Source organism: Tolumonas auensis DSM 9187, assembly GCF_000023065.1.
GTDB lineage: Bacteria > Pseudomonadota > Gammaproteobacteria > Enterobacterales > Aeromonadaceae > Tolumonas > Tolumonas auensis.
Genome location: NC_012691.1, coordinates 912,501 through 1,835,246, shown reverse-complemented (window position 1 = coordinate 1,835,246; position 922,746 = coordinate 912,501). Strand labels below are relative to the sequence as shown.

General features: G+C 46.8%; 819 protein-coding genes, 23 tRNA genes, 2 rRNA genes, 1 other RNA gene, 5 pseudogenes, 1 CRISPR repeat array and 3 riboswitches (2 of these 854 running past the window's edge). Of the genes and pseudogenes, 427 read left to right on the top strand and 423 right to left on the bottom strand.

Features of this window, described 5'->3' with window-relative positions; all coding sequences use genetic code 11:
• The 10 genes from TOLA_RS08470 to TOLA_RS08425 all read left to right on the top strand — a co-directional run.
• Window positions 1–759 carry the 3' end of a cobyric acid synthase gene (locus tag TOLA_RS08470; RefSeq protein WP_015878746.1) on the top strand. 798 nt of this gene lie to the left of the window's left edge, so the window shows 759 of its 1,557 coding nt (coding positions 799–1,557); the start codon falls outside the window, past its left edge; it ends in the stop codon at window positions 757–759.
• Window positions 756–1,304, top strand: a complete 549-nt coding sequence (gene cobU, locus TOLA_RS08465) for a bifunctional adenosylcobinamide kinase/adenosylcobinamide-phosphate guanylyltransferase (RefSeq protein ID WP_015878745.1) — start codon at window positions 756–758, stop codon at window positions 1,302–1,304. Before TOLA_RS08470 ends, cobU begins: the two co-directional genes overlap by 4 nt.
• A 9-nt stretch (window positions 1,305–1,313) precedes the next feature.
• Window positions 1,314–2,054, top strand: a complete 741-nt coding sequence (cobS, locus tag TOLA_RS08460) for an adenosylcobinamide-GDP ribazoletransferase (RefSeq protein ID WP_015878744.1) — start codon at window positions 1,314–1,316, stop codon at window positions 2,052–2,054.
• A 44-nt stretch (window positions 2,055–2,098) separates the two neighbouring features.
• The gene (gene cobT, locus TOLA_RS08455; protein ID WP_015878743.1) at window positions 2,099–3,154 is read left to right on the top strand and encodes a nicotinate-nucleotide--dimethylbenzimidazole phosphoribosyltransferase; all 1,056 of its coding nucleotides are present in this window, start codon (window positions 2,099–2,101) and stop codon (window positions 3,152–3,154) included.
• A 180-nt stretch (window positions 3,155–3,334) separates the two neighbouring features.
• Window positions 3,335–3,616 (top strand): DUF134 domain-containing protein, encoded by a 282-nt coding sequence (locus tag TOLA_RS08450; protein ID WP_015878742.1) that lies wholly within the window; start codon window positions 3,335–3,337, stop codon window positions 3,614–3,616.
• 236 nt (window positions 3,617–3,852) lie between these two features.
• Window positions 3,853–4,392 carry a NifB/NifX family molybdenum-iron cluster-binding protein gene (locus tag TOLA_RS08445; RefSeq protein WP_015878741.1) on the top strand — a complete coding sequence of 180 codons (540 nt, stop codon included), beginning with the start codon at window positions 3,853–3,855 and terminating at the stop codon, window positions 4,390–4,392.
• A 102-nt stretch (window positions 4,393–4,494) separates the two neighbouring features.
• The gene (locus TOLA_RS08440) at window positions 4,495–4,938 is read left to right on the top strand and encodes a PaaI family thioesterase (RefSeq protein WP_015878740.1); all 444 of its coding nucleotides are present in this window, start codon (window positions 4,495–4,497) and stop codon (window positions 4,936–4,938) included.
• Window positions 4,922–5,782, top strand: a complete 861-nt coding sequence (locus TOLA_RS08435; protein WP_015878739.1) for an MBL fold metallo-hydrolase — start codon at window positions 4,922–4,924, stop codon at window positions 5,780–5,782. The genes TOLA_RS08440 and TOLA_RS08435 overlap by 17 nt, the downstream gene beginning before the upstream one ends.
• A 61-nt stretch (window positions 5,783–5,843) precedes the next feature.
• A complete protein-coding gene (gene modD / locus TOLA_RS08430; protein ID WP_015878738.1) occupies window positions 5,844–6,668 on the top strand; it encodes a ModD protein in 825 nt (274 codons plus the stop codon).
• 71 nt (window positions 6,669–6,739) lie between these two features.
• Window positions 6,740–7,429 (top strand): hypothetical protein, encoded by a 690-nt coding sequence (locus tag TOLA_RS08425; protein WP_015878737.1) that lies wholly within the window; start codon window positions 6,740–6,742, stop codon window positions 7,427–7,429.
• 14 nt (window positions 7,430–7,443) lie between these two features.
• Here TOLA_RS08425 and TOLA_RS08420 read toward each other — a convergent pair whose 3' ends face one another.
• The gene (locus TOLA_RS08420; protein ID WP_015878736.1) at window positions 7,444–8,058 is read right to left on the bottom strand and encodes a LysE family translocator; all 615 of its coding nucleotides are present in this window, start codon (window positions 8,056–8,058) and stop codon (window positions 7,444–7,446) included.
• A gap of 141 nt (window positions 8,059–8,199) precedes the next feature.
• On the opposite strand from TOLA_RS08420, the gene TOLA_RS08415 reads away from it, so the two are divergent.
• Complete coding sequence (locus TOLA_RS08415; protein ID WP_015878735.1) at window positions 8,200–8,652, top strand: Lrp/AsnC family transcriptional regulator; 453 nt, start codon at window positions 8,200–8,202, stop codon at window positions 8,650–8,652.
• A 109-nt stretch (window positions 8,653–8,761) separates the two neighbouring features.
• On the opposite strand, the gene TOLA_RS08410 is transcribed toward TOLA_RS08415, so the two are convergent.
• Window positions 8,762–9,739, bottom strand: coding sequence for a Gfo/Idh/MocA family protein (locus TOLA_RS08410; protein ID WP_015878734.1), 978 nt, complete (start codon window positions 9,737–9,739; stop codon window positions 8,762–8,764).
• 295 nt (window positions 9,740–10,034) lie between these two features.
• Between TOLA_RS08410 and TOLA_RS08405 the strand changes: the two genes are divergently transcribed.
• Window positions 10,035–10,808 (top strand): DeoR/GlpR family DNA-binding transcription regulator, encoded by a 774-nt coding sequence (locus TOLA_RS08405; protein ID WP_015878733.1) that lies wholly within the window; start codon window positions 10,035–10,037, stop codon window positions 10,806–10,808.
• A gap of 14 nt (window positions 10,809–10,822) precedes the next feature.
• On the opposite strand, the gene TOLA_RS08400 is transcribed toward TOLA_RS08405, so the two are convergent.
• Together TOLA_RS08400 and TOLA_RS08395 are read right to left on the bottom strand one after the other, a co-directional pair.
• Window positions 10,823–11,836 carry a lactonase family protein gene (locus TOLA_RS08400; RefSeq protein WP_015878732.1) on the bottom strand — a complete coding sequence of 338 codons (1,014 nt, stop codon included), beginning with the start codon at window positions 11,834–11,836 and terminating at the stop codon, window positions 10,823–10,825.
• Window positions 11,833–12,822, bottom strand: coding sequence for an NAD-dependent epimerase/dehydratase family protein (locus TOLA_RS08395; RefSeq protein WP_015878731.1), 990 nt, complete (start codon window positions 12,820–12,822; stop codon window positions 11,833–11,835). The genes TOLA_RS08400 and TOLA_RS08395 overlap by 4 nt, the downstream gene beginning before the upstream one ends.
• 351 nt (window positions 12,823–13,173) lie before the next feature.
• Here TOLA_RS08395 and TOLA_RS08390 point away from each other — a divergent pair, with 351 nt between their 5' ends.
• The gene (locus tag TOLA_RS08390) at window positions 13,174–14,745 is read left to right on the top strand and encodes a carboxylesterase/lipase family protein (RefSeq protein WP_041609797.1); all 1,572 of its coding nucleotides are present in this window, start codon (window positions 13,174–13,176) and stop codon (window positions 14,743–14,745) included.
• A gap of 82 nt (window positions 14,746–14,827) precedes the next feature.
• Here TOLA_RS08390 and TOLA_RS08385 read toward each other — a convergent pair whose 3' ends face one another.
• From TOLA_RS08385 to TOLA_RS08375, 3 genes are all read right to left on the bottom strand, one after another.
• Window positions 14,828–15,121: a putative quinol monooxygenase gene (locus TOLA_RS08385; protein ID WP_015878729.1), complete on the bottom strand. Its 294-nt coding sequence runs from the start codon at window positions 15,119–15,121 to the stop codon at window positions 14,828–14,830.
• Between the two features lie 25 nt (window positions 15,122–15,146).
• Window positions 15,147–15,347, bottom strand: coding sequence for a 2-hydroxymuconate tautomerase (locus tag TOLA_RS08380; RefSeq protein WP_015878728.1), 201 nt, complete (start codon window positions 15,345–15,347; stop codon window positions 15,147–15,149).
• A 128-nt stretch (window positions 15,348–15,475) separates the two neighbouring features.
• A complete protein-coding gene (locus TOLA_RS08375; protein WP_015878727.1) occupies window positions 15,476–16,396 on the bottom strand; it encodes a LysR family transcriptional regulator in 921 nt (306 codons plus the stop codon).
• 244 nt (window positions 16,397–16,640) lie between these two features.
• On the opposite strand from TOLA_RS08375, the gene TOLA_RS16350 reads away from it, so the two are divergent.
• From TOLA_RS16350 to TOLA_RS08355, 4 genes are all read left to right on the top strand, one after another.
• Window positions 16,641–17,273 (top strand): hypothetical protein, encoded by a 633-nt coding sequence (locus TOLA_RS16350; RefSeq protein ID WP_015878726.1) that lies wholly within the window; start codon window positions 16,641–16,643, stop codon window positions 17,271–17,273.
• 100 nt (window positions 17,274–17,373) lie between these two features.
• Complete coding sequence (locus TOLA_RS08365; RefSeq protein ID WP_218916102.1) at window positions 17,374–18,261, top strand: LysR family transcriptional regulator; 888 nt, start codon at window positions 17,374–17,376, stop codon at window positions 18,259–18,261.
• Between the two features lie 108 nt (window positions 18,262–18,369).
• Window positions 18,370–18,777: a DoxX family protein gene (locus tag TOLA_RS08360; RefSeq protein WP_015878724.1), complete on the top strand. Its 408-nt coding sequence runs from the start codon at window positions 18,370–18,372 to the stop codon at window positions 18,775–18,777.
• Between the two features lie 11 nt (window positions 18,778–18,788).
• Window positions 18,789–19,748: a glutathione S-transferase family protein gene (locus TOLA_RS08355; protein ID WP_015878723.1), complete on the top strand. Its 960-nt coding sequence runs from the start codon at window positions 18,789–18,791 to the stop codon at window positions 19,746–19,748.
• A 181-nt stretch (window positions 19,749–19,929) separates the two neighbouring features.
• Here the strand turns inward: TOLA_RS08355 and TOLA_RS08350 are convergent, their stop codons facing one another.
• Complete coding sequence (locus TOLA_RS08350; protein WP_015878722.1) at window positions 19,930–20,556, bottom strand: NADPH-dependent F420 reductase; 627 nt, start codon at window positions 20,554–20,556, stop codon at window positions 19,930–19,932.
• A gap of 249 nt (window positions 20,557–20,805) precedes the next feature.
• Between TOLA_RS08350 and TOLA_RS08345 the strand changes: the two genes are divergently transcribed.
• From TOLA_RS08345 to TOLA_RS08335, 3 genes are all read left to right on the top strand, one after another.
• Window positions 20,806–21,708: a LysR family transcriptional regulator gene (locus tag TOLA_RS08345; RefSeq protein ID WP_015878721.1), complete on the top strand. Its 903-nt coding sequence runs from the start codon at window positions 20,806–20,808 to the stop codon at window positions 21,706–21,708.
• A gap of 6 nt (window positions 21,709–21,714) precedes the next feature.
• Window positions 21,715–22,830 (top strand): PA0069 family radical SAM protein, encoded by a 1,116-nt coding sequence (locus TOLA_RS08340; RefSeq protein WP_015878720.1) that lies wholly within the window; start codon window positions 21,715–21,717, stop codon window positions 22,828–22,830.
• 326 nt (window positions 22,831–23,156) lie between these two features.
• Entirely contained in the window at window positions 23,157–24,095 is a 939-nt protein-coding gene (locus tag TOLA_RS08335; RefSeq protein ID WP_015878719.1) for a universal stress protein, read from the top strand.
• Window positions 24,096–24,554: 459 nt separating this feature from the next.
• Here the strand turns inward: TOLA_RS08335 and TOLA_RS08330 are convergent, their stop codons facing one another.
• Genes TOLA_RS08330 through TOLA_RS08305 form a run of 6 tightly spaced genes read right to left on the bottom strand, consistent with a single transcriptional unit; the run spans window position 24,555 to window position 29,740 of the window.
• Window positions 24,555–25,490: a DMT family transporter gene (locus TOLA_RS08330; RefSeq protein WP_015878718.1), complete on the bottom strand. Its 936-nt coding sequence runs from the start codon at window positions 25,488–25,490 to the stop codon at window positions 24,555–24,557.
• The gene (locus TOLA_RS08325; RefSeq protein WP_015878717.1) at window positions 25,487–26,698 is read right to left on the bottom strand and encodes a trans-sulfuration enzyme family protein; all 1,212 of its coding nucleotides are present in this window, start codon (window positions 26,696–26,698) and stop codon (window positions 25,487–25,489) included. Before TOLA_RS08325 ends, TOLA_RS08330 begins: the two co-directional genes overlap by 4 nt.
• Window positions 26,699–26,715: 17 nt before the next feature.
• Window positions 26,716–27,405, bottom strand: coding sequence for an ABC transporter permease (locus tag TOLA_RS08320; RefSeq protein WP_015878716.1), 690 nt, complete (start codon window positions 27,403–27,405; stop codon window positions 26,716–26,718).
• A gap of 11 nt (window positions 27,406–27,416) precedes the next feature.
• Window positions 27,417–28,136 carry an ABC transporter permease gene (locus TOLA_RS08315; RefSeq protein WP_015878715.1) on the bottom strand — a complete coding sequence of 240 codons (720 nt, stop codon included), beginning with the start codon at window positions 28,134–28,136 and terminating at the stop codon, window positions 27,417–27,419.
• 2 nt (window positions 28,137–28,138) lie between these two features.
• Window positions 28,139–28,909, bottom strand: coding sequence for a transporter substrate-binding domain-containing protein (locus tag TOLA_RS08310; protein WP_015878714.1), 771 nt, complete (start codon window positions 28,907–28,909; stop codon window positions 28,139–28,141).
• 30 nt (window positions 28,910–28,939) lie between these two features.
• On the bottom strand, window positions 28,940–29,740 hold the full coding sequence (locus TOLA_RS08305) for an ABC transporter ATP-binding protein (protein ID WP_015878713.1): 801 nt from the start codon (window positions 29,738–29,740) through the stop codon (window positions 28,940–28,942).
• Between the two features lie 253 nt (window positions 29,741–29,993).
• On the opposite strand from TOLA_RS08305, the gene TOLA_RS08300 reads away from it, so the two are divergent.
• Window positions 29,994–30,470 (top strand): Lrp/AsnC family transcriptional regulator, encoded by a 477-nt coding sequence (locus TOLA_RS08300; protein ID WP_015878712.1) that lies wholly within the window; start codon window positions 29,994–29,996, stop codon window positions 30,468–30,470.
• A 105-nt stretch (window positions 30,471–30,575) separates the two neighbouring features.
• Here the strand turns inward: TOLA_RS08300 and TOLA_RS08295 are convergent, their stop codons facing one another.
• Together TOLA_RS08295 and TOLA_RS08290 are read right to left on the bottom strand one after the other, a co-directional pair.
• The gene (locus tag TOLA_RS08295) at window positions 30,576–31,472 is read right to left on the bottom strand and encodes a response regulator transcription factor (protein ID WP_015878711.1); all 897 of its coding nucleotides are present in this window, start codon (window positions 31,470–31,472) and stop codon (window positions 30,576–30,578) included.
• Window positions 31,459–34,836, bottom strand: a complete 3,378-nt coding sequence (locus TOLA_RS08290) for a hybrid sensor histidine kinase/response regulator (protein ID WP_041609792.1) — start codon at window positions 34,834–34,836, stop codon at window positions 31,459–31,461. Before TOLA_RS08290 ends, TOLA_RS08295 begins: the two co-directional genes overlap by 14 nt.
• Window positions 34,837–35,114: 278 nt before the next feature.
• Here TOLA_RS08290 and urtA point away from each other — a divergent pair, with 278 nt between their 5' ends.
• The 19 genes from urtA (at window position 35,115) to TOLA_RS08195 (ending at window position 58,601) form a co-directional block, all read left to right on the top strand.
• Entirely contained in the window at window positions 35,115–36,383 is a 1,269-nt protein-coding gene (gene urtA, locus TOLA_RS08285) for an urea ABC transporter substrate-binding protein (RefSeq protein ID WP_015878709.1), read from the top strand.
• A 96-nt stretch (window positions 36,384–36,479) separates the two neighbouring features.
• The gene (gene urtB, locus TOLA_RS08280; protein ID WP_148210435.1) at window positions 36,480–38,084 is read left to right on the top strand and encodes an urea ABC transporter permease subunit UrtB; all 1,605 of its coding nucleotides are present in this window, start codon (window positions 36,480–36,482) and stop codon (window positions 38,082–38,084) included.
• Window positions 38,085–38,088: 4 nt separating this feature from the next.
• Window positions 38,089–39,171 carry an urea ABC transporter permease subunit UrtC gene (gene urtC, locus TOLA_RS08275; RefSeq protein ID WP_015878707.1) on the top strand — a complete coding sequence of 361 codons (1,083 nt, stop codon included), beginning with the start codon at window positions 38,089–38,091 and terminating at the stop codon, window positions 39,169–39,171.
• Window positions 39,171–40,010, top strand: a complete 840-nt coding sequence (gene urtD / locus TOLA_RS08270; protein ID WP_015878706.1) for an urea ABC transporter ATP-binding protein UrtD — start codon at window positions 39,171–39,173, stop codon at window positions 40,008–40,010. Before urtC ends, urtD begins: the two co-directional genes overlap by 1 nt.
• Complete coding sequence (gene urtE / locus TOLA_RS08265; RefSeq protein WP_015878705.1) at window positions 40,004–40,699, top strand: urea ABC transporter ATP-binding subunit UrtE; 696 nt, start codon at window positions 40,004–40,006, stop codon at window positions 40,697–40,699. Before urtD ends, urtE begins: the two co-directional genes overlap by 7 nt.
• Window positions 40,696–41,538 carry an urease accessory protein UreD gene (locus TOLA_RS08260; RefSeq protein WP_015878704.1) on the top strand — a complete coding sequence of 281 codons (843 nt, stop codon included), beginning with the start codon at window positions 40,696–40,698 and terminating at the stop codon, window positions 41,536–41,538. Before urtE ends, TOLA_RS08260 begins: the two co-directional genes overlap by 4 nt.
• A 23-nt stretch (window positions 41,539–41,561) precedes the next feature.
• Window positions 41,562–41,864 carry an urease subunit gamma gene (locus TOLA_RS08255; protein ID WP_015878703.1) on the top strand — a complete coding sequence of 101 codons (303 nt, stop codon included), beginning with the start codon at window positions 41,562–41,564 and terminating at the stop codon, window positions 41,862–41,864.
• A gap of 9 nt (window positions 41,865–41,873) precedes the next feature.
• Entirely contained in the window at window positions 41,874–42,233 is a 360-nt protein-coding gene (locus TOLA_RS08250; protein WP_015878702.1) for an urease subunit beta, read from the top strand.
• On the top strand, window positions 42,230–43,933 hold the full coding sequence (gene ureC, locus TOLA_RS08245; RefSeq protein WP_015878701.1) for an urease subunit alpha: 1,704 nt from the start codon (window positions 42,230–42,232) through the stop codon (window positions 43,931–43,933). Before TOLA_RS08250 ends, ureC begins: the two co-directional genes overlap by 4 nt.
• Before the next feature lie 9 nt (window positions 43,934–43,942).
• The gene (ureE, locus tag TOLA_RS08240) at window positions 43,943–44,509 is read left to right on the top strand and encodes an urease accessory protein UreE (protein ID WP_015878700.1); all 567 of its coding nucleotides are present in this window, start codon (window positions 43,943–43,945) and stop codon (window positions 44,507–44,509) included.
• Between the two features lie 31 nt (window positions 44,510–44,540).
• Window positions 44,541–45,095, top strand: coding sequence for a HupE/UreJ family protein (locus TOLA_RS08235; protein ID WP_015878699.1), 555 nt, complete (start codon window positions 44,541–44,543; stop codon window positions 45,093–45,095).
• Between the two features lie 3 nt (window positions 45,096–45,098).
• Window positions 45,099–45,794, top strand: a complete 696-nt coding sequence (locus TOLA_RS08230; RefSeq protein WP_015878698.1) for an urease accessory protein UreF — start codon at window positions 45,099–45,101, stop codon at window positions 45,792–45,794.
• Between the two features lie 22 nt (window positions 45,795–45,816).
• On the top strand, window positions 45,817–46,440 hold the full coding sequence (gene ureG, locus TOLA_RS08225; RefSeq protein WP_015878697.1) for an urease accessory protein UreG: 624 nt from the start codon (window positions 45,817–45,819) through the stop codon (window positions 46,438–46,440).
• Window positions 46,441–46,741: 301 nt separating this feature from the next.
• The gene (locus TOLA_RS08220; protein ID WP_015878696.1) at window positions 46,742–47,338 is read left to right on the top strand and encodes a hypothetical protein; all 597 of its coding nucleotides are present in this window, start codon (window positions 46,742–46,744) and stop codon (window positions 47,336–47,338) included.
• The gene (locus tag TOLA_RS08215; protein WP_015878695.1) at window positions 47,331–49,877 is read left to right on the top strand and encodes a hypothetical protein; all 2,547 of its coding nucleotides are present in this window, start codon (window positions 47,331–47,333) and stop codon (window positions 49,875–49,877) included. Before TOLA_RS08220 ends, TOLA_RS08215 begins: the two co-directional genes overlap by 8 nt.
• Window positions 49,838–52,954: a site-specific integrase gene (locus TOLA_RS08210; RefSeq protein WP_041609499.1), complete on the top strand. Its 3,117-nt coding sequence runs from the start codon at window positions 49,838–49,840 to the stop codon at window positions 52,952–52,954. The genes TOLA_RS08215 and TOLA_RS08210 overlap by 40 nt, the downstream gene beginning before the upstream one ends.
• A gap of 234 nt (window positions 52,955–53,188) precedes the next feature.
• Window positions 53,189–54,394 (top strand): hypothetical protein, encoded by a 1,206-nt coding sequence (locus TOLA_RS08205; protein ID WP_015878693.1) that lies wholly within the window; start codon window positions 53,189–53,191, stop codon window positions 54,392–54,394.
• Between the two features lie 497 nt (window positions 54,395–54,891).
• Window positions 54,892–56,844, top strand: a complete 1,953-nt coding sequence (locus TOLA_RS08200) for an ATP-dependent nuclease (RefSeq protein WP_015878692.1) — start codon at window positions 54,892–54,894, stop codon at window positions 56,842–56,844.
• Entirely contained in the window at window positions 56,844–58,601 is a 1,758-nt protein-coding gene (locus TOLA_RS08195; RefSeq protein ID WP_015878691.1) for a UvrD-helicase domain-containing protein, read from the top strand. The genes TOLA_RS08200 and TOLA_RS08195 overlap by 1 nt, the downstream gene beginning before the upstream one ends.
• 337 nt (window positions 58,602–58,938) lie before the next feature.
• Here TOLA_RS08195 and TOLA_RS08190 read toward each other — a convergent pair whose 3' ends face one another.
• The 3 genes from TOLA_RS08190 to istA all read right to left on the bottom strand — a co-directional run bounded on the left by TOLA_RS08190 (window position 58,939) and on the right by istA (window position 61,887).
• Window positions 58,939–59,211 (bottom strand): hypothetical protein, encoded by a 273-nt coding sequence (locus tag TOLA_RS08190; protein ID WP_015878690.1) that lies wholly within the window; start codon window positions 59,209–59,211, stop codon window positions 58,939–58,941.
• Window positions 59,212–59,578: 367 nt separating this feature from the next.
• Complete coding sequence (gene istB / locus TOLA_RS08185) at window positions 59,579–60,334, bottom strand: IS21-like element helper ATPase IstB (protein WP_015878689.1); 756 nt, start codon at window positions 60,332–60,334, stop codon at window positions 59,579–59,581.
• 11 nt (window positions 60,335–60,345) lie between these two features.
• Entirely contained in the window at window positions 60,346–61,887 is a 1,542-nt protein-coding gene (istA, locus tag TOLA_RS08180; protein ID WP_015878688.1) for an IS21 family transposase, read from the bottom strand.
• Window positions 61,888–62,037: 150 nt separating this feature from the next.
• On the opposite strand from istA, the gene TOLA_RS08175 reads away from it, so the two are divergent.
• Window positions 62,038–63,033 carry a hypothetical protein gene (locus TOLA_RS08175; RefSeq protein WP_041609497.1) on the top strand — a complete coding sequence of 332 codons (996 nt, stop codon included), beginning with the start codon at window positions 62,038–62,040 and terminating at the stop codon, window positions 63,031–63,033.
• Between the two features lie 914 nt (window positions 63,034–63,947).
• On the opposite strand, the gene TOLA_RS08165 is transcribed toward TOLA_RS08175, so the two are convergent.
• Window positions 63,948–64,526 carry a hypothetical protein gene (locus tag TOLA_RS08165; RefSeq protein WP_015878685.1) on the bottom strand — a complete coding sequence of 193 codons (579 nt, stop codon included), beginning with the start codon at window positions 64,524–64,526 and terminating at the stop codon, window positions 63,948–63,950.
• Between the two features lie 222 nt (window positions 64,527–64,748).
• Window positions 64,749–65,675: a hypothetical protein gene (locus tag TOLA_RS08160; protein WP_015878684.1), complete on the bottom strand. Its 927-nt coding sequence runs from the start codon at window positions 65,673–65,675 to the stop codon at window positions 64,749–64,751.
• A 487-nt stretch (window positions 65,676–66,162) separates the two neighbouring features.
• On the opposite strand from TOLA_RS08160, the gene TOLA_RS08155 reads away from it, so the two are divergent.
• Window positions 66,163–67,404, top strand: a complete 1,242-nt coding sequence (locus TOLA_RS08155) for an ATP-binding protein (protein ID WP_015878683.1) — start codon at window positions 66,163–66,165, stop codon at window positions 67,402–67,404.
• A gap of 22 nt (window positions 67,405–67,426) precedes the next feature.
• Here the strand turns inward: TOLA_RS08155 and TOLA_RS08150 are convergent, their stop codons facing one another.
• The 4 genes from TOLA_RS08150 to TOLA_RS08135 are packed head-to-tail and all read right to left on the bottom strand — an operon-like array spanning window position 67,427 to window position 69,932.
• Entirely contained in the window at window positions 67,427–67,615 is a 189-nt protein-coding gene (locus TOLA_RS08150; protein WP_148210434.1) for a hypothetical protein, read from the bottom strand.
• A gap of 38 nt (window positions 67,616–67,653) precedes the next feature.
• Complete coding sequence (locus TOLA_RS08145) at window positions 67,654–68,511, bottom strand: HDIG domain-containing metalloprotein (protein ID WP_015878681.1); 858 nt, start codon at window positions 68,509–68,511, stop codon at window positions 67,654–67,656.
• A gap of 10 nt (window positions 68,512–68,521) precedes the next feature.
• Window positions 68,522–69,703 carry a site-specific integrase gene (locus tag TOLA_RS08140; protein ID WP_015878680.1) on the bottom strand — a complete coding sequence of 394 codons (1,182 nt, stop codon included), beginning with the start codon at window positions 69,701–69,703 and terminating at the stop codon, window positions 68,522–68,524.
• The gene (locus tag TOLA_RS08135; protein ID WP_015878679.1) at window positions 69,696–69,932 is read right to left on the bottom strand and encodes a hypothetical protein; all 237 of its coding nucleotides are present in this window, start codon (window positions 69,930–69,932) and stop codon (window positions 69,696–69,698) included. Before TOLA_RS08135 ends, TOLA_RS08140 begins: the two co-directional genes overlap by 8 nt.
• A gap of 117 nt (window positions 69,933–70,049) precedes the next feature.
• Between TOLA_RS08135 and TOLA_RS17080 the strand changes: the two genes are divergently transcribed.
• The 8 genes from TOLA_RS17080 (at window position 70,050) to TOLA_RS08105 (ending at window position 79,429) form a co-directional block, all read left to right on the top strand.
• Complete coding sequence (locus tag TOLA_RS17080; protein WP_015878678.1) at window positions 70,050–70,310, top strand: helix-turn-helix domain-containing protein; 261 nt, start codon at window positions 70,050–70,052, stop codon at window positions 70,308–70,310.
• A gap of 65 nt (window positions 70,311–70,375) precedes the next feature.
• Window positions 70,376–70,963 (top strand): class I SAM-dependent methyltransferase, encoded by a 588-nt coding sequence (locus TOLA_RS16500; protein WP_245534204.1) that lies wholly within the window; start codon window positions 70,376–70,378, stop codon window positions 70,961–70,963.
• A gap of 243 nt (window positions 70,964–71,206) precedes the next feature.
• A complete protein-coding gene (gene dptF / locus TOLA_RS08125; protein ID WP_015878676.1) occupies window positions 71,207–71,935 on the top strand; it encodes a DNA phosphorothioation-dependent restriction protein DptF in 729 nt (242 codons plus the stop codon).
• Between the two features lie 42 nt (window positions 71,936–71,977).
• Window positions 71,978–72,145: a hypothetical protein gene (locus TOLA_RS16780; protein WP_015878675.1), complete on the top strand. Its 168-nt coding sequence runs from the start codon at window positions 71,978–71,980 to the stop codon at window positions 72,143–72,145.
• On the top strand, window positions 72,142–74,184 hold the full coding sequence (locus TOLA_RS08120; RefSeq protein ID WP_015878674.1) for an AAA family ATPase: 2,043 nt from the start codon (window positions 72,142–72,144) through the stop codon (window positions 74,182–74,184). Before TOLA_RS16780 ends, TOLA_RS08120 begins: the two co-directional genes overlap by 4 nt.
• On the top strand, window positions 74,165–74,611 hold the full coding sequence (locus TOLA_RS08115) for a DNA phosphorothioation-associated protein 4 (protein WP_083757752.1): 447 nt from the start codon (window positions 74,165–74,167) through the stop codon (window positions 74,609–74,611). Before TOLA_RS08120 ends, TOLA_RS08115 begins: the two co-directional genes overlap by 20 nt.
• An 8-nt stretch (window positions 74,612–74,619) precedes the next feature.
• Complete coding sequence (locus tag TOLA_RS08110) at window positions 74,620–77,361, top strand: sigma factor-like helix-turn-helix DNA-binding protein (protein ID WP_015878672.1); 2,742 nt, start codon at window positions 74,620–74,622, stop codon at window positions 77,359–77,361.
• Window positions 77,351–79,429: a DEAD/DEAH box helicase family protein gene (locus tag TOLA_RS08105; RefSeq protein WP_015878671.1), complete on the top strand. Its 2,079-nt coding sequence runs from the start codon at window positions 77,351–77,353 to the stop codon at window positions 79,427–79,429. Before TOLA_RS08110 ends, TOLA_RS08105 begins: the two co-directional genes overlap by 11 nt.
• A 106-nt stretch (window positions 79,430–79,535) precedes the next feature.
• Here TOLA_RS08105 and dndE read toward each other — a convergent pair whose 3' ends face one another.
• From dndE to TOLA_RS08065, 8 genes are all read right to left on the bottom strand, one after another.
• Window positions 79,536–79,883: a DNA sulfur modification protein DndE gene (gene dndE / locus TOLA_RS08100; RefSeq protein WP_015878670.1), complete on the bottom strand. Its 348-nt coding sequence runs from the start codon at window positions 79,881–79,883 to the stop codon at window positions 79,536–79,538.
• Window positions 79,883–81,898 (bottom strand): DNA sulfur modification protein DndD, encoded by a 2,016-nt coding sequence (dndD, locus tag TOLA_RS08095; protein ID WP_015878669.1) that lies wholly within the window; start codon window positions 81,896–81,898, stop codon window positions 79,883–79,885. Before dndD ends, dndE begins: the two co-directional genes overlap by 1 nt.
• Window positions 81,899–81,907: 9 nt before the next feature.
• Window positions 81,908–83,539 carry a DNA phosphorothioation system sulfurtransferase DndC gene (locus tag TOLA_RS08090; protein ID WP_015878668.1) on the bottom strand — a complete coding sequence of 544 codons (1,632 nt, stop codon included), beginning with the start codon at window positions 83,537–83,539 and terminating at the stop codon, window positions 81,908–81,910.
• On the bottom strand, window positions 83,539–84,609 hold the full coding sequence (dndB, locus tag TOLA_RS08085; protein WP_245534242.1) for a DNA sulfur modification protein DndB: 1,071 nt from the start codon (window positions 84,607–84,609) through the stop codon (window positions 83,539–83,541). Before dndB ends, TOLA_RS08090 begins: the two co-directional genes overlap by 1 nt.
• A gap of 146 nt (window positions 84,610–84,755) precedes the next feature.
• Window positions 84,756–85,859 (bottom strand): HNH endonuclease signature motif containing protein, encoded by a 1,104-nt coding sequence (locus TOLA_RS08080; RefSeq protein WP_015878666.1) that lies wholly within the window; start codon window positions 85,857–85,859, stop codon window positions 84,756–84,758.
• Window positions 85,860–86,331: 472 nt separating this feature from the next.
• Window positions 86,332–86,408, bottom strand: a tRNA-Val gene (locus tag TOLA_RS08075).
• 29 nt (window positions 86,409–86,437) lie between these two features.
• A tRNA-Val gene (locus TOLA_RS08070) sits at window positions 86,438–86,514 on the bottom strand.
• 124 nt (window positions 86,515–86,638) lie between these two features.
• Window positions 86,639–86,830, bottom strand: coding sequence for an alternative ribosome-rescue factor A (locus TOLA_RS08065; protein WP_015878665.1), 192 nt, complete (start codon window positions 86,828–86,830; stop codon window positions 86,639–86,641).
• Window positions 86,831–86,905: 75 nt separating this feature from the next.
• Here TOLA_RS08065 and TOLA_RS08060 point away from each other — a divergent pair, with 75 nt between their 5' ends.
• The 5 genes from TOLA_RS08060 (at window position 86,906) to hisP (ending at window position 90,752) form a co-directional block, all read left to right on the top strand.
• A complete protein-coding gene (locus TOLA_RS08060; RefSeq protein ID WP_015878664.1) occupies window positions 86,906–87,457 on the top strand; it encodes an NUDIX domain-containing protein in 552 nt (183 codons plus the stop codon).
• A 227-nt stretch (window positions 87,458–87,684) separates the two neighbouring features.
• Complete coding sequence (locus TOLA_RS08055) at window positions 87,685–88,464, top strand: ABC transporter substrate-binding protein (protein WP_015878663.1); 780 nt, start codon at window positions 87,685–87,687, stop codon at window positions 88,462–88,464.
• Between the two features lie 84 nt (window positions 88,465–88,548).
• Window positions 88,549–89,241: an ABC transporter permease gene (locus TOLA_RS08050; RefSeq protein WP_342606883.1), complete on the top strand. Its 693-nt coding sequence runs from the start codon at window positions 88,549–88,551 to the stop codon at window positions 89,239–89,241.
• Complete coding sequence (locus TOLA_RS08045; RefSeq protein WP_015878661.1) at window positions 89,238–89,954, top strand: ABC transporter permease; 717 nt, start codon at window positions 89,238–89,240, stop codon at window positions 89,952–89,954. The genes TOLA_RS08050 and TOLA_RS08045 overlap by 4 nt, the downstream gene beginning before the upstream one ends.
• A gap of 24 nt (window positions 89,955–89,978) precedes the next feature.
• Window positions 89,979–90,752 (top strand): histidine ABC transporter ATP-binding protein HisP, encoded by a 774-nt coding sequence (gene hisP / locus TOLA_RS08040; RefSeq protein ID WP_015878660.1) that lies wholly within the window; start codon window positions 89,979–89,981, stop codon window positions 90,750–90,752.
• A 50-nt stretch (window positions 90,753–90,802) separates the two neighbouring features.
• Here hisP and fumC read toward each other — a convergent pair whose 3' ends face one another.
• On the bottom strand, window positions 90,803–92,209 hold the full coding sequence (gene fumC / locus TOLA_RS08035; protein ID WP_015878659.1) for a class II fumarate hydratase: 1,407 nt from the start codon (window positions 92,207–92,209) through the stop codon (window positions 90,803–90,805).
• A gap of 95 nt (window positions 92,210–92,304) precedes the next feature.
• On the opposite strand from fumC, the gene TOLA_RS08030 reads away from it, so the two are divergent.
• Window positions 92,305–92,544: a DUF2789 family protein gene (locus TOLA_RS08030; protein WP_015878658.1), complete on the top strand. Its 240-nt coding sequence runs from the start codon at window positions 92,305–92,307 to the stop codon at window positions 92,542–92,544.
• 73 nt (window positions 92,545–92,617) lie between these two features.
• On the opposite strand, the gene corA is transcribed toward TOLA_RS08030, so the two are convergent.
• Together corA and mnmC are read right to left on the bottom strand one after the other, a co-directional pair.
• On the bottom strand, window positions 92,618–93,565 hold the full coding sequence (corA, locus tag TOLA_RS08025) for a magnesium/cobalt transporter CorA (protein WP_015878657.1): 948 nt from the start codon (window positions 93,563–93,565) through the stop codon (window positions 92,618–92,620).
• 154 nt (window positions 93,566–93,719) lie between these two features.
• On the bottom strand, window positions 93,720–95,630 hold the full coding sequence (gene mnmC / locus TOLA_RS08020) for a bifunctional tRNA (5-methylaminomethyl-2-thiouridine)(34)-methyltransferase MnmC2/FAD-dependent 5-carboxymethylaminomethyl-2-thiouridine(34) oxidoreductase MnmC1 (protein ID WP_015878656.1): 1,911 nt from the start codon (window positions 95,628–95,630) through the stop codon (window positions 93,720–93,722).
• Between the two features lie 119 nt (window positions 95,631–95,749).
• On the opposite strand from mnmC, the gene fabB reads away from it, so the two are divergent.
• The 10 genes from fabB (at window position 95,750) to rnd (ending at window position 107,407) form a co-directional block, all read left to right on the top strand.
• The gene (gene fabB, locus TOLA_RS08015) at window positions 95,750–96,964 is read left to right on the top strand and encodes a beta-ketoacyl-ACP synthase I (RefSeq protein ID WP_015878655.1); all 1,215 of its coding nucleotides are present in this window, start codon (window positions 95,750–95,752) and stop codon (window positions 96,962–96,964) included.
• Between the two features lie 69 nt (window positions 96,965–97,033).
• A complete protein-coding gene (locus tag TOLA_RS08010; RefSeq protein WP_015878654.1) occupies window positions 97,034–98,155 on the top strand; it encodes a 4-phosphoerythronate dehydrogenase in 1,122 nt (373 codons plus the stop codon).
• 22 nt (window positions 98,156–98,177) lie between these two features.
• Window positions 98,178–99,140 (top strand): Asd/ArgC dimerization domain-containing protein, encoded by a 963-nt coding sequence (locus TOLA_RS08005; protein ID WP_015878653.1) that lies wholly within the window; start codon window positions 98,178–98,180, stop codon window positions 99,138–99,140.
• Between the two features lie 206 nt (window positions 99,141–99,346).
• The gene (locus TOLA_RS08000) at window positions 99,347–101,404 is read left to right on the top strand and encodes a FimV/HubP family polar landmark protein (RefSeq protein ID WP_041609496.1); all 2,058 of its coding nucleotides are present in this window, start codon (window positions 99,347–99,349) and stop codon (window positions 101,402–101,404) included.
• 88 nt (window positions 101,405–101,492) lie between these two features.
• A complete protein-coding gene (truA, locus tag TOLA_RS07995) occupies window positions 101,493–102,278 on the top strand; it encodes a tRNA pseudouridine(38-40) synthase TruA (RefSeq protein WP_015878651.1) in 786 nt (261 codons plus the stop codon).
• Window positions 102,279–102,399: 121 nt separating this feature from the next.
• A complete protein-coding gene (gene accD / locus TOLA_RS07990; protein ID WP_015878650.1) occupies window positions 102,400–103,266 on the top strand; it encodes an acetyl-CoA carboxylase, carboxyltransferase subunit beta in 867 nt (288 codons plus the stop codon).
• Window positions 103,263–104,519, top strand: coding sequence for a bifunctional tetrahydrofolate synthase/dihydrofolate synthase (folC, locus tag TOLA_RS07985; RefSeq protein WP_015878649.1), 1,257 nt, complete (start codon window positions 103,263–103,265; stop codon window positions 104,517–104,519). Before accD ends, folC begins: the two co-directional genes overlap by 4 nt.
• Window positions 104,520–104,546: 27 nt before the next feature.
• Complete coding sequence (locus TOLA_RS07980) at window positions 104,547–105,524, top strand: SPOR domain-containing protein (RefSeq protein WP_015878648.1); 978 nt, start codon at window positions 104,547–104,549, stop codon at window positions 105,522–105,524.
• 8 nt (window positions 105,525–105,532) lie between these two features.
• On the top strand, window positions 105,533–106,291 hold the full coding sequence (locus TOLA_RS07975) for a Nif3-like dinuclear metal center hexameric protein (RefSeq protein ID WP_015878647.1): 759 nt from the start codon (window positions 105,533–105,535) through the stop codon (window positions 106,289–106,291).
• Window positions 106,292–106,309: 18 nt separating this feature from the next.
• Complete coding sequence (gene rnd / locus TOLA_RS07970) at window positions 106,310–107,407, top strand: ribonuclease D (RefSeq protein WP_015878646.1); 1,098 nt, start codon at window positions 106,310–106,312, stop codon at window positions 107,405–107,407.
• Window positions 107,408–107,436: 29 nt separating this feature from the next.
• Here rnd and minE read toward each other — a convergent pair whose 3' ends face one another.
• From minE to minC, 3 genes are read right to left on the bottom strand one after another with little or no spacing between them, the layout of a single operon-like run.
• A complete protein-coding gene (minE, locus tag TOLA_RS07965) occupies window positions 107,437–107,736 on the bottom strand; it encodes a cell division topological specificity factor MinE (protein ID WP_015878645.1) in 300 nt (99 codons plus the stop codon).
• Between the two features lie 6 nt (window positions 107,737–107,742).
• Entirely contained in the window at window positions 107,743–108,555 is an 813-nt protein-coding gene (gene minD, locus TOLA_RS07960; protein ID WP_015878644.1) for a septum site-determining protein MinD, read from the bottom strand.
• A gap of 21 nt (window positions 108,556–108,576) precedes the next feature.
• Complete coding sequence (gene minC / locus TOLA_RS07955; protein ID WP_015878643.1) at window positions 108,577–109,332, bottom strand: septum site-determining protein MinC; 756 nt, start codon at window positions 109,330–109,332, stop codon at window positions 108,577–108,579.
• Window positions 109,333–109,431: 99 nt separating this feature from the next.
• Here minC and TOLA_RS16495 point away from each other — a divergent pair, with 99 nt between their 5' ends.
• The 8 genes from TOLA_RS16495 (at window position 109,432) to pyrF (ending at window position 115,211) form a co-directional block, all read left to right on the top strand.
• Complete coding sequence (locus TOLA_RS16495) at window positions 109,432–109,719, top strand: YcgL domain-containing protein (RefSeq protein ID WP_015878642.1); 288 nt, start codon at window positions 109,432–109,434, stop codon at window positions 109,717–109,719.
• Window positions 109,712–110,164, top strand: a complete 453-nt coding sequence (locus tag TOLA_RS07950; RefSeq protein WP_015878641.1) for a YcgN family cysteine cluster protein — start codon at window positions 109,712–109,714, stop codon at window positions 110,162–110,164. The genes TOLA_RS16495 and TOLA_RS07950 overlap by 8 nt, the downstream gene beginning before the upstream one ends.
• Before the next feature lie 42 nt (window positions 110,165–110,206).
• Complete coding sequence (cmk, locus tag TOLA_RS07945) at window positions 110,207–110,899, top strand: (d)CMP kinase (RefSeq protein ID WP_015878640.1); 693 nt, start codon at window positions 110,207–110,209, stop codon at window positions 110,897–110,899.
• Window positions 110,900–111,003: 104 nt separating this feature from the next.
• Complete coding sequence (gene rpsA, locus TOLA_RS07940) at window positions 111,004–112,674, top strand: 30S ribosomal protein S1 (RefSeq protein ID WP_015878639.1); 1,671 nt, start codon at window positions 111,004–111,006, stop codon at window positions 112,672–112,674.
• A 65-nt stretch (window positions 112,675–112,739) separates the two neighbouring features.
• The gene (locus TOLA_RS07935; RefSeq protein WP_015878638.1) at window positions 112,740–113,021 is read left to right on the top strand and encodes an integration host factor subunit beta; all 282 of its coding nucleotides are present in this window, start codon (window positions 112,740–112,742) and stop codon (window positions 113,019–113,021) included.
• Window positions 113,022–113,043: 22 nt separating this feature from the next.
• Window positions 113,044–113,328 (top strand): LapA family protein, encoded by a 285-nt coding sequence (locus tag TOLA_RS07930; protein ID WP_015878637.1) that lies wholly within the window; start codon window positions 113,044–113,046, stop codon window positions 113,326–113,328.
• An 8-nt stretch (window positions 113,329–113,336) separates the two neighbouring features.
• Entirely contained in the window at window positions 113,337–114,494 is a 1,158-nt protein-coding gene (gene lapB, locus TOLA_RS07925) for a lipopolysaccharide assembly protein LapB (RefSeq protein ID WP_015878636.1), read from the top strand.
• A gap of 18 nt (window positions 114,495–114,512) precedes the next feature.
• Window positions 114,513–115,211, top strand: coding sequence for an orotidine-5'-phosphate decarboxylase (gene pyrF / locus TOLA_RS07920; RefSeq protein ID WP_015878635.1), 699 nt, complete (start codon window positions 114,513–114,515; stop codon window positions 115,209–115,211).
• Window positions 115,212–115,238: 27 nt separating this feature from the next.
• Here the strand turns inward: pyrF and rrtA are convergent, their stop codons facing one another.
• Window positions 115,239–115,841: a rhombosortase gene (gene rrtA / locus TOLA_RS07915; RefSeq protein WP_015878634.1), complete on the bottom strand. Its 603-nt coding sequence runs from the start codon at window positions 115,839–115,841 to the stop codon at window positions 115,239–115,241.
• A 4-nt stretch (window positions 115,842–115,845) separates the two neighbouring features.
• The gene (locus tag TOLA_RS07910; protein WP_015878633.1) at window positions 115,846–116,253 is read right to left on the bottom strand and encodes an H-NS family histone-like protein; all 408 of its coding nucleotides are present in this window, start codon (window positions 116,251–116,253) and stop codon (window positions 115,846–115,848) included.
• Between the two features lie 420 nt (window positions 116,254–116,673).
• On the opposite strand from TOLA_RS07910, the gene TOLA_RS07905 reads away from it, so the two are divergent.
• Window positions 116,674–117,693, top strand: coding sequence for an IS630 family transposase (locus tag TOLA_RS07905; RefSeq protein WP_012729284.1), 1,020 nt, complete (start codon window positions 116,674–116,676; stop codon window positions 117,691–117,693).
• Window positions 117,694–118,047: 354 nt separating this feature from the next.
• Here TOLA_RS07905 and TOLA_RS07900 read toward each other — a convergent pair.
• The 6 genes from TOLA_RS07900 to uvrY form a co-directional block, all read right to left on the bottom strand.
• Window positions 118,048–118,134, bottom strand: a tRNA-Leu gene (locus tag TOLA_RS07900).
• Window positions 118,135–118,140: 6 nt separating this feature from the next.
• Window positions 118,141–118,214, bottom strand: a tRNA-Cys gene (locus TOLA_RS07895).
• 6 nt (window positions 118,215–118,220) lie between these two features.
• Window positions 118,221–118,296 (bottom strand) — tRNA-Gly (locus TOLA_RS07890).
• Window positions 118,297–118,387: 91 nt separating this feature from the next.
• Window positions 118,388–118,939 carry a CDP-diacylglycerol--glycerol-3-phosphate 3-phosphatidyltransferase gene (pgsA, locus tag TOLA_RS07885; RefSeq protein ID WP_015878632.1) on the bottom strand — a complete coding sequence of 184 codons (552 nt, stop codon included), beginning with the start codon at window positions 118,937–118,939 and terminating at the stop codon, window positions 118,388–118,390.
• A 21-nt stretch (window positions 118,940–118,960) separates the two neighbouring features.
• A complete protein-coding gene (gene uvrC, locus TOLA_RS07880; protein ID WP_015878631.1) occupies window positions 118,961–120,805 on the bottom strand; it encodes an excinuclease ABC subunit UvrC in 1,845 nt (614 codons plus the stop codon).
• 18 nt (window positions 120,806–120,823) lie between these two features.
• The gene (gene uvrY, locus TOLA_RS07875) at window positions 120,824–121,471 is read right to left on the bottom strand and encodes a UvrY/SirA/GacA family response regulator transcription factor (RefSeq protein ID WP_015878630.1); all 648 of its coding nucleotides are present in this window, start codon (window positions 121,469–121,471) and stop codon (window positions 120,824–120,826) included.
• Between the two features lie 203 nt (window positions 121,472–121,674).
• Here uvrY and pepN point away from each other — a divergent pair, with 203 nt between their 5' ends.
• From pepN to TOLA_RS07860, 3 genes are all read left to right on the top strand, one after another.
• Window positions 121,675–124,272 carry an aminopeptidase N gene (pepN, locus tag TOLA_RS07870; RefSeq protein ID WP_015878629.1) on the top strand — a complete coding sequence of 866 codons (2,598 nt, stop codon included), beginning with the start codon at window positions 121,675–121,677 and terminating at the stop codon, window positions 124,270–124,272.
• 200 nt (window positions 124,273–124,472) lie between these two features.
• On the top strand, window positions 124,473–125,486 hold the full coding sequence (pyrD, locus tag TOLA_RS07865) for a quinone-dependent dihydroorotate dehydrogenase (RefSeq protein ID WP_015878628.1): 1,014 nt from the start codon (window positions 124,473–124,475) through the stop codon (window positions 125,484–125,486).
• 26 nt (window positions 125,487–125,512) lie between these two features.
• Window positions 125,513–126,109 carry a cell division protein ZapC gene (locus TOLA_RS07860; RefSeq protein WP_148210433.1) on the top strand — a complete coding sequence of 199 codons (597 nt, stop codon included), beginning with the start codon at window positions 125,513–125,515 and terminating at the stop codon, window positions 126,107–126,109.
• A 52-nt stretch (window positions 126,110–126,161) separates the two neighbouring features.
• Here TOLA_RS07860 and TOLA_RS07855 read toward each other — a convergent pair whose 3' ends face one another.
• Window positions 126,162–127,325: a chorismate mutase gene (locus TOLA_RS07855; RefSeq protein WP_015878626.1), complete on the bottom strand. Its 1,164-nt coding sequence runs from the start codon at window positions 127,323–127,325 to the stop codon at window positions 126,162–126,164.
• A gap of 176 nt (window positions 127,326–127,501) precedes the next feature.
• Here TOLA_RS07855 and nagZ point away from each other — a divergent pair, with 176 nt between their 5' ends.
• The 3 genes from nagZ to TOLA_RS07840 all read left to right on the top strand — a co-directional run bounded on the left by nagZ (window position 127,502) and on the right by TOLA_RS07840 (window position 130,522).
• Window positions 127,502–128,494 (top strand): beta-N-acetylhexosaminidase, encoded by a 993-nt coding sequence (gene nagZ, locus TOLA_RS07850; protein WP_245534232.1) that lies wholly within the window; start codon window positions 127,502–127,504, stop codon window positions 128,492–128,494.
• Between the two features lie 106 nt (window positions 128,495–128,600).
• The gene (ycfP, locus tag TOLA_RS07845; protein WP_015878624.1) at window positions 128,601–129,152 is read left to right on the top strand and encodes an alpha/beta hydrolase YcfP; all 552 of its coding nucleotides are present in this window, start codon (window positions 128,601–128,603) and stop codon (window positions 129,150–129,152) included.
• A gap of 56 nt (window positions 129,153–129,208) precedes the next feature.
• Window positions 129,209–130,522, top strand: a complete 1,314-nt coding sequence (locus TOLA_RS07840) for an NAD(P)/FAD-dependent oxidoreductase (RefSeq protein WP_015878623.1) — start codon at window positions 129,209–129,211, stop codon at window positions 130,520–130,522.
• Between the two features lie 111 nt (window positions 130,523–130,633).
• On the opposite strand, the gene satP is transcribed toward TOLA_RS07840, so the two are convergent.
• The 5 genes from satP to eat form a co-directional block, all read right to left on the bottom strand.
• On the bottom strand, window positions 130,634–131,197 hold the full coding sequence (satP, locus tag TOLA_RS07835) for an acetate uptake transporter (RefSeq protein ID WP_015878622.1): 564 nt from the start codon (window positions 131,195–131,197) through the stop codon (window positions 130,634–130,636).
• Between the two features lie 217 nt (window positions 131,198–131,414).
• Complete coding sequence (locus TOLA_RS07830) at window positions 131,415–132,404, bottom strand: 2-hydroxyacid dehydrogenase (RefSeq protein WP_015878621.1); 990 nt, start codon at window positions 132,402–132,404, stop codon at window positions 131,415–131,417.
• Window positions 132,405–132,609: 205 nt separating this feature from the next.
• The gene (gene eutC / locus TOLA_RS07825) at window positions 132,610–133,404 is read right to left on the bottom strand and encodes an ethanolamine ammonia-lyase subunit EutC (protein WP_015878620.1); all 795 of its coding nucleotides are present in this window, start codon (window positions 133,402–133,404) and stop codon (window positions 132,610–132,612) included.
• Complete coding sequence (locus TOLA_RS07820; protein WP_015878619.1) at window positions 133,401–134,792, bottom strand: ethanolamine ammonia-lyase subunit EutB; 1,392 nt, start codon at window positions 134,790–134,792, stop codon at window positions 133,401–133,403. Before TOLA_RS07820 ends, eutC begins: the two co-directional genes overlap by 4 nt.
• Before the next feature lie 10 nt (window positions 134,793–134,802).
• Window positions 134,803–136,188, bottom strand: coding sequence for an ethanolamine permease (gene eat, locus TOLA_RS07815; protein ID WP_015878618.1), 1,386 nt, complete (start codon window positions 136,186–136,188; stop codon window positions 134,803–134,805).
• A gap of 422 nt (window positions 136,189–136,610) precedes the next feature.
• On the opposite strand from eat, the gene TOLA_RS07810 reads away from it, so the two are divergent.
• Complete coding sequence (locus TOLA_RS07810) at window positions 136,611–136,850, top strand: hypothetical protein (RefSeq protein ID WP_015878617.1); 240 nt, start codon at window positions 136,611–136,613, stop codon at window positions 136,848–136,850.
• Between the two features lie 41 nt (window positions 136,851–136,891).
• Here TOLA_RS07810 and TOLA_RS07805 read toward each other — a convergent pair whose 3' ends face one another.
• The 3 genes from TOLA_RS07805 to metG form a co-directional block, all read right to left on the bottom strand.
• Entirely contained in the window at window positions 136,892–138,037 is a 1,146-nt protein-coding gene (locus tag TOLA_RS07805) for a ribosomal protein uL16 3-hydroxylase (RefSeq protein ID WP_015878616.1), read from the bottom strand.
• A 63-nt stretch (window positions 138,038–138,100) separates the two neighbouring features.
• Window positions 138,101–138,835 carry a DsbA family protein gene (locus TOLA_RS07800; protein ID WP_015878615.1) on the bottom strand — a complete coding sequence of 245 codons (735 nt, stop codon included), beginning with the start codon at window positions 138,833–138,835 and terminating at the stop codon, window positions 138,101–138,103.
• 12 nt (window positions 138,836–138,847) lie between these two features.
• Entirely contained in the window at window positions 138,848–140,875 is a 2,028-nt protein-coding gene (gene metG, locus TOLA_RS07795; RefSeq protein ID WP_015878614.1) for a methionine--tRNA ligase, read from the bottom strand.
• A 126-nt stretch (window positions 140,876–141,001) separates the two neighbouring features.
• On the opposite strand from metG, the gene apbC reads away from it, so the two are divergent.
• The 3 genes from apbC to dcd all read left to right on the top strand — a co-directional run bounded on the left by apbC (window position 141,002) and on the right by dcd (window position 143,394).
• Window positions 141,002–142,075 (top strand): iron-sulfur cluster carrier protein ApbC, encoded by a 1,074-nt coding sequence (apbC, locus tag TOLA_RS07790; RefSeq protein WP_015878613.1) that lies wholly within the window; start codon window positions 141,002–141,004, stop codon window positions 142,073–142,075.
• Window positions 142,076–142,147: 72 nt separating this feature from the next.
• Complete coding sequence (gene udk / locus TOLA_RS07785) at window positions 142,148–142,792, top strand: uridine kinase (RefSeq protein ID WP_015878612.1); 645 nt, start codon at window positions 142,148–142,150, stop codon at window positions 142,790–142,792.
• A 20-nt stretch (window positions 142,793–142,812) separates the two neighbouring features.
• The gene (gene dcd / locus TOLA_RS07780; RefSeq protein WP_015878611.1) at window positions 142,813–143,394 is read left to right on the top strand and encodes a dCTP deaminase; all 582 of its coding nucleotides are present in this window, start codon (window positions 142,813–142,815) and stop codon (window positions 143,392–143,394) included.
• 36 nt (window positions 143,395–143,430) lie between these two features.
• On the opposite strand, the gene TOLA_RS07775 is transcribed toward dcd, so the two are convergent.
• From TOLA_RS07775 to TOLA_RS07760, 4 genes are all read right to left on the bottom strand, one after another.
• Entirely contained in the window at window positions 143,431–144,171 is a 741-nt protein-coding gene (locus TOLA_RS07775) for a DeoR/GlpR family DNA-binding transcription regulator (RefSeq protein WP_015878610.1), read from the bottom strand.
• Between the two features lie 208 nt (window positions 144,172–144,379).
• Window positions 144,380–145,000 carry an HD domain-containing protein gene (locus TOLA_RS07770; protein ID WP_015878609.1) on the bottom strand — a complete coding sequence of 207 codons (621 nt, stop codon included), beginning with the start codon at window positions 144,998–145,000 and terminating at the stop codon, window positions 144,380–144,382.
• A 45-nt stretch (window positions 145,001–145,045) separates the two neighbouring features.
• Entirely contained in the window at window positions 145,046–145,651 is a 606-nt protein-coding gene (locus tag TOLA_RS07765) for an NAD(P)H-dependent oxidoreductase (RefSeq protein ID WP_015878608.1), read from the bottom strand.
• A 281-nt stretch (window positions 145,652–145,932) separates the two neighbouring features.
• Entirely contained in the window at window positions 145,933–147,129 is a 1,197-nt protein-coding gene (locus tag TOLA_RS07760) for an amino acid aminotransferase (protein ID WP_015878607.1), read from the bottom strand.
• Window positions 147,130–147,309: 180 nt separating this feature from the next.
• On the opposite strand from TOLA_RS07760, the gene TOLA_RS07755 reads away from it, so the two are divergent.
• Window positions 147,310–148,608 carry a tyrosine-type recombinase/integrase gene (locus TOLA_RS07755; RefSeq protein WP_015878606.1) on the top strand — a complete coding sequence of 433 codons (1,299 nt, stop codon included), beginning with the start codon at window positions 147,310–147,312 and terminating at the stop codon, window positions 148,606–148,608.
• Here TOLA_RS07755 and TOLA_RS07750 read toward each other — a convergent pair.
• The 3 genes from TOLA_RS07750 to TOLA_RS07740 all read right to left on the bottom strand — a co-directional run bounded on the left by TOLA_RS07750 (window position 148,583) and on the right by TOLA_RS07740 (window position 153,321).
• Window positions 148,583–151,519, bottom strand: coding sequence for an HD domain-containing phosphohydrolase (locus TOLA_RS07750; protein WP_015878605.1), 2,937 nt, complete (start codon window positions 151,517–151,519; stop codon window positions 148,583–148,585). The two genes, TOLA_RS07755 and TOLA_RS07750, sit on opposite strands and share 26 nt — an antisense overlap.
• A gap of 120 nt (window positions 151,520–151,639) precedes the next feature.
• Complete coding sequence (locus tag TOLA_RS07745; protein ID WP_041609494.1) at window positions 151,640–151,837, bottom strand: hypothetical protein; 198 nt, start codon at window positions 151,835–151,837, stop codon at window positions 151,640–151,642.
• 554 nt (window positions 151,838–152,391) lie between these two features.
• Entirely contained in the window at window positions 152,392–153,321 is a 930-nt protein-coding gene (locus TOLA_RS07740) for a hypothetical protein (RefSeq protein ID WP_041609493.1), read from the bottom strand.
• 197 nt (window positions 153,322–153,518) lie between these two features.
• Here TOLA_RS07740 and TOLA_RS07735 point away from each other — a divergent pair, with 197 nt between their 5' ends.
• Window positions 153,519–153,887, top strand: coding sequence for a hypothetical protein (locus TOLA_RS07735; protein ID WP_148210432.1), 369 nt, complete (start codon window positions 153,519–153,521; stop codon window positions 153,885–153,887).
• A 179-nt stretch (window positions 153,888–154,066) separates the two neighbouring features.
• Here TOLA_RS07735 and TOLA_RS07730 read toward each other — a convergent pair whose 3' ends face one another.
• Window positions 154,067–155,050: an aldo/keto reductase gene (locus TOLA_RS07730; RefSeq protein ID WP_015878602.1), complete on the bottom strand. Its 984-nt coding sequence runs from the start codon at window positions 155,048–155,050 to the stop codon at window positions 154,067–154,069.
• Window positions 155,051–155,251: 201 nt separating this feature from the next.
• Window positions 155,252–156,283 carry an AraC family transcriptional regulator gene (locus TOLA_RS07725; protein WP_245534240.1) on the bottom strand — a complete coding sequence of 344 codons (1,032 nt, stop codon included), beginning with the start codon at window positions 156,281–156,283 and terminating at the stop codon, window positions 155,252–155,254.
• A gap of 404 nt (window positions 156,284–156,687) precedes the next feature.
• Between TOLA_RS07725 and TOLA_RS07720 the strand changes: the two genes are divergently transcribed.
• The 3 genes from TOLA_RS07720 (at window position 156,688) to TOLA_RS07710 (ending at window position 160,936) form a co-directional block, all read left to right on the top strand.
• Window positions 156,688–159,132, top strand: coding sequence for a beta-glucosidase family protein (locus tag TOLA_RS07720; RefSeq protein WP_015878600.1), 2,445 nt, complete (start codon window positions 156,688–156,690; stop codon window positions 159,130–159,132).
• 177 nt (window positions 159,133–159,309) lie between these two features.
• On the top strand, window positions 159,310–160,434 hold the full coding sequence (gene mltB / locus TOLA_RS07715; protein ID WP_015878599.1) for a lytic murein transglycosylase B: 1,125 nt from the start codon (window positions 159,310–159,312) through the stop codon (window positions 160,432–160,434).
• A 19-nt stretch (window positions 160,435–160,453) separates the two neighbouring features.
• Window positions 160,454–160,936 carry a hypothetical protein gene (locus TOLA_RS07710; RefSeq protein ID WP_015878598.1) on the top strand — a complete coding sequence of 161 codons (483 nt, stop codon included), beginning with the start codon at window positions 160,454–160,456 and terminating at the stop codon, window positions 160,934–160,936.
• Between the two features lie 88 nt (window positions 160,937–161,024).
• On the opposite strand, the gene TOLA_RS07705 is transcribed toward TOLA_RS07710, so the two are convergent.
• Complete coding sequence (locus TOLA_RS07705; protein ID WP_015878597.1) at window positions 161,025–161,330, bottom strand: DUF2845 domain-containing protein; 306 nt, start codon at window positions 161,328–161,330, stop codon at window positions 161,025–161,027.
• Window positions 161,331–161,479: 149 nt separating this feature from the next.
• Between TOLA_RS07705 and mqo the strand changes: the two genes are divergently transcribed.
• The gene (gene mqo / locus TOLA_RS07700; protein ID WP_015878596.1) at window positions 161,480–162,973 is read left to right on the top strand and encodes a malate dehydrogenase (quinone); all 1,494 of its coding nucleotides are present in this window, start codon (window positions 161,480–161,482) and stop codon (window positions 162,971–162,973) included.
• Here mqo and TOLA_RS07695 read toward each other — a convergent pair.
• Genes TOLA_RS07695 through TOLA_RS07685 form a run of 3 tightly spaced genes read right to left on the bottom strand, consistent with a single transcriptional unit; the run spans window position 162,965 to window position 164,494 of the window.
• Window positions 162,965–163,447, bottom strand: a complete 483-nt coding sequence (locus TOLA_RS07695; protein ID WP_015878595.1) for an SRPBCC family protein — start codon at window positions 163,445–163,447, stop codon at window positions 162,965–162,967. The two genes, mqo and TOLA_RS07695, sit on opposite strands and share 9 nt — an antisense overlap.
• Before the next feature lie 11 nt (window positions 163,448–163,458).
• Window positions 163,459–164,082, bottom strand: coding sequence for a LolA family protein (locus TOLA_RS07690; RefSeq protein ID WP_015878594.1), 624 nt, complete (start codon window positions 164,080–164,082; stop codon window positions 163,459–163,461).
• Between the two features lie 4 nt (window positions 164,083–164,086).
• Window positions 164,087–164,494, bottom strand: coding sequence for a quinol oxidase (locus tag TOLA_RS07685; RefSeq protein ID WP_148210431.1), 408 nt, complete (start codon window positions 164,492–164,494; stop codon window positions 164,087–164,089).
• A 263-nt stretch (window positions 164,495–164,757) separates the two neighbouring features.
• On the opposite strand from TOLA_RS07685, the gene TOLA_RS07680 reads away from it, so the two are divergent.
• The 6 genes and pseudogenes from TOLA_RS07680 (at window position 164,758) to TOLA_RS07660 (ending at window position 171,967) form a co-directional block, all read left to right on the top strand.
• Window positions 164,758–165,909, top strand: a complete 1,152-nt coding sequence (locus TOLA_RS07680; protein ID WP_015878592.1) for an MBL fold metallo-hydrolase — start codon at window positions 164,758–164,760, stop codon at window positions 165,907–165,909.
• A gap of 72 nt (window positions 165,910–165,981) precedes the next feature.
• Window positions 165,982–167,138: pseudogene (locus tag TOLA_RS07675) on the top strand (iron-containing alcohol dehydrogenase).
• A gap of 197 nt (window positions 167,139–167,335) precedes the next feature.
• Window positions 167,336–169,048 carry an NAD(P)H-dependent oxidoreductase subunit E gene (locus tag TOLA_RS07670; protein ID WP_015878591.1) on the top strand — a complete coding sequence of 571 codons (1,713 nt, stop codon included), beginning with the start codon at window positions 167,336–167,338 and terminating at the stop codon, window positions 169,046–169,048.
• On the top strand, window positions 169,049–170,920 hold the full coding sequence (locus TOLA_RS07665) for an NADH-dependent [FeFe] hydrogenase, group A6 (RefSeq protein WP_015878590.1): 1,872 nt from the start codon (window positions 169,049–169,051) through the stop codon (window positions 170,918–170,920).
• Between the two features lie 271 nt (window positions 170,921–171,191).
• Window positions 171,192–171,353: an AraC family transcriptional regulator N-terminal domain-containing protein gene (locus TOLA_RS17075; protein WP_425358056.1), complete on the top strand. Its 162-nt coding sequence runs from the start codon at window positions 171,192–171,194 to the stop codon at window positions 171,351–171,353.
• Window positions 171,299–171,967, top strand: a complete 669-nt coding sequence (locus TOLA_RS07660) for a carboxymuconolactone decarboxylase family protein (RefSeq protein ID WP_281054825.1) — start codon at window positions 171,299–171,301, stop codon at window positions 171,965–171,967. Before TOLA_RS17075 ends, TOLA_RS07660 begins: the two co-directional genes overlap by 55 nt.
• A 15-nt stretch (window positions 171,968–171,982) precedes the next feature.
• Here TOLA_RS07660 and TOLA_RS07655 read toward each other — a convergent pair whose 3' ends face one another.
• The 3 genes from TOLA_RS07655 to TOLA_RS07645 form a co-directional block, all read right to left on the bottom strand.
• Entirely contained in the window at window positions 171,983–172,312 is a 330-nt protein-coding gene (locus TOLA_RS07655; protein ID WP_015878588.1) for a putative quinol monooxygenase, read from the bottom strand.
• A gap of 67 nt (window positions 172,313–172,379) precedes the next feature.
• Window positions 172,380–173,366, bottom strand: coding sequence for an aldo/keto reductase (locus tag TOLA_RS07650; RefSeq protein WP_015878587.1), 987 nt, complete (start codon window positions 173,364–173,366; stop codon window positions 172,380–172,382).
• A 308-nt stretch (window positions 173,367–173,674) separates the two neighbouring features.
• On the bottom strand, window positions 173,675–174,568 hold the full coding sequence (locus TOLA_RS07645) for a LysR family transcriptional regulator (protein WP_015878586.1): 894 nt from the start codon (window positions 174,566–174,568) through the stop codon (window positions 173,675–173,677).
• Window positions 174,569–174,755: 187 nt separating this feature from the next.
• On the opposite strand from TOLA_RS07645, the gene TOLA_RS07640 reads away from it, so the two are divergent.
• Window positions 174,756–176,399: a carboxylesterase/lipase family protein gene (locus TOLA_RS07640; protein ID WP_015878585.1), complete on the top strand. Its 1,644-nt coding sequence runs from the start codon at window positions 174,756–174,758 to the stop codon at window positions 176,397–176,399.
• A 194-nt stretch (window positions 176,400–176,593) separates the two neighbouring features.
• Here TOLA_RS07640 and TOLA_RS07635 read toward each other — a convergent pair whose 3' ends face one another.
• The 3 genes from TOLA_RS07635 to TOLA_RS07625 are packed head-to-tail and all read right to left on the bottom strand — an operon-like array spanning window position 176,594 to window position 179,386.
• Window positions 176,594–177,490 (bottom strand): LysR family transcriptional regulator, encoded by an 897-nt coding sequence (locus TOLA_RS07635; RefSeq protein ID WP_015878584.1) that lies wholly within the window; start codon window positions 177,488–177,490, stop codon window positions 176,594–176,596.
• Window positions 177,484–178,416: a pyridoxal-phosphate dependent enzyme gene (locus tag TOLA_RS07630; RefSeq protein ID WP_015878583.1), complete on the bottom strand. Its 933-nt coding sequence runs from the start codon at window positions 178,414–178,416 to the stop codon at window positions 177,484–177,486. Before TOLA_RS07630 ends, TOLA_RS07635 begins: the two co-directional genes overlap by 7 nt.
• Window positions 178,417–178,465: 49 nt before the next feature.
• Window positions 178,466–179,386, bottom strand: a complete 921-nt coding sequence (locus tag TOLA_RS07625) for a LysR family transcriptional regulator (RefSeq protein ID WP_015878582.1) — start codon at window positions 179,384–179,386, stop codon at window positions 178,466–178,468.
• Window positions 179,387–179,482: 96 nt separating this feature from the next.
• On the opposite strand from TOLA_RS07625, the gene TOLA_RS07620 reads away from it, so the two are divergent.
• The 3 genes from TOLA_RS07620 (at window position 179,483) to TOLA_RS07610 (ending at window position 183,312) form a co-directional block, all read left to right on the top strand.
• The gene (locus tag TOLA_RS07620; protein WP_015878581.1) at window positions 179,483–180,583 is read left to right on the top strand and encodes an NADH:flavin oxidoreductase/NADH oxidase; all 1,101 of its coding nucleotides are present in this window, start codon (window positions 179,483–179,485) and stop codon (window positions 180,581–180,583) included.
• A gap of 374 nt (window positions 180,584–180,957) precedes the next feature.
• Window positions 180,958–182,442: a SulP family inorganic anion transporter gene (locus TOLA_RS07615; RefSeq protein WP_015878580.1), complete on the top strand. Its 1,485-nt coding sequence runs from the start codon at window positions 180,958–180,960 to the stop codon at window positions 182,440–182,442.
• Window positions 182,443–182,460: 18 nt separating this feature from the next.
• Complete coding sequence (locus tag TOLA_RS07610) at window positions 182,461–183,312, top strand: universal stress protein (RefSeq protein WP_015878579.1); 852 nt, start codon at window positions 182,461–182,463, stop codon at window positions 183,310–183,312.
• Between the two features lie 308 nt (window positions 183,313–183,620).
• On the opposite strand, the gene TOLA_RS07605 is transcribed toward TOLA_RS07610, so the two are convergent.
• Complete coding sequence (locus TOLA_RS07605; RefSeq protein WP_015878578.1) at window positions 183,621–184,778, bottom strand: iron-containing alcohol dehydrogenase; 1,158 nt, start codon at window positions 184,776–184,778, stop codon at window positions 183,621–183,623.
• A 183-nt stretch (window positions 184,779–184,961) separates the two neighbouring features.
• On the opposite strand from TOLA_RS07605, the gene TOLA_RS07600 reads away from it, so the two are divergent.
• A complete protein-coding gene (locus TOLA_RS07600) occupies window positions 184,962–185,879 on the top strand; it encodes a LysR family transcriptional regulator (RefSeq protein WP_015878577.1) in 918 nt (305 codons plus the stop codon).
• A gap of 8 nt (window positions 185,880–185,887) precedes the next feature.
• Here the strand turns inward: TOLA_RS07600 and TOLA_RS07595 are convergent, their stop codons facing one another.
• A complete protein-coding gene (locus tag TOLA_RS07595; RefSeq protein WP_015878576.1) occupies window positions 185,888–186,727 on the bottom strand; it encodes a hypothetical protein in 840 nt (279 codons plus the stop codon).
• A gap of 219 nt (window positions 186,728–186,946) precedes the next feature.
• Here TOLA_RS07595 and TOLA_RS07590 point away from each other — a divergent pair, with 219 nt between their 5' ends.
• Entirely contained in the window at window positions 186,947–188,602 is a 1,656-nt protein-coding gene (locus tag TOLA_RS07590) for a multidrug ABC transporter permease/ATP-binding protein (RefSeq protein WP_015878575.1), read from the top strand.
• A 116-nt stretch (window positions 188,603–188,718) separates the two neighbouring features.
• A complete protein-coding gene (locus TOLA_RS07585) occupies window positions 188,719–190,896 on the top strand; it encodes a TonB-dependent receptor (protein WP_015878574.1) in 2,178 nt (725 codons plus the stop codon).
• Between the two features lie 34 nt (window positions 190,897–190,930).
• Here TOLA_RS07585 and fhuB read toward each other — a convergent pair whose 3' ends face one another.
• From fhuB to TOLA_RS07570, 3 genes are read right to left on the bottom strand one after another with little or no spacing between them, the layout of a single operon-like run.
• Window positions 190,931–192,823, bottom strand: coding sequence for a Fe(3+)-hydroxamate ABC transporter permease FhuB (gene fhuB, locus TOLA_RS07580; protein ID WP_015878573.1), 1,893 nt, complete (start codon window positions 192,821–192,823; stop codon window positions 190,931–190,933).
• Between the two features lie 4 nt (window positions 192,824–192,827).
• Complete coding sequence (locus tag TOLA_RS07575; protein WP_015878572.1) at window positions 192,828–193,730, bottom strand: ABC transporter substrate-binding protein; 903 nt, start codon at window positions 193,728–193,730, stop codon at window positions 192,828–192,830.
• Between the two features lie 7 nt (window positions 193,731–193,737).
• Window positions 193,738–194,505, bottom strand: coding sequence for an ATP-binding cassette domain-containing protein (locus TOLA_RS07570; protein ID WP_015878571.1), 768 nt, complete (start codon window positions 194,503–194,505; stop codon window positions 193,738–193,740).
• A gap of 532 nt (window positions 194,506–195,037) precedes the next feature.
• Between TOLA_RS07570 and argG the strand changes: the two genes are divergently transcribed.
• Entirely contained in the window at window positions 195,038–196,366 is a 1,329-nt protein-coding gene (gene argG / locus TOLA_RS07565) for an argininosuccinate synthase (RefSeq protein WP_015878570.1), read from the top strand.
• Between the two features lie 81 nt (window positions 196,367–196,447).
• Here the strand turns inward: argG and TOLA_RS07560 are convergent, their stop codons facing one another.
• The 3 genes from TOLA_RS07560 to TOLA_RS07550 all read right to left on the bottom strand — a co-directional run bounded on the left by TOLA_RS07560 (window position 196,448) and on the right by TOLA_RS07550 (window position 198,565).
• Window positions 196,448–196,708, bottom strand: a complete 261-nt coding sequence (locus TOLA_RS07560) for a SemiSWEET family sugar transporter (protein WP_015878569.1) — start codon at window positions 196,706–196,708, stop codon at window positions 196,448–196,450.
• Window positions 196,709–196,755: 47 nt separating this feature from the next.
• Window positions 196,756–198,189 (bottom strand): 6-phospho-beta-glucosidase, encoded by a 1,434-nt coding sequence (locus tag TOLA_RS07555; protein WP_015878568.1) that lies wholly within the window; start codon window positions 198,187–198,189, stop codon window positions 196,756–196,758.
• Between the two features lie 70 nt (window positions 198,190–198,259).
• A complete protein-coding gene (locus TOLA_RS07550; RefSeq protein WP_015878567.1) occupies window positions 198,260–198,565 on the bottom strand; it encodes a PTS sugar transporter subunit IIB in 306 nt (101 codons plus the stop codon).
• A gap of 159 nt (window positions 198,566–198,724) precedes the next feature.
• Between TOLA_RS07550 and TOLA_RS07545 the strand changes: the two genes are divergently transcribed.
• The 7 genes from TOLA_RS07545 (at window position 198,725) to TOLA_RS07515 (ending at window position 204,015) form a co-directional block, all read left to right on the top strand.
• Window positions 198,725–199,303, top strand: a complete 579-nt coding sequence (locus tag TOLA_RS07545) for a YiiX/YebB-like N1pC/P60 family cysteine hydrolase (protein ID WP_015878566.1) — start codon at window positions 198,725–198,727, stop codon at window positions 199,301–199,303.
• Window positions 199,304–199,451: 148 nt separating this feature from the next.
• Window positions 199,452–200,096: a site-2 protease family protein gene (locus tag TOLA_RS07540; RefSeq protein ID WP_015878565.1), complete on the top strand. Its 645-nt coding sequence runs from the start codon at window positions 199,452–199,454 to the stop codon at window positions 200,094–200,096.
• Window positions 200,097–200,211: 115 nt separating this feature from the next.
• Window positions 200,212–200,523, top strand: coding sequence for a DUF3144 domain-containing protein (locus TOLA_RS07535; protein WP_015878564.1), 312 nt, complete (start codon window positions 200,212–200,214; stop codon window positions 200,521–200,523).
• A gap of 215 nt (window positions 200,524–200,738) precedes the next feature.
• On the top strand, window positions 200,739–201,443 hold the full coding sequence (locus tag TOLA_RS07530) for a hypothetical protein (protein WP_015878563.1): 705 nt from the start codon (window positions 200,739–200,741) through the stop codon (window positions 201,441–201,443).
• 183 nt (window positions 201,444–201,626) lie between these two features.
• Window positions 201,627–202,289 (top strand): thiopurine S-methyltransferase, encoded by a 663-nt coding sequence (locus tag TOLA_RS07525; protein WP_015878562.1) that lies wholly within the window; start codon window positions 201,627–201,629, stop codon window positions 202,287–202,289.
• A 552-nt stretch (window positions 202,290–202,841) separates the two neighbouring features.
• A complete protein-coding gene (locus TOLA_RS07520; protein ID WP_015878561.1) occupies window positions 202,842–203,402 on the top strand; it encodes a sugar O-acetyltransferase in 561 nt (186 codons plus the stop codon).
• Window positions 203,403–203,511: 109 nt separating this feature from the next.
• Window positions 203,512–204,015 carry a TIGR00645 family protein gene (locus tag TOLA_RS07515; protein ID WP_015878560.1) on the top strand — a complete coding sequence of 168 codons (504 nt, stop codon included), beginning with the start codon at window positions 203,512–203,514 and terminating at the stop codon, window positions 204,013–204,015.
• 43 nt (window positions 204,016–204,058) lie between these two features.
• Here the strand turns inward: TOLA_RS07515 and TOLA_RS07510 are convergent, their stop codons facing one another.
• Window positions 204,059–205,255, bottom strand: coding sequence for an MFS transporter (locus TOLA_RS07510; RefSeq protein WP_015878559.1), 1,197 nt, complete (start codon window positions 205,253–205,255; stop codon window positions 204,059–204,061).
• Window positions 205,256–205,357: 102 nt separating this feature from the next.
• Complete coding sequence (gene helD / locus TOLA_RS07505) at window positions 205,358–207,454, bottom strand: DNA helicase IV (RefSeq protein WP_015878558.1); 2,097 nt, start codon at window positions 207,452–207,454, stop codon at window positions 205,358–205,360.
• A gap of 357 nt (window positions 207,455–207,811) precedes the next feature.
• Between helD and TOLA_RS07500 the strand changes: the two genes are divergently transcribed.
• Genes TOLA_RS07500 through TOLA_RS07485 form a run of 4 tightly spaced genes read left to right on the top strand, consistent with a single transcriptional unit; the run spans window position 207,812 to window position 212,436 of the window.
• On the top strand, window positions 207,812–209,332 hold the full coding sequence (locus TOLA_RS07500) for an ABC transporter ATP-binding protein (RefSeq protein WP_015878557.1): 1,521 nt from the start codon (window positions 207,812–207,814) through the stop codon (window positions 209,330–209,332).
• 6 nt (window positions 209,333–209,338) lie between these two features.
• A complete protein-coding gene (locus TOLA_RS07495) occupies window positions 209,339–210,409 on the top strand; it encodes an ABC transporter permease (protein WP_015878556.1) in 1,071 nt (356 codons plus the stop codon).
• Window positions 210,402–211,328, top strand: a complete 927-nt coding sequence (locus TOLA_RS07490) for an ABC transporter permease (protein WP_015878555.1) — start codon at window positions 210,402–210,404, stop codon at window positions 211,326–211,328. The genes TOLA_RS07495 and TOLA_RS07490 overlap by 8 nt, the downstream gene beginning before the upstream one ends.
• A 25-nt stretch (window positions 211,329–211,353) precedes the next feature.
• Complete coding sequence (locus TOLA_RS07485) at window positions 211,354–212,436, top strand: BMP family ABC transporter substrate-binding protein (protein WP_015878554.1); 1,083 nt, start codon at window positions 211,354–211,356, stop codon at window positions 212,434–212,436.
• Window positions 212,437–212,512: 76 nt separating this feature from the next.
• Here TOLA_RS07485 and TOLA_RS07480 read toward each other — a convergent pair whose 3' ends face one another.
• Together TOLA_RS07480 and TOLA_RS07475 are read right to left on the bottom strand one after the other, a co-directional pair.
• Window positions 212,513–213,703 (bottom strand): amino acid aminotransferase, encoded by a 1,191-nt coding sequence (locus tag TOLA_RS07480; protein ID WP_015878553.1) that lies wholly within the window; start codon window positions 213,701–213,703, stop codon window positions 212,513–212,515.
• A gap of 108 nt (window positions 213,704–213,811) precedes the next feature.
• Window positions 213,812–214,735, bottom strand: coding sequence for a hypothetical protein (locus TOLA_RS07475; RefSeq protein ID WP_148210429.1), 924 nt, complete (start codon window positions 214,733–214,735; stop codon window positions 213,812–213,814).
• A gap of 444 nt (window positions 214,736–215,179) precedes the next feature.
• On the opposite strand from TOLA_RS07475, the gene TOLA_RS16890 reads away from it, so the two are divergent.
• The 3 genes and pseudogenes from TOLA_RS16890 to TOLA_RS16965 all read left to right on the top strand — a co-directional run.
• A complete protein-coding gene (locus TOLA_RS16890; RefSeq protein ID WP_083757749.1) occupies window positions 215,180–215,536 on the top strand; it encodes a thioredoxin domain-containing protein in 357 nt (118 codons plus the stop codon).
• Between the two features lie 138 nt (window positions 215,537–215,674).
• Entirely contained in the window at window positions 215,675–216,811 is a 1,137-nt protein-coding gene (locus TOLA_RS07465; RefSeq protein WP_015878551.1) for an ISAs1 family transposase, read from the top strand.
• Window positions 216,812–216,822: 11 nt separating this feature from the next.
• Window positions 216,823–216,951: pseudogene (locus tag TOLA_RS16965) on the top strand (thioredoxin domain-containing protein); the annotation flags it as partial.
• Between the two features lie 161 nt (window positions 216,952–217,112).
• Here the strand turns inward: TOLA_RS16965 and mukB are convergent.
• The 4 genes from mukB to TOLA_RS07445 are packed head-to-tail and all read right to left on the bottom strand — an operon-like array spanning window position 217,113 to window position 224,376.
• Window positions 217,113–221,555, bottom strand: coding sequence for a chromosome partition protein MukB (gene mukB / locus TOLA_RS07460; RefSeq protein ID WP_015878550.1), 4,443 nt, complete (start codon window positions 221,553–221,555; stop codon window positions 217,113–217,115).
• Complete coding sequence (gene mukE, locus TOLA_RS07455; protein ID WP_015878549.1) at window positions 221,552–222,274, bottom strand: chromosome partition protein MukE; 723 nt, start codon at window positions 222,272–222,274, stop codon at window positions 221,552–221,554. Before mukE ends, mukB begins: the two co-directional genes overlap by 4 nt.
• Entirely contained in the window at window positions 222,255–223,592 is a 1,338-nt protein-coding gene (mukF, locus tag TOLA_RS07450; protein ID WP_015878548.1) for a chromosome partition protein MukF, read from the bottom strand. The genes mukE and mukF overlap by 20 nt, the downstream gene beginning before the upstream one ends.
• A 16-nt stretch (window positions 223,593–223,608) precedes the next feature.
• On the bottom strand, window positions 223,609–224,376 hold the full coding sequence (locus TOLA_RS07445) for a methyltransferase domain-containing protein (protein WP_015878547.1): 768 nt from the start codon (window positions 224,374–224,376) through the stop codon (window positions 223,609–223,611).
• Between the two features lie 94 nt (window positions 224,377–224,470).
• On the opposite strand from TOLA_RS07445, the gene elyC reads away from it, so the two are divergent.
• The 3 genes from elyC (at window position 224,471) to pfkA (ending at window position 227,296) form a co-directional block, all read left to right on the top strand.
• Window positions 224,471–225,226: an envelope biogenesis factor ElyC gene (elyC, locus tag TOLA_RS07440; protein WP_015878546.1), complete on the top strand. Its 756-nt coding sequence runs from the start codon at window positions 224,471–224,473 to the stop codon at window positions 225,224–225,226.
• Window positions 225,227–225,412: 186 nt separating this feature from the next.
• A complete protein-coding gene (gene tpiA, locus TOLA_RS07435) occupies window positions 225,413–226,168 on the top strand; it encodes a triose-phosphate isomerase (RefSeq protein ID WP_015878545.1) in 756 nt (251 codons plus the stop codon).
• Window positions 226,169–226,333: 165 nt separating this feature from the next.
• Window positions 226,334–227,296, top strand: coding sequence for a 6-phosphofructokinase (pfkA, locus tag TOLA_RS07430; protein ID WP_015878544.1), 963 nt, complete (start codon window positions 226,334–226,336; stop codon window positions 227,294–227,296).
• 45 nt (window positions 227,297–227,341) lie between these two features.
• Here the strand turns inward: pfkA and TOLA_RS07425 are convergent, their stop codons facing one another.
• Complete coding sequence (locus TOLA_RS07425; RefSeq protein ID WP_015878543.1) at window positions 227,342–228,973, bottom strand: DUF2813 domain-containing protein; 1,632 nt, start codon at window positions 228,971–228,973, stop codon at window positions 227,342–227,344.
• A 259-nt stretch (window positions 228,974–229,232) separates the two neighbouring features.
• Window positions 229,233–229,994 carry a TSUP family transporter gene (locus TOLA_RS07420; RefSeq protein WP_015878541.1) on the bottom strand — a complete coding sequence of 254 codons (762 nt, stop codon included), beginning with the start codon at window positions 229,992–229,994 and terminating at the stop codon, window positions 229,233–229,235.
• A 134-nt stretch (window positions 229,995–230,128) separates the two neighbouring features.
• On the opposite strand from TOLA_RS07420, the gene TOLA_RS07415 reads away from it, so the two are divergent.
• Genes TOLA_RS07415 through TOLA_RS07405 form a run of 3 tightly spaced genes read left to right on the top strand, consistent with a single transcriptional unit; the run spans window position 230,129 to window position 231,309 of the window.
• Entirely contained in the window at window positions 230,129–230,380 is a 252-nt protein-coding gene (locus tag TOLA_RS07415; protein ID WP_015878540.1) for a VF530 family protein, read from the top strand.
• 6 nt (window positions 230,381–230,386) lie between these two features.
• Window positions 230,387–230,902 (top strand): YgjP-like metallopeptidase domain-containing protein, encoded by a 516-nt coding sequence (locus TOLA_RS07410; RefSeq protein WP_015878539.1) that lies wholly within the window; start codon window positions 230,387–230,389, stop codon window positions 230,900–230,902.
• A 53-nt stretch (window positions 230,903–230,955) separates the two neighbouring features.
• Window positions 230,956–231,309 carry a DUF2750 domain-containing protein gene (locus tag TOLA_RS07405; RefSeq protein ID WP_015878538.1) on the top strand — a complete coding sequence of 118 codons (354 nt, stop codon included), beginning with the start codon at window positions 230,956–230,958 and terminating at the stop codon, window positions 231,307–231,309.
• 48 nt (window positions 231,310–231,357) lie between these two features.
• Here TOLA_RS07405 and TOLA_RS07400 read toward each other — a convergent pair whose 3' ends face one another.
• Complete coding sequence (locus TOLA_RS07400) at window positions 231,358–232,260, bottom strand: DMT family transporter (protein WP_015878537.1); 903 nt, start codon at window positions 232,258–232,260, stop codon at window positions 231,358–231,360.
• A gap of 142 nt (window positions 232,261–232,402) precedes the next feature.
• On the opposite strand from TOLA_RS07400, the gene rsxA reads away from it, so the two are divergent.
• The 10 genes from rsxA to rnt all read left to right on the top strand — a co-directional run bounded on the left by rsxA (window position 232,403) and on the right by rnt (window position 241,276).
• The gene (gene rsxA, locus TOLA_RS07395; protein WP_015878536.1) at window positions 232,403–232,984 is read left to right on the top strand and encodes an electron transport complex subunit RsxA; all 582 of its coding nucleotides are present in this window, start codon (window positions 232,403–232,405) and stop codon (window positions 232,982–232,984) included.
• Between the two features lie 3 nt (window positions 232,985–232,987).
• On the top strand, window positions 232,988–233,545 hold the full coding sequence (rsxB, locus tag TOLA_RS07390; RefSeq protein ID WP_015878535.1) for an electron transport complex subunit RsxB: 558 nt from the start codon (window positions 232,988–232,990) through the stop codon (window positions 233,543–233,545).
• Entirely contained in the window at window positions 233,542–235,656 is a 2,115-nt protein-coding gene (gene rsxC / locus TOLA_RS07385; RefSeq protein WP_015878534.1) for an electron transport complex subunit RsxC, read from the top strand. The genes rsxB and rsxC overlap by 4 nt, the downstream gene beginning before the upstream one ends.
• A gap of 5 nt (window positions 235,657–235,661) precedes the next feature.
• Entirely contained in the window at window positions 235,662–236,708 is a 1,047-nt protein-coding gene (gene rsxD, locus TOLA_RS07380; RefSeq protein WP_015878533.1) for an electron transport complex subunit RsxD, read from the top strand.
• A gap of 2 nt (window positions 236,709–236,710) precedes the next feature.
• Entirely contained in the window at window positions 236,711–237,337 is a 627-nt protein-coding gene (gene rsxG / locus TOLA_RS07375; protein WP_015878532.1) for an electron transport complex subunit RsxG, read from the top strand.
• Window positions 237,337–238,080, top strand: coding sequence for an electron transport complex subunit E (locus TOLA_RS07370; RefSeq protein WP_015878531.1), 744 nt, complete (start codon window positions 237,337–237,339; stop codon window positions 238,078–238,080). The genes rsxG and TOLA_RS07370 overlap by 1 nt, the downstream gene beginning before the upstream one ends.
• 3 nt (window positions 238,081–238,083) lie before the next feature.
• Window positions 238,084–238,725, top strand: coding sequence for an endonuclease III (gene nth, locus TOLA_RS07365; protein ID WP_015878530.1), 642 nt, complete (start codon window positions 238,084–238,086; stop codon window positions 238,723–238,725).
• Between the two features lie 3 nt (window positions 238,726–238,728).
• Window positions 238,729–239,136 (top strand): lactoylglutathione lyase, encoded by a 408-nt coding sequence (gloA, locus tag TOLA_RS07360; RefSeq protein ID WP_015878529.1) that lies wholly within the window; start codon window positions 238,729–238,731, stop codon window positions 239,134–239,136.
• Window positions 239,137–239,356: 220 nt separating this feature from the next.
• Complete coding sequence (gene uraA / locus TOLA_RS07355) at window positions 239,357–240,622, top strand: uracil permease (protein ID WP_015878528.1); 1,266 nt, start codon at window positions 239,357–239,359, stop codon at window positions 240,620–240,622.
• A gap of 33 nt (window positions 240,623–240,655) precedes the next feature.
• Complete coding sequence (gene rnt, locus TOLA_RS07350) at window positions 240,656–241,276, top strand: ribonuclease T (RefSeq protein ID WP_015878527.1); 621 nt, start codon at window positions 240,656–240,658, stop codon at window positions 241,274–241,276.
• Between the two features lie 19 nt (window positions 241,277–241,295).
• Here the strand turns inward: rnt and dusC are convergent, their stop codons facing one another.
• Both dusC and nhaR read right to left on the bottom strand, forming a co-directional pair.
• Window positions 241,296–242,279: a tRNA dihydrouridine(16) synthase DusC gene (dusC, locus tag TOLA_RS07345; protein WP_015878526.1), complete on the bottom strand. Its 984-nt coding sequence runs from the start codon at window positions 242,277–242,279 to the stop codon at window positions 241,296–241,298.
• A 90-nt stretch (window positions 242,280–242,369) separates the two neighbouring features.
• Complete coding sequence (nhaR, locus tag TOLA_RS07340) at window positions 242,370–243,281, bottom strand: transcriptional activator NhaR (protein ID WP_015878525.1); 912 nt, start codon at window positions 243,279–243,281, stop codon at window positions 242,370–242,372.
• 176 nt (window positions 243,282–243,457) lie between these two features.
• Here nhaR and TOLA_RS07335 point away from each other — a divergent pair, with 176 nt between their 5' ends.
• Genes TOLA_RS07335 through TOLA_RS07320 form a run of 4 tightly spaced genes read left to right on the top strand, consistent with a single transcriptional unit; the run spans window position 243,458 to window position 246,406 of the window.
• Window positions 243,458–244,399, top strand: a complete 942-nt coding sequence (locus TOLA_RS07335) for a sodium-dependent bicarbonate transport family permease (protein ID WP_015878524.1) — start codon at window positions 243,458–243,460, stop codon at window positions 244,397–244,399.
• Window positions 244,396–244,695: a P-II family nitrogen regulator gene (locus tag TOLA_RS07330; protein ID WP_015878523.1), complete on the top strand. Its 300-nt coding sequence runs from the start codon at window positions 244,396–244,398 to the stop codon at window positions 244,693–244,695. The genes TOLA_RS07335 and TOLA_RS07330 overlap by 4 nt, the downstream gene beginning before the upstream one ends.
• Window positions 244,696–244,739: 44 nt before the next feature.
• Window positions 244,740–245,267, top strand: coding sequence for a 5-(carboxyamino)imidazole ribonucleotide mutase (gene purE, locus TOLA_RS07325; protein WP_015878522.1), 528 nt, complete (start codon window positions 244,740–244,742; stop codon window positions 245,265–245,267).
• A complete protein-coding gene (locus TOLA_RS07320; RefSeq protein WP_015878521.1) occupies window positions 245,264–246,406 on the top strand; it encodes a 5-(carboxyamino)imidazole ribonucleotide synthase in 1,143 nt (380 codons plus the stop codon). Before purE ends, TOLA_RS07320 begins: the two co-directional genes overlap by 4 nt.
• A 61-nt stretch (window positions 246,407–246,467) precedes the next feature.
• Here TOLA_RS07320 and TOLA_RS07315 read toward each other — a convergent pair whose 3' ends face one another.
• A complete protein-coding gene (locus TOLA_RS07315) occupies window positions 246,468–247,145 on the bottom strand; it encodes a lysozyme inhibitor LprI family protein (protein ID WP_015878520.1) in 678 nt (225 codons plus the stop codon).
• A 22-nt stretch (window positions 247,146–247,167) separates the two neighbouring features.
• Window positions 247,168–249,756, bottom strand: a complete 2,589-nt coding sequence (gyrA, locus tag TOLA_RS07310; RefSeq protein WP_015878519.1) for a DNA gyrase subunit A — start codon at window positions 249,754–249,756, stop codon at window positions 247,168–247,170.
• Between the two features lie 162 nt (window positions 249,757–249,918).
• Between gyrA and ubiG the strand changes: the two genes are divergently transcribed.
• From ubiG to TOLA_RS07285, 5 genes are all read left to right on the top strand, one after another.
• Window positions 249,919–250,617, top strand: a complete 699-nt coding sequence (ubiG, locus tag TOLA_RS07305) for a bifunctional 2-polyprenyl-6-hydroxyphenol methylase/3-demethylubiquinol 3-O-methyltransferase UbiG (protein WP_015878518.1) — start codon at window positions 249,919–249,921, stop codon at window positions 250,615–250,617.
• Window positions 250,614–251,282 carry an HAD-IA family hydrolase gene (locus TOLA_RS07300; protein ID WP_015878517.1) on the top strand — a complete coding sequence of 223 codons (669 nt, stop codon included), beginning with the start codon at window positions 250,614–250,616 and terminating at the stop codon, window positions 251,280–251,282. The genes ubiG and TOLA_RS07300 overlap by 4 nt, the downstream gene beginning before the upstream one ends.
• Before the next feature lie 189 nt (window positions 251,283–251,471).
• Window positions 251,472–253,748, top strand: coding sequence for a class 1a ribonucleoside-diphosphate reductase subunit alpha (gene nrdA / locus TOLA_RS07295; RefSeq protein ID WP_015878516.1), 2,277 nt, complete (start codon window positions 251,472–251,474; stop codon window positions 253,746–253,748).
• 180 nt (window positions 253,749–253,928) lie between these two features.
• Window positions 253,929–255,062 carry a class Ia ribonucleoside-diphosphate reductase subunit beta gene (gene nrdB / locus TOLA_RS07290; protein ID WP_015878515.1) on the top strand — a complete coding sequence of 378 codons (1,134 nt, stop codon included), beginning with the start codon at window positions 253,929–253,931 and terminating at the stop codon, window positions 255,060–255,062.
• Entirely contained in the window at window positions 255,059–255,337 is a 279-nt protein-coding gene (locus tag TOLA_RS07285) for a 2Fe-2S iron-sulfur cluster-binding protein (protein WP_015878514.1), read from the top strand. Before nrdB ends, TOLA_RS07285 begins: the two co-directional genes overlap by 4 nt.
• 39 nt (window positions 255,338–255,376) lie before the next feature.
• Here the strand turns inward: TOLA_RS07285 and TOLA_RS07280 are convergent, their stop codons facing one another.
• A complete protein-coding gene (locus TOLA_RS07280; RefSeq protein ID WP_015878513.1) occupies window positions 255,377–255,913 on the bottom strand; it encodes a hypothetical protein in 537 nt (178 codons plus the stop codon).
• A gap of 126 nt (window positions 255,914–256,039) precedes the next feature.
• Window positions 256,040–256,717, bottom strand: coding sequence for a tRNA-uridine aminocarboxypropyltransferase (locus TOLA_RS07275; RefSeq protein ID WP_015878512.1), 678 nt, complete (start codon window positions 256,715–256,717; stop codon window positions 256,040–256,042).
• A gap of 452 nt (window positions 256,718–257,169) precedes the next feature.
• Here TOLA_RS07275 and TOLA_RS07270 point away from each other — a divergent pair, with 452 nt between their 5' ends.
• On the top strand, window positions 257,170–259,161 hold the full coding sequence (locus TOLA_RS07270) for a Lon protease family protein (RefSeq protein ID WP_015878510.1): 1,992 nt from the start codon (window positions 257,170–257,172) through the stop codon (window positions 259,159–259,161).
• A 69-nt stretch (window positions 259,162–259,230) separates the two neighbouring features.
• Complete coding sequence (gene fabA / locus TOLA_RS07265) at window positions 259,231–259,776, top strand: bifunctional 3-hydroxydecanoyl-ACP dehydratase/trans-2-decenoyl-ACP isomerase (protein WP_041609489.1); 546 nt, start codon at window positions 259,231–259,233, stop codon at window positions 259,774–259,776.
• A 64-nt stretch (window positions 259,777–259,840) separates the two neighbouring features.
• On the opposite strand, the gene rmf is transcribed toward fabA, so the two are convergent.
• From rmf to rlmKL, 4 genes are all read right to left on the bottom strand, one after another.
• Window positions 259,841–260,017, bottom strand: a complete 177-nt coding sequence (gene rmf / locus TOLA_RS16475) for a ribosome modulation factor (RefSeq protein WP_015878508.1) — start codon at window positions 260,015–260,017, stop codon at window positions 259,841–259,843.
• Between the two features lie 150 nt (window positions 260,018–260,167).
• Window positions 260,168–261,880: a DUF3466 family protein gene (locus TOLA_RS07260; protein WP_015878507.1), complete on the bottom strand. Its 1,713-nt coding sequence runs from the start codon at window positions 261,878–261,880 to the stop codon at window positions 260,168–260,170.
• A 6-nt stretch (window positions 261,881–261,886) separates the two neighbouring features.
• Window positions 261,887–263,809, bottom strand: coding sequence for an ATP-binding cassette ATPase Uup (gene uup / locus TOLA_RS07255; protein WP_015878506.1), 1,923 nt, complete (start codon window positions 263,807–263,809; stop codon window positions 261,887–261,889).
• 5 nt (window positions 263,810–263,814) lie between these two features.
• Window positions 263,815–265,953, bottom strand: coding sequence for a bifunctional 23S rRNA (guanine(2069)-N(7))-methyltransferase RlmK/23S rRNA (guanine(2445)-N(2))-methyltransferase RlmL (gene rlmKL / locus TOLA_RS07250; protein WP_015878505.1), 2,139 nt, complete (start codon window positions 265,951–265,953; stop codon window positions 263,815–263,817).
• Between the two features lie 189 nt (window positions 265,954–266,142).
• On the opposite strand from rlmKL, the gene TOLA_RS07245 reads away from it, so the two are divergent.
• A tRNA-Met gene (locus tag TOLA_RS07245) sits at window positions 266,143–266,219 on the top strand.
• Window positions 266,220–266,283: 64 nt separating this feature from the next.
• Here TOLA_RS07245 and TOLA_RS07240 read toward each other — a convergent pair.
• The 11 genes from TOLA_RS07240 to TOLA_RS07190 form a co-directional block, all read right to left on the bottom strand.
• Complete coding sequence (locus TOLA_RS07240; protein WP_015878504.1) at window positions 266,284–267,579, bottom strand: right-handed parallel beta-helix repeat-containing protein; 1,296 nt, start codon at window positions 267,577–267,579, stop codon at window positions 266,284–266,286.
• A 62-nt stretch (window positions 267,580–267,641) separates the two neighbouring features.
• Complete coding sequence (gene manA, locus TOLA_RS07235; RefSeq protein ID WP_015878503.1) at window positions 267,642–268,901, bottom strand: mannose-6-phosphate isomerase, class I; 1,260 nt, start codon at window positions 268,899–268,901, stop codon at window positions 267,642–267,644.
• Between the two features lie 4 nt (window positions 268,902–268,905).
• Complete coding sequence (locus TOLA_RS07230; protein ID WP_015878502.1) at window positions 268,906–270,279, bottom strand: phosphohexomutase domain-containing protein; 1,374 nt, start codon at window positions 270,277–270,279, stop codon at window positions 268,906–268,908.
• 94 nt (window positions 270,280–270,373) lie between these two features.
• Complete coding sequence (locus tag TOLA_RS07225) at window positions 270,374–271,843, bottom strand: mannose-1-phosphate guanylyltransferase/mannose-6-phosphate isomerase (RefSeq protein ID WP_015878501.1); 1,470 nt, start codon at window positions 271,841–271,843, stop codon at window positions 270,374–270,376.
• A complete protein-coding gene (locus TOLA_RS07220) occupies window positions 271,840–272,994 on the bottom strand; it encodes a polysaccharide lyase (RefSeq protein WP_015878500.1) in 1,155 nt (384 codons plus the stop codon). Before TOLA_RS07220 ends, TOLA_RS07225 begins: the two co-directional genes overlap by 4 nt.
• 2 nt (window positions 272,995–272,996) lie before the next feature.
• Window positions 272,997–274,358 carry an alginate O-acetyltransferase AlgX-related protein gene (locus tag TOLA_RS07215; RefSeq protein ID WP_015878499.1) on the bottom strand — a complete coding sequence of 454 codons (1,362 nt, stop codon included), beginning with the start codon at window positions 274,356–274,358 and terminating at the stop codon, window positions 272,997–272,999.
• 11 nt (window positions 274,359–274,369) lie between these two features.
• Entirely contained in the window at window positions 274,370–275,923 is a 1,554-nt protein-coding gene (locus TOLA_RS07210; RefSeq protein WP_015878498.1) for a NosD domain-containing protein, read from the bottom strand.
• 51 nt (window positions 275,924–275,974) lie between these two features.
• On the bottom strand, window positions 275,975–277,243 hold the full coding sequence (locus TOLA_RS07205; RefSeq protein WP_015878497.1) for a tetratricopeptide repeat protein: 1,269 nt from the start codon (window positions 277,241–277,243) through the stop codon (window positions 275,975–275,977).
• An 11-nt stretch (window positions 277,244–277,254) separates the two neighbouring features.
• Window positions 277,255–278,442: a PilZ domain-containing protein gene (locus tag TOLA_RS07200; RefSeq protein ID WP_015878496.1), complete on the bottom strand. Its 1,188-nt coding sequence runs from the start codon at window positions 278,440–278,442 to the stop codon at window positions 277,255–277,257.
• Window positions 278,443–278,505: 63 nt separating this feature from the next.
• Window positions 278,506–279,978, bottom strand: a complete 1,473-nt coding sequence (locus TOLA_RS07195; RefSeq protein ID WP_015878495.1) for a glycosyltransferase family 2 protein — start codon at window positions 279,976–279,978, stop codon at window positions 278,506–278,508.
• Window positions 279,979–280,138: 160 nt separating this feature from the next.
• Window positions 280,139–281,449 (bottom strand): nucleotide sugar dehydrogenase, encoded by a 1,311-nt coding sequence (locus TOLA_RS07190; protein WP_015878494.1) that lies wholly within the window; start codon window positions 281,447–281,449, stop codon window positions 280,139–280,141.
• A 980-nt stretch (window positions 281,450–282,429) separates the two neighbouring features.
• Between TOLA_RS07190 and TOLA_RS07185 the strand changes: the two genes are divergently transcribed.
• From TOLA_RS07185 to TOLA_RS07170, 4 genes are all read left to right on the top strand, one after another.
• The gene (locus TOLA_RS07185) at window positions 282,430–283,179 is read left to right on the top strand and encodes a polysaccharide lyase family 7 protein (protein ID WP_015878493.1); all 750 of its coding nucleotides are present in this window, start codon (window positions 282,430–282,432) and stop codon (window positions 283,177–283,179) included.
• 146 nt (window positions 283,180–283,325) lie between these two features.
• Window positions 283,326–283,709 carry a YidH family protein gene (locus tag TOLA_RS07180; RefSeq protein ID WP_015878492.1) on the top strand — a complete coding sequence of 128 codons (384 nt, stop codon included), beginning with the start codon at window positions 283,326–283,328 and terminating at the stop codon, window positions 283,707–283,709.
• Between the two features lie 79 nt (window positions 283,710–283,788).
• Window positions 283,789–284,532, top strand: coding sequence for an SPL family radical SAM protein (locus tag TOLA_RS07175; protein WP_015878491.1), 744 nt, complete (start codon window positions 283,789–283,791; stop codon window positions 284,530–284,532).
• 70 nt (window positions 284,533–284,602) lie between these two features.
• Complete coding sequence (locus tag TOLA_RS07170) at window positions 284,603–284,899, top strand: YkgJ family cysteine cluster protein (RefSeq protein ID WP_015878490.1); 297 nt, start codon at window positions 284,603–284,605, stop codon at window positions 284,897–284,899.
• A 42-nt stretch (window positions 284,900–284,941) separates the two neighbouring features.
• Here TOLA_RS07170 and TOLA_RS07165 read toward each other — a convergent pair whose 3' ends face one another.
• Genes TOLA_RS07165 through TOLA_RS07155 form a run of 3 tightly spaced genes read right to left on the bottom strand, consistent with a single transcriptional unit; the run spans window position 284,942 to window position 287,238 of the window.
• Window positions 284,942–285,847: a DUF1848 domain-containing protein gene (locus TOLA_RS07165; RefSeq protein WP_015878489.1), complete on the bottom strand. Its 906-nt coding sequence runs from the start codon at window positions 285,845–285,847 to the stop codon at window positions 284,942–284,944.
• Between the two features lie 5 nt (window positions 285,848–285,852).
• Window positions 285,853–286,311, bottom strand: a complete 459-nt coding sequence (locus TOLA_RS07160) for a YccF domain-containing protein (protein ID WP_015878488.1) — start codon at window positions 286,309–286,311, stop codon at window positions 285,853–285,855.
• Between the two features lie 36 nt (window positions 286,312–286,347).
• On the bottom strand, window positions 286,348–287,238 hold the full coding sequence (locus tag TOLA_RS07155; RefSeq protein ID WP_015878487.1) for a LysR family transcriptional regulator: 891 nt from the start codon (window positions 287,236–287,238) through the stop codon (window positions 286,348–286,350).
• A gap of 101 nt (window positions 287,239–287,339) precedes the next feature.
• Here TOLA_RS07155 and TOLA_RS07150 point away from each other — a divergent pair, with 101 nt between their 5' ends.
• The 3 genes from TOLA_RS07150 to rsuA all read left to right on the top strand — a co-directional run bounded on the left by TOLA_RS07150 (window position 287,340) and on the right by rsuA (window position 289,437).
• Window positions 287,340–287,981 (top strand): NAD(P)-dependent oxidoreductase, encoded by a 642-nt coding sequence (locus tag TOLA_RS07150; protein WP_015878486.1) that lies wholly within the window; start codon window positions 287,340–287,342, stop codon window positions 287,979–287,981.
• 125 nt (window positions 287,982–288,106) lie between these two features.
• The gene (locus tag TOLA_RS07145) at window positions 288,107–288,718 is read left to right on the top strand and encodes a YigZ family protein (protein ID WP_015878485.1); all 612 of its coding nucleotides are present in this window, start codon (window positions 288,107–288,109) and stop codon (window positions 288,716–288,718) included.
• Between the two features lie 23 nt (window positions 288,719–288,741).
• Window positions 288,742–289,437, top strand: a complete 696-nt coding sequence (gene rsuA / locus TOLA_RS07140) for a 16S rRNA pseudouridine(516) synthase RsuA (RefSeq protein WP_015878484.1) — start codon at window positions 288,742–288,744, stop codon at window positions 289,435–289,437.
• On the opposite strand, the gene TOLA_RS07135 is transcribed toward rsuA, so the two are convergent.
• Window positions 289,434–290,318, bottom strand: coding sequence for a DMT family transporter (locus TOLA_RS07135; protein WP_015878483.1), 885 nt, complete (start codon window positions 290,316–290,318; stop codon window positions 289,434–289,436). The two genes, rsuA and TOLA_RS07135, sit on opposite strands and share 4 nt — an antisense overlap.
• Window positions 290,319–290,385: 67 nt before the next feature.
• Window positions 290,386–291,525 (bottom strand): PilT/PilU family type 4a pilus ATPase, encoded by a 1,140-nt coding sequence (locus TOLA_RS07130; protein ID WP_041609767.1) that lies wholly within the window; start codon window positions 291,523–291,525, stop codon window positions 290,386–290,388.
• A gap of 196 nt (window positions 291,526–291,721) precedes the next feature.
• On the opposite strand from TOLA_RS07130, the gene TOLA_RS07125 reads away from it, so the two are divergent.
• The 4 genes from TOLA_RS07125 (at window position 291,722) to hxpB (ending at window position 295,057) form a co-directional block, all read left to right on the top strand.
• Window positions 291,722–292,591 (top strand): fructosamine kinase family protein, encoded by an 870-nt coding sequence (locus tag TOLA_RS07125; protein ID WP_015878481.1) that lies wholly within the window; start codon window positions 291,722–291,724, stop codon window positions 292,589–292,591.
• A 71-nt stretch (window positions 292,592–292,662) separates the two neighbouring features.
• Window positions 292,663–292,872 (top strand): YaeP family protein, encoded by a 210-nt coding sequence (locus TOLA_RS07120; RefSeq protein ID WP_015878480.1) that lies wholly within the window; start codon window positions 292,663–292,665, stop codon window positions 292,870–292,872.
• A gap of 43 nt (window positions 292,873–292,915) precedes the next feature.
• The gene (locus TOLA_RS07115; RefSeq protein ID WP_015878479.1) at window positions 292,916–294,274 is read left to right on the top strand and encodes an MATE family efflux transporter; all 1,359 of its coding nucleotides are present in this window, start codon (window positions 292,916–292,918) and stop codon (window positions 294,272–294,274) included.
• Window positions 294,275–294,406: 132 nt separating this feature from the next.
• On the top strand, window positions 294,407–295,057 hold the full coding sequence (hxpB, locus tag TOLA_RS07110; protein WP_015878478.1) for a hexitol phosphatase HxpB: 651 nt from the start codon (window positions 294,407–294,409) through the stop codon (window positions 295,055–295,057).
• Window positions 295,058–295,121: 64 nt separating this feature from the next.
• Here hxpB and aroG read toward each other — a convergent pair whose 3' ends face one another.
• On the bottom strand, window positions 295,122–296,171 hold the full coding sequence (gene aroG / locus TOLA_RS07105) for a 3-deoxy-7-phosphoheptulonate synthase AroG (RefSeq protein ID WP_015878477.1): 1,050 nt from the start codon (window positions 296,169–296,171) through the stop codon (window positions 295,122–295,124).
• Window positions 296,172–296,347: 176 nt separating this feature from the next.
• Here aroG and TOLA_RS07100 point away from each other — a divergent pair, with 176 nt between their 5' ends.
• Complete coding sequence (locus TOLA_RS07100; protein ID WP_012729603.1) at window positions 296,348–297,754, top strand: DEAD/DEAH box helicase; 1,407 nt, start codon at window positions 296,348–296,350, stop codon at window positions 297,752–297,754.
• Window positions 297,755–297,773: 19 nt separating this feature from the next.
• On the opposite strand, the gene TOLA_RS07095 is transcribed toward TOLA_RS07100, so the two are convergent.
• The 3 genes from TOLA_RS07095 to TOLA_RS07085 are packed head-to-tail and all read right to left on the bottom strand — an operon-like array spanning window position 297,774 to window position 302,331.
• Entirely contained in the window at window positions 297,774–299,753 is a 1,980-nt protein-coding gene (locus tag TOLA_RS07095) for a response regulator (RefSeq protein WP_049759157.1), read from the bottom strand.
• Window positions 299,754–299,778: 25 nt separating this feature from the next.
• Window positions 299,779–300,909: an FIST signal transduction protein gene (locus TOLA_RS07090; protein WP_012729601.1), complete on the bottom strand. Its 1,131-nt coding sequence runs from the start codon at window positions 300,907–300,909 to the stop codon at window positions 299,779–299,781.
• 33 nt (window positions 300,910–300,942) lie between these two features.
• Window positions 300,943–302,331 carry a sigma-54-dependent transcriptional regulator gene (locus tag TOLA_RS07085; RefSeq protein WP_148210427.1) on the bottom strand — a complete coding sequence of 463 codons (1,389 nt, stop codon included), beginning with the start codon at window positions 302,329–302,331 and terminating at the stop codon, window positions 300,943–300,945.
• Window positions 302,332–302,517: 186 nt separating this feature from the next.
• Between TOLA_RS07085 and pabB the strand changes: the two genes are divergently transcribed.
• Window positions 302,518–303,888, top strand: a complete 1,371-nt coding sequence (gene pabB, locus TOLA_RS07080) for an aminodeoxychorismate synthase component I (protein WP_012729599.1) — start codon at window positions 302,518–302,520, stop codon at window positions 303,886–303,888.
• A gap of 1 nt (window position 303,889) precedes the next feature.
• Window positions 303,890–304,456, top strand: coding sequence for a CoA pyrophosphatase (locus TOLA_RS07075; protein WP_012729598.1), 567 nt, complete (start codon window positions 303,890–303,892; stop codon window positions 304,454–304,456).
• Between the two features lie 43 nt (window positions 304,457–304,499).
• On the opposite strand, the gene TOLA_RS07070 is transcribed toward TOLA_RS07075, so the two are convergent.
• From TOLA_RS07070 to sohB, 4 genes are all read right to left on the bottom strand, one after another.
• Window positions 304,500–304,573, bottom strand: a tRNA-Cys gene (locus tag TOLA_RS07070).
• A 6-nt stretch (window positions 304,574–304,579) separates the two neighbouring features.
• Window positions 304,580–304,655 (bottom strand) — tRNA-Gly (locus TOLA_RS07065).
• A gap of 124 nt (window positions 304,656–304,779) precedes the next feature.
• Window positions 304,780–307,389: a type I DNA topoisomerase gene (topA, locus tag TOLA_RS07060; protein ID WP_012729597.1), complete on the bottom strand. Its 2,610-nt coding sequence runs from the start codon at window positions 307,387–307,389 to the stop codon at window positions 304,780–304,782.
• Window positions 307,390–307,545: 156 nt separating this feature from the next.
• On the bottom strand, window positions 307,546–308,565 hold the full coding sequence (gene sohB / locus TOLA_RS07055; protein ID WP_012729596.1) for a protease SohB: 1,020 nt from the start codon (window positions 308,563–308,565) through the stop codon (window positions 307,546–307,548).
• Window positions 308,566–308,677: 112 nt separating this feature from the next.
• On the opposite strand from sohB, the gene TOLA_RS07050 reads away from it, so the two are divergent.
• Window positions 308,678–309,634: a LysR family transcriptional regulator gene (locus tag TOLA_RS07050; RefSeq protein ID WP_012729595.1), complete on the top strand. Its 957-nt coding sequence runs from the start codon at window positions 308,678–308,680 to the stop codon at window positions 309,632–309,634.
• On the opposite strand, the gene TOLA_RS07045 is transcribed toward TOLA_RS07050, so the two are convergent.
• Window positions 309,621–310,790 (bottom strand): sugar efflux transporter, encoded by a 1,170-nt coding sequence (locus TOLA_RS07045; protein ID WP_012729594.1) that lies wholly within the window; start codon window positions 310,788–310,790, stop codon window positions 309,621–309,623. The two genes, TOLA_RS07050 and TOLA_RS07045, sit on opposite strands and share 14 nt — an antisense overlap.
• A gap of 88 nt (window positions 310,791–310,878) precedes the next feature.
• Between TOLA_RS07045 and TOLA_RS07040 the strand changes: the two genes are divergently transcribed.
• Both TOLA_RS07040 and TOLA_RS07035 read left to right on the top strand, forming a co-directional pair.
• On the top strand, window positions 310,879–312,033 hold the full coding sequence (locus TOLA_RS07040; protein WP_012729593.1) for a MalY/PatB family protein: 1,155 nt from the start codon (window positions 310,879–310,881) through the stop codon (window positions 312,031–312,033).
• A gap of 52 nt (window positions 312,034–312,085) precedes the next feature.
• Window positions 312,086–313,087, top strand: coding sequence for a TAXI family TRAP transporter solute-binding subunit (locus tag TOLA_RS07035; RefSeq protein WP_012729592.1), 1,002 nt, complete (start codon window positions 312,086–312,088; stop codon window positions 313,085–313,087).
• A 75-nt stretch (window positions 313,088–313,162) separates the two neighbouring features.
• Here TOLA_RS07035 and tyrA read toward each other — a convergent pair whose 3' ends face one another.
• The 6 genes from tyrA to TOLA_RS07005 all read right to left on the bottom strand — a co-directional run bounded on the left by tyrA (window position 313,163) and on the right by TOLA_RS07005 (window position 320,335).
• Window positions 313,163–314,290, bottom strand: coding sequence for a bifunctional chorismate mutase/prephenate dehydrogenase (gene tyrA, locus TOLA_RS07030; RefSeq protein WP_012729591.1), 1,128 nt, complete (start codon window positions 314,288–314,290; stop codon window positions 313,163–313,165).
• A gap of 65 nt (window positions 314,291–314,355) precedes the next feature.
• Window positions 314,356–315,423 (bottom strand): 3-deoxy-7-phosphoheptulonate synthase, encoded by a 1,068-nt coding sequence (locus TOLA_RS07025; protein ID WP_012729590.1) that lies wholly within the window; start codon window positions 315,421–315,423, stop codon window positions 314,356–314,358.
• Between the two features lie 197 nt (window positions 315,424–315,620).
• On the bottom strand, window positions 315,621–316,586 hold the full coding sequence (locus tag TOLA_RS07020; RefSeq protein ID WP_012729589.1) for an ABC transporter permease: 966 nt from the start codon (window positions 316,584–316,586) through the stop codon (window positions 315,621–315,623).
• Window positions 316,586–317,692 carry an ABC transporter permease gene (locus TOLA_RS07015; protein WP_012729588.1) on the bottom strand — a complete coding sequence of 369 codons (1,107 nt, stop codon included), beginning with the start codon at window positions 317,690–317,692 and terminating at the stop codon, window positions 316,586–316,588. Before TOLA_RS07015 ends, TOLA_RS07020 begins: the two co-directional genes overlap by 1 nt.
• Complete coding sequence (locus TOLA_RS07010; protein WP_012729587.1) at window positions 317,689–319,251, bottom strand: ABC transporter ATP-binding protein; 1,563 nt, start codon at window positions 319,249–319,251, stop codon at window positions 317,689–317,691. The genes TOLA_RS07015 and TOLA_RS07010 overlap by 4 nt, the downstream gene beginning before the upstream one ends.
• An 82-nt stretch (window positions 319,252–319,333) precedes the next feature.
• The gene (locus TOLA_RS07005) at window positions 319,334–320,335 is read right to left on the bottom strand and encodes a BMP family lipoprotein (RefSeq protein WP_012729586.1); all 1,002 of its coding nucleotides are present in this window, start codon (window positions 320,333–320,335) and stop codon (window positions 319,334–319,336) included.
• Between the two features lie 201 nt (window positions 320,336–320,536).
• On the opposite strand from TOLA_RS07005, the gene TOLA_RS07000 reads away from it, so the two are divergent.
• From TOLA_RS07000 to TOLA_RS06990, 3 genes are all read left to right on the top strand, one after another.
• A complete protein-coding gene (locus tag TOLA_RS07000) occupies window positions 320,537–322,258 on the top strand; it encodes a sensor histidine kinase (protein WP_012729585.1) in 1,722 nt (573 codons plus the stop codon).
• A complete protein-coding gene (gene btsR / locus TOLA_RS06995; protein WP_012729584.1) occupies window positions 322,246–322,962 on the top strand; it encodes a two-component system response regulator BtsR in 717 nt (238 codons plus the stop codon). Before TOLA_RS07000 ends, btsR begins: the two co-directional genes overlap by 13 nt.
• Before the next feature lie 157 nt (window positions 322,963–323,119).
• Window positions 323,120–324,940 (top strand): carbon starvation CstA family protein, encoded by a 1,821-nt coding sequence (locus TOLA_RS06990; protein ID WP_012729583.1) that lies wholly within the window; start codon window positions 323,120–323,122, stop codon window positions 324,938–324,940.
• A gap of 68 nt (window positions 324,941–325,008) precedes the next feature.
• Here the strand turns inward: TOLA_RS06990 and TOLA_RS06985 are convergent, their stop codons facing one another.
• Together TOLA_RS06985 and TOLA_RS06980 are read right to left on the bottom strand one after the other, a co-directional pair.
• Window positions 325,009–326,205, bottom strand: a complete 1,197-nt coding sequence (locus tag TOLA_RS06985; RefSeq protein ID WP_281054822.1) for an acetate kinase — start codon at window positions 326,203–326,205, stop codon at window positions 325,009–325,011.
• A gap of 518 nt (window positions 326,206–326,723) precedes the next feature.
• Window positions 326,724–327,320 (bottom strand): HAD family hydrolase, encoded by a 597-nt coding sequence (locus tag TOLA_RS06980; RefSeq protein WP_012729581.1) that lies wholly within the window; start codon window positions 327,318–327,320, stop codon window positions 326,724–326,726.
• Between the two features lie 234 nt (window positions 327,321–327,554).
• Between TOLA_RS06980 and serA the strand changes: the two genes are divergently transcribed.
• On the top strand, window positions 327,555–328,787 hold the full coding sequence (gene serA / locus TOLA_RS06975) for a phosphoglycerate dehydrogenase (protein WP_012729580.1): 1,233 nt from the start codon (window positions 327,555–327,557) through the stop codon (window positions 328,785–328,787).
• 124 nt (window positions 328,788–328,911) lie between these two features.
• Here the strand turns inward: serA and aroA are convergent, their stop codons facing one another.
• The 10 genes from aroA to TOLA_RS16345 form a co-directional block, all read right to left on the bottom strand.
• Entirely contained in the window at window positions 328,912–330,195 is a 1,284-nt protein-coding gene (gene aroA, locus TOLA_RS06970; RefSeq protein ID WP_012729579.1) for a 3-phosphoshikimate 1-carboxyvinyltransferase, read from the bottom strand.
• Between the two features lie 173 nt (window positions 330,196–330,368).
• The gene (gene serC / locus TOLA_RS06965) at window positions 330,369–331,454 is read right to left on the bottom strand and encodes a 3-phosphoserine/phosphohydroxythreonine transaminase (RefSeq protein WP_012729578.1); all 1,086 of its coding nucleotides are present in this window, start codon (window positions 331,452–331,454) and stop codon (window positions 330,369–330,371) included.
• Between the two features lie 406 nt (window positions 331,455–331,860).
• Window positions 331,861–337,349: a CRISPR direct-repeat array (repeat unit 28 nt; unit sequence TTTCTAAGCTGCCTGTGCGGCAGTGAAG).
• A gap of 129 nt (window positions 337,350–337,478) precedes the next feature.
• On the bottom strand, window positions 337,479–338,033 hold the full coding sequence (gene cas6f, locus TOLA_RS06960; protein WP_012729577.1) for a type I-F CRISPR-associated endoribonuclease Cas6/Csy4: 555 nt from the start codon (window positions 338,031–338,033) through the stop codon (window positions 337,479–337,481).
• A gap of 9 nt (window positions 338,034–338,042) precedes the next feature.
• On the bottom strand, window positions 338,043–339,062 hold the full coding sequence (gene csy3, locus TOLA_RS06955) for a type I-F CRISPR-associated protein Csy3 (protein ID WP_012729576.1): 1,020 nt from the start codon (window positions 339,060–339,062) through the stop codon (window positions 338,043–338,045).
• A gap of 11 nt (window positions 339,063–339,073) precedes the next feature.
• Entirely contained in the window at window positions 339,074–340,051 is a 978-nt protein-coding gene (gene csy2 / locus TOLA_RS06950) for a type I-F CRISPR-associated protein Csy2 (RefSeq protein WP_012729575.1), read from the bottom strand.
• Complete coding sequence (csy1, locus tag TOLA_RS06945; protein WP_012729574.1) at window positions 340,048–341,364, bottom strand: type I-F CRISPR-associated protein Csy1; 1,317 nt, start codon at window positions 341,362–341,364, stop codon at window positions 340,048–340,050. The genes csy2 and csy1 overlap by 4 nt, the downstream gene beginning before the upstream one ends.
• A gap of 229 nt (window positions 341,365–341,593) precedes the next feature.
• Window positions 341,594–344,902 (bottom strand): type I-F CRISPR-associated helicase Cas3f, encoded by a 3,309-nt coding sequence (gene cas3f, locus TOLA_RS06940; protein ID WP_012729573.1) that lies wholly within the window; start codon window positions 344,900–344,902, stop codon window positions 341,594–341,596.
• Entirely contained in the window at window positions 344,899–345,876 is a 978-nt protein-coding gene (cas1f, locus tag TOLA_RS06935) for a type I-F CRISPR-associated endonuclease Cas1f (RefSeq protein ID WP_012729572.1), read from the bottom strand. The genes cas3f and cas1f overlap by 4 nt, the downstream gene beginning before the upstream one ends.
• A 375-nt stretch (window positions 345,877–346,251) precedes the next feature.
• Window positions 346,252–347,529: a hypothetical protein gene (locus TOLA_RS06930; protein ID WP_012729571.1), complete on the bottom strand. Its 1,278-nt coding sequence runs from the start codon at window positions 347,527–347,529 to the stop codon at window positions 346,252–346,254.
• 281 nt (window positions 347,530–347,810) lie between these two features.
• A complete protein-coding gene (locus TOLA_RS16345) occupies window positions 347,811–348,671 on the bottom strand; it encodes a hypothetical protein (RefSeq protein ID WP_012729570.1) in 861 nt (286 codons plus the stop codon).
• A 129-nt stretch (window positions 348,672–348,800) separates the two neighbouring features.
• On the opposite strand from TOLA_RS16345, the gene TOLA_RS06920 reads away from it, so the two are divergent.
• The 8 genes from TOLA_RS06920 to TOLA_RS06885 are packed head-to-tail and all read left to right on the top strand — an operon-like array spanning window position 348,801 to window position 356,343.
• Complete coding sequence (locus TOLA_RS06920; protein ID WP_012729569.1) at window positions 348,801–349,826, top strand: efflux RND transporter periplasmic adaptor subunit; 1,026 nt, start codon at window positions 348,801–348,803, stop codon at window positions 349,824–349,826.
• On the top strand, window positions 349,823–351,067 hold the full coding sequence (locus TOLA_RS06915) for an ABC transporter permease (RefSeq protein WP_012729568.1): 1,245 nt from the start codon (window positions 349,823–349,825) through the stop codon (window positions 351,065–351,067). The genes TOLA_RS06920 and TOLA_RS06915 overlap by 4 nt, the downstream gene beginning before the upstream one ends.
• Entirely contained in the window at window positions 351,064–351,738 is a 675-nt protein-coding gene (locus TOLA_RS06910) for an ABC transporter ATP-binding protein (protein WP_012729567.1), read from the top strand. Before TOLA_RS06915 ends, TOLA_RS06910 begins: the two co-directional genes overlap by 4 nt.
• Before the next feature lie 18 nt (window positions 351,739–351,756).
• A complete protein-coding gene (locus tag TOLA_RS06905; protein ID WP_012729566.1) occupies window positions 351,757–352,902 on the top strand; it encodes an MlaE family ABC transporter permease in 1,146 nt (381 codons plus the stop codon).
• Complete coding sequence (locus tag TOLA_RS06900; protein ID WP_012729565.1) at window positions 352,899–353,693, top strand: ABC transporter ATP-binding protein; 795 nt, start codon at window positions 352,899–352,901, stop codon at window positions 353,691–353,693. The genes TOLA_RS06905 and TOLA_RS06900 overlap by 4 nt, the downstream gene beginning before the upstream one ends.
• Window position 353,694: 1 nt before the next feature.
• Window positions 353,695–354,633, top strand: a complete 939-nt coding sequence (locus TOLA_RS06895; RefSeq protein ID WP_012729564.1) for an MlaD family protein — start codon at window positions 353,695–353,697, stop codon at window positions 354,631–354,633.
• Window positions 354,630–355,253 carry an ABC-type transport auxiliary lipoprotein family protein gene (locus TOLA_RS06890; protein WP_012729563.1) on the top strand — a complete coding sequence of 208 codons (624 nt, stop codon included), beginning with the start codon at window positions 354,630–354,632 and terminating at the stop codon, window positions 355,251–355,253. The genes TOLA_RS06895 and TOLA_RS06890 overlap by 4 nt, the downstream gene beginning before the upstream one ends.
• Complete coding sequence (locus TOLA_RS06885) at window positions 355,246–356,343, top strand: AI-2E family transporter (RefSeq protein ID WP_012729562.1); 1,098 nt, start codon at window positions 355,246–355,248, stop codon at window positions 356,341–356,343. Before TOLA_RS06890 ends, TOLA_RS06885 begins: the two co-directional genes overlap by 8 nt.
• Before the next feature lie 80 nt (window positions 356,344–356,423).
• Here TOLA_RS06885 and TOLA_RS06880 read toward each other — a convergent pair.
• Both TOLA_RS06880 and TOLA_RS06875 read right to left on the bottom strand, forming a co-directional pair.
• Window positions 356,424–356,500, bottom strand: a tRNA-Met gene (locus TOLA_RS06880).
• A 214-nt stretch (window positions 356,501–356,714) separates the two neighbouring features.
• A tRNA-Met gene (locus tag TOLA_RS06875) sits at window positions 356,715–356,791 on the bottom strand.
• Window positions 356,792–356,975: 184 nt separating this feature from the next.
• On the opposite strand from TOLA_RS06875, the gene TOLA_RS16340 reads away from it, so the two are divergent.
• The 3 genes from TOLA_RS16340 to TOLA_RS06860 all read left to right on the top strand — a co-directional run bounded on the left by TOLA_RS16340 (window position 356,976) and on the right by TOLA_RS06860 (window position 359,293).
• On the top strand, window positions 356,976–358,247 hold the full coding sequence (locus TOLA_RS16340; protein WP_012729561.1) for a sensor domain-containing diguanylate cyclase: 1,272 nt from the start codon (window positions 356,976–356,978) through the stop codon (window positions 358,245–358,247).
• A gap of 82 nt (window positions 358,248–358,329) precedes the next feature.
• Window positions 358,330–358,734: a DUF2750 domain-containing protein gene (locus tag TOLA_RS06865; protein WP_012729560.1), complete on the top strand. Its 405-nt coding sequence runs from the start codon at window positions 358,330–358,332 to the stop codon at window positions 358,732–358,734.
• 49 nt (window positions 358,735–358,783) lie between these two features.
• Window positions 358,784–359,293: a heme-degrading domain-containing protein gene (locus tag TOLA_RS06860; RefSeq protein WP_012729559.1), complete on the top strand. Its 510-nt coding sequence runs from the start codon at window positions 358,784–358,786 to the stop codon at window positions 359,291–359,293.
• 189 nt (window positions 359,294–359,482) lie between these two features.
• On the opposite strand, the gene TOLA_RS06855 is transcribed toward TOLA_RS06860, so the two are convergent.
• The 3 genes from TOLA_RS06855 to TOLA_RS06845 all read right to left on the bottom strand — a co-directional run bounded on the left by TOLA_RS06855 (window position 359,483) and on the right by TOLA_RS06845 (window position 363,049).
• Window positions 359,483–360,316, bottom strand: coding sequence for an NYN domain-containing protein (locus TOLA_RS06855; RefSeq protein WP_012729558.1), 834 nt, complete (start codon window positions 360,314–360,316; stop codon window positions 359,483–359,485).
• Window positions 360,317–360,786: 470 nt separating this feature from the next.
• A complete protein-coding gene (locus tag TOLA_RS06850; protein WP_218916126.1) occupies window positions 360,787–362,106 on the bottom strand; it encodes an APC family permease in 1,320 nt (439 codons plus the stop codon).
• A gap of 133 nt (window positions 362,107–362,239) precedes the next feature.
• Complete coding sequence (locus TOLA_RS06845; RefSeq protein WP_012729556.1) at window positions 362,240–363,049, bottom strand: carbon-nitrogen hydrolase family protein; 810 nt, start codon at window positions 363,047–363,049, stop codon at window positions 362,240–362,242.
• Window positions 363,050–363,166: 117 nt separating this feature from the next.
• On the opposite strand from TOLA_RS06845, the gene TOLA_RS06840 reads away from it, so the two are divergent.
• Complete coding sequence (locus TOLA_RS06840) at window positions 363,167–364,072, top strand: helix-turn-helix transcriptional regulator (protein WP_012729555.1); 906 nt, start codon at window positions 363,167–363,169, stop codon at window positions 364,070–364,072.
• Between the two features lie 45 nt (window positions 364,073–364,117).
• On the opposite strand, the gene TOLA_RS06835 is transcribed toward TOLA_RS06840, so the two are convergent.
• The 5 genes from TOLA_RS06835 to TOLA_RS06815 form a co-directional block, all read right to left on the bottom strand.
• Window positions 364,118–366,049: an amylosucrase gene (locus tag TOLA_RS06835; RefSeq protein ID WP_012729554.1), complete on the bottom strand. Its 1,932-nt coding sequence runs from the start codon at window positions 366,047–366,049 to the stop codon at window positions 364,118–364,120.
• A 19-nt stretch (window positions 366,050–366,068) separates the two neighbouring features.
• A complete protein-coding gene (locus TOLA_RS06830) occupies window positions 366,069–367,196 on the bottom strand; it encodes an ABC transporter ATP-binding protein (RefSeq protein ID WP_012729553.1) in 1,128 nt (375 codons plus the stop codon).
• Between the two features lie 82 nt (window positions 367,197–367,278).
• Complete coding sequence (locus TOLA_RS06825) at window positions 367,279–368,178, bottom strand: carbohydrate ABC transporter permease (RefSeq protein ID WP_012729552.1); 900 nt, start codon at window positions 368,176–368,178, stop codon at window positions 367,279–367,281.
• Window positions 368,179–368,180: 2 nt separating this feature from the next.
• On the bottom strand, window positions 368,181–369,302 hold the full coding sequence (locus TOLA_RS06820; RefSeq protein WP_012729551.1) for a carbohydrate ABC transporter permease: 1,122 nt from the start codon (window positions 369,300–369,302) through the stop codon (window positions 368,181–368,183).
• Window positions 369,303–369,369: 67 nt separating this feature from the next.
• Window positions 369,370–370,635, bottom strand: a complete 1,266-nt coding sequence (locus TOLA_RS06815) for an extracellular solute-binding protein (RefSeq protein WP_012729550.1) — start codon at window positions 370,633–370,635, stop codon at window positions 369,370–369,372.
• Window positions 370,636–371,069: 434 nt separating this feature from the next.
• Between TOLA_RS06815 and TOLA_RS06810 the strand changes: the two genes are divergently transcribed.
• Window positions 371,070–371,978: an ROK family protein gene (locus TOLA_RS06810; protein ID WP_012729549.1), complete on the top strand. Its 909-nt coding sequence runs from the start codon at window positions 371,070–371,072 to the stop codon at window positions 371,976–371,978.
• Between the two features lie 55 nt (window positions 371,979–372,033).
• Here TOLA_RS06810 and TOLA_RS06805 read toward each other — a convergent pair whose 3' ends face one another.
• Together TOLA_RS06805 and TOLA_RS06800 are read right to left on the bottom strand one after the other, a co-directional pair.
• A complete protein-coding gene (locus TOLA_RS06805; RefSeq protein WP_012729548.1) occupies window positions 372,034–372,885 on the bottom strand; it encodes an aldo/keto reductase in 852 nt (283 codons plus the stop codon).
• Window positions 372,886–373,025: 140 nt separating this feature from the next.
• On the bottom strand, window positions 373,026–373,211 hold the full coding sequence (locus TOLA_RS06800) for a hypothetical protein (protein WP_148210426.1): 186 nt from the start codon (window positions 373,209–373,211) through the stop codon (window positions 373,026–373,028).
• 281 nt (window positions 373,212–373,492) lie between these two features.
• Between TOLA_RS06800 and TOLA_RS06795 the strand changes: the two genes are divergently transcribed.
• The 3 genes from TOLA_RS06795 (at window position 373,493) to TOLA_RS06785 (ending at window position 376,185) form a co-directional block, all read left to right on the top strand.
• A complete protein-coding gene (locus tag TOLA_RS06795) occupies window positions 373,493–374,344 on the top strand; it encodes a (R)-mandelonitrile lyase (protein WP_012729547.1) in 852 nt (283 codons plus the stop codon).
• A gap of 26 nt (window positions 374,345–374,370) precedes the next feature.
• Window positions 374,371–375,426: an alpha/beta hydrolase gene (locus TOLA_RS06790; RefSeq protein WP_012729546.1), complete on the top strand. Its 1,056-nt coding sequence runs from the start codon at window positions 374,371–374,373 to the stop codon at window positions 375,424–375,426.
• Between the two features lie 111 nt (window positions 375,427–375,537).
• Complete coding sequence (locus TOLA_RS06785; RefSeq protein WP_012729545.1) at window positions 375,538–376,185, top strand: aldo/keto reductase; 648 nt, start codon at window positions 375,538–375,540, stop codon at window positions 376,183–376,185.
• 17 nt (window positions 376,186–376,202) lie between these two features.
• Here TOLA_RS06785 and TOLA_RS06780 read toward each other — a convergent pair whose 3' ends face one another.
• The 3 genes from TOLA_RS06780 to TOLA_RS06770 all read right to left on the bottom strand — a co-directional run bounded on the left by TOLA_RS06780 (window position 376,203) and on the right by TOLA_RS06770 (window position 380,944).
• Entirely contained in the window at window positions 376,203–377,921 is a 1,719-nt protein-coding gene (locus TOLA_RS06780) for a carboxylesterase/lipase family protein (RefSeq protein ID WP_171804907.1), read from the bottom strand.
• Window positions 377,922–378,125: 204 nt separating this feature from the next.
• Entirely contained in the window at window positions 378,126–379,742 is a 1,617-nt protein-coding gene (locus tag TOLA_RS06775; protein WP_012729543.1) for a carboxylesterase/lipase family protein, read from the bottom strand.
• A 176-nt stretch (window positions 379,743–379,918) separates the two neighbouring features.
• Window positions 379,919–380,944: an alpha/beta hydrolase gene (locus TOLA_RS06770; RefSeq protein ID WP_012729542.1), complete on the bottom strand. Its 1,026-nt coding sequence runs from the start codon at window positions 380,942–380,944 to the stop codon at window positions 379,919–379,921.
• 177 nt (window positions 380,945–381,121) lie between these two features.
• On the opposite strand from TOLA_RS06770, the gene TOLA_RS06765 reads away from it, so the two are divergent.
• From TOLA_RS06765 to TOLA_RS06755, 3 genes are all read left to right on the top strand, one after another.
• Window positions 381,122–382,024 carry a LysR family transcriptional regulator gene (locus tag TOLA_RS06765; RefSeq protein ID WP_012729541.1) on the top strand — a complete coding sequence of 301 codons (903 nt, stop codon included), beginning with the start codon at window positions 381,122–381,124 and terminating at the stop codon, window positions 382,022–382,024.
• Between the two features lie 208 nt (window positions 382,025–382,232).
• Window positions 382,233–383,660 (top strand): MFS transporter, encoded by a 1,428-nt coding sequence (locus TOLA_RS06760; RefSeq protein WP_012729540.1) that lies wholly within the window; start codon window positions 382,233–382,235, stop codon window positions 383,658–383,660.
• 47 nt (window positions 383,661–383,707) lie between these two features.
• Window positions 383,708–384,823: an alpha/beta hydrolase gene (locus TOLA_RS06755; RefSeq protein WP_012729539.1), complete on the top strand. Its 1,116-nt coding sequence runs from the start codon at window positions 383,708–383,710 to the stop codon at window positions 384,821–384,823.
• Window positions 384,824–384,879: 56 nt separating this feature from the next.
• Here the strand turns inward: TOLA_RS06755 and TOLA_RS06750 are convergent, their stop codons facing one another.
• From TOLA_RS06750 to TOLA_RS06735, 4 genes are all read right to left on the bottom strand, one after another.
• A complete protein-coding gene (locus TOLA_RS06750) occupies window positions 384,880–386,235 on the bottom strand; it encodes a DNA recombination protein RmuC (RefSeq protein ID WP_012729538.1) in 1,356 nt (451 codons plus the stop codon).
• A gap of 96 nt (window positions 386,236–386,331) precedes the next feature.
• A complete protein-coding gene (locus TOLA_RS06745; RefSeq protein ID WP_171804906.1) occupies window positions 386,332–387,813 on the bottom strand; it encodes a diguanylate cyclase domain-containing protein in 1,482 nt (493 codons plus the stop codon).
• A 112-nt stretch (window positions 387,814–387,925) separates the two neighbouring features.
• The gene (locus TOLA_RS06740; RefSeq protein WP_012729536.1) at window positions 387,926–389,260 is read right to left on the bottom strand and encodes a ferredoxin reductase family protein; all 1,335 of its coding nucleotides are present in this window, start codon (window positions 389,258–389,260) and stop codon (window positions 387,926–387,928) included.
• Window positions 389,261–389,295: 35 nt separating this feature from the next.
• Window positions 389,296–389,718 carry an META domain-containing protein gene (locus tag TOLA_RS06735; protein WP_012729535.1) on the bottom strand — a complete coding sequence of 141 codons (423 nt, stop codon included), beginning with the start codon at window positions 389,716–389,718 and terminating at the stop codon, window positions 389,296–389,298.
• Between the two features lie 269 nt (window positions 389,719–389,987).
• Between TOLA_RS06735 and ppsA the strand changes: the two genes are divergently transcribed.
• Window positions 389,988–392,339 (top strand): phosphoenolpyruvate synthase, encoded by a 2,352-nt coding sequence (ppsA, locus tag TOLA_RS06730; RefSeq protein WP_012729534.1) that lies wholly within the window; start codon window positions 389,988–389,990, stop codon window positions 392,337–392,339.
• An 85-nt stretch (window positions 392,340–392,424) separates the two neighbouring features.
• Here the strand turns inward: ppsA and TOLA_RS06725 are convergent, their stop codons facing one another.
• Window positions 392,425–394,680, bottom strand: a complete 2,256-nt coding sequence (locus tag TOLA_RS06725; RefSeq protein ID WP_012729533.1) for an AsmA family protein — start codon at window positions 394,678–394,680, stop codon at window positions 392,425–392,427.
• A gap of 147 nt (window positions 394,681–394,827) precedes the next feature.
• On the opposite strand from TOLA_RS06725, the gene TOLA_RS06720 reads away from it, so the two are divergent.
• Window positions 394,828–395,817: a Gfo/Idh/MocA family protein gene (locus tag TOLA_RS06720; protein WP_012729532.1), complete on the top strand. Its 990-nt coding sequence runs from the start codon at window positions 394,828–394,830 to the stop codon at window positions 395,815–395,817.
• 19 nt (window positions 395,818–395,836) lie between these two features.
• Here the strand turns inward: TOLA_RS06720 and TOLA_RS06715 are convergent, their stop codons facing one another.
• Together TOLA_RS06715 and TOLA_RS06710 are read right to left on the bottom strand one after the other, a co-directional pair.
• Window positions 395,837–396,385 carry a YaeQ family protein gene (locus TOLA_RS06715; RefSeq protein ID WP_012729531.1) on the bottom strand — a complete coding sequence of 183 codons (549 nt, stop codon included), beginning with the start codon at window positions 396,383–396,385 and terminating at the stop codon, window positions 395,837–395,839.
• Between the two features lie 35 nt (window positions 396,386–396,420).
• On the bottom strand, window positions 396,421–398,052 hold the full coding sequence (locus tag TOLA_RS06710; protein ID WP_012729530.1) for a sensor domain-containing protein: 1,632 nt from the start codon (window positions 398,050–398,052) through the stop codon (window positions 396,421–396,423).
• A gap of 257 nt (window positions 398,053–398,309) precedes the next feature.
• Between TOLA_RS06710 and TOLA_RS06705 the strand changes: the two genes are divergently transcribed.
• From TOLA_RS06705 to arfB, 22 genes are all read left to right on the top strand, one after another.
• A complete protein-coding gene (locus TOLA_RS06705; RefSeq protein ID WP_012729529.1) occupies window positions 398,310–399,137 on the top strand; it encodes a CvfB family protein in 828 nt (275 codons plus the stop codon).
• A gap of 356 nt (window positions 399,138–399,493) precedes the next feature.
• Window positions 399,494–400,294, top strand: coding sequence for an abortive infection system antitoxin AbiGi family protein (locus TOLA_RS06700; RefSeq protein ID WP_012729528.1), 801 nt, complete (start codon window positions 399,494–399,496; stop codon window positions 400,292–400,294).
• Between the two features lie 70 nt (window positions 400,295–400,364).
• The gene (locus TOLA_RS06695) at window positions 400,365–401,084 is read left to right on the top strand and encodes an NYN domain-containing protein (protein ID WP_012729527.1); all 720 of its coding nucleotides are present in this window, start codon (window positions 400,365–400,367) and stop codon (window positions 401,082–401,084) included.
• Between the two features lie 106 nt (window positions 401,085–401,190).
• Window positions 401,191–402,018 carry a DUF4747 family protein gene (locus TOLA_RS06690; protein ID WP_012729526.1) on the top strand — a complete coding sequence of 276 codons (828 nt, stop codon included), beginning with the start codon at window positions 401,191–401,193 and terminating at the stop codon, window positions 402,016–402,018.
• The gene (locus tag TOLA_RS06685) at window positions 402,015–402,812 is read left to right on the top strand and encodes an FRG domain-containing protein (protein ID WP_012729525.1); all 798 of its coding nucleotides are present in this window, start codon (window positions 402,015–402,017) and stop codon (window positions 402,810–402,812) included. The genes TOLA_RS06690 and TOLA_RS06685 overlap by 4 nt, the downstream gene beginning before the upstream one ends.
• A gap of 28 nt (window positions 402,813–402,840) precedes the next feature.
• Window positions 402,841–403,137, top strand: a complete 297-nt coding sequence (locus TOLA_RS06680; RefSeq protein WP_012729524.1) for a Dabb family protein — start codon at window positions 402,841–402,843, stop codon at window positions 403,135–403,137.
• A gap of 109 nt (window positions 403,138–403,246) precedes the next feature.
• Window positions 403,247–404,086, top strand: a complete 840-nt coding sequence (locus TOLA_RS06675) for a sulfurtransferase (RefSeq protein ID WP_012729523.1) — start codon at window positions 403,247–403,249, stop codon at window positions 404,084–404,086.
• Between the two features lie 102 nt (window positions 404,087–404,188).
• Window positions 404,189–404,593 carry an NUDIX hydrolase gene (locus TOLA_RS06670; protein ID WP_012729522.1) on the top strand — a complete coding sequence of 135 codons (405 nt, stop codon included), beginning with the start codon at window positions 404,189–404,191 and terminating at the stop codon, window positions 404,591–404,593.
• Window positions 404,594–404,703: 110 nt separating this feature from the next.
• A complete protein-coding gene (locus TOLA_RS06665) occupies window positions 404,704–405,000 on the top strand; it encodes a type II toxin-antitoxin system TacA family antitoxin (protein ID WP_012729521.1) in 297 nt (98 codons plus the stop codon).
• Window positions 405,000–405,497, top strand: a complete 498-nt coding sequence (locus TOLA_RS06660; RefSeq protein WP_012729520.1) for a GNAT family N-acetyltransferase — start codon at window positions 405,000–405,002, stop codon at window positions 405,495–405,497. The genes TOLA_RS06665 and TOLA_RS06660 overlap by 1 nt, the downstream gene beginning before the upstream one ends.
• Window positions 405,498–405,586: 89 nt before the next feature.
• Window positions 405,587–406,531 (top strand): DMT family transporter, encoded by a 945-nt coding sequence (locus TOLA_RS06655; protein ID WP_012729519.1) that lies wholly within the window; start codon window positions 405,587–405,589, stop codon window positions 406,529–406,531.
• Between the two features lie 50 nt (window positions 406,532–406,581).
• Window positions 406,582–407,004: a VOC family protein gene (locus tag TOLA_RS06650; RefSeq protein WP_012729518.1), complete on the top strand. Its 423-nt coding sequence runs from the start codon at window positions 406,582–406,584 to the stop codon at window positions 407,002–407,004.
• A 30-nt stretch (window positions 407,005–407,034) separates the two neighbouring features.
• Window positions 407,035–407,385 (top strand): DUF3147 family protein, encoded by a 351-nt coding sequence (locus TOLA_RS06645; protein ID WP_012729517.1) that lies wholly within the window; start codon window positions 407,035–407,037, stop codon window positions 407,383–407,385.
• Window positions 407,386–407,667: 282 nt separating this feature from the next.
• Window positions 407,668–408,483, top strand: a complete 816-nt coding sequence (locus tag TOLA_RS06640) for a pseudouridine synthase (protein WP_218916125.1) — start codon at window positions 407,668–407,670, stop codon at window positions 408,481–408,483.
• 51 nt (window positions 408,484–408,534) lie between these two features.
• A complete protein-coding gene (locus tag TOLA_RS06635; protein WP_218916124.1) occupies window positions 408,535–409,002 on the top strand; it encodes a GNAT family N-acetyltransferase in 468 nt (155 codons plus the stop codon).
• Window positions 409,003–409,125: 123 nt separating this feature from the next.
• Entirely contained in the window at window positions 409,126–409,755 is a 630-nt protein-coding gene (locus TOLA_RS06630; RefSeq protein WP_012729514.1) for a LysE family transporter, read from the top strand.
• A gap of 81 nt (window positions 409,756–409,836) precedes the next feature.
• Window positions 409,837–410,157: a hypothetical protein gene (locus TOLA_RS06625; RefSeq protein WP_041609484.1), complete on the top strand. Its 321-nt coding sequence runs from the start codon at window positions 409,837–409,839 to the stop codon at window positions 410,155–410,157.
• Between the two features lie 13 nt (window positions 410,158–410,170).
• Window positions 410,171–410,827 carry a LysE family translocator gene (locus TOLA_RS06620; RefSeq protein ID WP_012729512.1) on the top strand — a complete coding sequence of 219 codons (657 nt, stop codon included), beginning with the start codon at window positions 410,171–410,173 and terminating at the stop codon, window positions 410,825–410,827.
• A 33-nt stretch (window positions 410,828–410,860) separates the two neighbouring features.
• Window positions 410,861–411,208: a cupin domain-containing protein gene (locus TOLA_RS06615; protein WP_012729511.1), complete on the top strand. Its 348-nt coding sequence runs from the start codon at window positions 410,861–410,863 to the stop codon at window positions 411,206–411,208.
• A complete protein-coding gene (locus TOLA_RS06610) occupies window positions 411,205–412,797 on the top strand; it encodes an oleate hydratase (protein WP_012729510.1) in 1,593 nt (530 codons plus the stop codon). The genes TOLA_RS06615 and TOLA_RS06610 overlap by 4 nt, the downstream gene beginning before the upstream one ends.
• Window positions 412,798–412,831: 34 nt before the next feature.
• Window positions 412,832–413,320, top strand: coding sequence for an NYN domain-containing protein (locus TOLA_RS06605; protein WP_012729509.1), 489 nt, complete (start codon window positions 412,832–412,834; stop codon window positions 413,318–413,320).
• 52 nt (window positions 413,321–413,372) lie between these two features.
• Window positions 413,373–413,783, top strand: a complete 411-nt coding sequence (gene arfB / locus TOLA_RS06600) for an alternative ribosome rescue aminoacyl-tRNA hydrolase ArfB (protein WP_012729508.1) — start codon at window positions 413,373–413,375, stop codon at window positions 413,781–413,783.
• A 10-nt stretch (window positions 413,784–413,793) separates the two neighbouring features.
• Here arfB and TOLA_RS06595 read toward each other — a convergent pair whose 3' ends face one another.
• From TOLA_RS06595 to TOLA_RS06575, 5 genes are all read right to left on the bottom strand, one after another.
• Complete coding sequence (locus TOLA_RS06595; RefSeq protein WP_012729507.1) at window positions 413,794–414,435, bottom strand: hypothetical protein; 642 nt, start codon at window positions 414,433–414,435, stop codon at window positions 413,794–413,796.
• A gap of 191 nt (window positions 414,436–414,626) precedes the next feature.
• Window positions 414,627–415,097, bottom strand: coding sequence for a hypothetical protein (locus TOLA_RS06590; protein WP_148210425.1), 471 nt, complete (start codon window positions 415,095–415,097; stop codon window positions 414,627–414,629).
• Between the two features lie 164 nt (window positions 415,098–415,261).
• Entirely contained in the window at window positions 415,262–415,756 is a 495-nt protein-coding gene (locus TOLA_RS06585; protein ID WP_012729505.1) for a hypothetical protein, read from the bottom strand.
• A gap of 145 nt (window positions 415,757–415,901) precedes the next feature.
• The gene (paeA, locus tag TOLA_RS06580) at window positions 415,902–417,221 is read right to left on the bottom strand and encodes a polyamine export protein PaeA (protein WP_012729504.1); all 1,320 of its coding nucleotides are present in this window, start codon (window positions 417,219–417,221) and stop codon (window positions 415,902–415,904) included.
• A gap of 268 nt (window positions 417,222–417,489) precedes the next feature.
• Window positions 417,490–417,765, bottom strand: coding sequence for a glutaredoxin family protein (locus TOLA_RS06575; RefSeq protein WP_012729503.1), 276 nt, complete (start codon window positions 417,763–417,765; stop codon window positions 417,490–417,492).
• Window positions 417,766–417,950: 185 nt separating this feature from the next.
• Between TOLA_RS06575 and TOLA_RS06570 the strand changes: the two genes are divergently transcribed.
• The 3 genes from TOLA_RS06570 (at window position 417,951) to TOLA_RS06560 (ending at window position 420,781) form a co-directional block, all read left to right on the top strand.
• Complete coding sequence (locus TOLA_RS06570) at window positions 417,951–419,834, top strand: pyruvate kinase (protein WP_012729502.1); 1,884 nt, start codon at window positions 417,951–417,953, stop codon at window positions 419,832–419,834.
• Window positions 419,835–419,879: 45 nt separating this feature from the next.
• Window positions 419,880–420,209 (top strand): thioredoxin family protein, encoded by a 330-nt coding sequence (locus TOLA_RS06565; RefSeq protein WP_012729501.1) that lies wholly within the window; start codon window positions 419,880–419,882, stop codon window positions 420,207–420,209.
• A gap of 83 nt (window positions 420,210–420,292) precedes the next feature.
• The gene (locus TOLA_RS06560; RefSeq protein WP_012729500.1) at window positions 420,293–420,781 is read left to right on the top strand and encodes a hypothetical protein; all 489 of its coding nucleotides are present in this window, start codon (window positions 420,293–420,295) and stop codon (window positions 420,779–420,781) included.
• 4 nt (window positions 420,782–420,785) lie between these two features.
• On the opposite strand, the gene mscL is transcribed toward TOLA_RS06560, so the two are convergent.
• On the bottom strand, window positions 420,786–421,229 hold the full coding sequence (gene mscL / locus TOLA_RS06555; RefSeq protein WP_012729499.1) for a large-conductance mechanosensitive channel protein MscL: 444 nt from the start codon (window positions 421,227–421,229) through the stop codon (window positions 420,786–420,788).
• Between the two features lie 98 nt (window positions 421,230–421,327).
• Here mscL and TOLA_RS06550 point away from each other — a divergent pair, with 98 nt between their 5' ends.
• The 4 genes from TOLA_RS06550 to TOLA_RS06535 are packed head-to-tail and all read left to right on the top strand — an operon-like array spanning window position 421,328 to window position 426,594.
• The gene (locus TOLA_RS06550) at window positions 421,328–422,299 is read left to right on the top strand and encodes a Gfo/Idh/MocA family protein (protein ID WP_012729498.1); all 972 of its coding nucleotides are present in this window, start codon (window positions 421,328–421,330) and stop codon (window positions 422,297–422,299) included.
• Between the two features lie 23 nt (window positions 422,300–422,322).
• Window positions 422,323–423,120, top strand: coding sequence for a penicillin-insensitive murein endopeptidase (gene mepA / locus TOLA_RS06545; protein WP_012729497.1), 798 nt, complete (start codon window positions 422,323–422,325; stop codon window positions 423,118–423,120).
• Window positions 423,117–424,877: an ABC transporter transmembrane domain-containing protein gene (locus tag TOLA_RS06540; protein WP_012729496.1), complete on the top strand. Its 1,761-nt coding sequence runs from the start codon at window positions 423,117–423,119 to the stop codon at window positions 424,875–424,877. Before mepA ends, TOLA_RS06540 begins: the two co-directional genes overlap by 4 nt.
• The gene (locus TOLA_RS06535; RefSeq protein WP_012729495.1) at window positions 424,870–426,594 is read left to right on the top strand and encodes an ABC transporter ATP-binding protein; all 1,725 of its coding nucleotides are present in this window, start codon (window positions 424,870–424,872) and stop codon (window positions 426,592–426,594) included. The genes TOLA_RS06540 and TOLA_RS06535 overlap by 8 nt, the downstream gene beginning before the upstream one ends.
• Before the next feature lie 84 nt (window positions 426,595–426,678).
• On the opposite strand, the gene TOLA_RS06530 is transcribed toward TOLA_RS06535, so the two are convergent.
• Window positions 426,679–426,885 (bottom strand): cold-shock protein, encoded by a 207-nt coding sequence (locus tag TOLA_RS06530; RefSeq protein WP_012729494.1) that lies wholly within the window; start codon window positions 426,883–426,885, stop codon window positions 426,679–426,681.
• 247 nt (window positions 426,886–427,132) lie between these two features.
• Between TOLA_RS06530 and TOLA_RS16775 the strand changes: the two genes are divergently transcribed.
• Window positions 427,133–429,058, top strand: a complete 1,926-nt coding sequence (locus TOLA_RS16775) for a hypothetical protein (protein ID WP_012729493.1) — start codon at window positions 427,133–427,135, stop codon at window positions 429,056–429,058.
• A gap of 92 nt (window positions 429,059–429,150) precedes the next feature.
• Here the strand turns inward: TOLA_RS16775 and hrpA are convergent, their stop codons facing one another.
• Window positions 429,151–433,032: an ATP-dependent RNA helicase HrpA gene (gene hrpA / locus TOLA_RS06520; RefSeq protein WP_012729492.1), complete on the bottom strand. Its 3,882-nt coding sequence runs from the start codon at window positions 433,030–433,032 to the stop codon at window positions 429,151–429,153.
• Window positions 433,033–433,187: 155 nt separating this feature from the next.
• Window positions 433,188–435,725: an ATP-binding protein gene (locus TOLA_RS06515; protein ID WP_012729491.1), complete on the bottom strand. Its 2,538-nt coding sequence runs from the start codon at window positions 435,723–435,725 to the stop codon at window positions 433,188–433,190.
• 188 nt (window positions 435,726–435,913) lie between these two features.
• On the opposite strand from TOLA_RS06515, the gene TOLA_RS06510 reads away from it, so the two are divergent.
• Window positions 435,914–437,815, top strand: a complete 1,902-nt coding sequence (locus tag TOLA_RS06510; RefSeq protein WP_012729490.1) for an LTA synthase family protein — start codon at window positions 435,914–435,916, stop codon at window positions 437,813–437,815.
• A 38-nt stretch (window positions 437,816–437,853) separates the two neighbouring features.
• Here TOLA_RS06510 and yfcD read toward each other — a convergent pair whose 3' ends face one another.
• Window positions 437,854–438,345, bottom strand: a complete 492-nt coding sequence (yfcD, locus tag TOLA_RS06505) for an NUDIX hydrolase YfcD (protein ID WP_012729489.1) — start codon at window positions 438,343–438,345, stop codon at window positions 437,854–437,856.
• Window positions 438,346–438,411: 66 nt separating this feature from the next.
• On the opposite strand from yfcD, the gene TOLA_RS06500 reads away from it, so the two are divergent.
• Window positions 438,412–438,891, top strand: a complete 480-nt coding sequence (locus TOLA_RS06500; protein ID WP_012729488.1) for a GNAT family N-acetyltransferase — start codon at window positions 438,412–438,414, stop codon at window positions 438,889–438,891.
• A gap of 52 nt (window positions 438,892–438,943) precedes the next feature.
• Here the strand turns inward: TOLA_RS06500 and TOLA_RS06495 are convergent, their stop codons facing one another.
• Window positions 438,944–440,419 carry an inorganic phosphate transporter gene (locus TOLA_RS06495; RefSeq protein WP_012729487.1) on the bottom strand — a complete coding sequence of 492 codons (1,476 nt, stop codon included), beginning with the start codon at window positions 440,417–440,419 and terminating at the stop codon, window positions 438,944–438,946.
• Between the two features lie 247 nt (window positions 440,420–440,666).
• Between TOLA_RS06495 and TOLA_RS06490 the strand changes: the two genes are divergently transcribed.
• Window positions 440,667–440,888, top strand: coding sequence for a DUF1107 domain-containing protein (locus TOLA_RS06490; RefSeq protein ID WP_012729486.1), 222 nt, complete (start codon window positions 440,667–440,669; stop codon window positions 440,886–440,888).
• Here the strand turns inward: TOLA_RS06490 and TOLA_RS06485 are convergent.
• Complete coding sequence (locus tag TOLA_RS06485) at window positions 440,885–441,199, bottom strand: DUF2845 domain-containing protein (RefSeq protein ID WP_012729485.1); 315 nt, start codon at window positions 441,197–441,199, stop codon at window positions 440,885–440,887. The two genes, TOLA_RS06490 and TOLA_RS06485, sit on opposite strands and share 4 nt — an antisense overlap.
• 194 nt (window positions 441,200–441,393) lie before the next feature.
• Between TOLA_RS06485 and ribA the strand changes: the two genes are divergently transcribed.
• Window positions 441,394–441,987, top strand: coding sequence for a GTP cyclohydrolase II (gene ribA, locus TOLA_RS06480; RefSeq protein ID WP_012729484.1), 594 nt, complete (start codon window positions 441,394–441,396; stop codon window positions 441,985–441,987).
• 138 nt (window positions 441,988–442,125) lie between these two features.
• Here the strand turns inward: ribA and TOLA_RS06475 are convergent, their stop codons facing one another.
• From TOLA_RS06475 to tkt, 12 genes are all read right to left on the bottom strand, one after another.
• Window positions 442,126–446,232, bottom strand: coding sequence for a calcium-binding protein (locus tag TOLA_RS06475; RefSeq protein WP_012729483.1), 4,107 nt, complete (start codon window positions 446,230–446,232; stop codon window positions 442,126–442,128).
• Window positions 446,198–449,722, bottom strand: a complete 3,525-nt coding sequence (locus TOLA_RS06470; RefSeq protein ID WP_012729482.1) for a retention module-containing protein — start codon at window positions 449,720–449,722, stop codon at window positions 446,198–446,200. Before TOLA_RS06470 ends, TOLA_RS06475 begins: the two co-directional genes overlap by 35 nt.
• Before the next feature lie 183 nt (window positions 449,723–449,905).
• A complete protein-coding gene (locus TOLA_RS16335) occupies window positions 449,906–450,520 on the bottom strand; it encodes a hypothetical protein (protein ID WP_012729481.1) in 615 nt (204 codons plus the stop codon).
• 60 nt (window positions 450,521–450,580) lie between these two features.
• A complete protein-coding gene (locus tag TOLA_RS06460) occupies window positions 450,581–454,966 on the bottom strand; it encodes a retention module-containing protein (protein WP_012729480.1) in 4,386 nt (1,461 codons plus the stop codon).
• Window positions 454,967–455,165: 199 nt separating this feature from the next.
• Window positions 455,166–457,088 (bottom strand): bifunctional diguanylate cyclase/phosphodiesterase, encoded by a 1,923-nt coding sequence (locus tag TOLA_RS06455; protein WP_012729479.1) that lies wholly within the window; start codon window positions 457,086–457,088, stop codon window positions 455,166–455,168.
• A 2-nt stretch (window positions 457,089–457,090) separates the two neighbouring features.
• Window positions 457,091–457,816 carry a transglutaminase-like cysteine peptidase gene (locus TOLA_RS06450; protein ID WP_012729478.1) on the bottom strand — a complete coding sequence of 242 codons (726 nt, stop codon included), beginning with the start codon at window positions 457,814–457,816 and terminating at the stop codon, window positions 457,091–457,093.
• A 10-nt stretch (window positions 457,817–457,826) separates the two neighbouring features.
• A complete protein-coding gene (locus TOLA_RS06445) occupies window positions 457,827–459,128 on the bottom strand; it encodes a TolC family outer membrane protein (protein WP_012729477.1) in 1,302 nt (433 codons plus the stop codon).
• Window positions 459,129–459,149: 21 nt separating this feature from the next.
• Entirely contained in the window at window positions 459,150–460,535 is a 1,386-nt protein-coding gene (locus TOLA_RS06440) for an HlyD family type I secretion periplasmic adaptor subunit (RefSeq protein ID WP_012729476.1), read from the bottom strand.
• Complete coding sequence (locus TOLA_RS06435) at window positions 460,528–462,672, bottom strand: type I secretion system permease/ATPase (RefSeq protein ID WP_012729475.1); 2,145 nt, start codon at window positions 462,670–462,672, stop codon at window positions 460,528–460,530. The genes TOLA_RS06440 and TOLA_RS06435 overlap by 8 nt, the downstream gene beginning before the upstream one ends.
• 204 nt (window positions 462,673–462,876) lie before the next feature.
• Window positions 462,877–463,953 (bottom strand): class II fructose-bisphosphate aldolase, encoded by a 1,077-nt coding sequence (fbaA, locus tag TOLA_RS06430; protein ID WP_012729474.1) that lies wholly within the window; start codon window positions 463,951–463,953, stop codon window positions 462,877–462,879.
• A 113-nt stretch (window positions 463,954–464,066) separates the two neighbouring features.
• Window positions 464,067–465,230, bottom strand: coding sequence for a phosphoglycerate kinase (gene pgk, locus TOLA_RS06425; protein WP_012729473.1), 1,164 nt, complete (start codon window positions 465,228–465,230; stop codon window positions 464,067–464,069).
• A 307-nt stretch (window positions 465,231–465,537) separates the two neighbouring features.
• On the bottom strand, window positions 465,538–467,538 hold the full coding sequence (tkt, locus tag TOLA_RS06420) for a transketolase (RefSeq protein WP_012729472.1): 2,001 nt from the start codon (window positions 467,536–467,538) through the stop codon (window positions 465,538–465,540).
• 274 nt (window positions 467,539–467,812) lie between these two features.
• On the opposite strand from tkt, the gene metK reads away from it, so the two are divergent.
• Complete coding sequence (gene metK / locus TOLA_RS06415) at window positions 467,813–468,967, top strand: methionine adenosyltransferase (RefSeq protein WP_012729471.1); 1,155 nt, start codon at window positions 467,813–467,815, stop codon at window positions 468,965–468,967.
• 77 nt (window positions 468,968–469,044) lie between these two features.
• Window positions 469,045–469,569, top strand: a complete 525-nt coding sequence (locus tag TOLA_RS06410; RefSeq protein WP_012729470.1) for a SprT family zinc-dependent metalloprotease — start codon at window positions 469,045–469,047, stop codon at window positions 469,567–469,569.
• On the opposite strand, the gene TOLA_RS06405 is transcribed toward TOLA_RS06410, so the two are convergent.
• The gene (locus tag TOLA_RS06405) at window positions 469,520–470,350 is read right to left on the bottom strand and encodes a DUF5718 family protein (protein ID WP_012729469.1); all 831 of its coding nucleotides are present in this window, start codon (window positions 470,348–470,350) and stop codon (window positions 469,520–469,522) included. The genes TOLA_RS06410 and TOLA_RS06405 overlap by 50 nt on opposite strands.
• Window positions 470,351–470,458: 108 nt before the next feature.
• On the opposite strand from TOLA_RS06405, the gene TOLA_RS06400 reads away from it, so the two are divergent.
• The 12 genes from TOLA_RS06400 to TOLA_RS06345 all read left to right on the top strand — a co-directional run bounded on the left by TOLA_RS06400 (window position 470,459) and on the right by TOLA_RS06345 (window position 479,958).
• Window positions 470,459–471,154 carry an endonuclease gene (locus tag TOLA_RS06400; RefSeq protein ID WP_041609483.1) on the top strand — a complete coding sequence of 232 codons (696 nt, stop codon included), beginning with the start codon at window positions 470,459–470,461 and terminating at the stop codon, window positions 471,152–471,154.
• Window positions 471,155–471,886 carry a 16S rRNA (uracil(1498)-N(3))-methyltransferase gene (gene rsmE, locus TOLA_RS06395; RefSeq protein ID WP_012729467.1) on the top strand — a complete coding sequence of 244 codons (732 nt, stop codon included), beginning with the start codon at window positions 471,155–471,157 and terminating at the stop codon, window positions 471,884–471,886.
• Between the two features lie 8 nt (window positions 471,887–471,894).
• The gene (gene gshB, locus TOLA_RS06390; protein WP_012729466.1) at window positions 471,895–472,851 is read left to right on the top strand and encodes a glutathione synthase; all 957 of its coding nucleotides are present in this window, start codon (window positions 471,895–471,897) and stop codon (window positions 472,849–472,851) included.
• A 19-nt stretch (window positions 472,852–472,870) separates the two neighbouring features.
• Window positions 472,871–473,425: a YqgE/AlgH family protein gene (locus TOLA_RS06385; protein ID WP_041609740.1), complete on the top strand. Its 555-nt coding sequence runs from the start codon at window positions 472,871–472,873 to the stop codon at window positions 473,423–473,425.
• Window positions 473,422–473,862 carry a Holliday junction resolvase RuvX gene (ruvX, locus tag TOLA_RS06380; RefSeq protein WP_012729464.1) on the top strand — a complete coding sequence of 147 codons (441 nt, stop codon included), beginning with the start codon at window positions 473,422–473,424 and terminating at the stop codon, window positions 473,860–473,862. The genes TOLA_RS06385 and ruvX overlap by 4 nt, the downstream gene beginning before the upstream one ends.
• A 98-nt stretch (window positions 473,863–473,960) precedes the next feature.
• Window positions 473,961–475,067, top strand: coding sequence for a phosphoribosylaminoimidazolesuccinocarboxamide synthase (locus TOLA_RS06375; RefSeq protein ID WP_012729463.1), 1,107 nt, complete (start codon window positions 473,961–473,963; stop codon window positions 475,065–475,067).
• A 253-nt stretch (window positions 475,068–475,320) separates the two neighbouring features.
• Window positions 475,321–476,010: an ABC transporter ATP-binding protein gene (locus TOLA_RS06370; protein WP_012729462.1), complete on the top strand. Its 690-nt coding sequence runs from the start codon at window positions 475,321–475,323 to the stop codon at window positions 476,008–476,010.
• A complete protein-coding gene (locus TOLA_RS06365) occupies window positions 476,007–477,251 on the top strand; it encodes an ABC transporter permease (protein WP_012729461.1) in 1,245 nt (414 codons plus the stop codon). The genes TOLA_RS06370 and TOLA_RS06365 overlap by 4 nt, the downstream gene beginning before the upstream one ends.
• Before the next feature lie 13 nt (window positions 477,252–477,264).
• Window positions 477,265–478,002, top strand: coding sequence for an outer membrane lipoprotein-sorting protein (locus tag TOLA_RS06360; RefSeq protein WP_012729460.1), 738 nt, complete (start codon window positions 477,265–477,267; stop codon window positions 478,000–478,002).
• Complete coding sequence (locus TOLA_RS06355) at window positions 477,999–479,288, top strand: hypothetical protein (RefSeq protein WP_012729459.1); 1,290 nt, start codon at window positions 477,999–478,001, stop codon at window positions 479,286–479,288. The genes TOLA_RS06360 and TOLA_RS06355 overlap by 4 nt, the downstream gene beginning before the upstream one ends.
• A 101-nt stretch (window positions 479,289–479,389) precedes the next feature.
• Window positions 479,390–479,465, top strand: a tRNA-Arg gene (locus TOLA_RS06350).
• Window positions 479,466–479,592: 127 nt separating this feature from the next.
• The gene (locus tag TOLA_RS06345; RefSeq protein ID WP_012729458.1) at window positions 479,593–479,958 is read left to right on the top strand and encodes a hypothetical protein; all 366 of its coding nucleotides are present in this window, start codon (window positions 479,593–479,595) and stop codon (window positions 479,956–479,958) included.
• 67 nt (window positions 479,959–480,025) lie between these two features.
• On the opposite strand, the gene TOLA_RS06340 is transcribed toward TOLA_RS06345, so the two are convergent.
• Entirely contained in the window at window positions 480,026–480,787 is a 762-nt protein-coding gene (locus tag TOLA_RS06340; protein ID WP_012729457.1) for an SDR family NAD(P)-dependent oxidoreductase, read from the bottom strand.
• Window positions 480,784–482,472, bottom strand: coding sequence for a 6-pyruvoyl-tetrahydropterin synthase-related protein (locus TOLA_RS06335; RefSeq protein ID WP_171804905.1), 1,689 nt, complete (start codon window positions 482,470–482,472; stop codon window positions 480,784–480,786). Before TOLA_RS06335 ends, TOLA_RS06340 begins: the two co-directional genes overlap by 4 nt.
• 324 nt (window positions 482,473–482,796) lie before the next feature.
• On the opposite strand from TOLA_RS06335, the gene TOLA_RS06330 reads away from it, so the two are divergent.
• Complete coding sequence (locus tag TOLA_RS06330; protein ID WP_012729455.1) at window positions 482,797–483,129, top strand: glucose PTS transporter subunit EIIB; 333 nt, start codon at window positions 482,797–482,799, stop codon at window positions 483,127–483,129.
• Between the two features lie 49 nt (window positions 483,130–483,178).
• Here TOLA_RS06330 and TOLA_RS06325 read toward each other — a convergent pair whose 3' ends face one another.
• Entirely contained in the window at window positions 483,179–484,105 is a 927-nt protein-coding gene (locus TOLA_RS06325; protein ID WP_012729454.1) for a LysR family transcriptional regulator, read from the bottom strand.
• 179 nt (window positions 484,106–484,284) lie between these two features.
• Here TOLA_RS06325 and TOLA_RS06320 point away from each other — a divergent pair, with 179 nt between their 5' ends.
• From TOLA_RS06320 to TOLA_RS06295, 6 genes are all read left to right on the top strand, one after another.
• A complete protein-coding gene (locus TOLA_RS06320) occupies window positions 484,285–485,553 on the top strand; it encodes an ABC transporter substrate-binding protein (RefSeq protein WP_012729453.1) in 1,269 nt (422 codons plus the stop codon).
• A 71-nt stretch (window positions 485,554–485,624) separates the two neighbouring features.
• Window positions 485,625–486,626: a carbohydrate ABC transporter permease gene (locus TOLA_RS06315; RefSeq protein ID WP_012729452.1), complete on the top strand. Its 1,002-nt coding sequence runs from the start codon at window positions 485,625–485,627 to the stop codon at window positions 486,624–486,626.
• Window positions 486,626–487,471 carry a carbohydrate ABC transporter permease gene (locus TOLA_RS06310; protein WP_012729451.1) on the top strand — a complete coding sequence of 282 codons (846 nt, stop codon included), beginning with the start codon at window positions 486,626–486,628 and terminating at the stop codon, window positions 487,469–487,471. The genes TOLA_RS06315 and TOLA_RS06310 overlap by 1 nt, the downstream gene beginning before the upstream one ends.
• A 95-nt stretch (window positions 487,472–487,566) precedes the next feature.
• Window positions 487,567–488,682 carry an ABC transporter ATP-binding protein gene (locus TOLA_RS06305; protein WP_012729450.1) on the top strand — a complete coding sequence of 372 codons (1,116 nt, stop codon included), beginning with the start codon at window positions 487,567–487,569 and terminating at the stop codon, window positions 488,680–488,682.
• 65 nt (window positions 488,683–488,747) lie between these two features.
• Entirely contained in the window at window positions 488,748–490,415 is a 1,668-nt protein-coding gene (locus TOLA_RS06300) for a glycoside hydrolase family 13 protein (protein WP_012729449.1), read from the top strand.
• Window positions 490,416–490,440: 25 nt separating this feature from the next.
• Entirely contained in the window at window positions 490,441–492,117 is a 1,677-nt protein-coding gene (locus TOLA_RS06295; RefSeq protein ID WP_012729448.1) for a glycoside hydrolase family 13 protein, read from the top strand.
• A gap of 57 nt (window positions 492,118–492,174) precedes the next feature.
• Here TOLA_RS06295 and TOLA_RS06290 read toward each other — a convergent pair whose 3' ends face one another.
• The 5 genes from TOLA_RS06290 to TOLA_RS06270 form a co-directional block, all read right to left on the bottom strand.
• The gene (locus tag TOLA_RS06290) at window positions 492,175–492,927 is read right to left on the bottom strand and encodes an amino acid ABC transporter ATP-binding protein (RefSeq protein ID WP_012729447.1); all 753 of its coding nucleotides are present in this window, start codon (window positions 492,925–492,927) and stop codon (window positions 492,175–492,177) included.
• Window positions 492,928–492,937: 10 nt separating this feature from the next.
• The gene (locus TOLA_RS06285) at window positions 492,938–494,035 is read right to left on the bottom strand and encodes an amino acid ABC transporter permease (protein WP_012729446.1); all 1,098 of its coding nucleotides are present in this window, start codon (window positions 494,033–494,035) and stop codon (window positions 492,938–492,940) included.
• A gap of 1 nt (window position 494,036) precedes the next feature.
• Window positions 494,037–495,230 carry an amino acid ABC transporter permease gene (locus TOLA_RS06280; RefSeq protein WP_012729445.1) on the bottom strand — a complete coding sequence of 398 codons (1,194 nt, stop codon included), beginning with the start codon at window positions 495,228–495,230 and terminating at the stop codon, window positions 494,037–494,039.
• Window positions 495,231–495,298: 68 nt separating this feature from the next.
• Window positions 495,299–496,327, bottom strand: a complete 1,029-nt coding sequence (locus tag TOLA_RS06275) for an amino acid ABC transporter substrate-binding protein (protein WP_012729444.1) — start codon at window positions 496,325–496,327, stop codon at window positions 495,299–495,301.
• A gap of 302 nt (window positions 496,328–496,629) precedes the next feature.
• On the bottom strand, window positions 496,630–497,265 hold the full coding sequence (locus tag TOLA_RS06270) for a TIGR01621 family pseudouridine synthase (protein ID WP_012729443.1): 636 nt from the start codon (window positions 497,263–497,265) through the stop codon (window positions 496,630–496,632).
• Window positions 497,266–497,491: 226 nt separating this feature from the next.
• Here TOLA_RS06270 and TOLA_RS06265 point away from each other — a divergent pair, with 226 nt between their 5' ends.
• Window positions 497,492–498,340 carry a tetratricopeptide repeat protein gene (locus tag TOLA_RS06265; RefSeq protein WP_012729441.1) on the top strand — a complete coding sequence of 283 codons (849 nt, stop codon included), beginning with the start codon at window positions 497,492–497,494 and terminating at the stop codon, window positions 498,338–498,340.
• A gap of 144 nt (window positions 498,341–498,484) precedes the next feature.
• On the opposite strand, the gene TOLA_RS06260 is transcribed toward TOLA_RS06265, so the two are convergent.
• The 6 genes from TOLA_RS06260 to TOLA_RS06235 all read right to left on the bottom strand — a co-directional run bounded on the left by TOLA_RS06260 (window position 498,485) and on the right by TOLA_RS06235 (window position 506,979).
• Window positions 498,485–498,757 (bottom strand): hypothetical protein, encoded by a 273-nt coding sequence (locus tag TOLA_RS06260; RefSeq protein WP_012729440.1) that lies wholly within the window; start codon window positions 498,755–498,757, stop codon window positions 498,485–498,487.
• A 661-nt stretch (window positions 498,758–499,418) separates the two neighbouring features.
• Complete coding sequence (locus tag TOLA_RS06255) at window positions 499,419–502,643, bottom strand: type I restriction endonuclease subunit R (protein ID WP_012729439.1); 3,225 nt, start codon at window positions 502,641–502,643, stop codon at window positions 499,419–499,421.
• 16 nt (window positions 502,644–502,659) lie between these two features.
• Window positions 502,660–503,589 (bottom strand): COG2958 family protein, encoded by a 930-nt coding sequence (locus tag TOLA_RS06250; protein ID WP_012729438.1) that lies wholly within the window; start codon window positions 503,587–503,589, stop codon window positions 502,660–502,662.
• On the bottom strand, window positions 503,589–504,902 hold the full coding sequence (locus tag TOLA_RS06245; RefSeq protein WP_012729437.1) for a restriction endonuclease subunit S: 1,314 nt from the start codon (window positions 504,900–504,902) through the stop codon (window positions 503,589–503,591). Before TOLA_RS06245 ends, TOLA_RS06250 begins: the two co-directional genes overlap by 1 nt.
• Window positions 504,892–506,595: a class I SAM-dependent DNA methyltransferase gene (locus TOLA_RS06240; protein ID WP_012729436.1), complete on the bottom strand. Its 1,704-nt coding sequence runs from the start codon at window positions 506,593–506,595 to the stop codon at window positions 504,892–504,894. The genes TOLA_RS06245 and TOLA_RS06240 overlap by 11 nt, the downstream gene beginning before the upstream one ends.
• A 293-nt stretch (window positions 506,596–506,888) precedes the next feature.
• A tRNA-Ser gene (locus TOLA_RS06235) sits at window positions 506,889–506,979 on the bottom strand.
• Between the two features lie 182 nt (window positions 506,980–507,161).
• Here TOLA_RS06235 and yccS point away from each other — a divergent pair.
• A complete protein-coding gene (gene yccS, locus TOLA_RS06230; RefSeq protein WP_012729435.1) occupies window positions 507,162–509,336 on the top strand; it encodes a YccS family putative transporter in 2,175 nt (724 codons plus the stop codon).
• Entirely contained in the window at window positions 509,337–509,666 is a 330-nt protein-coding gene (locus TOLA_RS06225) for a TusE/DsrC/DsvC family sulfur relay protein (protein ID WP_012729434.1), read from the top strand.
• 89 nt (window positions 509,667–509,755) lie between these two features.
• On the opposite strand, the gene TOLA_RS06220 is transcribed toward TOLA_RS06225, so the two are convergent.
• Window positions 509,756–510,811 (bottom strand): hypothetical protein, encoded by a 1,056-nt coding sequence (locus TOLA_RS06220; protein WP_012729433.1) that lies wholly within the window; start codon window positions 510,809–510,811, stop codon window positions 509,756–509,758.
• Window positions 510,812–511,093: 282 nt separating this feature from the next.
• On the opposite strand from TOLA_RS06220, the gene TOLA_RS16330 reads away from it, so the two are divergent.
• Window positions 511,094–511,447 carry a hypothetical protein gene (locus TOLA_RS16330; protein WP_012729432.1) on the top strand — a complete coding sequence of 118 codons (354 nt, stop codon included), beginning with the start codon at window positions 511,094–511,096 and terminating at the stop codon, window positions 511,445–511,447.
• On the opposite strand, the gene TOLA_RS06210 is transcribed toward TOLA_RS16330, so the two are convergent.
• The 3 genes from TOLA_RS06210 to modD (TOLA_RS06200) all read right to left on the bottom strand — a co-directional run bounded on the left by TOLA_RS06210 (window position 511,440) and on the right by modD (TOLA_RS06200) (window position 513,947).
• Window positions 511,440–512,396 carry a TerC family protein gene (locus tag TOLA_RS06210; protein WP_012729431.1) on the bottom strand — a complete coding sequence of 319 codons (957 nt, stop codon included), beginning with the start codon at window positions 512,394–512,396 and terminating at the stop codon, window positions 511,440–511,442. The genes TOLA_RS16330 and TOLA_RS06210 overlap by 8 nt on opposite strands.
• A gap of 221 nt (window positions 512,397–512,617) precedes the next feature.
• Window positions 512,618–512,956 (bottom strand): rhodanese-like domain-containing protein, encoded by a 339-nt coding sequence (locus TOLA_RS06205; protein ID WP_012729430.1) that lies wholly within the window; start codon window positions 512,954–512,956, stop codon window positions 512,618–512,620.
• A 157-nt stretch (window positions 512,957–513,113) separates the two neighbouring features.
• Entirely contained in the window at window positions 513,114–513,947 is an 834-nt protein-coding gene (gene modD, locus TOLA_RS06200; protein ID WP_012729429.1) for a ModD protein, read from the bottom strand.
• Window positions 513,948–514,304: 357 nt separating this feature from the next.
• Between modD (TOLA_RS06200) and modA (TOLA_RS06195) the strand changes: the two genes are divergently transcribed.
• Complete coding sequence (modA, locus tag TOLA_RS06195; RefSeq protein WP_012729428.1) at window positions 514,305–515,021, top strand: molybdate ABC transporter substrate-binding protein; 717 nt, start codon at window positions 514,305–514,307, stop codon at window positions 515,019–515,021.
• Window positions 515,018–515,527 (top strand): TOBE domain-containing protein, encoded by a 510-nt coding sequence (locus TOLA_RS06190; RefSeq protein WP_012729427.1) that lies wholly within the window; start codon window positions 515,018–515,020, stop codon window positions 515,525–515,527. Before modA (TOLA_RS06195) ends, TOLA_RS06190 begins: the two co-directional genes overlap by 4 nt.
• 31 nt (window positions 515,528–515,558) lie before the next feature.
• Here TOLA_RS06190 and TOLA_RS06185 read toward each other — a convergent pair whose 3' ends face one another.
• From TOLA_RS06185 to modA (TOLA_RS06140), 10 genes are all read right to left on the bottom strand, one after another.
• Window positions 515,559–516,983 (bottom strand): dihydrolipoyl dehydrogenase, encoded by a 1,425-nt coding sequence (locus TOLA_RS06185; RefSeq protein ID WP_012729426.1) that lies wholly within the window; start codon window positions 516,981–516,983, stop codon window positions 515,559–515,561.
• A gap of 2 nt (window positions 516,984–516,985) precedes the next feature.
• Window positions 516,986–517,834 (bottom strand): MBL fold metallo-hydrolase, encoded by an 849-nt coding sequence (locus tag TOLA_RS06180; RefSeq protein WP_012729425.1) that lies wholly within the window; start codon window positions 517,832–517,834, stop codon window positions 516,986–516,988.
• The gene (locus tag TOLA_RS06175; protein ID WP_012729424.1) at window positions 517,818–518,261 is read right to left on the bottom strand and encodes a PaaI family thioesterase; all 444 of its coding nucleotides are present in this window, start codon (window positions 518,259–518,261) and stop codon (window positions 517,818–517,820) included. The genes TOLA_RS06180 and TOLA_RS06175 overlap by 17 nt, the downstream gene beginning before the upstream one ends.
• Window positions 518,262–518,363: 102 nt before the next feature.
• A complete protein-coding gene (locus TOLA_RS06170; RefSeq protein ID WP_012729423.1) occupies window positions 518,364–518,903 on the bottom strand; it encodes a NifB/NifX family molybdenum-iron cluster-binding protein in 540 nt (179 codons plus the stop codon).
• A gap of 337 nt (window positions 518,904–519,240) precedes the next feature.
• A complete protein-coding gene (gene fur / locus TOLA_RS06165; RefSeq protein ID WP_012729422.1) occupies window positions 519,241–519,663 on the bottom strand; it encodes a ferric iron uptake transcriptional regulator in 423 nt (140 codons plus the stop codon).
• Between the two features lie 34 nt (window positions 519,664–519,697).
• Window positions 519,698–519,979: a DUF134 domain-containing protein gene (locus tag TOLA_RS06160; RefSeq protein WP_012729421.1), complete on the bottom strand. Its 282-nt coding sequence runs from the start codon at window positions 519,977–519,979 to the stop codon at window positions 519,698–519,700.
• A gap of 107 nt (window positions 519,980–520,086) precedes the next feature.
• On the bottom strand, window positions 520,087–520,611 hold the full coding sequence (dsbB, locus tag TOLA_RS06155) for a disulfide bond formation protein DsbB (protein ID WP_012729420.1): 525 nt from the start codon (window positions 520,609–520,611) through the stop codon (window positions 520,087–520,089).
• A gap of 277 nt (window positions 520,612–520,888) precedes the next feature.
• Window positions 520,889–521,983 carry a sigma-54-dependent Fis family transcriptional regulator gene (locus tag TOLA_RS06150; RefSeq protein WP_012729419.1) on the bottom strand — a complete coding sequence of 365 codons (1,095 nt, stop codon included), beginning with the start codon at window positions 521,981–521,983 and terminating at the stop codon, window positions 520,889–520,891.
• A gap of 234 nt (window positions 521,984–522,217) precedes the next feature.
• A complete protein-coding gene (locus TOLA_RS06145; RefSeq protein ID WP_012729418.1) occupies window positions 522,218–522,646 on the bottom strand; it encodes a TOBE domain-containing protein in 429 nt (142 codons plus the stop codon).
• A gap of 94 nt (window positions 522,647–522,740) precedes the next feature.
• The gene (modA, locus tag TOLA_RS06140; protein ID WP_012729417.1) at window positions 522,741–523,496 is read right to left on the bottom strand and encodes a molybdate ABC transporter substrate-binding protein; all 756 of its coding nucleotides are present in this window, start codon (window positions 523,494–523,496) and stop codon (window positions 522,741–522,743) included.
• A gap of 512 nt (window positions 523,497–524,008) precedes the next feature.
• Between modA (TOLA_RS06140) and TOLA_RS06135 the strand changes: the two genes are divergently transcribed.
• The 3 genes from TOLA_RS06135 to TOLA_RS06120 all read left to right on the top strand — a co-directional run bounded on the left by TOLA_RS06135 (window position 524,009) and on the right by TOLA_RS06120 (window position 525,574).
• Complete coding sequence (locus TOLA_RS06135) at window positions 524,009–524,776, top strand: TOBE domain-containing protein (protein ID WP_245534230.1); 768 nt, start codon at window positions 524,009–524,011, stop codon at window positions 524,774–524,776.
• Between the two features lie 233 nt (window positions 524,777–525,009).
• Window positions 525,010–525,309: a hypothetical protein gene (locus TOLA_RS06125; RefSeq protein WP_041609479.1), complete on the top strand. Its 300-nt coding sequence runs from the start codon at window positions 525,010–525,012 to the stop codon at window positions 525,307–525,309.
• The gene (locus TOLA_RS06120) at window positions 525,266–525,574 is read left to right on the top strand and encodes a hypothetical protein (protein ID WP_171804904.1); all 309 of its coding nucleotides are present in this window, start codon (window positions 525,266–525,268) and stop codon (window positions 525,572–525,574) included. Before TOLA_RS06125 ends, TOLA_RS06120 begins: the two co-directional genes overlap by 44 nt.
• Before the next feature lie 79 nt (window positions 525,575–525,653).
• On the opposite strand, the gene kdpE is transcribed toward TOLA_RS06120, so the two are convergent.
• The 6 genes from kdpE to kdpF are packed head-to-tail and all read right to left on the bottom strand — an operon-like array spanning window position 525,654 to window position 533,466.
• Window positions 525,654–526,349 carry a two-component system response regulator KdpE gene (gene kdpE, locus TOLA_RS06115; protein ID WP_012729415.1) on the bottom strand — a complete coding sequence of 232 codons (696 nt, stop codon included), beginning with the start codon at window positions 526,347–526,349 and terminating at the stop codon, window positions 525,654–525,656.
• On the bottom strand, window positions 526,342–529,035 hold the full coding sequence (gene kdpD, locus TOLA_RS06110) for a two-component system sensor histidine kinase KdpD (protein ID WP_012729414.1): 2,694 nt from the start codon (window positions 529,033–529,035) through the stop codon (window positions 526,342–526,344). Before kdpD ends, kdpE begins: the two co-directional genes overlap by 8 nt.
• On the bottom strand, window positions 529,022–529,594 hold the full coding sequence (gene kdpC / locus TOLA_RS06105) for a potassium-transporting ATPase subunit KdpC (protein WP_012729413.1): 573 nt from the start codon (window positions 529,592–529,594) through the stop codon (window positions 529,022–529,024). The genes kdpD and kdpC overlap by 14 nt, the downstream gene beginning before the upstream one ends.
• Before the next feature lies 1 nt (window position 529,595).
• Window positions 529,596–531,662: a potassium-transporting ATPase subunit KdpB gene (gene kdpB / locus TOLA_RS06100; RefSeq protein WP_012729412.1), complete on the bottom strand. Its 2,067-nt coding sequence runs from the start codon at window positions 531,660–531,662 to the stop codon at window positions 529,596–529,598.
• Between the two features lie 12 nt (window positions 531,663–531,674).
• The gene (gene kdpA / locus TOLA_RS06095; RefSeq protein WP_012729411.1) at window positions 531,675–533,375 is read right to left on the bottom strand and encodes a potassium-transporting ATPase subunit KdpA; all 1,701 of its coding nucleotides are present in this window, start codon (window positions 533,373–533,375) and stop codon (window positions 531,675–531,677) included.
• Window position 533,376: 1 nt separating this feature from the next.
• Entirely contained in the window at window positions 533,377–533,466 is a 90-nt protein-coding gene (kdpF, locus tag TOLA_RS06090) for a K(+)-transporting ATPase subunit F (RefSeq protein WP_041609478.1), read from the bottom strand.
• Window positions 533,467–533,880: 414 nt separating this feature from the next.
• Between kdpF and TOLA_RS06085 the strand changes: the two genes are divergently transcribed.
• Window positions 533,881–535,101, top strand: a complete 1,221-nt coding sequence (locus TOLA_RS06085) for a sensor domain-containing diguanylate cyclase (RefSeq protein ID WP_012729410.1) — start codon at window positions 533,881–533,883, stop codon at window positions 535,099–535,101.
• A 394-nt stretch (window positions 535,102–535,495) separates the two neighbouring features.
• On the opposite strand, the gene TOLA_RS06075 is transcribed toward TOLA_RS06085, so the two are convergent.
• A complete protein-coding gene (locus TOLA_RS06075) occupies window positions 535,496–536,479 on the bottom strand; it encodes a Fic family protein (RefSeq protein WP_012729409.1) in 984 nt (327 codons plus the stop codon).
• Window positions 536,480–536,752: 273 nt separating this feature from the next.
• Between TOLA_RS06075 and TOLA_RS06070 the strand changes: the two genes are divergently transcribed.
• Window positions 536,753–537,871, top strand: a complete 1,119-nt coding sequence (locus TOLA_RS06070) for an HIRAN domain-containing protein (RefSeq protein ID WP_012729408.1) — start codon at window positions 536,753–536,755, stop codon at window positions 537,869–537,871.
• A 431-nt stretch (window positions 537,872–538,302) separates the two neighbouring features.
• Here TOLA_RS06070 and TOLA_RS17070 read toward each other — a convergent pair whose 3' ends face one another.
• The 14 genes from TOLA_RS17070 to TOLA_RS06000 form a co-directional block, all read right to left on the bottom strand.
• Entirely contained in the window at window positions 538,303–541,353 is a 3,051-nt protein-coding gene (locus TOLA_RS17070; RefSeq protein WP_218916123.1) for a UvrD-helicase domain-containing protein, read from the bottom strand.
• Between the two features lie 265 nt (window positions 541,354–541,618).
• Window positions 541,619–542,335 carry a M48 family metallopeptidase gene (locus tag TOLA_RS06060; RefSeq protein WP_012729406.1) on the bottom strand — a complete coding sequence of 239 codons (717 nt, stop codon included), beginning with the start codon at window positions 542,333–542,335 and terminating at the stop codon, window positions 541,619–541,621.
• On the bottom strand, window positions 542,335–545,427 hold the full coding sequence (locus TOLA_RS06055; protein WP_012729405.1) for a type I restriction endonuclease subunit R: 3,093 nt from the start codon (window positions 545,425–545,427) through the stop codon (window positions 542,335–542,337). Before TOLA_RS06055 ends, TOLA_RS06060 begins: the two co-directional genes overlap by 1 nt.
• 4 nt (window positions 545,428–545,431) lie before the next feature.
• Window positions 545,432–547,411 carry a DUF262 domain-containing protein gene (locus tag TOLA_RS06050; RefSeq protein WP_012729404.1) on the bottom strand — a complete coding sequence of 660 codons (1,980 nt, stop codon included), beginning with the start codon at window positions 547,409–547,411 and terminating at the stop codon, window positions 545,432–545,434.
• Window positions 547,404–548,813: a DUF262 domain-containing protein gene (locus TOLA_RS06045; protein ID WP_012729403.1), complete on the bottom strand. Its 1,410-nt coding sequence runs from the start codon at window positions 548,811–548,813 to the stop codon at window positions 547,404–547,406. The genes TOLA_RS06050 and TOLA_RS06045 overlap by 8 nt, the downstream gene beginning before the upstream one ends.
• A complete protein-coding gene (locus TOLA_RS06040; RefSeq protein ID WP_012729402.1) occupies window positions 548,806–550,143 on the bottom strand; it encodes a restriction endonuclease subunit S in 1,338 nt (445 codons plus the stop codon). Before TOLA_RS06040 ends, TOLA_RS06045 begins: the two co-directional genes overlap by 8 nt.
• Complete coding sequence (locus TOLA_RS06035) at window positions 550,143–551,189, bottom strand: PDDEXK nuclease domain-containing protein (RefSeq protein WP_012729401.1); 1,047 nt, start codon at window positions 551,187–551,189, stop codon at window positions 550,143–550,145. Before TOLA_RS06035 ends, TOLA_RS06040 begins: the two co-directional genes overlap by 1 nt.
• Window positions 551,186–553,603, bottom strand: a complete 2,418-nt coding sequence (locus TOLA_RS06030) for a type I restriction-modification system subunit M (RefSeq protein ID WP_012729400.1) — start codon at window positions 553,601–553,603, stop codon at window positions 551,186–551,188. Before TOLA_RS06030 ends, TOLA_RS06035 begins: the two co-directional genes overlap by 4 nt.
• Before the next feature lie 41 nt (window positions 553,604–553,644).
• Window positions 553,645–553,884, bottom strand: coding sequence for an HTH-like domain-containing protein (locus TOLA_RS06025; protein ID WP_012729399.1), 240 nt, complete (start codon window positions 553,882–553,884; stop codon window positions 553,645–553,647).
• 343 nt (window positions 553,885–554,227) lie between these two features.
• Complete coding sequence (locus TOLA_RS06020; protein ID WP_012729398.1) at window positions 554,228–555,379, bottom strand: iron-containing alcohol dehydrogenase; 1,152 nt, start codon at window positions 555,377–555,379, stop codon at window positions 554,228–554,230.
• Between the two features lie 196 nt (window positions 555,380–555,575).
• Complete coding sequence (yfaU, locus tag TOLA_RS06015; protein WP_012729397.1) at window positions 555,576–556,382, bottom strand: 2-keto-3-deoxy-L-rhamnonate aldolase; 807 nt, start codon at window positions 556,380–556,382, stop codon at window positions 555,576–555,578.
• A gap of 20 nt (window positions 556,383–556,402) precedes the next feature.
• The gene (locus TOLA_RS06010) at window positions 556,403–557,692 is read right to left on the bottom strand and encodes an MFS transporter (RefSeq protein WP_012729396.1); all 1,290 of its coding nucleotides are present in this window, start codon (window positions 557,690–557,692) and stop codon (window positions 556,403–556,405) included.
• 72 nt (window positions 557,693–557,764) lie between these two features.
• A complete protein-coding gene (gene rhmD, locus TOLA_RS06005) occupies window positions 557,765–558,970 on the bottom strand; it encodes an L-rhamnonate dehydratase (RefSeq protein ID WP_012729395.1) in 1,206 nt (401 codons plus the stop codon).
• Window positions 558,971–558,989: 19 nt separating this feature from the next.
• The gene (locus TOLA_RS06000; protein WP_012729394.1) at window positions 558,990–559,772 is read right to left on the bottom strand and encodes an IclR family transcriptional regulator; all 783 of its coding nucleotides are present in this window, start codon (window positions 559,770–559,772) and stop codon (window positions 558,990–558,992) included.
• Between the two features lie 759 nt (window positions 559,773–560,531).
• Here TOLA_RS06000 and TOLA_RS05995 point away from each other — a divergent pair.
• From TOLA_RS05995 to TOLA_RS05980, 5 genes are all read left to right on the top strand, one after another.
• Window positions 560,532–561,836: an integrase family protein gene (locus tag TOLA_RS05995; protein WP_012729393.1), complete on the top strand. Its 1,305-nt coding sequence runs from the start codon at window positions 560,532–560,534 to the stop codon at window positions 561,834–561,836.
• 237 nt (window positions 561,837–562,073) lie between these two features.
• The gene (locus TOLA_RS16655) at window positions 562,074–562,496 is read left to right on the top strand and encodes a hypothetical protein (protein WP_012729392.1); all 423 of its coding nucleotides are present in this window, start codon (window positions 562,074–562,076) and stop codon (window positions 562,494–562,496) included.
• Complete coding sequence (locus TOLA_RS05990) at window positions 562,493–562,729, top strand: helix-turn-helix transcriptional regulator (protein ID WP_012729391.1); 237 nt, start codon at window positions 562,493–562,495, stop codon at window positions 562,727–562,729. Before TOLA_RS16655 ends, TOLA_RS05990 begins: the two co-directional genes overlap by 4 nt.
• A 15-nt stretch (window positions 562,730–562,744) precedes the next feature.
• Window positions 562,745–564,181, top strand: a complete 1,437-nt coding sequence (locus TOLA_RS05985; protein ID WP_012729390.1) for a YfjI family protein — start codon at window positions 562,745–562,747, stop codon at window positions 564,179–564,181.
• 185 nt (window positions 564,182–564,366) lie between these two features.
• A complete protein-coding gene (locus TOLA_RS05980) occupies window positions 564,367–565,005 on the top strand; it encodes an inovirus Gp2 family protein (protein WP_041609730.1) in 639 nt (212 codons plus the stop codon).
• Between the two features lie 83 nt (window positions 565,006–565,088).
• On the opposite strand, the gene TOLA_RS16885 is transcribed toward TOLA_RS05980, so the two are convergent.
• The 8 genes from TOLA_RS16885 to TOLA_RS05940 form a co-directional block, all read right to left on the bottom strand.
• On the bottom strand, window positions 565,089–565,277 hold the full coding sequence (locus TOLA_RS16885; RefSeq protein WP_281054815.1) for a winged helix-turn-helix domain-containing protein: 189 nt from the start codon (window positions 565,275–565,277) through the stop codon (window positions 565,089–565,091).
• 415 nt (window positions 565,278–565,692) lie between these two features.
• Complete coding sequence (locus tag TOLA_RS05970) at window positions 565,693–567,360, bottom strand: GTPase (RefSeq protein ID WP_012729388.1); 1,668 nt, start codon at window positions 567,358–567,360, stop codon at window positions 565,693–565,695.
• Between the two features lie 2 nt (window positions 567,361–567,362).
• Window positions 567,363–569,861 (bottom strand): GTPase, encoded by a 2,499-nt coding sequence (locus TOLA_RS05965; protein WP_012729387.1) that lies wholly within the window; start codon window positions 569,859–569,861, stop codon window positions 567,363–567,365.
• Between the two features lie 685 nt (window positions 569,862–570,546).
• Window positions 570,547–571,161, bottom strand: a complete 615-nt coding sequence (locus tag TOLA_RS05960; protein WP_012729386.1) for a hypothetical protein — start codon at window positions 571,159–571,161, stop codon at window positions 570,547–570,549.
• A gap of 114 nt (window positions 571,162–571,275) precedes the next feature.
• A complete protein-coding gene (csm6, locus tag TOLA_RS05955; protein WP_218916122.1) occupies window positions 571,276–572,418 on the bottom strand; it encodes a CRISPR-associated ring nuclease Csm6 in 1,143 nt (380 codons plus the stop codon).
• A gap of 77 nt (window positions 572,419–572,495) precedes the next feature.
• Complete coding sequence (locus TOLA_RS16325; protein WP_012729384.1) at window positions 572,496–572,816, bottom strand: hypothetical protein; 321 nt, start codon at window positions 572,814–572,816, stop codon at window positions 572,496–572,498.
• 41 nt (window positions 572,817–572,857) lie between these two features.
• Window positions 572,858–573,631 (bottom strand): hypothetical protein, encoded by a 774-nt coding sequence (locus TOLA_RS05945; protein ID WP_012729383.1) that lies wholly within the window; start codon window positions 573,629–573,631, stop codon window positions 572,858–572,860.
• A 25-nt stretch (window positions 573,632–573,656) separates the two neighbouring features.
• Complete coding sequence (locus TOLA_RS05940; RefSeq protein ID WP_012729382.1) at window positions 573,657–574,445, bottom strand: hypothetical protein; 789 nt, start codon at window positions 574,443–574,445, stop codon at window positions 573,657–573,659.
• Window positions 574,446–574,585: 140 nt separating this feature from the next.
• On the opposite strand from TOLA_RS05940, the gene TOLA_RS05935 reads away from it, so the two are divergent.
• On the top strand, window positions 574,586–575,311 hold the full coding sequence (locus TOLA_RS05935) for a hypothetical protein (protein WP_012729381.1): 726 nt from the start codon (window positions 574,586–574,588) through the stop codon (window positions 575,309–575,311).
• Between the two features lie 49 nt (window positions 575,312–575,360).
• Here TOLA_RS05935 and TOLA_RS05930 read toward each other — a convergent pair whose 3' ends face one another.
• The 5 genes from TOLA_RS05930 to TOLA_RS05910 all read right to left on the bottom strand — a co-directional run bounded on the left by TOLA_RS05930 (window position 575,361) and on the right by TOLA_RS05910 (window position 583,843).
• The gene (locus TOLA_RS05930) at window positions 575,361–576,245 is read right to left on the bottom strand and encodes a hypothetical protein (RefSeq protein WP_012729380.1); all 885 of its coding nucleotides are present in this window, start codon (window positions 576,243–576,245) and stop codon (window positions 575,361–575,363) included.
• Window positions 576,245–577,708, bottom strand: coding sequence for a DUF3696 domain-containing protein (locus TOLA_RS05925; protein ID WP_012729379.1), 1,464 nt, complete (start codon window positions 577,706–577,708; stop codon window positions 576,245–576,247). Before TOLA_RS05925 ends, TOLA_RS05930 begins: the two co-directional genes overlap by 1 nt.
• Before the next feature lie 23 nt (window positions 577,709–577,731).
• Window positions 577,732–578,847: a restriction endonuclease subunit S gene (locus tag TOLA_RS05920; RefSeq protein WP_012729378.1), complete on the bottom strand. Its 1,116-nt coding sequence runs from the start codon at window positions 578,845–578,847 to the stop codon at window positions 577,732–577,734.
• Window positions 578,844–580,385, bottom strand: coding sequence for a class I SAM-dependent DNA methyltransferase (locus TOLA_RS05915; RefSeq protein WP_012729377.1), 1,542 nt, complete (start codon window positions 580,383–580,385; stop codon window positions 578,844–578,846). The genes TOLA_RS05920 and TOLA_RS05915 overlap by 4 nt, the downstream gene beginning before the upstream one ends.
• An 86-nt stretch (window positions 580,386–580,471) precedes the next feature.
• Entirely contained in the window at window positions 580,472–583,843 is a 3,372-nt protein-coding gene (locus TOLA_RS05910) for a DEAD/DEAH box helicase family protein (protein WP_012729376.1), read from the bottom strand.
• 334 nt (window positions 583,844–584,177) lie between these two features.
• Between TOLA_RS05910 and TOLA_RS17065 the strand changes: the two genes are divergently transcribed.
• Window positions 584,178–584,405 (top strand): DUF7669 domain-containing protein, encoded by a 228-nt coding sequence (locus tag TOLA_RS17065; protein ID WP_425358051.1) that lies wholly within the window; start codon window positions 584,178–584,180, stop codon window positions 584,403–584,405.
• Window positions 584,406–584,487: 82 nt separating this feature from the next.
• On the opposite strand, the gene TOLA_RS05905 is transcribed toward TOLA_RS17065, so the two are convergent.
• Together TOLA_RS05905 and TOLA_RS05900 are read right to left on the bottom strand one after the other, a co-directional pair.
• A complete protein-coding gene (locus TOLA_RS05905; RefSeq protein WP_012729375.1) occupies window positions 584,488–584,862 on the bottom strand; it encodes a hypothetical protein in 375 nt (124 codons plus the stop codon).
• Between the two features lie 207 nt (window positions 584,863–585,069).
• Complete coding sequence (locus tag TOLA_RS05900) at window positions 585,070–585,690, bottom strand: hypothetical protein (protein WP_012729374.1); 621 nt, start codon at window positions 585,688–585,690, stop codon at window positions 585,070–585,072.
• 81 nt (window positions 585,691–585,771) lie between these two features.
• Between TOLA_RS05900 and TOLA_RS16455 the strand changes: the two genes are divergently transcribed.
• A complete protein-coding gene (locus TOLA_RS16455) occupies window positions 585,772–586,092 on the top strand; it encodes a GGDEF domain-containing protein (RefSeq protein ID WP_083757731.1) in 321 nt (106 codons plus the stop codon).
• A gap of 177 nt (window positions 586,093–586,269) precedes the next feature.
• Here the strand turns inward: TOLA_RS16455 and TOLA_RS05895 are convergent, their stop codons facing one another.
• The 5 genes from TOLA_RS05895 to TOLA_RS05875 form a co-directional block, all read right to left on the bottom strand.
• Window positions 586,270–586,980 carry a LamG domain-containing protein gene (locus TOLA_RS05895; RefSeq protein ID WP_245534228.1) on the bottom strand — a complete coding sequence of 237 codons (711 nt, stop codon included), beginning with the start codon at window positions 586,978–586,980 and terminating at the stop codon, window positions 586,270–586,272.
• Between the two features lie 103 nt (window positions 586,981–587,083).
• Window positions 587,084–588,157 carry an HlyD family secretion protein gene (locus TOLA_RS05890; RefSeq protein ID WP_012729372.1) on the bottom strand — a complete coding sequence of 358 codons (1,074 nt, stop codon included), beginning with the start codon at window positions 588,155–588,157 and terminating at the stop codon, window positions 587,084–587,086.
• Window position 588,158: 1 nt separating this feature from the next.
• Window positions 588,159–589,490, bottom strand: a complete 1,332-nt coding sequence (locus TOLA_RS05885) for a glycosyltransferase family 2 protein (protein ID WP_012729371.1) — start codon at window positions 589,488–589,490, stop codon at window positions 588,159–588,161.
• Entirely contained in the window at window positions 589,487–590,833 is a 1,347-nt protein-coding gene (locus TOLA_RS05880) for a TackOD1 domain-containing metal-binding protein (RefSeq protein WP_012729370.1), read from the bottom strand. The genes TOLA_RS05885 and TOLA_RS05880 overlap by 4 nt, the downstream gene beginning before the upstream one ends.
• Before the next feature lie 705 nt (window positions 590,834–591,538).
• Window positions 591,539–591,889, bottom strand: a complete 351-nt coding sequence (locus TOLA_RS05875) for a hypothetical protein (RefSeq protein WP_012729369.1) — start codon at window positions 591,887–591,889, stop codon at window positions 591,539–591,541.
• Between the two features lie 730 nt (window positions 591,890–592,619).
• Between TOLA_RS05875 and TOLA_RS16320 the strand changes: the two genes are divergently transcribed.
• From TOLA_RS16320 to TOLA_RS05865, 3 genes and pseudogenes are all read left to right on the top strand, one after another.
• Window positions 592,620–592,904 (top strand): hypothetical protein, encoded by a 285-nt coding sequence (locus TOLA_RS16320; protein WP_049759145.1) that lies wholly within the window; start codon window positions 592,620–592,622, stop codon window positions 592,902–592,904.
• A gap of 24 nt (window positions 592,905–592,928) precedes the next feature.
• Window positions 592,929–593,165, top strand: a pseudogene (locus TOLA_RS17060) (S24 family peptidase); the annotation flags it as partial.
• A 105-nt stretch (window positions 593,166–593,270) separates the two neighbouring features.
• Window positions 593,271–593,897 carry a hypothetical protein gene (locus TOLA_RS05865; RefSeq protein ID WP_012729368.1) on the top strand — a complete coding sequence of 209 codons (627 nt, stop codon included), beginning with the start codon at window positions 593,271–593,273 and terminating at the stop codon, window positions 593,895–593,897.
• A 230-nt stretch (window positions 593,898–594,127) separates the two neighbouring features.
• On the opposite strand, the gene radC is transcribed toward TOLA_RS05865, so the two are convergent.
• The 6 genes from radC to TOLA_RS05835 form a co-directional block, all read right to left on the bottom strand.
• Entirely contained in the window at window positions 594,128–594,625 is a 498-nt protein-coding gene (gene radC, locus TOLA_RS05860) for a RadC family protein (protein ID WP_012729367.1), read from the bottom strand.
• Window positions 594,622–595,272, bottom strand: a complete 651-nt coding sequence (locus TOLA_RS05855) for a lecithin retinol acyltransferase family protein (RefSeq protein WP_012729366.1) — start codon at window positions 595,270–595,272, stop codon at window positions 594,622–594,624. Before TOLA_RS05855 ends, radC begins: the two co-directional genes overlap by 4 nt.
• A 71-nt stretch (window positions 595,273–595,343) precedes the next feature.
• Window positions 595,344–596,273, bottom strand: coding sequence for a recombination directionality factor (locus TOLA_RS05850; protein ID WP_012729365.1), 930 nt, complete (start codon window positions 596,271–596,273; stop codon window positions 595,344–595,346).
• Window positions 596,270–597,250, bottom strand: a complete 981-nt coding sequence (locus TOLA_RS05845; protein ID WP_012729364.1) for a YqaJ viral recombinase family nuclease — start codon at window positions 597,248–597,250, stop codon at window positions 596,270–596,272. Before TOLA_RS05845 ends, TOLA_RS05850 begins: the two co-directional genes overlap by 4 nt.
• 77 nt (window positions 597,251–597,327) lie before the next feature.
• Entirely contained in the window at window positions 597,328–598,281 is a 954-nt protein-coding gene (locus TOLA_RS05840) for a DUF932 domain-containing protein (protein WP_012729363.1), read from the bottom strand.
• A 518-nt stretch (window positions 598,282–598,799) separates the two neighbouring features.
• Window positions 598,800–598,875 (bottom strand) — tRNA-Thr (locus tag TOLA_RS05835).
• Window positions 598,876–599,128: 253 nt separating this feature from the next.
• Between TOLA_RS05835 and TOLA_RS05830 the strand changes: the two genes are divergently transcribed.
• Window positions 599,129–600,361 carry an iron-containing alcohol dehydrogenase gene (locus tag TOLA_RS05830; RefSeq protein ID WP_012729362.1) on the top strand — a complete coding sequence of 411 codons (1,233 nt, stop codon included), beginning with the start codon at window positions 599,129–599,131 and terminating at the stop codon, window positions 600,359–600,361.
• A 56-nt stretch (window positions 600,362–600,417) separates the two neighbouring features.
• Here TOLA_RS05830 and cysB read toward each other — a convergent pair whose 3' ends face one another.
• Together cysB and TOLA_RS05820 are read right to left on the bottom strand one after the other, a co-directional pair.
• Window positions 600,418–601,392, bottom strand: a complete 975-nt coding sequence (cysB, locus tag TOLA_RS05825; RefSeq protein ID WP_012729361.1) for an HTH-type transcriptional regulator CysB — start codon at window positions 601,390–601,392, stop codon at window positions 600,418–600,420.
• 91 nt (window positions 601,393–601,483) lie between these two features.
• Window positions 601,484–601,753, bottom strand: coding sequence for a helix-turn-helix domain-containing protein (locus TOLA_RS05820; RefSeq protein ID WP_012729360.1), 270 nt, complete (start codon window positions 601,751–601,753; stop codon window positions 601,484–601,486).
• Window positions 601,754–602,078: 325 nt separating this feature from the next.
• Here TOLA_RS05820 and ompA point away from each other — a divergent pair, with 325 nt between their 5' ends.
• From ompA to TOLA_RS16640, 6 genes are all read left to right on the top strand, one after another.
• On the top strand, window positions 602,079–603,104 hold the full coding sequence (gene ompA, locus TOLA_RS05815) for a porin OmpA (RefSeq protein WP_012729358.1): 1,026 nt from the start codon (window positions 602,079–602,081) through the stop codon (window positions 603,102–603,104).
• An 80-nt stretch (window positions 603,105–603,184) separates the two neighbouring features.
• Window positions 603,185–603,430, top strand: coding sequence for a YciN family protein (locus TOLA_RS05810; RefSeq protein ID WP_012729357.1), 246 nt, complete (start codon window positions 603,185–603,187; stop codon window positions 603,428–603,430).
• A gap of 3 nt (window positions 603,431–603,433) precedes the next feature.
• A complete protein-coding gene (locus TOLA_RS05805) occupies window positions 603,434–603,781 on the top strand; it encodes an arsenate reductase (RefSeq protein ID WP_012729356.1) in 348 nt (115 codons plus the stop codon).
• A gap of 25 nt (window positions 603,782–603,806) precedes the next feature.
• Complete coding sequence (gene dapE, locus TOLA_RS05800; protein WP_012729355.1) at window positions 603,807–604,949, top strand: succinyl-diaminopimelate desuccinylase; 1,143 nt, start codon at window positions 603,807–603,809, stop codon at window positions 604,947–604,949.
• On the top strand, window positions 604,942–605,628 hold the full coding sequence (locus tag TOLA_RS05795; protein WP_012729354.1) for a M15 family metallopeptidase: 687 nt from the start codon (window positions 604,942–604,944) through the stop codon (window positions 605,626–605,628). The genes dapE and TOLA_RS05795 overlap by 8 nt, the downstream gene beginning before the upstream one ends.
• Window positions 605,625–605,780 carry a hypothetical protein gene (locus TOLA_RS16640; protein WP_012729353.1) on the top strand — a complete coding sequence of 52 codons (156 nt, stop codon included), beginning with the start codon at window positions 605,625–605,627 and terminating at the stop codon, window positions 605,778–605,780. The genes TOLA_RS05795 and TOLA_RS16640 overlap by 4 nt, the downstream gene beginning before the upstream one ends.
• Before the next feature lie 89 nt (window positions 605,781–605,869).
• Here TOLA_RS16640 and bamC read toward each other — a convergent pair whose 3' ends face one another.
• Window positions 605,870–607,393: an outer membrane protein assembly factor BamC gene (bamC, locus tag TOLA_RS05790; RefSeq protein WP_012729352.1), complete on the bottom strand. Its 1,524-nt coding sequence runs from the start codon at window positions 607,391–607,393 to the stop codon at window positions 605,870–605,872.
• A gap of 1 nt (window position 607,394) precedes the next feature.
• Window positions 607,395–608,273, bottom strand: a complete 879-nt coding sequence (gene dapA / locus TOLA_RS05785; protein ID WP_012729351.1) for a 4-hydroxy-tetrahydrodipicolinate synthase — start codon at window positions 608,271–608,273, stop codon at window positions 607,395–607,397.
• Window positions 608,274–608,437: 164 nt separating this feature from the next.
• On the opposite strand from dapA, the gene bcp reads away from it, so the two are divergent.
• Window positions 608,438–608,905, top strand: a complete 468-nt coding sequence (gene bcp, locus TOLA_RS05780) for a thioredoxin-dependent thiol peroxidase (protein WP_012729350.1) — start codon at window positions 608,438–608,440, stop codon at window positions 608,903–608,905.
• Between the two features lie 52 nt (window positions 608,906–608,957).
• On the opposite strand, the gene TOLA_RS05775 is transcribed toward bcp, so the two are convergent.
• Genes TOLA_RS05775 through TOLA_RS05760 form a run of 4 tightly spaced genes read right to left on the bottom strand, consistent with a single transcriptional unit; the run spans window position 608,958 to window position 611,966 of the window.
• Window positions 608,958–610,139, bottom strand: a complete 1,182-nt coding sequence (locus TOLA_RS05775; protein WP_012729349.1) for a membrane protein — start codon at window positions 610,137–610,139, stop codon at window positions 608,958–608,960.
• Window positions 610,140–610,157: 18 nt separating this feature from the next.
• Window positions 610,158–610,529, bottom strand: coding sequence for a GtrA family protein (locus TOLA_RS05770; protein ID WP_012729348.1), 372 nt, complete (start codon window positions 610,527–610,529; stop codon window positions 610,158–610,160).
• The gene (locus TOLA_RS05765; RefSeq protein ID WP_012729347.1) at window positions 610,526–611,518 is read right to left on the bottom strand and encodes a glycosyltransferase family 2 protein; all 993 of its coding nucleotides are present in this window, start codon (window positions 611,516–611,518) and stop codon (window positions 610,526–610,528) included. The genes TOLA_RS05770 and TOLA_RS05765 overlap by 4 nt, the downstream gene beginning before the upstream one ends.
• Window positions 611,519–611,525: 7 nt before the next feature.
• Window positions 611,526–611,966: a hypothetical protein gene (locus tag TOLA_RS05760; RefSeq protein WP_148210422.1), complete on the bottom strand. Its 441-nt coding sequence runs from the start codon at window positions 611,964–611,966 to the stop codon at window positions 611,526–611,528.
• Window positions 611,967–612,293: 327 nt separating this feature from the next.
• Between TOLA_RS05760 and TOLA_RS05755 the strand changes: the two genes are divergently transcribed.
• Window positions 612,294–612,794 (top strand): YfbU family protein, encoded by a 501-nt coding sequence (locus tag TOLA_RS05755; RefSeq protein ID WP_012729345.1) that lies wholly within the window; start codon window positions 612,294–612,296, stop codon window positions 612,792–612,794.
• A 50-nt stretch (window positions 612,795–612,844) separates the two neighbouring features.
• Here the strand turns inward: TOLA_RS05755 and TOLA_RS05750 are convergent, their stop codons facing one another.
• Together TOLA_RS05750 and TOLA_RS05745 are read right to left on the bottom strand one after the other, a co-directional pair.
• Window positions 612,845–613,294: a YeeE/YedE family protein gene (locus TOLA_RS05750; protein WP_012729344.1), complete on the bottom strand. Its 450-nt coding sequence runs from the start codon at window positions 613,292–613,294 to the stop codon at window positions 612,845–612,847.
• A 10-nt stretch (window positions 613,295–613,304) separates the two neighbouring features.
• Window positions 613,305–613,703, bottom strand: a complete 399-nt coding sequence (locus TOLA_RS05745) for a YeeE/YedE family protein (RefSeq protein WP_012729343.1) — start codon at window positions 613,701–613,703, stop codon at window positions 613,305–613,307.
• 332 nt (window positions 613,704–614,035) lie between these two features.
• Between TOLA_RS05745 and sbcB the strand changes: the two genes are divergently transcribed.
• On the top strand, window positions 614,036–615,451 hold the full coding sequence (gene sbcB / locus TOLA_RS05740) for an exodeoxyribonuclease I (protein WP_041609724.1): 1,416 nt from the start codon (window positions 614,036–614,038) through the stop codon (window positions 615,449–615,451).
• 547 nt (window positions 615,452–615,998) lie between these two features.
• Window positions 615,999–616,649, top strand: coding sequence for a GTP cyclohydrolase I FolE (gene folE / locus TOLA_RS05735; protein ID WP_012729341.1), 651 nt, complete (start codon window positions 615,999–616,001; stop codon window positions 616,647–616,649).
• 36 nt (window positions 616,650–616,685) lie between these two features.
• Here the strand turns inward: folE and uvrB are convergent, their stop codons facing one another.
• The gene (gene uvrB / locus TOLA_RS05730; protein WP_012729340.1) at window positions 616,686–618,695 is read right to left on the bottom strand and encodes an excinuclease ABC subunit UvrB; all 2,010 of its coding nucleotides are present in this window, start codon (window positions 618,693–618,695) and stop codon (window positions 616,686–616,688) included.
• A 200-nt stretch (window positions 618,696–618,895) separates the two neighbouring features.
• On the opposite strand from uvrB, the gene TOLA_RS05725 reads away from it, so the two are divergent.
• The 4 genes from TOLA_RS05725 (at window position 618,896) to TOLA_RS05710 (ending at window position 619,665) form a co-directional block, all read left to right on the top strand.
• Window positions 618,896–618,971 (top strand) — tRNA-Asn (locus tag TOLA_RS05725).
• Between the two features lie 447 nt (window positions 618,972–619,418).
• Window positions 619,419–619,494, top strand: a tRNA-Asn gene (locus TOLA_RS05720).
• A gap of 15 nt (window positions 619,495–619,509) precedes the next feature.
• Window positions 619,510–619,585, top strand: a tRNA-Asn gene (locus TOLA_RS05715).
• A gap of 4 nt (window positions 619,586–619,589) precedes the next feature.
• Window positions 619,590–619,665: transfer RNA gene (locus tag TOLA_RS05710), tRNA-Asn, on the top strand.
• 127 nt (window positions 619,666–619,792) lie between these two features.
• Here the strand turns inward: TOLA_RS05710 and phrB are convergent.
• The gene (gene phrB, locus TOLA_RS05705) at window positions 619,793–621,190 is read right to left on the bottom strand and encodes a deoxyribodipyrimidine photo-lyase (RefSeq protein WP_012729339.1); all 1,398 of its coding nucleotides are present in this window, start codon (window positions 621,188–621,190) and stop codon (window positions 619,793–619,795) included.
• Window positions 621,191–621,200: 10 nt separating this feature from the next.
• Window positions 621,201–622,154: a YbgA family protein gene (locus TOLA_RS05700; protein ID WP_012729338.1), complete on the bottom strand. Its 954-nt coding sequence runs from the start codon at window positions 622,152–622,154 to the stop codon at window positions 621,201–621,203.
• A 544-nt stretch (window positions 622,155–622,698) separates the two neighbouring features.
• Here TOLA_RS05700 and TOLA_RS05690 point away from each other — a divergent pair.
• From TOLA_RS05690 to TOLA_RS05675, 4 genes are all read left to right on the top strand, one after another.
• Window positions 622,699–623,793, top strand: coding sequence for an ABC transporter ATP-binding protein (locus tag TOLA_RS05690; RefSeq protein WP_012729337.1), 1,095 nt, complete (start codon window positions 622,699–622,701; stop codon window positions 623,791–623,793).
• A 33-nt stretch (window positions 623,794–623,826) separates the two neighbouring features.
• Window positions 623,827–624,861, top strand: coding sequence for an ABC transporter substrate-binding protein (locus TOLA_RS05685; protein ID WP_012729336.1), 1,035 nt, complete (start codon window positions 623,827–623,829; stop codon window positions 624,859–624,861).
• Between the two features lie 103 nt (window positions 624,862–624,964).
• On the top strand, window positions 624,965–626,224 hold the full coding sequence (locus TOLA_RS05680) for an ABC transporter permease (protein ID WP_012729335.1): 1,260 nt from the start codon (window positions 624,965–624,967) through the stop codon (window positions 626,222–626,224).
• 18 nt (window positions 626,225–626,242) lie between these two features.
• Window positions 626,243–627,067, top strand: a complete 825-nt coding sequence (locus TOLA_RS05675) for an ABC transporter permease (protein WP_012729334.1) — start codon at window positions 626,243–626,245, stop codon at window positions 627,065–627,067.
• A gap of 72 nt (window positions 627,068–627,139) precedes the next feature.
• Here TOLA_RS05675 and TOLA_RS05670 read toward each other — a convergent pair whose 3' ends face one another.
• Entirely contained in the window at window positions 627,140–628,066 is a 927-nt protein-coding gene (locus TOLA_RS05670) for a LysR family transcriptional regulator (protein ID WP_012729333.1), read from the bottom strand.
• 118 nt (window positions 628,067–628,184) lie between these two features.
• Here TOLA_RS05670 and TOLA_RS05665 point away from each other — a divergent pair, with 118 nt between their 5' ends.
• Both TOLA_RS05665 and gabT read left to right on the top strand, forming a co-directional pair.
• A complete protein-coding gene (locus tag TOLA_RS05665) occupies window positions 628,185–629,648 on the top strand; it encodes an NAD-dependent succinate-semialdehyde dehydrogenase (RefSeq protein ID WP_012729332.1) in 1,464 nt (487 codons plus the stop codon).
• Window positions 629,649–629,688: 40 nt separating this feature from the next.
• Complete coding sequence (gabT, locus tag TOLA_RS05660) at window positions 629,689–630,966, top strand: 4-aminobutyrate--2-oxoglutarate transaminase (RefSeq protein WP_012729331.1); 1,278 nt, start codon at window positions 629,689–629,691, stop codon at window positions 630,964–630,966.
• 67 nt (window positions 630,967–631,033) lie between these two features.
• Here gabT and TOLA_RS05655 read toward each other — a convergent pair whose 3' ends face one another.
• The 3 genes from TOLA_RS05655 to tamA form a co-directional block, all read right to left on the bottom strand.
• Window positions 631,034–632,743 carry an FAD-dependent oxidoreductase gene (locus TOLA_RS05655; protein WP_012729330.1) on the bottom strand — a complete coding sequence of 570 codons (1,710 nt, stop codon included), beginning with the start codon at window positions 632,741–632,743 and terminating at the stop codon, window positions 631,034–631,036.
• 102 nt (window positions 632,744–632,845) lie between these two features.
• Entirely contained in the window at window positions 632,846–636,568 is a 3,723-nt protein-coding gene (gene tamB / locus TOLA_RS05650; protein WP_012729329.1) for an autotransporter assembly complex protein TamB, read from the bottom strand.
• Window positions 636,565–638,289 carry an autotransporter assembly complex protein TamA gene (gene tamA / locus TOLA_RS05645; RefSeq protein ID WP_171804902.1) on the bottom strand — a complete coding sequence of 575 codons (1,725 nt, stop codon included), beginning with the start codon at window positions 638,287–638,289 and terminating at the stop codon, window positions 636,565–636,567. Before tamA ends, tamB begins: the two co-directional genes overlap by 4 nt.
• 158 nt (window positions 638,290–638,447) lie before the next feature.
• Window positions 638,448–638,613, top strand: a riboswitch (FMN riboswitch).
• Window positions 638,614–638,688: 75 nt separating this feature from the next.
• Between tamA and ribB the strand changes: the two genes are divergently transcribed.
• Entirely contained in the window at window positions 638,689–639,342 is a 654-nt protein-coding gene (ribB, locus tag TOLA_RS05640) for a 3,4-dihydroxy-2-butanone-4-phosphate synthase (RefSeq protein WP_012729327.1), read from the top strand.
• 69 nt (window positions 639,343–639,411) lie between these two features.
• On the opposite strand, the gene htpX is transcribed toward ribB, so the two are convergent.
• From htpX to bioB, 5 genes are all read right to left on the bottom strand, one after another.
• On the bottom strand, window positions 639,412–640,287 hold the full coding sequence (gene htpX / locus TOLA_RS05635; protein ID WP_012729326.1) for a protease HtpX: 876 nt from the start codon (window positions 640,285–640,287) through the stop codon (window positions 639,412–639,414).
• A 157-nt stretch (window positions 640,288–640,444) separates the two neighbouring features.
• Window positions 640,445–641,128, bottom strand: coding sequence for a dethiobiotin synthase (gene bioD / locus TOLA_RS05630; protein WP_012729325.1), 684 nt, complete (start codon window positions 641,126–641,128; stop codon window positions 640,445–640,447).
• A complete protein-coding gene (bioC, locus tag TOLA_RS05625) occupies window positions 641,125–641,898 on the bottom strand; it encodes a malonyl-ACP O-methyltransferase BioC (protein WP_012729324.1) in 774 nt (257 codons plus the stop codon). Before bioC ends, bioD begins: the two co-directional genes overlap by 4 nt.
• Entirely contained in the window at window positions 641,891–643,042 is a 1,152-nt protein-coding gene (gene bioF / locus TOLA_RS05620; protein WP_012729323.1) for an 8-amino-7-oxononanoate synthase, read from the bottom strand. Before bioF ends, bioC begins: the two co-directional genes overlap by 8 nt.
• Window positions 643,032–644,099 (bottom strand): biotin synthase BioB, encoded by a 1,068-nt coding sequence (gene bioB / locus TOLA_RS05615; RefSeq protein WP_012729322.1) that lies wholly within the window; start codon window positions 644,097–644,099, stop codon window positions 643,032–643,034. The genes bioF and bioB overlap by 11 nt, the downstream gene beginning before the upstream one ends.
• 101 nt (window positions 644,100–644,200) lie before the next feature.
• Here bioB and bioA point away from each other — a divergent pair, with 101 nt between their 5' ends.
• Window positions 644,201–645,484, top strand: coding sequence for an adenosylmethionine--8-amino-7-oxononanoate transaminase (bioA, locus tag TOLA_RS05610; protein WP_012729321.1), 1,284 nt, complete (start codon window positions 644,201–644,203; stop codon window positions 645,482–645,484).
• Here the strand turns inward: bioA and TOLA_RS05605 are convergent.
• A complete protein-coding gene (locus tag TOLA_RS05605; RefSeq protein ID WP_012729320.1) occupies window positions 645,422–646,441 on the bottom strand; it encodes a LysR substrate-binding domain-containing protein in 1,020 nt (339 codons plus the stop codon). The two genes, bioA and TOLA_RS05605, sit on opposite strands and share 63 nt — an antisense overlap.
• Before the next feature lie 118 nt (window positions 646,442–646,559).
• Here TOLA_RS05605 and TOLA_RS05600 point away from each other — a divergent pair, with 118 nt between their 5' ends.
• From TOLA_RS05600 to asnS, 3 genes are all read left to right on the top strand, one after another.
• Window positions 646,560–647,894, top strand: coding sequence for a 6-phospho-beta-glucosidase (locus TOLA_RS05600; RefSeq protein ID WP_012729319.1), 1,335 nt, complete (start codon window positions 646,560–646,562; stop codon window positions 647,892–647,894).
• 197 nt (window positions 647,895–648,091) lie between these two features.
• The gene (locus TOLA_RS05595; RefSeq protein WP_012729318.1) at window positions 648,092–648,838 is read left to right on the top strand and encodes a HAMP domain-containing protein; all 747 of its coding nucleotides are present in this window, start codon (window positions 648,092–648,094) and stop codon (window positions 648,836–648,838) included.
• A 182-nt stretch (window positions 648,839–649,020) separates the two neighbouring features.
• Window positions 649,021–650,421, top strand: coding sequence for an asparagine--tRNA ligase (gene asnS / locus TOLA_RS05590; protein ID WP_012729317.1), 1,401 nt, complete (start codon window positions 649,021–649,023; stop codon window positions 650,419–650,421).
• An 81-nt stretch (window positions 650,422–650,502) separates the two neighbouring features.
• On the opposite strand, the gene TOLA_RS05585 is transcribed toward asnS, so the two are convergent.
• The 21 genes and pseudogenes from TOLA_RS05585 to yoaA all read right to left on the bottom strand — a co-directional run bounded on the left by TOLA_RS05585 (window position 650,503) and on the right by yoaA (window position 673,926).
• Entirely contained in the window at window positions 650,503–650,982 is a 480-nt protein-coding gene (locus tag TOLA_RS05585; RefSeq protein ID WP_012729316.1) for a methylated-DNA--[protein]-cysteine S-methyltransferase, read from the bottom strand.
• 15 nt (window positions 650,983–650,997) lie between these two features.
• A complete protein-coding gene (purT, locus tag TOLA_RS05580; protein WP_012729315.1) occupies window positions 650,998–652,182 on the bottom strand; it encodes a formate-dependent phosphoribosylglycinamide formyltransferase in 1,185 nt (394 codons plus the stop codon).
• A gap of 134 nt (window positions 652,183–652,316) precedes the next feature.
• On the bottom strand, window positions 652,317–654,329 hold the full coding sequence (prc, locus tag TOLA_RS05575; RefSeq protein ID WP_041609473.1) for a carboxy terminal-processing peptidase: 2,013 nt from the start codon (window positions 654,327–654,329) through the stop codon (window positions 652,317–652,319).
• A gap of 8 nt (window positions 654,330–654,337) precedes the next feature.
• Complete coding sequence (proQ, locus tag TOLA_RS05570; RefSeq protein ID WP_012729313.1) at window positions 654,338–654,880, bottom strand: RNA chaperone ProQ; 543 nt, start codon at window positions 654,878–654,880, stop codon at window positions 654,338–654,340.
• A 215-nt stretch (window positions 654,881–655,095) separates the two neighbouring features.
• Entirely contained in the window at window positions 655,096–657,012 is a 1,917-nt protein-coding gene (locus TOLA_RS05565; protein ID WP_012729312.1) for a SurA N-terminal domain-containing protein, read from the bottom strand.
• Between the two features lie 130 nt (window positions 657,013–657,142).
• Window positions 657,143–657,427 (bottom strand): annotated as a pseudogene (locus tag TOLA_RS05560) (HU family DNA-binding protein); the annotation flags it as partial.
• Between the two features lie 127 nt (window positions 657,428–657,554).
• Window positions 657,555–659,903, bottom strand: a complete 2,349-nt coding sequence (gene lon / locus TOLA_RS05555; RefSeq protein ID WP_012729310.1) for an endopeptidase La — start codon at window positions 659,901–659,903, stop codon at window positions 657,555–657,557.
• Between the two features lie 139 nt (window positions 659,904–660,042).
• Entirely contained in the window at window positions 660,043–661,323 is a 1,281-nt protein-coding gene (gene clpX, locus TOLA_RS05550) for an ATP-dependent protease ATP-binding subunit ClpX (protein ID WP_012729309.1), read from the bottom strand.
• A gap of 75 nt (window positions 661,324–661,398) precedes the next feature.
• Window positions 661,399–662,022 (bottom strand): ATP-dependent Clp endopeptidase proteolytic subunit ClpP, encoded by a 624-nt coding sequence (gene clpP / locus TOLA_RS05545; RefSeq protein WP_012729308.1) that lies wholly within the window; start codon window positions 662,020–662,022, stop codon window positions 661,399–661,401.
• An 85-nt stretch (window positions 662,023–662,107) separates the two neighbouring features.
• Window positions 662,108–663,418 (bottom strand): trigger factor, encoded by a 1,311-nt coding sequence (gene tig / locus TOLA_RS05540; protein ID WP_012729307.1) that lies wholly within the window; start codon window positions 663,416–663,418, stop codon window positions 662,108–662,110.
• Window positions 663,419–663,602: 184 nt separating this feature from the next.
• Window positions 663,603–664,340 carry a monofunctional biosynthetic peptidoglycan transglycosylase gene (gene mtgA / locus TOLA_RS05535; protein ID WP_012729306.1) on the bottom strand — a complete coding sequence of 246 codons (738 nt, stop codon included), beginning with the start codon at window positions 664,338–664,340 and terminating at the stop codon, window positions 663,603–663,605.
• 73 nt (window positions 664,341–664,413) lie between these two features.
• Window positions 664,414–664,794, bottom strand: coding sequence for an STAS domain-containing protein (locus tag TOLA_RS05530; RefSeq protein ID WP_012729305.1), 381 nt, complete (start codon window positions 664,792–664,794; stop codon window positions 664,414–664,416).
• Window positions 664,795–665,030: 236 nt separating this feature from the next.
• The gene (gene thiH / locus TOLA_RS05525; protein ID WP_012729304.1) at window positions 665,031–666,173 is read right to left on the bottom strand and encodes a 2-iminoacetate synthase ThiH; all 1,143 of its coding nucleotides are present in this window, start codon (window positions 666,171–666,173) and stop codon (window positions 665,031–665,033) included.
• Window positions 666,170–666,949: a thiazole synthase gene (locus TOLA_RS05520; RefSeq protein ID WP_012729303.1), complete on the bottom strand. Its 780-nt coding sequence runs from the start codon at window positions 666,947–666,949 to the stop codon at window positions 666,170–666,172. Before TOLA_RS05520 ends, thiH begins: the two co-directional genes overlap by 4 nt.
• 2 nt (window positions 666,950–666,951) lie before the next feature.
• Window positions 666,952–667,152 (bottom strand): sulfur carrier protein ThiS, encoded by a 201-nt coding sequence (gene thiS, locus TOLA_RS05515; protein ID WP_012729302.1) that lies wholly within the window; start codon window positions 667,150–667,152, stop codon window positions 666,952–666,954.
• Complete coding sequence (locus TOLA_RS05510; RefSeq protein WP_012729301.1) at window positions 667,137–667,931, bottom strand: HesA/MoeB/ThiF family protein; 795 nt, start codon at window positions 667,929–667,931, stop codon at window positions 667,137–667,139. Before TOLA_RS05510 ends, thiS begins: the two co-directional genes overlap by 16 nt.
• Window positions 667,924–668,574, bottom strand: a pseudogene (thiE, locus tag TOLA_RS05505) (thiamine phosphate synthase); the annotation flags it as partial. The gene TOLA_RS05510 and the pseudogene thiE, both read right to left, overlap by 8 nt.
• Window positions 668,575–668,579: 5 nt before the next feature.
• Window positions 668,580–670,427: a phosphomethylpyrimidine synthase ThiC gene (gene thiC, locus TOLA_RS05500; protein WP_012729299.1), complete on the bottom strand. Its 1,848-nt coding sequence runs from the start codon at window positions 670,425–670,427 to the stop codon at window positions 668,580–668,582.
• Window positions 670,428–670,529: 102 nt separating this feature from the next.
• Window positions 670,530–670,630: riboswitch (TPP riboswitch) on the bottom strand.
• A gap of 89 nt (window positions 670,631–670,719) precedes the next feature.
• Window positions 670,720–671,232 (bottom strand): Slp family lipoprotein, encoded by a 513-nt coding sequence (locus TOLA_RS05495; protein WP_012729298.1) that lies wholly within the window; start codon window positions 671,230–671,232, stop codon window positions 670,720–670,722.
• 32 nt (window positions 671,233–671,264) lie between these two features.
• Window positions 671,265–671,981 (bottom strand): tRNA (adenosine(37)-N6)-threonylcarbamoyltransferase complex dimerization subunit type 1 TsaB, encoded by a 717-nt coding sequence (gene tsaB / locus TOLA_RS05490; RefSeq protein WP_171804901.1) that lies wholly within the window; start codon window positions 671,979–671,981, stop codon window positions 671,265–671,267.
• Entirely contained in the window at window positions 671,953–673,926 is a 1,974-nt protein-coding gene (yoaA, locus tag TOLA_RS05485) for a DNA repair helicase YoaA (protein WP_483754805.1), read from the bottom strand. Before yoaA ends, tsaB begins: the two co-directional genes overlap by 29 nt.
• A gap of 184 nt (window positions 673,927–674,110) precedes the next feature.
• Here yoaA and TOLA_RS05480 point away from each other — a divergent pair, with 184 nt between their 5' ends.
• From TOLA_RS05480 to TOLA_RS05435, 11 genes are all read left to right on the top strand, one after another.
• Window positions 674,111–674,485 (top strand): VOC family protein, encoded by a 375-nt coding sequence (locus TOLA_RS05480; protein WP_012729295.1) that lies wholly within the window; start codon window positions 674,111–674,113, stop codon window positions 674,483–674,485.
• Window positions 674,486–674,716: 231 nt separating this feature from the next.
• On the top strand, window positions 674,717–675,241 hold the full coding sequence (locus TOLA_RS05475; protein WP_012729294.1) for a hypothetical protein: 525 nt from the start codon (window positions 674,717–674,719) through the stop codon (window positions 675,239–675,241).
• Between the two features lie 83 nt (window positions 675,242–675,324).
• Window positions 675,325–675,834: a lipocalin family protein gene (locus tag TOLA_RS05470; RefSeq protein WP_012729293.1), complete on the top strand. Its 510-nt coding sequence runs from the start codon at window positions 675,325–675,327 to the stop codon at window positions 675,832–675,834.
• A gap of 328 nt (window positions 675,835–676,162) precedes the next feature.
• A complete protein-coding gene (locus TOLA_RS05465; RefSeq protein ID WP_012729292.1) occupies window positions 676,163–676,672 on the top strand; it encodes a hypothetical protein in 510 nt (169 codons plus the stop codon).
• Between the two features lie 213 nt (window positions 676,673–676,885).
• Window positions 676,886–677,569, top strand: a complete 684-nt coding sequence (gene yjjG / locus TOLA_RS05460; protein WP_012729291.1) for a pyrimidine 5'-nucleotidase — start codon at window positions 676,886–676,888, stop codon at window positions 677,567–677,569.
• A 48-nt stretch (window positions 677,570–677,617) separates the two neighbouring features.
• Window positions 677,618–677,746 (top strand): hypothetical protein, encoded by a 129-nt coding sequence (locus tag TOLA_RS16960; protein ID WP_012729290.1) that lies wholly within the window; start codon window positions 677,618–677,620, stop codon window positions 677,744–677,746.
• 349 nt (window positions 677,747–678,095) lie between these two features.
• The gene (locus tag TOLA_RS05455) at window positions 678,096–678,302 is read left to right on the top strand and encodes a hypothetical protein (RefSeq protein WP_012729289.1); all 207 of its coding nucleotides are present in this window, start codon (window positions 678,096–678,098) and stop codon (window positions 678,300–678,302) included.
• A gap of 8 nt (window positions 678,303–678,310) precedes the next feature.
• Window positions 678,311–679,126, top strand: coding sequence for a hypothetical protein (locus TOLA_RS05450; RefSeq protein WP_012729288.1), 816 nt, complete (start codon window positions 678,311–678,313; stop codon window positions 679,124–679,126).
• An 87-nt stretch (window positions 679,127–679,213) separates the two neighbouring features.
• A complete protein-coding gene (locus TOLA_RS05445; protein ID WP_012729287.1) occupies window positions 679,214–679,558 on the top strand; it encodes a transposase in 345 nt (114 codons plus the stop codon).
• Complete coding sequence (locus tag TOLA_RS05440; RefSeq protein WP_083757730.1) at window positions 679,510–680,394, top strand: IS3 family transposase; 885 nt, start codon at window positions 679,510–679,512, stop codon at window positions 680,392–680,394. Before TOLA_RS05445 ends, TOLA_RS05440 begins: the two co-directional genes overlap by 49 nt.
• A gap of 85 nt (window positions 680,395–680,479) precedes the next feature.
• Window positions 680,480–680,989 (top strand): hypothetical protein, encoded by a 510-nt coding sequence (locus tag TOLA_RS05435; RefSeq protein ID WP_012729285.1) that lies wholly within the window; start codon window positions 680,480–680,482, stop codon window positions 680,987–680,989.
• A gap of 17 nt (window positions 680,990–681,006) precedes the next feature.
• Here TOLA_RS05435 and TOLA_RS05430 read toward each other — a convergent pair whose 3' ends face one another.
• Window positions 681,007–682,026 (bottom strand): IS630 family transposase, encoded by a 1,020-nt coding sequence (locus TOLA_RS05430; RefSeq protein ID WP_012729284.1) that lies wholly within the window; start codon window positions 682,024–682,026, stop codon window positions 681,007–681,009.
• A 128-nt stretch (window positions 682,027–682,154) separates the two neighbouring features.
• On the opposite strand from TOLA_RS05430, the gene TOLA_RS05425 reads away from it, so the two are divergent.
• From TOLA_RS05425 to TOLA_RS05415, 3 genes are all read left to right on the top strand, one after another.
• The gene (locus tag TOLA_RS05425) at window positions 682,155–682,424 is read left to right on the top strand and encodes a hypothetical protein (RefSeq protein ID WP_012729283.1); all 270 of its coding nucleotides are present in this window, start codon (window positions 682,155–682,157) and stop codon (window positions 682,422–682,424) included.
• 81 nt (window positions 682,425–682,505) lie between these two features.
• A complete protein-coding gene (locus tag TOLA_RS05420) occupies window positions 682,506–682,715 on the top strand; it encodes a hypothetical protein (protein WP_012729282.1) in 210 nt (69 codons plus the stop codon).
• Between the two features lie 25 nt (window positions 682,716–682,740).
• Complete coding sequence (locus TOLA_RS05415; protein WP_012729281.1) at window positions 682,741–683,154, top strand: hypothetical protein; 414 nt, start codon at window positions 682,741–682,743, stop codon at window positions 683,152–683,154.
• 121 nt (window positions 683,155–683,275) lie between these two features.
• On the opposite strand, the gene TOLA_RS05410 is transcribed toward TOLA_RS05415, so the two are convergent.
• Window positions 683,276–684,526, bottom strand: coding sequence for a DEAD/DEAH box helicase (locus TOLA_RS05410; RefSeq protein WP_012729280.1), 1,251 nt, complete (start codon window positions 684,524–684,526; stop codon window positions 683,276–683,278).
• 205 nt (window positions 684,527–684,731) lie between these two features.
• On the opposite strand from TOLA_RS05410, the gene TOLA_RS05405 reads away from it, so the two are divergent.
• The 7 genes from TOLA_RS05405 to TOLA_RS16625 all read left to right on the top strand — a co-directional run bounded on the left by TOLA_RS05405 (window position 684,732) and on the right by TOLA_RS16625 (window position 696,365).
• Window positions 684,732–685,454 carry a riboflavin synthase gene (locus TOLA_RS05405; protein ID WP_012729279.1) on the top strand — a complete coding sequence of 241 codons (723 nt, stop codon included), beginning with the start codon at window positions 684,732–684,734 and terminating at the stop codon, window positions 685,452–685,454.
• 325 nt (window positions 685,455–685,779) lie between these two features.
• Window positions 685,780–688,236 (top strand): glycogen/starch/alpha-glucan phosphorylase, encoded by a 2,457-nt coding sequence (locus TOLA_RS05400; RefSeq protein ID WP_245534227.1) that lies wholly within the window; start codon window positions 685,780–685,782, stop codon window positions 688,234–688,236.
• A 370-nt stretch (window positions 688,237–688,606) separates the two neighbouring features.
• On the top strand, window positions 688,607–690,532 hold the full coding sequence (locus TOLA_RS05395) for a PrkA family serine protein kinase (protein WP_012729276.1): 1,926 nt from the start codon (window positions 688,607–688,609) through the stop codon (window positions 690,530–690,532).
• Between the two features lie 20 nt (window positions 690,533–690,552).
• Window positions 690,553–691,821: a YeaH/YhbH family protein gene (locus TOLA_RS05390; protein ID WP_012729275.1), complete on the top strand. Its 1,269-nt coding sequence runs from the start codon at window positions 690,553–690,555 to the stop codon at window positions 691,819–691,821.
• An 11-nt stretch (window positions 691,822–691,832) separates the two neighbouring features.
• Window positions 691,833–693,350 (top strand): SpoVR family protein, encoded by a 1,518-nt coding sequence (locus tag TOLA_RS05385; protein ID WP_012729274.1) that lies wholly within the window; start codon window positions 691,833–691,835, stop codon window positions 693,348–693,350.
• A gap of 202 nt (window positions 693,351–693,552) precedes the next feature.
• Window positions 693,553–695,943, top strand: coding sequence for an endopeptidase La (gene lon, locus TOLA_RS05380; protein ID WP_012729273.1), 2,391 nt, complete (start codon window positions 693,553–693,555; stop codon window positions 695,941–695,943).
• A gap of 230 nt (window positions 695,944–696,173) precedes the next feature.
• A complete protein-coding gene (locus TOLA_RS16625) occupies window positions 696,174–696,365 on the top strand; it encodes a hypothetical protein (RefSeq protein ID WP_012729272.1) in 192 nt (63 codons plus the stop codon).
• Between the two features lie 210 nt (window positions 696,366–696,575).
• Here the strand turns inward: TOLA_RS16625 and TOLA_RS05375 are convergent, their stop codons facing one another.
• Window positions 696,576–697,727, bottom strand: coding sequence for an iron-containing alcohol dehydrogenase (locus TOLA_RS05375; protein ID WP_012729271.1), 1,152 nt, complete (start codon window positions 697,725–697,727; stop codon window positions 696,576–696,578).
• A gap of 104 nt (window positions 697,728–697,831) precedes the next feature.
• Window positions 697,832–698,659 (bottom strand): helix-turn-helix domain-containing protein, encoded by an 828-nt coding sequence (locus tag TOLA_RS05370; protein WP_012729270.1) that lies wholly within the window; start codon window positions 698,657–698,659, stop codon window positions 697,832–697,834.
• Window positions 698,660–698,959: 300 nt separating this feature from the next.
• Between TOLA_RS05370 and rhaB the strand changes: the two genes are divergently transcribed.
• From rhaB to glgX, 9 genes are all read left to right on the top strand, one after another.
• Window positions 698,960–700,450 (top strand): rhamnulokinase, encoded by a 1,491-nt coding sequence (gene rhaB / locus TOLA_RS05365; RefSeq protein ID WP_012729269.1) that lies wholly within the window; start codon window positions 698,960–698,962, stop codon window positions 700,448–700,450.
• Window positions 700,447–701,706 (top strand): L-rhamnose isomerase, encoded by a 1,260-nt coding sequence (locus TOLA_RS05360; protein ID WP_012729268.1) that lies wholly within the window; start codon window positions 700,447–700,449, stop codon window positions 701,704–701,706. The genes rhaB and TOLA_RS05360 overlap by 4 nt, the downstream gene beginning before the upstream one ends.
• A gap of 212 nt (window positions 701,707–701,918) precedes the next feature.
• A complete protein-coding gene (gene rhaT / locus TOLA_RS05355) occupies window positions 701,919–702,953 on the top strand; it encodes an L-rhamnose/proton symporter RhaT (protein ID WP_012729267.1) in 1,035 nt (344 codons plus the stop codon).
• A gap of 15 nt (window positions 702,954–702,968) precedes the next feature.
• Window positions 702,969–703,283, top strand: coding sequence for an L-rhamnose mutarotase (gene rhaM, locus TOLA_RS05350; protein ID WP_012729266.1), 315 nt, complete (start codon window positions 702,969–702,971; stop codon window positions 703,281–703,283).
• Window positions 703,284–703,496: 213 nt separating this feature from the next.
• Complete coding sequence (locus tag TOLA_RS05345; RefSeq protein ID WP_012729265.1) at window positions 703,497–704,330, top strand: helix-turn-helix domain-containing protein; 834 nt, start codon at window positions 703,497–703,499, stop codon at window positions 704,328–704,330.
• A 210-nt stretch (window positions 704,331–704,540) separates the two neighbouring features.
• The gene (locus tag TOLA_RS05340) at window positions 704,541–705,941 is read left to right on the top strand and encodes a glycoside-pentoside-hexuronide (GPH):cation symporter (protein WP_012729264.1); all 1,401 of its coding nucleotides are present in this window, start codon (window positions 704,541–704,543) and stop codon (window positions 705,939–705,941) included.
• A gap of 64 nt (window positions 705,942–706,005) precedes the next feature.
• Window positions 706,006–707,586: an alpha-L-rhamnosidase-related protein gene (locus TOLA_RS05335; protein ID WP_012729263.1), complete on the top strand. Its 1,581-nt coding sequence runs from the start codon at window positions 706,006–706,008 to the stop codon at window positions 707,584–707,586.
• A 66-nt stretch (window positions 707,587–707,652) separates the two neighbouring features.
• Window positions 707,653–709,059: a PTS transporter subunit EIIC gene (locus TOLA_RS05330; protein ID WP_012729262.1), complete on the top strand. Its 1,407-nt coding sequence runs from the start codon at window positions 707,653–707,655 to the stop codon at window positions 709,057–709,059.
• 140 nt (window positions 709,060–709,199) lie between these two features.
• A complete protein-coding gene (gene glgX, locus TOLA_RS05325) occupies window positions 709,200–711,272 on the top strand; it encodes a glycogen debranching protein GlgX (RefSeq protein ID WP_012729261.1) in 2,073 nt (690 codons plus the stop codon).
• 82 nt (window positions 711,273–711,354) lie between these two features.
• Here glgX and rhaD read toward each other — a convergent pair whose 3' ends face one another.
• The 4 genes from rhaD to TOLA_RS05305 form a co-directional block, all read right to left on the bottom strand.
• The gene (rhaD, locus tag TOLA_RS05320) at window positions 711,355–712,182 is read right to left on the bottom strand and encodes a rhamnulose-1-phosphate aldolase (protein WP_012729260.1); all 828 of its coding nucleotides are present in this window, start codon (window positions 712,180–712,182) and stop codon (window positions 711,355–711,357) included.
• A gap of 268 nt (window positions 712,183–712,450) precedes the next feature.
• Entirely contained in the window at window positions 712,451–713,989 is a 1,539-nt protein-coding gene (locus TOLA_RS05315; protein WP_012729259.1) for a DHA2 family efflux MFS transporter permease subunit, read from the bottom strand.
• Window positions 713,990–713,999: 10 nt separating this feature from the next.
• The gene (locus tag TOLA_RS05310; RefSeq protein ID WP_012729258.1) at window positions 714,000–715,208 is read right to left on the bottom strand and encodes an HlyD family secretion protein; all 1,209 of its coding nucleotides are present in this window, start codon (window positions 715,206–715,208) and stop codon (window positions 714,000–714,002) included.
• Between the two features lie 21 nt (window positions 715,209–715,229).
• The gene (locus tag TOLA_RS05305; protein WP_012729257.1) at window positions 715,230–716,681 is read right to left on the bottom strand and encodes an efflux transporter outer membrane subunit; all 1,452 of its coding nucleotides are present in this window, start codon (window positions 716,679–716,681) and stop codon (window positions 715,230–715,232) included.
• A 100-nt stretch (window positions 716,682–716,781) separates the two neighbouring features.
• On the opposite strand from TOLA_RS05305, the gene TOLA_RS05300 reads away from it, so the two are divergent.
• Window positions 716,782–717,381, top strand: a complete 600-nt coding sequence (locus TOLA_RS05300; RefSeq protein WP_012729256.1) for a TetR/AcrR family transcriptional regulator — start codon at window positions 716,782–716,784, stop codon at window positions 717,379–717,381.
• 129 nt (window positions 717,382–717,510) lie between these two features.
• A complete protein-coding gene (locus TOLA_RS05295) occupies window positions 717,511–718,095 on the top strand; it encodes a hypothetical protein (protein ID WP_012729255.1) in 585 nt (194 codons plus the stop codon).
• A gap of 41 nt (window positions 718,096–718,136) precedes the next feature.
• Here TOLA_RS05295 and rhtA read toward each other — a convergent pair whose 3' ends face one another.
• The 6 genes from rhtA to TOLA_RS05265 all read right to left on the bottom strand — a co-directional run bounded on the left by rhtA (window position 718,137) and on the right by TOLA_RS05265 (window position 726,229).
• Window positions 718,137–719,000 carry a threonine/homoserine exporter RhtA gene (gene rhtA, locus TOLA_RS05290; protein WP_012729254.1) on the bottom strand — a complete coding sequence of 288 codons (864 nt, stop codon included), beginning with the start codon at window positions 718,998–719,000 and terminating at the stop codon, window positions 718,137–718,139.
• A 64-nt stretch (window positions 719,001–719,064) separates the two neighbouring features.
• Entirely contained in the window at window positions 719,065–722,292 is a 3,228-nt protein-coding gene (gene carB / locus TOLA_RS05285; protein WP_012729253.1) for a carbamoyl-phosphate synthase large subunit, read from the bottom strand.
• Between the two features lie 18 nt (window positions 722,293–722,310).
• Window positions 722,311–723,441 carry a glutamine-hydrolyzing carbamoyl-phosphate synthase small subunit gene (gene carA / locus TOLA_RS05280; protein WP_012729252.1) on the bottom strand — a complete coding sequence of 377 codons (1,131 nt, stop codon included), beginning with the start codon at window positions 723,439–723,441 and terminating at the stop codon, window positions 722,311–722,313.
• A 402-nt stretch (window positions 723,442–723,843) separates the two neighbouring features.
• Window positions 723,844–724,656, bottom strand: a complete 813-nt coding sequence (dapB, locus tag TOLA_RS05275; RefSeq protein WP_012729251.1) for a 4-hydroxy-tetrahydrodipicolinate reductase — start codon at window positions 724,654–724,656, stop codon at window positions 723,844–723,846.
• 94 nt (window positions 724,657–724,750) lie between these two features.
• Window positions 724,751–725,365 (bottom strand): BamJ family beta-barrel-assembly machinery protein, encoded by a 615-nt coding sequence (bamJ, locus tag TOLA_RS05270; protein WP_012729250.1) that lies wholly within the window; start codon window positions 725,363–725,365, stop codon window positions 724,751–724,753.
• 60 nt (window positions 725,366–725,425) lie between these two features.
• Complete coding sequence (locus TOLA_RS05265) at window positions 725,426–726,229, bottom strand: M48 family metallopeptidase (protein WP_012729249.1); 804 nt, start codon at window positions 726,227–726,229, stop codon at window positions 725,426–725,428.
• A gap of 202 nt (window positions 726,230–726,431) precedes the next feature.
• Between TOLA_RS05265 and olsF the strand changes: the two genes are divergently transcribed.
• A complete protein-coding gene (gene olsF / locus TOLA_RS05260; RefSeq protein ID WP_012729248.1) occupies window positions 726,432–728,162 on the top strand; it encodes a bifunctional ornithine lipid synthase OlsF in 1,731 nt (576 codons plus the stop codon).
• Window positions 728,163–728,235: 73 nt separating this feature from the next.
• On the opposite strand, the gene glk is transcribed toward olsF, so the two are convergent.
• Complete coding sequence (gene glk, locus TOLA_RS05255) at window positions 728,236–729,201, bottom strand: glucokinase (protein WP_012729247.1); 966 nt, start codon at window positions 729,199–729,201, stop codon at window positions 728,236–728,238.
• 242 nt (window positions 729,202–729,443) lie between these two features.
• Between glk and TOLA_RS05250 the strand changes: the two genes are divergently transcribed.
• Both TOLA_RS05250 and pyk read left to right on the top strand, forming a co-directional pair.
• Window positions 729,444–730,295, top strand: coding sequence for a MurR/RpiR family transcriptional regulator (locus TOLA_RS05250; protein ID WP_012729246.1), 852 nt, complete (start codon window positions 729,444–729,446; stop codon window positions 730,293–730,295).
• 194 nt (window positions 730,296–730,489) lie between these two features.
• Window positions 730,490–731,929, top strand: a complete 1,440-nt coding sequence (pyk, locus tag TOLA_RS05245; RefSeq protein ID WP_012729245.1) for a pyruvate kinase — start codon at window positions 730,490–730,492, stop codon at window positions 731,927–731,929.
• 71 nt (window positions 731,930–732,000) lie between these two features.
• On the opposite strand, the gene TOLA_RS05240 is transcribed toward pyk, so the two are convergent.
• The 7 genes from TOLA_RS05240 to TOLA_RS05210 form a co-directional block, all read right to left on the bottom strand.
• Complete coding sequence (locus tag TOLA_RS05240; RefSeq protein WP_012729244.1) at window positions 732,001–732,249, bottom strand: hypothetical protein; 249 nt, start codon at window positions 732,247–732,249, stop codon at window positions 732,001–732,003.
• 62 nt (window positions 732,250–732,311) lie between these two features.
• The gene (locus TOLA_RS05235) at window positions 732,312–733,328 is read right to left on the bottom strand and encodes a LacI family DNA-binding transcriptional regulator (RefSeq protein ID WP_012729243.1); all 1,017 of its coding nucleotides are present in this window, start codon (window positions 733,326–733,328) and stop codon (window positions 732,312–732,314) included.
• 96 nt (window positions 733,329–733,424) lie between these two features.
• Window positions 733,425–734,552 carry an ABC transporter ATP-binding protein gene (locus TOLA_RS05230; RefSeq protein WP_012729242.1) on the bottom strand — a complete coding sequence of 376 codons (1,128 nt, stop codon included), beginning with the start codon at window positions 734,550–734,552 and terminating at the stop codon, window positions 733,425–733,427.
• 11 nt (window positions 734,553–734,563) lie between these two features.
• Entirely contained in the window at window positions 734,564–736,018 is a 1,455-nt protein-coding gene (locus TOLA_RS05225) for a glycoside hydrolase family 32 protein (RefSeq protein WP_012729241.1), read from the bottom strand.
• Window positions 736,019–736,037: 19 nt separating this feature from the next.
• Window positions 736,038–736,949 (bottom strand): carbohydrate ABC transporter permease, encoded by a 912-nt coding sequence (locus tag TOLA_RS05220; RefSeq protein ID WP_012729240.1) that lies wholly within the window; start codon window positions 736,947–736,949, stop codon window positions 736,038–736,040.
• A gap of 8 nt (window positions 736,950–736,957) precedes the next feature.
• Window positions 736,958–737,833, bottom strand: a complete 876-nt coding sequence (locus tag TOLA_RS05215) for a carbohydrate ABC transporter permease (protein WP_012729239.1) — start codon at window positions 737,831–737,833, stop codon at window positions 736,958–736,960.
• Between the two features lie 77 nt (window positions 737,834–737,910).
• A complete protein-coding gene (locus tag TOLA_RS05210; protein WP_012729238.1) occupies window positions 737,911–739,176 on the bottom strand; it encodes an extracellular solute-binding protein in 1,266 nt (421 codons plus the stop codon).
• Between the two features lie 560 nt (window positions 739,177–739,736).
• On the opposite strand from TOLA_RS05210, the gene TOLA_RS05205 reads away from it, so the two are divergent.
• A complete protein-coding gene (locus TOLA_RS05205; RefSeq protein ID WP_012729237.1) occupies window positions 739,737–740,663 on the top strand; it encodes an aminoimidazole riboside kinase in 927 nt (308 codons plus the stop codon).
• A gap of 211 nt (window positions 740,664–740,874) precedes the next feature.
• Here TOLA_RS05205 and TOLA_RS05200 read toward each other — a convergent pair whose 3' ends face one another.
• Both TOLA_RS05200 and TOLA_RS05195 read right to left on the bottom strand, forming a co-directional pair.
• Entirely contained in the window at window positions 740,875–741,018 is a 144-nt protein-coding gene (locus tag TOLA_RS05200; RefSeq protein WP_245534226.1) for a hypothetical protein, read from the bottom strand.
• A gap of 473 nt (window positions 741,019–741,491) precedes the next feature.
• Window positions 741,492–741,695 carry a hypothetical protein gene (locus TOLA_RS05195; protein WP_012729235.1) on the bottom strand — a complete coding sequence of 68 codons (204 nt, stop codon included), beginning with the start codon at window positions 741,693–741,695 and terminating at the stop codon, window positions 741,492–741,494.
• A gap of 368 nt (window positions 741,696–742,063) precedes the next feature.
• Here TOLA_RS05195 and TOLA_RS05190 point away from each other — a divergent pair, with 368 nt between their 5' ends.
• From TOLA_RS05190 to msrB, 10 genes are all read left to right on the top strand, one after another.
• A complete protein-coding gene (locus tag TOLA_RS05190) occupies window positions 742,064–742,471 on the top strand; it encodes a YbaN family protein (RefSeq protein WP_218916121.1) in 408 nt (135 codons plus the stop codon).
• A 140-nt stretch (window positions 742,472–742,611) separates the two neighbouring features.
• Window positions 742,612–743,685 (top strand): ACR3 family arsenite efflux transporter, encoded by a 1,074-nt coding sequence (gene arsB, locus TOLA_RS05185; RefSeq protein WP_012729233.1) that lies wholly within the window; start codon window positions 742,612–742,614, stop codon window positions 743,683–743,685.
• 27 nt (window positions 743,686–743,712) lie between these two features.
• Window positions 743,713–744,261 (top strand): sigma-70 family RNA polymerase sigma factor, encoded by a 549-nt coding sequence (locus TOLA_RS05180; RefSeq protein ID WP_012729232.1) that lies wholly within the window; start codon window positions 743,713–743,715, stop codon window positions 744,259–744,261.
• 89 nt (window positions 744,262–744,350) lie between these two features.
• Window positions 744,351–745,394 (top strand): permease, encoded by a 1,044-nt coding sequence (locus TOLA_RS05175; protein ID WP_012729231.1) that lies wholly within the window; start codon window positions 744,351–744,353, stop codon window positions 745,392–745,394.
• A 25-nt stretch (window positions 745,395–745,419) separates the two neighbouring features.
• The gene (locus TOLA_RS05170) at window positions 745,420–745,659 is read left to right on the top strand and encodes a thioredoxin family protein (protein ID WP_012729230.1); all 240 of its coding nucleotides are present in this window, start codon (window positions 745,420–745,422) and stop codon (window positions 745,657–745,659) included.
• 76 nt (window positions 745,660–745,735) lie between these two features.
• A complete protein-coding gene (locus TOLA_RS05165; RefSeq protein ID WP_012729229.1) occupies window positions 745,736–746,119 on the top strand; it encodes a DUF2703 domain-containing protein in 384 nt (127 codons plus the stop codon).
• Between the two features lie 21 nt (window positions 746,120–746,140).
• Window positions 746,141–747,592 carry a permease gene (locus TOLA_RS05160; protein WP_012729228.1) on the top strand — a complete coding sequence of 484 codons (1,452 nt, stop codon included), beginning with the start codon at window positions 746,141–746,143 and terminating at the stop codon, window positions 747,590–747,592.
• Window positions 747,589–749,190, top strand: a complete 1,602-nt coding sequence (locus TOLA_RS05155; RefSeq protein WP_012729227.1) for an LssY C-terminal domain-containing protein — start codon at window positions 747,589–747,591, stop codon at window positions 749,188–749,190. The genes TOLA_RS05160 and TOLA_RS05155 overlap by 4 nt, the downstream gene beginning before the upstream one ends.
• Window positions 749,191–749,232: 42 nt before the next feature.
• Window positions 749,233–749,622 (top strand): diacylglycerol kinase family protein, encoded by a 390-nt coding sequence (locus TOLA_RS05150; RefSeq protein WP_012729226.1) that lies wholly within the window; start codon window positions 749,233–749,235, stop codon window positions 749,620–749,622.
• Between the two features lie 118 nt (window positions 749,623–749,740).
• Entirely contained in the window at window positions 749,741–750,799 is a 1,059-nt protein-coding gene (gene msrB, locus TOLA_RS17055; protein WP_012729225.1) for a peptide-methionine (R)-S-oxide reductase MsrB, read from the top strand.
• A gap of 89 nt (window positions 750,800–750,888) precedes the next feature.
• Here msrB and TOLA_RS05140 read toward each other — a convergent pair whose 3' ends face one another.
• Window positions 750,889–751,089, bottom strand: coding sequence for a hypothetical protein (locus tag TOLA_RS05140; protein WP_012729224.1), 201 nt, complete (start codon window positions 751,087–751,089; stop codon window positions 750,889–750,891).
• A 252-nt stretch (window positions 751,090–751,341) separates the two neighbouring features.
• Here TOLA_RS05140 and acuR point away from each other — a divergent pair, with 252 nt between their 5' ends.
• A complete protein-coding gene (acuR, locus tag TOLA_RS05135; RefSeq protein ID WP_012729223.1) occupies window positions 751,342–751,980 on the top strand; it encodes an acrylate utilization transcriptional regulator AcuR in 639 nt (212 codons plus the stop codon).
• A gap of 18 nt (window positions 751,981–751,998) precedes the next feature.
• Here acuR and acuI read toward each other — a convergent pair whose 3' ends face one another.
• On the bottom strand, window positions 751,999–752,982 hold the full coding sequence (gene acuI / locus TOLA_RS05130; protein WP_012729222.1) for an acrylyl-CoA reductase (NADPH): 984 nt from the start codon (window positions 752,980–752,982) through the stop codon (window positions 751,999–752,001).
• A gap of 341 nt (window positions 752,983–753,323) precedes the next feature.
• Between acuI and katG the strand changes: the two genes are divergently transcribed.
• On the top strand, window positions 753,324–755,498 hold the full coding sequence (katG, locus tag TOLA_RS05125) for a catalase/peroxidase HPI (protein ID WP_012729221.1): 2,175 nt from the start codon (window positions 753,324–753,326) through the stop codon (window positions 755,496–755,498).
• Window positions 755,499–755,560: 62 nt separating this feature from the next.
• Here the strand turns inward: katG and TOLA_RS05120 are convergent, their stop codons facing one another.
• Window positions 755,561–757,714, bottom strand: a complete 2,154-nt coding sequence (locus TOLA_RS05120) for an FAD-dependent oxidoreductase (RefSeq protein ID WP_012729220.1) — start codon at window positions 757,712–757,714, stop codon at window positions 755,561–755,563.
• Between the two features lie 135 nt (window positions 757,715–757,849).
• On the opposite strand from TOLA_RS05120, the gene TOLA_RS05115 reads away from it, so the two are divergent.
• The 4 genes from TOLA_RS05115 (at window position 757,850) to TOLA_RS05100 (ending at window position 761,915) form a co-directional block, all read left to right on the top strand.
• Window positions 757,850–759,025: an ABC transporter substrate-binding protein gene (locus TOLA_RS05115; RefSeq protein ID WP_012729219.1), complete on the top strand. Its 1,176-nt coding sequence runs from the start codon at window positions 757,850–757,852 to the stop codon at window positions 759,023–759,025.
• A 305-nt stretch (window positions 759,026–759,330) separates the two neighbouring features.
• The gene (locus TOLA_RS05110; protein WP_171804900.1) at window positions 759,331–760,662 is read left to right on the top strand and encodes an ABC transporter permease; all 1,332 of its coding nucleotides are present in this window, start codon (window positions 759,331–759,333) and stop codon (window positions 760,660–760,662) included.
• Window position 760,663: 1 nt separating this feature from the next.
• Complete coding sequence (locus tag TOLA_RS05105) at window positions 760,664–761,308, top strand: ATP-binding cassette domain-containing protein (protein ID WP_012729217.1); 645 nt, start codon at window positions 760,664–760,666, stop codon at window positions 761,306–761,308.
• Window positions 761,301–761,915, top strand: coding sequence for a CDP-alcohol phosphatidyltransferase family protein (locus TOLA_RS05100; protein WP_012729216.1), 615 nt, complete (start codon window positions 761,301–761,303; stop codon window positions 761,913–761,915). The genes TOLA_RS05105 and TOLA_RS05100 overlap by 8 nt, the downstream gene beginning before the upstream one ends.
• A 16-nt stretch (window positions 761,916–761,931) precedes the next feature.
• Here TOLA_RS05100 and TOLA_RS05095 read toward each other — a convergent pair whose 3' ends face one another.
• The 3 genes from TOLA_RS05095 to TOLA_RS05085 all read right to left on the bottom strand — a co-directional run bounded on the left by TOLA_RS05095 (window position 761,932) and on the right by TOLA_RS05085 (window position 765,272).
• Window positions 761,932–763,032 carry an FAD-dependent oxidoreductase gene (locus tag TOLA_RS05095; RefSeq protein ID WP_012729215.1) on the bottom strand — a complete coding sequence of 367 codons (1,101 nt, stop codon included), beginning with the start codon at window positions 763,030–763,032 and terminating at the stop codon, window positions 761,932–761,934.
• Between the two features lie 197 nt (window positions 763,033–763,229).
• A complete protein-coding gene (locus tag TOLA_RS05090) occupies window positions 763,230–764,036 on the bottom strand; it encodes a 4-hydroxy-tetrahydrodipicolinate reductase (RefSeq protein WP_012729214.1) in 807 nt (268 codons plus the stop codon).
• A gap of 333 nt (window positions 764,037–764,369) precedes the next feature.
• Window positions 764,370–765,272, bottom strand: a complete 903-nt coding sequence (locus TOLA_RS05085) for a LysR substrate-binding domain-containing protein (RefSeq protein WP_012729213.1) — start codon at window positions 765,270–765,272, stop codon at window positions 764,370–764,372.
• A gap of 163 nt (window positions 765,273–765,435) precedes the next feature.
• Between TOLA_RS05085 and TOLA_RS05080 the strand changes: the two genes are divergently transcribed.
• Window positions 765,436–766,863, top strand: coding sequence for a 6-phospho-beta-glucosidase (locus TOLA_RS05080; protein WP_012729212.1), 1,428 nt, complete (start codon window positions 765,436–765,438; stop codon window positions 766,861–766,863).
• A gap of 33 nt (window positions 766,864–766,896) precedes the next feature.
• Here TOLA_RS05080 and TOLA_RS16620 read toward each other — a convergent pair whose 3' ends face one another.
• Entirely contained in the window at window positions 766,897–767,199 is a 303-nt protein-coding gene (locus TOLA_RS16620) for a hypothetical protein (RefSeq protein ID WP_012729211.1), read from the bottom strand.
• A gap of 44 nt (window positions 767,200–767,243) precedes the next feature.
• Window positions 767,244–767,708, bottom strand: coding sequence for an AzlD family protein (locus tag TOLA_RS05070; protein ID WP_012729210.1), 465 nt, complete (start codon window positions 767,706–767,708; stop codon window positions 767,244–767,246).
• A gap of 75 nt (window positions 767,709–767,783) precedes the next feature.
• Here TOLA_RS05070 and TOLA_RS17050 point away from each other — a divergent pair, with 75 nt between their 5' ends.
• A complete protein-coding gene (locus TOLA_RS17050; RefSeq protein WP_218916120.1) occupies window positions 767,784–768,074 on the top strand; it encodes a LysR substrate-binding domain-containing protein in 291 nt (96 codons plus the stop codon).
• Window positions 768,075–768,144: 70 nt separating this feature from the next.
• Here the strand turns inward: TOLA_RS17050 and TOLA_RS05060 are convergent, their stop codons facing one another.
• Window positions 768,145–768,366: a hypothetical protein gene (locus TOLA_RS05060; RefSeq protein WP_049759139.1), complete on the bottom strand. Its 222-nt coding sequence runs from the start codon at window positions 768,364–768,366 to the stop codon at window positions 768,145–768,147.
• Between the two features lie 37 nt (window positions 768,367–768,403).
• On the opposite strand from TOLA_RS05060, the gene TOLA_RS05055 reads away from it, so the two are divergent.
• Together TOLA_RS05055 and TOLA_RS05050 are read left to right on the top strand one after the other, a co-directional pair.
• Window positions 768,404–768,838: a glutamine amidotransferase-related protein gene (locus TOLA_RS05055; RefSeq protein ID WP_083757728.1), complete on the top strand. Its 435-nt coding sequence runs from the start codon at window positions 768,404–768,406 to the stop codon at window positions 768,836–768,838.
• Between the two features lie 34 nt (window positions 768,839–768,872).
• Window positions 768,873–769,379: a DUF1543 domain-containing protein gene (locus TOLA_RS05050; RefSeq protein ID WP_012729209.1), complete on the top strand. Its 507-nt coding sequence runs from the start codon at window positions 768,873–768,875 to the stop codon at window positions 769,377–769,379.
• Between the two features lie 130 nt (window positions 769,380–769,509).
• On the opposite strand, the gene TOLA_RS05045 is transcribed toward TOLA_RS05050, so the two are convergent.
• Window positions 769,510–769,932 (bottom strand): MarR family winged helix-turn-helix transcriptional regulator, encoded by a 423-nt coding sequence (locus TOLA_RS05045; RefSeq protein ID WP_012729208.1) that lies wholly within the window; start codon window positions 769,930–769,932, stop codon window positions 769,510–769,512.
• Window positions 769,933–770,033: 101 nt separating this feature from the next.
• Between TOLA_RS05045 and TOLA_RS05040 the strand changes: the two genes are divergently transcribed.
• The 3 genes from TOLA_RS05040 to rimO all read left to right on the top strand — a co-directional run bounded on the left by TOLA_RS05040 (window position 770,034) and on the right by rimO (window position 772,782).
• Window positions 770,034–770,621, top strand: coding sequence for a flavin reductase family protein (locus TOLA_RS05040; RefSeq protein WP_012729207.1), 588 nt, complete (start codon window positions 770,034–770,036; stop codon window positions 770,619–770,621).
• 45 nt (window positions 770,622–770,666) lie between these two features.
• Window positions 770,667–771,074 carry a putative zinc-binding protein gene (locus TOLA_RS05035; protein ID WP_012729206.1) on the top strand — a complete coding sequence of 136 codons (408 nt, stop codon included), beginning with the start codon at window positions 770,667–770,669 and terminating at the stop codon, window positions 771,072–771,074.
• 379 nt (window positions 771,075–771,453) lie between these two features.
• A complete protein-coding gene (gene rimO, locus TOLA_RS05030) occupies window positions 771,454–772,782 on the top strand; it encodes a 30S ribosomal protein S12 methylthiotransferase RimO (RefSeq protein WP_012729205.1) in 1,329 nt (442 codons plus the stop codon).
• Between the two features lie 202 nt (window positions 772,783–772,984).
• On the opposite strand, the gene TOLA_RS05025 is transcribed toward rimO, so the two are convergent.
• From TOLA_RS05025 to xerD, 6 genes are all read right to left on the bottom strand, one after another.
• Window positions 772,985–774,577 (bottom strand): ABC-F family ATPase, encoded by a 1,593-nt coding sequence (locus TOLA_RS05025; protein ID WP_012729204.1) that lies wholly within the window; start codon window positions 774,575–774,577, stop codon window positions 772,985–772,987.
• A gap of 59 nt (window positions 774,578–774,636) precedes the next feature.
• Window positions 774,637–776,178 (bottom strand): lysine--tRNA ligase, encoded by a 1,542-nt coding sequence (gene lysS, locus TOLA_RS05020; protein WP_012729203.1) that lies wholly within the window; start codon window positions 776,176–776,178, stop codon window positions 774,637–774,639.
• A gap of 17 nt (window positions 776,179–776,195) precedes the next feature.
• Window positions 776,196–777,294, bottom strand: a protein-coding gene (gene prfB / locus TOLA_RS05015) for a peptide chain release factor 2 (protein ID WP_012729202.1) whose coding sequence is annotated in 2 segments (ribosomal slippage) — window positions 776,196–777,218 and window positions 777,220–777,294 — 1,098 coding nt in all. Because the reading frame shifts where the segments join, the coding sequence is not laid out codon by codon here.
• 338 nt (window positions 777,295–777,632) lie between these two features.
• Window positions 777,633–779,357: a single-stranded-DNA-specific exonuclease RecJ gene (gene recJ / locus TOLA_RS05010; protein ID WP_041609705.1), complete on the bottom strand. Its 1,725-nt coding sequence runs from the start codon at window positions 779,355–779,357 to the stop codon at window positions 777,633–777,635.
• Between the two features lie 74 nt (window positions 779,358–779,431).
• Window positions 779,432–781,054: a DUF4139 domain-containing protein gene (locus TOLA_RS05005; protein ID WP_012729200.1), complete on the bottom strand. Its 1,623-nt coding sequence runs from the start codon at window positions 781,052–781,054 to the stop codon at window positions 779,432–779,434.
• A 34-nt stretch (window positions 781,055–781,088) separates the two neighbouring features.
• Complete coding sequence (gene xerD / locus TOLA_RS05000; protein WP_041609704.1) at window positions 781,089–781,985, bottom strand: site-specific tyrosine recombinase XerD; 897 nt, start codon at window positions 781,983–781,985, stop codon at window positions 781,089–781,091.
• A gap of 75 nt (window positions 781,986–782,060) precedes the next feature.
• Here xerD and fldB point away from each other — a divergent pair, with 75 nt between their 5' ends.
• Complete coding sequence (fldB, locus tag TOLA_RS04995; RefSeq protein ID WP_012729198.1) at window positions 782,061–782,579, top strand: flavodoxin FldB; 519 nt, start codon at window positions 782,061–782,063, stop codon at window positions 782,577–782,579.
• A gap of 7 nt (window positions 782,580–782,586) precedes the next feature.
• On the opposite strand, the gene TOLA_RS04990 is transcribed toward fldB, so the two are convergent.
• Window positions 782,587–783,300: a tRNA1(Val) (adenine(37)-N6)-methyltransferase gene (locus TOLA_RS04990; RefSeq protein WP_041609468.1), complete on the bottom strand. Its 714-nt coding sequence runs from the start codon at window positions 783,298–783,300 to the stop codon at window positions 782,587–782,589.
• 105 nt (window positions 783,301–783,405) lie between these two features.
• Between TOLA_RS04990 and srmB the strand changes: the two genes are divergently transcribed.
• Window positions 783,406–784,722, top strand: a complete 1,317-nt coding sequence (srmB, locus tag TOLA_RS04985) for an ATP-dependent RNA helicase SrmB (protein ID WP_012729196.1) — start codon at window positions 783,406–783,408, stop codon at window positions 784,720–784,722.
• A 62-nt stretch (window positions 784,723–784,784) separates the two neighbouring features.
• Here the strand turns inward: srmB and yaaA are convergent, their stop codons facing one another.
• The 3 genes from yaaA to TOLA_RS04970 all read right to left on the bottom strand — a co-directional run bounded on the left by yaaA (window position 784,785) and on the right by TOLA_RS04970 (window position 787,796).
• Window positions 784,785–785,567, bottom strand: a complete 783-nt coding sequence (gene yaaA / locus TOLA_RS04980; protein WP_012729195.1) for a peroxide stress protein YaaA — start codon at window positions 785,565–785,567, stop codon at window positions 784,785–784,787.
• A gap of 74 nt (window positions 785,568–785,641) precedes the next feature.
• Complete coding sequence (locus TOLA_RS04975; protein WP_012729194.1) at window positions 785,642–786,748, bottom strand: PilT/PilU family type 4a pilus ATPase; 1,107 nt, start codon at window positions 786,746–786,748, stop codon at window positions 785,642–785,644.
• Window positions 786,749–786,758: 10 nt separating this feature from the next.
• Window positions 786,759–787,796, bottom strand: coding sequence for a type IV pilus twitching motility protein PilT (locus tag TOLA_RS04970; RefSeq protein ID WP_012729193.1), 1,038 nt, complete (start codon window positions 787,794–787,796; stop codon window positions 786,759–786,761).
• Window positions 787,797–787,829: 33 nt separating this feature from the next.
• Here TOLA_RS04970 and TOLA_RS04965 point away from each other — a divergent pair, with 33 nt between their 5' ends.
• From TOLA_RS04965 to hemW, 6 genes are all read left to right on the top strand, one after another.
• On the top strand, window positions 787,830–788,531 hold the full coding sequence (locus tag TOLA_RS04965) for a YggS family pyridoxal phosphate-dependent enzyme (protein ID WP_012729192.1): 702 nt from the start codon (window positions 787,830–787,832) through the stop codon (window positions 788,529–788,531).
• A 5-nt stretch (window positions 788,532–788,536) separates the two neighbouring features.
• Window positions 788,537–789,361 (top strand): pyrroline-5-carboxylate reductase, encoded by an 825-nt coding sequence (proC, locus tag TOLA_RS04960; protein ID WP_012729191.1) that lies wholly within the window; start codon window positions 788,537–788,539, stop codon window positions 789,359–789,361.
• Window positions 789,362–789,369: 8 nt separating this feature from the next.
• Window positions 789,370–789,921, top strand: a complete 552-nt coding sequence (locus TOLA_RS04955) for a YggT family protein (protein ID WP_012729190.1) — start codon at window positions 789,370–789,372, stop codon at window positions 789,919–789,921.
• Window positions 789,921–790,211: a DUF167 family protein YggU gene (yggU, locus tag TOLA_RS04950; protein ID WP_012729189.1), complete on the top strand. Its 291-nt coding sequence runs from the start codon at window positions 789,921–789,923 to the stop codon at window positions 790,209–790,211. Before TOLA_RS04955 ends, yggU begins: the two co-directional genes overlap by 1 nt.
• A 93-nt stretch (window positions 790,212–790,304) precedes the next feature.
• Window positions 790,305–790,895 (top strand): RdgB/HAM1 family non-canonical purine NTP pyrophosphatase, encoded by a 591-nt coding sequence (gene rdgB, locus TOLA_RS04945; RefSeq protein ID WP_012729188.1) that lies wholly within the window; start codon window positions 790,305–790,307, stop codon window positions 790,893–790,895.
• A 3-nt stretch (window positions 790,896–790,898) separates the two neighbouring features.
• Window positions 790,899–792,044: a radical SAM family heme chaperone HemW gene (gene hemW, locus TOLA_RS04940; RefSeq protein ID WP_012729187.1), complete on the top strand. Its 1,146-nt coding sequence runs from the start codon at window positions 790,899–790,901 to the stop codon at window positions 792,042–792,044.
• A gap of 67 nt (window positions 792,045–792,111) precedes the next feature.
• Here hemW and trmB read toward each other — a convergent pair whose 3' ends face one another.
• Window positions 792,112–792,837 (bottom strand): tRNA (guanosine(46)-N7)-methyltransferase TrmB, encoded by a 726-nt coding sequence (gene trmB / locus TOLA_RS04935; RefSeq protein WP_012729186.1) that lies wholly within the window; start codon window positions 792,835–792,837, stop codon window positions 792,112–792,114.
• A 135-nt stretch (window positions 792,838–792,972) separates the two neighbouring features.
• Here trmB and mutY point away from each other — a divergent pair, with 135 nt between their 5' ends.
• From mutY to TOLA_RS04910, 5 genes are all read left to right on the top strand, one after another.
• Entirely contained in the window at window positions 792,973–794,064 is a 1,092-nt protein-coding gene (mutY, locus tag TOLA_RS04930) for an A/G-specific adenine glycosylase (protein WP_012729185.1), read from the top strand.
• An 11-nt stretch (window positions 794,065–794,075) separates the two neighbouring features.
• Window positions 794,076–794,351, top strand: a complete 276-nt coding sequence (locus TOLA_RS04925) for an oxidative damage protection protein (protein WP_012729184.1) — start codon at window positions 794,076–794,078, stop codon at window positions 794,349–794,351.
• A gap of 129 nt (window positions 794,352–794,480) precedes the next feature.
• Window positions 794,481–794,556 (top strand) — tRNA-Phe (locus TOLA_RS04920).
• Window positions 794,557–794,602: 46 nt separating this feature from the next.
• Window positions 794,603–794,678 (top strand) — tRNA-Thr (locus TOLA_RS04915).
• A gap of 11 nt (window positions 794,679–794,689) precedes the next feature.
• Window positions 794,690–794,765: transfer RNA gene (locus TOLA_RS04910), tRNA-Phe, on the top strand.
• 66 nt (window positions 794,766–794,831) lie between these two features.
• Here the strand turns inward: TOLA_RS04910 and TOLA_RS04905 are convergent.
• The gene (locus tag TOLA_RS04905) at window positions 794,832–796,193 is read right to left on the bottom strand and encodes a sigma-54 dependent transcriptional regulator (protein ID WP_012729183.1); all 1,362 of its coding nucleotides are present in this window, start codon (window positions 796,191–796,193) and stop codon (window positions 794,832–794,834) included.
• A gap of 589 nt (window positions 796,194–796,782) precedes the next feature.
• Between TOLA_RS04905 and TOLA_RS04900 the strand changes: the two genes are divergently transcribed.
• Window positions 796,783–798,480 carry a hypothetical protein gene (locus TOLA_RS04900; protein WP_012729182.1) on the top strand — a complete coding sequence of 566 codons (1,698 nt, stop codon included), beginning with the start codon at window positions 796,783–796,785 and terminating at the stop codon, window positions 798,478–798,480.
• 104 nt (window positions 798,481–798,584) lie between these two features.
• On the opposite strand, the gene TOLA_RS04895 is transcribed toward TOLA_RS04900, so the two are convergent.
• The 4 genes from TOLA_RS04895 to TOLA_RS04880 all read right to left on the bottom strand — a co-directional run bounded on the left by TOLA_RS04895 (window position 798,585) and on the right by TOLA_RS04880 (window position 803,689).
• Entirely contained in the window at window positions 798,585–800,891 is a 2,307-nt protein-coding gene (locus tag TOLA_RS04895) for an Ig-like domain-containing protein (RefSeq protein ID WP_012729181.1), read from the bottom strand.
• 68 nt (window positions 800,892–800,959) lie between these two features.
• A riboswitch (cyclic di-GMP riboswitch) is annotated at window positions 800,960–801,046 on the bottom strand.
• Window positions 801,047–801,218: 172 nt separating this feature from the next.
• Window positions 801,219–801,830: a metal-dependent hydrolase gene (locus tag TOLA_RS16315; RefSeq protein WP_012729180.1), complete on the bottom strand. Its 612-nt coding sequence runs from the start codon at window positions 801,828–801,830 to the stop codon at window positions 801,219–801,221.
• 93 nt (window positions 801,831–801,923) lie between these two features.
• Window positions 801,924–802,148, bottom strand: coding sequence for a hypothetical protein (locus tag TOLA_RS04885; RefSeq protein ID WP_012729179.1), 225 nt, complete (start codon window positions 802,146–802,148; stop codon window positions 801,924–801,926).
• A 161-nt stretch (window positions 802,149–802,309) separates the two neighbouring features.
• Window positions 802,310–803,689 (bottom strand): esterase-like activity of phytase family protein, encoded by a 1,380-nt coding sequence (locus TOLA_RS04880; RefSeq protein ID WP_012729178.1) that lies wholly within the window; start codon window positions 803,687–803,689, stop codon window positions 802,310–802,312.
• A 215-nt stretch (window positions 803,690–803,904) separates the two neighbouring features.
• Between TOLA_RS04880 and TOLA_RS04875 the strand changes: the two genes are divergently transcribed.
• Complete coding sequence (locus tag TOLA_RS04875) at window positions 803,905–804,945, top strand: DUF4382 domain-containing protein (RefSeq protein WP_012729177.1); 1,041 nt, start codon at window positions 803,905–803,907, stop codon at window positions 804,943–804,945.
• 61 nt (window positions 804,946–805,006) lie between these two features.
• Here TOLA_RS04875 and TOLA_RS04870 read toward each other — a convergent pair whose 3' ends face one another.
• From TOLA_RS04870 to rnm, 5 genes are all read right to left on the bottom strand, one after another.
• Window positions 805,007–805,459: a GAF domain-containing protein gene (locus TOLA_RS04870; protein WP_012729176.1), complete on the bottom strand. Its 453-nt coding sequence runs from the start codon at window positions 805,457–805,459 to the stop codon at window positions 805,007–805,009.
• Between the two features lie 110 nt (window positions 805,460–805,569).
• Window positions 805,570–806,268 (bottom strand): 7-cyano-7-deazaguanine synthase QueC, encoded by a 699-nt coding sequence (gene queC / locus TOLA_RS04865; protein WP_012729175.1) that lies wholly within the window; start codon window positions 806,266–806,268, stop codon window positions 805,570–805,572.
• Window positions 806,269–806,270: 2 nt separating this feature from the next.
• Entirely contained in the window at window positions 806,271–807,317 is a 1,047-nt protein-coding gene (gene rluB / locus TOLA_RS04860; RefSeq protein WP_012729174.1) for a 23S rRNA pseudouridine(2605) synthase RluB, read from the bottom strand.
• Window positions 807,318–807,329: 12 nt separating this feature from the next.
• Complete coding sequence (locus TOLA_RS04855) at window positions 807,330–807,950, bottom strand: L-threonylcarbamoyladenylate synthase (RefSeq protein WP_012729173.1); 621 nt, start codon at window positions 807,948–807,950, stop codon at window positions 807,330–807,332.
• The gene (gene rnm, locus TOLA_RS04850; RefSeq protein ID WP_012729172.1) at window positions 807,947–808,810 is read right to left on the bottom strand and encodes an RNase RNM; all 864 of its coding nucleotides are present in this window, start codon (window positions 808,808–808,810) and stop codon (window positions 807,947–807,949) included. The genes TOLA_RS04855 and rnm overlap by 4 nt, the downstream gene beginning before the upstream one ends.
• A 378-nt stretch (window positions 808,811–809,188) precedes the next feature.
• On the opposite strand from rnm, the gene TOLA_RS04845 reads away from it, so the two are divergent.
• The 8 genes from TOLA_RS04845 (at window position 809,189) to TOLA_RS04810 (ending at window position 816,803) form a co-directional block, all read left to right on the top strand.
• Window positions 809,189–810,817, top strand: coding sequence for an anthranilate synthase component 1 (locus tag TOLA_RS04845; RefSeq protein ID WP_012729171.1), 1,629 nt, complete (start codon window positions 809,189–809,191; stop codon window positions 810,815–810,817).
• A complete protein-coding gene (locus TOLA_RS04840; RefSeq protein WP_012729170.1) occupies window positions 810,810–811,409 on the top strand; it encodes an aminodeoxychorismate/anthranilate synthase component II in 600 nt (199 codons plus the stop codon). Before TOLA_RS04845 ends, TOLA_RS04840 begins: the two co-directional genes overlap by 8 nt.
• A gap of 2 nt (window positions 811,410–811,411) precedes the next feature.
• Complete coding sequence (gene trpD, locus TOLA_RS04835; RefSeq protein ID WP_012729169.1) at window positions 811,412–812,422, top strand: anthranilate phosphoribosyltransferase; 1,011 nt, start codon at window positions 811,412–811,414, stop codon at window positions 812,420–812,422.
• 4 nt (window positions 812,423–812,426) lie between these two features.
• On the top strand, window positions 812,427–813,809 hold the full coding sequence (trpCF, locus tag TOLA_RS04830) for a bifunctional indole-3-glycerol-phosphate synthase TrpC/phosphoribosylanthranilate isomerase TrpF (RefSeq protein ID WP_012729168.1): 1,383 nt from the start codon (window positions 812,427–812,429) through the stop codon (window positions 813,807–813,809).
• A 39-nt stretch (window positions 813,810–813,848) separates the two neighbouring features.
• The gene (gene trpB, locus TOLA_RS04825; RefSeq protein ID WP_012729167.1) at window positions 813,849–815,042 is read left to right on the top strand and encodes a tryptophan synthase subunit beta; all 1,194 of its coding nucleotides are present in this window, start codon (window positions 813,849–813,851) and stop codon (window positions 815,040–815,042) included.
• A complete protein-coding gene (gene trpA / locus TOLA_RS04820) occupies window positions 815,039–815,845 on the top strand; it encodes a tryptophan synthase subunit alpha (protein WP_012729166.1) in 807 nt (268 codons plus the stop codon). Before trpB ends, trpA begins: the two co-directional genes overlap by 4 nt.
• A 110-nt stretch (window positions 815,846–815,955) precedes the next feature.
• Window positions 815,956–816,504 carry a septation protein A gene (locus tag TOLA_RS04815; RefSeq protein ID WP_012729165.1) on the top strand — a complete coding sequence of 183 codons (549 nt, stop codon included), beginning with the start codon at window positions 815,956–815,958 and terminating at the stop codon, window positions 816,502–816,504.
• A 2-nt stretch (window positions 816,505–816,506) separates the two neighbouring features.
• The gene (locus TOLA_RS04810; protein WP_012729164.1) at window positions 816,507–816,803 is read left to right on the top strand and encodes a YciI family protein; all 297 of its coding nucleotides are present in this window, start codon (window positions 816,507–816,509) and stop codon (window positions 816,801–816,803) included.
• A gap of 48 nt (window positions 816,804–816,851) precedes the next feature.
• On the opposite strand, the gene cysQ is transcribed toward TOLA_RS04810, so the two are convergent.
• Window positions 816,852–817,610, bottom strand: a complete 759-nt coding sequence (gene cysQ, locus TOLA_RS04805) for a 3'(2'),5'-bisphosphate nucleotidase CysQ (RefSeq protein WP_012729163.1) — start codon at window positions 817,608–817,610, stop codon at window positions 816,852–816,854.
• 157 nt (window positions 817,611–817,767) lie between these two features.
• Between cysQ and TOLA_RS04800 the strand changes: the two genes are divergently transcribed.
• On the top strand, window positions 817,768–818,160 hold the full coding sequence (locus TOLA_RS04800) for a ComEA family DNA-binding protein (RefSeq protein WP_012729162.1): 393 nt from the start codon (window positions 817,768–817,770) through the stop codon (window positions 818,158–818,160).
• Window positions 818,161–818,250: 90 nt separating this feature from the next.
• On the top strand, window positions 818,251–819,165 hold the full coding sequence (gene galU / locus TOLA_RS04795) for a UTP--glucose-1-phosphate uridylyltransferase GalU (RefSeq protein ID WP_012729161.1): 915 nt from the start codon (window positions 818,251–818,253) through the stop codon (window positions 819,163–819,165).
• A gap of 13 nt (window positions 819,166–819,178) precedes the next feature.
• On the opposite strand, the gene TOLA_RS04790 is transcribed toward galU, so the two are convergent.
• Window positions 819,179–820,183: a response regulator gene (locus TOLA_RS04790; RefSeq protein WP_049759136.1), complete on the bottom strand. Its 1,005-nt coding sequence runs from the start codon at window positions 820,181–820,183 to the stop codon at window positions 819,179–819,181.
• Between the two features lie 167 nt (window positions 820,184–820,350).
• On the opposite strand from TOLA_RS04790, the gene TOLA_RS04785 reads away from it, so the two are divergent.
• Together TOLA_RS04785 and TOLA_RS04780 are read left to right on the top strand one after the other, a co-directional pair.
• Window positions 820,351–821,028: a DnaT-like ssDNA-binding domain-containing protein gene (locus TOLA_RS04785; protein ID WP_012729159.1), complete on the top strand. Its 678-nt coding sequence runs from the start codon at window positions 820,351–820,353 to the stop codon at window positions 821,026–821,028.
• Window positions 821,021–821,848 carry a DnaA ATPase domain-containing protein gene (locus TOLA_RS04780; protein WP_012729158.1) on the top strand — a complete coding sequence of 276 codons (828 nt, stop codon included), beginning with the start codon at window positions 821,021–821,023 and terminating at the stop codon, window positions 821,846–821,848. The genes TOLA_RS04785 and TOLA_RS04780 overlap by 8 nt, the downstream gene beginning before the upstream one ends.
• Before the next feature lie 30 nt (window positions 821,849–821,878).
• Here TOLA_RS04780 and TOLA_RS04775 read toward each other — a convergent pair whose 3' ends face one another.
• Genes TOLA_RS04775 through TOLA_RS04765 form a run of 3 tightly spaced genes read right to left on the bottom strand, consistent with a single transcriptional unit; the run spans window position 821,879 to window position 824,834 of the window.
• On the bottom strand, window positions 821,879–823,069 hold the full coding sequence (locus TOLA_RS04775) for an FAD-dependent 2-octaprenylphenol hydroxylase (protein WP_012729157.1): 1,191 nt from the start codon (window positions 823,067–823,069) through the stop codon (window positions 821,879–821,881).
• A complete protein-coding gene (gene ubiH, locus TOLA_RS04770; RefSeq protein WP_012729156.1) occupies window positions 823,066–824,256 on the bottom strand; it encodes a 2-octaprenyl-6-methoxyphenyl hydroxylase in 1,191 nt (396 codons plus the stop codon). The genes TOLA_RS04775 and ubiH overlap by 4 nt, the downstream gene beginning before the upstream one ends.
• 11 nt (window positions 824,257–824,267) lie before the next feature.
• Window positions 824,268–824,834 carry a UPF0149 family protein gene (locus TOLA_RS04765; protein ID WP_041609696.1) on the bottom strand — a complete coding sequence of 189 codons (567 nt, stop codon included), beginning with the start codon at window positions 824,832–824,834 and terminating at the stop codon, window positions 824,268–824,270.
• 168 nt (window positions 824,835–825,002) lie between these two features.
• Here TOLA_RS04765 and zapA point away from each other — a divergent pair, with 168 nt between their 5' ends.
• The 3 genes from zapA (at window position 825,003) to TOLA_RS04755 (ending at window position 826,115) form a co-directional block, all read left to right on the top strand.
• Window positions 825,003–825,329, top strand: a complete 327-nt coding sequence (zapA, locus tag TOLA_RS04760) for a cell division protein ZapA (RefSeq protein ID WP_012729154.1) — start codon at window positions 825,003–825,005, stop codon at window positions 825,327–825,329.
• 8 nt (window positions 825,330–825,337) lie between these two features.
• Window positions 825,338–825,520, top strand: a non-coding RNA gene (ssrS, locus tag TOLA_RS16450) — 6S RNA.
• Window positions 825,521–825,527: 7 nt separating this feature from the next.
• Window positions 825,528–826,115, top strand: coding sequence for a 5-formyltetrahydrofolate cyclo-ligase (locus tag TOLA_RS04755; RefSeq protein WP_012729153.1), 588 nt, complete (start codon window positions 825,528–825,530; stop codon window positions 826,113–826,115).
• A 3-nt stretch (window positions 826,116–826,118) separates the two neighbouring features.
• On the opposite strand, the gene yejK is transcribed toward TOLA_RS04755, so the two are convergent.
• Complete coding sequence (yejK, locus tag TOLA_RS04750; RefSeq protein ID WP_012729152.1) at window positions 826,119–827,150, bottom strand: nucleoid-associated protein YejK; 1,032 nt, start codon at window positions 827,148–827,150, stop codon at window positions 826,119–826,121.
• 87 nt (window positions 827,151–827,237) lie between these two features.
• On the opposite strand from yejK, the gene TOLA_RS04745 reads away from it, so the two are divergent.
• From TOLA_RS04745 to TOLA_RS04730, 4 genes are read left to right on the top strand one after another with little or no spacing between them, the layout of a single operon-like run.
• Window positions 827,238–827,471, top strand: coding sequence for a DUF1414 domain-containing protein (locus tag TOLA_RS04745; protein WP_012729151.1), 234 nt, complete (start codon window positions 827,238–827,240; stop codon window positions 827,469–827,471).
• Between the two features lies 1 nt (window position 827,472).
• Complete coding sequence (locus TOLA_RS04740; RefSeq protein ID WP_012729150.1) at window positions 827,473–829,353, top strand: DUF3413 domain-containing protein; 1,881 nt, start codon at window positions 827,473–827,475, stop codon at window positions 829,351–829,353.
• A 49-nt stretch (window positions 829,354–829,402) separates the two neighbouring features.
• On the top strand, window positions 829,403–830,101 hold the full coding sequence (locus tag TOLA_RS04735; protein ID WP_012729149.1) for a 4'-phosphopantetheinyl transferase family protein: 699 nt from the start codon (window positions 829,403–829,405) through the stop codon (window positions 830,099–830,101).
• The gene (locus tag TOLA_RS04730; protein WP_012729148.1) at window positions 830,098–830,940 is read left to right on the top strand and encodes a tetratricopeptide repeat protein; all 843 of its coding nucleotides are present in this window, start codon (window positions 830,098–830,100) and stop codon (window positions 830,938–830,940) included. The genes TOLA_RS04735 and TOLA_RS04730 overlap by 4 nt, the downstream gene beginning before the upstream one ends.
• Before the next feature lie 52 nt (window positions 830,941–830,992).
• On the opposite strand, the gene TOLA_RS04725 is transcribed toward TOLA_RS04730, so the two are convergent.
• Window positions 830,993–832,069, bottom strand: coding sequence for an AI-2E family transporter (locus TOLA_RS04725; protein WP_012729147.1), 1,077 nt, complete (start codon window positions 832,067–832,069; stop codon window positions 830,993–830,995).
• 52 nt (window positions 832,070–832,121) lie between these two features.
• Between TOLA_RS04725 and bepA the strand changes: the two genes are divergently transcribed.
• Window positions 832,122–833,636 (top strand): beta-barrel assembly-enhancing protease, encoded by a 1,515-nt coding sequence (gene bepA / locus TOLA_RS04720; RefSeq protein WP_483754804.1) that lies wholly within the window; start codon window positions 832,122–832,124, stop codon window positions 833,634–833,636.
• On the opposite strand, the gene hda is transcribed toward bepA, so the two are convergent.
• Window positions 833,633–834,334 (bottom strand): DnaA inactivator Hda, encoded by a 702-nt coding sequence (hda, locus tag TOLA_RS04715; RefSeq protein ID WP_041609467.1) that lies wholly within the window; start codon window positions 834,332–834,334, stop codon window positions 833,633–833,635. The two genes, bepA and hda, sit on opposite strands and share 4 nt — an antisense overlap.
• Before the next feature lie 138 nt (window positions 834,335–834,472).
• Window positions 834,473–835,099, bottom strand: a complete 627-nt coding sequence (gene upp / locus TOLA_RS04710; RefSeq protein ID WP_012729144.1) for a uracil phosphoribosyltransferase — start codon at window positions 835,097–835,099, stop codon at window positions 834,473–834,475.
• Between the two features lie 168 nt (window positions 835,100–835,267).
• Here upp and purM point away from each other — a divergent pair, with 168 nt between their 5' ends.
• Both purM and purN read left to right on the top strand, forming a co-directional pair.
• On the top strand, window positions 835,268–836,305 hold the full coding sequence (gene purM / locus TOLA_RS04705; RefSeq protein WP_012729143.1) for a phosphoribosylformylglycinamidine cyclo-ligase: 1,038 nt from the start codon (window positions 835,268–835,270) through the stop codon (window positions 836,303–836,305).
• A complete protein-coding gene (purN, locus tag TOLA_RS04700; RefSeq protein WP_012729142.1) occupies window positions 836,305–836,967 on the top strand; it encodes a phosphoribosylglycinamide formyltransferase in 663 nt (220 codons plus the stop codon). Before purM ends, purN begins: the two co-directional genes overlap by 1 nt.
• A gap of 16 nt (window positions 836,968–836,983) precedes the next feature.
• On the opposite strand, the gene TOLA_RS04695 is transcribed toward purN, so the two are convergent.
• The 3 genes from TOLA_RS04695 to dnaQ are packed head-to-tail and all read right to left on the bottom strand — an operon-like array spanning window position 836,984 to window position 839,170.
• Window positions 836,984–837,781 carry a class II glutamine amidotransferase gene (locus TOLA_RS04695; RefSeq protein WP_012729141.1) on the bottom strand — a complete coding sequence of 266 codons (798 nt, stop codon included), beginning with the start codon at window positions 837,779–837,781 and terminating at the stop codon, window positions 836,984–836,986.
• A gap of 18 nt (window positions 837,782–837,799) precedes the next feature.
• Window positions 837,800–838,378 carry a D-sedoheptulose 7-phosphate isomerase gene (gene lpcA, locus TOLA_RS04690; RefSeq protein ID WP_012729140.1) on the bottom strand — a complete coding sequence of 193 codons (579 nt, stop codon included), beginning with the start codon at window positions 838,376–838,378 and terminating at the stop codon, window positions 837,800–837,802.
• Window positions 838,379–838,420: 42 nt separating this feature from the next.
• Complete coding sequence (gene dnaQ / locus TOLA_RS04685) at window positions 838,421–839,170, bottom strand: DNA polymerase III subunit epsilon (protein ID WP_012729139.1); 750 nt, start codon at window positions 839,168–839,170, stop codon at window positions 838,421–838,423.
• Window positions 839,171–839,219: 49 nt separating this feature from the next.
• On the opposite strand from dnaQ, the gene rnhA reads away from it, so the two are divergent.
• Window positions 839,220–839,684, top strand: a complete 465-nt coding sequence (gene rnhA / locus TOLA_RS04680; protein WP_012729138.1) for a ribonuclease HI — start codon at window positions 839,220–839,222, stop codon at window positions 839,682–839,684.
• Here the strand turns inward: rnhA and TOLA_RS04675 are convergent.
• Entirely contained in the window at window positions 839,681–840,436 is a 756-nt protein-coding gene (locus TOLA_RS04675; RefSeq protein WP_012729137.1) for a class I SAM-dependent methyltransferase, read from the bottom strand. The two genes, rnhA and TOLA_RS04675, sit on opposite strands and share 4 nt — an antisense overlap.
• 86 nt (window positions 840,437–840,522) lie before the next feature.
• Between TOLA_RS04675 and gloB the strand changes: the two genes are divergently transcribed.
• The 3 genes from gloB (at window position 840,523) to TOLA_RS04660 (ending at window position 843,721) form a co-directional block, all read left to right on the top strand.
• Window positions 840,523–841,293, top strand: a complete 771-nt coding sequence (gene gloB, locus TOLA_RS04670; protein WP_012729136.1) for a hydroxyacylglutathione hydrolase — start codon at window positions 840,523–840,525, stop codon at window positions 841,291–841,293.
• 83 nt (window positions 841,294–841,376) lie between these two features.
• On the top strand, window positions 841,377–842,786 hold the full coding sequence (locus tag TOLA_RS04665; RefSeq protein WP_012729135.1) for a LysM peptidoglycan-binding domain-containing protein: 1,410 nt from the start codon (window positions 841,377–841,379) through the stop codon (window positions 842,784–842,786).
• Window positions 842,787–842,893: 107 nt separating this feature from the next.
• A complete protein-coding gene (locus TOLA_RS04660) occupies window positions 842,894–843,721 on the top strand; it encodes an SDR family oxidoreductase (RefSeq protein ID WP_012729134.1) in 828 nt (275 codons plus the stop codon).
• Between the two features lie 49 nt (window positions 843,722–843,770).
• Here the strand turns inward: TOLA_RS04660 and TOLA_RS04655 are convergent, their stop codons facing one another.
• A complete protein-coding gene (locus TOLA_RS04655) occupies window positions 843,771–844,103 on the bottom strand; it encodes a DUF1904 family protein (protein ID WP_012729133.1) in 333 nt (110 codons plus the stop codon).
• Window positions 844,104–844,114: 11 nt separating this feature from the next.
• Between TOLA_RS04655 and TOLA_RS04650 the strand changes: the two genes are divergently transcribed.
• The 5 genes from TOLA_RS04650 to xthA all read left to right on the top strand — a co-directional run bounded on the left by TOLA_RS04650 (window position 844,115) and on the right by xthA (window position 848,135).
• Window positions 844,115–845,032, top strand: a complete 918-nt coding sequence (locus TOLA_RS04650; RefSeq protein ID WP_012729132.1) for a TraB/GumN family protein — start codon at window positions 844,115–844,117, stop codon at window positions 845,030–845,032.
• 130 nt (window positions 845,033–845,162) lie between these two features.
• Window positions 845,163–846,647: a carboxypeptidase M32 gene (locus tag TOLA_RS04645; RefSeq protein ID WP_012729131.1), complete on the top strand. Its 1,485-nt coding sequence runs from the start codon at window positions 845,163–845,165 to the stop codon at window positions 846,645–846,647.
• A 310-nt stretch (window positions 846,648–846,957) separates the two neighbouring features.
• Window positions 846,958–847,042: transfer RNA gene (locus tag TOLA_RS04640), tRNA-Tyr, on the top strand.
• A gap of 33 nt (window positions 847,043–847,075) precedes the next feature.
• Window positions 847,076–847,160, top strand: a tRNA-Tyr gene (locus tag TOLA_RS04635).
• A gap of 168 nt (window positions 847,161–847,328) precedes the next feature.
• Window positions 847,329–848,135 (top strand): exodeoxyribonuclease III, encoded by an 807-nt coding sequence (gene xthA, locus TOLA_RS04630; RefSeq protein ID WP_012729130.1) that lies wholly within the window; start codon window positions 847,329–847,331, stop codon window positions 848,133–848,135.
• Here the strand turns inward: xthA and TOLA_RS04625 are convergent.
• The 5 genes from TOLA_RS04625 to TOLA_RS04605 form a co-directional block, all read right to left on the bottom strand.
• Window positions 848,128–850,014 carry a DUF3857 domain-containing transglutaminase family protein gene (locus TOLA_RS04625; protein ID WP_171804899.1) on the bottom strand — a complete coding sequence of 629 codons (1,887 nt, stop codon included), beginning with the start codon at window positions 850,012–850,014 and terminating at the stop codon, window positions 848,128–848,130. The genes xthA and TOLA_RS04625 overlap by 8 nt on opposite strands.
• Window positions 850,015–850,154: 140 nt before the next feature.
• Window positions 850,155–850,850 carry an ABC transporter permease gene (locus tag TOLA_RS04620; protein ID WP_012729128.1) on the bottom strand — a complete coding sequence of 232 codons (696 nt, stop codon included), beginning with the start codon at window positions 850,848–850,850 and terminating at the stop codon, window positions 850,155–850,157.
• Between the two features lie 5 nt (window positions 850,851–850,855).
• On the bottom strand, window positions 850,856–851,596 hold the full coding sequence (locus TOLA_RS04615) for an ABC transporter permease (protein WP_012729127.1): 741 nt from the start codon (window positions 851,594–851,596) through the stop codon (window positions 850,856–850,858).
• Window positions 851,597–851,662: 66 nt separating this feature from the next.
• Window positions 851,663–852,430 carry an ABC transporter substrate-binding protein gene (locus TOLA_RS04610; protein ID WP_012729126.1) on the bottom strand — a complete coding sequence of 256 codons (768 nt, stop codon included), beginning with the start codon at window positions 852,428–852,430 and terminating at the stop codon, window positions 851,663–851,665.
• 30 nt (window positions 852,431–852,460) lie between these two features.
• Window positions 852,461–853,231: an ABC transporter ATP-binding protein gene (locus tag TOLA_RS04605; RefSeq protein WP_012729125.1), complete on the bottom strand. Its 771-nt coding sequence runs from the start codon at window positions 853,229–853,231 to the stop codon at window positions 852,461–852,463.
• Window positions 853,232–853,669: 438 nt separating this feature from the next.
• Here TOLA_RS04605 and TOLA_RS04600 point away from each other — a divergent pair, with 438 nt between their 5' ends.
• A complete protein-coding gene (locus tag TOLA_RS04600) occupies window positions 853,670–853,858 on the top strand; it encodes a DUF3545 family protein (protein ID WP_012729124.1) in 189 nt (62 codons plus the stop codon).
• A 40-nt stretch (window positions 853,859–853,898) separates the two neighbouring features.
• Here the strand turns inward: TOLA_RS04600 and TOLA_RS04595 are convergent, their stop codons facing one another.
• Window positions 853,899–854,441 (bottom strand): hemerythrin domain-containing protein, encoded by a 543-nt coding sequence (locus tag TOLA_RS04595; protein WP_012729123.1) that lies wholly within the window; start codon window positions 854,439–854,441, stop codon window positions 853,899–853,901.
• Between the two features lie 99 nt (window positions 854,442–854,540).
• Window positions 854,541–855,212 carry a uracil-DNA glycosylase gene (ung, locus tag TOLA_RS04590; RefSeq protein WP_012729122.1) on the bottom strand — a complete coding sequence of 224 codons (672 nt, stop codon included), beginning with the start codon at window positions 855,210–855,212 and terminating at the stop codon, window positions 854,541–854,543.
• Window positions 855,213–855,548: 336 nt separating this feature from the next.
• Here ung and grcA point away from each other — a divergent pair, with 336 nt between their 5' ends.
• Window positions 855,549–855,929 (top strand): autonomous glycyl radical cofactor GrcA, encoded by a 381-nt coding sequence (grcA, locus tag TOLA_RS04585; RefSeq protein ID WP_012729121.1) that lies wholly within the window; start codon window positions 855,549–855,551, stop codon window positions 855,927–855,929.
• A 68-nt stretch (window positions 855,930–855,997) separates the two neighbouring features.
• Here the strand turns inward: grcA and TOLA_RS04580 are convergent, their stop codons facing one another.
• From TOLA_RS04580 to asd, 10 genes are all read right to left on the bottom strand, one after another.
• On the bottom strand, window positions 855,998–856,228 hold the full coding sequence (locus tag TOLA_RS04580) for a zinc ribbon domain-containing protein (RefSeq protein ID WP_012729120.1): 231 nt from the start codon (window positions 856,226–856,228) through the stop codon (window positions 855,998–856,000).
• A 23-nt stretch (window positions 856,229–856,251) separates the two neighbouring features.
• On the bottom strand, window positions 856,252–857,748 hold the full coding sequence (der, locus tag TOLA_RS04575; RefSeq protein ID WP_012729119.1) for a ribosome biogenesis GTPase Der: 1,497 nt from the start codon (window positions 857,746–857,748) through the stop codon (window positions 856,252–856,254).
• Window positions 857,749–857,823: 75 nt separating this feature from the next.
• Window positions 857,824–859,002, bottom strand: coding sequence for an outer membrane protein assembly factor BamB (gene bamB / locus TOLA_RS04570; protein WP_012729118.1), 1,179 nt, complete (start codon window positions 859,000–859,002; stop codon window positions 857,824–857,826).
• A 20-nt stretch (window positions 859,003–859,022) separates the two neighbouring features.
• The gene (locus tag TOLA_RS04565; protein ID WP_012729117.1) at window positions 859,023–859,673 is read right to left on the bottom strand and encodes a YfgM family protein; all 651 of its coding nucleotides are present in this window, start codon (window positions 859,671–859,673) and stop codon (window positions 859,023–859,025) included.
• 2 nt (window positions 859,674–859,675) lie between these two features.
• Complete coding sequence (hisS, locus tag TOLA_RS04560) at window positions 859,676–860,953, bottom strand: histidine--tRNA ligase (protein ID WP_012729116.1); 1,278 nt, start codon at window positions 860,951–860,953, stop codon at window positions 859,676–859,678.
• 104 nt (window positions 860,954–861,057) lie between these two features.
• A complete protein-coding gene (gene ispG, locus TOLA_RS04555) occupies window positions 861,058–862,185 on the bottom strand; it encodes a flavodoxin-dependent (E)-4-hydroxy-3-methylbut-2-enyl-diphosphate synthase (RefSeq protein WP_012729115.1) in 1,128 nt (375 codons plus the stop codon).
• 3 nt (window positions 862,186–862,188) lie between these two features.
• Complete coding sequence (gene rodZ / locus TOLA_RS04550) at window positions 862,189–863,220, bottom strand: cytoskeleton protein RodZ (protein ID WP_012729114.1); 1,032 nt, start codon at window positions 863,218–863,220, stop codon at window positions 862,189–862,191.
• On the bottom strand, window positions 863,210–863,986 hold the full coding sequence (gene pilW, locus TOLA_RS04545; RefSeq protein ID WP_012729113.1) for a type IV pilus biogenesis/stability protein PilW: 777 nt from the start codon (window positions 863,984–863,986) through the stop codon (window positions 863,210–863,212). Before pilW ends, rodZ begins: the two co-directional genes overlap by 11 nt.
• Before the next feature lie 26 nt (window positions 863,987–864,012).
• A complete protein-coding gene (gene rlmN, locus TOLA_RS04540; RefSeq protein ID WP_012729112.1) occupies window positions 864,013–865,134 on the bottom strand; it encodes a dual-specificity RNA methyltransferase RlmN in 1,122 nt (373 codons plus the stop codon).
• Between the two features lie 174 nt (window positions 865,135–865,308).
• Window positions 865,309–866,427, bottom strand: a complete 1,119-nt coding sequence (gene asd, locus TOLA_RS04535; protein ID WP_012729111.1) for an aspartate-semialdehyde dehydrogenase — start codon at window positions 866,425–866,427, stop codon at window positions 865,309–865,311.
• A 200-nt stretch (window positions 866,428–866,627) separates the two neighbouring features.
• Between asd and ycaO the strand changes: the two genes are divergently transcribed.
• The 4 genes from ycaO to pflA all read left to right on the top strand — a co-directional run bounded on the left by ycaO (window position 866,628) and on the right by pflA (window position 872,703).
• Window positions 866,628–868,382 carry a 30S ribosomal protein S12 methylthiotransferase accessory factor YcaO gene (gene ycaO, locus TOLA_RS04530; protein WP_012729110.1) on the top strand — a complete coding sequence of 585 codons (1,755 nt, stop codon included), beginning with the start codon at window positions 866,628–866,630 and terminating at the stop codon, window positions 868,380–868,382.
• A gap of 262 nt (window positions 868,383–868,644) precedes the next feature.
• Complete coding sequence (gene focA / locus TOLA_RS04525; protein WP_012729109.1) at window positions 868,645–869,475, top strand: formate transporter FocA; 831 nt, start codon at window positions 868,645–868,647, stop codon at window positions 869,473–869,475.
• A gap of 53 nt (window positions 869,476–869,528) precedes the next feature.
• Complete coding sequence (gene pflB / locus TOLA_RS04520) at window positions 869,529–871,811, top strand: formate C-acetyltransferase (protein WP_012729108.1); 2,283 nt, start codon at window positions 869,529–869,531, stop codon at window positions 871,809–871,811.
• 145 nt (window positions 871,812–871,956) lie between these two features.
• Entirely contained in the window at window positions 871,957–872,703 is a 747-nt protein-coding gene (pflA, locus tag TOLA_RS04515) for a pyruvate formate lyase 1-activating protein (protein WP_012729107.1), read from the top strand.
• Here the strand turns inward: pflA and yfbV are convergent, their stop codons facing one another.
• The gene (gene yfbV, locus TOLA_RS04510; RefSeq protein WP_012729106.1) at window positions 872,704–873,126 is read right to left on the bottom strand and encodes a terminus macrodomain insulation protein YfbV; all 423 of its coding nucleotides are present in this window, start codon (window positions 873,124–873,126) and stop codon (window positions 872,704–872,706) included.
• A gap of 279 nt (window positions 873,127–873,405) precedes the next feature.
• Between yfbV and TOLA_RS04505 the strand changes: the two genes are divergently transcribed.
• The 4 genes from TOLA_RS04505 (at window position 873,406) to TOLA_RS04490 (ending at window position 878,632) form a co-directional block, all read left to right on the top strand.
• On the top strand, window positions 873,406–874,602 hold the full coding sequence (locus TOLA_RS04505) for an acetate kinase (protein ID WP_012729105.1): 1,197 nt from the start codon (window positions 873,406–873,408) through the stop codon (window positions 874,600–874,602).
• Between the two features lie 75 nt (window positions 874,603–874,677).
• On the top strand, window positions 874,678–876,834 hold the full coding sequence (gene pta / locus TOLA_RS04500) for a phosphate acetyltransferase (protein ID WP_012729104.1): 2,157 nt from the start codon (window positions 874,678–874,680) through the stop codon (window positions 876,832–876,834).
• A gap of 266 nt (window positions 876,835–877,100) precedes the next feature.
• A complete protein-coding gene (locus TOLA_RS04495) occupies window positions 877,101–877,442 on the top strand; it encodes a Rap1a/Tai family immunity protein (protein WP_012729103.1) in 342 nt (113 codons plus the stop codon).
• A gap of 290 nt (window positions 877,443–877,732) precedes the next feature.
• Complete coding sequence (locus tag TOLA_RS04490) at window positions 877,733–878,632, top strand: TIGR01777 family oxidoreductase (protein WP_012729102.1); 900 nt, start codon at window positions 877,733–877,735, stop codon at window positions 878,630–878,632.
• 5 nt (window positions 878,633–878,637) lie between these two features.
• Here TOLA_RS04490 and TOLA_RS04485 read toward each other — a convergent pair whose 3' ends face one another.
• Together TOLA_RS04485 and TOLA_RS04480 are read right to left on the bottom strand one after the other, a co-directional pair.
• On the bottom strand, window positions 878,638–881,073 hold the full coding sequence (locus TOLA_RS04485) for an ABC transporter permease (RefSeq protein WP_012729101.1): 2,436 nt from the start codon (window positions 881,071–881,073) through the stop codon (window positions 878,638–878,640).
• Window positions 881,070–881,750, bottom strand: coding sequence for an ABC transporter ATP-binding protein (locus TOLA_RS04480; protein ID WP_012729100.1), 681 nt, complete (start codon window positions 881,748–881,750; stop codon window positions 881,070–881,072). The genes TOLA_RS04485 and TOLA_RS04480 overlap by 4 nt, the downstream gene beginning before the upstream one ends.
• Here TOLA_RS04480 and TOLA_RS04475 point away from each other — a divergent pair.
• The 3 genes from TOLA_RS04475 to TOLA_RS04465 all read left to right on the top strand — a co-directional run bounded on the left by TOLA_RS04475 (window position 881,749) and on the right by TOLA_RS04465 (window position 884,544).
• Window positions 881,749–882,366 carry an arylesterase gene (locus tag TOLA_RS04475; protein ID WP_041609465.1) on the top strand — a complete coding sequence of 206 codons (618 nt, stop codon included), beginning with the start codon at window positions 881,749–881,751 and terminating at the stop codon, window positions 882,364–882,366. The two genes, TOLA_RS04480 and TOLA_RS04475, sit on opposite strands and share 2 nt — an antisense overlap.
• Window positions 882,367–882,486: 120 nt before the next feature.
• Entirely contained in the window at window positions 882,487–883,176 is a 690-nt protein-coding gene (locus tag TOLA_RS04470) for a response regulator transcription factor (RefSeq protein WP_012729098.1), read from the top strand.
• A 3-nt stretch (window positions 883,177–883,179) separates the two neighbouring features.
• Complete coding sequence (locus TOLA_RS04465) at window positions 883,180–884,544, top strand: HAMP domain-containing sensor histidine kinase (RefSeq protein ID WP_012729097.1); 1,365 nt, start codon at window positions 883,180–883,182, stop codon at window positions 884,542–884,544.
• A gap of 32 nt (window positions 884,545–884,576) precedes the next feature.
• On the opposite strand, the gene TOLA_RS04460 is transcribed toward TOLA_RS04465, so the two are convergent.
• Both TOLA_RS04460 and TOLA_RS04455 read right to left on the bottom strand, forming a co-directional pair.
• Window positions 884,577–885,644, bottom strand: a complete 1,068-nt coding sequence (locus TOLA_RS04460; RefSeq protein WP_012729096.1) for a YcjF family protein — start codon at window positions 885,642–885,644, stop codon at window positions 884,577–884,579.
• Window positions 885,641–887,053 carry a YcjX family GTP-binding protein gene (locus tag TOLA_RS04455; protein ID WP_012729095.1) on the bottom strand — a complete coding sequence of 471 codons (1,413 nt, stop codon included), beginning with the start codon at window positions 887,051–887,053 and terminating at the stop codon, window positions 885,641–885,643. The genes TOLA_RS04460 and TOLA_RS04455 overlap by 4 nt, the downstream gene beginning before the upstream one ends.
• A gap of 150 nt (window positions 887,054–887,203) precedes the next feature.
• Between TOLA_RS04455 and TOLA_RS04450 the strand changes: the two genes are divergently transcribed.
• Genes TOLA_RS04450 through TOLA_RS04430 form a run of 5 tightly spaced genes read left to right on the top strand, consistent with a single transcriptional unit; the run spans window position 887,204 to window position 892,440 of the window.
• On the top strand, window positions 887,204–888,817 hold the full coding sequence (locus TOLA_RS04450) for an ABC transporter substrate-binding protein (RefSeq protein ID WP_012729094.1): 1,614 nt from the start codon (window positions 887,204–887,206) through the stop codon (window positions 888,815–888,817).
• A 3-nt stretch (window positions 888,818–888,820) separates the two neighbouring features.
• Window positions 888,821–889,783, top strand: coding sequence for an ABC transporter permease (locus TOLA_RS04445; protein WP_012729093.1), 963 nt, complete (start codon window positions 888,821–888,823; stop codon window positions 889,781–889,783).
• A complete protein-coding gene (locus tag TOLA_RS04440; RefSeq protein ID WP_012729092.1) occupies window positions 889,767–890,660 on the top strand; it encodes an ABC transporter permease subunit in 894 nt (297 codons plus the stop codon). The genes TOLA_RS04445 and TOLA_RS04440 overlap by 17 nt, the downstream gene beginning before the upstream one ends.
• On the top strand, window positions 890,660–891,658 hold the full coding sequence (locus TOLA_RS04435; protein ID WP_012729091.1) for a peptide ABC transporter ATP-binding protein: 999 nt from the start codon (window positions 890,660–890,662) through the stop codon (window positions 891,656–891,658). Before TOLA_RS04440 ends, TOLA_RS04435 begins: the two co-directional genes overlap by 1 nt.
• Window positions 891,655–892,440 (top strand): peptide ABC transporter ATP-binding protein, encoded by a 786-nt coding sequence (locus tag TOLA_RS04430; RefSeq protein WP_012729090.1) that lies wholly within the window; start codon window positions 891,655–891,657, stop codon window positions 892,438–892,440. Before TOLA_RS04435 ends, TOLA_RS04430 begins: the two co-directional genes overlap by 4 nt.
• A gap of 64 nt (window positions 892,441–892,504) precedes the next feature.
• Here the strand turns inward: TOLA_RS04430 and pgm are convergent, their stop codons facing one another.
• A complete protein-coding gene (gene pgm / locus TOLA_RS04425; RefSeq protein ID WP_012729089.1) occupies window positions 892,505–894,154 on the bottom strand; it encodes a phosphoglucomutase (alpha-D-glucose-1,6-bisphosphate-dependent) in 1,650 nt (549 codons plus the stop codon).
• An 18-nt stretch (window positions 894,155–894,172) separates the two neighbouring features.
• Window positions 894,173–894,685, bottom strand: coding sequence for a replication initiation negative regulator SeqA (seqA, locus tag TOLA_RS04420; protein WP_012729088.1), 513 nt, complete (start codon window positions 894,683–894,685; stop codon window positions 894,173–894,175).
• A gap of 311 nt (window positions 894,686–894,996) precedes the next feature.
• On the opposite strand from seqA, the gene TOLA_RS04415 reads away from it, so the two are divergent.
• From TOLA_RS04415 to fur (TOLA_RS04400), 4 genes are all read left to right on the top strand, one after another.
• Window positions 894,997–895,782: an alpha/beta fold hydrolase gene (locus tag TOLA_RS04415; RefSeq protein WP_012729087.1), complete on the top strand. Its 786-nt coding sequence runs from the start codon at window positions 894,997–894,999 to the stop codon at window positions 895,780–895,782.
• 107 nt (window positions 895,783–895,889) lie between these two features.
• A complete protein-coding gene (gene ybfE / locus TOLA_RS04410; protein WP_012729086.1) occupies window positions 895,890–896,183 on the top strand; it encodes a LexA regulated protein in 294 nt (97 codons plus the stop codon).
• A gap of 45 nt (window positions 896,184–896,228) precedes the next feature.
• Window positions 896,229–896,753: a flavodoxin FldA gene (gene fldA / locus TOLA_RS04405; protein ID WP_012729085.1), complete on the top strand. Its 525-nt coding sequence runs from the start codon at window positions 896,229–896,231 to the stop codon at window positions 896,751–896,753.
• A gap of 161 nt (window positions 896,754–896,914) precedes the next feature.
• The gene (gene fur, locus TOLA_RS04400) at window positions 896,915–897,346 is read left to right on the top strand and encodes a ferric iron uptake transcriptional regulator (RefSeq protein WP_012729084.1); all 432 of its coding nucleotides are present in this window, start codon (window positions 896,915–896,917) and stop codon (window positions 897,344–897,346) included.
• A gap of 58 nt (window positions 897,347–897,404) precedes the next feature.
• Here fur (TOLA_RS04400) and slyD read toward each other — a convergent pair whose 3' ends face one another.
• Entirely contained in the window at window positions 897,405–898,064 is a 660-nt protein-coding gene (gene slyD, locus TOLA_RS04395) for a peptidylprolyl isomerase (protein ID WP_012729083.1), read from the bottom strand.
• Between the two features lie 147 nt (window positions 898,065–898,211).
• Between slyD and TOLA_RS04390 the strand changes: the two genes are divergently transcribed.
• The 3 genes from TOLA_RS04390 (at window position 898,212) to TOLA_RS04380 (ending at window position 902,562) form a co-directional block, all read left to right on the top strand.
• Window positions 898,212–900,149: an ABC transporter ATP-binding protein gene (locus TOLA_RS04390; protein WP_012729082.1), complete on the top strand. Its 1,938-nt coding sequence runs from the start codon at window positions 898,212–898,214 to the stop codon at window positions 900,147–900,149.
• Between the two features lie 3 nt (window positions 900,150–900,152).
• Window positions 900,153–901,001, top strand: a complete 849-nt coding sequence (locus tag TOLA_RS04385; protein WP_012729081.1) for a 23S rRNA (adenine(2030)-N(6))-methyltransferase RlmJ — start codon at window positions 900,153–900,155, stop codon at window positions 900,999–901,001.
• 400 nt (window positions 901,002–901,401) lie between these two features.
• Complete coding sequence (locus tag TOLA_RS04380; RefSeq protein WP_012729080.1) at window positions 901,402–902,562, top strand: type III PLP-dependent enzyme; 1,161 nt, start codon at window positions 901,402–901,404, stop codon at window positions 902,560–902,562.
• Between the two features lie 81 nt (window positions 902,563–902,643).
• Here the strand turns inward: TOLA_RS04380 and pdxJ are convergent, their stop codons facing one another.
• The 10 genes from pdxJ to rpoE all read right to left on the bottom strand — a co-directional run bounded on the left by pdxJ (window position 902,644) and on the right by rpoE (window position 911,146).
• On the bottom strand, window positions 902,644–903,375 hold the full coding sequence (pdxJ, locus tag TOLA_RS04375; protein ID WP_012729079.1) for a pyridoxine 5'-phosphate synthase: 732 nt from the start codon (window positions 903,373–903,375) through the stop codon (window positions 902,644–902,646).
• Entirely contained in the window at window positions 903,372–904,091 is a 720-nt protein-coding gene (gene recO / locus TOLA_RS04370; RefSeq protein ID WP_012729078.1) for a DNA repair protein RecO, read from the bottom strand. The genes pdxJ and recO overlap by 4 nt, the downstream gene beginning before the upstream one ends.
• Window positions 904,084–904,986, bottom strand: a complete 903-nt coding sequence (gene era / locus TOLA_RS04365) for a GTPase Era (RefSeq protein ID WP_012729077.1) — start codon at window positions 904,984–904,986, stop codon at window positions 904,084–904,086. The genes recO and era overlap by 8 nt, the downstream gene beginning before the upstream one ends.
• A complete protein-coding gene (gene rnc, locus TOLA_RS04360) occupies window positions 904,983–905,654 on the bottom strand; it encodes a ribonuclease III (RefSeq protein ID WP_012729076.1) in 672 nt (223 codons plus the stop codon). The genes era and rnc overlap by 4 nt, the downstream gene beginning before the upstream one ends.
• Window positions 905,651–906,571, bottom strand: coding sequence for a signal peptidase I (gene lepB, locus TOLA_RS04355; RefSeq protein ID WP_012729075.1), 921 nt, complete (start codon window positions 906,569–906,571; stop codon window positions 905,651–905,653). The genes rnc and lepB overlap by 4 nt, the downstream gene beginning before the upstream one ends.
• 3 nt (window positions 906,572–906,574) lie before the next feature.
• Window positions 906,575–908,371, bottom strand: a complete 1,797-nt coding sequence (lepA, locus tag TOLA_RS04350) for a translation elongation factor 4 (protein ID WP_012729074.1) — start codon at window positions 908,369–908,371, stop codon at window positions 906,575–906,577.
• A gap of 137 nt (window positions 908,372–908,508) precedes the next feature.
• A complete protein-coding gene (locus tag TOLA_RS04345; RefSeq protein ID WP_012729073.1) occupies window positions 908,509–908,970 on the bottom strand; it encodes a SoxR reducing system RseC family protein in 462 nt (153 codons plus the stop codon).
• A gap of 10 nt (window positions 908,971–908,980) precedes the next feature.
• Entirely contained in the window at window positions 908,981–909,943 is a 963-nt protein-coding gene (locus tag TOLA_RS04340) for a MucB/RseB C-terminal domain-containing protein (RefSeq protein ID WP_012729072.1), read from the bottom strand.
• Window positions 909,944–909,953: 10 nt separating this feature from the next.
• Window positions 909,954–910,526: a sigma-E factor negative regulatory protein gene (locus tag TOLA_RS04335; RefSeq protein ID WP_012729071.1), complete on the bottom strand. Its 573-nt coding sequence runs from the start codon at window positions 910,524–910,526 to the stop codon at window positions 909,954–909,956.
• A gap of 35 nt (window positions 910,527–910,561) precedes the next feature.
• Window positions 910,562–911,146 (bottom strand): RNA polymerase sigma factor RpoE, encoded by a 585-nt coding sequence (gene rpoE, locus TOLA_RS04330; RefSeq protein WP_012729070.1) that lies wholly within the window; start codon window positions 911,144–911,146, stop codon window positions 910,562–910,564.
• A 169-nt stretch (window positions 911,147–911,315) separates the two neighbouring features.
• Here rpoE and nadB point away from each other — a divergent pair, with 169 nt between their 5' ends.
• Window positions 911,316–912,929 carry an L-aspartate oxidase gene (gene nadB, locus TOLA_RS04325; protein ID WP_012729069.1) on the top strand — a complete coding sequence of 538 codons (1,614 nt, stop codon included), beginning with the start codon at window positions 911,316–911,318 and terminating at the stop codon, window positions 912,927–912,929.
• On the opposite strand, the gene TOLA_RS04320 is transcribed toward nadB, so the two are convergent.
• Together TOLA_RS04320 and TOLA_RS16445 are read right to left on the bottom strand one after the other, a co-directional pair.
• Window positions 912,923–913,309 carry a protein YgfX gene (locus TOLA_RS04320; protein ID WP_012729068.1) on the bottom strand — a complete coding sequence of 129 codons (387 nt, stop codon included), beginning with the start codon at window positions 913,307–913,309 and terminating at the stop codon, window positions 912,923–912,925. The two genes, nadB and TOLA_RS04320, sit on opposite strands and share 7 nt — an antisense overlap.
• Window positions 913,278–913,535, bottom strand: coding sequence for an FAD assembly factor SdhE (locus TOLA_RS16445; protein WP_012729067.1), 258 nt, complete (start codon window positions 913,533–913,535; stop codon window positions 913,278–913,280). Before TOLA_RS16445 ends, TOLA_RS04320 begins: the two co-directional genes overlap by 32 nt.
• A gap of 90 nt (window positions 913,536–913,625) precedes the next feature.
• Between TOLA_RS16445 and ygfZ the strand changes: the two genes are divergently transcribed.
• The 4 genes from ygfZ to TOLA_RS04300 all read left to right on the top strand — a co-directional run bounded on the left by ygfZ (window position 913,626) and on the right by TOLA_RS04300 (window position 919,382).
• Window positions 913,626–914,525 carry a tRNA-modifying protein YgfZ gene (gene ygfZ / locus TOLA_RS04315; protein ID WP_012729066.1) on the top strand — a complete coding sequence of 300 codons (900 nt, stop codon included), beginning with the start codon at window positions 913,626–913,628 and terminating at the stop codon, window positions 914,523–914,525.
• A gap of 447 nt (window positions 914,526–914,972) precedes the next feature.
• Window positions 914,973–916,415 carry a PTS glucose transporter subunit IIBC gene (gene ptsG / locus TOLA_RS04310; RefSeq protein ID WP_012729065.1) on the top strand — a complete coding sequence of 481 codons (1,443 nt, stop codon included), beginning with the start codon at window positions 914,973–914,975 and terminating at the stop codon, window positions 916,413–916,415.
• Window positions 916,416–916,886: 471 nt separating this feature from the next.
• Window positions 916,887–918,338, top strand: coding sequence for a PTS glucose transporter subunit IIBC (gene ptsG / locus TOLA_RS04305; protein WP_012729063.1), 1,452 nt, complete (start codon window positions 916,887–916,889; stop codon window positions 918,336–918,338).
• A 183-nt stretch (window positions 918,339–918,521) separates the two neighbouring features.
• Entirely contained in the window at window positions 918,522–919,382 is an 861-nt protein-coding gene (locus tag TOLA_RS04300) for a Tim44 domain-containing protein (RefSeq protein WP_012729062.1), read from the top strand.
• Window positions 919,383–919,449: 67 nt separating this feature from the next.
• Here TOLA_RS04300 and TOLA_RS04295 read toward each other — a convergent pair whose 3' ends face one another.
• The 4 genes from TOLA_RS04295 to TOLA_RS04280 form a co-directional block, all read right to left on the bottom strand.
• Entirely contained in the window at window positions 919,450–919,887 is a 438-nt protein-coding gene (locus tag TOLA_RS04295; protein ID WP_012729061.1) for an early set domain-containing protein, read from the bottom strand.
• Window positions 919,888–920,001: 114 nt separating this feature from the next.
• Window positions 920,002–920,077, bottom strand: a tRNA-Thr gene (locus TOLA_RS04290).
• A gap of 34 nt (window positions 920,078–920,111) precedes the next feature.
• Window positions 920,112–920,226, bottom strand: a 5S ribosomal RNA gene (gene rrf / locus TOLA_RS04285).
• 125 nt (window positions 920,227–920,351) lie between these two features.
• Window positions 920,352–922,746 (bottom strand): 23S ribosomal RNA (locus TOLA_RS04280); it runs 494 nt beyond the window's last position.

Genomic DNA, 922,746 nt, shown 5'->3' with positions numbered 1-922,746 from the left:
ATTTCCAATTTTACCGATTTCAATGCGTTGGCAGCACAACCGGATGTCCGGCTGCGTTATGTCGCCCGACCTGAGTTGTTAGGGGCTCCTGATCTCATTATTGTTCCGGGCAGTAAAAACACGCTGGGTGATCTCTGTTATCTCAACGAAAGCGGACTGGCTTCCTGCATCATTGCACAGCATAACCAGGGTAAACCAGTGATCGGGATCTGCGGCGGTTTTCAGATCATGGGGAAACGGCTGATCGATGGCGTTGAATCCGGCATTGATGAAATGGATGGTCTGGGTCTGCTGGATTGTGAAACCGTCTTCGCCCGTAACAAGATCACGACACAGGTAACAGGGCAGATCCATCCTAACGTGACGGGTCTTTTTGCGCCCGGCAAATCACTACCGCTGATCGGCTATGAAATTCATATGGGTGAAACGACCCGTGGTCAGCATACCCGACCTTTCACTGTCATCACCTCCCGCAATAAAAAAGCGCTTCAGTTTGAAGACGGTGCCATTAACGAACAGGGCTCGGCGGCAGGCACTTACATTCACGGACTCTTTGATAACGCTGATTTCACCCGGACATTGCTGAATCAGTTACGGGCAGGGAAAGGGATAGCGCCTTTACCGCTTTCACAATTCAGCTATCAGCTATATAAAGAGCAGCAATTTGATATTCTGGCAGATGCTATGCGTCAACATATTGATATAGAAGAGATTTATAAGATTATGCAACAACAGCAACAAAACAGGAGCGCAGTATGATCCTGATCACCGGTGGTGCCCGCAGTGGTAAAAGCCGACTGGCGGAACAATTTGCAGCAAAGCAGGGCGATAACGTGCTCTATATTGCCACATCCATTGTGACCGATGACGAAATGGCGCAACGCATTGCCATCCATCAGCAAACCCGTCCGGCGGCATGGCAGACCCATGAGGGATTCAGCCGCCTCGGCAATGTGATCCGTGAACGGGGCGCACAGCACGATGCCATCATGCTGGAGTGCATCACCACGATGATCACGAATCTGATGTTTGAAAACACAGGCGATATTCCGGCAGAAGAGATGGATTTTGTCGCGCTGGAAAACAAGATCAATCTGCAGATCGAACAGCTGATTGAGGGCTGTCAGCAGTGTCCTTGTCCGGTCTATATCGTAACCAATGAAGTCGGTTTTGGCATTGTGCCGGAAAACCTGCTGGTGCGCCGGTTCCGGGATATTGCCGGCCGGGTTAATCAGCGTCTTGCCGCCTTCGCGGACGAAGTCTATCTCGTCGTTTCCGGCATTGAATTGAAAATGAAAGGGTAGGCAGACAATATGAAACTCTTTCTGGCGATGCTGCAATTTATGACCCGTATTCCGGTGCCGGAATCCTGGACCAAAGACCTGGATTTTAACCGTTCCGTTGAAGGTATTATCTGGTTTCCGCTGGTTGGTTTTGTTGTTGGTGCCGTGGCAACAGCCGTGTATTCCGCAGCCTTGCTCTGGTCAGATGTCTATCTGGCCTCCGCCTGTTATGTGCTGGCATTAGCATTAATCACCGGTGCGTTTCACCTCGATGGTTTGGCGGACACCTGTGATGGCATTTTCTCGGCCCGCAAACGGGAACGCATGCTCGAAATCATGCGCGACAGCCGGCTGGGTACGAACGGCGGGCTGGCACTTATCTTTATCATTCTGTTCCGTGTGCTGGCTGTTGCGCACTTAGCTTCTGTATCGCAGGCGTTAGCACCATTCCTGTTATGGGCGGCGCCGGTTGCCAGTCGTGCGCTGATGGTCGTGCTGATGTACCGCCAGCCGTATGCCCGTGAAAGCGGGTTAGGGAATGTCTTTATCGGCAAGGTATCCGGCAAGCGAACCATGCTGACTTTATTGCTGGGGCTGGTGTTAGTCACCTTGCTCGGACAGGGACAGGCGAGTATCGCTTTTCTGTTAACACTTTTATTTTCATATTGTTATCAGCGTTTTATTCATCATCGTCTGGGTGGTCAGACCGGCGATACGCTGGGTGGCGGCAATGAACTGTTTGAGTTGTTTTTTATCCTGACGCTGCTGTAGGCAGCGAATTGAGCATGAATCGTCCAATAAAGCGAGGTAGCAATATGCATACTCTGGGTCAATTGATTGATCAGATAAAGCCGCTCGATCAAGATGCAATGAAACAGGCTAAACACCAGACAGACGGATTATTAAAACCGCTCGGCAGCCTGGGGCGTCTGGAAGATATCGTCACTCAATTGGCTGGTATTTACCGGACTCCGGAGCTGAAAACCGGGCGCAAACAGATCATTGTGATGGCAGCTGATCATGGTGTATTTGATGAAGGAATTGCGGTCACACCGAAAAATGTCACGGCGATTCAGGCCTTCAATATGACCCGGGGATTAACCGGGGTTTGCGCTCTGGCTCACGCCGCCGGTGTTGAAGTGAATATCGTTGATGTGGGTATCGACTGCGATCCGCTGCCGGGTGTCCTGAATATGAAAGTCGCGCGGGGATGCGGCAATATTGCCAAAGAACCGGCGATGACGCGTGAACAGGCGGAACAGCTCCTGCTTGCCAGCGCAAATCTGGCCATGGCGCAGGTTGCTAATGGTGTCGCCATACTGGGTGTCGGGGAATTGGGTATCGGGAATACGACGCCCGCTGCTGCGATGGTCAGTGTACTGACCGGCACGAAACCAGAGCAGGTTGTCGGGCTCGGCGCCAATTTTCCCAGCGATCGTTTACATCATAAAATAGCCGTGGTTGAACAAGCTATCGCCTGTAACCGGCCTGATCCCAATGATGGTCTGGATGTTCTGGCTAAAGTGGGCGGCTTTGATCTGGTTGGTATGACCGGTGTGATGCTGGGTGGCGCTGCAGCGGGAGTGCCTATTGTGCTGGATGGTTTTCTCTCCTACGCCTGTGCACTGGTTGCCTGTCGTATTGCACCCCAAGTCTGGCACTATCTGCTGCCTTCTCATTTATCCGCAGAAAAAGGCTCTTGTGTTGCCTTGGCGCATATGGATCTAAAACCGTTCCTGCAGCTGGATATGCGTTTAGGTGAGGGCAGTGGTGCCGCCATCGCTATGCAAATTATTGACGCGGCCCACTCCATGTACAACCGGATGGGAAAACTGGCTGATGATAATTTAGCTTTGCCAGTGCCATCCTGATCTAATTCACTTCAGTCATATCCATAGCATTTTCATATCTACAAATGAGCCCTGTAAAAGGGGCTCTGCTTTTAAAGGCTGGATCAATGGAATGAACCAGCGCTTCATCTGCGCTTGTTTTGCGTCATCGTTTCTTGTTCAATAGGGTAAATTTATTGCATATGCTATAAAGGAGTGCTTATGGGACGACCTAAAATCCCGCGTAATATTTGTGGTAAACCAGCAGATAGCTGTTTTAAACCGAATGGTATTCCAATGACTGAATTGGAACGGGTTGAATTGGCTCCGGATGAATTTGAAGCTTTACGCTTAGTTGATTTGCAAGGAATGCTGCAACAGGACGCTGCTGTTGTGATGGGCGTGTCCCGCCAGACATTGGCTAATCTTGTTAAAGCCGCGCGATGCAAAGTGGTCGATTGTTTAGCGCATGGCAAAGCATTGATGATGCATCATTCAGATTAGAGATCCTGGTATTTCTCAAATTCATATGTTGCATATGCCAATTAATGACACTATATTTGGCATATGCCAGTTATTGCTGCTCCAGATTTTTGGATGTGAATGGTTTGAAAGGCAATGTCGCGTCAGGGAATAGCAGTAATTGGCTACATCAGGTCAGAACTCGCCACGGAAAATTGCAGGAATTTGCCAGGTTCGGGAAAGACCACTCAGTCGTATTAATAAAGGAGTCATGTCCGATGATTACTGCCATTCCAATGAAAGAAGATCGTGTTGCCAGTCATTTCACTAAAGCTGATAGCTTTGTCTTTATCAATGAAAACGGTGATGTGATATCTCGTAAAGCTAACCCGGCATTGAATGCAAATTGTTCTGGTAAAAGCGAATTATTGACGCTGCTACAAGCGGAGAATGTGCAGCGAGTGATTGTTCGCAATATTGGGGAACGTATTCTTGGCAAATTACTGGATAGTCAGTTTGCTGTATATCAGACCAGCTGTGGCCGTCAGGATGCTAAAGAATTAGTGAGTGAACAGGCGAATAAGTTGACGCAACTGACCAATGCCTCACAAGGGCGTCAGTCACTGAACCATGAAGCCAAACAAGCCAATGGCGGTTGTGGCTGTAACCATGACGAACATGAGCATCATGATCAATGTTGTGGTGAAAACAAAACATCTGATCAGGAACATCATCACGGCGAAGGTCGTTGCTGCCAGAACCGTCACGAGGGACAAATGGCCCATCATGGACAAGGTCGGGGCCGCTGCTGCCATTAATCCCCATAAGATCAATTACGTTAGCTGTTGAGAAAGTTTCAGCCGAATAATTTATCTGTGATCAGGAAGGTTCATTCCTTCCTGATCTAAAGCAGGAACAACATGAAAACTTATCAGGCATGTCTGCAAAGCCATGCAAATTGTGTTGTATGTAGCGATGGCGATCAAAATCCACATTCACTGCAACTCAGGTTTATCCATGTGGCAGAAAATGAAGTTGCTGCTGATTATCGGGTAAATAAAAAGCATCAGGGATATACCAACTTATTACACGGCGGCATTGCCAGTACGTTGCTGGACGCCGCGATGACGCATTGCCTGTTATCAAAAGGGATTGAAGCGCTGACTGCGGAACTGAATGTGCGTTTTCATACGCCGGTTTTAGTTGGTGATTCGGTGCAGATCATGGGTCGTTTAATTAGTCAGCGACGCGGTATTTATTTACTGGAAGCCACCCTGTCAGTGGCAAAGCAAGTTTGTGTGAAAGCGACAGGTAAGTTCATTCAACCTAAAGGGGGAGTGATCCATCGTGAGTTGTCTGTTTGAGTTGACTGTTATCTGCGATAACCATGCAGCAGAGGGGTTACTCCCTGAACATGGTCTGGCATTTGTGCTTCGTGCGGATAAAAACAATATTCTGTTTGATACCGGCAGCGGCGAAACATTGATCCACAATGCGACTAGACTGGGTATTGATCTGGCTGATATCACTTATCTGGTACTGAGCCATGGTCACTTTGATCATACTGGTGGGATCGCCCAGGTGCTGCACTTGAATGAACACTGCCCGCTCATTGCACATCCCTTTGTCTTATCTGAACGATACAGCCGTCATCCCGATCTGCCTGTAAGACGTATCAGCATGCCATTCAGTGTTCAGGCCGCGTTACAGCAATTATCTCCGATACGGCTACGCTGTCAGTCAGTATCTTCTATGCTGAGCAACAACGTAGGTGTTACCGGCAAAATCCCGCGAACCAGTTTATTTGAAGACACAGGCGGGCCATTTTATATTGATGAAGCAGGCCAGTTTAATGACGCCATCCCGGATGATCAGGCCTTATGGATTAATACACCGCAGGGTCTGGTGATTATTCTGGGCTGTTGTCATGCCGGTGTCGTGAATACGATCGAATATATCCGTCATCTTGCCGGGGAGTCTCGTGTTGCGGGCATCATTGGCGGACTCCATCTGCTCCATGTATCTCCTGAACGGATTGAACAGACCCTTATTTATTTAAAAAAACTCAAGCCTGATTTCATCTATGCCGGACATTGCACTGGTGATGATGTCATTGTGACGATGCATGAAAATCTGCGGGATAGTGCCGTGTCGCAGCTATACGCCGGTATGCATATAGGAACTGTGAATCGTTTACTCTGTTCATAGATGTTGGCACCTTTCTTGATATTACTTTCAGGGTGGTCTTCATTATCAAAAGGATTTTGTGATGCGCTGTGTGCTTACCGATGAGCAATTGTTGAAGTTATTACACGACGATGTGCCATTTGGAGACTTGACTACCGAACTGCTGCTTACAGCAGATAAACCGGTTCAGATCACTTTTGCCGCCCGGCAGGACATGACGGTCTGTTGTGTCGAAGAAGCGGCCCGGCTGTTTGAATTGTGTGGTGCAACGAGCGAACTGCTGGTTTCATCGGGTCATTCGGTAACGAAAGGTTCTGTGTTGCTGAAAGCGACAGGCCATACCGATGCGTTATTTGCAGTCTGGAAAGTGACACAGATACTGGTGGAATGGGCGAGTGGGGTTGCCAGTGCAACTCGTGCTCTGGTTGACGCCGCTGGTTCTGTTCCGGTTGCCTGTACCCGAAAACAGACTCCGGGTACGAAAGCGCTATCGGTCAAAGCGGTGAAAGCGGGTGGCGGTGTCATTCATCGGCTGGGCTTATCAGAAAGCATTTTGCTGTTTGCGGAACACCGGCAATTTTTGGCAGAGACACCAGCCGCTATTTTGCAGCGATTGAAAACCCAGGCACCGGAACATCGTCGTGTTGTCGAAGTGCATGATCTGGACGATGCCAGACTGTGGGCCAAAGCAGGTGCAGAAGTCTTGCAAATGGATAAATTCTCGCTGGAAGATGTACGCGCCTGCGCTGCATTCTGCCGGGAAAATCAGCTGCCTGTGATTCTTGCAGCAGCAGGGGGCGTTAATGCAAAAAATGCAGCGGACTATGTTGCCGCAGGTGCGGGTTTACTGGTGACGTCCGCGCCGTATCATGCAGAACCGAAAGACGTGCAGGTTATTTTTTCTTAATTGAAGGAAAACGCACATAAATCTCAAATAGGGTAAAATCGCCTGATTAGACGCAGAACGAATGGATAGTCATGGCTGATATTTGGTTACATAGAAAACAAGAGTTAATTCGTGTCATTAATCAGGTGACTGATACCGATTACGATGACTTAGACATGTCTGTGGTATTGAATGTTTTATGGACCGCTGATGATGAAGAACGTGACTATTTGAATTCAGTACTAAGAGGCATGATCTCGGGTAGCTTTGATGAGAGTAACTACTCGAAATCATTTCTGGAACAGTTAGACCTGATCTGTGGTGTTCCGGTTGAGGCACGCGACTATCAGGAGGAAGAGAACGACAGCGAAGAATCTGAACTGGAAGATGAACTCGCCGAGGAAAGGGAGACCAATTCGGGTCGCAGTTGGATAATCTGTTTTCTTTCATTAAGTGCGGTAATATTTTCTTTATATATGAACAAAGCCACTTTTAATATAACGGCCATTCTGGAATCGTTTCCGAAATGGCCATATTTCTGGTTTGAGTTCACACTTGTTGTTGTCGGCTTAATATTTACAGCCTATATAATTAAATCCATAGTAAATACCATTGCTGAACATGTGGCTACAGTTGGGTATTTATTGCTATTTATGCCATTACTCTGGGTATTAAAGGGGTTTACCTTTAGTTCATCGCTATGGTTGTATACCAGTGGGGCTTTATTGCTTATTTTTATCACCTCACTGAGTCGTATTTGTAGTCGGAAAACCATAGGGTAAAACAAAATAGTCTCTTACAGCATCTGCTCTGCAAATAAAAGCAGGGCGATTACCACCATCGCGATACCGGATATCTGACTGACGATCTGGGCGGCTCTTGGGCGGGTGCGTAATATCGTTTGCGAGCTGAAACCCACCAGAAAATAAACCACACCACAGCTGAATAAATGAATCAGGCCGAGTGAAATGATCTGAACAGGGATCGACCATGAACCCGTCGGATCGGTGAACTGAGGCAACAACGCAAGAAACAACAGGAATACTTTGGGGTTCAGACCACTCACGCAAGCCCCCTTTATAGTCCAGCGACGCCATGAGCTGGTTTCCTGAATTTCTCCGGCGTTTGGTACAGATGGATGAATGAACATATTGATACCAAGCCACAACAAATAAGCGGCACCAATGACGGTCAACACCGTAAGGGCGATGGGATTCCCTGCAACAAGAGCACCGATACCGGCAGCTACAATTAATATCGCGATAAAGTGTCCCAGCAACAATCCGGATACCGCAGGTATCACCACACGGCCGTGCATACCGGCCGAGATCGCGTAGGCCCAATCCATGCCTGGCGTGATCACAAACAGGATTGAAACCGCCCAGAATGCAGCGAATAAGCTGACCGCCATATTTTTTACCTCTTGCAATTCTTTGACTATGAAGAAGGAACTTCCAATCTTCGGTTGATATTGGAAATAATATTCCTAAGACATTAGAATGTGCTTTCAAATGCTTGCTTATAAACTGCTAAAGCAGGGAGAATTTTCTAAATGGATAACATTGACCGCAAGATCCTTGCTGAACTGCAGTCTGACGGGCGTTTATCTGTCACTGAGTTAGCGGATCGCATTGGGCTCAGTCTTTCGCCCTGTCATCGCCGGGTACGGGCACTGGAGCAATCCGGAGTGATCAGAGGCTACAAGGCGCAGCTTGATCCGGGTAATCTTGGCTTTAATTTTTCAGCGCTGGTTTTTGTCACGCTCAAAGAAGGTGACCGTCAGGCGGTCGAAGCTTTTGAAACTGCGGTGATGGAAGTGCCTCAGGTCATTCAGGCGCAACGGCTTTTCGGCGATCCGGACTACCTTCTTCAGGTCGTATCCCGTGATTTATCGGCCTTCCAGCAGCTTTACGATGAACAACTTTCCTCTCTGCCGAGTGTTCAGCGCCTGATATCTACTCTGGTCATGAAAAATGTCGTTCAGGATCGACCTCTGCCGTTGTGAATTATGTGAATATTCCCATTTCCAATATAACCAATTGTGAGAAGTTTATTCGCTGTCATTTATGTCCTTCCATTTATTTGATTAGCGATATTTAAGTGTCAGGTCGAGTTCAGCTAAAAACTATTCCGGCCTTGTTTCTGGCATCAGTAAGAATTTTCATAACTGACAAGGAGTGTTCTAAATTCCTGTAACACTCATTATAGGCTTGTCTTGAAAACATATCGTTGAATGCTTTCATTTCATAAACCATATGGTTATCAAATTCGTTCTCATTGAGTGTTTTTGTATCACCATCAACCACTATTTCAACTGAACGGGCAATATTAGGCGAGCTGGCTAATTTAAGGTATCCATTAACCCCCTGAATGATTGTCTGACTTGGGCTCGCAGAATCTTTTGCACCAGTACAGACTGAAATAAAATCAGGATATTGCATGACTACCACACCGGATGTATCAATTCCGTTAAAGCCTTTATTGCAGAAATATTCAATTTTCTCCGGCATGCCGAACAAGAAGCATGAAAGATGGATGTTGTAGATATTAATGTCATATAGTGAGCCACCCGACATTGCCGGATCAAATGCAGGGTGAACCTGACCTGCCAGATACTGGTTATAGCGGCTGGAAAACTGTGAATAGTTACTTTGCACCAGTTTAATTTGCCCGATCCTGGATAAGTGTTCTTTTATAAGAAGAACGTTCGGCGCATAAATGGTTGTGATGGCTTCAAATAGAAACAGTTTTTTATCTTTGGCTAAATTGGTCAGCTGCAAAGCTTCATCATAATTGGATGTAAACGGCTTTTCGCTGATCACATTTTTATTTTCCTGAAGTGCTTTCCATGCGTAAGAAAAATGCAATTTATTCGGAATACCCAGATAGACAAAGTCGATGGCCGGATCGGCGAGGAACAAATTAAAGTCGGTATAAATCTTATTGATGGCGAATTTACTCTGATAACTTTTCGCAAGTTCCAGATCGCTTTCGAGTACGCAAATGGCCTCACAACACACATTTTCTGTCATCGTAAGCGCTTCAAGGCACCATTTGACAATATTACCTGCACCGACAATACCAAGACGCATAATTAATTTCCCTTAAATGATTGCTTATGAACACTTAAGTAAATATCCGGTTTGCGCGTGTTTTTGTCAAGTGATTGTACGTGAAATATGCGTGTTTGTGATGCTTGATAAGTTTTTGTGCGTGCAATGCTCTGTATAGATTCATTTGAGTGTATTTTTTGGCTTTATTTGAATCATTTATGCTTTTATCAGGCAAAAGATGATGTGTTTGGGTGAACCTGATGCGAAAATAAGTTAATGTAAGGCAAAATAATTGATACTTTTCATATCAGATATGACTCAGCGGGATGAATCTATGACTCAGGAAGAACGCTTAATTGAATTAGAAGAACTTGTCCGGAGTCAGGGAAAAGTAACACTTGAATATATTTGCCAGCAGTATCAGATCTCGTATGACTCTGCCCGCAGGGATTTAGTCAAACTGACGAAGATCCCCGGTATTATCCGGATCCGTGGCGGAGCTATTCTTTCAGAAAAACGAGTGAGTCTGTCGTATAACCAGCGAAATGAATTTAATCCGGTCAAAGAGGTACTGGCCCGCCGCGCTTTGACGATTATTAATGAGAATGACATTATATTTCTTGATGCGGGTACCACCACGGCTGCACTGGCACATCATTTACAGACACCAACCAATATCATTACCAATTCTCTCGAAGTTCTGAATGAAATAAGCGGAAAAGAAAATATAAAAAAATGCGTTTTGGGTGGGACATTTGATGAGTTCTCTCATACGATTTTAGGTAACATCACCATTGAACAAATTAAACGATATCAGGCTGATAAAACATTTATCGGTGTGAGTGCATTGTCAGAAGCAGGCATTACAACTGATACAGAATTGGATGCATTACTTAAAATGGCGATGGCTCAGCAATCGAAGCTGGTTATTTGTATCGCTACCTTCTCAAAATTTAATACTCAGCTTATGTATCAATCATGCCAGTGGTCTGATATCGATTATGTTATTACGGATAAAATGCCGCCAGCTAATATCTTAAAGCTAATCGAAGCGAATGAGGTTGAACTTATCGTTGTAACTGACGAGTCGGCACCGGCAGATTTCTGATGCCAACTGTCACTTTAATTAAGAAAGCCAACCGGTGCAGAAACACCAGCCACTTCGTTTAATAATTTTAACCGGTGTTGGCTGGTATCAATTTCGAATAGTTGTAAGCAATCCGATGCCTGAGCGGCAACAATGATTTGATGATCGTTGATATAAAGATCTCTTGGGGTTAAGCCGGTCCGAATCCGGTCACATACCGTTAAGGTACCGGTCGCGGAGTTGATTTTGAACAGCACTAACGTATTTTCTCCCCGGTTGGTAATCAGCAGATATTCGCCATCCGCCGTCATTGCACAGCCGGCGGCACTATTTATAATCACTGTATTACCATCCAGCGTTGATATTCTTTGAATTTCATCGATTCCAAAGTCACGCAGGGCATATACAGCGACGCTGTTTGATATCTCATGTAATAAATAGGCAAATCTGTTATCAGGGCTGATCCGCATGATTCTTGGGCCAGAGCCCAGCGGGCAATCGATGAAAACATCCTTGATAAGATGAAGTTCATTATTCTTTATCGAATAAAAACTGACGAAATCAATCCCCATATCCACCGAGTAAGCATGTAGTCCATCACGCATTGCGCATATATGGTGCGGGTGTGTATCTGTCTGACGTATGTCAGCGCTTCTCGGGCGATAAAGATGTTTATCGACACTTTTTATCTGAATTTCATCTGCAGTTTCAAAAACCACATCGACACCATCATAAAATGACGAACCGAGCAGATGATCCGTATGATTAATACGACCAAATGATGTAATAAAAAACGGAATAGTCTGTTTATTCAAAAAGGTCAGATTGAATGCTTCATCGAGGGAGAAAGTCAGAATACCCGGTTCTTTGTTATTTCCCAGATAAGACATATACAGTCTGTTGTCAGTAGTGATAATTGCGCCGGGTTTCATTTCGCAAGGATATATAAGCTTTGCCTGAATGCTCTTGTTACTTACATCAACAGAATAAAGGCCACGACCATTACCCTGATTATCACCATATCCCACTAAAAAAGTTTTAAAGCTCACAGGATAACTCCTCGTTCGATAACCTCATCGCACCATTGATCAAATTCAGGATCATTGACCTTCAGGTCTGAGTGCTTATCCATATAGTCTAAATACAAACGGATACCATCTTTCATGGCGATATGACATTGAAAGTCAGGGCATATCTTTTTGATTTTTTGATTATTAAATATAACGGAATATTGCTTGTCACCCTTGATGGACATTCTGAAATCGTATTTTTTACTTTTTTCCAGCAAATCAGTCGGGATATGTACAATCTTAATGTTTTTATTCAGTTGTCTGGCCAGTTCGTGATAGATCATATTCCAGGTGAGAATTTCATCACCGGTTAAATGATAAATTTCGCCGATAGTTTGCGGATGATTAATGAGCGGGATAAATCCACGGCAAAAGTCATTACTGTGCATGGATACCCAGGTTGAGGTACCGTCGCCATGAATAATCACGGGTTTATCGTTCAGAATTCTGTCAATAACGGACCAATAGCTTTTCCCTTTGACACTTAAGGGAAGTTTATCTTTGCTGTAGGTTTGCGAAGGGCGGACGATCGTCACCGGGAACTGCTGCTCGTGATACGCATTCAAAAAAAGCTGTTCACATTTCAGCTTGGTCTGCGCATAAGTACTGAAAGGATTGCCACATTCAGATTCTTCTGTGAGTACGACATTTTTTTCACGATCTAAAACAGTGACTGTGCTGATAAATATGAATTGTTTTACTCTATTCGCGAATGCATTGATATTCACTTCCGCTTGCGTAAGTGTTTGAATTGCAAAATTAATAACAATATCTATAGCGTACTGTTCTTGTAATGATTGTAATAAATTGAAATCTTCTGTGTTACCCGAAATATAGATAATGTTCGGTTGTAGTTGCTCTATTTTCTTTCTGCCAAGAACATATACCGAGTGGCCCATTTCTGCCAATTGCCAGGTGATCGGTGAACCAATATTCCCCAGACCACCAATAAGTAAGATATTCATTTTCACCTCATACATTATCAGCACCGACAACAGCAGGAAGCAGACTTAAGTTTTCCTGCGCTATCACTTATGACCGCGTAAGTGAATATCTGGTCTGTTCTGATTTTTGTCAAGGATTACGCGTAAGTTTTGTGCGTATTTGTAAGGTGTGATAAGGCTTTATGCATGGGGTTTCGATAGGGAGCATTTGAAACGTTTTGTTTCAAGTGAAGAATCATTTCTCGTATTTATCGCTGGTTTTGTCTGATTTACAGTGAGCGGATTCATATCCCGTAATGACAGGACTTCGTGATGCGCAACCGGAACATGACACTCTTATTCACCACGGCAATACTATGTTCAGCTACGGCGGTGGCTCAGACAGCTCCGGACAGTTTTCAGACCTGGCTGAATGAGTTTATAGCGCCAATACATGCCAATAAGTGGGATAACGAGAAAGAAATATCGCTTCAGACAAAGTCTGGTTTATTGAAAGGTATGGAAGCTGATGGGATCCAGATTTTTCGTGGTATCCGCTATGCTGAGGCGCCGGTTGGTGAGCGTCGTTTTGCGCCGCCAGTCAGAACTCCATCATGGGAAGGCGTTAAAGATGCAACCCGGTTCGGTTCTATGTGTTTGCAGCCAGGTGAAGGTGATTTTTCTGAGGATTGCCTGTTTCTGAACGTTTGGGCTCCGGCTGAACAGAGTAATGAAAAGCTGCCGGTATATGTATTTATCCATGGTGGCGGGTTCAGTATGGGCTCAGGATCGCAGCCACTTTACGAAGGAACGTCACTAGCCAAATCTGGCGTCGTGCTCGTTACGCTGAACTATCGCCTTGGAACACTGGGTTTCCTTCCATCTAAAGCCGCTTTCGAAAAATACGGTACAACAGGGAACTGGGGTTTGCTGGATATGATTGCTGCGCTTGAGTGGGTTCAGGACAACATTCAGGCATTTGGCGGTGATCCGGCCCGGGTGACAATTGGTGGTGAATCAGCCGGTGCATTTGCAGTCAGCACGTTGATCAACTCACCGAAGGCCAAGGGTTTATTTAATCAGGCCATCATGCAGAGTGGGGCATTGCCGATGGTAACCACGGTCGCGCCTTCTACAGCACTTTCTTTTGCTAAAGCGAAGATGGAGTCAGCTAAATATTTTGCTGAATTTGGTCTGAAGGATGATACAAAAGGCCTGTCATCTCTGCGGAAAGTTCCTGCAGAAAAAATTGCATCAACTCAATTGCGTTACCCGGAATTGAGGATGCCGCAAGTCGGCGGGTTCTGGCCTTTACCCGACGGGTATGTTTATAAAGCTAATCCTGTTGAGCAGATTAAAAAAGGGAATATTAATCAGGTTAAACTGCTGGCGGGCTTTAATACTGACGAAGGAAGTCTGTTTATTCCTCCGACAACAACCGAAGCAGATTATAACGCCCTGGTTGGAAGTGTATTTGGCAAAAATGCTGCGAAGGTAATGGCTCGTTTCCCTGTGACTAAGGACAAGAATGTTCACAGTCAAATGAATGATGTGATTACTTTAAGCTTGTTGCGTAGCGGAATGTACCGGTACGCGGATGCTCTGGCTCAAAAGAATGATGTGTATATGTATCATTTTGACTATGTTGACCCAATGATTCGTCCAACCGGATTAGGTGTTATTCACGGTTCAGAAATAAAATACGTCTTCCATAATTTTATGGATGAAGTAAATAAAGATACAGACGCTAAAAAGGTTGCATCGCTAATGCAGACCTCATGGGTTAATTTTATCAAAACCGGCAATCCAAATAAGGGTATGACATTGCCTGATAATAATCAGTGGGATAAATATAATCCTTCTGTACCGGCGGAGCTTCATATTTCAGTAAAGCCAGCCATGCAGTCCATGTATAAAGAAGAGGATGTGAAGTTTATTAATCAGCTTCTTCAGCAGCAAAAATAAGCGAATAGTAAAAAGCCGTCCGGATGTGGACGGCTTTCTCTATATAATCACGATGTTTTACCTGAAATTAATCACACCGGCATCATGCACAGTTGATATATGTATTAATAGCTAAGTCATCGACCAGTTCAGGCAGAATTTCTTTGAGCTTCAGCAAATAAGACTGTTCACTATGAAAATCAAATGCTGCTTTATCTTTATAATGCTCAATTACTGCGAATAATAAAGGATTTTCAGACCCCTGATGCAGGGTGTAACTGATGCAGCCTGCTTCTTGCCGGGTTGCTTCAACCAAAGCAGTCAGCGCTTCCTTTAATTTGTTTTCACAATCTTTTTTTGCGGTAAACGTTGCAAGACATGTCAACGATGCGGTCATGTTGTTAAATCCTTATTGTAAGAAACTAACTGTTTTTCTTAAGCGTTTCTGAATAAACTTCGCCGGAAATAGCCCAGTTTTTCAGTTCGACATCATTAAAGATTACGTAAACATACTGTGGATCAACACCAGTATGTTTAGCAATTGAATCCGTAACATCTTTTGCAATTTTTTGTTTTGATTCGTCTGAACGGCCTTCAAACATCTGAATATTTACAACTGGCATAAAAAAATCCTCAACGTAGACAGTAAATGGCTATTGAAATAGCATCACCGGATGCTGTTTACATCGTAAGCGGATACTTTTAGTGAATAAATACGATATAAGTGGATTCACTGTAGAGAAAAATGCTACTAATTGAATGCCCCGTCTTCTGCCTGACGAGCCAGTTCATCGACGATATACCGGACATTCGGAAGTAAATGTCTCGTTTTTGGCCAGATAACGTTAAGTTCTATCGGTGCGGGAATACATTCTTTGAGAACGATGCGTAATTTTCCCTCTTTAATATGCTGGGTCAGCAAGGACTCCGGAAACTGTGTCAGACCACTACCGGCCAGGCAAGCCTGGATCATGGCATCGCCATCACTGATCTGGTGTGTAGGGGTAGGGTTGAAACGGACATCGTTGCCATGTTTATCTTTTACCAGCCAGCTAAGCGGGCTTCCTTTACGATAACCCATGATACACCGGTGTTTTTTCAGATCGTCAAGATCGGCGGGTGTGCCGAACCGTTGCAGATAGTCAGGTGATGCGCACATTACGAGTCGTTGATAGCCCAGCTTTTTCGCAACCAGATCGGTGGAGTCTTTTACTTCGCCAAAACGTATACAAAGATCAATGCCTTCTTCAATCGGATCGATAATTTTATCGTTAAACGTCAAAGTGAGTTTCAGTTCGGGGAATTGCTCTTCAATCCCTAACAGGATGGGCATCATCACCGCTCTGCCGAAGGCGGCGGGCATATCTATCTTGATGTTGCCACTCGGAACGTTTTGTCTGTGTAATACAGTCGCTTCTGCTGAATTCAATGTATTCAGAGCAACGAGACATCCTTCGAAATAGGCCTCTCCGGCTGTGGTCAAACTGAGTTTACGGGTTGTCCGGTGGAAAAGTTTTGTCCCAAGCCGTTGTTCCAGCTGAGATATACTTTTACCCACTGCAGATTTTGATATTCCCAGTTGCTCGGCTGCCTGAGTAAAGCTTTGCGACTGTGCAGTGGTTACAAAATGCACCACGCCTTTCAACATATCAGTAGAGATAAAACCAGACATTATAGATTTACCACCGGAGGTGTTTCATTACAGAAATAAACGCTCAGGTGTGTTTAACTGAAATATCTCATCAATTCAAGGTGATTAAGTCCGGATTGTTGACATTTGGCTAATTAGAAACAATCTGTTTTCACTGTCGGCTCATAATCTGCATTTATCCCGACGTCATTTCCCTTAAAAATAAGCAGTAACAAAGTAATCTTTTTCAGAACTGTTTTTATTACTGTGGGAAGGAAGTGTATTCATGACCAGTGAAACTATTTTGGTAGATTTAAAAGCGGCGGCAGAAGGGATTGGCGTGAAACAGAATCCTAATCTGTTATTGCGCTGGGAAGAAAACGTCAAAGGTTACTCTGCATTGAAAGTGCAACCTTTGGCAAAAGAATTCAAGGTAGAAGATAAGTGGGTATTGCTCTTCGATGCCATTCAGTTTGAAGAAGCAATTGTGGAATTTGATGCGCTGGGCCAGAGTGAACCACCACAGAGTAACTTCCTGGGTGTGGCTTTTCATGCCACCGACGACATTACGCACGATGCAGTTTATTTCCGGCCGTTTAATTTCAGAGCAGAAGATCCGATCAGAAGAATTCATGCGGTTCAGTATGTTTCACATCCGGAATATCCATGGTTTGATTTACGCCGTGATATGCCTGAGCAGTATGAAAAACCGGTTTTGCCTGCACCTGATGGTGACTCATGGTTTCATGCAAAAATCGAAATCAAACGTCCGGCCATTCGTGCTTTTGTTGAACATGCTGACGAAGCGAGTCTGGTGGTGAACGAATTAATTCCCCGGAAAGAAACAAGTTTCGGATTATGGTGCGGGCCGGGTGTTGGCGGTTATTTTGCTAATCTCAAAGTGACTATTCTGAAGTAAATCACTGGCAGCATTGGGCCGCTAATGATATGAAAACAAACGGGCTGGTCATCAAAACAATCAGAGGGGTAAACCGGTGGAGCGACTGGACTGTGATCGAATGTTTGTTGCTGTCATGGATGTTGGTAGTTTTGCCAGCGCGGCCCAACGATTGGGAATAAGCAGTGGGCAAGCCTCCAAACTGATTTCGAGGCTGGAGCAGAATTTAGGTGTACAACTTTTCAAACGCAGCACCCGAGCGTTAGCCGCAACGGAGATCGGACTGGCTTATTATGAACGCGTGAAAAGACTGCTCGATGACTACGACGCTTTGAATGATGACATTCGTAACACGTCAGATTCTCCCTCTGGCAAGGTGCGTATTTCAGCGCCGGTAACGTTTGGTTCAATGCAACTGGCAACGCATCTGATCGCTTTTGCTCAGCGTTATCCGCAGATCGAACTGGATGTCAGTTTTTCTGACAGACTGGTCAACGTCGTGGATGATGGTTTTGATTTGGCATTACGGATCGGAAAACTGTCTGACAGTAGCCTGATAGCCAGAAAACTGTGCGATATCCGGGTGATCCATGTGGCGTCGCCCGGCTATCTTAACGAGCGGGGAATGCCTGCGCACTGGCATGAATTGTCCCAACATGAATGTATTCTGGATACCAATTTTCGTGATCCGTTTATCTGGCCATTTCTGGATCAGAATAAGGTCATTGATGAATACCCGGTCAATGGCCGTCTGAAATTTTCCAATGCGGAAGTCTGTCTGAAAGCGGCCTGTGCCGGGCTGGGGATCGCCCGGTTACCGTCGTTTGTCGCTGCTGATGCGCTGAGAGCAAAAGAAGTTGTGCCTGTGCTGACCAATTGTGAACTCCCGATTTTAGGGCTGTATGCGCTGTATCCGCCGGCAAAGCATCTGGCCAGAAAGTCCCGCGCAGTGATCGATTTTCTCGTTACCGCGTTATCCGGTGAGCCAGAGTGGGAGAAAGGGTGGTGATTATTTCCAATATGGAAGTAATCTTCCCCTTTTTGAGGGGATAATCCTTTTTAAGGAAGTCAGCTACATTAACTCTCGTCAACATTCACAGACTGAGAGGAAATCATCATGACTAATAACCATACCGCACCTTATGCCGCACTGATTATGCGTCTTGCATTGGGCACCCTGTTTCTGGCTCACTTCGGCCTGAAATATTTCGTGTTTACACCGGCCGGTACGGCTCAATTTTTCACATCCCTCGGCCTTCCGGGCGGACTGGCTTATTTAACCATGGGCGTGGAACTGATTGGGGGCATAGCGTTAATCCTTGGTATCTATGCACGTATCGTCGCTGTCGCGCTGATCCCGATATTACTGGGTGCGATCGTCACCGTGCACGGATCTGCCGGATTCTTCTTCAGCAATCCAAACGGTGGTTGGGAATTCCTGGCATTCTGGATTGTCGGACTGATTGTACTTGCGCTGACCGGCGACGGTAAGTTTGCCCTGAAACCTACTATGATGAAAAAATAGGCAGGCCAGCCATGTTAGTAAATGGAAAATGGAACGCAAACTGGCATCCGGTGCAGGCATCGGATGCAAAAGGGGGCTTTGTCCGTCAGATCTCCGGTTTCCGTAATTGGGTTACTCCGGACGGAAAACCGGGGATAACCGGCACAGGCGGATTTAACGCTGAACCTGATCGCTATCATCTGTATGTCGCACTGATTTGCCCCTGGGCATCGCGTACGTTGATCGCCCGCAAGTTAAAAGGGCTGGAATCGGTGATCAGTGTGTCAGTGGTTGAGCCATGGATATTAGATCAGGGCTGGCACTTCGGTGATTACCCGGGCGCTGACCGTGATGAACTCAATGGCGCGGAATGGCTGCACCAGCTTTACACCCAAGCGGATGCAAATTATACCGGCCGTGCGACGGTGCCCGTCTTGTGGGATAAAAAGCTCAGAACCATCGTGAACAATGAATCAGCCGATATTGTTCGTATGCTGAACAGTGGTTTCGGTGCGCTGGCATCAAGCGATATCGACCTGTATCCCGCTGTGCTCAGTAATGAAATTGACACGCTGAATGACGAGATTTACCAGAAACTTAATAACGGTGTTTACCGTGCCGGATTTGCGACTTCTCAGGTGAGTTATCAGGAAGCCTGTGAGGATGTATTCAGTATGCTGAACTCACTGGAACAGCGATTCAGTGATGAACGGGAATTTCTGATTGGCGGGCAGCTCACGGAAACTGATATCCGGTTGTTTGTCACGTTGATCCGTTTTGATGCTGCTTATCACGGGTTGTTTAAGTGTAATTTACGACAACTCAGGGCATATCCATTGCTCAATGCCTATGTGAAACGCATGCTGACGATTCCCGTTATTCGTGAAACAGTGAACATTGATCATATCAAACAGGGCTACTACTCGATTAAAGCACTGAACCCGAATGGCATTGTCCCGGCAGGTCCCGACATGAGCGATTACGGATATTAAGGGGTATCAAGATGGCAAAAACGATTTAGTCATTCCATGGACTGAAAGCGAAAAAGCGGCAGCACAACTCACTGCAGCGGTTTGTTTTTGGATCTTCATTTATAGGGGATAAACTCAAATTATCCCCTATAGAGGCTATATATGATTTAACTGCTGAAGGGGATAGAAAGCCTCAGTAGCATTAAGCGCGTGGCCACATAGGCGCAGAAACCGGGCCCCAACCTAGGAAATAGCCGAAGTGAATATTCATTTCACCAATCGGTTCAATGAAACGGCTGTTGCTTAACGGGCCCGCATCGACAGCGTCGAATCCCAGAGATTTTACTAACGCAGAGACCTCTGCTTTCGCACCGGCATCATCAGCTGCAACGAAGACCTGTAGCGTTTTTCCTTCACGTGCTTCAGTCGGCAATAACTGCGCAAAAATGGTGTTAAATGCTTTCACGACTTTGGCCTGTGGTGCCAGTTTCTGAATCTCTTCCGCTGCAGATGTCGTATGACCAATCAACAAGCTCTGAAAATCTGGTGTGATTGGGTTTGATATATCAATGATGATTTTTTTGGACAGATCACCGGCTGCTTTCAGCGTTTCTTCTGCAAAAGGGAATGGGATCGCCAGAATCACAACATCAGCCATTTTTACCGCAGCTTCAATATCACCGCCGACTGCGCCATGACCAACTTGTGAGGCCAGCGTGGCGGCTTTCGCCATATCGCGGCTGCCAATTGTCACTTCATGCTTTGCCTGAGCAAGAATAGATGCCAGACCTGAACCCATATTACCTGTGCCAATCACTGCTACTTGCATTGTTTTTCTCCTCTGTGAATATGCAGCCACTATAAAAAGACCAGATGGGTTGGATAAATATCCATCTTGATTCAACACTTGTAATGAATCATTTCTAATTCGATTAGAAACATTATGTTGTCAATGTGTAAACATTTCGGCTATTTATCCCAATGAGCAGTTCCTTTATTGTGAACTGATTTCTGTCTGAGATTGCCCGTAAACGGTGCCGTTTCATGAGCTTGCACCCGATGTGATGTGGAGAAAGAAATGGATCGTTTATTCAGCATGACCATGTTTGTCAAAGCCGTAGAGCTGGGCTCATTTTCAGCGGCGGCAGATGCTCTGCAAATGTCGCCACAGCTCGTTGGAAAAAATGTCCGCATGCTGGAGCAGCATTTAGGCGTCAGATTGTTGAACAGAACAACCCGCAGTCAGCATTTGACGGAAATCGGCGCCACTTTTTATGAACGGGCCCGGAATATTCTGGCGGAAATGGAGATTGCAGAAGGGCTGGCAGCACAGACGCGTATTGTTCCCAAGGGGAAACTTCGGATCAATGCTTCTGTGACGTTTGGTGTGCATGCGCTGACACCGAAGATTGCGGAATATATGCAGTTATATCCTGAAGTTTCGGTCGAATTATGTTTATCGAACCGCTACATCGATCTGATTGATGAGGGTTTTGATGCGATATTCCGGATCGGTGAGCTTTCAGACAGTGGTTTGATTGCCCGTCAGCTACGGCCCTACCGCCTGATTTTATGTGCATCGCCCCGTTATATGGAAACCCATGAGCCCTTATTAACACCCGATGATCTGACGCGTCATGAGTGCCTGGGATTTTCACATACGGAACTGCGAACGACCTGGACATTCGATGGCCCTGATGGTCATAAAACCGTGCAAGTGAAAGGGCGTCTGATGTCAGATAGTGGCGAAGCCATCGTCTGCGCCGGTCTGTGTGGGGCAGGGATCATGCTGCAACCATCTGAATTGGTCACGCCCTATCTGCAGTCCGGGCAGCTTGTGGAAATTTTACCGGAATACAAAGCGCCAACCCGGCCAATGCATCTGGTACATACCCCCGATCGACGCATGACGCCTAAATTGCGTAGTTTTGTTGATTTCATTGTCGCCAGTTTTGGTATCAATCAAACCGAACAGGCATAGGTGATTATGTTGAGCCGAAGTGTTTGTACATGCGGGAAATTTAAATATTGTGAACCGTCACAATGCAAAGGACGACCGCTGCCGAAAAAGCGAGGAGCGTCTGATCGGCGAACAGGCCGTTTCGGGCAGTTAGAGCCAATCTCGTTTCATGAGAACAACCTCGAGTCATCCGTTCTGCAGACCGAAGTAAAAGCTGTTACCGCCAAATCAATCATCAGCACCAATCAATCGCCGGATATTCCATGGTCTAAAACCGTCAATCCGTATATCGGCTGTGAGCATGGCTGCATCTATTGTTACGCCAGACCAACACATGCTTATTACAACTTGTCGCCGGGCCTCGATTTTGAATCAAAGCTGTTTGTAAAAACCAATGCGGACGAATTACTACGGGCTGAATTTTCGAAACCGTCATACAGACCAGCAGTGATAGGGTTGGGAACTAATACTGACGCCTATCAGCCGATTGAGCGTAAATTTGAAGTCACACGGCGTTTGCTTCAGGTGATGGAAGAGTTTCGGCATCCGGTTTCCGTTCTGACCAAAAACAGTCTGATCGAGCGGGATATAGATATTCTGCAGCGTCTGGCAAAAAATAATCTGGTTGAAGTGCATTTTACGCTCACCAGTTTGCAACACGAACTCAGCCGGATTCTTGAACCTCGCGCGTCTTTGCCCAAAGCCAGATTAGACACCATCAGACGATTATCAGAAGCGGGTATTCCGGTAAAAGCGATGTTTTCGCCAGTGATCCCGGGGGTCAATGATCATGAAATGGAAGCCATCATGACGGCAGCCCGAGCGGCCGGAGCGACCTGTATGGGATATATCCTGATCCGTCTGCCACATGAAGTCAAAGGACTCTTTTCCGACTGGCTGGAACAGCACATGCCGCATTTAAAAACTGATGTCATGAGCCGCATTGATGAATGTCGGACTGATTTCAGCAAACAGTTCAGTTTCGAAACCAGGATGACGGGCGAGGGGCTATTAGCCGCACAACTGCTCGGCCAATTCCGGGGTTACTTCCGGCAATTGGGGTTTCGGGAGATTAGCCTGGACGATCTGGATCACTCACTCTTTACCCGGCGATTTGGGTCACCACAATTGGAGTTATTTTGATCCAGATTATTACCATCTTAATAAAGCAAAGAAGCGGGCATTTTACGACGATATTTATCGCTCAGTGGCCCGATGTCAGCTGACCAACAGCCAAACCGACTATGCATGAGGTCAGGCTCAGCTGAACGGTTGGCATGCTGATATTAAAGTAAGCCACGACACTCTGGTTTTTTATCGTGCGACATACAGACCCACGTATTTTGGTATACATTTATATAGATATCTCCAATTGTTACCTACACATTAAATTCGCAGGATTGTGGCAAGGCTAAGCAAGGTAAGTACTCAAAAGGGCTTGTATTTATGAGTTGATCGAGGGAAAAATCATGCTGAATTTCAAGAAGATTCTATTAGTTAGCAATGGAATGTTAGAAGTAAAAAACTCATTAAAACATGCTGTTCGCTTAGCTCATCAGAACCAGGCAAAGCTGGATGTGTTGATTGTTTGTCCTGAATTTCCCAAAGAATTGTCTGAATATAAGCCTGTTTTTGAATTTTCCATAGCGGACAAATTTAAGCATGAACTCAAGGCTACCCGAAGCGAATTTGCCGCGAACGAGTCTGATGTCGCTCTGAACTTCAAGATTGAATATAGCAGTATCCCATCGATCTACATCATTCGTCATATCATCAAAAACGGTTATGATCTGTTAATTAAAGATGCAGAAAAGATTGATGATGAACGTGGTTTCAAAGCAATCGATATGGACATTTTACGTAAATGTCCCTGCCCGGCGTGGATATCAAAGGCAACACATAAAAAGGATCATGAAAAGAATATCGCAGTTGCAATTGACCCATTAAGTCCGACTGCGGAGGGCCATTCTCTATCATTACATTTACTCGAGATTTCAAGGTCACTCGCCGACACCTATAATGGAAAACTTAAAATAATATCTTGTTGGGATTATATATTTGAAGAATATTTGTCGAGGAATATGAGTGTTAAAGTAGACACGGATGATCTCGTCAAGTTTGTTAATGCAACAAGCCAACATCATCATGATGCATTAAATCAACTAATCCAGGAATTTGCTATCACTGAGAATTATGAGGTTGCTCATGTTCGAGGGAGTCCGGATGAAGTCATTCCTCAATTCATCACTGAGAACGACATTGATATATTAGTGATGGGGACTGTTGGTCGAAGTGGCATTCCTGGTTTTGTAATCGGTAATACAGCAGAGAATGTACTACAAAATTTAAATTGCTCGTTGATTGCTATTAAACCGAACGGGTTTATGACACCTATAAAGGCATATTGAACAAAATGATCGGTGAATCGAACCATCGACCCTCACCATGTCAAGATGTAATCAATGGATCTCTAATCCAAGCATAAGTATGCATATCATACACTATGTATTTATAAAACATGATGTTAGGATTTTTTATGTCGATGCCTCTCAAGATTTTTCAATGATTTTATTGAAACTCTATAAATAATTGGGCACAAAATGGGCACAAAATTGAAATTTCCTTTTTTCTTGTTTATGGCTTTGTCTGGAGTCGAATGGGATAGTGCAAATCTGATGGTTCCGGCGTTGCCGAGTAACAATTTTTTGAATATCTGTTTATGTTTATAATGAGAGAGAATTTTACCAGCGATCAGACCGGTGGCTTGTTCACACCGACCAAAAAAGCCAGATTATTTTCTGGCTTCTTCATATTTAATACTGTTGCCTGATGATTTAATAGATCTCTATCCGATAATATGTTCAAACTTATATCTGTTGATCCCCCATTTTTGCTGGACCAATTAATATTCCAACCAGACTACAGAGGATCAAAACTACCCCCACGGCTATCGCTAGCGTAATTTTCTCACCCAAAAAAAGAATCGAAGAGAACAGTCCAATAACCGGAACTCCTAAAGTTGCAACAGACATAGAAACAGAGTTGATACGTCTACCTACCGCCAAAGAAATTACAAAACAGAAACAGGTTGCAAGCGGGCCGATAAATACTAACAGGCTAACTAACTCAGTGTTCCAATTTATATGAGGGATCCCTTCTGTTATCAATGCGATGATCATAAGCGGCAGCGCGGACAGTAACATTTGCCATGGCGCTAGCATCAGCGGACTACTATGCCATTGATGTTGCCTTACATGAACAATAACGATACTCCAACATAGAGCAGCGCCTAAAAGCATGATATCCCCAATAATTGCAGCTGATTGCCCGTTCAACAGTGATGGCGAGAAAACTACCACAATACCGAGTAAGCCAGCTATTACCGCATACAGCTGACTTTTTCCCAGCGACCGGCGTAAAACAACCACGGTGATCAGTGAAACCCATAGTGGAGTTGTGTAGGCGAGTAGGGCTGCTTGTCCTGCTGCAACTTTTGTCATGGCGATTAAACCTAATACTGTAAAGGCCATCATTTGTAACAAACCGACACTCGCGATGATTGGGATATCCTGCTTTACCGGAAATTTTAATTCACCTCTTATACCTGTAAAAAGGAACAAACACAGTGCCGCACTGCCAAAGCGGATCGCTGCCAACCATAATGGGCTGATCGAAAGTAGGCAAATTTTCATGGCTGGCCAGCTGAAACCCCATAGCAAGACCATGATGCCAAGCTTGAGCAAATCTCCGGATGATGTTCTAGCATCAGCGTAGCTGATTGAGATGGTATTGGATGCTGTCATCGTAAAATATACTCCAGGTCTTCAATCATATCCTCGACAGATTCCAACCCAATAGACAAACGGAAGAGCCCTTTGCCAGCATATTGCAGATATTCTTGCTGTTGCTCAGATGTCAGCCGATAAGTCGATTTCATTAAATCTTCGGTTTTCAGCAATACGGCCAGACTTCGTTGATGGCCAATCGAATAGGCATAGTGGAATAGATGTGATTCATGCGCAAAACGCTGTTCGGTGGTATCAATATCATCCACCTGGAAGACCACAATTCCGCCAAACTTATCCATTTGACGTTTAGCGAGGTCATGCTGAGGATGTGAAGATAGACCAGGATAAATCACCGATTTAACGCGGGGATGTTGTTCCAGCCAACTCGCAATTTTCATGGCGGACTGGCACATCATATTCATTCGCGGGAAGAGGGTATCGATACCGCGCATGATGAGCCACGCATTGTGTGCAGACAGGCTGGCACCCAGATAGACACCTGCTTTGGAGCGGATTTCAGAAATCAGCGATTTTTTGCCCGCAACACAACCACCTAAGGCATCGCCATGACCATTGATAAATTTGGTCAGCGAATGCACCACGAGATCTACCCCAAAGTCACAAGGGCGGGTCACCACCGGTGTCGCAAAAGTGGAATCTACAGAAAGCGGAATATTCTTCGCTCGAGTAATTTCTGAAAGCGCCTGTAGATCAGTCAGACGCAACAGTGGGTTATTCGGAGTTTCAGCATGGATGAGGCGAGTGTTTGGCTTGATGGCAGCAATTACCTCATCAATCCGGGACAAATTCACTGCAGTCACATCAACGCCAAATGAAGGCATGACTTGCAAAGCAAGTTCGTTAATCGCGGCATAGCAGACATCACTGATGATCAGGTGATCACCTGATTTCAGCAGCGAAAAGAAAACTGCAGCCATGGCTGCCATCCCGGTCGCAGCAGCATAAGCATCTTCGGTATTCTCCAGTGCGGCTAAGCGTTCTTCTAACTGACGTACCGTCGGATTTGTCCAACCCGCATAGAGAAAAGGTGTTTCCGTCAGATCTAAACCGTTCGCAGAAAAAGCACCATCACCAGGGATGAAGCTATTGTTCACTGACATGGAGATATTGGGTGCGATAGCGTGAGTCAGTGCATCGGGTTCTAACCCTGCATTTAAAGCGAGCGTCGCTGGTCGAAATGTGCGAAGAGGTTTTTGAGTCATTTTTATATCCTTTCAATTCAGCGGCGAACCGGTAGCTGACGTTCAAAACGTCCAAATACTTTGACGATGAGAGCACTCAGTGCGACATAGAAAACGGCAACCAGAATGAGCGGTTCATACACGAGCAGGGTGTCTTGTCTGATTTTGTAGGCGACGGAGTAGAGATCCATCACGGTGACGGTAAAAGCCAAGGGTGTTGCTTTCAGCTGCAAGACGACTTCACCGGCAATGGTTGGTAATGCAATGCGGATGGCACGAGGTAGCCAAACACGACGGATCAGCGTCCAGCGTGACATACCGAATGCTTTGCCTGCTTCGATCTCACCTTTTGGTACAGACAGCAGGGCAGCGCGTAAAACGACAGCCTCATAAGCCGCATAGTTCAGGGTGAATGTGACGGAAGCGAAGAAGAATCCTTCCCGCAAAACAGGCCACATGAAGCTATGCCGAATCCCAGGGATCATCGGTAACAGTGAGCCGACACCGTAATAAAGCAGCCATAACTGTACGAGCAATGGGGTACCACGGAGTAACGTGCAATAACCGCTTGAAAATTTAGCCAGAGGTTTTGGTCCCATCACTTGTAACAATGCCAGGACAACAGCCAGACAGAATCCGAGGCTGACTGAAATCACTAATAGTGCGATGGTTTGTTCTGCGCCTTTCAATAGCAGTGGCCAGTAATGGGTGATCCATGAAAAATCCATTTAAAAACTCCTTAACCTACCCGAACCTGGCCACGGCGGAAACGACGTTCCAGCGAGTCAAATACCGAGTTAGAACACAAGGTGATCACCAGATAAATCAGTGCAGCCGTACAGAAAAAGAAGAAATAGAATTTGGTATTACTTGCCGCCAGCTTGGTGATCATTGCGAGCTCCTGATAACCTAGAACGGCGATTAATGCGCTGTCTTTGGTGACCGATGCCCACAGGTTAGATAACCCCGGCAGTGCAGTTGGCATCATGGCTGGCAGGATGATGCGACGAAAACGCATGGTTGCTGGCATCCCGAAAGCTTTTCCTGCTTCGATTTGCCCGGTCGGGATGGCCAGAATCGCACCTCGAATGACCTCCGTGGCATAAGCGCCCTGCACAATGCCTAGCACCAGAATAGCGGTAGCAAAACCATTGATTTCCACCGATTCAAAACCAAGGGCATTCAAGATTGCATTCAACGAATCAGTGCCGGCATAGTAGAGTGCAATTATCAGGATCAGCTCTGGAATGGCCCGCACAACAGTGGTGTAAAGGTTTAAAACCGGAGCCAGAGAGCGGCTCCCGTTTAATTTACCCAATGCGCAGCAGAGCCCAATTACAATCCCGGCCAGAAATGCACCGAATGAAATTTCCAGTGTCGTGACCGTGCCTTTCAACAAAGCGGTCCCCCATCCCGGAGCTTCCAGTGCCAGTAAGCTGGTATAGGTTGAGATATCCATGATTAGTTACCGTATGGGTCGAAACTGAAATATTTCGCTGAAATTTCTTTGTACTTGCCATTTGCACGCACAGCAGCGATGGCTTTGTTGAGTTTTTCAACCAGAGCGGTATCGGATTTTCTTAAACCGCCGCCAATGCCTGTGCCTAAGATTTCAGCATCATCAGGAACCTGACCTTTGCTTTCGCAGCACTCTTTACCGGTTGATGATTCAAGGAATGCCGCCAGCGGAATAGAGTCGGCAATGACGTAATCGACACGACCAGAGACTAAATCCTGCAGGGACTCATCCAGTGTTGGATAGTTTTTCTCGGTCGCAATGTCGCTGTAATGCTTTTTGAAATAAGCAGATTGAATGGAAGAAACATAAGTACCGATGATTTTGTCTTTCAAATCATCCTTGGTGACTTTTTGTGGTGCGTCTTTCAGGCCGACGATTTCAGTTGGCGTGTTGTAATATTTATCGGTGAACGCGATCACTTTTTTGCGTTCTTCATTGATCGACATGGATGACCAAATCACATCAATTTTATTCGCCTTCAGGCCCGGAATTAGACCATCCCAAGTCATATCAACAATGGTGCATTTTTCTTTCATCTCATCACAAAGGGCATGCATCAGGTCAATTTCCCAACCTGCCCATTTCCCGCTGGCATCTTTGGTATAAAACGGAGGATATGCTTCATTCGATACCCCAAAGCGGATCTCTGCGTGTGCAGCAGTGCTGGTGAGGCAAGCGAGGGCGATAAGTCCAGCTGTCAAACGTGCTTTCATAGCGTTGTTACTCCATGTATTGATTGAGGTTTATTGACGAAACTGAGAGGTGAACTGGCGACAACGTTCACTGTTCGGATGATTGAAGATCCGATCAGGAGAACCTTCTTCTTCAATCAGACCCTGATGCATAAAAACCACATGGTCTGAAACATCGCGGGCAAAATTCATTTCATGGGTGACCAGCAACATGGTGCGGCCTTCATCGGCTAAATCGCGGATGACTTTCAGAACTTCGCCGACCAGTTCAGGGTCAAGCGCAGAGGTTGGCTCATCAAACAGCATCAATTTCGGATTGATACAGAGCGCACGGGCAATCGCGGCACGTTGTTGCTGCCCACCGGACAGGAAAGACGGGTATTCATGGCGTTTGTGATAAAGACCCACTTTCTGAAGCAGTTCTTCCGCTTGTTCGGTGACTTCGTATTTATCCTGATTCAGTACATGTACAGGCGCTTCAATCACGTTTTCCAAAATCGTGCGATGCGACCAGAGGTTGAAGCCCTGAAACACCATGCCTAAGCGACTGCGGATACGTTCAATTTGTTTCCAGTCTGTTGGGTGTTGCCTGCCATGACGATCGTGCGTCTGGCGAATTTCTTCGCCATTGATGATGAAGGTGCCCTGATCTGCAATTTCAAGAAAATTAATGCAGCGCAGGAAGGTGCTTTTGCCTGAGCCTGAAGAGCCAAGAATAGAAATGACTTCTCCGTGATGCGCCTGTAATGAAATGCCTTTCAGGACTTCATTGTCACCGAAACGCTTGTGGACCTGATTTACTTCCAGTGCGAGAGGCGTTTTCTTCCTGAGTGGCCGGACTATTTCTGACATTGTGCTATCCTGCTGTCGTTGCAATTCCTTTGTAGTATTTACAAAATAGCTGTTGCTCAACGGCGAAAAGCGTTTTTAAACGCCGGGAAAATGCGTTTTCAGCGTTGTTTTTGCAGAAAAAATGCATCTCACCAGAACAGTTCGGGAATGTTTTAAGCTGGTGCGCAAAATGCACCAGAGTGGATATAGAAAAAGTCGTTTCAGCAAAAGGAATTTGCTGTAAATCAGGTTTTATTTAACAGAGTTTCAATTCATGCAGCTTGATACATTTGATGCCAAGATCCTCAATATCATTCAGAAAAACAGCCGCGTGCAGGCAGAGGAGATTGCTGAACAGGTCGGGCTTTCTGCTTCTGCTGTCCAGCGTCGTTTGAAAAAAATGCGTACTGAGGGGGTGATTCAAACTGAGATTGCGGTAGTCGATCCTAAATACGTATCAAACATGATGACCTTTATCGCAGGGCTTGAGATCGAACGCGATAACTATGTTGCATTAGGCTTATTTAAGAACTGGATTGTTAATCGTGAAGACATTCAGCAGGTCTATTATGTGACTGGCCCGTATGATCTGATGGTCGTCGTGACTGCTGCGAATGCTGCTGAGTATGACAAATTCAGTCAGGAGCTGATGGGAAAAGTGCCGCAAATTCGGCGCATTACTACTCAAGTTGTTATCGATGCGCCGAAGCGCAGTTTCTATGTCCCGATCCGTTCCATTTTTGAAGAATAAATGGAACATATAAGTCGGAAATTATATTGCGCTTTTGTCGCAAACTATTGGAGTAGTAATGGATTGTAGAAGCCAAGAAAAACAGGCCTCTACTTTGATCTGGTTTTACTCCAGTAACCGCAGTGAAATACTTGCCGCCGCGGTTCGGTTATCGACATTCAGTTTTTTGTAGATCTGCTCAAGATGTTTATTCACCGTTCTTGGGCTCATCTCAAGAATGGTGGCAATTTCCCAGTTGGTTTTACCAAATGACAACCAATAGAGTACTTGTGACTCGCGTTTGGTGAGGTTGAGTTCCCGTTGCAGATCTTCTTCGGTACCGCGTTTTTTCGGTGTCACCAAGCGGATCAACGCATGTAACTGATCATATTCACCGGCATATTCTGCCTGAATCGGCGGGGTAAACTGATTCAGCAGCAGAGGCTCTTTCCTATGCTCTGATGTGATCCAGCGGGCTATGTCTGGTTGAATGCTTTTCCACGTTTCCAGAATATCGCCACCGATATTCCCGATAAGTTCTTGTACATAGGGCGTAGCCCATTCCAAGCGGCCTTGTTTTGAGACGCAGAAAATATACTGTCCGGCATAATCGAGTGCGAATTGTGCCGATTTTGCGAGCTTGGCGTTATGACTGTGCACCTTAATTCGCGCCAGAACTTCATCGGGCACGACGGGTTTGGTGATGTAATCGACGCCGCCCACTTCAAAACCGTGAATGACATGCTCTGAGTCGTTCAGCCCGGTCATAAATATAATGGGCGTGGAAGGAAGCTTTTCTTTGAGTTTCTGGCAGGTATCAAACCCATCCATTTCCGGCATGATCGCATCGAGCAGCACTACATCGGGCTGCACCTTTTCCACAATCGATAACGCTTGTGCGCCGCTCAGTGCGACCAGCACGGTAAGCCCGGCTTTATTGAGCGTTGCGTTGAGCATGCCGAGCGACTCTGGCGAGTCATCGACCACTAAGACAATGATGTTACTGAATTCAATAATGCTCATTTATCAACTCGTTCAGGTTATGTACGACTTTTTCAAATTTACATTGCGATGCATCGCTGCGTATCGAACCGAAAAAAGCCTCTGTGCTGGCACCGGAATGGATAATTTCATCAAGCTTCTTTAGGAATGCAGACATAAAGCCAATTTCGGCATAATTGATTAACTGTGCTAGCTCTTCACGCGAAGGGATCGCTGAGGGGTCAGCGGTTGCATCCAAACCGGTGGTGATTGGTTTATCCTCGGGTTCTTCCTCAAACAGCCAGTCCACCGGCAATAAATTGCTTAGCTTGGTCAGCAGTTGTTCACGAGAGATGGGCTTGCTCAGGTAATCATTGTGATATTTGGCGAGCACGTTGCTTTTTTCTAACTCATGAATGTTCGCGGAAAGCATCATAATTGGGCTGCGGATGCCTTTTTGTCGCAGCTGGATCGCCAGTTGCCATCCACTGACTTCGGGCATGGTGATATCAAGAATATAAAGATGAATGGTATGGCTCGCTGCCATCTTAAGCGCTTCTGAAGCCCCATTTGCCTGCAGTATGTTGAAACCAAGCGGTGTGAGAATGTTACTCACCAGATTGCGTTGATCGGCAATATCGTCAACCACCAGAATGGTCTGCCGTGCGCCAGTGTAACCGGTAATATTCTGGTTAATCAGAACGGGAACCGAGACCGGGCTTTCTACCGCAGACATCATCATCGTTAGCGTGAAATTACTGCCTACATCCGGCTGGCTTTGGCAGGAGATATCACCGCCCATCAGGTTGGCCAGCGCGTGAGAAATCGTCAGACCAAGTCCTGTGCCTTGGATAGCGCGAGTGTTATGGGTCTGAATGCGCTCAAACGGGTTAAAAATCTGCTGGATGTCGTGCTCGGATAGCCCGATGCCCGTGTCTTGTACGGAGAAACGTGCCACCTGATTGCGGTAAGTGACGCGGAAAATCACTTTCCCTTCACGAGTATATTTGATCGCGTTATTCAGCAAGTTGATGAGTATCTGTCGTAGGCGTTGCTTATCGGTGGCGATGTAGACGGGCAGGTTCACGCAGGGCAGGTATTCAAATTCGAGCCCTTTCTGAGAGGCTTCCATGGCAAACATTTCGGCCAGCTCATTGAGCATGGTTGCCAGATTAAATTCAACGCGTTGCAGCTCAAGGCGACCTGCCTCAATTTTGGAGATCTCCAGCAGCCCTTCCAGCAGATCAGACAGGTGTTTCCCGTTACGCCGTAAAATATGGGCATATTCGCGCGTTTGATGATCCAGTTTTCTGTCATCACTTAATAATTGGGCGTAACCCAGCAAGACATTCAGCGGCGTGCGTAATTCATGGCTAAGCCCGGCGAGGTAGCGGCTTTTAGCGTTATTGGCGGTTTCTGCTGACTTTTTGGCTTGTTCTAATTTTCGGGATGTTTTCTCGTGCGCACTGATCTCTTGCGTCAAAAGTTGCATGTGAGCTTTCAGCTCGGTGATGGCATTGCGGCTGGTGTTCCGCGCCAGCACAAACAGGCCACTGATAATGCCAACCGGAATCAGTAGCATCACGAACGCTTTGAACATGCCACCGGTGATCGTGTGCATATTATCTGGTGCCAGCGCGGGAATTTGGCTATAGGCGATCATGAAAATGGCCGCCATAAAGCTACTGACGATGGCCAACACAATCATAAACTGACTGATGGGGCTGGAAAGTTTATGCAGTAACTCATCTGGAAGAAACGGATTCAGGAATGTGTGTATCTGTTCATGTATTGTGGCCTGGGGGCGACATTTATCTTCACAGCGCACATCGAGCGAGCAACATAACGAGCAGATGTGACCGCCATAAACAGGGCAATGGGCCATATCTTCCGGTTCGTAAGCATTTTCACACACAGAACAGGCGAGTTCATGATCGTGATGTGTATGAATGTGAGTCTTGGCGTTGACCAGATAAAATTTGCCCTTGGTTAGCCACGCAATCAGCGGTGCGGTGATAAACGGCAAGGCAAAGGCGATATAGGAAGCAAACGCTTTGATGGCTTCATTAAACATATCGAGGTGGGCGGCTATCCCAATGGATGACGCAATGATCATCGAGCCAAGACCAACCGGATTAATGTCATACAGTTTCGATCGTTTAAACTCGATACCCGGCGGGCTTAAGCCAAGCGGTTTGTTGATCAGTAAGTCGGCAACTAAACTGCCGATCCACGCCAATACCAATACGGAATAAACTTGCAGGGTTTTTTCCAGCAACTGGTAGATGCCGAGCTCCATCAATAAGAGCGCAATCACGACATTAAACACCATCCAGACCACACGGCCCGGATGGTTGTGCGTTAAGCGAGAGAAGAAATTCGACCAAGCCAGTGAGCCGGCATAGGCATTTGCGACGTTGATTTTAAGCTGCGACATAATGACAAACACACCCGCCGCCAGCAGCACCAGCTTGGTGTTGTCGGTCATGTAGCCAAAGGCATTGATATACATATGCGCAGGGTCACTGGCTTCTTTGGGGTAAAACCCATGACTGATTGCCAGCCACGCCAGATAGCTGCCAAGGGCGAGTTTAGCTGCACCGAATAGCATCCAACCCGGCCCGCCAAATAACATCGCCAACCACCATTTGAAACGACCGGTCTTTTTTTGCTCTGGCAGAAAACGCAAAAAGTCGACTTGCTCACCTAGCTGGGCAATGACGGCCAGTAATACGGCCGATGCACTGCCAAACAGTAACCAATTAAAGCCATTCCCATTTTGATTAATGCCGGTATAAGCCAGCCAACTGTCGAGTTGTGAATCGGAGTGGCTGAATACATAGAACAAGGGAACAATTTGCATAGTCAGCCACAGTGGCTGCGACAACATCTGAAAACGGCTGATATTGGTGATGCCAAACAGCACAAGCGGGATCACGGCCACCGCACTGATGATATAGCCCCAAAACAGCGGTATGCCCAACAGCAGTTCCAACGCCATCGACATTATCGCGGCTTCCAGCGCGAAAAAGATAAAAGTAAACGAGGCGTAAATCAGCGAAACAATAGTGGAACCAATATAACCAAACCCAGCGCCTCGGCTGAGCAAGTCAATGTCTACACCATATTTGGAAGCGTAATAGCAGATTGGAATCCCGCTGAAAATCACGACGACCGAAACAGCCGCGATAGCCCACAGCGCATTGATGGAACCATAAGAGAGGGTGATGGAACCGCCCAACGCTTCCAAAACCAGAAACGAGACAATGCCCAGCGCGCTATTGGCTATCCAGGTTGCTGACCATTTGCGGGCGCGTTTCGAGGTAAAGCGCAGCGCGAAATCTTCCAGCATTTCATTGGCGACTAACTTATTGTATTTACGCCGATTAACAGGAATTTTATGCATAATAGGCTGTGCTTCCATCCATGATAAGTAGTCCTTGATTGCACTCCTTGCGATCAAGTGAGGAAAGATATCCTCCCACATCAGTGTATCGAATTATCAACCATTCAACTATGCGTCATTTGACGTAGTTCTCTGCCCGATCTACGCATGTTCAGCCCGCCTTTTTTTCTCAATACTAAAACAGCTTATTCAATGGGTGATGTCTTGAAACTTCAAGTGAACAGATACCTGAACAGGGTTTGTTTATTACTGAGAAACTAATTTAAGGAAGAATACGCATGAAAAGGAAACTACTCGCAAGTTCTATTCTGGCTGCGTCTTTATTCGGTGGTCACGCGTTTGCTGCAGATGACACCATCAAAGTGGGTGTCTTGCACTCGCTGTCTGGCACCATGGCGATCAGTGAAACCACACTGAAAGACACCATGCTTATGCTGATTGATGAGCAGAACAAGAAAGGCGGCTTGCTGGGCAAAAAACTGGAGCCTGTGGTGGTTGACCCTGCGTCAAACTGGCCGCTGTTCGCTGAAAAAGCGCGTGAGTTGGTTCAAAAAGACAAAGTCTCTGCCATTTTCGGCTGCTGGACTTCCGTTTCCCGTAAATCAGTGCTGCCAGTAGTGGAAGAGCTGAACAGCGTGCTGTTCTACCCTGTGCAGTATGAAGGGGAAGAGTCATCCAAAAACGTATTCTACACCGGTGCTGCACCAAACCAGCAGGCGATCCCAGCCGTTGATTATCTGATGGATCAAGGCGTGCAGCGTTGGGCATTGCTGGGTACTGACTATGTTTATCCACGTACCACCAACAAAATTCTGGAAGCCTACCTGAAAGCCAAAGGCGTGAAAGCGGCTGACATCATGGTGAACTACACCCCGTTCGGTCACTCAGATTGGCAGTCTATCGTGGCTGATGTGAAGAAATTCGGTTCTGCGGGCAAGAAAACTGCTGTGGTTTCTACTATCAACGGCGATGCGAACGTGCCTTTCTATAAAGAGTTAGGCAACCAAGGCGTCTCTGCACAAGACATCCCAGTTGTGGCGTTCTCTGTTGGTGAAGAAGAGCTGTCAGGTATCGACACCAAACCATTGGTCGGCCATCTGGCTGCATGGAACTACTTTGAAAGCGTAGACACTCCAGCCAACAAAGATTTCATCGAAAAATGGCACAAATTTACCGGTAAAAAAGAGCGTGTAACCAACGACCCAATGGAAGCGACTTACATCGGTTTCAACATGTGGGTGAAAGCGGTTGAAAAAGCGGGCACTACTGACCCGGCGAAAGTACAAGATGCACTGATTGGTGTCTCTGTACCGAACCTGACTGGCGGTTATGCGGCGATGATGCCAAACCACCACATCACTAAACCTGTGCTGATCGGCGAAATTCAAGACGACGGCCAGTTCGAAGTAGTTTCTGAAACCAAAGGTACTGTAGTTGGTGACGAATGGTCTGATTTCCTTCCAGGCTCAAAAGACCTGATCTCTGATTGGCGTAAACCGCTCTCTTGCGGCAACTTCAACGTGAAAACAGGTAAATGCGGCGGTTAATTCCGTGACTGACAGGGCGGGAGATATTCCGCCCTGAATTTTTAACACCTTCGGAATTAAAGAGAGAAAGTTCATTTTCTCTGGGACAAGGAAAGCATGATGCGATTAATACAGGCAGGATGCAGTCGAATCATCGTGGTTGGTTTAACCCTGATGATGGGTCTCTGGAGTGTCATGGCGCAGGCGATGACCACCGATGAGGCATTAAAAGCACTGAGTGGTCGTGATTTTACCGCCAAGAAAGAGGCCATCACGACAATTGCTGCCAGCGGTGAACCTTATGCAGCCGATCTTTTTACTGCGTTGGATAACGGTGAGCTGTTTTTCCGTAAAAGTGACGAACTGATGGTCATTCGTCAGGGCGAAACATTTGTTAATTTAACCGACAAACAAGCAGTTGCCGGTGACAGTTCTGATTTCAAACGGGTGGCGATGAACAATGCCTTGCGCCGCCAAATTGCTGAATTATCAGCCCAACTGGCCTTAAATGATCCGAATGCAGATAAACGCCTTAGCGCAGTAAAATCTATGTTGGGGAAAGTGGCTGATTCCGATCGTGCTGCGCTGATTGCTCATCAACAAAAAGAGACCGATGCCAAGGTACTGGCTGCCTATGACATGGTTATCTCATTCAGCAAATTACTAGATAGCGATGCTGCTGTGCGACTGAGCGCAGTAGAAGCACTGAGTGAAGTGCATAACCCTGAGGTAGTGGGGCAGTTAAAATCAGTGGCACAGAATGATGCTGATGCCAAAGTGAAAGTTGCTGCGGCGGCGGCGGTGAAAAAGCTCGAACGCAGTCAGTCATTTTATAGTGGCATCGAAACCCTCTATTTCGGTATCAGCCTCGGCTCTATTTTAGTGTTAGCTGGCATCGGTCTGGCCATCACCTTTGGTGTGATGGGTGTCATCAATATGGCCCACGGCGAGATGATGATGCTGGGTGCCTACACTACCTTTGTGATGCAAAAACTGTTACCGAATGAACCGGGTATTGCATTGTTGCTCTCTATTCCTGCGGCATTTTGCGTGTCTGGTCTGGTCGGGATTGTCATTGAACGCAGTGTTATTCGTTTCTTATATGGTCGTCCGCTGGAAACACTGTTAGCAACCTTTGGCATCAGCCTGCTGTTACAGCAAGCGGTGCGTTCGATTTTCTCTCCGCTGAACCAAAGCGTGGTGATGCCATCGTGGATGAGTGGCACATGGGTGTGGAACGACTTCCTGTCGCTGACGCTGAACCGCATGTTCATCATTCTGTTTAGCCTGTTGGTTTTCGCTGGCCTGATGTGGTTGCTGAAACGCAGTCGTCTCGGCTTGGAAGTACGCGCGGTTTCGCAAAACCGAGCCATGGCCCGCAACATGGGGGTTCGCTCTGACTGGGTGAATGCCAGAACTTTTGGTCTGGGATCGGGGATTGCCGGAATCGCCGGTGTGGCCTTGTCTCAGCTCACTAATGTTGGCCCGAACTTAGGGCAGGGTTACATCATCGACTCCTTCATGGTGGTGGTGTTTGGTGGCGTGGGCAATTTATGGGGCACGCTGGTGGCGGGGTTGTCACTGGGGATCGCCAACAAACTGCTCGAACCGTATGCCGGAGCTGTGCTGGCAAAAATCCTGATTCTGGTTGCGATCATTCTGTTTATTCAGAAACGCCCACGCGGACTGTTTCCGCAACGTGGCCGTGCGGTTGAGGGCTAAGAACATGCTATTTAACTCTGTATTAAAAGATAAAGCTGGCTTGAGTCTGCTCAGTGCCATTCTGATTGGCTCGGTGTTGGTGGTGTTATCGAACCTGTTGTTACCGCATGACAGCGCGCTGTATGTCGGTTCCAACACGGTCACTTTGTTAGGTAAATATCTTTGCTATGCCCTGCTTGCCGTGGCACTTGATTTGGTCTGGGGTTATCTCGGCATTTTAAGTCTCGGTCATGGCGCTTTTTTTGCGCTCGGCGGCTACGCGATGGGTATGTATCTGATGCGTCAGATCGGCACCCGCGGTGTGTATGGCGATCCGGTTTTGCCTGACTTTATGGTGTTCCTGAACTGGCATGAGCTGCCATGGTTCTGGTATGGCATGAACCATTTCTGGTTCGCCATGCTGATGGTGGTGCTGGTGCCGGGCTTGCTTGCGTTTGTGTTCGGCTGGCTGGCGTTCCGCTCGCGTGTGACCGGTGTTTATCTCTCGATCATGACGCAAGCAATGACCTACGCATTGCTGCTGGCGTTCTTCCGCAACGAAATGGGTTTTGGCGGTAATAACGGTTTAACCGACTTCAAAGACATCATCGGTTTTAGCCTGACCGATGATGCAACGCGTGCTGCGTTATTCCTCATTACTGCGGTCGTGCTCTGTCTGGCTTATCTGGTGTGCCGCGTGATTGTTGGCTCAAAGCTGGGGCGAGTTGCAGTGGCGATTCGCGATGCAGAGATGCGTACCCGCTTTATGGGATATCGGGTGGAGTATTTCAAACTCGCGATCTTCGTGTTCTCGGCCATGTTGGCTGGCGTTGCGGGTGCGCTGTATGTGCCACAAGTCGGCATTATCAATCCGGGCGAATTTTCTCCGCTGAACTCAATTGAACTGGTGATCTGGGTGGCTGTCGGTGGCCGGGCGACGCTCTATGGCGCAGTGGTCGGTGCGATTTTGGTGAACTACGCCAAGTCTGTGTTTACCGGCATTCTGCCTGATGAGTGGCTCTATGCACTGGGCGCACTGTTCGTGCTGGTCACGCTGTTCCTGCCAAAAGGCGTAACCGGTCTATTCAATCGCAAGGAGGCGGTGTGATGAACATGTATGCACAAACCAAAACGATCTTAACACCGACCTACTGGCGTGAACGGATGGCGCCACCAGCGCCAGCGAAACTCGATTTACGCCATGGTGTGATCCTCTATCTGGAAGATATCAACGTCAGCTTTGATGGTTTTAAAGCGTTGAACAACCTCAACCTTTACATCAATAAAGGTGAGCTGCGCTGCATTATCGGCCCGAACGGGGCAGGTAAAAGCACGATGATGGATGTGATCACCGGCAAAACACGCCCCGACACAGGATCGGCGTGGTTTGGTCAGAACATCAACTTGTTGGCACTCGATGAACCGGCAATTGCTGAAGCCGGTATCGGTCGTAAATTCCAAAAGCCAACTGTGTTTGAACCGCTGACGGTGGAAGAGAACCTTGAACTGGCCATGGCTGGGAATAAAGGCGTCTGGCAGACCTTTGTCAGCAAGCTGTCTGGCGAAGATCGCGACCATCTTGAAGCAACGCTGCTGCTGATTGGTCTGGTTTCTGAGCGTCATCGCCAAGCGGGTGTGTTGTCGCACGGTCAAAAGCAATGGCTGGAAATTGGCATGTTGCTGATGCAGCGCCCTGAGTTGCTGCTGGTCGATGAGCCGGTTGCGGGAATGACGCATCAGGAGATGGAACGCACCGCTGAACTGCTGAAACAACTGGCGGGAAAACACTCGGTAGTGGTGGTGGAGCACGATATGGATTTTGTTCGCTCCATCGCCAATAAAGTAACCGTATTACATCAAGGCTCTGTGCTGGCAGAAGGCACCATGAGTCAGGTGCAGGCTGATCCGAAAGTGATCGAGGTCTATCTGGGGGAATCAGCATGTTGAAGTTATCCGGCATTAATCAGTTTTACGGCCAATCACACACGCTGTGGGATCTGGATATCGAGATCGCCCAAGGCGAATGCCTCTGTCTGATGGGGCGTAATGGGGTTGGTAAAACCACGCTGTTGAATGTGTTGATGGGGCAGTTGCCGATTAAAAGTGGTCAGATTGAATTTGATGGTCAAGATATCAGCAAGTTTTCGGTCGAGCGTCGTGCGGAAATTGGCATCGGCTATGTGCCGCAAGGGCGGCAGATTTTCCCGCTGCTGACAGTGGAAGAGAATCTCAAGATCGGCTTACCCGCCCGTCGGGATGGCAAGCGCCAGATCCCCGATCAGGTGTATGAACTGTTTCCTGTGCTGAAAGAGATGAAGCAGCGCCGTGGTGGTGACTTATCCGGTGGACAGCAGCAACAGCTCGCGATTGGTCGTGCGCTGGTGCTTGATCCGAAATTACTGATTTTAGATGAGCCGACCGAAGGCATTCAGCCGAATATCGTCAGTGAAATTGGCGACATCATCCGCAAATTAAATCGTGATATCGGCCTAACTGTGTTGCTGGTGGAACAGAAACTGCCGTTTGCGCGCAAAGTTGGCGATCGCTTCTGCCTGCTCGATCGCGGTCGTCGTGTTGCTGATGGCCTGATGGCTGATCTTAACGAAGGTCTGATCAAGGAATATCTGACGGTATGACGATGCAACCGGTAGCGATAGCAACCATGCAAACTGGCTGGCAAGCGCACCTGTCACTGGGGTTTTCGCGTCGCGGCAATCAGACCGTGCTGGCCGATCGGCGTCAGTACGGCCCGCTGACCGTGCAACGGCCATTTTACCCCGAAGGCATGCCTTGCCATCTCTATCTGCTGCACCCACCGGGTGGCGTGGTGGGTGGTGATGAGTTAGATGTGCAAATTCGTGTTGATCAAGATGCACATGCGCTACTAACCACTCCCGGTGCGACCAAGTTTTATCGCAGCGCGGGGCCACAATCGAAGGTAACACAAACCTTCCAACTGGCGGCAGGCGCTGCTCTGGAGTGGTTACCGCAAGATAACATTCTGTTTCCCGGTGCCAATTTACAACTGCAGAGCACCTTCCATCTGGAAAGTGATTCGCGGTTGATTGCATGGGAGTGCATTTCACTTGGGCGCCCCGTCAATGAAGAGCGCTTTTTGGAAGGGCAGTTACGTAGCCGTTGGCGCGTCTATCGTAACCAGCGGTTATGCCTGAACGAATCGTTGCGGGTGCTTGATGCCGCTGATCTCGATCGTCGGGCAGGTTTAGCGGGCTATCCGCTGGTCGCGACCCTCATCGCATCGCCTTGTTCTGAAACAGAACGGGAACTGGTACGCGAATTACTGCAAGGCTACACGGCACCGGCTGGTGTGACCTTACTCAACGATTTATTGATTGTGCGTTTGCTGGGTGCACACAACGAACCCTTACAAAAATTGATGCAGACGATTTGGCAAGCATTGCGCCCTACGGTGATTGGGTGCCCGGCATGTCGTCCGCGGATCTGGAATACCTGATTACGGTTTACAAGGAGAACAAGATGGATCTGACCCCTCGCGAAAAGGACAAGTTACTGTTGTTTACCGCCGCACTCGTGGCCGAGCGACGCAAAGCGCGTGGTTTAAAACTCAATCACCCTGAAGCGATTGCGCTGATCAGTGCCGCGATTTTGGAAGGGGCTCGTGATGGCAGGACGGTCGCCGAGCTGATGAATTACGGTCGCACGATTCTGACTCGTGATGAGGTGATGGATGGCATACCAGAGATGATCCCTGATGTGCAGATCGAGGCGACATTCCCTGACGGCACCAAGCTTGTCACCGTTCATCAGCCAATTATTTAAGGAGCGACTATGATCCCCGGAGAAATTCAGGTTGCCGATGGCGACCTGTTACTAAACGAAGGCCGCGCGACGTTACAAGTGGCTGTTGCCAACACTGGCGATCGCCCGATCCAGATCGGCTCGCATTATCACTTCTTTGAAACCAACCCTGCCTTGCAGTTTGATCGTGCCGCTACACGCGGGTTTCGCCTTGATATTCCAGCTGGCACTGCGGTGCGTTTCGAACCGGGCCAGACCCGCACGGTCACGTTGGTGGCATACGCTGGTCGCCGCCATGTCTATGGCTTTCGCGGCGATGTTATGGGCCCGTTAGATGAAATTGCGCAAAGTGATCAGGGTGCACAGCACGAACAGGGAGCACAGGCATGAGTATTATTTCAAGACAAGCCTATGCCGATATGTTCGGTCCAACCACGGGCGATAGGGTGCGATTGGCTGACACCGAGTTATGGCTGGAGGTGGAAAAAGATTTCACCATTTATGGCGATGAAGTGAAGTTCGGTGGCGGGAAAGTCATCCGCGATGGTCAAGGTCAGGGGCAGGCACTGAGCCGTGATTGCCTTGATTTGGTGATCACTAATGCGCTGATCATCGACCACTGGGGCATCGTCAAAGCCGATATCGGGGTTAAAAATGGCCGTATCGCGGGCATTGGCAAAGCCGGTAACCCTGATGTGCAACCGGGCGTGACGTTAGTGATTGGTCCTGGCACCGAAGTGATTGCAGGCGAAGGCTCGATTGTCACAGCGGGTGGCATCGACAGCCATATTCATTTCATCTGCCCGCAACAAATCGACGAAGCGCTCTGCTCTGGCGTGACCACCATGTTGGGTGGGGGCACTGGCCCTGCAACGGGCACAAATGCGACGACTTGCACGCCAGGCCCTTGGTATATGGCGCGCATGTTGGAAGCGGCGGAAAGCCTGCCGATGAATCTGGGTTTCCTCGGTAAAGGTAATGCCAGCTTGCCCGATGCATTGCATGAGCAGGTCGCCGCCGGTGCGATAGGCCTGAAACTGCATGAAGATTGGGGTTCAACACCCGCGTCGATAAATAACTGCCTGAATGTGGCGGAAGAGACCGACACCCAAGTTGCTATTCACACCGACACCCTGAACGAAAGCGGCTTTGTCGAAGATACACTGGCAGCGATTGGTGATCGCACCATTCACACCTATCACACCGAAGGAGCGGGCGGTGGGCATGCACCGGACATCATCAGAGCCTGTGGGCTGGCGAATGTGCTGCCGTCGTCCACAAACCCAACGCGTCCTTACACCGTGAATACCGTCGATGAACATCTCGATATGCTGATGGTCTGTCACCATCTCGATCCTGCCATTCCTGAAGATGTCGCGTTTGCGGAATCACGTATTCGCCGGGAAACCATCGCGGCGGAAGATATTCTGCATGACCTCGGCGCATTCTCGATGATTTCATCAGACTCGCAAGCGATGGGGCGTGTCGGCGAGGTGATCACGCGCACATGGCAGACAGCGCACAAAATGAAAGTGCAACGCGGCAGCCTCGGTAGCGACCCAGCACGACATGACAATACGCGTATCAAACGTTATATCGCCAAATACACCATTAACCCAGCATTAGCACACGGCATTAGCCATGAAGTCGGTTCGATCGAACCGGGCAAATTGGCTGACTTGGTGTTGTGGCGTCCGGCATTTTTTGGCGTCAAACCGTCCATGATTTTGAAAGGCGGCATGATTGCCGCAGCACCAATGGGCGATGCTAATGCGTCTATTCCAACGCCACAACCGGTGCATTTCCGCCCGATGTTCGGTGCGCTCGGTCGCGCCATGCATTCAACACGTATGACGTTCCTTTCTGGCTTGGCCATTCGCTCCGGTCTTCCGGCGCAATTGGGGTTAAACAGCCTGATTGGGGAGGTGAAAAACTGCCGTTCGGTGAAAAAAGCACACATGATCCATAACGACTGGCAACCGTTGATTGAAGTCGATAGCCAGACCTATCAGGTGCGCGCCAATGGTGAGTTACTCACTTGTGAACCTGCAGCCGTGTTGCCGATGGCGCAACGTTACTTCTTATTTTGAGAACACAACATGATTCGATTAACACAACGTTTGACGACAGAAGAGTCAGCAGGAAAAACGCTATTTACAACCCTGACACTGCCCATCGATCTGCGTATCAAAAGCCGCCTGAAAGTTACCTTAGATAACGGCGATGCAGCCGGTTTATTCCTGACGCGCGGTCAGCTATTACGTGGCGGCGAGTGTCTGACCGACGATGCTGGCGCTGTTGTGGTGATGGTAAAAGCCGCTGAAGAGCAGGTCTCCACCGTTCGCTGTGACGACCTGTTACTGCTGAGCCGCATTTGCTATCACCTCGGTAATCGCCATGTGCCGCTGCAAATTGAGGCCGGTTTTGCCCGTTATCAGCACGACTATGTGCTTGATGAAATGGTGGTTGGTTTAGGCGGCTCGGTCGTGGTTGAGCTTGCCCCATTTGAACCGGAAGCAGGCGCTTACCAGTCACAAGCAGGTGCAGGACATCACCACCATCATGATCACGACCATGGGCACAGCCATGATCATTCACATACCCACTCTCATGCAGACAGTGCGGCGACCGCCGTCCCGATGCATGGATTTTTGAAAACCTCATAAGCAAATAGATCATAAATAAAAGGAATTAACGATGAACAAATCACGCATGACCACCGCAATCGTTCTGATGTTACTCGCTACTCCTGCCTTTGCTCACACAGGGCACATGGAGCACGGATTTTCGTCGGGTGTTCTGCACCCACTGACCGGTCTTGACCACTTGATGATGTTGCTGACAAGTGGTTTTCTGGCGGCATTGACTGGCCGTCGCTTGTCACTGCCATTACTGACACTACTGGCAATGGTTGTAGGCACTGGCGCAGGCGTATTGCTGGGTGGTAATAATCTGGTTGAACCGTTGGTTCTCGCATCAATCTGGTTTGCTGGTGCGTTGATGTTTGCATCAAATCGCTTGTCAGTGTTGAGCTGGATGATGCCTTGCTTTGCGCTGTTCCATGGTTGGGCGCATGGCGTTGAAGCACCTGTTGGGCAAGTGGCGTTGTTTACTGTAGGTGTAGTGGCTTCATCGCTGGTGCTGCTGGCGGTGGGTTATGCGGTTGGCAGCAAAGCGAACCACATTGCATGGTTGAAAAAAGGCTGGACGGCAGCGGTGTTTGCGTCTGCGTCAGCTCTGTTGGTGGGTTAATAAATGACGTTTTCAGCGCTGGATCAGACCTCGCCGGTCAGTTGGTTACAACTGTTTCAACTGATGAGCCCGAATTTGCCCGTGGGCGGATTTACTTACTCGCAAGGGTTGGAGTGGGCAGTAGAAGCTGGCTGGGTCAAAAATGCTGCTGAATTTGAACAATGGCTGACTGATCAGATGGATGAAGGGCTGGTCTATCTCGACTGGCCGCTTCTCAACCGCCTTTACTCTGCCGCCCAGCAAGACGATCTCACTGCTTTTGTGGGAGCAATCGACCTGCTGGTAGCGAGTCGCGAGAGCGAAGAATTCCGGTTGGAAGAGGGACAGCGCGGTGATGCGTTTTACCGCGTGATCAAAGATTGGGGTATTCCCGGTAGCTTTGATATGGCCGTTCATCTGAAACGCTCGCAACTGGCCGGCATGGCGTGGTTTGGTGCTAAAAATAATCTCAGTGTCGAGCAACTTGCTCTTGGCTGGGGGTTTGCACTGCTGGAAGGCGCAGTGATGGCCGCCATTAAATTAGTGCCCATCGGTCAGCAAGCGGGTCAGACATTGCTTCGAAAGTTATCCGCACAACTGCCGGAAAAATACAAACGGGCTTGCGCTGTGGAAGACGATGAGATCGGCGGCAGTTTAACCTGCCTCGCCATCGCCAGCGCGTGCCACGAAATACAATACACGCGGTTATTCCGCTCATAACCAGATTGGAAAGGACACTCTTATGACTCAAACATCATCCCCATTACGAGTTGGCGTTGGCGGCCCTGTTGGATCTGGCAAGACTGCGTTGTTGGAAGTATTATGTAAAAAGATGCGTAATCATTTCGAGATCGCTGTGGTCACCAACGATATCTACACCAAAGAAGATCAGCGAATTTTAACCGAAGCCGGTGCGTTAGCCGCAGAGCGTATTGTCGGTGTGGAAACCGGTGGCTGCCCACACACCGCGATCCGCGAAGATGCATCAATGAATCTGGCTGCTGTCGAAGCGTTAAGTGAAAAATTTGGTAATCTTGATGTGGTTTTCGTTGAGAGTGGTGGCGACAATCTGAGTGCCACATTCAGCCCCGAACTCGCCGATATGACCATCTATGTGATTGATGTGGCGGAAGGGGAGAAAATTCCACGCAAAGGCGGGCCGGGCATTACCAAGTCCGATTTATTAGTGATCAATAAAATCGATTTGGCCCCGTATGTCGGCGCTCGTTTAGATGTCATGGAATCAGACACCAACCGCATGCGCCCGGAAAAACCGTGGACATTCGCCAATCTGAAAGCCGGTCAGGGGGTTGATACCATCATCGACTTCATTGTGACGCATGGCATGTTAACGCCGAAAGCGTAATGTACATAATAGCCCTGTTATCCTTTGACAGGTTCAGGGCTTATTCCAACCATTTACAATCTGGAAAGTCTCGAACTAAAAATTTTATAGAAAATTTCAGTATACTCAGAATGGTTTCCACCGCTGCATCAACATATCCATTCCTCTTAAATTTATATAAAACAATGCCCTATGAATTTAAATTTGAACCTGATCGCATTCTTTGATAGTGCTTATTGCAATCAGTTCAGTTAATTAGCAAAGAATAGGCACAAATTCTAGATTTCCTTTTTTCTCTAGTACGTGCTTATTTGGGAGCTGTATGGGTCTCTCCGCGTTTGCTCAAAATTTGCTTTCAAAAGGACAATTTGTGAATACAGATGTTGAGCTCTTAGAGCTTGACGACGTGTGCCGAAAATTACTGGATCGATCATCTTATGTCGCCAGTCTGAAGGGGTTACCACTTCTTGATTCAAAGCAAGATTATGGATTGATCTTGCTGGATGCAATTCAACAACCCATCATCGGATATAAGAGAAATGGTGATGAACGTATAAAGGTGCTTTCCGGGATTTTTACATATCACCGTATTCTGCAACACATCTCATCAGAGAAAATGTTAACGGCAGTTCCGGTATTCATACTGGATAAGCCGCCGACTCGCGAAATCAGAGAATTGTTACTCCTCAACGAGCTAACACGAAATCTGTTAAAGCAATGTTTTCTCGGATCTTCGTCTCAATTAGCCGATCATTTATATGCTTGGTTTGATTGCCCCGTTCATGAATCATTATTTCAGCATGAACATTGGCAGCAAATATTTCCGTCTATTAAAACCAAGCAGGAATTGTGTGATTGGTTAGGGATCAGTTCTAAGACATTCATTCCCTTTGCGCTGAGAGGGAAAACTAATGAATGATGATACGACCCTGAAAATCCTTACTGAGTATTTTTTCAATTATACAAAACGGTATCAACCTGATACTGAGCGTTACGAAATAGATGAATTTTTGAGTGATTGGCTTGATCGTATCCAGGCTCCGCTGGATGCTCGCGGAATTATGATCGTGCTGAATAATCTGGACAAATACTCTCAGGATGCAACGCTTAAATATCGGCTACAGAAAGAGTTTAAGTTTCCTGACTGGTTTTTCCCGGCTTTGCGCTACGAGTTTACATCTGATAACAAAATAATTTCCGAAACTGTTTATAACAAGCATATGCGTAACGGCTGGTGTAAAGATAATCCCTTCTATGCTTGGCTATTTAGTGCAATTAACTATTCAAAAGACAAAAATTCTCAGCTGCTACAGTTATTGTTTATTGAGCTGTATTACTCCCGGTTAACGCTGTTGCAAGATGATGATCTCAGCACCCCTAGTAAAACACGTGAACAAGAAGTGTGTAGTGCAACCCGGTTACTGTTTGATCGTAAAAATGGCGATATGGCAAAATTTGTTCAACAAATCGAGCCCGGTTGGCTGGCTGACACGGAATTATTGGCCAGGAAGATTGTGGTTTTTTGCAAAAGCACCGATTCAAATATTGAACAAAAAAATGTGAATTATTTACACAGCGTGTACCATTTTTTATTAGAGGATTGGACTCCCGGAGGGCTGCAAAATAGGGTTAGCCGTTTTAACCGGAGAGTCGCAAGGCGATACAACAAAACGCTGCGTTCGCCGGTACAGGGCAATGATAATGAGTTACAAGAGCTGCTGCCAGCGTTAGCGGAACAAATGAAGTCTGATGGTCTCGAACCAGACGACATGTATCCATTACAAAACTTTGTTCAGGAAGAATGTAGTTGCGAACAGATGAGGGATAAGCGGGAAACTACTAATCCGGCACGAGTCTTCGATCCGCGTTTACAGCGACGTAAAACCATTGATGTCACGGCCAAAGTGCGGCGAGGTCAGAATGTGGTACTGCAAAATACCGAGCTATTGAAAGGATCCGAACTAGCTCGATTTGTCCGATATCTACAAAAATTAGTACAGCGTTCCGATCCTGCTTGTCTTGAAGTGGCTTTGATTTGTTGGGCAATGTTATTACTTGGGAAAACGTTTAACGACTTGTTGGATCTGTCCGTTTTCGATGATTTGAATGAGTTAACATCAGGACTTTATCTTGATGAACAAGGACTCGGATGGTGGTGTTTCCCGGTGGTGTATTCTGCTAAACCTCACCTTGATGATGCATCTAAAGGTCTAATCCAGACTCAGGAATTTATTTATACGCCTTGCCCGGATTTTTTACTGCCATTGATCCGGGTCGGTTATACCGGAGGCCTAAAACCGTTATTGAATAAGTCTATTACCGCTGAGATGTTACAGCAGCGCTTAAAGTCATATTCAGATAAGGTAATCGAAGGCGGTCGGGTCAATGCAGAGAAATTAATTAACTTCATGCAGCGGTATTGCTTTGCATCAGGTTGTATTGATCCCGTCGTACTCGATTTCAGCTATCGGCTTGCACTGACACAAACGCGGGTTGCACGCAGTTATGCGTGTCTTGATGACGATGTTCGTCAGGATGCATTGTTACGGATGTGGCAGGCGATTAGTCAGGATATTAAGTTGGCTGATCCGAAAGTAGCATTACCTCTGTTTTTTGAGCCCAGAGCCTGGATCTACAATCAATCGGTTGGTTCGATTTTCACGCCGTCCAATGATACCTGCAGACAGTTACGATCTGCATTGATGAACCGGCTGGATAAACACAAACCTCCCAAGAACTGTCCGTATGAGGCGGTGATCCAGTATCACAATAGTTATGTACTTTATACCGCTTTTTTGTTGATGTTCGCGACCGGATATCGTGCCGTACATAATCCGTTACCAGCTTTATCGTTACATCTTAAAACTTATGGCCTGCTGGCGATCAGTGATAAAGACGATGCAGATTTTACTCATGCCAGACTAGTTTGTGTATCACCACTGCTCTCAGAGCAACTTCATTATTATGAAGACCATTTACGGCACCTTGCAGAATTAATCCGTTATCGCTTACCTGAATTAGCACAGACGATTGATCGTCAGCTACGACAGGATGAGCTGTTATTGATGCAGCATCCAACGGAAGCCGCAGATTGGTATAAAACGGTAAAAAATTCACGGACGGTACTTGGCCCGCTGTTTTTATTTCGACAACGAAACGATCAATGGTATCCCATCAACATAGCACCACGAGATTTGATCAATGAACAGCCGGTTGACCTGCAACTTCCTGCTAATGCAGGTCGTCACTGGCTTAAATCAGAATTGATAAAACGAAAGGTGGATCCGGAGTGGATCGACTGGCAAATGGGTCACTGGATGACGGGACAGGCGCCATTAGCCTATTACTCTGCGTTTAACCATGTCGAAGTTAGTATGCAACTGGGCGTGGTACTTGATGAGATGCTCAAGGAGGTGGGATGGAAAAGCTTACCGTCAGAGCTTACCTTTACTTACTAAGGACTGAGTTCATAGAGACTATGGCCGATCATTGTGAGGATCAGCTTCGTCAGCACCCACTAGTTAAGTTTGTGAGAGAAGAGGTTGTGTATGTTGTTAAATGCATGGCTCATTTACACGAGCTTAATAAAACATTAGATAGGTTTGAATCAGAATATCTGCGACGAGTGATCCATAAATTTCGCACTGATGTCGATATTCAGTCTCTGGAACTAATGATTCTGGAGATCATTTTACTTCATGCATTGAATAAGTATCAGATTGGTTCAGCGAAAATACCGGCCATCATTAAGTTACACCGGGATAAACCTTTGATCAGACCGGACGCCATGGTCCGGATCAATGCAGCTGCAAAATTGCTGGCAATATTGGACAGAGAACAATATCGACCAACAGTACTGCAAAGACCAGAAGAGATCGTTGGACGATTAATATTACATCTGTTTTTTAAGGAACACGTTGAAAGCTTGCCGCTGGCGTTACAGTTGATTCATGCTGCACCGCGACTGGAATATATCAATGGGGTCGTTTGTATTGAACTGAATGAGCCTGATATCCACTGTCGTTATGTGTTGTCCGAACCTGGGGCCATCTGGTGGCTTCACTGGCTATCAGTGAAAGATATATATCCGCTTAATTCACGAAAAACAGTTTCTTATTATATTTCCGCCTATCTGCGGAGTATTGATGATTGGCAATATCCATCTGTCAGTGTGGCAACCCTGAAGTTGCTGCGCAAAACCGATCTATCTTTGCGTATCAGTCCTATTCATTACAGCTACATCACAAATTTTTTTAAAAGTCAGTCACTGTCCCGGACCGCATTCCTGAGAATACTTACAGACAAAAAAGTCCAAAACGACAGCGAACGAAGCGATGTAAGTCGAGTAATGACGGTTCGCGAAAAACGTAGCTGGAAACGTCAAACATTAAGAGAGCGTTATACGCCGGTTGATCTTCAGGAAGCTGAATTGCGACGAATGCTGGATCTGCTGAAACCCGATGATGATCGGCACAAAACGGGACGTTTAGCCGTCAGTAAGAAAGAATTGATAAGGATGTTTACAGAATGGCTAATCGATAATCAGGATACTTATTCCCCGTATCTCTGGTTACTGATGGCCTGGATCAAATCTTTGTTAACGGATGGGGGACAAGTCAAAGCCAGCTTGAAACCCGGCACTATCATCGACTATGTCCTAAGTATAGGACCTGCATTTTTATCTCTTTTTTGCCAGTACCGGATCGATGAACTTGAACCGGATAATTGGATCGACCTTTTAAATGAATTAGGCCAGAACATCAGCTCTGCACATCGTAAGGGTTTTGTGATCTACCTGGCTTCTTACCTACGGGATTCCGAATTGGTACCCGATCTGGCAGTCAATGAACTTGAGGTTGCTGTCGCACATGGGGAAGTGGATGCCAATCTGGTATCTCCCCATCATATAGAACTCATTATGAGCTATCTGATGAAACAGGAGGGTACTGTTTGCCGAGATGCTATTCTGCTGCTTGGTCTATGTTTTTTTAGTGGATTACGACGAAATGAAGCCGCGTTTTTACAACTGGCAGATTTTACGTTCGCGGTTGAAACAAACGGACCCGTCGATCTGTATGTCCGACCCAGCGTTAGGCGAGGGCTGAAATCTACTGCCGCCCGACGAATATTGCCGTTAGATGTGCTCTGGCCTGATAATTTTCTGGCGATTTTACGCGATAAAGTTGCGTACCGGAGAAGTCAATCATTAAGAGCAACAGGCACTTTATTTGAGGACAGTAAAAGTAGTGAAGAGGCATTTCACCTTATTACTGATCTTTTGCATCATGTGACTGGTGATCAGCGCTTGCGGATTCATCATCTTCGGCACAGTTTTGCGAACTGGCAATGGTTCCGACTTAATCCAAGCTTGCTACCCGCAGCACGACAACAATTAACTCTGTTTGAACATCCACTTTTTTCAGCGGAGCAAGTTGAAAGACTACATACCCGGCTAGGGCTTAAACCTGTCAGTCGCAAAAGCATGTTCGTGCTTTGTCATTTGCTTGGACATAATAATCCCATCACGACAATTGCGAGTTACCTACACCTAAAAGATCTGGCGGCATACTTGCTGCTGAAAGCTCGGGAAACGATTAAAGACAAACATCTGACTCAAACTTTGGGTAGAACTAAGGTTCAACTCAGACGGGACTGTGCTGATAATCTGGCTTTACGTCTGTCATTTGAAACGAAACGACAGGAAAATATGCTAGCGCCCATTCCTTATGGAAAAGATCTGTCACCATCTTCACCACTGCTGCATGATTTTGTAATTAAAGCAAAAACCGATCACGATGTGTCGAAGCGAAATTTACTAGGTTGGGCCAGTATTTTAATGGCATGCCACAAACTTACCCCTGAGCAAATTGCAGAAAATGAAGGCATGCATCCTGATGATATTCGTCGGTTACTTAGTGCGGCAGAAACTATTCAGAATGCATGTTCTGGCAGGGGGAGGAAGTTGCCGCTGATACCAAACCTTGCACCATGGCTAGCACAGTTGATGCGAGAAAAGCAGGAATTTGTCGCTCAGGATGAGAAGGAGCAAAGACAATCAAGTTCTTTAAGAATATTGCGATTCTTATTGGAACGGGTACAGAACAAGCTGGATCAGAAAGATCTCACCTGGGATGTTATTCAGAAAGCCTGTTATAACTTGGCTTATGTCGTACCCGGAAAAGGTTTCATTGTCCGTTCTCCGGGCATAAAAAAGACGCAGTATTTTTTAGAGTTTCTCCATCAGCTGGGTCTTAAAGCTAATCATTTACGGCTAACGCTGTATCTTGATCCTGAAAAGACAGCCAACGAAAAAATACAGGAATGGTACAAAGCATTAAAGCAAAGCCCATTAGGGGACTTGGTGTTTGAGCAGGGATATACGGGAGAATTTGACTATATCAAACAGGCATACCGGCATACGGGTGCATTGCAGATAGCTCTGGTGAATCGGAGGCTATCTACAAAAGGGCGCAGACAACGAGTGTATCTCTCTTTTTTTCAATTGATGGCAATACTATCGTTATATTTACAATAAGAAGAACAGATCATTGCGAAAATCATGACCAGCTTTTTTCTAGCAGAAAATATGCCAGATATGTTGCTGTAAAAGTCTCATACTAAAATGGCAGCATAGGCTCAGTACACTTCCATTTCTAACACGAAAATGTTCCTTTCCCTGCTAGGCTGAAATCAAGACCTCGAATCGTGATATAAGCCTGCATTCGTGATACTGTTGATAGAAAAACTGTCTCTTCACCGGAGAAACATCATGGCCGAGTCGCTGATCCCATTTGCGTTTCATGTTGCTACAGGGCGGCTTGTCGAGGTTGATGAAGTCCCACGTGGGCTCAAATGCGGTTGCATTTGCCCTGGCTGTCAGACTCCGTTAGTTGGTCGCGAATGCATTGACCGCATAGATCATTTTGCTCATAAAACGCGAAACTCTTACGAGGAGACAAAAACGGAATGTAACTATTCTTTTGTTGTATCAATTCGGGCCATGTGCAAACAGTTGCTTTCTGAATTGAAGCGAGATTTTGTAATTCCTGAATATCATCTGACCAGCGAACCACAAACGTGGCCATCTCCTGTTTCGCCTGCCAATGGCAAACAAGAATTACTCTCTATCCCTGCTTACACTATCACCATTCCCGCCAAGGTGATTTCATTGTCCCCACAGGACATTCGCGTAGAGTGTAATTTCAATGGTGTGGTAGTCGATGGGCTAACTCAAAATAGAAATTTGGTTATTTATTTTGTCTATGAAGGACGCCCAATACCTGAACTGCTTTTAGTATCAAATACTGCGGATGTCGTTGTGATTGATTTGGTGGCCATGGAACCCGTACTTCGAACTAAAGATAAATTGCACTCTATTCGTTCTCGCTTGTCTGATTTTATTTATGATGATGTTCGGTTTAAACAATTAGTTTCCTTTGAATCATCCAGTGTTCATATAGCAGATCTTGAGAAGCTGGTTAATGAGACTAAACATCTAACAGAAAATGAGTGGCTTAAGAAACAAGATGAAGATGCACGACTTGCAGCTTATCTCGCTCAGGAGGCGTTAAATACTGAAGTTCGAGATCAACAACGATGGGAAGAAGCTCGTCTCAAAGAGGCTCAGCGACGTCAATTTTCAGAATCGAATAGACGATTTCGTGCAGATACACCCGCGTTTGATAATGCGCATGCCCATAAAAAACTTTCGATGGAAGAAATTATTAACTACATCACCATGAACGGCGCCAAACCATCTGATCTGCAATCTCTTGTAATTTTAGATGTTATTGAGGTGGGCATTAATTGGATCATCGTAGAAAAAGATAGGATTTGGTATGTCACCTCGGGCGACTGGCGAACGGCTAATATGCGTTATGCGGCTGGCATGCGCACAGGTATTTGGGTGGAACGTACCGAGGAACTTGATTATTCCCTAGGACTCAGAAAACCGCGAGCTAATGTTGAATGGTGATGCCTATTGCGCCAACATAAGCAGCGAGAACTCAAGAGCCTAACTCCTCAGCATAATTACCATATACAAAAATATCGACCATCCAATAAGGTAAAATTCGCTACTTTAATACACAATTTAGGGCTGCGTTGAACAATAAAGCGTCAGTTGTAGGCTTCGATTAAAGTATCATACCAAATCAGAGTGCCATAACGAGCCATGGCAGTATGACACTTTATTACTTGAGTGCAGTTAGTGGTTATACACTAACCCATTTTTGTCCATCGGCGCGTTAGTTCAGAACTAACGCGTTCCTGCCCCATTCTGCGTTAGCATCAACAATCTTACACATTCCCTTTAGCATCCATTGACTAAATACAGCTAATGCATTTATCCGTCAAAATATGTGTGAAACGCAAAATATTGCCTAGCGAAAACACTTAAACATGTATCCAAATGGGTTATGAAAACCATATCAGACTGTTAGAATGTATCAATCCGTTTAGATAGGGTTTGATATGTACTTAAGTAACCTAAAAATTCAAGGTTTTCGGTGCTTTGACAAAGACTTTAATGTCCAACTAACCAATGGGCTAAATGTGATAGTCGGTGAAAATGGTGCTGGTAAAACTGCGATCATAAGTGCAATTCGACAACTATTTCATGACTCCGAATCAGGTCGATACAGCATCACTAGCGATGATTTTTATAGCCCATTCATCGCAGGTGGATTAGCTGCTACTTCATTCTCTATTGGCGCTGAGTTCGATGGACTGGATGTGATGGATAAAGTAGCTTTGCTCCCGTGGGTTGGAGCTTCCAATACGGCTCTGTTAAACATACAAGCTGAAAATAGAGAAATCCGGGGACAGTTTAAACGAGTCATTTGGGGGGGGAAATCCAAGAGTTCCCAGTTTGACCCTGAATTACTAGATCTAATCCAATGTATCTATTTGCCGCCACTGAGAGATGCTGAATCAAAGTTATCGAATGGTCGTCAGTCCAGACTATCTAAACTCCTGAAAGCTTTGAATCGTAAAAAACTTAAACAATGTAGAATAAAAGGCGAATTACATCCTCTTGAAGAAAGCGTTAAAGAATTTAACGAATCCCTTGCCGCCGATGACAAACTAAGCATCAAAGATGCAAATAAGCTCATCACAGAAAACTTGACTAAAGCAATTGGACATCACTTTGGGCAACAAACCAGTATTCAATTTGCTGAAAGTGATTTTACCAAAATAGCGGAAAGCCTGACTTTGATGTTCTTTCCTGACTTATCTGTTGAGGGAGTAGTTTCGTTCCGAGAGCTTAGTCAAAATAGTTTGGGCTATAACAACCTTCTATACATTGCTTCAATTCTAGCCGAACTCACATTAGATGATGAAGATGAATATGAAGATCAACCTCTCTTTAAGTTACTGCTTATCGAAGAACCTGAAGCGCATTTACATCCACAGTTGCAAATTAGATTGTTGAACCACCTAAAGAAAGTAGCTGAAGAGAATAAAAATGTTCAGGTCGTTGTGACTACTCACTCGACTGTATTAGCTTCCTCGGTTGAAATTGAAGCCATCATCCATTTATCTAAATCACCAGTTCCTGTCGCAACACCTCTACGTACTTGTGGCTTAACTCCGGACAGCAGTAAGTTTATCAATCGTTGGCTAGATGTAACAAAGTCAAATTTACTATTTGCAAGTGGAGTAATTCTTGTTGAGGGAATTGCAGAGCAAATGCTCATTCCGATTTTGGCAAAAATAGTTCTGGAAGATCAGAAAGAAGGGGGAAAGAGCCTTGAAGACCTTGGTATCTCAGTAATTAATCTCAATGGAATCTACTTTAAGCACTTTATGCAATTATATTGCGATATCGAAAGTGCAGATGATTCTGAAGGAAAAACTATAACTGAAAATCTTCCGATAAGGTGCGCGGGGCTTACAGATCTAGACCCGCCCAAAAAAGTAACTAGACAAGTACCTGACTCAGACAAGGAAGGTGAGACAAGAGAAATCATAGAAGACTTAATTCCTTACGACGGCAATATGGGAAAAGGTACGAACCATGCCATTGAACTCGTTGATTCTATTAATAAATCGGCTAATGCGCGACTTTATGTTAGTAAGTACAAGACATTAGAATATGATTTAGCAATGGAAGGTAACAATGCTGCGTTAATGTCCGAAATAATTGCTTCTCTATGGCCTAAACCGACCAAAATGGAAAGTCCAGTAATCGTAGAATTTACAGCAATGTCCAAGGAAGACTGGACGAAAAAAGAACCACTTGAGGTTGCTGAGGCTGCTCACAAAATCCTCAAAAAAATTGATGATGACAAAATTGGGAAAGGGCTGTTTGCCCAAGTTTTGACCGATAAAATCCAGAGTAATGGATTTAATTTTTCTGTTCCTAAATATATTAAACATGCAATTTTGTGGGCATCATTATTAGATATGGTAAAGGAAGAATGATGGCCCCAGAGTTTACCAATGAACAGCTTGATTATGTGAATTCAAGTATCGAAGAACACACTTTCTTAGAAGCTTGCCCTGGAAGCGGAAAAACAGAAGTAGTTGCTGCTAAAGTAGCTAAAGAAATTGGCTCTTGGAAGAATAATCCTGGTGGGCTGGCCGCACTCTCTTTTGCTAACAGTGCAACAGATGAATTAACAATAAGGGTATCCAAATACATCCCATATGGCAGGGGCATATTTCCTCATTTTTTAGGCACATTTGATAGTTTCATCTACAAAAATATAGTATCTCCGTTATCTATAGAGCTAACAGGGTATCTAGGGGAAAATAGTGATGCATCTATACGTATCGTTGAACCCAGCGCAAACTTGGGCTACAGAACTAAATATAGTTTTGCAAGGCGGGGACAGGTTCATGCCCACCATTACTCGTTTAACCTAATAAATGGATCTGTTGTTTTTGATACGGGAGAACCAGAACTAGATAGAGTATTTAATTCCACGGTTCTAAAAGATTGGGAATATCAGCACCTTGTTGAGACTAAAAACAAAATGCTGAAAGGGGGATTTGCTACCTACCGAGATATTGAAACTTTGGCTGTAGATGCCCTATCTCAAGACAAATACCAGCATTTTGTTAATTTACTTGTAAAGCGCTATCCTCTAATCATCATCGATGAATGCCAAGACCTCTCAGAAGAACAATTAACTATTCTGCAAATACTTGCAGATAAAGGAACCAAGCTTCATTTTGTTGGTGATCTACATCAAGCTATCTATGGTTTTCGTGACGTTGAACCAGCTAAAGTGAAAAAATTCGTAAATGACAATTATTTCAACAAATTACAGTTAACTAGAAACTTTAGAAGTTGCCAGAATATTGTCAATCTTTGTGCCAAACTAACAGGACGTGTTGGTATTGTTGGAGATGTATCTTGGCTAAAACCAAGGTGCATAATCGTTCAATACAATAGTTGTCCGACGGAACTAACAGATATTTTTAAGGAACTGTGCAATGGCTTTCACAATAATGTTGTTGTGTCGAGAGGTCACTCTATCCTTCGAAAATTTCAGACCTCTGTTGATCAACCAAACAACATTCAGAAGCTAGCTCTCGCTGTCAAACTATACGACCCCAAAGATATGGAGTTTCTCAATCAGTCTTTGCAATATTTCTCAGAGTTTCTCCGCTACCACCTTAAAGAAAGTTACAAACCAAGTAGCTTCAATTGTCCTCAATCAATCGACTCAAATCTTTTGTGGCGTAAATTTTTGAGCGACTCGTTAAATTATTTGATTAGAAATAATCTACAAAAGATGGATATTACGTGGTCAAATTGGACAACAACTGCAAAATTGTTAATTCGATCTCTCCCAAAGCAGTGTTTTTGCCCTGAAGGTATTGTAAGTGTATTGGCATCACTGGAAGCAGTAAACTTAGCGTCTCCGTCTGGTTCAGCCAAGTTCGAAGTTGCTTCTTCATTGGGAACAGCTAAAACCCCATCACTATCGTACAGAAAATCAACTATTCATGGGGCGAAGGGGGAAACTCATGATATCACCATAGTTGTATCATCTGATCGAGCTGGAAAGGATTCTCACTGGAAAAGTTGGCTTAACGACCCAGATAGTGAAGCAGCAAGATTTGCTTATGTCGCATCATCGCGGCCAAAAGAATTTCTTATTTGGGCAGTGAAAAAACTAAAACCACTCGAAAAAAAGCAATTGGAAGCTGTCGGCTTTAAAATCATTTAATTGTTGCACATTGCATGACGACATAGAGCTAGGATTCGAGATTTATTTAAGCTGCTTTGCTATATATGAACTAATCCATGATGAGCAAACTTAGCACAATACATAACACTTTTATGTCCACCAACGTGCCAGATTCTGAATCTGGCACTATTTTGCCCCTTTCCGAATTTGAAACGTTCTTTGAGGCGAACTATTACAACTCCCAAGTTGGTCAAATTTTAGAAATGCTACAAAATAGCTACATTAGTATTAGTAGTGGCGATTAAGTTGCAACTCACCACTACTCTTTCCAATTGGAGCGAGACTCTATGCTATGGATATGGCAAGAGCACTACAACTAATCATCATTCACAAGGCCATTCGTCAGGGCGTTAACTTCTTCGACCTCTTCTCTTACCCTTAAGGGATTATTGTGCAGGGTTGAGCGAACCTTGCGATAACTTACCCATTCATGTTCAGTTAGATTGCGTTCATGTAGCTTGTGTCGAATTGCTCGTTTTGCACCTTCCTCTCCGACCATTTCGGTTAAACGATCATAGTCTCGATTGTCTCGAAGTTCAGATCCCGTTCCCTTTAAATCTTTGTATAAATTGCAGATATTTTTTTTCATACCATACCTCGTAGTTAAATTGGTTGTGTTTCTGTCGCTAATAATCTTAAGCGACTACAACCGAAATTTCTGTGTAGAATGAGGGTCTGATGACGGTAAATCGGATCGACTGTAGTGAATAGCACTAGTAAATTCACCCCATTAGACCATCCTCACCAATTCTTGGAGCGTATGGCCGTTAGTTGCATGGGAAAGCCTCCATTTGATAGTAACAACTGTCTACCTAGTGAGAAGAAAAGTCTGATCAAGCGGTTTGAAGCTCACTGCATGATGGAAAGAATGCTTATTGCGTATTCCGGCGAAGTTGAACAGTGATTCTGGCCCAACGTGAACACCTCTTTTCTCAACGCATCACGTCCATTATGTTTTAGCCTGACTGTTCATCTTGCGTCAACTTATCCTGTCTTTTTCTCATCGATTCTCCTTTAAGTTGTAACCGGTGGGCGTTGTGCATTAACCGGTCAAGGATGGCATCGGCCAGCGTGTTATCGCCGATACTTCCGTACCATTGTTCTGTCGGTAACTGGCTGATGACCATGGTTGAACTCTGTCCGTGCCGATCATCCATGATTTCCAGCAGGTCATTGCGATGCGCCTGGGTCAGTGGTTCCAGCCCCCAGTCATCCAGCACCAGTAACCGGATCCGGGCTAGCTGTCTTAGCAACTTCGGGTAACTACCGTTTGCTTTCGCTTGCGTCAGCGCCTGCAACAGCCGCGATAGCCGGTAATATTGCACGCTATAGCCATGCAGACAGGCGTTATGGCCGAACGCACAAGCCAGATAGGTTTTACCACTGCCACAGGGGCCGGTGATCAACAGATTCTGACCCCGGTTGATCCATTCGCTTTGTGCCAGTTGGGCGATTTGATTGCGTTCGACATTCCTCGGATGCTGATAGTCGATCTCCTGCAATGTCGCACTGAGTTTTAGGTGCGCTTGTTGCAGTAACCGCGATTGTTTCTTTTGCTCCCGATACAGATGTTCCTGTTCAACCAGCATGGCTAGCCGTTCAGTAAACGACAGTTCTGCATACGGTCCCGGTTGTTCCTGTTGCTGCTGTAATGCGTGCGCCATTCCGCCCAGTTTCAGTTCCCGTAAGCGGTTGAGTGTGGGTATAGTCATGTTCATTCCTCTCAGTGGAAGCTTTGTGGACCACGGATATTTTCATGATCCTGCGGCAGTTCCAGGGTCACAATGGGATGTCCGGGCAGCTCATCCCGACGGCTTTCTAATATCGATTTGATCTGTTTCAGACGATTTAGCCCTTCCTGATTAGCCAGACGGCAACTGTTGTTCAGACGGGTTGCCGGATAAGTACGGCAGAGGTTGAGTAAGCCTAGGCATAGACGATAAGCCTGTTCGGGATGCGCTTTTTCCTCTAACCGGGCAGTGACCCAACGTAAAACCTCCGGTCCAAGATCTTGAGCCCATTGTTTTAACCGGCCCGGTGTCCATTGCTGCTGATGACTGTGTTTCAGCGGCATATGACCGGTCTCTGTGGTGGTGCCGGGTACGCGTTTTCTGGGATGTGAGGCGACTAACTGCTGCCGGAAGTACACCCGGATCAATCCATCTGAGGCATGTAATTCGAGTGTTTCACCGACAAGCTGATGAGGGACAGAGTAATGATGCTGTTCAAATTGAACATGGTAATCGATATTCACTTTGACCCGTTTGATGGCGACATAGTGATAGGGATGCAGCGGCAAGGGCTTGAGTGCCGGGCGGTCGAGGTATTCAAACGCCTGACAGCGGTTCCCCGGTAACTGCTTGAAGGGTTTATTATTCAGCGCCATTAATAAGGTACGGATACACTGATTCACCTCTGCCAGCGAGAAGAAGGTGTAATGCCGAAGACGGGCTAAGATCCAACGTTCAACGATCTGCACACCCACTTCAGCCTTCGCTTTGTCTTTGGGTTTATAAGGCCGAGCTGGCATGACGGCGATCTGATAATGCTCCGCCAGTTGCTGATAGCTCGGGTTCAGTTCCGGATCGTAACGACAAGCGCTACTGACACCACTTTTCAGATTATCTGGGATCACCAGCTCCGGTGTACCGCCAAAGAACTCAAAGGTCCGAACATGACTTTGTAACCAGTCAGGCAGTGACTGCGTGAACGTCGCCTCCGCATAGGTGTAATTGGATGCGCCCAGTACGGCCACAAAGATCTGGACCTGACGGATCTCACCGGTCGTCGGTGAAACTACCGGCACCGTTGGTCCACAGTAATCGACAAAGCATTTTTCCCCGGCACGGTGGTGCTGACGCATGGAGCGTTTTTGTTTTTTACCCCACTGCGCATAACGGTCGCAAAACTGGGAATAACAGAAGCAACGATTGGGAAAGCGTTGAGTATATTCCTCCCACAGCAGCAGTTTGGTAACGCCTTTGCGTTTGAGCTCTTGATGCACTGAAGCCCAGTCAGGCACCTGATAACGGGATGACACGGTGGTATCGGCTTGCGGATAAAACAGCGTAGCAAGCTGACTGTCATCCAGTTCAGCAGGCAGCGGCCAGTTTAACGACAGTTCATCAGCTTTTTTCAGCAGCTTCTGAATAGCGCCAACACTGACTTTGGCGCTGGCATTTATTTGCCGGACAGATAAGCCAGCCTCAAGCCGGAGTCGCAGAATTTCACGGATTTTACGCATTGCAATCCTCTTGGCAGACATAGCCTCTCCCGGAGAAAAAGGGAAAGGTTATCAAGATTAAGAAAATCAATGCGTTGAAAAGGATTCTGGGTAATGTGAACAGTGATTCTGGCATGATGAACACTCATTCCGGCAAAACGGGTAAAAGTGTTCACGATAAAACCGGAATGGATGTTCACGTTGAAACAGAATAGGTGTTCACATTCAGCCGGAATGGCTGTTCACGATGCGCCGGAATACGCACTTATCGAGTACTTAGCGGATTTGAAAGTGGATCGTGCAGGAATACGAGCCTTATTTAAGTTAAATGACAAGATACTACGTTACTTACACACTGCCGATCTTTACCCGACCAATAAAGCTCTCCCTGCTTGTGATCTATCTTCAATCTATTACCAGCACATAGCATTGCCGCTATTACTTATGCGGTTAACTCGCCGTACGACCAAGCACAAAGAAGGAGTTTTATTTCATCTGCATAACATGTTGCAGACATTATCTGGCGACTTTCCTTTCAACATTCAGTTATACATGAGGCAGTATTTAAAACAATGGCAGGAAGATGAGGGGCTAAAGTACAAGTCTATTTCATGGGTAAGAGAAATCAGACCAAGTAGTTATCCCAGTTTTAGTACGTATAAGTTGAGTTTCGATGAGTGGAAGCAAAAACAGATTGGTACTGATATCCAGCAGGAAGTTGCCTTTTGTAAGGTAAAGGCACTGTATATGGGAGGGCTATTGTTCATTGCTTTGAAGAAAATCCTCGGTGATTTCAATGGGTTTAGTTTCTACAGTACGCAAATGTTGACTTTTGAAAATAGCTCACACCCCTTTGAAACTTACTATAATGCTATGGCGCATGCAGTTGTTCACAAAGATGCAGCAGTATTTTTGTCTGAACATAGGGAACAGTTAGGTAAAGCTGCTGCCACTACAGCGCTGATCAAATACAATAATTGCTTGTTTATGCCCTATGTGTTGCAGGAACAATTCAAATCCGATCTAACAATTGGGAAAAAAATCGAACGCCTCAGTTACCTGTTTGAAAAGTCGGGGGTTGAAGATGACCATTTAATAGATAACTACTTCAAGAAATTAGATGGACTTGGATATGTTTTACGCGCATTGCTTTCAAGCGTGATGACATTTGAAAGGTTAGTAAACTGAGTTGTACCTGAGTTTTTTGAATCATCTCTTAGTTTGGTGAGAGATGAAATCCAAGGACATGAGCTACAACCTAGTACTGAACGAGAAATCATTCGGGTCCTCACAAAAGTGCTCAGTGAGGTAGCAATTCAGGGCCATGCTGGAGAGTCCTGCAATACACTTGCCGTGTTCCTTTATTGCTTCAGATACAATGAAGATACTGTACAACCCAATGCGAATGCAGCAGCAGAATGTATATTCTGGGATACGCACAGCGAACCCTATAAAGGACAAGCTTGCGAATATATGCTGATTTCAGCTTACAATGAGTTCATTACTCGATTTGCAAAACCTGATACCGTTAGAGGCCTACTTTGCAACCCACTGTGTCGATTAGAGCAGTCACTGGATGTGTATTTTGCATCTCTGCAACTAGGGCCTACACGAGCTGTCAACAAGGCTTTCAGAAAAGACAGAACGATAGTCCGCCTTGGTAGTAAGTACCCCTTCCAAGCTTTGCAGGATCTAGAACAAGATGTATTGCGCCTCTCTCTGTCCCCTTACTTATCGAACATACTACCGAATATTGAGGCGTTCTGTTCCCTGACCGAGGAAGAGAAGCGAGGGATTTTAGCTGTACTAGATAGGGAACAGTATGAAAAGGATTATTTAGTTCATAATGAGGCTTAGATAATGATGCAATGCGGGGCGGTAATTCCCAAAATCATGACAGTTGGCATCGAAATGTAATATCACTAAGCAAATACTCAAACAAGCTTTTGTCCAGCAGCGTGTAAGATCAATCAACTAACACGCTGCTGCCTATACGTGTGTTTGCTCCACCCAACATTCAGTAAATGTTATAAATAAATTACCCTCAAATTATCTAATGCAACATCATTCAAATTTGGTTGGGTAATTGCGACTAACTGGCATTATAATAGTGAACAACACTCTGTCGCCAAAAAGCTACTTTTTATGGCGTCATCCAACTCCATAAATTTGACGCCTTTAATATATTTCGCAACTTGTGTTGATGCGCGATCACGAATACCACCAATCAAGGATTTCGCACTAACGATCGATCCCTTAGCAGACTGAAATATTACCTTAGTGATTTCAGAGTGTTCGGCAGCAAAATCTTTGTTAGCTATGCTCCGATTCACAATTAAACGCTCTAGCTCAGGAATTCTTTCGCTTAGTTCTGGATCAATTGTTGTGAAGTTTTTAAATGTCGCAGCAGAATTCCCTTTGAGCGTCATTCTTTGTAATGCCAATGTATTTTCAAAGGATGCTGTGAGAGCTGTAATTTCAGCTCTCACATTAAATCGTGCAAAATAAATATTAGTCCAGACAACCAAAATAAAGTTGTTAGTTATGTTCTTCTGATAGCCCACGTAAAATGCGTCGCTTTCAACGACATCATTTACACGCTCAAAACCAATAGACTCTAACCGATTTTTGAATGGTTCCCATTGTTTTAGATTTTCAGGTTTGTTTGATGCACTTCCCATAATGAACTCCTAAGTTTCATAACGTATGAATGTAACCACTGAAACGGGCTTTTCTGCGCGTATGGCGTATATATGAGGATCTTCAACCGAAAACAAAAGATTTGCTATGAACAGGTTGGAACGTGAACGTCTTTCCTAGGAAGATCGAAACCCGCCAATTGAACACCGATTTTCTTGTGTGTTGTGATGAAAAAGGCGGCTTTTTAGGCCGCCAATTCCCGATCAATCGAGCAAACTTTCCAAATATAACGTCAGTTCTTTTAAGATCCCGACGACAAATGGCACCTGTGATGGCTCAATGGGTCTGCCTGCGTATTTTGCAAGCTGCATGCATTTCCCTGACGACAATACGGTACTTACCGCTGTCATTTTTTTGCTTGGGGTTCTAAAGATACAAGGCTTTTCATCCTTGTTTTCCGGTTCCACTATCAGGCTGCGAAATTGCACCGGCAGTTCTCCGCTAGCGGCCAGACTGTTGCCAATAATAATCACATCATCCAGTCGTGGGTCGGTACGTTTAAAGGAAGTAAGCTCTGCCATCAGCCTTTGTTCAACCCGGTTGTAATCAGTCACTATTATAACTTCACAGAAGTCATTCACCGGGATTTTACTGTATAGAAAGATCCAAGTGTCTGAACACTTATGACGTTTTTCCACCGGATAATTATTTTTCTGTAAATGACCCAACGCTTGATTGAAGAGTTGATCATTAACGGCCTTGCCCACTAGATTGAGCTCCGAGATAGGTTGAGTGTCATATGGGAAATCTTTAAAGATGTCATCCATGCTATCGACAATTTGGGATAATACCCAGTTACGCTGTTTGGGCGTAAGTTCGACGGGTTCATCCGTGTTGATAGACACCCCTTTTACATTAGATTCAATAAACTTTTTGGCAGTCTTGATATCCCACTTACACGGCAGAATATGAGGATTGGCTTGCATATAGGGCGGATAGGATTTTAATTCCGCAACCACATGTTCATAAGACTCACAATTCATCAATCTTCCGAAGGTCTGTAGGATGTACGAGCTTCTAATGGTAAATTGAAGTTGCTTTTCTGTTTCTTCCTTAACTTTACTGGCCTTTTCACCAAATTTGACCAATAAAGCCGCTTTAACATCTTTTCCTTGCGAAATTTGAGACATTATATTTTCCTTGGGGCGAATTAAACCCCGCTAAATAAATAACGTAGAAATAATAAAAGCCTGTGACAGTGGCAAGACTGATTGTTAAAGCAATTAAGTGATGTAAGACATGATGCACCTCTGTACTAACTAAGCGATTGGAGTGCGTTAGCTAACTTCCAACCCCGAAGGAGACCGAGAATACCGAGATCAAGTAGACACGAAGGCCGGTTAGATTTTAGGTTTTCGTTTATGCCGAAGCATTTTTAAAATTTACATCGAAAATTTGCTTGGGTAAAGGGTCTTTTTGAAAAGTTTTTGCTCTGACCACTTGTAGGAGAGGAATAAGTCTCATGCTGAGTATTGAAGTATCAAACTAAGATGGTGATGTTCGATTCGGTATGTGGCCATTTCTAACTCGAGAATGTCCACAACCATGTTCAGTCAGAAAACAACATTGAGAGCATATTTCAGTTATACCGAATGCACTAATGGCAGGAAATAACGCATGAAACAATGGCTTCAGCAACTTTGTCATTCGGCAACGCCGTCCATTGATGAATGTGTGCAACAACTTGGTCCGGTCATTCCGTGGTTAAATGATTTAAAAAAAACACCACAAGATCCTGGTTGGCATGCAGAGGGTAACGTACATATTCATACCGGTATGGTGCTGGACGAACTCTATCAATTGCTGGTAACAGGAGCAGCCTATATTGAAGGGGAAAAACGCCAGTCGTTGATTTTAGCGGCGATTTTTCATGATATAGGGAAAACACGTTGTACCCGTAAAATGATAGTCAGAGGTCATGAACGCATCGGCTCTCCGGATCATGAGGCTAAGGGGCGCTCTTATCTGGCATTCCAGTTAATGAAATTGCCGTTACCGTTTTCGGTGATCTGGACGGTACTCGGATTGGTGGGTGAACATCAGACACCGAAAATGCTGGTCGTACAGAACATGAATCAAGGTGCGTATATCGCTTTGTCACGTCGAGCTGATCCGGCGTTACTGTACTGGCTTGAACGCGCGGATATGCAGGGGCGAATTGGCGAAGCAATTCCCCTGCAACTGGATTATATCGAACAATACCGCATGTTCTGTGAAGGGTATGGGTTGTGGCATCAATCTTTCTCCATTGATGAACTTTATCGATTGATTGCCCACGAGTCACCGAGTGCACAACGATATTTGAAATCACTGGTGGTCGATACCATGCAGCGTGGCACTTTAGCTTCGCTAAAAGGCGCTATCGCGAAATTGTCTCGTCATAAAGATGAACATGCTCACTTATTTTTATTGTGTGGGCCAAGTGGCATCGGTAAATCACGCTATGTAGCGCGCCATTGTCATGACATGTCGGTCATATCGCTTGATGCGATCAGAGAAGAGCTTTGGGGCAATCGCGCCTGCCAAGATAACCCCGAATTAGTTGTCGCCATGGCACAGCAAAAATTGAAATACTACTTACGTGAAAAGCACACTGTCGTTTGGGATGCTACCAATCTGCGGCAAGACTATCGCAAACCGCTCTATGCGATGGCACGGGATCAACATGCATTAATCACATTGGTGATCTTTCTGGCATCAGAAACAGCTATCTATAGTGGAAACGCCAACCGGGCACATGCCGTGCCGAAAGAAATTGTTGCAGCACAAATCGCGAAATATCAGTTTCCTCGCGTCAGCGATGTTCATCATGTCATCGCCGTGGATGGGGAAGGTAATATTCTGTTTGAATCGAATTGAAAGATTAGTTGGGAAATACAGCTTAAGATTTAATCTTGGAAAGGATGATTTGCCCAGATTGTATTTCAATTTCGAATTCATCGCCGATCTGTAATCCGGCCAATACACAAAATTCATCGCTAAATTGGATGATGGCATCACCGTTTTCATCTAGGCCAATAACATAAGCGTGACTTGATACTGCTTTCTGGTTCCGCGTGTTTTCTGTCATATATGCTGTCCCTTTAATAGTTAATCTACAGGCAATCATCAAGCAGGTAACCTGCGCACCATTTTGTCGCCGTTTTTTAAGAAACGGAAATGAGCGGGTTTGCCGAAAAATAATACGTGCGTTCTGTTAGATGAGCATGAAGCATGGTCTGCAAAACGGAAGATTGATTCAACGGCATACTGTTCACTACGGTGCTGCTGATAGGGTGCCAACATACTGGAAAACATCCGGTGTGCATCCCAATCATGAGTCGCCAGAAACTTTAATGGTTCTGCTAATAATGAAAAATTCAGGCATTCATGCGCACCAGTTTGATAAGTTTTAAGATTAGCTTCACTTTGGCTGTAGACCTTGCCTATATCGTGAAAAAGACCAGCTAAAAGTGCGATCTGACATTCAATAGGAGAATGCCCGAGACTAATGGCATTGCTATAGGCCAGCTCTGCAACTTCTACACTGTGTTGGAATAAACCATGTCGGTAAGCGTGATGATCCCGGTAGCTTGCGGACATAACTAAATACGCTTCAAATTGTTCCGGGTGTGTATTCCAATATTCAACAAAAGGCATTAATTCTGGTGTGGTCACCCGTTCTAATAACTGAACAAACCGACAAAAGAGGGGGAGACGGCCTTTATATAGTAATGAAATAGCTTTGGCATAGAGAACGTAATTAATCACAGGCGCAACGTAACGAAGATGGGTTGCGATGAAATAGCCTTGCTTATTCATCTCAAGCTTGATTTCAGCAAGCCCTTGTTCTGTTGGAAATGTATTAGCAAGTGTACTGGTCATTAGGGCAGCTATCGGTTTGTCACCAAATAGTAAATGGCTGCTGCAGATAGGTAAATGGCCACTGCGTTCGATCTCTTTAAGCCAACATAATAGCGTCATCATATTCTTCACCTCAGTTACATGAGATCAGAGAGTTAAAGGCACTGCCATCCTGGCGAGTCAGATTGGGTACATAACGGCTATATACCTCGAATAGCATTTTGGTGGTGCTATGTCCTAATTGTTTAGCTATCCATTCCGGGTTTTCACCCGCAGCCAGCCAGAGCGTTGCGGTGGTGTGACGTGTTTGATACGGACGGCGACGTTTTAAACCCAGCATCGCGAGCGTCGGGTTCCATACTCTTTTTGTGACATTGCGATGATCAAGCGGGTTCCCAACCTCATTACAAAATACAAACTCATAATGACCTGTTTCATCATGCTGATGTAACAGAGCCTGATAGACGGGCTCGGAAATTTGGATCACCCGGTAAGATGCTTGTGTCTTTGGGGTTTCAGGCCGACCGTTTACCAGTGTTTGTTCAATGACGATTTGTCGATTAGGCAGATCGACATATTTCCAGCGAAGCCCATCTATTTCCGCAGTACGCATTCCGGAAAAAAAGCGCACGGTGTAGTAATTCCGGAAATCAGCTCGAACACCAGCCAGGAATGTCCTGACCTCGATCAGCGAAAACGGTTCTATGTTGCTGCGTCCAATCTTGAGGGGTTTGATATTGTGAAAAGGGCTCGGAATATCAAATCGCAAAGCTGCTTCTGAAAACACACATCTCAGCGGTGTCATGATGTGGTTAACCCGATCATTTGTGATTGAGCGCTGGCTGGCCGTTTTGCCTTTGGCCAACGAGGTCCGGAGTTTAAGAATATCTTCACGGGTGATCTGATCCAGTGGCAGATGACCAAAAATTGGTAAAAGATAATTCTCAAAAATCGATTTCACATTGGCTAAATGGCTTTGTTTCCAGTGCACTTCATTTTCTGACAGCCATTCATAGCTAAATTCTGCAAAAGTCGGCAGATTTGATGCAAATGTAAGATGTTCAGGCCGTTGTTCCAGTCTTTGCTTCGTTTCTGCATCAATAACCTCAAAAGCAGCACAACGGATACTGTCAGGGAAAAAATCACAGTATACAAACTGGTCAAGATGGATGGCTTTGTCGATATCTGACATGATTTTTTCAAGACGAGCCCGGTTGAGCTTCGTATCTTTTAGCAATGTCTGTTCGCGACACCGAACACCTTGGTAGCGGAAGTCGAAAAACAACCGCTGATCCCGAGCTCTTATACTACCCACGGCAGATCCCTCCTTTAGCCATAGGAATAGCCATCATTGGCCTGACCGTGGTCTTGAACATTTCCTTTTCAATCTCTTCCCAGATGTAGAAGATTTTGCGCCCACCAAATGGGCGGATGTAGTGTTGCCCCTGCAAAAAGATCGTGTCTTTTAATGCATGATTGATGTAGGTTGAGCTAAAATGAATTCTGTTAGCGAGCTCTGATGCTGTGAGTAGCGTTCTGTTCATTAGGTGCTCCAAAGTTCACTTAAAATGAAAAAGTTCATACAAAGAACTTTAATGTCTATTTTAAGTTCTGTCAAAGCACTTTTTCATTTATGAGTAACTTTTTTTCTAGGGGTGAAAATGATTAGATTTCGATTAAAAGAATTGATCGTAGAAAAAGAATTTAGGGAACAACGAAAGATCACCTTGCTGGAAATTGCAGAAAAGACAGGTGTGAATCGGTCATCTTTATCCAAAATGCAGAATCCGGCCAATCGACATTCAACGACCACTCAGGCTATAGATTCCCTGTGTCGGTATTTTCGATGCCAAGTTGGGGATTTGATGGTTTATATCGATGACGATCAGATTGAACTATTCAATGAACGAGACGATGAGTAATTGTTAAAAAGTTTAATGAGGCTGTGTTTGTTCCGTGATGTCTATATGTAGGGCTCTGCCTGCTGATGCCGTTATTGGTTACAAACCACCCCGATTCTGAGTCAGTTTTTGGTAAAATAAGACTCAAACATAAACTCTCTGGTTCAACTATGCCAGTTAGCTACTACAACCAAAATGCTCAATCCTTTTATGACGGTACTCTAAGTGTAGATATGTCTTCACTTTTCCTCTGTTTCGAGCCATACCTGTCCGTAAGAGGAAGAGTTCTCGATGCTGGTTGTGGTTCGGGGAGAGACAGTCGTTATTTTCTCGATCAAGGCTTTGATGTTTTCGCATTTGATGCAAGTGCAGAATTAGCCAGCCTACTCATTTATCGTCCAGTCTCGGTCTGTCAGTTTGACAAATATAGTTTAGAGACAACTTTCGACGGAATTTGGGCGTGCGCATCGCTACTACATGTACCTAAAGACAAATTATCTCAAGTTTTCTGCCACTTATCGTCTCTACTCAAACGAGATGGCCTGTTCTATTGCTCTTTTAAATATGGGGCTGATGAGGTTGAACGCGATGGCAGAGTATTTTCAAGTTTCACTGAAACTGGTTTGGAAAAGATCTCAGCGAGATTGTCGTTGCGTATTCGAGAAATCTGGTAAACCGGTGATCTAAGACCCAGTCGTGGAAATGAACGATGGCTCAACGCGATACTGGTGAAAACCAATGTTTGCGCCGGCGCAGCGACAGATCATCACTAGGTGTTTTGTATTTAGGAACAGCTATTTTGTAAGTCCAGCGAGTTAGTTTCATCTACCAAATGCACAAGATTTGTGGTTATATATGAGGCTATAAGAATATAAGTCACTCTAGACTTTGAAAATAATTAAGCATGTAGGTTAAAAATGGAATTTATAAAGGTATTAAGCCTGCTCCCCAAATCATCGCCCTTTGCAGTAAGCACAGAATATGACACCACTCTTGTATCATATAAAGATTACCAATACATAAAAACAGATATAGAAGCTAATTTTGAAAAAGTACTGCTTCAATCTAGTGGTAATGAAGTGGTTTTTTTATGCGGAAGCAGTGGTGATGGTAAGTCCAAAATACTTACGCGATTTAGCAAGTACTACAAGTCGATTAAGGATTTCCACCTAGATGCAACACATTCTTTTAGTCTGCATCAAACAGCAATTCAAGCTCTTGACGAGAAATTTTCGGAATTTAAAGAGAATAATCGCCCGCTAATTATCGGTGTCAATATAGTTATGTTTGGTCATTATTCGAGAAAAGGCTCGAATGAGAATTATGATATCAAAACATTTATAAAAGTATTCTTAGCTGGTAATCAAACGTCAGAGAACAATACCTTTCTTGATTTTGAATCTTATACAAAATTCTATTTTTCGGACGGAGAAGGTCGCTCAAGTTTTGCTGAACCCTTCCTAGAAAAGCTAATTTTAGCTTATTGGAGCCATCTATTCTACAAAAAGAAATGTGGACAACCATGGTGGCCTAAGTTTGCAACTAACTTAATGCAAAATCAAGATAAATATTTGCTGGGATTATTGTTGTTAAATTATGAGGCTAGATATATTTTAGTGGTTATTACCTGTAGAGACTATTACTGATAAATGTTATCGATGATAATAATATCTTGCATGGAGAATCATATGACACCAGAAGAAATATTGGATTCTGCTTCAGCTGAAGTTAGAGAGGTAATTATGGAAATAATAAAAATAGAAAAGGGATATAGGCATTATCAAAATACTATAGAAGAAAAGGAAAAACAAATTGCGGGACAAATAAAAAAATTAATTGAAGGGAAATCGAAATGAAATTAATAAATATTTCATTAATTAATTACAGGCAGTTTTTCGGGGAAAATACACTTAAGTTCTCTGTAGATCCGAAACAAAATATAACTGTAATTCATGGTGAAAATGGCGCAGGGAAAACCTCAATTTTAAATGCCTTTAAATGGTGCTTTTATGGAGAGGTAGATTTCGACACTGGAACTGAAAACTTACTAAATGAGCAGTCAATTGTAGAAGCTAAGACTAATGATATCATTCATTGTGGTATCTCAGTAAAGTTTAGTCATGAAGACACAACGTATGTTGCTATCAGACGACAGTCGTATAAGAAATTCGAAAATAGTATTGTTGATAAAATGGGTGCATCAGATTTTTCTCTAGAATGGATAGATAAAAATTCTGGTGAAAAAAAAATTTCAAATAATCCAGAGATTCATATTAATCAAATATTACCTAAGTCGTTACACAGCTATTTCTTCTTTAATGGAGAAAGAATAGAAAAACTGGCTAGCGCCTCATCATCAGAAGATATAAGACATGCGATAAAATCAATTATGGGATTGCAAGTAATTGAAAGAGGGAAAAAACACCTAGATGACTATGTTATTAATAGTTTTAGGAAAGAAATGAAATCCCTTGCAGGTGATTCTGAGTATACGAAAGCCATGGAGCATGAGGAAAAAATAGATGAACAACTTAAAAATAAAAAAAATGAACTAGAAAATTTTAACAAGACACAAGAACAACTAAACAAAGCTATTAAAGATATAGGTGTTAGGCTGGAAGATATAAAAGAATCGGCGCAATTACAAAAAAGGCGAGATGAGATTGAAAGCAGAATATCAACAATAAAATTAGAGTTAGATGAAAATAAAACTGCTTTAAGTTTAGAAATATCTAAAAAAGGATTCTTAGGTTTTTTTAACAAAACGGCTGATTCGGTACAAAAAATTCTCGATGAAAAAAGAGAGAAGGGCGAATTACCATATAAAATAAGAGCACAGTTTATCGACGATCTACTAGAAGAAGGCTTCTGCATCTGTGGTACAGATATCTCACCAGAAACAGAGGCTGCTGCAAATTTGAGAAGATATAAATCAAAAGCTTCCTCAAAATCAATGGAAGATGCATTTATTGAGTTATCTGGAGCCCTAAAACATTTAGGAAACCGACGAGAATCTCTATTTAATTCACTAAGAAATTTACAAAATAATAGAGTAAAACTTGAAGATGAGAGACATAAACTTATTGGTGAGTTAGATACTATATCTAATGATGTCGGTGTTATTGAACATGCCTCTGAATTAGAAGAGAAACGGAAGAAGCTAGACTCTGATAGAGATCAAACGGTTGAGTCTATTGGGAAATTAAAAAGTGATATTAAATTAATTGAAGAACAGTTAAAAGATGCCAAAAATAAAACCAAGAAAATATCAGAAAGCCAACAAGAAAAATCTATTGTTAAGAAAAGACTAGATATGGCTGAAGAAAGCTCTGTTGTTTTGGGTAAATTACTTGAAACGTTGTCTGATAATATAAAGATTAAACTCTCTGAAAAAGTTAATAATATTTTTAAGAAAATTATTCGTAAGGATTACTGGGCAGAGATTGATGACAAGTATACTCTGCAGATATTTAAAAATATTCCTGTTAGCGGTAAGCAAGTTGTTACTGAAAAATCCACAGGCGAGAGTCAAATTACAAGCTTATCGTTTATATCATGTATTGTTAATTTAGCTAAAGAGAATGAAGAGAAAAAAAGTGGTTTAGCACAAGGTGGTATTTTCCCTATTGTTATGGACTCGCCATTCGGAGCCTTAGACGATGAATATCGTACATTGATAGCAAGATATGTTCCCGAACTGGCCGAGCAAATAATAGTATTTGTCTCATCTTCACAATGGAAGGGATGTGTCGAGCATGAGTGTAAGGGATCTGTAGGCCTACATCATAGTCTTGTGTATTTTTCTCCAAAATTAGAAGGTGAAGAAACTAAATATTTGAAACGAAGTGATTCTTTTGAAAGAACAGAAATAATGGATGGATATTATGATAGATAGAGTGAGGAAGCCTGAAAAATTTGAAGGTTTATTAAAGCAATTAAAGGAAGAAGAAAAAATATTTTCTTCATATAAAGATATATTAATATTTGCTGCTTGTTTGGCAAAATCAAGGCAGGTAAGAGAGCCATTTTTAAAATCCTCAGAACCAATACCTTTACATATATTCAGCGGAGAGTTTGATATGGCAGTGATTAATGCTATAGCAATAACAGAGCAAAATGATTATGAAATTCAATTCCTTTCTGAAGAGAATCAAGAAAGAAAAATTATGATTTTCGAGGAGTATGCTGCCGCAGGATTACAAATAATAGAAGATGAAGTTTTAAGCAGAGGTAAAAGTGTACTTGAATCGTTTATAGAGTTATTAGCAGATGAAGAGGCGGATAAAAATTTGCTAGGTGATATTTCGTCTCTTGCATATTAGGAGTTAACATGGATAAGAATTACTCATTCTCTGAACCAATTACTCATATAGATTATAGAGGAAATCAAGTCGAGGGAAGAATCGTGCTTGGATTAGAGTTTTCTGAAGCACTGAAACTATTTCCATTTACATTTGCAAAAGAGAATGGGTATTTTATAACTGAAAATGAATACGCTCGCTTCAAGAAAGGCGAAGAAATTACTACTCAAGGTCTATATGAAAGTGAATATAAATCGATTGAGAGTGTTACACATGATTTTATCGAAGTTGAAAGGCATCCGGAGGATTTAATTTCTTCATTGGTATTATCAATTAAGAATGGATTACAGCTTAGTGTTAGAGCTACGAATGTTATTTTTACAGCTCATAATAAAAATGAAAAACTGTATCCGAAGGATTTAGATAATCCATTAAAAAATAGGTTTAAAAACTGTGGGGAAAAAACAGAAAAAGAAATTAGACTTGCTATATCAAACATTTCATTGGATAGTATTTGTGATGAAGTTGAAATCGAAGAGCCTGATCTAATTGGTTTATTATATAACTTACTTTCTAAAGGGATAATTGATTGTTCGGTTCGTACTTCTAATATTATTAAGGATGCAAAGAAAAACCTTATTCATTTAAAAAAATCAGAGTTGAATTTTGAATTTAGAAATAAATTTAAGAACTGCGGATTGAAGTCAGAAAAAGAAATTAGAGACTTAGTAAGAGTACATAGATTGCTCAATGTTGGAAATGATCATCAATACTCTGTGTGTCAATTAACTTTAGAATATTTTCTGGCTGCTAAAGTTTTCTCAGAAAAAAAATATATTAAGAGTGTTTTTTGTTTTTACCCTAAAGAAACTACAATTTTAGAAATAATAAAAACCCAGTTTGAAGATGGATTACATAATGATTCAGACCTCACTTACTGCCGATTATCAATTCTTTTTGACTTACTAATAAGCAACCAAGAAATAAAATACAAAAAAATAATAGAATTAACACTCGAAGACTTTGAAATAGAAATAAATAAAATAGATCCGCACCACGCTGATATAAAAGATTTATATGATTATTTTATTAAATACATAAATAACAATCAACTTTCAGAGAACACTATCAATAGAGTAGATGATATGTATATTTCGGCTGTAAATCTATTAAGTAGAATAGATTTACAAGATATTTCGGCTTATAAAAAACTTTTACCTGCTTCTATTGTGAAAAATGAAAAAGAACTTGCAACTATTGTTTGTCGACTTTTATCGAATAATAAAAAAACCCTAGAGGAACTAGGTGCCATATATGGGGTAACACGAGAGAGAATTAGACAGCTCGAAAGTTTAGCTATTGCAAAATTATTAAAGAACCCATCATGTTTATGTTGGATAGTTCTTGATATGTATTTATTAAAACATCATGACGAGATTGTTGAACAATTAGCACAAAATTCAGGAGTTATTGGCAAGGGAGAGGTCCGAATGTTATTCGAATGCTTTCCAAACTGGGTTAAAAATTTATTAAATATTCAAAATTCATATGAAAAATATGTGAATCAAGTGACTATTCAATACAATGGGCATTTTCTCATCAAGGATTTCTTTAAAGCAGAACAATTTAATCTAATTATCAATAATGATAATTGGTTTAGTGATGTTAGGGCTTCGCTTTCATTGCCATATTCATCCTCTAGCCATATAAAAACAATTGCTCCTTTTTTGACCGACAAGGCCTTAAGTTATTTTAAAAAAAATCGCGATTCATTAGGTCATAAAAGGTCTATAGAAGAAATTTGTTTTAACATAATTGATTTCTATGGCTACCCTATGAAAACAGATGAAATATATTCTAAATATATTGATTCAGTAAGTTTTCCTCGTGATATAAGAACCGTTTCTAATGTAATTATGAATTCTGATAAATTTTTAATTATGGATAGAGGCACGTATGGTACTTATAGTATATTGCCATTTGATGAAAAAGTTGTTTTAGATATAAGAAATAAGGCATTTGAATTTTTAACTGCTAATTCCTCAAAAAAGTATGTTACTTCTATAGCTTTGTGTGGTTTTTTAAAAACTCAATTTAAGCCACATGAATTTTCTAGGTATGTCATATATGGTTTACTTCAAGATGATGATAGATTTTACTGTCATAGATATGGTCAAAAAATAGGTCTTTCCAGTAACTTTAGTGGTGAAGATTTGGTTGCGGCTTGTGAGATGTTAGTCGGATTTCTCAATAGATTTGGCCCTCTTTCTTTGAGACAAATACAAATTGAAGCTAATAAATATGGAGATTATCATGATCAAACTATTGTTACTGAACTAGCTAGAAATAAAAACATTGTCAGGTTAGATAGAGGGTTGTATGGACTAATAGGAGTACATATCGATCTTGAAAGACTAATTATAGCTGAGTTTATTTCAATAGTTTTTTTGATAAACAAAAGTAGAACAATTCACTTTTTATTAGACAAAGTAAAATCATACTATAAATCAATAGAATATGAGACGTTTGTTGACTATCTCAAAAAAGATAATGATATTATTGAGATAAAAGATGATTTTGCTAATTTAAATAAACTTATTGATATTGAATCATGGATTAGTGATGTTGTATTAAGATTTGATCTACCAAACATACGGGATAAGCTTGAATCTATTAATAATAAAATCCATGTTGACAATAAAAATGATATTGATTCCAACAGCATTGGGTCTTCTGAAATTATAAAGGAGATAGGCTTTGATGACTTTTAAAAAAATTAATATTCCACTTTTTATCAAGACAACAAAAGAAAATCCTAATGATGTTTTTTTTGAGCCTTTGTTATCATCTTCTGTGTCATACAAAGTGGCCGTAGGATATTTTTCTTCAAAATGGATTAAAGATGTTGCTGCCGGGGTTGCGCAATTTGCGTCTAATGGAGGAAATGCTTGTTGGCTTATTTCTCCTCAGCTTACAAAAGAGGATTACAATGCTTTGTTAGAGGGGGAGGTCAACTCTGATTTAAGTGAAAGGTTGTTCAAGAAAAGTTTTCAGGAGTTATTTGATTCGTTAAAAGAAGAAACATTGGCAACTATAAGTTGGTTAATTACTGACGGTATATTGAAGTTTAGAATAGCAGTGCCTTGCAATAACCTAGATGGAATCATGCATTCAAAAATGGGTGTTTTTGAAGATGATTATGGAAACAAAGTTGCATTTTCTGGTTCATATAATCTTACTGGTTCAGCAAAAGGAAATTGGGAAAGAATCGATGTTTTTTCCTCTTATTTTAGTGAAGAGTCTGCTTTGCGAACTCAAGATATAGAATCTGATTTTGATATGATGTGGAATGGATATGATCGAAATTTAAAAGTGTTTACCCCATCTCAATCATGTTTAAAACCATTTTTGGATTTTACTCAAAACACACAAAGACCTTATAAAAAGCCTTGTAGATTTTCCATTCCTAAACATTTTCTCAATGAAAAAGGCGAAATCCGTCCATATCAAATAGAAGCTGTAAATAAATGGTTTAAAGCTAACGGAAGAGGTATTTTCTGTATGGCTACAGGATCAGGAAAAACTGTTACAGCATTATCAGCTGTTGTAAAGTTGGCTGATTATGTAGACAATAATCAAACTAATTTGTTTGTACTAATTGTAGTACCATATATACATTTAGCTATGCAATGGTGTGATGAAATTACTTCTTTTGGTTTTAACCCTATTAAGTGTTTTGATGGTGTTTCAAAATGGGGTCAACAACTCTCACAAAGCCTAACATCATCTTTAATTCAAAAAAGAGGAATTACGGTAGCTGTATGCACTAATGCTACGTTTACATCTAATTCGTTTAGATGTTTCGATTCATACTTTAAAAAAATAACGTCTTTGTTGGTCGCAGATGAAATGCACAATCTTGGTTCTCCAGAATGTCTAAAACTGTTACCAAACGATGTAAACTATAGATTAGGTCTTTCGGCAACACCTCGGCGCCATAATGATGATGAAGGGACACAAGCTATTTATGATTATTTTGGTGATGAAGTCATTAATTTCTCATTAAAAGATGCAATTAATAATCATTGCTTAACAAAATATTTTTATTACCCGACTATTGTTGAGTTTACAGCTGAAGAATGGGATGAGTATAAAGAGTTATCAATCCAACTTTGTAGGTTCATTAAAATTGATTCTAATGGTGGATTTAAATTCTCTGATGGAGCCAAACCACTTTTGTTAAAAAGAGCAAGAATAATTAACTCTATGGAAAATAAATATAAGGCATTCTTCGAATATGTGTCTAAAGTAGGATTAAATAAACATACTCTTGTGTATGTTGGTGATACAAAAGAAGATGGAATTAGAGCTGTGGAATATGTTACTAAACGGTTAGGAACAGAGTTTGACATTTCTTGTAATAAGTTTACAGCTGAAACTGAACTATTAGACAGGAGTGCAATACTAAAAAATTTCTCTCTTGGGAAAATAGATGTAATTGTTGCCATAAAGTGTTTAGATGAAGGAGTTGATGTTCCTTCGACTCAATATGCTCACATATTAGCGTCATCCACAAATCCTAGAGAATATATTCAAAGAAGAGGTAGAGTATTAAGAAACTCGCCCAATAAAGAATATGCATATATATACGACTACATTGCGGTTCCACCTAATTCTGATATGGATGGATTTTCAAAAGGGGATCTAAATATATTTAGAGGCTTATTCAAAAGAGAAATTAAGAGGATCGAAGAATTTGCAGAGTTAGCTGTTAATTATGGGGATAGTTTGGAGCTCTTTTCTAAAATTCGTAAGAAACTTGGAATTTATATGAGTTGATACTTCTCATCCTGGCAAATGTTCAAATAATGGCTTGATGCTTTTTGTACATAAATAGTTGTCAGTACCAGTGCGGCATAATTTCGCCACACTGGGTTTATGACGCTTACAATTTTATTCCTAAGTTTAATAGTGATTTATGGTTCCTCAAAGAGGATATACCGTACTCAACATGAGCAGCCCATGCTTGCTGATATTTCTTACCATCTAAGTTTGGATAGTAGAGTTTTAACATCAGCTCGGTTATATCACTGGTTTCCCCAAGCCAAGTAAACTTATCCAAAACTAAAGTACCATCCAGCTTTGCTTCTTGGCCAGAATAACGAAAATCACTCTCTATTGAACGAAAAAAAGCGATACGAGCAGAAATATTAGGCGTAATACCGGTATAGCTTTTTAATTTCTTGAGCTGCTCTTCTGTTGATAGGCTTAAGTTCATTCGATTCGGTAGCATTACACGGCCTCCTGTATTACTTGTTTCCAGAAGTAACCTTGCTTTATATGAGATGATTTTGATTTGCCGTCAAAACAAATTTCATAAGTTTTGGCGATGTCATCTTCAATAAGCCTGATATAGTCTTTATCAATTTCCGTATCCGTAGACAGAATCACGACTTGATGGCTTGCTGTTGGGAAGTAGTTTTCTACCAGCTTATCGCGGTGATGAGAATCCAATCTACCTAGAGGTGTATCGATGATAATAGGTAACTTACGGCCTGAGGTTTTTCCCAATGCTTCAAGAATAGAAATAGCATAGATTTGTTTCTCACCTGCAGACATTGCCTTGCGATTGATCTTATTTCCATGTTCATCAATAAGTTCAACATCAAAAGATTTGGGATTGATTAAAGCACAGAGCTGTAGATCCTCTTTGCGAGCCAGTTTTTTATAAGACTCAACAAAGTGCTGTTCCAGAGACTTAACCCGAGACTTAGTTAGTTGATCTGCGAACTTACTCAATAATAAAATTGTATTTTGTGCATTCTCGACACTCGCATTTTTATTTGCGTTATCTCTGTGCTTGTCATGCAATTTCTGTATTTGACGAGCTGTTTCGAGTGCCAAACGTAGTTCTTGTTTAGCATCTTCTAGAAGTGCCTGGTAGTCGGAGCATAGCTCCTGTTTCTTCTTATCTCTTGCTCGAATTTTATCTAGTGTACCTTGTAACTGTTCTTTTTCCGGTGCTCGAGCAACGTTTTGAGAAATGTTATCCAGTAACTCCTCAACTTGACCTAGTCTAGAACGAGCCTTATCGAAACGCTCGTATGAACGATGACTACTTTGATTTACTTGGTATTCGATGGCGTTAGCTTGGCGATCAGAGATATCTAACAAAAGTGCTTGGTTAGAATCATCTGAAACATAGTAGTTGAAGCAGTCTGCAATGGCATCCATGGCAACGTTTGAATCAGCTAAACGAAATGAAAGGTCTTTTCTCAAAGTATCCAGAAATCCATCTAGCTCTTTAGCAAAGTGTTGCTTTTGCTTAAGTGCTCTCTCTTTTTCAATCTGAGACAGTAGTGCTTTCATTGAATTCGGTGCTAAAGCAAAGGGAAGGCTGGTTTCCATCTCCATACGGATTTGCTTTTCCAGCTCGAGTTTTTCTTTAAGCAACTGATCAATTTTCTGTTCTTCTTGTTCGCGTGTTTCAGCCCAAGCGCCACCGCTACTTGATAGTTCAGCTTCAAGTTTTTGAATCTCTTGCGAGACATGCTCAATCTGAATGAGCACTTGATTAGCCTCATGACGTAACTTTTCAGCATTACGTTCATGCTTGATTCGAGTCTCATCCAAATTATCTAATTGTTGCTTGATAGACGTTTCGAGTAATGTCGCGCCTTGTTTTTTTAGATAGATATTTAGGTCACTTTTAAGCTTGGCGATAACATCCAACCCCAGTAAACGTTTAACAGCAGTGTTCAGTATAGTTCCCGATTCATCTTCAGCTAACTCCGCAATCTTTTCACCATCAAAGAAGAATAGGTCAGCAATACCGTTCGGAATCAGCTCATTTAAAAAGCCTTGGCATTGATCATAGCTGAGTTCTGATAGATCCTTGCCATCTTGTTCAAGAATCAATTTATCAGCTTTGCCTTTCTTCCAGCTTCTCGTAACTTTATACGTATTTTCTGAACCTGCTTGGTTATGGGTAAATGCAAGTTCAATATATGCATTTTCTGGTGAATTTATGCCATTCCCCTTGTGAATTAGCTCGGAAAGCTCCTCGATGTATTCATTATTATGAAGTGGCTTACCAAAAGAGAGACGGCCATAAAGAGCTAGACGAACTGCTGTTAAAATCGAAGTTTTCCCTGCGCCGTTTAACCCACCAAATAGAATAATAGAGCGTTCTGTTCCGGGTATTTCTTCACCTTTAGCATTATGAGCTGCACTTGATGGCGTTAGGTCGATCTCGTGCAATCCACAAAATACGCGAAAGTTATTAAGACTTAGTTTGGTTATTAGCATCGTTACGGCCTAAAATTCCTTCTTAAGGGCTAGCTCAATTTCTGCTAGCTCTTGGTTATATCGATCGATTTCTTTTTGGTGTACATCGTATTCTGCGCGACTTTGCAAGGCTGCATGTTTGTCCTTTATCGATTCTAGACTGCCCCAATCTTGCTTCAACAGGGATGCGATTTTATCGCTGATGCCACTGCGACGACTTAAGCCTTCCATCGAAATTTCTAATTCGATAAGCTTCATCACCATTTCTGGTTCAGCATCGAAATCAGAACTTAGTTCACGCAGCAGTGCAGCCTCGTCTTTACCAAAACTTGCTCCGTCATCATAGATCCAATCAAGATCGAAGCCGTACACTTCCTTAAAAATCGAGGGGAGAGAATCATTCCAATCTGGCTCATTAGGATCTCGTAGCCATTCCTGTCGAATTGCGTGCAACTCTGGCGCGGTAATTAGTTCAATCTCTCGGCGTTCATCTTTGTATTGTTTATCAAGTTCCAGAAGTTCCTTAAGCCACTGCTTACGATATTTCAACCAATATGGACCAGGTACGTGCTTACGTTCTGTAGCAATATTTTCACCTTCTTTGGCATATTGGTAGGCGACTCTTCCGGTACGACGTTTGTAATTACGAAATTCATCTTTGTTTTCAGGGTCTGTAGTAAAAGCTAATTTGTTTCGGAATTCTAAAAGTGGGTTCATCCACTCTTCACCATTTTCAATTAAGCTTTCCATTGCTCTATCTTTTGTCACGACGGTGCAAGTCCAGCATCCAAAACGAGAATTGCCACATGATGGTGTCGTTTCGTCGATTACCATCGGGCATTCACCTTGGCCTGATGAGTCTCTATACAAATTCCAAAGAGTGAGGTTTTTGCCGCCCCATGGGTTTTCCCATTCAAGATCGTAGATATCTTTCCAGATATTCTTAACTCCATAAGGTGAGTCTTGAGTCTCTAAATGACAAAGACGCAAGATCTTCCAAACATCATCGACAGACCATGTATCGATTGGTGTGAAGATAAACGCATTTGCAAGCGTGGTATGGCGAGCGAGCCGGGAACCATCTATTTTATGTTTAGCAATCACTTGCGCACGTGAGGCACTTTCTTGGCTTCGAGAACCCAGTACAACGATTACTTCATCATATTTTGAAACTGTAGTTTTAATAAAATCACTGACTGGATCGATTTTCATCCGCTCGGTACACCAACGGAATGAGCGTGTTGGGGCCGGGTAGCCTTTGCCAAGTAAGTTTACCCAAAAGGTATCATTACTCTTTGGAACGACTTGATGAGTCGTGATTGGCAAACCATCTCGCCTAGCGCCAGATTCGATCGCTTTAAGAGAGTTTTTTATATGATTTACGACAACAGGAGTTTCAACCAAGGTATCGGACGATACAACAAACACTGGTTTTTGCCGTTGATCTTTTGGTAAACCTAACAGTGCCATATAAACGAGAGACATGACTGCAGAAGAGTCTTTGCCACCACTATAGCCAATAACCCATGGGCGTTTATCAGCGCAATAGATTCGCTGGACATCAGCAATATAATGGTTGAGCTTTAAACCTGCGAAATATTCTTGATTAATAAACTCTTCATATCCTTCGAGGTCTTCTGCCAGTAGGAGTTGATCTGTCATTACAATTGTTTCTCTAGTGTTTTTTCATCAGGTGTTAGTGCCAAGCCTAATTTGAGCTTTAACGCGTTACTGGTAAGTAGAATGCTGGTCGTTGACTTAGAAATACGACCATGGTTCATTGTGCGTTTTACCCAATCAGGATTCGCTTTTCGCCAATCAATGGATTGTAACGGTTTCAATCGGGATTCCCAGTCGTTGGGGTGTTCACTTAAGAGTTGTTTACCGACGATTCCCAGTGCTTGTAACCCGACACCATGTGCGTGAATAAACTCCTGGCGCAGTTGGCTTGGCGATACTTTTTTGTTAAGCATCATCTGCCAATCAGGTATATATTTGGTCACTGCTTTCCAGTATTCAATTGACAATCTTTGTTCTTCTTCAGAGAAGCCATCTCGAGGACCTTTACTCAGTAGAGCCTTTGTTGCTTGTTTTATGGCACTTAGAGTGAATAGCTTATTCGACTTAGGGCTTACGTTTGACTTTTCCATTTCAGTGAAGCCAATGAAAGGCTCTATTTCCATCGCAAGGTATCTTGCTAGTTCTGAACTTTCGTCTCTATGGTCATAAAGTGTTCCCAAAGATGTACTTGGTTTTACGGCGTACTTGTTAAGGTCAGCAAACATTTGCTGGCTGCGAGTAAGTCCTTCATCAACAAAGAAGAGTACTGGAAGATTATCCTGCCCTAAGTCAGGGTTCTCTCTAAGCGCTTCTTCAATTGCTTTTCTTCGATGTTGCCCGTCGTTGATCAGGATTTGTGCATCCATTGGGATTTGAAGAATGCCAAGATTTGGTGCTTCGCCTATTTCTTCAAATGATATCGATGTACCAACGGACGCTGTCAGCGCAGAAAAAACGTAATCCTTTGGATTATCGAGAAGATACTTAACCATATCAGGGATTCGTGTTTTGTTTAGGGTGCGCTGAGCGCGAAGCTCTGGAGGAACATCATCCTCATTGTAACTAAATATCTTTGGGACTATCCGAAGAGGGCAGGTCGCAATATAAAACGGACGTCCAGCCTGTATCCCTCTCACAGCGGGGAACGAGTAACAATATCCAGAATCATTCATATGCATAACAGTAACAGTGGTATGTTATTCTGAGCTAAATGGTATGTCATTTTTAACAAAATGATAAGCGGGTAATTGTCTATTTTTAGAAAAGCAGTTTAATTGGATGGTAAATATACAGTAATGATTGCCTCTGAGTTGTTCGACTAAACAGCATCTATCCCAAACTTCCAATCAGGGGTAAAGCCTTGTAATTGAGCCATAGAACAGAGGTTGGTGATGGTTGCTCTAAGTCTACCCCTAAATGTTTGCTCAGAGGTTAAAGCAGTAAGGGAAGCGTTAAGACCAGAGACATAATCTTCGCAAGCAGCTCTCATGTTGTTGGCATGAAGGAAGCTAAAGTATTGGTTCTGGAGTACACAGAATTTATCGAAATAATCGACATGAGGTAATGAGTTACTTTTTTGACCATTGGCAAGTGCACTTGCGGGAATCAAATTCCAGTGTTGATCATGTCCTATATAGCTCCACGGAATGAAGTGGTCTAGGTCATACTCTCCGGGATTCAACTGTTCATCGGAATAGATGCAACTTACCGTATGTATCTGGAGAAACTCATCCCAAATTTTACGTTGTGCGGTTAGTTGCGTTCGAGCGAGCGGGGGCAAAATTTTACATATAATGTTTGGTGAGTTTGGGTTTTTTCGCTGCAAATAAGATACCCAAGCAAACTCAGCCCAAGCCCTTACAATTGAGTAGTTTTGGTGAAGGTATTTTAACCATAGAGGATGGAGAATTAAGAAAAGCTCCTGTTTGCACTTTTCTAGTTTATAGAGAGGTTTTCTCTCATCAAAGTATTGTTTTGCTAGCTCGAAGGTTTTGTCATTTTTTTCAACATCGTTTAAACCTTTTAGTTCACTTGAAAAGAACGGTTGAAGTAATCGAAATGGAACATAATTTTCTAGTTCCTTTGCAGATGAATTAGCGAAAGCCCGATGAATTTTTTCATTCAATGCAGGTGCTATTTTAGGCGTTAGCACCTTAAGTTCATCAATTGATAAAGATGAAAGATGTGACTCCATTTGATCTTGTAGGCCAAAATTCAAATTGAAGTATCTTATTGGGTAAGCCGCTAGATATAACATGTGTTCAGTAAGTTCAGACACACAAATCTTAGTGGATGCTTGTGATTCGCTTGTTTTGACATGGTTTAAAATTGCCATGAAGAAAAGTAATTTGTAAGAGTTTGTTGTATTAGTAAATAGCTTTGAAAGTGCTTTTATATCAAGTTGTTGGTCGCTTGGTAGCATCGCTATATTCTATGATTAAATTAATATTGGCAGGATATTAGCAGTTATACATCAAAATAACGGTCACTGGTTAAATTATATGCTGCTGTGTAAATACAACTAGCATGTTTGAACATATTCTGGCGCGGAATCTAGACATCGTTTTATTTAGTCGAAAGGCTGATTCTCAGAGTGAGTGATAGCAGCTTTATCCATATGAAATGGCCTTCCGAAAATCGCCAAAAACAGGGTGGTGGTCAGTGCGGTGGTGGTCGTCACACCCAATTTGGGCACGAACAAAATGATCGGTCAGTGAAGATTTTGGGCACGGTTTGGGCACGAAAACGGATTTTTCCAAAATTTCCGAAAATTAGGCTTCTTATGAGACCGAAAAATTGGAATTTGTGACTAATTTGAAATTAATGGTGCCCACAACAATTTGTGGTCAGAAAAGCAGGGGATAAGAGAAGATAACTAATTGATATATAAGAATTGGTGCGTCCTAATGGACTCGAACCATCGACCCCCACCATGTCAAGGTGGTGCTCTAACCAGCTGAGCTAAGGACGCACTTGAGAACTTTTTTGCTATCGAAAGAATGGTGCGTCCTAATGGACTCGAACCATCGACCCCCACCATGTCAAGGTGGTGCTCTAACCAGCTGAGCTAAGGACGCGCACATACATCGTTTCGATGTGCGGGCATAATAGCGGGATGAAGTTATTCAGGCAAGAGCAAAACAGCATCGAATGATTCGTTTGCTCTTTTAGTGAGCAGAGACAAATTCAGTTTAAAAACAACTAGGCAGCAATTTTTAAGCTGAACTCGTCTTGCCGACGGTGTTTCGCATGGCGACGATAACTACCTTTTCCTTTAATATTCTCTTCCACACGGCTGCGGAATAATTTGTCAGTGACCAGCGCTTGTAAATGATTGTCGGTAATAGCACCGCGTTGATGCTGATATCCGGTATGTGATGTTTTCGACTTCATCGGGACCTCCTGTTGAAATTGTGCAAATTATGAACGTTTCCATTAAAGCGAACAAGTAAAACTCATGAGGAATATATGAGTATCTGGATGACATTAAAATCAAAAGTGGTATTTGAAACGCCCTGGATCAAAGTCCGTCATGATGACGTTCTGACCCCGATGGGCAGTCCGGCACAATACGGTGTGGTTGAGTTTAAAAACCGGGCGGTTGGTGTCGTTCCGGTGCTTGATGATGGCCGGATCGTGATGGTGCGACAGACCCGCTATGCCATTGGTAATCAGAGTTCACTGGAAATTCCGGAAGGTGGTGCTCCGCAAGGTGAAGACTGGCAACAGACCGCTACGCGGGAACTGCAAGAGGAAACCGGGTATACCGCGGGAGAGATAGAACCTTTACTGACAAATTTCTATCTTTCTAACTCTGTAACTAATGAGTGTGGCGCCTTGTTTATTGCCCGCCAACTAGAAGCTGGTAAACAGGAACTTGAAGACACAGAAGACATCCTGGTCGAATTGCATACTTTTGATGAATTATTGCGAATGATTCAGCAGGGGATCATCACCGATAGTCTGACGATCATGGCGCTGCTTTACATCGCTACAGATCGTGCCCGTTACGGTGTATGAGCCGGTCTGACAGTCGATTGTACTACTGTAATTGCATAGATAGCTGCCAATTTGCAGGCTAATGTCATATTAAGACAGTGATTCTGAATAAATATATTTAATTCTGCGAAATAAATGGGATGCAGAAGATTTTGTTTGTGGCATTCTTTTGATAAGATTTTTATGTGGCACGATCAAGGCTGATGATGCGTGCATTCCGGGACTGATCACTAAGAATAGGAATAAAGATGAAGAACTTTCGCAAAGTCATGCAGTTCGCTGCTCTCGCTTTTGCTGTAAATGTAAATGCGGCGGAAATTAAAGAGATACGTTTTGGCGTAGAACCTGGTTATGCACCATTTGAAGTGAAAGCGGCTGATGGTTCCCTGACTGGTTTTGATATCGATTTAGGCAATGAGATGTGTAAACGTCTGCAAGCCAAATGTGAGTGGGTTGAAAGTGATTTCGACGGCCTGATCCCATCGCTGAAAGCGAAGAAAATCGATGCCATCCTGTCTGCAATGTCTATTACAGAACAACGTATGCAGGAAATTGATTTCACCAATAAACTGTATGGTACTCCGGCTCGTTTGGTGTCAGCAAAAGGTTCAGGTATTCAGCCAACAGCTGAATCATTGCAAGGTAAACGTGTGGGTGTGATGCAGGGTACTACTGCTGAAACTTATGCTAAAGATAACTGGCAGAGCAAAGGCGTTGAACTGGTAGCTTACCAGAATCAGGATCTGGTGTATGCGGATCTGGTCTCTGGCCGTATTGATACCGCATTCCAGGATGCTGTGACTGCAGGTGAGAGCTTCCTGAACAAACCGCAGGGCGAACAGTTTGAATATTCTGGCCCTGAAATTAACGACGAGAAATACTTCGGTGTTGGTGCTGGTATCGGTGTACGTAAAGAAGACGGCGCATTGAAAGATGCACTGAACAAAACACTGGCTGATATGCGCAAAGATGGTACTTACGACCAACTGGCTAAAAAGTATTTTAAATTCAACATATACGGTGAATAACGCTTCGCGTTAACTGTTATTTGATGACGAGGCTCTTCGGATGAGGAGCCTCGTTGTTTTTCAGTTTCAAAATAAATCAGGTATATCGTTATGCTGTATGGGTATGGCTCCATTATTTTCGACGGAGCTCTGGTGACGATAGAGCAGGCACTGCTTTCGGTCGCGCTCTCTTTTCTGCTGGGATTAATAGGTGCTGCGGCAAAATCATCGCAAAGTAAGTTGGCGAGATTACTGTCCGGCATTTATACCACTCTGATCCGGGGCGTGCCTGATCTGGTGCTGATGCTGCTGATATTTTATGGTCTGCAGATTGTGGTGAATGGTATTACTGAGTCATTGGGTATCGCCCAACTCAATATTGATCCATTTGCTGCCGGTGTGATCACGATTGGTTTTATCTATGGTGCCTACTTTACGGAGACATTCCGTGGTGCTTATTTAATGGTGCCTAAAGGTCAGCTTGAAGCTGGAGTGGCGTATGGCTTCTCGCCGTGGCAGGCATTCCGCTATATCCTTTTCCCTCAGTTGATGCGTTTTGCATTACCCGGCATTGCTAATAACTGGCAAGTTACATTGAAGGCAACCGCCCTGGTTTCGATTATCGGGTTGTCCGATGTGGTTAAAGCAACCCAGAATGCAGGGAAGGGAACTTATCAGTTTTTCTATTTCACGATTGTTGCTGCCGTGGTTTATTTGATTTTCACGACTGTGTCGAATCTGGTTTTGCTTTGGCTGGAACGTCGCTATTCAATGGGTGTCCGGAGTGCTGAACTATGATTGAAATCCTGATGCAGTATGGTAAGGCTTTTTTGTGGAGTGATGGTTATCGCTTTACCGGCGTAGCTGTCACCATGTGGTTGTTAGTGTTGTCACTGGTATTCGGGTTTATGCTGGCATTGCCGATGTCGATTGCCCGTGTATCGCAGAAAAAAGCGCTCTGGATGCCGGTATGGTTCTATACCTATATCTTCCGCGGTACACCGCTGTATGTGCAGCTGCTGGTATTCTATTCCGGTGTATATACATTAAGTATTGTTAAGGATGTCGACTTTCTGAACCTGTTTTTCCGGAGCGGCTTTAATTGCACTGTGCTGGCATTAGCGTTGAATACCTGTGCCTATACAACGGAAATGCTGGCCGGCGCGATCCGAGCGATCCCGCATGGTGAAATTGAAGCAGCCCGGGCTTACGGCTTCTCTGGTTTTACACTTTATCGCAGCATCATTATTCCTTCAGCATTGCGTCGTGCCTTACCGGCTTACAGCAATGAAGTCATTCTGATGTTGCATGCGACCTCGCTGGCATTCACGGCGACGGTACCGGATATCCTGAAAATAGCCCGGGATGTGAATGCTGCAACGTATAAGTCGTTTCACGCATTTGGTACTGCGGCAGCGATTTATCTGATTATCTCTTTCCTGCTGGTTGGCCTGTTCCGTCTGGCTGAAAAACGCTGGCTGAAACATCTGAGACCACAGTCTGCGCATTAAGATTCATTTTAGAAAGGTTATGAAATGCACAATTACAAATTGGCTGTAAACGATCTGCATAAAAAATATGGCCAGCATGAAGTTATTAAAGGTGTGTCTTTATGCGCAAAGGCCGGTGATGTGATCAGTATCATCGGTTCATCCGGTTCAGGTAAAAGTACTTTTTTACGTTGCCTGAATTTTCTGGAGAAACCGAGTGCCGGTTCCATTTTCGTTAATGGTAAAGAAATCCATATGACGATGGATTCCGATGGTCAGCTAAACGTTGTCGATCAAAAAGAGCTGCAGTTACTCCGGACCAAACTAACGATGGTTTTCCAGCACTTTAACTTGTGGAGCCATATGACGGTTTTAGAAAACGTTATGGCTGCGCCGATCAAAGTATTAGGGATGGATAAAGAAGAAGCAAAAGCCAAGGCCATTCAGTATCTGGAAAAAGTGGGTATTGATGAAAGAGCCAGAGCCAAGTATCCGGCGCATTTATCAGGTGGACAACAACAGCGTGTATCCATTGCCCGTGCATTAGCGATGGAGCCGGAAGTACTGCTGTTTGATGAACCGACTTCAGCGTTAGATCCGGAACTGGTTGGCGAAGTGCTGAAGATCATGCAAAAGCTTGCGGAAGAAGGCAAAACCATGGTGGTCGTAACCCATGAAATGGGGTTCGCCCGGAATGTTTCGAATCACGTGATTTTCCTGCATCAGGGGAAAATTGAAGAAGAAGGCCATCCGGATGATGTACTAGGTAATCCGAAAAGTGAGCGTCTGAAACAGTTTCTATCCGGTTCGCTGAAGTAACACTTAATTTTAATATTGTCCGGAGAAATCCCTCCGGACAATTATTTTTACTACTTGTGTTTATGCGGCTCAGCCATTTCCAATGGTGAAATCCAAAGATCGAACTCTTCTGCAGTAAGATAACCCGAAGCTATCGCTGCCTCACGTAAACGCAATCCCTGATGATGTGCCGTTTTTGCAATCATTGCTGCCTTGTCATAACCAATATGTTTATTCAATGCCGTCACCAGCATTAAATTATCAGCCAGATGTTCTTCAATTCGCGCTAGATTAGGTTCAATTCCACTTGCGCAGTGTTCATCAAACGCCCGGCAAGAATCAGCCAATAAATGGATGCTTTCCAGCACGTTATGTACCATCACAGGTTTATAAACATTCAGTTGGAAATTCCCCTGACTTCCCGCAAATGCGACCGCAGCATCATTACCAAAAACCTGTACGCAAACCATGGTCAGCGCTTCACATTGGGTCGGGTTTACTTTCCCTGGCATAATAGAAGAGCCCGGCTCGTTCTCCGGAATGACTAACTCACCAATTCCGCAACGGGGGCCACTGGCCAGCCAACGCACATCATTCGCTATTTTCATCAACGCACCAGCCAGCGTACGTAATGCAGCCGATGCCTGAACCAATGCATCATGCGCTGACAGGGCAAAGAATTTATTATCTGCCGCGTGAAATGGATAACCGGTAATACTGGCAATATAAGCGGCTGTTCGTTCACCGAATTCAGGGTGAGCATTTAATCCGGTTCCGACCGCGGTGCCACCGATGGCTAATTCAAGTACACCGGCTTTGCTGGCCTGAATCCCTGCTAACGCGAAATCAAGTTGTGCTACCCAGGCACTGATTTCCTGGCCCAGTGTAATGGGCGTTGCATCCTGAAGATGGGTTCTGCCCGTTTTGACTATATTGGCGTAAGCCACCGCTTTAGCATCAAGCGTTTGTTTAAGATGCCCGATCACAGGAATTAATTGTTGTTCCAGCTCTTCAATGACGGCTATATACATAGCAGTAGGAAACGTATCATTTGATGACTGACCACAATTCACATGATCATTGGGGTGAATGGGTTTTTTACTGCCAATTTCACCTCCGCATATTTCAATGGCCCGGTTTGCGATTACTTCATTGGCATTCATGTTTGATTGCGTGCCTGACCCGGTCTGAAAGACTACCAGCGGGAAATGTTCATCTAATTTACCGTCAACCACCTCTTGAGCTGCCTGTTCTATCGGATCGGCAATCGTCCCTGGCAACGTCCCTAACTCAGCATTGGCTTTGGCTGCTGCTAATTTCAATATTCCCAGTGCACGGATCATAGGGCGTTCCCAACGAAAACGGTTAACGCCGATCGGAAAATGCTCAATGGAACGCTGTGTTTGTGCCCCCCAGTATTTATCTGCCGGAACCGGGATGCTCCCCATTGAATCAGTTTCATAACGTAGTCCGGTCATAGTTATATTCCTATTCAATGTCCCGCAGATAATCGCTGTACGAGGGATAATTCTTCTATAATGATAATAGTTCCTATCAGCGAGGGTTGCCTGAAATGGACATTGGAACACATGACCTTGCGGCTTTATTTAGTCAGCTGGGATTAGCAAATGATGAACCGAGCATTCTGCGGTTTATTGAATCTCATCCGCTTACTGAGGGAATGGCATTACTGGATGCACCATTCTGGAGTGCATCACAGGTTGATCTGTTACAACAGGCATTTACTGATGATGCAGAGTGGGCAGAGGCGGCGGATACATTAGCAACGTTATTAGCTGCTTCGGCAAAGTGAGATAAATGTGTAGGGAATGAGAGAGTGGCACCGGTGTGATTTATCGGTGCCACTAATTTTTATATTCCGGGAATTACAACCAGCCTTTCTTCCGGAAGAAGAAATAGGTACCAAAAGCAGATGCCAGCATCATGCCGATCGAAACCAGATAACCAAATTGCCAATGTAATTCAGGCATAATGTCAAAGTTCATACCGTACACACTGGCAATCAGTGTCGGCGGCAGAAATACAACCGCGGCAACGGAGAAGATTTTAATAACCTTGTTCTGTTGCAGGTTGGTAAAGCCCATTGCAACTTCCAACTGGAAGTTGATTTTATCGAACAGGAACTGCGTGTGTGGCAACAGTGATTCGATATCGTGCAGCACTTCATCAATGGTCTTTTTCTGTTCAGATAACAGCTGCTGGCGAACGGTTCGGCGCAGGAAACGCAATGCACGTCGGGTATCGTGCAATGCAAGACGGATCTGACTGTTCGTCTCTTCCTGCTCCATCAATTCCTGTAACATCTCATGAATTTGTTCATCGCTGAGAACAAGCTCAGATGTTTCTTCCAGCGTGGTATATCCATCCTCGATCAGGTCAGACAGATATTCGACTTTCAGATCCATCAGTTCAAGCAGGATGTCCATAGCATCTTCGATTTCAACACGATCGTGACGCATGTAGTGTCGTAGCAGGCGGACAATCCCGATATCTTCTTCACGGAAGCTGATCAGCAGGTTATTACGCAGTGTGAACGACATGTTTACACCACGGGTTTCACCACCGATCCGTTGTGGGAACAGAGATAAAATATGCAGACCATCCGTGTCCCAGTAGAAACGCGCAGATGCTTCAATTTCATCCAGCTCTTCTTCTTCCGGAACTTCTTCCAGAAATAGACTACTTAGCCATTCACGTTCTTCATCGTCAGGCTTATAGGCATCCAGCCAGATAGTATCGGGCGGTAATACGTCCTGAGTTGTTAACTGAACAACATCCAGAACTTTATTACGCAGCATGTAGGCGGTAATCATGGGATCCCCCTTGAAAGGCAAATTTGGGGTCTAATTTTCTGCGGGCACTATACCTGCCCTTTATTACAAAGTCAGGTCATTTAGCTCCGTTTGCTGAAAATATGGCCGTAATTTCAGTGAATAATCAGCAGTATCCGGCCATGTTTTGGCCTCATTACAGGGTCCGACTTTTCCGCCAGTGTGGTTTTAACCAGCGGCGCTGTGGATCAATGTCCTGCAGCACCGAGAGTACACAGGGAAGTGGTTCATGTAGTAACAATGCAGCCAGTAATTCAGCGGCCAGTGGTGCGGAGCACAATCCTCGGGAACCGAAACCCGCTAAAACAAATAATCCGGAATCTGTTTCTGGTAACCAACCGGATTTACTTATGTTATCTAACGTGCTCCGGAGTTTTTCTTCTGAACGTAGTCCACCAGCCAATGGCAAGTGATCCCGTGTAACGCCCCGGATAGCTGCTCGTCCGTCAATCACCCGATATGATGAGGTATCTGTGGAAAGTGTTTTTTGCATTTTAGCTTTGTTTTCCAGATGCTCATCATCTCTTACTGTCCGATCTTTATCATGCCGGATATAAGTCGCGCCTATTACTTGTTTCCCCTGATGTGCCGGCACGATGTAGCCATCGCCACAAACAACATAAGGGCTGATCTCTTCATATTCAGAAGATTGCAGCAGGGATATCTGGCCGCGAACCGGTGTGATGGGTAACTCTCTGGTTTGCTCAAAAATACCGATATCTGCACCATTGGCTAAAACAACCTGCGATGCTGACCAGGATTCACCATCCTTACTACTGAGGCGCCAGCTATCCCGCTGTTTTTGAAGCGAGGTGATCCCGCACTCATAGTGCTGAGTCAGTAAACCGCTGGCTGCTGCTAATTGAAACAGAATTTGAGTCAATTCTGACGGCGCAACCCAGCCGCCGTGAGGAAAGAGTGCGCCTTCATCAAGAAGATAGATCAATTCCTCCGGAAAACCGGAACTGGATAATGCATCAATTTTACGTGAAGATTTTTCATCAATTGCCTTCAGCAATACACCACACCAGTCATGAGAAACTGATTTTTGCGAATTTACTTCATTGATTAATTGCCGGCAAAAATGGAATGCAGCCGCAAAGAATTGTGAGAGTGAGTCATCCGGTTTATGTAATAACGGATAAATGGCTCCCTGAGGATTTCCTGAAGCGGCTTGCGCGACATCTTTATCGGCACAGAATAATTCCACCGGATAACCACGCTGAGTCAGTAAATAGCTCAGACAGGCAGACGCGATGCCACCACCAACAATCACGACTGATTTTATATCCGGGGATTGGGGCGATGTTTGTTTCTGACTACGTCCTGTGAGCATCTGCCGTTTTTTGCCATGCCCGCGAACTCTCAACATGGCGAAACCGGCATCAGCGAGTCCGCGCCGCACAAATCCGGCTGCAGTAAATGTTGCCAGTGTTCCTTCAGGGCGGCTCAGCCGATATAAATTCGCAAATAAGTTATCTGTCCACATATCCGGATTTTTACTGGGAGCAAAGCCATCCAGATACCAGGCATCGACTAATCCATCGGCTGGCGTATACACCTGAGGGAGTAATTCATTTACATCACCAAACCAGAGATCCAATACAACAGATCCATTATCAAACCGTACTCGTTGGCAGCCCGGAATGGCAGAAGGGTAGGCAGTCACTAACTGTTCACTGAATGACGTCAATTCCGGCCAGGCCATTAATGCCTGTTTTAAGTCCTGCCGAGTCAGAGGGAACTTCTCAAAACTGATAAAATGCAGACGTGAAACGTTACCCTCCGGGGTTGTTTCACGGTAGTGCCGAAATGCCTGCCAGGTAGCCAAAAAATTCAGCCCCGTGCCAAATCCGGTCTCGGCTATGACAAAAAAATCATGGTCATGATTTAACCAGCGTTCCTGTAATTTATTCTGTTTCAGGAAGACATACCGGGTTTCCTGCAGGCCATTATCGTTGGAAAAATATACATCCCCAAAGGAGTCTGAAATAGGAGCGCCAGCTTCATTCCAGCTTAATTTGGCGTTTTGCAACGAGGTCTGCATGAAAAAATCTCGACTAATTCACAAAAGTACTGCGGATTTTACGGGAAAGCAGACCAGTTGTTGAGATAAAACAGGTAAACTATACCCAGGTCTTATAAGTCATATTGGAACTTAAGTTAATGAGAAGAGCTGTTATCACCGGTATCGGGATTGTTTCTAGTCTGGGCAACAACGCGGCTGAAGTACTGGCTTCATTGAAAGCGGGTAAATCAGGTATTACTTATTCAGATCAATTTGAACAACACAGTCTGCGTAGCCGTGTATGGGGCAATATCAAGCTGGATGTGGCTGAACTGATTGATCGCAAAGTACTGCGTTTTATGGGTGACGCTGCAGCATACGCTTATCTGTCCATGCAGCAGGCAATCGCTGATGCCAAATTGACCGAAGATATGGTTTCAAATCCTCGCACTGGTTTGGTCGCTGGCTCAGGTGGCGCGTCTTCTAAAAACCAGATCGAAGCTTGTGACACTTTGCGTGAAAAAGGTGTACGTCGTGTTGGCCCATACATGGTGCCACGGACTATGTCTTCTACTACATCTGCATGTCTGGCTACGCCGTTCAAAATCAAAGGCATCAACTATTCCATTAGTTCCGCCTGTGCGACGTCATCACATTGTATCGGTAACGCACTGGAACAGATCCAGTTAGGTAAACAAGACATCGTTTTCGCCGGTGGTGGTGAAGAAGTGGATTGGACACTGGCTATGCAGTTTGATGCGATGGGCGCACTGTCCAGCAAATATAACGACACGCCGGAAAAAGCCTCCCGTACTTATGACGCTGGCCGTGATGGTTTCGTTATCTCTGGTGGCGGCGGTATCGTTGTTGTCGAAGAACTGGAACACGCATTGGCACGTGGCGCACATATCTATGCTGAAATCACCGGCTACGGTGCCACTTCAGATGGTTATGACATGGTTGCTCCATCAGGTGAAGGCGCTGTTCGTTGTATGCAACAAGCCATGTCGACTGTTGCTGCGCCAATCGATTACCTGAATACCCACGGCACTTCTACACCTGTTGGTGATGTGAAAGAGCTGGAAGCTATTCATAACGTATTCGGCGATAAAGCTCCGAAGATCTCTGCAACCAAAGCAATGAGTGGTCATGCTCTTGGCGCTGCTGGTGTTCATGAAGCTATCTACAGCTTGCTGATGATGGAAAATGGTTTTATTGCACCAAGCATCAACATTGAAACTTTAGACCCGAAAGCAGAAGGTCTGCCAATCGTTACTGAATATGAAGAAGCAGAACTGAACACTGTGATGTCAAACAGCTTCGGTTTCGGCGGCACCAACGCCACGTTGGTATTCAGCAAATATAAAGGCTAATGATTTCATTAAGCTAAATGGCATAATAAGGGGCTTATAGCCCCTTTTTCTTTTTTTCAGGCGACAGATATGAAGATTGTGGTGGATGAAAATATGCCGCTGGCCGAAGCGTTATTTGCTGAATTCGGCGAGGTAGTGCGTGTGCCGGGCAGAACAATGACTGCGGAACAGTTGGCGGATGCTGATATTTTGCTGGTGCGTTCAGTGACCAAAGTGAATGCAGCGCTTTTATCTCAGGCCACTAACTTGAAATTTGTGGGTACAGCAACGATCGGAACCGATCATATTGATAAAGCTGTTCTGGCAGAAAAAGGGATTAATTTTACCAGTGCACCAGGCTGTAATAAGGTCTCTGTCGGTGAATACATCATCAGTGCATTACTGGTGATGGCAGAAAAGTATCAGTTTTCTCTGTCAGGCTTATCACTGGGAGTTATCGGTGCCGGGAATACCGGGACGGCAGTTGCTGAACGAGCGTCCGCGCTGGGGATCGAGGTGAAATTATGCGATCCATTGAAAGAACAGGCGGGTGATCCCCGTAGTTTTGTCTCTTATGACGAAGCATTGCAATGTGATTTGATAAGCTTTCATGTGCCGTTATCCCGCGAGGGCGAACATGCTACTTTTCATTTGCTGGATAAAAAATATATTCAGGCATTACGTTCAGAGCAGATCTTGTTGAATGCTTCCCGCGGCGAGGTTTGGGATAATCAGGCTATGTTACTCCGACAGCAATCCGCTGAACCGCTGCTGCTTGTGATGGATGTCTGGGAAAATGAGCCGGATATTTTGCATGAGCTTGTACCATATACCGATATCGCAACCCCGCATATTGCCGGGTACAGTCTTGAAGGAAAATATCGCGGCACATATATGCTGTATGAAGCATTCTGTCAGCAATTCGGATATACAGTGACAAAACAGCTGAAACAACTGTTACCTGTTGCCGATATTAATGCTCTGACATTAAATGCCAATACGGATGAGGTGGTGCTGAAAAAGTTAATCCATCTGGTATACGACGTCCGGCGTGACGATGCACGATTCCGGCATCAAATTGGGTTGCCCGGTCGTTTCGATGAAATGCGCAAGAAATATCCTGAACGCCGGGAGTGGAGTTCGGTAACCATCTCTTCTGAACAGAATAATGACGAGCTTGTTAAGCTGGGATTTTCCGTTTCAGGTAATTAAACATATTCAGGAGAAAGGCAAAATGCCAATGAATATTGCTGTTGCTGGCAGTGAAGAATTAATCAGTGAAAATCTGCTCGAGTTATTACAGGAAAAACAATTTCCTGTTGGAAAACTATTTTTACTGACCGCTCTGGATGCGGAAGATCAGGATTCAATCCGTTTTAATAACCAAACCATCTATGTGCAGGATCTGGCCAGTTTTGACTGGTCACAGGCTGAGCTGGTTTTTCTGGTTGGAAATACAGATGAATATGTGGCGGCTTTTAGCGCTGCAGAACAGAATGGTTGTAAAATCATTGATTTGCGCAATATTGAACATAAGAGCTCATTGCATGGTCTGAGTCTGCTCGCACAAAAAGAAGATCTGGAATCATCTGTTCATGTATGTCCGGATGATTTAACCGTTCTGATTGCTCATGTTATTCAGCCGTTTTTTGACGAAACCGCGATCACTCAGCTGAACATTGTGGCGCTGGAACCTGTTTCAGTTCATGGCAAGAAAGGAACTGAAGCACTGGCGAGAGAAACAGCTCATCTCATGAATGGCCGACCTCTGGAAAATACCTTATTTTCGTCACAGCTGGCATTCAATATTTTACCGGTATTGGGTGATTCTCATTTAGTTTCTGAATTGCAGTTGTTGTTCCCTGAAGAAAAACTGAATACATCAGTAACCTTGCTGCAGGCACCAGTTTTCTTTGGCACTACCGTCGTAGCTGACATCGTTCTGGAAGATGCATTACCAAAAGAAGATATAACCAGAATTTTATCATCTATCAGTAATGTGACGCTTTCTGACGAGGTGCTTACACCAGTAACGCATGGGTCAAATCAGAATAAAGTGTACTTGCAGCTCATTGCTGGTGAGTTGGACGAATTACAGACATTCCGTCTGCTGATGATCGCCGATCCATTACGCTGCGGACGTATTCAGAATGCGGTATCACTGGCAGAACAACTAGTTACCCCTGTCATGTCATAAATTGCGAATGTAATAATGGCAGCAGGGATATGCTGCCATTATGATAAAGTGTATTGAATGAATCTGTTTATTTCCGAAATGAAATAATGTGATTTTTGTGGTGCGAGCTACCCAGATTGTCAGTGGTTGGACCTGAAGGGCCGGATAATAAAATAAAAAGGACGTCGAATATGGGATTTAAGCTATCTCGATTGGCTCAGGCAATAATGGCAGCAGTCTTATGTTCGACCGCCGCTATTGCAGCTGATAAAGCAGATGACTTTTATATCGAAATAAAAAAGCCTGACAGCAGTGTGCAGCAGCAACAGACTACACCATCAGCCGGAGAACGGTTAGCTCAGCCATATATCCCGGACCGCATGGATAAATCAATTATCACTGCGGAGAGTAAAATATATGGTCCGGTGAAAACGACGGATACTTCCTGGTCAATTGCTAACAGGATCAGAATGTTACATCCAGGGCAGGGTCTCAGCACCCGCAAGGTGATGCTTGCCTTATACCGGAAGAATCCGCATGCGTTTGCCGATGGCCGGCTGGATTCTCTGCTGGCGGGTGCTCGGCTCGCTATTCCGTCATTGAATGAAATTAAAACTGCGACGAATCGTGCACCAGCAAAACAGACTGCGTCTGCGGAAACGGCAAAAAGTACTGAAAATTCCCAGACAGTACAACCTGAAACCACCGAACCTGCTCAGGTTGTAAACGTAACATCTTCTGCTTCCACCACAGTTGCAACTGTGCCTGCCGTATCGACTTCTGTTTCAACCACAGACACAACTGTAACCGTGCCTGCTGTATCTGCTTCTGTACCAACAGCAGACACAGCTGTAACTGCACCTGTTTTACCTGTTTCGGGGGCAGTACCTGTTGCATCCACAGAGCTTTCATTAATCGATAGTAAAGTTTCTGAATTGGTGAATGGAACAGAACTGAAGCCAATAGTTACACAACCTGCGTCCTCTGGTGTAACGACGCAACCTCCGGTGGTTAATGAAGATTTAGTTGCATATCAGACTGAAAACAAAGAGTTAAAAGAACAGCTTCAACGCCTGAATACTGAAATTGGCAGTTTACAGGCGACAGTGAATGAACAGAAAAAACTAAAAGAAGAATTGGCTTCACTGCAGGCTAAATTAAAAGAGCAGGAACAGAAACCAGAGTCTGTTTCTCCATCCTCTGGAACCACAGAGCCAATCGATATATTGGCGTTGCCACTTAACATACAGCTACTGATTTCCTTGCCGCTATTGGCATTTTTAGTTGTGCTGAGCCTCTGGCTGCGTTCCCGTACAAAACGAGAAGTGGTTGTTCATGAACAGCCAACAGCAGAACCGGCTACTTTAGTGGTGGACGAACCACGCATCCCGGTATTCATTCCGCATGAACCTGAACAAGCTGTAGTCAGCGTTGCACCAGCGGAAACACCTTTATCAGCAGATGTGGTTTCTGAAAATTATAACGATATTTTTTCTGCTACAGAAAAGTCGGAAGTTACTCCTGATTTGCCGGATGAAGAACCGGCGATAGTTGTACCAGAAGTAGAGGATCAGGAATTTGCAACTATCCTGTCTGATGCTGAACTTACTGACGCATTGGAAACAGACCTTTCATTCCCGGCTACAACACCGGAACCGGAAGTCGTTGCGGTAGAAAATATTGAACTACCGGATTCTGAACTGACATCCAAACCTGAAATGAACGATGCTTCCTTAGCTTCTCTGCTAAACCTTAATAAGGTTATGTCTGATCCCGGACTCCAGATGTCAGATCAGGTCATATCTGAACCGGATGGCTGGGAATTATCTGCAGATGATGATGCAAGTTCTGCGGTTTTAACCGCAACTATCGGTCCGGGCGTTAATCTGAAAGAAGTTAATAATGATTCCGGCAGACCCTGGTTGCGGCAGTTTGATTCTGAACTCTTTAAAACAGAAAAAAATGCGAATACGCAGGAGTATTACGTTTCTATTGACGAGTTGCTGGCTCAGGCTGAACAACAGGAAGTCGGCGCATCAGTTAATCCTGAAATGATACAGCCAAATCTGGATGTCGGTCTGGATGAATTTCCGGACATGTTACCGAAGCACGATGGTATTGATATTGACGATGATGGCGGTGTCGGCGCCAAACTTGATCTGGCCCGTGCCTATCTCGAAATTGATGATAAAGCGAATGCTAAAGTGTTATTGCTTGAAGTGCAGGCTATGGGTAGCAGCGAACAGATAAAAGAGGCTGAAAAATTACTTTCCCGGATTGTATAAATAAATATAAAAAGTGGTGACCGAGATCACCACTTTTTTTTATCTCTTGCTGACGTATAATCCCGCGCGATAAAGTTCGGAGAAAAATATGCGTATTGCGCTAGGTATAGAGTATTTCGGTGCTGACTACTATGGTTGGCAGCGACAGCGGGAAGTAAACAGTGTTCAGCAAGAGTTGGAAACTGCATTATCGCGGGTCGCTAATCATCCTGTAGAAATACAGTGCGCAGGGCGCACAGATGCCGGGGTCAATGCGACAGGGCAGGTGATTCATTTCGATACAACAGCCAACCGGCAAATGTCCGCCTGGACGCTGGGTATAAATGCACAGCTTCCGGATGATATTGCAGTACGTTGGGCTCATGTTGTTGATGATAATTTTCATGCCCGTTTTTCTGCTACAGCACGCCGGTATCGCTATATCATTTATAATGAACCGCTTCGTCCCGGTATTCTGGCAAAAGGTGTCAGTCACTACTATCATCCGCTGAATGCAGATCAGATGAATGAGGCGGGTCAGCTTTTACTGGGTGAGCGTGACTTCACATCATTCCGTGCTGCACAATGCCAATCCAATACGCCATTCCGGAATATTATGTCCCTGTCGGTTCATCGGGCCGGAAGTTATGTCATTCTGGATATTCAGGCGAATGCATTTCTGCATCACATGGTCAGAAATATTATGGGTTCATTATTGCTTGTTGGTACTGGTGAAAAACCAAAGGAATGGATTGGTGAAATACTGGACGCCAAAGACAGAACGGTGTCAGGTGCCACAGCAAAAGCTGAAGGTTTGTACCTGGTGGATGTTACATACCCACTTCATTACGGGTTACCTAAACCACCGTTAGGGCCGTTATGGTTTAACGCATAAATTATAACGATAAGTAAACAAATTGTGTCTTTTGTGCTTTAATGCACGGTTGATATGCTATCGATCAAAACGAGATTAATCAGTAAGTTTTGGTCGTGTTAAGACTAAAGTAAGGAATCCCATGAGCTGGCTTGAAAAGATTCTTCCCAAAAGCGATAACTCTCGTCGTCACAACATACCTGAAGGTATCTGGACGAAATGCGATGGGTGCGAGCAGGTATTATACAAAGCCGAAGTAGAACGTAGTTTATCTGTTTGTCCTAAGTGTGGTCATCACATGCGGATTGGTGCCAGAGCCCGGTTAGAGCGTTTTCTTGACGTTAATAATCGCAGCGAGTTGGGCGCTGAACTTGAGCCGCAGGATATTCTGAAATTCAAAGATTCAAAAAAATACAAAGATCGTCTGACTTCAGCTCAGAAAGATACTAATGAAAAAGATGCACTGGTTGTCATGAAAGGAACTGTCAAAGGTGTTCCTGTTGTAGCTTGTGCATTTGAATTCGCATTCATGGGCGGTTCAATGGGCTCTGTAGTGGGTGCCCGTTTTGTGCGCGCAGTGGAAGAATGCATTAAAGAGCGTCGTGGTATGATTTGTTTTTCAGCATCCGGTGGCGCACGTATGCAGGAAGCTCTGTTCTCTCTGATGCAGATGGCCAAAACCAGTGCTGCACTGGAGCGTTTAAGCGAAGAAGGTTTGCCTTATATCTCCGTTCTGACAGATCCAACGATGGGCGGTGTTTCTGCCAGCTTTGCTATGTTGGGTGATATTAACGTGGGTGAACCCAAAGCATTGATTGGTTTCGCTGGTCCTCGTGTTATTGAACAGACAGTGCGTGAAAAATTGCCTGAAGGATTCCAGCGTTCAGAATTTTTGCTGGAAAAGGGTGCTATTGACATGATTGTCGATCGACGTGATATGCGCGATAAATTAGCCTCAATTCTGAGTAAATTTATGAATCTGAGCGTTATCGGGGAAAGTCACGCATGACATTGCCAGTCATGACTCAAAGCCAGTCTTTATCCGACTGGCTTTCTTATTTAGAGCAGATACATCCTCAGCAAATTGAGCTGGGGTTGCAGCGTGTCAAAACGGTGGCAGAAAGAGCAGCTTTAACGCAATTACCGGGCATTGTAATCACCGTAGGTGGTACAAATGGTAAAGGCTCTACCTGTGCGATGCTGGCCAGTATTTTACAGGCCGCCGGATATACAACGGGCGTTTATGCATCCCCGCATTTGCTGCGTTATAACGAGCGGGTGAAAATAAATGGTCATGAAGTCAGTGATGAAGATTTGTGCTTTGCGTTCGCAGACATTGAACAGAAACGAGCAGACATCAGCCTGACTTTCTTTGAATTCGGAACACTCGCGGCGTTTGCCGTTTTTAAAAAATACCAGCCTGATGTCATTCTTCTTGAAGTGGGACTGGGTGGCCGGCTTGATGCCACTAATATTATTGATGCTGATATATCTGTCATTACCAGTATTGATTTGGACCATTGCGATTGGCTCGGTAATACCAGAGATGCAATTGCTACAGAAAAAGCGGGCATCTATCGTTCAGAAAAACCGGCAATTTGTGGTGAACCTAATCCTCCGCAAACATTATATGCAGCAGTAAACCAAATTAATGCTCAGCTATACACGGTTGGTGAACAATTCAGTTACCAGCTAACAGAAGATAAATGGACATTCACTGGCCAGCACTGGCAATTTACTGATTTACCTGTTCCGGCTTTGCCACTACAGAATGCGGCAACCGTACTGGCAGTCCTGGAACATGTTCCTTTATCGGTATCTGAAAGTGCTATCCGGTCCGGATTGGAAAATGCTCAATTAGCTGGCCGATTCCAGACATTACAGAATCATCCAACGGTGATTATTGATGTTGCGCATAATCCTCATGCTGCCCGTTACCTGGCAATGCAATTAGAAAAGCAAAAAGCAGACAAAATAATTGCCGTAGTCGGTATGCTTAAAGATAAAGACATAGCGCATACACTGCAGCATGTTGTGCCATATGTATCTGCCTGGCATCTGGCTGATTTATCCGGCCCCAGAGCCGCGGCGGCGGGGGATTTGGCCGCACTTTTACCACCAGAAAGCACTTTCAGATGCCATGGTAGCGTAGAAGATGCTTATCAGGCTGCATTAACTCAAGCTAACGAGCATGATCTGATTATTGTTTTTGGTTCTTTTTTCACCGTCGCAGGTGTATTAGCCTGCACTGAACAACACTAAGCAGAGATAATTCAGAGGTTAACTATCTTGGCTACACAATTTCAAAACCGTTTAATCGGTACCGTCATTTTGGTTTCATTAGGCGTAGTTTTTCTTCCTGATTTATTAATGGGTAAGAAAAATGATATATCAGCACCCGCAGGCAGCATTCCTCTCCGGCCTGAACAATCGCTGGCTGGCGTTACACCTGAAAATCCGGGGATTGCTGCCACTTCAACTGCAGTAGCTAATGACCCAACATTATCTGTAGCCAATAATGGTTCTGGGGTTGTTGTGGCGAATAGTACTGCAACACCTACAACCGGAGTATCCGCGGCACCAGCTGTGGTAGCTAATAATAATGAAAACTGGCAAGTAGAAGAAGTTGCTGCTCCTGTGACTATTACTGAGAACGGTGCAGTAAGTGGAAAAGAGACAATAGTAGATAATAGCGAAGCTCTGAAATCTGCGGAAATTGCCCAAAATAAAGCACGTGAGCTGGAGCTTAAGAAAAAAGAGCTGCTCGCAGCCGCGAAGGCGAAAGAAGCTGCGCTGGAAGCCAGAAGAAAAGCTGAACAGGCGACGTTGATGCAATCAGTGCCAGTGGAGACAATAACAGAAAAACCTGTTGCTGAACCACAGATGACAGTCAAACGCGATGAAGATGGCCTCATAATCAAAACGCCTGCACAGGTTGAGGCAGAAAGAGCAGCCCTTAAGTCTGGCGCTTCAGTTTCAACAAATTCATCCTATAAACCTGCATCACAACCAACCACTGTTGCTACAAACGGCGGTTCCTGGATCATTCAGGTTGGTGTTTTCTCTAATGCTGAAAATGCTAAAGCTCTGGCAGCCAAATTACGCAGTGCCGGATATGGTGCTTCAGCCCAGAGATCGGGACAATTGACTCGTGTTGTTGTCGGACCTAATGTTTCAAAAGACAAATTACAATCTATGCTAAGTGGTATTAACCGTGTTGCCGGTACATCAGCCCGAGTGATCGCATATTCAGCTATCAGTAATTAAGAAACAGAATGAAAAATACGGATCTCGAGTCATATCTCAATAACTTGCTGACGGTTTCTCTTTTCAAAGACTATGCCCCTAATGGGCTGCAAGTCGAAGGGAAAAGAGAAATAAAAAGAATAGTTACCGGTGTCACTGCTTCTCAGGCATTAATCGATGAAGCAATCCGGTTACAGGCAGATGCGTTGCTTGTGCATCATGGTTATTTCTGGCCCGGAGAATCCCAGCCAATCAGAGGGATGAAAGGGCAGAGGATCCGTAGCTTAATCAAAAATGATATTAATTTGCTGGCATACCACTTACCGCTTGATGCTCATATTCATTTAGGTAATAACGCACAGTTGGGAAAACAATTAGGGTTAACAGGCATCGCACCTATACAACCAGATGATCCTCAATGCCTGGTTTTTCATGGTTATTTGCCTGAACCGGCCTTGACGTCTGCTTTTTCTGAACATATTTCACTCGCTTTGAACAGAACCCCATTAATCAGTCATCATCAGGAATTCACCCTCAGACATATCGCCTGGTGCACCGGAGGTGCACAGAACTATATTCAGCAAGCCATAGAATATGGTGTTGATGCATATATTAGTGGCGAAGTTTCAGAACATACAGTTCATACTGCCCGGGAAAATAATGTGGTTTTCTATGCTGCAGGTCATCACGCAACAGAGCGTTATGGCATCAAGGCACTGGGAGAATGGTTACAGCAACAATTCAGTGATCTGGAAGTGCACTTTATCGATATTGATAATCCTGCATAACCGGATGGTCGGGCCAATATGTCATATAGCTATATAGATTCAGATATTTTATTACAACCACTGCTGGCTCAAATCAGCTCAGCCTCAACATTGTTACTGGATACCGAATTTATTCGGGTCTCGACCTATTTTCCTAAATTAGGATTACTGCAGCTTCATCTTAATGCTGTCGACTATCTGATAGATCCATTGGCGATCAATTCCATAAACTTATTATGGGACGCAATTTTTTCTGACCATAGACTTTTTGTTTTTCATTCATGCAAAGAAGACCTGGATGTATTACAGGTTTGTGCTCAGAAACTGCCTGGCAGAGTGTTCGACACACAGGTTGCAGCCGCATTTCTTGGCTACGGTGCATCTTTAGGTTATGCAGGTTTAGTAGAAAAGGTCTGTGATGTCACCGTTGCGAAAGATCAGACTTTAACCGATTGGCTGGCAAGACCACTAACTGCCGCGCAGAAACTTTATGCAGCTAAAGATGTTTCCTATTTGCAATACTTATATGACCATCTTAGTCAGGAACTCAATACCACAGGAAAAACAGAGTGGTTTAATGAAGAAATGACAGCATTGCTTGAAGCTAAACAGCAAGCTGTTATTCCCGATGAATTATTCCGAGAAATTAGTGGTGCCTGGCAGTTATACCCATCGGAACTTGCGGTATTACGTGAATTAGCAAAATGGCGCTATCAGACTGCAATATCAGAAGATAAGCCACAAAACTTTATTGTACGGGAAGAAGTACTGGCAGACCTGAGTCGGAAACGTCCTCAGACAGAACGTGAACTTGCGCAAACCGATATTTCTTATCAGCAAAAAAATCGTTATGCGGATGCAATCCTGCAATGTATTCAAAAAGGTATGGAGTGTCCTGTTGAATTACATCCGGCAAGAATAAAACGGATTATGGATTTCCCTCATTACAAACATGATTTTAAGCAAATAAAACAACGAGTCGAAATTGCAGCGCAAGATAATAATTTACCGGTGGAATTATTAGGCTCACGAAAACTGATTAACCAATACTTACTCTGGACTTATGAAGGTAAGAGTTCTGATGTGGAACAGCCTAAAATTACATCGGGTTGGCGAAATAAACTGTTAAACCTGTAATGAGAAGGGCGCTTTCGCGCCCTTCTTGTTTAACTTTTTGTTTCTTCAGTATTATCGTCAGCATTTTGCGGCTTATCATCTGACAGCATAATATTGAGTTCAAGAACAGAAAGTTGCTCACCTTTTTTATCCAGCTGGACAGTTACCTGTTCAGGATCAATCTGAACATACTTCCTGATAACATCCAGTATATCCTGCTTTAATTGAGGCAGATAATCCGGACCGCTACGACTGGTTCTTTCATGAGCGACAATAATTTGCAGACGCTCTTTAGCCAGTTTCGCCGTGTTCTCTTTTCTGGATTTCAGAAAAAAATCAAGCAATGACATCAGGTGTTATCCTCCGAACAGGCGGTTAAAGAAGCCTTTTTTCTCTTCCTGCAAGAAACGGAAATCACGTTTCTCTCCCAGTAATCGGGCAACAGTATCAAGATAAGCTTGGCCAGCATCTGAGGTCTGATCGAATATTACTGGCTCACCAGAGTTTGATGCGCGCAGTACTGCCTGAGATTCAGGGATCACGCCCAATAAAGGAATGGCCAGAATTTCCTGCACATCCTCTACACTCAGCATATCACCTCTGTTAACACGGCCTGGAGCATAACGGGTTAGCAGTAAATGTTCTTTAACGGGTTCGAGACTTTGCTCTGCACGACGAGATTTAGAAGCAAGAATGCCGAGGATCCGGTCAGAGTCACGAACTGAAGAAACTTCAGGATTCGTGGTCACAATTGCTTCATCAGCAAAATACAACGCCATTAAAGCGCCGGTTTCAATACCAGCAGGAGAGTCACAGATAATGTAGTCAAAATCCATCTCCTGAAGTTTATTGATGATCTTTTCAACGCCTTCTTTAGTTAAGGCATCTTTATCGCGAGTCTGCGATGCAGGCAGAATAAACAGGTTTTCAACGCGTTTATCTTTGATTAATGCCTGATTTAATGTGGCCTCACCATTTATGACATTAACAAAGTCATAAACGACCCGGCGTTCGCAACCCATGATCAAATCCAGATTCCGCAAACCTATATCGAAGTCAATGACAACGGTTTTTTTACCTCGTTGTGCCAGACCGGTACTGATCGCAGCACTACTTGTGGTCTTACCAACACCACCCTTCCCGGATGTAACGACAATAATTCGAGCCATGAATATTACCCTTGTAAACCGTTAGCTGGTTAATTTGTCAAAAATAATTTTTTCATTTTCCAGGGATATCTGTACCTCTTGGCCGACATGCGGCTCGGGGAGGCTATCACTTAGCAGATAGTGTCCTGCAATTGAAATTAATTCGGCTTCAAGGTGCCCGCAAAAAATTCGGGCATCATGATTGCCCCGTGCACCGGCAAGCGCTCTGCCTCTTAAAGTACCATATACATGAATACTATCATTGGAAATAATTTCAGCGCCATTACTCACAGAACCCAATATAACTACAGGGCCGGGAGAATAAATTTGTTGCCCGGAACGCACGTTACCCTGCACAACTTTAGTTGGAACCAGATTGTCTGGATCAGCAGTAGTGCCTGGCGATGTTTGCTGTTCTTCTCTTAACTCTGAAGGTGTTTTATAAATGCTTTCTTTAGGTGTATGTAAAACAACAGCATCAGTGTTTGTTTCTTTTCCAGCTGTTAATATTGCCAGCCTGGCTTGCTTGGCTGCTTCGCGCATTTCATTGCTTTTTACTCCGGTTACACCAACGGGAATAAAGTTAGCGGTCAGAATAGCCGACATGATTTTAGAAAAATCGGGGATTTCAGTAAGCATTTCAACATTAATGACTAAGGGGGCAGAATCAAAAAACTTTGGAGCCTGACTTGCTTTCTGTTCCAGAAGTTGTTGGATTTGCTCAGGTATCGCATCCTCCAGATGTAATACAGTCATTGTAAAAACACTGCCTTTCAGCTCGTAACCGCGTTCGGACATCCGTCCACTCCATACAACAATACATGAGTATTAATGGCATCACATGTTATATTTCCGGACTATTCATAGCAACAAACCCTAGGGAAATTAATCAGAATCATGATCTGTGCTGTCTATCGGAGTAGTAAGCGACCTAATACTTATCTTTTCCTGACCAAAAAAGACGATTTTTCAGTCATTCCTGCCGAGCTCTTGCAAGTTTTTGGCAGACCGGAGTTAGTCATGTTACTGACGGAAGATAAATTAGAAAAAGTGCTCTCAGTTTCTAAAGAAAAACTTCTTCAGGAGTTAACCACTAACCGCTATTGGTTATGGATCAGACAAGAAGAAGAGAATCTGCTGACACAGCATCGTACCTATTTGTCCCGGGAGAATGATCATGAGTAAAGAAGCGCTGATCAAGAGTCGTTACTGGGAGCATAAACAGCTCGAAGAAATGACTGATGATGAATGGGAAATGCTTTGTGACGGATGTGGCCACTGCTGTCTTACCAAGTTAATTGATGAAGATACGGATGAGCTTGTTTATACCAACGTTGCATGCAATCTGCTCGATCTGGAAAGTTGCAGCTGTTCTGACTATCTGAACCGCCATAAATTCGAGCCAGACTGCATTAAACTGGATGTTCATCTGGCTAAAACGTTGCCTTGGTTACCATCTACCTGCGCATACCGGCGTATTGCGGAAAATAAACCGTTACCGTTCTGGCATCCGCTATTAAATGGTGATAAACGGAAAATGTACCGATATGGCAAATCGGTAAAAGGTAAAGTAGTTCATGAGCGTAATCGTGGCGACTGGGAAGAGCACATCGTTGTCTGGAAGCTCTGATTTGTATTTGCTCTTAATTCATTAAGATTCAGGATAATAACAATGACAGATAATTTTCATTTTCCTGTTGTAACTATTGATGGGCCAGGCGGGGCAGGGAAAGGCACACTTTGCATGTTGCTGGCCACACATCTTGGCTGGCATCTGCTTGATTCCGGAGCCATTTATCGCGTATTGGCTGTTGCAGCAATAAAGCACGGAACAGCATTAGATGATGTTGCTTCTCTTTCCGTGCTGGCCAGTAATCTGAATGTCAGCTTTCCAATTGAAAATGAACAGGTACTGATTGTTCTGGACGGTGTCAATGTAACTGATGAAATCAGAACAGAAGCGACAGGTAATCTGGCCAGCAAGGTTGCCGCCTACCCAGAGGTTAGAGCAGCGTTATTACTTCGGCAGCAGAGTTTTGCTCAGCATCCCGGTTTAATTGCCGATGGTCGGGATATGGGCACCGTAGTTTTTCCTGCTGCTCCACTGAAAATATTTCTTGATGCCAGCGCTGAAGAACGAGCAAGACGTAGACAATTGCAGTTGCAGCAAAAGGGAATAAATGTTAGTTTTGATAACCTTTTACAAGAAATTCAGGAACGCGATTTCCGTGATAGGAACCGTCCTGTTGCTCCGTTAAAGCCCGCCAATGATGCAATAATTATCGATTCAACAACAATGTCCGTTGATTCGGTGTTCAATCAGGTGTTGGAGCTTGTAAATCAGCGTTTTATCCGGGCTGAGTAGTCAGTCTGGATCGGTCAGACCAAGGAAGGGATGGCTAAATAACCACAACCCCATAGCGGCCGGATTGCCCTGTGGACGTTATTAACTTTTAAGTGTTTTTAAACATGATGGAATCTTTTGCTCAACTTTTTGAAGAGTCTCTGAAACAACTGGAAACCCGTCCTGGTGCCATCGTTAAAGGTACTGTTGTTGCTATCGAAAACGGCATCGTACTGGTTGACGCTGGTCTGAAATCAGAATCTGCAATCCCTGCTGAACAGTTCAAAAATGCACTGGGCGAGCTGGAAGTTGCACTGGGTGACGTAGTTGACGTAGCTCTGGACTCTGTGGAAGACGGTTTCGGTGAGACTCTGCTGTCTCGTGAAAAAGCTAAACGTCACGAAGCATGGTTGCAGCTGGAAAAAGCATACGAAGAACAGGCAACTGTTGTTGGTCTGATCAATGGCAAAGTGAAAGGCGGTTTCACCGTAGAACTGAACGGTATCCGTGCATTCCTGCCTGGTTCTCTGGTTGACGTGCGTCCAGTACGTGACACTGCTCACCTGGAAGGCAAAGAGCTTGAGTTCAAAGTAATCAAGCTGGATCAGAAACGTAACAACGTTGTTGTTTCTCGTCGTGCAGTTATTGAAACTGAAAACTCTTCTGAGCGTGACAGCCTGCTGTCTTCTCTGCAAGAAGGCCATGAAGTTAAGGGTATCGTTAAGAACCTGACTGACTACGGTGCATTCGTAGATCTGGGTGGTGTTGACGGTCTGCTGCACATCACTGACATGGCATGGAAACGTGTTAAACACCCATCTGAAATCGTGAACGTAGGTGATGAAATCACCGTTAAAGTTCTGAAATTCGACCGTGAGCGCACTCGTGTGTCTCTGGGCCTGAAACAGCTGGGCGAAGATCCATGGGTAGCTATCGCTAAACGTTACCCAGAAGGTGCACGTCTGACTGGCCGTGTAACCAACCTGACTGATTACGGTTGCTTCGTTGAAATCGAAGAAGGCGTTGAAGGTCTGGTTCACGTTTCAGAAATGGACTGGACTAACAAAAACATTCACCCATCTAAAGTTGTTAACGTGGGTGACACTGTTGAAGTTATGGTTCTGGACATCGACGAAGAACGTCGCCGTATCTCCCTGGGTCTGAAGCAGTGCAAAGCTAACCCATGGCAGCAGTTCGCAGAAACTCATGCGAAAGGCGATCGCGTAAGCGGTAAGATCAAATCTATCACTGATTTCGGTATCTTCATTGGTCTGGATGGTGGTATTGATGGTCTGGTTCACCTGTCAGACATCTCCTGGAATGCAACTGGCGAAGATGCTGTTCGCGAGTTCAAGAAAGGCGACGAAATCGAAGCAGTTGTTCTGCAGGTAGATCCAGAGCGTGAACGTATCTCTCTGGGTGTTAAACAGATCGAAGAAGATCCGTTCAACAAGTACCTGTCAGATAACAAAAAAGGTGCTATCGTTAAAGGTAAGGTAACTGCCGTTGACAGCAAAGGCGCTACCATCGAGCTGGAAGAAGGTGTTGAAGGCTACATCCGTTCTGCTGATGCATCACGTGATCGTGTAGAAGACGCATCTCTGGTTCTGTCTGTTGGTGATGAAGTTGAAGCCAAATTCATGGGCGTTGACCGTAAAAACCGTACAGTGAGCCTGTCAGTTCGTGCTAAAGACGAAGCTGAAGAAAAAACAGCAATGGATTCCCTGAATCAGCAAGAAGAAGCTGGTTTCGGTAATGCAATGGCTGAAGCTTTCAAAGCTGCTAAAGGCGAATAATCGCTCTTAAAAATGGAGCGGTGAAAGCCGCTCCATTTAATCTATTTACGCTGCGGAGAATATTTATGACGAAATCTGATCTTATTGAGCGTCTTTCTTCTAGTCAGCAACATCTTGCCGCTAAGGATGTTGAGGCTGCAGTCCGGGAAATTCTGGAGTGTATGGCTGCGACCCTTGAAAGCGGGAATCGTATTGAAATCCGTGGTTTTGGTAGTTTTTCCCTTCATTACAGAGCACCCAGAGTAGGTCGTAATCCTAAAACTGGGGAGAAGGTTGAACTTCTGGCCAAGAGTGTCCCTCATTTCAAACCCGGCAAAGAGTTAAGAGAACGCGTAAACTCTTTGTAATTCAACTTTGTTTGGTGTTGACATGAAATTTGTGAAATCCATATTGTATTTCATGGCTGTTTTGTCGTTGGCCATGTTTTTAGTGACTTTGGGTTCGGTTAACGGTCAACAGATACATATTAATTTTCTGATTGCACAAGACGATTTCAGTCTTGCGGCTCTCCTTGTTGGCGCGTTTTTTTCCGGGTTTCTGGTTGCTTTGTGTGCATTAGGGTTCAGCTATATTGTTACCCGATTGAAATTACGAAAATTGCAAAATCATATTTCACGCTTATCTTCGCAAATCAGTTCGTCAGTTAAGGAATAATTGAATTAATGCTGGAGTTACTCTTCCTGCTTCTGCCAGTTGCCGTGGCTTATGGCTGGTATATGGGAAGAAGAAGTGTCCGTATTGATGAAGATCGGAAAAGCTCACAACGATCAAGAAATTATGCGGCTGGTATTAATTTTCTGCTTTCTGAACAGCCAGATAAGGCTGTTGACCTATTTATAGACTTATTACAAGTCGATACAGATACTATTGACACTCATCTTGCCCTGGGAAATTTATTTCGCCAGAGAGGTGAGGTTGATCGTGCAATTCGTATCCATCAAAATCTGGTTGCCCGCTGTCTTGATTCTACAGAACAACAAAATCTTTCTATGCTTGAACTGGCCAGAGATTTTGTTGCTGCGGGTCTGCTCGATCGTGCAGAAAATGTGCTGATAAGTTTATTAAATGATGATGAATTAGCAGATGATGCCAGAAAGATGTTGTTGCAAATTTATGAGCAACTAAATGAATGGCAAAAAGCGATTGATATAGCGGATAAACTATCCAGTAAAAAACATCACCGCGTTGTCGCACATTATTATTGTCAGCTGGCAGAAAATGATGCTTCACAGTCAGATTTTAAAACCGCTGCTTCAAGATTAAAGCGAGCATTAAAGTCAGATCCGCAATGTGTTCGGGCTCAGATGTTATTAGCTCAGTTGTATATTAAGCAGCAACAATACGACCAAGCTATCAAGCATATCGATCAAATCCCTGAATTATCATCTGCATTTGCGAGTGAAGCATGGAAGTTGTTGCAGCAATGTAAATCTCATCTTGATGATCGTAGTTTTGCTGCAATATTAGTTCGCTGGCTTGAATCAACCCAAAATACTACTGTCGCGCTTGCATTAGCTGAGTCTATTCAGGCTCAACAGGGTGTTCGTGATGCGGAAGCGTTCATTTTACGTCATATAAAAAGAAATCCTACAATGAAAGGATTTCACCGTTTAATGACATATCAACTGGAGGCTATGCATGATGATAAGGCTGCAGAAAGCATCTCTTTATTGCGCTCTCTGGTTGAAAAACAAATGGCAGTTAAGCCCATCTATCGTTGTGAACATTGTGGTTTTTCCAGCAAGGTCATCTTTTGGCATTGCCCATCATGTAAGCAATGGGGAAGTATTTCACCAATCCAGGGTTTGGATGGTGATTAATTAATATTGGCAGGAAATATGACAGAACCTAAAGTTATCGTTGCGCTTGATTTTGCAAAAAAAGAAGAAGCTTTATCTTTTGTTGATCAGGTTACTCCATCAGATTGCCGTTTAAAAATTGGCAAAGAGATGTTTACTTATTATGGTCCACAGTTCGTTGAACAATTGGTTAAGAAAGGATTTGATGTATTTCTGGATCTAAAGTTTCATGATATTCCGACTACAGTGGCCAAAGCAGTAAAAGCAAGCGCAGAAATGGGCGTGTGGATGGTCAATGTGCATGCATCCGGCGGCCGAAAAATGATGGAGGCTGCCCGTAGCGCTTTATTACCTTATGGGGACAAAGCTCCCTTACTGATTGCTGTTACTGTATTAACAAGTATGGAGCAGAGCGATCTGGCGGACATCGGACTTGATATTCCACCCTTTGAGCAGGTATTGCGCTTGGCTACATTAACACAGCAAGCTGGTCTGGATGGTGTGGTATGTTCAGCGCAGGAAGCCTCTGTACTGAAATCCAGATTAGGTAATGAGTTTAAATTAATTACTCCGGGTATACGACTGGATGTCTCAACAAAAGTCGATGATCAAAGCCGTGTCATGACTCCGGTTGATGCTATCAAGGCTGGCGCTGATTATCTGGTCATTGGCCGTCCTGTGACGCAGGCTGCACATCCTCTGGATGTATTACGGAAGATTAACCTGTCTTTAGCCTGATTAGCTAATGTAACCATTAAAGCCGCTTTATGCGGCTTTTCTTTTATAAGCCAATGCCAGTACGGCCCCAGCTAATGAACCAATCCAATGAGATTGCCAGTGAACTCTCATTCCTATTATTTCACTGCTAAAGTTGTTACCTGACTGGGCATCAATGCCGAGTTTGATCATTAGTAACAAAATAACGCATACAGGAAACCAGGATTGCTTTCGGGCCCACTCAACTATTGAGTACCAGGCATATAACCCGTGTAATGCGCCAGAAAAGCCGAGATAGAACTCTGTTGAGGGTAAGAGTACGTATATCGCAATATTTACACAAAACACCAGTAAGAGGCTTATACCACACCATACCTGGGTTGTGATTTGATGCTCGTATAACATGAGCAGACAGAATAACCCTGCAATATTAAGAAGTAAGTGGGCAGTATTAGCATGCACCAACCCTCCAGTTAATAATCGCCAGTATTCCTGGTTTTCTATTAGCGCCCGATGGTAAGCGAGATCTACGATAAATTGCTGAATAAATTGGAAAACAAACAGAAGTAGGGATGCAGTCAGGAAAAAAACAATATTGGGGCGGGAAAGAATATACCGCACATAACAGGTAATAGAATTATGTGCGGTCATAAACTTATTGTTTTTCGATCAGGAAATCATCCAGAGATTGACCACGCGAAATAGCTTCGCGGATTGGTACTGGTTGACGGCCCTGACCGGTCCAGGTTTGTTCCTGGCCATCAGAATCGGTATAACGATATTTAGCAGGGCGCGGTGCTCGTTTACTGACTTTTTCTACTTCTGGCTGACCTTGCAGTAATTCATTAATGTCGATACCTTCAGCACGCAGTAATTCTTTATACTCTGTGATTTTACGAGTACGCTCTTCCTGCTGTTTACGCATGCTTTCTTCTGATTCGCGACGTTCTTCAACGATTGCAGCTAACTTTTCAAAACCTTCATTTAACTGTTCCAAAGTCAATTCGCGGGTAACAGCTCGCAGACTGCGAACATTTAAAAAAACTCTTAAAAAATCAGACATGGAAATGACCTTATATAAATAATTGGGTTACATTGTTAATTTATAAATGATTAATAAAATAGTCAATCAAATAGAGGATTATTTTTATTTTTACTGCTAAAAATGACTTTAATTAGTGCTGAGTTAGTCCATATGTTCATATCTGACAGATATGTTGACTTTCATAACCAGGCTATATATACGTCATGTCATTCCGGATTGTTCATAAAGCGCTATGCATTTTACCTGAGAAATTGATAAAAAATGTGAATTAGATTGCGTAAAAACAATCAATGAGTTTGATTGCATATTGATAAAGTATACGTAGCTATACTAAATAACTGTTCCGAAATGTAGATCACTTGGTGGGAGTAACTCGGTTTTAGTTATGCGATCATATCGTCGCCAAACTAAACAATCGCCCAAAACCGAGTTACCGCTATGTTACCAGTTTTATCTCGCGCCGAACGCAGACGCATCGAAAAAATCATTTATAAAACCAACGATAAAGAACATGCCCGGCGTCTGACTGCTATTCTCATGCTGCATCAGGGGCAGACTGTTTCGATGGTTCATCAACTGACTGCCGCTGCTCGTTCTTCTATTCAACGCTGGCTCAGCTGGTATCAGGAATGTGGTATTTCCGGTCTCGAAAGTAAACAACGCGGACGATTTTGTTCTTTGCCATACCAACAAATTCGACTCATTTTAGAGCTGCTTATTCAGTTCTCGCCAGAAGATTTTGGTTATCAACGTTCACGTTGGAGTTCAGAGCTTTTTGCATCGCTTATTCATCGCATGTGTCCAGAACTCAACATTGCTGCCTCTACCATCCGCCGTTGGTTACCTAAAATGGGCATTGTTTGGCGTAGAGCTGCGCCGACACTCCATATTCGTGACCCACATCGTGATGAGAAAATGGCATTAATAAACAATGCATTACAAAGTCACTCTATTAATGAACCGGTTTTTTATGTCGATGAAGCAGATATCGACCTGAATCCTAAAATTGGTGCGGATTGGATGCGTCGTCATCAACAAAAACGAATACCCACACCAGGGAAAAACGAAAAACACTATGTTGCCGGTGCACTTAATAGTCAGACGGGCAAGGTAATTTACACCACAGGGCTGAGTAAGGATTCAGACCTATTTATTCAACTACTGGAAAAGCTGAAACGGCATTACCGTCGGGCGAAGAAAATTATCCTGGTCCTTGATAATTACGTGATCCACAAAAGCCAAAAGACGCAGGTATGGCTCAAGAACAATCCAAAATTTGAGTTACTGTTTCAACCTGTTTACTCACCGTGGGTCAATCGGATTGAACTACTCTGGCGCTCAATGCACGAGATGGTCACCAGAAACCACCGATGTCGGGCGATGTGGGAATTATTGCGAAAGGTGAAGTATTTTTTAGATCATGTCAGCCCGTTTGCAATAGCAGCACAGAATAAATAGGTGGAGCACAATTAGGATCAGTTATTTAGATAACTTTGAACAATAATTTAGTCCTGATGGGGAATGCGTGGATTTATTCGACTTCGATTTTTGTGTATATAATTCGATTTTTGCTTGATTCAGTCAGTTTGAATTGCTCTGTTTCTGGTCGGCAGGATAGCCAGCAGTAAGCGTTCAATATAGCGTACCGGAATTGATTCCAGCGCTTCTTGTCACTTTGAAAGGGCATAACCCGAAGATCGACGAAGCCAAGTGGGATCTCAATAGAAGTCGTTTACAGCGTCACTGATAATGGTACATAAGCCGGAAAAGATTAAGGCCACTATAAAAGTGGCCTTAATTCTTTGAATCTGATGGTGCCGCTGGCCGGAGTCGAACCGGCACACTGTAACCAGCGAGGGATTTTAAATCCCTTGTGTCTACCAATTTCACCACAGCGGCATATTTTGGAGGCGCGTCCCGGAGTCGAACCGGGCTAGACGGATTTGCAATCCGCTACATAACCGCTTTGTTAACGCGCCATATTTTGGAGCGGGAAACGAGACTCGAACTCGCGACCCTAACCTTGGCAAGGTTATGCTCTACCAACTGAGCTATTCCCGCTTTCAATGTTGTTGAATTCTATATATATCTGACGCAGAGTCAACATCATTTCATATTAACGCGTTTGTTCGGTGTTTTTTTATGCAAAATATCATTTGGCTGTTCTGAGTAGCTCTGGTTTTGCTGCTTTAAGATACTGCATCATTGAATAAAAGGTCAAAATAACAGCAACATAGAGCAGGGCATATGATAACCAGATCATCCAAATGTTGTATTGCCAGATCAGTCCGGTCAGTGAAATCATTTGGATCGTCGTTTTCCATTTACCAGCAAGACCGACAGCAACAGATGCGCGCTTTCCTAATTCGGCCATCCATTCCCGTAAGGCTGATATCAAGATCTCACGTCCGATCATAATAACCGCAGGGATGGTGATAAAAACCGAACTGTAATGTTCCACAATAAGCACAAGTGCAGTTGCTACCATGACTTTATCCGCAACAGGATCCAGAAATGCACCAAAGGCCGTACTTTGATTTAATTTTCTGGCCAGATAACCATCAAACCAGTCAGTAATTGCTGCTACTACAAAGAACGTTGCAGCAGCAAAGTAACTCCACTCTACCGGAAAGTAGAAAACCGCCACAAATACAGGAATCAGAGCGAGACGAAACAGTGTCAAAAGGTTAGGTATGTTTAGCATGATCAGCGATCCAGACTATTTTTAATGTAAGGTATCATAAATGACCCGTGCTAAGGCAGGGCTTATACCCGGAACTTTTGCTAATTCATCGGGGGTTGCACGAATTATTTCCTGCATACCGCCAAGATATTTTAATAAAGCTTGTCGACGTTTAGCTCCAACACCCGGAACTTTTTCCAGAAGACTTTCGGTTCGTTTTTTATTTCTGCGTTGCCGGTGCCCAGTGATCGCAAAGCGGTGAGATTCATCGCGAATGTGTTGTATCAGATGCAATGCGGGCATATCTGCAGGCAAGTGAATTTCTTCATGCGTATTTCCGAAAATCAGGGTTTCTAATCCCGGCTTTCTTGATTCGCCTTTAGCGATACCGATAAGAAGGGGTTGCTTCTGTACCAGATGAATCAAATCTGATACTACGGATTCCGCCTGTTTTAATTGTCCCAAGCCACCATCAATAAACAGTATATCCGGGATTTTTTCTGCATCTTGTTGCTTGCTGAACCGGCGGAATAATGCCTGTTTCATTGCAGCATAATCATCACCAGGCGTTATACCTTCAATATTATACAGCCGGTATTCGCTGTTTCTTGGTCCTTCACGGTCGAATACGACGCAGGATGCAACAGTTGCTTCACCCTGAGTATGCGAAATATCAAAGCATTCCATCCGTTGTACTGGGGTGGTGAGGTTGAGAATTTCCTGTAATTGCCGGAATCTTTGTTCAACGGTTGTTTTATGTGCGAGTTTGCTGTTTAGTGCGGCTTCTGCATTCGTTGTGGCAAGCTGACAATAACGGGCACGTTCACTACGTGTGCGGCTGGTAATTCTTACTTTGGCACCTGAAATTTGGCTTAGCATCTCAGAAAGGCCATCTTCGTCTTCTAACTCATGATCAAGGATGATCTCTTTCGGTAACTGCTTTCCTGAAATATCAGAAAGATAAAATTGCTGAACGAAAGCATAAAGCAGTTCTGAAATATCGCTGTCTGCAGGTAGCGATGGGAAATAATTCCTGCTACCAAGGACTTTCCCTTGTCTGATAAAAAGGACATGTACACTGGCAATGCCATTCCTGATTGCTGTGCCGATGATATCTAAATCATCAAAGATGTTACCACTGACAGACTGCTGCTCCTGGATTTTACGCATATTCTGTATCTGATCGCGTAATTTAGCCGCATCCTCAAAACGCAATTCAGTACTGGCCTGTTCCATTTTATTGGCTAACAGCGCAATAACTTGCTGATCCTTTCCCTGTAGAAACATCCGCGCCAGATTAACCTGTTCCATATATTGTGCATCGCTGACCAATCCGGGAACACAGGGGCCACTGCACCGCTTCAGCTGATAAAGCAGACACGGGCGTGAACGATTAGCGTAAAAAGAGTCCTCACATTGCCGTATCGGAAATATTTTTTGCATCGCATGCAAACTTTCCTTTACAGCGTATCCGCTAGGGTAGGGACCAAAATATTCACCTTTTTGTTTTCTGGCGCCCCGGTGCAGGCTGAGGCGGGGATGCGGATGGGAGGATAAAAATATATAAGGATAGGATTTATCATCGCGCAGTAAAATATTGTATTTAGGACGATGCTGCTTGATCAGATTATGTTCAAGTATCAGGGCTTCAGTTTCTGTGAGGGTGACAGTAATTTGAATGTCGGCAATGTTGCTGACCAGCGCGCGGGTTTTGGCACTATCAACATTAGTGCGGAAATAGGAAGATAATCTTTTTTTAAGATTCTTTGCTTTCCCAACATAAATAATACAGCCCGTGTTATCGGTCATTCGGTAAACACCGGGCTGTTCTGTTACTACTTTGAGAAATCTGCGGTAATCAAACTCAGGCAAAATAGTCTCTTTCAATGCTTATCCTTTGGATGCTTACAGCGTTTCTGCGTCCAAAATTCCGTAACGGATAGCCATTCTGGTTAATTCAACATCACCGCTTATGTTTAATTTTTCAAAAAGCCGGTATCTGTAGCTGTTAACTGTTTTCGGACTTAAATTGAGACTCTCTGCAATATCCTGCACCTTGTCACCTTTGGTGATCATCATGGTGATCTGCATTTCCCGATCAGACAGTGCTTTAAATGGATTGTCTGTTGTCGGTGTGCAGACCTGACTCAGTGCTATTTGCTGAGCAATTTCCGGGGAAATATAACGCTGTCCGGAGTTAACGGCGCGAATGGCCTGGATCATTTCATCGGGTGCTGAACATTTTGTCAGATAACCTACGGCACCCGCTTGCATCACTTTCAGGGGGAAAGGCGTTTCGGTCTGAACGGTTAAAACAATAATTTTGATGTCAGGATTAAATCGCAGGATTTTTTTTGTTGCTTCCAGACCGCCAATTCCGGGCATGTTCATATCCATAAGGATAACATCTGCCTGATTTTCTCTGAACCATTGGACTGCCTGCTCTCCACTCACGGCCTCTCCGACTACCCGAAGACCACGAACGTCTTCCAGTATGCGGCGAATGCCTGTGCGTACCAGCTCATGATCATCCACAAGAAATACACTAATCAATCGAGTTGCTCCGCCTATGACTAAGAAGGATGTTTAACAAATTATAGTAAACACCGGATACACACTTACATATGTATATAAAACATGCTTCCTGCCGTCTTCAGTATGCTGGCTGACAGTAAAAAAGTGAAGAGGAATTACTTTGCTATTGATGTAAATAATGATTTCATGACGTGAAATAGATTTCTATCGGAGGTTGCGCAATGGCAGTCGTAGCAAAGGAAAAACATCGTTTAGCTTATAAATCGCCCGATTTCACAATTGATCAGATTGATCTTGATATCTCACTGGATGAAAACTGCACTAAAGTCATTGCAACGAGCCGGGTTAAACGTCAGGGAAATCACCCCAATTCACTGGTACTTGATGGTGAAGAATTAATTTTACATTCTGTTTTAGTTGATAAAAAAACAGCCGATTATCGTATTGAAAATAATCAGTTATGCATTGATGGTGTTCCTGACTCATTCGAGTTGCAAATTGTGACGGAGATTAATCCGGCTGCAAATAGCGCGTTGGAAGGGTTATATAAATCAGGAAATGCTTTTTGTACGCAGTGTGAAGCGGAAGGTTTCAGACGCATTACTTATTATCTTGACCGGCCGGATGTCCTTGCCCGTTTTACTACCAGAATAACGGCTGATAAGACGGCTTATCCTATTCTGCTTTCAAATGGAAATCGTATCGCTGCAGGCGATAACCCGAACGGTACTCACTGGGTGCAGTGGAGTGATCCGTTTCCTAAACCTTGTTATCTGTTTGCGTTGGTGGCTGGTGATTTCGATGTTCTCAAAGATACCTTTGAAACAAAAAGTGGCCGGACTGTTGCACTGGAGTTATTCGTCGATAAGGGCAATCTGAACCGAAGTTATCATGCTATGGCGAGTCTGAAAAAATCAATGGCATGGGATGAGCAGCGTTTCGGACTTGAATACGATCTGGATATTTACATGATCGTTGCGGTTGATTTCTTCAATATGGGTGCGATGGAAAACAAGGGGCTTAATGTTTTTAATGCCAAATTTGTTCTCGCAAATCCGGAATCTGCAACCGATACCGACTATTTTGATATTGAACGGGTGATCGGCCATGAATATTTTCATAACTGGACGGGCAATCGGATCACTTGCCGGGACTGGTTCCAGCTCAGTTTAAAAGAAGGGCTGACTGTGTTCCGGGATCAGGAGTTTTCATCTGATCTGGGTTCCAGAGCGATCAATCGCATCAGAAACGTCAAAATCATCCGTGGTCCTCAATTTGCAGAAGATGCTGGTCCAATGTCTCATCCGATCCGTCCGGATGTTGTGATGGAAATGAATAATTTCTACACGCTGACGGTGTATGAGAAAGGTTCAGAAGTGATCCGCATGTTACATACTATTCTTGGTGAAGATAAATTCCAGGCCGGGATGAAGTTATATGTGGATCGGCATGATGGGCAGGCCGTAACTTGTGATGATTTTATCCAGGCAATGCAGGATGCATCAGGTGCCGATTTGACTCTTTTCCGACGCTGGTATGCCCAGTCTGGTACTCCGGTACTGACAGTAACCGATGAATTTGATGCCGACAGTCAAAGATACAGTCTGCATGTTAAACAGCATACTCCTGCTACGGCCGGTCAGAATGAGAAGTCTGCTTTGCATATTCCGCTGAGTGTAGCTTTGTATGATCAGCGGGGTGGTTATCTTGGTGATCAATATGATCAGGTGTTGAATGTCTGCAGTGATCAGCAATCATTTGAGTTCACCGAAATTACTGAAAAGCCTGTTGTTGCTCTGCTGCAGGATTTTTCTGCACCGGTAAAACTGGAATTTGCATATGATGATCAGGATCTGCTGGTTTTATTGCAACATTCAAAAAGTGCTTTCACACGTTGGGATGCAGCACAGACCCTGCTGAATAAGTATATCCGTCTTAATGTTGAACATATTCACAACCAACAGGAACTTGAACTTCCTCAGGGATTGCTGAATGCACTGATGGGAATTTTGCGCGATCCGGAGTTGGATAAATCACTCATCGCTGAAATCTTGCGGATGCCGTCAGAAAGTAGCATGGCTGAATTATTTGATGAAATTGATATTGATGCTATCCACAAAGTTAAATGCTTTATTGAACAGACAGTGGCAACACAACTGCATGAGGTATTCCTGGAAACATATCGGCAGAATAAATCAGCGAGTTATCAGCTTAATCAGCAGGAAATAGCAAAACGTGATCTGGTGGCTGTCTGTCTCACATATCTCGCTCTGCATGGTGATGACACCGATCGGAGTATTATCGCTGCGCATTACCAGGCTGCAGATAATATGACAGATGTGTTGTCTGCCATGCAGGCTGCAAAGCAGGGCGAATTGCCTGTTCTGCAGAAAATGATGGCAGAATTTGAAGCCAAATGGCGGCACGATGGGCTGGTAATGGATAATTGGTTCCGCTTGCAGGCTACATCCCCAGCGACTGATTGCCTGAGTGTTGTGAAATCGTTGCTCACGCATCCTTCTTTCAGTATGCAGAATCCGAACCGGTTGCGTGCACTAATCGGGACATTTAGTGCGGCTAATCCGTACCGCTTCCATGCAATTGATGGCTCAGGATATGCCTTCCTCAGAGAAATGCTGGATGAGTTAAATCATAGTAATCCGCAGGTGGCATCGCGTTTGATTACACCATTGCTACAGTTCAAACGTTTTGATCCTGTACGCCAATCGTTGATGCGACAGGAATTACAGCGGTTATCTGAGCGGGCTGATTTATCCCGTGACTTGTATGAAAAAGTATCCCGCGCTCTGGCGCAGTAAAATATTGCAGGTGTGAACATTCACGCCTGCTTTCAAATCATTATGTATACATTTTCCCCGGAAATATCTTCACTGATATTCTGGGGTCATTAATATCTTTCATACAACTGCATAAAGATGCGCAGGTCTGCTTTTCGGGCTAAAATACCCGGGAAAAGAGCAAATGCCTGAGACCCCAACGCATTCGAGAGAGGACCTTGATGTTTTATTATCCGTTAGCCCGCCATTTTCTGTTTAAACTTGATCCTGAAGTTGCTCATGAATTGAGTATTCATCAGCTGGCATGGATGGGAGGGACTCCATTTGAGTTGTTTTTCCGTAATAAACTGCCTTCTCGCCCGGTTGAAGTTATGGGGCTCAAATTTGATAATCCTGTAGGTCTGGCCGCTGGACTGGATAAAGATGGCGATGCCATTGATGCGTTTGGCGCTATGGGATTTGGTTTTATTGAAGTTGGCACTGTAACGCCACGTCCGCAACCGGGAAATGATAAACCCCGGATTTTCCGTGTTATTCCTGCTCAGGGAATTATTAACCGGATGGGATTCAATAATAAGGGCGTAGACAATCTGATCGAGAATGTCAAAAAAAGCCATTATAAAGGGATCCTGGGTATTAATATCGGGAAAAATAAAGACACGCCTATCGAAAATGGTAAGGATGATTACCTGATCTGTATGGATAAGGTCTATGCCTACGCCGGATATATTGCGGTTAATATTTCATCACCTAATACACCTAATTTGCGTCAGTTGCAGTATGGTGAAGCACTGGATGATTTATTAAAGGCGCTTAAAGAGCGTCAAAAAGAACTGGCGGCGAAACATAATAAGTATGTTCCGGTGGCAGTTAAAATTGCTCCTGACTTATCTCAGGAAGAATTAAAGCAAGTTGCAGAGTCATTACTGCGTTATGGTATCGATGGGGTAATCGCAACCAATACTACGCTGGATCGCGAGTTGATCCATGACATGCCACATGCGGCTGAAACCGGTGGTTTGAGTGGTCGCCCACTGCAAAATAAGAGCACAGAAATCATCCGGTCATTGCACGAATATCTGAAAGGGCAAATTCCGATCATTGGTGTGGGCGGTATTGATTCTGCGATGGCTGCCAGAGAAAAAATGCAGGCAGGTGCTCAGCTGGTACAGATTTATTCCGGTTTTATTTATCACGGACCGGATTTGGTAAAGAATATTGTAAATAACATCTGATATTTGCAGAAAATATCATTGTCAGTTTGAAAAATATTCCAGTTTGTTTTATAAAAGAAAAAAACGGGATAGAGAGCAAACGGATGATATTACTTCCTGATGAAAATTGGCGCTGGGTATTTGATGAGCAGCGCCAATCTCTTCTACTTGATTTGTCGGATGATATGCAATTTGTTGTGTCTGTGCCGCCAAAACAGCTGGCGCAGAAACAAGCATTCACCGAGCATTTTTCTTTAGACGACTCGTCTCTGTATTTTCATTTTCTGGAATGTCTCGGAGAATTTCCGTTTACTGACCCGGAAAGAGTTCAGATTGTGCTGAATGCTGTTGCTGCTGTGAAATACACTAGGCCACTAGTAAGTCAGAGTTGGTATTATCGGGATGTCGATATGCTGTCTGGTGAGCCGGAGCTTGGTGAAGTATTCTCTGTCGTAACAGAATTCACCTATGGTGATGTGATGATTATTTCGCCAGGTAGTAATGCGTCTCTCTGTATTGTAATTAGTCAGGCTATCCAATTAGATGCAGATAAATCGCTGAGGCAGTCATCTGTATGTAAATTAATGAATAGTAAGCTTTTACCATATCAGGCTGCGACCCAATATCTGTCTAAAATGGCGTAAATATATTGTGGATATATAAGAAAAAGCCCCGGATTTTGTCCGGGGCTTTTTCTTATTCTGCTGTCGGGCTATTAACCGGATGAACATCTTCGCTGGGGTAACATCCCAGAATTTTTATGTATCTGATTGAAGCTTTCAGTTCATTAATAGCTGACTTCATTTCATCACTTTCAAGATTAGCAGCCACATCGACATAAAACATTTCTTCCCACGGATTCCCGGGAATTGGACGGGATTCCAGTTTCGTCATATTGATATTGTGGTTACGTAATATCAGCAATGCTTCAACTAATGAGCCGGTTTTCTGTGTTGTCGACATAATAAAAGTCGTTTTTGCCGGCACTAATGGTGATACACGCACAGGATCACGGGCGACAACCCAGAATCGGGTACAGTTCTCGGGCTGATTGGCCAATCCATTGGTTAATTTAATGAGGCCGTAAATTTCACCACCCTCTGCACTTCCGATAGCAGCTGCATTCGGTAAAGCCAACTCTTTTACTTTCAGCATTGCTGCTGATGATGAGTCACAAAATACTTTGCGGATATGTGGATGATTATCGAGATAATGGGATGATTGCGTTATGGGCTGTGGATGTCCATAAATAACGTCGATATCAGCAATATCTGTATCAACTGCAGTCAACAGGCAATGATCGATAGGATAGGTGAGCTCGGCAACAATAGATAAGCTGGTTTGCTGCATCAGGTCATAAACTTCATTAATCGAACCTGACGTTAGATTTTCAATTGGCAATACGCCGTAGCTGCAGGCACCACTTTCGACTTCCTGAAAAACCTGGTTAAAACTGCTGCAGCCAACTTCCCGGATATCCGACAGCTGACGCCCCAGAAATTTGCGGGCAGCGAGGCTGGAATACGAACCCAGAGGCCCCAGGTAAGCAACACTGGTTCCGGTTTCTTTTATTTCAGGGTTTTGCTGTTGCTGGATAAAATCCTGCTGAATCAAAACAGAATCTTCAATAATCAGCTGAAATACACGCTGAATGAAATGTGCTGAAAGCCCCATCGGGCGACCTACCTGTGTCAGATAGGCGAGTAATTCTTGCTCACGGTGTTGATCGCGGATTGGACGCTGACTAGATAGTTTATTTCTTGCTACTTCAAGACTGATTGCGCGGCGTTTGGCAAAAAGAGCGAGCAACTGGGTGTCAATCTCATTTATGGACTGGCGGATCTCATCCAGTGTGGCCATGGCTTACTCTCCTTGTATAAATTCAATAATCATTACGCATATGAAAACTAAAGAAAACATCATCAGAAGTAAATCATTCTGATGCAGCAAATGGTAACACTTCCTGTCTGCCTATATATAGAATAGTCACAAGAAATCATGTCTTAATTATAAGCGGGGATGTAATGGGTCCTTTGATGTTAGATGTTCAGGGTTGTGAACTGGACGCAGAAGAACGGGAAATACTGAGACATCCGACTGTGGGTGGGGTGATCTTATTCGGCCGTAATTATCATGACCGGTCACAATTATCCGCGTTGGTAAAGACGATCCGTCAGGCAGCAAATAAACCATTGCTGATTGCAGTTGATCATGAAGGCGGACGGGTTCAACGTTTCCGGAATGGTTTTTCCCGGATTCCACCTATGGGGATATTACATAAGGCTAGGAATCAGGCTACAGACTTAGCGACAGAGTGCGGTTGGCTGATGGCCGCTGAATTGCTGGCACATGATATTGATCTGAGTTTTGCGCCTGTGCTGGATTTAGAGCGGGGCAGCAATGTGATTGGTGATCGTAGTTTCAGTAGCGATCCGGAGCAGGTTATCCAGCTTGCTTCTGCTTTTATTGATGGTATGCACCAGGCAGGCATGAAGGCGACAGGTAAACATTTTCCTGGTCATGGCAGTGTCAGAGCGGATTCACATTTGGAAAGCCCACGCGACAATCGTTCCTGGGAAGAAATTGAAGCAACTGATCTGGTGCCTTTCCGGGAGTTAATTCCTGCCGGGAAATTGGATGCCATCATGCCGGCACACGTTATTTATACCGAATTGGATGATCAACCGGCCGGTTTCTCGCGCTTCTGGTTACAGGAAGTGTTACGGGGAAAATATGGTTTCAATGGTATTATCTTCAGTGATGATCTGACCATGGAAGGTGCGGCTGTTGCCGGCGGTTATCCTGAACGCGCACAGGCTGCCCTCAATGCCGGTTGTGACATGCTGCTTGCCTGTAATAACAGAGCGGGTGCAGTGGCTATTCTGGATGGGTTGCAAAATCCGCCGGCAAGCCGGGCAGAATCATTACTCAGCACAAATAATGGTGACTGGTCTCGTTTAACGTCGACATCCCGCTGGAAAAACACGCAGAACAGAGTGCAGATTTTTACCGAAGAGTTTGTTAATTAACATCATATTTTGATCTTAAGCAGCCTTTCGAGGCTTGGCAGTGACCGCTTAGCGTAAGACCTGCTATGGTGGATCCCTGACAAGGTTGTTGATTGAGGGATCCATCATGATTATTTATCTGCACGGCTTTGACGCCACCAGCCCTGGCAATTTTGAAAAAATAATGCAACTTCGCTTTATCGATCCTGATGTCCGCCTGGTGAGTTACAGCACTATCCATCCTCGTCAGGATATGAGTGATTTATTGAAAGAAGTACATCGCCATATCACGACATCTGATGATCCGGCTCCGCTGATTTGTGGCGTGGGTCTTGGGGGGTACTGGAGTGAGCGTATTGGTTTTTTATGTGGTATCCGGCAAGTACTGATTAATCCTAATCTTTCCCCTGAAAAGAATATGCAGGGCAGGATTGAAAGACCGGAAGAATACACAGATATTGCATCTAAATGTGTAACTGAATTCCGTAAAAAAAATGCAGGAAAGTGCATTTGTATCCTTTCTGTTAACGATGAAGTCATGGATAATAGATGCATTGCAGATACATTGAAAGATTATTACGACATTATATGGGATGAGAAACAAACCCATAAATTCAAGGATCTGTCAGCTCACTTGCAACAAATCAAAGCATTTAAAGATGCAGGCTTAAGCAAGTGATTTTTGAGGACGTATAACGCATCCTTAACATAAGTAATGAAAAAGGTATTTCTGGTATGACCAAAATTGTCATTATTGGCGGTGGAGCCGGTGGCCTGGAGTTGGCCACTCGTATGGGGCGTAAATTGGGTAAAAATGGTAAGGCTCAGATCACGCTGGTTGATCGTAACCGTACCCATTTATGGAAACCATTACTGCACGAAGTAGCTGCCGGCTCGCTTGATGCAGGGGTTGATGCATTGAGCTATCAATCTCAGGCACGCCACAATGCATTTGAATTCCAGTTAGGCACATTGACCGATATCAAACGTCAGGAAAAACGTGTTGTTCTGGCACCTATTTATGGTGAGAAGGGCGAAGAAGTTCTAGGTGAACGTGAAATCGAGTATGACTATCTGGTGATTGCACTGGGTTCTGTTTCTAATGATTTCAATACGCCGGGTGTTCGTGATAATTGTATTTTCCTGGATAGCCCGGATCAGGCGTTCCGTTTCCATAATATTCTGATGGATAAATTCCTGCGTTTTGCGGGTTCCCGTACCACCAGCAATACTGATATTCCTCAGGAAGGTAGCATCAAGATTGCTATCGTAGGTGCTGGTGCAACCGGCATCGAACTTTCTGCCGAATTATATAATGCAGTAGAAGAGCTGACGGCATATGGTTATAAAAACCTGTCCCGCCGTAGCCTGAATGTGACCGTTGTTGAAGCTGGTCCTCGTATTCTGCCTGCTTTGCCGGAGCGTATTTCTGCTGCTGCTCATCATGAATTGACAGAGCTGGGAGTGGATATCCGTACCGCAACTTTTGTCAGCGAAGCGACGGATAAAGGCCTGATGACTAAAGACGGTGAGCTGATTGAAGCTGACCTGATGGTATGGGCTGCCGGTGTGAAAGCACCTGATTTCATGAAAGAAATCGGTGGTCTGGAAACGAACCGTGCCAACCAGCTGGTTGTGAAAGGTACTTTGCAGACGACAGTTGATGATCATATCTACGCGATCGGTGACTGTGCTGCCTGTGCGATGGAAGATGGCAAACTGGTTCCGCCTCGTGCCCAGTCTGCACACCAGATGGCAACACAGTGCATGAAGAATATTCTGGCACAGATCAATGGTGGTGAACTGAAACCTTATCAGTATGTTGATTACGGCTCACTGGTTTCCCTGAGTAATTTCTCTACCGTTGGTAGCTTAATGGGTAACCTGATGCGTGGATCAATGATGATTGAAGGCCGTATTGCACGCATGATGTATATCTCTCTGTATCGTATGCATCAGGTTGCGCTGTATGGTTATGTGAAAACAGGTTTGATCATGCTGGTTGGTCAGCTGAACCGTATTTTACGTCCACGCCTGAAGTTGCATTGATTCAGTTTTTGATAAAAGAGAGCCGGCTGAGATGCCGGCTTTTTGTTTTTACTGTTTTCAGCTATAAAAAAACGCCGCATTAAGCGACGTCTCTTTAATTATCAATTCAGCTTATTTAGCTTCACCGATTGGCAGTACGGTACGACCGAATTTTTCGTTCAGTACTTCAGCCATTGCCAGGTAGATGGCTGATGCACCACAGAAAATACCCTCAAAGCCAGCGAAAGTGCCTAACGCCGCGTTGCCGGTAAAGTCTTTAGCTGCCAGCAGGAAGAACAGGACAACCAGAGAACCGAATACAACTTGCAGTGCTTTTGGTGCTTTCAGCGTACCGAAGAACATGAACAGGGTGAAAATACCCCACATCAGCAGGTAGCAGCCCATTGCGAATTCGTCAGCCGCTTCAGCCCAACCCCATTTTGGCATCAGGATCAGGAATACCAGGCTGATCCAGAAAAAGCCATAAGAAGTGAAAGCAGTAACACCAAAAGTATTACCTTTTTTGTATTCCAGGATACCAGCGATCACTTGCGCCATACCGCCATATGCCAGACCCATTGCCAGAATCATAGCGCTGATAGGGAAGAAGCCTGCATTATGGATGTTCAGCAGCACAGTGGTCATACCAAAACCCATCAGACCTAATGGTGCTGGATTTGCCAATTTTTCGCTCACGAGAAGTTCTCCGGTTAATAACTCACACAAAGGGTTCATCGTCCTGATGAACGTTAGATTTATGTAAAAATCCGCGCGATTCTAGAGGGCTGATCAGTCATGTGCAAGTGAATTTGAGAGATAGATCAAAGAAGTTTTTATGTAGTAAATATACGGACTTTTCTAAAACAAAAGGGAAGCATCAGCTTCCCCTGTATGATGTTGGAATATTGTAAATTTATTCCACTTCGTTGCCGCTTGTTCCGTTTGCTGCAAAGATTTTTGCATTATTGAGCGTTGTTCCGGCAATCGATAACAGTGCTTCCCGGGTCAGGAAGGCCTGATGTCCTGTGAACAGTACGTTATGGCATGCAGACAGACGACGGAAAGTATCGTCGGTGATCACTTCATTCGATTTGTCTTCGAAGAAAAGTTCACTTTCTTCTTCATAAACATCCAGACCCAGTGCGCCAATCTTGCCTTGTTTAAGGGCTTGGATCGCATCTTGTGCATTCAGTAATGCACCACGGCTGGTGTTGATGATCATCACGCCTTTTTTCATTTTCGCGAATGACTCGGCATTCAGCAAATGATGGTTTTCTTTGAAAAGCGGGCAGTGCAGACTGATGACATCCGATTCCCGGAACAGGGTATCGAGATCAACATATTCAGCACCCAGCTCAATCGCAGCCTGATTTTGGAATGGATCATTGACCAGCAAACGCATACCAAAACCTTTGAGAATTCTTAAGGTTGCGATACCAATTTTCCCGGTACCAATGATCCCGGCTGTTTTGCCGAACATATTAAAACCAACCAGACCATCCAGTGCAAAGTTGGCATCACGGGTACGTTGATAGGCTTTATGAATACGGCGATTCAGGGTCATCATCAGGCCAACGCTGTGTTCTGCAACAGCTTCAGGGGAATATGCAGGAACACGGACTACAGTCAGCCCAAGCTCTTTTGCTGCGACCAAATCGACATTGTTGTATCCGGCGCAACGCATTGCTAATAAGCGGGTGCCGTTATTTACCAGATCGGTCAGAACAGGTCGTGAGAGATCGTCATTCACAAAAGCACAGACCACCGGATAACCATGAGCTAATCGGGAAGTTTTCAGATCTAACCGGACATCGAAGTAATCCAGCTCATAGCTGAATTGTTGGTTCGCTTGTTCGAAATAATCACGGTCGTATGCTTTAGCGCTGAATAATGCGATTTTCATAGGTACGTCTCCACCTAAAAGATGTAGTAAAATTACACCATTAATTACGGTGTCGTCAACATATTGTGATTCATATCAAAAAAATACGGTCAAAATGGTTATTTTGATCTGAAAGAACAAAAAAAAGGAGCCCAAGGCTCCTTAAGAAAATCAAACAAAGCGAATTAACAACAAACAACACAACAGGAGGAAGGGTAATGAACAACTACGTTATATTCAGTGTAGCTGATGTTCTACGCTGCAAGAGAATATCTGGTACATCATCGCTTTCGTCTTTCAGCGCCACGCCGCTTAACTGACGGCGGAAGGCCTCGCTTAATAACCAGCTAAGTTTGTGGGCAGCCTCCGGATAATTAAGTCCCTCGGGTCTTACATTTGAGATGCAATTGCGTTCAGAATCCAGCAAGCCAACTTTTGCCGCCCATGTCAGATAAATGCCGAGACTGTCGGGGGAAGACAATCCGGGGCGTTCACCGATCAATACCGCTACCGCTTTGGCCTGCATGGTTTCAGCAATATCATCACCAACAGCAACTCGGGCCTGCCGGGTTAAAACAACAGGCCCCAGCGTGATGCCTAATGCCTCGAGCCGGGGACGTAATTCCAGTAAAAATGGCACTGTATTACGGTGGATGGCGGTAGAGGATAATCCGTCTCCGACAACAATGAGCAAATCTACAGGTGCTGCGTGTTGTTTTAACCATTCACGTGAGTCATTGGCTAGTTGACGGCCCAGATCAGGGCGGCGTAGATAGGTTTCACGATCCGGTGCTGCACTATGAGCCTGTAAAGTAGAAAAGCCCTGTTGCTGTAGCTCTTCAGCCAGCGTTTCAGCGCCAAAAGGCAGGTGTACGGCATCACGCGCCTGCGCATGCGCCAAGCCGAATTTCAGTAATTCTTTAGTTGGAAGGCTGTTGCCTGTGCGCCCAAGTGCTATGCGGGCTGCAGTGAATTGCCGCAATTCATCCCATGGATTCTGATGTATTACATCGTTACTCATGCTGCACTCCCCAGTGATGGTAATTGCATCAGCAACGGATGCTGTTTTGAAGGATCAAGCAGGTGGCCTTGTGTATCGATCAAGCGCATTTTTTCCAGCCAGCTATCAAATTCCGGAGCGCGTTTCAGACTCAGCAATTCGCGGATATAAAGAGCATCATGGAACGAGGTGCTCTGATAATTCAGCATGATGTCGTCAGCACCGGGAACGCCGATCAGGAACGTCAGGCCGGCGGCTGCAAGCAGCGTAAGCAGAGTATCCATATCGTCCTGATCCGCTTCGGCATGATTGGTATAGCAAACATCGCACCCTAACGGTACACCCAGCAGTTTTCCGCAGAAGTGATCTTCTAACCCTGCCCGGATGATTTGTTTACCATCGTAGAGGTACTCCGGACCGATAAATCCGACAACAGTATTTGTCAGCAGCGGTTTGAATTTACGGGCAACAGCATAGGCTCGGGCTTCACAGGTTTGTTGATCTACACCAAAATGAGCATTAGCAGAAAGGCAACTACCCTGACCGGTTTCGAAATACATGACGTTATTTCCGACCGTTCCACGCTGCAGACTTTGTGCTGCAGCTTCTGCTTCTGCCAGGAGCGAGAGGTTAATACCAAAACCGGAGTTGGCTTTTTCTGTTCCGGCTATCGACTGAAACACCAGATCGATTGGTACGCCACGATTGATCAGTTCAATGGTATTGGTGACGTGTGTCAGTACACAGGATTGTGTCGGGATCTCAAAACGCTGGATCACTTCGTCCAGCATATGATTGAGTTTTGCCAATCCGGGCAGGCTGTCTGTTGCCGGATTGATGCCGACCACCGCATCACCACTGCCGTATAACAGACCATCCAGCATAGCGGCGGCAATACCAGGCAGCGCATCAGTCGGGTGGTTGGGCTGAAGACGTACACTTAAGCGCCCCGGGAGGCCGATAGTGCTGCGGAATTTGGTTATTACCTGACATTTTTTGGCAACCAGGATCAGATCCTGATTACGCATCAATTTACTGACAGCAGCGACCATTTCCGGCGTTAGCCCTGGTGCTAATCGCGCCAGCGTAAAGCTGTCGGCATGCTCGCTGAGCAGCCAGTCGCGGAAATCACCAACTGTCAGATGGCTGATCAGCGAAAATGCCTGCAGATCATGTTCATCCATAATCAGCCGGGTGATTTCATCTTCTTCATAGGGGATCAATGCATTTTCTAAAAATGCTTTTAAAGGCAGATCTGCCAGACAGATCTTTGCCGCCATGCGCTCTTCAGCAGTAGCTGCCGCCACACCAGCCAGATAATCCCCGGAACGGGCCGGGCTGGCTTTAGCCATCAGGCTTTTCAGGTCAGGGAACTGATAAGTGCGTTGGCCTATGGACGTCCGATACATACTGATTCCTCTAACCCTGAGCCTGTAGCAATTCATTACCGTCCTGCATTTCATCTGTGCTGTGTGTTGCTTTGAAGTAAATGAAACCGGCAACAAAAAGTCCTGCAAAGATTAATGACAGCAGTGTGTTGTAATAAATCATGGCAACCAGACACAGTACCGCCAGTACAAGCGCTAAAGCCGGAGCAAAAGGATAGAGTGGGGCAAAGAACGGACGTTCCAGATTTGGTTCTGTCCGACGCAGTTTAAACAGTGCAGCCATAGAGATGATGTACATAACGATGGCACCGAACACTGACATGGTTACGATGTTTGCGGTTAATGGCAAACCGCCAATCACAATCAGATTGTCAGAGAAAATAGCGGCAATACCAACGACACCACCCGCCAGAATAGCCCAGTGAGGGGTCTGGAAACGGCTATTGATTGCAGCCAGTGGTTTTGGCAGAAAACCAGCACGTGCCAGTGCAAAAATCTGACGGGAATAGCCCATGATGATGCCGTGGAAAGAGGCAATCAGACCAAACAGGCCTAACCAGACCAGCATATGTAACCAGCCGCTGGAATCACCGACGATCATTTTCATTGCCTGAGGCAGAGGATCGTTGATATTGGCAAGTTTACTCCAGTCACCAGCACCACCTGCAAAGATCATAACGCCGATAGCCAGAACAACCAGGGTCAGAATGCCGGAGATGAATGCAATCGGAATCGTTTTCTTTGGATCTTTTGCTTCTTCCGCTGCCATCGCTGCGCCTTCAATGGCCAGGAAAAACCAGATTGCAAACGGAATGGCGGCAAAGATGCCAGAAACAGCACTGACTGAGAATTCATTGCTACCGGCCCAGCCATTAGCAACAAAATTAGTGATAGAGAAGCCGGGAGAGACAACGCCCATGAAGACCAGCAATTCAACAATGGCCAGAATGGTTACGCATAATTCGAAGGTTGCGGCGATGCTGACCCCGACAATATTCAACGCCATAAATACAATGTAAGCACTTACCGCGATCAATTTGGGGTCAATGGCCGGAAACTGCACATTCAGATAGGCACCAATTGCCATGGCAATCGCGGGCGGAGCAAATACGAATTCAATCAGCGTTGCAAACCCGGCAATATAACCACCGACCGGACCAAAAGCACGATACGCATAGGCGAATGGACCGCCTGCATGCGGAATAGAGGTGGTTAATTCAGTGAAGCTGAAAATGAAAGCCGTATACATGGTTGCGATCAGTACGGCGGTGACCATGAAACCTAATGTTCCGGCCTGGGCCCAGCCATAGCTCCAGCCAAAATATTCGCCGGAAATAACCAGACCAACGGCGATACCCCATAAATGGAATTTACCGAGTGTACGTTTCAGCCCCGGTGCAGCAGTGTCCTTTTGCATGACAGTTCCTCTGTATTGTTATGTGATCTCAATCACGACATCTACGTATTACAAAGGATGTGCCAACCCGGAACCAAAAACAAAATCTCCATGTTAATCAGTTAGTTAAATTTAAATGCTCGTGGCCAAAATATTTTGTCAACGACCTGTTTTGGGTATCTGTGCACCATAAAATCGCAAGTTTGGTGTGAAAAACAAACGCACATCATGATGAAACCGATAAATACTGTTTGTTTATCCTGCATAAGAGCGCTATTCCAGATGATTTAATGCCAAAACCTGATTGGTTTGACAGTGGAACGAATGAATTGCTTTTGTTTGGTGCATCTAAATCTGAGAACGGAGATACAAAATATACTTGCTATACTGTATAAAGATACAGTAGATTGTACTTCAGCGACATCAGTCCACAGGAGCGCATTATGAGTGTTTTTGTTAATGGATTTTATGTAGGTAATGAGGTTTATCCGGGCGTATTCGCAGAAGAACGCGTTGGTCAGCAGTGGATGATTCGTCAGCAGGATTCCCGTGGCTGGCCATGCCGGGTTGGTGAGGTGAAGATCGATGCAGCCGGCAGTGAGTTTCTAGCCTGTGACTGTCGGGGGGATGTAAAAGGGCGCGCATCGAATATGCGCACCGCTGTTCGTTATTTACTGAATTAGACTGGGTCGGTCAGGTTCAGATGCCGGGGCAGAGCAATGAATTACTCTTCGGCATCGGAAGCCAGATACCAGTATCCCTGATTGAACCAGTAACAGATCCAATCCACCAGGATTGGGTTGTCCAGATAAGGTTGTAATTCTTTGTGTGTCAGCACTGTGCTGTTACACATCAGATGCGCTAATGCACGACCGCCTTCCGGGATTTGTAACTGTTCGCCATTGACGAAACAGCAGTCAGGCAATGCGGCGAAATAGAGACAGCGCAGTCCGCCCAGACGATACAACTCATCCTCAGCTTCTAAAGCCGGGAGTAATTCATCCGGGATCAGATCCCATTCCTGCGACAGAATGTTCAGTTCATGTTTTGCCTGACTCAGATTCGTACCGAGCCATTTTGAGAACAGTTGCTCATCGTGTAGCAGCGTTCGCATCAGATCACGTAAATCATTCACGTCTTTATTCGTCACCAGCCCCGGCGTTTTAGTCAGTTCCCGTTTCGGATCGGTATAACGTACTTGTCCTGCATTTTCCTGTAACAGGAAATCAGCGAAGGAAGAAAACAGATCCTGCTGATTCGGTGCCCGGTAACCAATGGAGTAACTCATGGCTTCGGTAATGGCATAACCATCGTGCGGGAATCCAGGCGGAATATAGAGTATGTCGCCCGATTGAAGTTCAACATCAATGATCGGCTCAAACTGCTCAACATGCAGTAAACCCGGTGTTGCAACGAATTGCTCGGCCGGAGTATCAGCGCCAACACGCCAGCGACGACTCCCAGAGCCCTGAATAATAAATACATCATATTGATCAATATGCGGACCGACGCCACCACCGGGTACCGAGTAGGAGATCATGACGTCATCAATACGCCAGTTCGGCAGGCCACGGAAGGGGGTGATCAGATCAGCGACAGGCTTGATCCAGTGATCAGTAGCCTGAACTAATAATGCCCAGTGACTTTCACCAAGCTGGCTGTAATCATCAAACGGCCCATGTTCCGCAGTCCATTTACCATCAGCAAAAGTTACCAGACGGCTTTCAACCTGTTCTTCGGTGGCTAATCCGGCCAGTTCATCCGGCGTGATCGGATCAGTAAAAGGGGCGTAGGCACCACGTAAAACAGTCGGTTTTTTTTGCCAGAATTCCCGCATAAATGCGGCAAGATCAAGATTTAGCTGATTCACAGAACACCTTAGATAAAAGGTAAAAAGAGCGAGACAGAATGCCTCGCTCAAGGATGTGAGTAATTATTTACCACGAGCCTGTTTAACACTTGTTTCCAGCATCTCTAATGTCTGTGGCGCGCCACGTAACAATTGATCGCCGATTATAAATGCAGGTGTGCCGGTAATGTTCAATGTCCGGGCCAGCGCATGGTTGGTGGCAATTTTACTTTCAATGGCCGGATCTTTTGCTTTTTCTGCAATTTTGTCCCAGTCCAGACCCAGGTTTTTAGCAACGAGAGCAATATCGTCATTAGTTTTAAATGCGCCACTGTGCGACATCAACGCATCGTGGAAGGCCGCATATTTTTCCGGGAACAGCGCATTCACGGCCAGCGCCGCTTTAGATGCGTAAACGGAGGTATCGCTCAGGATAGGAAATTCTTTATAGATGTAACGAATATCCTGGTCCTTTTTCAGCAACGCCTGAACCAAAGGCGCTGAACGTTTGCAATAACCGCAGTTATAGTCAACAAACTCAACAATAGTCAGAGTGCCTTTAGCATTGCCTGTTGCCGGATCATCTTTTTGCCGGAAAAGCTGATCAGCATGTTTTTTCAGTAATGCTTTATCTGTTTCATCCTGCTGCATTTCCTGTTTGGCACGCAGCCCATTTGACATCTCAATCAGAATTTCCGGATTTGATACCAGATATTCACGCACTATTTTTTCAACTTCAGTTTTAGTCATTTCAGCCGCGATGGTGCTGAAAGAGAGCATTCCGCCTAATAAAACGGTAGCCAGTGTTTTTAATTTCATGTTATGTCCTTGTTATTTCACACGCATGCCAGGTTTTGCGCCTGCATTAGGTTCGAGAATAAACAGATCTTTTCCGCCTGGGCCGGCTGCCAGCACCATACCTTCAGACATACCAAAACGCATTTTACGCGGTGCCAGGTTAGCAACCATCACCGTCAGCTTACCTTCGAGTTGTTCAGGGGAATATGCTGACTTGATACCAGCAAATACCTGACGAACTTCACCGCCCAGATCAAGCTGCAGACGCAGCAGTTTATCTGCTTCCGGTACAGCTTCTGCTTTCTTGATCAGCGCTATACGCAGATCCAGTTTTGCGAAATCGTCATAGGTGATTTCCGGTGCAATCGGTTCATCAGCCAGCGGACCCGTCGCTTTCGGTGCTGCAGTTTGCTGTTCTTCTTTTGATGCATCAACCATTGCCGTCACTTTAACTGGATCAATACGGTTAAACAGTGCTTTGAACGGGGCAACATTGTGTGCCAGCAATGGCTGTTCAATATCATTCCAGTTCAGTGTCACATTCAGGAATGCTTCGGCGCGGGCAGCCAGTTCTGGCATAACCGGTTTCAGGTACGTCATCAGTACACGGAACAAGTTAAGTGTAGTGGAGCATACGGCAGACAGCTCAGCTTCCTGACCTTCCTGCTTGGCGATAACCCAAGGTGCTTTTTCATCAACATAACGGTTAGCTTCATCAGCTAATGCCATGATTTCACGAATGGCGCGGCTAAATTCACGATTTTCGTAAGCTTCCGCAATGCGTTCACTGGCTGAGGTAAAAGTAGCATACAGCGCTGGCTCAGACAGGGTGTCAGCCAGTTTACCGTCCAGACGTTTGGTGATGAAACCGGCAGTACGGGATGCCAGGTTAACCAGTTTGTTAACGACATCGCTGTTAACGCGCGCAACGAAATCATCCAGATTCAGATCCAGATCGTCGATACGGTTGTTCAGTTTGGCTGCGTAGTAATAGCGCAGACATTCCGGATCCAGATGTTGCAGATAGGTTGAGGCTTTAATGAACGTGCCGCGGGATTTGGACATTTTCGCGCCATTCACGGTCACATAACCATGCACGAATATATTGCTTGGTTTGCGGAAGCCGGCACCGTCCAGCATCGCAGGCCAGAACAGGCTGTGGAAGTAAACGATGTCTTTACCGATGAAGTGATATAGCTCGGCATCACTGTTCTGACTCCAGAAGGCGTCAAAATCGATATCGCCACGTTTGTCGCACAGGTTTTTGAAAGAACCCATGTAACCGATTGGTGCATCCAGCCATACATAGAAGAATTTGCCCGGTGCGCCCGGAATTTCAAAACCGAAATAAGGCGCATCACGGGTGATATCCCACTGATGTAAACCAGAAGTGAACCATTCGTTCAGTTTGTTCGAAATCTCTTCCTGCAGGGCTCCGGACGTCGTCCATGCCTGCAGCATGTCAGCGAATTGTGGCAGGTCGAAGAAGAAGTGTTCAGTTTCTTTCATTACTGGTGTGGCACCAGAAACCGCAGATTTCGGATTGATCAGTTCAGTCGGGCTATAAGTTGCACCACAAACTTCACAGTTATCACCGTATTGATCTACAGCCTTACATTTCGGACAAGTACCTTTTACAAAGCGATCCGGCAGGAACATGTTTTTTTCAGGATCATACAGCTGAGAAATAGTCTTGCTCTTAATGAACCCATTATCTTTCAGCTTCGTATAAATCAATTCAGAGAAATAACGGTTTTCATCGCTGTGGGTAGAGTGATAGTTGTCGAAACTGATTTTGAAACCGGCGAAATCGGTCTGATGTTCCTGCGATACCGCGGCGATCATCTCTTCCGGTGTGATACCGAGTTGTTGCGCTTTAAGCATGATTGGCGTGCCATGCGCATCGTCAGCACAGATGAAATGAATGTTATGCCCGCGCATGCGTTGAAAACGAACCCAGATATCTGCCTGGACGTGTTCCAGCATATGACCGAGATGAATAGAACCGTTGGCGTAAGGTAAGGCACAGGTGACCAGAATATTTCTTGATGCGCTAGACATAGTGTTCGGACTTTGTTTTGAATGGAAATAATGGCAATGTTACCTGAATTAAGCGCTGACTGCCTAGGCTCAATGCCTTTTATCTCATGCATTAATAGATGATTTTCTCCATTCAAGGGGGTCTTTGTGATTGAAACTGTACGCCAGTTGTTAAGTGAGTTTAAACCTGCATCATGGGATAAAGATTTACTGTCTGCCGGTTTTGTAAAAAAAACAGAACTTATTGATCGCAAACTGTATATACACATTCAGTTGCCATTTGCCGGTTTGTCATGGGAAAACGAGATCAAAGAATTGCTGGATGAGCGGATTCGTCAGGTCGCCGATATCAGCCGGGTGTGGTGGCAGTTCGATGTTCAGGTTGAAACAATTGCCCGTAAAAACAGTGTTCCGGCTATTCCGGGTGTAAGAAATATTATTGCGGTTAGTTCTGGTAAAGGCGGAGTCGGGAAATCAACGACGGCGGTGAATCTGGCATTGGCCTTACATCAGGAAGGGGCAAAAGTCGGATTACTGGATGCGGATATTTATGGCCCATCTATTCCTGTGCTGCTTGGCAAGGCTGGGGCGCACCCTGAGATTATTGATGAAAAACATATGCGTCCGGTAAAGGCACATTCGATAGTTTGTAATAGTATCGGCTTTCTGGTGCCAGAGACCGAGGCTGCGGTTTGGCGTGGCCCGATGGCCAGCAAAGCATTATCACAGATTTTGTATGACACCCGCTGGGGAGAACTTGATTACCTGGTAGTCGATTTACCGCCCGGAACCGGTGATATTCAGCTGACAATCGCACAACAAGTGCCGACGACGGCCGCTATTGTGATCACTACACCGCAGGATCTGGCGTTAATTGATGCCCGGAAGGGGATATCCATGTTTGAAAAAGTGAATATTCCGGTATTGGGCGTCATTGAAAATATGAGTTATCACATCTGCAGTAAATGCGGCCATAAAGAGAAAATTTTTGGTGAAGGTGGCGGCATCAAAGTGGCTGAACAGTACGGTATTGAATTGCTTGGTCAGATACCGTTGCATATTCAGATCCGGGAAAAATCGGATGACGGGACACCAATTGTTGCGGCAGAGCCGACGGGTAAACTGGCAGGCACTTATAAGCGGATTGCGAGAAAAATAGCTTCTTCGCTTTATTTTTCAGGAAAAACGGAACCAAGCACCATTTTTACCGTGAATAGCTAAGTAATGACATGTTATTTCAGGCGGTGATTTATATATAATGCGCCGCTTGAAATAGCAAAAAGAGATCTGTCCATGTCTGATACAAATCCTGACTGCGTGATAATAGGTATTGCCGGTGCATCCGCGTCAGGTAAAAGTCTGATCGCCAGAACAATATACAATGAACTAACCGCTGAGCTGGGTGAAGATCAGATCGGCGTGATCACAGAAGATTGCTATTACAAAGATCAAAGCCATTTACCCATGGCTGAACGTATTAAAACGAACTATGACCATCCGGCAGCGTTTGATCATGCACTGCTGGCAGAACATCTGAAGCAGTTAATGGCAGGGAAGGCGGTTGATATTCCGACCTATTCTTATTCCGAGCATACGCGGACTGACCAGACCATTCGCTTCACACCAAAGCGGATCATTATTCTGGAAGGTATTCTGCTGCTGAATGATTCGGCCCTGCGTAAATTACTGAATGTCAGTATTTTTATGGATACGCCGCTGGATATCTGTCTGGTTCGTCGTCTGGCCCGGGATGTTCAGGAACGTGGCAGAACCATGGACTCTGTGCTGGAGCAGTACCAGAAAACGGTACGACCAATGTTTTTACAATTTATTGAGCCATCGAAACAATATGCCGATATTATTATCCCGCGCGGTGGCCGTAACCGTATCGCGATTGAAATGCTGAAATCGCGTATCCGTCATTTATTACTGAGCTGATTATTTATTCTGGAGAAAACATGCGTCTTTGTGATCGCGACATAGAGCAGCACCTTGAAGAAGGTAAAATCGTGATTGAGCCGCGTCCTGACAGTTCACGTATCAGTGGTGTCAGTGTTGATGTGTTGCTTGGTAATGAATTCCGTGTTTTTCAGGCTCATACCGCACCTTATATTGATCTGAGTGGCCCTAAAGAAGAAGTTTCTGCCGCTATTGATCGGGTGATGAGCGATGAAATCTATATTAAAGATAGCGAAGTATTCATTCTTCATCCGGGTGAGCTTGCGCTGGCTGTGACTCACGAGTCAGTGACGTTGCCAGACAATATTGTTGGCTGGCTGGACGGTCGTTCATCACTGGCCCGTCTGGGATTAATGGTGCATGTGACTGCACACCGTATTGATCCGGGCTGGTCTGGCAGAATCGTGCTGGAGTTTTATAACGGCGGTCGTTTACCGCTGGCTCTGCGTCCGGGAATGGTGATCGGTGCACTGAACTTTGAAACAATGTCAGGTTCTGCGGCACGGCCATACAACAAGCGGACGAATGCGAAATATAAAAGTCAGCAAGGCGCTGTCGCCAGTCGGATTGATCAGGATTAAAATTAAAGCCCCGGAAGGGGCTTTTTCATTTTGATCTCAGATGATATGAACCTGCACCCCTTGCCGGGTGAGCCATTGCAAAGATTCATCAGGCGCATTTTTATCTGTAACGACATGCTTGATGAGTGAAGTCGGGCCAATTGGTGCGGTATGAATTCGTCCGAACTTGCTGGAATCGGTCAGTACAAAGACATCCTGATGTTTGTTCAGAATGGCGTTAGCAATATCAGCACGCATCATATTCCGGTTGGTGAATCCGGTTTGAATATCAAAACCATCCACACCGATAAATGCTTTGCTGAAATGTACATGTTCAATGCATAAACGGGTTAATGGTCCCACCAGACTTTCGCTGCTGGGTTGATACTGTCCGCCCAGAAGTATTATTTCGGCCTTGCTGGTACGTAACTGGTGTGCAATATAAGAGCTGGAAGTGATGATGGTGATGTCTGAACGATCTGCCAGCAACTTTGCCAGCATGACATTAACGCTGCCACCTTCGATAAGCACACAATCATCACGATTGATGAGCGAGTAGGCGTAACTGGCAATGTCTTGTTTCACTTTACTGTTGGCCCACAAGCGATGTTCCGGATCTTCACTATCAAGTACGGTGGCCGCACCGTGTACCCGCTTCAGAAAACCCTGATTTTCCAGTTGCGTCAAATCCTGCCGGACTGTCACTTCTGAAACACCGAGTTGCATGGATAAATCAGCAACACTGATCCGTCCCGTGCTGTTTACCAGTTCTAAAATAACCGAATGTCTTGGATGCATAAAATGCTTCTCGTCACTAAAGGTGCTCATGATACGAATGACAGTATATTTATGTAATTGATTATGCTGACGTTCACCACCTGTATCTGGAGTTTTTAACTTCATCGACACAAGCGTATATAACCATTTATTAATTTTTTAAAGGTAGATGTTGGTCAAATAAATCCCCCATCTCCTGTGATCTGCTTTGCAGAAGCTTATAATATTTTTAATATGAAACACCAAAAGTTTCATCTGAAAGTGAGGATAAAAACTGCTGCAGCGTTGTTATTCGCTTTTCAGCCTGTGTTTTTGCGGCAGGTAGCAGCAGAAAGTCGGGTAGTTGCAGTGCCGATTCGAGCACTTTTACTGCCAGGCCATGAGTGGCGTAACGGGTGTCGCGTCCGACTTTGCAAAGTGTCCTCATGATACCCACTGAGCCCAATTGCTCGAGTATATCGGCATCATGCAGGAGAACTGCTTCAGGTGAAACCGGACGGCAAGGGGCTGCATGTTGCTCAATGGCATAAATTACAGCCGGGATTTTTTCAGCCGGAAAATTCCAGCCAGTGAGTAAAGCCGGGATCACCTGACAGGCATAAGCGACATTATCCCATTTGGCCAGCAATTCAGGACTGGCAGGTCTGTGACCTTCAAACACACCAAGATCATGTAACCAGACAGCGGCATGCAAAATGTCATCGTCAAAAGCGAGATTTTCTGATTGCGCCAGCGCTTGTGTCAGAGCATAGAGACGGGGTTGATGACTGTATTTATCGACCGGAAGGGCATGTTGACGAATATAGGTTTCGATTGCAGAGCGGAAAGACAGAGCTGAGATTGTGGTCATAAAAAAATGCTGAGGAAAGAATGACTTCCCTCAGCATAACATTAATTAATGTGCAGCAATAAATGCCTGAATTGCTTTTGTTGCTTCAGCCAGACCACGTTCCTGCGCTTCAGGACCCATGTTCAGTGTTTCAGCATAAGCAACAGAGATATCATTCAGACCTACCAGACTCAGTACTGCCTGAATATGAGCCAGGGCCAGATCAGTTGCTGTATTGCGGTGCGCACCGCCAGTAGTGGTCACAACCAGCACTTTCTTACCAACAAGCAGACCCTGCGGGCCGTTTTCAGTGTAAGAGAACGTCACACCGGCACGACAAATCAGGTCGATCCAGGTTTTCAGCTGAACCGGAATACCGAAGTTATACATTGGTACAGCAATCGCGACGTAATCAGCTGTTTTTACTTCTTCAATCAGGTTAAGTGACAGTTCAGCGGCAGCTTTCTGGCGCTCATTCAATTCACCATTACCGCCTAATGCAGCAATGATTTCACCATCCAGCACTGGTAATGGCTCTGCTGCCAGATCACGAATAACGATATTGTCGGTTGGGTGTTTTTGTTTCCACTCAACAGCAAAATTGTCCAGCAGCTTAGCTGATTGTGAGTAAGACCCCAGAATGCTTGATTGAATCACTAAAACGTTGCTCATTATTTATTCCTCAGTAGTGGCCTAGCGCCTTAATAAACACTTTACAGTCTATTTATGAGAATAAAATAGCAAAAAATAGCTCTTATCTTTCGATTTTTTAGAAAGGTTTTAGAGGTTGGCAGATGAAAGTGAAAATCAGGGCAGGGTGGATCTCAGATGTTATCCACAATTTCGGTGGATAAAATTGGAATAAGATTGTGACAACTTTATTTGTTTGACATCGAGGAGTGCCGGAACCCGCATTCTGAAGCGGCATTCCGGCAATTTATTACATATACCGATTAGTCTTGTAACACTGCTGCCATGGAATTGGCCACATATTCAACATTGCGGGTATTCAGACCAGCCACGCACATACGACCGGTTCTGACCAGATAAACCGCAAATTCTTCACGCAGACGATCAACTTGTTCCGGTGTCAAACCGGTGTAACTGAACATGCCACGTTGTGTGATCATGTAGCTAAAGTCTTTGCCTGGTACTTTCGCGGTCAGGGTTTCATAGAGTTTCTGGCGCATTGCTTTGATACGTTCACGCATCTCCGAAACTTCCTGCTCCCATGCAGCACGCAGTTCAGGTTGAGTCAGCACTGAAGCTACAACTTGTGCACCATGACTTGGCGGACTGGAGTAGATTTTGCGAACGGTCAATTTCAGTTGGCCCAGCACGCGATCAGCTTCTTCAGCATTCGGGCAAACTACCGATAAACCGCCGCAGCGTTCGCTGTAAAGAGACAGGTTTTTAGAGAAGGAGTTACTGACAAAGAAACTGATCTTAGCGTCAGTCAGCATGCGTACTGCAAAAGTATCTTCGACAATGCTGTCACCAAAACCCTGATAGGCAATATCCAGGAATGGGATCAGCTCGCGTTCTGTGATAACCGGCAGCAGCTCTTCCCATTGTGCGCGGGAAAGATCAACACCGGTCGGGTTATGACAGCAAGGATGCATCAGAATGATGCTTTTCAGCGGTAACTGGCGGAAGGTTTCCAGCATGTCAGCAAAACGAACACCACCGGTAGTTTCATCATAGTAAGGATAAGTATGCGTATTGATACCGGCACCCTGGAAAATAGCATGATGGTTATCCCAGGTTGGATCGCTTACCCAGACTTCACTTTGCGGGAAGTAGCGATGCAGGAAATCAGCACCGACTTTCAGGGCTCCAGAGCCACCCAGTGTCTGGATCGTGGTAATGCGGCCCGCTTTTAATGCGTCATGATCCACGCCCCACAATAATTCCTGTACCGCTGTGCGGTAATCAGTTGCGCCTTCCATTGGAAGGTAGGGACGAGGAGTGATTTTTTGTGCGATTTCTGTTTCAGCCTTTTGTACTGAACCTAAAACCGGAATATTGCCGGCTTCATCGTAATAAATGCCAATACCGAGATTAACTTTATGGGAGCGGGGATCTTTTTTGAAAGTATCTACCAGCGAGAGGATAGGGTCGCCTGGGTAGATGTCTACGTGTTGAAACATGCTGGGGGAACTCCGGCTGTATTATTGAAATAATCGAGTGAAAACCATATAGCTTAAAGGACATCATAACATTTTATTTCTGGCGGCGGATCCGGATGTTAACGCAGATAACGCAATTTACCGGTATTGCATCAGCTCATTGATATATAATGAAAATATAAGAAATAATCAGAGTCTGTCATGCAAAATCTACCGCCGGTTATCCCATTGTTTGATGCCTTTCAATATTTGGATGAAGGCAACCCAAACATTAATCAGCATTTAGCCGCCATCACGATTAACCAGGTAAATGATGCTGCGCTGGTCTATGAACATGCGGTCGACTGGCTGTCGGAACAACGTTTCAACGAGAATAATTACAAAACTTACCGCAGCGAATTAACCACATTTCTGCATTGGTGTTTTGATGTTGAAGGCATTTCAGTCGCTGAAATTAATCGCCGTATGATGAACCGGTATGTTGATTACTGTCTTGATCCGCCGGCTGAATTAATCGCATATCGTAACGTTGCTCAATTTGTCACGATTAAAGAATGGGGAGAACGGGCGCCTAATCCTTTATGGCGACCATTCCTGGGGAAAAAAGATAACGGACAGGTGTTGCCATATCGTCTGAGTGATAAAGCATTAAAGACAAAAATGGCAATATTATCATCATTTTATGGTTATCTGATTAATGAGGAATATACCGAGCGCAATCCGGCCATGATGTGGATGAAACACAGCCGTTTCGCGTCACAACCGATGAAATCGCGTAGTCTGGATGATGATGAAAACATCAAAGCCTTCAGTGAACTACAGTGGTCTTACATTATGTCTGCCGCAGAGAACATGGCAGCTGAACAGCCGGATCTGCATGAGCGGACGCTGTTTCTGGTGAGTTTGATGTACAGCTGTTATCTGCGCATTTCAGAAGTCGCGGCCAGACCTGGTTTTTCTCCTGTGATGGGCCAATTCCGGCGTGATAGTCACAGTGGTGTCTGGGGATTTTTTATTCCGGTCAGTAAAGGTGGAAAACGCCGGACCGTTGCGGTTTCCAATCAATTATTGAGTGCACTGAAACGTTACCGGGAATATCTGGGGTTAGCTGCGTTACCGGCACCGAACGAAAATACGCCATTATTCATGCGTCACAAAGCGGCTGGGCGTGGTCGTGATGTGGGCTTACGGAATGCTAATTTAGGGATCCGGCAGCTCCGCGATGAGATCAATCATCTGATCCAGACCGCCGCAGATTCGGCGCTGGATGATGGATTTGAGCAAGACGCGCAGGAAATGCGGCAAATGACGCCGCACAGTATTCGTCATACGGGGATTACACATGACATTAATCTGAATGGCCGGCCACTGTCGCATGTGCAGGCGGATGCCGGACATGACAGTATCGATACGACATCACAATATCTGCATACCACTAAAACGGAACGACATGAAACCGCAGCAGGTAAACTGATCAACCGGCTGGGCGATCTGCGGTAATACCCGCCAGCAGTTCCTCCTGATCAACAGGAGTACGTTGCTCCGGTAGCAGAAAATGTTCGGCATAAACACGCCAGATCCCGCTTTGTACAAACAGAACAAACAGCTCGCGATCGATGTGATTATTTTGCACCATCCGTTGCATAATCCGAAGTGCTTCACTTGTTGTTTTGCCCGGTTTATAAGGTCGATCACTGGCTGTCAGGGCTTCAAAAATATCGGCGATGGCGATCATTCTGGCGGGGATGCTCAGCTCATCGCGCACAAGGCGTTTCGGATAACCGCTACCATCCATTTTTTCATGATGACCGCCGGCAATCTCAGGTACATTTTTCAGATGCTGCGGGAATGGCAGCTTACTGAGCATTATGATGGTCTGGATAATATGCTGGTTTATCTTGTAACGTTCTTCATCGGTCAGTGTGCCGTGAGTCACTGACAGGTTATACAACTCGCCGCGGTTATAGAGATATTCCGGAACCTGCACCCTGAATCCCCAAGGGTTGTCACTGGAGAGTTGTTCTGATACTGGCCGGGGGATGAGATGTTCCGGGCGATCAGAAAGCAATGGCTCCATGCAGGGGAGCGTTTGCTCCTGAACCTGCATTTTGCGCTGCAACTCTTCATACGACACACCTAAACGATCATCCAGCGTCCGCATCCATTTACGGTTTGCTATCTGGCGAAGACGTTCAAGTCGATCTGTGGCCATAACTTCGCTACCCAGATTACACTCAGCAACAAACGTAAATTCTTCATCCAGTTCTTTCCAGAGGGATTGCAGAGAATCAGAGATGGTTTGCCGTTGTGCCTCAGACAACTGTTCATTCAGTGCTGCAATATGGGCATCGCGTTTCAGCACTTCAAAACGCATCCGGATTTCATGGATCCTGTCGTAAAGCATTTCCAGTTTTGTGGCTTTATCCACGACATATTCAGGTGTTGTGACTTTACCGCAGTCGTGCAACCAACTGGCTATATGTAGTTCCTCCCATTGTTCGTCATCAAGATTAAAATCAGTAAACGGACCTTCGTGTTGTTCACAGGCTGCCTGTGCAAGCATGCGTGTTAATTCAGGTACGCGCTGGCAGTGTCCGCCCGTATAAGCACTTTTCGCGTCGATTGCGCCGGCAACCAGTTCAATGAACGACTCCAGTAAATGTTTCTGCTCTTCGATTAATCGCTGGGTTTCAATAGCGACTGCTGACGTTCCGGCAAGCGCGCTAATCAGGTTGATCCTCGCATTAATATCACGTGCTTCGCGGTTGCGAAGTAACACAACGACGAGAATGCCGATAACTTCCTTTCGGCGACTCAGTAATGGTTCGGCGACTAACAGGTAACGTTCATCAAAGGGAGCCAGAGGCATAAAATCACGCCGCCAGGAGGCTTCGTCCAGCAGATGAGCGACCTGACGACCATTGATGGCTGGTCGTAACGAATGTTCCTGTTCCCCGGACAACGAGAACCCGGAAAGCCCGGATATTTCATTTTGTTGCCACAGAGCCCGAACCGGTTCCATGCGTTTGTCTTTATCTTGCCGCAGATAAATCACGCCACCGCTGGCTGCGACCACCTTGAGCGTCTCCTGCAGAATACGGGTCAAAAGAGGGTCAAATTTGTGTTCAGCTACTAACGCTTTGTCGATCGAAATAAAGTTATGGATGGTCAGCCGCATACTGGTCATTGCATCCGCTAATTCATTGATTTCCAGAATGCGTGACAGGGGTTTAATTTCCTCTTCAAAATCGAAATTCCGGATAGCTTCAATACTTTGTTTCAACGCCGATAACGGACGTGCGGTGTGTTTTGCGACATACCAGACGCAAGGCAACATAATCAGCAGCATAAATAGGGTTACGTAAGTACTTTCCAGAGCGTTGTTTCTGGCTGGTGCATAAAGTGAGTCGGTGGGAAGTAGCAAACTCAGATAGTAGGTATGTTCACTACCGGATGGCATGGCGGTCAGATAACCGATCCAGCGGGCATCATCGGTCAGTTGCAGGTCTAATTCTTGTTGCGTTCCAATTGCTGGTTTCTGCTTCGGCATTTCCTCATACAGTTTTTTCAGGATAGGAACGTTAAGCAAATCAAGCCGGGGCAGGGTATGACTATCTTTCACATTGCCAGTGAGCTCCCGGGCTGCCGCAATTAATTGCCCTTCATCATCAAACATAACCAGTTCACTACCTTGCGGGCGCGGCATATTGGCCAGCAGTTGTGACAAATTCTGCATACTGAGATCTGCACCGATTACTGCATTACCTGAATCTGCCTTGATCGCCAGCGTACTTCCCGGTTCCTGCGTGGTATAGAAAATATAGGGGCGGGCCATGACAACCCCGGAATGCTGCTGTGCATCCTGATACCAGATCCGACTCCGTGGATCAAAGACATAGTCAGGCATCGCGCGGGATTCCAGCAGCCGTAATTGCGCATCATAAAAAAGGAAGATGCCTTCAGATTTGCCCTGAGAACTATCAATGCTTTGCACCAGAAAATGGGCATTTTCAGGTGCTTTTTTCTGGAGTGCCTGTTGCGCCTGAATAGTGAGTTTTCGGATCAGGAAAAAATCACCATTGTTGTAGCCAATATAAACAGCAGATACAGCTTCGTTACTGCGTAATAGTTCAGTGAGTTGCGGCAATTCCGAAAGGCGCTGCTCTAATGTTTGCGCTGTTACGGCACGAGAGCGACTGTATAACAGTAGGGAAGTGCTTACCGGACGGATGGTCAGCTGCAGTGATTGTTCAACTTCTGCGCTTTGGTGAGCAAAATTCTGTCTTTCATGCGCAAAGTTGCCGGAGAGGGTCTGCCGGTATCCCTGAAAGACCAGAGAGAAGCCTAATACCAGGAATAGCAAGAGAAATAGGGTCGCGATATGAACATAGAGAGGTATTCTGGTCCGCATAGATATGATCGCCCTGGATATCCTTACCTGAGTATAGCTATAAATTACATATAATAATCACGATGCCGATAACGCAATTTATCGGCATTAGATCAATGAGTTAAGTCGAATCTCATATTATTATTCTTCAGGGCACAGCTTATAAACCTGTTGTTTATCTTCTGCTGAATTAGTTTGTGAATAGCGGAGAATTGCCAAGTTGCAGTTTCTTTCCTTATTTTCCTGCGCACTGAGCTGTGATGCTTCACCAATGCGAGCAACGGGCTGCGGCTTCTGTGTCACATTCGGGCTGATTTGGCGCACGATGTTTTGCTGCAAATGCTGTTGCTGAATCCGTGAATTTGTTCATGCATTATCAGTGTGTGACATGGTAACCTCAGTAATCATTGTGACCCGAAGGATGAAATCTGTGGAAAAACATTGTATTACAAGGTATAATTGATTTCGCATAATGTATATTATGTTAAATTAACTATCTAAGTTAAAAGATGCATGCCTAGCCTTTTGTGCCTTCCTTATAAATTCGCCACAAAACTGTGTTCTTTCGATAAAACTCTGTTTTCATCCGGGTTGTCTCACTTAGCGTCCTTATGTGCCGCGTTCCTACGTGAAAAGTTTCAGAATTTGGCTATGGTTCTTCCCACTTTTTTACGTAGCGTGATCTGGTTTTGAGCCTATTGTATGTTACCTAATGTCTTTATCTTCTTTGATATTGTGTCTTTCAGGAAATGTATTGCTTTGCCAGCTTGCCAAATAGATTCATCATCACGGCGCTGTGTAATAAACAGCCTGTGTCAAAGTTGTTCTCGTGCCTGCTATTCAGTATAGTATTCCAGTTCATGATTAAATTTAACATAATGTTGATGATGACATTATTGCTCTATTTTCTGATAATCCCCTTGCATATATGCTTCGGCCAGCTTGCTAAACAGATACAAAGTTACTGCTCCATGAAGAATACATCCTGCATCGACGTCTCTTGTTTCGTAAGGTCTGACGAGATATTCCAGTTCCATTGATTGGAAGAATGAAAGCATATTGAACATGATGTTAAAACGACGTTGTAATTTGCTGTTTTGATTAATTTTGAAGTTATCTAGTTCGTTGTCAATTTTTACAATTTCTAATTCACTCAACCAACCGTCAATCTTTGATTTATGGATTGTGTAAACACAGAAAGCCTCAGTCGTTTTATTGACAATCTGTTTATAGAACAATTCACGATCTTTTCTGCTGATTCTGCTCAGAACAGCATATTTTCTTGCGCCACTTTTGGTATGTAAAATATCGAAGGTTTTGAAGTCGTTTTTGGGTGTTTTACCAGACAAAAGCGGCTGAATATCGCCCTCATAAACTATATTTAATAGCGAAACGACTAACCGAACTTCTTTATGCGGTTCAGGTGCAGTAATAGCATCTTCAACTTGTAAAAAACAATCCGAATACAGATCGTAAAAATGATGACGTAATGGCCGACCTTCGGCGTATTCCGATTTTGATTCTACTGAATTTAGGGTTTTTCCTATGTCGGTTAAGCAATATCCGCTGCCCAATATCTGGCTTATCTGCTCAATAACCGGTTTGCTCTCATGCCAGATTTTCTTAATCGCATTTTTCTGTTCAGCCAGATGTGTTTGTAACGCCACTTGGGTATTCAGTTGTTCAGAGCGGCGAAAACTAACAATACTGAAAACCAGTGCAGCAACTGCAACGAGAAGACTTACAGCAGCAATCGGGTCAATTTGCATTTTTACCTCATAAAAGTTGCTGTTTTCATTATGAATCGAAGCTGGTTGCGACATCCCTTCCCCATACTTCTGACAGGTATACACATTTGTTTATCAGAATGACAAATGCAGAGCCGTTTGTGAATGATTTTGCGCAGATTTGTGTTATTTGGTTAACGAGCCACAGTGGCCTGCGGCAGGGTTTAGTACTTTAGATGCAGCTTTTTCACGTAGCGTGATCCGTATGATGGTTCATGAACTAAGATTACTGGATGAGTACTGTAGCCTGTCAAATTTTAGGATGGCAGGATTCATTTGTTGCATTTTTTGTAGCAAGGATCTGTATGTATATTAATCATTGTACCGCAGCCATTATTCACTGGATGAGGCAAGAAAAACAAATTAGTGTCGATGACTTGGTTTGTGATGCGCTCTTCGATGAATTTTCCCAAAGCGAAATATTAAAAAGTTTGAGTTGGTTATTGGAGCAAAAATTAATCCAATGTACTGAAGCTCCGACTGACGAAGTTCCGTATCTATTAGTCCTTGGCGGAGTTGAGTATTCAGAGAAAAACTGGTCGCTAACTGAACGTGCTTACATGGTTTCTTTGGATGCAGATCTGATGGTCATTGATCAATGATTTGAGTTCCGTAACCGGAGTATTTATTACATTTATTGGCGCGTTAAAATGATAAAATCTACATATATACGCGCATAAAAGTGTATATAAATGCTTTTTATAGCGCATTTAAGTGTGATGGCATCTTCCGGAAAATTTTTACATTGAGCCAACCATCTGGTTGGCTCTTTATTTACTAACTAGTTATGGCCAACAATATTATGCGGAACGTAAGGCGCTTCCATATAGTCAATTTCTTCTGCGGTTAATTTCAGCGACAGTGAACCAATTGCCGTTTCCAGATGAGAAATTTTAGTGGCTCCGATGATTGGTGCGACCACCGGTTGTTTTTGCAGCAGCCATGCCAGAGCGATATGAGTACGTGGAACATCTCTTTTTTCCGCAATTTCAGCTAGCCGTTCAATCACTGTTCTGTCAGCATCTACCGTTGCATCATATTTACTCATTGCGATTTTATCTGACTCTGAACGTTTCGTTGCTTCTGCCGTCCAGTCACGAGTTAATCGCCCTGAAGCCAGCGGGCTATAAGGTGTAATTGCGATTTGCTGATCTCTGCACAGCGGGATCATTTCACGTTCTTCTTCACGATAAATAAGATTCAGATGATTTTGCATCGACACAAAACGCGTCCAGCCATTTTTTTCGGCGATATTTTGTGCTTTATGGAATTGCCATGCATACATAGCGGAAGCGCCAATATAACGTACTTTGCCTGATTTCACGACATCATGCAGTGCCGCCATGGTTTCTTCGATTGGCGTATTGTAATCCCACCGGTGAATGATATAGAGATCGACATAATCCATCTCAAGGCGTTTCAGGCTTTTATCCAGCTCACTCATGATGGCTTTACGGGATAGCCCCTTGCCATTCGGGCCTTGATGCATCTGGCCATGAATTTTAGTCGCAACAACGACTTCATCCCGGTTTGCATAATCTCTGATGGCGCGGCCCAGTATTTCTTCGCTTGCACCCAGCGAGTAGACATTTGCGGTATCAAAAAAATTGATGCCCAATTCCAGCGCTTTTTTGATGATGATCCGGCTGTCCTCTTCCTGAAGAACCCAACTGTGCACCCACTTATTGGGATCGCCAAAGCCCATACATCCCAGACAAATACGTGATACATCTAATCCTGTATTACCGAGCTTAACGTATTCCATTTTTGTCACCTTATCGTTGTGTTGTTGTCTCTTTTAAGTGTGTGCTGATCAGTTCAGCACTATTGTCGGACTGACAGACGCAGAAATAAAGGCGTCAGAGACACTAAGACTTATGCATAGGATGCATAAATCCTGCGGGAAGTAGCGGGAAACCGGGTGGCAAATAAGCGAAATCAAAATTATCTTTGGCTTGGCTGATTGTTAACATTTGTATCTATTTCTGTATGCCAATGGAGAGACATTTAAGTTCAATTTAAAGAATCGTGAGAATACGGATTGTGAAGAAAAACAAATCAATTCACTTATCTCTTGTATGCTTGTCGTTGTTTCAGTGAGTAGCTTACAAGCCATATTTACTCTGACGCTTTTTAAGAGTTCGGTAAAAGTGGTTCTTTCATATTTTAACTTTTCATTTAGTGTCCACCGACTCATTCTTAAATTTGAGCATACATCATTCATAATGCTGCTTTCAGACTCTGATCTTATTATTTTTATTGAGTTCTCAATTAAATTCATGACCAAACTTGATAGTGATTTTGTATGCTCCAACTCGATCTTTTTACTATTTAAATTTGTTTTTTGTATTGAATGAAGTTTTTCATTAAAGGATTCTGCTTTTGCATCCAGTAAATCATTATCGATCAACATATAATTCATGTTGCTGTCAAATACACATTTACTTTCAAAAAAAGTATTTAACAGCCCTTTTTTCTCATGTCTTTCTCCGGAAAACCCTATCTTGATGTTATTGATTGGTACGTATGTCTTTATTAAACTATACAACATCATAAAATTACCAATTGCAGATTGATTCCCGATCTGGCCAGGGCCGCTGTTGATATATTCAATCCTGGTTTTTTCTTCCCCCCGGGTCAAAATAACAGAATCACAATTTCCAATTACTATTCTGTTATCAATAAATCCATTAACTGCATCAGTTGCTGATGTCTGATTAAGGCAAAAGCCCAATAGGTCGGGATACGTGTTATAGCTTAAATTTACAGTGCCAAATGAGATGCAGTGCTCCAGCATATCCTCAGTCAAAAATTGGTTATGCTTTTCAGCTTCAATCAAAAATCTATAGTGTTGATCTTCTGAAAGCCTTCCCCCGTTGCTTTCAAGCTCATAACTACTTATTCCGCATTTTTCAGGTATTTTCTTTGTGTCAACATCATGTAATTCCAGCAGTTTTAGTATCCCTCTGGCTATATTATTTGAAACATTTTTCTCCATAGCGATCACTGATGCTCCCGATTTATCTCTTCGCCGAAATAAAATGACAGTTTCACAAAAATTAAGATAAACAGTAAATATGTAACGCATTGATAAATTTATTAAAAATCATTAAAGATAAATATTTCATTTTTTAACATTTAAAAGTGACTGCCATCACAAAATATGAAAACATTGTTATTCTATTTGTAACAAATGGTAAAGAGTAGATCGCTATAGTGTTTTTTGCAATCCCACCAAAATGCAAAGATGTTCAGCTAAAAATCAATTAGATTAAATTCGGAATTTTAAATTTCTCATTCCATAAAAATAAAGATCTGGTAATCATTAATGGTTAAAAGATCGGATGATTTATGTCTTCATTATTTTAAATTCGAATAATCCTACTTTTAAAGGAATAAATGATGATAGCTTACCAACAGAAGTTAAAGTTAAGTGTTGTCGCAGTCGCCGTGTCAATTGGATTAGCCGGAACTCTCGCCGGCTGTAATGATGATGATAATAACACGTCGCAAGTCCAAGATGAGGATGCGCAATACCGGGCGAAAGCAGAGGCCATGCTCAAAGATCTCAGCTTGAGCGAGAAACTCGATATTCTACAGGGTCCGGGAATGGATTTGACAACCTATGCTGGAATACCGCCTATTAACTTGGAAGAAGGAAAAGATGTACCCGGTATTGCTGGTTATATTAACGGCGTCAAAAACGAGGTGCTCGATATCCCGGCAGCTAAATTGTCCGATGGTCCTGCAGGTTTGCGTTTCAGTCCAACCAGAGAGGGTAACAGCGGTACTTTTTATGCCACAGCGTGGCCAATCGGTTCATTACTGGCATCGAGCTGGGATACTGACTTGGTGAAGAAAGTTGGTGAGGCATTTGGTGATGAAGTCAAAGAATACGGAGTTGATTTTTTACTGGCTCCAGGGATGAATATTCAACGCAACCCTCTGCTTGGCCGTAACTTTGAGTATTATTCAGAAGATCCGGTGGTATCGGGTAAAATTGCAGCGGCAATGGTGAACGGCGTTGAATCTAACGGTGTGGGTACCACTATCAAGCATTTTTTTGCTAATAATGCTGAAACCAACCGATTCTTTAACGATTCCATTGCCGAACCAAGAACCCTGCGGGAAATTTACCTGAGAGGTTTCCAGATCGCCGTTGAGGACGCGCAGCCTTGGGCAATCATGAGCTCTTATAACTTGGTAAATGGTACCTATGCCAATCACCGCAAAGATGTGATGACTAATATCCTGAAAGATGAATGGCATTTCAAGGGTTTAGTGATGTCTGACTGGTTTGCCGGCAACGTAACCGGACTTACTTCCAATTTCACGGGTAACGTTGGCCGCGATCCGGAGTCGGCAGCAAAAATGATCACGGCTGGTAACAACCTGATAGAGCCCGGCAATCTTAAAGAGGACTTGCAGGCATCTTATGACAATGGAACACTGACAGAAGAAGATATTGATAAGAGTGTTGTTGCCATTTTAACCCAGGTGCAGAAAACCCCTTCTTACAACCATTATAACTATTCCGAAAATCCTGATCTGAATGCGCATGCTGCCTTGTCACGCCTGGCAGCAAGTGAAAGTATGGTGCTGCTGAAAAATACGACATCAGCATTACCGATTGCGGCAGGCAAAAAAGTTGCTACATTTGGAACAACTCAAATCAATACCTTTAAAGGCGGAACGGGTAGCGGTGATGTTAATGCGGCCTATGTTAAAAACATTGCTAGCGGACTGGCTGAACAATTTGAGGTCAATGATGGTTTAGTAACGTTCTTTAGTGATTATTGGGATACTAACAAAGTACCTAATCCTGCTTTATTCGCATCTGGTTATGTCATTGAAGAACCTTCGGTTGCAGCAACTCCGGCATTGCAAAATTTGATTGCTAGCGCAGCTGAGAGTGATGATGCTGCCATTATCACGATAGGCCGCCAGGCTGGTGAGGGTGGTGATCGCAACAGTGGTGAAGGTGACTACCTCCTGAGCGCCGAAGAGCTGGAAATGATCAATGCGGTTTCAGCTGCGTTCCATGCCAAAGACAAAAAGGTCACTGTGGTACTCAACGTCAATGGTGTGATTGATACAACCGCTTGGTCTGATAAGGTAGACTCCATTCTTCTGGCCTATATGGGCGGACAGGAAACTGGTAGTGCAGTAGCCGATGTATTATCCGGAGCCGTCAACCCGAGTGGTAAGCTGGCGCAAACCATGCCGGCTTCCTATAGCGATGTGCCGTCATCAGCGACCTTCCCCGGTACTGATATAGATGGCGATGGCTTGGCAGATAAGTCTTATTACAACGAAGGGATTTATGTCGGTTACCGCTATTACACCTCATTTAATAAGCAGGTTTCCTATCCATTTGGTCATGGTTTGTCATATACCACGTTTGCTTATGGCAATACAGCTGTAACGTCCAATACACTTGCTACAGATGGCAAGCTAACAATAACGACAACTATCACCAATACAGGTGATGTAGCCGGTAAAGAGGCCGCTCAGGTTTACGTGAATGCGCCTGAAGTGAAACTGAAAAAACCGACTATTGAGCTGAAGGCATTTGATAAGACAGATCTATTAGCGGCCGGTGAGTCTGAAACGCTGACATTCAGTATCTCTGCTCAGACGCTATCTAGTTTCGATTCTGCTAATAATCAATGGATTATTGAACCTGGTACGTACAATGTTTACGTAGCGCCGTCATCGGAAGTATCTAATACTCAACCGGTCACATTTACTGTCAGTAAAGAGATTGTGGTCAGCAAGACAACGCCGAGTGCATTGACATTGCCAGAGGGTACAACTGAAGCCTCGTTTGTTACTGTAAGCGAATAAGGAGTAGATGGCGGATCCAAACTGGATCCGCCATGGAAATGTCGATGAATTCTTTTTTAATGTTCCATTGCCCCTCTTTCAGCTGTAAAGTCTGCATCTCCCCGTCTTGAGGCATCGGCCGAACCGGCAAGGACGGGACGCCTTGCTCAGTTTTCACACCGGAGATACGGAATTCCAATGCGCACTACTCTACCTTTACTGGCCCTGTGTTCCCTGCTGTCGGCCTGCAGCAGCAATAATACTGACGACAACCGACAGTCTACCCCGGCAAACAATGAAACTGTGATGATCACGCAGCAGCAATACAGCCAGCCGTCGGGCGGAACCGGGATCACCAGCGGTGACTTCAGAAACAACGAAAACGCACGTCGCTTTATTGACTACATGGTGACCAAACACAACTATGACCGTGGTCAGTTGGAATACTGGATCAGTAACGCGAAACGTCTGGATTCTGTGATCCGTCTGATGGATCGCCAGGCTCCAAGTGTTAGCACAAAACCATCTGGCCCTACCGGTGCCTGGCTGCGTTATCGCAAGCAGTTTATCACTCCGGGTAATATTCAGAACGGCGCCGCTTTCTGGCAGCAACATGCCGCGGTGCTGGATCGTGCATACCAGCAATATGGTGTACCACCGGAAATCATTGTGGGGATCATTGGCGTAGAAACCCGCTGGGGACGTGTAACCGGCAAAACCCGTTTGCTGGATGCGCTGGCCACTTTGTCATTCAACTACCCGCGTCGTTCTGCATATTTCACAAAAGAACTGGAAACGTTTCTGCTGATGGCGCGTGATGAACACATTGATGCTCATGAACTACGCGGTTCCTTCGCGGGCGCCATGGGTTATAGCCAGTTCATGCCGTCCTCTTATAAAAGCTATGCCGTCGATTTCAACCAGGATGGCCATACCAACTTGTGGGATCCGGAAGATGCAATAGGCAGTGTCGCCCACTACTTCCGGGCTCATGGCTGGACACCGGGCGATGCTATCGCTATCCGGGGAAATGGTCAGGCTACTGGCTTCAAATATGGTTTTGAAAACCGCTATCCGGTACAGACACTGATGACTGCAGGTTTACAGCCAACTCAGAGTCTTGGTAATCATACCGAAGCAAGTGTATTGCGTCTGGATGTCGGTACCGGCTATGAATACTGGTACGGTTTGACGAACTTCTACACCATCACCCGCTACAATAAGAGCGTACACTACTCTATGGCTGTCTGGCAGCTTGGTGAAGCGGTGAAGCAGGCAGTTCAGGATACCGGGATGCCGTCCGAACTGGCGAATAGTTACTGATTGTTGTTCAGAGGATGTTATGACAGATATTAACCATCAAATGCGCAGATGCGCCAAAGTCAATTCAGCGGTATTTGATATCGTCTATGAAGACATGTGCCAGAATAATGAAGTAAAAAGCATTCATGCTGTTGTTCTGGCTTCGTGTCTTGATCAGAATGGTGATTTGAAACTAAGCCCATGGATCCCTGCCCCTCTGGTTGCTCACGTACATCAAGATGAACATCTATGGTTCGTGAACCTGTCGCTGACGCCGATGGCGATGAAATATTTCATCCACAAAGACAACATAATCAGTTTTGAATGCAGAATTCAGAACATGGTTACTCAGATTTCATTCGGCACTGATCAATTGATCAGCCTGAACGGTTTGAATGGTAAAGAGCTGGTTGATTCTCAACATTTTCAATATATTATCAACGAAGATGAACAAATCGCACCGATAGAACCGCCCGTTCATATTAAAAAAAGACCGTCACTATCGGTCGTTAAAAACGACTGAAATCCTGTCATATGAAATTGTCTTAAAAGGTGGCTAGTGATAGTCGCCTTTTTTGTTATTTGGGGCCGGCCAATTACTCTTAACCTGATTAATTGTTTCTGGGGCCATCTTCTATTGATGTGATCACACCATCTACAACCGACACCAGTCCGATAAGCCGATCATTACCCATATCGATTATCAACTCTTCTTTGATTACGGCCATTCTCATCCCGTATTCGTTTACTACTATTATCTCTTTATTTTTGGCGCCGATCGGCTCGCCACACTTCATAATCAATTCAAACTTGGTATCACCGACGGTAATAAGTGAATTGCCACAACGTAATGTACTGTCAGCTGATGCAGTGCCAGAAATGAGCAAAGCCGCTATAGCCAGTAGTTTGAGATTCATATATATCCCGATTAAATCGCTTATAAGACACTATATTTATACGCCATAACCGGACTTATTAATATTTAAAGAAAACTTACATGCATATCATATTAGTAAAAATGTATTTATAATCCATCTATCATTGACATGCTTAACAGGGTTGTTGAATGGCTTCAATTCATGCAGATGTTACTTTGGTTGGCGGTGGGATCATGAGTGCAACACTGGCGATGCTGATTCACCGCCTGGATCCTGCATTGCATATTTGTATGATTGAACAATTACCCGATATCGCCCTTGAAAGCTCCGGCGCCCTGAACAACGCAGGAACCGGCCACGCGGGGTATTGCGAGCTTAACTACACGCCACACGATAAAGATGGCAATGTACTTATTCAGCGCGCTTTAGAAATCAACGCGGCGTTTGAAGTCTCTTTGCAATTCTGGTCGCATTTAGTCAATGCAGACCGTGAAAACATAACTCCCTCTTCATTTATCAACCGGGTTCCTCACCTCAGCGCAGTCTGGGGTCAGAAAGACATCGATTTTCTCAAAGCAAGATACACGCTGCTTAAGTCTCATCATTTATTTTCGGAAATGAAGTGGTCGGAAGACGAACAGACGCTGGCTGACTGGATGCCTTTAATGATGAAAGGCCGTCAGGCGGAACCTAAGTTAGCAGCAACGCGCGTTGAGCATGGTGCGGACGTTAACTTTGGTGCACTGACCCGCATACTCGTCAGTTATCTTCAGAAAAATGCCAATTTCGAGCTGTTAACCAATACCAGGGTTGTTGACTTGCACCGGGCTCATGGCGCAAAAAAACCTTGGGCGGTTAAAGTCAAAAATCAGAATAGCGCTGCAAAACAAACCATCGAAAGCCCCTTTGTATTTCTGGGTGCCGGTGGCGTTGCCCTGCATTTGTTGCAAAATTCAGGTATTGAAGAAGCGGCCGGTTACGGTGGGTTTCCTGTCAGTGGACAATGGCTGATTTGTCAAAACCAGGATCTCATCCGGCAGCACCATGCCAAAGTGTATAGTCTGGCAGCTGTTGGTGCCCCGCCGATGTCTGTCCCCCATTTGGATACCCGGATTATTAATGGTAAACCAAGCCTGTTATTCGGGCCATATGCTGGTTTCACGACTAAGTTTTTAAAACACGGCTCCCCATTCGATTTGGCTAAATCGGTGAGACCACACAATCTGAAAAGTCTGATTGGCGCAGGTAAAAACAACTTTGATTTAACAAAATATCTGGTGAAAGAAGTATTCCAGACGCACAGTCAGCGGATGCAATCATTGGAAGCTTTTATTCCAAATGCACGTGCAGAAGACTGGCAACTCGCTCACGCAGGTAAACGGGTACAAATCATAAAACGCTGCCATCATAAATGGGGAAAACTTGAGTTTGGCACTGAAATTGTGGCGGCGGAAGATGGAAGTCTGGCTGCATTGCTCGGGGCTTCGCCAGGCGCATCCGTTAGCGTCAAAACCATGTTAGACGTGCTGGAGCGATGTTTCCCGCAACAAATGCAGTCCGCTGAATGGCAAGACAAGCTGAAAACAATGATACCTTCCTATGGTCGCTCATTGATCAATGATGCCAATTTATCGGCCAGCGTAAGAAGGTACACATTGGATACTCTCAAGTTATCATCTTGAGTAATGAGCGACCTGAATTAAACGTGAGTTGAGTTTGTGAGCAAGCGCTTTGCCTCCTTGTCGCATGACAAGGTTGTGATTCCACTTAATTAAAGGGTATGCAAACAGCTCCAACAGATTCATCCAGAAAGACGTCGTACGTACCAGCCATTCATAGCGCACGATGGTCATAGTCTCATGACTACTAAATGACCAACGACCGTAGCCTTCCAGGTCACCGCTGACAATACCTTCGATCACAACTTGCGGCTCAATATGGGTCACACATATATCAAAAATGAGCCTGTATGGCAGGACGCCTTGCCAGGTATAACGTCGGATGTTACCAATACCCTTTGTATCTCCGGGGGCAATTTCCTCGACACTTTTCACATTACACCACCACTGAGGCCAATTCAGAGATTGACTGATCAGTTCATAAACTGTTTCGAGCGGAGCTTCAATATGCCAGACAGTTACAATATTGTACTCCATGCTGCTCCTTACTATGGATTAAACAACCGATCCGGCAGTTGAGCATTAACTTCCGGAGCTTCCATTATCACAGTCTCAATAATGGTATTGTACTGATCATGACTTATTACTTTGATAGGAAACTGATTTCCTGTATCAAGCCAGAGTTCATATCGATGTACCCCGCCAACAACAAATTTGTCAGCGCCCGTTACGACCATATGAAGATCCGTACGCCCTGACACGTACTCTTCTTTCACGATCTCAGAAGTACCGCCGGTTGCCAGAGTGCGAATATTCATGAATAACGCCCCGATATCCGAGCTATCGACTTGTTGACCACCAGAACCCCGGATCAACAGATTGTCAGGACTCAAATTCAATTCCGGAAAATGGTTTATGCCAAATGGCCACACGCGAACCCGCCGGGTATCCGGACTGTAAATCAGTACCGCGCCTTCATGCGGATGAATAAATTCCATGCGCACGAAACCGGGTTTTTTGTAGTAATAGCGAATATTCTGGGCACCATTTTCACCGGAAGAGCGAATAGTGACAGAATAAGATTCGACCCGATGATAATTATCAATGGCTTTAGTCAGAGCGTCCGGGGCTATACCCGTAAGAGCAGCAACAAAAACCGAAATTAATAACATCAGGTTATTCCACTACTTCAATTAAACCTTCCATACCTCTTTCACGGTGACTTTTAACAAATGGCAGCCCGTGACTACAATAAAAAGGATATTTGCCGACGGCTTTAGGCGTGAAACGGATGGTCTTGGCATCACTGGATAGACTCTCTTTGACCATGATTCCAGCCTCAGGTGCCTGGATAACGAAATTATGTGGAATCAATCCACTCTCTACTTTGACGATTAATTCCACTGGTATATTTACTTTAACAATTACGTGATTTGGCTTGAAGAAATACGCCCCACCGTCAATGTGTACTTGCTGTACATTGGCAGTGATGGTTGCCTCTTTGGGTGGTGCACTGTCAGCTTTCGGTGCAACACACCCAACAATTCCAAGGAAGAATAAATTAAGTATCAATAGCTTTTTCATCATTTTCACCTGTGCGGATTCTGAAAAACCCTGATAACTGAGCAGTTCTTTTCAGCATAGTTCACAGGTGAAAAATAAGCAGACTTAATACCGCAAAATGACAATAGAGCTATGCATGCTACTCATAAATGCAGAGAAAACTCAGCGCCCATGATTCATGAATTGGGCTCACAAGACTTATTAGTTTTATACATATAATCAGGGGCCTGCAGGCATGCTAAGCTCTGACATTAATTCTGTGTTTGGCGGTAACAGGTTTGGTGATGGCAAAAAACGAAATGGCAGTGGAATCTTACGGCCCTTACAGCAAGGTTGCATTCAAAATGTTGATTTTATTCCTTTCCATTATTTCGATGATGGTCGTATTTACCTTTTTTTATCTGCGACAACCTCAGTTTGCACAATTGCCGGATGAGATTAGTTTTGAAAACAGAAACCTGGTTTCATCTTATGATGCCGGCGTATTTCAGAATCAGGTTGAAACGCCTGTATTAACCAGCAATCAGAGCAGGATTGCAACGATGACGCAGTTTTTATTCGGTAAGGATCATAATTCAATCCCGACAGCACCCTTACCTTCTGTCAAAACTGATTTGCATCGTTTAAATAAATCAGAAAACACGGTTGTCTGGATGGGACATTCATCTTATTACATTCAGCTGGATGGTATCCGTTTTTTGATTGATCCGGTATTTAGTGATAACGCATCCCCTGTCCCGGCAACAAACCAGGCATTTCCAGGCAGTAATATCTACACTGTTGATGATATACCGGAAATTGATTATTTAATTACGACGCATGATCACTGGGATCATCTTGATTATGCGACAGTAAACGGGCTGAAATCGAAAATTAAAAATGTGATAACACCATTGGGTGTGGGTTCCTATTTTGAACAGTGGGGATTTGCAAAAAATATCATTCAGGAAGGTGACTGGCGTAGTGTCATCAAACGTCAAAATGGTCTGGAAATTCATATCCTGCCTGCGCGTCATTTCTCCGGCCGTCTGCTGACAAGAAATAAAACGTTATGGTCTTCATTTGCATTAGTGACACCCCGTCATAAGATTTATGTTGGCGGTGATAGCGGATACGGGCCACATTTTAAAGAGATCGGAAAGCAGTTCGGTCGTTTTGATCTGGCCATTCTGGAATGCGGACAATATAACGAAAACTGGCGTTTCATCCACATGATGCCGGAGGAAACAGCGCAGGCAGGTGAAGATCTGAACGCATCTGCGGTTCTGCCTTCCCATAACAGTAAATTCAAACTGGCTCATCATGCCTGGAATGATCCGCTCATCCGCATCAGCGAAGCCAGCAAAGGAAAATCATACCGGTTGCTGACACCGATGATTGGCGAGCTGGTTCAATCCGACAATCCGGCACAACGTTTTTCACAATGGTTCAGATGATTATTCCAGTTATAACGCCCGGGTTAATCCGTACCGGATATCAAAGTCATAACAATCTATAAAGGTAATATGATGAATAATTTCAGTGTTCGTAATACAACGCAGATCCATTTTGGTAAAGGTCAGATCGCTAAGATCAAAGATGAAATCCCGGCTGATGCACGTGTATTGATCACTTATGGTGGCGGCAGCATCAAAAAAAATGGCGTGCTGGATCAGGTTCATACAGCTCTGAATGGCTACACCTGTTTTGAATTCAGTGGTATTGAACCTAACCCGCATTTTGAAACCCTGATGAAAGCGGTCGAAATCGTCAAAAAAGAAAACATTACCTACATTCTGGCCGTAGGTGGTGGTTCAGTAATTGATGGCAGTAAATTCATCGCTGCGGCTTCTCTTTATCCGAATGATCCATGGGAAATTCTTAAGACTTATGGCGCGCATGTCGCTGATGCGATCCCACTCGGCTGTGTGCTGACACTGCCGGCAACCGGTTCAGAAATGAATTCCGGCGCGGTGATTACTAAAGCGGAAACAAAAGACAAACTGTTCTTTGATTCTGTTCATGTGCAACCACGTTTCTCGGTGCTTGATCCTGAAACAACCTACTCCCTCCCTACCCGTCAGGTTGCTAATGGCGTAGTGGATAGCTTTGTTCACACCGTTGAGCAATATATGACCTACCCGGTCAATGCCAAGGTTCAGGATCGTTTTGCGGAAGGGTTATTGCATAACCTGTTTGAAGATGGCCCTGCGGCGCTGGCTAACCCAACTGATTATGACGTGCGAGCTAACCTGATGTGGACAGCCACCATGGCATTAAATGGTACGCTGAACACCGGTGTGCCAACCGACTGGGCAACCCACATGATTGGTCATGAAATTACCGGTTTGTATGGGTTGGATCATGCGCAAACGCTGGCGATTGTTCTGCCTGCGGTATGGAAATACAAAAAAGAGCAGAAAAAAGCCAAATTACTGCAATATGCGGAACGTGTATTAGATCTGCGTACCGGCAGCGATGATGAACGTGTTGATGCTGCTATCAAGAAAACGGAAGAGTTTTTGAAAGTATGGGCAATCCGCCACGCTTGTCCGCTTATGGCTTAGATGCGTCTGTGATTCCTGCTGTTGCCGAGAAACTGACTCAGCATGGTCATGTTAAGTTGGGTGAGTACGGTGATATTACACCTGAAGATGTCAAAGAAATTCTGAAACTGGCGCTGTAATTGATTGATCAAAAAAAGCCTCTTTAAGTTCATTAAAGAGGCTTTTTACTATCTGTTAATCAAGATGGCGTTTCTTATGATGCTATGCTCATAGTGAGCAAACACGAACGAAACTAAAAACCACCAAGCGCAGCACAGACACATTCTGCCTGAACCGGCAGCCCGTAATCCGGCAAATGCACGGAGGAAAGATAGGAATGTTGCTGACTGAACAGGAAAAACTCAGAGAATTCATCTCTACGGTGGTGGGAAAATACGACCGCCAGCGTTCAGCGCTGCTGCCGATCCTCCGGGTTATACAAGAGGAATACGGCTACGTCTCCGAACTCGCCATGCAATATGTCGCTGATTTACTGGGCATTCATGCTGCCAAAGTCTATGGCGTTGCCACTTTCTATCATTTCATCAACACCGAGCCCAAGGGCAAGTTCATTATCCGCCTCAGCCGGGATATCTCTTCCATCATGAAGGGCGCAAACGATATCGCCCGGCAACTCGAAACTGTTCTCGGCATCAGGTTCGGGGAAACGACTCCGGACGGTCTGTTCACTCTGCAATGGACTAGTTGCATCGGCATGGATGATCAGGCACCAGCGATGATGATCAACAGCGAGGTATTTTCTAATCTCACCCCTCTCCTCATCCCTCAGATTATCAGACAATGTACTGAGAAATTCTATTCTCACCGCCCGATAACCGGCATGGTCGGCGACAGTTTCACTACGACCCTGACCTATGCCAGCCACCACGCCAACGCCGGCATCACGAAAGCGGCAGCCATGGAACCTGACGAAGTTATTGCAGAGATATCCGCATCCGGCCTTTGTGGCCGCGGCGGCGCCGGCTTTCCTACCGGTACGAAATGGAAGATGGCAGCTGACGCAAATGGCGATGTGAAATACATGATCTGCAATGCGGATGAGGGAGAACCGGGCACTTTCAAAGACAGGATCACCCTGTCCTGGTTTGCGGATCTGGTGTTTGAAGGAATGACGATTGCCGCCTATGCCATCAGGGCAAGCCAGGGCATCGTCTATCTGCGGGCCGAATACGCCTATCTCCTGCCTCACCTAGAACAAGTGCTGAAAGCCCGGCGTGAAGCCGGATTGCTGGGCTGCGACATTTCCGGAAAAGAAGGTTTTAATTTCGACATCCGAATTCAGATGGGCGCTGGTTCCTATGTTTGCGGCGAGGAAACTGCGCTGATTGAATCACTGGAAGGCAACCGGGGCGAGCCGCGTAATCGTCCACCTTACCCGACCGAAGCCGGTTTTCTCGGCCAGCCAACGGTGGTGAATAACGTCGAGACACTTGCTACGGTCAGCGTTATTCTTGCTCGCGGTGCTCAATGGTTTTCTGGCATCGGCACCGAAAAGTCAAAAGGCTTCAAGCTATTCAGCGTCTCCGGTGAGTGTGCCCGCCCCGGCCTCTATGAGCTGCCATGGGGCTCCACGGTATCCGGCTTGCTGGCTCTTGCTGGCGGAGAAGGAGCCAAAGCTGTTCAGATCGGCGGATATTCAGGACGGTTCCTGCCGGCCGCTGAGTTCGGCCGCAAGCTGGCTTACGAGGATCTGGGGGCTGGCAGTTCGGTGATCATATATGGTCCTGACCGTGATCTTCTTGAAGTGGCAGAAAACTACCTGGAATTTTTCGTTGAGGAATCCTGTGGTCAATGCACGCCATGCCGCGATGGCAACGTGGTTCTGCTCAATGGCATCAGGTCGTTGCGTAACGGCAAATGCTCCGGTCAGCAATTGGACGAGTTACTCAGCCTCGCCGAAACCATCTGTGTGGCCTCAAAATGTGGTCTTGGGCAATCCAGCCCGAAGGTGCTGCTTTCGATCAACCGGTATTTCCGGAACGAGATCAATGCTCACCTCACCGCAGAACATTCTGCAAGGAGTACATAAATGTCCTCCACAACTGAAACTGCTGCTGGTGCGGAAGTCATTCCTCCACCCGTCACTATCACCATTGATGGTATTGAAGTGACAGTACCGTCAGGAACCACCATTCTGAGCGCAGCCAGAAGCATCGGCCTGCAAATACCAACATTATGTGATCACCCTGATCTTAAGCCTGCCGGTATTTGCCGGATCTGCGTGGTCGAAGTCGAGGGTCAGCACGGTCTTCAGACTGCCTGCACCTACCCAATCACCCGGCCAATCAAGGTGATGACCACCAGTGCTACCGTACGCAAGGCGCGCCGTCATATCATCGATCTGCTGCTTGCCAACCATTATGGCGACTGCAACACCTGCAAGCGCAATCACAACTGCGAGTTGCAGTCTCTGGCGGCAGAATACGGCGTCGACACATTCCGCTTCGGCCGTCCCACCGAACCGGAATACGTAATTGACTGCTCTGGCGCGTCAATCGTACGCGACATGAACAAGTGCATACTTTGCCGCCGTTGTGTTCGCGCCTGTAATGAGTTTCAGGACGTGGGTTGTCTCGCCATTATGGAACGGGGCGCAGAATCCCGGGTTGCTACTTTCGGCGATAAGGCGTTGGCTTCATCTATTTGCATTGAATGTGGACAATGCATTGTCCATTGTCCGACCGGCGCACTCACTGAAATCGATCAAACCGATGAAATCTGGAAGATGATTGACGATCCGACCAAGCATGTCGTGATCCAGACCGCACCAGCCCCCCGTGCATCGATTGGCGAATGCTTCGGGCTGGAACCCGGCACCCCGCTCACATTCGAGATGAATACCGCGATCAAAATGATGGGTTTTGATGCGGTGTTCGACACCAATTTTTCCGCCGACCTGACTATCATCGAGGAAAGCACAGAACTGCTTCTGCGTCTGCATCAGGCTCTGGTTGAAAAGAGCAACACGGTCCGGTTGCCGCTGCTAACCAGTTGTTCGCCCGGCTGGATTAAATACATTGAATACTTCTATCCAGAGATGCTCGATCACCTGTCCACAGCCAAGAGTCCACAACAGATGTTCGGCGCTGTAATCAAAACTTACTACGCGCAGAAGAAAGGCATCGATCCCAAGGACATCGTTTCGGTGGCTCTGATGCCCTGTACTGCGAAGAAATTCGAATGTAACCGTCCTGAAATGACAGCTTCCGGCTTTAAGGATGTCGATTTTGCTGTCACGACGCGTGAACTCGCCAGAATGATGCGGGAGTCCGGTATAGATCTGCCTAAGTTACCCAAGACTAATTTCGACGATCCTTTTGAGACACCTACCGGTTCCGGCATCATTTTCGGCGCTACAGGCGGTGTCATGGAGTCGGCTTTACGCACCGTGATTGAAATAGTCACCGGCAAGAAGGTCGAGGATTTCTACGTGCATGCGGACATCATTCCGGTTCGCGGATTTGAAGGCATTCGTCTGGCCGAGGTTCCTATCCCGGACGTCGGCCCCGTCCCCGAATTGCTCGGGCATCTGTTCACCGACTTTGAATGGCTGAAAGGCGTTACCCTGCGGGTCGCTGTTGCTCACGGTACCCCCAATGCACGGAAAGTGATGGATGACATCAAAAGTGGCGGTTTTTTCAGTACCTGCCATTTCATTGAAATGATGGCCTGCCCGGGCGGTTGTCTCGGTGGCGGTGGCCAGCCGATCCCGACCAGCCCTGAGATCCGGGCTAAACGGGCAAAAGCCATCTACAGCGAAGATGCTCACTATGAGGTTCGCAAGTCAATCGAGAATCCGCAGGTACTGCAAATCTACCGGGAGTTCCTGCAAGGTGGGCCGTGCGGTCACAAGGCCCACGAATTGCTGCACACTACCTACACCCGGCGCGGAAAAACATAAACCAGCCCGATAAGCACTATATATCGATTAATACATAAAGACCGGAGTTCGTTTGCCTGATTTGACGATGTTTTTGCCTGATCTGATGGATCTGCATCAGATAGGCAGAAAGGGGTTATCGAAACTGCTAGGCTTACGTTGTGATTATTTCTGCGGGTGAAACATGAAAAACGACACCTCAATTTAATCGGTGGTTGTCAGTACACTGGCTTTTCTGGTGAGTGATCAGCTCCAAACTGACGGGGACTACACCACGCAAATTCCGGCGCTGATGCTGTATCGGCGTGGTGCAGTAACCGACCCGATGCCGTGTATTTATGGTCTGGGTTTGGGCTTAGCAGTACAAGGTGGCAAGCGGGTGACGCTGGGAGATGAGATATTCGATTATGGACTAGGACAATCGGAGCATTTATGGCTAATACGATGTCTTTAAACGAAAAACAGCAATCTATCGTTACCATCGCCGCGTTTACGGCGAGTGGTGATTTAGACCGGCTGAAAAAGAGTCTGATTGAAGGGCTTGATGCTGGGTTAACCGTTAATGAAATAAAGGAAATTCTCATCCAGTTGTATGCGTACACCGGTTTCCCCCGCAGTTTAAATGCGATTAACACGTTTATGGCTGTATTGGAAACCCGGCGCTCACAGGGAATTAATGATGCTGTGGGTCAGGAACCCAACCCGCTGCCAGCGCACAAAAGCAAATCTGAATTAGGTACTGAAATTCAAATCGCTTTACTGGGTTCCCCCGAAACTTCGCCCGCTTTAACTTTTGTTCCTGCGATGGATGCTTTCGTTAAAGAACATCTGTTCGCTGATATTTGGGGGCGTGACAACCTGGATTTTCACTCCAGAGAATTAGTCACTATCGCGGCACTGGCCAATCTGGGTGGAGTCAATTTACAGTTACGACGTCATTTAAACGTTGGATTGAATACGGGGTTAACGCCAGCCCTGTTAACCGATGTAATCACCGTCATTGCGTCCAAAGTAGGGAAAGCGGCGGCTGAAAATCTCCGCGAGATGCTGGCTGAATCAATGAAATAAGGTCAAGACGTCTGATTAGCCGCCACAACTTGTGCCTGCAGATATTCGATGGCTTATAGACAAACTCAATGGCTCTGCCAGTAACGGCTTTAGCTGTTCAACTACTCGCGGTACATTAGGATGTGCCATATGCGCTGCAATTGCTTCATCAGACACCCATCCATCCATGATGTAAAAAAAATCAGGGTTCTTGATATCCTGATTCAGGTCGTAATAAAGGCAGCTCTTTTCGTCACGCGCCGGTTGTACCAACTCGAACAACAGCTGCTTTACTTGCTCGCGATACGCCGTCTGTGCATGAACGGTACAAACGATATGACGGGTTTCACTATGCAAAGTAGTCATAGTATTCCTGTGAATTACTCAATATTGTACTTAGAAAATGTATCCGGCGAATAAGCCGGATACAGCGTCATTTATTAGGCGTGATCAGTTTCTGCATTTGTGCGTTGTAACGAGCACCTTCTACTGGCATTTTTGCCAGTAATTCACCCAGCTCACTAAGATCAGCACTTGTCAAAGTAACAGTTGCACCACCAATATTTTCCTGAACACGATGTAATTTGGTTGAACCTGGAATTGGCGTGATCCATGGTTTCTGAGCTAGTAACCAAGCCAGAGCGATCTGCGTTGGTGTAGCACCTTTTCTCTGGGCGATTTCGCCGATCAAACTCACTAAACGCAAGTTATGTGCACGCGCATCGTCGGTAAATCGAGGTAATACATTACGGATATCGCCGTCCTGGAAGGTCGTGCTGGTGTCGATTTTTCCAGTCAGCCATCCTTTTCCCAAAGGACTGAAAGGAACGAAACCGATCCCCAACTCTTCCAGAGTCGGGATAATTTCTTGTTCCGGCTCACGCGTAAACATAGAGTATTCACTTTGCAATGCAGTCACTGGCTGTACTGCATGAGCTCGGCGGATCATTTCAACACTGGCTTCACTCAGTCCAAAATGTTTAACTTTGCCTTCTTTAATCAGATCTTTTACTGCACCTGCAACATCTTCAATCGGTACATTCGGATCAACACGGTGCTGATAAAACAGATCGATACACTCTATCTTCATGCGTTTTAGTGATTGTTCGGCCACTTCACGAATACGTTTTGGTGTACTGTCAAATCCGGCTGTCGGTATGCCATCTTTAAAACCGAATTTGGTCGCAATTACCACTTGATTACGCACAGGAGCCAATGCTTCACCCACTAATATTTCATTAGCTTCGCCATATGCCTCTGCCGAGTCAAAAAAGGTCACGCCAAGTTCATATGAATCTCTAATCAGTTTGATCGCTGCCGTTTTTTCCATTGCTGGACCGTAGCCAAAGGTCATGCCCATACACCCCAAACCAATGGCAGATACCTCAAGACCACCGTTACCTAATTTACGTTTTTGCATGTGCTTTCCTTAATATACAGTTCAGCAAAATACCAAGATAAAAAGCGGCTACGCTCCGAATTGTCATGGTGTCAGTAGCGCTTTCCCATGAGAAAAGAAGTCAGAATTACTTAGGGCATCAGCCTGTAAACTACTCAATTCCCTTATCAGGATGTTCAGTATAGGAAGGTTAAATTAATGACGGTAGATGGGGTATTTTTGATATTGATATGACAATAATTCATATATTGTCGTATCAGTGTTCATTGCCCTAAGCTGATTAAATACGCTCAGGGACAACAAAATAGAGATAAGGTAATGGCAAAGCGCTATGTTCTGTAGCGTAAGGTATCGACGACCAGTGAAAAAGCGGGTGATGATTGCCGACGACTTGGAAAGTATAAATGGTAGCCAGGGAATGTCGGGCACCACGGCTCAAGTAACTGTATTAATTGCCCCTGATCGACATAAGGTTTGATCTGCTCTTCAGGTAAATAAGCAATACCATAACCTTGCAGGGCTGCATTTAGGATATGTACTGATTGGTTGAATATCATTTGTCCTTGAACCTGCACATGCAAAATCTGCCCGCCTTTTTCAAATTCCCAGGCATAGATACCGCCATGTGTTGGCAAACGTAGTCTGATGCAATTCTGCCCAGTAAGCTCCTGCGGTGTTTGTGGTATGACTCTGTTCTTAAAGTAAGATGGTGCCCCCACGACTGCCATTCGTACATCGGGGGAAATCCGGACCGCGATCATATCCTTTGCCACTTGATCTCCGAGACGGACTCCTGCATCAAAGCGTTCAGCCACGATATCAATTAACTCATAATTAATGGAAATTTCGATATTAAGCTCGGGATACAGTGGTAATAATTTTGATAATTTGGGCCAAAGGATTGTGTCTGCTGGACGATCATGCGTGCTAATACGTATTGTCCCGGCAGGCTTATCATTCAAAGCATAAAGCGCTGAAAGCTCAGTTTGTATTCCCTCATAATGCGGTCCCAGATTAATATATAACCGCTCACCCGCTTCCGTGGTAGACACACCTCGGGTGGTGCGTGTTAGAAGTCGGATCCCCATTTTCTCTTCCAGTCGGCGAATGGTATGACTGAGCGCCGATTGAGAAACACCCAACTGTGCTGCTGCTCGTGTAAAGCTACGTTCACGAGCAACCACAATGAAAGCCAAAAGATTATTCAGGTCGATGTCATTCATATATGAATTCCTGTCATAACGATTAACAAAATATACCACCTACCGACATATATAGGTGCTCGTTATACTCAATTTGTCAGTTGAAGTAACCAACACTGTAAAGGCATCCCGAAAAAACAACTAACGCTCACGACCTACCACGCTTCAATACAATGTCTGTAAAACACATTCGTCTAAAGAGAAATAAATGATCAGAAATAATAAAATCACAGCCTCATTGGCCCGTTACTTGTTTGCTACATTGACAGGTTTAGCCATCGTGTTTTCTGCCACGGCAGAGAGTCTACATCTTGATAAAAATAAGCAGGCTGAAAACACACGCCCTGTTATTCAAACGGCCAACGGTCCGATCCGTGGTATCGAAAAAAATGGATTAGCTCTGTTTCTAGGTATTCCATATGCGGCACCGCCAGTCGGTAAACTACGCTGGATGCCACCTGCGCCTGTCGCTAATCACGACTTAATAGAAACAAATAAATATGGCAACCAATGTGCCCAATCATTCACTTTTGGTGTTTTTGCATCTCAGAGCGTGTCGGAAGACTGTCTTTATCTGAATGTGTTTGCACCGGCTAAAACAGATCTGAAACAAAAACGTCCTGTTATGGTGTGGATCCACGGTGGCGGTCATTTCAACGGTTCCGGCGATGATTATGATGGCACTAAACTGGTACAAGATGGGCATACCATTGTTGTCACATTCAATTACCGACTTAATGTTTTTGGTTTTCTGGCTCATCCCGCGTTAGATAATGAAGGTCATCCATTTGCAAACTACGGCATATTGGATCAACAAGCCGCACTTCGGTGGGTCAGAGACAATATTGCACAATTCGGAGGAGATCCAGATAACGTCACGTTGTTTGGTGAATCTGCCGGAGGTGAAAGTACACTGGCTAATATGGTCTCCCCAGCAGCACACGGTTTATTTCATCGGGGAATTGTCGAAAGTGGGCCGGTTGTCAGCCCGATTTTAGGTAATTGGAATAAAGACTTACCGACAGCAGAAACATTCGGCAAACGTTTTGCTGATGCCGTTGGTTGTCCAGACCAATCAGCCGAATGCCTGCGTGCGCTCTCTGCCGCTGATATTTTGAAACGGAGCGGAGAATTTCAAACAAACCAGCATATTGTCGATGGCGCCATTCTTCCTCTGTCTTATGCCAAAGCCTTTTCTACCGGTCAATTCAACCATATGCCATTAATCATGGGGATGAACAAGGACGAATGGCGTTGGCTCAGAGGTATTGTTGAAATTGGTTCTGGTAAACCGATGAAAGCAGCAGACTATCCAGCCGCTATTGCAGCAACATTCGGCGCCAAAAATGCAGAGGAAATCATTCGTCATTACCCGTTGAGTGCATACCCTTCAGCAAGTGTTGCACTGGCAGCAGCAGAAACAGATGGGGGATTCAGCTGTCCAATGCGAGAAATGATTCAAGACGTTGCACGCTATGAATCAAATACTTATGCATATGAATTTATGGATGAAACTGCGCCTTCTTATATGCAGCCGGTTTCATTCCCTTATGGGGCTGCGCATACATCGGAGATCCAATATCTGTTCCCGCTCTATCATGGTTCAACGGGGACTCCACATCCACTCAATGCAGGACAAACACATTTATCTGATCAAATGGTGGCGTATTGGACAACGTTTGCCAAAAACGGTAATCCGAATTCAAAGAAAACACCACATTGGCCAAGTTATAAAGATAAATCCGGTACTGATCACTGGCAATTACTACAACAGCCTAAACCAGCAACAGCGGCTGCTGGTAAGTTCGCCAGTCAGCACCAGTGCGAATTCTGGAACTCGTTGAGTAAATAACAATCTCACATATGGGTCTTGTTCATCGTATATCAACATACGATGAACAAATCCGCAGAATGAGGAACGCTGAATGTCACGAATATTTATTACCGGCTCTTCTGATGGTCTTGGCATATTGGCCGCTGAATCATTAATTTCTGAGGCAGGTTTTCCCCGCTTCTGTTGTTTGTGATCGTCAGGCTTTCGCGGTGCTACGCACCTTTGTAACGCAAAGCATCAATTAATAGCGCAAACGCTTTTTTATGCTGCTTTCTGCTGGGGTAATACAGATGAAAGCCGGGAAAGGTAGGACACCAATCTTCTAATACGCTGATTAGCTTTCCTTCTTTTACATAGCCCTTAATCAGATTTTCGGGGGCATACGAAACACCGAATCCGGCCAATGATGCTTTCAGACTTTGAGTCGTGGTGTTAAAGATCAATTGCCCTTCACCACGCACGTTTATATTTCTGTTCTCTTTTTCAAACTCCCAGGCATAGACACCACCGGCAGTAGATGGTCTTAAATTAATACATCTGTGCTGATGCAGATCTTCAGGGATTAAAGGTATTTCCCGGTTGGAAAAATAGGATGGTGTCCCTACTACAGCCATTTTCAGGTCAGGCGAAATACGAACCGCAATCATATCTTTCGCCACTTGTTCGCCAAGACGAATACCTGCGTCATAACGTTCCGCCACAATATCGGTAAAGCTATTTTCGATATTCACTTCAACACGGATATCCGGATACTGAACCAGAAACTTTTCTAATACCGGCCAGAGAATATTCTGTGCAGCGTATTCAGGGGCACTAATCCGGATACTCCCTGATGGGCCATTCTGCTCTTCATTCAGGGCGTCTAATTCTTCTTCAATTTCTTCAATACGCGGAGATAGCGTTTGACGCAATCTGTCTCCGGCTTCGGTGAGAGAAACGCTTCGTGTTGTACGGTTAAGCAAACGTAAATTCAACCGCTCCTCCAGCCCCCGGATTGAGTGACTCAGCGCCGATTGTGATACACCCAGTTTTGCCGCCGCTTTGGTGAAACTGCTCTCCTGCGCTACAACAAGAAACGAGAGAAGGTCATTGATGTTTTCTTTTAGCATGGTTGTATCCTATTTTTCCCAGACCAATCCCGGATTTGATCAATCGTGGTTGTAGCTCCGCCGCACACGATAACCAGTATGTTTTTATAACCTTCTAACATCTGTGCGTGATCGTAAACCATGGCCAGACTCACACCACAGGCAGGTTCAACCAGGATCCGGTGATCATCCAGAAAACGTTCGCAGGCAGCCAGCGCATTTTTGTCCGAAATGACGACACTGTGGATCGGATGTTCTTTCGCACATTGTAGTGCACGCTCACATACTCGCTTCGCGCCCAGAGATGTTGCCACACTGGTGATACTGTCCAGCTCGACCGTATGACCGGCGTTTACAGCGGCATGAAATGAAGCGGCACCCTCGGTTTCAATCGCGAATACAGGCACATCATGCCACTTATTACGTTGCAAGCCTTCCACAACGCCTGAAAGTAAGCCGCCACCACCGACAGAAAGCAGAACAGCATCGGGTTTATACCCCGTCTGAGCAACTTCATCAATCATGGAGGCATGTCCTTGCCAGAGCAAAGGATCATCAAACGGATGAAGGAATGCATCGGTTTCACCAAGCAGCGATTGTGCAAATGCGTTAGCTTCCTGCCAGGATGCGCCATATACGATGACTTCGGCATCTTCCATGCGAAGGAGTTCTTTGGCTTTGTTGCTGGTGGTTTCCGGAACAACCACGATCACCGGCACACCGAGACGACGCCCGGCATAAGCAACAGCCAGCCCGGCATTGCCGCCTGATGATGAAATAAAACGTTGTGCCCCCCGAGCCAGATAGGTTTCACAGGCAAGACCGATCCCGCGGATCTTGAATGATCCCGGTGGTTGTAATGCATCCAGTTTTAAATAGACAGACCGTTCCGCAATCAGACTCAGCGGACGGGATTCAACAAGCGGTGTTTCAATATGAAGTGCCATAAAATTACGATCCCTGCTTCTCTGTTACCTGTATTTATGTGGATGAACTTCAGTGGTTCCGTTCATTATTATCCGAAGCTTGTATGCAGCTCTGATAAGCCCTGTCGACCTGCGTTCTGAGATAATCAACCGTAACTGTTGCCCGGCAGGAAAGTGGCCATTCAGCTCTATGGATAAGCCAGAGCTGATCCACTACCGAAACACCACAATCCATGACCGCAATGTCATCTTGTCGGGAAAATGCCTGCCGGGCATAACAAGGCAGCACAGTGAACCCCAATCCGCGGGCGACAGGTTCAAGCAGTAACCCGACCTGATTGCAGTATCCTTTCACCGGAACAGAACGGATACCCGCATTACCGGGAAAACGACGGCTGAATAAACGGGTAGCCATCGCCTGTCCGTCCGGATGATCAATGAATCCAAGTTCCATCAGATCATCCCACGAGCAGAGCTTATGGCCCGCAGGTGCAACCAGCTCCAGCGTTTCCTCTGCAAACGGTGTGGCCATAATCCGGGGGTCATCCGGTTTAAATGTCAGTATCCCCAGCTCATACTTATTATTCAGCACTGCATCCAGCACTTCGGCATCCGGTGCAAAGCGATGACGAACAGATAATCCCGGATGCTGTATCTGCCACTCCAGCAACATAGGATAAATCAGTAAGCCGATGCTGCCGGGTGTAATAATGCGGATCTCGCCATGCTCGGCATCCGTTTCTGTCAGCCTGAGCGTAAGCCGGTTATTGGCCTGCTCCATCTCCAGAGCATAATCCAGCAAAGCCTGACCAGCCGGTGTGATATCAAGCTGACGCCCTTTTCTGACAAATAAAGCACCAAACTCGCCTTCCAGATGCCGTAAATGCTGACTCACCGCCGCCTGTGTCAGCCCGAGTCGGTCTGCTGTCTTTGTGAAATGACGCAGTTCAGCCAAAACAGAGAATGTCCTTAACCATTGGGGATTAATCATAACGAACTCTTATCAAATGCATAATGGTTGGATAGTTTTCATTATGAATACTCTAGCATACGCTTACACCATCAAACATCATTACAGGTTAACAAGATGACAGAAACCGGAGCACTATTTTCACCGTTCCAATTAAAAGATGTGACACTCCGTAACCGCATTGCCATCCCGCCTATGTGCCAATACAGAGCAACCGATGGCATGGTTAACGAGTGGCATGAAGTCCATTACACCAGCCTGGGCAGAGGTGGTGCCGGGCTTGTCATCGTTGAAGCAACAGCCGTGTCACCGGAAGGTCGTATCACGCCACACTGTGCCGGCATATGGAATGACGAGCAGGCCGCCGCGCTGGCCAAAGTTGCAAAAGGCATCAAAGCTGGTGGCGCCGTACCGGGGATCCAGATCGCACATGCGGGCCGTAAAGCCAGTGCCAATATCCCATGGGAAGGTGATGATCATATTATGGACAATTCCCGCGGCTGGGAAACCATCGCTCCCTCCGCAGTTGCCTTTGGCGCGAATCTGCCAAAAGTGCCGAAAGCGATGAGCATTGAAGAAATTAACAGAGTTAAAAATGACTTTGTTAATGCCGCCCGCCGAGCGCGTGATGCCGGGTTTGAATGGCTGGAATTGCATTTTGCACATGGCTATCTGGCGCAGAGCTTCTTCTCTGTTCATGCCAACCAGCGTACGGACCAGTACGGTGGCGACTTTGCCGGCCGCAGCCGTTTCCTGCTGGAGACACTGGCTGCCGTACGCGAGGTATGGCCGGAAAATCTGCCGCTCACTGCCCGCTTTGGTGTCATTGAATATGATGGCCGGGATGAAGAAACACTGGCGGAATCAATCGAACTGATCAAACTGTTCCGCAATAATGGTCTGGATATGGTCAATGTCAGTGTCGGTTTCTCAACGCCGAATGCCACTATCCCATGGGGATCTGCATTTCTGGCGCCGGTTGCACAGCGTGTTCGTCAGGAAGCCAATCTGCCGGTAGCATCATCATGGGGAATTGATGATCCAGTCGTTGCCAACAAAACCGTCGCAGACGGACAACTTGATCTGGTGATGATTGGCCGGGCGCACCTGGCTAATCCGAACTGGCCTTATCAGGCGGCGCAGGCACTGAAGTTGGATCGCCCGGCATGGGTTTTACCCGCACCGTATGCGCACTGGCTCGAACGTTATAAACGCTGAGAAGCTCAGATAACAGAACCCAAGAATTAATGAGCTCCGTTAAACCGGGGCTCGTTTCATTTCATCGTACATGGCAGGTAAGGCTCTTGGCTTCATAAACGATAGCCGTGAAAAGTTTGATCCAGCTACCATTTTTCCCTATCATAGCCGCGACTTTTCAACATATTGATAACTTAATCACCGTGCAGATCACGCCGCCTTAGTTGGCAATCCCTATCGGAAGCTGTTAGCTCTTACAGCCAAACATGGCTTCCACCTCTGTTTTTCCTGCTGGCAGGAAGGTTTTTCTATATCCACAAAAAATTGAATTTCTTTCTCTCCAGACCTCGTCTGGCGTTGAAGCTATTCGTCTTTTATACATAGGATCATTGTATATGCTGTTTTTATCCAAACGTCAGGATTGGTTTGGCAATCTGAGAGGCGACATTTTGGCTGGCCTCGTGGTGGCACTCGCGTTAATACCCGAAGCAATTGCCTTCTCTATCATTGCCGGTGTTGACCCGAAAGTGGGTTTGTATGCCTCTTTCTGTATTGCAGCTGTCAGCGCTATTGTTGGCGGCAGACCCGGCATGATTTCTGCAGCCACCGGTGCGATGGCGCTACTCATGGTAACGCTGGTAAAAGAACATGGTCTTCAATATCTGCTGGCGGCAACCTTGCTGACTGGGGTATTTCAGATCCTGGCGGGTTATCTGAAGCTGGGTAGCCTGATGCGGTTTGTCTCCCGTTCGGTTGTTACCGGGTTTGTGAATGCGCTGGCGATCCTGATTTTTCTCGCTCAATTACCCGAACTGACGCATGTTGGCTGGCAGGTTTATGCAATGACAGCTGGTGGGCTGGCTATCATTTATCTGTTTCCATTAGTGAATAAAACTATCCCCTCGCCGCTCGTCTGTATTCTGGTGTTAACGGCCATTTCCATGGGGCTGAATTTAGATATTCGTACCGTCGGTGATATGGGTGTATTACCCGATACGCTACCGATATTCCTGTGGCCAGACGTGCCTTTTTCATGGCACACCCTGACGATCATTCTTCCTTATGCAGCACCGATGGCCGTCGTGGGTTTGCTGGAATCAATGATGACCGCCACCATTGTGGATGAACTTACCGATACAAGCAGTGATAAAAACCGGGAATGTAAAGGTCAGGGCATTGCCAATATTGTCGCGGGTCTGTTTGGTGGTATGGCGGGTTGCGCCATGATCGGTCAGTCTGTTATCAACGTAAAATCCGGCGGTCGTGGACGTTTATCGACGCTGTTTGCGGGCGTGATGTTACTCCTGATGGTGGTATTTTTAAGTGACTGGGTTTCTCAGATCCCGATGGCGGCGCTGGTTGCTGTCATGATCATGGTTTCTATTGGTACATTCTCGTGGGAATCGGTCATTAATCTGAAAAAACATCCACTTTCAACCAGTTGCGTGATGCTGACTACGGTGATTGTCGTTGTCTTTACGCACAATCTGGCGCTGGGCGTCTTTGCCGGTGTATTGCTTGCCGCTCTTTTCTTTGCCAATAAAATTGCGCACTTTTTACGGATCGATTCGGAACTGGATGAATTCACTGCGACTCGCCGCTATACAGTGAAAGGACAGGTTTTCTTCGCCTCATCCCAGCGTTTTAACCAGTATTTCGATTTTAAAGAAGCATTGGATAAAGTCGTTATTGACCTGAAACACGCGCATTTTTGGGACATCACCGCGGTCAGCGCCTTAGACAAAGTCGTGATCAAGTTCCGTCGTGAAGGCGCTGAAGTTGAAATCATCGGTATGAATGAGGCCAGTGCCACAATCGTTGACCGATTTGGTATACACGACAAACCGGAAGAAGTAGAAAAATTACTGAATGGCCATTAATCATAAGGGACGAATAAGATGAAAGAACAAATTATTGCCTGTGTCGATGGCTCTCGCTCTACAACGGCAGTTTGCCAGTGGTCAGCCTGGGTTGCACCGCGATTAGATGCGCCAGTGAAATTACTGCATACGCTGGAGAAACCTGCTAATACTGACGCCGGAGATTTATCCGGCAGCATCGGGTTAGGCAGTCGTGAAGAGCTGATGGTTGAGCTGATAAAGCTGGATGAACAACGCAGCCGCATTACTCAGGAGCAAGGCAAATTGCTACTGGCAGCAGCGAAAGATCTCTTCGATTCTGAACTACCCAATGATCACGCTATCACCATTAAAACCTGCCTTCGCCATGGTAATTTAGTGGAAACACTTTCCGATCTTGAAGCTGATACGCGCTTGGTGATCATGGGCCGACAGGGCGAAATCAGCTCACAGGTCAGCCAGGTTGGCAGCCAACTGGAAAATGTAGTCCGTGTATTGCATACCCCGATCCTGGTTTCGGTCGGTGAATTTAACGCACCGCAAAAAATTATGTTTGCCTACGATGGCAGCGAGACCGGTAAAAAAGTGCTGGAACGATTAACGATCAGCCCTCTGTTCAAGGGGCTGAGTTGCGATCTGGTCATGGTTGGCGGTGAATATGAGCAGCTTATTTCTGCCCAATCGTTACTGCATAACGCCGGTATTATGACGACAACTTATCAGCTGAAAAGCGATGTAGAAGCCGCCTTGAAAGAGCATATTCAGCATCACCAGATTGATCTGGTTATCATGGGTGCCTATGGCCACTCACGCCTGCGTCAATTCCTGCTGGGTAGTCATACCAGCCGGATGTTAAGCCAGAGTCCGGTATCATTGCTGTTGTTACGCTAAGCTTTAATTTGGTTGAAGCAATGTCGGTTAGTCGATTAACTGACATTGCTTCGACTGACATAGTTTCGAATGCCTGGCTTATGAAGATGACTTCATCCGCCAAAGCAGTAGTCGCACTGAATAGTGAACTGATAGTTAATGTGATGATGACAGAGTTCAGGAACAGCTTCATATAGATAACCCTTTGTTGTTAGAGTCATAACACTCTAATCGTTAGAGTTACTCTAATGTCAATAACGCTGTTCCGCTTAATTCCTGTTTTATTCCTATGAAATAAGCCCGGATAAACCGGGCTTGTTACGCTTAACTTATAGCGCCAGTTTCAGAATTTCTTTCACATCAGCAGCGGTAATATCTCCGTGCTCTCCCAGATTGACATGGCCATGCGCTTCCAGTTTTGCCACGACAGCATCAATGATGCTGGCATCAAGGCCATAAGCGCTCAGTCGGGTTGGAACACCCATCTTCTCGAAGAACTGACGAGTATTCTCAATTGCTGCCATCACACGGCTTTCTTCATCACCCTCCCGCAGATCCCACACGCGATCGGCATACTGGAGCAATTTCGCTTTTTTCTGTTCTTTCTTGTAGATCCATACCGCTGGCTGCACAACGGCAAGCGTCTGAGCATGGTCAAGGCCATACAGTCCGGTAATCTCCTGACCAATCATATGGGTCGCCCAGTCTGCAGGAACACCGGTTGCAATCAGGCCATTTAACGCCAGTGTGGCTGTCCACATCAGGTTGGCGCGAACATCATAATCTGTCGGGTTTTCCAGCGCTTTCGGACCATCTTCAATCAGGTTCAGCAGCAGGCCTTCGGCAAAACGATCCTGCACCTTTCCGTTGACCGGATAGGTCACATACTGTTCGACCACATGCACAAAACTATCTACAACGCCGTTACCGGTTTGTCTTGGTGGCAGACTGAACGTGGTTTCCGGATCCAGCACCGAGAAGCGCGGTTGCACATGATCTGAGAAGAAAAACAGCTTATCTTTCGTTTCAGCCTTTGTAATTACCGCCCCTTTATTCATTTCTGAACCTGTCGCAGCCAGTGTCAGCACACAGCCCAGAGGTAATGCGCTGGTCACTTTCGCGCCATAGGTCTGAATGATTTCCCATGGGTCGTTCGGATAAAGTGCTGCTGCAGCAATAAATTTACTGCCATCGATCACCGAACCGCCGCCGACAGCCAGGATGTAGGTAATATTTTCTTTTTTGACGATTTCGACCGCTTTCATCAGCGTTTCAAAATGCGGATTCGGCTCAATGCCACCAAATTCAAAATAAGTGACCCCGGCCAGTGCGGTCTGAACCTGATCCAGCACGCCATTCTTTTTAATACTTCCGCCACCATAAGTAATCAGCACACGCGCATCAGACGGGATTTCATCTTTAATTTTTGAAATCTGCCCCTTCCCGAAATGGATCTGCGTTGTATTTTTATAGCTGAAGTTATCCATAAGACATTGCCTCTGTGTGATTTATCTTTGCAATATGATGGCTAAGAAATACGCCCGTTCGCGATCAAAATTAATTCTTGATTTGGGATTTCTCTATTCCATTTTTTGGAATGGTTAAGTCATCACGTTTTCACTATAAATACATCATTTATAATAATAAAACTGCTCTTTCAGGACACTGCGATGTTTAACCGACTCGATTATCTGAAGTTCTTCTGCACTGCAGCCAAACACAAAACGTTTAAAGATGCTGCGATTGAAATGAATGTTTCCCCTCAGGTCATAACCCGGTGCATCAAGGAATTGGAAGCCGATTTAGGTGAGATTTTGTTTATCCGCAGCACCCGCAGCATCAAGATTTCTCCGTTCGGGCTGCAATTTTACGATAAGGCCAAAGCCGCACTCGGCTTGATTGACCAGATGTTTATAGCAGAGACCAATGACGACTTACCAGTCAGAATTACTGCACCAGCTGTTATCTGCCGGTTATTTGTGATGCCACTGATCCAGCAAATTTCTGCGGAAAATCCGGATATTCATTTTGATGTACGTCCGGCAGATACGTTTTCAGACGTTGTAGAAGGTCAGATAGATATTGGCATACGCGTTGGCAGCCAGTTAACCAGCACCCGGTTTATTGCCCGCTCTGTTGGCAAAATCAGGCATGTCGTAGTTGCAACACCGGAACTGATTGCTAAATACGGCATCCCGGAAACCCCCGATGACCTGCATCGTCTCCCGACAACCGCATTGCTGGATAAAAATAAAAATCAGGTTTGGCCATGGTTTTTCTCGGGTCATCCCAGCATTATCCCGTCAAAACCAGCCTTCACTACCGATTCTTCAGACTCCGAACTTGCGGCAGTCCAGGCCGGTCTTGGTTTTGGTCAAATCGCCGTATTTATGGCTGCGCCCTACATCAAAAGTGGCGAACTAATTCCAGTATTGGCAGATTATGAAGATCAGGGGGAATTAGATCTGTTTTTATACCGGCCTCAGAGTGGCCCGGTTCCACACCGAACCCGCCTGGTTTATGATGCATTCGTTAAATGTTTCTCAGATCCGGATTTTTTCCAGACGGAATACCGGCAGAAAATATAGCCACATGTTCAGGAAATATATTTTTTCGCCAGCTTGCCAAACACATTCATCATGATTGCACTGTGTAATAAACCGCTGGTATTGAAATCATCTTCGTTTCTGTTTTCCACCAGATAGCGCAGTTCATTTGACGTCAGAAACTGTAATGTATTCAGCATAACGTTAAGACGTTCGTTCAGTCTGCTATTTTCTTCGATGCTGAATCGTTCGAATTTGCTTTCTGTTTTAAGTGTGGCCAGCTGATCTAACCAGTTATCTATCTTTTCTTTATTGAGGGTATAAATACAAAAAGCTTCAGTTATCTTGTCAGTGACTAATGCATTGATTTTTATGAGCTCACTTTGCTCGGCAGAGTTCAGAATATGATAGTTTTTAGCGCCTTCTCTGGTTTTAATCGCTGAAAATGTATTCAACTTTGTCGGTTTGCCCGTATCCAGAAAACGCTTGATATCATTTTCATAAACAACATTAAGCAAAGAAATAATTTTCTGCTCGCTACGGTAGAAATTATCCTTTGTAAATAAAGGTTCTATTTCTTCCACACAATGTTCATGTAATTCATAGAAATGATGATGCAAAGGTCTGCTATCGTAATATTTTGATTTAACGGCCTGGATTTTATCTGTCTTCCGGCCAATCTTAACCAGTTCATCACCAAGAATTTCATTGATAGCCATGATCACCGGTTTGCTCTCAGTCCAGATCTGTTTAACTGCTTGTTTATATCTGTTCAGATGAGTTGTTACGGCGATATCACGCTTTAATTTATGAAATTTATAAAAAGTAAAAATACTGATGCTGATGGCAGCGATTGAAAGTGACATGCTGATTATTGAGGTGTATTGCATCACTGACTCCATTGATAGTTACCCGTCTTCCCTTGCTTTTCTTGTTGCCTGCCAGTGCTGCTCTTGCCGGTTTCAGTTTATAGAACGAATCAATTATGTAAACCAGAATGGAATAACAATGGTGCACATCATCGGGACAATCAGGTAGATCAGGGTTGCATCTGATGCAACAACCAAACGATAATGGGAATAGTTATCAGTATTGGTTAAAAAACATATATGGATTTGTTACGCGTTGTATATCGCCACTATCGTTTGCCCTTCATTGGTATTTTGTTGCTGAGCTTAGCCAGCGCAGGTCTGGGCATTAGTGTTATTGCATTCATTAACCGGTATCTGATTGAGCATATCAGTGAACCGATGATGGTATTACCGCAGTTCCTCGGTCTGGTGTTGTTACTGATGGCTATTACGCTGGCCTCGCAACTCTCCATGACCACGTTGGGGCACTATTTCGTTTATCAGTTACGCAACAAAATCATCAAGCAGATCCTGGACACAGACATCATCCGCCTTGAGCAATTAGGCAGTGCAAAATTACAAGCCAGTCTGTCCAGTGATATCCGGAATATCACTATCGCCTTCGTTCGGTTACCCGAGCTTATTCAGGGCGTGATTCTGACGATTGGTGCCGCAGCTTATCTGAGCTGGCTGTCACCTGGTATTCTGGCGGTCACGGCAATCAGCCTGATCATCACCATTTTGGGCAGCTGGTATCTGGTATCACATGTCTATCGTCATCTTAACCACGTTCGTACCGCCGAAGATCAATTGTATAAAAATTATCAGTCGGTAATTGATGGCCGCAACGAGCTGGCATTGAATCGCGATCGGGCAAAAGCGTTATATGAGCTGACATATCAGACAAACGCGAGTACTTACCGGCGTCATATTATTCTCGCAGATACTTTTCATCTGAGTGCGGTGAACTGGTCAAATATCATGATGCTGGCGGCAATCGGATTGGTCTTTTTTCTGGCTAATAGTCTGGGCTGGGCCAATAGTAATGTCGCCGCAACCTTTTCGCTGACATTGCTGTTTTTGCGTACGCCGCTTTTACAAGCGGTCGGTGCCATCCCCACTTTACTCAGTGCTCAGGTCGCCTTTAATCAATTGCGGTCGCTGGAGCTCGCGGAGTATGAAACCGGGTTTGAGGTAAACCGGATTAAATCTTCCTGGCAGACATTAGAGTTCCGGGAGGTTCATTTCCAGTATCCGCAAACGGATGATAAACCCGGATTTGATGTCGGCCCGATTTCTCTGACCATTCACAATGGGGAGCAACTATTTCTGATTGGCGGAAATGGCAGTGGTAAATCGACATTCGCCAAGTTGTTAACCGGCCTTTATACCCCATCATCAGGCTCTGTTCTGCTGGATGGTGCCATGATTGATATAGCAAACCGTCAGGCTTACCGGCAGCTGTTTTCTTCTGTTTTCACTGACTTCCATCTGTTTGATGAATTACTGGGTCCGAAGGGCGAGCAGGCAGATCCAGCGTTAGTTGAGATATGGCTTAATCATTTGAATATGAAAGAAAAACTGAATTTTGATGGTGAGAGGATTACAAATATTCAGTTATCTCAGGGGCAAAAAAAGCGTCTGGCACTGTTGCTGGCGATTGCTGAGGAACGGGATTTTGTCTTGCTTGATGAGTGGGCTGCCGATCAGGATCCTCAATTCCGGCGTGTTTTCTATCATGAACTATTGAACTACCTACGGGAGATGGGGAAAACGGTGTTAGCGATCAGTCATGATGATCATTACTTTGAGAAAGCAGACCGTTTAATTGAAATGAACAAGGGGAAATTAACTGAACTATCCGGTCAGGAACGCGCATTAGCGAGTCAGGATGCTGTTTCAAAGCTCGGATAAATAACATCGGAAGGACATTACAGGAAGAATATCACTGATCGATATTGATAATGCGAATGGTTATCAATAATATATCGGGCGTATTATTCATCCCCCTTTTAATGAGGTTTTCTGTAATGCCCCCATCTGATCGCTTACAACGCTTGCGTCTCCACCCTCTTTCTGTCGCTATTCTAAGTTGCATCACACTGACTTCCGGTGTCGTTTTTGCTGAATCCAAAGACGTAAAAACGCTGGATACAGTCACCGTCAGTGATTCGGTTCTGGCAAATGGCAATACCCTGGAAAGTGCTTATGCCGGTGGTCAGGTAGCCAATGCAGCCCGCATCGGTGTATTAGGCGAAAGCAATGCAAATGACGTCCCATTCAATGTGGTTGGTTACACCGCTGAGCTGATAGAAAACCAGCAGGCTGAAACAGTAGCTGATGTATTGGAAAATGATGCGTCAGTGCAAAGCGGCTTTGGTTATGGCAACTATGCCGAGAAATTCATGATCCGCGGGTTTGAACTCAATGGTGAAGATATCTCCTTTGGCGGTTTGTATGGCGTATTGCCACGGCAAATTGTTTTAACCGATATCGCAGAACGCGTTGAATTATTTAAAGGTTCAAGTGCTTTCGCTAACGGGGTTTCGCCTTCAGGTTCCGGTATCGGTGGGGCCATTAACATTGAACCCAAGCGGGCAGCAGCAAATCAAAAAACGGAAGTCACTGCCGATTATGCTTCTGATGGTTATGTTGCCGGCGGACTTGATACCGGCACCCGCTTCGGTAGCAACGAGCAATTTGGTGTTCGCATAAATCTGAAACATGGTGAAGGCGATACCGCGATCGATAACGAATCACGGGAAAACAGCTCTGTCTTTGTCGGTCTGGATCATGATTCCGGAAAATCCCGCACCTCACTTGATGTCGGACATCAGGAAAGTGTTGTTGATGGCGGACGCTCTGTCGTTTATGCCGGTTCATCCCTCACCGAAGTACCGGATGCACCTGACGCATCCACCAACTACGCCCCTTACTGGGCCAGCACGAATCTTAAAACCAATTTTGGTATGTTGCGCAATGAGTATGATCTTGCGAAAAACTGGACGACTTATGCCGGTATCGGTGGGAATGATACAAAAGAGTCAGGTCAGTACAGCTCGCCTACCGTGCTGAATTCACAAGGCGATGCAAGCATTGGCCGCATGTATGTTCCGTATTGGGCGAAAAGCATTGCTGGTCAGGCAGGTGTCAGAGGAAAAGTTGAAACGAATAATGTCAGTCATCAGCTGAATATGGGCTATTCCGGTTTCTTCCGTAAAACAGGCTCTGCCTATGAAATGGATTCTTACAATCAGGCGACGAACATCTATTCTCCGGCCGATTTGGCTTACCAGCCAACCGTATGGAGTGGCGGTGACAGAAATGATCCGGAAGTCCGTTCACGTACGCGGGCGCATGGGATATCTGCATCAGATACCTTAGGGTTTATGGAAGATCAACTCCTCGTAACATTGGGTGCCCGTTATCAAAAAATAGAGCTGTTTAACTATGATTATTCCGGCAGTTACAGCGATGGTTTCAGCGATCACGATATAACGCCTGTCTATGGTGTTGTGTATAAGCCTGTCGAACATGTCTCTTTATATGCCAACCATATAGAGGCATTACAACCCGGTGAATCCGCACCTGTCGGCACCACGAATGCCGGAAATAACATTGGTATCAAGCGTTCAACCCAGAATGAAGTGGGTGCAAAATATGATAACAATACCCTTGGTGCCGGGATCAGCCTTTTCGAAATCGAACAACCAAATGCTTACATCAATACAGCAACCAATACTTATGGCTATTTTGGTGAGCAGCGTAATCGCGGCATTGAATTGAGTGTTTTCGGCACACCAGCAGATAGTGTCCGGTTATTAAGCAGCGCAACCTTTATTGATTCAGAACTGACTAAAACCCAGGATGGATTAAATCAGGGTAATCAGGCCGTTGGTGTTGCCAAATACCGCTTTGTAACCAGTGGTGAATGGGATATTCCTAATCTGCAGGGCTGGACAGCGTCTGCTCGTGTTGTTCATACCGGTTCTCAATATCTGAATGCGGCAAATACCTTAGAACTGTCACCGTGGACACGCCTCGACCTTGGTGTGCGCTATGAGTTACCGCTGGAAAAACAGATGCTGACCATCCGTGCGAATGTTGAAAATGTCACCAATGAAAATTACTGGGCATCTGCAACCGGTGGGTATCTGACTCAGGGTGATCCGATGACGGCAAAACTTTCCGCTTCTGTAACATTCTGATAATTAAGGAGCCACATGATGTGGCTCCTCTCTTTTATGCCTTCCGTAAAATCCACATAAAGTAAGTACCCCCGATGAGTGAGGCAACCAGCCCGGCAGGTAATTCTTGCGGAAAGAGGATCTGGCGACCCGCCCAATCCGCTAATACCATCAGAATGCCACCCAGCAATGCCGCCCCCATCAACTGATTTCCGGCCCGGGATAACCCTAACAGGCGAGCCATGTGCGGTGCCAATAATCCGACAAAGGAAAGCGGACCAACAATCAGAGTAGAAACGACCGTTAATATCGCCACAAAGACCAGTAGTACCAGACGGGCCTGATTCGTATCAATGCCAATCGATTTTACGGTCGCATTGCCCAGCGGTAATACATCCAGCCAGCGAATGAATAAACGGCTGACAAACAGCATGGCCACAGAAAACAGCAGGACCAGAATGGCTGATTTAAAGTCAACGTAATAGGTGGATCCAGAGATCCAGGCGAGCATTTGCTGTCCGCGAGGATCATTATTAGCCAGCAGGATGGTGTTCAGCGGTTCAAATAAAGCCGTTATAGCAATACCGGTAAGTAATACCCGATCAGACTGAAAACCGCTCCGGTGGTTTAACACAATGAGTATTGCCAAAACGGCCATTGCACTCAGTACGCCCACCGCACATAACATTATCATGGACGCTGACGGGAATAAAAAAAGCGTTGTTATCAAACCAATTGCCGCACCACTGCTAATACCTAACAACTCCGGACTCGCCATCGGATTGCCACTCAGGCGCTGTATGATCGTTCCCGCCAAAGCGAGTAAAATTCCCGCAGCAGCAGCGGCAAGTATGCGTGGTAAACGCCATTCATAAGCGGCATGCAAAGATAACCATGATGGCACCTCCCATCCGTCAGTTCCCTGTCCTGCAATTAATGCCACAAAAGCCGACACGAACAGCAACATCAATAGCACGGCCGATACTTTCGCAGGAGCAGCGGCGCGATACGATACGAGAGCACCCTGTGTATCCGGGGGAATTTGCCGTCCCATTTTTAATCGGGGAATAAGCCATAAAAGCAGCGGTGCACCTAATAACGCCGTCGTTGCCCCCGTCGGAATAAGTGACGGAAGTTGATCGGATAAAAGCTGTACCAGCAAATCAGTACTCAGCAGCAATAATGCCCCTAATACCGGAGACCATACCATCCGTTGTTTTAAAGTGCGGGCACCCAGTAGTTTTGCGATCGCGGGAGCCGCCAGGCCAATAAAACTGATAATACCGGCTACGCTAACGACGCAACCGGTCAGAAAAATGGCCATTCCCAATGCCGTAAAACGCAAATAACGTAATGAAACACCCAGGCTTTTGGCACTTCGCTCATCCAGATCCAGCACAGATAGCGGTTTAAGCAAAAGTATAGCGAGGCTGAATACGACAAGTATCCGGGGGATCAGGTAAGACACCCCGCGCCAGCTGTTCTGGTCTAAAGAACCACCGCCCCAGATCATCAGGCCCTTTAACTCTTCCTGATAAAACAGCAGTAATGTCATGCTGATTGATGAAAAGTACAGGTTTACAACCAGACCAGCCAAAACAACAACCAGCGGCGCCAGACCTCTTCTCCAGGTTAAGGCAAACACCAGCAACACGGCGATTGTGCCGCCCAGCATGGCTATCCATTCACTGCCGTATAACAACCAGCCAGGCATAAACAAGGTCGTCATCAGCAACGCTAATTGCGCACCTGTCGCTACCCCAAGTGTTGCCGGTGAGACCAGCGGATTCCGCAATACCTGCTGCATCAACAGGCCGGCCATACTTAATGCAGCGCCACAGATGATGGCAATGACAATTCGGGGTAACCAGCTGTAGTAAAAAATGACCTGGTTGATGTCCTGCAGATCAAGATTGAAAAGCGAGTGCCAGAGTGACAATGAGTTCATTATTCTATCCTTCGCATGGGACTGAGCGATCCTGCAATAATGCTTTCGCTAATTCAGATGCAAAACGGCGCGCAGAGGCAATACCACCAAAGCTCCATACCGGCGGTAAATAAACATAATTTTTTTGCTGAACCACCGGTAAAGCTGACCAGATCTTGCTTTGACTTAATTGCTTCAGAACACCGACCGGCAGAGGTTCGACAATAACTAGCTGTGCATCGTGATATTTTGCTAACCGCTCAATACCAATGGCGGAGAATCCCCAATAATTGGTTTCTTCCTGCCAGGCGTTGGAAAGTCCCATCCGTGTGATAACAGCATCAAATAAACTTTGCTTTCCATAAATTCGCATATGACGATCATCAATAAACTGAACAATCAGCAATCGCTGATTTTCTTTTTTAAAACATGTTGTTAATGATGAAAGATATGTTTCCAGTCCTGTCAGCAGTTGCTCTCCCTTTTCTGGCCGGCCTGCAACAGAGGCAATACGCCGCGTCGCCTGATAAAGATGCTCCCACACATCCCCTCCGGGTTGATACATGGATATGGAAGTCACGGGCGCAATAGAAGAAAGCACAGGTTCGAGCGTAGAAAACATGGGCGATATCAGGATCTGATCGGGTTTGAGTTGCATCAGCAGCTCACGGTTAGGTTGTGAGCGCAAACCGATATCGATTACGCCTGATGGTAATTCGGGCGCTCTCACCCAGTTCCGGTAAGACGCCGTCTGTGCCAGACCTACCGGTGGAGCACCGAGTTCAATTAAAGTTTCTGCGATGGTCCAGTCTACCGTTACCAGTCTGGGCGCTGATGTCGCCGGCGCCTCCTGAGCAGTAACGGATGAACAAAACAGGAACACAAACAGAAAAGCCGACAAGGGAAAAAAGGGATGGAATAACGGCATATTTTCCTCACGCCAGAACTGCGATCGGATGCGAATTCCGCACATTCGGCACAATATGCATAGCGATGCCATAAATAGCGGCCAAGGTATCAGGTCGCATAATATCGGCAGGCGCACCCTGCGCCAGGATCCTGCCACTATGTAATGCAACCAGGTTATCGCAATAGCGGGCAGCCATATTAATATCATGCAGCACAATAATGATGCCCAGCCCCAACTCCCGGCTTAATTGCTGGATCAGCGTTAACACCTCCGCCTGATGAGCAATATCAAGTGCGGCTAATGGTTCATCTAACAACAGAAAACGACTGCCCTGCGCAATCAGCATGGCCAGCCAAACCCGCTGTTTTTCACCACCGGATAAGGTATCAACCAGACGGTCAACTAACCGCTCCGTTTGTGTCAGCCGGATTGCACGCTCAACCTGAGCCGCATCTTCCTGAGTATGCTGGCCCAGTAATCCGTGCCATGGATAACGGCCAAACGCAATCAATTCCCGCCCCGTCAGATTATCGCCTGCCGGCAGATGCTGAGGTAAATAAGCAACCTGACGGGCAAACAATTTGCTTCGCCATGATGCAAGTGATTGTCCGTCAAACTCGATGACACCCGCTGTTGGCTTGTTTTGCTGAGCCAGTAATTTAAGTAATGTCGATTTACCGGATCCGTTATGTCCGATCAGGCCATGAACTTTACCCGGAGCAAACTGGATGTTTGTTGAATGCAACAACCGCTTACAGCCAATGTCGAAAACAACATTCTTCATTTCAAACATAGGAACACCTGCTATTTATCATTGTAGAGATGATAATGCAGATGATAATTGTTATCAATTAAGTGTAGGGATTATTGTCTTGGGTTTACGGAGATGAAACCGTTTTTGTGAGTGATTTTGTTCATATTTTTACGCATTTACTGATACGGTATGCATGTACTGTGAAATTAGAGAGTTATTCACCGGAAAAACATAATTTTTTCGAATAAATACGCTCTCCTCTCTTCCCGTCAGCGGGAAAAGATGTTTAAATTCTCACTCACTTATTATGCATAAATATGCATGATTAAAATAAAGACAATTTATATGATGTGCGTTAGTTAAACAGCACACATATTTTGTTGACCACAAGCACAGGTACGGCATATTTTCTTATCCGCGTGCATGAATGCGCAGTTGTGGTTGGTCGTTCTGAAACGGTAAGCCAGCTTTATGATAGCTTCAGATTTCAGACACAGTTTCAGGTTGATAAATGCACAATCCGGTACCGGCAATGCGTTTATCCATAGTTCTTTCGAGCAGGATTAAAATTATGACTACGATTCTCAAGCATCTTCCAGTTGGCGAACGGATTGGTATCGCTTTTTCTGGTGGTCTGGATACCAGTGCAGCACTGCTGTGGATGCGTCAGAAAGGCGCTGTGCCTTACGCTTATACTGCTAACCTGGGTCAGCCAGATGAAGAAGATTATGATGCGATTCCTCGCCGTGCGATGGAATATGGTGCAGAGAACGCCAGATTAATCGACTGCCGCAAGCAGCTGGTAGCAGAAGGTATTGCTGCCATTCAGTGTGGTGCTTTCCATAACACCACTGCCGGTGTTGCCTATTTCAACACTACCCCGCTCGGCCGTGCAGTAACCGGTACTATGCTGGTAGCTGCAATGAAAGATGACGGCGTGAACATCTGGGGTGACGGCAGTACTTATAAAGGCAACGATATCGAGCGTTTCTATCGCTACGGTCTGCTGACTAACGCTGAACTGCAAATATACAAACCTTGGCTGGACACTGACTTCATTGATGAACTGGGTGGTCGTCAGGAAATGTCTGAGTTCATGATCCAGGCCGGTTTTGATTACAAAATGTCAGTAGAAAAAGCATATTCAACTGACTCAAACATCCTGGGTGCCACTCACGAAGCGAAAGATCTGGAATTCCTGAACTCCAGCGTCAAAATCGTTAACCCAATCATGGGCGTTAAATTCTGGGATGAGAACGTCAAGATCCCGGCTGAAGAAGTGACTATCCGTTTTGAACGCGGCTACCCTGTTGCGCTGAACGGCGTGACTTTCAGTGATGATGTTGAACTAATGCTGGAAGCTAACCGCATTGGTGGTCGTCATGGTCTGGGTATGAGCGACCAGATCGAAAACCGCATTATCGAAGCGAAGAGCCGCGGTATTTATGAAGCACCAGGTATGGCGCTGCTGCATATCGCTTACGAACGTCTGGTAACAGGTATTCACAACGAAGACACCATCGAGCTGTACCATGCACATGGTCGTCAGCTGGGTCGTTTCCTGTATCAGGGCCGTTGGTTCGACTCTCAGGCTCTGATGCTGCGTGATGCGTCTCAGCGTTGGGTTGCAAGTGCCATCACCGGTGAAGTGACTTTAGAACTGCGCCGCGGTAATGACTACACCATCCTGAACACAGTGTCAGATAACCTGACCTATCAGGCAGAACGTCTGACAATGGAAAAAGGTGAATCTACGTTCTCACCAGATGATCGTATTGGTCAGCTGACTATGCGTAACCTGGATATCACTGATACCCGTGCAAAACTGATGAACTATGTAGAAACTGGTCTGCTGACCGCTTCTGCTGGTACTGGTCTGCCACAGGTAGAAAAGAAATAATCATCCGGCGAAAGCCATGATGCAAAAGGGGCATGAATCTCATGCCCCTTTTTTGTGTTCGGCTATTGTGAAATACCAGTATCAACGATAGCGGATCTTCATCCCCAGAATTACTGAAGCCAGTGCCAGCGTAATACCATTCGCCGCAACAATAGCAATCTGACCATTACTGATCCCATAAATACACCACAACATAACACCCAGTGTAAATGCGACATACATAACCAGCGAAATGCCGGAAACATCGCGAGTTTTCAATATTTTGAAAACTTGTGGGATAAATGAACCAGTCGTCAGACAACCCGCTATCAACCCCAGTAATTCAACTGATGACGCATCCATTAATACACCCTCCAAAAAAATATCCCCTCACTTGGAGGGGAGCAATATTATAATTCTTCGCCGTTACTGCTGATTACTTTCTGATACCAGCCAAAGCTCTTCTTGCGACTACGCGCCATGGTGCCTGTGCCATCATCATTTTTATCAACATAGATAAAACCGTAACGTTTGCGGTATTCACCAGTAGTGAAAGATACGCAATCCAGACACCCCCAAGGGGTGTAACCCATCAGATCCACGCCATCGTCAGTGACCGCTTTTTTCATCTGTTCGATGTGGGCTTTCAGGTATTCAATACGGTAGTCGTCATTGATCTCGCCGTTTTCTTCCACTTTATCAATTGCACCAAAGCCGTTTTCGACGATAAACAATGGTTTCTGATAACGTTCATACAGCGCATTCAATGAATAACGTAAACCAACCGGATCAATCTGCCAGCCCCAGTCAGAAGCACTGACATGCGGATTTTTCACGCTGCCGGCAAAACCGCTGATACCGTTACCAGAAACAACCGCGTCGGCTTTGACTGCATTTGACATGTAATAGCTGAAACCAACGTAATCGCAGCAGCCTTCTTTCAGGATCTGTGCATCTTCCGGTTCCATTTTGATGTTGTAACCTTTACGTTCCCAGTCTTTCAGTGCATAAGCCGGATATTCGCCGCGCATATGAACATCACCAAACAAGTAACGGTCATGCATCGCTTCCTGAGCATACATGATGTCATCCGGATGGCAGGAGAACGGATAGAGAGGAACGTAAGAAATCATGCAGCCGATTTTGAAATCCGGGTTGATTTCATGACCCAGCTTAACAACCTTGGCACTGGCAACCAGTTCATGATGCACAACCTGATACATCACTTCTTCCGGACGTTCATAGTCATTAAACACGACGCCAGAGCAGCAGTAACCAAACAGCGGATACTCGTGATTCTTCTGGTTGTTGATCTCGTTGAAGGTCATCCAGTATTTCACTTTGTTTTTATAACGACGCATCACGGTGTCGGAATAATGAACAAAGAAATCAATCACTTTACGGTTAGTCCAGCCACCGTATTCTTTCACCAGATGATTTGGCATTTCAAAATGAGACAGCGTGATTACGGGTTCGATACCATATTTCAGCAGTTCATCGAACAGATCATCATAGAACTGCAAACCCGCTTCATTCGGCTTGGTTTCGTCACCGTTCGGGAAAATACGCGTCCAGGCAATAGAAGTACGGAAGCATTTAAAACCCATTTCGGCGAATAAGGCCACGTCTTCTTTATAGTGATGATAGAAGTCGGTCGCTTCATGGTTCGGATAATAGACGCCTTCTTTGATTTCGCCGGTGATAACACGGTCAACCGTGTGTGAGCCGCCAGACAGCACATCACAAATGCTGGCACCTTTACCACCTTCGTTCCAGCCGCCTTCAACCTGATGCGCTGCAACAGCCCCACCCCACAAGAAATCTTTCGGCAACTGATGAGTCATAATCATTACTTCCTTACATGACATTTTCTGGTAATTAATACGGTTAACTTATTCGTTATTGCTGGATTGTTCAGGCCATCATGGCCAGTGCATCGGCCAGGATCTTATCACCACGCATCATGCCGTAATCCATGCTGTTGATAACAGCAATTGGCTTGCCGGCGGCATCCGCTTTTTTCTTGAACTCTTCAAATTTATATTTGATTTGCGGCCCTAACAGACAGCAGTCAAATTTCGGCAGCGTAGCGTCAAATTCTTCCATCGCGACAGCAATGATTTCTGCTTCAATGCCTTTCTGAGCAGCAGCCTGCTTCATTTTGTTCACAACCATGCTGGTAGACATGCCGGCAGCACAACAAAGAAATATTTTTTTCATAATCAAACTCTCCTGAGGTCGCTTCTATAGCGTGTTGAGGCTGATTATATCGATCCGTGCAACCGGTTACAGAAACCGGTTACAGTTTCTTGATGTGGATCTCAAAATTTTGAACTACACTTTGAACGTATCCGTTTAAAACCAGGATGGAGACCCACGATGGCAACGAAGAAGTTTGATCACTTAAAGAAGGAACACTATCAGGCTATTCGCCAAAACATTCATACGGGAGACATTTTCTTTGCTTCAGGAAATTATGCTATCAGCAAGATGATTGAGCATTTTTCAAATTCGATATTTAGTCATGTGGGTTTTATTTTTACATGGAATGACCGCATTCTTCTTTTAGAAAGCGTTGAAGATGATGGTGTTCGTGTTGTTCCTCTTAGCCAGTATGTAAATGACTATGAAAATTCAAGAAAACCATACGACGGCCGCCTCTTTATCGCCCGCTATAACACACCACTTGATACTGATGCAGTTAACAAAATGCTTGGCACTGCAGCTGATAATCTGAACAGAAAATATGATAAAGATGAAATAGCCAAGATTCTGGCCAGGGTAACGCTAAGGCTTGGAACACATAAAGAGAATGATGCCTATATCTGTTCAGAATTTGTAGATATCTGCTTTCAGTCCATTGGAATTAAGTTCCTTCGTGATCCTGAGGGATACATTTTCCCTGAGCATATTGCAGCTGATATTCATGTGGTGCCGAAATACGAAATAGTAGCTTAAGTATGCCCAGTGATTAACCCGCTCAAACCTGAAAGCCAGCGTGGATTCATCAGCAGTCCGAAAAGATTGCCTTTATTCTGAGTAAATTACGGCATAATGTGATGCTCAACACGGATTCTGACTGGCTTTCACACGGGTAGATACTTATATGAATTTTGACTATTTCTGGCTTTTCAGATCACTCCCTGCAGTAATAATAGGGCTTACCGTACATGAGCTGGCTCATGCATATACGGCATATAAACTGGGTGACATGACTGCAAAAAATGATGGTCGTCTGACGCTCAATCCATTGAAACATATTGATCCGCTCGGGTTCATTCTCATTGTGATTGCAGGATTCGGATGGGCCAAGCCTGTGAGTTTTAATCCGGACAATTTAAAGAACAAACACCGGGATGAAATTCTGATCTCGCTGGCAGGTCCGTTTTCTAATTTTTTGCTGGCAATACTATTTTTAATAGTGGCCAGAGGCCTCTACTTTTTCCCCTATTTCAGTGGCACAGAGGTCGGTCTTGCTACGATTAACTTACTGATTCTGTGGAGCGTTATAAATTTCGGGTTATTTATCTTTAATCTTATCCCGATCCCACCGCTCGATGGATCGCATATTTACATGACCTTCCTGAAAGAAACCAATCCCAAGTTACTGCAAAATATGTACAAATACGGCACATTGGGATTACTGCTTATAATATTAATCCAGAGCAATACGAAGATAGAAATATTGCCACTGGGGCCATTAATCCGAGGCATTACAAATGTCTTTATCTCCATTCTGCAGTTCAAATAACTTTGTTAAACCGGAAACTATTTTTTCATTTACAAAACCATGAAACATCTTCACATTGCTCACTGCGCAGGGCCCGCTACCCGGTTCTGGCCTGCTGACTGAATAGGAGAAATATATGAGTGACGAAATGCAAGAAACACAAGAAACACAAGAAATCCAGGATGAAGCATTCTGGGACCGCATTGATGAGGTTGTTGATCTGGCTAATCAACAAACAGAACATGCTGAAAGTGATGATGTAAGCTCTTCTTTGCTTTACGCGACAGCACGGTTTAATGCATACCTTCTTGCATCCTCAGCTGAAAATGCTGATGAAATAAAAGCTGGCAAAGAGTCCGCAGTTGAATATTTTACGGAGAAATATCGTCAGCTTCTCATTGAGAACATTGATGATTACATAGAAAATTTCGACGAATACAATTCGTAAGCTCTATATACAGAGCACAGGACTGGTCAGGTCACCGGCCATGGCCAGTCAGTTTTTCCTTCTGAATCAACATTCCTGCGCAAGTTGCCACTATCAGGCTTGATGTGTGCCCCAATAGTGTGACAAACAATCAAATATTAGAATTGTTTAATATACCCGTCATTGATCATTGCTATAGTTGATACTAATTCATCAATTAGTCCTGAGATCGTGTTATGAAGAGATTAATCATAGCGAGCGCTTTAACACTATTTTTGTCCACAACCTATGCTGCTGATGCTTTTACCGATGCAATGCAACAGGCTTATGCGCCATACCGGGTTGCCTTATTTAAAACAAATAATGGCACTCCGGATGAGGCAACAAAAAGCGTTCAGCAAGCCAAACAGGCCTGGAAGAAAATAACAGACCAATTTTCGGCTCAACCCCCTGCCCCTTATGATCGTGACGAAAAATTTGCAGCTACATTAGAAACGGTAATGCAGGTTTATAACCAGGCCGAAGAACAGGCGACACAGAAACAACTGGCTAAGTCTCATGAAACGCTGGAGAAAGTCCGGGAAGCACTTGCTGATCTCCGGCATCGCAACCAAGTGATCATTTATAGTGATCATATGAATGCATATCACTCTGTGATGGAGCAAATACTGGAGGAAAACAAGAAAATACTGGCCGAACCGGATGGTATTCAGCAACTAACCGCAAAAGCAGGCGTGTTGATCTACCTCAGTGAAAAACTTCGTACCGAAGCACCAGAGCAATACCGCAATAATGCTGAATTCACCAAGTTAATTGATAGCCAAAAATCTTCTGTGGATGCACTTCGGGAAGCGTTATTTAAAAATGATGCACCGGCCATTCATGCTGCAATCACCAAACTGAAAATGCCTTACTCTAAATTATTTCTGAAGTTTGGCTAAAACCTGACACAGAGAGCTTTGGCGATGTGTGGTTCAATGCTTTCCGGTCTTGCCAGATTTATACTGTTGGCTATTTGAACTGAAACCATGCTAGCTTCAGGTAAACCACCTTATGTTCGCATGGTCCGTTCGCATTCTGCAGAACTCATCCTGTACACATTATGAAACAGGAGACGAGTTTCGATGAGTAATCAACGCTGGAAGAATAAATGGAAACAGGATGATATCGGTTTCCACCAACTACACATTAATCCTCTGTTGCCACAATTCTGGCCAAATCTTAATTTAACAGCCGGCGATACAGTGCTGGTACCTTTGTGTGGCAAGAGTCTGGATATGAGCTGGTTCCTGGCTGAAGGGTATAAGGTTATTGGTATAGAGCTCAGCAACATCGCCATTCAGGCTTTTTTTGCCGAACGAAATATAGTCCCTACCCGTTCACGGCATGGTCGCTTTATCCGCTGGCAGCACGATGATATTCAGATTTGGTGCGGTGATCTGTTTGATCTCAGTGAAGCGGATTTACGCGGTGTCAGTGCGATCTACGATTGTGCTGCGCTGACTGCATTGCCACCTGAAAGTCGCATTCAATATGTCCGGCATCTTAGTACTATGTTGCCTGCAGATATTCAGCTATTACTGCTCACCACCGAATCTATCGATACCCTTTCTGCTGAACAACCATCTGTCATCGACAGTGAAGTCGCAAGTCTTTTTCAGTCCTGGTTTAGCGTTGAATTATTGCATGGTAATCAATGCATTAAGGTTGACCCGGAATATCCTGAAGAATCAGCACGATTACTTGAGGAAAAAGTTTACCGGATGCAATTTCACGCCGTTGCATAGTTCATGGTACTCCCCCTCTTAGTTTTGGCTAACAACCAGCGGTTTTTGTTCAGACCACTGGTTGTGATGGTTTCTCGGTAGTGGGGATTTTTCTTTTTGGGTAAACACACAATATTGAACATAATAGTTGTGACGACGAATATAAGAAAGCAAAAATAAACCCGGCGCATGATAGTGCCGGGTTTGATTCAATGAAAACCGGGAAGGATGTTAAGCACTATTGCGGGTGTTTTTTCTCCCGTTTGATAGCTTTTTTCTCTTTATCAGTCATTGCTGGTTTTTTCTTTTGCTCTTTATTGCTTTGCCATATCTTGCCCATGATCTTGCTCCTCATCGGTACCAGAAGAACGCAGGTGCATTTTAAGTATAGATCGGGATTTCAGGATTTAGTGTCAATTTGTGTAGCCATCGCTATGCCAGATGGATTTGTATGATTTGTGAGTCTATTCACAGATTGTTTCTGTAACAAAAATGTAACCGGTTTCTTTGGTAGACTAAACACCAGCCTGAATCGACTTAATATAGTCATACCAACGAATAAGGAATGAAGCCATGGCAAAAACACAACGCGAATTAATGACCGCCGGAGAATTTTACGATGCCGGCGATCCTGAGCTGTCTGCAGCCAGACACGCCTCCGCGGATCTGCAATTTGAAATCAACAATCTGCGCCCGTCAGATAAAGAAACACGCAAACAGTTATTACAAAAACTGATCGGCTCATATGGTGAACAGTTTTACATCACTCCCCCGTTTCATTGCGATTATGGTTTTAATATCACGTTTGGCGAACGTTTCTATGCCAATTTTGGTTGTACCATTTTAGACGTGGCGCCAGTCATCATTGGTGATGATGTGATGTTTGGTCCTTCAGTGCAGATAGTGACAGCGACCCATCCTCTCGATTCAGCGACGCGTATCAGTGGTGTTGAATATGCGAAACCCATCACTATTGGTTCGAAAACATGGCTGGGAGCAGGCGTTATAGTTTGTCCTGGTGTCACCATCGGTGAAGGTTGTGTGATTGGGGCTGGCAGTGTTGTAGTTAAAGATATTCCTGACTATTCAATAGCGGTGGGAAATCCTTGCCGGGTGATTCGCTCCACAACCTGAGCGCTAATCAGTTCACTCGATTCGCATCTGACAAGTGTAATGAGGGTTGACCACAGCTACTGTCTCGACGAAACTAACATCATCATTAACACTTTGATTACAAGTTATCATGGAACGCTTTATTGAACGCTTGATGTATTCTGCCCGCTGGATCATGGCCCCTATCTATCTGGGGTTGAGCCTTGCATTGCTTGCTCTGGGCATTAAGTTTTTTCAGGAAGTTTTTCATATCTTCACCGTGATCATTTCCATGAAAGAAGTGGAGCTGATACTGATCATTTTGTCGCTGATTGATATTTCGCTGGTCGGTGGACTTATTGTAATGGTCATGTATTCCGGGTACGAAAACTTCGTTTCCCGCCTTGATCTGGACGATCACGATGACAAATTGAGCTGGTTAGGGAAACTGGACGCGGGTTCTCTGAAAAACAAAGTTGCAGCATCGATTGTCGCTATTTCATCTATTCATCTGCTGAAAGTTTTCATGAACACGGAGAATATCGCTGATGATAAGATCAAATGGTACCTGCTGATCCATATCACATTCGTTATGTCTGCATTTGCGATGGGCTATCTTGATAAGCTATTACGTGATAAAGATTCACCTCATTAAAAAGAAAAAGCCTGACTAATTACAGTCAGGCTTTCTTTTAACACTATTTATTGCTTTTTAATGTAGGCAGCAAGGCGGTAATTACCCCCATCAGCGGCAACCAGCCACAGAGCTGATAAACATATTCAATACCATAGTGATCCGCTAGTTGCCCCATCAACGCGGCACCAATACCCGCGATACCAAATGCGAAGCCGAAGAATAATCCGGAGATAGTACCGACTCTGCCGGGTACCAACTCCTGCGCATAAACCAGTATGGCTGAAAAAGCAGAAGCCAGAATAAAGCCAATCACAAATGACAGAACTGATGTCCAGAATAGATCGGCATGAGGTAACGCCAGCGTGAATGGCGCAACACCCAGAATGGAGAACCAGATCACTCGTTTACGACCAACCTTGTCACCGATAGGCCCACCCAGTACAGTCCCTGCAGCAACAGCAAACAGGAAGATAAACAGATGGTACTGCGCATTCTGTGCGTTCAGACCAAAATGATGCATCAGATAAAAGGTGTAGTAATTAGTCAGACTCGCCAGATAGAGATATTTTGAGGTGATCAGCAGAAGCAGCACACCGAGAGCCATCATGATTCTGGTGCGGGATAACCCGGATTCTCTGGAGGTAATATTTAACTTCTGACTACGGTGTTGTTGCCGATACCAGTTTCCCACCTTCCATAAAATAAACATGGCCAGCAGTGCTGCCAGTGAAAACCAGGCCAGACTCCCCTGCCCGAATGGGAAGATGATAACTGCGGCCAGCAAAGGACCTGTCGCTGTACCCGCATTCCCACCCACCTGAAAGATGGACTGAGCCAAACCATGTCTGCCACCGGAAGCCATGCGGGCAACCCGTGATGATTCCGGATGGAAAATTGAAGACCCTAGCCCCACCATGGCGGCAGCTATTAGTAAAAGCGGGAACGTGTGCGCCTGACTCAGCAGTAACAGACCGACACAGGTTGACCCCATACCCACGACCAGAGAATAAGGTTTGGGGTGTTTGTCGGTATAAAAACCAACCATCGGCTGCAAAATAGACGCTGTTAACTGATAGGTCAGCGTCAGCAGACCAATTTGAGTGAAATTAAGATCGTAATTGCCTTTCAGCAACGGATAGATAGCGAAAATAAGCGACTGCAGCATGTCATTAAGAAAATGCGACATACTGATAGCACCAAGAACCCGAAAACGCGTATCACTCGCTTTCGGCTGAACAAGAGCCTGAGAATCTTCCATAAGAATTTTTTGCTAAATAAAGAAAACCAGAGAGATACATTCTAACGTGATTTGAATCACATCAGCGGATTTTGTTTTTCTTTCTGTCCGGTTAGCGGAAACTTAGAATGCTGATACAAACTCATCCGTACAGACCGGATATTTCTGATTAATCAATTCCGAGATGAACGGTGAAGGTTCTGCAGGGTGATATACCAGATAGACCCGGTGACGAGCTCTGGTCAGCGCGACATAAAACAACCGTCTCTCTTCTGCATAAGAAAACGTTTCTTTCTCAGGCAATAAAAACTCAAGGATCGGATCTGTCTCTTTCAGGCTGGGGAACCCATATTTGCCGTTGTTCATCCCCAATGCAATGACGTAGTCTGCTTCTTTCCCTTTAGATGCGTGTACGGACATAAACTCAATGTCCAGATACGGATACTGGAATTCCATCTGTCGTTTAAGAATGACTGGACTATCATCACCCAGCAGAAAATTAAACCGGGCCAATACTGCAACTGACGTTTTCTGCTCGGAATAAACAGGCACATCCTGATTGAGATGATGTAATACCTGATGCAATCCCCGCTCTGAAACGGATGCCTGTACCAGAGATACGGCAGGATGCGCCACTATTGAAGCGGAGTTAATTGTTTTATTTATCTGCTCCGGATTTTTCAGTACAAACCCGGAGGCAACTTCACCAATCTTATTATTAAACCGGAACGTGGTATCAAGTGCAGTAGTCGCGGTCGCACCAAATATAGATTCAAATTGGCGGGTGATATTGATATCACTACCCGTAAAACGATAGATCGATTGCCAGTCATCTCCCACGGCAAACAGTACCGTGTCATCCCGCTGAGCTAACAAAGCCTTAAGCAAGCGGGCGCGTTCCTGACTGATATCCTGAAATTCATCCACCAGAATATGCTGATAGGGTGAGCAATAACGGCCCGACTCGACATACTCGATCGCTTTACCAATCATATCGGCAAAATCAATTTCATTTCTTTCCGTTAAATGTTGCTCGTAAGCAGCTAACACAGGCTGAAACAGTGACAGAAAGAGAGAAAAACGCACACTGCTACGTTGTTTTTTTATATCAGTAGCGAATGCCGGGAATGTCAGGTGTGATTGTTTAAATAACAGCAGGAAGTCAGCTATCAGCAGGGAGAAATCAGCTGCTGATTTCGGATAGGCACGATCTGTACAAAACTGACTGACTTTCTTTTTATATGCCTCATTCATCATCAGCTGACCAATAACATCACCAATGAACTGCATGAATGCCGCATTATTCTCAACGAAAGGCGTGATAACAGGCCATTTACCTTCCACTTTGCCAATGATCTCAAGCCCGAGTGCATGGAAGGTTTTAATAACAGGCGTTGCGTTCTTTAAAAGTGGTCGCAGGCACTTATCCTGTCGTTCCTGCATTTCTCCGGCTGCTTTTTTAGCAAAGGCCAACATCAGAATTTTTTCCGGCTGAGCTTGTGCCGTTACTAACAGATACCCTGCCCGACCAATCATCGTGCTGGTCTTGCCGGTTCCCGCCCCGGCTAAAACCAGATTATGGTCTTCATTGATAATACAGGCTTTGCGTTGTGCCAACGTTAATGTGTTCTTCTCAATATGGTCAAAAAACGACTGACACCGGAGTAACTCTTGTTTCAGGAATTTTGTGTTTGCCCGTTTTACTTTCTCTTCAGCAAAAGAAACAAAATCAGCCGAATATTTCAATGCGGCCAATTGAGAAGAAGTAGCAAAACATTCCCGTAAATAAACAGAGGTGTTCTTCAGAAGCCGGCGGCAACGTTCCACCAAATGCCGGCATTGCGATGAGCGCCGGAAAGATGACGCATCCAGAAAGGTCTGTATCTCGGTTTTAAGCTGTTTTGCTTCCTGATACTCAGCCTGTAATTGTTGCTGAACATGAAGTTTCAACGAATCATTCAGTAATTCTGAAAATTGGCGTAATTGCGATGCTGAGAAGCCTTTATACAGATACGATTTCTTAGCGGTAGTCACAGATAAATGCGACCAGAACAGACGCCGCTTGATCTTCGGCAATGAACTCATACGGCTGAATGGCAATACCATCTTTTTCTTACCATCAGAAATCTGCAGTCCTTTACTCTGCAACGTCAGCACCGATGCCGGATGCCTGAACAGCAGATTCGTCAGCCAGTTGTTCTTAATTTCGTAAGTATTCATTTAATAATTCATGTACAGAGCCCGCACCTAAAGATAACACGGGAAAAAGCTAATCTTTCATCCAGTTGGCCTGTAATCTGCACTTAATCTGGCAGCACAAAGAAAAATGCCATTACATGGCTATAAAACATACACAGAGTGATTCAGCCTCAGCTAAAATACCAAAAGGTTGTGTTCAGGCTGAATCTTTAACGCAACACATAGTGTTTGGCACATTATTCCGGTAATCATGGCTCTGCATGGTGATTTTTTCGCTGATCAGTGAATTTACATGCAGAAAAAATGGCAAATTGGACAATTTTTTGCTTAACTCGCACATCAATTTTTTACACCCGCAAACGGAGTGTCGTAAAGAGGATGACAACACATCATTACCAGCTTGAATTGTGGGATATCACTAAGCAATATCCCGGCTGTCTTGCGAACAACAAGATCAATTTGAAGCTCGAACGTGGTGAAATCCATGCACTATTGGGTGAAAATGGTGCAGGAAAGTCAACCTTGGTCAAAATCATTTATGGTTTGGTGACCCCGGACAGTGGTTCCATCGTGTGGGATGGGCAGGAGTTGCAAATCCGCTCTCCTTCTCATGCGCGTGAATTGGGCATCGGTATGGTGTTTCAGCATTTTTCGCTGTTCGAAACACTGACCGTCACGGAAAACATCGATTTGTGTTTAACCCCTTCAATGCGGGAACAGATTGGTGATCTAGCAGGACGCATCCGTGAGCTGTCGGGAAATTACGGATTGAATATTGATCCAGATCGTTATGTGTTTAGCTTGTCCATGGGCGAACGCCAACGAGTCGAAATTCTTCGCTGTCTGATCCAGCAGGTAAAATTACTCATTCTTGATGAACCAACTTCCGTGCTGACACCGCAGGAAGTGGATAGTCTGTTTGTAGTATTACGCCAGCTGGCTTCGGATGGCTGCACGATCCTGTTTATCAGCCATAAACTGAAAGAAGTGACTGCACTCTGCCATAAAGCAACAATATTGCGTGGCGGACGAGTTACCGGTGCCTGCGTGCCTGCAAATGAAACACCGGAAAGTATCGCCCGCATGATGGTGGGTGACAGTGCTATTGCCGAAACTTACGAACGTCGTTCCAGCAAGAAAATTAATCTTGCGGTGAAAGACCTCTCTCTGCCGGCACCGAATCCGTTTGCCTGTGCCTTGAAACAGCTTAATTTTTCCCTGCGTGGCGGTGAAATTCTCGGTATTGCCGGGGTCGCCGGTAACGGACAGGAAGAACTGTTAAGCGTACTGAGTGGCGAATGGCTCAGCCCTCATAGTGATCAAATCATTATGAATGGCAAACCCGTCGGACGCCTGAAAGTCGGTAATCGCCGTCAGCTCGGTATGGCTTATGTTCCGGCAGAACGTCTGGGGCATGGTGCCGCGCCGAAAATGAGTCTGCGCGAAAACCTGCTGCTAACAAATGCGACACTGGGGTTAAAACGCTGGGGTTGGGTGAAATGGAACAAAGTTTCTGCCCGTACCCGCGATGTGATTGAGCAACATCAGGTGAAATGTCATAACGAACATGCACCGGCGCACTCACTGTCCGGCGGTAACCTGCAGAAGTTCATCATTGGTCGTGAACTGGCTCTTGAGCCTAATGTGTTTGTTTGTGCTCACCCGACCTGGGGGGTAGATATTGGCGCAGCAAATGCGATCTATCGTGAACTGATGGAACTGCGCGATCGTGGCGCAGCAATAGTCGTAATCTCTGAAGATCTGGATGAACTGTTCCTGATCAGTGACCGTATTGCCGCCTTGTTTGATGGCCATCTGTCACCTCTGGTTAAAACACAGGAAACCAGCACGAATCAGATCGGTCAGTGGATGGCCGGACAATTTCTGGAGCAGGAATAAACCACCATGTGGCAATTTCAACCTCGTACTTTTATCCCATGGTATCTGCAGCTGGTTTCACCGCTGATCGCGGTGTGCCTGACTATTCTGCTGGGAATGGGATTATTTAGTTTTCTGGGCAAAGATCCGCTGCATGCTATGTATGTGTTCTTTATCAGCCCACTTTCCGATGGTTACAACGTCGGTGAGTTATTAGTCAAAACCGCGCCGATGCTGCTTTGTGCGGTCGGTCTGGCGCTGTGCTATCAGGCTAATCTGTGGAATATCGGTGCCGAAGGCCAGCTGTTGCTGGGCGCGGTAGTCGGTAGTGCAGTCAGTCTGCAATTTGCAGACTCTTCCATGAGTGTCTGGCTGGCGATGATCGCCGGAGTCCTGGCCGGGATGGCATGGTCAGGGATTGCGATTGCATTGCGGCAGTGGTTTAACAGTAACATCATTCTGACCACCATCATGCTGAACTACATTGCACTTTATACACTGCAATGGGCTGTGCATGGTCCGCTGAAAGATCCGGAAGGCATGGGTTTCCCTGAATCAGCCTTGTTTGCGGATACACAGTTACTGCCGATTCTGATTGAAAATACCCGTGTCCATCTGGGTGTGCTCTTTGCATTGCTGGCAGCAATTCTGTCCTGGATCTTACTGCGCTTCAGCTGGCTGGGTTTCCAGATCCGGGTATTAGGTCATGATGAGTCATCGGCACATTATGCCGGTTTCTCCATCCGTCGCTTACGCTGGGGAATTATGCTTTTTTCCGGTGCGCTTGCCGGTCTGGCTGGTGCCAGTGAAGTATCAGGCCCGATTGGTCAGCTGATTCCTGCGGTCTCTCCCGGTTATGGTTATGCCGCAATCATCGTGGCATGGCTGGGGCGTTTGCACCCGCTTGGCATGTGTGTATCCGGTCTGTTCCTGGGGCTGATTTACATGGGCGGTGACATGGCTCAGATTGAGCTTGGTGTACCTACCGCTATTACCGGTCTGTTCCAGGGCTCATTATTGTTCCTGTTGCTGGCAAGCGATTTTCTGTTGCGCTATCGCCTGGTTAAAGTGAAGTCGAAGGAAACTCAGAATGGATAATGAACTGCTTCTGCAAATTCTGACGGCAGCCATTAAAACCGGAACACCGTTGCTGCTGGTTGCCCTGGGTGAAATGATTTGTGAGAAATCAGGTGTCCTGAACCTCGGTCAGGAAGGCATGATGCTAATGGGTGCGGTATGTGGTTTTATCGCCACATCAAACACAGGTTCTCTCGTCTTTGGCATCATGATGGCCATGCTGGCAGGAACCCTGATGTCACTGCTGTTTGGTGTGATCAGTATGCACCTGCGGGCCAATCAGGTTGCTACCGGCCTGGCTCTGACTATTTTTGGTACCGGTCTGAGCGCCTTTATCGGCTCCACTTATGTCGGCCAGACGGTTAAAGGTTTCCAGGCGTTTGTTATTCCGGGTTTATCAGATATCCCTTTCATCGGTGCTCTGCTTTTCAAACATGACCCGCTGATTTATCTGAGCTGGTTGCTTGCCATCGTGGTTGGCTGGTTCTGTGTTAAAACCCGCGGTGGTCTGATTCTGCGTGCTGTGGGCGAAAACCCGCATAACGCGAATGCCATTGGTTTACCGGTGCTTAAAGTCCGTTATCTGGCAATTCTGTTCGGTGGCGCAATGGCTGGTCTGGCCGGTTCTTATATGTCGCTGGTTTATACTCCGATGTGGATGGAAAACATGACCGGTGGTCGTGGCTGGATCGCATTGGCACTGGTTGTTTTCGCTTCCTGGAAAACCAAGAACCTGATACTGGGTGCTTACCTGTTCGGTCTTGCCAGTATTATGCATCTGGTTCTGCAGGGCTTGGGCATGAAAATATCCCCTAGCCTGCTGGCAATGCTGCCGTATCTGGCGACGCTAATTGTAATGATTTTTATCGGTTCTAACCGGATGAAAGAAAAACTGTCTGCCCCTATGTCGTTGGGTCAGACTTTTGATTCCAGAGTATAATTTTTCATTGATCGGAGAAATACGCATGAAGACAAGGATTTTTCGTTTACTGGCTGTAGCCGCATTAACTGCTGGCTGCTCTATTGCTTCAGTTTCAGCCGCAGAAGAACCAATGAAAGTTGGTTTTATTTACGTTGGCCCAGTTGGTGATCATGGCTGGAGCTATGAGCACGACCGTGCACGTAAAGAACTGGAAAAAGCGCTGCCAGGTCAGATTACAACTACTTTCGTGGAAAACGTAGCCGAAGGTGCCGATGCTGAACGTGTCATCACTCAGCTGGCTAAGAGTGGTAACAAAGTCATCTTCACCACTTCTTTCGGTTTCATGAACCCGACGCTGAAAGTAGCGAAAAAATTCCCTAACGTGATTTTTGAACATGCGACTGGTTACAAACGGACTAAAAACGTAGGTACTTATATCCAGCGTGCATATGAAGGCCGTTATGTTGCCGGTGTTGCGGCTGGTATGCTGACCAAGTCCAACACTATCGGTTACATTGCTTCCTTCCCTATTCCTGAAGTATATCGTGACATCGATGCCGTATTCATGGGTGCCAAGTCTGTTAATCCAAATGTAAAAATCAAAATCGTTTGGGTTAACTCCTGGTACGATCCGGGTAAAGAAACTGACGCAGCAAACACGCTGATCGATCAGGGTGTAGACGTACTGATGCAGCACACAGATAGCCCTGCGCCAATGATGGTTGCTGAAAAACGTGGTATCCGCGCCGTTGGTCAGGCTTCAGACGTTTCTCATTACGGTCCTAAAGCGCATATCTTCTCTATCGTTGATAACTGGGAACCACACTACCTGAAAACTATTCAGGCAGTTAAAGACGGTAGCTGGAAGCCACAGGACTACTGGGGTGGTTTTGCTGAAGACGTCGTGAAACTGGGTTCTATCAATGACAATCTGCCACAGAACGTCAAAGATGCGATCAACACGACTTACACCAAAATCAAAACTGGTGAACTCAAACCATTCACTGGCCCGCTGAAAGACAACACTGGTAAAGAAGTGGTTGCGGCTGGTCATTCAATGACCGATGCAGAACTGGCTCAGATCAACTGGTTTGTTGAAGGCATCGACGCTACTGTTGCTAAATAAATCCGCTGATTATTATCAGAATAAAAAAAGCCCTGAATACAATTCAGGGCTTTCTAGTCGAATGGTTACTGATTAATCAGATAACCGCAGCAATACCGTCAATCAAGGCATCAATGTTGTTTTTAGTCATACCGGCAACACTGATACGGCCTGAACCGACGATATAAATCGCAAATTCTTTATTCAGGCGCGTAACCTGTTCTTTGTTCAGTCCGGAGAATGAGAACATACCATTCTGTTCAGTGATGAAATTGAAATCCTGTTTGATCCCTTTGGCTTTCAGTTTCTGAACAAACAATTCACGCATTTCCCAGATACGATCACGCATTGCTTTAACTTCAGCAACCCATTCTGCACGCAGTGCAGGATCTTTCAGCACAGTAGCAACAACAGCTGCACCATGTGACGGTGGATTGGAGTAGTTTGCACGGATAGTCGTTTTAACCTGACTGAACGCACGCAATGCGATTTCAGCGTCAGTAGTTACAACAGTAATAGCACCAACACGCTCATTGTATAAGCCGAAGTTTTTAGAGAATGAACTGGCAACCAGTAATTCTTTATTGTACTTGGCAAAGGTGCGTAAACCAGCCGCATCTTCTTCTATGCCACTACCAAAACCCTGATAGGCAAAATCGAAGAATGGCAGTAATTTGCGTTCAGCACAGAATTTTGCCAGTACTTCCCATTGTTCCAGTGATGGATCAACACCGGTCGGGTTATGGCAGCAACCATGCAGCAGAACAACATCACCAGGCACTGCTGCAGACAAGGATTCCAGCATACCGTCAAAATCCAGATTCTTCCCGGCTGGATCGTAGTAACAGTATTCAGCAGTTTCCATTCCGGCAACACCAAATACCTGGAAATGGTTTACCCAAGTCGGATTAGAGATCCAGACCTTTTTAGAAATTCCCTGACGGAACAGGAATTCAGCACCAATACGCAGAGCACCCGTACCACCCGGTGCTTGTGCTGTTTTAGCACGTTTGCTGGTCACGATCTCATGATCAGCGCCAAACAGCAGTTCCTGTACCAGCTGTGCATACTCAGCATTACCTTCAATGCTCAGATAGTTTTTAGTGGTTTCAGTTTCCAGCAGAATTTTTTCTGCCTTCTTAACACAGTTGAGGATTGGCGTGGCACCAGCTTCATCTTTATAAATGCCGACACCCAGATTGATTTTGTTAGTACGCGGGTCATTACGGAATTCTTCGGTTAAACCCAATATCGGGTCGGCCGGAGCCTGTGTCACCTTCTCAAACATGGTTCGTCCTGTTTTCTGTTTGGCTAGTTGGGGGGATGAGAACATGCGTCTCTTAACTTTGCTATTTATAGCACTGCACGGATAAAGCCACTATAGCAAATTAAAAATCTATAATTCATGAACCCATTTTTTTGCATATACCATGACTTGCTGCGGTATTTTTCGCTGATTTTCGATTAAAAACTGCAGGTTGATTTGCTGTTTCCGGGACAGAGTTGACACCGGCCATTTTTCATCCGGCTCCAGTGCCCGACCTAATAATCGTAGATAATCAGGCCAGTTTTCAGGTAAATACAAGGAAAGTGGTCTTTGCAACCGCTCAGCAAACTCTGCCGATTTTCTGAGGCTATCCGGGGAAAGATCAGCAAACTGACTCCAGTGAATATCATCCGTCAGAGCACGGAGCAGATGTTCCGCCATCATCGTATCTTTTAATGGTGCGTGCAGCAGCAAGGTATCCGGAGGCAACATCATACTGACAAATGCATCCCGGTTATCAACCGTGATCACATGCCGGGGCGGCGTATTTTTCCAGAGGATCTTTTTAATATCCGGGATAACCCGTTCCGGTATGACCACCTCTCCCCACACACTGAATAACGTACTGACATCAATCAGCTCGCCGGATTGCATAAAAATACTGCAAGGCAGATTACAGCGTAATAACAGGTAACTATCCCGATGTAATGTTATCTCGTGCTCACGCATCTGTTCTTCAGAAATCCTGCGATCCTGATTCAGCAGGAAAGAGAGAATGCGGCTATTACATTTCTCCGGTAACTGGATATCCAGCTGATGCAGCAATGACTCCAGTGAAGAGTCACCATGCGCCACCAGATGCTGCCGGAAATACTGTTCTCCTTCAGCCGTCAGCTGATAAACCCCCTCGCCCTGAGCTGTCACCCAGCCATGTTGCAGCCAAAGATTCAGCTGGATGATCGCCCACCGCTTGTGCACCCGGATTTGTCGTTTACTCAGCAAACGTTCCATCAAAGTGGCAGAGGCGGTATTCAGGGGTTCGGTTTTGCTCATCATCTGTCTACAACACGCTTTCTGTCTGTTATTCAGAGTGTTGCACAGTTTGTGGCACACCTCCACTTCCCGCTCCAGAAATTCAGAGTCACTGGTTCAATCAATAGCCCGGCTGACATAACTCAACTCACTAAAAACTGACTTCGATCAAAAGCCTAGATTGAAACCCGTTCTGGATGAGACTAGGATGAAATACATCTGTCTTATCTGACAGGAATAAGCCCAGATCGCATTTGTGTGGTCCTGCGGTAGCTTTGCCTGACCAGAAATGGAATATGGAAAAATTCCGTATAACCACGCCAGAGTCATATAAATTACGAAATGATTATTGATAAGACATTGTTAAATGGTTACTGCAAATTCCGTTTCCACACTGAATTCTAAACTTGAAATAGAGCTGTTTTGAACTCATGTTGTAACTACACTCCTCGCTGAGATTTCATCATGACTGACTCATTTATTCAGATTGTTTGTCCTAGTTGCAGTGCAATTAATAGAGTGCCAAGTTTAAAACTCAATGATCACCCGTTATGCGGTAAATGTAAGAAAGGATTGCTTTCTGCTTATCCAATCATGGCTAATGATCAAAACTTCAGCCGTTTTATTGAAAAAAATGATTTACCCGTGGTAGTCGATTTCTGGGCATCTTGGTGTGGCCCTTGCCAGCAATTCGCACCTGTATTTAGTCAAGTATCCGATGAAATGGCGGCTCAAGCGTGCTTTGTTAAATTAGACACTGAAAATAATCAAATTACAGCAAGCCGCTATCAGGGCGAAAGCATGAAAGCCCTTGCTGCGTAAGGCTTTGCGAGCAGGTCATTTTTTGAAATCTAACCTTATTTTTAGCTGAATTTATTCTTTATTAAAACTATTTTTTCGATCGATTTGACGATCCTCTCTACCTGTGATCTTATCCTTTCTTTTGCAGGATAATTCACCATGAACGGACTCAGCCTCTTGGACCATATCTCTATTATTCACGACCACCGCCAATCCTGGAAAATCAGTTATAGCCTGACGGATATTTTATTCCTGACGGTCACCGCTGTGATTGGTGGCGCAGAAGGCTGGGAAGAAATAGAGGATTTTGGCGAAGACCATCTGGACTGGTTGCGGTTGTACGGTGATTTTGAAAATGGTATTCCCTCGCACCATACGATAGCCCGTGTCATGGGCATGTTATCCGGAAAACAGCTGCAGAAATTATTCATCACGTGGATGCAGGACTGTCACACCTTAACAGAAGGTTCTGTCGTTGCGATTGATGGCAAATCGCTACGCGGTACCTACGACAAGTCAAAACGCGATAATGTGATCCATATGGTCAGTGCCTTCAGTGCCGAAAATCAGGTGGTGTTGGGCCAATTAAAAACCGCGACAAAATCCAATGAAATCACCGCCATTCCTGAATTACTTCAATTACTTGAGCTGAAAGGATGCATCGTGACACTGGATGCGATGGGATGTCAGCGAAAAATTGCTCAGGAAATTATCAGGAAGAAAGCCGACTACTTATTGGCAGTGAAAGGCAATCAGGGCAAGCTGGCTGATGCGTTTGATAACTGGTATTCGCCTGCGATGTGGACAGGTGAAAAATACGAAAGCTACAGCACACAGGAAAAAGGACATGGCCGTCAGGAAACCCGTTTAAGCATCGTCAGCCATGATTTAACGCCATTAGGTGACCTCGCGTATGATTGGCCGGAACTGAAAACCATCGGTATTGTTGCCACGATACGGCAGGAGAATGGTGAAGCCTTTGACCCGAAAAACTTTGTGTTGCGGTATTACATCAGTTCTGCAGAACTGTCAGCGAAAGCATTGCTGGAATCCACCCGGGCTCATTGGTCCATAGAGTCGCAACTGCATTGGCGTCTGGATGTGGCGTTCCGTGAAGATGAATGCCAAATCACCCGGGGCGAAGCGGGCGAGAATCTGGCGGTATGCCGTCATATTGCGATCAATTTACTGACAGCGGACAAGAGTTTTAAAGCGGGTATAAAACGGAAACAAAAACGGGCCGGAAGGAATAATGAGTACCTCTCGCAACTCCTTGCAGGCTGCGGTGCTTCATGATTTTGCCCTGAAGCCGCTATCAAATTCGTTCGATTCCAACGCTAATGATATTTCATCATGGTAAAGAAATTGCTCGACTATCGGGCGCTTTGCCTAAAGCCCAGTTTAAACAATGGTTACAGCAAAACTTATCAGCCTGAATTGAGTTTGATAAACAACCATTTACCAAAAATTTAAACCCGTTCACTTAGTTCAGGACTTCACCCACTTTTTCGGACACGCATTGATAAATAATTCGTTATTCGGATTAGCGCAGATTCATAATCAAAAACAAAGGCAGCCGAAGCTGCCTTTAAATTTGTTATGCGGCTTCAGTATTGCCACCAAAACCACGCAAACCAACCACATGCACATGTTCCTGCTTACCATGTACCTTACGGATCAATTTATACGTAGTGCCTTTTTCCGGACTGATATTTTCCGGTGCTGCAATCAGCAACTGCATATCCTGCCGTTCGCACAGTTCGAACAGCGTCGCGATCGATTTGGCATCCAGACGCGCCGCTTCATCAAGGAACAACAAGCGGCACGGTTCCAGTTCACTGCTGCGCAGACGGCGGTTTTCATCTTCCCAGCTCTGCAGCACCATCAGCAGAATCGCCTGACCAGTACCGATAGCCTCGCCGGTAGACAATGCCCCACTCTCGGCACGCAGCCAGCCATCAACACCACGCAATACCTCAATTTCGAGTTCGAGGTAGTTGCGGTAATCAAGTAACGCCTCGCCTAATACCTGGAAGCTGCGATCACCCTGATCGATATGCGGATTCAGACGCTGGAACAGTTTGGCCATTGCTTCAGAAAAGGTCAGCTCATTGCTGGCGAACAGATCCTGATGCTGCTGCGCATGTTCACCCAGTGTCTGGAGCATACGGGCATACGCTTCACGCACATTCACATTGAGACGGACACCGCGCACCTGACCAAAGGTAATGTTCTGCAATCCCTGGTTCATGACACGGATACGGTTCTGTTCACGACGGATGATATTGGTGATCTTCGCTGCCACTTCATGTGATGACAGAGACAAATGCGTTTCACGTTGTTTCAGCTCATCCGCCAGACGCGCCAGTTCAATTTCCATCTCTTCAATCGCATCAATCGGATCATCAGAACGGATAATGTCATGACGGATACGATCTTTAAGATAACGATAAATCTGAATATAGAACTGCACTTTCTGCTCGGTCTGACGATTACCTTCAGACAACCGTAAGGTGTCACGCAGAGAGTCATCACCGGCTACAGCCAGACGCAAAGCCCCCAGAGACTTATCGGACATAGAACGCAGCTCTTCGGCATCCAGATAGGCTAACTCCCGGCGATTAAGCTGTTTCTCAACACTATTAGTGCGTGCCAGTGTCAGAACACGGCTCCAGGTCTTCTTGTGCTCGAGTAACAAATGACGGGCAGCCCGGTACTCTTTATTCTCGGCAGTAAAGCGCTGATTCAGGCTGTCAATATCCCGTCGGCAGATCTGATATTGCGTTTCAGCCTGCGTACGGCGGCTGCGGGTGCGAACCAACTGATCTTCCAGATCACGCTTTTTACTTCTTGCCTGATCTTCCATATCCGCCGCAATCTGCAGACCCATTTGCTGCAGTTCACGTTCGAATTCCTGCAGCGTCTGTGTTTTTGCCTGCAAGCTGGAATTCAGCGCGGTCTGCACCTGGATCGCGTCCTGATACCGCTGAACGATCTGTTTCAGCTGTTCTGTCAGTTGACGACGTAATTGTTCTGCGTCGGCCAGTTTCTGTTTCAGACGTTCGCTGATCTCGGAGGTCTGTCCCAGCAGGCTTTCCGCATCGTGATAGGCAAAATAAGTGCGACGGGCAAAGAGTTCATCCAGTGCAAATGCCTGACGACGAACATCAGTTAGCTGCTGTTCTGCAGCGAAGCCTGCCTGCTGCAATTCATCATATGCCGCCGGATCTTCACGTAGTGCATCCAGCATCGTTTCCAGTTGCCGGCACGCTTTATCATGCTTATCCAGGAACTGTTGTGCCTGATGACAGGATTCAGATTCTGCCTCAGCCTGCACCAACCGCTCATTCAATGACGTATCAAACAACAGACTGAACTGAGACTGCAGACGGGCAACCAATTGCTGTTGCTGCTGTAATGCGGTCAGACGCTGGCGATATTGATGTTCATTCTGCTGCTGTTGCTGCAGATTATTCTCTGCCTGACGAATTTCAGTTTGTAAAACAGCCAGTGCCGCTTCCGGATCAGCCTCAAAAGCCACATGCAGGTGTTCGGTCATGAACTGGCTTAAATGGTGATACAGGCGATTCTGCTTCTGCTGCTCGAAAGCAGATTTGGCATAAGCTTCAACTATTTCATCACGCTGCGCAGATAGCAGCTCAATGCGTTGCTCCCGTGCAGCACGACCGAATACCGGTACTTCCGGATGACGGGAATAGCGGACCTCACGCTGACTGGTACGCACCAGAACCGCTTTATCAAATTCGCTGGCATCATGCAGGTTTTCATCAAATGAATCAGGGTTACCCTGGATCAGATAGATATCTTCCGGCAAATCACTCAGTGTATTGAGATGCGTGATCGCCCCTTCCAGATCCACCACGACGATGGCACTGCGGGCAGGACCAAATAACGCGGAATAGTACGGCGCATCTTCAAGAGAAATATCGTCATAAACATCGGTCAGCAATACACCGCCCAGTTGTTCACAGATACGCACCATCTGCGGATCTTCGTTACCGGCAAATTGCTGCAGGTTACGGAGTTGCTGCTCCAAGGATTCTTTCTGCTGCTGTAACTGGCGTTTTTCCTGTTCCAGGCCACGTTCCTGTTCCAGTGTACGCTGCAGTAACTGACTAATGGCGACCGGAGAATCCAGCGTCTCGCCAGTCATTTCCTGCAGTTTTTCCAGCTTTTCATGGGCCACCAGCCAGGCGGGTGCTTTTTTGCGCAGTTGTTCGATCTGCTGGCGGGTTGCATCCAGCTGATGATGAACGCGGATGCGATCCTGCTGATCACGCTCCAACTGCTGCTGCAGATCATCCTGTTGTTCTGTCAATGCAGCCGCTAGCTCACCAAGCTGCTCGTTATCAGTCAGGTCATATTTAGTGCCCTGGCTTTCCAGCTGGCGTAACAGTTGTTCCTGAATGGCAATCAGCGCATTTTGCTGTTCCAGATCGCGACGGATATCCTGCAGAGCCCGTTCCGCCTGCTGACGACGAGCCAGCGCAGCCCGATAGCTCCGGGCCTGTTCAATCACGCTCTGAGCCTGTTCCCATGCCTGCTCACGGGAAACAGGTCCGGTGATTTGCTGTAAGGCAATAAACGCTTTTTCATACTGATCTGCCGCTGCTTTCGCCAGTCGCAACCGTTGCTGCAATGACAATACCTGATCAGTAGCCTGTTGTTCCTGATCACGCAGTGTCTGTTGGAAACCAACAACATTGTCAGGAGTCAGATCTGGCAGGTCACACAGCTTTTGTGCCTGTTCCAGCGCGTTGACTGCCTGACGGTACTGGATCGCCCGGGTTTGCTGTACATCCAGAGCCTGCTGGTAATCAGCCAACTGGCTTTTCAGGCTGTCAGCTTCATCTTCGCTTTGCCCTTTACGGATTTCCAGCTCGGTTTTTTCTTCAGCGAGTTCTGTCGTAATGGCTGATTGTTCTTCGGCCTTCAGAGTCAGATCTTCAACATCTTCGCGGTACTGAACAATTTTATTCGTCAGTCCGGTTGCCGCCATGACCTTAGCAAGGTGCTCGGCTGCTAGCTCCAAATCTTCCGTCAGATGTTTTTCACGCGCAGTCATCTGCTCAGCTTCTTCGGCAAGATAAATGGCACGCTGCCGTTCTTCACGGATCAGACGTTGCTTATCCTGCAGTTGCTTACGGCCATGCAGCGCCAGTTCTGACAGACGGTTTTTCTCGCTCTGATTACGCACATAGTCGGCAGCCACATAGTTTGTGGTTTCGGTGATCAGATGGCGGAATAAATCACGCTGAGCCTGTGTTTCTTTAATCGCATCCAATGTACGGCGATTTTCATGAATCGCAGCTTCCATATCCTGGAATGCCTTACGCACACCGGAGTTTTCCGGCAGCAGGTATTCACGCAATGAACGACTGATAGATGATGAGATACCACCATACAGTGATGCTTCGATCAGTCGGTAGAATCTGGAGCGATCACGCTGATCACGCAGCTTCTTCGCTGTGACGCCGTACTCAAACATCACGTTGTGATAATCGGTCACCGAATTGAACTTAACAAAACGGATAGCGCCCAGTTCAGCTGCCTGTTTACGCAATTCATTGAACGGACGTACTTTTGCCTTGTCGCCATCCAGCTTTTCCAGCAGGAAATCGGTTGGTTGCAACGAATCAGGTACATCCAGCATGCAGAATGGTGTGATATTTACTTTGTTATCACGGTTAGCGACCTGTTCTAAATGCACGCCGAACCACAGACGTTGCCCTTTCGAGTTACGGACATCGATCATCGAATAGCAATGACCACGCTGCAATTTGCCATATAAGCCGCGATCACGACTGGCAGAGGAACTTCCCGCTTCAGTGGTATTACGGAAATGCAGCAGGGTCTGATCAGGAATCAATGCCGTAATCAGCGCGGCCATACTGGTTGATTTACCGGCCCCGTTACCGCCGGACAATGTCGTCACCATCTGATCCAGCTCAAAGGTACGGGCAAAAAAGCCATTCCAGTTGATCATGGTGAAAGAGAGAAACTTACCGCGCGTGATCATATATCCAGCCCCAATTGCTCTTCGTCTTCTTCTGCTTCATCCAGTGAATCCCATACGGTTTCACGGGTTGGTAATTCATCATCATGTAAAATTGCTTCACCTTCACGGATCATGCGCAGTTGTACTGCCCGCGGATCTTCATCGGTGCGAACATCAGCCGCAAAACGGAAGACCGCTTCATTAACCCGGAATTTGTCGCCGGTACCCAGTGCTGTCACCATTCCCAGACGACGCAGGCGGCGCATAGAGGTACGAATCCGTTCCTGTAATTTTTTCTTATCTAAATCGGTACCACCACTACGCTGGTTTACCATACGCAGCAACTGACGTTCATCCGCCAGTGACACGATCTCTTCCTGCAGATCCTGCAGTGAGAATATGCCCTCATTAGCCAGTCGTTCCGGGCTCAGATAGAGATAGCAGAGTACTTTACCCACCAGCATATCGAGTTCTGATAATACGGAAGTACTGATTTCAGAGGTCGAGCGTGGTCGCAGATAGAAGAAGCCTTCAGGTGCCTTGATTAATTCAACCTGATAGCGATTGTAAAAAGTCTCAAGCTCATCGTGGTAATCCAGCAGATAGGAATGACTATCCAGATCATCAGCACTGATATGCTTGCCACTACGTAAAGCAGTATCCAGTTTAGGAAATAATGGGTTAGCGATTGCCTGCGCCAGACGCAGAGCAATAGGAAGTTCAGTATTGATCAATGACATGAGCCTGCACCTTGGCGCCTGAATTGTTAATAGGTTTCCACTTAGGATGACGTACTCCGCCCAGTTCAGCGGCTGAGTAACCAAGACGTACCGCCTGATCCACCAGCATACGTGCAACATCAAAATGCTGATATTCAGGATATTGCTGCAGATAATCCTTCAGGATGTCTGCCATATCGAGCGGTTTCCCATGTACCTGGAAATCAGAAAGATAAACGCCGATGTGGTCTGAAAGTTTTTCATCCAGTACCTGAATTTCCTGAAACTCCAGCATGGCAGGTAAATCACCGGTGATCTCATCGTTATGCAGCACCAGCGTTTCGTCCCGCAATTCCAGCAGACGATTTTCCTGTGCCACCAGCAGCAACCAGTTGTGGTTATCAAAATCACGGATAGATTCACGAAGGCGCTGGCTGAATACGCGGTTTTTATCCATATCAATCGCATTACGGATAAATTTATGCACATGCCGGTCGTAACGAGCCCAAAGCTCAATACATTGCTGACCCCAGCTGAGAATGGCATCAATACGACTCTGCAGATCAAACGTCAGCTGTTCCACCAGCACGGATGAAATAGCCTGAGCACGGGAGGTTTCCTGAATGTTCAGCAGACCGGATTGTAACTTATGCCCGGCGGCATCCAGTGTATCCTGCAGCTCACGTAAGGTTTGCCCGGTCTCCCGCAGCAATTTCTCACAGTTGTGAATAGCCTGCGTCCAGTTCTGATTTAAAAGATCAGCAATATCGGCTTTTACCTGATTTTGTTGATCATCCATAGCCCTTTGAGTCAGATCGATACGGCTCAGGATCTCTTCAACGGAATATTTCAGACGTGGATAGACTTCGGTATCCCAGGCAGATTCGTCAGTAGCATGCAGCGCTGCGGCATAAGCTTTATCCAGCTCTCCGGCAACCTGTTCCAGCAGCAGTGATAGCTTCACACTGTTGACCTGTTGCTGATCAAGATAAAACTCAATAATGCCGATAGCGAGCCGGGTCAGACGGTATACACTTTCGCCCGCTACCGGATCGGTATTAAAGCGAGAGAGTAGTCGTTGCCGGACCAGTTCATTGATCGCGTTATTAGCACGTACTGTCAGAGTCTCATCCATCAGACCATATAACTGACTTACATAACTAAATGCATCGTGTAGTGTCGCTTCGCTTAATTCCTGCGTTTGCTCATCCCGTGCCATTGAGGAAATAGCGATCAAAAACGCCAGTCGTTCATTACCAAGATGAAGTTCCAGCTGTTCCTGTTTCACCCAACCCACCAGTTCCGGCAGGCTGCGCTCAGGCCTAAGTTGTTGGTTCATTATAGTCTCTTATCAATCACGGCTTACTGGCCAGCAGGTGCATGTAACGCCCAAGATGGACAAACGGTTCCTGCTGACAATAACGTAATTCCATTTCCAGTAAATCGGAAAACTTTTTGTGCTGATCTTCTTTGTGACGCATGTAATCGTGGATCACCCGTACACCGCTGCGGCACAGCAGCGGCATTCCCCACTCCTCCAGCCATTTATAGACATCTGCCGGTGCTTGCGGGTTAGTCGGTGTCAGCTTCTGCTGGCGTTTTTTTACCAGACCAGCACGGATATAGTCAAAATTGCCGACCACCAGACTCTGAAACAGTAACGCATCGCGGTTATAAAACAATAATGAAAACAGCCCGCCCGGTTTCAGATAGTTCAGCAATCCTGCCAGCGTTTGCTTTGGTTCCGCCAGCCATTCAACGACAGCATGGCACAACACAAGATCGAAACTACCATGCACATGAACAGGCAGATCCTGTATTGAGCAATGTACCAGTCTGATACGGTCCGTCAGTTTCTTTTCCGCGATTTGCTCTTTCGCCAGTGCCAGCATATCGGCTGAAAGATCACATAATGTGACATCGTGCCCCAATGCGGCCAGTTTCTGGGCAAAAAACCCAAAACCACCACCGGCATCCAGAATCCTCAGTGGCCGATCACCAAGTTGTGCCAGTCCCTGCTCCAGATCACGCCAGACAACAGCTGTACGTATTTTCCCTTTGCTGGTGGCATAAATGTTCTGTGCAAATTTTTCTGACAGCCCGTCAAATGAGTGATCCGACATATACGAATGTTCTGCTGTAACTAATAAAAAAGGCCGCTATTCTGTCACAAGCAGTGAAAACGGGGAATTTTGATCGTCAAATCGGGATGAATATATGATTTTTATGCTTAAAAAATGGCTCGGACTATTTCTGATGCCGCTGCCATTTTGCGCTTTGCTACTGTGTACCGGGTTATTACTGCTATGGCTGACCCGCTGGCAGAAAAGTGGCAAATTGCTGGTCTCGGTTGCCACGCTATTACTGGTGACCTTCTCACTACGCCCGGTCAGTGTCGGCTTGAACCGTCCTCTGGAGCAGCTTTATCCTCCTTTCCCGGAAGGACAAACCGTTGACTTCATTATTGTGCTGGGTCACGGCCATGTATCTGACCCATCGGTTCCGCTTAACAGTCAGCTAACTGAAGCGGCTTCAGCGCGCATACAGGAAGCATTACGCATCAAGCGACTAAATCCAAAGGCACATATGATTTTCTCCGGCAGCATTGCCGGTGATCCGGTATCAGGCGCGCAGATGTATGCCCGGGTGGCCGAAGCGAATGGCATATCCCGTAACGATATGACCTTGATTGAAAACGCCAGAGATACCGAAGAGGAAGTTGCGCTGGATAGCCAGCTGATCAGTAATCATCCCACAGCGCTGGTAACCTCGGCATCGCATATGCCTCGCGCTATGAGCTTATTCAGAGATACCGCAGCAAATGTCATTCCGGCACCGGCTCAGTATGTCGGACGCCTGGTTCAGGGGGATATTCCACTATATGGGTATTTACCATCCGGTCGTTATCTGATGTACTCTGAAATGGCACTGCACGAATGGATTGGAACGCTGTGGAATCGCATTCGTAACTGACTTGTTAATTATCCGGCGACTTTTTAATCGCTTTCGTTACATGAAGGTGAAGTTTCTGCTAACAACAAGTAAGAAGAATAAAAATTTACTGGCAGTAACAAAATGGCGTCTATTCGTCAGGCGTCACTCCTTCTATAATGCGGTGCAAATACTTATAACCATCAACAATTCTGAGGATACAGCGAAATGAGACAACCACTGATCATGGGTAACTGGAAACTGAACGGTACTAAAGCTTCTGTTGAAGCGCTGATCAACGGCCTGAAAGCGCCGGCAGCTGCTGCAGCAAATGTTGAAGTGGCTGTTTGCCCTTCCGTTATCTTCCTGGGTCAAGTTGAACAGCTGACTGCCGGTTCTGCGATCAAATTCGGTTCACAAGATGCTGACCTGCACACTGCTGGCGCTTTCACCGGTGAAAACTCTCCGGTTATGCTGAAAGAATTCGGCTGTAAATACGCTCTGGTTGGTCACAGCGAACGTCGTACTCTGCACGCAGAAACTGACGCTGTTGTTGCTGCAAAATACGTTGCAATTCAGGCTGCTGGCCTGATCCCTGTTCTGTGCATTGGTGAAACTCTGGAACAGTTCGAAGCAAACGAAACTAATGCTGTTGTTGAAGCTCAGCTGAAAGCTGTTATCGACGTTGCTGGTATCGAATCTTTTGCTAACGCAGTTGTTGCTTACGAACCAGTATGGGCTATCGGTACCGGTAAAACTGCTACTCCTGAAATCGCTCAGACTGTACACGCTCACATCCGTGCTTACCTGGCTGGTTTCAACGCTGCCGTTGCTGCTAAAGTACAGGTTCTGTACGGTGGTTCCATGAACGCTGCAAACGCTGCTGAACTGCTGGCTCAGACTGACATCGACGGTGGTCTGATTGGTGGCGCATCTCTGAAAGTAGAAGATTTCTCTACTATCATCGCTGCTGCAGCTAAGTAATATTTTTTACAAGGCATCCCGATAAGGGGTGCCTTGTTCTGTATTACACAGTCTGGATATGGACTAGGGTGACTATCGAGACAGCTGATATAATCATAAATACAGGCTATGTGTAGTACGTAACTCAAGAATTTGTTTTTTGTATTTCATATGTAGAGGCACACTATGATCAAGAAAATTGGTGTTTTAACCAGTGGTGGTGATGCACCAGGTATGAACGCGGCGATCCGTTCTGTAATTCGTGCTGCGCTGGCCAAAGGTATCGAGGTTTATGGTATTCACGACGGCTATCTGGGCCTGCATCGTGACCGTATCGAAAAGCTGGAGCGCCGTAGCGTTTCAGACATCATTAACCGTGGTGGCACCATGCTGGGTTCTGCTCGTTTCCCTGCTTTCAAAGAAGAAAGTGTACGCCGCGAAGCGATTGCAAACCTGAACAAACACGGCATCGAAGCACTGGTTGTTATCGGTGGTGACGGTTCTTACATGGGCGCCAAGAAACTGACTGAAATGGGTTACCCATGTATCGGTCTGCCAGGCACTATCGACAACGATATCGCTGGTACTGATTTCACTATCGGTTTTGATACCGCACTGAACGTCGTCATGGAAGCGATTGACCGTCTGCGTGATACCTCTACTTCCCACAAACGTATTTCTGTGGTTGAAGTTATGGGCCGTCACTGTGGCGACCTGGCAATGGCAGCTGCTGTTGCTGGTGGTGCAGAATTCGTTATCGTGCCGGAAAAAGGCTTCAAGAAAGAAGACCTGCTGGCAAACATCGATGAAGGTATTGCAAGCGGCAAACGTCATGCAATCATCACTATTTGTGAACACGTTACCGATGTTAACGCGCTGGCAAATCTGATTGAGCTGCATACCGGTCTGGAAACCCGCGCGACTATCCTGGGTCATATTCAACGTGGTGGTTCGCCAACCGCTCGTGATCGTATCCTGGCCAGCCGTATGGGTGCCTACGCCGTTGATCTGCTGATCGAAGGTCAGGGTGGTCGTTGTATCGGTCTGCAGAGAAATGAACTGGTACACCACGACATCATCGACTGTATCGAGAACATGAAGCGTCCGTTCAACGAAGAACTGTATAATCTGACTAAAATTCTGTTTTAATCAGCTATCTGCTCCGAATGAAGCCTTCCTCTCCGGAAGGCTTTTTTATGCCTGCTGTCTGGCCAGATCGACAACCCGATCAAACATCTTCTGCAACAGTACAGGCACACTATCTGCCCCTCTCTGCATGGCTTCTTCTATTACGGCCAGCGCCATGCCCGGTTTTGAACGGCGCGATACAGCCCGGTCGATGATTTTGTTAACCGGCAAATTACGCATATCCCTGAGCGCGGCTTCACGGCGATATACATCTTCAAACCCATGCGCATACAGGAAATGTTCAATATCTCGGTTTGGTAACAGGGTCAGACCACCACCACTACGCTCACTGCGCTGATGTTCTTCCGTTAATAAGCGTCTGGCGCCATGAATATAACGAACCCCCGCTTCATCACCATCTGCCAGCATATGCCAGTTAATGCCCAGATCGTTTGCCAGCTTGATTAATGGACTATACCCGCATTGTGCATATTCGATAATACGCACCCCTTCGCCCGGAAGATGATAGCCGCATAACAGAGCCAGTTCGGATAACAACCACAGCTCGGTTTCTCCTTCCACCAATAACCAGCAGCGGGCAAACAGCGACATAGGGCGGTTAATACGAACGTGAAAGGTTATTTTGCGTAAGTCATCGGCCGAGAACCTGTTTTCATCCATCAGATAACTGCGGGTCGTGTTATTGATGCGAACCAGACGGCGGATCTGACCTAATGGCAACGTTGCCAACAGATCACCAGAGTTGGTAGTCAGAATTTTCTGCCCCGGAAGTTGCTGAATCAGCCCCCAGGCAATCGACATCATTGTCGGGTGTAAGCGGCTTTCCGGATCTTCCAGAATATAGATAGGTCGGGCCTCACTTTCCAGCTCCCGTCCGGAATGGGCTGCCAGCAGTGCATGGCCGATACGTGACAGCATTTGTTGCATGGTGTCATTATCCATATTCCGCAACAAGTCATGCCAATCGGTTAATCCGTGGAGCACACCTGGCTGATTGATAATATCGCGCTGACTGCGCTTGGTGCGATGCGGCACGTTCATGAAATAACGATCCAGCAGATACTCTGCCGCATGAACCCCTTCGGTTATGTGCTGCTGCCGCTCAGGTGTACAGTCCTGCAAAAGGTCTGATATATCTTCTACGAACTCGTCAGTGTCCGTTGTTGGCCCGGATAAACCACTGATTGAGCGAGAATCACGCAAACGCAATACCGGATTCATTGAACTTAACAGACGAACCAGTTCATCACTGTTATCGCCCAGTACCCTGGTACCATGCGCATCTTCGAAATAGTGTTCAGAGGTAACACCATCAGCATGCAGACGGGCTTTAGCGATGTAATGGATACGGTGAAACATATCCAGATGATGATGGGTCCATACCGCGGATAAGCGGTTAAGACGATGTGAATGCTGACTGATACCCGGACGATGCTCACGGAATGTCAGACAAATGGTAAGTTCCTGCTCATTGGCACCATCACAGGCGGCGCGGTAAAAATCTTCCGCAACAAATTGATAGGGTAATGCATCATGCCCCATGAGACTCCAGAGCGCCCGCAGCAGACTGCTCTTACCCCAGGCATTTTCCCCGATCAACGCGGTAGTCTGTCCTAACCTGACAGATAGCCTGGAGATACCACGGAATCCCGTTATATCGATTTGTTCCAGAAACATAAGGCATTACCAGCGTTTATTTTTAAATATAACTGACTGATAGCAAAGCCGCCTTCTGTTCTGCAAGAACAACCTTAATTATCTTTCGCTGACCTTGACAGGCATCAAGTTCGGTTGGTTCACTGGCGATAATTCGTACTGCCACAAACTAAACCACATATGGCGCTGGCGAATCTTTTTACGACGTAATTTCATAGGCACTCTCCTTGGTTACCTAATAGAGAGTGCCCGTAACAGATGACAAAATGATGACTAACAATTAACCAGCATAATGTTGCCAAAGCAGTCTGGCCGACATAATCAAAGACATCGTCACCAGTAAGGGACGAATAATCTTACTCCCCTTACTCACCACCATTTTTGAACCAAGACGGGCACCGATAAACTGCCCTACACCCATAATGATGCCCACTTGCCAGAGAATTTTTCCACCCAGCATAAAGAAAATGAGTGAAGCAATGTTCGAGGTGAAATTAAGCAATTTGCTATACGCGGTTGCCTTGGAAAGATTAAACCCTGCGAGAGCAACAAATGCGATAGCAAAGAATGAGCCGGTGCCGGGACCAAAGAAGCCATCATAAAACCCGACACCTAACCCAACTAATAAAGAAAACAGAGAAAAATTGATCCGTTGCTGGCGATCTTCTTCACCAATGCGGGGGGAAAAGATGAAATACAGCGCAAAGCCTATCAGCATGAAAGGAATGGCTTGTTTTAATGCCGAAGGGTCAATCTGCTGAACCAGCAAGGTACCTAGTGCACTGCCGATAAAGGTAAAAAAGATGCCATTTCTGATCAGTTTCAGATCGATGTAACCACGGCGCAAGAAATAGAACGTGGCAGAAAAACTGCCAAAGCTGCTTTGTAGTTTATTGGTAGCCAACGCTTGTGCAGGTGAAATGCCCACACTCAGCAATGCCGGCACCGTTAATAAACCACCGCCACCAGCAATTGAATCGATAAAGCCAGCAGCAACGCCGCAGATGGCCAGCAAGATCAGGGTTGAAAGCTCTAATTCCATGATAATTATGATAGATGTGAAATGGTGATCATAATCACACAATTAAATCGCTATTTCTATTGCTGCTGATTTGCTATTTCAGTATTCATCTCCTAATCTGTCGGCCTGATTTTATTCGGTAGAAAATCTCGTATATGACTCAATTTCAATCCAAAGATCCGCTGCATGGCGTAACACTGGAGCGCATCGTTACGGAACTGGTTGAACATTACGGTTGGGATGTATTAGGCCAGCGTATTGATATCAACTGTTTCCAAAACGAGCCGAGTATTAAATCCAGTCTTAAATTCCTGCGACGGACACCATGGGCCCGGGCTAAAGTCGAAGAACTGTATGTGATAACGAAAAGTTCTCCCTGGGCTAAAAAAGCGCCGTCCGGAGAGTAAATCATCATGTCTGATTTAATGTATCTCAGTGGTTATCCGGAGCAACTACAGCAGCAGGTACGGCAGCTGATCCAAAAGCAGCAGTTGGGCACCTGGTTGGAAAAGCGCTATCCGGAAAAACACACGATACAGAGCGACTCGGCGTTATTTGATTATGTGACTGAGCTGAAAAACCGTTATATGCGGAATGTGTCCGCTATCAGCAAGGTTCGCTATGACAGCAAGTTATCGATAGTACATCATGCCCTGGGGCTGAATGTGCGCAAGGCCCAGTTACAGGGTAACAAGATCAAACGAAAGCATGACATCATCATTGCCAGCGTGTTCCGGGAAGCATCGCCGGAATTCTTGCGCATGATTGCGGTTCATGAACTGGCGCACCTGAAAGAAACACAGCACGATAAAGCGTTTTATCAGTTATGCGAGTATATGGAACCCTCTTACCACCAGCTGGAATTTGATTTCCGGATGTTCATGACTCACAGAGAGCTTATGAAGAAGAGTCAAAATACAGAAAGCTGAATTTTCCGCTACAATACACAATCGTTATCATCCACTGAATTTGGAACTTAAAAATGACCGACCATACTGAACTGCATATTCCGGAAAAATTTATCACTGAAGTGAAAGACAGCGGTGTTTTGTGGGGGCTGCAGGTTGAAGATGAATGGGTGGTTTGCGACTCCTCTGATGACGATGCGGTCGATGTAATGCCTTTGTGGTCATCTGAACGTGCCGCGAAACTGTTGTGCTGTGATGAATGGAAAGATTATGAACCGGCAGCCATCCCTCTGGATGAGTTTTATGATGAGTGGGTTAACGAGTTGCATGCTGACGGTGTACTGATTGGTGTGGAATGGGATGAAACACTGAGCGGTGCGGAAGTAGAAGTGATGGATTTCGCCCGGGCATTATCTCATTTCGAATAATGGCTGAAAGCACGGGGGGATTTCCTTCCCCTCGTGTGCTATCCCGCATTAAAGACTCTCCGGAACCTGTTCTCTTGCTGTCACGGCCACTTTTTCCGGCAACTGACTGATCACAACCCCGATAAACACAGCACCACACGCGACACACTGCCAGAAGTTTAACCGCTCATTCAATAGCCAGAATGCCAGTAATAAAGTAAACACCGGGATCAGATTAATGTAAGCAGTGGCCAGTGATACTGCTACTTTACTGATTGCCCAGTTATACAGCCAGTAAGCACCGATGGTTACTATTGTTGCCAGATAGATCAGGCTTCCCCACTGGAGCAGAGAAACATCGGCCGGCATTGCATGCTGTAATGCTAACGGTCCGAAAAAAAGACTACCGACAAAAGCCTGAAATGCCGTTAATACCAGAACGGAATAGCGGGATGATAGTCTGCGGATTGAAATTGAATAAACCGCACCACACAACATCGCCATAAACTCTAATGAATTACCCAATAATGGATTACTGGCTTGTTCATCACTCTGACCTGCCATACTCAATGCGGTACACCCCAGAATTGCGATAACAAAGCCGAGAATTTGTGGTTTTCCGATCCGTTCTTTCAATACAAGGAATGCGGCGATCGAGGCCAGAAGCGGTAATGTTGCTGTAATAACGCCCGCCTGCCCGGCGGTTGTATATTGTAGTGCAGAAGTCTCAAATAAAAAGTAGAGACAGGGTTCCGCAATTCCCATGATCACCAGCCAGCGCCAATCGCCGGCCTGATAACGAAATTGTAAAAGTTTCCGGCCGAAGAATAAAAAACAGCCGCTGGCAATCAGCATACGGATGAAAACAATCTGCGTGGGATGAAAGAAATCCAGCAGATATTTTAACGAGATAAATGCACTGGACCAAAGCAGCATGGCAATAGTAAGTGCCAGCATTGGAAGGACGCCCAAAATTACCTCCTGGATATGGGGCTAAAGAGAGCAAAGTCTAGCCGTTCGGTATACTAATATCCAGAAACCCTTCGGTTTAACGGTTGTTAAGCTTCGTACATACGAAGATAATATGCGGCGCTTGCAAGCTGAGGTATGTATCATGTTGGAATACCTGTTACTTTTAATTAGTACGGTTCTGGTTAACAATTTTGTTCTGGTTAAGTTTTTAGGATTATGCCCGTTTATGGGGGTATCCAAAAAAATTGAGCCTGCCGTAGGTATGGGTCTGGCAACCACATTCGTGCTGACTCTGACATCCGCTTTCGCATATCTGGTGCAGCATTATTTGCTGGTACCGCTTGCTGCAGAATCTCTCAGTACACTGGCTTTTATTTTGGTTATCGCTGTCGTTGTTCAGTTTACTGAAATGGTGATCCATAAAAGTGCCCCGGATCTCTATCGTATTTTGGGGATCTACCTGCCATTAATCACCACCAACTGTATTGTGCTTGGCCTGGCTCTTCTGAATATCACCATGCAGCATAATTTCATGCAGAGCGTGGTTTATGGTTTTGGCGGTGGTTTAGGCTTTATGCTGGTGTTGATTCTGTTTGCCAGTTTACGTGAACGACTGGCCGCCGCAGATGTCCCCGCGCCGTTTCAGGGTATTGCAATTGGGATGGTTACCGCCGGACTGATGTCACTGGCATTTCTTGGTTTTACCGGCCTGATTAAGCTCTAATATATGAACCATATCTTACTGATTATTCTTATCTTTGCTGCACTGGCACTCATTTTCGGGTTGCTGCTGGGCTTTGCTGCGATCCACTTTAAAGTGGAATCCGATCCGATTGTGGATCAGCTGGATGCTTTATTACCGCAAACACAATGTGGTCAATGTGGCTATCCGGGATGTCGCCCTTATGCAGAGGCGATTGCCAATGGTGACAGTATCAATAAATGTGTTCCGGGTGGTGCGCAGACTATTCAGAATATTGCCGATCTAATGGGGGTTGAACCGCCATCGGATGATAATGAATTGCTGATGGCGCCGCCAAAACGAGTGGCATTTATTCACGAGAATCTCTGTATCGGCTGTACCAAATGCATTCAGGCTTGTCCTGTCGATGCCATTATTGGTGCGCCCAAACTGATGCATACCATTTTACGCAGTGAATGCACCGGTTGTGATTTATGCGTCGACCCCTGCCCGACTAATTGTATTGAAATGATTGAATTACCCGCCACGCCTGATCGCTGGAAGTGGGATGTTGAAACAATTCCGGTGAGAATGGTGCAATGAGTATTATCAATATCATCAGCAAAATCCGTAAGGGCAAGATCTGGGACTTCCATGGTGGCCTGCATCCGGATGAGCATAAGCGTGAATCAAGTGAAACACCGTTGGTCGATGCCGGCATCCCCCCTTTTCTGGTTATTCCGATCAAACAACATAGCGGCAGAATCGGACGTTTGCTGGTTAAAGTGGGTGAACGTGTATTAGCCGGGCAGCAACTGACTGCCAGTGATCATCCAATGGAAGTGCCGGTGCATGCCAGCACTTCCGGAGTTATTACCGCGATTGAGCTGCACACCGTCGCGCATCCATCCGGATTAAGTGAACCTTGTATTCACATTAAGCCTGATGGTCTTGATCAATGGCGTGAATGTGAGCCGTGGCCTGATTTCCACCAGTATGATTCGATTCAACTCTTTGAGCGTATCCGACAGGCAGGTATTGCAGGCCTTGGTGGTGCCGGTTTTCCTACTTACGCCAAATTAAGTGTTGCGCGTGAAAAAGCCGAGATTGTGATTATCAACGGTGCTGAATGTGAGCCTTACATTACAGCAGATGACCGTCTGATGCGTGAGCATGCAAGAGAGATCCTGGAAGGTATTGAGATCATCAAGCATATTCTGCGTCCGACTATTACCATTATTGCCATTGAAGATAATAAACCAGAGGCTATTTCTGCTTTTCTGCTCAACCCCTTGCCTGATGATGTGATTGTGCGTGTTATCCCGACGAAATATCCGTCAGGAAGTGCTCGTCAGCTGATCGAAATCCTGACGGGAAGACAAGTTCCGTCTGGCGGTCGTTCACTGTCAATGGGTGTCGTCATGGTTAATGTGGGTACAACCTACGCAATCCGGCAAGCCATCATCGAAGATGAACCGCTGGTCCGCCGGGTTGTTACATTAACCGGCACACAATTTAAAAAACCCGGTAATGCCTGGGTACGTTTAGGTTCTTCCGTTCGCTGGTTACTGGCTCAGTTCTCATTGATCCCGGAGCCGCGTCAGCGCGTGATCATGGGTGGCTCAATGATGGGCTTTACCCTGCCGCATGCTGATGTGCCGGTAGTCAAAATCACCAACTGTCTGCTGGCGCCCAGTGTGGCTGAGTTGCCGCCGCGTGACGATGAAATGAACTGCATTCGTTGCAGTAAATGTGCGGAAGTGTGCCCGGTAAAACTGCTGCCACAACAGCTCTATTGGTACAGCAAAGCCGGTGACCACGAGAATGCTGAAAAATACAATTTATCTGATTGTATTGAATGTGGTGCCTGCGCATGGGTATGTCCGAGCAATATTCCGCTGGTACATTACTACCGTCAGGAAAAAGCGGAAATCCAGCATCTTCGGGAAGAAGCCGCTCAAGCCGAACGAGCAAAATTACGCTTTGAAGCAAAGAAACTACGTCTGGAAGAAGAACGCCGGGCCCGTGAGGCGCATGTTCCGCCTGTAGCGGCACGTCCGCTATCGTCAGCGGAGGCAGATCCTGTTGCTGCAGCCATTATGCGACTTAAGGCCCAGCAGAATAAAACTGCCCCGGCCGATGCAGATATGCGGTCAGAACGGGAAGCCCGTAAAGCTCAGGCTATACAGCACCAGACTGAAAAAGCACACCTCCCGGCGGCAACAGGTACAGCTGTTCCTGCCGATGATGCCCGCAAAGCCGCAGTGGCTGCAGCTTTAGCCAGAGCCAAAGCGCGTAAAGCAGAAATTGCTGCTGGTGAATCTGCCTCTGTATCAGCAAATGCCGATGCTCCGACTGCATCCGCTGATGCTGAAAGTATCAAGAAGGCGGCTGTGGCGGCGGCGATCGCCAGAGTGAAAGCCAAAAAAGCAGAATCTGAGCAATCCGCGGAAGCCGCTAAGTCTGACACAACGGTGACGCCGGATGATCCGGATGCTGCCAGAAAGGCCGCTGTCGCTGCAGCGATTGCGAGAGCCAAAGCGAAGAAATTGCAGGCAGAGCAGCCTGTCGCTACTTCAGCAGAAATATCAGCCGAACCTGCAGATCCCGAAGCAGCAAAGAAAGCAGCTGTGGCCGCCGCGATTGCCAGAGTAAAGGCAAAGAAAGCGCAGGCTGAAGCTGAGGCCGCCCAGAACAAAGAACAACAGGAATAAGTTTCATGTCATTTGCGATTGCCGTTTCACCACATGGTCATAGCCAGAAAAGCACTAGCAGTGTTATGCGACTGACACTGCTGGCGTTAGTTCCGGGTATTGCTGCGCAATGCTACCTGTTCGGCTGGGGCGTATTATTTCAGCTTGGGCTGGCCATCTTGACCGCGCTTGTGTCTGAAGCTGTCATTCTGCGCATGCGGAATTATGTTGTATCCGCGTCGTTGAAAGACAGCAGTGCCCTGCTGACTGCAGCACTGATCGCCGTTGCAATCCCGCCATTACTACCCTGGTGGATGGTAGTGTTAGCTACTGCATTCGCCATCATTATTGCCAAGCAATTGTATGGTGGTCTTGGCCAGAATCCATTTAATCCGGCCATGGTCGGTTACGTCCTGTTACTGGTCTCTTTCCCGGCCCCAATGACAAACTGGATGGCACCTCAGGCTGTGACCGCACAACTGCTGTCTCCGGCCGAAACCGCTGCGGTTATCTTTCAGGGTAAAACCAGTGAAGGACTGACAAATTATCAACTAAAAACGCTGGTTGATGGATCCACAATGGCAACACCACTGGATCATCTGAAAACCGAATCAAAACGCGGACATTCAGTTGATACTCTGGTTACTTCCGCGAATTTTACGGCAGTTAGTCATGAGGGCTGGCGCTGGATTAATCTGAGCTTTCTGGCTGGTGGCATTTTGTTATTTATGCTGCGACTTATCCCATGGCAGACACCCGTTGCCATGCTCGGTACGCTCGCTGCGGCCAGTGCGCTGGCGCATTATCTGGCGCCGGCTCAATTTGCTATGCCGGAAATCGAGTTACTGAGTGGTGCAACAATGCTGGGGGCTTTCTTTATCATTACTGATCCGGTAACCAGCAGCACAACGTCCCGGGGGCGCCTTGTTTTTGGTGCATTGGTCGGGGGATTAGTCTTTATTATCCGCCATTTTGGTGGCTATCCGGATGGTGTGGCGTTCTCGGTATTGCTTTGTAATATTCTGGTGCCATTGATCGACAAATACAGCCAGTCACGCGTTTACGGACACTAATCATGCTGAAATCGATGCAAAAAAATGGCCTGCGGTTAAGCTTCTTTGCTTTGATCTGTACCGGTGCCATTGTTTTTACTGATTACAAAACACACGATGTCATTGCCGCACAACAACAATCCCAGCAACAACAAATTCTGGGCAGCATGCTGCCAACTGGCTCGTACGATCATGACTTAAATCAGGAATGTCGGTTACTGACCTCTGATTATCTGGGAAACAGCCGTTCTCATCCGGTTTATTTGGCTCGTAAAAATGGCGCCATTACGGGCTATATTATTGAATCAGTTGCTCCTGATGGTTATAGCGGTTCTATCCGTTTACTGACCGGCGTAAGCACAGATGCTGAAATTCAGCGGGTAGAAGTACTTGAACATCATGAAACGCCGGGCTTAGGCGATAAAATTGAACGCAGTAAAAACAGCTGGATAGACGGGTTTAATCACCAGAAATTACCGGTTGAAAATGACGCACTGTGGGCGGTAAAAAAAGATGGCGGACAATTTGATAGTTTTACCGGTGCCACCATCACCCCGCGGGCGATTGTTAAACAGTTGAAAAATGTTTTATTGCTGGTGCAGCAGCATCCTGAACTCATTGAACAGGCCCCGGCCTGTGAGGCGAAATAATGGAATCTTCACCGAAAGGGTGTCATGACCTCTCCCCGCAGCAAAAGGTCAGCGGAAACGGTTTTACTGAAATAGCCAAACAAGGTTTATGGAAAAACAATCCAATCCTGGTTCAGGTTCTTGGGCTGTGTCCTACGCTGGCTGTGACTAACTCTGCCGCAAACGCACTGGGTATGGGTATCGCCACTATGCTGGTACTCACACTCTCCAACTTAGGTATTTCTCTATTCCGGCGTTGGATCCCGACGGAGATCCGTATTCCGATCTATGTATTATTGATCGCGGCAATTGTGACCTGCCTGCAACTAGTGATGAATGCCTACGTTTATGAGTTATATAAATCGCTGGGTATCTTTATCGCCTTGATCGTGACCAACTGTATTGTTGCCGGACGAGCTGAAGCATTCGCCAGCCAGAATAGTCCGCTGAAATCTGCATTTGACGGCTTCATGATGGGAATGGGATTCGCTGTTACACTCTTTGTACTGGGTAGTATCCGGGAAATTCTGGGTCAGGGAACATTATTCGCAGGCGCTGACGTTCTGTTCGGTTCATGGGCCTCGGCACTGCGCGTTGATGTTTATCACAGCGACACTACGTTCCTGCTGGCGATTCTGCCGCCGGGCGCATTTCTGGTGCTGGGTTTCCTTATCGCAGCCAAAAATGCCCTGAATGCACGCTTTGCCCGGAGAAAAGCTCCTGTCAGAGCACAGGTTGAACGTGTCCGGGTAACCACTTTCTGATTTATGAATAAAGACAAACGTCGTCAGATCCTTGAGCGCTTGCGGGAAGCCAATCCAAATCCAACGACGGAGCTGGAATACACTTCTCCGTTTGAGCTACTGATTTCCGTTATTTTGTCGGCGCAGGCTACGGATGTCAGTGTCAATAAAGCCACGGCGAAGTTATATCCGGTCGCCAATACCCCTGAAGCCATTCAGGCACTGGGCGTTGATGGGTTGAAGAGCTACATTAAAACGATCGGACTGTATAACGCCAAAGCAGAAAACATCATAAAAACCTGCGCGATCTTGCTGGAAAAACATAACGGCGAAGTACCGGAAAACAGAGCCGCACTGGAAGCGTTACCGGGGGTCGGGCGTAAAACAGCGAATGTGGTGCTGAATACGGCGTTTGACTGGCCAACCATTGCAGTGGATACCCATATATTCCGGGTTGCGAACCGTACGGGTTTTGCACCGGGAAAAGATGTTAACGAAGTCGAAGAGAAATTACTCAGACATGTTCCGGCTGAATTTAAACTGGATGTGCATCACTGGCTGATTTTACATGGTCGCTATACCTGCATAGCCCGCAAGCCGCGTTGTGGTTCTTGTCTGATTGAAGATTTATGTGAATATAAACAGAAAACTGAACCAGAGGAGTGATCCATGCGCATTCTGCATACCATGTTACGTGTTGGTAATTTAGAACGTTCTATTAAGTTTTATACTGAAGTCTTAGGTATGAAATTACTGCGTCAGAGTGACAACGAAGAGTACAAATACTCTCTGGCCTTCGTTGGTTATGGTGAAGAAACGGATGAAGCCGTCATTGAGTTGACTTATAACTGGGGCGTTGAAAGCTATGAGCTGGGTACTGCTTATGGTCACATTGCTCTGGAAGCGGAAGATATTTATGCCACTTGCGATGCACTTCGTGCTGCTGGTGCGAAAATCACCCGTGAACCCGGCCCGGTAAAAGGCGGTACTACGGTTATCGCTTTTGTTGAAGATCCGGATGGTTACAAGATCGAGCTGATTAACAAGAAAGATGCTGGCAAAGGTCTGGGCGCTTAAGCAATATAAGACGGCCTCATGATGAGGCCGTTTTTACAACCAGGCTACCGTCTCATCGTCTCCCATTTTATTCCCCTTACCGGCAACAAAATCAGGTATTCAGGATTATTATTTCAATGGCTATTTATACTGTTCCCCATATAAATAGAAGCCTGTTTTTGCGATAATGTTCCGATTTTTTGGATTTTATGATTGCCTCACTCAAAGAAAGGAGACGTCTGTGCGCAGACAGATTATTCAGGTTGATGAACGCCCGCCGTTGCTTCAATCCATTCCGTTAAGCCTGCAACATTTATTCGCCATGTTCGGCGCATCCGTTCTTGTGCCGATGCTGTTCAAAATCGATCCGGGTACTGTATTGTTATTCAACGGTATTGGTACGTTGATTTACCTGATACTGTGTCAGGGTAAAGTGCCTGCCTATCTGGGTTCCAGTTTTGCATTTCTGTCGCCTGTATTTGCTGTAATGACCACACTTAGCTATGAAGCTGCACTGGGTGGCTTTATTGCTTCTGGTCTTATCTTTATCTCGGTTGCCTTAATTATTAAAACCTTTGGTTATCGCTGGATTGATGTGGTTTTCCCTCCGGCAGCAATGGGCGCTATCGTTGCGATCATCGGTCTGGAGCTGGCACCGGTTGCTGCTGATATGGCCGGATTAACTGCAAAAACTCTGGATGCTTCCACGGTAACAGTTTCTATGTTCACCTTCGGTGTGGTGGTGTTTGGTTCCGTTCTGTTCCGTGGTTTCCTGGGCGTTATCCCGATCCTGATTGCTATTGTTGCCGGTTATTTGCTGGCTCTGTCGATGGGCATGGTGAAGTTTGATGCCGTGAATACCGCATCTGTATTCTCTGTCCCGACGTTTTACACCCCTGTTCTGAACTGGGGCGCCATCATCACTGTTTTACCTGCGGCGTTCGTTGTAATTGCAGAGCATATCGGTCACTTTATCGTGACTGAAAAAATCATCGGCAAAGATCTGAAAAAAGACCCTGGTCTGCATCGTTCGCTGATGGGTGATGGCGTTTCGACTACACTGTCTGGTTTCTTTGGTTCAGTACCCACTACGACCTACGGTGAAAATATCGGTGTAATGGCCATTACCCGCGTTTACAGCGTCTGGGTTATTGGCGGTGCAGCGGTGATTTCTATCGTTATGGCATTCCTGGGTAAATTTACTGCGATCATTGGTAGTATCCCGGTAGCGGTAATGGGCGGTGTTTCCCTGCTGCTGTTCGGTGTTATCGCAGCGTCTGGTATCCGTATACTGGTTGAATCAAAAGTAGATTACAGCAAGCCGAAAAACCTGATCCTGACCTCTATCGTACTGATCGTCGGTTTATCTGGTGCGCATATCGAGGTAGGCACCGTTTCTCTGAAAGGGATGGCACTGGCTACTTTACTTGCGATTGTCGTAAGTCTGCTGTTTAGCCTGTTTGAAAAAATGGGCCTGATGAGCACGCAGGAAATCCGCGAACCTTAATTTTTATAATTCATTCTGAGTTGGTATCTGTTTATGTGCTTGAAAGAACGCTTTCGCGGTTATTACCCGGTTGTGATTGATGTTGAAACTGCCGGGTTTAACCCGAAAACGGACGCATTGCTGGAAATGGCAGCGACAACTTTAAAAATGGATCAGGATGGCTGGTTATCACTGGATCAGACGATTCATTTCCATGTTGAACCTTTTGAAGGTGCCAACATTGAAAAAGCCGCCATTGATTTTAATGGTATTGATCCATTTAATCCGTTACGCGGAGCCGTCAGCGAATACGATGCGTTACATGAGACATTCAAAATCATTCGCAAAGGAATGAAAGCTGAAGGTTGTAATCGTGCCATCGTGGTTGCCCATAATGCGACGTTCGACCATAGCTTTATGATGGCCGCATCGGAACGTGCATCGCTGAAACGGAATCCATTCCATCCATTTGCAACTTTCGATACAGCGGCGCTAGCTGGTCTGGCATTAGGTCAGACTGTGCTGGCCAAAGCATGTCAGACAGCAGCTATTCCATTTGATAATAATGAAGCACATTCTGCGCTGTACGACACCGAGCGCACGGCAGAATTGTTCTGTTATATTGTAAACAAATGGAAATCACTCGGTGGCTGGCCACTGGCGGATTCAGAATGAAATGACTTAAAGCGGGCGATCAGGCCCGCTTTGTTTTAGCAGCGTTAAGTTGTTCAACAAATGCCGAAGTATCATGTACTGTACGTATCGACATAAAGAGCTCTGCTGCTTCCGGATATTGCTGTTTCAGGAAGACCAGCCATTGTTTTAACCGGCTCGGTAAATAATCCGATCGGGGTTGCTGTAATGCCGCGTCAGCATACTGCAGCAATAATCCCATTACTTCTGACCACATCATTGCCGTTGCATTTTTTGCTATTACTGCGCCAAGATTAGGTAATTGCAATGCGCCCCGCCCGACCATCAGATCATTGCAGCCTGTTATCTGCCGGCAACGCATAGCATCTGCCGCATTCCAGATCTCGCCGTTCGCTATCAGCGGAATGTTAATTTTTGGACGTAATGTGTTTATCCATTCCCACTTAATGGCATCGGCTTTGTAACCATCTTCTTTGGTGCGCGCATGAATTGCCAGTTCACCTGCTCCGCCCTGTATTACCGCATCAATGATCTCGTGACATTCATCCGGCGAACTCCAGCCAAGTCTGACTTTGGCAGATAATAGCTGCTCCGCAGGTAAGGCATCACGGACAGTACGCAGGATCCGATAAATACTTTCCGGTTCTTTCAGTAATGCCGCGCCGCCGCATGAGTTATTGACTCTGCGAGCCGGACAGCCAAAGTTGATATCAATACCGGGAGAACCTAATTCTGTCGCTAATACTGCATTTTCAGCCAGCCACTGCGGATGCTGCCCCAGCAGCTGAACTCTTACCGGAGTACCGCTGGTCGTTTTTCCACCATGTAATAATTCCGGACAAAGGCGATACAGCGTCTTACGGGTCAGCAGCTGATCAACCACCCGCACAAATTCGGTGACGCAGAGGTCATAATGGTTAACGGCGGTCAGAATTTCCCGCAGCAAAGAATCCAGCACCCCTTCCATCGGTGCAAGAATGACCCGGCCTGGTGATACGGTCAGTGATGATAATGGTGATGACATGGTGCGACCTCAATATTGCAGGCCGCCATTCTACTTATCTGCCACAAATTCGCCAATTTAATCAGAACGACATCATTCCCGTCCGATCAATTAACGCTCTGCATTTTTCTCTGTAAATAATATTTTTTTCGCCGCCTGACTGACCGCCAGAACTGCCGGATGTGTAATACGACGTTCAACGGATATGGCGTAATACCGGATAAGCGCGTCAGGTATGACACCCAGAACATCGGCACCATATTGTGCTCTGACTTCATCCACCATCACTGACGGCACCGGAAATATCCCGGCACCGGCTTTGCCGAATGCTTTCATCAGCGCACTGTCATCAAATTTACCAATAATATGCGGGTGGATCTGACATTTACTGAACCAGCGATCGAGCAATGCCTGCATCGAGGTTTTATCACCCGGCAATAACATGGGGGCATTATTTAAAGAAGATGGAAATCCCGGAGCATATCGTTCTGCCAGCTCCGGTACCGCACAAAAAGTGACAGAGCAGCGGCCCAGCTCGTGATTATATCCCTTCACTCCCAGCTCAGAGGGTAACGGCTGATCTGCAATCACCAGATCCAGCTTATGAATTGCCAATTCCGCGAATAACCGATCCAGTTTATCTTCATGACAAACAAGGCGTACCGGTACAGGAAGAGAGATAACCGGAGCCAGCAACTGATATGCCAGCGATCTCGGAACCGCATCGGCAATACCAATCCGGAACGACTGTTCACTGCTGTTCACGCCATGACGCAGTAATTGCTCCAGCTCGTTACCGATCTGAAACAGATCATCCGCATGTGATAACGCCATTTTACCGGCCGTTGTCAGCTCGAAGCGTTTTCCGGTTCGGCGGAACAGATCAACGCCCAGGTTTCGTTCAAATTCGGCCAACTGACCACTGATTGTTTGCGGAGTCAGGTGCAGTTTTTCTGCGGTACGGGTAATACTTCCGGTTTTGGCGACATTCCAGAAATAGTAGAGCTGCTTATAGTTCAGCATTGTCATAGCTCCTTGATCAGTTTTTTTCGAATATTACTCAGTAATAATCTGATTTTTTCGATTAACAAACAAGTCTACCATGGCGCCGTCGATACCCTGTCAGCCGTATTTCCAGGAAATGAACAGGCGTATCAGAAAGATGTCCGAATTCAGAGCAAAGGAGCTTGAAGTCGTCTATGCCGGATATTGTAGTGCTTTTTTTTGTGTTCGGATTACTGGCCGGTCTGGTGAAGTCGGAGCTTAAATTACCTTCTGCACTTTATGATTCCTTGTCTGTGTTTTTACTGATAGCTATCGGTCTGAAAGGCGGTCAGGGTCTTGCACAACAATCTGTTTTTTCTCTGGCACCGCAGCTTCTGGCGGTCATTACATTAGGCATTATTCAGACACTGATCGCATTTTCCATTCTCAAGTATTTATGCCGTTTCGACCGGGCTAACGCAGCTGCAACAGCAGCCCACTATGGTTCAGTCAGTGTTGCTACTTTCGCGGTAGGCTCTAACTGGCTGATGACAAAGAACATCGGGTTTGAATCGCAGATGGCGGTCTTTCTGGCGGTGATGGAAATTCCCGCCATCATGGCAGGCATTATTCTGGTCCGCGGTGTTAAAAAAGGCACTGACTGGCGACAACTCGCGCATGAAACCTTTTTCGGCAAAGGCGTCACGTTACTGCTGGGTGGGATGATCATCGGATGGATTGCTGGTCCGGACGGACTTTCATCCATCAAAGGTTTGTTTTTCGACCTCTTCAAAGGTGCACTGGCGCTGTTCCTGATGGAAATGGGGTTGATTGTTGCAAAGCAAGTGGGCGATCTGCGCCGGAATGGCATCGTGATCATCGCATTTGGTATCACGATGCCGCTGATATCAGCGGTACTCGGTATGGCCTGTGGTGTTCTCATCGGATTATCCGCCGGAGGGATTACCTTGCTGGCCGTCCTGGCGGCAAGCGCTTCCTATATTGCGGTTCCGGCAACGATGCGTTTAGCCGTACCGGAAGCAAACCCGGCGCTCTCTTTATCCGCAGTGCTTGGAATCACGTTCCCTTTCAACATTATCATCGGGATCCCCTTATATCACCATTTTGCGCAGATGCTGACCGGAGTGAGTTTATGACAGTACTGACAGAGAAAAGAACATTACTCACCATTATCACTGAGGCAGCAATCGAACAATCCATCCTGCGGGATGCAGAGCAGATGGGAATTACAGGCTATACCGTTTCAGACGCCCGGGGCCGCGGACGACATGGACTGCGCGACGCAGCCTGGGATGAAAAGGCCAATATCAGAATTGATGTGATATGCACCCGCGCACAGGCAGAACAGGTGCTGACGCATATCAAAAAACGTTATTACCCCGATTACGCCATGATGGCCTTTCTTCAGGAAGCAGAAATACTGCTTCCCTGAGATTTTTAATATCCCGCAAAAGTTACCTTAATACCGGAGTAAACATGGATCAGGAAAACAAAACAGCACCGATTATTGGTATTGTGATGGGCTCGAAGTCTGATTGGCCTGTGATGCAGGCTGCCGCCGCCATTCTGGACGAATTTGGTATTCCTTATGAAGCCAAGGTTGTTTCAGCACACCGGACGCCGGATCTGCTTTTTGACTATGCCTCAACCGCCCGGCAAAGAGGATTATCCGCGGTTATTGCCGGTGCCGGTGGTGCCGCACATCTCCCCGGCATGCTGGCAGCCAAGACAACCGTTCCGGTATTAGGTGTTCCTGTTCCGTCCAAATATCTGAAGGGGATGGATTCGCTGTTATCTATCGTTCAAATGCCGAAAGGCATTCCGGTTGCCACATTTGCGATCGGCGAAGCCGGCGCGGCCAACGCCGCATTATTTGCCGTCGCCATGATCTCGGCTGGCAATCCGAACTATGCCAAGTCATCGACTGAGCAGCTGACTGCGTATCGCCAACGTCAGCATGACATGGTGATGGAAATGAGCCTTGAGCCGGAGAACGCTGAATGATCCTGCCTCCAGCAACAATTGGTGTTTTAGGTGGCGGCCAGTTAGGTCGCTACTTTGTTCTGGCTGCACATAAACTGGGTTACCGCGTACTGGTGCTTGATCCTGATAAACAAAGCGTGGCAGGACAAATTGCCGATGAACACATCATCGCTGCTTATGATGATGTTAATGCCTTAAATTATATGGCGACAATCTGCGCCGCAGTGACCACCGAGTTCGAGAATATTCCGGCTGATACACTGGATTATCTGGCGGGTCATATTCCTGTCCGGCCAGATGCAGCAGCAGTGCGGATCTGCCAGAACCGAAGTCGTGAAAAAAGCTTTCTGCAGGCACATGACATTCCGCATGCTGCCAGCCTGAACATTACCACTGAACAGGACATCCTGATGTCACCGGCCAGCATCTATCCGGGCATCATCAAGCTCGCCAGCTCGGGATATGACGGTAAAGGTCAGCAGATTGTAGAAAATAAATCTGAAGCATTAGCCGCATTTAACCAGTTCAATTCACAACCCTGTGTACTGGAAAAAAAATTGGACCTGGATTACGAAGTTTCGGTTGTTCTGGCCCGGGATGACTGCGGAAATATAGAATTTTTCCCTGTTGCGCAAAATGTGCATAAGCACGGTATCCTTGATGTATCCGTTATGCCGGCACCGGCATTCCCCGATCATTTAAGAGTAGAAGCAGAAAGCATTGCCAGACTGATCGCCGGGAAAATGGATTATATCGGCACGATGGCAGTGGAATTTTTTGTAGCCGGTGGCCAATTGCTGGTGAATGAAATTGCGCCCAGACCGCATAATTCAGGACATGCAACCATAGACGCCTGTTATACCTCGCAATTTGAACAGCAGGTTCGGGCTCTGTGCGGTTTGCCGTTAGGCGATAGCCGGGCGCACTCATCCGCGATCATGATCAATATTCTCGGCGATCACTGGTATCAGGGTTCCGACGGACAGACAAAAACACCAGACTGGCAGGCATTACTCTCCATTCCGGCACTGAAACTCCATTTATATGGGAAAGAGGAACCCCGCCCGGGCAGAAAAATGGGGCATTTGACGATCCTCACTGAGCAATCCGGGAATTGGGATCTGATGGCCGCAAATGTACGGCAGAAATTGTCTGCATAGACAGGAAAGAAAAAGGACAAGCATTGGCTTGTCCTTTCAGCAGAACTAAAAAATACTGGAATTAATCAGCCCGTTGCTGACAATCCAGTGTTTTATCATCCCAATGGATAGTCGCGGCCTGTTTACGTTCTTCGACGATCAGCTCATGTGAGGTGTATTTCACACCCCGACTGAGTGGACCCATAAACGCTTCACGGTATTGATCATTATTCTTCACAATGACCGCAGGCAGTGAGGTTGCATAAAACGTCAGCCAGACATCCTGTTTGTCAGCACCGCACTGATAATGGATTGGACCTTCCTGCGGAACAAGCCCGAACTGTGATTGCAGTTCAGACAATCGTTCCATATAGGAAAGCTCCAGACACATTTTCAGGTCTTTATCTTGCATACAGTTATCATGACGAGTCAGCCATGACTGCTGATCTTTCTGCAAATCAAACTGCGGATACTGAGCCTGTTTGGACGGTAATTCCTGCATCAGCTGACGGATTTTACCGTCCAGCGAAGTCAGAATTGGCCGCTCACAAAAAGCCGACAGAAGCGGAACTGTAACATCGTTACAGTTCGGTTTCTTATCCATCGTCTGTTTGGTGATGGCGTATTTCGCCATCACTTCAGGTGTCACCAGTGACGGTTTTGCTGGCACATTCTTTTCGCCAGAGTCTGTTGCAGCTACAGAGACCGTCTGAATTCCACTAAACAGCGTAGCTGCTAACCAGAATTTCCATGCGTTCATGTACTACGTCCTCTCTCTGACTTTATTCAGCTGATGTTTCTTCAGATGAATCAACATCACCTTCAGCGTCTGACTCGTCGCCTTCCGGTTCTGCAACACGTTCCAGGCTAACCAGTTTCTCATCTTCCGCAGTACGGATCAGACGAACACCGGCGGTGTTACGGCCAATCAATCCAACTTCTGAGACACGGGTACGAACCAGTGTGCCAGCGTTGGTGATCAGCATGATTTCATCTGATTCATCAACCTGAATCGCACCGACCACCTTACCGTTACGCTCAGTCACCTGAATCGAGATCACGCCCAATGTTGCACGGCTCTTCACCGGATATTCCGCCAGATCAGTACGCTTACCGTAACCATTTTCGGTTGCAGTCAGGATAGCACCGCCATTCTGAGGAACGATCAGCGAAACGACTTTATCCGTTTCACCCAGTTTCATACCACGAACACCCGTTGCGGTACGACCCATGGAACGAACATCACTTTCGTTGAACCGGACAACTTTACCGGCATCAGAGAACAGCATAATTTCGCTGTTACCATCAGTGATGGCGACACCAATCAGTGAATCACCTTCATTCAGGTTAATAGCACGGATACCTGATGACAACGGACGGGAATAAGCAGACAGTTCTGTCTTTTTCACCGTACCATCACCGGTTGCGAAGAAGACATACTTATCATCATCGTAAGATTTAACCGGCAGAATCGCGGTAATACGTTCGTTTTCATCCAGTGGTAACAGGTTGATAATCGGACGGCCACGTGCGGTACGGCTGGCTTCAGGCAATTGATAAACTTTCAGCCAGTACACTTTACCCTGCGTTGAGAAGCAGAGAATGGTGTCGTGAGTATTCGCCACTAACAGTTGTTCAACGAAATCTTCATCTTTTACTTTCGCCGCGGCTTTACCACGACCACCACGACGCTGCGCTTCGTAGTCAGACAATGGCTGATATTTCACATAGCCTTCGTGCGACAGTGTTACCACCACGTCTTCCGGTGTGATCAGATCTTCCATGTTGATTTCGATGCTGGCGGCCTGAATTTCGGTACGACGTTTATCACCGAACTGAGATTTCACAAATTCCAGTTCTTCACGAATGACTTCCATCAAACGTTCTGGGCTAGCCAAAATACGCAGCAGTTCAGCGATTTCGCCCAACAATTCACGGTATTCATCCAGAATTTTTTCATGTTCCAGACCGGTCAGTTTGTGCAGACGCAGATCCAGAATGGCTTGAGCTTGTTGTTCAGTCAGGAAGTAATGGTCATCACGGATACCGAATTCTGGTTCCAGCCATTCAGGACGTGCCGCATCACCACCAGCACGTTCCAGCATTTCAGCTACAGCACCCAGCGCCCAACCACGGGCAACAAGACCTTGTTTCGCTTCTGCCGGGCTGGAGGAGTTTTTGATCAACTCAATAACCGGGTCGATATTCGCCAGCGCAATCGCCAGACCTTCCAGAATATGTGCACGTTCACGCGCTTTACGTAATTCAAATACGGTACGGCGAGTAACTACTTCACGACGATGGTCGATAAAGGCAGCCAGAATCTCTTTCAGATTCAGTGTTTTTGGTTGGCCATTAACCAGCGCCACCATGTTGATACCGAACACGTTTTGCATCTGTGTGTGCGTGTAGAGATTATTCAGCATAACCTCGGTCAGCTCGCCACGACGCAATTCAATCACCACACGCATACCGTCTTTGTCAGACTCATCGCGCAGCGCAGTAATACCTTCGATTTTTTTATCTTTTACCAGCTCGGCAATTTTTTCTACCAAACGGGCTTTGTTGACGGTATATGGCAACTCAGTGACGATAATGGATTCTTTACCGTTCTTCTCGTCAGTTTCAATTTCAGTACGCGCACGCACATAAATTTTGCCACGACCAGTACGGTACGCATCAAGGATACCGGAACGGCCATTGATGATACCGCCTGTTGGGAAATCAGGACCTGGGATCAGCTGGATCAACTCATCAATCGTTAATTCTGAGTTTTCCATCAGTGCCAGACAACCATCGACGACTTCAGTCAGGTTGTGTGGCGGAATATTGGTCGCCATACCTACCGCAATACCGGACGAACCGTTTACCAGCAGGTTAGGGATCTTCGTTGGCATAACAGCCGGGATTTGCTCTGTGCCGTCATAGTTAGGAACCCAATCGACAGTTTCTTTTTCCAGATCAGCCAGCAGCTCATGAGCGATGCGGTCCATACGGATTTCGGTATAACGCATCGCAGCAGCGGAGTCGCCGTCTACAGAACCGAAGTTACCCTGACCATCGACCAGTGTGTAACGCATGGAGAAATCCTGCGCCATACGAACGATAGTGTCGTATACCGCTGAGTCACCGTGTGGGTGATATTTACCGATCACGTCACCGACGACACGGGCAGATTTCTTATAAGGTTTGTTCCAGTCGTTACTCAACTCGTGCATCGCAAATAAAACACGACGATGCACTGGTTTTAAACCATCCCGCACGTCTGGCAGTGCACGCCCGACGATGACACTCATTGCATAATCGAGATAAGAGTTACGTAACTCGTCTTCGATATTTATCGGGATGATCTCTTTGGCTAGATCGCTCATATAATTATGTATTCCTACTTCAAGCTACTTGAAAGCAATAGTGGCGAATTCTATCACAAATGATGGATTTCCCCAATCGCTGACAGATCACCTGTTTTAAGCTAACTCGTTGGATATAATGCACTGATACCAACCCCAAACTGTCATGAAGGACAGCGCTAAATGAATGTTGATTCTCAGGAAATAGCTAAATTTGAAGCCATTGCCAGTAACTGGTGGGATCCTCACGGTGATTTCAAACCATTACACCTGATGAATCCGCTGCGTCTGGAGTGGATTTCCGATCATTGCGAAGGTTTATTTGGCAAACAAGTGCTTGATGTCGGCTGCGGCGGCGGTATTTTAAGCGAAAGCATGGCAAAGCAAGGTGCTCAGGTTTTAGGCATTGATATGGGCCATGAGCCGTTGCAGGTTGCTCGCCTGCATGCGTTAGAACAAAATGTGAAACTCGATTATCAGCGCATCACCGTCGAAGAGCTGGCGGAACAGCGCCCTGCTTCATTTGATGTCGTCACCTGTATGGAAATGCTGGAACATGTGCCTGATCCGGCATCGATTGTTCGCGCTTGCGCCAAATTAGCCAAACCGGGCGGAAAACTTTTTTTCTCAACGATCAACCGCACGAAACAATCCTGGTTACTGATGATTCTGGCGGCAGAACAAGTATTGAAGATCGTTCCTAAAGGCACACACGATCACGCGAAATTTATCCGCCCGGCAGAACTTATCCGCTGCTGTGACAGCGCGGACTTGCTGACCAGGAAGGTAGCGGGTGTGCGCTATAATCCGCTGACTGAACATTTTAAATTGTCAGATGATGTTTCTGTTAACTATCAGATTTTCTGTGAAAAACCACTATGAGCCATTCCCGTTTTTCCGCCGTATTATTTGATCTGGATGGTACGCTGCTCGATACAGCGCCTGATCTGGGAGCAGCCGCTAATTTTGTTTTAGGACAAATCGGTAAAGCACCCTTATCCGATTCAGTGATCAGACAAACCGCTTCGGATGGTGCATTGGCATTGATTAAGGCCGGGTTAACTGACATCGAGCAAACCGAGCATGATCTGGCGGTTTTACGCCAGCAATTGCTGGATTTTTATGCTCAGCATTTGTATGTGGGTACCCGCCCCTATGATGGCATGATCGAGCTGATCAACTGGTTAAACCAAAGCCTGATCCCGTGGGGGGTTGTCACCAATAAACCTGCGTTTCTCACTGAACCGTTACTGGCTCTGGTTAAGGAATTACCGGGCTGTGCAACCACAGTGAGTGCAGATACTTTACCGGTGCGCAAGCCACATCCGGAGCCATTATGGTATGCCTGCGCTCAGATCGGTGTACAGGCAAAAGACTGTTTATATGTCGGCGATCATATCCGGGATATAGAAGCGGGCCGGAATGCCGGCATGAAAACAGCGATAGCAGCCTGGGGCTATATCGCAGAAACTGAGTTACTCTCAGAATGGCAAGCCGATGTGGAAATGTCTGATCCACACAGTTTACTGAAGTGGTTATCCCGCTGAAAATCAGCTTCCTTTTACACTAAACAGCACTTCTCCGGTGCTGTTTATTTTGTACCTTCCTGTGATTTACTGCTAAATTTTTCATCAACCAGTTTTTGTCAAGCTATCGCTTTTATTCTTTATGTTGTATTTTATATACATCATAAGCACTACATATTGTGTTTTTCATAAACAACTACGGGAGTCACCATGACAGCTAGCCTGATGGTCACGAAACGGGATAATCATACCGAAGCACTGGATCTGGATAAAATTCACCGCGTTGTAACCTGGGCGGCGGAAGGCCTGCAAGGTGTATCGGTTTCGCAAGTCGAACTCAGCGCACACATCCAGTTTTATGACGGTATCCGCACTTCTGACATCCATGAGACGTTGATCAAATCTGCCGCCGATCTGATTTCCGAACAAGCGCCAGATTACCAGTATATGGCAGCACGTCTGGCGATGTTCCATCTGCGCAAAAAAGCTTATGGTGGCTTCACACCGCCTTCTCTTTTTGAACAAGTCAAAACACAGGTTGAAGCCGGTCGTTACGACCAGCAACTGCTGACCGATTACAGCAAAGAAGAATTCGATCTGCTGGACGGTTATCTGGCTCACGAGCGCGATATGCATTTCGCTTACGCCGCAGTGAAACAGCTGGAAGGCAAATATCTGCTGCAAAACCGCGTTACCGGTGAGATTTACGAGAGCCCGCAGTTCCTGTATATGCTGGTGGCAGCATGTCTGTTTGCTAATTATCCAAGAACCACGCGTCTGGATTACATCAAACGTTTTTACGATGCAGTTTCTACCTTCAAGATTTCTCTGCCAACACCGATCATGTCTGGCGTGCGTACCCCTACCCGTCAATTCAGCTCCTGTGTACTGATTGAGTGTGGTGACAGTCTGGATTCTATCAACGCGACAGCCTCTTCTATCGTGCGTTATGTTTCCCAGCGTGCCGGTATCGGTATCAACGCAGGCCGGATCCGTGCTCTGGGTAGTGAAATCCGTGGCGGCGAAGCTTTCCATACCGGCTGTATCCCATTTTATAAATATTTCCAGACTGCAGTGAAATGCTGCTCTCAGGGTGGTGTTCGTGGTGGCGCGGCAACTGTGTTCTATCCGTTATGGCATCTGGAAGTTGAATCACTGCTGGTTCTGAAAAATAACCGTGGTGTGGAAGAGAACCGTGTACGTCATATGGACTACGGCGTTCAGATCAACCGTCTGATGTATCAGCGTCTGATCCAGGGCGGTAATATCACCCTGTTCTCGCCTTCTGATGCACCCGGTTTATACGATGCTTTCTTTGCTGATCAGGCTGAGTTTGAGCGTCTGTATCTGCAATATGAGAAAGATCCGGCTATTCGCAAACGTCAGATGAAAGCAGTAGAGCTGTTCTCGCTGTTAATGCAGGAACGTGCCGGTACCGGTCGTATCTATATTCAGAACGTAGATCATTGCAATACGCACAGCCCGTTTGACCCTGCAGTAGCACCGGTTCGTCAGAGCAACCTCTGTCTGGAAATCGCTCTGCCAACCAAACCGCTGGATCATTATCTGGATGAGAATGGCGAGATCGCCCTGTGTACACTGTCTGCCTTTAACCTGGGTGCCATTGAATCACTGGATGAGCTGGAACCGCTGGCCGAGCTGGCCGTTCGTGCTCTGGATGCACTGCTGGATTATCAGGATTATCCGATTCCTGCTGCTAAAAATGGCGCAATGTGGCGTCGTCCGCTGGGCATTGGTGTTATCAACTATGCTTATTATCTGGCGAAAAATGGTGTGCGTTACTCTGATGGCTCAGCGCTTGGCCTGACGCACCGTACTTTTGAAGCGATCCAGTATTATCTGCTGAAAGCGTCTGTAAAACTGGCGAAGGAATTCGGTGCATGCCCACGTTTCAATGAAACCACGTATGCTCAGGGTATTCTGCCGATCGATACTTACAAACGTGATCTGGACGATCTGTGCCAGGAACCGTTGCTGTTAGATTGGGACAGTTTGCGTCACGAGATCCGGCAGCATGGTCTGCGTAACTCGACACTGACGGCACTGATGCCATCTGAAACATCCAGTCAGATCGCGAATGCCACTAATGGTATCGAACCACCGCGCGGTCTGATCAGCGTGAAAGCGTCGAAAGATGGCATCCTGCGTCAGGTTGTGCCTGATTACACGGAACTGAAAGATAACTACGAGTTACTGTGGAGCCAGCCAAATAACGATGGTTATCTGCAATTAGTCGGCGTAATGCAGAAGTTTGTCGATCAGGCGATTTCCGCAAATACCAGCTATGATCCGAGCCGGTTTGAAGGCCACAAAGTGCCGATGAAACAACTGCTGAAAGATCTGTTAACCGCCTACAAATACGGTCTGAAAACGCTGTATTACCATAACACCCGGGATGGTGCTGACGATGCACAATTGCAGGTAGCCCAGAGCGATGATTGTTCTGGCGGGGCATGTAAGATTTAAGCAGGTATGGCCTCTCACTGAGAGGCCTTAATACTAGTATACCCAAAGTAATTGGAGTTGCGGCAAGGCGACAAGTGAACGAATCCCCATGAACATAGATAAGCTATGTGATTGGGGTGAGTGAGTGCCGTCAACGACGCTGCAACTTCAAGTACGAAGGGTATAAGCAGGAATAGAATAATGGCGTATAGCACTTTCTCCAAACAACCAAATGATGCCCGCAAAGAACCGATGTTCTTTGGTCAGACCGTCAACGTGGCACGTTATGACCAACAAAAATATGAAGTTTTCGAACGCCTTATCGAGAAACAGCTCTCTTTCTTCTGGCGTCCGGAAGAAGTCGATGTATCCCAGGATCGCATCGACTATCAGACGTTACCGCCACATGAACAGCATATTTTCATCTCGAATCTGAAATATCAGACCCTGCTGGATTCTATTCAGGGTCGTAGTCCGAACGTGGCGTTACTGCCACTGGTTTCTTTACCGGAACTGGAAACCTGGATTGAAACCTGGGCCTTCTCTGAAACCATTCATTCGCGTTCCTACACCCATATCATCCGTAATATCGTGAATGATCCGGCTGTTGTGTTTGATGACATCGTCGTTAATGAACAAATCATCAAACGTGCGGAAGATATTGCCGGTTATTACGACGAACTGATTGAGCTGACGCAATACTGGCAGTTGCTGGGTGAAGGCACACATCAGGTGAATGGTAAAACAGTTGTCGTTTCACGCCGCGAACTGAAAAAGAAACTCTATCTGTGTCTGATGAGCGTTAACGCACTGGAAGCGATCCGTTTCTATGTCAGTTTTGCCTGTTCATTTGCCTTTGCCGAACGGGAACTGATGGAAGGCAATGCCAAGATCATCAAAATGATTGCCCGCGATGAAGCACTGCACCTGACCGGAACGCAGCATATGCTGAACATTCTTCGCGAAGGCAATGATGACCCGGAAATGGCGGAAATTGCCCGCGAACTGCATGATGAGTGTTTCGCTCTGTTCAAAAAAGCAGCCGAACAGGAAAAGGAATGGGCATCTTATCTGTTTAAAGATGGTTCTATGCTGGGCCTGAACAAAGACATTCTTTGCCAGTATGTTGAATTTATTACCAACGTGCGTATGCAGGGCGTGGGTTTACCGCTGGCTTTCGATGCAGATCGTCAGAATCCGCTGCCATGGATCAATACCTGGCTGAATTCTGATAACGTACAGGTAGCACCGCAGGAAGTAGAAATCAGTTCCTATCTGGTAGGCCAGATTGATGCTGAAATCAATACCGGGGATCTTGATGGATTTGAACTGTGAGTTCAGTGAAAATTACCATTAATAATCAGACAGTTCACGGAAACACCCGTGAACTGTTACTTGATCAACTGGAACAGGCGGGTTTTCATCCTGAATACCAGTGCCGCAGCGGTTTATGCGGCGTCTGCCGTTGCCATCTGCTGAAAGGTGAAGTCGCCCAGCTTGATGCTCTGGCCTTAACCGGTAAAAATGAAATCCTGACCTGCCGCACCATCCCCAAATCAGATGTGGAACTGGTTTTTTCTTATCCGATCAGCTGCAGTGAAGAGGCTTGATCCAGGGCACCACAGATAAAGCTGATGCCCTGCCATCAATTATTTTTTCTCTCCAACAGGCACCATAATATGAGCATAAGGTGTGTCTTTCCACATAACGTAAGGACCACCGTTATGAGGATCAGTTGGTAAAGAATTTAAATGATTTTTATTCGGGGTAATAATCATTAAATGCGGGCCTTCTTTAACCCACTGATTATCTGCCGTTTCGCCTTTCGCATATGGATCGATATTACTTGCCCCCTCATCACCCGCTAACATGTATGAAATACCAATGGTTTTAGCCTCAAATGGTTTCTTGTTCATCCATGCATCAGCCCATTCCATCCAGGCTGCATCCATACACATAGGCGCAGTTCCTTGCAGCTGAGCAGGTGTTGGAAAACAGGTATATGTACCATCCGTTCCCTTCTGGAGTACATTGTGATTCCAGTCCATAACGGTTACTTTATCACGCAAAGAAGGAGGCGCTGCGCTTAGTGCATCCTTCAGAAGTTGTTCATGATTTGCGGCGTTGACGCCAAAAACAGTCATTAATACCAGCCACACAGGCATGTAGCTTTTGTTAACTTTCATAGCAAAATCCTCAGATTAGTTTAATCAGGGAAAAGATGCATTTAGAGTATAGTATGAAAAATGATTTTCATTCCCATTTGTGGCGTTTATTTTTTAATTGTCTGCTCAGTTACTAACAATTAAATATTATGCTTCGGCTTTGTGATGAGGTTTGATTTTCAGATAACGTTCGCGGAATACAGAGAACCACTGGTGAAGTAATACAGAAGATGTTGTATCACCCTGTTGCTGGAGCAGGCAGCATGCTACTTCAGCGGTGCAAAGCTGATTATCATGCGCGGCAACACGCAACCGGTAAGTTGACAGCGTTTCCGGCTGTACAGATATAACCGGGAACTGATTCAGATACGGACTCTTGCGAAACATTTTACTTGCTTCGCGCCAGGTTCCGTCTAACAGAATATATAAAGGCCGTGTTTTCAGTGTTTCTGTAGAAGACAGAACAACACGCTCTTCGTCTGTTACATAGCTATCAGGAAACACCACAACCGGCGAATAAGCCGGATCGTTCAGTAATGCCAGTAACTTTTCATCCACTTCCATCCGTGACCACAAAAATGCGTGCGTATCATGCGGAAAGACATCCGCGATCAGACGACCCGTATTAGATGGTTTCAATGGTTCTGCGTCATACATCAGCAGGCAGAAAGCAGCATTCGGGACACCCTGAGGCTTTAATTCACAAGCACACAAGTGTACTGGTAACCCGCACCCCTCACAGCGGACGATAGAGCCGCCGCGGGCATTGAATGGTTTTGTCGCTCTGGCTAAACGTTGCTGTCGGAGAAGTTGGAATGCATTCATCAGAAAAAAAACCAAAAATAAAAGGGGTAACCTTTCGGTTACCCCCAAAAACGAGGCACTGACAATATCAGCAAAAATAAAGCCCTTTCAACTGATTTTAGTGGGGGTGAATCACCGGCAACCACTTGAGGGGCAACAACACACAACAACAAAGGAAACTTGGCGACGAAGCAGATGCTTAGTCAATGAGTGTATTTTTGATCCAGATAGAACAAATGTCCAGCATGTTTTGTAATTTTTTTACGGATTCAGAATGGATATCGATTAAGGAATAGACTCATGCATGACATTTGTTGTTCCAGATCATTATTCTTGCTGATTTTATATTATTTTAATTTCATTTATGTAACCAAATTACAAAACTTAATGTTTTCAGCGCTGAGAGAAGAGATGGGTTTGTCAGCGCGGTCAGGTATAATCATTGATGTCTATTACAAAGGAATTAAATCTAAGTGACAGAACTAGCTGCAGAAGCCCTTCTTCCCAGATTTTCAGACTTGTCGTTTGAAAAATTATCGTCTGTACAACCAATTAGTTTTGCAGAAACGCAGGAACGTGCTGCATCAGCTATCTTGCGTCTCAACACTGCGAGTCAGAGTTGCCCGGCACTGCTATTGAGTGGTTATCCTGCCGTCAACTACGAACGGGTTATCATGGATCTGATTGATGACTGTCCGACCCCTTTCAATCGCAGTTTTGACCTTTGTTATACTGAGAATCTGAAAAATCCGTTCCGTCCAATCTGGCTGCAACTGAAATCTGGCACGGGTCCGGAATTCTGCGACTTACTGGATGATCTGTTTAAGCTGTTACGCTTACGCTTAGATGCCGAAGAGCTGGTAAAGAAGATCCTGAAGAAACAGGATAATAATGAAAAACTTGCTGAATATCTTACTGAACTCTCCGCGCATGTGGCACAAGATGGCGTGTTTACCCATCCGGTATTAATGAATCTGATGATCCATCAGCTTCAACCGCAGCCTCCTGTTATTTATGCCCGCGATTTAACCTGGCGTTCGTTGTTCGGTGCCATTAACTATGTCACTGAACAGGGAAGTGTTTACAGTAACCATCATTTACTGGAAGCCGGATTACTGCGTGAAGCCAATGGCGGCTATCTGATCATCCCGGTCGATGAATTGCTGATGAAACCGCAACTCTGGTTCAAGCTGCACAATGCACTGACAACCGGTTATCTTGACTGGTCAGCACCGGAAGATACACCTCCACAAACCCCATTCTTCCAGCCAGAAGCCACTCCGCTTGATATCAAGCTGATTCTGGTTGGCGATCGCATTTCCATTGCCGAATTCAACCTGCTGGATAATGAGTTTGCAGAGAAAACTTTTTTACGCACCGATCTGGTTGCTGAATTCCCTTACGACGATGATACGCAAAACCTGTTCATTGGTTTACTGAGTCATATCCGTAATAACTGGGAACTGCTGGATTTTGATGCTCCGGCGGTTAAAGAGCTGATGCGTTTCTCCTGTCGCTTGTGTGAGCATCAACGCATTCTTTCTTTTGCCGAAAACCAGCTTGTTGCCCTGATGCAACTGGCAAACAGCATCGCCAAAGAACAAGGTGCAGAACTGATCAGTGTCCTGCATATCAAGGCAGCATTGGCTGAGCAGGAATACCGTCTGAATTACATCGTTGAGCAGTCCGATCAAAGTATTGTTGATGAACAGATGTTGTTGCAAACAGAGGGCGAAGTTGTTGGTCAGATTAACGGGCTGTCTGTTATTCAGATCATGGGACATCCCTATGACTTTGGTGAGCCCGTTCGCCTGACAGCCACCGTGCATATGGGTGACGGCGATGTATCGGATATTGAACGTAAAGCAGAATTAGCCGGTCATATCCATGCAAAAGCAATGATGATCATTCACGGCTATCTTTCTACATTATTCGGTGCCGAGAACCCCTCGCCGCTTTCTGCCAATCTGGTGTTCGAGCAATCGTACAGTGAAATAGATGGTGACAGCGCCGCTCTGACGGGTCTTTGTGCTTTGCTTTCCGCACTGGCACAGCAACCTATTTATCAGCATCTGGCGGTAACCGGTGCGGTCGATCAGTTTGGTAATGTTCAGCCCGTAGGCGGACTGAATGAGAAAATCGAAGGTTTCTTCCGCGTTTGCTCTATTCAGGGCCTGAACGGAAAACAGGGTGTTGTAATACCTGAATCAAACTACCTGCAACTGATTCTGTCAGATGAAGTGGTCGATGCCGTCAAAAACGGGCAATTCCATATTTATCCGGTTGGTCATGTTGAAGAAGCTGTCGAATTGTTGATGGGATGTCCTGCCGGCTCAATAGATGATGAGCGAACGCTGTTTGGCCGGATCAGACGCAGATTAGATGACTTAAATGGTTCCGCAAGCAGAAATGGGCTGTTCAGCACATTTTTCCGTAGATTTCATACACTGGTTGGACTTGCTTAGTAGCGGTATGTTGGGTAGATTCTCCAGTTCAAAATTGACTATAAGGATTTGATAAGCGTGTCAGCAGAAATGACCAATACTCCTAAAGTATCCCTGTGCGATCAGGGTCGTAACAGTTTCACTAAAGAAGACCTGCTGGCTTGTAGCCGTGGTGAGTTGTTTGGTGAAGGCAACAGCCAATTACCAGCACCTAATATGCTGATGATGGATCGCATTGCTAAAATCACTGACACTGACGGTGCATTCGGAAAAGGCGAGATTATTGCCGAGCTGGATATCGCATCCAATTTATGGTTCTTTGATTGCCATTTCCCAGGTGATCCGGTTATGCCTGGCTGTCTGGGTCTGGATGCAATGTGGCAGCTGGTTGGTTTCTTCCTTGGCTGGAAAGGTGGCCCGGGTAAAGGCCGTGCATTAGGCGTTGGTGAAGTGAAATTCACTGGCCAGATCCTGCCAACAGCGAAGAAAGTAACTTATAAAATCCAGATGAAACGCGTCATCATGCGTAAACTGATCATGGGTATTGCTGATGGTGTGGTTGAAGTTGACGGCCGTCCGATTTACTCGGCAACTGATCTGAAAGTGGGTCTGTTCCAGGACACGTCATCGTTCTGATTTTTTCAGATATGACCCAAAGTAAAAAGGCTCACAGTGTGAGCCTTTTTACATGAATTTGTGATTAATTAACCATATATCCCTGAGAGCGTTCATCTACCGCATCTCGCCAGCCACCCAGCCAATAGCCTCTTGCATCTATGCATTGATAAGGACAGAGCTCTTTAGAACGCCCAGCCAAGCCAGCCTGGTACCCTTTAGTACGCGCTCTTTCTAAACGATCTCTTTTCTGTCTCTTCATACTTATTAACCCTCTTTTCCACAATGAAAAAAGACGACAGCCTCTGTATCTCTGTCGTCTTAATTGATATCGGATCAGGGCACTAAGATCAATAGAAAATCGTTAGTTTTTTGTGCTGAAACCCAATTTCATCATGATACTGTGACGGAATCATGACTCTTTCTTTACGAAACGGCGATATTGACCAGCCAGCGCAGCACCTGCCATAGCGATCAAACCAAAGAAGCCGAAACTACCACCACCACTGCTACCGCTGCTTGCACCGTAGTCAAATACTGGCAACTGATTATCCACTACATAACCAGATGGAACATCACCATTACTGAATGAATAGTTCGCAGCCAGCTTAATTACAACATTGGTACCATTGCTCAAGGCTGACCAGTCGTCATAACTGTCATAGCGACGCGCAGACGCCAGAATGGTGCCGTCATCCAGAATGTCATTCGCATATTCGATGTAATAGTATTTGCCGTTCTGGGTACAGGTTTTTGCTCCCGCATCATCAAGACCACAAATCAGATCGTTAATTGCATAACGACTACCTGAAGTGATGTTATACAGGAACGCTTCCTGCAGACGCGGTACCGAGCCATAAACCGGCTGAGTCGTGACACTGCGTTCATCCGTCCAGCCAACAACTTGGTTGCTATTGTTCAGGGCTGCTGCTTCGGAGTTAACGCCATCGGTCGAAACAGGGATCGATGTAGATGTAATAGCGCCGGCGCTGTATCTGGCAACAAACATCTGCGTTGGGTAATTACGGCTGACCAGTCTGCGGTACACACGGTTACCAACGATGTAACCATCTTCGTTGATGTCAACAGCCCAGCTGTTATCAATCGTGTCATCGTCATCAGTACCCGGGTTATCGCCCGAATCAGCGAAGATTGCTGTAGAAGTTAACCCTGAAGGCAATGTTCCGGTTGAACTCAGCGCCCCTAAATTCCAGAAAGTGGCCAGATTCTTCGGTTGAGAGTTGTAGCCTTCTGTCGCTGAATAACCTACCGCAACATAACTTCCATCAACATACGCCACCTTCATCGCGCTGGCGGTGTAAGGATAATCTGTTGATTCTGATGTATTGTAGGACGCTGCACGTTGTGTAGCCGTAACACCGGCAGAGTTCACCAGCCAGAATGCCGCCTGCGTTTCATAACCAGGGCAATATTGACTGTAATCTTCAATACTTGCGTTACTGTAGCAGTAGTTATAGGCCGTACTCTTTATGTTTCCGGCAGAACCCAGCACCAGATAATTAGTACCGACCGGAATAATGTCATACGCGGAAGCAAAAGCGTAATCCGTGCCATTCGTTACATCCACTGATGTATCGGCAACAGTAGCGACCGCTTTTCTTCTATGTTCGGAGAGTGAGACATAGCCAACAGAGGTCACTTCACTGGCATCACGGCCATAACGGGTAACAATGCCATCTGATTCAGCGATGGTATCAGTTGTGATAGTTCCTGATGAGACACCACTAGCGATCACATTATAAGTTTGATCAGCATTACTGTTTAAATCAGCAAACCATTGAGATGCAGTGTTACTGTTATCTAAATACGCATCACACGTTGCAGAAGATAAAATACCATCACATCCACTTTCATATCTGAAGCGGTGTGCCAGATCCATACCTGTTGGTACCATACGGAAATAGGAATACCAGTTACTGGTAACCGCTAACGTCGCAACAGTTGAACCATCACCGGAGATACTTAATGCCCAGGGACCAAAATTAGCATCGCCTCTGTCAGCAGAAGTCGCGACTTCTGTAATCGTATAAAAAGGACTCTGCGCAGCTGAAACCGCGCCAGCCAGCAACAAAGGCAGCAAAGCTGCAATTCGGTTCATTTTCATTAGACACTATTCCTCGTTCTTCATCGCTTCCAGCTCTTCCCAGCGGGCGAAAGCCTGTTCCAAATTCAATTCAGCTTGTTGCAGGGCATCTAAAATTTCTTTGGTGCGCTCTACCGGCAAACTGAAAAAGTCAGGTTGATTGATCTGAGATTGTATCGAGTCGATCTTCGCTTCTAATTGTTCCAGTTGAGCCGGTAGTCCGTCCAGTTCTGACTGCAACTTATACGAAAGTTTACGAGTTTTTTTCGGTATTGCTGGTTTTTCTTCTTTATCACGCGCATCAGGCGTACTTTTTGTTACTGGCGCCGATGCAACTATTTTTGCTGACTGTTGCTGACGAGTAGCCATAACATCGGCAAAACCACCGACATAAGGCGTGATCCGGCCATCGCCTTCAAACAACCAGCTGTGTGTCACGGTATTATCAATGAAGCGTCGATCATGACTGACCAGCAACAGTGTGCCCTGATATTCCGCCAGTAACTCTTCCAGTAATTCCAGTGTTTCAATATCCAGATCGTTGGTTGGTTCGTCGAGAATCAGCAGGTTACATGGCTTCAGAAAAAGCTTAGCCAGCAATAAACGATTCTTTTCACCGCCGGAAAGTGCTTTGACAGGTGTCATCGCCCGTTTCGGTTCGAACAGGAAATCCTGCAGATAACCTAGTATATGTCGGCGACGACCCGCGAAATCGACTTCCTGACGGCCATCTGCCACGTTATCCATGACTGTCTTTTCCGGATCAAGCTGCTGCCGATACTGGTCAAAATAAGCAACTTCCAGCTTGGTGCCACAATACAAAGTGCCACTATCCGGCTGAAGATCGCCCAGCAATAATTTAATGAGCGTTGTTTTACCGCAGCCATTAGGACCAATCAGTGCAATCTTATCGCCACGCATCACGCGGAAGTCAAAATTACGGATCAGGGATTTCCCTTCGATACTGTAATTGACGCCCTCGCCTTCAAAGATAATTTTCCCGGAACGAACCGCTTCATCCAGCTGAATTTTAGAGGTACCGACTTTTTCGCGTCGATCGCCACGTTCCATACGCAATGCTTTCAGTGCCCGGACACGGCCTTCATTACGGGTACGACGCGCTTTAACGCCTTGTCGGATCCAGACTTCTTCCTGCGCCAGTTTTTTATCAAACTGGGCATTTTTCAGCTCTTCAACCCGCAACCACTCTTCTTTGCCTGCCAGATAGGCATCGTAGTTTCCCGGCCAGGAGGTTAATACGCCCCGATCCAGATCGACAATACGGGTTGCCATGCGTTGGATAAATTCACGGTCATGACTGATAAAAACAATAGCGCCTTTGTATTGACGTAAAAAATCTTCCAGCCAGGCGATAGAGTCGATATCCAGATGGTTGGTTGGTTCATCAAGCAGCAATAAATCAGGCTCATTAACCAGCGCACGGGCTAATGCGACCTTACGCAACCAGCCACCGGATAAATCAGCCAGAGATGTATCGGCCGTCAGTGATAACAGGCTGAGGATCTGACTGATGCGGGTATCGAATTGCCAGCCTTGTTGCTGATCGAGCTGCTCTTGCAATTCGCTCAGACGGCGCATGACGCGATCGTCATCATGGTGATCAGCCAATAGCGTGAGTTGGTGGTGATAATCGGCCAGGATCTTGCCCAGTTCAGCCACACCATCAGCCACATAGTCATAGACGGTGGCAGATTCTGTTTGTGGCGGGTCCTGCTCTAAACGGGCAATTTTCAGATCCTGCAAATGAGTTATCGAGCCGTCATCCAGCAAAACCTCACCACTGATCACTTTCATCAGTGTGGATTTACCCGCGCCATTACGGCCAACCAGACACAGACGCTCGCCAGACTCAATGTGTAGCTCTACATGATCGAGTAACGGCGCTGCGCTGTATGAGAGATAACCCTGTTGAATAGAAAAAATAGCCATAACGGTTATGCCTGCTCCTGCGATACGTCAGTCTTTGGTGCATGACGGATCAGCCAGCTGTTATGAATATGCGGATTCCGCGCAAAATCTTTCGGCAAGGTTTTAGCACTGATATTTTCAGCGACTAAACCCAACTCAGCGAGACCATTAAAATCCATTTTGAACTGACGTTTGTTATTCGAGAAAACAATCAAGCCGTCTGGGTTCAGAATTTTCTTCAGCATCGCCATAACATCAATATGATCGCGCTGAACATCGAACGTATCGTCCATACGCTTGGAGTTCGAGAACGTCGGCGGATCGATAAAGATCAGATCAAAGGTCTGTTCGCAATGGCGTAACCAGTCGAGACAATCAGCCTGTTCAAACTTATGCTGCCAACTCGTTAAGCCATTGTGCCGCATGTTATCGCGCGCCCAGTTCAGATAGGTACGAGACATATCCACGGTCGTGGTGGTACGTGCGCCGCCGAGTGCTGCATGCACTGTGGCAGTTCCGGTATAAGAGAACAGATTGAGGAAATCCTTTCCTTTGGCCAGTTGCCCTAACATACGACGGGTATAACGGTGATCCAGGAACAGACCGGTATCCAGATAATCACGCAGGTTGACCAAAAACTTCGCATTGTACTCTTTCACTTCAAGCAACTGCCCTTCGGCATTCAGTTTCTGATATTGCGATTCACCTTTCTGGCGTTCACGGACTTTCAAGATCACATTTTTACCCGGCACGCCGGTGACTTCGATAGCCGCCTGCATCAAATCGAGAATACGCTGACGCGCAACATGCTCCGGAATAGTTTTCGGCGGTGCATATTCCTGAATAATCAGATGGTTGGTGTAACGGTCGATCGCCACATTATAATCGGGCAAATCAGCATCGTAGATACGATAAGCATCAAGACCTTCCTGCTGAGCCCATTTATCCAACGTTTTGATATTTTTGCGCAGACGGTTAGCAAAATCTTCCGCCACCGTTTTCTGTGATGCGACAGAGTTATCAGCAATTTGATAATTACGTAGCTGACATTCCAACGCGCCATTAAATAGACGGTATTGTTTTTCTGCGCGCAGACGCAGACAGCTCAATAGTTCCGGTGATGCGGATAAAATTGTCACGCGCCAGCCCTGAAACTCGGTACGCAATGCGCTGCCTAAACTTTGATATAACTTCAGCAGTTCAGGGAATTCACCCAGACGTTCACCATACGGTGGGTTACTGACTAAAAAGCCTTTACTGCCCGGCCATGGGTTGTGCAATTGCATCACATCTGATTGTTCAAAACGGATCAGATCGCCAACGCCAGCGCGGTTCGCATTTGCTTTAGCGCGCTGTAATACACGGCTATCAACATCAAAACCGACAAAACGATCTGGCTGCAGCAGGGCTTCTTTATGTCCGCGTTTCGCACGCACAGAGGCTTCGGCAATGATCGGCTGCCAGACTTCCGGCTGATGCTGTAACCAGCTTTCAAAGCCGAAACGACGACGCAACAAACCCGGTGCCATATCGCAAAGCTGCATGGCAGCTTCGATCAACAGAGTTCCTGAACCGCACATCGGATCTAACAGCGGTTCATTCTGCCAGCCACTACGCGCTAAAACAGCGGCGGCCAGATTCTCTTTCAGTGGTGCTTCACCGGTTTCATCACGGTAGCCACGCTGATGCAGCGCCGGGCCGGACAAGTCGAGAGAAACAGTCACGGTATCTTTTTTCCAGTGCACCATCACGCGTGCATCCGGTATTTTTTTATCCACGGAAGGCCGGATACCGCTGCGCTTGGTAAAACGATCCACAATCGCATCTTTGACTTTCAAGGCGCCGTATTGCGTGTTATTGATGGCTTTGGAGGTGCCGGAGAAATCGACGGCAAAGGATTGATCAACAGAGAAATGCGTTTCCCACTGCACGTTAAAACAGCCGAGATAAAGATCCAGATCGGTATCGGCAGAAAAAGAGGTTAACTCCAGTGCGATACGGGAAGCGAAGCGACTCCACAAACATGCCCGGTATGCCACCTCAAGTTCACCACTAAATGCGACACCTGCTACCGTTTCTCTAACGTCAGATGCGCCAAATCGGGATAATTCAGCAGCCAGTATAGATTCTAACCCTTTCGGGCATGTTGCAAAAAAGTCAGCCATTCGTCTCTAATTCATTGGAACAAATAAACGTGCATTATAGCTGTGAATTGATAAAACAGATATGAATTGAGGGTAAGTTACTGCATGTCTGAATTTAGAGCGAATTGCTAACTTATTGAGCAATTGATAATTAATATCGAAATACCTCTTGCCATACGTGATTCGGATCACTATTATGCGCTCCATTGACGCGGGATGGAGCAGCTCGGTAGCTCGTCGGGCTCATAACCCGAAGGTCGTAGGTTCAAATCCTGCTCCCGCAACCAAATTTAAAAGGCCACCTGAATTCAGGTGGCCTTTTTCGTTTACGCTTTTTTCAGTCAGTTTGTCTCAGGGTAACGTCATGCCCGGATCCAGCAGATTATTGGTATAACTGGTGTTCGTGGCGCCTTGTACCGAAAATTTGGCGTCTGGATTCCCAGTAAAATCATTATCACTGAAACTATCCTGATCGGTGGCATTCAATTTAAGAACGTAGTTGCCACTGGCGGTCACCGTATTTTGGAACCAGTTATTATTCCGGTTGATACCATCATTACCGGCCCGCGCAGGTGTATCTGAGCCCTGATAGGTATATATGCTGTTTCCCGTATTGCCAAAAATCATATTACCTTCAATCTGATTATTTGATGAACCAACGGACAGGCGGATCCCACGTACATTACCTTGCACGATATTCCCCCTCAGCACGTTATTGTTACTTTCAAATAATGCGATGCCCGTATCTGTATTATCAAAAACCAGATTATTCTCCACCAGTGTGTAGTCAACCGAACGATGTAGCATGATGCCGTGTCCGGTATTGCTGTAACTGCTGTTATCGCGGATCACCAGATTGTCACAACGCTGTGAGCAGATAATGCCGTGATTACCATTGTGATGAGCGCTATTGCCAATGATACTGAGGTAATCAGAATCATCATGTGGATCAAGGCCATACTTCACATTGTGATCGACTTCATTATCACTGATCATCATGCCGTACGCGCCATAGGTGAACACACCGAAGTAGTTATGATGAATACGGCTATTAATAATATTACCGAACACCCGGACTTGAGTTAACGGACCGGTTACCTTCCACGTCAGCCCATACGATTCAGACGCGTAATAACCGAGATACCCAATATCGCTGTTGGAAATATCCATACGGGATTGCTTATCCACTGTCGATGACCGAACTCTGATATAAGCGCGTTTATACGTGCCATATTCTGTATCCGGCCCTTGAACAGCTTCATCCCACGAGGTGATTTTCGTGTTATTGATCTGTACTGTCCCGTAATCGGCGGTGATATTCACCACGCTATTTGTTGTACCCGTATTGTTAGACAATAGCCGGAGTTCAGATACTGGCGCAGCAAGGTCATCACCATCCACCAGCAAAACCGACCCATCCGTCAATTTCAGATTGGTTTTAAGCAAATAGACTCCACTGCCCTGATTCACCAGTTGTTTCGGTCTGAAGGCGGAAATCTCACCCAGCCCGCAAACCCCGCCGGTCTGTATATAAAGGATGTTACTTGAACTGGCATAACGCACATTGGTACTACTGCAACTTCCGCTGGCCTGCGCTGACCACAGCCAGACTGACAACGATAAAAAGATGAGCACATTTAGTTTCATGAGCTTTTCTCCGGATAACGCAGCCTGATTTTTCTGCATAATTAAAAATCAGGCCACATTGATTAATGCATCAACGACGGTCTGATACGCACTCGGGCTATCTTTCCATAACCACTTAATTGCCATCCTGTACTGGCGGCAGGCAATAACACACTTGTTGCCGGTGCTAATAGCCAGGACTCGCCGAGTTCATTCGTCAGTGAAACTTCACCTTTCAGGCAATAGAGCAACTCTGCATCGGCCGACATACCCGCAGGGAAATGATCCCCCTGTTGCAGACGCACAATCGACAACTCAAAATCATCCACCGGAACAGAAAAGCGTTGTTCCATTCCAACAACTGCCGGTCGTATGATTTCTGGTTGCATACTCTGGAATATCACTGTGTTCAGCAGCTCACCGGGGGAGATATGTTTTGGCGTCAATCCGGCCCGCAGCACATTGTCGGAACAGGCCATGACTTCGATACCCGTACCCCGCAAATAAGCATGCGGGGTTCTGGCCGGAATGAAGATTGCCTCCCCCGGAACCAGAGATACCAGATTCAATACCAGCGGAGCGAGAACACCGCTATCAGCCGGGTATTCATGCGCCAGTCGCTGGATCTCGGTAAATGTCGGTTCCGGATTGAATTGCAGGCTGGGTGATATGGCAGACAGTAAATGTGTAACCTCTTTGTGTGATAACAACAAAAGCCAGCGATAAAAGGGAACTAATGCAGATTCTCTCCCTTTTTGCAGATGCTCTGCCCATTGCAGTAATTGCTGTTCACCGGCCAGCGTTAACAGACGCACTATTTCGTCAATCGGCCGGAAACCAATCAATCCGTAAAACGGGGTCAAGGCATACAGCAGCTCCGGCTTATGATTGGCATCCGGATAATTACGTTCTGGCGCGGTAATCGGAATGCCAACAGCCTCCTCATGCGCAAACCCGGCTTGTGCCTGAGCCAAGTCAGGATGAACCTGAATGGACAGAGCCTTTCTGGCAGAGAGAATTTTGAATAAAAACGGGAGTTTTGGCCCGAAACGTGTGATCGAATGCGCACCCAGTACCGCATGGGGTTGACTGTCGATCAGTTTATCCAGCATGACGCTGCCCTCAGGGAAAATAACTTCTGAAGGTGCCTTGGGATGTGCCCCGACCCAGACCTCAGCCTGAGGTTGTTGCTCCGGATTGGCAATACCCAGCAACCAGGGTAAAACGTCGGTTGTGCCCCACTCATAGTGTTGCAAACTATTTTTCAGCCAGAGTGGTTGTTGCAGTGATTCACTGCCAATGGCCTGCCATACCGCCTGAAATGTTTCTTCCTTCATTTTCATGATTTCATCCTCCCTGACGCAACAGCGTTAATATTTCATCGGTTTTTTCCTGCATCAACGCCACGTTGCCACGTGATTCAACGTTGAGCCGGACAACCGGTTCGGTATTTGAGCTACGCAGATTAAATCGCCAGTCATCAAAGGTAAGACTGATCCCATCGGTGTAATCGATGTGCCGGGCGGCATTGCTGTATGTGGCCAATACTCGCTGTATGGCATGTTGCGGTTCGCTGAGATGGCTGTTGATTTCACCGGGGGATGGAAAACGGGCGATCCTTTCCTCCACCAGCGTGGAGAGCGGTTTGCCCCGGACGGAAAGCAGTTCCAGCACTAACAACCATGGGATCATGCCACTGTCGCAGTAAGCAAAATCGCGGAAGTAATGATGTGCGCTCATCTCACCACCATAAATGGCATCTTCTGCCCGCATCCGTTCTTTAATAAACGCATGCCCGGTCTTTGACATAACCGGAATACCACCATTGTCAGCGACAATTTCTTCGGTATTCCAGGTCAGACGGGGATCGTAAATGATGCTGGCACCCGGTTTCTTGAGCAGGAAACTTTCCGCCAGCAAGCCCACAATGTAATAACCTTCGATGAACTCGCCATGTTCATCAAACAGGAAGCAACGGTCGAAATCACCATCCCACGCAATGCCCATTCTGGCGCCATACGCCTGAACTGCCCGCTCGGTATCGCTGCGATTTTCAGGTAACAGCGGATTAGGAATACCATGCGGAAAGGTACCGTCGGGTTCATGATGGATCTTGATAAACTCGACCGGCACGTTCCGGCTGATGAAAACACGCTCAATTGCATCAATGACATGCCCTGCAGCACCATTACCCGAGTTGACCACCAGTCGGGTTGGCTGAATGTTTTCGAGATCGATATACGTCATCAGGTGATCAACATAAGCAGAAAGCAAACTCTCTTTGCGGTAGCTCCCGGGAGTTTCTGCTTGCGGACCATAGTCGATCATTTCAGCCATACGCCGGATTTCGCCTAATCCGGTATCACCACTGATCGGGCGACTTCCCTCTCTGACCAGTTTCATTCCGTTATAATCGATTGGATTGTGGGATGCGGTCACTTCGATACCGCCATCAACACCTAAAAACCAGGTAGCAAAATATATTTCTTCTGTACCGGTCATACCCAGATCGATGACATTGGCACCACTGTCACGCAGCCCCTGGATCAAGGCTTGTTTTAAAGGCTCACTCGAAAGGCGGACGTCACCACCGACTACAACCGAATGGGCACTGAGGTATCGGACGAAAGCACGACCAATACGATAAGCAACATCTTCATCAAGCTCTTCACCGAGTCGCCCACGAATATCGTAGGCCTTAAAGCAATTAAATGATCCCATTTTGCTTTTCCTCTGCTATCAACTGTTCCGATTGCGCACTATGACTGACCAGTGCCTGTTATCGGCACCAGTCAACCCGGCATTTGTTATTGAGTTAATGCGGAATGATCCGAACGCCTTGCGCCATAGGCCAGCCCTGAACAGGCACTGAATCCCGTTCATTGACACGGCCATACATATCCGCGATGCGTTCAATATCGTTATCCTGCAAATAACTCCCGGTCTGGATCTCGATGATCTCCAGTGGCACCTGGCCGGGGTTGCTGAGGCGGTGAAAGATTCCTGCCGGAATATAGGTCGACTGGTTTTCGCCCATCAGAACGGTCTCTTCTCCGATCGTGGCCTGCGCACACCCGGAAACAACCACCCAATGTTCGGACCGGTGTAAATGCCGGTGTAACGAAATGCTTTGCCCTGGTTGAATCACCATATGCCGGACACCAAACCGCTGGCCTTTATCAATGGAATCCACACTGCCCCAGGGCCGGAATTTTTCCCGGTGGTGCTGCACTTCCGGGCGATCTTCTTTTTCCAGCTGTTTCACCAGCTGTTTCACGTCCTGCACTTTGTTGATATTCGCAACCAGTACCGCGTCTTTGGTTTCTATCACGACGGTATCCTGCATACCGATCAGACTAACCAGACGATGAGTGGTATGAACATAGCTGTGCCCGGTATCTATCAGTTCAGCTTCGCCTTTTACCAGATTGAAGTTCTCGTCTTTGTCCTGCTCTTCCCACAACGCAGACCAGCTACCGACATCACTCCATCCGGCCTGTAGTGGCACTACTACCGCATCATCGGTTTTTTCCATGATGGCGTAGTCAATGGAATCGTCAGGACAGAAAGCGAAACTGTCCGGATCGATACGCCAGAAATCGAGATCGCGGAATTTACGCTCCAGCGACAACTGGCAGTTATCGTAGATGTACGGCTGGAATTTCTTCAGTTCCTGAAGGTAGCGGCTGGCTTTAAACATAAAGATGCCGCTGTTCCAGAAATAATCGCCACTGGCCAGGAAGTTGATGGCGGTAGCTCGATCTGGTTTTTCGACAAATCGTTCTACTGGCACGGCCTCCATGCCATTGACGTTATGACTTTTCACATAGCCATAGCCGGTCTCCGGTGCGGTCGGCACGATACCGAATAACACCAGCTTGCCCTGTTCCGCTGCGACCCGGCCCCGTTCCAGCGCTGCATGAAAAGCCGGAACATCACGGATCACATGATCAGCCGGCAACACCAGCATCAGATCATCATCTTGTTCTTCAAGAATCAGCATGGCGGACAGTGCCACGGCAGGTGCTGTATTCCGGCCAAACGGTTCAAGCAACACACTGTGGGTTGACCGTTTGATATGCTGCATTTGCTCCCGGACAATAAACCGGTGCAGCTGATTACAAACCAGAAATGGTTTACCGAACTGTTTTTCCGGTAATCTCATTACTGTCTGCTGTAAAAGTGTGTGTTCTCCCAACAGATTCAGAAATTGCTTTGGATACTGTTTACGGGAAAGCGGCCAGAGTCGTGAGCCACTACCACCAGACAAAATCACAGGAATCATGATTGTTGCTCCATGTTGTTCGGGATCGTCATCGTCCCTACGACTACACGGGCTTGTTTATCAGCCAGCCCAGGCTCATTTCGCAGATAGAGATATTGCAGATCGCCGCCGAGCCGGGTGGTTTTCAGCGACGATAATGATTTGAGTAACGGCAGCCAGCGCTTATCTCCGGAGATGGCGATGTAGGGGGCTAACCATGAAAGCCGGCTGTGTTCGCGCAAGCTTTCATCAGCCTGTTTCACGCCTGCGGCTTGTTCCAGTGAATGGCTGTCATCGACATTGTTGATCACCAGATTCGCCAGTCGCTGGAGTGCGGAATTTTTTGCTTCCAGCCAATGCTGTTGATTGGCCTCACCAAATGCAGCCAGCAAGACCAGCGGCTGCAGTGCAAAATTGTGATAACTGAGTGCTTTGCTGCGGCGTTTCAGCTCATTGGGCAAAATGCCTTCCGCGGTAATTTGCATCATTGCGGTTTGATAAACGTTACCGGCCCAATCGAACATATCCTGCCGGTTCAGCACCACAGCTGTTGCCATCACCCCCCAGGCCGCCCAGTAGTCGTGATTATTAATTTGCTCCGGCCGGCGATTGCTGTAGTCGGGCATGACTTCCATGGCTAATTTTGCCAGCCAGTTTTCTAACGCCTGTTGCTCGGTTTTGGGAAATAACGGCGTATCTTCTGATGGAAGATTCAGCTTTATTTTCAGATAGTTGGCCGAAATCGCAGCCAGTGTCCATTTACGCACCGCCTTACCGGATGCAGTTTTAGCCGGTTGCAATAAGGCATCCGCTTCCGCCCAGGCCAGCCAGTGACGACGTAAACAGGCCATGTCTCCCGCCGTCCCTTTCCCCTTAAACAATCGGTCTGTCATGGTGGCGGAAAGTTGCTGTAAATCTGACATGGGTGCAGAAAGTGCCTTATAACGGGCATCATTCTCTTCATCAATCACATCTTTTGATTTTTCTGTCTGTACATATTTACTCGGCAGATCCAGTTCACCGGAGTACACAGCGACAGCCGGACAAACCAACGCTTTACCGGATTCCTTTAATTGCAAAGAACCTTGCAGATACCCCCCGGGAGCCAGTAATTCAGCCTGAACCTGAGCAGCCATGAACCATATACCTAAAAACCAGAGAGGCTGTTTCATGGTTATCTCCCCGCTGCCTGTAGTAACTTGCCCTGCAAACGGCATACATTGGCGCTGACTTTGAGATTCCGGCTCTGACTGTCGGGAAGGGTCAAATCCATCGACACGAACTGGCGCTGTTGTTTGGACTGAATGTTTCCGAGAACAAAGCTGAAACGACCATCCGTCACGGAAGCTGTATTTTTCCTGATTTGAAAATCACTTTTGCCTCCATCAGAAAACCAGACGGTCAGCAGCAGTTGCTCGATTTTGGGATTATTAAAAGTCAGATCAAAGACCAGTTGTTCCGGCGCGGTTTCAAGCAACTTATTGGCAAATATCAGATCTTCTGTTTGCGGCACGGAAATGGTTTTTACCTCATGCAGAAGCACAGGTCTGGTTTCACAACCATTCCCGACCAGTGCCACCATTTGACGTAAAAGAGATGTGCTTAATTCCCGGCTTTCATAGGGCAACTCCCATAAGACCAGAGCCGGCGGCTGATGCTGGAAACGATCTGAAGCTAACATTTTCAGCCAGCTCTGAGTGCTGTTGCCGGTGGCATCGGTATGATTTTCAATCTTGCGGGCCAGCGCCTGTTGCAGAAATCCATTGAAATTAAAATGGCTGTCTACAGAGCGGCTGGAGCCCACCAGCAAAATACGATTGGGTTTATTCGTGTCGTCGCTGACAGCCTGCGTTACAACGTGTGGTGTATATTCCAGCGGGTAACGTTGCCCCCCGCACGCCGCGCCGGACTGATTATTTAACTCGCCACTTACTTTCAGCCAGCCCTGGGTTTGTGTGACGAAACGCTGTTCCGGTAATTGATGAAATAGTGGTAACTTGCGGATCTCCGTCGCCACAAAATCTGCGCTTTTACGCGCGCCGGCCGATGTCCAGTTCAGATCCCGCTTGAAGAAAAACGGCTCGGTTTTCTCCCCGGTCTGAAGTAATAGTTGTTCATAGGCTGGAACCTGGATCCCCGCTTGTCGGAACTCATTCAGCGTTTGCAGATACATCTGCAAACTATCCGCATCGCTTTTTCCCCGTTGTTTTTCGGCATACATCAATGAACGCGGCGGCGGCATCACCAGCATCAGAGAAGTGCCTTTTTCTGCTAATTGCCGTGCAAATAACGACAACAACATCCGGTATTCTGAATCCGCGGGTGCCAATGCCCGACTGGCTGACGTGAATAACCAGCCATCACGCCCTTCCTGTAATCCACCGGGGACATTCGCATTTCCCTGCTGAGCATCAGGGCACAGCTGACAACAAGGTTCAGCCACATATTGGGGATCATTTGCACTCCCGGGAGTGGCTGCGAGTGATGAACCACATACCAGAGCTACGACCATCAACATATTCCGGTAATTTGTCATGATCTGTCTCCTCATCCCTGGCCATTCATGCGTGATAAATGCGGTTGACGGAAATAAACGGGTGCGGAATCGCCATACCATACCCGGGCGATTTCATCGCTGTAGGGCAATAAATCACCGCCCAGCGTGATGTTGCCGCGACGACCATTTTGATCCAGGGTCAGTTTGCCAATGCCGATCTCTTCAAGCCCCTGGGTAAACAACGCACCGCTGCCGTTCATGGCAATGATCCCGCCGGAGACAGAACCCGAGCCCCGCATTTCATAGGGATCTAATTTCAGATCGCGTGGTTCATGTCCTGAATCAGCGTCATAGGTAACCATGAGATCACTGAGATGACCGTAAATTCCATATCGGCCATTTTGCAGGATCACGTTGTCCTGCATGCGGATAGCCAGGCTGTTACGAAAGCGAATACCGTGGAATTTGTTGTTGTAGATCTGGTTGGCGGCAATCAGGTTCTGATGGCTTTCATAAATAGAGATGCCATCACTGCCGTTGTTATAACTGCTGTTCTGTACGATGACATTATGATTGCTGGCCCGATCCAGCATGATACCGGCCAGTTTGTTGTCGTGAGTGACATTGCCAAATATGTAGGAATGGCTGACATCCCGTGAGCCGATGATGCCGTGACGTTCGCGGGTTCCCCAGACTTCGTTCTTAGCAATGATCAGGCGGTAGGAGTGATCATGCGGATCAATACCGTAATAGATGTTGTCGTAATATTTATTGCCGACGAGTGCGACATTTTCGGCTTCATAGGAATAAAAACCATAATAGACATCGGTGATCCGACTGTTGATCAGCCAGCCGGTTGGTCGTTGATGGAGGTTCAGCCCGATCGGCGCATACATTCTATCCTGTTCGGTATAAGTAGAGAGTGTAAAGCCATACGCTTTACTGTTATATGACCCCAGGCTCTCCAGTAAAGAACCATAGATGTATGTACCGGAACCACTCCAGCCTATATAGAACGGGCGGTATTCCTCGCGGTTACCGTCATAACGGGCCGGAGCCTTTTCTTTTTCGCGCCAGCCACGCAAGGCACCGTCCACCATGAAAAAGTCACCGGCATTAACCACAAAACTGCCGCGTTCATGCGACATTAACAACTCTTCTCCCGGCGAGATCGCCAAAGCCGCACCGTTCATGACAACAATCGGGTAACGCAGTAAATACTGATGACTGTTCAGCTTGACTAACGCATCAGGCAAACGCTGGTGAAGTGCAGGTAACGTCAGCAAACCATCATGCACAAACACGGCTTTCGGGAATTGCCCCTGTTTTTTCGCCCATACACCTAACTTGCCGCCTTTGAAAAATTTCCGGGTAGCAATGTCGTTGATCATGCGCTCTAAATTGACTTTTTCTGTTTTTTTATGCCATTTAGCCTGCTTCTCAAGCACCGCTTGTCGGGTATAACGGCTCAGATCCGGAAGTTCAGGCACAGCCTGAACCAGCATATTTTGCTGAATAGTCTGAATATCATAAGGAACAGCCTGTACCAGGCTCGCCAGCATCAATCCTGCAGCCGTAATACTGACTAATAGCATTCTGTTCATGATCAACTCCTTGATCAGCGGTTCCGCAATGCGGACAGAACATCATTCCGGTTAGAAATTACTGACTAACTCAGTCTGACTGACTTGTGTCTGAAGCTGAGGTAGCTGTGCTGCTGTTCTGAATTTTCTGCTATTGCGCTCTTGCGCCAATAACACCGAAGCCTGTTGCTGCTGGCGCAGATCTAATTTCAGATCGGCTAACCGCTGTTGCTCTTTGCGGCTGTCAGGCCGTTGTTCCAATGCAAGGGAGGCAAAAACCCAGGCATAAACAGGATTCGCTTTTATTCCCGGCGTATGGAGGAAGGCATCTGCCAGAGCAACGTCCGCTTTGCTGTAGCCTTCTCTTGCTGCTTTGACCAATAGGTTTATACCTTCCTGCACACGAAGCTCACCATCCAGCATGCCACTGAGGTACAGTCGTCCCAGTAAATAACTGGCTTCAGGTAATTCGGTACTTTGTTTCAGCCAGTTTTCGGCTTTATGGGGATCCGCTACTGTTCTGCGCCCTTCCAGATAAAGACGACCGAGTAAATAGGCAGCCTGTTTTTCCCCTTGCTGATGCAATACCACGAGACGTTTTTCGATTTGGCTGGTTTCTGCGTCTTCGCCAGGCTGACCGAGTAATAAACCAGCCAGCATCAGTTCGACCTGCGGATTCCGTCCACCGGCCAGACTTGCCAGCTCGATCGCCGGTTTACTCATCGGCGCCCCTGAAGAACTGCTGGTTAATGTTGTCATCAACGGCACAACATCACTGTCCAGCAGACGGTTAGAATCCAGATCAGCTTTTATTGCCGCAAACAGTTCAGGCCATCCTGCGTCACCTTGCTGACGTAATGCCATCAGTTGCAAACGCCGGCATAACTGCAGATTAGAAGGTTGCGTGTAGCCAAATGCCGGCGTAGTCACCGCGATGTTCTGGCAGACTGACTTTAACTCTGCCGCGGTGGTTTCTGTTTTCAGGGCATCCGGCAGACGTAGCATGGCCCAGAGCCAGATACGCTGACTGGGTGCCAGGCGTTTATCGGCCTGCCGGACAAGCGTCAGTAATTTATCTTTGCCGGGGTGCTGCGGATACTGGCTGTAGAACATGATCAGCTCATACGCGACATCGCCTCGGCGTGTCTGCTGAGCCCACAGCATTTCCCGCGTTTCGCCGGGTTCCGGTCTGGCACCGGCATAACCCGACTCCTGCAAGGAGTGCCATTGTGTGACCGGATTGATATCGATCCGGCTTTTTTTCTGGAGCTGAGTGGTTTTATTCTGACAGGCCAGCAACCCACCACTTATTAATAAAATCAACAGAATAGAGTGTTTCATGACTTGCCCTCTCAGGGAGTGGGAATAATCCTGGTAAGTAATTCCTGCGCCGTCTGGTATAACTGCCCCAGCCAGGAAGGCGCTATCGATACCGCCACAGGAGAACCTACCGCTGCAGCCGGAAGCGGTTTATCCGGAATCACCACGACCGAAACAACCCCCTGCGTTTGATTAGGCATTTGTTCATTCATTACTACCTGACTCACGGTACCGCTCAGTTCAGGAGATAAACCCGGTAAGGTCAGAGAGACTTTTGAGCCTGCAGTCAAACCGGCGTAATCGGCATAATCAAAATTCGCCTGTATATAAGGTTTACTCTGCGCTGGCACCAGCTGTACCACTGCTTTATCCCGCTCCAGAAACTGTCCGTCAGCCATCACACCCACACCGACCACCCCACAATCGCAGGGGCTCGTCAGGGGGTAATTCATTTGTGTTTGTAACAATGAAAGCAATTCAGGATCGGACGATGCGCTGCTTTTCAGCATGGTCGTTAACTGTTCAGTCCACGGCGCCTGTATCCGGGCGACCGGCATACCCGCTTTGACCTGACTCCCGATTTTCACCAGTAAGTCGACGTTGCCTTCTCTTGGCATCAACACTGAGAGCTGTGGTAATACCACCGACGCGCTGCGGGCATTGGTCATCAGAAAATGTGTTGCCAGCGTCGTCAGCAAAGAGATAAAGGCACCAAGGCCAATCGCAAACACGACCAGCGTCACCGACAATGCCTTGACCCGTGCCCAGCCGGTTAACCCTGCACTGGTATTCACTTTTCTCGCTTTCGTGAAGTTTTCCCGGTTCATGGTCGTCAGAACGTCATTAACCCGGGCGATCTCGCCACCGAGGAATTTGCTGATCAGTAACCGCAAGGTTGATACTTCCTGTATTCCCAGATCCTGAAACTCACAGCCAAAACGATGTTCTTCCATGAGTTCATTTATCACCTGAAAATTCACTTTCAGTACAAATTCAACCGAGTCAAAGATAAATAACAGGCGTCCCTTATAGATGTGTTTCAGGTGTAAACGGGACTCTTCATCAACCACACTGAAGCCGCTGGCTGAAATCTCATTAATTTCCAGTACATATTGATTATGTTGATGATCTGTAACGATCAAACGCGCTGGAATTTTCACCCGGGCATGACGTCGCTGAGCTTCGGTTTCATGAACCAGATTCAAGTTTGCAGTTGTCATCTTTCATCCCCTTCCTTTGCAGCCTCAATGGCGCCCTGTCGCTGGCATTAACAGCTGGCCGGACTAAACCAGATGAACGACTACCGCAAGAAACACACTGACTGCCGAAAACGTCATAGCAGAGGTGGACCAGCGGTTAAACCAGGTTTGAAAAGCACCATGATCATGTTTGAGTTTGGTGTTTTGACGTGTCCACGACTGACGATCCAAACGAAACACCACATAGATTTTGATTAATGAACCAAAGATTTGATTGAAATACAGCATGAGCGGAAACCCCGGCCCCACATGGTGGCCAGAGGCCAGTAACATCAGCGAAACCACCGTCCGGGTCAGCGCAATCCACAGTAAATAGATCACCAGATAGCCGATGTCATACTTGATTGCCGCCAACACAGCCGCTGTCAGCCCCAATACACTGGTCCACATCGAGATCCGCTGATCAAACAATACGTAATAGGTGAACCAGCCCAGCCGTTTTCCCCCTAGACGGGTGGCACGGGAGTTTTGTCGCAATGAATTGCCATACCAGCGGAACATCAGCTGGCGTGCAGCCGCCAGAAAATGCTTTGAGGGCGGATGCTCTACGGTGGTGATCTCCGCATCCGGCACATAATAGGTATCCCAGCCCTGCCGCATCATGCTGTACCAGCTGGATTTATCATCACCGGTCAGAAATTTGAAACGTCCCAGCCGCCAGTGATCCAGATGATCATTTTCCACGTCAGAAATAAAATCGGGTTCTGTAACAACCTCGGCACGGAATAACGACATTCTGCCGGTCAGCGTCAACACCCGTTTGGACAGCGCCATGGAACACATGCTGATATGACGCTGTGCAAAACGCAGCTTGTGCCACTGGCTCATCCAGTAACTGCCTAACACATCGCAATATTCATTCGTCGTCAGGGCCCCGACCTGAGGGAATAACGAAAAATAAGGGCAGGATTTCCGGATAATGCCATCCGATAACACAGTATCGCCATCCACAACCGCCACCAGCGCCTGCTTATCCGGCATATCCCGGGCGATTGCCCGAAAGCCGTTAGCCAATCCATCGCGCTTACCCGTGCCGGGAATACGCACAAAGTGCAACGTCACCCGCTCCGCAGGCGGATTCGCCTGTTGCCATAACATATTGATCAGTGATTCATCCGACATCTCGACAATTGATGCCACGACCGTAGCCGGATAACCGCAGGCGATCGCCTCGGCAATCACCGACCGGTAGACCATTGCTGTTGTCATCGCATCAATACGAAAACTGGTCACCATCAGATAGATGTGTGACGGCGGTTGTTCGGCCTCTGCTTTTACAGCCAGTTTCCGGTGACGGGGAAACACTACGTAACAGAAAAACAGTCCACGCAGATAATGCATAAGGCCGACGCTATATCGCCAAATCCCCACACCACCGACCACCAGCAGAAACTCCGGATGATCAGTTTTAAACACAGACGGCGGCACCATCAGTGCTAAAGCACACAGCAGAGAACCTAATAGAAACCAGCCGGAAATCGTTTGCATCCGTTCCATAACGCCCCCATTCCGCCATTCCCGGCAGGAATAATCAGGGGATCGCAACACTTTTGCAGAACACAGGGAAAAGAAACCCCAACCCATTAATTAATGGAGCAAAAGTGTGCGATCAGTGATTAACAAGCAACAGTCAGAACGACGGACTGCCGACCCGTTGTTACCAGCAAATACCCTGTTTATTAAACACAGAGGTATTGGTCATGAACCCGGCCAGATCGACCAGATATTTATCCTCAGGCCACGACTCCATCATGGCCTGGAAAGCCTTATCTTTATTACCGACAATCAAAACATCAACGTTGTCGAGTAAATCCGATTCGTTTTCCGCCAGCAGTGAAGAAACATGAGGAATTTTGCCGTTGATGTAATCACGGTTAGCACCGTGTACGCTGGCAAACTTAACGTTGCGGTCATAAATGGAGAGTTGATATCCTTTACCTATCAACATCTCCGCCAGTTCAACCAGCGGGCTTTCGCGCAGATCATCCGTTTCAGCTTTGAAGCTCAACCCCAGCATCCCCACCCGGCGTTTATTCAGTGACTCAATCACCTCAAACGCACGCTTGACCTGATATTCATTACTCGCCATGACCGATGAAATCAGCGGAGTGTGAATATCCAGTTTGGCAGCCCGGTAATTGAGTGCCCGGACATCCTTCGGCAAGCACGAACCACCGAATGCAAAACCTGGTTTCATGTAATAACTGGATATATTCAGTTTATGATCACGGCACACCACATTCATGACCTCACGGCCATCCACATTCAGCGCTTTTGCAATACTGCCGATTTCATTCGCAAAGCTGACTTTAACGGCATGCCAGACATTGCAGGTGTATTTCACCATTTCCGCGACTTCGATAGGTTTGCAGATAAACGGTGCATGTAAGTCGCTGTAAAGCTGCTCCATCAAACGGCCGGTTTCTTCGTCCAACACGCCAACTACGGTCATAGGTGGCTCGTCATAATCACGAATCGCCGTACTTTCACGCAGGAATTCCGGGTTAACACCCAACCCGAAATCAGCACCCGCTTTCATCTGGGCACAATCTTCGAGAATAGGTAACACCGTCTCTTTCACCGTTCCCGGCAGAACAGTACTGCGGATAATAACCGTATGACGGGAGGTTTTTTCGCGCATCGCCATGCCTATTTCACGGCACACGGCTTCAATATATTCCAGACTCAGATCCCCGTTACGTTTGCTCGGAGTCGGTACACACACCATTGTAATGTCACTGTTATGGATGGCATCCATATAGTCTGTCGTGGCTCTGATACGTCCGGCGATTTTTCCTGCCGTCAGCAGTTCATCCAACCCAGGTTCAACAATGGGCGAACGGCCCGCATTGATTAGCTCCACTTTTTGTTTGGAAACATCGACCCCGATAATCAGGTGGCCACGCTGTGCAAGGCAGGCAGTACAAACTGCGCCGACATAACCCATACCAAAAATACTGATACGCATGAAGCGCTCCTTTCAGTTATGCATTCCATTGTGATGCATTGACACCATGAACTAAGTCAACAGCACTCTCCCAATACGATATGTTTAACGCAGTGTGATTAAGAGCATAAAACTGGCCAAATTTTAACCAATTTAACATTTCAGTAACACGAAACTTCCGAAACCCAAACCAAGGGACTGATTTTTATTATCATTTACCTGTTCATTTTTTAACCAATGAGTTTCAATTAACACCTGTTATTCACTTATTTATAAGGAAGAACTAATTTAAAAAAAGCCATTTTTGCACCACTTTGCAACCCCAGAATATTCCATTCGCACCAATTTAAATCAAAAATCATAAAAACTGCATGATATAGCAGCAATAGGATTAACATTATTTTCATAAAACTAATTTATGAAGAAGTAATATAGGTTTTAATATATTTGTTACTATGTTAATTACTTAATTCAATTAATATAGAAAGAGAATGCACCAAAATAGTCTTTATTTGCATAAACAAACCCATATAAATCCCACCGGAATAATTCAAAAGAACGAAAAATAAATTATTATATCTATCATGAAGTTACTTATTAAATATAAGTTTTCAAAAAATCACATATTGATATTTATTTTAATTCCGTCATGATAAATGCATCCGGGTAATGTCTGTAGATTATATCCGGGTACCGCCCTGTGAGAATTAGCACAGGTGTGTAATTGCCTTGAAGAGCTCGAGGACTTCCAGATGAAAGCTGATGCGAACGATACCTCTGTCCGCAATAGTTTCCGTTGCATATGCCAGCGGAAACTACTGCGGAATATATACCCCCCCCCAAAAATCAGATTTGATGAAATCGGATATACGATGTTGAAATAGCAATTCCCTGATTCAGGAAGAGCTATTCCTGCGTATTTAATTTTCCATTTCTGGAATTTCACTCATCACCATCCGAAAGGTGTGGTGATTATATTTTTATATTTTTTGAGTAGCTATATGAAGAAATTAATTTTGTTATGCCTGTTATCTATGGCATCAGTACAAGCAGCCACCACTTATATTTCACCCGCCACAGGTAATTTCGATTTACGTCAATGGAAAATAACATTGCCGATTGCCGATAGTAGCGGTGATGCAGCAGAAATATCACCAGACGAAATAATGGCCGGTTACGCCAGTAAATATTTCTATCTGGATGATAAAGGTAAAATGACTTTCTGGACGCCTGTAAACGGCAAACTGGCAACGACGCCAAACTCCTCATATCCCCGTTCCGAATTGCGTGAAATCATTGGTGATAATTCACGTGATGACTGGAACTGGGAAGGACACCATACCTTACAGGCATGTGTGTGGGTATCTCAGGTTTCCATGAGCAAAAAAGTGATTATCGGTCAGATCCATAGCTACGGTGTACCACTGGTCAAACTGCAGTGGTATAACGGCGATGTATATGCACAGATCAAGCGTCAGGAAAACGGCGAGAATGGTGAAATCAAAACCAAACTGGCCTCTCCGGGCGCTAACAAATTCTGTTACACCATTGATTCTAATGCCGGAGTAGTAAACGTTAGTGTAGCTGGTGGCGGCACTGCAACTTATGACTATGTTGGCACCGACCCTAACTGGAAACTTCAGAAGTTTTATTTTAAAGCGGGTTCTTACTGTCAGGAAAAAATTGGCGCAGATACAACCCCGGGTGCAGGTTGTAAAGTTCGTTTCGGTTCAATGGTCTCCACGCACTAAGCTTGCTTCATGATTCTCCTTTTCTTTTAGCCTCCTTATAACGGAGGCTTTTTTGTGCATGAAAGCATCGGTTTCTGTTGCTTCTGATTTCCGCTATCCTTAATGCAGAAGAACGATGCCTTGACTCCATCCAGGACACCCTGATTATGCCCATATCTGAATCTGATCCCCGTGTGTTTTTTGCAGCTGAGCGTACCTTGCTGGCCTGGTTACGCACCGGGCTGACAATTATTGCTCTTGGTTTTGTTGTTTCCCGCTTTGGATTATTTATTCAACTGTTTGAAGCTCAATTACAAAGCATTCCGGCAGTATCACACACCTCTTTATCTGCCTTCATGGGTATCCTTTTTGTTATCACCGGTTCGTTGACGATCGTTATTGCCGCCGTTCAGCACTACAGATATATATCTCAGTTGCCTCAAACCGATCTGCCCCCCAGGTACTCCAAATCATTTGCCGTCCTTTTATCGTTTATGCTGGGGATACTGGGAATGGGACTGGCCGGCTATCTTCTGCTGAGTCAGCCCTGAGTCGTTAGATCACACCATCTATACGGACAGATGCCACAGGTCAAATATCCTTATATTTCTCTGCAAGGATACATAATGTATGAACATAAACGAGATTCAATCCAAGTCGATCCTCTCTGCATCTAAAGTTTATGACTATGTGGTTAACCCTTATGTTGGTTGCCAGCACGGTTGCTCATATTGTTATGCGCGATATATGAAACGCTTTACCGGTCATAAAGAGCCTTGGGGCGAATTTGTTGATGTAAAAATTAATGCAGCCGAGCTATTACAAAAGGAAATCAATAAGAAAAAGAAAGCTAAAGTATGGATCAGCGGAGTATGCGACCCCTATCAGCCTCTGGAAGCAAAATATGAGTTAACCAGAAAATGTTTGCAGATATTGGCGCAGAATGACTGGCCTGTTGTAATTCAAACGCGTTCGCCATTAGTTCTCCGCGACATCGACATTATCAAGGAGGCAAAGCACTTTGAAGTTGGGTTTTCTATTACCACCGCAGACGATGAGATCAGAAAACTGTTTGAGCCCCATGCACCATCAATAATGGAGCGCTTAAACTCACTAGCTGAGTTGCATCAGTCGGGGATCAGAACTTACGCAATGATTGCCCCTATCCTTCCGGGAGCGGAAGATTTGGTAGAGATGCTCGAAGGGATCGTTGATTACATTTATGTTGACCGCATGAATTATAACTACGCTGATTTCATATACAAAAAGTATCATCTGGAAGATAAACGCTCTGATGAATACTTCGATTTTGTTGGTCAGGAAATTATGTATAAATGCACACAGCTGGGAATCGAGTGTCATATATTTTTCTGAGTAATTTAGCCATTTATCTTCGGAATAGCGTATACATAAGCTGATTACTTATCACCTGCTGCAGTGATTTATGACTATTGAAGTAAAAGTTTTAGATGAACCAAAGATAACATGTGCAAATTGTGAGGCCTGTTGCTGTCGCTTAGAGGTGATGCTGATTACCGATACAGGCGTTCCGGAACACTATATTGCTATAGATCCGTGGGGTGGCCAGGTCATGGCACGCCTGGACGATGGCTGGTGCGCCGCACTCGATCGCGACACGTTGATGTGTACAATTTACGATCATCGCCCCTTAATCTGCAGAGAATTTGAAATGGGTGCAGATGAATGCATTACTGAGCGGAAAGAATATTTGAATGAATAGTGTTGGTAAGTAAGCGCCTTGACCGTTGTTCGGATTGATTTACTAACGGACAGGTATCAGTTCTGCGGGATTTAGTAAGAATGGGCTGTCAGGATCATGTTGCTTATAGTTCCTGACTGCCTGTTGATGATGGTAGGTTGCGTAGCAGTACTGGCAGCCATGCACACAGGTGTTATACGCCCCGATATCCACGCTCTGTACGCATAAACATTCTGTGCGCTGATTTTTATCCTTCTTCACAGATAAATGCAGGTGAAATAGTTTTTCTATCAATGCCGCATCAATACAGGCTCCGTGCGGAATATCATGTTCCGGATCGATCACCTTTTCTGAACAGGAAAATATTTCCATTTCATGCGCGGCGGCAATCTGACTTAATGCTTTTGATAATTCAGAATACTGTTCTCTGTTCTGCGTGATATCGCTGACCGTTAAATCACCGACACCCCGCAGATTTCTTTCCGTTTTCTTATAAAAATCAGCGAAACTGACCACCACACGCGTCGTATATCCCCGTAGTAATCCGGCAATTCTGGAGAACAAGCGAATATGTTCTTCTGCTGGCAGCAAATTACATAACAGGATGGGATCGTAACGCCAGATCACTTTTTCTTTGCCAATCTGTTGCGATAACTTAATAAAATTATCGATCGCTTTTAATGGATGCAGCGTTGTAGTTTCTAATGCCCGGGGATAACCGGTGATGGTGTACTGGAAATAATAGCGATAGCCCATTTCGTCCAGCAGATTCAGGTGCTTTAACATGGGAAAAGCATTTCGGGTCCAGAAGACGATCACATCCACATCTGCCGGCAGTAACGATATTTGCCGGATCTGTTTGCTGTTAAACGGATTCCTCGTCATCACAAACCCGGCTTTTATCCGGTTCATAAACCAATCGGAATAAAAAGCCGGGATATCAGTACGTCGGCTGGCACTGATGATCATATAACTTATCGGGATCGACGATTATTGAGTTCTGCTGCCGCGCTCTGACCTCGAACAGCTGCGGCCAGCTCTTTTGGCACGATAGTCATACCGATCGGCGCTAATGCAATGCCCGCCAGTTTCAGATGCTGAATAGCAAACGGAATACCGATGATAGTCACGAAACACGCGATAGCCGAACAGATATGTCCGAACGCCAGCCAGATCCCGGCGAACAGAAACCAGATCACATTGCCAACCAGACCAAAAGGTCCGGTACCAATATCTTCTTTCAGATAGAGATCTTTACGACTAATCGCCTCTTTACCAAACGGGAAAAAAGCAAACTGACCAATCACAAAACAGGCTTTCGCCCACGGGATACCAACAATCGTAATTAATGCCAGCAAACCAGCCAGCCACCAGCCTAACCCCATCACTACACCGCCAAAGACAAACCATATAAGGTTTCCGATCAGACTCATTATTCTCTCCTGTTTCACCAATGGAACAGCATTAAACTACTCATATTTCCTGAAAAACAGCTTAAGTGCATCAATGATCATTTTTGCTTTAGCCGGAATATCTTTACCCGGCGTCACGGCGTATAACCCGGCTGACGGTGACTGCCAGTCAGGCAATACCGGCACCAGTGTTTCATCTGCCAGTAACTCGATAATCTCACTATAGGGTTGTATTGATACTCCCATATGAGCCAGACACCATTGCCGCTGTAACAATATATCACTACCCACCAATTGTGCTTTCACTTTCCCCTGCCAGCGCTGACCATGCGTATGCTGTAACGAAAGCGATGTCTGAGGTTGCGACAAGATCCAGCGTAATTGCATTAATTGCTCAGGTTGCTGCGGGATGCCGGCATTATCAAGATACGCAGGTGTAGCAACGGCTATCATGCGACAACTGGTTAAACGTTGAGCTACCAGCGCCGAGTCTTTCAGTGGCCCGAACCTGATAGCCAGATCATAGCCTTCTGCAATGAGATCACGTTCAACATCACTGCAATCCAAGGTGATTTTCAACCCCGGATATTGCTGCATGAATGGGATCAGAACGCTATTCAGCGGCCCGTGACTTAATCCCAGCGGTGCGGTGATCTTTACTTCTCCGACCGGCTGATCACGCAAGATCTGCAACCCCTCTTCAGCTTCACGGACGGCGCTAATCATTGCCGCAGTGCCGGGGTAAAAATGCCGCCCCGCTTCGCTAAGTGTTAATTTTCTCGTAGAGCGATGTAACAGCGTCACACCCAGCGATTGTTCCAATTGTCGTATATGCTGACTAACAGCGGAGGCTGTCATACCCAGCTTATCCGCCGCGGAAGTCATTGAGCCGGACTCAACAACGGAAGCGAAAACCACCATGCCACGCAAGCGATCCCAATTCAGCATTATTAAGTTTTCCTAAAGAGTGATAGCGATTAACGATGGATTATCAATTCAGGTTAACTGATTAGACTGTTCCCCATCAACTAGCAAAGAGGAAACATCAAATGAAATTAGCAATTATCGGCGCCACCGGTTTTGTCGGCTCAGCCGTATTACAAGAAGCCCTGCAGCAAGGGCACGATGTCACTGCAATTGTTCGTCATCCGGAAAAATTAGCCGTACATCCTTCACTGACCGCAAAGGCTGTCTCTGTTTTTGATGAAGCGGCATTAGCCGATGTACTGCGTGGTCATGATGCCGTGATCAGTGCCTATAACCCAGGCTGGACGAATCCGAATATCCAGAGTCAGATGATTGAAGGTTCCGCTCATATTGTTAACGCAACCAAACAGGCAAAAGTACCTTCGCTGTTAGTGGTTGGTGGTGCCGGTAGTCTGGAAGTCGCGCCGGGCGTACAACTGGTAGATACCCCGCAATTTCCGGCAGAATGGAAAGAAGGTGCATTGGGTGCCCGCGAAGTGCTGAATCAGCTCAAAAATGAGAAAGAACTTAACTGGCGCTTCATTTCACCAGCGGTATTTCTTGAACCGGGGAAAAGAACCGGTCAGTTCCGTTATGGCGATGATGCGGTGTTATTTAATGACGATCAGCCGGCCCGTATCAGTGTAGAAGATCTGGCAGTCGCTATCGTGGAAGAAATTGCCGCGCCGCGTTATAACCAGCGTCGTTTTACCGTAGCTTACTAAGGCCGTAGCTTAAGAAATCAGATACCGGCTCTGCATGGACTTCATTGCAGAGCCTTTTTTTATTGCCCGCAAATGAGTTCGGAACGTGGCATAATACGTTCATTAAACCGTATCTGTTTGTATCAATGACAGCTTCCTATAACATTCCTGCCTCAGAGCACCAGTTCGAGTTTGAAATCAAACGTAGTCAGTTTATCTGCTATGCCGCGCAGGCCAGTCATCGTGAGGCTGCCGATCACTTTATACGCTCCATTCGTGCTCTGCACCCTCAGGCGCGTCATGTTTGCTGGGCCTATATTGCCGGAGCACCTGATACGACAGTGATGTCGATGAGTGATGATGGTGAACCTGGAGGTACTGCCGGGCGTCCGATGCTCAAGGTATTGCAGCACAGTGGCATGGGTGAAATTGTCGTCGCCGTGGTCCGCTATTTCGGCGGTATCAAGCTCGGCACCGGCGGCCTGCAGCGGGCATATTCGGATGCGGTCAGTGGTGTACTGGAAGGATTACCTCTTAAGCTGAAAGTTTCACGTCAGCAAGTTCAGCTACGCTATGACTATGCGCTGGAATCTGCCGTGCGCCATGTATTGAGCCGCTACGATGTGGAGGATGAGCAGATAAGCTACGATTTACAGGTTTCGATGTCCTTACAGATTGCCAGTGCTCAGGTGCAGGCATTTAAAACAGAACTCACTAACCATTGCGCCGGTGCGGTACACTACCCCGCAATAAACTAATCGTTTCACAAAACAGACCCATAATGCGCTTAGATAAACATCTTCATCAATGTCTTGGAATATCCCGTTCCCAGGCTTCGCAGTTGCTCAAGGCCGGACGGATCAGCGTGAATAGTCTGATCATCAAAAGTGGCGCTCAGCATGTCACCGAACAGGATAGTGTCCTGCTGGATGATAAGCCTCTGGATACCCCCGGAGAAAAACTTTACTACTTTATGCTGCATAAGCCACAGGGCTATGTCTGTGCAAATGGTGATGCCAGCCATCCGGGTATCACACGACTGTTTGATTTGCCCTGCGCCAGTGAACTACATGCGGCTGGCCGGCTTGATGCCGATACCACCGGGTTAGTGCTGGTCACAAATGACGGCCAATGGTCTCACCGGGTCACCTCGCCACGAAAACAGTGTGACAAGACATACCGGGTATGGCTGGCTGAACCGATATCGCCGGAGACAGAGGAAATTTTTGCCAAGGGGATTTTATTGCGCAGCGAAACCCAGGTAACGCGTCCGGCACAACTGGAAACGATTACGCCTCAGGAAGTTTTGCTGACTATTCATGAAGGCAAATATCATCAGGTAAAACGTATGTTTGCCGCTGTCGGTAATCATGTCGAACGCTTACACCGCGAACGGATTGGTGAGTTGGTTTTAGATGCAGATCTCCCGGAAGGAAGTTACCGCGAACTGACTCCCGAAGAGATCAGCCTCTTTTAACGCGCCAGCACTAAAGCTGTTCCGAACACCACCAGTATGGCACCCAGCCATGAGCCCGCACCGGGTCTCTGGCGGGTGAAAATCCAGAGTATCGGCAATAGCATGACCGGTGAAGTCGATGACATGATTGCCACTAAGGTCACATTGCCGTGTCTCAGCGCAAACAGAAAGATCGTCATCCCCATCACCATCGCCAGCAGACCGTTAAGCGCAATAATGCCTAAAACCCGCAGATTGATGGGTGATGTTGGTTTACTGAATGGCACCTGTGCCAGTCTTAAACCGCCATGAGCAGCAAAAGCCACCAGCATGCGGACGCATGAAGCAGCAATCGGATCTGCACCGGCAACCATAACGGGCTTTGCAATAATAGTTCCCAGCGACTGGCACAACGCGGCCATAAGCCCCAGACTCAGACTCAACCACAAAGCGCCATGGGTATATTCGAGTTTTTGTGTTTTAGCGCCACTAAACGCGACCGCAACCAAAACACCGGCAAAAACCAACGCAGCGCCCGTCCATCCCTGCAGAGAGAGTCGCTCCTGAAATAACCAGATCCCAAATAATGCAGAAAATGCCGCATGCGTCGCGAAGAGAAGGCTGGCGCGGCGCGGACCAATGCGGTTCATGCAGGCATACAGGCAGGTATCACCGATAAAAATACCGATCAGACCTGAAACAGCCATCATTCCCATTTGTGTCAGTGACAGTGTATAAAAACCACCGCTGACCAGACTCATCGCTCCCAGCATCAGACTGACACAGGCCATACGCCAGCGACTAAACGCGAATGTTCCCAAATGCCGGGCAGGAATCACGGACAACAAACTGGCACAGGCCCATAAAAAAGCAGACACCAGGGCCAGCCATTCCAATGACATAACAACCTCAAATAATGAAGAAGACCGGCAAAAGCCGGTCTGAATATAAGAAACTAATGCTTATCGGTTACAGGAAACCCGGCTCATCACGTTTGACAGGATCAAGTTCCCAGTTCAAGGCCGGCCCTTTGATTTCCAGAGCGCCATTTTCATCATGTAATTTGATCTTCAGTTTCAGGTTATTGAGGGAGTCTGCATTACGCAATGCCTCTTCTTCATCAATAATACCTTCGCAATAAAGCTCAAACAGGCACTGGTCAAACGTCTTCATGCCCAGGTTGACCGATTTCTCCATGATTTCTTTGATGTTGGAGAAATCACCACGGCGGATCATATCCTGAATGGTTGCCGTACCTAACAAAATCTCGACCGCAGCATGACGCTTGCCATCCACTGTTTTTACCAGTCGTTGTGATACAAACGCCTTCAGGTTATTACCCAGATCGTTCATCAGCTGCGCGTGCCGCTCTTCCGGGAAGAAGTTAATAATACGATCCAATGCCTGGTTCGCATTGTTAGCATGCAACGTTGAAATAGCCAAATGACCGGTTTCAGCAAAGGCCAGCGCATGTTCCATGGTTTCACGATCGCGGATTTCCCCGATCAGGATCACGTCCGGAGCCTGACGTAATGTATTTTTCAGTGCGGCATGAAAACTGCGGGTATCCACACCGACTTCACGCTGGTTGATGATACTTTTCTTGTGCGGATGAATATATTCGATAGGATCTTCAATGGTAATGATATGACCACTGGTATTCCGGTTACGATGATCGATGAGCGCAGCTAACGAGGTTGATTTACCTGAGCCTGTTCCCCCGACAAACAGCACCAGCCCGCGTTTTTGCATGATGACGTCCAGCAACACGGGTGGCAGCTTTAACTCTTCAAAAGTAGGAATATCAAGTTTGATATTACGGGCTACAATCGAGATCTCATTACGCTGACGGAAAATATTGACGCGGAAACGGCCAACCCGGGGTAAAGAAAGCGCCAGGTTCATTTCCAGTTCTTTCTCAAAAATGACTTTTTGTTCCGCATCCATGACATCATCGGCAATAGCTGCCACTTCGCCCGGTTTCATCGGTAATTGCTGGATTGGTGTCAGCACACCATTAAATTTAATACTGGGAACCGCTCCTGTTGACAGATATAAGTCCGAGCCATTTTCATAGGCCAGCTTAATCAGCATATCCAGAAATTCCATTGATTCTACCGCAGGCATATACCTCTCCATATCATGCTATGTTTTATAGTTGTTTATTCTGCCGTTTTATTTCACTCATGTACCAGAAATATATAGAAAAATTCGCAAAAACTGCTTCTGTGACCAAAGATACACCCGTAATTCAATAACCTGCTCTATACTTTGATCAGCGTGTGAACTGAGTCTGGAGGTTGATATGTGGCAATCCATTACTAAACAGATCTCCGAATGTATGGATGCACCGTTTACTATAGAAAAACATCAGCTATTGCTACATACCCCGGATTCCAGTTATTACCGGATAACCGATCAGAAGCATGTTATTTCTTTCGTTGTGCGGATCACACCTAAATCATTGGCAGCCAAATTCGATATTTTGACGCGTAATTTAGCGCTCATGGCCGATTGGCTGGTATCACCAAAAATCATCTTGTATGGAACCACCTCAGATCAGTGCTTTGTTGTTTTTCAGCCTTTTGATGTGAAAGAAAACACGCAACCACTCGCCGATGAATGGTACGAATTAGGGAAATGCTTTGCCAGAATGCACCAGCGTTGCCAGCAAGGCATGTATGGCTGGGAAGAAGATACGTTTATTTTCGAACAGATACAGCCTAATCGCTGGCAAAAAAACTGGGCGTCATTTTTTTCTGAACAACGGATCGGCTGGCAGTTGCAGTTACATGAGGAAAAGGGCAGACACCTGATTAATATTGCGGATATGACCAGCGTGATACACAGATTGCTGCATCATCATCATCCTGAACCCAGCCTGCTGCATGGCCAATTATTACCGGACAATATTCTGGTCACCAGCGCGGGCCTGTTTTTACCTGATAATGCCTGCTATTGCGGTGATCGGGAGCTGGATTTAGCCTGGCTGACGACATTTAGTCCGGATTGTGACGACTTTATGCGCGGATATACAGAAACATGGCGGTTACCGCAGGGATTTGAAACCAGACAGGTTATTTATGCGTTATATCCGCTACTGGTGCAGTTACATAATAATCCTGAACTTGAGACCCGGGTGCAGCATCATATTGCACTGATTTTAGCCATCTGAGCGGGATAAACTGGCACGTTAAGCGGGTTATAGCTATAGTGTCGGCGATTTTAATTAACAGAGATTTACCGATGAAACACCTCGCCTACTGCGAAAAAATCAGGGAGGTTTACAGTCAAATCGGGAGTGGAGATCAAGGCTATATGCCTAATGCAATCAGTGTGGTGTTAAAAACACTGGATCAAATCGCCAACAATCCGGATCTGCCTGAAGACGTTCGTGATAACGCTGCTTTTGCTGCTGCAAATCTTCTAATCAGTGATTATTCTGAAGACGCCTGAACATCAGGCGTTTTTTTATCTCCGCTCATATTAAGGTCATGTTGTGATTCAGTATCAACAGGAAATCCGCCGTCTTGTCCGGCTGGCATTACCTATTCTTCTGGCGCAGGTCGCCCAAACAGCAGTGACACTGGTTGATACCATTATGGCTGGCCGGTACAGCGCGATCGATCTGGCTGCCATATCGGTTGCCAGTAGCTTCTGGTTGCCGATAGTGTTAACCAGTCAGGGCATCATCATGGCACTGACGCCGATCGTGGCTCAGTTAAACGGTGCACAGAAGAAAGAAAAAATTCCGGACGCGGTAGCACAAGGCTTATGGCTGACATTGCTGGTATTTATTCCCGCCGGACTCCTGCTTTATACCAGTCCGTTGCTGCTGCATCTGATGGACGTTTCCAGTGTGATGGCAGAAAAAACCACCGGTTATCTGCATGCCATGCTGCTGGGTCTGCCCGCGTATCTTTACTATCAGGTATTACGTAATTATGCGGAAGGACTGTCACATACCATTCCCGGCATGTGTATCGGCTTTGCCGCTTTACTGCTGAACATTCCGCTCAATTATCTGCTGATCTACGGCGTATGGGGCTTACCCGAATTAGGTGGTGTAGGTTGCGGTTTTGCATCTGCCGCTGTCATGTGGTTTATGGCCATCGCCATGACCGTGTACGTCCTTAAATCGCCGTCATATCAGGAATACCGCCTGTTCCGTCATTTCATTGGCTGGCATACAGAAAGCATATTGCGGATATTTAAACTGGGTGCACCGATTGCAATGGCCTTATTCTGCGAGGTGACACTGTTTACGGTAGTCGCATTATTACTCGCCCCGCTCGGCCCGGAAATTGTTGCCAGCCACCAGGTGGCGCTTAACTATTCATCGTTGATCTTCATGCTGCCATTGTCTCTGGGTTATGCCGTCACCATCCGTGTCGGGCATTCCATGGGTGAACAGCAGCCTCAGCAGGCCAAGGTCGCTGTGTTCAGTGGTCTTATTGTCGGATTATCAATGACGGTCATTACGGCAACGCTGACCATTCTGCTTCGTCACTGGATTGCGACACAGTACACCGAAGAGCCGTTCGTGATCACGCTGGCCGCTCACCTGATCATTTTTGCTGCCATCTATCAGTTCTCAGATACTGTCCAGGCCATATCTTCCGGTGCATTGCGTGGTTTTAAAGATACCCGCGTCATCTTCCTGATCACCCTGTTTGCATACTGGCTGATCGGCGTACCGGCAGGCATTCTGCTGGGATTAACCGACTGGATAACCCCGCGCATGGGACCACAAGGCTTCTGGATCGGAATCATTATTGGTCTGACAACAGCCGCAACCTTGCTGGCTTTCCGGTTGCGAAAAACATTACGGAAAACACTGGCCGTGTATACTATTTAACCGGAAAGCAAACTGATAAAATGGGATGCTGATCACCGTTTTCCGCCATGAAACCGGTTTCAGCTTTACATATGGAATGGATACCCCTAACGTTCGTACAGTAATTATTCCCTTACATTCAGAGATTTTCAGATGCAGAAAAAAGCCGTAATTTTCGATATGGATGGTGTATTAATCGATTCAGAACCCTTCTGGCAACAGGCTCAGATCGAAGTATTAAGAGATCTGGGCGTAGAAATTACGCAAAAAGAATGTGAAGAAACCATGGGGCTGCGTATTGATGCGCTTGTTGGACATTGGTACAACAAATATCGCTGGGATGGCTCAAGCGTAGAAGAAACAGCAGTAACTATTGTTGAACGGGTTGCCAGTCATGTGATGCACTCCGGAGAAGCAAAAAGCGGCGTGCATAAGGCTCTTGAGACTATCGCGGCTAAAGGATTTAAAATCGGCCTTGCAACGTCCTCCCCGATGGCTCTGGTCGATGCAGTACTGACCCGCTTAGATATCGGGCACTACTTTTCAATTCGCCACTCTGCTGAATTCGAAGAATATGGGAAGCCACATCCTGCGGTCTATATTCAAGCCGCTGTGCAACTGGGCGTTACCCCTAAAGAATGTATCGCGATTGAAGACAGCTTCAATGGTCTGCTGTCCGCTAAATCCGCCACAATGAAAACCATTGTTATTCCCGAAGCAGCAAATGCCGCGAACCTTCGCTTTTCAATAGCCGATATACAGCTAAGCAGCCTTGATGAACTTTCTGCAGAACATCTGGTATAGAAATATCTAAAAACAAAAAGCCCGCTGTTTTATAGCGGGCTTTTTAATTTGTCAGCAGACTGAATTAACCGCGGCGGGTTTTCACTGCTGCTGCCAGCTGACGCAGTAATACAGCTGTATCATCCCAGCCAATACAAGCATCAGTGATACTCTGACCACAGATCAGTTCCTGACCTTCAACCAGATCCTGACGACCTTCCACCATGTGGCTTTCAACCATAACGCCCATGATGTGGTGATTACCACCTGCGATCTGACCACAAACATCAGTACAAACTTCCATCTGCTTTTTGAACTGCTTGGAGCTGTTGGCATGACTGAAGTCGATCATCATCTTGGTTGGCAGATCCGCTTTCTCCAGATCCTTCACTACTTCAGCGACATGTTTAGCACTGTAGTTTGGCTCTTTACCACCACGCAGGATGATATGGCAGTCCTTGTTACCTTCAGTGGTAACAATCGCTGAATGACCGAATTTAGTGACCGACAGGAAATTATGGGATGCACCTGCAGCACTGATCGCATCAATAGCCACTTTGGTTGTACCGTCAGTACCGTTTTTGAAACCAACCGGGCAAGACAGACCTGAAGCCAGTTCACGGTGAACCTGTGATTCGGTGGTACGCGCACCGATTGCACCCCAGCTCATCAGATCAGCCATGTATTGTGGCGTGATCATATCCAGGAACTCGGTCGCTGTTGGCATACCCATGTTGTTCAGATCCAGCAGCAGTTTGCGGCCAATACGCAAACCATCGTTGATCTTGTAGGTGTTATCCAGATAAGGGTCGTTAATCAGACCTTTCCAGCCAACTGTTGTGCGTGGTTTTTCGAAATAGACGCGCATAACAATTTCCAGCTGATCTTTCAGCTCTTCACGCATAGCCAGCAGACGCTTACCGTATTCGATAGCAACTTCAGGATCATGAATCGAACATGGACCAATCACAACCAGCAGACGGTCATCCTGATCATTGAGAATGTTATGAATAGCCTGACGACTTTCAAATGCCGTGTGCGTAGCAGTTTCAGTCGCAGGGTACCGTTCCAGCAATGCGATTGGCGGTAATAATTCTTTGATCTCTTTGATCCTTACATCGTCTGTCTTATACATCGTGACCTCTGCGCAATTTCTAATTACGGGCAATTCCGGTTTGCCCGTTTGTGGCGAATTAATCTAGTTAGATTGCACCTTCGCGTCAATCATATTGTGACTTTGTTCGCCCAGGCGTCCGGCACAGGGTATAATGCATGAAAAGGTATCTGCCAATTCCAAACAGGAGATTTACATTGCGCTTTGCTGAACTGACTATGCATAAACGCTTAAAAGAGGCCATGGCGCATCTTGATTACACCGAGATGACCGAAGTGCAGGCTCAGACTATCCCTTATGCGTTAATAGGGCGCGATCTTGCCGTGGCTTCCAAGACTGGCTCAGGTAAAACGCTGGCCTATCTGCTTCCGTTAATGCATCGGCTGTTAACCTCAAGAGCGCTTTCTACCCGTGGCCCGCGCGCATTGATTCTGGCGCCGACACGTGAACTGGCGAAACAGGTTTATGCACAGCTTCGTTTTCTGGTCGCTGGTACACAAGTTCACTGCAGTCTGGTGCTCGGTGGCGAGAATTTTAACGATCAGATTAAAGCGCTGCGTAAAACGCCGGAAATTCTGGTGGCAACACCAGGACGTCTGTTAAACCACCTGACTGCCCGCAGTTTCCTGTTTGACGGCGTGGAAATTCTGGTTCTGGATGAAGCAGACCGCATGCTGGATCTGGGTTTTGCTGATGCATTAAAAGCCATCCATTCAGCCGCATCACATCGTTTGCGTCAGACCTGGTTGTTTTCCGCAACGCTGAATAACCAGTCTGTGGAAATGCTGTCGGGGTACATCCTGAAAGCACCGCAGAGTATCTCTATCGGCGAAATGCACGCCATTCATGCCGATATCAATGAAGTCTTCCATTTATGTGATCATCTGGATCATAAACAGGCGCTGTTAAAGCATCTGCTGTCGCAACCAGATTATCAGCAGGCAATTGTCTTTCTTGCGACCCGCGAAGATACCGAGCGTCTGGCGAAACAATACAGTGAGTTGAATATCCCGGCACTGGCGTTATCCGGCGATATGAAACAGGCTCAACGCAACCAGGTGATCGATCAGTTCTCCCGTGGACATGCCAAAGTACTGTTCACAACGGATGTTGCTGCCCGCGGGCTGGATCTGCTGCATGTCTCGCTGGTTGTTAACTTCGATATGCCGAAACTGCCTGAAGAATATATCCACCGTATCGGTCGAACCGGACGTGCCGGCAATCAAGGCAACGCAGTTTCACTTATCAGCCCTAAAGATTGGGTATCCTTTCAGGGATTGATGGCGTTGCAGCGTCGTGAAGTTACTTTTACGGTAATACCCGGACTGGAAGGCAGATTCAAAGGTGTGCTGGCACAGAAGAATACAAAATTCTCCGGTAAAGGTGCGCATCCTCTGGCGGAAGCTAAAGCAGCCGCGCAAGGAAAACGTTCCTTTAATAAGAACACGGCAACGAAGGGACCGGTTCGTAAAGAGTCTAAAAACAGACCGGGACGTAACGCAACGCCTAACGTGGGTGACACTGACGGGTTTGCACCTGTGCGCAAGAAAGCGCCTGCCGAAGTGGCGTATGTCGAAAGAGATACCGATAACGAAGTAGAATAAAAACGTCCGGCCGGTTAAATCAGCTTTTATTTAACCGGCTGTGCAGTGCCTGCCAGGACGCCTCTGCCACGTTTGTCGTCGCCTGCAGCAATGCCGCGATGTGCGGTTTGGATTCACGGCAGGCAATCTCCAGCTGACCGCACATATCCTGCAATGCCACAGCTCCGAGTGCTCCGGCACTACTCTTAACCGCATGCGCACTCTTTGCCGCAGCCACAAGATCGCCCTGCGGAATCGATAACGCCATGGCGTCAAAATGTTCCCGGCTTTCCTGCAGAAAGATGACCACCAGCTGTTTGAATAAATCCGGACTGGTATCATTGAGTAGAGTCTGAATAATACGGTCATCAAGAATGGGGTTCGTTGTGCCAATCATAGCAACCGGCGGTGGCACTACTTCCGGCACCATTCCTTTATCATTGTTCAACGCCCACTTCTTCAGCAATGAATAGAGCTGTTCCCGCTGCAGAGGTTTACTCAGATAATCGTTCATCCCCGCTTCTAAACAGGCTTCACGATCATGCGCAAAAGCATGCGCTGTCATCGCCAGAATCGGTAATGTCAGATAACGACCGCCCATTGCCCTGATCCGCCGCGTGGCTTCCAGGCCATCCATCCCCGGCATAGACACATCCATCAACACGACATCAAATTCGGCCTGCCGGACTTTCTCCAGAGATTCATAGCCATCATTAGCGATGGTTATCTGACAGCCTGTTTTTTCCAGCATCGCTGTCGCTACCATCTGGTTGGTCAGACTATCTTCCACCAGCAACACATTAACAGGCAGCAAGCCGGAGTCATCGGCAATATTCTGTTCATGCACAACACCATTCGTTTTAGCCGGTAAGGTAAACCAGAAAGTGCTGCCAATTCCTGCAACTGAATGACAACCGATTTTACCGCCCATCAACATGACCAGCCTGGCGGCAATTGCCAAGCCTAACCCTGAGCCACCAAAGCGGCGATCCAGATTCGTATCGACCTGAGAGAACTCCTGAAATAGCCGTTGCTGATCAGACTCTGAAATCCCGATACCTGTATCGCTGATGTGAAAGATCATCATAGGAACTGAATCCGGCGGCTTTTGCTGATTTGCGGCCAACATTCTTACAGCAATGCTGACACTTCCCTTTTCAGTAAATTTAATGGCATTCGCCAGCAGGTTTTGCAATATCTGACGTAACCGGGAAGGATCAGCAGCAATAACGTCAGGGACGTCCGGACTAATACTCAGGCCAAAATGCAGTTTCTTTATAACGGCTTCTTTCTCAAACAAGGACGCCAGACCATCAAGTAAATCATGCAATCTGAATGATGTTGTAACCAGTTCCAGCCGGCCAGCTTCTATACGGGAGAAATCAAGTACATCATTGACCAGTTGCAGCAACGAGCGACCGCCTTCACAGACCCCCTGCGTTAATTTACGTTGCCGGTCATCCAGCTGTGTTTCCAGCAATAACTCCGAAAGATTGATCACCGCATTCAGCGGTGTCCGGATCTCATGGCTCATCGTCGCCAGAAAATGGCTTTTAGCTTTATTAGCCGCCTGAGCCTCATCTCTGGCCTGGATCATACTTTGTTGTGCCAGTTTCAACCGTTGGTACTGACGACAACTGGTTAGTGCCAGTGCCAGTTTATTAACAAGAGGCTCCATTTCCCTGAGCAAGCCTTCACGGAACGGAGCACTGCGGCCCAACAGTAACGCACCGAAATCCTGTATTGCCCACGCATAGTAATAAAGTCCGGCGGATTCAAAATAACGCAGAGGGACAGGCAATGGCTCGTGGTTAATCAGACATTCCAGTGAGTGATTTATAGCCTGATGCAGGTAATTATTCCGGACCGCAGCCCGCGGTAAAATGTAAGAAGGTGTATAAAAATCATCTTGCTCATCCCGCAGCAAAACGACGGCCGTGGCACAGCCTAATCCCCGCAGAAAAACAGGAATACATTCCGCCAGCATTTTTTCCAGCTCAATACTCTCGCCAATAGACATGGCAATTTCATGTAATACTTCCTGCTCAATTAATCCCTGTCGTATCACTGGCCAGTAATCCTACTACAGATGTTTTGTTATAAAGCTCCAGATAATCATAGCCGCAGTTAGCTATTTCCCCCAGAGTCAGCGCCCCGGCAAGCGGAACATCCGGTATAGAGACATGGCTGAGCTCCCGGGAAAATAATTCGCCCAGAAACAGCACCCGCGAAATACAATCCATGAATAGCATCAGACGAGGAGTACGCCCTTTCAGATTTTCTGAGGCCTTCTGACGCGCCCTTCCTGCTGCGGCAGAAACATAATCCGGCTTACCGTGCATCACATGCACATAAGAACCACGTCTGACTTCGCCGACACAAACGATGCGCTGGCCATGAAGCGCGATAGGATCACGAATGACCAGCTCATCCGCAAGTTTTGCAATACCAAACGGATAGGCCCGCGCTATTTCTGAAAATGGCATTCCTGCAAAGCGCAGTCCGGAGTGATCTTCAACAATATTGCGGTAAACATCGGCTGCCGGTCGCCAGTCAATGGAAATAATTTCATTGCCTTCCACCTCCGTGACCTTGAGAGCCCGGGAAATGGATTGCCAGCCATGTGCAACACCAATACCGCTTGGAATATTTGCCATTAACAACACGGCGGCATCAGCCAAAATACCCAGAGGCGTAATAACACAGGGTTGATCAAGCTTTTGTAATGAGCCGCAGCCGCCACCGATATAGTTTATTTCGAGACCATACTGATTAAATAAACCATCAATTAATCGCTGAACACCTGAGCCCATGCCATGCACAAAGGTAAATAAAGTTCCCCGTTCAGTACTCTGCCAGGGAAGCTGCTTTTGCAATTCAGATTCAACAGAGTCATTTTTACTGAGTGCAGGAATGACAGCAATATTAAACGGACAGGTAAATCCTATAAGTACCACACCGGCAGTCAGCAACGATTTATCGTACAAAACATAAGGAAAGATACCGCCGATGACAGGCTTTGCATTGGTCACCAACAGATGATTGATTTCCTCATGGGAAATCCCGGTTTGCGCAGCCAGCAGCATCATGACAAACCGGATCTCCGGATCAGCATTCAATGCCTGCAGTTCAAGATGCAGCTGAGCGGCACCGCCTGATACCAGCACACATTTCATATACCAACTCCGTCAATAATCTTCCGGTGAAACTCAGGCCGACTGCCAGGCCAGCCGTTTGCGATAGATGGTAGAAGGGCTCAGTTCAAGTAATGCTGCCGCCTGAGGAATGTTTCCGTCACATGCCGCAATCGCATTTTCGATCGTTTCTTTTTCTACCAGCCACATCGGACGAATAGCATCCGAGCTGGTTGTTGCAACCGGAGCAACCAATACTGTATGCGGGACAGGCGCTGTAACCGGAACCGTGTTCAGTGGCGGCGGGAACATGGAAGGCACGACTCTCTCACCGTCATGTAAAACCACGATATTGCGGACCACATTCTGCAATTGTCTGACATTTCCCGGCCATTCATAATTCAGCAACATTTGCGCTGATTCCGGACTGAAATCGGTAAAATGTTTATTTTCTTCCACCGCAAACTGACGAAGGAAACGTCGCGCAATTGCCAATACATCGTCACCCCGTTCGCGTAACGGTGGCAGTGCGATAGGAATGACATGCAAACGGTAATAAAGGTCTTCCCGGAAACGTCCGGCCTGAACTTCAGCAATCGGATCACGGTTGGTTGCGCAGACAAAACGTACATCCACACTTTCCAGCTTACTGCCACCAACCCGCTGAAAAGTGCCGGTCTGAATAAAACGTAGCAATTTAGCCTGCAGATCCAATTCCATTTCACAGATTTCATCCAGGAATAGTGTGCCGCCATTTGCGCGGGCCGCAGCCCCTTCCCGATCCGTCAGTGCACCGGTAAATGCGCCTTTTACATGGCCAAAAATTTCACTTTCAATCAAATCCCGGGGGATCGCTGCACAATTCAGTACCACCAGCGGCTGGTCTTTACGTGGGCTGATTTTATGCAAAGTTTCAGCACAGACTTCTTTCCCCGTGCCACTTTCCCCGGTGATAAAAACGGTCGCTTTACTGGGTGCCGCACTTTCCAGAATACGATATACCGCCTGCATTGACAGTGAGCTGCCAATGAAGCCACCGAAGCCGGACAAATCATAATTAGCACGGTAAGTATCGACTAATGAAGATAGTTGCTGATGTTTTGCGGCATTCCGCACCGTGGTGCATAACCGTTTTCCATCAAATGGTTTGGTCAGAAAATCAAACGCACTGTGCCGCATTGCTTCAACAGCAATATCAACTGAACCATGGGCGGTAATCACCACGACACTGGTAGGCAGACCTTGCTCGCAGACATAACGCAGCAATTCCATGCCATCCATATCCGGTAGTTCAAGATCTAACAGCAACACCTGCGGTGGCTGTTCCTTCAAAGCATCCAGACCTTCCTTCCCAAAGCGGAATGCCTTGATCTCATAGGATTCTGCACGCAAATAATCCTGATAGAGCATGGACAACATTTCGCTGTCCTCTACCAGATATACCAATGGATTTGTCATTGTTATTCTCTTCGTTCTTCTCGTGTGCTCTTACGTACAGCTTAGCACTCACCCACAACATCCTGTTGCTGTAATTTTGCCTTCCATACCCAGATCGGCAGTTGCAAATGATTAGAATTATTCGTTACCAAAGCTCTCTTATGATACGCTTTGCCAATCGCCCCTGCCATGTAACATCGTGTTTTCTATCACATGTCTTCAACATTTCACCTAAAAACATTTCCGATTCAATCGACAGCGCAGCAGATATTCTCAAAAATTGCGCATCTGCCATGGGCAGTATTATTTGAGTCTGCCAGTGCAGATCATATAGATAGCCGGTTTGATATCTTTTCAGCTGACCCTATTGCTACGCTTCAGACTGTTGGCGCCATCACTGCTATAACGGAAGGTGAGCAAACACGCCAGTTGACGGACGCACCACTGGTGCTACTCAAAGAGACTTTGCACCGGTTGCTCGGTTCTGACGCAACTTACACTGGCGAGCTGCCCTTTATCGGTGGTGCTATCGGTCTGCTGGGGTATGATCTGGGGCGGAGGATTGAAAAAATTCCGGAACTGGCATTAAGAGATATCGATCTGCCGGATCTCGCCGTCGGAATTTATGACTGGGCCTGGATTTTCGATCATCACACGCAGCAGGCTCACTTTCTGGTCTGTGGTTCAGAAGAACAGTTGGAAATACGCTGGCAATGGTGGCAACAACAGACAGCCGGGAACAGCCAGCCATTCAGATTAACTTCGGACTGGCAGTCCAATTTGTCTCAGCAGGAATATACCGACCGCTTTGATGCTATTCAGCGTTATCTGCGGGCAGGTGATTGCTATCAGATCAATCTGACTCAGCGTTTTCAGGCGGAATATTTAGGCGATGAATGGCAAGCCTATTGTCAGTTATCGCAAATGAATCAGGCGCCTTTTTCAGCTTTTATGCGGTTACCTCAGGCCGCTATTCTCAGCTTGTCACCAGAGCGTTTTCTGGCGCTGAATCAGCAACAGGTTGAAACCAAACCCATCAAAGGTACCCGCCCCCGGTTTATTGATCCAATCGCCGATCAGGCCAGTATTAAAGAATTGCTGCAATCGCCAAAAGACAGAGCAGAAAATCTGATGATCGTTGATCTGCTGCGGAATGATATTGGCCGTGTTTGTAAACCCGGGACCGTGCGCGTACCCAAACTGTTTGATGTTGAGTCGTTCAAAGCGGTGCATCATATGGTTTCGACGGTTACCGGCACCCTGGCTGATGAATACAGTGCGACTGAATTACTGCAAGCCTGCTTTCCCGGCGGCTCCATTACCGGCGCACCCAAAATCAGAGCGATGCAGATTATTGAAGAGCTGGAACCACACCGGCGTTCTGCCTACTGTGGCAGTATGTTCTATCTCAGCCGCCATGGCCGTATGGATTCGAGCATTACCATTCGCACGCTGATTGCCTGGCAGCATCAGTTATATGTCTGGGCTGGTGGCGGCATCGTTGCTGATTCTGATGCAAAAGCTGAATATCAGGAGACGTTTGATAAGCTGGCGAAAATTTTGCCGGTACTGCAAAAGAGGTGATATGAACCGGACGGATCATTTTCTCAGCCGTTTTATGCTGCAAAAACATCACGGGGAACAAAGCAGCAAAGCACCGGAGACTCGTGATGCAGCAGTGATCATACCGCTTATCTCCCGGGCTGAAGGCTGGTCTGTTCTCTTCACGCAACGCAGCTGGCAGTTACGGCATCACCCCGGTCAAGTCTGTTTTCCCGGCGGCAGAAAAGATACCAGCGATACGTCACTGCAAATGACGGGTCTGAGAGAATTGGAAGAAGAGCTGGGGATCCCATCGCACCAGATCCAGATCATTGGTGAGCTGACCGGCGGGCAAACGCTCTCTGGCTATCACATCCACCCTTATCTTGCCCGGCTGCACCACCCCTTCACGGTCTCTCCCGCCAAAGCCGAAGTAGAAGCGGTATTTGAACTGCCGCTGGAATTGCTACTTGATACCAGTAACTACCAGTCGCTGATCATCCAGCGAAACAATAAACCACATAAAATAATCGGATTAACCGTTGATAACTGGTTTATCTGGGGGGCAACCGCAAAAATGCTCTATCAGCTGGCAAAACAGTATGGTTGATTCGAATCAGATTTTTTGAGTATACGGAGAGGATTACAAAAAGTGGAGGCGCGTCCCGGAGTCGAACCGGGCTAGACGGATTTGCAATCCGCTACATAACCGCTTTGTTAACGCGCCATATTTTGGAGCGGGAAACGAGACTCGAACTCGCGACCCTAACCTTGGCAAGGTTATGCTCTACCAACTGAGCTATTCCCGCTTCAATGAGATGTTGCCATGGCAACGGCGCGCATTATACGCAGAGGCTGAGTGAAGGCAAAATACTTTTTACAAAACAATGAACTGACTGCTTAGTATTTCTGCACTTCACTCATAATTGCGGGTTATTTACCCTTTCCGGCTGAAACCTGCCAGCGGCCGTTTGTATAATAAGCCGCCCAGCCTGTCGCTTTGCCTTCTACTTCAGAAGCAACATATTGCTCCTTGGTTTTACGGCTGAAACGAACAATGGTTGGATTGCCTTCAGGATCAGCGACAGGTGCTTCCGCCAGATACTGATGTTTTGGTGCCAGACGATCTTTGAATCGAAGCAATTCAGCAACCAGCGGCGCTCGTGTTTCACGTGATTTAGGGAATGTGCTGGCGGCCATGAACAAACCGGCAGCACCATCACGCAAGACAAAATGCGCATCTGATTTACTGCACTTCAATTCTGGCAGGAACACCGGATCTTCTTTCGGCGGTGCCACATCGCCGTTTTTCAGGATCTTACGGGTGTTCTTACATTCAGCGTTGGTACAGGCCATAAACTTACCAAAACGACCCGTTTTCAGCTGCATGTCTGAACCGCAACGATCGCATTCCACTACCGGGCCTTCATAGCCTTTCAGGCGGAATTGGCCGGTTTCAATCTCATAACCATCACAATCCGGGTTGTTACCGCAAATATGGATCTTCCGGGTAGCATCCAGCACATAGGAGTCCATTGCTGTGCCGCATTTCTTGCAGCGATGCATGGCAAGCAGTGCATCCACTTCACCGTCTTCTGAGTCAGCAGCGATGTATTCATCACCCGGCACCAGATTGATCGTTTGTTTGCAACGCTCTTTAGGCGGTAAGGCATAGCCGGAACAACCCAGGAATACACCGGTAGATGCAGTACGGATACCCATTTTACGACCACAGGTCGGACAATCGATATCGGTTAACACCATCTGATTGCTGCGCATGCCACCGGCTTCGCCTTCGGCTTTTTGCAGATCAGATTTAAATTCAGCGTAAAACTCATCCAGCTGCTTATGCCAGTCCAGCTTGCCCTGTGCAATATTATCCAGTGAGTTTTCCATCTGCGCGGTGAAATCATAACTCATCAGATCAGCGAAACTTTCCACCAGACGATCAGTCACGATCTCGCCCATCTTTTCTGCATAGAAACGACGGGATTCCACCTTCACATAGCCCCGATCCTGAATCGTCGAAATGATCGATGCATAAGTGGATGGACGGCCAATACCGCGTTTTTCCAGTTCTTTAACCAGCGCAGCTTCGGTGAAACGCGCAGGCGGTTTGGTAAAGTGCTGTTTTGGATCCAGCTTGATCAACTGGAGAACATCGCCGGCATTCACTGCAGGCAATTCAATATCGTCCCCTTTGCGTCCCATCGGCGGTAACGCTTTGGTCCAGCCCGCGAAACGCAGAATACGACCTTTGGCTTTGAGCTCAAAATCAGCCGCAGTAACTGTCAGCGTGCTGGTGTCGTATTGTGCCGGTGTCATCTGACATGCGACGAACTGGCGCCAGATCAGGTCATACAAACGAACCGCATCTGCTTCCATATCTTTTAACGTATCCGCTTTCACTTCAACGTTTGATGGACGGATCGCTTCATGCGCTTCCTGCGCATTGGCTTTAGAACCATACGTCAGCGGCTCTTTCGGCAGATATTTTTTGCCAAATTGCTGTTCAATATATTCACGGACTGTGACGACGGCTTCCTGACTCAGGTTCGTGGAGTCGGTACGCATGTAGGTAATGTGCCCTGCTTCGTACAGACGCTGCGCCATCATCATGGTTTTTTTCACACCAAAGCTCAGGCGCGTACTGGCAGCCTGCTGTAGGGTCGATGTGATAAATGGCGCCGAAGGTTTACTGCTGGTCGGTTTGTCTTCGCGATCACGCACCTGATAGGCAGCATTTTTCAATGTCTGCACTGCCGCCATGGCTTGCTGTTCGTTCTTTGGATCGAACGTTTTGCCTTGCTGCGCAGTAACCTGCAGTCGTAGTGTTTCACGCGTTGGCGTTTGTGTATCAGCGTGAATATCCCAGTACTCTTCCGGTACAAAGGCTTTAATGTCACGCTCTTTTTCAACAATCAAACGCAGTGCTACAGACTGAACACGCCCGGCAGAAAGTCCGCGTGCAATTTTTTTCCATAGCAGCGGAGAAACCATGTAACCCACAACGCGGTCGAGGAAACGACGGGCCTGTTGTGCATTGACGCGTTCAATATTCAGCAGTCCGGGATGAGAGAATGCTTCCTGAATTGCTGTTTTGGTAATTTCATTAAACACGACGCGCTTAAAGCGCGATTCATCACCACCGATCAGCTCACGCAGATGCCAGGCAATGGCTTCCCCTTCTCTGTCCAAGTCGGTTGCGAGATAGATGATGTCGGCTTGTGCGGCTAATGCGCGAAGTTCGGCAACCACTTTTTCTTTGCCGGGAAGGATTTCATAACGTGCCTTCCAGCCATGTTCAGGATCAATCCCCATGCGGGAGACAAGCGATGAATACTCTTTTTGCGCTTTATCCGCTGCACTGGGTTTTGTCGCTTTCTTCACACCCTCTTTATTCGCTGATGTAGATGCGCTACCGCTCGTAGGCAGATCTCTCACATGACCAACACTGGATTTGACGATAAAGTCTTTACCCAGATATTTGTTGATAGTTTTGGCTTTTGCCGGGGACTCTACAATGACCAGTGCTTTGCCCATATGACCGACGATTTCCTTATTAGCACGCAAAATTAAGCAAATTTAATAGCTTCGCCTGAATTCAGGCGAAGTCTGTTCTTTTTATAAAATGGTTGGAGCTTCAGTGATAATCAACTTTTATTTACGTTTAAACGGCAAAATTCTCATTTTTGACTATCAGAACGGGATTTTACAGGTCTCGATGATGCGGTAGACGGCTCTTTCGACAGCTAATGACGCTGCATGTGAGAAGCGATCGGCCAGACCTTTTTTATTGTGGTAAGTCACTTTAATCACCTGCTTCTGTTCAAACTGAGACAGCAGATAATCATCGCTGGTACGCAACTCATCAACCAATCCTAATTTTTTTGCTTCTGCTGCCAGCCAATGTTCACCGGTAGCAATCTGCTCCATATCCATCCGCGGACGATGTTCACTGACGAACTGTTTGAATTGCTGATGCACCGTTTCCAGTTCAGCTTTAAATTTCTCACGGGCCTTGTCGTCATTCTCGCCGAAGATAGTCAGGGTGCGCTTGAATTGTCCGGCAGTGTGCAATTCAACATCAACATCATGTTTCTTCAGCAAACGGTTAAAGTTGGGTAACTGAGCAACGACACCGATAGAACCCACGATAGCGAAGGGTGCCGCAATAATTTTCTGCGCCACACAAGCCATCATATAACCACCACTGGCAGCGACTTTATCGATCGATACAGTCAGATACAAACCCTGATCACGAATGCGCTGTAACTGAGACGCCCCCAGACCATAGCCATGCACGACACCGCCACCCGACTCTACCCGGATCAGCACTTCGTCATCACTTTTGGCCATGGTTAATACAGCCGTAATTTCCTCACGCAGCGATGAAACTTCCCGTGCATCCATTCCACCTTTAAAATCAATCAGGAACAGACGGGACTTTGTTGATTCAGCTGCATTTTTTTTCTGTTCTTTCGCTTCTTTTTTCTGCTCTTTAGTAAAAGCTTTACGCTGTTCTTTGTTCAGTAATGATTCAATCAAGTGCTTCTTATTTTTCTGATAATCTGCGGAAAGATCGGTGATATCCAAAGCACCTTTACGCATTTTATTCCGGGCTATTGCAGCTATGATAGTGATCACACCCAAAGCAATCACTGTAACAAGTGTGATACTCTTTGCAGCAAATAAACCATAATCATAAATAAATGCCATTCATGCTCTCCTGAAAATGAAAAACTGTTGCATTCTACGCGGTTAGACCAGCAGACAAAATATTTTCCGGATGATTGGCTGAGAACAGCGCAAATAATTGGAGACGGCAGCGATGTTTCGTCCGAAAAGCACACTAGAGCAATGGCGTATATTTCAGGCTGTTGTCGAGTATGGTGGTTATGCTCAGGCCGCAGAAAAACTCAACAAGAGTCAGTCGTCTCTCAATCATGCTATTGCCAAACTGCAACAAACGCTCGGCGTTGCTCTGCTGGAAGTCCGTGGCCGTAAAGCCTACCTGACCGATGCCGGCGATATGTTTCTGCGCAGAGCCAAACTGCTCAACCAGAACATGCAGGAGCTGGAGCTGCTTGCGCACAATATTCATCAGGGCTGGGAAGCTGAAATCCGGCTTGCGGTTGAAATTGCGCACCCACGCCGCCCCCTGAACCGCGCGCTGCAGAATTATTATCCCATCTCCCGGGGCACGCACCTGCAACTGTTCGATTCTGTTCTGGGTGGTACGGAAGAGTTTATTCAGGAGCATCGGGCCAACATCGTGATCGCCGGTCTGGTGCCCAAAGGTTTTCTTGGCGAACCATTATCTGAAGTAACATTTCTGCCTGTCTGTCACCCTCAGCATCCGATGGCGCTGGAAACCGGTCTGCTGACCAGTGAAGAGCTCAGTCAGCACTTGCAGATAGTGATCCGCGATACGGCTAAAAATCCGAAAGAGTTAACCGGCTGGCTGAAAGCCGAACAGCGCTGGACCGTCACCAACTTTCACGAGGCAATCGAAACTATTCTTTCCGGAATGGGATTTGCGTGGATTCCGCAACATCTGGTTGAAGGTTTTATTCAGCGGCAGCAGTTACACCGGATCCGCTTGCGCGAAGGTAATGAACGCAAGATTTTCACACATCTGATTGTACCGGCACCAGAACGTCTGGGGCCAAGCGCAAACTGTCTTCTGGAATGCCTGCGTCTGTCACATCCGCTGACAGCAAGTTACTGGCTGAATAACAAGAAATCAGCTGAGGTTGAACTCAGCCCGCCAACTACAGCGAGCTGATCCGCCATAAGGCCAATAATGCACATGCCGATAATCCCAGGGCACAGAGAAACACGCCATCAAACCGGAACCATTCAGTAATAGTACCGGCAAGCATTCCCGCGACAATACCGCCGCACCGGATACTGTTACTGAATAGTGTTGATGCCTGACCGGCATATCCCGGCAGCAGATCCTGAAAACAGGTCATCCCAATCCCGGCTAAAATGCCGATAAACAAGGCATTCGGTATCTGGGCCAGAAACAGGATCAGCGGTTGTTGCGATAATAGCAATACCACATAAAACACCACCGCTGACACACCGGAAATCAGCATCAGCCGGCGATTCCCAATGCGCAGACTATAACGGCCAGCCAGCAGCATGACCGGGATCTCCAGACCGGCGGCCAGCCCCATCAGCCATCCCGCCAACCCCTGCTGCCAATGCAGTACTTTGCTGATATAAAGAGGCATAGTAATCAGATACATGCTGTTACAAGTCCACAGCAGAAATGAACTTAAAAATAACAGACACAAACGCTGATTTTGCCAGATACTCCCGGCTGATTTATCCGGTGCGACAATCTGACGTGGTATCACCGGCAAATAGCGCACGATGATCAGGACACAAAGTAAATACAGAACAGCCACGCCGGTAAAAAGCCGGGTAAAATCAAAATTAGCCACAATAAAAAATGCCAGCGGCGGCCCGATAACCCATGCCAGTGAGAACTGCGCACGCATCACCGTACTGAAAGTGATCGCCTGCTTATTTTCTGCATCCGTATATTCCCGGGCTAATGCGTAAAGCTGAGGAGTCATCGATCCACAAAGGCTCATCAGCACAATTCCCAGACTGATCAACACACCAAAATGCCGGTCGAACGCATATAACAAACTGCCCAGAATACCGGCAATACCACAGATCATGATCAATGGCTTACGATTGTTAAGGTTGTCAGAATACTTGGCCAGCACTTGTCCGATGATGATCCCCATCACCGCGTTCACTGTAAAAAATGCCCCCACCAGCAAAGGGCGGACATGCAATTCATCGCTCAGAAACAGGCTCAATACCGGCACAAGAAACGCGATAGCGAGACCCGTCAGAAATGTGACTCCCATGAAACTCATCTCGACCGCGTTTCGCATGAAAGCGGGTAATAAACGTTTCATTTGCTTTTGTTTCTCCTTGCGCCACTGATTAATTCACCCTAGAGTGGCGATTCTTTGATATTGCTCACTAATTTTACAGGGATGCAGCATGTTTGATTTCGATAAGCAGATTGATCGCCGCGGTACAAACAGCCTGAAATGGAATAAATATAGAGATCAGGACATTATTCCATTATGGGTAGCTGATACCGACTTCATGGCACCACAAGGTGTCATTGATGCATTACAGCAACGTGTGGCCCACGGTGTCTTTGGCTATAGCCGTCCATCCCCTCGCCTGATTGAACTGGTGATCGAACGGATGCAACAGCGTTATGGCTGGAAAATTGAACCGGAGTGGCTGCTGTTCATGCCTGGCGTGGTGCCTAGTCTGAATTTTGGAATCAAAGCATGGTGTCGCCCGGAACAGCATGTTATCACACCGAAGCCGGTCTATTATCCATTTCTGCATGCGCCTGAGCATAATGATCGCCCTGTCAGCTATCTGCCAATGCAACTGGTTGAAGATCGCTGGCTGCCCGATTTTGCAATGCTGGAACAACAAGCGCAGAGTGCCGATGTACTGCTGTTATGTAATCCGCATAATCCGGGTGGTACCGTATTTACCCGTGAAGAATTGCAACGCATTGCTGACATTGCAATCCGCCACGACCTGATCGTCATTTCAGATGAAATTCATTGTGACTTGCTACTGGAACCAGATGCACAACATATTCCTTTTGCTTCACTTTCACCTGAAGCCGCAGCACGCAGCGCGGTATTAATGGCCCCAAGCAAAACATTCAATATTGCGGGCCTGTGCAGCTCGTTTGCTATCATTCCGGACAGCCGCTTACGCTTTAAATTACAGCAGGCAATGCGCGGCTTGATGGCTGATAACAACCTGATTGGTCTGGTTGCAGCAGAAGCCGCCTATGAGCATGGTGATGAGTGGTTACAGGCACAAATTGAATACTTACGGGCTAACCGGGATCTGGTTGAAAAGACCCTGGGTTGTTTACCGGGTATCAAAATCGCAAAACTGGAAGCGACGTATCTGGCATGGATTGATGTCTCCGGCTTAGGTATGGCAGACCCTATTGCTGCATTTGAAGCTGGCGGTGTCGGTCTTTCGCCTGGCGCGCAGTTTGGCGATAAAAATTTTGTTCGTCTGAATTTCGGTTGCAGCCGTACATTACTGCAGCAGGCACTGGATCGGATGGTCAAAGTGATTCAATTGACACGGCTGGCGGTTCAGAAGTAAAACAGGGATAATCCCGCTTTTGCATTTATGATCAACAACCACAGGAAAAACTATGTCTTGCATGCGTTTCTGTAGCGTATATTTGACAAATGCACTGACATGGATATGTCTCACATTTGGAATCAGCAGTAGTTCTTATGCCGCTGCTCCTGTCAATCTGACCATATCAACCGGAAGCGTATCTGGTGTTTATTATCCGGCCGGCGGTGCTATCTGCCGGCAATTAAATAAAAGCCAGAGACAACATCTGTTACGTTGTTCTGTGACGACCAGCCCGGGTTCCGTTGCTAATATTCAGAAGCTCCGGAATAAAGAAGTACCATTAGCACTGGTCCAGTCAGATATTCAGCAGCATGCGTTTACCGGTAGCGTGGAATTTGTTCAGGACGGGAAGATGCCTCAGCTAAGGGCTTTGTTCAGCCTCTACCCCGAAGCATTTACCATCATTGCCCGTCAGGACAGCAATATAGCTCAGCTTTCTGATTTGGTCGGAAAACGCATTGATATCGGTAACGTCGGATCCGGTGAGCACGCATCCATGCAGTTGTTAATGCAGCAACTCAACTGGAAACAGACTGATTTCCCGGTAATATCAGTTCTGGACGCTGATGAGCGTGCTCAGGCGCTATGTGATAACCAGATCGATGCTTTTGTATATATTGCTGGCCATCCTAACGGTGCGATCAGGGAAGCAACCAACAGTTGTGATACCCAGCTGGTTGCTATCGCACCAGAACAACTTAAGAGCATTCTGGCCACTCATCCTGAATACAAGGCGATGACTATTCCGGGCGGGTTATATCGTGGAAATGACAGCGATATCAGCACTTTTGGTGTTTCAGCCACTTTGCTGACAACCGATGAACTGGATGAAGAAACAGCCTACCAGATCGTGAAAACCACGATGGAAAATCTGCAACAACTGGAAAGAAGTCATCCGGCCTTAAAAGGATTAAAACCCGAAGACATGGCGAATGCCGGTTTGACTGTCCCGTTACATCCGGGCGCAATCCGTTATTTCAAGGAACATAATATTCCGCTGAAATCGCTTTAGATGATGTCGCTTTCTTAAATTTTCTCAAAAACAAAGAGGCCAGCAATTGCTGGCCTCTTTGTTTCATTGGACAGATCAGTCGTGATGACGACGATCACTGGCCTGCGCCAGTAACTGCTTACTCTCTTTGAGGAATTGCTGTGCATACTCACCAAAGTAAGCAGACACTTCCTGGAAATGAGAAATAAATGCCTGTTTATCGCCTTTTTCCAGCCGCTGAATAGCATCACCCATACGCTGATGATAACGGCGGATAAGCTGCAGATTCTGTTCTGATGAAAGAATAATATCTGCATACAAAACAGGATCCTGAGCGAAGAGACGCCCCACCATTGCCAGCTCCAGACGATAAATCGGAGAGCTTAATGCCAGCAGACATTTGATGTCAGCTTTCTCTTCAAATAAATGGTAGCCATATGCATAAGTAGTGAAATGGCGCAGAGCCTGAATAAAGCTCATCGCATCATCGTGTTCTTTGGCGGTCACACTCTGTAAACGGGCACCCCAGATCTGCATCTGCTCCAGTAACCACTGATACTGATCTGCTCCACGGCCGTCACAACAAACAATAACCTGCTTCGCCAGACTGGCCACATCCGGACCAAACATCGGGTGCAGGCCCAGCACAGGACCAGCATGAGCAGCCAGCATGTGCTGCAGCGGCTTTTGCTTGATACTGGTGATATCAACCAGCAGGCAATCCGCCGGCAAGTTATTCAATTGATCGATGATCTGACAGGAAATATCAATCGGTACGGCTACCAGCACCACACTGGCATCAGCCAGCAGGGTATCTGCGCGTGCCCAGTCATCCTTTTCCAGGATCTCAACCTGATAGCCGGAAAGACGGAACATCTGGACGAATAACCGTCCCAGCTGACCCTTACCACCGACCACAACAATACGACGCAGATCAGGTTTGACACATTTAAAGCCAGAGTCATTTTCACTGCTGTATGATTCACGCATCACGCGGCGCAGTACATCTTCTATCAGATCAGCCGGAATGCCGGATGCTTCAGCTTCCGCTCTGCGGCTGGCCAGCATTGCAGCTTCACGATCCGGTGCATAAACTGGTATACCGTACCGGCTTTTAACTTCCCCTACTCCGGCAACCAATTTCAGACGCTGTGCCAGAAGATCAACCAGTTGCTTGTCGACATGATCAATCTGATCACGCAACGCATTCAGCTCTTCATTCATCCCTATGCTTCCATTAAAAAAACTCCGGCCTTAGGGCCGGAGTATATTATGCATTGTGTTCGGGCTCAGAGTCGATCTTTCAGAGGCTCTTTCAGCTCTTCGTAGCAACCAGCCAGTAATTTATCAGTAGCATGCCAGTCAATACAGGCATCAGTGATAGACACACCGTAAGCCATATCAGATTTTGGCTGTTCACTGGACTGAGCACCTTCACCGATATTTGATTCCAGCATAATACCAATGATGGATTTATTTCCATCCTGAATCTGACGGATCACGTTTTCAGCAACCAGTGGCTGCAAGCGGTGATTTTTATTAGAGTTGCCGTGGCTGCAATCCACTACCAGGCTGGCTGGTAATTTGGCTTTGGCCAGTTCCTGTTCAGCCAGTGCAACGTTAACAGAATCATAGTTAGGCTGTTTACCACCGCGCAGGATCACATGACCATCAGGATTACCCTGTGTCTGCAGCAGAGCTACTTGTCCCTGCTGGTTGATACCCATAAAACGGTGTGAAGAAGATGCCGCTTTCAATGCGTTAATAGCGGTATCCAGATTACCATCAGTACCATTTTTGAAACCAACCGGCATGGAAAGACCAGAAGCCATTTCGCGGTGAGTCTGAGATTCAGTGGTACGCGCACCGATAGCAGACCAGCTGAACAAATCCGCCAGATATTGCGGGCTGATAGGATCCAGTGCTTCAGTTGCCAGTGGCAGACGCAGTTCACCTAACCAGGAAAGCAGTTCACGTGCTTTCTGCAAGCCCAGCTCGATATCAAATGTACCGTCCAGGTTTGGATCATTGATAAAGCCTTTCCAGCCGACAGTGGTACGTGGTTTTTCAAAATAAACACGCATTACGATATACAGCGTATCGGCATATTTGTCGTGCAGCGCTTTCAGACGAGTGGCGTAGTCTTTAGCTGCTTCCATATCATGGATAGAACAAGGACCGCAGATCACTAATAAACGATGATCCTGATGATGAACGATATCAGCGATCTGACGACGGGCATCAGCGATGAAGGAGTATGTTTCATCCGAAACCGGGACTTTGGCTTTCAGCTCGTCCGGAGTCAGGAGTACTTGTTCTGATTGGATATTAATATTATTCAGTGAATCTTTCTGCATGATGGCACCACTCTGTAAACTTATCTTTACACCAACACTGCATCCTGAATTTTAATCTTGTATTGACATAATTCTGAATTAGCATTAGCTCCGATGACAAAATACCAGTCTCAGCTATTTTTGCAAGCCCTAAAACACCACTTAAAAAAAGAGCAACCCGAAGGCTGCTCTGCAGAAATCAGAATTTTTGAGGAAACTTATTCCCGCTCTTTCACATATGCCGTACCCAGTGCTTTTGGCGCAACAGCTTTGCCGATAAATCCGGCCAGCAGGAATACGGTTAACATATACGGTAACGCTTCTATGATTTGAACCGGAATAGTATGGCCTGCAATTTCAACGCCTTGCAAACGAATCGCCATGGCATCCAGAAAACCAAACAGCAGACAGGCGCTCATCGCCGTCCACGGACGCCACTTCCCGAATACCAATGCGGCCAGCGCCATATAGCCCTTACCGGCACTCATATTGGGAATAAACTGCGCAGTTTGTGCCATAGAGAGATAGACGCCCCCTAACCCGGCGAGCAGACCACAAATCAGGATCGCACTGTACCGCAGACGAATTACCGAGATCCCGGCAGTATCAACCGCCGCTGGTGCTTCACCTACCGCCCGCAGACGCAAGCCGAAACGGGTCCGGTATAAAACCCACCATGCAGTCGGCACCGCCAGAAGCGCAATATATTCCAGAAGCGTATGACCACTCAGCAGCTCAGAATAAAGCTGACCGATCACCGGAACATCAAACATTTCCTTTTCAAACGGAAAATGCAGCGGTGCAAACCGGGCATCGCCATCAAGTGCAGGCGTTTGCCCGCCCTGATCGAACCAGTAACGACCAAGTGTCACAGTCAGACCGGCAGCCAGAATATTCACCGCCATACCACTTACAACCTGATCACCACGGTGAGTGATGGTGGCAAAACCATGTAACAGGGACGTCGCCACAGAAACCAGCACACCGGCTATCACACCCTGCAATGCAGATCCTGTCATTGATGCTGTCGCGGCACCTGCAAACGCTGCCGCCAGCAAATTACCTTCCAGACCTATGTTAACCACACCGGAACGCTCACAGAAAAGTCCGGCCAGTACAGCGAAGATCAACGGAGTGGCAACACGGATAGTCGAATCCAGCATTAATATTAATGTTTCGTACATTATGCTGCCTCCTTTTGACCGGCAAGTTTGATATACAGTGCCTCCAGGCGAGGTTTAAACATATGCTCCAGTGCTCCCGAAAACAGGATCACCAGGCCTTGCAATACCACGACGATATTGCGGTCTACACCATATTCGAAGCTGAGCTCTGCCCCGCCCTGATAGAGAAAACCGAACAGCAGACTGGCCAGAATGACGCCGACAGGATGATTGCGTCCCATCAATGCAACGGCGATACCGGTAAAGCCAAAGCCTTCGACATAGTTCAGTTTTATCTGGTGTAACTCGCCCTGAATTACGTTCAGTGCAAAGAATCCGGCCAGCATCCCCGAAATGGCCATCGCCATGATAGTGACTCTGGAATATGAAATACCGGCATAGCTGGCAGCATGGGCATTGGCACCGACCGAGCGGATTTGATAACCCCAGCGGGTGTACCACAAGAAGCCCCAGACAAACAAAGCACACAGTAACGCCCACAGCAGACTGATGTTTACCGGGCTTGCCGGCATATCAATTCCGATGGCGGCCAGCACTGCATGTATTTTCGGTAACCAGCTTGCCTCAGCGAACACGGCACTCTCCGGCGCCATGGTACTGGCTGGTTTCAGCACATCCACAAGCAGATACGCCATCAGTGATGAGGCAATGAAATTGAACATAATAGTTGTGATAACGATATGGCTGCCACGCTTCGCCTGCAGATAGGCAGGAACAAATGCCCATGCTGCGCCAAACAGGCCACCAGCCAGCAATGCCAGCGGTAACAGCAGATACAGAGGCAACGTATCACCCAGCCACAGGCAGACCAGACCGACACCCAGCCCGCCGACATAGGCCTGCCCTTCTCCGCCGATATTGAATAATCCGGCATGATAGGCAACCGCTACCGCCAGACCAGTAAAGATAAAGCCGGTAGCATAGTAAAGTGTAAAACCAACCCCTTCGGCATAGCCGAAAGCGCCTTGCCACATGACCTGCACCGCATCGAGCGGATTGATCTCAATGTAATAAAACAGCAGTGCTGAAACAGCAAACGCCATCAGAAGGTTTACTAACGGAATAAGTCCGACGTTGACCCAAAGCGGGATCCGTTGCTGACTCATACTTGATCCCCTTGGTTAGCCTGCAAATGATCAGGCATGATATTGGCCATCATCAGGCCCAGCGTTTTTTCATCCGCCTGTGCCGCAGAAACCTCGCCAACGATAGCGCCATCAAACATCACCAGAATACGATCAGACAGTGACAGAATTTCGTCCAGCTCGACCGATACCAGCAATACCGCCTTGCCCGCATCACGCATGGCGATGACCTGCTTGTGAATAAATTCTATCGCGCCGATATCGACCCCGCGGGTAGGCTGACCAATCAGCAATACATCCGGATTCTTTTCTACTTCACGGGCAAGAACCAGTTTTTGCTGATTACCGCCGGAGAAATTGGCTGTTTTCGATTGCGGGTTAGCCGGGCGCACATCCCACTTATCCATTTTTTCCTGACAATCACGCAAAATGGCCTTTTTATCCTGTAACACGCCCCGGTTATACATAGCGCGGTTGTGATACCCCATGATGAAGGCTTCCTGCGCTGAGAATTTATTGATCAGGCCCATCTTGTGCCGATCTTCCGGCACATGTCCCAGACCGTATTCACGCATGGTGGCCGCATCAACCGGCTCGGCTGCATCAACTTTATGTGCACCGATGGAAAACGAACCACTGGCCGGTTCAATAATCCCGCCCAGCAACTCCAGTAATTCTGACTGTCCATTACCGGAAACACCGGCGATACCGACAATTTCTCCGGCCCGGACATTAAAGGAAACGGATTTGACGCGTTCCACACCACTGGCATCCACGTAACGCAATTTGTCGACGTTCAGCAGAGCATCACCGACGTTAGCCGCTTCTTTATCGACGTTCAGACGGACCTTACGCCCCACCATCAGTTCAGCCAGATCCTCACGCGAGGTTTCCTGTGTGGTGACATGCGCCACCATTTCACCACGCCGCATCACGGAAACATGATCGGTGATCGCCATGATTTCACGGAGCTTATGCGTGATCAGAATAATGGTGGTTCCCTGATCTTTGAGTTTTGCCAGAATAGCGAAGAGATGCTCTGCTTCCTGCGGTGTTAAAACACCGGTCGGTTCATCCAGGATCAGAATTTCAGCACCGCGATAGAGTGCTTTCAGAATTTCAACCCGCTGTTGCAACCCTACCGGAAGATCTTCAATACGGGTATCAAGAGGAACATCCAGACCGTATTGTTCTGCCAGTTCTTTCAGTTTCTTTCTTGCTGCGGAAAGACTCGGTGCCAGCGTCCAGCCATGTTCCACGCCAAGAATAATGTTTTCTAATACTGTGAAGGTGTTCACCAGCATAAAATGCTGATGCACCATGCCGATACCGGCGGCAATCGCGTCCTGCGATCCCCCTGGTTTATAAGGAGCGCCTTTCACTTTCATCTCACCGCTGTCGGCATGATAAAAGCCATAAATGATGCTCATTAATGTCGATTTTCCCGCACCGTTTTCCCCAACGATGCCGTGGATCGAACCTTTACAAACCTGCAAATCGATATGCTTATTGGCGTGAACTTCCCCAAATCGCTTATCGATGCCGCTCAGTTCTAACGCATATGAGTCTGATTGCGCCACAGTATGATTTCCAGAACACAAGTTAATAAATACACAAAACCGGCCCTGATGGCCGGTTGCGGAATAACGGAATAATAAGAGATCAATATTTACAGGTATTGTCGGCCATATAATCGTGGATCTTGATTTTACCCGCGATAATATCTTGCTTGATGCTGTCCATTTTCGCTTTCATTTCAGGCGTGATCAGTTTGGTATTATTTTCATCCTGCGCCCAATCAACACCGCCCTCGGCCAGCCCTAACGCTTTTACACCACCTTTCCATTTGCCTTGTGCGGCTTCATCCCAGCTCTGGAATGATGCCAGACCGACACTTTTCACCATAGATGTCAGCATAGTGCCCGGGTGCAGATGGTTCTGGTTGGCATCGACACCGATCGCCAGTTTACCGGCATCTTTCGCGGCCTGATAAACACCCAGACCCGTGCCACCGGCTGCAGCATAAACAACATCAGCACCTTTAGAGAATTGGGTTTTTGCCAGCTCGGCCCCTTTCGCCGGATCAGCAAACGCCGCCGGTGTAGAACCCGTCATGTTCTGGAATACTTCGGCTTGCGGATTCACATATTTCACGCCCTGCTCGTAACCGCATTCGAATTTACGAATCAGAGGAATATCCATACCACCGACGAAACCGACTTTACCGGTTTTGGATGCCTGTGCAGCCAGAGCACCTACCAGGAAGGAACCTTCGTGTTCTTTAAATACAACAGATTGTACGTTTGGTTTATCAACGACTGAATCGATGATAGTAAATTGAATTTCCGGGAATTCAGCGGCGACTTTTTCGACAGAAGATGAGAAATTAAAACCAACAGCAACAATCGGGCTGAATCCGCGGCTGGCCAGACGACGCAGGCCTTGTTCACGCTGTGCTTCATTTTGCGGTTCAAATTCTTTAACCGTAATATTCTTGGCTTTTTTATATTCTTCAACACCGCCACGGAAAACGGCTTCGTTAAACGATTTATCAAATTTTCCCGCGGTATCGTAAATAACAGCAGGTTCTGCCGATTTAGCATGCGCGCTTAATGCAGTCAGAGTAAATGTCGCCACTGCTGCCATTTTCAGAATATTATTCATCTTCTTATCCTTCCAAGGGTAATCCGGCCTGATCCCGGTAAGAGTCACAGTATATTAGTCTATGAAGTGCGGAATTCTGGTCAAGTTTTTTACCTGAAAACTTGTTATTCCGGCGCTTTATTATGAAAAAATGAACTGGTACAAAGTTAAGCGCTCTCAGTCTCCCTACAATGGGGCAAATTAAACGGATCCCATATCATCATGAGCCTTCAGCAAATCTCGCTTATCGTGTCGCTTCTGCAGCAAATGTGCGTCTATGTGGTTATTGTTTATCTGCTGAGTAAAACACCGCTTTTTCAGCCTCTTACACAAGTCACCATCAGACTACCAAATAAAATTCTCTGTTATCTGATCTTTTCTGCTTTTTGCATTATGGGTACCTACTTCGGACTCCGGATCGAAAATTCAATAGCGAATACCCGGGCGACCGGCGCCGTGCTGGGCGGAATCGTCGGCGGCCCGCTGGTCGGTTTTATGGTTGGACTGACAGGTGGCATCCATCGTTATAGCTTAGGTGGTTTTACCTCATTTGCCTGCATGATTTCGACGATTGCAGAAGGTGTCATTGGCGGACTGGTTCATCGTTATTACCTGCAGCAACGTCGTCCGGAACAGCTGTTTAATCCCTGGATCGTTTTTTCTACCGCTTTAGTCGCTGAATTCCTGCAAATGGGCATTATTCTGTTACTGGCCCGCCCGTTTGATCAGGCATGGCATCTGGTGCAGAACATCGCATTACCCATGATGCTGGCCAACAGTTTTGGCGCAGCCATTCTGATGCAGATGTTGCTGGATCGGCGGGCGATGTACGAAAAATATTCGGTCGCATTTTCTGCCCGTGCGTTGAAAATTGCCGAACGTTCGATGGGCATTCTGAATAAAGGTTTCAATCAGGAGAACTGCACCCAGCTGGCCCGTATTCTGCTGGAAGAAACGAACGTGGGTGCCGTAGCACTGACCGATCGGGAAAAACTGCTCGCGTTTATTGGTATTGGCGAAGACCATCACCTGCCCGGTTCACCGATTACCTCTTCGCATACACTCCGGGCTATAGCGAATAATGAAGTGGTTTATGCCGACGGTAACCTGATCCGTTATCACTGTACGCTCGACCCCCGCTGCAAGCTTGGTTCCACGCTGGTGATACCGTTGCGGGGTGAAGATAATCAGGTAATCGGCACCATTAAACTCTATGAACCAAAACGCAAACTGTTCTCTTCACTGAACCGTACGCTCGGTGAAGGTGTGGCAAGATTGCTTTCCACCCAGATTCTGGCAGGAAAATATTCCGCGCAGAGTGCGTTGTTAACCAAGTCGGAAATCAAGCTGCTGCACGCACAGGTTAACCCGCATTTCCTGTTTAATGCATTAAACACGCTGGCTTCCGTTATCCGAACTGATCCGGAGAAAGCCCGGCAGTTAGTCCAGCATCTGTCGCTGTTTTTCCGGAAAAACTTACGGCGGGGCGCAGAAGAAGTCACCCTGAAAGAAGAGCTGGAACACGTAAATAGTTATTTACAGATAGAACTGGCCCGTTTTCCTGACCGGCTTAAAGTGCACTTTAATATCGATGAATCACTGCTGAATCAAAAATTGCCGGCATTCTCACTGCAGCCCATCGTGGAAAATGCGATAAAGCACGGCATATCTCACGCTATGGATGGCGGCACCGTTACGATCACCGGTCAGCTTCAGGACGATCACTGGCAATTGCTGGTGGAAGACGATGCCGGATTGTTTGATGCACCAGCACAGCCGGATAAAAGCGAAAGTAGTAATGGCCTGGGTATGAATCTGGTCGATCGCCGCATCAAAGCTCATTACGGTGAGCAATATGGTGTTCACGTGCATTGTCAGCCGGAAGTTTTGACTCAGGTCATCATTGATTTACCGTTTTCTGAGGTTAAAACATGTTACGCGTGATCATTGTTGATGATGAATTACCCGCCAGAGAAGAGCTGCGCAGCATTCTTGAAGGATATGAAGACTTAGAGATCATCGGGGAATGCAGTAATGCGCTGGAGGCTATTCCGGCAATCCATAAGCTGCATCCGGATGTCGTCTTTCTGGATATCCAGATGCCCCGGATCAGCGGGCTGGAAATGGTGAGTATGCTTGATCCCGAGCAGATCCCGGCCATTGTCTTTGTTACTGCCTATGATGAGTTTGCGCTGAAAGCATTTGAAGAAAATGCCTTTGATTATCTGCTGAAGCCCATTGAACCATCCCGCCTGGAAAAAACACTGCACCGGTTACGTAAAGAATTAACTCACCATTCTTATCAGTCGCTGGCCGAACTGGCACCACTGCGTTCAATCCCCTGCTCGGGCCATAACCGTATTTTTTTAGTGCCGCTAACTGAGGTGGAATATATCCACAGTGATTTGGCCGGTGTACATGTCTGCAGTGCCAAGCAGGCTGGTGTTACACAACTGACCATGCGGACACTGGAAGAGAAAACATCCTTCCTGCGCTGCCACCGGCAATACATGATTAATCCGGATCAGGTGGCGGAAATTCAACTGCTGGAAAACGGCAGTGCCGAGGTCATCACCCGTGCGCAGCAACGGATCCCGGTCAGTCGCCGCTACCTGAAGCCTCTGAAGCAGAGCCTGAATATCCCATAATGGCAAAACCACTCCCCGACGGATCATAACCGCTTAATCCGCTATACAACCGCTCACCTGATTAGAAATGTTATTCCTGAAATGAGTCTCCTAAAGTGAACCTGTACCGCCAGAAAGGATCTGGCGTCAGCTTCCACTTAAATCAGGAGTAACACACATGACGCATGCAATTACATTTGTCATCAGTGCACTGTGTATTCTTGCTATTTGTTATCGGTTCTACGGTATTTTCTTTGTTCGTAAAGTACTTCAGGCCGATGACAGTCAGGTAACGCCTTCTCATGCGTTATCTGATGGCAAGAACTATGTGCCAACCAACCGCTGGGTTAACTTCGGTCAGCATTTTGCTGCTATCGCAGCTGCCGGCCCCTTAGTTGGTCCGGTTCTGGCCGCCCAGTACGGTTATCTGCCCAGTTTCCTCTGGCTGCTGATAGGCTGTGTAATTGGCGGTGCGGTGCACGATACTGTCGTGCTATTTGCCTCAATGAAATATCAGGGCAAGTCACTTTCGGAAGTTGCCAAAGCGGAGCTTGGCCCGGTAGCTGGTTGGTGTACCGGTCTGGCGATGCTGTTCATCATCACCATTACCATGGCTGGTTTGTCTATGGTCGTTGTGCACGCGCTGGAACGTAACCCTTGGGGTACTTTCGCCGTCTTCATGACCATTCCGATTTCCATGGTGGTTGGCTTATATCACAAATACACCGGCGATCTGAAAAACTCATCTATCGTTGGTTTTATTGCCGTGCTGGCCTGCGTGTTCTTCGGCCCGTACATTCAGGGCACCGTGTTCGGTGACTGGTTGACTCTGCACGAAACCACTATCAGCCTGGCACTGCCAATTTATGCCTTCTTCGCAACCGCTCTGCCAGTCTGGTTACTACTGACTCCTCGCGGTTACATCTCTTCCTTCATGAAGATTGGTGTATTCGGTGCGCTGGTGATCGGTGTGGTGTTCATCAACCCTGAAATCAAATTCCCTGCCCTGACTCAGTTCATTCATGGCGGCGGCCCTGTTCTGGGTGGTCCGGTATGGCCATTTATTTCTATCACCATCGCTTGCGGTGCAATCTCTGGTTTCCATGCCTTCATCGGTTCTGGTACTACACCGAAACTGGTCGACAAATGGAGTGACATCCTGCCTGTCGCCTTCGGTGCCATGCTGGCGGAATGTGTAGTTGGCGTGATGGCGCTGATTGCTGCCACTGCGTTACATCCTGCAGATTATTTCGCAATCAACTCATCTCCGGCTGCTTTTGCAACTCTGGGCATGAACGTTGTTGATTTGCCACAACTGTCTCAGGAAATTGGTCTGGATCTGTATGGTCGTACCGGTGGTGCCGTTACTCTGGCAGTTGGTATGTCTTACATCTTCACTAAAGTAAGCTGGTTCAGCAGCCTGGCATCTTACTTCTTTCAGTTTGTCGTTATGTTTGAAGCGGTATTTATCCTGACTGCGGTTGACTCTGGTACTCGTGTGTCCCGCTATCTGATTCAGGATTTCTTTGGCGAATTCTACTCACCACTGAAACGTCTGGACTGGTTGCCAGGTGCGATTGGTGCGAGCGTGTTAGCTTGTGTGATGTGGGGTTATCTGCTGATGTCCGGTGATATCGGTTCAGTCTGGGCACTGTTCGGGGTATCTAATCAGCTGATGGCTTCTGTGGGCCTAATCATCGGTACGACCATTATCCTGCGCCTGTCTCAGAAACGTCGTTATGCACTGACATGTCTGATCCCTCTGGCCTATCTGTTCGTGACCGTACAATATGCCGGCTACTGGATGATCAAGAATGTTTACTTCAATCCGGCGGCAAAAGGTTACAACCTGTTCAATGGTGCCATCTCTATCATCATGCTGGTGCTGGGGATCATCATCCTGATTTCAGCCATGCGTAAATGGAAAGAGCTGTTATCAAAACCTGCGACTCAACGAGCACAGGAAGCTATCGAATCAGCGGCAGAACAAGCCGGTTAAGAGAGATATTCCACATAGCAAAACGGCCCATTACGGGCCGTTTTTGTTATTCCGGTAAGCTGAAAGGCTTATTTAGCGAATTCAGCAGAACCTTGTGCGATAACCAGTTCTTCGTTAGTCGGAATAACGAATGATTTGGTGCTGCCGGCTTTAGTGATCAGGCCTGAGTTACCAAAACGAGCAGCAGCGTTACCTGCTTCGTCTTCAACAAAGCCAAAACCTTCCAGCAGTTTCAGTACGGTGCTACGCATTGGCATTGAGTTTTCACCGATACCACCGGTGAAGATCAGTGCGTCTACTTTGCCGACTGCAACGTAGTAAGAAGCGATGTATTTCGCCAGGCGGTAGCAGTAAATATCAAACGCCAGTTTGCACTGCTCATCACCCTGTTCCAGACCTTCGATAACACCACGGAAATCGCTGGTTTTGCCAGACAGACCCAACAGACCTGATTTTTTGTTCAGGGTGTTGCGTACATCTTCAACAGAGTAACCCAGTGTGTCGATCAGGAAGAACACGATGGATGGATCGATATCACCACAACGGGTACCCATCACGATACCTTCCAGCGGAGTCAGACCCATGCTGGTATCAACACATTTACCATTTTTGATCGCGCTGACAGAACCACCATTACCCAGATGTGCGGTAATGATATTGGTTTCTGACAGTGGTTTACCCAGCAGCTTGGCAGCTTCACAGGTAACATAGTAATGGCTGGTGCCATGTGCGCCATAACGGCGAATAGCGTGATCTTTGTAAAGCTCGTTCGGGAGCGGATACATGAACGCTTTGGCTGGCATTGTCTGATGGAAAGCAGTATCAAAAATCGCAACGTGAGGCAGATCAGCGAAGAGACGACGCGCAGCAGCAATACCTAACAAGTGTGCAGGGTTGTGCAGCGGAGCCAGTGGAATGCACTGTTCAATACCTTTAACCACTTCATCAGTGATCAGTGTCGGGTGGGTGAATAATTCACCACCGGAAACAACCCGGTGACCAACCGCAATAAAGGATTTCATCAGTTCCGGCTTACCTTCAAGAATATGTTCTTCAAGATAAGTCAGCGCAGCAGTGTGATCTGCACCAGAAGCTAAACTGTCTTTCTGCTTTTCAGCATCACCGAAACGCCAGCTGATGTTCGCTTCTGGTAAACCCAGCGCTTCAGCAAGACCAGTCAGATATTGTTCACCAGATGCTGGATCAACAATAGCGAATTTCAGTGATGAACTACCACAGTTAACAACCAGAACGGTTGGATTGATTGTTACTTCCATTCTTTCCTCGCATGGCTTAAGACACTCTGTGTCAAAGCAGTTCAAGGTCAGGGCGAGTGAATATTTTAATCACTCAGCGATGGCCTATATCGATATAGGTAACGTCTAAAAACCGGCTCAACGACTTATATCTCATAAGTTTCAGCTTTTAGATGCTGCCTGAATTACTGTCTGAACAGCTCAGACAACCAGTACTGCTAAGCCATCATAATTTATGCCAACTCACAAAAACTCGTTCGTTTATCATCCCCTCGCCCAAAACAGCGGGAAGCCGTGTTGCGCGCTGGTGGTTTGTACCTATGCCGGTTGTTATAAACAGCACATTCGAAACCAGGATGTCTCATTCTTGTGAGTATCAGCACAACAAAATTGGTAATACCAATTTATGATTGGCTTGCGGGGATATTCTCCCTCATTCCGGCCAATCAGTCACCTGTTTCAGCAAGAATTAAATAAACGTTAATACTGTTAAATGATTTAGATCATTTTTCGGTAGGAATGGGCTGTTACGCCCATGAAATGTACTTTCTCAATTCAGTCGCCACCTGAGCGGAAGATTGAAAGTGAATACTTTTGATTCCCAGATTTTCTGCTGTATGTACATTTATCAGTGAATCATCGATGAAGATGCAGCCAGAATTGGTCAGACCATTTTTCTCCAGCAGATATTCATAGATAGCAGGATCAGGCTTGATCAGCTTCACCTCTGCAGAGATAACTCGGCCATCAAACTCATTCCAGAATGGTGCGGTTTTAGCAAGGTAGGCTGCATTATCAAGCCCCATATTGGATAATGCGTAAATACCATGGCCCGCACGTTTGAGTTGCAGCAGCAAATCGATATTTTCAGCAATAGGTGTTAATGAGGCAGGCACCGCCTGATAAATAGCCGTCACAATATCTTCATCAATATCGGTACGTTCTACTGCACGCTGAATGATTTCAGGAATAGTCAGACATCCTCTGTCTACTTCGTGCCAATCAGCATGATCGAATAAATGTTCTGCTACCCTGACAGCACCCGGTGCATTGATTACTGAGCGCACGATGTCTACCGGATCCCACTTAACCAGCACATTTCCGATATCAAAAATAATATTCATAACCGTCCTCATCTGTAATTACGGTAACGATATACCATCATTATCTGCTGTCCAGTCAGTTAAATCAGAATAGTGTTTCACATACATGTTATGCCTGAATAAATGCATATAGGTAAATCACATTACCCATATAGAAAATTTGTATTACGTTAAGGCATTCTTTCTTGGCGCCGACTCCCCTTTTTTGTTAATTTACTACGCCTACCAATGACGTGCGTAAAAGGGAGCGCAGACATGACCAAATATTCTCTCGACAAGGACAAGATCAAGGTATTACTGCTGGAAGGTGTGCATCCGAACTCAGTAGATAACTTTAAATCTGCTGGTTACACCAATGTGGAATATGTGAAAGGTTCACTGGAAGAAGAGGCGCTGATCGAAAAAATCCGCGACGTACATTTCATTGGTATCCGCTCTCGTACTCACCTCACTGAAGAAGTGCTCGATGCTGCTCAGAAACTGGTTGCTATTGGCTGTTTCTGCATCGGTACCAATCAGGTTAATCTGGATGCTGCAGCTGCTCGTGGTATCCCGGTATTCAACGCTCCATTCTCTAACACCCGTAGTGTGGCTGAACTGGTATTAGGCGAAATTCTGCTGTTGTTACGTGGCATCCCGCATAAAAATGCTGGTGCACATCGTGGTGAATGGGACAAGAGTGCGACTAACTCTGTTGAAGCACGTGGTAAAAAATTAGGTATTGTTGGTTATGGCCACATCGGTAGCCAGCTGAGTGTTATCGCTGAAAGTATCGGTCTGAAAGTTTATTACTACGATATCGAAAACAAACTTTCTATGGGTAACGCCATTCAGGTAGCAACCATGGACGAGCTGCTGGCTCAGTCTGATGTTATTACCCTGCACGTACCGGAAACACCATCGACTAAAGATATGTTTGGTGCAGAACAGTTTGCCAAGATGAAAGAAAACTCTATTTTCATCAATGCCGCCCGCGGTACTGTAGTGAAAATTGATGATCTGGCAGCAGCGCTGGAAAGCGGCCATCTCGCTGGCGCGGCTATCGACGTATTCCCTGTTGAACCGAAAGCAAATGGCGAGAAATTCGTTTCTCCTCTGCAGAAGTTTGACAACGTGATCCTGACTCCGCACATCGGTGGTTCTACTCAGGAAGCACAGGAAAACATCGGTATCGAAGTTTCCAGCAAACTGATCAAATACTCAGACAACGGCTCTACCCTGTCTGCAGTCAACTTCCCTGAAGTTTCACTGCCTGAACTGGGTCGTAAAACCAGCCGTCTGCTGCACATTCACCGCAACCAGCCAGGTGTTCTGAACAAGATCAACCAGGCATTTGCTGACGAAGGTATCAACATCGCAGGCCAGTTCCTGCAAACCAACGCCAGCATCGGTTATGTGGTAATCGAAGTTGAAACCGAACACAGCGACATTGCTCTGGCCCGATTGAAAGAAATCGACGGAACACTGAAAGCGCGTATTCTGTTCTAATCAGATACAAGCCTCATGAAAAAGCCTGACATAAAGTCAGGCTTTTTTTATTCCGATATGATTGAAATCCAAACAAATAAAAAGGCTGCCCGGTAAGGAGCAGCCTTTCTTTTTACAATTCAAATCAGCGCTGAGATACAGACGCAAATTTAGTGAAATAATCAGGGAAGGTTTTTGAAGTACAACCCGGATCATTAATGGTGACCTTGGTATCGCTTAACGCGACCAGCGAGAAGCACATCGCAATACGGTGATCGTTATAAGTATCAATCGCTGCGTGTTTCAGCTGCGCTGGCGGTGTGATCTCAATGAAATCATGACCTTCTACCACTTCAGCACCTACTTTACGCAGTTCGGTGGCCATAGCGGTCAGACGATCAGTCTCTTTTACGCGCCAGTTGTAGATATTACGGATGGCTGTTTTGCCGTTGGCAAACAACGCAGCGGTCGCAATGGTCATCGCCGCATCCGGGATCTGATTCATATCCAGATCAACGGCCTGCAATTCACCCACATTTTCTGCTTCGATGAAATCATCACCCCAGGTGATTTTCGCACCCATTTTTTCCAGTACATCAGCAAAACGAATATCACCCTGGATACTGTTTTTACCGATACCTGTTACGCGGACTTTGCCTTTAATGGCACCAGCCGCAAGGAAATAAGAAGCGGAAGAAGCATCGCCTTCCACCAGGAAAGTGCCCGGTGAAACATAAGTCTGATTACCACGCACATAGAACACCTGATAATCATCATGTTCTACTGTCACACCAAACTGTTTCATGATGTGTAACGTGATATCGATATACGGTTTGGAAACCAGTTCACCACGAATACGGATGCGTACATCACCGGAAGCCAGCGGCGCTGCCATCAGGAATGCGGTCAGGAACTGACTGGACACAGAACCGTCGATGACCACTTCCCCACCCCACAGGCCTTTGCCTTCAATGGTCAGTGGCGGATAGCCATCTTTTTTCAGATAGTGCACATGAGCACCGGCCTGACGCAGCGCATCAACCAGATGAGCAATCGGACGCTCTTCCATGCGCGGTTCGCCGGTCAAGGTAAATTCACCATTGCTCAGGCAAAGTGCAGCGCACAACGGGCGCATTGCGGTGCCGGCATTACCCAGGAACAGATTCACTGGCTCGGAAGAAGAAAAAGCACGGCCTAAGCCATGTACAGTGCATTCTGTTTTATTTGCAGACAGTTCATAACTTACACCCAGTGTTTTCAGGGCATTCAGCATATGACGGATATCATCACTATCCAGCAAATTAGTCAGACGGGTCGTTCCTCGAGCCAGAGCTGCCAACAACAATGCACGGTTGGAAACGCTCTTGGATCCAGGCAGGTTAACCGTCCCTTCAACACGCGCAATCGGTTCCAGAGTCAGGGTATTCATAGTGTTCCTGTTACAACATTAAATTCTTTCTGTTTGTGCAATGAGCCATTGCTCCTGCAATCCACCATAAAAATAACGCCGGATAAACCGGCGTTATCCTCTTCTTTCATATTACACTGCGGCGCAGAGGAACGCCGCCTCAAATCATGTTCAATACTGAACTGATTTGCAGATTAGCCATGTTTTTTAGCAAACTCATCCATGAAGCTAACCAGCGCTTTAACACCTTCCAGCGGCATAGCGTTGTAGATACTTGCGCGCATACCACCAGCAATACGGTGGCCTTTCAGCGCCATCAGACCTGCAGCTTTTGATTCAGCCAGGAACTCTGCATCCAGTGCAGAATTTGCCAGATGGAACGGAACGTTCATGCGTGAGCGGTATTTTGGATCAACGTTATTGCTGTAGAACGGGCTGTTATCAATGTAGTTATACAGATAGTCCGCTTTTTCCTGGTTCAGCTTATCCATGGCTTCCAGACCACCGATACGTTTCAACCATTTGAATACCAGACCAGCCAGATACCATGCATAGGTTGGCGGTGTGTTAAACATGGAATCGTTATCAGCAGTCAGTTTGTAATCCAGAATAGCAGGAACATCAGCACGCGCCTGATTCAGCAGATCATCACGCACGATGGCGATACACAGGCCTGACGGGCCGATGTTTTTCTGCGCGCCAGCGTAGATGATGCCAAATTTGGAAATATCAATCGGACGGGACAGAATAGTAGAAGACAGATCAGCTACCAGAGGGATATCGCCGGTATCCGGCAGATCGAACATTTCGATCCCTTCGATAGTTTCGTTCGGGCAGTAATGTACATAGGCAGCATCGGCACGGAACTGCGGTTTTTCAACCACGGTAAAATGACCCTGCGCATCTTTCGTAACGCCTTCCACAGCAACGGCATCAGCATATTTATGTGCTTCAGTCAGTGCGGCTTTTGACCATACACCAGAGATCAGGTAATCCGCTTTCTTGTTCTCGCCACCCAGCAGGTTCATTGGTACAGCAGCGAACTGACCACGACCACCGCCATGCATGAACAATACTTTATAGTTATCCGGAATGTTCAGCAGATCGCGCAGATCCTGTTCTGCTTCGGCTGCCAGCGCCATATATTCTTTGCCACGGTGGGACAGTTCCATAACAGAAACACCTAAACCCGCAAAATCAATGAATTCGCGTTGTGCCTGTTGCATCACTTCCACCGGCAACATAGCCGGGCCTGCACAGAAATTGTACACTTTCTTCATATGTCCTTATACCTCAGCGTTTTATAGCTAAATAATAAAGTGGAACTGTCGGCCTTTTGCAATGTGTAGCGGAATACCGGGAAACGAAGAAAAAAGCCGGGCAGATTTGATCTGGATCTCATCATACAACATTGCACCGGCTGGGACGGAGTGGTTTTTTTACTAAATATTCGGCGAGCTGGTCTCGCTGATTTTCGGGATATGAAATAACCGGAATCGCTTTAATCGGGTTGTTTTGTGTTCTGAAATGCAGGATTTATCGTTGTAGCTCCTCCTGATGTATCTGATGTGTTTCTCATCTTAGTAGTAACAGATACCGACGAAAGACCGCTTGGTTCCTATTATTTTTTAAATTTACCTGTGCGGCAGTGAACGCCACAACTCCATCACAACAATGCGGGCGTCTTTTCTAAGCTGCCTGTGCGGCAGTGAACTCGCGAACATTGCCCCACACAATTTCAAGGAATTTCTAAGCTGCCTGTGCGGCAGTGAACCCAAACAGATTTGACCCCGCTGTTGACATACCTTTCTAAGCTGCCTGTGCGGCAGTGAACCATCGTCCGTTTTTGTGAATGGACGGCAGCTGTTTCTAAGCTGCCTGTGCGGCAGTGAACTAACGTTATAGACTCATTAAGAGCATTAATAATTTCTAAGCTGCCTGTGCGGCAGTGAACAACTTTCCGCCAGTGTATTTCTCGGCATTAATTTTCTAAGCTGCCTGTGCGGCAGTGAACGCACTCGGTATTGGCTCTTTTTGATAAACAAATTTCTAAGCTGCCTGTGCGGCAGTGAACCGCAAAGAAATAATCCATAATACCTATCAAATTTTCTAAGCTGCCTGTGCGGCAGTGAACAATGGTTGACTAAACTAGACGTCGCAGATAACTTTCTAAGCTGCCTGTGCGGCAGTGAAGGGCATTAGTGCCGTATTCGCGTTTGCGGCCACTTTCTAAGCTGCCTGTGCGGCAGTGAAGTCAACGTATATCGTGACCCTGCTGGTTACGGTTTTCTAAGCTGCCTGTGCGGCAGTGAAGTCATTCAGCTGGCAGAGCAGGAGCTAATTACTTTTCTAAGCTGCCTGTGCGGCAGTGAAGACGAAAAATCGGGATGATATTCATCACGCTTGTTTCTAAGCTGCCTGTGCGGCAGTGAAGTTTCTTTGATGCAGGTCAAAAAATGGGACGCATTTCTAAGCTGCCTGTGCGGCAGTGAAGAATATGAGATTGACGGTGATTTGGAGATTTCCTTTCTAAGCTGCCTGTGCGGCAGTGAAGTGCCCCCATACCGCGCAAGCCCGCAGGGATTGTTTCTAAGCTGCCTGTGCGGCAGTGAAGGCGATATTACTGCCGCACCCAGATCGCCCGATTTTCTAAGCTGCCTGTGCGGCAGTGAAGCTGGTGAAATTCGCCATCACGGCGGATTCCTTTTTCTAAGCTGCCTGTGCGGCAGTGAAGTAGTGCGAGATCGTCCGGTTGTCGTACCAATTTTTCTAAGCTGCCTGTGCGGCAGTGAAGAAAGCACCTCATGGCCAGGTGAAATCGCAGATTTTCTAAGCTGCCTGTGCGGCAGTGAAGAATCCAGCCCGGGCGCACAGAGAGCGTGTACTTTTCTAAGCTGCCTGTGCGGCAGTGAAGCGGTTCTGCCAGGCTAATCGATAATTGCAGCGTTTCTAAGCTGCCTGTGCGGCAGTGAAGGCGGACGCCGTGGTGATAATCTGTTGCCATGTTTTCTAAGCTGCCTGTGCGGCAGTGAAGAAAGAAAGGGCGAGCAATGCCCAGCGTGTTTTTTTCTAAGCTGCCTGTGCGGCAGTGAAGGAAACACAGATCCAACTTAACGCTCAGTTTGCTTTCTAAGCTGCCTGTGCGGCAGTGAAGTCGGAGATACATAATATTGCGCAAGCGGATTGTTTCTAAGCTGCCTGTGCGGCAGTGAAGGCTATTCTTGAATATTTATCTTATTCATTTATTTTCTAAGCTGCCTGTGCGGCAGTGAAGGTTTCCTTGGATTTTATGGCTACTGCCGGGCTTTTCTAAGCTGCCTGTGCGGCAGTGAAGACCAGCTGCCATGTCCCCACCGGGCGATATCATTTCTAAGCTGCCTGTGCGGCAGTGAAGGCGCTTTCGGGCTGGAATGCGTTTCACCAGTTTTTCTAAGCTGCCTGTGCGGCAGTGAAGTCGTAATATTCGAGATTTACAGGCCATGCCTTTTTCTAAGCTGCCTGTGCGGCAGTGAAGATTTCTGCGTGCCAATTCCCACGCGCTCGGCCTTTCTAAGCTGCCTGTGCGGCAGTGAAGCTATTTATTTGTTTTGTTGCATTAGCAGCAGCTTTCTAAGCTGCCTGTGCGGCAGTGAAGAGATAAGACAGTGATTGACGTGGGGCTTCCATTTTTCTAAGCTGCCTGTGCGGCAGTGAAGGTCGAATTAGATCCTGATAAAATGCGCACATTTTTCTAAGCTGCCTGTGCGGCAGTGAAGACGATCGCTCCAGACAACGCATCAATACCGCTTTTCTAAGCTGCCTGTGCGGCAGTGAAGGATTTCGGCAGTGTAGTAGTTAGCTGCCAGCTTTTCTAAGCTGCCTGTGCGGCAGTGAAGTGGCTTTGCTGGCGTTCTTTGTGCACGCTGCGTTTCTAAGCTGCCTGTGCGGCAGTGAAGCTCGTAACCGGTACACAACAATTTGTTCTTCTTTTCTAAGCTGCCTGTGCGGCAGTGAAGGACAACCTGACTGTGGGTGGTTCCCTCTACCTTTTCTAAGCTGCCTGTGCGGCAGTGAAGTGCACGCTGCGGGCGTGGGTTCCAGCTTTTATTTTCTAAGCTGCCTGTGCGGCAGTGAAGCGTTCCTGGACGAAGACAGCACACCAATCACTTTTCTAAGCTGCCTGTGCGGCAGTGAAGTGACACCTGGTTGTGTCTCTGTTGTTTGCAAATTTCTAAGCTGCCTGTGCGGCAGTGAAGTAGTAGTTAGCTGCCAGCTGGTTACCGTCATTTTTCTAAGCTGCCTGTGCGGCAGTGAAGCTACGTCTAGCACGTCGAGCGGTAGTTTCCCATTTCTAAGCTGCCTGTGCGGCAGTGAAGTTCACATGATCGGCATCGAGCGTGAAATCAAATTTCTAAGCTGCCTGTGCGGCAGTGAAGCTAGTTTTGAGCGCGGAGCCAGCCGCCCAGCATTTCTAAGCTGCCTGTGCGGCAGTGAAGAAACCTGTTCGCATTGTTCACCTGGTTGCACATTTCTAAGCTGCCTGTGCGGCAGTGAAGCTGCAATGATGTGGTCAATAAGTGATGCAGGCTTTCTAAGCTGCCTGTGCGGCAGTGAAGCGGATATGGCTCGCTACCAACCGTTGCAAGCATTTCTAAGCTGCCTGTGCGGCAGTGAAGTCTTGATGCCATGGCACAGCTCAATCACTTTCTTTCTAAGCTGCCTGTGCGGCAGTGAAGCATGCGTTCCATGTCGCCATCCCTGCCCCGCTTTTCTAAGCTGCCTGTGCGGCAGTGAAGTAAAGGCAGGATCTCATGCGTTTACCGCAATATTTCTAAGCTGCCTGTGCGGCAGTGAAGGTCACTGGAGAACTATTTGCAGTTTAACGCCATTTCTAAGCTGCCTGTGCGGCAGTGAAGGCAGCAAGCATACCGGCTGGCGACACTGTAATTTTCTAAGCTGCCTGTGCGGCAGTGAAGGGCTATTGGTGAAATTATTGTACGCCTGAACCTTTCTAAGCTGCCTGTGCGGCAGTGAAGTTCGTCATACAGCATCACTTCGATATGCCGCCTTTCTAAGCTGCCTGTGCGGCAGTGAAGTGTGGTGCGAAAAAATCCCGTTTCTCCGGTGTTTTCTAAGCTGCCTGTGCGGCAGTGAAGATCCACGCGTAGAAGCGGCGGATCATCGGCTTTTTCTAAGCTGCCTGTGCGGCAGTGAAGACACCGGAAGCAATGCAAGCGCACCAGATCTTTTTCTAAGCTGCCTGTGCGGCAGTGAAGGTCGGCATTCCCATCATGCCTGCCATCATGAATTTCTAAGCTGCCTGTGCGGCAGTGAAGCATCTGATACGCCATGCTGATCAGCACCGCTTTTTCTAAGCTGCCTGTGCGGCAGTGAAGTCACGACTGACACCAGCGTGCTGCTCAGCTCCTTTCTAAGCTGCCTGTGCGGCAGTGAAGGCGCCTATTTTTAGCAGTAGACGTTTTCGGTATTTCTAAGCTGCCTGTGCGGCAGTGAAGCCTTTTTGTGGTTATCGTGGTTCTCAGCCTTCTTTCTAAGCTGCCTGTGCGGCAGTGAAGGACTGTGCCTTTCAGCTCTGGGTACGTGTTACTTTCTAAGCTGCCTGTGCGGCAGTGAAGTTACCTCATCCAGTATGCGTAGTTGCCCCGTTTTTCTAAGCTGCCTGTGCGGCAGTGAAGCCAGCACATCAGCGGCGGTGTAGCTGGCTGACTTTCTAAGCTGCCTGTGCGGCAGTGAAGTATTCCTCCGCGAAGCGCCACATCACCGCGAATTTCTAAGCTGCCTGTGCGGCAGTGAAGTCTAGCACTAAAATCAGTCGATGAACGCGCCATTTCTAAGCTGCCTGTGCGGCAGTGAAGGAGGATTGGATCGCCGCCACCTGATCGCCAAATTTCTAAGCTGCCTGTGCGGCAGTGAAGATTTACAGTATCTAAGCCATTGGCGGCAGTCTTTTCTAAGCTGCCTGTGCGGCAGTGAAGTGTTCTTGCTCAAAACAGGTCAGATTGACATATTTCTAAGCTGCCTGTGCGGCAGTGAAGTTTCATTCGCTCAAGCATCTTGCGCGCTTGCTTTTCTAAGCTGCCTGTGCGGCAGTGAAGTCGGTAATCTGCCGATACCTGGTAATGCGCCATTTCTAAGCTGCCTGTGCGGCAGTGAAGAGCGGAGCTGAAATAGCACAAGGCGCGTACCATTTCTAAGCTGCCTGTGCGGCAGTGAAGAAACCGCGATGATTGACCTGCACCGGGCGGCATTTCTAAGCTGCCTGTGCGGCAGTGAAGTTAGTGCGTTTGCTATGTCGGTCGCGCCATCGTTTCTAAGCTGCCTGTGCGGCAGTGAAGGAAATGCCTGTGACGCCATTCACGCCTACGTTTTTCTAAGCTGCCTGTGCGGCAGTGAAGTCCGGCGCTCCGGCGTGCTCCAGTTCGTCGACTTTCTAAGCTGCCTGTGCGGCAGTGAAGTTCCACGCGGCATCGGCCTTTTGGCGCTTCATTTTCTAAGCTGCCTGTGCGGCAGTGAAGCGGAAGTCTTACAACATAACGCTATCTGTAAATTTCTAAGCTGCCTGTGCGGCAGTGAAGGGTATCTGCTAGAGGGGAAGGAAAAACCGTCTTTTCTAAGCTGCCTGTGCGGCAGTGAAGGCAGGGTGTGGAAATACTGACGCGATTGATTTTTTCTAAGCTGCCTGTGCGGCAGTGAAGATACAGAATGACTGCCATCTGTTAAACAGCCATTTCTAAGCTGCCTGTGCGGCAGTGAAGGAGTGCGGAAGCCTGTCACGATTCAGGTTTTCTTTCTAAGCTGCCTGTGCGGCAGTGAAGGGATTCTCAAGCTACGGCAGTTCATGTGAGCTTTTCTAAGCTGCCTGTGCGGCAGTGAAGAGCGCATGAATGCGTACAACTGGGATAATGGATTTCTAAGCTGCCTGTGCGGCAGTGAAGGCATCCTAGTCGACTATCCATCAGTGGAAGATTTTCTAAGCTGCCTGTGCGGCAGTGAAGCAACAAGCCCAAAATTCAAAGAATGGTTTCAATTTCTAAGCTGCCTGTGCGGCAGTGAAGATCTTTTTCTAGCTTAATGGCTTCTAATAATATTTCTAAGCTGCCTGTGCGGCAGTGAAGTCATGATCTCTCTCATATCGGTTGGTCTGGCTTTTCTAAGCTGCCTGTGCGGCAGTGAAGCGTAACAATTTAAATCTAATATACTGATTGTGAAAGAGCTTTTATTATTTTCCAGCTACTTCCCTATTTTTACGCATAACGCCAACCTATTAATTATTAATGGGTTGGCGTTGGCAGCAAGAAAAAGGGTCAGAACCAAGGGATCGTGGCTATAGAGCTGAGACCATAGGCATTAAAATAGCCAGAGACCGGAACGGCCAACACAGGACCATGCTCCACATACACTCGCATCATCTGACCATTGGAACGACTTTTCAGTTGCACAAACGGTAAATGAAGTTCTTTTTGCTGGGTATCTGGGATTCGGATCTGTGCTTCTGACTCAGTAAGCCAGCCTTTCGCAATAGATCGCTGCCTTTTATTATGCGCACTCTTAGCTTGCACCCTTTTAACAGCCCGATAACTGACCGTTGCAGGGATCGGCAAAACCTCACTGCACTGGGTGTAACCTTTAAGCCCCTGTAGCCAGTCATCGGCCATCAGCGCCTGTAGATCCGTGCGTTGACCATGCAGGCGCAGCAGATCACCTAATCGTTTGTGATGGTCAGGAAAACTTACACCTACCCGCCCCTGTGCCTGCTGCCCTAACCGTACATGCAGTTTGGCGAACAATGCATTGAGCAGAAAGCTCTCGCTCACTTCAGGTTCTTCCGGCAGTAGCCGGATATCAAGATAGTGATCCATGGCGATTCCTTAATCAGCTGCACCAAACACACCACCACGGATCAGGGTGGCAATCACATAATGTTGTTGCTCAACACTTGGCAGCTGATCTTTCAACATCCAGCCATCCAACAGAGTATAAAAATCCATTTTTGCTTTAGGCTGACGATAAGCAGTACCACGACTGGTTACCGAGCCATAAGGCTCAACAGCAATCGGACATTCCGCATCTGGATACCAAGTGTCTATTGTGCGCAGAGCATTGCCAATCTTTTGCGAGTGCATTGCGGCTACGCTGCCCACCTGATAGAGATATTTGCTTTTTGTGCTGTCGCGACCACCGTCCAACACCAACTCCTGAGAAGGGAATACCTCTTGCCCTACCCCTAGCCGGACAAAAGCGTCAACTTGTAATAAGACAAAACTATCCCCTAATAGTCCTTGGCGGATCACTTCGGCAAGAGCTGCTGAATCCCCTTGAGGTTTAGTAAACTGGCGTAAGTTGAATGCCAGGGCATCAAAACTCCAACTGGTTTTGATCTTTTGATCAACCAGATGATTAACCTTCACTGTGACTGCTTCTGCCCCAACACGGTTGCGCCACAAGAAACGACCATTAGCCAGATTTTCAGCATAGCGGGCAGCCAATTCATGGAACTGTTGCTCATGGATATAAGCGCCCACTTTTTCACTCAGAATTGCCTGATAGTCCTGATCATTACAGGCGGAAGGTGTCACCAGATCACCAAGCACTCGTAAGGTGAAGCTAACTTTTAACGTATCCGCATCGAATGGCAAAGCAGCTACATCCACTCGTTGCAAATTCGGTTTCTGAATTTCAGCATCCAACTTAGCTGGATCGCTGGCAACTGCATTTTTCAGACGATTGGAAATGGTTCCCCGCACATCTTTGCTCTGAATCGCTATGGGTTGCCACGCATTCTTATTCTCCAATTCAGACCAGTTGCCGGCATAAAGCAAGGCATCGGAATTGGCCAGTTTACGTTCAAATGCCAGTACAGAAGCAGTCTTAATGTCATTTTTAGCCATGATATTATCCCTCAATAGTTCTCTTCGCTGTTTTCAAACTCTTCATTGACCACACTGGTATAACCGTTATGACAAAGGTAAAGCCCATCGCTATAGTGGTAGCGCCAGATAATTTGTTCTAATGATTGAACCCTATGTGGGCTTAGCCATTGACCTATGCTATAAGCCGATTCGACAAAGCAAAACGGGGTATCAGAATCTCGGCTGTTGGCAACTGCACCAGTGCCATATAAAGGTGAAATTGCTTGATAGCCCACAACCATAGGCACCAAATAACCCGACTCTGGTTTGGGCTGCATAACCCAATTGGCATGGCCACTGGCATCTGCACGCTCACTTCGATAGCGCAAAGCAACAAAATCCAGCCAACTATCAATAAGTTGAGCATCCGATGACTCAGCCAGACATTTCTGATGGTGAGCTAACAGCAACTCATGCCGGCCAATCAAAGCAAAACCAGGCAACAGTCGCATCATCAAACGACGAACCTGCTTGTGCTGTTCCTCACTATCTTGTTTAAGCTCCAACCAACTCACATGGCCCACAGAAGTAATGGTGCCACCAGCCAAGCGCAGACAAGGTACCTTTTGGGAAAACCAATCAGTCAACATAGTTACATCTTGCTCGGGTTGGCCTGAACCAAAAGGTAAATCATCAGCATCAAACTCGCACTCAATCATCAGACTAATCTGCAAGTGCATACGTCCCTCTTCATTAAATGAGGCGGTATTAGCCTCTTTAGTTAGCGGGTTACGCGTCAACGCAAACACAAAATCACCTCGGCCGCCGGGTTGATAAGCCTGCAATTGATGATGATGACAAACCACAGCACAACCACCAAGCCGTAGATTATGAGCTTGCATCAGTTGGCGTGACAGAGCATGTGTAAATCCGAGAAAATGGCTGATGCCAGGAAACCCATAGGTCAATCCACTAATGGCATTTGCGTTTTCCACATTGATCTGACGTAACAACAGCAAAGACTTCATGCCAGCACCTCCAGATCACCTTTCAACAATTTGAGTTCGCGTTCCACTAACTTGCGCCAGATACTGTGTTCTGCATCCTTCATCTGCAATTGCTCATTCTGCAACTGTCGATTTAGCCAAGTAGCAAATTGCTCACCAACACCTTGCTGCCAGTCATTACGCAGCCGAACCTCGACAAATTCTTTATCGTCACGAGCCGGATCGAGCCAATGCGCTAAAGTAATACTTAGTGATGTATTAAGACTCCAGCCTGCGACTTGTGATTGTATTCGCGCAGCTAGCTGATGCAGTTCCGATACCAAGTCTGCGACTAGTTCAGCTCGTCGGTCACGGATAGATAATGTACTTTCTTTATCCACCACGAAAAGTAGATAGCTTTTCAATTCACGTATTTTCGGGTACACCAATCGTCCATATTGACGCCAGAATGCCTGATCATCGGCAGGTGGTTTATCCTGAGATTTCCAGCGTGGCGGTTGGCTATTTAACAGATAAGCTTTCCCATGACGGCCACTATTCAAAAGAGAAACATTTTGTGGTTTAGTACCACCGAAAGTCTGTACTGCCAGATTTGGGAAATCGATTACATCTGTTTCGTGCGGCTCTCTGTTCTTGCGAGCAACTCTGGCAGTTTTTGCTTCCTCACCAAAACGTTGGCCCTCAATGCGCTCATGCTGAGCCTGAGCTAAGGATGATGCAAACAGGGGACTAATCAGATGGTAGCTGTCTCCCCCCACAGGAAAATAGATCTGTTTAGCGAGTTTATGCGAACTGAGAGCACCACTTTCCAACGCTTGTCTGAAACCTGCCAACCATTCTGCCAGTTGCATCTCATCACGAGCGAAAGGACTTAGTGGCGATGCATCCCCTCGCCTCAAAACGTCAACTAACTGCTCTCCATTGACCTCCAGCAATAACAGGTTAGCAACATCTAATGCAGCGGCATTGCCCACAACATCGATATTCAACGCTGATAGGGAAGCCGTGCAAAGATACTCTCCTGTAGCCAGCGTTACATCTGCCAGTACGCCAGAGCCTTTAGCATCACCATTTGTGTATTTTGGGGCATGAGTCACCAAAGTAATTTGCTTGGCCCGTTTAGCCGCATCATCCAGCCAATTAGCCGGAAGATATCTTTCAACCTCAGACCTTAACAAATCAGCTTGCTTCTGCTCCCAAGCCATTAACGCTAACTGATCGTTAGCCAGTGTCTTACGTTCTTTTTCCGCCTCTTTAGCTCGCGTCTCCAGACGACTGGTGCGCCGCGATGATATGTAGTCATCTATCGCCGACGATAAGCTTATTGTATCCATCCCGAACCTCTCTTAAGCGAAGCCTGCTTGATTATCATTAAACAAAAATTAGCCAAGAAACCACAAAAGATCAACCTATAAAGCGTGAGTATTAATAATAAATATTATGTTAGGATTTTAGAGACGGCTCGACTAAAATCCTAATGCTGCTGTACAGGCAGCTCAGAAATATAATGCGTGAGCATTTATTGACTCATTTGCTACCGAACAGGTAGTTGTATGACACGCTCTAATACAGCGTGTCATACACTCCAAACCAAGGGTTGTAATGCCAGAGTTTGATGTCATTATCGTTACGCACTCGCAGCCGTAATTCGGTATAACGCTGACTGACCCAAGCCACATCGCGCTCCAGCCGTTCAGCTAATTCGGCAATCAAAGCTTCTACATCATTGTCCAGCCAAGGCTGAATACCCATAGTCGGAGTGAATTCCATGTGGGCAAAAACAGATTTATCAACTAGAGATAATTCGCCGTGGTCACTCTGACGATAAAAGATGGGGTTATCACCTTCATCTTCCTGATAAAGAACAAAGGATTCATCAGGTTCTGATTTTCGGAATCGAGTTCGCCGTTGCAGCTCAGCACACCAGTGAGGATCTTCTTGCCACCACTGTGTGGCATGACAGGAAAAATCCTTATGACCAAACAACCACGCCACAAGATGAGCATGTTCCAATGCTACCAAATTCATTTTTGGATCCATTTTTTCAGGGTGAACAATGCGAGGGTTAGCAGTGATAGTCTGGTACTGCTCAGGTAACAAAATCGTTTGCAAATCCTGATTGGATAATTGAAATGCTTTGTTGCCTGAAGATTCAAATCCCGGTTGCAGATAAGCAGGGGATTTACCGGTGAGAGCCTTGATATTCTTATTCAGGATCAAAAGATTTGCCGTGCCAGGTACTCGTTTACGATGGCGTTGAATACGCCCGGCTAACTGGATCAGCGAGCGCATAGAGCTTGGCTCTGCTATGGCCCAGTCATAATCATGGTCACGCCCTACTTCTGCGACAGCCGAAGCAATCACAATAAAGATATGGTGAGTTTCTGGCTGTTCTAAGGCTGTTTTCACCTCAGGTAATTCCCACAACGCTTCGGGATTATGGCGCGTTAATGCCTTATCCAGGCGAGCCTCCATTCTTGATCGCACCAACATTGGATGCTGACTGTGATAAATACAAAAATGGATTCGTGTGTCCACAGGTGGTGCCATAGCTAATAGCTGCTGACTAACAGCCACCAGTGGATTGATATTAGCCATACGAATAAGGCCAATCGAAATACACTTGCCGCTTGCCTCATGACACTGATGATGGGCTTGGTGCAATAGAACCATCCCTTGATGAAGGGCTTCAGCAACTCCAGTCACCACCTCAATTGGTTTGGTACCCGAAACGGACACCGGTAACAAAGCACCTCGCCGTAAATGAGTATTAGGAGTTTTGTCTAATCGAACGATACGTTGACCGACAAAAATTTTATGAGCCTGTTTGAAATCGGCCCTTGTCAAATTCAACGACTGTTCACAACCAAATTCATCAAACCAGGCACAACAGATCGCAGCACTTACATTTGGCTCACCACAAGCACGATTGAAGTATTGTCGACCATTCTGATAAGCATCAAACAAAGCGCAAACCAAAGCCGGAGGTAAGGTGGCAGAAGACAGCAATACACGGCTTCCAAGCATTCCCGCCCAATTAACCAACCGACAGAGAGCAGGCAAATCAGCCAAATCGAAGTCATCCGGCTCATCCAGCACCAGATCTGATGTGAGCAGACGTAGCATGGGAGCTATTTGCCGACCGCCGCGAGTCCCTTCGGTTGCAGGAATCAGGTGATCTATAGTGCTAACCAGTACAGGAGCACTGATCAGTCGATGTAGCTGATCCGACTGTTTCAACCAATGGCGTAGCGGACCATCATCCAGACTTCCTTCATAACGCACATGTTGAAGTTCATCCCACAACTCGTCAGCCGACTCACTACCCGTAGAGTCAGCAGCTGCTTTTTGTTCATCCTCTTTGCGCAATTCATGCAACTGCTGCACCGACTGAGAACCAATTAGCACAGCCAAATCATCACTTTCCAGATGCAGACGTGATTGCAATGCATCACCAGTTTGCAGTGTCAGAGTGCGCAATCCCAATGCGATACTGAAACGGCAGCCCAACTTTTCATCGGACAATCCATACATTATGCGAGCATTGGCAAAGGTCTTGCCGCAGCCTGTTGACGCCATATTGACGCCGAAAAAACCCTGTTTAGTCGAAGACGCCGCCAGTGAACGAGCCAGGTCAAATGCTTTGTCCTGCCATCGGAAAATATCCGACTCGCTGCGTTGCTTAAACCCTTTGTGTCGAGTGATAGCGGGTAGATGACGTTTTAGCTGTGGCAAACGCTTGGCAAGCAACAAAGCATTCTGTCCAACGCCAATGTTGTGTTCATCCAGTTTTTGCTTGAGTTGTCGCGTTGAGCGCTCAGTATTTGCATAGGCCTGATAATCAGGCGATTGCCATTTTGCAGTAGGATTAGTTGCAGAATATGTATGATCCGCCAACATCAGCGACAAACGGGCCAGATGACTGGTAAAACGATCTTCCAGCCAATAATTGCCGGGTTGCCACAGTGAACAGTGTTTTAATGCTCGTCCGGCAATCTCACGCGCCTTGACACACCAAGTCTGGCTAGCTATCGGAGTACCATGCTGACATTGCCACACTTTTTGCCAATGTTCAGTTTTCCAGTCATCATTGAAGCATTGGGGGGATATCCAACTGGCATTAAAACGAGAGCATTCAGAAATATGCAATTTTTCTATGTTCGGTGCCTGTAGTTGTGAATCCGGACGTTCAATAAATTCTGGCAACCTGTGGTGAGAGACGATCAGCCAGCCAACAACTTGTGCCAGCGGCGGTAGATCAGCAAAAGGATTGCCACCTAGAGTTTGAGGTGCATCCTGATAATGCCGCAAAGCATCAAGCAAGCTCACATCACGAGCTGGCGTCACAGTTGCCAGTTCTGTAAGCCAATCTTGATCGCTTCGACCATCAACAAACGCCTGAAATAGTCGTAATGACACCCACTCATGACGATAGGGCTCAGACCAAAGTGAGCCTATACCTTGCAGCTTCTGCTGAAACAACAGATTAGCCTTGCCAAAATCGTGAAACAGTCCAGAAATCCCAGCTAGTAACGCCATCGCTTCAGCTGTATGCCAGCAGTCTTCATCCTGAGCTTTTAGGATATTGTACTCAGTACTGTTAGTTGGCACCGAGCCTTGCTCATTAAAGCAACTAAGATTGCCAACTATCCACAGTAACTCACTCTTACCTCCGGTTTTAAGCCAATGGCATGCGACCGCCGTATTACGTCGCGCACTCTTGCGTAACAACCTACGCAAGGTGTTAAGCCCCTCCTGTGTGATAGCAGTCTGCCAAGTCCGTTCACCTTTGCGTTCGGCAAATTGATCAAGAATTCTTCTTGTTTCCACCAAAGCTTTCTTGCTGCATTCGGACACCAACAGAATATTCATTTCCCTGCCTCACTGAGGGTCTCCGCCACCTCTTTGATAGCATCAATCATCCTATCCAATGCCTCACCCTGCTGAAAACCAGTGATAATCCGCTGTCGAAACTCTTGTTCATCATCTCCGGCCATTGCAGCAATAAAGGCCTGTGGCAACACCAAGGCATCCTTGATAAGGTCTGCCACATCAAACACCAATCCCCCTCGCCGAGTCTTGCCATGCAAAACCGACAGGCCATGAGGTAACCCAATCACCCAACAAGCAGTTGCAGCCAATCCATAAGCAAGGTAATTACCATGGTCTAAAAAGCGATTAGCCATATCAACCCCACTTCCACCTTTTGCTCTGGTAAAATCGCCAAACTTAACAGCATTAGCGGCCAGCTTATAAAGCGCTTTGGTCATGATGGCCTCTTGAGCCAGCACATCATTACTGGTTTGGCAGCTAGTCAACCGTGCACTGAAACTATCGAGTACCCCTATTAGCTGAACTTCGCTGATACTAAAACTGGACTCACGTTGCATTCTGGCAGACAACCAAAACCGGCGAATTTGATCAATACGGATTTTTTGAAAGGCGATCGCAGCTTCTAACCGTTTATCATCACGAAACCAGAAGCTAACCCAATGCTGCAAATACTCAGTTGGGCGATATTCACTCTGAGAATTAAGCCAGGAAACATCGACTTCTACTTCATTAGCTGAAAAGAGTGGTGTGCCACCGCCACCACAAAAACCAACAAGCACTCCAGCCTTTGAAAACTCACGCATGGCTGCTTGTGTGATTGATGTTCCTGTACCTAATAAGACTGCTGTTGTATTAGCGATGGGAATATTCCAATACAGTGATTTTTTCCCCTCTTCAGTGACATACTCAACCCTGCCACCATTAACTAATACCCGGCAATACTCCAAATAATATAAGTTTGCTCTTTTTGAATGCAGAATCGTTTTAAGCTCAGAAGGTGAAAAATCTTCCATATTTTTATATCCGGTAATTTTTAATTAATTATCCATAATCACTAGCCCAACCGCAGAACCTGCAATTTTATGTCTCATATTTCCTCAATCCTTTTCGCGGGGATTGGATCATGATTTTCCGTAACGCCAAATGCTCCAGACAACGAGCTAACGATGGTGGTATGCAGGAGGTAATTAAGAGCTGGTGAAGCTGAAATGCACGGTATAGCTGTTCCATCAGCTGACCCTAATTCAGGAACCGGATGAACACTATAGACACGTTTTATGAGAGATTTATTTGAAGCACATCAGAAAATATGTGATCTGCAATAAAAAATCCGGGACCAACTTAACGCTGAGCCCCGGATTGGTTTGTCTCTGGTGACAGGTTATTTATTACCGTCTGCCGCCACCGCCTTTAGTGGACAGCGGGATGTCAATGTAGACCAGACCACCTTCATCACCAAGCGCGGAGTCACCTTTGGCGATGATGCTCGGAGCGAAATTCTCACCGACATTCACAAGCTGGGTGCCACCAAGAGGGCCGAACATGGTTGCCAACTGCGTTGAACACTGTGGTCCTTCGGCGTCGTTACCGTCCAGCACAAAGGTCAGACGATAGGTCCCTGTGGCAGCGCTCTTGGCGTTCCAGTTGTAGCCATACACGATGCTGCCGCCCGAGGTGATTTCGACTGACCAGGGACTGGTAGTCGAATAAGTGGCGACGTTGACCAGCGGTGTTCCCACACCTTCGCCGGCCCACTGCCCGGTGGTCTTATCCCAGGTTGGCGTGCCGCCGATCTTCTGGATCACCAGACGTGCGCATTGGGAGTATACCAGCGCGTGGATCGGGATAGGGGTACCCTCAGGAGTTGTTGCTAGTCTCACGGTAGTCGGGTCAATCAGAACTTGCGTGCCTGTAAGCAAACTGGCGTCAGGACCGGGACCGAAGTCGGTGCCCTGCATCTCGTTGCCGGACTGTTCAGTGCCGGGCACTGCCCCGCTCATGCCCAGAGCTGCGAAGCAACCGATGCTGGTCTGGCCCACTTCCTTAGGCACGGTGCATGGCATCGGAATGCCGTCGGTCCAATCGGCCACCAGATATGGGCTCAGAGGGCTACCGGTCGACGGCACGTTCTGCAACAAGTTGAACTCAACACGGATCTGCCGCGTAGCAAGCGACGGGGTGGATTCCAGCAGGTCACCAACATCAACCGCACTCACAACCAGCGGTGTACCGGTGTTATTACCGACGGTCAGCGCTTTCCAGAAGTTCTGTGTACGTTTTTGCAGCCACCAGACCTTGGTAGGCTCGTCGAACTGGATCGCTCCTGTCTCTGATATAACGGTGACATGGCGCCCGTAGTAGCACAGGAAGTTAGGCGGTACCGGCTCACCAGCTGTCACGCCTGACTCGCCGATGCACTCCGTTTCCGGGGTGGTGATCGGGGCGAATCGCCAGAGACCATCCGCAGGGAATGGGCCAATGTTGTCTGACAAGATCACCGGGAAAGACAAGTTGTTGGAGCCCGTTTCAGTGGCTGGAGGTTCGCCGCCACCGCCGCCGCCTCCACCGCCAGGGCTGCCCTTCGCAGCATAGGCGCCGGCACTTATGCCAATAAATAACGCTGCAACTACGATTTGCCAGAGTTTATTCAATTTGAATGCGTTCATATAGCGTTCCTTTTCATGAATGTAATCACGAGGGTCAGGAAACGGATTACCCAGGCGCTTATGTCCCGTAGCGTCTGACGCAACACCATTGAGACCATGAAGAGTCTCCTCTTTTAACTATAGACAAATCACCAAACTTCTGATAAGAGGAAAAATTATTTTGAACGATAGTGTGCGGTGTGTAACAGTAGTGCCTATGTCAGAAAACAGGTGATCTGCAATAAAAAAATCCGGAGCCAACTTAACGCTGAGCCCCGGATTGGTTTATATCTGGTGACAGGTTATTTACCGCCGCCGCCACCACTATTTCCACTTCCACCGCCGCTATTTCCGCCGCCGCTGCTACTGCCGCTGCTTCCCTGACCAGAACTTGAGCCAGAGCTAGAAGAGCCAGAACCGGAGCTGGAACCAGATCCGGTGCCACCGCCCATCCCCATTCCCATGCCTTTACCCATGCCCTGACCGTTCATCATCGGCATGTCTGACAACGTAACGCCCTGGGCCTTAGCACGTTCAAGCATTTGTTCCCGGTGTTGCAGACGGATCTGCTGACGTTCTTCGTCAGTTGTCGCATTCTGCATCTGAGTGCGGAACTGCAGCCGTTCTTCCATCGTCATCATCTGTCCACCAAAAACAACTTCGTCACCCGGAGTTATCGCTGGCGGGTCAGACAAGGTGACGCCTTGAGCCTTGGCGCGTTCAAGCATCTGTTCCCGGTGCTGAAGACGGATTTGCTGACGTTCTTCATCAGTTGTCGCATTCTGCATTTGAGTGCGGAACCGCATCTGTTCTTCATTTGTCATCATCCGGCCACCAAACACAGGTTGTTCACCAGGAGCAACCGCAGGTGGTTCAGGTAAGGTGATGCCTTGAGCTTTAGCACGTTCAAGCATTTGTTCCCGATGCTGAAGACGGATCTGCTGACGTTCTTCGTCTGTTGTAGCGGCTTGCATCTGAGTACGGAAAGTTGCCCGTTCTTGCTCAGTCATCAGTTGGTAACCATAAATAGGTTCTTTATCTGCAGCAGCAACAACCGGCGTTTCAGGCTTAGCCGGTGGTATTGGTTTGTCGGCGGCTATACTCAAAGCCGGCAGCAATAACAAACCGAGCAATGCAGATTTTTTAAACAAATCAGATCGCATGTGAACCTCCAATGTTTCATTGATAGCAGTTCATTTGCTATCAGGGATTATCTTAATAAGTATAGGTCACTCTGTCCGGAACGAGACTATCTATACTTAGCTTAAAGCGGAATAAATCAGGAGCTGGATGTGCTGACCGGGCGAAAGGCGTTTCTCATTTTTCTGTTACTGGTGGCAACTGTTGCGGGTGTTATTTATTTCCGGCTGCCGCTCAGCGTGAACGTGGCGCATCCTTCCCGCGGGCAGGTCGTGGAAGCCGTTTATGCGACCGGTACGGTTGAGGCTGATCCGCCGATTCATGTGGCAACAGAACGGGCAGCACGGTTGACGGCCTTACTGGCCGATGAGGGGATGCAGGTTAAAACCGGTCAGGTGCTGGCTAAGTTTGATGATGCAGAGCTGCAGGCGACGCTGCGGGAAATGCAGATCCGCCAGCGTAATGCAGAAAATAATCTTTCCCGGGTGGGAAAGTTATATCAGCGACGCATGGTCAGTGCAGAGCTGTTGGATCAGGCCCGTACAGAAGCGGAAGCCGCACGGGAAGTGACACAGCGGACATTGGTACAAATGAACGCGCTGACGCTGATAAGCCCGGTGGATGGTGAGATCATCAAACGCGATGGTGAAGTCGGTAATTATATGCCTGCCAATCAGGTGGTTTTTTCCCTGAGAAAATCAGCAACGCAATTACGTCTGACAGCGGATGTGGATGAAGAAGACATCCCCCGAGTCAAACCGGCACAACGCGTGCTGATTACTGCAGATGCATTTCCGGGCAAAGTATTTGAAGGCATCATCCGGGAAATCACGCCTGAAGGCGATTCGGTCACCCGCAGTTACCGGGTGCGGATCAGCCTGTCTGACGATGTGCCGTTTTTCATTGGGATGACGGCTGAAAGCAATATCCTTATATCCCAACGGGATAACGCTTTGTTAGTGCCGAATTTAAGCATCATGGATAATGCCGTCTGGCTGGTTAAAGATGGCAAAGCACTCCGGCAACCGGTAATAACCGGTGTAAAAAATGCGGATAAAACAGAAATTACAGAGGGCATAACCGATCAGGATTCGATAATTATTGAACCGCCAGAGAAGTTAAAAGCCGGACAAGCCGTGCGTGAGGTATGGTCCGGGCCGCCGGACAAATCATCATGAATCTGGCCACATCCATTGCCCTCAGCCATCTGATGTCGCGTCGCCGGCAAACCATCGTTTCTGTGCTGGGCATTTCGCTGGGTGTCGCCTTCTTTCTGGCTATTTCCGGGTTAATGCGCGGTTCTGAACAGGATTTCATACAACGTTTAGTCGACAATTCCCCGCACATCACTGTGTACGATGAATATCGTCATCCCCGCTTACAGCCGGTTGAAATTGTTTATCCGGATTCCGTTTATGAATTACACGGCATCCAGCCACGCACTGAAATCAAAGGCATTCGGCAGTATAAAGAAAAACTGGCGCGGATTGCCCTGCGGACTGATTTACAGATCGCACCGGTTTTACAGGGGCAAGTGATCCTTTCTTATGCCGGTATGACGCGGGGTGCAACCATTTCCGGCGTTGAACCTGAGCTGATGAAAAATGTCAGTTCCCTGACGAAATATTTCATTAACGGCTCACTCGAAAGTCTGTCGGCTAATCCGAATGGCGTCATTATCGGTGCCGGGCTGGCTGAAAAATTCCAGCTGCAGATGGGCGATAAACTGACCATTACCTCGTCATCAGGTTCAGTACGTTTAATGAAAATTGTCGCTGTATTCCGGACCGGAACCTCCAACTACGATGATCGTCAGATTTATGCATTGCTGAACCGGGTACAAAATCTGCTGGAACAGCCGAATATTGCCAACATGTTGATTATCCGGCTGAACGATCCGGCTCTGGCACCCACCGTCGCGCATCAGATTGAACAGGATCTGGGCTATAAAACGCAATCCTGGCAGGAAGCCAGTGAAGATCTGATGAGTATGGTGTTGATCCGGAATCTCATCATGTACAGCGTAGTCAGTGCGATCCTGCTCGTTGCTTCATTTGGTATTTATAACGTTATTTCGACTGTAGTACTGGAGAAAACCAAAGACATCGCCATTCTGAAGTCGATCGGCTTTGATGCGGGTGATATTGAGCGTATTTTTCTGATTGAGGGAACACTCCTGGGCCTGTTTGGCAGCCTGTTGGGTACGAGCCTTGGCTTGTCACTGATGTATGGCCTTAGCCGTATTTCTTTCAAAAGTCCGTTTTACACCGCTGAGGCTTATATGCCGGTTTACTGGGGCGCCGATCAACTGCTGCTGGCCATCGCTTTTGCCATGTTGTCCGCCTTGTTTGCTGCCTGGTTGCCCGCGCGTAAAGGCGGACGGGTCAGACCGGTCGATATTCTGCGGGGTGCCGAATGAACAGCATTCTGCGCGCAGAAAAACTAACCCGGATTTTGCCCGGTGAAGTGCCGGTGACGCTGGTACAGGATATTGATCTTGCGATCGGACAAAGTGAGTTTGTCGCGATCATGGGCCCGTCAGGTTCGGGGAAATCATCGCTGCTGTATCTGCTCGGTTTGCTCGATTCCCCCACTTCAGGAAAATTATGGCTGGAAGATGAGGAAACCAGCCGGTTTAGTGATAGCCAGCTGGCACGGATCCGGCTGCAACGAATTGGCTTTGTTTTTCAGTTTCACTTTCTGCTGGCTGAGTTCTCGTCGCTGGAAAATGTCATGCTGCCGATGCGAAAACTGGGTCTGCTTTCCGAGTCACAGGCAAGGGAAAAAGCAGGCATGCTGCTGGATAGTTTAGATATGCGGGAACATAAACATAAGCTCCCGAGCCAGCTTTCCGGAGGACAACGACAGCGTGTGGCAGTAGCCCGTGCATTAGCCAATGACCCGGTGCTGATTCTTGCCGATGAACCCACCGGTGCGCTGGATACCAAATCCAGTGCCAATGTCCGCGACATACTGCATGACCTTTCCCATAATCAGAAATGTGCCATTGTAGCTGTGACGCATGATCCAGAGTTTGCCCTGGCGGCTGACCGGCAGATCCATCTGATTGACGGGCACCTGGTGCCCTGATCACGGAGGAAACAGCGAATGACCGCTCAGAATTCACCCGGCACACTGTCTTTGCAACAAGAAAGCGGACACGTATTGCTGCGGATCAGCGGTGACTGGACGCTTACACATTATGTGATGTTAAAACGTCAGATCACCTCTGTGCAGGAACAGATGATCGCGGATACCCCGATCCTCTGGGATGACCTGGGCTCGCTGGATACCGCAGGTGCGGCCCTGCTGGTTGAACTGCTCGGTCAGGTCCGCTTATCTCTTCTCACGACACAAGACTCAGGTTTGTCTGCTGAACGGCTGGCGTTACTGCACAGCGTGGCTGCAGCTCTTAAAGAAAGCACTAATATCGAAAAACAGCCGAAAGAGTCCGCGATTAGCGAGATGCTGGCACATATCGGTCAGGTTGTGATCCATCTCGGTCAGCAGCAAATTGCACTTCTCGGCTTTATCGGGCTGACGATCGAAACGTTAGTCCGATCGCTGATCCATCCCCGTCGCTGGCGGATCACCTCGCTGGCAGCCCATATCGAACAGACCGGGCTGAATGCGATCCCCATCATTGCACTGCTGACATTTCTGGTCGGCGCCGTCGTCGCCTTCCTCGGAACAACAGTGTTATCCGATTTCGGCGCCAGTATCTACACGGTGGATCTGGTCGCTTTTGCCTTCCTGAGAGAATTCGGGGTGTTGCTGACCGCAATACTGATGGCTGGTCGCACCGCCAGTGCCTTTACTGCCCAGATCGGCTCAATGAAAGCCAATGAAGAAATAGATGCGATACGTGCGCTGGGATTAAACCCGATTGAATTGCTGGTATTACCTCGTGTGCTGGCCATGTTGATCAGTCTTCCGATCCTTACTTTTATTGCCATGGCTTGCGGCATGATCGGGGGTGCCGTGGTTTGCTTTCTGGAACTGGATATCACCCCACGGCTGTTTTTGACCATTCTGCAGCGCGATATCGATATCAGTCATTTTTTCGTCGGGATCGGTAAAGCCCCGCTGTTTGCTTTTATCGTGGCGGTCATTGGCTGTCTGGAAGGTTTCAAAGTCGGCGGTAGCGCACAATCGGTCGGTGAACATACGATTTCCAGCGTTGTACAATCCATTTTCATGGTGATCCTGCTGGATGCACTCGCTGCACTTTTCTTTATGGAGATGAGCTGGTGACCGGAACAGAACAAACCATTATCAGCGTACGCGGGCTGGTTAACCGCTTCGGCAGTCAGACCGTACATGAGAACCTGGATCTGGACATTCGCCGCGGTGAAATTATTGCGGTGGTCGGCGGTTCAGGTTCGGGTAAATCCGTGCTGCTGCGCAGTATCGTCGGTCTGCATAAACCGAATGCCGGCGATATTCTGGTATTTGGTGAACATATAAATACGCTGTCATCCATACAGCGATCACAACTGGAACAGCGCTTTGGTATTTTATTCCAGCGTGGCGCACTGTTTACGTCTCTCACTGTGTTAGAAAATACAGCACTGCCACTGATTGAACACGCCGGACTGCATCGTGCCGATGCGGAATATCTGGCCCGGATGAAACTGTCATTGGTCGGACTCCCCGCCAACGCCAGCGAAAAATATCCGGATGAACTTTCCGGCGGCATGATCAAACGCGCAGCACTGGCCCGTGCGCTGGCGTTAGACCCGGAAGTACTTTTTCTTGATGAGCCCACGGCCGGGCTTGATCCGATTGCGGCGGCGGCTTTTGATCAGCTGACCCTCACATTACGCGATGCGCTGGGGTTAAGTGTCTTTCTGGTTACCCACGATCTCGATACGCTTTACAGCATCTGCGATCGGGTTGCGGTGCTGGCACACAAGCATGTGCTGATAACGGATAACCCGGAAGTTGTCGCGGATGCTGATGATCCGTGGATCCGCGAGTATTTCCATGGCCCCCGGGGCCGGGCTGCGCAACAGGCTGCAGAGAAATTGAAGGAGGAATGCTGAGATGGAAACACGTGCACATCATGTGCTGATCGGATTGTTTATCGTCATCGCATTTGGCGGCATTCTGCTCTTCACTCTCTGGTTAGGTAAATCCAGTTCAGAGCGCGGCTTCGTTTACTACGATGTCCTTTTCAACGAAGAAGTCAGCGGCCTGACCGCTGGCAGTGCAGTGGAATACAGCGGAATAAAAGTCGGTGAAGTCGAAAGTCTGCAGCTCGACCCGCAGGATCCGCGGAAGGTCTGGGCTCATACCCGCCTGTCTGCCGATACGCCCGTCAAGAAAAACACCCGAGCCCGTTTGGCTTTGGCGAATATCACCGGCAGTGCCCTTATCCGCCTGTTTGACGGCTCACCAACCAGCCCGCTATTACAAGGCATTGATGGTAGAGTTCCGGTCATTATTGCTGACCCGTCACCGATCAGTCGTTTTCTGGCTAACGGTGAAAACCTGATGGGCAATATCAATAATCTCGCCGGTAACCTCAACCAATTGTTCTCCAAAGAGAATATTCTTAGCCTGAGTAAAACACTCAATCATGTGGAGCAAGTAACAGAAGTGCTCGCTACCCAGCGCAGTGACCTTGCTGAAACCATCCGGCAGATTAATACTCTGAGTAAAGAGGCAAACATTGCGATGCATGATATTTCACGGCTTGCCCGCAATACCGATAAGCTGATCGGAGATCAGGGACAGCGAGTACTGAATAATGCCGCGCAATCCATGGCAACGCTGGAACAGGCGACCCGCCGGATTGACCAGCTAATCAGTAACAATCAGGCACCGCTGCAAAATGGTCTGCAAAGCCTCAATGATCTCGGCCCTGCCATGCAGGAATTACGGGCGGCACTTGCCTCCCTGAACCGGTTAAGTCGCCGTCTCGAAGAAGATCCATCCGGATTTTTACTCGACCGGGAGAAAAACGAGGAGTTCCAGCCATGAGTATTTCCTTTCACCGTTTGATTCCGTTGATCATCACCCTATTACTCAGCGCCTGTTCACTGTTTCCGGAAACCCGGCCGGTGAATGTCTATATGCTGCCGGAAAGTACGCCAGTCCAGACACAGAGCAGCAGCGTGGATTGGTCTTTGCGCATTAACACCCCCTACGCGAACCAGACATTAGACAGTACCCGCATTGCCGTAATACCTGACGGCAACCAGATCAATAGCTATAAAAGCGCACGCTGGAATGACCGGGTGCCGGTTCTGCTGCGCGAACGGCTTATTGATACTTTCCGCAGCGATGGCCGTATTAAAACCATTACCAATGACAACGGTCTGATCAATACCGATGCTGAATTGATCAGTGAACTGCGCGCATTCCAGAGCGAATACATCCATGGCAAGCCTGAAGTCCGGGTTCAGCTAGATACACATCTTGTGCAGCGGAATAACCAGCAGGTTCTGGCGAGTTACCGTTTTGAGGCACGCCAGGCGAGTAAAGATGCAAGCGTTGCATCCGTGGTGCAGGCTTTTGGTCAGGCGACGGATCAGCTGAGCCGGGAAGTCGTCGCATGGGCCATCAATGTCAGAAAGTATAATGGTGATAAACATGATTGATCAGGCTACGGCACGCTTTATCCGTCGGATCATTGTCGGCTTGTTGCTGGGCGGCCTGGTCATGCTCGGTTATACCGTCGTGCAGCCGTTTATCATTCCTGTCGCCTGGGCGATGATTATCGCGTATGCCAGCTGGCCCTTATATTGTCTTTTGCGTCAATCCATTAAGTTGCGCCCGACACTGAGTGCTCTGCTGATGACGTTATTAGTGACCACCGCCTTTATATTACCCACTTTATGGGTTATCTCCCTGCTACGTGATGAAGTCGGAATCGCTTATACCCATTTCAATTCACGCATAGCGGAGGGCCCGCCAAAACTGCCTGAATATATCCGGACGTTGCCATGGCTGGGAAGCTGGCTGGATGGACTCATTACCCAAAGTATTGGTGACCCGGCCGCCTTTCAGGACAAAATTTCTACCTGGTTGCAGGAAGGATCTAATCAGCTGGTATCGGTTCTGGGTGATGTCGGACGGAATGCAGCCAAGGTCGGGTTTGCGTTGATCACGCTGTTTTTTATGTTCAGGGACGGAGAGCACATACTCACACAGGTACATAAAGTGTTGTTCCGTTTTCTCGGTGCCCGTATTGATAACTATCTGGCCGCTGTTGGTGAAATGACGATAGCTGTCGTCTGGGGGCTGATCCTCACTGCACTGGCTCAAGGCTTTGTGGCAGGTCTGGGGTATTGGTGGCTCGATCTTTCTGCACCCATGCTGCTGGGTGCCATCACCGCATTAGTTTCCATGATCCCCTTCGGGGCACCTTTTGCCTGGGGAAGCATCACCGTCTTTTTACTGATCGACGGACAATACCTCAACGGGATTATTCTGCTGCTCTGGGGAGCGTTAGCAGTCAGTTCGGTCGATAATCTGGTCCGACCGATGGTGATCAGCAGTGCGACCCAGATTCCCTTCCTGCTGGTGATGTTTGGTGTGCTCGGCGGGCTGGCTGCTTTTGGTCTGGTCGGATTATTTATGGGACCGGTGATCCTGGCGGTGCTGATGGCAATCTGGCAGGAATGGCTTGAAGAGTCGGATCTGGAATCAGCGACAGATTCATCTCAGCAGGATGAATCACCAAAGTGATAGGAGTTTGCAGATTGCGTGGCTGAGGGAAAAAACGGGAATAAAAAAAAGGCCGCTTATTAAAGCGGCCTTTTCTGATTTGGTTGCGGGAGCAGGATTTGAACCTACGACCTTCGGGTTATGAGCCCGACGAGCTACCGAGCTGCTCCATCCCGCGTCAGTGAGGAAGATATTAATCGACAATCCCTTAGAAAACAAGCATTTTTTACTGCTTTATTTCTTTTTGCCGAATAAATCATCTATTCGATCAGTAATTCGCCTGATATGCCGATATTACCGGAATAACGACTTTTATCTTAAAAGAGAAGATTTCTGTTTCAGAAACGGGCAGAAATAAAAAAGGCCGCTTATTAAAAGCGGCCTTTCTGATTTGGTTGCGGGAGCAGGATTTGAACCTACGACCTTCGGGTTATGAGCCCGACGAGCTACCGAGCTGCTCCATCCCGCGTCAGTGGGGCGGATATTAGTCACTACCCTCTGAACAAGCAAGCGTTTTTTATTAATGCTTTACTGATTGCTGAATTAATAAGCTATTGCTTAATTAATAGTGCCGAAATCCATACGGTATATAGCGAAGAGTTCTATTCTTTACATGAGGAACTTTATTTTCAGGATGAAAATGGGGAGTTGCAATGGCTACACCCGATCGATCACCTCCACTACCCCCGGAATTCAGCTTCAACGCGGAAGAATATCTTAATGTAGTCGATCATGGGGTTTTGTTCGTCGACCCGGAGGGTTTGCTCGGCTATTACAATCCGTTTTGCCGCAAACTGTTTTCGCTGGATTTGCCCTCCCCGGACCCTATCAACTATTTCAATCTGTTAACTGAGTGGAGTGATCAGCAAGGTTTATCCAAATTATGGCTCGTCGAGCTTGGCAATGCGATCAGGCAGAAACAACGGCACTACACGCGGGTAAATCACGACGACACTATTCTTGAGTTCAAGCATCAGCCATTGCCATCCGGCGGTTTTGTTCATTGCATTTACAACATCACGAATAAAGTGAAACAGGAACAGGACTCGGTACATAAATACAAACAACTGCGAACAATGATTGATGCTATGCCTTGCTTTGTCTCTTTGCTGAACACCAATCTGCAGTTCATGATTGCTAACCGTTATCACAAAGAACATCTGGGCATTTGCAGAACAGACCTTGAAGGTTCTTATATCCGGGATGTACTTCCCGAAGCGTTAAAAAGTAAACATCTGGATCTGTTGCACCGGGTTCTCCAGGGAGAAACACTCCATTTTGATGAATACACATCCAACAGACATGCCGAAATCAAATCGGTACACGGCTCTTATGTCCCCTGTTTTGATCAACATCATCACGTTACAGCCATTGTGAATATCACTTACGATACGACCGAACAGAAAACCCATGAAGAGAGACTCAGGACGCTGGCAGAGCGGGATCATCTGACCCGGTTATTTAACCGCCGCAAAATCATGGATTGTCTGGAAACAGAAATATCACGGGCTGACAGACAAGCATCTGCATTAACGATTGCCATGCTCGATCTCGACCACTTCAAAAACGTGAATGATAAATGGGGTCATGCCGCCGGTGATCTCGTCTTAAAAGAATTTGCGCTGTTGTGTCAGCAGCAGATCAGAAAACTCGACTATCTGGGCCGGATTGGTGGTGAAGAGTTTTTGCTGATCATGAGCGATACCGATCAAACTGAAGCCATGTTTGTTCTGGAACGAATTATATCTGTGGTACAGCACCATTGTTTTAACTGGAAACAGACTGAAATTAACATCACCTGCAGTGCAGGGTTGGCGGAATGGCATCCGTTACAAAATATTCAGCAACTTTATACCCAGGCAGATAAAGCGCTGTATGAGGCAAAAAATCACGGACGGAATCAGATCGTCATCGCGACAGAATGAACAAATGAATTCTGCTTGGACAAGCGCGGCAACAGATGGGATCATGACAACTGATACTTTCATCTTTGAGACAAGACAGATTATGAGCTACGAACTGACTGAACTGGAACGCAATGCCGCACTGAGATTAAATGCTGATTATCGTTATGATCATTTCATCAGCAAAGTTGCCCGTAGTGGTGAGTTATGGGCACTGAAAGATGAAAACGGTTTGTTGTTCCTTAAATCAGACAATGACGAAACCTGCCTGCCGGTATGGCCGCACGCTGAATATGCACAACTGTGGGCGGTTGGTGATCAGGCACATTATCAACCGCAATCCATTACCCTGAAAATCTGGCTGGAACGCTGGACCGATGGTCTGACTCAGGATGGTATTGCTGTCACAGTATTCCCGATTCAGGGAGAAGAAAATCTGGTGGAAGAGCCATCTGAACTGGCAGAATCACTCAATAAGAAACTTGAACAGTATGCTCAGGAAGCGTAATTCCGCGTAACCTGCTTGCATGTAATCCCGCCATTACAGGAGCTAAACGATGAACCTGCTGGAAATAAATAATTTATTGATGGAAATTCGTCAGCAGGAAGAATCCCTGCAATGGCCGGTATTTAATGAAGCATTAGCGTGGGAACTGGGGTGTACGTTGCAGCAGGCTGCCGAGCTGAATCAGGCCGCTGTGCATATTGAGATTGAAGCATTCGGCAGACTCTTGTTTGCCTGCGCTATGCCCGGCAGCGCCCCCAGCAATGCCGACTGGGCCCGTCGCAAACGCAATGTCACCCAGATGTTACAACGCAGCTCACTCGCCATCGGCCTCGGCCTGAAACGTGATGAAACCGATCTGCAACGCAAAATGGGTTTACCGGACCGTGACTATGCCCCTCATGGCGGCAGCTTTCCGCTTCGCATTTTAGGCTCTGGCTGTATCGGTTCCATTACTGTTTCCGGTATGCCGGAGTTTGATGATCACGAAATGATTGTAAATGTATTGCAGACCTGGCAGGAAAATGGCTGGGCAAAACCAACGCTGGTTGTTGATAACTGATAAAAAGAGACCGCCCCGGGCGGCAGGCCATTATCCCAAACTGGGGCTACAAAGTTTCTCTTTGTAGCCCTATTGTTTTATTTCATAAAAATAAAATTTGATTTTACAGCCAAGAAACGCTGGACAAAACATGGATAAAAAATTGATTTATAATGATTTTTTATTTTAATCCTACTAAAAAAAGCACATCTAGCGAACTTTTATATATAGAACTTTAGTGTCTGTACCAGGGATAGTTCGTTCTGTAGTCTGAAAAACATCCGTTCGGGTCTTAACTAAGTCGCTTAACTTTTTAAATCCATAAAGACGAGAATCAAAATCAGGTTGAAGCTTTAATAAATAACTGCCAAAAGTACCGAGGTGAGCCCAACCAGTGTGGTCATATGAGTTTTCAAGAGCCTCTACGATAAATTCTCTTGGGAATTTTTTTGCAAAAGATTGTTTATTTTCAGGCTGTTTGGTTTCTGATGACTGAGATTGGGATTGAATTACATCAATTTTTTGTTTTGCAGGAACTATAAGAGATGGCGATACCTCTGGAGCTTGCACTGTGGGCCGCAAATATTCGGTGAAAATGAATTTGTGACACGCATTGCGAAATGCATCTGGTGTCTTTTGCTCACCGAAACCCACAATAGTTAATCCTTCTTCTCGAATCCTGAGTGCAAGACCAGTAAAATCACTGTCACTGGATACAAGACAAAACCCGTCAAATCGTCGAGTGTAGAGTAGATCCATTGCATCAATAATCAATGTACTATCAGTTGCGTTTTTCCCTGTTGTGTAAGCAAATTGCTGTACCGGCTTAATAGCATATTGATTTAATACTTTTTTCCATTGAGAGCTTGCTGGCGATGTAAAATCACCATAAATACGTTTGACTGTAGCCTCACCAAAACTAGCCACTTCTTTTAATAAACCATCAATGACCGATGCTTGCGCATTATCTGCATCTATTAATACCGCCAATCTAAGCGTTGGCTCTTCAGATTCTATTTTTGCAATAATCCTTGGGTTTACCATTAAAACTCCTTAAAAATCATCGTAATACTTAAACAATATTTAAAAGTTTGGATTGAATATCAATATATCATCAATTTCATATGATTTAATTGCAACATCTATACACATAGCAGGAGAGCTAGAAAAAGTGGAATTATCACCTACTTCCTGAAGCTTCCGTTTATCAGTCATGCAATCATTATGATAGACCATATGTATTTCAATTAGTTAGCGCTCAGCATCACCGGACATTATACCCTTCCAACGAAAGCGCATTGAATGTAACACTGGCAGATGATTATGTGCCGACTGTTGGCGATACCTTGCAATTAATTAATTGCGGAAAACGTCAGGGAACATTCAGTTCAGTGACACTTAACGGCTATACAGTTGCACCAATTTATTCTGATACTGCAGTTCAGTTACGTATCGATGCAACTGCGTCTTGATAAGTTTGACGTGAAAACGACCGCCCCAAGGGGCGGTCTCTTTTACTGCTCTGCTTCAACAAAATCCAGTTCGGGCGGCTCTCGCTGAAATAATCCTGTGATATAGGCCAGATACCCTGTACCGGCGGCAAGCCAGATCACCCCTAGTGTAATTGCCCGGACATCGAGACTAATCAGCAGGTATAAATCAGCTAACATGCCTATTAGTGGGAACACCAGATACATCACCACATCACGTAATGAACGTTGTTTTTTCGGCAGATAATAGTGGAACACAACTGATAGATTCACAAACGCAAAGGCCAAAAACGCGCCGAAGTTGATAAATGACGTTGATGTTGTGATGTTCATAGTTAAAGCCAACAGCGCCAGAACACCACAAACAACCAGGTTATTTACCGGTGTTTGATAACGTGCATTCAGTTTACCAAACAAGCTTTTTGGTAATACCGCATCTCGGCCCATCGCAAACAGTAAACGGGAAGCACTGGCCTGAGCTGATAAGCCAGAAGCAAATTGGCCGATAATCAAGCCAATAAGAAAAATGGAGGCAAAAATATCACCGCCAATATTTTTAGCAATTTCAAACGCCGCATTATCAGCAGCAATAAATTCAGCACCAGGATGAGCTAACTGCACAAAATAGGAGACACCGACAAAGACAACACCACCAAAGATAGTCACCAATAAAATGGCGCGGGGAATGGTACGACGTGGATCTTTGGTTTCTTCCGTCAAGGTGCTAACCGCATCAAAGCCCAAGAAGGAATAACATGCAATTGCAGCCCCTGACATCACCATCGGCATGTTCATATCGCTGTTAAAAAACGGCGTTAAATTCAACAACGATTTGGTCGGGTCGCCCAGTACATAATGGATACACAACACAACGAAAGCTGCCAAAACCAATAACTGAACCAACATCATCAGATTGTTAACCGATTTAGCCAGTTTTAATCCAACCACGTTAATGACCGTTGTGATAACAATGAAAGCAATAATCCATGCCCACATAGGAATAGAGGGAAATGCCGAGTTCAGATAAGCGGCACCAATTAACCAGATCACCATTGGCAGGAACAGATAATCGAGTAGCACAGCCCAACCGACTAAAAAGCCTAATTTTGCGTGGATCGATTTACGGGTATAGGTATAAGCAGAACCCGCTGTCGGAAAGGCCTTTGCCATTTGCCCGTAGCTGTAGGCGGTAAATAACATCGCAATCAGTGCGACCAGATAGGCGGTTGGCACGACACCACCGGTTTGCTGCGCCAGAATACCGAAAGTACCTAATACAATAATCGGCGTCATATAGGCGAGCCCGAATAACACCACGGAACTCAGTGTCAGGCTTCGGGTCATTTGGCCATCCTTGTCTGTTTGGCCATGCATCCTTATCAGGCTTTCGTTGCTCATAATTCAATCCTCAATATACAAAAAGGTGATAGTGATGTGCGTTAAGGCATGCTCCATCAGGGTTTAAAATTGGTTGATATTAGAAATGAAGCTCTCGAATGCCGTTCGGTAATTCGTGGATTTCGCCACTTAACGCCATACGACGATCAGAGAGATAACGGTATTGACTGCGGCTAGACGCCAACTGAGAGAGATCGATATCAATGGCCAGTTGCACCGGTTCGCGACCACACTCCACCAGCACATTGCCGAACGGATCAACCACACAACTGCCACCCGCGAAGGTCAGGCCATCCCCTTCCCCACAGCGATTGACCATGACCGCAAACACTTGGTTTTCCATGGCACGAGCGATGATGGCGTTGCGATGCACCATGCCGTAAGGGTCCATGTTGCCGTTGGTTACAATCAGCAGGTCAGCGCCTAGCGTGGCTAAAGCACGCGCGGTTTCAGGGAATTCGATGTCGTAACAGATCAAAATGCCGACTCGCAGGCCATTCCATTCACAGGTCATCATGCGATCACCGGGATGAAACACGCCTTTATCAGAAGCCCACAAATGCGTTTTGCGATAAGCCATCGCCATGCCTTCAGGGGTGATCAATGAGGTGGTGTTATAAAACTTGCCGTCACAGGCTTCGGCAGTGCCTATCGCCACAGAGACATTTTTTCCCTGACACGCCCTTTGAATGGAGCTGAATAAGGTGTCATCTAATGGCTGTGCTAAATGCCCGATATTATCGACGGTTGGAAAACCGGTCAGATAGGTTTCCGGAAAAACAATCAAGTCCGTTTCTGGTGAGCAACGCGCTATAGCAGCGAGAGCTGATTCCAGATTGGCCTCGATGTTGCACTCCTGACCAGGCAGTTGAACGAGTTCGATACGCATAACATTTCCTTCTTCTTTCACTGCACGAAATCCATCTGTGCTCAGTGTTAAATTCAGTATCCGCTCTGAGTGTGTTCTTGAAAATTCCACAAGTGGGGTAACCCAATGGGGGTATACATGGGACGGACATTCGATGAACTGGCCTGGCATCAGGCAGTAGCGAGATTGATCGAAGCAATTGATCGGCCATCTTTCTGGCCTTCGTTAATTAAAACGATCAGTGATTATGTGGAGTTCGATAGCTGGGTCGCATTGCTGTTCAGTGCAGATCAAACGCCCGTCGTATTGGCCGAACAGCCGACCAATGATGGTAGTGAAGACTCGTTATTTCAGGATTACTTGAATGGGTTATATCTGTTAGATCCGTTTTACATTGCCGCGCGTAGCAGCATAACTTCTGGTTTAGTGCGTTTGGATGATGTTGCACCCGATCGTTTTCTCTTTACTGATTACTATCAGCGCTATTTTCGACTAAATATTGTCGAAGATGAGATCCAGTTTAATCAGCCTATTGATGCGAATCGGACCTTATCGCTGTCATTGGGGGCCGCGCATCGTTTTACGCCTGAGGAAATTGCGAAACTCGCGATGATCCAACAATGGGTGATTGCCTTAATGCGTCAGCGTTACAACTATGAACAGCTGTCATTACCCGTGCAGACTATTGCGGAAACGCATAACTGGCAGGCAGATCTGGATATGTCGATCAATAATACCAGAGGGATTTCACTGACGTTGCGCGAGATGGATGTCAGCCGTTTGATGTTAGGGGGTTATTCCAGTAAAGGCATTGCACAAAAGCTGGCTATATCAGTTGAAACCGTCAAGGCGCATAAAAAACACATCTATTCAAAGCTGGGGATTAACTCACAATCGCAATTATTCTCGGTATTCCTACAAGCACAAGAAATGCCAGTGCACCAAAATGATCTTTCAGAGAAAGTAGAAAGCATTAATAGTGTGCGCCAAAGCAGCTTGAATCAAAACAAGTTGAATAAAGGTAAATTAGTCTCTGTTGGTTAAAAAAAGACCGCCCTTCGGGGCGGTCAAAATTACACTAGGGGTGAATCATTTCTGTTTCAGCCACAGGAACTGGAAAGGCTCCAGTGTCAGTGCACCGTTTTCCAGTGCGACATCCTGCTGCTGATACTGGTCATAGACATAGTGACCAAACCCGGTTTGTTCCAGAACAGTCTGATAGACAGTCTGTGGCTGGGAGGATACATTCATCAGCACCAGTGTCTTATGCCAATCGCGGGTACGCAGGAATGAAAAGACATGCGGGTTGTCGTTTTTAACCAGCTGATAGTCATTTTCGTTATAGAACTCAGGGATCGACTTCCGCAGTGCAATCATCTGTTTTAACGCACTGAATACCCGATGTTCGATAGTCCCCGGCTGATTTCGCTTGGCAGCCTTCTTCCAGTCGATGATCGGACGGTTCAGCCAGCGGTTATCATCCTGTTTGCTCGGATCTTCCAGGAACGAGTAATCGTTAGTGCAGGCCAGCTCGTCACCATAGTAAACCAGCGGAATACCACCGAATGACATGATGCCGCTGTGCATCAGCAGGATTTTACGCACCGCCAGTTCAGTCAGTTCTGCATTACTCTCTTCCAGTCCTTTCTCCAGCCCCAGCAGTGTTGCTGTGGCACCGGTGATGCGGGCATCTTTGGTTTTCGGGTTATACATGAAGCGCTGACCTTTGGCCGGGCTGCCTTCAAACTCGCCAACATAGTAAGAGATCATGAACTGCTTATGATCAAACGGGTTGTAACCGGCAGCCAGAATGTCCTGATCGGCATAACCTAAACCGATGTCATCGTGACAGCGGATGTAGTTGATCCAGGTGGTACCTTTAGGCAGACGCGGAATGTTCTGCAGACCGTGTTCCAGAATGCGTTTGTTCTGGGTTGCCATCGCGTCCCACAGATAGACCATGTAAGAAGCGTTATAGGCGATCTCACATTCGTCAACCGTGCCACCGCCGAGGTATTTAACGATCTCAACCGGCTGAACAATCGCTTCGGCTTTGAATATTGCGCCCGGAGCGGCAATCTTGGTACATGCCTTAAACAGCTGCAGCAGGATGTGCGCTTCTTCCAGGTTCTGGCTCTGCGTGCCCAGTTTCTTCCACATGAACGCCACAGCATCCAGACGCAGAACATCTACCCCCTGATTCGCCAGATTGAGCAGGATCTTGATCATCTCAATAAAGACTTTCGGGTTGGTGTAGTTCAGATCCCACTGGTAGGTGTTAAAGACCGTGAACACCCACTTATTGATGGCTGGCAGATAGGTGAAATTACCTGGTGCATTTTCCGGGAAAATTTCCGGCAGCGTCTGTTCGAACGCATCCGGCATCGAGCGGTCATCGTACATGTAATACATGTCCTGATACTCTTTCTCGCCCTGCAGCGCTTTCTTCGCCCACTCATGTTCGTTGGAGGTGTGGTTCAGCACCAGATCCAGTTCCAGCAGCATGTTTTTGGCACGGAAGGTTTTGGCGATTTTGCGGATATCCGCCATCGAGCCGAAACGTTTTTCCACCGTACGATAGTCACTGACCGCATAGCCGCCGTCGTTTGCCTCTTGCGGCATTTTCAGCAGTGGCATCAGGTGCACATAGTTCACACCCAGTTCTTCCAGATAGTCGATCTTCTGCATGAAGCCTTTCAGATTTTTACTGAAACGATCGACATACAGCATGGTGGCGACCCAGTTCGGGCTCATGATCCAATCTTTGTCTTCTTCGCGCTGACGATCGAGATCCCGTAACTCAGGGTCACGGGCCAGATGCATTTCAGCCAGCGCCAGAATCAGTTCGGAAAAACGATTGGAGAAATCTTCCCGATAACCGTACAAGCGGTCAAATTTCGCAAAAACATCACCAAACTGTGCCCCGAAACGCACCAGAAACTCCGATAAATCCTTACCGGCATATTTTTTACTCAGCAGGCTTACTACATCATGCAGTAATTGATGCTTATTCACTGACATTGATTACCTCACTCTTCACTCAGGCAGCAGACAAAATTTTGGCAACAATTGGCGCTTTCTGTTGCTGTAACAGACTGCCCGCAGTGCTGGTATCAAACAGATGCACATGATCCAGCTTGAAGCTGACTTCAATGGTTTTGCCACGCGGAATGATGTGACTACCATCAGCAACCACAACAACCTGATCTTCGCCGGCATATTCGGTATAGGCAAAGGTTGTCCCACCCAATGCTTCTACCACATCAACCTTCAGTGAAATATTGACATCGCCCGGCGTATCCAGCTGGAGATGCTCCGGACGAATACCCATTAACAGGAAATCACCCACCGCTACCGGACGATCCAGCGTCATGGAGAATTGTTCACCGCCAGACAGTTCGAGCAACGCTTTCACGCCATCCACCTGCAGCACTTTGGCATTCAGGAAGTTCATGCGTGGTGAGCCGATGAAACCGGCAACAAACTGATTAACCGGATTGTGATACAGCTCCAGTGGTGCCCCAACCTGCTCGATCCGGCCATCCCGCAATACCACAATCTTGTCAGCCATGGTCATCGCTTCGACCTGATCATGGGTGACATACACCATGGTGTTACCCAGCTGTTCATGCAGTTTGGAGATCTCGACACGCATCTGTACACGCAGTTCCGCATCCAGGTTCGAGAGTGGTTCATCGAACAGGAATACTTTCGGGTTACGCACGATGGTACGGCCAATGGCCACACGCTGGCGCTGACCACCGGAAAGCTGTTTTGGCAGACGATCCAACAGGTGTTCCAGCTTCAGAATACGCGCGGCTTCACCGACACGTTGTTCGATCTCTTCTTTTGGTCTCTTCGCCAGACGCAGGCCAAAGCTCATGTTTTCTTTCACGGTCATATGCGGATAAAGCGCATATGACTGGAACACCATCGCAATACCGCGATCCGATGGGGATACATCATTCACCGTCAGACCATCAATGATCACTTCACCATCCGAGATGGTTTCCAGCCCGGCAATCATGCGCAGCAGTGTTGATTTACCGCAGCCGGACGGGCCAACAAACACCACGAATTCGCCATGTTTAATATCCAGATCCACCCCATGAATGGTTTGAACCTCACCGAAACGTTTGATGACTTTATTCAGTTTTAAATCAGCCATTCTGGTAATCCTTCTTTGAAATCTTCTATATCAATTTGTTGATGTCGGTAATTTGTGAAAGTCGTTGCGCAACAGCGTCTGATTAACCTTTCACACCGGCACTCGCCATACTTCTGACAAATTTCTTCTGGAACAGCAGGAACATAATCAGCACCGGGATGGTTACCATGCTGGCGTAAGCCATAATCTCGCCCCATTCCGTGGTGGTGCCGAAGAACTGCTGGATACCCGGTTGCAGTGGACGCGCCGCCTCACCCTGTACCACCATGATTGGCCACAGATACTGGTTCCACATATTCAGGAATTGCAGGATGGCAACGGTCGCAAACACAGGGCCTGACATCGGCACGATCACTTTCCAGTAAATCTGCCATGGGGTAGCACCATCAATCGCGGCTGCTTCATCAAAGTCTTTCGGAATATCACGGAAGAACTGATAGAACAGGAAGATAGAGAAGGCATTCGCCACCATCGGCAGGATCTGCACATGCAGGCTGTTCAGCCAGGAGTTTTCCAGAATGATCTGACCGTTTTCCCAACCGATCCATGGCAGGTGAGCCACCAGCATCAACAAAGGAACAGAGATCGCTTCAAAAGGAATGATCAGCAGAGCGATGATCGCCGCCAGTACAAAGTTCTGACCAGTCCAGCGCAGACGTGACAGCGAAAATGCCGCCAGACTGTTCACCAGCAAGCCGAGCAGAACGGTAGAACCGGTGATCAGCATCGAGTTGATGAACATGGTTTCAATGGCGCTTTTTTCAAACACTGAAACGTAGTTCTTCAGTGAAACATCCCCGACCGGCAACAAGGCACGGATAGAGAACAGATCGGTGAAAATCTGCTGTTCCGGCTTGAATGATGACATGATCATAAAAATCAGCGGGAACAGGAAGATATACGCCAGCAATAACAGCACTGCATACGTCAGCAGGCGTTTGTAGATAAAGCGAGGATCGACCATATTGGATGAGGAAGTCATGCTTATTTCTCCCGCTTGTCGAAGTAGTATTTCTGACCCAGCGCAATCGCCAGAATCACCAGGAAGTACACCACACTGATCGTGGCGCCATAGCCAATATCCTGTTCACGGAAGCCTTTGCGGACCGCGTGATACATAACAGTGGTCGTCGAATCGGCAGGGCCGCCGGATGTCATAACATCAACCTGTGTAAACAGACCGAATGCGGCGATCGTCGTCGACATAATGACGAAGATGGTCGTGTTGCGCAGGCCCGGTAAGGTGACGTTTACGAATTTCTGCCAGCTGTTAGCACCATCCAGAGAAGCGGCTTCATACAAATCTTCCGAAATATTCTGCAGACCCGCCAGGAAGATCAGCATCTGATAACCGGCACCTTGCCAGGCCGACATAATCACGATGGCAGGCATTGACCAGGCCGGATCCCCCAGCCAGTTGATCTTGTCTATCAAGCCAAACGAGACGGAATGCAGGAACTCATTCACCAGACCAATGTCTTTGTGATAGAGGAATGTCCAGACGATCGACACCACAACCATGGAGGTAACCACCGGTGCAAAATAGGCGGTCCGGAAGAAGTTCGTCCCCTTCAGCCCCATATTGACCAGTAATGCCAGCAATAACGCGGCACCGCATTGCAGCGGAATAACCAGGAAGGCGAATTTAATCGTGTTGATAAACGACTTAATAAAAAGCGGATCTTTCGCCAGAACGACGACGCGTGAATCACTGAACGTAACAGTAGAAAGTTCACTGTAACCCTTATAGGAAGGGTCCTGCCGCAACACGGTGCGCAGACGTTCGAACTGCGGTTCACCTTTTATATCTAATACCAGTTTGTTTTGTTCATCCCGTTGCGCATCCTGCTTCAGCCAGCTAACCGCCAGTAAGCGATCATAGTTGCGCAGCCCGACGCCTTCAGTCGGATTGGGTGATAACAAGCGTTGATCCGTGAATGACAACACAATTGCCATCACAAACGGAACAAAAATAAAGAGGATCAATCCCAGAAATGCCGGACTGCCCATGAGCCAGCCGTAAAACCGCTGACGCCGCATCAGGCTGTCATTCTTTTTGGCCCGCGCAATTGGCGGAGGTTGAATAAATGCTGAATCGGTCATCATTTACGTCCTATGTGAACATCAGGAATGGCCCGCATTGCGCGGGCCGGATTGCAGATTTATTTGCGAATTATTTTTTGAAACCGTAACCGTTGTTGTCGGCAATGTTACGTTCAATAGCATCTACCGCTTTATCCAGAGAATCCTGAACATCACCGCCATCCAGAATGTCATTCATCGCTTTTTCGAAGCTGCTGGTGATCACTGGGTAAGCCGGGGTTTCCGGACGCATTTTTGCGTATTTTTCAGAGAACTCGTAGAACAGACGCCATTTACCGCCAGTCTTGTAGTTTTCCGTCAGCGCTGCAGCAGCGGCTGTATTCGGGATCAGGCTGGTGGCATTCGACATGGCGGCAATCTCTTCCGGCTGCAACAGGAAGCTCAGCCATTTTGCTGCGCCCGCTTTATCCGGACAGGCTTTGCTGATACCCCAGTGCCATGAACCACCACCGATAACCGGACCGGCACCGAAATCAGGCACCGGCATGATTGCCAGATCGTCACCATAGGCAGTGGTCATATCACCCACAGCCCATGAGCCGTTATAGTGGATAGCCACTTTGCCTTGCAGGAAGCCTTTATCGTCAGTTGGTTTACGATCGATATACTTGTTTTTAACCAGTGACTGCATCCAGTTACCGAATGCCATCGCTTTTTCACCGTTCAGCACACCATCGGATTCAACATAGTTCTCGCGATTGATCTGATCACCACCGAAACTTTGCAGGAATGGACCAAAGCCGTAGGAGTACCACTCACCGCTCCAGCTGGTGTTGATATCAAACGGATAACGGAATTCACCTGATTTCTTCAGCGTTTCCAGGATCTGATTGAACTCTTCCAGGGTGTAAGGCTTATCAATGGTGGCAACACGGATACCGTGTTTTTCCAGAACGCTTTTACGGCTGAACAAGCTCAGGGATACGTCATACTGACCAACAGAGAAAACCTGGCCTTTGTAAGTGCCTTTACCAACGTTATTCAGTTGCTCCAGCTGAGCAGCAGGCAGCAGACTATTCAGTTCAACCAGGTTACCGGCCCAGGCGAAGTTAGGAACAACCGGCTGGTCCATATCCAGCGCACACGGTAATTTGCCAGCCAGTGCGGCCGCGTTGATGGTTTCGGTATATGCCCCTTCCGGGATCATTTCCATCACCACCTTGTAATCGTTCTGGCTCTTATTGAAACGTTCCACTGCAGCTTTGGAAGCGGCGATCTCTTTTTCGTTCGTATCATGGCGCCATACCTTGATTTCAACTGGCGCTGCCATCGCTTGTGCAGAAGCTGCTGCAATCAATGCGGCAAGAACAGAGAAGCTTACAGTTTTCATGTTCATTTGATCATCCTTTGTTTATTTGCTGCTTACTGGCAGTGGAACACTGCGTAACTAAGGCTTAATAAGCCTGCGCCTTGATGAAACTGAATGTAACAAGGCGAAAGTTGTATGACTGTTTGATGGCGCTAAATATGCCGCTAAAACGTTTTAGCGTGTGTGATCCGCGTTACATCTTTGTAACGTTCACGACAATGTAACTGTTACATTAACAGACTATGATCTATGTCACAGATGCAACCCCCAGCTCTCATTCTGGTGAAACATTGCAGTGTGAATCCTGAAAAAAGTATGGCCGATTTACGCCATACTGCCTGGCGGGCTAAATTTATATTTCACGCTGGTCAGAGTGAGTTTCCGGTCACAGACACACCCACGGCACTTCATGGACTATTATTAATAGTAGGAAAATCAATAACGCATCGGAGTGCATTACCATGAAATATCTGGTTATAGATGTAGGCGGCTCAGCCATTAAATATGCGTTAATGGATAAGCAGGCAGTAATACAGGAAAGTGGTCAGGTCACGACCCCTTCAGATAATTTTGATTCTTTCCGTGCGGAGATCGTGGGGTTATATCAGCATTACCGGGATCAAATCGCGGGTATCGCATTCAGCATGCCCGGCGTAATCGACAGCGAACAGGGGCGCAGCATTACCGGCGGCTCACTGGCTTACAATGACAACCGGGATTTTGTGGCCGATATCAAGGCCGTTTGTCCTGTGCCTGTAACAATCGAAAATGATGCAAAATGCGCCGTGCTGGCCGAAGCCTGGAAAGGCAGTCTGGCGGGTTGTAATAATGGTGTTGTCGTCGTGCTGGGTACGGGCGTTGGTGGCGGCATCTTCCTGAATGGTCAGCTCTATAAGGGATCTCATTTTGCTTCCGGTGAACTCAGCTTTTTACTGACCGACAGCTGGCACTGCAAAGGTGATCCATACCACTACTGGGGCCACGATGGCGGCGTCCGTGGTTTATGCCGTGCGGTTGAACATATCAAACGCTTACCACCCAAGAGTATTAATGGTAAGCAGGTATTTGAGTGGGCCAATGAAGGAGATTCGGAAGTTTGTGAGGCGCTGGACGCTTATACTTACCGTCTGGCGATGCAGTTCTTCAATCTGCAATCGCTGTTTGATCCGGATGTGATTGCCGTTGGCGGCGGGATCAGTGCTCAGCCGCTGTTATTCCAGTATATCGAACAGAATATGGCCTATCTGGAAGAGCATCTGCCGATGCATCTGACCATTCCGAAAGTCGTTCGCTGTCATTTTATGAATGAAGCCAATCTGGTGGGCGCATTGCAGCATCATCTGCAAATGACTGAAACACCTGTGCCTTAATCGTTACCGCCCTCCTCCGCTTCCCGGAGGAGGGTTTCGTTCTTATGATAACAACTCAGACATCAAGCTTGCGATAAGCTAACCACTCAACCATCGCCGGATCGCGGTGTGAGAAGAAGGCGCTTGTTGCCGAATCCATAGCCGTGATCTGCATCATTTCATGTTGCGTCAATTCAAAATCCAGCACATTCAGGTTCTCAACCATGCGCTCTTTACGCACAGTTTTTGCCAAAGAAACAATACCGCGTTGATAGAGCCAGCGCAGAACAACCTGACCCACACTCTTACCGTATTTCTCGCCGATTTTTGTAAGTACAGGATTCTGGAAAAGTCCGTTACGACCTTCAGCAAAAGGTGCCCACGCTTCTGGCTGAATGCCTTTGCTCATCATCCAGGGTGCAGCATGAAGTTGCTGGTTAAACGGATTCACCTCAACCTGATTCACTGCCGGTACAATCTTGTTGAAAGCAATTAAATCTGCAAGACGATCCGGATGAAAATTACTCACACCAATCGCTCTGATCAACCCGGCTTGCTGTAATTCTTCCATTGCTCGCCATGCACCATGAACATCGCCATATGGTTGATGGATTAAATACAGATCCACATAATCCATATTCAAACGTTTAAGCGAGCGTTCGAACTGAGCTTTAGCGCCTTCATAATTTGTGTCTTGTAACCAAAGTTTGGTTGTTACGAACAACTCTTTGCGGTCGATACCACTTTGCTTGATCGCATTACCGACCTGGATTTCATTCTGATATGAAGCAGCGGTATCGATAAGACGATAGCCTGTCTCAATTGCATCAATTACAGCTCGTTCACACTCTGCTGCATCAGTCATCTGGAAAACGCCAAACCCTAATAAGGGCATTTCAACGCCGTTGTTTAATGTGATTGTTTGCATTGCATTGACCTATACGAAGAATGTCAGGTGAAATAATACCCGATATAATCCGATAGAATTAGGTGCTGAAATTTGCATAGGGTTGTGAATCAGGCTAATGAATCAATGTGTTTTATGAGCAGATTTATAGCTTCGTGTGTTCACGAAATAATTTGATGACTCACCCACTCCCGTAATGCCTGCGTAAATAATCGGAATGCACTTGGCGGATATCGATTCGCCGGATAGTACAGTAAATCCCGAATAAGCGGGATTGCGCCTGTTTCTGCGGAACTGATCCTGATCGTGCCGGTTGGCCGGTTCTGTGCGGTTGTCAGTTCATTCATCGCATCCTGCAAATCCACCATTGAAGGGACAATTCGTTTTAAAAATTGTTCTCCCGCTTCTGTGAGCGAAACAGAGCGTGTCGTGCGGTTAAATAATCTGACATTAGCGTTTATACCATAAGTCAAACACCTGCAATTGCTGAATATAATTCAATAGCCCATGCACCAATATCATTATTGTTGAAAATATTGCAAAGGAATACGATTCATATCGTCTATTAATGCAGCAAATAAACAGTGCCGTTGCTTTCGCAATCAGCCAGTCGCCAGAGGGAAATCATATGAAACCACTTGCAATACCACTGCTATTTTTGACTGTGAGCGCCGGTTTTTCTGCCTTCGCTGCACAGCAAACCAATACGGGAGAAAATAAAAAAATGGATTCAGTTGTTATTCCTGTTACCAGTGAATCAGATCGACCAGTACGAATTGCCGATCCGGCACATTTCACCGGCAAAGCGATTGTTGCACCACTCTTTCCTGCTGAAGCGCCTTCCGAGGCCACTGCTGCCTATGTCACTTTTGAGCCGGGCGCACGCACTGATTGGCATTCTCACCCTGTAGGGCAGCATTTGGCGGTAACCCGGGGCTCAGGCTATATCCAATTCTGGGGTGGTGAACGGAAAAAGATCGGTCAGGGTGATGTGGTATGGATCCCACCAGGAATAAAACACTGGCATGGTGCCACGCCTGATAACAGCTTCACACACTTAGCGGTCCAGGAACATTTGGCAGGTAAAACCGCAGACTGGATGGAAAAAGTTACCGATGAACAATACGGTATGCCGAAGCAGTTACCAGCATCGCCAGCACAGCCTTCCCGCGCACAGCAACTAATGGGCGAGACTGCGCCTAAACTTGCCGAACTGACCGATCAGGTGCTCTATAACGATATCTGGGAACGCCCTGAGCTCTCAAAACGGGAACGCAGCTTAATTACAGTCAGTGCGTTAATTGCGTTAAATCGCCCAGACCAACTTCGTTCACATATGAGTTTGGCACTTAAAAATGGTGTCACACAATCAGAACTCTCTGAAGCCATCACACATTTAGCCTTCTATACCGGCTGGCCAAGCGCAGTGACCGCCGTTGGTATCGCCAAAGATGTATTTAAAGCTGATCAGAAACAATAATTTCCGCTTATTAAAGGGTCTTCGTTATGAAAATTAAACCATTAAATGCAGCATTACTTGCTGCAACCGTAGCAATTTCATCCGGTGTTTCACAAGCTGCGGATTATAAACAGAATCCATTCACGCTCGTCTATGACGGTGCGATTACTGAAAACGTACCGGGGAAAGTCAATATTCACCCTGTGAAATACAAACTCAATGGTATCGATATTGCTGCGAATGTTTATACCCCGGCTAATTACGATAAAAACAAAAAATACCCGACCTTGGTGGTTGCTCATCCGAACGGTGGCGTGAAAGAACAGGTTGCGGGTTTATATGCGCAACAATTAGCGGAAAAAGGTTATATCACCATCACGGCTGATGCCGCCTATCAGGGAGGCAGTGGCGGATTACCGCGTTATGTCGATAAACCAGCAAACCGCATTGAAGATATTCACGGCATGGCCGACTACATCACCCAGTATGCGGGTGTTGATACAAACCGTGTCGGATTACTGGGGATTTGTGGCGGTGGCGGTTATTCATTAAAAGCAGCCCAAACCGATAAGCGTTTTAAAGCGCTCGCGACAGTAAGCATGTTCAATTCAGGACTGGTCAGACGCAATGGATTTATGAATTCTCAAGTGTCCACGATTCAGGAACGCCTCAAACAAGCATCAGATGCCAGAGCACAAGAAGCTGCCGGTGGAGAAATCATCTATGCAGCAGACACCAAACTGACTGATGAACAGATCGCCAAACTGCCGTTTGATCTCTACCGTCAGGGCTTTGAGTATTACTGGAAAACCCATGCTCATCCGAATTCATCCTTCCGTTACACCATGAGCAGTTTGCTTGATTTGATGAATTTCGATGCGGCAACCAATATGGATTTAATTAACCAACCACTGCTCATGATTGCGGGTGATAAGGCAGATACGCTTTATATGACCGAAAGCGCCTTCCCGCTGGCAACCAATGCCAAAGAGAAAGATTTATTCTTAATTAAAGGCGCAACGCATATTGAAACGTATTGGAAGCCAGAATACGTCAGTCAGGCCATCGAAAAATTGACGTCTTTCTACGGGAAAAATATTTAAGCACATTATTAAAGATGACTCGAAATATGTTCAACCAGCTTATTGAGTGGTTGAACATATTTAATTGAATCTCTATCGAATTCCATCAATGATTGTTATTCAGGAGTAGTTATGCAAAAACGTATTCTTGGTACATCAGGACTGGAAGTTTCAGCAATTGGTCTCGGTTGTATGGGATTGAGCCATGGTTATGGCCCGGCGACTGATACAAAAAGTGCCGTTGAATTGATCCGGGTGGCAGTAGGGCGCGGAGTCACTTTTTTTGATACTGCTGAAGTTTACGGCCCTTATCTGAATGAAGAAGTTGTTGGCGAAGCACTGCAAAGCGAATACTCCATGTGGTGGCGTGAACCGGAAAAAGAAATATTCCCACTATTAGAAACGTTGGGCATTGGGTTTGTGCCTTTTAGTCCTTTGGGGAAAGGCTTTCTCACCGGGACAATTCATGCAGATGCAACCTTTGGTCAGGATGATTTCCGTAGTAAAGTGCCGCGTTTTTCTGCCGAAGCACTGGCCGCGAATCAGCAATTAGTGATGCTGTTAAATGATATTGCAAATGAAAGAGGCGTCACACCCGCTCAAATCGCCATCGCTTGGATATTGGCACAAAAACCATGGATTGTGCCAATCCCAGGCACAACCAAATTACATCGTTTAGATGAAAATATTGGCGCCTTGAATGTGACGTTAACCGAAAGTGATTCGAAGAGTATTACCACTGCCTTAGAGACCGTTCAGGTGGGTCATCAATCTCTATAACCCACCCTCGCCTATTACTAATAGACCAGCACATCTTTCCAGAAATCACATTGATGCATTGCCGTGAATTCGTTGTCACTGAATGTGGTTAACTCAGGAATATTCTGTGACAAATATGATTGAGCTTTTGGATCGCTGGTATATACAGGCCAAACTTTTGAACCATTGCCATTCGGGTTGCCGTAACGTGCGAAATTGGTCCATGCCGTGACAATTTGATCCGAAAGTTTCTGCTGCTGGGCATTCAGCGGATGTTGCACACCTTTATCGCCACCGTGGAACCCAGGGAACTGATATTGCAAATCAGCCGTGTGATAAGCCATTGGTTTAAAATCAGGCAATTCAGGGAACATCGATGGTGCAGTCTGATCGCGGAATTCGTAGGCATATAATGGAACTTTACCGGCTAACAAATGAGTACCATGCTGGATACGGCAGACCATCACATCACTCTGGATGGCATTCATACGAAGTTGTGCACTTTTATAATCAGAAGCGGGGTAACGCGCCAGAATTTTAGTGGGCGTATCTTTCGGATAGGCGGGCGGTGTTCCACCATAACCAGCATTACCACCGAAGACAGTGTTCACATATTTTGTGACATCTTCCTGCGTGACAGCCTTACCGGAGTAGTAAACAGGTATAGCCACAAAGAAGCTACCTTCATCCTGCGTAGATCCCGTCATAATTGGCATCTTATGGAATTTGCCAGATGCAAATGCAGCCGCACCGCCACTGGGAACGATCTTGCCATCGGCAACCGGAGTGACGACATAAGGACCAAATGTATTTTCCGGCCCAGATAGATTCATGAGTTTATCTGCTGGCAGGTTACGCAGGCAGGACGCCGTTGCCTCATCAGCGCCTGTTCCACACCCGGCGGCATCGGCGAAGGAGATAGCTTTCTTTTCTGCGACAGCCATTGGAACTGCGGTAAGATAAGAAGCACTGCTTTGAATAATTGCTTTGTGAAACAATCCTTTGGCTAAAGGTGATATAACATTATATGCTACGCTGGCTCCGCCTGCAGATTGGCCTGCAACTGTGATGTTATTGGGATCACCACCAAATTTGGCGATGTTTTCCTTTACCCAGCGCAGGGCAAATTGCTGGTCAAGCAACCCATAGTTAGCGAAAAGATGTCCCTCTTTGTTGATAGCGGGATGAGCAAAGAAACCCAGCAGGCTAAGCCGATAATTTATCGAAACAACAATCACCTTCCCTTGGTCTGCTAGTTTACTCGCGTCGTAGTCACTCGCTGCGCCGTCAACAAAACCACCACCATGGATCCAGAACAGAACTGGTAGTTTTTCCTGACTTGTAGTTTTCGGTGCAGTCACATTCAGATAGAGGCAATCTTCATTGTGATTGGCTGGCCCTGCAAACACGCCAAGTAAGGTCACCTGCCCGCAGGCTTTTCCGAATGCCGTTGCATCACGAACCTCTTTCCATGCAGCATGTTCTACAGGCGGTTTCCAGCGCAATTGACCGACAGGCGATTCTGCATAAGGAATGCCTCGATATTCGACAACATTGTTTCTCAACATCCCTTGTACTGGCCCTTTATTGGTTTCAACAATCAAATCAGGACTTGCGATCGCTTGTTGCCACCCTAAACTAAGCGCAATTAACGCAAGTGCTGGTTTCCAATACTTCAATCTGTTTGTGCTTTGTATTTTCACAACCTTCACCCTCACTTCGATGCCTTTTGCATATTCAGGTTCAAATATTTTCAATTTGTTATCCCCAGAATGAGGAATAATCAAAACCATGATAGAAGAAGTGAACCGGTAGAATTAGAGGTGTGATTTCGTAAGGGCTTGTGAAAAAAACTAATGGATTAATGAGGTAATGGTACTGTGTTGCTCAACGAAAAAAACAGCAAGGGCGATTTACATCGCCCTTGCTGTTAAATTACGTCGTATTATGACCTGATGCGCTTACCACTGATAATCAGGAGCAATAATCTTCATCAGGTTTCGGTCATGCCCATAGACAAGGGAACTGTCCGTATCCAGAATCATAGTTGCACCGTTAGAACGAGTGTAAGCTTCCCAAGCAGGCAGTGATGCTGCTTCTGGTTTTCCTGTCTTCGCAAAGGAAATCCACGCGCTACTCATAGTATCTGCCATTTTAGATACGGCTTGTTTTTCAGCCTGAGATTTTACAGCCCCATTTGGAATCGGTGGCTCTGCATCAGCATTATTGAATACCAACGGGATCTCGACGGTGTGAATTGCAAACGGCGACCCGTGCGTATAAACATAGCCGTAGACTGGGGCACCATTCTGATCAGCTTTATGGCTCATAATTTTCAGCATCGGCAGACGAATAAAGGTATCGAAATACAATGCATCTGCTTTTGTTTTCGTCGGGAATGCTTTCAGGAATTCCGCGACGACTTTATCTTTGTTATCGCCATAGGCTTTCTGTAAACGCTGATCAATTTCAGTTTCAGTAAAGGTTTTGCCTTTATCCGGCCCCATGACTAAATTCATCGATGCCCACTCGTTCAGATTTGAACCAATAAGCAGAGGAATGTCTTTACCAGCAATAGCAAATGAATCAGGTGTTACAGGGTTGGTTGGCAGAAAATCACCATCGACCACCGGTTCCCAATCCATAGAAACCTTACCGCTCAAAGCACCTTTCAGCCCAAATTCACCCGCTGTTTCCACCTGAGCTTTCATGGATTCTTCAACCAGCTTGTCATAAGGAACTGACTGAATCGCATCAAGGTTATTTTTTGTGATACCAAGATTTTTCAGTGTCAACTCACCGACACGACGGCTCGCTGGCAGGGTTGTAAAATTGACACCCATCGATTCTGTGGCGCCACTTTGAACAATACCTTTATGGAACAGACCTTTTGCATGAGGGCTGGTCATCAATGCAAGCACCTTTGCACCACCACCGGATTCACCGAATACGGTCACATTCTTAGGATCGCCGCCAAAACTTGCGATGTTTTTCTGGATCCATTCCAACGAATCGACGATGTCTTCAATACCCACATTGGCGGAGTATTTGTATTTCTCGCCATAAGCAGACAAATCGAGATGCCCCATGACATTCAATCGGTGATTGACGGACACCACCACCACATCACCCTTTCTGCTCAGATTTTCGCCATTGTAAGCTGGCGTTTCTTGTGCAGAACCCGTTGCAAATCCACCACCATGCAGCCAAACCATAACCGCACGTTTTTTACCATCAATGCCTGGAGTCCAGATATTCAGGTTCTGTGCATTATTATCTTGTTTCCCCTTAGGAACAGGGAACCCAGTCAATGATGACTGGAGTGATATTGGACCATATTCAGTCGCCTTCCGAACGCCACTCCAAGGGGTTACTTTTTCTGCTGGTACAAAACGTTCATGAGCTTCTGCGTATGGCACACCGAAGTAGGTATAAATACCATCACTTACGCCGCCCTGAAGAGCACCAGACTCTATCTGTACAATTTTGTTCCCTGTATCTTTAGCTTCAACAAACATTGAGTGGCTCGTCAGAGCTGCGGCAGCTATCAGTCCAAAGACAAATGAAATCTTTTTCATTACTATTCCTTCGAAAGTTATTTTTAGCTTAATTTAATGCAATGGCTAATCATGCCGTTTTTCATGATTCTTGATTAGATCTAAAAAATCGCAAAGGCTTTTGAGCAACTTTCACAAATAAGATATTGTTTAATTGCCAGAAAGATTGATTTTTAGGTTAAACAACCGGTCTGATATTATTTTATCCATTTTTCCCAAAATTGGGTTGCCAGCAAAATCCACCCTTCAGCGGAGGTTCCCTCACCCAGTCCAAACCCATGACCAACACTTGGATATTGATGATATTCAACGATCGTCCCCATGCGCTTTAATGCGTTAATACGCTGCTGCATCACAGCGGGAGGTGCGATACCATCATTGCTCCCTACAACAACAAATGTGGGCGGTTCATGCTCGGAATAATCAGAATATCCGGTGTAAGCCATTATAACTGCAGCAGGTTTTGGTAGGTGCTCCCCGCCAAATTGGGCAACGCCATAACTGCCCACCGCTGCGGCCATCCTTGCACCAGCGGAACTTCCCCACAGAGAATATCCCTGAGTACTGACTTGTAGCGAAGCTGCGTTTCGGTAAATAAACGAAATCGCGCTGGCAAGATCCTGAGTGGCATTGAAACCACCCTGACCAACTCGATAACGGAGCACGAATACGTTATATCCCTGCCGACTGATTTCAGCCGCATAAGGAAAACCCTCGTGCACTGCCCCCACATATTCAAACCCGCCGCCTGGACAAATAATGGCAAATGGAGCATCTTTTTTGCCGCGAAAAAAGAATAAGCCAGTGCTGTTTTTATCGGGTGATTGCGCTTTCTGCTGCTCCGAATAAATATTATAAAAGACGGTTTGCCCTTGGTTGATATCATCAATCATTCTGTTCAAAGAATTGACTGCTACTTCAGGTGAAATATGGCTGTGATATGGTAATAATCTTTGGATATTCCGGATTGGCACATTTTCATTATGCCGCGCTTCATTCCATGGCAAAAGCAATGAAGAAAAACCGTTGAACGCCGGATGATTCAATATGTCAGTGGTATTATCATCCATCGTTAAATGCTGATAATTAAATGTATATTCTTGTTTCTGATGCATCATTTTATTGTTAGAGTGAAAATCTGCCGCACCGGTTTCCCCTGATATCAAATGGGATAATAAACATAGGTGTATTGCTTTCATTGGAATTTTTTTATTGCTGCTCATATTCTATAATTCTGTCATTTCCTAATGCTATATTAGTATGATTTTAATAAATGATTATCGGCGAAATACGCATAGGTTATTGCACAGAACTCACAAATGTAACGAGGCGCTTACCCTATACTAGAAGCAACTGAAACTGCACAAAATAAGACTCAATAAGAGACGCAAGGACGACGAATGCTGAAAGAAAATCTGAATGACTTGCAACTATTTCTGGTGATTGCAAAAGCCGGTAGCTTTACAAAGGCGTCTGCATTATTAGGGGTTTCGCCGTCTGCATTAAGTCACTCCATCAAAGCGCTTGAGACGCGCATGGGGTTTCGTCTGTTTAATCGTACGACGAGAAGCATCGCCTTAACTGAAACCGGTGAGCAACTGTTCGGGATCATTGAGCCAAAACTCAATGAATTAGAACGTGAGATGCAGGGTCTACATGAGTCACATAACCGACTCACTGGCAATATTCGTATCACCGCATCAGAACATGCGGCTTCTGCGATCCTGTCACCATTATTAGAGTCATTTATTCCTCAATACCCTGAAATTAATATCGAAGTTTCTGTTAATAATGGCTTTGTCGACATCGTCAATGACCGGTTTGACGGAGGGATCCGCCTGGGTGAATATCTGGAAAAGGATATGGTCGCCGTCCGTGTCGGGCCTGACGTTCGCATGTTAGCGGTTGCCAGCCCCGACTATTTTGCAAAACATCCCAAACCTGAAACACCCTATGATTTACAAAACCACTCATGCATTAATCTGCGGTTATCTCATCAGGGCGGAATATATACATGGGAATTTGAACAAGAGGGTAAGGAAACCAAAGTAAAAGTTAGCGGACAACTGACATTTAACAGTGTTTCACTTATCAAAAACGCAGCGCTGCATGGGCTTGGGATCGCTTATCTGGCGGAAGATTTTGTTGCGGATGATATTCAGAATGGCCGGTTAGTATCCGTGTGTGAGACTTGGTGCCCTTATTTTTCAGGTTTTCATCTTTACTATCCGAGCGCTAAACAACACAAACCTGCCTTTGCCAAGTTTCTCGAAGCAATACGTTACCCCGCTTCTAAAAAATAATCTGGCATGTTCATGGGGTGAAGTGAACGATTCGTTCCATGAACAATGCATCACGGACTTTTCATTCCGCCAGCACAATAAATAATCCTGCGTTATTTGTGAGTTTGTCTCATAAACTCATTCGGGTTTATCTGTCTAATCAAATATCAACGTCATCGTTATAGTTAACTTCCGAATTTGTAGTAAAAAAATTCACCAGAGGAATTCGATGACTGGTTTATCAGACAAGAAACGTTGGATATTACTGATCATATTGGTTAGCTACTTCATGATCGTCTTAGATATTTCTATCGTAATCACCGGTTTACCTAAAATCGGTGCCGATCTTCATTTTTCAACCGCTGCTCTTTCCTGGGTGCAGAATGCTTACACGCTGGTCTTTGGCGGCTTACTGCTGCTCGGAGCCCGGGCCGGAGATATCTTAGGCAGAAAACGCATGTTTCTGATCGGATTAAGTCTGTTTACGCTGGCATCGCTGATGGTCGGATTAGCACTGACTGCTGATTTTATGCTGGCTAGCAGGGCTCTTCAGGGAATTGGTGCAGCAATCCTGGCTCCGTCTACTCTGGCATTGCTAACGACTAATTTTGCAGAAGGGCCTGAGCGAAATAATGCCGTCAGTTATTACGGCGCAACTGCGGGTTTTGCCGCCAGTTTAGGCTTGGTTGCGGGTGGTATTTTTGCGGGTTGGCTTTCTTGGCGGGTTGGCTTTTTTATCAATCTGCCAATAGGCATTTTATTATTTATTGGTGCTAGAAAATATATCGTTGAAACTGAAAAACACACCGGTCAGTTTGACTTATTTGGTGCGTTATCATCGACAGTGGGAATGTCGTTGCTGGTGTATGGAATTGTCCGTTCATCAGAGGAAGGCTTAGCGGATTCTTACGCACAGTTAACACTATTTACCGGTGTCTTATTGATGATTATTTTTGTCATCAATGAATGGAAAGCGAAACAACCGATCATGCCATTACGACTATTTACTCATAAAGGTCGTAACGCGGCGCTGATTGCTCGTATGCTATTTTTAGGCGCATCGATCAGTTTCTGGTTTTTTACAACGCAGATATTGCAGAATGTTGTTGGCTTATCTTCACTAGAAACTGGATTTGCATTTCTACCGACAACGCTCCCTCAATTTATCGCGGCTATCAATATCCCTAAATTAACTCGTAGATATAATAATGCCCGGGTATTAACCATCAGCCTTGGAATATTCGCACTCGGCTTATTTTGGCTAAGCCAGATAAATGAGCACTCTGATTATTTAGTCGGCGTATTCATGCCAATGATGTTGATTGGAATTGGGCAGGGCGGCGCTATTGGGCCTTTAACTGTCGCAGGCATCACCGATGTACCTCAAAAAGATGCGGGCGCCGCATCAGGTCTGGTCAATGTTGCACATCAGTTTGGCAGCTCTGTCGGGCTGGCTATTCTCATTGTTATTTTTTCTTCTTTTCAGGATCCACAATTATCACTCAGAGGGCAGTTAGCGCATCAAATTTCAGCCGCTTTAGTTGGCGGTACAATCATGGCGATCGTTGCCATGTTGATCTGTTGGTTTGCTATTGGGAAAAATCAGAAACCAGAAAAATCTTACTTGCCTGATACGGCTGAAAAAATTAATGCATAAATATCACTGGGCTGTAACGCCCAGTCCAATCTGATAAGGACTGTACGATGCAAACGATACGCACAAAACAATTCTCAACGCTCATGATCGCCATGGTTATGGCCATCGCCGTATCTGGTTGCACATCGCAATCAGCCGGTGTGAAACCGGAAACGCTCAGCATCGAAAAACAAGGCAGTTTCGCTGTGGGCGGCACTATTGTGCAGACGCCGGGGACATTCGATCCTATTAAGCAGGGAGCCTATAGTCCTATGGGTGTAGACTCAACGGGTCAGACACTGCATGGCGATCATGCCACTGTCTTCTATCAAATTCCGCCCAAAGCCCATCACTTACCGCTGGTATTCTGGCATGGTCATGGCGAATCAATGAGAACCTGGCAAACCACACCGGATGGTCGTGAGGGTTTTCAGAATATTTTTCTGAAAAAAGGCTATGCCACCTATCTGGTTGATCAGCCCCGCCGTGGATTGTCCGGCAAGAGCACACAGCCTGCGGCCATTTCAGCAGCAGCGGATGAACAGCTATGGTTTGGGATTTTTCGTTTAGGGGCATGGCCTGACTATTATCCGAACGTACAGTTTTCTAAAGATCCGGAAGCACTGAATCAGTTTTACCGTCAGATGACACCAAACACAGGCCCGTATGATGCAAGTCTGAATATTGCGGCAATGTCTAAACTCTTCGACAAAATGGGTGATGGCATTTTGGTCACGCATTCTCAGAGTGGCGGTCCGGGCTGGAAAACAGCAATCAAAGACAGCCGCGTAAAAGCCGTTGTCTCGTATGAACCAGGTGGCGACTTTATTTTCCCGGAAGGACAAGGCCCGGACAATATCACTTTAAAAGGCCGTTCGTTCCCATTGCCTAAAGTTCCGATGGCTGAATTTAAAAAATTAACCGAGATCCCGATTGTTATTTATTACGGTGACAATATTCCAGAATCCGAATCGAATAATCCGGGGCAGGAACAATGGCGGGTTTTCTTAAATATTGCTGAACAATTCAGAGATGTGGTCAATGCGAATGGCGGTGATGTCACGCTGGTGCATTTACCGGATATCGGTGTTTACGGAAATACCCATTTCCCGATGTCTGATCTCAATAATGAGAAAATAGCAGACTTGTTGTCTCAATGGCTGAAAGATAAACATTTACAGTAATGAAGAAAAATCGTTTATAGCTTGCGATGGCCTACAAAAGTAGGCCATTTTTGTTGTTAATCCATCACCTCGCCGACTTCCAGTTGCGCCAGTTCCACCAGCTCATCTGGCAGTTCTTTCTGCACTGACACACCCAGATCCTTGAACTCGGCGGCTTGTTTGATCAGGTTGCCCTTGCCTGAGTAAAGCTGAGAAAACGCTTTTTCATAGCTGCCTTTAGCTTTATCAAGTTGCTTGCCCACGTCCTGCATACTGAGCAGAAAGTTATTCAGCTTGCTGTAGAAACGCTCGGCACGGTTAGCCAGTTCGGCGGTGTGTTTATTCTGATCTTCAAACCGCCACAGCTGGCGCACAATGTTCAGGCTGGTCAGTAAGGTGGTTGGTGTCGCCACCAGCACATTGCGCTCGATAGCCCGCTGATAGAGGGTGTTATCATATTTCAGCGCTTCAACATAAGCTGATTCAATCGGAATAAACATGATCACCACTTCCGGCGAATTCAGCCCCGGTAATTTGTAGTAATCCCGATCCGCCAGTTCGTTGATACGGGCAGCGACCGCCTGGGCATGTTCTGCCAGTGCCTGTTGCGACTCCAGATCATTTTCTGCGTTCACATAGCGGGTATACGCCGCCAGCGATGTTTTTGCATCAATGATCAGATGCTTATTCTGTGGCAAATAAACGATCACATCCGGTCGCTGACGCCCCTCGGCGGTCGTGAAACTGACTTCCCGCTTATAGTCTGTGCCTAACCGGAGACCGGAGTTATCCAGCACGTTCTCCAGCATCAGCTCACCCCAGTTACCCTGCACTTTTTTCTGCCCTTGCAGCGCATTGGTGAGCTTGTCCGCCTGATCGGTAATTTGCCGGTTAAGATTCTGCAGGTTGATTAATTCCGCCCGCAATTCACTGCGTTGTTTCAATTCTTCGACATGAATGCTTTCAACTTTCTGCCGGAAACTCTGCATTTCTGTCTGCACCGGCTTCAGCAAGTGATAGATACTTTCCTGATTCAGTTCTTTAAATGCTTTGCCTTTCCGTTCAAGGATCTCATTGGCCAGATTTTCAAATTCTCGCTTCAGCGCTTCACGGCTATCGGAAAGCTGGCGTAACTGTTCAGTAAAATGGAGCTGTTTTTCATCCAGCGAGGTACTGAGCGCACTGTGCTGACGCAGCAGTTCGGTATGTTTAAGCTGGATTTGATTGAATTCATGTCCCTGCTTATCCCGTAGCTGCTCATGTTCGGTTATACGATCCAGCAGCAAATCCCGCTCGGTTTCCAGTTTTCCCAGCTGAACATGCTGGCTGGTGACGATTTGTTGTGATCGGACATACGATATAAGCCAGCCGATAGCACACGCCAGCAAAACCGCCAAAACCAGTACCGGCAGCCCGAAAACCATGTCTGTCATTGTTATTCCTGTGTATTTACCTGAATGCAGAATGCATTATGAAAAAAAGAGCGTGATAAATCACGCCCGTATCTCTGTCTGAAAATAAGTATCTCGTCAGAGCATTTTCCGGAAAAGATGATAGAACTTGCGGTCTTTTTTCAGCATGTGCCCTTTCACCAGATCATCGATGATGAAATCGATTAACTGCCCTGTCGATAACTGATTCGTCACCGTGGCCTGATGGAATGTACCGGCTCGCTCAACCAGATCACGGTGCAGTCTGGCATGTTCTTCCAGATCTTCATATTCATAGGCGGCAAGAATCCGTTCCTCCCCGGCAAAATGCTTCGCTGCATGCGTGAGTAGTGCCTGAAAGGCCTTATCAAACATTTCCGGATGCTCATCCCGCTCCATGGTTGCATTGATCAGAATACTGGCCAGACGGAACAGTTCCTTATGTTCCTCATCGATCCTTCTTTCACCACTTTCATACGATCTTTTCCAGTTGAGACGAACCCGGATATCGTCTTCTGCAATCGAATCGTCACCGCTCTTTTGATAAACCCAGACCCGGTTTCGGCCTGACTCTTTGGCCTGATACATAGCGGCATCACCGCTTTTCATCAGCTGCTTTTCTGTCAGTCCATGTTCCGGGTAAATGGCTATGCCGATACAGGCAGAAATATGCAGTTGGTCGCCATTCGTCAGCGGAAATGGCTGACTGATCGTATCGCGTATTTTTTCAGCGACCATATAAGCATCTGCCCGCTTGTGTATTTCCGGCAAGAGCACAATAAATTCATCCCCCCCGATCCGCGCTGCGGTGTCTGATTCCCGCAGACAACACACCATGCGCTGAGCAACAGATTGCAGTAACCAGTCTCCGGTTTCATGTCCGTACACATCATTTACCGGTTTGAATTTATCCAGATCAATAAACATCAGAACCAGCGATTCCTCTTTTCTTTTGGCCTGAGCGATTGCCAGCTCCAGCCGATCCAGCAACAAACGCCGGTTCGGCAGTTTGGTTAAGGAATCATAGAAAGCCAGATTACGGATCACTTCTTCTGTTTTTTTCCGCTCGGTAATATCACGGCTGATACCAATGATCGACGTCAGCTGACCTTCCGCATTGGTATGCAATGTCGTAACCACTTCGGTCGGAACGATGTGTCCATCTTTGTGCGGCTGATCAATTTCCGTGACTTTCCGGGTATCCCCCCGCGTTCCGGCATTCCAGAGCTCTACCGCATGCGCTAACGCGCCGAATGCTCTTTCCGCTGACTCCGACGTCATCACCTCTTCAATCGGCTGCGCCATGACCTCCTCTACCGTATAACCACGCAGGTTATAAACTGACGGGCTGACATAGGTGAATTTCCCGGTAGCGATATCCATCGTCCAGATCACATCGGCCGAGTTTTCCGTGATAAATCTGAAATTGCGCTCATTCTCTTCCAGCTCGGCAAGGGCAACCTGTCTGGCCTGACTCTCCGCTTTCAGCTTTTTGTATAACCGGATATAAACGACGGCCAGCGCAACACAAAGCCCGCAGATAAGCAGGGCCACGGCGATAACAATATAAAAATGAGACATGCTTTCCGGCGCTGGAAACGGGGCATTTTGCATTAACAGACAAATCCTTCTGTCACATAAGATAGATTGCAGCAATGACGGTGCTGCATAAACCGTTCATATTTCTTACTTATTATCGCATTTCAAACAGTTCCTGATGAAAGCGATTTTCAGAAAACCCCATCGCGATCAAATCTTTTTTCAGCGCTTGTCCGAACCCGGCAGGCCCGCAAAACCAGATGTCGGCATCCTGCCATCCGGGTACCAGCTCGGTGATTCGTGCCGCATTCAGCCGGCCATCACGTTCATCCCACAGAACGTGCAGGCGGACTTTGGCTGCTTTGGCATCATTCTCCAAAAGACCAATCGCATGTGGATCGTAGACAGTCGTGGTATGAAACAGGTCAATGGTTTTGCCATCCGATTTTCTGGCCAGTTCTTTCATGCGGGAAATGAACGGCGTAATGCCAATGCCGCCGCCAATCCAGATCTGGCGCTTCTGCCTGCCCTGAAAATTGAACTGTCCATAAGGGCCTTCCAGCTTGACCACATCACCGATCTGAACACGTTCAGGCAGGGTGCGGGTGTAATCGCCCAATGCCTTGATGATGAAAGTGATACGACCATCATCCTCCCAGGTGGATGAAATGGTGTAGGGATGCGGACCTTCCTCTTCGTGCAGGGTCAGAAAGGCAAACTGCCCGGACTGATGACCGGCCCAGCGACCCTTGCACGCAATGTCCACTTCCATGACGCTCAGTGCCTCATGGTAGCGCACCGCGGCCACCTCACCGACAACCTGCCGGCCTGCCGCCACCCGGCGAAAGAGCACCATCACGGAAGCAATGCAGCCCGCCGCCATCAGTACCGCCATAACCGGCCCTAACGGACCGCTCCAGTAGTCAAATTTCAGCAGGATCACCGAGTGCCATACCAGCGCCAGATACGTTACAGCGAGTAGGCGATGGGTTTTAAAAAAGTGCCGGTACGGAAACCGTTTCACCAATGCCAGCACCATCAGAATTACAGCGGCATAAAAGGCCCATTTGCCAATTTCCTCGGCCAGAGAGCGCTGGCTCAGAAAAAACTGCTGCACCGCATCACCGGGCAGCGAAGCGCGCGCGCCGCGTACGGGACGTTCCAGTAATCCCAGCCCAACCAGCCATTTTGGTGCTTCAGAGATCAGCCAGTGACTCAGTGCTATGATCAGGCCTGATATACCCAGCCATTTGTGCAGACGATACATCTTGTCGAGACCGCCGAGGTATGGCTCAAACACTACTGGCCGCACAGCCAGTACCATTGCCACACTCATGACACCTATGCCCAGCACGCCACTGAACTGCATCAGCAATGCCCGCCAGCCGAAGAAATTGGGTATGGCAGACCATTCCGTCTGATCGGCAAACCACCACAAAAGGCAGAAAAAGACGAGAAGCAGCACAAAACTGCGTTTGATGTTTCTCACTATGAAATCTCCGGAATGCGGGAAATCAAGAAAAATTAACGATCTACAGGATGCGCGATGAGTTTTTTATCTCCGGCCCCCTGAATCAGCAGGTTACCATCCGGCAGAATTTTATAACTTGTCACGTCAGACAAAATGCCATGGAAATTCATTTCCAGGATCATTAATTCCGGTGAACAGGCCATCTTCGTACTGGCAATCCGCGAGATGGTCAGTTTTTGATCCACCAGCTGATACCCTGCCATGTAGTTATTACAAAACGCCTCACCAGCCAGTCTCCCATTGGAAGAGAACGTCAGCGTAGCTACCGCATCGGAATCGACGTTTTTGCCATTCATACTGATCACACGCCATTCACCACTCTGTAGATCGTTTTCCTGAGATTGCGTAGCAGAACAGGCAATAAGCAGAAAACTGCTGAATAAAGCCGCTACAGGACTCCACGTATATGCTTTCATTTTTATATATCCCAATATTTAATATTAAGTTAAAGGTAGCGGTAATCAGCGCAATATGCAGTGATTTTTTGCGCGCGATCTGATTCTTACCGCTTTAATAACTTTCGTAATTTTTAACTGATTTCCTATTGTTCCCGCCTTTGAAATATTGGCCGCATAAAGCGCTGACGCGACAAATTCTAATAACCGGAACATAAAACCATGCAGGGATGCCTGGTTTTAATTCCATCCATGACGAGTCGTAAGATCTGTTTCATAGGGAGAGCAATGTGACGAATGTGCTTTGGTACAACCAACTCAATATGCAGGATGTTGGCCGGGTGGGAGGCAAAAATGCCTCTCTGGGCGAAATGATCACGAATCTGGCCTCATCAGGCGTATCCGTACCGAACGGCTTTGCCACTCCGGCACAGGCGTTTGATACTTTTCTGGATCAATGCGGCGTTAACCAGAAAATCTACCAGATACTCGACGAGCTTGATCCCGACGATATCAGTGCATTAACCGAAGCAGGCCAACAGATCCGCCAGTGGATCATCGATACCCCTTTTCAGCCGGAGCTGGAACAGGCTATCCGTGATGCATATACCGAACTGGCTGATGGTCAGACAGATGCTTCGTTCGCGGTACGCTCCTCTGCCACAGCGGAAGATATGCCGGACGCTTCTTTTGCCGGTCAGCAGGAAACCTTCCTGAATGTGCAGGGTATTGATGCTGTGATGCTCGCTATCAAGCACGTTTTTGCTTCTCTGTTTAATGATCGGGCTATCTCTTACCGGGTGCATCAGGGATATGACCATCAGGGTGTCGCCATTTCTGCCGGTGTGCAGCGCATGGTGCGTTCCGATCTGGCCGCATCGGGTGTGATGTTCACGCTGGATACGGAATCCGGCTTTGATCAGGTGGTATTTATTACCGCCGCTTATGGTCTGGGCGAGATGGTGGTTCAGGGTGCCGTTAATCCGGATGAGTTCTATGTACATAAACCTACTCTGAACAATGGCAAGCCGGCGATTGTGCGCCGCACCATTGGCTCAAAGAAAATCCGGATGGTCTATGCAGCCAGTCAGGAACATGGCCGCCAGGTGCAGATTGAAGATGTACCGGCTGAGCTTTCCCGTCGCTTCTCTCTGACCGATGACGAAGTGGAACAGCTGGCCCGGCAGGCCTTGCTGATTGAGCAGCACTATGGCCGCCCGATGGATATCGAATGGGCTAAAGATGGTCACAGCGGCAAGCTCTATATTGTGCAGGCACGTCCGGAGACAGTCCGTTCCAATGAACAGGTCATGGAACGTTATCATCTTCTGTCCCGTGGCAAAGTACTGGCAGAAGGCCGCGCTATTGGTCAGCGGATTGGTGCCGGTCCGGTGAAGATCATTCATAACATCAGTGATATGGATCGAATCAAACCCGGTGATGTGCTGGTCACTGACATGACCGATCCGGACTGGGAACCGATCATGAAACGCGCTTCGGCGATTGTCACTAATCGTGGTGGCCGCACCTGTCATGCCGCGATTATTGCGCGGGAGCTGGGTATTCCGGCAGTAGTCGGTTGCGGTGATGCGACCAGCATTCTGCAGGAAAGACAAAACGTCACGGTCTCTTGTGCCGAAGGCGATACCGGGTTTGTTTATCACGATCTGCAGGATTTCACCGTGCGTCGTCTGCAGGTCGATAAAATGCCGGCTCTGCCGCTGAAAATCATGATGAACGTCGGCAATCCGGATCGCGCCTTTGATTTTGCCCGCTTGCCGAATGACGGTGTGGGTCTGGCGCGGCTGGAATTTATCATCAACCGCATGATCGGCGTACATCCGAAAGCATTGCTGGAGTTCGACCGGCAGGAACCGGCATTACAGCAACAGATCCGTGAGCGGATGGTGGGTCATGATGATCCGGTCGAGTTTTATATCAGCCGTCTGGCGGAAGGTATTTCGACTCTCGCCGCTGCATTCTGGCCAAAACGGGTGATCGTCCGTTTGTCTGATTTCAAATCGAACGAATATGCCAATCTGCTGGGTGGTGATCGTTACGAACCGGAAGAGGAAAATCCGATGCTGGGTTTCCGCGGCGCGGGCCGTTATATCTCCCCCGCTTTCCATGACTGTTTTGCGCTGGAATGTGAAGCGGTCAAACGTGTTCGCAATACCATGGGACTGACCAATATTGAGCTGATGATACCGTTTGTGCGCACGGTCGCTCAGGCCAAAGCGGTCGTGGCTCAGCTGGAAAAAGAAGGACTGAAGCGCGGAGAAAATGGTCTGAAAGTGATCATGATGTGTGAAATTCCGGCCAATGCCTTGCTGGCAGAGCAATTCCTTGAGCATTTTGATGGCTTCTCGATCGGCTCTAACGATATGACTCAGCTTACTCTCGGCTTAGACCGCGATTCCGGTCTGGTTTCCGAACTGTTTGATGAGCGTAACGATGCCGTAAAAGAGCTGCTGGCGATGGCCATCAAAACCGCCAGACAACAAGGCAAATATGTTGGCATCTGCGGTCAGGGCCCTTCCGATCATGCGGATTTTGCCATTTGGTTACAGCAGCAAGGGATCGACAGTCTGTCGCTAAACCCGGACAGCGTGGTTCAAACCTGGCTGGCACTGGCTGAGTAATTAAGAATAGTCCGTTTGCCACCGCATTTGCCTCTACACTTGTTTGCACTATTTGTTTGCACTATGCGGTGGCTTTTTTCTCATTTCAGAACAATTTCTTCAGCCCTTCAGAGAGCGCATCACCGGCTTTTTGTTCCAGTTTTTGCTGAGCTTCCTGTTTTTTCTCTTCCAGCTTCTGTTTTACTTCCTGCTTTTTCGCTTCCAGTTCTGCGCCGGCGTTTTCTTTGATCGCCGCAGTCAGATCAAGCGAGTATTTCGGTGCGGACGTAGAACCTTTTATCCGGATCGGAACCGTTACCCCATGCAACTGATCACGATCCTTACCCATCTGACCTTTACTGGTATCCACCAGCACCGCCTTCAGCAGATAATTGATCTTGTCCGTTTTCAGATTAACGTCACCCTCACCGCTTACCCGCAACAACGGTGATTTCATCGCCAGATCTTTATTCGTTGCCACGCCCTGATTAAACAGAATTGACGCCGTTAATTCGGTGAAATCCGTTTTCTCCACATTACTTGTCGTCACCGACTGTTCGCCACCTTTCAGGCCGGATATGGCTGCTTTGGCTTCGCGGATGGTTTTCGCGATATTGATACCCCGCCATGCCCCATCATCGACCCTGGTATTTAAATTACCCGTCAGGCTGTTTTTCAGTGCCGTCGTATCGCCGCCCTGCATGGCTAAACTGCCATTCACGGTTGCTTTACCCTCAATCTTTTCAAAACCGGCAAACTGTTTGAGCAGCGCATAGATATCAACACCGGTGATATCCGGTTTCACCGTGAACCGGGGGCTGGCCGTCGTGGTTGCGGTTCCACTGGCGGCGATAGCACCACCAAACGCTTTCAGGCTGAGCGTTGGCACCGAGAGCAATCCTTTTTGCGCCTTGACGGCTAGGCGGACATCCCGTGCATTGACCGCGGCATATTTCAACTGACCGAGGCTCAGCTGGCCGTCCATATTCAGCGCATTCAGACCGGAGAGATCCACTTTGGTTGCCGGTGCTTTAGTGCCTGTATCGCCTGTGCCTGCCCCGGCATCAGTCTTATTGCTGCTACCATCGGCTGATTTTCCGGCCGTCATATATCGATTCAGATCCAGCGACTGCGCCTTCACATCGAAACGAATAAACGGATTTTTGAAGCCTTTAATATCCGCACTGAAATCAAGCGTGTTGTGATCAAGCGAACCCTTCATCACCGTATTCACCTGCTGTGCCTTCAGGTCCGCATTCAGTTTGCCCGACAGATCCACCGGCACGGCTTTCATCTCGCCGCTGGTGACATCACCTCTGATCGCCAGTTGCGCCAGATTGAGGGTCTGGGTTGCCAGTTTGAAGTTAACCGGGCTGTTTACTGCCATTTTTACCGCCTGATCACCCTGATTTGCCGTCAGATCCAGTTTTAATGCCCGTGCTTTGAACTGCTGACTATCGCCCGAAACGCCGTCCAGTTTGAAATTGGCATCCACCTTACGGGCAGCACCGCTCAGTAAAGCGGAAATAACCATCGTATCTGCCGTAGCCGCATTATCTTTGATGAATAGCTTAGGCGCCGTCAGTGTCAGTTTCAGCGCATCTTTATCGGCTTTGCCATCCACTACATTATGCAGTCCATCCAAAAGCAGCTGACCGGTTTTCTGATCAAAATTCAGACGATCCAGTTTCGTGTTGATGCGCAGATCAAGCGCCGGTGACGGGCTTTGTAACCGGGAACTGAAATCAATATGTTCAGCCCCCGCCACAGTGATGCCATCACCAAAAAGTGACAAATCACTCAGCATTAGCTGTTGCCCTGACTGCTGATCCACATACTTGATACTGCTTTTAGCGATGTTGAATTGTGACAGACGAAAGCCGGTCGCCGGAGACGCCCCGGTTGTTGTTTCCGAGTCAGTCGCAATTTCAGGAATGGTTTCTTTTATCGCTGATTTTTTCCCGTTCTCCATCAGATCCGCAAAGTTGTACTGCCCGGTTTTATTCCTGAGCAGATTAATGGTCGCCCCCTGCACATCCACTTCATCAATCACAATTTTTTTCGATAACAATGGCCAGAACTGCATGACCAGACGGGCATCCGTAATATGAGCAAACTGCGTGTCTGAGTTTCGCTCTGATAAGCTGACGTCGGAAACGGTGATACCCGGTTTTGGAAACAGCGACAAACTGAGAGGACCATTGAATTTAAGTGTCCGCTGTTTTTCCGCTTTCACCAGCGACTCTAAGCGCGGTTTCAGTGAATTGGCATCAAAGGTAGCTGTAACGTAAACGGCGCCCCCGGCAATTAAAGCGACGACGGCCCCCACAGAATAGAGCGAATACTTTGTGATTTTATCCATACTTTCAGCTCCCGTTTAGCAACGCCTGACATCAGAAAAGCAGATGGCGCTGAATGAGTTATTAACTTACAGTATCGAATTACATACTCTTAATCGCCAGTAAATAACACCTACTTTTCCAGTAATTAACGTGCAGGGCAAAGCATCATGATCAGATTCGGCATCATCGGCACCAATACCATTACAGAATCTTTTTTAGCTGCCGCGCAGCAAGTCGCGGGTTTTCAGTTAACAGCGGTTTACTCCCGTTCGCTTGATAAAGCCACCGAGTTCGCAGAGAAATACGGCGCAACCTATACCTTCGATGACCTTGAAGAGATGGCGACCTCTGCCGATATCGATGCCGTTTATATCGCCAGCCCGAATGCGCTGCACTGCGAACAAACCTGCCTGTTTCTGGAAAGTGGCAAGCATGTGTTATGCGAAAAACCACTCTGTTCGAATCTGCCTGAAGCACAGAAAATGGTGGAAACCGCCCGTCAGAATGGCGTCTTGCTGATGGAAGCCATGAAAACACCGACGTTGCCGAACTATTTATCGCTGAAAAAACACCTGCATAAAATTGGCAAGATCCGCTATGTGCAAAGCCACTACTGCCAATACTCTTCCCGCTACGACAAGTTTAAAGCCGGCGAGATCCTGAATGCCTTCCGGCCGGAATTATCCAACGGCGCACTGATGGATCTGGGTGTTTATGCGCTGTATCCGGTGATCGATCTGTTTGGTATGCCGGCAAGCATCAAGGCCAGTGCCGTGATGTTACATACCGGCGTGGATGGGATGGGCTCTGCCCTGCTGACCTATGATGATCTGGTAGCCACGGTCTCTTATTCCAAGATAAGTGATATGCGCACACCATCCGAAATTCAGGGTGAGGAAGGGTCAATTCTGATTGAACATATTTCACAACAGAACGCCGTGAAAATTATCTACCGGGACGGGTACGAAGAGGATATTACCGTGCCGCAGTCGGTGCACCCGATGCAGTATGAACTGGCAGAATTCATTGCCACCATTCAGCAGGGAAAAACGGAATCCGGGCTGAACAGCTATACGCTGGCGCTGCAGGTGGCGGAAGTCATGCAGACTATCCGCCAGCAAACCGGCCTGATATTTGCCGCAGATAAAAACGCGTAAGCCGCTTCAGGGGCGCAGCTTATTGCGCCCAATCCTTCCGTGTTACCGGAGTCAGACCGATATTCGCGTCACCGGCACTGATAAACAGTTGACCTTCGCTGATCGTCACCTGCCATTGCATATTCCGCTCAGCCAGCGCGACCAGCGGTGCAAGTTCTTCTTCCGGTAAATCAATGATACGCAGATTGTCCTGTTTACTGAGCAACGCGCCATTCTGCTGCCACCAGAGATCAACGCTGCGGCCAGCATAGGTATAAAGTGTGACCTGTTCTGAGCGGTTACAGGCTTTCTTCAGACGGCGTTCATCAGGCAAACCAACATCAATCCAGTGATCGATACCGCCATGCAGACTCTTCAGCCATAGTTCCGGCTCGTCATCGGCGCAGAGCCCTTTGGTAAACACCAGCGCCTCATCGGCATTCAGTGCCCAGGCCAGCAGACGCACAATCAGGCGTTGATCTGTCTCGGAAGGGTGACGCGCCAGCGTCAGGGTCGTATCGAGGTAAACCCCGCGATCGATGTCAGCAATATTCAGCGTTGCCTTGAAAATAGTGGCTTTCAGTGCCATCAGAAACCTTAGTAATAATCAGGAAGTAACGTAGTTTAAAACACCTGAGCCTGATCCCGGCCATTTTCTTTCGCCCGATACATCGCCATATCGGCATTTTTGGTCAGCGTCCGTTCATCAACGCCATTTTCAGGATAAAGCGCAATACCAATACTGCAGGAAATGTTCATCTGATGACCGGCAAGCTTGAAGGGTTGATTCAGCGCCTGACGGATCTTTTCCGCCACATTGAAAGCACTCTCCGCATCTGCGACATCATGCAGCAGGATCACAAACTCATCCCCACCGATCCGGCAGACGGTGTCAGATTCACGCACACAACCCAGCATCCGGCTGGCGACCTCTTTCAGCAACCGATCGCCGACTGCATGCCCGAATGTGTCATTGACCGGCTTGAATTTATCCAGATCAAGAAACATCAGCGCCAGATTTTTCTTGTTCCGTTTTGCTGAGCGCATGGCCTGCTTCAGACGGTCGGAAAACAGCACCCGGGTCGGCAATCCGGTCAGCACATCATAATGCGCCAGCCGTCGATGTTTCTCTTCGCTTTGCCGCAACGCTTCCACCGCGTGATAACGCTCGATCGCAATGGCCGCCAGATTCGCGGATGCCTCTATCAGCTTGATATCTTCCGGCTTGGGCGAATGCCGGTCATGATGATAAATAGCAAAAGTACCCAGCACTTTATCCGCAGAACCATAGATGGGTTCCGACCAGCAGGCACCCAAGCCGGCCAGGGTTGTTAGCTCGCGATAAGCCGCCCAATACGGATGGGTAGCAATATCCTCTACTATGACGCGCTTTCCGGTAAATGCCGCCGTGCCGCAGGAACCCGCACCGATACCAATCTCAATGCCGTTTATCGCTTCGTTGTAAAAGTCCGGCAGACTGGGCGTTGCGCCGGTAAGCAGGTGTTTACCTTCTTTATCGAGCAATAAAATCGAGCACATCATTTCCGGATACTCGGTTTCCACGCTCTTTACTATCGCCAGCAGAATTTTATCCAGAGGAGCGCCTTTGGATAACAACTCTAATACCCGGTTATGTGCCTGTTCATGCTGTTCCCGGCGTTTCCGATCCGTAATATCCAGTTTCACCGCAACATACTGGGTGACTTCGCCGTCATCATTGAATACCGGTGAAATATGGGCCTGTTCCCAATAGACTTCCCCGTTTTTCCGCCGGTTAATAAACTCGCCAGACCAGCTTTCACCATGAGTCAGTTTGTGCCACATTTCATCGTAAACATCCGGGCTGGTCAGGCCAGAATGCAGCACACTGGGATTGTGCCCCATCACCTCATGCAGTGAGTATCCGGTGATCTCGGTAAAACTCGGATTTACATACCGGATATTGGCATCCAGCCCTGCGATCACAACCGAGGCAGGGCTCTGATCGATGGCGGCATAAAGGGTACGCAGCTGATCTTCCTGCTGCCGGCTTTTTTCCAACCGGCGCGTTAACCGGCGATTCCGGCAGAAAAAATAGATAGCCAGGATAATAGCCAGACCGAGCAAGGCATCTGCGACCATGGAAAAATACGCATCACTGACAATCGGCATGGCTGAAGACGAATTAGCGGTTAGATTGGCGTTAGCATGCACACCAAGAGAAAACAGAGACGGGAATGTGAAAAACAAGTACAACCAGTAAACATTTTTCTTCATAAGCACGCTTCCGCCACAGATAGCTGAATAGCCGGATTATTATCAGCTTTACACAAAGTCTGCCGGATAAAAAGCAACCTGATTTTCCTATTCATTTTTTTAATTAGAATTGGCATATGTATCACTAAACCATCCCATTAAATACCTTTTAACACATGGCATAAAGATATCCGGGCAGTAAAATTCACCGGCTTTTGAGCTGAAGTGATATCATTCATCTCTATCTGTTATGTTTTTTTGTCAAAGAGACCAGCATTATGATCCAACTTGGCCGCATGAACTCCCTCCCAGTAATTAAAATCGATGAAAAAGGTGCCTGGTTGGATGCAGACGACTTAGGACAAGCCTTTGTTCCGCAAAGTCAGCTACCGGAACACATCAAAGAAGGCGACGCTCTGCCGGTATTCCCTTATCTGGATGGTGACGGAGAGCTGGTAGTCAGCACCGACAAGCCTCTGGCACAAGTCGGTGAATTCGCCGGAATGAAAGTGATTTCCGCCAGCCGTATCGGTGCCTTCCTTGACTGGGGCATGAAAAAAGATCTGTTTGTTCCTGCCAATGAACAGGCCAAACCAATGCAGCTGGGCCACACCTATGTGGTGTATGTCTATCTGGATCGTGAAAGCCGCCCTACGGCGACCAGCCGGTTGGATCATTACCTGAGCATTGAAATGCCACGTTATGAGCAATGGGAAGAAGTTGATTTGCTGATCTGCGAACAGACCGATCTTGGTTATAAAGTGATCGTGAACAAGAAGTTCTGGGGCCTGATTTTCTACAACGAAATTTTCACGAACATCAAAATCGGTCAGCGCACGAAGGGCTACATCAAAAAGATCCATGACGATGGCAAGCTGGATGTCACCCTGAACAAACCCGGCCTGGCACGTAAAGATGAAGCCGGTGAAAAAATCCTGGTTCGTCTGCAAAAACAAGGCGGCTTCCTGCCAGTCGGCGATAAAAGCTCACCAGAGCTGATTTACTCACAATTCAGCATGAGTAAAGGCACCTTCAAGAAAGCCATTGGCGGTCTGTTCAAACAAGGCCTGATCACCATTGAAGACGACGGCATCCGCCTGAATTAATCCCGCGCTTTATATACCCCGTATGGCTATGCGTCGTATGGGGTATTCGTTTATCCCCTCCCCTTGATCCAGATCATCCCCGCCCCTCAGGTTTCAATTGCCAACAGCGTCAAACATGTCTTAGGCTGTTATTCATGACAGGAATAATCCAACAACACCAGCAGGAAGCCCGGGTTCTGATACCGACAGTCAGTGCGGTAGCTTTGCATTTCTGAAGTGTGGGGTTTTCGCTTTTGGTGCTCTATTTTGATATGACAGTGAATACGGAATACTTCCGGATTTGATGTTTAATAGAAGTTTGTTATGGGAATTAGTCCGGGTAATAAATTGTTATATTTGTAATTAGAGGAATATATATGCCATTAATGCACTTTGGGTTTGGTGGTTTGCATAGAGAAGGCAAACTCAGAGAACAAACAGATAGTTTTATTGATCACATACTTATACCAAAACAATTAAAATCATTCATATGTCCTGAATTTTTACCGATAATGAACTCTCCTACTGCATTAATGGCCGATCCTGATTCAGTAGTAACCAATAATGATGGTTCAATAAGTTTCGAAAAATATGTTAAATCACCACCTGTTGCATTGCTTCCAAACGACATACCAATGATTTGTTTTGTGGACATACCATTTAAAAAACTAAAATCATGGCATCCAACTGAGCACTACGGAAAACTTGGAATTTCATTTACTGATTCTTTCAGAAAAAGACTTAATGTCACTAAAGTATTTTATTACAAACTACCAAACTTAGAAAAAGACAATTTAGTTATTGAATGCAATAAAGCGATGAATAGCAACGATTCAGATAAATTAGAACAGCTTACAAATAAAATCACACATTTCAGAAAACCATCTATATTATGGCCTGAATTTAATAGCCTTTTCGCACCACTACACATTAAGCAAACCAATGGCAACACTACAATAGAAAAAATAACATACTCAAGATATCCTGTTGGGTATGATTTTGAATCTGAACAAGAAGCTCGGATAATTACAAAATCAGTTGGTGACCATGTAGAATTCACCGAACAAGATATATTATCAATAATTGTCCCAACGTCAGAAATCGGCGATTACGTGTGTGAAAAGTTAAAAACCTCATGGACTAGAACTCCAGATATCATGATACATCCACAAATATAACAAAAACTTGAAACTGGACGGCACTACGTGCCGCCATTTAAGTCAAAGTTAAGCTCTTTGGAGAGTTAATTTGCAATCAAACGAAAAAATAGCTCTTTTTATAGATGCTGATAATGCGCCAGCAGCAAGAATAGATATGGTTTTATCTGAACTTGCTCGATATGGTGTCGTTAATATAAGAAAAGCATACGGAAACTGGAAAAATCCAACATTGAAATCATGGGAAGACGTACTTCATGAATACGCTATTCAGCCAATTCAACAGTTTGATCTAACCAAAGGTAAAAACGCAACAGATATGGCTTTAGTCATTGATGTTATGGATGTGCTATATACCAAGAAAGTAGACATTATCTGCCTGGTTTCTTCTGATTGCGATTTTACGCCACTTGTTACTCGGACATTATCGGATGGCAAATTTGTAATAGGTTTCGGCGAACGAAAAGCTCCTGTTGCTTTCGTTAATAGTTGTTCTAGATTTTTATTTTTAGATCAACAGGTTGAACAAAACATTACTGTTGCTAAACCACCTCGTAGCATCAAAAGTGATACAAAATTAATTAACTTACTACGCCAAGCGATTGAAGCTGTAGAAGAAGATGATGGTTGGGCCAGACTTAGTCCTATCGGTTCTCACATATCCAATCATGCATCCTTCGACCAAAGAAATTACGGTTTCAAAAAATTAAGTGATTTGTTTATGGCCATCGACTTGTTTGAGATGAAAAAGACAAATGGTTCTGTTTATTGGGTCCGTGATAAGAAAAAAGCGAAACAGCAACAGAAATAGCTTAACAAAAAATTCAAACTCGTTCGCGTTGCTCACTGGACGACACTGCGTGCCGCCGTTTAATTAAAAGTTAAATTGCATCTATACATCACAAGGAGATTGAGCATTGGGAGCTCGTGAATACCATCTATATAGAGCAAAATTTATTAAACCTGCTCAACTACCATTGTTTGTTGATAATAAATCTTCGATGGAGCTTTTTCTTAATTCAATTAACGACAAACCTAATTATACGCGGTCTAGCGGAAGTCAATGGCACTTAGGCAACGTAAAGATGTTTGGGGATTATTCTGGTTCTTTTGCTGTGGGAAGAACAACAAAGACTACGTTTGAGAAATTTGATAAAGAAACTGGTGATTTTGTAGACGAGCTAGATGATTCAGCGCCTTATACGGTTGTTATCTTTGACGCAAAAATTGGATTGCTTGGAATTGCAAAGAAATCAAAACTAGCTCCAAATGCCTCAAGTATTGCCAGGCGCATTAAGGATTTGTTCTTAACAACTAAAACTGCGATTGAGGCAGAAATAGATGTCAGAGTGGACGTAATACCTGATCCAGAAGACTTTTTGGATAAACTTCGAGGCGCATATTCAATACGGAAATTCAGGGCAACATTTACAGGGCCAAATCCTATTGATGCAGATGAGCTTTTCCAAAAACCTTTATCCGTTTATGCACAAAGTATGGGAGCTTCCTCAGGAATTTTAGAGGTAGTTGGTGAAGCCTTGAACGAAAATGTTGCTGAATCTGTAGCTAAATCGACTGCTGCCACCGGAAATACAGCTTCTGCTAGAGTTGTTCCTTCTAAAGGCGTAAAGGCCAAAAACATTAAGATGAAAGGTGACGCAGTAGTAGTGACCGTTGACGAAGATGCGTCAAACTCTCAAGTATTGGAACAGATGCAAGTCGAATATATGAGGGTTAGAGGATGATCACTGAAAAAAGAATTAAAGATTCTGACGACTTAATTCGTTCAATGAATGAGTTGCCTAATAATTTCATTTACAGAGGTCATGCTGATTCAAGCTGGAAGCTCGAGTCAACTTTGGAGCGCACCATCGGTGATAAGTGGTCAAGCGAACTAGCAAGAAAATTTGAGGAGCATTACCTGAATTTGTTCAAATCGAAATATCACATTTATAACGGTGATGAACATGGGCCCAAAAGTAAATTAGCTTGGTTGTCAGTAATGCAGCATTATGGGGCACCAACACGGCTTATAGACTTTACCGAAAGCCCTTATGTAGCTTTATACTTTGCTCTAGAAGCATATAATCCCCCTTTAAAAAATGATCTTGCTATTTATGCCATAGACTACAACTCAGTAATGGATGAGTCATTGGCATATATTTCCAGGCGTGATTCAAGCTTCAAGAAAACTAGACATGAAATCATTGGTAAACAAGATGAGTTGTTTGACGATGTTGTAGACCGCTTTTCATATGAGGTCGTTTGGATTACCGAACCACTGGAATTAAATGCCAGAATTGATAGGCAATCTGGTACTTTCTTAATTTCCGGTGACAAAGAAAAACGAATTGAAGACCTTCTTGCTAGTGACATGTATAAGAATGTTCAAATAATAAAGTTCATTATTCCCAATACTATATATGAGAACATCTACGCGCTTTTAAGAAAAATGAATATAAACGCAAAGACTATATATGGTGATTTGGGTGGGCTAGCAAAGTCAATCAAGATGGACATGCAAGTTCATGCAATTTAAGTAATGGTTAGCTATAACGGAGTTAAACATGATAAGACATCTCCTCCTGATAAAATTCAAGGATTCTGCGTCTTCTGAGCAGATCGATGAATTGAAAACATTATTCGAATTAATTCCGAGCAAAGTTGATGGCGTTCTCTCTGTGGAATGGGGTTTGAACGACAGTCCAGAGAGAAAAAATAAGGGTTATACGCATGCAGTGTTTATGACATTCACTGATAACTCAGGACGCGAAAATTATTTACCACATCCAGAGCATGAGGCTTTGAAGCAAGTTTTTAGACCTATTCTTGATGATATAGTGGTATTTGATTATCAGGTGTAGGTAACAATTAGTTTTATAAATTTATCGTTGATGTAATACAAGACACAATGAACTGGACAGCACTACGTGCCACCACATAAAAAGAAGTTAGCTTACAGGGATAAATATTATGAAATCTCCATTAGTTTCCACTGAGTGGCTACATGATCATTTAAACGATCACAATCTGGTGATCATTCAAGCCACGATAAGCAAAATCATTGGCAAAGAACCATTGATCTATTCTGATCCAGTTCATATTCCAAACGCATTTAAAGTTGATATTGAAGATGATTTATCTGATTTAACCTCAGATGTTGTTCACGCCTTCCCTTCTGAACAACAATTTAACGCTCTGAGTCAACGCCTTGGTATTTGCCGTGATCACACAATTGTGATTTATGATGATCAAGGCATTTATGCCGCTCCCCGTATCTGGTGGATTTTTAAATCATTCGGGGTTGAAAATGTTTTCATTCTTGATGGTGGCTTGCCGAAATGGTTGAAAGAAAATAAACCCACAACAACAGAATATCGCGCAATGCCAGAGATCCCATCAGCAGTGAATTTTTCGTTCAATTCGCAAAATGTCTGCTCACTTGAATTAGTAAAGCAAAACATTCTAACGAAGCAATTTATTATTGTTGATGCGCGTGCGGCAGAGCGTTTTTCCGGCTTAGTACCAGAACCCCGTCCAGGTATCCGGAGCGGTCATATTCCCAATGCAATCAACTTACCTTTTGGGCAAGTGATTGATGATATTTGTTACAAATCGCCTGAAACATTAAGCGATATTTTCGATGTCATCAGTCACGATAAATTCCGGCCATTATCATTTTCATGCGGCTCAGGCGTGACAGGTTGTATTATTTTAGTTGCTGCAATCATAGCCGGTCGCTCAAATGTTAGTTTATATGATGGCTCATGGTCTGAATGGGGTTCTATTCCAACATTGCCTGTCGAGCTGTAAGCTGAAAAAATTTTCATGTCGGACGTGGACTTCGCTCACTGGACAACAGTCATACTCAATATTGGGTTGGCAACATGGTTTTTTGCAGGTAGAGGTGCAATCATGGCTTTTGATGATAAATTCAGACTCAGCAGTCATGCTGTTATCCTCAATCCTGAAGGTCAGGTTCTGCTCTTAAAAGCAGATTATGGTGCGAAATCCTGGGGGCTTCCCGGTGGAGCTTTAGAACCGGGTGAAACAATCCACGAAGCGCTGATCCGTGAATGTCGTGAAGAATTGGGCGCAGAGGTTTTGATTAACTATCTCAGTGGTGTGTATTTCCATTTCGCCTACAATTCTCAGGCGTTTATCTTTCGCTGTGCACTACCCTCCTCTTCTGAAATCATTCTCAGTCATGAGCATACTGAATTCCGGTATGCGAACATCGCAGATCTTAGTGGTGTACAGCAACAGCGCATTTCTGACTGCCTGAATTATTCAGGTGTTGTTGTGAGTGCTAAATTCTGAAAACAGCGGCTGTCTTTCATTATTTTGCCCTGAGTTATGTCCCTTTCCAACTAGATCTTGTTTGCTCATTGTACTAACATTAAATCATTCATATCTTGTTTGAGATAATCATGGCCAGTTCTGCATCTTCGGTTTCACGAACTTCACGGTCTGCTCGTCTCGGGCTTCGGGCTACACCTGAGCAAGAGGCAGTACTACGTCGCGCTGCTGACATTTCGCACAAATCATTAACTGATTTCATTCTTGATAGTGCATGCCATGCGGCTGAACAAACCCTCCTTGATCAGCGTTTATTCGTTGTTTCCGGTGAACAATATCAAACCCTGCTTGATATGCTTGATCAACCCGCTCAAGAAAATCAGGGCTTGCAAGACCTTTTCTCCCGCACTGCACCTTGGGAGAAATAATGCCTGTTTCAAAACCAGAGGTGTTACATGAGAAACATCTTCTTGAGCAATTTGATTGCGGCAACCAAACATTGAACGAATGGCTTTTGCGCCATGCCAGACAAGCACAATCAAGTGGTTCGGCTAAAACTTTTGTCGTTTGTGAAGACAACATTGTTGTGGGTTATTTCAGTCTCACTGTGGGGCAAGTCGAAACGTATGACGCACCTGAACGCATTCGCCGGGGCATGGGGCAATATCCTATTCCTGTCGTTATTCTGGCTCGTTTGGCTGTATCGAAAATGCACCAAGGGTCAGGGATTGGCGTCGGTATGTTGCAAGATGCCATCCGCCGCACAATGATGATTTCTGAGCAGGTCGGCATCAGAGCGCTGCTTACTCATCCTATTGATGAAACTGCATCGAAATTTTACGAACGGTTTGGCTTTATTTCATCGCCAGTGAGAGAAAGACAACTGGTGTTATTACTTAAAGACGCACGAAAACTCATCCGTTAATCATTCAATGTCTGCGTTTGGCATAACAAGTGTTATTACTTATTTTGTCTACATTCATTCCCATATATTAAAAAAGATAAGGTTGTCAGATGGTTATCGGCGTGCTGTTTGCCTTAGTTGCAGGTGCAATATGGGGTTTAATCTTTGTAGGGCCGATGATAATTCCAGAGTATCCGGCAGCATTACAGTCTGTCGGGCGATATCTGGCATTCGGTCTGATCTGCTTACCGCTTGCTTGGCACGACAGAAAACGGTTACTTACGCTGAGCAAAAATGACTGGTTAGAAGCACTGAAACTCGCTGCAATAGGTAACCTGCTTTATTACTTCTGCTTATCCAGCGCCATCCAGAAAATTGGCGCACCGGTATCCTCCATGATTATTGGAATACTGCCGGTAGTCGTGTCTGTTTTCTCTAATATTCACTACAGTCATCGTGATGGCAAATTTGCCTGGAAACACATGTTTCCGTCTTTAATATTGATTCTGATAGGGTTGGGATGCGTAAATCTGGCAGAACTGCGCGGGAGTACGGCCGAATATGATATACAAACCTACCTGCTGGGTATTCTGCTCGCGTTCATGGCGGTCGCATGCTGGACATGGTATCCGATGCGAAATGCCAATTGGTTGCGCATCAATAAGACTAAAAGCCCGGTCACATGGGCAACGGCGCAAGGTATAGCGACACTGCCTCTGGCCATCGTTGGTTATGGCCTGATATGGATCCAGTTGCACATAACCGAACCCGCTTTTGAAATGCCGTTCGGCCCCAGACCGTGGCTGTTTATCAGTTTGATGTCCGCCATCGGATTACTCTGTTCATGGTTGGGAACCCTGTGCTGGAATCAGGCCAGCCAACGTTTACCAACGGCACTGGTGGGTCAGTTGATTGTATTTGAAACTCTGGCGGGCCTGACGTATGCGTTTTTGTTACGGCAGGAATATCCGCCATTTCTGACTATCGTCGGAGTCATTACACTAATGGCTGGTGTTCTCAGAACATTCCAAATAAAGCGCGTTACGCAGGCTTAGTCTCTGCGTTCTCTCGGTGGTAGTTAAACGTATTACATTGGAGCACGTCTATGAATCCACATATTACCGTCCTGACACTCGGTGTCGCAGACCTGGAACGTTCCGTGGCGTTCTATCGTGATGGTCTGGGGTTCAAGACACAGGGCATCATAGGAGCGGAGTCCGAAAATGGTGCCGTGGCTTTTTTCAATCTCCAGTCAGGGCTAAAATTAGCGCTTTGGCCACGTTGGAGTATCGCCGCAGATACCGGGCTTACGGAACAAAGCCCCTCGCCGACTGAATTCACGCTGGGTCACAACGTAGATTCCCCTGCCGAAGTTGATGCTGTAATGTCGCAGGCCGCCAAAGCAGGTGCTGTCATTGTCAAAACCGCTCAGCCTACGTTCTATGGCGGATATGCGGGTTATTTTCAGGATCCGGATGGCCATTTATGGGAAGTTGTATTCAATCCTGCACTTGCATCGTTAGGGTAGATTGTCAGGGATGAGAATCCTAAGGAAGATATGCTTTATTTAATTTCCAAGTATCTGATCACTGCCGGTATGGTGGTCTTGATCTCTGAGTTAGCCAAGAAAAGTGATCGTATTGGCGCGCTAGTCGCTTCGCTGCCGTTAGTCACGATCCTGACCTTGATCTGGCTATTTGTTGAAGGTCAGTCCGATACAAAAATAAGCAATCATGCTTATTACACCTTCTGGTATGTCATACCGACACTACCGATGTTCATCCTGTTTCCTTACTTCATGTCGCGGTTTGGTTTTGCCATGACATTAGTAATAAGTGTTCTATTAACCATCGTGGTATTTGTTCTTTTTGCTGCGATTGTTAAACACTTTGGCATCAATCTGATGTGAAAAATAGTCGGGCGCGACCTAGTGCCTGACCATTAGTGACATGCTAAATTACACTCTTGACCCTCCACTGATTGAGCCAGTGGTTATTGTACTGAACGTTGATAAAAGTGCCTTTTCAGCAGGCACCATTAGTATTGATTCGAAAAAATGCAGATCAGATATTCCAATACCTCAAGTCAGGAAAAACAGAGTAAATATGAGCCTCATTGGCTGAATAAGCAGCCAACACCGCGCCATATCAACGCCAGTACCTTTGTGCTCCCATACGGTAAATGGCGGACAGTGCTTGATTGTCTGTGCGACAGCTTCCCCGCCATTACGCGTGAATGCTGGTTAAATCGTTTTGAGCGCGGGCTTATTCTCGATAACAGTCAGTCCCCTATTGCGCACGATTTACCGCATCAGACCGGCCTGCGTATTTACTACTTCCGCGAAATTGCCAACGAGAAACCCATTCCGGTTCAGGAATCCATTCTTTACATGGATGAGCATTTGCTGATAGCCGACAAGCCGCATTTTTTGCCCGTCACCCCTGCCGGCGACTATGTTTCACAAACATTACTCGCACGATTGGTCGCACGCCTCAACAATTTTGAGCTTCAGCCGCTGCATCGCATTGATCGTCATACCGCCGGACTTGTGATGTTTTCCGTGCAGAAAAAATCGAGGGCGGCATATCAGGCGCTCTTCCGGGATCGAAAAATAGAGAAACGCTACGAAGCAATCGCACCGGCATTACCGCAGATTGCATTTCCGCACATCCGCGCAACACGCATTGAACGTGGTGAACCATTTTTTCTTTCTCAGGAAACGGCTGGTACTGCGAATTCGCAAACCATCATTGATGTCATCGAGCGGCGCGCCGATTTATGGAAATACGCCTTAAACCCTGTCACCGGCAAAAAGCACCAGTTACGCCTGCACATGTCAGCACTTGGCGCACCGATTTACAATGACGCGTTTTATCCCTCGGTAAATGATGATGTGGCGGATGATTATCAAAAGCCACTGCAATTGCTCGCGAGCGAATTAACGTTTGTTGATCCAGTCAGCGGCGTTAAGCGGCATTTCAAAAGCGAACAGAGATTACTTTGGTGAGAAAAGACAGTTACTATTAATTATGTTCTGATTCAAAGAAAGGTGGTTGATTTGAAAATACGTATCATGAACGGATCTGATTTAAATGAAGCATCTTTAGTCCATCAGGCCGCATTCCCCCGGCAGAGTTTTTCTTATGAATGGCTGGAATGTAACTTAAAGGCTTATCCGCGTTTTCTGAGTTTTGTTGCTGAAATTAATAACCAAATTGTGGGTTATATCGTCTGGGCTCAAAAAAGTGGTTTCCGTGCAGAAGCTATTCTTGAGCTGGAACAACTGGCCGTGTCGCCTCAGTTCCAGGGTCAGGGTATTGGCCGGAATCTGATCGAAAAATCATTGCCATTAGTGAAAGAAGAACTGGCTAAAAAAAGTTCAACGCTGAAGCATATTATGGTTACAACCCGGGCAGATAATCATGCTCAGGAATTATATAAAAGCACGCTGGGTGCGGAAGTTGAAGCAACGATATCAAACCTCTATTCCGCCGATGAAGTATTGATGATTGCCCGGAATGTTTGAGTTAATAAGCACAGAGCCATCGATTAGCGCCGTGCTCTGGCCAACTTAGACTGATATAGCCGCTCTGCTCTTTTTCCTGTATCGTTTTGCCATGAGTAACCGTCATTTCAGAGGTATAACGGTATGACATTAGATGTCTGGCTTGCCTTCTTTGCAGCCTGTTGGGTTATCAGTCTTTCTCCGGGTGCCGGCGCTATTGCTTCCATGTCGAGTGGTCTGCAATTTGGCTTTTTACGCGGCTACTGGAATGTCATCGGGCTTCAGATCGCGTTAGCTATCCAGATCCTCATTGTCGCTGCTGGTGTCGGCGCTATTCTTACCGCTTCAGCGTTAGCCTTTAACTTAATCAAATGGTTTGGTGTCGCTTATCTGATCTATCTGGCTGTCAGACAATGGCAGCAAAAACCATCTGAGATCCAGACTGAACAGCAAGCCGTCAAAAACGTAAATCCAATGGCCTTAATAGCCAAAGGTTTTCTGGTTAATATCAGCAATCCTAAAGCCATTGTTTTTATTCTGGCGGTCTTACCTCAGTTTATTGATCCTGCAAAATCACTGGTACCACAATATTCACTCATGATGGTCACCATGATTGCCGTCGATATGATTGTGATGGCTGGCTACACCTGCCTGGCCGCAAAAGTCTTATTGTTTCTGAGAACACCTCGTCAGCAACGTATCCTTAATCGTAGTTTTGCAAGCATGTTCGTTGGCGCAGCCTCCCTGCTTTCTTTAGTTCATCGCTCAAGCTGATATATAAAAACATCATGTGCCACTCACTCATGAGCGGCATAATGACTAGTAAAAATGACTCAATAATATGTGGGCCTTCAAATGAAAAAAACTGTCAAAGCACTGGTCGCCATTTGCTCTCTTTTGATCAGTAGTATCGCTTTTTCTGATGACTGCAAGTCAGATAATTCCGGGTATTACTGTGCTAAAGACTGGAAGGCGGAATACATGGACGGGCCTTGTAAAGTTAAAGAAGAATCAAAGCCTTACGAATATAAAGTCGAGATCAAATGTAAAGATGGATACGGTGCTCACTGGGCTGGCGAATGGAAAGATGAGTACTGGGATGGTCCATGCAAAATAAAGAGAGATGTAAAGTTTGATGAATACAAAGAAGAAGTGAAATGCAGACGCGACGATTAGCGTAGGAGTCTCTATGTTTGGCATTCATGATCTGACACTTTTCATTATCTCCGGCTTCTTGCTGAACATCATGCCCGGCCCGGATACTTTGCTGATCATGTCCAAGAGTGCATCTCAAGGCTGGCGAGCAGGCAGTGTTGCTTCTCTGGGCATTGGCTCTGGTGTCTTTGTGCATGTATTAGCGGCGGCTTTAGGTGTCTCGGCCATCCTTGCCAGCTCTGCCACTGCATTTACCATCGTGAAATATGCAGGTGCGGCTTATCTTGTCTATATTGGTATTATGGCTCTGCGACAAAAAGCCAAAAACAATACCGGCACTGATGATGCAGAATCAGCGAGCCCGGTAAGTTCATCACCACTTTCAATGCGATCTATTTATTGGCAGGGTTTTCTGAGTAATGCATTAAATCCGAAAGTGGCGTTGTTCTTTCTGGCTTTTGTTCCTCAATTCATCAGCCATGATTCACCTGACAAGGCGTTAGCTTTTATTATTCTGGGCGTTATTTTTAACTTTAACAGTATGCTCTGGTGTCACTTTCTTGCTGTTTCCACATCATTAGCCAGCAAACGCCTGAAGGTCAGTAAATCCCTCGGTTTCTGGTTAAATAAAACGATCGGAGTCATGTTCATCTCTTTAGGTTTCAGACTGGCCTTAACAGCAAAAAGTTAGCAAAGCATGCAATGTTGTTCGCGAGGCTTTTATATGCGAACCGGAAACTTGTTTGTTGATGCACTCCCTCCCCTGGAAGGCGAACGCACCGAGACATTACTGACGCGAAGAAATCTGGTTATTGAACGAACCGTGAGTTCTGCGGACGTTACTCCACACGAGTATGTGCAATCTCAGGATGAATGGGTCGTACTTCTTCGGGGAAATGCCATTCTGAATGTCGCTGGCGAGATTGTTGAACTCAACGCCGGTGACTATCTGTTTTTACCTGCCGGCCTGCCCCACCGTATTCAGCATGTTTCTGAAGGCGCCTTGTGGCTGGCGGTTAACTTATACCAGATAAAAGAACATCTGATATCAGTCAGGAAGTCCGGACGATGAAAATTAATCAGGACAGTTCTTCGAAAATCTATCTCGTCGGAAGCGGCATCGCCTCGCTGGCCAGCGCCGTTTACCTCATCCGGGATGCAGGCATCCGCGGGGAGAACATCAGCATTCTCGAACAGGACGCCACTGCCGGCGGAGCGCTGGACGGTAAAGGCGACCCTGAGCACGGTTTTATTGCCCGGGGCGGAAGGATGCATGAGCGGCATTTTGTCTGTTACTGGGACCTTTTGTCAGGTATTCCCTCCGCAACAGACCCCGCAAAAAGCGTCACCGAAGAAAGTTTTGAGTTCTCAAAACGATTCACTTCCCGTTCTCAGTCACGTCTGATTAAAGAAGCCAAAATACTCGATGTCTCTTCGTACGGCCTCCGTCTGCAGGATAAGTTCGACATCATCCGGCTGACCGTAACGCCGGAAAAGCTGTTGGGCAATAAAGCCATTCAGGATTGGTTCAGCCATAAGTTCTTCGAAACTAACTTCTGGAAGATATGGGAATCCATGTTCGCATTTCAGAAGTGGAGCAGCCTGGCAGAGATGCGGCGCTATTTCCTCAGGTTTATGCACCTGTTCCCCCAACTTCACGAACTGGGCGGCATCTACCGGACTGTTTACAATCAATATGACTCTGTCATCGTTCCTCTGCAAAACTGGCTGAAGGAACGCGGTGTAAAGTTCAATTTCGGAACGCAAGTCACCGACATTGATTTCAATATCTCTGATTCAGCCAAGACCGCGACGGCCATCCACTGCACAGAAAAAGGTATTCAGAAAATCATCCTCCTCTCCGAAGAGGACTATGTTTTCATCACCAACGGATCTATCGCAGAGAGCACCGATACCGGCTCGATGACACAACCAGCCATACAGAAAACGAAAGGAACCTCCGGCGCGTGGACACTTTGGGAATGTATCACCAGCAAAGACCCTGCCTTTGGTCACCCCGGTGTATTCTCAAATCAGATCGATCGGCAAAAATGGGTATCATTCACGGTAACATTGCATGATCCCACCTTTTTGCGGCATCTGTCTGCCACCTATGGTTATATCCCCGGCGTGAGCGGTTTAATGACCATCACAGACTCGAACTGGCTACTCTCGATTGTAGTGGCAGCTCAGCCACATTTCGCCAATCAGCCAGCCAACGTCGACATATTCTGGGGATATGGCCTTTATCAGGACAGGATCGGTAATTTCGTGCAGAAACGGATGCAAGATTGCAACGGCGAGGAAATTCTGACCGAACTTTTTTCACATCTGGAAATAACCGGTAAAATGAAGCCCGTTCTCGATGCAGGCAAGGTAAACTGTCGCCCGACCATAATGCCGTTCATTGACAGCGAATTCATGCCGAGGACACAAGGCGACAGACCTGACGTTATCCCCGCAGGCGCGACCAATTTCGCCTTTCTGGGAGAATTTTCGGAAGTAAGCAACGATTGCGTATTCACGGTAGAATATTCGGTCCGGACAGCCCAGACAGCGGTCTACACGCATTTCGAGACGGGAAAACACATACTGCCCGTCTACATCGGCGGACATAAAGTCCGCTCACTGATAAATGCGGTTATCGCGATGAGCCGATAGATTCTGACTCAGACTAAATATAATCAGGAATTTCATGGAAAGAGTCGTCGTACTCGTTGATGTACAAAATATCTACTACACAACAAAACAAGCATACAACTGCAATTTTGACTATAACGCATTCTGGAAAAAAGTTACGGCAAACAGGCAGGTTGTAAAAGCAATTGCATATGCGATTGATCGTGGCGATGAAAAGCAGCGACAATTTCAGAATATCCTCCGGGCTATAGGCTTCGAAGTAAAACTAAAACCATTGATCCAGCGAGTTGATGGTACAGCGAAAGGCAATTGGGATATTGGGATTACGCTTGATGCAATGGAGTATGCAAAAGAATCCGATATTGTTGTATTAGCCTCCGGTGATGGTGATTTTGATTTATTAATAAACAAAATCCATAAAGACTACGATGCATGGGTTGAGGTATATGGTGTGCCCAAATATACCTCTGTAGCGCTTGTTAATTCAGCATCAAAATTCATTCCGGTTGACAGTGAATTGTTATTAAAAAAAGACATCAGATAAGCGCGTTTATCACTGATAGAATAGTATTTTTGAATCAAAGGGTAACTTTGTTGTGTTGGAAATATCTCTTAATGTCGCCATTCCTGATGCTGAAATTGAGCTCACTGCAATCAGAGCTCAGGGAGCCGGTGGACAAAATGTAAACAAAGTCTCCTCTGCCATTCATTTACGATTTGATATCAAAGCATCATCGTTACCGGATTTCTATAAGGAACGCTTGTTAGCCCTGAGTGACCAGCGGATCACCAGTGAAGGTGTGATTATCATCAAAGCTCAGCAGTATCGGCTTCAGGAACAAAATCGCGCTGATGCACTGCTACGGTTGCAGGAATTAATCAAAAGTGTGGCTAAAGTTCAGAAAGCGCGCCGCCCGACCAAGGCGACGAAAAGCTCTCAGCGAAAACGCATGGATAGCAAAACACTACGGGGAAAAACGAAAGCGTTACGAGGCAAAGTGATCTGAAACATTAGCTTTAATTTTCTTTCGTGTCATTTGCACTATTTTCAGTTTTTTTCTCCTGCTCCGCCTGGTCAAGTGTCGCAAGCTCAGCCCGCAGTCTTTTCAACTCCTGCCGGTAAATTTCTGCATCACCGTAATCCACAAACCCATCATAATAAGGATGTGCATGCAAAACCCGGCGTGCATGTTTTATCGGACACCAATATTGCTCGGTTCGTCCGACTATTTCCCGGATATAAGAAATTAATCCGTTGCCATAAGAGCAATAGCCACAGTTAATTTTTTCAATAATATTCAGATAACCGAGATACGCCCGATCATATACAAAATAATCTTTGCGACGCACACGCGGAATACCATACAGCGGGAAACAGATATATTGATAGACAGTAACAAACAGATCCATCAGGAGCATAGGGAAAAGTACAGAATATATAATGGGTGCTGTAACAACGTGGCGTAATTTTGCCCGGCGCAAATATTTGAACAGCCCCATTTTAAAACGGCGCTGTTGCTCCAGCACTTCCCGCTCAAACCGAACGCGTTTTTTCTCAAAATCGATGTGGAGTTCAGCGCGCCGGCGCTCCATCTCCAGTTCAATTTCGTCCTCGATCTGACGAATGCGGTCCAGTAATTCTTTTATTTTCTGGTTCATAGCATCCCCTATTGTCTGGTTATGGCTTCACGAGCCAAGAAGACTGAATCAGTTCAGGGATGTGTCACCTCCAGGACTGTTACTGTACTAAGTCTCAATACTTCCTGATCTTATTGTTATCAGAATACAGACTTTGTTATTTTCCGATGTGAGCGCTATCAGGTTATTCATACCAATCAGCTTGCCCTGCGTTAGCCTCTGGCACCAAACCGGTATTTATCCGTGATCTCTTCTTTGGCAACGGTTAGTGTTTTGTTCATTGACCGGAGAATATATGCATGTTTCTCATTGAAATAGGTCAACAGATCCTGCATCTGGGATTTATCTCCCGGAGATACCGATACGGCCAATTCCTCTGCAATACATGTGAGCATAGCGTGCTCTGTCCACGGGTTTTCCACCTGGGTCACGATTGCATTTTCTTTTATTATTCGGGTAATGGTTTCACTTTTACTCAAAAGTGATAACAATTGTTCGGTAGAATAATTACCGGAATATGTAGGTGTCATGTCTGCCGTTATTGGCTTTGATGCCAGATATGACAAAAAATGAGCAGACAGCTGATATTCTTCGGCATATTCCAGAAAAAAACGGATTTGGGTCTCTTTGTCCCATGAGCGAGCAGCGATCAGCTCATCATATTGCTGTTTTGCACCAGTCACGCGCATCTCCCCCTGATTCTGCACATTAATAATACCTGTTTCAGTTTCTATGCATCTGAAACAGGATAAATGCAAGTCCGGTGCCGGTATGCACAATATCAGGGAAAGGAACTATTGCGTCAGAATGAGCCATTTCAGCGGTGGAAATAGCCCGGAGAATTCAATCAGCTGAAAGTGGCATAACGTTTATAAATTTGTTCAAAGAATTCATCACCACTATCATCTTTCGTCGTTTCGGAAGTCTGATGTTCTTGCTGTGGCTGAATATATGACGCATGACGCAGGTTAAAATAGGCCAATAATTCCTGTACCAGACGTACATCTTCCGGATCAACCGCGATAACAATGCTATTCGCTATGCATTTAGTCATATCCTTCAGCGTCCACGGGTTTTCATCCTTCACCGCGAGCGAGTTTTCTTTAATCACGTCTGTGATGCGCGAATTTTTTACCACCAACTCAATAAGCCGTTCTGCCGAATATTCTTTTGATGAAACCAGAGTACGCGTCTGAGCCGTCGGCTTTAGTCCCAGATAAGCTAAAAAATGATCTTCTAACTTAAACTCTGCAGCGTATTCGAGGAAATGCTGGATCTGAGTATCCTTATCCCATCCCCGATCAATCAGTAACTCTTCATATCGCAGCTTCAGATCACTCACAACCACTCTCCAGAATACAACGCACCAATGTACATCTTGCGTAAGCGCAAACATTGCGTGACATTATATTCTGAATGACTCAAGTGCAGCTATTAAGTCTGTCACAAGACTGTCATATTTTGGAAATAAAGTGCTTGATTTCGCCTCAATTTTTCGCTGTTAAAGAAAGACTCTCAGATTCAGTATTCACGATACGGGTAACCAGCAGCTGATCGATCTTGTAACTATCAATATCGACCACTTCAAATTTATACCCGGCATAAGTAACGGAATCGGTACGCTTGGGAATTTTACGCAGCATAAACATCATAAAACCCGCGATGGTTTCATAGTTCTCGTATTCAGGAAATTCTTCAATATTCAGCACCCGCATGACATCATCAATCGGTGCAATACCGTCTATCAGCCAGGAGTGATCATCACGCTGAACGATCTGTTCTTCCTGATGCTGATTCACCAGATCACCCATCAGCGTATTCATGATGTCATTCAGGGTAATGATCCCTACCACCAGCGCGTATTCATTCAGAATTACCGCAAAATCTTCTCTTGAGCCTTTAAAGCTCTGCAGCGCCTCGGTCAGCGTTAACGTATCCGGAATAAACAAGGGCGCCTGTATGAACTTGCCATCGGTCAGTAATATGGGTTTCTCATTCAGTACATGCAAAAGTATATCTTTGGAGTCGACATAGCCTGCGACCGTATCAATATTACCGTCACACACCAGAAACTTGGAATGAGGCTGTTCTGCGATGATTTTCTTAATGTTTTCTTCTGTTTCGCGCCGATCAAAATAGACGATGCTGTCACGTGAAGTCATGATCGACGGGACAGTTTTCGAATCCAGCTCGAATACATTTTCGATCAAATGATGTTCCTGCTCCCGCAGCACCCCCGCTTGTGCACCAGCCGACATCATGGCGTAAATATCATCCGGCGTGATCACTTCTTTATACGTGGTCGGCAGCTTGAACAGACGAAATAACGTATTTGCTAATCCGTTAAAAATCCAGACTAATGGCTTAAATATCGCCACACAGAACAGCATCGGCGCAACAATATGTGTCGCGATCCGTTCCGGTGCCATCATTGCCATCCGTTTCGGGATCAAGTCAGCAAACAGAATAAACAACGAAGTAACCAGCATAAATGAGATTGCAAAACTGATGCTGTCTAAGAGCGGTGGCTCAATCCAGAGTTTCAGAACATCCAACACGTAAGGTGTTAATGCCGATTCACCGATAATACCGCCGAGAATGGCCACTGCGTTCAGCCCGATCTGCACTACCGTAAAGTAATGCCCCGGCTGTTCCTGCAATTGGATTACCTTATTGGCTTGCTCACTACCGGCATCAGCCAGTTGCTGTAATTTAAGTTTGCGGGAAGCGGCAAGCGAAATTTCAGAAACCGAGAAAAAGGCACTGGTAACAATCAAGGCTGCAATTGCGAAAAAACTGTTTGTCATGATAGATGCTCTAGATAAATGAAAATGTCGGATATGCATGACATCTGTGCCACAGTATGACACTAAACAACTGTTTTGTGACAGATTTGCCAGCAGAAGCCAGCGTTTCTGTCAAATTACAAGTTTAGCCCAAGCTTTGGTTGTTGGCCTATGACTGCCCGTATTTATGCACTTCCCGACAAGATCTTCACCCAGACAGATTTTGAGCTTTATTAGCAACTCCTCCACCAGCAACAATTTCCGGGTGAAGAAGTTGCAGACACTGGCATCAGATAGCAAATTGCTGTTTCAGATAACCGATAATATCCAGTGACTCATACAACCAGTGGCTTTGCCCTTGGTCATCAATGATCTGAAGACATGGTACCTGGCGTTTTCCACCACCCGTCATTAATGCTTCCAGATGAATACCTTCCGCGATATTCCGGTTTTCAAGCGCAATTTCAGCTTGTCCGCAAAAATCCGCTACCCGGACACAATACGGACAGGATGGCCGCATATAAAGAGACAGGCGATTAAGATCAGAAACAGCCGGTAATGACATAGGGAACTCCTCAGCAAGAAAACCAATATTTTACATATATTATTGTGGTTTCCGGATATATACCATTATTCGCACCACAGATGAGCAATTAGTGTAGATATCTATTTCAGAAGCGGAACAGACGTCATGCAATTTTCACATTCCTTATCCTAAGATGATTTCATCAGCTTAATTAAGAGAATGCTATGGCCTCACGAAAAAGCAATAACAATACAATATGGGAAAGCAATCATATTGCACAGCTAATTAAAGAACTCTCTGTCATACGGGAGAATATGATTGCGGCCCCCATTATCGCCCAGAAATATCTTGATAAAGTTCATCCCGATTTTTATGAAAGCGCCGTTAATCTGCTGCACTATCTGGCGCTGCGCCGGCATGATCTGCGTTCGTTACAATGCCAGTTGTCCGAACTTGGCCTCTCGTCCCTTGGCCGGGCTGAAGCTCATGTCTTAGCCTCTCTCGATAAAGTGCTGTATATCCTGCACAGCCTGACCGATAACATCCAGGCTGCAGCAGAAAAACATCCCGCGATTAATTTCGCCAAAGGACAACAATTACTCAAAGAACATACGGATACACTACTCGGCAAGAACAGTTCCGGCCGGGATGTCCGCATCATGGTGACCATGCCAAGCGAAGCCGCCGATGACTACACACTGGTGCATAATCTGCTGAAACAAGGCATGAATTGTATGCGCATTAACTGTGCACATGATGATGCCGATGTCTGGTTCAAAATGATCCAGAACCTGAAAATGGCCGAACAGTCATTAGATACCTCCTGCCGTATTGTGATGGACCTGGCCGGCCCTAAATTACGCACCGGGCCAATGGAACCGGGAGCCGCGGTCATTCATATCCGCCCGCAACGCGATGCCTATGGCCGGGTGGTTGCTCCGGCCCGGATATGGCTGACCACTGACCCGGCAATTACGCCGCCCCCATCGCAGACGGATGCAGTGTTACCTGTATCAGGCAAATGGCTGCAGCGATTACGGAAAAGCGACATAGTGTCATTTCAGGATACGCGCGAATCCAGACGTTATCTTAAAATTATGGATGTCACACTGACCGGGTGCTGGGCAGAGATAACACAGTCTGCCTATATTGTTTCCGGAACAGTACTGCACCATGAAAGAAAAGGCGGCAATAGTGAGCGTAAGACATCTGTTGGCGTTCTGCCGTATACCGAAAACAGCATTACATTATTTCCGGGCGATTTACTGTTACTGACCCGCGATCTGAAACCCGGACGGCCGGCAACCCGGGACAGCTCGGGAAAAATTCTCACTCCGGCTCATATTGGCTGCACCCTGCCGGAGGTCTTTAATGATATTCGTTCAGGCGAATCAATCCGGTTTGATGATGGCAAGATTGGCGGCATTATCGAAAAAGTAGAAGCGGAACATGTGCATGTGCGGATCACGCATGCCCGTATGCAGGGCGAAAAGCTGCGCAGTGATAAAGGCATCAATCTGCCGGACAGTCACCTCCACTTAACGGCATTAACACAACAGGATCTGGATGATCTGCCATTTGTGATCCAGCATGCCGATGTTGTGGAATTGTCATTCGCTAATAGTGCGGAAGATGTTGCGCTATTGCAGCAACATATGAGAAAACTCGGTGAACGTCAGCCCGCTATTGTACTGAAGATCGAAACCCGCCGCGGGTTCGAAAATCTGCCGGATATGCTGCTGACCGCGATGCGGGCACCAATGTGTGGCGTCATGATTGCCCGTGGTGACCTGGCGGTGGAATGCGGTTTTGAGCGACTGGCGGAAGTGCAGGAAGAGATCCTCTGGATCTGCGAAGCGGCCCATATTCCGGTGATCTGGGCAACACAGGTGCTGGAAACACTGGCAAAAGAAGGTATGCCATCCCGTGCTGAAATTACTGATGCCGCAATGGGGCACCGCTCTGAGTGCGTTATGCTGAATAAAGGACCTTATGTACTGAACGCCGTACAGGTGCTTAATGACATCCTTCGCCGGATGCAGTCGCATCAGTCGAAAAAACAATCGATGCTCAGAGAGCTGCAACTGGCCCATACGTTCCCGGATTAATACTTTTCCGACTATGTTCCTTCAGAGAAAAAACGGAGTTTTATCATGACTATGCTTGTTTATCAGGACGAAGAGCCCTCTGTTACCGAGGTGGAATCCTTTACCGGTCCGGTAGTGATTGAATTTGGTAATTCCTGGTGCGGCTTTTGTCAGGCGGCTCACCACTTTATTTCTGCCGCAATGTCAGAACACCCGCAGGTTAAACATATCCGGATTGCCGATGGCCGGGGAAAACCGCTGGGACGGGCATTCAAAGTAAAATTGTGGCCCACACTGATATTTCTTCGTGATGGTCAGGAAGTCGCCCGGATTGTACGCCCTGACAACACAGATGAAATCAGTAATGCACTGGCTCAGATAGAGATCATCAGTTGAATTGATAACATCCGAACAATAAGTTCTTAACAGAACGGAGATAATGATAAAATGAACGGCTTTTTTGCCGTTGGAGTGTTGTTTTGTTTCGTTTTCATTGTGAAGGATTGAATGGTGAACAGGCTGATATCTCAGTACTGGCTGTCGATTGGTCAATACAGGGAGATACCCAGTTCTCCTGCAATGACGATCAGTTTGCCTGTCTGCTGCTGAGCGGATGCCGGAGTGACAGCGGCGGCTTCTTTAACCTGCTGGCCGGAACGAAACCCATGTATGTGGAACAGTGGCTGGAATATCTGCAGGAACAGCAAAAGATTAAACAGGTCCGCGTCAAAATCAGTCTGCCGGATGATGCTAACTATAATGAAGCACTGAGATTAGACGAAGAAAATATCCAGCAACTCTTGCCGCTGATCTTCAAAGTCGGTGGATTTAACCGCTTACAGCTAAACCGCTATCTGAAGCAGCGCAGCAATCCGGCCACTTTATCTACCCGCTACGGGCCGGCCGAATTGCAACGCTACCGGATCCTGAATGACATTATCCGTTTACTCAACAAACTACGTCGCTGACTCGTTACAACTCTGATGTGCAATGTGGGCAACGGGTTGCCTCTAATGCAATTTCAGAGCAGCAGTGCGGACATTTCTTTGTTGTTACCGGCTTAACTTCTTCATCTGCCCGCAGCTTATTCATGGCTTTTACAATCATAAACAGCGCGAACGCAACGATAGTGAAGCTGATAATGGCATTCACAAACAAGCCAAAATTCAGCGTGACTGCACCCGCGGCTTTTGCTTCCGCTAGCGTTTGATAAGGCGCTGCGGCTTTAACACCTTCTTTCAGTACAACAAAGAAGTCAGAAAAATCCACGCCCCCCAGCAGCAAACCAATGGGTGGCATCAGCACATCATCCACCAGACTTTTTACGATGGAACCAAATGCTGCACCGATGACGATACCTACCGCCATATCAACCACATTGCCACGCATGGCAAACTTTTTAAATTCACCTAACATATCTTGTCTCCTGTCCGGTTAAAAACCCAATTGAATCTTCTACTCGATCCTATTAATAAGCGTAAACTACATTAAATAATTTATCTTAAGGGTAGCATATGAAAGCGGGTGTAATTGGAACAAACTGGGGACGGGTCCATGTTCAGGGGTTGCGGAAAGCCGGTTGTGAAGTGATCGCGATGATGGCTCACGATGCAGACCTGGTCGCAAAAATCGCTGCTGAAGAAGGTATTCCTCAGCATGGTACTGAGCTTTCCGTATTCCGTGATTGTGATGTGGTCGCGATAGCGACGCCTACTGCCAGCCATCTGAATTATCTGCAGGCCTTGCAGGATAAAATCGTGTTGTGCGAAAAACCGCTCGGTCTGACTCCGGACAATCAGCAGCAATTTCTGGCGCTGGATGCCCGACGCAGTTACATCAGTTTTCCTTTCCCATTTCTTGACTCAGCAAAACAATTACAGCAACTGATCAACAGCGGTGATTTTGGTGAACTGATGCGGATCACCGTTGTGGCTGGCGTAAATCTGCCTTATCCAAAAACACCGGTGGAATGGTTTATGGAGGATATGATCCATCCGTTTTCACTGCTGACACATCTGTTTGGTAACATGGAATTCCTCGGTGCCCGTCAGGGCACAGGCTGTAATATTTCCGCACAATTGCAGTGTCAGCATGCGCTGGTCGATTTGCTGCTCTGCCCCTGGCCACAACCCGGACTGCATTTTGACATTACACTGATTGGCAGCAAAAATGCGTATCAGCTGCGCGGGGGTTTCCGCCCGGATCGTCAGTGGTGGATGGAACCATTAATGATCGATGACATTGCCCATGGCAACGGAGAAGAAGCAAAAGACGCTATCTGGATCCGGGCTAATCATCGGGTCTCTAACGCATTGATTAAACACCAGAAAGGCGAGATCAACGATCAGCAAGCGATGGAACTTGGCTTATTCCCGTTGCAGCGCGCTTTGGCGATGGAGCAAAGCCTGTTACCCTTGTGGCACGCACTGGCTCAGTATGATCAGCGTCCGACATTAGCTGGTAATATGGTCTGGCAAACAACTTAATATTGCAGGAACTTTCAACCGATATGTATCAATGGATTTTAGTCGCTGCCATGAGTAATCCATGGGCACATCAGGTCACTCCCAGTACTGGCTCTGCAGAAGCAATCGGCGGTTATGCTGCCGGTTGTCTGCAGGGTGCTGTAGCATTACCTGAACACGGAACCGGATATCAAATTCTGCGTCCCCGGCAAAAACGTATTTATGGCCATCCAATCATGCAGCAATATGTGCTGGATCTGGCCCGGCAGTCTAAAAAAGCCGGCCTGCCGGATATTCTGGTGGGTGATATGGCGATGGCGAAAGGCGGGCCATTCAGCAGCGGGCATCGCAGTCATCAGAGTGGATTAGACACTGATTTCTGGTTCCGGTTTGCTGCTAAGCCCTTAAGTGCCAGGACACGCAACACTATTAAACCACTGGATATGGTCGACTTCCGCCGCAACAAGGTGAATAAAAACTTTGGTCAGCAACAAGTCACATTGTTGAAACTGGCGGCACAGGATCCCCGTGTAGAACGCATCTTTGTGAATCCGCCAATCAAACAGGCCATGTGTGACCAGTTTGGTGCAACAGACCCTACCTGGTTAGGAAAATTACGCCCCTGGTTTGGTCATAGCGCCCATTTCCATGTGCGATTGCATTGCCCGGTAGGCAGTAAAGATTGCGAACCACAAAAACCGTATCCGGAAGGTAGTGGCTGCGGTGCAGAGTTACAATCGTGGCTGACCAAACCCGCCATGGTTAGCAGCAAACCGTTACCAAACCGGATGCCTGATCTGCCGGATCGTTGCGAAATTCTGCTTTCGAACAAGAAACAATGACCTTAATCTGGCAATTAGCATGGTTTTTCCGCACTCACTGGCAGCGATATATGCTGACAGTGAGTGTTCTGTGCATCATTGCCATTATTCAGACCAAAGTGCCGGCATTGATTGGCGCGATGATCGATACGGTGGTTAACTCAGCACCCAAGACTTCTATCTGGCCACAATTCCAACCACTGCTGCTTTCCCTGCTTGCCATCGGCTTTCTGGTTTATGTGCTGCGTTATATCTGGCGTGTCGCGCTATACGGTGCGGCGTATAAACTCGGCTACTTATTGCGTCAGCAACTGTATCAGCACTATCTGTCGATGGATCCTGACTTTTTCCGGCAACACCGCACCGGTGAGCTGATGGCGCACGTCAGTAATGATATTCAGGCTGTTGAAATGACTGCAGGTGAAGGCATCCTGACACTGGTCGATTCACTGTTTATCGGCTGTCTGGTGCTCTGGATCATGACAACACAGTATTCGTTACCGCTCACCTTGCTGGCATTGCTTCCTCTGCCCATTATGGCGTTTCTGGTCGCCCGTATCGGCAGAGAAATCCATCAGGCTTTTGGTAAGGCTCAGGCTGCTTTTGGTGATGTGAATAATATTGCGCACGAGAATATGAGCGGTTTACGAACCTTACGTCTGTTTGCCGCTGAAAATTATGCCGAACGGCAGATGCAACAGTGCGCAGAATCAGCGAATCAGGCCAATATGCAGGTAGCCCGGGTTGATGCCAAATTTGAACCGGTGATTTATCTCTGTATTGGTAGTGCTTACCTGCTGGCCATTGCCGGAGGCAGTTGGCTGGTATCACAACATCAGTTAACCATCGGCCAGCTCACCAGTTTCAGTCTCTATTTAGGCCAGTTAATCTGGCCAATGTTTGCCATTGCCTGGTTATTTAATATTCTGGAGCGCGGCAATGCGGCCTATCAGCGAATTCAGTCCGTACTGACTACAAAAGCACAGTTAACGTCCGTCCTGACAGCAACGCAACCCGTTAGCGGTGGTGAACTCGATATCCGGCTTGAACGTTTTGAAAATGAAAACGGCACTCCCCTGCTGCAACATGTCAACCTGCAGGTTCAGTCAGGAGAACTTATTGGCATCGTCGGCCCGACCGGTGCAGGCAAAAGCACTTTGCTGAAACTGATACAACGTTTTGCCGATCCACAGCAAGGCTCGATTTCTCTGTATAAAAGAACGCTATCTGAATGGCCATTGCTGGATTTACGTCAGCAGTTTGCCTATGTCCCGCAGGAGTCGTATCTGTTTTCACTGTCAGTTGCTGAAAACATTGCCTTAGGTTGCCCAGATGCCAGAGAAGAACAGATCATTGCCGCCGCAAAACTCGCAGAATTACATCACGATATTCTGGGCTTACCACAGGGATATCAGACTGCAGTAGGTGAACGCGGTATCACACTGTCGGGCGGACAAAAACAGCGTGTGGCTTTAGCCCGTGCCTGGCTGACACAACGTCCGTACCTGTTACTGGACGATGCACTCTCGGCGGTCGATGCTAAAACGGCGACCCGTATTCTGCAGAACCTGCAATCCGCTACTCATGCCACTACCCTGCTGATGGTTACTCATCGTCTTCAGGGGCTGGAGAAAGCGGACCAGATTATTGTTCTGGAACAGGGTGAGCAACAGGAGTCCGGTTCTCATCACTCATTGCTGGAAAAAGATGGCTGGTATGCCCGGACATGGCGCTATCAGCAACTGGAACAGGCTCTGACAGAGGAAGATGATGAATAAGACCCTGTTACGTCTGCTCGCCTATTGCAAGCCATACACCCGAATAATACTGGCCGGACTGGGTTTTCTGTTTCTGTCTGCGCTGGCTGAAATCAGCGGTCCGTTGCTTATCAAATACTTTATTGATACCCGGCTTGCGGCTGGTCTCTGGTTTGTGAATGAAATCGGCCTGTTCGTTCTTGCCTATTTATCCCTGCAAGGCATTGCCGCTTTCAGCAGTTATCAGCAGGCGCTTCTGTTCAGCCGAGCAGCACAAGCCATCATCAAAAATCTCAGGCAAGAGACTTTCCTTGCTGCACTCCGGCTTCCGGCCAGTTATCTCGACCGCCATCAGACCGGACATCTGATTTCCACTATTGGTAATGATACCGAAACGCTGTTGCAGCTTTATATTCAGGTGATCGGTCAGTCTATTCAGAAAATCGTCTTACTGACCGGAATTTTAGGCGGTATGTTCTGGCTTAACTGGCAACTGGCTTGTCTGTGCGGATTAATGATGCTGGCCACCGTCGTCATCATGCAAATTTATCAGCGCTGCTCTATGCCCTGGTCACGACAGGCACGGCAGTGTCTGTCCGATCTCAATCACCAGCTCAGCGAAACACTGCAAGGGATACCGATCATTCAGTCGCTGGTACAGGAAAAGCGCTTTGCCGAAAAATTTGCTGTAACCAATCAGCAATATCTGCAGGCCAGAATGAAGGTGTTACAGCTAAACGGCTTTTTGCTGCGTCCGATGATCGACCTGCTTTATATCATCACCCTGGGCTCACTGCTGAGCTGGTTTGCACTGCAAGGCACGTCTCAAATTCAGGTTGGTGTCATTTATGCCTTCGTTAGTTATATGGGCCGCATGATCGAGCCGCTGAATGAACTCACCAACCAGTTAACACAGATCCAGCAATCGTTAATCGCCGGCGAGCGCATTTTCAATCTGCTTGATACAGAAAAAGAACCATCAGGAACATACCAACAGCCTGTTCAGGGAAATATCAGTTTCCGGAAGGTAAACTTTCGCTACCAGAAGGATGGTGAACTGGTTCTGCAGGACATCAATCTGGAGCTGCAACGCGGGAAAATGATGGCACTGGTCGGCCACACCGGCAGCGGAAAATCGACCATACTGCATCTGCTAAGCCGCATGTATCAGGTAACATCCGGTGACATTATGATTGAGCAGCATCCTATTAAAGAATGGGATCTGAAAAGTCTGCGCTCACAGATTGGTGTGATCCAGCAGGATCCGTTTATCTTCGCCGGCACCGTGGCAGAGAACATCCGCTTCGGACGCACGAATATCAGTGATGATGAAATTGTGCAGGTGTTAACACATGTGCAGTGGTTTGAAAGCATGAACCCTGCAGAAGCGTTATCAATGCCATTGCAGGAAGGTGGCAAGAATCTCTCCGCCGGTCAGCGTCAGTTACTCTCTTTCGCCAGAGCGTTGATTACCCATCCGCCAATATTGATACTGGATGAAGCCACCGCGAATGTAGACTCACAGACCGAACATCATCTGCAGCAGGCCATCGCCTCTATCCGCCACCAGCATGCCTGGCTGATTGTCGCACACCGTTTATCAACCATCGTCGATGCAGATGAAATTCTGGTATTGCAGCATGGAAAGATCATTGAACGGGGAAATCACAGCGCGTTACTGGCTGCGAACAAACACTATGCGACGCTGTATCAGTTACAGCAGATGACGCTCAGCTAGCAGCAACAGAAATCGGTCGTCGGATGTATTTGAAAGGTAAAAAAAAAGCGCCTAAGGCGCTTTTTTTATCTGCTACTGTATAAATTACAGTACAGTTACGTTTTCAGCCTGTGGGCCTTTCTGGCCTTGAGTCACAGTGAACTGAACACGTTGGCCTTCAGCCAGGGTTTTGAAACCGGTAGAGTTGATAGCACGGAAGTGAACAAACACATCCGGACCTTCATCCTGCTGAATAAAACCAAAACCTTTAGCTTCGTTGAACCATTTTACTTTGCCAGTACGTACGGACATAACACATTTCCTAACACAAAATACTTGAGCCTCTCGGCCATTAACGCTGAAAGAGGTTTGCTTGAAGTGATAACAAAGAACTTCTATAAGAAGGCACTGAGTATCGCTTAAGCTCTGTCGCTCAATCAGTTAACACCAATCTAAAGCATTCCAAGCCGAAGTCAATTAAAAACAGTAATGAAAAAAATAATATTTCTTTTACAATTGACTAGCATTTAATTTTTACATCTCACTTAGGATAACAAACATGAAAAACGGGATTTTATATGCAGCAATTGCGGCTGCTATCGGTGCTGGTGCCTACTACGCCATCCAGCAGCAATCAGATATTACCGCCGCCAGTCTGACCTATGTTCCCGCGGATACACTGGTGTTCATGGGTGATCTTGAACCTGCATCATGGCAGGAAACTATTTCTCCGCTGCAAGCCCGTTTCTCTCAGTTATTTACAGGCGGAACTTCCGCATCCGTGCAGGAAATAGAACGCCTGCAAAAAGAAATCGAAGCAAAACCTGAAGAATGGAATGATGGATTAAGAATTATTGTCGGACTTTATGCCGAATATGTGACCATGCTCACCAATGGAACAGTTAATCCTCAGAGTTTCGGTTTTGCTGATAAATTAGACGCTGCTTTTTATACCGTTGGGGCCATCCCGGTATTACGTTTTAAATTAGAAAATGAAGTTAATTTCGACAAATTAATTACAGCGGCTGAATTACGTACAAAAGCCAAGGCAGAAACAGCCAAAATTAAAGAGTTTAGCTATAAGCGCTATTTCTTTAACCAGGGCAAACACCCGGTAGCATTCGCTATTGGCAAAAAAGATGGTTTTGCTGTTCTGACACTGGATGTGGGTGACATGGCCACGGAAGATGACCTGTCTATCGCATTTGGTATCACGAAACCGGCGCAATCACTCAAGCAAGCCGGAACACTTGATAAGCTGGTTCAGGCATATGAATTCCGTAAAAGCTCTATCGGCTTTATTAACAACGAAATGTTAGTAAAAACGCTGACTCGCGCTGACAGCTCGCTGGCTAAATTACTCGATAAAGTGACTGAAGGTGAAAGCACAAAAAATCTGGCTGAATATCGCACACCAGAATGTCAGAAAGATATTGAAGATATAGCCGCATTGTGGCCAAAAGAAGTATTCGGATATACCAATCTGGATACTAAAGGTGATCCGATCCGTTTTGACAGCGTCTTCAAAATTGAATCCAAAGATGCCGCGACTATGACCTCACTGCAGAAACTGCGTGGATTTATACCTGACTATGGGAAAGATGATAAATCCCTGAGTAAATTCGCGATTGGTCTTAACGTTGATGAACTGGCGCCGGTGATTACAGATTTGTGGAATCGGACAACTCAGGCCCAGGTAACCTGCACCGCGCTGAAAGACATTCAGAATAGCCTGAAGATGGCTAATCCATCCATGCTGGCGATGGGCACGGCAATGGTTCAGGGACTGCAGGGCGTTAGTTTTAATCTGCAGGAACTGAAGCTGAAAGATGATGCGGCTGACATGCCCGCCGCCATTGAAAAACTCTCTTTTGTTGCTTCTGTTTCCGGCAAACAACCTCAGCAACTGTGGGGCATGCTGAGCATGGTCAATCCGGAATTGGCAAGTATGGTAAAACTGCCTGCCGATGGTCAGAGCGTCGATCTGCCTATACCACCGGTTCTGCCGTTACCCGATAAAGTAAAACTGGGCTTATACGGTCAGCACATTACTATCTTTACCGGAGAATCCGGTGCGAAGCTGGCCGCTTCACTGGCTAAACAGCCTCTGGCTGCTAACGGATTCTACCAGTTAGGTCTGGATTACAGTCTGCTGGCAGATATGGCTCAGTTTGGACGCCATCAGTTCGAACAGGCAGCAACAGAGAATGCGGTACAGCCAGAAACAGCAACCTCGGCCGCTGAAATGACTACAGAGCCTTCTGCTGCCACAGCCACTGCATCCGCTGCATCCGCTGCATCCGCTGCATCCGCTGCATCCGCTGCATCCGCTGCATCAAGCAGCATGACCGATGAAGAAAAAGAAGTGCAGCAAGTTGTGAATATGCTGGAAGAAATGCGCGGTGTTCGTCTGCTTACCGGAATGGATTTTGAACAAAACGGTATTACTATCAAAGGCAGCATGGAATTACCGCAGAAAAAATAACTGGCAGAAAAATAGCTGATCGTCAGATAACAAATTGGCCTCTTAACTGAGGCCAATTTTTTTCCTATCCGATAATGTCTGACGTCATCGGATTACACTTTGATGGCTTCTATCGCCTGCAATACCCGCTTATCGGATACCGCATAGGGTGTCCCCAGAACCTGGGCAAAATAAGAGATACGCAGTTCTTCAATCATCCAGCGGATATTGCGAACCTCTTCCGGTATCGCCTGCCCTTTGGGTAATTTCCCCAGCAACTGCTGATAAGCCTGTTCGGCATGCTGCACTTTGAGCATATACATACGATCACGGTTTGCATCGACCGGGATCTTTTCCATCCGTCGCTCTATACCTTTCATATAACGCAACAGATCGGGTAACCGGGCCGCGCCCGTTTCAGTCACAAAGCCTTTATGAATCAAGCGCTCTAGTTGTGCCTGAATATCTGAATGGGAAAACGCCAGTTCCAGCGTCATCTTGCCTTTGAACTGTTTGCGGATACCATGTGCTGCGGTCAGGATCTGCTCCACCTGCGCGGCAATTTTCACCACAGCCTCATTAAGCTCACCACGGATGAGCTCTTTTTGCTGCTGGAAAGTATCACTATCCCATGACAATCCGCCATGCTGCTGCATCAGTTGATCACAACCACAGGCGATACAGTCATCGATCAAGTCCGCGACTTTACCGAACGGTGTAAAATAAAGCCCCAGCTTCGCTTTATTCGGCAGTTTTTCCTGCAGATATTTAATTGGTGACGGCACGTTTAACAGCACCAGCCGGCGTTGACCAGCCCACATCGCGGACTGCTGTGCAGCCGGTGAATCAAACAGCTGAATCGCAACAGAATCCTTCTGATCGACCAGTGCCGGATACGCTTTTACCTCAAACCCGCCCCGTTTCTGACTATATTGCTGTGGCAAAGGGCCAAAACTCCATAGCGTCAGCCCTTCCTGCTCAATGTCATCATCCGCGACCTGAGATAAGGTTTGTTGTACCTGTTCGCGCAGCTGCTCTTTCAGCAACAGCAGATCTTTGCTTTCCGCAACCTTCCGACGCTTATCATCAATGACCCTGAAGGTCATCTTCAGGTGATCGGGTATCGCATTCCAGTCCCAGCATTCGCGCGGCACGGTCAGGCCACTCATCCGTTTCAGCTGACGTTCAACTGCATCCAGTAGTGGCCCCTGCTCCGGCGAAATAGATGCCAGCAACGCATCAGCATAGTTAGGGGCAGGTACAAAATTCTTACGCCACTGCTTCGGTAATGACTTAATCAGCGCGATCAGCAGTTCATGCCGCATCCCGGGGATCAGCCAGTCAAAACCCAACGGTTCAACTTGATTCAGTAATGGCAACGGAATATGTACGGTGACACCATCCGCTTCTTCGCCGGGTTCAAACTGGTAAGAAAGACGGAATTTAAGCCGTCCCTGCGTCCACTGATTCGGATAGTCATGTTCATTGATATGAGACGCATCACCCTGCAACAGCATTTCACGTTCGAAATTGAGCAGTTCCGGGGTTTCTTTACTTGCGACCATCCACCAACTGTCAAAATGGCGGGCAGAAACGACATCAGCAGGAATATGCGCATCGTAGAACAGATACAGTGTTTCATCATCCACCAGAATATCGCGGCGACGGGATTTTGCTTCAAGCGCTTCTACTTCCGCCAGCAATTTACGGTTTTCAGCGAAGAAACGGTGCCGGGTTTCAAAGTCACCTTCCACCAATGCCCGGCGAATAAAAAGTTCGCGGCTGACCACAGGGTCAATAGTGCCATACTGAACTTCGCGATCGGCGACCAGCGTAATGCCATACAACGTGACTTTCTCTGAAGCCAGCACCGCGCCGGCTTTTTTGGACCAGCGCGGATCACTGTAATTCTTTTTGATCAGATGCTGAGCCAGCGGTTCGATCCATTCCGGCTGGATCCGGGCTGCGGTACGGCCATACAAACGTGACGTTTCGGTAAGTTCAGCAACCATGCTCCATTTGGGCGGTTTTTTGAACAGACCAGAGCCAGGAAAAATCATAAAACGGGCGTTCCGGGCACCAATGTATTCAGATTTATCGCCGTCTTTTACCCCGATATGGCTCAGCAATCCTGTAAGAATGGCGCTATGAATGGCCTGCTCTGGCGCAGCATCCTGGTTAATCGTCAAGCTCAGCTCACGAGTCGCCTGACGCACCTGATAATGAATATCCTGCCATTCACGCAGTCGTAAATAAGAGAGAAATTCCTTCTGGCACTGCTTACGGAACTGATTCTGACTCAGTGTATCCTGCTGTTCCTGCACATAGTTCCACAGATTGAGAAAGGCCTGAAAATCAGAGTCTTTATCCTCAAACCGGCGATGTTTTTCATCCGATGCCTGCTGTTTATCCATCGGGCGTTCACGTGGATCCTGAATACTCAATGCAGAGGTAATGATCAGGATCTCTTCGAGACAGCCAAACTGTGGCGCAGCCAGCACCATCCGAGCTAAACGCGGGTCCAGCGGAACACGAGCCAGCTGCCGCCCCAGTGGGGTCAGCCGCAATGACTGTTTGCCTTCAATGGAGCCACTGATTGCACCTAATTCCTCCAGCAAACGCAGACCATCTTTGATATGGCGGCTATCCGGCGCTTCGACAAACGGGAAGCGGCTCATATCCCCCAGACCTAATGCCAGCATCTGTAATATGACCGATGCCAGATTAGTACGCAGAATCTCAGGATCGGTGAATTCAGGCCGGCCTAAAAAATCCAGCTCTGAATAAAGACGAATACAGATACCCGCAGCGACACGACCACAGCGACCTTTACGCTGATTGGCACTCGCCTGGGAGACTGGTTCAATAGGCAAGCGTTGTACTTTGGTTTTGTACGAATAACGGCTGATTCGTGCCGTACCCGGATCGATCACATAACGGATGCCGGGTACAGTCAGTGATGTCTCCGCCACGTTGGTTGCCAGAACGATACGTCGTCCGGCGTGCGGGGAAAAAATCCGGTTTTGTTCCGCATTCGACAGGCGTGAATACAGTGGCAGGATTTCGGTATCCCGCAGATTCCGTTTCCGCAATGCATCTGCGGTATCTCTGATCTCGCGCTCCCCGTTCATAAAGATCAGGATGTCGCCAAGGCCTTCGACGCACAGCTCATCCACGGCATTAAACAGCCCTTGCAGCGGATCGCTGTCCTCTTCTTCCTGCCACGGACGATAGCGCACTTCCACCGGGTAGGTACGCCCGGAGACTTCAATGACCGGCGCATTACTGAAATGGCGGGAAAAACGCTGCGGATCAATCGTCGCTGAGGTAATGATCAGTTTTAAATCAGGACGTTTGGGCAGTAATTGCTTCAGATAACCGAGGATAAAATCGATGTTGAGACTGCGCTCATGCGCTTCATCGATAATGATCGTGTCATATTGCGTCAGCATCCGGTCATTCTGAATTTCCGCCAGCAAGATACCGTCGGTCATCAGTTTGATATATGAGCTTTCGTTTACCTGATCATGAAAACGAACCTTGTAGCCGACATGAGAGCCCAGCTCACAATGCAATTCTTCCGCGATACGTGCAGCAACCGTTCGCGCCGCCAGACGCCGGGGTTGCGTATGCCCTATCATCCCCTGCAGACCACGTCCGGCTTCGATACAGATTTTCGGTAACTGCGTTGTCTTACCCGAACCGGTTTCGCCCGCGACAATCACCACCTGATGCTTACGGATGGCGTCAGCGATATCATGCCGTTTATCGGTTACCGGCAGATCAGGGTAATGCAATTGAGGAATATTTTGCTGACGTAACAGTGCCCGTCCGCGCGCTTTTTCAAGCTCCTGCCCGATTATCGTTAAAACAGCGGCTTGTTTATTAGCCGGTAATCGCTGCACGCCTTGTAAGCGGCGTTGTAACTGAATTTTATCAACGGGAAGGCATTCAGACAGCTGGCTTTGCAGCGAACGAAGAATTGCATCAGACAAAACGTGACTCCAGATCGGTTAACACAGGCAGACCAGCAGTCTGCACGGTTCATGCCTGCGAATGCTAACAGGTCAGACCCGATCCAGAAACAGTAGAAAGCAATATTCTCGATCAGAAACCCCGCATGGATCGCGGCCGGGGTAACCGTATTACCTCAGGGGATATAATTCAGCATTTTCTGAATTACCGCCCAGGCATGCGAAACATCCATCGGACTAATCAGGACATAATCGAAGGCTAATTCAGACGTCTCCATTTGTGATACGGACATCATCGCATCCGTTACGGCAATGACAGGTACACATTTGGCGATTTCAGACTGGCGCAATTGCTGAAGCAGAACATACGCATCCATATCATGCAGATGGGTATCAACCAATATCAGATGGGGATGGATCTGATTCAGCATCGTCAATGCGTTTTCTGCGGAAAAAGCTGAAGAAATAATGACCTGATTTTGCCCTGACAGACGTTCCAGTCGCCAGACTGATTCCTGATCACAGCCGACACATAATATATGGTATTTTTCAGGCGTTATTTCTGCCGGGTAATTATCTGTAATGGCTGCATCAGATAATAATCCGACCGGACTGTCGACTAATAATAAATCAATCCAGAAAACTGAACCTTTCTGCCACTGACTGCTAAATCCGATTCTGCCATTCATCGACTCAATGAGTTGCTTTGAAATAGACAGCCCGATCCCTGTACCTTTTATTCCTGAAGTCTCATGTCCCAGACGATTAAATGGTGTAAAAAGTTCTGTTTGTTTTTCCGGAGAGATACCTCTGCCACTATCACGAACGCTTATGCGCAGATATTTATCTTTAATTTCAGCAGAAACATTTATTTTCCCATTCAGATAATTATATTTAATCGCATTAGAAAGCAGATTAATCAAAACCTGACGAAGACGAGTACTATCGGCCATCACCAGCACCATGGTTTCCGGCAATTCTGCAGATAATGATAATTGCTCTTTTACTGCCATCGGGCGCAGCATCTCATTACACTCTTTAATCACCCGAATTGCATCAACTGGCTCTATTTTTAATAACGAGCCTTTACTTTCTATATGAGACAGATTGAGTACATCATCAATAAGATTAAGCAGATGCGTGCCCGCAGTCATGATCTCGTCAATATAATCCTTTCGATCCCGGACTGATAATTTATTATCATCCTTCTGCAGCAATTGACCAAAGCCAAGAATGGCATTAAGTGGTGTTCTCAGTTCATGACTCATGCTGGATAAAAACAGACCTTTCGTTTTATTAGCCGAATCAGCATCTTCTTTTGCCCGTCGCAGAGCACAAGTGATCTCATCAAGCTTTTTCCCCATATTCACAATCGCGCTGGCTGTACCCTGCAGCTCTGCAATTCTGAACTCAGGTTTATCCAGCTGATACTCTTCCCTGCCAATTTGATCGACCATCCCTTTCATATGTAATAAAGGTTCTGAGATCGATTTACTCATAGAGCGCGAACTGAGCCAGATAAAGAAAATAAAGACCATGTAAAACAAACCAAGACCCGCAATCATCAGATAACCAATCTGTTCAAATTGCTTAGCCAGACTATTGGTTTCAGCATATATCTGATTTTCATCAACAATGGTGATCAGCTTCCAGCGTGTTTCCGGTATGGTATTCCAGGCTATTAACTTTTTATTTCCTTTCAGAGTCAGAAAACCTTTACCACTGACACTGTTTTTTATATCAGCAACTATCTGCTGAGAATCTTTTCTCAGAAACAGATTAAATTGTTCCGGTTTGAATATTTCTTTTTTTATTGCTTCCTGATAACTATGTGTCGTTAATTCATTCAACCCGAAGTCGACCTCGCCCTCCGGTGGCAATGCCATGATATTCCCGTTATTGTTAACAAGGATGGCATATCCGCCCCACGGGATCTCAAGTCCCTGTATTTTTTCAATGATGGAGCCAACGGTAATATCCAGCCCAACCACACCTTCAAGAAAATCACCGTTATAAACAGGGGCAATGCAGGATGCCATCCAGCCATTCCCGGCCGGATCAATATAAACATCCGTCCACTTTGCCGTGCGTGAAGGATTGTTTTTGCCATCAGCAAGATAATAGAAATTGTAATCAGGAATAATCATATCTGCAGGATATTGATCCGGCGTAAAAAACCAGGGATAAATCCTGTTGTAGGAATCCCAGCTATTAAAATAGGCTGCTGCAATTAACGGGTTATTCTCTTTTATTTGTTTCATTAAAGGATCAAGCTGAGACAGGCGCCAGACCTTTTCATGATCCTGTTTTGATAATGGTGTCGCTGCAGAGTAGAAAGATGCAGCACCATTCAGATCTTTTACTGAGTGAAAAACGCCCTTTGTAGACACCGCATAATTTGATTTTTCTGCATCTGAGACAAAGAAATGCTCATCGGTTAAAACCCGCTTTGTCTCGGCTCTGTATATTTCTGTCTGACGGGATATAGATAAGATCTGTTCCCGGATAATTCCGGATTCTCTCTGTGCAGATATTTGCAGTTCGCTGTCTGCTTTCTGATACAGATAATCCATGTTGGTTTCACGGATCAGGTTATTACTGATTAAATAAACGGCAATCAATACGGTTTCAACTAAAACCAATGGCACCAGAGCACTGCGAACCATTGCACGCCATACCCATTTTTGAGCTGAAACACCTGCCGATTGCTGCATAACCATCTCCGTTTTCTAAATCGCGGAAAGAGTACCGCATATTAATTTTTATTGCGCTGTCTCTGGTAACAACAGACTCCCACCTCGGTGCTGAATCACATTCCCGAAACGCAAATCCTGACCGTTAAGGATGTACTAAGGTAATTCGCGTACCATAGCGACATTCTGTTGTAGTAGGTTTTTGTCTCGTGAAACAAAACAGTTCAGTCAGTCGTTACCGCTTTGCTATTTGGTTAAGTTTTTTATTTATCGTCACCAACACTCTCAGTCGCATTGTACTGACCGTGATGGCTTCAGAAAAAAATTCCCTCTCATTTATCGATCTCGGCTATTCATTCATCAGCGGCATTATTTATGATCTCGCAACTCTGAGTTACGTGCTGATCCCCGTTCTGCTCTGGCTGACCCTGATTCCGTTAAGCTGGCGGAAAAATAATATATGGAAAGTGTCCGGCTGGATTTTCAGCATCATGGCAGCCTATTCCCTAGTCATACTGGCCGTCAGTGAATGGGTTTTCTGGGATGAATTTGAAAGCCGTTTTAACTTTATCGCGGTTGATTATCTGGTTTATACCAATGAAGTCATTGGCAATATCCGGCAGTCTTACCCATTACTGATCTGGTTAAGTTTATGTGCTCTCACCAGTCTGGTACTGGTTGTTCTTATCAACCGTTTGCCATTTCTGATCCGCTGGGGTCATATTCCACGCACACAGATGCTGTCAGGCCTGATCATTGCTCAATTACTGGTTAATCTCGGATTATCCGGTCAGGCAAAAGATTTGCGGGAAAACCGTTATGCGAATGAACTGGCGGGAAGCGGACTGTATTCTCTGTTTTATGCTTTTAATAACAACGAACTGAACTACCGTCATTTCTATCAGACGGAAGATGATTCTTCTGCTAATGCAATTGTTCGTGAACAACTCTCTACGCCAGACGCTCATTTCACCTCCACATCAGGTACGGATATATGGCGTGATATTAAGCATTCCGGTGCCGAACGTCGTTTGAATGTAGTATTGATCTCGGTTGAAAGTCTTTCAGCGGACTACTTAGGTAAATTTGGCAACAGCAAAAGCCTGACGCCGAATCTGGATCAGTTAGCGGATACCGGCATGCTGTTTACCCGCCTGTATGCCACGGGAAACCGTACTGTGCGCGGGCTGGAAGCCTTATCGCTGGCTGTGCCACCAACACCGGGACAATCCATCGTACGCCGTCCGGATAATGAATCGCTGTTTTCACTGGCCAGCGTATTCAACAGTAAAGGCTACTCTTCCTCCTTCCTGTATGGTGGCTACGGCACGTTCGATAATATGAACTACTTCTTTGCCAGTAACGGTTATAACGTGAAAGATCGTCTTGAATTAAAGAGTGATCAGATCACGCATGAAAACGTCTGGGGGGTGGCAGATGAAGATTTGTATGGCATGGCTTTGCGCGATTTTGATCAATCCAGCCAAAAAGGCAAACCTTTTTTTGCGCATATTATGACCACCAGTAATCATCGTCCATATACATTCCCTGAAAACCGGATTGATATGCCAACTGGCAGCCGTGCCGCGGCCGTAAAATATACCGACTGGGCGATTGGTAATTTTATCAAACAAGCCAGTAAACATAGCTGGTATAACGATACCGTTTTCGTGATTGTGGCAGACCACTGCTCATCCAGCGCCGGTAAAACTGATTTACCCGTAGAACGTTACCATATTCCGCTGATTGTCTGGTCGCCAGCCCACCTGCCGGCACAGAAAGTCGATCGTCTGATGAGTCAGGCGGATATTGCACCTACTCTGCTTGGTTTGCTGAATTTCTCTTATAAATCAAACTTCATGGGCGCGGATGTTTTTGCGACACCCAAAGGTCCGGAGAGAGCTTTTATTGCGACTTATCAGGGGCTTGGTTATCTGACACCGGATCGTCTGGTCATTCTGCGGCCACGCAAAGAGCCTGAAGTTCAGATGCTGGAAAATGCTTTTGCCAAAACAGCCAAAAGTAATGCGGAGCTGGTGAAAGAAGCTATCGCCTGGTATCAGTTCAGCAGCGATGCCTACAGTGAGGGGCGCATGAAGCTGGTTCATTGATGTTTAAAGAAAGGCCGCAGAATGAAGCGGCCTTTCACTTATTGCGCGGATAACCACAGGCGGATTGCAGCAAGCGAATCAGGCGTAAACTCTGCAGAACGGGCCAGAATTTCCCGTGGTGTCATCATTAATACATACTCCACTTCTTCAGCCTGCAGAGCTAATTCGCCGTCATACTGACAGCTGAAAAGTGCCCCCCATACCTTGCCTTCGTCATGTGCATGAAAAAATGAACCATGTGGCGTTAGCGGCACATCCCGGATGCCCATCTCCTCTTCCAGCTCACGATAGGCTGATGCCAGGATATCTTCGCCTGCGGAGACTACGCCACCACAACAGGCATCCAGCATCGAGGGGCAATAATCCTTCGTGGCAGTACGCCGCTGTACATAGACCTGCCCCTGCGCATTCGTAATGGCAATATATGAAGCCCGATGCAGCAATTTCTGCCGACGCATCTCGGATCGGGGAGCAGTACCGATGACATTATTGTTTTCATCGACGATATCTACCCATTCTTCCGTCATCATTCTTCCCTCGCTGATTTAAGCATATCGACGTAAAATACGTGCTTCACAGAAATAATGTTTAGTTTGATGATTATCCGCTCAATTAATGACACTGACTGGCCAGCCATCCTCAGCATCCAGAGTACCGTTTATCCGGGTATTACCCCCGAAACCGAAGCTGTTTTACGCTCGAAAGTGACTCTGGGCTCAGAAACCTGTCTGGCTGTTTCCGATCGGCAGAATAATGTCGTCGGTTATTGTCTGGCTCATCCGTGGCGCCGCAAGCCAGCATGCCTGCACACCATCTATGAAACACCGTCAGAACCGCAATTACTCTACATCCACGATATAGCAATTGCACCCGGGTATGCGGGAAAACGTTGTGGCAGGATGATTCTTCAGCATCTGCAATTATGGGCAAAACAGCACAGCTTTAACGAATTATCGCTGGTGTCACTTTCTCAGGCAATCACCTACTGGCAGCGACAAGGCTTTCAGCCGGTTGAGTACACCATTGATGCGGCACAATATGGTGAAGGTGCCAGCTACATGCTAAAGCAGATATGACAAAGGCCAGCAATGCTGGCCTTTCAAATTAACGCGTCAGGATCTGGTTTTATCAGTTAACGAAGATAAAAGTACCAAACCAGAACAGACCCGCTGACAGTGCGATGGTCACCGGCAGAGTTAACACCCATGCCAAAACGATATTTTTCACGGTGCCAGACTGCAGACCAGAACGGTTAGCCACCATTGTCCCTGCAACAGCAGAAGACAAAACGTGCGTAGTCGATACCGGTAAACCACTCATACTGGCAAGGCCGATAGCACTTGCAGCTGTGATCTGAGCCGCCATACCCTGCGAATAAGTCATACCCTTCTGACCAATTTTTTCACCTACGGTCAGAACAATACGACGCCATCCGATCATGGTACCGCCACCCAGCGCCAGAGCCACCGCGAAGATAACCCAGGTAGGTGCATATTCAGTGGTCAGCGTCAGGTCTTTACGCAGTTTGTTCAGATCTGAGATTTCAGAAGCCGGAATACCAGGTAATTTACTTACCTTCTTGGCCGTGTCATCCAGACATAACAGCAAACGACGAACTTCTCTGCGTTTTTCGACATCTAACTGATTATAGTGCTCAGTGCTGCCCAGCAGGTTTGCCACAGTCGCGATAGAAGACATTGAGTCTTTTGAATCACATTTAAATACCTGAGGCATCTCTGCATTCGGTACTTTTTTCAAATCAATCATTTGATCCAAATACACGCTGTTACGCTGGTAGAAATCACCCATGTGCAACGCGGCGTCTTTGGTTCTGCCGATCTGATAGCTGGTACTTTCCATATTCAGTACAAACTGACCTGGCACAATACCAATCAGAACCAGCATGATCATGCCAATACCTTTCTGACCATCGTTAGAACCATGCACAAAACTCACCCCCATCGCTGAAGCAATCAGCGTGAAACGAGTCCAGAATGGCGGACGTTTTTTGCCGTCCCATGTCTGACGCTCTTCAGGTGTTTTGTGGATCTTCGAGGTCGCAAAATATTTTTTTAATAAAAGCAGCAAACCGCCGGCAACTAATAATCCGACCAGCGGAGAAACGATCAGTGACAGCATGATATCAATTGCTTTTTGCACATTGATACCTTTGCTTATTTCAACACCGGTCATTAATGAATTCGCCAGGCCAACGCCGAGGATCGCGCCAATCAAAGTGTGTGAACTGGAAGCAGGAATACCAAAGTACCAGGTTCCGAGGTTCCAAAAAATTGCAGAGCTCAGCAATGCAAACACCATCACCAGACCATGAGCTGAAGCCACATTAAGCAACAGATCTACCGGTAACAAGTGCACAATGGCATAAGCAACACCCAGCCCACCGGCTAACACACCAGCACAGTTAAAAATACCGGATGCAACAACCGCCATATGCGGAGGCATTGCTTTGGTATAGATAACAGTTGCTACAGCATTCGCCGTATCATGGAAACCATTGATAAATTCATAGGCAAGAACAAATATCAATGCCACAGCTAAACCGAGACCCAATTCAAAGCTGAGTCCATTAAACATTTCTAGCATATATATTAATCATCAGTGGATAGACGCGGCGCATTATGACAGAAAGATGATCAATCGACAGTCTTGACTAAAAAAAAAGCCTGAAAAAATCAGGAAAAAAAGCCTCATAAGAAGCTGGTTGGGTGAGGATTTTTTGAATCGATTCCCTGTCTGAAATAAGCTTCATCAAATTATTACTTTTATGTAACAAAAAAGACACTCACAGATGAAACCATAGCAGCATCAAAACAAACTGTAGGTGCATTCTGTGAATCGTTCATTTCGCGAACATCAGGCTTTAAAAATTGCCAAATATATCCGCAGCTATTACCGGGGAAGTTTTTACATTGATCAGTCCGGGCCATTTCATTTTGATGCCGGCCGGGCCTGCTATGACGATGTAGAGAATGTGAAATGGAAAAAAATCCTCTCTCAGATCAATAAAGAGATCAAAAAGATGGGTTCACTACAAATGATGACCTTCAGCTAACCGCGGGGTCCATCCACAATTTTGGTTATAATACCGCCTTCAACCGTCACCATCTGTATAAAGTGATCCCGTCCCATATACATAGTCCAGACTTCGCCACTTCTGATGACTTGTCTGTGCCCATAGTCATCAATAATGACTCGCGTCGTATCATCCACAGTTAGCGGACGACCGCATTTTATCAATAAGACGGCCGCTGGATCCCCGACAGAAATCAGCGAGTTACCACAACGAATTGAGCCATCGGCCCAGGCAGAAGTGGATATAGCCAACAGAGTAGCAACTATAATAGTGAAAATTGATTTTTTCATGACTCACCTGAACCTCAAGTTTATACCGCAGCCTTTATACACTTCTTAAACTAATTTTACATCTCAGAGAATAAACAGGTGATAATTTTCGAATGATAGACTGAAACAAATTGAATTATTCTTAATTGCAGTTGCCAGCATAGGCAACAATCGTCACAATCGGACAGAACCTATATGAAGCAGAGAGGAAGTCCATGAGCAGTGTTTCTCTGGTCGCTAGTGCCGAATTGCCGACCCCTTGGGGCGTCTTTACTATGACCGGATTCAAAGAAGAGGCGACTGGTAAAGATCACGTGGCCTTATCAATGGGTGACATCACTACAGATGCTCCGGTATTAGCACGAATTCATTCCGAATGTCTCACTGGCGATGCCTTGTTTAGTTTACGTTGTGATTGCGGATTCCAGTTACAGGCAGCACTTCAGCGAATCGCCAAAGAAGAACGCGGTGTTTTATTGTATGTCCGCCAGGAAGGCCGAGGCATTGGTTTACTGAATAAGATCCATGCCTACCATTTACAGGATCAGGGCGCTGATACAGTAGAAGCCAATGAAGCGCTTGGTTTTGCGCCGGATCTACGTGATTACACGATTTGCGCCGACATGCTGAAATTACTGGATGTTAAATCATTGCGTTTAATGACGAACAATCCAAGAAAGATTAAGGCAATGGAAAAATATGGTATTCCTGTTGCTGAACGCGTGCCGCTGGAAGAAGGCAAAAATGCCTATAACGAATTTTATCTCGCGACCAAGGCCGGCAAACTAGGCCATATGCTGCACGATTGATTTCACACCCGGTACTGCAATGACAAAAGGCTTACTTAATTCTTTTAAGTAAGCCTTTCAGCATCAAACTCAGACAACATAACCACCGTTAAAGCACATCATAAACAGGGAGCAGACAAGCTGCTCCCGTTGGTTGTTTTAGTTATGGATAACGCCAGTTCCGTTCTGCAGGTAGGTTTGTAACTCAGTCAAAGTATCTGTCGGATTCTGAATGACAATGGTCATGTCTGTAATGTTCACGTCTCCGGATGCATGAACATTGACCAGAACATCACCATCCGTGTTGGTACCGAAACTCAGATAATTAGTCAGATCATTTGCCGGTTCATTTGTCAGTACGTCAGTTAAATCCAGCATATCATGCTGAGCTATAGAGAAATCAGTAATGGTATCGCTTGAACCGATATCGGCCGACGTCCATGTGAAAATATCCGCACCATCGCCACCCGTCAGAATATCATTACCCAAGTCACCGATAAGAGTATCTGTACCATATCCACCTAATAACACATCTTCCCCACTTCCTCCATGGAGAGTATCATCACCAGCCCGCCCATCAATGAAATCATTGCCCGCATCACCAAAGATCCCATCGTTGTAGACGGTGCCATATACGGCATCATTCCCTCCGCCATAGTGCAGATCTGTTACTCCCGAACCAGGAGTAGGAGTTAAGCTAGTGAACTCACCACCATCAGTATCCGGGCTAAGCCATTCCTGGTCGTGTCCAGTTAGAACATCAGTTAGATTGAATGTTTCAGAATAGTCTTCCTTATAATTATCATGTGGTGCTATATATTCATTCGAATTGATTAGATATGCAGACCCATCAGAATCCACAACCTGTATGTCAATTCCGAAGCCCTGTGGTTCAGATAACTGAATCGTTTCGCTGGTTGTCATATAGACACGGAATATAGTCTGACCATCTGCAGCATATAATTCATCAACATGAAAACTGGCCGAAGCAGGCATCTCAGCGTCAGCTAATACAGATATAGCCGCATTATGATCTGAGTCCTGAACGATGATATCCCAATGAATTGTTGCTCCTGCATAAAGCGTTGCGGTCGCTGTTCCAGGAGATTTAACTCTCATGTCGAAAGAATTGTCAGTTTTATTATAATTCATCTGCCAGCCAGTTCCCGAAGCATAGGTAATCGGTGGCAGAACCGCATAATCACTGGCCGGCAGGGACTCATTGCCCGCCAGATCAGTCTGGGTAGCATCCACCCGGACGGTATTCCCGTCAGTGGGTTCCAGCTCGGTAAAGGTGATTAGGCCGGTTACCGCATCGTAGGCATAGACATGGGTATCGCCCGGGGTTCTGCTGGTCAGGACGTCGTCTCCGGCATTCGCCAGGTACAGCTCGACCGTCCGGCTTTCCCCGCTGGTGATCTCCAGCGTTACAAAGCCACCATTCGCCAACTCGTCCTCATCAACGTCTACACTGATTTGGACATGGTCATCCCCCAATTCCGTACTACTCAATAAAGTATCGTTGTTGCTGTCATCCACAATGGTGACCACCGGACGTGGAGGTTCCAGGGTGTCCAGCACCGCATAGTCACTGCCCGGCAGGGATTCATTGCCCGCCAGGTCGGTCTGGGTGGCTTCCACCTGTACCGTACCGCCTTCTGCCGGTGTCAGCTCGGTAAAGGTGATGATGCCGGTGGCCGCATCGTAGGCATAGACATGGGTATCGCCCGGGGTTCTGCTGGTCAGGACGTCGTCTCCGGCATTCGCCAGGTACAGCTCGACCGTCCGGCTTTCCCCGCTGATGATCTCCAGCGTTACATAGCCGCCGTTCGCCAGTTCGCCCTCATCAATGTCCACACTGATCTGGACATGGTCTGTGCCCAGTTCATTCTCATTCAGCAGATGGTCGTCCGGGTTGTTGTCATCCACAATGGTGACCACCGGACGTGGAGGTTCCAGGGTGTCCAGCACCGCATAGTCACTGCCCGGCAGGGATTCATTGCCCGCCAGATCAGTCTGGGTGGCTTCCACCTGTACCGTACCGCCTTCTGCCGGTGTCAGCTCGGTAAAGGTGATGATGCCGGTGGCCGCATCGTAGGCATAGACATGGGTATCGCCCGGGGTTCTGCTGGTCAGGACGTCGTCTCCGGCATTCGCCAGGTACAGCTCGACCGTCCGGCTTTCCCCGCTGATGATCTCCAGCGTTACATAGCCGCCGTTCGCCAGTTCGCCCTCATCAATGTCCACACTGATCTGGACATGGTCTGTGCCCAGTTCATTCTCATTCAGCAGATGGTCGTCCGGGTTGTTGTCATCCACAATGGTGACCAGCGGACGTGGAGGTTCCAGGGTGTCCAGCACCGCATAGTCACTGCCCGGCAGGGATTCATTGCCCGCCAGGTCGGTTTGGGTGGCTTCCACCTGTACCGTACCGCCTTCTGCCGGTGTCAGCTCGGTAAAGGTGATGATGCCGGTGGCCGCATCGTAGGCATAGACATGGGTATCGCCCGGGGTTCTGCTGGTCAGGACGTCGTCTCCGGCATTCGCCAGGTACAGCTCGACCGTCCGGCTTTCCCCGCTGATGATCTCCAGCGTTACATAGCCGCCGTTCGCCAGTTCGCCCTCATCAATGTCCACACTGATCTGGACATGGTCTGTGCCCAGTTCATTCTCATTCAGCAGATGGTCGTCCGGGTTGTTGTCATCCACAATGGTGACCACCGGACGTGGAGGTTCCAGGGTGTCCAGCACCGCATAGTCACTGCCCGGCAGGGATTCATTGCCCGCCAGATCAGTCTGGGTGGCTTCCACCTGTACCGTACCGCCTTCTGCCGGTGTCAGCTCGGTAAAGGTGATGATGCCGGTGGCCGCATCGTAGGCATAGACATGGGTATCGCCCGGGGTTCTGCTGGTCAGGACGTCGTCTCCGGCATTCGCCAGGTACAGCTCGACCGTCCGGCTTTCCCCGCTGATGATCTCCAGCGTTACATAGCCGCCGTTCGCCAGTTCGCCCTCATCAATGTCCACACTGATCTGGACATGGTCTGTGCCCAGTTCATTCTCATTCAGCAGATGGTCGTCCGGGTTGTTGTCATCCACAATGGTGACCACCGGACGTGGAGGTTCCAGGGTGTCCAGCACCGCATAGTCACTGCCCGGCAGGGATTCATTGCCCGCCAGGTCGGTCTGGGTGGCTTCCACCTGTACCGTACCGCCTTCTGCCGGTGTCAGCTCGGTAAAGGTGATGATGCCGGTGGCCGCATCGTAGGCATAGACATGGGTATCGCCCGGGGTTCTGCTGGTCAGGACGTCGTCTCCGGCATTCGCCAGATACAGCTCGACCGTCCGGCTTTCCCCGCTGGTGATCTCCAGCGTTACATAGCCGCCGTTCGCCAGTTCGCCCTCATCAATGTCCACACTGATCTGGACATGGTCTGTGCCCAGTTCATTCTCATTCAGCAGATGGTCGTCCGGGTTGTTGTCATCCACAATGGTGACCACCGGACGTGGAGGTTCCAGGGTGTCCAGCACCGCATAGTCACTGCCCGGCAGGGATTCATTGCCCGCCAGATCAGTCTGGGTGGCTTCCACCTGTACCGTACCGCCTTCTGCCGGTGTCAGCTCGGTAAAGGTGATGATGCCGGTGGCCGCATCGTAGGCATAGACATGGGTATCGCCCGGGGTTCTGCTGGTCAGGACGTCGTCTCCGGCATTCGCCAGGTACAGCTCGACCGTCCGGCTTTCCCCGCTGATGATCTCCAGCGTTACATAGCCGCCGTTCGCCAGTTCGCCCTCATTAATGTCCACACTGATCTGGACATGGTCTGTGCCCAGTTCATTCTCATTCAGCAGATGGTCGTCCGGGTTGTTGTCATCCACAATGGTGACCACCGGACGTGGAGGTTCCAGGGTGTCCAGCACCGCATAGTCACTGCCCGGCAGGGATTCATTGCCCGCCAGGTCGGTCTGGGTGGCTTCCACCTGTACCGTACCGCCTTCTGCCGGTGTCAGCTCGGTAAAGGTGATGATGCCGGTGGCCGCATCGTAGGCATAGACATGGGTATCGCCCGGGGTTCTGCTGGTCAGGACGTCGTCTCCGGCATTCGCCAGGTACAGCTCGACCGTCCGGCTTTCCCCGCTGATGATCTCCAGCGTTACATAGCCGCCGTTCGCCAGTTCGCCCTCATCAATGTCCACACTGATCTGGACATGGTCTGTGCCCAGTTCATTCTCATTCAGCAGATGGTCGTCCCGGGTTGTTGTCATCCACAATGGTGACCAGCGGACGTGGAGGTTCCAGGGTGTCCAGCACCGCATAGTCACTGCCCGGCAGGGATTCATTGCCCGCCAGGTCGGTCTGGGTGGCTTCCACCTGTACCGTACCGCCTTCTGCCGGTGTCAGCTCGGTAAAGGTGATGATGCCGGTGGCCGCATCGTAGGCATAGACATGGGTATCGCCCGGGGTTCTGCTGGTCAGGACGTCGTCTCCGGCATTCGCCAGATACAGCTCGACCGTCCGGCTTTCCCCGCTGGTGATCTCCAGCGTTACATAGCCGCCGTTCGCCAGTTCGCCCTCATCAATGTCCACACTGATCTGGACATGGTCTGTGCCCAGTTCATTCTCATTCAGCAGATGGTCGTCCGGGTTGTTGTCATCCACAATGGTGACCACCGGACGTGGAGGTTCCAGGGTGTCCAGCACCGCATAGTCACTGCCCGGCAGGGATTCATTGCCCGCCAGGTCGGTCTGGGTGGCTTCCACCTGTACCGTACCGCCTTCTGCCGGTGTCAGCTCGGTAAAGGTGATGATGCCGGTGGCCGCATCGTAGGCATAGACATGGGTATCGCCCGGGGTTCTGCTGGTCAGGACGTCGTCTCCGGCATTCGCCAGGTACAGCTCGACCGTCCGGCTTTCCCCGCTGATGATCTCCAGCGTTACATAGCCGCCGTTCGCCAGTTCGCCCTCATTAATGTCCACACTGATCTGGACATGGTCTGTGCCCAGTTCATTCTCATTCAGCAGATGGTCGTCCGGGTTGTTGTCATCCACAATGGTGACCAGCGGACGTGGAGGTTCCAGGGTGTCCAGCACCGCATAGTCACTGCCCGGCAGGGATTCATTGCCCGCCAGGTCGGTCTGGGTGGCTTCCACCTGTACCGTACCGCCTTCTGCCGGTGTCAGCTCGGTAAAGGTGATGATGCCGGTGGCCGCATCGTAGGCATAGACATGGGTATCGCCCGGGGTTCTGCTGGTCAGGACGTCGTCTCCGGCATTCGCCAGGTACAGCTCGACCGTCCGGCTTTCCCCGCTGATGATCTCCAGCGTTACATAGCCGCCGTTCGCCAGTTCGCCCTCATTAATGTCCACACTGATCTGGACATGGTCTGTGCCCAGTTCATTCTCATTCAGCAGATGGTCGTCCGGGTTGTTGTCATCCACAATGGTGACCAGCGGACGTGGAGGTTCCAGGGTGTCCAGCACCGCATAGTCACTGCCCGGCAGGGATTCATTGCCCGCCAGATCAGTCTGGGTGGCTTCCACCTGTACCGTACCGCCTTCTGCCGGTGTCAGCTCGGTAAAGGTGATGATGCCGGTGGCCGCATCGTAGGCATAGACATGGGTATCGCCCGGGGTTCTGCTGGTCAGGACGTCGTCTCCGGCATTCGCCAGGTACAGCTCGACCGTCCGGCTTTCCCCGCTGGTGATCTCCAGCGTTACATAGCCGCCGTTCGCCAGTTCGCCCTCATCAATGTCCACACTGATCTGGACATGGTCTGTGCCCAGTTCATTCTCATTCAGCAGATGGTCGTCCGGGTTGTTGTCATCCACAATGGTGACCACCGGACGTGGAGGTTCCAGGGTGTCCAGCACCGCATAGTCACTGCCCGGCAGGGATTCATTGCCCGCCAGGTCGGTCTGGGTGGCTTCCACCTGTACCGTACCGCCTTCTGCCGGTGTCAGCTCGGTAAAGGTGATGATGCCGGTGGCCGCATCGTAGGCATAGACATGGGTATCGCCCGGGGTTCTGCTGGTCAGGACGTCGTCTCCGGCATTCGCCAGATACAGCTCGACCGTCCGGCTTTCCCCGCTGGTGATCTCCAGCGTTACATAGCCGCCGTTCGCCAGTTCGCCCTCATCAATGTCCACACTGATCTGGACATGGTCTGTGCCCAGTTCATTCTCATTCAGCAGATGGTCGTCCGGGTTGTTGTCATCCACAATGGTGACCACCGGACGTGGAGGTTCCAGGGTGTCCAGCACCGCATAGTCACTGCCCGGCAGGGAGGTGTTACCGGCCATATCAGTGACCGTAGCGGTCACCGTCAATGTCCCGCCTTCCGCCGGTTTTGCAAACGTGGTGTCATAGTAGCCATTGGTGATATCGGCTGCAGTCAGCACGTGCGTCTGCGGAGTGATGCCGTCGGTCATGTTCAGTGTATCGCCCGCCACCGCAGTAACCGGAATGCCGATGCGTACCGCATCCGTGGTGGCACTGCCCTGTTCGGCCAGACTGATACGGCCGTTGTTGTCTCCATCCGTAGTAATGGTGACCGTCGGGGCCGCGGTCGCGGTGATGTCCAGGATCGCGCTGTCACTGCCCGGCAAGGAGGTGTTACCGGCCATATCAGTAACCGTAGCGGTCACCGTCAATGTCCCGCCTTCCGCCGGTTTTGCAAACGTGGTGTCATAGTAGCCATTGGTAATATCGGCTGCAGTCAGCACGTGCATCTGCGGAGTGATGCCGTCGGTCATGTTCAGTGTATTGCCCGCCACCGCAGTAACCGGAATGCCGATACGTACCGCATCCGTGGTGGCACTGCCCTGTTCGGCCAGACTGATACGGCCGTTGTTGTCTCCATCCGTAGTAATGGTGACCGTCGGGGCCGCGGTCGCGGTGGTGTCCAGGATAGCGCTGTCACTACCCGGATCAGACATATTACCAGCAGCATCAGTAACTGTAGCGGTCACAGTCAGAGTGTCACCCTCCGCAGGTCTGGCAAATGTTGTATCGTAGAAGCCTGCAGCAATATCATCTGGCGTCAGCACTAACGTCTGCGAGGTAATACCATCAGTGATGATCAGGGTATCGCCAACTACAGCATCAGGAGGTAAATTCACACGTGTATCAACTGTTGTTGCATTCCCTAATTCTGCATTAGAAAGGAAACCATCATTATTCACATCATCGGTAATTATGACTGTTGGAGCGAGAGGCGCCGTCGTATCACCCCTTGGAATAAACGCTGCAGGCTCATCAAAGTGAGCCTGTGGTGCCGCATGCTGTGCAGCTGTTTCATATCCGGCGGCTGCAATAGTGGCATTACCGACGCGATCAACAGCAATAAACCCGCTGTTACCACTGCCAGGCCCTCTTCCGCCGGCATTAGCGGCCACACCGGCAGCAGCAGCTTCAAATGCCTGAGTCGGATCATCACCAGCCAGAATTGCTTGCTGCAGCTGATTGATCTGAGCCAGCACATCATCGCCAGCGGCAGCTCCCATGCCAGGCATGGATGGTTGTTGATCAGCAGGAAGTTCTGTCGACGCGACAGCCTCAGGCGCCGCTGCGCCGGGAACTTCAGATGATGTTGCTTCAACAACAAAAATAGAGGCATCGGCCAGTATGACTTGTGTGCCCGGTTGCAAAATATCCCCGACTTTTAAATCATGCAACTCGCCATCAGGTGTGCGGACTTTTGCGGCACCGGAGATAAACGTCACACGGGATACTTCAGTAATTGTTTGATTGTTCATAACCCACCCCAACAGCGTAAATAATAGTTACAACTTTGTTGAGTTAAGTTTAGTTACCAAATGGATTACAAGCGTTGAAAAGAATGCGCAAAATGTGCGCCAATTGAAGATAATGAATGCAGAAAATCGAATGAAAAGGGCTTACTTATTTCTGAGCAAGCCCCTCAACAGACACAAAAATAATCAACTGTGTTCTCCATTACCGCCTGCATTATAGAAATGCAGTGAGTCCAGAGGATCTGCTAGTCCTGAATTGAGATAGGCGCTATCAAAATCAGCGGGGACAGATATCAGATCAGGTATGCCCGCCACAACCGGCGCCGTATCACCTATATTCTGCAATATCAGGTCCAGTGTTGTATCACCGTCATCCAGCAAAGCGGTATGTTCAACAGAATCAGATGGATTATGAAAAACATCAGCCCCCGGAGCCTCCACATGATACTGCGATGTATTAGCAATGGATGACCAGATATCTGCGTCGTCCTCAACGGTAAGCACATCATTCAGTGCAACCATAAGAGGCAGTTGCGATAAGCTCACTTCTGTTTCATTGCCATCAAGAGAGTAATGCAATACCTCCTCCGACGGCTGATCATCAAATGGCTCATACGCCAATGTTCCGGCAGCAAAATCAACAAACAACCGTCCGGAAACATTATCCGAACCATCATTTATCTCTAAACCATCCAGGTGATTGCCTTCTATCCTTGTTGAATAACCAACACCCGTCTCACAGACAATTTCTTGTCCGTCCCACCGGTAAAGCACATCATCAACACTGATCCAGTCAATCATCTGCGTAATTACTCTGTTAAGAATAAACAGGGAGCAGACACGCTGCTCCCACCCGTTGTTTTAGTGGATAACCCCTGTACTATTCTGCAGATAGTTTTGTAAATCATTCAAACTATCTGTCGGATTCTGAATGACAATAGTCATGTCAGTAATGTTCACATCTCCGGATGCATGAACAGAGATCACCATATCACTACCTGAAGTATCAAAACTCAGATAACTGCTCAGATCATTGACCGGTTCACCTGTCAGTACGTCGGTTAAATCCAGTAAATCACCCTGCGCCATGGAGAAATCGGTGATGGTATCTGTAAACGGAGCACCAGATGATGTGATATCTGCTGATGTCCATTTGAAGATATCCGCACCATCGCCACCCGTCAGGATGTCATTACCCAGACCGCCGGTAAGCGTATCAGCACCGATACCACCATCAAGCACATTGACACTGTCATTACCTGTCAGGGTATCGCCGAAATTAGAGCCAGTGACATTTTCGATATTTGAGAAAATATCGGTACCATCCCCGCCTGTAGCTGTACCAGTGCTCAGATTCACAGTAACCCCGGAAGTCGCATCGCTGTACATCGCAGTATCAATACCGCTACCACCATCCAGGATGTCATTACTTGGGCCACCCAGCAGAATGTCGTTGCCATCATCTCCATATAGCTTATCGATGCCATAACCACCCACTAAAGTGTCGTTACCTGCACCACCATACAACATATCGTTTCCTGCCCGACCGGAGATAAAATCATTACCGTCGCCACCGAGCAATGTGTCATGTCCGGTTGTGCCGTAGACGATATCATTACCACCATAGTAGGACTGTGTTACACCGGTCTGTAGAACGATGCCGGAAGTGAATTCGCCGCCGTTGATAATACTGTTAGCAGGGTCAGTTGCCGGGTATTGTGAATAGTTGCTTAGCCAATCCTGATCAGCGGTCGTGTTGTTTGGTACAATAGTACCGCTGTCGAAGATATCAGGATCAGAATAGTCAACGTTGTAGTTGTTATGTGGCCGGACAAATTCATCAGAGTTAAGCACCATGGCTCTACCACTGGCATTTATTACATTGATATAAAACTGATCATCCGGAGCCAAGATTGTTTCTGCTGTAGCAGTTACATAAACCCGGAAGATAATATTACCGTCAGCACTATATAATTTTTCATAAGTTACCGTCATATTGGGGTCAAACTTATCAAGCTCAAATGTAAGCGTTGCATCGTTATTGGTATCATTCACCAATATATCCCAGTAAATTGTACCGCCTTTAGCGATAGTAATATTCCCTCCCCTAACCTTCATATCAAAAGAATTTGCAGTAGAGTCATCATTCATCAACCAGCCAGTATCTGCATCCTGATAAGAAATCGGGGAAATATAAACAGTATCTGAACCACTGCTACCCGCATTACCCGCCAGGTCGTAGTAGCTCATATCTTCTACTGTCACTTCCGCTGCACCGGAATAACCAGGAGTTGGTGTAAAGATAGCAGTCCAATGGATACCATCACCGCTATCTACCGGCATGGAAATTGTACCGCCGGTAACTGTCAGGTCAGTCTGTGTAAAATCAGTCACAGCTTCACTGAAGGTAAAGGTCACCTGACTGGTCTGATCGTCACTCATCAGATCCTGAACAATGTTGACAGTAACATATGGGTTTATGTCAATCGTTGTTATTGCATGATTGGAATCTATATCGCCATCATTAACCACAACATCAATTGTGCGATTGGTTGATGACAACGTATCCAGTGTATTGGAGAAAGTGACTGCCGCAATCGCCATTTCATAAGCATCCCGGCTGGCACTACCGGTCAGCGTGACCACCCAGCCATCCGGGCTGATGCTGTAGGCAATACCGCTCGGTAAAGTGCCTACCGTCAGTACGTCGCCTGACTGCGGGTTGGTCAGCGTAATAGTGGCACTGGTGATATCGTCGGATACATCGGGATCTGTGATTACGATGTCATTGATGTCACCAATAGATATCGCTGTGCCTCCTGCAGCATAGTGAGTATTGTAAGCAGCCCCTGAGGCTGTGGAATCGTCGCCGTCCAGATCCAGTACTGGTGGGTCATTCACCGATGTGACATCAATACTGACCGTCGCCGTATCTGTACCGCCGTGGTCATCGCTGATGGTGTAGGTGAAGCTGGCAGGACCGTGGTAATCTGCGTCCGGCGTGAACACCACATTGCCATTGACCAGTGACACACTGCCATTCACGGCCCCCTGCACACTGAGAATACTTAACAAATCACCATCAACATCCGTATCATTCGCCAGTAAAATCGCGGGCTGGATGGTCAGCGGAACGTCTTCTTTAGTGGTTAACGCATCGGGATTAGCATCAGGGTCATCATTCACCGGGATGACATCAATACTGACTGTCGCCGTATCTGTACCGCCGTGGTCATCACTGATGGTGTAGGTGAAGCTGGCAGGACCGTGGTAATCTGCGTCCGGCGTGAACACCACATTGCCATTGACCAGTGACACACTGCCATTCACGGCCCCCTGCACACTGAGAATACTTAACAAATCACCATCAATATCCGTATCATTCGCCAGTAAAATCGCGGGCTGGATGGTCAGCGGAACGTCTTCTTTGGTGGTTAACGCATCGGGATTCGCGTCAGGATCATCGTTCACCGCATCAGGGTCATCATTCACCGGTGTGACATCAATACTGACCATCGCCGTATCTGTACCACCCTGACCATCGCTGATGGTGTAGGTGAAGCTGGCAGGACCGTGGTAGTCTGCGTCCGGCGTGAACACCACATTGCCATTGACCAGTGACACACTGCCATTCACGGCCCCCTGCACACTGAGAATGTTCAGTGGATCGCCATCCACATCCGTATCATTCGCCAGCAAAATCGCGGGCTGGATGGTCAGCGGAACGTCTTCTTTGGTGGTTAACGCATCGGGATTCGCGTCAGGATCATCGTTCACCGCATCAGGGTCATCATTCACCGGTGTGACATCAATACTGACCATCGCCGTATCTGTACCACCCTGACCATCGCTGATGGTGTAGGTGAAGCTGGCAGGACCGTGGTAGTCTGCGTCCGGCGTGAACACCACATTGCCATTGACCAGTGACACACTGCCATTCACGGCCCCCTGCACACTGAGAATGTTCAGTGGATCGCCATCCACATCCGTATCATTCGCCAGCAAAATCGCGGGCTGGATGGTCAGCGGAACGTCTTCTTTGGTGGTTAACGCATCGGGATTCGCGTCAGGATCATCGTTCACCGCATCAGGGTCATCATTCACCGGTGTGACATCAATACTGACCATCGCCGTATCTGTACCACCCTGACCATCGCTGATGGTGTAGGTGAAGCTGGCAGGACCGTGGTAGTCTGCGTCCGGCGTGAACACCACATTGCCATTGACCAGTGACACACTGCCATTCACGGCCCCCTGCACACTGAGAATGTTCAGTAGATCGCCATCCACATCCGTATCATTCGCCAGCAAAATCGCGGGCTGGATAGTCAGCGGAACGTCTTCTTTGGTGGTTAACGCGTCAGGATTGGCATCAGGATCATCGTTCACCGCATCAGGGTCATCATTCACCGGTGTAACATTAATATCTAGCGTTGAACTAGCACCGGTATTAGTGGTGTAAGTAACTTGGGAAACTTCCCCATTCCAATCAGATGCAGGAGTAAATGTATAACCGCCATCTGCATTAATTATTAATGTACCGATACCATCTAACGAGGCAGTGCTACCTGCTAAGAAATTTTGTCCATTAATAACAAAGTTAGCGACTGATAAAGCATCATCCGGATCACTGTCGTTAGCCAGCACATTACCTGTTGCCGGTGTGTCTTCCTTAACGGTATTGGTATCCGGAGCAGCTCTTGTCGGACGATTTACGATTTCCATCAGCGCCGCAGGATCATCAAAATGAGCTATCGGTGCTGCGCCCCGAGCAGCAGTGTCATATCCGGCGGCTGCAATAGTGGCATTACCGACGCGATCAACAGCAATAAACCCGCTGTTACCACTGCCAGGTCCTCTTCCGCCCGCATTAGCGGCCACACCGGCAGCAGCGGCTTCAAATGCCTGAGTAGGATCATCACCAGCCAGAATTGCTTGCTGCATCTGATTGATCTGAGCCAGCACATCATCGCCGGCGGCAGCGGCAGCCCCCATGGCAGGCATGGATGGTTGTTGATCTGCAGGAAGTTCTGTCGACGCGACAGCCTCAGGCGCAGTGGCGCCGGGAACTTCAGATGATGTTGCTTCAACAACGAAAACAGAGGCATCGGCCAGTATGACTTGTGTGCCCGGCTGCAAAATATCCCCGACTTTTAAATCGTGTAACTCGCCATCAGGCGTGCGAACTTTTGCGGCACCGGAGATAAACGTCACACGGGATACTTCAGTAATTGTTTGATTGTTCATAACCCACCCCAACAGCGTAAATAATAGTTACAACTTTGTTAAACTAAGTTTAGTTACCGGGTGGGTAATGAACGTTGCAAAGAATGCGCGAAGAGTGCGCCGATTGAAGATAATTGATGCAGAAAATCGAATAAAAAATCATCAGCATAAAAACAGGGTGCCGTTATGCACCCTGTTGTCAGTTTTAAATCCTGAGAGCTCAGATTTCACGGGCTGGCTGCACTATGCCCTGATATCCATCGACGAACAGTTGATTAATCAAATCTATTTGTTGCTCATTTTCAACCCGGGTGACAACTGTTATTGCCCCTGCGTTATGTGCTGTTCTGCACACGGCTGCCAGAACACTCTGCGCATTTTCATCTTTACTGATAATGCTCATATATCCCTGGTCAACCTTCACATATACAGGTGTCAGCTCGGTCAGATACTCCAGAGACTGGAAGTGACGACCGAATTGGTCTATCCCCCACATGACCTTATATTGCCTGCAGATTTCACTCAGAGATTTAACCGACTCACGGTGATGAATGATTGCATTTTCCGGTATTTCGATAGCGATACGATTGGATATTGCACTGTTTTTTATAAAAAACTCATTCAGATAACTCAAAAATGGAAGAGATGAAATACTACTGATTGTTAAGTTAACAGACATCCTCATGCCCGGATTTGCCTGAAGCACAGAGACAGCGTGATCAAGAACATAGCGATCTAATTTCTCACCCAACTTAAACAGTTCAACAGCAGAAATGAATTGCGCCGCGCTGAAATGCTGTCCCTGATATCTGATCCCCGTGAATAATTCAGCAGGTAGACTCATTTCCCCGGTGATCATCGTGACTGGCTGGATACGAAAATCAAACTGATCATGTTCCAGCGCTTCAAGAATAATTTCTTTCCAGGCTAACCGCCCGAAAGTATCGGCTTTTTCCGCATGTTCTATCGTTACCGCGCCTAAGCGTTCATTTCTGGCCCGACGTAGTGCACTATCTGCTTTCGTGAGCAGCGCAGATAAATCCTCATCCTCATTTCTGACCGCAATACCGATTACAGAAAACGCCGAATCAATCTCCAGCGGATTCACAATAAGATCAGCGATAGCCTCGTTCAGCACATGCGCAATATCCAGTAACTCTTCGCTGGTCAGTCCTGGCAAAAGAACCGCATATTCTGTCGCACTTATCCGCGAAATAGCAGCGCCACCAAAGGTGGCTAATTTAGCGTGCAGAATATTGGCAACCTGTTTCACCATCTGGTCACGCGCGCTATATCCATCAATTCGGTATATTTCGTCTAACGCGTCCACGGCAATCAGCATCACACCACCGGTACCATGTTCCGCAATCCACGCATTAATCTGCCCCATAAAATACGCACGGTTACCAAGCCCCGAAACAGCATCCCTGAATGCGCGCTCCCGTAAAGAATCCGCTGCAACGGCCTCTTCTTTAAACTGTTTGGCTAATTTAACCGTAAGCGTATTAATTGACTGAACAACCTGTTTGAGTTCCAGCGTTTTGGGTAATGGAATTGATTTATTAAAATGATGCTTCTCAATTTCGACTGCCTGTCGGCGAATAAGATCTAATGGCCGCAGTAAAATACGTAATGCAGCAATCACTAATATTGAAACAACCACAAAACACGCGATATATGCAAAAAACAGATTGGACATTGCCCGCCAGAATTGAAAGTAAGCATCTCCCGGATGTCCTGTTACTTCTAATTTGCCAAGCTGCAACCATCCGGAGGTTAAAACAGAGTCATAAGTTTCACTCTTGAAAAAATTAAGCTCGGTAAACCAGCGGGGAACACCTTCAATTTCCACTTTGTTTACTTTTTCAATTGTTTCTTTGGACGCCAGAAGGTCAAGGTGTATTTTTTGATAAAAACCACCATCAAAAGCGGCATTAATTACCGATTCAGCACCAATTTTATCGCCGGTCTCTAAATATGGCGTCAGAGCCAGCCCGACCGAATTGGCAGTATTAATAACGGAGATCCGTTGCTGTTCGGCCAGATAATCTCTGGTTGACTGAAACTGCACTGCATAAGCAATGATCAATAGGCCAGCAAAAAGACATATCACAAAAGCGAGAATTTGCTTATAGAGAGTCATGGTTAATTGTCCAAATTTAAAATTGGCCGGTTAAAATTCTGGGCAGTGAGCCGTTTTTGTAATCCTGACCATAGACTTAGCCGATCTGATGATCCTGCCAGTTGCCCCTGACCTTTAGCTTTCATCAACCACAAGTGACTACCGTTAAAACTATATACAGGCACTAAATCTGTTCGTAAATTAGCTGGTTTCAGTACAGGGTCCAGATTATCCAATATCACTGGCATAGAAGCTGGCGTGGCATAATTAGCCACTACCATATGAAATTGATTGTAATGAATAGCCTTAACATAAATAAGCCGCAAACTTTCATCAGTAATACCCATTTCACGTAATGTGAAATATTTAGCAATACTGAAATCTTCACAATCACCACCACCTACCGCCAGAAATTCAACTGGTGATGCCCAATAATCGTTTTGCCCCCACAGCTTGATATCATCAATAAATATCTGCTGGTTGAAAAAGCGGTTGGTTGCTTCCAAAGCCTGTTGCTTATCCCATTTTTCTGCATGAGCGCGCTGAATTAATAATCGCCAGTCGATAACCCTGCGCGCAGCTCTCGCACCATATTTGGCCTGCACTTTATCTGCCAGCTGACGCTCTTTTATATCAAGTGCATCTGCCAGTAAAAACGACGAGCTTCCACTGAGGAACAATACACTCAGAAATAACAGAGCATATCGTCCCCCGTAGAAATCAGACCAAAGCATGGTCAGAAACTTCATAACCAGTTAATTATTGCTGCCATTCAACCGGCGCTTTAAAGCTGACACTATCCAGTAACTGGCCGGTAGCATTCAGGATCCGGTACTCAGCATGCAGTTCATCGTAATCTGTATTTACTGCGCTCTGACGTGCTTCAAACAGTTCATTTTCTGTATTCAGCACATCCAGCAGTGAGCGGGAGCCTAACAAGAACTGTTTCCGGTACGCCATTACGGTGTCATAACTGGCCAGCACATGTTGTTGCATGAACTCTTTTTGTTTCAGCAACGAGTCTCTTGCATTCCAGGCCAGGCTTAAACCTTCCTGCACCTGACGGGAAGCATTCATTTTTACATCTTTTGCTTCAGCCATTTGAGATGCGGTAGCCCGTTTTTGCGCAGTATCTGCACCACCATTGAACAGGTTATAACGAGCCATCAGCATGACTTTACCTCTATCGATGCTTCCTTCCCGGCCATCAATATCTTCATAAAAGGTCTGATCAGCTTCCAGAGAGAGCTTAGGATAAAAGTTTGCTTTAGAGGCTTCGTATTGGAAACGGGTCGCTTCCAGATCCTGATCTGCAGATAGCAGAGTAGGATGTGCTTTCTGAGCTAATGCTACTGCTTCAGACAGTGATGCCGGTGCTTTACCATTGGCGACAGGCTGAGTGAGGCCCATTGGTTCAGTGTTAGTCACACGGAAAAATTCAGCCTTGGCATCAAGCATATTATTTTCTGCGGCTGATAAATTAGCCTGAGCACGGGCTACACGACCTTTGATCTGCATATAGTCTGCAGTGGAACCAACACCTGAATCTGTTCTTTTACCGATATCAGCCATGATTGCCTGATGGGTAGCCAGATTCTCTTTTGAAAGCTGATATATTTCTTCAGAGCGTAATACGTTCAGATACACTTCAGTCACACGCAGAGCTGTATTATTTGCCTGAGCAAACAATGCATGTTTTTGCGCCATTGCTTCAGCTTTTGTTCTGTCTACATTGCTGCTGGTGTCAAAACCATCAAACAACATCTGTGTCAGAGAAACGCCCATTTCTTTACGGGTTAATGTGTGTCCGTCATCCGAAACATCATCATTGTCATATTTCTCTTTCCCTATACCACCATAGAGATCAACTTTAGGGTAGTAACCGGCTTCGGCCTGCCCAACGACATGCGTTCTGGTAACATAGTTATCATACGCCTGTTTTACTTCCGGATTGTCCAGTAACGATTGAGCTATCGTCGATTCTAACGATGCAGCGCCTGCGGTATTCGTGAACAAACAGATAAACACGGCCAGCGCAGATAATTTACATATTTTGTCCATAACTTATATCCTCTTCCTGTTTCATCGTTCTCGCAGTGCTGATTGTTTGGCACGCAGAATAGGTTTCATCAGATATTCAAGAACACTTTTTTTACCTGTAACAATATCCACAGTTGCCATCATCCCCGGAATAATGGGCAACGGTTCAGCGTCACTACCTAAAAAACTACGATCAGTACGAACCCGGACAAGATAAAAAGAGTTACCTTTATCATCCTGAATTGAATCTGCACTGATATGTTCAAGTTTTCCGTCTAATCCTCCGTAAATTGTGAAATCATAGGCGGTAAACTTCACCATTGCCTTCAGCCCGGGCCGTAAGAACGCAATATCTTTAGGTAATACTTTTGCCTCAATCAGAAGGGTATCTTCTGTCGGAACTATCTCGACAATGTCCATACCTGGCTGAACAACACCGCCAACAGTATTAACTTTCAGTGTTTTTATCGTCCCTTTCACAGGTGATGTAACACTGGTTCTGGACACCCGATCCTTCAATCCGATCTGCCCTTCATTTAACTGAGAAAGACGACTCTGCTTCTCTTCCATCTCTTTTTGCGCATCCACTCGGAACTGAAGAGCGACGTCTTTACGTTTAAGGATAGACTCTCTTAGCAAAGAATTCTGTTTCGGTAACAATAATCTTGCATTTTCTAACTCACCTTGCATGTCATTGAGTTGACGCTGCATTTTTAATAAATCGATCTGTGAAACAATACCTTCTTTTACCAATGGACGATTAATTGCTACTTCGCGGCCAGCCAACCCGACACTACGACCTAACGTGCGGATTTTGCTGTTAATTTCCAGAATTTCATTCTCTTTCTGTTCGATTTGCTGCCCCATAATGACCAGCTGGTTATTGAGATTATTGATGTTTGCCTGAAGTGCGTTCTTTTGCCGGGCGACATTTTCAGGAGAAATGGCTTCATAACCTTCAGGAAATATAATGGGCTGTTCATTGATCACCGCCTGTTCACGCCAGGGAAGTGAAGTGTCATTTGATACAGAAATACTGGCTATCTCTGCTCTTAAACGGGCGACATCACCCTGTACACTGATCAGTTCCTGCTGCTTCTCGCCGAAATCAGAGCGGAACCGGGTATCATCAATACGCAGCAACTCCTGGCCTTCTTCGACCATTTGCCCTTCCCGGGCAAAGATTTCTTTTACAATCCCACCTTCAAGATTCTGAATAACCTGCAACTGTTTCGAGGGAATCACTTTACCATCTCCTCTTGTTACCTCGTCCAGTTCAGCCCAGGCAGCCCAGATGAATGCCACAATGAAAAACAGAAAACAGCTCCAGAGTAACAATTTCGCACGAATAGGCGTCGTCAATAAAACCGCGGCAGAGGCATCATCAAGCAGATCCAGTTGTTTCTGGTTTAGTTCGGAATTAGACATCATTATTCTCTCTTACCCGTACCTTACCTTCTTTAAGCTGCTGCAATACCAAATCCCGCGGGCCATCAGCAACCACCATCCCCTGCTCAAGCACAATGATTCGGTTCACGATATCCAGCATGGAGGTTCTGTGAGTAATTAAAAGCATCGTCGTATCTGCGGGTAAATTAGCTAATTCCCGTTTTACTATGCTTTCAGAACGGTTATCCATGTTAGCGGTTGGTTCATCTAAAATAAGAATAGGCGGATCAAGTAACATAGCCCTAGCCAGTGCAATTGACTGTCGTTGCCCTCCGGATAAATTTCTGCCACTTTCACCGACCTGCCTTTCCAGACCATTAGGATCATGGTTCGTAAATTGGCTGACACCAGCCCGCTGCGCAGCACGCAAAATCTGAGCATCTGTCGCATGAGGATGACCGAGCTGGATATTCTGACGGATAGTGCCGTAGAACAATGAAAAATCCTGAGGAACACACCCGATATTATTCCGCACTGTAGAAGGATGAAGCTGGGGCAGTTCAAAGCCATCCAGACGGACGGCCCCTTCTATTGGCTTATAAAGACCCAATATTAGTTTTTCGAGTGTTGTTTTCCCGGCACCAATGCGGCCGATAATCGCTATTTTCTCTCCGGGCTGGATGTTAAGCGTTACATGTTTCAGTGCGGCCTGTTCAATATCCGGATAATTGAACGAAACATCGTCCAGTTCTATCCGTCCGGATAAACGGTCATAATCAAGATAGTGCCGGTCATCTTCTCTTTCTGACGGGCTTTGCATAATGTTTTCGAGCAGAAGCAAGGCAGATTTGGCCTGATTGTAGCGGGTTGATAAAACAGACAGCTGGATCAATGGACCAATCGCGCGCCCGGAAAGCATGACAGCCGCAATCATCCCCCCCATCGACAGATTACCTTCCGAGATTTCATATACGCCAAGGACAACAATCGCAACCATCGTCATTTGTTGTACATAACTCGCAAGACCACCCACCATATTGGTGATCTTGCGGGTCTCAATACCAACATTTGCCATATGGCTGACAGCCTGCTCCCAGCGATGCTGGAACTGGCCTTCCGCATTATGGATCTTGACGGACTCCAGCCCCGCAAGAGCTTCGATAACAGTGGCATACTTCTGCGCGGCCAGACGACTGCTTTCTTCAATGCTATGGCGCAAAGGAGCCTGAATATAGAGGCTATACACAATCATAATAATGATGGCGATCAGAGGGACGACAGCCAGCACACCGGCAAATATCCAGATAACCAGCAGAAACAGGAATGCGAAAGGCAAATCAATCAATGCAGAAACTGTGGCTGAAGTAAAAAACTCCCTGATAGATTCAAATTCGTGCAAATGACGTGCGAAAGCACCCGTTGAATTCGGTCTTGACTCCAGACGGATACCAAGAACCTTAGAGAAGATTTTGGCGGAAAGCAGTAAATCAGATTTTTTTCCAGCTATATCAATGAAATAACTTCTGAGTTGCCGGATGATGAGATCAAAAGAAAAGATCAGTGAAACCCCGATCGCCAACACCCAGAGAGAATCAAATGCCAGATTCGGAACGATTTTATCGTAAACATTCATGATAAAAATCGGACTGGCAACTGCAAAAACATTAATCAGAATCGATGCGATCAGGACGTCTTTATAGATAGGTAATGACTCGAACAAGGTACTCCAGAACCAATGCCCTTCGCGGGGTTTCAGCACTTCCGGTGCCCGGTCATCAAACTGCAAACGGCGTTTAATATAAAACCCGTGCCCCGAAAACTCATTTTCTAAAACAGTAAAAGGAATGGTTTGCTGACCAACACTTCCTACCGGAACAAACAGAACAGCTTGCGATGCATCTTTATCAACAGAGATCAAAACGGCAGCCCGGCCATCCTTCATTAACAGAATGCACGGTAGCAATAAGGTCGGAATAACTTCTAAGGAAGAGGCAAAATAATCAACAACAAAACCAGCTCTATGTGCGGCCCGGGGAAACAACTCTGGTGTCAGCATGCCATCCTTTAATGGCAGACCGGCAGTCAGCGCCTCACGCGTGTTAGCCATGCCATAGTGCTGTGACATAAACAGCAAACATTCCAGTAATGAACCATGTTGCCCGTTAGCCATTGTCATAGTTATCCTTGAACTACCCGAGTAAAACCTGAATACCAGGATTGAAGGCGTCAATTGTTACTATAGAAGATTTTTGTTATAAGATCGCCTTTACATACATCGTTGATACAAAATAGTTATTTGCTTTATTAGATAATAATCTACGCAATAAAAAAGCGCCTGCAATTGCAGGCGCTTTTATTCAGAAAAGAAATCTTTCCGGAATTACAGTACGTCGATCGCGTTCAGTTCTTTGAATGCCTGTTCCAGACGGGCAATCATAGTTTCCTGAGCTTTACGCAGCCATACGCGTGGATCGTAGTATTTTTTGTTTGGTGAGTCTGCGCCTTCTGGGTTACCCAGCTGGCCTTGCAGGTAAGCTTCTTTTTCTTTGTAGTAGTTCAGGATACCTTCCCAAGTTGCCCACTGGGTGTCAGTATCGATGTTCATTTTAACTACGCCGTAGCCTACAGACTCTTCGATTTCTTGCTGAGTAGAACCTGAACCACCGTGGAATACGAAGTTCAGAGTGTTAGCAGGAACACCGAATTTTTCAGAAACGTATTTCTGAGAAGCGTCCAGGATGCTTGGAGTCAGTTTAACGTTACCTGGTTTGTAAACACCGTGTACGTTACCGAAAGAAGCAGCGATGGTGAAACGTGGGCTGATTTTGCTCAGACGCTCGTAAGCGTAAGCAACGTCTTCTGGTTGGGTGTACAGTGCAGACTGATCCATGTGGCTGTTGTCTACGCCGTCTTCTTCACCACCGGTGCAACCCAGTTCCAGTTCCAGAGTCATGCCCATTTTGGCCATGCGTTCCAGGTATTTGCAGCAGATGTCGATGTTTTCTTCCAGTGACTCTTCAGACAAATCCAGCATGTGAGAAGAGAACAGTGGCTTGCCAGTTTCAGCAAAGTGTTTTTCACCTGCGTCTAACAGACCGTCGATCCATGGCAGCAGTTTTTTAGCTGCATGGTCAGTGTGCAGAATTACAGGGATACCGTAAGCTTCAGCAACTGCGTGAACGTGTTTAGCACCAGAGATAGCACCGATGATAGCTGCTTTCTGACCTTCCAGTTTCATACCTTTACCAGCGATGAATGCAGCACCGCCGTTAGAGAACTGAACGATTACTGGCGCTTTAACTTTAGCTGCAGCTTCCAGTACCGCGTTTACTGAGTCAGTACCAACACAGTTAACAGCAGGCAGAGCGAATTTGTTCGCTTTAGCTACTTCAAATACTTTCTGTACGTCGTCACCGGTAATAACGCCTGGTTTCACGAAATCAAAGATCTTAGACATTTCAAAGGTCCTATCAGATGTTCAACTACAAAATACGAGTTGAACGAGTTGCTAAAAAATTATTTATTGCCGATTGGCAAAACAACGGGAGACATCAGCCTCCCGTTAAATCATTACGCTTTAGCGCGTTCTTCCAGAATTGCAACTGCAGGCAGAACTTTGCCTTCTACGAACTCCAGGAATGCACCACCGCCGGTAGAGATGTAAGACACTTTGTCTGCGATACCGAACTTGTCGATAGCAGCCAGAGTGTCACCACCGCCAGCGATAGAGAATGCTGGTGATTCAGCGATCGCTTTAGCAATGATTTCGGTGCCTTTAGCGAACTGGTCGAATTCGAACACGCCTACAGGACCGTTCCACAGAATGGTTTTTGCGTTCATGATGATGTCAGCCAGTGCTTTAGCGGAATCAGGGCCGATATCGAAAATCATGTCGTCATCAGTTACTTCAGAAACTGATTTGATAGTAGCTGGAGTTGATTCAGAGAACTCTTTACCTACAACAACGTCAGTAGTAACTGGAATGTTGGTTTCAGCAGCCAGTTTCTTCGCAGTGTCGATCAGGTCGTGTTCGCACAGAGATTTACCAACATTGTGGCCAGCAGCCGCGATGAAGGTGTTAGCGATACCACCACCAACTACCAGCTGGTCAGCGATTTTAGACAGAGATTCCAGAACGGTCAGCTTGGTAGAAACTTTAGAACCACCAACGATAGCAACCATTGGACGCTCAGGTTTCAGCATCGCTTTACCCAGCGCGTCCAGTTCACCAGCCAGCAGTGGGCCAGCACAAGCAACAGGAGCAAACTGAGCAACACCGTAGGTAGAACCTTCAGCGCGGTGAGCAGTACCGAAAGCGTCCATTACGAATACGTCACACAGTGCAGCGTATTTCTTGGCCAGCTCTTCAGTGTTTTTCTTTTCGCCTTTGTTGAAGCGGCAGTTTTCCAGAACAACCAGTTCACCAGCTGCAACTTCAACGCCGTCCAGATAATCTTTAGCCAGACGTACCGGGCAGGACAGTTTGTCTTTCAGATAGTTAACTACTGGCAGCAGAGAGAACTCTTCGTTGTACTCGCCTTCGGTCGGACGACCCAGGTGAGAAGTGATCATCAGCTTGGCGCCTTTTTCCAGAGCCAGTTTGATGGTCGGCAGAGTTGCAACGATACGAGCGTCAGAAGTTACTTTACCATCTTTCACTGGTACGTTCAGGTCAGCACGAACCAGTACGCGCTTACCAGCCAGATCCAGATCAGTCATTTTGATAACAGACATGTTAGTCCCCTATATTTTTCAGACATATAACGAAGTCAGTGCCATTGGCCTTATTAATCTTCCTGATAAGGCGCAACTTATGAAGTTAGCAGGTCAACCGGAAATAGCGGGATGAACTTCAGTTGTGTGTGTTGTTTTTTTCCTGACATAAATCAGGGGGGACTGAAGTCATACTCAATACGGTTATGTTGTGACGAACTAATCATTCAAACGCAAAGAGTTTACTGTGCTTATGCATCAAACGCGATACTTGACACAGATTTTCTGTGAAAAAAACGGGAGCCGAAGCTCCCGTTTAACATTGCATTTACGCCTGGAACAAACTTTCAACAGTTTGCACCACATTTTCTACAGTAAAGCCAAATTCTTTAAACAATAGCTCGGCTGGGGCTGACTCGCCAAAAGAGTGCATGCCGATGATTTTACCGTTCAGACCTGCGTATTTGTACCAGTAATCAGCAATGCCTGCTTCTACTGCGACACGTTTAGTCACAGCTGATGGCAATACAGATTCTTTGTACTCTGCAGACTGTGCATCGAAAGCATCAGTACATGGGATGGAAACCACACGGATCTTGCGACCTTTTGCAGTCAGTTCGTCCGCTGCCAGCATCGCCAGTTCAACTTCAGAACCCGTTGCAATCAGAATGGCTTCCGGCGTGCCTTCGCTGTCGCGCAGGACATAACCACCTTTATATACATTCGCCAGTTGTGCCGGAGTACGATCCATCTGCGTCAGGTTCTGACGGGAGAAAATCAGTGCACTCGGGCCATCTTTACGTTCAACCGCATATTTCCAGGCAATCGCAGATTCAACCTGGTCACATGGACGCCATGTGCTCATGTTTGGTGTCAGACGCAGAGAAGCGATCTGTTCTACCGGCTGATGCGTCGGGCCATCTTCACCCAGACCGATTGAGTCGTGGGTATAAACGAAGATAGTACGCTGTTTCATCAGCGCAGCCATACGGACTGCGTTGCGGGCATATTCCATGAACATCAGGAAGGTTGCGCCGTAAGGAATGAAACCACCGTGCAGAGCAATACCGTTCATCATTGCTGACATTGCGAACTCACGAACACCGTAGTGCACATAGTTGCCGGATGCATCATCCGCGGTCAGTGATTCAGAACCAGACCACATGGTCAGGTTTGATGGTGCCAGATCCGCTGAACCACCCAGGAATTCAGGTAACAGCTTGCCAAATGCTTCAATAGCGTTCTGGCTGGCTTTACGGGAAGCGATTTTGGCTGGATTCGCTTGCAGATCTTCAACAAAAGCTTGTGATACTTCAGCCCAGTTGGCAGGCAATTCACCATTCACACGGCGTTTGTATTCTGCAGCCAGTTCAGGATGTGCTGCTGCATATGCAGCAAACTTCTCATTCCACACTGCTTCTTTAGTTGCACCAGCATCTTTCGCATTCCATTCGGCAGCGATATCGGCAGGAATAACAAACGGCTCATGATTCCAGCCCAGGAACTCACGTGCAGCGGCAATTTCTGCGGCACCCAGTGGTGCGCCGTGGCAATCGTGAGAACCGGCTTTGTTCGGTGAACCAAAACCGATGACTGTTTTACAGCAGATCAGTGTTGGTTTAGTAGTTTCTGCTTTAGCTGCTTCGATTGCGGCTTTAACAGCTGCGGCATCGTGACCATCCACAGCGCGGATAACATGCCAGCCATAAGCTTCAAAACGCGCCGGGGTATCATCAGTAAACCAGCCTTCCACATGACCGTCGATAGAAATACCGTTGTCATCCCAGAATGCAATCAGTTTACCCAGCTTCAGGGTACCGGCCAGTGAACAGGCTTCGTGAGAAATACCTTCCATCATGCAGCCATCACCCATAAATACATAGGTGTGGTGATCGACGATATCGAATTCCGGACGGTTGAACTGTGCTGCCAGTACTTTTTCAGCCAGCGCCATACCAACACCGTTGGTAATACCCTGCCCTAACGGACCTGTGGTGGTTTCAATGCCAGGGGCATAACCATATTCAGGATGGCCAGGAGTACGGGAATGCAGTTGGCGGAAGTTTTTCAGATCATCGATAGACAGGTCATAACCAGTCAGATGCAGCAGGGAGTACAGCAGCATGGAACCATGACCATTGGAAAGGATGAAACGGTCACGCTCGCTCCATTTTGGGTTAGCCGGGTTGTGGTTCAAAAAGTCACGCCACAGCACTTCGGCAATATCAGCCATACCCATCGGGGCGCCTGGGTGTCCGGAATTGGCTTTCTGAACTGCATCCATGCTCAATGCACGGATGGCATTGGCTAACTCTTTACGAGAGGGCATTTGTCACTCCTGCTTTCAATTGGGTCTGTACATTTAAGTAAGGCGCATATTGTCCCAAACTGATCACCGGTTGCGCAAATGTTATCTCGGTTATTTTATCGCATGGCTGCTATCTGTACTGATCGCTTGCTTAATTAGTACCGTACATTGACGATATCCGCATTGACTGCGACAATAGTCACATAGATAGACGTCCAGATGTGGATACTGCTATTTGCAATACGGTTAATGTGCCGGTTGCAATCGCCTTCAACTTTTTACACAGAGAATTAAAATGGCAAAACTGTTTACCTCCGAATCCGTTGCTGAAGGACATCCAGATAAAATCGCGGATCAGATTTCCGACGCGGTGCTGGATGCCATTCTGGAACAGGATCCCAAAGCACGTGTTGCTTGTGAAACATTCGTAAAAACAGGGATGGTGCTGGTTGGTGGTGAAATCACTACCTCTGCATGGGTTGATATCGAAGAACTGGTGCGTAAAACCGTTTGTGATATCGGTTATACCCATTCTGACATGGGTTTTGATGCTCATTCCTGTGCTGTACTGAATGCGATTGGTAAACAGTCACCGGATATTAACCAGGGTGTTGATCGCGCCGATCCGAGAGAACAGGGTGCCGGCGATCAGGGTCTGATGTTTGGGTATGCTTCTAACGAAACTGAAGTGTTAATGCCTGCACCTATTACTTACGCACATCGTCTGGTGAAACGTCAGTCTGAAGTACGCAAGAATGGCACACTGCCATGGCTGCGTCCGGATGCAAAAAGCCAGATCACTTTCATTTATGACAAGCAAGGCAAGATCGAAGGTATCGATACCGTTGTTCTGTCTACACAGCATGCGCCTGATATCAGTCAGACTGATCTGATCGAAGCCGTACAGGAAGTGATCATCAAGCCTGTACTGCCGGCTGAATGGGTAAGCAAAAATACCAAGTATTTCATTAACCCGACTGGCCGTTTCGTTATCGGTGGTCCAATGGGTGACTGTGGTCTGACTGGCCGTAAAATTATCGTAGATACTTACGGTGGTATGGCACGTCACGGTGGCGGCGCTTTCTCCGGTAAAGATCCATCTAAAGTTGACCGTTCAGCTGCCTATGCTGCCCGTTATGTAGCGAAGAACATTGTTGCTGCCGGTCTGGCTGATCGCTGTGAAATTCAGGTTTCTTATGCCATTGGTGTGGCTGAACCAACTTCTATCAGTGTTGAAACATTCGGCACCGGTAAAGTTGATGAAGATCTGCTGACTCAGCTGGTACGTGATCAATTCGATCTGCGTCCGTATGGTCTGATTGAGATGCTGGATCTGATCCAGCCAATTTACAAACAAACGGCTGCTTATGGTCACTTCGGACGCGAAGAGTTCCCATGGGAAAAGACCGACAAAGCCGAATTGCTGCGCGACCTGGCTGGTCTGAAGTAATTAGTTGTTGAAAGGGGCTCCGGCCCCTTTGTTTTATCTGTATACTTCCTCTCTGAAGTATTCTCCTCATCCTGCTTATGCTAAATACCATCAACATCACAAGTCTGATTCAGATAGAAGTCGTCGCCAGCCATTATCTGGCTCTGGCTGCCCGTCATTTCCGTCGTGAATTTAACCACCCGAAAATCACTCTGGATCAACGTGGTAAATGTGCAGGTACTGCCCGCTTACGCGACTGGCATATCCGGCTTAATCCGGTTTTATTGCAGGATAATCAGGCTGAGTTTGAGCGTGAGGTGATCCCGCATGAAATCGCACATTTAGTGGTGCATGCTGTATGGGGCCGGGTAAAACCACATGGCGTGGAATGGCAGAAAGTAATGCAGGATGTGTTTAACATTACACCCCGCACAACACATAAAATGGATGTGACCAAGGTACAGGGTGCCGTTTATGCTTACCGGTGTGATTGCCAGCAACATGAATTATCGGTACGTCGTCACCGCGCTATATTACGCGGTGACAGACAGTATTGTTGCCGACAGTGTGGCTCTAGGCTGCAACCACTAGCTGGCGCAGCAGACTCATCCCCTCGCCTGTAAACTCACCCGTAGCGGCCATCTGACTGATTTGCTCTGCGTTATAACGACGCGCATCATAGACCACCACAACGCTTTCATCCCCCGGCTGCAGGAAGTTCTGCTCACCAAACGATGTATAGCGGGTCGCACCGATGCTGATAATTACCTTTTCCGGATATTGTGCCGCTCTGAGTAAAGCGGAAATATCTTCTGCCGGGCCTTCATCCTGCTGATGGTTCATTTTGTCTGTAACCCAGTTGAGCAGGGTTTCGTGGAAATAGCTGTATTCCACTGCCGGACTGTCTAAGCCATAGGCATGGCATTCCCCGTTCCGGCGCAGAAAACTGGCGATATGGTAGTGATCCAGCTCACCGCCTGAAGAAAATTTATCTAAGGTAATACGCTGAGGAGACATGCCTTTACTGGCTGATCCCCAATTTTTCTTTTCACTGATCTTGCGGGCACCCGGACGGCGAATAGAACAATCGTTAAATGCCGCAAACTCGCAGGGCTGTAATGCTTTAACTTTGTTGTTTTCATATTCAACATCGCAGATCAGGCAGACTTCAGGTTCGATCTGTAAGTTATCTGCACCACTCGGAAACTGGATGCGATCATGAGAAATCGGGAATACGTTCAGAAAGCTGTTTTCAATATGCGGGACATAAAACGGAAATATCGCCTTGGGCTGAATGGCATCTTTCACTTTCACATTCACAAAATCACTGGCTTCCCCAGCTTGTTCCAGATGTCCGGCAAAATTACCTGCCACACCAAAACCAATCAATTTGGTTAATTCCATCTGCTCATGCTCCTTTCCGAATGCACATGCATTCTCAACAAGATTACTGTTAAAAATCGCAGGCATGTTATCCTTGCAACATGTGATTTACACCATAGATATGCGGTTATGGTAAAAAATATTCTTTCAATATCTGTTTTAGCCGTTTGCAGCTTCTTCACAAGCACAGTACTGGCGGATCAAACCTTTGTTCAGGCCAAGAAAATGGCCGCTGAGTTGTATAAACAACATCCGATCACCTTTTACTGCGAATGCCCCATCGTTTATAAGGGCAAAAAATTAACCCCGGATTTAGAAGCCTGTGGCTATCAGGTGCGGAAGCAGGAAAGCCGGGCCAATCGTATTGAATGGGAACACATCGTGCCAGCCTGGGAATTTGGCCACCAGCGTCAGTGCTGGCAACAAGGCGGCCGCAAAAACTGTATCGATAAAGATCCTGTTTTTGCTCAGATGGAAGGCGATATGCATAATCTGGTTCCGTCCGTGGGTGAAGTGAATGGTGATCGGGCCAATTACCGCTATTCGGAATGGAATGCCAAGCCGGATCAGTATGGTCAATGTGAGATGGTTGTCGATTTCAAAGCCAGACGGGTACAGCCCCCGCCTCACAGCCGCGGCGCGATTGCCCGCACCTATTTCTACATGCAGGAACGCTATAAATTATCCATTGCCGACCAGCAGCGGAAGCTGTTTGAAGTCTGGAATAAGAAATATCCGGTTACACCGTGGGAATGTCAGCGGGACAACGCGATTGCCAAATATCAGGGTAACCATAACCGGTTTGTGAAGGAGCAATGCCGATAAATGCGCGTGCCACGAATTTATCAAAACTCACCACTGAATGTGGGTGCCAGCGTTTCTTTAGATGATGATGCGGCTAATCATGTCGGTCGCGTATTGCGTATGGTACCCGATCAGGAGATTTGTCTGTTCAACGGACAAGGCGGTCAATATCAGGCCGTTATCACTGAAAGTGGTAAAAAACATGTCACCGTTAAGATCACTGATTTCTCAGCGCACTCGGTTGAATCACCGCTTTCCATTCATCTGGGACAGGTGATCAGCCGCGGTGACAAGATGGAATTCACCATCCAGAAATCGGTCGAACTCGGTGTCAATGTGATCACGCCACTCTGGTCTTCCCGTTGTGGCGTTAAACTGCAGGGCGATCGGCTGGATAAGAAACTGGAACAGTGGCAGAAAATTGCTATCAGCGCCTGTGAACAGTGCGGCCGTAACTCCGTGCCGTTGATACGGCCGGTAATGTCACTGGAAAACTGGCTGGCTGAACCTACTGACGAACTGAAATTAACGTTGCATCCACGAGCACAATATTCTGTGGGAACGTTGCCTGAACCAACTCATGGTGTTCGTCTGGTGATTGGTCCGGAAGGTGGTTTGTCGGATGACGAAATCGCATTAACAGAACAATATAATTTTCAGGAAATGTTGCTTGGCCCACGCGTGTTGCGCACTGAAACCGCCGCTTTGACCGCGATTACTGCGCTGCAATGTCGTTTCGGCGATCTGTCTTAGGAGAGCAAATGAGCATTAAATTAGGCATCGTGATGGACCCTATTCAGTCCATCAATATCAAGAAAGACACCAGTTTTGCCATGTTATTGGAAGCTCAGCAACGTGGTTACGAACTCTATTACATGGAGATGAGTGATCTCTATCTGGAGCAGGGTATTTCTTATGCTACCATGCGCCCGCTGGAAGTCCGCCAGGATTACACCTGCTGGTATTCACTCGGTGAAGTTGTTGATCAGCCGTTGCATGAGCTGGATGTGATCCTGATGCGTAAGGATCCGCCGTTTGATACCGAATTCATTTATGCGACCTATCTGCTGGAACGCGCGGAAGACCAAGGCACATTAATCGTTAACAAACCGCAAAGTCTGCGTGATGCCAACGAAAAACTGTTCACCGCCTGGTTTGCTGAGCATACGCCCACTACGCTGGTGACACGCTCTGCCGCCAAGTTACGTTCATTCCACCAGCAGCATCAGGATGTGATCCTGAAACCACTGGATGGAATGGGTGGTGCATCCATATTCCGCATGAAACATGATGATCCCAACATTGGGGTAATCATCGAAACACTGACTGAACATGGCTCCCGCTATTGCATGGCGCAGACTTACCTGCCGGCGATTAAAGATGGCGATAAGCGTGTATTAGTCGTCGATGGCGAGCCGATCCCTTATTGCCTGGCCCGTATCCCGTCGCAGGGTGAAACCCGCGGGAATCTCGCCGCTGGCGGACGTGGCGAACCACGCGAGCTAACCGAAGCTGACTGGAAAATTGCCCGTGCGGTGGGCCCGACACTGAAAGCGAAAGGCCTGATTTTTGTTGGTTTAGATATTATCGGTGATCGTCTCACTGAAATTAACGTAACCAGCCCGACTTGTGTCCGGGAAATTGAAGCCGAATTTGATATCAATATTTGTGGTTTGCTGATGGATGCAATAGAGCGCCGTCTGGCTAAAACCAGTTAAGGAACCCTCTTCAGGAATGATGCAGTCATTACAGAATTATTTTCTGGTTGCTATGCCAACGCTCAACGATTCGCTCTTTGAGCGTTCCATTATTTATTTATGTGAACATAACGAAAAAGGCGCAATGGGAATTGTGCTGAATGTGGAATTAGACATCGATCTTTGCCAGTTACTGACACAGATGAAATTAGGCAATACCGCGTTCCCATTGTCAGGCAAACCAGTGCTGTCAGGCGGACCTGTGAATACCGATCGCGGTTTTGTACTGCATACCCCAATGGATGGTTTTCATGCATCCCAGTCGATAACTGACGAGCTGATGATGACCACATCGCTGGATATTCTGTCTACGCTGGGAACATCGGCGGAACCGAAACAGTATCTGATTGCACTGGGCTACGCCGGCTGGGAAGAAGGACAGCTGGAACAGGAATTACTGGATAATACCTGGCTGACTATTCCTGCTTCTTCTGAAATTATCTTTAATACGCCGATTGAAGATCGCTGGCTGGCGGCCAGTAAATCTATGGGTATTGATATCTGGCAGATAGCGCCGGAGGCCGGACACGCATGAAGGAAGCCGGCAATCGTTCGTTAATGGGCTTTGATTTCGGGACTAAAAGTATCGGAATCGCTACCGGTCAGGAAATAACCGGCTCCGCCTCACCGCTTACCTCATTGAAAGCCAATGAGGGTATTCCTGACTGGGCTCAGATTGAAAAACTGCTGAAAGAATGGCAGCCGGATCTGCTGATCGTCGGATTACCGCTGAATATGGATGGCACTGAGCAGGAAATGACGCAGCGCGCCCGCAAATTTGGCCAGCGCCTGCACGGCCGTTTTGGGTTTCAGGTTGAATTTAAAGATGAACGCCTGACCACGACCGATGCCAAAGCCCGCTTGTTTGAACATGGCGGCTACCGGGCGTTAGGTAAAAGCAGAGTTGATGCGGTATCAGCCCAGTTGATCCTGGAAAGCTGGATGGAATCGCACTACGGTGCAGAGTTGTAATCCGGCACGATTTATAAATCCGGGCTAGTGTTGCAGCAGATGAACTCTGTTACAATCCAGCCCTCTCAAACCAGCCTATCTCTTTAGAAGGGAACTCTATGAGTCTTGCAGATAAAGTTCTTGCGGTAAACGATAACCTCCCTATCCGTACTGATAAGCCTGTGCATTCCGGCAAAGTCCGCAGCGTGTACTGGCTGACTGCCGAAGACAGTGCTCGTCTGATCCGTGAAAAAGGTTATGACGTTCCTGCCGATACACCGCTGGCTATCATGGTGATCAGTGACCGCATCTCTGCTTTCGATTGCATATGGCACGGCGAAGATGGCCTGAATGGCGTACCAGGCAAAGGTGCTGCCCTGAATGCGATCTCCAGCCATTGGTTCAAACTGTTCAAGGAAAAAGGACTGGCTGACAGCCATATTCTGGACATTCCACATCCGTTCGTCTGGATTGTGCAGAAAGCCCGTCCGGTAATGGTTGAAGCGATTGCCCGTCAGTACATCACCGGTTCTATGTGGCGTTCATACAGCAAAGGTGAGCGTGAATTCTGTGGTATCACGCTGCCGGAAGGTCTGCAGAAAGAACAGAAACTGCCGGAAATTCTGATCACCCCATCAACCAAAGGCATTATGCGTGGTCTGGATGGCGTGCCGGAAGCGGATGACGTTAACGTATCGCGTGCGGATCTGGAACGTCACTACAAAGCGTTCAATTTCCTGAGCCTGTCTGATATTGATCAGTATGAAAAATTACTGAAAGAAGGCTTCAACGTGATCAGCGATGCGCTGGCCAGTCTGGATGAAATCTTTGTTGATACCAAATTTGAATTTGGCTACGTCAAGGATGCCGCCGGTAACGACAAGATGATCTACATGGATGAAGTCGGCACACCTGACAGCTCCCGTATCTGGGAAGGTTCGGCTTACCGTGAAGGCAAAATCATCGAGCAGTCGAAAGAAGGCTTCCGTCAGTGGCTGCTGAACAGCTTCCCGGATCCGGATATTCTGCTGAATAAAGATCGTATGCATGAGCGTGCTGCTCTGGCGCGTGACAATGCGCTGCCGGTAGAAGTGATGATGGATATCTCCCGTACCTATGTTGGTATTGCCGAGAAGATCGTTGGTCACAAGCTGGACTTAAGTGCAAATCCGAAACAGGAAATCGTTGATATCCTGCGTGAACAATATCAGCTGATTGCTGATTAATCTGAACAAACAGGGAGCATTGATTGCTCCCTGCTTATTTAAAGCCGCCCGCCTCCCCCTGTAAACCCCATTCTCATCCGACCATTTTCAGTTAACGCAGCCATACTTATTCTTATCTGATACAGATTCATGCTTCCATGGGCTGAATCACTCTGGCTATGTTCTGATAAATCGCTATATTCATAGATACTAATAAATGAAATTTACAATCTTCGATAAATCAACCAGTAACAAATAACCCGGGAGAACAGCCATGATTCTGATTCAGGCTGAGCAGCTTTCAAAAACTTATCGTACTGGCGAAGTTGAAAGCACGGCATTGAAAAGCGTCTCTTTTTCAATTCAGGCTGGTGCTTTTGCTGCGATTGTTGGCCCTTCGGGCAGCGGTAAATCCACTTTGCTTAATTTAATTGGTTGTCTGGACCATCCCAGCAATGGGTCGTTACTGGTTTGCGGTAGCAACGTCACAACCCTTTCACGCACGGAAGCCGCGCATTTCCGCGGGGAAAATATTGGTTTCATCTTTCAGGATTTTAATCTCATCCCTGTGTTGACGGTGTTTGAGAATGTTGAATATCCATTGTTAATGGTACGCAACTGGCCTGCGGAAAAACGGCGGGAACGGGTGCTGCAGATGCTCGAAGCTGTCGGTATGTCAGAACAGGCCGATAAAAAGCCGGATCAGATATCCGGCGGTCAGAAACAACGGGTCGCGGTTGCCCGGGCGCTGGTCGGTGAACCCAAACTGGTGTTGGCCGATGAACCCACGGCAAACCTGGATCATGATACGGCTTATCGTATTCTTAATTTGATGAAGCAAATGCGCGACAACTTCGGCACCACCTTTCTCTTTTCAACGCATGATCCCAAAATCATGCAGGAAGCAGAACAAACCTTCATTCTGGAAGATGGATATCTGTCAGCAGCCGGAGGTAAACAATGATCGCCTTACTCAAACTGTCAGCCCGCAATCTGATGCGTTACCGTCGGCGGACACTGCTGACTGCGATACTGATTGCTGTCGGTGTTGTCGCATTACTGCTGTTTGTCGCTACTGCCGGTTCATTTAAACAGGTGATGGTGGGTGGCATCACTGACAGCATGCTCGGGCATCTGCAGATCCATCACAAAGGCTATACCGCCTCTATCGACAATCTGCCGCTTAACCTTGATTTAAAACCAGCCGCGGTCAAAAAGGTAGAAACAATCCTGCAATCGGAGCCCGCCATTGCCAGCTATTCTGAGCGGGTAAAACTGGGGGCGATGTTCAGTAATTTTAACGAAAGCACCAGCATCCGGCTGAATGGCGTTGATCCTGTTGCTGAGGATAAAACGGTCCCCGCCTTGCGTCAGCGCATCAGCGACGGCGATCCGAAAGGCTTACTGGTTGAACCGGGTCAGATCCTGATCCCTGACCTGCTGGCAAAAGGCATGAAAGTGAAAACCGGCGATTCGGTTGTTCTGGTCGCCACTAACGCATCCGGTTCCGTGAATGGTAAAAATTTCATCGTCCGCGGTGTGCTTGAGGCGGTTACCGGCCCCGGCGGTCGTGATGGTTACATTCATATCAGCGATGCCCGGGAGCTGCTGCGGCTGGAGCAGCCGGATATTATGGAAATCGCGATCCGCCTGCACAACATAGAACAATTACCTTCCGTCATGACAAAGTTAGGCGCTCAACTGGATGAGATCCGCAATAAAGATAATAAACCGGTCGCCGAACTGCATAGCTGGAAAGAGCTGTCGCCGTTTGCCAATATCGTCAAGATGATTGACCTGATGACGCTGTTTATCCGCATCATGCTGATTTCGATTGTGCTGGTCAGCGTACTGAATGTCATGCTGATGGCGGTCTATGAGCGTATTCGTGAAATAGGCACACTGGCTGCCATCGGGACACAACCAAATACCATCATGGGTATGTTTATTTATGAAGGCTTATTGTTAGGTCTGGTTGGCGCCATTGCAGGGATTTTACTCAGTCTCGCGTTCCTGGCTTTGTTACAGGCCATGCCGCCAACATTTGCTTTCGGACGGGAAATAATCACCCTGCATCCAACGGTGTCTCTGGCTGATCTGGGCTGGGTATTACTGGCTTCGGTTCTGGTTTCTGTGCTGGCCAGTCTGCAACCCGCATGGCGTGCTTCACGCATGGACCCAATTAAAGCATTGCATCACGTCTGAACAGGAGATTCACATGCGTTTACTGCATTACATACTGACCGTATGTTTATTCTTGCTGCCAACCGCAGCCATGGCATTGGACGGTAAGGAGATCCTGCAAAAGGTCGATCGAAATCTGGAGCCGGAATCTTATGAGTCATACCGTAAGCTGATCAATATCGAACCTGACGCCAGCCGCAAAGAGTTTGTTATCTACTCGGTTAAAAGCGGCCGCGACAAGATCGTGACGCTGTTTCTCTCCCCGGCCAGTGATAAAGGGCGTACCACATTGCGTCAGGGAGAAAACATGTGGCTGTATATCCCGAATGTCGGCAAACCGATCCGCATCACCAGCCTGCAGTCAGTCACCGGCGGTGTATTCAACAATGCCGACATTATGCGGGTGGACTATACCGAAGAGTACGATGTCGCCACTCTCAGCGAACAGGGCGACACATATCTGTTAACACTGAAAGCCAAAAATACCAGTGTCGCTTATGACCAGCTTAAAATGACTGTCGATAAAGCGTTGCTGTTACCACGGGAAATCGAAGCCTATGCCAGCAGTGGTATGCTGATTAAAACACTGCATTTCAAGGATCTGAAAGATTTCGGTGACGGTGTCAAACGACCGGCGACGATTGAAACAGATAGCCCGCTATATAAAGGTTACCGCTCTGTCATGCTCTATTCCGGACTGAAAAAACGGTCCGTCTCCCCGGAAGTCTTTACGCTGGGCTACATGCCACGCATTGAGGAATTGCGTAAATGAAAGCAGTGATCGCCACACTCCCCGTTCTGCTGGCGATGCTCTCTTCTGGTGTGCTGGCTGAAGATTTTTCTTTCGATGCCAGCGAATATGAGAAGAAAACGTTTGAGTTCAATGGTTACGTTGAGGCCAAACAGGAAGCCTTGCGCCTGCAGCCGGAACGGGCTGCTTATACACTGAACTATCCGGATGAAGCGCCACGCGACTGGTTATATCGCAGCACAGGCACGCTGGATCTGGCCGGAACACTCAATCTGACCAACAGCGTGGCCAATCTTCATGGTCAGGCGTTTTATGCGCAGGATGCCTTCACCAGCAGTCATGAATACGACAAGATCATGGATGGCGGCATTCGCTGGAGCCCATCGTCTGATCTCTCTCTGGATATTGGTAAACGGGTGCAACGCTGGGGTAAAGGCTACGCGTGGAATCCGGTGGGTTTTATTGAGCGCCCAAAAGATCCGTCCGATCCGCAGACAGTGCGTGAAGGCTTCAATATGCTCAGTCTGGACTGGACGAAAACACGGGAAGGTATCATTCGTACTATTACGTTCACGCCCGTGATTATCCCGACCTATGATGAACTGAATCCTGATTTTGGCAGTGAGGAATACCTCAATCCGGCGGCAAAACTCTATCTGCTGGCCTGGGATACGGATATCGATTTGATGTGGCTTGGTGAAGGCGCACGGGCACAAAGTGCCGGACTGGACTTCTCACGGAATCTGAGCACTAATCTGGAAATTCATGGTGAATGGGCGCATCAGTACGGCGTAACCCAAAACTACCTGCTTCCCTCCGGCAATGTTACCCAGGGAACCAAGAACAGTGACAGTTATTTGCTGGGATTACGTTATCTGACCGAACGTGAAATCACCTGGATTATTGAATATTTCCATAATGGTCGCGGCTATAGTTCTTCCGAACTGGATGCCTATTATGAGTTCATTGATACGGCCATCAGCCCTGATGCAGCGACAAGTCTGAGGCAGAAGGCCCGGCAACTGATGCAATCCGGCTACAGTAAAGCGAATCCGGGGGAGAATTACCTGTACCTGCGCGCCAGTGCCAGTGAACCGTTCGACTGGCTTTACACCACACCCGCAGTCACACTGATCAGCCATCTGGACGACGGCAGCTTTCAGGTTACACCGGAAATCAGTTATACCGGATTCTCAAATATTGAGTTACGCGCCCGGGCCATGCTGCTATCCCGGGAACAGAAAACCGAATTTGGAGAGAAGTTATCCCGCCAGCGATTTGAAATTTATGCGCGTTATATTTTCTGAAACAGATACAGCGATATAAATATGGTTATTTACAATCAGACGCATTCGGTCAGGATGCTATTGAAAAATAATTAAAATTTTGTCATATTGCAGACCGTTACGTCCTCATAGCTCAGCAGGATAGAGCATGCGCCTCCTAAGCGTAAGATCCAGGTTCGAGTCCTGGTGGGGACACCATCCGTCACCGTTTTCAAACCAGTCACAGCAATATAATCCCGGATCCGCTCATATAACGGGCGCAATAATTCTGAAAATGATACGCTTGAATTTCAGGATGGCAGGCAATATCTCACCGGAGTCGTAAATGTCAGTATCACATTCAGAGATGAAGGACTGCCTCAGAAAACTGGAATGCAGAACCGTACACCAGGCCGATAAAATTACTGAGTACATGCTGCCGGGTACAAAGTTCGCTTTCTATCTGCACGATGACAAGTCAACCGCACAAATGGTGTTGCCTCCGGCACTCGAAGTATTCCGGGATATGCTGGTCTCGATTCCGGGAACCATCAGTAAATATCAATATTTCCATCATGCCGGCATGAGCCGGTTTCCAAAGAAAACGCATGGTGGTAAAAAAGAAATTCATTATGGTCTGTCATTTGAGTTTGAAAATGACGTCGCAGTAGAAAAGTTTATCCACCAGCTAATCACTATCGTTTCGCAATAACAGCGTTTTGCGCCAAAAATAAGCCCGCACAAATTGAAGGCGGGCTGAAGTCCCTCAGGGAACCGTTTTATAACGCGGTATATCCCCCGTCTACCGTCACCGCTGCACCGGTAACAAAGCTGGCTTCATCAGAAGCAAGGAAAAGCATGGTGTAGGCAACTTCATCCGGATGACCGGCCCGGCCCATCGGATGTTTAGCACTCATCATTTCCAGATAACCTTCGTGCTGATCCATGATCGCTTTGACCAATGGGGTAAGAATTGTGCCGGGATGCACCGAATTAACCCGGATATTATCGGGAGCGTAGGTCACCGCATCCTGCCGGGTCATAAGCGTTACCGCACCTTTCGCCGCATGATACGGACTTAAATCGCCTTTAGAGCCGATCAGACCATAAATTGATGAAACGTTAACGATGCTGCCCTTACCGAGCATTTTCATGTAAGGCAATGCGTGCTTGGTGCAAAAAAATACGCCTTTTACATCCACCGCAAATACGGCATCCCACTCCGCTTCTGTGACTTCATGAGTAGATTTATCGGCGCCGGTAATACCTGCGTTATTGATAAGAATATCAATTTTTCCGAAGGTCTTAGCCACATCAGCAAATACGGCTTCTACATCGGCTTCTTTTGATACATTCAGCGGCCAGAATTTTGCTTTTCCACCAGCAGCTTCAATCTGACGGACGGTTTCCAGACCATCGGCCTCTTTTGTATCAAGAACTGCAACGGCCGCGCCTTCTTTTGCAAACAAAATGGCAGTCGCCTGACCTATGCCGTTTCCGGCCCCTGTAACAATGGCAACTTTGTTTTCCAAACGATTCATGACGTTCTCCTTACAAAGCGGAATATCCCCAAAACAAGCCATACCAGAATTGCGGCGAAGCTTATTGCGATACCTGCACGTTCTTCCGGTAATGGCTGCAGTGTCAGTGTTACTTCGTGCTGACCGGCAGGAACCGGAAATTGGATTAATCCTGTTGCTGATGGTTTTACCTGTAACTGCGTAGCCGGACTATCAATAAATCCTGACCAGCCCGGATAATAAAAGTGATGCAACGTCAGCTGGCTCTCCGTCACCGCATTCACAGCCAAGATTACCGAACGAGGCTGCCATTTTTTAATCTGCCAGCTGGTTTCAGTCTGATCACTTTTTACCTGTGGTATGGCGGCTGCAAAAGCGCCAATTTTACCCAGAGAAAATCGTTCTGCTGGTACCCAGTATGGACGATATTCAAGAGGACTCCGGCTTGTGACTAAATATTTAGTGACATTCTCATGTCCCATGCGGTTAATAAATATCGGTTTAAATCCATAAACAAGTTCACTTCCCAGTAACACGCCCAGCAGCAAAAGCCATATTGCGATTGGCTTCCGGCCATGCAGGAGAAATTGAATGTCTTCGTGCTCCGACACCGCCAGCGCAAAAACAGTGACTGCCGCTAATGTCAGTAGCGTATTAAACCGCCAGGGAAACTGAAGTTTCTGCAGAACAGGGATCCATTCCCAGATAAAGCTGCTGACAGGCATGGTCATTAAAAAGGATAAAAACACAATAACCAGCCAATAGTTGAGTTCTCTGCGGATAGCGAGATGTGTCTGCATCCGGCTGAACAGCCACGCACCGTAGGCTAGTGAACTTAGCAGCACCGTAATAAAGGTCAGATAACGCCAGAGGATGGTACTGTGACCATACCCCGGTCCGGTCAGCAGAAAATTATTGGTATAGTGATACATGCCGGCAAACATATTTTTCATGTTGATATATTCCTGCGTGGTTATCGCAGGAAGCCAGTAAATGGCCGACATACCAAAGGCCAGCACAATGGCTATCAGATGATGAGCAAATACAATCTTTCTTTTTGTTTTATCCGGAATAAATAAAAAATGGCCAACAAATACCGGCATAAAAATAATTAACGTCGGCAGATGCGTTAATATCAATAAAGCCAGACTGAGTGCAAGCCATAATATAGATGATAATTTCCCGTCATTGATTTTTAAACTCAGCAACAGAATTAATGGCATCCAGACAAATGTCCATAATTCAGCAAATGCAAAGCGTATATAAAAATCCACCGCCAGATGATACGGTAATGCCATATAAACAATAGCAAGTATCATAGCAAATTTAGAACTGGTGAATTCCCTTAGCCAGAAATAAGCCGTTATTCCGGAAGCGATTAAAGCCAGTGTCGCTGAAAATATCAATGCTGAAGCGCCGGTAAGATCGCCCGGTAATAACAGCGAAAGCAAACTGGTTATGTAATACGGTAAGGGTGCGTAGAAGAAAAATATCGGGCTGCCAAAACCGGCATTCATCTGCTGCATCCAGCGTGGATAGAGATCTCCCTGCCAGAGTTGTTCAGTGAAATGATGACTGAACATGACATGAAAGAAAAAATCATGTCCCGCCAGATAGACGTTAACAAAAGCCGGGATAGCAAACAGCAACCCTGCACCAGCGATCAAAGCAAGATGAAACTTATATTGCGATCTTTCCTGACTCACCGGCATCACTCAATACCTCTTCGGGCAGATCCATGCCCGTTCTATTCTCGTTACCTGTCACGAACAGGACGTTACAGGCGTTCTCGCCTGTTCTCATATCAAGTTTAGTTGCTTCCGGTAATAAATAACGCATTAATTATTTGTGACGCCAATCACATCACTACTGACATAACTGACTGAATTGGTTATTAATTTGTGTGTTTCATCTTCTATTTTGTGCATGATATAGATTATTTCTATATCAGAGCGGCAAAAAAGCATTTCAGCATTAAATTGATGATCATTAGGATGCAGTAGACTTGGTCAATAACAAGAGGAACCCTCATGGACGCAAAAACAGTAGCGCAGAATATTTTTGACGCGTTAGGTGGTAACGAAAATATTATTTCGCTGGTTTACTGTGCCACACGTTTGCGGTTTGTACTCAGTGATGATTCTATTGTCGATGAGCATAAACTTGCTCAAATCAGTGAAGTCACCGGCACCTTCCGCACTGCTGGTCAGTATCAGATTATTCTGGGGCTGGGGACAGTAAAAGCGGTTCATGACGAACTGCTGCCATTGCTGGAACAATCTCAGCAAAGCACTGAATCTGATTCTCTGAATCCTGTTCAGCGGGCAGTAAAAGCGCTGTCAGGTTTAGTCGGTAAAGATTAATCATGCTGCCGGGAATATTTTATATTCCCGGCCATTTCAAATCAGCGAATTAAAAAATCAAATGCCGGTTTTTTTCCAGACTCTGATGAATTAATTCCAGCACATTCTGAATGTGCGGATCATCCTGTCTTTCTCTGATCAGGTAAATACCAATCGTTCCTTTGGTATAGTCCTCCGTCAGCGTCAGGCTGACCAGCTTAAATGACTTAAAATAAGGTTCCATCGAGCCGGGAAACGGCAAAAGCCCGTTTGAGCTACAGGCCATATCAACACAGGTTACGATTGAGTTACTGCTATACAGGATCTTTTCAGTAAGATGCAATTGTGTCCGCTCCAGTTTTTTCGGCTGGAGATCTTCCACCACATGCGCATGACGCACCTCATCCGGCGTGATTTCAATCGTCGGATAATCCTGCAGATCATCCTTGCTGCATGTCTTCATGGTCAGCGGATGCCCTTCCCGGACAAATACTTTATCTCGGGAAATAAACAGCGGCATAAATAACACCCCTGCCCGTTTATTAAGCCCCGGAATTTCATGACCAATAAACAGATCAATATCACCGCTCAGCAACAGATCCATCTGCCGCAGGTGATTACCAATATCGATATGAATATTGGCTGCCGGATGAAGGTGGCGATAGGTATCAATCATGTCCCGCAGAAAGAGATACCACCACGCATGTCCTGAACCGATTTTCAGCTCCCGCTCGTGACGCTCTTTCAGCATTTCCATTTTAGTCAGCGTGTTGTCATAGATACGCTGCATGATCCGGGTCTGCTCGAGTAATACTTCGCCATATTCCGTGAGTTTCATGCCATTCGATGTGCGGATAAACAGCTGAACATCCAGCGATTCTTCCAGCTTCTTCATGTTATGTGTCAGTGTCGGCTGACTGAGGCAAAGCTTTTTCGCTGCATGACTCACATTTTGCAAAGTAGCTACTTCAAGGAATTGCTGCAAAATCTTATCCATGATCACTCTCTGGCATCCTGATATAGATTAATTCTATATCACACAGCAAATAAAGCATTTCTTTTTCCTACTCAAGCTCTCTAACATCGCAACCGTTCATGCATCACAACGTTTGGCTGGCTATGCTTTATGGATGATTTCCCGGCCAAACTAACTAATAAAGATGACGAGAGGTTACTATGAAAAAACACACCCTGGGTCTTATCGCTACGTTGGTCGCTGGCGCACTGAATACCGCACATGCCGATACGCTGAAAATGGAATGTGCCAGCACCAGTACCGGTAAATCCTATTGTGATTACATCAAAGCCCGCTTTGAAAAAGAAACACCGCATAAACTGGAATTTGTGCAGTTACCTCCGGCATCTGATGAAAAACTGGGCCTGTTCCAGCAAATTTTCGCCGCCAAAGACAGCAAAGCAGTCGATGTGTTCCAGGCTGATACCGTATGGCTGGGTGTGTTAGACAAGCATCTGCTGGATCTGACTGATCATGTGAAAGACCTGCAACCTCAATTCTTCCAGTCCGCCTGGAACAACGACGTAGTAAACGGCAAGGTCAAGGCAATTCCGGCATTCCTGGATGCGGGTGCCATGTACTACCGTAAAGATCTGCTGGAAAAATACGGTGAACAACCACCAAAAACGTGGGAAGAGCTGGCCCGTATTGCAGCCAAAATCCAGAAAGGTGAACGTGAAGCCGGCAAGAAAAATTTCTGGGGTTTTGTGTTCCAGGGTAAAGCGTATGAAGGCATGACCTGTGATGCGCTGGAATGGATTGCCTCTTACAACGGCGGCACCTTCGTTGATAAAGACGGCAAAATTACCGTAAACAATCCTCAGGCAGCCAAAGCACTGAATACCGCAGCGAGCTGGATCGGCACCATTTCTCCGAAAGGTGTGCTGGGCTATATGGAAGAAGAATCCCGCGCAGTATTCCAGAACGGCGATGCGGCTTTCATGCGTAACTGGCCATATGCTTATGTCCTGGCACAGGATCCAACCAGCCCGGTTAAAGACAAGGTTGGCGTCATCCCGGTACCGAAAGGCGGTGAAGACGGCCAGCACGCTGCCACTCTGGGTGGCTGGCAGTGGGCAGTCAGTGCTTACAGCGAAAGTCCTGAAGCAGCCGTTCAGCTGATCCGTATTCTGACCGATGCCGAATCCCAGAAAATGCAGTTCAAAACTGTGGGTGTTGCCCCTTCCCGTCTGGATGTGTATGAAGATCCGGAAGTAATTGCATCCGCGCCATATCTGGCCGAATTCAAAGAAGTCTTCGCCACTGCAGTTCCTCGTCCTGCAGTTGAAACCAAGTCTCAGTTCCCGAAAGTATCTAAAGCTGTTTTCAACGCGGCCTATGACGTGTTGAGTGGCCGGGCAACCGGTGAGAAAGCAGTGGCCGATCTGGAAGCGAAACTGAAACGCATCAAAGGTAGAGAGTGGAAGTAAGCATGATGGTGCTGTCCGGATCATCGGGCAGCACCGCTGTTCAGCTGTCTTACCACAAGGAGTAAACGTTGATGAATCACCATTCTGAGTCATTGCCTTCAAAAGGAAGTACTACGAAGGCAAATCCGCAAAATGAAGCTATTTCCCATACCAAGAAACGCAGTCTGCAACAACGTCGCAGCCGTGCCGCGTGGGTGTTAGTGGCGCCAGCGCTGATCCTGCTGGCATCGGTGGCCGGCTGGCCGTTACTGCGTACCCTGTTCTACAGTTTCACCGATGCCGCACTGGATACCCCCGATGAATATAATCTGATTGGATTTGATAACTATTTATCCTGGGTGGACGGGGAAAGTTTTGGTGTGCTGGCCGATCCACTGTGGTGGCAGGCAGTCATGAATACCCTCTGGTTTACCGGTATTTCTGTTTCTTTTGAATTGTTTTTCGGCATGTTACTGGCACTGCTGATGAACCAGAAATTCCGCGGACAGGGGCTGGTCCGTGCCGCCATTCTGGTGCCATGGGCAATTCCGACTATCGTTACGGCAAAGATGTGGGGCTGGATGTTCCACGATCAATACGGTGTCATCAACGATCTGCTGACCCGCGTTGGCCTTATCCATGAACCGCTGGCATGGATTGCCGAACCGACGCTCTCTATGTGGGCAGTGGTATTCGCGGATGTATGGAAAACCGTGCCGTTCATGGCGCTGATGCTGCTGGCAGCGTTACAGATGATCCCTTCGGATCTCTATGAAGCCGGACGCGTTGATGGTGCCACCGCATGGCAACGTTTCACCCGCATTACCCTCCCGTTAATCATGCCGGCCATGGTTGTTGCGCTGATTTTCCGTGTGATGGATGCATTGCGCGTGTTCGATCTGATTTATGTGCTCACCTCTAACAGTGAAGCCACTATCTCAATTTCCGGCTATGCCCGTGAACAAATGGTCTCTTATCAGGAAATGGGTTCCGGCTCCGCCGCCTCGGTTCTGGTATTCATGATGGTTGCCGGTATTGCCGCCTGCTTCCTCTACATCGGCCGTATGAATGACGAAGGCAAGGAGAATAAATAATGAAGTTAACTCGCCGCCAACGCCATATTACTCACCAGACGTTGATTTATGCTGCTGCAGCGCTGGTCAGTGTTATCTGTGTGTTCCCGTTCTATAACGCCATCCTGACTTCGCTGCGTACCGGACAGGAACTGTTCCTGACCAACTATCTGCCAACATCGTTCCACTGGGAGAACTATGTTAATGCGCTGATGGTCAATGGTATTGCCCGCAGTCTGCTGAACTCGTTCATCGTCGCTACCGTTACGGTCGGGATCTGCCTGCTGGTCTCCATTACAGCGGCATTCGCTCTGGCCCGTATCAAGTTCAGAGGCCGTAAATACATTCTGTTCACCATCCTGTGTGTCTCCATGTTCCCTCAGGTGGCTGTGCTGTCAGGCATGTTTGAACTGGTGCGCTTCCTCGGTCTGTACGATTCACTGGGTGCGCTAATCCTCTCTTACACCACCTTCTCACTGCCTTTCACGGTATGGGTGCTGACAACGTTCATGAAATCGCTGCCTGTCGAACTGGAAGAAGCCGCCATCGTGGATGGTGCCAGTCTGTGGGTCATCATCAGTCGCATCTTCGCACCCATCATGGGGCCATCGCTGGTAACAACAGGTCTGCTGGCGTTCATCGGTGCCTGGAACGAGTTCATGTTTGCCCTGACATTTATTATCTCTAACGAACAACGCACCGTGCCGGTTGCTATCGGGATGTTGCAGGGCGCCTCTCAGTTTGAACTGCCTTGGGGCAACATCATGGCGGCCTCTGTCGTGGTAACGCTGCCGATTATTGTGCTGGTGCTGATATTCCAGAAACGCATTGTCAGCGGTCTGACCAGCGGTGCGGTGAAAGGTTAATTCCCGGCATCGCCCGAATATCTGAACGAACTTTTGTGATTAGTTAAGGCGCGCTTAGTCCTGAACAGAGCGCCCACAGAACAGGATGTATAGTCATGTCGAATTTGAGATTAGAGAAATTAAACAAACGTTACAGCGAACACGCTCAGGTTATCAAATCACTGGATCTGCAGGTCAACAGCGGTGAGTTCATCGTGATCGTTGGCCCGTCCGGCTGCGGTAAATCCACTTTGCTGCGCATGATTGCCGGTCTGGAAGATATTTCCGCTGGCAGCATGTTTATCGATGATACCTATGTCAACGACGATACCCCTTCTGAACGCGGCATCGGCATGGTGTTCCAGTCGTATGCACTTTATCCGCATATGAGCGTTTATCAGAACATGGCGTTTGGTCTGGAGCTGGCCGGCAAATCCAAAGAAGAGATCGACGCCAAGGTACAAAACAGCGCGCGCATTCTGCAACTGGAACCATTGCTGCAGCGTCGCCCGAAAGATCTGTCCGGTGGCCAGCGTCAGCGTGTAGCCATCGGCCGTGCGATTGCCCGTGAACCGAAACTGTTCCTGTTCGACGAGCCACTGTCCAACCTGGATGCCGCCTTGCGCGTACAGATGCGTATGGAAATTGCCAACCTGCATAAACGTCTGGGCTCCACCATCATCTATGTCACCCATGATCAGGTGGAAGCGATGACACTGGCGGATCGCATCGTGGTACTGAATAAAGGCAACATTGAACAGGTCGGCACCCCGCTGGAGCTGTACGACCACCCAGCCAATGAGTTCGTGGCGCAGTTTATCGGCTCACCAAAAATGAACCTGATCCCGGCCAGCCTGGTACAAGCGGGTGAAAAAGAGAGTGTAGTCCGACTGGATAACGGCAAACAACTGGTTCTGCCAATCAGCACCCCACGTAATGCCGAAGGTCAAAGCGTAAACCTGGGTATTCGCCCGGAACATATCCTGTGGGGCAATATCGAACAGTCTCAATATCAGGCCAACGTCATGTTCGTTGAGCACATGGGTAACGAAACTTACCTCTATCTCGACAACGGTAACGCCAGCGAACCATGGGTTGTCCGTAACGCTGAACGTTCACCGATTTCTGCAGGTCAGACTGTCGGTGTGCAGTTACCGGTAGAGCATTGCTACCTGTTTGACGGTGACGGCAACGCCTTCACCCGCCTGGTTCAGGCGCAGAACAAACACTAATTACATCTCGGCGGTCGTTCAGGCCGCCGGTCACTGGTTTCCATTACGAAATTAACAGGCCGTGCATGATGGACAATAAAGTATTAAGCAAAAAATGGTGGCACAACGCCGTGGTGTATCAAATTTACCCACGCAGCTTCTGCGATGCGAATAACGATGGTATGGGTGATCTGGCCGGTATCATCAGCAAACTCGATTATCTGCAGCAGCTCGGTATCAATATCATCTGGTTATCTCCGGTCTATAAATCACCGATGGATGATAACGGCTATGACATCTCCGATTATCAGGATATCGCCGCCGAATTCGGCACGCTGGCAGAGATGGAAAACCTGATCGCGGAAGCCAAAAAACGCGATATTCAGATCGTGATGGATCTGGTGGTTAACCATACTTCCGATGAACACCCGTGGTTTATCGAAGCGAAGAAATCCAAAGATAACCCCTACCGTGATTATTACATCTGGCGCCAACCACAGGCGGATGGCTCCGTACCAAACGATTTTCACTCCTACTTCGGTGGCAGCGGCTGGGAATTTGATGCCACTACCGGGGAATACTATTTCCACCAGTTCTCCAAACGTCAGCCGGATCTGAACTGGGAAAATCCGAAAGTGCAGGAAGAAGTGCACAAGATGATGAACTGGTGGCTGGATAAAGGCATCGGCGGCTTCCGCATGGACGTTATCGATCTGATCGGCAAAGAAGTCGACAAGAAGATCATGACGAACGGTGCAAAACTGCATCCGCTATTGCAGGAAATGAACAAGGCTACCTTCGGCGATCGCGATGTACTGACTGTAGGTGAAGCCTGGAGCGCCACACCGGAAATCGCCAAGCTGTATTCTGATCCGGCGCGTAACGAACTGTCGATGGTATTCCAGTTTGAACATATCACCATCGGCTGGCATCCGCAGAATGGCAAATGGGAGCCGCAAGCCTTTGATCTGATCAAGCTGAAAAAGGTCTTCACCAAATGGCAAACCGAGCTGGCTGACAGTGGCTGGAACTCGCTGTTCTGGGATAACCACGATCTGCCGCGCGCGGTTTCCAAATATGGTGATACCGGTGAATTCCGTGTTGCATCCGCCAAAATGCTGGCGACTGCCCTGCACTTCCTCAAAGGCACGCCTTATGTCTATCAGGGCGAAGAGATCGGCATGACCAACGTACGTTTCGATTCCATCGATGATTATCAGGATATCGAATCACTGAATCTCTATTACGAACGTACCGCCGCCGGCGTGCCACATGAAAAAATGATGGAAGGGATCTACGAGAACGGCCGTGATAATGCCCGCACGCCGATGCAATGGAACAACGATATCAATGCCGGTTTCAGCACCGCAAAACCATGGCTGAAGGTGAACCCTAATTACACCGAAATCAATGTGCAAGCAGCATTGAATGAACCAGATTCAGTTTTCTTCCACTATCAGAAACTGATCAAACTGCGTAAAGAACAGCCGATCATGACCTACGGGCAATATATCCCGTTGCTGGAAGATCATCCTGATGTCTTTGCTTACTTACGTGCTCAGGATGATGCGCGGGTCATCGTAATCAATAACTTCAGCAAGAAGAAAGTAACGGTGTCACTGCCCGCTGAAGTTCAGAACATCCAAGGCCAATGCCTGATCAGCAACTATCAGCCACACCACAGTCTGGCTGATGAAATCATCCTACAACCCTATGAATCTTTTGCTGTTGCCTATAAGCAACCAGTGGCATGAATTCGGCAATTAAAGGATTAATGTTATGAGCAAACAAGTTACTCAACGCTGGTGGAAAGAAGCTGTCGCTTATCAGATTTATCCGCGCAGCTTTATGGATTCCAACGGTGATGGCATCGGCGATCTGAATGGGATCACCAGTAAGCTGGATTATCTGAAAAATCTGGGCATTGATGTCATCTGGATTTGTCCGATGTACAAATCACCAAACGATGATAACGGTTACGACATCAGTGATTATCAGGACATCATGGATGAATTCGGCACCATGGCCGATTTCGACCGTCTGCTGAGCGAAGTGCATAGCCGTGGTATGCGCCTGATCCTCGATCTGGTGGTGAATCACACCAGTGATGATCACCCCTGGTTTTTGGAGTCCCGTTCTTCCATCGATAATCCAAAACGTGACTGGTATATCTGGCGTGATGGTAAGAATGGTAAAGAGCCGAACAACTGGGAAAGTATCTTCAAAGGATCGGCCTGGAAGAAAGATGAACAGACCGATCAATACTTTATGCATCTGTTCTCCAGCCGCCAGCCGGATCTGAACTGGGACAACATGGATGTGCGTAAAGCCGTGTATGACATGATGCACTGGTGGCTGAATAAAGGCATTGATGGCTTCCGTATTGATGCCATCAGCCATATGAAAAAAGAGGACGGCCTGACCGATATGCCCAACCCGGATGGTCTGGAATATGTGCCCTCTTTTGACAAGCATCTGAATGCCGACGGGGTGCTCGATTATCTCGACGATATGTGCAAAAACACCTTCGCGCATTACGACATCATGACCGTGGGTGAAGCCAATGGTGTATCGGCGCCCCAGTCAGATGAATGGGTTGCTGAACGCCACAACCGCTTGAATATGATTTTCCAGTTTGAACATGTGAAGCTATGGGAAGGTGATCCGACCAGCCCGCTTAACCTCTGCGAACTGAAGAAAATCTTCACCCGCTGGCAGCAGGAGCTTCACGGCAAAGGCTGGAATGCACTGTATGTCGAAAACCACGACATCCCGCGTGTTATCTCTAAATGGGGTAATACGGATCGCTACTGGCGTGAAAGTGCCACCGCGATCGCTGCGATGTATTTCCTGATGCAAGGGACCCCTTATATCTATCAGGGTCAGGAAATCGGTATGACCAACACCAAATTCTCATCGATTGAGGATTTTGATGATGTCTGGTCAATAAACCGTTATCACAGCATGAAAAAAGACGGCATGACCGACGAAGCGATTCTGGGCTGGTTGTCGCTGACTTCCCGTGACAATGCGCGTACCCCGATGCAATGGGATGCCACGGCAAACGCCGGTTTCAGTGCTGCAAAACCATGGCTGAAAGTAAACCCGAACTACACCACCATTAACGTGCAGCAACAGGAAGTACAGCCGGACTCCGTGCTGAACTTCTATCGCCAGATGATACGTCTGCGTAAAGCAGAGTCGGTACTGGTCTATGGCAGTTATGAATTGCTGATGGCAGATGATCAGCAGATCTATGCCTATACCCGCACGCTGGACACACAGAAAGTCGTCATCATCTGCAACATGAGCGATCACGATGCGATGTACCATCATGAAGACTTTAAACTCTATCATGACCATCTGTGGCTGAATAACTGCGCGGTATTGCCCCACTCCGCCACCAGCCAGCTGTTGTTACAGCCTTATGAAGTGCGGGTCTATCGAGTGAGTTGATCGCGCCCGTAAAAAAGCCGCTCAATTTGAGCGGCTTTTTCATTTAATACAAAAAAATCAGTGCTGCAGGATCTGACTCAGGAACAAACGGCCACGTTCCGACTGCGGATTATTAAAGAACTCTTCCGGCGTATTTTCTTCAACAATCTGACCTTTATCCATAAAGATCACGCGATCAGCCACTTTGCGCGCAAAACCCATTTCGTGGGTAACACACAACATGGTCATCCCTTCTTTTGCCAGTTCGATCATTACATCCAGCACTTCACTGACCATTTCAGGGTCCAGTGCCGAAGTGGGTTCGTCGAACAGCATGATTTCCGGGTTCATACACAGACTGCGGGCAATCGCCACACGCTGCTGCTGACCACCGGAAAGCTGACCTGGATATTTCAGCGCCTGATCAGGAATATGCACACGTTCCAGATATTTCATCGCGGCTGCTTCGGCTTCTTTACGCGGGATCTTACGAACCCACATTGGTGCCAGACAGCAGTTCTCTAAAACAGTCAGATGCGGGAACAGGTTAAAGTGCTGGAACACCATACCGACTTCACGACGCACACTTTCAATGTTTTTCAGATCATTCGTTAACGGCGTGCCTTTAACAATGATGTCACCTTGCTGGTGTTCTTCCAGACGGTTGATGCAACGGATCATCGTTGATTTGCCTGACCCTGACGGGCCGCACACAACGATTTTTTCCCCTTTCTTAACACGCAGACAAACGTTTTTGAGAACATGGAACTCGCCGTACCATTTATTCACATCATTCATTTCAACTACGATTTCATTTTTGTCGATGCTCATCAACATGTCCTCAGCGCTTATGACCTGTATGCAGCAAGTTCTCTAAATACATAGAGTAACGAGACATACCAAAACAGAAAACCCAGAATACTAAAGCAACAAACGTATACGCTTCAGTAGAAAAACCTAACCATGCCGGGTCGGAAAGACCAGCTTTTGCCACTGCAAGCAGATCGAAAAGACCGATAATTGTAACCAGACTGGTATCTTTAAATAACTCAATAAACGTATTAACCAATGAAGGGATCGTGAGTTTTAATGCCTGCGGCATAATAATCAAGCCCATCGATTTCCAGTAGTTCAGCCCTAACGCTTTCGCCGCTTCATACTGCCCTTTCGGAATCGCCTGCAGACCACCACGGATAACTTCCGCGACATATGCCGATTCAAACAAAATGATGCCAATCATAGCACGCAACAATTTATCCATACTCACTTCGCCGGATAAAAAGAGCGGTAACATTACTGATGCCATGAAAAGTACGGTGATCAGCGGTACGGCACGCCAGAACTCAATAAAGACGATGCTCAGAGACCGGATGATTGGCATTTCTGAACGGCGCCCTAATGCCAGCAGAATACCGATAGGCAGCGCAGCCACTGTGCCAATGATACCCAGCAACAGGGTCAGCATCAGACCGCCCCATTTATGGGTTTCTACGACATCAAGCCCAAATACTCCACCATAAAGCAGGAAGAACACCACAAATGGATAAACGACAAAGAAAATGCCAGTCAGAATCGATTTGTGCGGTGTTTTCGGATAAAGCAGTGCGGCAACCTGAAGTGCGGTCAGTGCATATATCCAATTCACACGCCAGTGTTCACTTTCCGGATAGAAACCGTAGATAAACAGATTCAGACGATTAGTAATAAAGACCCAGCATGCGCCGCCAGACACACATTGGCTCCGGTTATCACCAACCCAGTCGGATTTCAGGAAAGCCCACTGAATCAGGCTCCACAGTTGCGGTACTAAAAAATAGAGTAACGCTAACGTGATGATGCTGTTGACCCAGTTTGAGAACAGATTTTTATGCATCCATCCGACAAAACTGGTTTGACTGGCTGGTGCCGGTAAAGTGGGTTGTTCGCGGTATACAACCATATTAACGCTCCACTAACGCTTTTTTCGCGTTATAAATATTCATTAACACAGAGGTGATTAAGCTGATTGTCAGATAGACCGCCATTGTCATGGCAATAATTTCAACCGCCTGACCGGTTTGGTTCAGCGTACTGCCCATGAAGACAGACACCAGATCCGGATAACCCACCGCTGTAGCGAGTGAAGAGTTTTTAACCAGGTTCAGATACTGGCTGGTCAATGGCGGAATGATGACCCGCATTGCCTGAGGGATGATAATGAAACGTAATGTCAGACCATTCTTCAGGCCCAACGCATCTGCCGCTTCAACCTGACCTTTTGATACAGCCATGATCCCTGAACGGACGATTTCAGCAATGGATGCTGCAGTAAAAATCGTCAACGCCACAACCATGGAAAACAATTCCGGGATAACCGTTAAACCACCACGGAAGTTAAAGCCTTTCAGCGCAGGCAGTTCCCAATGCATTGGCATACCGGCGATTAAAAAGACGACCAGCGGTAATCCGAAGAGTAACCCCAGGCTGCTGAAGAACACCGGGAAGGGCTGGCCAGTCAGATTCTGACGATTTTTAGCCCACTTTTTAAGAAATACGCAGGCCACAATCGCAAGAATAAAAGCAACAGTAACAGCAGTAAAACCGCTTTCAGTCACCGGTGCCGGAACATATAAACCACGTACGTTCAGGAAGAACGCATCCAGCAAATTGATACTGTCACGAGGTCCGGGCAATGCACGCAGAACACAGAAGTACCAGAAGAAGATCTGCAGCAATAATGGAATATTGCGGAACGTCTCAATGTAAACAGCGGCAGCACGGCTGAGTAACCAGTTATTTGATAAACGCGCGATACCAATCAGGAAACCGAATACAGTGGCAAAAATAATACCGATTCCGGAAACCAGCAGCGTATTCAATAAACCAATGATAAATGCCCGGCCATAGGTGTCATTTTCTGAATAGGAAATGAGCGACTGAGCAATACCAAAGCTGGCCCGGTTATCCAGAAATGAAAAGCCGGTAGCGATACCACGGGATTCCATGTTGTGCAGGGCGTTGCTGATAAAATAGAACAACATCCATGCCACACACGCAACAGCAATCGACTGAAATATGATCCCGCGTACTTTAGGATCATAAATCCAGCGGGTGGCTGGTGCATTTTTGCAATTATTTGAGTTTTCAGCGGGCATGCTAAATTTAACTCCAGTAGAACGCTTAACTTAAAAGGGCGGGGAAATCCCGCCCAATACTGATGCAATTAACGTACAGGTGGCGCGTACAGGAAGCCGCCTTTGTTCCACAGATTGTTCTCAGTACGAACAATTTTCAGTGGTGAATCTTTACCCACGTTACGATCGAAAACTTCAGCGTAATTACCGACTTGTTTCACGATCTGATAGCCCCAGTCTTTCACTGCACCCAGAGTAGTTCCATCCGGCGCGTCATAACCCAGCATACGTTTAACATCAGGGCTGCCGGATTTAGCCATTTCGTCAACGTTTTTGCTGCTTACACCCAGCTCTTCTGCGTTAATCATGGCAAACACGGTCCATTTAACCAGCAGTTCCCATGATTCATCACCCTGACGAACCATTGGGCCTAAAGGCTCTTTAGAGATGATTTCCGGCAATACAGCAACATCATCTGGCTTAGCCAGTTTCACGCGTACAGCAAACAACTGTGATTTGTCAGAAGTCAGCACGTCACAACGACCGGATTCAAAACCTTTTACAGTCTGATCAGAGTTATCGAACACAACCGGCGTGTATTTCATTTTGTTGGCATTGAAGTAGTCAGCCATGTTCATCTCAGTAGTCGTGCCACCTTCGGTACAGATAGTCGCGCCATCTAATTCTTTCGCGCTCTTCACACCCAGAGATTTGTTAACCATGAAACCCTGACCATCATAATAAGTAGTCGCAGTTGATTTCAGGCCCAGAGTGGCATCACGGGTCATTGTCCATGTAGTGTTGCGGGACAGGATGTCAACCTCACCTGATTGCAGTGCAGTAAAACGTTCTTTACCACCCAGCGGGATATATTTCACTTTGCTTGCATCGGCAAAAACAGCAGCAGCGACAGCGCGGCATACGTCAACGTCCATACCTTCCCATGCGCCTTTCGCGTTCGGGCTGGAAAAACCAGGTAAGCCATCATTCACGCCACATTGTACATAGCCTTTCTTCTTAACATTCGCCAGAGTGTCACCTGATGCTGCCTGAGCATTTCCGGCAACCAATAAAGCAACTGCAGATGCAACGCCTGTTAAATATTTTAGTTTTGACATATTTCTTCCCTGCGAGGTTGAGTAAACACATTATTAGACAAATGCTGACTATGTTTGGCAGCACCTGACATCAATAAAAGCAACTATCAGGCCAGATCACAGAACAACAAAAATCTGTAAAATACCGTGAATTAAAGGATAGTCTTCATTTACAGCACCAACTAGGAACGCCAAAACAGTGCACACAGTCGAAAATCAAGATTTCTGTAACATTTCTGGTTTATGTTCCGACAGTTAGCCTCAACCTTAGAAGTAAAGCTCACAACAAGCTAACTTTCGCAGAGTAATTAGCTAAAAAATAATCAAAGGGCTTCACCTATTTTTTCATCCCAGTCATGCGGAGCTTCTACAGTATATTCTGCTCCGGCATAGGTGAAATGCAGTTGCCAGGCGTGTAAATAAGTTCGGTCTGCAGCTGAACCACCGTAGCGTTCATCACCCAGAATAGGTGCACCGATGCTTTTCAGCGCAACACGGATTTGATGTGTTTTCCCCGTATGCGGAGAAACAATATATAAGCGGTGACGAGGAAGCGTTAGCGACACACTCTGAAATCGGGTGACGGCAGGGTTATCGGATGAATGCAGCAATTTCCAGCTGCCATTTCTTCCTTTGGCCATATCGCCTTTGATCCATCCCTGTTTCTTTTTGGGTGCGCGATCGCTGATAGCCAGATACGTCTTCTTAACCAGTCTGTCGGCAAACGCCTGACTGAGCAAACGGGTTGCTTCTTTGTTTTTTGCCAGCAAGACCAGACCTGATGTCACTTTATCCAACCGGTGTACCGGATAAACATTCTGACCGAGAAAGGCCGACACCCGGGAAACCAGCCCGGGAACACCCGCATCATCATGCATATCAATCCCGGTCATTTTATTGACGACAAGAAAATCAGGCTGATCGAAAACGACAGTAAATCCGGTATGCATTTCAGACATATTAACGACTCTTATAAATTGCAGGCTATCTGACCGTCACCGGGATTTATGCCTCTGGTGACGTGCCGGCGCTATTATCGCAGGTCGCACCTGACAGGGCCAGCAATGCAGGTTCCGGGGAAATTACTCAGGGAATTGGATGATGTTTTTGCAGTTCTGCCGGGGGCGTATAGACTCAAAGTAATTACCGCTAATTTTTCCGGTTCTGAGGAATAAGGATTGTCTTATGTCTCTCGCCCCAAAAAGCCTTCCTCTTTTTATCGCGCTCTTTCTTTTCGGATGTACATCCGGCCCGTCGGATAAGACGGTTCAACCGGATAAAATGAAGATCGACCCCATTACGGCATCCCAGAAATGTGTTTCTCTAGATACCGCGGGCAACTATGACAGTGCGTTTCCATACTGCAAAGCATCGGCGGAGAATGACAATATTTATGCTCAGACACTCATAGGCTCAATGTATTTCCGGGGCAAAGGTACACCACAGAGTTACGAACAGGCCGCCTACTGGTTTCAGAAAGTCGCGAAACAAGGGGATGTTAACGCTCAGGCCATTGTCGGTTCGATGTATTCCCAGGGAAAAGGTGTTCCGCAAAATAATGCCCAAGCATCTGACTGGTTTCAGAAAGTCGCAAGGCAGGTCAATCTTAATCCGATGGTAGTCGTGGGTGATATATACCTTTCCGGTCAATGGGTTGGACAGAACAACGAACAAGCCGCCTACTGGTATCAGATGGCAGCGGAGCAAGGCGATAGTAATGCTCAGTTCCGTCTTGGAACGATGTATTACGGCGGACAAATCCCGCAGGATTTCGTGCAGGCCGCGTACTGGTATCAAAAATCAGCAGAACAGGGAAATTTTAATGCTCAGGCATTTTTAGGCGGAATGTATTACGAAGGGAAAGGTGTTGTAAAAGACAATAAACAAGCCTATGCCTGGCTCTCAGTCGCAGCGACACATAATGAGGAAGCCATAAAACCGCGGGACTCTGTCGCAGCACAGCTATCCCCTGATGAACTGATCGAAGCACAGATCCTTGCCGCTGAATATATTGGGAAATACAGTGTGAAATAGAACTCGCGATAAAAAATAACATCTCCCTGGAATCCGGTTTACGAATAAAGCCTCATACACGCTCTCTCACGACTTATGTATGGGGCTTTTTCTTGCCTTGTATTTATCTGGATTAGGGCATTTTTCTCCATTAGCTGTCAGGCTTTAATCACTGTGTTTATGCGGCGGATAAATAAGCGGTTGCTCAAGTAAAGTCCGGATTTTTTCATGCAACATTTCCCGGTTTTCTACAGAGTTGATTTCAATTTCAACCTCAAGAATGCTTGTTCCATGGACTATTAGCGCTTTGATTCCATGTAATAAATAAACAGAGGCTATGTCTATCTCGTGTCCTATTCTTTCCCCATTAACGACAGGGAAAATCCAGTCATGCTGAGAAATAAGCTCACGAGTTAATGCCTCAATACCGACTCTCATTATTACTCTCCGATACCCAATTAATCTTGTTATAGCAAACAGAAGAAATACTGATTAATCATTACTAATTGTATATACATTAGTGATTATAAATACCGATGATTTGCAGGTTTTGGATGCTAACCCAGCCAGATTCTAACGGGCCTCACTCAAACAGGTGACTTTCTTTACCTGCCTGCAAGCGATGAGGACCTCTATTCAGCAAGATACTGCCGGGGAGTCTGTATGTAACCGTCCGGCGATGGCAGGTTTTAATTTTCAATGATTTCTGCTTAGGCTAAGTGTCCACTTAATTTTTAGTGGACACTTAAATCAGTCAGAACACGCGTCTACTATCAACAGCCGTCATCACCGGGCCTTACAATTAATCGTTTAATATCAATTTGTTACTAAAGGAATGCTAAGCGCTAATGATCAATTGATGTTTACAATTGACTTTGCGCTTTTTTCTGCAATGGTTCAACTGCGCTAAATGAAATTTGGACTGCCCTTAATAACAATCAGGGTTTACGAGTCAACAACTACTGTGCTGAGTGCGATAAATTCACCGATCGACTGATTACTGAGGTCTGTCATAGACCCATTGGGTTCATTCATTATTTATTCAAAATGAATGAGTATAAAAGGCATAGCGATTCACCATGCCTTTCCTGTTTTTACTCTATGCATACCACCCGTCAGCCAGTACTTCAGCTTGTTCAAGAACTAGCTTGATTGCCTCTTCTGCGGCGTCAGGTGGGTATTTCCAGCGACGTAACAACCTACGCACCAGATTTCGCATACGCGCACGAACGCTTTCTCGTTTTTGCCAGTCAACTGTGGCTGATTTACGCAATTGCTGGGTCAGTTCGATTGCTAACTGACGCAGGCTATCATCACCCAAAACACGCACAGAAGCTTCATTGGTGACCAATGCTCGATAAAATGCAATTTCATCGACTGAGAGATTTAGCTTATCCGTCATTTCGGCATCAGCCTGCATCTCTTTGGCCCATTGGATCAGTTCTTCAATGACTTGGGCGGTTTCGATATTCCGGTTATGGTATTTCTGCAACGTTGCCATGATGCGTTCAGAGTATTTCTTTTCCTGAACCACATCATTCTTCATTCGCGCTTTGACTTCGTCACGCAGCAGTTTTTCAAGCAGTTCTACCGCAAGGTTTCTCTCTTTCATGTTCTTCACATCTTCGAGAAACTCTTCAGAGAGTAAGCCAATATTCGGCTTGTCTAACCCGACCATTTTGAAAATATCATCAACACCGTCTGCAACAACCGCATTATTCAGGATTTGACGGAGTGCTGAGTTACGCAGCTCGTCACTGCATTTTTTATCCACGGTTGAATGTTTTAAGAATGCAGTTTTAATCGCACCATAGAAGGCTATTTCGTTCTTGTAGCCATTCACTTCATCCATCGTGTTACACAATGAAAAAGCTTTCATCAAAGCAGCCATGACATCGAGGAAACGGCGTTTACCATCACGAACATCGTCACCTTTGTTGTTCTTGTGGCTCAAACCAGAGATATGGTTTACCGCGCCCGGTAATAGTTGCAATGGTTTAGTTTCAAAATCAGGTCGGTAATTAAAAACTGCGCCATCCACGGGGGTAGCAAACATACCCCGAACGATGTCGATTTTTTCCATCAGGATCGCAAATGCTTCCGCCGTATCAACCGTTGGTTTACCTTTCCCTTGGCTGTTGGTATAGGTTTTTAGTGCATTTTTTAATTCATTGGCAATGCCGATATAATCGACCACTAAACCGCCCGGCTTATCTTTAAACACCCGGTTCACGCGAGCAATCGCCTGCATCAGGTTGTGGCCTTTCATCGGTTTGTCGATATACATGGTATGGCAGCATGGCGCATCGAAACCGGTGAGCCACATATCACGCACAATCACCAACTGAAGTTCGTCATCGGTGTCTTTATAGCGTTTTTCGAATAGCTTTTTAGTTTTCTTATCGTAAATATGTGGCTGCATCTTATCAATGTCAGATGCACTGCCGGTCATCACGACTTTGATTGCCCCTTTATGCGGGTCATCACTGTGCCAATCGGGTTTGATTGCGACGATAGCGTTATAGAGATCCACACAAATTTCACGGCTCATTGCCACAATCATGGCTTTGCCGGGGAAGGTCTCGGTGCGCGTCGTAAAATGTTCCACTAAATCTTTGGCGACTTGTTGAATACGAGGTTCAGCGCCAACCAATTTTTCCAAAGCTGACCATTGGGATTTGATTTTTTCGCGTGCAGATGTCTCTTCGTCTTCACCAATCTCGTCTTCTACCTGGTCATTTAAAGCTTCGATTTCTTCTTGGTTAATATCGAGCTTGGCAAGGCGAGACTCATAATAAATTGGCACGGTTGCGCCATCATCTACCGCATCCTGAATGTCATAAATAGAGACATAATCACCAAAAACACCACGGGTGTCTTTGTCATCCATCGAGATTGGCGTACCAGTAAAACCAATGAATGAAGCATTTGGCAGGGCATCACGCATGTATTTGGAATAACCATAAACATAGCGTTGACCAGTGACATTCCCGTTTTCATCTTTCACATCTGTGAGACGAGCTTTATTTCCATATTGGCTACGATGTGCTTCATCAGACACGACAACGATATTAGAACGTTCGGAAAGGATCGGATGTTCCAGTTCATTATCGAGCAGTGCGAACTTCTGAACTGTCGTAAAAATGATGCCGCCAGATTGACGATTCAGTAACAGTTCTCGTAACGAGTCACGATCTTCAGCTTGTTGCGGAATTTGTTTCAGAGTTTCCTGCGCCATGGTGAAGGTGTTAAACAATTGCCCATCTAAATCATTCCGGTCAGTGACCACCACCAAAGTCGGGTTGTTCATCTCGGGCTGTTGCAACAATTTGCTGGCATAGCAGACCATGGAAATGCTCTTTCCACTCCCTTGAGTATGCCAGACAACCCCCGCTTTTTTGCTGCCGGAAATCACTTGATTGGCGTAATTCGCTCTTGGATCTCGAACTCCATCACTACATGCGGCGGCAATGACCGTTGCTTTGACTGCGGCACGCACCGCATGAAACTGGTGATAACCGGCTATTTTCTTAATGATCTTGTCGTTATCATTTTCGAACAGAACAAAGTAGCGAATGTAATCAAGCAGTAACTCGGGTTTAAAGAAACCTCGTACCATGGTTTCGAGTTGAAATTCGAGCAGCGGCTTATCTTCTTCACTTTCAATGGTTTTCCATGGTAGAAAACGTTCTTTATTCGCAGTGAGTGACCCCACTCGGGCTGTCCAGCCATCACTGATGACTAACGCCTCGTTTAATGCAAACAGATCGGCGATTTCTTCTTTGTAGGTCTGGAGCTGATTGTAGGCATTCCAGATGTCTGCATGGTCGTCAGCAGGATTTTTTAGCTCAATCACGCCCATGGGCAGGCCGTTGATAAACACCACGACATCAGGGCGACGATTGCCTTTGGTGCCAGTAATGGTGAACTGGTTCACGACTAAAAACTCGTTGTTTTCGACCTTCTCAAAATCAATCAAGCGAGCGTGGGTATTTTTCGTGACCGATTGTCCATCTTCGATCACCGAATATTCAACAGGCACGCCTTCAATCAGGTATTTATGAAAGGCGCGGTTATTTTTAATCAGAATGGGTGTTTGTGTGGTGGCAACAGTTTTGGCTAGCTCGATCCGTGTGTCATGAGGCAGGTTTGGGTTTAACGTACCGAGCTGATCAACTAAACGCTGGTGCAAGATGACTTGATGATAATCGTCGCGTTCAGGCGTATCGCCATCAGGCGCAATGTCATAACCGTTTTGATATTGATAACCCAGCTCTTTAAACCAATCAAGGCACTGCTGTTCTAGTTGGTCTTCAGTGATCATTCAGCCTTTATCCTTGTTATTTATTCCATGCGCTCTGGATCAATTTCCCAGTTTGGTTATAGATACCAACTTGTTCGATGTAATGATGGAAATCACTATTTTCGGTGACGATACGATTCGCTGATTGCCAATCGACATTCGTTCGTTCTTGAGCGGGAATGAGGATCTGGCTATCGAACAGGGAGCCTGTATCTAGTATTAACACACCAATCCCGTGCAGACTCGACAGCATTTGCAGTTCAGCTTCCACATCGCTATTTAAACCCGTTGCGACCAGATAACCAAAGTTAGCCCAGCTGGAGTTAGACACGGCCTGAAAGAAGTATTTACGCACATTGCCTCTGGTGAGCTGTTTTTTCACTTCAAACGACCAAAGACGAACAGAGCTATGGTTACCACTGCGGACACAACTCCGCACAATTTCATCCCAGCCTTGATCAAGCGGCTCCAGAGCTACGATATCTGGATGTAACCAGTGATTACCGCCACTACCATGGGTATTTTTCGATTTTTTCTCATCAATGCGTTGGCAATATAAACCGAGATCTTTGCTGAGAAATTCAATCAGCATTGGATATAAATCATGTTCACTGAAACTTTGTGAAACCAGAGGTGTATCAACCTCAGGCTCATCAGCCTCATCGTGATTGTCATCGAAGGTAGGTGCAGCCAGATGGTCATTCCAGTAGTAAATCCTTGGGCGAGGATTATCTCGGGTTGCCACATTTACACATGCTTTTTGAGCGGCACGAGTGCGCTCCCCACCAATTTCAGCAGCTAATTGGGCAATTAATTTTTCTTCTGTATCGTAACGAGGGTTGGTTTGTTTTTCGGCAATCTCTGCTGGGTAACGAAGGACGAATTCTTGTGCTAAATCCCGAGCAGTAAACTTTCTCTCGGGATTCGCTTTGAGCGTTTCGATAATCATTTCTACTCGGGTCGTCATTAGCTAACCTCAGCCAGTTCTTCGGTTTGTTCTAACTCGAGTTCGCCGGAAAGCAATTTAGGCAACAGTATTTCACGAAGGCTTTCTAAGGTTTTATTTTGTTTGTGAAGAGCATCAATTTGGACAAATAGTGGTGTTACAACTTTCGCAAATGCCTGAACCACTCCCTCAAACGGTACAACCAATTTTTGACTTTCCATGATGCCTTTTGTTAAGTGAGTAAAGATAGAGCCTGTACCTTGGTTTTTTAGATACTCTGTTAACCTAGCTAGATGCATAAATAATAAGTATTTGCCAAACTTATTCTCATCTACTTCCATCTTCCAAATATGATAGTGGTAGATTGATTTTGGCCCTCGCCATAGATAAGGCCCGAAGGTTGCCGACCAAGCAAAAATTAAGTCTCCGTGGTCAATAAGCTTATCTTGAGGTAAATCGATGTCAGAATATACGGTCTTTCCTGCGCCAGTAAGATTCTGAATTCGAACTATAGGAGTTCCTTTTTCTCTAAATTCTGAATTTTTGTACGCACGACCATTTATTACTCTTGATACATCACTCAACGGTTGAATATTCCACCCTTCCGGTATCAACCCCAACTCGCTTTCAACTAGCTTATCTGGGAAAAGCGCGGCAGTGGCTTCATCCATGCCTTCCGGTTGTTCGCCGTTCATTTTGGCTTTGACTGGATCGAAATCGACAAACCAAGATTTGAAGATGGCTTGCGCCATTTGTTCTAAGGTTTGGTTGGTTTGGGTGTTATTTGCAATTTTCTTATCAACAGACCGAATGAATTCGACTATCTTATTCTGAATATCTAATGGGGGACATGGGACTCGAATTTGTTTTACAGAAGTAGATGCTTGCGCAATGGCGGGCACACCTACCTGTGAAGCAAATGACAAAAGTTGATGCTGACCTAAGTGACTTCTTAAGTAGTAATTAACGTAATATGGATTAACTTTTTTCCTATCTAACGATATTTTTAGTTGGCTTTGAGAAACAACATATCGTGGATATTTTGCATCTTCAGAAATTATGCTGACTTGCCCAATAGTACCTCTATGAGTGATGACAATATCACCTTCAAAAGCAATAGAGGATTTCAACTCATCAGCTTTTTCTTCTGTAAGAAAATCACAATCTGAATCATCCACATACGCGCCATGTAAATTGCCTCCTTTCAAAACTGGAACACCAGATGAAACAAAATTTTCAGCCTTGATGCGAGAACCGAACGGCCCCATAGCTATAGCACCTTTGGCTGGTGCTTTTAATTCATCTATGTAGTATTCAGGCCAATTACAGCTCATAACCAAGCCCCACCAATTTCTGTTTAATTTCTGCTTCTAATTTGGCTGATTCAGCAAATTGCTCACTCAGTTTTTCAGTTAACGTTGCCATTTTCTCGGTAAAAGGAATGCCATCATCTTCTTCAACGGCTGCACCCACATATCGTCCCGGTGTCAGCACAAAATCATGTTTTGTTATTTCTTCCAAGGAGGCTGATTTACAGAAACCTGCCTGATCTTCGTAAGCCACGCCATTCACAGCTTCGCCCATTTTCCAAGCATGGAAAATGTCAGCGACTTTTTGAATATCATCCATGGTGAAATCACGCAGCACACGGTCTTTCATATAACCAAGCTGACGCGCATCGATAAACAGTACTTCACCTTTGCGGTTACGCAATTTACGACCGGCTTTATCGGTGCGTTCGCCTTTGTTATTGGTTAAAAACCAGATACAGGCTGGGATCTGCGTGTTGGTAAACAGTTGACCGGGCAGTGCAACCATACATTCAATCAAATCGTTGGTGACTAAATTCTTGCGGATCTCACCTTCGTTGTTGGTGGTTGAACTCATGGAGCCGTTGGCAAGGAGAAGTGCTTGCGAGCCATTCGGTGCAAGGTGGTAAAGCATATGCTGTAACCACGCAAAGTTCGCATTGCCTGATGGTGGTTTGCCATATTTCCAACGCGGGTCGTTATCATCAACCCCAGCATCCCATTCCTTCATATTAAAAGGTGGGTTAGCCATGATGAAGTCAGCCCGTAGATCTGGGTGTTGGTCGTTGGTGTAGGTGCTGGCAGGTTCTTTACCGAAATCATAATCGAGACCTCGGATCGCCATGTTCATTGCTGCCAACTGCCAGGTGGTGTAGTTGTATTCCTGACCGTAGATCGAGATCTTCTGTTTTTGCGTGAGTGGGTCAATGTTGTTTTTACCGGCATAACGCTCAATAAATTTTTCAGACTGAACGAAGAAGCCACCCGAACCCATTGCAGGGTCATAGACGCGGCCTTCAAATGGCTCAATCATTTCAACAATCAGAGTCACAATTGAGGCTGGCGTATAAAACTGACCGCCTTTCTTACCCTCAGCCAAAGCAAATTCGCCTAAGAAATATTCGTAGATATGACCGAGAATATCTTTGCTGTTGAGTGATTTATGAGTGAACGGAATGGTGGCAATCAGATTGATGAGTTCATTCAGTTTCGCTTGGTCGATTTTAAGCGCAGCATAGTGCTTGTTGAGCACGCCTTTCAGTTTCGGGTTATCGCGTTCGATCCCTTCCAGTGCATTATCAATCAGATGACCCACCGAGGTGATTTTCTTGGGTTTGCTATCAATGACTAAATCAGCACCACCAATCACAAGTGGGCCATTGTCTTGCAGAAACTTCCAGCGAGATTCTGTGGGCAGCCAGAATACGTTTTTCTCGGTGTAGTAATCGCGTTGTTCAAGTTCAATCGCGATTTCTTCTGCCAGCTCTTCTGGCGTGAAATCGTCCGGGTCTAGGTAATATTCATGCTCTGGGTTGGCAAGATCGGCTTTGATTTCATCCTGACGAATAGAAAAAGCATCAGAAACATATTTCACGAAGATAAGACCCAGCACGGCGTGTTTGTATTGTGCTGCGTCTAACGTTGCTCTGAGCTTATCTGCGGCATTCCACAGCTTCTTCTCTAAATCTTTTAAAAATTGCTGTTCTAGTTCGTTCATTTCTGGCTGCTATTGTCACGATTGAGTCAGAAAATAATACTCTGAAATCAGCCTGTTTTCATTGGATTGTGTGAAGTAATTCATGATGCGATATGTGGACTTTAATCCTTATCGAGAGCTTGATATGGAAAGCCACGATCACGAAGATTTTTGGGCAGACAAATGCGGGTGTAGTAGGTGTAGTTGGGGGCTTTGAAAAGGTACATTGTCTCAGTCAATCCTTTTGGTTTGACTTAGCACCCCCAGAAAAGAAAAAAGCCGTTGATATTCAACGGCTTAGTTTCATTTTAAATTGGCGGAGAGATAGGGATTCGAACCCTAGAAGGGCTACAAACCCTTGCCGGTTTTCAAGACCGGTGCATTTAACCACTCTGCCATCTCTCCGTGGTTGCGGCGCATAGTACTAAAGCTGAGAAAAGTTGTAAACATGAAAGCTAGGTTGCTTTAACTGACTGAACAGTTATTAGGCTGATTCATCCCTGATTCTCATTTAAAACTGTTGTTTTACCGCCGGTTCTGTTTTCATTACTATAAATAACATACTTGTTTAATGGTCTTTAGCCTGCATGCTTGCTTTCACCCGATTTTTGCAGCGGTTTATTACGGATACGCATGTCTTTTTCGCCTTAAAAGTATCGTGCGCTCTGGCCGGTGTGCTTCTGCCCGGACTATATCTGGACATGACTCATGAAACGGTAGCAATGTCGCTGGGTATTGTGGCCGGTGCCATTGCCGAACCGGACGACTCTCCGGCCGGACGGGTCAAGTCGTTACTGCTGACACTGGCGTGTTTCTGGATCGCCACCCTGTCAGTGCAGCTGCTATACCCCTACCCCTGGCTGTTCGCCGGAGGGCTTTTCGTTTCCGCCTTCTCTTTTATTATGCTCGGCGGATTAGGCAAACGTTACAGCAGTATCAGCTTTGGCAGTCTGCTGGTTGCCGTGTATTCCATGATGGGTGCCGCTCAGGCGCCGACGATCTGGTTCCAGCCGGTCTGGTTATGTACCGGCGCATTGTGGTATGGCTTTATTTCTTTATGCTGGTTATGGATCACCCCGAATAAACCATTGCGGGAGCAGCTTGCGCAAAGCTGCTTTTCTCTGGCCCGGTATTGCACCCAGAAAGCCTGGTTGTTTCCAAGTAATGCGGATGAGCAGCCGACCATTCATCAGAAATTGGCCATTCTGAATGTGGATTGCATGGCATCCATTAATCTGTGCCAGGAGATGATCGCACGCCGGACTGATCCCTTTGATCAGGAATTGCGACAGTTAAAAGCGCTGCAAGCCATTACCGAACAGATCCATGAACGGATCACGTCCAGCCACTATCTCTATAACCGGCTGAAGGAAGACGTGCACAGTAATCTGCTGCTGGATGGATTCCGTGAGCTGCTCCGGCAACTCGGCAGTACTGTGCAGCAACTGGGCTATGCAACTCTGATGAATAATCCCTTTCAGGTTTCACCAGGATTACTCTGGGGCATTCAGGCGCTGGGTGATCAGCTGCAATTCAGCCATGAGAAAACACCGTTTTCGGCTCACACCGTCAATGCTCTGCGGTTTTTACAAAAAAACCTGCTCGAAATTGTACTGCTGCTGAATTCGGTTGATAAATTGCTCACCACTGCAAACTCATTACCTACGGAGAAAAAAGCGGCTACAACAGCATCCGCGATGTCAGCGCTGCAACAAATCAGGTCTCACTTCAGTTTTAAATCGCCGCTGTTCCGTCACGCCTGCCGCATGAGTCTGTGTCTGGTTGCGGCTTATGGCTTGCTGCAACTGTTTAATATTAAACAGGGTTTCTGGGTATTGCTGACGTGTCTGTTTGTTTGCCAGTCCAGTTATACGGCAACCCGGCGACGTCTGTTCCAGCGTATTGCCGGCACTTGCAGTGGTTTGATGCTGAGCCTGCCGCTACTCTGGTTTTCACCGGAACCGGGTATTCAGCTTATTCTGATGGCCGTTGCAGCAGTGCTGTTTTTTGCCCAGTTGAGAAACAATTACAGCGTTGCGGTCATTTTTATTACCCTGTACGCAATGACCGCATTCGGCCTGCTGGGTATAGAAGAAAAAAGCATCATACTGCCGCGTTTTGTCGATACCCTGCTCGGCAGCATACTCTCTTTCGGTGCAGTCACGGTGCTGTGGCCGGAATGGCAATATCAGCGGATTCCTGAATTACTGACTAATGCCACCCGCTGCAACTATGAATATCTGAAATCGATCATATCGGCGTTACAGACTTCAGACCGGGATGAAAAATTCAACCAGAAGCGGATTGCGGCCCACCACGCAGATAGTGCACTGGCTCAGGCGTGGATCAATATGCAGACCGATCCCAAGCAACAGCGGCGTTACACCAGCTTGTGTGCGGCCCTGATTTACCGCAACCACAGTCTGTTGTCTTATGTCTCTGCACTTGGCATTCATCAGGAATTGCACGGTTCACTGTTTGAACCACAACTGATCAAATACGCTGAATCTCTGTTTGCGGCATTGGATGAGTCAGTCACTGCTTTATCAGGGAACAACAACGATGCCCCGATTGCACTGGCATCCTTATCGGCCAGCCCCTACTCAGATACGGCTCAGGATACCGATCAGAAAGCAGAATTGATTCGGCAGGAAATGAATCATATCGGTATCATGACTACTGAAATATTAAAACTATCCCGATTGTTAAAGCCGCTGATACAAGGTCACAGCGCAGATAAATCATTTTTCCGGAGTAAATAGATGCTGGTTATTGGCAACAAAGAAATTGAGACTGATGCTCATGGTTATCTGAAAAACATGAGTGACTGGACACCCGAACTGGCAGAACTGATTGCCGCCGGCGAGCAGATCACGCTGAGCGAACCGCATTGGGAAGTGATCCATTTTGTCCGCGATTTCTATGCTGAATATAAAACCTCCCCCGCTATTCGCGCACTGGTTAAAGCCATGGCGCTGAAACTGGGGGAAGATAAGGGAAACAGCCGTTATCTCTACCGTCTGTTCCCGGACGGTCCGGCCAAGCAGGCCACCAAAATTGCCGGCCTGCCCAAACCGGCAAAATGCATTTAAACGGTAGGCCGTCAGCTCACACTCTTCATTTTGTGGTGCTGACGGAATATAAAGGGCTGAGCGGTATCGCAGCTCAGCCAAAGACTAAATCAACGCACAGCATTGTCGTGAACAAATGAAATTACTTTCAGGAAGTCATCGCTTTTCTGGGCGAAGTCATCCGCACCGCCTGCATCCACACCATTGTCAAAGGTAGGGTCAGTAGAATTGTTCCAGTTTTCAGAATCAAATACAGTTTCAAATACATTAACCTCCCGAGCCTCATAAGTAGTATCCGAGGTCTGAACCAGAACCCAAACCTTCACGTTGCCCCAGGTTGTAGCACGATCATAATCGTAGTCTGAAAAGTCGTAATAATTCTCACCGGTGTTAATACCCAGCACGGAATTAATATAGACAACCGTATCGACTATGATGGTACCTGTTTTATCTGCTGCTGCGGCAAGTAACGCTTCCGGAGCGAAGCCCGCAGGCAGAGTTACGCCTTCTATCGAGTTATTGTTGCTCATATAGGCGTCATACAGCGCGATATTTTCCAGCGGTGAATCAATAGCCACTCCGTCCACGGTCAGCCTGCCGGTTGCATCTACGGCAACAATACCGCCAGAAGTTAGTTTAGCCAGCGCTTCGTCCAGAGCATGTGTCAGCACCTTGGTTGGTGAACGGGCGACACTAAGGCGTCCGAACTCAACTTCACCCGGATAAACATTATAAACTACGGAATCAAGAGTCATCGTGGTGGCAAGATCACCATCTACAGTATACGGAATGGCAACCCTGTCTCCGTCTGTATTCAGCAACGGTACCAGCACAGCATTTTCATCATAAACAAACGCGACGACTTGTTCGTTACCTGCAATTATGATTGGTTCACCATTAGGGTATCGGAGCAGAATATACATATCACCGTACAAATCCCCTTTCGTGCTTCCACCACTACCACCGCCACCACCACTTCCTCCTCCGCCGTTTCCTCCTCCACCATTTCCGCCACCACCAGGGCCGGCAGCTTCTGCGGTCGGAATTAAACTGAATGAGGCACTGCCTCCGTCAATGACTACCACCGTCACAGCAAGCATCAGTGCGGTAAATAATGCACCGGCAAGCATGACGATCTTTTTCCATCTATTGCGATCGTTCATCATGTCATCCTCCCCTGGATGAAGTAACGGAAAGGCCATCAACAAGAAAGCTGACAGCGGCCTATCCAATATCCCTACTATTAATAAGGATAGCAGCCAGGTGAACGCCTGAAGATGGTTTTCAAATAAATATATAAAAATGCGGTAGGTCTCACATTCACTCTCATTCGAAGCTATTGACATTACGCCAGACACATTTTTGGGGAACACTTCCTGAATACCCCCCAATAAGACATATAATAGATATATCAATATGCGGCATTAAAATCAGCGAACCGGACAAGAATGATGAACATCAGAAATGCAACCAAAGAAGATGCCGAGGCACTGGCCTATCTGATCAATCTAGCCGGGGAAGGCATACCTGAATATTTCTGGAAAACGATGGCAGCCGAAGGCGAATCGCCGCTGGCCGTCGGTGCGAACAGAGCAATGCGGGATGAAGGCAATTTCAGCTATAAAAATGCGAAAGTCTGCATTGAAAATGCCCGGGTGGCCGGCACCTGGTACATCAACGCAGTAAAACTATATGAACAACTGGGTTTTATCAAAGTCAGTGCATTGCCGGTCATTTTATATGAGGGCTGCATGCATGGCGGTGAATGGATACTGATGACAAGGGATATCAGCATTATTTAGTGATCCTGTGACGGCGATTATGCACAAGACTGGCAATCACGCTGATAGCCAGAATCACAGCCACCACCCCCAGTGATAACAGGATCGGGATTTTAATTATATTCATCAGCAACATTTTACTGCCAATAAACAACAGAATCGCAGCCAGACCGTATTTAAGAAATACAAACCGGTCAGCAAAACCAACCAGCAGGAAATACATTGCCCGTAACCCCATGATTGCAAATATATTCGATGTAAGAACAATAAATGGATCGGTCGTAATAGCAAAAATAGCCGGAATACTATCAACGGCAAAAATAAGATCACTGATTTCAACCAGCACCAGAACCAGGAACAACGGGGTTACATAACGCACACCTTTTTGAATTACGATGAATTTTTCATCATGTAATTTATGGGTTATTTTTAAATGATGGTGTAGCCATAATATCAATGGATTATTCGCCCAGTCCGGCTCTTTATCGGCAGCCCAGATCATTTTGATGGCCGTCATGACCAGGAATCCGCCGAAAACATAAAGGATCCAGTGGAAATGCGATATCAGCCAGGCGCCGGCAAATATCATTCCGGTCCGCATCACAATGGCACCCAGAACGCCATATATCAAAACCCGGCGTTGCAGTTCTGCCGGAATAGCAAAGTAATTAAACAACATCAGCCAGACGAAAAAATTATCAATTGCGAGTGCTTTTTCAATCAGATAGCCGGTAAAAAACTCCAGTGCTTTTTCATTCGCCAGTTCCCGGCTTACCGTGTTATCGAGATATAACCAGATCCCACCATTAAAAACACACGCCACACAAACCCAGATCACTGACCAGATTGCCGCTTCTCTGAATGAAACTCTGTGCTGCTTGCCGCCACCGACAAACAGATCGATCAAAAAGATGAGGATAACCAGTACAGCGAAACCACTCCACATCCACCAGGCATCAAGTCGTTCCATACAGAACCCCTAAATAAAAAGCCTGTGTCATTCAGGCACAGGCTTTCTTAGTTAGAGAACAGACCTTGCCTGCAATGGCAAAGTCTCACTTACAGTTATTTCAACAACTGCCCAACGGCCGAGTGCATGCACTGTGATGACGACCCATCGGTATTAAGTTACTCCCCTTGTTGAATTAATGTTAATAGTCAATTCTTGATTATGCAATGTAACCGTTCCAATTATTGCTGAACAGCAGCAATACGCGATGTTTGAGTCCAGCTTTCCGCTTCTTGTAGTGACCCCAGGTTTTCAACTTTCTGATAGCCTGCATGTAGCAAAGACTCTCGTGCAATCTCTGCCCGACGACCTGACCTGCAATACAAACGGACTGTATCCTGTTTCTGAATTCCCAGATGCTGCGCCCCAAGCACTATTTGTTGATACTCGATGTTGGCGGCACCATCAGCATGATCAATGCTGTATTCATTTGCTGTTCTGACATCAATTAACCAGTCTTTCGCTTTGACTGTAAAGCTGAAGATTAATGCTGTAACCAGTAAGAATGTTCTGAGCAACATGCTTGTTCCTATGTAACCAAGAGAATAATCACGAATGACAGACAATCGATGGATCATCTATCCCCATCCGGCATCTTCTGCATGATCTCTCACCGGGAGAGCGTTTTTATATTATCGTGATATAACGCACCACCGGTCAAATACGGATTACTGATTCTTAACCACCGGAAATAAAGGTGACCTGCACGTCTTTCGGTTCTGCATGATACGGCGCGGATGTCACCAGTAAGCCCGCACCTGCGGCGACATAGTCCGCTGCATTTTTTGCATTAACGCCCCCTGCAGCAGCAAGAATCACTGGCAGATTATTTTCCCGGCAGAATGCAGCGCAGGCGCGCACATCTTCCAACGAGAATTTATCCATTTGCAAAACTTCTGCACCCGCGTTGGCCCACAGTCTGGCATCGTCCAGATCATGCACTTCGACAACACGACGATGTTCCGGTGCCTGGATTTTCAATCGCTGCAAAATAGCGGCTGGTGTCTCTGTCAGAAATTGCCGGTGCTCCGCAAACAGCAAAATGCTTTCTGATAAGCCCAGCCGATGAATGACACCGCCACCCGCTTTCACCGCTTTGACCGATAGCGCTTTCGTACCCGGAGTCTGTTTTCGGGTACAGGCAACCGGAACAGAACCAGCGGCGTCAACCAGAGCACGAGTTGCACTGGCAACCCCACTCGCCCATTCCACCAGTATCTGTGTCACTTTCCAGACTGCAAATAACGCATCGGTATGGCCTGTCGCTTTCAGCAACACAGAACCTTTCGTTACCGAATGACCCGATGAAACCAGCAGTTCGCTCGTTGCACCACACAATTCAAACAGCCGGGCCGCTTCTTCGACACAACAGACGGTCATGTCCTGTCGCGCGGCAAAAGTGATCTGAACCGGTTTATCTACTGTAAGCAGCAGTTCGGTAGTCAAGTCTCCAAATGGCACATCGTCGTGTAATAACTTCAATAATTGCTCATCGGTAAGCACACAGCGCATCACAAAATCCTTTTGATAAAGAAGACCACCCTGAAAGTAATATCAAGAAAGGTGCCAGCATCATCAGATGCAGCCCGATGCGTCTATAGTGCATTACGCTATACCAATCACTATATAGCCTTTAGCATTGAAGTGATTCATGAAGACAGTCTGCATGCACATAATGTGGCAGCCCGGCTTAACCTTAAAAAACAAGACTGTAATGATCACAACGCTGCATGTTTGTAACCTGACAAAAAAGACATTTATTATTTTGATTGTAATGAAACCATCGCTATATAAATAAATATATGGCGTTTTGAATGGCATGAATGTTGATAAACCCTCATATCTGTTGATCTGATATTGAGGTTGGTTATGAAAAAATATGCTCTGTTCATCCTGTTTTGTGTATCTCCTTTTTTACATGCAGAAACACTGCTGGTCGCTGGTTTTGCCGGCTATAAACGCCCGGTCAGTGAACTCAGTCAGCAATTCGAAAAGGTGACTAACAATAAAGTCGACTTGTTCTATGGCAACATGGCTCAGGTACTGGCGCAAACCAGTCAATCTGACGATGTATCACTGGTTATTGGTGATTTGTCATTTCTCAAGCAGGCAAAAAAAGTCTCGTTTAGTCATTTCATTCCGCTGGGTGATGGCACACTTGTGCTGGCATATGCAAAGGGAAAATCGTTGGATTCTCCTCAACAACTGCTAAGTGAAAAATTTACCCGGATTGCGTTACCAGATACTAAAAAGGCGGTTTATGGTATAGCCGCTCATGAATTTTTATCTGTCGGCGAATTGGATAAAAAGCTGAAAAATAAATTGATGGAAGTCAGCTCGGTTCCGCAGGTTTCCAGTTATCTGATCAGTGGCGAAGTCGATGCCGGCTTTATCAATATGACAGAAGCATTGGCTATTCAGGATAAAATTGGTGGTTATATTGAAATCGACCATCAAACTTATTCGCCAATCTATATTGCTGCTGCCGTGGTAAAAGGCCATGAAAATAACGCTGCGATAAAAGCGTTTCAAAACTATCTAAATTCTGATGCCGCCCATAAAGCGTTACAGGGTGCAGGGTTATGATTGATTGGCTTGTCAGTATTCCAGCTTTGTTGAGGGAACCGGAAACCCGGTTCTCTCTTTCTCTGACGGGTCAGGTTGTACTAATAACACTATTACTGCATCTGATCGCCAGCCTGTTACTGGGTTATTGTCTCAGCAAAAAAAGTTTTCCGGGACGCGTGATTATTGACCTGCTAGTCACTCTGCCACTTGTTTTTCCTCCTGTAGCTACTGGTTATGCACTGCTAATGATATTGGGTAAAAACGGTCCTTTACGATGCCGGATTCTGGCCCGAGATGTGAGTCTGGTGTCAGAAAAACATCCGGATACCAGCATCCTGAATCTGATCCCGGTCCGGGTAGTCAGCATTACAGAAACTACTTCCCCCGGAAATGTACTTATCCGGTTAAATACAAACGGGACGATATTACTTGCATTGATCACGAAGCGATCATGTCATGCACTGACACTAAAAAAACAGATGTCCGTGTGGGCACAAATTAAGAGCGTGGCGGTTCTGGGTTAAAAATCGCCGGAGACGGTATCCGGCGATAATTTTAGCTAAATTCATCAGCAACCAGCCCAAGCGGAACGCCTCCCGGCATAGTGACTTTTTTGGCTATTTCCTGTAATGCAGTCTGCAGCATCTCTTCCATTACCGGGTGATAAAAAGGCAATTCAAGTAAACTGGTTGCAGTTTCTCCTCGCTGTATCGCCCACGCCAGCAAATGTGCCAGATGTTCACCGCCATCTGCCAGAATTGATGCACCAAGCAACTGACCATCCCGGGCATCGGCATAAACCCGCAATAAACTACTTTCCGCACCTAAAATCTTAGCCCGCCCATTTGCTTCACCACTGGCGCTGCCAATCACAACATGCTCAAGGTGTAACTCATCAAACCGGGCTCCTACAGAACAGATGTCAGGATCCGTAAATGCGATACCGACAGCGACCTTCCGACGAAACCGGGTGACAGTTTCTTGAACTGCATTAAAACCAGCGATAGCACCTTCATCGGCTGCCTCATGCATCAGAGGCCGAAAGCCATTTGCATCGCCGGCAATAAATACCGGTAAATGACCGATTTGTAATGTCCGGGTATCAAATACTGGCATACCCCGTTCACCGATTGGAAATCCGGCTTCTGCCAATCCAAGCATATCTACATTCGGGCGGCGGCCTAATGCGCTCAGAATAAGATCTACTTCAGCCTGATTATCACCGCTACGAACTAGTACGCCTTTTTCTGTCCGCTCTACACTAACGGGAGCACCTAACCACAGCGTCATTTCTGAACCAAAATATGCTGTTGCTTGTTTGGCTATGACCGGATCAGTAATTCCGGCCACTGTTGACGCGAGATCGGCCCCAATCACCTCTACGCCGAGACGAGATAAAGCAGCGCCCATCTCCAGACCAATCGCCCCCAGCCCAAGGATCCCGACTCGTTCAGGTAGTGCCGACAACTCAAAAAAATCATCTGTCGTGACCATTCGATTTTTTACGGGTTCCAGCCAGGCAGGTACAACCGGGCGAGATCCTGTCGCGATGACAACTGAGGATGCACGAATGGTTTGTTTACCGTTGATGGAATCCACCTCTATCAACGTAGGTTCCAGAAACCGGGCAGCACCTATGATCAGATGCTCACCTGCAGCATTCCGGGCTTTCGTTGCTGCACTGTGACTGAATTTATCACGCTGTGCGCGGAGTGCACTCCAGGTCGCAGACAGATCTATCGATAAAACATCTGTACCTGTCACACCTATTTGACTTAATTTATTACACCCCGCCCATAATTTAGCCGCATGCAAAGCCACTTTTGACGGCATGCAGCCAACCCGGGCGCAGGTTGTCCCTAACGGGCCGGTATCGATCAGAATAAAAGATTTCCGGGCGCGGCGAACTTCTCTCAGTGCATATAAACCAGCACTACCAGCTCCCACAATCACGACATCAGTATTGATTTCGCTGTTCATCTTCAGCTCCTCACAGTTCCTATATCTATACCGGCGTATAGCTGACATACCGCGGTGTCCCGCAGATTTTCACGCATCGTCACAATGACATCATCACCTGTACAATGTCCGGCATAGATGAAATCAGGCTTGAGTTTTTTTAAATAAATAAGGGTCTGTTCAATCCGTTCAGGAGATGCATGGAGCAGATGGAGTCCGCCAATGATGCCCGCAACACGAGACTCCCCGGCAAGATGACGGATATATTCGATCGTATTCACGACACCGGCATGACAACAGCCCAGAATAATCACCAGACCCTGCGGTGTATTAATCCATAAGGCCTGATCATCCGGGATGGCGTCATTAAACTGGCCTGCTTCATCAATATAAAATGGCCCGCCTGTGTCTTCAAATAAACTGGTTCGCGGGATTTTGCCGGTAACACCTACGTTGTTGCTCAGCATAGAAGATACTGACTGACAGCGTAGCCGTATCGGAGATAATTGCTGTAACGCGGCCTGAACACTGAATGGCATGCTGATACGTCTTACAGGCCGATCGGGATGACGGCTGTATCGTTCAGATAAGACAAAGGGATGTGCAATGAGCGGGCAGTGTTCATTCAAGTGCAGCACCTGGGCGATCCCACCAGTATGATCATAGTGACCATGGCTCAGTACCAGATAAGTGATATCAGCCAGATCAATACCCAGCTTAGTCGCATTGTGGATCAATGTTTCGCCGCTGCCGGTATCAAACAGAATTTTGTTTTCATCCGCACGAAGCACAAATGCCAGACCATGTTCAGGGAGTAACCCCTCTGCTGCATGGTTATCGCAGATAACAGTCAACTCAAACAGACAACTCACGATGGATCACTCCCCCTTTGGGTTGAATGAACTTACCTGTCGCTTTCACACAAACTTGCTTTGCCACTGACAGGGTGGCCTCCAGTAAATAAATACCGCGTCGCTGACTAATTAAACGACCCATGATCTGCACCGAATCACCAACTAAAACCGGCGTATGAAAACGCACATTCAGTTCCGCAGTCAGCGCTTCAATCCCTTTGGCTAACAGACAATGCGTCATCGCCGCGTCCAGCAAGGTGCTGGCAATGCCGCCGTGTAATAAGTTGATATATCCCTGATGCTTTTTATTTACCCGATAATCAGCGGCAACTTCATTTTCTGTCACATGGGTAAACCTGAGTTGCAGTGAATGTGGATTTTGATCGCCATCGCTACATACAACACAATTTGCATGGCTTTGCAGACATGCCTGATAAGTTTTCATGTTCTTCCTGCTTTAGATCAGGAAGGAATGAACCTTCCTGATCACAGATAAATTATTCGGCTGAAACTTTCTCAACAACTGACGTAATTGATCTTATGGGGATTAATGGCAGCAGCGGCCCCGACCTTGTCCATGATGAGCCATTTGTCCCTCGTGACGGCTCTTGCAGCAACGACCTTCACCGTGATGATGCTCCTGATCTGATGTTTTGTTTTCTCCGCAACATTGACCATGATGATCATGTTCGTCATGGTTACAGCCACAACCGCCATCTGCCTGTTTGGCTTCATGGTTCAATGACTTACGACCCTGTGAGGCACAGGTTAATTGCGTCAGCTTATTCGCCTGTTCACTCACCAATTCTTTAGCATCCTGACGGCCACAACTGGTCTGATATACAGCAAACTGACTATCCAGTAATTTGCCAAGAATTCGTTCACCAATATTGCGCACGATCACTCGCTGCACATTTTCCGCTTGTAGCAGAGCCAGTAATTCGCTTTTACCAGAACAATTTGCATTCAATGCCGGGTTAGCTTGACGAGACATCACATCGCCGTTTTCATTGATAAAGATAAAACTATCAGCTTTAGTGAAATGACTGGCAACACGATCTTCTTTCATTGGAATGGCAGTAATCATCGGACATGACTCCTTTATTAATACGACTGAATGGTCTTTCCCGAACCTGGCAAATTCCTGCAATTTTCCGTGACGAGTTCTGACCTGATGTAGCCAATTACTGCTATTCCCTGACGCGACATTGCCTTTCAAAACATTCACATCCAAAAATCAGGAGCAGCAATAATTGGCATATGCAAAATATAGTACTAATAATTGGCATATGCAATATTTAAAATTGAGAAATGTGAAGATATTTACTGATATAAAAACTCTGCGCGCGTAAGAAAAACGACATGGCAACAATAGATTAAATCTATATGAAACAATAGGTTATAACATGAAGGGTTGGGATGTCTTATATATCCCGATGACAATCCGGATTCAAACAGTATCCAAACATGTAAAGGTTATGATGACTTAATTTCATGTCGTACTGTTCAGCAATTTCCTGTTGTCTTTGCTCGATGAATGGATCAAAAAATTCAATAATTTTACCGCAGTGTAAACAAACCAGATGATCATGATGAGAATTTGAACTCAACTCATAATAGGCTTTACTACCATCAAAGTAGTGTCGCTCGAGCATCCCTGCTTCTTCAAGTTGATTCAGTACACGATAAACCGTAGCTTGCCCTACATCTTCGCCATTCAGTCGAAGATCTCTGAATATATCTTCCGCACTAAGGTGACGCTCTTGAGTGTTGAACAGATAATTAAGAACAATCACTCTTTGATTCGTAATTTTGAGCCCTGCGCTTTTCAATTTATTGATAGTCATACGAAATTCCAAAAGCGCAGATATGACAAGACATCTAATCCGAATAATGCATCATCAATGCCTTGCCATGCGCTAAACAATCAACCACTTTACACCGGGCTGCTTTAACAAGATTGGCCAATGTCTGGCGTGATACGCCCATTACAACGGCAGCATCCTGTTGCAACATTCCCTGCAAATCGACTAACCGTAATGCCTCAAATTCGTCAGGAGCCAATTCAACCCGCTCCAGTTCACTCATTGGAATACCATTCGGTTTAAAACAGCTATCTGCTGGTTTACCACAAATATTACGAGGGATCTTAGGACGTCCCATGATATCTCCTATGTGGCATATGCTATATATAATCCATATAAATAGCATATGCAATAAAATTATTTGCCGATATTGAACAGGAAACCACAGTTCAAAACAAGCATAGTTCAATCAGTCAGATATCTGTGTGTCAGCAAATTAGCTGTAATAACCATGAGCCAGACGAGCAGGTAAAGACTGAAAATCAATACTAACCATTGTGGTAACTCCCAACCCAGCATACTCCATTGTCTTTCTGAACATTCAGCTAATGGCTTAAACCACCAGGGAAACCAGACATCCAAAGGCAACCAGGAGGGAAAATCAGGAAATAATGAACAGGTGTTAAATGGAGATGGATGCAAAAGATAATCAACATGCCTTAAAGAAAGCTGCAAACCACGGTAAATACAGAGTCCCCACATGATTAACCCGCTCCAGCGCCATATTCTTTTGCTGGGATCTATCAAGGCAACCACCGAAGACACGATAAGACCGATTACGGCAATACGTTCATAAATACACATCAGACAAGGGCGTAACCCCAGGCCATGCTGAAACAATAAGGCACATACTTCCAGAAATACGGCAGACACCCCAAGCAGAACCCAGGCAAGACGAGCTTGGGTAATACTGCGCAACCAGACTATCATAATTAACCTCCACTATTAATTAGCATATGCTATATATATAGCATTTATTGGCATATGCAATATTAATATTGAGTTTCAGATAGTGATCTTCTCCCTCTGATTTAACCTCTGAACCTGAGCCGTTCACCATTCACGACCGGCGACGCTCGATTGCTACACTCACTTTGTCCACCAAAGGCGGTGGCGGCAGACAATAACCCTGTAAGCCATCCCGGGTATAAAGATTCCCCTGTTCATTGCTGGACAGGGGAAATACCAAATTAGTAAGCAAGCGGGATCAATATTTCTTCACTTCAATTTGTAATTTCTGAAGAGCATAACCTAACTGCCGGGGCGTAATCCCCAGATGTCGGGCAGCTTTGGCTTTTACCCAGCCACATTTCTCCAGTGCCATGACCAGACGGCTACGTTCCGAGTCTTTTGCCTGCTCACCTAATACAGGGCCAACGGTGATAATCCCCTCTTTCATCAGATCATGCGTTTTTTGCATCTTCTGTCTGAGCTGCTTGCGAACGCATAACCCGTTTGCACAAGGCAATTGTTGAATAACATCGGATTTAGTCAGAATAGCGGCATGTTCCAGACAGTTTTCCAGATCCCGCACATTTCCGGGCCAGTCACAGGTGTAGAGATGTTGCATGGCATCATTTGATATTGAAATTGAGCGACCGTTTTCGCGTTGATAACGTTCAAAAAAATAAGCAACCAGAGCCGGAAGATCTTCTTTACGATCACGAAGTGCAGGTAAAGCAATAGAAGCGATATGGATCCGGTAATAGAGTTCTGGCAGAAAATTCCCTTGCAGGACTAATTCTTCAAGATCTTTCTCCGAGGCACACACCACCCGGATATTGCTGGATTGTGTGACGCCGCCGCCCAGAGGTTCATATTTTTGTTCCTGCAAAATCCGTAATAAACGCGCTTGCATGGTTAGAGAAAAATGACCTATTTCGCTTAAAAATAGCGTACCTGTTGCTGCTTGCGCGATCCGGCCGGCACGAGGCTGAGAGGACCCGGCCACAAAATCAGCATCACAGCCAAACAGATCAAGCATCAGTTGTTCATCACTGATGTGTTCACAGCAAACCTTAACGAATGGACCATGACTGTTTTGAGAAAAAGCATGAATGGCACGGGCTATCACGTCTTTACCACTGCCCGGCTCACCACGCAGTAACACGGCTGAACGAGTGGGTGCAATCTGATGTACCATTTCCATTAAACGCTTCATCGCGGATGAGTCGGTAATAATATGGCTGACTGTATGATGAGAATGCGCTTTACGTGATTTACATGCCTGTGCTTTTTGTTGTTTCTGATATTCCGGGGTTGGAAATAGTTGTTCTTTTTTTGGCAAAGTGTGCTCTGTCATAGTTAACCCCTGTATAAATATATGCACAACGGTTAACGCAAGAAACAGGCCCATAGCACAGCGAATCAATTATTATCCAACAAATTGATTTATATGTATTTATTGTCTTTTTGCCGGATAGATCTTGTCAGGAATGTACGTTTTTTCACGGAAATGTGACAGAAAGGTACACTTTGGTGAGTCATATCGGGAAAAACCACCTGTCTGATGACAGATGGTTTATAAGCAGAACGATTAGGCAGAAACACCCAGAATTACGCTGCCAGCTTTAAACAATACACCCGCTGCTGAACCAACGCTCAGAGCCAGATCAGTAACCGCGTCATTAGTCACGATGGCTTTGACTTCACTGCCACCAGCCAGTTTAACAACGACTTCGCTGTTTACTGCGCCAGTTTTCACTTCAGTTACGGAACCTTTCAGGTGGTTACGCGCACTGAAACGAACAGAATCATTGCCAGTGACCAGCATGATTGATGGGGCTTTCACAAATGCAGTAGCTGCAGTACCAACCGCTAAACCCAGTGCTTTCAGACTGTCTAAGGTCACGGTAGCTACAATCACATCACCACCAGTGACCGCCAGAGAGACTTCAGCATTCACTGCGCCTTCACGAATTTCACTTACTGTTCCTGCAAACACATTACGAGCGCTGATAGCCATAGAAATCTCCTGATTTCGTTAATCTTGTTATTGGTTTAATCCTTTAAAGTTGAAAGCTTCATTTGCTTTCAACACCACCCGAAATTAGCCGGGATTAGTCAATATAGCCGTAGCTATGAATAATCGCTTTTGCCTTGTCACCTTTCAGATAATTCAGCAGTTCAACAGCGGCAGGATTATCTTCACCCTTCTTCAGTAACACCGCATCTTGTGTCAGCGGACTGTACATATCGAGCGGCACTTCCCAGGCAGAACCTTTAACCAGCTTGCCGTCTTTGTAAACCTGAGAAGTTGCAACAAAACCGAGCTCAGCATTACCGGTATCCACAAATTGTTTCACCTGAGTAATGTTTTCACCCTGAACCAGTTTGGTACTCACAGTGGCCATCAACCCCAGTTTTTCCAGCACTTCATAAGCAGCCGTTCCGTAAGGTGCGGTTTTAGGGTTACCGACAGCCAGATGGGCATATTTATCCGTTTTCAGCACTTCGCCTTTACTATCAACGGTATTGGCATCGGCAGACCACAACACCAATTTACCTTTGGCATAGGTGAATTGCGTATCTGCCAGCGCCAGTTCGGCCTTCACCAGCTTTTTAGGTGTTTTGCTGTCAGCACTCACCATCACTTCAAATGGCGCACCATTCTGAATTTGGGTAAATAACTTGCCGGTAGCCCCTGAAGAGATCAATAAGGTATGACCGGTGTCTTTCTGAAATGATTGACCAATTTCTTCGAGTGGTTGCGCGAAGTTGGCAGCGACCGCAACTTTTACTTCATCAGCAAAAGAGAGGTATGGCGTTAACAGCAATAAAGCAACAGTGATCTGATTTTTACGTAATGACAACATAGGCACTCCTTGGCGCATTTCACTTATCGTTATGCATAAATAAGCACAAAGCCTGCCGGAATGGATAGCACATCGGTTTGAATAGGGTAAAAATGAGTTAAAACCAAAAGCAATAAAACATAACCAACTGAAATATAAAATAAATAATGAATAAGATTGGTTTTTCGTGCTATTTCTTTTAATCGAAAAATCATCGCCACCGCTGTACGTTTTGTTGCATAACAGTGCGTGAATACTGACAAATGTGACAATACTCACATTCATTTGGCATCAAAAAAACAGCGTTTCTGTTCAATAAACCCCATGAAAAGCTGGGTTTTTAAAAAAAAGCCGCAAAAGAGTCTTTTATTGCATGTTTTGGTATGTTTTTTGCCTTTACGCTGTATAGAAATATACATATCGAGAGGTCACGGATGTCCAAAAATGCACTTTTTACAACGGGCTCTTTATTGGGCGAATTAAAATTATGTACAGAGGTGGGGCCTTCACTCGGCGATATCCGGATTCAATTATTGGAAGCAATTGACCGACTGGGCTCACTGACGCAAGCGGCTAAATCTATCGCTATCTCTTACCGCTCCGCCTGGGATTCGCTGGACGATATGAATAATCTGGCTGAGCAGCCTTTGGTGATCCGTGTTACCGGAGGGAAAAATGGTGGCGGTACACAACTCACACCTTATGGTAAACAAACGGTCGCTTTATACCGCGCGTTACAAGCTGAATATCGACAAGCGTTATCGCAAATTCAGTTACAATTGCAGAAGGAAAAACCTTGCTGCGGGGAATCACAAGGCGGTTGTGAGCAATATGATGCCCCTCGTTTCCGGCGCCTGCTACGACGAATCTCAATGCGCAGCAGTGCGCGCAATCAGTTTATGGGCACTGTCGTCGCTGTTCGGTCTGGTCCGGTTGAATTTGAGGTCACTCTGGATTTGGATGAAAACACACAACTGATCGCTGTGATCACGCGTGAATCTGCTGAACGATTAGATATTTTCCCCGGAGAGGAACTTTATGCACTCATTAAGTCCTCTTCGGTAATGCTGGTCACTGACCGTCAACTCAAACTCTCTACCCGTAATCAGCTATGGGGAACTATCAGCAATATTTTCCGCGGACCTATCAATTCTGAGGTCGTAATCAGCCTGCCGGGTAATAAAACCGTTTGTGCCGTAGTAACCACTGAGAGTGTGCAGACGATGCAACTTCAGGAAGGACAAGATGCCTGCGCAGCATTTAAAGCATCTGCTGTCTTGTTGTGCAGTTTCCAGGGATAAACAAAAAAGAGTAATTGTTCAGGTGGGAACTTTTACTCTTTTTTAGTTCCCGGATGTAAAAACGAAAACCGCTTATTTCTTACCCTTTTGAACATTACCGGAATATATTGAATTTTATCCTTATTTTTCAACATGTTAATCGTTAACAAAAACGTTAATTTTATGGCACATCTTTTGGAATGAGTAATGTGAGCTTCATCACGTTCGTTCAGATAAAGACAAAGGATTGCCATATGAAATCAATGAAATATGAATTTTGCCTGTCAGTTTTATGCTCATCACTCATCGCCATTGGTTTACCGGCAACAGCAGCGGATAGCTCAACTCTGAACCTGAAAGAATTACCTCCTGTTCAGGTCACCGGTCAGAAAAAGAAACCCATTAATACAGGAAAAGCAGCTCAGGGATATCGCGTCACGAACGCTAACCTCGGACCGTTAGGTAGTAAAAAAGTATTGGATCTGCCTTACGCAGTTCAATCAACCTCCAGTGAATTCATTACTCGGGGCTGCACCGATTGTATTGATCGATGAGATTGAAAATGCCGGCGTAGACCGGAAACGTGCGTTAGATCTTCTGGTTTCTGAAGATAAAATTGTATTTATCTCTACTCACGATCCATTACTCGCTCTGCGCGGTAAACAACGGATTGTTATTCAGAATGGCGGGATCAAAAAAATAATCCACACTAACCCGAGAGAACAAGCAAATCTAAACAAGCTGGAGGCGATGGAAGATGTCATTCTGAAAGTTAGAGAACAGTTACGCCTCGGTCAGACGATTGAAAATCTTATATAATGTACCGGAAATAACCGCTTGAGATGCAATAATCATAGCCATATAGAGTAAGCTCACCACCCTAAAAAAATAAAACTATTTAATCAATTACCAATCGATAACCAATGCCTGTTTCTGTTTGTAAGTAACGAGGACGCGTCGCATCTTGCTCCAATTTTTGCCTCAGATGCCCCATATAAATTCTTATATACTGAGTTTGTTCAATATATGCAGCACCCCAAACAGTATTTAACAATTGTCTGTGAGTAAAAACTCGACCGGGTTGAGAGAGCAGCGTCATTAATAAACGATATTCCAGTTTTGTTAAATGGATCTCATTACCATTACGAAACACCTGTCTATTCACTCGATCAATTTTAATATTGCCAAAACAAATTATGGGCGTTTCATTTTCTCGATCTGCATTTCTACGACGTAAATTTGCTCTGACCCTAGCAAGTAGTTCGGCAATACCAAATGGCTTGACCAGATAATCATCTGCGCCATTATTTAATGCTTTAACTTTATCGCGTTCATCACTACGGGCTGAAAGAATAATAATAGGAATTTGGCTCCACTGCCGGATTTCTTCAATAAATTGATTACCATCACCATCAGGCAATCCTAAATCCAGAATAACGAGATCTGGTTTTCGTGTTGCAGCCTCTATCAGTCCTCGTTGCAATGTATCAGCCTCAAATACTTTGAACCCATCCGACAATAACGCCGCACCAAGATATCGACGAATTTGCTGCTCATCTTCAATGATTAAAATATTGGCCGTATAATCATTCATTATTGTTCACCAGCTCAGGTTCTAATTCGGGTAAAGGCTGTAGTGGTAATGTAAAGTGGAAGTTAACACCACCGCCAACACGATTTTCAGCCCAGATTTTTCCTCCGTGCGTTTCAACTATAGCCCGGCAAATAGCAAGCCCTAACCCGATGCCGGGAATACTGGATTCCTTTTCTCCTCGTGCAAATTTTTCAAAGATTAATTTCTCTTTTCCTACGGGCAACTCCGGTCCTAAATTCCACACAGTAACTTGAAGGAAATCTTTGGATTCAGTTACATCAATTCCTATTGTTATTCCGTCACCCGCATATTTGCAGCCATTTTCTAAAAGATTGACCAATACGCGCTCAATCAATACACCATCGCAATGCAACAAAGGTAAATCAGGAGGAATATTGATGTTTAAAGGATGTCCAGTCAGAGGGATATTCAGCGTTGCCAGAGCACTTCCGGCTATTTCCTGCAACGATTGCCATTCTTTCCGAAGATGTACTCCTTCAGATTCAAGTCGTGCCATATCAAGTAGATTATTTACTAATCTGGTCGTTCCTAAGACTTGAGTTCTTATTGCATTGGCTTGTTGAATATGAGGTGACTGTTCAAGTGCCAAGGATTGCATTAGTATCTCCGCCTGAGCGAATAACACTGTTAGTGGCGTTCGTAAATCATGCGATAAAGCGGCCAGTAAAGCATTCCGCAGTCTCTCTGTTTCACTTTGTAATTTTGCAGTTTCAGCAACACGAGCGAATTTAAGACGCTCTAAAGCCACTGAAATTAATAAGGCATAAGTATCAAGCAGTCTTTGTTGTTCCGGGATCATGAGCAGCCTTAAATTGGCTGGTTCTAACATCAATACACCTAACGTTTGTAATGGTGTGATTAAAGGAACATACCGTTGAGCAGCCGCTGGTAATGTATCCGTACCCATACCTGCATGGGCATTATGGTCGAAACACCATTGGGCAATAGCGTGATCAACTTGTAACGGTTTTTTCCCAACACAATGAAGAATTTTTTGATCGTCAGGGAGCAATAGCATCGAATTAGCCCGAAAACTGCGGTTTAAAAAATGCGCTGAAATGTGGGCTATGTCTTCTGCTGTTAACGCAGAACTCAATTCTTTTGCCATTTCAAATAAATGCCTAGCTCGTTCTTCCCGGTAACGGGCAACTCTAGCCTGATACCGGGCCCAGGCGGTAAGTTGGCCGATCAATAATCCAACTAGCAGCATCACAGCAAAAGTAAGTAAATACTGAACATCGCTGACAGCGAAGGAAAAATGAGGGGCGATAAAGAAGAAGTCAAAGCTGGCTACATTAAGAATAGCAGCAATACTCGCACTCATTCGTCCATACTGGAGCGCAACAAAGACCACGCCAAGTAAATACAGCATGACTATATTTAGCGGTGCTAAATAACTGACGAGAATGGTTGAAAGAAATGTAATAACGATACAACTCAGTAATGCAGCGCCAATGCCTGTTGCCTCACGTTGCCATTTCTCATCTTTATGGCGGATATCTGCGGGTAGCAGAGTCGAAGCGGCATGTTCAGTATCTGTAAGCGATACAATTAATAAATCGAGATCAGGACCTTTAGTTCCTAAGCGATGGGCGAAACGACTCTGTCCCCACCGATACCAAGGTTTTTTCTGATGGCGACCGATTAGAATTTTGCCAAGATTATGTTCTCTGGCGTAATAAAGAATGGCATCAGCCTCATCTTGTGCAGGTAAGGTTGAGGTTTCTGCGCCGAGTTCCTGAGCAAAATGCAAAGTCGATAATATACTTCTGCGTTCCTGTTCTGGCAGTCGATGTAAACGAGGCGTTTCAACGTAGACTGCATGCCATACACACCCCAAACGAGACGCAAGGCGCGCTGCCACTCTAACCAGTTTTTCATTGCCACTCCCAGGGCCAATACAAACCAGAATCGCATCTCTGGTGTGCCAAACGGGTTCGCCACTGTGGCGGTAAGCTTGCATCTGATCATCAACCCGATCAGCGGTACAACGTAATGCTAATTCACGCAGCGCAATCAAATTTTCTTTACGGAAAAAATGTTCGATAGCTCGTTCAGCCTGCTGAGGTAAATACACTTTACCTTCATCAAGACGGCGGCGCAGATCATCTGGTGGTAGATCCACCAATACAATTTCATCGGCTTCTTCATATAACCGATCAGGCACCGTTTCCCTGACTCGGATCCCGGTAATACTGCCTACTATGTCATTCAGACTTTCCAGATGCTGGACGTTCAGGGTCGTCAGCACATCAATACCTGCCGCCAGCAATTCTTCTACGTCTTGCCAGCGTTTGGGATGCCGGGAACCTGGCATATTGGAATGAGCCAGTTCATCGACCAAAACCAGCGCGGGCGCCCGTGACAGGGCGCCATCAATATCAAACTCATGAAACGTATGTTTGCGATAATGAACCTGCTTTAACGGAAGTGGCGTTAACCCTTCAAGCAAAGCCGCCGTTTCACTTCTGCCATGTGTTTCAACCACGCCGACTAACACGTCCAAGCCTTCTGCGCGTAATCGTTTAGCCTCCTGTAACATGGCGTAGGTTTTCCCTACGCCAGCACAAGCACCAAAAAATATTTTCAGGCGTCCGCGAGGTGACCGTACTTCTGCCAGCAACTCATCGGGATCAGGACGTTGATCATCATTATCGAGCGGCATGTGAAACACCCTGTTGATCTAAAGCTAAGTTTAAAATCATCACATTCACCATCGGCACACCGGTGAACCAGCCAGAGCGATCAACATATTGTGCTAATACCCGTTTGACCTGATCTTCTGTCAGCCCCCGGCTTTGTGCCACCCGGCTCAATTGATAGTAAGCCGCGGCCAGACTGATGTGGGGATCTAAACCACTCGCAGAAGCCTGTATCAGTTCAACCGGAATAGGTTTCTTCTGATCGGTCGATTGCTGCCATTGCGCAATACGTGACTGCCATTGCTGCATTAAATCGGGGCTGCTCTGACCATAATTACTGCCCCCAGAGGCCATACCATCAAAATCACCTGCCGACGGACGTGGCCAGAAATAGCGCGGATCGGTCAGGTTTTGTGCCAGCATCGCCGACGCAACCGGCTTGTCATCACGATATAACAATGAGCCATTGGCCTGTTCAGGAAAAATGACCTGAGCAACACCAGTCACCAGCAGCGGGTAAGCAACCCCAGTCAGTAGTGTCATTAACACCAGCATTTGCAACGCACTTAGAAAAATTTTCATATTAAATCCAACCCATCAGTGTCAGAAACAAATCAATGACTTTGATCCCAATGAATGGCAACACAACCCCGCCCAGACCGTAGAAAAATAAATTACGGCGCAACAGCGATTTAGCAGAGCGAGGCTGATAATGCACACCTCGCAAAGCTAACGGAATCAATCCAATAATAATCAGGGCATTAAAGATAACCGCAGATAAAATTGCCGATTGTGGGGAAGACAGATGCATTAGATTTAATGCACCTAATTGTGGATAAGTCGTAATGAATGCTGCCGGTAAGATGGCAAAATATTTGGCCAGATCATTCGCCAGACTGAATGTCGTCAGAGAACCCCGGGTCATCAGCATCTGTTTGCCAATATGCACGACCTCAATGAGCTTGGTCGGGTTCGAGTCAAGATCGACCATATTCCCGGCTTCTTTCGCCGCCTGAGTGCCACTGTTCATTGCTACAGCGACATCAGCCTGTGCCAGTGCCGGCGCGTCGTTGGTGCCATCGCCGGTCATGGCTACCAGACGGCCTTCCGCCTGATACTGGCGGATCAGCGCTAGTTTGGCTTCCGGAGTTGCTTCCGCCAGAAAATCATCGACCCCCGCCTCTGCGGCAATAGCTGCTGCTGTTAAGCGGTTATCACCGGTGATCATGACTGTTTTAATACCCATCCGGCGCAACTCAGCAAAGCGTTCTTTGATACCACCTTTGACGATGTCTTTCAGCGCCACAACCCCTAACACGCAGGCACCTTCCGAGACCACTAGAGGTGTGCCACCGGTTTTCGCAACATCTTCCACCTGCTTTTCCACTTCCGGCGGAAAATGCCCCTGGTTAGACGCGACATGACGGCGTAGTGCATCAACCGAACCTTTGCGGATCATCCGATCGTGAATGTTGACTCCACTCATCCGGGTTTGAGCTGAGAACGGAACAAACGTTGCACCTAATGCATGAATATCGTGTTCGCGTAAGTTGAAGCGTTGTTTTGCCAATACAACAATACTGCGTCCTTCCGGTGTTTCATCCGCCAGAGATGCCAGTTGAGCCGCACTGGCTAACTCCTGCTCACTGATTCCTGGTGCGGGTAAAAATGCAGCGGCCTGACGGTTTCCCAGCGTAATAGTGCCGGTTTTATCCAGCAGCAGCACATCAATGTCACCCGCTGCTTCAACTGCACGTCCCGAAGTCGCAATCACATTGGCCGCCAGCATACGGCTCATACCAGCCACACCAATTGCTGAAAGTAAGCCACCAATCGTGGTCGGGATCAGGCAAACCAGCAGTGCGACCAGAACCGTCACAGATATAGGTTCTCCGTGCCCCATGCTGTTTACGCTGTATTGCGAAAATGGCATCAGCGTGACAACCGCTAACAGAAAGACCAATGTCAACGCAACCAGAAGGATAGAAAGCGCAATTTCATTCGGTGTTTTCCGGCGTTTAGCACCTTCCACCATAGAGATCATACGATCAAGAAATGTTTCTCCGGGATTAACCGTACAGCCGATCACCAGCCAATCTGACAGCACACGAGTTCCCCCCGTCACAGCAGAGAAATCACCACCGGATTCCCGGATCACCGGGGCTGATTCACCAGTAATGGCACTTTCATCGACAGAGGCAACCCCTTCAATTACTTCACCATCATAGGGGATCACCTCTCCTGCCGAAACCAGAACATAATCGCCTTTGCGCAAACTATCAGCGGGCACTGGCTGGCTTACGGCATCATGCTCTGCCGCTGCTAATTTATGCGCAACAACCGTTTTCTTGAGCCCCTTCAGACTGGCGGCCTGCGCTTTGCTGCGACCTTCTGCCAGTGCTTCGGCCAGATTGGCAAACAACAGCGTAAACCACAGCCATGCAGTTACCCCCAAACTGAAGACGGCTTCCGACGAGGAGTCACCGGCAAATTGCACGCCACAAACAATGGTGAGCAAAACACAGCAACACCAGACCACCATCATCACCGGATTATGCCACTGAGCACGGGGATCTAACTTCAGCACCGCACTCCACAGGGCTGGTTTCAGCAGTACAGGATCAAACAGAGTAAATTGTTTACGAGACATAAAAGTCATCCCTTAATGAGTCTGCCACAGGGTCAGATGTTCAACGATCGGACCTAATGCCAGCGCAGGAATAAATGTCAGAGCACCAATCAGTAACACCACACCGATCAGCATGCCTACAAACAAGGGGCCATGACAGGCCAGACTACCGGCACTGGCTGGTTGGTGCCGTTTTTCGATGAGAGCACCCGCAATGGCTAATACAGGAAGCATGACGCCAAAACGTCCAACAAACATCAGCACAGCTAATGTGATATTCATAAACGGCGTATTACTATTGAGTCCGGCGAAAGCACTGCCGTTGTTGTTCGCCGCAGAAGAAAAGGCATACAACATTTCAGAAAAACCATGTGCACCAGACTCCTGCAGGCTGACTAATCCTTGCGGTAATATCACTGCGAGAGCCGTGCCTAACAGCACGAGAGCAGGAGGAATGAGAAGCCCGATGGTCACCATCTTCATCTCATAGATTTCTATTTTTTTCCCCAGATATTCTGGCGTCCGGCCAATCATCAAACCTGCCAGGAAGACGGTCAGGAACACGAATAACATCATGCCGTACCAGCCACTCCCGACACCGCCAAACACCACTTCCCCCAATTGCATCAACACCATTGGGATAAGACCACCCAGCGGGGTCAGTGAATCATGCATCGCATTGACAGCACCGCACGATGCCGCAGTCGTGATCGTGGCAAACAACGAGGATGCCCAGAGACCAAACCGGGTTTCTTTTCCCTCCATATTGCCGCCGCTTTGTATAGCCGACATTTGCTGATCAACCGCTAAATTCGCAAGCACCGGATGCCCCTGGCTTTCCGCCCACATGATCAACAGCGCCGCGACTGACAGCATGATCCCCATCGTCCACAATAACGCTGAGCCAACCCGGTTATCGCCAGCAACCCGGCCAAAGCAGATACATAATGCAGCAGGGATCAACAAAATGGAGACCATCTGAACAAAATTGGTTAATGCGGTCGGGTTTTCGAAAGGATGGGCGGAGTTGGCATTAAAATACCCACCCCCGTTTGTACCCAGCATTTTTATTGCTTCCTGCGAGGCGACCGGGCCAAGCGGAATATGCTGTTCAACGCCACTCAAACCCGGCACGCTGATTTGAGCCATCAATGATTGCACAACCCCCTGCTGGGCAAGGAATAATGCGTAGATTACACTCAGAGGTAATAACAGATATACCGTGATGCGCCAGATATCGACCCAGGCATTGCCTAGCTGTTGTGATCCTGTTCGGGTTAATGCCCGCATCAGAACAAAGGCCACCGCAATACCATTGGCGGCAGAAAGAAAATTATGCACGGTCAGGCCCAACATCTGGCTTAACGGAGATAACGTTGTTTCACCGGCATAAGCCTGCCAGTTAGTATTAGTAATAAAACTGATTGCTGTATTCATGGCCAGAAGCGGCGACACATCAGGCAAATGCAGGGGGTTCAAAGGTAAAGAGCCCTGGAACAGCATCAGCAAAAACAGAAGGGCAGCACCAAGCAGGTTAAAAACCAGAATGGCAGCAGCATAGGTTTGCCACTTCATCTGACTGTTTTCTAAAAATTTTATGTGCGACTCAACACGAATCAGCCATAACGGCAAACGGTCGTCAACCAAGCGGGTTAATGCAATACCCAATGGCCACGCCAACAATAATAACACCAGCATATAACTGGTTAGTAACGCTACGCCTGAACTGAACATGTCAGAACTCCTCAGCCCGGATCAATGCATAAACCAGATAGACAAATACAGCCGCAGCCATGAAGCCGGCCAGCCATAATACAAAGGCCATGAGAAATCTCCTTACAGACAAGAAACGACATAACATCTAAAAAGTAAGATGTTTACGCCATGGCTATTAGTTGTGTCACTGTAAGGATAGATAACCAGGTGTAAATTCTGGATAAAAATACAGAGGTTAGATATAAAGAAAGTATAAAAATTTCTTCATTTTTCCTTCAACCCTTGCTGTGTGTGTATGCGTATATGTACTTATCTTGCCAAGAGGAGATATGAAGTTAATTATTGACTTTGATCATTCTTAATTGAGAAATTCGTTGCCTCTATCCATGCCATCACCTACCTTATATCTTTAAGATGCATTCAAGTCTTACTACCACCGATCATCATAGAATGCGTCATGCGGTATATTTTTTCATAAAAAATCCAATGAGTTACACTCTAAACGCCATGAAAAGGATTTTAGATGATGCCACCAGACGATCGCTTAACCTTATACAAAAACGCAATCAGGAAGATGAAAGACGGTGATTTTTTTATCTCCTTCCCTGACACCACCATTGATAGCCATTTACGTGATTTCGAAAATGACCTGATAGAGCTTAGCGCGTGGATTGATCAACGGTTTCGAGAAATTAATAAGCTTCATGAAATATCCACTGAGATCAGCAAGGGCAGTCTCCTCTCTGACATTATTGACCAGATCTATCATGCCTTTCAGGAAGTGATACCTTATGACCGGATCGGATGTGCGCTGATATCCGATGATGGCAAAGAAGTCATAACTCATTGGGTAAAAACTAATTATCAAGAAAGAATCAAACTCACCCGAGGGTTCTCCGCTCCACTGGCTGGCAGTAGTTTGGAACTCATTCTGCAGACACAACAACCCAGGATCCTTAATGATTTAGAGGAATATCTGGCTGATCATCCCAAATCAAATTCAACTAGGTTGATGGTCGCTGAGGGGGCGCAATCAAGCCTGACCTGCCCTCTGGTTGCTAACGAAAAAACCATTGGATTTATTTTCTTCTCCAGCCTGGAAAAGAACACCTATCGTGATATACATCAGAAAATATTTGTTTATATCGCTCAGCAAGTGTCGCTTCTTATTGAGAGAGCCCGCCTTTATCAGCAAGTATACGAGCTCAACCATAGGCTGGCCGACGCAACGGCCTTACTCAGGGAGCAGGCCTGTCGTGACTCGTTGACCGGTGTTTATCACCGCGGAACTATCATGGAGTTCCTGGGGAAAAATCTACATGCAGGTGTTCGTAAGAAAAAGCCTGTGTCCGTGATCATGGTCGATGTAGATAACTTCAAGGCCATTAGTGATATATACGGTCATATTGTGAGCGACGCTGTACTGCAGCAGGTTGCTAAAACAATGGTCCATCATCTCCGGAAATATGACAACGTCGGTCGTTACGGTGGAAAAGAGTTTCTGATCGTTTTAGATGATACCGATGCGACCGGAGCGATGATTGTAGCGGAGCGTATTCGTCATGCCATATCAAGACTTAAACTTGGTTCTGGGGATGAGGCGTTTTCTGTAACAGTGAGTATGGGCATATCCACTACAGATAACGTCACATCAATAAAAAATGAAGAATCGTTGTTATCCGAGGCAGATAAAGCGCTATATCACGCAAAAGAAGAAGGCAAAAACCAAGTGGTTATAGCCTGACAAGAAATTCCATCTTCTGTCATTCCGCGGCGGTTGTGCGGACGATATCCCACTATCACAACGTTCGGATAGATATTTGTGCACCATGCTGCATTCAAAGGATGGCGTATGGACTTCACCCACTTTTTCGGACACGCATTGATAACTAATCCAGAGGTCATCAATGCCCGCTTACAACACTGGAAAACGCATCTATACGTACTCCACCGAGAAGCAAAGGCTCGACGATTAGCAGAAAAGCTCGAGCTAAATTATGTGAAGCGAAAACCTGCAGGAAAGCAGTCAAGATAGATACACAAACCAAATAAATATCTTTCAGTCCACCGTATACTGTTCGCTAATTTATTCCTGCTCCATGAGATTTACAAAACAAAGTGCAAGGTCTTGGATAATGCTATTGGCACATCCAATATCCGCCTTTTTTCGGCCCATGATAAGCCAGCCTGTTTTGTTTTTTCAGTTTAGCTACCGCTCGCTCAACGGTACTGACTGATTTGCCAATAACGACTGCCATCTCTGAAAGTGTCATGTGAGGGTTTTGCTGTAACAACAACAGGATCTGTTCTGGTGTTTTTACCTGCGTTTCTACCCGCGTTTTTTCCAACACGACATCTGGTTGTATGCTGATTGCTTCCAGTAAACTGTCTTCTATTGCCTGTAGGAGAAATTCAATAAACGCTGAGCAGTCACTTTTCTGATCAGATTCAGTCAGTAGTTGGTAGTAATCCTGCTGTCTGTGCTTGATAACTGTTTCAACAGGAAGGTATGCCAGCATCGGTTGCCAATGACTCAGGAGCAGCGTTTGCCATAAACGCCCTATCCGCCCATTACCATCACTAAATGGATGAATAAATTCGAATTCATAATGGAATGCTGCGGAAGCAATCAACGGATGAGCATCACTGTTTTTGAGCCAATCAAATAAATCAGCCATAAGACGAGGCACCTGACTTTGTGGTGGTGCCATATGCACTAACCTATCCCCGCGATAGATCCCCGCCCCCGTGCTGCGCCAATGACCAGCATCATCAACCAGTCCGAACATAAGTACGGCATGCGCCGCCAGCATATCGTCCAGTTTATATGGGCTCCACTGATCCAGAGTTTCATATGCCCGGAAAGCATTTCGGACTTCCTGAATCTCCTTTGGCAACCCCAGCACCGTTTTACCTTCAATAACAGCAGTGACCTGTTCCAGAGTTAATGCGTTTTGTTCGACAGCCAACGAAGCATGAATGGTTTTGATTCGATTACTTCGCTGTAACTCAACCACCAACTGATGCTGATTCACAGCTTTCCATATACCGATTAATTCACCAATATTGGCAACCTTGCGGGTCATGGTATGCGTAAGCTGAAACGGTGGCTGATAAGACAATTACGTTACTCCCTGACCAACAATTATGAGATATGAGTCATATGTCGTCTACCGGTCATATGACAGATGCAGATGACAATGATACAACTAGGTTTGGAATGGTGACATCACATAATGCTGGATTTATCTGTCTGTCGTTATGAATTTATATGCGCGTCAGGTGATTGGTATGGCTGTATTGGATAAACCGGATGCTACCCAGCATTTAAATGCTGTTAGCCAATATATAAATAAAAGCACAATAGCAAAAGATAAAAACACATAGAGGTATGTATGTTCCTGCTATTTAAGTCAAAAAAATATGAGGAAAAAATAACCACTTTAGAATCTAAAAACATAGATCTAAAATCTAATTTAGTCGAATTAGAGTCAGAAAATACAATCCTAAAATCAAAACTAATTGAGCTCGAATCCGCGATCGCTAAAAGTAGCAATAAGATTTCCGAATTAACAATAAAACTAAGCATAAGTAATCGTTCAAATGAAACTCTAAAAAAAGGATTAGACGCTTTAAATCAATCAGCCAATCAAGATATCGACAAACAAAAAAAGATTAGAAATGAATATATAAGCGCATTTAATATTGTAGCATCAGAGAAAGAAGCATTAAGTAAAAAAAACACAAAACTCATGGATAAATTGAATGAATTAGAGCAAAAACAGCTAGACTATAGCCTTTTCTTTTCAGATAAATTTGAATGTCTAGAACAAAAAAACAACTTTGACTATTCTACTGATTATATTAACCTTCATCACAAATTAGATCAGCAACAGACATTAATAGACAATCTAACGAGAAACTCAGTACAACTAAAAAAAGATAAAAATAGCGCCGAATTTGAACTAAAAAAATACACAGAAGAGCAAAACAAAGAAAAAGAACGCTTACACAAAAAACTTGACAAGATTAATGAAGAAAATAAAACACTAAAAGCGCTAATTGATTCAACCAAAAAACCGGCATTATCAAATTACTTTAATTACGGGATTACTTCACCATTCCGTATACAGCAAGAAAAAATAGAAACAAATAAAACATTTGCTTCATTAGACTCCACTGAAATAATGGGTTTATTGCCAAAGGAGCTAATTGGAACACCAATTAAAATAAACGGCGTAAGCTACCAAAATGACGATGGAACATCTAGACAACAAATACTACAGCACACAAAAACCAGTTCACATGTATCTCTGATTAGAGACTCAAACAACCCACACGATAACAATGCAATCAAAGTTATTACTAGAGATGGCTGCATTGGCTTTATCCCAAGAGATATAGCATCAAAATTACGCTCTATAAAGATTGAAAACCTCACTGCAAACATACATTCAATAGGTAAAGCAGAAGTAGGACTCTATGGTGCTAGCATCATAATTAAAAACATATGAGATGATCTATAAGGTATCAACACTGAGGCCGCAACTATTAAAGTATAATTTCTTTAATTAACAACAAGTTACCACATTGAATTTCGTGAGTCATTTTAGACGTTGTTTGATTAATTATTTAACAGCCACATCATCAAACTGATAACTCACCAATTTTGAGAGCTACAATAGCAAGTAGTTTACACATCCATGCGAAAATCTGAACCAGCAGGCCTGAAACGTTTACAGATGGCTTGTTCTTCTATTGTTTAATAGCCACATAGTTACCGGGTTTACATATTAGTTAATATGCGGATTCTTTGTAATATCCATCAGCACCCGGCATTTAGAAGTAGACAAAATTTGATACTCAAACAGAGATAAAGTGAAGATCACTCACACCTATAACTTTACATATTCTGGATAATTGCAAGAAATCTAATTCTTTATTCTCATGCCTCAGTAACCTTCGTTGCTAACAACAATCTACGTTCATATTCTTCATTGGTGATACTTTCATAACAACAGTCTGCAGCTTCCTGCCTGTAACGATTGCAACCATAAAAAGTTCCTCCGTTTTTGTTCTTTCGTAACACCATTGTACCTATTCCGCAACGGTGACAACCGACTTCGATATCTTGACACGCATCATTGGCACAGATACGCAACACCTCTGGATGATTCAATAAAGGTGAACCACATTGTTTGCAAGAGTTGGTCGTATGGTTACAAGCAGGGGAAAGAGAACAGATATAAAACTTCCTGCCATAGTGGCTATTTTTTGCCAACAGCCAGCCACTTTCACAGCTTGGGCAATTCCATAGCCCTATTTCTGCTTTATCACTCATGGTAATGAACTTACTGCTCATTTTGGAAATCTCAAAAGCAAATTCCGAAGCATTCTGGCTGTCAAAAACCATAAATACATAATGGCGTGCACGAGTAATGGCCACATAGAGAAGTCGTCGCTCCTCGGCAAATACATAAGTTTCTGGCTCTGGAAGCAACAGATCGATCAATTCATCGTTTTCGCGTGTAGAAGGAAAACCATCTTTTTCTAAGCCTAGAATAATCACATAGTCTGCCTCCAGCCCTTTGCTGGCGTGGGCAGTCCGGTAGTTTATATCTAGTTTTGGGAACATTCTGCCCAACATATTGAGATCTATCCCAGACATGATGGACATATTTTCCTCACGGTAGCGACCAATCAACATCACAGACGCTTTAGACTTCTTATTCAGACGTTGCTCTCGAGTACTACACAATTTCAAAGCACGCCTAACCTGAAGTGCATAAGCTTCGGCTTTTTGTTCTCTTCTCGATAATGATGGCGGAATGGATTCTCTCATTTCTTGAATATCCAGCAACCTCACAGCGGGGTATTCCACCTGAACATGGGTAGCAATCTGCTTCTTCAGCTGTTCCGGATTACGTGTGACAAACATGGAACTGAGTTCATGAATACGATTGTTGAAGCGGTAACTTTTGTCCAATGGCAGCATTTTAGCTGGTTTGAATCTATGGTCGAAGCGAGTAAAAAAACGAAGGTCCGAACCGTTAAAACGATAAATTGATTGCCAGTCATCCCCCACAGCAAATAACCGCATATTAGGACGGCTCTCAAGCAGGGCCTGTAGCAATCTTCCCCGGCCTCCAGATAAATCCTGAAACTCATCCACCAATACATAGTTATAATGGTGCTGGAATCTTCCATCCTGAAGTGCTTGAGTGGCTTTAGCGATCATATCGCTGAAATCCATTTCACTCTGTTCTTTCAGGTGCTGCTCATAGGCATCAAATATTGGTTTAAACAACGTTAAAAAAGCTTGTGTACGTCCAACATCGACTCGTCCGAATTTTTCATTGATATTATCAAAAGTAAACTGCCCTTCCTTAAACAACCCCAGAAATCGTAGCAGCAAATCAATGAAGCCCTGCCATGGTGACAAAGAGGATTCTCTCAATTCAGTCAGTAAGATATCCATATCTCGTAATTGTAGCGGTTCGTTAGCAGCATCCAATATGCTCAGTAAATCCTGTTCTAATGTCCCTTCAGTCAATTGATAACTGTAAAGCTCAGCGAGACGAGTACCACATTGCTGATGAATATGTCGCTTCCAAGTCAATTCTTCTATATAAGCAGTCTGATTGACGAATGGAGCAGTACGCATCTTCCGGTCAAGTCCCAGATATTCAATATATAACCGACTATTTGGTAGATAAAAGTCTGGTTTATATCGTCGGCGCTCAACTGTAGCGGTATTGAAGGCATAAGAGACTTCATATTCGTAAGGTACCGAATACAAATGCAGGTAATTAGCTACGCGCAACTCGCCCACACTTTTGACGAATTCACCTTTAAGAGTGATTAGACGGCAGCTTTCGAGGAATTCGTAGTATGCCTCTATGTTCTCGAAATCATACTCACAGCGACCGGGTGTGCTGTAACAAACGAAGTACTTGATCAGTTGTGTTTTATAATCTGTGTTTCCTATAATTTGCTGTTCCATCACCGTTTCAATGAATTTGCGTAACTCCTCTTTCTGTTCAGCAAAGCGCGTCAAAGTCGGTTTTTTACCCTGTATTTCAGCCATAATCTGGTTACCAAAAGCATGAAAAGTGGTTGCTCTGATGCGGGCATGCGCCTCGGGTAAACGCAATGCAATTCGCTCAGTCATCTCTCCAGCAGCTTTGTTACCAAAAGCAAGCAACAATATATTATCCGGTTCTGCCAAACCAGAATGCAGCAAATAACCGGCTTTGCCTATAATGGTCGAAGTCTTACCAGTGCCAGCTCCTGCAACCACCAACGTGTGATCCTCTTCTGTCACGCAGGCTTGTCGTTGGGGTTGGCTCAGTGGTTGAGATTCAATCGTATCGAAAAAGGAACCATATTTTCCCAATAGCTTGGGCACCACCTGCTGATTGTAATCTTTGCGGGCAAATTCAGATACTTCACAGGTTGATATGGAAAGTGCTAATTGAGCAATTGGATTATTCCCTTCCAAGACAATAAATGTCTCATCGATCGCCAGTTCTCTTAGCCGATGTTTTAGCGGTAACAAGGAGCCCAAGGCTTGCCACTCATGGGAAGAAAAGTAGTGCATCCCGCTTTTATAGCGTTTAACTGATTGCATAAGGCTACGCCATTCGTCACTGTGCTGAAGTATCTCCAGCGCCATGCGCTGTATTTCAATAATAAAAGCACTTAACGACTTCCCCGGCAACCCCTTGATTTGATAACGTTTATTTTCAGTTTTGATTTCTAACGAAGCAAAAAACCAGCCTTGAGCTAATTGTAAACTGAGGATTTCACCAAGCGGGATAACAACTTTTTTTTTCTCATTCCCAAACAACAGCTGTCCCGGCGCCAGAATTAGCTGGCTAATCTTGATCGGCAATAACCCCCATAAATTATAAGCCGGGTGAGATGTTAGCCTTTTTACTGGCTCAGTATTAATAACCGGAACATCTGAGTTCTTGCGCAAATTCATTTGGTTCATAGATTAATGTCTATCTGGTATCCATACGTCTTAGATTATATTGAACGAAACACAAAACAATTTGCTGTTACTCCTTGGGTCTTAATGTAGCTCTTCTTCATGAACAGTGAAGGCTCGATGGATGTAACTAACTCAGTACAGAGGAAACCAACTGCGACTAATGACAGTTGCCATTTGAATAATCATATCTAGAACAATGTAAGGAAAAATAGATTTAAAGCATCAAATGGCTATTTATCCGCTTTTTTTATGTAAATTTTTAGGTTCAATACCCCCACCGATCATAAGCAAGCGGTAAGCTATTCAACAGGTCTCGTCTTTCCCGCCAATCGGGCAGGAATTGATCCATATAGCTACGGAAGCGTTCGTTATGATGCCGTTCAAGCAGATGAACGAGTTCATGAACCAGAATGTATTCCAGACATTCTGGCGGTTTTTTAGCAAGTTCCAGATTCAAGCTAATCCGTTTAGAAGCGGTATTACAACTACCCCACTTAGTTTTCATTTTGCGGATACCCCAATCACTGGGGCTAACACCGATGACAGGGAGCCAGGATGACAGAATGGCTTCTGTGCGAGCTTTAAGTTCTGCACGATAGAATGAGCTCAACAATGCAGCTTTCTTCTCTATCGGTGTGTCTGGCTTGATGCAGAGCATCAGCTTATTGCTTCCCTGCACCTTCACTTCATTACGCCCCGTGGTTTCGTTGAAATTTAACCGGTAACGTCTTCCCCACAGGTAATGTGACTCACCACTGACCATTTCGCGATCAGATTGACGTGGTTGCTTCAGAAATTCTTGTTGTTGTTTTTTGATCCAAGGAATGCGGGAAATAACCGCCATGCGAATAGCAGTTTCTGTCATTTTTTCAGGCGCAGACACACGAACAAATCCATCAGGCGGCAGCACACTGATATGCAGATTTTTGATCTCTTTTCGGTTTAGCTGAAAGGTTAAATTACCAATGACCATTTCCGGCATTATTGATAATCCCTTTGCGCTTTCGCTAATTCCATCACGCTGGCGATATCAACATCATAACCAGCGGACTCGTCCCTGATTGCATTGGCGATTTCACGCTCTTTGAAGCGATCGCCGACCCAATCCGCTTTTTTGGTATAACGAATGGCACTGTCAATTTTAGTTGCGAGAATTTCATCATGACCAAAGTTATCGTAAAACGCGCGTTTAGCTTGGGTGTCCATCGATGGCGGGTATGCTGACTTGGTTTCCTCTGGGTGAATGACCTTTTTAGATAAATCGCGAATACGCTCAAGATATTCCTGATAATCAATCGCCTGCTGACGACGCAATGTGATCAGCTCATCTAACAGCGTAGACATTTGTTCGTAATATTTCGGATTCACCGGATTTTCATCAACGATGGTCTTACGCACGTTATTCTCGATTGTCTCAGCCATTGCTTCCGGGTTTTTACGAATATCTTCCGGCAAGGCATCAATCGCATCGGCCCCCTTCTGCACAATCAACTCTATCAAGCCCAGCTCTTCAAAATCCATCAATAGCTCACTGTCATCAGCTCGAATATACATATCCAGCAGATGACGCATAGCAGGTTCGAAACGCTTCATATCCAGCAAATCACCGCTGGCAAGCTTCACTTCATCACGCACTTTTTCATAGTGGATGACTTCATTTTTGATTTGTTCTGATTCACTAGGTGTAAAACCAGCTTGTGGCATTTCGTTAGCCACGTTGGCGTAAGCACGCAATAATTTAGCAACATGCTGATACAGCGTCAGACGTAGCGCTTCTTTTTCTGTCAGCTCATCTTGATTTTTACCCGATTCGCCACAGAAGAAATGAATATAATCTTGCGTGGCACGCGGCGCTTTCACCGGTTCACATAAGCAACGAACCATTTCCAGTGCGTTCTCCAGATCTTGCCTAGCTTGCTCCAGACGATCTTTCAGTAAGCCCGCGACATCCTCTTTGTCATAACCGTCGAAGGCTTCGCCGGTATATTCTGAGATCGCTTTATCGAGTGATCGGAACAGATCTTTATAATCGATGATGTAACCGTATTCTTTGTCATCTCCATCCAGCCGATTTACGCGACAAATCGCCTGAAATAGATTGTGATCGGCCATCTGTTTGTCGATATAAAGATAGGTTGCGGAAGGTGCATCAAAGCCGGTCAGTAGTTTATCGACCACGATCAGCAGACGCATTTGCCCCGGCTCTTTAATGAAGCTTTGCTTCACTTCTTTTTCAAACTCATCAACCCGAGTTGCCGCCTTTTCTTCGCTTTGCTCAAAATAATCGGCCAACATCTTCCGGTAAGTGCCATATTTGAAGAGCTTTTCCGTTAAGCCTTCACCGGTCGCTTCCCCTTTGATGCTGGCTGCTGAGGGTTGAAAACTGGTAACAATAGCGACTTTGCCCGCCAAATCAGTTTGGCCGAACATTTCATACGCTTTACATGCCTGATAAACACTAGAACAAACCAACATGGCATTACCATAGCTGTCCATCAAACGCGGTTTAGTGTCCATATCCAGCAGAATGTCATTCACGATCTGCTGTTGTCGTGACTTGCTGGATAGCACTTTTTGCATGGTGCCCCATTTTTGTTTTAACTGAGTTTTCGCAATTTTTGATAGCCCACGGGTTTTAGCTTCAAACCATTCATCAACTTTCTTTTCAGAGGTTAGATGCTGGTCGATATCTCGTGCTTCATAACGCAGATCGAGCACCACGCCATCGGCTACTGCTTCATCAAATTTGTAGGTATGGATGTAGGAACCAAAGATCTCGATGGATTTCTTTTTGTCTTTCTTCATCAATGGCGTGCCGGTAAAACCGACAAACATCGCCTCTGGCAAGATCGACTTCATGGCATCGTGTAACTTGCCAGATTGCGTGCGGTGACACTCATCGACAAAAATAAACAGGTCGCCTTTTGCTCGAAAATCTTTCGGCAATGATTTCTTTAGCTCAGCAATAAATTCATCGGCTGCGCCCTCATCGTCTGATTCACTTTGTCGCCCGAATTTGTGTACTAATGAACAGATCAACCATGGGTTAGCGGTATTCAGTGTAGCTATCAGATCTGCGCCGCTTTTAGTGCGGTAGATCTCTTCATCAACACCAAAGAACACTTTCTCAATTTGCTCATCAAGCTCAGTACGGTCGGTAACGATTAAAACGCGTGAATCTTTTACATTCTCTCTGATCCATTTCGCTAACCACACCATTGTCAGACTTTTCCCTGACCCTTGTGTATGCCAGATAATGCCGCCTTCACGGTGGGCAATGTGTTTTTTAGCAGCCTGAATGCCAAAGAATTGATTATGGCGGCATGTTTTCTTCACACCGGCATCATAGACAATGAAATCGTGGATCAATTGCAGGAAACGTTGCTTGTTACAGATGCGGCTTAAATGGAAATCGAGCTGATGCTCGTATGGATTTGCAACATCCTCTTTCCATTCCAGATAATATCGTTCTGCCGTCTCAACTGTGCCGTAACGCAGCCCTTGGGTGTCGTTACCGGCCATAACCAGTTGCATGGTGGTGAAGAAATTACGGATAAAATCTTTCTTTTGGTTATCGAGATTTTGCCGAATGCCCTCGTTCACACTCACCGATGAGCGCTTCAGCTCTAACACCCCCAGCGCGATACCATTTACGTAAAGCACAATGTCAGGGCGCTTTTTATTCTCGCCTTTGATTGACACTTCTTCAGCAATGGCAAAGTCGTTGGCTTCTGGGTTTTGCCAGTCGATTAGCCAGACTGTCTGGTTTAACTCACCCGCCCCTTCTTTGTCTTTCACGCCATAGCGCAAAAGCTGGTAAACGTCTTTATTGGCGTAATAAAGCTTCTTGCCTTCACCCAATGCGGCAGTAGTATCAAGCTGACGGATAGCCCGAGAAATTAACGCATCACTGACTCCGCGTTTCTGAAGCCACTTAGTCAGGATATCTACTTCAATATTTTTATTATTCGGGCGGTCTTGCCAGTCACCTAAATATTCATAATTCAGTTCACTCTGAAAAAACCTCACAATCCGGTTTTGAGTAATGCGTTCTCGCTGGCCTACATTGCTCATCGATTCACTCCATGTTGGAATCATTTTCAAAAATTTTCAGCATGCACAGCTCGTGTTGTTGAATCTCTGTTTCGCTCCATGAATTCGACACATCCATGAGCTTGATCATCTCGTAAAGCTTTAAAGAGTCGATCGCCTTATCGGAAATTGCCGCCTTAAAATGCTCTCGTTTGGCTTTTGGCTGAAAATTACTTAAGCGAGAATTTTTACTGTGACTTATTAAGCAAAGATTACCAAAACGGTGCAGACTTGTTGGATCTAATTCAGCATGACCATCCATTGGATGCTGCGGATAAAAATGTTCTACCGAGCTTCTGAAAGTAAACTCAAATTGTTTTACCACATCATCAGAGTTTTTTTGCTCTATGGCCTGACACCAAAGCAAATAATCGAGGTAATTGAATACCAAATTGTTTTCAATTAAACCATAGTTCAAGCGCTTAATCATTTCAGGCTGATTGATATCGACCGCTGAATATCTGTAGCTCCTGTAAATCAAATCGTAATAATTGGCCCCTTCGCCTGTACTCAGGAATCGACCATACACAAACTGCCGAGCCAAATATTCTAGCTTTAAAAGATAATCACTGGCTTCAACCTCAGACATTTGATAGAGCATTTGTAAAGCGCCATTCAACCAATGCTTATACACCAACGTTGGTGTTGATACATGTAGTGCACTTAACAACATCAATAATCGTCGGTTAATATCCTCAAAACCGTCCTCATCACTATTAAAGGTATTAATGTAGCTCTGGCTATCTTTATTATAAAAGTGCAGACGTTTTAAACTCCACTTATCTGCACCCTCAGCAAATTCGCGCTTGATAATGAATTGATCAAAGATGTACTTAACTTTCAACAGGGCAAATATAAAATTTTGCGTTGCTTCTATAGGCCTGTTTGATTTAAGAATATGCAATTCAAACTGTTCAAGCAGCTGCTTATCATCCAGCGGAATATCTTTTTCAGTCCAAACTCGCAGCACATGTAACAAAAAATTAGAAAAATTGATTACGCTGTTAAAACGTTCAGGAAGCATAGACGCCCCATCCGCTTGAAGCGATTTTGCTGATGTAGCAAGAATGTCCCGCAGACTTCGAGATGATCCTGTCTCTACTGCTGAACCTGCACTGCGCTCAGACAAACATTTAGACAACTGGTCAAAATTTTCTGGCGTAAACTGCCCCCAATCATCTTTCCCAAAAATTTGGTGACGCTCCTCAGGTGTAAATCCATACTGAACGTAGCGCTCCATATTGGCCGTAGCGTCCCAAACTTTCGCTAAGGTGCTAAGGCTGTTATTGCGCGTTGTCTTATCTTCAATGTCATTAAGTACCGACATCAAGCGAGCCTTAACCACCTCATGTTTCTCTAACTGCTCACCGCGATTGTTCATCACCTCAAAGTAATGATTTAGATCTGTATCTTTCGGCACTGGAACTCGAGTGATTTGCACATGATTAAACAAGTAATTGCAAAAGTCGGCTAAATGCGTATCCAGCGCCAGCAATCCTTTTTCTAATAACGCAAAGCCATTCACTACATCAAGGTTATAGTTATCACTTCGCAACTTATTCAACGGCACTCCCTGACTCAGACTTGTCAAAGTAAGTGACGACTTAGCGCGGCTTTCAAACTCAAGGTTCGGCTTTTCATACCAATCCAAATTGAGCGAATGTGATTTCGTTTTCATCATTCGTTTTAAACACATCGCCATCAGGGTCAGTGTGGTAAACCTCTGTTGGCCATCAATCACTTCAAATCGGCCGTCTGTTCGCTCGAATACGACCAATGTGCCTATGTAGTATGGAGGCTTGCAGCTATCGGTCTTGTGCTTCTGCTGAATATCCAACACATCCTGAATAAGCTGGTTGATCTCTCCCTCACCCCAGGCGTAATTACGCTGATACATAGGAATAATATAGTGACTGGCATCGGTTAATAAATCGCGAACATTGAAGCTGATTACTGTGTCACTCATAGTACTTCAACTCCTTGAATAAATTCGTAATATCATCGATTTTAGTACCTTTAACATCAGAAGCTTTTACCGTCATCAGCGGCCAATTCAGCAAATCATTAGGCTGAATGGCGTGTTTAATACGTTCAAGTACATTATTATCTAATGCGTAATTATCCATGGTTGCCAACTGCACCACCTGCATTTTCAAGCGGCAGCTATAAGCCCAAATGAATAGTTTTTCAACAGCAGACGATAAGCCCTGAGTGCCAAATTTATCGATGTAAAAAATCAGTGCGCAGTCAAACAGGGTACGAATGTATCTGTCGCCAGTACGAGTGCGTGAGCGATAAGAATTGAGGGTGCGCATAATCGTGCTAGCTGTTGCATCCAACTCAATGCTAAGTAAGTGCACCGGCGCACAGCCATTCCCACGGTGCTTATCATCAATAATGTTGTCGATCAATTGCTGATAGTGGCCCGTCATCTCAAAAAAACGACGGCCATTGATCACCATCTGATCCAAATGAAATGGAAAGCGCATTGTCTGATGATCCACGCGGCGGTGATATTGGCTGTTGTAGTCATCGACAAAGTGGTGAGCAATACGCAGCGACTCTACATAGGGGTAAACGCCGACCTGATCAAGATTGACGCCCTTGAATACACCTACCCTGGTTTTATTGAAATGCTGTGCAGACTTGCCTCGCACCCAGTTGCGGATGCGATATAAATAGTTAGCAAAGAGCTTGGCCAAGGTAGCACTTTCCAGACTTTCCCAATGGCTGACCGTTTGCGCTTTCAGGTGTATCTCGTTTTCTGCAAATTCCCGTAAATGAAATGCTTTAAGCAGATCGTGTGGATCTAGGTCGCGGCCACGAGCATTTTGTGAATCAAAAAACTGAAACGCCTCAGTAACATTGGACAGCACAAAAGTGACTAGTTGACATTTATTTAACAGAAAGTCGATATCAGCTTCGGTGAAATCAGCACGCGCTACAGCACGTTTTGCCGCCATAAAATTCTGATACAAATTGTGATGGCTAATATCACTGTTAAAACACTGCCTGACCATAAACTCATTAATTTTAGGCTCTAAATCACCAAGTTGAGTTTTTAGGTCTTCGCGCAACAGGCCATTTGCCCGTTCATCCATAATCGCTTTTACCAGCAGAAACAAGGTTAGAGTGCGCTGCTGACCATCCACAATATCCAGCTGCTCCTGCCCTTTCTCATTGTGGTGGTGAAAAACTACGGCACCCAACCGATAAGCGGACTTGTCACGGTAAAGCCTTAAATCGCCCAGCATGGCATTGAGGTTTTCCTGCGTCCATTTATACGGGCGCTGGTAAGCAGGAATTGATAACGAAGGTTCTGCCAACAGTTCCCTGACTGGCACAATCTGTTTATCCAGCTTATGCATGCACACTTCCCTCTGGTTTCACCAAACGGGTTTTACCGGTCAGCAGTTCTTGCATCATGCCTTGTTTGATTTGGCGGGTTTTAGTCAGTCGTTGTTGTAGGGATTGAATTTCAGTATCCATGTCAGACAAGATAGAAGTAATGGCTACTTGTTCCTTCTGTAATGTAGGAAGTGGAATTCTAAATCCCGCCATATCTTTATTGGTTATCTGGTTTATGGTCGCTCCCATAATTTCATTAATTTGATTTTGAATAATATCTGATTGGAATTGATAGAAAACAAAACCAAATGACTTGGTGCGAAATATAGACATAAAGGCACCGAAAGCAGCACCATCCGCATTTTTGTCTATGAGCGCACATTTGCCTATTAATTGGCGACTACCATTACGAACACAAATGAGAATATCGCCTTTTTTGACTATAACTCTTTCCGGCAAATCCATATTTACATAAACATTATTATCGTAAGCTAATACATTATTTTGAACATTAGAGGATCTAAGTACCAATGTTCCATGTTCAGCAACATCATTAGGACTATAGGTTAATCCTATTATCGTTTGCCCAATTTCTGCTAGAGAAACAACCTCCCAATCCTCCGGTATTTCCCCCAGTTCGCTGGCTTTATAGCCTTTTGGCGTGCCATCTTCGCGCAGGGCGAATTGTGGCAAACGGGTTTTACCAGTCAACAGTTGCTGCATGGTGGCGGTTTTAATGGCCTGCTTTTTGGCGATGAGTTTTTCTAATTCGTTGATCAGCGCATCGACATCAGAGAGCGCATTGGCGATGGCGGTTTGTTCTTGTTTGTCACGAGGAATTAATATTAACAGCGCCCTCAATGTTCCTTGATTGAGATTTATCATCGTAGTGCCGACAGAAGCACTCTCAATTGCAGTAATAGTTTGGGGATTTGATAAAACTCTCTGTAAGAACGCAGCATCAGCATTTTCTTTTACTCGAACAATCATTGATCCTGTGCCACATAACCAGCCGTTCTCTATTTCAGAAATAACAGCGCATCGCCCCATGTCTCCCCGTCGCCCTATGACAATGTCGCCAGCTATCAGCCTGTATTCCGATAGCTTTTTCGCAGCTTCGTCAGAAATAGCCATAGATGACGTTGGCTTAACTTTTCCATCAATGATCTGCATGGGATTTACTACCGGAATTCCTCCATCAACGTAGTCTGATTTATGCAATGCACTACCAAACGGACCGGTCTTAAATGTTGCATGTACACCTAACCTTTGGATATCCCAATCCTCAGGAATCACCCCAACCTCAGTTTGCTTATACCCTTCTGGTATTACTTGCTTTTGTTCTGTCATTATTCTTCCCCCTGCCCCTTCTGCTGTAACTGCGCCACTGCCCGCATGCGCTCACGTTCCAGCTCGCGTTTCAGCTCTGCTTCGGTTGGCAAATAAGGCAAATAGCGAGCGGCAAACAGCTGTTTCTGATCAGCCAGCACCGAATATTTCACCACCGCCTCACTCTTTTCACTGCACAGCACCAGGCCGATAGTCGGGTTGTCATCGCTGCCTTTGCGCTGTTCATCATACAAACGCACATAGGTATCCATCTGGCCGACATCCTGATGTTTCAGTTTGCCCAGTTTCAGATCAACCAGCAGGAAACATTTGAGTTTAAAGTTGTAAAACACCAGATCGATATAAAAATCGTCATCATCAAAGCGAATGCGCTGCTGACGTTCAACAAACGCAAAGCCTTTGCCCAGTTCCAGCAAAAACTGTTGCAGGTTGCTGATAATGGCCTGTTCCAGCTCACTTTCCTGATAGGTTTTATCCTGCAGATTTAAAAAATCGAGGATGTAAGGATCACGCAGATAATCTTTCGCGGTTTCTGCCAAAGGCTGTGTATTCATCTGCGCTTCCTGTTCAACGAGCGCTTTATTCTGACTCGCGAGCAGACGTTCGTAATAAAGCGTACCAATTTGCCGCTCTAACGCTCTGGCACTCCAGCTCTGAGCGATAGCTTCGCGTAAATACCAATCTCTGGCCTGCACATTATCGACTCGCATTAAGGTTCGGTAATGCGTCCAGCTCAATTCACTACGCACTGCGTCGCGAATTGAGAAAGTCTGATAAAACTGGCGCATATTCCGTAAATTACCGACATCAAACCCCTTCCCTAATCGCTCGGTCAATTGCTGGGATAGCTGCTGTAACTGTTGTTTGCCATAAACAGCCCGGCTTTCACCTTGTTGTTCATCTTCAACAATCAGTCGGCCAATATTCCAGTAGCTTTGCACCATTACACTGTTCACAGTTTGGCGTAATTGCCCTCGGGCCTGCTCAATCTGCGTAGCAATCGCATCGGCCAATGAACTCAGCCGTGTTGGGGTATTGTCGTTCATATTGTTTCCAGCCCCATGGCTTTCAGATGTGCCGCGACTTTCAGGCTAAGCACATCGACAGATTGGCTGATGGTCGGTAATGCTTCGGCATAGCGCTCTTCTAATTCTTTCACGCGATTAGCCAATTGCTGAATAATGCGCTCGATTTCAGCCTGAATGCGGCTTTGTAATGTGGTGTGCCATTTGTCATTCACAATCAGGGTTTTGATATCGTCTTCCGACAAGGTGGCGTAGTGTTTAAACACCGCACGGTCTAGCTGGTCTTGTGCTTCTTTCAATGCTTTTTTGCTGTCAGCTTCCGCATCAAATAAGGCTTTAGCCTGTTTTAATGCCGCTTTTTCTTCTTTATCAGTTGCCACTTTTAAGCGCGCCGTAATGGTTACTTTGGTGACTTTATCTTTGTCATTCAGCGCTTCTGCCAATAAGCCGTCTTCACCGCTGTGTTCTTCCAGATAACTTTCCAGCTCTTGGGTCGCGTTATCGAGATCGGCCTGCAACTGATCCAGCTTCTTTTGTTCGGTTTTATAATAACGGGCAATGATCAGCGATGGTGGGATTAAGTCAGCTTTGAACTTGGCTTTGTCGATAACGATATCGGGTGTTTCTTTGAGTTTTTCGCCTTTCTCTGCCACCAGTTCACGCAACACCTTGCCAGCCAACCAGCCATCTTGCGTCAGCAGATAAGCATCGTCTTGCATGGTGTCGTTCCAGTAATCCATCAAGATCTGGTAAACGTCGTAGTTATTCAGCAATGCGGTGTCGGCATATTGCGCTAATAAAGCTTCTGAAATTTCATCGATCAATGCTTTCGGGTTATCGCCAACGCTAAGTTCCTGCAGTGCAATCTGTTGCTGCCATTGCGTAAGCAGTGTCATCGCTCGCTGGGCAAAGTCTTTGAATTCCGGATATTCCAGTAAGGTGGTTTTGATTTTTCCCGCTTCAATTTGTGCCTGGCTGTAACCTGCCCGCACCGGTGCAAACAGCGCATCACGCATCGACGGAAACACCTGCCAGTAAGGTGCTAATGCATTGATATCACGATCAGGAATGCCGCCCTGTAAATGTGCAGTGAGATCGTGCAGATCTTCCGGTTCGCTGGCATCAATATAACGTGGGATATTGAGGTTATAGTCATTCGCCGCGATCTCGCTGAGTGGCACCATGCGGCTGTAACGCGGCTGTTCCAACTGCTTGGTAAACACATCAACCACTTTGTGAATGTCTTGCGCCCGCAGACGGTTTTTGTTGCCGTCTTTGATAAAGCCTTTGCTGGCATCGATCATGAAAATGCCTTTACGGCTGTGCGCTTGGGCTTTATCAATCACGATGATGCAGGCCGGAATACCCGTGCCATAAAACAGGTTAGCAGGCAGGCCAATAATGCCTTTGATGTAGCCCTGTTTTAGCAGGTTTTCACGAATACGCGCTTCAGCATTACCACGAAACAGCACGCCATGCGGCAATATCACCGCGCCTTTGCCGGTGCTTTTCAGGCTTTTAATGATGTGCAGCAGGAAGGTGTAATCGCCATTCTTTTCGGGCGGAATGCCCCACGTGAAACGGTCGAATGGGTCTTCATTCGGGTTGAGGCCACTCGTCCAGTTCTTATTTGAAAATGGCGGGTTGGCTACTGCAAAGTCGAAAGTTTTTAACTGACCATTCGCCTCTTTCCATTGTGGATCAACAAGTGTGTTGCCCTTCCAGATTTTCGCCGTCGCGTTGTTGTGCAAGATCATGTTCATGCGTGCCAATGCACTGGTCGCGTTATCCATTTCCTGCCCGTAGATCGACAAACCACGTTCAGCTTCGTCACTGGCTTTCAGCAACAACGAACCTGAACCACAAGTCGGGTCATAGACAGTGGCATCTTGCGGCGTGCTGGCGTCAATGCCAATGACTTTCGACAGAATGCGCGAGACTTCCGACGGGGTATAAAACTGGCCCTTACTTTTGCCTGATTCGGTGGCAAAGTGGCGCATCAGATATTCATACGCATCGCCCAACAGGTCATCGCCATCGGCACGGTTAGCCGACAAATCGAGCCCTTCAAAAATACCGATCAGCTTAGAAAGGCGGTCGATCATCTCCTTCCCTTTACCCAGCTTGTCTTCATCATTGAAGTCAGCCACGTCGATAACACCTTTGAGGTCGTTTTCTTCCGCCAGTGCGCTGATGATTTTATTCATCTTATCGCCGATCTCTTTGTCACCTTTCAGCGCTTTCATGTCATCAAAGCTGGCTCCCAGCGGAATAACGATCATGCCATACGGGTCGCCTTTATAACGGTCAGAGACATATTTCATGAACAGGAAGGTGAGCACATAATCTTTGTACTGGCTGGCATCCATACCACCACGCAACTCATCACAACTCGCCCAGAGAGAGGAATAGAGTTCCGTCTTTTTAATCGCCATGGTTGTTCCTTAAATTCTTTGCATTACCGCTAAGTAAAAAATCAGATCAGACCGGTATTCAAACCGGCAGCTTTTAGTCGTTGCGTTAGATTACGCATCTTGCTGAATTCAGTGCCCAAGCTCTCGCGCAAACCAACCCCTTCGCAAAACTCTTTCGCCGTAATGTGTTTAAGCTCATCAGCATATTTGAGCATCTGCAGGTGAAGTTCTGAGGTGTATTGGTTGCGAGGCGCATCCGCCAAGGCTTGTTTGATGCGGTGGTAGATTTCTTGTTCTGTCATTTTTGCCAACAAGCATCAGGAATTTGATTAGTTAGCTAAATTAGCTAACTAAGATCGGGAGCACAAGAGAAAGGTTCCGGTGGACATGAGTTGGCATGGCCAAAATCTACATTTAAATCCAAAAAAATTCGGTCTAATATGAAATATCAGTATTTTCATACTGGATATGTTCAAATTGCATCCATGTGTTTTTGAGTCATTGAAGAGATTTCACTTCCTGCAGCAGTGCAGTTGTGTTTGTTGCTATAAAAAAATATATAAACCACTTAACAGCAAAAAACCTAATAAGTCCTCTACTGTTAAGTGGTATGACTACATTTTGATAAAAGGAATTTTAGATTTCTTAGAATGCTGCCTGATACATTGCCAACAATTCAGCTTTAGTAGCAATACGAGGCGCACACCCAGAGCACGGATCAGCCTCTGCTGCATCTACCCAACCAGCCAGATCACTTTCCTTAATTCCGATTTCATGTAGACCTGCCGGAATACCTACGGTTTTTGATAAACTGCGAATTGCCTGAATTGCGGCTTTGGCTGCTTCAGCTTGTGACATTTCAGATGTATCAACTCCCATCGCAACTGCAATATCTGCAAAACGAGCCTCTTTCACTGGCAGGTTAAATTCACATACAACAGGTAATATGATGGCGTTACAAATCCCATGTGGTAGGTTGTGCGTGGCTCCAGGCTGATGTGCTAATGAATGCACATATCCTAAACCAGCACTGTTAAATGCCATGCCCGCCAGGAATTGGCCATGCGCCATCATTTCACGAGCTTTTAAGTCCTTACCATTGGTGACTGCTTGTGGTAAGTATTCGGCAATCATACTGATTGATGCCAATGCAGAATGATCGGTCAGCGGGTGAGCGCCAATAGATACGTATGCTTCTATCGCATGGGTTAATGCGTCCATCCCGGTTGCTGCAGTAACTGACTTAGGCAAGCCAACCATAAGTGATGGATCATTCACCGCGATATCAGGAATTAGAGCGCTATCGATGATCACCATTTTGACTTTGCGTCGAGTATCAGTAATCACTGCATTACTAGTCACTTCTGCCGCAGTCCCGGATGTAGTGCTGACACAAGCCAAAAACGGACCAACTAGCCCAACTTTGCCGATTCCTTCAAAGTCATAAATTGTTTTGTCTGGATTTGCTGCCATAGCACGAATAGCTTTTGCAGTATCCATCGCACTGCCACCGCCAAAACCAATCAGGGCGTCTGCGTTACTTTCTTTAAATGCTGCATAAGCAGCTTCAGCCACTTTATCGGTTGGGTTCGCTAATACACCATCAAATACTGTAGGCGTAATCCCTGCATCACGCAACGCACTCATTAGGCTATCAAGTAATCCAATATCGAGTAATGCTTTTTCGGTTACTACTAACGGGCGTTGAATGGCTTTGGTTACCATTCTAGAAACCAAATCCTGAAGTGCATTATTCCCAGATAAACTGATTTGAGGTAAACATAGTGAAAAGGCCATAACAATATCCTATTTCCATAAGGTTAAGGTGTATATGTTTGCGCTGCATATAAATCACTTAAATACACGTAAAAATATACAAATCTGAAAAATAAAAACAAATTAACGCTGAATTAGTTAACAGGCATTTGTATAAACGCCTGTTAACTTAATAACCACAAAGTAACGTTTTTAATTTTATTTCACAAAGAGGCAATTAATAACTATTATTTATTTTTGTTGCTTTGATATTTTCACCTTTAAATATTTTCAACCTATTATCCAATGCTTGTGTATAAAGCATGGTATCTACTCCTACAGCAACAAAATTAGCACCCCATTCAATACATTTTTTAGCCATATCAGGATCAACAGCCAAAAAGCCAGCTGCTTTACCTGCTTTTCGGATCCGGCGAATACTTTGTTCAATGATTTGCTGGACCTTCGGATTTCCGGCATCATCCGGATAACCTAATGAAGCAGACAGGTCGGCCGGGCCAATGAATACACCATCAATACCTTCAACATCTAATATCGCATCCAAATTATCCAGCGCTGTTTTACTTTCCACCTGGATCAGAAGACATAATTCCTCATTGGCTTTTGCCATGTAGTTATCAATACGTCCCCATCGAGCTGCACGAGCCACACTGGCCCCGACACCTCTTGTACCCACAGGTGGATACCGTGTCGCCGCCACAATTTCTTTTGCCTGTTCAGGTGTATCTACCATCGGGATCAAGAGCGTCCGCGTTCCAATGTCCAGAATTTGCTTGATAAGGCTGCGACGCCCTTCGACAGGACGGATCACAGGTTGACTGGCATAAGGTGCGATAGCCTGCAATTGATGATAAAGATCCTGGATTGAGTTAGGTGCATGTTCTCCGTCAATTAATAGCCAGTCATATCCGGATGTTGCTGCAATTTCTGCCACATAGGACGAAGTTGAACTTAACCAGAGACCAATCTGGATTTCTCCTTTCAATAAACCTGCTTTGAAAGGATTTGCTAATAAATCGTTCATAATTTGTCTCACATCTGAATTTAATGTTGAGTAGCTTTACAAGCTAAAGGTTCAGGACGTACAACGTGAAGACTGAAGATGATGAATGAACCCACGATTGCGATCCCGGCCAACGTCAAAAGACCTGCCGCACTGTTATTAAAAAAGGCTTCGGCTCTTACGCGGATGATGGGGGCCAGAAAGCCACCGACAGCACCAAAGAGATTTACAAAACCGATACCAGCAGCCAGAGCTGTACCTGAGAGGAGTTGAGTTGGCATTGTCCAGAATACGGGTTGGACAGCGATAAATCCGACCGCTGCAACACAGAGTGCCAGAATTGCCAGCAAGGGTGACACCAAACCTGAGACGCCAATTCCAATCCCGGCTGCAAGCAGGGTCAGTGCAGCTACATTTCGTCTTTCACCTATACGATCGGAGTAACGTGGTATATACCAGGTTCCGAACAATGCAGCGATCCAGGGAATAGCTGTAACTACTGAGGCCATAAACCCAACTTTAGTGCCCATCAACTCTGCTACTTGAGTTGGTAAGAAGAAAATCAGGCCATAAACCGCAATTTGAATCGTCAGATAAATTAACGCCAACTGCCATATACGTGGATTACTGATGGCTTCACTAATATGAGACGCAACTTTCTTCTCCTCTTCACTGGCTAGTTGAGTTAAAAGAACTTGTTTTTCGTCATTAGACAGGAAGCGAGCAGATTGCGGTGTATCATCCAGCCAATAGAAGGTAAAGAAACCTGCTACTACTGCTAGCAGACCTTCAATCATAAACATCCAGTACCATCCAGGATTTCCCATGAAGCCATGCATCTCGAGTAATGCACCAGAAAGAGGGGAACCTAATGTCAGGGCTAAGGGAGCACCCATATAAAAGAGCCCCATGATGCTGGCTCGGTTTTGTTGTGGAAACCAGAGCGAAGTCAGATAAATCATCCCAGGGAAAAAACCAGCCTCTGCAGCACCTAATAATGTTCTGACGATCAGAAATTTGGCTTCAGTGTCGGCATAAGCCATTCCGGCTGATAAAAATCCCCATATCACTGTGATACTGCCAATCCATCTCCTTGCTCCCCAACGGCGCATCAATAAGTTGGCCGGAACACCCAAAAATGCATATACGACGAAAAAGATACCGGCGCCAAGCGCATAGGCATCATTACTTAGCCCCGTGTCTATTTGATAGGCTTCTTTAGCAAAACCGATATTTGACCTATCCAGAAATGCCAGTACATAAAGAGCTAGCATAAATGGTATCAAACGGGCGCGATTCTTCTTAACCACAACATCCAATTGGGTCATCATAGCAGGATCCTCTAGTAATATATTTTCTGTCACGGCCACTGAAAACCAGCCTGCAGGCCGTGACTTCTCGTTTTAGTGGGTATAAGGCCGTTTCAACTTACAATCCCGGTTAAGTTCCACACCAAAACCGGGTTTATCGAGCACAGATTTGTGAATTCGACCATTCACTGGAACCGGTTCATTAATAAGAATTGGATCAAATTGTGGCCGTAATACTGAACAGTCAGGACTGGTCATCAAAAACTCACTAAATGGAGTATTAGTAAATGTGATCACCGCATGATGTGAATAAACGGATGAACCATGTGGCACAACCAGCTGGCCTCTGGCTTTTGCAATCGCAGCCACTTCAACTAAAGTGGTTAACCCGCCGCACCAACCAACATCAGGTTGCATAATATCAATGCCTGTTTCTGACAAAGTTTGGAAAGACTGCAGTGTGCCGTGATGTTCGCCACTGGTCACCATCATGCCAGGAGGGGCATTTCGCTTTAATTCACGATAACCTTCGTATTGCTGAGGAGGTAAACATTCTTCAATCCATTTCAGATTGTATGGCGCACAAGCATAGGCCAGTTTTGTCGCGTAATTAACATCCTGGCTCATCCAGCAATCGAGCATCAGCCAGAAATCAGGGCCGCATTTTTCCCGGTATTCTGCAACCATTGCTGCATCTTTTCGAATGCCTTTGTCACCATCATGAGGGCCCCAATGCGTTGGCATTTTTCCACCAATAAATCCCATCTCTTTGGCTAAATCAGGTCGGGCACCTGTTGCATAAAACTGGATTTCATCTCTGACTGCTCCCCCCAACAATTTATAAACGGGTAAGCCGACTACTTTCCCGAATAAATCCCAGAGAGCCAAATCCACACAAGAAATTGTATTCATCACTAAACCGCCAGATCCGGCATAATACATTGTGGCGCCCAGCATCTGGTCATGGATCAATTTAATATCGCTGACACATTTCCCTTCGATGAATCGATTTAGATGTTTTTCAACGATAAAACAGCCCATTTCTCCAGCAGTGGAAACAGCAAAGCCAATCTGCCCATTATCGGCCTCCACTTCGATAACTAACGTACCAAGAACGTTAATACCGAAGGACTGTCTTGACTGTTCATACTGCTTATATTTGCTCATCGGCGTGGCAATGTGATCATCGATCCAATGATGATTACCCTGATCGTGATAATCAGCCCCACCGGCGCCCTTTTCCGCAGTTGCGCCACCAGTAAACCAAGCTCGAACTTCTTTAATTTTTGGCAATACCATGTTGTTCTCCTTGTTATTTTCAGGAAACTTTTAAGTTGGGGATGCTTTTCCATCCTAATAAACGGGATATATCTTTCGCGCAAACAATGGCCTTTTCGGCTAATTGTTCACGATTGATTTCATTAATTTGCAGGCTTGTCCCCACCACTGAAATCGCAGCAATCAATTCGTTATCAGTATTAAAGATGGGTGCAGCGACACAACGAACATCGGCATAATCTTCGCCGTTGTCATAACTCCAGCCGCGAGTACGGATCAGTTTCAGCTCTTCGTTGAAGGCTTCAGGCGTAGATATAGTTGTAGGAGTAGCCAGCTCAAAGGTTAAATGACTAATGATGTTGTTTCGTAAAGTCTCGGGTTGCCATGCCAACAGACATTTACCGATCCCTGAACGATATAAAGAGAGACTTTTACCTTCATGTGAGCGAACACTAATGGTGGAAGCAGATTCAATTTTCAGGATGTAATAAGCGTTATCCTTATCGATGATCCCGAGATGACACAATAATCCGGTATCCTCCATTAAATCAGTAAGTGGCTTGCGAGCAATTTCGCGCAAGTCAATTTTGCTAAGTGCATGACCAGCCAATTCAACTAACTTAGTCCATAAACAATAATTATCATTTGAGTCAAGCCGAAGAAACCGATGCATTTTTAATTCAGACAATAATAAATATGCAGTGCTTTTGGGGATGCCTAATTCAGCAATAATGGTCGCCGCACTGCAGGGGCCAATACGAGCGATCAGATTAAGAATTTCTATAGCTCGTGTTAGCGCTGGGACTTTACTTGATTCCAACATACTGGACTCCTGTCTTTTACCTTGGAATCATTATTGTGGTACAGCAGAGCCAATTTTGTGACACAGATCGGATACGATAGAGATTCCAAAGGACTGGAAAATATTGAAATTGAATTGTGATGTGAATCACATGCATTGTAAGAAACAACTTCAAAGTTCATTTTTCAGTAACGCATTCAGTGAGTTGCCATAGCTAACCAATCTGCTACATCAGAAAAGAAGTACGAGAAACAGCTACAACGACTCTACAAGTGCAAATATGGCCCCTCATTTAGATCAGGAAGTCGCATATTCAATGAATGGCATTAGAGGGGGATTACAGCATCACCAACGTGCTAGCTAGGTCACGGCTCACTGGGGTGACCTAATGAGAGTGCCACACTCGCACCAGCGGTATTGGCAATCAGCAACGAACACGCTGGTATTCATTGAATGACATCGGAGGGGTATGGAGAGGGGTATGGAGAGGGGTATGAAGCAAAAAATACACGAAACAAGGAATCAACCAATCAGTAACTCATTGATTTAACTGGTGCCGGTAACAGGAGTTGAACCTGCGACCTTCGCATTACGAATCCGAAAATCAATTAATATCAACATATTGAAACACAATGAAAATTATATTTAATTTGTTTATTTTCAATGCACTATAATAAAATCCATGTGGATATTTGTTGACCAACGATCACATTTATTGATAAATTTCACTTACATATACTGTTACATGGCACTATGTAACTATATTTAAGAGGACGTAGAATGTCACGGCAAAAACTCACTACAGATCGCATCAGAAAATTCTCATTGCCTGATGGTAAAGACCAGTCATTCCTTTGGGATTCTGATGTTCCTATGCTTGCGTGTCGTGTAACGAAAAATATGAAATGTTTTATTTTTCAAGGCATATTTCTTCGTAAAACTATTCGAATGACCATTGGCAAGGTTAATGATTGGCGAATTGATGATGCTCGATCGGAAGCTCGTCGTTTGCAAACGCTCATTGATACCGGTATTGATCCACGAGAAGAAAAAGCGCAGAAATTAGCGGAGGCAAATCTTCGTTTTATTGAGAAACGTAAAGGTAAAGTATTGTTTCACGAAGCTTGGGATGAATATATTTCAGAATTGAAAACCGGCATTAGCTCAAAAACAAAGCGCCCTTACTCAAGTAGGTATATTGAAGATCATCTCAACCTATCTAATCCAGGAGGAGACAAAAAAAGACGGGGTGAAGGTGTAAAAGTTCCAGGTCCTTTAGCATTTTTTCTTGATTTACCTCTGTCAAATATAACGGCTTCTAAAATTGCCGATTGGCTAAGCATAGAACGACAAACCAGACCAACAACCACCGCACATGCATACAGATTACTACGAGCTTTTATTCGATGGCTTAATTGCCAACCAAAATACAGAGGAATTATAAAACAGGATGAAATTCAAGATGATAACGTCAGAAAAGTAGTCCCTCGATCACTTAGTAAAGATGGGGACTGCTTGCAGAAAGAACAGCTAGATGTTTGGTTTACAGAAATAAAAAAACTGAACAATCCAGTGCAATCAACTTATTTACAAGCACTATTACTAACTGGTGCTCGTAGAGAAGAGCTAGCGTCATTACGTTGGCAGGATGTGGATTTTGACTGGGAAAGTTTACGGATCAAAGACAAAATTGAAGGTGAACGAATCATACCACTAACACCATATGTAGCCCATTTACTCAAAAAACTCCCTCACTCAACATTCCCTGATGGAACTCAAAACCCGTGGGTTTTTTCTAGTAAAGCAAGTGCAAGCGGAAAAATTGTCGAACCACGCATTGCTCACAATCGAGCCCTAAAAAGCGGAAAACTACCTCATCTCAGTTTACACGGTTTGAGACGAAGTTTTGGTACACTGACCGAATGGATTGAAGTACCAACAGGTATCGTAGCCCAAATTATGGGACATAAACCTAGCGCTCTAGCCGAAAAACATTATCGGAGAAGACCTCTCGACTTACTCAGGAAATGGCATGTAAGGATAGAGGCTTGGATATTAGAACAGGCAACCATACATGACTATTAACCTAATGATATTAATGAATTTAATATTTTGAGATTCAGTCAGGAATGGATTCATTTACTTCTCAGTAAAATAATCCCATTTGGAGCATTATTTAACAAGTTATAACCTTGTACTAAATACACGTACTGTTGATTTAGATGTATATATGATTACCTAGCATTTTTCCTCTTGACTTTTTAATTGAGTATTAACTATGCTTTCTGTAAATACTGTTAACTACCCTCAGAAGGAAGTGATATGACTGAACTTGAATTGTGTGCTGATAATATTTTATCAGCAGCAAAGCCAACAACTCAGAAGGAGCATGTATCTGCTGGAAATCTAAGTATGCAAGAAGTAAACAGCATACTGAATGAAGCACAGGCAAAATGCCGTAATATAATTAATCGTTTTAGATCGAAAGTGTTATCATTAACATATAAAACAATATGTAAACGGATTTTACATATTAGCGGTTCTAACTGCAGAACTAGTTCCTGCCGGAAAACTGTAAAAAAAGATGTGAGTGGTTCGAAATCCTCCGATAGCGATGGTCCCGGAGACAGAGTTAATCATTGTTCATTTCATCCCTTCTATGATTTAATTTTCATTCTATTCTCCATATTTCCTCTACAGCCCAGTTTATTTGCCGTAACCTCAGCAGAGGAGATGGCCAAATGAATAACATTTCTATTTTGCAACCCTATATAACCAATGGTCAGTATTTAATATACATAAAAGACTTGGCAGAAATAATAAACACCAAACCACAAACCATTCGAAAATGGATTTGTAAAGATCGGTTACCCTCTGGCTTAGTTAAACCAAATAAACTAGGCAATAGACATGTATGGAGTGTTTATGATGTTGAAGACTATTTACACTCAATTCGAAACAAAAATTTATTTAATTAACCTGAGGTAACAAAAATGAATCCCATGATCCCTTATAAAGAGTGTCCGGTAAATGGATTACCTCCGATATTTTCAAATGCTATCTATGAAACTGCCAATCAGACAAAAGCGCCACTAGATATGGTAGCAAATTTAGCGATAGGTGTCGTATCATTGGTATGCCAAAACAAAGTAAATGTTTGCCGCATGGAGGGTTTGATCTCCCCATGTTCTGTATTCGTAATGTCTGTTGGGGATTCAGGAGAACGAAAAACCGGCACAGAAAATAAATTAATGGAGCCGATCCAGGAAATGGAAAACATGCTCTTAGATGCATATAAAAAGGAATTAGCCATCTTTGATGCAAAAAAATTTGCATGGGAACAAAAAAAGAAAATAATCGCATCTAAAATAAAAAAAGCAATAAACAGCAATGAAAAACATGATCATTTAACGAAAGAGCTTGAAGAGCTTTTTATAGAAAAACCAGTAATCCCCAAAAGAAAAAAGATGAAATTTAATGATGCCACACCAGCAGCAATCAAACACTATCTTGGAGAGCACAATAAGTCTATAGGCATAATGTCTGATGAAGGAGGTACTATACTAAATGCCAAGATAGTTGATGACCTTTCTTTTCTCAATAAATTATGGGATGGTTCAGATTATTCCACTGAAAGAAAAACAATACCTAGCCATCATATTACTGGTGCACGATTGACAATGTCGATCTTGGTTCAAAGTAGCGTTTTAAATGCCTATCTAATTCGTCAAGGAGAAAATGCTAGAGGTTCTGGCTTTTTAGCCAGATTTTTATTCTGTTATCCACCTAGTACACAAGGCACTAGGTATATTACTAACCCCGTAACATCTACCGAACACTTGCAGGTATTTCATGAACGAATGAAATCGATCTTACATGAAGATAAAGATCCAATAACGCTTAACCTCGATCATGAAGCCAAAAAATGCTGGATAGACTATTTTAATGAAATAGAGTCCCAACTTTTACCCGATGGATATCTTTATCATTTTAGAGATTATGCGTCAAAAGTAGCAGATAACGCAGCAAGGATTGCAGCATTAATTCACTATTTTATTGGTAATGATGGTGATATATCACGACAAGTCATGACTAGTGCAATACATCTCAGCCGCTGGTACTTAAATGAGTATATTAGAGTTTTTTCTGTACCAAATGAAGAGCAAAGCATGCAATTAGAGTCCAATGAATTATTTCTTTGGATTAACAACTTCTGCATGACCAATAGAATTACATATTTCAAAAAAAACCATTTACTCCAATATGGCCCTAATAGGTTTAGAGAAAAGAGACGACTTGATTTTTTATTGAACATTCTTTGTCAACAAAACAGAATCTGGCTATGGAATGCTCATAAAACAAACTATATAGGTATAGGTCAAAACCCTAATATACCCTATATACAATCTGGATTTACAATCACAAACTAACTCCAGAGTTATTTTTGTTTAAGTGGAATTTATTTCAACTATTTTTTATTGAGTTTTCCCTTGAAAATAATAGATTTAGCCTGAGTATGGCATTATTTATTTGTCGGATTGGTAATATATATGTGTATCTATTACTCAGTACAGAGTATTTAAATATGTATATCTCTGATAATAAGGTTATTCATATGAATAAGAACATCAACCTCAATCATGGAGAGTTAACTCCATCATACTTATCAAGAATGATGGATGTAATAAATAAAGGGGTAAATGAACACCCTAGAACATTTGCAATCAGGATTGATCTAAGACTTCCTGGATTAGGGTGTCATGCTCCTCTAATGGAGCATGACATGCCAACATCATTTGCTAAAACTGACTCGTCAGTAATATCTAGATTTTTTTCTTCTTTAGAAGCAAAAATTATTTCTGATATTAACGCTAGGAAACGTACAGGTACTAGAGTTCATTCTTGTACACTAAGATATGCTTGGGTCAAAGAGCAAAACAATGAACATAAAGATCACTATCACACATTTATCTTATTGAACAAGGATACGTATGCATTTTTAGGGCAATACACTGGCATAAACAATTTGGCTTACATAATTATGTCTGCTTGGAGTAGTGCATTAGGATTGCATATTGATTTAGCTAGAGAGTTAGTGCACCTCCCTGAAAACCCTTGCTATTACCTCGATGTCAACAAACCAGATTTTAATTTAAATCTGGATAGATTTATATATCGAATTAGTTATATGGCAAAAGCTAAAAGCAAAAATATAAATCCACAATATCGGTCATTTGGGTGCAGTAATAGATAAGAAACGTGGGCTGTTCAATAGCAGCCCATTAAATCTACGTCCATTATAGATTTGTGACCCAAAGAACAAAACCTTAGATAATGCTATTGGCATATCCAATAACTGCCTTTTTTAGGCCCATGATAAACCAGCCTGTTTTGTTTTTTCAATTTAGCTACGGCTCGCTCGACAGTACTGACTGATTTGCCAATAGCGTCTGCCACTTCTGAAAGTGTCATATGAGGGTTTCGCTGTAACAACAACAGGATCTGTTCCGGTGTTTTTACCTGCATTTCTACCCGCGTTTCTACCCGCGTTTTTTCCGACACAACATCTGGTTGTGTGCTGATAGCTTCCTGTAAACTGTCTTCTATTGCCTGTAGCAAAAATTCAATAAATGCTGAACAGTCGCTTTTCTGATCAGATTCAGTCAGTAACTTGTGAAAATAAAAATAAAACCAACCAGAACTAGGTTGCACATTAATAATAGAAGTACGAATTACTATTATTTTTATTTGTAACTACGTTTGATGTGGCTGCTTATTTTTTGTTCTACAATCCTGTGTACTAAAGTAAAAAAACCGCCAAGCCTTAAACTAAGCGGTTTTTACTGACTTTTACATCAATTTGATAATAAATAATAATATACAGCTTCATTGAAAAATTTAGCTACTGACACCTCATAAGCTAATAAAATGGCAGCCATCATCAAATCAATTTCAATAAGTCCTCACAATCAGCTCGCAAAATCGCAACATTCCGAATAGTCGCGTTGTTTGCTCCCAGTTCATTTTCATAGGTCGCTTTCATTTCTGACAATACAGCTTCTACCTGGCCGTAGATCCCATCCATAGCGTCAGTACTAGCCTTGCGAATCTCCATACTCACAGACTCTGCAACGTTATTGAAGTGGTTAAGTAAATCCCTTTTGGCTTCTCTGAGTTTCGCTTCATTATTTGCTTCCTCTACTTCGGATGCAACATCAGAAGCCAAGGATAATACGCTTAATGCGACACCAATATATGGTACTGCATTGGTCAAATTTTTTGTCCAGTTAGCAGCCTGCCAAGGTTTGAATTTGAAGCCAACCCATTTCCCAATTGTCCGAATTCCTGTAGCTAGCCCAGATTTACTGGCTTGAGAAGCACTTACCAAACTTTTCCCTGTGCTCACTCCTAAGGTATCAGCAATTTTTTTAAACATTGCGACGTTCTTTTTGAGACCACCTGATAGATCTGTAGTCTGAGGCTCGCTGGTATCGGTATGAGTATTTGCAGAGCCAATAAAGTCAGCCATTAAAGGGCTTTCAAACTCTTCCCCCATTTCCTCACGTAGTGATTCAACAGCTGCTTCAACTTCTTTCTGAAGCAAATCTGACGATTGTTGACACAATGCCTCGATTTTATATTGTGATTGCTCTAGTTCATACTGAAGATCAGGATTGATACCGATATCTTTAGCGAAGCTACTACCTATTTTCTGAATACTGTAAGCTAGGTTAGATATTTCACCTTCAACCTTTATTGAAAGCGCTCGTCTCTGTCTTGTTACTACACCGGTCAATTTTTTCAATAAGTGAACTTGTTGATCATCACGTCCATCATCGCGTGTGCAAAATTCCGTTACTTCGTCCAAGGATGACAGCACGATCCTCAACGGTGTATCTAGGCGAGCCATTGCACCTTTGGCATCGATAAATTTGTTGAGTAACGCGGTTAGTTTATCGAAGCGACTAAGAGCTTTCAGCTCCTCATCATGCTCGTCCTCACCGTCAAGTTGATCTCTTGCATCACAAAATGCAATTGGAAATTGCGATAAATCGTGTGGCTCAAAAGATAGCCTTAATGATTCATTGTAGTGTTCAATACGCTGCTCGACATCGCCAGCTTCAGCGGACATCTTATTTACAAGCAACAGCATTTTTGTTTGATAATTACGTTCAAACGCTAGTTCTTTGAAATTAGCTAAGGTAGTAGTGTCAAACAAACTGTAGGTTAGGCAATATACTAAAAGATCTGCTCTTGCGATGGCTTCGTAAGTGCGTGCATCATGGTCTTTTCGCTCTGTCCATAAACCAGGAGTGTCGATCAATTTGACACCATTCCATTCATATTCTCGACACTGGTCTGTTGCGATATCTGCCGAGATTGCCAGATCTCTTCTGCCTGTGAGAGCAGAAATGAGAGAGCTTTTTCCTGCGCTGTATTCCCCGACAAACGCAATTGTTAAAAATCCACGCTCACGGAACACCTTCAAATCTTGCTCTAGCTTAGTAGCAATACATCTTTCTTTAAGCACTGGAGCAGCTAGTAATTCGCCCATACGAGCAAGGATGCTTTCAAATTTCTGGCCGTGAACGGCCGCTGTAATCGTCATTACTAAACTCCGGCTTTTTGAAGGGTGATTTTTTCTTGAATCACAGACTCGATAATATTCATATTTTTTGGCACTCTCATTTTAGAGGACACTTCAATGTTGATGCTCTCTCCTACCTTACGGCGAACTTCGTTAATTTGATTCCGTAATGCCTGTGCGGAGGATTCAGATGGTTTATGGCCAGCAAAATCAATAATTCGTGCGGCAAAATGCGTATTCAGAATACGGCTTTGTTCTTGCAGTTTTTCGGCACCATTTCCAAGTGTTTTACCGACAAAATTTAGACCATCGCTGGATAGCCGAAAATACTCTTTCACTTCGGCTGCGCCTAGGAAGCATTGCTCTCTGAAATGCATCAAAGCATCCTCCACGATCTGTTTTTCCTGTTTCTCAATTTGAGACTCTAGTGCGCTAGATATTTTAGCAACAGCCTTTCGGCGCTTAGATGCCTTAGATTCAAAAAGAGATGCAATAAAACCAACTGCTGCCACTGCACCCCACACCCATCCCGCAGGATTCCACCAATTTGCTAGTGCAACTACGGCGATACCAAGCCCAGCCAGACCGCTGCCCCATTGCAAAGTCTTGCTAAACCAAACACTAGAATCTTGCTCATCCAATTTGTTAGACGAATATGAGAGTTTTCTCTGTAGATTTATTTCTTGATTTACTTCGTCAAGCAATTCCTTCATATCATTAGAAAATGCTATTAGTGAATTCTCTTGTGCATCATTAATTTTTTTCTCCATACCAAAGTAACGAATTGCATCTGACCACGCATCATTCAGACTACTCTCCGAGTCATCCCAGTGATCCTCCGCAAAGTCAGGAACTTCCTGTTGCAAAGCTGCAAATATGCCACGAAGATCTTGTTCAAGCTGGCGAGCGTGATCATCCTGTGCCTTTTTAAGCCGTTGGACGCTATCTTTGGCTCTCTCGGAAATTTCATTAGAAAATTTAATATAGAATTCTGAACGAGCGTTTAGATAGTGAAAAGGACGCTCAATATCAGTCACTGTACTGCCCAGCAGATTTTGGCTACGCCGTAACAGGCCTTCATCAAGCAGTGATAACCTAACGGAATCCAAAAAGTGCTGAAGTCGGCTGGATTTCATTAGGGTTTTTGCATGTTCGTGCTCAGGCTGTTGTTGTGCAATCTGCGCAGCCAAAAGTTGCACTGGAATGATTGGAAAACTAGATGTACCATAGTGATCTGCTGCATCACGACGAATTCTGTCGATATGACCACCAAGGCGATCTTTGTCCTCCGAAAATGCTTGCTCCGGCTTCTCTAAAAAACGTTTAAGACGTACTGGATGACTCAGGTCTTCTTTTACATTCAATAGCATAAGCAGTGGTTTCCCCTTACGTCTTAACTGCTTAAGGAATTCGAATTCAGAAGTTTGCTGATTGTTATTAGTGACCACAAAACAGATTAGATCTGCTTCATCAATTATGCTTTCAGCCACTGATTCTAGTTCCTCACCACCGGGCGTAGCTATACCTGGTGTATCAATAATACGAATGTTGTTCCATTCATAAACTCGATTTAAGCGTGTAGTATTCTGACGGCCAACACCGATCTGATCCCAGCCACCACCAGTAACTACTGCATGTAAGGTACTTTTACCAGCCTTGCTGCGGCCCATGAATGCAATCGTGTAATAGTTCATGGCGCGGCGTTTCTTGATCTGAAGCTCCTGAAATTCCTGTAGCTCTTGGTTTATTACCCTAATAATTTCTGCACGATCCTCTCTCATTGTACGAAGAGCCTCACGGGCAGCTTGTGCGGGTTTATCCCCAATTTGTAACTGAATTTCTGCAATCTGAGCATCTAGCTTTGACTCTATTTCTTTCAATGCATGGACTGTTGCATGCAAGCACGTATCTGCTATTTCGATATCGCGTAAACCCACATCCCGACACTCACTGATGGCCTTGTCATATTTAGGGCCTGATAACAGCGCTTCAATGCGGTAATCCTCAATACGCTCCTTCATTGATTCGGAACCTAAAACACCTACTACACGATCAACGACAGTTTTGCCTAGCACAGTTTCCAAGCCACTTAGCATTTTGGCACCAGTCGATACTTCGTTACGGCTAGTTGTTTTTAGTTCTGAAATTAAGCGTTGAGCCTCCTTGCAGGCCTGACTCTGTATTTGTTCAAAAACATCATTGCTGATATTCCATCGCTGTCTTAATTGCTCCAGCAATCTTTGTTCTGTTCGGTCTAACACACCATCAAAATGCGTAGCTAACGCAACTAACGAAAGAGCCAATAATCGTTGTTCAGGAACGATTCGCTGTAGAATGATATCCTGATTCAGATGCTGATCTGTTTGAGCTAAGATTAATTCTGCTGCTGCTTCTGTAGCTGGTTCAATGCCAATTGTTTTTGCTAGCGACTGTAAAAATTGAAGTTCATTTTTGTGCAATTGACCATCGACACACAAGGCATGGACAGCCAGCAAATAAGGGTAATTCAAATTATTATTCATTAACATTCCTTATCATATTGTTGTTATTCAAGGGCTATTATTCATCAATGCTATTTCAGCCAACTACAAAACCAGTTAAAACATAACGTTACACACGTTTACAATCAAACATTAAACAATTCCACACGAAACCAATAGATTGTTAGATTTATTTTGTAACCTCCATAAACCCAAGAGACTCATATTTTTTTAACAACCTTTAATCTAATATCAGTAATTTATAAGTCTCTCATTAAAACTAAATACGACCTGATGGATAAGCTATACTACGATACCGATAGCTAAACTAACGGTTAAATACATCTTTAAATTTACAATTAATTGTTTCTACTAGGTCAGGCTTGCGCCGCCTAATCTCTCCGTTCCCACATTGGGGACACTGATCAATCAAGTAAGATCGATCTGTTAGACAATCACTTTGCGGGGCAACGAGCTTCGTCCAATGGCAAGCGGGGCACTCAAGTACAACGGGTGATGGTGGTAGTGGCACGAGTGTCATCCTTAGCAGTTTTATGCTGATGATTAATCGGAGGAATTGGCTTACACCTAATATCACCCATGTAGCCTAAACATTACTTTTCGTAAGCTTACAATTAAATGAGTCTCAGCGCCATATGAACCAAAATGAATGTTTTCATTTTGGCAACTGCGATAAACATCAGTAACCACATAAAAAGAGTGCGTGTTAATCCAACGCTAAGAATAAGCCGAGCGATGCAGCTGCATCACTGGAATAGGAAGCGACAATATCGACAGTGGAAAATCGATCTTTCAGCCATGTGAATACGTTCTCGAGTATCTCAAACGAAAATGCAGCGTCATAAAAGACAGTAGATACAATAGAGGTCGCATTACCAGCAAGCTGAATGTTTTGAATAGATTCAGCCGTTATTTGGCTGCTTACGTGCTTGTAATGAATATTGCTAGATTTGCTGAAAAGCTTTCTGATATCCGCCAAGTCAGCGCCAAAACTTCGCTTGGCGTTGAAGACTGACAGCATGGCTTTGATCAGGTTATTTTCATCGCCCACATCATAAGTCATCACGCGGAAGCCACTGCATTCGGCATTGAATCTAACTAACTGATCAGCTGACGCAGTTAACGCAACATAGACATTACAGGCGGTCATGTTTGATTTTTTAATTTGCTCCAACTGCTCAAAATTGGGGCTAATCAACATCACCATTTCTACTTTTTCGAACAAATTAACAGGCACCATGCTGCCATCAGTCCAAATGCTGTAATGTCTTTTTAATCCGACGATATCGGTAACGCTGTCTTTTTCAATGATCAACATCATGTGTTTTTGCCGCCTTGATAAGTATCTTTCTTTAGCAAAAGATACTCGCTCTGCGACATAGTAATTTTTCATAAGCTTGCAAATCACGGAAATAGCAAGCAAAAACAGCGATGCTTAGGGTTTGTTTAGCGCCACGATTAGCTGCCCATTAATGAAATAGGTGCTCCCACCCTTTGCGCCATCAGAATGCACTTTGATCTTATCAACCACTTCTACAGGGAGATGCTCCGCTAACTTTTTGTGTAACTGACTCAATACTTCCTGAATAAATTTCGGTGTCAGCGGTTTCAACTTTTCAAAACGCTGATGTTGCCAGTCACCTTCATCTTCCAATCCAAACGTGTTGTAGACACGCACATCACCTTGCAAACGAAAGAAATGCGCTAAATATTGCTTAGTCGGTTCGATGCTGCTTTGAAATGCGGAGCTCAGCTTCATGGTGCGATTGGGTTGTTCAGCGATCATTAAATAAAGCGCCAGTAGTTTTGCTGACAATTTGATATCGACACCTAGCACACTCACAGTTCGGGCTTTATAGGAAATGGCGACATCCAGATGATCCGCCTGCTGCGCTGCATTCATGAGTGCAACAGTTTTAGAAAACGAGGCATCTTGAATGTGTGTCAGTAAATCTTGCTCAAAATGGCGGCGCATACGCACAAACGGAATTTCGGCCAGCGTAACAATCGCATCACGGGTATTCACCGTGTCTCCCGGTTTTTTGCCAGTGATCACATTGTCGTATGGGGTCGGATAATAAAAATCTTTAACGAACTCAAACTCATCATTCACAAACACATGGCTTAACGCATCTTGCTCTCTGCCATATAATGACATGGCATAGCCCATGTAAAATGCCATCGTTTTACGTCCACCAGCCAAAGACGCATGAACGGAACAGTCTGGATCTGCCGTTAACTCAGCTGTTTTCCGGGTAATGAAATCGGCCATGATGGTCTGATCGGCTTCTGCTTTGGCATCGTCAAGCACCCTGCCCTCATCATCAGCAATCAGCCAGATATGACTTTCATCAAACTTGATGGCTGGCATCTGATAATCCGTTATCAGGCGTTGCCAGTGACCATCGTGAAAAAGCCCTTCGACTAAGATGTCTTTCGCATTTTGTGTGGTAATGACATACACCTCTTGGGGAAAGATTTTCCCTTGGGTGTAGAGTGCATATAACGTCTCGGTTAATACCTGTGGGCTGGCTCCAGTCACTGCCACCAGAATATTTTTCATTACGGTCTCAATCATTGCATCCACTTCTGATGAGTCCATAGTCTCTGGTGACGCCTAGTTAAATCAAGTCTGTTTGAGATAATTCGTTAAACTCACTGCGGTTTTCTGGTTGAAACTCGATAATTTCCAGAAACGTCCTGCTGAATATAGATCGTATCTCCTGCTTTGCAGTTGAAAAACGAGAGGAAGCGTTTACTCTGTCCCCTAGCACCCCGAAATAAACGTTTGGTTGCATCAATATCGGTTTCCACCGATTCACCTGTGCCATCGAACATCACAGATACAGAAACACCTGCTAATGATTTGTTCTTACCGCCCAAGCAAGCTGCAGGAAAAAAATGATGGCAATCTTGTAAATAGAAATGCCCCTGGTTGATATTGCCCTGCGTTAATTCGATTTGTAAAAAACTCATCGTTATATCCCTTAGTTTAAACGTCTATATGGTGTGCTTGATTATGCGGTATGGATCAACTGAGCCATCTGATTCAGTAACTGCTGGCGAACTGAGTCAATTTGCTCTGCATTGGTTTTGGCAGAGAGACTCTCTTTCGCTTTGCGGCCAAGGAAATAGCTGATCCGTTCGGCATTAGCGCCAGACGGATGCGGTAAGCCATTTAGCACACGCTCTGCTTTGACTTTGCCTTGTTTGACTAGATAGTCGAATACCTGCGATACCTTTGGGCCTAGTGGAATGTAAAGACAATCTGAAGGTAATGAAGCTACCTCGTCTGCCAGATATTGATCGATTTGCTGTTTCAGTAATGGACGACTCAACATCGCCGGAGTGCCGCTGTAGTTTTGACCATCGACAAACACCGGATAACGTAACGCCGATGTATAATGCACATAGTGAGCATGCGATGAGAAAAGCTGTTCACACGATTCAAGTGTTAGTAACTGATTAACCCCAATATAATCAAGTAAAGCAATCAGGTTGCTACGCATAGGCCCACCAAAACTGGCCGTCTCTTTTGCCTTCTGCTTAGCTGTTTCCTGCGAGCATCCTGCTACCAGCTGTCTTTGTGCTTCTGCTAATGCTAAATCGGCTTGTTGATAGCCTGGTGTAATACCGCAAATCACTATCTTTGCATCATGGTTGATGTAATCAAATGGTGCGTAATAGACAGACAGCTTACCGTCATCCGCCATTTTTAAATTGGCTGGTAATTGATGGTCTGAAGTTGACTGATAATTTTTCATTTTTGCGGTGTGTTGTTCGAATAACATATAAAACTCCTGCTAAATAGGTCGATTAAGCGCACGGTGCCAGTTCTGATAAAACGTCGCGCATCCAGAATGATTCGTTTAATAATGTTGTATTGATGCCGGGCTCATCGAAATGCATCGCGACCAAATGGCCAGTATCACCGTTCAACATCACACAGTCACTTTGCTGGTTAATCATCACTTGATAGGCAGGGTTATAGTGCGCCTGCTGAGCTGCACTAAAATGCTCACGCATCAAGATGGTTTTGAATACGAGCCCGTAATTATTGGGCAGTTTTTCTGCCACCAGCACATAACCGGGCATAACGAAATGTACGTCATTGCCTAATAAACAAAATGACAGATTCTCGCGCAAAATGTAGCTAAAAAGCGGGAATAGCACCTTGCCGATATTCTTGATACCCGTCAGCCCTAATCGCTGCACGATGCGGATCAGGAAATGCTCATGTAAAAATAACCGGCTTAAAAATCGACGATGACCTTTAATATCCCCTTTCATCATTTTCCGGCTATCCCACCCATCAATCACCAAACAACACATATTGCCGATATTGTTTAGATGATGAAACTCTGTCTCAAGCGATGTCATCACTGACTGGAAATGCCAGCTTGAATGATGGTGACAAACCCGATGATCGAGCATGAATTCACCACGGCACTGCGCTAATTCTTCAATATAACGCAGATGATTTTTTCGTGAGTTGAACTTCACGAGTCCAGTTTTGAGCTTTTTGTAAAACTCGTCATAGCGTTGGGTTGCTTTGCGGAACGCCCCTTTAACTTCTGCTTTCGCCACTGATTCATGCTTAAACATGGCAACTCCATATGTATTCATAAAGTACATATTTACAATAGGACACAAGCCAATGTGTAGTCAATAACTACATATGCACTTTTAGATTACATATTTTGTGCTATTATTTTCGGCAGAAGAACTCAGCTAGGAAATACTCAATGCAAGTTGGTGTAACCATCAAGAAGAATGCTAACCTGCTCCCTATTACTGAAGATCAGTTACAGCATTCTGTATATGAAATGCTTTCTGTTTTAGAGATCTTATGTAACAGCGCACACGGACACGGAGAGGCAGATACGAGCTGTGGTGTCATTGATTTTCTTGGTGAGCCCAAGCAAATCAAATTGCTCGAAAACTCATTGATGTGGAAATATATCTACCCAATGTATCTGTTTGCCGAACTAGGCGAACCATTAGACGTTATTGAATACCACTTGTCAGATATGTTGGGCGATTTAGCAAAATGGATCACCGCAGCAAACCCGATACTTGAATATGATGAAACACCGCTGAACCAAGCAGCTATCAAAGTAATTTATAAGTTTATTGCTCGAATTAAACTCAACTACCGATGGGATTTTGATGGGGACTATAGCCCCGAAGATAATCCTGATCCCTTGCCTCATTCTGATGCACGGAATGGCCTTGTTCCTTTATCTGCCGGTTGGTATCCAGATACACATAGACGGCACTTAACACTCGTTGAGTTAGCTTTACTGGCAGGCATGAGTAATATTCGTAGTGTTCGTAATGCTCAATTCAGTAAGACTGATCCGTTGTCATTTATAAAAGAAGGTGCTCAGGTACTGATTACGGTAGAAGAGGCTCGTCGCTGGCTACAAGGGCGGAATGGGTTTGTGCCGACGAAAAGGATTAGTTATTAGAATTAAAGCACTTGGTGCAAACTAAGTGCTTCAAACGGTTTACTGACTATTAAGAATGTGAACACCATTGATATACAATTCTGAAATTTTCATGATTGGTTGATGAGTTATATAATTGAGAATCTGCCTCGAACATTTGTAGTGGCATAGGCGCGATATCTGTAAATAATTTTTGTTGGTCTATATCTCTCGGCTCTTGAAATCCTCGATCATAGATAAGACCACCCTTAGATGTAAACAATCCTCGCTTATGCATCAATCCAGAACCATTATCATTAACTGAATACCAATAGAGCTTGATATTCTTTGGCATTGTTTTTACTATTTCTACAAGTTTATCCTTTCGCTCATTCCATGAAGGTTTTCTATCTTCATCACTAAAAATATAAAACTCAACATCTGATTTATAACAATATAACATCAGTTGATTTAAAACATTCATTGATCCAATATTTGTCGAGCATATATACGGATCGAAAAGAGTCACTTTTTCTGCATTAATCAACAATGCTTTTGCAGCATAAGCCAAAGATGTTGATTTTCTTTGATATTCAGTAGTAAATTTAAAATCATCATCATCAAGATCATCTAATATTGATTTAATATATTCATTGGCAACAGCTGAAGTATCAATAATTCGGTGAAATCGTTCTTCTGAATGGCTGTTTTCCGCTGCTTCTAACCATGTTTTACCATTGTATACCCTTGATAGAGAGATCAGCGATTGGTCCTTAATAATTCTAAGTTTTTCTTCAGCTTTTTTCTTTTGCATTTCATTTTGTAAATTTAACCTTTCAATTACTTCTCGAAACCATCCTTTAGGGAATTGAGAAACCAATGCTCCTTTTGCATAACCAAATCGAGATTGAATAATAGTTAGATCAGATAAAGTATTAACAGCAGATGGAGAAATAGCGAATTCAAGATGCAACATCAGAATAGTTCCTCTCTTCGTTCATCAAAAAAACCATTCGGCCAATAACTATCAAACTCACCTTCATCTGTTGTTTTTATTGTTCGAAATATGGTTTTTCCATCAACCTGCTCACAAAAAATGATTTGAACATCATGCTTGAAACAAGAGAAATGGTCATCAACAGAAAGCACCTCATCCGCCGTTTGCCTCCGACGCTTTAATAGTCGTAGCATAATATGTTCACTATGAGTTTCAATAAGAAACATGCGACCAGAATTTTGATAACATGATTCAAGTATCATGTCAGCTAAACTCAATTGCCATTTGGGATGAATATGCAGTTCTGGTTGTTCACAAGAGATGATAGCGTCTTGATTAATGCTACATGCAACAATAAAAGGAAATACCTGAGAAACACCAATTCCAACATCTGATGGTCTTAAATTGGTTGATGTTTGAGTCTCTTTCAATATCACCTGTCGGTATTTGATTGTTTCATCAGGTATTTTTTGAATATCGAAAATGTAGTTCGATTCTAAAAATGACTTACCGAAATACTCATTAACCTGTTTTCTCAGTGATTCTGAACCATAAGCAAATTGATCCCAGCCAGCTGAACCATCATACCAACGCGCCGGTGTAGCTGTTTCCTCTAAAATAAAATTGCGACAAGGAACAACACGTAATGGCCCAATATGTAATAAGTTGAATAATTTTCGCCCTAATATCCTTAAGGGAGCTAAAGATGACTGAGAAAGTGCAGCTTCAGCAAAAACTTGCGCCGCAAGTGGGTGTTCAGGAAAGACATTACTCCAATCAAAAGGACAATTTGATAAATCTATTCTTTTAATTAGTGGAGGTAATGCATCGCGAGAAGGAATATAAACGGCTTCCCATTCCCCAGATTCGAAGATATTGTTAATTTCAAATGGTTCACTAACTTGCCAATCAGATAATGGAGAGTAGTGTGTGATTACAGATTCTTGCTTCCCTGCTTGAGATTCAAATCTCAGATATGGCTGATCACAACTGAAACACTCAAAGCGGCTGATATAAGTTTTTTTTGCAAAATTATCCCATTCTATATCAATTTCAAATGACATAACTTTAGTCGTTGCATCAGGAGTAAAACCTAAATGTGATTCTAGCAACCATGTTTCGGCTGTTGATAAAAAATCATTCCATACATCAACACCATCACTGAAATCTAATGTTGCACCAAGAGTTATAACGTTATTCGTTTTCTTCCCATGAACTAAATTTTGAAAACCACCAAGCCAGAGTTTTTCACCGGTAACTTGGCTGTATTGAGGGTCAAAATTTCTCGCAACAATCACTTCATAAAGATACAACAAAGCATGTAACACAGTGCTTTTACCTGTGCTATTAGCTCCAAAAAGGAGAGTAATCGATGATAGAGGAATTATGACCTTATCCTGAACACCTTTAAATCCACCAACGATTAAGGATTTTATTTTCATATTTAACAACCTTCAATCTTTATTCATGAAAATAACTCAGCACTTAAAGACGCAAAAAGTTCATTTGATTCAACATAAAAACCTTCCAATCTGTTTTTTTGTTTTTCAATGTTCTTCACAATATCACAAAAAAAATCTTGATCATTTAATTCAGGAACAGGAACCACTAACTGATATATATCAGAATTACTAATATTAGCCTGTCGGACTCCTCGGTTGTTTTTAATTAACTCATTTTTCATGGCCTGATGAGATAGACAGTATTTTAAATACTCTTTATTTATTTTCTTGGATTTGATAGATATTTTTGCCACACGTTGATTCAAATAATACTTATTATATTCTTCGGTTACTTCCGTGATATTTCCATAGTCATCTTTCCCGACTGTCCCAGTCAAACTCATTAATAAATCACCGGAAAACAGCTCATATTGTTTTAGTTTTTCAGGGTGTGTTGGCTGTACAAAATCTATACTTTCAGCAGTAAAGCCTTTTTTGTTTGCATTTCCAATTTTAACTACTGGTATACCTTCTGTGCCGAAATCAGCACTTTTAAATGCATATCCACCCTGAACATGAATTAGCGATGATAATGATTCAACCTCCCACCCCTTCAGATTCGTCACTGGGTCGCCGAACATATCCAAAAACACACTACGCAGAAATTCGTCTGCCAACTCAATGGCTTGCTGGCGTTTTTGGCGAATGGCATCGGCTTTATCGAGAATCGCGGCAATGCGTTTTTGCTCTTCTAATGGGGGAAGAGGGATTTCAACTTTCGTCAGACCTTGGCCTGTAATTTGAGGTTGTGCAGAACCTGAAATCACATCTTCAAATCCTCTCTTCAAAAAAAAGTAATATAGATATTTGAGATCAACAATGAGAGGATCGATATCATCAATAGCCATTGCGTTGCCATTGATATAAGATCGCGGCTCTGAAATATGAACATTACCACAGGTTGCCCCTCGGCAAGTGATCATCAATGTAGGGAATTCATGAGTGAACTCAGAATAATATCCAATTTTCCCATTTGCGCCGTAAACAGAATAACCAGAATCAAGCAAGCTACTTGCTGCTATTGTTTTCCTTTGTCTTGGTCTACAAATATCATGTAGTTTTACGATTGGCCAACTCATAGCATCCCCTCCAGCGCATTCAGGTCTGCCAGAATTTCATTCTCTAACGCTTTCAGCTTGCCTAAAATCACTTTTGGGTTTTCGTAGCTTTCTTCCTGATACACCACTTCTTTATAACGGTTTAGCGACAAGTCATAGTTCTGGGCTTTCAGCTCATCGATTGACACCGTAAATGCAGGCTTAGTTTTGTCAGAAAACTCCGCTTCGATAGTGGCAACATCATTTTTCTCATACAGCGCGGTATAACGTTTCCACTTAGCAATCACATCAGGAATATCGCCATCATGATCCTTCTTAATGCGTTTATCATCGAGCGAATAGCCATCATCTTTCATGTCATATAGAAACACGCGATCGGTGCTGCCGCCTTTGGTGAAAATCAGAATGCCAGTTGAAACACCGGCATACGGCTTAAACACGCCACTGGGCAGTGAGATCATGGCTTCGAGCTGGTTATTTTCAATCAGCTCTTTGCGTAGGTCTTTATGCGCCGATGAGCTACCAAACAACACACCATCAGGCACGATAGTGGCGCTGCGGCCACCGAGTTTCAGCATGCGTAAAATCAGCGCCACAAACAGCAATTCTGTTTTCTTGGTTTTCACCTTTTTCAGCACATACGGATTCACCGAGGTTTCATCCAGGCTGCCTTTAAACGGTGGATTGGCCAGAATTTTATCGAAGTAGTTTTCTTCCTGCGGTTTACCGACAAAAGATTTGTTGAGGCTGTCCTGATAGGTGATATGTGCATTACTGACACCATGCAACATCATATTCATCGCAGAAACACGCAGCATGGTGCTGTCGAAATCTAAGCCCCAGAACATCTCTTTATTAATGTGTTCAGAATATGGAGCCAATAAATCACCCGAATAAACCGGGTTCCCATCTTCATCTTTATAGATTGATTCAGGGCTGGAGTATTTGCGGGTTAAATATTCCATCGTGCGAGCCAAGAAACCTGCCGTACCACAAGCAGGGTCGCAGACCGTTTCTGTTGGTTGCACGTCGATCATTTCAATCATCATATCAATGATATGGCGCGGGGTTCTGAACTGACCGTTGATGCCTGCAGACGAGAGCTTACTCAGTAGATATTCGTAGATATCGCCTTTCACATCGCTTTTATCAAGCGGCAGCTTATCGACCATTTCCACCGCCGCTGTGATCACCGCTTCACTGCGGATCTGTAAATCCGCGGTAGCCATAAACTGTGCAATATCAGAACCGGCTAATTCTACATTCGCAAAATACGGAAACACCTTGTCACGCAGGTGCGGTAATAACTCTTTACCCGACATGTTTTTGTAATTCTGCCAGCGCAATAACTGGCCTTCCGGCGAATCAGGAAACAGATGCTGGAATGGGCAGTTTGTGCGTTGTGCTTTTTTTTCAGCCTGTGTTTCTTGAATATCCAGCATGCGCGAAAACATCAGATAACTGATTTGCTCGATGACCACCAGCGGATTGGTGACACCACCCGTCCAGAACTTTTCCCACAGGCTGTCGATATCGTTACGGAGTTGGCCAGTTAACATAGTGTTCTCTTAAATGAAGTGCTTGCTGCAATGATGCCGATTATACCGAGCAAAACGAAATTCGTAAGTTTACAAACTCCGTTCGCTCAGGCTTTCATCAACGGACTGATAACTGGATTATTTGGTAACAGGAACGGCTGCATGAGCTGTGTTAGTTGTTCAATATGCGTTTCATCAAAAATCTCAAGGCCATCACCGTTCGAAATATGTTTAAACGGGCCTTCGTATAATTCAGCCAACTGAATACGCCCATAACGGCCGATAAAGATTTTTAACTGATTCAGATATTGTGTTTGCTGATAGGTTAATTGTGCTTTTTGCAAAAAGTCAGTGAAACATTTATCCACCTCTTTGGCATCTAAACCGACCAACTGACACAACGTAATATTCAATTGTTGCGGTGAGCGACCGTAAAACTCGTTTAATACTCGCGGGTCAACACCCGGATATTGCGTTAGCACCGTTGATGTCAGTGAGGTCAGCTCATCTTCTGTCACCGGCACATTTTTGTAGATCTTCTGCAGCACCGGGTTTTTCTCCAGCATGGCATCCAGGATCTCTTTCAGGCGTTTCCGATAGACATAAGCATCGTTCGGATTTAGGGTCACAATACGCTCATTGATTTGCGCCCCATCATCAAATGTCGAGGTGGCTGGTGTGGTATAACCCGGCCCAACGCTACGTTTTTTGAACTTCATGATAGCTCGCAACTCAAGCCGGGTTTGCTCTAATCGCGCTACCGATAAATTGGCCCAGTAATCGTAGCTTTGCACTGCTTCCATTTCATCGGCTTTCAGGCGCACGTCATTGATAGTCACCGCCAGATTTTGCACCGCAGCAATCAGTTCCGCTTTCAGGTTTTCTAGCTCACTGCTGGCCAGTAAATGCGCGGTTTGCAATTCAGCGATCAAACGATCAAATAACGAGGCATCCATGTCTTTCAACGGACGAGAACCCATCAACGGCGCGATGATTTTCTCTAATGAATGGCGTGTTGAAGCTTCCATGCTACTAAGCATGTCGCTTTCTTGTAGCAATTTCACCAGCCGCAATTCACGACGCACAGCAATAGCATCTTCGGGTAAATCACAGATATCGGCTTTCAATAACGCTACCGCCAACTCAAACGCTTTAACTGACGTTTTCTTCATGGCGGTATCAGCCAACGTCAGGCGTGCTTCAAATACCGTTTGCAATAGCGAACGGCTCGCCACCACTTCCGCTTCGGTATATTCCTCATCAAAATATTTAAAGTTTCCGTAATGGTCAAAAATTAAAAACTCTTCTTTGTCTTTACCCGGCCCGAACAAGTTTTCACATAAACGAGTGCCACGGCCAATCATCTGCCAGAATTTCACCCATGACTTCACCGGACGAGCGAAGACAAGATTGACCACTTCCGGCACATCAATTCCGGTATCTAACATATCGACTGAAATCGCGATGCGGAATGGATTATCCGGACTCTTGAATTCATCAATTCGCGCTTCAGGTCGATCAACCTTGTTATGGATGACCTTGCACACCTTGGTGCCATATTGCGGGTAGAGTTTTACAAACATCGATTCCAGATGTTCCGCGTGTTCCTGACTTTGGGCAAAAATAATAGTTTTACCCACCAGCGACTGAGTGGCGTCTTTGATGCCATTCGTCATCAGGTTTTCTAATATCTGGCAATCGGTTGATGCACTGAAGATCTTTTTGCCGATCTCTTTGCCTTTGAAGTGTACGTTCTGAGCTTCTTCTGCACCCAGATCTTCTTCCAGCTGTTCCCGCTGTTCTGGTGTCAGATCTTTATAATGAATGCCATCGCGCAGGAATTCCGTAGTGAACTCTTTAACCCGGAACGGATTCAGATAACGCGGTTCATGGGCAATTGCTTCCGCCAGATCAAAGTTAAAGGTCGGGTCGCCGTTTTCACAGCCGAAAAGATCAAAGGTGTTACGAGCAATAAACTTCACTGGTGTTGCGGTAAGCCCCACCTGTAAAGCATCGAAGTAATCGAAAATGTCGCGGTATTTGTTGTAGATACTGCGGTGCGATTCATCAGCAATGATGAGATCAAAAAAACCTACATCCAACTGAGAGAACCGGTTCATCATGCCGGGATACGTAGCCACAAATATACGAGCTGACTGATCAATCCGATTTGATTCACCCACAACACAGCGTGGCTCTGACGCTAAATGGAGTTTGAACGCGTCATCAGCCTGACGACGGAGTTCTTTGCGATCACATAGAAAGAGAACACGCTTCACCCAGCGCGCTTTTAACAGCAATGCCACTAGCGCAATTGATACACGAGTTTTGCCGGTGCCTGTCGCCTGAACAATCAGCGTTTGTCTGCGCTGATTTTGGAAGCGGTTTGTCACCGATTTAATTGCTTCAATCTGATATGGGCGGCCCGCAATGGAGGGATCAGGGTTTAGCACTTCCAGATTTTTTTCTTTATGCTGATGCTGGTAATGCAAAAACATCAGGCTGTCTTTGGAGTAAAAACCAAATACCTGCCGATATGCGTTGTATTGTTTGGTATCCCAAATGCAGATCTCATAGCCGTTGGTATAGAAAACGATAGGCATCGGGCAATTAAACTGTTTAGCCAGCCCTTCCGCGTAATAACGCGCCTGTTCCCGCCCCTTTTGCATAGTTTCGCGTGAGCGTTTCGCTTCAATTACGGCCAACGGATTACCATCGTCGCCCCATAAAACATAGTCCGCATAGCCAATGCCAGACGTTGTTGGTTGATGAAGAACTTCGATTTCTAAGCCGACTTGTTCCGGGTCTGAGAGATCCCAACCTGCCGCTGCCAATTGTGTATCAATCAACATCTTGCGGGTTTGGTTTTCATCCCACGCCAAGCTGTTTGCAGTTTGCTGACTTCGAACTCTGGCAGCCTGCAGTTTCTCAGCAGTTGCCTCCGCATGCTGACGAGCTTTACGCTCCATTTCTAACTCATGAGAGAGCTGTTCTTGCTTAGCCTGGTTCTCTTCCAGTAATTTTTCGAGCTCTTTTTGTGCAATGTTTAAATTACCCGGCTTAGGTGGATAGCTAAGCGCAGATAAATCAGACTGGAAAAAACCATAATAGTTGATGGCCATATATTGGCCCAACTGATGAGCAACACCTAACGCAGCAAACGCTTTATCTAAAGAACCATCGCCACCATGTGCGGTATCGTTGCCTTCTTTACGTAAGAAATGAAGCAGATCGCGTAGTCTGCTTTCCGTGATATTCACAAAGGCATCATTTTTCAATAAATCCATGAAATTGGCTGTTGGCGGTTTTGGCAAACAGTCGATTTCATAGATCTCTTTGGTGACTTCTTCCGCGAACCCTCTTAGCCGAGTGATCGCACTTCCCGGATCGAGATATAAAATCTGCTCAGCCAACATGCCAATGTTCGCAAGCTTCTCATTGTGACCACGGATCAATTCAAAATTTAAAGAAGTCGCCATATGTTGCTGAGTCTCCAAACAGAACTTACTTCGTTATACCAAACTTTGCACACCAGAGCGATGTGCAAAATCATGGATATGGTGCAGTTTGAAGATTAATTGCTTCTGAAGAAGAGTGTGGATCGTAAGCTTGGAAAAACCATATTTTGAAATATCCTGTCGTTATGAATTTTTTCAAACAGAGCCTATTCGTATCTGAAGATAAATCGCTGTGCTGTCTGAGTAGAATTGGATATTCTTTTCGTCAAACTCTAACGGCTAGCAGCTAACACTACGATTCTGCTCTTCGTTCATTCGTGAGCAGCTCAAACCATGTTTATTGAGAAGCCAGAAAATGGATAGAAAAGATAAAATACGCGATGCAATAACTCGAACATTCTCGAAAGGTAGCGAGGTATCAACAAGAGAAATTATCGATACGGTCCAACGCCATTATCCTGAAATCCCAGAGGGCAGCATTCTCCCAAGCGATTTTTGTGACAACCACAAGAACAAAGATCCTTTCTCAGGCCAACATCATATATTTAACAAAGTTTCACGAGGGCTATATCAAGTCCTTTGAAATGATTTACTAGTGCATGCCAATCTTTGTCAGCGAACGCACCAAAACGAGCCCCGCTGACAGATAAATTAATCTTCTATACTCAGCGCAGAAATTCAAGCAGTCTCGTCAACTGAGCAACTACATAAGGAATCTCTCGCTCCTGGCATCCTTTGTTATATTTTGCCAGTTGCATGCAATAGCCTGAGTAAGGCTGCGTTGTACCAACAGGCTCTACTGCCCCTGCTGGTGATTGAAAAACAACCTTATTGATCTCATAACTCTGACGATATCGTTCACTTTTCGGTTGAATGTAGTCCACGATCAGCGCCTCAAAACCTGATAGCTGTTGCTCTTGAACCAGCTGATTCGCCTTATGCGTTATATTCGCCAGAACACGTTTGGATGTTGGATTTTTTCCTCTGACCGACAATTCCACTTTTAATTCAGCCTTATTCCCATGGCTGGTAAAAATCATAATCGTTAACCCGTTGAACAGCTCTTTTGTAATGTAGGTATAACAATCACTACTTCTTTTAGCATTGTGCTTCTGAACGACATCACTGAACCCTTCAGATTTCAGAATGTCGTGTAGACGGTTAATTTGATCGATTTTCTCTTAATTAATGATGACTTGCATTTTATATCCCTATCCGATACCAGTAACTATCAACTAAACAGCTTATTATTCGATCGCCAGAAACAACCCTAAAGACACAGGCTGATCTTCACTTTCCGTAAACACAGACACGATGTTTACAGTTGAAAAATGCTCTTTCAGCTTCACAGACAACCGATCAATAGCATCAAATGAATACGACTCATTATAAAACAATGTCGTCAGGATTGATGTCGTTTGCCGTGCAGGTTTTATCTGTACAATCTCTTCTTCTAGGCTCGGTGTCATCACATGACGGTATTCAACCCTACCTGGTCCCTCCATCATTTTTCTGAAATCATTTACATCCGCACCAAAACTGATACGAGCATGAAAAACGGCCAGTATGGAGTTAATGAAATATGCTTCATTTGCAGACGAAAAACTCAGTAGACAGTACCCGTAACGTTCCGCATAGTACCTAACATCATCCGGACAATTTTCATTCAGGGCAACATACACATCTTTCATTCTGAATCGGGTATGCCGCACCTCAATCAATTGACGGAATTCAGGGTTGATCAGCAAAACGATTTCTGCTTTTGTAAGTAACTCCGTCGTGATCTCACTTTCATCCTGCAGAAGCAGGTAATTTCGCTGTGTCCCGAACTCAAAATCTGTCGAACTATGTTCAATAATCAGAATCATTTATCTTTCCTTCCTTGTGGTAGACAGATTAACCCGAGCTTACGTCCTGGCTATCTCTGATTTCTTCTATGTGAACACTGATTGCCAAATCACCCCATCTGCATACAAACTCGCTATGGTGGTGAAGAGTTTGTGGTTGCATTAATCGATTGTGATTTACAGCAGGCGCGAAACTGGGCGGAACGAGTCAGGCGGCAAATTGAATCCCGAGAAGTAATCACCCAAGGAAACCAGATCCATGTGACCGTTAGTATTGGTATTGCTACATCATCAACAAATTCAAACTTAGACTCTGCTATTAATGCAGCCGATAGTGCGCTTTATCTGGCAAAGCGATCTGGCCGAAATCAAATTCAGGTTTGTATAAACGAGCTTATGAATGGGAACAAAGCCGTCAGCTGATATATATCAACCAATTAATACCATTCATTCCAATCACGTTCTGACTAGCCTGACTGCCCGTGCCGGGGTGGTGCTGGATGAAGAAGATAAAGTGCTGCATGCAGAACTGGTGAATGGAAATTACTCACGAACCAAACTACAACGCAGCACTGAAAGTACTGGCTTAAAACCGATAACCTACTGGCACCATGATGCTGTGTCAGTCGGTACATCCTGGCTTGGTGTAAAACTAAACCGCTTAATAACTACTTCTACTTCCTGACCATTTGTCGGTGCCAACCCCTGTCGTAACCATAAGTTGATATGCAGCGGCATCGTTATCTGCGGGATCGCTTTCCTGTAGTTTTTCGGTGCAAATTGCCAGCTGGCAATGTTGTCACTGAGTGCGGGTTCATCACTGCCGTTATCATTAAACATCTGGAAGCAAACAGCATTACTACGCCAGCTATAACGTTGAATTGTATCCAATCCGGTCGGATTCACATTAAAAGTCTGTGTTACCAGAGGCAGCGTTGATGAAGCCGGATAAACCGTAAAATTACCTAATGGTGCGGACGCATCGCCCCACTTAGCCATTTCGATATCAATTTCATTCTGTCCGTCCGGGCCCTGGTAATGAAACAAACCAAGAATGACATTTTCATCAAATTGATCTAACTGACCACTGACATGCCATTCATAATTACCAAAGCCTTTATTGGTCAGTTGATAAACTTCCGCACTGTACCAGGTGCCGTTCAGATAACTGATCTTTAAATGTAACTGCCCGAGCTCATCCACCCACGCGTTATCTTCACTCCAGTTATTGGGTCCCGGTGCTGCAATGCCGTTTTTCACTTCCCATTGCTCACCGGCAAACGTCAGCGTTTTAGCTGCCGCAGTTCCCATGAAACACCACACAACCAACAGCCATAACCATCCATATCTTTTTTGTATCTGCATCATTGTCTCCGTACATTGTTGTGAAATATGAAATTATCCGGCCACCTCATCAGAATATATTGCGGATATGCGACCACAAATTGCTTTTGGTGTAATGAAAACGTACCGATACCGATAAACCTTCAATGACCTGTGCCGGCATGTGCTCCAGTTTTAATACCACCTTTAATGCAGATTTGTTGTTATCAAACGGGCCGGATAGCTGTGTCGGTACCTTCTCGGTAATTTTAGTCGGTTCACTGACCGTCGCCGCTATCGTTTCACCGCCGGGCAATGTCACTGTGGCCTGCTGTCCGATACCGGAAAACTGCACCTCTGACGGAGTCAGATAAGCCATCACCACAGGCTGTGAACGGATAGCATAGAGCATCAGCGGCTCACCACTCTGGATAGTCATACCCTGCTGTACCAGCACATCTTTAACTTCACCATCCATGGGCGCCATTAACTGTAATTCGGCTTGTCTGGCTTTCAGGAGTTGTAAACGTAATTTCAGTTCATTCAGATACTGGGCTGCACCACCACTGATTTTATCTTGATTTAAAGCATGTAAATTACGGTTACTTTCCAGCAGCAATAATTCCGCATTGACTCTCAGCTGGCTTACATTGGCCCACTGTTCAAGCTGCAGCAGACCATGCTCATTAAAACCCATATATTTCCGATATAAATCATTTTTTTCTTTCAGATCTCTCTCAGCAACACTCACTTTTTGCTTTAATAATATCTCTTGTTTATTCCACTCTTCAGACAAGGTTTTATCTAAGGATTGAATGTTCTCTTCCAGTTGTTTAATTTCAGCCTGTAATGCTGGCTTTTCCAGAGAAATAAGTAAATTCCCCTGCTTAACATGCTGTCCCTGTTTGATATTTACAGCAGATATAACTGCGTCCTGACTCATTTGAAGAGTTAAAGGCTCCGTAGTCAGAATACCCGGCGATTCCACAATTACTTTGTCTTTGGTGATATACCAGACAAAAATAAGCACCGGACTTATAATTAAGAACAAAATCAGATACCAGCGCAAACGAAATGCTATTCGTTTTCCCGCACCATAATTGATTTTTACACCGCCATGCTGTGCAGGATTTTTTTGCTTATCGAGATGAAATTTAATTTTCATATCAGAAACGTTTTCCTCTTTTCAACACCCACCACGGTGCCATGTTACTTTCTTCATGACTACGTCGAATTTGTTCATTTAATACAGCAATGGCATTCACTATGCGCATAATAAAACCGTATATCGGATAAAACGGTAACCATTTAAAATAATGGATATCTTTTGTCGGGTGCTTGGAAACAGCGATCAAAAAAACCAGAAAATGTAATACAGTAAAAAACAAATAACATAAATACTGAATGGCAAATCCGGCACACACGACCTGTGCAGGATAATTAAAGAAAACCCACAGGGTATAAAAAACGACCAGATATGGCAGAAGTATATTCTGAACAACACCATATAACACAGTCGAGATATAATTTTTCCAGCCTAACAACCGGGGAGAAAGCCCCTGCTTATGTTTTCGGAGATAAAGGAAACAAAGATCACCATCCCATCTTATTCTTTGCATAAACAAAGATTTGGCTGTGGTTGGCGCATCCGTATAGCCCATGGCATGCGCCGCAAAAGGAATTCTTAACTCGGGGTGTCTGGCCATATACTGCTTGATACGTAACGTAATATCCAAATCTTCACCCGAATGCGTATCCCATCCGCCGATTTGCCGAACAAATTTCGTACGGAATGCACCAAAAGCACCTGAAATATTATTGATTACATTCCATTCTGCCAGTCCGGTTTTCGCCCCTTGCAATGAAATCATATATTCCAGAGCCTGCATACGGGAAACCAGACTTACGTTGTCATTTCTGACCCGTAATGAACCGCCAACAGCCGGAACATTCGGATCGGTAAATTCCTGCACTATCTGACTGACCGTATTATTATCAAATGAAGTGTCCGCATCTAAAGCGAAAAACAACTCGCCTTTCGCAATATTCAACGCCGCATTCGACGACGAAACCCGTCCCCCACGCTGCCATTTCGGTAAAATGATTAACTTCCGGCGAGCATAACGCGCCACGATCTCCCGGCATTCTAGCGCGGCCTGATAGGTGGCTTTATTAATGCTGGCACCATCAACCACAACAATAATTTCAATATGACCACTGTATACCTGTTCACACAGGGTCAGAATGGTCTTTTTTATATCCTCACCTTCGCTGTAACAGGCGATCCCACAGGTAACCAGCGGACTGTAATACGGTTTTTCCTGCTCATGATGTTTACGCCAGAACCAGTGGCCTATGCCCAATAGCACCATCAGACTCAGCGGCACATCAAATATCAGAAACATCGGCAGAAATAATGCAACAGCCGAAAGATCCGATAATAACGTATGTTTAAACTGCAGAAAAAAATAACTGATGATCAGCAGTTGCTCACTCACGAAGTAAATTCCCCGAGTAACTGCTGGATCCAGATTGCTGCATCATCATCTAACTGTGGATCAGGCAAAGCACGCAGTCTGAAATCAAGCTGCAGATTATGCGTTATCTGCTCTTCACCTAATGATTTGAGTTTATTTGTAATCACACTCTCGTGATCCGCGGGTGTATTGGGTAAAAAGAACAGCAACACATCATCCCGGTAGTGGCAACAAACATCGGTGTGCCGCATTACCGACTGCAAACGCTGAGTCAGCGCATCAATACGGGTAATGGCCTCCGCCTCGCCCAATTGATAAATCACAGCACCTAACTCAGTAAAACGAAGTGCAACGACCAGATGTGAGTTCTGATGACGTAATGCGAGTTTGTTTTGCCAGAGCAATAACCAGTAAAAATGTTCTTCTGCGACGTGACCGCCAACCCATTCCGGGATCAGATCCCGCAGCGCACCATTACGCATATACATCACACCACTGTCTGTCAGCTTGTAATGCCGGATGGCACGCATAATCAACTGTTCCGGTGTTTGCTCATGCCCGCTTTCCAGACAGCGGACCTTTACGACACCATCTGTAAATAACGCATCACAACTATGGCAGCGATAGTTTTCCAGCGGACGATCGTAATCCACACCAATATGCCGCAACTGACTCAGGCAATTAGGACAGGAAAGATGCCCGGCGTGTAAAAAATCAGCCTGAGTAGCAACATGCCCGCAAGCAAAACAATGCAAGGCCGATTCAGCCGCCACATCAATACTGCCGCATTCCGGGCAGGATTCGACATAATTCAGATGGCCGCTGTGACAAACAGAACAATAACGAACCCGATCAACCAGCGTCGCTCCTTCGATGAGTCCTTCACGTTCCAGCGAATGGAGCCAGGGGAACAGTTCGTTATCCTGATCAACCCAGAGCGCAGCCAGCGGATAATCATACAGCCGGGCACTCTCCGGGTGTGGCTTGGCACTCAGCGAACGTCCCTGCCATAGCCAGAGATAGGTCAGTAAACGTTCGGTGATCCCCTTTTCCGGATCAACTTTTAATATCTGATATCGCTGTGCAAATTGTTCTATCCTGATCTGGAGATCATCCGGGATATTGCCATCCGATAAATACGCAGACAGCTGACTTGGCTGAACGGTGAAAACCGGAAAAGCAAACCAGCGGGGGTGCTTCCTGATCTGTACCAATAACTGATCCTGCTGCACCGGATCATCCAGATTGAGGATAAAGCAAGATGGCTCATCAACTGCATCAGGTAATGAAGAGAGATGAGACATAGCCGGCAAGCGATTCAGAATAGGATTTGACGTCTGACGTCCCAACAGAAAAAACTTCATCTTCACCTGATACAAAGGTATGGATTCAATAGGATATTAAATATATCTATAAAAGTCATCAGGAATACATTAAATATGTAAAATCATGTATGAAACTGTCGTGATGATTATGTTTTTATAATTCTATTGATTACCCGATCATGAGGATCAGTCCATGCTCTATCTCTACTCTCCCGAGCAACAGGATCATTATCGCCATCTGCTGCAGGAAGCGCTGCCTGATTAGTCAATTTCTTCTGCCGTTTTCCTAATCTGCAGGTCATTTTCACGCTGGGTACCCTAAGAAATGTGAGCTCCACTATTGTCAGGACAGGTCAAAGTCTAGTGCTCTAATTTTCTACGTCTCATTATGCTGCGCGAAATACTACAGATGATCACCCTCTCTCCGTCGTTTATAGAACTAGACTTATCGCATTTGAATCTGTAGTCTGCTCATAGCTGATAATGCAGCTTATCCCGTATGCGTAAAACCGATTTGCCCCGAGCAACACCATGCTCGGGGCTTTTTTCATGCTTGGTGAATTTGGATTCTAGCTAAGTAGTTAATGACTATCTTTGGCAAATTTTGATGTATGGTCTAACGTTAAATAGAACTCACAATAAAAAGTAGCATCGCTTGGAAATCCGGTTTACGTATAAAGCCTCATACGCGCTCTCTGACGACCTATGTATGGGGCTTTTTCTTGCCTGCTGATTTTGATTCACTCACATTCCGGTTTTATCACTCATGATTGCCCTATATTTATCCAGACTAGGGTATTTTCTTCTATTAGCGGTTAAGCTCTGATCACCATGTTGATACGGCGGATAAATAAGCGGTTGTTCAAGTAAAGCTCGGATCTTTTCATGCAGCATTTCTCGGTTTTCTACAGAATCGATTTCAATTTCAACCTCAAGAATGCTTGTTCCATGGACTATGAGTACTTTGATCCCATGTAATGAATAAACAGAGGCCATGTCTATCGCATGTCCTATTCTTTTTCCATTAACAACAGGGAAAATCCAGTCATGCTGAGAAATAAGCTCTCGAGTTAATGCCTCAATACCGACTATCATTATTGCTCTCCGATACCCAGTTAATCTTGTTATAGCAAACAGAATCGCCGGGCATCCTCGGCTGACTGACAATTTTAGCCTTTTCCTGAGAAGAATTGCGGTGACGGAGCCGGACACCTGTGTCGAGAAGTCGGTTTAGCCCTAATGATGAGACAGAAGGGGCCGTTTGTTCTCGCTCATTTCTGTTTATCACATGGTAAATTTCCTTGTTAACAGAGTGGATTTTTTGCCTTATTTATTTGAAGCCTTATATATCTGCGACTACCTTTAATGAGGACTTCCCGTCCGGCACATGGAAAATAATGTGCCCTTGATCGCATTTCTTGGCTCGATGGAACGACGCGCTTGGTTAGTTAAAAAACACCATAAATTCCGGTTTACAATCTTGAGCCCCGCCCCTCTTAGTCAGGGGCTTTTCTTTTGTGATGCATGTAGCTTTTCCCTCCTTCCATCATTTGACCCTTTTGCTTTCAGCAACTACTTTTAAATAGGACTGAATGTCCTCCATCGGAACATACACACGAATGGATTCACTTGATCTAATGGTTCAGTTTTTTGGTTAGAAAAAATGCAATATAAACTCCAATTTATAATCTGAAGCCCCGGCGTTATGCAGCACGGGGCTTTTCTTTTGGGTCAGCATTTATTCTGGACCCTGTTATCACTGCCACCTGGTAAAACTCACAAAACTGTTTCCAATTCATGATGTTTTATCCCGTGGAAAATATCTTTGCCCCGTAAATTAGCCAAAGTGTTTCAGGTAAAACCTGAGTGGTTGCTTACCGGAGAGGGGCCGGAACCTAATGCGCTAGAAAGCAAGCTAACCCCGGTTGAGTGGAAATCTATGGATCAAGATAAAAATGAGTACGTAACAGTGCCGTTGATTGGTGTTGAGTTATTTGCCGGGAATGGGGCTCCCTCTATTGTTGACGTTGAGAAATACGAGCAGCCATTCCGCCGCTACACGCTGAATAAACAGGGCGTCAGCCCCACCTGCGCCAAGGTAGCCAGATAGGAACAGCATGAGCCCGTAGCTAAAGACGGCGACCTTGTAGGCATTGATACCAGCAAGACAAAGGTAATAGACAGCGATACATATGCTATTCGCGATGGTGACTTACTGCGGGTAAAAATCCTGATCGAGCGTTCAGATGGTGGTTTGCTAATCAGATCATTCAACCGAGATAACTACCCTGATGAAGTTCTTAACAGAGAAGACCGCCAGGACAGCGTGACGATGCTTGGCCGAGTGTGGTGGTCGTCTAAATTGTGGTAATCCAGATCAAAAAAACTTAAATGAATCAACAATAAGATTCATATCGCCCCTTTGGTTGGTTAAGATAACTTTACGTTTCTTTACAAATGCTAAGGGATTAGCGATATGACTTACTTTGATTTTGATGGTTATCAGAAAAAATCAAAAATAACCTTCTTCCATATTCTCCTTGTTTTAATAATCTCGCTTGCTGCTTTAATCGGGCTTCATGTTCACAAACGAAATCAAGAAGAGGTTCAAGCTCAAGCTTTGATCGCCAGACAAAAAGCGGACTCTGCCGCAGAGGCCGTCCGATTACAGCAGCAAGATGCTATTGAATTAGAGAATCAAGCCAGGAAAGCACAGCTAGAAGCTGAAGAAAGAGCGCTGAAGATAGCCCAGAAACGAGAGCAGGAAAGGACAGAATTTTCAAAATCGTACGAAAGAATCAATGACATCGTTAAACAATGGGATGATGCAGTTACTTTGGCCGGTAGCACAGCCAGAATTAATTTAGACGGCCCAGTAAGTACACTACAAAACATTAAACGAGAAACGGAACAACTAATCGTTCCACTCTGTCTTGAACGTGGCAAATCATTGTTACTCTCAAGCATGGATCTCAGAATTAATGGATTTATTGAGTTCATGCTTGAACATGAATTTACATCTAAAGGATTGGTAAATGATTCAGTAGAGCTCAGAAGTAAATTTGATAGCGAAATATACTCCTGCAAGAACCTGATCATGTAATCCATGCACCAAATATGAGCTGCGTATGACCGCAACACATTTTCCCTTGATGTGTTGATTGATTATTGTAATAGCCTAACCAGATACCCAGATCAGACTGCAAAGTCTCTATGGAGAACTCTGTTTGTCAATCATCTGTCAATTTACCCCCCCAAAAAAAAAGAGGCCATTACATCCGGCCTCGTTGCAATCTCGCCCTTTCCTGCCTTCATCACTCACCTGTACTCAAATCATACCAGTCCTCGTTCAGCCATAGAAATGCATGCCTTAGCTCCGACCACAATATGATCTAAAACCCTGACGTCGATCAGATTAAGCGTCTCCCGTAGTTGAACTGTGATTTTTTTGTCTGCTTCGCTGGGCTCGGGTTCTCCGGATGGGTGATTGTGGACGAAAATAACCGCAGCGGCATTGACAGCCAATGCCCTCTTTACAACCTCCCGCGGATGAATGTTCGTGACATTGAGTGTGCCGCGGAATAGTTCTTCAAAACAAATGATCCGATGTTGATTATCCAGAAACAACGAGCCGAATACTTCATTTTCGTAATTCCCCATGAGTGCTTGCAAATAGATAAATGCCGATGACGGGCGTTCAATGCTACAGCCTTTCGCCAAGCGATTTTTAGCCAATCGCCGGGCCATGATCAATATGTCTTTTTCTGTAACCGGTGAGGCCACCGTATAGGTTCCGTTCGTCTCATCGATTTTAAATTTTGTATTTCTCATAATTCATCCCATACCCAATCAATGACCTTTTTGATGCCGTAACCCACCACTACCCCCGCAACAATCGGCATAGCCAATGGCGTCACCGATGTGATAGTCAGACCACTGCTCACTAAGGCGGTCCCTGATGAAAGGGCCACACTTGCACCGGCAGTACTAGCAACCAGCGACGAGCTCGCAGGTAATACCGCTTGTACAGTGTGACGCACCGTCTCATTGTTGACGGATTGCGTAGCCAGATAACCTGCCATAGCGACCGGCTCTGCCTGATGGCTAAGTGACTTCATCACCGACTTTCCCACTATGCCCAGCGCAACCAGTTCATTAATTTGTTCACTGTAAGCAAACCCCATGATGCACCAGGTCACGAATTGCTCGCAGTTGTTCAACAACACGTCGTACTGTGCCTCCCCTAACCGCGTATAAGCCCGCTGTACACTTTCCTTCCGGCCATAAATCCGGATGGGATACTCCCTGACCGTACAACCATTCCCCTGACAAAATTGCTCAAGACTAACCTGGGTTATCCGACCTGACAGATCTCCCAAGGAGCTGCCCTCATAATGAATGACTTCTTTATTCCCGAGATATAGACCGTGATGGGTATAGCCTATTCTGGGGGTTACCACGTGATCGCCGATTTGCATATAAATTCTCCTGATCCCGGAAATAAAAACGCCCCAATGACGGGGCGCTGATTGAATAAGAAATAAGGTGATTACTGTGTTACCGAACCCAGCTTGTCCGTGAGTCTGGATGGTCTGGTTGCGGTACGACGGGTCGCCGACTGAGCCGAGACGGGCTGCTCCAACTGGTTAGCTGATGGATCTAACGGGTTTTCTTCCGGATAGAACTCTTCCATCACCAGTGGTATTTCTTCCTCTGAATCTTCGAACTGGCCGTTCTGTAATAACTGACGGGCGGTTTGTTCCAGTGCCTCCAGAACTAAGCCAGCCTCAATATCTGATCCAGCAGCCTCTTTCGCCTGTGCAATGACTGAAGCAAGCTCAATCCCTTCTCTTAAGGTCAGGTCCACGTAATAGACCGGGGTCTGATATGAGAGGGTGGTGCTTTTGGCGCGCAGTCTCAGTAACAGCGGCAGATAACGAGTGAGCCCACCACTGATGGCATGGAAGTATTGCAGCCGGGCGGCCAGTGTTCGCACCGAGTTATAGCCGGTGGTACGGAAGATAAAGCTACCCAGTTCATCGTTTTGCCCGTCCACCTGAACATTGAGTCGGCCATACAGTTTGCAACCGTGTTGTCGGGCAAATGGACAAAACTGCGGACCCGCACACGCTTGTTCATCGGTGCCACCCTGTTCATTGACTCGCTTTGCACTCTCCCCGTTCCCAACACAAAGCGGACGGCCAGTGTTACGGTCAAACGCGCTGTATTCCGCCCTCAGATTCAGGTCAGTGTCGTTGAATAACATCCGAACCGGAATGGCGCGGATTTTGTTATTCGGTGCCGACTCTACCAACTTCTGATGCAACGGATGCAGTAACCACTCCCCTTTGTTTTTCACCTGTGTGGTTAAAGTAAAACTATCATCTTTCTCGGGTAGCCATTTGTCGTTTTTACAGACCAAACGGCCAATGGAGATCCGTCCGATGACAGGCGGTGTAATTGCCAGTCCTTTGATCATGATGCGCTCCTTTCAGGTTGGATCAGGAAACGGCGACTACCCACAACCGGTTTGCCGTATTGCTGAATAATTTCTGGATGTTCCAATATGAGTTTGTCCAAATCAGGGACCAGCCGATCTTTGGCTTTACGCCAAGTAATGCGACCATTCTGGAAAACGGCTGCGGTGGCAGAACCTAAAGCGACCTGTAACCGTTGTTTGACCTGTGATTCCTGTCGTTCGGTTTCTTCTTTACTCTGACGTAAATGAAGCAGTTCAGAAAAGAGCTCGTTGTATTCGGCGGACTCAGAGAGATCGATGGTTTGCCCGTCATCACGGGGAAACAACCACTGTAAGGCTTGCCCTGCGTCATCTGAACCATCCGGTTCCGGTTGTCGGTCATCAGAGACACACTGCCAGAATTGCGCTTCCCGCCGGATCAGATCAGTGATCTTGTCATCATCACGATGAATGCGATAAATCCGGAAATCTTGCCCGCCAATCAGCACCGCAACATCCGCCCAGGCATGACCGGTTACAGCCAATTGATGCAACACCTGACATTGATAAGCGACCGGTACGCCCTCTTCCCACTGTGGTGCAGAGTGATAACCCGTCGTTTTGATTTCCAGCACACCGTTCCCTGCCGGGTCTAAGACTTCCCGATCGAGATTCGCCAGCATGAAGGGATATTCCGTATGCTGTAGCACCGCATTGACGCGGCGTACCTTTTTACCTGTTCGCTCAGCATAAACTGACGCCAATACCGGTTCTAATACCGTTCCCCAAATCACCGCCTCTTTTTCCGATAGATCATCCGCTGCTTTACGCTGAGTTTTCTCAAGCCACAGCGATAACGGACTTTTGTACGGTGAAAGACCGATAGCCACTGCGGCATCCGATGAACCGATCCCTTGTTGCCGGATCTGCAGCCAGGCATCACGGGTGAGATTTGAGGTAGACGCCAGACGGATCGCGTGGTGATAACGTGTTTTCATTTTATCCTCCGGACATAAAAGAAAACCCCGGACAGGAAAACCTATCCGGGGTTCTTTGATACGAATTGATGAGAGTATCAGTGGAGCAGTGTTAACGCCTGATTGAAGGCTTTTTGTTTCAGCAACGCGCCCTGACCAAACCAGGCTGAATCCAGCCGATTATCCTGATTACGCGCTCGGCGATGATGATCCACGTATTCTGTAAATGCATTCAACAAGCCCCATGCGGTGCCATTGGCAGACACCAATTCAGAGCCCACACCTTCGCCCTGATAAAGACCAGAAATGCGCTGAAAGGCTTTAGAATCGGTAGTAGGATCATCTGTAAGTACAGGTTCATCCAGCACCGCACGAATATAGTTTTCCGCTTCTTGTGGTGAGACCGATCGCTGACTGAGTTGTTTCAAATCCCGCGTAAAGGCATCCCAAGATGAGAAACCAAGACCTAATGCCTCCTTGACTTGTTTCGGGTCAAACTTCGTAGAGTGAGGTACTTTAACCGCACCTGAGTTCTGCTTAGTTGCCATCTGTAAGGTGTTATTACAAACCACCCGAACAGATGTAAATTGCGCAGTAGTGCATAACGTACCGTCGCAACTGGTTGCCAGTAACAGATACGCTTTGATGCGGTCATTGCCCTTCATCTTGGCTTCCTGACCTGTTTTGGCTAACGCCCAGAGTTTCTTTCCTCCTTTCAGAACACCCGCAGTTTCTAATTCAAAGCCACCAACTGAAACTAAATCCTTATAGAAGTTCAAGACCTCATGCGGCTGAACAACTTGATAACGATTAGAAACAACAGAGAGTGGTGCTAGAGAATCAGAACGAAACAAGACTTTGGAATCAGCATACGGACGAATGTGTAATGCACTGCTATCGACATTAAACAGAACATCACTTTGTTCAATCGTCCAGTCCATTCCAGCCTCTTTTAGCCAGACCTGAATGGGCTGTTGTTCAGTGAGATGATTGCCTAAACCGTGCCATGGTGTACTACCAGCGTACGCCATCGTTTCAACCAAATGAGCCATAGAGCCTCCTGTGATAGGTCTATAATTAAGAGCAAGAAATGGATACTGGAGATGCAATTCCCGTTCAGTCACAGTAGTAATATAGGTTTGAATATATTTGGCTTAGTGCTGGCAAGAGAGACTCGATAGGGCTTAATTAAGTAATGTAACGCAGAACACGATGTGCATGAATTCTGCTATTTCCGCTATTAATAGCGGAAATAGCAGAATTCAAGATAGACATGAAGGTGATTGATGTACCTTGGCTGTAATAACAACTAAGGATTTTTCAAATCCAGTTTGCGATTGGGAATGCACTACAGGGTATTGGAACGAATAAATAATGACTCGGAATTCATAGAACAGGAGCACGGTTATGTGAACGCAGGTTCTCTGGCCTACAGTGTTCTATTCTGCTTCTACCCGACAAAAAGATAATGTTGATTAGTGTTGAATCACATCGCTTACACCAACCGTTACATAAACTTAGAAAAAGTTGAGACAACCAGACATAAACATGAATAACAAATTGATTTTATTGGTGCCGGAGTGGGGAATCGAACCCCAGACCTTCGCATTACGAATGCGCTGCTCTACCAACTGAGCTACACCGGCAATTGAGTCTTCCGACTTAATTTATTCTGCTACTGTTTATTATCATTTCCAACTATTTTATCTGTAAAACTGATTCATAATTATAAGGTTAGGATCATAAACATATACAGGTCAGACACGCAAACAGCCCAAAATCTGTTTTTGTAAGCGTAAATCCATTTTCATGCTGATTTCTGAAAATCAGGTGATCTTAAGCTGTTAATGTTACTGTATATAATGGATATGAATTTATACACATTTATCGAGGGACCATATGCTGAATTTTGAATATCAAAATCCAACCAAGGTATTGTTTGGGAAAGGACAAATCGCAAAAATCAGCCATGAAATCCCTTCTGATGCCCGGATATTGATTGTTTATGGCGGGGGAAGTGTTATTGCCAACGGGACCATGGATATGGTCAGAAAAGCATTGGCTGGTCGGAAAATCACAGAATTTGGCGGCATAGAACCAAATCCTGACTATGCGACGCTAATGCAGGCAGTGGCGATTGTAAAAGAAGAACGGATCAACTATCTGCTGGCAGTCGGTGGCGGCTCCGTCATTGATGGCACAAAATTTATTTCTGCGGCTTCCTGCTGGGAGTTAGGCGACCCGTGGGAAATTCTGAATAATCAGGGCAAAGGGATCAGAAATGTGATCCCTTTCGGATGCGTTCTGACATTACCTGCCACGGGTTCAGAAATGAATCATCATGCAGTTATCAGTCGCAAAAACCGTCAGATCTCTCTGCCTTCAGCCAGTGGATCTCAGGGGTATTCCGGTGCGATGTCGATGCAAAGCAGCATCGAGAGTGAAAAACTCGCATTCTCAAGCCACAAGGTATTTCCACAATTTGCGGTGCTTGATCCGGTTGTCACCTTTACGTTGCCTAAAGTTCAGATAGCTAACGGTATCGCCGATTCATTTTGTCATGTCATGGAACAGTATTTAACCTATCCGGTTAATGCCCACCTGCAGGACAGATTTGCCGAAAGCATCCTGCTGACCTTGCTGGAAGATGGGATCAAAAGCTACCAGCAACCGGAAGACTACGATAGCAGAGCCAATCTGATGTGGTGTGCGACTATGGCATTGAATGGCCTGATTGGCGCAGGCGTCCCGCAAGATTGGAGCACTCATGCTATCGGCCACGAGCTGACGGCGTTATTCGGACTGGATCACGCTCAGACATTGGCGATTGTGCTGCCGGCAACCATGATTGTTCGCAAGCAAGAGAAAAAAGAAAAATTACTGCAGTATGCTGACCGGATCTGGGGTATCCGTGGTGACAACGCGGATGAAGTGATACAGCAAGCGATTGATAAAACCATTGCCTTCTTTGGATCCATCGGCCTGGGATCTAAACTGTCCGCCTATAACATTGGTCCGGAACATTTCCCGGAAATCGCAGCCAAACTACTGAAACATGGCATGACAGGGATCGGAGAAAATGGCTCTGTGACACTGAAAACCTGCGAAGAAATTTTGCATACCGCATTGTAACCATCCGCAGGTTCTATGAATGAGGCCGGCAACCGGCTTCATTCTTCTGCACTCACTTAGTAAGTCGGCAATTCCACATTAGTAAACAATGCATCCACTTCGAATGGAGTTTTCATTGCGATCGCTTTATCGACAATTTCCCGCGTTAAGTGTGGCGCAAAGCGTTCTATAAAATCATACATATAACTTCGCAGGAAGATCCCCTTCCGGAAGCAAATCTTGGTGGTACTGGATTGGAATAAATGACTGCCATCCAGCAATACAAGATCTTTGTCTGCTTCGGCATCAATCGCCATCGTGGCTATCACCCCTACCCCCAATCCTAGCCGGACGTAGGTTTTAATCACGTCGGCATCCGTTGCGGTAAACACTATCTTCGGTATCAATCCGGCCCGGCTGAAAGCCGCATCAAGCTCTGACCTGCCTGTAAAACCGAAGGTATATGTCACCAACGGATATTTGGATAATTCTTCAACCGTCAGTTGCTGGCAGGTAGCCAAAGGATGATCTTTCGGCACGATCACACTGCGGTTCCAGTGATAACAAGGCAGAGTGACCAAATCTTCATAAAGATGCAGCGCTTCAGTCGCAATAGCAAAATCAGATGTACCCTTGGCAACAGACTCACTGATTTGTGCAGGAGAGCCCTGGTGCATATGCAGCGACACCATCGGATAACGTTTGATAAAGCCTTTAATGACTTCAGGTAGCGCATATCTGGCCTGAGTATGCGTTGTTGAAATATTTAATGAACCCTGATCCGGGTTCGTATATTGCCCGGCAACGGAACGGATAGACTCTACTTTAGCCAGAATTTCCTGAGCAATTTTGATGACTTCATGCCCGGCAGTGGTGACTTGAGTAAGATGTTTGCCACTACGCTCAAAAATCTGAATGCCCAGTTCATCTTCCAGCATGCGAACCTGCTTACTGATACCTGGTTGCGATGTATACAAACTTTCTGCAGTTGCAGAGACATTCAGGCTATGGTTCACAACTTCAACGATATAGCGTAACTGCTGGAGTTTCATAAAATTCCAATGCTATTGGTTTGCATCCGATAGTAGCAAAAAATCCATAAAAAAAGAGCCAGTGCAATACTGGCTCTCTTTTCAATCAGACTTATTTTTGAACGACATATTCAGCAGGGCTGATCTGACCGATTTCCGGCGCAATTTTGTCTGACAATAGCCATAGGGTGAATTTATGCAACTGTTCCTGATGAGCTAATGCCACCAAAAAAGCACCGCCAACTTCACGATAGCCTAATTCATAGTTTTTCAGTGTAGTTGGTGGTACACCCAGCAGCTCCGCAAATTTCGGACGGCTAAGCCCCATTGTTTCACGAATATGACGAATTTTTTGACCAACAGACACAGGAGCGAGACTCATATGTTTCCTCACGCATTTGCGAATTTCACTGTTACCAATAACGAATCTAGTTTGGTGTTAAACAGCTTTATCCGGCTCCGTTTTATTATATTTTTATTATAGTCTGTATTTCTGCGATGCAAGAAAAAAGAGGCTCATATTAATCACTAAATAATGCGGCGTAAACAGCTGGTACATTCGGAACAGGCAATCGGTGCATAAAAAAACGTGCGGTGGATAACATTTCGACAAACAACGCCCTGGATTCTTGCATAATTCGCAAGCTGGTAGATAATGAAAGTGTATAACAAAAGTGGATTCTTCTGAGCATAGTCTGGAGACAATCATGAAAAAAGCAGTGGTATTATCAGTAATCGCAGGGTTTGTTGCTTCTGCAATGTCAGTTTCAGCATCTGCAAACGACGCCGAAGGCGCATTCCTGGGTGCCGGCTTTGGCGGTAACAATTACTCAGAACTGGGTGATGTGGGTACAGCGGATAAAAGCAGCACCCCTGCTGCACACGTATTCGGTGGTTACACTTTCAACGAATACATTGGTGCAGAAGCCGGCTATAACTGGCTGGGCAATGGCCGTGTAGATGGCGAACGTTTTAAAGCTCATGGTGCAAACATCTCTTTGTTACCACGTTACCCACTGACAGAAGACCTGTCACTGCTGGGTGAATTGGGTGCAATGCGTTGGGATGCTACTAATGAAGGCACTGATGTCAGCGATTTTGGTGTTTCACCAATTTTTGGTATCGGCCTGGCTTACCGCGTATCTGATCCGGTTGATTTACAAGTTCGCTACCGTCATATCGATGGTGTCGGTGATGCGAAGACCGGCGAATCTGATAGCGAAAGCCTTGGTCTGGATGTTGTTTACTATCCAACCCGTAGCAGCACTCCGGCTCCAGTTGTAACTCCGGCTCCGGAACCAGCTCCGGCACCAGCACCACAGCCAGTTGAAGAAACCAAAAACTTCACTCTGACTTCAGATGTACTGTTTGATTTCAACAAATCAACTCTGAAACCAGCCGGCGTAACCGCACTGTCACAACTGTACAATCAGATCCAGACCCTGGAAATGGACGACAAAAATATCGTCGTGTACGGTTACACTGACCGCATCGGTTCTGACGGTTACAACCTGAAGCTGTCTCAGGATCGTGCTAAAACTGTTTCTGACTTCCTGACCACTAAAGGTCTGTCGGCTACCCGTATTACTGCGGTAGGTCGTGGTGAAGCGGATCCAGTAAGCCCGGCCAGCTGCAATGCGATCAAAGCCAAGAAAGATCTGATCGTTTGCCTGGCACCTGATCGTCGCGTAAACATTGAAGTTAAAGGCACTAAGAAAGTTACTGTTAAATAATCTTTCTCAGTTATTGCCTGCATACAAAACCGCACTATATGTGCGGTTTTGTTTCATATACAGATCCCCGGAGGTGATATATGGAAACCAAACAACCTATCAATAAAGTCTCTTTGCTCGAATTGGCAAACCACATCATGCAAGAGCATGACGATTATTTAGCCGGCATGGCAGTAACAGACGTCACCGAAAAGTCAGGTGTATTAGTCTTTAAAGGTGAGTATTTCCTTGATGAACAAGGTCTGCCTACGCCAAAAACCACGGCTGTATTTAATGTTTACAAAGGATTAGCCCAAGTTCTTTCACTACAATATACGCTGGAGTAAGCAGTGGCAGTTACTATTTACGGTATCAAGACCTGTGATAGCGTCAAAAAAGCACAAAACTGGTTAAAGCAAAATAACATTGCATTTGAACTGATCGACTTTAAGCAAACACCACCAGACGAAGCACAGATATCTCAGTGGTGTCAGTCAGCCGGATGGGAAAAGCTGCTGAATAAACAGAGTAAAACCTTCCGGGAATTGCCTCCGGAACAAAAGGTTGTTCATGATGAAGAACAGGCAATCGCACTGATGCATCAATTCCCATTGCTTATCAAGCGTCCGGTTCTGGTATCAGAAGAAAACATCATGATCGGATTTTCTGAATCTGCGTATAACTCATTGATAAATTAATCAGGTAAATGAATAAGGATTGTGCATGACCGACTCTCTCGTTTTGTCTCTGGCCAAGGATCTGATTGCGCGTCCTTCAGTAACGCCAATCGACGAAGGCTGCCAGAAAATGATGGCTGAATTTCTGGCGCCATTAGGTTTTGAAATTGAACCAATGGTTTTCCACGACACAACGAATTTGTGGGCCAGAAGAGGAACAACCGGACCTGTATTCTGCTTTGCCGGACACACAGATGTCGTACCTTCCGGACCAGCAGAAAAATGGCATACACCTCCGTTTGAACCGACGATCATTGATGGCATGTTATATGGTCGTGGCGCCGCTGATATGAAGGGTTCTATTGCCTCAATGATGGCTGCCGTTCAACGTTTTACTACCGATTATCCGGCACATCAGGGTTCTATTGCTTTTCTGATCACCAGTGATGAAGAAGGCCCGTTTATTAATGGCACGCCGAAAGTAATAGAAACGCTGGAAGCCCGGCAGGAAAAAATCACCTGGTGTCTGGTTGGCGAACCCTCCTCAACCAACCATGTTGGTGATGTGGTTAAAAATGGCCGTCGCGGTTCATTGACCGGCGACCTGACAATTTATGGCATTCAAGGGCATGTTGCTTACCCGCATCTGGCCGAAAATCCGGTACATCTTGCCATTCCCGCACTGAACGAGCTCGCGTCAAAGCAGTGGGATCAGGGTAATGAATTCTTTCCGGCAACCAGTTTTCAGATTGCCAATATTAATAGCGGAACCGGTGCCTCGAATGTGATCCCCGGCGAAATGCAGGTTCAGTTTAATTTCCGTTACAGCACAGAACTGACTGATTCACAAATCAAGCAGCAGGTTGCAGCTATTCTGGACAACCACGGCTTGCGCTATGAATTGAAATGGACACTGAGTGGTCAGCCCTTTCTGACAGGCTCAGGTAAGCTGGTTGAAGCAACACAGAATGCGATCAAAGCCATTACAGGTCAGGAAACTGAGCTATCGACCTCAGGCGGTACTTCTGACGGCCGCTTTATCGCCCCCACCGGCGCACAGGTCATAGAATTAGGCCCGGTAAATGCCACCATTCATAAGGTGAATGAATGTGTCCGTGTTGCTGACCTCGAAACACTCAGCGATATCTATTACAACATGATGCAGCAACTGCTGGTTGATCATGATTAAGCCCGAACTGGTTGGTCTGGATAATTCCGCTTTATGCCCTGTTACTGCAGGGCATTTTCTGACTTCTGCAACAGCCGCCGCATTCCAGCGTATGTATCAGGCTGCACTGTCTGATGGGATCAACATAGCAATCGCGTCCAGTTACCGCTCTTTTGAGCGTCAGTCCATGATCTGGAACCGGAAGTTCCGCGGGGAAAGTAGTGTCCTCGACAGTGAAGGAACGCCAATCACGGAATGGCTCTCTTTATCTGAACAAGCGCGTATTTTTGCCATCTTGCGCTGGAGTGCCCTCCCCGGTGCCAGCCGTCATCACTGGGGAACTGACCTGGATATTTATGCGCCGGATCTTCTGCCTGAAGGCCAAAAGCTACAGCTGACGCCGGATGAATATGATGAGAAACACGGTTATTTCGGCACGCTGACAACATGGCTGAATGAGCACATGCATGCGTTCGGTTTTTTCCGGCCTTATGCCGCAGATAACGGTGGTGTTGCACCGGAACCATGGCATCTGAGTTATTATTCCGAAGCGGAGCAGTTACAACAGCAACTGACGCTGGAAATGCTGCAAGAAGTATTAATACAGAATCCCCTGGAAGGTCAGACACAGATCCTGCAATTACTTCCGCAAATCCGGGAACAATTCATTATGAATATTTGCGAGGAAGACAGCTTATGAGCCTGTGGCTAATTATTGGTATTCCGTTACTATTTTTACTGGGGCTGTTTCTGAATGCCATCAAGGATATGAAACAGCTCGAAAAGCAGTTACCGAAATACAAAGATAAGATCAAAGAAGTCCCGAAAGAAGATGACGAGGAAGACAAGTAGCCTGCGGCATTGATATCCGGACTGTTCTATCTGGTGTGGATAAAAAAAGGGGTGTTACCACCCCTTTTCCATTTTTATAACCTGTGAAATTACTTTTTGATCTGTAATTTCTTCGCCAGAGCCTGATATACCTGCTCAGCGGTTGCTGCCGGTACAGCTTGTTGTGAGGCTGTCAGCAATTCAATCTGTGTACCTTTCGCCATCTGGCTAAGCTGGAAAATATATGAACCCGGATTCAGACCACTATAATTCGGTGGCAGCGGTTTCCATATTGCAAAAGCATCCAGCAAACTACCATCCTGCACGGTGTACTCAACATTAATACGCTGTGCCGCTGTATCCGTCTGTTTAATTGTCCATCCCAGTTGAGACAGCTCTGCCGACATCCGGCTTAATACCTGATCTGCCGGGGCATCAGCAACCCATACACCATTCGTTTTCACCAGATGAATTGGTTGCTCAATGGCTTCAGCAGGTTGAGCTTCAGCTTGTACTTGTGTTTTCTGCGTACTGGTATCAGCAATTACGGCAGCAGATACATTGGTGTATCTCTGCAGACGTTGATACAGTTTCTCGACAGCAGACACTAAGACAGGCTTGTTACCGTCATCCAGCAGGGTAATCGATGTTTCATGGCCACGATCAGCCAGCTGCAGACGGTATTTACCCGCCGACAATGCCAGACCATCGGTTTCTTGCACTGGCTCCCAGAAGGTCAATACCTGAAGCATACTGACTGAAGAGTCGCCTTCATAATTAAACACAATCAACCCTTGGGACTGCGAACTTTGTTCTATTGGCAAGCCGGCTTTTGGTAACACCGTCAGCAACCACTGCCATGTGCTCACAAAACTATTCTGAGCCACAATAGCCTGAGAACCGGCACTATCTTCACCAAGCATCAGCTGAATCTGACTGCTGGCCGCTGGTGCATACAGGCTGCGACTATGAGAGTCTGCATACTCACTGACATTATTAAGCAGACGGGTAGCATAACGACGTTGCTCAAAAATCGTTGGCGCTGTTTCCTGCCCGTCAGCAGTACTAAGCCATTTCACCATCAACCCGGCACGATGCGTTTCAGGGTCATTTTTGACTTGGAACCGGAAATGCTGCGCCGGTGCCGGCGGAATATCGTCTTCTTTCTCACCTTCAAAGGTGACAGACACCGGGCCAGTTTCAAGCACCTTATTCACGTCATCACGACGAGTCACAGCAATCTTGTTTGTGGCCATATAGCCATTCAGCCATGCCCAGAGATCGTCATCAATATTCTGGCTCAGACTGCGTGCTGAAAACCACAACACGAGCGCGTTCCGGTTGTTATCTGCACGGCTGCTTGAAACAAAAGGCATAATCTGTTCAGGAGGACGAACATCCACCTCTTCCGCCAGAACACCTTTTCTGGTTTCAACGGGTAAACGATACTCTTGCGAAAATGAAGGACTTTGCAATGGTGCAGGTGTCTTCAACTGCGGACGCAGAGCGGCAGCAGTATAGTTAAAATCGCGGTTAGCTTGTGCTTTTTCGGCATCAGAACTACAGGCAGAAAGCACACAAACACACAGAATACTGTAAGGCAACAGGGACAATTTCATTTTATTATTTTGCACGCTAGATTAACTCCGCTTTCACAAGTGCCGCTTCAACTATTGCTTGTGCCGGGGTAGAAAGCAATGTTAATGGCAGGCGTAAATCGGCATGATTTATTAGCCCCATTCTGGCAGCTGCCCATTTTACAGGAATTGGATTAGATTCAATAAAAAGCTCGCGATGAAGTGGCTGTAAATATTCATCCATTTCTGTCGCCAGTTCACGCTCACCTGCCAACGCCAGAGCACACATCCGGCTCATTGCCTTGGCGGCCACGTTTGCTGTCACGGAAATAACACCGTTACCACCTTGCAAGATAAACTCACGGCAGGAAGCATCGTCACCACTATACAGAGCGAAATCACTTCCGCACAACGCCCGTAACTGACTTACCCGGGATAAATCGCCGGTTGCTTCCTTTATACCACAGATACCAAAGTTACCTGCCAGCCGGGCCACAGTTTCAGGCTTTAAGTCACAACCTGTACGACCCGGAACATTATAGAGAATCTGAGGTAATCCGCTGTACTCTCCGATAGCAGCATAGTGCTGATATAACCCTTCCTGCGTAGGTTTATTATAGTACGGGGTGACAGAAAGACCTGCGGACACACCAAGTTTACAGATCTGTTTCGCGATCTGCTTGGCATGCGCAGTGCTATTTGAACCGCATCCGGCAATAACCGGTATACGATCTGCACAATATTCAAGTGTCCGATCAAGAAGAGTAAACAGTTCGTCGTCTGTCAGTGTGACTGATTCCCCGGTAGTGCCGGCAACGACCAATGCATTGGTTCCAGACTGAATATGATATTCAATTAACTGCTCTAAAGCTTGCCAGTCAACGGAACCAGAACAGTTCATGGGCGTAATCAAAGCGACAAGACTACCGGTTAACATAAAAGCACAGACTCCTTTTTGAGGGCAGCTAATGGTACGGCGGCCTATAGGCAAAAACAAGGCAAAACACCTATCCGGGAACAAAATCCTGATCTGTCTTATCCCGTATAGCGTATTGTTATTATGATAATTTTGCTGCTGAAAATACCTGAGAGGATATAGCGATGAATAGATTAACCGCGGGAACTACCGCACCTGATTTTGAACTGCCGGATCAAAATGGCGTCATGACCCGGTTAAGTACATTTCAGGGTAAAAAAGTATTGGTTTATTTTTATCCGAAAGCGATGACACCCGGTTGTACCACGCAGGCCTGTGCCTTACGCGACAGCAAATCAGAACTGGATCAACGGAATGTTGTAGTACTCGGCATCAGTCCTGATGCGTCAGAAAAACTGAAAAAATTTGAAGCCCGGGATGAGCTCAATTTCACATTGCTGGGTGATGAGGATCATCAGGTGGCTGATGCTTTCGGTGTTTGGGGCCCCAAGAAATTTATGGGTAAAGAATATGATGGCATCCATCGCATCAGTTTTCTGATCAATGAGCAGGGCGTGATCGAACAGGTATTTGATGATTTTAAAACCAGTAATCACCATCAGGTTGTGATTGATTATCTGGATTCGCTCTGAAAATAATAAAGCCGGATGCGTATTCCGGCTTTATTAATGAGAGTCTGATGTCCTAGACGGTGAAGAACTTGGCGTTAACCCAGGCAATCACAAAGTAACTGGACAGTAGCGCTGACATTGCAAGCATAACCGGTCTCAGATTAGGCCGGTTACGGGCAATCAGGACGATAGCCAGTGACGTTGGATATAAGCCAAACAAATAGCGCGGAATTGCATTTGTACTGGTAACCAGAGGTACAAATGTACAAATCAGCATAAATAACGCTTCTGCATACCGTTTCTGTTTGAACAGGTAGATATTAATTGCCCATCCAACCACGATCATGATGGACAGATAAATTTTACGGCCACCTGTTTCAAAGCCTTCAAGCCAATACTCGAACGGATTATCAAATATACGGCCCCACGCTAACTGTATATTTTTAAACGCAAAAGCATCACCTACATGGTAGTGCATATAGAGCATATAGCCGAACATCGCGAGCGGAATACACCAGATAGCCAGGATTACGCGGAAGCTACGCTCACCGAATTTGACGAATTCCCGCCAGCCATAAGCCTGTAATGCCAATATAGCAACGGAAAAAACGATCATAACGCCGAGATTCCGCGCTGCCGTCAATACCACGCCAGCTACCGCAACCCAGAACCACTCATGTCTGTATGCAAAAAGGAACACAGCCATCGTCAGCGCAATAAACAGTGACTCCGTATAAGGGGCGACGAAATAAACGGAATAAGGCGAAAATGCCAGCATCCAAACCCCAAAACGAGCAACATCCAGCTCCTGACCCAGTTGACGCAGACAAAGAAAGAAAAGCGGCAACATGGCAAAAGAGGAGATATTGGTAATTACATAAAAACCGTATAACGATGGCAGCCCCACCAGGTCAGCAATGTAGTGTCCCAGAATAGGAAACAGCGGGAAAAAGGCCCAGTTTGCGGCATGTCCGGTTGTTAATCCATGTGGGTACGTATCATAGCCAATATCGGCAATACTCTTAAACCAGGCACAGTCGAACTGGCAGAATACGCTCCAGACGTCAGTTTCCAGTGAATCGACAAGGTCAAGCCGGCCAATCTGATCCGTCTCGACGTTATAGTGCATAGCGCCAAAATAGCCAATTGCATACAACATAATGCGGCTGACCAGAAAGGCCAGCGCAATGATTCCCCAGTCCTGACGACTAATATGCAGTGGAGCATAAATAATATTGATCTTATCTGTCTGCACAATCTACTCCAGCATTACTCAGGCAAAAACCCAAATCCGGGATAAAACATACGTCAGGATCGTGACCGCCAGTGTCGCTATTACGATTGGCAGCAGACCTGACAGACCAATCCACAGTAAACCAGTTAACAACACGTAGCGGACGCCCAGAGAACTGAGCGCTACCAGTAAAAACTTGCTGACTTTACCGTGTTTCTGGAACGTGACGTATCGGTGTCCAAAAAAAGAAAACCAGAAAGCAACAAAAAAGCCTATCGATGTAACCAGATATTCGGAGATCTCTGGCCATAAATGAAGGCATAGGGTTGCTATGCCTAAATCAACTATTGTTGCACCGCCACCGACCAGGCCAAACCGGAACAAACGCCAGAATTCAGCTTTTGCTATCATGCCTTTTTATCTTCTTCTTTGATTTCAGCCGTTTTCTGATGAGCATACTGACCATATACACCCTCAATCAGGAATACCGGACGCTGCTTAACTTCCAGGAACATACGACCAATATATTCCCCCATGATCCCGATAGACAGTAATTGCATACCGCCGAGAAACAGAATCACACACATCAGAGAGGCATATCCCGGGCTATCAACTCCGATGAAAATCACTTTTAATATGATGACCATCATGTAAAGGAAACTGATCCCGGCAACAGCAGCACCGATGTAACTCCACACGCGCAATGGCCAGCTGGAGAAGCTGAACAAACCATCCAGAGCGAAGTTCCACAGTTTCCAGTAATTGAATTTCGTGGTACCGGCAGCGCGTTCCGGACGAGCATAAGGAACACCAATAGAACGGAATCCGGCCCATGCAAACAGACCTTTCATGAAACGGTTACGTTCTGGCAACTGATTGATAGCCTCAACGACACGGCGATCCATCAGACGGAAGTCACCTGCATTTTCCGGGATCTTAGTGGTTGTAGACACGGCGTTGAAGAAACGATAGAAACCGCCTGCGGTCAGACGTTTCATAGGTGTATCAGCATTACGATCGGTACGCACACCATAGACGGTGTCATAACCTTCTTCCTGCCACATGCGTACGAATTCCAGCACCAGTGCTGGCGGATCCTGCAAATCGACATCCATTGGAACAATCGCATCACCACGGGCATGCGCTAGGCCAGCAGTCATCGCCGCTTCTTTACCGAAGTTACGGGCCAGATTGATCAAGGTAACGCGACTATCACGCTCGATTGCTTTCTCGACAACTTCGCGGGTTTTATCCCGGCTGCCATCGTTAACGAAAACAATTTCCAGCTGATCACGCAATGGTGCCAGCTCTTTATCAATTGTTTCGATAAAGGTATCGATACTTTCTTCTTCGTTATAAACCGGTACTACCAGGGAAATAGTAAATGATTGTTTGCTCATACTGACCTCATCCCGCGCGGGATAATTTGAATGTTTTGAACATTATAGAATTATTACTTTGCAATGACAGATAGTTTGGTTCCATCGGATCTGCTATGAATACACCAGCCGGAAGTGACACCTCAAATGTCTGGGAGCCTGCTTTTTCAAATTTGACGGTTTCAGACCATTTATCACCGACAGCAAAACTTAATTCCGTGTTCGCTGTTTTAGTCGTCAATGTGCCTTCAAATTTCAATGAGCCTAGTACCTGGTGCAAGGTGAAATACAAACCACCCTTACCGGAGAACAGAGAACCAGAACCATCTTTTGCAGGTATATCCCAGCCCTCACGGGAAAGATAGGCACAACGCTCCCGCTCATTAGCAAGATCCATCACGGTACCGGGGATATAAGCAAGACTCTGGTTGCGGTTCCAGACGCGGGTTTTCTTTTCCAGATAATACATACGGTATGCCATAGAGGTATCCGGATGTTTAGCAAGATAAAGAACGTATAAGTAAAAAGCGCTCAGAGAAAGAAACGCCAGAATAAAGAGAAATTTAACACTGCGAGTCATAATGCTGCTGACCTCATTATTGTTTGCGCCAATCCTAATTCAGAACTCAGAGAAACAACAGAGAGTGATGGCTTGATCACACAAAAATATATCCATTCAGATAACTTGACACTCTTAACAAACGTTTTCGCCTGCTTTTTGATATAGATACAGATACGGGCTTGTAATCCATGATTACCTATACACTAAATACATCTATTACAGCAGGAACGACTTATGAATATGAACCATGCGCAGCGATTGATCCTCAGTAATCAATATGAAATTCTGAGTAAGCTGAATCCGGAAAAAGCCGATTATTACCATCGCTGTAAAACAATTGTAGAACGTGGTTATTGTTTACAGATGCTGGAGTTAGAAAAAGAATTTGGTCATCTGACTGAAGAAGAATGCCGGGAAGTAATTGATATACTGGAAATGCATCATGCATTGAAAGTTTCTTATGAAAATCTGTCGGCAGAAGATCAGACTCAGCTCTCCCCTTCCCGCCTTGATTTTATCGGTTATGCCCGCGGCTATGAGAAAGAACTGGCTGATTATGTCTGCTATCTGCTGGATGTGGAAAAACGGTTCCCGGATTTAGGCAAATGTTGTGCAGGTCTTAATTCTGAAATTGCCATGCATGATAAATATGAGCGCATGCTGGCCGAATGGCGTGAATGTCCGCGTCAGTACAAATTATCTATTCAGGAAATCCGCAATATAGTGACTGCATAATTTCCCGCTTTCAGCCAGACACTCTATGACCGAATGTCTGGCTGAACGTCTTATTCCTGAGTTGTTGCCAGTTTAACCGTCTGACTCGCTGCTGACTTTTTCTGCATCCAGCAACCGGCTAACCACATACCGGCAGACATGGCAGCGATAAAACCGACTGCAGGCCAGCCAACAATCGGCGCCATGGCAATAGCCGGACCAGGGCAGATACCCGCCAGTCCCCAGCCCGCTCCGAACAACAGAGCACCAATAATTAATTCAGAATCCAGCGATTTCTTCCCCGGCAACTGAATTGCATCGCCATTTATGGCTTTTGAGCGTCCTTTTACCAGAAAATGATAACCGGGCGTAAAAATAGCCAGAGCGCCCCCCATTACCAGCATCAACGATGCATCCCAATTGCCGGTAATATCCAGAAACCCGATTACTTTTTCCGGCTGCATCATGCCTGAGAAAGCCAGCCCGAAACCAAAAAGTACACCTGCTACTAACGCGATCACATCAAACCTCTCAATGAATCAGAGCAACGATTACCATGCCTGAAAACATAAATGCCAAGGTCGCAATAATCGACCTGATGGAAAAACGACCAATACCGCATATACCATGACCGCTGGTGCAGCCATTCGCAAGGCGGGAACCTACGCCCACCAGCAGACCGGCCAGCAACAATGAAGGGGTGATTTCCAGCTTGGTAATATGAAGTTGCAGGCCATACGTAGCCAAACCTGCGCCCATGATGGTGCCGGCAAGAAACAAAGCCCGCCAGCGTTGACCACCAGAGAACAGAAAACCCGCAATAATACCGCTGTAACCCGCGATCCGCCCTTTGCCCAATAAAAGCACCAGTGCGGCAACGCCAATCAGGACGCCACCACCCAGAGCACTCCATGGTGTAAAATTATGCATAAATAAAGCCCAACTAAATTAGATTCAGCTAATTTAATTTAGTGCACTATGAATTTCAACGGAATTTATGATGAAACAACCAGTACCATTTTCAGCGTTGATCGGCTTCTCATCGATGAAAGTTTGTACAAACGATCGGTAACAGAAAGAAAATCACACTTTTTGTGCAAATTAACGGAACTTTTTGCACTTCATATCCTCTAACTTAATGCCACTGCAATTAAACATTGAGTCTTCGCCCAGTCAGCATCACAGTTGACTGGGTTTTTTTATTGCCTGATTTCATCCAGAATAGCCTTATCAAACGCTTTTTAGCCACAAGTGGTGTTATTTTGACAGCTAAAACTGAAAATACGTTTCTCTTTCACGATTATGAGACATTTGGCATAGATCCGGCCCGTGATCGTCCGGCTCAATTTGCAGGTATTCGCACAGATGCTGACTTTAATATCTGTGGTGAACCGGTGGTGATTTACTGCCAAATGTCGCCTGACTATCTACCGGCGCCCGAAGCCTGCCTGATCACCGGCATTACCCCGCAGATCGCGAATCAGAACGGTATCTGTGAAGCAGATTTTTTCCGTACGATCCATCAGCAGTTTTCTCAGCCGGCCACGTGTGTGCTGGGTTATAACAATATCCGGTTTGATGATGAGTTCACCCGTTACGGTTTTTACCGGAACTTTCTTGATCCCTATGCTTACAGCTGGCAGCAGGGTAACTCCCGCTGGGATCTGCTGGATGTCGCCCGGGCTTTTTATGCCCTGCGACCAGAAGGTATTAACTGGGTATATGACGCTGAGGGTAAACCCTCTTTCCGTCTGGAAAAACTCTCTGTTGCCAATGGCATTCAGCATGAAAATGCGCACGATGCCATGTCTGATGTTTATGCCACCATCGGCCTGGCGAAGTCACTGAAGCAAGCTCAACCCCGTCTGTTTGAATATTTATCAACCCATCGCGGGAAAAACAAACTAAAGAATCTGATCGATATTATTAACATCAAACCACTGGTACATGTTTCTGGCATGTTTTCTGCTGTGCAAGGCTGCGTAAGCTGGATCGCTCCGATGGCATGGCATCCGACAAATAACAATGCCGTGATTGTGATCGATCTTCATAAAGACCTGTCACCATTACTGGAACTGAATATCACTGAATTGCGGGAACGTCTTTACACCAGAAAAGACGATATAACCGACGGATCACCGGTTCCGGTCAAACTAATCCATATCAATAAGTGTCCGGTACTTGCACCAGCCTCCAGTCTGAGTGAAGAGCGGGCTCAGGAATTAGGCATTAATCGTGATCTCTGCATGCAGAATCTCGCGGTATTACGACAGAATCCACAGATAAGAGAGAAGTTGGCAGGGCTCTTCAGCGATGAATATATCCCGCCGGCAAATCAGGATCCTGAGCATATGCTTTATCAGGGATTTTTCTCGGAAGCCGACCGGGCCGCGATAGATCTGATACAGCAGGCATCCGCAGAACAGTTAGCCGCCGGTCAGTATCAATTTCATGATCCGCGCCTGCCGACCCTGCTCTTCCGTTACCGGGCAAGGAACTATCCGCATACTCTTTCACCGAGAGAGCAGCAGCAATGGCAGCAATTCTGTGTTGATGCGCTTAACTCTCGGGCTGAGCCTTACTTGCTGCGTCTGGAAGCGCTGTTGGAAGGGAAAGTTCCGGGTACCCGTGAATGGAATATCATTAAAGCGCTGGCTTTATACCTGCAAGGTAAATGACAGGCAAAAAAAAGGTCAACTACAAAGTAGTTGACCGAACTTCAGCTTTTGCTGAAGAGAGCACGGGATAAAACTGGTTTACGCTATTATATATGAAAAAGTTGTGCCAACTTTTCATTTACGTGTAAAAAAACTTTGTAAAGATATAACTTAAACGCTTTTATAAGTTTTCGCTTATAAAACAGTCTCTTTAGAGTCTTCTTTGCTGCCACCTAGTATAACACAACAAACTTAAAACACTTTGCAAATTGCGTGTATTTGCAATTTGCAAATGAATCCATACCAGAATTGCATTTTTGCGAAAAACAGCCGACTTCAAAAATATATTTTAATTATAGGATAAATATCCTCATAAACATTTAGCCTGGGCTAAAAATTTTTCCTGATGAAGCAATCTGTCCGTGAATGCAGCGCGTACAGTTAACTTTGCGTTTACCAGTGTCCCTGAAGCCCAACGCCTGTTGGATGTGTATAATAAACTCAATAGTCGCAACTATGCGTCGGAAAAGATAACCTGTAGTTATCCGACGCAGGAGATAAAGAAATAATGACTCACCTAAGCAAAGAAGCCGTAATTGTTCGTTCTGCTCTGGAAGCAAAAGGCCTGGAAACGCCGATGCAGCATTCATCCCTTTCTGCCCAAGAAAAGAAACAGCAGATTGAGCAGCATATGACATCAATTATGACACTGCTTGGTCTTGACCTGGCTGACGACAGCCTTGCAGAAACACCGCATCGGATCGCCAAGATGTATGTGGATGAGATATTTTCCGGACTTGATTACGGTTCATTCCCGAAAATTACCCTGATTGAAAACAAGATGGGTACTGATGAGATGATAAAAGTGCAGGATATTGGTTTAACCAGTACCTGCGAACACCATTTCGTTACTATCGATGGAAAAGCGACGGTGGCTTATATTCCGAAAGATAAAATTATCGGATTATCCAAAATCAACCGGATTGTAAACTTCTTCGCGAAACGCCCTCAGGTGCAGGAACGGCTGACACAACAGATCCTGGTTGCGTTGCAGGTCCTGTTAGGTACCGATAATGTCGCTATTACCGTGACCGCAACCCACTACTGCGTTAAATCGCGGGGGGTTATGGATGCATCAAGTCAAACCACCACCACCGCTCTGGGTGGTGTATTCAAAAGCAGCGCTGCTACACGTCACGAATTCCTCAGCCGCGCCTGATCTGACGTCACCACCGCATTGCTGCGGTGGTTTCCGTTAGCCCATCGTCAATTGTTGCTGCAGTTCATGGATCTGATCACGCAAGGTTGCCGCCTGCTCAAATTCCAGATTCCGCGCATGTTCAAACATCTGATTTTCCAAACGCTTGATCTCTTTTGCCAGCTCTTTCGGATGCAGCCACTGATAATGTGCGCCGGGTTCGGCCACTTTTTTGGCGTTTTTCCCCTGCGTTTTACTGCTCACGCCGCCGAGCTGCATGACATCCACGACCTTTTTATTTAACCCTTTCGGTGTAATACCGTGCTCGAGGTTAAATGCCTGCTGCACTGCACGGCGACGATGGGTTTCATCGATCGCTGTTTTCATGGAATTCGTGATGCGATCACCATACAGGATCGCTTTACCATTCAGGTTACGGGCGGCACGACCAATCGTCTGAATCAGAGAACGGGTCGAACGCAGGAAGCCCTCTTTATCCGCATCCAGAATCGCTACCAGCGACACCTCAGGCATATCCAGACCTTCGCGCAGGAGGTTGATACCCACCAGGACGTCAAACTCGCCCAGACGCAGATCACGGATGATCTCCATACGTTCAACGGTATCGATATCAGAATGCAGATAACGCACCCTGACACCATGCTCATGCAGATATTCAGTCAGATCTTCAGACATGCGCTTGGTCAATGTCGTAACCAGCACGCGCTCATTCAGCTTCACCCGCAGCCGGATTTCTGACAACAGATCATCCACCTGGGTCGTGACCGGACGAACTTCAATTTCCGGATCCAGCAATCCGGTTGGCCGAACCACTTGCTGTACAACATCTCCGCCTGATTTTTCCAATTCATAGGCCGCCGGTGTTGCCGAGACAAAAATGGTTTGCGGCATCAGAGCTTCAAACTCGTCGAACTTCAGCGGACGGTTATCCAGTGCCGATGGCAAGCGGAAACCATATTCCACCAGTGTCTCTTTGCGGGAACGATCACCTTTATACATGCCACCGATTTGCGGCACCGTCACGTGAGATTCATCGATAATCAGCAAGCCATCTGCCGGCAGATAGTCAAATAAGGTTGGTGGTGGTTCGCCGGTAGCCCGCCCCGACAGATAACGGGAATAGTTTTCAATGCCCGAGCAGTATCCCAGCTCCTGCATCATCTCAATATCAAACAATGTCCGCTGCGTCAGCCGCTGTTCTTCCAGTAGCTTATTCGCACTTAACAGCTGTTCACGCCGTTCAGCCAGTTCCACCTTAATGGTATCTATGGCCTGAAGAATAGTGTCCCGGGGCGTTACATAGTGACTTTTCGGAAATACTGTAAATCGGGGGATTACTTTTTCCACGGCACCGGTCAGCGGATCAAACAAACTCAACCGTTCAATTTCTTCATCAAACAACTCGACCCGTAATGCCAGTTTGTCTGATTCAGCCGGGAAGATATCAATCACCTCACCCCGCACACGGAATGTGGCGCGCTGGAATACAGCATCATTCCGGGTATATTGCAGTTCAGCCAGACGACGCAGAATATCGCGCTGATTAATAATATCGCCTTGCCGCAGATGCAGCATCATACTGAGATAAGCCTGCGGATCGCCCAGACCATAGATAGCGGAGACCGAAGCAACGATCACCACATCACGTCGTTCCAGTAAGGCTTTAGTGGCAGACAAACGCATCTGCTCAATGTGTTCATTGATCGCAGCGTCTTTCTCTATAAAGGTATCTGTTGTGGGAACATAAGCTTCCGGCTGGTAGTAGTCGTAATAAGAAACAAAATATTCGACTGCGTTTTCCGGGAAGAATTCGCGCATTTCACCATAAAGCTGTGCGGCCAGGGTCTTATTGGGTGCCAGGATCATGGTGGGGCGATTCAGTTTCGCGATCACATTAGCCATGGTGAAGGTTTTTCCTGAACCCGTCACCCCTAACAATGTTTGATGAGCCAGACCAGCATCAATCCCATCCAGTAACCGGGCAATAGCCTCGGGCTGATCGCCCGCTGGCTGGAACTGACTTTCCAGCTTAAAGGTTTTACTCATATCTTTACCACACCATAAATCATGGGCTCATAATATATGTTAGCCCGTGCTGTAGCACTATTTCGTCATCCGGCGAAAGTCGGTTAACCCGCAGTATTGAGTATATTGTCACCACAGAGACTATTTTTTCATCAAACGAGATCTGCGTCGGATTTATGTCTTGACCAGCCCACCCCATCTGAGTAGTATCGCTCGCCCATTCCCTCGTAGTTCAGTCGGTAGAACGGCGGACTGTTAATCCGTATGTCACTGGTTCGAGTCCAGTCGAGGGAGCCAGATTTCTTAGTACATCCTTTCGCAAACTTCCACTTATCCACGGTTTTTTCCTACTGTGCGCCAAAATAATGCACATTTTTTAATGCTGTATTTTTGTTCAGACTTTATTTATAGCCCCTTATCTCTCCCCTTCCCCTTAAAAACTAATGCATTGATTTAATTACATTTTAATTTTGCAATAAATTTACGCTTGTTTTTTGTACGCCTTGAGCCACGCGGCTTAGCACAGGATATAAGAAAACAACTCACAGGGTTATCCACAGATTCTGTGGGTAAACGACGCGAGCCCTTGCCACTACTGGTGTTGGCTTGCTGTTGATAAAAATACACCTGTTTGAAACTGTTCATCAATTCAGCAATCGAACCAGAACTGCCGTTTTTTCCTGTTTCCTTGGTTGACAGTGACCATACCAATCAGTAACATGCGCCCCGTCCTGATGTGACGATTCCCTCGTAGTTCAGTCGGTAGAACGGCGGACTGTTAATCCGTATGTCACTGGTTCGAGTCCAGTCGAGGGAGCCAACATCAGACAGTAATTCCTCCTTAGTTCAGTCGGTAGAACGGCGGACTGTTAATCCGTATGTCGCTGGTTCAAGTCCAGCAGGAGGAGCCACGATTCCCTCGTAGTTCAGTCGGTAGAACGGCGGACTGTTAATCCGTATGTCACTGGTTCAAGTCCAGTCGAGGGAGCCATCTTCTTTACCTGTTCGGGTAAAGTTCATAGCAAAGAAATCCTTAGAAAATCATTTTCAGCCTGATTAATTTCCTTATTTATAAAAACGCCTGCACATCTGTGCTGTACAAGCGTCTGTTCTGTTCCTTATCGCTGAAACAGTGCCAAAGCAATAGTTCGTGATTCGCTGTGATCGACTATCGGTGCCGGATATGAATCCTGCGGATCAAAAACTTTCAGCCAGTCATGTGGTGTGTGAATATATTTCGCCGGCACCAGTTCAAGTTCAGGTAACCACTGTTTAATAAACTGGCCCTGTTCGTCAAACCGTTGCCCCTGTGTCGTAGGATTAAATATCCGGAAATAAGGTGCCGCATCAGCGCCGGTACTCGCCGCCCATTGCCAGCCACCGTTATTTGCTGCCAGTTCACCATCAATCAGGTGCTGCATGAAATAACGCTCACCGAGCCGCCAGTCAATATGCAGATCTTTGGTCAGGAATGATGCAACTATCATTCTCAGGCGGTTATGCATCCATCCTGTCTGATTCAGGCACCGCATGGCTGCATCAACAATAGGATATCCGGTTTTACCTTCACACCAGGCAGTGAAACGGGCGTCATCCCACAACCAGCGAATGTGGTCCGTTTCTGGTTTAAACGCCTTATGTTTCGAGACATGAGGAAACGCCACCAACAGATGTTGATAAAATTCGCGCCAAATCAGTTCATTTAACCAGACAAACCCGGGAGCTCCCCGCTCAAAAGGCAGTTGCCCTAATGCTGCTTCGATTGCCGCCAGACATTGACGCACCGAAATGATGCCCAGTGTCAGATAAGGTGATATCCGGCTGGTGCCGGGACAGGCAGGAAAATCTCGTTGTTCATCATATTGGCGCAATTTCTCTGCACAAAAATCCTGCAACTGTTGTAAAACAGCTGCTTCGCCGACCGGCCAGTCGGAGCTGTCTACACGGGGATAATCGATACTGACTGATGACCAGCTTAAGATCCCACCCCTTGCCGAGGGTTTTGGCCAGACCTGATAACCTTCCGCCGCCAGTTTTTTCAGCCAGGCTTTACTGAAAGGTGTGAAGACTTTGAACATCTCTTTGCTGCCGGTCAGTACTGAGCCCGGCGCAAACACACAGCGGGCATCGAACCACTGCACACGGATCCCGGTAGCATCACACTGCTGCTGCACCGAAAGATCCCGGGCCAGCTCATAAATACCAATATCACGATTGACGAATAACTGTGAAACTTCATGCTGCTGGCAGTAGCTGGCTAATCGCGCCGGAATTTGCTGATAATCAGCTACTGTGAGCACGCTGAACGGGATCCCCAAGGCTGCGAGAGCTTCACCTAGCTGGTTGAGCTGGCGGGCAATCAAATCAGCTCTGACGGGCGCCAGATCCTGTTTTTTCCATTGTTCCGGTGTTACAAAATAAATGGCCTGTAACGGCTCCGGATGCAAACTGGCCGCATATAATGCCGGATGGTCATGCACGCGCAGATCGTCCCGGAACCAGACTAATGATGTCATGCTTCTCTCCTTATAAGCTGTAACGCAGCGCCAGATCCTCCGGATGAGGATTGAGATAAACCTGCGATGCTAAATAAGGATTCGGATATTCCCGTAAATAGTGCTGAAGCAGCGTCATCGGTGACATCAGCGGCACTACGCCGCGCCGGTATTTATCAATCGTATTCTGTAATTCCGCTTTTTGAGACGGCGTCAGCTGTTTCTTGAAATACCCCTGCAAATGCTGCAGTACGTTCGTGTGATTTTTACGGCTGACGCGCTGCTGTAATCCCTGCATCAGACCGGAAATATAACGTGAAGAGAGTTGTTCCAGTGGCACCTCAACCGCATCGCCCAGCAGTTTACCCAGTGCTTTATAAGCGGATGGCTGATGAGCAAACAGCAGATATTTATAGCGGGAATGAAAGGCGATTAATTTGCCCCGGGTGATACCACTGGCTTTTAAGCTCAGCCAGTCATGATAAGCAAATACGCGGGTGACAAAATTTTCCCGCAGAACCGGATCACACAGACGACCATCTTCTTCTACCGGTAACAGCGGATTTTGCGCCATCAGTATCCGGGTATAGACACCGATCCCCTCTTTCACCGCACCTTGTGGCGAATAAACCTTGACCCGTTCCATGCCGCAACTGGGTGATTTGGCACAAACGATATAGCCAGCCAGATAGTCAAATTCTGCCGTTTTTTTATGGGAATATTCCATTAACTTTTCAGTGACATCAAAACTGCCATCGGAGGCTTCAACATGGATAGCATCATCCCGTTTTACCAGCCGGATCGCCTTGCGCGGAACGCCAAGCCCAATCGCTAGTTCAGGGCATACTGATATAAAGGAAAAATAACGGGATAACTCTTTTTCGACGAACTCTGAACGTTTATGGCCGCCATCAAAACGGACCTGCTGTCCCAGCAAACAGGCACTGATGCCAACCTGGATCTGCTGTGTATTAAATTGTGTCATCTCTCATCCCCGCTTTAAGCCAGCAAAATATGGCGCTGACATTGATTAACACACTGATCGAGCAAGATTTTTACATATACGCTTTTAAGCATAGAGCAGATCAGTGAAGACTGACGCGCAATTGCCATTGCACCAACTTAAACAGAAAAACCTGCCCTGAATACCTGCAGCACCAAATTGCCACACAGATCCCATTGTGGGGCTACCTTTCGGGGCGAAAAAAGTATAATGACCCGTAATGGCATAAAACAGCACCAAACAAGCCTCAGAATCCCTACTGAAAAATCCTCCTTTTTCCCATATTTCCCTGCATCTGACAAGCATCATACAACTCCCGTTTTGTTCTATTTTTCTCAATGTAAACATTTACAGATTACGGTTTTTACACCTAAATCCCGCCCCTATAGTGGTTTCCAGACTGCTGGCTACATCAACGGAACTGATAGGCACTTAGTGTCTCGGCCGAAAAGTTAGCGTTCTTTTAAATATTCAGCACGCATCTTGCTGAAGCATCGTTAACCTGACGACGTGAGAAGAGAACCTTATGAAACAACAAACGCCATTTGTTCAGTTTCGCAACGTACAAAAAAGCTATGACGGCGAAACACTCATAGTCAAAGACCTCAATCTGAATATCCGTCGGGGTGAATTTCTGACCTTATTAGGGCCAAGTGGTTCAGGAAAAACCACCAGCCTGATGATGCTGGCAGGCTTTGAAACAGCCACCAGCGGTGAAATTACACTGGGCGGGAAATTACTGAACAACCAGCCGCCGCATAAGCGCGATATTGGCATGGTGTTTCAGAACTACGCGTTATTTCCGCACATGACAGTGGCAGAGAACGTCGCGTTCCCACTGTTTGTCCGTCGCCTGGCGAAAGCCGATATTCAGGAAAAAGTGCAGGAAGCACTGGCCATGATCAAGATGGACAGTTTTGGCCATCGTTATCCGGCACAGCTTTCCGGTGGTCAGCAACAGCGTGTTGCCCTCGCCCGCGCACTGGTCTTTGAACCGAAACTGGTATTGATGGACGAACCGCTGGGCGCACTGGATAAACAGTTGCGTGAGCATATGCAGATGGAAATCAAACATCTGCATGAGAAGTTCGGCCTGACCATCGTTTATGTAACCCATGACCAGTCTGAAGCGCTGACCATGTCAGATCGCGTTGCTGTATTCCACAAAGGCGAAATTCAGCAGATTGACAGCCCGAAAGCCTTGTACGAAGAGCCGAAAAACGCCTTTGTGGCGCAATTTATCGGTGAAAACAACCGCCTGCAGGGTGTCGTTGAAAGCATTGATAACGCTCACTGTCTGGTACGGATGCCTGACGGCTCACAAATCAAAGCACTGAGTGTCAATGTCGCCGGACGCGGAGAACAGACCACGCTGTCAATTCGTCCTGAACGGATCCTGCTGGGGGCTGCTAGTCAGAACTGCGACAACATCGTTCAGGGACAGGTAAAAGAATTTATCTACTTAGGCGATCACATCCGCCTCTGTATTCATACCTGCGGCAGTTCTGACTTTATCGTGAAAATGCCGGTCAGCCAGTTCGATCCTTCCATCAAAATTGGCGACAAGCTTTCTATCGGGTGGCAGAAGGATCATGTCCGCGCCCTCGATATGCTGGATTAATGCTCCACCTATAACTAAACAAGGATGATATCGATGAAAGCAACTCGTACTTTATTAGCGCTGTTGACTGCCGGCTCCTGTTTTGCGGCACAAGCGGATGAATTATCTGTAATTTCTTTTGGTGGTGCGAACAAGGAAGCACAGGTTAAAGCCTATTATGAACCGTTTACCAAAGCGACCGGTACCAAGATCGTCGCCGGTGAATACAACGGCGAAATGGCCAAACTGAAAGCGATGGTGGAAACCAAAAGCGTCTCCTGGGATGTGGTGGAAGTAGAATCCTCTGAAGTAGCCCGTGGTTGTGATGAAGGTTTCTTCGAGAAACTGGATTACAAAGTGATTGGTGCCAAAAAAGACTTCATTCCGGGTGCAGCCACCAAATGTGGTGTTGGTATGTTTGTCTATTCCACCGTGATCGCTTATGACGCCGGTAAATTGAAAACCGCACCAACCTCCTGGGCTGACTTCTGGGATGTTAAAAAAATCCCGGGTAAACGTGGCCTGCGTAAAACCGCGAAATATGCACTGGAAGCGGCACTGCTGGCTGACGGCGTAGCGCAGAAAGATGTCTATACCGTACTGGCCACCCCTGCCGGTGTTGATCGTGCGTTTAAAAAGCTGGATGAGCTGAAGCCGAATATCCAGTGGTGGGAAGCCGGTGCACAGGCACCGCAATATCTGATTTCCGGTGATGTGGTAATGACCTCTGCCTTTAACGGCCGTATTTCCAATGCCCAGAAAGAAGGTAATAAAGATCTGAGCATCGCCTGGAATGGTGGTCTGTATGAGCTGGAATACTGGGTCGTTCCGAAAGGCACACCGAAAAAAGATCTGGCCATGCAGTTTATTGCTGCAACCGTGAAAGCGGACAGTCAGATCGAATATTCAAAACAAATCCCTTATGGCCCGACCAATAAAGGTGCTGCAGGCAAAATCGAGCCGGCTTTAGCCTCTACTCTGCCATCCTCACCGGAAAACCTGAGCGTGGCCGTCGCGGTTGATCCAACCTTCTGGCTGGATCACGGTGAAGAGCTGGAGCGTCGCTTCAACGCCTGGGCCGCGAAGTAATGCTCTTCTGCTTCGGGCATGACTGCTGTGCCCGAAGCAGATGCATACACTGAATTTCAACGGAATGATCCAGGCCTGAGAGCCGTCTGTCAGGAATATAATTATGCTGTCAACTACCATTACGGACACCATCCCCCAGCCAGTGGATACCGAATCACTGAAGGCGAAATTACATCGGGCTGAACGTATTAACCGTTTGAAATCATTCGGACTAATCCTGCCATTAATCATTTTTCTGATTGTCGTATTTTTAGTGCCACTGGTGGTGATGCTGAAAAAAAGTGTCGATAACCCGGAAGTAGCCGCGTACTTACCGGCAACAGTAACTGCAATGGCTGACTGGGATGGCAAAGATCTGCCGCCGGAAAACGTCTATCAGGCATTAGCTGCAGATATCGAAACTGCGAATAACAACGATGAGCTGGGTAATCTGGGTAAGCGCCTGAACAGCGAGATTTCCGGCTACCGCAGCTTACTGAATAATACTGCGGATAGTTTGCCGCTTGATCCGGCGCCTGAATCCTATAAACAAGCCTTTATCGATCTGGATGAACGTTGGGGTGACGCCACTTACTGGCAGGCGATGTATCGCAACAGCTCCCCCTATACCCCTAACTATCTGCTGTCTTCGCTGGATTTGAAAAAAGATCAGGCCGGAGCCATTGTTAAGGTATCGGAAGATCAGGCGATTTATCAGAGTGTATTTGTCCGGACTTTCTGGATGAGTCTGGTGATAACCGCAGTCTGTCTGGTACTGGCCTATCCGCTGGCCTATCTGCTGGCAACGTTACCCGCCCGTAGTGCGAATCTGCTGATGATTTGTGTGCTGTTGCCGTTCTGGACTTCGGTTCTGGTCCGGGTTGCTGCCTGGATCGTCTTGCTGCAGAACAACGGGCTGGTAAATACGTTTCTGGAACATCTCGGTCTGATTGATTCACCACTGCAACTGGTTTTCAACCGTTTCGGTGTCTATGTGGCCATGGTGCATATCATGCTGCCGTTTATGATCCTGCCGCTGTACAGCGTGATGAAAAACATTCCGCAGAGCTATCAGCGTGCTGCGATTTCTCTGGGCTGCCCGCCAATGATCAGCTTCTGGCTGGTTTATCTGCCGCAAACTTATGCCGGCATCGGTGCAGGCTGTCTGCTGGTCTTTATTCTGTCGATTGGTTACTACATCACCCCTGCACTGCTGGGTAGTCCGACCGATCAGATGGTCAGCTACTTTGTTGCCTTCTATACCAACACCACGATCAACTGGGGTATGGCAACCGCACTGGGTGGCCTGTTACTGCTGGCAACGCTGATCCTGTATGTAATTTATAGCTGGCTGGTTGGCGCTAACCGCTTACGTCTGGGCTAATGGACAAGGAATGACATTATGTTAAGACCCTATGCTTCTAATTTTGAACGGATCTGGTACTGGTCACATCGCAGTCTCTGCGGGCTGGTATTGTTGTTCCTGATGTTACCGGTGCTGGTGATGATCCCGCTGTCATTCAATGGCGGGGCGTTTCTGGTGTATCCACTGCAGGGCTGGTCGCTGCGCTGGTACGAAACCTTTTTCACCTCACCGGAATGGATGCGTTCACTGGCTAACAGCATGATCGTATCACCGGCGGCCACACTGGTGGCGATGATTTTCGGTACACTGGCGTCCATCGGTCTGACACGGGCGGAGTTTAAAGGCAAAGCGTTGCTGACCAGCCTTCTGATTTCACCAATGGTCGTACCCGTGGTGATCGTAGGTGTCTCGTCTTACCTGTTCTTTGCACCGCTGGGTCTGTCTAACAGCTATTTTTCACTGATTATGGTGCATGCGGTGTTAGGTATTCCGTTCGTGATCATTACGGTGACCGCAACATTGCAGGGCTATAACAAGAATCTGAGTCGCGCAGCTGCCAGTTTGGGTGCGGATCCGATGCTGACGTTCTTCAAGGTGACATTACCGCTCATCGGACCGGGCATGATTTCCGGTGCCCTGTTCGCTTTTGCCACCAGCTTTGATGAAGTGGTAGTAACGCTGTATCTGGCCGGACCGGATCAGGCGACGCTGCCACGCGTGATGTTCAGCGGTATCCGCGAAAACATCAGCCCGGCAATTGCCGCTGCTGCGACCATCCTGATCCTGATTTCAGTAGCTATGTTGCTGACGCTGGAATGGTTACGTGGCCGCGCAGAAAAAATGCGCACCACGGCGCATTGATTCTGATCCTGTTAAACAAGTTCTTTCTGCAAGTTCCACCTGTTGCGCCGCTTCGCGGCGCTTTTTTTATCCTCAGCGCGTGACCTTGCTCTGCAGCAGGCGCATGAAGAAATCCCGCGGTTTATTCAGTCGGCCAAATTGATGAGTTATGGCTGCAATACCTAATTTGTAGCAGCGCTCATGCGGTAACAGCTTACGCAATTTCCCCTCGTCCACGCCTCTGGCAGCATAATGTTCCGGCAGGAAGCCGACATACGCACCGGAGAGGATCATGGTAGCCCGGGTCTCATAGTAATAGGCGGTTGCCGCCTTCTGCAGCCCCACCATCTGTATTGCCACTTCAGGGTTACTCTGAATACCGGCCTGAACAGAACGCGCATTCACTAATCCCTGACGAATTATCTCATCCTCTGTTTCGGCAAATAACGGATGCCTGTCGCTGCAATAGAGATAACAGGTTTCCTCATACAAAGAATGGTAGATCAGTCCGTCAAGTTGGCGGTGATACGGGATAAAGCCCACATCCGCCTCCCCGTTAAGGATCATGCGTTCAATATCACTCATCGGCGCGGTTTCAAATTGCAGAAAAACATCCGGTGCCTGCCGGCAAAACTCGCTTAACACCAGCGGAAACTGACAACGTTCATCCAGACTGATGGTATCGCTGGCTACCAGCTTAAGCTCTCCGGAAAGCTGTACATGCAAGGCATTAACGGTGGAGCGGAAATCTTCCAGCTGAGAAAACAGACGGCGTACCGATTCATAGATAATGGCTCCTTCTTCTGTCAGAGCAAAACCTGAACGCCCGCGGCTGCACAACTTCAGTTTGAGCCGGTGCTCCAGATTCGCCATATGCACACTGATAGTAGAACGGCTGATATTCAACACTGTTTCGGCCGCAGAGAAGCCGCCACATTCCACAACCGTCTTGAATACTTTTAACAGACGAATTTCATAGTCGCCCACCTGCCCTAACTCAATCAGTGAAACCTGCACCATTGTTTTATTTTCCTCAATGTAAGAGTTGATTGTCAGTCATTTATGCAACGGTATAACGCGTTAGTATGAACACATCAGCCCGATATATCAGGGCATCCACTGTCACCGGAGATCCCGTATGAGCTATCCATCTATTGATCCGTTGCTGGCGCCGTTCTGCCAATGGCAAGCCTCGCAGTGGATGACGCCAAAAGTTGGCACTACTTTCTCCGTTACCAACCCGGCAACGGGCGCAGTGATAGCAACCCTGCAGAATCAGACCGCCGGTGATGCACTGACAGCCATTGATCGCGCCAGTGCCGCATTACCTGCATGGCAAGCGCTGCCAGCCAAACAACGCGCCTTACTGCTGCGCCGCTGGTTTGACCTTATTCTGAAAAACCAGGATGCATTGGCACTGCTGATGACCCTGGAACAAGGTAAACCACTGGCCGAAGCCAAGGGCGAAGTTGCTTACGGAGCCTCTTATATCGAATGGTTTGCCGAAGAAACCAAACGTGTCTATGGCGACATCATTCCGGCCGCCAGCGGTGATCGCCGTATCCTGACCATCAAACAAAGCATTGGTGTCGTTGCAGCAATCACACCATGGAACTTCCCTAACGCCATGATCACACGCAAAGTGGCGCCCGCTCTTGGTGCTGGCTGCACTATCGTGGTGAAGCCCTCTGATGAGACACCGCTCTCTGCACTGGCATTGGTCACACTGGCCCATCAGGCTGGTATTCCGGAAGATGTGTTCCAGGTTTTGATCAGCCGTAAAGCGGCCGAAATTGGTCAGGTTTTCTGCGGCGACAGCCGTGTCCGCAAGCTTACCTTTACCGGTTCAACACCTGTTGGTAAGCAATTGATGAGCCAATGCGCTGCAACGGTGAAAAAACTCGGTTTAGAACTGGGTGGCAATGCTCCTTTCATCGTGTTTGATGATGCGGATATTGATGCGGCTATCGCTGGTTTGATGGTGTCGAAATACCGCAACGCCGGACAAACCTGCATCTGTGCCAACCGGATTCTGGTGCAGGACAGCATTTATGATCGTTTCGCGGAAAAACTGGTTACCGAGGTGAAAAAACTCAAAGTCGGTTTGGGAACAGATGCTGGCACTACCATTGGCCCGCTGATCAACCAGGCGGCTATGCACAAAGTACAACACTTGGTTTCTGATGCTATTACGCGTGGCGCTAAATTATTAACAGGCGGTTCGGTTCATCCGGCCGGCGATAATTTCTATCAGCCAACCGTGCTGAAAGAAGTCACCAGTGACATGAAGATTTTCCATTCTGAAATTTTTGGCCCGGTCGCTCCGCTGTTCCGTTTTTCAACAGAAGCTGAAGCCGTTGCCATGGCAAACGATACCCCGTTCGGACTGGCAGCTTACTTCTACAGCCGTGATATCAGCCGCATCTGGCGCGTCGCCGAGGCACTGGAATATGGCATGGTCGGAATCAACGAAGGTGGGATCTCCAGCGAAGTCGCACCGTTTGGTGGCGTTAAAGAATCGGGGCTGGGCCGCGAAGGTTCCAAATATGGTCTGGAAGAATTTACTGAAATTAAATACCTCTGTATGGGCGGCTTGAAATAGTTCCAAAAGGAATTGGGCTGCATATTTTAAGGAGTCACAAATGAATAATTCTGAACTGCAACAACGTAAACAAGCTGTGTTTGCCCGTGGTGAAGGTAATGCCTACGGTATCTATGTCGCAAAAGCAAAAAATGCTGAATTGTGGGATGTGGAAGGTAACCGCTACATCGATTTTGGCAGCGGTATCGCTGTGGTTAACACAGGGCACAGTCACCCGAAAGTCGTTGCTGCAGTGAAAGCCCAGCTGGATAACTTCAGCCATACCTGCATGACAGTAACGCCTTATGAATCTGCTGTTAAGCTGGCGGAAAAACTGGTGAAAGCCGTTCCGGGTAACACACCGAAAAAAGCCATGTTTGTCACTACCGGTGCCGAAGCTGTAGAAAATGCCGTCAAAATTGCCCGTTCTTATACCGGTCGTTCAGGTGTTATCGCCTTCAACGGTGGTTTTCATGGCCGTACCCTGCTGACCGTTGGCCTGACCGGTAAAGTGCAGCCATACAAAGCCGGATTTGGCCCGTTCCCTGCTGAAATTTATCATGTGGCTTATCCGAATGAACTACTGGGTGTTTCTGAAGATGACAGCTTTGAAGCGCTGAACCAGCTGTTCAAATGCGATATCGATCCGAACCGTGTTGCTGCCATCATCATTGAATGCGTACAGGGCGAAGGCGGATTTTATCAAGCCCCCGCCTCTTTCCTGCAAAAACTGCGTGCACTGTGTGATCAGAAAGGCATCATGCTGATCTGTGATGAAATTCAGACCGGTTTTGCCCGTACCGGCCGTATGTTTGCGCATGACTATGCCGGTATCGAAGCGGATCTGGTGACCATGGCAAAAGGCTTGGGTGGCGGTTATCCGATTTCTGCTGTCGTAGGTAAAGCTGAGATCATGGATGCACCACAACCAGGCGGTCTGGGCGGTACTTACGCTGGTTCGCCACTGGGTTGCGCGGCAGGTCTGGCGGTATTTGATGCCATCGAAGAAGAAAAACTGTGTGATCGTGCGTTAGCCATCGGTGAACGTATGGTCAATCATCTGAAAGATATTCAGGATGAATTCCCGGCCATCGTTGGTGATATCCGTAATCTGGGCGCGATGATCGCACTGGAACTGGTCAAAGACGGCGATATGAAAAAGCCGGATGCCGATCTGACCAAGACAATCTGCGCCAAAGCCGCCGAGAAAGGCCTGATCCTGCTCTCCTGCGGCACCCGCGCTAACGTTATCCGTTTCCTGCCACCATTGACGACCGAAATGGAAATCATTGATGAAGGTATGGCATTACTGAAAAGTGTGATTAAAGAACTGGTTTAAGCTCTCTCACCCAGTGCCAAGAAAGGCGACCAATTGGTCGCCCTTCTTTCATTCTGAAGAACAAAATTTAAAATTTCTTCGTTGCCATCTGAAAGGTCTTGAAGCCACCGGACAGATTGCGTGCCTTGAAGCCGTTGTTAGCCAATAAACAGTAGGCAACATGACCGCGTAAGCCGACCTGACAGGTGATCAGGATTTCTTTGTCTTTCGGTAATTCCGCCAGACGATTACGTAACTGATCGACCGGAATATTCACCGCGCCCGGAATAGCACCGATATTGGTCAGCTCAGGAGGATTACGCACATCCAGCAGGAACTGATCCGCTGAAATATTCAATACATCGGCAGTATGGCAAATACGCTCATCACCTTTGATCACGTTAGTTGCAACCATCCCGGCCTGATTAATCACATCACGGGCGGAACCGAAAGGTGGTGCATAGGTCAGTTCCAGATGTTCCAGATCCTGTACTTTCAGACCGGCACGCATTGCCACGGCCAGCACATCGATACGCTTGTCCACACCTTCTTTGCCAAACGCCTGACCACCCAGGATCTGGCCGGTAGCCGGATCAAAGATCAGCTTAAAGCTGACCGGAAAGGCACCCGGATAGTAACCGGCGTGATTGCCCGGATGGACATAAACCTTCTCATAAGCGCGACCCAGACGTTTCAGGCTCTTCTCGCTATGTCCGGTACTGGCAATCGCAAAATCAAACACCTTGCAGATCGCAGTTCCCTGCGTACGCTGATATTTTTCATCACGTCCCAGCATATTATCAGCCGCAATACGCCCCTGGCGGTTAGCCGGGCCGGCCAGCGGGATCAATGTCGGCTGCTCAGTCACAAAATCCAGCGTTTCCACCGCATCACCGACCGCATAGATATCCGGATCGCTGGTACGCATGCCTTCATCCACTTTGATGCCACCACGCGCACCTAATTCCAGACCGGCAGCAGAAGCCAGCATGGTTTCCGGTTTAACGCCGATGGCTAACACAACCAGTCCGGTGACCAGTTTTTCACCATTGTTCAGCGTTAACTCCAGATGATTAGGCAGATCAGGATGAATAGCAAAATCACCGGTCGCATCAGGCTCAGCCGGCGTTACCGGAATTTCGGTGATCGCAGTTAATCCCGTATTCAGGCGTAAATCGGTTTTATTCTGCACCAGTACCTGATGAACAAAATTGGCCATTTCAGGATCCACTGGTGCCATTACCTGCCCGGAAAGCTCCAGCAAAGTCACTTCAATGCCTTGCTGATGTAATGCTTCTACCATTTCCAGACCAATAAACCCGCCACCAACTACGGTGGCATGCTTAGGTTTGTTAAGCATAATGGCCGCCAGAATACGATCCATGTCCGGAATATTACGCAGACTAAATACGTTCTCGCAGTTGATACCCGGAAGAGGAGGACGAACCGGAGCAGCGCCCGGACTCAGCAATAATTTGTCGTAAGATTCCTGATACTCTTCACCTGACAGCAGATTCTTGACGGTGATGACTTTCTTCTGACGATCAATGGCAACCACTTCAGAAAAAACGCGGACTTCTACATTAAAACGGGATTTAAAACTTTGCGGTGTCTGCAGCAACAAGGCTTCACGCTGGGTGATATCGCCGCTGATATGATAAGGCAAACCACAGTTAGCAAAAGAGATAAACTCACCACGCTCCAGCATCAGAATTTCGGCATCTTCTGACAAACGGCGTGCCCGTGCAGCAGCAGATGCGCCACCGGCTACACCACCAATAATTATAATTTTCGTCATTTCGCTTCCCCTGATCATTAATTGCTTTAATTTAGGTTCATCTAATTTAGATGGCAAGTATATTTCATTTCAGTCAGAAGACTCAAATCCTGCTCCTGCAGCTCAAAATTCAAACTTATAAAAGATATCGACGGCCTGAGAGAGACCGCTTACCGCCTGCAAATACAGTTGGGGTAACAGAAAATAGCGCAACTTCACTTCGCTGACGGCACTATAAACACCCACGCCATACTGCAGTTGCAGATCTTTAAGCAGATAAGCCGATAAATTCACCTGGGTATCGGTTCCACTGCCGCTGGTATCAAATGCCACATCTTTCAGGCCAAATGTTGAAGCGACATCTGAAACAATGCCATTCGTCTGTCCCAACCCGACACCGATCATCATCGCCGCCATGGCTTCTTCGGTAGAGCCGTTCGTCGTGGCCGTCGAACTGCGTCCACGTAACAAATAGGAAAGCTTATCGGTATCCGGCAGTTCAGGTTCGGAGAACACCTGTGCACTGATTGCGGTGATCGGCGCATTAATTTTTACCCCGACTGTCACACTGCTGTCTTCCATCGTGGCCGGATCCCGGATAGCCTCAGCCATGACATAAGGTTCGGCAATATCGCCACTGAACATCAGCTTGCCACTACGGACTACCAGATTCTGGCCATAAGCTTTAAAGCGGCCATCCACCAGTCTGATTTCCCCTTGTGTCAGTAACGCTTGTCCCGGTTTCTGACGGAAACGAAGCCCACCAGCCAACGCGGTCTTCAACCCCATGGCGCTGAAACGAACATCTGTTCCCAGTTTTAATCTCAGATCCATAAAGAACGGGAATGGCACAGTGGTTTGCTGTTGCTGTAATGGCCTCACTATGTGTACATCGTCTGATATTTCGACACCATTATCCGGCAGACTTTTAATATCTACCCGGGCCCATGGCACCAGAACATCACCTTCCAGCGAGACCTTTTCTGCATCAAACTGCAATTGCACATCTGAATCGACTTTGCCGTTGCCATAACCGGCAAATGCCAGCTCAACAGCCCGCCCCTGCAATGACAGTTCGCCGGAGAGATTACCGTCCGGCCAGCGGGAACGACCGGTGAGCGTTACCTTTCCTTTACCCGCCAGCATATCGGCGTTCAGGTCGGCCTTATCGCCCTCAATGATCAGTTTGCCGTTGATTTGCCGCAGGCTCACCATCTCTGTGGCTGTATCGACCTCACCGTCTTTCAGATTTACCTGACCATAAAATAAAGGCACATCCAGCGTTCCCGCCAGACGGCCATTTACATCAACCTGTCCTTTAGTGCTGTGCAGAACATCCACCAATGGCGCAATGCCATACAACTGCAGGTTAGTGACATTCACCGTTCCACTTAATACCCGTCGTTTGAGAGGATCCCGGACTTCTGCATCCACGTTGATATTACCCAGCATGGCTGAATCCAGCACAAACCGGCCTGTTGCCTTCACAGGTGTCACTTCCAGCTTTAACTGCATATCCCGGTAAGGCGTATGGATCTGTTCCGTGATCAGCTCACCATACTGACTGCGCACTGACACATGCAGATCAGGGCTGCCTTTCCGCCAGCCGATAACACCATTGGCCTGCAGTTGTGAGCTCCATTTCAGCGTATCGAGTAACCAGGGTTTGAGACGTTGCGTATCAAAATCAGCCACAGTGAACGGAATCGAGCCCTGCAACGCCGAGAGTGAAGAATTTTCAAAACAGAGCCGCGCCGGAGCAGAGCGCCAGCAATGCGACTTAAAGGTCAGCGTACTGGCTTTCCATTGCAACACGACAGGCGACTGCAATTGCCACTCTCCGGCCAGACCGCCAATCTGACTGTCCTGCAGGCGCCCTTGCCAGCTCCCGTTTTGCCAGCTGCCGCTCAGGTTCAGCTTACTGTTGAGCTGTTTCCCGTCATTTTTCAGCAGTAACTGATGTTGTTGTGCATTACCACGGAGTGAAAGCACCACATTCTGCATGCGGGTTCCATTGATATTCCAGCGTTCAGCATTTAACTGTAATTGGCCCGGCAGGGTTTTATTCAGTGTGGCATGTCCCGTCAGCTCAAGTTTACGCACCAGTTGCCCCGGCATAACAATACGGGGAGCTGCCAGCCGCAGCGCCAACACAGGCGCTTTCGCCGGGCCATTCAGACGGAAATCGCCATCGATACTGCCGTCCCACTTCGGATTAATCAGCGATAGTTTGGAAAGTCGTAATTTACCTGCCAGTGACCACTCTTTATCCAGATTACCGTTCACAGCCAGAGAGTTCGGACCGTTTTTGATCTCAAGTTGCTGGAAGTGCCAGTTCCCCTGCTCATCCCCCTGAATAGCCCCCTGTGTCGTTAACGGGAAACCATTCCAGTCGCCTTTCAGATCTATCGCCGATAAATCCCCTTGCCAGCGATCGTCCTGCCAATGGATCTCTTGTTTCAGACTGCCGGAAACTGCAGCCTTTGCGTCGGGCAGCCAGCGTTTAACCTCTGGTAATTCCAGATCGGTTTGTCCTTGCCAGTGGAGACCTTTTTGCCAGTTCAGCTGACCAGCAACAAGTAACTTGTTTACGCCATCACCCAGTTGTAATCGTTGCAGATCGAGCTTGTCTGATGTGCCATTTAAGGCCAACTGCAACCGGGTTGAAGGCAAATCGAGCCAGTTGCCTTCTGTCTCCAGTACCAGTTTATAGCTGCGCAGTGAGCCGCGGAGATCCAGCTTTCCTTTACCGACAGAAAGTCCTTCCAGCGCCGGAGGTAAAGGTAACTTCAGCCAGTCCCCCATCAGAACAAAGGGTAAACCACTGGTTAAAGGCTGCAGTTCTCCCTGCAGTTTCACTTTTTCTTTGCCTTCCAGCAGCGCCGTAAATGTTAATTTCTGCAGATCGCCCTTGGCTGAAAGGGTTGCTATTCTGGATACATCCGGGGACACAACCGGAAGCACAGATTGTGCATTGAGATCTGCATCTATCAGATAGTTATGAATAAATGTCATCTTTCCAGACAGCCCAGCACTGCGTTTCCCCTGCTGAACCTGCAGTTGCTGAACTGTCAGTTCCGTGCCATCAAAACTGGCCTGTAGCTTGATATCCATCAACCCGGTATCAAAAGCCTGCTGATGATAACGGCCTTGTTTCAGACTAAATTCAGAAAGACGAATATCAAACGGTACGAATACTTCCGGCAATTCCGCGTCCACCGGTTTTTCTTTAGGTGACGCAGCATTTTTTTTGTCAGAAATTACGTTTTTGCCTGCGGCAGCCGGTTTTAGCCAGACGTCTACAGATTCAGAATGAGACGGTTTAATATCAATCTGATGTTCCTGCCAGTCGGCGGCAGTTTCCAGATGCCCGACTTTTACCCGTACCACCGGATCATCATAAACAAAATCAGAGACTTTCAGCTGATGTAACGCAATGGGAACGGGGGTCGGAATATAGCGATCAGTTGTTGGCAGCGCTTCCGGAGCAACGTCCACCTCATCGGCAGAATCAGGCATATCCCGGCGACTCACGGTTAACCCATCCACTTCCAGCAAATCGATTTCAGCCTGACCAGACAACATAGAAGCAAGCTGCCATCTGGTTTGTACTCGCTTCAGCGAGACCGTGACATATTCGCTCTGCCACCGGGTATCACGTAACTGCCAGCCTTCAGCAAGAGAACCGGAAACCCATTCACCCTGTAATCCAGGCACCCAACGGGTTAGTTGATTCCAGACTAACTGACTGCCGGAGGCAGAAAACAACAGAAAAAAGAACATGGTAGCCAGGAAAGCCACCAGCAACATAGCAGATGCTACCCAGCGCCGGCTTCTGAGACTCATAGTTCTGGCCCTAACGCAAAATGTAACCGGAATGGCACCGATTCTTCGGATACGCCGAATGCCAGATCAAAGCGCAACTGTCCGACCGGCGTTAACCAGCGGCCACCGATCCCTGTACCAATTTTCCATGGTTCCTGATAATCATTCGTCGCTGTACCGGCATCGACAAACGTCGCGATACGCCATTTCGGTGCAATCTGATAATTATATTCCAGACTGCCCACGGTGGTATTCAGGGCACCGGAAAGCTGACCGGAAGAATCCAGTGGCGAAATGCTTTCATAAGCAAACCCTCTGACAGTCTGATCCCCCCCGGTGAAGAAACGTTGTGAGGCCGGTATTTCGCTCAGATTTCCCCAGAGTAATGCCCCCTGCTCCGCTCGGAAGATAAAACGATGGTTACTGGCATAAGTCCGCAGCCATTTGGTCCGGCCCCATACCTTTACAAATCGGGTATCAGAAGCCCAGACAGGATCGGAAAACATAACAGATAGGATTTGCTGATCCCCCCAGTAAGGATCGATGCCCCCTTTACTGCGTACGCGGGTAATAGATGCGCCAGGCATGAACAGCAGACTATTACCGCTGTCTTCACCCTGTTCATATTTTTCATAGGCAGTTTTAAAGAAATAATCGCGCTGCCATTGCCCCATCAGCGTCGTCCAGTAATGCAGACCAGCTTCAATTTTCTGTGAGCGGGTATCATCCTGTGCCACATTTTCATAGGTTGTCTGCAGCTGATAATAATCGTCGATCGGATTTTTATTCGGGATACGGTAACTGAAATCCACCGTCTGCGTGGTTTGCGCGACCTTTATCTGCGAAGAGAAACGATGTCCATAGTCATTGACCCATGGCCGCTCCCAGTTCCATTGCACCCGGGGGCCTTCATCGGTAGAAAATCCCAAACCCGTTTCCATCTGATTCGGCTTTTTCTTTTCCAGATGCACCATCACCGGGATCTGGTAATCCTCAGCCTGGCTGATCTGCGGATGAACATCCACCACCTGAAAATAGCGCGTCTGGGATAATGACTGACTCAGTTCTGCCAGCTTAAGCGTATCGAAAGCATCACCTTGTTTGAAGCGAAGCAGCGGCTGGATCAGTTTTGTTTGCGGAATACCATCAATGGTAATTGCGCCAAAACGGTAACGATGACCACTATTGAATACAATATTGATATCCGCAACTTCATCCCGCGGATAAACCTGAACATCTGAGCGAACAATTTTCGCGTCAAAATAGCCATGAGTCGCCGCCAGTGTTTTCAGCCGCCGTTTGATATTTTCATATTTGCCGTGATGTAAAACAGCGCCGGTTTCTAAATCCAGCGAAGAGAGAATTTTGAGGAAATCAGCATCCTTTTGCGCATCATCATAGAGCTCAATCTGGATCTGACGAACTTTTACCGGTTTACCGGGCTCGATTTGCACCTGAAGAGTGTGAGATTTTTCATCCGGATACTTAAAATCAATTGTCGGAGAGTAATACCCTACTGCCTGCAGGGATTTCCGGATTGCTTCGGTGATCTTCTTTTCTCGACCTTCAACCCGCTGACTATCGATTACCGGAAGCGCTGCCAGGTAATAGTTGACATTATCCAGTAATTCACCTTTTACACCGCGAACATCATAGGTCACAGGGGTGGCGAGAGCCGATGATATGCCCCCCAGAAACAGACAGACTGCGATCAGGTAATTTCGGTATTTTTTATACTTCAACGAATCCCCGCTCATTCTTTTATACCAGAATGCCAGATTTGTTAATGCGTTGTGACATTCTAAATCCTATCACAGCTATGCTTCAGCTGAGTCAGAAAAATGACTTTGTTTCTGTTCTATGACTTGGTTTTTTGAAAAATTGGGACTAACCTAGCAGAGCATATTCTCAGGGCGGGGTGAAAGTCCCCACCGGCGGTAAACAGTCTGAAGAGGTCTTCAACTGAAAGCCCGCGAGCGGTTGATGCGTTTTATGACGTATTGATGTCAGCAGATCCGGTGTAATTCCGGAGCCGACGGTTATAGTCCGGACGGAAGAGGATACAACAAGCCTCCGCGTATAGCGGAGGCTCTGTTATCCCATGCCCTGATTCTGGTAAATCAATACACAGGAGTATTACCATGAATCAGTCTTTACTGACCCCTTTTGGCAACCCTTTTCAGCGCGTAGAACAGGCATTATCTGCTTTGCAGCAAGGTAATGGCGTATTAGTCGTCGATGATGAAGATCGTGAAAATGAAGGCGACCTCATCTTTTCTGCTGAAAAAATGACACCGCAACAAATGGCACTGATGATCCGGGAATGTTCCGGTATTGTTTGCCTATGCCTGACTGAAGAACGTATCCGTCAATTAGCTCTGCCTATGATGGTGGAACATAATACCAGCGCAAATCAGACTGGATTTACCGTGACTATCGAGGCAGCCCGCGGTGTAACTACTGGGGTTTCAGCACAGGACCGTATCACTACCATTCGCACAGCGATTGCCGATGGTGCCGTAGCGTCTGATCTGAATCGTCCGGGGCATGTGTTCCCGCTGCGTGCCCGTGCAGGCGGCGTGTTAACCCGCCGGGGGCATACAGAAGCCACCATCGATCTGATGAAGCTGGCAGGTTTAAAACCTTATGGCGTGCTGTGTGAAGTGCAGAACGAAGACGGTTCGATGGCCCGTCTGCCTGGAATTGTTGAATTTGCCAACAAGCACAATATGCCAGTGCTGTGCATTGAAGATCTGGTTGCTTACCTGACCGAGAACGCCAAAGCAGCGGGTTGAGTTTGCAAGAGAGCAGAAACAGAAAGGCCACTGAAAAAATCAGTGGCCTTTTTATTATCCTGTTCAGGATTAACGCATTTCACGCAGCGCCTGAATACGTTTTTCCAATGGCGGATGGCTCATGAATAATTCAGTCATCGCAGTTTTACCATTGATACCGAATGCCATCATAGAACCGTCCAGTTGGGAATCATGACCACGCGCCAGACGCTCCAGTGCGGCAATCATTTTGTCTTTACCAACCAATTTTGCCGAACCCGCATCAGCACGGAATTCACGCTGACGCGAGAACCACATAACGATTGTCGATGCCAGAATGCCAAATATCAGTTCAAACACCATGGATATCGCAAAGTAAGCAATACCACCCGTCGCTGAACTTTCTTCGTCATCTGAACGCATAAAGTTAGAAACAATACCTGCCAGCACACGAGAGATGTAGATAACAAAGGTATTCACTACCCCCTGAATCAGGGTCAGTGTCACCATGTCACCATTCGCTACGTGGCTGATTTCATGAGCCAGTACCGCTTCAGCTTCATCACGGCTCATGTTGTAAAGCAGCCCAGAACTCACCGCAACCAGAGCCTTATTACGGTTAGCGCCGGTAGCGAAAGCGTTCATGTCCGGTGAATCATATATACCCACTTCAGGCATACCGATGCCTGTCTGCTGAGCTTGTCGCTGTACAGTGTTGAACAGCCAGTATTCTATTTCAGAGCGTGGTTGTTCAATAACCTGAACCCCATATGAACGTTTAGCCATCCATTTGGACATCAGCAGAGAAATTATAGAACCACCGAAACCAAACACTGCGGCCATCAGCAACAGACCGCCTGAACCCCGGGTACTGATTCCGAAGAAACTACTTAATACACTCAGTACAATCGACAGGACCAGCATGACTGCCAGGTTTGTCGCAAGAAACAGCAACACGCGTTTCATTTCAGCTCCTTTAAACGTGCTCTAAGTGTGCAAAGACACACATCCTGATCATAGGGGCGTAAGCAGGAATTTCAAGTAAATGAAATGTAAGAAATGCAATCAGTTGAACTCGGCATAACCGAAGTATTTATTAAAATACCTCGGTTATCTAGGGGAGTTATAACAATGTGGAAATATCCAGATATTTGCCGAGATCTTGTTCATCAGGTTTATTGATATAAGGGATTTCTCCCATGAACGGCGCTGGCAACAGACTTTTCAGTGTTTCCAGATTCTGCTGATAATGATTCATCGACGGGGTGATCCGGTTCATACACCATCCGACCAGAGGCAGCATATCATGATGAATAGCCTCATAGGTTAATACGGAGTGATTGATACAGCCTAAACGCGCCCCTACAACCATGATCACTGGCATATTTTCGTATTTAACCCAGTCAGAAAGGAAATGACCATTTCCGATAGGAACACGCCAGCCACCAGCACCTTCAACAAAAATAATATCCGCACCAGTGCTTTTCTTCAGACGGGATAAACCTTCAGATAACACGTCTAATTTAATCGTGACACCCGACTCTTCTGCGGCGATATGCGGTGACGAGAAAGCATCAAACGAATAAGCAACAACCTGTTCGTATTGTAATGGTAGCGCACTGTGCTTTTGTAACAGCAGAACATCCTGATTACAGGGTTTGTTCTCTATCATTTCACAACCTGCAGCAACCGGCTTGTAAGCCACCGCTTTTAATCCTTTTGCCGCAGCTGCCTGCAACAGAGCCAGCGTACAGGTGGTTTTTCCTGCATCGGTATCAGTGCCGGTAACGAAAAAAGTTTTGCTCATCGATGTAAAACTCCGTAGCACACGTTATAGGTGACCGGGAGCAATCCCGTGGGTAACCGGTATCGTTCATATGCCTGTTGCAGACGAAACAGCTTCTGCCGGGTCAACAACCCCTGACTCCGCTCCCCGTTAACCTGACTTGCACCAATCTGTTTCAGACTCTGCAGAATGGCATTTACATCGGCGTAATGCATAACATGACGGCGAGTCTGCCAGGTTTTACATTGCAACTCCGCATTCTGTAATACAGAACGAAGTTCCGGTATGGCCATGAACTGATTGATATGTTCATGGTCATCCACAGCGGTCCATGCTTCCCGTAGCTCAAATAAACTGCCTTCGCTAAGCGTAGCAAAAAGCGCGTAACCTCGTGACGTTAATACTCTTTTTATTTCCCGGAATGCCTGAACCGGGTCATGACACCACTGTAATGCCAGACTGGTAAACACCAGATCCTGAGATTCGCTGCACAAAGGTAATGCTTCTGCATCACCACAGACATATCCCTGTGCGTTATCCCGCAAAGCGGCCTGTTTCAGCATGCCGGTAGAAATATCCAGCGCCAGCAAGTAGTTACACCATTGTTGCAGATCAGGCAAAAAAAAGCCGGAGCCACATCCCAGATCGAGTCCATTCCCATAATTTTCATCCGGAATAAGACTCAAGAGATTACGCCCAACCTCTTTCTGTAACAATGCGTATTGATCGTACGATTGCGCCGCTTTACCAAAGCGGTTGGCCAACGCCTGCTTATCGACCTGTTCAAACATCGGTAACACACTCTTTTAACGCGTTGAGTAACAGTGATATATCGGATGATTGATGTGCCGTTGTCAGTGTAATTCGCAAACGAGCTGTACCTTTAGGCACCGTTGGCGGGCGAATAGCTGTGACCCACAATCCCCGCTCCCGTAATTTATTCGCCACAGATACCGCTTTATCTGCATCACCGATAATGAGTGGCTGAATTGCTGTAGATGACTCGGCTGCGGCCAGACCCAATCCGGTAATACCATCCCGGAACTGCCGGATCAATGACTGCAGATGTGCACGTTCTTCATCGGCTTGTTTCACCCAGGCGATAGCTGCACTAATGGCATAAGCCTGCGCCGGTGGCATGTGGGTGCTGTAAACATAATCACGGGAAAAATTGAGCAGATAATCGGTCAGCTGTCGGCTGCCGCCAACGAACGCTCCGGCAACGCCCAGTGCTTTGCCAAATGTCGCCATACGGATGTGTACGCTGTCAGATGCAACGCCCTGATGCGACAACGTGCCACGCCCCTGCTCACCCAACACGCCAATGCCATGCGCATCATCCAGCATTAACCAGTTACCGCTTTGTTTCGCCAGATCAGCGAGCTGCTGGCAAGGTGCCTGATCACCATCCATGCTGAACACACCTTCACTGATAATCAACCCGGAATGCGGTTGTAACAGCGAGGCCAGATGAGCCATGTCGTTATGACGAAAACGCAGCATTTTAGCCGGTGATTGCGCCCCTGCTTCCTGCAGCGAAGCGTGGTTGAGACGATCCTGATACTGGATATGTTCTTTCTGCAATAACGCTTTGATTATTGCCTGATTCGCAGAAAAACCCGTAGAAAATAACAGGACAGATTCGACGTTCAGCCACTCAGCTAGGGTTTGTTCCAGCTCGGCATGCGCTTCGGTATAGCCAGTGACCAGCGGCGAAGCGCCGGAGCCTGCCCCCCAACGTGCTAATCCGTCCTGCCAGGCTTTAGTCAGAAATGGCTGGGCGGCTAATCCCAGATAATCATTACTGGAAAAGTTAATATAACGTCGGCCATTCAGTTCAATATGACGGCCTTGCCCTGATTGCAGGATCTGACGCTGACGAAGCAGGCCCTGCCGGGCCCGTTCATTTAACCCGGTTTGCAGATCAAACGGCATTAGCCGGTGTCCGCGGTTTGCTGGCATCGTAAAACAGTGCGCCTTCCGCCTGATCGGCAATGGCTTCCAGCAGTGCATGTTCTTCCACCATATCCGGCTTCTGGGCACGCGCTTCCGGCTTCAGCCCTAAGCGGGCAAAAAGTTGCATGTCTTCGTTAGCATCCGCATTCGGGGTCGTCAGCAGTTTGCAGCCGTAGAAAATCGAATTTGCACCGGCCATAAAACACAATGCCTGCATCTGATCGTTCATTTTTTCACGACCAGCAGACAGACGAACATGCGACTTCGGCATCAAAATACGCGCAACCGCGATGGTACGAATAAAATCGAATGGATCGAGATCAGCCTGATTTTCCATCGGCGTCCCTTTCACCTTCACCAGCATGTTGATCGGCACGCTTTCTGGTTGCACCGGCAAATTCGCCAGCTGCACCAACAGACCGGCACGATCTTCAACCTGTTCGCCCATGCCGACGATACCGCCAGAACAGATCTTCATGCCGGCATCACGGACGTGCTGCAGCGTATCCAGACGTTCCTGATAAGTACGCGTAGTAATAATCGCGTTATAAAATTCCGGTGAAGTGTCCAGATTGTGGTTGTAATAATCTAAGCCCGCTTCCGCCAGTTGCTGCGCCTGTTCTTCAGTCAGCATACCCAGCGTCATACAGGTTTCCATGCCCAGACCTTTCACTTCCTGGATCATGCGGATGATATAAGGCATATCACGGTCACGCGGATTACGCCATGCAGCGCCCATACAGAAGCGTGAAGAACCCGCTTCTTTAGCTTCCTGAGCACGTTGTAATACTTTTTCAACTTCCAGCAGCGTCTCTTTTTCCAGACCGGTGTTATAGCGCGCGCTCTGCGGGCAATATTTACAGTCTTCCGGACAAGCACCGGTTTTGATCGACAACAGAGTACTCACCTGCACTTCATTCGGGTTGAAGTTTTCACGGTGTACCAGCTGCGCCTGAAATAACAGGTCGTTGAATGGTAAAGCAAACAGTGATTCTACTTCGGAGACTGTCCAGTTATGACGGATGCTGACTGACATGGGTTCTCTGTACTCTGTGACGAAAATTATTTGGATAGTCTATGTCTGCCCGTTAAACTGTCAATCAAAAATGAAATCTGATATTTACATCAGGATAAATAATGAACAATTCTGAATTCGATAGTCAGCATATCTGGCATCCCTATACTTCGTTAACCAGTCCATTACCGGTTTATTCCGTCAAGCGTGCGGAAGGCGTCTTTCTGGAACTGGAAGATGGCCGGCGTTTAGTGGATGGTATGTCGTCATGGTGGGCTTGCATTCACGGCTATAACGTACCGGAACTGAATTCAGCGGCACAAAATCAGCTGCAGGATATGGCACATGTCATGTTCGGCGGCATTACCCACCAGCCAGCAATTGATCTGTGTCGTAAGCTGGTAGACATCACGCCGGAAGGTTTAGATCGCGTTTTTCTGGCTGATTCCGGCTCAGTGGCGGTTGAAGTCGCACTGAAAATGGCAATTCAGTATTGGCACAGTAAAGGCACGCCCAGAAATCGTTTCCTGACCATACGTAAGGGTTATCACGGTGATACCTTTGGAGCAATGAGTGTCTGTGACCCGCAAGGTGGCATGCATGAGTTGTATCAGGGCTTTTTGCCGGAACATCTGTTTGCTGAAGCCCCTCAATGCAAACCACAGGATGACTGGCAGGAAGAGGATATCGCTGATTTCGCTCGCCAGTTAGCAGAGCATCAACATGAAATCGCCGCTGTTATTCTGGAACCCATCGTGCAAGGTGCTGGCGGCATGCGGTTTTATCATCCGCAATATCTGCGCCGGGTCAGAGAGCTCTGCGATGAATATCAGATCCTGCTGATTGCCGATGAGATCGCTACCGGTTTCGGCCGCACCGGCAAAATGTTTGCCTGTGAATGGGCTGGCATTACGCCGGATATTATGTGTATCGGCAAAGCGCTGACCGGCGGTTATATGACGTTATCCGCCACGTTAACTACTGAAAAAGTGGCTACCACGATTTGCGAAGGCAAAGCCGGCGTATTGATGCACGGCCCCACCTTTATGGGTAATCCACTGGCCTGCGCCGTCGCCAACGCCTCGCTTGATCTGCTGCTGAATTCCCCGTGGCAGCAACGCGTCAGCCAGATCGAACATCAACTAAACGAAGAGCTGTCGGTCTACCGTCAGCATCCGGCGGTGGCAGATGTGCGCGTGCTCGGCGCCATTGGTGTAGTGGAAACCAAAACCCCGGTGAACATGGCGGAATTACAAGCCATCTTTGTCGAACAGGGTGTCTGGATCCGCCCGTTCGGGCGACTGATCTACATCATGCCGCCCTTTGTGATGTCATCTGCCGAATTAAGTCTGCTCACAAAAGCAATCGGCGTCGGGCTCAATACCATGATCATGACCATGACCTGAATAAATAAAAGGATGCTCTGCTGACAACGATGCTTCTTTTATTTCCAGCCATTCATCAATAGTACGTTGTAACCACTGTGCAAACGCCTGATAACGCGGGCGTTGCACATGCTCACGGGAACAATACAACTGATAACCCATACCGGACGGGATCTTATAATCCACCGGCATCACCAGTTCACCACGCAACACCGCCGGCATCACCAAAAACCAGCGCCCCATCGCCAGACCCATACCGTGTTTAGCCGCTTCTAATGCCATCGCATGCTGGTTAAAAACATACTTGCGGTTACTGTGCGGCAAAACGACACCGGTAGACTGGCTCCAGTGTTGCCATTCATAACCAAACTCAAACTGTTCCAGCGACTCGGTACAGTGCAGCAGCGAACATTTACGTAAATCGGTCTTATCGGTGCTGAGTAAGCCATGACTGGCGGCATATTCCGGGCTGCATACCGGCACCAGCCATTCTTCCAGCAGTGTCCAGGAATGCAAATGCGGCAGACTGGCATTCCCGTAATACACCGCCATATCGACCGGTTCAGCCTCAAAATTCGGCAACCCATGCTGACCATAAAACAGTAAATCTAACGACCGGTAAGTGGTCTTAAAACTTGTTAACCTGGGCATCAGCCACAATTGCCCGAATGCAGGCGGCAGACCGATACACAACATCCCGCGCAGCTCATTGAAGCGGATATCTTCAATCACTTCATTAATTTGCTGCAATGAACTGGTCAACGCCAGCAACAGTTGTTCCCCTTCCGGCGTCAACATCAGCTTACGGGTCAGACGGATAAACAGCTTGAACCGCAGTAACTCTTCCAAACGACGAATGCGCTGGCTAATCGCGCCTTGCGTCAGATAAAGTTCTTCCGCTGCTTTGGTAAAGCTCAGATGACGCGCTGAGACTTCAAAGGTATGTAACAGCGCCAGCATGCTTTGTTCAACTAACACTTTCTATCCCCTTTTTATGGATTAGCATAATTAATCCATAATGTGATTTATTTCGCTTTTAGTCAAAATGAAACCGGTTACACTTATTTCATAGACCCAACAAAGGACAACACTAGTCATGAAAAAAGATCTGAAAATTGCCATCATCGGTGCCGGTTCAAGTTATACCCCAGAATTGATTGACGGCTTGATTGCCCGTAGCAGCCAACTGCCTATCACTGAAGTTCGTCTGGTAGATATCGATGAAGGTTGGCATAAAGCAGAAATCATTCTGTCTCTGACCCGTCGTATGTTTGAACACGCCGGTCTGCCAGTAAAAGTTATTCTGACGCAGGATCGCAAAGAAGCCTTAACCGATGTTGATTTCGTCTGCTCACAATTCCGTGTTGGCTGCCTGGATGCGCGTATTCGTGATGAACGCATCTCTCTGAAACATGGCATGCTCGGTCAGGAAACGAATGGTCTGGGTGGTTTTGCCAAAGCGCAGCGTTCTATTCCTGCGACTTTAGACATCTGCCGCGACATCGAAAAATACAGCCCGGATGCCTGGTTACTGAACTTCACTAATCCGTCAGGTATCGTGACTGAAGCAGTGTTGCGTCATACCAAAGTAAAAGTGGTTGGCCTGTGTAACGTGCCAGTGCTGATGCAAAAAGGTATCGCACAAGTGCTGAATGCAGAAGAAAAAGACGTGTTTGTACAAGTGGCTGGTCTGAACCACTTCATTTTTGCCCGTCAGGTGAACTATCAGGGTAAAGATCAGATGGATTTCGTTTTGGAAGAGTTCCTCGACGATAACCAGGCATTTAACCCGAAAAATATTCCTTCACTGAAATGGCCACGTAAGTTGCTGGCAAATCGCCACCAGATCCCTTGCCCTTACCTGCGTTACTACTTCAGTGCTGATGATACTTATCAAAAATCAGTGCACGAAGCAGAAACTGAAGGTACTCGTGGCGAAGTAGTAAAAGCGCTGGAAGAAAAACTTTTCGAGATCTACAGCAACCCGTCACTGTATGTGAAACCTAAAGAACTGGAAGGCCGTGGTGGTCAATACTACTCTGACGCCGCCTGTGATCTGATGAGCGCCATCTACAACGACAAACGTACGCTGATGCATGTGAACACCCGTAATAACGGCACCATCGCAGGCCTGCCTGATGACTGCTCTGTCGAGGTGACGTCAGTTATCACTAAATCCGGCCCGATGCCGCTGAACGTTGCTCCTTTTGAGCCGGATACGCTGGCTATGCTGCAAACAATGAAAACCTTCGAGCGTTTCACCATTGATGCTGCTGTAAACGGCGATTATCAGAGCGCACTGCGCGCCCTGACCCTGAATCCACTGGTTAAAACCGGTAAGGTTCTGGAAGCCGCACTGGATGAAACCATCCGTGAAAACATCAAATACATGCCACAATTCCAGGCTTACTACGAAGCCAATCTGAAATAATGCCTCCAGGGACGGCGCAATGCCGTCCTCCCCAGTGAGTGCTCTGAGTGTTACCCGTGTGTGTTAAACGCAGGATGCGTTTTTTACCGGGAGTGTTGATCGCTCCCGGTTTTCTTATTTTGCGGATCCGAATTAAACGTCGAACAGAAAAGGTCGCTCTGCTAGACTAAACAGGTTTCTGGCAACGAGATTCTGTAATGCGTATTTCCATTACCGGGAAAATCTGCTTTATCCTATTGATCATCTTCTCGCTGGTATTAACCAGTACGACGCTGAATCAGGCTTTCCGTGAACGTGAACTGGTGCTTCAGCTCGGTGCTGAGCATGTATCATCACTACTGCAAACCTACAGTAATGGTCTGGATCTGATAACGAATGATCATCAGCCAGAACGTTTAGAACAATATCAGCAAAGCCTGATGAAACAGAAATACGTTCTGAAAACAAAATGGATTCAGGCGCAGTCCAGCGATAAGTTCGGCCCGGTAAACAATGCAACCCTGCCAGCTGATCAGCAGGAAAAACTGTCACTGCAGGGGCAGCAGATACAGCAAACCATTAGTCATAATGGTCAGACCAAAATAGTGGCCATCATGCCCTACTACCAGCCTGATTCATCTGATGCAGGTGCCAAGCCTGTTGCAGCAATCCGTCTGGAATATTCGCTCGACAAGCAGCTGGATCAGGTAGAACAGCATATTCTGATCTCTGCGATCATGCTTTCGGCCATTTTTAGCGGTGTGTTACTGATGACCCTGTCCATAACCCGCAAACACATTGTCCTTCGCTTGCAAAAACTACGGCAGGCCATTGATGATGTTGCCGATTTCGATGACGTTTCTACCCGTTTACCTATCGTCCACAATGACGAGATTGATCAGCTCAATGAGAGCTTTAATCAGTTGATGGAACACTTATCTGTAACGTCTTCAGACAATAAATAATCCGCGGTTTCTGGTTAATCCGAAGCAAAAAACACAGACTACTGAACTAAAAAGCACCGCTTTGACATAAAAAGGTCATTCAGCCTTATATTAGCCTTGAGACATTTGTCGACAAAGGTAAGATGAGAGCATTTTCAGATTGGCTAAGCCAAATATAAGTATTAAATGGAGAAGTAATTCAGATGACTCACGTTCCCGTAGTTGACGTGCTGCAGGGTAAATATGCCGTTGGCACGACTCTGACAGTAAAAGGCTGGATCCGCACCCGTCGTGATTCCAAAGCCGGTATTTCGTTCCTGGCCATCCATGATGGTTCCTGTTTTGCGCCTGTACAGGCCGTAGTACCAAATACCCTGTCAAATTACGAAAGCGATGTGCTGCGTCTGACTACCTCCTGCTCCGTTGAAGTAACCGGTGTTATTCAGGCTTCTGCAGGTACTGGCCAGCAATTTGAAATTCTGGCTGACAGCGTAACTGTGCTCGGTTTTGTTGAAGATCCGGATACCTACCCAATGGCACCAAAACGCCATTCTGTAGAATACCTGCGTGAACATGCTCACTTGCGTGTGCGTACCAACATGATGGGTGCCGTGACCCGTGTGCGTAACTGTATCGCTCAGGCTATCCATCGTTTCTTCCACGATGAAGGCTTTATGTGGATCGCTACTCCGCTGATCACAGCTTCTGACTGCGAAGGTGCCGGTGAAATGTTCCGTGTATCCACGCTGGATATGGAAAACCTGCCACGTACTGACAAAGGCAGCATCGATTACAACCAGGATTTCTTCGGTAAAGAAGCCTTCCTGACAGTATCCGGTCAGCTGAACCTGGAAACGTATGCCTGTGCCATGTCCAAGGTGTATACCTTCGGCCCGACTTTCCGCGCAGAAAACTCCAACACCAGCCGTCATCTGGCTGAGTTCTGGATGGTTGAACCGGAAATTGCATTTGCCGATCTGAACGACAACGCCGCGATGGCTGAAAAACTGCTGAAATATGTCTTTAGCGCCGTTCTGAATGAACGCCGTGACGATATGGAATTCTTCGCTGAGCGCGTGGATAAAGACGCTATTACCCGTCTGGAACAATTCGTCAGCGCTGATTTTGCACAGGTTGATTACACGGATGCGATTGAAATTCTGAAAAACAGCGGTCGTACCTTTGAGTTCCCGGTGGAATGGGGTATCGACATGTCTTCCGAGCATGAGCGTTATCTGGCGGAAGAACATTTCAAAGCACCGGTAGTCGTTAAAAACTACCCGAAAGATATCAAAGCATTCTACATGCGTCTGAACGATGACGGCAAAACCGTGGCTGCAATGGACGTTCTCGCACCAGGCATCGGCGAAATCATCGGTGGTTCACAACGTGAAGAACGTTTAGACGTACTGGATGCCCGTCTGGCTGAAATGGGTCTGAACAAAGAAGACTACTGGTGGTATCGCGACCTACGTCGTTACGGCACAGTGCCACATTCCGGTTTTGGTCTGGGCTTTGAACGTCTGGTGGTTTACGTTACCGGCATGGGTAACGTGCGTGATGTTATTCCATTCCCACGTACCCCGCGTAACGCTGAATACTAAGCAACAGCGAGCAGATACAAGAAAGGCCAGTTTCGCTGGCCTTTCTTATTTTCATATTTTCAATATTCGTTCAGTAATAAATCATCCGGCATGCTGGTGCTCATGGTCCAGTAACCACTGCTTCATATCCAATCCACCTCCATAGCCTACCAGCTTACCATTGGCACCAATCACCCGGTGACACGGCACAATGATCGCAACCGGATTACGGTTATTCGCCATACCCACAGCACGCATCGCTTTAGGCCGGCCAATTTGCTCAGCAATGGATTTATAACTGACAGTTGAGCCATAAGGGATACGCTGCAAAGCCTGCCAGGCGGCAAGCTGAAATACAGTCCCCTGCATGGATAGCGGCACAGAGAATTCCTGCCGTGAACCGGAAAAATATTCCTGTAATTGCTGACAAGCCAGCGCAAGAACCGGATGAGATAACGGATCAGTAACCTCCGGCTCATCAACCGGTGAGCTGTTCAGTAATAACGACTGCAATCCCTCATCATCCGCCTGCAAGCGCAAATAACCGACCGGTGACTGAAAATAGCAGATTGCAATCATCATCATATTACCTGTCTATCAGAATTTTACGTCTACGGCAGCTGCAACCTGTTTTGCCTGCTCAATCGCAAGTTCAACATTTTCAGCCCGGACCAAAGCAACACCCAGACGGCGACGACCGGCAATTTCCGGTTTACCGAACAGGCGTAACTGCGCACCAGGGATCTGAGCCAGAGCAGCTGGCAAGTTACCATAACGGATATCAGTAGAATTCCCCTCACGCAGCACAACGGCAGATGCCGCCGGACCATACTGAGTGATCTTACCGATCGGCAAGCCCAGAATTGCACGTACATGCAATGCAAACTCAGACATATCCTGTGAAATCAGTGTCACCATGCCGGTATCATGCGGACGAGGAGAAACTTCACTGAAGTAGACTTCATCACCTTTGATAAACAGCTCAACACCGAACAGACCATAACCGCCCAGTGCTTTTACCACTTCACGAGCCACATGCTGAGATTTTTCCAGCAAGGCATCACTCATCACCTGTGGCTGCCAGGATTCGCGGTAATCACCATCTTCCTGACGATGACCGATCGGCGCACAGAAATGAATACCATCTACGGCACTCACGGTCAGCAGTGTGATTTCATAATCGAAAGGTACAAAACCTTCTACGATGACACGACCACGACCTGCTCGGCCGCCTTCCTGAGCATATTGCCAGGCAACGGCGACCTGATCAGCCTTACGGACAACACTCTGACCTTTGCCGGAAGAACTCATGACCGGCTTAATCACGCATGGAAAGCCAATCTGCTCCACAGCCTGCTGATATTCAGCTTCTGTTTCAGCAAAAAAATAGGGGGAAGTTGGCAACTTCAGCGTTTCAGCTGCCAGCCGGCGAATACCTTCACGATCCATAGTCAGGCGGGTAGCTAAAGCGGTTGGTACGACATTAAAACCTTCCTGCTCCAGTTTCTGCAGGGTTTCAGTCGCAATCGCTTCAATTTCCGGAATGATGAAGTGTGGTTTTTCCTGTTGCACCAACTGACTCAGTGCCTCTCCATCAAGCATAGAGATCACATGGCTACGGTGAGCGACCTGCATTGCCGGAGCATTGGCATAGCGATCGACCGCAATAACCTCCACACCAAGACGCTGTAATTCAATTGCAACTTCTTTGCCCAGCTCGCCGGAGCCCAGCAGCATTGCACGAGTAGCGCCATTGGAATATGGAGTTCCTAGAAAAGACATAATCTCTGTTCCCTGAGTGAAATAACGGAAGTTTGACCTGCCGATCATACAAATATCTGACAACAGAGCAACCAGAAGCAGAAAAGATAGCGCAAAAAGAAAGGGGATGATCGCTCATCCCCTTGGTGAAAATATCAGGATTTACTCAGCCTGACCAAATCAGCAGTGATATTTGCTGCTTCTTTGAGATAACCATCCGGGAATTTCATATCCGTCGGGATATCAGTCAGTGATTTCACCATTGGTTTACCCATCCGGGTCAGACGCTCATTAGCACGTTGCAATGCCTTATGATCCTGCTCATCCCGGGTTTTTATACGTTCAGCTTCATTGAGAGAAATATATTTCTTGCTCTTTTCAGCCTGATACCAGGCGATATCTTCTTCAGCATATTTAAACTCAGGATCGTTTTTCACCCGTTGCTGATGAGCCTCTTTCAGTTTCGGCAGCAACGCAGTGAAATCACCCAGTTTGGTGTATTGAGCAGCTTCGATCTTGTCCCATGGCAATGCATTCAGCTCCACGCTTTCACCGGTTTCAGTCGGATCAGTCAGCGGAGGGAAATTGATATCCGGTTGCACCCCTTTATTCTGGGTGCTGCCACCATCAATACGATAGAACTTGGCAATTGTGTACTGAATATGACCCAACTCATTATCGAAGAAGTCATAAATTTTGCCTAATGCACGATGCTGCTGCACAGTGCCTTTGCCAAAACTATTCTCACCAATAATCAGAGCACGACCATAGTCATTCATTGCCGCAGCGAAAATCTCTGAAGCCGAAGCACTATAACGATCAATCAATACTGTCATCGGGCCATCATAATATGACTTGCCGTCAGTATCTTCGTTAACAGCGACGCGACCCATTGTGTCGCGGATCTGCACTACAGGGCCCTGTTTCATGAACAGTCCGGTGAGTTCAGTCGCTTCAGTTAATGCGCCACCGCCATCATTCCGCAAATCGATCAGTAAGCCATCAATTTTCTGTGCCTTGAGCTTAGTCAGCTCTTTCTGCACATCCAGATGCAGATTGACATAGAAACTAGGCACTTCGATAACGCCTATTTTCTTGCCTTCAGATTTGATGACCTGTGATTTAGCTGCCCGATCTTCCAGACGAACCTTATCGCGGGTCAACTCAATCAGCTGTGTCTGATGCGTAGCACCTTTACCACGCTGAATTTCAAGGCGAACCTTAGTGCCTTTACGGCCTTTGATCAGTTCAACCACATCATCCAGACGCCAGCCGATAACATCAATAACCTTGCCGCGATCCTGAGCCACACCTGTAATGCGATCATCCGGCCGTAACAATTTGGTTTTATCTGCCGGACCACCAGGAATCAGTGAACGGACAACAGTAAAATCATCATCCGCCTGTAATACAGCACCAATCCCTTCCAGAGAAAGATTCATTTCAGAATTGAAACGGTCTGCATTACGTGGAGAAAGATAACTGGTATGCGGATCAATAGAACGCGCAAAAGAATTCATCACAGCCTGAAAGACATCTTCACTTTCATCTTGTTTCAGGCGTTTGATTGCGTTGCTATAGCGCTTGATCAGCAGATCTTTAATTTCTGCCGGTTTTTTGCCCGCCAGTTTCAGATTCAGCTCATCGTATTTGACTCGTTGCCGCCAAATCTCATTCATCTCGGCTTCATCTTTAGCCCAGGCGCTCTTACTACGATCAAACTCATATTTGTCTGTCACATCAAATGACATAGGTTGATCGAGTAATGACAGTGCATAAGAGTAACGCTCATAACGACGCTTTGTGCTCAGATTATACATCGCATAGGCATTTTTAAGATCGCCGCTTTGCAAGGCATCATCGAACTGATTACGGAAAGAGTCGAAATTGGCAACATCAGCAGCCAGCAACACACTACGGTTATAATCTAAAGCCTGAAGATAAAGATCAAAAATCCGCTGTGAAATCTGGTCATCAAGAACAAAATGCTTGTAGTGGCTGCAGGTGAATAAAGCAGAAATACGTTTACTGGCAATTGAGTGTTGTTCTTCCTGCGCTAGTGGCAGCAAAGAATCTTCAGATATCGGTGGGGCCACCGCATATGATAACCCCACATAGAATACGCCAAGTGCAACTGCAGTGCTCTTGAACAAATTTACTCTCAAAATAGCGCTCCTTAAGGAACCAGGTGTTCCGCTTTAACGCGCACCTGCATACCCGAAGACAATTCAACCTGAACGTCATCGCGGGTAACTTCTTTGATACTACCTGTAACCGGAGATTTGCCAAGCATCACTTTAATCTGTTGCCCAGTTTTCAGAGTAGAAATATCAACAACTGGTCTTTTCGGCTTAGCTGGTTTACCTGGGGTTTTACGGCGGGAAGAAAAGATTTTATCTTTGCTTTCTTTCAGTGCCGTCTTGGCATGGGTGACATGCTCTTCTGTCAGCTCACCAGCAGGATTACCATCCAGATCAACCCGCATATTTCCCGGACGCAAACCATGCAGATAACGCCAGCTCGAGGTGTATTGACGCAATGCTGAACGCAGTAAAGTTTTGGAAACTCTTGGGTCGTCAGCCATTCGGGCAGCCAGATCCTGGAAAATACCAATTTTCAGCGGACGGGCTTCACCTGTAGCTATAAAACAAGCAGGAAACAGTTCTGAAAGATATGCGATCAATTCTTTGCTGTTGGTGATTTTTTCGTTGTTTTCCATTTACGACCTTAACTAATCAAGATGGTTGTATCAGTAATTCAAGTAGCAGACACGATAAAATATAAGAACGTTATACTGTGCTTATACACTATTTTCAACGCCTGGCTTTCTTTCACTTACGCATTCTGACGAATGCTTATCGCGTTTTACACATATTTTTTTATGTATCGAAAAATAAGGCAGAAGAAATATCTTCTGCCTTATTTTGTCACAAATCAGTCAGCTGATTCCGGGGTTACAGCGGCATATTTGATTTTTGCTTTCTGTCGCAATTCCTCAATCAACGCGCCATACGTCTCTTCCTGCTTCAGCTTGACTAATTGCTCAGACAATCCTTGCTGTAACGGAGCGTCAGCTGTTTCAGGCGCAGAAATCACTTTTTCTAACACCAGCACAGACTGATTACCCTCTTCATCTGCATACAGACCAGCGCTCACCACTTTATCAGCCGGTTTTGCCAGTTTGAACACAGCCTGAGCCAGCGGAGCCGGGATATCCGTTCCAAAACGGGCCAAGCCTTTTTTCTCTTCAACTTTAGCGTTGAGCTTAGTGAGCTGTTCGTCAATCGACTGACCCGCTTTCACTTTTTCCAGCAATGCCATCGCTTCAGTATGTGCTTTTTCTGCCGCTTTCGTTGCACGCAATTTAGCGACAACCAGATCTTTCACTTCAGACAGTGGTTTAGCACTGCTTGGTTTATAATCAATCACGTGCAGCATAACCGCGACAGTATCCGACACTGAGATAACTTCAGAGTTAGTGTTTTCATCACGTAACTTTTCAGCAAAGGCCTGCTCTTTTACCGCAGGAACATTGATCTCAGCCGGTAACTGCTGTGCAGCAATAAAATCCGTTTTCTGGAGCGGAAGCTTCAAACCTTCAGCGACTGCATCCAGTGAATCAGGATTTTCAAAGCCAATATCTGACAGTTTTTGCTGTTGATCAGCAAACAGCTCTTTCGCTTTTTCATCAACAAACTTCTGACGGACAATCGTCACTACCTTGTCATAAGGTGTTTCGATAGCATCCTGTTTATCCAGCAGCTTGATGATGTGATAACCGAAAGCAGACTTAACCACAGCGGACAGTTCATTTTTCTGGTTTAAGGCAAAAGCTGCTGTTTCGAAAGCAGGATCCATAACGCCTTTTTCAAACCAGTCTAATTCGCCACCCTGACGCGCAGAGAGAGTATCAGCAGATTCGGTTTTTGCTAACTGAGTGAAGTCCGTACCGGATTTCAGTTTAGCCAGCAACTCATCCGCTTTCTTCTGTGCCGCGTTGTCGTCTTTATCCGTAATCAGGATATGTGAAACTTTACGGCGCGCAGGTTCAGTAAACAGCTCAGCATGTTGTTGATAATATGCTTTAAGCTCACTGTCAGCTGGCTGGATCGTTTTTGCCAGATCTGCTGAATTCAGCACAATGTAATTCAGTTTAACCTGTTCTGATTGCATGAATTCATTGCTGTGGGCTTTATAAAACGCGTCGACATCCTGATCCGTTACCGTAATCTGTTTGCTGAAGGTTTCGACCGGAATGGTGATCATCTTCACATCGCGCTTTTGCTGATATAAAGCATCCAGACGGCTGACCTCTGCAGGCAACGCAAACTCGGTAGTCAATATACCGTCCAGCCAATACTGACGAATCAGATCCTGACGCATAGAGTTGGCAAATGATTCAGGTGTATATCCGACGCGGGATAACGCAGTGGTGAATTTCTGATTATCGAATTTATTGTCAGTCTGAAACTCCGGCATCTGACGAATAACGTCTTTTACTTGCTCGTCACTCAGGCGAACTCCGGCATTCAATGCTTTGTTATTCAAAAGAGATTGATTAACCAATCGCTCCAGAACTGATTTTTTCAGTTGCGCCAGGTATTGCGGATTATCCAGCAATTGCGCGGCAGCTTCACCATACTGAGCCTGCATTCTTGCACGTTCATTCTGGTAGCTTTGCTCTAACGTCTGAGCAGAGATGACTTCATCATCAACTACCGCAGGATCGTTACTGGCCGGACTATTGATATAGCTTCCAACACCTGCCAATGCGAATGACAGAATAATTAACCAAAAAATAATTTTCGCGACACGGCCCTGGGCACCGTCACGTAATTTATCCATCAGCATGTATCTAATGCTCCTGATGCAGTGGATATAAACACAAAAAGCGCATCAGAGGATGCGCTCTATGGTCGCTTGAAATAGATGAAACTTATTCCAGTCGATAGGACAATTAATTGAATTCATCGCTGAAAAATTAATTAACTGAATCCTTTAATGCTTTACCTGCTTTGAATGCAGGCTGTTTGCATGCGGCAATTTCAATGGTGGCGCCAGTCTGTGGGTTACGGCCAGAACGTGAAGCACGTTCACGCACAGCAAAGGTACCAAAACCGACCAGAGAAACCTGATCACCATCTTTCAATGCTTCGCCAACTGCCTCGATGAAAGCATCCAGAGCGCGACCTGCTGCAGCTTTGGAGATATCCGCGCTTTCGGAAATTTTATCAACCAACTGTGATTTATTCACTTCTTTCCCCTTATGATTTTTTGCGGCTGGTTATTCCGTTAGAAAACAGCTCTCGGTTATACAAAAGCCGGTTGCGGTTTGCAACCGGCTTTATATCAGTAATCGTCAGGATTCACGCTTTCGCGTAAAAAACATCAGATTATGCAATGCTAACCCGCTCTACAGGGTCTTGCAGTGCCAACTCAAGAACTTGATCAATCCAGCGAACCGGATAGATTTCGAGATCATGTTTTACATTATCAGGAATTTCTTCAAGATCTTTCGTGTTCTCAAACGGAATTACAACACGTTTAATACCGCCCCGGTGCGCCGCCAGCAATTTCTCTTTCAAACCACCAATCGGTAACACTTCACCGCGTAATGTAATTTCACCCGTCATGGCAACATCAGCACGCACCGGATTGCCGGTCAGGCTGGATACCAGAGCAGTACACATAGCGATACCGGCACTTGGACCATCTTTCGGTGTTGCACCTTCCGGTACATGAACGTGGATATCACGTTTTTCGTAGAAATCAGGATTAATGCGTAAAGCGTCGGCCCGGGCACGAACCACTGTCATGGCTGCCTGAATAGACTCTTGCATTACATCGCCTAACGAACCAGTGAAAGTCAGCTTACCTTTTCCTGGTACATTGGTTGCCTCAATCGTCAGCAGGTCACCACCCACTTCTGTCCATGCAAGACCAACAACCTGACCAACCTGGTTGTGTTCGACAGCTTTACCAAAATCGAAACGCTGTACGCCCAGATAATCTTTCAGATTTGATGCATCGACAGTAACGTGCTTCAGCTCTTTGTTAAGCAGAATCGCTTTCACCGCTTTACGGCAAATCTTGGAGATTTCACGCTCAAGACTACGCACACCAGCTTCGCGGGTGTAATAGCGGATAATATCGATAATCGCCGAATCGTCGATCGTGATCTCATGCGCTTTCAGACCATTACGCTCAATCTGTTTCTGCAGCAGGTGACTTTTGGCGATATTCAGTTTTTCATCTTCGGTATAACCGGACAGACGAATAACTTCCATACGATCCAGTAATGGTCCCGGAATGTTCATGGAGTTAGAAGTCGCCACAAACATCACATCTGACAGGTCATAGTCCACTTCCAGATAATGATCGCTGAACGTGTTGTTCTGTTCCGGATCCAGGACTTCCAGTAATGCAGAGGCTGGATCGCCACGCATATCAGAAGACATCTTGTCGATCTCATCCAGCAGGAACAACGGGTTTTTCACCCCGATCTTTGCCATTTTCTGGATCAGCTTACCCGGCAGAGAGCCGATATAGGTACGGCGATGTCCGCGGATTTCCGCTTCATCTCTGACGCCACCCAGTGCCATACGGACATATTTACGCCCGGTGGCTTTGGCAATTGACTGCCCCAGACTGGTTTTACCAACACCTGGCGGTCCTACCAGACAAAGAATCGGTCCTTTCAACTGGTTGATACGGCTCTGTACCGCCAGATACTCAAGAATACGTTCTTTGACCTTTTCTAAACCATAGTGATCTTCATCCAGCACTTTTTCTGCCAACTGCAGATTTCTCTTCACTTTGGTACGCGCTTTCCATGGTACCGCGATCAGCCAGTCAATATAGCTGCGCACCACGGTCGCTTCAGCTGACATCGGAGACATCATCTTCAGTTTGGACAATTCTGCGAGTGCTTTTTCTTTTGCCTCTGCAGTCATGCCGGCATCTTCGATCTTTTTATGCAGCGTTTCGAATTCATCAGGTGTGTTTTCATCCAACTCACCCAACTCTTTCTGAATAGCCTTCATCTGCTCATTCAGATAATACTCACGCTGGCTTTTTTCCATCTGTTTTTTGACGCGGGAACGGATCCGTTTCTCCACCTGTAACAGGTCGATTTCGGACTCCATTTTTGCCATCAAAAACATCAGGCGCTCTGAAACTTCCTGGATTTCCAGCACTTTTTGCTTGTCTTCCAGTTTCAGAGGCATATGCGCCGCCATGGTATCAGCTAGACGCACAGGATCATCGATCGCAGCAATAGAGGTTAAAACCTCTGGCGGGATCTTTTTGTTCAGTTTGATATAGCCTTCAAACTGTGTGATAGCGGAACGGAGCAGCACATCACTTTCAGCTTCAGGAATATCAACGCATTCCAGAGGACAGACAATACCCACATAATAGGTTTCTTCGTCTGTTAACTCTTCAAGCAATACACGCTCTGCACCTTCGACCAGTACTTTGACGGTACCATCCGGCAATTTCAGTAATTGCAGGATGTTAGCAATGGTACCAACGGTATAGAGATCTGATTGTCCGGGATTATCTGTAGACGCATCTTTCTGTGCCACTAACAGAATTTTTTTATCCTGCTCCATTGCCACTTCCAGGCAACGGATAGATTTTTCACGGCCGACAAATAACGGGATCACCATGTGGGGATATACCACTACATCCCGGAGCGGCAGAACAGGTAGCACGGTGCGATCTGAACGCTGTAAATTCATAGAATTATTCTCTTGGCTTATGCCTGAAAGCTGAGCATAGGATCAGTATATGGGGCTATTTCTCTGATATTCAATCTCATTTGTGGCAAAAAATAAGAAAGGGGCCTAAGCCCCTTTATTTTGCTCATTTTTCAGACAATTAATCCGCAGAGGCTGCCTGTTTTTCAGGATTGTCATAGATCATGATTGGCTGGGTTTCGCCATTAATCACATGCTCATCGACAACAACCTTGCTAACGTTTTCCACTGATGGCAGGTCATACATTGTATCCAGCAGAACGCCTTCAACAATCGACCGCAAGCCACGGGCACCGGTTTTACGCTCCATCGCTTTATGGGCAATAGCACGCAAGGCATCTTCACGGAATTCCAGCTCAGCCCCTTCCAGCTTAAACAAAGCCTGGTACTGCTTTGTCAGCGCGTTTTTAGGCTCAACCAGGATCTGGATCAGTGCATTCTCATCCAGCTCGGTCAGGGTTGCCACTACTGGCAGACGACCGATGAATTCCGGGATCAGACCATATTTAACCAGATCTTCCGGCTCTACCTTCGCGAACGATTCTGACAGGGTTACTTTTTTATCTTTCGATTTCACTTCAGCGTTGAAACCGATGCCTGCACCCTGAGCAGTACGTTGTTCGACAACTTTATCCAGCCCGGCAAATGCACCACCACAGATAAACAGGATCTTAGAGGTATCAACCTGCAAAAATTCCTGCTGCGGGTGTTTGCGGCCACCTTGCGGCGGAACAGCTGCGATTGTCCCTTCGATCAGTTTCAGCAATGCCTGCTGAACACCTTCACCGGATACATCGCGGGTGATAGACGGGTTATCAGACTTACGTGAGATCTTATCGATTTCATCGATATAAACGATACCACGCTGTGCTTTTTCCACATCGTAATCACATTTCTGCAGCAACTTCTGGATGATGTTTTCGACATCTTCACCCACGTAACCGGCTTCGGTCAGGGTAGTCGCATCAGCCATGGTAAATGGCACATCCAGCAAGCGAGCCAGTGTTTCAGCCAGCAACGTTTTACCGCTACCGGTAGGACCAATCAGCAGGATGTTGGATTTACCTAATTCAACACCATCCGCTGAGCTACCGCTGCGCAGACGTTTGTAGTGGTTGTATACCGCTACTGCCAGCACTTTTTTAGCCAGATCCTGACCAATAACATAATCATCCAGGTGCGCCCGGATCTTGTGCGGTGTCGGTAATTCCGTCATATGAGGACGTGCGCCACCGATATCACGGATCTCTTCACGAATAATATCGTTACACAGATCGACGCACTCATCGCAAATATAAACTGACGGACCAGCGATCAGTTTACGGACCTCATGCTGACTCTTGCCGCAAAATGAGCAATACAACAGTTTGCTATGGTCACCGTCTTTGCGTTTATCTGTCATTCAAAACCTCTTGTACTTACGATTCCGTGCTCATGACTACACATCCTCTGAATGTAGCGCAGAAAGACCTATCTGTCAGGCGCGTTTCTTCAGGATTGCGTCAACCAAACCATATTCTACAGCCTGATCTGCGGACATGAAATTGTCACGATCAGTATCACGCTCGATACGTTCCAGCGGCTGGCCGGTATGCTCAGCCAACAGGTTGTTCAGTCGTTCTTTAATCTTCAGAATTTCCATGGCGTGGATCTGAATATCAGATGCCTGTCCCTGGAAACCACCTAGCGGCTGATGGATCATGACACGGGCACTTGGCAGACAGAAACGTTTGCCTTTGGTCCCTGCAGACAGCAGGAATGCACCCATGGAACATGCTTGTCCCATACAAACGGTACTGACATCCGGTTTAATAAATTTCAGCGTGTCATAGATAGCCATGCCAGCAGTTACTGAACCACCCGGAGAGTTGATATAGATATAAATATCTTTATCCGGGTTTTCTGATTCCAGAAACAGCAGCTGCGCCACAATCAGGTTTGCCATCTGGTCTTCTACCTGACCAGTCAGAAAAATCACTCGTTCTTTTAACAGGCGAGAATAAATATCGTAAGAACGCTCACCCCGTGCAGTTTGTTCTACAACAATCGGCACCAGAGAATTCAACGGAGATGAGATTTGATCATTGAACAAATTGGTCATAGTCAGAATACCTAAAAAAATGGCCCGAATACTTTCGCTTTCGGGCCATTATACGCATTAGATTGTGTGATCAGTCAATTTCTGATTACGCAGCAGCACCAGCTTTGTTAATCACTTCATCAAATGAAGTTGCTTTTTCAGTTACCTGTGCCTGACTCAGCAGGAACTCGATAGCCTGATCTTCAACAGCCAGGTCACGCATGTTATTCAGCAGGCGTTCGTTCTGGAAGTAGTAATCAACAACTTCTGAAGGATCTTCGTAAGCAGTAGCCAGTGATTCGATCAGTGTTTTCACACGAGCGTCATCAGCTTTGATGTCCTGTTCGCGGATAACTTCACCTAACAGCAGACCAACGCGTACGCGGCGTTCAGCTTGTTCCTGGAACAGTTCGTCCGGCAGCTGTGGTACGTTTTTGCTGTTAGCAGCGCCGAAACGTTGCAGAGCTTGCTGACGCAGCGCTTCAACTTCACGGGTTACAGCCGCTTTTGGTACGTCGATCAGATTCTGTTCCAGCAGGCCGGACAGGATCTGCTCTTTAACCTGGCCTTTCAGCGCCTGGGTCAGTTCGCGTTCCATGTTTTTACGGATTTCAGCTTTCAGGCTTTCAACAGAACCATCTTCTACGCCGAAACGTTTGATGAATTCAGCATCCAGCTCTGGCAGATCCTGCTTTTCAACTTTGTTCAGTTTGATAGCGAATTTAGCTGCTTTACCTTTCAGGTTTTCAGCGTGGTAATCTTCAGGGAAGGTTACTTCGATATCGAAAGACTCACCGGCTTTTTTGCCCAGGATACCGGCTTCAAAACCAGGGATCATGCGGCCAGCGCCCAGAACCAGAGCGAAACCTTCAGCTTTACCGCCTTCGAACTCTTCGCCGTCAACAGAACCAACAAAGTCCATGTTCACGCGCAGATCGTTTGCAGCTGCTTCGTCAGCATCAACCCAGGAAGCGTGCTGTTTACGCAGAGTAGTCAGCATTTTGTCCAGGTCAGCGTCAGAAACGGTAGCAACTGGTTTTTCTACTTTGATTGCGTCCAGGTTCTGTACCTTGAATTCAGGGTACACTTCGAAAGACACAGTGAAAGTGAAATCAGAACCAGGAACCAGTTGGTTTGGTTCCAGTGTTGGCGCGCCAACAGGGTTCAGTTTTTCAGCAACCAGTGCTTCAACAAAATGACGCTGCATAACTGCATCAGCTACATCAGCTACAATGGATTCACCGTACATTTTCTGAATCAGCGCTTTTGGTGCTTTACCAGGACGGAAACCATCAATGCGACGGGTTTTCGCAACCTGATTCAAACGGCTGTTATACTCTTTTTCGATCTTGTCAGCTGGTACAGTGATGGTAAGACGGCGTTCCAGACCTTGGGTCGTCTCTACAGAAACTTGCATTGCATTACCTCGTAAAACTCAGCACCTGGTGCTGTTGCTATTGTTGGTGGTCGGTTAACCACCACTAAATAAAATGCGCAAATTGCGACGGTTACAAAATGACGCGCCATTATAGCGGTGGAGATTCAACGAGTCGAGGGAGGTATGCATAACCTGGCGTTTTTTCTAACCATGTCAAACTAAATCAGTCAGGAATATCCGATTGACGCATTCTTTTAAGGATCACGCGGGTTTTATGTGACAAATGGGCAGACCGCCGATGCGTCTGATAGTACCGTGGATTGGTCACCATCGCCGCGAGATAGGCCGACTGATAGGCACTTAGCCGTTTTGCTGATGTACCAAAGTAGTATTGGGCAGCAGCTTCCGCGCCGTAAATCCCCTCGCCCCATTCAATAACATTCAGGTATATCTCATATATCCGTTGTTTATCCAGAATGGTTTCCAGCATCACCGTGATTAACGCTTCATCTAATTTACGCCACGGTGTTTTGTCCGAACTCAGAAACAGATTTTTAGCCAGTTGCTGACTGATAGTTGATCCACCAGCAACAATTTTCCCTTTTGCCAGATTCTTTTCCCAGGCATTTTCAATACCGTCCCAGTCAAAACCATCATGATCGAGAAACTTGGCATCTTCAGCAGCAATCAGCGACCGCTTTAATGATTTGGATATTGATGTGTATGGAACCCACTCATGTTTTTTCTTTATATCCGAATCCTCCAGCTGCAACGTCGCCAGTTGTTCTTCCATAAATGAGGTGGATGACGGGTCATACCAGATGTAGCTGACAATGCGCAGAAAAATGCTTAAATGCAGGACGCAGAACCAGACCAGCCCAATGAGCAGCAGCTTCTTCAGCCATTTTGTCCATGACAGGTCATCAAAACTCAGGAGATTACGACAGGCAGCCAGCAGCATAAGGAGAGATCAGGTGATTCCAGTGTGGGTAGTTTAACTAAAACAGAAATAACTGGCGAGCATACACTGAACTTTAAATAGTCAGCGACGCATATGACGAAGAGCCTGCTGCAGCTTGTTCTGCGGAAATATCCGCCAGAAAATCACGAATGCAGGGGTAACAGGTAATTGTCCGGTCGATATGCAGGATAGAAAGTAAATCCCGCGGTTGCCCCTGTTTACAAATCAAACGCATACGCCGGCCATTAGCCTGCAGTTGTTTATACAGATAAATCAGGGCATTAATACCGGCAGAATCGATAAAACTGGCTGAACTCATGTCCACTAAAACATCAGTATGTTTCCGGATCAACAAATCAATAATCGGCTGAATCTCTTCAACCGTAGCATTATTTAATTCGCCGTCGATCGTCAGCACCAGCGTACGATTCATTGTGTAAGTAATGACAGGCACTTGAACTCCGGAATAGTTTAAGCCAATCACGGGTGATGAAAGTGATCTCTTTCGTTCAGGATGAATACAGATATAGTGCCAACATTTCCATTACTTCAGATAAATATCATAACATATTGATTTTAAATAAAATAAAAACCAGAAAACATTAATCAAACCGATATCCAGTACAAAAAAATGCAAAATGCAAAGAAACCCTCAGGTTTTTTCGCATTTTGCAGTCAATTTATAATATTTTACTGAGAAATCTGATGGTTATGCCAATGCTGCGGACTGGATTCCTGCCAGATCACTTCCATCCCCTGCTTCTGAATAACGGAAGCGACCTGAACCGGACTGCGTTCATCACTGACTGCAAATTGTTCCAGTTCCGGATGATCTTCGGCATAGCCTCCCGGCTGTGTTTTAGAGCCCGCACTCATGGTGGTTATTCCGACCTGCATCAGGAAATCACGGAACTCCGGCCCCTCTCGGGTGGAAAGCGATAATTCCACTTCCGGATCGAATAACCGGTAAGCACAAATCAGTTGTAACAACTGACGATCGCTCATCGGGTTTTCCGGTTGGAAGCCACCGGTACACGGACGTAAACGCGGGAACGAGATCGAGTAACGGCTCTGCCAGTGCGTTTTACGCAGATGTTGCAGATGACGTGCGACCATCAGACTGTCGGTACGCCAGTCACCTAACCCTAACAGAGCCCCCAGTCCGATTTTATCTACACCCGCTTCACCCAAGCGATCGGGCGTTTCCAGACGCCAGCGGAAATCTTTCTTCTTACCGCGCAGATGATGTTTGTCATATGTCGGCTCGTGATAGGTTTCCTGATAGACCATCACGCCATCCAGACCCATGCTGACCAGCTCACGGTAATCATCCGTGGAGAGCGGCTGAACTTCCATCATCAGATAAGAGACATAAGGTTTTATCACAGGGAAAACCTGACGGAAGTAATCCATGCCCGATTTGCGCTCATGCTCACCGGTCACCAGCAGCAACGATTTGAAGCCCATCTGACGAATGATCTGACATTCGCGATCAATCTCTTCCAGCGACAAGACTTTGCGTTTGATCTTATTGCTCATTGAAAAGCCGCAGTAGGTACAGTCATTGGCGCAGAGATTGGCCAGATAGAGCGGCAGGTACATATTGATGGTGTTACCGAAACGCTGGCGGGTCAGCTTTTGCGATAATTCGGTCATGGGTAACAGATATTTTTCAGCGGCCGGGGAAATCAAAGCGGCAAAATCGGCCAGTTCCCGTTTTCCAGTGCGGGCTAACCGGGCTAAAGCCCGTTCTACATCAGCATCAGTTTGCTGTAAAACCCACTGCTGCTGTTCTCCCCAGTCGAGTTTTGCCCATTCATCGTAGAAGCTCATGCCAGTGTCTCCAAAAATGCTGCCAGCGGGCTGGAGGCGCTTGCTTGCTGGTTAACGGCACCCAGGCCACTCTCGTAAGCCATACGACCTGCGGTGACCGCCATTCTGAAGGCTTGCGCCATCGCGACCGGATCGCCTGCGACTGCAATCGCGGTATTTACCAGCACCGCATCAGCGCCCATTTCCAGCGCGGCAGCGGCATGTGACGGTGCACCAATGCCGGCATCCACAATCACAGGCACATTGGCCTGCTCAATGATGATTTCCAGCATAGACTTGGTAGAAAGCCCCTGATTTGAGCCGATGGCTGCGCCTAAAGGCATCACGGCGGCACAACCGACTTCTTCCAGTCGCTTACACAGCAGCGGATCAGCACCGCAATATGGCAATACGACAAACCCTTGTTTGCATAATTCTTCTGCGGCTTTAAAGGTTTCTATCGGATCGGGCATCAGATAACGCGGATCAGGATGAATTTCCAGTTTCAGCCAGTTGGTGCCGAGTGCTTCACGGGCCAGTTGCGCAGCAAAAATAGCTTCTTTGGCGTTACGGGCACCAGAGGTATTGGGTAACAGCTGTACCCCCATCTGACGGAGTGGTTCCAGGATTTGCAGGTCCGGTTCATCCAGACGCACCCGTTTCAGAGCCATGGTGACGATTCCGGTAGTACTGGCTGTGAGTGCCTGCTGCATGATCTGCGCAGAGGCGAATTTTCCGGTGCCAGTCAGCAAACGGGAACTAAATGTTTTATCAGCAATTTTAAGTGGTTGAGTCATGATTAACCTCCGGCAATGGCGCGAAACAGATCCACGTCGTCATATTCTGAAAGGAAAGTGTTGCTCCATTGGCTTCGCGGGATAACTTGCTGATTAAGTGCAACAGCAACACCCGCTTTCAATTGGTTTTGTGCAGATAACAGGGCTTCAAGGCTGCAAGACGAGTCGAGCTGCAGCAACTCGCCGTTTAAGCGGATTTGCATGTCGGAAACTCCAGCGGGAAGGAAGATGAGGCAGATGGATGGCAAACAGGACAAGCAGGATCTGGCTGTGTTTTCAGGCGTTGCCATTGCAGCGTCCGGCCGTCAAACCGTTGCAGAACACCGGTTGGCCGGGGCAGATCGCAGAGCAACTGAAGCGCGAGCAGCGCCTGTGCCGTTCCGAGCATCCCCACCACCGGGCCGACGATACCGGCTTCGCGGCAATTCAGTCCGGGCTCATCAGAGAGCGGGAACAAACAATGGTAACAGGCAGATTTCTGAGCTGGCTCAGTCAGTAACAACTGTCCTTCCCAACCTGTTGCGGCGGCGGTGATCAGTGGTTTCTGCGCGGCGATACAGGCTGCATTCACGCGCTGACGGGTAACCATATTGTCAGTACAGTCGAGCACGGCATCCACCTGCGGCACTATGTCCGCCAGCAGCACATCATCTACAGCCGGGAATATCCGGCATTGTACCGCCGGGTTCAGTGCTGTCAGATTTGTGCTGGCCACCCTGGTTTTTGCCTGATGCCGATCGGCAGTACGGTAGAGGATCTGGCGTTGCAGATTACTGCTATCCACCGTATCACCATCGGCCAGCCAGAGTTGCCCTACCCCGGCAGCAGCCAGATAGAGTGAAGCAGGCGAACCCAGGCCGCCTAGCCCTACAATCAGTACCTTGCTCTTTTTCAGCCGTAACTGCCCTGCCTCACCGATTTCTGGCAGCAGGATCTGTCGACCATAACGCAGAAATTCATTATCAGTGAGTTCGTCAGGCATACGCTGTTACTCCTGATGTTGTTCCTTCAACCATCCGCAGCAATCGTTCAGTGGCCGCTTGAGGATCAGCCGCCTTGGTAATGGCACTGACCAGCGCAACGCTGCCAACGCCCGTCGCCAGCACTTGCGGAACACGCTCTTCGGAGATGCCTCCGATGGCCACGGTCGGGCAATCGCCTGACTGCAGGACACATTCCCGGAGGCGCGCTAATCCTTGCGGCTGGGAAGGCATGTCTTTGGTTTGCGTCGGGAAGATATGTCCCAGTGCAACATAGGACGGACGGATGGTCAGTGCCTCGGCCAGCTCAACCGGATCATGCGTGGAAATACCTAGGCGTAAACCGGCATTGCGCAGTGCGTCCAGATCAGCAATCTGAATATCTTCCTGCCCCAGATGCACACCGTAGGCACCATGCTTAATGGCTAACTGCCAGTAATCATTGATAAACAGGCGCGCCTGATAACGGCGCCCCAGTTCAATGGCTTGCATGATCTGTTGTTCCAGATCGGCAGCCTGCGGATCCTTGATCCGCAGTTGCAGCGTTTTGACGCCCCATTCCAGCAGACGCGCAATCCAATCGACCGAATCAACCACCGGATAAAGCCCTAATTGGTGATCGGTCTTCGGAAAAGCAAAAGACGGGTTCATTACTCCACCTCTTTTGCCAGATAGAGTTCACCGCCATGTTCACGAAAAGCGGCTGCCTGTTGCTGCATTCCCGATTTCATCTCATCGAAAGCACCGTCGCTGTCTAACTGACGTACTTCCTGGCTGATTTTCATTGAGCAGAATTTAGGACCACACATAGAGCAGAAGTGCGCTACTTTGCCGGATTCCTGTGGCAAATCTTCATCGTGATAAGCACGCGCGGTATCCGGATCCAGGGCCAGATTGAACTGATCTTCCCAGCGGAATTCAAAACGCGCTTTAGACATCGCATTGTCGCGGATCTGCGCGCCCGGATATCCTTTTGCCAGATCAGCGGCATGCGCGGCGATCTTGTAGGCAATCAGACCCTGTTTGACATCTTCTTTATTTGGCAGACCCAAATGTTCTTTCGGTGTGACATAGCAAAGCATCGCACAGCCGTACCAGCCGATCATGGCAGCGCCAATACCGGAGGTGAAATGGTCATATCCCGGTGCGATATCAGTCGTTAACGGGCCTAAGGTATAGAAAGGGGCGCCATGGCAGTGTTTGAGCTGCTCATCCATATTTTCTTTGATTAGGTGCATTGGTACATGACCAGGACCTTCAATAATCACCTGAACATCATATTCCCACGCTACCTGAGTCAGCTCGCCCAGTGTACGCAGTTCAGAGAACTGGGCTTCATCGTTGGCATCGGCAATCGAGCCCGGACGCAGACCATCTCCCAGTGACAAGGCCACATCGTACTGTGCGCAGATCTCGCAGATCTCACGGAAATGGGTGTAGAGGAAGTTTTCCTGATGATGCGCCAGACACCATTTAGCAATGATAGAACCACCACGGGACACAATACCGGTCACACGTTTGGCCGTCATCGGCACATAACGCAGCAGCAGACCGGCATGGATGGTGAAGTAATCCACGCCCTGTTCTGCCTGTTCGATCAGCGTGTCACGCATCACTTCCCAGGTCAGGTCTTCAGCAATACCGTTTACTTTTTCCAGCGCCTGATACATAGGCACAGTACCGATAGGCACCGGGCTGTTACGCAGGATCCATTCGCGGGTCGCATGAATGTGACGACCGGTGGACAGATCCATAACGGTATCAGCGCCCCAGCGGGTTGACCAAATCAGCTTTTCTACTTCTTCTTCAATACTGGAACTGATGGATGAGTTGCCAATATTGGAGTTGATCTTCACCAGGAAATTACGGCCGATAATCATCGGTTCACTTTCCGGATGGTTGATATTGGCCGGAATAATGGCACGGCCTTCGGCCACTTCCTGACGGACAAATTCAGCGGTGATCCCTTTTTCGCCTTCCTGCAGACGGCGCTGGTTTTCACGGACCGCGATGTACTCCATTTCAGGAGTGATCAGGCCTTTACGGGCATAGTGCAGCTGGCTCACACAGTGACCGGCTTTGGCTTTACGGATGGGTGCCTGTACTGCCATTTTTGGCACCAGCGGCAGCTGTTCAGCCTGCGCACGGGTAAACGCAGAATTTGGTTCCAGCACATCTTCGGTGTCGTTACGTTCCAGGATCCAGTTCTGACGCAACGGGAAAAGCCCCTGGGTTACATCAACCTGCTGATCCGGATCGCCGTAAGGACCTGAAGTGTCATAAACCAGTACCGGCGCATTTTCTTCATAGACAGGCGCCTGCTTGGTTCCGCCCACCAGCGATGGGGTAAGGTGAATGCGACGCATTGGTACACGGATATCAGGACGGGAGCCTTCCAGATATTCACGATCTGAATTAGGGAAGGTTTGGGTTGCCAGCGTAGACAGATACTCTTTCGCTGAATCACGACGTTCACGGGCAGTTAAATTTTTCGACATAGCAAGCTCACCTTAAATAGAAATCGGATGGCTTGCCGGAAGTTGCGTTGAGTGGGAGTTTTGCAGCAAAAGATCTTAAGTGATCTGAGGAGGAATTGCTTCCTGAGCGCAACTCTTGTTTCCCTTCGCAGGTTCTAGCCTGATCAGGTTCAACGGATCCCGAATAAACGGTCTCAGCCCTTAGGGCACTCCGACAAGTGAAAGGCAGTATGGAACGATGCGAAGAGAATGGCAACAATCAGATAACAATTGATGATCGCTGCCACAAAATCAATAATCAGCGAGGTACAATTCAGCGAGGGACTATGGTGCGGTGATGGTGGAAATAAAAGCCGTCATCAAACAGCGGATCTTCATAACGGACTTCCACCTCTTTTACGACTGGCCAGAGCTTATGTTGCGTCGCATTCAGCACGGCAAAACGGTAAGGCATGTCGCCAATTTTGCCTTCCCGTGAAAGTGCTGTTGCACCGGATACCGTTATGCTGCGGCCTTTGGCATATAAAACCGGATCAAGCAGTTGCGGAAACACCGCGATAAAACGACCGGGGGATTGTTCTGCCTGCTGCGGTATGCCGTTATAAGCCAGCGGCAGATAAACAACCTCGACCTCTGTTCCCGAGGCCAGATTGCGGGTTTGCGCGATAACGCCGCTCCATTTTACCTGCCAGCCCTGCGGATTATTCAGTTGTGCCATCTGAGCAAACTGCTGACGGATCAACACAGAATCATCGGCATAGTAACCGGTCTTGTTATTAGCGCAGGCGGTCAGAAACAGGGCAAGAAAGCACGCAATCCACTTCATATTCAGTTCTCAGCTTAAAGAGTGATCACTAGTTACTCACGACCCGGCAGTTTTTTCCAGGTCACCTTGTCACGCAGATAAACCGGTGATGCCAGCGCCGGTTCGCAATAATCGCCGGCACGGAACGCGGCAACCGCCTGCGGCAGCATGTCCTGCGCCCATGGCAGGTTTACTTCCTGTGCATTATCAGCAGGCTGCAAACCTAACTGAGCAGCCAGTTCAGTATAGCTGGTAAACCCAGTGCCTACTGCGACGCCATTCGCTAGCTGAGCTTCAAACTGGCTCAGATATTCGCCTGCCTGTTCCGGCAGGATCACGGCTTCATCGACAACGGATTGCATCAGACCATCACGCAGCAAAAAGGCACCGATATAGATCTCATTCATTCTGGCATCTATCGCAGCAACGGCTTTCTCAGCCTGCTGACGGCGGTATGCACCCTGTGCCAGCATCTGTAACGTGGAAACGCCAATCAGCGGTACACCGGCACCATACGCCAGCCCCTGAGCCGCGCCGATACCGATACGGACACCGGTAAAAGAGCCCGGCCCACGGCCAAATGCAATGGCATCCAGTCCGGATAAAGAGGCTCCGGCTTCAGCCAGTAATTCACTTACCATCGGCAGAATCAAACGGGTATGAGCCTGCGGAGCCACCTGCTCCCGGGTTAATACAGCATCGTTCCATAATAAGGCTGCGGAACAGCCTTCAGTGGCTGTATCAATCGCCAGAATTTTCATTCGCTTCAATCTCTCTTATTGGCTCTTCTTGTGTAATAACCGGTGCACTGACCGGCAATTTCCAGAATTCAGTTAAACGGGTTATATCCCGGCAACGCGGAATAGGCGGTAAACTTTTCAAAAACGCCGCCCCATACGGTTTATTGACCAGACGCGGGTCACAGAGGATCAGGATACCACGATCCTGATAATCACGGATCAGGCGCCCTACTCCTTGTTTCAGAACAATTACTGCTTCCGGCAATTGTAACTGCTGGAATGGATCGCCGCCCTGCATGCGGCAATCTTCCATGCGGGCTTTCAGTAATGGTTCATCCGGCGAGGTGAATGGCAGCTTATCAATGATGACACAGGACAATGCCGCCCCCCGGACATCCACCCCTTCCCAGAAGGATGACGTTGCTACCAGCACCGCATGTCCGTCGGCGACAAAATCGGCCAGAATCCGCTGCTTGTTATCATCCCCCTGCACCAGCACAGTACGATCCAGCTTATCGCGCAATACCTGTGCGATCTGATTGACACTGTTATAGCTGGTACATAGGAAGAAGCAACCGCCCGGCACCTGTTCAATCACTGGCAGCAACCGCTCGGCAAGCTGGGTGGCACGCTGATAGATAGAGGTATCCGGCAGATTACGCGGTACACAAAGCAAAGACTGGTGGGCGTAATCAAACGGACTGTCCAGCAGGCAGGTATCGGCATCACCGACGCCCATGCGCTGCGAAAAGTAGTCAAACTCTTCACCGACCGTGAGCGTTGCCGAGGTAAATATCCAGCTGCAACCAACCCGCATCACTTCCTGTGCGAAACGTTCCGCAATCGACAACGGGGTAACATTCAGCGTGAAATGACGCTTGGTGGTTTCATACCAGTATGCGGCCCCGGCTTCGGTAATCGCCGTGACATGATCCACCGTGGTCAGAAAACCGGCCAGACGCTCAAAACAGTTGTTGATCTGTTCACCACGCCCTAACGCCAGTTTGCAGACGTCATAACAAAACTTGATCGATTCTTTCAGGCGCTGCAGCTCACGTTGCATCTGGGGCTGCACCAATACATCACGCAGATTACCGCGGGAGGGATCCACCCCGAATGCCAAACGCATCGCCTGACAATCCTGAACCAGACGATCCGCCGCCTTGCCCAGTTGCGCCATATCCTTCGCTTCCAGCCGGTAAGCCAGCCGCAATTCATCGGCAACATCACTCAGCTGACGGCTGGAAAGTGATTCTCCGAAATACTGACTGGCAATATCCGGTAACTGGTGGGCTTCATCGAAGATATAAACATCCGCATCCGGCAGCAACTCGCCAAATCCGGTGTCTTTTACTGACATATCGGCAAAAAACAGATGATGGTTGATCACCACCACCTGCGCATCGAGTGCTTTACGACGGGCTTTGACCAGAAAACAGTTTTCATAATCCGGGCATTCGCGCCCCAGGCAATTATCGTTGGTGCTGGTCACAAATGGCAGGATCGGCGCCTGTTCCTGTAAACCCGGAATATCCGCTACATCACCGCTGACCGTCCGGGCTTTGAATTGACGCACTTTAGGCAAATCGGCAAACACATCCGCCGCCAGAAAGTGCATCTCCTGTTCAAGCAGGGCAAGCCGGTAAGTACAAAGATAGTTAGAACGCCCTTTCAGCTGGGCAACGGGCTTGCCATATTGCATCGCCAGCAGCAGCGTCGGTAAATCCCGTTCGTAGAGTTGATCCTGCAATGCTTTGGAGCCGGTGCTGATGATCACCCGCTTGCCGCTATCCAGTGCCGGAACCAGATAGGCAAAGGTTTTCCCCGTACCAGTGCCTGCTTCTACCAGCAAACGACCGGCAGTTTCTATTGCCTTACTGACTGCCTCCGCCATGTGAACCTGCGCCTGACGCGGAGCAAATCCGGGGATCGCCTTGGCCAGCAGCCCGTTTTCAGCAAAATAATCGTTATTCAACAGCGGATCCCGGCACGAAAAAAATGATGGGCGATTGTACCACATCCCGTTCGGTGTCCGGCCCCTGCACAACTTTTCGTTATTACATCCGCAACCCCCCTCTTTAAACCCGAAAAATCATCAGAGCAAGTGCGAATAAGAATTATACTTAAATAGCCCACAGTCTCCATTCAGGAGAAATTGTATGACAATGCTTGCTCATGGTTTGCAACACGTAAAAGTGATTGCGCTGGCGGTGACGGATTTAAACCGGGCGCAACATTTTTATGGCGAGATACTCGGTCTTCCTCCTGCTTATGAAGGAAACGTTCTGAGGGGGTATTCAATCGGAGATATCGTTCTTATGCTAAAAGAGAACTGGTATGGCTCCCCGACGGCGGATCCTAACCCCCGGATCACACTGGCAACGGCTTATGCCCCGGATACCGAAGCCTTTTTAAAAGCACACGGTGTCACGATTGCCGATCCGGTCGAAGAAGTTGATGAGGGTTTTTACGTCGGCAGTTTTTTAGACAGCGAAGGTAATAAGCTCTGGTTCTGCTCACCGACAGAGAAGTAATTTTATCATCAGTTATCCTGCTCTCCGGCTACTGTCACACGCCGTGAGAGCGGGCTTTACAAGCCTGCTCAACTGCATGTGTCACGGTTCTGTTTCCCGTCCCATGGGCGCGCACACCGGATAGGAGCTTCCTCATGCAGCAGAAGTTAAGTCTTTAGCCTCGAACATCGTGCCCTATTCTACTTATAATGCACCTCTGACTGTCGGTTTAGTACTTAACGTGGACTCTGTATGAAGCAAAGATTATTACTTTTGATTTTGGCAATTTTGATTCCGGCCGGTATCTATGGCTACAATTACATCAACCTTGAAGGCCCTCTTGTCAAAGTTTTAGAACGTAATGAAGCTTATCAAGGCATTCAGATTCACTCGTATTACTACAACTTTATTGCTCCATCTAAAGTTATTTTTGATGTGATGAATGTTGAAAACGCCAGTGCTTCAGACGTTTTTTCTGTGCTGATTGATTTTGCAATAGTAAATAAAGACAAAAAATATCAGCAAGTTATCCTTGCTTACAAAGGCAATGCAAAGTTTATTTTGCCCGGTGATTACTTTCAAAAACTAGCAACAAATTCAAACCCAAGTGACCCATCAGCCACAATCAAAAGCTTTATCGCTCACGTGCAAAATCTTGATGGTGCAAATCCGTATTCTCAAACAACAGATACCGATGCGTCATTACAGGCTCAATTCGATGATTTCAACAACAAATGGTATGCCTCTGAAGTAAACACTCTGAAATCTGACAAATAATTCAGACACGTTCGCATTCGCTCACTGGACGGCACTATGTGCTACCGTTTAATTAAACATCAGGCCATCAGGAAACAAGCCCTATGCGTAATTTAATCATTTCTATGTTGCTTCTTTGTGTTGGCTGTACGCAGCTCCCGGATAAGGTGAAGCCAGTCGAAAATTTCGATTTAACCCGTTATCTGGGTAAATGGTATGAAATCGCCCGACTTGATCATTCTTTTGAACGAGGTTTAAACAAAGTAACAGCTGAATACTCATTAAACGATAATGGCAGCGTAAAAGTCATCAATCGCGGCTATTCAGAACAAGATAAACAGTGGCAAGAAGCGACGGGGGTTGCTTATTTCATTGACTCGCCAAACAATGGTTTACTCAAGGTCTCATTCTTCCGGCCTTTTTATGGCACCTACGCGATCTTTGAACTAGACCACGACAACTATCAATATGCTGTTGTATCTGGCCCTAATCATTCATATCTCTGGATCCTATCCCGAACTCCATCGCTTTCAGATATGGTTAAAAAGCAGTTAATACAAAAAGCGGCTGATGCTGGATTTAACACACAGGATTTGATCTTTGTTGCTCAATAATTCAATGAGGTAAATAAACCATGCAGAGCTATATGTCGTTGTTAGCAATTACTGGTGCGTTGATGCTGGCTGGTATGTGATTGTTGCGTTTGTTCTGTCGTCTGAAGCACCAAGAAAAACCTATCTGAAGTTCAAAGCCTTCTTTGATACTACGGCTGGTTCCGTGATGGCTTTACTGGGTTTAAAGCTTATCTTCAGTAGCAATAAATTGTAATATTGGCTGGTTTTGGGTGAGAGTTTGACAACGGCCACTTTTCCAGCGGAGCAATAACCGAATGTATTCCACATAGTGATACAATCGATGTAATTTCACTAGTCGTTGTAAATCATGAGCAAAAAAGTCAAAGTTGCAAATATTTATGAAATCACCTGGCCCCATGCCTGTGCCAAGTGCGGGGATACTCAGCATCTGAAGAATGTAACCTCGTTAGAAAACAAACTCACAACGAAGATAACCAAAATTGATCCGCAGCTTGAATACTTTGTCTGTGAAAAACATGCAAAATGGCTGGCTCTGGCTAACTTGTCTGTTGATAGCTGTGGGACAATGACTTTAGTACGTCTAGTGTCCTATTTTGCAACTACGTTATTCAGCATTTTCCTTATAACATTGCCGTTGCAGCTAATTAATAATAGTTTTTCCGATATATCCGTTCCTTATATATTAGTTATTTTTGTCGCTTATGTGTTATTCAGTCGCTTTCTTCGAAAACAAATTCCAATACATAAGACTAAGTTCAGCACAAAGGAATATATTTTAGAATTTGATAATTCTGATTTCGCTGAAAGTTTTGTAAAAGAAAATCAGCAACATACAATTGTTGAACGTTTAAACTGAAAAATTTAACAAAATCAGCAAAGCAAAGTTCAGCCGTTATGAAGCTGTCCGATTACTGAATAGTAGATATTGAGTTAGTCGATGAATTTCATCAAAAGTGCATACCAAAAAGATAACATCATCCATTCGCTTTCGACTTCTGACAATGTTTCAATATGCTGCTTTGACGTGGCATCCAGACATAACCACAAGACATGATTACAGAGGTAGTAGATGACATCTTATGAATGGATATTGTTCGATGCAGACGAGACACTTTTTGAGTTCGACGCCTTCCGTGGTTTAAAACTCATGTTTTCGCGTTTTGGCGTCGATTTTTCTGATGCTGATTTCTCGGAATATCAACAGGTTAACAAACCGCTCTGGGTTCAGTATCAGGATGGAAAAATATCCGCCACGCAGCTCCAGTATCAACGTTTTCAAACCTGGGCACAGCGACTGGATGAAACGCCGAAAGCATTAAATAGCGCCTTTCTGTCAGCGATGGCTGATATCTGTGCACCGCTGGATGGTGCCACCAATTTACTGAATACACTCCGAGGCAAGGTAAAACTCGGCATTATCACGAATGGTTTTACTGAACTTCAGCAGGTTCGCCTTGAGCGCACCGGGTTCCGGGACTATTTCGATGTACTGATCATTTCAGAACAGGTGGGTGTCGCCAAACCCCATCCTGATATTTTTGAACATGCGCTTTCTACTATGGGGCATCCGTCGCGCGAGCGTGTGCTCATGGTGGGTGATAATCCTGATTCGGACATCTTGGGTGGTCTCAATGCCGGACTGCATACATGCTGGGTCAATGCAGACAATAAGCCCGAGCCAGCGGGTATCAAACCGCACTATCAGGTTTCATCATTATCAGAGCTTGAGTCTATCCTGGTGCCAGCAACATGAGATAGCACAAACCTAAATAGTCCACTGTCTCCATTCAGGAGAAATTGTATGACAATGCTTGCTCATGGTTTGCAACACGTAAAAGTGATTGCGCTGGCGGTGACGGATTTAAACCGGGCGCAACATCAGTCATCCAGCTCTCCGCCTAGTATCACACGCCGTGCGGGCAGGATTTAGCCAGATTGCGACTCCCCCGCTTACTGCATTCACACCCTGCACGCTTTGCCTGTGCTGAAGCAAACTTTACCAAAACTCTCATTTGAAACCAGACCTGAACGGGCGTAGGATAAATTTATCTCCTGATAGTTATATCAGGCCCCCCGATCGCATTTTGTGGTCCTGCGGTAGCTATGCCCTGATGAAAAATATGCAGGGGAAATGCGGAGACATTCCGGGAAAGTGGCTTATTTGGGGGGTTATACGGAATAAGGCGGGATAATAAATTGTTAGAAAAAAGCTTAACTTGCTCAGATGCCTCGAACAAACTATCATCAGGTAGAAGATTCATAATAGAGAGGTTCACAGCATGACTAATGTGCTTAGATGGCTTGGCTTAGCTCCAAGTGAGAATGAACAACGTATTATTGAGCTAGTGAATAGCTCCAACAGAGCCCAATCAGCAAGGGTGGTTGGTAGAGGTACCGTCATGATTGATGTACAACAAATCAGACAAGATCCAAAATTCAAAGAGCTTTACAAAAAAGCAGCCAACATTGTTATAGAAAATAAGTAAAAGTATAAATGTTTTTATTGCTAACTCTTCCGATTTTGATTAGTGGCTTTTTTCTTTGTCACATACATCCAATATATAAATACAAACTACATAGATATGAAGGTCAATATTTATATCTTAAATGTGCAACACTGGGAATCACTTGTCTTTTTATAGCATCAGCAAGTTGCTTGTTGATCAATAAGTATTTTCCGTCCTCATTTTTTATTGCCTCACATGCAATTAATATAGATATTCCTTTATATATAGAAGAATTGATAAAATCGACAACTGCAGAGAAAAACAATAGCAATGATATTTACACTCTAACTTGGGTCATTGTTATATCGATTTCAACATTATTTATTCCGCCAATTTGGTCTTTCTTATCCTACATACGACTATGCATTAAACACCACGCCAAAGGCTCAAAGTTTTTTAAAGATACTAAACTATTCGTTATTGCAAATATTTTATCCGATAGTCCTTTAGATAACTTACTTTTCAAGTCATCAATAAACAAAGATGATAGTCCACTTATGTTGTCACTGAAAGACAGAAAAGTTTATGTTGGTCAAGTTATCTCTCTTGGCGAACCCAACGAAGTTCAGGGCTCAGATCAAGAAATATCTATAATTCCAATTATGAGTGGCTACAGAGACAAAGACACATTAAAAGTAGTTTTCAATACTAAATATGATGATGTCGATGAGGATATATACTTAACTATTAGGCAAGATGATATTGTTTCTGCGACGCAATTTTCTTTTGATTCATACGAAAAGCTAAATAAATCAGTATCAGTGAGAAAATCATTTAAAAAAAGAATATCCAACCCTGATTAAAAATTTTTTCTAACAAAAACTTGAAATTGGACGTGGACTTCACCCACTTTTTCGGACACGCATTGATAACTAATCCAGAGGTCATCAATGCCCGCTTATACCAATGCTAAACGTATTTTTAAGTACTCTGACGAGTTCAAAATGAAAGCCGTTCAATGGAGTTTCGACCCTCAGCGATCAGTAAAGGATGTCGCTGCTGCACTGGACATTCATCCCTTTATGTTGTCTCGTTGGCGTAAAGAATTTCGTGAAGGGAAATATGGTCCGATGAAGCCCACAACCAAACCTTCTAAGCCCAATGCCCAGCTCAAAGAGCAGGATGAACTTAAAAAACTCAGAAAACGTATTGCTGAACTTGAAGAGGAAAACGACATCCTAAAAAAGTGGCAACGCTTTCTGGCCGAGGAACGACGGAAGCATTCCAATTCATAAAAAAGCATGCTTCTCACCTCTCTGTGAAACGTCTTTGCCAACGACTTGGCGTTTCACGTAGTGGCTATTATGACTGGCTAAAGCGCACTCCCAGTGTTCATGTGCAACAGGATGCTGTGTTACTGACGCACATTAAGCGTGTCTTCAAGGCATCGGCGGAACGATACGGCAGTCCTAAAGTTTATCAGGCACTTCGGACTCAAGGTGTTGTCGTTAGTCAGAAACGAGTGGCCAGATTGATGCGAGAAAATGGCTTAAAAGCTCGCGTTGAGCGTGTTTATAAACGATTGAGTAAGATGCGGGCTGAATTAAAAGTGCTGCCAAATCATCGCTTGCAGGCGCCCAAGCCAACAGGACCAAATCAACAGTGGTCTAGCGATGTCACCTATATCCGACATGGTCACAGGCATGTCTTCCTCGCGGTCATTGTTGACCTCTGGTCGCGGAAAATTATTGGCTGGGCGCTCCATGAGAAACTCAATGCTGAATTATCTGTTGCTGCTTTATATCAAGCATTGAAACAACGGAAACCAAAACCGGGTCTCATCCTACATACAGATCGTGGCGTTGAGTTCAGAGCACAAGCCATGCAAATCTGGCTCAATAAATTTGGGATCCGACATAGTATGAACCGGCCAGGTCAGTGCACCGATAACGCTGAAGTTGAATCGTTTTTTAAGACGTTAAAGTCTGAACTGATTTACGAAAATTATTTTCCGACGGTATCTGCACTGAGAGATCAGATCAGCAGATACATCCGGAATTTTTATAATAAGGTGCGGCTGCACAGTAGCCTCAATTATGTATCTCCGATACAGTTTGAACATGCCGCTTAATAAACGCGTGTCCATTTTATCGGGTGAACATCAACGGCACTATATGCCGCCATTTAAGTAATAGTTAAGCTTCTTTGAGAAATATATGTTGACGACAATATTCGAATTACTTAAAGCACTTGGGACATATTCATCAATATTTGCCTTAATCATTATTTCTGTATTCACATTATGGAAATATGTTCTAAAGTCGGTTTTTGAAGATTGGTCAAAAAATAGATTAGAAATTAAGAAAATTGAAATAACTAATTCTTTAGACACTCAGAAAAATCTCATTTTGAAACAAACAGAATTTGAGATATTAAAGCTGAATAGAATACTTCCAGCACTTGAAAAACTTAATTCGAACTTTTATAACCATTGGCTTATGTTCAACACATACGTTTCATACATCGTTAACAAAGCTGGATTACCTGATGATTTTGAGAAAAATCGACTTGAGCTTGATAGACAAATGGTAGATTGCATTACGCAATTATCGATTTATTTACCATCAGAATTTAGAATTTTAATCAATAAAATCCGTTTGTTAGCAAGTAACTCTTGGAAACCTCCTCATATTGTCTATTATCATTTGTTAGAACTAAATAACTGATCCTAATTGTGCTCCACCTATTTATTCTGTGCTGCTATTGCAAACGGGCTGACATGATCTAAAAAATACTTCACCTTTCGCAATAATTCCCACATCGCCCGACATCGGTGGTTTCTGGTGACCATCTCGTGCATTGAGCGCCAGAGTAGTTCAATCCGATTGACCCACGGTGAGTAAACAGGTTGAAACAGTAACTCAAATTTTGGATTGTTCTTGAGCCATACCTGCGTCTTTTGGCTTTTGTGGATCACGTAATTATCAAGGACCAGGATAATTTTCTTCGCCCGACGGTAATGCCGTTTCAGCTTTTCCAGTAGTTGAATAAATAGGTCTGAATCCTTACTCAGCCCTGTGGTGTAAATTACCTTGCCCGTCTGACTATTAAGTGCACCGGCAACATAGTGTTTTTCGTTTTTCCCTGGTGTGGGTATTCGTTTTTGTTGATGACGACGCATCCAATCCGCACCAATTTTAGGATTCAGGTCGATATCTGCTTCATCGACATAAAAAACCGGTTCATTAATAGAGTGACTTTGTAATGCATTGTTTATTAATGCCATTTTCTCATCACGATGTGGGTCACGAATATGGAGTGTCGGCGCAGCTCTACGCCAAACAATGCCCATTTTAGGTAACCAACGGCGGATGGTAGAGGCAGCAATGTTGAGTTCTGGACACATGCGATGAATAAGCGATGCAAAAAGCTCTGAACTCCAACGTGAACGTTGATAACCAAAATCTTCTGGCGAGAACTGAATAAGCAGCTCTAAAATGAGTCGAATTTGTTGGTATGGCAAAGAACAAAATCGTCCGCGTTGTTTACTTTCGAGACCGGAAATACCACATTCCTGATACCAGCTGAGCCAGCGTTGAATAGAAGAACGAGCAGCGGCAGTCAGTTGATGAACCATCGAAACAGTCTGCCCCTGATGCAGCATGAGAATAGCAGTCAGACGCCGGGCATGTTCTTTATCGTTGGTTTTATAAATGATTTTTTCGATGCGTCTGCGTTCGGCGCGAGATAAAACTGGTAACATAGCGGTAACTCGGTTTTGGGCGATTGTTTAGTTTGGCGACGATATGATCGCATAACTAAAACCGAGTTACTCCCACCAAGTGATCTACATTTCGGAACAGTTATTTAGGCTATCCATATGAAATTCCTATGCTAGCTCAAGATATATATGTTGATTTAATTGAGTGCTTTTATGAGTTTTCAAATAAATTCATTGGCATTGGCAATAATGATGTAACGTATTCTGAAATAATGGCTAAGCATAGTTTAGATGAAAAATGTCACTCAACTAAAACGGATCCACTAAATCTCATGGCGTGGCAATATATTATATTTCCTGAGAGCTATGATGGCATGATGCGAGCCCCCGTAGAGAAAGCAGTACAAGAACATTATAAAAATTTGAGAAAAGAAGCTTAACAAAAACTTGAAACTGGACGGCACTGCGTGCCGCCATTTGAGTAAAAGTTAGCCTGTCTCGGCTATATGGTGGAGGTAATTATGAAATGGTATGTTACATATGAATGCATTACAAACAATCAAAAATTTACGGATACATTTTTGATAGAAAATGATAACGAGCCCACTCAGATTGACCAATTAGTTCTGAATCAAGCCATGCAACATTCTATAAAATTCTGTGCCGAAGGAGTTGGAAGTATTCGTATACTATCAATCTCTTTATCACAGGATGCACCACAACAATATTAACAACTCTAGCTATAAGGAAACAAATATGTTCAATTTCTTTAAAAGCAAAGCACAACGAGAACATGAGCAAAAAATACTAACACTGTATGAACAATGCATCCTAGACATTAACAATTTCATTAATGCTCACCAAAATCCAACAAAAGATGACTTTATTCAATTAGCTGTAAATGCAAAAATAATTTATAACTTATTTTGTAGTGTGAAAAAGCTCGAAGCGCAAACCAAAGAGTTCGCTACACCTTTTGTTAGTACAGCTCTTGGGTTTTATATTGAAGTTGATGGCATCGATGAAGATACCGCATATTTAAAACTTAAAGCAATAATTGACAATTCAATTGATAATTTGAACAATAAAGTTAATACCGACTTTATTTTCCCCTCAATAAAAGTTGCTTTTCTAATGTCAAAACTTATTGACTTTAACAAACCAATTTAGAATGTGAGCATCAACGGCACTACGTGCCGCCGTTTAATTAGAAGTTAGATTTTCCTCATTCATCTATTTGAATCTCTAGTTCCATAGCTCTTCCCTTTTCTCCAAATACTTCGACAAAAACCTAGCGACGACGCGGTTTGCCTGTTTTAGCTTTGTTGTTACCGCTTTGCCCAAGCGCTTTAGCGCGTAGGGTTTTCTTAGACGATTTACTCTTAGTACTGCTCGCCTCTTCTTGCGCCGTTAGATTCGGCTCAAAGCCTTCCATCCACTGCAGGATAAAATGTTCGCCAGTGAGTTTTTCTACGTCTTCGAGTAGGTATTTCTCTTTATTCGAGACCAACGAAACGGCCAAGCCCGCTTGACCTGCACGGCCTGTTCGACCAATACGGTGAATATAGTCTTCGGCGTTGTAAGGCAGCTCATAATTGATCACGTATTGCAGTTGCTGGATGTCCAACCCGCGCGCGGCCACATCGGTGGCGACAAGCGCACGCACTTGGCCGGTTTTAAACTCTTCCAAGCCGCGATCGCGGGCGCCTTGGGATTTATCGCCATGAACCGCAGCAGCACTGATGCCATCTTTTTCAAGCTCTTTAGCAAGCTCATCCACCGCTTGTTTGGTACGAGTGAAAATAAGCACTTGTTGCCAATTTTTAGAGCCTATCAGGTACGCCACTAAACCCGCTTTGCGTTGGTTGTCGACTTCGTAAAAGCGTTGTTCAATTTTTGCTGCCATCGCATTTCGTTCGGCGACTTCGATCAGTTTTGGCTGCTTTAAAATGGTTTTGCTTAAGGAAAACACGTCATCGTTGAAGGTTGCGGAGAAGAACAAGGTTTGGCGCGTTTCGGGGAGACGTTTTAGGATGCGCTCGATATCGACAATAAAACCCATATCCAGCATGCGATCCGCTTCATCAAGAACCAGTGTTTCAACTGTGCTGAGGTCGATCAACTCTTTGAAAGCAAGCTCCAACAAACGGCCTGGTGTCGCCACGAGGACATCACAGCCTTTGTTGAGCGCATCAATCTGCGGGTTGATACTCGCTCCACCGTAAGCCACGACTGAGTTGAGACCCAAACCTTGGCTGTATTTCACAAAGCTTTGATGTACTTGTTGAGCCAGTTCCCGCGTTGGCGTCAGCACTAACACACGGATGGCTTTTTCAGATGTGTCTCGAACGAGGTGACGTTGAATCAGTGGCAAGGCAAATGCAGCAGTTTTCCCCGTCCCCGTTTGTGCCCCCGCCATAACATCGTGACCGGCAAGAACTTCTGGGATCGCCGCTTTTTGGATCGGCGTTGCCGTTTGATAACCAAGCGTATCGATAACAGCCAATAAATCCGAGTGAAGACCTAGGGTGGAAAAACTCATAAACAAACACCGCTTACAATAAATTAAGACGGCCCTATTGTAACATCGAAACCCTAAAGACTCTCAGAGAGAACCGTATTCCTGCTAATTGCGTTTCCGAGATATTTAAGTGCCTTCACCAACCAACAAACCATACAAGTGATGTGGCATCAACCACCAGCCACCGTTATAGTTTCGTTTAGTATGTATTTAACAGGAATTGCAGATGTTCACAGGCATTGTTCAGGGAATTGCGACCATTACGGCTGTCAGCGATGCCGACGGTATCCGGACTTTTGAAATTGAGTTTCCGGCCGGGTTTTGCGCGGATTTACAAATTGGCGCCAGCATCGCTATTGATGGCGTTTGCCTCACGGTGACAGAGATACTCAGCGATACCCGGGCTAAATTTGATGTCATGCTGCAAAGCCTGCTGATCACCACGCTGAGCGCCTATCAGACCGGTGATCGGGTTAATGCCGAGCGCGCCGCGAAAGACGGTGCCGAGATTGGCGGGCATCCCCTCTCCGGTCATGTGGATTTCCGTGCCACCGTTATTACCGTCAGACAGCTGGAGAATAACTACTGTATCCGTATTGGTGTCCCGCATCAGTGGATGAAATACATCTTTCCCAAGGGATACATTGCACTGAACGGCACCAGCCTGACTATTTCCGACGTCAGTAAAGAAGAAGACTGGTTTGAAGTCTGGCTGATCCCGGAAACACGCCGCATGACAACGTTCGAGGCAAAACAGGCCGGTTCAGAACTGAATGTTGAAATTGAACGTGGCACGCAGGTAGTGGTTGATACCGTCAGAGCCACGCTTGAAGAAAAACTGGGCCCGTTACTGCCCGCTCTGGAAGTATTGCTCAGACAAAACGGCGTCGATATCAACTCGCTCGCCTCCCCGTCATCTCCCCCTCAGATCACTGAAAAAAAGGACTGAAATCATCCTGACATGCCGGGTGTTTCAGCTCCATAATGATCCCTTTCTTCTGGTGTCTGGTCATCCGGTAGTCATTTTTCTCTGTTAACTCTATCCCGCATGGATGTAACAACAGCAGAAAATTACATATGTGACAGGACTAGCAACTAAATCATCCGACACGATTCATCACAGGACATTAGACCGACATCGTGCGAATCTTGTTTCGCACACGTATAACATGACTCAAAAATAGATTAATGTAGTTTACTTGTATGTTTTGTGGCCAAGATGTTTTGTGGTCAAGACTTAATAGTTAAAAGAGGTAATAGCTATGGTGAATCCTATGGAAAAGCCGCTGTTCGAACTTGACAAGGATGAGTTTAAACAAGAGATCGTTCACCATCTTCGTACAACATTAGGCACCAGTGAGAAGAAAGCAAGCAAGCAGGCATGGTGGATGGCCACCTGTGCCACAATCAATCAAATGCTCTTCGAACGCCTGACCAGCACCCAGCAAACTCACCTGCAAAAAGACACCCGTGCAGTACATTATTTTTCAGCCGAATTCCTGATGGGACGACTGACCGCCAACAACCTGCACAATCTCGGATTATATAAAACCTGTGAAGAAGCACTGAAAGATCTGAACCTGGAACTGGCAGATCTGTGCGAGCAAGAACCGGATATGGCACTGGGCAATGGTGGTTTAGGTCGTCTGGCTGCCTGCTTCATTGATTCATTAGCCACACTGGGTTATCCGGCGCTGGGCTACGGCCTGCACTATGAACACGGCCTGTTCCGACAGGAGATCCGCGATGGCCGTCAGGTTGAGCGTCCTGATTCATGGCGTGAATATGGCAACCCGTGGGAAATCTGCCGTCCTGAATCGGTACAGGAAATTCCCCTGTATGGTTATGTGGAAACTGTTTTCGGCGAGGATTGCCAGGTCCGTAAGGTATGGCATCCGGGGCGCATCATCAAAGGCGTACCATGGGATATCCCGATCGTTGGTTTTGGTGCACAAACCGTGAATATTCTGCGGTTGTGGGAATCACGGGCATCTAATTTCTTTGACTGGGACGTGTTTAACCATGGTGGTTATGTCGACTCACAGAAAGAGAAAGCAGAAGCGGAAACCATTTCCAAAGTGCTGTATCCGAATGATGAAACTGAAGCAGGTAAAGAACTGCGTCTGGTTCAGCAATATTTCTTCTGCGCCTGTTCACTGAAAGACATCATGCGTCGTTATAAACGCACGCACACGGATTTCAAAGAGTTCGCCGCACAGATTGCGGTTCAGCTGAACGACACACATCCGACCATCGCCATTCCTGAACTGATGCGTGAATTGATCGATGAAGAAGGACTGGAATGGACAGAGGCGTGGAATATTTGTAAGCAGGTATTCTCTTACACCAACCACACCTTGTTGCCGGAAGCACTGGAAACCTGGCCGGTCTACCTGTTTGAAAGGGTCTTACCACGTCATCTTGAGATCATTTATGAAATCAATGCCTACTTCCTGAAAAATGAAGTGGATGCAAAGTGGCCGGCAAATAACGAAATCAAACGCAAACTTTCCATCATTGATGAAAGTAATCCGCGTCGGGTACGTATGGCCAACCTGTGCGTGATCACCTCACACAAAGTAAACGGTGTGGCGGAGATTCACTCTAAACTGGTCAAAGAAGATCTGTTCCCCGAGTTTAATCAGCTCTGGCCGGATAAGTTCTGTAACGTCACCAACGGTGTCACACCACGTCGCTGGCTGCTTTCCTGTAACCAGGAACTGGCCGATCTGTTCACTGAAACAGTAGGCACAGAATGGCCGCTGAATCTGGATGCACTGCGGGAACTCGCCAAGTATGCGGATGATCCGGTATTCCAGAAAAAATTCATGGATATCAAGCTGCACAACAAAGAAAAACTGGTGAAAGTGATCAAAGCGGAAACCGGTATCGATGTCAGTGCTGATGCTATTTTTGATATTCAAATCAAGAGGTTGCATGAATACAAACGTCAGCAGCTGAACCTGTTGCACATTCTGGTGCTCTACCGTCGTCTGTTGCTGAATCCGGAATATGATATCCACCCGCGTGTGTTTATCTTCGGTTCTAAAGCAGCGCCCGGTTACCGCGTAGCCAAAGACATTATTTATGCGATCAACAAAGTCGGCGAACGCATTAATGATGACCCACGCATCAAAGGCAAACTGAAAGTGGTGTTCATGCCGAACTACCGCGTCAGTCTGGCGGAAAAACTGATCCCGGCAGCCGATGTATCTGAGCAGATTTCTACTGCCGGTTATGAAGCTTCCGGTACCGGTAATATGAAGCTGGCGATGAATGGTGCGATCACGATCGGTACTCTTGATGGGGCGAACATCGAAATTGCGGAAGAAGTCGGCGAAGATAATTGCGTTATCTTTGGTCTGACCGTTGAAGAAGTGAAAGAGCTGAAAGCCCGCGGTTATAGTCCTTGGGATTATTACTATGCGAATGCCGAGATCAAATCTGCGCTCGACTGGCTGGATACCGATTACTTCACACCTGGACGCCCTGGCGAGCTGCAATCGATCAAAAAATCACTGCTGGATTATGGTGACACCTATCTGACTCTGGCTGATTTTGCTTCTTATGATGAGGCGCATCAACGTATCAACAGTTTGTACCGGGATAAAGCACGCTGGGCCAAAATGGCGATCATTAATGCTGCATCAGTGGGCAAATTTAACTCTGACCGCTCGATTCAGGATTATGTCCGTCAAATCTGGCATCTGGATAAGTGTGACATCTCATAAGTCTGTCTGACTGCACCAAACTTAGTCATTTTTGATGAAAGCCATCGCTGCCGCGGTGGCTTTTTTTATTTTATGAATAAAAAAATAACTATTACTGAGCAAGTTGCAGACATTTTCCGTAAATAGATTGGATACGTTAAATTTTTGTATATTTTTTGACATTCATCCTCCTGAGTGGCACAACATTAGCTATAGAAAATAGGAGAACAAAATTTTTTTTTCGCCGGATAACCCGGCAGTGGTGTCAGCAACTACTGGATTTATTGAGACTTTCTGACACCTTTGCCGAAATGTCGTCTAGGCTTACAAATGAAACAGATGCATGTAGCCCCGGTTTGCAAGGGACTCATCTCAGTATGGGGGAAAAGCTATGGGTATTTTTGATCATTACCAGCGCCGTTATGAAGCAGCCAGGGAAGAGGAATACACACTTCAGGAGTTTCTGGAGATGTGCCGTACTGACCGTTCCTGCTATGCCTCTGCATCCGAACGCCTTCTGCTGGCTATTGGTGAACCAGAAATGATCGATACGGCTCTGGAACCACGCCTTAGCCGGATTTTTTCCAACCGGATTATGCCTCGTTACCCGGCTTTCAAAGACGACTTCTATGGTATGGAAGAAGCCATTGAGCAAATCGTGGCTTATCTGAAACATGCCGCACAGGGTCTGGAAGAAAAGAAACAAATCCTCTATCTGCTGGGTCCGGTTGGGGGCGGCAAATCCTCACTGGCAGAAAAACTCAAATCACTGATGCAGAAAATACCGATTTACCGCATTAAAGGCTCTCCGGTGAATGATCACCCGTTTTGCCTGTTTGATGTGAATGAAGACGGTAAAATTCTGGAGCAGGAATACGGCATCCCTGCCCGTTATCTGCACAAGATCATGTCACCGTGGGTGGTAAAACGTCTGCATGAATTCGGCGGCGACATCAGTAAATTCAGAGTCGAGAAGGTTTATCCGTCTATTCTGGATCAGATCGCGATTGCCAAGACTGAACCCGGCGATGAAAACAATCAGGATATCTCCGCACTGGTTGGTAAAGTCGATATCCGGAAGCTGGAACATTTTGCCCAGAATGATGCGGATGCCTATGCCTATTCCGGTTCATTGTGCCTGACCAATCAGGGCCTGATGGAATTCGTCGAGATGTTCAAGGCACCAATCAAGGTGCTGCATCCGCTGCTGACTGCGACGCAGGAAGGGAACTATAACGGTACCGAAGGTCTCTCTGCCCTGCCGTTTGAAGGCATTATTCTGGCGCACTCTAACGAATCTGAGTGGCAACAGTTCCGCAATAACAAAAACAATGAGGCATTCCTCGACCGTGTTTACATTGTCAAAGTGCCTTATTGCCTGCGCGTTTCAGAAGAGATGCATATCTATGAAAAACTGCTGGCACACAGTGAACTGGTACAGGCGAAATGCGCCCCCGGCACACTGGAATATCTGGCGCAGTTCAGCGTGCTGTCACGTCTGAAAGAACCGGAAAACTCCAGTATCTACTCCAAAATGCGGGTCTATAACGGTGAAAGCCTGAAAGATACTGATCCGAAGGCCAAGTCATATCAGGAATACCGCGATTATGCCGGTGTCGATGAAGGTATGTCCGGTCTTTCTACCCGGTTTGCCTTTAAGATCCTCTCCCGCGTGTTCAACTTTGACCACGCCGAGGTAGCGGCTAATCCGGTGCATTTATTCTATGTGCTGGAACAACAGATCGAACGTGAACAATTCCCGCAGGAATTACATGATCGCTATCTGGAATTCATTAAAGGTTTCCTGGTACCACGTTATGTGGAATTTATCGGTAAAGAGATCCAGACCGCTTATCTGGAATCTTATTCCGAATATGGTCAGAACATTTTCGATCGCTATGTCGTCTATGCGGATTTCTGGATTCAGGATCAGGAATACCGCGATCCTGAAACCGGTCAATTGTTTGATCGCAGCTCGCTCAACAGTGAACTGGAAAAAATCGAGAAACCGGCGGGGATCAGTAATCCGAAAGATTTTCGTAACGAGATCGTCAATTTCGTGCTGCGTGCCCGCGCTAACAACGCCGGTCGTAACCCGAACTGGACCAGTTACGAAAAACTGCGCACCGTGATCGAGAAGAAAATGTTCTCCAACACCGAAGACCTGCTGCCGGTGATCTCCTTCAATGCGAAAACCTCTGCGGATGAGATGAAGAAACATGAAAACTTCGTCGAACGTATGATGGAGAAAGGTTACACCCGTAAGCAAGTTCGCCTGCTCTCCGAGTGGTATCTGCGAGTTCGCAAATCCACTTAGTGGATGAGGAGATCAAAGTTATGGTCCATTTCATTGATCGACGATTGAATGGTAAAAACAAAAGTGCGGTGAACCGGCAACGGTTCATCCGCCGCTATAAATCGCAGATCAAAAAAGCGGTATCCGATGCTGTGGCTAAACGCAGTATTCAGGATGTCGAAAACGGCGAAAGCATCCGGATTCCGACCAAAGACATTACCGAACCGGTATTCCATCAGGGGAAAGGTGGCCACCGGGAAATGGTACATCCCGGTAATGACCGTTTTGTGACCGGTGAGCACATTGACCGGCCGGAAGGCGGTGGTGGTCAGGGTGGCAGCGGCAGTGGTGATGCCAGTGACAGCGGTGAAGGTGCAGACGATTTCATGTTTGAGATTTCCAAAGATGAATATCTCGATCTGCTGTTTGATGATCTGGAACTCCCCAATATGGAAAAGAACCAGATCGCCAAATTGGTGGAAACCAAGAGTGTACGAGCCGGTTACACCTCCAACGGGGTACCGACCAACATCAATATTGTGCGCTCACTGCAGAATTCGCTGGCGCGCCGCGTGGTGCTGCAGAGTGGTAAAAAACGCCTGCTGGCAGAACTCGAAGCGCAGCTTGTTACGCTGGGAAATGATGAAGCCAATGCCAGTGAGCGACTCTTACTGGAAAAAGAGATTGCAGAATTGAAACGCCGGATTGATGCCGTGCCCTTTATCGACACCTTTGATTTGCGGTTCAATAACTTTATAAAACGCCCGGTTCCTTCCAGTCAGGCCGTCATGTTTTGTCTGATGGATGTCTCCGGTTCGATGGATCAACCGACCAAGGATATGGCAAAACGTTTCTATATCCTGCTCTATCTGTTCTTAACCCGTACCTATAAAAATGTGGAGGTGGTGTTTATCCGCCATCACACACAGGCCAAAGAGGTCAACGAACACGATTTCTTCTACTCACAGGAAACCGGCGGCACCATCGTGTCCAGCGCACTGGAGCTGATGAGTGAGATCATGCACAGCCGTTATCCGGCCAGTGAGTGGAATATCTATGCAGCACAGGCCTCTGACGGCGATAACTGGGCTGATGATTCACCGCATTGCCGGAAGATTCTGGAAGAACAGATCCTGCCGTGGGTACGTTATTTCTCTTATATAGAAATCACTACCCGCGCCCATCAAAGCTTGTGGTTCCAGTATGAAGAGCTGGCGAAACAGTTCCCGTACTTTGCCATGGAGAATATTCGCAAACAGGAAGATATCTATCCGGTATTCCGCGAACTGTTTAAGAAACAAGCCGCCTGACAGGAGGGAGCATGAGCGAAGACAGCAGAACAGCCCTGCCCGACGGGCCGGACTGGACATTCGAGTTACTGGATGTCTACCAGAAAGAAATCGAACGGGTTGCGAAACATTACCGGCTCAGCACCTATCCGAATCAGATAGAGATCATTACCGCTGAGCAGATGATGGATGCCTACTCCAGTGTTGGTATGCCGATTGGTTACCATCACTGGTCGTTCGGTAAAAAATTCATCTCCACCGAGCAGCACTACAAGCGTGGTCAGATGGGATTGGCGTATGAAATTGTTATTAACTCCGATCCCTGTATTTCCTATCTGATGGAAGAAAACAGCATCACCATGCAGGCGCTGGTGATGGCACATGCCTGTTACGGGCATAACTCGTTTTTCAAAAATAACTATCTGTTCAAAACCTGGACGGATGCCAGTTCGATTATCGATTATCTGGTGTTTGCCCGGCATTACATTACGCATTGTGAAGAAAAATACGGCATCGATGAGGTGGAGTCTTTGCTGGATGCCTGTCATGCGCTGATGAATTACGGGGTGGATCGCTACAAACGTCCGCAAAAACTGTCATTGTCTGAAGAGCGGCGCCGGCAGAAACGGCGCGAAGAGTATCTGCAAAGTCAGGTCAACGAACTGTGGCGCACCCTGCCAAAACGCCGGCAGCAGGAAGATGATGCACTGCTGGGCCAACGCTATCCGGTCGAACCGGAGGAGAATATCCTCTATTTTCTGGAGAAGAACGCCCCGATTCTGGAGTTATGGCAACGCGAAATCATCCGTATCGTGCGCAAAATAAGTCAGTATTTTTATCCGCAAAAACAGACACAGGTGATGAATGAAGGCTGGGCAACCTTCTGGCACTACACCATCCTGAATCATCTGTATGACGAAGGGAAAGTAACCGATCGGTTTATGATGGAGTTTCTGCACAACCATACCAATGTGGTTGCGCAACCGCCGTATAACAGCCCCTACTACTCCGGCATTAATCCTTATGCGCTGGGGTTTGCCATGTTTCAGGATCTGCGGCGGATTTGTGAAAATCCGACAGAGGAGGATCGCGCCTGGTTTCCGGATTATGCCGGTAGTAACTGGCTGGATACGCTGCATTATGCGATGGAAAACTTTAAGGATGAGAGTTTCATCAGTCAGTTTTTGAGTCCGAAAGTAATGCGCGATTTCCACCTGTTTGCAATCGAAGATGACGATCAGAAAAACTATATCGAAGTCGCTGCTATCCATAACGAGGAGGGTTACCGCAAGCTACGGCAGAAACTTTCTGCGCAATACAATCTGGGCGAACATGAACCTAACATTCAGGTTTATAACGTCGATCTGCGCGGCGACCGCACGCTGACGCTGCGCTATTACGCCAATAACCGTATCCCGCTGGCTGATACCACTCATCAGGTCATGAAGCACTTACAGCACATCTGGAAATTTGATGTTGTGCTGGAGCAGGAAAACACCGATGGGCAGGTATTTCAGATAGCCACTTCTAAAAAACCGGCGACTGTCTGAACCAAAGCCGTTCGTGGTAAATAAGTCAAACCACGAACGGCATTTTTCAATTTTCCCGCCTCTGCACAAAAAACAACGCCTGTTTCTCGTCACACTCTGGGCTAACTCCGTATCGGGGTTACAGTTTTTGACTATGCTTATCTTGAATACCTCATTCCCGGCCCCATTTTGAATTTATCATTTCCCGAAGCAGGTGCGTGATATGAGCAATGAGCAAGAAAATTCAACCTTTGAAGAAAACGCAAAAACCGGGCTGATTCTGGCCGGTCAGGAGAGGCCGGCTCAGCTTCATATCATCCCGATCCAGGGCAGACCATTCCTCCCCGCACAGATTTTGCCCGTGCAAATCCAGGCTAATCCCTGGGGAAAAACCATTGAACGGGTTGCCAGAACAACCCATAAAATGGTCGCGCTGTTCCGTATCGCGGATGACATCAGTGACGCCATCCCTCTGAAAGGCATAGTACCGAAAACCGGCTGTGCGGTGCGGATCCTGCAGGCCAGCAGCGGCGAAGGAGAGATCCAGTTTGTCGCCGAAGGGGTGCAGCGGGTGGAGATCGTAAGCTGGCTGACCGACAAACCGCCCTATCTGGTCGAAGTAAAATATATGGAAAACGATAAGGAAGAGTCTGACACCGAGCTCAAGGCGTATGCCATGGCATTGATCGGTGCACTGAAAGAACTGCTTCCTATCAATCCGCTGTACAGCGAAGAGCTGAAACAATATATGAACCGTTTCAGCCCGAATGATCCTTCCCCGCTCGCTGATCTGGCGGCGGCGATCACCTCTGCCAGCCCGGAAGAGCTGCAGGAAGTGCTGGATACTTCCGGACTGATCCCGCGCATGAAAAAGTCACTGGCGATCCTGAAAAAAGAGATTGAGGTTGCCAAGCTGCAAACGAAGATCCGCGAAGAGGTCAATAAGACAATCAGTGAACGGCAGCGTGAGTTCTTCCTGCATGAACAGCTGAAAGTGATCCAGAAAGAACTGGGAATGGAAAAGGATGATAAGACGGCGGAAGTCGACAGTTTTCAGGCCCGGATGAAAGACAAGAAAGTACCGGAGATTGTGCAGGGACGCTTTAATGAAGAATTAAAAAAACTGCGCATTCTGGAAACCGGATCACCGGAATATGCGGTCACCCGGAACTATTTGGACTGGATCAGTCAGGTGCCGTGGGGGGTCGAAAAACAGCAAAGTATCGATCTGAAAAGAGCGCGCAAAATTCTGGATAAAGACCATGATGGTCTGGATGATGTAAAAGACAGGATCATTGAGTTTCTGGCTGTCGGTGCTTATAAAAAAGCGATCAGCGGCGCCATTATGCTGCTGGTCGGCCCTCCGGGTGTCGGGAAAACATCTATTGGTCGTTCCATCGCAAATAGTCTGGATCTCCCCTTCTTCCGCTTCAGTGTTGGCGGGATGCGCGATGAAGCCGAAATCAAAGGCCATCGCCGTACCTACATCGGGGCAATGCCCGGCAAAATAGTGCAGGCACTGAAAGAGTGTCAGGTGATGAATCCGGTGATCATGCTGGATGAAATCGACAAACTCGGTATCAGCCATCAGGGGGACCCCGCTTCCGCTCTGCTGGAAACGCTCGATCCGGAGCAAAACATTAACTTTCTGGATCATTATCTCGACCTGCGGCTCGATCTCTCCAAATGCCTGTTTATCTGTACGGCGAATACGCTGGATTCCATTCCGGCACCGTTATTAGACCGTATGGATACGATCCGGTTATCCGGTTATCTGGCCGATGAAAAAATGGCGATTGCCCGCCACCATCTCTGGCCAAGACAGCTGGAGCGGGCCGGTGTGCCCAAAGACAAACTGAAGATCACCGACGGCGCCATCCGCACCATCATTGAAGGCTATGCCCGCGAAGCTGGCGTGCGTAATCTGGAAAAACAGCTGGCCAAAATTGTGCGTAAATCGGTGGTCGAACTGCTCAATGAGGGCGATAAAAATATTTCCGTCAAGGCCAGCAGTCTGGAGCATTATCTGGGCAGCCCGCAATTCCGGAAAGAGAAAAACCTCAGTGGCGTGGGTATTGTCACCGGGCTTGCCTGGACATCACTGGGTGGCGCAACACTGCCCATAGAAGCCAGTGTAATACACCAGCAGGGCCGCAGTTTTAAACTGACTGGTCAGCTGGGTGATGTCATGAAAGAGTCTGCCGAACTGGCATACAGCTTCGTCAGCAGTCATCTGCACGAATTAAATGCCAGAGCAGAGTTTTATGATAAGGCTGCAGTCCATCTGCATGTGCCTGAAGGGGCTACACCAAAAGACGGCCCGAGTGCGGGGGTTACCATGGCCAGTGCCCTGCTCTCGCTGGCATTAAACCGGGCACCACTGAAAGGGTTTGCCATGACCGGTGAACTGACACTGACCGGCCATGTCCTGGCCATCGGTGGGGTACGGGAAAAGGTCATTGCGGCTAAACGTCTTGGTATTCACCAGATCATTGTGCCGGAAGCAAACCGGGGGGATGTGGATGAACTGCCTGAATATGTCAAAGAAGGCGTGAATTTCCACTTTGCCAGCCACTTCCGCGATATCGCAAAATTGCTGTTCCCATCGCTGTAATAACCATCAGGCAGTGTTCATCAGAGCACTGCCTTTCCCCCCTGAAATCAGAATATATTCCTTGCGGCTTAGCTCACAAAATAGACAATCATTTCCCTTCTGCTGCCCCATTCTCTGTATTGTTAACGGCAGTGTCTGCTTCAGGAGCTTGTTTTTTCTGTTTGTTTTTTGAACTTTCCACTAGTAAGTACTGTCTAACTAAACGGTACATACTGCAAAGGAGCTATGCCATGCAAAGAGTTGACTATACCCGGATCAGATCCCACGTATTCGAAACCCTCGAGGGCTATAACTCACCCTACCAGGAAACTAAAAAGATGTGCGTGCAAAACGGTTATCCGTTTGGCATCCGGGAAGAACAGATGGTATCTAATGCCATCAGTGAGTTTCACGGCTGGCGTGAAAACTTACCTGAAATCTAAGAGCCGGAATTACAAAATTTGTCCCGCCCGCAGCATGTACTCTGCGGGCTTTTTTATCTCTGTAATCTGTATCCGCAAAATAAAAAACCAGACAGCAAATGACTGTCTGGTTCCCATCAATTTATACAAATAATCAGGTACGGCTACCTCAGTATCAGCTTGGGGGTATTCAGCTCATGATGGGGAAACGCTCTCCAACAAGAACAAATATCAGAATGCCGCCTGATACAACGCCAGTAACTCTTCGTTTGATGCTTTGCGTGGTGCACAGCCTGAACATGGGTCTGCCTGCGCAGCTTCAACCCAGCCCGCCAAATCAGATTGTTTAATACCCAGTGCACTCAGGCCAGCCGGAATACCAACTTGTTCTGACAAAGAGCGGATAGCATTAATTGCTGCGGTAGCTGCCGCTTGAGTCGTCATATTGCGGGTATCAACACCCATCGCGGCAGCAACATCCGCAAAACGCGCTTCTTTAACCGGCAGGTTAAATTCACAGACTACAGGCAACATGATCGCATTACAGACGCCATGCGGCAGATTGTGTGTTGCGCCAGGCTGATGAGCCAGTGAATGCACATAACCCAATCCGGCACTGTTAAACGCCATACCGGCCAGGAACTGACCATGGGCCATCATTTCACGGGCTTTCAGATCTTTACCGTTCGCCACTGCCTGCGGCAGATATTCAGCAATTACCTTGATGGCAGCCAGTGCAGAGTGATCGGTCAGGGTATGCGCGCCAACAGAGACATACGCTTCAATCGCATGTGTCAGGGCATCCATACCTGTTGCAGCAGTGACAGCTGCAGGCAGACCAACCATCAGGGATGGATCGTTCACAGCAATATCCGGGATCAGCGCGCTGTCGATGATTACCATTTTGACTTTGCGGTTGGTGTCGGTAATTACAGCGTTGCTGGTTACTTCGGCCGCAGTACCAGAGGTGGTGCTGACACAAACCATAAATGGCCCGACCTTGCCTACTTTACCAATACCTTCAAAGGAGTAGATTGATTTGTCCGGGTTTGCTGCCATAGCACGTACCGCTTTGGCGGTATCCATCGCACTGCCACCACCAAAACCAATCAGTGAGTCACATTTGCTGGTCTGAAACGCACTGAATGCCGCTTCGGCAACTTTATCCGTCGGGTTGGCTAATACACCATCAAAGATCACCGGTGAAAATCCGGCATCGCGTAATGAGCTGATAAATCCGTCCAGCAGACCGATTTTTAACAGCGCCTGTTCAGTCACGATTAACGGGCGACGAATTGATTTATTCAGTAAATGAGCGACCAAATCAACCAGCGCGTTTTCACCAGACAGACTGATTTGAGGTAAACAAAGTGCAAAGGCCATAGCATGTATCCTATATCCATGTGATTAATAGGGCCATGCTAGTTGTCTATATGAGAGGAAACCTTAATTAATCTGCCAATAAAATATAAATACTGGCATTTTTCTCAAGAATTTCTATAACGTTTACGATATTGCATCGGCGTCACATTAAAAGCCTGATGGAATTTAGACGAAAAATAATTACTATCGTTAAATCCGCATGAAAATGCGATATCCGTCACAGCATCTTGTGAATGACTTAGTAAATAAGAAGCATGACATAACCGGACCCGTCCCAGATAATTATTCGGCGTTAATCCGGTATGTTCCTGCAACTTACGATTAAGAGTACGCAGGGGAATATTAAAACTATCAGAGAGTTCAGACCAGTTAAGTTCATTCTGATAGTTTTCATTGATATAGTTAATCAGATTTATCAGATTATCCTGCTCTTCCGAACGATATTTTTTATTTAGCTGACGGTCACGCCATAAAAGAACAGCTAACTGGGAAAATAAAGTCTCCACCATTAATGAAGAATAAGCATCCTGCCGATCATTTTCATCGTGGATCTGTGTAAGCAATAACTCAGCCTGTTGCTGAATTTGCGGACAAACCATCATTTGTCCTGAATCAGAACGACAACTTTCAGTCAGTAATGATGTTAAATGCGGTGATGAATGAAACTCATCCGGCATAAATAATACGTTCGTCAGACATAAATTATCCATATGATCAAAGCAGTGCACATCTTCATCTTTCAGATAAATAACACTGCCACGACTCACGTGAATAGCCCGGCCATCACAGACATGAATACCACACCCTGATTTCACCAGTACAAGCTCATGAAAATCATGACAATGCTCAGGAAATGGCTCCTGAGGCAATCTGGGCAATACATTGATTACCTTGTTATTGTCAAAAAACTCGGCGTGATTCAGCTTATACATGATGGCTCCGGGACACACAAACATCAGCTATCTGATGGTGGCGCTAAATTGGTCGTACCAGTGCCCAATGTCAACAAATCAGAGATAATGCTGTGATCGTTTTCACTAAAAGAATTAAGTTCTTTAAAACAGGTTCAATCTGCTCTCAAACAATAAATATGAGCTCTATCACAATTCCATGCATCAAACAGGGTTTCTTGGTTTTTATGCCATGAATTAATAATTTTTGGCATAGGAAAAAAGGTTAATCGACATCCGTAACTCTAAAGTTGCAACATCGAAATTTACGGAGTCAGCACAATGTCAATAAATGTTGCAGCTATTGATTTGGGAGCTTCAAGTGGCCGCGTCATGCTAGCCAAATATAATGAAAGCTCCCGTCTGGTGAAATTAAAAGAAGTTCACCGCTTCCCAAACAGCATGACTAAAAAAGAAGGCCATGATTGCTGGGATATTGAATCAATTTTTGAAAACATTCAATTTGGTCTGAATAAGATCGATGAAGAAGGTATTAAGTTAGATTCTATCGGAATTGATTCCTGGGGTGTTGACTTTGTTCTGTTAGATAAACAAGGAAAGATGCTGGGTTTACCTGTCGCTTACCGTGACAGCCGTACTGATAATGTTCCTGAACAGGTTATGCGGGAAATAAGCCGTACTGATATTTATAAAAGAACCGGTATTCAATTTCAGAAATTCAATACCCTGTATCAGGTTAAAGCTATTTTAAATGAAAACCCAACCTGGTTACCGAAAGTCGATAAATTACTGCTGATCCCGGATTATTTACATTATCGCCTGTGCGGTAAATTCAGTTGTGAATATACCAACGCCAGCACCAGCCAGCTTCTGAATGCCAAAAACTGCGACTGGGATCCTGAATTAGAAAAAGTCATCGGCGTCGCAGCGAACTGGCTGCAACCGATTACTCAGCCCGGCACCGTGATCGGTGAATGGATCAGCCCGTCCGGCCATGCCGTAAAAGTTATTCCACCAGCAACGCATGACACGGGTTCAGCCATTGTTGCTACACCGCTGAACAGTTCCAAGTCGGCTTATATCAGCTCCGGCACCTGGTCACTGGTTGGTATGGAAAGCCATTACCCGGTCACTTCTGTTGAAGCACTGACCGCCAACCTGACCAATGAAGGTGGTGTGGAACACACTTACCGCATCCTGAAAAACGTGATGGGTCTGTGGCTGCTACAAGGCTTACAGAAAGAACTGAGCAATCTGAGTTTTGCGGATCTGACCTCGCTGGCTGAAGACGCGCCGGCATTCCAGTTTCTGATCAATCCGAATGATGAGCGCTTCCTGAATCCGCCTTCAATGCAAAAAGAGATACAGGCTTATTGCGAAGAAACCAGACAGGGCTGCCCTACTCTGCCCAGCGAACTGGCCCGCTGCATTCTCGACAGTCTGGCGCTGTATTACCGCGTCGTGATTGATGAGCTGGAAGAGGTTACCGGTCGTCCGGTTGAAACTATCCATATCGTCGGTGGTGGCTCTAAAAACCAGCTGCTCAACCGTCTGTGCGCCGATATCTGTCAGCGTGAAATTGTCACCGGTCCGACCGAAGCGTCTGCGCTGGGCAATATCGGCTACCAACTGAAAGGTCTGAACGTGCTGCCGGATTTAAAAGCCGTGCGGGCCATTATCAAACACAACTTTATCGGTGAGCACCTGACACCGGAATCCGTCCCACAACTCGAAGTTCACTGGCAACGTTTTTTAAAGCTCTGCGCTAAAAAAACATCACCACAATCTGAAAAAACAAAGGAAGTAGCATGAACCCAAATATTGAAACTGCCTACGCTCTGGCGAAACAACAATATGCCGCACAAGGTGTTGATGTCGATGCAGCGATTGCTGCGCTGGATAACATCCCGGTCTCCATGCATTGCTGGCAGGGTGATGATGTTACTGGTTTTGAAGCAAGTGCTGGTGCACTGACCGGTGGCATTCAGGCGACCGGTAACTACCCGGGCAAAGCGCGTAATGCGCAGGAATTACGTCAGGATCTGGAACTGGCCATGACGCTGATCCCAGGCGCCAAACGTCTGAACCTGCATGCGATCTATCTGGAATCTGAACAGCCGGTAGCGCGTGATCAAATCCAGCCTGAGCACTTTGCCAACTGGGTGAAATGGGCGAAAAAAATGAACATCGGCCTGGATTTTAACCCAAGCTGCTTCTCTCATCCGCTGAGTGCTGACGGTCTGACGCTGTCACATCCGGATGCCAAAATCCGTCAGTTCTGGATCGACCACTGCAAAGCCAGCCGTCGCATCTCTGCTTACTTCGGTAAAGAACTGGGTACTGCTTCTGTCATGAACATCTGGATCCCGGATGGCATGAAAGATTTGCCTGCTGATCGTCTGGCTCCGCGCCAACGTCTGCTGGCCGCACTGGATGAAGTGATCAGCGAGAAATTCGACGAAGCGCATCACATTGATGCCGTAGAAAGCAAACTGTTCGGTATCGGCGCGGAATCCTACACCGTCGGTTCTAACGAGTTCTACATGGGCTACGCCGCATCACGTAACGTGGCGTTGTGTCTGGATGCCGGTCACTTCCACCCGACTGAAGTGATCAGCGACAAGATCTCTGCGGCTTCTCTGTATGTCAAACACCTGCTGCTGCACGTAAGCCGTCCGGTTCGCTGGGACAGCGACCACGTGGTGCTGCTGGATGACGAAACTCAGGCTATTGCGACTGAAATCATCCGCAATGACCTGCTGGATCGCGTGCATATCGGTCTGGACTTCTTTGATGCCTCCATCAACCGCATTGCAGCCTGGGTGATCGGTACCCGCAACATGAAAAAAGCGCTGCTGCGTGCCCTGCTGGAACCAACTCAGGCACTGCGTGATGCCGAAGCGAAATGGGATTTCTCCAGCCGTCTGGCACTGATGGAAGAAACCAAGAGCATGCCATGGCAGGCCGTGTGGGATTACGTTTGTGCCCGCAATGGTGTTGCTGTCGGTGCTGACTGGCTGGCAACCGTTAAAAACTATGAAACCGAAGTATTAGCAACCCGGAAATAATTCAGGCAGTGGTGAGCCGCAGCTTGTGGGAAGAATCAACAGTTCGGCTGATGGTTTTTCCGGAAGGTGCGGACTCATTACTGACACTCTGCGGTATGAGGTCACAGTAACTTCACCCGCGATGGATTAGTTCGCCGCAGTAAAGGAAACCTCGTGATACAACAACACGATCACGAGGTAAATAAAACAGCACACACGAAGGAAATATAATTATGTCTGCAATTATCTCTGGTATCGGTTGGCATATTGTCGGTGCCGCATCCGCCGCCTCTTTCTATGCGCCGATCAGTAAAGTAAAAAGCTGGTCATGGGAAACCACCTGGGCATTCGCGGGTCTGTTCTCCTGGATCTTATTACCCTGGGTCGTCACCTCATTTCTGATTGATGACTTTGCCTCATTTTATAGCGTGGTCGATAGCAAAGCCTTCTGGGGCATGTTTCTGTTCGGTGCCATGTGGGGGGTCGGTAACGTTAACTACGGTCTGACCATGCGTTATCTCGGTATGTCGCTGGGGATTGGTATTGCCATCGGGGTTACGCTAGTCGTAGGCACGCTGATGCCACCAATCATTAACGGCACATTCGGTACACTGATCACTACCACCAGCGGCCAGATCACCATGGGCGGTATTTTAGTCGCACTGGCTGGCATCGCGATTGTGACCTATGCCGGACATCAGAAAGAAATTGCCTTAGGCACCACAGCGCAAGAATTTAACCTGAAAAAGGGTCTGTTCCTCGCAGTAATGTGCGGCATTTTCTCAGCCGGTTTTGCCTTTGGTCTGGAAGCGGCCACACCGATTAAAGACGCCTCTCTGGCTCTGGGTATTAATCCACTGTATGCCATGTTGCCAAGCTACGGCATTATCATGGGTGGCGGTGCGCTGGTTAACTTAAGCTACTGCTTTATCCGTCTGGCCATAAAACCAGATCTGTCAATTCGGAATGACTTATCACAACCGATGACTGGCCTGTTGATCAATGGTTCATTGGCAGCACTGGGCGGTATCATGTGGTATCTGCAGTTCTTCTTCTATGCATGGGGCGAAGCCAGCATTCCTGAGCATCTGTCTTTTGCAAACTGGATGCTGCATATGAGTGGTTATGTACTGTGCGGTGGTGTTGTCGGTCTGCTGCTGGCTGAATGGAAAGGTGTTGGTTCCCGTCCGGTGCGCATTCTGTGTATTGGTATGCTGGTTATCGTTGGTGCAGCTAACCTGGTTGGCCTGGGTATGGCAAACGCCTGATAAAAGGAGCGACTCATGATCCGTAAAGCATTTTTAATGTCAGTGAAACCGGAAGCCCATGCCGAATACAAACGCCGTCATGACGAGATCTGGCCTGAGCTGGCAGACACACTGAAAAAACACGGAGCGCATAACTACAATATTTTCCTGAATCCGGAAACAAGTCAGTTATTTGCTTATGTTGAAATCGAGAGCGAAGAGCGCTGGAATGCGGTCGCAGACACTGAAATCTGCAAGGAATGGTGGGCATATATGAAAGATATTATGCCGTCCAATCCGGATAACAGCCCGGTTAGTCTCGAATTAACATCGGTGTTTTATCTGGCATAGTTTTTCAGCTTATCCCTGATAGTGGCAGTTACAAGATGGTTTATATAATACGCTGTTTGTTTATATACGCTATTTTGATACTGCCACTGTTTTTTTAATCTGGCAGAAACACTAACCTGTCAATGCGCCTGATCACAAAACCGTACGCAAATATACAACGTATATCTGATTCTGCTTTACAATCCCGCCTAAACAAATAGAGCAGGTTGTACTATGCGCTTAGAGACACAAACTTATTTCCATGCCATCACTGATAAGCTCGCTATTTATTCAAGTGATCCGGAAGACAATAATAAAGAACATTGTCATGAGTTTGATGAGCTTGTGATCGTAAAAAGCGGGCATGGTCTGCATGTTATTAACGGACAACCTCTTTTTATAAAAACAGGTGATGTCTTCTACGTTAAAAACAATGAATATCATTTTTACGACGAACTGGGCACACTCAAACTCATCAATATCCTGATTAATCCGGATGCTGATTTCTTTTTCATAAAAAACATCGAGCCTTTATTACGCAAACTCACGTCCGATTCGCTGGATGAGTATGCCTGGCTTGACTCTGCCGGGTTGTCGAAAGCAACAGAGATAGCCAGACATCTGTTTGATCATAAAAGCAAAAATCATGATGCCGGTGGAAACAAACTGGAACAGGAAGCTCTGTTTCTGCAGCTGATCACACTGATTCTTGAATATAAACACACCGACAGTGACAATACCGAACATAAAATCAACAAGATATTGAAATACGTTCAGACTGATTGCTTTTCAGATATTAACTGGCACGACTTGTCTGAACAATTCGGGGTTCCGTTAAGAACACTATTTCGTCATTTAAAAGAAAAGACAGGAATGACGCCGGATAATTACCTGAAACGACTGCGTTTAATTTCCGCCCGGAAAAAGATCAGAGAAACGGATATATCCATTACCAATATTGCTTTTGATTGCGGGTTTTCAAACAGCAACCATTTTGCCACTGCCTATAAAAGCGTATTTGGTATCACGCCGAGCACCGAACGAACCAATTATTCTCATTCGGCATAACCAACATAATATTCAAAAATGAGTCTGTTTTCATATTTGTGATCTGCTGCTTTCCGATCTCCCTGAAAACGCCAGTCAGGCCATGACCATGGCATAGAGACGAAAGTCTGATGAATATATTCCTCCTATTATTTACACCAACTGAACCATCAGGTCAGTTCAGTCAGGAGTCATTCTGAGGACTGCAAAAATCTAATCAAAGGAATATCTATGACAGCAACAACAGGTCTCTGGAAACAGCGTATCGGGTATGGTGTAGCCGATACTGCATGTAACCTGGTATGGCAGATGATCACGCTATACCTGATGTTTTTTTACACCGACGTAATGGGATTACCAGCAACATACGTTGGGATAATGTTCCTGGTTACTCGTTTAGTGGATGGCGTCGCTGACGTTCTGATGGGGATACTGATCGACAACACCAATACCAAATGGGGTAAATCACGTCCTTACTTCCTTTGGGGAGCCATACCATTCGGCATTTTTGCCGTATTAACTTTCTATGTTCCTGATTTCGGACCAACCGGTAAGTTGATCTGGGCATATACCACTTATCTGGGCCTTTCATTACTTTATACCGTGGTTAATATTCCACTCGCCTCTATCTTGCCTGCGTTAACCAGTGATGCGCATGAACGCACCGTACTGGCTACAACCCGCATGGTTTTCTCCTTCCTTGGTGCGACAGCGATCAGCGTTGTGGCTATGCCAATGATTGATAAGCTGGGTGGTGGTGACAAAGCACATGGCTATTTCTTGACCATGTCTATCTGGGCTGTAGTTGCTACATTACTGTTCCTGTTCACCTTCAAAAACGTAGAAGAAAAAGTGCTTGTCCAGCAGGAAAAAATTGGTTTCCTGACCGCATTTAAAGCGCTGCAAGGCAACACACCATGGTTTGTGTTTGCACTGAATATTGTTGTTATGTGGGGTGCGGTGTTCTTCCAGGGTGGCGCACTGATTTACTACGTAACCTATAACCTGGCCAGACCTGAACTCGTCAGTGTTATTGCCGGTATCGGTGCCTTTGTTCCGATGATTGGTACCTTGTCGACACCGTTCTTTTCCAAACGCATGAAGAAAATCAATGTATTCATGCTTGCAAGTACCATTGTTCTGGGCGGCACTGTCATGATGTTGCTGGTAGGAAACAGCACTGTCGGCCTGATTAGCGGAGCCATTATTCTGGGTCTGGGCATGGGACTGCGTACAAGTATCTACTTCTCTATGCAAGCTGATCCGATTGACTTTGGTGAATGGAAATCCGGTATCAATGCTGCTGGTCTGCTATCCGCAGTCAACGGCTTCATCGGCAAAATCGCCTTCGCCGGTGCTGGTGCCGCCGCAGGTTATCTGCTGTCAGCAGGTGGTTATGTGCCTGATCAGCAACAGACGCCTGAAGCGTTAGAAGCTATCAAAATGTGCTACTTCATCATTCCGATTGGCTTGATCATACTGTCCATGTTCATCATGAAAACCATGTACAAACTTGATTATATCTTCCCTCAAATTCGCGCTGAATTAGATCAACGCAACGCCGCGGCGGCTAAGAAAAGAGCAGCTGAGTCTGCTGCAACGCCAGCACCAGTATCTGAGTCTTTAGCCTGATAAAACGGGGAGGCCTGGCCTCCCCCTTTATTTTAAATTTGAATTGATATCGATAGGTTTTCACATGGAAATTCAAAAGAAAGAAAATCATTTTTATATGACCAATCATGCTTTTGTCATGAAGGCTGAAGGTCTGAAGAAAAAACTCATCGTAAAAAAAGAAGAACCGACAGGTTTAGTGACCGTTCAAACTGATCCGAATGCCGTGCATGGCTGGAAGTGCAAAAAAGTTGCTGATATCGACAGTCTGGATGATAAAGCCTATGGCAAAGGCGAATCGCTGATTGTGGATTTTGGTGATCATCAGGTGGGTTATCTGGTGATGAAGATTCGTCCGGTCGGCAGCCCGCCAGATGCGCCGCTGCATCTGCGTTTAACCTTCGGCGAAATGCCGATTGAGATGGGTGAAGATTTTGCCACCTATGACGGCTGGGTCAGCAGTTCCTGGTTGCAGCAGGAAACCATGCACATCGATGTGCTGCCGCATGTCTTACAGATGCCACGTCGTTACAGCTTCCGTTATCTGAAAATTGAAGTGTTAGATGCCTCGCCGAAATACGCCGTCGCGTTTGATGAAATTTACTGCGAAACCGTGACCTCTGCTGACACTAGAAAACTCAGCCCAATCACGACGGCTGATCCACTGCTGGCAGAAATGGATCGTATCAGCATCAAAACCTTGCAAGATTGTATGCAGGATATTTTTGAAGATGGCCCGAAACGCGATCGCCGTTTATGGTTAGGTGATCTGCGGCTGCAAGCCTTGGCGAACTATGAAACCTTCAAAAATTACGATCTGGTCAAACGCTGTTTATATCTGTTCGCCGCCGTGACAGATGAAAACGGGCAGGTCTCCTCCAACGTGTTTGTCGCACCCAATCTCATTCCTGACGACACCTATCTGTTCGATTACTCCTCGTTTTTTCCAGTCACTCTCTACGACTATTTTGTGGCCACGGAAGATCTGGAAACAGCCAAGGAATTATGGCCAACCGCCTATCGTCAGATCGAACTGGCGCTGGAACGGGTTAATGAAAATCATCTGGTGATGGATGACACCAGCGGGGCTTGGTGGGCCTTTATTGACTGGCATAAAGATCTGAATAAACAGGCCGCCGCGCATGCCATTCTGATTTATGCCATGAAACGGGCGTTGGGATTAGCCCGTGCGGTCGATGATGAAAAACGGGCCGCTTTCCTCGACAACAAAATCAAACAGATGAAAAAAGCCGCGGTGGAATATCTGTGGGACGAGAAACAGCAATTCTTTGTCAGTGGCGCGGAACGTCAGGTGTCATGGGCCAGTCAGGTCTGGATGGTCCTGGCTGAGGTGTTCGACATCGAAAAATCAAGCCAGCTCATCGATATGTTGTTAACCGAACGCCCCGCCATCGGCCCGGTGACGCCCTATATGTATCACCATTTAATCGACGCACTCATCATGGTGGACGAGCGTGATGTCGCACGACAAGTGATGAAAGAGTACTGGGGAGAAATGATCGAAGATGGCGCCGATACCTTCTGGGAAGCCTATGATCCGAAAAACAAAAATTTCTCACCGTATGGCAACAGTTTGATTAACAGCTACTGCCACGCGTGGAGCTGCACCCCGACTTACTTCATCCGCAAATACAAAATGTATTAATCCCCTCTGAGCCATTATTCACCGGAGTAATGGCTCTTTTTTGGCTATGGATTCAGGCTTAGACGTATGAAAACATTATTCCCTCATTTACAGCGATTTGGTAAATCGTTGGTCGTTCCTCTGTGCGCGATGCCATTTGCCGCGCTGCTGATGTTTATCAGCCATTTATCAGTAACGTGGTTTCCACTGCAGCAATTGGCGGTATTAACTCATTCCGCCGAACTCATTTTGTCGCTGATCCCATTGTTTGTATCCGTCGGCATTGCCATGGAATATACCCACAATGACCCGATCGGTATTATTTGCGGTATTTTCAGTTATTTTCTGTTCTCACAAACCACCGAGCTGTTTATTTCTCTCGGTTCGTTGAATGCAGCTACACCGCATCCTGGCATTCTTTGTGGCCTGTTCAGTGGTTTCATTACCGCGTGGATGTTTAACGCCTTTAAAGATTTTAGCCTGCCCGAATATCTCGGCTTTTTTGCCGGTAAACGCTTTGTGCCGGTAGCAACCGGGTTTGTCACTGTCGTGGCAGCACTGATGTTCAGCTTTGTCTGGCCAGCGTTACAACATCTGACCAAAGCCATTACTGAACAGCTGATTTACGATCATTCGGCTATCGCATTTGGTGTCTACGGACTGGTCGAACGGGCACTCATTCCCTTCGGCTTGCACCATATCTGGAACGCACCGTTCATGATGCAACTTGGCGAATTCACAACCGCCGATGGCATTACTGTACACGGTGAAATCGCCCGTTATATGGCTGGCGACCCAACCGCCGGGCATCTGGCCGGTGGTTATCTGTTCAAGATGTTCGGTTTACCGGGCGCTGCCATCGCGATCTGGCGAACGGCAGCACCGCAACAACGAAAACGCGTTGGCGCTGCGATGGGAATTGCCGCGGTAACTGCGTTTGTATCCGGCATTACTGAGCCTATCGAGTTTGCCTTTTTGTTTGCCGCGCCCATTCTCTATGCAGTGCACGCACTGCTGGCCGGAAGTGGTTATGTCGTGATGGAATTATTAGGTGTCCACCATTCGACCTCATTTTCGCAAGGCTTATTTGATTATCTGGTGCTGTTCCCGCAATCCACACGAGCCGGGCTGATTCCGGTAGTCGGTATTCTCTATAGCCTGATTTATTTCAGCGTATTCCGTGTGCTGATCGTCGCATTAGATCTGAAAACACCGGGCCGAAGTGAAACATCTGCGGCAACCAAACCGGAAATCAATGAAGACGAACTCGCACCACAGCTCATTAGTGCATTTGGCGGGCAAGACAATATTGTGCATCTGAATGCCTGTATTACCCGTTTACGAATTACTGTCAAAGATCCGCAGTTAGTCGATAAGGAAAGACTCAAGCAGCTTGGAGCAAACGGTGTGGTGATAGCCGGAGCCGGCGTGCAGGCTATTTTTGGTACCAAATCGGATCGGTTGAAAACCCAAATGGGGTTGTTGATGGCATAACCTTATTATTTGTCGCTCACCATTTTGATGAAACCAGATGGTATGTTGTTTTCCATCTGGTTTTTTATTAAGAAATGAAACAAGCCTGACTAGCGCCTCTTCTATACTTTCTATCAGAGTCACTTTGCTCTGAGAGAAAAATGACAACCAGAAAACTCTCTGCCGGACACTGTCGTCAATTAGGTGCAACACCTGAAGGCCATGGCACCAACTTCGCCATCTGGGGACGGCTGGCCAAGTCCATGGAGTTGTTACTGTTCAGCTCCGAAAAAGATGAACATCCTGAGGTGATCCTGCTGAAGGAACAGGAATATCACTCCGGCTATTACTGGCATGTCCATGTGAGTGGCGTAAATGCCGGCCAGTTATACGCATGGCGAGTAAAAGAGGCACTCTCAAACCGACCCGGTACTCATTTTGATCCGGAAAAAGCGCTGCTTGATCCTTACGGAAGGCGCATTGTTTTATCGGAAAATTATGATCGCCAGTTATCTGCTAAAAGCGGCAGCAATCTTCATTGTTGCGCGAAAAATGTGGTCACCGATCTGCGACACTATGACTGGGAAGACGACCATTATCCCCGGCACCCGCTTTCCCGCTCCGTGATTTATGAAATGCATGTGCGCGGATTCACTCAAGATCCGTCATCCGGTTTACCCGATTATTTGCGTGGCACCTATGCCGGCGTGATCGAAAAAATCCCTTATCTGCAGGAATTAGGTATTACCGCCGTTGAGTTATTGCCGATATTTCAGTTTGACCCGCAGGATGCCAGACCCGGCAAAAGTAACTATTGGGGATACAGCCCGATAGGCTTTTTTGCGCCCCATGCAGAATATGCGAGCGTCGGTTCTCATCTGGGGGTACTGGATGAATTCCGGGACATGGTCAAAGCACTGCACAAAGCGAATATCGAGGTCATTCTGGATGTCGTATACAACCATACGGCTGAAGGCGGAGATGATGGCCCGGTTTTATGTTTCCGCGGGTTAGACAACGACGCGTTTTATACGCTGGATGAAAATTATCACAGCACCAATTATTCAGGCTGCGGTAATACACTGGATGCCTCACATCCGATGACCAAAAAAATGATCACGGATAGCCTGCGTTTCTGGCGGGAAGAGATGCATGTCGATGGTTTCCGGTTTGATCTGGCCGCGATTTTATCCCGCGATGGTTATGGTCAGCCCATGAATGATCCGCCCACAATCCGCACGATTGATGGTGACTACTCGCTGGCTGATACCAAGTTGTTTGCCGAAGCGTGGGATGCCGGCGGGTTATATTTAGTCGGACGGATGGTGGGCGATCGCTGGCGCGAATGGAATGGCCGGTTCCGGGATGACGTACGCCGCTTCATCAAAGGCGACAACGGCATGGTTTCCGCCTTTGCTACCCGTCTGATTGGCAGCCCGGATATCTATCATCCTGAATATTCTGATCCGTATAAAAGTCTCAATTTCATCGCCTGTCATGATGGCTTCACGTTGTGGGATCTGGTCAGTTACAACCGGAAGCATAACGAGGCCAATGGCGAGGATAACCGTGATGGCAGCAATGATAATTACAGCTGGAACCACGGCGTGGAAGGGCCGACCGGCGATGCTAAAATCAATGCGCTGCGCTTACGTCAGGCTAAAAATTTCTTTGTGATCAATCTGATGTCTGTCGGAACCCCCATGATTCAGATGGGTGATGAAACATTGCGAACGCAAAGAGGGAATAACAATGTGTATTGTCAGGATAATCCAATCAGCTGGTTAAACTGGCAGCCGGAGTTGTATGGCCGGGAAATGCTGCGGTTTGTCACCGAGCTGTTGCGATATCGGGCGGTATTAAAAGAAGAACCCCGGTCATTTTTTTCTCTGGAACAAGCGCTTGAGAATGCGACGATAGATTGGCATGGCGTTCAACCCTTTCAGCCAGACTGGAGTGAAAATTCACATGTATTGGGTTTATCTGCTTATGATCCGACCCATGATGTCGATGTTTACGCTTTCTTTAACGCCTGGTGGGAACCACTTACGGTGACGTTACCTCCGCCCGCACATTCGCCCCACGGACACTGGAAACGGGTCTGCGATACCGGGCTATTACCTCCCGCGGACATAACCCCGTTAGGGTGTGACTATGCAGAAATCCTTTCATCTGAATATAAAACCGCATCGAGATCGGTTGTAGTACTGATCTGCCAGAACCATTCGCAATAAACCAATTCACAGTAAAACCACACAAACAAAAGCCATGAAAAATCATGGCTTTTGTGACAGATAAACAAGGTAAGAAAAACGATTACAGATTAAACGTCTCTTTCAGTTCCTGCATATCCTTGTCGCTCACCCCTTCCGGCTCAAAACCACTGGCCAGACACATCAGGTGTAATTTCGCACCTTTATTGGCTACATCGACAAAGTCATACGCTTCCAGTGCATCAGAACCGGTAGCGACTGCACCGTGTTTTTCCCAGATCGCGACATCAAACTGACGCAGTTTGGCGGTCGTGCTGTCAGCCATAACTTTGCTGCCTGGCATGCAATACGGCACCATACCGATACCTTTTGGTACAAACGCGCGCACTTCCGGCAGCATTTTCCAGCAAGCATTGGTGTAGGCGGTTTCATCATGGGCATATTTCGGATGATGAGACAGCGCAATCAGTTCCAGCGGATGAGTATGCACCACACAACGGTGGTTTGAACCCGCGCGTTGTTTATCCATCACGATCTCTACGTGAGAGATAAATTCGCTGGTCGGTTTGTAATCTGCTTTGCCACGACCGCCCCACAGAATGTGGTAACCGGCAGCATGATCATCGATACGTAAAACACAACCCGCCAGTTCCGGATCACGTAATTCACGGATACGTTCACCAGTGCCTTTAACAAAGAAAATATGGCCCGCGCTGTCTGCAGGGAAAGCGGCCTTGCCACCGACCATGCTTAATGGACAGTGAGGAAACCCTTCCATTGATGCAGGAACTTCACCAAATATTTCCGTTACATCAACCGAGATATTTCCGCCATTGCGCTCAGCCCATTCCCGTTGCCACAAATAGGTAGCAACTTCGGTTACTTTCTCTATTTCTGCCATAACGGCGGCATTCAGTTCTACCTTACTCATCTGCTACCTCAACATAGTGTCTGATTTATTTCCCGGAATTCACAAAACTACGTCCGTCAATTCCAGTTCCGGATATGAAATCAGTCTAGCGGTGCGGCAGATCATTCACCTTCAGCTATTGGCCAAAAATCGACAGCAGATGGCAGTATTTCCAAGGAAGGCATTCAGGAAGAAAACGGACGGAAATTAAATCGCAGAAAAGAAAAAACCGGCTTCAGAATGAAGCCGGAAAACCATCACCAACAAGGAAAACGAATGAGACGAAAAATTAATGTACCGCAGACGGATCGACTGCCCGGGTTGGCCTTGGTGCCAGCCAGATCACAAAGGCCGCCACCGCAAAAATAACGGCTATTACCATAAAGATCTGGTTGGTCGCGACCATAACGCTCTGCCCCTGCAGCATCCAATCCATAATGCCTCTGGTTTGTTCCTCACCCATTCCGGCATTCGCCATTGCCCCGGCTGCCGCACCGGATTGATCAGTCAGACCAACCAGCTCAGCTTTGACATACCTCGTCTGATTTTCCCACGAGGTATTCACCATCGAAGTTGCAAATGCACCGGACAGCGTACGGATGAAGTTCATCAGCCCGGCAGCAGAATCCATCTCCCGATCCGACACACATCCTAATGCGATGGCCGTTAGCGGCACAAAGAACAACGGCATCCCGATCCCCTGAAATAACATCGGCAGACTAACCTGCCAGAAGGTCATGTCCATGTTGGCGCTACTGCGATACAAGGTCCAGATACCCAGCCAGAGCACACCGATAAATACCAGCGGTCTTGGATCAACTTTGGTTGCCAGATTCGCAATCGCCGGAGCGAGGAAGATAGCCAGCACCCCCATCATTGCGGTGGAATAACCAGCAATCGTCGCGGTATATCCCATGTAGATTTGCAGCCAGAGCGGCGTCAGTACGGTAATACCGAAGAAGGCACCAAATCCCAGCGATAGCGTCAGCATACTGGTCGTGTACCCCCGGTGACGGAACACCTTCAGATCAACCACCGGATTACGCGCTGTCAGTTCCCATATGAGGAAAGCGACAAAACCTATCAGGGCCACAATACCTAAAATCACAATATGGTTTGACTCAAACCAGTCAAGATCTTTGCCTTCATCCAACATAAGCTGTAAAGCGGCAACCCAGACAACCAGCAACCCGAGTCCAACAACATCGATACGGGATTTGGCTGTTTTGGTTTCAAATTGCTGCAGTAACTTCCAGCACATTAAGCCCGCAATGATCGCAAATGGCGTTTTCACAAAGAAGATATACGGCCAGCTTAACTGGTCACATAATACGCCGCCAAGGATCGGCCCCATGATCGGTGCCACCAGCGTGGTCATGCTCCAGATACCGATAGCAGCATGGCTTTTCTCTTTCGGGAAAATACGGATCATCAGCGTCTGCGATAACGGCATCAACGGGCCACCGGCAAATCCCAGAAATACGCGGAACAACACCAGCATATTCATGCTTGTTGCCATACCACACAGTGCCGAAAAAACACCAAACAGGATCAGGCAGGTAATAAATACCCGTATCGCCCCAAACCGTGAGGCCAGCCAGCCCGTAAGCGGTACAGAAATCGCTTCCGCAACCGCATACGAGGTAATGACATACGTCCCCTGACTGGTCGAGGTACCCAGACTTCCGGCAATATTAGAAACCGATACGTTCGCAATGGTCGTATCAAGAATGGCCAGAAAGTTAGCCATTGCCAGACAAATTGTTCCCAGTACCAGTTTTCCGCCGGAAAGAGGCTGCGGAAAATTATTTAATGATGAACTACTCATCATTCACCGCCTAACCCTGACGATCAGCAGAATACGATGCATGTTCCGCAACCGCTTCATGAATCACCGGAGCCGAAGTATCAATCGTTGCTTCCATGGACAGACCAACCTGCAGAGGACGATGTTTCATCTCATTTGCATCCAGCGTAATACGCACCGGCAGACGCTGAACCACCTTGATCCAGTTACCGGTGGCATTCTGAGCCGGAATCATCGAAAACGCAGAGCCGGTACCGCCCGACAAACCGCTTACCACGCCGCGATAAACCACTTTGTCGCCATAAATATCGGCGGTAACTTCAACCGGCTGGCCGATTTTTACATCACGTAATTCGACTTCTTTGAAGTTGGCATCCACGTGAATATTCTGGGTCGGCACAACACTCAGCAACGGTGCGCCAATCTGTACACGACGACCAACCTGTACCTGACGTTTGGCAATAGTGCCATCCACCGGTGCTTTGATAACGGTACGTTCCAGATCGACTTTTGCCTGTTCATAACGCGCTTTTGCCAGTAACACTTCAGGGTTGGTTTCCACTGTAGAATCAACTGTTAATGCTGCATTCGCCTTCTTCGAGCCAATGGTAGACATACGGTTTGCCACGCTTTGTGCTGCGGCTGCTTTTGCCGAAGTCAGATTCGCTTCCGCCTGAGCCAGTGCATTTTTAGCATTAGTCAGCTCCTCACCGGAAACCGAACCAGAAGCCAGTAATGCCTGACGGCGTTGCATATCAACCTGCGCCCGCGCCAGATCGGCCTGTGCCGCAGCCAGCTGTGCCTGAGCCCGTTTTTCATCCGCTTCACGCGCCTTCACCTGCGCGGCCAGACCTTCATCATTGGCCAGATAGCTGTGCACACGACGTCGCGCCAGCCCCAGATCCGCTTCAGCCTGCGCCAGTGCCAGACGGGCATCGGTATCGTCCAGTACAACCAGCACATCCCCCATCCTGACCTGCTGGGTGTCTACTACATTCACTGCTTTAACAATACCGCCAACCGCCGGAGTGACTTCAGCCAGTTCGACTGCGGTATAAGCGTTATCGGTAGTGACATAGCGTGATGCGACAAGATACCAGTAAGAACCATAACCAACGCCCGCTATGACTATGGCAGCCGCCAGGCCCATAAAGCCTTTCTTGCGGGAAGCTGCTGCCCGGGGCGCATCAAATTCATCATCAAACTGGTCAATGGTTATATCTGAATTCATCTGAGTCATTTTTCTAATCCTGTATTGAAATCAAGAACGGGGAGCCTGATAACCACCGCCAAGAGCGTGGACCAGAGCAACATCAAGTGAGAATGAACGGGACTGCAAATTCACCAGCGCACGCTGACTGCCCAGCAACGCATCTTCGGCAGTGAGCACATCCAGATAGGTTGCTAAGCCACCGCGATAACGGTTGTTCGCGATCTGATACGCATCCTGTGCGGCATCGACCGCTTCCTGTGTTTTCTGCAAACGCGCGGTCAAGGCTTTAGAGCTGGTGACCACATCCGCAACATCATGGAAAGCCTGTGTCACCGTGTTGTTGTAATTCGCTACCGCTTCTTCATAAGAGGCTTCAGCGGTTGTCAGCTGACCTTGCAGACGACCACCGGTAAAGAGTGGTAAATAGAGTGCTGGGCCGATACTACCGGCGTCGTTACCTGATCTGGTTAAGTTATCCAGACCAAAAGCCTGATAACCAATAAAAGCGGAAAGACTGACATCAGGATAAAACTGCGCTTTGGCGATCCCGATCCGTTTTGCTGCAGACTCAGCGCGCCAGCGTGATGCCGTCACATCCGGACGATGCCCCAGCAAACCAACACCGGCTTCTTTAGGTAAACCAAACGACTGCTGAAGTTTCACCCCTGGCCGTGCAATCGACAGACCGCGATCCGGCCCCTTCCCCAGCAAAGCCGCCAGCGCATTTTTTTGTAACGCGATGGATTCATCAATACTCAGCAATTCAGCTTCCGCATTGGCACGTAACGCTTCTGCCTGACGAACCGCACCCTGCGTTTCCAGCCCATTGCTGAAACGCTGTTGCAGCAGCGAAACGGTTTTCTTACGAATATCTAAGGCAGTGACCGCGGTATCACGGTTGGCATATAAGCGCGCCAGTTCGGCATAGCTCTGAACCAGCGAAGTGGAGATCATTAAATTTGCAGTGGCACTTTCAGCCTGTGCCGCAGCGAAGTCAGACGTTGCCGCCGCGACTGCTGCTTTGTTTTTACCCCAGAAATCGAAGTCATAACTGAAGTTCAGCGTGGCAGAACCGTAATCGTTCCAGTTCTTAGGTGGCGCATAGGCCTGATACTGATAACTGACCTTAGATTCAGAGGCCGACAGTGCCATGCCTGCCTGAATGTAACGACTCGCGCCCGCTTGTTGTGCCAGACCTTCTGCACTTTTCAATCTGGCCGCCGCCGCTTTTAAGGAAGGTGAATCATGAATCGCCTCATCAACCAACGCATTTAACTGAGCATCGTTGTATCGCAGCCACCACTTGTTTTCCGGCCAGCTGACTTTATTGCCCACGTCAAATGAATTGGCGGATGCATAAGCAGCAGCCTGCTTAGGTGCTGCTAAATTCTGATCCGGAGCCTGAGCACAAGCACTCAACACCAGAACACTGATGGGTAGCAAAGAAAACTGACGCCAACTTTCCACACTGAGTAATCGTGAAGCGTGTTGTATTTTCACTCTCAAACCTCATAACTATACCGTACAGTACGGTTATACTCTTGACAGACGTCTTTCGTCAAGTAAAACTGAATGGGAAATTCATTAGTGGTAAATGTGTATGCGGGTAAAAAGTGAAGCTCGGCGTCAGGCAATTATTGAGGTTGCGAAAGATGCTTTTATCAGACAAGGATTTGAAAACACGTCCATGTCAGAGATAGCCAGCCGGGTTGGCGGGTCAAAGGCAACGCTATATAACTATTTCAGTTCCAAAGAAGAGATCTTTGCTGCTGTGATGGAGTCTTCTGCCACAGAGAAAATTGCAAATGCCTTCAAAATCCTGGAAGACTCCGACGACATCCGCACCACATTGACTAATTTTGGTATGCATTACCTGCATTCTATTCTCGCGCCAGATATCATGGCCATCCGTAAAATGGCCCTTAATGAAGCTGATCGCTCTGATATTGGCCGTCACTTTTATGAAAATGGCCCCAAAAAAGGCTGGGAGTTGATAAGTAATTATCTCCAGAAACAAATCGATCAGCACAACCTGAGCACCTGCGATGCCGGGATCTGCGCCATGCATCTGAAAGCGTTACTGGAAGCAGAATTGGTTGAACCGTATGCCTTAGGCGTCATCGCTCCACCCGATGAAAGCCAGCTAATCGCCATTGTGTCACGGGCAATAACTGTCTTTTTACGGGCTTATCAGCCGTAGCCATGTTTACCTCATAATCAACTATATTAAATTAGTGACAGTCGATATTATCGGCATGCAGCTCTTTGAGTTCAGATGGAATAATAACGCGCAGGATAGCTAACAATTCTGATGATTGGAGATAAGTAGATGCGATACTCCCTGAATAGAAAAACGATCCTCTCTATGCTTGTCGCCGGGATCTTCGTTGCTAATCCGGCCTTTGCTGAAAAGCCGGAATGGAAAGATAACGGCAATGGTCAAGGTAGCGGTAAGCCACAAAAAACGCAGGAAGTGAACAGAAAGCAATCACAGGAAGTGAACAAAAAACAATCGCCTGCCAAAGAAACACACAGGGTACAAACCCAAAATGTTCAGACTAAGCATGTGCAAACGTCACAGACTTATGATCCCCGTATCAGTATCTATTTTGGAGACCATCACCGCGATGTGATCCGGCAATATTATAGTGACAGCTACCACTCCGGACACTGCCCGCCCGGTTTAGCCAAAAAGAACAATGGCTGTCAGCCTCCCGGACAAGCGAAAAAATGGCGTTACGGCCATCCGCTGCCAAGTGACGTGATCTATTATGATTTGCCACCGCAGGTTGTTATCAGCCTGGGTATCCCGCCGGAAGGTCAGAAATACGTCCGGGTCGCCAGTGACATACTGCTGATTGCCGTCGGAACAGGACTGGTACTTGATGCAATTCAGGATCTGAATAATCTGTAAGTAAACCGGATAAACGATAAAGCCTGCATGCGCAGGCTTTATTATTTGTTCGTCTTAATGGTTAATGTCGCCCCTGCCGACGCAACCACAACCGCACCCAATGCACCCCATTCTAACAACGTCAGCCGCTCACCAAGAATGATCATGCCAGAGAGTGCGCCGACGGCAGGTTCCAGACTCATCAACGTGCCAAATGTACGTGCGGGAATCCTGGTCAGCGCCATCATTTCGAGTGAAAACGGTAACGCGGTCGATAAGATGCCAACCCCCAGCGCCAGTGGTAATACATCCGGCGACAGCAACGCCATTCCATTCTGCCAAACACCGATCGGCGCAAAACAGACAGTGGCAATACCAACACCCAGTGCCACCGTGGTTGGCCCGTTTTTCATCCCTGATTTTTTACCAAAGATGATATACAGCGCCCAGCAACCGCCTGCAGCCAGCGCGTATAACGCACCGGGAATATCAATATCCGACATCGAATGACCGATCGGCAGCAGCAGAGCCAGACCCGACATGGCTAAAACTATCCATAGAAAATCGACAGCCCGCCGGGATGAAAAGATCGCAACCGCCAGGGGGCCAGTGAATTCAAATGCGACTGCCACGCCAAGTGGCAATGTCCGGATAGACTGATAGAACAGATAGTTCATGCCGCCCAGCACAACGCCATAAATCAGCAGAGGCCCGATATTGCCCGGAACAAGCCGCGTACGCCAGGGTTTATAAAACAGTGCAAGAGCGATCGCCCCAATCATTAAGCGTAACGATGTTGCGCCTTCCGCACCGACCAGCGGAAACAGCATTTTTGCCATCGATGCCCCGCTTTGCACCGAAATCATTGCAATGATGATCAAAAAGACAGGCAGCAGAACTGATGAACGATCAGACGAGGAAGACATCAAAAAACCTTAAAAAAAAAGCCCGCATAGTGCGGGCCTCTATTATTAAGCAGTTACAGCAGAATTACATGCTTTCTTTAACGCGTTTATGCAGCTCTTGTACTGAACTTACGTTGGCGGTTTCATCAATCGCCATACCCAGACAAGAAGCAAAACCGGCGTTCAGTGTCGTAGTGTAAGACACTTTGTGCTGCAGTGCGCCGCGACGCAGTTGTTTAGAGTCAGCAATCGCCACACGACCTTCAACAGTGTTCACGATAAAGGTGTATTCGCCATTCTTGATACGATCCAGAATGTGCGGACGGCCTTCAGACACTTTGTTTACCTTACGGTTAACAATGCCTGCTGCGGTCAGCGCATCAGAAGTACCTGATGTCGCATCCAGCTCAAAACCAGCCTTGATCAGTGCAGCCGCCAGTTCCACAGCGCGTTGCTTGTCGCCGCCACGGACAGACAGCAGTGCACGACCTGATTTCGGCAAGCCTTTACCAGTACCCAGCTGTGCTTTGGCATACGCTTCAGCGAAAGTATCACCCACACCCATTACTTCACCGGTAGAGCGCATTTCAGGGCCAAGCAGCGGGTCAACACCCGGGAACTTGTTGAATGGCAGCACTACTTCTTTTACAGAGAAGTAAGGTGGAATGATTTCTTTAGTGAAACCTTGCTGAGCCAGAGACTGACCCGCCATGACACGGGCAGCAATCTTCGCCAGTGGCGCACCGGTCGCTTTCGATACGAACGGTACAGTACGTGCAGCACGCGGATTTACCTCAATCAGGTAAATAACATCGTCTTTAACTGCGAACTGTACGTTCATCAGACCAACGACTTTCAGTTCCATGGCCAGCTTGCGAACCTGTTCGCGGATCTCAGCCAGAACATCGGCTTTCAGCGAGTAAGGTGGCAATGAACAGCCTGAGTCACCGGAGTGGATACCACATTGTTCAATGTGTTCCATCACACCACCGATCACGACAACTTCGCCGTCGCAGATTGCATCTACGTCCAGTTCAATTGCGTTATCCAGGAAGTGATCCAGCAATACCGGCGATTCGTTAGAAACGCTGACTGCTTCGTTGAAATAACGACGCAGGTCGATTTCGTCAGAAACGATTTCCATTGCGCGGCCACCCAGTACATAGGACGGACGAACTACCAGCGGATAACCGATTTCTTTCGCTTTCTCAACCGCTTGTTCCATCGCAGTCACAGTGGTGTTCTGTGGCTGTTTCAGGCCCAGACGTTCAACCGCCTGCTGGAAACGCTCACGGTCTTCGGCACGGTCAATCGCATCCGGGCTGGTACCAATGATTGGTACGCCGGCAGCTTCCAGTGCACGGGACAATTTCAGCGGAGTCTGACCACCGTACTGCACGATCACGCCTTTTGGCTTCTCAATGCGTACGATTTCCAGCACGTCTTCCAGTGTCACTGGTTCGAAATACAGACGATCGGAAGTGTCATAGTCGGTAGAAACAGTTTCAGGGTTACAGTTAACCATGATGGTTTCATAACCGTCTTCGCGCAGCGCCAGTGCCGCATGAACACAGCAATAATCGAATTCGATACCCTGACCGATACGGTTCGGACCACCACCCAGAACAATGATTTTGTCTTTGTTGGTTGGTGCTGCTTCACACTCTTCCTCATAGGTAGAGTACATGTAGGCAGTGTTGGTCGAGAATTCCGCGGCACAGGTATCCACACGTTTGTAAACCGGCAGCACTTTGTGCTGATAACGCAGTTCACGAACCTGAGCTTCTTTCACGTTCAGCAGTTTTGCCAGACGTGCATCAGCGAAACCTTTACGTTTCAGCTTACGCATGAAGTCTGCATCAATACCAGTCAGACCGGTAGCGGCAACCTGAGCTTCCAGATTCAGCAGTTCTTCAATCTGGATCAGGAACCATGGATCAATCTTGGTATCGTTGAAAATCTCTTCCAGTGACATACCGGCACGGAATGCGTCAGCCACATACCACAGACGATCCGCACCCGGATTCTGCAGTTCATGACGGATAGTTGCTTTCACATCATCCGCATCAGCGTCGATCACCGGGTCAAAACCTGTTCTGCCGATTTCCAGACCACGCATTGCTTTCTGCAGCGATTCCTGGAAGGTACGGCCAATCGCCATTACTTCACCCACAGATTTCATCTGGGTAGTCAGACGGTCGTTAGCACCGGCAAACTTCTCGAAGTTGAAGCGTGGAACTTTGGTTACTACGTAGTCGATAGATGGTTCGAAAGACGCTGGAGTTTTACCACCAGTGATGTCGTTCATCAGCTCATCCAGGGTGTAACCAATCGCCAGCTTGGCAGCAATTTTTGCAATCGGGAAACCGGTCGCTTTAGATGCCAGTGCTGATGAACGGGATACACGCGGGTTCATCTCGATGATTACCATGCGGCCATCATCCGGGTTGATACCGAACTGTACGTTTGAACCACCGGTTTCAACACCGATCTCACGCAGTACCGCCATCGAGGCGTTACGCATCAGCTGATATTCTTTATCAGTCAGTGTCTGAGCTGGTGCAACAGTGATTGAGTCACCGGTGTGCACACCCATCGGGTCAAAGTTTTCGATGGAACAAACGATGATGCAGTTATCGTTACGATCACGCACCACTTCCATCTCGTACTCTTTCCAACCGATCAGAGATTCGTCGATCAGCAGTTCTTTGGTCGGAGACAGATCCAGACCACGCTCACAGATCTCAACGAACTCTTCCGGGTTGTAGGCGATACCGCCGCCTGAACCACCCATGGTGAAAGATGGACGGATAATACATGGGAAACCAACGGTCTTCTGAACGTCCCACGCTTCGTCCATGTTGTGCGCGATACCGGCACGAGGACATTCCAGACCGATAGAACGCATCGCCAGATCGAAACGGCGACGGTCTTCTGCTTTATCAATTGCGTCAGCAGTCGCACCGATCATTTCTACGCCGAACTCGGCCAGTACGCCGTGACGTTCCAGATCCAGTGCACAGTTCAGTGCAGTCTGACCACCCATGGTAGGCAGAACAGCATCCGGACGCTCTTTTTCAATAATTTTACGCACTACTTCCCAGGTGATTGGCTCGATATAAGTGGCATCGGCCATTTCAGGATCAGTCATGATCGTGGCAGGGTTAGAGTTCACCAGAATGACGCGGAAACCCTCTTCACGCAGTGCTTTACAAGCTTGTGCACCGGAATAGTCGAATTCACAAGCCTGACCGATCACAATTGGGCCTGCACCCAGGATCAGAATACTTTTTAAGTCGGTACGTTTTGGCATGTCGCTTACCTATTCCTGTTATGCGCGGTATTGTTTGATCAAGTCGATGAAATGGTCGAACAGCGGAGCTGCATCGTGCGGACCAGGGCTCGCTTCAGGGTGACCCTGGAAGCTGAATGCCGGTTTGTCCGTGCGATGGATACCCTGCAGAGAACCGTCGAACAGTGATTTATGCGTCACACGCAGGTTAGCTGGCATGTCGGTATCATCTGCTGCAAAACCGTGGTTCTGGCTGGTGATCATCACGACATTACGATCCAGATCTTTAACCGGATGGTTGGCACCATGGTGGCCGAATTTCATTTTCATGGTTTTCGCACCGGAAGCCAGAGCCAGCAACTGGTGACCTAAACAGATACCAAATACCGGCAAATCAGTTTCCAGGAAGGATTTGATTGCGCTGATTGCGTAATCACATGGTTCAGGGTCACCAGGGCCGTTTGACAGGAATACACCGTCCGGATTCATCGCCAGCACGGTTTCAGCCGGAGTCTGTGCCGGAACGACTGTCACGCGGCAACCACGATCCACCAGCATACGCAGAATATTACGTTTCACACCGAAATCGTAAGCAACGACATGGAATGGATATTCAGCTGGCTTGGTATGACCCTGACCCAGCTTCCATGAACCTTCGGTCCATTCGTATGCTTCAGTACAGCTAACCACTTTCGCCAGATCCATGCCTTTCAGGCCAGGGAAGGCTTTGGTTGCTGCCAGTGCTTTCGCTTCGTCCAGATCACCACCAGCGATGATACAGCCAGCCTGTGCGCCTTTTTCACGCAGGATACGCGTCAGTTTACGAGTATCAATTTCGGCTATACCAACAACATTATGCTTTTTCAGATAGTCAGACAGAGTAGCCTGATTACGGAAGTTAGAAGCAACTAATGGCAGATCACGAATGATGAGGCCTTGAGCATGAATATTGGGGGATTCTTCGTCTTCAGAATTGGTACCAGTGTTACCAATGTGGGGATAAGTCAGTGTTACTATTTGGCGGCAATAAGAAGGATCGGTCAGAATTTCCTGGTATCCCGTCATTGAAGTATTAAAAACAACTTCCCCGACTGAACAGCCTTCAGCACCAATCGACACACCCTTAAACACCGTCCCATCTTCCAACACTAACAGGGCAGAATGAGTCAAGACGACCTCCAAGTCATTAAATTTATGCTTGTACCCCGATCAGTATATTTCCTGCACACTGAAGGGGTGATTTTATTCCCTGTGGTTCGTTGTCTGGCTAAAAACGCCGTTTTACAAACTAACCTCAGGCAAATTGACGGCATTCTACCTGAAATAAATTGAGAAGCCAACATCAGGAAAAAACAGAATGAAAAATAATGCATACGATAAGCATAAAATATCACTAAAAATGAAAACAGCGACATTTATGAAAAAATGAGGTCATAAAATAAGAGTCTTAGCGAAAAAATAGAGCTAAACGCCAATAAAAAGAAAAAATACAACAAAAGCCCAGCAATTAAAGGACTTGATAAAAACAAACCTTACAAAGTAAATGGCAAAATAAAACCGCCGGCGGCGGTTTTATTTGAGGTTTAATACATCCTGCATATCGAAAAGACCACAAGGTTGATCTTTTAACCAGTTTGCAGCACGAACAGCTCCATTTGCAAACGTCAGACGACTGGATGCCTTGTGCGTAATCTCAACACGCTCGCCGATATCAGCAAACATCACGGTATGTTCACCCACCAGATCACCGGCACGGATAGTCGCAAAACCGATAGTATTGCGATCGCGTTCACCAGTGATGCCTTCACGGCCATAGACTGCACACTGTTTCAGATCACGGCCCAGCGTTTTGGCTACCACTTCACCCATACTGAGTGCGGTGCCTGATGGCGCGTCTACTTTATGACGGTGATGACCTTCGATGATTTCGATGTCAGTGTAATCACCCATTACTTTCGCCGCCTGTTCCAGCAGCTTGAATACCAGGTTCACGCCAACACTGAAGTTAGAGGCAAACACGATACCGATTTTCTTTGCAGCTTCATTAATTGCTGCTTTACCAGCATCATCAAAGCCTGTCGTACCGATAACAATGCGTTTGTTGTTAGCAACGGCAAACGCCAGATTTTTCAGCGTCACTTCCGGGCGGGTGAAGTCGATGATGACATCAAACTGATCTTTTACCTTTTCCAGATCGTCGGCGATCAAAACATTCATGGCGCCCAGACCATTCAGATCACCCACATCCAGACCAATAACGGTTGAACCCGGACGCTCTAATGCCGTTCCCAGCGTTACCTGTTCATTGGCACGAATTGCTTCCAGCAAGGCCTTGCCCATACGGCCCTGACAGCCCATCAATGCAATACGAATCGGAGCGGTCATCTTGTTCCTCATTCTATTTCTGACCTGCTGTTATTTATCAGCAGATATGGTTTTTCAGATACAAAAAAGGCCAGATGACTGGCCTTTTTCCGGCTTACGCCAATACGTTCAGTAATTCTACTTCAAAAACCAGCGTTGAGAACGGTGGAATTGAACCAGCACCACGTTCGCCATAGGCCAGATCGTGCGGAATGAACAGTTTCCATTTCGCGCCTTCTGACATCATAGGCAGAGCTTCAACCCAACCAGCGATCACGCCGCCAACCGGGAATTCAGCAGGCTGACCACGCTGAACAGAGCTGTCGAACACTTTACCGTCGGTGAAAGTACCGTGGTAATGCACACGCACTTTGTCAGCAGGTGAAGGCTGTTTGCCTGAACCAGCAACCAGTACTTCGTATTGCAGACCTGATGCAGTTACTTTAACTTCAGGGCGTTTTGCATTTTCAGCCAGGAAAGCAACACCACCCGCTTTCATGGTTTCAGCGCGTGCAGCTTCTTCAGTAGCCATTCTTTCGTTCAGAATGCGGAATGCTTCACCGATCTGCTCATGATCCACAGCAAAAGGTGCATTGTTGATTGCATCTTCAATACCTTGCTGCACAGCAGACAGATCGAAGCCATCAAAAGACTGCTCAGTTAATTGCTGACCGATCTGACGGCCAATACCGTAACAGGCTTGCTGTTCGGTTGTTTGAAACTTAGACATAAACACTCCGCGATTATCACAAAGCCCGCATGTTAACAGACCCGTTACTTTTACTGAACCCTATCCGGCACATTGCGGATGAACTCCGGCCGCTTTTGCCTGCTCATATACCGGCTGAACCTGAGGGAGTATTGCATTCAGCTGCTTGATACGGGTCTGGTCTGACGGATGCGTTGATAATATCTCGAGAGACTGCTTACCCTTGCCGTTCGCTGCCATGCTGTACCAGAGATTAACCGACTCCTGCGGATTAAATCCGGCCATTGCCATCAGTTGCATACCCAGCACATCCGCCTCGGTTTCATGTGCCCGGCTGTATGGCATTAATACCCCATACTGAACTCCCAGACCTAATGCCGCCATCGCCGGCGCTCTGGTCGTCGTGTTTTGCAGAACCTGATCGGCGGCAGCCATCCCGATATTAGCGACCTGACTTTGTGACAGTCGTTCGTTGGAGTGCTGCGCCAGCACATGTGATACTTCATGGCTGATAACCGCGGCCAGCTGATCCTGATTTTTTGCCACTTTCAGCAAGCCGGTATAAACACCGATGCGCCCGCCAGGTAATGCAAATGCGTTCACATCGTCAGAATCAAATACGACGACTTCCCACTGCCCCGGATTATTGGCTGCATACTGTGCCGGAATGACCCGGGTGACCGCCTGAGCGACACATTGCACATATTGATTTAGTCGCGGATCAGTCGAGACTTTTTCTTTTTGTTTTATTTGCTGAAAGGAAGAGAGCCCCATTTGCGAAATATCATTATTTCCCATTAACAACAATTGTTTACGCCCGGTTGGAGAAACAGCACAGGCAGTCAGTAAACAAAGTGCAACAGCAGAAACCCATCGTTTTTTCATATAAGCCCCGAACTCACACAGGATTGGTAAAATCGTGTAAATCTTAGAGCATCGGCGGTATAACACAACACCTTCACAGAGACTGGCAAAAGATAATTTCAGTCCGCTATTACCGCTGTCATTAAAACGTCAAGGAACCGCCACAGAAGCTTCATTGCGCCGGTAAAAACTGAGGTAATCCGGATTAAATGGAGTTTGCCTGATGTTTACTGTCGACGAATTACTCTCGACCCACATTTCCAAACCAGTTCCGCGCTGGTACAAGCCCTTCCTGCGCTATCTGCTGTGTGAGAAAGAGTTTCAGCGTTTCGGAGAACGTTATCCGAACTTGCACGGACTGGATTTTATCGAACAGGGGCTGCGCTACTTATCCTTTGCCTGCGATGTCTGTGAAGATGAACTGGAACATATTCCGGCGCAGGGTCCGGTAGTCATTGTTGCTAATCACCCGATTGGTTCGCTGGATGGTCTGGCGTTATTACAGATCATTTCCCGTGTCCGCAGTGATGTCAAAATCATCGCCAACCAATTACTGAATCAAATCAAACCGCTGGAAGAGTTGTTACTGCCGGTTGATAACATGAATGGCAATACGCAGCGTCAGCAGATCGCAGCGATTCATGATCATCTGGGTAAAGGCAAAGCGTTGATCGTATTCCCGGCAGGTGAAGTTTCACGGCTGCATCTGCACGGTGTCCGCGACGGCAGGTGGAATAATGGATTCCTCCGGTTAGCAACCCAGCACCGGGCACCCATTGTCCCGATTCATATCTCCGGTCATAACTCATGGCTATTCTACGGTGCATCTTTAGTATGCAAGCCGCTGTCAACGTTACTGCTGGTACGTGAAATGATGTATCAGCGCAAGGGACATATAAAGGTGCGTATCGGTGCCCGGATCCCTTTCAGTGAGTGGTCTAAATTACCAGTGACCGGAAAGGCACTGGCCAAACTATTCCGAAAACATCTTTACCGTCTGGGAAAAGGGAAATCCGGCATTCTGACGACTGAAGCGCCGATTGCATTACCTGAAGACCGGGTCAAACTGAAAAAAGCAGTCGAAGAGTGTCAGCCTTTGGGAACAACACCGGATGGAAAACATATCTGTCTGTATCGCCGTGAACAGTCACCTTCCTCGGTTATTCTGAAAGAGCTGGGACGGTTGCGGGAAATTGCTTTCCGGGCCGTGGGGGAAGGTACCGGACAGCGCCGGGATCTCGATGGGTATGATGATGATTACTATCATTTGTTGCTTTGGGATAACAAAGAGCTGGAAATTGTCGGTGCCTATCGTTTTATGCCAACCCGCGAACAGCTGGAGCGGAAAGGACACCGTGGGTTGTACAGCTACAGCCTGTTTCATTACGACACCGCGATGGCGCATATTCTTGATCAGGGCATTGAACTCGGACGCAGTTTTATTCAGCCACGCTACTGGGGCAAACGCAGTCTGGATTATCTGTGGCAGGGTATCGGCGCATTCCTGGCGCAAAATCCGCAATACCGTTATCTGTTCGGACCGGTATCGATGTCTGCCAGTCTGCCGGCACCGGCGCGTGATCTGCTGGTTGCATTTTACAAACTGCATTTCAGTCCGCGCTGGCCACTGGCTCGTTCACGCCAGCCTTATGCGAATGGTTCGCTGGAAATTGCAGGTCAGTTCATCGGACAGGATTATCAGCAGGATTTAGGCATACTGAAATCCATGCTGGATAATCTGGGTTGCGGTATCCCTACTCTATATAAGCAGTATTCCGAATTATGCGAACCGGGTGGCGTGCAGTTCCTGGATTTCGGTATCGATCCTGATTTTGGTAACTGCGTTGATGGTCTGGTACTGGTCGATGTACATAAGATGAAACAGAACAAGCGCCAGCGCTATATTGACTGTCACCTTCCGCATGCCGATACCACACCTGCTGCCAGCGCATGATCCACATTTGTTATGACTGAAAAGCAGAACGCCCCGGAACCGGGGCGTTTTATTAGCGGCTTACTTATCCGAATCAGAGTTTGTAACCCAGTTTCTGACGTAAGTAAGCACCAGAACCCAGCAGGCCCGGTTGTTCATGCGTGATCAAAAATACCGGGATCGGTTCCAGATAAGAGTGGAAACGGCCTTTATCTTCAAACGCAACGCGGAAGCCGGATGCTTTAAAGAATTCCAGGAAGCGCGGTACGATACCACCGGCGATATAGACACCACCGAAGGTGCCCAGGTTCAGCGCCAGGTTACCGCCGAAACGGCCCATCAGCACACAGAACAGGCTCAGCGCACGACGACAGTCGATATCTTCATCCGCCAGTGCACGCTCAGTCACATCTTTCGGCTGCAGATTTTCCGGTACACGGTCATCTGACAGAACCAAGCCACGATAGATATTGACCAGACCCGGACCCGATAACAGACGTTCAGCAGACACATGGCCCAGTTCTTCACGCAATGCTTCCAGCACCATGACTTCTTCAGTGCTGTTAGGTGCAAAATCGACATGACCACCCTCGCCCGGCAAGCTCATCCAGGCTTCTCCGCTATGAACCAGATGCGCTACGCCCAGGCCAGTACCGGCACCGTAGACAGCGATAGGCTTACCGGCCTGTGCAGCCTCACCACCGAACTGAATTTTGTCTTCATCTTTCAGCGCCGGGATAGCCATAGAGATAGCGGTGAAATCATTGATGATAGAAAGGTGTTGCAGCCCCAGATTTTGCTGCATTTCGCTTTGAGAGAATGCCCAGGTATGGTTAGTCATCGCCACCCAGTCACCTGTAATCGGGCAGGCAATCGCGATACATGCACTGGAAACTTTAGCAGCCGTTTCTTCCAGATAAACCCGGATCACCGCCTCAAGTGACGGATATTCCGCACCGGAATAGTTTTTGATGTGCGATAAGCTACCATCCTGCAAACTACACAACGCCAGACGAGCATTTGTACCACCAACATCGCCCACCAGAACTTGTTCAGCCATCATAATCTCCCCAAAAATCACCAATGTCGGAATATAGATATAGTTACAATAGATTACTTTCAATGATCACTAGTCTACATATTGTCAGACCCGGAAAACACCAGACGGATCACAGCATCAGGGTTTTGATCAATAAATGTAGTTTTTTTCCTACATTTTGCTGTGTATGCTGATGTTATCTGTTACCTTTAACATTAATAACAACTAACCAACATTCTTCGCTGCGAGCTGGATCACTAAGCATGAATACACTGGAAAAAATCACTAAACATCTGGAACATTTCAGTAAATCAGAGCGTAAAGTCGCCGAAGTGATTCTACATTCGCCTCAAGTCGCGATTCATTCCAGCATTGCTACGCTCGCCAAAATGGCGGATGTCAGTGAACCAACAGTTAACCGGTTTTGTCGTCGTCTCGACACAAAAGGCTTCCCCGATTTCAAGCTGCATCTGGCACAGAGCCTCGCTAATGGCACGCCGTATGTGAATCTGCATGTCGAAGAACATGACACGCCGGACGAATATACCGCGAAGATATTTGAATCGACAATTGCCTGTCTGGAAGTAGCCAAAAACAGCCTGGATACCACCGCAGTTAACCGGTGTGTTGATTTACTCACGCAGGCAAAAAAAATATCGTTTTTTGGTCTGGGGGCATCATCAGCCGTAGCCCATGATGCCTTGAATAAATTCTTCCGTTTTAACATTCCTGTTGTCTGTTTTGATGACATCGTCATGATGCGGATGAGCTGTATTAATAGCAGTGACGGTGATGTCGTTGTCGTGATCTCGCATACCGGCCGCACCAAAGCACTGGTCGAAATTGCAGCACTGGCGCGCCACAATGATGCAACGGTGATAGGTATTACGGCACAGGATTCCCCATTAGCCGCCCAATGTAATCTGGTGTTATCAATGGATGTGCCGGAAGACACTGATGTCTATCTGCCAATGGCTTCGCGTATCGCACAACTGGCATTAATTGATGTCTTAGCGACCGGATTTACATTACGCCGAGGCGTAAAATTTCGCGAAAATTTGAAGAAGGTCAAAGAAGGGATAAAAGATTCCCGCTTTGAATCACTGCATCAGTGAAATCATCTCCTATATCCCGCATCATGCCCTCATCATGTATCAAAATGTGTCGTTTCGTATCATCGAAATGACACAACTGGCCTGTAATGTTCCTACAACTTACATTCTCGCACATTTATTGCAGGTCACTTTTTTCATATTAATTTCCGTTTTCTGTTATTGACTATATTTATAACTAACTCATGGAGCTGAAGATGTTAAGAAGAACCAAAATCGTGACCACATTAGGTCCGGCAACTGACCGCGAAGGCGTGCTGGAAGGGATTCTGGAAGCCGGTGCCAACATGGTGCGCATGAACTTCTCTCACGGTACGGCTGAAGATCATATTGCCCGTGCCAAAGAGATCCGCGCACTGGCTGCCCGTCTGGGTAAATCAGTAGCGATTCTGGGTGACCTGCAAGGCCCGAAAATCCGCGTATCTACGTTCAAAGACAACAAAATTATGTTGAAAGTGGGCGACAAATTTCTGCTGGATGCGAACTTGGGTAAAGGTGATGGTACTCAGGAACAAGTCGGTATCGACTATAAAAAACTACCTGAAGATGTCGTTGCCGGTGACATTTTGTTACTGGACGATGGCCGTGTGCAGCTGAAAGTAGACAGTGTTGAAGGCAGCAAAATTTTCACTACCGTGACCGTTGGTGGCCCGCTGTCTAACAACAAAGGTATCAACAAAAAAGGCGGTGGTCTGTCTGCTCCGGCGCTGACTGAAAAAGATAAAGCCGACATCAAAACTGCAGCGCTGATGCAGGTTGATTATCTGGCAGTATCTTTCCCGCGTAATGGTGCTGACCTGAACTATGCCCGTGAACTGGCGCGTGAAGCCGGCTGCAACGCCAAAATCGTGGCCAAAGTAGAACGTGCTGAAACTGTTGCTACCGACGAAGCGATGGAAGATATCATTCTGGCTTCTGATGTGGTGATGGTAGCGCGTGGTGATCTGGGCGTTGAAATCGGCGACTCCGAGCTGATGGGCGTTCAGAAAAAACTGATCCGTTCCGCACGTAAACTGAACCGTGTTGTTATCACTGCAACTCAGATGATGGAATCGATGATCAAAGCACCGATGCCAACCCGTGCTGAAGTTATGGACGTAGCTAACGCGGTTCTGGATGGTACGGATGCGGTCATGCTGTCAGCTGAAACTGCTGCCGGTGATTTCCCGATTGAAACTGTTACCGCGATGGCTAACGTTTGTCTGGGTGCCGAAAAACACCCAAGCGTGAACGTGTCTAACCACCGTATGACTCATACTTTTGATACTGTTGAAGAAACAGTTGCTATGAGCACCATGTATGCAGCTAACCACATGCAAGGTGTAAAAGGCATTATCGCGATGACTGAGTCAGGCACCACGCCGCTGCTGATGTCCCGTTTAAGCTCAGGTCTGCCAATTTTCGCACTGTCACGTCATCAACAGACGCTGAACTGGTGTTCTCTGTACCGTGGTGTTACTCCGGTATACTTTGATGCAGATGAATCACAGCCGGTTATCCAGAACTGCCGTGATGCGATTTCCGAGCTGAAAAGCCGTGGCTATCTGAAATCAGGCGATCTGATTCTGATGACTTATGGTGACAAAATTGAAAGTATCGGTGGTACCAACACCTGCAAGATGATGATCGTAGAATAATCGCTGCGACCTGGATCTGATAACGCCGGCATATGCCGGCGTTATTGTTATATTGCTTTTATGCGATGCGGTTACGCATCTGGTTCAGTTGATTCATCAGGTTCAACAGGTGTTGGTGGCGGAACATCCGGTACATCAGGCTCATCTTCCAGACAACCCGCTACACAGCTGTCCAGACAATCCCGATACACCTGTTCCTCCCCCCCACTACTACCGGAACATTGGTTAACACAATCAGAACCACAACTATTCGCCTGAGCAGGTAAAACACTGCCGAGCAGGAGAACACCTGCCAGCCATAACAACAATTTTGCTTTCATAAAGTACACGTCCTTATATACAGATGGATGTAGCCTGAAAACATCCTGATATTGGCATCGTATTATAATACTTTTTTGATCACTCTTACTGAGCTGTTGCGCAAAACCAGACGCGGCGACAAAATCAGATGATGGATGTCAGTATCCGTTTCATTCTGTCCGGTTAAGCGCATCATTTCCTGAAAACCCAGACGACCGATTTCCCGGATTGGCTGCGCCACACTGCTGATATTCATGACCTGTGCAATCAGCGTGTTATCAAACCCCACCACCAGCACATTTTCCGGCACGCGATAACCACGCGACTGTAATACCTCAATGACTAACTGAGCAGAAACGTCGTTAAAAACGAAAATAGCAGAAAATGGTAATACCGCATGCTGATCGAGATAAGTGCTAAACCGGGCTGATAATTCAGGGGCGGATACATCCGGCGTATCAATAATTCGTTCTGCCGGTAACGGGATACGTAAATCGGATAGTTTGTTACGGAAACCCGTGAATTTTTGTTCAGCTTCATCAGCCGGGCCCAGATACCCTATTTGGGTATGCCCCATGCTGGCCAGATGTTCGGCAACTTGCGCCCCACCTTCAGCATGATCAACCGCAACGCTGGTTAGTTCAGGATGAAGCTGTGTCAGTGATACCACAGGGAATGGCTGCTGATTCAGCGTGGCGATATAGTCCGGTTTATTCGAGCTCGGAACAATAAACAGACCATCGATCTTTTGTTGCTTGCAGATATTGAGCAGACCCAGTTCACGTTGTACATCACCCCGCGAGTTATATACCAGCAACGAACGGCCGAGGTATTGCACTTCCTGTTCGACTATATCCAGCAATTCAGCAAAATAAGGATTCGACAAGGTAGGCAGAATAATGGCAAAGACACCCTGTGGCTTAGTAACAACCTGACGACGTTTCAGCGGCTGTTGCACATAAACATACCCCAGCTCTTTGACTATCGCGCGGACACGTTCTGCCGTTTCTTCTGAAACCTTGCCTTTGTTATTCAGAACTCTGGAAATGGTGGCGATAGATACACCCGCCAGCTCTGCAACATCTCTTATCGTCGTCATAATTCGGTGCCACTGATGTTTTATCTGATAGTACGTAATATGCCAAACCAACGTCACTCGTTTCTTCGTTTTATCAACATATTACGTACTGTGGGATCACATTGTTGCCAGCATTTTCTCTACCTGAGGCGACTTTTTCTGTTGTAATAAACTTACACCAGTCTTGGTATCAAACAGATGCACATGCTCCAACTGGAAGCTGACCGGCATGGTTTTACCACGTGGGATGATGTGCCCGCCGTCTGTCACAACAACAACCTGATCTTCATCGGCATATTGGGTATAGGCAAAGGTGGTTCCTCCCAGCGCTTCAACCACATCGACTTTCAGGGAAATATCAACATCCCCTGACGTCCCTACCAGCAGATGTTCAGGGCGAATACCAAGCAACAACACATCACCGGCGACAACCGGACGATCTGTCAGCATGCAAAACTCTTCACCACCAGATAGTTTCAGCCATGCTGTATTCCCTTCGGCCTTCAACACTTCGGCATTCAGGAAGTTCATACGCGGGGAACCGATGAAGCCAGCCACAAACTGATTTTGTGGATTATGGTACAGCTCCAGCGGTGCTCCCACCTGTTCGACACGGCCATCACGTAACACGACAATCTTATCGGCCATGGTCATCGCCTCGACCTGATCGTGTGTCACATAAACCATGGTGTTACCGAGCTGCTCATGCAGTTTGGAAATTTCGACCCGCATCTGCACACGCAGTTCCGCATCCAGATTCGACAGCGGTTCATCAAACAGGAAAACTTTCGGGTTACGCACAATGGTCCGGCCAATTGCAACACGCTGACGCTGACCACCGGAAAGCTGCTTCGGCAAACGATCCAGCAGGTGATCCAGTTTCAGGATGCGGGATGCTTCGCCCACGCGTTGTTCAATCTCGGCTTTGCTTTTCTTCGCCAGACGCAAACCAAAACTCATGTTTTCCCGCACCGTCATGTGCGGATAGAGCGCATAGGATTGAAACACCATGGCGATACCACGATCAGAAGGAGACACGTCATTTACGGTCTGCTCATCAATCACCACTTCCCCGTCAGAGATGGTTTCCAACCCGGCAATCATGCGTAGCAGCGTTGATTTACCACAGCCGGACGGGCCGACGAACACCACAAACTCACCATGTTTGATATCCAGATCCACGCCATGGATAGTCTGTACTTCGCCAAAACGCTTAACGACTTTATTCAGTTTTAAATCAGCCATTTATAAATTCCTTATGCAGTCACTTTAGCCAGATCATGTCTGTGAAGATCGCGGATAATTACTTCACCGGAGCGCAGCGCTGCGACACATTGCTGCGTCGGCCCTTCTTTCGGGAATACCAGATTAGTGATGGCATAACGTCCGCTATCCAGAAGCAATTCCGCAGAAGAACGATCCAGCAACAGATCGGCACTCAGAGGGCGGTTTGCGCCTAATGCGACAGTAAAATCATGTGGAAAGTGCTCATCAAATTCCGCAACGCCGATTTGTCCGTGACGCTGGCAACGCAGTGTCAGCTGCCCTTTCTGCACCGTGAAAGTAAACTCAAGTTCATTCATCGGCTGTAAAACCAGTGTGCTGTTATCTTTCAGCTCCAGCGAGAACTGCAAACGATGGGCTTCAGACCAGTCAAAATTAAATACCGCCCCCGGTGTTGCCTGTGTTTTATCTGCAGCCGTCACCTGATGCTGACAAAGCGCTTCTAGTTCACGGATAAACGCATGACACAACCGGAGTCCGTCCGGCGTTACTTTCAGGGCTAATTCCTGCGGCATGCTCATCGCTGAACGCCAGCTTTGGGTTGGCACTTGATTGGCGTAAAGCCAGTTGCTCATCCAGCTGATTCCGATCCGGCGACCATCGGCAGCCGGAATATCAGACCAGGTCTGGGTGGCGTAAAAATCGCGGCCATAATCCAACCAAAGCACCGTGTCAGGGGTGTTTTCATTGATGAATTGCTCGCCATCAAACTGGCCGACAAAATACTGTGTGCCAGAGCCACCGGAGTAGGCACCGCGCTGAACCCCAACAATCAGAACCCAACGGGTTTTCTTGCTGCCCTCGATGCTGATTTCGAACAGATCCGGGCATTCCCACGCCCGCTCATCATGTGCGCCATGTTCTTCGCCAAAGAAAGAACTGAACAGCCAGGTTTTCGCATCAGCGGAGCGGTAAATTGCGATCTGCTGACCGACGGTGGTCAGCATGATCCAGGCTTGCGTTTTTTCGTGCCAGAACACTTTCGGATCACGAAAATCCTCAAAGCCCGGATTCGCGACAACCGGATTGCCCGCGTATTTAGTCCAGTGACGGCCATTGTCCTGACTGTAAGCCAGACCCTGACTCTGATTAAACGGGACGTTATCGGCCGTAATGGTGTAGTACGCCAGCAAGCCATCCTTACCATCAAACATCCCGGATTTATCACCTTTATCCACCATCGCCGTGCCGGAAAAGCAGACACCCAGCGCATCAGGTGCCAGCGCAATCGGCAGGTGCGTCCACGCCAACAGATCCCGGCTTACGGCATGTCCCCAGTGCATCGGACCCCAGACGCTATCGGTCGGATGATATTGATAAAACAGGTGATACTCACCGTCTTTGTAAACCAGGCCATTCGGATCATTCAGCCAGCCAAAAGGTGGGGTAAAGTGAACCAGTGGGCGATAATATTTTTCCGCTAACATAACAACTCCTGATAAAGACTTAACCTTTCACCGCACTGCCAGTAATACTCTGGACAAAATGCCGCTGAATAAATAAGAAGAAGATAATGACCGGTATCGCCATCGACACCGCAAACGCCATGATGTTGCCCCAGTAGGCCTGATTACTGCCGAAGTAGGCTGACATCGCCACCGACAGCGGACGATATTCCGGTCCGCGGGTAACCATGACCGGCCACAGGTAGCTGTTCCAGAACTCGAGGAATTGCAGAATAGCCACGGTTGCAATCACGGGTTTGGAAAGAGGCAAACCAATATGCAGATAGGTTTTGAACAGGCTGACGCCATCGACCTTGGCTGCATCAATCAGATCTTTCGGGATCTTGGTGAAGAACTGATAGAACAGGAACAGTGACATGGCATTGCCGATAAACGGCAGGATCTGCACTTCATAACTGTCGATGATGCCCATCTTGCTCACCATCAGCAGTTGCGGCAGCGCCAGACTTTCTCCTGGAATCGCCAGCAGTGCGACCACGACACCAATCACGATTTTGCGATACCCACCCTGCCCCCACGCCAGCGCAAAGGCTGCCGAGGAGTTCACTACAATCGACATAAATACCGTGGTAAAGACGATGAGCAATGTATTAAACAGGTAGCGGGCAAACGGCTGATTCGGATCGCCCCAGATCTCGCGGTAATTCTCCAGCGAGAGCACATGCGGAATGAATGCCTTGATGGTTCCCATGGAGATCATGATCTGCTCTTCATCGGGATTAAGACTGATCGTCACCATCATCATCAGCGGTGCCAGAACGCACAGCGACAGCAGTAATCCACACCAGACACGGACATTTTTTAAACCAGCCAGGAATTTCATGGCCTGACTCCCTTTGCCTGCAACAGCGTCATCAATCGCGGGAACAAACTGAACGGTTTCTGATTTCATGTTGCCTCCTACTCATTCTTCATCAGGAAACGTTGCAGCAATGCAATCGCCGTTACTGTGAAGAAAAACGCCACAGAAACTGCAGAGGCATAGCCAATTTTTTGCGCCACAAACCCGTTTTCATACATGTAATGAATGATGGTATTGGTCGCGCCGTTTGGTCCGCCGTGAGTCAGAATGTTGACCTGAGTAAACAGTTTCAGTGCACCAATGGTGGTAACGATGATGACGAAAATATTGGTGTTACGCAGACACGGTAAGGTCACATGCAGGAAACGCTTGAAAGGTTTTGCACCATCAAGTTCCGCGGCTTCGTACAGATCTTTCGGGATCTCCTGCAGACCAGCCAGATAGATCAGCATCTGGAATGGGAAGGTCGCCCAGGCAGACAGCAGCACAATCGCCGGTATCGCCATATCTACATTGCCCAGCCAGTCAATGTATTGCGAAGTGGAAAGCAGAGACTGATATATATGGTTAAACAGTCCGTCGGGGATTTTGTAAAGCACAGCCCAGATCGCCACGATAACGGTGATCGGGGTTAATAATGGTAATAACGCGATGCTGCGAAACAGGGTACGCAGCGGCAGCTTACTGTTTAATAACAGCGCTGAACCCAGTGAAATTGCCAACTGGAGTGGGGTAACCAGCAAGGCAAAGTAAAACGTGTTTTTTACTGCCTGCCAGAACACCGGATCAGTAAAAAGACGTTCGTAATTCCGCCATCCAACCCATATTGTCGCAATCGGACGGGCAATCAGTTTTTCATTGGTGAAGGATAAATATCCTGACATGAAAAACGGCACTACCACGAAGATCGTTAACAACACGATTGCGGGCATCAGCATAGCCAATTCTGGCATCAGGTTTTTCAACCGGCGCATAATAACTCCTGCATGAATCTGTTTAAGCGAGAGAGATGCGCGCCTGACGAGGCACAGGCGCGACTTTGACTTACAACTTACTTATCAAACGGGGGATAACTGCTGTTATCTTCGATATCTTCATCAATGGCACGGGCGGCTTTTTGCAACTCACCTTTGACGTCAGCGCCCTGCAGGATGTTCTGTACCGCTTTACCGAAGGAGGTGGAAATAACCGGATACGCCGGATGCACCGGACGCACTACCGCCGCGCTTTGTGCCTGTTCGACAAACAGCGCACCTTCGCCACCCGGACGGTAGATTTCAGATAATGCGACCGAGGATTGGCGGGCCGGAATATAGCCAGTGATGTCAGCGTATTTGGCAACCTGTTCGGTGGATAAGGCGAAGTTCAGGAACTTGGCCACTTCCGCTGTGTTTTGGGTTGTAGCTGGCACGGCCCAACCCCAGCCACCGTTCGGAGAAACGGATTTACCAGCCAGTTTTGGCGCAGGGATCAGCACAAGATCATCACCCAGACCGGTTTTATGAGCTCGCCACATCCAGTTGCCAACCCAGGCCAGAGCTGCTGTTTTGTCACCATAGAAGCGGTTATCTCCTGCAGTGGCCGGTACGATCCAGCCGCTTTTTGACCATGTCTGCAGTTCAGTTAACGCATCCACCGCAGGTTGTGAATCAATCGTGCCTTCCGCTTTCCATGCCTTGCGATCAATCAGATCAGCACCACGGGACTGAATAAAAGGCGCAAAACCGTAGGTGTACCATTCGCCGTCATAGTTCAGTTTCATATCCAGTGGCCACTGCACCCCTTTCACTTTGGCCAGTTTCGCCAGCGCATCAGCAAACTCTTTATCATCCCAGGCATCTTTGATGCCGGCCGGAATCCGCACGCCTGCCTCTTTCAGATACTTTTTGTTGCCCCATAACAGCACGGATGAGTCATAAGGGCTCACCATATAAATCTTTTGATCCGGTCCATAAATACTCTGCTCTTTAACCGATGGCAGCAAATCGGCCACTATGGCTTTATCCAGCAACCCATCCATCGGTTGCAGCATTTTGGTCCAGACATAGTTCGCCATATTCGGACCATCAACCATGATCACATCCGGCAATTCACCGGAAAGCGCAGCAGCCTGGATTGCGCTGTTGTAGCCGGGAATAGGAACCACATCGACGGTGATGTTCTGATCTTTGTATTTGGCATTAAAGGTTTCTTCCAGTTGCTGGAAATATGGTTTTTCAGAATCACCATCGATAACCCATGCTTTTAATTCCAGCGCATAACTTGCCTGAGTTGCAAACACACTGGCAACACATAATCCAAGTAAGGATTTTTTCATGTTATTCCCTTCCCTTTGCTGACAATAATCCGGTCACTTCGGGTGACCATAAAACAGAGTATCAATGGGGACCGTTTACCATCACACCAATGAAACAACACTCCAAATTCAATGTAACAACCTAGTGCTCATTAAGTTGACGGCAATATACGGGGAGGTAACAATAAAAATAACGATCAAAGTCACATTAAATGGTTAACAAATCTATTTTTAGAAGGGAAAACAAAGGTAACACTCAAAATTTGTTACCCAAACTACCGCTATCACATCGTGAAAAACCCGAAAGATTTCATCTGAGACACTCAGGTTAAGATAACAGACATCACCTTGGTACCAGGGGCATCTAACCTGCATTGCTGATGAAAAATTTGCGTACCGCTGCAGAAATCAAAACTGTTCTGTGAATTCTTTATTGTTTCTCTGCTTTTCTGGCTTATATTTCCGGCGTTGAAATTTTCTCAGGATACACATGTAACAAAGTCTTGTTACATTGCTTTTTACGATACCTGTGGTGCTCAGGAAGCCTGAACCGGTATCAATAACAAATGGAGTAAATTTAGATGGCAAGAGTATGGGTGACAGGTGATGCGGTCGTTGATTTGATCCCTAATGGCGAAACCAACTATCTGAAATGCCCGGGTGGCGCTCCTGCCAACGTTGCAGTCGCGATTTCCCGCCTGGGCGGAGACAGTGCGTTTTTTGGCCGCGTAGGTCAGGATCCGCTGGGCCGCTTTATGAAGCAGGTGCTGAAAGATGAAGGTGTAGACACCCAATACATGCTGCTGGATGAAGAACACCGGACATCAACCGTGATTGTCGATTTAGATGACCACGGTGAACGCAGTTTTACCTTTATGGTGAAACCAAGTGCTGATCAGTTCCTGCAACCGCAGGATGTACCGGCATTTCAGAAAGGCGAATGGCTGCATGTCTGCTCTATTGCGCTGGCGAATGAACCATCACGCTCAACGACACTGGCTGCAATGAAAGCGATCAAAGCGGCGGGCGGTTATGTGTCATTTGATCCGAATCTGCGCGAAGAAGTGTGGCTGAACCCGGCTGATTTAAAACCGGTCGTTCTGCAGGCGGTTGCGCTGGCAGATGTGGTGAAGTTCTCTGACGATGAACTGCTGTTCCTGACCGATCAAAGCGATCTGCAAACCGCACTGAGCTGGCTGAATGAGCAATACAATCTGCCACTGGTTGTGATCACGCAAGGGAAAAAAGGCGCATTAGTCGTTCACCACAACGAACAGCAACTCGTAACCGGCAAACCGGTAAATCCGGTTGATACGACAGGTGCCGGTGATGCTTTTGTTGGTGGTTTGCTGGCCGGTCTGGTTGCGTGTGATGACTGGCATAACAACGACAACTTGCTGAAAATCATCCGTCAGGCTAATGCCTGTGGTGCGCTGGCTACCACAGCCAAAGGCGCTATGACTGCACTGCCGACAGAAACGCTACTGAAAGCGTATCTGGCAGAGTAACCAACGGCGGAAGCAAAAAAAACGATGCCTTAGCGCTGCAGATTAATTCTGTAGCGACTAAGGCATTAAATTTATCAGGATAATGACGAGAAAAATAAAAAAGGAAAGAATTAAGATTTAAAAAACAGCATGAATCGATTCAGTTAAATATTTCAAAAAAACCTGAGAGCGGAGAATTTTATTAAAAACTTTCGCTCTCAGAGAATTAAAATTACTTACGTCCCAGCATGGCTGCACAAATAAAGAACTTCGCAGTACCAGTATGATCTTTTTTGATACGAGCAATTACCTGCTCTTTGTCTACCAGCTCCCAATCTTCGCTGCGTGAACGCGGAGATTTGATGCCTGAGCTCATTAAATATTCCATAAAAAGATGCGCATTTCTGATTTCTGTTAAGTGTAAATCCATGATATCTGAGACTCCATAGCAATAAGTGAAAGAACAAAAAGAATGCAACACTCCTTGAGCCGACCAGTCACACCCCCATGGACTGACGCTCTCTCAGAGCTATACCAGCTGTTACCTGGTTGTTTCATTCTACACACCGCGGTGATTTGAATGAAAGGAAAGGCTTACGAATCGGTATATGTGTCACAAATATAATTTTTAATTTATATATTTCATAAAACGTAAACAGTTACATGAAATACAACAAAACGAATTGAAATCTAAATTGTTTATTTCTGATACTACAAACTCAATTAAATAAAAAACAAAAATGAACCGTCGTTTCATTAATTCAATTGCGCAGTAAAATCATGCATATATTCGATAAATAATAAAACCCCTCTTTTAAAAGGGCTTATTCAATAACGTTCAAAAAACGTTCATTTACGCCCAAGCAGGGCTGCACAGATGAAAAAACGGGCATGCCCTTTTTCATCTCTCTTGATCCTGGCCGTGACACAATCTTTACCGGTGTCAAAAAACTCCCAGTTTTCACTGCGGGAACGAGGCAACTTAATTCCGGAACACATCAGATACTCAGTAAACAAATGCGAGTTTTTGATTTCTGTTAAATGTGAATCCATGACACACCCTCCATCCCGATTACTATGACTATTTAGTTATTGCACCAAAATACACCATTTTATATCTAAATGTAACATTACGTTTCACTTAAAGTTTAGACTCAGTAACCACAGATAACCAGTGAAGGGCCTGAGAATTTGACTTTCTCTTCAATAATCGCTTGCTGTTGTCGGCTGGAAAGCAGGTGAATTCTGACTAAACTATAACAATACACCTGTAACTATAACTGGCTCAGCTCAACCGGGAAGTGATACCTTAGCATCATACATGCCAAAGATTCCGGCGCTTACAGTTGCGCCGGTCAACGCTGAACAAGCAGTCTGCAGTACCTCAGTGGGATGGATTAATGAAAAGTGTGGTCAAAATAATGCTGATTGTAATAGGTACGATTTGCGTAATTTTGGGCATTGCCGGCATTTTTCTGCCTTTACTGCCAACCACGCCTTTTCTGTTACTGGCGGCTTTCTGTTATTCCCGCAGTTCAGCGCGTTTTTATCACTGGCTCATCACTAACCGCTGGTTTGGCGAATACATTCGTAACTACCGGGAAGGCCGGGGCATGCCCCTCAAACAGAAAGTTATCGCGCTCAGTCTGCTATGGCTCACCATGAGTTATTCCATCTGGTTTGTGGTTTCACAGTGGTGGGTGCAGCTGATTTTGCTGGGTATCGCGGTGAGCGTTACGATCCATCTGGTCCGGATGAAAACATTCCGGCCAGAACCTCAGGAAGCAGAATTACCAGCAGAGTATTCCTCATCGAAAGAAGCTGATTGAATCAGGTTTACCGGGAAACATTCCATGGCTGCAGATCAGATGTAATTATTGGTTTTATCATTTCAACTTCTCTTGTAATATTGAACAATTAGCAGATAAAACACAAATTCAGTGATTTGATGACGAATCAGGAGAAAGTCATGTCTTTAGAATATGAAATCAGTACGGAAAATGAACCGGAAGCCGGCATCAGCTTTTTTGAACGTTATCTTACGGCCTGGGTTGGGATCTGTATTGTCGTTGGCATCGCGCTGGGCCAGAGTTTCCCTGCGGTATTCAAGGCAATCGGCGCGATGGAAATTGCCAAGGTGAATCTGCCGGTCGGTTTGCTGATCTGGGTGATGATCATCCCGATGCTGCTGAAAATTGATTTTTCTGCGCTGCATCAGGTAAAAAGCCATCTCCGCGGGATTGGTGTGACCCTGTTTGTGAACTGGTTAGTTAAACCATTTTCCATGGCAATTCTGGGCTGGCTGTTCATTCGTGTGCTTTTTTCATCACTGTTACCGGCAGAACAAATCGACAGCTACATTGCCGGTTTGATCCTGCTAGCAGCGGCACCCTGTACGGCCATGGTGTTTGTCTGGAGTCGTCTGACGAATGGTGATCCTTACTTCACCCTGTCTCAGGTCGCCCTTAACGATCTGATCATGGTGGTCGCATTCGCTCCGATTGTCGCCCTGCTGCTCGGTGTATCCAGCATTACTGTGCCGTGGGACACGCTGCTTACCTCGGTGGTACTGTATATCGTTATTCCGGTGATCATTGCGCAGATTTTACGCCGCGCATTACTGGCCAAAGGTCAGGCTCATTTCGATTCTGTAATGAACACCATTCAGCCCTGGTCAATTACCGCCTTACTGCTGACGCTGGTGTTACTGTTTGCCTTTCAGGGCAATGCGATTCTCAGTCAGCCGCTGGTCATCGCGCTACTGGCAGTGCCGATTCTGATCCAGGTGTTTTTCAACTCTGCCCTCGCCTACTGGCTGAACCGCAAGGTTGGCGAAAAACATTCTGTCGCCTGCCCGTCAGCACTGATTGGCGCATCGAACTTCTTTGAATTAGCGGTTGCGGCGGCAATCAGTCTGTTTGGCTTTCATTCCGGTGCTGCGCTGGCAACGGTAGTTGGCGTGCTGATTGAAGTTCCTGTGATGTTATTGGTCGTAAAAATTGTGAATCAGTCTAAAGGCTGGTATGAACAAGGGATAAAATAAACATCTGCTACCCGGAGCCTTAATAAAATGTCAGATAAACCGGCGATTCCTGATTGCGTGTTAAAAGCCTGGAATGCCAATGAAGAAGAGTTGAGTCACTGGTTGTTGCATCAACTGGCAGACAGCGACAATGCTGCCGACTCGCTTCATGACATCTTTATTAAGGCTATTTCTCAGGGAAAATCCTTTTGTAATATCAGTAATCCCCGCGCCTGGTTATTCCAGGTAGCCCGGAATTATCTGATCGATACATACCGGAAAAACAAAAAACTCATCCCCTTACCGGATGATTTGGCGTCAGATGAAAAAGCGATTGCCGCGGTCGACGAGCTGACGCAATGCCTGCCCCGCGTTCTGAGTGAATTAAATCCGGATGACAGTGACATCATCCGCCGGTGTGATATTGAAGGCATGTCATTGCAGGCTTATGCTGAGGCACATCAGCTGACGTTATCTGCAACAAAATCCCGGATCCAGCGAGCCAGAAAACGCCTGCGCGATGGGTTACTTCTCTCATGCAAGGTTGTGCTCGATACTCAGGGGCAGGTCTGCTGCTTCACACCCCGCAAAAAATAATTCCGCCAATATTTTCAAAACAGGCTGCATCTTTTTGCAGTTCCGCCGTCTTCTTTGTAATTGGATAAAAAACAGAGAAGCACCGATAAATGAATGCTGTCGTCGCTGCAAAAGCATTTACACAAAAACAACCGTTACCTTTTTTGCTAATAGCGGGCGCGATCTGGTTTGGCCTGTATCAGACCCTGATCCCGCTCTCTGAATCACTGGTTGCGGCATTACCGGTAGACAGAAACAGTCATCTGGGCGGTGCCCTGCAGTTTTTCTTTTATGACACCCCAAAAGTACTGATGCTGCTGACCGGTATCGTCTTCATCATGGGTATGATCAACTCGTATTTCACGCCCGAACGAACCCGCGCCTTGCTGGCAAACCGCAGTCATGGTGTGGCTAATGTGATGGCTGCAACTTTAGGCATCGTGACGCCTTTCTGTTCCTGTTCGGCTGTCCCGCTGTTTATTGGTTTCGTGCAGGCAGGCGTGCCGCTCGGTGTTACTTTTTCCTTTCTGATTTCAGCCCCGATGGTAAATGAGGTCGCTCTCACATTGTTATTCGGCTTGTTTGGCTGGCAAACAGCTATGCTTTATATGGGGTTAGGATTAACGGTAGCCATTATCAGTGGCTGGGTGATTGGCCGGCTCAGAATGGAAATATATCTTGAAGACTGGGTACAGGAAATACCCAAAACGCAATTCAGTATAGAAGACGATACGTTAACGCTGGCTGACCGTATTAGCAGCGGATTCACCGCGGTCCGCAATATTGTCGGTAAAGTCTGGCCTTACATTTTAGCGGGTATCGCCATCGGTGCCGGTATCCACGGATATGTGCCTGAAGATTTCATGGCCTCGTTCATGGGGAGAGAAGCCTGGTGGTCGGTGCCACTGGCGGTCGTCATCGGTGTTCCGATGTATACCAATGCCGCCGGGGTGATCCCGATTGTTCAGGCTTTGCTGGCTAAGGGCGCGGCATTAGGCACGGTACTCGCGTTCATGATGAGTGTTATCGCACTCTCGTTACCGGAAATGGTGATCTTGCGGAAAGTACTCAAAATGCGCCTGATCGCCACGTTTATAACTGTTGTCGCCAGCGGGATCATGCTGGTCGGTTATGTCTTCAATATATTGTTGTGATTTTTATCAGGAGTGAGAAAACAAAATGAAAAATATCAAAGTACTGGGCCCAGGATGTGCCAACTGCAGAACCACCGCCAAACTGATTGAAGAAGTTGCCAAAGAATATGGCGAAGATATTCAGCTGGAAAAAGTAGAGGCCATCAAAGACATCGTCAGCTTCGGCATTTTATCAACGCCCGGTGTCATCGTGGATGGCAAGGTTGTGCATTCCGGCGGCATTCCGTCAAAAGATAAAATTAAACAATGGTTTATGCAGTCATAAGGAATCTGAAAACCACTGAAATGTCAGCCAATCAGCGCTGTTGCAGTTAACCACTAAACATGATGAGGTCGTTGTGATGAAAATATTACCGATTACCTGGCAGCGCCTCGTCACTGCGGATGGTGAAACCTGCGAACGTTGTGGTAACACCTATATGGAGATGCTCCGGGCAGTTGAAAAACTAAAGGAGCAATTATCACCCTTAGGTATTGAGCCGGTATTACGGACAAAAACGCTTTCTATACGGGAATTCAGGGCCCATCCGCAGGAATCAAACCGGATCTGGATCGGTGATAAACCGCTGGAGGAATGGCTTGATGCGAAGAGCGGACAAAGCCTGTGTTGCGCTGCCTGTGAGGATGAAAACTGCCGGACGCTGGAAATAGACAACATCGTGTATGAAACCATACCGCAGGAGTTAATCATTCAGGCCGGATTAAAAGCCGCACAGCAAAAATAACTGGCTGAACAGGAGGGCAAGATGGATATATTATCCTTTTCCTTACATCTGTTTTTCAGCGGCCTCGGCAATCTGGCTTCCTACCTCGCGGCACATGTTCTGCTTTGTCTGCTGCCGGCTTTTTATATTGCCGGCGCAATGACCGCACTGATCCCCAAAGAAATCATCACCCGGTTTCTGGGGCGGAATCGCCCTAAATATATCTCCTACCCGGCGGCGGCACTGGCCGGTTCGGTGCTGGCAGTATGTTCCTGTACTATCGTGCCGCTTTTTGCCGGGATATATAAAAAAGGCGCCGGTCTCGGGCCTGCCATCACTTTTCTGTTCTTTGCCCCGGCCGCCAATATTCTGGCGCTGATCTATACCGGCGGCATCATCGGCGTGGACCTCGCTTTTGCCAGATTGCTGCTCTCTCTGACATTTGGGATCGGCATCGGCCTGATCATGGCGCTGATATTCCGGCAATCCGATAAAGAACACGATGAAGCCACCGATGCCCTGTTCGCCGGGCAAGGCCGGATGCCGCCCAGTGCACTGATCTTTCTGTTACTGCTGATCGCCCTGCTGCTGGCCGGCACACTCAAGGTGTCACTGCTGACGGACGTTTACGCGACCCTCACCTTACCGGTGAGCGGCCTGGATAGCCTGCAAAACTATCTGTTTCAACTGATCCCTTTTGATCCGGCACGAGGCGGTGAAGGTGTCAGCGCACAAGGTGCTTTTCTGATTATGCTGTTACTGCTGATTGGGTTTGCATCATGGAAAGGGATTGAAACAATTTTTGATGGCTTTAACCGCTGGACATGGACTTCGCTGATTTTACTGAGCATAACCTTACTAGTTGCCGCTGTCGGTATGCGACCCCATGCCACCGGGCTGGATATTCTGATTAACGGGAAGTCTATTGGCGTTTTGATTTCGTTGCTGTTGCTCGGCTGGATACTTAAGACCCGATTCACGGAAGATCAGGTTCGTGAGCTGTTATGGGAATCCTGGAAATTTGTAAAACAGATTTTTCCGCTGCTGGTGATTGGCGTATTTCTGGTTGGGGTGATCAGAGAGCTCATCCAGCCAGAGTGGATAGAAGCCTTAGCCGGACAGAACACATTAACCGGTAATCTGGCGGGTGTGATATTCGGTGTCTTCATGTACTTCCCAACGCTGGTGGAAGTGCCGATAGCGCAGATGTTCCTCAGCCTGGGGATGCACCGCGGTCCTCTGCTGGCCTATCTGATGGCCGATCCGGAGCTCAGTCTGCAAAGCATTCTCATCACTGCGGCCATTATCGGCTACCTGAAAACCTGGACTTACGTCGCCTGGGTCGCGCTGTTCAGCACCTTGGCAGGTTATCTCTATGGGATCTGGATTGATGGCACCAGTGCAGGCGTGGTATTGGTCTATCTGCTGATATTTTTAGGCTTACTGTCAGGAACTTTATGGCTGTCAAACCGGCAGCGTAAGGACAGCACATGATGACAGAATTGTGGTTATCCCGTGCCGGACTGTTTATTCCGCTTGCATTAGCGTTTGTATTATTCACTCTGGTTTTAAAATGGATAACGATAAAAAAAGGAGAACAATTATTATCCGGATTGCATGCGCTTCTGCATATGCTGAAAATCAGAATAATAAAAAATGAATACGCTGCAGTATGGGCTAAAAATCACCCCCGCTTAGTGGTCTTTCTGAAAGCACGAATTGATAATACAGTGTTCACCGGACGCCCCCTGTCTATCTTTGCACTGGCCTTGTTTTATGTCGTCGCATTATTTGCCGGCATCGTTGAAGACTTTATTACTTCCGATTCCATTACTGCCGCAGATATTCGCATCGCGAATCTGTTTTATATTCTGAGAAATGACACACTAACCCATATCTTTACCTGGATAACGTTACTTGGAAAATTAGAAATAATTACTGTGGTTGTATTGTCTTCATTAATCATTCTCTTTATATGGCATAAAAAATATTTCATTTATCCGTTCTTGGTGGCTGCTATCGGGAGTCTCTCATTTACCTGGCTGGGAAAGCTGGCGTTTCAGCGTGCACGTCCGGAGTTCGCCGTATATCTGGAAGATTCCTTCTCGTTTCCCAGCGGACATTCCTCTATCGCGGTCGCTATTTATGGCTTTCTCGGATATCTGCTCATCCGCTCCACGCATTACTGGTCGCATAAGGTAAATCTGTTTTTTGCAACCGCAATTCTTGCGCTGCTGATTGGTTTTAGCCGGGTATATCTTGGCGTGCATTATATCAGTGATGTCTGGAGTGGTTATCTCGTTGGCGCGATGTGGCTGATTATTGGCATTACCTTGTCTGAATGGCTCAGACATACCAGCTCCGCCCGTTCACTGACGCTGGCGAGCAGCAAAAGACGCCTCCTCACCGGAGCGCTGATATTCGGTACGTTTCTTTTTTACGGCAGTTTTGCGCTGAATTATCATCCGCCATTACGCCCTGTTCCGGTTGCCAGTGATATTACTGTCTCAAAAGTTACCGATATATTTACAACAGAGCAACTTCAATATACTGAAGATCTGATTGGAAAAAGACAGGAACCCATCAGTTTTATATTTCAGGCATCCGATAAACAAACTTTGATTTCAGCAATGCAGGCAGCCGGTTGGCATTTAATTGACAATTCAGATATTCCGTCATTCATCAATGCCATTAAATCGCTGACATCGGAAAAGCCTTATCCATCAGCTCCGATTTATCCCTCTTTCTGGAATGCTAAAATTCAGGATGTGGCATTCAGAAAGATAACCAACTCGAATTGGCTGAAAGATGCACACCATCTTAAAATATGGCAGACAAATTATAAATCTCAGGATGGAAAAGATCTCTATGTCGGCATGGTCAGTGCAGACAAAGGCTTTAAATGGGGGATCATTCCGGTTATTACTCCCGATTTAAATGCGGAAAGAGAACAATTGTATCGGGATTTACTGCTGGCCAATAAAATAAATACCAGTCTGAAAATGCAAATAAGAAACCCGGAGATCGGCTACAACTTTAAAGGCGATCCATTTTTCAGTGATGGCTATATGTATGTGCTTTCACTGCAATAGCCATAACCCGGGCTATCGACAGCGGCCACAGGAGACAAAAACATGTCTTTAACCAATCAGTCAGAAACCTTTTCGGTTGCGAAAAGAGTACAAAGCATCCGGCATGCGGTCCGGGGCGTCACTGAAATGCTGAAAAGCGAACATAATGCCTGGGTGCATTTATTTGCCACGGTGTGCGTCGTTTTAGCAGCTGCCGTTCTTTCAGTGAATGCGATTGAATGGTGCTTTTTGATTCTGGCGATCATGGCGGTCTGGGTTTCGGAAGCGTTAAACACTGCCTTTGAATTTTTATGTGATGTCGCCTCCCCTGACTTTCATCCTTTAGTCAAAAAGTCTAAAGACGTTGCGGCAGGAGCGGTCCTGCTCAGTGCCATCGGCGCGGTGATTATTGCGCTGATCATTTTCGTTCCGCATATCGCCTTACTTTTATAAACAGCGGCGAGTGATCTTATTCCCCATCTCAGTACGTTTATATCATTTAAGAACCATTCTCATTGGTTTGAATGCATCAGCCAATGATGTGTGAATGCCGGTGACGGCTGGAGGTCATATGAAACGCGTTCTTAAATACCTTGGAGGATTAGCGGCGCTGCTGTTGGTCGTGAGTTTTTCTGCTGCTGCCGAACAAACTAAAACACCAGCCAGCATGACAGAAAAAGCCATGTTCGCAGGCGGCTGCTTCTGGTGCATGACCAGCCCGTTTGAAACACTCAATGGGGTTATTTCAGTAGTATCCGGTTATGCCGGCGGCACCACTGAAAATCCGACATATGAAAATTACGGCCGGGGCGGTCACACTGAGGTGGTACAAATCACCTATGACCCGAAACTCGTGACCTACAATCAGCTGCTCAATATCTTCTGGCATCAGATCGATCCGACCGATGCGGATGGTCAGTTTGTGGATCGGGGTCATGAATACATCTCGGCCATTTATGCCTATAACGACGAACAAAAACAGCTGGCGCAACAATCCAGAGAACGGTTAGCGAACAGCGGTATTTTCAATCAGCCGATTGTGACCGAAATACTGGCGGCCCCCGCATTCTGGCGCGCGGAGGAATACCATCAGGATTATCACAAGAAAAATCCGATCCGCTATAAATACTACCGCTCACGTTCCGGGCGGGATGATTTTCTGCATAAAACCTGGGATGGCATCTGGTTTGACCCCACCGGGATGCAGCCCAAAGTGGATCTGAAAACGCAACTGACGCCGCTGCAATACAAGGTCACGCAGGAAAACGGCACCGAACCGCCGTTCGATAATATCTATTGGGATAACAAGAAACCCGGCATCTACGTTGATATTGTCTCCGGCGAACCGTTATTCAGCTCAACCGACAAATATGACTCCGGAACCGGCTGGCCGAGTTTTACCCGGCCACTGGTGGCGGGCAACATTACCGAAGTGGAAGACAACACGCTGTTTACGACCCGCACGGAAGTACGCAGCAGACTGGGCAATTCTCATCTGGGACATGTCTTCCCGGATGGACCAGCCCCGACCGGTTTGCGCTATTGTATGAACTCTGCCGCACTGCGTTTTATTCCAGCGGATAAGCTGAAAGAAGCGGGTTATGGCGAATATGAAAAGTTATTTAAGTAAAGCAGATTAAAAAAGCCTTTTAGGAAGTGTCCCCCGGATGCGTCATTGTATCCGGGGCTTTTTCGCATAAATATATCTGTTATTTACTGTTACTTGCGGCCCAGCATGGCGGCGCAGATAAAGAACTTTGTATCACCATTCTTGTCTTTGCTGATCTTGGCCAGTACACGTTCTTTATCAGCAAATTCCCAGTTATCACTGCGTGATCCCGGAGATTTCACTCCTGAGCTCCGGAGATAATCCATAAACAGATGTGCATTCTTAATTTCAGTCAAATGTGAATCCATCATCGCTAATCTCTCCTACTTCTACCGATTTGTGTCCGTTAAGCATATGCAGGCATGGTTACAGAACGGTTACATTCGAACGGACAGAACACCGCTGTTGCCGAAACTTATTCAAATTTTGACGGCGCGCACACAATCAACAGAATGCCCCTCTGAACACAAAAATATGACTCATTCGGTTTATTGGCATAAAATTAGACCCACATCGATAGGGTCATTTTGACATAGCAATATGGCTGTTCTGAGGATAAGCGAGTGGCGCCGGAACAAACACCAGTGAAACGCGGACGTGGCAGACCCCCTAAATCAGAACGAAACTTCACTGACACCAAAGCGGAATTGATTAAAAGCGGCCTGGTACTGCTGACTGAACATGGATTCATCGCGTCAGGTATTGATGCGATCGTCAAAAATGTAGCGGTTCCGAAAGGTTCTTTTTATCACTATTTCAAAAACAAAGAAGATTTTGGTTACGCCGTGATCACCGCTTATGGTGAATATTTCGCTCACAAACTCGATAAGCACCTGACAAATGACGCCTTTCCTCCGTTAACGAGAATTGAGAATTTCGTCAACGACGCCAAAGCCGGCATGACCAGATATCAATTCAAACGGGGTTGTCTCGTGGGTAACCTGATGCAGGAAAGCCCGCAACTGTCTGAGGCGTTCACAAGCCATTTGCAGACCATTCTTGGCGAGTGGCAGCAGCGTGTGAGCCGTTGTTTGTCAGAAGCAAAATCCTGTCATCAGATCGCTGAAGATGCCGATCATGACAAATTAGCCGCCCTGTTCTGGTCCGGGTGGGAAGGTGCGGTTATGCGCGCCAAACTTTATAAGAGCACACAACCGCTGGAAGAATTCTGGTGCTATTTTTCGACTTCAATTAAGAAGTGAATCAGTGCGCCATTGGGATCACTGATTTACATCAACGACCACTCTTCCTTTTACCTTGCCATCCAGCAGGTCATGCGCGGTCGCAATTACCTCTGACATGCCGATTTTCTTCGTAGCTTCCTCTACCAGCGTTTGATCAAGCAGTTCAGCAATTCGCTGCCAGGCTTGCTGACGAATGGCTTTAGGGCACATCACGCTGTCGATCCCTGCCAGCGTAACGCCGCGGAGAATAAAAGGCGCAACGGAAGAAGGAAAGTCCATTCCCTGAGCCAGACCACAGGCGGCCACAGTGCCGCCATAGCGGGTGCCGGCACAAACGTTAGCCAGCGTATGGCTGCCGACCGAATCAATAGCGCCTGCCCATTGTTCTTTACTTAACGGTTTTCCGGCAGCAGAGAGAGTGTCGCGGTGAATGATCTCGCTGGCACCCAGTTTTGTTAAATGCTCAACTTCTTCAGGGCGTCCGGTCGATGCAATGACTTTGTAACCAAGACGGGCAAGAAACGCGACAGCAAAGCTCCCCACGCCACCATTGGCTCCGGTTACCAGTACCGGTCCGCTGTCAGGCATCACACCCTGTTTTTCCAGTGCCATGATCGCCAGCATCGCGGTATAACCGGCCGTTCCCACCGCCATCGCATCATAGGTACTTAATTTTTCAGGCAACGGTAACAACCAATCGGCAGACACACAGGCTTTCTGCGCCAGTCCGCCCCAATGTTTCTCACCCACACCCCAACCATTTAAGAAAACTTTCTGACCCGGGGTGAATTCCGGATTCGAGCTTGCCTCAACCGTGCCGGCGAAATCGATACCGGGCACCATCGGAAATTGGCGCACAACCGGCGAGCGACCACTGATGGCCAGGCCATCCTTATAGTTCAGCGTGGAATAATCAATTCTTACCGTCACATCACCTGCGGGCAGCTGAGCATCATCCAGTTGAGTCAGACTGCTTTGATACTGGTTTTCTTTTTTTTCAATCAGAATGGCATTAAACATAATTTATCCTGTCTTGATCAAGATATAGACCGATCGTCTATAAAATAGCAATATAGACTGATCGACAGCAAATTACAGTGAAGAATCCATCTATCTTGGTATTTTTTGATTTTAATCAGTTCCGGCAACTCCCCCCTTCATACGAATATCTTTCGCGAAAGAAAACACATGAAAACGCTTCAGATATGATCGAATTTATTGCTTCTCTAACGGCAAAATCTGCCATCAGGGCTATAGTTTTCATAACTGCTGTTTTCTGATCATCTTCAGACATACTGCTATGGTCAACTGTCCTGGGGCATACATCCCATTCCGTTGAAAATGCAGCCAAGGAGTGCGATATGGATCCAAAAAACACGAGTTCTGGCGGTAAATGTCCTTTCATGCATGGGAGTGCCACATCGGCAAGCATGTCAAACGCAGATTGGTGGCCCAAAGCACTGAATCTCGACATCCTGCATCAGCAAGACACCAAAACCAATCCGATGGGCACGGTCTTTAATTATCGGGACGAAGTGAAGAAACTTGATGTTGAAGCACTAAAGAACGACCTCAAAGCGTTAATGACCGATAGTCAGGACTGGTGGCCTGCAGACTGGGGACACTATGGCGGCCTGATGATCCGCATGGCCTGGCACTCTGCCGGCACCTATCGTACCGCTGATGGCCGTGGCGGTGGCGGCAGAGGAAATCAACGTTTCGCTCCGCTGAACTCCTGGCCCGACAACGTGAACCTGGACAAAGCGCGGCGTCTGCTCTGGCCAATCAAGAGAAAATACGGCAACAAGCTCAGCTGGGCTGACCTGATCATTCTTGCAGGCAATATGGCTTATGAATCGATGGGGCTAAAGACCTTCGGTTTCGGTTTTGGTCGTGAAGACATCTGGCATCCGGAGAAAGACATCTATTGGGGATCGGAAAAAGAATGGCTCGCCCCTACTGAAAACCCCAACAGCCGTTATTCCGGTGAACGGGATCTGGAAAATCCTTTGGCAGCCGTCATGATGGGGCTGATCTACGTCAATCCGGAAGGGGTTGATGGTAAACCCGACCCGCTCAGAACCGCCAAAGATGTACGCGTAACCTTCGCCCGAATGGCAATGAATGATGAAGAAACCGTAGCCCTGACCGCAGGCGGTCATACCGTGGGTAAAGCGCATGGTAACGGCGACGCTAAACTGCTGGGCCCTGCCCCCGAAGGCGCAGAGGTGGAAGATCAGGGCTTGGGCTGGCTCAATAAAACCAGCCGGGGGATTGGCCGGAATACCGTGTCCAGCGGTCTTGAAGGTGCCTGGACCACCCATCCGACCCAGTGGGACAACGGCTATTTTTATCTGCTGCTGAATTATGAGTGGGAATTGAAGAAAAGCCCGGCCGGAGCCTGGCAGTGGGAACCCATCAATATCAAGGAAGAAGATAAACCGGTCGATGTCGAGGATGCGGCGATCCGCTATAACCCGATCATGACCGATGCCGATATGGCCATGAAGATGGACCCTGAGTACCGGAAAATATCAGAGCGGTTCTACAAAGATCCGGACTACTTCTCCGAGATCTTCGCCCGCGCCTGGTTCAAGCTGACCCACCGGGACATGGGTCCGAAAGCGCGCTACATCGGCCCTGATGTGCCGAAGGAAGATCTGCTTTGGCAGGATCCGGTACCCGCCGGCCACAAAGGCTATGACGTCGCCGCGGTCAAAGCGAAGATTGCGGCCAGCGGCCTCAGTATCAGTGATATGGTCGCCACCGCCTGGGATAGCGCGCGGACCTTCCGTGGTTCGGACAAACGTGGCGGCGCCAACGGTGCGCGCATCCGTCTTGCCCCGCAAAAAGATTGGGAAGGCAATGAGCCGTTACGTCTGGCCAAAGTGCTGGCGGTGCTTGAACCGATTGCAGTCCAAAGCGGCGCCAGTGTGGCTGATGTGATTGTTCTGGCCGGTAATGTCGGTATTGAGCAGGCCGCCAAGGCTGCCGGCTTCGATATCACCGTCCCCTTCGCTCCGGGTCGTGGTGATGCCGCTCAGGAAATGACCGACGTTGCTTCCTTTGACGTGCTCGAACCGCTGGCTGATGGTTACCGCAACTGGCTGAAAAAGAACTACGTGGTCACTGCCGAAGAGCTGATGCTCGATCGGACCCAGCTCATGGGGCTGACGGCTAATGAGATGACGGTTCTGGTAGGCGGTATGCGTGTGATCGGTACCAATTACGATGGCACCCGCCATGGCGTTTTCACCGATCACGAAGGTGCGCTGACGAATGACTTTTTCGTCAACCTTACGGACATGGCGTATACATGGAAACCGGCGGGTAGCAACCTGTATGAGATCTGTGATCGTAAGACCGGTGCAGTCAAATGGACAGCAACCCGGATCGATCTTGTCTTTGGTTCGAACTCGGTCCTCCGGGCCTACGCTGAAGTCTATGCGCAGGATGACAACAAGGAAAAATTTGTAAAAGACTTTGTTGCCGCCTGGACTAAAGTCATGAATGCAGATCGCTTTGATCTGCTCTGATCCGCGAACCAGACCTTCCACGCAGTCATGATGGCTGCGTGGAACTCTGTTTATAGCTCATGCTACGCACCGCGTTTCCATGAGTGGTAACGGGCCAGCCAGTTCAGAATCCGCTGAGGCGCATGTTGCCGCTTCCACTCTCCGGCCACATATTTATTAGCTTCGGACAAAGTTGGGTAAGTATGGATTGTTCCAAGGATCTGGTTAAGTCCCAGACGATGCTTCATGGCCAAAACAAACTCGGCCAATAAATCAGCGGCATGTTCCCCGACAATGGTAACGCCCAGAATGCGATCTTTACCCGGTACAGTAAGCACTTTAATAAAACCATGAGTAGTGCCGTCGGCGATAGCGCGATCCAGATCAGCAAGCCCGAAGCGGGTGATTTCGTAAGGGATCCCTTTTTCTCTGGCATCCTGCTCATTCAGCCCTACACGAGCGACTTCCGGATCGATGAAGGTGGCCCATGGCACGACGGAATAATCGACCTTGAACCGTTTGAAATCGCCGAACAGCGCATTAACAGCGGCATACCAGGCCTGGTGACCGGCGGTATGCGTAAACTGATAAGGGCCGGCAACATCACCGGCGGCAAAAATATTCGGGTAGAGTGTTTCAAGATAATCGTTAGTGATCACGGTGCGCTGAGTTTCAATGCCTAACGCTTCCAGACCATAACCGGATAAACGGGCTGCGCGGCCCACCGCACATAAAAGCACATCAAACTCAATACGAAGTTCAATGTTCTTATGTTCCAGGACAATGAACTTGCGCTCTCCCTCTTTTTCACAGCGCAATGCCTTGTGCTCCGTCAGCACAAGGACGCCATCGCGGGTCAATGCGTCTCTGGCCAGAGCGGATACATCTTCATCTTCCCTGATCATGATACGGGAAGCCATTTCAACCTGAGTTACCTGAGAACCTAGACGCGCAAAGCTTTGTGAAAGCTCGCAACCGATAGGACCACCGCCTAAGATCACCAGGCGGGCAGGTGGCGCATCCAATTTCGCTAATTCACGCCACATGGTATCGCTGGTCAGATAACCGACTTCTTCTAACCCTGGTAATGGGGGCACAACAGGTCTGGCCCCTGTCGCAATGACAATGCTGCGAGTGGTCAGCCGTTGGGTGCCGCCATTATTCAGCTTAATTTCAACAGTCCAGGGGTCAATAATAGTGGCATACCCCTCTAAAACCTCTACACCCAGTCTGGTATAACGCTCAATACTGTCATGAGGTGCAACATGACGTATGACCTCGTGTACTCTGGCCATGACATTACGGAAACTAAAGGTCGGCGTCAGATTTTCCAATCCATAATGCTCACCATGCCGGATAGTGTGAGCCAAACGTGCTGATTTGATAATGGCCTTGCTCGGCACACAGCCATAATTCAGGCAATCACCGCCCATCTTGTGCGCTTCTACTAACGTGACTTTAGCTTTCACTGCTGCAGCAATGTAAGACGTTACCAGACCGGCGGCCCCGCCCCCGATAACAATCAGGTTGCGATCAAATTTTTCCGGCTCAGACCATCTGGCATACACCCGGCGACGTTCCAGATATTTCACAACATATTTAGCCATCATTGGAAAAACGCCCAGAAGAGCAAATGACGCCAGCAATGCCGGAGACATGATCTCTGACAGGCTGGTTAACCTGATCAATTGAGTGCCGGCATTAACATAAACCAATGTCCCTGCCAGCATCCCAAGTTGACTGACCCAGTAGTAATCGCGGGTACGGATTGTTGTCAGTCCCATCAGAAGATTGATTAGAAAAAAGGGGAAGATGGGAACCAAACGCAAAGCAAATAAATATAAAAGTCCATCTTTGGCCATTCCGGCATTAATCGCGGTAAGTTGCTTGTCAAAACGATTCTGGACTACATCCCGCAGCAAATAGCGAGACAGTAAAAATGCCAGCGTTGCGCCGATACTGGATGCAAAAGAAGCAATAATGCTACCCCATAACAAGCCAAACAGGGCACCAGCACCAATGGTCATTACAGCAGCACCCGGCAAGGAAAGAAGAGCGATCAATATATACAATGAAAAGAACAGGGCACCCACTAATAGTGGACGTTCGACTCGCCACATTTCGAGTTGGGATACACTATGCTTTAGCCCATCCACACTCAGATATGCCTGTATATCAAATGCATATATGAGAATGACTAATAGCGTTATAACGCTTATCACCATGATCTTTTTCATTTCGGGATCCTGTCCGGATTGAGCTCTATTAAAACAATAGATGACCATGAATGCCGTCATCTCATTTTTTGTAATAGTTCAGGACACATCCCCGACAAAGAGATCATCAACGACTTGATTCAAAGGTGATATCACATGGAAAAAGCGATTGTATTTACTCTGGCAAGTGCACTATCCATTTCGGCAATGGCGGGGGAAAACTGGACTGCCATTGAAACTCAGGCCCGGGGACAAACCGTATATTTCAATGCCTGGGGCGGCAGTGAAGCAACTAATGCATACATCGATTGGGCCGCAAAGGAAGCCAATAAAACCTACGGCATTATTGTCAGACATGTCAAAGTGACAGATACCGCCGAGGTCGTTAAACGGGTTCAGACCGAAGTCGCGTCTGGTCGCCATAATGGCGGTTCCGTCGATTTAATGTGGGTAAATGGCGAGAATTTCAGCCAATTAAAACAACACCATCTGTTGTTTGGCCCATGGGCCGAGCAGTTACCAAACTGGCAATATGTAGACTTAAAGAAGCCGGTACAATCTGATTTTTCTGAGCCCACAGCAGGCTTGGAAAGCCCTTGGGGAACGGCACAATTAACCTTTATTGCAAATAATGCAGTAACGCCTGTCCCGCCAGGATCTGCCAAAGAATTATTATCCTTTGCCAAAGCCAATCCGGGACGGGTTACCTATCCGAAGCCGCCTGATTTTCACGGAACCACGTTCCTCAAACAACTGTTGTCAGAGTTAACACCGGATCCCGCTCTATTACAAAAACCTGTATCGTCAGATTCTTTCGTTCAATTAACACAACCACTCTGGGCTTATCTGGATCAACTGCATCCGTTCTTATGGCGCTCAGGAAAAGCGTTTCCCGCCAGCACTGCAGAAATGCACCGGATGCTGGCTGATGGTGAGCTGAAACTCTCGATGTCTTTTAATCCGAATGAAGCAGCCAATCTCATTACCACCCGGCAATTGCCGCCGACAACCTATAGCTTTGGTTTTCGTAACGGCACCATTGGTAACGTACATTTTTTAGCTATTCCAGTGAATGCGAAAGCGAAAGAAGGCGCTCAGGTTTTTGCCAATTTCCTGCTTTCTCCGGAAGCGCAAGCCAGAAAAGCCGATTTAGCTCAATGGGGTGATGGTTCAGTATTAGATCCGGATAAGCTTTCCATTACTCAACGAGCCGCCTTCAAAACGACTGTCCCGGGCGCAATGACCGAAAAAGTCCCTACTCTGGCTGAACCGCATGCCAGCTGGATGAATGCATTGGAGGCAGAGTGGTTAAAACGTTACGGCTCACGTTAATACAACGTGGTTCAAACTGGATTTCCAGATATTCCGGGAGGTCATTTTCCTCCTGGGCATCAGTTAGCCTGATTGCCGTCGTTTTTCTTCCTGTGTTGCCCGGACTCTATTGGGAGATATTGCCTGTACTGCACATGGATATCTGGAAGTTGTTCCTTTCCAATCCATTATTGCCTCACGCACTAATCACCACGGCTATCTCAGCTATATTGGGGACAGTGTTAGCGATAATTATTGCTCTATTGATCGCCATCCAACTCTATCCCGGCTCACTCTGGCTTCAACTCCGGCGCCGGCTCCCGCTCATGTTGTCAGTACCTCATGCGGCCTTTTCTATTGGTTTCTTTTTTCTGATAGCACCATCAGGGTGGCTAAGCCGGCTGATCGCACAAGTAATGAATTGGACTATGCCGCCAGCCTGGGTTACCGTGCAGGATGAGTATGGCTTAAGTCTGGCACTGGCACTGGCGATCAAGGAAAGCTGGTTTTTATTGTGGGCATTGAGTGCGCTGTTAAATGAGCGAATTGTCAGCCAGCAAATGACCATCGTCAGAACGCTCGGTTACAACCGCTGGCAGGCATGGCGTTATATCCTGCTTCCACAATTGCTGCCACGGCTTGGCTGGCCGTTTACAGCAGTATTTGCTTATAGTTTATCCGTTGTTGATATGAGCATTATTCTGGGGCCAACCAATCCACCCACATTGGCGGTATTGATCTGGCGCTGGCTGACAGATGCAGATCCCATACAGCAAGCACAAGGCAGCGTAGCCGCCGTAGTTTTATTTCTGTTTCTCGCCTCAGTGATATTTCTGGTCCGGTTTTTATGGTCAAAACTTCTTCATTCCAACTATTACCCCAACGGAAAACGGGTCACGACAAGACCAACGTCGGCACTGAGACTATATCGGCCACTATTTTGGCTGGGTTATACGATCGTGATCCTGTTGATCGCGTGGTCACTGGCAGGAACCTGGTTTTTTCCTGCTGTATTGCCAGATGCGTTTTCTTTACATAATTGGCTTCAGGCTGATTTCACCCCCTTTTCAACCTCGTTGTGGTTAGCAAGTGCCGTCTGTTTCCTCTGTCTTCCAATAGCATTGATTTGGCTGGAATGGGGGCCGCAACGTTACAATGCCTTGATTTACATACCGCTTATTGTTCCGGCCATGCCACTGGTCGCAGCGCAGTATGCTGCATTATTAGCATGGGATCTGGACAGCACTATCGTTGGGTTGATCTGGAGTCATTTACTTTGGGTCTTACCGTATATGATTCTGACGCTGGTTGGTCCATACCGGGAGTTTGATCAACGGTATATGACGACGGCCCGGGCGCTGGGATTCTCTCGTTTGCATGCCTGCCTGACGGTTAAATGGCCAATCCTGATACGCCCCATTCTGGCATCCATGGCGGTCGGCTTTGCCGTAAGCATTGCTCAATACCTGCCCACACTGTTTGCCGGAGGAGGACGTTTTGTTACGGTAACAACAGAAGCTGTAGCATTAAGTTCCGGCGGTAGTCGTCAGACTCTTGCTGTACAGGCTCTATTACAAATCATCCTGCCACTCTCTGCCTTTTTCATCGCGGCACTGATACCTGTCTGGCTTACGCGGAATAGAAAGGGGCTGCACTGACATGTTAGAAATCAAACATCTTACAATCACCAAAACAACAGAAGTCATGATCCCGGATTTAAGTTTTCACGTTGAACCGGGTGAAATACTGACGCTGATGGGAGCTTCCGGAACGGGAAAATCAACCGTGCTGAACTGGCTCATCGGTGAACTTGATCCCGTCTTTTCCGCAAAAGGCGAATTGTGGCTCAACGGCTCGCGACGGGATCGGCTGCCTATTGAAGAACGCCGGATTGGCATTCTGTTTCAGGATGATTTGTTATTTCCGCATATGAGCGTCGGCCAGAATCTGGCATTTGCCTTACCCGAGCGGTTCAGGGGAAAACAAGCCCGACGCAATGAACTGAACAGAGCACTGGCGGAAGCCGGGCTGGCTGATTTTTATGATCGCGACACTACCACATTATCCGGTGGTCAACGCGCCCGGATTAGTCTGTTACGCGCTCTGTTGGCAGAACCGGAAGCATTGTTACTGGATGAACCGTTTTCAAAATTAGATGCCGCTTTGCGCACGCAATTCCGCACATTTGTATTTGAACAAATAACCAAGTTGGGAATACCAACAATATTGGTGACCCACGATCCCGGCGATGTACCTCCGGCAGGACGCGTATTGGAACTGAACAGGAGAATCGACCATGCTTGATCGCGCACTCATCAAGGCTGTCAGTGGCGGTCTGCAATGGATTGCAACAGCTCTCATTCATAAAGGCGTAAAAGCCGATATGGTTTCATGGGCCGGATTTTTGATTGGTATGGCGGCAGTCCCTCTGATTATTACGCAGAACTATCATTGGGCTTTGGTATGTATCGGATTAAATCGCTTGGCTGATGGCCTGGATGGCACGATAGCCAGGCTCACCAAACCTACCGACCGGGGTGCTTTTTTAGATATCTCTCTCGATTTCCTGTTTTATTCTGCGATCCCGTTAGGATTTGCTCTTGCAGCTCCCGAGAAGAATGCGCTTGCTGCAACGGTATTAATTTACAGTTTTGTCGGTACAGGCTGTACCTTCCTGGCTTTCGCTGTTATGGCCGCCAAACGGGGATTAACCAGCACACGTTATCCTCATAAGGGTTTTTATTATTTAGGCGGGCTGACCGAAGCAACAGAAACCATTCTGGTATTTGTCCTGATGTGTTTGTTTCCGGATTGGTTTCCAATCCTTGCTTATGGCTTTGCCGGTCTTTGTGCAATAACGATATTTACCCGGATTGTTGCGGGTTGCTACAACTTCTCTGACAAGGAATAAGCTGAAATATCCTGCGTTAAAATTCAGAAAACCGCCGGATAAACCGGCGATCAATCCAGTTTTTACAATACCATACCCATGAACCTTCCAGACTCCATGATCCCCATGTGGCAACGGCATAACGCGCACCACACGCCAGTATATAGAGTGATTTCTTCCTCGGCCGGTAAGGTTTTAATGGCTTGGATTTAATCATTGCAATTAAATTATGGGCTAAAACCGGGCCCGCATGTACCGCATGAACACCGGAACGGGCTAATTTAACATCCTGCCGGGAACATACATCACCAGCAGCAAAAACATTGTGGTGAGACAGGCTTTGGTGATACTGATTAACAGCAACATAACCATTCTCGTCTAAATCCAGATGCGATAATTTAAGCCAGTAAGGTGCTCTGGCACCGGTAGCTGCTAACACACAATCAGCGGACAACACAGAACCATCAGATAACATCAATCCGTCTTCACGACCGACAGCTTTATGCTGATGTAAGGTAACGCCGGCTTTTATCAACTGCCGTAATAAACGCTGTCTGGTTTTCTGACCCTGAACGGCTAATCCTGACGAGGATGTCACTAGCGCGACATTGGAGACAATACCTGCGGACTTAAACGCATGCGCGGCTGCCAGCGTCAGTTCAATACCTGCGGCACCGCCACCCACAACGACAAGGCGATAGTCCGGGTTGCGCAAAGCATCTGCCATAATCGTTGGCCACGTATTAAAAAAATGGTCCAGTGGCTTGATAGGTAATAGTTTTGAACCCGCCATTTCCAGCCATGAGGTATCAATTTCACTGCCTGTGTCCAGTGAAAGTAAATCGTATTCAATATGATACCCTTCGGTAAGCGCAACACAGCAACGATCAGCGTTAATACCAACAACCCGGCCGATTACCATATTGACATTGGCTGCTGACACCAGCGGTTTCAGGTCAATCCGGCACTGCTCTTTCAAATAATGACCAGCCATCCATCCTGGCACCATGCCTGAATAGCTGAGGTATCGATCAGGTGTAATAAGAGTCACAAATACATCGTCCAAATGTCTTTGTGACAAGGCCTGTAACACAGATAAATGAGCATGACCTCCGCCAACAAGCACAATATGAGTCATAATTCTCTCTTGGTCATATCTGTCATGAAACGCACTATTAAGATGTTAGTCGGAGTGACTATCTCATTTATTACACATTTGAGTTAAAAATTTGCTGTATTTTTTTAATATCGAATGTCTGCCATTGCAAAAAACAAAAAGGCTATTCATGCTGCATAACAAGAATAGCCTTTATTTAAGCTCAATTAATCAGGTAATTACCAAAATCTCCACCATGGCTTGGTGTTCTTCTCAATAAACATTTGCTCAGTTTCGTTTAAATGGAAATAAGGCAGAAGTAAGTCCTCCATTGTATAGAGTCCATTATCCTTCCCAACCAGATTTTCCAAAGCGAATATAATGCCATTACCAAAAGCTTCACGGGATATTGACTCATGGCGCAACCTAACCACTTGATATGGAAAGCCAAAAATAATCTCATGAACACCAATAATACCACCGGCTCTGATGGTTTTTATAGACTCATCCGGCAAATCCAGTGCCTGTGCGATCTTCTTTGCTGTACCGGATACTTCTGGTTTGCTTTTAAAGTGCTCTTCTATGATTTCTATATCCGTATAGGGTGCAATATTCTTAAGTATTTTCGCCGCAATCATTAAGAAATTGATGCCTAATGTAATATTAGGTGAATGCAGAACCGGAATTTTTTCTGCAATTTCAGAAAGCAATTTTAATTTATTATCAGGATATGCAGATATTGCACTGATTACCGTAATTCCACGTTTGGTTGCGGCTTCCGCATAGTAATCAACACCATCCGCTGATGAGAAATCGATAATAACGTCAACAGGATGCTTTTCAAATAACTCATCTGCGCTAAATTCACTAATAGAGTAAATCAGTCCTGGTTCATCAGAATGTACGCCCAAAAATTCAGGCACAGAGCGGTGTTCAAGGGTCGTTGATTTACGGAGCACCCACTGAAGGTTTACCTTTTTCGACTCTAATAAAACAGATGCAACTGCTCTTCCTGTTTTACCAAAACCAATCAATCCAACTTTCATATAAGTTTCCTTATTTGTGTGAGCTTAGTCAAAGCGTCTGTTAAATCCTGATGATTCAAAGTGGAATTAGACGAAAGCCTAGCACAATAAGTGAGAGATGTCTCCCCTGCTCGTTTACCGATAAATTCAATGACTGACATCACTATTCAATAATAATAAAAATTTACTCTTATCTTAAATAAACACCTAACAATCACCCACTTAAAAATAAGCCTACGCCAATGTATCTAATAGAAAAATTCCGTTTTTTAATTCGTAGTTAATCTACTTGAAGGTGCTCTCGGCGATATTCGATCTATTCACCGAAAACCGCTTCCTCCGGGGAATTTATTACTACAATAGTATTTGCTCTTTCATCCAGTCCGTAAAAGCTTTTAATCGTGGCCGCTGAGCATTTTCTTCCGGATAAAAAAGCTCATAATTTCTTCCGGCGGGTATCATTGGGCCACACGGACTGACCAACTGACCGGACTCCAGCATTGGTTTTATTAAAATATACCGCCCCATTAATATGCCCATGCCATTCAGCGCAGCCTGCAAAGCCAACGTGTAGTTATTAAAGCCATAATATCGCTCTTCCAGAGGAAGGCTTATATTGCTGGCTTCGCACCATATCCGCCATTCTGAAAACAGATTCTGCACATCTGTGGATTCGGATGCATGTAGAAAACAGGCTTCGGACAATCGATCCGGGTTTTCTGACAAGCCCAGTTGTGCGGCATAGGCCGGAGAACAAACAGGTAATAATTGTTCTTCGAATAACAGCTCGCGGTATAAATCCGGGTAATGCGTGGCACCATAATAAATGGCCAGATCGATATGTTCTTCATCAAAATTTACGGTCCCTGCCCTCACCCGCAGCATCACATTAAGACTCGGCCAGCGCTGCTGAAAGTCCGGCAATCTTGGCATTAACCATAACTGGCCCAATATCGGTGCAATACCCAGCGTCAGTGTACCCCGAAGATCGTTGTAGCGGATGTCTTCGATCTCATCATCAATACGGCGTAATGATTTGGTGAGCGTCCGCAGCAATCGGTTGCCATCTTCAGTTAAGACCAATTTGCGCGTCATGCGCAGAAAAAGCCGGAACCCTAACTGTTTTTCCAGTTGCTGAATACGATGACTGATAGCACTCGGTGTGAGACAAAGCTCATCTGCTGCAAGCTTAAAGCTGAGATATCTTGCTGCAACCTCAAAAGTACTTAGCAAGGTCAGCTTATTTTGCAGTATCAATTGAGCATCCCCATAACTTATAAGTGAAATTAATTCACCTATAACACTATATATTTCGTTTGTTAGTTAGTAAAACCGATGTTTAAAATATTTTAAGTACGCTATAGCGCAGTCACAAAATACCAATTTGATTCATACAACACACAAGATAAGGATTGTATCTATGTCTTATAAATTACCAGATGATTTCCTGTGGGGTGGCGCCGTTGCAGCTCATCAAGTTGAAGGTGGGTACAATCTGGGTGGTAAAGGACTGAGTATTTGCGATGTGCTCTCCGGCGGTTCGGTCGATCAAGACCGGGTCATTACTGATGGCATCCAAGACGACGTTTATTACCCTAACCATGAAGCGACTGATTTTTATCATCATTTTAAAGAAGATATCGCTCTCTTTGCTGAAATGGGTTTTAAATGTTTCCGCACATCTATCGCCTGGACACGTATATTTCCTAATGGCGATGAACAAGAACCGAATGAAGAAGGTTTAAAGTTTTATGATGCACTCTTCGATGAGCTGCTGAAATATAACATCGAGCCCGTCATCACCCTATCCCATTTCGAAATGCCTTACCATTTGGTAAAAGAATATGGTGGCTGGGCAGATCGAAAAGTCATTGATTTCTTTGTGCATTATTCTGAAGTCGTTATGAAACGATATAAGAATAAAGTTAAATACTGGATGACATTTAACGAAATCAATAACCAGGCAAAATATGCTTATCCATTATTTGGTTATTGCTGCTCAGGCGTCATATTTAATAATTATGAAAAACCAGAAGAGATGATGTATCAGGTCTCTCATCATCAACTGGTTGCCAGTGCCAAAGTGGTGAAATTAGGTCATGCAATTAATGCTGATTTTAAAATCGGCTGCATGATTGGTTTCATTCCTTATTATCCGTTCTCCTGCAACCCGGACGATATGATGTACGCGGTCGAGAAGATGCATAAGCACTTTATCTTCAGTGATGTGCATATGCGCGGGGAATATCCATCCTACGCCCTGAAAGAATGGGAGCGTAAAGGCTATAACATCGCGATGGAACCTGAAGATGCACAAATCCTGAAAGAAGGTTGTACTGATTACCTCGGCTTCAGCTATTACATGACGAATACTGTCAAAGCCGATGATCAGGGCACGAATACCGGGCTGACCTCAGGCAGCGTCACCAACCCGCATATCAAGGTATCGGACTGGGGCTGGTCTATTGATCCAGTCGGATTGCGCTATGCCATGAATGTTCTTTATGAACGTTACCAGAAACCACTGTTTATCGTGGAAAATGGGTTTGGCGCCTACGACACGGTTGAAGCAAACGGTGAAATCAATGATGACTACCGCATCGGTTATCTGCAAGCTCACGTCGAGCAAATGGCCAAAGCAGTTGCTGTCGATGGCGTAGATCTGATGGGTTATACCCCTTGGGGCTGTCTGGACTGCGTATCCTTCACCACCGGTGAATACCGCAAGCGTTATGGTTTTATCTACGTCGATAAACATGACGACGGGACCGGCACCATGGCGCGCAGTCGGAAGAAAAGTTTCTACTGGTATCAGCAAGCCATCAGTAGTAATGGTGAAATAATTTAATCCAGATACCCATTTGGGTTGAGACTACAGTCATTAAAAACAACCAGCGCAGTTGAGACGTTGGTTGTTTTTATCGGATAGTTGGCTAATCCATTCTCCTGATGTTTTGGTCAGGAGCTGTACGCCAAGACCAATACTGGAAACTTCAAGTTTCCCCAGCTTTCGGGTTCCTGACGTTAAAGGCGCTGATGAACGCTCAGAGTTCCCCTGAGCGGCAAATGAAAATTCAGGCAGCAGCGATGCAACTGCAGCCACTCTTGCCCCGGCAACAAGAAATTTTCGACGATCTGGCATGGCAGGGCTATCTGCTGCCTGGTCGTTTGGTATTTTTTTCATGGATATTGCTCCCCATTTATTTATTTTTTAGGCTAATTGGACCGCTATAAAGATTTACCGTAGAACTGCGTTAATTTGCCCATTGCCTGATCCACATATTGCGGTTTCCAGTAGGTTTCGATGTGGGTAGCGCCGTCAATCAAGAACAATTCTTTATCCTTCGCGTTAGTCGCCTCTTTGAAAGCACTTTGGGTCATAAGCCATAAATGTCGAGTAATCGCCGCAATGATGATCCCCATTATGATAGATACCAGCGGCCTTTTTATCGTTAACGTACCCATCGCGGTTACTAGCAATGCAAGTTGAGCACCATGGTCTCCTCTGAGGAACATGGGCGCTATAATCGCGATAAGCACAGAACCTGACATACCAGCAATGAACTGCTGAATGCAGTAGTTGATGGGGAGATATGACATCACAAATATGCCACCCCAACGGGTTAAAATGGTCACAGCCATCATAATGACAATGAGCGAAAACGTTCCCATTTCCGTCGTTTCAATGTTCATGTTTTTTCGCTCCCAACAGCACGGCGAATTCTTGATTTACATGCAGAAGCACAAGCTGTATTTCACGGGCAAGAGTTGCAAGGGCAACTCAAATTAGGCGTTCAGGATGATTATGCAGCCAAGTATCTGACACCTGTATTACGGAACTTTGCGCCTAGATTTGACAGTGTTGAGATTGAGCTGAACTGTGAGCAGTCCACATCCTTAATCCCAAGAGTCGAAAATAATGATTTGGATTTAGCGCTGATTTCGCGAGATAACCCGAATAGAGGCACCTTGCTTTTCCACGAACCGATGGAAGTGGCGGTTTACCGTAGTAAAAATCAAAACACTCGCAAGCAGTTGATTATATTTACGATTTATTAGTAAAAACATTAAGGAATTCAGAGCATTTTCTTTGAGCCACACACTCAGCCAAGGTTTGCTCTGCATCTGGTTACTGCTGAAGCTGCTTAAAAATTACCTGCAAACGCTTATCTGTTTGAATCAATAGTGAAATATCAAAGCTGCCAGCCATGGTTAATTCATCATTCAACACTGCCATCATTCGAGATAAGCGTTGCTCTGAATAGGTGTCGTTGATCTCAAATAGCCTTAAAATCAGCTCTTTCAGAAAAGCCGTAACCTGACATGATTTTGCCACCGACAAAAATTCCACTGAATGTGCTCATTTTGATGCCGAAGCAGAGAAAAAACTGATCATTCGTAGCATTAGTGCGGGCAAAGCGGTGATCGGGGTGTGTCTGGGGGCTCAACTGATTGGTGAGGCTTTAGGCGCAAAATTCCAACATAGCCCAGAAAAAGAGATCGGCTATTTCCCGATCATCCTGACAGCAGAAGGCAGACATGACCCACTGCTCCAACATTTCAAACACACAGAGTTGGTTGGGCATTGGTACAATGACATGCCAGGGCTATTGCCATCGTCGAGAGTGCTTGCCGAAAGCCAAGGGTGCCCGCGCCAGATCGTGAAATTTATGGATCTCGTTTACGGTTTGCAATGCCATCTTGAATTTACGCCACATAGCATCGCTGAACTGGTGGAATATACATTTGAACCACAACGGGTTGGCATCAGAAAATGGGTTCAAGAAAAAACAACAAACCCGAACGCTTGGGTGGCCTGTTAAACAAAATATCAATACTTAATATGGAAAGGTAAACATGGAGCTATTTGTATTCGCCATCGGTGGTAATGCCGGAAAATCAAACATTGAAGTGCATGATATTCAGTTTGTGATCACCGAAACCCCGGAAGCGGCATGGCCAACACTGCGCGAAAATTGGTTTGGTGATAGCGATAAGATACATATCGACGGCTATGGCCGCTTACGTTGGGTCGATGGGTATCGCGTATCCGTGTCGAAAACACCACCTGAATCACAGTCATCGAAACTATTTTTCGTCAATGTTGGCGCTTATTGCAAAACCGATCTGATGGAATTACATGCCTTCGATTTTTTTGTTGCCGAAAATGCCGCTGCCGCCAAAAAACAAGCGTTAGCCTCGTTACTGACCGGCAAACAGCAACAACACAAAGATAACCTGAAAGAGGTGGATGACTGCAAATTACTCAGTCAGATCGGTGAATATTACCTTCACTTAGAGCCACAATCAGAAGGCACGCCATTTATGCCTGAATGGCAAGGCTATCAACCGATTGGGCTTTGAAAAGAACTCAAATCAACACTCTGGCATCCAAAGTTAATGTCGATCAGTTAAGCATTGACTGACCGGCATTAAGATCCAAGGACAGATATTTTTTCTGATTTTTGCTTTAAATTTATACACCAAGTTCACGTTAAACCGTTGTTTCTTGATCTTCATTAAATGCCGTTATCTGCGCAACCTGAAAAGTCTTCTGCAGTGATTGCAGCTCGGTTTTATGCTGTTGAGCCAATTTTTGTAAGTATGAGCTACCTTTAACTGTCAGATGTATTTCAACTTTACGTCGGTCACTTTCATTTTTCCTGCGTTCAACAAGATCCAACTCCTCACATCGTGTAAGCAAAGCAACTGTTGCATTGTGATTCATTTGAAGCCTTTCAGCTAGTTCGCCCACCGTTGCCCAGTTCCGCCCCGGATATCCCTGAATATGCAAAAGCAACAGATATTGCAAAGGCGTTATCCCCTGTTCCTTGGCAGCAGCTTCACTAAAGTGAAGAAAGCGCTTCAACTGGTAACGGAATTCTGAGAGAGCTTCGAATTGGTTTTTTGTCAGCATGGCACACTCTATGGTTGAAATTTTTACAGAAGCAACTTACATTAAATATATCACATTGTGATATATTTTGATTGTGTAGACCCACGACTCTGGAGTTATCAATGCATAAACAAATTCACCCTAAATCGCTTTACTGGGGAAACACTGTAATTCTATTGAATACCATAGATGAAACAGGTTCAACTAACATCACGCCGATCTCATCAAGCTGGGCACTGTCGAATAGCATCGTCATTGGACTTAGCTTAAATATAAAAGCCGTTGAAAATATCGAATCCTGCCCAGAAGTGGTACTTAACATTGCATCAGCAAACCTTGCTGACAAAATTGAATCTATTGCCAGATATACAGGTAAACAGCCCGTGCCGCCGGAAAAATTGAAATCAGGCTTTAGTTATTGCGAAGACAAGTTTCTTTTCGGCGAATTCACGGCACAACCATCTCTGACGGTACGACCACTACGTATACAGGAGTGCCCTATTCAAGTTGAATGTTTAGTAGAAAATATTATTAAACGAGACAAACATGCCATTGTGGAATTGAAAGCAAATTATATTCATGCTGAAGAATCACTACTCAAACATGATGATATTCTTGATGCCAATTTATGGAATCCATTGATTAATAACTTCAGAAGCTATCATGGCATTACAGAAAGCATAGGGAAGAACTTTCGATTTGAAAATTAGTTTAAGTGGCATGGCTGATATTAATTAAAAATTAGGTGACAATATATGAGCAAACATGACCAAACTCTACCGCTGGTGTATTCATGTTCCGGTTGTTCAAGTGCAGCCCAAATGGCTAATTATTTAGCTATTCAGTTAGATAGACAGGGCGATGCGGAAATGTCATGCATTGCAGGTGTGGGTGGAAACGTGAAGCAATTGGTTCGCATTGCCTGCTCTGGACGGCCAATTATTGCTCTTGATGGCTGTCCACTTGAATGTGTTAAAAATTGTCTGGCTATACATGACATAACGCCAACACAACATATCTTGTTAAACACACTCGGGGTGAAAAAACGGCTACGCACTGATTTTGATTTAAGCGAGGCAAACATATTGATCAAAAAAATTACTGAAATTACTCAACACTTAAAAATAACAAATGCAGAAAATGTGGTATCTATTGCTTACTGATTTTCAGACTCTTTGGCTATGGTCGTTCTTGGAGCCATCGCAGCATTAGCTTCTTCTGTTTTATCAAACAATGTTTCATAGAGCACTGGAATCCCTGTCACTATAGGCTGGTAAGTATTTATATTGGTGTTTCAATTATTTACAAAATATCAACCAATAAAATTAGAGTGATTTTTAGCACGGCTCTATTTCTTGCTGCGGAATTAACTATTTTTTAAGTAGTTTCCGTATATTGATGCATTGCTCCCCCCGCAGAATTAGTAGCAGTAACACCCAAATACAGCAGGCTAACCAATCTAAAAAACGTGTATTATTTTTGTTAAAAAGGTATGATGCGGCGGTTTTCTCAACAGCAATCATTGAGCAATAATTGAACGATATGAATCAAAAAGCGCAGGCCCCAAAGGTCGGTTTTGTCAGCCTCGGCTGCCCTAAAAATCTTGTCGATGCTGAACGCATTTTGACGCAGTTACGCACTGAAGGTTATGACGTCGTAAACAACTACGACAATGCTGAACTGGTGATCGTGAACACCTGCGGCTTTATCGACAGCGCCGTACAGGAATCACTGGAAGCGATCGGCGAGGCACTGCAGGAAAACGGCAAAGTGATCGTGACTGGCTGCCTGGGTGCGAAAGAAGATCAGATCCGCGAAGTACATCCGAAAGTGCTGGAAATCTCCGGCCCGCATGCTTATGAACAGGTATTAAGCCATGTTCATAAATATGCACCGAAACCAGAACATAACCCGTTCCTGAGTCTGGTGCCGGAACAGGGTGTGAAACTGACACCAAAGCATTACGCCTACCTGAAAATATCTGAAGGCTGTAATCACCGCTGCACATTCTGCATCATCCCATCGATGCGTGGCGATCTTGATAGCCGAGCGATTGGTGAAGTGCTGGGTGAAGCGAAACGCCTGAAAAATGCCGGTGTAAAAGAGATTCTGGTGATCTCTCAGGACACTTCAGCTTACGGTGCTGATGTAAAACACCGTACTGGTTTCTATGAAGGCTCACCAGTGAAAACCAGCATGATCGCGTTGTGCGAAGAGCTGGCCAAGATGGGTATGTGGGTACGCCTGCACTATGTTTACCCTTACCCGCATGTCGATGACGTGATCCCATTGATGGCGGAAGGCAAGATCCTGCCGTATCTGGATATCCCGCTGCAGCATGCCAGCCCGCGCATTCTGAAACTGATGAAACGTCCGGGCGCGATTGAGCGTACGCTGGAACGTATTCAGGAATGGCGTCGTATCTGCCCTGACCTGACTCTGCGTTCTACTTTCATTGTCGGCTTCCCCGGCGAAACGGAAGAAGACTTCCAGATGCTGCTCGATTTCCTCGAGAAAGCCGAACTGGATCGTGTTGGCTGCTTCAAATACAGCCCGGTTGATGGTGCAAAAGCCAACGAACTGCCGGATCCTGTACCGGAAGAAGTGAAAGAAGAACGCTTCCACCGCTTCATGGAACTGCAGCAGAAGATCTCTGCCCGTCGTCTGGCCGCTAAAATCGGCCGTGAATTAGATGTGATCGTTGACGAAGTGGATGAAGAAGGCGCGATTGGCCGTAGTTTCGCTGATGCACCGGAGATCGATGGCGTCGTTTACTTAAATGGCGAAACCACCCTGAAACCGGGTGATATCGTTAAAGTTAAAATCGAAAATTCTGATGAATATGATCTGTGGGGAACAGTAGTTCGATAAGTACAGTCTTATCAACTTGCTGGAAGGATAACAGGAAAAATTTACCGACCCTCTGCGCCATGGATGGCGCAGCGGAGCCCTCAGGGATGAGTTTACGGCGTGTCGGGGAAATTATTCCTGTTGTCCGTTCCCACTGAATCAGCATAAAAAAAGCCCGGTCTGTTTAGAACCGGGCTTTTTGCTATCTAATACTCAGGATTGATTATTCGATACCCTGACTACGCAGATAATCTTCGTAGTTACCACCGAAGTCGACGATCTTCTCTGGGGTAATTTCCAGAACACGGTTTGCCAGCGAGCTAACAAATTCACGATCGTGAGACACGAAAATCAGTGTGCCCGGATACATTTCCAGCGCCATGTTCAGTGACTCGATAGATTCCATATCCAAGTGGTTGGTTGGTTCATCCATCACCAGAATGTTTGGTTTCTGCAGCATCAGCTTACCAAACAGCATGCGGCCTTTTTCACCACCCGACAGCACTTTTGCCTGCTTGCGGATGTCATCCTGGTTGAACAGTAAACGACCCAGCACACTACGGATAGCCTGCTCATCATCGCTTTCCTGCTTCCACTGATACATCCAGTCGAATACAGACAGATCAGTTTCAAAATCTTCCGCATGATCCTGCGAGTAATAACCGATTTTGGCATTTTCAGACCATTTCACCGAGCCGGTGTCAGGCGTCAGTTCACCAACCAGTGTTTTGATCAGCGTGGTTTTACCGATACCGTTGGTACCGAGTACCGCGATCTTCTCGCCGACTTCGACCATCAGATTAAAACCTTTGAACAGCGGGCCGTTATCATAGCCTTTGCTCAGGTTTTCGATTTCCAGAATGTTGCGATACAGCTTCTTGTCCTGTTCAAAACGGATGAACGGGTTCTGACGGCTGGATGCCTTCACTTCCTCGATCTTGATCTTATCGATCTGCTTCAGACGTGAAGTAGCCTGACGAGATTTAGACGCGTTGGCACTAAAGCGACTAACGAATGATTGCAGGTCAGCGATTTGGGATTTTTTCTTCGCATTATCAGACAGCAGACGTTCACGGGCCTGCGTAGCAGCCGACATGTATTCGTCATAGTTACCCGGATAAACGCGCAGTTCGCCGTAATCCAAATCGGCCATATGTGTACAGACCATGTTCAGGAAGTGACGGTCATGCGAAATAATGACCATGGTACTTTCACGCGCATTCAAGGTATCTTCCAACCAGCGAATGGTGCTGATATCCAGGTTGTTGGTTGGTTCGTCCAGCAGCAGAATGTCGGGGTTTGAGAACAGTGCCTGCGCCAGCAGCACACGCAGTTTCCAGCCCGGTGCAACCGCATTCATCAGGCCTGTATGCTGTTCAACCGGAATACCTGCGCCCAGCAACAGCTCGCCAGCACGCGCTTCTGCGGTGTAACCGTCATACTCGGCAACTTTGCCTTCCAGCTCGGCGGCGTGCATGTAATCATCGTCAGTCGCTTCTGGATTGGCATAAATGGCATCACGCTCATGCATGGCAGCCCACAATTCGGTGTGGCCCATCATAACGACGTCGAGCACGCGCATATCTTCATACGCGAATTGATCCTGACGCAATTTACCCAGACGCTCGTTCGGATCAAGGAAGACGTTACCAGCGGTCGGATCTAAATCACCACCCATGATCTTCATGAAGGTTGACTTACCGCAGCCGTTGGCACCGATCAGACCGTAACGGTTACCACCGCCGAATTTGACGGAAATGTTTTCAAACAGTGGCTTAGAGCCGAACTGCATGGTGATATTGTTGGTACTAAGCACTTTTTACTTACCTTATAAAAAAACGGCCCCGAAACCGGAGCCGCTTATATTCTTCCGGATTACTTGTTGCTCGGACGCAGTGCCGGGAACAGGATAACGTCGCGGATGGTGTGGCTGTTGGTGAACAACATAACCAGACGGTCGATACCGATACCCTGACCAGCTGTTGGTGGCAAGCCGTGTTCCAGTGCAGTCACGAAATCCGCATCGTAGAACATCGCCTCGTCATCACCTGCTTCTTTCTGGGCAACCTGTGCCTGGAAGCGTTCAGCCTGATCTTCCGCATCGTTCAGCTCAGAGAAACCGTTCGCGATTTCACGGCCACCGATGAAGAATTCAAAACGGTCAGTAACTTCAGGGTTGTCATCGTTACGACGCGCCAGCGGAGAAACTGCAGCCGGATATTCAGTGATGAAAGTAGGCTGATGCAGCATGTGTTCTGCGGTCTCTTCGAAGATCGCGGTGATCACATGGCCCAGTTCCCAGCTCTTCATCAGTTCGACGTGATGACGCTTAGCAACCGCAATGGCACCTTCCAGTGTAGTCAGCTCTTCTGCTTTAACGTCATTGCCGTATTTCAGAATAGATTCCACCATGGTCATACGCGCAAACGGCTGACCAAAGTCGATTTCGATCCCTTCTTCGCCGTCTTTGGCATAACGGATCTTGGTGGTACCGTGGATGTTTTGCGCCAGAGTACGCAGCATCTCTTCGGTCAGATCCATCAGGTCATTATAGTCCGCATACGCCATGTAGAATTCCAGCATGGTGAATTCAGGGTTATGACGAACTGAAATACCTTCGTTACGGAAGTTACGGTTAACTTCGTAAACACGCTCGAAGCCGCCAACCACCAGACGTTTCAGATACAGTTCCGGAGCGATACGCAGGTACATATCGATATCCAGCGCATTGTGATGCGTCACGAACGGACGTGCAGACGCGCCGCCAGGGATCACCTGCATCATCGGGGTTTCCACTTCCATGAAGTTTTTGCTGTTCAGGAAGTTACGGATACCGTTCATCACCTGATTACGGATCTGGAAAGTACGGCGGGATTCTTCGTTGGCAATCAGATCCAGGTAACGTTGACGGCAACGCGCTTCCTGATCGGTCAGACCTTTATGTTTTTCCGGCAGCGGGCGCAGTGCTTTAGTCAGCAGACGAATGCTGGTGGTATGCACAGACAATTCACCGGTGTTAGTGCGGAACATGTAACCTTCCACACCCACGATGTCACCCAGATCCCATTTTTTGAACTGTTCGTTATAGAAGCCTTCCGGCAGATCATCACGGGTTACGTAGATCTGGATCTTGCCACCCATATCCTGCAGGGTCGCAAAAGAAGCCTTACCCATAATACGACGGGTCATGATACGGCCGGCAATTTTCACATAATGCTTTTCAGCTGCCAGCTCATCCTGAGACTTGTCATCAAAAGCAGCATGCAGCTCATTGGAGATCTGATCACGACGGAAATCGTTCGGAAACGGATTACCTTTAGTACGCAGTTCAGCCAGTTTGGCACGACGCTGCGTCATTTCATTATTAAATTCCTGAACGTCCAGTTCTGCGTCCGGAGTTTGGTTCTGTTCTGACATGATGATTCCTGCTTGGATTACAGCCCGGATTTCAGGCTGGCTTCAATAAATTTGTCCAGATCGCCATCGAGTACTGACTGCGTGTTGCGGGTTTCCACCCCAGTACGTAAATCTTTAATGCGCGAATCGTCCAATACATAAGAACGGATCTGACTACCCCAACCGATGTCGGACTTGGTCTCTTCCAGCGCCTGTTTCTCGGCGTTCTGTTTCATCATTTCCAGCTCGTACAGTTTGGCTTTGAGCTGTTTCATCGCCTGATCTTTGTTCTTGTGCTGGGAACGATCGTTCTGACACTGAGTCACGGTATTGGTCGGAATGTGGGTAATACGCACCGCAGATTCCGTACGGTTAACGTGCTGACCACCCGCACCGGAAGCGCGGTAAACGTCGATACGCAGATCAGCCGGGTTGATCTCGATCTCGACATCTTCATCAATTTCCGGATAGACGAACGCGGAGCAGAATGAAGTATGACGACGACCACCGGAATCAAACGGTGATTTACGCACCAGACGATGAACGCCCGTTTCGGTACGCAACCAGCCAAACGCATATTCGCCGGTAAATTTGATGGTAGCGGACTTGATACCGGCCACATCACCATCCGAACATTCGATCAGTTCCGGTTTATAGCCATGTGCTTCGCCCCAACGCAGGTACATACGCAGCACCATGTCGGCCCAATCCTGCGCTTCAGTACCACCAGAACCGGACTGAATATCCATGTAACAATCAGAAGCATCATGCTGGCCGGAGAACATACGACGGAATTCGAGATCAACCAGTTTTTTCTCTAAGGCGTCTGCTTCTGTTTCCGCTTCATGGAAGGTTTCTTCATCTTCCCCTTCCACTGCCAGTGAAACCAGCATCTCGACATCTTCTGCCCCTTGGGTCAGAACATCGATAGTGGCTACAACACTCTCCAGTGCAGATCGCTCTTTACCTAACGCCTGAGCCCTTTCCGGCTCATTCCAGACTTCAGGTTGTTCCAGTTCGGCACTTACTTCTTCCAGACGCTCTTTCTTGGCGTCGTAGTCAAAGGTACCCCCTCAGGAGTTCAGTCCGTTCAGACAACTCCTTGAGTTTATTCAATACAGGATTCACTTCAAACATTGAAGGGATTCTCTCTCAGGTAGGATTTATAAAAAACGCGTTATTTTAACGGATAGGTCGGGGAATAAACAGGGTTAATGTGATCAATGCCACGCATCAGCCAATTTACTGCTTTAAACAGAAACGAACCGGGATGGATCGACTAACCTTATGAGTAGTAGTCATACAAATCCATAAAGCCGCTGATGTGCATTACTCTGGATCCCGGGCAGCTGATCTGAATGGAAATGTAGCCACCTTCATTCTGTTTTCGTAAACCGATTCTTTTTTGTAAACCGATTCTTTTTTGTAAACCGGTAATTTAGCCCCGCAGTCAAATGCAGGGCCTTTTTTTTAGTTCACACAGCAACAACCTGTTCCACCAGCAACTGTACAGAACGTTGCCCGCGCCATTCATTGATATCCAGGCGATAGACCAGTTGCACCTGCCCTACCGAAGCATCCGGCCAGCGCGCCAGATCCACATTGAACGCAATCGCATCCAGGCGCGGTCCATTCGGCACTTCAACTTCCATTTTCAGGTGCTTACTGCCGACCAGCCGCTGATGCCGCAGATGAAACACCCCATCAAAACAGGGTTCCGGGAACGCTTGTCCCCACGGTCCGGCACTGCGTAACGCCTCAGCCATCTCCAGAGAAAATTCCTGCGGGAACAGCTCGCCATCCGTCAGCACCATACCGGTCAGCTGTTCCGGTGCTAACCATTCAGTAACCAAGGCAGTGAAACGTTCGCGGAATGGCTCCAGACTTGATTTCGGTAAAGACAAACCCGCAGCCATGGCATGACCGCCATATTTGCTGATCAATCCGGGATGCAGCTGATCCAGTCGTTCCAGCGCATCACGCATGTGTAAGCCCGGAATGGAACGCCCGGAGCCTTTCAGTTCATCCTCTCCGGCTTCAGCAAACGCAAATACCGGACGGTGATACTGCTCCTTAATGCGCGAAGCCACTAACCCGACCACGCCCTGATGCCAGTCATCCTGATGCAATACCAGAGCGGCGGGTAATTCACCTTCCAGCGACTTCAGCCGGGATAACGTTGCCTGCGCTTCCAGTTGCATACTGCCTTCAATGACTTTACGTTCCTGATTCAGGGAGTCCATCTGTGAGGCCAGATGACGTGCGACGTGATCATCATTGGAAAGCAGACAGGCAATCCCCATCGTCATGTCATCCAGACGACCGACGGCATTCAGCCGCGGGCCAAGGAAAAAACCCAGATCGCTGGCGGTCAGACGGGAAAGATCGCGCCCGGCCACGTCGCATAAGGCTTTAATTCCGGCCCGGCAACGACCAGCGCGAATGCGTTGTAATCCCTGATGAACCAGGATCCGGTTGTTATTATCCAGTGCGACCACATCGGCAACTGTGCCCAGAGCAACCAGATCGAGGTAATCAGCAACATTCGGTGCCGTGATGTTCTGCTGCGCAAACCACCCCAGCTGTTGCAGATGACTGCGCAATGCGGCCATCAGATAGAAGGCGACCCCGACACCGGCCAGATTACCGGAGCCAAACTGACAGCCCAGCTGATTCGGGTTAACAATCGCATCCGCCTGCGGCAGCTCCGCACCGGGTAAATGGTGATCGGTAATCAGTACTTTCATACCCTGCTGACGGGCAGTTTCCACACCGGCAATACTGGAGATGCCATTATCAACCGTGATCAATAACTCTGCTTTTTGCTGTGCCGCCAGCATGACGATTTCCGGGCTCAAGCCATAGCCATACTCAAACCGGTTTGGCACCAGATACGCGACCTGCTGTGCGCCCATCGCACGTAATGCCAGCATCATCAGCGCAGTACTGGTCGCACCATCGCAGTCAAAATCGCCCACAATGACAATCCGTCGTTGCTGCTGCAAAGCGTCGGTCAGCAATTCTAACGCCTGCGGCAACCCTTTCAGCCCCTGCGGAGACAGCAAACTGCTGGCAGAGCGATTTAATTCATCGGCATGTTTTATACCGCGGCTGGCATAAATCTGGCGTAAACGGGCGGGAATATCCGCAGGTAAAAATGAGTCGTCTACCTGCGGGCGACGGCGAAGCTTAAAAGTCATCATGAATTATTTGTCAGATCAATCGAAGGCTATATCAGCGAGCACGTTAGCCCGCTGATAAGCGATTAGCAAGATCAGAGATTACCGATTTCCTTATCCTGCGGATAAGCCACCTGATAACCGGTATCCAGAGTCACTGCTTTCCCTGCCGGTAAAGGCAGTTCCCAGCGCTGAATACCCGCTTCCTGATCAACGTTCTGTTCTTTCGGCGCAACGGTGCCTTCCAGCACAGACACCTTGATATCCTGCTGTTTGGAAACAGGCCAGCTATCCAGCACAGTCAGTGTCATTGGCTTATTGTGGCCGTTAGTAACTTGCAGCTGATAGTGACGCTGCAGGGTCTGCTGTTTATTCAGCACACCGGATTGGCCGGCTTCATCTTTCAGTGTCTGCCACTCAAGCTTAACGGCATCATCAGCACCAAAGCCCATGGCGATCTGATCTTTCGGTGCCAGTAATGGCTGATCCACCTTGCCCACTCTGACGCCATCCCGCTGCAGTAACCACTCGCCAGGTAACAATGGTGTGGCAGATGGATTTTCCAGTCGGGCGTAAAGATACGCATGCGTATCAAAACGTGGTACGACCTGTAAATTCAGCGCAACCGGCCACTGCTGCTGTTGCAACACCACCCGCTGTTTTTCTTCGCTGGAATTGAGGCTGATCTTGCCCGGGATCTGATAAGAGACATGATAACCGCTGTCGATCACTGCTGCTTTTTGCTCTTCAACCGGCGCGGCCGCTGCCATCATCTCCGGCATGACCCGATCTTCCATCAGCCCAGCTGATTTCGTCATGGTGGTGCGAGGTACCGGCTGCAGATAATCGATCCACCAGCTGGATAATGCCGGCGGCTCTACCGCGGCACTCGGCTGTAATGTCGACAATGTCAGTGCCACGTTATCCCAGTTTTCACCCGTGTTTTGCTGCACATAAGCTGCCTGAGTCACGGCCAGTTTGCTCTGTTGCGTATCAAGATTAGCGTCATACACCGGATACCAGCTTGCATCACTAAGCTGATAACTCAGCTTCATTGCCAACTTGCCACCACCGGACTGCAGATGAACCACAGCAATTTTGTTGTCCTGCTGGCGGTTATTGAGCTGCTCCAGCTCTCTTTGCGTCACGTCGATTTGCTGTTTTACTACACGAATTTCTTTTGCCAGCGCGACTTTAGCCGCACCAATCTCTTTCATTCCGGCACCCAGCGTCTGCCAGCCGGTACGCCATTGCGCCACGGAGCTATCAGCAGATTTACTGTCGGAACGAGCACCACCGCCCTGTTCAGCCAGTTTTTGCAGATAGATTTGTTGGGTGTTGAGTGCCAGTTCATCGGCTTGCAGTAATGCCAGCTGATCCTGCTGCGCGATGAGTTTGTCCTGCAGTTCTTTTGCCCGCGGTAACACCAGTTCGCTGCGCACTTCGTTTTTAAGTTCTACACTGGCGACCGAACTGCCTTTATCACCACTGCCCGTAATACGCAGTGAGTTTTCATCCAGGGTGGCTGGCAACCCGGCAACCAGAACCGTCTGCGGGCCGGCAGGCAATTCAACCGCAAAAGTGCGGGTCACGGTCGCAGAAGCCGGATAGACGGTAACAGCAGAAATCTGACTCTCGATCACCTGTTCCGCCATCGCTGACGACACCATTAATGCCAGTACACTGAAGGAAAAAACGCGTATTGCTTTATTAGACATAAATCACTCCCGTAACGAATTCTGCTATCCGGCACTATGCGCGCGGATGATGTTCCTGATGCAACTCCTGCAAACGCGCCTGAGCGACATGAGTATAAATCTGTGTGGTCGATAAATCTGAGTGCCCGAGCAACATCTGCACGACACGTAAGTCCGCGCCATGATTCAGTAAATGTGTGGCAAAAGCATGCCTGAGGGTATGTGGTGACAGATCAGAGGTAATGTTGGCTCGTACGGCATACAACTTAATACGATGCCAGAACGTCTGCCGCGTCATCTGCTGTGAACGGTTGGATGGAAATAACACATCCGACGCCTGTTCATGCAGTAACGTCATCCGCCCTTCCCGCATGAAACGCTGTATCCAGTATTGAGCCTCTTCGCCGGTCGGTACCAGACGGTCTTTATTGCCTTTCCCGGTTACCCGCACATACGCCATATTCGATGCCAGCTGATGCATCTGCAAACCGACAAGCTCTGAGACACGCAGACCGGTGGCATATAAAAGCTCCAGCATGGCTTTATCACGCAGTTCGATAGGATCCTGCACATCCGGCTCAGCCAGTAATGCTTCCACCTGCTCTTCACTGATGTCTTTCGGCAAACGCAGCGGTAATTTCGGACTATCCAGCGCAACCGTCGGATCATCAGCCCGGAGCTGTTCACGGATCAGAAATTGATAGAAGCGGCGCAACGCACTGAGTAGACGGGCGGTTGACGTGGCTTTAAAACCCTGATCGATACGCCAGGCCAGATAGGCGTGCAGCAGCAAAGTATCCAGAGTCAGATAAGAGGACGCTTTGCTATCCAGCCAGTCATTCAGCTTATACAGATCGGTGCGGTAAGAAGAAATGGTATTATCCGAGAGTCCGCGATCCAGCCAGAGCATATCCAGAAATTGTTCTATCAGCGGGTTATCTTGTTTCATTATTAATTTGTTACCTTTATTGGCGATCCGCTCCGTGCTTTTGTAACATGGAATCAGTTTTGTTGTCCGGAAATCATTATGCAAATTGGTCTGTTTTACGGCTCCAGCACCTGTTATACCGAAATGGTCGCAGAAAAAATCCAGTCTATTCTGGGTGCCGATTTAATTACTCTCCATAATCTGGCGGATACCCCGGTCAGCAAAATGGCGGATTACCCCATCCTGCTGCTCGGTATTCCTACCTGGGATTTCGGTGAACTTCAGACAGACTGGGCCAATAACTGGGATGTTATCGATCAGGTTGATCTGAACGGTAAAATCGTCGCGCTATTCGGGCTGGGCGATCAGGGAGCCTATGGCGAGTGGTTTCTGGATGCAATGGGATTATTGCATGACAAACTGCTGGCCAAAGGTTGTCAGATCGTTGGTTACTGGCCAAATGAAGGCTATGAATTCGACGCATCCAAAGCCCTGGTCGCTGATGGCAGCTATTTTTGTGGGCTGGCACTGGATGAAGTCACCCAATATGAGCAGACCGATGAGCGGCTGCAAAAATGGCTGCCGCAAGTACTGGAGGAGATTGCCCAGCTATGCTGAGCAAGAACTAGGCTGACATCCGCAGATAAAACTCATCGGCCAGTGCGATGAATTCCGGGGAGTAACGGTTGTCTGTCTCACGCAGGCAAAGTTGCTCCTCTTCTGTTTCTGCCGGTTTGCGACTCAGCAATAACAGCACCAGATTTGGCGCTTTACCCCGTTTGGTCTCAACCCGGCAACGGCGTTGTAAATACCAGCCACCCGCTGTTGCCAATGCAACCAATTGTTCACCCTCTTCTACCGGTAGCACCAGCGCCAGCTTACCGAATGGCGTCAGTAATCGCGCTGCACTTTCCAGTAAGGCCGTCTGATCCAGCTCCCCGGTGTGCCGCGCAAGCTGGCGGGCAGCATCAGGCAGTGTTTGTCCGTGAACAAAATAAGGCGGATTACTGATGATCAGATCGTAATGGGGCGCCTGAAAAGTACGGATATCGTGCCGGATAACACGAATACGTTCCCGCCATGGCGAAGCATTTATATTTTCCTCCGCCTGTTTCACCGCGTCCTTATCCAGCTCCACCGCATCGATCTGCACCTGTTGTGCGGTGCGCTGCGCCAGCATCAGCGCCAGAATACCGGTGCCGGTACCAATATCCAGAATGCGTTTTGCCCCTCTGACCGGCGTCCAGCTGCCCAGAACAATACTGTCGGTACCGACCTTCATCGCACAGCGATCCTGGTCAATATGAAATTGTTTAAAAGTAAAACTATGACCACCCATACAATGTTTCGTCTTCTGAATTTTGAGTAACACTAAAATAGCTGCGAATTTTACGCCATACTTGCCTATAATGTGCGCCCTCATTTGTAAGTCAGGAAGTCGTTTATGTCTTTTGAATCCTTAGAATTGGATCCCGTTCTGCTGCAAGCCGTGGAAGAACTGGGTTTCAAACGCCCAACCACCATTCAATCACAAGTGATCCCGGTGGCGATGGAAGGACGCGATGTGATGGCTTCCGCACCGACCGGTACCGGTAAAACAGCCGCATTCCTGTTGCCTATTATGCAGCACATGATCGATTTCCCGCGCCGCCGTCCCGGCCCGGCCCGTGCATTGATCTTAACGCCAACCCGTGAGCTGGCTCTGCAAATCACCGAACAGGCCGAAGCACTGGCTGCCTACACACATATGAAAGTTGCCAGCATCATCGGTGGTGTTGCGGAAGAGAAACAACTTCCTGCATTAGAAAAAACTGTCGATATCATCATCGCGACCCCCGGTCGTCTGATGCAATACATTGAAGATGAACGCTTCGACAGCCGTGATATTGAAATTCTGGTGCTTGATGAAGCTGACCGCATGCTGGATATGGGCTTTATCGGTGATGTTGATCGTATCGCTGCTGAAGCCCGCTGGCGCAAACAGACCATGCTGTTCTCCGCGACGCTGGAAGGCGCGGGTCTGAAGAAATTTGCCGAAGACCTGCTGAAAGATCCGGCAGAGCTGTATGCCGAACCACCACGCAGTGAACGCAAGAAAATTCAGCAGCTGGTTTATTTTGCTGACACTGCAGAGCATAAATTCAATCTGCTGAAATACCTGCTGCAGCAGGAAGACGTAACACGCAGCATCATCTTTGTTAAAACCCGTGAGCGCCTGGCAGAACTGGTCAGTCAGTTGCAGGCCAATGGTATCGATTGCGCCTGGCTGCGCGGTGAAATGGAACAGGAAAAGCGTATTGAAGCACTGAACCGTTTCCGTTCCGACCGGGTGAAAATTCTGGTGGCAACCGATGTCGCTTCGCGTGGTATCGACTTACCGGACGTGAGTCATGTGTTTAACTACGACATGCCGCGTTCTGCTGACACCTATATTCACCGTATCGGCCGTACCGGTCGTGCCGGCAAAAAAGGTTGTGCAATCAACCTGATCGAAGCGCATGACGTTGGCATGATGGAACGCGTTGAGCGTTACGCTGAAGAAAAAATGATGCGTCGTGTGGTAGACAGCATGCGTCCGCAGCACAAAATCAGCAAACCCGCCGGTAAGCGCAAAGAGAAAAAAGAAGACGAGAAAAAAGACGAGAAAAAACCGAAAGAAAAAATCCGTCATCGCGTCAGCAAAAACAAAGGCAAACCAGACTGGGCGAAAAAACACGCCGAAAAAGCAGCTAAAGCGGCTGAAAAACCAGAGTCTAAATAACAGCCTCACCATCCCGCCTGTTCCCGCAGGCGGGTTTATTCTTCTGCTACTTTGTTCTTCTGTTACTGCGACAGATCTTCCGGACGACGAAACACCAACTTGTTTTCCGTCGATAACTCAGGGCAATACCCGTAACCGGCCACGGTAAAATCCAGCAATTGCTCAGGCTTACTGATGCGTTCTTTTACTAAATACCGCGCCATCAGCCCGCGTGCCTTTTTCGCGTAAAAGCTGATGATTTTATATTTACCGTTTTTCTCGTCCTGAAATACCGGTGTGATCACCCGCCCCGCCAGCCGTTTGACATTCACCGACTTGAAATATTCATCCGATGCCAGATTCAGCAGCACATTATCCCCCTGCTCTGTCAGTGCCTGATTCAGATGTCCGGTAATAATATCGCCCCAGAAAGCATACAGATCCTTTCCCCGCGGATTACCGAGCTTAGTGCCCATTTCCAGCCGGTACGGTTGCAATAAATCCAGCGGACGTAACAGACCATACAGCCCGGAGAGAATGCGGATATGCTGCTGCGCCACATCCAGATCGGCATCATCAAAATCCTGTGCAGCCAGACCGGAATAAACATCGCCATTAAATGCCAGCACGGCAGGACGGGCATTCTGCGGTGTTGCAACCGGCTCCCACTGAGCATAACGCGCCACATTCAGTCCGGCCAGCTTGTCACTCAGATGCATCAGAGAAGCAATATCAGCCGGTGCAAACTGACGTAGTTGTTCAATCAGTAATGCAGATTCATGCATCAGTGCCGGTTCAGAAAAACGGGAAGTAGTGAGCGGAGATTCATAATCCAGAGATTTGGCAGGAGACAGCACAGCCAGCATATACACCTCAATAAAAAAGGATGAAGCAGTAACTTGTTATCAACATGTTACCACTTCATCCCTGTTATTGCTGCTTATGCGACGGTCACGTTATCCAGCATGCCAGAGTCAAAATTACCACCAGCAGCCATCTTGATCATGACGCGGACTTCATTGCTTGAATCTGCAAACGCCAGCGCTTCATCAAAGCCAATCGCACCTTGCTGATACAACTCAAACAAAGATTGATCAAACGTAGACATGCCCAGTTCGCGGGAACGGGACATTGTCTCTTTCAGACGATGCACTTCACCTTTACGCATAATGTCACTGATCAGCGGTGAATTAAGCATAATCTCAAATGCAGCCCGCCGGCTTTTACCATCGATCGTCGGCACCAGTTGCTGCGCCACAATAGCTTTTAAGTTGAATGCCAGATCGTACATCAGCAGACGATGCTTTTCTGCCGGCACCAAGTGAAGAATACGTTCTATAGCCTGGTTTGCATTATTCGCATGCAGTGTAGCCATGCAAAGATGACCGGTTTCCGCAAACGATAAGGCAAATTCCATGGTCTCTTCAGAACGAATTTCACCGATCAGAATAACGTCCGGAGCCTGGCGTAACGCACTTTTCAGACCTTCATCAAACGAGAGCGTATCCGAGCCGACTTCACGCTGCGTGATCAGACTGCGATCATGCTTATGCACGAATTCGACCGGGTCTTCAATCGTCAGAATATGGTCGTTCGCATGACTGTTACGGTAACCAATCATTGCCGCCTGCGTCGTCGATTTACCCGCACCGGTCGCACCAACAAACAGGATCAACCCGCGCTTTGCCATTGCCAGTTCTTTAACCGACATTGGCAAAAACAGCTCATCACAGGTTGGGATCACCGTCTCGATACGCCGGATAGAGCACCCCGGGCAATCCTGCTGCCAGAAAGCACTGACACGGAACCGGCCTAATCCGGGACAATTGATCGCAAAGTTCGCTTCTCTGTTTTCCACATATGAACGAAAACGCTCATCCGTCATCGTCTGGCGAACCAGATTAAGAACTTCATCTTCCTCCAGCAATTGATCGCCCAGACGACGGATCTTACCGTTCACTTTAAGTGAAGGCTGGATACCGACAGAAATAAATAAATCCGACCCTTTTTCATCAACCAAAATGCGCAATAAATTAGCCAGTTCCATAACATCATCCTTACAGTATGGAGTTAGGATCAACAGCCTTCGCTTTAGCGTCCTGAACAGAAATCAAACCACGCGAAACCAGATTCTTTAAACAATAGTCCATGGTTTGCATACCATGCACCATTCCGGTCTGAATAACTGAGTACATTTGAGCCACTTTATCTTCACGGATAAGGTTCCGGATTGCCGGAATACCGATCATGATCTCATGCGCAGCAAGACGGCCGCCGCCGTTTTTCTTCATCAGCGTCTGGGAAATAACGGCTCGCATGGATTCTGACAACATAGAACGGACCATCGCTTTTTCTTCGCCGGGGAAGACGTCGATAATACGGTCGATGGTTTTTGCCGCAGAGGTGGTATGCAGAGTACCAAACACCAGGTGACCGGTTTCCGCGGCAGTCAGTGCCAGACGAATGGTTTCCAGATCTCGCATTTCACCGACCAGAATGATATCCGGATCTTCACGCAACGCTGAACGCAGTGCCGCATTAAAGCTCTTGGTATCACGGAACACTTCACGCTGGTTAACCAGACACTGCTTGCTCTGATGGACGAATTCGATAGGATCTTCGATGGTAATAATATGGTGATTATAGTGATCGTTAATGTAATCGATCATCGCTGCCAGCGTGGTGGATTTACCAGAACCTGTCGGGCCGGTAACCAGAACCAACCCTCTTGGATTTTCAGCAATATCTCTGAATATCGGCGGAGCGCCCAGTTCATCAAGCGTCAGCACCTTACTCGGAATGGTACGGAACGCAGCGGCCACACCCCGGCTCTGGTTAAATGCATTCACACGGAAACGAGCCAGATTCGGTATCTCAAACGAGAAGTCGACTTCCAAATCCTCTTCAAATACCTTACGCTGATGGTCGTTCATGATGTCATATACCAGACTGTGCACCTGCCGATGTTCTAACGCCGGTACATTGATACGCCGGACATCGCCATCAACACGAATCATAGGTGGCAACCCGGCAGACAGATGCAAGTCTGATGCATTATGTTTAACACCAAAGGCCAATAATTCGGTTATATCCATTTATTAATCCCACTCCCAACAAAAACTGAAACAATGAATGATATCGAATCACGCTTACTTGCCATAAAAGAACAGATCACCTCTCACGCCCGTCAGGCTGGCCGCTCTCCGAATGAAATAAAGCTTCTGGCAGTTAGTAAAACCAAACCGGTAGAAGCGATACAGGAAGCGTATCAGGCCGGACAACGGCTGTTTGGTGAATCTTATGTGCAGGAAGCGATCACTAAAATTCAACAGTTAAATAATTCATCCGATTATGCCGGTATCGAATGGCATTTCATCGGCCCGTTACAATCCAATAAAACCAAGCTGGTGGCTGAGCACTTTGATTGGGTGCACAGCATCGATCGTGAAAAAACAGCTCAACGACTCAATGAACAACGACCAGCCAATCTTCCGGCACTGAACGTTTGTATTCAGGTTAATATTAGCGGAGAACGGACCAAATCGGGTATTACTGCTGATGAAGTTTTTGGCCTGGCTGGCATAATCAGCGAATTTCCCCACTTAAAATTACGCGGATTGATGACAATTGCAGAAAATACCGATGACTTGGACGTCGTTCGTGATAATTTTCTGCACATGCAAGAGTTGTTTAACCGTCTGAAAAACCAATATCCTTCCGTAGATACATTATCTATGGGCATGACCGATGATATGTCAGTCGCTATCAGCAGCGGCTCTACCATGGTAAGAATCGGAACCGCAATCTTCGGAAGCAGAGAATATAAGTAGGAATCATGGAACAGAGAAATATTGCTTTTATCGGTGCCGGCAACATGGCACGCAGCCTGATCAGTGGCTTAATCAACGCGGGTTTCCCGGGCAGCAAAATCCACGCCACAGATATTGATGCCGATAAAGCGCAGCAACTGGGTGCCGAATTCGGTATTACCGGCAGCAATGATAATGTTACCGCGGTGAAAGGCGCGGATGTCATCGTGCTGGCCGTTAAACCACAGTTTATGGCTGAAATGCTGACACAGCTGGCCCCGGCGATTGGTGATTTCGGCAACAAGCTGATCATCTCTATCGCAGCCGGCGTCAGCGTGGCTCGGATACAGAGTCTGCTGAATGGTCACCAGAATATCGTTCGTTGCATGCCAAACACCCCATCATTGATCGGTATCGGTATGACCGGATTGTTCGCATCAGCCCCGGTAAACGCAGCTGATCGTCAGTTTGCACAGGACATGCTGCAAGCGGTCGGCAAAACTGTGTGGGTCGACAATGAAGCCGCAATCAATGGCGTTACTGCAGCCTCAGGCAGCGGCCCGGCTTACTTCTTCCTGTTCATGCAATACATGGTAGAAGAAGCACAACGCATGGGCTTCAGTGCCGACGATGCCCGTCAACTGGTACAGGAAACCGCACTGGGCGCAGCGCAGATGGTAATTGCCAATCCGGAAACTGAACTGGCGACATTACGTGCCCAGGTTACTTCTAAAGGTGGTACCACTGCCGCTGCAATTAACGCCTTTGAAGAAGGTAAACTGGCTGAGTTGGTAAGTGCCGCCATGCAGGCCGCGCAGCACCGGGCTGAAGAAATGGAAACATTGTTCTAAGGATCTTCATGAATACACTGTTTTTTCTGCTGGATACCGTATTCAGCATTTATCTGATGGTTGTACTGTTACGCTTCTGGCTGCAATGGACCAAAGCCGATTTTTACAATCCGCTGAGCCAGTTCTGCGTCAAACTGACGCATCCGATTCTGACGCCATTACGTCGAGTTATTCCCGGCTTCCGCGGCATTGATTTTGCGTCCCTGCTGCTGGCCTATGTGGTCGCTGTATTGAAATTCGTGACATTTATGTCACTCGGCATTTTGAAAATTAACGTAACCGGTCTGCTGCTACTCAGTTTTCTGGTCGTTCTGAAACAAGCCGGTTCCCTGCTGTTCTGGGTGCTGATCGCGCGGGCCATCTTAAGCTGGATCAGTCAGGGTCGCAGTTCGGTGGAATATGTCCTCTTTCAGCTGACAGAGCCACTGCTCAGCCCGATCCGTCGTTTCCTGCCATCATTAGGCGGACTGGATCTGTCGGTACTGGTGCTGTTCCTGATCCTGCAGGGTATTAACTTCCTGATGCTAGATCTGGTCGGACCGTTGTGGAACCAGCTTTAATGGCTGGTTTCAGAAAAGAGAATGATGAAGTATGGCTGGATGTTTACATCCAGCCTAAAGCCAGCCGGGATCAGATCCAGGGCTGGCACGGTGAAGAGCTGAAAATTGCGATTACTGCCCCGCCGGTAGATGGTCAGGCAAACGCCCATCTTATTAAATTTCTGGCCAAGCAGTTTAAAGTCGCCAAAAGCCAGATCGTGATCCACAAAGGTGAACTGGGACGGCATAAAACCGTACGCATTACCTCTCCGCAGCAGCTTCCGGCAATACTGGATCAGTCAGCAGACTGATCCCTCCTCTGTAAGACATTCCATGCCGTTAATCGGTGGTACAGAACGGCATCCAACGTTATCATGTCGACGATTTGAACTCGGAGTCTGAATATGGAAAAGGTCGTTCTTGCCACCGGCAACAAAAAGAAAGTTGAAGAGCTTAATGCCTTACTGGCCGATCTGGATTACGCAGTCGTACCACAAAGTGAATTCAATGTAGAAAGCGTACCGGAAACAGGCACTACGTTTGTTGAAAATGCCATTATCAAAGCGCGCCATGCGGCCCGTGTTACCGGACTGCCGGCAATTGCTGATGACTCAGGCATCGAAGTTGACGCACTGCTGGGCCGTCCTGGTGTTTATTCCGCGCGTTATGCCGGTGAAGATGCGTCCGACGAGGACAATCTGGAAAAACTGCTGGAAGACATGAACGGTGTACCAGCCGTATTACGTTCAGCCCGCTACTGGTGTGTGCTGGTGTATATGCGTCATGCCGATGATCCGACCCCGATCATCTGTCAGGCCAGCTGGGAAGGCTCACTGGCAACCGAACCAACAGGTGAAAATGGCTTTGGTTATGATCCGATTTTCAATGTACCGGATCTGGACTGCACCGCTGCAGAGTTAGATCCTGCTACCAAAAATAGTTTGAGCCACCGTGGTAAAGCACTGGCAAAACTCGTTAAAGCCCTGCAAGAGTAATTTATGCTGCAACTGCCGCCACTGAGTCTGTATATCCATATTCCCTGGTGCGTACAGAAATGTCCGTACTGCGATTTCAACTCACATGCACTGAAACAGGAAGTGCCGGAAACAGACTATGTGGCAGCATTGCTGGCCGATCTGGATGCGGATCTGGCTTATGTGCAGGGGCGTCAGTTACAGAGTATTTTCATCGGCGGCGGTACACCAAGTCTGTTCTCCGCTGCAGCAATCAAGGTCCTGCTGCAAGGCGTTGCAACACGGATTCCTTTTGCTGACGATATTGAAATTACGCTGGAAGCGAATCCCGGTACGGTGGAAGCAGGTCGGTTCGCTGGTTATCAGCAAGCTGGCGTGACCCGCATCAGCATCGGCGTACAGAGCTTTCAGCCGGAGAAATTACAGCGCTTAGGTCGTATTCACGATCCGAAACAAGCCGTCGCTGCTGGTTTGCAAGCCAGACAGGCCGGACTGCGCAGTTTCAACATCGATCTGATGCATGGTTTACCGGAGCAAACTATCAGTGATGCGCTCTTTGATCTGCAACAGGCGATTGATATCGCCCCGCCGCATCTTTCCTGGTATCAGCTGACGATCGAGCCCAACACCGCTTTTGGCTCCCGTCCGCCGGTATTACCCGAAGATGAAACGCTGTGGGATATACAGGAACAGGGCCATCAGTTGTTACTGGCTGCCGGTTACCGGCAATATGAGATCTCCGCCTACGCCAAGCCGGGTTACGAATGCCGGCATAATCTCAATTACTGGCAGTTCGGTGACTATCTCGGCATCGGCTGCGGCGCACACGGCAAAATCACGTTGCCGGCAGAAGATCGCATCATCCGTACCGCCAAAGTGAAACATCCGAAAGGCTATCTCGATCCGGAGCGTACATTCCTGGATCAGTGCTGGAATGTGGAAAACGACGATCGTCCGTTCGAATATTTTATGAACCGGATGCGCCTGTTCCAGCCCATTCCTAAAAACGAATTTATCGCCCGGACCAGCCTGAGCGCCGAATCGGTAGAGCCGCTGTTTAAACGTGCATATGAACAGGGTTTACTGGAACAAACGGAAAGCGAATGGCAGGTGACAGAAACAGGTCATCGTTACCTGAACAGTCTGCTGACGATGCTGATGGAAGATTAAAAAATAACGGCCTGATTCGATTAAGAACAGGCCGTTAACTTTTCAGCAGACGTTAAAACTAAAAGGCTCAGCTCTGACGGGCAAACAACAGATCCCACACACCATGACCCAGACGGTGGCCACGCTGTTCAAATTTAGTCAGCGGACGGGAATCAGGGCGTGGCGCATAATCGCCTTCCACGGTATTCACAAACCCTTCAGCGGCATTCATCACTTCCAGCATATGCTCTGCGTAGTTTTCCCAATCAGTCGCCATATGGAAGACACCACCGATTTTCAGTTTCGGACGCAGCATCTGTACAAACGCAGGCTGCACAATGCGGCGTTTGTGATGACGCGATTTATGCCATGGATCAGGGAAGAACAACTGTAGCGTATCAATGCTCTGATCCGGGATCATCTGACCCAGAACCTCTACCGCATCATGGCAAAACAGACGCAGATTAGTAATGCCCGCTTCCTGAGCGGAAGTCAGACAAGCGCCCACGCCCGGACGATGCACTTCAATACCAATAAAATTCTTTTCAGGCGCAGCAGCAGCCATTTCAACCAATGACTTACCCATGCCGAAACCAATTTCCAGCACCACTGGCGCTTCACGGCCAAACAGCGCGGTTAGATCCAGCATTTCATCGCGGAATTCAACGCCCATCACCGGCCATAACTCCTGTAATGCACGTTCCTGGCCTTTAGTCAGACGGCCTTCACGACGTACAAAACTACGGATACGACGCATGAATTTACCATCTTCGGTAGTCTCTTCACCGACGTTCATTTCATTATGCTCGGTCATGGTGTCTCTCTATCAGTTAACAGGGCGTTGGCATTATCCAGAGATAGCCTGAAGGTGCAAGCATAAAGCCGCCATTCAGGACGATTTCATCCGGTAATCCCCTACTTTTTATGCCGTTTACAGCACCGTCATGCTATGACAGCATGCAAGCTCAATCAGCAGAAGGTTTTAAGTTTGAATCAGGCTACTTTTTCCCAGCGGTTACTTACCTGGTATGACATTGCCGGGCGTAAAACCCTGCCCTGGCAGCAGAACAAAACACCCTATCGTGTCTGGGTGTCTGAAATCATGCTGCAACAAACCCAGGTCAGCACAGTGATCCCTTATTACGAGCGTTTTATGGAACGCTTCCCGGATGTGATCGCCTTGGCAGATGCGCCTCAGGATGAAGTTTTACATCTCTGGACCGGACTCGGCTACTATGCCAGAGCACGTAATCTGCATAAGGCAGCTCAGGTTATCCGTGATAAACACAACGGTAGCTTTCCGGAAACTTTTGATGAGGTCGCTGATCTGCCCGGTATTGGCCGTTCTACTGCCGGCGCCATCCTCTCATTATCGCTGAAACAGCATCATGCGATCCTGGATGGCAATGTAAAACGCGTACTCACCCGCTGGCTGGCATTAGAAGGCTGGCCGGGGCAAAAACAGATCGAGAATGAGCTGTGGGATTGGGCCATCAAACTAACGCCCGCAGAAGGGGTTGAGCAATACAATCAGGCGATAATGGATCTGGGTGCCAGCCTTTGCAGCCGCACGAAACCACAATGCAGGATTTGCCCGATGAATGATGATTGTGGTGGGTATCTGCAGGGGACGCCGACCGCCTACCCCACTCCTAAACCGAATAAGAAAAAGATCCCGGTCAGACAGACCTGCCTGCTTATCATGCAATATCGGCAAAGCGTCTGGTTACAGCAACGCCCGGCGCAGGGCATCTGGGGCGGCTTATTCAGTTTTCCGGAATTCAGTTCTGTGGCTGATGCGCAGCATTGGCTGCAACGCATTGGCTATGCAGATACAAATATCCGCTCACTGCCTGAATTCCGTCATACCTTCAGCCATTTTCATCTGGATATCACTCCCCTGTTGGTGAACCTGTCACAGCCCGCTCACAGCATCATGGAGCAAAGCAACGAACTTTGGTATAACCTCAATCAACCATCCAGTGTCGGCCTGTCGGCTGTCACACTGAAATTACTGACTTATCCTGAACTGCAACAATAGAGATGACTACTATGACCCGAATGGTTTTTTGTCAGCGACTGAAGAAAGAAGCACCCGGTATGGCTTTTCAACTCGTTCCGGGCGAACTGGGTAAACGCATTTTTGACAACATCTGTCAGGAAGCCTGGGCTGAATGGCAGAAAAAGCAAACCATGCTGATCAATGAAAAGAAACTCAACATGATGAACGCCGAGCATCGCGCTTTATTACAGACCGAAATGGAAAAATATCTGTTTGAAGATGGTGATGTGCAAATCGAAGGTTATGTACCACCGAGTGAAAAATAAGCATCGTGATTTCGAAACCACTTCTTTTTTCTGGTTTTGTTCAGCAAATCAGCAAACGAACTGAAAAAAGAAGGGTTTCGGAAAAAAGCGTTGACTTGAAACCGCTTATTTTGTTTAATGCGCCCCGTTGCCCAGATAGCTCAGTCGGTAGAGCAGCGGATTGAAAATCCGCGTGTCCGTGGTTCGATTCCGCGTCTGGGCACCATTATTCAAGTTAACTTGCTACGGCGAGTTAAGTAACAAATTTGTGTGCCGGCTTAGCTCAGTTGGTAGAGCAACTGACTTGTAATCAGTAGGTCATCAGTTCGATTCCGATAGCCGGCACCATTCTTTTCTAAGCCCAGATAGCTCAGTCGGTAGAGCAGCGGATTGAAAATCCGCGTGTCCGTGGTTCGATTCCGCGTCTGGGCACCATGATTACGAAAGCCTCACAGCAATGTGAGGCTTTTTTTGTTTCTGGCTTATCCCCTTTCGGTAGTATCAGGGAAGCAACAGCTTGTACTTTTCCATCAGCCGGTACAAAGTCACCCGCGATACCCCCAATTGACGCGCGGCGACCATGACATTGTTACCACTGGATTGCAAAGCGCGTTGTGTCACCAGTTTATCAACTTCCGCCCGTGCCTCTGCCAGCGTCGTGCTCTGAATCAGAAGATCAGGAAACGGAGATTCAGAATCCAGTTCCAGATCCTGCGGGCAGATCACCCGTTTTTCACACATCACCAGCGCCCGCGCGACTCGGTTTTTCAGCTCACGGACATTACCCGGCCAGTGATAGCTGCGCATCAGGTGCAGTGCCGATGGACTGAAACTCCGCACCAGCGGATTGAGTCCTGCTCTCATGCTGCACAGGAAATGGTTGGCCAGCAGTTCAATATCCTCTCCCCGCTCTCTGAGTGGTGGCAGTTCCAGATCCAGCACACAGAGACGAAAGAAAAGGTCCTGACGAAAACGGCCGCTCCGGATGTCCTCGCGTAGATCTCTGTTGGTAGCAGAAATAACCCGCACATCGACCGGAATCAGTTCCGTGCCGCCCACCCGGGTGATCTTTTTCTCCTGCAGGAAACGCAGCAAATTGACCTGTAACTCCAACGGCAGATCGCCAATTTCATCCAGAAACAGCGTACCGCCATGAGCCGCTTCGATATGCCCCATATGGCGTCGAAAAGCACCGGTGAAAGAACCTTTTTCATGACCAAATAATTCAGACTGAATCAGGTTAGCCGGGATGGCACCGCAATTTACCGCAATAAAGGGACCGCTCCGGCGACATGAGCGCTGATAAATGATGTGAGCAGCCAACTCCTTGCCGGTGCCACTTTCCCCCACCAGCATGACATATGAATCGACTGACGCCATTTTTTCTAATTGGTGAAATACCTTACGCATGGAAAGACTGTTACCAATCATACATCCCCGTCCGGTCGCTACCATTTTGCAATGCAGAGGCGGTTCAGCGCGCAGAGTAGCCATGCCATAAGCGTGACCCAGCGCCGTCAGTAACCGGGAATCATCTACCGGTAAGGTATGATAGTCATACAGATATTTGGCCAGTAAATCGCTGATAGCGGGTTGTGTCATCATTCCGGGAGGGACTAAACCAATCCATGCCATATCACTACTGGTCTGTGCCAGCAATAACTCCATTTCCCGGTCAGTCTTGTCATCGATACCTAATTTATCAAGCAGAATAAGGCCGACAAGAGGATGCTTCCTCTTATACAGTTCCATTGCCTCACTTACGGTACACACCGGGCATGACAGCCATCCTGCTGCAAGTGCCACTTCTGGCATATTCCACACGCCGGCGGTCCGCAGACATATCAGTTCGCGTACGTCCATGAACAGCCACCTTATTGCTACAACAGACCGTTTAATCCTCTTTAAGTATCGGAGAGACTGCCCTTATATGCCAGCTAATAGCCGGATGATTTAACAATATAGTTACACTTTCATGATCTATTTCTCAGGCTGGGAAACGTATTCAGGATTAACTGTAAGAATGATTTTTTATTCTTAAAATTCAATCGATTATATAAACACCCATATGACGCGAACTCCATAAAAATTTCTGTGCCCCCCCCCAAAAAACCCAAGTGACTCTATCAATGCCGGACAGGCAGGAATACTTTGTTTCATTTCTGATACAAGTCTGATTTTGGTGGTTTTATCTTGAAATTCAGATGGTTATTAAAAACATGGATATTAAATATCTCTTATTGTTAACACAGATGAAACACACAGAGTGATAACAATGAATATTTTCCTTTATTTTCAATGCGTTAACCAGATGGCCTGATACTTGTATAACTAAGATGGCGCAAGACCCCCTGACATTCTCGCCGATAGGCACACAGGTAGTTGGTAGTTGATCGTGCTTCTGGCAAGACCCCAGGGATTGGTTTCCATATATGGAAAAAGGAATGCGATCATGAAGATAAAATTTAATTACAAAGCCCTGTTTACGGCATTGTGTCTGGCAGGATCAACGTTGGTGGCGGGGCCTGCACTGGCTGCATATCCGTACACACCAGCACCGTTTGAACTTGATGGTAATGCAACTGCGAATGATTATACCGGCGATGACTGGGATGTACTTTACAATGGCGTCGCCAGAACTGCTGGTGATGTTGCACCTATAGCTAAAACATTACTCATAATTGACAGACCCGAACCAACCATGGCCCAGTTCACAGGTGGTGGTTCAAAAGATGAACAAGATATTCCTAACTGGAAATGGCGTGGTGGCACACCACCGGCCAAAGATGATCTAACACATGCTTATGCAGCAGCCTACATCCACAAGAGAGTAAACGCTGATGATCATTTCATACTGACATTTGGTATGGATCGTTATGACACCAGTGGTGATGCTCAATTGGGCTTCTGGTTCCTGAAAGATGAAGTGCAGCCGATTGCCGGTGGTACTTTCTCAGGGGTACATCAGGATGGGGATGTGCTGGTTCTCGTAAACTTCTCCAATGGTGGTACCGTACCTACCATAAATGTATTTCAATGGCTGGGGACAGGTGTCGTACCGGTAGGTAGCGGTGAGGCAGTGCTATGCCAAAACGGCTATATTCCTGAAGGCAAGGATTTCTGTGGTATCACAAATCCAGACTCAATAACCGCACCTTGGGCTTATGATAACAAGGATGCAGGTCCTAGTACCACGTTCCCTCCCGGAGCCTTCTTCGAAGGGGCGATCGACCTGACCAGTTTATTGCCTGGTGACTCAACCTGCTTCACTAATTTTGTAGCAGAAAGTCGCAGCTCTACTTCTATTACTGCAGTCCTCAAAGACTTTGCCCACAGCAACTTCGATGTGTGCAGAATTGAAGTGACCAAAACCTGTGCCGCACCAATGCTCAACACTGACGACACCATCACCTACACCATTTATGGTCAGGTACAAAATATTGGCTACGGTACCGTCACCAATGTAACACTTAGTGATGATCCCGCTGCAGATGGTGCTTTCAAAGTGGTTAATTGTGGCGATCAAGTACCAACAGGCGCTAACTTCCCACTCAGCTCACTGTCAGGAAGCGATCCTGTCTGTTATAGCAACACCATGACGGTAGCCTTAACAGATAATGGTATTACAGACACAGTAACCGCTACCGCTATAACCGGAGGAACCAACACCATTACCGACGATGCGTCTTACACTTGTCCAACACTGCAGGTCAACCCGGCAGTAACACTCAATAAAACTTGTGATACCCAAATCACAACAAGTGGTGGCAATGTAGCAGCTGAGGTATTGGTCAAGGCCGTAGTCTGCAATACTGGCGATAGCCGGCTTGATAACCTATCATTGGTGGACAATAAGGCTGGTACACTGACACGAGACGGCTCTACCAGTACCAGCTTACTGAAGGATGCATGCGCTGACTACATAGGCAGCTACATCCCGACAACGCCTGATTTAGTTTTAGTCCCTGTTAGCGGATCGGAGCCTACATATGTAGTTCCAACTGATCCGAAAGATGTCACATTTAGTGATACTGTTACATTCACAGCTCAGGACGTCTTCGGAGTTTCAGTTCCTCGCACTGGTCAAGCAGCAATAACAGCCCAAGCACAATGTCCTCTTTGCGATGCGGATGAGATTTGCACACCTTAGTGACCGCATTCTACAATCGTGATCTGATGGCATGAAAACAAAAGCTCCCTGCTAACACAGGGAGCTTTTTTATCTATATATCGTTTTTTGTACAAACACAGTTACTAGCTCTTCTTACCCTTGCCGGTAGTTGTACCGCTACCAACCGTCACGCTAACTGTCGCGCTGGCACTCTTTGAGCCATCAGAAATCTGATAGCTGAAACTGTCCGTGCCTTTGAAACGTCTCGTCGGTTGGTATTTCAGGCTACCATCAGCATTAACACTAACACTGCCGTGAGCCGGAGTTGTAGTAGACACTAGGTTCAGGACTTGTCCTTCAGGATCGTAATCGTTGGAAAGTACGGTAATATTAACTGCTGTGTTTTCCAGAGTAGCCGCGCTGTCAGCGATAGCCACCGGTGCCGCATTCTCAGCTACGGGAGCGCTGACCACATAGGTTACGGTGCCGGTAGCACTGTAGCCAGTAGCATTGCTGTTGACTACCGACAAAGGAATATCATAGTAACCTTCCGGAGCTGTTACAGCAGAGGTAACGGTCAGAGTAGTGCTGGCACTTTGACCCGGTGCCACATTCAATGCAGATTGAGCAAAGCTTGCTGTCCAGCCGGTAAGAGGCTGAGCCCGCAGGTCAAATTGTGAACTGCTGCAACTGCTGCTGTCACGGTTAGTCAGCGTCAGAGTATAGTTAACCGCACTACCCGGAGCCACCCAAGCTCCTTGAGCCGGAGTGAGGCTCAGTAATGGCTGAGCATGCTGACATGACTGAACACCAAGTTCGATAGTCACACTAGCTTGGGTACCATTGGTCCAATCATTAGTGATAGTGATACCTGCATCCCCATCAACATAACTCATGCCACCAGGCAGAGCGACATCCTCCCAATCATAATAACTGCTGGCATTACTTGCCGGTGTCATATCCAGCAGATAGCTGGTTCTGCGATCAGCATCCACACCAGTGCGCATTACGACACCATTCAATACAGCATTATAATTTACAAGGAAACCGTCGGCCCCCTGAGCTTGGCGATATTCCAGGTAATACCACTTAGGCAGGCCGCTAAGTGGGTCTGTACCCATCGGGAGCTTCAGTGCTTTCGTATTGCCATCATTCACTTCATAAGGCGTCAACGTATAAGTACCACTGGAGCTTACTTCAGTAATGTTCGGCGACGAACCATATCCCAGCCAACCCAATTGTTGCTTCTGAAAAGGGGCTAAATGACCAGCAGTACTATTACCCATGATATCCAGCCAATCACCATACTCATAACTCTGACAGCTAGAGCCCAGCACAGTGGTACCACATTCCAGAGCGTGAGAGTGTTGCAGACCAAAATTATGACCCATTTCGTGACCAATGGCCGTCAATGTCAAGGAACCGTTTATCCAGCTTTGAGAAGGCAAGCCGCCAACTGAACCCATACCGGTCCAGCCACAAGAGCTGATCTTGGGGAAGATGTAGACACGACGCTGGTAGGATGAGAGATTTGCTCCGGCATTAGAAGCCGCGGTATCAGCAAGCTGAGCTAGTTTTGTGGTATCGCAACTAGTGCTATCTGCAGCGATCGTAAACCAGCCGAGTACATCACCGGTAAGCCAAGTCTGTTGGTAAGAGTTTTCCCGGTAATAATCGCTAACATTACCAAACACCATGCTACGCGCCTGTTCTACAGTCCATGGCTGATTAGCTGGCGCATCCTGGAAGTTAACCAGCATCACCAAGGTTTTCTGCTCACCAAAAGTGTTGGGTTGAATGGTGACGCTGCTCGCTGTAGCGGTCGAACTTGTCGTACCGTTCAGGGCCTGAGTTTCTATATTACCCGGTTCCAGAGCCAGACTATTGCCTACTCGCAGGCCTTTGGCCTGAGCGCGACCACCACTCTGGAGATCTGGTGCCTGACCGGCAAAATGCAGCTCTAACCGCTCGCCGGCATCAGTATTCAGGAAATGGCGTAGTTTGTGGCTATTGTCCGGATAGTCCTCGTAAACCACCTCCAGCGTTCCGGCCTGAGCCTGACGCTGTTCCAGCCGGTTTTGTACCTCAGCCGGCATGCCAAGAGCGGCCTGTAATGGCAAAACACTGCGCAGGGCAGCAGCAGTATCGTTGGCTACCAACTCGGCTAACAAAACCTGACGCTGTTCGATCAAAGTCTGTATTTCGCTCAGAAGATTGGCTTGATCTGTTTCGTCAGACTGACGATAACGAGCCATCAGTCGGGCCAGCTCAAGGCTCTGTTGTCTTACCTGAGAGGTAGATACTGCGCTAGCTGCTTGTATTGCAGGCTCGGCAAATACTGTTGTACTAGCTACGCCCAGGCTGCTAACCACTGCCAGCATCATTGCCAACCGGCACACTCGCGCGGACAAGCCATATCCCGAGGCAGTGAAAGCCAGAAAAGATTTCATTTTTTAGGTACCTTCAAGTAAAAAAATCTCTCGAAAGCGCCCAAAAAAAGACGTTAGAACGCAGCTCCTTCGGTAGCTCAGCTGTCCTGATGATGACTCAAAAGGACCTGTGGCTTTGCGTACATCCGGTTACCCGGAGTTTGCCGTTTCGGGAGCGCTTTCGATGGTGGTTGGTCGCATGACGTCACATCAAATGTGACCAGCACAAACAAAATGAATGGATATTCATGACGTCCGTATCATGCAGAATGCGGCGATGCTAACAAAGCATTTGGGAAAGGGTAAAGGCAAAAATCGATCTTTTTTTAACCTTTTTTTGCCTGAATTTTATAACCCGTTGAATAGTGAACTATACTTAAAGGTTAAGCTCGTAAATGCAGGAAGGATTGTTTTTGTATACAGATCGACACAAATATTGAAGATGGGACCTGCCCGGCTCATCAGGTCGAATGAGGGATAAAAATGAGTCAGGCCCTGTACGACTATCGCGCAGATAAGTAGGTTAAACACAAGGTACTCACCCGCACCAGCTACCTGCATTCGCAACGGATTCAGACTGATCTTTTGTTTTAACGGCCAGAACAGGGCAACCCCGTTCGTGCCTATCAGCATATCACCGACAATATGGCTGAAATAGCCAATACAGATTGCATCAGCCCAGGAATGCCATTGCGGAGAGGATGTCAGAACAGAATACAGCAGGATAACCGCGAGCAGACTATGCGTAATAGTCCGGTGTCCCAGCATTGAATGTAATGGCTTACTCAGCAACGGGATTAAACGGCCAAACGAACTTTGCGGAGAATCAAGATCGGGAAGTAACGCGCCAAACATGCTCAGACCACACGCCCAAACGATGTTATCGAAAGAACCCGGCGCATATTTACTGACCACCAGCACACTGAATACTGCAAACGCCTGATGCGTCTTTGCCATCATAACAACTACAACTTAAATAATGTACTTATATACAGCTGTATATAATAACATTACTTCATCTTAGCCGCAGCATCCCGGTGTTCAGTCGTTGCTTTATTCTTCCGGTCTCTGAATATCATCTTTAATTTCAGAGAAAACGCTGGCTTCTATTTCTTTGAAAACGACCCGGTAAAGGGTACCAAAAGTATCCGGATCAGACGATTTTCCAGCTTCAGTCTCAAGACGTCTTAAAGCATGTGCGCCATTTTCAGATGTCTGAATAGAGATTAGGTAATTGAGGGTAAGTCTCGCAATTTCCAGTCTGTCCTGATTAGACATAACCAACTCCCGGGTTGCGGATTTGATATACCAACTGTAGTCGCATTAATTTAGAAAACATCACTCACTAATCACGTTCCTGCAATTAATCTGATCTCTGTTTTAACCATACAAAAAAGCCCCTTTAAATTAAGGGGCTTTCTGGATTCATTTACTGATATTTATTTCAGCGGTTTATCTAATTTAAACAACCATAACTGAGATTTAGCTTCATCACCCTCTGACGCTTTAATAGCAAAATGAGTTTTAACTGGCTTATCTTCCAGATAAACCTGCCCATTTTTATCGATGGAATAATCATCCGGCGATTTAGCATCGTCTTCTTTATTTTTCACCTTAACGCTCAGGCCAAAATCATTATCACTGGCCACGGCAATCGTCTGGTTATCAACCAGCGTTAATCCTTCAGCTTTTTCTGCATTCCAACCATGAGCCCGTAAATCCAGCACTAATTGTTTGGTGACCAGATGAATGCCTGCTTTTTCCAGCGCCGTACGATCTGATGCAAACTCCGGTTCCTTACCATCAAGTTGCTTGTCCGTCAGATCGGTCGCGTTAGTCAGATCCATCAGATACACCAGATTACGCATTTTTTTATCGGCATCTTTACCCTGCTCAATAATGAGTAATCGTTGATCATCCAGCGCAACCATATCCCCGATTTTGGCATCAGCACTCTTTTTATAGGCATCAATATCATGCGGATAGGCATACATTCTGGTTGCACCGGTCACCGGGTCTAATTCCAGTAAACGAATAAACGACGCTTTCTTCGCCGTTTTACCATCAATATCTAATGTACTTTGCACCGCGGCAATGATCTTACCGGACGGTAAACGGGCAATTCCCTCAAACCCACGGTTAGGCTGACGCCATTTCAGAATATTCGGCAAACCGGATGCGATTGTTTTTTCATCTTTATCTGCGGTTGGCCCGAATTTAGCCAGAATCTTTCCTTTGGCATCAACATGGATCAGGAACGGACCATATTCGTCACATAGCCAGAAACCATTCTGTCCATCAGAAACCAGACCTTCGGTGTCCAGCCCGCGCTCACTTTGCTCTGTGACAGGTTTTAACGCATCACTCAGTGCTGTCTCGCTGGTTGAACCAATCAGCTCATCCGGTAAAGGCAGTCCATTGATGTTACCTTGCTGATCCTTAAGCTCAATGGCGTTACTGGCAACGGCTCTTCCACCCGCAATACGTACCTGCATCATTTTGGGTGTGAATTGCGGTGCCATGAATATTTTGGTTGGCGTTGATTCTTTACCATCCTGCCACAGCGGTGCATCACCGTTCGGCCCCCGGTCAGTTAAGGAATAAAACAGCAAACTGCCATCCGGCTGTTTACCGGCAAAAGCCAGACCTGAGCCTAAACCTGTCGGAATGCCACGCGGAAACTCACTGGCATAAAGACCGTGATACGGGATCTGAGCTTCAGCAGGCAGTTCTATTGCATAACGTTCAACTTCAACTGCCGTTGCAGAAAAAAGAGACAATGAACCCGAGAGTGCCATGATAAGACCAACTTTTTTCATTATGTTCCATCCGATTAGTATCAGTGAATAATCCGCTTTTTTAAAAGCTAATCTGCTGCAATGACATACTTATGACAAATCTCTCGTTCTAAATTGCCGGTGCTACAATTTAGTAAGTTTCTGTCTTTCGTTTCTCTGATTACCATAGAAACGTAAGTTCAGGTTAAAATGAATCCTACATTTATTAATAAGCGTCATACGGGGAGTTATCAATAATGAAACATCAATCTGGTTATGCATTTACTCTGCTTCTGTTGCTGGCTGGTTGCGGTGGCGGCGGTGGCAGTGATTCATCTACACCAACTACAACAAAGCTTAATCTGGCAATCTCTGATGCGCCAGTTGACTCGGCACAGCAAGTTTGTATCGCTGTCAGTGCTCTGAGTCTGAAACAGGAAGGCGTGACCGCAGAGAAACAGTGGGGTCCGCTGGACTTAATTGATACAAACAGCAACGATGGCTGTTTGCCTGTCGGATATGCCATTCCTAAAGATAATAATGGTAATCCAACGTTTTTCTATCTTGATCTGCTGAAATATCAAGATGGTGATAAACATATGCTGCTGAGTGATGAAGTTATTCCTAGCGGAAAATATGAACAACTGCGCTTGATAGTTCTCGATGGCACAGATAAAAATAATGATCTGGTTGGCAACACCCCACTTCCAGCTTCATATGTAACAGAACAAGATGGTACTGTGAAGGCATTGGAAGTACCAAGCGATGTACTCAAATTCCACTCATTCAATCCACTAACCAGTGGTGTGCTTGATTATCAGGTAGAGTTTAACCTTCGCCATGCGATGGTATTACCTGGTCATGAGGAGTACTACAAGCTGAAACCTAACGGCGTAAAACTGCTGAATGTCGATGTACTGAGCACCATTTCAGGTTCTGTTGCTGTTTCCGATGCTAACTGTGGCACAACAGCCTTAAGTAATGGCGATGTTGGTGTCTATCTGTATAAGGACACAGTAACCGATTATCAGGGCATCGATTACGATACCGCCCATAACGGCCCGGTTCTTTCCGGTATGGTATCTGATACTGACGCTGACGGTATATATACCTACCAACTCAACTACGTTGAAGCTGGTTCTTACAAACTGGCACTCGTATGTAATGCTTCAGGCGATTTCCTGACTGAAGCTGGTAATTCAAGCGGGTATGGCCTCCAGGTTGCAGACCCAGTTCAAGACGTTCCGGTTCAAGATCCTGCAGTAAGCCAAACAACAAGCGTGATTGCAGACTTCTAATCTAACCGCTATTAGTTAGTTTCATAAATAATCAGGCCAGCCTTCAAGCTGGTCTGTTTTTTTACCAGTTCAAACCTTCCAACACTTTACCCACAGCTTCCATTTCCTGCTGCAGTTCAACCGTAAAACGACCATGTTTCGGGCTATCAATATCCAGCACGGCAACAACCTTACCGTTTACGATGATCGGTACTACTAATTCAGAATTACTGGCCCCATCACAGGCGATATGCCCCGGAAACGCATGCACATCATCAATCCGCTGTGTTTCTCGTGTCGCTGCGGCCGCACCGCAAACACCGCGTCCGACGGGAATACGGATACAGGCAACTTTGCCCTGAAACGGGCCCAGCACCAGCTCACCATCACGCATGATGTAAAAGCCAACCCAGTTGATATCAGAAAGATATTGATTCAGCAGCGCACTGACATTCGATAAATTGGCGATCAGATCCGGTTCACCACTGACTAACCCCGAAACCTGTTGAACTACCTCGCCTTCTAATTGCTGCATGATTTATCTACCTTAAGAAAATACGAGGCCAAATCATAACGCGCAAAAAAGAAGAAACCAGTACTCTTATGCAGAATACTGGTTTCTTAGGTCTGAAAAACCAACGTTGATTAGCTTAACTTGCTGTTCAGAGCCGCCATGACAGCATCAGGTGCTTGTTGATAATCATGCAAGCCTTTAGCCCGTAACTTACAGGCCGGACATTCGCCACAACCATCGCCAATCACGCCGTTATAGCAGGTCAGTGTTTGCTGGCGCACATAGTCCAGACGGCCGATTTTGTCGGCTAACGCCCAGGTTTCTGCTTTGTTCAGCCACATCAGCGGGGTTTCGAACTTAACATCACGTTCCATACCGAGCTTAACCGCATGATTCAGCGCTTTAACAAACTCATCACGGCAATCCGGATAGCCGGAAAAATCAGTCTCACAGACGCCGGTGATGACCGTATCAGCACCAACCTGATAAGCATAAATAGCCGCCAGTGTCAGAAACAGAATGTTGCGGCCCGGTACAAACGTATTCGGCAGGCCGTTTTCCTGCAGATCATTACTGACCGGAATCGCATCACGCGTCAGCGCAGAAACGGCCAGCTCGTTGAGCAGACCGACATCCAGCACTTTGTGCGCGGCTAAACCTAAATCAGCCGCGATCTGACGTGCAACTTCAATTTCCTGCACATGCCGCTGACCATAATCAAACGTGATCGCATGCACTTCATCATATTGCTGCACGGCATACAACAGGCAGGTAGTGCTGTCCTGCCCGCCACTGAAAACCACAACAGCTTTACGTTTAGTCTGGCTCATGATCAACGACCTGTTTTACCCGCACGGGTAATACGCTGACGGTTATTCGCATTTGGACGTGCTTTGCGTGGTTCGCCATCACGAAGACGCTTACGGGCATTTTCCCAGCTGACTTCATCATCACGTTCACGTTTTACCGGAGGAGCTGCACGCGGTACTTTCGGACGCGGCATAGCCGGAGCTTCGCCAGCAACCTCTTCCCCTTGCAGAACAGTACGTTCACGGTGACGGCGTACGGCACGACGGATCTGCGCAGCCTGCTTAAATTCACTTCTGCGATCCTCGACACCAAAGACTTTACTGCGATCTTCCGGAAGCAAACTAACCATTTTACGCAGGTAGTTCACCTGTGGCAGTTCTAATTCAGCCCAGCCACCACGTGGTAAGGTTTTATCCAGTTTGATGTCACCATAACGGATACGCATCAGACGGCTAACCTGCACTTCCAGTGATTCCCACAGACGGCGGACTTCACGATTACGGCCTTCGCACAGGGTTACGTTAAACCACTGGTTCAGACCCTCACCGCCACCAGCGGTAATTTTATCAAACTTCGCCGGACCATCTTCCAGTTGCACACCATGGCGCAATTTCTGCAGCATGCCTTCGGTCACTTCACCGAAAACACGTACCGCATATTCACGTTCTACTTCGTGACTTGGGTGCATCAGACGGTTTGCCAGTTCACCATCGGTGGTGAACAGCAACAAACCCGATGTGTTCACGTCCAGACGACCCACCGCAACCCAGCGTGAATCCTTGATCCGCGGCAGGCGATCAAATACGGTTGGACGACCTTCCGGATCATGACGGGTACACACTTCCCCTTCCGGCTTATGGTAAGCCAGCACACGACAGATAACGTCATTCAGGGTAGGAACTGAGATCTGATGACCATCAACCCGGATCACATCTTTAGCTTCTACACGATCACCCAGTGTGGCGACTTTGCCGTTCACACTGACGCGACCTTCACTAATCACTGTCTCCATCTCACGACGGGAACCAACACCCGCTCGAGCCAGTACTTTTTGCAGTTTTTCGCTCATGCTTTGCCTCAATCATTCAAACGGTGTCGGATCTCCGGCACCGAAGCGTACTACTTTAGGCTCATCATCCGAGAAATCGATAACGGTGGTCGGCTGTGCGCCTTGCGTTCCGCCATCAATAATCAGATCAACGACTTTTTCCAGCTGTCCACGGAACTCTTCCGGATCCGCTTCTGCCAACGCCTGACCAGGAAGGATCAAGGTGCTGGACATTAATGGCTCACCCAACTCGGTTAATAACGCTTGGGCAATATTATTGGTCGGTACACGGATACCGATCGTTTTTTTCTTTTCGTTCATCAGGCGACGTGGCACTTCTTTGGTCGCTTTCAGAATAAAAGTATAGGCGCCGGGTGTATTATTTTTGATCAGTCGGAATGCGGTGTTATCAATTTTGGCATACACCGACAACTCCGAGAGATCATTACACAACAACGTAAAATTATGCTCATCTTCCAACTGACGAATGCGACAGATTTTTTCCAGCGCACTCTTATCACCCATCATGCAACCCAGTGCATAACCGGAATCGGTGGGATAAATGATCACACCACCTTGACGCAAAATACCCACCGCCTGACTGATCAGGCGCGTTTGTGGATTAACCGGATGAACAACAAAATACTGACTCATAATTCCTCCCCTGCAGGGACGTCAGGAAATGCGGAAAATGCATGCCAGACTGGTACGACATCCTTAGGTAACCACAGGTTTTTCCCTAATTCGACCCAAGGTAGCGGTGTGTGAAAATCTGAGCCAACAGATGCCATCAAATCATAATCACGGCAATACTGACCCAGCGTTGACCGCTCATGCGGACTTTGCTGACACAAACTGACTTCGATGGCATCGCCACCGGCCTCTTTAAATAATACCAGAAGACGTTTCAGCCACTTAGTAGAAAGTTTATACCGGCCGGGATGTGCCAGCACGGCTTTTCCGCCCGCCGCATGAATAACCGCAACCACTTCGCTGATAGATGCCCACTGATGAGGTACATAGGCTCTTGAGCCCCGAGCCAGATAGCGATCAAAAGCATTCTGCATGTTCTTACAATGCTTTTGTTCAACCAGATAGCGGGCAAAGTGCGAACGGGTCAGCATACCGTCCCCCGCCAGAGCGACAGCCCCTTCATAACAACCGGGGATCTTGTTTTTTTCCAGACGACGTCCCAACTCGATGCCACGTTCGGTCCGGGCTTGTTCCTGACAGGCCAGTAACGCTTTCAATTCGCTATTGCTGGTATCAATATCCAGACCTACAACGTGAACTTCGATGGCATCCCATGTACAGGAAATTTCCACGCCCGGCACCAGAAACAGCGGCCAGCCATTCTTTTCTATAGCCTGCTGTGCCTGCGCAATACCATCTACTGAGTCATGATCGGTGAGTGCAAGAACATCAACTTCTTTCTCTACAGCCCGGGCAACCAGTTCATCAGGAGAAAAATGGCCATCAGAACAGGTGGAGTGACTGTGTAAATCTATTCGCATTCATGTTCTCGTGGTTCAATTATAAAAGGAACTTGACAACCAACCGTCAATATAGTTTAACTGTAACCACTTTAACTGAACTTGGTTTTTGAAAATGAATTCATTCCTGACCCAAACCTATCGTTGGTGGTGGCACACTCCTTAAAGCGGGTGTGGGGTTTCGGCTATTTTCAAAAAATAAAGCAGACAGAATTCCCAATAAGGCCCGCTAGCATAGCGGGTCTTTTTTTTATACGCAAAATATTACAGGGACGATCAAATGATTCAGCGGCATAAACAGACATGGCGATGGCAAAAAGACTGATTAACCAATTGTTAACTATCATTTTTTGTCTTAAGGAGTAACGTCATGCAATTATCAATTCAGGGAGTACAACAATGAGCCCATCTCTCCCAATCGGACAACGCCTCACCCTGCGTGAGAAAGCCAATTATGTCGCTGATCCATTAGAACTCTTTACCCAGTTAACCGAACCGGCTGATAACAGCTTGCTGCTGGAATCTGCCGAGATCGACACCAAAACCGGCACCCAGAGCATGTTATTGATTGATGCCTGTGTCCGTATGGTCTGTCAGGGACATTCCGTAACAGCGACCGCACTGAACAGTAACGGTGAAGCGGTACTGAATCTGCTAAGCAATACCCTGCCTGATACCGTCACTAAACAACGCGAAGCCAGCCAGTTACAACTGACATTCCCGGAAATTACCGATATTCAGGATGAAGACAGTCGCCTGAAAGCACTCTCCGTATTAGACAGCCCGCGTACACTGCTGACACACAGTGTTGATGCCGAAGCGGTTAATCTGTTCCTCGGTGGTATCTTTGCTTACGATCTGATCGCCAATTTTGAACGTCTGCCGGACGTGCCTGACAGCGAAAACACCTGTCCGGACTTCTGCTTCTATGTCGCTGAAACGCTGATCCACATTGATCATATCCGTAAGACCACTCATCTGCAGGCCGCGCTGTTTGGTGGTGAATCAGGTGCGCATGAACTGCCGCGTCTGCAGCATCGTCTGGCCAGTCTGAAAGAATATTGCAATCATTTCCGTGCTAATGCCATTCCGAAAAAAGAAGCGCTGCCATCACAACTGAATGTGGATAAAAGCGATAAGACCTACTGCGCTGATGTCGAAAAGCTGAAAGGCAATATCCGCAAAGGTGACATCTTCCAGGTCGTGCCGTCCCGTTGCTTTAGCCTGCCTTGCCCGCAACCACTGGTGGCTTACCGCGAGCTGAAACGCACTAATCCAAGCCCATATATGTTCTATATGAACGATCAGGACTTCACGCTGTTTGGTGCCTCACCGGAAAGCGCGGTGAAATTCGAGCATAAGAGCCGTCAGGTGGAAATGTACCCGATTGCCGGTACCCGTCGCCGTGGTCTGAATGCCGATGGTTCTATCAATCTGGATCTGGATGGTCGTTTAGAGCTGGAACTGCGTCAGGACACGAAAGAAACCGCTGAACATATGATGCTGGTCGATCTGGCACGTAACGATATTGCCCGCATCAGTGAACCCGGCAGCCGCTATGTTAAAGATCTGCTGAAAGTCGATCGCTACAGCCATGTGATGCATCTGGTTTCCCGCGTAGTCGGCACCCTGCGTCATGATCTGGATGCACTGCATGCTTATCAGGCTTGCATGAACATGGGCACATTGACTGGTGCGCCGAAAATTCGTGCTTCAGAGCTGATCCGTGAAGTAGAGCAAAAACGCCGTGGCAGCTATGGCGGAGCGGTGGGTTATCTGAACAGCGATGGCGATATGGATACCTGTATCGTGATCCGTTCTGCGTTTGTGAAAAACGGTATTGCTTATGTGCAGGCTGGCGCGGGTGTGGTGTTTGATTCCAAACCGCAGGCTGAGGCGGATGAAACCCGCGGTAAAGCCGCTGCTGTACTGAATGCCATTGCACTGGCACATGGCACCACGCTGGCAGAAATTACCGCTCAGGCGACACAGGCCGCACAAGTGCACAAGGAGACGGCACATGTTTAATACCATTTTCCTGCTGGATAACTTTGATTCGTTTACCTATAACCTGGTAGATCAGTTCCGTAGCCTCGGTCATACCGTAAAAATTTACCGCAACAATTTGCCAGCGCAACAGATCTTCGAACAGATCATGGCAAGCAGCGATAATCCGGTGCTGGTGCTCTCCCCCGGCCCAGGAGCTCCCCATGAAGCGGGTTGCATGATCGAACTGATTGGTTTGTGTCGTGGCAAAGTACCTATCATTGGTATTTGTCTTGGCCATCAGGCTATCTGCGAATATTACGGCGGTACTGTTGGTTCTGCCGGTGAGTTCGTTCATGGTAAAGTGTCGAAAATCGAACATAGCGGCAAAGACATGTTCGCAGGCATGAGCCAGCCGCTGCCTGTTGCCCGCTATCATTCACTGGTTGCGACTTATGTGCCGGATGAATTGGAAGTGATCGCCCGTTATCAGGAAATGCCGATGGCAGTGTTACATCGCGCTGATCGCGTACTCGGTTTCCAGTTCCATCCTGAATCAATCATGACGACTGAAGGCGCTAAGTTACTGATACAAAGTCTGGCTTTTATCACGGCCTCAGACAAGGAAGTTTAGAAATGACCGTATCTCTGGAAGGTTTATATCGCGGTGAATCACTCACCAGTGAACAGACAGAACAACTGTTTGGTGAATTATTACGTGGTGAGATGGATCCTATCGTCCTCTCTTCACTGCTGACCGCAATGAAGGTTAAAGGTGAAAGTCCGTCGGAAATTGAAGGTGCCGCGCGTGCATTGATTGCTGCCGCCAAACCATTCCCCCGTCCTGATTATGAATTCTGTGACATCGTCGGGACTGGTGGTGACGGACTATATACCATCAATATTTCATCAACGGCCGCGATTGTCGGCGCAACTTGCGGCATTAAGGTCGCAAAACACGGTAATCGCAGCGTTTCATCGAAAACCGGTTCATCTGATCTGCTGGAAAAACTGGGCATCAAACTCGATATGAGCCCGGAAACAGCACGTCACTGTCTGGATGAGGCGAATATCTGCTTCCTGTTTGCGCCGCACTATCACAGTGGAATGCGCTTTGCCGCTCCGGTTCGTCAGGCACTGAAAACCCGTACCATCTTTAACGTGCTCGGCCCGCTGATCAATCCGGCCCGTCCTACCTATCAGTTAATGGGTGTGTACTCACCTGACTTGCTGGAACCCATCGCCGAAACGTTACATGCACTGGGTCTGAAAAAAGGCATGGTGGCATATGGCAGCGGGCTGGATGAAATAGCCGTACACGGTGAAACTCAGGTGGCAGAAATTAATGACGGGCATATCCGTTATTACACCCTGACACCGACTGATTTTGGCCTGAAATATTACCCATTAGAATCAATTCAGGGTGGCACTCCGGATGAAAACCGGAAAATCACCGAAACATTGTTAGCCGGTAAAGGCACTGATGCCCAGCAAGCTGCTATCGCGATCAATCTGGCACCGCTGCTGAAAATGGGTGGTTTGGTCGATACCCTGAAACAAGGCGCAGAGATGGCCATCGAAACACTGCGCAGCGGTGATGCTTTGGATAAAGTTACTCAGCTGGCTACGTTGAGTCATAAGGAGTAAAGGGATGTTGTTTAATCAGGCGCTCGCCTCAACCGTGCTGGGTAAAATTGTTGCAGATAAAGAAATTTGGATTGCAGCCCGCAAGGTAAGTCAGCCATTGGAAACATTCCAGAATGAGCTGAAGCCAAGTGATCGTGATTTTGTTGGTGGCTTACGTGGCAAGACGGCCTTTATCCTGGAATGCAAAAAAGCATCACCTTCCAAAGGGCTGATTCGGGAAGATTTCTCGCCATCCGCAATTGCGAAAATCTACGGCAAATATGCTTCCGCGATTTCTGTTCTGACCGATGAAAAATACTTCCAGGGCGATTTTGCATTTCTGCCACAAGTACGCAAAGAAGTATCTGTACCCGTGCTGTGTAAGGATTTCATCATCGATCCTTATCAGATTTATCTGGCGCGTCATCACCAGGCGGATGCTGTTTTGCTGATGCTTTCGGTTCTGAACGATGAGCAATACCGTGAACTGGCAGCCGTCGCGAAATCACTGAATATGGGTGTACTAACCGAAGCGATCAGTGAGGAAGAGATCAACCGCGCGATTGAACTGGGTGCGGAAGTAATTGGTATCAATAACCGTGACCTGCGCGATCTGAAGATTGATTTGGACCGCACCAGAAAACTGGCACCGCTGGTTCCGGAAGATCGGATCGTGATCTGTGAGTCCGGGATCTATCACCATGCTCAGGTCAAAGATCTGGCGCACTATGCGAATGGTTTCTTGGTGGGCAGTTCACTGATGGAAGAAGCTGATGTCGATATGGCCTGCCGCAAACTGATTTTGGGTCAGAATAAAGTTTGTGGCCTGACCCGGGCGGAAGATGCTAAAGCGGCATACGCTGCCGGTGCGGTATTCGGCGGTTTGATCTTTGTTGAAGGTAGCCCTCGGTGTGTTTCCGTTGCACAGGCCCGTGCTATTACCGAAGCTTCGCCACTGAATTTTGTCGGCGTGTTCCGTAATGAAAACAAAGAGATGATCCAATCGCTTGTTGAAACACTCCAGCTCAGCGCCGTGCAATTACATGGTGATGAAACAGAGAGCTATATTAAGAAATTACGTTCGCTGATCCCTGGCTGTCAGATCTGGAAAGCCGTGGCTGTAAGCGATGCATTACCAGATCTGAATTTCACCGCAGATCGTTTACTGCTGGATAGCAAAGTAGGTGATCAAAGCGGCGGAACCGGTCAGAGTTTTGACTGGTCACTGCTTGCAGATTTACCAAAAGAAAAACTGATGCTGGCCGGTGGAATTAATCCGGAGAACATCTCTGAGGCACTTAAAGTTGGCGCCCTCGGTCTGGATTTAAACTCTGGCGTAGAAAGTGCGCCTGGCATTAAAGATGCGGACAAAATTCAGCGTGCCTTTGCTGCGCTGCGTGCTTATTGAATCTTGGCGCTTACCGAAATTACGTAAAAAGGAATTACAATGACTTTACTTGATCCATTTTTTGGTGAATTTGGCGGGATGTACTCCCCTCAGATCCTGATGCCAGTGCTGCTGGAGCTGGAAAAAGCGTTTGTTGATGCCAAGGATGACCCGGAGTTTCAGGCTGAATTTCAGCATCTGCTGACAGAATATGCAGGCCGCCCGACCCCGTTGACGCTGTGCCGTAACCTGACCAAAGGCACCAAGACCAAAATCTATCTAAAGCGTGAAGATCTGCTGCACGGTGGTGCTCACAAAACCAACCAGGTATTAGGTCAGGCGTTGCTGGCAAAACGTATGGGCAAAACCCGCATCATCGCCGAAACCGGTGCGGGTCAGCATGGTGTTGCTACGGCGCTGGCATGCGCACTGCTGGATCTGCCTTGCCGGATCTACATGGGTGCAGTGGACTGTGAACGCCAGAAACCAAACGTCTTCCGTATGCGTCTGATGGGTGCCGAAGTTATTCCTGTGCATGCAGGTTCTTCCACCCTGAAGGATGCCTGTAATGAAGCAATGCGTGACTGGACTGCTAACTACAAAGATACCCACTACATTCTGGGTACCGCTGCCGGTCCGCATCCTTTCCCGACTATCGTGCGTGAATTCCAGCGGATGATCGGCGAAGAAGCCAAAGAACAAATTCTGAAAGCAGAAGGCCGTCTGCCGGATGCGGTCGTAGCCTGTGTCGGTGGCGGTTCAAATGCAATTGGCATGTTCGCAACTTTCATCGAAGAAGAAGGTGTTCGTCTGATCGGCGTTGAACCGGCAGGCCACGGTATTGAAACCGGAAAACACGGCGCACCAATTGGTCATGCCCGTAAAGGTATCTATCTGGGCATGGTTTCTTTCCTGATGCAGAATGAAGACGGCCAGGTTGAAGAGTCACACTCAATCTCTGCCGGTCTCGACTTCCCTTCTGTCGGCCCGCAACATGCCTACCTGTCATCCATCGGCCGCGCGCAATATCCCTCAGTAACCGATCAGGAAGCGCTGGATGCGTTCCAGGAGCTTTCCCTCCGTGAAGGTATCATCCCGGCACTGGAATCCTCTCATGCACTGGCTCACGCTCTGAAGATGGCTCGTTCTGAGCCGGAAAAAGAACAGATCCTGATCGTGAACTTATCCGGTCGCGGAGATAAAGACATATTTACTGTAGCCAACGCGCTGGAAGGTGAAGGAGCACTGTCATGAGCCGTTATACCGCACTGTTTGAACACCTGAATGCGGCTAATCAGGGAGCTTTTGTCCCATTTATCACGATTGGCGATCCGAACCCTGCGCAGTCTGAGCAGATCATCGAAGCACTGATTGCCGGCGGCGCTGACGCACTGGAGCTGGGGATCCCATTCTCTGATCCGGTTGCCGATGGCCCGACGATTCAGGATGCGGCAACGCGCGCCCTGAATTCACATACAACAACCGCGATCTGCTTTGATATTCTGTCCCGGATCCGCGCTAAATACCCTGATTTGCCAATCGGCTTATTGCTGTATGCCAATCTGGTCTATACCCATACACCTGAGGATTTCTTTAAGAAAGCCAAGGCAGCAGGTGTGGATTCAGTCCTGATTGCTGATGTACCGGTAGAAATGTCTGTGCCATTCAAGGCAGCAGCAGATCAATTCGGTATTGAGAGCATTTATATTGCGCCACCAAATGCGGATGATGAAACGCTGAAAACCGTCGCCCGACTAAGCTCCGGTTACACCTATCTGCTGAGTCGTGCCGGTGTTACCGGTGCAGAAACCCGGGCTCAGATGCCTGTGGATCATCTGTTAACCGCACTGAAAGAGTTTGGTGCACCACCAGCGCTGCTGGGCTTTGGTATCAGTGAACCTGAACAGGTAAAAGCCGCTATTACTGCCGGTGCCGCAGGTGCAATCTCTGGTTCTGCTGTAGTTAAAATCATCGAACATAATCTGAATGAACCCGCAGTGATGCTGGACAAACTGACGCAGTTCGTGAAGAAGATGAAAGCAGCCACACTGCGCTGATATAACCTTTAACTCCCCCTTAATACGGGGGAGTTTTCCCCAGCGGTTTTCCTTTCCATTCGCCTGTACACTGGTTAAACTGTCACCGTTTGTTAACAACGAGACAAAACATGAAACAGCTGCTCGATTTCATCCCTCTCATCATTTTCTTTACAGTATATAAACTACACGATATTTATGCGGCTACCGGTGCCTTGATGGCAACCACATTGCTGCAAATGATCGTGGTCTGGGTTATGTATAAAAAACTGGAACGCAGCCACTGGATCACTCTAGTGTTAGTGCTGGGTTTTGGTGCTATGACACTGTTCTTCCATAACGAAGCCTTCATCAAATGGAAAGTGACCGTGCTATATGCTGCTTTCGGGTCTGCTTTATGGATCAGTCAGTTCCTGTTCCGGAAACCCCTGATAAAAAAAATGTTAGGAAAGGAAATGTCTTTGCCGGATGCAGTCTGGAACCGGATTAACTTTTCCTGGGGTCTCTTTTTCTGGATGGTCGGTGCATTAAACGTATATATAGCGTTCTATCTGCCAACAGAGATCTGGGTCGATTTCAAGGTATTCGGTGTATTGGGTCTGATGCTGGTAAGCACATTACTGACTGGCATTTATATTTACCGTTACCTGCCCACAAATAACCAACAGGATAAGGAATAGTTATGTGGTATGTGATCATCGCAGAAGATATTGAAAATAGCCTGCCTCTGCGCAAGGCACATCGTCCTGCACACCTGGCTCGTTTGCAGGCATTGCAGGCCGAAGGTCGGATACTGACTGCCGGCCCGAACCCGGCAATCGATGCAGATGATCCGGGCGAAGCCGGATTCACCGGCAGTATTATGATTGTTGATTTTGCATCACTGGCTGAAGCCAAGGTATGGGCTGATGCCGATCCTTTTGTTGCCGCAGGCGTCTATGCAAAAGTCACCGTGAAGCCATACAAACAGACTATCTGATATATTGTTCAAACATATCGGAAGGAGCCTTCTCAGGCTCCTTTCTTTTTAAATCGACGCAACAAACCACGGATTTAAGATATCCGGTTTACTATAGCGTAATGGTTGCCCTTCCAGCGTTTCAACTTTGCCGCCAGCCCCTTCCAGAACAGCCTGCGCAGCAGCGGTATCCCACTCGCATGTCGGGCCTAAACGTGGATAAAGATCGGCCTTGCCTTCCGCCAGCAGACAAAACTTCAGTGAACTGCCGACAGAAACCAATTCATGCTCACCCAGTTTTTGCAGATATTCTGCAGTTTCAGCATTTACATGTGAACGGCTGCCAACAACACGCAACATCGCTTGTTCCGGTTTGGTTGTCACATGTAAGGCGCGGCTCCCTGTTTCATCCTGAAGCCAACAACCATAGCCTTTACCGCCCCAATACAGTTTATTCTGTACCGGCACGCCAACGACACCAAACACAGCAGCACCATCCACAATCAGTGCAATATTAACGGTAAATTCACCATTACGTTTTATGAACTCTTTGGTGCCATCCAGCGGATCCACCAGCCAATAGATTGGCAATACTGTGCGTTTGGCTTTGACTGTGTCATCTGATTCTTCGGAGACCACCTGCCACTCCGGCGTCAGCTCCCGGAGTTTTTGTTCAATCAGCTGATGTGATGCTTTATCGGCTTGCGTTAATGGCGACTCGTCAGCTTTCACCGTGAGTTCAACCGGCTCATCATACACAGATAAAATAGATTGCCCGGCGTCTCTTGCTATCTGTAATACCGCAGCAATTAATTCATCATTCAACATATTCTCATTCCTCAAATGATTTACAGACAGTTTACCTGATGATATCCGTCAGATTTAGATCAATGCGTACTGACTTATAGCCAATGCTGCCATAACTGGCAGTATGCACTGCCCTACTTCTGTTTGATGATGAGATCATCACTTCAGGAGATTAAATATGACCAAAAAAGCAGTTTTTGCTTTGTTGCTCTCAGGCTTACCTTTTATCGCCAATATGGCACTGGCTGTTGAAAATCAAATCACAGAATTCAGTGACAGCGCGGTAGTAGCCAGCGAACAAACACCCATCGATCTGAATACGGCTACCGCAGAACAATTAATGACCCTGAAAGGCGTCGGTAAGAAAAAAGCGCAGGCGATCATAACTTACCGGGAACAACATAACGGATTTCAACGCATTGAAGAGCTTGATGAAGTCAAAGGTATTGGTCCCAAATTACTCAGCATTAATCTGGTGCGCTTAACCGTCAGCAGTAACCACCAGCAAACTGATCCTTCATCAGCAATGGCAATCCCCCTGAACAGAAGTCCTTTGCTAACGCCCGAATAACCTGACTATTACCATTGAAAATTGATCTGCCAAAGGATAGGAAGTCGGTTATGATAGCGCCAGCTTGTTTGTATATTACAAGGACTAACAATGAGCACCACCCAATTTGCAGTTCGTAAAGCGATATTACCTGTGGCGGGTCTGGGTACCCGTATGTTGCCGGCAACCAAAGCCATTCCAAAAGAAATGCTGCCTGTGGTTGACCGTCCACTGATTGAATATGTTGTTCGTGAAGCGATTGCTGCCGGCATTAAAGAGATCGTGCTGGTAACTCACTCCAGTAAAAACTCTATCGAAAACCATTTTGATAAAAGTTTTGAATTAGAAGCGACACTGGAAAAACGCGTTAAGCGTCAGTTGCTGGCTGAAATTCAGAACATCTGTCCAAAAGATGTCACCATCATGCACATTCGTCAGGGTGAAGCCAAAGGCTTGGGCCATGCAATTTTGTGTGCTCATCCATTGGTTGGTGATAATCCGTTTGTTGTATTGCTGCCAGACGTTCTGATTGATGATGCATCCTGTGATCTGAAAACTGACAACCTGGCTGATATGGTTAAGCAATTTGGTGAAACAGGCGTCAGCCAGATCATGGTTGAGCCGGTAGCCAAAGAAACCGTTGATCAGTATGGTATCGCTGACGTGAATGGCGAAACACTGACTCCCGGCATTTCACTGCCAATCAGCCAAATCGTCGAAAAACCAGCGGTTGATAAAGCGCCTTCTAACTTGGCAGTAGTAGGTCGTTACGTCCTGTCTGCTGATATCTGGCCGTTACTGGAAAAAACTCCGCTGGGTGCTGGTGATGAAATTCAGCTGACCGATGCTATCGCCATGCTGATGGAAAAACAGCCGGTTAATGCATACATGATGAAAGGCAAGAGCCATGATTGCGGTAGCAAACTGGGCTACATGAAAGCGAATGTAGAATATGCTCTGCGTCATAAGTCACTGAAAAATGATTTCAAAGCCTATCTGAAAGAATTAATCAAAACTCTCGATTAATTAATAACGCATTCTAAGGGGCCACAACTGATGTGGCCCCTTTCGTATGCTGCATTTTTGATATTTTCAGCACCAGCTCGTGGTCTATCTCGCTTTGAATTGTCATTTCAAACGGATAACTGATCTCTTTATTAAAATTTTGATATGCCACTTCCGGCAGTAAACCAAGCGAAAGATTAGCCGCTTTCTTTAACCAGTGAGGCGAACTTAATCCGGCGTTGGCAAAATGAACCATTTCGGTTTTATCAGAGAGCAGTAACGCTGAACAATTGATGTTACAGAGGATGCCTGACTGACAGATATGACTGTTCAGATATCCCAAAACGCGACGTGGTGAATCAAAGAGTTGATTTTCATTCTGCTTATATTCCCGGTATAGCGGGTCCAATAAAAACTTAATCATTGCCGCAACAAATGCCACATCCAGCATCCCGGCATACAGCTCAACAATCACCACCATCAGTGCATTTTCAACCGGATAAAAATCCACATATAACAGCGGTGTCGTAGATGAAAAATCTATCTGCCACTGCCCCAGCTGCATTGGCGATGGCTTTTGCATAATTTGCATCAGTTTTGTTGCGGTGTAATCATCCTTACGCAGTAAGTATCTGTGCTGCTGTAATTCCTTATAGTGACTTGTCGGCCCGTTATCCAGCGAACATTCCTGAATTGCTTCTGTCACTACATTCCAGTCGGTGATCGGTTTTGGCAAATAATCACAGGCACCTTCACGCAATGCCCGGGTTATGTCATCAAATTTAACCATACCGGAGATTACAATGACGGGGATATAAGGATAACGCCGGTGAATACAGTTGATAACCTGATGCCCTGGCATGCCTGGCATATGTAAATCGCACAACACGACATCAGGCTGAAACATAGCAACACCCGCTAAACCTTCTACCCCGCTTCTGGTTTCCAGTACCAGAAAGTTTTTACTGCGCAGGTATGCACCAAGCGTCATGCGAAACACCGCTTCATCTTCGATAATTAATATTTTTCGCTGACTCATGCTATGCCGCATGACAAGATCTCTGGTCCTGAATGTATTATTAGCGTAGACAACATCAGTGGTGAGTGAAAGTTGACTTAATTTTAAATTTTTACAGGAATCACAGATTCTGTGGTTGCGGGAACCGTAATCAGAGATAATGAGCTAATACCTCAGGAACAATGACGATGTCGCCACAAGAATTTTTATTGCTGAATCAGCCTCGTCTCAGTCATCCGGCCAGAACGCTGTATTGCCTGCATTTACGGCGGTTGGCGGTACAGCATCAGCCCGTACCAATCAATTATCCTGAGCTTGGGCGAGCTCTGGCAGTAGAAGATCCTCAGGTACCCGGTGGTTTCAGCTATCAGGTAACCGCACGACAACTCACGCAATTATTTGATGAACTGATACAAGCGGGCTTGATCCAGTTGCAGGCAGCAACCGCATCGTCCGATCATTATCATCAGCAATATGTTACGTTGCCATTACTGATATCACAGGTAGCTCCGCTGGCACAGCAAGCCTTTGCCATGCATACCGAATGGCAACCCGATAACCAGTTTACCGGATTATGTCAGCTCTGTGGTTTGATAGATCCGCACTACGATGAAGAAGAGCGGGGAGAGTTTATCGCCTACTGGCTCGGCAGACCGGAACGTTTTTCCACTCAGCATCAATGGATGATGAAATTTGTTAAAATGCTGAAGAGTCGCCGCTATCAGCGCCGGCAAACAGAAAACATCGGTTATCAGCAAACGACTGTGGCAACTGCAGCACAAAATATCAGTACCGAACCAAGCCAGCGAGCATTAGAAATGATTGCTCATGCACAGCAATTGAAACAAGGGGAAAACCATGAGTGAGCACATTGATCCGTTTGCTGATAATCAGGACGATGGCCCGGTAGCCCCTGAAAGTACTGATGAGCAAACCAAACACCAGGTCGCTGCACTGCTGAACCGCCTGCAGCGGATCAGACGAACCCACATTCCGGTTCCGGAATATGACTATCAGCAATTACGCTCTGAATATGAAAAGCAGGCGAATGCGGATATTCAAAAATTACAGCAGGATACACGCTTACAGCGGGTCCAGAAATTGATTGCTCAGGCTGATCTCAATCCGGACTGGCTGTTTGAGCGCATGGATCATTCCGATCCGATACTGGAACATGCTATCCAAACCGCGCATTCATTTATCAGTGGTTTTGAACATTGGGAACAGCATGGTGGCAGCTGTATTCTGATCTACGGTGATTATGGCAGCGGTAAATCGACCCTGGCTGGCGCGATTGCCCATGAACTTATCAATCAGCGACAGAAGTCTGTCATTTTTCAGCAATGGGCCTCAATTATCGACCGGCTGTTTTTTGCCGTCATTGAAGATCAAGAGGAACGTAATCGCTATCGCCGCGCCCTGGAAGAAGTCGATCTGTTGATCATCGACGAGATCGGGGCCAATAAAACCCGCATGGTAGAAAGTCAGAGTAGTTTCCTCGGACATCTGCTGCGTCGTCGGCGGAATTTATCAAAGAGCGTGATCCTGATAACCAATCACAATCCGGCATCACTGCATCAAGCGGTAGGCGACTTCTGCTTTGAGGCGATTAAAGCGTTCAATCCGGTCGATATCCATCTTACCGGACCTAGTCGCCGGCCCCGTATCGGCAACTATGGCGGCTGATGCCGCCTTTTCCGGCTACCGGCTAACTGATTATCGCGCTGATACCGGCAATTCCCCGTCAGCGCCGAGTGCCTGACCAAGGAGCGGTTTTATCAGCGGCATACTGTGTGCCGCAAGACGCATGCCCGTGCCCCGGACCAATTTCTTCAACGGATGTTCACCGCTGAACAATTGCTTAAACCCTTCCATGGTTGCCAGCCACTGCACCGCTTCCGCTTTACGCCAACGCTCGTAGCGACGCAGCGTCTTGGTATCATCCAGCGGAATACCATTTGTTATTGTTTGCATCAGCGTATCCGCCAGTGCCGCTGCATCCATGAGTCCCAGGTTCGCGCCCTGTCCTGCCAAAGGGTGAATAGTATGTGCCGCATCCCCCAGCAGAATCAGACGTGATTGCACCAGCTGGCGAGCATACCGCGCCGTCAACGGACACAGCACTCGCTTACTCATTAACTCACAGAGACCCAGCCTGACATCAAATGTCGCGGCCAGACGGTGATTGAACTCAGCTTCCGGACAGGAGGCCAGGTCCTCAGCCTGTAGCGCAGGTAATGACCAGACTATCGAGCAAAGGTTATCCTGCCATAATGGTAAAAAAGCCAAAGGTCCCTGTGGGGTAAACACCTGTCTGGCAACATTCAAATGCGGTTCAGCTGTACGGACGGTAGCTACCAGTGCTGATTGCTGATAATCCCAGCTGGCTAACGGGATCCGGAATTGCTGCCGTAACAGGGAATTAGCGCCGTCAGCGGCAATCAGCAAGCGGGTAAACAACATCTGCTGATTATCCAGTAATAAAACGACGCCCTGTTCATTTTCTGATACGGACTGTATCTGAGCAGATAAGAGCAATTCGACCGGTGAATCCTGTAAGGTAGTTAACAACGCATGTTGCAACAGATTATTTTCAACAATATGGCCAAGATGGGGTTGCTGTAGTTGACCGGCATCCACCTCAAAATGAGCAAAACTATCCTTTTCCCAGACGGCCATTCCAGAAAAATATTGTTTACGACTTAATAGCGGCCAGGCACCGATGCGACTGAGAAAGCGTTCACTGGCAATATTCAGCGCGCTGACTCTGGTTGCCGGTTCAGCAGTTATGTCATCGGGCAACTTTTTATCCACCACGGCGATACGCAATCCGCTGTCACGCAAAGCAGACGCTAACGCCAGACCCACCATTCCGCCACCAACAATAACCAGATCCAGCATCTTCATGATTTATGCCCCAAAGCCTGTTGCACCAGACCATTTTTTAAACAAGGAATATGATTCATCAGCATCAGTCCTGTCTGGCGGGCTATCACCAGAGGAAAAGCTGGCTCTACAAACAAAGATGCTAATGATGAAGTCAGCCAGACTGTACGTTGCTGATCACCTTCACGCCGTTGCCGGTAGTTCCGCAATACAGCATACGCCCCCGGATCAGATGCATCTTGCAGAGAATCCCGTAACGCCATGACGTCACGCATCGCCAGGTTAAATCCTTGTCCGGCAACCGGATGCAGCTGATGCGCAGCATTCCCCAGCAAGACGACACGGTGGTGCGTTGATTGAGTCAGATAACGCAGTGCCAGCGGATATACTGCCCGCGCCCCGTTTTTCATAAAACGACCGGCGCGAAAGCCAAAGGTCTGCTGCAACTTCGCGGTAAAATCTGAATCCGTAAGCTGCATAGTCTCTGCGGCCTGCTCTGGTGACTGACACCAGACCACTGAATAAGTCTGATCGCCAAGAGGTAATAAGGCCAGCGGACCATGCGCCGTAAAGCGCTCCCATGCACGACTGTGCACCGGTCCATCAACCTGTAATGAGGTAATGACTGCACTTTGGGAAAAATCGTGCTGTTGTACAGGTAAATTCAGCTGCTGCTGAATTACCGACTGCGCGCCATCCGCCCCAACCAGTAAACGGGTAGAAATCTGTTCTCCTGAAGAGAGCGTCAATGTAACCAAATCAGCTGACTGAACAAAGGAAACCAGACTTGATGGGCAATAATGCGTGATGTTGGGAAGAGTCGTCAGTTGCTGACACAACTTCGCCCCTGCCACAGACAATTCCAGAACATACCCGAGAGCCGGCAGCTGAAATTCATCCGCGTCCATAGTGACACGACCAGCATGACCCTTTTCCGAAACATGAATATGACGTATCGCATGTGCCGCATGTCTCCATGCAGGCCACAACGACAACTGCTGTAATGCGGCCACACTGCCGGCAGATAATGCAATAGCACGACCATCAAACCCCGGGTGAGCTTGCTGTTGCGGTATTTTTGCCTCAATCAGGGCAATCCGCCATGCTTTTCCGGATGGTTTAAGTTGTGCCAATGCAATAGCCAGCGTGGCACCCGTCATGCCCCCACCAGCAATTACAACATCATAATCTGCGATCCGGATCGTCATGATAAGTTCAATCAGTGCAGCGTCGGACGCTTTTCAGCCTGAGGAAGAAACTGACCAAACTCTTCAAATGCCAGCATAGCGCCTAATTTCACATGCTCATAAAGCACAAAGTATGAAGCTTCATTATCTTCATCTTCTTCAAATTCATCATCCAGCTGTGTGATATTGCTGAAATCACCAATCATTTCCTGCAGTTCTTCCGAAGCGCGATCGAGATCCTGCTGCATGACCGCAAAACCGGCCAGAAACGCCTGAACCCATTCACTGACCGCCTGCAAACGTTCATCCAGTGGGCCATCTTCATCCGGCAATAACAACTGCAGCCCCGATTGCTGAGAGAGTGCAGCCTGAGTCAGTAAAAACAGTTGTTCCAGCCAGCTCCGGACTGCAGCAGGCATCGGCATCCCATCGTTTACCAGTGAGTTAAACTCAGTAAGCCATTGCTTACCCGTCGACTGCACACCGCCACAAAGCAGACCGCAAATGATCCCGTGCAGCTCCGCCGGGGACGCCATCACTTCATTCTGTTCCAGCAGCTGTTCAGCCTGCACATATTCCTGAAAAACATTATTATTCATACGATAAACCATTGAGATAGTGCGGCGATCAACAGAAACCACCACCAGATGGCTGATCCTAACATTCACAGCCGACTGTCACCAGTGAGAACGCTTGCAACTTGCAGATCGCAGTTATATAGTCGCCCCTATTTACTGCCATAAACTGGTATAGAACGAATTATCAACATGACAGAGTCTTTGGAATCCGTAGAAATTAATGTGCTGGGACGCGCGTACCGGGTCTCTTGTCAGCCAGACCAATATCAGTTGCTACGACAGGCAGCACAAAAACTGGACGATGCGTTAGGAGACTTGCGTATCCGGGCGCGTGGCAGCAGTAATGAGCAGCTGGCTATTATGGTAGCTTTGAACCTGAGTCACGAATTATTACTTGAAAAAAATCGCATTCAACAATATTCTGAAAGCATGGAACAACGCATCAGACAGCTTAACGATGTTATTCAGGAAGCACTGAAAGAACAGAGTAAGTTGTCGGCAGATGATTGTAACTAAACGAAAAATATTTCCTGGGGTGTTCGTCAGTGGGCTTATGTCCCTGAGCCGATAATTTTTTTGCAAGGAAGTCGCTCGCTAGTCAGTGTGCATGCCCGGCCCGACCGGGAAGCCTGAGATTGGCAGTCAGATTTCCGCCTTGAACTCTCGGGTTCAAGGACCGAAGCCTGCAACGGCACCCCGGGACCTCACTTCTTTATGACGCTCATCGACCGAGATTTTCTCCGAACAACAATACGAACCCGCCGCCGTGAACTGAGTTCTCAGGCGCAACAGCATGCGGCAAGACAATTAGTGACGCACGTTGTCCCGTTTTTGCAAAAACACCAGGCCCGCTGTATTTCTCTTTATCTCGCGTGTGATGGTGAACTGGACACTCAACCACTTATCGAGTGGTGCTGGCAAAATGAAATCAAAGTCTGCTTACCAGTATTACATCCCTTTCATGAGGGACATCTGCTGTTTTTATCCTACACGCCTGATACCCCTATGTTGCTGAACCGTTTCCGGATCCCGGAACCGGAAATGAACTCCAGCCATATCGTGCCCAAACATGAAATAGATATTATTTTTACACCTCTGGTCGCTTTTGATGCGGAAGGGAACCGGTTAGGCATGGGTGGCGGATTTTATGATCGGACACTGGAAAACTGGCAACAAACTGGCCGCCCTTTTCCGGTCGGGCTGGCGCATGATTGTCAGCAAGTTGAGATGATCCCCACCGAAATCTGGGACATACCACTACCAGCTTTAATTACACCATCACGCAGCTGGCAGTGGTCATAACAATTACTGCCGGGCTTTCAGCATACGCAGTAATTGATCTTTCAGATTGGGCGGTGTCCCTTTGATGGTTAAGGTGTCGCTCTGCGCATCATACGCAATACGTTCGCCCAGTAACTTTTCATCAAAGCTGATATTCAATCCGCCGCCGGAACCAACAAACTTGGTCAGTTTACGCAGAGCTGTTGTGGCGACCGGAAACTCTTCATCCAGATCATATTCTTCACTGATAAAAGCGTAGAAATCCCCGCCATCACTCTGTTTCGGCAAATATTCAGCTACTGATTTCACCGCGATATCAGCACCTTCTTCGCTTTGTTCTTTATAGTAATCCGCTACTTTTTTCTTGGTTGCAGCCTTCTCGTCTGCCGGCATCGGTACTTGCTGACAGTACTCATTCACTGCCTGGATCAGTAACTGGTTCTGCAGTTTGACATCTATGCCTTCTGCCGCCCCCAGAAAATCCATAAAGAAATCAGAAACCTTACGGCCAATCCGCCCTTTAATAAACGATATATAACGACGGGAATCGGTATTGGTCTGATATTCAGTAATATCAACACGAGCAACCAATTGCATCTTACTGAGATCGATATATTTGATCTGCGATAGTTCCAGTTGCTCGGTTAATGTCACACTGGTTTCACAATCCAGTAATCCCAACAGAATATAATCAACACCAACAAACTGATATTTACAGAAAATCAGTACACCTTCGTCGGGATATTGATAATGATTCAATTGCGCCAGCAAGACCGTTGTTGACTGATGCGTGAAATCGACAAAAGATAAATTCTTGTCTAAATATTGCTGAAACAATTGAGGAAAAGGTGAAGGATTTTCCGGCTGCTCCGTATCCGCCAGAAAACAAGCATAGGATTTATTTCCCTTTTGCTGGTAGATGCGATGCAGTTGCTCCACCCATTCCTGAACGTCGGCAGTCGGCTGAAGTTCCTGAGAACGGGTATCGGCTTTCAGAACGCCATTATCGTCCTGACGCAGCGAATGAATAATTAGATGTTCAATAATCAGGCTCATAGCAGTGGTAGTATCGTAGTGAAAAAGTGCAAGGTGTCGTATTATATAGCGATCATCACCTGACAACCGCAAGACGAGACATATTTCATGCCGATCCTTTCTAAATACAGCACCGAACAAATTGAATCTTTAATGCAGGAGCTTCAGGGCGTTCTGCAGGCGCATAATGCTTCCGTTGATCTCGGCTTGCTGGCTTTGGGTAATCTGGCCACTCATATCATCAACAAGCAGGTCCCGGAAGCATTACGTGCTGATGTGGCAAGCTCATTTGCACAGGCTCTGCAACAATCTATTACGGTTACCAAAAAGGTAATTCAGTAACATGGCTATCCTGCGACCACAACCCGGAGCTTTCCAACGAGACCAGATCTCGCGCCTTATCAGCTGGGGACACTGGTTCACCTTTTTTAACATCCTGTTAGCTCTGGTTATTTCCAGTCGTTACATTCTGGCTAATCCATGGCCTGAGACCCAGTTAGGCATCGGTTATCTGATTTTAAGCTGGTTAGGCCATTTCTCTTTTGTGGGATTTATCACTTATCTGCTGACATTATTCCCACTCAGCTTCCTGATCCCGAATCAGAAGCTGATGCGAAATTGCTCGGTTGTGATCGCAGTTCTTGTTCTTTCAGTATTACTCATCGATACACAGATTTATCACGTTTTTAAGTTTCATATTAATCCGACAGTCTGGGACTTATTGCTCAAAGAAGCGCAATCCAAGTCTGAACTGAACTGGAATTTTCTGTTTATCGTTATCCCTGTTTTATTTCTGCTGGAACTGATCATTTCCAATTACACCTGGAAAATGCAGTTACGCCGACGGAAAGGCGTTTGGGGAAATGCAATCAGCAGCATTCTGGTCAGCTGCTTCTTACTGACGCATCTGACATATATCATCGCTGATGCCAAACTCTATGAACCGATTATTTCTCAGCGGTCCAATTTCCCGCTCTCATATCCAATGACAGCCCGGTCGTTCCTGTCGAAACATGGCTGGCTGGATATGGAACAATATCGTTCGAAAGCAGCTCAGGTTGCCGAACTGGAGCACACTAAGCAACGCCTTCATTATCCACTGCAGCCATTACAGGTAACCGAGTCCGAAGAAAAACTCAATATTTTGCTGGTCGTTGTCAGTGGTTTACGGGCCGATATGTTACAACCGGCGGTCATGCCTTTTCTGAGTGACTTTGCCGTAAAGAACCAGCAATTCACGCAGCATATTGCCGGTGATAACGATCATGCCGGTAGTCTGTTCAGTCTCTTCTATGGTTTGCCGGAAGCCTATCGCAGTAACTTTGATGCTGAAGGCGTGTCACCACTGCTGATTGATGAATTACAGCGACAGGATTATGTGTTAAGCGCATTCTCCAGCTATGGTCTGAATCAGGATATCTATAGAAAAGGTATCTTCCATGGTGTCAGACAAATCAGCCGCCGCAAAAGGGAACTCTCGCCACACAGCGATCAGCAGACGTTGGCTGGCTGGCAAAACTGGCTGGTACGCCAGACGAGTGAGCGGCCATGGTTCAGCTATCTGAATATAACGGTACCTTCCACACTGGCTGTGCCTGCAGATTATCAGGGACCATTCCAGCCGGAATTACTGGATGGCAATCCATTTGCAGCCTTTACCCCGGAAAATCACGACAAATTTATTAACCGCTATAAAAATGCTGTCCGTTACAGCGATGAACAGTTACAGCTGGTAATGAATGCCTTACAGGAACGCCAGTTGTCAGAAAAAACGGTCGTGATTGTCACTGCAGATCGGGGTCTGGAGTTCAACGAAACCAACACCAATAGCTGGGGCTCTGGCAGCAATTATTCTACCTATCAGATGAATGTACCATTCATCGTCAGCTGGCCGGGAAAAATGGCTCATCGCTGGGATAAAATGAGCACGCATTATGATCTTGCGCCTACCCTGCTGCACGATGTTCTGGGTGTTGAAAATGAAGATAAGTCATACAGTAGCGGCAGAAATCTGTTCAGCAATCAGTTACATGACTGGTTACTGCTCGGTAACCGGCAGCATTATGTGATCTACGAGCCTGGCACCATCACCGAATTCAATCGTCAGGGCGACTTCAGTATCTATACCAGGAAAAACTACCAGCTGCTGGATGATTCCCGTCCTAACATGGCGGTACTACTGCAGGTCATGAATGAGCTGACCCGGTTTAAAGATGCCCCATAGTCCGTTACGGTTCCCGGATAGCTGGCATTCGTTATCCGGGAGCGCTGTAATGCTCTGCAATATGAATATGCCGGATATGACTTTTCCGGCAAGCTGGCTGTCAGAGGCCGAATCAGCCCGGCTTCATGCTATTTCTCGTCCTGAACACGCACATTTCTATCTGCAAAGCCGGGGGCTGTTACGTACTGTTCTCGGTCACTTAACCGGTCAATTGCCTGAAAAAGTGACATTTGCTGCTCTGCCGCATGGGAAACCCCAGCTGGTTGGCAACAACTTGCAATTTAACCTCAGTCACAATCAGCACTGGCTTGCTATCGCCATCGCCAAGTCACCAGTCGGGATTGATATTGAATTCAGTGAAAATACCCGGCAAAGAGCATGGCTGGCTGTTGCCGGAAGATTCTTCACTAAAGAAGAATTCCGATATCTGGGTGCATTACCGGAAGAGGATCTCCGCGCTGCTTTTTTCCGTTTCTGGACACAAAAAGAGGCAATTCTGAAAGCACATGGGGCGGGCTTAAATGCCGGTTTACATAAACTTGACTTGCTGTCAGCGCTGCACTCACTGGATCAGCAAATTTATTACTCCGAATACAGCAATCCGATACCTCAATTACATTGCGCAATCAGCACACAAAATGTCATTAAAACCCCGGTGGCATACTATATTCTGAATGAGCAGCTTGAAATTCAGCCCCTGATGCCACCATATATATCTCACCTTTGTCTGAAGCCGAATTCATTATGATTGTCACCATCACACCACAAAATTTTCATACCGAGTTACTCGAAGCATCCCGGCAAAAAACCATAGCAGTCTTCTTTTATGCCGATCAATTACCGGAATGCCGGCCTATGGGACAACAACTGGAGCAATTGATCGGGCCAGCAAATCCAGCAATCACGCTGGCGAAAGTGGATGTGGCTGATCCCCAGTTACAATCACTGGCTGTTCAGCTTGGTCTGCAGGCTCTGCCTGCTGTGGTGATTTTCAAAAATGGCCAGCCAGCGGACGCATTAATGGGGCCACAAGAGCCGGCTGCTGTCGAAAACCTGCTGATAAAATATTTGCCAACAGAAGATGAGACTCTGTTTGCTGAAGGTCAGCAACTGCTGCAAAACGGTGATGCCGGTGCAGCTTATGCGGTATTACAGAAAGCACATCAGATAGCACCTCAACGTTATGAGATCCAGGTTGCACTGGCTGATGCCTGTGTAAAATCAGCTCGCCTGGAAGATGCGCAAGAATTACTCAATGCTATTCCTAATGTCTATCAGGATTCGGCTTACCAGCAGGTAAAATCTGCACTGGATCTGGCTCAGCAAGCATCCGACAGTCCTGAAATCCGTGCTCTGGAAAGCCTGCTGGCTGCAGAGCCGGAAAATAAACAATTACAGCAAGAGCTGGCTATTCAATACAGCCAGGCGGGTCGTAAACAGGAAGCGCTGGAGATGCTGTTCGCTATTCTGAGTAAAGATCTGAGCTTCGGTGAAGCCAGAAAAACCTATCAGGATATTCTGGCTACTATGGGCAGCGATCCACTGGTATCTAAATACCGGAAAAAACTCTATACCCTGCTTTACTGATTTATCAGTCCATAAGAAAAGGGCCAGCGTTGTAAACTGGCCCTTTTTTTGATTAATACGTTCCTATCGGCACGTCAGTACGGGAGCTACCCGGCCAGGAATTGACCACAGCCTTAACCAAAGTGGCCAGTGGAATAGCAAAGAACACGCCCCAGAATCCCCAGAAACCGCCGAATATCAATACAGCCAGAATGATAGCGATGGGATGCAGATTCATCGCTTCAGAAAAAAGTAGTGGAGTCAGAATATTCGCGTCCAGCGTTTGCACAATAGTGTAAGCCAGCATCAAATATGCGAACTCTGGCGAGACACCCCACTGAAACAATGCCACAACGATGACAGGAATGGTTACAGCAACAGCACCGATATAGGGTATTAACACCGAGACGCCAACCGATATCCCTAATAACAGCGCGTAGTTAATTCCCATTAAAGCAAATACAGCATAGTTAACTGCACTAACAACCAGGATATGAATCACCTTACCCCGGATATAGTTGGCGATCTGCTCATTCATTTCCAACCAGACTCTGATGACTAACTCGCGGTTATACGGCAGAAAACGTTTCGTCATCACCAGCAAGCTGTCTTTATCCTTCAGCATAAAGAAAATCAGCAATGGCACCAGAACCATATAAACCAGCACCACCGCAAGGTTCATCAGTGAAGCGAAAGAAAATGAAACCAGAACACCGCTATTCGTCAGCAATCGATCCTGAATCACACTGGACAAGCTATCCACCAGCGAAGAATCCACAAGTTCGGGATACAATTGCGGTAATTTTTTCAGATACTCTGTAGCATTAGCCAGCATGGTCGGTACTTCTTTCACCAGCGTCATTCCCTGACGGAACACGATTGGCAAAATACCAAAACCGACCAGCAACATCAGGCCGATAAATAGCAATACAACCAGCGTAGAAGCCGCTTTCCGGCCCAAACCAATATGCATCAGTCGTTGAACAAACCATTCCAGTAAATACGCAATGACCAGCGCTGCCAGCACCGGGGCCAGAATATCGCCGTAAAAATAAATGACCGTAAAGCCACCGACTAATAACCAGAATAATGTCACTGCATTCGGATCTGAAAAGCGTCGCCGATACCAGTTTAATAATACGTCTAACATCCTGCCGATCCCGTTGAATTCATCGTACAATTGCCTAGTGTAATCGCTTACGATGTATTTTTGGCATGTCAAAACAGATAATTATCAAAGAAAGGGGAATGTTGTGCTTTATCGCTGCCTGAAAAAATCCCTGCTGTGCTTTGGGACCACTTGTTACCTTATGTTTTCTTCTCTGTCCCAGGCCAATTCTCAGCTACCTGACATTGGCACTGCCGGTGTTTCAGCTTTATCTGTTGAACAGGAAGTTTTGTATGGGAAAGCGTTTATGCGTTTTGCCAGAGCCAGCCTCCCCCTGATCGATGATCCTGTTCTTGACGAATACATCAATGATCTCGGACTCAGCATTGTCAGTCAGGCCAATAATGTCCGCTTTCCTTTTACTTTTTTCCTGGTGAAAGATAACGCCATTAATGCGGCAGCATTTCTCGGCGGCCGGATCAAAGTACACAGTGGTTTATTTTTACATGCAGAAACGGAAAGTGAACTGGCAGGCGTATTAGCCCATGAAATCAGCCATGTCACACAACGCCATATTGCCCGTTATCTGGAAGATCAGGCAAAAAGCACACCACTGTCTATCGCCGGTCTGGTAGGTTCAATTGCGCTGGCAATGTTAAACCCGACCGCAGGTGCCGCAGCAATCAATGCCACCATGGGCTTAACGCTCCAGAACTCGATTAACTTTACCCGCGACAACGAGTATGAAGCAGATCGGATTGGTATGGCATTACTTGCGAATGCCGGTTTTGAGCCTGGCGGAATGATGACATTTTTCCAGAAATTAGCTGCAGAAAACCGTTATTCCTCCAAATTGCCGGAAATGTTGCTGACTCACCCGATCACTGAAAACCGGATTGCTGAAGCCAGAAACCGGGCTGCTAGTTACAAAACACCGCACCGTGATTCCAGTCTGGATTTTTATCTGGCTAAGGCCCGGATCCAGGCGATGTATACCAGTCAAAGCACCGATAGTCTGCTTGCTTATTTTGAGCAAAACGCAAAAAAAAGCCGTCTGGGATCGCCTGCACAACTGGCAGCTCAATATGGCAAGGCACTGGCCTTAATGAAGTCGAACCATTCGGCAGAAGCAGGCAATATTCTGGCTACGTTAATCAAGCAGCAGCCGGATAATCTGTTTTTCCAGGATTCACTGACTGATCAGGAAATAGATGCTCAGCAATACAGCGCTGCTATTTCTCGCCTGGAACAACGCAACCAGAATATGCAGAATAATCCGGTCATTATCATCAATCTGGCCAATGTTTATCTGAAAGCAAACCAGCCTGAGGCATCTATCCGTCTGCTGGATCAGTATACCCGCAACAATCCCGAATCTTCGTTAGCATGGCAATTATTGACAGAAGGCTATCAGCAAACCGCCAATCAGACTGGTTTCCATCAGGCACAGGCCGAATATCTGGCCTTGCGGGGAGATATTGCTCAGGCGACCGATCATTTGCATATGGCCAGGGCTAACACTGCTGATGGACTAAGCCAGGCAAGAATTGATGCCCGGATAGCAGAACTGGAAAAACAGAAAAAGGTAGACGATAGCCTGAAACGTTAAAGTTCCAGCACTTCCTTGATAAAAGGAATCGTCAGTTTGCGCTGGGCATGTAAAGAGGCACTGTCCAGCGTATCTAACGTCTGTAACAGCATCCGCATATCACGGGATAAACGATTTAACAGAAAACGACCAACATCCACCGGCAACTTGAATCCGCGTAACGCTGCTCGTAATTGCAGAGCCCCCAGCTTACCTTCATCATCCAGTTCATGCAGTTGGAACGAAACGCCCCAGTCGAGACGGGAAGCCAAATCCGGCAAACATAACCCCAGTTTGCGCGGTGCCGTACTGGCAGACATGATCAGCGATCCCCGGCTGGTTTCCTTCCAGCGATTGAAAAGATTAAAAAGTGACTCTTCCCATACTCTGCTTCCGGCAACCGCATCCAGATTATCCAGACAGAGCAAAGGCATACGCTCCATTCCTTCCAGAATATCAGGGGAATACTGATCATGACGATCAAGCGGGATATAAACCGCTGATTCACCGTTACCATTAATTTCTGCACATGTCGCATGCAGCAGATGAGAACGACCGGATCCGCGACATCCCCAAAAATAAATCAGTGGCACCCCTTCCCCGATCGCTGCATTTTTCAGCGTGGTAATTAGCTGAGCATTGCTACCAGGATAAAAACTGGCGAATGTTTCATCATCAGGAAGTTGTACGGCCAGAGAAAGTTGGGTTGATTGCAGCATCATGAGCGCCTGTTAATGGGGCTGAATATAGGGGAAAACTGTTCAGGTTCAGGCATAGTCTGAGATGGCACACGCCATCCCAGACAGAAAAACAGCATCGCAATAATCTGTGCTCACTGCTGTTTTTAATAATGACTATTATTTAGTACCGAAAATCTTGTCACCGGCATCACCCAGACCAGGAATGATATAACCTTTTTCATTCAGTCCCTGATCGATGGATGCGCAATACACTTCCACATCATCATGCGCCGCCTGCAGTGCCGCCAGACCTTCCGGCGCAGCAACCAGTACAATCACCTTGATCTGTTTGCAGCCTTTTTGCTTCAGCAGATCAATAGTTGCAATCATTGAACCGCCGGTCGCCAGCATAGGATCAACAATCAGAGCCAGACGCTCATCAATATTGCTGACAATTTTCTGGAAATACGGTACTGGTTGCAGGGTTTCTTCATCACGGTAAATCCCCACCACACTGACACGAGCACTTGGCATATGTTCCAGCACCCCATCCATCATGCCCAAACCGGCACGCAGGATTGGTACTACAGTGACCTTCTTCCCTTTGATCTGATCCACTTCAACCGGACCATTCCAACCATCAATGGTTACCTTTTCAGTTTCAAAATCAGAGGTCGCTTCATATGTCAGCAGGCTGCCCACTTCTTTGGCTAACTCACGAAACCGCTTGGTGCTGATGTCAGCTTCGCGCATCAGACCCAGTTTATGCTTCACCAGCGGGTGTTTCACCTCGATGACTTTCATTATGACCTCCGTAAATTCATTATCCGGGGAAGATCTTATCATTCGTATACATGGAAAATGAATGTTTTCTGCTGCAAACCACAGGTTTTCTTTTTCTCTGCGTTTGTGACTGCTAGAATAGAGACTGTTTAATATCCCCCTTAACAGCGATTACGACAAGGATCTATCGTGACTGACAAGACTTCACTGAGCTACAAGGACGCTGGCGTTGATATCGATGCAGGTAATGCCCTGGTTGAGCGTATCAAAGGCGTTGCCAAACGCACCCGCCGTCCTGAAGTAATGGGCGGACTGGGTGGTTTTGGTGCTCTGTGCCGCATTCCGGCTGGCTATCGCGAACCTATTCTGGTTTCAGGTACTGATGGCGTCGGCACCAAACTGCGTCTGGCGATCGATCTGAAAAAACACGATACCGTTGGTATCGATCTGGTTGCAATGTGTGTGAACGATCTGATCGTTCAAGGTGCAGAACCGCTGTTCTTTTTAGATTACTACGCAACCGGTAAACTGGACGTAGATACAGCCGCGGCAGTAGTTACTGGTATTGGTGCTGGTTGTGAACAATCCAACTGTGCATTGGTCGGCGGTGAAACTGCTGAAATGCCTGGTATGTACGAAGGCGAAGACTACGACATGGCAGGTTTCTGCGTAGGCGTGGTTGAAGCTTCAGAAATCATCGACGGTTCTAAAGTAGCTGCAGGCGATGCGCTGATTGCTCTGGCCTCTTCTGGTCCGCACTCTAACGGTTTCTCTTTGATCCGTAAGATTCTGGAAGTGAGCAAAGCTGACGTACAACAACCGCTGGGCGATTCTACTCTGGCTAACGCGCTGCTGGCTCCGACCCGCATCTATGTTAAGCCAGTACTGAAACTGCTGAAAAACTGTGAAGTTCATGCATTGTCTCACATCACTGGCGGCGGTTTCTGGGAAAACATCCCGCGTGTACTGCCAGAAAACACCAAAGCAGTGATCGACGGTTCCAGCTGGCAATGGCCAGAAGTGTTCAACTGGCTGCAGAAGAGCGGCAACGTTGAAACTTACGAAATGTACCGTACCTTCAACTGTGGCGTTGGCATGATCATCGCGCTGCCACAGGCACAGGTTGATGCTGCTCTGGCATTACTGAAAGCCGAAGGCGAAAACGCATGGCTGATCGGTCAGATCGAACAAGCAGCTGCCGGTGAAAAACAGGTAGAAATCAACTAATGAATCTGGTTGTTCTGATTTCCGGAACCGGTAGTAACCTGCAGGCAGTCATTGATGCCTGCAAGTCTGGCAAAATACACGGCCGGGTTGCTGCAGTCGTCAGTAACCGGGCTGATGCCTACGGTTTAAAACGGGCGCAGGCTGCTGATATTCATACAGCGGTGATATCTCATCAGGATCATCCTGATCGGGCGCAATACGATGCAGCATTGATAGCTGAAATTGATCGTCATCAGCCAGATCTGCTCATCATGGCCGGATTTATGCGCATCCTGACACCTGCATTTGTGAACCACTATGCCGGCCGGATGCTAAACATCCATCCATCTTTACTGCCTAAATATCAGGGGTTACATACTCATCAGCGTGCACTTGATGCTGGTGACAGTGAACATGGTGCCAGTGTGCATTTTGTGACGGAAGAACTGGATGGCGGTCCGGTAATTCTGCAGGCAAAAGTTCCGGTTTTTGCAGATGATACTGTCGAAGAACTGGCACAACGTGTACATGTGCAGGAACATCAGATCTATCCGTTAGTGATCAACTGGTTCTGTCAGCAACGCTTAGTCATGAAAGAAGGTAAAGCCTGGCTGGATGGCGAATGTCTTCCGGTCTCTGGTTATGCCAGCGATGACGATGGCGTAGAACAACCAGCAGAATAATGAATATTCAGGGAGCTTAAGCTCCCTGATTTTTTTCCGTCTCAATAGTCAGCATCTTTTCACCAAGGTGGAAAACATTCAATTCCCCCCTGGCCATTTTCAGCCAGCATTCATTGTTCGTCAGTGGTTGCGTTGCAATGATAGTTACCACATCATCCGGCGTTGTTTCCTGCTGAAAATCAATCGTAACGTCATCATCGATCAGCTTCGCCTGACCAAACGGCGCTCTGCGTGTAATGCTATGCAGATTTGTTGTGCAGTAAGTGATCAGATATTCACCATCAGACAACAGCATATTGAACACACCCAGCGCCATCAGCTGATTACATAATGTTGCCAAAAAGCGGAATAACTTTTCCGGCGTCGCAGGAAATACCGGAAATTGTTTCTCCAGCTGATTTAACAACCAGCAAAATGACCTTTCACTGTCGGTCTGGCCAACGGGTTCAAATCTGCCACAATCCAGCGATTCATAATTCGTCAGCTGACCATTATGTGCAAAGGTCCAGTAACGTCCCCACAGTTCACGCGTAAACGGATGCGTGTTTTCCAGAGCTACACTGCCACGGTTTGCCTGCCGGATATGGCTCACTACCGCACAACTTTTGATCGGGTATTCCTGAACCAGCTTGGCTATTTGAGACTGAGCGCACGCCACGGGATCTTTAAAGGTACGACACCCCTTCCCTTCATAGAAAGTGATACCCCAGCCATCAACATGAGGGCCTGTACGCCCACCACGTTGCACTAACCCGCTAAAACTAAAGCAGATATCGGTGGGAACATTCGCACTCATACCCAGTAATTCGCACACAGCCTCACCTCGAACTAATCAGACCGCCAACTCTTTTTCAATCAGCATGATCAAAATATGGATAACTTTAATATGAATTTCCTGAATACGATCGGCATAGCCAAAATAAGGAACCCGGATTTCAACATCGGCCAGACCAGCCATTTTCCCGCCATCTTTACCGGTCAAAACGACAACTTTGATCCCTTTCGCTTTTGCTGATTCAATCGCAGTAATAATGTTTTGAGAATTACCGCTGGTTGAAATCCCCAGCATCACATCCCCCGGACGACCAACAGCCTCCAGATAACGAGAGAACACGTATTGATAGCCATAATCATTAGAGACGCAGGACAAATGACTTGGATCCGAGATGGCAATACCGGCATATCCCGGACGATCTTCACGGTAACGACCGGTCAGCTCTTCCGCAAAGTGCATGGCATCACAATGAGAACCGCCATTACCACATGACATTACTTTGCCACCATCGCGCAGTGATGCGGCGATCAACGTTGCAGCCCGTTCAATGGCATTAATATTTTCCGCGTCAGCGATAAAATCAGCCAGTGCTTGCTGAGCGGTTACCAGTTCCTGCTTGATCAATTCCTGATACATATGCTGTATTTTTCCTTTCAAGTTTTTATATGGAAAAACCGTCTATTCTTGTTCTGATCGCCACAGGCAACAACCGCCTTTCTTCGCCACCAGATCCAATCTTTTTTCATGAGCCGCCAACTCATCAGCTGATGCGCTCAAAACTTTTAATGAGCCGTTACGCTGTATCATCTTCAGCTGTTGTGCTGACGCGGATGACGCTGAATTATTATCATTGACCGTGTTGTGTAACTCCAGTCGCGTCTGGCCACCCGTCATCAATAAATAGACATCGGCCAGAATTTCGGCGTCCAATAATGCGCCGTGCAAAGTACGGTGCGAGTTATCGATACCAAAACGAGTACACAACGCATCCAGACTGTTACGTTTGCCAGGGAATTGTCCCCGCGCCAATGCCAGCGAATCCGTTACCCGGCAGATGTCTTTAACCCGCTCCGTCCAGCCTAGCTTATTAAATTCATGATCGATAAAGCCAACGTCGAACGACGCGTTATGAATGACTAATTCCGCACCACGAATAAAATCCCGGAATTCTTGCGCAATCGCAGCAAACGGTGGTTTATCGGCCAGAAAAGCATCGGTAATACCATGAACCCGGATCGCCTCTTCATCAACCAAACGATCCGGCTTGATATAGACATGATAATGATTTCCGGTTAAACGACGGTTAATCACCTCCACACAACCAATTTCAATGATGCGGTGACCGATATAGACCGGGCCACCACTCTGGTTCATACCCGTGGTTTCGGTATCGAGAATTACGTAGCGATTCGTTTGCATTGGGTTCATAGCACTTTTATGTCACACTTTACTCAGATGCTCAGAATACCACGACACTATGCTAAAACAGATAACTCTCTATACCGATGGCTCATGTCTCGGTAACCCAGGCCCGGGCGGTTATGCCGCTGTTTTGATCTACAAGCAACACCGTAAAGAGTTGGCTCAGGGTTACGAGCTGACGACAAATAACCGCATGGAACTAATGGCCGCTATTGCAGGTTTGCAATCATTAAGCGAACCCTGTCAGGTCAGATTGACCACTGACAGCCAGTATGTCCGGCAAGGTATTACCCAGTGGATCCACGGTTGGAAGAAAAAAGGCTGGAAAACGGCTAACCGCGAACCAGTAAAAAACGTGGACTTATGGTTACTGCTGGACAGCGAAATTCAGCGTCATGATGTGGAATGGTTTTGGGTTAAAGGTCATTCCGGTCACCCGGAAAATGAACGCTGCGATGAACTGGCCCGCAATGCAGCGCTGGCTGACAGCCGCCTGATTGATTCCGGATATCCATCCTAAAAGTTTACACCTTCACTTTTCGTGCAGGCCGGATTATTCAGTCTGGCCATGCCGCCCACCATTACCGGTCGTCTCAGCCAGGCAGCTTCGCGGATACGGGTTAGCGGAATCGTGCGTTTTCTTGCGGCCAGCATATAAGTTGATGCAAACCGGTAGCCGCAACGCCTGCCGGTTTTTTCTTTCCAGAAATGGAATCGGTTACGGCGAGTCACGGTTGAATACGCGAAGCCCTCCAGATGCACGACTTCAAAACCAAGCAGGTGTAACCAGTCCAGTACTCGTTCCGGAGAAAACATTCGGGCAGACCACGGCAAACGGCGCCGGAGGTTCGGTAACAGCCTTCCCAGGCCAACCAGACTATAAGGATTAAAACCGCTGATGATGATCCAGCCATCCGGCGTTAGCACCCTCTCGACTTCCCTTAATATCTGATGCGGATCACTGCTGAAGTCCAACAGATGTGCCAGCAAACAGGCATCAATACTTCCTGAGCGGATAGGTAATTCATCAACGTCAGCGATAATTCCCAGTGAGGCACCTTCCGGAGCAACTGCACATTGATGACGGATCGAGGAAGCAGCACATGAAAGCTGACTGCTTAGTGTCCCCAGCTTCAGCAAGTGATAGCCAAACATAAGCGGACACCACTCATCGAGCTTGTGTTGGATCTCCATTGCCAGCCAATCACCCATTGGCAATTCACTCCAGTTCTCTGGTGTAATAATTGCCTGGTTTATTTTTGCTGGTTTCACATCATCACCTCAAAACGGGTAAATATTGCCTTTCTTTCTCTTTCATTCTATACACAACATCTGTTTATAGAACCGGAGCGCATCACATGTTGCAGGTACAAACAATTCCAAGCCGTCAGGATAACTATATTTGGCTGATAAAACAGGGAAATCAAGCGATTGTGGTTGACCCTGGTGAGTCGGCCCCTGTGATTGAACGACTCCGGCAACAATCTCTGAATCTCAAAGCTATCTTTGTCACCCATCACCATCATGATCATGTAGACGGTGTAGCTGAACTGTTGGCCCTATATCCGCAGTGCGCGGTCTATGGTCCGCAGATAACATTAACAGACGTGCCTCAGTTGCAGACCATGCGCGATCAGGATCTGATCAGCTTCCCTGATCTTGATCTGACGTTTACTGTCTGGCATACCCCGGGGCACACCGCTGAGCATATTGTTTTTCATGGTCATGGTGCCCTGTTTTGCGGCGATACGCTCTTTTCTGGTGGCTGCGGACGCTTGTTCTCCGGTACTGCAGAACAGATGTATCACTCTCTGCAGCGCCTTGCCAGCTTGCCTGAAGATACCCTTGTTTATCCTGCACATGAATATACTTACAATAATTTAAGCTACTGTCTGCAGGCAGAACCGGATAATGTATTTACAATTAAGCGGATTAAAGAGGTAAGCAAGCTACGACAGCAAGGGTGTCCAACACTCCCCTCTACTATTGGAATAGAAAAACAGAGTAATGTGTTTTTACGCACACATATGCCTTCGGTGGCCGTTTTCGCTCAGAATTCAAGCGAACTCTATCTCGAAAATGAGATCCAGATCTTTGCTATTTTGCGTGAAAAAAAGAATAATCTTTGAGCTGTAAATGAGCATAATTTATGCAAGGCTTGATCTGAACCCTAATCACACATACCATCTGTCAAAATATTGAGGATGACTGGATGAACATGAAGCTACATTTGGCCCTATTGGGCGCGCTGTTGCTGACCGGTTGCCAGGCGTTACAACAAGACTCAGATAAAAACAATTTGGGTTCTACCGTTAACGTAATGTCGAACTACCGCTCACATGCGACTTCGGCACTGGATCGATCGGAAAGCTCACACCCTTATATGTGGGACCGCATTGCTGACGAAATGCAGTTGACCATGCCAAACGATCCGGACGTCATCGCTTATCGAGACTGGTACATCAAACATCCCAAATATCTGCGTACTGTCACTGAACGTGCTGCCCCATTCCTCCACCTGATCACCGAGGAAATAGATAAACGTCAGATGCCAATGGAGCTGGTGTTATTGCCCATTGTTGAAAGCGCATATAACCCTAATGCCCGCTCCCATGGCAACGCTGTTGGCTTATGGCAATTCTTAAGTGCATCAGGCAAACGTTATGGTCTGAAGCAAGACTACTGGTATGACGGCCGTCGCGATGTTGTCGCATCAACACATGCTGCTCTCGATTATCTGGCTCAGTTGAATGCTTATTTTGATGGTGACTGGCTGAATGCTGTAGCCGCCTATAATGCGGGTGAAGGCCGCATCCAGAATGCAATTAAAGCCAACCGTGCACAAGGTAAGGCGACTGACTTTTTCTCGCTGAATCTGCCTCGTCAGACTATGGAATATGTACCACGTCTGATGGCTCTGGCTGATGTCATTAAGAATGCGAAAAAATATGGGATTGATTTGCCAAAAGTTCCAAATCGCCCATCAGTGCGTTTAATTGACACCAATGGTCAAATCGATCTGCGCACGGCAGCAGAGCAGGCCGGCATGTCATTGCCTGCACTGAAACGTCTGAACCCTGGTTTTAACCGGAACACGACTTCACCACAAGGACCAGATCATCTTTTGGTACCAATTGGTGTAGCTGATGAGCTGGAGTTGGCATTAGCTGACATGGCGCCGCAAAAACGCATGCGTAATGACAGCGAGCGTGTTGCACTTGCGAAAAATGATGATGCCGCCAAATCAGGATCATCAGTAAGTATCAGCGTGCACCATAAGGTAAAACGTGGTGATACCTTGTGGACGATCGCCAGCTCTTACGGTGTATCAGAAAAACAGCTGATGCAGTGGAATAAGTTGACGAAAAAGAAACTGAAAGCAGGTCAGGTGCTGCTGGTAAATGCACCAGTAAGCAAAGCATCCGGCAAGGCATCCAAATTGTCGGTCGCCAAAGCTGCGAAATCACGCCGTTATGAAGTTCGCCGTGGTGACTCACTTTCTTCGATTGCCGAGAAGTTCCAAATCACGATCAATGATCTGATGCGTTGGAACAGCTTGGATCATAACCGTCTTAAACCAGGTCAGACACTGACTGTACGGCTTAATGACAGCGGAGTGTAATTTCCGTTCGTAATGAATATAAAACCGGGAGCAGATGCTCCCGGTTTTGTTTTCTGCGTCCACAGGTATTAAGATGAAAAGACTCATTCTCATACACAGGAAACATGATGTCTGATTTCATTCTCATTACAGGCTGCTCTACCGGTATTGGTCTGCATTTAGCTCAACGTCTGCAGCAGGAAGGATTCAACGTACTGGCAACAGCAAGAAAAGAGAATGATGTAAACCATTTGCTGCAATCAGGTCTGAATGCATATCAACTGGATCTGAATGACGAAAAAAGCATTGAACAGGCAGTTGCATGGGCTTTGGTACAATCAAATGGTCAGTTATATGGCCTGATTAATAATGGCGCTTATGGCCAGACGGGCGCAATCGAAGACCTGCCAACTCAGGCATTACGCGAACAATTCAATACCAATCTGTTTGGCTGGCATCATCTGACCCGCCTTATTCTGCCGGGTATGCTCAAAGAAAACCGAGGCCGGATTATTCAGATCAGCTCGCTGCTGGGATTAGTCGCGATGAAATACCGCGGCGCTTATAACGCCAGTAAATTCGCACTGGAAGGTTATACGGATACACTTCGGCTCGAATTGCGGAATACAAAAATACAAATCAGTCTGGTTGAACCGGGTCCGGTAAGCAGTCAATTTCGCAGTAACGCGCTCGCTAAATTCCTGCAACACATCAATGTAACGGAAAGCCGTCACCATGATATCTATCAGCAAACGTTACAACGCTTACAAAATCCAAAACCTAAAAATCCGTTTACCCTCGGACCTGAATCCTGTGTAGCGCCGGTATTACATGCGTTACGTAGCAAACGGGCTAAAACTCGCTACGGAGTAACCTTCCCGACACATCTGTTTGCTGTTTTAAGAAGAGTATTACCGACACGCTGGCTCGACAGCATCCTTTGCCGTTCAGCGTAAAAAATGCCGCAATCAGATTATGCGGCATCTCGGTGACAGATTAGACAGATTAATAATGCTGGCCGTTATCATAATAACCAGTACGCGCGAGTGGTTGAACAACAATGGCCACATCAACATCATTACCCGCAGTTGCTTTCACAACCGAAGTGATCAGCTGTGCGGCTTTATCCTGCATCTCCTGTCCACGATCAAACCAGAAAAGTTCAATAAATGGATAGGCCTGGCCACCAAAGCGTGTTGCAATAAACTCAGCCGGAATATACTCAATAGTAAAGTGAGCAGCCGGAGCCTGAGTTAGCTCCGCAAGTTGCTCAACCAGTGTTTCACTTATTGCCGCGACTAATTCACGTTGCATCCCGCGGCATCGAATATGAGGCATCAAATATCTCCATGGAAAATAGACTTCTGCGCTATGGTAATGCCCTGATCTCACGAATGAAAGAGATTAGCTGGCTAAGCGTATTGCTGTTAAGCCTGTCACCGGGCCAGTCACTGGCAACCTCAACACCTGATTTCTGGTTAGCTGAACGTGGACAACAAAAAGTTTGGCTACTGGGCTCAATTCATGTTGGCAGCGAAGAGATGTATCCATTAGCGCCATCCATAATGCAGAGCTGGCAACAGGCTGACACACTAATAGTAGAAACCGACCTCAGCTCATCATCAGGCAATAATCAAATGCTGATGAGTTACGCCATGTTGCCGTCAGACGTGACACTGAACCAGCAACTGGGTGCAGCGCTATATCAGAGAACCATTGATGTTGCTTCACAATATCAATTAAATGAACCGTTACTGGCTCATTTTCGCCCCTGGTTTGTAGCCATTACCTTACAGCAGCAAGCGATCCAACTGGCTGGTTATCAGCCATCGTTTGGTATCGATCACTATTTCATTAATCTGGCAAAAGAGCGGCAGCTCACGATTAATTATCTGGAAACAACGGAACAACAGCTGGCTTATCTGGCAGGGCTGGGCGCTGTGGAAGACGATTTTCTTGATGCAACCTTACAACAAATCAATAAGGTCAATGATGAACTTCCCGCACTGATTAAAGCGTGGGGCACCGGTGACCGGAACAAAATTCAGGCGTTACTTGATGATGAGTCTACCAGCCAGGAATTGCAGCAATATCTCGAACAGCACTTAATTAAAGAAAGAAATCAGCAATGGTTACCGCAAATCATGGCTCAGACAGCACATTCTAACTTCATGGTGGTCGGAGCCATGCATCTTTATGGTGACAATGGATTGTTAAAAATGCTGGAACAAAACGGATATAAGCTGACTAACATTCCGGCCCGATAGACGACAAACAGACTCTTAGCACATCAGTCAAACTGTAGAGTTAATTACTGGTCTGCCATAGACCCGGGCGTTATCATTACGGCATAACAACGCATATTATTTGCTGCAGAAAGAGAACAGGAAACACAGCATGTCTTATCAATTATTAGAGCAACGTTTTCAACAACTGCATCATCTGCAACATCTGCAGGCTATTTGTGGCTGGGATCAGGCGACTATGATGCCTGATGGTGGAAATCAGGCCCGGGGAGCCGCATTAGCTGAACTGGCATTATTACATCATCAGAAACTTACTTCGGTAGAAGTCGCTGACTGGCTGAATACAGCTGAAAATGAAGAATTGTCTGATGCACAAAAAGCGAATCTGCATGAGATGCGTCGCCGCTGGCAAAATGCAGCCTTGCTGCCGGACGATCTGGTTCAGGCCAGAGCACTGGCAGGCTCACGTTGCGAACATGCCTGGCGCGGACAACGGAAAAATAACGACTGGAAAGGTTTTGAACCAAATCTGAAAGTTGTCGTGGATCTTACCCGCGAGGCCGCACAGATCCGGGCTGAAGCGCTTGAATTATCACCTTATGACAGTCTGATTGATCTGTACGAACCTGGCATGACCAGTAATCAGTTACTGCGTATCTTTAATGATCTAAAAACCTGGCTGCCGCAGATCATCCGCCAGGCGGGTGAACGTCAGTCACAATATAGCCCGGTAAAACCAGAAGGCCCGTTTCCGGCTGGCAGACAAAAGTCACTTGGCTTACATGCTATGAAAATGCTGGGCTTTGATTTTAACCATGGCAGGCTGGATATCAGTACGCATCCATTCTGCGGCGGCGTACCCGAAGATGTACGCATTACAACCCGTTACAACGAGAACGATTTCATGTCCAGCCTGATGGGTGTGATCCATGAAACCGGACATGCCCGTTATGAACAGGGATTACCCGTTGCATGGCGGGGACAACCCGTGGGTGAAGCCCGCTCAATGGGTATACATGAAAGCCAAAGCCTGTTTTTTGAAATGCAGTTGGCTCGTCATCCTGCATTTTTGCACCGCATGGCACCACTCATCAAACAGCACTTCGGTGATCAGCCAGCACTGGAAGCTGACAATCTGATTCAGTTATACAGCCGGATCGAACCCGGATTTATCCGTGTCGATGCCGATGAGCTGACCTATCCAGCTCATATTATTCTGCGTTTTGAAATCGAACAGGCACTGATTGAAGGAAAAATTCAGGTTCATGATTTGCCTGAAGTCTGGAATACAAAAATGCAGCAATACCTGGGCCTCAGCACCAAGGGCAATGATGCCATGGGTTGCATGCAGGATATCCATTGGACTGACGGCTCTTTTGGCTACTTCCCCAGCTACACATTAGGCGCTATTTATGCCGCCCAATTTGCTGGCGCCATTGAGCGGGATATCGGGAATATCGGTGATTTGATTGCTTCTGACAATGGACTGTCACTGATATTCAACTGGTTAAAAAACAACGTCTGGGAAAAAGCCAGCCTGCTCAGTACCGATGAACTGATATGTCAGGCCACCGGTGAGCCATTGAATACACAGTGGTTCCGACATTACCTGGAACAACGCTATACCATGCTGTAACAAACTGAGGCCACAGAACTTACCGTCTGTGGCCTTTAGTTTTTTTAATACACCCCCTCCTTTCCCGCTCCCCTCGTCGTTGCATCCTGCTGTAATAAAAAAACAATCTCACTGCTGTTGATGTCTTGCTGCATGAAGCTGCTGACAACGTTATTCTCAACAGAACAAAAAACAGTCATAAATTGTATTTCCGGGCAAGAAAAGTCTGAAAAATGAGCACTTGAACTAAAATGGGCTATTTTTATCAGATCTTTAGCACTTTCGGGGTTCACAAACCGAAAGATTCTGGTAGTATTCGCTCCGCACTTGAGGAGGGATTCCCGAGCGGCCAAAGGGATCAGACTGTAAATCTGACGGCTCTGCCTTCGAAGGTTCGAATCCTTCTCCCTCCACCATTAAGTGCATAGTAAAACGCTAAAAAAGCTCGTGGAGGGGTTCCCGAGCGGCCAAAGGGATCAGACTGTAAATCTGACGGCTCTGCCTTCGAAGGTTCGAATCCTTCCCCCTCCACCATCTCTTCTCCTGTTCGTATCCAATCAAAAATTCCAAAAACTGAATAAAGCATTGTTTTATTATTCCATAACTAATATTTTGGAATGATTTCACTGCTATAAGCAGAATCTGAAAGTCATAACCTGCATCTCTGATGAAACCACAAAGCGCGGAATCGGACCTAATCAAATGAAAATTATATCTTTTAATATCAATGGACTAAGAGCCAGACCTCATCAGCTACAGGCTATTGTTGAGCAGCATCACCCTGACATTATCGGTCTGCAGGAAACAAAAGTTCACGATGATGCATTCCCGGTAAGCATTATCGAAGAGCTGGGCTATCAGGTTCATTTCCATGGCCAGAAGGCACACTATGGCGTTGCACTGCTGTCCCGTAAAACACCTGATGCCGTTATCAAAGGTTTCCCTGAAGACGATGAAGAATCGCAGCGGCGTCTGATCATAGGCCGCTTCATGCAGGAAAACGGACGACTACTGACGGTTTTCAATGGTTACTTCCCGCAGGGGGAATCACGGGATCATCCAATAAAATTTCCGGCCAAACAAAAGTTCTACCGGGATCTGCTGAACTATCTGCAACAAAATCATACGCCGGATGAAGATATCGTCATCATGGGTGATATGAATATATCCTCAACAGATTTGGACATCGGAATTGGTGAAGCTAACCGTAAGCGTTGGCTGCAAACCGGAAAATGCTCTTTCCTGCCGGAAGAACGGGAATGGCTGAATGAACTGCTGGCATGGGGATTCGTCGATACCTGGCGCAGTCAGAATCCTGATTCCAATGAGCATTTCTCATGGTTTGATTACCGTAGCCGTGGCTTTGATGATAACCGCGGACTGCGTATTGACCTGCTGTTAGCTACATCGGTTTTACAGCAACGTCTGCAACAAACCGGTATTGATTATGAGATCCGAGGAATGGAAAAACCCTCTGATCACGCCCCTATCTGGGCTGAGTTTATTTAGTTTCCGCCACTGCTGTATTCGTCGTTACCGGAGGTACAGGCGGGAGCGTGAAGTTAAGCGCAAGTTCATCTCTCGCTTGCGCTACGGCTTCCCGGTAACGAGCCAGTTCACGTACAGGTACATGATCAAGATGGTTCTGATAACGATATGTTATCCGCAGCAATCGTGGACTTATCTGCCGCACCCATACACTGAACTTAAAGACCGCATTATCATATTGCTGGCTGTAGTCGGCAATATTCACATCATGGGGTAAATTAAAAACGAACTCCTGACGGATCCGGACAGGTGCTCCCAGCGCCAGCGGTTGCTTTCTCGCACTATCAATCGTTTTCAGATAAGAATCGATAAGATCCGCATATAAAGGTAATCCGTTCCGGGTCAGCTCATCAATCCCGGCAGATGACGAAAACTGCTGACGCACAACCAGTTCGTTGGTGCGCAGATTATCCTTTATCTCTGGTTGCGATGTTCCTTCCAGATCGGGATAAAGCTTTGAATAATAACCTAACAGCTGATGTGTTATTTGTTGTGGCGGAATATCCTTCCAGGATGAACGCTGACTTTCCGCTTCATGACCGGAATAGCGCGCTTCAACCAGAAGACGACTGCCCGGTTCATCCAGCCAGAGTTCCCGTCGTAAAACCGTTTCTGCAATACGGTATTTATCATCCATAGAAACAAAATCTTTGCTGTCAGGAGCAACCGGTAATGCGTAATGCAGATAAGGCACGCCGATGGTATTAAGATCTGTTCCCTGATTAAGATCTGTGCCATCCAGCCAATATTGCTGATTGTTCAGTTTGGCTGAAACAATGACATGATCAAATGCATAAGGTGATGGCAGCTGTCTGGGAAGAGCTGCGCCTTGTTCCAGATTAACCAATGCTGCCTGCGGGCTGAATCCCATCGCTTTCAGTAACGCCATGAGCAATACCGTTTTATCTTTGCAATCTCCATAACGGCGGTACAAGGTATCAGATGCTTTTCGGGGGACATGAGATCCAATGCCATCCTCAACACCCAGATAGCGGATCTGTTGCTGCACGAACTGTAATGCAGCCATGATTTGCTCTTCTGGCTTTTGCGAATCACTCATCAATTGATCGGCGACTTTCTGTATGACAGGTTCAACAACAGCAGCCTGTTCATACAAAGGAATAGCCCACTTCGCAACATCTGACCATGAAGAAAATTCACTGAGCGACCAGTAATGATAAGGCGTAAACCATGCGGGCACATCATCATCTGCCGTGACCGCAGCCACTGACGACTCCTGCCACAGCAACTCCCGGTGCGTGGAAGTTTCTGTCATGGTGAGCTTACCATTCGGATTTTCAGGCACGGAGTAATAGAGGGTACGACCTGAATTTACCAGGACCCTGACTGAATTCAGTGCTACCGGCATTTCCCAGTCCAGTTGCAACTGGGTGCTGAATTTATTACCCATCACCGGATTGTGACCTATGATGCTGTAACTGTATTCGAGTACATCACCAACCCGGATGTCCGGTAAAATAAGATACGCTGTTTTGGTACCGGAATAGAGGTAATGTTCCAGATCCGGTTCACGCTGAAAAATCCGCAACTCCTGTGGTTCCAGACGATCCAGTGAAATACCTTTTCGTAAAACACGCACCCGGTGGATCTGGAGCGTTTCGAAGCCTGGATCAAACTCAAATGATAATTGAGACGCCTGTTCAAGACCCTCGGTACTGGTGATCTCCATAACATCGCGTGAATAGCGGGATACCTGCTGTGCTTCCAGATTTAACTGACGATCAATTAGCAGGTAACGTAATCCGTTAACTGATGGCTGGGCAGAAGATGCCGGCTGCAGGATCTCTTTCACCCAGAGAGGCGTTGGTGAAAATTTCACCTGCTCATCAGCATAGGTAGCCAGACTACAGAATAAAACACAAAAACCGATGAGCAACCGAGCGAACAAGACGGGACCCTTAAACAGATACGCATAAGCCGCTATATGGTACCACGCTATAGATCCCGGAGAATACATGCTTAGCCGATTCGTGGACGCAAATGTGCATACCAGTGGCGTTCCAGATGACGGAAACACCAGACCAGCATCAAACTCAGCAGCAGATAGAGTAAACCAGCGGTAATAAAGGCCTCAAACGGCGTGTAATAGCGGGCATTTATAATACGGGCCGCCCCCGTCAGATCGACAACGGTAATCACGCCCGCTATAGAAGAACCATGCAGCATCAGAATAACTTCATTGCTGTATGCTGGTAACGCACGACGTAATGCACTTGGCAGAATAATATGACGCAGCATCTGCCAACGAGACATACCAAATGATGCCGCAGCTTCCAGTTCGCCTTTCGGGATCATCTGTATTGAGCCCCGGACAATCTCAGCAGTATAAGCACCGGTATTCAGAGCAAACGCCAGCAGCGAGCAAAACCAGGCTTCCTGAAACCATTCCCATGCCCAGGACTGCTGTAACCACTGCCATTGACCCGCACCGTAGTAGATAATAAATAACTGGACCAGCAAAGGCGTACCGCGAAAGAAATAGATATACGCCCAGGCCGGATAACGCAACAAAGCGCTCTGGCTGCTACGTAAAATACCAACCGGAACGGCGATACACAATCCAATAATTAATGAGACAGTCACCAGCCAACTGGTATTGATTAACCCTTCAAGATAAGTCGGCCATTCACCAGCAATAATGGAAAAATCAAACATCCGGCTTACCTCGTTTTAATTGCATAACGGACCTCTGCCCAACGTAACAGAGCAGTGGAAATCGCTGTAAAACCCAAAAAAATCAATGCGACGGCCATATAAAAGGTAAACGGTAGTTGTGTACTGCCGGCAGCCAGACCCGCTTTCCGCACCATGTCATCCAGACCGATCACGGATACCAACGCAGTGGTTTTTAATAAAACCAGCCAGTTATTGCCAAAACCAGGCAACGCATGACGCACCATCTGTGGAAATAATACCCGGCGGAACACCTGCCATGGTGACATGCCATAGGCATATGCTGCCTCAAGTTGACCCCGTTCGACCGCCAGAATTGCACCACGGAATGTCTCCGCCATATAGGCGCCGAAAATAAATCCTATCGATAAGACACCTGCAATAAATGGACTGACATCAATATAATCCGGAACGTAAGAGATCCATTCATGATCAGGATTACTTTCAGTCAGCCAGTTATTTATTCTTTCGTTGATTTGGGTACATAAGAAATTCAGAAAGATCTGACCACCGAAGAAAATCAGCATCATCAGAATCAGATCAGGGATCCCCCGCACTATCGTGGTGTAAAAAGTAGCGACACCTTTTGCCAGACGATTTTTAGAAAGCTTAGCCAGAGCACTCATCATACCCAGCACGACAGCCACCAGCACCGACAGCAATGCAACTTCCAGCGTGATCCAGGCACCATCAATAATCGTGGCACCGTAACCTTTCAAATCTAACATACCTTTATCCATCAAAACGGGCCCGTAATGGGCCCGTTGAATACCGGAGATAATGAGCGAACAGGTTTATTCACCGTAAACGTCAAAATCAAAGTATTTGTCATTAATCTGTTTGTATTTACCGTTAGCGCGGATATCCAGAATCGCTTTATTAAACATCGCCTTCAGATCACCATCGCCTTTACGCAAAGCAACACCGGCACCTTCACCAAACCATTTTTTATCTGACAGGCCAGGGCCAACCAAGCTGTATTCGCCGTTAGATTTATTAACCAGACCATCCATGACCGATGCAGTATCAGCCAATACGTAATCTACACGGCCGGATTTCAAATCAAGATAGGCTTCATCATATGAGCCGTAACGCTTAATCTCGGTATCAGGGAAATTATCGGATACGTATGTATCCATTGATGTTGCACGTTGAACTGCAATCTTTTTATCTTTCATAAAAGCTTGCGTTAGTTCAATCGTTGCGCCCTTTTTAGCTGCAAAATGCGCAGGAACATGCTGGTATTTCCCAGAGAAATCGATACGTTTTTTACGTTCTTCAGTGATATCCATCGTTGAAATGATCGCATCAAACTTACGAGCCAGCAGACCAGGGATCATGCCATCCCAATCTTGCTTAACGATGGTACATTTTACTTTCATCTGTTCACATAGCGCGTTGGTAATATCAACATCGAAACCATGCAACTGACCTTTTTCATCGACACTGGAAAACGGAGGATAGGCCCCTTCAATTGCGACACGAACTTCTTTCCACTGTTTCGCCTGGGCACCTGTTACCATCAGGCTGGCCACGATCGCTGTTAACCACAGTTTTTTCATTGTTTGCTCCTGGCTATGTTGGAACCAATATCAATAAGTAGATGAAATAAATTGGCGGAAACGTTCTGATTTAGGATTGGCGAACAGCTCTTTAGGATCACCTTCCTCTTCAACCCGTCCCTGATGTAAAAACATTACCTTGTTAGACACATCACGTGCAAATGCCATTTCATGCGTAACCACCAGCATGGTACGTCCTTCCTCAGCTAAGCCGCGCATAACTGATAACACTTCACCCACAAGTTCCGGATCTAACGCAGAAGTGGGCTCATCAAACAACATCACCTCAGGATCAACAGCAAGAGCACGGGCAATCGCGGCTCGTTGTTGCTGCCCGCCGGATAAATGCCCGGGGTAATAATCCCGACGCTCATATAACCCGACCCGATGCAGCAACGCTTCGGCTTTAGCAATTGCTTCCTGACGCGGGATTTTCAGCACATGTACCGGTACTTCAATGATGTTTTGCAATACGGTCATGTGTGACCATAAATTGAAACTTTGAAAAACCATTGCCAACCGGGAGCGGATCCGGGCGACTTGTTTAACATCAGCCGGAATTCGTTCACCTGATTTGTCAGTTTTCATACGAATTAACTCACCATGGACATAAACATCACCACTGGTGGGCGTTTCCAGCAAATTAATGCAACGCAAAAATGTTGACTTTCCTGAGCCGGAAGAGCCAATGATAGAAACTACATCGCCCTTACTCGCAGTCAGATTGATCCCCTTCAGTACCTCATTGGAACCAAAGCGTTTACATAAATTTTGCACCTCTAAGGTAGCTACCTGCTCCATATATGAGCCTTTCCCAATAATCGCTGAAGACAAAAATTCACTGCAAAAATGATACCCGGAAAAATACCAGCATCGACATTAAATACAAAATTATAATTGATAGTTTTTTAACTAAGCAGCATAAATATTCAAAATATTTAAGCATTATGCGCTTTTTGGCTACTAATTTCCGTTCGGAACTATAGCAATTCCGCCGGGACTTTACTTTGTCATGACCTCTGCTTTCCCAGCCTTTTGAGCTCTGTAATAGTTTTGTAATCTCAGTATTTTAGTTTTTGCAGAGCTGTGATATACGAAAAGCACTTCCCGGGATCCGGGTATGGCGGGTTTCGGCCCGTAATGCGTCAGTAATTGTATGCTTATGCATATACGATTTCTGGCCCGTAAAATGCTATCACAGTTTGTACGTTCTTTAGTTTGAGACGAGGAGGTAGTTCCATGGACAGGTTCTCACTGGAAGCAGAAGAGATGGCCGTTATTGAATCTGATGTACGTCAACGCCAAACAAACAAAAAACGCAAATGGAGAGAGATCGAGGCATTAAAAGACAGATATCGCTTGCAACGGGAATTGCAAGCTATCGATTTAAACTATGAACTTGGCATTAACGATATTTCGCTGAATTGAAGAAAATGGCGCTAATCAGCGCCATTTTTATATTTTTAGCTCAGACAGCCAACAGTTGTGCAGCCAGATCCTGGTAACGCTCGGCTACCTCACGCCCGAAGAGCGGATCATCAACCGTCATATTGGCCCAGTTATGCTCCAGATGCCGCCAGTCATCTTCTGTTAGTGCACGCCGCAGCAATGGAAAAATGGTACTTTCCTCATAGTCCAGATGCTTTTGCTGTAAAGCAATAAACTGTTCCAGTTCGGTCGCAACATAATCCAGCGGGATCACCGCATCCATCAGAATCATATCGACCATTTCCTGCAGTGCTTCACCACTGCTGACAATCTGTTTGTGTTGCTCTTTAAGAGTGGTCGTCACTACAGATGGATCACTGCAACGATAGGCAGAAAAATAATCGTAAATCAGATCTTCCCGTGGATGATGATGCGTATCAGCCACTTCCCTCAGGTAACTGAGTGCGTCTTTAAGTAAATTGAAACGAACCGGCTTTTCACTGCGAATCGCAGCCAGGTTATCGCGCAACACATCAAGTAGTTTAGCGATGTTGATATGTTCCTGGTGCAAAATATCCAACATGGTGCACGCTCCTGAACTGACAGACCAATGACAACAATTTATAAATTATAGTGAATTTTATTACCGATCAGTGATCCATCCTGAAATGTGCCGGTAATATCACGCAATCGGCGCTATTTGCCAGTTTATAGGCTGCTTATCAGCGTCCGTTAGGAATTGATTAGTCTGAGAAAAATGGCCACAACCTAAAAAACCACGATGTGCTGATAACGGGCTGGGGTGCGGAGCCATCAGGACATGATGTCGCTGGCGATCAATATATTGTCCCTTTTTCTGCGCATGGTTACCCCAAAGCAAAAACACCAGACCTTCCCGGTGCTCGTTCAACGCAGCGATGACACGATCCGTAAAATGTTCCCAGCCTGATGACGCATGGGAGTGCGCTTTGCCAGCCTCAACAGTAAGCACCGTATTTAACAACAGCACGCCTTGTTGAGCCCATGACAGCAAATAACCATGAGAAGGAATTTCAAAACCAGGAATATCCCGGTGCAGCTCTTTATAGATATTGACCAGCGACGGTGGCACTGCAACACCCGGTAATACTGAAAAACAGAGACCGTGAGCCTGATTGGGGCCGTGATATGGGTCTTGCCCTAAAATGACGACCTTAACATCTGCAAACTCAGTGTATTTAAAGGCATTGAAAACATCGGCAGCAGGAGGATAGACAATTTTGCCTGCTTCACGCTCACGCCGGACAAAATCCATCGTTTCCTGAAAATACGCCTGTTTTTTTTCCTGACCCAGCACATCACTCCACGTTTGCATTTTGCCCCCGGTTCTATATTAAAAATTCATTTTATCGTACTTCATCCAGAAACGGGATCTGGCAAATTTGTAGTAAATTTACAAGAAATCAAGAGTAGCCATTTTTACAAAAAATTGATTGTTAGATGCAAAATACATATTTATTGATCTTAATCAATCTTCCGTACTGAGTAGGCCTCATTTTTACAGGGGTATCCTCTTGCGAACTGTTAGTAAATTTACTAATGTAGTATCAAAGATACATGATTAGACCATCGCAGGTTTGATCCAATGACATAACGGGGCACTTTCTTGTAATAGTGACAAGAACAGCCCCAAACTATCGAGGAGTTCATCATGGTTAAGGGTATTCAAATCACTCAGGCAGCAAACGCAGATCTGCTTAATTCTTTCTGGTTACTGGATGAAGCAACACAGGAAGCACGTTGCCTGTGCTCTAAAGACCCTCGTTACACTGAAGATCAGGTTGTTGCTGTAGCATCGCTGGGTAACATCGAATATCGTGAAGTACCAATGAGCCTGGCACCACAGGTAGAAGGTGGTCAGCACCTGAACGTAAACGTTCTGCGTCGTGAAACACTGGAAGATGCAGTTAAGAATCCAGAGAAATATCCGCAGCTGACTATCCGTGTTTCTGGCTATGCCGTGCGCTTCAATGCACTGACCCCGGAACAACAACGCGATGTCATCACCCGTACATTTACACAGTCACTCTGATTTGCTTGTTATTAGCAGACAAACAAAAACGCCGGATATCAAATCCGGCGTTTTTTTATTTCCTATTTTCAAACGGGTGTGAGTTTATATTCAGCCTGTCGTTTGGAAATCATGGAATTACAGCTGTTACAAAAATAATCGACTGCACCACATGCCTGTAAACGCTCTAATTCAGCATGACAAGTGGGGCAATAAGCGACAAGGTTAAACTGTTTTGCACAGTGAACACAGGTCGTTGTAGCGAAACGCGGATCCAGCCCTTCTTGCTGACAAGAAGGACAGGTGATTTGATAAGCCATTTCACCTCTCCTAATACTGCTGATTAACCCTTCTTCACAAAACTCATCATACGACGACGTTTACGGATCTGAGTTTGCGTCAACTTATTGCGTCGGCCTTCGAATGGGTTGTCACCTTCCTGGAATTCAATATGGATAGGTGTCCCCATAATTTTAAGCGATTTACGGTAATAGTTAATCAGATAACGCTTATAAGACTCTGGTAAATCTTTAACCTGGTTACCATGAATAATAATACGTGGCGGATTATAACCACCGGCATGCGCGTATTTCAGCTTCACACGACGTCCACGGACTAATGGAGGCTGATGATCTTCTGCCGCCATATTCATGATACGAGTCAGCATTGAGGTGCTGATACGTTTGGTCGCAGAACGGTAAGCTTCCTGAATAGAATCAAACAGGTTGCCAACCCCGGAACCATGCAATGCAGAAATAAAGTGCACACGGGCAAAATCAACAAAACCCAGACGACGCTCCAGATCTTCTTTGATTTTTTCTTTAGTGTCCTGATCCAGACCATCCCATTTATTCACGGCGATCACAATTGAACGACCGGAATGCAGAGTAAAGCCCAGCAGACTTAAATCCTGATCAGAAACACCTTCCCGCGCGTCGATCAATAACAATACGACGTTGGCATCTTCAATAGCCTGCAATGTTTTAACGACAGAGAATTTTTCTACTGTTTCGTAGATTTTTTTCTTCTTACGTACACCAGCAGTATCAATCACGATGTAATGCTGATCATCACGCTCCAGCGGGATATAGATAGAATCGCGGGTAGTACCAGGCAGATCGTACACAATCACACGATCTTCACCTAACATACGGTTAGTCAGGGTTGATTTACCTACGTTAGGACGACCAATAATGGCAAATTTTATAGGCAAGTCAGCATAGCGATCTTCGCCGGTTAACTCTTCGTCTGACTCATCTTCTTCTGTTACGTCTGTTCCTTCAAAAGCAGCCCAGTAAGCAGCATCTTCATCTGCAGCTTCCTCTTCTGCTGACTTACCAGTCAACTCTTCAAAGAAAGGAGCCAGCGCTTTTTCCAGTAATGATGTCACGCCACGGCCATGAGAAGCCGCAATTTGATAAACTTCGCCCAACGCCAGACTATAAAAATCAGCACAGTGGACATCACCATCAAGACCATCGGTTTTGTTAGCTACCAGAAATACCTTTTTCTTCTGACGGCGCAGATGATTAGCAATGCCGATATCCGCACTGGTGACACCCGCACGGGCATCAACCATGAATAAAACCACGTCAGATTCATCAATCGCCTGCAGCGACTGTTCAGCCATTTTGACTTCGATACCTTCTTCAGAACCATCAATCCCGCCGGTATCGACGACAATAAAATTCATATCATCGACTACTGCCTGACCGTATTTACGGTCTCGCGTTAATCCCGGAAAATCGGCCACCAGTGCGTCCCGGCTACGCGTCAGACGATTAAATAATGTGGACTTGCCAACGTTCGGGCGTCCCACCAGGGCAACCACAGGGGTCATATAAAACCTCAATAATTAAATAAACAGAAGCCCCCGATACCAGATCAGGGGCTATAAACAAACATATAAACTGAATTATAACGGACGTTTGATAGCAACCAGTTCGCCACCTCGGGTTTGAATATAGATCAAATTCCCATCGATAATTGGTGTTGCATACAAACCATCACTATCAACTTCCTGCATTGCTGCAATTTTACCCGTTGTTTGTGAAATCCAGTACAGATAGCCCTCACTGTCACCGACTACAACGTAATCGCCCAATACCAGCGGAGCCGTGATATTGCGGTATTCCAGTTGAGTATTAGACCATTTTTCAGTACCGGTTGTGCGGTCGACCAAATAGATATGCGATTTTGAATCAGTGATAGCAATATCATTTACACCAATCCCCATATTCTGATAGGCGGCATATTTACGCTTCCACAGTTCATCACCGGAGATCAGTTTGCGGGAGATCAGCTGGCCATTATAGGCTACCGCGTACAGTTCATCATCAACAATAACCGGTTCAGCATCGACATCCACCATACGGTCCAGATCAGTCTGACCATGAGGCGTAGCGACACGGGTTTCATTAACAAGCTGTCCGTTCTGCAGGATCACAATGCCTATTTTACCATCAGCGCGCCCATAGAGCACACCACCGGCGGCAATAACAGGAGACGAAGTACCACGTAAGGTCAGGTTGGGTTGTTCACTGGTCACTGTCCAGTCAATTTTACCCGTTTCACCATCCAGTGCGAGTAACTGTCCTGCACCCGTAGCAACCACAACTTTACCGGAATCAGTAGCTGGTGCAGCCAGCACTTCGCCACCGACATCGGTATGCCAAATCAGTTCGCCATTTTCCTGACTTATTGCAATCAACTGGCCATTTTCTGAACCGACATAAAGATGGCCATCGGCAGCAGCTAAACCACCTGACAGACGAGCACTACGTTTTTCTTCATAGACAGGCTGATCACTGAGATCAATATCCCACAGCTTGTTGCCACTCAGTTTATCAAAAGCATAAACATCGCCGTCTCTTGAGGCAGCAAAAATATTGTTGCCAACAATCACTGGCTGCAAGTGCGAATAGAATTTGCCAACGCCGGAACCAACACCATGACTCCATGCTGTTTCCGGATTAAAAGCCGATTCAATTACTGGTACTTCAGCCATTTTAATGACGTCTTCTTCTGAACTGCAGCCATAGAGTAAAATTCCTCCCAGCAACAGACAGCTAAGTTTTTGCCAACTTTTATGCATTTGGTTCACCATCCTTCGCATTATTTCGCTGTAGGTGTATCAACTTTTTCGCTGGCTACAGAAAGATCGTCCAGTTTCATCTGTAAAACAGGATTTACACCGTTTTTACTGGCTTGCATGGCTGCAGTATATGCTTCGCGTGCTTTATCCGGCTGCGATGATGCCAGTAAAGCATCACCTCTGACTTCGGCTACAGCTGCCTTATACTGTCCTGCTGTGACTGAATCTAATACTTTCAGTGCATCGGCTGGTTTATTCATCGCTATTAATACGCGAGCCAGACGAATACCTGCGACTGGTTTGAATTCTTCATCGCTGGCTTGGTCCGCAACGCGGCGCAGTTGTTCTGCAGCCAGTTCAGGTTTATTCGCCTTGACCGCTTCAGCTGCCAGTTGCAGTGCAGCCAAATCACCATAGGTATCTTTATGCGCGGCAATAAACTGACCAACTTCAGCAAATGCTTTTTCATGTTGTTCAGACAGGTTTTGCATGACCTGTTGATACCCGGCTGCAGATGATTCACTCTGCTGACGGGTATAATCATTGTAATAGCGCCAGCCGAACAATCCGACAAAACCAATCACCACACCCGCGATGATGGATTTACCATTTTCCTGCCACCATGACTTAATAGCTTCAACCTGTTGTTCTTCTGAATTATAAACGTCCACTATTACTCTCCCAGTTGAGCCAGGATCGGTAACAGCGCTGTGACATCAACAGTCTGCTGTTCAACCTGATCACGTAAAAATTTGACGGTGACTTTCTGTTCTGCTACTTCAGTTTCTCCCAGAATCAGTGCAATTCTGGCTTCCACTTTATCCGCACGCTTCATTTGTTTCTTAAAGTTGCCACCGCCGCAATGTGTCATGACACGCAGTTGCGGACGTTCACTACGTAATTTTTCAGCCAGCAACAGACCGGCAGTCAGTGTTCCCTCGCCCGCCATGCAAATATACACGTCAACGGTAGAAGGAATATTACGGATTTGTTCCAGCGTTTCGAGCATCAGGGTAAGACGCTCCAGTCCCATCGCAAAACCAATCGCCGGTGTAGCCTGACCGCCCAGTTGTTCGACCAGTCCGTCATAACGGCCACCACCACAAATGGTACCCTGCGCCCCTAAGCTGTCGGTGACCCACTCAAAGACGGTGTAGTTATAATAATCCAGGCCCCGAACCAGACGCTCATTAACTTGATATGCAATACCGGCAGCATCAAGTAATGCCTTCAAGCCACTGAAATGCGCCTTGGTCTCTTCACCGAAATAATCAGCCATCGTCGGCGCATGCTGCAGAATTTCCTGAACCTGCGGATTTTTGGTATCCAATACACGCAGAGGATTACTGTACATACGACGCTGAGATTCTTCATCCAGCGACTCTTTATGCTGCTCAAGGAATGTCACCAAGGCATCACGATACGCCGCGCGTTCAGCTGAAGAACCTAATGTATTTAGTTGCAGGGTCGTAAATTGTGCAATACCCAATTCGCGCCACAAGCGGGCAGTCATCATGATCAGCTCAGCATCAATATCCGGACCAGTCAGGCCGAATACTTCAACACCGAATTGATGAAACTGGCGATAACGGCCTTTTTGCGGGCGTTCATGACGGAACATCGGGCCCACATACCACAGGCGGCGTTCCTGATTGTAAACCAGACCATGTTCGATACATGCACGAACACAACCTGCAGTGCCTTCCGGACGCAGTGTCAGACTGTCACCGTTACGATCATTGAAGGTATACATCTCTTTTTCAACCACATCGGTAACTTCACCGATAGCACGCTGAAACAGGTTGGTCATCTCGACAACAGGCATCCGGATTTCGGAATAACCATATGAAGAAACCACACGACGCAAAGTTGCTTCGACCATTTGCCAGACCGGAGTTTGTTCCGGTAGGCAATCATTCATACCACGAATCGCCTGAATTTGTTTAGCCACAATAATTCTCAAATTTTTTAATGCAAAAGCTGCCCGCATTATAGATAGTTTCAAAAGGCAGGTACAACCCGCCCACAGGCAGCGCGTATATGTAATATCCGGACTTATTCCTCGTGCTGCTTGATCGTGATCGGAATACGCTTTTCCTGATCAAGCTGTGACGCTTTGGCTCTGATACGAGCCTCTAATTGATCCAGCAGTTCATTGTTATCCAGACGACCGACTCGTTCACCGTTTTCATACAGTGCACTCATGCGATTAGCACCAGCCAAGCCAAGATCAGAAACCAGTGCTTCACCCGGGCCGTTAACTACACAACCGATAATAGAAACATCCAGCGGAGTGATGATATCTTCGAGTCGTTGTTCCAGCGCATTGACTGTACCAATTACATCAAATTCCTGACGGGAACAGGTCGGACAAGCAATGAAGTTAATACCGCGGGCACGGATGCGCAGTGACTTCAGAATATCAAAACCAACTTTGATCTCTTCCACTGGATCGGCTGCCAGCGAGACACGCAGCGTATCACCGATACCATCCGCCAGTAACATTCCCAGACCAATAGCAGATTTCACCGCACCGGCACGGAAACCACCAGCTTCTGTGATCCCCAGATGTAATGGCTGTTCAATTTGCTTTGCCAATAAACGATATGCATCGACTGCCAGAAAAACATCGGATGCTTTAACGCTGACTTTGAACTGATCGAAATTGAGGCGATCCAGTATGTCCACATGACGCATAGCTGATTCAACCAGCGCCTCTGCAGTAGGCTCACCGTATTTATCCATCAACTCTTTTTCCAGCGAACCACCATTCACACCAATGCGGATCGGGATATTCATATCGCGGGCACAATCAACTACCGCACGAATACGATCTTCTTTACCGATATTACCGGGATTAATACGTAAACAATCGACACCATACTCAGCAACTTTCAGCGCAATACGATAATCAAAATGAATATCGGCCACTAACGGAATGGATATTTGCTGACGGATCAGTTTAAAAGCCTCAGCAGCATCCATTGTCGGTACAGACACTCGTACAATATCTGCCCCGACGCGCTGCAGAGCCTGGATTTGTGCCACAGTAGCCGCCACATCAGTGGTCAACGTGTTCGTCATCGACTGTACCGATATCGGGGCATTCCCGCCAACCGGTACATTTCCTACCATGATCTGCTTACTGATCCGGCGTTTAATAGGTGATACATGCTGAGTCATGAATTAATTCTTCAACGGTAACTTATAACGAGCAACTACACCCTGACGGATATAGGACGACATATCAACTTCCTGTCCGTGGAAATAGATAGAAACAGCCCGGGGCGCACCAATGGTCAGACTGAACGGCTCTTTGCCACTCAGACTGATTTTATCACCAGCATTTTTAGTCCCTTCCAGTATGGATTTACCTGTAGCATCGGTAACTCTCAGCCAGCAGGTCTCCTTAAACTGTAACTGCAGCGCAACAGACGGATCTACAGCAACTGCGGTTTCTTCTGTGCTGGCGGCCGTACTGACCGCAGTGGATGCTGCAGCCGAAGTCGCTGCTACAGCTGCAACCATTGGTGCCGGTACAACTGCTGACTGTTCCTGCGCTTCCGCATCCACGGCTGTATCAGTAAGCACCGTTGGTGCCTGTCCTTCTGTGTCATTTTCTTCGGCTACATCAGCACTAGCCGGTACCGCAGAAGAACTGGTATTCATAACATCCGGAATAGTTGGCACCGGCAAAGATTCAGTTGCAACTGATGTTGCCGAACTAACCGGGTTAACAGCCAGTGCAGCCTCGTTAACCGCTTTAACAACTAACTGGCCGGCTTCATTAATGCTGGTCGGTACTGGTTCTTCTGTTGGTTGTAACCACCACCAGGTACCACCTAATCCAATAAGACCTATACATAACACCCAGGAAATAAGACGAACCCGGTGTTCACTGGCCTCACGCTGTGTCCGCCCGGAGAAGCTATACATTTCACTGTATTTTTTGTCATCCAAACCGAGACCATCATAGGCAGCGACAACGGCTTCTTCATTCGCTCCGACAAAACGAGCGTAAGTTTTCAGATACCCGCGGGTAAAAGTGCTGGCCGTTTTCTGATCAAAACGATCCTCCTCTATATCGCGAATTAATGAAATACGCAGATTAAGACGATGAGCAACATCCTGCTGACTCAAACCTCTTTGTTCACGTGCCGTTTTTAGTATTGTGCCCGGCGTTAGCTGGGCTGTCTCATGACGCTGTTCAGTAGTCATTGTTCTGATATCTTTTCGTTTGGATCGAGGATGGGAATTGTTGAACCAGAGTCTGGCCGAAAATATGGCTATCAGCTATCCGCCCCTGCGCTTGTGCAGTACGAATACTCAGCCACAAACTTTGCGGAGTATCAGTGGCTTTTTTACGATATGTACTTAACCATGATTCTGCCTCTGTTGGATTATTTGCATTTAAAGCCATTTCGGCTAGATCAAGCAATAATTTTACTTTATGCGGATTGTAGCCGAGAGCAAGTCGATAATATTCCAGAGCTTTCTCTTTCTTGCCGGCTTGTAAAGCGCAGACACCGGCATTTTCATAACTGTCGTCCATTCTCAGATAATGAGGCTGAGCAACAGCCCGCATGAACATTTCATCAGCTTCGGAATAGTTACGGTTACGGCATAAAAATGCCCCATAATTATTCAGGACATCCGGATTATTACCATGACCAGACATTAACTTTTCATAGGCTTTCTGAGCTGAGACTTTATCACCGACAGCCTGGTAATAATGAGCCATCGCCAAATAAGCATCGGCACTATCAGGTGCCAGCTCAATAGCTTTTTCAAAGTTATATTTTGCAGGAGCCATCTGACCTTTATTCAGATACCCCATACCAAGCTGAATACGCGTCTTGGCGGCAGCGGCATTGTCTATTGAATTCTCTTGCTGTACAGAATTCTTGCCAATAATTGTTGTTTCGGTGACACATCCGGACAGCGCTATTATCGCTGCCCAGAGTAGAGGAAGATTTCTTTTCATTTCTCAGTACATTAACGAACTGGATTTCAAAGCATTTTGACGGAAATCTCCTGCTCTTGCATCCGTTTTTTCATGGTTCGTTTCGTTCTGTCGATTACATCACCTACCAGCTGACCACAGGCGGCATCAATATCATCGCCACGTGTTTTACGCACGATGACGGTATAACCGTATTCCATCAGCACTTTAGAGAAACGATCAACACGACTGTTGCTCGGTTTTCCATATGGATTGCTCGGGAACGGATTAAATGGGATCAGATTTATCTTACTTGGCGTATCTTTTAACAGCTCAGCCAGTTCACGAGCATGCTCCATGTCATCGTTCACATGATCAAGCAGCACATATTCAACGGTAACGCGGCCATGATTAGCATTTGATTTGCTTAAATAACGCTGCACAGAACCCAGGAATTCCTGAATATTGTATTTATCGTTGATCGGCATGATTTCTGAACGCAGTTTATCGTTCGGCGCATGCAATGAGATGGCTAAAGCCACATCAATCATATCACCCAGTTTATCTAACGCAGGAACTACGCCGGATGTAGAGACTGTCACACGGCGTTTAGATAGGCCAAATCCAAAATCTTCCATCATCAGACTGAGAGCCGGTACCAGATTAGACAGATTCAGTAATGGCTCGCCCATCCCCATCATAACTACGTTGGTGATGACTCGTTTACCGGTATCTTTAGGAAAACCAACCACCTGTGCAGCGCGCCATACCTGGCCGATAATTTCGGACACCGTCAGGTTACGGTTAAACCCTTGTTGCCCGGTTGAACAGAATTTACATTCCAGAGCACAACCGACCTGAGATGACACGCAAAGTGTCGCACGATCGGCTTCCGGGATGTACACGGTTTCAACTTCCTGATCACCGACCCGCATAGCCCATTTAATCGTACCGTCAGAAGAACGTTGTTCAGTACTGATTTCTGGCGCCCTGATTTCAGCAATCCGGGCCAGTTTTTCACGTAATGCTTTATTCACATTGGTCATCTGTGAAAAATCATCACAGCCAAAATGGTAGATCCACTTCATGATCTGATCGGCACGAAATGCTTTTTCGCCCAGTTCATCGGCAAAAAATGCACGTAATGCGTTACGATCAAAATCCAGCAGATTGACTTTATTTTCGCTCATGGATGCCTCAGTGACCTGTGTAGAGAAGGGCGCGGATTGTACAAAGTTTAGGGTGGGAAGACCAGAGTCAGGATAACATATATCTGTTCATATTTTAACCAGCAATGGTTATCACTAAAACAAAAACGCACCACCGAAGCAGTGCGTTTAGCATTTACTGAATAGCGCGCTGAATTATGCTTTCGCCAGCAGAATGTTCAGCATACGACGCAACGGCTCGGCTGCGCCCCATAACAGCTGATCACCTACCGAGAATGCAGACAGGAAGTCCTGACCCATATTCATTTTACGCAGACGACCAACAGGTACATTCAGAGTGCCTGTAACAGCAGCCGGAGTCAGTTCTTTAACAGTGATAGCACGATCATTCTCGATCACGCGAACCCAATCATTGTGTGCTGCCAGCATCTGATGAATATCAGTCAATGGCACATCTTTTTTCAGCTTGATAGTGAACGACTGGCTATGGCACCGCAGTGCACCGATACGCACACAATTACCATCTACCGGGATACCTGCCGTCGGCAGACCGAGGATCTTGTTGGTTTCAGCCATCCCCTTCCACTCTTCTTTGCTCTGACCATTAGCCAACGGCACATCGATCCATGGGATCAGGCTGCCTGCCAGCGGAGCACCAAACTGAGACGTAGGGAATGCATCGGCGCGCATGGCTGCCGTCACTTTGCGTTCGATATCCAGAATCGCAGAAGCCGGATCGGCCAGTTCGGCTGCGACCACATCACGCAGGGCACCCATCTGCTGTAACAGTTCACGCATATGACGTGCACCGGCACCTGAAGCTGCCTGATAAGTAGAAGAAGAAACCCACTCCACCAGATTGTTGGCAAACAAACCGCCTAAACCCATCAGCATCAGACTGACTGTGCAGTTACCGCCGACGTAAGTTTTGATGCCTTTGTTCAGCGCATTATCAATGACCTGACCATTTACCGGATCCAGAACGATAATCGCGTTCTCTTCCATACGCAGTGTAGATGCAGCGTCAATCCAGTAACCACTCCAGCCAGCGGCCATCAGTTTTGGATAAACTTCTTTCGTGTAATCACCACCCTGACAGGTAATGATGATGTCCATTGCTTTCAGCGCATCAATATTGAATGCATCTTCCAGCACGCCAGCAGGTTTACCTGTGAATTTCGGTGCTTCCTGACCGGCCTGAGAGGTAGTAAAAAATACGGGATCGATCTTGCTGAAGTCGTTTTCTTCAATCATCCGGCTCATCAGAACCGAACCCACCATACCACGCCAACCAATTAGTCCTACTTTTTTCATTTCCATTCCTGCTTGGATTACTGATCAAAACATATCGCTTCACAATACGGATGCAGCGCGCTGCTGCAAGTATTTTTATCAAAATTTTTGCATGAAACAGTCAAACAACCGGCAACTCGCAGGAAGAGTGACATAAGCGGCTTTGCAGCTTATGATCAACAGCTGTGTTTTAACAATTTATCAACACTTGGAATTCGCAAATGCAAACCTTCATCCCAGGTAAAGATGCCGCACTGGAAGACTCTATCGACCGCTTCCAGAATAAATTACAAGCTTTAGGTTTTAATATCGAAGAGGCCTCGTGGCTTAATCCTGTACCTAATGTCTGGTCTGTTCATATTCGGGATAAGGATTGCCCTCTTTGTTTTACCAATGGCAAAGGTGCGACTAAAAAGGCGGCATTAGCGTCAGCATTAGGCGAATATTTTGAACGACTATCAACGAACTACTTTTTTGCTGATTTTTTCTTAGGCAATGAAGTTGCCAACAGCCCGTTTGTTCATTACCCAAATGAAAAATGGTTTTCAGTGCCTGAAGATGGCAAGTTCCCTGAAGGCCTGCTTGATGAATTTACCCGGAATTATTACGATCCGGAAAAAGAATTGACTGCAGACATGCTAATCGATCTGCAATCCGGTAATGATGAACGCGGTATCTGTGCCCTGCCTTTTGTACGTCAGGATAATCAGCAGACAGTTTATATTCCGATGAATATCATCGGTAACTTATATGTTTCCAACGGCATGAGTGCTGGCAATACCGTAACTGAAGCCAGAACACAGGCATTATCAGAAGTTTTTGAGCGTTATGTAAAAAATAAAATTATCCGTGAAGCCATCAGCCTTCCCGCCATCCCGGCCAGTGTCATCGAACGATTCCCTGCTATAAAAGAGTCCATCCACACGCTGGAAACAGAAGGATTCCCGATTTTCTGTTATGACGCCTCATTAGGTGGTCAGTTCCCGGTCATCTGTGTTGTCTTGTTTAATCCACAAAACAGCACTTGTTTTGCATCGTTTGGTGCACATCCGCAATTTGAAGTGGCATTTGAACGGACAGTGACTGAATTACTGCAAGGTCGCGGACTCAAAGATCTGGATGTCTTCGCTCCCCCTTCCTTTAATAATGATGATGTTGCTGACCAGCATAATCTGGAAACTCATTTCATTGATTCCTCCGGTCTGATCAGTTGGGATCTGTTTAAAGATGATGCCGACTATGAATTTGCAGACTGGGATTTCTCCGGCACAACGGAACAAGAGTTCCACGGATTACTGGCCATTTTTGATGAGATGAAACAGCCCGTATACATTGCAGACTATGAGCATCTTGGCGTCTATGCCTGCCGGATTCTGGTTCCAGGCATGTCAGATATCTATCCGGCAGAAGACCTGCTGTATGCTAACAACAATATGGGAAGTCATCTGCGTGATACGATCCTCAGCCTGCCGGGGAGTGCATGGGAACAAGAAGACTATCTGGCCCTGTTCGATCAGCTGGATGAAGAAGGTTTTGATGATCAAACCCGTGTCCGTGAATTACTGGGGATCGCAGCGGATAAAGGAACGGGCTGGCACACACTGCGAATCGGCGAACTGAAATGCCTGTTAGCACTGGCTGCTGGTGAACTGGAACTGGCTCAGGAGTGGGCTGGCTGGACACTCGACTTCAACAGTTCTGTCTTTACTGAAGAACGGGCATTGTTCTTCCGCTGTCTGAATGCAAGCATTGAGCTGTTCCTTAGTGAAGATCGGGATGCAGAACAATATCGCATAGCGTTCAATCATATGTTTGGCGAAGAAACCGTGCGTCAGGCATGGGGGCATATTGAGGGCTCTGAGCGCTTTCTGGGTCTGCAAGCTGCTGATTCCACGTTGCAAACTTTCAAAAACCACCAGAAATTGTTGCAAGCTTATGCTAAACTCCAGAAAGCAAAAGATATATTTAATATATAGCAATAAGTGGTAATTATTAAATAATTAATTGATTTTATTAATTTAATTAATCAATCTGGGCCAGATAACACTGGCCCTGTAACAATTGTAAATTTTTTTAACACAATAAAAACAAGCGAATTGCGCAAATAGCAGTCAGGCAAAACAGCGTTAAATGTAATAAAATTACATGATGACCGGCGAGATTTGATCTGGAGCAATTTTGAAAGAAATCATTATTGCTATCATTACCCCAGTAATCTGACTGACAGGTGTTAATTCCGTGAAAGCTGAATCCCCTTTTGATTGTCTGAAACCTGAAGCTATCGCAGCTGTGGCAGAAGACCTTGTCCATGGTAAAGCAACTAAACCCGCCGCTAAAGCATTTACCCTCGCTATCACAGCCGGTGCCTTTATTGCAATCGCATTTGTTTTCTACGTCACGGCCCTGTCAACTGGCAATAATAAGCTGGTCGGTGGTATCTGTTTCGCTCTGGGCCTGATTTTATGCGTTCTGCTCGGTGGTGAACTGTTCACTTCAACAACCCTGACTATTGTTGCCCGTGCTGCAAAGCGCATCACATGGGGACAAATGTTCAAGAACTGGGGTATTGTATACTTTGGTAACCTGATTGGCGGTCTGCTGATTGTGGCCTTAATCATGTTAAGCAGCCAATATACTGCCGGTGAAGGGCAATGGGGCAAAGTTGCTTTATCTGTAGCACAGCATAAAATTCATCATACATTCATCGAAGCCGTTGCCTTGGGTATTCTGTGTAACCTGATGGTATGTCTGGCTACCTGGATGGCTTTCGGCGGTCGTACTATGACTGACAAAGCGCTGATCATGATCCTTCCTGTCGCGATGTTCGTAGCATCTGGTTTCGAACATAGTATCGCAAACATGTTCATGATCCCGGTCGGCATTGCGATTGAGAATTTTGCAGCACCTGAATTCTGGACCTCTATCGGCGTCCAGCAGTCAGTATATGCGGATCTGACAATTCAAAATTTTGTTATCAACAATCTAATCCCAGTCACTATCGGTAATATCATTGGCGGTGGTGTTATGGTTGGTCTTACATACTGGTTCATTTTCCGTCGTCATCACTAATCAAGTGCTGATATCGGAAGTTCATACATCAATACCGAAGAGGTAATGAAAAAATGGCAGAGTTAAGTGAAAAATGTCTGAAAGCGTGGGAAGGTTTTGCTCCTGGTGCATGGCAGTCAGAAGTAAACACCCGTGATTTCATCCAGAAAAACTACACCCCTTATGAGGGTGATGAGTCCTTCCTGGCTGGCGAATCTGATGCTACAGCTAAGCTGTGGGAACAGGTTATGGAAGGCATCAAGGAAGAAAACCGCACTCACGCTCCTGTAGACTTTGATACTGACCTGCCGTCAACCATCACTTCTCATGATGCTGGCTATATCAACAAGGATCTGGAAAAGATCGTTGGTCTGCAGACTGAAAAACCTCTGAAACGCGCTATCGTCGCTTTCGGTGGTATCAAAATGGTTGAAGGCTCTTGTGAAGTTTACGGTCGTAAACTGGATCCACAAGTTAAGAAAATCTTCACCGAATACCGCAAAACTCATAACCAGGGCGTATTTGATGTTTACACCAAAGACATCCTGAACTGCCGTAAATCTGGTGTTATCACCGGTTTGCCAGATGCGTATGGCCGTGGCCGTATCATCGGTGACTACCGTCGTGTAGCTCTGTACGGTATCGACTACCTGATGGCTGACAAACTGGCTCAGTTCAAATCTCTGCAAGCCAAAATGGAAGCTGGTGAAGACCTGGAAGCTACCATCCGTCTGCGTGAAGAAATCTCTGAACAGCACCGTGCACTGAACCAGCTGAAAATCATGGCCGCTAAATACGGTTGCGATATCTCTGGTCCTGCGACTACTGCACAGGAAGCTGTACAGTGGACTTACTTCGGCTACCTGGGCGCTGTTAAGAGCCAGAACGGTGCAGCAATGTCTTTCGGCCGTACTGCGACCTTCCTGGACGTGTACTTCGAACGTGACATCAAAAAAGGCCTGCTGACTGAAGCTGACGCTCAGGAAATCATCGATCACCTGATCATGAAACTGCGTATGGTTCGTTTCCTGCGTACGCCTGAATACGATACTCTGTTCTCTGGCGACCCAATCTGGGCAACCGAGTCTCTGGGTGGTATGGGTGTTGACGGTCGTACTCTGGTAACTAAATCTTCTTTCCGTTACCTGAACACGCTGTACACCATGGGCCCATCTCCAGAGCCAAACATGACCATTCTGTGGTCTGAAGACCTGCCAATGGGCTTCAAAAAATACTGCGCTAAAGTATCTATCGATACTTCTTCAGTTCAGTACGAAAACGATGACCTGATGCGTAACGATTTCAACAACGATGACTATGCTATCGCTTGTTGTGTATCACCAATGGTTATTGGTAAACAAATGCAGTTCTTTGGCGCCCGTGCAAACCTGGCGAAAACCATGCTGTACGCAATCAACGGCGGTATGGACGAAAAACTGAAAATTCAGATTGGTCCTAAAACTGAACCAGTTAAATCTGAATATCTGGATTACGACGATGTTATGGACCGTCTGGACCATTTCATGGACTGGCTGGCAACTCAGTACGTCACCGCACTGAACATCATTCACTACATGCATGACAAATACAGCTACGAAGCAATTCAGCTGGCTCTGCACGACCGTGATGTGATCCGTACTATGGCTTGTGGTATCGCTGGTCTGTCTATCACTGCTGACTCTCTGTCTGCTATCAAATATGCGAAAGTTAAGCCTATTCGTGACGAAGACGGCATCGCTATTGACTTCGAAATCGAAGGTGAATACCCACAATTTGGTAACAACGATGAGCGCGTAGATAGCATCGCTTGTGATCTGGTTGAACGTTTCATGACTAAGATCCAGCATCGCAAAACCTACCGTAATGCGATCCCGACTCAGTCAGTTCTGACCATTACTTCTAACGTAGTTTATGGTAAGAAAACTGGTAACACCCCTGATGGTCGTCGTTCAGGCGCGCCATTCGGACCAGGTGCTAACCCAATGCACGGCCGTGATCAGAAAGGTGCTGTAGCATCTCTGACCTCTGTTGCCAAACTGCCATTCGCATACGCAAAAGACGGTATTTCTTATACCTTCTCTATCGTTCCGAATGCACTGGGTAAAGAAACTGATTCACAGAAAGCTAACCTGGTTGGCCTGATGGATGGTTACTTCCACCACGAAGCGAGCATCGAAGGTGGTCAGCACCTGAACGTAAACGTGATGAACCGTGAAATGCTGCTGGACGCAATGGAAAATCCTGAGAAATATCCTCAGCTGACTATCCGTGTATCTGGTTACGCAGTACGTTTCAACTCACTGACTAAAGAACAGCAACAAGACGTTATTACCCGTACTTTCACACAGTCCATGTAATAAATACTGTTCTCTGAAAAACCCCGGTTGGTAACAGCCGGGGTTTTTTTATGGATAAATGTCCAGCTTTGAACTATGTCTCCGTGCTCAGCGTATAAATATGTAATAAAATGAACATCAATAAAGAAGTATTCTGGAGTTATCTATGACAATTAAAGGCCGTATTCATTCTATTGAAACTTGCGGAACGGTCGATGGCCCGGGGATCCGTTTCATCGCCTTCTTCCAAGGCTGCCTGATGCGTTGTAAATATTGTCATAACCGCGATACCTGGGATACTGAAGGTGGTAAGGAAGTCACTGTTGATGATCTGATGAAAGATCTGCTGGCCTACCGTCATTTTATAAAAGCATCCGGTGGTGGCGTTACTGCATCGGGTGGTGAAGCGACACTGCAGAAAGAATTTGTCACCGAATGGTTCAAAGCCTGTAAAGCAGAAGGCATTCATACTTGCCTCGACACCAACGGTTTTATCCGCCACTACGATGAAGCTCTGGATGCGCTATTGGACCAGACCGATCTGGTTATGCTTGATATCAAGCATATGAATGATGAGATTCATATTCCTCTGACACATGTCAGCAATAAATACTGCCTGGAGTTTGCCCGTTATCTGGCCAAAAAAGGGAAAACGATATGGATACGTTATGTCGTTGTACCTGGCTGGAGTGATGATGATGCCGGTGCGCATGCGTTAGGTGCATTCATTCGCGATGAACTCGGCGGGAAAGTGGAAAAAATAGAAATGCTGCCCTATCACGAACTGGGTAAACATAAATGGACTGCTATGGGCGAGAAATATGAGCTGGAAGGTATTCATCCTCCGAAGAAAGAAGTAATGGAACACCTGAAGGAAATTCTGGTCTCTTACGGTATCAAAGCCAATTACTGATCACTGAAACAGAAAGACCCGATCCAGTTGTTCAAACGCTTTCCGCAGCGTTTTTGCCAAATCAAAATAACTGGGTCGGTTAGCTGATGGCGCACAATTCATCTTCTGGTTGATATCAAAATACCAACGGGATAAAGAAGGTGGTAACAAAGTCTCAGCCCGGCGCCCCAACCAGTAATATCCCTGTACCGGTAAACTCAGCGCGAACAGACTGATGGCAATAAACGTTGGCCAGTTAGCCGGATAGCCCCACTGTACTTGAAGGCAACCACTGATAACAACCAGAGCAGGAATGATCCGCTTACTCAAATTAAGCAGATAAATAATGCGCTGTTCTGGGAATAGATTGGCGAGTTCAGGTTCCAGAGGCCATACAGCTGAGTAATCCGCGCCTTGTGTCAGAATCTTGCCGAAAGATTTCATACTGCTCCCCCTTTCCGCCAATTATCTAACTTTAAAAAACACTTATGTAAATAAGAATTATTTGTGAATTAGCAATATCCACTGTATTCTTCCGCCCTTAAAACACAAGCTTTTAACAGAAAATATACACATCTCATTCTGGGCCTGTTTATTGCCCCTATAAGTGATAAGCGATAGGCTCCTGACATAAGCATATGCTATATTTTCTGCTCATGTTTAACATTTTTTAAACATGATTGTAACTTTGTTATTTTGGAACACCACGATTAGGATTAATGAATGAGTAGCAAGTTGGTTCTTGTACTTAACTGCGGCAGTTCTTCACTGAAGTTTGCCGTAATTGACGCCACCTCTGGTGATGAAAAACTCTCAGGCCTTGCCGAATGTTTACACCTCGATGACGCCAAAATCAAGTGGAAGCTGGAAGGAGCAAAAGGCGCCGCCGATCTTGGCGCGGGCGCAGCTCACCAGGAAGCACTTGATTTTATCGTACAGACCATCCTGCCGAATAAGCCGGAGCTGGTAGCCGATTTGATTGCAATCGGTCATCGGGTTGTTCACGGCGGTGAGAAATTTACCCAATCGGTATTGATCGATGACAGCGTGGTAAAAGGTATCGAAGAGTGCTGCACATTAGCGCCATTGCATAACCCTGCTCATCTGGTTGGTATCAGTGCTGCAAAACGCGCATTTCCTTCATTGCCAAACATTGCTGTATTTGACACGGCTTATCATCAGACTATGCCGGAACAGGCCTATCTGTATGCACTGCCATATAAGCTATATACAGAAAATGGTATCCGCCGGTATGGCATGCACGGTACCAGCCACTACTATATCAGCCTGCAAGCTGCAGAAGTGCTGAATAAGCCGGTTGAAGAACTGAACATCATTAATTGCCATCTGGGCAATGGTGGTTCAGTCTGTGCCATCAAAGGTGGTCATTCTGTTGATACTTCTATGGGTATGACACCGCTGGAAGGCCTGGTAATGGGTACACGCTGTGGTGATATTGATCCGGCAATCATTTTCCATCTGCATGATGCGCTGGGCATGAGCCTGGACGACATCCATAAAATGTTGACCAAAGAATCTGGTCTGTTAGGTCTGACAGAAGTAACCAGCGACTGTCGTTACGTAGAAGATAACTACGAAACTAAAGAAGAAGCTAAACGAGCGATGGATATTTACTGCTATCGTCTGGCAAAATACATTGCTGGTTACACCGCTGCGCTGGACGGACGTCTGGATGCGGTAGTATTCACTGGTGGTATCGGTGAAAACTCTGCACCTATCCGTGAACTGACGCTGAATCGCCTGGGTCTGTTAGGCTTTAAAGTTAATGCCGAAGCAAACCTGAAAGCTCGTTTTGGTAAACAAGGTATCATCACTGAAGAAGGCAGCACTGTTGCCATGGTGATCCCAACCAATGAAGAGTGGGTAATTGCGCGGGATGCAGCGAATTTGGTCGCCTGATGATATAGAATACTCAAGGCTGCCTCCGGGCAGCCTTTTCATTAGCAAGTAAATGTCGTAACAAGGGGATATAAAGTGGCTCGTACAATCATGCTTATCCCGATTGGCACCGGTGTTGGCGTTACCTCTGTAAGTCTGGGCATGGTCCGGGCGATGGAGCGTCATGGCGTCAACGTAAGCTTTTTTAAACCGGTAGCTCAACCGAGACCTGGCCAATCTGGCCCAGAAACATCAACCGCCGTCATCCGTGCCGGTTCAAACATCACACCTCCTGAACCGCTTTCCCTGCAATATGCAGAGAATATGATCACCTCAAACAACAGTGCAGTACTGCTGGAAGAGATTGTTGCGCTTTATCAGCGACATATTCAAGAGAGTGGTGCCGAAGTCGTGGTGATTGAAGGCCTGGTGCCAGTTGAGAAGCAACCTTTTGCTAATAAACTGAATCAGGACATCGCTACTGCACTGGATGCTGAAATCGTTCTGGTAACCCATCCGGGTAATTACTCCAGCCAGAAACTGAAAGAAAGCATCGAATTGGCCTGTTCTAATTTTGGTGGCACCGGCAACAAACGTATTGTTGGCTGCATCATCAATAAAGTGGGTGCTCCGGTTGATGAACACGGCATTACCCGCCCTGATCTGACCGAAATGTTCGAAGCTCATCATACTGGCGAGAGCGGAAGCAACCAGCTGGAAATTCTGCAATTCTTCGGTAAATCACCACTGCAGATCCTGGGTTGCATTCCATGGAATGCACAGCTGATCGCACCACGTGCGATTGATCTGGCTCGTCACCTGAACGCACGAATCATCAATGAAGGCGAAATTTACACCCGTCGTCTGAACATTGTGACTTTCTGTGCCCGTTCTATTCATAACATGGTGCAGCATTTCAAACCGGGCAGCCTGCTGGTAACTTCCGGCGACCGTTCTGATGTGATCGTGTCTGCCTGTCTGTCTGCGATGAACGGCGTCAAGCTGGGTGCATTGCTGCTGACTGGTGGCTATCATCCGGAACCACAGGTTATGGCTCTGTGTCAGCAGGCAATGCAGACTGGTCTGCCAATCCTGATGATCAATACCAATACCTGGCAGACAGCGGTCAGCCTGCAGAACTTCAATGTTGAAATTCCGATTGATGATAATGCCCGTATTGAACTGGTACAGGATTATGTTGCCGGCCATATTGATAAGCATTGGTTAGAATCACTGACATCTGAATCCAGCCTGCCGCGTCGTCTGAGCCCGCCAGCGTTCCGTTATCAGCTGACCGAACTGGCCCGTGCTGCAAACAAACGTATCGTACTGCCAGAAGGTGATGAGCCTCGTACTATCAGAGCGGCCGCTATCTGCGCTGATCGTGGTATTGCCCGTCCGGTATTGCTGGGTAATCCGGATGAAATCCGTCGTGTTGCTGAACAACAGGGCGTCGTGCTGAGTGATCGCGTTGAAATTATCGACCCGGTTGAAGCACGTGAGCGTTATGTACCGCGTCTGGTCGAGCTGCGTAAGAGCAAAGGTATCACCGAAGTTGTGGCCCGCGAACAGCTGGAAGACAACGTAGTGCTGGGTACTCTGATGCTGGAACGCAATGAAGTGGATGGCCTGGTTTCCGGTGCTGTGCATACCACTGCGAATACCATTCGTCCGCCGCTGCAGATCATCAAAACTGCGCCAGGCAGCTCATTGGTATCATCCATTTTCTTCATGCTGCTGCCGGATCAGGTTCTGGTTTATGGTGACTGCGCGATCAACCCGGATCCAAACGCAGAACAGCTGGCTGAGATTGCCATTCAGTCTGCAGATTCTGCAGCTGCATTTGGTATCGAACCTCGTGTTGCGATGATCTCCTACTCTACCGGCACCTCAGGTACCGGTGCTGACGTAGATAAAGTCCGTGAAGCAACCCGTATTGCGAAGGAAAAACGTCCTGATCTGATCATCGATGGTCCTCTGCAGTATGACGCAGCCGTTATGGCTGATGTGGCCCGTTCTAAAGCACCGAATTCACCGGTAGCAGGTAAGGCTACCGTGTTCATATTCCCGGATCTGAACACTGGTAACACCACCTATAAAGCGGTACAGCGTTCTGCTGATCTGGTCTCTATCGGCCCGATGCTGCAGGGTATGCGTAAACCTGTTAATGACCTGTCTCGTGGCGCTCTGGTTGACGATATCGTTTACACCATCGCTCTGACTGGTATTCAGGCAACTCAGACTCCTGCCTGATAGCTTGCTGATTGCTTATTTAAAGCCCTGGTTTCAGGGCTTTTTTGATCCTCTTAACCTGACTCCTGCCTGCGCTCACATCACCCACTGACCCGACCTCCGTATCAGCCCTATTTAACGCCCTTTGGTTTACTTATGCCGACAATCATCTATACCTTATTTAAGGTCTTAATATTTAAGGTCTTGGTATTAAAGGTGAAATGAATCAAAAAGCCTATGGCTGAAGGTCGTCCCATAAGGCAGTGCTGATTTTCACAGGAGGTGTTATGTATAAAATCATTATGGCTTTTAGTGTTGTCATCAGCAGTTTCTCCGCCAATGCTGCTTTTATATTCGGTAATGAACTGTATCAGCTCTGTACTTCTGATGAGAACAGCCAGTTTTACTTTCAGGATGAATCTGAATGTCGCGGCTATGTTACAGGCGTTTATGATCGTTTAACCGGAACAGCAAAAAATGGCGTTTTATGTCTGGAAGGGAAAATAACGACCGGACAGGTAAAAAAAATATTTATCGCTTATGCAGATAAAAATCCGGCTAAATTAAACAGATCCGCATATGAAGTCGTCGAGAGTTCAATTTACCAGGCGTTCAGATGTAGCAAGTAAATCATCAGAAAAAGTATTAACAACCAGATGAAGCTGATCACCACTGTCTATACCAAATGGTATACCGCGAGTCTGTATCGGCCTGAACTTCGTACGGCGATTTGCTCATCAATCAACCATTTGCACGGCTACATCACCTTTCTTCCACAACATTAACCACAGGAAATGTGGATAAGATCAATCTATTGAAATCGTGATCTGCAGAAAAAAACACCTTAATACGCATATCAGACATACTGTTTACAGCGTCTATGCCTGCAATTTGTTCATTTTATCAGCAAGGTGATTACATGAAGATTCTGATCACGGGTGCAACCGGATTTATTGGTCAATATTTAGTCAGTTTATTGCGAGCAGAACATGAACTATTATTGGTTAGCCGACAACCAGAATTAGCAGCTAAGCAATTAGCTGTGGATAACTCTAAAGTTATCCAGCTGAAACAGCTGAATTCTCTTGATGGTGTGGATGCAATTATTAATCTGGCGGGCGAATCGCTGGCAGCGAAACGCTGGAGTGTTGAACAGAAACGCCGTATCAGCGAGAGTCGCTGGCTGATGACTGAAACATTACTGGAAAAACTGAAAAATAGCACTCCTGCCCCCAGAGTCTGGATCAATGCTTCTGCCATCGGTTTTTATGGCGCGCAAGGTGCTGAACCGTTAGATGAAAGTTTTACCCCATCCCAAACCAATTTTCCTAATCGTGTCTGTGCACATTGGGAAGAGCTGGCCCAGCAAGCCTCCGCCTTTAACTGCCGGGTCTGCATTATGCGTATTGGTCTGGTATTAGGAACACAGGGCGGCGCTTTAGCCCGAATGCTGCCTGCATACTGGTGTGGTTTAGGCGGGCCGCTCGGTTCGGGTAAGCAGATGGTTTCGTGGATCACCCGGACTGATTTGGTTTATATCATTCGGTTTCTGCTCGAACATTCACAGTGCAGTGGTATTTATAATGCAACCTCACCACAGGCAGTGAGTAATGCGCAATTCAGTGCCGCGCTGGCAACTGCGCTACACCGGCCTCATTTTCTGCGTACACCCGCCTGGATGCTCAGATTGTTATTAGGTGAAATGGCTGACCTGCTATTGACCGGGCAAAACGTTCAGCCCCGGCGTTTACTGGAGGCCGGCTTCCGGTTCCGTTATCCGGAATTACCGGAAGCACTACGGCATATCTTTGAGGATTAATATCGCTACAAACTTCGTAGCCGTCCGGCCAGAGTCCGTCGCAGCAATGGTTGCAAGGTAAATTGCGACACTAGCAGGACGGTTACTGCACCACTCAACGGTAATAACCACCACAGCACTGGCAACCACTGCCATGGCTGTTCGCTCCATTCCGCATGCAGCCACCAGCGGATCAGCTCACAACTGAATGCGGCTGTGATACCGGCAAATCCACCCAGTAAAATAGCCTGCCAGTGCAGCATATTCCGCAATTGCTGGCGGCGTGCGCCAAATGTTCGCATCAGTAACAGACTAGCCTGACGTTGCTGTAATCCGGCCTGCCACTGTACCAGCAGCACCTGTATGGCTGCAGCAGAAACCAGCAGCATCAGCAGTGTCATGGCCCGCGCCAGTTTATCCAGCACACCCTGTAGCTTATTCAGGATCGTATCGATATTAAGCGAAGTAATGGTCGGGAAAGTCCGCGCCAGTTCAAGCTCTGCCGGTAATTTATCCGCCGGAACCCGCAGACTGGTCATCCAGTTAACAACGAATGGCTGCAAGACATCCGGCGAAAAAATCATAAAGAAATTTGGCCGCATGCTCTGCCAGTCAACTTGCCGGATATTCCGTACAGTAACCTCAAATGACTGATCATCTACCGTGAAACGCAGACGATCCTGCAGCTTAATATTCAGCTCCGTGGCAACGCCCTGCTCAAGAGACACTTGCCCGCGAATGCTGTCATTCCAGCTTTCACCATTCAGGATCAGGCTATCTGATGGTAACTGTGCCTGTGCCGTCATGGTCAGCTCGCGGTGAATACCCTTGCGCCCCGGTTGTCCTTCCTGTTGTGTCACCACTTCACCATTGATATGCGTCAATCGTCCTCTGACGATGGGATACAATGGTGCATGTTTCAGCTGTTGCTGCTGCAGGAATTTTACCAGCTCCGGTTTATCGGTATCAGGAATATTGATCAGGAAACGGTTCGGCGCATCTGCCGGCAGAAAGGTCTGAAAACCGGTGACAATTTCACTGCGAACACTGATCACCACGCCCAGTAGTAACAGCGATAAAGCGATCCCGCTTAATTGATGCAATATTTCGAGCGGCTGTCGTTGCCAGTGCTGGACTGCAAGATAAAAACTGCTGCCGGTAACGCCACTGGGTAATAAACGTAATAACAGGTACCCCATCCCGCCCAGCACCACGATCAGAACGATCACCCCACCCACCAGACCTAACACCAGCCTGGTATCCTGTAGCAGCAATAAATTAATTAATAACAGCCCGGTAATGAGTAATGGTAAGGCTAACCATGCGGGAACCCGGCTTTCCTGTTCCTGACGCAATACCCGTAAAGCTGGCACATCCAGCAAGCGCCAGAGTGGGATGCACACCAGCAGCGCAACCAGAATGCTTCCTAAAACAAACGCCAGAATAAATGGCTGTATCGAAGGCGTAGCAAGTTCCGGTGGTAATGCGTTGCCCAGCTGCCAGACCATCCAGCCATGAACCAGCCACCCCAGCAGACAACCGATGATGATCCCGGTCAAAGTCAGCAGACTTAACAAACCACCGAGTAGCCACATGATCCGCCAGCGGGAGGCACCAAACGTCTTCAGCAATGCCAGCATAGTCTGTGTCTGACGGGCATATTGCTGAATAGCAATGCTCATGGCCGTAGCGCCCAGCAGTAGTCCCAGCAACGAGGCAACACGGAAGAACCGTTCGCTCCGTTCCAGCTGACGAGATAAATTCCGGTTTGCCTGTTCCGGTTTTAATAGTTTTTGTCCTGCCTGCAGACGGGAGGATAACCATTGATCCCAGCTCTCAAGTACTGATGAGTCACCATGGAACAGATAGCGATGTGTCACCCGGCTTCCGGGTAATATCACCTGAGCAGCCCCGACATCATGCTGATGCATCAGCGCCCGGGGAGCCAGCGCCAGAGGGTTAAAACTCTGATCCGGTTCCTGTATTAATTCGCCGGCGACACGTAGTGAGGTTGAACCAAGTTGCACCTCATCGCCCGGCGTTACCTGCAGCATTAACATCAGCTGACGGGAAAGCCAGAGCTCTCCGGGACGGATATCCTGTTGTGGCAGCAGTTGCAAACGGCCATAAAAAGGATACCCCTCATCGACGGCTTTAACCGATGCCAATTGCATCTGTTCACCAGCCAGCAGCATGGTGGAAAACTCGGTGGTCTGCGTCTGCTGTAATCCGCTGTCCCGGGCCTGCTTAAGCCAGGTATCCGGCAAAGGCGTAGCGGACTCGACAACCCGATCTGCCGCCAGGAAATCACGGCCGGAGACTTTAAGGCTTTGAGTCAGCCGATCTGAAACCAGAGACACACTCAATACCGAGGCAATACACACCGCGAGAGCGAGTACAAACCACTGCAACCCACCCTGCCAGCCCATCCGGCAAAACAGGCGCCACAATAATTTAATCATCGTGACTCCTCCAGTCGTCCTGCAGTCATGCGTAACTGACGCTGACAGCGATCCGCCAATGCAACATCATGCGTAACTATCACCAGGCTGGAACCTGATTCCTGATTCATTCTGAACAGCAAATCAGCCACTTTTTGCCCTGTATGCTGATCTAAATTACCGGTCGGCTCATCAGCCAGCAGCAAGGCCGGCTGACAGATAAACGCTCGTGCCAGCGCAACCCGTTGCTGTTCACCGCCGGACAATCTGGATGGTTTGTGCTGCAACCGCTCTCCCAGCCCCACATCATTCAACAAGGTTGTGGCGAGTTGTTTCGCCTGACTGATACCGCGTAATTCCGCCGGCAACATCACGTTTTCCAGAGCCGTCAGCTCAGGGATCAGTAAGAAAGACTGAAAAACAAAACCTATTCTTTCCGAGCGTAATCTGGCGCGCTGTTCCTCATCCATCTGATGCAGGGGCTGACCGGCAATGAAAATTTCACCTTCGCTGGGTAAATCCAGCCCCGCCAGCATGCCCAGCAACGTAGATTTACCCGAACCGGAAGCCCCGACAATCGCAACACTCTCTCCCGGCTTGACTTGTAACTGGATCCCATCAAGGATGGTAAGCTGTTCTTTACCAACCGAAACCCGGTGCGACAAATTTTTGACCTGTATCATAAGAGGTTGTGTCATGAGAGGTATCCTGCTGGTGTTATTATCTATGTGTTCACTTTCTGGCCATGCCAGTACGCTATTGATTCTCGGCGACAGCCTGAGTGCCGGCTACATGATGGCGGCAGAACAAAGCTGGCCTGTTCTTTTGCATCAGCAATGGCAGAAAGAAAAATTCCCGGTCACTATCATTAACAGTAGCATCAGTGGCAGCACCACTCAGGATGGTTTAGCCCGTCTGCCTGCTTTATTGTCCCGTCACAAACCTGACTGGGTTTTAATTGAACTGGGTGCCAATGATGGTATCCGCGGTTTTCCACCAGCTATTCCTTATGAAACGTTAAAGAAAAGCATTCAGATCATTCAGAAAAATGGCGGACAACCACTGTTGATGCAGATCCGGATCCCACGTAATTACGGTGCCGCCTATATTGCAAAATTGGAAGCGATTTATCCGAAGCTGGCCGAGGAAACCAAAACGCCTTTATTGCCGTTTTTTCTTGAATCTATCGTGACTCAGCCGAAACTGATGCTGAACGATGGTATTCATCCTACGGCTGATGCGCAACCACTGATCCGGGATATGATGGAACCATTACTGCGCCAATACATTGAAACCACAGAGAAGACTCTTTAGGCAATCATTCCTCCCCAAAAATGTAATTTTAGGTAAAAAAAGGTTTATCTGTGCCGAGCCTATTGTCCGGCCCCGCCAGCTCCGTATCATGGCGCGGTATGTCTTATGAGGAAGGTTTACATGATCCGCATCTTGTTGGTTGATGATGATCTCGAGCTATGCAGCATGCAGAGGGAATACCTCAGCAATGAAGGCTTTGCGGTACAGATGTGTCACGATGGTGAAAGAGGGTTAGAAGAAGCACTGAGCGGCGATTATGACCTGATTTTACTGGATGTCATGATGCCGAAACTCAATGGTATTGATGTCCTGCGTCGTCTGCGAAACCACAGTAATATTCCGGTATTAATGCTTACCGCCAAAGGTGATGACATTGACCGTATTATCGGCCTGGAACTGGGTGCTGATGATTACGTTTCCAAGCCCTGCACTCCGCGCGAACTGGTGGCTCGGGTAAGAGCCATTCTGCGCCGGGCTGATCCTGATAAACAGGAGCCTGGTCAGTTGCAACCGCTCAGAGTTGGAGCGCTGACTATTTCCGCTGCCAGCCGTAATGCCACCTGGCGCGACGAATTACTTGATTTGACCAGTACCGAATTTAATTTGTTGGAAATACTGTGTCGCCGTGCCGGCAGAATAATCAGTAAAGAAGATCTGTCGCTGCATACCCTTGGCCGCCCGCTGGCCCGGTATGATCGCAGTATTGATGTACATGTCAGCAATCTACGGCAGAAACTGGGCGTACTGAAAGATGGGCGTTCACCCATTCAGACCGTCAGAGGGATCGGTTATCAGTTGGTTGTTGAGTAATTAATGCGTCGTATTTTCTGGAAAATATTACTGAGTTTCTGGCTCGCCATTCTGCTGACCGGGATCGCAACCGGCGCGATCGTCACGCTGTATCAGGACGCAAAGATAGCCTACAGCATCATTGAAACCGGCAATCGCCCCGATGGTCTGACCGAATCGGTAGCCAGAACGCTGGCCAGTGGCGGAAAACAGCTTGTGCTGGAGATAGTGAAACCACAGACCGTGGGAAAAGATGTAGCCGGCGGCCCGCCTGTGCCATTTATTGTTGATCAACAGGGAAAGGATCTGTTCAACCGAAGTGTCAATGATAAAGCCTGGGCTGAAGCACAACGTCTCACTGAACAACAGGCCAATACGCCTGGGGTAGAAAAGATAACACTGGCTGACGGGGGAATTTATTGGGTATTCATGCCCCGCCGTCCGCCGCCATTCCCGCATAACATCATATTTACATTGTTTGATGCACCGGTTTTTCTGTTAATCATGGCGATACTGACCAGTCTGTTATTCAGTAACTGGCTGGCCCGCGTTATTTCACGACCGATAGAAACATTGCGTGACGGACTCAAAGCTGTAGCAAAAGGAAATTTTGATATCAATGTCAGTCAAAAGCTTGGCAAACGGTACGATGAATTTGCAGATCTTGGGCAAGATGCTGATTTAATGGCAGAAAAACTCAAACAATCTATTCAGGTGCAACGCCGGCTGTTGCATGATGTGTCTCATGACTTACGCTCACCACTCGCCCGTCTTCAGCTGGCCATTGGCTTGCTGCGGCAAAAGCCGGAAAACACCGAGCAAATGCTGCAACGCATTGAACAGGAATGTCATCGCCTGAACAATCTGGTCGGTGAAGTATTAATGCTTGCGCGTATGGAATCCGGTGTGCCGCAACCAAAAGAAGATTATCTGGATCTTGTTGAGTTGCTGAAATCGCTGGTTGATGATGCTCAGTTTGAAGCGAAAGACAGCGGTAGTGTTATTGAACTACAACTGGATGAAACATTGAATGAAAGCATTATTATCCAGAGTCGCGGTGAGTTATTACTGCGGGCCTTCGATAACCTGATCCGGAATGCCTTACACCATGCCGGTCGCGGCTGTCATATTGAAATCAGTGTGCATCAGGAATTGCCGGAATTACTGGTCATTGATATCACGGATAATGGCCCCGGGATCACTGAAAAAGACCTGGGATCTATCTTCGAACCCTTTTTCCGCAGTAACAATAATCCGGGCAACGGTCTGGGGCTGGCTATCACAAAACGAGCAATTGAAGCACACGGCGGGACGATTACTGCCTACAACAGAACGACCGGCGGTTTGTGTATGCATGTGAAATTACCCTGTATGGCGCAGCTTTCTTAACCTGACTTCAGATAAACCGGCAGATGCCGGTTTTATTCTTTTGGTGATGGCAGATTCTGTGTCGTAAAAAACTGGCTGACGGTTGAACTCAGGCGTTTCAATAATGCTTTTCTGATCTGAGACAGCTTTGGTTTCTCATCCGCCAGCAACGTCACCGGGCGACATAACTGAATGGCATTGATACCTAACCGGGCAGACAACAGGCCACTACCCAGCCCCTGCGCTAATTTAGCCGATAATTTAGATGTCAATTCACTGCTGAACCAGTCTGTTCCCAGTTCCGTGGCCAGTTCAGCCGTACCGGCAAACACCATATCCCGTAAAATCTGCCGGATAAGCCGGATTTGCCCCCAATAGCCAAGACGGATCTGGTAGACCGATGCGATATCCCGCAACATTTTCAGATTGCGCCACAGTACCAGTACCATATCGGCCAGCGCCAAAGGGCTGGCCGCGACCAGTAACGCGGTCTGACTGCTGGATTTGAGTACCAGTTGCAGTGCTTTTTCATCTAACGGATGTAAAACAAACCGGCTGAACAACACCAGTATTTCACTATCATTGTGATGTGGTTCAATATGTTCCAGCCATTGCTGATACCCGGGTAAATTTTGCAGACCCGTCTCGTTTGCCAGACGCCGACAAAACGCCTGGGCGTTCCCATGCTGTCCTGCGCTTCTCAAGTCTTCAGCCTGTTTCCGGCATTGAGTATTACTGCGTAAACGTCGTAATACACGATATTCGCGCCAGATAACCGAGCAGGAACCAATCAGCAAAGCGCTGGCAGCGGCTAACCAGGCACCACCCAGCCAGGGATTCAGAAACAGCTGCTGATAGAGAAAACTGCCGGCCTCCACCAGCGATAACGCCAACACAGCACCCCCACCCCAGCGCAACCAGCCAGAGGATCGCTCCGGTAACTCTGAAAGCGATGGCTCAAAATCATCCTGCAGAGCAGTTTCATCGTATTGCGACGCTTCATCCAGCTGCGCCGGTACTATTTCTACCGGCATAGCTCCGCTCGCGATTGTGGTCCGGTTTAATAAATCCAGCGGCACTTCTACTGCTGTCTTTGTATCTGATGCTGCTGGTTTTTTCATTGCATTTTATCTCCCAGCAAATATTCCAGGATCTGATCCAGACGGATATGCGGTCTGGCCTGTTCGCTCTGCCAGACAGGGGGCCGCAGATCAGTTAATCGCAAAGATGAGTTTCGCCAGAAATCAGGTTCGGGTATACGGGCAGGTATAACCCCGGGGAACAACGCTAATTCATGACCGGTTAAATCAACACCATGCAGCACAGTCAGTGGCTGCCCCTGATAATCAACCTGATGATATTCACTGGAACGGATCGCTGCCATTGCCATACATTCCAGCGACACACCTTCAAAACGGGCCCGGGACAGACCAGAATGAACCAGTTCCCGCAACAGACTGAGTAAGGCCGGATGTTGTTCAGGGGTGACATGATCGGCTTTACTGGCTACAAACAACAGTTTGTCGATACGCGGAGAAAAGAGGCGCTGCCACCAGTGACTGTTTCCATACTGGAAACTTTGCAGTAATTGTCCCAGTGTATCCCGTAAATCATAGATTGCTTCACGGCTGACTTTTAGTGGCTGCAAACAATCCACCAGCACGATCTGCCGGTCAAAACCGGAAAAGTGTTTCTGGTAGAACTGTTTGACGACATGTTCTTTATAAGCTTCATAGCGCGCCTGCAACAAACCGTACAGCGAGTCATGCGCGGATGATTCCGCAGGTAAACCCCATACCCAGGGAACAAACTGCAACATAGGCGCACCGGCGAATTCACCGGGTAATACAAAACGGCCGGGCTGGATGCTTTGCAATCCAAGTTGTGAACGGCAGTCCTGTAAATACTGGGTATAAAGTGCAGAGATATTTTTGACTTCATCCATCACAGAAGAAAACGGCTGCGAAGCAGACCAACGACTCCCGGCTTTAAGCCAGGGTTCAGCCAGATGCCGGCGCTGAGGTGACTGCAACTGCTCGCGGATCTGCGCATTCCATTGTGCATAACTCAGATCCAGCAATGGTAAATCGAGTAACCATTCCCCCGGATAATCAACTATGTCCAGATACAGGTGACAAACATCATGGCCGATTTTTTGCCGCAACAGATTCTGGCTACGGAAACGTAATTCCAGCCGTATTTCGCTGAGTGTTTGTGTCGGTTCAGGCCATTGCGGCGGATCCGCAGCCAGCATCGACAATGCCTGCGAATAACCGAAGGTAGGAATATGCTGGTGAGTCTGAACCACCTGTTGTACACCCAGTAACCGGCCCTGCTGCAGTACCTGCCAGTGCGGTAATCTGGCACTGAATCCGGCCTGTTCCAATTGCTGGATCAACGCAGTAACAAATGCCGTTTTTCCACTACGCGCCAACCCGGTGACAGCCAGTCGGAGATGACGATCCCAGGTGCGTTGCCATAAAGTATCGGCTTTACGTTGCAAACTCAGCCATCGTTCTTGCTGCAACACAGCGACCTCCGCATATTATGGTTCTCGTTAAGTATGAGAATAGACCGCATCTCAGACAAGCGATCAGACATAACTCGCGTTATAATCAGCACTTAGATGTGGTCAACGCCAATAGTGGTTATGTCCCAGCCTACCAGTCACGGATGTCGCATGAAACTTTTTTCATTAATACACTGTTTGGGAGCCGTAATCCTGCTTCTCACCGGTTGCAAACCTGCCGAGTCAGCCAAAACCAGTGGGGCTGTTTACTGCGTTGACAGTTTCAGCCAGCATTTGAACCCGCAAATTCAGGGTTCCACCCCTTTTGTCGCTTCACTGTCACAGCAGGTCTATAACCGGTTAATTGAGATTAATCCCGATACACAGCGACTGGACGGTGCCTTAGCCGAAAACTGGAGTATCAGCCGGAACGGGCTGGTTTATACATTTAATCTGCGCCGGAATGTCCCTTTCCATCACACCGCCTGGTTTACACCAAAGCGTACATTTAACGCAGACGATGTAGTATTCAGTTTCCGGCGCATCATAGACCCTTTACACCCTTATCATGCTGTATCCGGTATCCGGTATCCTTTTTTTGATAACCGGCAATTTTCTGATGTATTGCAGGATGTTAAAAAAGTCACCGATTATCAGGTCCAGTTTATTCTGCGTCATCCGGACGCATCATTCATGGCAACACTTGCCAGTGATTATGCGGTGATTTTATCTGCTGAATACGGTGATTATCTGCAACGACAGCATGGTGACTTACAGGATATTGATGATTTACCGATAGGTACCGGACCGTTTCAGATGCTTGAGCTGCGTCCGAATGAATATTTGCGGCTGGCAAAAAATCCGGCTTACTGGGATAAAGCGCCGATCCTGGAACAGCTGGTATTTGACTATACTCCCCGTGCATCCAAACGACTGGCTAAGTTATTCACCGGCGAATGTCAGGTTATCGCTACACCGGCTGCCAGTCAGCTCCCCTTTATCAGGAATAATCCACGCACGGATGTGGATATTCAGAGCAACATGAACACAACTTATCTGGCACTGAATACGCAGAAAAAACCGCTGAAAGATGTGCGTGTTCGCCGGGCAATTGCGATGGCCGTTAACCGGGATAACCTGCAACAGGCCGTGTTCTACGATACTGGTGAGACAGCATCCAGTTTATTGCCACCCGCTTCCTGGGCTCATCATCCGAATCTGGACGAGTATTATTATGATCCCGAACAAGCGAAACAGTTACTGAAAGAAGCGGGTTATCCGGATGGTTTTGAACTTACTCTGTGGGTTCAGCCAATTCCCCGAACCTATAATCCGGATGCATCAAAAACAGCACAATTACTTCAGGGCGATCTTGCCCGGATTGGCATTAATGTCCGGGTCATAGAAACACGCTGGACGGTAATGCGCGCTAATCTGCAGGAAGGAAAGCATGATATGGCGTTACTGGCATGGGCGGCTGATAACGCCGATCCGGATAACTTCCTGCGTCCGTTGCTGAGTTGTGAGTCGATGAAAAAGGGTGGAAACAACTATTCTGCCTGGTGTAATGAAGTTTTTGATTCACACCTGAATAAAGCGCTGGCGACGCAACGGCTGTCACAACGTATTTTTGAGTATCAGCTCAGTCAGGAGATGATCTACCAGCATGTACCGGTGATCCCGCTGACTCATGCACTGATAGTCAGTGCTTACTGGCAGAATATGCACGATATAATAATCCCGCCAACAGGTGGCGTTTCATTTAAAAAGGCTTACCGGGAGTAAATCATGCTTATTTACACATTACGCCGTTTAAGCTTGTTATTCTTAACATTGCTGATCCTGAGCCTGCTGGCTTATGGCATGGATCGCCATATTAATACTTATCCGTCTTCCGACCTGTTCAATGGCTACATTGAGTTTATGAGCCATTTCCTGACCGGGAAATGGGGGATCTCCAGCGTCACCGGAGAACCGGTGCTGGACAGCGTGCTTTCCTATTTACCGGCGACACTGGGATTATCACTGGCTGGGATCATCATTGCGACGATCATCGGTATCGCCATGGGAACAATCTCTGCGATTTACCGAAACCGGGTGCCGGATATACTGATCTCTAACTTAAGCCTGCTGGGTTTCTCTATTCCTATCTACTGGCTGGCAACTCTGCTTATCATGACGCTGGCAATGCAACTGGGTTGGTTCCCTTCTTCAGGCCAACTGAGCCTGCTGTATCAAATCACCCCGGTTACCGGATTCAGCCTGCTGGATTGCTGGTTATCTGACAGTCCATATCGCATGGAAGCATTTCTGAATGCCCTGCAGCATCTGGTTCTGCCTGCCAGTGTCCTCGCACTGGCTACAACCACTGAAGTGATCCGGTTGGTGCGTAATTCGTTGAGTGAGGTAATGGCTCAAGGTTATATCAAAGCCGCCCTCAGCCGCGGACACTCCACCTGGAGTGTTATTCTGTCTCATGGACTGCGCAATGCACTGCCACCGATTTTACCTACACTCAGTATGCAATTCGGCACCATAGTTACCTCAGCAATTATTACTGAACAAATATTTGAGTGGCCCGGTTTGGGACGCTGGCTGGTCAGTAGTATCAGTGTCAGAGATTTCGCTTCTGTACAAGCCTGCATGCTGGTGATCGCGATCGCGCTTATTATCATCAACATCTGTTCTGAATTGCTGACAGTTTTGTTTTATCCAGCCAAAAGGAAAGCGATGTATGCCCAGCAAGGTTAGAATTTATCCCGAGATCCGCATACCGTCACCATTGGCTCAGACATGGCAGACTTTCCGCCAGAACTCACGAGCCATGACCGGGTTATGGATGTTCACCTTTTTTATTGCGATTGCGCTGCTTGGCCCTTCGCTGGCCAGTTTCGATCCGTTCAGTCAGAACGCGAATGCTTTACTGCTGCCACCGTCATGGGAAACTAACGGTTCCCTGCACTACTTCCTCGGCACAGACGACCTGGGACGGGATGTCTTATCCCGGCTTTTATACGGCGCACAACTGACATTTGGCAGTGCATTAACGGCCTGCATACTGGCGATGATATTTGGCTCGGGTATCGGTGTGGTTGCCGCAATGCAGCATGGTCTGGCCTCCAGTATTCTGTATCACATGCTGGATGTACTTCTGTCTATCCCCTCTCTTTTGCTGGCAATCGTACTGGTTTCATTTATGGGGGCCAGCCTGGAAAATGCCCTGCTGGCGATCACGCTGGCGTTGATCCCGCAGTTTATCCGGGCCTCTTTTAACGCGGTACGCGAGATAGCCAACAAAGAATACATCATTGCCGTAAGACTCGATGGTTCAACTCCATGGCGTATTTTGCGGCTGGCCATTTTGCCGAACATTCTGGATGTTCTGGTTACGCAGACAACGCGCGGTCTCTCCGTTGCCATACTGGATATCAGTGCCGTTTGTTTTCTCGGCATCGGCGCACAATCCCCGCTGCCAGAGTGGGGCACCATGCTGGCTGATAGTCTGGATCTCGCCTATATATCACCTTGGAATGTCGCCTTACCCGGACTGGCCATCATGCTGAGTGTGGTAGCAACCAATCTGGTGGGTGACGGCCTGCGTAAAGCACTGCAACAAGGACTGGAATAATGCCATTACTGGATATCCGTAATCTGACGATTGAGATCGGTACCTCACAAGGGCGGGTTAAAGTCGTCGATAAGATAAGCCTGACCATTAACGAAGGTGAAGTCCGGGGTTTAGTCGGTGAATCAGGCTCAGGGAAAAGTCTGGTCGCTAAAGCGCTGGTCGGTATTACCAAAGATAACTGGCATGTTTCCGCTGATCGTCTGCGGATCTGTGATGTCAATCTGCTGGAGCTGAGCCCTCGCCAGCGCCGTCAGTTTTTATCTGAAAATATCGCCATGATTTTTCAGGAGCCCGTCTCCTGTCTGGACCCGTCAATTCCGGTTGGAACGCAGTTGATGGAAGTGATACCTGACAGGGTTTTCGAAGGGAAATGGTGGCAGCGTCCCTTCTGGCGTAAGAAACAAGCAAAAGCACTGCTCCACCGGGTTGGCGTCAAAGATCATGAGCGGGTCATGAATGCATATCCACTGGAGCTCTCCGATGGTATCTGCCAGAAAGTGATGATTGCCATGGCGATTGCCGTTAAACCCCGCCTGCTGATTGCCGATGAACCCATCAGTGCGATGGAAGCAACGACTCAGGCGCAGATCCTGCGTTTACTGGATAAAATGAACGTGGTTAACCACACCACTATTCTGCTGATCAGTAACGATCTGACTGCAATTGCCAACCTGGCAGATACGATCAGTGTGATGTATTGCGGACAGATGGTAGAAACGGGTACCCGTGAATCTATTCTGAAAAACCCGCATCATCCTTATACCAATGCACTGCTGAACGCATTACCGGATTTCACACAGGATCTGCCACACAAATCCCTGCTGGTAACACTCCCCGGTTCTATTCCTCCGCTACAGCATTTGCCTATTGGTTGCCGTCTCGGTCCCCGCTGCCCTTACGCTCAGAAAATGTGTGTCCGGATGCCGGGAGTAACACAAAGTAAAGGTCATCAGTTTTACTGTCATTTCCCGCTGAATATGGAGGAATCCACCCGATGAACTCCGCACCATTATTAAGAGTCAGCGGTATTAACAAAACCTTTTTCAACCGGGTTGGCTTATTCCGCAGAAAACAGGTTCAGGTACTGAAAGATATCTCGTTTACGCTGGAACCCGGTGAAACACTGGCACTGGTTGGTGAAACCGGTTCAGGTAAAAGCACGTTAGCTAAAATACTGGCTGGTGTGGTTCCGCCCACGTCTGGTGAAATTGAAGTAAACGGTGAAGTCATCGCGTTTGAAGATACGCAAAAACGCTGCAAACTGATCCGCATGATTTTTCAGGATCCAAACTCTTCGCTGAATCCGCAACTGCGTGTCGGACGCATTCTTGAAGCACCGTTACGCCTGAATACCGATCTGAGTGAAGAAGAACGCGCAAATACTGTCATTGAAACCCTACGCATGGTCGGTATGCTGCCTGAACATGCTCTTTTTTATCCGCAAATGATCTCGTTAGGACAAAAACAGCGTGTTGCTTTCGCCCGTGCACTGATCCTTGATCCGAAGATCATCGTGGCTGACGAAGCGTTTTCCATGCTGGATGTATCCATGCGCTCTCAGGTAGTCAATCTGCTGCTTAAATTGCAGGAGCGCTTAGGGCTTTCCTATGTAGTAGTAGCGAACGATCTGGGGCTGGTACGTCATATCAGTGATAAAGTGTTGATCATGCATCAGGGCGAAATAGTTGAAAGCGGGTTAACCAGTGAAGTATTTTCCAATCCGCAGCATGATGTGACCAAACGACTGATCCAGAATCACGGTCACGAATACCGCCGTTGATTTTCATAGATCGCTTATAGCAAAAAGCCCTGAAATTTCAGGGCTTTTTCTTAGAAAAAATGCATCACACGCCAGCTTTGGCCAGAGCCGCAGACACAATCTGCTGAGCTTCCTGCTGGATCGTATCCAGGTGTGCTTCACCTTTGAAGCTTTCCATGTAGATTTTGTAGATAGACTCAGTACCACTCGGACGAGCAGCAAACCAGCCATTTTCAGTAACCACTTTCAGACCACCGATCGCTGCATTGTTACCTGGTGCATTGGTCAGTTTGGCCAGAATAGGTTCGCCAGCCAGCATGGTTGCCTCAACCAGCTCAGGGCTCAGTTTCGACAGTACGGCTTTCTGAGCTGTATTAGCCGGCGCATCAATGCGGCGATAAACCGGCGCACCAAATTCTTCGGTCAGCGCATCATACAACTGCTGCGGATCTTTACCGGTAACCGCAATAATTTCAGCGGCCAGTAATGCCAGAATGAAACCATCTTTATCGGTTGTCCAGACAGTACCGTCTTTACGCAGGAAGGAAGCACCAGCACTTTCTTCACCACCAAAACCGAAACTACCGTCAAACAGACCATCCACAAACCATTTAAAACCAACCGGTACTTCTTTCAGATTGCGGCCAATTTTGCCTGCCACACGATCGATGATAGAAGAGGAAACCAGCGTTTTACCTACCGCAGCCTGTTTTGGCCAATTCGGACGGTGCGTAAACAGATACTGGATCGCAACAGCCAGATAATGGTTCGGATTCATCAAGCCAGATTTGGTGACGATACCATGACGGTCATAATCCGGATCGTTACCTAAAGCGATATCAAACTTGTCTTTCAGACCAATCAGACTGGCCATTGCCCATGGGCTGGAACAATCCATACGGATTTTGCCATCACGGTCCAATGTCATGAAAGAGAAGGTAGGATCAACGCGGTAGTTAACAACTTCGATATTCAGATCATAAGTCTTGGCAATGACATCCCAGTAGGCAACACCTGCACCGCCTAATGGATCCACACCAATTTTGAGGCCAGCTTTACGGATAGCATCCATATCCAGCACATTACCCAAATCATTCACATACGGGGTAACGTAGTCGTACTCTTCCACAAATTCAGAAGCGATAGCCGCAGCATATGGCATCACTTTGACATCAACAGAACCATTTTCCAGGATCTGATTCGCACGATCTTCCACCCATTTGGTGATATCACCTTCAGCCGGACCACCATGCGGAGGATTGTATTTGAAACCACCATCTTGTGGCGGGTTATGTGACGGGGTGATCACCACACCATCAGCCTGATCCGCATGACCTGCACGGTTATAAGTCAGAATAGCGTGAGAAACCACAGGTGTTGGTGTATATCCCAGCCCCTGCTGAATGCGCACCTTAACACCGTTTGCGGCCAGAACCTGTACTGCACTTGCTAATGCGGCTTCTGACAATGCATGCGTATCCATACCGATGAACAGCGGGCCAGTAATGCCTTTGTTCTGACGATATTCAGCCAGTGCCTGGCTTACTGCCTGAATGTGAGACTCAGTAAAAGCACTATTCAGTGAACTGCCACGATGACCAGAAGTACCAAATGCCACTCGTTGATCAGGCAATGACATATCAGGTTTATTCAGATAATAAGCAGCAACCAGACGTGGAATATTGGTTAAATCTTCAACGCGAGCTGGTTTACCTGCATGTGGATGTTGTGCCATATACGACTTCCTGTTCTTTTATACCTTATTACAAACCTCTGCTATTAAATCAGCAGAGTAGCCCATGGCCTGCATTAACTGCTCAATAATCAAGCGCTTACGGCCAGTGTTAGTGTTAGTTATAACCCAGTACGGGGTCTCAGGGACAGGTTTAGGTTTAGTGGTTTTACCATTATCTAACAAGGCTTGTGGATCTTCGGCAAAATAGATGCGTTTACGTCCTTTGATGTCGGCAGCATGTCTGAAAGCATCAGGTTGAGAACGATACAATGCGGAAAGAATCAGCATAAAACGTGCAATAGCACTCTCTTCTTTCGCCAGTTGCGCATTGTCGAGCAGCATAGTCAGAACATCTGTGGAAACCTCATCTGTTTGTTCCGCATTTGCTTCATGACCCAGCGCTACCGTCGGTTCCGTATCCAGCGGTAAAGCAAGCAGGCGTCTTAAAATATCAGAAGCACTCTCGCCAATATGCAAGGTACGGCTGGCAATGTAACGGTAGATCTGATCATCAACCTCAATGGTTTTCATTCTTTTCTGGTTCCGACACTTTGAATATAGACAACAGCCGGATTATACATAAGCCACCGCGGCAAACCTAACCCTGTGCACGGTGTTTACCGAACCCCGAGCTATTACCCTCGCATAATTTCAGCTTTAGCACACCCGGGAGCATCGCCACACGTGACTCATCCCTCATTTTGATAGCAGATTACGCCAATCAACTGATTTCGTTAACCAAGAGAATAAATCTATCTTTAATTGCCACTGAACTAAGATGACTCACGATTTTGACGGGAATTTGTTAATATAAAGTTACAAGATTTTATTAAGGATAAAATGTGAAGCTGAATTACCAGATAACCCCGTTTGCATCTGCCGGTGCAGTGCCTGTTGTCCTGCTTCATGGTTTATTCGGCAAACAGGATAATCTGGGTTTACTGAAGCAACACCTGATGTCCCGGTATCCGGTTATTTCGGTTGATCTGCGCAATCACGGGTCATCGGAGTGGCATCCCGATATGAACTACCATGCCATGAGCCTTGATATCCTTGAATTACTGGAACAACTGCAATTACCGAAGGTACATCTGCTTGGGCACTCCATGGGTGGAAAAGCGGCAATGGCGGTCGCATTACAGGAACCAGCACGTGTAGCCTCACTCGTAGTCGCCGATATAGCGCCTGTTAACTATCAGGAAAACCGGCATTCTGCTGTTTTTAACGCCTTGCAGGCCGTCGCAGCCACACCCCATATCTCATCACGTAAAGAGGCAGATCATCTGATGAGTGAGTATCTGTCTGAACCCGCTGTACGCCAGTTTCTGTTAAAATCGTTCAGTAACGAAAAATCCACGCACTGGCAGTTTAATCTTCATGCGCTGGAACAGCATTATGCCGACATTATGGGCTGGCCATATACACCAGACCAGCAGTATCCGGGGCCGGTACTGTTTATTAAAGGTGGTGCCTCCGACTACCTGCAAACCGGACATCAGACAGCGATAACCAACCATTTCCCACAGGCCAGCGCACGGGTCATCCCCGACTGTGGTCACTGGCTGCATGCAGAAAAACCAGCCCTGTTTAATGGTATTGTTGAGCGCTTTCTGCAACAGATAAACTAACCGGATAGCCCGCTATCCTGCGTTATGATTTCTTCCACATTGTGGTATAGTGCGCCCCCTATTGAGAACGCTCGCACCTGAACTTTGTCTGGCAGTAATTTTTATATATGGCAAAACATCAATCGGATCGCACAACCCTGGATCTGTTTGCTGACGAAAAACGTCCAGGGCGCCCAAAGACCAATCCGCATTCCCGCGATTTGCAGTTGAAAATCAACAAACGCAATCAACTGAAACGGGATAAGGAAAAAGGGCTTCACCGGGTTGAACTTAAACTCGAAGCCGCGTTATTGGATGATCTCAATCAGCTGGCAGATGCCCGCAGTATCAGCCGGTCGGAACTCATTCAGGAGTTAGTCCGGGAATACGTTAGCGCTCAGCGCTCCGTCCAGCTAAAATAATAAACAGCTTTTTTTGAATTCCGACGAACAAGGATAACTCATCTTATGGCACTGATAGGTCTGTTCTTTGGTAGTGATACCGGCAACACAGAAGCAGTCGCTGGCATGATCCAGAAAGAACTGGGCAGTGATCTGGTTGACGTACTGGATGTCGCTCAGAGCACTCACTCTGACTTTGATAAATATGATTTGCTGATCCTGGGGATTCCAACCTGGTACTACGGTGAATCACAGGCTGACTGGGATGATTTTTATCCGGAACTGGAAAAAGTCGATTTCAGCAGCAAACTGGTTGCCATCTTCGGATGTGGTGATCAGGAAGATTATGCTGAATATTTCCTGGATGCTATGGGTACCCTGCGTGATCTGGTACAAGCGAAAGGCGCGACGATTGTTGGCTACTGGTCAACCGAAGGCTATCAGTTTGAAGCATCGAAAGCGCTGGTCGATGATAAACATTTTGTTGGTCTGGGTATCGACGAAGATCGTCAGCCAGAACTGACCGCTGAACGTGTTGCCGCCTGGTGCCAGCAATTACGCGAAGAAATGTGTTTATCCGAGCTGGTATAACCACTGCTCAGCTACGATAAAGCCTGTGAACCCCACAGGCTTTATTTTATGCAGAAACAAGAATCATCCGCGTAACTCATTTCTTTTTATTGGTTTTGCGCCATATAATGGATAAGCCCTACTCGCTGCAGCCTCAAACTGCCCCAAGAAAACAGAGAGCTATGACAGACCATAATCAGCAATTGAAAGATGCAGGACTAAAAATCACCTCGCCACGAGTTAAGATTTTAGAGTATCTGCGCCAGCCTGAATGTCAGCACATCAGTGCGGAAGACCTTTATAAACTGCTGCTGGACAATGGTGAAGAAATTGGGTTAGCCACCGTTTACCGCGTTCTGAACCAGTTTGATGATGCAGGAATTGTAACCCGTCATCATTTTGAAGGTGGCAAATCAGTTTTTGAACTGGCACAGCAACACCATCATGATCATCTGGTATGCCTGGATTGCGGTAGTGTCGTTGAATTTTCGGATGAAGTGATTGAGCAACGCCAGAAAGAGATTGCTGCACAACATGGCATGAAGCTAACTCATCACAGCTTGTATTTGTATGGTCAGTGCACCAAAGAAAATTGCCCGAATCGCAAGAAATAACAACCCGATCAGTTTTACTGCGTTCATAAAAAATCCCGCACATCGGCGGGATTTTTTATTAGTGTTTGCAGCCGCCATGGCCACCGCAACATTCGTGCGGCTCATCAGTGTCCGCTGCATGTGCATGACCTTTACCGCCACAACATTCATGATCATCATCATGACTGTGACCCTGACCACCGCAGCAACCTTCGTCGTCTGAATGACCATGTCCACCACAGCAACCTTCACCATGACCATGGTGATGATGGCCTTCTCCGCCATGTACATGACCATGCGCAATTTCTTCAGCTGTCGCGGCACGAACACCACGCACATTAACTTTGAAATGCAGATCCATACCTGCCAGCGGATGGTTAGCATCTACTTTGACGAAGTCTTCAGATACTTCAACGATAGTTACCGGACGATGACCGTCATCGGTGTCTGCCACGAACGTATCGCCTTCAGCGACTTCCATACCATCAAACAATTCGCCGGGTACTTCCTGCACCAGAGATTCTTCATATTCACCGTATGCATCCATAGCTGGAACGGCCAGTTCAAAACTGTCGCCTTCTTCACGGTCATATAAGGCATTTTCCAGACCTGGAACCAAAAAACCACTGCCATGCAGATAAACAAGCGGTTCACGCCCTTCTGTTGTATCCAGCACTTCACCCGCATCGTCAGACACGGTGTAATCCAGCGTTACTACGCTCAAATGAGTAATCTTCATCATGCATCCCGGTTAAATGACAACTAGCCTCACCAGCATACCGGAAAAATCTGCTGAAACACAATCTTCAGCTCATCATTCAACAGCTGCCGGATAAGGCTTTTCCCCGTATAATGCGCTTTTGTTTGCCGCAGAATTATTCCCGCCATGATCATCGTTTCACAAATCACGCTACTACGAGGCAATAAGCCTTTATTAGAAGAAGCTACCGCTACCATTCATCCGGGTCAGAAAGTAGGGCTGGTTGGAAAAAACGGCTGCGGAAAATCCAGTCTCTTTGCTTTATTGAAAGGTGAACTGGCTGTCGATGCCGGCTCAGTCTCTGTGCCTGCACAATGGCAAATTGCTACCGTTGCCCAGGAAACGCCGGCGCTCGACTGTTCTGCACTGGATTATGTCATTGACGGCGACAAAGAGTTCCGCAATCTTGAGCTTCAGCTGCAACAGGCGGAACAACAAGGTGATGGGATCCGGATCGCCGACTTACATGGCCGGCTGGATGCCGCCGGCGCTTACACCGTGCGTTCCCGCGCCGGTGAGCTATTGCATGGTCTGGGCTTCAGCAGCGAACAACACCAGCAACCGGTCTCTGCCTTCTCCGGGGGCTGGCGTATGCGTCTTAACCTGGCACAAGCACTGATCTGCCGTTCCGACCTGCTATTACTTGATGAACCAACCAACCACTTGGACTTAGACGCGGTCATCTGGCTGGAAAGCTGGTTACGCTCTTACCGCGGCACCCTGATATTGATTTCGCATGATCGCGATTTTCTGGATCGGGTTATTGGCAGAATCATCCATATCGAAAACGGGAAACTGAACGAATATACCGGCGGCTATTCCGACTTCGAAATACAGCGTGCGTCCGCGCTGTCACAACAGCAATCGATGTATGAGAAGCAGCAGCAAGCGCTGAGCAAGATGCAGGATTATGTCGACCGCTTCCGCTATAAGGCCACTAAAGCCCGTCAGGCGCAAAGCCGTCTTAAAGCGATGGAACGGATGGAATTGATCCTGCCGGCACATGTCGACTCCCAGTTCCAGTTTCAGTTCCGTGAACCGGATGCATTACCAACCCCGCTGATCAGCATGGAAAACTTAAGTGCCGGTTATGGTGACAAACTGATTCTGGAGAAGATAAAACTGAACCTGGTTCCCGGTTCACGTATTGGTTTGCTGGGACGAAACGGTGCGGGTAAATCGACATTTATCAAATTACTGGCAGGCGAACTGACACCGCTTTCCGGAAAACTGGAGCCCAGTAAAGGCGTTAAAATCGGCTATTTTGCACAACATCAGTTGGAATCGCTGCAACAGGGCGACACGCCGTTACAGCATCTGACACGGATTGCCGGCAATCGCCCGGAACAGGAACTACGGAACTTTTTAGGTGGTTTCGGGTTCCATGGTGATAAAGCACTGGAAGTTGTCGATACCTTCTCCGGGGGAGAAAAAGCGCGGCTGGTTTTAGCGTTGCTGGTCTGGCAAAAACCCAATCTTTTGCTGCTGGATGAACCGACCAACCATCTGGATCTGGAAATGCGTGAAGCATTAACGCTGGCGCTGCAAGGCTTTGAAGGTGCCATGGTCATCGTATCGCATGATCGTCACCTGCTCCGCACCACGACGGATGAGTTTTATCTGGTTCACAACCAACGACTGGAAGCCTTTGATGGTGATCTGGATGACTATCACAAATGGTTAACCGAGCAGGATAAAGCGACCAACGATACCAAAACAGATACCAGTAATACCTCCGCAGCCCCGCAAAGCGCAGCGGCACGTAAAGATCAGAAACGACGGGAAGCTGATTTCCGGCAACAAACTCGTCCCTTGCGCCAGAAACTGGAAAAGCATGAGCAGCATATGGGCAAGTTGCAGCACAAACTTGGTGAAATTGAACAGGCGCTCGCTGATCCGGCAATCTATCAGGACGATGCCAAATCAAAACTGACTAGCTTACTGGCACAACAAGGCCCGCTGAAAAACGAACTCGAACAAACCGAGCTGGAATGGATGGACATTTCCGAACAGCTGGAACAAATGGAACAACAATTTGCCAGCGACATGGCAACTCAGGATTAATGCATGCTTAGCTATCGCCACGCGTTTCATGCCGGCAACCATGCCGACATATTAAAACATGCTGTACTCAGTCTGTTGATTGACCAGCTGAAACAAAAAGATAAACCGTTTTGTTATCTGGATACCCACTCTGGTGGCGGCTGTTATGATCTCACCGGTGAGTGGGCTAACAAGAAAGCAGAATATCTGGATGGCATCGCTCGTCTTTGGCCGCAGCGTGATCAGTGGCCCGCACTGAAAAGTTATATCGAGTGTGTAGCAGCACTCAATAATGACGATACCCTGCATTATTATCCCGGTTCACCTGAAATCGCGCGATCGCTGTTAAGAGAACAGGATCGCCTGATTCTGATGGAACTGCATAATAATGAGATTGATATCCTGCGCCAGCATATGTACCGGGATCCCCGCGTTGCATTACATCACCGCGATGGTTTTGAAGGGCTGGTCGCTCTCACGCCGCCAACACCACGTCGTGGACTGGCACTGATCGATCCGCCATATGAACTGAAGGAAGATTATGATCGGGTCGTGAAAACACTGGCAAAAGCCTGGCGTCGCTGGCCAGTCGGTATATACGCCGTCTGGTATCCATTGCTGGGAGAAGAAGCCGATCGCAGTCAGCATATGCTCCGCGAATGTCAGAAACTGGGAATTCCGATGCTGACAGCTGAACTCAGTATACAAGCCCAATCCCCCACCTGGGGCATGCATGGCTCAGGAATGGCGATTTTTAATCCACCATGGCAATTTGAACAACAACTGGAAAAATTGCTGCCGGAATTATGTTCACTGCTGGCGCTGACACCACAGGCAAACTGGACAATAAAGTCGCATAATTCAGAGGGTTAAACAAACACAAAATGTTGTCATTCAACACCCTATTTTTGAGTGACAACATTTCAAATCTCCATGGTTTTTATCTTTATGAGAAAAAAAATTTATCCATAGGGTTTTTTCACAATATTCTTTATTTCCCGCCAAAAACCGACACATCAACAAGCAAAAATCCAAATAAAGGCTATCTTGTTAGATTTTTTTACCAAAAAACCACACATATACCCGTTGTTAATGCTGATAAACACCCCATCCTGAAGGCTTCATTGAAAATAGTGTGATAATTGCTATTGCACTGTCACACAAAAGCCCGATAATGCGCCGGATTTTTTATAAAGCATCGCGTTCTGCTTGATCGGACAGAGCGTATCACTGGTGACAGGGCCGTGGCCCTTTTGTGAGGTGTAAACATACAATGAACAACGAAATCGTCCCTGCTGAACTGGATTACCGCGAACTGGTCGCGACCTATGGTTCCCCCTTGCTGGTTCTGGATCAGGCCGCTGTCCGTAAACAGTACCGCGCTTTAACACAAGCCCTGCCAGGCGTTCGTCTGCACTATGCATTAAAGCCATTACCTCATTCAGCTGTTGTTGCAACTTTGAAAGCTGAAGGCTGTGGTTTTGATTTGGCTACGAACGGCGAAGTTGATGTGATGTTAGAAAATCAGATCAACCCGGACGATTGTATTCATACTCACCCGATCAAGCGTGACGGTGATATCCGTTATGCGCTCGAATACGGCTGTAAAGTTTTCGTATTCGATAACCCGGTCGAACTGGACAAGTTCCTGCCTTATCAGGATAAGGCCGAACTGTTGCTGCGCGTCAGCTTCCCTAACCCGGAAACTAAAGTAGACCTGTCCAAGAAATTTGGCTGTACACCTGAAGCCGCCTTGCCATTGCTGCGCAAAGCCAAAGCAATGGGCCTGAACGTGATTGGTCTGTCCTTCCATGTTGGCTCACAGGTACCGAACTCCAAACGCCATGTCGAGGCTATCACTTCCTGTAATCAGATCCTGCGTGATGCAGCAGCAGAAGATATCAATCTTCAGGTGCTGGATATCGGTGGTGGCTTCCCGGTCAATTACGGTGCAGATGGTGCAGATTTCGATATCTATGAATTCTGCGCCCCGATTCGTGAAGCATTAAGTCACACACCGAAAGGTATTCGCCTGTTGGCAGAGCCGGGACGCTTCATCAGTGCCCCTTGCATGACCTCTGTCGCCAGCGTTATGGGTAAAGCAGAACGTTTTGAGCGCACCTGGTATTATCTGGATGATGGGCTGTATGGCAGCTACAGCGGCCAGCTGTTTGACCATATCAACTACCCGAAATCAGCACCTTATGCCACAGGTGAAGCAAAACCAGCCGTACTGGCCGGCCCGACCTGCGACAGCATTGATGTACTGGCCGATGATATCGATCTGCCGGAATTGGATGTAGGTGATGTTATTGTAGGTAAGATGATGGGTGCCTATACCTGGGCTTCTGCTACTGAATTTAACTTCTTCCGTAAAGCCAGCATTCTGGTGATTGACAGCCAGGAAGCAATAGAGATAAAAGCAGTTGCTTAATACTGTTTCTAATCAGCTGGTTAAATAAAAAAGGGTAGTCGACTATGACTACCCTTTTTGTTCTTATCGTTCTTATTGCACTTACTGACGCGCTTCCAGCATCAGACGCTTCATTTCTGCCACAGCTTCAGGCAATCCACTGAATACAGCCCGCCCAATAATCGCATGACCAATATTAAGTTCAATCATCTCAGGAATAGCCGCAATTGCCTGTACATTCTGATAATGCAAGCCATGTCCGGCATTCACTTTCAAACCTTTTTTGGATGCATAAGCAGCCGCTTCAGCAATACGAACCAGTTCTTGCTGTTGTTCTTCTTCAGTCTCTGCATCAGCATAACGACCGGTATGGATCTCTATATAAGGCGCACCACTAGCAACCGCAGCATCAATTTGTGCATGATCAGCATCAATAAACAGTGATACCTGGGTACCCACAGCAGCAAGACGAGTCACCGCATCGCGGATCCGTTCCACTTGTGACGCGACATCCAGACCGCCTTCCGTGGTCACTTCCTGACGCTTTTCAGGCACCAGACAGACAAACTGAGGTTTGATCCGACAGGCAATAGACAGCATCTCTTCAGTGACTGCCATTTCCAGATTCATGCGCGTTTTGATAGTCTGACGCAGAATTTCAACATCGCGGTCGGTGATATGACGACGATCTTCACGCAAATGGACCGTGATCCCTTCTGCCCCTGCCTGTTCTGCCAATGCGGCTGCAAACACAGGATCCGGATATGCGGTACCACGGGCGTTACGCAACGTAGCCACGTGATCAATGTTCACACCCAATAAAATCTTGCTCACTCTGATCTCCTTGCTATAAATGCAGAATAAAGCTCCCTGCTTTTCAGGGGACGGTTACCTAATAATGCGGCAAACGCCTGACGACTAAAACGACGGGCCGCAGCTAAAATATATTCATCAGAAAAGGCCTGCTCTGCTATCCCAATGATTTCCCGACCAGAAAAAAAGGCATGATCACGCAGAGCTGTAGTGATAAATCCAGCTTCTGGTTCATAGCGATAATAACAGGCAGGGTCTATCGGTAAACAGCTATCAGCCGCATAACAAAAGTCTGCGCCATAACCTAATTGCTGCAGTAATAGTAATTCAAATTGCCGTAACAGTGGGGAAACGAGTTGTTGCTGATCGGCTAATGCCAGCAATGTCTGAAAATAGCCACTGAATAATCCGGGATATTCAGTGTCAGGTTCCAGCAAATAATAGAGCAGTTCGTTCAGATATAAGGCGCTGAATAATCGTTCTCCCTGCAATGCAACTTGCGGGCTTCGCGCCTCAAGCTGCAGCAAAGTTTTCAGACTGCTTTTCCCACCATAGTGGATATGAAGTGGCAAAAAGGGCTGAAGCAGCCCTTTTACCGAAGAACGGGGTGAGCGGGAACCTTTCGCAACGACGGATACCTTGCCCATTGAAGCGACAAACAGATCCACCAGCTGGCTGGTTTCCCGGTACGGACGGGTATGTAAGACAAAAGCCGGCGATAAATCCGGCTCAGTCATCACCATAACCTAAGCTACGTAAGGCTCGTTCATCATCAGCCCAACCGGATTTAACCTTGACCCAGAGTTCCAGAAAAACACGCTGGCCAAACAACCGTTCCATATCCAGGCGTGCTTCGGTGCCGATAACTTTGAGTTTTTCACCCTTGTTACCGATCACCATTTTTTTCTGACCTTCGCGCTCAACCAGGATCAGGGCATTGATATGAAATAATCCATCTTCTTCTACTTTGAAACGCTCGATTTCAACAGTAACAGAGTAAGGTAATTCTTCTCCGGTAAAACGCATCAGTTTCTCACGGATAATCTCTGATGCCATGAAACGTGAGCTACGATCCGTGATGTAATCTTCCGGAAAATAGTGTTCCCCTTCAGGTAACAACCGTTTAGCCATTTCACGGATTTTCTCGACGTTGGTACCCTTTTCCGCAGAAATCGGCAGGATTTCAGCAAAATTACCTTTCTGTGCCAGCATTTGCAGATGCGGTAACAGGATCTCTTTGTCTTTGATTACATCAACTTTATTGACAGCAAGCACGACCGGGCAATGCATATGGCGCAACTTATTCAGCACCATCTCGTCATCGTCAGTCCAGTGAGTGCCATCGACGACAAATACAACCATTTCCACATCACCCAGAGAGCTTGTGGCAGCACGATTCATCAGCCGGTTGATCGCCCGCTTTTCTTCAATATGAAGACCCGGTGTATCAACAAATATGGTCTGATAAGCACCCTGTGTATCAATACCCAGAATACGATGACGTGTAGTTTGTGGTTTACGGGAAGTAATACTGACTTTCTGTCCCAGTAACTTGTTTAGTAAGGTCGATTTACCAACATTTGGCCGACCTACGATTGCGACAAAACCGCAGTAGGTTTTTTCTTCAGTCATGTTAATTGCTCCAGAGCTCTTTCAGCAGCGGCCTGCTCAGCCTTTCTGCGGCTGGAACCAACACCAACGAACGCAGCCTCAATATCATCGATCGCACATTCAACAGTAAACTGCTGATTATGTGCTTCCCCTTTAACATCAGTTACCGCATAAGTTGGTAACGGACGGCGACGCCCCTGCAGAAACTCCTGCAGACGAGTTTTCGGATCTTTCTGCTCAACACCCGGACGAATTGAATCCAGCCGTTCGTTGTACCAGTTCAGCATTAATGTTCGGATCCCATCCAGATCACTATCGAGATAGATCGCGCCGATCAAAGCCTCAACGGTATCCGCCAGTATTGATTCCCGACGATAGCCACCGCTTTTCAGTTCACCCGGCCCAAGGATCAGATAATCACCCAGCGCAAATTCACGGGCCAGTTCAGCCAGTGTTTTTTCGCGGACTAACGTCGCCCGCATCCGGCTCATATCCCCTTCGCTTACATTCGGGAAACGATGATAGAGTACTTCGGCGATAACCAGACTTAAGATCGAATCACCTAAAAACTCCAGACGTTCATTATGACGGGAGCCGGCGCTACGATGAGTGATAGCCCGAACTAATAAATCTTTGTTCTGAAACGGATAGCCTAGCTTTTGCTCTAAGCGTGATAATTTATCATTCACTGAATACTGCCTATACGATTAAAACGAACACCGGTCGGAATCCACCCAGGCACAGAACTACCCTCCGGTCGGTCGAATTCAAAACTCATCCAGATAGCAACCGCTTTCCCGACCAGATTGCGTTCCGGTACAAATCCCCAGAAACGACTATCCAGACTGTTATCGCGGTTATCCCCCATCGCAAAATAATGCCCTTCAGGCACAACCCACTCGCCTGCTGGCTGTCCGGATTGCTGGTAATACTGACCTGCGCGATCCGGAATAAGGTTATTTATCAAAATATCATGGCTTTTAACTGTAGTTAGTTTCTCGGAGTAATGTTCCAGAGGCATTCCCAACTGAGTGAACATCCCGCTTTCAACAAACTCCGTTTCAACTTTTTTCAGCTGAGGACAAATTTTACTGTCCTTGCAAGCGGGCTGCAGATAAAGCTCTTTATTACGGAAAATAATTTTATCGCCGGGTAATCCAATGATGCGTTTGATGTAATCAATACCCGGATTCTCCGGATATTTGAATACAACAACATCGCCACGTGCTGGATGACTGGTTTCAATTAAAGTACGGTTAGTTACGGGTTCTTTCAGGCCATAAACATATTTATTGACCAGAATAAAATCACCATCAAGCAATGTCGGCATCATCGAGCCGGATGGTATCTGGAATGGCTCATATAAAAATGAGCGTAAAATCAATACTGCTGCGATGACCGGAAAGATGCCTTTGCACTGTTCCACCCAGACCGGTTCAGTCATTAGTTTTTCAATAACCTCTGCAGTCAACGGAGCATGTGCAGATTCCTGTGCCTGCCGAGCTTTCGCAGCCCTGAAACGAACAAGCACCCAATGATCTAATAACCAGACAAGTCCTGTCACCACAGTGACAGCGACCAGAATCAATGCAAAAGTGTTAGCCATTAATTAATTATCCTTTCCAACATGCAGGATTGCGAGGAATGCTTCTTGCGGCACGTCAACCCGGCCTACAGATTTCATTCTCTTTTTACCCTCTTTCTGCTTATTGAGCAGTTTTTTCTTACGGCTGACGTCGCCACCATAACATTTAGCTAATACGTCTTTGCGCATCGCTTTTACGGTACTACGTGCAATAATATGATTTCCAATTGCAGCCTGAATAGCAATATCAAACATCTGTCTTGGGATCAGTTCACGCATTTTTTCAACCAACTGACGACCGCGGAATGGCGCATTATCTTTGTGTGTGATAATAGCCAGCGCATCAACCCGCTCACCGTTAATCATAATATCCAGACGAACCATATCCGCTGCATCGAAGCGTTTGAAGCCATAATCCAGAGAGGCATAACCCCGGCTGGTTGATTTCAAACGATCAAAGAAATCGAGCACAACTTCCGCCATCGGAATTTCATAGGTCAACGCAACCTGATTACCGTGATAAACCATATTGGTTTGTACACCACGTTTTTCTATACACAGCGTAATAACGTTACCCAGATAATCCTGAGGTACCAGAATATTACATTCAGCAATTGGCTCACGTAATTCCTGAATGTTATTAATAGCAGGCAAGTTGGACGGACTATCAATATGAATGATCGTGCCATCTGTCTGAACGATTTCATACACTACCGTTGGTGCAGTAGTGATCAGATCCAGATCATACTCTCGTTCCAGACGCTCCTGAATGATTTCCATGTGCAACATGCCCAGGAAGCCACAGCGGAACCCAAAACCTAATGCAGTTGAATTTTCTGGTTCATAAAACAGTGATGCATCATTCAGCGACAGTTTTTCCAGTGCATCGCGGAATGATTCATAATCATCAGATGAAATCGGGAACAGACCGGCATAAACCTGTGGTTTCACCTTTTTGAAACCTGGCAATGCAGATTCAGCACCATTTTTGGCAAGGGTCAGTGTATCGCCAACAGGTGCGCCATGAATATCTTTGATACCGCAAACAACCCAACCTACCTCGCCACAATTTAAGGCCAGAGTATCTTTCTGTTTCGGCGTTGAAATACCCAGGCGATCAACACCCCAGGTCTGACCTGTGCTCATGACCTTAATTTTATCGTTCTTTTTCAGAGAACCATTTTTAATCCGGACCAGTGACACAACACCCAGATAATCATCAAACCAGGAATCAATAATTAATGCTTGCAACGGTGCATCCGGATCACCTTCCGGAGCGGGAATTCTTTTTACAATTTCTTCCAGTACGTCATCTACACCCAGGCCTGTTTTAGCTGAGCAACGCACGGCATCCATGGCATCAATGCCAACAATATCTTCAATCTCTTCCGCAACACGTTCTGGCTCAGCCTGCGGTAAATCGATCTTATTCAGAACCGGAACAACTTCCAGATTCATTTCCAGTGCGGTATAGCAGTTAGCCAACGTCTGGGCTTCAACCCCCTGACCCGCATCAACAACCAGCAATGCACCTTCACAGGCAGCCAGAGAACGAGACACTTCATATGAAAAGTCCACATGTCCGGGTGTATCGATGAAATTAAGCTGATAGGTTTCGCCATCGTTAGCTTTGTAATCCAGCGTAACACTCTGCGCCTTGATCGTGATCCCACGTTCACGTTCAAGATCCATGGAATCCAGAACCTGCGCCTGCATTTCTCGTTCGCTGAGACCGCCACACATCTGAATCAAGCGGTCTGACAGTGTGGATTTACCATGGTCAATATGGGCAATAATAGAGAAGTTACGAATATTTTTCATGAGGTCTTATTTATCTGATGGCATGTAATTAACGATAATTTGAGCAGGATTTTACTGGATTAGTAGCAGCAGAGCTATGATTAGTAGTGACTGATTGCACTCGCGCTCTGAATGAGCACAAGGCAATCATTAATATTTCAGTTACAACGGTTCTGCATGACCGGAATAGTGACTCCGAGAATAACCGGTTTATATTCGGCATTGGTTAATCTGGCCGATCGGAGACGCATCAGCATGAACCCGACATATCCTCCCAGAACCGCACCCGCTATGGCAGGCCACTCTTCTCCGGCAACAGAAAATGCTTGCCCGATACCGGCTCCCAGCATGATAAAAAACAACGGCAAAATATAAACCAGCAAGGCACCTTTCAGCAGTCCGTTTTCCGGAATGCCAACTCTGACCTGCTGTCCGATCTCCAGCGGCAGTATGCATGCAATATCAATAATATGATCGCCATGCCCCTGACCGTCATCCATTCCGGAACTGATAGCACAGCTTGACTGATGATGGCAGTGACCGCAGGCTGATGCACGTTGATATTCAACACTGACATAACCCGCCCGGGTGGCCACAACCGTGGCAATAGCTTCAATCATCGTAATCCCCTTACTTATTTGCCCGAATAGTCTCTGCTATACGCCGCAAACTGAGCAAAGGCAGCTCGCCTACTACAGTCAACGTGACACCATCATCCCGGTTAATACTGAAAATGGATGTGGCGCCATGCATCGCAATTTGTTCCTTTTCCCGGCCCTTAGTTTCTGCTGATGAGCGGGAAATATAGACAGAGACATCCACCAATCCATCACTAAGCATAAAGTAGTCCACTAACTCGTCACTACCGATCAGTTTATGCTGATCAGACGATAGCGGGACAAACCCCGAAGGTAACCAACCCAGAGTCCACTGATGCGATGCAGGCTCAGCACGATAAATATCGTGGCTGGTTGCAGCCGGAGGCACTTTCATAGAGGCGAGCGTTTTGATGTTTGTAGAATTTTCAGATAGTAAACGAAAATCAATGCCCAGATACTGCTCCACCAGATTACCCTGCGCGTCATTAACATCCAGACGCAATAGAATGCCAGTTTTCTGCTCTAACCATATGATAAAACTATATTTACTATCTTCTTTGGCTGTCAGGCGAACCAGTTGCGCTACCTGTCCGGCAATACGACTTTTCCCGGTGCTGACTACCTCGTAATATTTAAGCAGAGTCTCCGGTGAAGAATTCAGCATAGAAAACCACAATCCCGGTAACTGTGATTCCTGCAACGTATAAGATATTTGTGCAGACTCAGCAAATGTTACCTGCTTATTTTTTCCAAGATATTCAATTGGCCGGCCACTCAATGTCAGCAGATGCGTTATTTCTGTCCTGTTATTCCAGCCATGCGTCAGACGTAACGGCTCAATGTTATTTTGTAGTATATGCGCCATTACCAACTCAAAATTGTTGTGATGATAACCGCGCTGCATCTGAAATAACAAAGCCTCTGCCGATGGTTCTGCGGAGGCTTTAGTTATGAATGAGCCAATTAAAAAGAAAGTTAAAACGATACGATGCATCAAAATTCAATTACCGCTCAGCAGGTGATAAACGTTGTTGTAACTGATGATCCTGAATAAAACGAGCTATTCGCTGGCGCTGCTCCTGTAACTGCTGCTCAGACATAGCCGATGATTTCTGTTGCGACGTGTTAATTCGTTCAGAATTATAATTCACACTAACCGGCATAGCAGAGCCACCACCGACAGGAACTGTGTTAAGCACAGGTCCCTGCTTAATACTGGTATCAGTTTGCTGATATTGCTGAACACCGACGAGAACGACCACAGCCACTGAGGCTGCGATACCATATTGCCCGGCAACCTGAATAAATTTTTTTACATTTGGTTTGACTGCAGAAAGTAAAGAAAGGCGCGGCTTAGGTGCTAAAACAACAGGCTCCTGCTCTAAGGCGTCAGCTATACGCTGTAACAGAGAGAGATCAAGCTGTTCTGGTAATTCATCACGTAAGGCATCACCAATCAAATGATAACGCTCCCACGTTGCTGATGCAGACGGATCATCCAGCAATGCTTTTAGTGATTGCTCAGACTGCAACTGATTATCCATCAGGGCTGAAACGCGTTCTTTTGATATTGTCATACTAACCCGTTACTCCATTTCAAAGCAGGATAATCCTAATCTATTCCCTGCAGTATGGTCTTAAGACGATTATCAATAACTTCCCGAGCCCGGAAAATGCGGGAACGAACCGTACCGACAGGACATCCGATTACTTCGGCGATCTCCTCGTAGCTCAATCCCTCTATCTCCCGTAGCGTAATGACTGTTCGTAAATCTTCAGGTAATGACTGCAATGCATCCACTACCGTCTTGCGAACCTGGTCGGATGACAGTAAGCGTTCCGGACTGGCTATATCACGTAATGCATCACCTGAATCATATTGCTCTGCATCACTGATATCGACATCCATTCCCGGCGGACGGCGGCCATTAGAGACCAGATAATTCTTTGCCGTATTAACCGCAATACGATACAGCCATGTATAAAAAGCACTGTCATTTCTGAATGAAGGCAAGAAACGATAAGCACTTATAAACACTTCCTGAACCACATCAGCGATATCACCAGGATTACTTACATAACGACTCACCAGATTCATTATCTTCCGTTGGTATTTAGTTACCAGCAGATTAAATGCCTGTTTATCACCACGTTGCACTCGCTCAACTAACTGTTGATCGATCTCTATATCGCTCATATCGACGCCGATTTCCTCCAAATTTCCACTATCGGCCCGAAGTAGCACACTTAATCAGACAATATTTTTGGAGAAAAGTTCTGTTCTCTGCAAAAAAACGTGATCCGGGCTGTACCTGACCATCAGTTGGGCTAGTATAAAGCTTTACTCATCAAGGCCAATGATACTTATGAAACAGAATGTTGAATACTCCTGCGATGTTTTGATCATTGGCAGTGGTGCCGCAGGCCTCACTTTAGCATTACGCTTGGCAGATCATGCAAAAGTGATGGTATTGAGCAAAGGACCCTTAAGTGAAGGGGCTACCTATTATGCCCAGGGAGGCATCGCTGCTGTTGCTGAAAAAACAGATAGCGTCGAATCACACGTAAATGACACGCTGAATGCAGGCGCCGGTCTATGCGATAAATCAATTGTTGAATTTACCGCTCAAAATGCAAAAGAGTCGATCGACTGGCTGATCCAGCAAGGTGTTCCTTTTGATAAAGAAGAAGGAAGTACTGAGGATGGCGAACCATCATATCATCTGACACGCGAAGGCGGACACAGTCATCGACGGATTTTCCATTCAGCCGACTCAACAGGAAAATCTGTTGAAGTCACATTAGTTGATCGGGTAAGACAACATCCGAATATCCAATTAATGGAACGGTTCAACGCCGTTGATCTGATCACAACCAGAAAGCTTGGTATTCCAGGAAACCGGATATTAGGTGCTTATATCTGGAACCGAACCAAAGAACAGGTCGAGACCGTCAGAGCCCGGTTTGTAGCACTGGCAACTGGTGGTGCATCTAAAGTTTACCAATATACTTCCAATCCGGATGTCAGCTCCGGTGATGGTATCGCTATGGCATGGCGTGCCGGTTGCCGTGTTGCCAACATGGAATTTAATCAATTTCACCCAACGACATTATTTCACCCTGATGATCGCAACTTCCTGCTGACCGAAGCATTGCGTGGTGAAGGCGCATTACTGAAACGCCCGGATGGTTCGCGTTTCATGCCGGAGTTCGATCAGCGTGCAGAGCTCGCTCCACGCGATATTGTCGCACGGGCAATCGACTATGAAATGAAGCGTCTGGGTGCTGACTGCATGTATCTGGATATCAGTCATAAACCTGCTGATTTCGTCCGTAAACACTTCCCTACTATTTATGAACGTTGTCTGAAACTGGGAATTGATATCACCAAACAACCAATACCCGTTGTTCCGGCTGCGCATTACACGTGTGGCGGGGTAATGAGTGATCAGTTCGGACAAACGGATATCCCGGGTCTCTATGCCATTGGTGAAGTATCATATACCGGTCTGCATGGCGCTAATCGCATGGCATCAAACTCTATACTGGAATGTATTGTTTTCGCGCAATCTGCAGCAAAAGATATTGAAGCCCGTTTGCCGATGAGCAGCATGCCACCTTCATTACCGGCATGGGATGAAAGTCAGGTCTCAAACTCAGACGAAGAGGTTGTTATTCAGCACAACTGGCATGAATTGAGATTATTCATGTGGGATTATGTTGGCATTGTGCGCACGAATAAGCGACTGGAACGGGCTAAACGACGAATCGATCTGCTCAAGCAAGAAGTGCATGAGTATTATGCAAACTTCCGCGTTTCAAACAATTTACTCGAATTGCGCAATTTGCTGCAGGTTGCAGAGCTGATAGTACGTTCAGCGATGGCTCGTAAAGAGTCCCGAGGGTTACATTACAATCTGGATTACCCTGAACAACAGGATAATCCGGCGCCAACAATTCTGATTCCGGGCGACTACTGAGCCCGCATAGTAATCCGCCGGGCAATCCGGCGGTATTCAGCCTCATGCATGCTGTCAGAGAACAACCACAAATGTGTTGTTTTTTCCCCGTGTAACACAAGCCAGATAAAGCCATAACCAACTTTAGACGTTGGAGTAATATGATAAAATTTACCATCCATAAAGACTTCATCACCACGCATTTCAAAAATAAACTGGCGGTGATAGGCATGGTACAAAGACCAGAAAAAAGAGCATCCCCACAAAATAAAAAACATCAGCCACAGATGACCGTGCAAACTGATCCATGCTAACCATCCAAGAATGATATGGCTAATCAGCAGAAATAACTGGTGGTGATATGATGGTTCAACCCGAATGACGTGCCTGATGTTTTTCACGGATCACTCCCAATATAGACTGTAATGATAGGTCTGACGGTGCCTCTGAACGTAACAGACAATAAAACAACTCCAAATCAGAGCATTCAAGCACACGCCGGAAATCATCCTGTAGTGACTCAGAAAGCCCCATGTAATCATGTTCAAGAAAAGGGGCCAGGATCGTGTCCAACTCCAGCATCCCCCGGCGACAAGCCCAGCGTAGTCTTGACAATTCAGCACTCATATCATGATTTCCTCTGATAATCTCAGCAATATCAGCTGACAAACAATAGCCCGTTATTTACCATGAATTACCATCCCAAAGTGGAAAACCATGATGAATGAAAGACTTTTATTCCCTTCTGAGCCCAGTGTATACCATCTGGATGATATAACCGTGATCCGTTTGGAAGGTCCTGATGCAGTCAAATATCTGAATGGACAGGTTACCTGTGATGTTATGGCGTTAAATCCGGGCCAGAGCATTCTTGGCGCTCACTGTACCCCCAAAGGGAAAGTATTGGCTGTTTTCAGGTTGTTCAAACGAGAACAAGATCTGCTGCTGATCTATAAAAAAGAACTGACTGAAATCCAGCTGGCTGAACTAAAAAAATATGCTGTTTTTTCTAAAGTTACAATTACTGATGTCAGCGACCAGTTTGATGTTTTTGGAATAGCAGGCACAGGAACAGATGCATGGCTAGCCACCGGTCCCGGTGCAGACAACATTCAATGTCAAATCAATCCTGATCGCTGGCTCATACTGAGCGAGAAACAACAGCCACTGGAACTTAAGCTCCCCGAATGTCCGGCCACGGATTGGAGAGGATTAGATATTCTTGACGGACTTCCCCAGTTTGGTAAGAACGCACAGGCTGAATTTATACCCCAGGCATTCAATTTACAGGCATTACATGGCATTAGTTTTACAAAAGGCTGCTATACCGGCCAAGAAATTGTAGCCAGAGCCAAATACCGGGGTACCAATAATCGCGCACTCTTTATTTTAAAAGGCACATCCGGCCAGCCAGTGAATACAAATACCGTTATCGAACGCCAGATAGGAGAGCAATGGCGTGTCAGTGGCACAATACTGGATGTGTGGCAAAAGCAGGATCAGGTTTTACTGAGCATCATTCTTGCTTCAGATACCCAACCAGATAGCCGGTTTCGGGTAGAAAATGATCAAGGCACTACTTTCACTTTAGTTCCATTGCCTTACACGCTGGAATGAAATAAATCCGACAAAATCCCGGCTGCATTTATCGGTCGGGACTTTAAATTCAGTCCTGATGTTCCCATATATGTTTTATTGTTAATACCGGTGCTCATACCAGAAAATAAATTCCGCCGATTAAAAAAACAAATTGGTTACACTTTGTTTTTTTAATCGGAAATAATAATTAACAATTAAAGATAATCAGCAACCATTAAACATAAAAAAACACACTATCTATATTAAGTTACACAACTGTGTATATTGTTTCTCAAACAACAAATAAGAAACAATCCCATATGTGATCTATATTTTATTTCTATATTTATTCCCTTCTGAGAAAAATTAATTCAACTATGATTAACCTTGTTGAAATACACAGAATATAAATAGTGGTTTCCCTAAATTGAAACCCGTGTAATTCAATCCATTAATAGGACGCACACTCCTCAGGAGCTCACTAATATGAAAAATTTGTTCGGAAGTCTTCAACAAGTCGGTAAGGCGCTGATGCTGCCTGTATCCGTACTGCCTGTAGCAGGTATTCTGCTGGGCGTCGGTGCAGCTAAATTCAGCGTTCTGCCAGCGACTCTATCATCTGTTATGGAACAAGCAGGTGGTGCAGTATTCGGTAACATGGCCCTGCTGTTTGCTATCGGTGTTGCACTAGGCTTCACTAAAAACGATGGCGTTGCAGGTTTAGCTGCTGCTGTTGGCTACTTCATTCTGACCAAAACAGTAACCGTTGTTGCACCGTTACTGGCTGGCTTAGACCCTGCTGCTGCTGATTTCGCAGCTCAGGCCGATAAAGTTTCAAACGTTGGTGTACTGGGTGGCGTTATCGCCGGTGGTATCGCTGCGTACATGTTTAACCGTTTCTACCGCATCCAGCTGCCTGACTATCTGGGCTTCTTTGCCGGTAAGCGTTTTGTACCACTGTCAACCGGTATCGTAGCTATTGCGGCTGGTGTAGTACTGGCTTTCGTATGGCCTCCAATCGGTGGTGCTATCAAAGCATTCTCCCACTGGGCTGCATATCAGAACCCAGCTCTGGCATTCGGTATCTACGGTGTTGTTGAACGCTCACTGATCCCATTCGGTCTGCACCACATCTGGAACGCACCATTCTTCTTCGAAGTAGGTGAATATACCAATGCTACAGGTCAGGTATTCCACGGTGAAATCGCCCGTTACATCGCTGGCGACGCAACTGCAGGCAACCTGGCTGGTGGTTACATGTTCAAGATGTACGGTCTGCCAGCAGCTGCTATCGCTATGTGGCACACTGCTAAACCAGAAAACCGTGCAAAAATCGGCGGTATCATGGTTTCAGCTGCGCTGACTTCATTCCTGACCGGTATTACTGAGCCAATCGAATTCGCATTCCTGTTCGTAGCGCCAGTTCTGTATGCAATCCACGCTCTGCTGGCTGGTTCAGCGTTCGTAGTCATGATTCTGCTGGGCATGAAACATGGTACTACATTCTCTCACGGTTTGATTGACTACCTGGTACTGTTCTCTCAATCCTCTAAAGGTTTGATGTTCCCAGTAATCGGTCTGATCTACGCAGCTGTTTACTACACTGTATTCCGTGTAGCAATCACAGCGCTGGATCTGAAAACTCCAGGCCGTGAAGATGAATCAGCTGATGACGTAGTGCTGTCTGGTACTGAAATGGCTGGTGAACTGGTAAGTGCTTTCGGTGGCAAAGAGAACATTGCTAACCTGGATGCATGCATCACTCGTCTGCGTGTTAGCGTGAAAGACATCGCTAAAGTAGACCAGGCTAAACTGAAATCACTGGGTGCTGCAGGTGTCGTAGTTGCAGGTTCAGGCGTGCAGGCAATCTTCGGTACCAAATCAGACAACCTGAAAACTGATATGGATCACTGGATTAAAGCACATTAATTAAATAAGAAACTCAGGTTTCCATTTTAGCCCCTCCTCTGGAGGGGTTTTTTATTTATTGAAATTCATATTTAATAATCCCATCAGAATTTAAATACGCATTTATATTTCTCTGCATTTTCTTATTATTTATTTTTCACAAAAAAATATATAGGAAGCCTTCAAGTGAAGGCTAAAGCCAAAAAAGAAACCGGTTACACTTGTTTTCGTTGTGAAGTGTTTCGTAATAACAAAGAAGAAAAAGAAACAGCAAGAAACCAATAAATAGTTTATTAATAATATCTTACATCCTTATCTATTGCCTTTTCATCGCTTGGCATTGAAAATTACACTTACGATCAATGCTTCGTTTTTCATCAATATCGTCACTCGATCGATGTTTCTGTTTACTTGCAAAGATCGCTATCAAATTTTGATGACTATAAAAACATTCTGGTTTTCCCTATCAAAACACTCATCAGGAGTTCTTAAATGAGTAATGCATTTGCAAATTTGCAAAAAGTCGGTAAATCGCTGATGTTGCCGGTTTCCGTACTGCCTGTAGCAGGTATCCTGCTAGGCGTCGGATCCGCAAACTTCAGCTGGTTACCCGCAGTAGTTTCACAGGTTATGGCTCAGGCTGGTGGTGCCGTATTTGGCAACATGGCTCTGATTTTCGCTATCGGTGTAGCCCTCGGCTTTACCAATAACGATGGTGTTGCAGCACTGGCAGCGACTGTTGGTTATGCGATACTGACTAAAACGATGACTGTTGCAGCACCATTTATTGCCGGACTTGATCCATCAGCGCCTGATTATGCAGTTGCTGTAGAACATATGTCTAATACCGGTGTCCTAGGTGGTATTATTGCCGGCGCTATTGCCGCATTCATGTTCAATCGCTTTTACCGGATCCAATTACCTGAATATCTGGGCTTCTTTGCCGGTAAACGTTTCGTGCCAATTATTACCGGTTTTTCAGTAATTATTGCAGCCGTTATTCTGTCTTTCATTTGGCCTCCGGTAGGTCATGCAATTGATCTGTTCTCCCAATGGGCGGCTTACCAAAACCCAACGTTAGCTTTTGGTATCTATGGCCTTGTTGAGCGGTCTTTAGTTCCTTTTGGTTTACACCATATCTGGAACGTACCATTCCAGATGCAAGTTGGTTCATTTACTGACGCTGCAGGACAGGTATTCCATGGTGATATCCCTCGTTTCATTGCAGGTGACCCAACTGCAGGTAAATTAGCGGGTGGTTTCTTATTCAAGATGTATGGTCTGCCTGCTGCAGCCATTGCAATTTGGCATAGTGCTAAACCAGAAAACCGCGCTAAAGTTGGCGGTATCATGATTTCAGCTGCGCTGACTTCTTTCCTGACTGGTATCACTGAGCCAATTGAATTCTCATTCATGTTTGTGGCACCAGTACTGTATGCAATTCATGCCGTACTGGCCGGTCTGGCGTTTGTGGTATGTATCACTCTGAATATGAGTGCAGGTACTAGCTTCTCACACGGCCTGATTGATTTCCTGGTACTGAGTGTTCTGGGTAATAAAGGCAGCAATCTGATCATGTTCCCAATGATCGGTCTGTGCTATGCCGCTGTTTACTACGCGGTATTCCGCGCTGTTATCAAATTCCTGGATCTGAAAACACCTGGCCGTGAAGAAGAATCATCAGAAAATACAGCTTTGGTTGGTTCTGAATTGGCCGGTGAATTAGTACACGCATTTGGTGGCAAAGATAACATCACCAATCTGGATGCTTGTATTACCCGTTTGCGTGTCAGCGTTAAGAGCACTGAAAACGTAAACCAATCTAAACTGAAATCTCTGGGTGCTGCAGGCGTCGTGATTGCGGGTACAGGTGTACAAGCAATTTTCGGAACTAAATCAGACAACCTGAAAACTGATATGGATCAGTGGATCAAAGCAAACTAATCCAATTAATCCATCGTACATTCCAAAACCCCTCATCTAATTGAGGGGTTTTTATTTTTTATAAAAATAACAGAGAAACCAAATAGCTCAGTTATACCGAACAGTTCGGCTTAACTAAGTGAATTGACGGTTTTGATCTTCAATATATGATGTTAAGGGTATGTAACTATCAAGGATAAAAGTATGCGTAAACTGTTTTCCATGCTTACCATTTTTTCTCTTATATTCAGCATTTCGTTCTTTTCCGAGAATGCTGAAGCAAGAAAATTTGGTGGTAGTAAATCGTTTGGCCGCAGTTACAAAACGGCACCGTCACAGCCAACCCAATCAGTAAACACCACTAACCCTACACTGAACAAACAAACGCAACCGAATAAAAGTGGTTTGATGGGTGGCCTGCTGGGTGGACTATTAGCTGGTGGCCTGTTTGCCTGGTTGCTGGGTAGCGGTGCATTCGCAGGTTTACAGATCTTTGACATTCTATTAATGGCTGGTGTCGCTTTCCTTGCGTTCCGTTTCCTCCGAAACCGAAAACCTGCCACAGCAGCAGGACCTCAACCCGCATATGGAATGCCATATCAAACCAAACAAAGTACTGAATCAGCATTTCAAAAACCGGAATACGCTGGAAATACTTCATTTTCTCCAGCAACAGATACAGTCCCTTTTGATCTGCCAGAAGGATTTAACACTGCAGAGTTCATTAAAGGGGCATGTGAGCATTATAGAACCCTGCAAGTTGCTTGGAACGACAATGATTTCTCCAAGATACAGGAATATGTAACACCAGAGCTGTTTAATGAATTGAAACAGGAACGAGCCAACTACACAGGAGCTCAACACACTGAAGTGTTATATGTAGATGCTGAATTAGTTCGAGCCGAACGCAAAATCAACTCTGCCCAGATCAGTGTCTTATTTAAAGGTCGCTATCGTGATTCTGTTGAAGGAATTGAAGAAGATATACATGAAGTGTGGCATTTGGAACGTAATCTGTCCTCCGCAAATGCACCATGGTTGATTGTTGGTATAGAAAATAACTGATGATTTTATCAATCTGAATTATAAAAACCGCGCGATAAATTTAGCGCGGTTTTTTTATGTCCTGCTTTTACTGAGCTTGCTTTACCAATGCTACAGGTCTGCGCCCCCGCAGATCCAGCACGAATTCATACTCGCCGGCTTGTTCAGGTGTGAATGCAAGCTCATCCAGATAACTATAAGCCCGGACAGGTAATGGCGTATTCAAACTCAATGTCGCATCATCAATAGCCGCCCCATAATTCATAGCCGGAAGCCACTGTGCATCAGCAAACTTAAAATGATATGTTTTACCAGCTTCTGGAAGTTCTGCTTTAACGCTGAATAACTGCGAAGATGTTTGTAATACTTTATATTCCGAGCTCGCAGTCCAATTATTCATATCACCACGAAGAAACAACGAAGTATTGGAAGGAATAAGATTATTAGAATTACTATGCTGCTCAGTTGGCTGACTACTACAGCCAACGATCAATATGCCGGAAACTAATGATATAGCTCGCCACATCCCTACGTATCCTTAACCTGAGAAGTATATATCGAAATGATTATAACAACTGTCTGATTAATAATCATAAAAACAAAAAGCCCTGCAGATAACTGCAGGGCTTTGTTTTTTCAATGGTGCTGATACCCAGAGTCGAACTGGGGACCTCACCCTTACCAAGGGTGCGCTCTACCAACTGAGCCATATCAGCACTTTATTCCGGCTGACTTTCGTCTAATTTAGAAGCCTGGCAGTGTCCTACTCTCACATGGCGAATGCCACACTACCATCGGCGCTACAACGTTTCACTTCTGTGTTCGGCATGGGTACAGGTGGTTCCATCGCGCTATTGCCGCCAGGCATATTCGGGTCCCTTATCACTAACTCATTGGGTCTCGTTAGCAATAAGTCTTGGAAAGCTGTGACCTCGCGGTCTTTATTTCGTTCATCAATCAAACAAGCGCTTAAAACTACTTGGGTGTTGTATGGTTAAGCCTCTCGGGTCATTAGTATGGGTTAGCTCAATGTATCACTACACTTACACACCCCACCTATCAACGTCGTAGTCTTCAACGGCCCTTCAGAGGACTTATAGTCCTAGGGATGACTCATCTCGTGGCAAGTTTCCCGCTTAGATGCTTTCAGCGGTTATCTTTTCCGAACTTAGCTACCGGGCAGTGCCATTGGCATGACAACCCGAACACCAGCGGTTCGTTCACTCCGGTCCTCTCGTACTAGGAGCAACCCCACTCAATCATCCAACGCCCACGGCAGATAGGGACCGAACTGTCTCACGACGTTCTGAACCCAGCTCGCGTACCACTTTAAATGGCGAACAGCCATACCCTTGGGACCAACTTCAGCCCCAGGATGTGATGAGCCGACATCGAGGTGCCAAACACCGCCGTCGATATGAACTCTTGGGCGGTATCAGCCTGTTATCCCCGGAGTACCTTTTATCCGTTGAGCGATGGCCCTTCCATTCAGAACCACCGGATCACTATGACCTGCTTTCGCACCTGCTCGACCTGTCCGTCTCGCAGTTAAGCGGGCTTATGCCATTGCACTAACCTCACGATGTCCGACCGTGATTAGCCCACCTTCGTGCTCCTCCGTTACTCTTTGGGAGGAGACCGCCCCAGTCAAACTACCCACCAGACACTGTCCCTGACCCAGATAATGGGTTGAGGTTAGAACATCAAACATACCAGGGTGGTATTTCAAGGTCGGCTCCATGACAACTGGCGTCATCACTTCAAAGCCTCCCACCTATCCTACACAGGTAGGTTCAATGTTCAGTGTCAAGCTATAGTAAAGGTTCACGGGGTCTTTCCGTCTAGCCGCGGGTACACCGCATCTTCACGGCGAATTCGATTTCACTGAGTCTCGGGTGGAGACAGCGTGGCCATGGTTACACCATTCGTGCAGGTCGGAACTTACCCGACAAGGAATTTCGCTACCTTAGGACCGTTATAGTTACGGCCGCCGTTTACCGGGGCTTCGATCAAGAGCTTCGCTTGCGCTAACCCCATCAATTAACCTTCCGGCACCGGGCAGGTGTCACACCCTATACGTCCACTTTCGTGTTTGCAGAGTGCTGTGTTTTTGTTAAACAGTCCCAGCCACCTGGTCACTGCGGCTGTCATTCGCTCCGGAAGTAAATTCCTTCACCAACAACAGCGTACCTTCTCCCGAAGTTACGGTACTATTTTGCCTAGTTCCTTCACCCGAGTTCTCTCAAGCGCCTTGGTATTCTCTACCTGACCACCAGTGTTGGTTTGGGGTACGATTCTTCGTAACCTGAAGCTTAGAGGCTTTTCCTGGAAGCGTGGCATCAGTAACTTCATGACCGTAGTCACTTCGTCTCGGCTCTCGGAATAAAGTACAGCGGATTTGCCTACCGTACATCCCTACCACCTTTCACCAGCTCTACCAACCGCTGGCCTACTTAGCCTTCTCCGTCCCCTCATCGCAGTTACAAAAAGTGCAGGAATATTAACCCGCTTCCCATCGACTACGCCTTTCAGCCTCGCCTTAGGGGTCGACTCACCCTGCCCCGATTAACGTTGGACAGGAACCCTTGGTCTTCCGGCGAGGGAGTCTTTCACTCCCTTTAACGTTACTCACGTCAGCATTCGCACTTCTGATATCTCCAGCATGCGTTACCACACACCTTCACAGACTTACAGAACGCTCCCCTACCACTTGCACTTGCGTGCAAATCCGCAGCTTCGGTGACTAGTTTAGCCCCGTTACATCTTCCGCGCAGGCCGACTCGACTAGTGAGCTATTACGCTTTCTTTAAATGATGGCTGCTTCTAAGCCAACATCCTAGCTGTCTGAGCCTTCCCACATCGTTTCCCACTTAACTAGTACTTTGGGACCTTAGCTGGCGGTCTGGGTTGTTTCCCTCTTCACGACGGACGTTAGCACCCGCCGTGTGTCTCCCGGATAGTACTTACTGGTATTCGGAGTTTGCATCGAGTTGGTAAGTCGGGATGACCCCCTAGTCGAAACAGTGCTCTACCCCCAGTAGTATTCGTCCGAGGCGCTACCTAAATAGCTTTCGGGGAGAACCAGATATCTCCGAGTTTGATTGGCCTTTCACCCCTAGCCACAGGTCATCCCCTAATTTTGCAACATTAGTGGGTTCGGTCCTCCAGTACCTGTTACGGCACCTTCAACCTGCCCATGGCTAGATCACTCGGTTTCGGGTCTACACCCTGCAACTAATCGCCCAGTTAAGACTCGGTTTCCCTACGGCTCCCCTATTCGGTTAACCTTGCTACAGAATGTAAGTCGCTGACCCATTATACAAAAGGTACGCAGTCACCCCACAAGGAGGCTCCCACTGCTTGTACGTACACGGTTTCAGGTTCT

Bases quoted from the DNA above. Each gene is read 5' to 3' on its own strand.
- cobU (WP_015878745.1), top strand. From the start codon at position 756: ATGATCCTGATCACCGGTGGTGCCCGCAGTGGTAAAAGCCGACTGGCG.
- cobS (WP_015878744.1), top strand. From the start codon at position 1,314: ATGAAACTCTTTCTGGCGATGCTGCAATTTATGACCCGTATTCCGGTG.
- cobT (WP_015878743.1), top strand. From the start codon at position 2,099: ATGCATACTCTGGGTCAATTGATTGATCAGATAAAGCCGCTCGATCAA.
- TOLA_RS08450 (WP_015878742.1), top strand. From the start codon at position 3,335: ATGGGACGACCTAAAATCCCGCGTAATATTTGTGGTAAACCAGCAGAT.
- TOLA_RS08445 (WP_015878741.1), top strand. From the start codon at position 3,853: ATGATTACTGCCATTCCAATGAAAGAAGATCGTGTTGCCAGTCATTTC.
- TOLA_RS08440 (WP_015878740.1), top strand. From the start codon at position 4,495: ATGAAAACTTATCAGGCATGTCTGCAAAGCCATGCAAATTGTGTTGTA.
- modD (WP_015878738.1), top strand. From the start codon at position 5,844: ATGCGCTGTGTGCTTACCGATGAGCAATTGTTGAAGTTATTACACGAC.
- TOLA_RS08425 (WP_015878737.1), top strand. From the start codon at position 6,740: ATGGCTGATATTTGGTTACATAGAAAACAAGAGTTAATTCGTGTCATT.
- TOLA_RS08420 (WP_015878736.1), bottom strand. From the start codon at position 8,058: ATGGCGGTCAGCTTATTCGCTGCATTCTGGGCGGTTTCAATCCTGTTT.
- TOLA_RS08415 (WP_015878735.1), top strand. From the start codon at position 8,200: ATGGATAACATTGACCGCAAGATCCTTGCTGAACTGCAGTCTGACGGG.
- TOLA_RS08410 (WP_015878734.1), bottom strand. From the start codon at position 9,739: ATGCGTCTTGGTATTGTCGGTGCAGGTAATATTGTCAAATGGTGCCTT.
- TOLA_RS08405 (WP_015878733.1), top strand. From the start codon at position 10,035: ATGACTCAGGAAGAACGCTTAATTGAATTAGAAGAACTTGTCCGGAGT.
- TOLA_RS08395 (WP_015878731.1), bottom strand. From the start codon at position 12,822: ATGAATATCTTACTTATTGGTGGTCTGGGGAATATTGGTTCACCGATC.
- TOLA_RS08385 (WP_015878729.1), bottom strand. From the start codon at position 15,121: ATGACCGCATCGTTGACATGTCTTGCAACGTTTACCGCAAAAAAAGAT.
- TOLA_RS08380 (WP_015878728.1), bottom strand. From the start codon at position 15,347: ATGCCAGTTGTAAATATTCAGATGTTTGAAGGCCGTTCAGACGAATCA.
- TOLA_RS08375 (WP_015878727.1), bottom strand. From the start codon at position 16,396: ATGTCTGGTTTTATCTCTACTGATATGTTGAAAGGCGTGGTGCATTTT.
- TOLA_RS16350 (WP_015878726.1), top strand. From the start codon at position 16,641: ATGACCAGTGAAACTATTTTGGTAGATTTAAAAGCGGCGGCAGAAGGG.
- TOLA_RS08365 (WP_218916102.1), top strand. From the start codon at position 17,374: ATGTTTGTTGCTGTCATGGATGTTGGTAGTTTTGCCAGCGCGGCCCAA.
- TOLA_RS08360 (WP_015878724.1), top strand. From the start codon at position 18,370: ATGACTAATAACCATACCGCACCTTATGCCGCACTGATTATGCGTCTT.
- TOLA_RS08355 (WP_015878723.1), top strand. From the start codon at position 18,789: ATGTTAGTAAATGGAAAATGGAACGCAAACTGGCATCCGGTGCAGGCA.
- TOLA_RS08350 (WP_015878722.1), bottom strand. From the start codon at position 20,556: ATGCAAGTAGCAGTGATTGGCACAGGTAATATGGGTTCAGGTCTGGCA.
- TOLA_RS08345 (WP_015878721.1), top strand. From the start codon at position 20,806: ATGGATCGTTTATTCAGCATGACCATGTTTGTCAAAGCCGTAGAGCTG.
- TOLA_RS08340 (WP_015878720.1), top strand. From the start codon at position 21,715: ATGTTGAGCCGAAGTGTTTGTACATGCGGGAAATTTAAATATTGTGAA.
- TOLA_RS08335 (WP_015878719.1), top strand. From the start codon at position 23,157: ATGCTGAATTTCAAGAAGATTCTATTAGTTAGCAATGGAATGTTAGAA.
- TOLA_RS08330 (WP_015878718.1), bottom strand. From the start codon at position 25,490: ATGACAGCATCCAATACCATCTCAATCAGCTACGCTGATGCTAGAACA.
- TOLA_RS08325 (WP_015878717.1), bottom strand. From the start codon at position 26,698: ATGACTCAAAAACCTCTTCGCACATTTCGACCAGCGACGCTCGCTTTA.
- TOLA_RS08320 (WP_015878716.1), bottom strand. From the start codon at position 27,405: ATGGATTTTTCATGGATCACCCATTACTGGCCACTGCTATTGAAAGGC.
- TOLA_RS08315 (WP_015878715.1), bottom strand. From the start codon at position 28,136: ATGGATATCTCAACCTATACCAGCTTACTGGCACTGGAAGCTCCGGGA.
- TOLA_RS08310 (WP_015878714.1), bottom strand. From the start codon at position 28,909: ATGAAAGCACGTTTGACAGCTGGACTTATCGCCCTCGCTTGCCTCACC.
- TOLA_RS08305 (WP_015878713.1), bottom strand. From the start codon at position 29,740: ATGTCAGAAATAGTCCGGCCACTCAGGAAGAAAACGCCTCTCGCACTG.
- TOLA_RS08300 (WP_015878712.1), top strand. From the start codon at position 29,994: ATGCAGCTTGATACATTTGATGCCAAGATCCTCAATATCATTCAGAAA.
- TOLA_RS08295 (WP_015878711.1), bottom strand. From the start codon at position 31,472: ATGAGCATTATTGAATTCAGTAACATCATTGTCTTAGTGGTCGATGAC.
- TOLA_RS08290 (WP_041609792.1), bottom strand. From the start codon at position 34,836: ATGCATAAAATTCCTGTTAATCGGCGTAAATACAATAAGTTAGTCGCC.
- urtA (WP_015878709.1), top strand. From the start codon at position 35,115: ATGAAAAGGAAACTACTCGCAAGTTCTATTCTGGCTGCGTCTTTATTC.
- urtB (WP_148210435.1), top strand. From the start codon at position 36,480: ATGATGCGATTAATACAGGCAGGATGCAGTCGAATCATCGTGGTTGGT.
- urtC (WP_015878707.1), top strand. From the start codon at position 38,089: ATGCTATTTAACTCTGTATTAAAAGATAAAGCTGGCTTGAGTCTGCTC.
- urtD (WP_015878706.1), top strand. From the start codon at position 39,171: ATGAACATGTATGCACAAACCAAAACGATCTTAACACCGACCTACTGG.
- urtE (WP_015878705.1), top strand. From the start codon at position 40,004: ATGTTGAAGTTATCCGGCATTAATCAGTTTTACGGCCAATCACACACG.
- TOLA_RS08260 (WP_015878704.1), top strand. From the start codon at position 40,696: ATGACGATGCAACCGGTAGCGATAGCAACCATGCAAACTGGCTGGCAA.
- TOLA_RS08255 (WP_015878703.1), top strand. From the start codon at position 41,562: ATGGATCTGACCCCTCGCGAAAAGGACAAGTTACTGTTGTTTACCGCC.
- TOLA_RS08250 (WP_015878702.1), top strand. From the start codon at position 41,874: ATGATCCCCGGAGAAATTCAGGTTGCCGATGGCGACCTGTTACTAAAC.
- ureC (WP_015878701.1), top strand. From the start codon at position 42,230: ATGAGTATTATTTCAAGACAAGCCTATGCCGATATGTTCGGTCCAACC.
- ureE (WP_015878700.1), top strand. From the start codon at position 43,943: ATGATTCGATTAACACAACGTTTGACGACAGAAGAGTCAGCAGGAAAA.
- TOLA_RS08235 (WP_015878699.1), top strand. From the start codon at position 44,541: ATGAACAAATCACGCATGACCACCGCAATCGTTCTGATGTTACTCGCT.
- TOLA_RS08230 (WP_015878698.1), top strand. From the start codon at position 45,099: ATGACGTTTTCAGCGCTGGATCAGACCTCGCCGGTCAGTTGGTTACAA.
- ureG (WP_015878697.1), top strand. From the start codon at position 45,817: ATGACTCAAACATCATCCCCATTACGAGTTGGCGTTGGCGGCCCTGTT.
- TOLA_RS08220 (WP_015878696.1), top strand. From the start codon at position 46,742: ATGGGTCTCTCCGCGTTTGCTCAAAATTTGCTTTCAAAAGGACAATTT.
- TOLA_RS08215 (WP_015878695.1), top strand. From the start codon at position 47,331: ATGAATGATGATACGACCCTGAAAATCCTTACTGAGTATTTTTTCAAT.
- TOLA_RS08210 (WP_041609499.1), top strand. From the start codon at position 49,838: ATGGAAAAGCTTACCGTCAGAGCTTACCTTTACTTACTAAGGACTGAG.
- TOLA_RS08205 (WP_015878693.1), top strand. From the start codon at position 53,189: ATGGCCGAGTCGCTGATCCCATTTGCGTTTCATGTTGCTACAGGGCGG.
- TOLA_RS08200 (WP_015878692.1), top strand. From the start codon at position 54,892: ATGTACTTAAGTAACCTAAAAATTCAAGGTTTTCGGTGCTTTGACAAA.
- TOLA_RS08195 (WP_015878691.1), top strand. From the start codon at position 56,844: ATGGCCCCAGAGTTTACCAATGAACAGCTTGATTATGTGAATTCAAGT.
- TOLA_RS08190 (WP_015878690.1), bottom strand. From the start codon at position 59,211: ATGAAAAAAAATATCTGCAATTTATACAAAGATTTAAAGGGAACGGGA.
- istB (WP_015878689.1), bottom strand. From the start codon at position 60,334: ATGACTATACCCACACTCAACCGCTTACGGGAACTGAAACTGGGCGGA.
- istA (WP_015878688.1), bottom strand. From the start codon at position 61,887: ATGTCTGCCAAGAGGATTGCAATGCGTAAAATCCGTGAAATTCTGCGA.
- TOLA_RS08175 (WP_041609497.1), top strand. From the start codon at position 62,038: ATGTTCACGTTGAAACAGAATAGGTGTTCACATTCAGCCGGAATGGCT.
- TOLA_RS08165 (WP_015878685.1), bottom strand. From the start codon at position 64,526: ATGGGAAGTGCATCAAACAAACCTGAAAATCTAAAACAATGGGAACCA.
- TOLA_RS08160 (WP_015878684.1), bottom strand. From the start codon at position 65,675: ATGTCTCAAATTTCGCAAGGAAAAGATGTTAAAGCGGCTTTATTGGTC.
- TOLA_RS08155 (WP_015878683.1), top strand. From the start codon at position 66,163: ATGAAACAATGGCTTCAGCAACTTTGTCATTCGGCAACGCCGTCCATT.
- TOLA_RS08150 (WP_148210434.1), bottom strand. From the start codon at position 67,615: ATGACAGAAAACACGCGGAACCAGAAAGCAGTATCAAGTCACGCTTAT.
- TOLA_RS08145 (WP_015878681.1), bottom strand. From the start codon at position 68,511: ATGATGACGCTATTATGTTGGCTTAAAGAGATCGAACGCAGTGGCCAT.
- TOLA_RS08135 (WP_015878679.1), bottom strand. From the start codon at position 69,932: ATGAACAGAACGCTACTCACAGCATCAGAGCTCGCTAACAGAATTCAT.
- TOLA_RS17080 (WP_015878678.1), top strand. From the start codon at position 70,050: ATGATTAGATTTCGATTAAAAGAATTGATCGTAGAAAAAGAATTTAGG.
- TOLA_RS16500 (WP_245534204.1), top strand. From the start codon at position 70,376: ATGCCGTTATTGGTTACAAACCACCCCGATTCTGAGTCAGTTTTTGGT.
- dptF (WP_015878676.1), top strand. From the start codon at position 71,207: ATGGAATTTATAAAGGTATTAAGCCTGCTCCCCAAATCATCGCCCTTT.
- TOLA_RS16780 (WP_015878675.1), top strand. From the start codon at position 71,978: ATGACACCAGAAGAAATATTGGATTCTGCTTCAGCTGAAGTTAGAGAG.
- TOLA_RS08120 (WP_015878674.1), top strand. From the start codon at position 72,142: ATGAAATTAATAAATATTTCATTAATTAATTACAGGCAGTTTTTCGGG.
- TOLA_RS08115 (WP_083757752.1), top strand. From the start codon at position 74,165: ATGGATATTATGATAGATAGAGTGAGGAAGCCTGAAAAATTTGAAGGT.
- TOLA_RS08110 (WP_015878672.1), top strand. From the start codon at position 74,620: ATGGATAAGAATTACTCATTCTCTGAACCAATTACTCATATAGATTAT.
- TOLA_RS08105 (WP_015878671.1), top strand. From the start codon at position 77,351: ATGACTTTTAAAAAAATTAATATTCCACTTTTTATCAAGACAACAAAA.
- dndE (WP_015878670.1), bottom strand. From the start codon at position 79,883: ATGCTACCGAATCGAATGAACTTAAGCCTATCAACAGAAGAGCAGCTC.
- dndD (WP_015878669.1), bottom strand. From the start codon at position 81,898: ATGCTAATAACCAAACTAAGTCTTAATAACTTTCGCGTATTTTGTGGA.
- TOLA_RS08090 (WP_015878668.1), bottom strand. From the start codon at position 83,539: ATGACAGATCAACTCCTACTGGCAGAAGACCTCGAAGGATATGAAGAG.
- dndB (WP_245534242.1), bottom strand. From the start codon at position 84,609: ATGAATGATTCTGGATATTGTTACTCGTTCCCCGCTGTGAGAGGGATA.
- TOLA_RS08080 (WP_015878666.1), bottom strand. From the start codon at position 85,859: ATGCTACCAAGCGACCAACAACTTGATATAAAAGCACTTTCAAAGCTA.
- TOLA_RS08065 (WP_015878665.1), bottom strand. From the start codon at position 86,830: ATGAAGTCGAAAACATCACATACCGGATATCAGCATCAACGCGGTGCT.
- TOLA_RS08060 (WP_015878664.1), top strand. From the start codon at position 86,906: ATGAGTATCTGGATGACATTAAAATCAAAAGTGGTATTTGAAACGCCC.
- TOLA_RS08055 (WP_015878663.1), top strand. From the start codon at position 87,685: ATGAAGAACTTTCGCAAAGTCATGCAGTTCGCTGCTCTCGCTTTTGCT.
- TOLA_RS08045 (WP_015878661.1), top strand. From the start codon at position 89,238: ATGATTGAAATCCTGATGCAGTATGGTAAGGCTTTTTTGTGGAGTGAT.
- hisP (WP_015878660.1), top strand. From the start codon at position 89,979: ATGCACAATTACAAATTGGCTGTAAACGATCTGCATAAAAAATATGGC.
- fumC (WP_015878659.1), bottom strand. From the start codon at position 92,209: ATGACCGGACTACGTTATGAAACTGATTCAATGGGGAGCATCCCGGTT.
- TOLA_RS08030 (WP_015878658.1), top strand. From the start codon at position 92,305: ATGGACATTGGAACACATGACCTTGCGGCTTTATTTAGTCAGCTGGGA.
- corA (WP_015878657.1), bottom strand. From the start codon at position 93,565: ATGATTACCGCCTACATGCTGCGTAATAAAGTTCTGGATGTTGTTCAG.
- mnmC (WP_015878656.1), bottom strand. From the start codon at position 95,630: ATGCAGACCTCGTTGCAAAACGCCAAATTAAGCTGGAATGAAGCTGGC.
- fabB (WP_015878655.1), top strand. From the start codon at position 95,750: ATGAGAAGAGCTGTTATCACCGGTATCGGGATTGTTTCTAGTCTGGGC.
- TOLA_RS08010 (WP_015878654.1), top strand. From the start codon at position 97,034: ATGAAGATTGTGGTGGATGAAAATATGCCGCTGGCCGAAGCGTTATTT.
- TOLA_RS08005 (WP_015878653.1), top strand. From the start codon at position 98,178: ATGCCAATGAATATTGCTGTTGCTGGCAGTGAAGAATTAATCAGTGAA.
- TOLA_RS08000 (WP_041609496.1), top strand. From the start codon at position 99,347: ATGGCAGCAGTCTTATGTTCGACCGCCGCTATTGCAGCTGATAAAGCA.
- truA (WP_015878651.1), top strand. From the start codon at position 101,493: ATGCGTATTGCGCTAGGTATAGAGTATTTCGGTGCTGACTACTATGGT.
- accD (WP_015878650.1), top strand. From the start codon at position 102,400: ATGAGCTGGCTTGAAAAGATTCTTCCCAAAAGCGATAACTCTCGTCGT.
- folC (WP_015878649.1), top strand. From the start codon at position 103,263: ATGACATTGCCAGTCATGACTCAAAGCCAGTCTTTATCCGACTGGCTT.
- TOLA_RS07975 (WP_015878647.1), top strand. From the start codon at position 105,533: ATGAAAAATACGGATCTCGAGTCATATCTCAATAACTTGCTGACGGTT.
- rnd (WP_015878646.1), top strand. From the start codon at position 106,310: ATGTCATATAGCTATATAGATTCAGATATTTTATTACAACCACTGCTG.
- minE (WP_015878645.1), bottom strand. From the start codon at position 107,736: ATGTCATTGCTTGATTTTTTTCTGAAATCCAGAAAAGAGAACACGGCG.
- minD (WP_015878644.1), bottom strand. From the start codon at position 108,555: ATGGCTCGAATTATTGTCGTTACATCCGGGAAGGGTGGTGTTGGTAAG.
- minC (WP_015878643.1), bottom strand. From the start codon at position 109,332: ATGTCCGAACGCGGTTACGAGCTGAAAGGCAGTGTTTTTACAATGACT.
- TOLA_RS16495 (WP_015878642.1), top strand. From the start codon at position 109,432: ATGATCTGTGCTGTCTATCGGAGTAGTAAGCGACCTAATACTTATCTT.
- TOLA_RS07950 (WP_015878641.1), top strand. From the start codon at position 109,712: ATGAGTAAAGAAGCGCTGATCAAGAGTCGTTACTGGGAGCATAAACAG.
- cmk (WP_015878640.1), top strand. From the start codon at position 110,207: ATGACAGATAATTTTCATTTTCCTGTTGTAACTATTGATGGGCCAGGC.
- rpsA (WP_015878639.1), top strand. From the start codon at position 111,004: ATGATGGAATCTTTTGCTCAACTTTTTGAAGAGTCTCTGAAACAACTG.
- TOLA_RS07935 (WP_015878638.1), top strand. From the start codon at position 112,740: ATGACGAAATCTGATCTTATTGAGCGTCTTTCTTCTAGTCAGCAACAT.
- TOLA_RS07930 (WP_015878637.1), top strand. From the start codon at position 113,044: ATGAAATTTGTGAAATCCATATTGTATTTCATGGCTGTTTTGTCGTTG.
- lapB (WP_015878636.1), top strand. From the start codon at position 113,337: ATGCTGGAGTTACTCTTCCTGCTTCTGCCAGTTGCCGTGGCTTATGGC.
- pyrF (WP_015878635.1), top strand. From the start codon at position 114,513: ATGACAGAACCTAAAGTTATCGTTGCGCTTGATTTTGCAAAAAAAGAA.
- rrtA (WP_015878634.1), bottom strand. From the start codon at position 115,841: ATGACCGCACATAATTCTATTACCTGTTATGTGCGGTATATTCTTTCC.
- TOLA_RS07910 (WP_015878633.1), bottom strand. From the start codon at position 116,253: ATGTCTGATTTTTTAAGAGTTTTTTTAAATGTTCGCAGTCTGCGAGCT.
- TOLA_RS07905 (WP_012729284.1), top strand. From the start codon at position 116,674: ATGTTACCAGTTTTATCTCGCGCCGAACGCAGACGCATCGAAAAAATC.
- pgsA (WP_015878632.1), bottom strand. From the start codon at position 118,939: ATGCTAAACATACCTAACCTTTTGACACTGTTTCGTCTCGCTCTGATT.
- pepN (WP_015878629.1), top strand. From the start codon at position 121,675: ATGGCAGTCGTAGCAAAGGAAAAACATCGTTTAGCTTATAAATCGCCC.
- pyrD (WP_015878628.1), top strand. From the start codon at position 124,473: ATGTTTTATTATCCGTTAGCCCGCCATTTTCTGTTTAAACTTGATCCT.
- TOLA_RS07855 (WP_015878626.1), bottom strand. From the start codon at position 127,325: ATGGCCACACTGGATGAGATCCGCCAGTCCATAAATGAGATTGACACC.
- nagZ (WP_245534232.1), top strand. From the start codon at position 127,502: ATGTTAGATGTTCAGGGTTGTGAACTGGACGCAGAAGAACGGGAAATA.
- ycfP (WP_015878624.1), top strand. From the start codon at position 128,601: ATGATTATTTATCTGCACGGCTTTGACGCCACCAGCCCTGGCAATTTT.
- TOLA_RS07840 (WP_015878623.1), top strand. From the start codon at position 129,209: ATGACCAAAATTGTCATTATTGGCGGTGGAGCCGGTGGCCTGGAGTTG.
- TOLA_RS07830 (WP_015878621.1), bottom strand. From the start codon at position 132,404: ATGAAAATCGCATTATTCAGCGCTAAAGCATACGACCGTGATTATTTC.
- eutC (WP_015878620.1), bottom strand. From the start codon at position 133,404: ATGAGTAACGATGTAATACATCAGAATCCATGGGATGAATTGCGGCAA.
- TOLA_RS07820 (WP_015878619.1), bottom strand. From the start codon at position 134,792: ATGTATCGGACGTCCATAGGCCAACGCACTTATCAGTTCCCTGACCTG.
- eat (WP_015878618.1), bottom strand. From the start codon at position 136,188: ATGCAAAAGGACACTGCTGCACCGGGGCTGAAACGTACACTCGGTAAA.
- TOLA_RS07810 (WP_015878617.1), top strand. From the start codon at position 136,611: ATGAGTGTTTTTGTTAATGGATTTTATGTAGGTAATGAGGTTTATCCG.
- TOLA_RS07800 (WP_015878615.1), bottom strand. From the start codon at position 138,835: ATGAAATTAAAAACACTGGCTACCGTTTTATTAGGCGGAATGCTCTCT.
- metG (WP_015878614.1), bottom strand. From the start codon at position 140,875: ATGTCTAGCGCATCAAGAAATATTCTGGTCACCTGTGCCTTACCTTAC.
- udk (WP_015878612.1), top strand. From the start codon at position 142,148: ATGTCTGATACAAATCCTGACTGCGTGATAATAGGTATTGCCGGTGCA.
- dcd (WP_015878611.1), top strand. From the start codon at position 142,813: ATGCGTCTTTGTGATCGCGACATAGAGCAGCACCTTGAAGAAGGTAAA.
- TOLA_RS07775 (WP_015878610.1), bottom strand. From the start codon at position 144,171: ATGCATCCAAGACATTCGGTTATTTTAGAACTGGTAAACAGCACGGGA.
- TOLA_RS07770 (WP_015878609.1), bottom strand. From the start codon at position 145,000: ATGACCACAATCTCAGCTCTGTCTTTCCGCTCTGCAATCGAAACCTAT.
- TOLA_RS07765 (WP_015878608.1), bottom strand. From the start codon at position 145,651: ATGAGCAACGTTTTAGTGATTCAATCAAGCATTCTGGGGTCTTACTCA.
- TOLA_RS07760 (WP_015878607.1), bottom strand. From the start codon at position 147,129: ATGTTTCAACACGTAGACATCTACCCAGGCGACCCTATCCTCTCGCTG.
- TOLA_RS07755 (WP_015878606.1), top strand. From the start codon at position 147,310: ATGCAAAATCTACCGCCGGTTATCCCATTGTTTGATGCCTTTCAATAT.
- TOLA_RS07750 (WP_015878605.1), bottom strand. From the start codon at position 151,519: ATGCGGACCAGAATACCTCTCTATGTTCATATCGCGACCCTATTTCTC.
- TOLA_RS07740 (WP_041609493.1), bottom strand. From the start codon at position 153,321: ATGTCGCAACCAGCTTCGATTCATAATGAAAACAGCAACTTTTATGAG.
- TOLA_RS07735 (WP_148210432.1), top strand. From the start codon at position 153,519: ATGAGTACTGTAGCCTGTCAAATTTTAGGATGGCAGGATTCATTTGTT.
- TOLA_RS07730 (WP_015878602.1), bottom strand. From the start codon at position 155,050: ATGGAATACGTTAAGCTCGGTAATACAGGATTAGATGTATCACGTATT.
- TOLA_RS07725 (WP_245534240.1), bottom strand. From the start codon at position 156,283: ATGGAGAAAAATGTTTCAAATAATATAGCCAGAGGGATACTAAAACTG.
- TOLA_RS07720 (WP_015878600.1), top strand. From the start codon at position 156,688: ATGATAGCTTACCAACAGAAGTTAAAGTTAAGTGTTGTCGCAGTCGCC.
- mltB (WP_015878599.1), top strand. From the start codon at position 159,310: ATGCGCACTACTCTACCTTTACTGGCCCTGTGTTCCCTGCTGTCGGCC.
- TOLA_RS07710 (WP_015878598.1), top strand. From the start codon at position 160,454: ATGACAGATATTAACCATCAAATGCGCAGATGCGCCAAAGTCAATTCA.
- TOLA_RS07705 (WP_015878597.1), bottom strand. From the start codon at position 161,330: ATGAATCTCAAACTACTGGCTATAGCGGCTTTGCTCATTTCTGGCACT.
- mqo (WP_015878596.1), top strand. From the start codon at position 161,480: ATGGCTTCAATTCATGCAGATGTTACTTTGGTTGGCGGTGGGATCATG.
- TOLA_RS07695 (WP_015878595.1), bottom strand. From the start codon at position 163,447: ATGGAGTACAATATTGTAACTGTCTGGCATATTGAAGCTCCGCTCGAA.
- TOLA_RS07690 (WP_015878594.1), bottom strand. From the start codon at position 164,082: ATGTTATTAATTTCGGTTTTTGTTGCTGCTCTTACGGGTATAGCCCCG.
- TOLA_RS07685 (WP_148210431.1), bottom strand. From the start codon at position 164,494: ATGAAAAAGCTATTGATACTTAATTTATTCTTCCTTGGAATTGTTGGG.
- TOLA_RS07680 (WP_015878592.1), top strand. From the start codon at position 164,758: ATGGCAAAAAACGAAATGGCAGTGGAATCTTACGGCCCTTACAGCAAG.
- TOLA_RS07670 (WP_015878591.1), top strand. From the start codon at position 167,336: ATGTTGCTGACTGAACAGGAAAAACTCAGAGAATTCATCTCTACGGTG.
- TOLA_RS07665 (WP_015878590.1), top strand. From the start codon at position 169,049: ATGTCCTCCACAACTGAAACTGCTGCTGGTGCGGAAGTCATTCCTCCA.
- TOLA_RS17075 (WP_425358056.1), top strand. From the start codon at position 171,192: ATGCTGTATCGGCGTGGTGCAGTAACCGACCCGATGCCGTGTATTTAT.
- TOLA_RS07655 (WP_015878588.1), bottom strand. From the start codon at position 172,312: ATGACTACTTTGCATAGTGAAACCCGTCATATCGTTTGTACCGTTCAT.
- TOLA_RS07650 (WP_015878587.1), bottom strand. From the start codon at position 173,366: ATGCAAAAACGTAAATTAGGTAACGGTGGTCTTGAGGTATCTGCCATT.
- TOLA_RS07645 (WP_015878586.1), bottom strand. From the start codon at position 174,568: ATGAATGACATCGACCTGAATAATCTTTTGGCTTTCATTGTGGTTGCT.
- TOLA_RS07640 (WP_015878585.1), top strand. From the start codon at position 174,756: ATGATCAGAAATAATAAAATCACAGCCTCATTGGCCCGTTACTTGTTT.
- TOLA_RS07635 (WP_015878584.1), bottom strand. From the start codon at position 177,490: ATGCTAAAAGAAAACATCAATGACCTTCTCTCGTTTCTTGTTGTAGCG.
- TOLA_RS07630 (WP_015878583.1), bottom strand. From the start codon at position 178,416: ATGGCACTTCATATTGAAACACCGCTTGTTGAATCCCGTCCGCTGAGT.
- TOLA_RS07625 (WP_015878582.1), bottom strand. From the start codon at position 179,386: ATGATTAATCCCCAATGGTTAAGGACATTCTCTGTTTTGGCTGAACTG.
- TOLA_RS07620 (WP_015878581.1), top strand. From the start codon at position 179,483: ATGACAGAAACCGGAGCACTATTTTCACCGTTCCAATTAAAAGATGTG.
- TOLA_RS07615 (WP_015878580.1), top strand. From the start codon at position 180,958: ATGCTGTTTTTATCCAAACGTCAGGATTGGTTTGGCAATCTGAGAGGC.
- TOLA_RS07610 (WP_015878579.1), top strand. From the start codon at position 182,461: ATGAAAGAACAAATTATTGCCTGTGTCGATGGCTCTCGCTCTACAACG.
- TOLA_RS07605 (WP_015878578.1), bottom strand. From the start codon at position 184,778: ATGGATAACTTCAGCTATAAAAATACAACGCAGATCCATTTCGGGAAG.
- TOLA_RS07600 (WP_015878577.1), top strand. From the start codon at position 184,962: ATGTTTAACCGACTCGATTATCTGAAGTTCTTCTGCACTGCAGCCAAA.
- TOLA_RS07595 (WP_015878576.1), bottom strand. From the start codon at position 186,727: ATGCAATACACCTCAATAATCAGCATGTCACTTTCAATCGCTGCCATC.
- TOLA_RS07590 (WP_015878575.1), top strand. From the start codon at position 186,947: ATGGATTTGTTACGCGTTGTATATCGCCACTATCGTTTGCCCTTCATT.
- TOLA_RS07585 (WP_015878574.1), top strand. From the start codon at position 188,719: ATGCCCCCATCTGATCGCTTACAACGCTTGCGTCTCCACCCTCTTTCT.
- fhuB (WP_015878573.1), bottom strand. From the start codon at position 192,823: ATGAACTCATTGTCACTCTGGCACTCGCTTTTCAATCTTGATCTGCAG.
- TOLA_RS07575 (WP_015878572.1), bottom strand. From the start codon at position 193,730: ATGCCGTTATTCCATCCCTTTTTTCCCTTGTCGGCTTTTCTGTTTGTG.
- TOLA_RS07570 (WP_015878571.1), bottom strand. From the start codon at position 194,505: ATGTTTGAAATGAAGAATGTTGTTTTCGACATTGGCTGTAAGCGGTTG.
- argG (WP_015878570.1), top strand. From the start codon at position 195,038: ATGACTACGATTCTCAAGCATCTTCCAGTTGGCGAACGGATTGGTATC.
- TOLA_RS07560 (WP_015878569.1), bottom strand. From the start codon at position 196,708: ATGGATGCGTCATCAGTTGAATTACTGGGGTTGATAGCGGGTTGTCTG.
- TOLA_RS07555 (WP_015878568.1), bottom strand. From the start codon at position 198,189: ATGACTCATCAGTTGCCGAAAGATTTCTTGTGGGGTGGGGCTGTTGCA.
- TOLA_RS07550 (WP_015878567.1), bottom strand. From the start codon at position 198,565: ATGAAAAAAATATTTCTTTGTTGTGCTGCCGGCATGTCTACCAGCATG.
- TOLA_RS07545 (WP_015878566.1), top strand. From the start codon at position 198,725: ATGGCAACGAAGAAGTTTGATCACTTAAAGAAGGAACACTATCAGGCT.
- TOLA_RS07540 (WP_015878565.1), top strand. From the start codon at position 199,452: ATGAATTTTGACTATTTCTGGCTTTTCAGATCACTCCCTGCAGTAATA.
- TOLA_RS07535 (WP_015878564.1), top strand. From the start codon at position 200,212: ATGAGTGACGAAATGCAAGAAACACAAGAAACACAAGAAATCCAGGAT.
- TOLA_RS07530 (WP_015878563.1), top strand. From the start codon at position 200,739: ATGAAGAGATTAATCATAGCGAGCGCTTTAACACTATTTTTGTCCACA.
- TOLA_RS07525 (WP_015878562.1), top strand. From the start codon at position 201,627: ATGAGTAATCAACGCTGGAAGAATAAATGGAAACAGGATGATATCGGT.
- TOLA_RS07520 (WP_015878561.1), top strand. From the start codon at position 202,842: ATGGCAAAAACACAACGCGAATTAATGACCGCCGGAGAATTTTACGAT.
- TOLA_RS07515 (WP_015878560.1), top strand. From the start codon at position 203,512: ATGGAACGCTTTATTGAACGCTTGATGTATTCTGCCCGCTGGATCATG.
- TOLA_RS07510 (WP_015878559.1), bottom strand. From the start codon at position 205,255: ATGGAAGATTCTCAGGCTCTTGTTCAGCCGAAAGCGAGTGATACGCGT.
- helD (WP_015878558.1), bottom strand. From the start codon at position 207,454: ATGAATACTTACGAAATTAAGAACAACTGGCTGACGAATCTGCTGTTC.
- TOLA_RS07500 (WP_015878557.1), top strand. From the start codon at position 207,812: ATGACAACACATCATTACCAGCTTGAATTGTGGGATATCACTAAGCAA.
- TOLA_RS07495 (WP_015878556.1), top strand. From the start codon at position 209,339: ATGTGGCAATTTCAACCTCGTACTTTTATCCCATGGTATCTGCAGCTG.
- TOLA_RS07490 (WP_015878555.1), top strand. From the start codon at position 210,402: ATGGATAATGAACTGCTTCTGCAAATTCTGACGGCAGCCATTAAAACC.
- TOLA_RS07485 (WP_015878554.1), top strand. From the start codon at position 211,354: ATGAAGACAAGGATTTTTCGTTTACTGGCTGTAGCCGCATTAACTGCT.
- TOLA_RS07480 (WP_015878553.1), bottom strand. From the start codon at position 213,703: ATGTTTGAGAAGGTGACACAGGCTCCGGCCGACCCGATATTGGGTTTA.
- TOLA_RS07475 (WP_148210429.1), bottom strand. From the start codon at position 214,735: ATGAGCAAAACCGAACCCCTGAATACCGCCTCTGCCACTTTGATGGAA.
- TOLA_RS16890 (WP_083757749.1), top strand. From the start codon at position 215,180: ATGACTGACTCATTTATTCAGATTGTTTGTCCTAGTTGCAGTGCAATT.
- TOLA_RS07465 (WP_015878551.1), top strand. From the start codon at position 215,675: ATGAACGGACTCAGCCTCTTGGACCATATCTCTATTATTCACGACCAC.
- mukB (WP_015878550.1), bottom strand. From the start codon at position 221,555: ATGATCACGCGCGGTAAGTTTCTCTCTTTCACCATGATCAACTGGAAT.
- mukE (WP_015878549.1), bottom strand. From the start codon at position 222,274: ATGTCATTGATCAATACTGAACTTCCTATTGCTCTGCGTCTGGCGCAG.
- mukF (WP_015878548.1), bottom strand. From the start codon at position 223,592: ATGAACCAACAACTTAGGCCTGAGCGCAGCCTGCCGGAACTGGTGGGT.
- TOLA_RS07445 (WP_015878547.1), bottom strand. From the start codon at position 224,376: ATGTCGGATCACTCATTTGACGGGCTGTCAGAAAAATTTGCACAGAAC.
- elyC (WP_015878546.1), top strand. From the start codon at position 224,471: ATGATTTTTATGCTTAAAAAATGGCTCGGACTATTTCTGATGCCGCTG.
- tpiA (WP_015878545.1), top strand. From the start codon at position 225,413: ATGAGACAACCACTGATCATGGGTAACTGGAAACTGAACGGTACTAAA.
- pfkA (WP_015878544.1), top strand. From the start codon at position 226,334: ATGATCAAGAAAATTGGTGTTTTAACCAGTGGTGGTGATGCACCAGGT.
- TOLA_RS07425 (WP_015878543.1), bottom strand. From the start codon at position 228,973: ATGTTTCTGGAACAAATCGATATAACGGGATTCCGTGGTATCTCCAGG.
- TOLA_RS07420 (WP_015878541.1), bottom strand. From the start codon at position 229,994: ATGGAATTAGAGCTTTCAACCCTGATCTTGCTGGCCATCTGCGGCGTT.
- TOLA_RS07415 (WP_015878540.1), top strand. From the start codon at position 230,129: ATGACTCAATTTCAATCCAAAGATCCGCTGCATGGCGTAACACTGGAG.
- TOLA_RS07410 (WP_015878539.1), top strand. From the start codon at position 230,387: ATGTCTGATTTAATGTATCTCAGTGGTTATCCGGAGCAACTACAGCAG.
- TOLA_RS07405 (WP_015878538.1), top strand. From the start codon at position 230,956: ATGACCGACCATACTGAACTGCATATTCCGGAAAAATTTATCACTGAA.
- rsxA (WP_015878536.1), top strand. From the start codon at position 232,403: ATGTTGGAATACCTGTTACTTTTAATTAGTACGGTTCTGGTTAACAAT.
- rsxB (WP_015878535.1), top strand. From the start codon at position 232,988: ATGAACCATATCTTACTGATTATTCTTATCTTTGCTGCACTGGCACTC.
- rsxC (WP_015878534.1), top strand. From the start codon at position 233,542: ATGAGTATTATCAATATCATCAGCAAAATCCGTAAGGGCAAGATCTGG.
- rsxD (WP_015878533.1), top strand. From the start codon at position 235,662: ATGTCATTTGCGATTGCCGTTTCACCACATGGTCATAGCCAGAAAAGC.
- rsxG (WP_015878532.1), top strand. From the start codon at position 236,711: ATGCTGAAATCGATGCAAAAAAATGGCCTGCGGTTAAGCTTCTTTGCT.
- TOLA_RS07370 (WP_015878531.1), top strand. From the start codon at position 237,337: ATGGAATCTTCACCGAAAGGGTGTCATGACCTCTCCCCGCAGCAAAAG.
- nth (WP_015878530.1), top strand. From the start codon at position 238,084: ATGAATAAAGACAAACGTCGTCAGATCCTTGAGCGCTTGCGGGAAGCC.
- gloA (WP_015878529.1), top strand. From the start codon at position 238,729: ATGCGCATTCTGCATACCATGTTACGTGTTGGTAATTTAGAACGTTCT.
- rnt (WP_015878527.1), top strand. From the start codon at position 240,656: ATGTGCTTGAAAGAACGCTTTCGCGGTTATTACCCGGTTGTGATTGAT.
- dusC (WP_015878526.1), bottom strand. From the start codon at position 242,279: ATGTCATCACCATTATCATCACTGACCGTATCACCAGGCCGGGTCATT.
- nhaR (WP_015878525.1), bottom strand. From the start codon at position 243,281: ATGCTGAACTATAAGCAGCTCTACTATTTCTGGAATGTCGCCAAAACC.
- TOLA_RS07335 (WP_015878524.1), top strand. From the start codon at position 243,458: ATGCCGGATATTGTAGTGCTTTTTTTTGTGTTCGGATTACTGGCCGGT.
- TOLA_RS07330 (WP_015878523.1), top strand. From the start codon at position 244,396: ATGACAGTACTGACAGAGAAAAGAACATTACTCACCATTATCACTGAG.
- purE (WP_015878522.1), top strand. From the start codon at position 244,740: ATGGATCAGGAAAACAAAACAGCACCGATTATTGGTATTGTGATGGGC.
- TOLA_RS07320 (WP_015878521.1), top strand. From the start codon at position 245,264: ATGATCCTGCCTCCAGCAACAATTGGTGTTTTAGGTGGCGGCCAGTTA.
- TOLA_RS07315 (WP_015878520.1), bottom strand. From the start codon at position 247,145: ATGAACGCATGGAAATTCTGGTTAGCAGCTACGCTGTTTAGTGGAATT.
- gyrA (WP_015878519.1), bottom strand. From the start codon at position 249,756: ATGAGCGATCTAGCCAAAGAGATCATCCCGATAAATATCGAAGACGAG.
- ubiG (WP_015878518.1), top strand. From the start codon at position 249,919: ATGAATGTTGATTCTCAGGAAATAGCTAAATTTGAAGCCATTGCCAGT.
- TOLA_RS07300 (WP_015878517.1), top strand. From the start codon at position 250,614: ATGAGCCATTCCCGTTTTTCCGCCGTATTATTTGATCTGGATGGTACG.
- nrdA (WP_015878516.1), top strand. From the start codon at position 251,472: ATGACAGCTAGCCTGATGGTCACGAAACGGGATAATCATACCGAAGCA.
- nrdB (WP_015878515.1), top strand. From the start codon at position 253,929: ATGGCGTATAGCACTTTCTCCAAACAACCAAATGATGCCCGCAAAGAA.
- TOLA_RS07280 (WP_015878513.1), bottom strand. From the start codon at position 255,913: ATGAAAGTTAACAAAAGCTACATGCCTGTGTGGCTGGTATTAATGACT.
- TOLA_RS07275 (WP_015878512.1), bottom strand. From the start codon at position 256,717: ATGAATGCATTCCAACTTCTCCGACAGCAACGTTTAGCCAGAGCGACA.
- fabA (WP_041609489.1), top strand. From the start codon at position 259,231: ATGACCAATACTCCTAAAGTATCCCTGTGCGATCAGGGTCGTAACAGT.
- rmf (WP_015878508.1), bottom strand. From the start codon at position 260,017: ATGAAGAGACAGAAAAGAGATCGTTTAGAAAGAGCGCGTACTAAAGGG.
- TOLA_RS07260 (WP_015878507.1), bottom strand. From the start codon at position 261,880: ATGAAAATGAACCGAATTGCAGCTTTGCTGCCTTTGTTGCTGGCTGGC.
- uup (WP_015878506.1), bottom strand. From the start codon at position 263,809: ATGGCTATTTTTTCTATTCAACAGGGTTATCTCTCATACAGCGCAGCG.
- rlmKL (WP_015878505.1), bottom strand. From the start codon at position 265,953: ATGGCTGACTTTTTTGCAACATGCCCGAAAGGGTTAGAATCTATACTG.
- TOLA_RS07240 (WP_015878504.1), bottom strand. From the start codon at position 267,579: ATGAAACTAAATGTGCTCATCTTTTTATCGTTGTCAGTCTGGCTGTGG.
- manA (WP_015878503.1), bottom strand. From the start codon at position 268,901: ATGAAAATGAAGGAAGAAACATTTCAGGCGGTATGGCAGGCCATTGGC.
- TOLA_RS07230 (WP_015878502.1), bottom strand. From the start codon at position 270,279: ATGGGATCATTTAATTGCTTTAAGGCCTACGATATTCGTGGGCGACTC.
- TOLA_RS07225 (WP_015878501.1), bottom strand. From the start codon at position 271,843: ATGATTCCTGTGATTTTGTCTGGTGGTAGTGGCTCACGACTCTGGCCG.
- TOLA_RS07220 (WP_015878500.1), bottom strand. From the start codon at position 272,994: ATGAAACAGCCTCTCTGGTTTTTAGGTATATGGTTCATGGCTGCTCAG.
- TOLA_RS07215 (WP_015878499.1), bottom strand. From the start codon at position 274,358: ATGACAAATTACCGGAATATGTTGATGGTCGTAGCTCTGGTATGTGGT.
- TOLA_RS07210 (WP_015878498.1), bottom strand. From the start codon at position 275,923: ATGAACAGAATGCTATTAGTCAGTATTACGGCTGCAGGATTGATGCTG.
- TOLA_RS07205 (WP_015878497.1), bottom strand. From the start codon at position 277,243: ATGAAACACTCTATTCTGTTGATTTTATTAATAAGTGGTGGGTTGCTG.
- TOLA_RS07200 (WP_015878496.1), bottom strand. From the start codon at position 278,442: ATGACAACTGCAAACTTGAATCTGGTTCATGAAACCGAAGCTCAGCGA.
- TOLA_RS07195 (WP_015878495.1), bottom strand. From the start codon at position 279,978: ATGGAACGGATGCAAACGATTTCCGGCTGGTTTCTATTAGGTTCTCTG.
- TOLA_RS07190 (WP_015878494.1), bottom strand. From the start codon at position 281,449: ATGCGTATCAGTATTTTTGGTATGGGTTATGTCGGCGCAGTTTGTACT.
- TOLA_RS07185 (WP_015878493.1), top strand. From the start codon at position 282,430: ATGAAGAAATTAATTTTGTTATGCCTGTTATCTATGGCATCAGTACAA.
- TOLA_RS07180 (WP_015878492.1), top strand. From the start codon at position 283,326: ATGCCCATATCTGAATCTGATCCCCGTGTGTTTTTTGCAGCTGAGCGT.
- TOLA_RS07175 (WP_015878491.1), top strand. From the start codon at position 283,789: ATGAACATAAACGAGATTCAATCCAAGTCGATCCTCTCTGCATCTAAA.
- TOLA_RS07170 (WP_015878490.1), top strand. From the start codon at position 284,603: ATGACTATTGAAGTAAAAGTTTTAGATGAACCAAAGATAACATGTGCA.
- TOLA_RS07165 (WP_015878489.1), bottom strand. From the start codon at position 285,847: ATGATCATCAGTGCCAGCCGACGTACTGATATCCCGGCTTTTTATTCC.
- TOLA_RS07160 (WP_015878488.1), bottom strand. From the start codon at position 286,311: ATGAGTCTGATCGGAAACCTTATATGGTTTGTCTTTGGCGGTGTAGTG.
- TOLA_RS07155 (WP_015878487.1), bottom strand. From the start codon at position 287,238: ATGCTGAATTGGGATCGCTTGCGTGGCATGGTGGTTTTCGCTTCCGTT.
- TOLA_RS07150 (WP_015878486.1), top strand. From the start codon at position 287,340: ATGAAATTAGCAATTATCGGCGCCACCGGTTTTGTCGGCTCAGCCGTA.
- TOLA_RS07145 (WP_015878485.1), top strand. From the start codon at position 288,107: ATGACAGCTTCCTATAACATTCCTGCCTCAGAGCACCAGTTCGAGTTT.
- rsuA (WP_015878484.1), top strand. From the start codon at position 288,742: ATGCGCTTAGATAAACATCTTCATCAATGTCTTGGAATATCCCGTTCC.
- TOLA_RS07135 (WP_015878483.1), bottom strand. From the start codon at position 290,318: ATGTCATTGGAATGGCTGGCCCTGGTGTCTGCTTTTTTATGGGCCTGT.
- TOLA_RS07130 (WP_041609767.1), bottom strand. From the start codon at position 291,525: ATGGAATTTCTGGATATGCTGATTAAGCTGGCCTATGAAAATGGCTCG.
- TOLA_RS07125 (WP_015878481.1), top strand. From the start codon at position 291,722: ATGTGGCAATCCATTACTAAACAGATCTCCGAATGTATGGATGCACCG.
- TOLA_RS07120 (WP_015878480.1), top strand. From the start codon at position 292,663: ATGAAACACCTCGCCTACTGCGAAAAAATCAGGGAGGTTTACAGTCAA.
- hxpB (WP_015878478.1), top strand. From the start codon at position 294,407: ATGCAGAAAAAAGCCGTAATTTTCGATATGGATGGTGTATTAATCGAT.
- aroG (WP_015878477.1), bottom strand. From the start codon at position 296,171: ATGTATAAGACAGACGATGTAAGGATCAAAGAGATCAAAGAATTATTA.
- TOLA_RS07095 (WP_049759157.1), bottom strand. From the start codon at position 299,753: ATGTCTATTGGCGAGAGTATTGAGCTGGAAAAAATGCTGGCGGAATGT.
- TOLA_RS07090 (WP_012729601.1), bottom strand. From the start codon at position 300,909: ATGAAATGTGTGCTGGTATCAGGCGGTGCCGCTCAGCTGCATCTTGAA.
- pabB (WP_012729599.1), top strand. From the start codon at position 302,518: ATGTCTTCAACATTTCACCTAAAAACATTTCCGATTCAATCGACAGCG.
- TOLA_RS07075 (WP_012729598.1), top strand. From the start codon at position 303,890: ATGAACCGGACGGATCATTTTCTCAGCCGTTTTATGCTGCAAAAACAT.
- topA (WP_012729597.1), bottom strand. From the start codon at position 307,389: ATGGGCAAAGCACTGGTCATTGTAGAGTCCCCGGCAAAAGCCAAAACT.
- sohB (WP_012729596.1), bottom strand. From the start codon at position 308,565: ATGGCATTTATTTATGATTATGGTTTATTTGCTGCAAAGAGTATCACA.
- TOLA_RS07050 (WP_012729595.1), top strand. From the start codon at position 308,678: ATGTTTCGTCCGAAAAGCACACTAGAGCAATGGCGTATATTTCAGGCT.
- TOLA_RS07045 (WP_012729594.1), bottom strand. From the start codon at position 310,790: ATGAAACGTTTATTACCCGCTTTCATGCGAAACGCGGTCGAGATGAGT.
- TOLA_RS07040 (WP_012729593.1), top strand. From the start codon at position 310,879: ATGTTTGATTTCGATAAGCAGATTGATCGCCGCGGTACAAACAGCCTG.
- TOLA_RS07035 (WP_012729592.1), top strand. From the start codon at position 312,086: ATGTCTTGCATGCGTTTCTGTAGCGTATATTTGACAAATGCACTGACA.
- tyrA (WP_012729591.1), bottom strand. From the start codon at position 314,290: ATGAATGAAGAGCTGAATGCGTTGCGTGATCAGATTGATCATGTCGAC.
- TOLA_RS07025 (WP_012729590.1), bottom strand. From the start codon at position 315,423: ATGCAGAAAGATTCACTGAATAATATTAATATCCAATCAGAACAAGTA.
- TOLA_RS07020 (WP_012729589.1), bottom strand. From the start codon at position 316,586: ATGTACGAAACATTAATATTAATGCTGGATTCGACTATCCGTGTTGCC.
- TOLA_RS07015 (WP_012729588.1), bottom strand. From the start codon at position 317,692: ATGAGTCAGCAACGGATCCCGCTTTGGGTCAACGTCGGACTTATTCCG.
- TOLA_RS07005 (WP_012729586.1), bottom strand. From the start codon at position 320,335: ATGAATAATATTCTGAAAATGGCAGCAGTGGCGACATTTACTCTGACT.
- TOLA_RS07000 (WP_012729585.1), top strand. From the start codon at position 320,537: ATGAGCCTTCAGCAAATCTCGCTTATCGTGTCGCTTCTGCAGCAAATG.
- btsR (WP_012729584.1), top strand. From the start codon at position 322,246: ATGTTACGCGTGATCATTGTTGATGATGAATTACCCGCCAGAGAAGAG.
- TOLA_RS06990 (WP_012729583.1), top strand. From the start codon at position 323,120: ATGACGCATGCAATTACATTTGTCATCAGTGCACTGTGTATTCTTGCT.
- TOLA_RS06980 (WP_012729581.1), bottom strand. From the start codon at position 327,320: ATGAATATTATTTTTGATATCGGAAATGTGCTGGTTAAGTGGGATCCG.
- serA (WP_012729580.1), top strand. From the start codon at position 327,555: ATGACCAAATATTCTCTCGACAAGGACAAGATCAAGGTATTACTGCTG.
- aroA (WP_012729579.1), bottom strand. From the start codon at position 330,195: ATGAATACCCTGACTCTGGAACCGATTGCGCGTGTTGAAGGGACGGTT.
- serC (WP_012729578.1), bottom strand. From the start codon at position 331,454: ATGAAGAAAGTGTACAATTTCTGTGCAGGCCCGGCTATGTTGCCGGTG.
- cas6f (WP_012729577.1), bottom strand. From the start codon at position 338,033: ATGGATCACTATCTTGATATCCGGCTACTGCCGGAAGAACCTGAAGTG.
- csy3 (WP_012729576.1), bottom strand. From the start codon at position 339,062: ATGGCTAAAAATGACATTAAGACTGCTTCTGTACTGGCATTTGAACGT.
- csy2 (WP_012729575.1), bottom strand. From the start codon at position 340,051: ATGAAGTCTTTGCTGTTGTTACGTCAGATCAATGTGGAAAACGCAAAT.
- csy1 (WP_012729574.1), bottom strand. From the start codon at position 341,364: ATGGATACAATAAGCTTATCGTCGGCGATAGATGACTACATATCATCG.
- cas3f (WP_012729573.1), bottom strand. From the start codon at position 344,902: ATGAATATTCTGTTGGTGTCCGAATGCAGCAAGAAAGCTTTGGTGGAA.
- cas1f (WP_012729572.1), bottom strand. From the start codon at position 345,876: ATGGAAGATTTTTCACCTTCTGAGCTTAAAACGATTCTGCATTCAAAA.
- TOLA_RS06930 (WP_012729571.1), bottom strand. From the start codon at position 347,529: ATGAACGCATTCAAATTGAATAAACTCTGGCAAATCGTAGTTGCAGCG.
- TOLA_RS16345 (WP_012729570.1), bottom strand. From the start codon at position 348,671: ATGCGATCTGATTTGTTTAAAAAATCTGCATTGCTCGGTTTGTTATTG.
- TOLA_RS06915 (WP_012729568.1), top strand. From the start codon at position 349,823: ATGAATCTGGCCACATCCATTGCCCTCAGCCATCTGATGTCGCGTCGC.
- TOLA_RS06910 (WP_012729567.1), top strand. From the start codon at position 351,064: ATGAACAGCATTCTGCGCGCAGAAAAACTAACCCGGATTTTGCCCGGT.
- TOLA_RS06905 (WP_012729566.1), top strand. From the start codon at position 351,757: ATGACCGCTCAGAATTCACCCGGCACACTGTCTTTGCAACAAGAAAGC.
- TOLA_RS06895 (WP_012729564.1), top strand. From the start codon at position 353,695: ATGGAAACACGTGCACATCATGTGCTGATCGGATTGTTTATCGTCATC.
- TOLA_RS06890 (WP_012729563.1), top strand. From the start codon at position 354,630: ATGAGTATTTCCTTTCACCGTTTGATTCCGTTGATCATCACCCTATTA.
- TOLA_RS06885 (WP_012729562.1), top strand. From the start codon at position 355,246: ATGATTGATCAGGCTACGGCACGCTTTATCCGTCGGATCATTGTCGGC.
- TOLA_RS16340 (WP_012729561.1), top strand. From the start codon at position 356,976: ATGGCTACACCCGATCGATCACCTCCACTACCCCCGGAATTCAGCTTC.
- TOLA_RS06865 (WP_012729560.1), top strand. From the start codon at position 358,330: ATGAGCTACGAACTGACTGAACTGGAACGCAATGCCGCACTGAGATTA.
- TOLA_RS06860 (WP_012729559.1), top strand. From the start codon at position 358,784: ATGAACCTGCTGGAAATAAATAATTTATTGATGGAAATTCGTCAGCAG.
- TOLA_RS06855 (WP_012729558.1), bottom strand. From the start codon at position 360,316: ATGGTAAACCCAAGGATTATTGCAAAAATAGAATCTGAAGAGCCAACG.
- TOLA_RS06850 (WP_218916126.1), bottom strand. From the start codon at position 362,106: ATGACCCGAAGCCTGACACTGAGTTCCGTGGTGTTATTCGGGCTCGCC.
- TOLA_RS06845 (WP_012729556.1), bottom strand. From the start codon at position 363,049: ATGCGTATCGAACTCGTTCAACTGCCTGGTCAGGAGTGCAACATCGAG.
- TOLA_RS06840 (WP_012729555.1), top strand. From the start codon at position 363,167: ATGGGACGGACATTCGATGAACTGGCCTGGCATCAGGCAGTAGCGAGA.
- TOLA_RS06835 (WP_012729554.1), bottom strand. From the start codon at position 366,049: ATGTCAGTGAATAAGCATCAATTACTGCATGATGTAGTAAGCCTGCTG.
- TOLA_RS06830 (WP_012729553.1), bottom strand. From the start codon at position 367,196: ATGGCTGATTTAAAACTGAATAAAGTCATCAAACGTTTCGGTGAGGTT.
- TOLA_RS06825 (WP_012729552.1), bottom strand. From the start codon at position 368,178: ATGACTTCCTCATCCAATATGGTCGATCCTCGCTTTATCTACAAACGC.
- TOLA_RS06820 (WP_012729551.1), bottom strand. From the start codon at position 369,302: ATGATGACCGATTCAGCATTTATTCAACCTCCGCCAATTGCGCGGGCC.
- TOLA_RS06815 (WP_012729550.1), bottom strand. From the start codon at position 370,635: ATGAACATGAAAACTGTAAGCTTCTCTGTTCTTGCCGCATTGATTGCA.
- TOLA_RS06810 (WP_012729549.1), top strand. From the start codon at position 371,070: ATGAAATATCTGGTTATAGATGTAGGCGGCTCAGCCATTAAATATGCG.
- TOLA_RS06805 (WP_012729548.1), bottom strand. From the start codon at position 372,885: ATGCAAACAATCACATTAAACAACGGCGTTGAAATGCCCTTATTAGGG.
- TOLA_RS06800 (WP_148210426.1), bottom strand. From the start codon at position 373,211: ATGAATGAACTGACAACCGCACAGAACCGGCCAACCGGCACGATCAGG.
- TOLA_RS06795 (WP_012729547.1), top strand. From the start codon at position 373,493: ATGAAACCACTTGCAATACCACTGCTATTTTTGACTGTGAGCGCCGGT.
- TOLA_RS06790 (WP_012729546.1), top strand. From the start codon at position 374,371: ATGAAAATTAAACCATTAAATGCAGCATTACTTGCTGCAACCGTAGCA.
- TOLA_RS06785 (WP_012729545.1), top strand. From the start codon at position 375,538: ATGCAAAAACGTATTCTTGGTACATCAGGACTGGAAGTTTCAGCAATT.
- TOLA_RS06775 (WP_012729543.1), bottom strand. From the start codon at position 379,742: ATGAAAAAGATTTCATTTGTCTTTGGACTGATAGCTGCCGCAGCTCTG.
- TOLA_RS06770 (WP_012729542.1), bottom strand. From the start codon at position 380,944: ATGAGCAGCAATAAAAAAATTCCAATGAAAGCAATACACCTATGTTTA.
- TOLA_RS06765 (WP_012729541.1), top strand. From the start codon at position 381,122: ATGCTGAAAGAAAATCTGAATGACTTGCAACTATTTCTGGTGATTGCA.
- TOLA_RS06760 (WP_012729540.1), top strand. From the start codon at position 382,233: ATGACTGGTTTATCAGACAAGAAACGTTGGATATTACTGATCATATTG.
- TOLA_RS06755 (WP_012729539.1), top strand. From the start codon at position 383,708: ATGCAAACGATACGCACAAAACAATTCTCAACGCTCATGATCGCCATG.
- TOLA_RS06750 (WP_012729538.1), bottom strand. From the start codon at position 386,235: ATGACAGACATGGTTTTCGGGCTGCCGGTACTGGTTTTGGCGGTTTTG.
- TOLA_RS06745 (WP_171804906.1), bottom strand. From the start codon at position 387,813: ATGTCTCATTTTTATATTGTTATCGCCGTGGCCCTGCTTATCTGCGGG.
- TOLA_RS06735 (WP_012729535.1), bottom strand. From the start codon at position 389,718: ATGAAAGCATATACGTGGAGTCCTGTAGCGGCTTTATTCAGCAGTTTT.
- TOLA_RS06725 (WP_012729533.1), bottom strand. From the start codon at position 394,680: ATGGATAAAATCACAAAGTATTCGCTCTATTCTGTGGGGGCCGTCGTC.
- TOLA_RS06720 (WP_012729532.1), top strand. From the start codon at position 394,828: ATGATCAGATTCGGCATCATCGGCACCAATACCATTACAGAATCTTTT.
- TOLA_RS06715 (WP_012729531.1), bottom strand. From the start codon at position 396,385: ATGGCACTGAAAGCCACTATTTTCAAGGCAACGCTGAATATTGCTGAC.
- TOLA_RS06710 (WP_012729530.1), bottom strand. From the start codon at position 398,052: ATGAAGAAAAATGTTTACTGGTTGTACTTGTTTTTCACATTCCCGTCT.
- TOLA_RS06705 (WP_012729529.1), top strand. From the start codon at position 398,310: ATGATCCAACTTGGCCGCATGAACTCCCTCCCAGTAATTAAAATCGAT.
- TOLA_RS06700 (WP_012729528.1), top strand. From the start codon at position 399,494: ATGCCATTAATGCACTTTGGGTTTGGTGGTTTGCATAGAGAAGGCAAA.
- TOLA_RS06685 (WP_012729525.1), top strand. From the start codon at position 402,015: ATGATCACTGAAAAAAGAATTAAAGATTCTGACGACTTAATTCGTTCA.
- TOLA_RS06680 (WP_012729524.1), top strand. From the start codon at position 402,841: ATGATAAGACATCTCCTCCTGATAAAATTCAAGGATTCTGCGTCTTCT.
- TOLA_RS06675 (WP_012729523.1), top strand. From the start codon at position 403,247: ATGAAATCTCCATTAGTTTCCACTGAGTGGCTACATGATCATTTAAAC.
- TOLA_RS06670 (WP_012729522.1), top strand. From the start codon at position 404,189: ATGGCTTTTGATGATAAATTCAGACTCAGCAGTCATGCTGTTATCCTC.
- TOLA_RS06665 (WP_012729521.1), top strand. From the start codon at position 404,704: ATGGCCAGTTCTGCATCTTCGGTTTCACGAACTTCACGGTCTGCTCGT.
- TOLA_RS06660 (WP_012729520.1), top strand. From the start codon at position 405,000: ATGCCTGTTTCAAAACCAGAGGTGTTACATGAGAAACATCTTCTTGAG.
- TOLA_RS06655 (WP_012729519.1), top strand. From the start codon at position 405,587: ATGGTTATCGGCGTGCTGTTTGCCTTAGTTGCAGGTGCAATATGGGGT.
- TOLA_RS06650 (WP_012729518.1), top strand. From the start codon at position 406,582: ATGAATCCACATATTACCGTCCTGACACTCGGTGTCGCAGACCTGGAA.
- TOLA_RS06645 (WP_012729517.1), top strand. From the start codon at position 407,035: ATGCTTTATTTAATTTCCAAGTATCTGATCACTGCCGGTATGGTGGTC.
- TOLA_RS06630 (WP_012729514.1), top strand. From the start codon at position 409,126: ATGACATTAGATGTCTGGCTTGCCTTCTTTGCAGCCTGTTGGGTTATC.
- TOLA_RS06625 (WP_041609484.1), top strand. From the start codon at position 409,837: ATGAAAAAAACTGTCAAAGCACTGGTCGCCATTTGCTCTCTTTTGATC.
- TOLA_RS06620 (WP_012729512.1), top strand. From the start codon at position 410,171: ATGTTTGGCATTCATGATCTGACACTTTTCATTATCTCCGGCTTCTTG.
- TOLA_RS06615 (WP_012729511.1), top strand. From the start codon at position 410,861: ATGCGAACCGGAAACTTGTTTGTTGATGCACTCCCTCCCCTGGAAGGC.
- TOLA_RS06610 (WP_012729510.1), top strand. From the start codon at position 411,205: ATGAAAATTAATCAGGACAGTTCTTCGAAAATCTATCTCGTCGGAAGC.
- TOLA_RS06605 (WP_012729509.1), top strand. From the start codon at position 412,832: ATGGAAAGAGTCGTCGTACTCGTTGATGTACAAAATATCTACTACACA.
- TOLA_RS06595 (WP_012729507.1), bottom strand. From the start codon at position 414,435: ATGAACCAGAAAATAAAAGAATTACTGGACCGCATTCGTCAGATCGAG.
- paeA (WP_012729504.1), bottom strand. From the start codon at position 417,221: ATGACAAACAGTTTTTTCGCAATTGCAGCCTTGATTGTTACCAGTGCC.
- TOLA_RS06575 (WP_012729503.1), bottom strand. From the start codon at position 417,765: ATGTCATTACCGGCTGTTTCTGATCTTAATCGCCTGTCTCTTTATATG.
- TOLA_RS06570 (WP_012729502.1), top strand. From the start codon at position 417,951: ATGGCCTCACGAAAAAGCAATAACAATACAATATGGGAAAGCAATCAT.
- TOLA_RS06565 (WP_012729501.1), top strand. From the start codon at position 419,880: ATGACTATGCTTGTTTATCAGGACGAAGAGCCCTCTGTTACCGAGGTG.
- mscL (WP_012729499.1), bottom strand. From the start codon at position 421,229: ATGTTAGGTGAATTTAAAAAGTTTGCCATGCGTGGCAATGTGGTTGAT.
- TOLA_RS06550 (WP_012729498.1), top strand. From the start codon at position 421,328: ATGAAAGCGGGTGTAATTGGAACAAACTGGGGACGGGTCCATGTTCAG.
- mepA (WP_012729497.1), top strand. From the start codon at position 422,323: ATGTATCAATGGATTTTAGTCGCTGCCATGAGTAATCCATGGGCACAT.
- TOLA_RS06540 (WP_012729496.1), top strand. From the start codon at position 423,117: ATGACCTTAATCTGGCAATTAGCATGGTTTTTCCGCACTCACTGGCAG.
- TOLA_RS06535 (WP_012729495.1), top strand. From the start codon at position 424,870: ATGAATAAGACCCTGTTACGTCTGCTCGCCTATTGCAAGCCATACACC.
- TOLA_RS06530 (WP_012729494.1), bottom strand. From the start codon at position 426,885: ATGTCCGTACGTACTGGCAAAGTAAAATGGTTCAACGAAGCTAAAGGT.
- TOLA_RS16775 (WP_012729493.1), top strand. From the start codon at position 427,133: ATGAAAAACGGGATTTTATATGCAGCAATTGCGGCTGCTATCGGTGCT.
- TOLA_RS06515 (WP_012729491.1), bottom strand. From the start codon at position 435,725: ATGCAGCAATCGGCAGGTGTTTCAGCTCAAAAATGGGTATGGCGTGCA.
- yfcD (WP_012729489.1), bottom strand. From the start codon at position 438,345: ATGATGACGGAAGAATGGGTAGATATCGTCGATGAAAACAATAATGTC.
- TOLA_RS06500 (WP_012729488.1), top strand. From the start codon at position 438,412: ATGATTATCCGCTCAATTAATGACACTGACTGGCCAGCCATCCTCAGC.
- TOLA_RS06495 (WP_012729487.1), bottom strand. From the start codon at position 440,419: ATGCTAGAAATGTTTAATGGACTCAGCTTTGAATTGGGTCTCGGTTTA.
- TOLA_RS06485 (WP_012729485.1), bottom strand. From the start codon at position 441,199: ATGAAAAAATCAATTTTCACTATTATAGTTGCTACTCTGTTGGCTATA.
- ribA (WP_012729484.1), top strand. From the start codon at position 441,394: ATGAGCAGTGTTTCTCTGGTCGCTAGTGCCGAATTGCCGACCCCTTGG.
- TOLA_RS06475 (WP_012729483.1), bottom strand. From the start codon at position 446,232: ATGACAACAACCCGGGACGACCATCTGCTGAATGAGAATGAACTGGGC.
- TOLA_RS06470 (WP_012729482.1), bottom strand. From the start codon at position 449,722: ATGAACAATCAAACAATTACTGAAGTATCCCGTGTGACGTTTATCTCC.
- TOLA_RS16335 (WP_012729481.1), bottom strand. From the start codon at position 450,520: ATGATTGACTGGATCAGTGTTGATGATGTGCTTTACCGGTGGGACGGA.
- TOLA_RS06460 (WP_012729480.1), bottom strand. From the start codon at position 454,966: ATGAACAATCAAACAATTACTGAAGTATCCCGTGTGACGTTTATCTCC.
- TOLA_RS06455 (WP_012729479.1), bottom strand. From the start codon at position 457,088: ATGACTCTCTATAAGCAAATTCTCGCTTTTGTGATATGTCTTTTTGCT.
- TOLA_RS06450 (WP_012729478.1), bottom strand. From the start codon at position 457,816: ATGAAGTTTCTGACCATGCTTTGGTCTGATTTCTACGGGGGACGATAT.
- TOLA_RS06445 (WP_012729477.1), bottom strand. From the start codon at position 459,128: ATGGACAAAATATGTAAATTATCTGCGCTGGCCGTGTTTATCTGTTTG.
- TOLA_RS06440 (WP_012729476.1), bottom strand. From the start codon at position 460,535: ATGTCTAATTCCGAACTAAACCAGAAACAACTGGATCTGCTTGATGAT.
- TOLA_RS06435 (WP_012729475.1), bottom strand. From the start codon at position 462,672: ATGACAATGGCTAACGGGCAACATGGTTCATTACTGGAATGTTTGCTG.
- fbaA (WP_012729474.1), bottom strand. From the start codon at position 463,953: ATGTCTAAGATCTTTGATTTCGTGAAACCAGGCGTTATTACCGGTGAC.
- pgk (WP_012729473.1), bottom strand. From the start codon at position 465,230: ATGTCTGTTATCAAAATGACTGATCTGGATCTGGCTGGTAAGCGCGTA.
- tkt (WP_012729472.1), bottom strand. From the start codon at position 467,538: ATGCCCTCTCGTAAAGAGTTAGCCAATGCCATCCGTGCATTGAGCATG.
- metK (WP_012729471.1), top strand. From the start codon at position 467,813: ATGGCAAAACTGTTTACCTCCGAATCCGTTGCTGAAGGACATCCAGAT.
- TOLA_RS06410 (WP_012729470.1), top strand. From the start codon at position 469,045: ATGCTAAATACCATCAACATCACAAGTCTGATTCAGATAGAAGTCGTC.
- TOLA_RS06405 (WP_012729469.1), bottom strand. From the start codon at position 470,350: ATGGAATTAACCAAATTGATTGGTTTTGGTGTGGCAGGTAATTTTGCC.
- TOLA_RS06400 (WP_041609483.1), top strand. From the start codon at position 470,459: ATGGTAAAAAATATTCTTTCAATATCTGTTTTAGCCGTTTGCAGCTTC.
- rsmE (WP_012729467.1), top strand. From the start codon at position 471,155: ATGCGCGTGCCACGAATTTATCAAAACTCACCACTGAATGTGGGTGCC.
- gshB (WP_012729466.1), top strand. From the start codon at position 471,895: ATGAGCATTAAATTAGGCATCGTGATGGACCCTATTCAGTCCATCAAT.
- TOLA_RS06385 (WP_041609740.1), top strand. From the start codon at position 472,871: ATGCAGTCATTACAGAATTATTTTCTGGTTGCTATGCCAACGCTCAAC.
- ruvX (WP_012729464.1), top strand. From the start codon at position 473,422: ATGAAGGAAGCCGGCAATCGTTCGTTAATGGGCTTTGATTTCGGGACT.
- TOLA_RS06375 (WP_012729463.1), top strand. From the start codon at position 473,961: ATGAGTCTTGCAGATAAAGTTCTTGCGGTAAACGATAACCTCCCTATC.
- TOLA_RS06370 (WP_012729462.1), top strand. From the start codon at position 475,321: ATGATTCTGATTCAGGCTGAGCAGCTTTCAAAAACTTATCGTACTGGC.
- TOLA_RS06365 (WP_012729461.1), top strand. From the start codon at position 476,007: ATGATCGCCTTACTCAAACTGTCAGCCCGCAATCTGATGCGTTACCGT.
- TOLA_RS06360 (WP_012729460.1), top strand. From the start codon at position 477,265: ATGCGTTTACTGCATTACATACTGACCGTATGTTTATTCTTGCTGCCA.
- TOLA_RS06355 (WP_012729459.1), top strand. From the start codon at position 477,999: ATGAAAGCAGTGATCGCCACACTCCCCGTTCTGCTGGCGATGCTCTCT.
- TOLA_RS06345 (WP_012729458.1), top strand. From the start codon at position 479,593: ATGTCAGTATCACATTCAGAGATGAAGGACTGCCTCAGAAAACTGGAA.
- TOLA_RS06340 (WP_012729457.1), bottom strand. From the start codon at position 480,787: ATGAATCGTTTGGAAAACAAAGTTGCCATTGTTACAGGGGCCGGAAAC.
- TOLA_RS06330 (WP_012729455.1), top strand. From the start codon at position 482,797: ATGGACGCAAAAACAGTAGCGCAGAATATTTTTGACGCGTTAGGTGGT.
- TOLA_RS06325 (WP_012729454.1), bottom strand. From the start codon at position 484,105: ATGGATAAGATTTTGCAGCAATTCCTTGAAGTAGCTACTTTGCAAAAT.
- TOLA_RS06320 (WP_012729453.1), top strand. From the start codon at position 484,285: ATGAAAAAACACACCCTGGGTCTTATCGCTACGTTGGTCGCTGGCGCA.
- TOLA_RS06315 (WP_012729452.1), top strand. From the start codon at position 485,625: ATGAATCACCATTCTGAGTCATTGCCTTCAAAAGGAAGTACTACGAAG.
- TOLA_RS06310 (WP_012729451.1), top strand. From the start codon at position 486,626: ATGAAGTTAACTCGCCGCCAACGCCATATTACTCACCAGACGTTGATT.
- TOLA_RS06305 (WP_012729450.1), top strand. From the start codon at position 487,567: ATGTCGAATTTGAGATTAGAGAAATTAAACAAACGTTACAGCGAACAC.
- TOLA_RS06300 (WP_012729449.1), top strand. From the start codon at position 488,748: ATGATGGACAATAAAGTATTAAGCAAAAAATGGTGGCACAACGCCGTG.
- TOLA_RS06295 (WP_012729448.1), top strand. From the start codon at position 490,441: ATGAGCAAACAAGTTACTCAACGCTGGTGGAAAGAAGCTGTCGCTTAT.
- TOLA_RS06290 (WP_012729447.1), bottom strand. From the start codon at position 492,927: ATGAGCATCGACAAAAATGAAATCGTAGTTGAAATGAATGATGTGAAT.
- TOLA_RS06285 (WP_012729446.1), bottom strand. From the start codon at position 494,035: ATGGTTGTATACCGCGAACAACCCACTTTACCGGCACCAGCCAGTCAA.
- TOLA_RS06280 (WP_012729445.1), bottom strand. From the start codon at position 495,230: ATGCCCGCTGAAAACTCAAATAATTGCAAAAATGCACCAGCCACCCGC.
- TOLA_RS06275 (WP_012729444.1), bottom strand. From the start codon at position 496,327: ATGTCAAAACTAAAATATTTAACAGGCGTTGCATCTGCAGTTGCTTTA.
- TOLA_RS06270 (WP_012729443.1), bottom strand. From the start codon at position 497,265: ATGTCTGAAATGCATACCGGATTTACTGTCGTTTTCGATCAGCCTGAT.
- TOLA_RS06265 (WP_012729441.1), top strand. From the start codon at position 497,492: ATGTCTCTCGCCCCAAAAAGCCTTCCTCTTTTTATCGCGCTCTTTCTT.
- TOLA_RS06260 (WP_012729440.1), bottom strand. From the start codon at position 498,757: ATGAGAGTCGGTATTGAGGCATTAACTCGTGAGCTTATTTCTCAGCAT.
- TOLA_RS06255 (WP_012729439.1), bottom strand. From the start codon at position 502,643: ATGATCACTGAAGACCAACTAGAACAGCAGTGCCTTGATTGGTTTAAA.
- TOLA_RS06250 (WP_012729438.1), bottom strand. From the start codon at position 503,589: ATGACGACCCGAGTAGAAATGATTATCGAAACGCTCAAAGCGAATCCC.
- TOLA_RS06245 (WP_012729437.1), bottom strand. From the start codon at position 504,902: ATGAGCTGTAATTGGCCTGAATACTACATAGATGAATTAAAAGCACCA.
- TOLA_RS06240 (WP_012729436.1), bottom strand. From the start codon at position 506,595: ATGAACGAACTAGAACAGCAATTTTTAAAAGATTTAGAGAAGAAGCTG.
- yccS (WP_012729435.1), top strand. From the start codon at position 507,162: ATGCTTGCTTTCACCCGATTTTTGCAGCGGTTTATTACGGATACGCAT.
- TOLA_RS06225 (WP_012729434.1), top strand. From the start codon at position 509,337: ATGCTGGTTATTGGCAACAAAGAAATTGAGACTGATGCTCATGGTTAT.
- TOLA_RS06220 (WP_012729433.1), bottom strand. From the start codon at position 510,811: ATGATGAACGATCGCAATAGATGGAAAAAGATCGTCATGCTTGCCGGT.
- TOLA_RS16330 (WP_012729432.1), top strand. From the start codon at position 511,094: ATGATGAACATCAGAAATGCAACCAAAGAAGATGCCGAGGCACTGGCC.
- TOLA_RS06210 (WP_012729431.1), bottom strand. From the start codon at position 512,396: ATGGAACGACTTGATGCCTGGTGGATGTGGAGTGGTTTCGCTGTACTG.
- TOLA_RS06205 (WP_012729430.1), bottom strand. From the start codon at position 512,956: ATGTTGCTCAGAACATTCTTACTGGTTACAGCATTAATCTTCAGCTTT.
- modD (WP_012729429.1), bottom strand. From the start codon at position 513,947: ATGCGCTGTGTGCTTACCGATGAGCAATTATTGAAGTTATTACACGAC.
- modA (WP_012729428.1), top strand. From the start codon at position 514,305: ATGAAAAAATATGCTCTGTTCATCCTGTTTTGTGTATCTCCTTTTTTA.
- TOLA_RS06190 (WP_012729427.1), top strand. From the start codon at position 515,018: ATGATTGATTGGCTTGTCAGTATTCCAGCTTTGTTGAGGGAACCGGAA.
- TOLA_RS06185 (WP_012729426.1), bottom strand. From the start codon at position 516,983: ATGAACAGCGAAATCAATACTGATGTCGTGATTGTGGGAGCTGGTAGT.
- TOLA_RS06175 (WP_012729424.1), bottom strand. From the start codon at position 518,261: ATGAAAACTTATCAGGCATGTCTGCAAAGCCATGCAAATTGTGTTGTA.
- TOLA_RS06170 (WP_012729423.1), bottom strand. From the start codon at position 518,903: ATGATTACTGCCATTCCAATGAAAGAAGATCGTGTTGCCAGTCATTTC.
- fur (WP_012729422.1), bottom strand. From the start codon at position 519,663: ATGACTATCAATAAATTGAAAAGCGCAGGGCTCAAAATTACGAATCAA.
- TOLA_RS06160 (WP_012729421.1), bottom strand. From the start codon at position 519,979: ATGGGACGTCCTAAGATCCCTCGTAATATTTGTGGTAAACCAGCAGAT.
- dsbB (WP_012729420.1), bottom strand. From the start codon at position 520,611: ATGATAGTCTGGTTGCGCAGTATTACCCAAGCTCGTCTTGCCTGGGTT.
- TOLA_RS06150 (WP_012729419.1), bottom strand. From the start codon at position 521,983: ATGACAGAGCACACTTTGCCAAAAAAAGAACAACTATTTCCAACCCCG.
- TOLA_RS06145 (WP_012729418.1), bottom strand. From the start codon at position 522,646: ATGGCTATCAGCGCTCGTAATGTGTTTGCAGGAACAGTAAGTGAAATT.
- modA (WP_012729417.1), bottom strand. From the start codon at position 523,496: ATGTTGTCATTACGTAAAAATCAGATCACTGTTGCTTTATTGCTGTTA.
- TOLA_RS06125 (WP_041609479.1), top strand. From the start codon at position 525,010: ATGAAATCAATGAAATATGAATTTTGCCTGTCAGTTTTATGCTCATCA.
- kdpE (WP_012729415.1), bottom strand. From the start codon at position 526,349: ATGAATGATTATACGGCCAATATTTTAATCATTGAAGATGAGCAGCAA.
- kdpD (WP_012729414.1), bottom strand. From the start codon at position 529,035: ATGCCGCTCGATAATGATGATCAACGTCCTGATCCCGATGAGTTGCTG.
- kdpC (WP_012729413.1), bottom strand. From the start codon at position 529,594: ATGAAAATTTTTCTAAGTGCGTTGCAAATGCTGGTGTTAATGACACTA.
- kdpB (WP_012729412.1), bottom strand. From the start codon at position 531,662: ATGTCTCGTAAACAATTTACTCTGTTTGATCCTGTACTGCTGAAACCA.
- kdpA (WP_012729411.1), bottom strand. From the start codon at position 533,375: ATGTTCAGTTCAGGCGTAGCGTTACTAACCAGTTATATGCTGGTGTTA.
- kdpF (WP_041609478.1), bottom strand. From the start codon at position 533,466: ATGGCCTTTGTATTATGGCTGGCCGGCTTCATGGCTGCGGCTGTATTT.
- TOLA_RS06085 (WP_012729410.1), top strand. From the start codon at position 533,881: ATGATGCCACCAGACGATCGCTTAACCTTATACAAAAACGCAATCAGG.
- TOLA_RS06070 (WP_012729408.1), top strand. From the start codon at position 536,753: ATGTTCCTGCTATTTAAGTCAAAAAAATATGAGGAAAAAATAACCACT.
- TOLA_RS17070 (WP_218916123.1), bottom strand. From the start codon at position 541,353: ATGAACCAAATGAATTTGCGCAAGAACTCAGATGTTCCGGTTATTAAT.
- TOLA_RS06060 (WP_012729406.1), bottom strand. From the start codon at position 542,335: ATGCCGGAAATGGTCATTGGTAATTTAACCTTTCAGCTAAACCGAAAA.
- TOLA_RS06055 (WP_012729405.1), bottom strand. From the start codon at position 545,427: ATGAGCAATGTAGGCCAGCGAGAACGCATTACTCAAAACCGGATTGTG.
- TOLA_RS06050 (WP_012729404.1), bottom strand. From the start codon at position 547,411: ATGAGTGACACAGTAATCAGCTTCAATGTTCGCGATTTATTAACCGAT.
- TOLA_RS06045 (WP_012729403.1), bottom strand. From the start codon at position 548,813: ATGCATAAGCTGGATAAACAGATTGTGCCAGTCAGGGAACTGTTGGCA.
- TOLA_RS06040 (WP_012729402.1), bottom strand. From the start codon at position 550,143: ATGACAGAACAAAAGCAAGTAATACCAGAAGGGTATAAGCAAACTGAG.
- TOLA_RS06035 (WP_012729401.1), bottom strand. From the start codon at position 551,189: ATGAACGACAATACCCCAACACGGCTGAGTTCATTGGCCGATGCGATT.
- TOLA_RS06030 (WP_012729400.1), bottom strand. From the start codon at position 553,603: ATGGCGATTAAAAAGACGGAACTCTATTCCTCTCTCTGGGCGAGTTGT.
- TOLA_RS06025 (WP_012729399.1), bottom strand. From the start codon at position 553,884: ATGACAGAACAAGAAATCTACCACCGCATCAAACAAGCCTTGGCGGAT.
- TOLA_RS06020 (WP_012729398.1), bottom strand. From the start codon at position 555,379: ATGGCCTTTTCACTATGTTTACCTCAAATCAGTTTATCTGGGAATAAT.
- yfaU (WP_012729397.1), bottom strand. From the start codon at position 556,382: ATGAACGATTTATTAGCAAATCCTTTCAAAGCAGGTTTATTGAAAGGA.
- TOLA_RS06010 (WP_012729396.1), bottom strand. From the start codon at position 557,692: ATGATGACCCAATTGGATGTTGTGGTTAAGAAGAATCGCGCCCGTTTG.
- rhmD (WP_012729395.1), bottom strand. From the start codon at position 558,970: ATGGTATTGCCAAAAATTAAAGAAGTTCGAGCTTGGTTTACTGGTGGC.
- TOLA_RS06000 (WP_012729394.1), bottom strand. From the start codon at position 559,772: ATGTTGGAATCAAGTAAAGTCCCAGCGCTAACACGAGCTATAGAAATT.
- TOLA_RS05995 (WP_012729393.1), top strand. From the start codon at position 560,532: ATGTCACGGCAAAAACTCACTACAGATCGCATCAGAAAATTCTCATTG.
- TOLA_RS16655 (WP_012729392.1), top strand. From the start codon at position 562,074: ATGACTGAACTTGAATTGTGTGCTGATAATATTTTATCAGCAGCAAAG.
- TOLA_RS05990 (WP_012729391.1), top strand. From the start codon at position 562,493: ATGAATAACATTTCTATTTTGCAACCCTATATAACCAATGGTCAGTAT.
- TOLA_RS05985 (WP_012729390.1), top strand. From the start codon at position 562,745: ATGAATCCCATGATCCCTTATAAAGAGTGTCCGGTAAATGGATTACCT.
- TOLA_RS05980 (WP_041609730.1), top strand. From the start codon at position 564,367: ATGAATAAGAACATCAACCTCAATCATGGAGAGTTAACTCCATCATAC.
- TOLA_RS16885 (WP_281054815.1), bottom strand. From the start codon at position 565,277: ATGCAGGTAAAAACACCGGAACAGATCCTGTTGTTGTTACAGCGAAAC.
- TOLA_RS05970 (WP_012729388.1), bottom strand. From the start codon at position 567,360: ATGACGATTACAGCGGCCGTTCACGGCCAGAAATTTGAAAGCATCCTT.
- TOLA_RS05965 (WP_012729387.1), bottom strand. From the start codon at position 569,861: ATGAATAATAATTTGAATTACCCTTATTTGCTGGCTGTCCATGCCTTG.
- TOLA_RS05960 (WP_012729386.1), bottom strand. From the start codon at position 571,161: ATGATGTTGATCATTGAAAAAGACAGCGTTACCGATATCGTCGGATTA.
- csm6 (WP_218916122.1), bottom strand. From the start codon at position 572,418: ATGATTGAGACCGTAATGAAAAATATTCTGGTGGCAGTGACTGGAGCC.
- TOLA_RS16325 (WP_012729384.1), bottom strand. From the start codon at position 572,816: ATGAGTTTTTTACAAATCGAATTAACGCAGGGCAATATCAACCAGGGG.
- TOLA_RS05945 (WP_012729383.1), bottom strand. From the start codon at position 573,631: ATGTTATTCGAACAACACACCGCAAAAATGAAAAATTATCAGTCAACT.
- TOLA_RS05940 (WP_012729382.1), bottom strand. From the start codon at position 574,445: ATGTTTAAGCATGAATCAGTGGCGAAAGCAGAAGTTAAAGGGGCGTTC.
- TOLA_RS05935 (WP_012729381.1), top strand. From the start codon at position 574,586: ATGCAAGTTGGTGTAACCATCAAGAAGAATGCTAACCTGCTCCCTATT.
- TOLA_RS05930 (WP_012729380.1), bottom strand. From the start codon at position 576,245: ATGTTGCATCTTGAATTCGCTATTTCTCCATCTGCTGTTAATACTTTA.
- TOLA_RS05925 (WP_012729379.1), bottom strand. From the start codon at position 577,708: ATGAAAATAAAATCCTTAATCGTTGGTGGATTTAAAGGTGTTCAGGAT.
- TOLA_RS05920 (WP_012729378.1), bottom strand. From the start codon at position 578,847: ATGAGTTGGCCAATCGTAAAACTACATGATATTTGTAGACCAAGACAA.
- TOLA_RS05915 (WP_012729377.1), bottom strand. From the start codon at position 580,385: ATGTTAACTGGCCAACTCCGTAACGATATCGACAGCCTGTGGGAAAAG.
- TOLA_RS05910 (WP_012729376.1), bottom strand. From the start codon at position 583,843: ATGGCGACTTCTTTAAATTTTGAATTGATCCGTGGTCACAATGAGAAG.
- TOLA_RS17065 (WP_425358051.1), top strand. From the start codon at position 584,178: ATGGATAGAAAAGATAAAATACGCGATGCAATAACTCGAACATTCTCG.
- TOLA_RS05905 (WP_012729375.1), bottom strand. From the start codon at position 584,862: ATGATTTTTACCAGCCATGGGAATAAGGCTGAATTAAAAGTGGAATTG.
- TOLA_RS05900 (WP_012729374.1), bottom strand. From the start codon at position 585,690: ATGATTCTGATTATTGAACATAGTTCGACAGATTTTGAGTTCGGGACA.
- TOLA_RS05895 (WP_245534228.1), bottom strand. From the start codon at position 586,980: ATGGGAACTGCGGCAGCTAAAACGCTGACGTTTGCCGGTGAGCAATGG.
- TOLA_RS05890 (WP_012729372.1), bottom strand. From the start codon at position 588,157: ATGAAAATTAAATTTCATCTCGATAAGCAAAAAAATCCTGCACAGCAT.
- TOLA_RS05880 (WP_012729370.1), bottom strand. From the start codon at position 590,833: ATGAAGTTTTTTCTGTTGGGACGTCAGACGTCAAATCCTATTCTGAAT.
- TOLA_RS05875 (WP_012729369.1), bottom strand. From the start codon at position 591,889: ATGATAGTCGGTATTGAGGCATTAACTCGAGAGCTTATTTCTCAGCAT.
- TOLA_RS05865 (WP_012729368.1), top strand. From the start codon at position 593,271: ATGACTTACTTTGATTTTGATGGTTATCAGAAAAAATCAAAAATAACC.
- radC (WP_012729367.1), bottom strand. From the start codon at position 594,625: ATGAGAAATACAAAATTTAAAATCGATGAGACGAACGGAACCTATACG.
- TOLA_RS05855 (WP_012729366.1), bottom strand. From the start codon at position 595,272: ATGCAAATCGGCGATCACGTGGTAACCCCCAGAATAGGCTATACCCAT.
- TOLA_RS05850 (WP_012729365.1), bottom strand. From the start codon at position 596,273: ATGATCAAAGGACTGGCAATTACACCGCCTGTCATCGGACGGATCTCC.
- TOLA_RS05845 (WP_012729364.1), bottom strand. From the start codon at position 597,250: ATGAAAACACGTTATCACCACGCGATCCGTCTGGCGTCTACCTCAAAT.
- TOLA_RS05840 (WP_012729363.1), bottom strand. From the start codon at position 598,281: ATGGCTCATTTGGTTGAAACGATGGCGTACGCTGGTAGTACACCATGG.
- TOLA_RS05830 (WP_012729362.1), top strand. From the start codon at position 599,129: ATGCTGAATTTTGAATATCAAAATCCAACCAAGGTATTGTTTGGGAAA.
- cysB (WP_012729361.1), bottom strand. From the start codon at position 601,392: ATGAAACTCCAGCAGTTACGCTATATCGTTGAAGTTGTGAACCATAGC.
- TOLA_RS05820 (WP_012729360.1), bottom strand. From the start codon at position 601,753: ATGAGTCTCGCTCCTGTGTCTGTTGGTCAAAAAATTCGTCATATTCGT.
- ompA (WP_012729358.1), top strand. From the start codon at position 602,079: ATGAAAAAAGCAGTGGTATTATCAGTAATCGCAGGGTTTGTTGCTTCT.
- TOLA_RS05810 (WP_012729357.1), top strand. From the start codon at position 603,185: ATGGAAACCAAACAACCTATCAATAAAGTCTCTTTGCTCGAATTGGCA.
- dapE (WP_012729355.1), top strand. From the start codon at position 603,807: ATGACCGACTCTCTCGTTTTGTCTCTGGCCAAGGATCTGATTGCGCGT.
- TOLA_RS05795 (WP_012729354.1), top strand. From the start codon at position 604,942: ATGATTAAGCCCGAACTGGTTGGTCTGGATAATTCCGCTTTATGCCCT.
- TOLA_RS16640 (WP_012729353.1), top strand. From the start codon at position 605,625: ATGAGCCTGTGGCTAATTATTGGTATTCCGTTACTATTTTTACTGGGG.
- dapA (WP_012729351.1), bottom strand. From the start codon at position 608,273: ATGTTAACCGGTAGTCTTGTCGCTTTGATTACGCCCATGAACTGTTCT.
- bcp (WP_012729350.1), top strand. From the start codon at position 608,438: ATGAATAGATTAACCGCGGGAACTACCGCACCTGATTTTGAACTGCCG.
- TOLA_RS05770 (WP_012729348.1), bottom strand. From the start codon at position 610,529: ATGATAGCAAAAGCTGAATTCTGGCGTTTGTTCCGGTTTGGCCTGGTC.
- TOLA_RS05765 (WP_012729347.1), bottom strand. From the start codon at position 611,518: ATGAGCAAACAATCATTTACTATTTCCCTGGTAGTACCGGTTTATAAC.
- TOLA_RS05760 (WP_148210422.1), bottom strand. From the start codon at position 611,966: ATGTATTATCTGGAAAAGAAAACCCGCGTCTGGAACCGCAACCAGAGT.
- TOLA_RS05755 (WP_012729345.1), top strand. From the start codon at position 612,294: ATGAATATGAACCATGCGCAGCGATTGATCCTCAGTAATCAATATGAA.
- TOLA_RS05745 (WP_012729343.1), bottom strand. From the start codon at position 613,703: ATGCATAATTTTACACCATGGAGTGCTCTGGGTGGTGGCGTCCTGATT.
- folE (WP_012729341.1), top strand. From the start codon at position 615,999: ATGACTCACCTAAGCAAAGAAGCCGTAATTGTTCGTTCTGCTCTGGAA.
- uvrB (WP_012729340.1), bottom strand. From the start codon at position 618,695: ATGAGTAAAACCTTTAAGCTGGAAAGTCAGTTCCAGCCAGCGGGCGAT.
- phrB (WP_012729339.1), bottom strand. From the start codon at position 621,190: ATGACATCATTAGTCTGGTTCCGGGACGATCTGCGCGTGCATGACCAT.
- TOLA_RS05700 (WP_012729338.1), bottom strand. From the start codon at position 622,154: ATGACACAATTTAATACACAGCAGATCCAGGTTGGCATCAGTGCCTGT.
- TOLA_RS05690 (WP_012729337.1), top strand. From the start codon at position 622,699: ATGAAACAACAAACGCCATTTGTTCAGTTTCGCAACGTACAAAAAAGC.
- TOLA_RS05685 (WP_012729336.1), top strand. From the start codon at position 623,827: ATGAAAGCAACTCGTACTTTATTAGCGCTGTTGACTGCCGGCTCCTGT.
- TOLA_RS05680 (WP_012729335.1), top strand. From the start codon at position 624,965: ATGCTGTCAACTACCATTACGGACACCATCCCCCAGCCAGTGGATACC.
- TOLA_RS05675 (WP_012729334.1), top strand. From the start codon at position 626,243: ATGTTAAGACCCTATGCTTCTAATTTTGAACGGATCTGGTACTGGTCA.
- TOLA_RS05670 (WP_012729333.1), bottom strand. From the start codon at position 628,066: ATGGTGCAGGTTTCACTGATTGAGTTAGGGCAGGTGGGCGACTATGAA.
- TOLA_RS05665 (WP_012729332.1), top strand. From the start codon at position 628,185: ATGAGCTATCCATCTATTGATCCGTTGCTGGCGCCGTTCTGCCAATGG.
- gabT (WP_012729331.1), top strand. From the start codon at position 629,689: ATGAATAATTCTGAACTGCAACAACGTAAACAAGCTGTGTTTGCCCGT.
- TOLA_RS05655 (WP_012729330.1), bottom strand. From the start codon at position 632,743: ATGACGAAAATTATAATTATTGGTGGTGTAGCCGGTGGCGCATCTGCT.
- tamB (WP_012729329.1), bottom strand. From the start codon at position 636,568: ATGAGTCTCAGAAGCCGGCGCTGGGTAGCATCTGCTATGTTGCTGGTG.
- ribB (WP_012729327.1), top strand. From the start codon at position 638,689: ATGAATCAGTCTTTACTGACCCCTTTTGGCAACCCTTTTCAGCGCGTA.
- htpX (WP_012729326.1), bottom strand. From the start codon at position 640,287: ATGAAACGCGTGTTGCTGTTTCTTGCGACAAACCTGGCAGTCATGCTG.
- bioD (WP_012729325.1), bottom strand. From the start codon at position 641,128: ATGAGCAAAACTTTTTTCGTTACCGGCACTGATACCGATGCAGGAAAA.
- bioC (WP_012729324.1), bottom strand. From the start codon at position 641,898: ATGTTTGAACAGGTCGATAAGCAGGCGTTGGCCAACCGCTTTGGTAAA.
- bioF (WP_012729323.1), bottom strand. From the start codon at position 643,042: ATGCCGTTTGATCTGCAAACCGGGTTAAATGAACGGGCCCGGCAGGGC.
- bioB (WP_012729322.1), bottom strand. From the start codon at position 644,099: ATGTCAGTCAGCATCCGTCATAACTGGACAGTCTCCGAAGTAGAATCA.
- bioA (WP_012729321.1), top strand. From the start codon at position 644,201: ATGAACAATTCTGAATTCGATAGTCAGCATATCTGGCATCCCTATACT.
- TOLA_RS05600 (WP_012729319.1), top strand. From the start codon at position 646,560: ATGAAAAAAGATCTGAAAATTGCCATCATCGGTGCCGGTTCAAGTTAT.
- TOLA_RS05595 (WP_012729318.1), top strand. From the start codon at position 648,092: ATGCGTATTTCCATTACCGGGAAAATCTGCTTTATCCTATTGATCATC.
- asnS (WP_012729317.1), top strand. From the start codon at position 649,021: ATGACTCACGTTCCCGTAGTTGACGTGCTGCAGGGTAAATATGCCGTT.
- TOLA_RS05585 (WP_012729316.1), bottom strand. From the start codon at position 650,982: ATGATGATTGCAATCTGCTATTTTCAGTCACCGGTCGGTTATTTGCGC.
- purT (WP_012729315.1), bottom strand. From the start codon at position 652,182: ATGTCTTTTCTAGGAACTCCATATTCCAATGGCGCTACTCGTGCAATG.
- proQ (WP_012729313.1), bottom strand. From the start codon at position 654,880: ATGGAAAACAACGAAAAAATCACCAACAGCAAAGAATTGATCGCATAT.
- TOLA_RS05565 (WP_012729312.1), bottom strand. From the start codon at position 657,012: ATGCTGATGGATAAATTACGTGACGGTGCCCAGGGCCGTGTCGCGAAA.
- lon (WP_012729310.1), bottom strand. From the start codon at position 659,903: ATGAATTTACAGCGTTCAGATCGCACCGTGCTACCTGTTCTGCCGCTC.
- clpX (WP_012729309.1), bottom strand. From the start codon at position 661,323: ATGACAGATAAACGCAAAGACGGTGACCATAGCAAACTGTTGTATTGC.
- clpP (WP_012729308.1), bottom strand. From the start codon at position 662,022: ATGACCAATTTGTTCAATGATCAAATCTCATCTCCGTTGAATTCTCTG.
- tig (WP_012729307.1), bottom strand. From the start codon at position 663,418: ATGCAAGTTTCTGTAGAGACGACCCAAGGTCTGGAACGCCGTCTTACC.
- mtgA (WP_012729306.1), bottom strand. From the start codon at position 664,340: ATGCTGCTGGCTGCCTGTCGTAATCTCCTGAGTTTTGATGACCTGTCA.
- thiH (WP_012729304.1), bottom strand. From the start codon at position 666,173: ATGAGCTTCTACGATGAATGGGCAAAACTCGACTGGGGAGAACAGCAG.
- TOLA_RS05520 (WP_012729303.1), bottom strand. From the start codon at position 666,949: ATGACTCAACCACTTAAAATTGCTGATAAAACATTTAGTTCCCGTTTG.
- thiS (WP_012729302.1), bottom strand. From the start codon at position 667,152: ATGCAAATCCGCTTAAACGGCGAGTTGCTGCAGCTCGACTCGTCTTGC.
- TOLA_RS05510 (WP_012729301.1), bottom strand. From the start codon at position 667,931: ATGCCTGACGAACTCACTGATAATGAATTTCTGCGTTATGGTCGACAG.
- thiC (WP_012729299.1), bottom strand. From the start codon at position 670,427: ATGTCGAAAAATTTAACTGCCCGTGAACGTCGTGATTCAGCGAAAGAG.
- TOLA_RS05495 (WP_012729298.1), bottom strand. From the start codon at position 671,232: ATGAAGTGGATTGCGTGCTTTCTTGCCCTGTTTCTGACCGCCTGCGCT.
- TOLA_RS05480 (WP_012729295.1), top strand. From the start codon at position 674,111: ATGACAATGCTTGCTCATGGTTTGCAACACGTAAAAGTGATTGCGCTG.
- TOLA_RS05475 (WP_012729294.1), top strand. From the start codon at position 674,717: ATGAAGCAAAGATTATTACTTTTGATTTTGGCAATTTTGATTCCGGCC.
- TOLA_RS05470 (WP_012729293.1), top strand. From the start codon at position 675,325: ATGCGTAATTTAATCATTTCTATGTTGCTTCTTTGTGTTGGCTGTACG.
- TOLA_RS05465 (WP_012729292.1), top strand. From the start codon at position 676,163: ATGAGCAAAAAAGTCAAAGTTGCAAATATTTATGAAATCACCTGGCCC.
- yjjG (WP_012729291.1), top strand. From the start codon at position 676,886: ATGACATCTTATGAATGGATATTGTTCGATGCAGACGAGACACTTTTT.
- TOLA_RS16960 (WP_012729290.1), top strand. From the start codon at position 677,618: ATGACAATGCTTGCTCATGGTTTGCAACACGTAAAAGTGATTGCGCTG.
- TOLA_RS05455 (WP_012729289.1), top strand. From the start codon at position 678,096: ATGACTAATGTGCTTAGATGGCTTGGCTTAGCTCCAAGTGAGAATGAA.
- TOLA_RS05450 (WP_012729288.1), top strand. From the start codon at position 678,311: ATGTTTTTATTGCTAACTCTTCCGATTTTGATTAGTGGCTTTTTTCTT.
- TOLA_RS05445 (WP_012729287.1), top strand. From the start codon at position 679,214: ATGCCCGCTTATACCAATGCTAAACGTATTTTTAAGTACTCTGACGAG.
- TOLA_RS05435 (WP_012729285.1), top strand. From the start codon at position 680,480: ATGTTGACGACAATATTCGAATTACTTAAAGCACTTGGGACATATTCA.
- TOLA_RS05430 (WP_012729284.1), bottom strand. From the start codon at position 682,026: ATGTTACCAGTTTTATCTCGCGCCGAACGCAGACGCATCGAAAAAATC.
- TOLA_RS05425 (WP_012729283.1), top strand. From the start codon at position 682,155: ATGCTAGCTCAAGATATATATGTTGATTTAATTGAGTGCTTTTATGAG.
- TOLA_RS05420 (WP_012729282.1), top strand. From the start codon at position 682,506: ATGAAATGGTATGTTACATATGAATGCATTACAAACAATCAAAAATTT.
- TOLA_RS05415 (WP_012729281.1), top strand. From the start codon at position 682,741: ATGTTCAATTTCTTTAAAAGCAAAGCACAACGAGAACATGAGCAAAAA.
- TOLA_RS05410 (WP_012729280.1), bottom strand. From the start codon at position 684,526: ATGAGTTTTTCCACCCTAGGTCTTCACTCGGATTTATTGGCTGTTATC.
- TOLA_RS05405 (WP_012729279.1), top strand. From the start codon at position 684,732: ATGTTCACAGGCATTGTTCAGGGAATTGCGACCATTACGGCTGTCAGC.
- TOLA_RS05400 (WP_245534227.1), top strand. From the start codon at position 685,780: ATGGAAAAGCCGCTGTTCGAACTTGACAAGGATGAGTTTAAACAAGAG.
- TOLA_RS05395 (WP_012729276.1), top strand. From the start codon at position 688,607: ATGGGTATTTTTGATCATTACCAGCGCCGTTATGAAGCAGCCAGGGAA.
- TOLA_RS05390 (WP_012729275.1), top strand. From the start codon at position 690,553: ATGGTCCATTTCATTGATCGACGATTGAATGGTAAAAACAAAAGTGCG.
- TOLA_RS05385 (WP_012729274.1), top strand. From the start codon at position 691,833: ATGAGCGAAGACAGCAGAACAGCCCTGCCCGACGGGCCGGACTGGACA.
- lon (WP_012729273.1), top strand. From the start codon at position 693,553: ATGAGCAATGAGCAAGAAAATTCAACCTTTGAAGAAAACGCAAAAACC.
- TOLA_RS16625 (WP_012729272.1), top strand. From the start codon at position 696,174: ATGCAAAGAGTTGACTATACCCGGATCAGATCCCACGTATTCGAAACC.
- TOLA_RS05375 (WP_012729271.1), bottom strand. From the start codon at position 697,727: ATGGCCTTTGCACTTTGTTTACCTCAAATCAGTCTGTCTGGTGAAAAC.
- TOLA_RS05370 (WP_012729270.1), bottom strand. From the start codon at position 698,659: ATGTATAAGCTGAATCACGCCGAGTTTTTTGACAATAACAAGGTAATC.
- rhaB (WP_012729269.1), top strand. From the start codon at position 698,960: ATGTCAATAAATGTTGCAGCTATTGATTTGGGAGCTTCAAGTGGCCGC.
- TOLA_RS05360 (WP_012729268.1), top strand. From the start codon at position 700,447: ATGAACCCAAATATTGAAACTGCCTACGCTCTGGCGAAACAACAATAT.
- rhaT (WP_012729267.1), top strand. From the start codon at position 701,919: ATGTCTGCAATTATCTCTGGTATCGGTTGGCATATTGTCGGTGCCGCA.
- rhaM (WP_012729266.1), top strand. From the start codon at position 702,969: ATGATCCGTAAAGCATTTTTAATGTCAGTGAAACCGGAAGCCCATGCC.
- TOLA_RS05345 (WP_012729265.1), top strand. From the start codon at position 703,497: ATGCGCTTAGAGACACAAACTTATTTCCATGCCATCACTGATAAGCTC.
- TOLA_RS05340 (WP_012729264.1), top strand. From the start codon at position 704,541: ATGACAGCAACAACAGGTCTCTGGAAACAGCGTATCGGGTATGGTGTA.
- TOLA_RS05335 (WP_012729263.1), top strand. From the start codon at position 706,006: ATGGAAATTCAAAAGAAAGAAAATCATTTTTATATGACCAATCATGCT.
- TOLA_RS05330 (WP_012729262.1), top strand. From the start codon at position 707,653: ATGAAAACATTATTCCCTCATTTACAGCGATTTGGTAAATCGTTGGTC.
- glgX (WP_012729261.1), top strand. From the start codon at position 709,200: ATGACAACCAGAAAACTCTCTGCCGGACACTGTCGTCAATTAGGTGCA.
- rhaD (WP_012729260.1), bottom strand. From the start codon at position 712,182: ATGAGTAAGGTAGAACTGAATGCCGCCGTTATGGCAGAAATAGAGAAA.
- TOLA_RS05315 (WP_012729259.1), bottom strand. From the start codon at position 713,989: ATGAGTAGTTCATCATTAAATAATTTTCCGCAGCCTCTTTCCGGCGGA.
- TOLA_RS05310 (WP_012729258.1), bottom strand. From the start codon at position 715,208: ATGACTCAGATGAATTCAGATATAACCATTGACCAGTTTGATGATGAA.
- TOLA_RS05300 (WP_012729256.1), top strand. From the start codon at position 716,782: ATGCGGGTAAAAAGTGAAGCTCGGCGTCAGGCAATTATTGAGGTTGCG.
- TOLA_RS05295 (WP_012729255.1), top strand. From the start codon at position 717,511: ATGCGATACTCCCTGAATAGAAAAACGATCCTCTCTATGCTTGTCGCC.
- rhtA (WP_012729254.1), bottom strand. From the start codon at position 719,000: ATGTCTTCCTCGTCTGATCGTTCATCAGTTCTGCTGCCTGTCTTTTTG.
- carB (WP_012729253.1), bottom strand. From the start codon at position 722,292: ATGCCAAAACGTACCGACTTAAAAAGTATTCTGATCCTGGGTGCAGGC.
- dapB (WP_012729251.1), bottom strand. From the start codon at position 724,656: ATGACCGCTCCGATTCGTATTGCATTGATGGGCTGTCAGGGCCGTATG.
- bamJ (WP_012729250.1), bottom strand. From the start codon at position 725,365: ATGTCTAAGTTTCAAACAACCGAACAGCAAGCCTGTTACGGTATTGGC.
- TOLA_RS05265 (WP_012729249.1), bottom strand. From the start codon at position 726,229: ATGAAAAAACGATGGGTTTCTGCTGTTGCACTTTGTTTACTGACTGCC.
- olsF (WP_012729248.1), top strand. From the start codon at position 726,432: ATGTTTACTGTCGACGAATTACTCTCGACCCACATTTCCAAACCAGTT.
- glk (WP_012729247.1), bottom strand. From the start codon at position 729,201: ATGGCTGAACAAGTTCTGGTGGGCGATGTTGGTGGTACAAATGCTCGT.
- TOLA_RS05250 (WP_012729246.1), top strand. From the start codon at position 729,444: ATGAATACACTGGAAAAAATCACTAAACATCTGGAACATTTCAGTAAA.
- pyk (WP_012729245.1), top strand. From the start codon at position 730,490: ATGTTAAGAAGAACCAAAATCGTGACCACATTAGGTCCGGCAACTGAC.
- TOLA_RS05240 (WP_012729244.1), bottom strand. From the start codon at position 732,249: ATGAAAGCAAAATTGTTGTTATGGCTGGCAGGTGTTCTCCTGCTCGGC.
- TOLA_RS05235 (WP_012729243.1), bottom strand. From the start codon at position 733,328: ATGACGACGATAAGAGATGTTGCAGAGCTGGCGGGTGTATCTATCGCC.
- TOLA_RS05230 (WP_012729242.1), bottom strand. From the start codon at position 734,552: ATGGCTGATTTAAAACTGAATAAAGTCGTTAAGCGTTTTGGCGAAGTA.
- TOLA_RS05225 (WP_012729241.1), bottom strand. From the start codon at position 736,018: ATGTTAGCGGAAAAATATTATCGCCCACTGGTTCACTTTACCCCACCT.
- TOLA_RS05220 (WP_012729240.1), bottom strand. From the start codon at position 736,949: ATGAAATCAGAAACCGTTCAGTTTGTTCCCGCGATTGATGACGCTGTT.
- TOLA_RS05215 (WP_012729239.1), bottom strand. From the start codon at position 737,833: ATGCGCCGGTTGAAAAACCTGATGCCAGAATTGGCTATGCTGATGCCC.
- TOLA_RS05210 (WP_012729238.1), bottom strand. From the start codon at position 739,176: ATGAAAAAATCCTTACTTGGATTATGTGTTGCCAGTGTGTTTGCAACT.
- TOLA_RS05205 (WP_012729237.1), top strand. From the start codon at position 739,737: ATGGCAAGAGTATGGGTGACAGGTGATGCGGTCGTTGATTTGATCCCT.
- TOLA_RS05200 (WP_245534226.1), bottom strand. From the start codon at position 741,018: ATGAGCTCAGGCATCAAATCTCCGCGTTCACGCAGCGAAGATTGGGAG.
- TOLA_RS05195 (WP_012729235.1), bottom strand. From the start codon at position 741,695: ATGGATTCACATTTAACAGAAATCAAAAACTCGCATTTGTTTACTGAG.
- TOLA_RS05190 (WP_218916121.1), top strand. From the start codon at position 742,064: ATGCTGATTGTAATAGGTACGATTTGCGTAATTTTGGGCATTGCCGGC.
- arsB (WP_012729233.1), top strand. From the start codon at position 742,612: ATGTCTTTAGAATATGAAATCAGTACGGAAAATGAACCGGAAGCCGGC.
- TOLA_RS05180 (WP_012729232.1), top strand. From the start codon at position 743,713: ATGTCAGATAAACCGGCGATTCCTGATTGCGTGTTAAAAGCCTGGAAT.
- TOLA_RS05175 (WP_012729231.1), top strand. From the start codon at position 744,351: ATGAATGCTGTCGTCGCTGCAAAAGCATTTACACAAAAACAACCGTTA.
- TOLA_RS05170 (WP_012729230.1), top strand. From the start codon at position 745,420: ATGAAAAATATCAAAGTACTGGGCCCAGGATGTGCCAACTGCAGAACC.
- TOLA_RS05165 (WP_012729229.1), top strand. From the start codon at position 745,736: ATGAAAATATTACCGATTACCTGGCAGCGCCTCGTCACTGCGGATGGT.
- TOLA_RS05160 (WP_012729228.1), top strand. From the start codon at position 746,141: ATGGATATATTATCCTTTTCCTTACATCTGTTTTTCAGCGGCCTCGGC.
- TOLA_RS05155 (WP_012729227.1), top strand. From the start codon at position 747,589: ATGATGACAGAATTGTGGTTATCCCGTGCCGGACTGTTTATTCCGCTT.
- TOLA_RS05150 (WP_012729226.1), top strand. From the start codon at position 749,233: ATGTCTTTAACCAATCAGTCAGAAACCTTTTCGGTTGCGAAAAGAGTA.
- msrB (WP_012729225.1), top strand. From the start codon at position 749,741: ATGAAACGCGTTCTTAAATACCTTGGAGGATTAGCGGCGCTGCTGTTG.
- TOLA_RS05140 (WP_012729224.1), bottom strand. From the start codon at position 751,089: ATGATGGATTCACATTTGACTGAAATTAAGAATGCACATCTGTTTATG.
- acuI (WP_012729222.1), bottom strand. From the start codon at position 752,982: ATGTTTAATGCCATTCTGATTGAAAAAAAAGAAAACCAGTATCAAAGC.
- katG (WP_012729221.1), top strand. From the start codon at position 753,324: ATGGATCCAAAAAACACGAGTTCTGGCGGTAAATGTCCTTTCATGCAT.
- TOLA_RS05120 (WP_012729220.1), bottom strand. From the start codon at position 757,714: ATGAAAAAGATCATGGTGATAAGCGTTATAACGCTATTAGTCATTCTC.
- TOLA_RS05115 (WP_012729219.1), top strand. From the start codon at position 757,850: ATGGAAAAAGCGATTGTATTTACTCTGGCAAGTGCACTATCCATTTCG.
- TOLA_RS05110 (WP_171804900.1), top strand. From the start codon at position 759,331: ATGTTGTCAGTACCTCATGCGGCCTTTTCTATTGGTTTCTTTTTTCTG.
- TOLA_RS05105 (WP_012729217.1), top strand. From the start codon at position 760,664: ATGTTAGAAATCAAACATCTTACAATCACCAAAACAACAGAAGTCATG.
- TOLA_RS05100 (WP_012729216.1), top strand. From the start codon at position 761,301: ATGCTTGATCGCGCACTCATCAAGGCTGTCAGTGGCGGTCTGCAATGG.
- TOLA_RS05095 (WP_012729215.1), bottom strand. From the start codon at position 763,032: ATGACTCATATTGTGCTTGTTGGCGGAGGTCATGCTCATTTATCTGTG.
- TOLA_RS05090 (WP_012729214.1), bottom strand. From the start codon at position 764,036: ATGAAAGTTGGATTGATTGGTTTTGGTAAAACAGGAAGAGCAGTTGCA.
- TOLA_RS05080 (WP_012729212.1), top strand. From the start codon at position 765,436: ATGTCTTATAAATTACCAGATGATTTCCTGTGGGGTGGCGCCGTTGCA.
- TOLA_RS16620 (WP_012729211.1), bottom strand. From the start codon at position 767,199: ATGAAAAAAATACCAAACGACCAGGCAGCAGATAGCCCTGCCATGCCA.
- TOLA_RS05070 (WP_012729210.1), bottom strand. From the start codon at position 767,708: ATGAACATTGAAACGACGGAAATGGGAACGTTTTCGCTCATTGTCATT.
- TOLA_RS05050 (WP_012729209.1), top strand. From the start codon at position 768,873: ATGGAGCTATTTGTATTCGCCATCGGTGGTAATGCCGGAAAATCAAAC.
- TOLA_RS05045 (WP_012729208.1), bottom strand. From the start codon at position 769,932: ATGCTGACAAAAAACCAATTCGAAGCTCTCTCAGAATTCCGTTACCAG.
- TOLA_RS05040 (WP_012729207.1), top strand. From the start codon at position 770,034: ATGCATAAACAAATTCACCCTAAATCGCTTTACTGGGGAAACACTGTA.
- TOLA_RS05035 (WP_012729206.1), top strand. From the start codon at position 770,667: ATGAGCAAACATGACCAAACTCTACCGCTGGTGTATTCATGTTCCGGT.
- rimO (WP_012729205.1), top strand. From the start codon at position 771,454: ATGAATCAAAAAGCGCAGGCCCCAAAGGTCGGTTTTGTCAGCCTCGGC.
- lysS (WP_012729203.1), bottom strand. From the start codon at position 776,178: ATGTCAGAACAGAACCAAACTCCGGACGCAGAACTGGACGTTCAGGAA.
- recJ (WP_041609705.1), bottom strand. From the start codon at position 779,357: ATGACTTTTAAGCTTCGCCGTCGCCCGCAGGTAGACGACTCATTTTTA.
- TOLA_RS05005 (WP_012729200.1), bottom strand. From the start codon at position 781,054: ATGTCTAATAAAGCAATACGCGTTTTTTCCTTCAGTGTACTGGCATTA.
- fldB (WP_012729198.1), top strand. From the start codon at position 782,061: ATGCAAATTGGTCTGTTTTACGGCTCCAGCACCTGTTATACCGAAATG.
- TOLA_RS04990 (WP_041609468.1), bottom strand. From the start codon at position 783,300: ATGGGTGGTCATAGTTTTACTTTTAAACAATTTCATATTGACCAGGAT.
- srmB (WP_012729196.1), top strand. From the start codon at position 783,406: ATGTCTTTTGAATCCTTAGAATTGGATCCCGTTCTGCTGCAAGCCGTG.
- yaaA (WP_012729195.1), bottom strand. From the start codon at position 785,567: ATGCTGGCTGTGCTGTCTCCTGCCAAATCTCTGGATTATGAATCTCCG.
- TOLA_RS04975 (WP_012729194.1), bottom strand. From the start codon at position 786,748: ATGGAACTGGCTAATTTATTGCGCATTTTGGTTGATGAAAAAGGGTCG.
- TOLA_RS04970 (WP_012729193.1), bottom strand. From the start codon at position 787,796: ATGGATATAACCGAATTATTGGCCTTTGGTGTTAAACATAATGCATCA.
- TOLA_RS04965 (WP_012729192.1), top strand. From the start codon at position 787,830: ATGAATGATATCGAATCACGCTTACTTGCCATAAAAGAACAGATCACC.
- proC (WP_012729191.1), top strand. From the start codon at position 788,537: ATGGAACAGAGAAATATTGCTTTTATCGGTGCCGGCAACATGGCACGC.
- TOLA_RS04955 (WP_012729190.1), top strand. From the start codon at position 789,370: ATGAATACACTGTTTTTTCTGCTGGATACCGTATTCAGCATTTATCTG.
- yggU (WP_012729189.1), top strand. From the start codon at position 789,921: ATGGCTGGTTTCAGAAAAGAGAATGATGAAGTATGGCTGGATGTTTAC.
- rdgB (WP_012729188.1), top strand. From the start codon at position 790,305: ATGGAAAAGGTCGTTCTTGCCACCGGCAACAAAAAGAAAGTTGAAGAG.
- hemW (WP_012729187.1), top strand. From the start codon at position 790,899: ATGCTGCAACTGCCGCCACTGAGTCTGTATATCCATATTCCCTGGTGC.
- trmB (WP_012729186.1), bottom strand. From the start codon at position 792,837: ATGACCGAGCATAATGAAATGAACGTCGGTGAAGAGACTACCGAAGAT.
- mutY (WP_012729185.1), top strand. From the start codon at position 792,973: ATGACAGCATGCAAGCTCAATCAGCAGAAGGTTTTAAGTTTGAATCAG.
- TOLA_RS04925 (WP_012729184.1), top strand. From the start codon at position 794,076: ATGACCCGAATGGTTTTTTGTCAGCGACTGAAGAAAGAAGCACCCGGT.
- TOLA_RS04905 (WP_012729183.1), bottom strand. From the start codon at position 796,193: ATGGACGTACGCGAACTGATATGTCTGCGGACCGCCGGCGTGTGGAAT.
- TOLA_RS04900 (WP_012729182.1), top strand. From the start codon at position 796,783: ATGAAGATAAAATTTAATTACAAAGCCCTGTTTACGGCATTGTGTCTG.
- TOLA_RS04895 (WP_012729181.1), bottom strand. From the start codon at position 800,891: ATGAAATCTTTTCTGGCTTTCACTGCCTCGGGATATGGCTTGTCCGCG.
- TOLA_RS16315 (WP_012729180.1), bottom strand. From the start codon at position 801,830: ATGATGGCAAAGACGCATCAGGCGTTTGCAGTATTCAGTGTGCTGGTG.
- TOLA_RS04885 (WP_012729179.1), bottom strand. From the start codon at position 802,148: ATGTCTAATCAGGACAGACTGGAAATTGCGAGACTTACCCTCAATTAC.
- TOLA_RS04880 (WP_012729178.1), bottom strand. From the start codon at position 803,689: ATGAAAAAAGTTGGTCTTATCATGGCACTCTCGGGTTCATTGTCTCTT.
- TOLA_RS04875 (WP_012729177.1), top strand. From the start codon at position 803,905: ATGAAACATCAATCTGGTTATGCATTTACTCTGCTTCTGTTGCTGGCT.
- TOLA_RS04870 (WP_012729176.1), bottom strand. From the start codon at position 805,459: ATGCAGCAATTAGAAGGCGAGGTAGTTCAACAGGTTTCGGGGTTAGTC.
- queC (WP_012729175.1), bottom strand. From the start codon at position 806,268: ATGAGCCAGACTAAACGTAAAGCTGTTGTGGTTTTCAGTGGCGGGCAG.
- rluB (WP_012729174.1), bottom strand. From the start codon at position 807,317: ATGAGCGAAAAACTGCAAAAAGTACTGGCTCGAGCGGGTGTTGGTTCC.
- TOLA_RS04855 (WP_012729173.1), bottom strand. From the start codon at position 807,950: ATGAGTCAGTATTTTGTTGTTCATCCGGTTAATCCACAAACGCGCCTG.
- rnm (WP_012729172.1), bottom strand. From the start codon at position 808,810: ATGCGAATAGATTTACACAGTCACTCCACCTGTTCTGATGGCCATTTT.
- TOLA_RS04845 (WP_012729171.1), top strand. From the start codon at position 809,189: ATGAGCCCATCTCTCCCAATCGGACAACGCCTCACCCTGCGTGAGAAA.
- TOLA_RS04840 (WP_012729170.1), top strand. From the start codon at position 810,810: ATGTTTAATACCATTTTCCTGCTGGATAACTTTGATTCGTTTACCTAT.
- trpD (WP_012729169.1), top strand. From the start codon at position 811,412: ATGACCGTATCTCTGGAAGGTTTATATCGCGGTGAATCACTCACCAGT.
- trpCF (WP_012729168.1), top strand. From the start codon at position 812,427: ATGTTGTTTAATCAGGCGCTCGCCTCAACCGTGCTGGGTAAAATTGTT.
- trpB (WP_012729167.1), top strand. From the start codon at position 813,849: ATGACTTTACTTGATCCATTTTTTGGTGAATTTGGCGGGATGTACTCC.
- trpA (WP_012729166.1), top strand. From the start codon at position 815,039: ATGAGCCGTTATACCGCACTGTTTGAACACCTGAATGCGGCTAATCAG.
- TOLA_RS04815 (WP_012729165.1), top strand. From the start codon at position 815,956: ATGAAACAGCTGCTCGATTTCATCCCTCTCATCATTTTCTTTACAGTA.
- TOLA_RS04810 (WP_012729164.1), top strand. From the start codon at position 816,507: ATGTGGTATGTGATCATCGCAGAAGATATTGAAAATAGCCTGCCTCTG.
- cysQ (WP_012729163.1), bottom strand. From the start codon at position 817,610: ATGTTGAATGATGAATTAATTGCTGCGGTATTACAGATAGCAAGAGAC.
- TOLA_RS04800 (WP_012729162.1), top strand. From the start codon at position 817,768: ATGACCAAAAAAGCAGTTTTTGCTTTGTTGCTCTCAGGCTTACCTTTT.
- galU (WP_012729161.1), top strand. From the start codon at position 818,251: ATGAGCACCACCCAATTTGCAGTTCGTAAAGCGATATTACCTGTGGCG.
- TOLA_RS04790 (WP_049759136.1), bottom strand. From the start codon at position 820,183: ATGAGTCAGCGAAAAATATTAATTATCGAAGATGAAGCGGTGTTTCGC.
- TOLA_RS04785 (WP_012729159.1), top strand. From the start codon at position 820,351: ATGTCGCCACAAGAATTTTTATTGCTGAATCAGCCTCGTCTCAGTCAT.
- TOLA_RS04780 (WP_012729158.1), top strand. From the start codon at position 821,021: ATGAGTGAGCACATTGATCCGTTTGCTGATAATCAGGACGATGGCCCG.
- TOLA_RS04775 (WP_012729157.1), bottom strand. From the start codon at position 823,069: ATGAAGATGCTGGATCTGGTTATTGTTGGTGGCGGAATGGTGGGTCTG.
- ubiH (WP_012729156.1), bottom strand. From the start codon at position 824,256: ATGACGATCCGGATCGCAGATTATGATGTTGTAATTGCTGGTGGGGGC.
- TOLA_RS04765 (WP_041609696.1), bottom strand. From the start codon at position 824,834: ATGAATAATAATGTTTTTCAGGAATATGTGCAGGCTGAACAGCTGCTG.
- zapA (WP_012729154.1), top strand. From the start codon at position 825,003: ATGACAGAGTCTTTGGAATCCGTAGAAATTAATGTGCTGGGACGCGCG.
- TOLA_RS04755 (WP_012729153.1), top strand. From the start codon at position 825,528: ATGACGCTCATCGACCGAGATTTTCTCCGAACAACAATACGAACCCGC.
- yejK (WP_012729152.1), bottom strand. From the start codon at position 827,150: ATGAGCCTGATTATTGAACATCTAATTATTCATTCGCTGCGTCAGGAC.
- TOLA_RS04745 (WP_012729151.1), top strand. From the start codon at position 827,238: ATGCCGATCCTTTCTAAATACAGCACCGAACAAATTGAATCTTTAATG.
- TOLA_RS04740 (WP_012729150.1), top strand. From the start codon at position 827,473: ATGGCTATCCTGCGACCACAACCCGGAGCTTTCCAACGAGACCAGATC.
- TOLA_RS04735 (WP_012729149.1), top strand. From the start codon at position 829,403: ATGCTCTGCAATATGAATATGCCGGATATGACTTTTCCGGCAAGCTGG.
- TOLA_RS04730 (WP_012729148.1), top strand. From the start codon at position 830,098: ATGATTGTCACCATCACACCACAAAATTTTCATACCGAGTTACTCGAA.
- TOLA_RS04725 (WP_012729147.1), bottom strand. From the start codon at position 832,069: ATGTTAGACGTATTATTAAACTGGTATCGGCGACGCTTTTCAGATCCG.
- bepA (WP_483754804.1), top strand. From the start codon at position 832,122: ATGTATTTTTGGCATGTCAAAACAGATAATTATCAAAGAAAGGGGAAT.
- hda (WP_041609467.1), bottom strand. From the start codon at position 834,334: ATGCTGCAATCAACCCAACTTTCTCTGGCCGTACAACTTCCTGATGAT.
- upp (WP_012729144.1), bottom strand. From the start codon at position 835,099: ATGAAAGTCATCGAGGTGAAACACCCGCTGGTGAAGCATAAACTGGGT.
- purN (WP_012729142.1), top strand. From the start codon at position 836,305: ATGAATCTGGTTGTTCTGATTTCCGGAACCGGTAGTAACCTGCAGGCA.
- lpcA (WP_012729140.1), bottom strand. From the start codon at position 838,378: ATGTATCAGGAATTGATCAAGCAGGAACTGGTAACCGCTCAGCAAGCA.
- dnaQ (WP_012729139.1), bottom strand. From the start codon at position 839,170: ATGAACCCAATGCAAACGAATCGCTACGTAATTCTCGATACCGAAACC.
- rnhA (WP_012729138.1), top strand. From the start codon at position 839,220: ATGCTAAAACAGATAACTCTCTATACCGATGGCTCATGTCTCGGTAAC.
- gloB (WP_012729136.1), top strand. From the start codon at position 840,523: ATGTTGCAGGTACAAACAATTCCAAGCCGTCAGGATAACTATATTTGG.
- TOLA_RS04665 (WP_012729135.1), top strand. From the start codon at position 841,377: ATGAACATGAAGCTACATTTGGCCCTATTGGGCGCGCTGTTGCTGACC.
- TOLA_RS04660 (WP_012729134.1), top strand. From the start codon at position 842,894: ATGTCTGATTTCATTCTCATTACAGGCTGCTCTACCGGTATTGGTCTG.
- TOLA_RS04655 (WP_012729133.1), bottom strand. From the start codon at position 844,103: ATGCCTCATATTCGATGCCGCGGGATGCAACGTGAATTAGTCGCGGCA.
- TOLA_RS04650 (WP_012729132.1), top strand. From the start codon at position 844,115: ATGGAAAATAGACTTCTGCGCTATGGTAATGCCCTGATCTCACGAATG.
- TOLA_RS04645 (WP_012729131.1), top strand. From the start codon at position 845,163: ATGTCTTATCAATTATTAGAGCAACGTTTTCAACAACTGCATCATCTG.
- xthA (WP_012729130.1), top strand. From the start codon at position 847,329: ATGAAAATTATATCTTTTAATATCAATGGACTAAGAGCCAGACCTCAT.
- TOLA_RS04620 (WP_012729128.1), bottom strand. From the start codon at position 850,850: ATGTTTGATTTTTCCATTATTGCTGGTGAATGGCCGACTTATCTTGAA.
- TOLA_RS04615 (WP_012729127.1), bottom strand. From the start codon at position 851,596: ATGTTAGATTTGAAAGGTTACGGTGCCACGATTATTGATGGTGCCTGG.
- TOLA_RS04610 (WP_012729126.1), bottom strand. From the start codon at position 852,430: ATGAAAAAACTGTGGTTAACAGCGATCGTGGCCAGCCTGATGGTAACA.
- TOLA_RS04605 (WP_012729125.1), bottom strand. From the start codon at position 853,231: ATGGAGCAGGTAGCTACCTTAGAGGTGCAAAATTTATGTAAACGCTTT.
- TOLA_RS04600 (WP_012729124.1), top strand. From the start codon at position 853,670: ATGGACAGGTTCTCACTGGAAGCAGAAGAGATGGCCGTTATTGAATCT.
- TOLA_RS04595 (WP_012729123.1), bottom strand. From the start codon at position 854,441: ATGTTGGATATTTTGCACCAGGAACATATCAACATCGCTAAACTACTT.
- ung (WP_012729122.1), bottom strand. From the start codon at position 855,212: ATGCAAACGTGGAGTGATGTGCTGGGTCAGGAAAAAAAACAGGCGTAT.
- grcA (WP_012729121.1), top strand. From the start codon at position 855,549: ATGGTTAAGGGTATTCAAATCACTCAGGCAGCAAACGCAGATCTGCTT.
- TOLA_RS04580 (WP_012729120.1), bottom strand. From the start codon at position 856,228: ATGGCTTATCAAATCACCTGTCCTTCTTGTCAGCAAGAAGGGCTGGAT.
- der (WP_012729119.1), bottom strand. From the start codon at position 857,748: ATGACCCCTGTGGTTGCCCTGGTGGGACGCCCGAACGTTGGCAAGTCC.
- bamB (WP_012729118.1), bottom strand. From the start codon at position 859,002: ATGCATAAAAGTTGGCAAAAACTTAGCTGTCTGTTGCTGGGAGGAATT.
- ispG (WP_012729115.1), bottom strand. From the start codon at position 862,185: ATGACTCAGCATGTATCACCTATTAAACGCCGGATCAGTAAGCAGATC.
- rodZ (WP_012729114.1), bottom strand. From the start codon at position 863,220: ATGACTACTGAACAGCGTCATGAGACAGCCCAGCTAACGCCGGGCACA.
- pilW (WP_012729113.1), bottom strand. From the start codon at position 863,986: ATGAAAAGAAATCTTCCTCTACTCTGGGCAGCGATAATAGCGCTGTCC.
- rlmN (WP_012729112.1), bottom strand. From the start codon at position 865,134: ATGAGCGAAAATAAAGTCAATCTGCTGGATTTTGATCGTAACGCATTA.
- asd (WP_012729111.1), bottom strand. From the start codon at position 866,427: ATGAAAAAAGTAGGACTAATTGGTTGGCGTGGTATGGTGGGTTCGGTT.
- ycaO (WP_012729110.1), top strand. From the start codon at position 866,628: ATGCAAACCTTCATCCCAGGTAAAGATGCCGCACTGGAAGACTCTATC.
- pflB (WP_012729108.1), top strand. From the start codon at position 869,529: ATGGCAGAGTTAAGTGAAAAATGTCTGAAAGCGTGGGAAGGTTTTGCT.
- pflA (WP_012729107.1), top strand. From the start codon at position 871,957: ATGACAATTAAAGGCCGTATTCATTCTATTGAAACTTGCGGAACGGTC.
- yfbV (WP_012729106.1), bottom strand. From the start codon at position 873,126: ATGAAATCTTTCGGCAAGATTCTGACACAAGGCGCGGATTACTCAGCT.
- TOLA_RS04505 (WP_012729105.1), top strand. From the start codon at position 873,406: ATGAGTAGCAAGTTGGTTCTTGTACTTAACTGCGGCAGTTCTTCACTG.
- TOLA_RS04495 (WP_012729103.1), top strand. From the start codon at position 877,101: ATGTATAAAATCATTATGGCTTTTAGTGTTGTCATCAGCAGTTTCTCC.
- TOLA_RS04490 (WP_012729102.1), top strand. From the start codon at position 877,733: ATGAAGATTCTGATCACGGGTGCAACCGGATTTATTGGTCAATATTTA.
- TOLA_RS04485 (WP_012729101.1), bottom strand. From the start codon at position 881,073: ATGATTAAATTATTGTGGCGCCTGTTTTGCCGGATGGGCTGGCAGGGT.
- TOLA_RS04475 (WP_041609465.1), top strand. From the start codon at position 881,749: ATGAGAGGTATCCTGCTGGTGTTATTATCTATGTGTTCACTTTCTGGC.
- TOLA_RS04480 (WP_012729100.1), bottom strand. From the start codon at position 881,750: ATGACACAACCTCTTATGATACAGGTCAAAAATTTGTCGCACCGGGTT.
- TOLA_RS04470 (WP_012729098.1), top strand. From the start codon at position 882,487: ATGATCCGCATCTTGTTGGTTGATGATGATCTCGAGCTATGCAGCATG.
- TOLA_RS04465 (WP_012729097.1), top strand. From the start codon at position 883,180: ATGCGTCGTATTTTCTGGAAAATATTACTGAGTTTCTGGCTCGCCATT.
- TOLA_RS04460 (WP_012729096.1), bottom strand. From the start codon at position 885,644: ATGAAAAAACCAGCAGCATCAGATACAAAGACAGCAGTAGAAGTGCCG.
- TOLA_RS04450 (WP_012729094.1), top strand. From the start codon at position 887,204: ATGAAACTTTTTTCATTAATACACTGTTTGGGAGCCGTAATCCTGCTT.
- TOLA_RS04445 (WP_012729093.1), top strand. From the start codon at position 888,821: ATGCTTATTTACACATTACGCCGTTTAAGCTTGTTATTCTTAACATTG.
- TOLA_RS04440 (WP_012729092.1), top strand. From the start codon at position 889,767: ATGCCCAGCAAGGTTAGAATTTATCCCGAGATCCGCATACCGTCACCA.
- TOLA_RS04435 (WP_012729091.1), top strand. From the start codon at position 890,660: ATGCCATTACTGGATATCCGTAATCTGACGATTGAGATCGGTACCTCA.
- TOLA_RS04430 (WP_012729090.1), top strand. From the start codon at position 891,655: ATGAACTCCGCACCATTATTAAGAGTCAGCGGTATTAACAAAACCTTT.
- pgm (WP_012729089.1), bottom strand. From the start codon at position 894,154: ATGGCACAACATCCACATGCAGGTAAACCAGCTCGCGTTGAAGATTTA.
- seqA (WP_012729088.1), bottom strand. From the start codon at position 894,685: ATGAAAACCATTGAGGTTGATGATCAGATCTACCGTTACATTGCCAGC.
- ybfE (WP_012729086.1), top strand. From the start codon at position 895,890: ATGGCAAAACATCAATCGGATCGCACAACCCTGGATCTGTTTGCTGAC.
- fldA (WP_012729085.1), top strand. From the start codon at position 896,229: ATGGCACTGATAGGTCTGTTCTTTGGTAGTGATACCGGCAACACAGAA.
- fur (WP_012729084.1), top strand. From the start codon at position 896,915: ATGACAGACCATAATCAGCAATTGAAAGATGCAGGACTAAAAATCACC.
- slyD (WP_012729083.1), bottom strand. From the start codon at position 898,064: ATGAAGATTACTCATTTGAGCGTAGTAACGCTGGATTACACCGTGTCT.
- TOLA_RS04390 (WP_012729082.1), top strand. From the start codon at position 898,212: ATGATCATCGTTTCACAAATCACGCTACTACGAGGCAATAAGCCTTTA.
- TOLA_RS04385 (WP_012729081.1), top strand. From the start codon at position 900,153: ATGCTTAGCTATCGCCACGCGTTTCATGCCGGCAACCATGCCGACATA.
- TOLA_RS04380 (WP_012729080.1), top strand. From the start codon at position 901,402: ATGAACAACGAAATCGTCCCTGCTGAACTGGATTACCGCGAACTGGTC.
- recO (WP_012729078.1), bottom strand. From the start codon at position 904,091: ATGACTGAGCCGGATTTATCGCCGGCTTTTGTCTTACATACCCGTCCG.
- era (WP_012729077.1), bottom strand. From the start codon at position 904,986: ATGACTGAAGAAAAAACCTACTGCGGTTTTGTCGCAATCGTAGGTCGG.
- lepB (WP_012729075.1), bottom strand. From the start codon at position 906,571: ATGGCTAACACTTTTGCATTGATTCTGGTCGCTGTCACTGTGGTGACA.
- lepA (WP_012729074.1), bottom strand. From the start codon at position 908,371: ATGAAAAATATTCGTAACTTCTCTATTATTGCCCATATTGACCATGGT.
- TOLA_RS04345 (WP_012729073.1), bottom strand. From the start codon at position 908,970: ATGATTGAAGCTATTGCCACGGTTGTGGCCACCCGGGCGGGTTATGTC.
- TOLA_RS04340 (WP_012729072.1), bottom strand. From the start codon at position 909,943: ATGCATCGTATCGTTTTAACTTTCTTTTTAATTGGCTCATTCATAACT.
- TOLA_RS04335 (WP_012729071.1), bottom strand. From the start codon at position 910,526: ATGACAATATCAAAAGAACGCGTTTCAGCCCTGATGGATAATCAGTTG.
- rpoE (WP_012729070.1), bottom strand. From the start codon at position 911,146: ATGAGCGATATAGAGATCGATCAACAGTTAGTTGAGCGAGTGCAACGT.
- nadB (WP_012729069.1), top strand. From the start codon at position 911,316: ATGAAACAGAATGTTGAATACTCCTGCGATGTTTTGATCATTGGCAGT.
- TOLA_RS16445 (WP_012729067.1), bottom strand. From the start codon at position 913,535: ATGAGTGCTGAATTGTCAAGACTACGCTGGGCTTGTCGCCGGGGGATG.
- ygfZ (WP_012729066.1), top strand. From the start codon at position 913,626: ATGATGAATGAAAGACTTTTATTCCCTTCTGAGCCCAGTGTATACCAT.
- ptsG (WP_012729065.1), top strand. From the start codon at position 914,973: ATGAAAAATTTGTTCGGAAGTCTTCAACAAGTCGGTAAGGCGCTGATG.
- ptsG (WP_012729063.1), top strand. From the start codon at position 916,887: ATGAGTAATGCATTTGCAAATTTGCAAAAAGTCGGTAAATCGCTGATG.
- TOLA_RS04300 (WP_012729062.1), top strand. From the start codon at position 918,522: ATGCGTAAACTGTTTTCCATGCTTACCATTTTTTCTCTTATATTCAGC.
- TOLA_RS04295 (WP_012729061.1), bottom strand. From the start codon at position 919,887: ATGTGGCGAGCTATATCATTAGTTTCCGGCATATTGATCGTTGGCTGT.